Source organism: Streptococcus mitis, from assembly GCF_013305725.1.
Taxonomy (GTDB): Bacteria; Bacillota; Bacilli; order Lactobacillales; family Streptococcaceae; genus Streptococcus; species Streptococcus mitis_BO.
Genome location: NZ_CP047883.1, coordinates 1,144,103 through 2,066,848 on the forward strand (window position 1 = coordinate 1,144,103; position 922,746 = coordinate 2,066,848).

The following is a 922,746-nucleotide window of genomic DNA, read 5'->3' on the forward strand; positions in this document are numbered from 1 at the left end:
AAATCAGACGCAACCTCTTCCTTTTTGCCTCGACCAAGATGGTGACCAATGATAGGCACCAAGGCTGATACAATCCCTGTTAGGAATGTGAAGAAAGGATTCCAGATACTGGTTGCCATAGACACACCAGCCAAGTCCATGGTATTGTATTGACCAGTCATAGTCGTATCAACAAAGGAGGCAGAATAATTGGCAAATTGATAAATCAGGATAGGGAAAAATATCTTTAAAAATAAGATAAACTTATCTTTAAAATGATGGGTTTGGTACATATAGTCTCTCTATTCTTTTTGTTTACAGAGCAGACTCCCACCTAGTTTTGATAGACGATTTGTCCCTTACAGATGGTGTATTTAACCTGCCCTTTTAAGGTTTCACCGATAAATGGTGAATTAGTTGCTTTCGAAGCAAAATGGGAGTCCACAAGGCGGTCAGACTTAGCATCAAAAATAGTGATATCTGCTGGACCATTCTCAGCCAAGTAACCTGCTTCAAAGTTATAAAGTTTTGCTGGATTGTATGTCATCTTTTCGAGTAATTCCATCAAGCTCAACTCCCCAGCTTCCACCAAATAGGTCAAGCCAAGAGATAGGGATGTTTCTAAACCTGTCATACCAGATGGCGCTTTGGTAATATCTGCAACATTTTTTTCATCTGCATGGTGAGGCGCGTGATCTGTCGCAATCACAGTGATGACGCCTGATTTGAGCCCTTCGATAACCGCGCGACGGTCTGATTCCAAACGAAGTGGCGGATTCATCTTAGCATTGCTACCTTGTGTCAAAAGGAGAGCTTCGGTCTTAGAAAAATGCTGTGGCGCTACTTCTGCTGTAACTTGAGCACCCAGACCTTGAGCAAACTCCACTACTTTAACACTTTCTTCTTTAGACAAATGCTGAATATGGACATGAGCCTTAGTTGCATAGGCAATCATGACATCACGCGCCATCATAGCATACTCAGCCACTCCAGTCGCACCGCAGATATGGAAATGTTCTTTAGCAATATTTTCGTTAAAGCCAAGAATCCCATTCAATCCCGGATCTTCCTCATGGAGACTGATAAAGGTATTAAGCTTTTTGGCTTCCTCCATGGCTTCCTTGACAACTTTACTGCTTTCAAGTGGAATACCGTCATCTGAGAAACCAACCGCACCTGCTTCTAAGAGTGTCTCAAAGTCAGTCAAATCTTTGCCATTAAAATTCTTAGTGATGGTCGCAACCGTCTTGACATGAATCTTCTCTTTGGCAGCTGACTGGAGAACTTCTTGCAAAGTATCAACGTCTGAAATGGTTGGACTGGTATTAGCCATCATGACAACCGTTGTAAAACCACCTGCAGCGGCTGCTAGGGCCCCAGTATGAATATCCTCTTTATGAGTTTGACCAGGCTCACGGAAATGAACATGGATATCAACCAGTCCAGGCGCAACCACAAGACCAGTAGCATCAATGATTTCTGCTCCTTCTTCTTTAATCTCAGGCGCAATTTTGACAATTTTCCCATCTTGGACTAAAATATCACACACTTGATCCAAACCAGACTTGGGATCCATTACACGACCATTTTTGATTAGTAGCATCTGCTTTCTCCTTTATTCATAGAAATCAACTTGGGTATCCAACAATTTATCCCCATCATAAACAAACTTGGCTGAAAAGAAGGGTTTATCCTCTAAAAGCCACTCAACAAAGGTATGGTCACCTTCCCAAGTCGGCTTGCTCAAAACCTCGTCATAGGGAACCCATTCTAACGTCCCCTCATTACAGTCAATCAAATCCCCCTCAAACTCTGTCACCTTAAAAACATAGGTGTACCAGTCTAAATCTGGTGTGAATTCAGGAAAAGTGATGACACCTTTTAGAACTGGCTTGGCTTTGAGCCCTGTTTCTTCAAGGATTTCACGCGCCGCGCATTCCTGAGGGGTCTCACCTCTTTCTAGCTTACCACCCACACCAATCCATTTACCCGCATGGACATCATTTGGCTTTTTATTGCGATGAAGCATGAGCAGTTCTTTCCCGTTATCAATGTAGCAAATCGTCGCTAACTGAGGCATATTCTCTCCTTATCTAAGCCAATCGATTGGCTCTTGTCCTGTCTCTTTTAAGAATGCATTGGCCTTGGAAAAAGGCTTGGAACCCCAAAATCCTCTATAAACTGATAAAGGACTGGGATGGGCTGATTCGATAATCAAGTGATGAGGATTGGTAACTAAGGCCTTCTTCTTACGTGCATAAGCTCCCCAGAGTACAAAAACAACTGGTCTATCTAGATGATTGACCACCTGAATCACAGCATCAGTAAAAGGCTCCCATATCTGACCGGCATGACCATTGGCCTGTCCAGCAGGAACCGTCAAACAAGCATTGAGAAGCAAGACTCCTTGCTCAGCCCAAGCTGTCAAATCATGGGATTTCTTAACGCCAAGATCATCTGACAATTCTTTCAAGATATTTTGCAAGGATGGCGGAGCTGGGATAGAGTCGGGTACAGAAAAACTCAAGCCCTGCGCTTGACCTGGCCCGTGATAGGGATCTTGCCCTAGAATCACCACCTTAACTTCTTCAAGCGGTGTTGTCAAGAGAGCCTGAAAAACCTTTTCTTTGGGCGGATAAATAGTCCCTTGAGAATAGACCTGCTCCATAAACTGATTGATTTTCCCGAAATAACCCTCAGGTAATTGCTCCTTAATCAAAGCATGCCAAGACGAGTGTTCCATAGTCAACTCCTTCATTTTACTGCCTCTATTATAGCAAAAAGTGGCTATCTAAACCACTTTTTACAGTTTATCTAAACAATCCAGCAAGTCTTGGTAAGAATGGACTTCGTAGGTTGGCTGGGCTTGTGTGTGATTTTCGAGATGATGAGGGTTGTACCAGATAGTGTCAATCCCAGCATTATTACCACCTTGAATATCAGCAGTTAGAGAATCTCCAATCATCAGCGTCTTTTCTTTACTAAATCCAGCAATCTCTTGACCGATTTTTTCATAAAAGAGAGCATCAGGCTTTTGTGTTTGCAACTGTTCTGAGATAAAAACTTGATTGAAATAAGGCGCCAGACCCGATTGAGCCAAACGCCCTGTCTGGATAGCAGTAATGCCATTTGTCGCAGCATACAAGTCATAATCACGCTCGATAAGGCTGTCTAAGAGTTGATGAGTGCCTGAAAAAGTTTGCCCCTGCTGGGCGAGGTAAAATTGGTAACGCTGGGCTAGAAAACTACCGTCCTTTTCCTGTCCAAAATGAGCAAATAAACGAGAAAAGCGCGTGTTAACCAGCTCTTGTTTGCTGATTTTCTTTTGCTCCAAATCCTTCCAGAGAGCCTTGTTCATAGGAACGTAATAGTCTTTGTAGGCTTGGATATCCGCAACTCCTTCTTCTTTTAGAAGTTGCGTCAGAGCCACATCCTCAGCAGCATCAAAATCAAGCAAGGTGTGGTCGAGGTCGAAAAGTAGAAATTTGTAGGACAATTTGAGATTTTCCTTTCTAAAAAAGCATTTTGACTATTATAGCATAAAGTAAGAAAGCAAAGCCAATTTATTCCATCTATTTGATATACAATAATCACAACAAAATGATACAAGTATACTTACAAATCACTCTTCTAGCCTTTTGACAACCCAAATCTTTCAGAATAGAACAATCCTAACTATCGAATGCTCTCTTTTCATAAATATCCATGCAACTCTAGACCTAAAATTCCTATAAACTAAATGTTTTCGCACTATTCTAAGCCATTGATTGCCTTAAATTTTAATTTTTGAAAAATTCTAAAGCTAGAATAGTCCTATCACAATCAGTTTTGAATGATTAATAATTTAGAAACACTATAGCCTTACTCCTTTCTATTCTTTAGTTTGACACCTCATATTTTCTACAGCTTCAATAATTGCAGCATTGTCTGCCTTGCTATTTTCCCACTCTATCCAGAAATTTTTAGTTGCACTAATAGGTTTTAATTGTGGTGTTTTTAATCTAATTCGACTTGGCAATAATATTGCATCACCAACTGCTATTGCTTCTCCTACATCTAATAGAGGTAGTTGATCTAAAATACCTTTTAAAGCATCTGGAAGTAAATTTCTTATTACAGATTTATCTCTGTCATTCGATAGTCGTAGTACCAAAAAATTATTACATTGGCTTAAAATTGTTTTACTTACATCGGAAGGTCTCTGACTAATAACAACTAAAGATATTCCATATTTTCTACCTTCTTTTGCAATTCTCTCAAAATTTCCTAGTGCTTGTTTTTGAACACTATCAGCATCCTCTTGTATTGGAAGATATAAATGAGCTTCATCGCACAAAATAGCGAACGGAGTTCTTTTTTCTTCATTCATCCAAATTTGCACATCAAACAGTAATCTTGAAATGATTCCAGTAACTATAGGCAAAACATCGGAAGGCACTTCTGAAAAGTCAATAATTTTTATACCTTTTCTTTCGTCATCTGCACCAATCATCTTACACAATAACTTGGATAGCCAATCATAATTTAATGTATTATTATTTGGCTGAAACAAAAATCCATATCGTTTATCCGTAATCTTTGTCTCTAGTCTAGAAATAAAACGTGTTAACTTACCTTCCCAATCGCCTTTTACTGGTTGCCCTTTTGCACCAATCCCTTTTTGAGTATCATCTTTCTTCAATTCTACAATCAAGTCTTTAATATCAAAAGGGATCGGAGAATCGACTGTAAATGTACTTAAAACTTTAGTTTTATTTAATTTTCTCAAAGAATCTTCTTTCAAACTTCTTACATGAAATGTAAATCTAGAAGCTTGATTAGGAGCATTACTATCAGATCTGTCTAACACCATAGATAGCATTTCATCTCTATTTAATAACCAGTATGGCAAGAAAATATATTTTTCATCGTCATTTTCTAGATCTCCTGGTCCAGCAATTTTATAATAGTCAGCATATTTTCTCTCTGTATCACATAATGACTTATATTCACCATGCATATCAAGAACAATAATATTAGGATTATTAAGTTTGCTGGCTTCCTCTATCAAATTTGCAACACACCAACTTTTACCTGAACCTGTACTTCCCAAAATAGAGGCATGTCTTTGAAAAAATTTATCGCCGTCTAAAATTGCAGTAGCATTGTCATCAATTGCAAATTTTCCTATAAGCAATTGTTTATCCAAAGAAACATCATCACTAATAATATTCATAAATAATTTTAAGTTATTACCATTAATCGAATAACAATGATGTGTAATTTGTGGGAAAGTATCAATTCCTCTTTTGAAACAATTTTTAGTATCGCCGTCAACCGTTTTGTATGTCCCAATTAACGAAACTTGGATTACATCTGATGAAATGTAGGCTTCTTCTTCAAAGTTTTCATTATATTCATCAGTTAAATCTTCTAATTCCATCAATTCATTTGCTTTTCGTCTTACTTTATCTATAATACCAATCGTAAACTCAAAGGATCTTGTGGTTTGAATAGCAACAATACTACCAACATTTAATAATGATATTTTCTCATTATCTTCCACTTCAATTAAAACCTGATTAGTATCCACATATATAACAGAACCTATTGTATCATTTTCTTGAAATACTAACTTATCCATCAAAACACCTCCTTAATCAATTCAGCTATATCCCATATTTTTTTATCTTTAATTTCATATATTTGTTTTTCAAAGTAAATTTTTGTTCCACAACTCTTATCATTTTTTTTCATCTCTTCTATAGCTATAGTATTTGGCGAATTATCAACAATTTTTTTCGCATTACCATATAAGGTTCTAGTTACAATTAGTTTAGGTTTAGAAATATTTTCTGGTTTATTTAAATGAGTTTCCAAATGGTTATCATTAAAACCATATCCAATAAAAATTAACCTTTTTGCATTATCCATCTCCTGCCCCATTTTTCTAATATGATAATCAAAAGGCTCTTCATATCCTTTTTCATATTTATTAGAACCTGGGGTAATTATGCAAGGAGTACCACAATTTACATGATTTATCTTATTAAGTTTTCCATCGATGAGTTTCCAATTAATTGATCCATGTGGTTTATATATTTTTATATGTGTCTTGTAATGATTCATAGGTTTCTTACCTATTTTTATCCCTTTAAGCATTTCTTTTTCAGCGTTTTCAGGTGAATATTTAGAGATGATTTTCCCATAGTATGAATCTGAATATACCAATCCTTTGATTTCACAAGCATACTCTATTAACAAATCATAATTAGTTGTTATTACAACCAAATTATACAAATCAACATTAAAGCATGATAAATACTCAGAAAATTTTAATGTTCTACTTTTTTCTATAATTTCTTTAAAAATAAATATATCTTCACTGGAAATAAGTTCATATGCACTTTCAATAATTGCTTTTTCAATGTTATTTGTCGCTTTATTTTGTTGTAGTGTCGATTCTAAATCTATTCCATTATTTAAGGTTTCCTCTATGTTTCTCCAACACTCCATATCTTCGTTACTTAGCTTATTAGGAACATCTTCCATCAGCTTTTCAGATAGTGCTTTCATTCCTGAAATACCTTCAGCACAAGATAGTCCAGAACCTACTATTGTTACAGTTCCTTGGTCAAAGAAACTTTGGATGTTTTTCTTTAGATTATCCATATCTATATCCATCTTCTTACTCCTTTAAGTAAAATATATCACTCCACTCTATTCCTCCTTAGACTATTCCATACATCATATATTTCATTAATTTCAGATTTATCGAACCCTGATAATGGTTGAATTAAATTATCCACCCATTTTACAATTTCTGTGAACTCATGATTTTCTCTAAGTTTTTCATCTATTTTTTTTGAGATTTCAATATAATCTAAACCATTATTAATTTTAGGTAATCTAATATTTTTTAAATCACCTGGCAGTATTTCTAAAGCTCCCCCACCAAAAACTCTTCCTTCTAGTTCAAAAGATAGAAGTGATACTGATGAATAAAATAATACCAATGCTTTTGCAACATCAATTCCTTCATTAAATCTGATTCTGTGAAAAGTATCTGTACTCGTAGCTTTAATTTCATTTTTGACTATCTTCGGAAAATTCCCCATCCTTCTAAGTAAAAATGCATCTGGAGTCCATATAGATGGAACTTCGTACCATTTATCCCTTAAACCTAATTTATATCCTTTATGTTCGTCTCTACTTTCTACTTCCTTTATATATTTTTGGGCACCTCTATTTAATTTCTTATTATTGAAATCTAATAGCCAAACTTTTCTACCATTTAAACTATTATTCGAAATATCATTTTCTGTATAAAACAATCCAACGACATCTAAACTTCTCCCTACCAAAGGAACTTTATAATCATCTAGGCTATACTTATTAACCGTCTCATTATTCACAACAAAGACTTTATTATTTCCAGTAGTAATACCTACTTCAATGGTACTAATATCTTTGATTGAGGTAGTCTCATTAATAAATTTATCTTCATAGAATTTCATAAAGTTTTTTCTTAACAAAAATTTTCTCCATTTGTCACTATTGTCAAAATCATAATATTCAAATGGAATAGAATAGATTTTATTAGATAATTGAGACATATCTTTTACACTAATATTCCTTATTAATGTTTTTTTACTTTCCATATCTCTTTTTATTCCAAAAATAAGTACAACATCCTGTTGTATTCCAGAAAACACAATGTTATCAAAACAAATAATAGTTACTTCTTTTAGTTCCTTGAAAATAAACTTTCTAAGCTCCTTAGCATAAGACACTTGCAAAAGATCCGTTGGCAGAACAAATGCAAATTTCCCACCCAAACTTAATAATTCAATGCTTGCTACTGTAAAAGCAACCCATGAATTTATCAATTTATTAGGTTTCATGCCATTGCGTTTTAATATATCACTTTGATAATTTCTCTGTTCTTCTGATAAAAATTGATATCTAATATACGGAGGATTTCCTATTACAGCATCATATTTGATTCCTATATCTTTTATCTCTTCGTAAAAATTATAAAAATCATCATTTATAACCTTTGTATTATCAATAGCTTTAATTTTTTCACATTCCAAAGGATCGATTTCAACCGCTATAACATTTGCTTTATCAGCAAGTTCAACTATCTGTTTTACAAATCTACCATCTCCCGCGGATGGTTCTAATACATTAAAAATTTGTTGTTTATCCGTAATCCAGCTTGTAAGGAAATTAACAATTTCAAAAGGTGTATAGAAAACGCCGTTTAATTTTTCTTCTGTTTGCTTACTTTTAACATTCATTATTTTCTTGCACCTTTAATTCTATTAATTCGTCTATTTGAGTATTTATTTTTGATATTATATTTTCTTTAATTCTTAAATTAAGTTCTTTTTTCCTTGAATCAGTCTCATTTTCTATATCTTCGTTTGTAGTATTAATACTCTTTACCAATTCAGTAATTCTATCAAAAGCTTTATATTCATATTCATTTTCAAAATCAATTGGTAGAAGCGGTATATCCTTGTACATATTTGTTCCGTGAGTGTAAAAACCTCCTTCAAAATCACTGCCAATAGTTTTAAAAATTTCATCTGTAAACCAGTGACTAAGCCAAGCTTGAATATATTCCAAGTTGTATTTCGAATTCTCTTTCAAATACAATCCTATATAACCTGCTGTACCTCCTGATGAATATGCAATATTATTCCTATCTATATTAAAGTTTGGCTCTTTAGAAAGCACTCCAACAATTATTTTTTCTTTATCAACTTCTCGTAAGGCTTGAGAGCGACCATACTGATACCATTCAAAATCACCTTCATTTCCTCTTACATCTCGCTTACCTCCTAAACTTTTAGGAAATAATTTATCTTTAAAATAGTGCAGATATCTCCATGTATTTGGATAATTTTCTTTCATCTCTTTTTCATGTATGATTTTTCCATTAATATATGGGAAAATCACATAGTTTGTTGATTTTAGATTTTGGTATGACTTATTTTCCCCATCACTTTTACTTGGCAAATAATATTCTCTCAATAGTTCTATCTCTGCTTTAAATTCCTGTCCATCTTTTATAAATGTGACTACACCATTTTCATTTGAAACTATCGTATTTTTGGGTATTTTATAAACATCATTTTTGCTAGTTTGTATACCGTTAGTAGGTATTATTTCTTCCTCAATACAAGGAAATTTTTCTTTTGCATATTCATACTTATTAAGAATTGTACTATCATCTGTTAAAAACCAATGTGAAATATCTAATTTTGAAACATCAAAAATTAATCCTTTTTTGTTGTTATAAATATCTTCTGGCGATGAAACTTTCGTATATTCAAAAGAATTTCCATAATTTTTTTCTAATTTTAAAACACACACATAGTTAATAACACCTTTAAACAATTGTTTACTTCCAAAATCAAAAATTTTAGATATACACTTCTCCTTTAAAAGAAAATCTCTTAATTTCAATGCAGATGCAACATTAAAAAATTTGTTTGGAACTATAAGTACACCTTGTCCATCTTCATTCAATAGGTTTACTATTCTCTCGATGAACAAAAAATATTTATCATACTGTTTATATGCACTTTCATATTTCACTTCATATGCTGATATCTCTTCTTTTGGAGTTGAATTAATAATATCTTCTTTCTTCAAATATGGAGGATTACCAATAATAATATCAAACTGCATCTGCCTTTCATCTTCACTTCTCATGGGCATAATCTCATACAAATCATCTTTATTTACAGATACTATATCTATATCAGCATCACTGACTAGCGAATTCGCACATACAATTGTTTTAGTAAGTGAGGGCAATATTGGTGAAATATCCTCTATTCGTTCCCTATCTTCATTGGATAATAATCTTAATAATAGAGAGAAACGTGTAAGTTGAACTGCTTGATTATTTATATCAAATCCTAATAACACCTTTTCTATCAACGATCGTTTAACAGCAAACGGCACCACTTTTTCATCAATAAATTCGCTATTTTTATCCGCATATAAATCTACTAAATGTCTTTCCAGAAAATTATAAATCTCAATCAAAAAAATCCCAGATCCAACAGCGATATCAATTATTCTTAATTCCAGTATTTCTTCAACCGATTTTCCAATAATTTTATCAGATAAAGCCTGTTTCACCATTGATACCGCTATTTCATCAGGTGTAGATATTACAGATTTAATTTTTGCACTTTTTGTTTTCTCTAATGTCGCTATTCCATCATTAATTACAATTTCCTGTTGCAAAAAATTTTCATATATTTTGCTTAAAATCGATAAATCAATTACAGAAAAATCATAAGACACATTAGGAAAATATAAATTCTCTACTATACTACTCAAAACATTTTCGCTCAGATCTGTGATTATACTAGAGTTTCTAAATAATTCCGAATTATATTTTTTATCTAATGTTTTGAAATAATCTTTATAGCTTCTATGACTTAATATTTCATTTTTTAAGCTATAATGATTTTCAAATCTATTATCTTCTGCAAATCTCAAAAACACTAATTGATTCAAAAATGTCTGTATACATTCATTAACATTCCCATATGAATTTATATTGCATCCAGAACTTAATAAATCATTTGCAATCAAAACTCGCCAACCATTCAACTGATCTAGAAAAACTTTATCTAAAGACATTTTAGTTGCATCTTCTGGTCGTACAGACTCTATCCATTTATTAAATGTCCCGTTAAAAAGACTCTCTCTTGAGAGTAAGCTATATATTTCTTCAAATTTTTCTTCATACTCAGAATAATGATAAAGTTTATATCTATACTTACTAGCAGCATCAGATTCTCTGGGCATTTCATAAGTTAAATATATTGCTAAATATTCAAAATTTGTAAGTAACGAAATATCATGTCCAGCATTCCATCCGTATCTTCTAGCTTGTAAAGCTGGAGCTTCTTCTAAAATGATATCAACACTAACTTTTTTTGCTTCGACATAGAATTTGCTCATTCCATTCATTCTAATTGTATAGTCTGGTCTATCTTTACTGTTGACTGTAGAATATTCTTCTGCTACAACTTCTCGTTCCTTAAATGATAATCCATCGGGATTAGAAATATCCCAACCCAATAACCTTAAAAAAACATCTATATATTGTTGCCTAGTCATCTGCTCATTAAAATTATTTTTTTGATTTTTATAGTATGGCAAATTTTCAGAAAAAACATTCACAAGTCTATTTAACTTCTGCTTTTTCATTTCTAAATTCATATTATTCCTCCACGCATTCGACAATTTCCGAAATATCACACTCTAAGACATTGCATATCCTTAGCAATACATCAGTAGTGACATTTTCGCCATTTTTTATTTTGTAGAATGTACTTTTACTTACTTTGGCTTTTTCCATAAGCTCAATATTTTTCATTTCTATATCTATTAATTTCTTAAATAATTTTTTATAGCTTAATTTTGACATGAATATCCTCCAGTCTTATCCATCTTAACATCATATCGTTTCTATTATAGCACAATAATAGAACTTTTAGTAGTATTATATTCTTTTTTCTCGAACTAATTTTACAAAAAAATAATCGGTACAGTCCGAAGATCACACCGACATATTCTATCTCTCAGTTTTCTTTAAAGATTCTTTCTTCTCAATAAGTTTTGCTTTTTCTTTAGCCTTATATTTCTTAATCGCTCCAAGTACAGATTCTTTCTTCTTGTTCTTTCATTTGTTCCTTTGACTTTAACAGTTTTGAAGAAAGTATCCTGACGTTGCTATGCTCCTTACCGTTATCATCAATGGAAGTTATGATTTGTCCAAAGAGCTTAACAAAATCCCCCTGCTTAAAGTCCTTCGGAATATCACTCTTTTCTCCATAAGCGGAGCAATTATGATATACCTTATTTCCCTCATCATCTTTGGATACAACGGAGAAATTTGCTACCTTAAAGGCTTCACCGTTCTTATTTTCTCTTTCAACTACATCGACTTCTCCAACGATATTTCCTACAATATTTATAAGGTTATTCTTTTCTTCCTGAACATAAGGCATGTCTTTTATCTGTCCCTGTTCCCTTAAATCCTCAATCATATAATCAAATTCCTCATGTAGTGAATTAACGGTGTCATTGTCCATAAAAGCATCATAGAGCTTATCCAAAGCACTTTCATCGTTGATACCTTTTTCCATGCTTATAATCGCCTTTACAAAATCCTTATGATTATCATTTACCATATCTTCAATCTGATTTCTCATTGTTTTGTAATCCATATTTTTATCTCCTTATATTATATTTAGTGCAGTTAGTTACTGCCAAAGCCTAAGTGGACTTGAAATACTATATCTGGAGGTACTCCTATTTGAAACAAGAAGTATTTTAGATAAAACTATTGACTTTTCTTATAGTTTGTCTTTCATATTGCTAGTCATTATGAGAATTTTTTATCTTGTAATCCATGTACAAGATTTAAAGTCACAAATTTCTATAACTTATCCTTTAATTTCTCAACAAAGAGATAGGCTGCTGGGCAGGTCAAGGTATTCTTAATTGTCAAATGGTTGATTTGATGGATTTTTTTACGGTCTGTATGGGGAAATTCACGACAGGCCTTTGGACGAACGTCATAAATAGAACAGAGGTTATCTCCTCCTAAAAATGGGCAGGGCATGGATTTGAAAACCTTATCCCCATCTTCATCTACCTGCAGAAACTCCGCTTCAAAAGCTGGTAATTTCATCTTAAAATACTTGGCGATTCGTGTAATATCCGCTTCTTTAAAGTCAGGCCCCAATGTCTTACAACAGTTAGCACAAGCAGTACAATCAATCTCAGCAAAAACTTCTTGGTGAATCTGCTGGGCTATTTTATCCAAATTCTTAGGTGTTTTTTTCTTTAAATTGGCTAAAACTTTACGGTGCTCCTTCTGCTTTTGCAAGGCTAGCTGATGGTAATACTCAATATCAATTTCTTTAGACATAATTTCTTTCTAACTCACGTATTTTTGTCTATTATACCATAAACACTGCCCCTTTTTTGCCCCCTGAACAGAAAAAAAGCCCTTCGGATAAAATCCGAGGGGCTTCAAACGTTGTTAAACAACGGCCGAACTTTTAAATTTCAAGGTTCGGAATAAAATCGTTCACTGAACTATTTTATTTTTTCAAGTTGTAGAATGATTTCAATCCACGGTATTCAGCTACTTCACCAAGTTGGTCTTCGATACGAAGTAATTGGTTGTATTTAGCGATACGGTCTGTACGTGAAAGTGAACCAGTCTTGATTTGTCCTGCGTTAGTTGCAACTGCGATGTCAGCGATTGTTGAATCTTCAGTTTCACCTGAACGGTGTGATACAACGGCAGTGTAACCAGCTTCTTTAGCCATTTCGATAGCTTCAAAAGTTTCAGTAAGAGTACCGATTTGGTTAACTTTGATAAGGATTGAGTTAGCAGCACCTTCTTGGATACCACGTGCAAGGTAGTCAGTGTTTGTTACGAAGAAGTCGTCACCAACAAGTTGTACTTTCTTACCAAGACGTTCAGTAAGAGCTTTCCAACCATCCCAGTCGTTTTCATCCATACCATCTTCGATAGTGATGATTGGGTATTTGTTAACCAATTCTTCAAGGTAATCGATTTGTTCTGCAGATGTACGAACAGCAGCGCCTTCACCTTCAAATTTAGTATAGTCGTAAACTTTACGTTCTTTATCGTAGAATTCTGATGAAGCACAGTCAAATCCGATAAATACGTCTTTACCTGGAACGTATCCAGCAGCTTCGATCGCAGCAAGGATAGTTTCAACACCGTCTTCAGTTCCTTCGAAACGAGGAGCGAATCCACCTTCGTCACCTACAGCAGTTTCCAAACCACGTGATTTAAGGATTTTCTTAAGAGCGTGGAAGATTTCAGCACCGTAACGAAGAGCTTCTTTAAATGTTGGCGCACCAACTGGCAAGATCATGAACTCTTGGAAAGCGATTGGAGCGTCAGAGTGAGAACCACCGTTGATGATGTTCATCATTGGAGTTGGAAGCACTTTAGTGTTGAATCCACCAAGGTAGCTGTAAAGCGGGATTTCAAGGTAGTCAGCAGCAGCACGAGCTACAGCGATAGACACACCAAGGATTGCGTTCGCACCCAATTTACCTTTGTTAGGAGTACCGTCAAGAGCGATCATAGCACGGTCGATAGCTTGTTGATCACGTACATCGTAGCCGATAATAGCTTCAGCAATGATGTTGTTTACGTTGTCAACAGCTTTTTGTGTACCAAGACCACCGTAACGAGATTTGTCACCGTCGCGAAGTTCAACTGCTTCGTGTTCACCAGTAGAAGCTCCTGATGGAACCATACCACGTCCGAAAGCACCTGATTCAGTGTAAACTTCTACTTCAAGTGTTGGGTTACCGCGTGAGTCTAGGACTTCGCGAGCGTAAACATCAGTAATAATTGACATTTTTTACTCTCCTTATGAGTTAAATTTTTTACACCTCTATAATACCTTAAATACCCTCCTTTTTCAAGAAAAAACGTTATCTTTGTGCAAATTTTCCTTAACTTTATAAAGTAATCGCTTTCTTTTGTCTGTTTTATTCTAACTTTTATGATATACTATTTTCATGACAAATTTATCAAAACAATTACTTGAAAAAGCTCATGGTGGGCCAAAAATAAATCCGGATGAGCAAAGACGCTATCTTGGTACTTTTGAGGAAAGAGTTCTTGGATATGCAGATATTGACACGGCAAATAGCCCTCAGCTAGAAAAAGGCTTTTTATCTATTTTAGAAAACCTTCAGGAAAAAGCAGAGCCACTATTTGTGAAGATTTCGCCAAATATCGAATTTGATAAGCAAGTTTTCTACTTAAAAGAAGCAAAACAAACGAATAGTCAAGCAACTATAGTATCTGAAGAGCATACTTCTTCTCCTTTTGGCCTGATTATCCATAGCAATGCACCAGTTCAAGTAGAAGAAAAGAACCTTCGACTTGCTTTTGCAAAACTTTGGGAAGTTAAAAAGGAAGAACCAGCCAAAACATCCATCTGGAAGAAATGGTTTGGCTAAATATTGTGCATACTTAATAAACGCCCAATATTGGCAGCCGTGTGCTCCAAATACAAACTGGCATTTTTCAGACTATCTTCTAAAGGTTCACTTTTCTCCAAAATAGAAAAAGCCGCTTGGATATTCTCAAATGGTAAAGGAGGTAAATCGTCAGCAAGACTACCACAAATAGCAATGACAGGAACTCCGACAGGGGTTCTTTTTGCAACACCAATAGGCGCTTTACCTGATAAGCTTTGACTATCTAGCCTTCCTTCTCCTACAACAACCAAGTCAGCATGTGAAACTTTCTTATCAAAGTTAATTAAGTTCAAGCAGGTATCAATTCCAGATACGATACTTGCCTGAGCAAAGGAACACAAACCTCCAGCAAGGCCTCCACCAGCTCCTGCTCCTTTAATTTCTAATGTTGCAGGGGAGACTTTTTCATAAAAATCTTGGATCGCTTGATCTACGGCCTCAAACATAGTAGGAAGTACGCCTTTTTGTTTGCCAAAAATGTAGGTCGCACCTTGATGACCACATAAGGGACTCACGACATCTGCTAAAATACGAATTTGAACATCTTCAGGAATTTCATAGCGATTTTCTGTTGATATAGAAGCTAATTTTAATAAGGACTGACCGCAAGAGGGCAAGATATTTCTATCCCTATCATAAAATCGATAACCCAAACCAGCAGCAATCCCCAGTCCTCCGTCATTACTGGCCGTTCCACCAACGCCAATATAGATATCTTTAATCCCTTGAGCAATGAGATGACGAATCAACTCTCCAATACCACAAGTTTGGATTTTAAGTGGATTTCGTTTCTCTAGCGGAATCTTTCCAAGGCCAACCAAGTCGGCAACTTCAAAGAGTGCCAGTTCCCTTTTTTGAAAATAGCGCATGGCTTCTTTTTGGCCAAAAGGGCCTGTCACTTGGATCCATTTTTCTTCTAGGTCAAGAGAATGTCGAATGGAATCTACTGTACCTTCGCCACCATCACCAACAGGGCAGAGGACACATTCTACATCTGCTATCGATTGTTGGAATCCTCTTTTTATTGCTTCAGCTACCTGTTGAGCGGACAAGCTTTCCTTAAATGAATCTGGTGCAATTACAATCTTCATATTTTCCCTCTTTCTAAAAAGTCAATCAAAGGTAGAACTTCTAAAAAATCCCTCTTGTCAACATGATGTGGTATTTCTTTTTTGAGCACTTCTTTAGCACAAAAAGCAATTCCCAGTCCTGCTGACTTCAACATTAATATGTCATTGGCCCCATCACCGATTGCAATCGTTCTTTCTTTAGGAAGTTTTAGTTTCTCTCTCCATTGTTCCAGAGTCTCTTTTTTAACCTCGGGACTGATAATTTGTCCAACTAATTTTCCTGTTAGAAGACCGTCTTTGACTTCAAGTTGGTTGGCAGAAAAATAGGCAATTCCTAGAGATTTTGCTAGTCTCTCAACTATTGGTGTAAAGCCACCAGACACCAGACCAACTAGGATGCCATTCTTTTGGAGAATAGAGATGAATTCCTGGGCATTTGGAGATAGATGAATAGAGTTGAAGACTGTATCAAAGACCGAAACAGGAAGACCTTCCAACAAGGACACTCTTTTTCTTAAACTGCTTTCAAAGTCTAACTCTCCTCTCATTGCCCGACTTGTAATCTGCGAAATTTCTTCCTCACGACCTGCCTCTCTACCCAAAAGGTCAATCACTTCTTCTAGGATTAAGGTGCCGTCAACATCCATGACACACAAGCCTTTTACTTGAGACATCAGTTCTCCTCTCTAAACAGCCCAAAAATCGTATGAAGTCATCATACGATTTTATCTATTAATTAACTAAACTATGGTACAAGTCAAGGTATGACCTGCAGGCTGTATCCCATGAGAAATCACACTCCATAGCTTGTTTTTGTAGATTTCTCCAAATGTCTGGATGATTTCTATACAAGTCCAAAGCTGTTTGGAAAGTCCAATTTAACCAATAAGGAGATAGATTGTCAAAGCTAAAGCCAGTACCGCTTCCTTCGATTGGATTGAAAGCGCGAACTGTATCTCGCAAGCCTCCAACTTCATGGACCAATGGCAAGGTTCCGTAACGCATAGCCATCATTTGAGACAAGCCACACGGTTCGAAACGACTCGGCATGAGGAAGAGGTCACAAGCAGCATAGATTTCTTGAGCAAGTTTGACATCAAAAGTAATATTTGCTGATAACTTGTCTGGGTAAATCTGAGCAAACCATGAGAAAGCTCCTTCAAAGGCTGGATCACCAGTTCCTAAAAGAACAATCTGAACATCATTTTGCAAGATATGGTGCAGACTCTCCACCACCACATCAAAACCTTTTTGACGTGTCAAACGAGAAACAATTCCCACCAGAGGAACGTCAGATCTAACTGTCAAGCCAACTCTCTCTTGTAATTTCGCCTTATTTTGTGCTTTTCCAGACAAATCTTCCTGATTAAAATGATAATCTAATAGGGCATCCGTCTGAGGATTATAGAGGTCAGCATCAATTCCATTCACGATACCAGAAACTTTACCGGACTCCATTCGAAGAATCTGTTCCAAGTTACATCCGAACTGACTGGTCATAATTTCATGAGCATAACTAGGTGAAACGGTTGAAACACGGTCAGCATAAAGAATACCAGCCTTCATCCAGTTCAGACAGTTGTTCCAGCGAAGGGTGCCATCAGCGTAACGTTCAAAGCCGACTCCAAACAAATCCCATAACATTCCTTCTGAAAATTGTCCTTGGAATTCTAAATTATGAATGGTTAAAACTGTTTTAATGTCCTCATAGGCTTGAATCCAACGGTATTTTTCCTTCAACAAGAAAGGAATCATAGCTGTATGGTAGTCATGAACATGGAGAAGATCAGGAATAAAGTCAATCCTTTCCATAGCCTCAATGGCAGCTAGTTGGAAGAAAGCAAAGCGTTCTCCGTCATCAAAATCGCCGTAAACATGACCACGGAAGAAATAATATTGATTGTCAATAAAGTAGAAGGTTACACCATTTAATACTGTTTTCTTAATTCCACAATACTGTCTGCGCCAACCAACACTCACCTCAAATTGAAGAACATCTTCAATCTGATTTCCAAATTTAGCCTCTACCATATCATAGTAGGGGAGAATTACTGCAACTTCATGTCCCGCTTTTACCAGTGATTTGGGAAGAGCACCAATGACGTCTCCCAAACCACCTGTTTTTGAAAAGGGTGCACCCTCAGCTGCTACAAATAAAATTTTCATGAATGAATATCCTCTGTTACTTTAGCACCTTTCTTAACGACGACTGGATGTTCTGCAGTTCCACGGATCACAACTCCATCCGAAACTTCAACACCCTTGTCCAAGATAGCATATTCTACCTGAGCACCTTCTCCAATAACAACACGAGGGAATAAGATGCTATCTTTAACCAAGCTATCCTTATGGACATGAATATTACGTGATAAAACAGAATTAGCCACTTGACCTTCAATAATACTACCAGAAGCAAACTGAGAAGTGCTTACCTTAGATGTATTAGCATAATAAGTTGGCTCTTCGTTTTTGACCTTTGTATAAATCTTTTGGTTTGGAGTAAAGAGTGAGTAGAATTTGTGTGACTCAAGCATATCTTTGTTAGCTTGGTAATAAGACTCTACAGAATGAATATTTGCCAGATAACCTGTGTACTCGTAGGCAAAAGCCCCTTCTTTTGCAGCCAAATCACGTAAAACATAGCGTAATTTCTCTGGATGTTCTTTCTTAGCTTCTTCTTCCAAGCGTTCAATCAACCAAGGGGTATCAACGACAAAGATATCTGTGGACATATTGTAAACTTCATCTGTTGACTTGTTATCAAAGAGTTTATGAGAACGAACATGGTCTGTTTCATCCACTTCCAAGATTGCATTTACTTCTGAAATATCTTTTTTAGGTAGTTTTTTATAAACTACAGTGATTGGCCCTTTTGTTGTACTATGTAGATGGAAAACTTGGTTCAAATCAATATTAATTAAAACATCACAGTTAAGTGACACTGTTTGGTTTGAGCCAGAACGTTTCAAATAAGTAAGAAGCTGTTGGTAGTATTCTTTTCCAACTGTACTACTTTCCACACGGGTATTGTAAATACCTAGATAGTAGTGGCTAAGAAGAGTTGACAATCCCCACTCACGCCCTGAACGGATATGGTCAAAGACTGAACTGATATTGTCTTGTTGGAAAATACCAAAAATACTACGGACACCAGCATTAGCAAGACTTGAAAGCGGGAAGTCAATCAAGCGATATTTACCACCAAATGGCAAACTAGCTACTGGACGGTGGTCTGTCAGTGTTGACATATCATGAAAACCAACTGTGTTTCCTAAAATGGCAGAATATTTATCAATCTTCATCTGTTGCTACCCCCACTACTTCATCATATCCTACAACTTGTACTTCTTCTGTTCCATCAATTTCGACACCATCAGAAATAACTGCACCTTCACCAATAATGGCACGTTTGATTTTAGCTCCCTGACCAACAATTGCACCACTCATGATAACTGAATCTACTACTTCTGCCCCTTCGCGAACTTGCGCTCCTGTTGAGAGGATAGAATGTTTAACAGTTCCATCGACAAAACAGCCATCGACAACCAAAGAATCTTCAACATGTGCATTTGCACCAAGGAAGTTTGGCGGTGAAATCAAGTTTCGAGAGTAAATCTTCCATTGACGGTTACGGCTATCCAAGGCATTTTCTGGAGAAATGTACTCCATGTTGGCTTCCCAAAGTGACTCAATCGTACCAACATCTTTCCAGTAACCGTTAGATTCATAGGCATAGACACTTTCACCTGACTCAAGGTAATTTGGAATGACATTCTTACCGAAGTCTGACATATCGACATTGCTCTTTTCAGCAGCAACAAGCATATTGCGGAGACGTTGCCAATCAAAGATGTAAATACCCATAGAAGCCTTGGTAGATTTAGGTTGAGCTGGTTTTTCTTCAAATTCAACGATACGATTGTTAGCATCTGTATTCATGATACCAAAACGACTAGCTTCTTTAAGAGGGACGTCTAAAACCGCTACTGTCAAGCTGGCATTATTATCCTTGTGTGACTGGAGCATATCATCATAGTCCATTTTGTAGATGTGGTCCCCAGACAGAATCAAGACATACTCAGGGTTGACACTGTCAATATAATCAATATTTTGGTAAATAGCGTGGCTAGTCCCCTCAAACCAACGATTTCCTTCACTTGCAGAATAAGGTTGAAGAATCGAGACACCAGAATTGATACCGTCTAGTCCCCAGCTTGAACCGTTTCCAATATGGTTGTTGAGAGCAAGTGGTTGGTACTGTGTAATGACTCCAACATTGTTGATGCCTGAGTTGGCACAGTTTGAAAGAGCAAAGTCAATGATACGGTAGCGCCCACCAAATTGCACAGCTGGTTTTGCAATGCTTTGAGTGAGTTTACCGAGACGAGTTCCTTGCCCACCAGCAAGAATCAAAGCTAACATTTCATTCTTCATTTTCTACTCCTTTTTGGTTTTTACTTGTGACGGTTTTAGTAGGTTTCAATCGACGTTTGATTTTCCAAACACTTGCTCCCATAGCCGGTAGGGTAAAGGTCAAGGTCTGCTCATAATCTTTCCATAGTCCTTCTTGCGTTTGAACAGTTTGATTATGTTCTTTCCAAACGCCTCCCCACTCTTCTAACTCAGTATTCCAGACTTCTTCGTAAATCCCTGCAACAGGAAGTCCGATTGTAAAATCTTTTCGTTCCACAGGTGCCATGTTAAAGACGCAGACTAGCATATCGTCCTTCTTCCCCTTACGGATGAAGGAAAGAACACTCTGGTCTCGATTATCCGCATCGATGATTTCAATACCATCATAGCTGGTATCAATTTCCCACAGACAGCGGTGGTCTTTGTAAAACTGATTTAGCTGAGAAGTGAAATACTTCATCTTAGCATTCATTGGATCTTCTAAGTTTGACCATTCCAACTGTTCTTCAGATTTCCATTCTAGGAATTGCCCATATTCACTACCCATGAAGAGCAATTTTTTACCTGGGTGACAAATTTGGTAAGTGTAGAGATTGCGCAAGCCTGCGAATTGATTATAGCGATCTCCCCACATCTTGTGCATCATACTCTTCTTGCCATGAACCACTTCATCGTGCGAGAATGGTAGGAGATAATTCTCCTTGAAAACATACATAAAGCTGAAAGTCACTAAATTAAAGTCATACTTACGGTAAATTGGGTCTTCTTCGTAGAATCGGAGGATATCATTCATCCAACCCATATTCCATTTGTAGTCAAAGCCTAGACCATCTGAATCCTTGGTGTCAGTAATCTGAGTAGCTGATGAACTTTCCTCAGCTATCATCATCACGTCTGGATGAGCTTGTTTAATGACATCATTCAAACGTTTTAAGAAATAATAGCCTTCGTAGTTGAGATTGCCTCCGTCTTTATTTGGTGTCCATGGAGCATTATCATAATCAAGATAGAGCATATTGCTCACTGCATCCACGCGAATACCATCTAAATGATAAAAATCAATCCAATGCTTAATGCTAGAAATCAAGAAGGACTGGACTTCATTCTTTCCAAGGTCAAAATTGAGTGCTCCCCAACCGTAGTTATGGGCCTTATTATGGTCTTGATATTCAAAAGTCGGTGTGCCATCATAATAGGCCAAGGCATCATCATTAATAGTAAAGTGACCAGGTACCCAGTCCACAATAACCCCAATATTGTTTAAATGACATTCCTCAACAAAATCTTGAAACTCTTCAGGGCGACCATAGGCATGCTCTAAAGCAAAGTAACCCATAAGCTGATAACCCCAACTCAAACCGAGAGGGTGAGACATCAAGGGCATAAACTCAATGTGAGTGTAGTTCATCTCAACCAAGTAAGGAATGAGTTCATCTTTCAATTGAGCAAAACTAAAAGGGCTACCATCAGGATTTCTCTTCCAAGAGCCAGCATGAGCCTCGTAAATATTGACAGGACGCTCTTCAAAGCTCAAGCGCTTTCTACGGGCTAGCCAAAGTCCATCTTTCCATTTTTTCTCTGGAACTTCTGTTAAAATAGCCCCAGTACCAGGTCGTGCCTCATACCGTACAGCCAAAGGGTCAATCTTCATAAGCTGATGGCCATTTACACGTGTGATATGATACTTATAAATTTGGCCTTCGTGAGCAAGACTGGTAAAGACTTCCCAGACTCCAAATTCATTTCGTTCCATTGGAATTTGATTTTCAACCCAATTGGTAAAATCTCCTACCAAATGTACAGCCTGAGCATTGGGTGCCCACACACGAAAAGTATAGCCATACTCTCCATTTTTTTCTTCCCTATGCGCTCCCAGATAATGCTGGAGGTGAAAATTTTCACCTGTCATAAAGGTTTCTAAAGCTTTTTTCTTATCCATACACCCTCCTATTTCTGTAAGCGTTTTCTATAGATTTATTATACTACCTTTTTAGGGAAGATTCAAGTAAATTACGGAATTTGCAAAAAATTCTTTTGAAAGTCTTCAACAAATTCACTGATGTGTTCACTTGTAAATCAAGAATTTTTCAGAAACACCTTGAAAACAGATTTTTTTTAATAATACTATCATAAAGTTCGTCATTTTGCTAACAAAAATATGATTTTAAGTAAAAAAATAAAGCAAGAAACGAATTTCCTGATTTTACATTTCATTTCACATCAAAAACAATGGATTTGACATTTGTCATCGCTTCAATACTATATTTAATTCCTTGCACTCCAGCGCCAGAACCTTTGACACCAAGGAATGGGAAATTATCTGGACCACGCTGGGTTTTATTATTTATATGAACTGTACCCACTTCAAGTTTTTCAGCAATTTCAAATGCTTTTTTGAAATCATTTGTAAAGACTGAGGATTGAAGGCCGAATTCAGATTCGTTGGCAAAGGCAATGGCTTCCTCTACACTAGCCACACGGATAATTGGTAAAACAGGACCAAATGGCTCTTCCCATGCCACTTTCATATCTTTTGTAACTTGGTCAAAAAGCACTGGCCATAGAAGATTGCCTTCGCGTTTGATTGGTGTAAGAGCCTGAGCACCTTTTTCTTGTGCATCATCAATCAAGCCCCAAATAAAGTCTGCTGAAGCATTGTCGATAACTGGTGTGATATCAGCATTGTCGAATGGATCGCCAACTGTTAATTTAGTAACCTCTGCTTGAAGCAAAGCAGCTAGTGTATCTGCTACACTTTCGATAACAATAACACGTTTAATGGCTGTGCAACGTTGACCTGAATAGCTAAAGGCACCCGCAACAATTTGCTTGGCAGCATGTTCCAAATCTGCATCTTCTAGTACTAAGGCTGCATCTTTCCCACCAAGCTCCAACATGATTGGACGCATACCAGCTAAACGACCAATACGTTCTCCGATAGGAGTTGAACCTGTAAAGTTGATGAAGTTGACTTCTTTGTGTTCAATGATATAATCCCCAATTTCTGAACCACGACCCGTAATGGTATTGAAAACACCAGCCGGAATCCCTGCTTCTTCAAACGCTTTAGCCAACAAGAGCCCAGAAATAGAACCTTGTGTTGGTGGCTTAAACATGACTACATTCCCTGCAATCAAGGCAGGTGCAATTTTAGAAGCAGATAAATTAACTGGATAATTAAAGGGAGCGATAGCCAGCACGACACCAACTGGCTCGCGACGAACAACGGCCAATTTATTTTTACTTGCTGCTTCAAAACCGCCACCTTCCATTGCTTGTCCAGTGATACGGAGACCTTCCTCAGCAGCATAGCGAATCAAGTCTGCGGTACGCACCACTTCTCCAATAGCTGCTTTAATTCCCTTTGCCACTTCTTTGGCAAGTATAGTACCAATTTCTTCCTTATCACGTTCTAAAATAGCTGCTGTTTTGTGCAAATAAGCCGCACGTTCAACTGCTGATAAAGCTCGCCAAGCTGGCAGGGCTGCACGCGCAGCTTTCATAGCCTCATCTACTTCTGCCTGAGTCATAGCTGGAACAGTCCCTAATTCTTCTTGGTTTATTGGTGAATAAATCGTAATTTCTTTTTCAGCTGATTTCCATTTTCCATTTACTAAATTCTGATATCTTGTCAAATTCTCGTCCTCCTGAAAATGATTAAGATATATTTTACCAAATTTTCAGAAAATTACAACCCTTTTTGCAATTTTTTTGAGATTATTTTCACAAGCTTGGTTTTTCAAACTATTTGAAACTTGATTCTAATCTTCATTGAAAACTTATAAATGATAAAAAGGATTAGACAATCTAACCCTTTTTAGTTTATGCATTTAAGAGAGTACTTTTAGCACTGCGACACTAGTATCATCAATGACATTTTCTTGTTTCGAACGACTATTGGTCACAAGCATTTCTAGATTTCCTGCATTTTCAAAGTATAAGGAAGTTCCCTTGGCATTGAATACTACCAATAGATGTTCTGGCCCCCCGTGAATCTCGTAAACAATCCATCCGCTATTTTCTGCAGCTGTGTGAACAAAGACATGACGGTAAACTTCTTCGTATGTAGGATAAGAAAAGGCGCTAGTCTGTGTTTTCAGTCGAATAATTTGACGGACAAAGTCAATGCTTTCTTGTCTTTCATTGATTAAATCCCAGTTTATTTGGTTAACACTGTCAGGAGCGTTGTAACTATTCATAGCACGTTCTCGGTCTGCCGAAGTGAGTTGTCCATGTTCACCCGTCGGAATTAATTTGGTTCGACCAAATTCTTGGCCAATTTCCATAAAGGACATTCCTTGCATGAGAAGGTTCATTGCTGTCGCTGTCTCAACCTTGCGCATAATCTGGTCTGAACTTTGATCAGGATGAAGAGTCGCCAACAAATCATGAAGATTGTAATTGTCATGGGCTTCAACATAGTTGAGAACCTGGTTTGGACTGAGATAAGAACCCAATTCTCGGCTACCAAGAATGGCCTTGGCAATGATTGGTTCAGTGGCTGCACCACTTACAAATCCTGACTTGATTGCACCATAAACTTCTCCTCCTTTGACCGCATCACGCTGATTATCATTGAAGAATCCGATATTTGGCATTTGGTAGGCATTATCCTTCTTGGCCTTATCATAAGTTGCAAGACCTGTTCCCATATCCCAGCCTTCTCCATAAGTGATAATACGGGGATCAACCTCATCTAGCGCCCAACGAATCGCTTGCATGGTTTTGACATCATGAATACCCATCAAGTCAAAACGGAAGCCGTCAATATTGTATTCCTGTACCCAGTATAGAAGAGAATCAATCATGTACTTGCGGAACATTTCGTGTTCACTGGCTGTTTCATTTCCAACACCTGTTCCATTCTGGAAGGTACCGTCTGGATTCATACGATAGTAGTAATCAGGGACAGTTGTTTGGAAAGGTGCATCAACCGTTGAAAAGGTGTGATTATAAACCACGTCCATAATGACACCAATCCCCGCATCGTGATAGGCTTGAACCATGGTCTTCAAATCACGAATGACCTGCCCTGGATCATCTGGATTACTAGAAAAACTTGGTTCTGGTGCATTGTAGTTTTGAGGGTCATAACCCCAGTTATAGGTTACATTTCCATCCTCATCGTATTCCTTATGGCGATCAAAGATAGGCTGGAGTTGAACATAGTTGCAGCCAAGTTCTTTGATATAGTCAAAGGCGGTTGCTTGTCCGAATTGGTTTACAGTTCCAGTCTGGGCAGCACCAAGGAAGGTTCCACGGAGATGCTCTGCAACTCCAGAGGTCGGAGATTTGGTTAAATCTCGGATATGCATTTCACAGATAACTGCTTTACATGGATTTTCCAAACGCCAAGGCGCTTCTGTTCCATGTTTGACCACAAATCCTTCTACTTGTCTGTCTTGATGAGAAAGAATTACGGAACGTTTGCCGTCAGGACTTGTGGCAATCGTGTAAGGATCTCTCGTCACAGTCTGGTGGTGAGGAAAGTCAATCTGATACTGATAAGCCTTGCCAGCAAGATTTTCATCTAAGTCTAGACTCCAAACACCAATGGTATTGTACTTATGACTGTATGAATAGCTATTACCACGCTCTAGATTAAAGGTTTTCCAAATCGGAGCGTCGTTGCTGGTATTTTCGTAGACAACCACCTGTACAGCAGTAGCCGTAGGAGCCCAAAGTTTAAAGCTAGTCTGATAATCTGAAAGACTGTAACCTAGTTCTCCTTGGTAGCCCCAGTGGTGATCAAAACTAGCGCTATGTATTGCTCTATCAAAAGCAAATGGATTTTGATCTTTGTAGTAAGGACTAGCAATGGCTGGGTTTTCAGAATAATAAACAGTCTCGTCGCCCTCTAAAATCCAAACTTCTGTCAGAAGCGGATAGTAGTTATAACGCACGGAATATTCCTTAACTGTCCCATCAATCTCGACAGAAAACTTCAGGTTTTCTAACTTTTCTTGACTTGTAACTGTGAAGGAGAACTTTGCTCCAAAAAAGTTATTTTCATAATACAATTTTTCAACATTGTCCGCCTGTTTTCTACTAAATGAACAGGCTGCATAATCCCCGTTTTTTCGATGAAAATGGATGACTACAGGGTAATTAAACATTTCTTTTCCTAATTTCTAATTTTAATTTAATTTTTTATGTGGTGCTGATAGATTCAGCGATTTAATTTCTTACTCAAGATAGACTCAATCCATGTCAAAACACTTTAGGAAAGACAGTTTCAGACTATCTAACACCTAGCCTTCTACTATTCTTTATAAACTTTCTAGCCAAGCTTCATCTCGAACCTCAATACCAAGTTCTTGTGCTTTTTGAAGTTTACTTCCAGCATCTGCTCCTGCAACAACGAGGTCTGTCTTTTTAGAAACACTGCCTGTCACTTTGGCACCCAGACTTTCGAGTTTACTTTTAGCTTCTGAGCGCTTGAGTCGCTCCAATTTTCCAGTCAATACAACGGTCAAGCCTGACAAGGCTGCATCTACCACTACAGTCTGACCTTTATAGTTCAAATTGACCCCAGCTTCTCTCAATTCTCTGAGGAGAATTTCAGAGCCTTCTGTAGCAAAGTAAGTCTGAAGACTCTTGGCAATCACACCACCCAGACTCTCAATACTAGCCACTTCCTCTGGATCTGCCTGAGCCAGATTTTCGATTGAATGAAAATGTTGAAGTAACAACTGACTGGCCTTGCTTCCGACATGACGAATTCCCAAACCAAACAAGAGTTTCTCAGCTGAGTTTTCCTTTGATGCTTGAATGGCCTGATACAGTTTAGCAGCGGACTTTTCCTTAATCCCCTCTAAAAGGAGGAAATCTTCTTCTTTCAAACGATAAATATCCGCCACATCCTTGACTAAATTAGCAGCAAAGAGTTTTTCAACTACTGATGGACCAAGGCCTGTAATATTCATAGCATCACGAGAAGCAAAGTGAATCAAGCCTTCCATGATTTGGGCAGGACAACGCGGATTGATACAACGAAGGGCCACTTCATCTTCAAAGTGCAACAAGTCAGAGTTACAACTTGGACAGTTTGTAGGGATATCTAGTTTTTCTTCAGAAACCCGTTTGGACTCTACTACACGTAAAACAGCAGGGATGATGTCCCCAGCCTTATAGACGATAACCGTGTCGTCTTTGCGGATATCTTTTTCAGCAATATAATCCACATTGTGCAGAGTTGCACGGCTAACAGTTGTACCAGCTAGTTGTACTGGTGTGAGATTTGCAGTTGGCGTGACAACTCCAGTACGACCTACTGTCCAGTCAACTGAGAGTAGTTGGGCTTCTTTTTCTTCTGCAGGAAACTTGTAGGCTACTGCCCACTTTGGAGCCTTAACGGTAAAACCGAGTTCTTCTTGACCTGCTAGGTCATTGACCTTGATTACCACTCCATCGATATCATAAGGCAGATTTTCCCGTTCTTGTCCTACTTCTTGAATAAAATCCCAGATTTCATCTATATTTTCAGCCAAGATTCGCTTAGGATTGACCACAAAACCTAGTTGTTCTAGGTGCTTCAAAACCTTTTCTTGGCTATCACGAGTTGAAGGACTAGCTTCTTGATAGAGGAAGGTAGCAAGATTACGCTTGGCTACTACTGCCGTATCCAACTGTCGTAAGGTTCCTGCTGCCGCATTACGAGGATTGGCAAATTCAGGCTCTCCATTTTCTTGGCGAGCTTGGTTAACCTGGTCAAAAGAAGCGCGTGGCATGTAACATTCCCCACGAACTGTGATATCTAGTTCTTCTGGCAAGGTCAAAGGAATGTCCTTAACACGCTTGAGGTTTTCCGTGATATTCTCCCCAACAGAACCGTCTCCGCGTGTTGCACCAACAACTAAAATCCCCTTTTCATAAGTAAGCGAGATAGACAAGCCATCGATTTTCAGCTCACAAATATAGGTCGGATGAGCCACTTCCTTACGAACACGCGCATCAAAAGCTTCAAGTTCCTCACGTGAAAAAGCATCCTGCAAACTATAAAGAGGATACTGATGACTGTATTTTTCAAAACCATCTAAAACCTTGCCACCAACACGATGGGTAGGACTGTCTGCTAGCACTTGATCTGGATAGGCAGTTTCTAACTCGACCAACTCTCGGTAAAGGCGATCATACTCATTGTCTGAAACCGAGGGATTATCGCTGGTATAGTACTCAGTCGCATAGCGATTGAGCAAGGCGACCAACTCATTCATTCTTTTATTCATAAAACTATTTTACCATAAATTAAGCCCTTCTCACAAACGAGAAGGGCGAAAAAACACTTAGATTGAAATTATTTTTGAAGTCCAAGCAAACTTATGTCTTTTTTTCAAAATGAGTTCGAACATATCCGAGAGCTAAGAAAGATAAGGCTACAACTCCAAGTCCAATAATCAAGAAAGAATAAAGATGGACACTTGGAAGCAAGGTCATCAAACCTTTCGCAAGCGGCATAAAGAGAATTGCCAGTGTAAAAATGGTACTCAATACCCTACCCAAATATTCTCCATCAATCTTGGTCTGTACCTGTGTAAAGAAGTGAATATTAAAAATCGTCATAAAGAGTTCACAAATCAGGTTTCCAGAAAAGGTTAAAATATTGGGCAGTGGCAAACCCATCATGAAAACTCCTACTCCTGTTAAAATCAATAAGAACAAAAGTGTATTCATACTTGATTTAAATTTATTTGCTATCAGTGCTCCTATAATTGAGCCAATCGCACCCATGGTTAAGATAGTCGCATAAGCTCCTTCTACTCCATATAGTTTATTTGAAAAAGGAAGCAAAAACTCAAAAGCCGCAAAAAAGAAATTAACGCTGGAAGCCACTAACAGGAGAAAGAAAATATCTTTTTGATGCCAGATATAGTGCAAGCCATCTTTGATATCCGCAAAAATATCTTTCCCAGTAAAAGGTTTCTTATCTTGAACCATTGGTTCTTCTTTTGGAAGTAAGGCCACTAGAACAAATGCTATAAAAAAAGTCAAAGCATCTAGTAAGAGCGTCAGATGGAGACTTGCAAATTGTAAGACCAGAAAAGAAAGTACAGGAGAACTCACACTGACAACCTGCAAGACCAACTCCAAACGAGAATTGTAGAGGACCAGCTCATCCTTCTCTACCAATTCTGTGATAATGGCCTTATTTGCAGGTCTAGAAAAGGCAAAAGCAATAGCCTGCACAATATTAGCAACAATCAAAGCCCCAATCATCCAGTTGTCATTCCTTATAAAAGAAATAGCTAGACAAAGAATACCACAAACAAGGTCCGTCGTCATTAAAATCTTACGACGAGAAAAACGGTCTGAAATGACTCCGCCAAAGGGGTTGACGAGAATAGATGTGACGAGTTCAGAAATCTGATACATTCCTAAAACTGTCTGTCCGATAGTCCCCATGGAAGCCAACCAGACACTATTTCCATAATCATAGAGCATATTCCCTATCTTGTTAACAGCTCCACGGCTAATCAACTGTACTGCATAGCGATTCATATAAAAACTCCTCTCAAATTTTGAAACTATTGTATCAAAACCGAAAGGAGCTTTTTCATTTTTCCCTTATTTGGGAAAATTAATCTTTGACAAATTTTTCGTAGTGTTCCTGATAGTAGGCTACTTGCTCTGGAAGACCTAGCACGTCAAAAATATGCATGGCCTCTTGCATCTGCTTACAGCCTTCTGTACACTGTCCTTTTTGGTATAAGGCAAAGCCTTTTAGGTAATGGAAAATATTACGCTCATAAAGCTTAATACCTTTACCAATAATCTTCTCTGTATAAGTCTCAAAATAGCTTGCATTGTCAAAAGAAAGATGCTCTAAACAATGCTGGTAACAATTGAGGGCCAAAATCAACACTAATCTCTTATGGCGACCAATCTCTTGGTAAAATTCCTCCCTCTCCATAACTTCTCTACCAATCCGAGTGACATAGTCCACATCGTAGAAACTATAGAGGTTACCGAAAAGAATCAACTCATACATGGTCCATTCTTCTGTTTTGAAGAGATAATCTGCTACCTTATCCAAATCATCTTGCTTCATATGATAACTCGAATCTCTTTGACAAATCAGACCTTGCAACAAAATCCAGTTCAGCTCAAAATAAAGGGGATTCGTCGAACTCTTAGCCTTTTCAAGTTGTTCTCTTTGAAGCTTTTGAAAACCTGCAATATCATTTGAGTAGTAAAGCGGAATAATTTGTCCCATCATGGCAACATGTTCATGATTGTGAAAATTTCTTGCCTTGTCCATGAAATTTTCGATTGTTACATGAATGTTATCCAAAATCTCAAAGAAACGCGAGACTGCTAGGTCAGACTCCCCAAGCTCAAAGCGAGATAACTGAGAGGTTGAACAGGACTCCCCTGCCGCCTCCTTTAAAGAATAATTTCCACTTGTACGAAATTCACGAAATACTTTTCCAAGATGTTCCATCTTTACACCTGCTCTGATAATTCTTCCCACTCAAGCATGGCTTCTTCCTGACGATGGCTGATTTTGTCCAACTCAGCCTGCAATTCCATGAGTTTGCTGGCATCGTTTGTTTCCAACATTTGTTCAGAAATGTCTTGGCTTTGACTTTCTAACTCTTCAATTTCAGCTTCTAGACTTTCGATTTGTCGCATAAGTTTACGAACTTCTTTTTGACTTTCTTTCTGAGCTTGATAGTCATTAACTGAGCTTGCTTCTTTTACTTGATTGCTGGTTAAAGCTTCCTCTGTAAGACTGACTTCCATTTCAGCCTTTTTATCAACATAATAGTCGTAATCTCCAAGGTAGAGAGTCGAACCATTCTCAGACAATTCTAGAACATGAGTTGCTACACGATTGATAAAGTAACGGTCGTGGCTGACAAAAAGCAAGGTTCCATCAAAGTCAATCAAGGCATTTTCTAGCACTTCCTTGCTATCAATATCCAAGTGGTTGGTTGGCTCATCCAGAATCAAAAAGTTGTTGTTTTCCATAGACAATTTAGCCAAAAGCAAACGAGCTTTCTCGCCACCAGACAGCATGCCGACCGATTTTTTAACATCATCTCCCGAGAAAAGGAAGGCACCTAGACGGTTACGAATTTCAACTTCTGGTGTCAGTTTAAAATCATTCCAAAGTTCATCCAGTACAGTATTACTTGGTGTCAGCTTGCTTTGAGTTTGGTCATAGTATCCAACCTCAACATTAGCGCCAAATCGCTTTTCCCCCTTGATAAAAGGAATCTGGTCCACTATAGACTTAATAAAGGTTGATTTGCCAATACCATTGGGACCAACTATAGCAACAGCATTCATCTTACGAAGGTCTAAGTTGATAGGCTCTGACAGGACTTCCCCATCATAGCCAACAGCTGCATTTTCAACAGTCAGGACAACATTACCCGACGTTTTTTCAGACTGGAAGGTCATGTTAGCAGATTTCTTACCAGTTTCAGGCTTGTCTAAACGCTCCATTTTTTCCAGCTGTTTGCGGCGAGATTGGGCACGCTTGGTCGTTGAAGCTCGGACTAAATTGCGATTGACAAAGTCTTCCAGAGCTGCGATTTCCTTCTGTTGCTTTTCATAGTTTTTTGCCTCAGTAGCTAGCTTTTGCTCCTTCAACTCTACAAAACGAGAGTAATTGCCCACATAGCGGTCCAAAGAATGCTTGGTCAAATCCAGCGTAATTGTCGCAACCTTGTCCAAGAAATAACGGTCATGGCTGACAATAATAAGGGCACCGCTATAATTTACCAAGTAATTCTCTAGCCAGGCAATAGTTTCAATATCCAAGTGGTTGGTTGGCTCGTCCAATACCAAGAGATTTGGCTTTTCAAGGAGCATTTTAGCCAGTGCCAGACGAGTATTTTGACCACCAGAAAGCTCAGCAATTTTCATCTGCCACATAGATTCGTCAAACTTGAATCCATTTAAAATCGCTCGTATATCAGCTTCATAGGTAAAGCCATCTGCCTGACGAAAATTTTCAGATAAGCGGTCGTAATCTGACATCAGCTTATTCAAGTCCTCACCAAACTTTTCACCCATCTCCAACTCCATCTGGCGAAGTTGCTTCTCAGTCCGACGTAAATCATCAAAGACATGAAGCATCTCATCGTAGATGGTATTTTCAGACTCAAAACGGCTATCTTGGGCTAGGTAAGACAGAGAAATATCTTTTTTCTTATTGATTTCTCCACTAGTTGGCTCCTCTTCTCCAACCAAAATCTTCAAAAGAGTAGACTTACCTGCACCATTTTTCCCAACAAGAGCAATTCGATCTCGTTCATCAACTTGCAGGGTGATATTATCAAAAAGAACCTCTCCTGCAAAAGAACGTTCAATTTTATTAGCTTGTAAAATAATCATACAAACAGTATAGCATGTTTCCCTAAGGCATTCAAGACTTGATAAACCAGCATATGACACCACTTTTCTGAAAATTATGCTACCGTTTTACTAAAACGCTAAAAAGTGCTATAATGTGAACGGTTAAAACAATTTACAAAAAGGAGAATTTCAATGTCTTACCAAGAAAATTACCAGAAATGGGTTGATTTTGCGGAGCTTCCTGACTACCTTCGTCAAGATTTGGAAAATATGGACGAAAAAACTAAGGAAGATGCCTTCTATACAAATCTTGAATTTGGTACTGCAGGTATGCGTGGCCTGATTGGTGCTGGTACAAACCGCATCAACATCTACGTTGTTCGCCAAGCTACTGAAGGATTGGCTCGTTTGATTGAGTCAAAAGGTGGAAACGAAAAAGAACGAGGTGTAGCAATTGCCTACGATAGTCGTCACTTCTCACCTGAGTTTGCCTTTGAATCTGCGGCAGTTCTTGCTAAACACGGCATCAAATCTTACGTATTTGAAAGCCTTCGTCCAACTCCAGAATTATCATTTGCAGTTCGTCACCTCAACTGTTTCGCAGGTATCATGGTCACAGCCAGCCACAACCCTGCACCATTTAACGGATACAAGGTTTACGGTGAAGACGGTGGACAAATGCCTCCACACGATGCAGACGCTTTGACTACTTATATCCGTGCAATCGAAAATCCATTTGCAGTTGAAGTTGCTGATGTGGAAGCTGAAAAAGCTTCTGGCTTAATTGAAGTTATCGGCGAAGCTGTTGATGTAGAATACCTTAAAGAGGTTAAGGACGTAAACATCAACCCAGCCTTGATTGAAGAATTCGGTAAAGACATGAAAATTGTCTACACACCACTTCATGGTACTGGTGAAATGTTGGCTCGTCGTGCTCTTGCCCAAGCAGGATTTGACTCTGTTCAAGTCGTTGAAGCGCAAGCAACTGCTGACCCTGACTTTTCAACTGTAAAATCTCCAAACCCAGAAAGCCAAGCAGCTTTTGCTCTTGCTGAAGAACTTGGTCGTCAAGTTGGTGCAGATGTTCTTGTGGCAACTGACCCTGATGCTGACCGTGTTGGTGTTGAAGTTCTTCAAAAAGATGGTAGCTACCTCAACCTTTCAGGTAACCAAATCGGTGCTATCATGGCTAAATACATCTTGGAAGCCCACAAAAATGCTGGAACTCTGCCTGAAAATGCAGCACTCTGCAAATCTATCGTATCAACTGACTTGGTAACGAAGATTGCTGAAAGCTACGGCGCAACTATGTTCAACGTCTTGACTGGTTTCAAATTCATCGCTGAAAAAATCCAAGAATTCGAAGAAAAACACAATCACACTTACATGATGGGATTTGAAGAAAGCTTCGGTTACTTGATTAAACCATTCGTACGTGATAAAGACGCTATCCAAGCTGTTCTAGTCGTTGCTGAACTTGCTGCCTACTATCGTTCACGTGGTTTGACACTTGCTGACGGTATCGAAGAAATCTACAAAGAGTACGGCTACTACGCAGAAAAAACTATCTCTGTTACCCTTTCTGGTGTCGATGGTGCTGAACAAATCAAAGCGATCATGGCTAAATTCCGCAACAATGCTCCAAAAGAATGGAACGCAACAGCTATCACTGTCGTAGAAGACTTCAAAGCTCAAACTGCTACTGCTGCTGACGGTACCGTTACAAACTTAACAACTCCTCCAAGTGATGTTTTGAAATACACACTTGCTGACGGTTCATGGATTGCTGTTCGCCCTTCAGGTACAGAACCAAAAATCAAGTTCTACATTGCAGTTGTAGGTGAAACCAACGAAGAATCACAAGCTAAAATCGCTAACATCGAAGCAGAAATCAATGCTTTTGTAAAATAAAGCCCTATAAAAGATGAGACCAACCAATCTCATCTTTTTTTCGTATCAAATCTAAGCAATTTTAGAAACTTTATGGCATACTAGACTTATCAATGAAAGCGAGGTAATCTCATGGAACAATTTTTAGATAATATCAAAGACCTTGAAGTCACTACAGTTGCGCGTGCGCAAGAAGCTCTTGATAAAAAAGAAACTGCAACCTTCTTTATCGGTCGCAAAACTTGCCCTTACTGCCGTAAATTTGCAGGTACATTGGCAGGTGTCGTAGCTGAAACCAAAGCTCACATCTACTTCATCAACAGTGAAGAACCAAGCCAACTCAATGAGTTGCAAGAATTCCGCTCACGCTACGGAATTCCAACTGTACCAGGCTTCGTTCACATTGCAGATGGACAAATCAATGTCCGTTGCGACTCTTCAATGTCAGCGCAAGAAATCAAAGAATTTGCAGGATTGTAAAAGATATAAAAAAGAAGGCACATTCGCCTTCTTTTTTATATCTCTGTCAATGGTGTTGCGGTATCCGGTGAGGTATCATAAACCTTAAAGTCTACTCCTACACCTAGATCAGCTTGTGCTAGCTGATTAACCATGGTCATGTGAGCCAGTTCCTTGATATTGTTTTCCTTAGATAAATGCCCAAGGTAGATCTTCTTAGTGCGGTTTCCCAAGGTACGAATCATAGCTTCAGCACCGTCCTCGTTAGAAAGGTGACCCAGATCCGATAGTATTCGTTGTTTGAGTCGCCAAGCGTAAGAACCTGCTCGCAAAATCTCTACATCATGGTTGGACTCGATAAGATAGCCATCTGCATTTTCGACAATTCCTGCCATTCGATCACTAACATAACCTGTATCAGTCAGCATGACAAAACTCTTATCATCCTTCATAAAGCGATAGAATTGTGGTGCAACCGCATCATGGCTAACACCAAAACTCTCAATGTCGATATCTCCAAAGGTTTTGGTTTTACCCATCTCAAAAATGTGCTTCTGAGATGAATCCACTTTGCCAAGATACTTGCTATTTTCCATAGCCTGCCAGGTCTTTTCATTGGCGTACAAATCCATACCATACTTGCGAGCCAAAACACCCACTCCATGAATATGGTCAGAATGCTCATGCGTAATCAAGATGGCATCCAAGTCCTCTGGTTTGCGATTTATTTCAGCAAGTAAGCTGGTAATTTTCTTGCCCGACAAGCCTGCATCCACTAAAAGCTTCTTTTTTGGAGTTTCCAGATAAAAGGAATTTCCACTGGAACCCGACGCTAAAATACTGTATTTAAAGCCTGTTTCACTCATTCTAGTCTTCTACTTCGTCCTCCCATACTTCTTCCTTCACTGCATCCTTATCATAAGGGAGCACAATGGTGAAGGTTGATCCCTTACCGTATTCACTCTTGGCCCAAATAAAGCCCTTATGTTGTTTGATAATCTCTTTAGCGATAGCTAGTCCTAAACCAGTACCACCTTGGGCACGACTTCTAGCACGATCCACACGATAAAAACGGTCAAAGATACGTGGTAAATCTTGCTTTGGTATCCCCAATCCTTGGTCTGAAATGGATAAAATCATCTGATCATCAGTTGTCTTCATGGTCACTGTGATTTTCCCACCATCTGGAGAATACTTGATGGCATTGTTAAGAATATTATCAATCACCTGTGTCATCTTATCTGTATCAATCTCTATCCAAACTGAGGTAATGGGATAATCTCTCACCAGTTCGTATTTCTTCTCTTCGTCCTGCCCTCTTATCTGATCAAAACGGTTGAGGATAAAGGTAATAAAAGCTGTGAAGTTAATCAGTTCGACATCTAGGTGACTGGTTGCATTATCAATACGTGAAAGATGGAGGAGATCCGTCACCATCCTCATCATACGGTTGGTTTCATCTAGAGACACCTTAATAAAGTCTGGCGCGACAGGTTCTGACAAGGCCCCCTCATCCAAAGCTTCAAGATAGGATTTTACGCTAGTCAAAGGAGTTCGTAACTCATGACTAACGTTGGAAACAAAGAGTCTCCGTTCGCGCTCCTCCTTCTCCTGCTCCGTCGTATCGTGTAAAACAGCAACCAAACCAGAAATAAAGCCAGACTCACGACGAACCAAGGCAAAACGTACACGAAGGCTCAGATATTCACCATTGTCATCCTGAGAATCAATCATTAGCTCAGGAACTTGGGTAATCAAATCACGAAGTTCATACTCATCTTCAATCTTAAGCAATTCTAGAATACTTTTATTGAGAACCTCTTCCTTCTGAACACCTAGCTGTTTCTTAGCCATATCATTAATCATAGTAATCTTACCACGACGATTGGTCGCAAGGACACCATCTGTCATGTAAGAGAGGATACTGTGCAATCGTTTACTCTCTTGTTCCAGATTTTCTTGGGTCAAGCGAATTACTTCTGATAAATCATTGAGATTATTGGTAATATTAGTAATTTCAGAGCTTCCTTGCATATCCAATACCTGAGAATAATCTCCTGCAATCAAGTCTTTGACTTTTTGATTAATTTGCTTCAACCGAATATTATCTCGCCGATTTTCTAGCAAAAGCAAGGTAACAATCAAGATAAAACCCAATAAAATTAAAATGAAGATAAAATCACTAGTAAGAATATTTTTTCTAATCAATTCAATCATTATTTCTCATATAATAACCAACACCACGACGTGTTAGGATATACTCTGGACGACTAGGTGTATCTTCAATCTTCTCACGCAAACGTCTGATAGTTACGTCAACAGTCCGAACATCTCCGAAATAATCATAACCCCAGACCGTTTCAAGCAAATGTTCACGTGTAATCACTTGACCAATATGAGACGCCAAGTGGTACAAAAGCTCAAATTCACGGTGGGTTAAGTCTAGTTCTTCACCGTATTTTTTAGCTACATAAGCATCTGGTACAATCTCCAAGTCCCCAATTTGCAAGGGTTGGGTTTTCTTTTCATCTGATTCTTGATTATCTACAGAAACCAAATCCGTACGACGAAGAAGAGCTTTAACACGCGCCTGCAACTCACGATTTGAGAAGGGTTTGGTTACATAGTCATCCGCTCCAAGCTCTAAACCGATAACCTTATCAAACTCACTGTCTTTAGCTGACAGCATGATAATAGGTACACTACTCGTCTTACGAATAGTCTTTGCAACTTCTAAACCATCAATTTCGGGAAGCATCAAATCCAGAATAATAATATCTGGTTGCTCTGCTTCAAATTGTTCTAGTGCTTCACGACCATTAAAAGCAGTTACAACCTCGTAACCTTCCTTGGTCATATTAAACTTGATAATATCCGAGATTGGTTTTTCATCATCTACAATTAATATTTTTTTCATTTGTTCACCTTTTTCTCTACTATTATATCAAAAAAATAACAAGAAGACACAATAGCTAGTCTTTGCTATTGTCTAAGTTGGCTTGTGCATAAGCCTGCCAGATTTTTTGTTGGGGTTTGGCAAGTGGGTAATTCTTAAACTCTTCTGGTGAAAGCCAGCGAACTTCCCTATCTGAAAAGTTATGAAAGTCAGTCACCTGGCCTGCTACAATTTGAACATGCCACTTGCGATGACTAAAGACATGCTTGACAGTGTCAAAATAAACATCAAGCCAATCAACTTCTAAGTCATAGTCCTGCTGGAAACTCTCTTCTGGACTAGGACCAAAGTTCACATTTTCTTCTGCAACCTGATGAAAGAGGTCAAACTGCTCTTCTTGCGAAAAGTTATCAACTTCTATCAAGGGGAAATGCCAAAAACCTGCCAATAGCTTTTCACTTTCATTTTTTTCAAGTAAAAATTGTCCTTGAGTATTTTTGACCACCAAGGCTTTAAGATAAATTGGGACAGGCTTTTTCTTAGGTGCCTTAATTGGATAACGGTCCATTGTGCCGTGCTGATATGCCGCACTAAAGTCCTTAACTGGGCTTTCTTCTGGTCTGGGATTTACAGGCGCCTCAATATCTGATCCCAAGTCCATCAAGGCTTGATTAAAGTCACCAGGCCTTTCTGGGTCAATTAAAATTTCCATCATTGCCTGAAAAATTTTGCGATTGCTTGGAATGCCAATATCGTGGTTGACTTCAAACAGACGTGCCAGCACTCGCATGACATTACCATCTACAGCCGACTCAGGCAAGTTAAAGGCAATACTGGAAATGGCTCCTGCTGTGTAGGGACCAATCCCTTTCAAGCTGGAAATTCCTTCATAGGTGTTTGGAAATTGACCACCAAAGTCAGCTATAATCTGCTGAGCCGCAGCCTGCATATTGCGTACTCGAGAATAATAACCCAAACCTTCCCAAGCCTTCAACAAACGCTCTTCAGGGGCAGTTGCCAAACTTTCCACTGTCGAAAACCAGTCCAAGAATCGTTCATAGTATGGAATAACTGTATCCACCCTGGTCTGCTGGAGCATAATTTCAGACACCCAGATATGATAAGGATTTTTACTTCTACGCCAGGGTAAATCTCTTTTGTTTTCATCATACCAGGCGAGAAGTTTCTCACGGAAAGAAATGATCTTCTCCTCCGGCCACATGACAATACCGTATTCTTTCAAATCTAACATATCTCTAGTATAACACAGAAGGTTCTAACTGTCCTTTTCCTAGTATTAATACTCTTCGAAAATCAAATTCAAACCACGTCAACGTCGCCTTGCCGTACTCAAGTACAGCCTGCGGCTAGTTTCCTAGTTTGCTCTTTGATTTTCATTGAGTATAAAAAGCCTCTTCCCAAAGGAAAGAGGACTAAATCTTATTGATGAACTGCTTGGGCTGCTGTGATAAGGGTCAACTTGTAAACATCATCTGCATTACATCCACGAGAAAGGTCGTTAACTGGCTTGTTCAAACCTTGCAAAACAGGTCCAACAGCCGCAAAACCACCAAGACGTTCAGCCATCTTGTAACCGATATTTCCTGCCTCGATACCTGGGAAGATGAAGACATTTGCTTGACCAGCTACCGTACTTCCAGGAGCTTTCAGAGCTGCAGTTTCTGGAACAAAGGCCGCATCAAATTGCAACTCACCATCGATTTCAAGGTCAGGGCGCAAGTCGTGAGCAATTTTAGTTGCTTCAACAACCTTATCAACGCTTTCTCCAAATCCTGAACCTTTAGTAGAATAGCTTAGCATAGCAATTTTAGGTTCGATGCCAAACATCTTAGCTGTAATTGCTGAGTTGATGGCAATTTCAGCCAAGGCTTCTGCATCTGGATTGATGTTGATGGCACAGTCACCAAATAGGTAACGTTCCGTACCACGAACCATGAGGAAGGCACCTGAAGTACGAGTAACATTTGGACGAGTTTTGATGATTTGAAGAGCTGGGCGAACTGTTGAAGCAGTTGAGTGAATCGCACCTGACACCATTCCATCAACCAAGCCCAGGTATACTAACATAACACCAAAATAGTTGACATCTTCTACCAAAACCTTGCGTGCATCTTCTTCAGACATTTTGCCCTTGCGACGCTCTACCAAGGCAGCTACCATTTCTTCAAATTTATCGTAGTGTTGAGGATCGATGACTTCATAACCATCCTCAATACCTTCGATTTCAAGATAAATTTTAATTTTTTCAGGATTTCCAAGCAAAACAGGAATTACTTCTGTTTCTTTTACCAGGCGTTTAGTCGCTTGAAGAATACGAGGTTCTTCCCCTTCAGGGAGAACGATACGAGCATTTTTACCAACTAAGTTGGCTTTGAGACTTTCAAAAACTTCCATGAGTTTTCTCCTTTAAGATAATAATTATACTCTGAAACAGTTTTTATAGAGTATTAGTTGATAACTGGGTAATAAGGTTGCTGAAATCATCCGGCAAGGGACTATCTAACTGCAAATCTTGCTCTAAAAATGGATGATAAAAGGATAGGTAATGGCAATGAAGGGCCTGACGTTGGATGCCGTCATCCAAGCTACCACCATACAAATCATCTCCCAACAGAGGAAAACCGATATGAGAAAAATGGACTCGGATTTGGTGGGTTCGCCCAGTGTGCAGACGAATATCGACCAAGTGAATATTTCCATAAGAAGCTACAATCTTGTAAGAAGTATGAGCATACTTTCCACCTTTAGCTACACGTCTGGTAATAATGGAATCTTCATCACGCGCAATCGGAGCAATAATTTCCCCCTCTGACTCCAAGCGTCCATCGCCTTTAACCAAAGCAAAGTAGCGTTTTTCAATGGCCTTCTTCTGCAACTGCTTGTCTAGTCGTGCATGGGCATAGCCGTGCTTGGCAAAGAGCATCAAACCAGAAGTGTCCCTATCAAGTCTGGTCACAATGTGAACCTGCTGATTTTCATAGTTTTGCTTGACGTAGTAACCCTTGATAAAATTGGCAACGGTATTAGAGTGATTGACACTAGGAATAGAAGCCACTCCATAGGGTTTATTCAAGACTAGAAAATGGTCATCCTCATAGAGAATATCCAGTGGTCGCTCGATAGCTTCGAGAGTTTCAAAACCTTCCTCAGCAGGAATGTCAATGATAACTCGGTCTCCAATATCCAATAGATACGTCGCATTTTGTGGTTGATCATTGACCAGTATAGCTCCACCTCGAAACTTAATCTTAGCCAGCAGCCCCTTAGAAACCTCGTGCTTTTTTAAGAAGGTCTTAACCTTGACATGCTCATCTGCGATAAATTCAAACCTCATTCGTCCACCTCGCCGATGAAAGCATCCTTAACACGGTTCCAGAAACTGGTATGGCTAGGTGATGCGACAAAGTGAATCTTATGATGGTCGATTTGATACTCAATTCGCTCAATATTGCGGAAGGAATAAACGCTATTGTCAACCGAAATGGTATGGTAATCGTTTCTCGTTGGGATGAGTTCAATCTTATCCTTCTTAGGAACAATAATAGATGAACCCAAGGTTCGATAGACACGATTATTAAGGCTGGCAATTTCCGTCAACTGAAGAGCTTCAATGGTTGGGTGTAAAACAGCTCCACCAAGCGACTTGTTATAGGCTGTGCTACCAGTCGGTGTCGAAACTGTTAGCCCATCTCCACGAAAACGTTCAAAGTGGACACCGTTAATCACAACATCCGCCACCATGGTTCGATCAGACCTGCGGATGCTGGCTTCATTTAATGCTCTGAAAATCTTCACTTCACCATTTTCGAGAAAAACCTTCACATTCAGAACAGGGTAAGAGACTCTTGCTCCGGTATCTAGCTGCAAATTAGTCACTAGCTTGTCCAACTCAAAATCACGGTAGTCCGTATAGAAGCCCAAATGTCCAGTGTGAACACCAATGAAGCGGACCTTGTCAAGCTGGTTTTCGTACTTATGAAAGGCCGACAAGAGCATACCATCACCACCGATGGAAATAACGATATCTGGATTGGTATCATTGAGTATAAACTGATTTCTCTTCAAACGATCTCGCAATTCATACAAAACCCTTTGACTCTGTGGTTTTCTATTAGCTATCAGGTCAATTCGTTTACCTGTATTCTTCATCTGTATCGTCACTGTTTCCTACACCATCATTTAATTTTCTACTCAAAGGATCAAAAAGTGCCTGGGCTTCCTGGATATCATCTCGAATTTTACCCATTTCTTCATCCAACTGATGGGCAATTTTGGCAGTAATTTCCAGTCTCTTTTTAATTTCCTCTGGGAAATCCCCTTGGTACTTGTAGTTGAGAGAATGTTCTATCGTTGCCCAGAAATTCATGGCCAAGGTACGAATTTGAATTTCCGCCAAAATGGTCTTGGCTCCATTGATGGTATCAACTGTATATTCTACTACCACGTGATAGGAACGGTAGCCTGATGCTTTTCGATGAGTAATGTAATCTCGCTCCTGTATGATCCGCATATCCTGACGTTTGCGCAAAATCTCCACTACTTCCTTAACGTCATCTACAAACTGAACCATCACACGCAAACCAGCAATATCTTGCAAATCGTGCTCTAAGGTCGCATAAGTAATGCCACGCCGAGCCATTTTTTCCTTGATACTTTCAATTGGCTTAACTCGACCAGTCACAAACTCAATTGGAGAATGCTTATTTTGTTTACGATATTGCTTACGAATACCACGAAGTTTAATCTTTAACTCACCAACAGCTTGAATGTAAGGATCTAGAAATTCTTCCCATTCTAAGGTCATATATTCTCCCTTGTTCTCATATTATCCTTCAAAAATATCTTTGATTTTTTCTCCGGATTCATATACAATAAATACAATGCTTATTATACCATAAATCCGCTTTCAACGATAAAGAAAAGGTAAGAAAAATGAAACATTTAGAAATTGAATTGAAAACACTATTGAAAAAAGATGAATATAATCGTCTAAAAGACCAGTTCACAGGTGTCACTCCTGTTCTTCAAAAAAATTACTACATCGACACGCCTGATTTTGAACTGCGAGAAAAGAAAGTTGCCATTCGCATTCGAACCTTTGAAGACTGGGCAGAATTGACACTCAAAGTCCCGCAAAGTGTTGGAAACATGGAATACAACCAAAAATTGCAACTAAAAGATGCTGAAAACTATCTGAGCAAGAAAGAACTACCTCAAGGGCTAGTATTAGATAAATTGGCGAAACATGGTATCCAAAGTAAAAAATGGCAGGTTCTTGGTTGTCTAACAACTCTTCGCTATGAAATGCAAACACCAATTGGCCTCATGGCACTGGATGAAAGTCAGTACTTTGATATTACAGATTACGAATTAGAGCTTGAGGTGGAAAATCACGAGCAAGGAAAGCAAGATTTCCAGCAATTTTTAGAGAAAAATCAGATTGCTTACCAAAAAGCTCCTTCAAAATTGGTTCGATTTGTCAAAAGCATGAAAAATAGCTGAAATAATCTCTATTTTTTGGTAAAATAGAAAAGATAAAAATACACAAAACCTAGTTCATATATGTAAAGCAGATATAACTCGGTTTTATAAAGTTTACAGAGGACGGTCTATAATGTCAGATAGAAAAAATATGAAACTTTTCGCGCTCAACTCTAACCAAGAGATTGCACAAAAAATTGCGGATGCTGTCGGTATTCCACTTGGAAAACTGTCATCACGTCAATTTTCTGATGGAGAAATCCAAGTAAATATCGAAGAAAGTGTCCGTGGTTATGATGTTTACATCATCCAGTCTACAAGTTTCCCTGTTAACAACCACCTAATGGAATTGTTGATCATGGTCGACGCTTGTGTACGTGCAAGTGCCCACAGTATCAACGTTGTCCTTCCATATTTTGGCTATGCACGTCAAGACCGTATCGCTTCACCTCGTGAGCCACTTACAGCGAAACTAGTTGCCAATATGCTAGTTAAGGCTGGTGTCGATCGTATCCTTACGCTTGATTTGCATGCCGTTCAGGTTCAAGGCTTCTTTGACATCCCTGTCGATAACCTTTTCACAGTTCCCCTATTTGCAAAACATTATTGCGATAAGGGCCTACTCGGTTCAGATGTTGTCGTGGTTAGCCCTAAAAATTCAGGTGTAAAGCGTGCTCGTAGCTTAGCTGAATATCTTGATGCTCCTATCGCCATTATCGATTACCCTCAGGACGATGCAACTCGTAACGAAGGTTATATTATTGGTGATGTTGAAGGTAAGAAAGCCATCTTGATTGATGATATTCTTAATACAGGACGCACCTTCTCTGAAGCTGCTAAAATCGTTGAACGTGAAGGAGCCACAGAAATTTATGCTGTTTCTAGTCACGGTCTCTTCGTTGAGGGAGCTGCTGAACTTCTTGACAATACTAATATTAAAGAAATTCTTGTGACTGATTCAGTAGCAACAAAAGAAAAAACTCCTAAAAACGTATGCTACATCACTGCTAGTGAGTTAATTGGTGATGCCATCGTCCGTATCCACGAAAGAAAACCAGTCAGCCCACTCTTTGCCTACAACAAAAAGAAATAAGGTGATTCTTTGATTTATTTGGACAATGCTGCAACGACTCCCATGTCAGCAGTTGCTATTTCAGCTATGACCAAGGTTATGCAAGAAACCCACGGAAACCCTTCTAGTATTCATGGTCATGGTCGTCAAGCTGGCAAACTCTTGCGAGAAGCTCGTCAGGAACTAGCCAAGTTACTGAAGACAAAACCTCAACATATCTTTTTCACTTCTGGTGGTACTGAAGGCAACAATACTGCTATCATTGGTTACTGCCTTCGTCACCAAGAGCAAGGAAAACATATCATCACAACTGCTATTGAGCACCATGCCGTCCTTGAAACTATTGATTACTTGGTTCAACACTTTGGGTTTGAAGCAACCATTATCCAACCAGAAAATCAAGAAATCACAGCCCAACAAATTCAAAATGCTTTACGTGATGATACAATTTTGGTTTCTACCATGTTTGCCAATAATGAGACAGGAAACCTACTTCCCATTGCTGAAATTGGCCAAATACTCAAGCAACACCCTGCTGCATATCATGTCGACGCAGTTCAAGCTATTGGTAAAATACCAATTCACCCCGAAGAATTGGGCATTGATTTTCTCACTGCTTCTGCCCATAAATTCCATGGTCCTAAGGGAATCGGCTTTCTCTACGCATCTAGCATGGATTTTGATTCCTATCTACATGGCGGAGACCAAGAACAGAAAAAACGTGCAGGGACTGAAAATCTGGCTGCCATCGTAGGTATGATAGCAGCCTTAAAAGAAGACCTAGAAAAGCAAGAAGAACATTTTCAACATGTACAAAATCTAGAAACTGCCTTTCTGGCAGAGCTAGAGGGAGTTCAGTATTACCTGAATAGAGGCGAACACCATCTCCCTTATGTTCTTAATATTGGATTTCCTGGCCAGAAAAATGACCTCTTACTCCTTCGTCTAGATTTGTCTGGAATTTCAATCTCTACTGGCTCAGCCTGTACAGCAGGCATAGTCCAATCCAGCCATGTTCTTGAAGCTATGTACGGAGCAAATTCAGAACGCTTGAAGGAATCCGTTCGTATCAGTTTGTCGCCACAAAATACTGTTGAAGACCTACATACCCTAGCAAAAACCTTAAAAGAAATTATCGGAGGTTAGCCATATGGCATTTGAAAAAACCATTCAGTTAAAAAATTGTCGTTACGACTACACTCTTAGCCCTTCTGTTAAAAAATTCACCCTTAAGGATAACACCTTTTTTGAGACTAAGATTGGTAACTATGAATTGACTCGCCTTTTGGAAAAAGTTCCGAACAGCGGTGAGGGATTCCAACTCAAAATCATCATTAACAAGGAACTTACAGGGGCTAAAATCAATATCACTGACAAGTTTGGGCTACGTCTGGTTGATATTTTCAAATCAGAAGACCACCACATTCATCAGGAAAAATTCTATTTTCTCATGGATAGTTTAGTAGAGCGTGGTGTCTTTACAAAATCGGAAAGATAGAGCCAAAATGTTTGAACTGACCTATAAGGACAGCTATCATGTAGAGCGCACTCTCAAGTATGAGGATTACGAGGCTCTCATGCTGGCTCTATCAGGATGTGTGACTCTGCCAGATACACTTTATGTAACTTCTTTGACCTTTAAAGGGCAGGAAGTTTACCAAGGTCTGGTCGGAGACCTCTACCGTTTTCTATCACATGCAGATTTTTTACATCAAAACTAAGATTTTTCTTAGTTTTTTCTTGTTTTTGTTGATTTTTTCACAATGTTTCTATAAAATAGAAGAATAGAAAGGTTGTGATTTTGTGAAAGATAAACAGTCTGCTATTCCAAAAGCTACAGCGAAAAGACTCTCTCTCTACTATCGAATTTTTAAGAGATTTCATGCAGAAAAGATTGAACGTGCCAACTCTAAGCAAATTGCAGAGGCCATTGGAATTGATTCAGCGACCGTACGTCGTGATTTTTCCTATTTTGGTGAACTGGGTCGTCGTGGCTTTGGCTACGATGTCAAAAAACTGATGACGTTTTTTGCCGATTTACTCAATGATAACTCCATCACCAATGTCATGCTGGTAGGTATTGGAAATATGGGCCATGCCCTTCTCCACTACCGCTTCCATGAGCGTAACAAGATGAAAATTATCATGGCCTTTGACCTAGATGACCATCCTGAAGTCGGTACCCAAACTCCTGATGGGATTCCTATTTACGGAATTTCTCAAATCAAGGATAAAATCAAGGATGCTGATGTGAAGACTGCTATCCTGACCGTTCCTAGCGTTAAGTCACAAGAGGTTGCTAATCTCTTGGTGGATGCTGGCGTAAAAGGAATTCTCAGTTTTTCACCAGTCCATCTGCATTTACCAAAAGACGTGGTCGTTCAGTATGTCGATTTGACAAGTGAACTCCAAACTCTCCTCTACTTCATGCGAAAAGAGGATTAGAAAGCGAAAATCATTTTATGAAAAAACCAGTTATTGGGATAACAGGAAACGAAAAAACTCATCCAGATGATGACATCATGATGAGTTACGCAGCAAAAGGCTTTGTTGAAGGCGTTAAAGACGCTGGAGGGATTCCCATCATCCTACCGATTGGTGATCAAGAAATGGCTAGCCACTATATTAGTTTGATTGACAAGCTCATCTTGACAGGTGGGCAAAATGTTGATCCAAAATTCTATGGTGAACCAAAAACCATCGATAGCGATGACTACCACCTTCAAAGGGATATCTTTGAACTGGCCCTCATCAAGGAAGCTATTAACCAGAAAAAGCCAATTTTTTCTGTCTGCCGTGGGACTCAACTCTTTAATGTTGCCATGGGTGGAACTTTGTATCAAGATATCGAAGACCACTGGCAAGATTGTTCTGCCGAGTACACAACTCAACGCTTGATGACAGAACCAAATACTGTTCTTCGAGAAATCTATGGAGAAATTTCCCATATCAACTCCTTCCACCACCAGAGCATCAAAGATTTAGCACCAAATTTAAAGATTGCGGCCCATGATCCTAAAGATGGTATCATTGAAGCTGTCATGAGTACGGATGATGTTGCCTTTCTCGGTGTCCAATGGCACCCAGAATTTCTTTTTGAAAATCGTCCCAAAGATAAAAACCTCTTTGACTATATCGTTAATGAACTTTAGATTAAATCTGTCTTTTCTCGATAACTAAAGTAACTGGAGTGAGAGACAATCAAATGGTCCAAGAGGACAATTCCCATCAGATCGCAGGCTTCTTTGACAAGTTTAGTGACATGATCATCATTTCGGCTAGGTGCCACCGCTCCTGAAGGATGATTATGAACCAAGATGAGAGAAGTCGCCATATGCTTGATAGCATAGTGAAGAATCTCTCGCGGTTCAGCAATACTACGAGTGGCAGAACCGATAAAAATGGTCTGTTGATGGATGATTTGATTTTGAGTATTGAGATAGAGCGCCACCAGGTGCTCTTGTTTTTTATCCCCCAATTCCTGTTGCATCTTCTTGGCCAACTTTTGACTGCTGAGAATACTTTCCATCTCAAGGGTTTCGTGTTTATGAATACGATGGCCCAGTTCAATCATGGCTTGTAACTCTATTGCCTTAACTCGTCCGATACCAGATAGACTCTGCAATTCCTGCAGTGTCATTTTTTTCAAATCTGTTAGGCTTGAAAGATTATTCAAGACTTTCTGGGCAATTTCAAAAACACTGGCCTGACGTGTTCCTGTTCTGAGTAAAATAGCTAGCAACTCTTGGTTACTGAGCGCTTCCACTCCTTCTTGGGCAAGTCTTTCTCTTGGCAATAGTGAATCTTCTTGGAATGAAATACTGTACATAAAAATCCTCCTCACTTTATTATTCGTGAGAAGGATGAAAAATTAGATTTTTTTCTCAATTGGGGCCACACTGGCCAAAAGTTTTTTCAAACCAACTTCTGGGAAATTGATTTTTAATTCCTGCGTAGCACCGCTACCTGAAACTTCCAGAACAGTTCCCTCTCCCCATTTCTTGTGGAGGGCAATGTCACCAATGGACCAATTTGTTTCGCTAGACGCTGATTTTGCACCAGCTGTAAATTGACCAAATGGGAGACCGCTTGACTGGATAGTTTTTGGGGCCGCACTGCGTTTACGGTCTTGAAGAGCTTGAGCCAAACTCATACCTTGACCGAAGGCAAGGCCACCACTACTATATGATGCTTTAAAGCTTGTATTTGCTGGACGAGCCAGACCTTGATACTCAAGCAAGTCTGAACTGATTTCGTTAATAAATCGAGTAGGACGGTTGTAGTTGGTACGACCAAAAAGCAGGCGTGAGTTGGCATTTGTCAGATAGAGGATTTTCTCTGCACGCGTAATTCCTACATAGGCCAGACGGCGCTCTTCTTCTAGTTCATCTTGATCTTCAGCAGCACGACTAAGTGGAAAGACATTTTCTTCCATCCCAATCAAAAAGACAACTGGAAACTCGAGACCTTTGGCAGCATGCAGGGTCATTAGAGTAACTTCTGATGTCTCCTGACTACCTGAATCGGTGTCCGCAATCAAGGCTAAATCATTTAAGAAACGACTCAGTTTGTCCAGACCAGTTTCTTCTTCTGGCTCATCAGAGGTGTCATCAAAGTTTTTCGTCACAGAAAGGAACTCTTCAATATTTTCAACCCGAGCCTTACTTTCCAGAGTTGCTTGGGCATTAAGAATATCAACGTAACCTGTTTTTTCTAGAACCGCCTCAACCAACTCTGTAATATTTAATTGATCTAGCTGCTCTCGCAAATCCAGAACCATATTGGCAAAATCCCAGATAGACTGGGCTGCTTTACCCTTGATACCAGACAACATGATATTGGCAGAAGCATCCAGCATGGACATGTTTTGCATATTCGCAAAGTCACGAATTTTCTCAACTGTACCTGGGCCAATTCCACGTTTAGGCTCGTTGATAATACGCTCAAAACTGATATTGTCACTCAAATTAGCAATGAGGTTGAGATAAGCGATAATATCTCGGATTTCCTTACGGCTGTAGAACTTGGTTCCGCCAACCATGGTATAAGGGATATTTGACTTGAGCAAGGCTTCCTCAATAGTACGGGACTGGGCATTAGTCCGATAGAGAACTGCAAAATCCTTGTGAAGGAAGTTTTGACTGCGACTAAGTTCATCGATGGTTCTGGCTACAAATACAGCCTCATCCAGCTCATCATCAGCACGATAGTAAACGATTTGCTCCCCATCAGCATTCTGGGTCCAGAGATTCTTAGGACGGCGGTTTTTATTGTTTTTAATGACCTCGTTGGCCGCTTGGAGAATAGTTTTAGTTGAACGGTAATTCTCCTCCAGCAAAACAACCTTGGCTTGGGGATAATCTTTCTCGAAATCCAAAATATTCTGCATATCAGCACCACGCCAACCGTAGATAGACTGGTCCGCATCCCCAACCACACAGATATTTTTAAAACGGGAAGCCAAGAGTTTGACCAATTGATACTGAGCGTGGTTGGTATCTTGGTACTCATCAACATGGATGTACTGAAACTTCTGCTGGTAGTAGGTCAAAACATCAGGATTTTGATCAAAGAGACGCAAGGTCAGCATAATCAAATCATCAAAATCAACGGATTCAGACTGACGAAGTTCTTTTTGATAAGCTGTGTAACACTGGGCTACGATTTGCGTGTACATATCGCCAGCTTGGGCAGCATAGGCAACATCATCAATCAGATCATTCTTAGCATTGGAAATTGTTCCTAAGATGCTCCGTTCATTCCATTTTTTCGGATCCAGGTTCAACTGCTTAAGAATGCGTTTCATAAGAGTTCGCTGTTCACCAGGATCGACAATTGTAAAATTACGGTTGTAGCCAATATGGTCCGCATCGCGACGCAAGATACGAACACACATGGAGTGAAAGGTCGCAATCAAACAGTCCTGAGTGGCTGGATTGAGGCCATAAGCACGTTCCTTCATCTCACGCGCAGCCTTATTAGTAAAGGTAATGGCCAAGATATTCCAAGGATTGACCAGCTTTTCATCAATCAGATAAGCAATGCGGTGGGTCAAAACTCGGGTCTTTCCAGAACCAGCCCCCGCCATGATCAACAAGGGACCTTCTGTCGTTTGCACCGCCTCAGCCTGACGGTCATTCATTCCATTTAATAATGCGTTCATCTTCTCTTCCTTACTCTTGAAGTCAATATTTCCATTATATCAGAATTCGAGGAAAATATCTTTAACTAGAATGGTTACGTATAGTAAACAACTCTCTCATCAACTGAAGACAACTACTTCTATCTAGATAAAAAATGAGCTTGGATTAAAATCTCCAAACTCATTTAAAGTCAATTACAATCTACTAGAACAAGCCTAGAACAGTTCCGTCGCTTTCAACATCCATGTTGAGAGCTGCTGGTCGTTTTGGAAGGCCTGGCATGGTCATGACATCACCAGTTAAAGCAACGATGAAGCCTGCACCTAATTTTGGTACCAATTCACGAATGGTAATTTCAAAGTTTTCAGGTGCTCCAAGTGCATTTGGATTGTCTGAGAAACTGTATTGAGTTTTAGCCATACAGATTGGCAATTTGTCCCAACCATTCTGAACGATTTGAGCAATTTGCGTTTGGGCTTTCTTCTCAAAGTTGACTTTGCTACCACGGTAGATTTCAGTAACAATTTTTTCAATCTTTTCTTGAACAGAAAGGTCATTGTCATATAAACGTTTGTAATTAGCTGGGGTTTCAGCAATTGTCTTAACAACTGTCTCAGCAAGTGCTACCCCACCTTCTGCGCCATCAGCCCAGACACTAGCCAACTCAACTGGTACGTCGATTGAAGCACAGAGTTCTTTCAAGGCTGCAATTTCAGCTTCAGTATCAGATACAAATTCGTTAATAGCTACGACTGCAGGTACTCCAAATTTACGGATATTTTCAACGTGGCGTTGCAAGTTAGCAAAACCTGCACGAACTGCTTCTACATTTTCTTCAGTAAGAGCGTCTTTAGCCACACCACCATTCATCTTAAGGGCACGAAGGGTTGCAACAATAACTACTGCATCTGGAGATGTTGGCAAGTTTGGTGTCTTAATATCAAGGAATTTCTCAGCACCAAGGTCTGCACCAAAACCAGCTTCAGTAACTGTATAATCAGCCAAGTGAAGAGCTGTTGTAGTTGCCAAGACTGAATTACATCCATGAGCAATATTGGCAAATGGACCACCGTGTACAAAGGCAGGTGTACCGTAAATTGTCTGAACCAGGTTCGGCTTAATCGCATCCTTCAAGATCAAAGCTAAAGCACCTTCAATCTGCAAATCACCTACAGAAACAGGTGTACGATCATAGCGATAACCAATAACGATATTCGCCAAACGGCGTTTCAAGTCCTCGATGTCTGTTGCCAAGCAAAGAATTGCCATGATCTCTGAAGCAACTGTAATGTCAAAGCCATCCTCACGTGGAATACCATTTAGAGGGCCACCAAGCCCAACTGTTACATGGCGAAGAGCACGGTCGTTCAAGTCCACAACACGTTTCCAAAGGATACGACGTTGGTCAATTCCCAACTCATTCCCTTGGTGCAAGTGGTTGTCAATCAAGGCAGAAAGCGCATTGTTGGCAGTCGTAATGGCATGCATGTCTCCAGTGAAGTGAAGGTTGATGTCTTCCATTGGCAGAACTTGAGCGTAACCACCACCAGCGGCACCACCCTTGATACCCATTACTGGACCAAGAGATGGTTCGCGAATAGCAATCATGGTTTTCTTGCCAATCTTGTTCAAGGCATCCGCAAGACCAATGGTAATAGTTGATTTTCCTTCACCTGCAGGTGTTGGATTGATGGCAGTAACCAGAATCAATTTTCCAACTGGATTGCTCTCAACTGCACGAATTTTATCAAAGCTGAGCTTAGCCTTGTACTTTCCATACAACTCCAAATCGTCGTAAGAAATACCAAGTTTCTCTACAACATCAACAATTGGCTTCAACTCAATACTCTGTGCGATTTCAATATCTGTTTTCATTCAAAACTCCTCTAACCTCTTATATGATAACTCATTATAACACAAAACAAGATTTTTAACATCCTAAAACTCTCTAAACGTTCGTAAATATCCCTGTTTTTAAGGTTTTTAGAGTCCTTTCTTAAATTTTATATGGCTTTATAGTTTGAAACTATATTCTTTCCTTTTACCAAATTTTTATCACTTTCATTTTACTTACCGTTTATTTTTGTGTACAATAGTGCTATGAAAATTTTAGTTACATCGGGCGGTACCAGTGAAGCTATCGATAGCGTCCGTTCTATCACTAACCATTCTACAGGACGCTTGGGGAAAATCATCACAGAAACCTTGCTTGCTGCAGGGCATGAAGTTTGTTTGATAACAACAAAACGAGCTCTGAAGCCAGAAGCCCATCCCAACCTAAGCATTCGAGAAATTAACAATACCAAGGACCTTCTCCTTGAAATGCAAGAACGTGTCAAGGACTATCAGGTCTTGATTCACTCAATGGCTGTGTCCGATTACACTCCTGTTTATATGACAGGTCTAGAGGAAGTTCAGTCTAGCTCCAATCTAGAAGAATTTTTAAGCAAGCAAAATCATCAAGCTAAGATTTCTTCAACTGATGAGATTCAGGTTTTATTCCTGAAAAAAACACCAAAAATCATCTCTCTAGTCAAGGAGTGGAATCCTGCTATTCATCTGATTGGTTTCAAACTGCTGGTTGATGTCTCTGAGGATTATCTCATCGAGATTGCCAGAAAAAGTCTTATCAAGAACCAAGCAGACTTAATCATTGCAAATGACCTCACTCAAATCTCAGCAAAGCAGCACAGAGCTATCTTTGTTGAGAAAGATCAGCTTCAAACAGTCCAGACTAAAGAAGAAATTGCAAAACTCCTCCTTGAAAAAATTCAAGCCTACCATTCATAGAAAGGAAAGCTATGGCACATATTCTCTTGGCTGTAACGGGCTCAATCGCCTCTTATAAGTCAGCAGATTTAGTCAGTTCGCTTAAAAAACAAGGTCATCAAGTCACTGTCTTAATGACCCAAGCTGCTACAGAGTTTATCCAACCTTTGACACTACAGGTACTCTCACAGAATTCCGTCCACCTGGATGTCATGAATGAACCCTATCCTGATCAGGTTAATCATATTGAACTTGGCAAAAAAGCAGATTTATTTATCGTGGCCCCTGCAACAGCTAACACTATTGCAAAACTAGCTCACGGCTTTGCCGACAACATGGTGACCAGTACGGCTCTAGCCTTGCCAAGTCATATCCCAAAACTCATCGCACCAGCTATGAATACGAAAATGTATGATCATCCGGCAACTCAGGCTAATCTGAAAACATTAGAAAGCTATGACTATCAGCTGATTGCTCCTAAGGAATCCCTACTAGCTTGTGGCGACCATGGACGAGGAGCTTTAGCTGACCTCACAATTATTTTAGAAAGAATAAAGGAAACTCTCGATGAAAAAACGCTCTAATATTGCACCCATTGCTATCTTTTTTGCAACCATGCTCGTGATACACTTTCTGAGCTCACTTATCTTTAACCTTTTTCCATTTCCAATCAAACCGACCATTGTTCATATTCCTGTCATTATTGCCAGCATTATCTACGGTCCACGCGTTGGGGTTACACTTGGATTTTTGATGGGGCTACTTAGCTTGACGGTTAACACAATTACAATTCTACCGACAAGCTACCTCTTCTCTCCCTTCGTACCAAATGGGAACATCTACTCAGCTATCATTGCCATCGTCCCACGTATTTTGATTGGTTTAACTCCGTATCTAGTCTATAAACTGATGAAAAATAAAACTGGTCTGATTTTAGCTGGTGCCCTTGGTTCACTTACCAACACAGTCTTTGTACTTGGCGGAATTTTCTACCTTTTTGGAAATGTTTTTGATGGTAATATCCAAAAACTCCTAGCAACTGTTATCTCAACAAATTCGATTGCTGAATTAGTCATTTCCGCAGTTCTAACCCTAGCCATTGTCCCACGACTACAAACCTTGAAGAAATAAAAATAATCTCCGCTTTCAAGCTTGAAGGTGGAGATTTTGTTTGATATAGTTACTATTATTAGTGAAATCTTTACCAATATCTAACTAAAAATGACCTATAAACCTAAGTAAATCCTTGCTTTATTGTCTTGTTTATTGTACTATACTAGTGTATATACAGTTAAAAAGGAGATTCTTATGAACACACGGAAAAAGACACAATTTATGACAATGACTGCCCTCTTAACGGCTATTGCAATTTTGATTCCAATTGTTATGCCTTTCAAGATTGTCATTCCACCTGCTTCCTATACTTTAGGAAGCCACATCGCTATTTTTATTGCCATGTTCTTGTCGCCCTTGATGGCTGTTTTTGTCATCCTAGCCTCTAGTTTTGGATTTTTGATGGCAGGCTATCCCATGGTTATCGTTTTTCGAGCTTTTTCCCATATCTTTTTTGGGACTTTGGGGGCTCTTTACCTACAAAAATTCCCCGATACCCTAGATAAACCAAAAACTTGCTGGATTTTCAACTTTGTGTTAGCGCTTGTCCATGCCCTTGCTGAAGTATTAGCTTGTGTCGTTTTTTATGCAACTTCCGGTACCAATGTAGAAAATATGTTTTATGTTCTATTTGTACTAGTTGGATTTGGCACAATTATTCATAGTATGGTAGACTATACATTAGCACTAGCTGTCTATAAAGTGCTTCGCAAACGCCGTTAAAAGGAAGAACTATGACAAAAGATCGCAAACAAGCCCTGCTCCAACTCTTGAAAGAAACTCCTAAAGCCCTCAATGGCCAAAGTTTAGCTGAACATTTTCATGTTACACGCCAGGTCATTGTACAGGACATTGCAATTTTAAGAGCCGATGGCGCTCCTATCCTATCCACCAATCGTGGCTACGTCTATAAGCAAATTGAAACCAATCCTTATGTTCACAAACTTTTCAAAGTGAAACATGAAGTTGAAGAAATCGGTCAAGAACTCCTTGCTATCGTAGATAATGGCGGACGTGTTCAAAACACATTGATTGACCATCCCGTCTATGGAGAAATTGAAACCTTGCTGAAACTGTCTTGTCGTAGAGATGTGCAACATTTTCTAGAACAAGTCGAGCATTCAGATTTTAGACCTCTGTCTGAATTAACAGATGGTATCCATTACCACCTAGTCGAAGCTGAAACACAGCAAGACCTCCGCTATATCGAGGAGGCCTTGGATCAGCTAGGTTATTTAGTAAAAGACTAGAAGATTTTCTTCTCCCAGCCATCTTCTATACGATGACGGTAGAAAAATTCAGATTTGTCCGGAGCTTCCATCATCTCCATCAAAGGTAGCATATCATAGGCCAGATCCAAGTTTGGAATCTGGTCTTTTTGAATCCAATAGCTCAAATAGTAACAATGATATTTAAAAACCACATTGAATGAAAATTAACAACTACTTGCTTACTAAAAATATATCACCAGTTATGTTGATCAACATTATCCTTAGTCACAAGATAAATTGGAGAAACTGTTTCTTTTTCCAGTTTTTTCCCTTGATAATGATCTATTGCTGATTGAATAGCAATTTCACCCATCTTAGCTGGTTGCTGAGCAATAGTGGCAGTAATATCACCTTTTGCAATAGCATCATGTGCATCTGGTTGACCATCAATACCAACAATTAATACATTGCTAAGACCAGCTGCTTTTACTGCTTGTGCAGCTCCTAACGCCATCTCATCATTCTGTGCAAAGATTGCTTGCACTTCTTTGTTTCCTTGAATCATATTTTGCGCTGTATTCAAAGCTTTTGCGCGGTCAAAATTAGCGGATTGACTAGAAAGAACATCTAAATTTGTCTTTGAAATTTGTTCAAATCCTTTACCTCTATCTACAGTTGCAGAAGCGCCAGGGACTCCTGATAATTCAAAAGTTTTTGCTTTTTCTCCCAATTGCTTGGTAATAAATTCTGCAGCCATTTTACCTGCTTCTACGTTATCAGAAGCAACAGTTGTCAAGACTTCACCTCCATTACTACCGCGGTCAATTAAGATTACCGGAATATTTGCATTATTAGCAGCTTTAATAGATGTAACAATTGCATCAGAATCAACTGGATTAATTAGTAAAGCATCAACATTTTGACTAATAAAATTTTGAATATCATCTGCTTGTCTAGCAGCATCATCTTGTGCATCTGCTATCTTCAAAGTTACTTCTTTTTCTCTTGCGGCTTTTTCAAGACCATCTTTCATAGCTACAAAATAGGGATTGTTAGTAGTCGAAATAGAAACTCCTAATTTTAATTCTTTTGCCGACTTTTGAATCGTAGATTTATTATCATTTGATGAATTTCCTAAACCAGTTTTTCCACAAGCTACTAAAGCAAAAATAAATGTTACAAACAAAGCAAAAATGCTAATTTTTTTAATATTTTTCATGTTATTACTCCTCGTAATATATATCTATAGGGATAGTTTCAATCCCGATTATTGTACGTCATCTAATAAATTGTTACTATTTCCAAAAAAATTGAAAATTATTCTACTGTTTTACAACTTTAAAACGATCAATCAGAACAGCAATTAAGATTACAACTCCTTTTACTACTTGTTGCCAAAATGCTGAAACACCGATAATATTAAGTCCATTATTCAAAACCCCAATAATTAAAGCACCTATTAAGGTCCCCAGTATGCGACCTTTACCTCCTGATAAAGAGGTTCCCCCAAGAACAACAGCTGCAATAGCATCCATTTCATAACTAGCACCTGCTGTTGGTTGAGCAGAACTTAAGCGTGATGTTATAATCAATCCAGAAATTGAAGCCATAATACCTGAAATTGAATAAATGATAATTTTCACTTTATTTAGTTTCACACCTGATATATATGCTGCTTTTTCATTCCCCCCTATAGCATACACAGATTTACCAAATGCTGTTTTATGAAGTAAAACATATAAAACAATAAATACAATAAACATAATAATTACAGGAAATGGAATTCCGACTATATAACCTTGCCCCAAAAATTGAAATAAGAATGTATCACTTAATCCTTTTGTGATAGGATTCCCATTTGTATAAACAAGTGTTGCGCCTCTAAAAATAGTCATAGTTGCTAAAGTAACGATAAATGGAGCTAATTTCCCGTAGGAAATCAATAAACCATTCATCATCCCCAGAATGCAACCCAAAATTAAAGAGATGAGAATTGCTAACGTAACAGGCATTCCAGATCCTAATAGGCCAGCGGTTAGCGCACTGGATAAGGCTAAAATTGATCCAACTGATAAATCAATTCCACCTGTTAGAATAACAAAGGTCATTCCAAAAGCGATCAGTGCATTTGATGTTACTTGCAATAGTAAATTTAACAGATTATTTGCTGTTAAAAAATTTGAATTGATAATAGTGATGACAGCCATTAAAATTATCAATGCTATTACTGTTGTCAATTCTGACATATACTTCATAGTATTTTTCACACTATTGTCCTCCTGTGGCTAGTTGCATAACTTTTTCTTGTGTAGCTTCTTGACGTGTTAATTCTCCACTAATTCTTCCTTCATGCATGACCATAATGCGATCACTGACTCCGATCACTTCTGGTAAATCTGAAGATACCATAATAATCGGCACACCTCGTTCAGCCAATTCATTCATTAATTGGTAAATTTCACGCTTAGCACCAACATCTACCCCACGAGTTGGCTCATCTAGAATCAGTACTTTTGGAGCAATACCTATCCATTTTGCTAAAACTACTTTCTGTTGATTACCACCAGAAAGTGTCCCAACTTCCTTATCTGGATAACCTGATTTAATTCGTAGCCTATCAATTAAACGTTGTACAAATATATCACTTGTTTTATTATCAAAAATGCCATTTTTAACAAAATCACGAGTACTAGGTAAAGTCATATTATCTTTAATAGAAAAATCTAAAATCAATCCCTCATCTTTACGATCTTCTGTTAAGAAACCAATTCCATGCTTAATTGCTTCAAAAGGATTTTTAATTATCAGTTCTTCTTCATTTATTATAATTTGACCAGATTTTAAAGAATCAATTCCAAAAATTGCTCGCATTATTTCAGTACGACCAGCACCCATCAAACCAGAGAAACCAAGAATTTCCCCTTGACGTACATAGAAAGAAATATCCGTAAAAGCATCACCAGAAAGATTCTTAGCTTGAAAAACAATATTCCCAATCTCAGCCTTTTTTTCTGGATAATAATCTTCTAATTCACGCCCCACCATCTTTTGAACTAATTCATCCGCATTAGTTAACTTCGTTCTCTTGGTATCAATTACAAACCCATCCCTCATAACAGTTATAAGATCTGTAATCTTAAAGATTTCTTCCATCCGATGTGAAATATACACAATACCTACACCATCAGATTTTAATCCTTCTATCACTTTAAAAAGTGTTTCAGTTTCACGATCAGTTAAAGCTGCTGTGGGTTCATCCATAATTAACAAGGAAACTTCTGATAATAAACATTTTGCTATTTCTATCATTTGTTGTTGTCCGACTGATAATTGACCAATGATTGCATCGAGAGGAATAGAGATATTAAGACGTTTAAATGCTTCTTTAGCTTTCCTTTCCATACTAGCTTTATCTAGAAACCCAATCGAATTTTTAATTTCTCTTCCTAAAAAAAGATTATCAAGTACAGTCATATCTGGCCAAGTATTCATTTCTTGATGAATAAAACTCAGTCCAAACCGTTCTGCCTCTTGAGGATTAGAAAATGTTTTTTCTTTTCCATCAATAAAAATAGTTCCTGAAGTAGCTGGAAAAAGTCCAGTTAAAATATTCATTAAGGTTGATTTGCCTGCACCATTCTCTCCCATTAAAGCATGAACTTCTCCTGAATTAAGAACCAAATCAATACTTTCTAAAACACGATTATTCCCAAAAGATTTTGAAATGTTCTTCATTTCAATTTTCATAGGCAACTCCCTTCTAAATAATAACTCCTGATTGCAAGATTATATTCGAATATGGTGTATCTTCCCCAGTGCGAATAACTGCCTTAACTGTAGTATTCATAGCTTTCAATTCTTCATGACTAATATATTCAATAATTATATTCGATCCTAAAAGATCTAGAACTGCTTGCCACTGTTCTTTGTTTTTTTCCTTAATTTCTTCTGCTAAGAAAATTTTTTCAATAAGTACATGATCTGAATATTCTTTTAAAACTTCTAAAAAACTTGGACTACCTTTTCTTAATGCTAAATCAATTTTATCAATACCTTTTGGAACTGGCAATCCTAAATCTCCAATACAAACCAAATCCATATGACCTAAATCATCAGCTAGTTTTGCTATATTACTATTTAAAATCCCATATTTCTTCATATCCTGGATGCTCCTTTATTTCTTTCAAACTCGGCATGCCACCTTGCGCTCCAAATCTTTGAACAGAAAGATGTGAAGCAATCGTTGCAAAGGACAATGCAACATTCATCTCTTTTCCTTTTGAGACAGCATAAGCAAAAGCACCATTAAACGTATCTCCTGCTCCTGTAGTATCAACTACTTCTGCTTTTATAGCAGGAATCTTCTGAACTGCTGCCCCATCATAATAAATAGAACCTTCAACTCCTAATGTCACAATCATTTTATTAGGATAAATTTTAATAATTTCTTCTAATTTCTTATCTGGAAAAAGCTCTGAACATTCATGCTCATTAGGAGTAATAAAATCACAAAAAGGAATCATCTCTATATCTGTTTCTCTAGCTGGTGCAGGATTGTAAAGTACCTTAACTTTATTTTCTTGACAAAATTTAGCTATAGATAGGTTGGCTTCATGTGGTATTTCATTCTGTAATACAACAATACTTGCATCACTAATCAATTCCCACTCATTTTTCCAATCATTTGTTTTAACTAAATTATTCGCTCCGGGATAATAAATAATTCTATTATCACCTCCATATAAAGTAATTTGTGCAACTCCTGTAGATTGTGGTACCGTTCCCACATGTTCTGTAGAAATATTATTATTTTGCAGATTACTTAGTAAATCTGCTGAAAAAATATCTTCTCCGACGTTTCCAAATATGTAAATATTATCTTCTACACTGGATAATCTACCAATAGCTACAGCTTGATTTGCACCTTTTCCACCCGGAACTATATTAAATGAATCCCCAAAAATCGTTTCACCTCCTTCTGGAATCCTTTTTGTTCTCATAACTAAGTCCATTGAAATACTTCCAACAACAACAATTTTACTCATTACTTTCTCCTTAATGTATTTCTTTCTACGTATCTAACAGGTAGTTTAATTTTAGCTTCATCTATAGAGAACTTATTTGCCATATTATAGATTAGCTTTGCAGCCTGTTCTCCCATTTTATATGATGATTGGTGAATAGTTGATAAAGAAGGATAAATAAATTGACTAAGTACAATATCATCATAACCAATGATTTGAATATCATCTGGGATTTTTTTACCAATTGCTAAAATTTCATGAATATAAGCTATCGCATGAATATCAGAAGGCGCTATAATACTATCAATATTTGGATTTCTTTTTAGATTCTCTTTAGCTTCTGTTTGAATTTTTTCAAACTCAAATGTTTCACTTTCTTCAATACGAATCTCTAAAGATTTATTCCTCAAATAGTTTAAACTTGCTTCAAATCGTTCCGCAATGTTCTCAGCTTTATCATCTAAAACTTTAATAATCATAACTTGCTTAGCGCCAGCATTCCAAATTGCTTTAGCAGCCAAACGTCCACCCAACTGATTATCAGAAAAGACACCGTAACCTGTATCTTTACTAATCCGGTCAACCACAACGACAGGTAACGTCAGATTTGGAAATTCCTTTGTAAAGTCAAGTGTCGTTATAATACCAGCTGCATTTGTTTTTAACAAAAGGTTTATATATTCTTCTAACGAATCATGATCTGAAATAGTACCAACCATAATCCTATAACCTTTATCTTTCAAATATGATTCAGCTCCTCGAACCAATCTTGGGAAGAAGGGATTAGAAATATCTGGCAATAAGAGTCCTACCATTTGATTTTTTTTAGTTTTCAAAGATTGTGCTAATACATTCGGCGTGTAATTTAATTTCTTGATAGCATTTTTTATCTTTTCTCTAGCATCATCTCCGACATAGCCTTTTTTCGAAATATATCTTGAAACTGTTGATTTTGATACTCCAGCTTCTTCAGCAACCTGTTTTATTGTAGTCATCACTCCTCCTTCTTACGTTGTGGAACCGTTCCCTTATTTATATAGTAAGCGTTTTCTTTTATTTTGTCAATACTTTTTTAGAAATATTTTAAATTTATTTCAGAGTACACATGTTTTTACTAATATCCTATTACTATTAGATACGAAACACAACAAGACCTCCACTATATTGAGGAGGCCTTGGATCAGCTAGGTTATTTAGTAAAAGACTAGAAGATTTTCTTCTCCCAATCATCTTCTGTACGGCGAGGGTAGAAAAACTCTGATTTGTCAGGAGCTTCCATCATCTCCATCAAGGGTAACATATCATAGGCCAGATCCAAGTTTGGAATCTGGTCTTTTTGCACCCAAGAAACTTCTCCTTCATCTGAAGAGCGAAGGCTACCAGAGAACTCAGTCGCCTTATAACAAATGACAATATAGCGCCCACCTGTATCTAGTGGCCAATTTTTAATGCCGACAAGTTGAGGATTTTGGATAGTCAATCCTGTTTCTTCGTAGATTTCACGAATGACAGACTCCGCAAAAGCCTCACCATTTTCAACATGACCTCCAGGAAAGGCATAACCAGACCAGCGATTTGTTTCAGGAGAGCGATACTGCATAACCACGCGCTGAGTTTCGGGGTCTTCAATCAGACAAATGTTTGTTAAAATTGTTAATTGGGAACGGGACATATTTTCTCCTTTAGATACTATTCTAATCCAACGCCTTGACTTCCAGCATCATATCACGAATCTGAGCTGCGAGTTCAAAGTCAAGCACTTCGACAGCTTCTTGCATTTGTTTTTCTAGTTTCTTGACGAGGTCTTTGCGTTCTTGTTTATTAAGGCTATTAATATCGACTTCCTTGTCCTCTTCCTTAGCAACTGCCTTGGTCACGGCAATAAGATCACGGATTTCTTTCTTGATGGTTTGAGGTACGATACCATGCTCTTCATTATAAGCCATCTGGATTTTCCGACGGCGGGCAGTTTCATCAATGGCACGTTGCATAGACTGAGTCATCGTGTCCGCATACATGATGACATGTCCTTCGCTGTTACGGGCAGCACGTCCAATAGTTTGGATTAAGCCACGTTCGTTACGGAGGAAGCCTTCCTTGTCAGCATCTAGAATGGCTACGAGACTCACTTCAGGTACGTCAATCCCTTCACGGAGCAGGTTAATTCCGACCAAGACATCAAAGACACCCAAGCGCAGATCACGGATAATCTCCGTCCGTTCCAAGGTCTTGATATCCGAGTGCATGTACTTGACCTTGATACCCATTTCCTTGAAGTAGTCGGTCAAGTCCTCTGCCATTTTCTTAGTCAAAGTGGTGATAAAGGTTCGTTCATTCTTTTCAACACGGGCATTGATTTCACCCAAAAGGTCATCAATCTGTCCCATAGTCGGACGGACTTCTACCTCTGGATCCAAGAGTCCTGTTGGACGAATGATTTGCTCAATCACTGTCTCGGTCTGTTCATTTTCATAGTCACCAGGTGTCGCTGAAACGTAAACAATCTGATGCACATGGCTTTCAAACTCTTCGCGACGTAAAGGTCGATTGTCCAAGGCAGACGGCAAACGGAAACCATAATTAACCAGCATTTCCTTACGCGAGCGGTCTCCATTGTACATGCCCTTGATTTGCCCCATGGTCATGTGACTTTCATCAATCATAATCAAGAAATCATCTGGGAAGAAGTCAAGAAGCGTATAAGGAGGCTCACCTTCGCTACGACCATCCATGTGGCGTGAGTAGTTTTCAACACCGTTGGTATAGCCCATCTCGCGCAGCATTTCGATATCATACTCTGTACGTTGCTTCAAGCGCTGGGCTTCTAGCAATTTACCTTCCTTTTCAAAGATAGCTAACTGCTCCTCCAACTCGGCCTGAATCTTGGCAATGGCAACTTCCATGTGGTCGTCATTGGTCACAAAGTGAGTAGCTGGGAAAATAGCCAAATGATCCACTTCTCCCAACACCTGACCAGTCAGAGCCTCAACCTCACGAATACGGTCAATTTCGTCTCCAAAAAACTCTACTCGAAAAGCGTGTTCATCACGAGATGCTGGGAAAATCTCCACTACATCCCCACGAACTCGAAATTTTCCACGTTGGAAATCAATATCATTTCGCTCAAACTGAATATCGACCAAGTCATTTAAGAGTTTATCACGAGAAATTTCAAGACCTGGACGGAGACTAACGACACTATCAGCGTATTCCTTGGGCGAACCCAAACCATAGATACAAGAGACTGAGGCCACGACAATAACATCATTACGCTCCAAAAGGGCTGAAGTAGCAGAGTGGCGGAGTTTGTCAATCTCGTCATTGACAGAGCTATCCTTTTCAATATAGGTATCGCTAGAAGGGACATAGGCCTCAGGTTGGTAATAATCATAGTAAGATACGAAGTACTCAACTGCATTTTCAGGGAAAAATTCCTTAAACTCCCCATAGAGCTGGCCTGCTAGAGTTTTATTGTGGGCGATGACCAGAGTAGGTTTATTGACTTTGGAAATGACCTGACTCATGGTATAGGTCTTCCCTGTTCCGGTCGCCCCCATCAGAATCTGAGCTTTTTCTCCACCCTCGATATTATCAACCAACTGCTCGATAGCTTGTGGTTGATCTCCTGATGGTTGATATTTTGATACTAGTTTAAATTGATTATCTGTAATACGATTGATCATAAGAATCCTCTCTCGATATGCTATTCCTATTTTAGCATACTTATAGCATTTTCACGAAGAAAAGGACGGACCGAAGTCACATCCTTTCATTTTCTTTCTTTAATTGATAGGCAAGATAGACAATCAGCAGTAGCAAGACTAGACTTATCATAATGGAACCTTCTATCCCAAAAGAACCACCTGATAGCCAGCTCTGATCGCCTTGTGGTAAAAAGGTCATCAGAGACGTTCCTGATGGTTGACCACTAACTAAAATCCCAAAGAGATTACCCTGAGCAAAATTCCAGGCGCCATGAATACCTGCAACACCCCAAACTGTATCAGTTTTGAGAAGGTAAAGAGACATGGCAACTCCGAATAAAAAGAGATTCGCTAGAGATAGAGGGGTTAGACCAGAATTGCCCATATGAAGTAGGGTGAAGAACAGGCTAGATATAAGAACAGCCAGTTTTAGATTGGTTCTTGAGGCCAATTGAGGAAGGAGCCAAGCACGGGCCACCACTTCTTCTGTTGTCCCCTGTAAAATCCAAAATGGGATAGTCAAGACAACAAAGGTAAGAGAATAAGGATTTAAGTGAATAGACTCAAAACGATATTGCCCTAATGCTACTAAACCTAACAAGGTCAGAAGAAAAAGTGCCAGACCTAGCCCAAATCCTTTCAGAAGATTGCTGAGGAAATTCTCTCTATAAAATCCCAAGGTTCGAATAGGTCTTTTCTCAACTTTTCTAGTCCATCTGAACACAGTATTGAGAACGAATCCAAAGGCCAGCAATTCTAAAATTAAACGAAAGTCACTTGTTTTATCCGTCAAGCTCTGTTGCAAGGTCTGCAAGTAGGTTGCAAGATTTTGGCCAGCCTCTCCAAAATTTCTAGCAAGTCCGATGAGAGCTAACAAGCTAATACCATACAAAGTATAAGCCACAAACTCTCCTATAAAGACAAAAACAAAGGCTAACAAGGGGCTTGTGTAAATGTTTAATCTCATTTGAGAAGCTTGAAAGTCTTTAAAAATTCTTTTGTTCTTCATATCTCCGTTCTCTTTTCTTCTATTATATACTATTATTATAGCACTTTGTGGTAGCAGTTCAAGAAAGAAATAAAGGGCTTTTATGTTATATCTTCTAACATAAAAGCCCCTAGATTTGCATTTTTTAGTTTTTTCTGATATAATGGAAAAATATTCGGAAAAGGAGACTAAAAATGAAGAAAAAATTTCTAGCATTTTTGCTAATTTTATTCCCAATTTTCTCATTAGGTATTGCTAAGGCAGAAACAATTAAGATTGTGTCTGATACCGCCTATGCACCTTTTGAGTTTAAAGATTCAGATCAAACTTATAAAGGAATTGATGTTGACATTATTAACAAAGTCGCTGAGATTAAAGGATGGAACATTCAGATGTCCTATCCTGGATTTGACGCAGCGGTGAATGCAGTTCAAGCTGGTCAAGCTGACGCTATTATGGCAGGAATGACAAAAACTGCAGAACGTGAAAAAGTTTTCACAATGTCTGATACTTACTATGATACAAAAGTTGTCATTGCAACTACAAAGTCACACAAGATTAGTCAGTATGACCAATTAAAAGGTAAAACTGTTGGTGTTAAAAATGGAACTGCCGCTCAACGTTTCCTTGAAAGTATTAAGGACAAATACGGCTTTGCTATTAAAACATTTGACACTGGTGATTTGATGAACAACAGCTTGAGTGCTGGTGCCATTGATGCCATGATGGATGACAAACCTGTTATCGAGTATGCTATTAACCAAGGTCAAGACCTCCATATTGAAATGGATGGTGAAGCTGTAGGAAGTTTTGCTTTCGGTGTTAAAAAAGGAAGCAAATACGAGCACCTAGTCACTGAATTTAACCAAGCCTTGGCTGAAATGAAAAAAGATGGTAGCCTTGATAAAATCATCAAGAAATGGACTGCTTCATCTTCTTCAGCAGTGCCAACTACATCTACTCTAGCAGGATTAAAAGCCATTCCTGTTAAAGCTAAATACATCATTGCCAGTGATTCTTCTTTTGCACCTTTTGTGTTCCAAAACTCAAGCAACCAATTTACTGGAATTGATATGGACTTGATTAAGGCAATCGCTAAAGACCAAGGTTTTGAAATTGAAATTACCAATCCTGGTTTCGATGCAGCTATCAGTGCTGTCCAAGCTGGTCAAGCTGATGGTATCATTGCCGGTATGTCTGTCACAGATGCTCGTAAGGCAACTTTTGACTTTTCAGAATCCTACTACACTGCCAATACTATCCTTGGTGTCAAAGAATCAAGTACCATTGCTTCTTATGAAGATTTAAAAGGAAAGACAGTCGGTGTTAAAAACGGAACTGCTTCTCAAACCTTCCTAACAGAAAATCAAGGCAAATACGGTTACAAAATCAAAACCTTCGCTGATGGTTCTTCAATGTATGACAGTTTAAACACTGGTGCCATTGATGCCGTTATGGATGATGAGCCTGTCCTCAAATATTCTATTAGCCAAGGGCAAAAATTGAAAACTCCAATCGCTGGAACTCCAATCGGTGAAACAGCCTTTGCTGTTAAAAAAGGAGCAAATCCAGAATTGATTGAAATGTTCAATAACGGACTTGCAAACCTTAAAGCAAACGGAGAATTCCAAAAGATTCTTGATAAATACCTAGCTAGCGAATCTTCATCTGCTTCAACAAACACTGTTGACGAAACAACTATCTGGGGCTTACTTCAAAATAACTACAAACAACTCCTTAGCGGGCTTGGTATCACTCTTGCTCTAGCTCTTATCTCATTTGCTATTGCCATTGTTATCGGAATTATCTTTGGTATGTTTAGCGTTAGCCCCTACAAATCTCTTCGCGTCATCTCTGAGATTTTCGTTGACGTTATCCGTGGTATTCCTTTGATGATTCTTGCAGCCTTCATCTTCTGGGGAATTCCAAACTTCATCGAGTCTATTACAGGCCAACAAAGCCCAATTAACGACTTTGTAGCTGGTACCATTGCCCTATCGCTCAATGCAGCCGCTTATATCGCTGAAATCGTTCGTGGTGGTATTCAGGCCGTTCCAGTTGGTCAAATGGAAGCCAGCCGAAGCTTGGGGATCTCTTATGGAAAAACCATGCGTAAGATTATCTTGCCACAAGCAACTAAATTGATGTTGCCAAACTTTGTTAACCAATTCGTTATTGCTCTTAAAGATACAACTATCGTATCTGCTATCGGTTTGGTGGAACTCTTCCAAACTGGTAAGATTATAATCGCCCGTAACTACCAAAGTTTCAAGATGTATGCAATCCTTGCTATCTTCTATCTTGTAATTATCACACTTTTGACTAGACTAGCGAAACGCTTAGAAAAGAGGATTCGTTAATGGCAAAATTAAAAATTGATGTAAATGATTTACATAAGTATTATGGAAAAAATGAAGTTCTAAAAGGAATTACAACTAAGTTCTATGAAGGAGATGTTGTTTGTATCATCGGTCCTTCAGGCTCTGGTAAGTCAACTTTCCTCCGTAGCCTTAATCTTTTAGAAGAAGTTACTAGCGGTCACATCACTGTGAACGGTTATGACTTAACTGAAAAAACAACCAACGTTGACCACGTCCGTGAAAATATCGGAATGGTGTTCCAACACTTCAACCTCTTCCCTCATATGTCTGTATTGGACAATATCACCTTTGCTCCAATTGAGCACAAGTTGATGACTAAGGAAGAAGCTGAGAAATTGGGAATGGAGTTGCTTGACAAGGTTGGGCTAGCAGATAAAGCTAATGCTAACCCAGATAGCCTATCAGGTGGTCAAAAACAGCGTGTGGCCATCGCTCGTGGACTAGCAATGAATCCAGACATCATGCTCTTTGATGAACCAACTTCTGCCCTTGACCCTGAGATGGTCGGAGACGTACTAAATGTTATGAAGGAATTGGCTGAACAAGGTATGACCATGATTATCGTAACCCATGAGATGGGATTTGCTCGTCAGGTTGCTAACCGCGTTATCTTTACTGCAGATGGCGAGTTCCTTGAAGACGGAACACCTGATCAAATCTTTGATAACCCACAACACCCACGTCTGAAAGATTTCTTGGACAAGGTCTTAAACGTCTAAACTCAAACTGTAAGGATTTCCTTGCAGTTTTTTTCTATCTCGTATTGGATTTTTTGATTTTTAGGAAAATTATGTTAGAATTAAGTTTATGAAATGAGGTTTCCTCATACCTAGCAAGACTAGGAATAAAAATAGAAATTAGGTAGCTAGATGTCATCTAAGGTTATTGTTACAATTTTCGGTGCGAGTGGAGACCTGGCTAAACGCAAGCTCTACCCTTCCCTTTTTAGACTATATAAATCCGGCAATCTTTCCGAGCACTTTGCCGTTATTGGAACTGCCCGTCGTCCTTGGAGCAAGGAATATTTTGAATCTGTTGTAGTCGAATCTATCCTTGATTTAGCAGATAGTACTGAACAGGCTCAGGAGTTTGCTAGTCACTTCTACTATCAAAGTCATGATGTCAATGATACAGAGCACTACATTGCTTTACGTCAATTGCAGGCTGAACTAAATGACAAGTACCAAGCTGAACACAACAAGCTCTTCTTCTTGTCTATGGCACCTCAGTTCTTTGGAACTATTGCTAAACACCTTAAGTCTGAAAACATTGTAGACGGTAAAGGTTTTGAACGTTTAATCGTTGAAAAACCATTTGGTACAGATTACGCAAGCGCAAGCAAGTTGAATGACGAACTCCTAGCAACATTTGACGAAGAACAAATTTTCCGTATCGACCATTATCTTGGTAAGGAAATGATCCAAAGCATCTTTGCAGTTCGCTTTGCAAACCTGATCTTTGAAAATGTTTGGAACAAGGACTTTATCGACAATGTTCAAATTACCTTTGCAGAGCGCTTGGGTGTAGAAGAACGTGGTGGCTACTATGATGAATCTGGTGCCCTCCGTGACATGGTACAAAACCACACACTACAACTTCTTTCTCTCCTTGCTATGGACAAGCCAGCAAGCTTCACAAAAGACGAGATTCGTGCTGAGAAGATTAGGGTCTTTAAAAACCTCTATCATCCAACTGATGAAGAACTTAAAGAACACTTTATCCGTGGTCAATACCGATCTGGTAAGATTGATGGCATGAAATACATCTCTTATCGTAGCGAGCCAAATGTAAATCCAGAATCAACAACTGAAACCTTTGCATCTGGTGCCTTCTTTGTAGACAGCGATCGATTCCGTGGTGTTCCTTTCTTCTTCCGTACTGGTAAACGTCTGACTGAGAAAGGAACTCATGTCAACATCGTCTTTAAACAAATGGATTCTATCTTTGGAGAACCACTTGCTCCAAACATTTTGACCATCTATATCCAACCAACAGAAGGCTTCTCTCTTAGCCTAAATGGGAAGCAAGTAGGAGAAGAATTCAACTTGGCTCCTAACTCACTTGATTACCGTACAGATGCGACCGCAACTGGTGCCTCTCCGGAACCATACGAGAAATTGATTTATGATGTCTTAAATAACAACTCAACTAACTTTAGCCACTGGGATGAAGTTGGTGCGTCATGGAAATTGATTGACCGTATCGAAGAACTCTGGGCTGAAAATGGTGCCCCACTTCATGACTATAAAGCTGGAAGCATGGGACCTCAAGCTAGCTTTGACTTACTTGAAAAATTCGGTGCCAAATGGACTTGGCAACCAGATATCGCCTACCGTCAAGATGGTCGCTTAGAATAAAAAAATCCTGCAAGTTTGTTCCTTGCAGGATTTTTGTTTCTGATTAGATTAAGCCTTCCAAGAGACCCTTCATAAAGTTTTCTGAGTTAAACTCTCCAATATCATCGATTTTTTCACCAAAACCAATCAATTTAACAGGAATATTGAGTTCTTCACGGATGGCTAAAACAACACCACCTCGAGCCGTTCCATCAATCTTGGTCAAGACTATTCCTGTCAAAGGGGTAATTTTCGAAAATTCTTTGGCCTGCACAAGAGCGTTTTGACCTGTTGATGCATCAAGTGCTAAGAAGGTTTCATGCGGTGCTTCTGGCACAACACGTTTGATGATACGACCAATCTTTTCCAACTCAGCCATAAGGTTGTCCTTGTTTTGTAGACGACCTGCAGTATCAATCATGAGAATATCGATATCTTCAGCCACAGCACGTTCCATGCCATCAAAGACCACACTGGCTGGGTCAGCTTTCTCAGGTCCAGTCACTACTGGAACATCTACTCGTCGACCCCATTCAGCTAGCTGGGCTACCGCCCCTGCACGGAAGGTATCTGCCGCAACAAGCATGACCTTCTTACCAGCTTGTTTGTAGCGGTTGGCTAGTTTCCCGATAGAAGTTGTTTTCCCGACACCATTAACTCCAACAAAGAGCATAACTGTCAAACCATCTTGGAAATGGATTTGTTCATCGTAGTTGCCATCCTTTTCATAGAGTTCAACCAATTTCTCGATAATGACACTGCGAAGTACATCAGGCTTCTTAGCGTTTTCGAGTTTAGCTTCATAGCGAAGCTCTTCTGTTAAGTTAGAAGCGACTTGAACACCAACGTCACTCATAATCAGCAGTTCTTCCAGTTCCTCGAAGAATTCTTCGTCAACAGAGCGGAAATTAGCAAAGAAAGCATTTAAACGAGCACCAAATCCTGTACGAGTTTTCTTAAGACTGCGGTCATATTTTTCCTGAACAGTTTCTTCTGATTGAAGCCTTTCTGGTTCAAACACTTTAGAACTATTTTCTTCTACAGTTCCTTCGTACTCAAGCTTCTCTTCATCTGGGACTTCTTCTGAGTTTGGTAATTCTTCTATTTCTTCTTGAGGAACTTTTACAACTGGCTCTAAATTGTTATTTTCTTCAACTGTCTCTTGATTTTCGTCTTCTTTAAACACAGCTTCTTCAGAACTTTCAACTTCTGCTTCTTCATGAGGAAGTTCCTCAGCTTCTGTTAAGGCTGGCTCAACATCTTCAGACAAATCAAGATTTTCCAGAGCTTCTTTTACAACTTCTTCGATTTTAGGTTCTTCTTTTTTTCCGAATAGACGGTCAAATAATCCCATATCTTAGTTCTCCTTTAGCACATATTCTTCGATAGCCCAGGCGACAGCCTCTTCATCATTGGTCATTGGAGTCACTACATTTGCGACTGCCTTGACTTCAGGAACAGCGTTTTGCATGGCAACACCGAGCCCTGCCCACTCAATCATAGATAGGTCATTGGCCTCGTCACCACAGGCCATAACTTGGCTTTGGTCAATTCCAAGATGGCTGATTAGTTTTGCTAAACCTGTTGCTTTATGAACATTCTTTGGTGACCACTCTAGCAACATTTCACGTGATTTAAAGATTTCATATTGGTCAAACAATTCTGGAGAAATCTTCTGAATGGCTGCATCCAAGGGTTCTTGAGCAAAGGCAGTCACACATTTATTATAAGTCATTTGACTAGATAAGTCTGCAAAGTCCACTGGAACAAAAGTCAAAGCTGGATTGAATTTGGCATAAAGACTTTCTTGGTCGGATTGAATCTGATAAACAGTTCCTTCTGAGATAGCATCAAGAGGAAGTGATAATTTCTCTGTTTCCTCATACAAGCGTGACACATCATCATATGAAAAAACTGTCTTATCAAGGATTTCACCTGTATTTTTCTGAACCAAACCACCATTAAAAGTAATGGTATACTCATCTTCCCGACCATTAGTCCCTAGCTCATGGAGAAAGAAATCCATAGCTTTTAAGGGACGACCAGTTGTCAATACGACCTTGATACCACGATCACGCGCAGCTTTCAAGGTTGCCTTGGTTCGATCCGTCAGCCTTTTATCAGTAGTCAGCAAGGTCCCGTCCAAGTCCAATGCAATCAATTTTATATCTGCCATTATAAGCCCTCCATATAAGCTATAACCGACTGGTCCTTATGGTGACCAATCACAGTCTCTGCTAATTCTAAAATTTCTGGTCGTGCATTTTCAGGAGCTACAGGATGTCCCACAACCTGCATCATATGCAAGTCATTTAGATTGTCTCCAAACGCCATGACCTGATCCATTGTGATACCAAGTTTTTTAGCTAATTCAACAATAGCCACTCCCTTATCGACATAGTCCAGAACAATATCAATAGATTCAAAGCCAGTTGTCATGGCCTTAACACCAGGAACATGTTCATTGACCCAAGCTTCACCAGCTTCCAGCGTTTCTTCTGTGAAGTTGGTTGTAAATTTGAAAATGTCATCTGTGATATCTTCCAAACTCGCTACTTTTTGGATATTTTCATTATAGTGCTGGCTCACTTTCAAATAGGTCTCATCAACCGTATCTAACACATAAGAACCCTTCTTACCCGTCAAGAGCAGTTTATTGATATCTACATAAGGTGACATTTTCAGCATTTCAAAAGTCGTCAGATAAAAGTCACGAGACATGGTCGCTTCATACAAGTCCTGACCTTGATATTCGACCAAACTGCCATTTTCCGCGATAAAAATAATGTCATCACGAACATCAGCAAATAATTTTTCTAAGGATAGAAATCCGCGCCCTGAAGCTACCGCAAAGTAAATCCCTTTTTCCTTGTAGGAAACCAAGAGAGACTTGAGGCGGTCCATATCAAAGCATCCATTCCCATCTAGGAAGGTTCCGTCCATATCCGTTGCTACTAGCTTAATCATAAAATCTTTCTTACTCCGATTAGTAAATCTACCTCCTATTATACCATATATAACTAGAAAAAGGACGAGTCTATCAGCTTTGCATCTCTTTTATCCTTCTCTACTAGCTAGTACTGTTTCTAACTTTTAAAAAAGCTCGTAAAATTAAAATCGTGCAACTTTTTTCAGATACTTTTAAAAGATTGATTTAATTACCTGTTTCCTTTATACTGGATAAAAAGGAGATTAGTATGTCAGAAACAAATCACGAAATCGATTCAAATTTTGCAGGTCGTTTAAATATCCTGCGTGCAGGTGTTCTTGGTGCCAATGATGGGATTATTTCCATTGCTGGTGTGGTTATCGGGGTTGCCAGTGCCACTAGCAATATCTGGATTATCTTTTTATCAGGTTTTGCGGCTATTTTAGCTGGTGCCTTTTCAATGGCTGGTGGAGAATATGTATCCGTTTCAACTCAAAAAGATACCGAGGAAGCAGCCGTTGCGCGTGAGAAACTCTTGCTAGACCAAGATATGGAACTAGCCAAAAAGTCCCTCTATGCTGCCTATATCCAAAATGGAGAATGCGAAACCTCTGCTCAACTTTTGACCAACAAGGCCTTTTTAAATAATCCTCTCAAGGCTTTGGTAGAGGAAAAATATGGGATTGAGTATGAAGAATTTACCAATCCTTGGCATGCTGCTATCTCTAGCTTTATTTCTTTTTTCCTTGGTAGCTTACCACCAATGCTTTCAATTACCGTTTTCCCAAGTGGTTACCGCATCCCTGTTACTGTCCTTATCGTCGGTGTGGCCCTTCTTCTCACTGGTTACACTAGTGCCAGACTTGGAAAAGCCCCAACCAAAACAGCTATGATTCGGAACCTTGCTATTGGTCTCTTAACTATGGGAGTTACCTTCTTGCTAGGACAACTTTTCAGCATTTAGTATACAAGAAATACCTCGATTTTGAAGTCGAGGTATTTTTTTTTACATTTGCACAATCTTGCGATAACTTCTTGAAGTAATCATGAAAATCAGCACATAGGCGATGAGGAAGACAGCGCAGATAGACAAAGTCACTGTCAACATCATAGTCGCATCCAGTACACCTATCACTTTAAGAATCAGGCTAAGCATATGATAGGCAAAGGCTAGGTGTAGGAAAGCAAAGAGCAAAGGGAGGAAGAAAACAGTTAAAACCTGTTTGTTGATGGTTTGCTTGATTTGCTTTTGATCTAAACCGACTTTCTGCAAGATAATAAAGCGTTCACGGTCTTCATAGCCTTCAGAAATTTGTTTGTAGTAGATGACCAGAACCGTTCCGACCATAAAGATAATGGATAGGAAAATACCGATAAAGAAGACACCACCAAAGAGGGCACTCATTTGAGCACTAGCATCTGCTAGATTGCTACCATACACATAGCTACCTTCCGTGTTTAATTGAGCATTAAACTGGTTGAGGTATTTATCATATTCTTCAGCGACCTTGAGTTGTTCTTCTTCGTTGGCATTTACATTCATACCACCGTAAAACTGATTATAGATAGCCGAATCTGGGAATTGATCCAAAAAGGCTTGTAAATTAGGTACAACAAGGTAATTGTAATCAGCAGTCAAAATATTAAACTGATTTGGAACATGGTTTACAATGAAATCTTTAGTAAATTCTTCTTTGACAGAAAATTGATGATCATTTAGAGTTAGAGCTTTCTGTTCTTTAACTCCCTCATTCTTTGCAAAGAGTCCGACCTCATTTCCTGATAGAGACAATTTTTGGCCAGTCATATTTTCATAATCTTTTTGGTCAAATACCATGAAAACTGTTGTGGGTTGGACACGATTTTGTCCTTTTTCAAAAAGGGTTAACTTGCTACCTTCTTGGTTTGCAACACCAAAGTAAGCGTAACGAAGCACTTCTTTCTCTTTAATCTTATAACCTTTATCACTTGCAAACTGGCTCAAGAGTTTGTCCAAGTCTTCTTTTTCAACATTTTGCCCTGAAACCCCAAAATCATGAGGATTTAGAACTTTTTTAAAGCTTTCTGAGGCATTGAAAATACTAGTCGCTGCTGACATGGTTACCAAAACCATTGTTGACAAAATTGCGATAGTTGCTAGTCCAACCGCATTTTTCTTCATACGGAAAATCAAGTTAGACACTGAGATAAGGTTATTGGGCTGGTAATAGTATTTCTTATTTTTCTTTAAGATTTGGAGGAAAACGGTAATACCTGCATTGAACAAGAGATAGGTTCCAAAAATAACCAGCAAAACAGCTAGGAAGAAAGTTGTTAAGGCTGTAAGAGGATCTTTTACAGTAAGGGAAAGATAATATCCAATCCCTAAACTTATGGAACCAAGAATAGTTTGGAGAGGTAGGAAACGACCTTTTTTCTCTCCGCTTGCTTTCTCACGAGAGAGCTGGAGGGCATTCATACGGGCAATTCGAAGGGCATTCAGGAACATGAGGCCTAGGAAAATCAAACCAAAGACAACAAGTACTGCAATGACAACATTCATTTGGAAGGTAGCGACCAGCTCAACCTTCAATTTCATCAGTTTGAGCAAGAAAGCGAAAATTAACTTGTCAAACAAGGCTCCAATACCGATACCCGCTCCAACAGTTAGAATCCCAAATACCACTAACTCCTTAAAGGTCATACTGATTAGATGACGCTTCTCCAAGCCCAACATGCCATAAATTCCTAGTTCCTTGGAACGGTTCTTCATGACAAAACTATTGGCATAGAGGACGATAATGGCTGACGCAAGGGTGACGACAAACATACCAAATCCTAGAGTAGCTTGAATGGTTGTCCCTCCACGGATTTCCGAAATCTTGGGATTGAAGGTTAAGGAGTAAAAGAGATAGGTGACGGTGACTGCCAAGAGAACAGCCAGCGCAAAAGGATAGTAGAGTTTGCGGTTTTTAATCAAGTTCGATACCGCTAACTTATTGGTTAATCGAAACATACTAATTCACCTCGCTTGCCATGACAGTCAAGGTATCAGAGATTTCTTGGAACATCTGACGTTCTGTCTTCTCTCCACGGTAGATTTGGTTGTAAAGAATGCCGTCTTTGATAAAGAGTACACGTTTAGCTCTGCTAGCTGCTGCTGTTGAGTGGGTTACCATAAGAATGGTTTGTCCACGCTCATTGATTTCATCAAAAACATCCAGTAGAGCTGCAGATGACTTGGAGTCAAGGGCGCCTGTTGGCTCATCCGCAAGGAGAATTTCAGGTTCTGTGATGATGGCACGAGCTACTGCTACACGCTGTTTCTGCCCTCCTGAAATCTCGTAAGGGTACTTCTCTTGTAATTGGTTGATTCCCAGATTCTCAGCTGTCACCACCAATTTCTTCATCATCTCCGTAATAGGTCTTCTTGACAAGACAAGTGGAAGCAAGATATTATCCTTAACAGATAGAGTATCTAGCAAGTTAAAGTCTTGGAAGACAAATCCTAGCTTTTCACGACGGAAGCTAGAGGCTTGTGAATTTTTAATGGTTGCGGTGTCCGTTCCATTTAAGTAAACCTGCCCACGACTTGGTTTATCCAGCATAGCTAGAATATTGAGAAGAGTTGATTTACCAGAACCAGACTCACCCATGATAGCGACGTAATCGCCTTTTTCGACGGTAAAGTGAATATCCTTGAGGGCTTCTACTTGGTTGCCCTGAAAACGAGTTTTATAAATTTTTTGAACGTGTTTTACATCTAAAAGTGTCATGAGAATCTCCTTTCTTAATATCCCATCAAATGAAATGTTGCTTGCATCATAGCGCACCCCAACTGAACGCGCTCGATATCTTTGTGGCTTAGTTTTCTTGTTTTCTTATGTAAGATTTTTTTCATGATGTTACTCCTTTGTTCTTTATGAGTCTAGTTTACATCAAAAAAAGACCGCTTGCCATAACCTAACCTTACAAAAAAGGCTTTAATCTTACATTTTTGTAAGATTGGGGGAAATATACCCATTTCATTAAAAATATTTTACCATAAAAAGAAAGTAATAATAAAACCCTTGCAGATACAAGGGTTCAAAAATTTTAAAATAGATTAGTCGAATTCATAGACTAACAGTAAAATAACTGTTTCTACCTCACCAAAACCATCCATCATTTTCTTCAATGGCTTGAGCTTCTTTGCGTTTCTATTTTAGCATTTAACAGTTATTGACTGCTCTAACTTAAAAAAATTTCGGATAGAAATAAATTGTCCTATATAATTATAAATATACTCGTACTTATAAAAGACATCCAATCCAAGTATTATAAATATCCTACACAATTTACACCTATAACTCCTCTTCTTAGGAATATCGTATGAAGTTTCTCATACTCAAATTGTTCATATTCAAATCGCTTGTATTCAAACTTCTCATATTCAAACGGTTCGTATTCAAACTTTTCATATTCAAAAACTTCAATTCCTATTTCTTTTAATACTTCTTCTGGCAACTCGTAATTTTGATCCACTAAACCAAATAGAATAAATCCTGAATCGACACAAAATGATAGTACTGGATTATATATTGAAGAGTAAATTACAGAACCAGCTATCGATCCTACAAAACTACCAATCATGTATCCTAGTACAGGAATTTCAATCAGAGATTGGCTCACAGAACCCATTGATAAAGCACAAGTTGTCACAAACATTTCTTTTATTAATTCATTAACCATCTCAGCTCTACTCATGTTACCAGTAGTGACTTGATACGAATTTTTCATTGAATTCATCACTAATACAGTCACTGCACCAACTACTGATGGATCGATAGATTTCATTGCACTACCACATAGCCCTGCCTTACAACTTGCTGTAATCGCTGCTGAAACTGTACCTCTTACAAATCCTTCACCTGCACCTGTAATAGCCGCAAATCCTATCTTTTTGAATTGACATTCTTCAATTTCTCCATTTTTAATTAGATAAGCTATGGCATTCAATACTTCAGGAGCAACTCTTAATGCCATTGATATGGTTGCTGCAGTTAAGCCAGCTTTATACGCATGTCTTAAGATATTGGTATACTTAATCAATTCTTCAGTTGTTAAGTGTAAATCCTTAGAATTTACTCCACCCTCTTTAGACAATTTTGCAAGTTCACGTGCTTCCTGTTCCGACAAAGTAATCGATTCATTCCCCTTATTATCTTTAACTTTATCACTCAGTAATTTTAGAGTTTCTTCATAGCGATGAACTTGCTCCGGTCGCTTTACAGCTTCTTCTCTTATTTTTTGCTCTAAAAACATAGTAGCTTCTTTTAGCTGATCTGATGGAATTACTCTATACTGACCTGCGTAAACTGGAGAATTTAAATCTGTTTCAGCTAATAATCCCCGTTCTTCTAAATATTTCTCGAGATTATCATTCCTACCTCGAGCTTTGTATTCATTGAAACGATTTAAAATACTTTTCGATTGCTGGATTGCACTTGCTGTCCCATCCTTATAATATTTTAAACCAAATTCAGCATCGAAGTTTATTCCTGTAATATCAGCAGAGCCAAAGTCATGACTACGATCAACTTGTACCCTGTTTTTTGAAGAATTAATAGCTGCATTAATATTAAAAGTCCCAGCATGCCAAAACTCAGCAACATCTCCCTTTAGTGTATCTATACGTGCACCATTATATTCAAATTCATTTAGATTATTCACCAACTTCTTTATCTCTGATTCTACAGAGTCTAAATAATGTACACCAGCAGTATGTCCTGCAAAATTACCTGCGTGCTTTTGAAAGAATTCGTATCCTTCTCTAAAGCCTTCCATTCATTATCCCTCCAAGAACTCAGATAATCCATCCAAATATAGTATTGCTGTCAGACCTCTGTATTGTTGATCCATGATTTTCTCTTTATCAGTTCCTGTAAGAAATTGAGTAACACCTAGCACTGCACCAGTAGCTAATGTAATCCCAGGGGCCAAAAAACCTAGTAGTGCACCTCCTGCTATCAAAGCTGCTTTATTTCCACCAACGACATCATTAACTGCATCTAAAGCTTGCTCTGGAAGTGATTTTGAAAATTCTATCTTTTCAAAGTCAGACTTATATCCACGACAAAAATCAACAAATTCATCATAAGTTTCTGGTTGACTAATAACTTCTGATACTAGCATCATCCCACGTTTTCCTAACCAACCATATTTCATTCCATATTTTTCAAATTTTATGTTCATGCTTGATATTTCATTCTTACTTGATTGATTCTCGCCAATAAAGAGTACGTGTTGTTCAGAGATTAAAGTTGCCATATTAGCTAGATAGTCCTTTTCGAGCCATACAGCTACTTCAATCGCACCATCTTTTGTGCCAACAATTAAATTATCTTCATCATCATTTGTACTTACAAGTTGACGTAAATAATTACCGTATCCATGAGTTTTATCATCGCAAACAATAATCAATTTTGTAACATTTTGTCCAAACATAAAGCTTCTCCATTTTTTTCTAAAATTTATAATTTTTTCTTCTTGATAAGTTTCATAATAGAATGTATAACATGTCCTACAATATCCATTAAAATAGTTTCATGCGCTTATTATACCATTTAGCAATGTATGTTGACAAGATGAAAAAAAGCCTTGTCTTCTATAATACAAAGCTTGTTTCCTTATTTACCTCACCAAAACCAGCCTTCATTATCGTCAATGGCTTGGGCTTCTTTGCGTTTACGTGGGCCTGTTCCGTACATTTCTGCTTCGATGTCTTCCTTGGTTGGCATGATAGAAGCTAGGATGATATAGATAATCACACCAAGTCCAAAATTTGCGACTGTAAAAATGGCAAACAGAAAACGAACAAGGGTAACATCAAAGTTCCACTTGTCTGACAGACCTGCCAGAACTCCTGAAATCATGCGATTTCGTCTCATTTTATAAAATTTACTGTTCATGATATTACCTCTTTCTACTAGGTTAGACATAGTATATCACGGGTAGGCTCGGCTTTCATCAGTCCTCAGGCTGATTTATCAGTAGCAATTTACCTCGACAAAGTCCACAGCGATAGCGTTTGGTATCAATCCTTCGCTTGCGATGATACCTTTGGTGGCAGGATTGGCAACGATAGAGCTTGAGTGGTTTGGAGTGGCTATTTGTCAAGGAGGGCACAAAACGTAATCCATCCACTGCTTTCAACAGTTCCTTAAAATCCCGATCCTTGTGTTGATAACCCTTCCCTTGAAAATAGAGGTGATAATGACAGAGTTCATGTCGGACAATTTTCCTAAAAACATCCAGACCCAGTTTCTGATAAACCTTGGGATTAAAATCCAAATGCCCATCTTTTGGGAAAAATCGCCCACCTGTCGAACGTAGACGAGAATTCCACTGAGCTTGATGGATAAAAGGTCTGCCGAAGTCTTCTAGCGAAACCTGTTTGACGTAATCAGTCAGTTTCATTTGGAGCGAGGAGCGACAGATTGACTTTTTCACGTTCAGTATCGATTTTCTTGACCCAGACTGTCACCAAATCACCAACGGATACCACTTGGCTGGGATGTTTGATAAATTTGCGACTCATGTGGGAAATATGAATCAAACCGTCCTCGTGAATCCCGATATCAACGAAGGCACCGAAGTCAACGACATTACGCACCACACCTTCCAGCTTCTGTCCGACAACAAGATCCTTGATATCCAGTACATCTTGACGGAGAACTGGAGCATCAAAAGAGTCACGGAAATCTCGACCTGGTTTGAGAAGGTCTGCAATGATATCTTTAAGGGTTTCTGGACCAAGGTCTAGTTCTTGCGCCATTTCCTTGACTGAAAGGGACTTGAGTTTACTTTGGTCTTCTTCATTCAAGTCTGTAATGTCCAAAAGTTTGAAAAGTTCCTTAACGGCAGCGTAATTTTCTGGGTGAACTCCTGTATTATCAAGGATATTGCTACTTTCAGGGATACGAAGGAAACCAGCTGCCTGTTCAAAGGCCTTGGCTCCCAGACGAGGAACTTTCTTGATTTGCGCGCGTGAAGTGATTTTCCCTTCTTCCTCACGGTATTTGACAATATTTTCAGAGATAGTTTTATTGAGTCCAGCGACATGGGAAAGAAGAGCTGGGCTGGCCGTATTAATATTAACACCGACTTGGTTAACTACAGTTTCTACGACAAAGTCCAGACTTTCAGACAGTTTCTTCTGACTGACATCGTGCTGGTATTGACCGACACCAATTGACTTAGGATCGATTTTGACCAATTCCGCAAGAGGATCTTGCAAACGACGGGCGATAGAAATAGCAGAGCGTTTTTCAACGGTCAAGTCTGGAAACTCCTGACGAGCAAGTTCACTGGCAGAATAGACCGAAGCACCACTTTCATTGACGATAACATAGCTGACTTCAGGAAAATCTTTCAGAACTTCCGCCACAAAGGCTTCGCTTTCACGACTAGCCGTTCCATTTCCAATGGCAATAATTTCCACGCCGTATTGACCAATCAAGTCTGCCAAATCTTTCTTGGCTTCTTCTATTTGACGAGCTGATGCTGGTTTGACAGGATAAATGACCTGAGTCGTCAGCATTTTCCCCGTCGCATCCACGACAGCCAGCTTGGCACCTGTACGAAAGGCAGGGTCAAATCCAAGAACCACGCGCCCTTTCAGCGGAGCAACCAAGAGAAGATTGCGCAGGTTGTCAGAAAAGAGTTGGATAGCTCCTTCTTCTGCCTTCTCGGTCAATTCTGTCCGAATACGACGCTCGATAGCAGGCAAAACTTTTTTCTTAACTGACTGTTGAATAACTTCATCAATATAGGTATTTTTTACCTTGAAACGAGCAGCAAAGAAGGCAAGAATACGGTCCGTTTCATGTTCAAAACCGACCTTCAAGACACCTAGCTTCTCCCCACGATTGAGGGCCAAGGTACGATAGCCTTGCATATTCCCAACCGTCTCTGAAAAATCATAATAAATCTGAAAAACCTGCTTTTCATCAAGACTTTCATCCTTGACTTGAGAAGTGAGTTTAGAGTGTCTCAGCACCTCCTGATAAGTCATGGAACGCAAGGCCACATCTTCCGATAAGGCTTCGACCAAGATATCAACTGCACCAGCCAAGGCTTCCTTACCAGTCGCAAATCCTTCACAGACGAACTTTTCTGCTTCCTTCTCTAAGTCAGTTACATTCTGCAAAATCAAGCGAGCAAGTGGGAAGAGTCCTGCTTCACGGGCAATAGTTGCCTTGGTCCGACGCTTTTCCTTGTATGGAAGATAGAGTTCTTCTACATCAGCTAATTTTTCGGCAGCTAAGATAGCTTCTTCCAACTCCTTGGTCAACTTGCCTTGTTCTTGAATCTTAGCCAAGACAGCTTCCTTGCGGTCGTTGAGATTGGTCAGGCTTTTATCCAAGTCGATAATGGCCTTAATTGCCACCTCATCCAAACTACCAGTCATGTCCTTGCGATAACGAGCGATAAAGGGAATAGTCGCCCCTTCTGCTGTCAAACTTAGAACAGTATCAATTTGCTTTAACGTCACTCCCAAATCCTGGGAGATTTTTTCATATTTTTTATCCATGAATCTATTATACCATAAGCCAATCTTATTCAAATTATCTCTTACAATTTTAAAACATAAGTTGGGAAATAAATTTACTTCATTTCAATATTCTATTCATTGAGAAGGTTTCAATTTAAAATTCTACTAGATTACAAAAGAATCTATGAGTAATTTCACTGTTTTTATTTTTGACAATAATTCGCCACTATTCTCCCTCTTTATTCTTGAAGAAAACGCTTTTTTGAACAATAGGATTTAGATTTCTGTTTCTAATCGTCCAAAACGCGTGTTTTTGAGAAATAAAAAAACCGCAAGCCTGAGCCTGCGGTGAGTGTAATCTATTTTGAAATTTTTAAACAAAAAAGGAGCATTTAAGCTCCCTCCTTTGAAATAACGGACACTTGGCTGGTCGGTGTACCCAGCATCTCAGATACCTTTTTCAAGGTGCGGCAGGAACCTTTCTGCCCTCAAATGTCTTTCGTTAATATTATTCTAGCACTATCTACTTTTTTTGTCAAGTTTTCTCAATCTACCAGACTTAATACGACTTTGTAACTTGTAATCTTGTAAACGATACATGGTCGGAACATAAAAGAAATCTCCACTTTTATGTAACTTAATGGCAACAAGAACATTATCATCAAATCTTTTAACATATTCAAAACTAGCATCTTTCTCTCGTGGATTGACCCCAACGAAATCTGGATTACTTAGTATAAGTTCCAGGTCTTCGATATGATGAATCACATCATTATGATGCCGTTTCAACATATGACTTCTTAAACCTTCTTTGTTAACTTTGATATCACTAGCTTCAAGAACAATATTAAAAATTTCTTTTACCTCGTCAGTAACCTGACCAATCTTTTTATGTTCCATCATTTCCTCCGCTATTCCACAATTATTATATCACAATCATAGTGTATATTAGGATATATCACGCTCTATTATTCGTTAGATACTCAATTTTAACTTTTCCCTTTTCCTCAAAATAATAGTATAATAGGGGTAGAGTTTAGAATCGAGGTACACCTATGGCTGTAAAATTTACAAAACGAGACGACTTGGACAAGATGTTTGAAGAGTTTGCTAAACTCCCAGATTTGAAGCAGGTCACTTTCCCTGATGACAAAGAGAAAAAAGCCAAAGCAGAAAAGAAAAACTAGATGACTGCTTTCCAACAACTCCCGTCTAGTGTACTTCAGACTGGGGCTATTTTTCTCTCTATAATCATTGAAGCCCTACCCTTCGTTCTGATAGGAAGTATTGTTTCAGGACTGATTGAGGTTTATATCACACCTGACAAGGTTTATCATTTTCTCCCTCGAAATCGTTGGGGGAGAATCTTTTTTGGGACCTTTGTCGGGATGCTTTTTCCCTCTTGTGAATGTGGGATTGTCCCCATTATCAATCGTTTTCTGGAAAAAAAGGTTCCCAGTTACACGGCAGTTCCCTTTCTCGTAACAGCACCTGTCATCAATCCCATTGTTCTCTTTGCGACTTATTCTGCCTTTGGCAACTCCTTCCATGTCGCTCTGTTACGAGCTCTTGGTTCCATTCTTGTAGCTGTAATACTTGGGATTTTTCTAGGATTTTTCTGGCAAGAACCGATTCAAAAAGAAAATCGTTTGGCCTGTCATGAGCATGATTTTTCTCACTTGAGTCCTGCAAAGAAAGTTTTTCAAGTCTTTGTGCAAGCTATTGATGAGTTTTTTGATACGGGGCGTTATTTGGTATTTGGCTGTCTCTTCGCCTCTGTTATACAGGTCTATGTTCCGACACGGATTCTGACCTCTATCAGTGCAACCCCTCTTTTTGCCATCCTACTCTTGATGCTTTTGGCCTTTCTTCTCTCTCTCTGCAGTGAGGCGGATGCCTTTATCGGTGCTTCTCTTCTCTCAAGTTTCGGCTTGGCACCAGTTCTGGCCTTTCTCGTCATTGGTCCAATGCTGGATATCAAAAATATTCTCATGATGAAAAATTACTTGAAAGCACGATTTATCAGTCACTTCATTACGATTGTGACACTCGTTGTCTTAGTATATTCTCTCTTGATTGGAGTCATTCTATGATTCGATTTTTAGTTTTAGCTGGCTATTTTGAATTGACCATTTATCTCCATTTGTCGGGCAAATTAAACCAGTACATCAACATGCACTATTCCTATCTAGCCTATATCTCCATGGTGCTTTCCTTTATCTTGGCTATTGTTCAACTGTATATCTGGATGAAGCAAGTCAAAACCCATAGTCATCTGAACAGCCGATTGGCGAAGGTGACGAGTATTGCTCTTCTGGCTATTCCTATTGTCGTCGGTTTAACTTTTCCAACTGTTAGCTTGGATTCTCAGACCGTTTCTGCCAAAGGCTATCATTTCCCCTTATCGGAAGGAACGGATCAAGCTATTCAGACAAGTGAAGGTACGACAAGCCAATATTTGAAACCAGATACCAGTTCTTATTTTTCAAAATCAGCCTATGAAAAGGAGATGCGAACGGCGGCAGATAAATACTTGTCCCAAGATAGTATTCAGATCACTAATGAAAACTATATGGAAGTCATGGAGGCTATATACGACTATCCAGATGAGTTTGAGGGTAAGACAGTCCAGTTCACAGGCTTTGTCTATAACGACCCCAGTCATGCCAATAGCCAATTTCTGTTCCGCTTCGGCATTATTCACTGTATCGCGGATTCTGGTGTCTATGGATTGCTGACCAAGGGAAATCCCCGTCAATATGAGAATAACACCTGGATAACAGCCAAAGGAAAACTCGTCAATCACTATCATAAAGAACTCAAACAAAACCTCCCAACCTTGGAAATTGACAGCTTTACCAAAGTCAATAAACCAGAAAATCCCTACGTGTATCGAGTGTTTTAAAAAGAGACAATATCAGAGTTTCTGCATTACAGAATTCTAATATTGTCTCTTCATTTTTTTCTTATGCTCATTTCAATCCATCATACTAGCTTATTTTTTAATTTTTTCTCTAATAAAATGTTGAGAAACCCATTTAGAATAGCTTATCATTTTTTCATCAGTTAAAGCTCCTACCACTATAGTCACACACATATCAGCAGCTTCTTCCGCAGAAAAAGAAAAGTGATAACCATTTAATTGTAAAAATTGAACCAAAACATAAAAGGCTGTTCGCTTATTGGCATTGGCAAAAACATACTTCTTTATCAATCGGACAAATAATATTGTTGCGTTATCAAAAATTGTTGGATAAAAAGGTTTACTAAAACCAAATTATTCTGGTAAGTTCACAATCATATTTAACGCTGAAGGACTAACTGTTTGAATTTGCTTATTTGGAGAATACCGTTGAATTACTAAAGCATTGATTTTTTCAATTTACTCTTCCGTTAAATATACTGTCATTTTTCCACCAAAGCTTTGAAAACTTCATCGTATTCATCAAAAATTGTATCCAGTTTTAAATCAAAGGCATCATCAGAAACATAAGAAATCTGATGTCCAGACTCTTCAGGAATAAATATAATTTCGTCACTTGGAGTATTGAATTCACTGGGAATCGTAATGGTAATTGAATTTCCTCGTTTTCTTGTTTTTACTGCCATGTGATTTCCTCCTTTGAAGTATTGTAACAAATAAGTACGGTAATTACAATGATAGTGTAAAACTGCTATCTCATCTCAAATCTTAACCAAAATACTTCTGCATAAGTGATTTTTTCAAGGTTTCCAATTCTTCCAGAGATTTTTGAATTGTCAATTATGATTTTGCTCTTTATGTCATATATTAAATATTTGTTAGAGGATTTGCGTTCCCTTCAGTCCAAAGTATTTCCCACAACTGATCAATTTTATTTTTTAATTCACCTGTAATCATATAATCTCTTTTCTTTATTTTTTAAAATTATTAATATCCCTATTTTAACAGATTTCGAACAAAGCTTCAATTAGGTTTATATCTATAAGAATTTCTTCCAAAAATAAAAAAGCAAACACAAAATATGGTTCACTTTTTAAACATCCTACTCAGCATCCTTCCAATTCCGAGCAATTTCTTCATCCTTCTGGAGTTGATCTACCAGTTCTTCAACAGAGTCAAATTTGACCATTTCACGGACACGGTCTAACCAGTAAACAATGACTGTTTCACCGTAAATGTCGTCTGAAAAATCAAAAATATTGACTTCAAAACGTGGCTCTTCTCCATCGAAAGTAACATTTTTCCCGACACTCGCCATTCCACGATATCTTTTACGCTGCACTTCAATATCGACTACGTAAACACCATCTGCTGGCATATAGGTTCGATCTCTTAAAACTAAGTTTGCTGTTGGGTAACCGATAGTCCGTCCACGAGCATTCCCATGAACAACCATTCCACGTGACGGTAGAGAAGTGCCAAGTAAATGACCAGCTTCTCTGACATCTCCATCAAGAATAGCTTGACGAATACGAGTAGAACTAATTTTCCCCTTTTCATCCTCAACAGGAGGAACAATGATGATTTCTCCATCAAAATAATCCTTCAAATCATCCGCAGTTTTCTTATCAGAACCAAAGGTGTAATCAAATCCCGCTACAATAATCGCTGGTTTTAATGCTCTAACATAGGTATCAAAGAACTCTTGACCCGTTAAACTAGCAAATTTACTACTAAAGTCAAGTAGGAAAAGAGCCTCTACTCCATGCCATTTCATCTTATGTTCCCGTTCTTCATGGCTAACAATATGAAGCATTAATTCTGGCTGGTACGGTTGCAAAGCAAGCTTAGGTGACTCTGTAAAGGTCATCACGACAACTGGTAGATATTCTTTCATAGAAGCCTTGCTAGCTACTTCAAAAAGCTTCTGATGTCCTTTATGAATACCGTCAAAATAGCCTAATACAAGAACTGTTTTATCAGGTACTGCGATATCTTTTTCATTTTTTATAGGTACTGTTGTAATCATGAAACTATTATATCATAGAGAAAGCCTTTTCGCTAAAAGGAAAGCCCAAATGTCGTTTTTTGCCCCTGAACTGACCTTAAAAAATTATTCAAGATGTTAGTTTTAAAAAATAGCATCCCCTAAGAGATGCTATCGTTTGGTAACTAGTCTACTGTTTCTTCCAAATCTTTTAACTTCACCGAAACAATTTTTGAAACACCTGATTCTTGCATAGTCACTCCATAGATGGAATCAGCCGCTGCCATAGTTCCCTTACGGTGGGTTACGACGATAAACTGGCTATCCTTGTCAAATCGATTGAGGTAATCCCCGAAACGTTTAACATTGGCTTCGTCAAGCGCAGCCTCTACCTCATCCAAGATAACAAATGGAATAGTCTTGACACGGATAATGGAGAATAGCAAGGCAAGAGCCGATAGGGCTTTTTCACCACCACTCATTAGGTTAAGCGACTGGATTTTTTTACCTGGTGGTTGAACAGAAATCTCAACCCCAGCTGTCAGCAAGTCTCCCTCAGTCAAGATTAAGTCTGCCTGACCTCCTCCAAACATCTGTTTGAAGGTCACTTTAAAGGACTCACGAATAGCTTCAAAGGTTGATTTAAAGCGTTCCTTGACCTCGTCATTCATCTCTGTAATGGTCTCAAGGAGCAGGTTTTTCGCTGACAAAATGTCATCTCGCTGGCTATTTAGGAAGTCCAGACGGTTGTGAACTTCATCATACTGGTCAATAGCATCCAAGTTGACAGGACCCAGTGAGCGAATAGCCTTTTCTAAATCCTTAACTTCCTCCTCTGCCAGATTGAGATTTTCCAACTCATGAGACTTTTCTAAAGCTTCTGTATAGCTAATCTGATACTGGTCTGTTAATTGACTTTGTAGATGGCGCAATCGCTCGCTGACCTTTTCTTTCTTGGCTTCAGCACGTGTTTGCTTGCGAATCCACTCTTCATTCTGCTGGCGAGCCTGATCCAAATGACTAGCAATATCATCCAGTTGCCCTTCAATATCATCCAACTCAAACTGCTTGCGAATCAAACCTTGTTGGAGATTTGTTTTCTGGTTTTTGGCTTCTTCAGCCTGTTGACTGAGCAATTCTGTATCAACCTTCTCCAGATTATCAACCTTTTCTTGAAGAAGGCGCTGGATTTCTTCTTGCTCAAGATCAAGATTACTTAGTTCCTTACCTAAGCGTTCAATATCTGCAACTTCATAACGTTTTTGCCCTTGCAGTTCTGTCTTAAGCAGGCGAGCTTGCGCTACCTCTTCCTGTAAGTTTTGATAGCGTTCTTGGATGGCGTTTTTGTTAGACTTAATCTCTTCAATCTCAGCTTCCAGATTTTGCTTGTCACTGGCGATAGTAGCAAGGCGTGCTTGGCATTTTTCCTTATCTGCTTGCCAATCTCCCTCAGTAAGACGATCTAATTCCTCTTCTTGAAGTTTCCAAAGAGTTTCTAGCTCTTTAACTTGCTGACTGGTTTGTTGATAGGCGAGGTACAAACCTTGCTCCTGAATACGAGCTTGCTCTCCTTGAGATTTAATAACTTCTAATCTTTCTGTCAATCTAGCCATCTGGTCTTGCAAGGTCTTCAAACTCGCCTCTTCTGAACGCAAGCTTGCTTCTTCTTCAGCAATTTCTTTTTGCAATTGTTCCAGTTCTGGCTTGATAAAAATGCTGTTATTCTGGCGATTGGCACCACCTGCATAAGAACCACCTGTGCGCAACTCTGTCCCATCCAATGTCACCATACGAACCTGATAACGAACCTGGCGAGCTGCTGCACGCACATGTTCTACGCTATCAAAAATAGCTGTCGTTGCTAGCAAGTTTTTGAAAATGGCTTCTAGTCTCTTATCAAACGACACCAACTCATCTGCCATACCAAGGAAACCTGGACTTGTAGCAATAGCATCTTGGTTCTGACTAGAAATCGTACGCGCCTTAATAGTGGTCAAAGGAAGGAAGGTCGCACGACCAGCTCTAGTTCGTTTGAGAAAATCAATTGCTTTTGTTGCCGCGTTTTCATCTTCTACGATGATATGCTGACTGCTAGCTCCCAGTGCGATTTCCAGAGCAGTTTGATAATGCACATCAAAGGTCAGGTGCTCACTGACTGCACCAATAATCCCACCAAGGCGAGCTTTTTCTTGGAGAACACTCTTAACACCTGCATAAAAGTTACTATGATTTCTCAGAATATTTTCCAAACTCTGAGCTCTGGCCTGCTTGTTTTTGAGATTATCCAGACGGTCAAATAGTTGACTTTGTTGAGCTTGATAGGAAGATTTCTGCTCCTCTTGCTCCTTGGCAATAGCTTGATAGTCAGCCAATAATTTTTGAACTTGCTCCTTGGCAGTTTCAAGATCCGCCTTTTGCTGACTAGCCTTCTCTTTAGCTGTGGCCAACTGTTCTTTCAACTTTTCTAATTGATCTGCTTGTTTTTGAGAAAGCTGACGACTATTTTCCAACTCATTCTCGATGCGGGTGAGTTGGTTTGAGACATCCGCTTCTTCTTGTAAAAGAGCTACAAAGCGTTCACGTAGAAGCTCAATCATCTGATCAGGATCATCTGAAAAAGCCAACAATTCAGCTTCTAAACGATTGAGTTTTTGATTATTTTGGACTAGATTTTCCTCTAAGAGAGCTAAAGAACTTTCTTTATCAGACTTTTCTTTGCTGAGTGAATTTCTTTTATCCTCTAAAGCAGCCAAACGGGCTTGTGCTTCCTGTTGATTCAGGGCTACTTGCTCAAATTCTAATTTCGATAGGGCTAATTTTCTCTCTAAATCACTAATCAGACTAGCCAAGTCCATCAAACTGCCCTGATCTTTGGTCATTTCAGCATGTAAATCTTGGCGTTGCTTTTTAAGAGTTTGGTTTTCTTCTTCTAATTTTTCACGCTTTTGGTAATAACTAGTCAAGAGTTCCTGAACCTGAGCCAACTCTTCTTCTGTCGATTCTAGTTCAGTCTTATTTTCCTTAATTTGAGCAACCAGAACGTCTAAATAAATAGCCTTACGTTGACCTTCCAAGTCTAAAAACTTACGGGCATTTTCAGCTTGCTTCTCAAGAGGCTTGATTTGATTGTCCAACTCGTAGATAATGTCTTCAAGACGATCCAGATTATCCTGAGTTTGTTGCAATTTGCTCTCAGTCTCTTTTCTACGAGTCTTGTATTTCAAAACTCCAGCAGCTTCTTCAAAAATAGCTCTGCGTTCTTCAGGCTTGGAGTTGAAAATCTCCTCAACCTTCCCTTGGGAAATGATAGAGAAGGAATCTCGTCCCAAACCTGTATCCATGAAAAGATCATGAATATCACGAAGACGAACTTTCTTGCCGTCAATCTTGTATTCGCTATCACCACTACGATAGATATGGCGTTCTACCCTGATTTCTTGACCTGCATCCTTGATAAATCCGTCATGATTATCGAGAGTCACAACTACAGAAGCATAATTGAGCGGTTTGCGACTCTCTGTTCCGGCAAAGATGACATCCGGCATCTTGCCTCCACGGAGACTCTTAACACTTGACTCCCCCAAAGCCCAACGCAGACTTTCTGTAATATTGGACTTTCCAGATCCATTGGGACCAACAACTGCAGTCACTCCTTGGTCAAAAACGACCTTAGTCTTGTCAGCAAAAGACTTGAATCCCTGAATTTCGATTTCCTTTAAATACATGAATCCAGCCCTTTCTCAACGGCATTTTTGGCAGCTTCCTGCTCTGCTAGTTTCTTAGAACGACCTTGACCTTGACCAATGCTCTTACCTTCGACAAGAACTTCTACATCAAAGACCTTATCGTGGGCAGGACCCGTTTCAGAAATCACCTGATAACGAATAGCTACATCGCCATTGACCTGAAGTAACTCTTGGAGATGGGTTTTGTAGTCTGTAATCATCTCAAACTCTCCTGCTTCAACCTTAGGAATCATGACTTGATAGATAAATTCCTTGACCTTGGCCACATCCTTGTCCAAAAGGAGGGCACCAAGAAAAGCTTCAAAGGCATCACCAAGAATGGTGTCACGATTGCGTCCACCAGACTTTTCTTCCCCCTTACCCAGCTTGATAAACTGATCAAACTGGCAATCACGCGCAAAACCAGCCAAACTCTCCTCGCGGACAATCATGGCACGGAGTTTGGACAAATCACCCTCAGGTTTTTTAGGGTATTTTTTATACAGATATTCTGAAATCAATAACTGTAGAACAGCGTCTCCTAAAAATTCCAAGCGTTCATTGTGTGAAATTTTTAAGAGGCGGTGCTCATTGGCATAACTCGTATGAGTAAAGGCAGTCTCCAGTAAATTTTTGTCTGCAAATTCGATTGCAAAATGGTTCTTTAGTACAGTTTGTAATTCTTTCATACCAACCTCTTTCTAACTGATAACAGTCCTCTTTATTATATCAAAAAAAGCCCCCTGAGTCACTTTAAAACGGGACTGGAGAACATTTGGGAATTCTTTAAAAAGAGATTTTCAGTTTTAAGGGCCAATTTAGGGCTGTGTAAAGAAAAAAGCCCTATTAAAGGCTTTTTAGGATGTTTACATCCACCCTGAGGGAATCGAACCCCCATCTCAAGAACCGGAATCTTACGTGATATCCATTACACTAAGGGTGGAAACTTGTTTTATTATAACAGAAATTTGCTCTAATAACAAGTTTTTTTCTAGACGGATAGCCCGTCTTAATGGGAAGCATCCCCATTCCAGATGGAGTTTTTCACGATAACATAATCAACATGTTTAAGGTCAGCAACCTGACGTCCACCTGCATAAGAAATAGCACTTTGAAGGTCTTGTTCCATCTCAGTTAAAGTGTCTTGCAGATGTCCTTTAGCAGGAAGTAAGATGCGTTTTCCTTCAACGTTTTTATAAGCACCTTTTTGATATTGTGAAGCTGAACCGTAGTATTCTTTGAATTGTTCACCATCAACTTCGATTGTTTTCCCTGGACTTTCGATGTGCCCTGCGAAGAGAGAACCAATCATGACCATGCTGGCACCGAAACGGATAGACTTGGCAATATCGCCATGAGTACGAATTCCACCATCAGCGATAATCGGTTTACGTGCAGCCTTAGCACACCAGCGTAGAGCAGCCAACTGCCAACCACCTGTACCAAAACCAGTCTTAACCTTGGTGATACAAACTTTACCAGGTCCAATTCCAACCTTAGTAGCATCTGCACCAGCATTTTCCAATTCACGCACAGCTTCTGGTGTTCCCACATTTCCAGCAATGACAAATGTATCTGGCAGTTCTTTCTTGATGTGTTGAATCATAGAAATCACGCTATCCGCATGACCATGGGCAATGTCAATTGTGATGTATTCCGGAGCATCAGATTTGAGCTGGCTAACGAAATCATACTCATAATCCTTAACACCGACAGAGATAGAAACAATAAGCCCTTGCTCATGCATGCGCTTAATAAAAGGAATACGTCCTGCCTCATCAAAACGGTGCATAATGTAGAAGTAACCACCTTTAGCCAGTTGCTCTGCTACATTTTCATCCAAAATCGTCTGCATATTAGCTGGCACAACAGGTAGTTTAAAGGTGTGATTTCCTAGAGTGACACTTGTATCCGCTTCTGCACGGCTTTTAATCACACATTTATTTGGAATCAATTGAATATCTTCGTAATCAAAAATTGGAAATTCATTTAACATATCGATGTCTCGTTTCTTTTGTAATGACCTACCTATGCTCTCGCATCACTACGCCTTTTCCGACGTTTCCTTAATTAATTATAAACCAAAGTACAGTTTTTGTCAAATTATTTTATAAACTGAAATATAATGTTCGGATTTTATTGTATAAATAACAAAATAAAGTTCCTAAGGAATCGTTAGGTCTCATTGAATAAAATCTAAAGCAGATTCAAGATTTTTTTCAAACCTCCCTTAAAACAATGCTCAAGAATAAAGAAAAAATCTTTTAACGATCTTCATTTAGCGTAGTCTAATACAAATTAAAAAAATTTAACAATATCATTAAGTATCTCAAAAGCTTTAAATTTAGTTTGAAAAACTTTGATAACTATGAGAAAAGTATTTTCAATGCTCTCAACACAAAAAAGAAAGGACTAAATTTGGTCCTTTCTAGATGTTAGTTTTTCTTCAATCCACTGTAATCGACAACGGGACTGGTTATCTTCAGTCTGAAGAAAACAACTATTCTATCCTTTTTACTTGCGTTTCTTCTTCGCTTTTTTCATTTTATTCGCCATGCGTTTCATTGACTGTTTCATAGCAAATTCACCGATTTTACCTTTTAGTCCGCCACCAAACATTTGGCTCATATCTGGCATTCCTGCTCCTCCGAGAGCTGATAGGTCAGGCATGCCGCCTTGTCCCATCATTCCTTCAAGGGCAGACATATCCATTCCTCCCATATTTGGCATATTTTTAGGAAGGTTGTTTGGATTGATTCCCATCTGCTTCATCATCTTGTTCATATCTCCAGACATAACACCCTGCATGAGCTGTTTAGCCTGGTTAAAGTCCTTGATGAATTTATTGACTTCGACAAAGGTATTTCCAGAACCAGCAGCAATACGACGGCGACGGCCTGGATTTAACAAATCTGGATTTTCACGTTCTTCAGGTGTCATGGAAGACACGATGGCACGTTTGCGAGCAATCTGGCGCTCATCCACCTTCATATTTTGAAGGGCTGGATTGTTGGCCATACCTGGAATCATCTTGAGCAAGTCTTCCATCGGCCCCATATTTTGCACCTGATCCAACTGATCAATGAAATCATTGAAATCAAAGGTGTTTTCGCGCATCTTCTCAGCCATTTCAAGGGCTTTTTGCTCATCGTATTCCTGAGAAGCTTTCTCAATCAAAGTGAGCATATCCCCCATACCAAGGATACGGCTAGACATGCGATCTGGGTGGAAGGTTTCAATGTCCGTAATCTTTTCACCTGTACCAGTGAACTTGATTGGTTTTCCAGTAATGTGTCGAACAGATAGGGCAGCACCACCACGAGTATCGCCATCAATCTTAGTAAGGATAACCCCAGTCACTTCTAACTGAGCATTGAACTCACGCGCAACATTGGCCGCTTCTTGACCAATCATGGCATCAACGACGAGCAGAATTTCATTTGGTTGAGCCAATGCTTTCACGTCACGAAGCTCGTTCATAAGGAGCTCGTCAATCTGCAAACGACCTGCCGTATCAATCAAGACATAGTCATTATGATTGGCTTGGGCTTGTTCCAAACCTTGACGTACAATCTCAACAGCTGGAACCTCTGTCCCAAGAGCGAATACAGGAACATCAATCTGTTGCCCCAAGGTCTTAAGCTGGTCAATAGCCGCAGGACGGTAAATATCCGCCGCAATCATCAAAGGACGGGCATTTTCTTCCTTTTTGAGTTTGTTGGCCAATTTACCTGCAAAGGTTGTTTTACCAGCCCCCTGCAAACCAACCATCATGATAATCGTCGGAATTTTAGGAGACTTGATAATCTCAGCTGTATCAGAACCTAAAACGGCTGTCAGTTCCTCATCAACGATTTTAATAATCTGTTGCGCAGGATTAAGTGTATCAATGACCTCGTGGCCGACTGCACGCTCACGAACTTTCTTGATAAAGTCCTTTACAACAGGCAAGGCAACATCGGCCTCAAGCAAAGCCAAGCGAATTTCTTTGGTTGCCTCTTGGACATCAGCCTCTGAAATTTTTCCTTTTTTACGTAGATTTTTAAAGACGTTCTGCAAACGTTCTGTTAAACTTTCAAATGCCATTTTTCTTCCTCTTATTCTCTATTATCAATGCTTGTTAAAATTTCTATCTGCTCCTGCAGAAAGTCATCCTTGGGATAGCGCTCCAAAATCTGATCAAAAATCTGACTGCGGACAATGTAGTCCGAGTACATGTGCAATTTCATCTCATAATCTTCTAGAATCTTTTCTGTCCGCTTGATATTATCATAGACAGCTTGACGACTGACACCGAACTCTTCGGCAATCTCAGCAAGACTATAATCATCAGCATAGTAGAGCTCTATGTAGTTCATTTGCTTGTCTGTCAAAAGCGCCGCATAAAATTCAAAGAGCGCATTCATACGATTGGTTTTTTCAATTTCCATAACTTTTATTATACCAAAAAATCTATTATATCGCTATAGCAGAAAGGCTCCTAACACAGTTCGAGTACAAAAAAAGAACCTTGCAAAGCAAGATTCTTTTAGTGTCTGACTTAAATAATTGTTCTTCTGGGAACTAAATCGAATTAAGCTTCGATTTCTGTAACCATACCTGAACCAACAGTACGTCCACCTTCACGGATAGAGAATGTAGTACCTTGTTCTACGGCGATTGGGTGGATCAACTCAACGTCGATTGTCACGTTATCACCAGGCATTACCATTTCAGTACCTGCTGGAAGTTCGATTGAACCTGTAACGTCAGTAGTACGGAAGTAGAATTGTGGACGGTAGTTGTTGAAGAATGGAGTGTGACGTCCACCTTCTTCTTTAGTAAGGATGTAGACTTCACCTTTGAATTTAGTGTGTGGGTTGATTGAACCTGGTTTAGCGATAACTTGTCCACGTTCGATTTCATCACGTTGAACACCACGAAGAAGGACACCTACGTTATCTCCGGCAAGACCTTCGTCAAGTTGTTTACGGAACATTTCAACACCAGTAACAACTGCTTTTTGAGTTTCTTCTTTGATACCAACGATTTCGATTTCGTCGTTGACTTTAACGATACCACGGTCGATACGTCCTGAAGCAACTGTACCACGTCCAGTGATTGAGAATACGTCTTCGACTGGAAGAAGCAATGGTTTGTCAGTGTCACGTTCTGGTTCTGGGATGTACTCATCAACTGTGTTCATCAATTCCATAACGATGTCTTCGTATTTAGTGTCACCTTCAAGGGCTTTAAGAGCTGAACCTTGGATAACTGGAAGATCGTCACCTGGGAAGTCGTATTCTGACAATAGGTCACGGATTTCCATTTCAACCAATTCAAGCAATTCTTCGTCGTCAACCAAGTCAACTTTGTTCATGAAGACGATAAGGTGTTTAACACCAACCTGACGTGAAAGAAGGATGTGCTCACGAGTTTGTGGCATTGGTCCGTCAGTTGAAGCTACTACAAGGATAGCACCGTCCATTTGAGCGGCACCAGTGATCATGTTTTTAACGTAGTCCGCGTGTCCTGGAGCGTCGATGTGAGCGTAGTGACGTTTTTCAGTTTCGTACTCAACGTGCGCAGTGTTGATTGTGATACCGCGTTCGCGTTCTTCTGGAGCAGCATCGATAGACGCATAGTCTTTAGGTTGGTTAACAGCTGAAGGCAAGCGACGTGCCAAAACAGTTGTGATAGCTGCAGTTAGGGTAGTTTTACCGTGGTCAACGTGTCCGATAGTACCAATGTTAACGTGTGGTTTACTACGATCGTATTTTTCTTTTGCCATTTGAGTAAAAGCCTCCAATAAAATATATTTTATAGATAGACAGTAGGCAATACAGTCTAACTTTCCTTACTATTTTATCAAATTTCAGCTAAATTGCAAGTGTTTTACAAAGTTTTTGTGAATTATTCTTAATCAACTAATTCTAAACGACACTTCTACTCCTATCACCTAGCTAAACAAAAAGAAAAATCAGGAATTCCTGACTTTTACTTAGCTAATTCTCTTTCTCGTTCTTTCATTATTTTATGATTTTCATACAAACGTGATAAAAACTTAGAAATTTCTTTTAAGATAGAATAGGTTGGTACTGCGACAATCATGCCAATAACACCATAGATATTACTTGATAACAAAAGTAATACTAAAATCGTAATTGGATGAACCTTCATCACTCCACCTACGATTCGAGGGTAAAGGATGTTCCCGTCTACTTGTTGAATAATCAGCATATAAATAACTGCAATCAGCATTCTATGGGGATCAGTAAAGACATTTGCGATAATCATCGGAATCAGACCAATACTTGGTCCCACATAAGGAATGAGATTGGCTAATCCTGAAAAGATGGCAAAGACCAAAGCATATTTTAAACCAATAATACTATATCCGATAAAGGCCAAACAACCAATAATAATCGCATCAATGGCGACTCCACTAATATAGCGTGCAATTGTCGCATTCAAATTTTTTAAAAGACCTGTAATATGCAACTTATCTCGCTTTAAAACAGTACGTTCAAGCATCGGCAAGAATTTGTGACCATCTAACAAAAAATAAACCAAAAACACAGGGGTCATGATAATAATCAAAACAGTACTAAAGAGCGCAGATAGGACACTTCCGACACTATTCGTCACACTATTTAGTATATTTTGTAAAATATCTACATAAGAAAGATTTAATTGTTGAATATTCGCTTGAATATCCAAATTTTGAAAGGCTGGATAAGTAGATAAATCCACAATCAAATCTTGTAAACGACTGTAGATAGTCTGGCTAGTCGCAATCAAGCTGGTCAACTGATTGACCAAAATCGGTAAGAGATAGACTACTCCAATAACTAGCCCCCAAACCAAGGCACACAAAGTTAGTAGAATACCAATAATACGATTAATTTTGAAATACTTTTGTAAAAAACTAACAAAGGGATTTGTTAAATAATATAAAAAACTACCTAGAAGAAAGGGAATCATTATGGTGTTTGCGACACTTACAAAAGGCGTTATAATCCCACCCATCTGTCTCCATAAATAAAAGATGATGGTTAATAGTAAAATCTCACTGGTCCAAAAAAATAATTTATTCTTACGAAACATGGGGTACCTCCATTCATCTATTTTACCACACTTTCAAAAAAGCTTCTTTCTTATATCATGAAACTGGGAATATTTTTTTCTTTATGATAGAATAAACTTACTATGAAAAAAATAATTTTAACTCTCCTAAGCTTATCCGTGATTGGGTCAGCATCTACTGTTGCTGCTCAAGATTTTAATATTGCTGCTAAACATGCAATTGCTGTTGAGGCAAATACCGGTAAAATTCTCTATGAGAAAGATGCAACCCAACCAGTTGAAATCGCTTCAATCACAAAATTGATTACGGTCTATCTTGTCTATGAAGCCTTGGAAAACGGCAGTATTACACTATCAACTCCGGTAGATATTTCTGATTATCCTTACAAATTAACGACAAATTCTGAAGCAAGTAATGTTCCTATGGAAGCTCGTAATTATACCGTTGAACAGCTACTTGAAGCAACACTGGTATCTAGTGCCAACAGTGCAGCTATCGCCCTAGCTGAGAAAATTGCTGGCTCAGAAAAAGATTTCGTCGATATGATGCGGGCAAAGCTCTTGGAATGGGGCATTCAGGATGCCACTGTTGTCAATACGACGGGTCTTAACAATGAGACTTTAGGGGATAACATTTACCCAGGATCTAGAAAAGATGATGAAAACAAGCTCAGTGCTTATGATGTCGCTATCGTTGCTCGCAATCTCATCAAAAAATACCCACAAGTCTTGGAAATCACGAAAAAACCTTCTTCTACTTTTGCTGGAATGACAATCACTTCTACCAACTACATGTTAGAAGGTATGCCTGCTTATCGCGGTGGTTTTGATGGCCTTAAGACAGGAACAACAGACAAAGCTGGAGAATCTTTTGTTGGTACTACTGTCGAAAAAGGGATGAGGGTTATCACAGTTGTTTTGAATGCAGACCATCAAGACAATAATCCTTACGCTCGCTTCACAGCTACATCGTCACTAATGGATTATATCTCTTCTACATTCACGCTTCGTAAAATCGTTCAAAAAGGCGATGCCTACCAAGATAGTAAAGCTCCTGTACAAGATGGAAAAGAAGATGCGGTCACTGCCGTTGCCAAAGATGATATCACTCTTATTGAACGTGTTGGGGGACAATCGTCCCAAACTATTCAATTCACACCTGATTCTAAGGCAATACCAGCACCACTTGAAGCCGGAACTGTGGTTGGACATTTGACTTATGAAGACAAGGACTTGATTGGTCAAGGTTACATTACCACAGAACGTCCTAGTTTCGAAATGGTAGCGGAAAAGAAAGTTGAAAAAGCTTTCTTCTTAAAAGTTTGGTGGAATCAGTTTATCCGCTTCATCAACGAGAAGCTATGATACAATAAACTTCTTAAAGCTAAAAAATAAATATTATGTTTAAAGAAAAAGAAGGGGAATCTGTATAATACAGAACTCCCTTCTTTTTTTAAACTCAATTTATTGACAGCAAAAATCCCCTAAATCTTAGATTAACACTATCTAAAATCTAGGGGCTTAATTATATAAATACTATTTTAAAATCTTGATTCTAGTTCATTTCTTTAAAGGCTGCTTCTGCATCCGCATTACTGATAGCACCAAATTGAATCTTCCCAATTTTTCCTTGACTATCAATCAGGTATTCTGTAGGAATGCTTCGAATTTGATAAGCTTGGAAAGTTGTTGCTTTAGTATCATAAAGTACTGGGATATCCTTATAACCTTGATCTTGGAACCATTGTGGGAATTGCTCAACAGTTTTTTCACCTTGAATACCCGGTGCAATAACACTAAGAATTTCAAAGTCACGATCTGGTTTCGCCGCTAATTCCATCAACTCAGGCATACTTTTTTTACATGGGCCACACCATGAAGCCCAAAACTTCAAGTAGACTTTCTTGCCCTTATAATCAGATAACTTAACTTCTTTGCCATCCATTGATTGCAAGGTGAAGTCTGGAGCCTCTTTTCCAACAGCAATTTGTTGTACAGTCGTTTGTTGCTGTTGTTTTGGGGATTGTTCTGGTGCTTGAGTCTTTTTAGTCTCTTCCTCACCACAGGCCATCAATACAACTACTGACAAGAGGCTTAAGCCAGCAAACATTATTTTTTTCATTTGTTCTCCTTTATTCAAAAATTCCAGCTAGAACATTTACTTGTCCTAATAGTAACAAAATTCCCATTAAAATAATAAGGAAACCACCAATTTTCTTCAGTAACATCATATGACGTTTGATTTTACTAAAATAAGGCATCACTACACCAGAAGCTAGAGCCAAAACCAAGAAAGGAATAGCCATCCCTAGAGTATAAATCAAGGTATAGATAGCTCCTTGCCAGGCGCCATTGCCTCCAGAAGCAGCAAGTGCTAAAACAGAACTTAAAACTGGACCAATACAAGGCGTCCAACCAAAGCTAAAGGTAATACCAAGTAAAAATGCTGACCAATTACGATTAGAATCTGATTTCTTAAAAGTAAAGCTTTTTTGAACTTCTAATTTCTTAAAATGAAAAATTTCCATCTGGTGAAGGCCTAAAATGATGATAATCGTTCCCATGGTATAGCGAAACCAATTGGCGTAGAGAATATTACCAAGGTAACCAGCACCAAATCCTAAGATAAAGAAAATGAGAGAGATACCTGCAATAAAGCAAAGCGTTCGAATCAAACCTGACCAAGCGACTTTTCTTCCAAACAGAGAGAAGCTTTTTGCACTTTCCTGATCATCCAATAAAATTCCAGCATAAACTGGTAACAGAGGAAAAATACAAGGGGAAAAGAAGGACAAAATCCCTGCTAAAAAAACGGAGATTGAAAATAATATCGTTTCCAATAAAAAACCTACTTTCTTAAGAATTTAAACCTATTGTACTATAAATGTTAAAATTTGTATCAAGTTTGCTACGGTTAGCTGTATTTACTATGATGTTAGAAAAAAGAAAAAGATTGAAGAAAGTTGTCCAAGTCAACTTTTTCTTCAATCTGCCTTTAGTTATTTTAATAAGTCCCTTCTTCACCTTGGCTAGTCAAAATAACAGGACCATCTTTCGTAATCACGAATTGGTGTTCATATTGGCAAGATAGGCCACCATCAATGGTCTTATGGGCCCAACCGGTCTTCATATCTGTATCAATTTCCCAATCGCCTGTATTGATCATTGGTTCAATAGTCAAGACCATTCCTTCACGAAGACGGAGTCCACGACCTGCAATACCATAGTTGGGAACCATTGGCTCTTCGTGCATGGTTGGGCCAACACCATGACCAACCAAATCACGCACTACACCGTAACCACGACTTTCAGCGTATTCTTGAATAGCCGCACCGATATCACCGATACGATTTCCAACAACAGCCTGCTCAATCCCCTTATACATGGCTTCTTTAGTTACATCCATCAAGTTTTTCACTTCTTCGGACGGTGTACCAACAGCATAAGCCCAACATGAGTCTGCTAAACCACCAGAATAGCTCTGAGTGTATTTTTTCATTTGTTCCACATTGTTGAAGTTTAATTTTGAGACATTCAGATCAGATTTGGCAATTGGACCTCCCAAAACCATATCAACCTTGAGCAAATCACCATCTTTTAAGATATAGTGACGAGGGAAAGCGTGAGCCACTTCATCATTAAGAGAGCAACATGTAGCATAAGGATAGTCCATCATGGCACCGTCAACCCCAATCTGAAGCGGAAGGAAATTTTCTTCCTTACAACGACGACGAACATACTCTTCTACTTCCCACATATCTACGCCAGGCTTAATCAAATCACGTAAGCCGATATGAATACTTGCTAGAAAATCACCAGCCTTATCCATAGCTTCAATTTCACGAGCTGATTTTAATGTTATCATTTTTTCTCCTAGTTTCTAATTAATTTTAACAGTCACATTTGCTTTTGAAACAATCTGATGACCATGATAAATATCGTAGTCAATAATAGCTGACCGTCTCGTATGATGAATAATGCGTGCTTGAATTCGCAATATATCATCTATCTGAACAGCCTGCAAAAAGTAGATTAGCATCTGCTCGATAATGAGATTGCGGCCACTATTAACAACCAAATCTTGAGTCATATGGGTCAAAATTTCTGCCAATACACCATTAGCCAAAACACCGTTCTTCTCAAGCATAAAGGGTTCCACTGTGATGACTACTTCATCATGGTGATAAGAGAGTTTTTGTCCAATCTGCTCAGAAAAAGTTGGTAGAGCAGAAACTTGGGAACGACTCATCTTCTCCATGACATCTCGTCGTGTCACAACTCCAAGCAAGGTTTGATTATTTCGAACAACCGGTACCATTTCAAAGTCTTCAGCAATCATACGTTGACTCACATTAGCAATATTTGTCGATAATCCAACTAAAAATAGACTACGAGACATGACCTTATCAATTGTAGTACTTGGTGACTTATCACCCGCATCTCTCATAGTAACAACCCCAACAACGACCTGATGTTGATTGATAACAGGAAAACGGCTGCTACGATTCTTACGTACCAAGTCCAAATAATCTTTAACTGTATCTGTCTCTCTCAGAAAACCATATTCATGACTCGGACGATAAAGTTTCTCAACTGTCAAAATATCAGTCTTAATTTGGACATTTGACAAGGCTTTATTGATCATAGTCGCAACGGTGAAAGTGTCATGCTTGCTTCTTAAAACAGGAATTCCTTTTTGATTAGCCAGTTTAAGCACATCATCATGAACCTGAAATCCACCTGTAACCAGAACTGCATTTTCATTTTCCAATGCTAACAACTGAATACGGGTTCGATCTCCGACAATCAAGAGTCCCCCATCATGAAGGTAAGATAAGATATTTTGCTCAGTCATGGCACCGATTGAGAACTTACTAAATTCTCTCTCTAAACCTTCTTGACCAGCTAGAACCTCAGAAGAAGTCACTTCTGCAATTTCAGCAAAAGTTAATCTCTCTATAGCAACTTTCTGAGATTTAACACGGATAGTACCACTTCTTGGGCGAGTCTCTACAATTCCACGGTTTTCAGCTTCCTTGATAGCCCGATAGGCCGTTCCATCACTGACTCCTAGATGGTTGGAAATACTTCGAACACTGACTCTTTTACCAACGGGTAATTCTTCCAAATAGCTTAGAATTTCTTGGTGTTTACTCATTAATTTCTCCCTTTACAAAGCGAAACTCAAGATAATCTCGCATTTTCCTTGTATAGCGATCACTTCCTTTAAACTGACGAATCAATCGAAATCCAGACTTAATAGCAACCCGTTGACTAGCTTCATTTTCAAGGTGGGTAATGATGAATAATTGTTTTAAACCAAGTTCCTCAAAAGAAAGTTGGCAAAGTTTTTTAACAACTTCTGTCATAAAACCTTTAGACCATGAATCTTTTCTCAAAAAATAACCGAGTTCTGCTTCTTTTTTTATTTCATCTAGCTTTTCAAACTTAATTGAACCAATCATTTTTTCAGTTTTCTTATCACAAATAGCCCATACCCCTAAAGGAGCCTTCATAAAATAATTGGCCAGTGCATATTGACTTTCTTCTGGACTAGCTTGACTTGGAAAAATGAATTGTAAATTTTCTGGATTTGAAGCTATCTCATGGAAGTCCTTACTATCACTAAAAAAGAAAGGACGCAAATACAAGCGATCCGTTTCAAAAAAAGAAAACATTGCTAATTTGGTCCAAATATTCATAAACACCCCTACGGTTTATTCTTCAACAAGTGTAATATCCGCTCCTAGATTACGTAATTTTTCAATAATATCAGAATAACCACGTAAAATGAACTCAATATTTGTAATTTCAGTTTTACCTTCAGCCATCAGTCCAGCGATGACAAGTGCGGCCCCAGCTCTAAGATCAGTAGCTTTTACATTTGCACCACGTAAACTACGGCCACCAGTATATAAAATATGGTCGTTTGTAGTCGTAATATCCGCATCCATCTTTGCTAGTTCAAAAACATGGTTTACACGTTTTTCATAAATGGTATCAATAATGGTACCACGCCCCTCTGCTGTTAACAAGAGAGGAGTAATTGGTTGTTGCAAGTCAGTAGCAAAGCCTGGGTAAGGAGCTGTCTTAATATTGATTGCTTTCAAATTAGACTGTTCTTCGACAAAAATACTGTCTTCAGATACAGTCATTCTCACACCCATCTCTTCCAACTTAGCGATGAATCCTTCTAAGTGTTCGTATAATACATTGTTGATACGAATTCCCTTACCGACTGCAGCAGCTAAGGAAATGTATGTTCCCGCTTCAATACGGTCTGGAATCACCTGATGACGAGTTCCATGTAGTCTTTCAACACCATCAATAATGATGATATTGGTCCCAGCACCACGGATATGGGCTCCCATATTATTCAAAAGTGTCGCAACGTCAATAATCTCAGGTTCACGGGCTGCATTTTCAATAATCGTACGACCATTTGCTTTAACAGCAGCAATCATCGTATTTATCGTCGCACCCACGCTAACCGTATCCATGTAAATACTTGCTCCATGAAGTCCTGTATCTTTAGCAGATAACTTCATATTATCTCCCTCGTAGCTAACAGTTGCTCCCATAGCTTCAAAAGCCTTAAGGTGTAAGTCAATAGGGCGAGGTCCCAAATCACATCCACCAGGTAAACCAACAGTAGCTTCACCAAAGCGACCTAAAAGACTTCCATAAAAATAATAAGATGCACGAAGACTATTGATTTTTCCATAAGGCATTGGAATATTTTGAACACCTCTTGGATCAATCTCTAACACATCGTCATAACGCTTAACGGTAGCGCCCATCAATTCCATAATTTCGACAAGACTTGCCACATCCGAAATATCTGGAACACAATCCAAAGTCACAACATCATCTGCCAAGATAATAGCTGGAATCAAAGCTACAACACTATTTTTTGCACCACTAATGGTAATCTCACCTTGCAGGGGCAAGCCACCATTGATAACAATTTTTCTCATTTTAAATTTTTAATACTCTTTCAAAATTTCTAAAAAGGTCTTTCCAGTCTATTATACCATAAATTTTAATATTTTCCCATTGCTCTTATTAAAATCATCCCCTTTTTGCCCCCTAATACAAAAAAGCCCATCATACATGCTAGAAAGCTTGATATGATAGGCTATTTTTCTATTAATTAACGTACTGTACGGATACGCATTGTGTTTGTACGAACAGCTTCTCCAAGTGGTACACCAGCTACGATAACGATATCGTCACCTGATTGTACAAGACCTGCTTCAACTGCTTTACGTTCAGCAATTTCGAACATATCATCAGTTGAAGATGGAGCATCTGTCAACATTGGGATAACACCCCAGTTCAACATCAATCCACGTTCTGTCAATTCGTCGAAGGTCAATGCCAAGATGTCAGCATTTGGACGGTATTTAGAGATCAAACGTGCAGTGTGACCTGTCTTAGTAAGAGTTACAACCAATTTGATATCCATTGAGTTAGTAGCATCTTTAACAGCTGAAGCCATTACTTCTGTCTTAGAGTTACGTTCAAATGAATCTGAGTTCAAACGTCCGTATTCGTTAAGAAGAGTTTGAGCGTTCTTGTCAATTGTAGCCATTGTAGTTACTGACTCAAGTGGGTATTTACCATTTGCAGACTCACCTGAAAGCATTGTTGCGTCAGTTCCATCGATAACAGCGTTAAATACGTCTGATACTTCTGAACGAGTTGCACGTGGTTTTTCAGTCATTGTTTCAAGCATGTTTGTTGCAGTGATAACAACTTTACCTGCAGCATTGACTTTAGTGATAATCATTTTTTGGTAAACTGGAACCATTTCGAATGGTACTTCGATACCCATGTCACCACGAGCGATCATGATACCATCAGCAGCTTCGATGATTTCATCCAAGTTATCGATACCTTGTTGGTTTTCGATTTTAGCGAACAATTGAACATGTCCATTTCCAGTTTCTTCACAGATTGCACGAACTTCGTTCACGTCTTTAGCAGTACGTACGAATGAAATCGCGATGAAGTTGATACCTTGTTCAAGACCGAAGCGGATATCATCGTTATCACGATCAGCAAGAGCTGGGAAAGGAATTTTAGTGTTAGGAATGTTAACACCTTTTTGTTTAGCAATTACGCCATCGTTTTCAACTTCAACTTCAAATTCACGAGTTGCATCATCTTTAGCAACCACACGAAGACCAAGTTTACCATCGTCAACCAAAACTTGACGACCAACTTCAACATCATCATAGATATCAAGAGCACCAGCAACGTTCAATGCGATTACATCACGAGTTGATTTGATTCCTTGCTTAGTCGCAACACGAATTTTTTCACCAGTTGTGTAAGAGTACTCTTTTGCATCTCCTTCAAACAATTCAGTACGGATTTCTGGTCCTTTTGTATCAAGAAGGAAACCAACTTTTTTACCTGCAAGTTTTTCAGCAAGTTTAACAGTTGCCATACGGTCACCTTGTTCTTGGTGGTCACCGTGTGAGAAGTTGAAACGGAATGTATTAGCACCAGCTTCAATCAATTTAGCAATGTTTTTAGCTGAAGCTTCAACATCAAGTTTTTCACCCCAGTATCCGTCATCACCGAATTTTTTACCACCACGGATTTCTACCGCAGGTCCCAAAGTTGCAACGATTTTTACACGTTTGTTCATGATTTTTGTGACTCCTTTATATATATGACCTTTTTGGTCTTATTAACTAAATTATAAATTATGACAAGCTCTTATTCAAGCTAGATAGCTCAAGGTCAGCCTTGTGTGGATTGTTAACCACAATCTTACCATCTGCAGTAAGGCTAAACAATGCTCCTTCTTCTGCAGTTCCAAGAATTGGGTTTTCAACCATTTTCTCGTTACGGATACCAACCGCAACACCACCGATACCTTCTTTAAGAAGTTTAACAGCATGCGCACCCATACGTGACGCCAAAACACGGTCGCGAGCAGTTGGAGAACCACCACGTTGAATATGTCCAAGTTCTGTTACACGAAGGTCGCTCGTATCTCCAGCTTCTTTTAGTTTTTGACCAAATTCAGCCGCTGACATCACACCTTCAGCCAAGACGATAATGTTGTGTTTTTTACCACACTCATAACCACATTTAATGCTTTCTACGATATCTTCAATCTTGAAGTCTTCTTCAGGAATGATGATTTCATCAGCACCAGTTGCAATACCAGCCCAAAGAGCGATATCACCTGCATTACGTCCCATAACTTCGATAACAAAAGTACGACGGTGACTTGATGATGTATCACGAATCTTATCGATAGCATCCATAGCAGTTGTAACCGCTGTGTCAAAACCGATTGTAAAGTCAGTACCAACGATATCGTTATCGATTGTACCTGGAAGACCGATAGCTGGGAAGCCATGTTCAGTCAAACGCATAGCACCGTGGTAAGATCCGTCACCACCGATAACAACTACACCTTCAATCCCGTGTTTTTTCAATTGCTCAATTCCTTTAAGTTGCCCTTCAAGTTGAGCGAACTCTGGGTAACGAGCAGAGTGAAGGAAAGTACCACCACGAGAAATGATGTCTCCTACTGAAGCAGCATCTAGGGGATGAATTTCACCAGCAACCATTCCAGCATATCCATCATAGATACCAAAAACTTCCATTCCTTCTGAAATTGCTTGACGAACAACTGCGCGGATAGCAGCGTTCATACCAGGGGCGTCTCCACCACTAGTCAAAACAGCAATACGTTTCATTTAGTTTATGCTCCTTTTTCTTTTAACATTCCTACTGATTATATCACATTTAAATGGAAAATTCTTCTATTTTCCGTAATTTTAGTGATAAATCGTTTTCATAGCAATTTTATCCAATTTCGCTTCTAATTCATTGGATTTAGTCACAAAATATTGGGAAGAAACAATTGTTTTCTGTTCCTCTTCATACCTGATGATGACTGGGATTGAGCCTTTATACTGGTCTAAGATATTTGAAATTTCTTTATCATATTCATGATTTTTAACCTGAATCCAGAATCGTTCAGCCACTGCTTCTTTCAAATCTTGTGCAATCATTTGCAGACGGTCATCTCTTGATTGAATCTTACCGTTGATGTAGTAGAACTTTCCTTCAGATAGGAGAGAGGAAAATTTTCGATACTGATCTGAAAATACTGTAACATCCATCCGAGACTTACTGTCGTGAACCTGTAGAAAGGCCATATTCTCGCCTTTTTTAGTTCGAATTACTTTTATTTTTTGCACTTCAACTAGAAGAGTTGCATTTGCTCCCTCAATAAGATTAGCAATTGGGGTTGTCGGATATAGGGATTGTTTAGCGAGAGTTTGTAGAGGATGGGCACTGATACCTACCCCAATCAGTTCTTGTTCCTTGTAAAACTTCTCTGCCTCTGTTAAATCATCAGCCTCAGTCCAACTATAATTTGTATCTGCAAAGAGCCCACCCAACTCCTCAACGAAAACAAATAAGTTAGGTAGGTTCACTAAAATCTTCTGGCGATTTTTGTCAAATTCATCAAAGAGCCCCAGTTCAACTAAAGGCGTCAAAAGTGAGAGTTTCTTGTAATTCTTAGGAAGACGTGTGACGAAATCTTCAATACTTGAGAAAGGACGGTTTTCAATAATCCAATAAGAAAAATCTCTTGGCATCCCCTTAATCGCTTTCAAACCTAGGTAAATTTTCTTTTGAACAATCTTATCATGATAGGGAATACTATTAATCGCTAAAGGTGCCACTTCAAATCCCATCTGCAATGCATCTACAATATAATCACTACTTGAATAATTCAACATGACTTGAAAGAAAATAGCAGGATAGTGCGTCTTGAAATAAGCAAGTTGGAATGCCAGTGCTGAGTAAGCATAGGCGTGGGATCTATTAAATCCATAACCTGCAAACTTTTCCATCACTGTAAAAACTTGTTTAGCTTTCTCTTTTGAATGACCGAGTTTAACTGCACCAGTGATAAAATCTTCCTTCATCAAATGCATCTCTTTAGCATTTTTCTTACCCATGGCACGTCTGAGAATGTCGGCTTTACCAAGACTGAATCCTCCAAAGCGCTGAGCTACCTGCATAACTTGCTCTTGATAGAGCATGATACCGTAAGTTGATGACAGGATGTCCTCCAAGGAAGGATCTAGCACCGTCACTTTTTCTTTGCCATTCTTGCGAGCCACAAAATTGTCGATATAATCACTAGCACCTGGTCTGTTAAGGGATGTTGTTGCCACCACTTCTTCGAAGACTTGTGGTTTGACCCGTTTCAAGAGCCGAATGGCTCCAGATTGTTCAAATTGGAAAATCCCTTTCGTATTTCCAGCTGCAAAGAGAGCCAAGGTTTCTTTATCTTCCAAATCAATCTCTTCGATTTTGAGATGAACACCCTCTGACTCCGCAAGTAATTCTTGCATTTTTTGTACGAAAGTCAGGTTACGTAAACCAAGAAAATCCATTTTTAGAAGTCCATTAGCTTCAACACCATGAGCATCATACTGGGTGATGAGCATATCCTCACCATATTTTAGAGGAATATAGTCTGTCAAGTCTTGGTCACTCATAACGACTCCTGCCGCATGGATAGAGGTCTGACGAGGATAACCTTCAATCTTTCGAGCAATATCAAAAGCTTTTTGGTACTCAATCTTACTATTTATGACCTGTCTAAATTGCAAATTCTTTTCATAGGCCGTCGTTAGCGTATCTCGAAAACTGATTTTTTTCGTAATATTTGTTAATTCGTACTCTGGAACACCATAGCGTTTGAAAACATCACGAATTGCCTGTTTTGCTCCAAAGGTCGAATAAGTGACAATCTGCGCCACGTGTTGACTGCCATACCGATCACGAACATAACGAATGAACTCTGGTCTATAAAGGTCTGGAATGTCAATATCAATATCAGGCATGGTATATCGTTCACGATTAAGGAAACGTTCAAAAATCAGATTTTTCTCTACAGGGTCAATCCCTGTGATATCAAGTGAGTAGGCGACCAAACTACCCACAGCAGAACCACGCCCCATTCCCATATAGTAGCCTTGGGAACGTCCAAAACGTAGCAAATCCCAAACTACAAGAAAATAGTCGTCAAATCCCATATCATGAATCACAGCTAATTCCTCATTCAGTCGCTCATGATAGATAGCTGAGGTTAGTCCCTTGGCTATCAGTCCCTGCTCAGCCCTCTCTCTAAGTTCTTCTACTGCAGGTCTTTCAGGGTTAAAACGAGGGAGTTTTAAACTTGGATCAAGTTGGTAGCTAACATTTCCTATCAAACCTTGGAGATTGGCAAGCGCCTGAGGAAAGCGATTTTTAAATATTCCTTCTAATTCTGAGGCTGGTAGAAAGAACCCTGGTTGTGAATGCACATCCACTTCTCTCAGACTGATATTATCTTTGACTGCCGACAAGATTTGCAAAACCTGTATATCTTCTTTCTCAAAAGAGTTGACCTGATACAGTGGAAGAATAGGTTTGGTAAAGACTTCTTGGTGAGTATCGGGACTAACCCCAATAAAATAATCATGACCTAAATCCAGCTGATCGATTCCATCAAAATAAGAAACAATAACAGCAACATCCTCAAGGTGACTGGTAAAGTCAGACCAATTTTTTCGTCCCGTCATTTTTAAAGTGGATAACTTCATCAACTCTTGGTAACCTTTAGTAGATAGAGCTAGAAAACGGAAAGAGATCGCTTTCTCGTCTATAATCAAGGTCATTTCAAGACCAATTAGAGGTTGGATTCCATATTTTCGAGTCACTTCTAAAAAATGATAGGCTCCATAGAGATTATCCACATCCATAATAGCAAGGTGAGAATAACCATAGTTTTTAGCTATTTGTACATATTTTTCAATCGAAACTACACTTTCCATAAAACTATAAACTGTTTTGGTGTCAAGTTGTGCAATCATGAACTCACCTCTCCTATTTTGATATACTTCTATTATACCATTTTACACCCCATATTTCTTAATCAGTCCATTAAGTACGAACTGATCATCCTTATCCAATTCTAAACAGTAGTATAAAACAGATTCTACAAAAATTAACTTATTTTTATATTATTATGTTTTAAATAACAATTCAAAACATTTTTATACTATATAAAGAATAATAAAACAAACATATATATTTTTTTGTGATTTAGAAATCTTTAAACATGAGTATATTTTGTATTTTATTTACTGTAAATTATCATAAGTAACAGTGAATCTATACTCTATTTTTAAATTTATTTCATTAGGGTTTATTTATTCCATTTTTCCCATTTTTTTGATATAATAAATTTAGTGTTTTTTCAAAGGAGAATACTATGCATTTTAATCAATTCAGCTATCTAGCATTTTCTAGTTCGCAATTGTTAAATGAATTGGAAAAGCTAGGGCTAAATCTATCACCACATCTGCCTTCAAAAAAGCAGTTTGAACACTTCATTCGTTGGAGTTTTTTTACTTACTCCAATACTGACTATGCTCTATCTACAATCTCGATAGATAAGGACACTGACTTTCTGACTTTTTGTCAGTCAGACAAAGAACTGACTGCAGATATTTTCTATACTGTAGTCTTTCAGCTCTTAGGTTTTTCTTATTTGATTGACTTTGAAGACAGTGATGTTTTTCGTAAAGAGACTGGTTTTCCTATAGTATATGGTGACTTGATTAAAAATCTCTATCAGTTACTCAATACTCGCACTAAAAAGGGGAACACTCTTATCGACCAACTTATCAGTGACGGTCTTATTCCGGAGGATAATGACTACCACTACTTTAACGGTAAGAGTTTGTCTACTTTTTCTAGTCATGATGTCATTCGTGAAGTTGTTTACGTTGAGACTCGTGTCGATACTGACCGAAAAGGGCTACCAGACTTAGTCAAGGTCAGCATTATTCGTCCTCGTTATGACGGGCAAATCCCTGCTATCATGACAGCCAGTCCCTATCATCAAGGAACAAATGATAAAGCTAGCGATAAAGCTCTTTACAAGATGGAGGGCAATCTCGAGGTTAAACCTGCTCATAAGATTGAGCTAGAGGAGCCTCAACTAAATCTTGTCCAACCTCATGGCCAAGCTGAACTTGTGTCAGAAGCTGAGGAAAAGCTAACGCACATCAACGCTAGCTATACTCTCAACGACTACTTCCTTCCACGAGGTTTTGCTAATCTATATGTTTCAGGTGTTGGTACCAAAGACTCTACAGGTTTCATGACTAATGGAGACTACCAGCAAATCGAAGCTTATAAAAATGTCATCGATTGGCTTAATGGTCGTTGCCGTGCCTTCACTGACCACACGCGCCAGCGTCAAGTCAAGGCTGACTGGTCAAACGGAAAAGTTGCCACAACGGGACTTTCCTATCTAGGTACTATGTCCAATGGTTTAGCAACTACAGGTGTCGATGGTTTAGAAGTTATCATTGCCGAGGCTGGCATTTCTTCATGGTACAACTACTACCGTGAAAACGGTCTGGTAACTAGCCCAGGTGGTTATCCAGGTGAGGACTTTGACTCTCTTGCTGAACTAACCTACTCTCGTAATCTCTTGGCTGGCGACTATATTCGTAGTAACGAAGCTCACCAAGCTGATTTGGAAAAGGTAAAAGAGCAACTGGATCGCAAATCTGGCGACTACAATCAGTTTTGGCATGACCGCAATTATCTGCTCAATGCCCATCAAGTAAAGGCTGAGGTTGTCTTTACCCACGGGTCTCAGGATTGGAATGTCAAACCACTTCATGTTTACCAGATGTTCCATGCTCTACCTGCTCATATCAATAAGCATCTCTTTTTCCATAATGGTGCCCATGTTTACATGAACAACTGGCAATCCATTGACTTCCGTGAATCCATGAATGCCTTATTGACTAAGAAATTATTGGGACAGGAAACGGAATACCAACTTCCTACTGTTATCTGGCAGGACAATACAGCTCCTCAGGCTTGGTTATCACTTGATAATTTCGGTAATCAAGAAAACTTTGAAACCTTCTCGCTTGGTCAAGAAGAACAGGTCATTCAAAACCAGTATTCAGATAAGGATTTTGATCGTTATGGTAAGACCTACCAAACCTTCAATACAGAACTCTATCAAGGGAAAGCCAATCAAATCACCATTGACCTTCCTGTAACCAAAGCTCTTCACTTGAACGGTCGAGCTCAACTCAAGCTTCGTATCAAATCCAGCACAAACAAGGGTCTTTTATCTGCTCAACTACTGGAACATGGTCAAAAGAAATACCTACAACCTTATCCAGCTGTTTTAAGTGCTAGAACCATTGACAACGGTCGCTACCACATGTTGGAAAATCTCTGTGAATTACCATTTAGACCAAATGCACAACGAGTCGTGACAAAAGGCTATCTCAATTTACAAAATAGAAATGATTTACTGTTAGTAGAGGATATTACTGCAGATGAATGGATGGATATCCAGTTTGAACTGCAACCGACTATTTACAAGTTAAAAGAAGGAGACACTCTCCGTTTAGTCCTCTATACTACTGACTTTGAAATCACCATACGTGACAACACCGCTTACCACCTAACTGTTGATCTTGAACAGTCTACTCTTATCCTACCTTGTCAAAAGGTAGAATACTAGACTTTCAATATGGAAGATTTCCACTTGAACAGTTGAAACAAACATAAAATTGGTATCAAATTCAATCCCTATATAAGCTTATGATAAGTCTACACGGGAGCTAGGACAAAAGATACTAAGACCCTAACCAACATGTGTACTCATTAATAATACTCGCTACCACACTACTGTTGGAAAATCTCTGTGAATTAACATTAATCGTAAATTCACAACAAATCGTGACAAAAGGCTACCCTAATTGAATGATTTACTGTTAGTAGAGGACACCAATCTAGATAAACAGATAGATACCCAATTCATCTACACTCAACTAGTGACAAGTTAAAAGAAGGAGATTTTCTCCATATAGTTCTTTATACTACTGACTTTGAAATCATCATACGTGACAATACCGCTTACCACCCGACTGACGATCTCAATCAGTCCACGCTTTCTGTACCTTGTACAAGGAGTAATATTTTATGAACAAATCCGAACACCGACACCAACTCATACGAGCTCTTGTAACGAAAAACAAAATCCATACTCAAGCTGAGCTACAAGCTCTTCTTGCCGATAATGATATTCAAGTTACACAAGCTACACTTTCGAGAGATATTAAAAGTATGAACCTCTCAAAAGTACGAGAAGAAGACAACTCTTACTACGTGCTCAATACAGGTTCTATCTCAAAATGGGAAAAACGCCTCGAAATTTACATGGAAGATGCTCTTGTCTTGATGCGCCCCGTTCAACATCAAGTCCTACTAAAAACCCTTCCTGGACTTGCTCAATCCTTTGGTTCTATCATTGATGCTTTGAGCTTCCCCGACGCTATCGCTACCCTCTGTGGTGATGATGTCTGCCTTGTCATCTGTGAGGATGCGGATGCTGCCCAAAATTGTTTTGAAGAACTGAAAAAATTCGCCCCTCCATTTTTCTTTGAAGAATAACAAAATTCCGTGTCTGATGAGGCACGGAATTTTGTTATATTCTTTACTGAGATGGATTTTCTTTTTTGGTTCGTGCCAATCTCAGAGCACGATTTGGATTGAGACGATTAAATAGTTCTTCCAATTTCTTTTCATTCCAAACATCTGCGGCGGAAACGAAATTCCCATCCGCATCTCGGAAAGATATCGGTTTATCTCCCATACCAGTCTCCTAATCTACAAATTCAAACTCAAATTTACCAATTCGGACCAAATCACCATCTTTAGCTCCACGCGCACGAAGGGCTTCATCAACCCCCATACCACGAAGCTGACGAGCAAATTTCATGACCGATTCGTCACGATCAAAGTTGGTCATATTAAAGAGTTTCATGAGTTTTTCACCAGAAAGCACCCATGTCGCATCGTCATCACGACTAATTTCAAAGGCTTTTTCTTCCTCATCAAATCCATAGTAAGCTTCTTCTTCCATATCTGACTCGTCGTAGAGCAAGAATTCTGGTGTCTTGTCTAACAATTCAGCTGTAGCATCCAAGAGCGTTGCCAGACCTTGCTTGGTCAATCCAGAAATTGGGAAAATAGCTGGTAACTCTTCAAATTCATCATAGTTTTCAGCCAATTTTTTCTTGAATTCTTCAAGATTTTCCTGACTTTCAGGCATATCCATCTTATTGGCTACAATAATCTGTGGACGCTCCATGAGTCGAAGATTGTATGACTCTAGCTCTTTATTAATGGCAAGATAATCCTCATAAGGATCACGGCCTTCGCTAGCTGACATATCAATGATGTGAAGGATGACACGTGTACGCTCGATATGGCGGAGGAACTGGGTTCCCAAACCAACACCTTGACTAGCACCTTCAATCAAACCTGGTAAATCAGCTACTGCAAATGATTCTCCTGATTGGGTACGAACCATTCCTAGATTTGGCACAATAGTTGTAAAATGGTAGGCACCGATTTTTGGTTTAGCAGATGTGATAACACTTAAAAGTGTTGATTTCCCTACAGATGGGAAACCTACTAAACCGACATCCGCAAGGATTTTAAGTTCCAATTGTAACTCACGTTCCTGACCTGGTTCTCCATTTTCAGAGATTTCAGGTGCAGGATTTTTCGGTGTCGCAAAGCGGATATTTCCACGTCCACCGCGACCTCCGTGGGCAACGATAAATTCTTGACCATGTTCAATCAAATCTGTCAAGACCTTGCCAGTCTCCGCATCACGAACTGTCGTACCTTGTGGCACTCGAACTCTGAGATCCTCAGCACCACGTCCATGCATCCCTTTGGTCATTCCTTTTTCACCAGAATCAGCCTTAAAATGGCGATTGTAGCGGAAATCCATCAAAGTACGTAACCCTTCATCTACAACAAAGACTACATTACCTCCACGACCACCATCACCACCCCAAGGACCACCATTAGGGACATATTTTTCACGGCGAAAGGCAACCATACCATCGCCGCCATTACCAGCCTTGACCTTAATCTTGGCTGTATCTAAAAACATACTCATTTTCTCTTCTCACTTTAAAAAAGGGCTGGGAAATACCCCAGTCAATAAATGTGCTCTAGTAGAAATTAGATTAAAACTTAAAACCTACTAAAAGCACCAAGCGCTGTGGCAAAAATCCCTGCCAAAGTTACAAACAACATTATTAGCACAACAATCAGTGTTAATTTTTCAAACATTGTTTTTTTACGTTTTCCATTATCTCCAAATGCCATTATTTTCTCCTTTTACTTTAATTTTTCTAATATTCTGTTGAAACTGGTGCAATTATCCATAAAATAATATAAGCTACAATTCCTGCCCCATAAAAAAATGCAAGAACACCCCATATTACACGAACAATAGTCGGATCAATATCAAAATAATTTGCGACCCCAGCACATACTCCAGCAATTTTTTGATCACTACCACTTCTCATCAATTGTTTTTTCATAGCTATTCCTCTTTCTATTCTTCATGGTCTTTCCAATAATCTCTTATGCTGATTAACTGTGTTTTTGAAGCTTTCAGCATGCGTCTAGAGCCTTTTACGGGCACAGCAACCACCTGTTGTGGTAAATACAAAACTGTCTTAAAGATACGCTGACTGACCGTATCATCTTTGGCTAAATCTTTCTGGAAATTATTTGAAATAATAGCATCCAGATAGAATTCATGCACCCGTTTTCCAAAATTCTCAGCTGAAATCTCATATAATTTCTCTGATAAGGTATGCTCATCCATATCTGGCGTTGCAATCAGAGCTTCTAAAATAGCTCCAGCCAAATCATGTTCACCGTAATACAAGGTTCCAAACATTTTATCACTGATCAGATTGTCCAGATAGGGATTTCCATGTGCAATGACAGGCGTCCCACTAGCCAAACTTTCCAAGTATGTCAAACCTTGCGTTTCACTTGTCGATGCCGAGATGAAGAAATCAGCCGCCTTATAGTAAAGAGCGGTCTCACTAGGAGCAATCATCCCTGTAAAGACAACAGAGTCTTGAATCTCTAGTTTCTGGGCTTGCTCTTTGAGGTCATTCAGATAAGGGCCATCCCCGGCAACTACCAGTTTAACCTTGTCTTCTTCTTTCAGAACATCCGCAAAGGCTGCAAGTACTGCTTGAATATTTTTTTCATAGGAAATTCTGGAAAGACTAAGCAACATCTTTTCATCATCTTGAATCCCTAGTTTACTACGCAGTTCTGTCAAATTTTCCTGCTCTATTTCCGGACGCTCAAACTTAGCTAATTCAATCCCAGTAGGAATGACCCGCTTTTCAACCTTGACCTTATAGTCAGATAGCAAGTCACGAACAATCTCACTCGGACAAATAACCCCATCCACGTCATGAAGAAAACCTCTGACCAGATACTTGACCATACTAGGACGAATCAACATCCCCTTGGCAATATAATGCACATAGTCTTCGTACTGGGTGTGATAGGTATGAATAACGGGAATTTTCAGTTCACGCGCAATCCAAATCCCCAACAAGCCTAGAGAAAATTCTGTCTGAGTATGGATAATATCTAGCTGATACTGTTTGGCAATTTCAAGCGCCTTGCTAAAACCTCGATAGGCAAAGCGGCGATCCTTAAAAGCAAAGAAAGGAACACTTGGAATGCGGATAATTTGCCAATCTTCATAACGATTGACATCCTTATCAGTCGTCGTAAATATAAAAACAGTATGCCCCTGCTTTTCAAGTTCTGTTTTCAAGGTTCGAATACTGGTTGCAACACCAGAAACCTGAGGAAAATAGGTATCTGTAAATAAACCAATTCGCATAGATTACCTCACTTTTTACTTTCTCCCTAAAGCGGCTTGTTTCTCATAAAAGTCTAACCAGATTTGTAACAGATGCTCTTCTGAATACTCTCTGGAAATATTCTTAGCTTTTTCTTTCAAATCTTTTAAAGCAGCAGGATTCGCTTGATATTCCAGAATAGCTTCTTTCATCTCTTCTCTGTCTGCTGTAGCCCGATAATCTCCCTCCAAAATTACCTTATAAAGATCTAAATCACGCAACATAATCGGAGCTTCACAACTGGCAGCCTCTAAAATCGTCATCGGAAAGAGCTCATTATAACTAGGAAGCAAGAAAAGATTCGCTAGGGCATACAATTCTCGCATCCGCTCTGGCGATACAATACCTGGAAAAATCAAATTTTTAGGTGGATTCTCCATGATTTTCTTGTAACGTTCATAACCATCTGTCATACCACCAAAAGAGAAACCACCTGCCCAGATAAAGGTAATTTGCGGCAATTCCTCAGCCAGACGGATAAAATCGTCAATCCCTTTGCGTTTCTGAACTTGACCAGCACCTACTACGATAAACTGATTGTCACTAAGACCTAGCTCTGTACGCAGTCTCGCTACCTCTTCTTGCGGAAGAGGATGCCATTTTTCCTTGTTTACAAAGTTAGGAATATAGGTCACTTTTTCACGTGGAATACCAGCTGCCACCAAATCCTCGATAAACATAGGATTGACCACCACCAAATGCTCCATCCGGTTGTAAAAAGAAAATACATAGCGTTTCACAATTCCCTTTAAGAAAAATGGAATTTTTAAACTCCCCTCAAGTGTATCAGGCAAGAAGTGCACATAGCCAATTTTCCTTCCTGAGCGTTTCTTTTGGAAGGTTGATAAATAATAGGGTAAATCAATTGTATGAAAGTGAGTCACATCTGCCTCGATTGGAAGATTTTCTGTAACAATCAATTGGTCCTTGGCATCACGGTGAAGAAGACGAACTAATTCACGGTAGGCACCTGAAACTCCTTGTCCTGCTACTTTCTCACTTGAACTCAACATATTGATTCGTAATTTCTTTTTTTCCATAACTACTATTATATCATTTTCTTGGAATAAAATCAGCAAAAGAAAGGAGAGACTAGAGGAAAAGAGGGGGAAATTTCCTCGCTTTTCCAATAATCTCTCACATGTTTTTATAGGTTTACTTAATGCCTAGGGCAATGCGTGCATAGCGACTCATTTTTTCAACAGTCCAGGCTGGATACCAGACTAATTTAACCTCAGTATCCGTTACTTCTGGCACCTCTGTCATGGCATCATAAATCTGATCCGTCAAAAGATCTGCCAAGGGACAACCCATAGTTGTCAAAGTCATATCAATCTCTGTTTGTCCTGTGTCGCCGTCAAAACGAATCTCATAGATCAAACCAAGATTGACAATATCGATTCCCAACTCAGGGTCGATGACTTCTTCTAAGGCTGTTAAAATCCGTGTTTTGATATTTTCAATTTGCTCTTCTGTATAAGCCATATTTTCCTCACTCTTAGTCTTCAATAAAATCACGAAGCGGTTTGCTACGACTTGGTTGGCGTAGTTTTCTCAAAGCCTTTGCTTCAATCTGACGGATACGCTCGCGAGTCACGTTAAAGACTTTACCCACATCTTCAAGGGTACGCATTTTACCATCATCTAGTCCGAAGCGCAAGCGCAAGACGTTTTCTTCACGGTCTGTAAGAGTATCCAAGACCTCATCCAACTGCTCACGCAAGACGATACGAGTTGTATAGTCCACTGGATTTTCAATCACTTCATCTTCGATAAAGTCTCCAAGGTGGCTATCATCCTCTTCACCGATTGGAGTTTCAAGGGATACCGGTTCTTGAGCAATCTTCAAGATTTCACGAACCTTGTCAGGGGTCATATCCATTCGTTCAGCGATTTGTTCTGGTGTTGGATCTTGTCCCAATTCTTGAAGGAGATTACGCTGTTCACGAACCAATTTATTGATAGTTTCAACCATATGAACTGGGATACGGATGGTACGAGCTTGATCCGCAATAGCACGAGTGATAGCCTGACGAATCCACCAAGTTGCGTAAGTTGAAAACTTGAACCCTTTAGAATAATCAAACTTGTCAACCGCCTTCATCAAGCCCATATTTCCTTCTTGAATCAAGTCAAGGAACTGCATACCACGGCCGACATAACGTTTAGCAATAGAAACAACCAAACGAAGGTTGGCTTCCGCAAGACGTTGTTTAGCTTCGATGTCACCCGCTTCAACAGCCAGCGCCAATTCTTTTTCCTCTTCATTGGTCAAGAGAGGAACGACTCCGATTTCTTTCAAGTACATACGGACAGGGTCATTAACCTTAGCCGAAGTTGAACCAATCAAATCCTCATCACTGAGTTCTGGCTCTTCTTCAGTGCTAAGAACACGCGCACTCGGATTTCCTTCGTTATCTGTGATAGAAATCCCTGCATCCTGAATTCGTTGCAAGAGATCTTCAATCCCATCAGCATCCAAGGTAAAAGGAATCACTAGACTTGCATTAATTTCATCATCAGTTGCTGTACCTTTTTGTTTATGATTACGGATAAATTCTGCTACTTGTACGTCAAATGTTGTTACTTCTTTTTGTTTTGTTGCCATTATTACTCCATTCTTCTCTTTTGGGAAATTAAACGTTCCAATTCTTCTAAGGCTCTGTCGGTATCTCCTACATGGCTCGCTTCCTGCACTTTCTTTTTAATCCTTAAATTGTCCTTACTGAGGAGGGCACGGTTTCGAGATTCTTCCACTTCCACTAGTTCCTGAGGTAAGATTTCAGATGGTAAATCAAGAGCAAGCACTTGATACCAGGCAGTTTCAACTTCAGGTGACTGATGGGAGAGGTCCTCTGATCCGATTTTTCCCTGCTCACTTAATAATTCGTAAAGAATCTGAAATTCTGGGGTATCAAAGAAAAAATCATCTCGCAAACGATAATCATTCAAAACAACTGGATTCTCAGCCATCCTATAAAGGAGATGAGCTTCTGCTCTCATAACTGCTGTCAGTTGCCGCGTAACAGGTAAACTGATCGCTACTGGTGCAGGACGCTCCTTGACCCTCTCCTGCCTTTGGAAAATCCGACTTTCATTTACAATCTGTTCCACCTGCTGATAATCAAAGGAAGGCAGGTTGTCCGCCAGAATGTGGATGTAAGAATTTTGGGCAGTGATAGACTTTTCTTTGGCGATTAAGGGTGCAATCTTTTCAATGAACTCAATTTGCGCCTGCAAGTTATCGCTATTTTCCGGCTTAAGTTGGTGAATATAAAATTCTATGGGACTAATCCGAGTCTTGGTTAAGAGATAAGCCAGGTCTTCAGCAGAATTCTTTTGTAAATACTCATCTGGGTCCATGGAATCAGGTACTCGAACAACTTCCACTGAGAAATCTTTTAATTCCTCCAACGCTTTTGCTGTTGCTGCATGCCCTGCCTTATCACCATCGTAGCTGAGGACAATCTTTTTAGTAAAGTGTTTGAGATGGTCAACATGTTCCTTGCTCAGAGCCGTTCCCATGGAAGCTACAGCATTCTCTATACCAGCACGGTAGGCGGCGATAACATCCATAAAACCTTCCATCAAGTAGAGTTCTGGGATTTTCCCAGTTCCTTTTTTAGCCTTGTCCAAATGATACAATTCATAACTCTTGTTAAAAATTGAAGTTGAGCGACTATTTTTATACTTGGCAGTCTGATTATCTGTTTCTTTCCAGATACGACCTGAAAAGGCAATGACCTGCCCCTTATCATTGGTCAAAGGAAAGATGATACGTCCGAAAAAAGTATCATGAAACTGATTACCGTCTGACAAGTAAAACAAGCCCGAATCCAGTAAATCCTTTTCCTCAAACTTATCAGCCAAACGTTGATAGAGATAGGTTCTCTCAGCTGGAGCCAACCCAATCTGGAAGTGCCTTAGAACTTCGTCTGTCAACCCTCGCTTATATAGATAAGCCCTTGCTTCTTCTCCCATCTTGGTCGTCATGAGAATTGCATGGTAAAATCGTGCAGCTTCTTCATGCATATCATATAGAGCCTGATGAGGGGAAACCTGTTGAGGACGAGACGGGACAGGCATCGTTAATTGAATACCGACACGCTCTCCTAAGAGCTGAACGGCTTCCATGAAGGATACACCTTGGTATTCTTCGATGAACTTAAAAACATCTCCTGAGCGCCCACAACCAAAACAGTGATAAAACTGCTTGTCTTCCACAACGTTGAAAGAAGGAGTCTTTTCACCATGAAAAGGACAGAGCCCTAAATAGTTCCGTCCAGCCTTCTGCAAAGAAATCACATCACCTATGACTTCCACAATGTTGGCATTGTTTTTGATTTCTTCAATGACTTGTTTGTCAACCATACACAATACCTCCATCTTATCATGGTTTCACGTAAACTAGTATAGCTTATTTCTGAAAAAAAGTAAACCATTTCATACGCTTTCCGTAATTCTCTTTGTCTTATTTTTCTAGATAGAAAAGAAGGTTAAAAAACTCAGAAACACTTTAATGCTTCTAAGTTTTTCTTCTCTATTTTTTAATGAAAATAAAGTTCATCTATTCAAATAATTGATAGTAGTCTGAGATTTTCATCTTAGATTTTTCTTCATTATTGAGGTCTTGAATTATACGACCTTCCTTCATGACAATCAGACGATTACCATATTTGAGAGCATCTTCCATATGATGAGTAATCATAAGAGCTGTCAACTGATCTTTCTTGACAAATTCATCTGTCAATTCCATGAGGGCAACACTGGTCTTTGGATCAAGGGCTGCAGTATGCTCGTCTAACAAGAGTAATTCAGGTCGCTTCAAGGTTGCCATCAAGAGACTCAAGGCCTGTCTTTGCCCACCTGATAAGAACTCAATTGGCGTATTCAAGTGTTTCTCAAGACCATTTCCTACTTTTTCAATGGTTGCCTGAAATTCATCCTTATAGCTAGTCAAGCGTCGTGGTAGCAATCCACGCTTTTCGCCACGAAACTTGGCAATCAGGAGATTCTCTGCAACCGTCATACGAGGAGCTGTCCCCATCTTGGGATCTTGGAAGACTCGAGACAGATACTTGGCTCTCTTCTCTGGTGAAAACTTGGTAACATCTTCACCTAAAATACGGATAGTTCCACTGGTTAGTGATAAGGTTCCTGCAATAGTGTTAAAGAGGGTTGATTTACCAGCACCATTTCCACCTAAAATCGTGATAAAGTCCTGTTCAAAGATTTCTAAGGAAACATCATTTAAAATAATCTTTTCTTCATCAAAGCCATTTTTAACAATTTTGGTTGCATTTTTTAATTCTACAATTGCTGTCATTTGCTTAACTTGGCTCCTTTCAAGATTGTTTGCTTAAATGTTGGAATCATGAGGCAGACTGCCAAAATCACGGCACTGTATAAACGAAGGTAACTTGTATTAAAGCCAAGAGCGATAACCGCCCACACTAAGAATTGATAAGCGATAGACCCGACAACGATGGTAACCAGACGTTCTGCCAAGCTCAAACTCTTGAAAATAACTTCCCCAATAATCAAACTTGCAAGACCTACAACGATAACCCCAATTCCTCGCGATACATCGGCATAACCTTCTTGCTGGGCAATGAGAGCTCCTGCAAGGGCAATCACACCATTTGATAAGACCAATCCCATGAGCTCCATGCGTCCAGTATGAATCCCGAAACTTCTAGCCATATCAGGATTGTCACCTGTAGCAATATAGGCTTGTCCGAGTTTAGTGTCCAAGAAAAAGAGCATGAGAGCAATAACAAGACTGACAAAGATAAGACCTGTCAAGAGTTGGTTCAAGTCTGAATCAAAAGGGAAAACATCCTGAATTTGCTTAGTTCCAAGCAGGCCTAAATTCGCACGTCCCATAATCAAGAGCATGATAGAGTGACAGGAAGTCATCACCAAAATCCCTGAGAGCAAGGTTGGGATCTTCCCTTTTGTATAAAGAAGTCCTGCTGCCATTCCAGCCAAACAACCTGCTCCTACAGCAACAAGAGTCGCTAAAAATGGGTTCACGCCTTTGGTTATCAAAGTGACAGCAACAGCTCCCCCAAGAGGGAAGGAACCTTCTGTCGTCATATCTGGAAAGTTCAAAATCCTAAATGTCATAAAGATTCCCAGACCTAAAATAGCCCAGACAAATCCTTGAGAAATAATAGATAGTATCATCTGTTTCTTAACCTTTTCTATACGATTTCTATTGTAAAAAATCGGAGGAGATGTCCCCAACTCCTCCATTGTAGATTATTCAATCACTTGTCCTGCTTCTTTTAGAACAGATTCAGGAATCGTAATACCTAGCTCTTGTGCCAATTTTTTATTGATAACTGATTTACCAGTTGAAAAGACATTGACTGGAGTATCAGCTGGTTTTGCACCTTTCAAGACTTGCGCAATCATTTTACCTGTTGCCACACCAAGGTCGTGTTGGTCAACTACAACTGATGCCAAGCCACCTGCTTCTACCATGGCAGTTGCGCTTGGGTAGATTGGTTTTTTAGCTGATTGGTTGCTTGATACAACTGTTGAAAAGGCAGATGCAATTGTGTTATCGATTGGAACCCAGATAGCATCAACCTTGCTAGTCATAACGTTAACTGTTGAAGCAATTTCATTTGTTGAAGGAACAGCAAATGTTTCTACAGTCAAACCTGCTTTTTCAGCATAAGCCTTAAATTCTTCTACCTGTGTTTTTGAATTGTCTTCGCTGCTTGAGTAAAGGGCTCCGATTGTTTTCACATTTGGTGTCAAAGCTTTGATGAGTTCAACTTGTTGTTGAGCTGGGTTGTGGTCAGATACCCCTGTAATGTTGCCACCTGGTTTTTTCAAATCTTTGACCAAGTTCGCTCCGATTGGGTCTGTAATAGCAGCCATGATAACCGGTAGTTCTTTTGTGGCACTAGCCAAACCTTGAGCAGCTGGTGTTGCGATACCAACAACCAAGTCATTCCCATCTGCAACCAATTGTTTACTCATTGTTGCAACCTTACTTTGGTCGCCTTCTGAGTTCATAAAGTCAATCTTCAACTGATCATCTTTATAATCTTCTTCTGCAAGTCCATCTTGAATTCCTTTATAAATCAAGTCAAGAGAGGGATGACTCACAAACTGAAGGACACCAACTTTGGCAACTTTCTTTTCATTTTTAGCTTCTGGTTTATTCATTGAAGAGTAAATCAAGCTTCCTGCTACTAAGACTGCTAATGCAGCAATAATTCCAATTAAACGTTTATTTTTCATTCTATTTCTCCTTTTTATTTCCTTTAAAATACTTCACTTATCTCAACAAGCGACGCCAGCGTCTTCTTTCCATACTAACCTCCATCAAAAAAGTCCTCACACAAAAAACTTGTGTGAGGACGTCGATGCGCGGTACCACCTCAATTATAGGGAATTTCCCTATCGCTCTGTCTCGCAATAACGAGATGCACTGTAAGGTGTGCTCACCGAATTTTTATGATTTCAAATTCTAAATAACATTCAGCCCAATTTTCATCATCATCACTTATCTGTTTTCAGCTACCACAGACTCTCTAAAAAGTTTATATGATTACTTTTCTGAATGGTTAAATTATATCATTTTTCAACTACTTGTCAAGACTCTTTTACCATTTTTTTGAAATAACCAAAAACTTCCCCTATAGAAAAGAGGAAGTTTGAAAGACATCAGCCCGAATTACGCAATCCTGTCGCAATTCCGTTGATGGTTGTATGGATTAATTTTTCTTGATCGCTTGATAATTCTCCTCGGCGTTGACGTTTAATCAACTCCAACTGGATATAGTTGAGAATATTAAAGTAAGGCATACGATAATCCAAACTTGCTTTTAGATATGGATTTTCAGCCAAGAGTTCATCGTAACCTTCGATAGCCAAGATGACTTCCTTGGTGACTTGCCATTCATTTAGAATAGTCTCATAGATTGCTTTGACTTCTTCATCCTCACACAGTTTGGCATATTCAAAAGCAATATTCATATTTGATTTTGACAAGACCATGTCGACATTTGAAAGAAGCGATTGGAAGAAAGGCCAATTTTGGTACATATCTCGTAAGATAGCAATATTCTCTGGATTTTTATCGATAAATTCCTTGAAGCTTGAACCAACTCCATACCATCCAGGGAACATGACGCGACTTTGCGACCATGAGAATACCCAAGGGATAGCTCGCAAACCACCGATTTCAGTAATAGTCTTACGAGCGGCTGGACGAGAACCAATATTAAAGCTTGAAATAGCCTTGATTGGACTTGACTCGAAGAAATAATCATAGAAATGATCATTACCAAAGACCAAATCACGGTAGATATCGTAACTACGGTCCACCACTTGGTCCATAATAGCTTCGTAACGATTTGAGGTGTTGGTATCGCTCTTCTTCTGAGTAATCATACGGTTAATGGCCGCCGAAACCAACATTTCAAGGTTATAGTAAGCTGCGTCTTTGTTACCATATTTATTGCCAATTACTTCACCCTGCTCCGTCAAGCGGATACGATCCTTAATGGACTTGAGAGGTTGAGAGGTGATGGCTTCATAGGTTGGTCCACCACCACGACCGACAGTCCCACCACGGCCGTGGAAGAAGGTAACCTTAACGCCAAATTCATCTCCAATAGCAGTCAATTGTTGTTGAGCCTTGTAGAGGGTCCAACATGATGAAAGGTAACCACCATCTTTATTACTATCAGAGTAACCAAGCATGATTTCTTGGTAGTTATTACGTGAAGCAATCCATTTCTTAGCAAGAGGAAGAGAAAGGTATTCTCTCATAGTTTCTTCTGAGTGGTCCAAGTCCTCAATTGTTTCAAAGAGAGGAACAATTTGGACACGGGCTCTTTCTTTATCAACTAACCCTACTTCTTTTAGCAAGATAGCCAATTCCAGCATGTCTGATACGCTGGTTGCATGTGAAATGATGGTCTGACGAATGACATCATCTCCCAACTTATCTTTCAACTTACGAGCTGCCTTAAAGATTGCTAATTCTTTTTCAAGTAATTCTGATTTTTCAACATGAGTGGCAGAAAGAATACGTGGATCTTCTTCCAATTCTTTCAAGAGAAGCTGGCATTTTTCTTCTTCACTTAGTTCACTATAATGAGAATGAATACCTGCTGATTTCAAGAGTTCAGCTACACAGGCTTCGTGAACACTAGAATCTTGACGCATGTCAATAGATGCCAAATAGAAACCAAAAATTTCAACTGCCTGGATCAACTCAACAAAATCACCAGAAATCAGTGCTTCACCCTTATTTTCCAAGAGGGAATCACGAATAGTAATTAAATCCTTATAAAAATCATTAGCTGTTTCATAGCGAGCTCCAACTTCCTTATCTTCAATCAGATAGGTTTTTGTTGCTTGGATTTTTGATTGAATATCAAACAAGGCACGACGATACAGCTCTTTTTCACGATAAATAGAGTTGTCCTTGGATTGACGAGCCATTTCTCTAACTTGCTTGCTTACATTGACAATACTGGTTGAGAGAGAGAATTCACGATAAAGTTGGTAAATCTTTTCATCATAGTAGTTCATGATGACTTCACACTGAGTCATAGCAGATTGTTTCAAGGTATCTGCTGTAACAAATGGATTACCATCACGGTCTCCACCAATCCACATACCCATGGTAATTGGTTTAGGATGTTTCAACTCCAAGCCATGTTTTTTAGCCAGACGCTTGTACTCAGCAGTCAAATGAGGAACTGCCTTCAGGAATGAACTATTGTAGTATTCCATAACATTCGTGATTTCATTGGTTACTTTCAATTTCTTTTCACGAATCATATCTGTCTGCATGATAATCTCAATGTAACGACGGAGATCATTATGCCATTTTTCCTTATTAATCAAGCCTAATTTCACATCACGATACTTACGCAAGAGGGTGTGGATATGGTTGGTCAAATCCAACATACTCTTACGTTGCACTTGTGTTGGATGGGCTGTCAAAACAGGGACAACATTCAAGTGTTCAAGAATTTCAACCGCATTTTCTTTTTCAGCAACCATTTTGATTGTTGCTGATAATTTCCCAAGATAATCTTGATCGATATTATTTTGGTGGTTGATTTCATAAGCCAAATCCACGTCTTCTGAAATATTAATCAAGAGGGGCAAGATAGAGAAATAGCGTGAAATATAAGCCATTTCATCATTTGACAGACTAGTAACCAATTGGTTCAAGCCTTGATAATCTTCTTGAGTTGACAATTCTTTCAACTGCATGATTTTTTCAAAAGTCTCTGGTGCAAGCATATTTTTAGTGATATCTTCTAACAATTCTGTTAAAATCAATACTTCTTCTTGCACGACAGCTTTATTACTATAGTTTTCTAATTTTTGAAGAGACATAGGTCATCCTTTCCACTATCAACTCTACATATAGTTTGATGAGTGAGCTTCTAACTCCTCATATAATTGGGCACGTTTTTCACTTGCATCAATATTTAAGACAAAGGCGATGGCTACAGACAAGACTAGGAGACTGTTCCCCCCTTGTGATAGGAAGGGGAAGGTTACTCCTGTCGAAGGAATAATGCCCGAAATTCCGCCAATATTAACAAATACCTGTACCAGCATCATCCCCCCAACCCCAATCGCCATCATGGAATTAAAGGGATTCTTAGCACGAATACCGACTAGGATAATCCGCAAAATCAGGAAAAAGACAAGGGCTAAAATCAAGCTGGCTCCCACAAATCCAAACTCTTCAATGACAATTGAAAATACAAAGTCTGTATGAGCCTCTGGTAAATAACCACGTTTTTCGATTGAATTTCCTAATCCTAGACCAAACCAACCACCATTTACCATGGCAAAGTAGGAATTTGCAAGTTGGTGGCCTGCTCCTGCCAAATCAGCAAAGGGATTAAAGTAGGCACTGAAACGCTTAGCAACGTAACCAAATACTGGAACTTTTGAAAACTTATCAACCCCAATCATAGAAATAGCTGATAAGGATAGGGCTGAAACTCCAAACAATACACCGATAAAGACTATAAACCAACGATGAGCAATCCCACTAACTGTATACATAATCAAGGCGACCAGCGCTAGGATAGTCGCATTCCCCAAATCTGGGAAAATAGCCAAACTTCCTATCATTACCAAGAGGACAAAACGCCAATCATTAAAAGCTCGAGGAATCCATTGATTTTGAGTTAAAACTTGAAAATCGTAAATACCAATTTCATCCTGTTGTTTTGAAAAACGTTGGGCCAAGTACCAGATGATGATAATCTTCAAATACTCCGCTGGCTGAATGGTCAAAGGTCCTACTGAAATCCAACCATAGGCTCCATTGACTGGCGTACCAATTAAGCGAGCCAGAGCTAAGAGAATCAGCTCAACAAACATAACAATAAATAAAAGTCGTTCTTTTCTTAAAAAATTCAGTTTCAGCTTATATATCAAGACAATCAATATTAAACTAAATATCCAAAACATTCCCTGACTTCGAACCAATTGGAGGGCACTTTTACCTTCTTCAATAAGAATGGCACTGGTTGTAGAATAGACTACAATCAAACCCAAAATAGATAAAAGTAAGTAAGGAACTAGAATAGAATAGTTTAACAGGTGCCTCTTACTAATCTTCATAGTATCACCAATCTAATGAGAACAAAAGAAATTATTCCCAAATTCCGTTTATTTTCTAGTTTTGATTGCTATTATACCATTTTTTCCGAAAGAAAAAAACTCTTACCCTTAAGATAGAAGATTTTCTCATAAGAAAAAGAGCACTTGGCTCTTTTCTGTTTTATTCTTTTGAAGAACTGCTTGAGCTTGAATCTCCACCACCGATGTATTGAGTGAAGATATTTTGGAAGGCTTGATCTTTAACCTTGATATTGGCTGCTTGCAATTCTTTTCCGATAATACTTTGAACAAATGATGCGTCGTTTTGTTTTTGAGTTAAGATAACAGTTTTTAATTTTTCTTTGTAATCGTCAATATTAGATGATTTTTCTGTTTTCTTAATCAGTTTAACAATGTAATATTGACTGCTGTAGGCTTGTGTTCCAGTAACGCTAATCACATCAGAAACACCGTTTACATCTAAAGCAAAAGCAGCTTTTTTAACTTGTTCTGGTACTTCTGTTGAAGCAGAATCAAAAGTGATTTCTCCACCATTCGCTTTAGTTTTCTCATCTGTTGAATTATCTTTGGCTAATTGAGCAAAGTCTGCATCACTAGCTTTAGCTTTTTCAAGAATTTCTTTAGCTTTGTCTTCATTGTCCAAACGGATAATTTGAGCAGTCACATCAGGAGTGTATTCGTCAAAGGCCTTCTTGTAAGCATCATCTGTCAATTCAGCTTCTGCTGCTTTCTTAACTGCCAACTCAACCAATTTACTTGTACGAATTTGAGCTTTACGTGTTTCAAGAGTCATTCCTGCTTGCGATAAGACACGTTGGTAGTTCTCACCATATTGTTTCTCTTCTTCGGCAATAGTATCGTTGACTTCTTTGTCATCTACTTCTGAGCCATATTGCTTCTCAAATACTTTTTGGATGGTCATGTTCAACAATACTTGTTGAGCTGAAGGATTGCTTTTCACTTGCTCATAAAATTGATGTTCTGTGATGACATCCCCTTTCATGCTGATAAGATCTGCCCCTTCTGAACCTTTCGAACAAGCTGCTAAAGTTGCTACTGATAATAGTGTAATGGCACCTGCCAATAGTTTTTTCTTCATGTCTACTCCTTTGAGATAAGTGTTACCCTATCTATTTTACTATATTTTCTTAAATTTTTCTGAAAATCATTCGCTGTCAGGCAATTGAACATCTGCTACATTTTTACGAAGCATGAGAATGCCATCTCCCAGAGGTACTAGTGTTGCGGTGAGTCCTGGATTGTCTAAGGTTGCATCAAATAGTCTTTGAAGTCCTCTGTAAATAGTTCGCTGACCACGACGGACTTCCATAATATCCTTAGCAACATCACCACCTTGGAAAATATCATCCAAGACAACCACACCTCCAACGTCCAAATGTTTGAGGATTTCTGGCAGAAAGACGATATATTTAGACTTGGCTGAATCCATAAAGACAAAATCATAGGACTCTGTCAAGGTAGATAAGACATCTACCGCATCTCCTTCTAAGAGCGTAATTTGCTTGCGACTGTCAAACTGGGCGAAATTATCCTTGGCAAAACCAATCATTTCTGGATTGCGGTCAATGGTTGTAATCTTGGCCTTTGGAGCATGTTTCGCCATTAAAAGAGCTGAAAAACCGATAGCCGTCCCAATTTCCAGAATGTTTTTAGGTTGCATGGTTTCCATGAGAAAACGGAAATAAGCAACCGTTTCATGGGGAATAATGGGAATATTTTCCTTGCGGGCAAAGTCTTCCAATTCTTTCAAGGAACCTGTGACTTGCTTTTGACGCTGACGCATCAAGTCCACAATTTCTTCCTTGACAACAGGACGACGCATGTTATGGTTGGCATTCTTACTATATGATTCAACCATCTTATGCCATTCCCAATTTTTCAACAAGTGCTTCAAACTCATTTAAACGACGTTCAAAGACTGCAAAGGCATCGTTGAGGTAGTCTTCCTTCTCCATATCAACTCCAGCTTTTCTCATGACATTAAGTGGATAGTCAGACTTACCTGCCTTGAGATAGTCGATATAGCGGTCACGGTCTTCTTGATTACCATGGACAATCTTTTCAGCCAAGGCTGAGGCTGCTGCAAAGCCAGTTGAATATTGGTATACATAGTAGTTATAGTAGAAGTGTGGAATGCGAGCCCACTCGTATTGGATTTCAGGATTGTCTTCCTTACTCAAACCATAATACTCTTGGTTCAAGTCTGCGTAGAGTTTATTTAGGAAATCACTTGTCAAGACTTCTCCATTTTGGTCCGCTTGGTGGATAGCGTGTTCAAACTCAGCAAATTGAGTTTGACGGAAAACTGTCCCACGGAAACCATCTAGGAAGTTATTGAGAATAGCAAAGCGCGTTGCATCATCTTCCACTTCTTCCAATAATTTCTCCGTCAAGATATTTTCATTGGTAGTTGATGCAATCTCAGCCAAGAAGATAGAATAATCTCCGTAAACATAAGGCTGCGTTTCACGAGTATAGCTTGAATGCATACTGTGACCTGTTTCATGAACAAGGGTAAAGAGATTGTCTAAATTGTCCTGCCAATTAAGTAGCATAAAGGCATTGGTATCGTAAGAACCACCAGAGTAAGCACCTGAACGCTTGCCTTGGTTTTCGTAAACATCAATCCAACGCTCGCTGAAGGCACGTTTGACACGGCTCAAGTAATCCTCACCCAAGACTGCCAAGGCATCTTCTGCCTTTTTCAAGGCTTCTCGGTAGGTAAAACTGTATTCAACAGAAGAAAGTGGTGTGTAGACATCGTACATCTTGAGGTCTGAAATTCCCAGGATTTTTGAACGAAGGTTAAGATAGCGATGCAAGAGTGGCAAATGCTTGCGAACTGCTGCTACCAAATTGTCATAAACACTCTCTGGAACAAAATTGGCTGCTAGGGCTGCATGACGAGCGCTCTTGTAGTTGCGAACTTTGGCACGGTAGTTTTGCACCTTAACATTGGTTTGCAAGGTTTTGGCATAGGTGTGTTGGAATTGTTGATAAGTCGCATAAAGGGCTTGATAGGCACCACGACGAACCTCACGATTTTTAGACTCCATCAAACGTGTGTAAGTCCCATGAGATAGCTGAACTTCCTTACCATCATCGTCAAGAACATAAGGGAACACAATATCCGCATTGTCCAAGATAGCGAAGGTTTCACTTGCCGAACCAAAGATTTCCCCAGCTCCAGCCAATAATTCTTCTTCGCGTTGTGAAAGAACGTGATCCTTGCCTTGCAAAAGCTTGTCAAAATAGTGTTGATAAACCTGCAATTTTGGCTGAGCTTCTAAAAAGTCAGCATACTGCTCTTCACTAATCTCCATAAATTCAGGTTCATAGAATGAAAAGGCTTGGTCTAGCTGGCTATAGAGAGTCATGGCCTTGGCATAGTACTCTTGGTACTTGGCTTCACGTGTGTCTTGGTCATTCTTCATATGAGCATAAACGTAAAGCTTCTCCATTTGGCGTTCCATTTCAAGAGAAAATTCAGTAATTTCGAGTAGACTATCCGCACTATCCAGGAGATGGCCTTCATACTGGGCTACTGTCTCCAATTGTTCTGTTATATCTTTTAAGGCTTCTTCCCAAGCCTGGTCAGTTGGGTAGATCGTTGATAGATCCCATGTATCTTTTTCATTTATTTCATGTCTTTGTAATACCATTAGATTCCTCCATCCTTTCTATTCTACCATATTTTTTAAGAAATATTGCTGATAAAAGGCTGGTGGATAGAGCATTTGCCAATCATTTTGAGGATTTTCTTGATAATAGGTTTGAAAATACAGATAATAGCGAATCAAATCTTGCTCAATTTGGCAAAAATTACCTACTAGTGGTCGAATTTGTGGATACCATTCTTTTAGCCCATAAGTCAGGAGATTTTCTCCCTTTTTATAGGCTTCTGCTTGTTCTTTCATCCAAATGGGATTTTGATAGTACAGTTGTTGCCGGATATAACGACAGATGTCCTTGTCCTGAGAAACTGTAAAATGAGATATTTTTTGTTTCTTATAGGGAAAACGTAATATCTCCAGTAAACTACCGTGACCATAGGGAAATTCCTTAATCTGATAATGGAGTTTACCTCGGAGATCTTGGTGAATCAGGTATTTGAGTCTTAAAACTTGTTTTTCACTGTCTAATTCCCAAACATAAAAGCCCATGTTTTGACTGAAATAGAGAAAACCTTGTTGTAGACGAGTCAAACGCTCCTTGAGCCACAGTTTTTTTCCCAGCAACCACAGTACTTGGTAACCCTGACTACGATAGCCCTCGCTACGCTCTTTAAGAACTTTTTGAGGCAAGGGACTACATTGAACCTCTAAAGCTAGATTGCCATTTACAAATACATCCGCAATCTGTTTAAGCTCTGGAAGCAGGTATTCTAATTGCACCTCGGCCTCTTTTTTCAACCAGTGATAAAGGACTTCCTTATTTTCCAGATGTTCTGGACTTTCATTTTCAGAGGAAAAATCACAGTCTTTTAAGGTTTTGTGGGCAAAATGGATCCGGACACTTGGTCCTTGACGCAAACGGAGCTGACCTCCACAAGCTGGGCAGGTGTATGCTTGCTTCTCAAGCTTATCCTCTAACACATTTACCAATTCTCCCCTAGAATCTCTCGCAACAAACATGATTTCCCTCCTTTTCTATATTATTCGTAAAAAAGAAAAAAGATCAGGAAAATTCCTAATCTTCATTCATGTTTATTTGATTTTCTTAGCTAGCATGGTCGCAAAGCGTAGTTGAATACGATTGCCATTCTCATCGCGACGGTGAAGATGGCCAGGATTTTCATTGTACTTAACCAATTCCCAGTCCTTGTAATAGTCTGCCAATTCTCCTTCTTTAAATGTGAATGGGAAGTTCACAGAGCAAGGATAATCCTCCGTGTCCATAGCACAAACGATAAGATTGTAACCACCAACACTGGTTTTCTCCTGCATATTTTGAATAATAGCTGGAATACGGTCTGCTTGCAAAAACATGAGAACAACTGTTGAAATGATAAAATCATACGCTTGCCCAATACTAGCTGAATTGATATCGTATAGACCAACAGGCATGTCCAAATCTTCCTGCTCCACAATGCTTTGTAAGATTTCAAGGGCCAATTCATTTTGATCTACAGCTGTCACATCAAAACCATTCTGTGCAAGAAAGAGAGAGTTACGGCCCTGACCACAGCCCAAATCCAAGGCTTTACCTGGTTTTACTGTCTGCATTGCCTCTAGGACCTCTGAATGAACAGGATTGGTATTGTATTTCTTAGGAAAATAATCCTCAGGTTTACAATAAAATTCCAAGTACCATTCTACATCGTCTGTTACAGCCTCCACTCGGTGCCAGGCTTGTGGTTGCGCCATTGGATTGTCAGCCCCTGCTTCAAATAGGTGTTCAGCTAGAACCTCACCATCCTCTGTCAATTCAATAAACTTGAGAGTTCCTTTTAAAACAGTAATCTTGCCCCAAGTCCCAACCTTGGTATTGTGCTTTTGCTGAACAGCCTCTGGCATGGTTTCTTTAGTCCACAAAGGCATGCGTTTATAGGCAACTAGTTTTTCCATCTTCATTCCTCTTTTTATCGCTGATTAACAGCTTTCATAACACGCGCGATGTCGCGGTTTTGCTCACGTCGTTTGATAGACTCCCGTTTATCGTAGTCATGCTTCCCTTTAGCTAGGCCTAAAAGGAGCTTGGCATAGCCATCTTTGATATAGACTTTAAGGGGAACCAGGGTCATTCCTGTTCCTTTAGTCTCTTGTTCCAATTTTTGAATTTGCTTTTTATGGAGTAAGAGTTTTCGACGACGTTCTGGTTCTTGGTTCCAGATATTGCCCTCTTCGTAAGGAGCGATATGAACATTGCTCAGCCATACCTCCCCATTTTTTACTTGGGCAAAGCCATCCTTGAGATTGATTCGAGCTGCTCGTACACTCTTGATTTCAGTTCCAGTCAGGACCATCCCTGCCTCTAGCGTATCTACGATTGTATAGTCGTGGCGCGCCTTTTTATTTTGTGCGACGACCTTTCCCTCGCCCTTTGCCATGCTTAGCTCCTTTCTTAGCTACTTCCTTATAAAAAGGATTCTTTCCTTTTTTCTTCTTGTCTTTTTGTGAATGCTTGCGCTTATCATTTGAGCGTCCTGATTTTCTCTTATCTTCCTTCTTATCTGAACGACGACTTGAACCACGCCCCCTGTCACTGCGATTAGACTGTTTTAAGCCTTTTTCAATCACATCAAACTCACTTGGGATATATGAGAAGTCAATTTCACCCGTCATCTTGTCGGCTCTTTCAACTCGGATACGAATCTGTTGCCCTACACGGAAGGTTGTTCCTGATTTTTCTCCACGAAGAGTCAAATCACGTTCGTTGAAATGATAAAATTCAGGTAAATTAGTGATGTGAATCAAGCCTTCAACTGTGTTTGGCAATTCGACAAAGAGACCAAACTTGACAATGCTGGACACAACCGCATCGTACTCTTCACCCACGTATTCTTCCATGTACTCAGCCTTTTTCATGGCTTCGACTTCACGCTCGGCCTCGATAGCTCGACGCTCACGGTTGGAAGACTGGGTCGCAATCTCTGGAATCACTTGTTCAAAATGCTCTGCTATTTCCTTAGAACGGCCGTAATCACGAATCATACGATGAACAAGAAGGTCTGGATAACGACGAATCGGACTGGTAAAGTGAGTGTAATAGTCAGCTGCTAATCCATAGTGGCCGTGATTGTGCTCCGAATAGCGAGCCTGCTGCATAGAGCGTAGAAGCATCATGGATAATACATCTGCATAAGGTTCTCCCTCAACAGCACTCATGATGTCTTGGAGAGCCTCCTGGCTAATCTCACTAGCAGTCCCATAAATGCGCAAGCCAAAGCTTGAAGCATAATCAATAAACTTCTGAACTTTTTCAGCCTTAGGCTCCTCGTGAATTCGATAGATAAAAGGCAAATCCAACTTGCTGAAATGTTCGGCAACTGTTTCATTGGCCATCAACATGAAGGACTCAATCATGCGCTCGGCAACACCACGCTGACGAAGAACGATATCAACAGGCTTACCTTGTTTATCCACTAAAATCTTAGCTTCATTGGTATCAAAATTGAGGGCTCCACGTTTCACACGCATATTTTCTAAAGTTTCATGAAGCTTGGCCATGAGTTCGATACTAGGGACAATTTTCTGATATTCTTGTCTCTTTTCCTTGTCTCCAGCTAGGATATCATTGACATCACTGTAGGTCATCCTGAAGCTAGTCTTGATAACCGTTTGTGTGATGGTGTAGTTGACTACACGACCATGTTTATCAATCTCCATAATGGCAGACTGGGTCAGGCGATCAACTTGAGGATTGAGGGAGCAAATGCCATTTGACAGTCGTTCTGGAAGCATTGGGACCACACGGTCTGTCACATAGACAGAAGTTGCGCGGTTAAGAGCTTCCTTATCAAGGGCAGAACCCTCAGTAACATAATAGGAAACATCTGCTATGTGAACTCCGAGTTCGATATTGCCATTTTTCAGAGCCTTGATATGCACAGCATCGTCCAAGTCTTTAGCGTCAGCACCATCAATGGTAAAGGTAATCTCATCTCTCAGATCCAGACGACCCTCCATATCCTTTTGAGACGGAACATCAGGCACACTTTCTGCTTCCTTGACAACAGCTTCTGGAAACTCGGATACAATGTCCATTGATTCCAAGACCTCAAGAACATCAATTCCGACATCCGTTGAATGCCCCACCACATCGAGGACACTCGCGACAAAGAAATCATGTTTCTTGCTTGGGTATTTATCGATAAAGACCTTGAGAACTTCGGTTCCCTCGAGTTTAAGGGCTGGTTTCTTAACATAGATCAGTTGGCTGATTTTCTGATTTTTTGAACGAATATAGCCAGCATACTTAGGCTTTTCCTGATCTAGAACGATTTGACCGACAGCGGTTGTCAAACTGTGTTCTAGGATATCGATAATTTTGGCTTCAGCAGCAGTTCCCTTGTTACGGTCAGCGACTTTCTTGATGACGACCTCAACGGTATCACCATCAATAGCATAGTTGACATCGTTTTTTCCTACAAAAAGGTCGTCCTCTTCGCCTTCTAAGCTGACAAAACCAAAGCCATTTTTATGGGCATGAAAAATCCCCTTGAGAGTAATCTCATGTTTTTTCTTGACTTCCAAAGTCAAAGTTCCATCTTCTTCAAAGCGTATCTGGTGCTTTCTTTCCATTAGGGACAAGGTTTTAATCAACTCACGAAAATCCTTGGAACCGTCTTTTTCCAAAGCCTGAGCCAAGTCATTGACAGTTACCTTTCCCTTATCTTGTAAATATTCTTTTATTCTGTCTTTCATATTTTCTTTCTAGATTTTTTATTTTCTTTTACTGTAAAACCTTCTTACACATCCTTTAAAAACAAAAAGAGGCAAAGACCTAGTCCTGCCCATTATTTTCTTATCTACTTGATAATACCGTCAATGCTAAGGCAATGGCTAGCCAGAAAAAGACTAAAATCCCTGTCAATCGCTGCATTACAGCTTCAAAACCGCGTGCTTTACTGCGTTCAAACAAATCACCTGAGCTGGCATCAAATACATTGCTGGATTGGTTTTTGGTTGGTTGCATGAAAATCGCAATCACAATCACAACAGATAATACTAATAAAATGGTTAATAATAGGTTATACATATCAAACTCCTTAAAATCCCTATTATTTTACCATAAAATCTACTTAGATTCAAGATGTAGGGTTACTTTTCTTTCCTTGGGACAATACTTTAAAACCTCAATCTTGTCTGGATGGGTTTTTGAATTTTTACTGGTTAGGTAATTGATACTGCCACAAGAGGAGCATTTGAGATTAATTTTTACTCGCACTAGATTTCCTTTACTTTTAATAATGTTCGAAATTGAAGAAGGTTAAAGAGACAACTAAAGGCAACACAAAGGCTTGTCGCATAAAAGACTGCATGGTAGCCAAATTTTCCTGCTACTGCAGAACCTGATATAGGCCCAACGACACCTCCCAGATAAAAGAATACCTGATTGAAGGCAAAGACCCTCGAAATACCAGCTTTGGGCGTCATCTTGCTGAGAAGGGCATTAACTCCGGGAATCAAGGCACCGGTTCCCAATCCAAAGAGGAAACGATAAAGTCCTAGTTGAAGCGGACTAGAAGCATTGGCACAGAGGAGATAGATGATAACTGAATAAAACTGGGCTACAATCAAGAGACGATGATTGCCCACCTTGTCACCTAGCTTTCCCATGACTCCTGCACTCATCATACTGGAAAAGCCCATACTGGATACAATCAAACCAGATACAAAAAGAAGATTCTCTGTCTGGCCTAAGTCGCGTACATACAGAGCTAAGATAGGGCCGATTGATTGGGCTGAAAATTGGATGACAAAACTGGTCAGAAAGAGGTTGACCAAGAGATAGGGATATTTAACTGATGTAAATAATTCCTTTGTTGGGATGGCCTTTTCCTTGGCTACTGGTTGAAACTCTTCCTTAATAAAGCAAATAGTTAAAACAGCAGCTAAGAATAGAAAACTACCAACCAGTAAGAAAACAGTACGAATGCCAAATAATTCTGCAATAAATCCCCCGATAAAGGGACCAGTTAGAGTACCTGCAACTACGCCTGTAGACAAAGTACCTAAGGCAGAGCCTGATTTCTCCTTGGGAACCTGACTGGCTATCAAGGCCGTTGCATTGGGAACAAATCCCGCAAATACACCGTTTAATAAACGAAGAAAGATTAACCAATAGATATTTGGGACAAAGGCCAAACCTCCCATAGTGATAGTCATGGCCAGACCAGCACGAATCATCATGGGTTTTCGACCGTATTTATCAGCAAAAATACCCCAGATAGGAGAAAAGAGCGCCGCAGAAATAGCAGAGACAGAAATAGCTAAACCTGCATAAAAAGCGACTTGCTCACTCCCTACACCCAGATTTTCCACAAAAATGGGCATAAAGGGCACAACCAAAGAAATACTGGCTCCTGTCAGAAAATTACCAAACCAGGCAATACGCAAATTATCCTTCCAGTTAATCTCTGTCATATTGCTTACCTCCCTCGAGAAGGATACGCACTTGAGTAAGAAGCTGGTCCAGATTGCCATTATTGTCTAGAACATGGCTAGCTAAACCTTTCTTTTGCTCTAAAGGCCACTGGGCTGCCAGACGAGATTCAGCTTCATTTTTGGACAACTGGTCTCTTTTCATTAAACGTTCTACTTGGGTATCTCGGTCCACATAGACCAACCACGTCTCATCAAACCAAGCGCTGTAGTCCTGCTCAAAAAGCAGGGGAATATCCATGAAAAAAATCTCTTCTGTCTGAACCAACTGGTCTCTCAAAGTAGCCAGTTCTTCACGAATAATCTCCCCTTGGATTCGCTTAGACCATTCTCGTTCCTCAGGATTTGAAAAGATGAGACTAGCTAGGAGAGGGCGATTGAGTTCTCCATTTTCTAGAATGATTTCTTGACCAAAATGCTGAACTAGAGCCTCAAACAGACGACCACCAGGTTTCTGTAGTTGGTGGACGACTGCATCGGCATCCACCACTTGAAAACCTTGCTGTCTAAGAAAATTTGTCACAGTTGACTTACCCGAGGCAATTCCTCCTGTGATTCCGATGATTTTTCCCATCAGTCCCTCCTTTGACAGTTTGGACAAAAGTGGGTGCCTCGTCTGCCTAGTTGGATTTTTTCAATCACAGTGCCACAGCGTACACATTCTTGACCAGCCTTGTCATAGACCTGATGAAAATCCTGCATGGTTCCATCTTCCCCAAAGGCATTGGTATAAGTCCGAATGGTGGAACCACCTTTTTCAACAGCCTGACCCAAAACAGCGATGGTCTGGTCATGAATGGCTGTCGCTTCTGCTACTGTCAAAGTTTGCGAAGGTCTTGCTGGATGAACCTGAGCTCGCCAGAGGACTTCATCCACATAAATATTGCCAAGACCAGCAACCAAGGTCTGGTCTAAAAGGTGGGATTTGATAGGCTTTTTGGACTTGGCTAGGGCAGCTTGAAAGACCTGCAAATCAAATTCTTGTTCGCTTGGTTCAGGCCCTAATTTTTTAGAAATAAAGTAGGCTTCCAAAAGGTCTGGTGCAAACAGTTCCATAGTCCCAAACTTGCGTACATCCTCATAAACAAGCGTGCCACCGTCTTCAAACTGGAAGAAAACATGGGCATGCTTACGTTCAGGAACCTGGTCTGGATAGTAAAAATACTTGCCTTCCATGCGCAAATGGGAAATCAAGACCTTGTCTGTCAGGCAGAAAAGCAAATATTTTCCACGACGTCCCATGGACTCAACAATCTGACCAGGCACTTCCTTTTGAAACTCGTCCAAATTCGTCTTAATCATCTTGGGATAGCGAATTTCTATACTCGAAATCTTCTTTCCCAGAATCAATTTTTCTAAACCACGACGAACGGTTTCAACCTCAGGTAATTCAGGCATAAGTCCTCCTTCTGTAAAAACAAGAAGCAGGCATGAGCCCACCTCTACTTAGTATTCTTTTTCATTATAGCCAAAGTCAGCCAAATCTAGTTTTTTATCGCGCCAGTTTTTCTTGACCTTGACCCATGTTTCTAGGAAGACCTTGTCTCCTAGCATGAGTTCGATATCACGACGAGCCATGCTACCGATTTTCTTAAGCATAGCGCCACCTTTACCGATGATAATCCCTTTCTGACTATCGCGCTCCACCATGATAGTTGCACGGATGTGAACCTTATCTGTCTCTTCGTCTCGTTTCATAGAATCAACTACTACAGCAACTGAGTGAGGAATCTCTTCACGAGTTAGGTGCAAGACTTTCTCACGAACCATCTCTGAAACCAAGAAACGTTCTGGATGGTCTGTGATTTGATCAGACGGGAAATACTGGAAACCTTCGTCCAGATTTTCACTCAAAATATCCACTAGACGAGACACGTTATTTCCCTGAAGGGCTGAGATTGGAACGATTTCTTTGAAGTCCATCTGATTTCGGAAATCATCAATCTGAGACAAAAGCTGGTCTGGATGGACCTTATCAATCTTGTTTACCACTAGAATCACAGGAATCTTGGCAGCCTTGAGACGCTCGATAATCATGTCGTCTCCCTTACCACGCGCTTCATCAGCGGGCACCATGAAAAGAACGGTGTCCACTTCACGAAGGGTGCTGTAGGCAGACTCAACCATGAAATCTCCAAGGGCCGTTTTAGGCTTGTGAATCCCTGGCGTGTCGATAAAGACGATTTGCTCCTTATCGGTCGTGTAAATTCCCATGATTTTGTTGCGCGTTGTCTGCGCCTTGTCACTCATGATGGCAATCTTTTGCCCCATGACGTGATTTAAAAAGGTTGACTTCCCAACATTGGGACGTCCTAAAATGGCTACAAAGCCTGATTTAAAAGTCATAATTTCCTCTTACTGTTTAAAATATTAAGTCCCAGATTCGTGGGAGAAAAATCAATGCGCCTGTTAAGGCTGCGAAAAGAGAGACCACTAATACCGCGCCAGCCGCCATATCCTTGGCATTTTTAGCCAGCATGGAAAAGTGATAGTGACTGGCCAAATCCACCACATTTTCAATGGCAGAGTTGATAATTTCAAAGGCTACTACCAAGAAAATGCTCAATAGGAGAAAGAGCCATTCGATTCGTGACACCTGAAAAACAAAACCTGCCAGGATGACCACTAGAGCCGTCACTGCATGTTTTCGCATATTGCGTTCTTCCTTTATAGCAGTAAAAATCCCTGTGAGGGCAAATTCTAAACTGGATATCAGGTCACGATTTTTCCATTTTCGTTTATTGTCTTGTGAGTCCATAGGCTGTCAAAATCTCTTCTTGTAAACCGAACATCTCCTCTTCTTCTTCCGGAGTGTAGTGATCATAGCCGTTGATATGTAAAAAGCCGTGTACTGCCAAGAAGCCCATCTCACGCTCAAAGCTGTGACCATATTCCTCAGCCTGCTCATGAGCCTTATCGATAGAGATGAACAGTTCCCCAATATAGGCATCAAACTCAGACATCATCTCTGCTAATTCCGGATTTTCAAGCAAATCCTCTTCGTCAAAGGCAATTTCCAACTCTGGCTTATACTCAAGGCTGATGACATCTGTCGGACGGTCGGTGTCACGGTACTCCAGATTGAGTTCATGACTACGCTCATTGGTCACAAAGGTAACTGCCATCTCCTTGTCTTCTTTTCCTAATTTTTGGGCTGCAAATTCCAAAATCTCTTGGGTTTGTTGCAACATTTCTTTTGAAACTTGACCAGTTTCATCTACCATTTCAATATACATGTGCTTCTCGTTTCTCTTTACTTGGCTTTATTATACCACATTTCCATGATTTTATTCTACCTTTTTGATATAATACTATGGAATACAATCACAAGGAGAGAACGATGTCATTTGACGGATTTTTTTTACACCACATGGTTGAGGAATTGCGAAGAGAATTAGTGAATGGTCGCATTCAGAAAATCAATCAACCTTTTGAACAAGAGTTGGTCTTGCAAATCCGTAGCAATCGCCAAAGTCATCGCCTGCTCCTTTCTGCCCATCCAGTTTTTGGACGCATTCAGCTGACCCAAACAACTTTTGAAAACCCAGCCCAGCCTTCTACCTTTATCATGGTTTTAAGAAAATATTTGCAGGGTGCCCTGATTGAGTCGATTGAGCAAGTGGAAAATGACCGTATTGTGGAAATTACGGTTTCTAATAAAAACGAGATTGGGGACCATATTCAGGCTACCTTGATTATCGAAATTATGGGGAAACACAGTAATATTCTACTGGTCGATAAAAGCAGTCATAAAATCCTCGAAGTTATCAAACATGTTGGCTTTTCACAAAATAGCTACCGCACCTTGCTTCCTGGATCGACCTATATCGCTCCGCCAAGTACGGAAGCTCTCAATCCTTTTACAATCAAGGACGAGAAACTTTTTGAAATCCTGCAAACACAGGAAACGACAGCTAAAAATCTTCAAAGCCTCTTTCAAGGTCTGGGACGCGATACGGCAAATGAATTGGAAAGGATACTGGTTAGTGAAAAACTTTCCACTTTCCGAAACTTTTTCAATCAAGAAACCAAGCCATGCTTGACTGAGACTTCCTTCAGCCCAGTTCCTTTTGCAAATCAGGTGGGAGAGCCTTTTGCCAGTCTTTCTGATTTGTTGGACACCTACTATAAGGATAAGGCTGAGCGCGACCGCGTAAAACAGCAAGCCAGTGAACTCATTCGTCGTGTTGAAAATGAACTTCAAAAAAATCGTCATAAGCTTAAAAAACAAGAAAAAGAGTTACTGGCGACAGACAACGCTGAAGAATTTCGTCAAAAGGGGGAATTACTGACAACCTTCCTCCATCAAGTTCCTAATGACCAAGATCAGGTTATCCTAGACAACTACTATACTAATCAACCTATCACAATTGCGCTTGATAAGGCCTTGACTCCCAACCAGAATGCCCAACGCTATTTTAAACGGTATCAGAAACTCAAAGAAGCTGTCAAATACTTGACTGAGCTGATTGAGGAAACCAAGGCAACCATTCTCTATCTGGAAAGTGTAGAAACCGTCCTCAACCAAGCTGGACTAGAAGAAATCGCTGAAATCCGTGAAGAATTGATCCAAACAGGTTTTATCCGCAGAAGACAACGGGAGAAAATCCAGAAACGCAAAAAACCAGAACAATATCTAGCAAGCGATGGCAAAACCATCATCTATGTCGGTCGCAATAACCTGCAAAATGAGGAGCTAACCTTTAAAATGGCCCGCAAGGAGGAACTTTGGTTCCATGCCAAGGACATTCCTGGAAGCCATGTTGTCATCTCAGGCAATCTTGACCCATCTGATGAAGTCAAGACAGACGCAGCAGAGCTGGCCGCCTACTTCTCTCAAGGACGCCTGTCAAATCTGGTGCAGGTAGATATGATTGAAGTCAAGAAACTCAATAAACCAACTGGTGGAAAACCAGGCTTTGTCACTTACACAGGACAAAAGACCCTCCGTGTCACACCAGACCCAGAAAAAATCGCATCCATAAAAAAATCCTGATGTTACTTGAAATCAGGATTTTCTTTTACATTTTACTCTGCAATTAAGGTTTCTAATCCAACCTTCATCATATCTGTAAAGGTATTTTGACGCTCTTCTGCAGTCGTGTCTTCATCTGGATTGACCAAACTATCAGAAATAGTCATGATAGCAAGGGCATCAACATGGTATTGAGCAGCCAGATAGTAAAGAGCTGCTGCTTCCATTTCCACAGCCTTGACTCCCCATTTACCAAGTTCGATGTTCTTTTCAAAGTAGTTTGAATAAAAGACATCAGAAGACAAAACGTTCCCAACGTGGGTGGTCATACCGAGTTCTTTGGCGATATGGTAGGCCTTGTCCAGCAAATCAAAGCTAGCGATTTGTGGGAAATCGTACTGTGGCCAGTCATTGCGGATGATGTTAGAGTTGGTTGCAGCTGCCTGCGCCAAAACCAATTCACGGACGTGAACGTCTTCATTCAAAGAACCTGCAGTTCCCACACGGATCAATTTTTTTACTCCGTAGTCAACAATTAACTCACGCGCATAAATCGAAATAGAGGGCATCCCCATCCCAGTTCCCATGACAGATACACGGTGGCCCTTGTAAGTACCAGTGTAACCAAACATATTACGCACTTCGTTAAAACAAACAGCATCTTCAAGAAAATTCTCCGCAATAAATTTCGCACGAAGAGGATCCCCAGGAAGAAGAATTTTATCAGCAATTTCACCCTGCTGAGCAGCAATATGGATAGACATAATTTATGATACAAAGAGCGACAAGAAAACGAGTGAAAATTAGGAATCTGACGAGAAATCCTGATTTCTCAGTCAGATTATCTATTTTCCAAGTTTTCCGCTCGTGTTCAAATTAGAACACCTCACTCTACCTTTCTTTTTTTATATTCAGGATAGCGACAGAGAATAAAGTAAAAATAGGAAACTGATGACGCATCGCAGATGCTAAACAGTTTATCTTTTTTACACAGTTCTCCGCCCGTATTCAGTTCAGCAAATACGGTTTACCCATCCTTTCTTTATTCTAAAATTTATAATCAGAAAGATACCAAACCCGTCAAAAAGCAAAGGGAAAATAGGAGTTGGGTGCAGTGAGCGATGCTCGCTAGACCAACTATCTTTTTCCCACTGCTTTTAGGGTGGGTTCAATTCCTTCCTTTCTTAATTTTGATGATATTGAGAAGATTAGAGCGGCTTCAATTCAATCCCGAACTCCCCTTCTCTTCTGAGTTTTTAGAAAAGTTTTCCGCTCGTGTTTAAATCAGAACACACGCTCTACCTTTCTTTTTATTATTTTTATATTTCATAGCTAGGAAAAATCGTATTCAATCATGACTCCGATAAACCTACTACATTTTTATTTAAAACAGTTATTGATAAACTGACAATAGTTTTTAATCTTTTAAGATAAATCCTTGATTAGAAGAAACGGCATTTCCTACCTAATTACTTTATTCTTTAACTTCTGACACAGTATGCTAGCCCAAGGAAAGCGATCTAACACTTTTGCAAAACCATAAGCTAGGAAAGCAGTTACTAAGAGATACGGAAGAGAATCTAAACCTATTCCAGTGAAGCCTATTACTAATCCAGTTGCAGAAATGGGCGCCCTCAAGGTCACAGACAAAAAGCAAACAGATCCCAAAAGCAACATGGTTAAATGGCTATCTCCACCTAGAATTATGCCAAGGAGTGTAGCTCCAGCCATCCCCAAAGCAAAAGATGGTGTGAGTGTACCACCATAGGCTCCTGCCCAAAGAGTAATAAGAACGACCACTGCTTTTAGGAAAAACATGAGAAGCACTGTTTGGCCACTGCTACCATTTAAAATCTCCTGAGCCATCATCCGTCCATTTCCAAGTAGGTGTGGAAAATAACTTGCCAATCCAACAAGAAAAAGAAAAGCTGTAGGCAATGTGAGAAGTACTCGTTTATCTTTTATCCTGTTTGAAGACATTTCTTTACTTAAGCGACCAAAAAACCAAGCTAGTGGAGTTAAGAAAAGAAGTAATAAGGGAATAATCCATATTTCCTTTAATGACCATGAGAGGGATGGAATCTGGTAGAGAGCCTGATCTGAAATAACCAAGCCTGCTATATAGGTTGAAACATAGGTAGTCAAACCGATTAAGACAAATCGTTTAATAGATAGAGCAATTCCTAGGGTTTCAAAAACAAAGAAGACACTTGTTAATGGAACCTGATAGACAGCCGCTAAACCAGCACCAGCACCACAAGCAAGGAGAAAGATTTGATCCTTCTTAGAGAGAAAACATATTTTTCCAATTGGCCCTGCAAATAGAGTTCCAATCTCTCGTGGCGCAGCTTCTTTACCAATAGGCGCTCCCCCTCCAACTGCAATAATCTGCCAAATTGAATGAAATAGCTGTTTTAGAAAATGAAGCTTGTATTGTGAAGTCTCATCCTTCATCTGAGCTTTGATGGAATAAATCTTCGACCCTTTTTGCAAGAAATACCAGACCAAGGATGAGCCAAGACCCACAATTATTAAACATAGTCCTATCCTTGAGGAGGAAACTCCATCTGTCAAAAATCCACTATGATGTTCTGACTGACCAAAAGCTAGACTCTCTACTATCTCTAAAAGATAATGGAGAAAAATACCAGATAAACCCGAAACTATTCCTTGTAGAATTACTGCTATGAATAATCTAAAATTATAAGGGATTTTTCGAAAAATACTCCTCAATTCTATTAACATGATTACAATTCAGCAAGAATCGCTTTAAGCAAGCCTTTGAAATCACCTTTAACACGTTCAGTCACTTCTACAACTTCTTCGTGGTTGAGTTCTTCTTGGAAGCCTGCAGCATGGTTAGTAATACATGAAATACCGAGAACTTTCAAGCCTGAGTGAGCTGCCACAATAACTTCAGGAACAGTCGACATACCAACTGCATCTGCTCCCAGTGTCTTATAGGCGCGAATTTCTGCTGGTGTTTCATAAGTCGGACCAGTTACACCGATATAGACACCTTCATCAAGCTTGATACCAAGTTTCTTAGCCACTTCATGGGCAGTAGCACGGTATTCTGGTGTATAGGCTTTAGACATATCAGGGAAACGTGGACCAAAATCATCCAAGTTTTCACCCATCAATGGGTTCTGCCCCGTCATATTGATATGGTCTGAGATAGCCATCAAGGTACCAGGACCAAATCCAATACCTCCAGCTGCATTGGTTACAATGACACCTTCACATCCAAGAACTTTCATGACACGCACTGGGAAAGTCACCACTTCCAGAGGATTTCCCTCGTAGAAATGGAAGCGACCTTGAAGAGCCAAAACTTTTCGACCTGCAAGGTCACCATATACCAATTTCCCTGCGTGACCAACTACTGTAGAGCGGCCCCAGTTTGGAATCTCAGCATAGTCTACTATAACTGGATTTTCGATTTCTTCTGCAAGTTCTCCCAGACCTGATCCAAGTATTAAACCAAACTCAGGTGCTTGGATTCCCTTGTCTTTCAGGAAGGCAGCTGTTTCCTTGATCTTATTTAAAAACGTCATTGTGTCTCCTTTATTATTTTTTTAGCATTTGACCGATTTTGTCAAAAGTTTTAGCATTACGAATGGTGATTTGGCGGTAGAAAGGCATCTTGAGTAAGTATTTGTGATAGGCAGTTGCATAGTAGGATTCTTCAGAAAATTTCCCCCAGAAAATACCAAGTTTTCCGAAATGAAGAACTTCATCTTCCAGTTCTAAACTTTCAACTTTCTCAATGACTTGAGCCACATCCAAGCCCTCCGTGTAAAAGAGGACATCCTTTCGTGCCAAATCTTTGGTCCACCAAGCTGGTAGATTCTCCACTTCTGCTTCATAGTCTTCCTGACTCAGCAAGGAAAAGTTCTGAATAAATGGATAATGGACTTCAAAGAAAGCCTCTAACTTTTCAACCAATCGTACTTTGGGAACTATCGATGTAAAGAAAATATTGCCACTGTTGATGTAGGTCTCAACCTTTTCCAGTCCCAAGTCTGTCAATTCTTGCCGAAGCTCCGCCATGACGACCTTATTTTTCCCACCGACATTAATGCCCCTTACCAGTAAAGCATAGCGCGTCATCTTATACCAATTTATCTAAGAAACTTTCCCCAATCATGGCAGTTTCAACACCAAAGTTATCCGCAACTGTCGCTGAGATATCTGCAAAATATCCAACTGGAATGACACCATTTCCTTTAAAGGAAGGACTGTAAGCCAAAAGTGGAATATATTCGCGAGTGTGGTCTGTTCCTGCATAGGTTGGGTCATTTCCATGGTCCGCTGTAATCAAGAGAAGATCATTCTCTCTCATGGCTGCAATAATTTCAGGTAATCGTTCATCAAACTCATGCAAGCAATCACGATAACCGTGAGCATTACGACGGTGGCCGTAAAGGGCATCAAAGTCAACCAAGTTTGTGAATGAGAATCCTTTTTCAAACTCAGCAAGGCCTATGGTCTTCAATAGTGTATCAATTCCATGGCTGTTTGACTTGTTGTGGCCCATGTCATGGTTGATACCAGCACCGTTAAAGATATCGTTGATTTTACCAACAGCATAAGTATCGATACCTGCTTCGTTCAATTTATCCAAAACAGTTGGTGCAAATGGAGATACAGCCAAGTCACGACGATTTGCTGTACGAGTGAAGTTACCTGGTTCACCTACATAAGGACGGGCAATGATACGACCTAGAAGGGCAGGACGCTCAAGGGTAATCGAACGCGCGTATTCACAGATACGGTACAATTCATCCAAAGGAATAATATCTTCATGAGCAGCAATTTGCAAAACAGGGTCAGCTGAAGTATAGATAATCAACTCTCCAGTTTCCATCTGACGTGGTCCAAAATCATCGATAACAGCCGTTCCTGAGTAAGGTTTGTTAGCTTCACGAATAACCTTGCGTCCTGAAAATTCTTCGATTTTTGTCAGGATTTCTTCTGGGAATCCGTTCCAAAAAGTATCGAAAGGCTCCGTAATGTTGAGTCCCATGATTTCCCAGTGTCCAGTCATGGTATCCTTACCAAGAGACACTTCTTCCAATTTTGTTGCATAACCTGTTGGATTGCTTTCAGCTGGTACAGTCTTAAGAGGGGTTTCACGAGGAATATTTCCTAGACCAATTTTAGCCATGTTTGGGACATTCAAACCAACTGCTTTTGAAATGTGTCCTAATGTGTCAGAAGCTCCATCTGGAACTCCTGCATTGACAAAGTTATTAGCATCTGGTGCAGCACCGATTCCCACAGAATCCAGTACCACCAAGTGAATACGATTAAATTTTGACATAATGTGTCTCCTTATTATGTTGATTAGTTTGCTTTTGTTGAAGTTAAAATCTGAACCCCATCTCGTCCAGCAACGATGACCTTATCAACCATTTGGTTGAATAATCCGTGCTCTACAACACCAACGACATGGTCCAATTCTTGTCCGAAAGCAATTGGATCCTCGATGACATCCAAGGCAAGGTCAATGATAAAGTTCTGCATATCGGTCACAAAACGTTGGCCATCTTTTTCACGGAAGCTTGGTTTGTAGCCAGCTTGCTCAAAACGACGAAAGACCTGTTCTGCACCATACTGAACCACTTCTACTGGCAATTTAAAAGCACCTAGTTTCTCAAACAGCTTGCTTTCATCCACCACCCAAATATATTCTTTTGAGGGCGTTGCGACAACCTTCTCCATCAGAAGAGCACCACCACCACCTTTTATTCCATTAAACTGACTATCCACTTCATCCGCCCCGTCAACTGTCACATCGACGAAGTCTACTTGGTCAATAGACTTGAGTGGGATATTAAGCCCTTCAGCCTGTTTACTAGTCACACTAGAAGTCGTTACAGCTGTAATCTGCAATCCTTCTTCCTTGATACGACGACCGATTTCTTCTACAAAATAATAGGCAGTAGAACCCGTTCCCAGTCCGACAATCATGCCATCATTGACAAATTCAGCAGCCTTGATACCTGCTATTTTCTTCAGATTTTCCACTCAAACACCTCCATTAAAGAGCTACTTTTATTATAACATCTATTCGTTTTTATTTCATGGATACACTGGAAAAACCCGAACATTTTATTTCGGGTTTTGATGTCCTATTTAACCATATCAGGATCGTAGTCATAGAATCCTGTATCAAGGAATCGGTTTTTAGGGTGAAGTTTACGAACTTCTTCATCTAGCAAGAAGGCTTGATCATGGCTAAAGTTGCCCTCTTGAATCAAACTACGTGCTTGGATAAAGAGTTTTGCAATCTCAACAAAGTTCTGACCAGGAGTGTAGAGCCCTTCTAGTTTCCAGTGAGTAAATCCATGCTCTACCAATTCTGTCAATTTGGTCATCAAATCAAGGTCGTTATTGGCAAAGATGTGGGTACCATGATTGTCTTCAAAAATGGAATAATGGCTCTCAGGGTCACTTGGCTCAGCCAAGAAGAGGTCACGCTTGCGAGTCTTTTCGTCATCGATATGTGTAAAGTTATAGTAGTTTTGCAAGAGAGGACGCTTAGAATGGTGAATCACACTAGCTCCATAAACCAACACTTCAGCAGGAATTTCCAAAATCTCTGGCATTTTGAAGAGTTCAGCAGATGGAATTTCACGCGCCAAAACAGCCTCAGATGCGCCAGCCTTTTGTCCCCAGAAGTTGATCTGACGACTGCTAGTGACCATAGTCGAAGCATCATAGATAGTCTTAAAGGAATAACCATCGCGGTTGACCACGTAAAAGACACCCGCATCCCCAATCGTAATGTAGTCTGTCTTGATTTCTTCCAAGAAGTCTAAGAAAGGCTTGATACGGTCCATCATATCTTGGTGCATGAGGGCGTTAACCGCAACGATCAATTCCTTACCAGTATCATGAACCAGATTAGCGATTTCACGCAATTGGTCATGACTAAAGGTTGTCGGCAGACGAAGGCCAAAATCTTTCTCACCGACATATATACGGTCTACGCCAGCTTCGAGCAGTTGTTTAACTTGTTCAATACTTTCAGCAGTTGCTGTAATGATAATCTTTTCCATAAGGAAAATTATACCATATTTCTCAAAAATCAGCTATGAATACTGGGAGTTTTACAAAAAGTTAGGCTTATTTTTAACTTTTGAAATTAAAAAGTGAACAGTACCAGCACCGCTCACTCTATTTTATGCATGTGTTTCTTTAACTAGGTAGCCGTCGTTCATAACATAAATACGGTCCACCTTATCAAGAAGGCGTGTATCATGAGTAATCATGACAACTCCTCTACCTTGTTCATGGGCAATGGCGGCCAACATTTCCGTTACTTGATAGGCCCTCTCTGTGTCAAGGCTGGCTGTCGGTTCATCTGCAAGAACGATACTCGGATTGTTATAAAGCGCTCTAGCAATTGCGGCCCGTTGACGTTCACCACCTGATAAAGCCTTTGGATACTGATTTTGTACTTTTTCCAAATCCAACAAGTCAAGTAACTCTTTTCGATCACTTTTACTATTTTTTCCCTTATCCAGTCTGTCAATCAAATCCAGCTGTTCTTTGACCGTTAGAAAAGGAATTAAGTTTGAAGCCTGAAGAATAAAGCCAAACTCTCTAAAACGGAGGTCTGTTTTCTCCTTCTCCGTCAAACTGCCTGTTTCCTTCCCCTTTACCAAAATCTTTCCACTCGATGCTTCCTGAAGTTGTCCTAGAGTTGTTAGAAAGGTCGTCTTTCCAGAGCCTGAAGGCCCAACGATTGCTACGAACTCTCCCGCATTCAGCTGGAAATTCGTCTCATGCAGGGCCACGACTTTCATCTTTCCTTCCCCATACGTTTTTGTCACTTGAGTCATTTCAATTAATGCTGTCATACTATTCTCCTCATCATTCTGCAATCGCAGTAATCGGGTTCACCTTTAGCAAGCGTGGAAATGAAATGACGCCACCTAGCATGGCCATCAAGCAAATCACAAAGCTTAGGACAGAATAGGCTAACCAACTTGGGTAGAAAAAGAAGGTAGCTGGCAAGACTAAAATCACTCCTCCAATAGCCAGCAAGGCTAAAGCAATCCCCATACCAGCTAGGAAGAAGATTTGACAGAAAAGAGACCATACAATGGTTTTGATCTGTATTCCCTGAGCCCGCATTATTCCATAAAGCCCTAGTTTTTGTATGGTAATGATATAAACAAATATACCCACAATCAAGCCTGTGATGACAATCATAGCAAGAATCATCCCTGAAAATACATTAACCTGAGGTGTGTAACCAGGAATTTTCGATATCATTTTTGGAATAGAAATCTGTTTCAGTCCATCGCCAGCCAATTCTATATCATTTTTCAATACCAAGGCAGAGATCGATTTATTAGATTTTAAAGTTCCTTGTAAGTTCCAATAAGTTGTCAAACTCGTAAAGACAACTGGCTCAGTAAAAAACTTATTTCCTTTAGTCAGCCCTACAATCTTGTAACTTACTTCGCTTCCATTGAGCTGAATGGCATCACCCAACTTCATTCCATAGTTTTCAAACGACTGATCCACGACCACCTCATCATCCCCTTCAGGATAACGGCCCTCCTGCAAACTAGGTGAAATAAAAGAGTCCCATTCTTGAGCAAAGATGGAAACATTGACCTTTTCACTATCATCGACTAGATTGGTCACAGCGAACATATAACCCAGTGGAACTGCCTCTTTAGAACTCTTATCCTTATAGTCCTTTTCAGGAATAAAAGATGCCGTCAAATTATCATTTGCATAGTCAGATAAAACCACACCCGTCGCTTGCCAATTATCAATAGCGGCTCGGTTGTTTCGCACAAGACCAAGAGCTAAACTGGTCATAAAAAAGACCATGAAAGCGATAAGAAAAATGGTAGTTAAAATCAAACTATATCGAAGTTTGTTTTGTAATATTTCTTTGATAGCAAGATACATGCTTATCTCCTTTAACTTTTCAAGAGGTATCGATTAGACACCCCACTACTATAAAAATAGGAGACAGAAAATCTGTCTCTGTATTCAAAACAAATCTCACTAATCAAATTAAATAAAATCAAGAAAATAAGGAGACAAATTTTCGTAAAAAAGAATCATTTGGTAGCTCTATTTCCTTGCTAATATAAGCAATTATGAATATTAATAAGTATTTGGTGTCCATCCATCCTATCATTTTCACATTATGGTGTCAAGAAAAGTGATTTTGAAAAGGGACTTTATTCTTTTTGTAACCTTTCTGTAATAATTATCTGCTGAAAAAATGATAAAATAGTTATGTACCTGTAAGGAGAGAATCATGTCTGCAAGAAAACTAAAAACTCATGAGTTTGAACATATTGAAGAAACGGTGCAAACTCCACTTTATCAAGATTATACACCTGAAACATCAATGGGAGCAAATGTAAAAGAAATCCTATTTTTTGTTAATATTGCCTGTTTTGGTATCTTTATGGCACTTTTCAGCTTTATCTTTTTAGCCTTAAAATTGAATACGACTCTATCGTTTATAGCTGCTATGGGTGTAAGTTTTGCCCTTTTAAAATTACAACGAATGATTATTAAACAAAAAATGACAAAATAAAGGTTGGTCTTTGTACCAGCCTTTTTCTTATATCTGATAGAAAAAGACAGAGTAAAACTGTCTTTTTTTATCTATTCTTACGTTTCGAGGGAGATTGAATTGCAATCTTGACTTCAAAAATCGTTCCTCTCGGTTTATTATCCTTAACTGTAATCGTTCCTCTTAAGGAATCAACAATCTGCTTGGCCAAAGATAATCCCAAACCAAAACCACCTTTCTGACGAGTTCTTGCCTTATCAACACGATAGAAGCGATCAAAGATTTTCTTTTTATCTGTAGCCGAAATACCAATACCATTATCAGATACAGTAAGATAAAGATGCCGATCTGTACAATGAACAAGAAACTCAATCTTTCCATCTTCTTCTGTATATTTTATTGCATTATCAAATAAGATTGTCATTAACTGCTTGAGAAGCAACTGATCCGTCATAATAGGACGGTAAATTCTATTCTCAGATTCAAAGACTCGGTCATTTTCCGAAGCAATCAAGCCATAGTTCGTAAAGGTCGTTTTAAAGAACTGTGGTGATACTTCCGCTATTTCTGGTTTTATTCCATCATCACGGCGGGCTAAGTTAAGAAGATTTGTTGTTAAAAAACGCATATTTCGAACTTCTTCAAGACTGGAAGCGATACTCTCACTAGACTCCATAATGGTCGCTTCGGGTTTTCTAAACAAATTCTCCAAACGATTTTGCAAGACTGCTAAAGGAGTTCTCAATTCATGACTAGCATTTTCCACAAAGGACTGTTGCTTCTGCATGCTCTCAAGCAGAGGACGAACACTGACCCTAGCTAGATAGAGACTGGCGAGCAAAGACAGAATCCAGAAACTAGCCATCACGATCACAATCAATTGCTCATGCTTTTGACTGGCTTGCTCCAACTGACTGGTATTAATCAAAACAGCTGCATACTTGATATTGGTTGAAACCGAACTGATATTCGTTTCCATCAAAATCATGCGATAAATTTCTTCTTGTCCATAGCTATTAAAAACTTGAATCTGGTAGATATGGCCTAGTTCTTTTTTCTCTAACTTAATCTTATCCAATCCCAAAAATCGGTTTCCAGAAAGGAGCTGGGTAAAATTCTTATCAAAAAGAATGACTTCTGTGTTGGAACTGACATTGGGTTTTACTTCAGTCTTGCTAGAATCTGTAGCGGCATTCTCTAAGTCTTTAATCTCTTCTGTTGCCCTATTTACAGCCAGCTGAATAACTGCCTGAGGATTTTCACTCAGTCCATGAAGCTTATCATCCACCGAAGTATAGAGACTCGAATGCATGACCTGCAATATAATCAAGGTCATAGTGGAGAAAATCAGAGTGAAGACACCAAAGTTGCGGATAAAATAACTAAAGTCATCCGCATACCATGTTTTTTTTAGTTTACTGAACATCTTTTAAAATATACCCAACACTGCGCAAGGTTTGCAAATTCTCTGCAAAAGTGGTTCCTTTTAATTTCTTACGGACTTTTGAAACATAGACTTCGACAACTGAAATCGTTGTGTCACTATCAAATCCCCATAGACGATCAAAAATCTGAGTCTTGGGCAAAATAACATTTTGATTTTGAAGGAAATAAACTAATAAATCGAACTCTTTCCCCAACAATTCGACAGGAGTATCTTCGACTTTAACGGTATTGGTTGACAAATTAACCACAATATTTCCATAAGTCAAGCTGTTTTCATTAAATTTACCTGAACGTTTGAGAAGGGCTTGAATCCGCATTTTGAGTTCTTCTAGGTAGAAAGGTTTAGTCAGATAATCATCCGCTCCCAGTTCAAATCCATGTCCCTTATCATCCAAACTTTCCTTGGCAGTCATGATCAGAACTGGAGTCGTAATCCCCTTTTCACGCAATTCTTTCAAGACTTGGAAGCCATTTTTTTCAGGTAACATCAAATCGAGCAAAATCAAATCATAGACTCCACTCTCAGCTTCGTAGAGACCTTCTTCCCCATCAAATACCTGCATAACATCCGCAAAATCGTCTAAAAAGTCAAATACTGAATTTGACAGGCCTAGGTCATCCTCAACTAATAAGATTTTTATCATGAGAAACTCCTCCTTATTAAAACTATTATACCAAATTTGCCTTAAAGAAAACTCAACTCTCTGCATTTTACATGAGATAGCTGAGTTTTCTTTTTATTTTAGGCTTATTTATGCATTTCCGTATTGAAGAACGACTGCTTCCACTGCAGCTTTTTCACGGTTAATCAAGTCAACACGCGCTGCAATTTCCTTGATTCCCATACCGATGTTACGGCTAAGAGCAAGGTCAGAAAGTTGTGGCTCAAAGAATTCCTTGTATTCCGCCAAGCGTTGCTGAGTCTTAAATACGTGAGCAGGAAGGATGACAAAGCTATCAAAGCTCATATCTCCTCCAAGGGCTGCCTTAATCCAAGCCCAGTTTTCACGAGCCCAAGACCATGCTGTTTCCTGAGTTGCTTGATGGCTTAAGAACTGGAAGTACCAAGCAGACAAGTCTTGTGGTTTGACCACAAATTTGTCCTTCCAAGAAGCAATCAAGTTTTGGATATTGTCCGCATCTGTACTGTAGGCAAGAGCTGCTGCCAACTGACGTTTAAAGACCGCATCTGTTGCGTGCGTATAAGTATCAAGATAAAGTGCTAACAAGTCTTTAGTCTCATGATGTTTCATCTCATTGATCAGAACTTGTGAGCGAATAGCTGCTGGAAGTCCTGCAAGCTGATTCTTGTGAGCTTCGAAGATTTGGCTAGCGACTTGGCTAGCTTCTGCATCATTTGAGCGAATCATCATAGAAATGGCTAACTGACGAACCAATTCATCCTCATCTGATTCGCCATCTTTAGCTTCAAAACCAAGACGGTCATAATTATGACGAGCCAATTTAGCAACCAAGTCTTTGAAGGCTCTTTCAGCTTCTGTTCCTTCATCGATAAAGCGCTCAAGAGCAGAAATTACTTCAGAAACAGCTGAAACGACAAGGTAAGATTCTTCCTTAGCAAGTTTATCAAGAACTGGAAGCAAGTCAGCATAAGAAATGTGCCCTGCCTCAGCAAGCAAACGACGTTCTTGAACGATCTGCAGTTTACTTGTCTTATCAAGCTCAACTAGGTCAGCAAGAACAGCATCTAACAAGTCTCCTTGATAGTCTGTAATGTAGTGGGCTGTATTTTCTGTGTTGAGACGAAGTGCTGTTTTGTTTTCTGCAAGAAGAGCTGCGTAGCCAGGTATTTCGATACTTTCAGTTTCAAGTGTATCAGGCAAACCTTTCCAGTTGCTATTGAGTGGCACTACCCAGAGACGGTTCTTATCTTCGTGTTCACCGATAAAGAATTGTTTTTGTGAAATCTTCAAAACATCATTTTCAACTTTGACAGTAAGAGCTGGGTAACCAGGCTGTTCCAACCAAGAATCCATGAAGGCTGCGACATCACGTCCTGACGCTTGACCAAGGGCATCCCAAAGGTCACTACCAATGGTGTTGCTGTATTGGTGTTTTTCAAAGTAGGCATGCAAACCTTTAGTGAAATCGGCATCTCCTAGCCAACGGCGAAGCATGTGCATGAGACGGCTTCCTTTGGCATAGACGATAGCGCCATCAAAGAGCGTATTGATTTCATCTGGGTGTTTGACTTCGACGTGAACAGACTGAACACCATCAGTCGCGTCACGTTCAAGAGCAAGAGGTACTCCACCTGTTTGGAAGTCTTCAAAAATATTCCAGCTTGGTTCAATAGCATCCACACAGACGTACTCCATCATGTTAGCGAAGCTTTCATTAAGCCAAAGGTCATCCCACCATTTCATAGTTACGAGGTTACCAAACCATTGGTGAGCCAATTCATGGGCAACAACAAGGGCAACTTGTTGACGGCTAGCAAATGTAGAGTTCTCATCGACAACCAAGTAAACTTCACGGTAGGTTACCAGACCCCAGTTTTCCATAGCACCTGCTGAGAAGTCAGGAAGGGCGATGTGGAGAGATTGAGGAATTGGGTACTTAACTCCATAGTAATCTTCGTAAAACTCGATAGAGCGAACAGCAATATCCAGTGAGAAATCAAGGTTAGATAGTGGATGGGCTTTGGTTGAGTAGACACCTACGAGGGTACCGTTTTTAGTTTTAGCCGTTACCCCTTGCAAATCACCCGCAACAAAGGCTAACAAGTAAGAAGACATGCGAGGTGTTGTTTCAAACTTCCAGATACCTGTTTCCTTACGGTTTTCAACATCGATTTCTGGCATATTAGACAAGGCCAATTCACCTTCTGCTTGGTCGAAACGTAGAGAGAGGTCAAAAGTTGCTTTGGCTTCTGGTTCATCCACACATGGGAAGGCTTCGCGCGCAAAATGACTCTCGAACTGAGTAGACAAGACTTCCTTCTTGACTCCATCAACTGTGTAATAAGAAGGGTAAATCCCTGTCATGTTGTCTGTAATTTTTCCTGAGAAAGCGATAACCACTTCAACTTGACCAGCCTCAGCCAATTCGATATGAAGGGCTTCATTTTCATGGTCAACTGTGAATGGGCGAGCTACCCCTGCAACTTCTACAGAAGCGATTTCCAAGTCTTTTTGGTGGAGGGAAATGCGGTCACTCTGTGCTTGACCAGTGATGGTTACCTTCCCTGAAAAAGTCTTGGTCTCACGACTCAAGTCTAAAAATAAATCATAATGTTCAGGAACAAATTGCTTAATAAAATGTTCAACTGCTTGCATAGTTTTCTCCTATTCTAAGTTTAAGAGCTAGAGCTCTTCTTCAAACAAACTTATTATATCATGTTTTACTTGAGAAAAAAGGATTGGACGGTGATTTCCAAAACTTTCTTCCTCCTAATAGTCTACAGTGGGTAGACCTTGCGAAATTCTTCTAAAACAACCTTGCTTTCAGGTGTAAAAGTCAGTCCTGCTTCTTTCAGCCACTCGGCGAAACAATCCTCATGAACCTGACGCCAATAGGCTAAGGATTTGTCACCTTCCCCTTCCTTAAAGGCATGTTGAGCAGAAACTTGATTGAAGGGCTGAACGGAAACCCTTGTAATTTCGACAATGCAGACAGACTGATTTTGACTATCTAAAATGACATCAAAAGTTCCTTCTTGAGGAAGAGACTCGGCTTCTAGTGCGTAGAAATCGTAGGCTGAAGCTGTTGCTGTTTTTTCGCCTTTTAAAACCAAATCCGCTAAAAGGTCTGGTTCCACTCCAAAAGCCCAAGCATCTATCTCGTCTCCGATAGAAGGATTGATTTGCTTATAGGCATTCCACATTTCTTGCGATGTCATAGGTGCTCCTTTTTATTAACTTTGTTCTCCCTATTTCAAAGACCAGCCACCATCTATTGTCAGAATTTGTCCCTGCATGGCAGATACCTTTCCACTGGCCAAAAAGAGGCTGACTTCTCCCACTTCCTCTGGTTCAATCCAGCGCTTGATTGGTGTTTCGCTCGCCACCCAGTCTGCTAATCCACCTGGTTCAAAGTCGGCAGCGGTCATAGCTGTCTTGACTGCTCCTGGAGCGATACCAAAGACCTGAATCCCAGCTTCAGCATAATCTAGAGCCAACTGTTTGGTAAATCCAGCCAAGGCGTGCTTCGAAGAAGTATAGGCATGTCCACCTCCACCTGCTAGGCTAGAAGCAATGGAGCACATATTGATAATAATCCCTTTTTTATTCTCCAACATTTGAGTCAAATAATACCGAGTCAACTCAACAGGAGTCACGTAGTTGATTTCAAAAATCTCATGAATTTCCTGCGCTGTCTGTTCCAAAAGTGGTTTGTAATCATCCAAAACTCCAGCAGTATTGCACAAAACATCAACCTGAGGACACCAATCAAAAATAGGCTCCAAGTTCAAGGTCAAATCTCTCTGTAGAAAGTGGAAATCACCCTGTAAGAGTGGATTTTCACCTTGGTCAACTCCATAAACTTGAAAGCCATTCTCTAAAAAGAGTCGAGCTTGAGCCAGACCGATCCCTGAACTCACTCCCGTAATCAATACACATCTAGTCATGCACTTCTACCCAATCCGTCGCCAAAACATCACAAGGTGTCGGACTCCACATGGAAAAACCTTCCCCTTCTCCAGACACGTTGATTAGGAAGTAAGGCGTCACCTCAAGTGCAACCCCGTTTTGTTCAATGGTGTCAAAAAGCTGCACATAGTTTTCAGCACCTCCCCAACCAGTACGTACATATTTTTTCTTATCCTTTAACCCCGGTAGAATTTCTTCAAATGTCATGTTTTTCTCCTTTAATTCTAAATTCTTAGTTTAATTATAACAAAAAACCGTTTTCCAACGGCTTTTTGACTGTGATTTATTTACATCTGCTTCTACTTACGGCAAATTATTCCCTGCAGCAAGATAAATTTCATACCATTCTTTTCTTGTTAAGCTAAAGTTTGTCGCTTCGCTAACTTCTCTCAAGTGCTTAGGATTTGTTGTACCTACGACTGCCTGCATTTTTGCTGGATAACGCAATATCCAAGAAATGGCAATAGTTGAAGGGGTTACTCCATATTTAATAGCTAAACGATCAAGTACTTGATTTAAAACTTGAAATTTCTCATTTCCAACAAAATTCCCTTTAAAATACCCGAATTGTAAGACAGACCATGCTTGAATGACCACATCGTGTAATTTGCAATATTCAAAAATGCTGCCATCTCGCATAGCTGCTTGACTATCTTCCATATTAACATGAAAACCTGATTCGAATCCTGGAGTAAAAGCCGCACTCAATTGTAGCTGATTAACAGCTAACGGCTGCTTGACATCTTTTTTAAGCAACTCCATCATCATAGGATTTTGATTAGAAACTCCAAAATCTCGAACCTTACCTTGTTTATAAAGAAGATCAAAGGCTTCTGCTACTTGGTCAGATTCCATCAAAGCATCTGGTCGATGAAGAAGCAAGCTATCTAGATGATCAATCTTCAATCTTTGCAAAATTCCGTCAACTGATTTTATAATATAGTCCTTAGAAAAATCAAAATAGGTAAATTCTTCAATGCGAATGCCACATTTGGACTGAATCCACATCTTTTCTCTTAAATCTGGACGATTTTTTAGGACAAGACCTAACAGTTCTTCACAACGACCACGACCATAAATATCAGCCAAGTCAAAAGCATTGATTCCAACAGAAAGTGCTGTTTCTACAAGCTCTTCAACTTCTTTTACAGACTTATCTTTTATTCTCATCATTCCGAGAACAATTTCTGATAATTCTTTGTCATCTTGACCAAGAGTTATGTATCTCATCAAATTTTTCTCCTTTAATTTCTACCATTCTTCCCTTCATTATATCAAAAAATCGCTTTGCAACGGCTTTTTGACTATGATTCTCCTATTATTTTACGGGATATCACTTGACTTTACTTTATAGTAATAAAAATCTTCATCATAATTTTCAGCTGATTGAGTAATAATTAAGCGTGGCCGTGAGCTATCTGATTGATCACCCATTGGATTGTTTAAAACCTTTTTTAAACAATCCAATAGCAGCACTTGTATGACCACTTTGTAAACTAACATACGGAACACTGCTCTTCTTAGATGAATCTTTGATTACTTTAATCCTATTTCCATCCCCAGTTGTTCCATCAGAATTAATTATCAATTCATTTCCGCGACCATTCCTCCATGTTCCAACAAGTGTTGAAATATCGCCATTTTCTATAGCTTCAATATCTAAATCTATCTCTGTAGAACTAATACTGTTATACTTTTCCCACCACTCTTCTTTGTAAGGTTTTAAATAAGTCTTCCCATAAAATACTCTGTTCTCTGTTACTCTATCATTATCTGGCCCAACTTCATTAGCAGGAATAAATGTTAAAGTTAATTCTTGACCAATAGTTGCGTTTTTATTATCCTCTACAAAATACACTTCATAGTAATCATTAATTTTTTTCGGTGTTTTACTTTTATCCAACTTAAATTGTGCATGAGTAGAGCCACTCCAGAAAATCCAATTCCCATCTTGATAAGACACTCTTGGAAAAACAGAAGTTATCCCTTTATAGTAATCTTCTCTTTTATACCCATACAAAGTAAAATTAGAGTCTACTATTGCTTTTTCTAAATAGTCATTAGAATATGTCCCTTTAAAATCGCTTAAATCACCTTGAAGAATGCCATCCTTATTATTTTTAAAATAATCACTATTATTAGCAAATACCATCTCATGATTTTTATTTCCATCAGATAAGGTGATTACCTTTAAAATTTTAGACGAATCGTCTACATTATTAACTGAAATAGATATTTTAAAATCCTTATTTCCGTCTGACTTATTAAATTCTGTAACAGAAGACCTATTGTTGCCATCTTCTTTCCAATCCGTAGAAAAATCTCCAAATACATTACCTTCGTCTGTATTATATGAAATTCTCCAATTCTGATTATTCTTAGTAACAGTAGCTTTCTCACCTGTAGAAGACACATAATCTCCCGATAAATCTAAAAAGTCTGACTTTATAATTTCCTCCGTATTTAGTTGTTTTTTCTGAGCATCACTCTCTTTATGATTCCCATACAAGAAAAACCAAACTAAACCTGTTAAAAGAGAAATAATCCCAAAAGATATAAATATTTTCTTCATTCTAAACTCCAATATATATAAAATATTTCCTTCATTTTACTATATTGCTAAAAAACTATCAAGGTAAATTATAAATAACAAAAAACCGCTTTGCAACGGCTTTTTGACTATATTTCACTCCATTTTATCTTCTTAAACCCACGGAACAAGACAAAGATTCCAATAAAGAGGATAGCTAAAGGAATAACTTTTGTAAGAAAAACATTTGAAATTCCCATCCACTCATAGTAACGGAGCAGAGAGCCTACAATAAGGTGGGCAACAATCATACTGACAAAGGGACGAAAAATCGGTTCTTTCCAATTCCAAATACTGATGACCAGCGAAATCGTAAAGACAGATAAACTATCCCAGGGAGCAGGAAGATAAAAGGCTCCTTCTTGTATGAAGCTTGCCATTCCTACATATCCCAGAACAACTAGCAGAACAAGAATCCCAACGACAACATAGGTGCCAATTTTCATTTTAGGAGAATCTTGGACTAAACTTCTTCGTAAAATTGTAGCCACAAGCCCAAATCCGACCAGAAAAAGAAGAAGTTGGCCTAAAAACGTAAGCAAATTGACTGTTAAGAGAGGACCTTTAGAAAAATCACCTAATAGTTGATAGTAGCGTAATACTGCTAAAACAAGAATTGGCGTCAAAAGGGACTCTTTGATAGAACTGCGAGGTGCTTCCTTGAGCATCTCTTTCATTATTTTTTTAGGATTCTTACCTAGATAATCTTCTGCACTCATGCCATCTCGTTCTGCTTCTGAGAAATCAAGCATCATCAAATAAATCTGCTCTCTGAGATAGTCCTCATCATAGAGAAATCCAGCAAGATTAAAACTATCCCACAGTTCCTCAAAATACTGCTGATTCTCCTCAGAAAACTGATGTAACAAAGCGCTTGTTTCTTCATAATACTTTATTTTCTTCATGGTTTTCCCCCCTTCTTAATCCCTTCTACTTTTTGACTCAAATCGTCCCATTGTTGCCAAAAGACCGAGACACGCTCTTCTCCTTCTTTGGTTAACGAAAAATACTTCCGATCTGGACCATCTGGAGACGGACGCATGTCGCCTCTTATCCATTGATTTTTTTCTAACTTTTGCAACAAAGGATAAATAGTTCCTGGAACGATAGTATCAAATCCAGCCTCTCGCAAAGTCTGAACCAACTCATAACCATACCGCTCTTTTTGACCAATCATATCCAAGACACAACCTTCAAGAACACCTTTTAATAGTTGAGTTTCCTTCATTCCTTCTCCCTTCTAATCTATTCTGTAATACCTACTAGTAGCTTCATCTATAATATACCACTTTCACACTAGTTTGTAAAGCATAATAGTTAAATAAAAAAACGACAACCACTTTTCAGCAGTTATCGTTGCTTATCTTTTAATCTTTTCCACCAAGTCGGCTATTGATATTCATCATGATACTAGCTATTTTTTCACCCCAGTACGGATCTGATGCATAGCGAACATTCATTCCTGTCGCTTTATTTCCAAGGTGATCTCTTCCACGGTCAATATAGTTCTCACGAATCCACTTGGCCGCACCAAGAATTCCTTTATCTACATCATCAAATTTCTTAGCTGAATCATAGGGACTAGTATCGTAAGCAGCTATTCCGAAGAAGTTATTTTTATCATTAGCAATTTGGCTTCGTCCCCAAGCACTTTCTAGCGCACTATGAGCCATTAAATAGAGGGCATTGACACCATAACGTTTTTCAGCTTCTTTAAAAATTGCTCCTTTACCAGCAAGACGGCTGTCTCGGATATTCATCATCGAATAAACTCTATTTAATTCATCCGCACTATAGTTGGTTGGTTCAGTTAAATTCTTGAAAAGGAAACGATTTTTGATAGTAAACCCATCGAAATGTTCTCCATCCTTTGAATAATACTTCTTACCAATTTTCATAGCTGAAGTATGTGGAGCTACCCGAATACTAGTGTATGGAGACAGTTCATGATATAGGAATCTTCCGTCAGTAGTATAGTGAGGAATAAACTCACTTCCTTCCTCAACTAAAGCCAAATCACTTTGATTCATATAACCAGACAAGCCTGATATTGAAATAGCTAGACGACTACCCTTGCTTTTAGAGCCATCATGGGTCACAATACTTCCCTGATTGACATAGCTCAAAATATCTCCTGATTCGCTATAAATATAGGCTGTGATTGGTTTAACCTTAAAATATTTGGGGCTTTGAATCCACTTTCCATCACTCTGGAAGAAATACTCTTTATTTTTGATGTTAAAACCACCAGTAACATAACTTCCATCTTCTTTTAGGTAGTACCATGCATTGTAGTTAGGATCAAAAATCCATTCATTCTTGGCCATATAACCACCAGATTTGAGGTAATAATCACCAATCCATTCATGTGAAGCATAAGCACCACCTGATTTTAGGTAAAACCAGCTATTATAAGATTTATCAAAAATCCATTCTTTTTCAGCCATTGCTCCACTATTTTTTAGATAGTAAGCATTTTTCCACTGATTACTGGCCATCACACCATCATTATTAAAATAATACCATGTGCCCTTAATTTTTTCCCATTTATTACGAAGGATCTTTCCTGAATCTGTAGCATAATACCATTTATCAGTAATCTTTACCCAAGCATTTTGAACCATCGCCCCACTACTATTAAGAAGATAATCGTTCACTAGAGCATTGCTAGCCATGACTCCATCTTGGTTGAAGTAATACCAAACATTGCCAATTTTTTCCCATCTATTACGAACAATCTTTCCTGAATCTGTAGCATAATACCATTTATCAGCAATTTTCACCCAGGAATTTTCTACCATTGCTCCACTAGTATGAAAAGCATAGTCATTAACAATTCTATTGCTGGCCATGATTCCGTGTTGATCAAAGAAATACCAGACACTCGCAATCTTTTTCCAGTTTTTGATTGGTTGATTATTCTCATAAAAAAGCCATTTCCCATGCTCTTTCTGCCAACCATTCTTATGAGATTCTTCAACTTTTTCTTTATTTGAAATAGCCTCTTTTTTAGAATTATTTTCTTTTACAACAACTGGTTCTTTCTTTTTTTCCGTCTTTTCAGTTTCATTCTTTGTATTTTCAACAACTTTTTTCTCTTCTGATGCTGGTGTCTGATTTTTATCTTTAGAAGACTGATTTTTGTCCACAGAGTGACTCTTATTCGTCGTTTGACTTTGGTCCGTTGTTTTACTATCTTCAGCAGAGACTGATGTTGTGGGCACAATTGCCAATGCAAGAACTGCTGTACTTACAAGTAGTATTCTCTTCATTTTGCTCCCCTAAGTAGATATTCATCTACATCATTCGTAATTAACTTTATTTTAACATAGTTAAAATATGAAAATATTACAAAATGATGAAAATTATGTGTCTTATTGACGATAATGATACCCTAGCTTATCTAAGGCTGGCTTTTACTTCCTTGCGGAGATTTTCCAGACTACTAATGCCGTATTTGTCCATAACCTTTGGTAGATTTTCGATGATATCAGGACAGGCATAAGGATTGGTAAAGTTGGCTGTTCCAACTCCGATAGCAGAGGCTCCAGCCAGGTACATTTCTAGGGCAGTTTCTGCCGAATCCACTCCTCCCATTCCAATAATAGGCAGGTCTGTTGTTTGGGCTACTTGGCGGATGAGTTTGAGGGCTACTGGAAAGACTGCTGGACCAGACATTCCACCTGTTCCATTGGCCAAGATTGGTTTTCTGGTTTTTAGGTCAAAGCGCATACCAACTAGAGTATTGATCATGGTCAAGCCACTTGCCCCCGCATCTTCTGCAGCTTTTGCGACTGTGACAATATCCGTCACACTAGGAGTCAGTTTGACATAAACTGGCACATCAGAGGCTTCCACAGCCGCTTTCACCACATCATAAGCTAAATCTGGATCTTGACCAATCAAAAGACCGTGATTACAGTGGTCAACATTGGGGCAAGAAATATTGAGCTCAATAGCCTTTACATTAGCTGCCTTGGAAATTCCTCGAGAAACAGCAGCATACTCTTGTTTTGAAAAACCAGCTACATTGGCAATAATAGGAAGATTTGGATATTCTCTTTCCAGCCAAGTTAGCTTTTCGGCCAAAACAACTTCCAAACCCGGATTTTGCAAACCGATTGCATTGAGCATACCAGCGGGAGTTTCTGCCACCCTTGGAGTTGGATTGCCAAAACGTGGTTCAAGTGTTGTCGCCTTGATCATAATAGAACCTAAAAGGTCTAAATCATAGTACTTGGCATACTCTTGTCCAAAACCAAAACAGCCTGATGCTGGAATGATCGGATTTTTCAAATCCAAACCAGGTAGAGAAACTTGTAAACGATTTGTAGTCATGATTTTCTCCTTATAATACAACAGTTCCTGTTCGGAAAACAGGACCATCTTCACAGACGCGTTGGCTGACCGTCTCGCTTTCTGGCACTTTTAGGACACAGGCATAGCAAGCCCCCATCCCACAAGCCATACGAGATTCCAGAGATAGATAGGCTCTTGGGTGGTCATAAAAGTTTTGATTGATATACTTCATCATGCCAGGCGCCCCACATGAATAAACAGCATCAAACTGACTGTCTAAGTCATTGATGACAACAGACACATTTCCTTTAATGCCATATGAACCATCATCTGTCGTTACAAAAACCTGACCATATTGGGCCAATTCCTTTTCAAGGATAACAGCATCCTTGTTAGCAAATCCGAGAACTGTCACTACTTTCACACCACGCGCATGCAATTCCTTGGCCACCTCAAGCAAGGGTGGGACACCAATCCCCCCTCCAACTAAGAGAATCTGGCTCTGCTCATCTAGGTCAGACAAGTCAAATCCATTTCCCTGAGGTCCCATCACATCAAGAGTATCTCCCTGACTTAAGGTTGAAAAAATAGCTGTACCAGCACCTTCAATCCGATAAATGAGGTGACACTGCTTCTTTACCTTATCAATAGACGAAATTGAAATAGGACGACGCAAAAGATGGGCATCATCAGGCACGCGCAGATGTAGAAATTGACCTGCTCGCATGGCTTCAACCATTTCCCCTTCTAGGACTAATTCAAAGATTGCTGGCGCGATTTCCTCCTGTGCAACCACCTTCATGGTTTCCAAACGAATGGCACCCAAACGTTTCTTACATGTGGGATTCATGACTTTTCCTCCTTAAATTTTAAGGGGATCAGATAAAGAAAAGACCTTGCTAGTGCAAGGCCTCAGTTAAAATCGTACAAGACAAGAGAGCACACTCAAAAAGTCTCCTCTAGAAAATTGTACTATTCTTTTATCTGACACCTTGTGAGTCTCTCTGGACTCCCCTTAAAGGTTAAATTTTTATTAGTATACTCTTTCAGCTAAAAAAAGTCAAGTAGAAAACGAACATTCTACTTGACCTCACGAGATTATTTTTCACGAATGACTTCGACCTTGTAGCCATCAGGGTCTTTTACAAAGTAATAGTTAGGTGCAGTTCCTGGTAGACCATTTGGCTCAGTCACTTCATATCCTTTTGCACTATGCTCTTGATGAAGCGCCTCAAGATCAGGTGTACTGAGGGCGATATGGGCAAATCCATCTCCAACCACATAAGGACCATGATCGTAGTTATAAGTCAACTCCAACTCATAGTCATCACCCTCAAGACCTAGATAGACAATCGTGAAGGCATGGTCTGGAAAATCTCTGCGACGCAATTCTTTAAAACCAAAAGCATCTTGATAAAATGCGATTGATTTTTCAAGATTTTCTACTCGCAAGCAAGTGTGTAGCATTTTTGAAGCCATATTTTTCTCCTTTATTTTCAAAAAGACTGGGACAATCCTGTTCCAGTCTTATCTGTTATTATTTACCAAGTTTTGCTTTCGCTGCATCTGCAAGAGCTGTGAAAGCTGCTGCATCGTTAACAGCCAAGTCAGCAAGCATTTTACGGTTAACTTCGATCTCAGCCAATTTCAAACCATGCATCAATTGTGAGTATGAAAGTCCGTTCATACGAGCTGCCGCATTGATACGAGTGATCCACAATTTGCGGAAGTCACGTTTTTTCTGACGACGGTCACGGTATGCATAGTAGTAAGAGTTCATTACTTGTTCTTTTGCAGTACGGAACAAGATGTGTTTAGCTCCATAGTAACCTTTTGCTAATTTAAGAATACGTTTACGACGTTTGCGTGATACAACGCCACCTTTAACACGTGCCATGTTTTATTTCCTCCAAATATTTCCTAGAATTGTTTACTTACTGTTAGGCTATTATTTCAAGCGAGTAAGCATTGCTTTGATACGTTTGTAATCTCCTGAATGCACCATAGATGCTTTACGAAGATGACGACGTTGTTTCTTAGTTTTTCCGTGGAAACGGTGAGAAGTGTAAGCACGGAAACGTTTAAGTCCACCAGAACCTGTACGTTTGAAACGTTTAGCTGATGCGCGGTGTGTTTTTTGTTTTGGCATGATTTTTTCTCCTTTATTTAACTTTCTGACAATTATTTTTTGTCAGTCGCTGGCGCCAATTGCATGAACATTTGACGTCCATCCATTTTAGCACGTTGTTCGATGATGGCAATATCTTGAGTTGCTTCAGCAAACTCGGCTAAAACTTTTGCACCAATCTCTTTATGGGTAATCATACGACCCTTAAAGCGAATAGATACCTTAACTTTATTTCCTTTTTCAAGGAATTTGCGTGCATTGCGAAGTTTTGTATCAAAGTCACCTTTGTCAATAGTTGGACTTAGACGAACTTCTTTCACAGTAACAACACTTTGTTTTTTACGTTGTTCTTTTTGCTTCTTCTGGTACTCAAACTTGAACTTACCGTAGTCCATAATTTTTGCAACAGGCGGTTTGGCTTGGGGTTGAATCAATACTAGGTCAACATTAGCGTTATCAGCTAAAGCTTGCGCTTCACTGAGTGGCTTGATGCCTAGCTGTTCTCCTTCAAGACCAATCAAGCGAACTTCACGTACACGAATCTCATCATTGATGAATAAGTCTTGCTTTGCTATGGTTTTCACCTCTTTTGTTTTATTAGAGAAAAACAATAGCGGACTCGTAAATATACAAGCCCGCACGTTATGATAGCGTTTCTTAGAAACTTTTCATCCGTAGGGCCAGGCAACTTAATGTCACAAGGCGAGAAGCTCTCACTTCTGCTTTTCTCAACTTTTATATGATACCAAGTTTTCTAGCCCTTGTCAAGATAAAAAGTTATTTTTTTGAAAAGTTTGTGTTTGTATTTTGCCTTGATTTCCTAATAAACAAGAGAGAAGCAAGTTGATTCTCTCCCTATGTTAGTTTTTCCTTAGCTTCCCTATAGGAATGCTAAGACCTATTAAAAACTTCCTTTTTACGTGAACTTCCCCATCTTTCGATAAATAGAATCCCCACTAACAAAAGGATAATCAGGCAAGGAAGTAAAACTAGCCCCATGTCCCAATTTAGATTGACATTATCAATTTGCTTAGGTAATCTTCCAGACAAAATCTCTACTGAACGCAAGTAAGTAAAGGGAATCAGATGTGCAATCTTTTGAAGAGGCTGAATTGTTTGAATACCAAACAATAAGCCAACAATCCCAATAAGTGAAAGAAAGAGGACAGGCATTTTTTGCTTGAAAAAGTAAGCAATCAAGTACACTACTTCCACAATGACGATAAAGGCTAAGAAAGCTAATAACAAGCCAGGAAATAACATATCTTGTATCTTTCCAATAGTTACCTCTTGATTCACTAAGCTATAAATCGGGTAGGGATAATCTAACTGTCCAAAACCACTTATCAGACTTCCTACTAGAAAAGAAAATCCGCTGATTCCGATAAACAGCACAGTTACATAGCCCACTCCAACTCCAAGGGAGGACATGGCAAATGCCACTTTTGAAAAAGGATATAACTGAGCTGTGTCCAGATGATTTTGATATCTTTCTGCAAATAGTTGCGTTAGCATAAAAATAATAGCAATCACAAACAAGGTTGGGATGATAGCCTCTAAAATCCAGATAATCTGATCAATCCCGTGGGTCGGAAACTCCAAAGTATGTGCTTTTATGTTCAAGGGATACAGGGCTTGGTAAATCTTTCGTTGGCGGTCAACCGCCATTTTAAAGTCAGAGCTAATAGTCGGGTTATTTGATATCATTTCATAATTCTTCTCTTCATCTTGCCACTGCAAATAGTAGGCTTCTTTCCATCGCCCTTCTTTTAATAAAGTCAGAATTTCTGTCTTTTGAGTCGAAAGATTTTTTTGCCCGTCTAAAGTATTTTTAGCAATCTGGTATTCCTCCGAGCTGGTATCAGATATTTGGGAGAGTTTCTCTTCATATTCATTGATGATTCTCTCATCTTTTACAAGACTGGTTTCCAACTCGCTCTCCAAGCTGTGTGAGTTTGCAGTCCGACTATTTAAATAAAAGGTAACACCGAGTCCAGATACAAATAAAGCTAAGATAATCCAGTTTAAGCGACTTTTGAAAACTTTTTTCAATAAAAATAGACTAACATCTTTCATAAACTAAACCTCTTCTATTTGCCCCTGATGAATGGTTACTACTCTATCGCAGACATCAAGCAACTCTTCCTTATAGTGGGAACTTAAAAGAACCAGCTGCTCTTGTCTATCGATTTGTGCTAGCCTATCAAAAAACTTCTGTCGATAATACTCATCTAAGCCATTTGTAATCTCATCCATAAGCCAGCATTTCGCCTGACTGAGGAAATACATGGCAATCACTAAGCGTTGCTTCATGCCTAAGGAATACTTGCGAATGGGAAGGCTGATATAGTCAGACATTTCCCAATAGGTAATTTCATCCCCCAAGTTCAGCCCTGACTTCCAGATGTTCTTGATAAGGCGAAGATAGTCCATCCCACTTAAGTTTCCATCCAGCCATTCAACGCTCTCATAATAAAATAAAGAAGGATGGGCTACAATATTTCCGCTACTTATAGGAATTAAATTGCTAATGGCGCGGAACAGTGTCGTCTTTCCAGAGCCATTTATAGCAAGAATACCATAAATCCTACCCTTTTCAAATGTAAAATCAACATCTTGTAAGATGACTTGTCGCGTTTTTAAGGTCACATGAGTAAGATGCAACATAACTAGCCCTCCTTTTTATCACTCTTTAAGGATTAATAGCCTCCGCTGTAGTAGTTTAGTACCTCATAACAATCGTAATTCCAACCAGAACCAATTTTATATTCAGAATAGCTGTCATAACGATACCATAACAGGGGATTAATATAGTTATATCTCTGGGAATTCATACTAGACTTATAGTAGATATTCCAATCATACCTATAAGTTTTAAGAACGCTCTCAGCAGATATACTGGACTGAAATAGACCAATAATCATAAACTAACTAATTAAACGATTTTTACTAATTTTTAATGGTTTTATATCATTAATATTGAATACGCTTTCATTATATCGTTTTTATCATTATTATGCAACAGATTTTTAGTTTATTTTACTAATATATAATATTTGTCCTTCCTATCGAACACTTTCGATTTTCCAATTTTTCCACCCTTTAAAGCGTATAGCTCCTTGCTGATCAGTTCGGTAAACTTTGCTATTGATATCTTCTAGTCGTATCAAGGTTTCCTGATGGGGGAGTTTCGTTCGATTGTTCTTTCCAACTGAGATGAGGGTCATCTCTGGTTTGAGCTGTTCTAAAAAGGCTGAACTTGATGAGTTTTTAGAGCCATGTTGACCAGCTTTCAAAACATCCACTTCTAGGTCAGGATATTGCCTCAGCAATTCCTTCTCTCCTTTTTCCTCCAAATTTCCTGTGAAAAGAAAGTTTTTATCCAAGAGTTTTCCATACAAAACCAGGGAATCTTCATGATCTCCATCTCCAATTTTCCTTGGAAATTGGACTTCTAACTGACTTCCAAAAATTGGCAAGTTCTCTCCTGCTGTTATACTTCTAACTTTTGTTTGGGTCGCTTGTAGTTCTGCCACAAATTCCTTCTGTTTCAAACTTCCTTTTGATACTAAGATCTCCCCTACATGGAAAGCCTTGGTCACCTCTAACAAATCTCCGACATGTTCCTTGTCCGTATTTGTCAAAATCAGCTGGTCAATCTTGGCTACTCCTCTATTTTTGAGATAGGGTATCAAGGTTCGCTGGGCATTGCTGGTTGTCGCCTTTTCTTGCCATTTTTCAATTTTCTTATCAGACTCTGCCTTACCTCCCACATCTATGAGAATGGTTTTCCCAGTTACATCCCGTAGGAAAATACTTTCGCCTTGCCCAACATCTAGCATGGTAATTTCATTTTCCAGTGGATGCTTGGTAAGGAAAAAGAGACCTGTAACCAATAAGCTCAATACTGCTAGCCTTTTAATGTTTTTCCTCAAATCATAGACTAAAGCCAAGGAAATTAACAATAAAATTAAAAGCCACGCATTAGGTTGTCCAAAGACAAGCGGTCTACTTGCCACCTGTGATACCAAGCGAATTATTCCCTCCAACCATTCAAAAATAAAATTCAGCTGAATGACTGGATAGAGAAAAGAAAGGACAAATAAGATAGACAAGAGCGGTAAGAAGACCAAGTCAAAAAGAAAGGAAAAGACAAAGGTCAAGAGGATGGACCAAGGTTGAAATTCCGCAAAATAGAAGGACAGAATGGGCAATATTCCCAAGGAAATGACTAGACTTTCTCTAGCAACAGCCTTGAGCCCATCCCCTTCTTTGCTGGTCATGGTCAAGATAAAAGCATAAGCGCAGGATAAGACTCCTCCTGCTGTCAAGAAAAAGTTTGGCATGATGATAAAGAGGACAAGAACCGTCAAGGCAAAATTATCCAAACCCTTAACACCATGTTGAGCCAGTAACTTTTGCAAGAGACTGCGAATGACCGATGCTGAAAATCCTGTCAGCCCTGCATAGATAAGGGAAAAGGGATAAGTCAGCCATTTCAACTTTTCTTGGGTCAAGCCTAATCGCAAGAGTAGTTTCTTAAATCCATCCATGAAAAATCCTACCTGCATGCCTGACAAGGCAAATAGGTGGATAATTCCTAGACTAGAATAAAGCTCATTCATCTCCTCAAAGTCTGTATCCAGATGTCCTAATAGAAGCCCCGTCATGTAATTGCGCATAGGATCTGGAAAATGCGTCTTAATCCAAACTACAGCCTTACGGCGTAAACTGGACAGGTTTTCACCTAGATCCCAACTGCCAACCTTTTGAAGTGACTGGATTTTTTTGATATTCAGAGTCTGGTAAATTCCCTGAGTTTTCAGATAGGCTTGATAGTCAAAACCACCAAAATTTCTCTTCCCTTCTGGCTCCGAAAGTTTCCCTTCTAGTTCCAAATCATGAAGGGCTGTTAAAATTTGAAAGGTTTCTTTCTCCTCCTCGGATTGGAGTTTATAATAGACTTGAAAAATGCGTCCATCAGACTTGCCACGAAAGGATAGACTATCACCATTAACCTTAATAGTGTCGGGCAAAATCCGTACCCTTTCAACAGAATCCGCCAAATTTTGACTCGCTTGACTCTGTTGCCAATTTTGAAACAGAAACCAGAAGCCAAAGATTCCACAAATCACTAGAACTTTGCTAGCAGATTTCCAAGGAAATTGGAAAAAGAGACAGACTAGTAGAAAAACAAAGCCTAGCAGTGCGAGATAAGATGATGAGAAAATGGCGTAGTAAATCCAGAGCAATAGAAAACTCAGATAAATTAGGGGAAGGGGGAAATTCTTAATCCACTGTAACATAGTCTTTTAGCTTTTCTATCGTTTTAGCACCAATGCCAGAGACCTTCTTAAGTTCATCAACCGACTTGAATTTCCCATTTGCCTCACGATGGTCGATAATATCCTGAGCTCGTTTGCCACCCAGTCCTTTGACCTGCTTGAGTTCTTCCATACTGGCTTTGTTGAGATTGACCTTCTTGTCCTTGCTTGTTGAAGAAGACACCCCCGAATTAGTCTGTTGATTAGCTTCTTCTCCCTTAGTTGGAACGTAAACCAGAGCCTCATCACTGACTTTCTGAGCTAGATTGATCGACTTGCTGTCTGCTTGCTCTGTCAAGCCACCAGCCTTCTGAACAGCATCATTGACCCGACTACCTACTGGCAAGTCATAAATTCCTGGCGATTTGACAGCACCCTTCACATCTACTGTGATTAGATCTTGTTCAACCAGTTCTTCCTTTTCTTCCTTGGTCACTTCCTTTTCGGACACCGAATCCTTGGAAACTGCTACAACTTCTGCCTGCAAATTCGTTTCCTTGACAGGTGTTTGTGGAGCTGGTTTTAGCAGGAAAAATCCTCCTACAAGAAAGCCCAGACAAGTACAAATGACAATGATTTTGTACTCTTTGATTTTCTCGATAATTGCTTCCATATTTTCTCCTCTCTTAGATTATTCGTAAGAGGAAGAAAAAACAGTCGAAAATTTCTTTTCAACTGCTTATTTATTTGCAAAATAGTCTTCCTTGGTCAAGACATAATGAACTCTTGTAACAATTCGACCTTCTTCGTGCTGGTCCATACAAGCATAAGCTTCTGCATGTGAAAAATGCATGCCTGATTTCTCCATGACCTTTCCAGATGCGGGATTATCTTTATCGTGAAGTGCGGTCAACTTGTTCATTCCAATCTTCTCAAAAGCCAGCTTAATCACGACACGATTGGCTTCTGTCGTCAATCCTTGATTCCAATACTTTTGGTTGATAATGTAGCCAATAGCTGCCTTCTTAAGAACAGGATCAATCTTGTGCAAATCAATGGTTCCGATAAATTTGCCATTGCTTTTTAGTTCTATTCCCCAGCGTCCCAAGGGATTGGCCAAGTAGAACTGAGCAATGTTATTCTTGGTTTCTTCCAAGCTTTGATTGGTTAGAAAAGTGTAACGTGTATTATCCTTATCCGAGGCATACTCAAACATAGCTTCCGCATCATCTAAGGTTACAGGTCGAAGCAATAAACGATCTGTCTCCACTATTGGATACTGAGCTAGTTTTAAAAAGATTGATTCCATAAGTTTCTACCATTCAAAAGTATTTTCTATCAGTCTAGCATAAAAAAGAAGTTACAACAAGTTTTTCTTGATTTTTAAAGCGGTTTCATATAGAATGAAATCATCACCTTATTTTATAGATAATTGTGATAAATCATTTACAACTCGTCAATAGAAAGTGAGTTTTTCTCTATGTTAATCGGAATTCCAAAAGAAATTAAGAATAATGAAAACCGTGTTGCCCTCACACCTGCTGGTGTCCATAGCTTGGTCGGCCGTGGTCATCGCGTCCTTATCGAAACAAATGCTGGTCTCGGTTCTGGCTTTACTGATGCTGACTATCAAAAGCAAGGAGCTGAGATTGTCGCTACTGCTGGTGAAACTTGGGCTGCAGAGTTAGTCGTAAAAGTAAAAGAACCATTACCTTCTGAATATGAGTACTTGCGTGACGACCTGCTTCTCTTCACCTACTTACACATGGCCGCTGCGCCTAAATTAGCAGATGCTATGCTAGCGGCAAAAACAACAGGGATTGCCTATGAAACTGTCCATGATTCCCAAGGTCAGTTACCGCTCCTCATACCTATGAGTGAGGTTGCAGGCCGTATGGCAGTCCAAATCGGTGCTCATTTCCTAACCAAACAAGCAGGAGGTTCTGGCGTCCTACTGGGTGGTGTACCGGGTGTACCTAAAGGGAAAGTAACCATCATCGGTGGTGGTGTCGTAGGGACCCATGCTGCTCGAATTGCGCTTGGTCTTGGTGCTCAAGTAACCATCCTTGATATCAGTGCTAAACGTCTTTCAGTCCTCGAAGAAGTCTTTGGTCATCAAATCCAAACCCTTATGTCTAATTCATTCAACATCGAAGCCAGTGTGAGAGAAGCGGATGTTGTGATTGGGGCGGTTCTCATTCCTGGTGCCAAAGCACCGAAATTGGTGACAGATGAGATGGTCAAGCAAATGCGTCCAGGCTCTGTCATTGTGGATGTTGCCGTTGACCAAGGTGGTGTTATCGAAACAGCTGACCGTGTGACAACGCACGATGAACCCGTCTATGAAAAGCATGGTGTACTTCACTACGCCGTTGCTAACATCCCTGGTGCTGTTGCCCGTACTTCTACCATTGCCCTAACCAATGTCACTCTTCCTTATATCGAATCCTTAGCAGGAAAAGGATTTGTGCAAGCAATTGCTGAAGATGAGGGCTTGCGTCAAGGTGTTACTACTTATCAAGGTTACTTAACCAGTCTTCCAGTAGCCCAAGGACTCGATAAAAGACATACTCCAATTGATGAACTAGTCTAAAAAATCTAATTATCAGATAAAAGAAAGAGCAATTCCACCTGAACTGCTCTTTTTTGCTATTCTGTTTCTTCTTGGACTTCTTCACGCTCTTCATTTTTAATTGGAGCTGGTTCATAAGCTCGGATAATCTGAGCGACAACTGGATGGCGAACTACATCCTTGGCTGAAAAATGAACAAAGTCAATTTGGTGGATGTTCTTGAGTTTTTCTTGAGCATCAATCAGACCAGACTTGACGTTACGCGGAAGGTCAATCTGACTGATATCTCCATTGACAATCATCTTAGAATTAAAACCTAAACGAGTCAAAAACATCTTCATCTGCATGATGGTCGTATTTTGCGCCTCATCGAGAATGACAAAGGCATCATCCAAGGTCCGTCCACGCATGTAGGCGAGGGGCGCGATTTCTATAATTTCACGCTCCATGAGTCGAGTCGTTTGGTCTTTTCCCAGAATCTGGTACAAGGCATCGTAAACAGGTCGAAGGTAAGGATCCACCTTCTCCTTGAGATCACCCGGAAGAAAACCAAGACTCTCGCCAGCTTCCACTGCCGGGCGTGTTAGGATAATCCGCTTAACCTGACCACGTTTAAGAGCTGTCACTGCCAAGGTCACTGCAAGGAAGGTCTTCCCTGTCCCTGCAGGTCCAATTCCAAAGGTCACATCGTGCTGTTTGACACTATCCACATAAAGCTTTTGACCTAGAGTTTTGACACGAATAGGCTTCCCAGTATTATCCTTGATGATTTCTTCTTCATAAAGGGCGACAAACTTATCAATTTCATCGTTTTTGACCATACTAATAGCAGTCACCACATCTGGCGTACCAACGGTCATCCCACGGTTCACCAAGACCATGAGAGCTTGAATAACCTGACGGGCTTCCTCACAGGCAGTCTCTTCTCCCAAAACCTGGACAATCTCCGTACGAGCATGAATCACCACATCAAGCTCTTCTTCCATCAAACGAAGATGGCGTTCATTGGAACCAAAAAGATGAAACAGGTCATCTGGATGACTCAGTTGAATGTCTATTGAATGTTCCTTCAAATAAAGAACCTCTCTAATCCTTTTATTTCTTTTTATTATAGCAAAGGGGTGGAGAAATTACTAGCCCAAACCCAGTGAATTATGCTAGTGTTCTAAGTATTCTTGCCAGATAACGTCAAAGTCTCCTAGGTTAAAAGAGAAACTGGCATGTTCTTCCAGAAAGCGACTCACCTCATCAAAATCATCTGTGTGTTTTGGAAAGGCTGATTCTTCAAAAGCGAGGTCTGCCAAGATAGCCTTGGGACTGTTACTTTTAGGATTGCGCTCGGTCATGAGCCAAGTGTAAAATGATTTTCTCAATTCTTTCTCCTATCAAGACTTTTTTTGATGAAACTTTTCTGATTTTTAAAAATTACTGGACTTAGCCTCTGAAACGTAGTGGTTTATAAAATCCGTTTTCGCATCAGTATAGGCGTCTCGATTGTGTTCAAATTTTTTCCACAAACTGAGTTTTAATTCCTGATACGCTTGGGCAATATCTGAATGCTGGCAGAGATAATCTCTAAAATAAATCTCGTCATGATCTCCCGTCATTCGCAAATGTAAATGAAAAACTTTCTCAGCAAATCCCTGCTCTGTATATCCTTTATTTAGCGAAATCCTGTTAGGACTCTCCGACATCACTAACCAACCATTCTTCACCAATAAATCCCTAACTCTTGCTAAATCCTCTATTCTACCTACTTCTAGCAGAATATCAATGATATTTTTGGCCCAAATATTAGGGATAGCAGTGCTACCGATATGTTCTATTCTTTTAATAACATTTGCACCCAATATTTTTTTAAGACTTGTTTTCTCCAATTCATACCAGTCTTTCCACTCTGACTTGTGCTCTACTAGAAAAATAGGAAAAAGTTGCCAGAGTTCCTCTAAACTCATTTCTTCAAGTTTCTTTTTCATGTCTATAAGGCCTAAATCAACTCTGTACCAAACTGGTCTTGCTTGATTTTGCCAGCCTTCATAAGACCACCTAAAGCTTTCTTGAACTGACCTTTAGAAATGCCAAATGTTGCCTTGATGTCGTCTGGAGATGACTTATCATTTAAGGTCATGAAACCGCCATTGCTTTCCAAATAGGTCAAAATCATCTGGGCATCATTTTCCAACATTTCAAAAGAACGTGGTTTGAGGGAGAGGTTCAAGGTACGGTCCACTTCACGAAAACCAATAACACGCGCTTCTAAAACTTGACCCAAACGTGGCTCTGCGTAGCGCTCGCTGGGATGGATAAAACCAAGCATGTTATTTTCTGGCAGATAGACAAAGGTCCCTGATAGCTTGAGGCGGTAAACAATAGCTGGCCAGTTTTGGTTCTGCATGTTGTTGTAGGCAGGACGAGCCAGACGTTGGAAATCTTCTTGATAAGCCAAGAGTCCCCAGATTCGGTCTTTCTTGTCCACTTCAAGACGGATATAGAGTTGATCCCCCTTCTTAGGCCAGAGTTCCTTAAGTTCAGGGAGAATATCTAGCGATACTACGACTTCCTTATCGGGCAGACCTGTATCCACAAAGACACCCAAGTCTTTACGAACTTCTGTTACGGTTCCCCACCCAAATTGGTCCTGAGTGGCAGTCACTTCTAAGGTTGTCAGGCGGAGCTTTTGCTTCATGTCTGTATAGGCGAAACCTTTAACCGTATCCCCTACTGTATGCTGACCTTCTTCCTTGGCAAGAGCATAGTTTTGACCATCTTTTTGCACAAAGTAAAAACGGTCGTTTTTATCGATGATGAGTCCAACGATAAAGCTTGCAAGATTTGTATTCATATTTCCTTCTTTCGAATAAAACTCAGCCAGCAATGCCAACTGAGTTTTCTGTTTATTTTTAGACTTCCAAAAGTTCTTTCTCTTTGTTGGCAGTCATGTCATCGATGTGTTTAACAGCATCGTCTGTTACTTTTTGAATGTCTTTTTCAAGAGTCTTCAATTCGTCTTCAGTGATTTCTTTTGCTTTTTCTTGTTTCTTAGCTTCATCCATAGCATCACGACGAATATTGCGGACAGCCACTTTAGCATTTTCTCCGACCTTCTTCACTTCTTTAGCAAGGTCACGACGAGTTTCTTCTGTGAGAGCAGGGATAACCAAACGAATAACAGAACCATCGTTAGCTGGTGTGATACCAAGATCAGAGGCATTCAAGGCACGTTCGATGTCTTTCAATGAAGACTTGTCAAATGGTGTCACCAACAAAACACGCGCTTCTGGAATGGTAATTGAAGCGATTTGGTTAAGAGGAGTTTCTACTCCATAGTATTCTACATGTACACGGTCAAGCAAGCTTGCATTGGCACGGCCAGCACGGATACCACCAAATTCACGAGCAAGTGATTGGTGAGACTGGGTCATTCTCTCTTTAGCTTTTTCAATAATTGCGTTAGCCATAATCTTTCTTATTCCTTTTCTTAGATATTATTTGAAACTGTTGTTCCGATATTTTCACCAAATACGACACGTTTGATGTTGCCTGGTTGGTTCATGTTGAAGACAACCAAGTCAATGTCGTTATCCATTGAGAGGGTTGAAGCTGTTGAGTCCATGATACGAAGACCTTTATTGATAACGTCACGGTGGGTCAATTCTTCAAACTTAACGGCTGTCTTGTCTTTCTTAGGATCGGCATTGTAAACACCATCGACACCGTTTTTAGCCATAAGAATAGCATCTGCTTCGATTTCAGCTGCACGAAGGGCCGCTGTTGTATCTGTTGAGAAGTAAGGTGAACCAATTCCGGCACCAAAGATAACGATACGGCCTTTTTCAAGATGACGAAGGGCACGTCCACGTACGTAAGGCTCTGCCACTTGTTGCATAGCAATAGCTGTTTGCACACGTGTATCAACCCCAACTTGTTGCAATGAATCTGCCATCACAAGAGCATTCATAACAGTCCCAAGCATTCCTGTGTAATCAGCCTGAACGCGGTCCATACCTGCTTCTGCTGCAGGTTCTCCACGCCAGAGATTTCCTCCACCGATAACAAGGGCAATTTCGATACCTAAGCTATGAACTTCTTGAATCTCTTTTGCGATTGTTTGAACTGTTTGGATATCAATCCCTACGCCACGTTCACCGGCAAGGGCTTCACCTGATAACTTGATTAAAATACGTTTATACTTGGGATTCGCCATTTTCACTCTCCTTTTTTTATCCTACCTATTTTATCACAATTTCTAAGATTTTTATAGTATCGTGAGCAATTCTTTCAAAAAAATTAGACTGTTAAAAATTCCTCTAAATCACTAAGGGCACGCTCAGCAATTTTTTCATAACGAGCCTTCTTATCACGAATACGCTCGCCTTCCAACTCCTTGATAATCCCAAAGTTGACATTCATCGGTTGGAAATGTTTGCTGTCCGCATGAGTGATGTAATGAGCTAAACTTCCAATCGCTGTTGTTTCTGGGAAAATCGCCTCACTTTCTCCCTTGAAAAGACGAGCAGCGTTAATTCCCGCAACCAAGCCTGAAGCAGCTGACTCAACATAGCCTTCCACACCCGTCATCTGACCAGCAAAGAAGAGATTTGGTTGTTTCTTAGAACGGTAAGTCTGCTCAAGAAGATTTGGTGAATCCATATAAGAATTGCGGTGCATGACCCCATAACGGACAAACTCAGCATTTTCAAGACCAGGAATCATTTGGAAGACTCGTTTTTGTTCTCCCCATTTGAGGTGGGTCTGGAAACCGACGATATTGTAGAGGCTACCAGCCGCATTGTCCTGGCGAAGCTGCACAACCGCGTACGGTGTTTTAAATTCGCCATCACGAGGTCCAGTATAGTCGTCTGGATACTCCAGACCGACTGGTTTCATAGGACCATAAAGCATAGTTTTAATGCCACGTTTGGCCATAACTTCGATAGGCATACAACCTTCAAAGTACTTTTCTTTTTCGAAAGAATTGAGCGGTGCTTCTTCCGCATTAACCAAGGCTTCATGGAAATCCATAAACTCTTGCTTGGTCATGGGAGCGTTGAGATAAGCGGCTTCTCCCTTATCATAACGAGACTTGAGATAGACCTTGCTCATATCGATGGTGTTGACGTCGATAATAGGGGCTGCCGCATCGTAGAAATAGAAACCATCGCCGTCATTAAGGGCATGAATCTTTTCAGCTAGAGCATCGCTGGTCAAAGGACCAGTAGCGACAACCGTAATAACATCTGTCGGCAATTCTGTAATTTCATCACGAACCACTTCAATCAAAGGGTGGTTGGCAACTTTTTCAGTCACCATCTGTGAGAAACCATCTCGGTCCACGGCAAGAGCACCACCTGCAGGAACACGTGTAGCCTCAGCAGATTCCAAAATAACAGAACCCAAGCGACGCATTTCTTCCTTGAGAAGACCAACTGCATTTGTCAAAGCATCCCCACGAAGGGAATTAGAACAAACTAACTCAGCAAAATTGTCTGTTTTGTGCTGGGGTGTTGACTTGACACCACGCATTTCATAAAGTTTAACTGGAATACCACGCTCTGCGATTTGGTAGGCTGCTTCAGAACCTGCCAAACCAGCACCGATAACATTGATATAAGATTGAGACACGACACTAATACCTCTTTGGGAGTGTGAAGACAAGGTTCACATTGAAAAAGACAATCAAACTTAAGAGTTTTCGAATTTCTTGGCTCAGGCTGAAAAAGTCCACAGGACTTTCCTCGCTCTCGAATTTCTTGGCTCAGGCTGAAAAAGTCCCCCGGACTTTTTCACTCCCACAAATCTTTCTAATTTTTTCTTCTACTAGTATAACAAAAAAAGGGAAGAAGGCAAACTTCCCTGTTTAGTCATTTTCTTGATTTTCTTCCCAGTCGTGATAGGCAGCGTAGAGTTGACTCTTATTCCACTGGTAAATCTTAGCGACTTTCTTGATAGCTTGATTTTTCTTCATGCCTTGCTGGATACGGGCTTGGATTTCTAAGAACAAGTCCTCCTCATCTTTTTCCTCCACATCTTGGCTGGCACCTTCAACAATGAGAAGGCATTCGCCCTTGAGTGGCGTTGCAGCGATACTTTCCAGCAATTCAGAAATGGTACCTCTTTGGTATTCTTCATAGATTTTAGTCAATTCCCTGACTAAAACGACCGAGCGGTCACCATAGACTTCTAGCATATTTTCTAACGTATCTGCCACACGATGAGGCGATTCATAGAAAATTTGAGTTTCAGGATAGTCTTTTTTCGAGTCAAAAAATTGCTTTTGCTGGCCTGATTTTCTCGGTAAAAAGCCGTAAAAGATATGTGGCTGTGGCGCTAAACCACTGGCAATCAAGGCAGAAATTCCTGCAGAGGCACCTGGAACAGTCACAACCGCAATTTCTTCCTCAATTGCTGCCTTAACCAAATCATGACCAGGGTCTGAGATGCTAGGCAGACCCGCGTCGGATACCTGAGCAATACTTTGCCCTGCTTTCAGGAAACCAATCAAATCAGGAATCTTTTCCTTGGCATTGTGCTCATGAAAACTGATTTGCTTGGTAGAAATGTCAAAATGCTTGAGCAATAGACCTGTATTGCGCGTGTCCTCAGCCGCAATATAATCAACTTCTTTCAGGGTCTCGATGGCTCGAAAGGTCATATCATCTAGATTGCCAATCGGCGTTGCCACTAGATACAGCTTGCCATAGGGAGACTGCCCCTTAAAACTTTTTTGAATCTGCATGCCTACTCCCTGTATAACAACTCGTCACAGAACATACATTCCTCGTCCTGCTCCCGACGTTGTCCATAAAAATCATTACATACGTGAAATCCATCCCGGTAAATGCGACGGACACTTTCACGAACATGCTTGGCCTTGACGGGAGCGTCTGCTTCCACCTCACCCAAGCGTTCGCGCAACTTACTATTTTCCAAGCGAAGAGCTGTATTTTCCTCTACCAGGCTCTTGAGATTTTTCTTGATGGCTTCCACATCGGCCAAGGTTACCAATAACTGTTGGGAAAAATCATCCAGCGCGTCAAATAATTCTTTTTTGTCCATAAAACAGCCCTTTCCTTTCATTATCGTTCATTTTTGAGTTTATATTTCTTTCAAGACCAGATATTCCATGGCATTTTGAAAGCTGACATTAGCCTGCCACATTTTTCTAGCTTCTAGCAAATCTTGTAAAATCACTCTTACTCTTGCTTGTAGAATATCTTGTCCACAGAGAACTTCAAGAATCCGTAAAACCTGATCTTGTTTTTCCTTGTCATCTGCCAAGTTGGCTAATTTAGCAACCTGCAGATAACTTTCTTTTTTCTTAACCACTAACCAAGTCAGCAGGCGTTCACTTTCATCAACCAAGGTCCAAAAGCCTGCCTGATTAGCTAACTTTTCTGCTTCAGCTCGCGATTGACTAAACTGGGCTAAAAGAGTCGCTTTTTTCTTAACCAGTCCCATTTGTTCTAAGAGCAAGATGAGCTTCTCTTCTTGTTTTTTAAAGTGAAAAATTTGCGTCCGACTTCGGATTGTAGGTAAAATCTTCTCCTCATCACTGGTCAAGAAGAAAATGTAAACTTCACTCTGGGGTTCTTCGATGACCTTGAGCAGAGAATTAGCTGCGTTAGGATGCATTTTTTCCGCCTGCTCGATAATAAAGACCTGTTGCTGACTTTCAATCCCTGCTTGGGAAAACTGACCCACCAATTCTCGAATGCGTTCTGTCTTAATAACCTGATTGACTGGCTTAATCAAAGTGACATCGGGAAATTCTCCCTGTTCAATCAGCTTACAATTTCGGCATTTCTCACATGGTAAAACGCCTACCTTATCTGTACAAAAGAGGCTCTTAGCTAAAAATTGCGCCATTTCCAAGCTTCCAAAGAAACCTGAAAAGAGATAGGCATGATTGAGCTGGTCTTGTTCTAGGATACGGACAAAGCGGTCAAACTGATCTGGCTGCCAGGCCTTTAGTTGATCTTGTTTCATCTTGTCAAACCCATTCTGTCAAACAAGACAGCCTTGGTAGTTTCCACAACCTGCTCCAAAGGGAGGCTAGCATCAATCTTGACAATGCGATTTCCTTCTTTATCCAGAAGAGAAAGGTAGCCTTGACGAACTTTTTTATGCAAGTCCAACCCTTCCAAGTCCAAACGATTGACCTCACGATTGCTATTAGCAGCAATGCGAGCCAGTCCTTCTTCCACCTCGATGTCAAAATAGAGTGTCAAGTCGGGTTTAAGGCCATCTGTCGCAAACTGATTGAGCCAATCAATGGCGTCAATATCCAAGCCACGACCAAATCCCTGATATGCAACGGAACTATCGATGAAGCGGTCCATAATGACCAACTTGCCAGCTTCAAGGGCTGGAAGAACTTTTTCCACCAAATGCTGTCTGCGACTAGCAATATAGAGAAGGAGCTCTGTCTTAGCATCCATCTGAGTATGACTTGGATCCAAAATTACTTCCCGAATCTTCTCCCCAATCAAGACTCCGCCAGGTTCACGGGTCGTCAGCATCTCTACCCCTTTTTCCTCTAAAATTGGGAGCAGAGCCTCTAAAACACTGGTCTTTCCTGCTCCCTCTGGTCCCTCAAGAGAGACTAAAAATCCTTTTGACATGTATAACTCATTTCTTTTTTACTACTTCTATTCTATCAAAAAAATAGGGGTTTGTGACAATCTTTTTGTCTTCTCATTTCATACTCAATGAAAATCAAAGAGCAAACTAGGAATCTAGCCGCAGGTTGCTCAAAACACTGTTTTGAGGTTGCAGATGGAAGCTGACGCAGTTTGAAGAGATTTTCGAAGAGTATCAACCACCATAAAAGAGGCAGACACATCCACCTCTTATTTACCTAATTCTTGTGTTCGTTTGTAGGCTTGACCAACTGCATCCATGACCGTTCCTCGAAAAGCATGCGCTTCTAAGCTTGCTACACCAGCTATAGTCGAACCGCCTGGGCTACAAACTTGGTCTTTCAATACTCCAGGATGTTGCTGACTTTCAAGGACCAATTGCCCAGCTCCTACCATAGTTTGAGCCGCCATTTTCAGTGCTATTTCTCGTGGTAATCCTGTCTGAACACCTGCATCTGCCAAGGCCTCAATAAAGAGATAGACAAAGGCCGGTCCACAACCTGCAAGACCTGTCGCCGCGTCGATTAAGCCTTCCCCAAGTTCAACCAAGAGTCCAGCCTTGGTTAAAAGCTGACAAAAGAGATCACTGTCCTCAGCCCTGCAATTAGGAGACAAGGCATAACTAATCACTCCTTGACCAATAGAAGCAGGGGTATTTGGCATCATACGAATAATTCTGTGCTGACTTGGAAGAAGACTAGCGAGTTTTTCCAAGGTCAATCCAGCTGCCATAGAAATCAAAAGAAGACTTTCTCGTTTTTCAAGGATAGTCTGGTATTGAGAAAGCAAGTCTGAGAACTGTGCAGGCTTTACTCCTAGAAAAATCACATCTGCTTCTGCGAATATTTCTTCATTGCTAGAAGCCTGACCACCAAAGTCTGCAATGAAAGCATCTACCTTAGCTTGACTACGATTGGCAAGGAGAATCTCATCTGACGGTCTAGCCTGCAAGACAGACTTAGCCAAGCTAGCACCCATATTCCCCAAACCGATAAATCCAATCTTCATCTCTTACTCCCTTATCTGTCCGTCACCAGTGACCACATACTTGTAGCTGGTCAACTCTTTCAAGCCCATTGGACCACGCGCGTGCAGTTTCTGAGTTGAAATCCCCATTTCGCAACCCAGACCAAATTGGCCACCATCTGTGAAACGAGTTGAGGCATTGACATAGACAGCTGCAGAGTCCACTTGATCTGTAAAGTAAGCTGCAGCTTCAGCATTTTCCGTCATAATGGCATCCGAATGATGGGTACTGTGGGTTTCAATATGGGCAACCGCTTCTTCTAAACTGCTCACAACCTTAACAGCTAATACATAGTCTAAAAACTCGGTGTCAAAGTCTTGGGCCTCAGCTGCTTGACCTGAAACAAACTGACTTGCTTTTTCATCCAAACGGAATTGAATTGGTTCCAGACCAGCTTCTTTTCGATCTGCAACCAGCACTTGCTCCAAGCGAGGAAGGAAACTTGCTACCTTGTCTTCATGAACCAGCAGAACCTCCATGGCATTACAAACAGAAGGACGACTGGTTTTAGCATTGTTGATAATAGATAAAGCCTTATCTTCATCTGCGTCCTTATCGACATAAACATGGACAATCCCAGTCCCTGTCTCGATAACAGGTACGATAGCATTCTCAACCACCGCATTGATCAACCCAGCTCCTCCACGAGGAATAAGAAGGTCTAGATAGCCCTTGGCCTTCATCATAGCATAGCTACTTTCACGGCTGGTATCTTCCACCAGTTGAATCACATCTGGGTGAATGGTAGTCGTCTCCAAGCCCTTTTTCAAGGCTGTGACAATAGCATGAGCTGTTTGATAGGCATCCTTACCACTACGAAGAACAACCGCATTTCCACTCTTAAGAGCTAGAGCAGCTGCGTCAGACGTCACATTTGGACGACTTTCATAGATAATACCAATAACACCCATAGCCACACGTTTTTTGGTGATAAGCAAACCATTTTCAAGCTGATTGGTTTCTAAAATTTCACCGATTGGATCTGGTAAAGCAACCACTTCACGAATCCCAGTTGCCATTGCTTCTATACGACCTGCATCCAAATAAAGACGATCCAGCATCACATCTGAGATTTTACCCTTAGCAGCGTCCAGATCAAGGGCATTGGCTGCTAAAATTTCCTCAGTAGCTGCTGATAAGTGATCAGCCATGGCTAGCAAGGCTTGGTTTTTCACCTCTTCACTAGCTGTATTGATCGATTTTTTAACAGCCTGTACCTGTTCAAATTGTTCTTGTGTACTTACCATAATTTACCTCTAAAATTCTGTAAAGAGTAGTTGGATTTCAGGAGTAATGGAAATCCAGTCATCGCGGTGAATCAGGACACCCTTGGCTTTTTGGGAACGCAACATATCCTCCAAAGCAGATGCACCAAATTGCACGCGTCCTTTTCCAAGTGATTTTCCACTTTCCTTGTCAAATACTGTCACGATATCACCGTAAGAAAAGGCTCCTTCTGCGTCAACAATACCAGATAAAAGAAGACTCTTTCCATGTTGAGAGAGAGCTTCTGCAGCTCCTTTATCAACCCAAATAGAACCTTGACTCTGAGCATAAAAGGCCAGCCATTGTTTCTGGGTACGAAGTCCCTTCTCTTGCGCAACAAAGTAGGAACCATCCTTGGTCTCCTCAGCTGCCTCAATCATGGCATCTGATTTCAAGGATGAACAGATATAAACAGGAACTCCTGATTCTGTCGCAATAGTTGCAGCTTTGATTTTGGTTAACATGCCACCAGTTCCGTTTGACGAACCAGCTCCACCGGCCATATCGATAATCTCACGATTGATGGTCTCGATTCGCTCCAAGCGTTTGGCTCTTGAATCTGAATTAGGATTTCCAGTATAGAGACCGTCCACATCTGTCAAGAGAACCAAAAGGTCTGCTTGGACCATGGCTGCTACCTGAGCACTTAGAGTATCATTGTCCCCAACCTTGAGCTCATCAATAACGACACTGTCATTCTCATTGATGATAGGAATCGCTCCACGGCTAAGTAGAACTGACAAAGCCTGATGGGCATTTTTATAACGACGCTTATCAACAAAGTCATCCTGGGTCAGCAAGATTTGTGCAGAAACGATTTGGCGCAAGAGAAGATTGGTCGTGTATTCTTCCAACAAAAGCCCTTGCCCTACCGCTGCTGAAGCCTGTTTATCAGCAATCTTAGTCGGACGCTTTTTAAATCCTAAGGCCCCAAAACCAGCTGCAATGGCACCTGACGACACCAAAATCAATTCATGACCAGCCTCGTGCAGCATAGCCAACTGCTGGGTAATAGCCTTTACCTTACTACGTGATAAACTTCCATCCTCATTCGTCAGAGAAGAAGTCCCCACCTTAAAGACAATCCGTTTGAATTTCATAGTCTCACTCCGATTCTTCATATTTATCCATTATAACATGAATGGCAGGAAATAGAAAAGAGTTGATAGGAAAAAGGTCGAGACAAGTCATCTCAACCTTTTATCACGTCTAATTCTTTCTCAAACTCTCCAATGTTTCCTTAAAAATCTCTGGGATATCTGCAGTAAATTCCAAGGTCTCACCTGTTCTCGGATGGGTAAAGCCTAGGGTTTTAGCATGAAGAAATTGTCCATGCCCTTTCAGGGTCTTACGTGGACCATAGACTTCATCACCAGCGACTGGATGGCCGATATAAGCCATGTGAACACGGATTTGATGGGTACGCCCTGTCTCCAGTTGCAACTCTACTAAGCTATAATCACCAAAGCGCTCCAAGACGTGAAAACGCGTCACTGCAGGTTTCCCTTTAGCAGTCACAGCCTGTTTCTTACGGTCTTTTTCACTACGACCAATCGGAGCTTCAATCACACCACGATCATTAGGCAGATTTCCATGAACAATCGCCCAATATTTGCGGAGAGACTTTTTATCCTTGAGTTCTTGGGCAAGTGCTAGGTGCGCCTCATCGTTTTTAGCAATCATGAGAAGGCCTGACGTATCTTTATCAATACGGTGAACAATTCCTGGACGCAGAACCCCATTGATACCCGACAAGTCCTTAATATGATACATGAGGGCATTTACTAGGGTCCCACTGGTATGACCAGCACTCGGATGCACAACCATCCCCTGAGGCTTGTTAACGACAGCCACATCCTCATCTTGGTAGATGATGTCTAGTGGAAGATTCTCAGCCACATACTCTAAAACCTCTGGTTCTGGCACATGGTAAGTGACGACATCGCCCTCTTGGACCGTGTACTTAGCTTTCTTGACTTGGCCATTGACCAAGACCTGGCCTGATTTGATTTGTTCATTCGCGAGACTGCGTGATAATTCTGTCAAATCCGACAGAGCCTTGTCTAAACGCAGTCCACCTATTTCAATTTTAATTTCCATTCATTTCCTCTTTTAGCATTGCAATCAATAAAATAATCACACCAACAGTCAGATAACTATCTGCTACATTAAAAATCGCAAAGTTGATAAAGTCAAGGTGAAACATATCCACAACAAAACCCTGACTCAGCCTATCAATAAAGTTCCCAAGACCTCCAGCGATGATTAAGGTTAGGCCAATCACCATCCAAATTGAGTCTTCCATGTGTTTATGTAGATACCAAATAGCACCCACCATGACGACCAATGTAATAATAGCAAAGAACCACTGCTGGTCTTGTAACATGGAGAAGGCCGCACCACGATTTTGAAGGTAAGTTAAACTAACAAGTTTCGGAATCCAAGTCCGAACCTCACCTAATGGAATCTGCTGGACGATATAGGATTTAACCAACTGATCTAGGGCAATTAAGAGTAAAATCAAAACTGCTACTATTCCTCTTTTTTTCATGATTTCCTCTTTTGATTAAAATATTCTTGCATGACCTCAACAAAAAGTGTACCTGCTTGACTGAGCTCGACTTCTTCACGTTTGACAAAGACCATGTGGTTATCGAGATTATCTTTAAGTCGAATAACGGTAATTCCATTCACACTATCACTATCTAAAAATCCTGAACCAGTCGCATAAGCGTCTGTCCGCTCCAAAATACCGTTTAAGGTAGCGCGATCCGTCACATTAAACATTTGAGAACTAGAACTAGTGTCTACAAAATTCTCAGAATAATAGAGATACTCATCCTTTTCTTGAGTGAAGCGAACTGTTGGTAAATCAACCAAATCCTCCATAACCAGTTCATCTTTCTTTGCCAAAGGATGACCTTCACGCAAATAAATATGAGTATGGAAAGGAAGCAATTCAATGACCTCAAGGCCTAACTTTTCAACCCGTTGCATAATTCCTTTTTTATTTTGGTTGTTTAGATAGATAATCCCAATCTCACTGTGACCTTGTGCCACTTCATCCAGAATTTGAACGGTAGTAGACTCAAAAATACGAAAGTTCTTATAATCCGGATAACGTTTTGAAAAAGCTGTAATGGTTGGTGGTAAAAAGTCATAGTGTTGGCTGGCAATTGAAAATTCATCCTTTTCTTCCTCAGGATTGGCATACTGATTTTGAAAAATATCAAAGCCCTTGACCAACTCTTGAGCCTTCTCATAAAACTCCATTCCACGACGAGTCAAGAACGTTCCTGAACTTGTACGACGAAAAATCTTAAAGCCCAACTCTTTTTCCAAATCACGAACAGAAATAGACAGACTTGGCTGACTCACATACATCTTTTCAGCTGCTTCACGAAAAGTACCACTATTTGCAATGGCCACAACATAGCGTAATTGTTGAATGTTCATCTTCTACTCCCAATTTCTTTATCTTTTCATTATACCATATTTTAGAAGTTTTCCATCGAAGAAAAATAATGTCACTCATAAAATTCATCTACACTAAGAACGAAAAAATCATGGGTACCAATCATGACCACCCGTCAAACGGGTGGTTTGTCCCAGGGCTATAAGCCCAAATTACCAGCCAGCGCCTAAAGACGCTGGCTTTCACTTTGTTCAAGCCTTATTGCTCTTGACTCGTCACTTGCCTCTCAAAGAGGCTTTAGTATTACTTACCACTATCCCTAAAGGGATCCTCATATTCTTTTACACTTAATTTATCTAGTGCTATATCATGCTTTTCCTGTTCTTGAATATATTTCTTAATTGTAGCTTCATTAAGCCCTACTGTACTCACATAATAACCTTCCGCCCAGAAATGCCGATTCCCAAACTTGTACTTGAGATTGGCGTGTTTGTCAAACATCATGAGTGCACTTTTTCCTTTTAAATAACCCATGAAACTCAAAACACTTGTCCTTGGTGGAATACTGACTAACATGTGTACATGGTCTGGCATTAAGTGACCCTCGATAATTTCAACTCCTTTATAACTACACAAGCGATGAAATATTTCGCCTAAACTACTTCGATATTGATTATAGATGACTTTTCTTCTATACTTAGGGGTGAACACAATGTGATACTTACAGTGCCACTTTGTGTGCGATAAACTATGAGCCTTTTGTGCCATATTTTTCTCCTTTCGCTTTACAATTGGCTTGAACACCTTTATTGTATCGCGTTCGGAGTTTTTTTGGTATAACCTTCGACGCGCACCCGCATAGCGGGTGGTTGTTTTGTCTCGCACCTAACGGAGCGAGACGGACTAATAGTCACATAAAACAAAAAAACAGGCTCTCCGAAAAATCGGAAAGCCTTATTTAATGCTACTTCTAGCTTCCTTACCTTTACATTTCAAGGCTCGGGATAAAAAGGCTCACTGGACCTTTTTATTTAGCGATTGGGTAAACAGAAACTTGTTTTTTATCGCGTCCTTTACGTTCAAAGCGTACTACGCCTTCAACTTTAGCGAACAAAGTATCGTCTCCACCACGTCCAACGTTTACACCTGGATAGATGTGTGTACCACGTTGACGGTAAAGGATTGATCCACCTGTTACAGTTTGTCCGTCAGCTGCTTTAGCTCCAAGACGTTTCGCTTGTGAATCACGTCCGTTTGATGTAGAACCTCCACCTTTTTTGTGGGCGAAAAGTTGCAAGTTGTTAAGAGTCATTTTTAACATAATGTTTTCCTCCGTGTTAGTTTTCTGTGATAACTCTGGTTTGGACGAACTCAGAAGAGTTCTCCGATAAGTTTGCCATACCTAAGAAAAATGATTCAAAGAATAACTGGGTCATTTCTCTCTGGTGTGAAGGAAGATCTTTTGGTATTTCAACCATCAGATAGCCACCTTCATCTTCGTTTAATTCTAGGATTGGTTCATAGCCTGCAAATTTCTCAATAGAATTGATAAAGTTAATGGCAAGCGTAGAAACCGATGCACACACGACATCTAAGCCGTATTCGCCACTCTCGGCGTGTCCAGTAATTTCCGCACTCCTCAGCTCGCCATCTTCGGCTCTCTCAAAGACTGCTTGTATCATGTGTTCTCCTTAAAATTAAGCGTTGATTGCGTTGATGACAACTTTTGTATATGGTTGACGGTGACCTTGTTTACGGTGGCTACCTTTTTTAGGTTTGTACTTGTAAGTAACAACTTTCTTTTGTTTTCCTTGTTTTTCAACAGTTCCAACTACAGTAGCTCCAGCAACAAGTGGAGTTCCGACAACAGTGTTTTCACCACCAACAAGAACAACTTCGTTAAAAGTAACTTCTTGACCAGCTTCAACGTTCAATTTTTCAACGTAAACTGCTTGACCAACTTCAACTTTAACTTGTTTTCCGCCAGTTTTGATAATTGCGTATGTGCTCATTATGCACCTCCTATGATTTTTATGGGTTTCCCCGAATTTTTTGTGAAGACTCGCCTAGCATCGTGGGACAAACCACTTAAACTTGAATAGTCAAGCAACGATGTTCGTGCGGTTGCACAGGATCGTGCATAGTCAACTCTTCAAGTATAGCATATCTCCTATTTTCTTACAAGTAATAACACCTAAAATGAAGCTTTTTCTTTTACTTTTTTCTGCCAAGAGGCAAAAAGCATGCTGAGGTAAAAAATACTCATCATAATAGGAACACCAAGAATGGTCTTTTCATGATAGAAAATCGTCAAATAAGCTGAAAAGACAACGCCAAGGACAAAACTACTAAGCAGGCTAACAAAGATAATCCCTTCACGTAAAAAAGGAGTGTGCTTGGTCCGAAAATAATCTCCAAAAGCCAGCATGGTCCGTTTGATATTCCCTGTCATAAAAGCGTTATTATAGGCAATACCCGACACTTCTCCAAAAGTGGTTGTCACCAATCCCATACAAAAGGCTAAGGGCGGTACTAGATAGATATTATCTACAGTTTGCGGTACAAAACCAATAATGATTGATAAGATTGCCAAAGGAATCAGTGACAGAATTGGCTTTTTCACAATTCTCAATTTTTCCTTATAAACAGTTAATAAAAAGACCCCCATCATAAAAGCTAGCAATGTGAGAACCTTGTCCCTAACATCTGAAACATTATTTTGAATTAATTCTACTGAAAGAAAGACAACATTCCCAGTTTGTCCAGCTACAAGAGTGTTCCCTCGCACAATAAAAGTATAGGCGTCTACATAACCAGCACAAAAAGTCAAAAAAAGCGCTAGCCTCTTAGACTGACGTGATATTTTTCTTATAGGTAATAACCTCATTTTCCCTCCTATTTCATTTACTCATCTCATTATTGTACCACTTTCTTTGGAAAAGACCTAGTAGCTTATTTGAAATTTTTCCCCTCTGTTGGATAGTCCCGTCTATCTATGTTATAATGAAAGAAGGATTTGAAATCTGAAAAGGAGTAACTATGCTTAAATTAGGTGTCATCGGAACAGGGGCTATCAGCCACCACTTCATAGAAGCAGCCCATACCAGTGGAAAATACCAGCTGGTCGCAGTCTACTCTAGAAAACTAGAAACTGCAGCAACCTTTGCTTCTCGCTATCAGGATATCCAACTCTTTGATCAAGTAGAAGACTTCTTCAAGAACTCCTTTGATGTGGTCTATATTGCCAGTCCAAACTCCTTGCATTTTGCTCAGGCAAAAGCTGCCTTGTCTGCTGGTAAACACGTCATTCTTGAAAAGCCAGCTGTCACTCAGCCACAAGAATGGCTGGATTTGATTCAAACAGCTGAGAAAAATCACTGTTTTATCTTCGAAGCAGCTCGTAATTACCACGAAGAAGCTTTTACTACTATCAAAAATTTTTTAGCAGACAAGCAAATTTTAGGGGCAGATTTCAACTATGCCAAGTATTCTTCCAAAATGCCTAACTTGTTGGCTGGGGAGACACCAAATGTCTTTTCAGATCGTTTTGCTGGTGGAGCGCTTATGGATTTGGGGATTTATCCTCTCTACGCTGCCGTTCGTCTCTTTGGAAAAGCTAAGGATGCAACCTATCAGGGGCAACAGCTTGACAATAGCATTGACCTAAATGGTGACGGAATCCTCCTCTACCCAGACTTTCAAGTTCACATCAAGGTTGGGAAAAACATCACTTCCAATCTTCCTTGTGAAATTCACACAACAGATGGAACCTTGACTCTCAACACGATCGAACATGTCAGCTCGGCTATTTTTACCGACCACCAAGGCAATCAAATCCAACTCCCTATCCAACAGGCTCCTCATACGATGACTGAGGAAGTCGCTGCATTTGCACACATGATCCAGCAACCAGATCTGAATCTCTACCAAACTTGGCTGGAAGATGCAAGTTCAGTTCATGAGCTACTATATACTATGCGCCAGACTGCTGGCATTAGATTTGAGGCAGAAAAATGAAAACCAAACTACCGACTGAATGGCAAGAACTGAGTGACCAACTCGGTTTCCAAGAATTCACTCCCATTCAAACCCAACTATTTGAGCCCCTTCTTGCTGGAGAAAACCTCCTAGGAGTGAGCCCAACAGGAACTGGTAAGACCCTAGCTTACCTCCTACCAAGCCTTCTCAGACTACAAAAGAAAAAAGCGCAGCAACTCTTGATTCTAGCACCAAATACAGAACTAGCTGGACAGATTTTTGACGTATGTAAAACGTGGGCTGAAGCTATCGGCTTGACTGCTCAGCTCTTCCTATCAGGCTCAAGTCAGAAACGCCAGATTGAACGCCTAAAAAAAGGACCAGAAATTCTGATTGGAACTCCTGGCCGTATCTTTGAACTAATTAAATTGAAGAAAATCAAGATGATGAATGTGGAAACCATCATCCTGGATGAATTCGACCAATTGCTAGATGATTCTCAGATTCACTTTGTCGAGAAAATCACTCACTACGCACCTCGTGACCACCAACTCGTCTACATGAGTGCGACGACCAAGTTTGACCAAGAAAAGATTGTGCCTAACACACGTACCATTGATCTTTCTGACCAAAAATTGGACAACATCCAGCACTTCTACATGCAGGTAGATCAACGTCACCGAGTGGATATGCTACGAAAACTGGCTCATGTAGAGGATTTCCGTGGTCTGGTCTTCTTTAACAGCCTATCAGACCTTGGAAGCGCAGAGGAAAAATTACAGTATCGGGATATCTTGGCTGTTTCTCTAGCTAGTGATGTCAATGTCAAATTTAGAAAAGTCATCTTAGAAAAGTTTAAAGACAAGCAACTAACCCTGCTTCTTGCAACAGACCTTCTGGCTCGTGGGATTGATATCGATAGTCTAGAGTGTGTCGTAAACTTTGATGTTCCTAGAGATAGCGAGACCTACACTCACCGCGCTGGCCGTACTGGTCGTATGGGCAAGGAAGGTTATGTTATTACTCTCGTCACTCATCCAGAAGAACTCAAAAAACTCAAGAAGTTTGCAAGTGTCCGTGAAATTGTCCTAAAAAATCAAGAACTCTATATTAAATAAGGTTGGCTCTCGCCAACCTTTTTCTTATCCCCAAGTAATTTCTAATTGATAGCTGGCAAAAGGTTGTCCCTCTTGATTTTGTAGTTGATAATCTAGTTCAATCTTTTGCCCATCAACTTGATAATGGCTCGTTTGGATGATAAACTCCTGCATGCCCATAGGTGTAGGGATATAGGCAAAACTATCACTATCCTTTAAAAAGCGCATAATGGTCTTGGGATTGGAAAAACGGCTCATCACCAGTTCTTGACCATGAAATTTAATAACCACTTTTTCCTTTTCCTCATTATAGAAAAGCAGGTAGCTATAATCTCCTTTTTCATGCACTTCCACGTCATAAAGCTGGTCAATCACTTCCAACTGCTCATCAAACTGAATCGTATTTCGCATCCGAATCTTCACATCAGGTCCTCTTTCTTGTCTATTGTCCTACTATTTTACCAAAAACTCTAGCTTTTTGCTATAATGGTCATATGAACGAAAAAGTATTCCGTGACCCAGTTCACAACTACATCCATGTCAATAATCAAATCATCTATAACTTGATTAATACAAAAGAATTTCAGCGTTTGCGTCGTATCAAACAACTGGGAACGTCCAGTTATACCTTCCACGGTGGAGAACACAGTCGCTTCTCCCACTGTCTAGGAGTCTATGAAATTGCACGACGCATCACAGAGATTTTTGAAGAAAAATATACTGAGGAATGGAATCCTGCCGAATCCCTCCTCACCATGACCGCTGCGCTCCTTCATGACCTTGGTCATGGTGCCTATTCCCATACTTTTGAACATCTCTTTGATACAGATCATGAGGCCATTACTCAGGAGATTATCCAAAGTCCTGAAACGGAGATTCACCAAGTCCTACTACAAGTTGCGCCAGATTTTCCAGAAAAGGTAGCCAGTGTTATTGATCATACCTATCCTAACAAGCAGGTCGTTCAACTCATTTCTAGTCAGATTGATGCAGACCGCATGGACTATCTCTTGCGCGACTCCTATTTTACAGGAGCTTCTTATGGGGAATTTGACCTGACTCGGATTCTTCGAGTCATTCGTCCTGTCGAAAATGGTATCGCCTTTCAGCGCAATGGCATGCACGCCATCGAAGACTATGTCCTCAGTCGCTACCAGATGTATATGCAGGTCTATTTCCACCCAGCAACTCGGGCTATGGAAGTTCTCCTACAGAATCTTCTCAAGCGGGCTAAGGAACTTTATCCAGAAGACAAGGACTTCTTTGCCCGAACTTCTCCACATCTCCTGCCATTCTTTGAAAAAAATGTGACCTTGTCTGATTATCTGGCTCTGGATGATGGTGTGATGAATACCTACTTCCAACTCTGGATGACCAGTCCTGACAAGATTTTAGCAGACTTATCACAGCGCTTTGTCAACCGCAAGGTCTTTAAATCCATTACCTTTTCACAAGAGGATCAAGACCAACTCGCCAGCATGAGAAAATTAGTTGAGGATATCGGCTTTGATCCGGACTACTACACTGCTATTCATAAGAACTTCGACCTCCCTTATGATATCTATCGTCCCGAATCTGAAAATCCACGAACACAGATTGAGATTTTACAAAAAAATGGAGAACTAGCCGAACTCTCTAGCCTGTCTCCTATCGTCCAATCTCTTGCTGGCAGTCGACACGGAGATAATCGCTTTTATTTTCCAAAAGAAATGTTGGACCAAAACAGCATCTTCGCAAGCATTACCCAGCAATTTTTACACTTGATTGAGAACGATCATTTTACCCCAAATAAAAACTAGAAGAGGAATTTTATGAGTATTAAACTAATTGCCGTCGATATTGACGGAACCCTAGTCAACAGCCAAAAGGAAATCACTCCTGAAGTCTTTTCTGCCATCCAAGATGCCAAAGAAGCTGGTGTCAAAGTCGTGATTGCAACTGGCCGCCCTATCGCAGGTGTTGCCAAACTTCTCGACGACTTGCAGTTGAGAGACGAGGGTGACTATGTTGTGACTTTCAATGGTGCCCTTGTCCAAGAAACCGCTACAGGACATGAGATTATCAGCGAATCCTTGACTTATGAGGACTATCTGGATATGGAATTTCTCAGTCGTAAGCTTGGTGTTCACATGCACGCCATTACCAAGGACGGTATCTACACTGCCAATCGCAATATCGGAAAATACACAGTGCACGAATCAACCCTCGTCAGCATGCCTATCTTCTACCGCACCCCTGAAGAAATGGCCGATAAAGAAATCGTCAAGTGTATGTTCATCGATGAACCAGAAATCCTCGATACTGCTATCGAAAAGATACCAGCCGAATTTTACGAGCGCTACTCTATCAACAAATCTGCTCCTTTCTACCTCGAACTCCTTAAAAAGAATGTGGACAAAGGTTCAGCCATCACTCACCTAGCTGAAAAACTCGGATTGACCAAAGATGAAACCATGGCTATCGGTGACGAAGAAAACGACCGTGCCATGCTGGAAGTCGTTGGCAACCCTGTAGTCATGGAAAACGGAAATCCAGAAATCAAAAAAATCGCCAAATACATCACCAAAACAAATGACGAATCTGGCGTTGCCCATGCCATCCGTACATGGGTACTGTAAAAGAGAAATAGATAGAAACCGCTCGGCTGAGCGGTTTTTTATATAAGTTAGACAATTGCTAATATTATCTAAATATACAGTTACTTAAATCTTGAGAGTACAAAAACCGTCACGGGATTTCTATATCTGGATTTTAAGTTGTACAGTTACTTAAATCTTGAGAGTACAAAAACAGTAGTTGCTTACAACGTTTACCGTTATTAGTTGTACAGTTACTTAAATCTTGAGAGTACAAAAACTGTCACTTATCTCCTCGCAAACCCTTGATAGTTGTACAGTTACTTAAATCTTGAGAGTACAAAAACTATGTTCTTGAACTTGTTTTGCAAGCTCTGGTTGTACAGTTACTTAAATCTTGAGAGTACAAAAACAAGTGGGCCTGGCAGGTAGGCTTGTGACCGGTTGTACAGTTACTTAAATCTTGAGAGTACAAAAACAGTCTACCCAAGTAGATAGGCTCTTGAGATGTTGTACAGTTACTTAAATCTTGAGAGTACAAAAACACTTGGGTTGACTTGAAAGGGTCAGAGTATGTTGTACAGTTACTTAAATCTTGAGAGTACAAAAACCTACTTAATAAAGATGTAAAAACTGTTCGAGTTGTACAGTTACTTAAATCTTGAGAGTACAAAAACCAACCAGATTTGCTTCCCACGCTTTGCGGGGTTGTACAGTTACTTAAATCTTGAGAGTACAAAAACAGTCAGTGTAAGAGACTTCAGCAAGTGATTGTTGTACAGTTACTTAAATCTTGAGAGTACAAAAACTCTTTGACGTGCTTTACATCAATGAAGACGGTTGTACAGTTACTTAAATCTTGAGAGTACAAAAACCATCTTCAAAGCCACCCATCAAAGCGGTATGTTGTACAGTTACTTAAATCTTGAGAGTACAAAAACCAAATGCTGTTGCCAAAGGAGAAGCATCAAGTTGTACAGTTACTTAAATCTTGAGAGTACAAAAACCTCGAATTTTAGCCGTAATAGAGTTGTCTGGTTGTACAGTTACTTAAATCTTGAGAGTACAAAAACACAAATCAAAGTTACCTTTCATTTGCAATTGTTGTACAGTTACTTAAATCTTGAGAGTACAAAAACCCGCTCTAATATCAACTAAGGGAGTATAGGTTGTACAGTTACTTAAATCTTGAGAGTACAAAAACCGCTGCGACAAAGTACGGGACAGTTTATGTGTTGTACAGTTACTTAAATCTTGAGAGTACAAAAACCTTTTTTTTGCTATACTAGTATCGCTCTCGGTTGTACAGTTACTTAAATCTTGAGAGTACAAAAACAAACAGCGCTTTTAAACGTATTATCAATTTGTTGTACAGTTACTTAAATCTTGAGAGTACAAAAACTATATCCGCTTTAAAATCGTGGGCGTTTATGTTGTACAGTTACTTAAATCTTGAGAGTACAAAAACCAGCAATGCTATCATCACTTGTTGCTTTAAGTTGTACAGTTACTTAAATCTTGAGAGTACAAAAACAAACAGCGCTTTTAAACGTATTATCAATTTGTTGTACAGTTACTTAAATCTTGAGAGTACAAAAACTATATCCGCTTTAAAATCGTGGGCGTTTATGTTGTACAGTTACTTAAATCTTGAGAGTACAAAAACCAGCAATGCTATCATCACTTGTTGCTTTAAGTTGTACAGTTACTTAAATCTTGAGAGTACAAAAACACATTACAACACGATTATAGACCAGACCTAGTTGTACAGTTACTTAAATCTTGAGAGTACAAAAACCCCTTCAACATTCCAGTTTGGGGTAAGTATGTTGTACAGTTACTTAAATCTTGAGAGTACAAAAACAGGTTTGTAACCCTTGATTTTGTCTTTCATGTTGTACAGTTACTTAAATCTTGAGAGTACAAAAACCAATAGTCATAATGATCTCCATGTCGTTCTGTTGTACAGTTACTTAAATCTTGAGAGTACAAAAACCTTTGGGCTATGACTTCGTTCAATGGTCAAGTTGTACAGTTACTTAAATCTTGAGAGTACAAAAACCAACTATTAAAGATAAAAAGCTTGTTGGAAGTTGTACAGTTACTTAAATCTTGAGAGTACAAAAACAAGATGATGAAGAATTTAACGGTTACTTGGTTGTACAGTTACTTAAATCTTGAGAGTACAAAAACATGGCACATCGAATTTGGATAGTGAGAAATGTTGTACAGTTACTTAAATCTTGAGAGTACAAAAACAGAGGGAATACGTTATACATTCTTGGCTTGGTTGTACAGTTACTTAAATCTTGAGAGTACAAAAACTTAAATCAGATAATTCACAAAAAGCATCCAGTTGTACAGTTACTTAAATCTTGAGAGTACAAAAACCGTATATGTAATTTCTTTAATCTGGTCGTAGTTGTACAGTTACTTAAATCTTGAGAGTACAAAAACTTCTGAACAATGATATAGAATGTACTTATTGTTGTACAGTTACTTAAATCTTGAGAGTACAAAAACAGCGCATATAAACTGATTCAAAAGCACTCAGTTGTACAGTTACTTAAATCTTGAGAGTACAAAAACAAGAGAATCGGGACATGCTGAAACAGAGCGGTTGTACAGTTACTTAAATCTTGAGAGTACAAAAACAGATAATCTTCGTATGGATTTTGCTGGCATGTTGTACAGTTACTTAAATCTTGAGAGTACAAAAACTTTTTATGCTACTGTCACTAAGCCGTCTGGGTTGTACAGTTACTTAAATCTTGAGAGTACAAAAACCAAAAGGGAAGGCGCTTTTTATTTTCCAAAGTTGTACAGTTACTTAAATCTTGAGAGTACAAAAACTGCAGATAACGCTGAAATGTATGGTGACCAGTTGTACAGTTACTTAAATCTTGAGAGTACAAAAACAGCGAGTGAAATTTTCCAATAAACGTCAGTGTTGTACAGTTACTTAAATCTTGAGAGTACAAAAACTAACAGGGAAATCGGTTTGGAGACTTTCGCGTTGTACAGTTACTTAAATCTTGAGAGTACAAAAACAGGCGTTGTTTTCTGTTGTGATGCGGTTGTGTTGTACAGTTACTTAAATCTTGAGAGTACAAAAACAAGGCTTGTCTAGTGCTGGCAAGATGGTTAGTTGTACAGTTACTTAAATCTTGAGAGTACAAAAACTATAAATAACTCGTCAATATCATTAGGCAAGTTGTACAGTTACTTAAATCTTGAGAGTACAAAAACAACTTTGCACGCAGTCAAGGGAAATCACTTGTTGTACAGTTACTTAAATCTTGAGAGTACAAAAACCTCAAATTCGTCAATTTTGATTTTTGTTCCCTCAAAACCATTATAAAATCTTAAATCCAACTCGTCAATACCATTCTTTCAAATATTTCAATAACATTGGATTGATTGATTCAATATGAAATTTTGTTTTCATTTCATACTGATATAATTTGTTTAAAATCTTTAATGCTACTTGATCCTCTATAGATAAACTCATATGGAGAATTTCTGAACTAAATAAATACGGTCCAATCTTTCTCAAAGAGATTAAAAATTCTTTCTCATTAGGTATTTGATTTATTGGATATTGATTACTAAATCGTTCATACATAAATTCTAAAGAATAAAAATGATCGGCATGATCAGAAACGATATTAATCTCCTCGATTACTTCTTTAGTTACGTGAAGATAACCTTCATTTGAAGGAAACAACACAATATATAATGAGTTACTATGATTAGTAAGAAACTCCATTTTCTCGCAACATTCAACAAAATCATTATAGGATAAAAAATCATCCAAATTTCGTAAGACAAGTAAAAACTTTTCAGAACTGTTCGTCGCCATGACTTCTAACATGGAAAGAAATAATAAAAACTTTGTCTTATTGTCTACAAATTCAAAGGATATATTTTTATCATTTTTTCCAAAGTATGGTAAAAAATTTTTTTGAATTAATTGATTCGTATTAAAATATTTTGCTTCAGTATGATAGATAATATCATCTATTTGAAGATTCAACTTCTGATTCAATAAAAGTGAAATCCTATCTAGATTGTCATTGATATTTTCAATTTGCTCCATTATCTCTATAGAATTAATCTTTTTCTTTATATAATCATAGGCTACTGTTCCTTTTTTATATTCCATTTGTTCAATCAAATCATTGATATTGGATATTTGAATGACACTAAATTCTGACCGGGAAACCATTGTATCATCTATTAGTATTTTAGGCTCATTTTGTTCAAATAAAACTAAATCTTCCTCACTATATTTTTTTCCTCCAAAATACCACAATAGTATCTGCCAAATATAGTATTTTAATTGCTGATCTTGACCTACAATTTGAGTAAATTGACCAAAACTTAATGAAATATTATCCTTATACGGATGACTAATGTTCATTTTCATATAACTACCAACTTATTATCGCTGACTACTTCTTCTTGCTTTGTTTTTCCACCAATTATTAAAACCATTTCAGAAAATTGTTTCTCAGTCACTGCTAGCAAACGGACATTCCCACTTGGCAGATTACTCTGACTTAATTTTTTATAGAATTTACTAGCAAAACTTCGGTTCGGACAGGTTCTATAATAAACAGAAAACTGTAACATTTCAAAACCATTTGCAATTAAATCTTTCCGAAAATTACGATAGACTCTTTTTTCTTGATTTGTTTCCATTGGTAGATCAAAAAAACACAATAATCTCAATGCTTCATACCTCATTTCTTTAGCTCCATTCTACACTCGACACCATTGGACAGTAAAATTTACTAGTATCCTTATCAGAGATACATTTTAGAAAACCTTTGACATATTTATCCATTGCTACCGTTACAGAACACGTTTCTTTACCGTAACGAATCTTCGCATTTAGTGTATCCGTCAATGCAAGACGAAATTCATATTTTAAATACTCTTCATCTCGTAAATTTTGATAGACCCAGACATCGATAATCTGCCGAAAAGGTTCCATTAGGTCATCAACCAAGTTAAATTGATTATATTCATTCTTATGAAAAATTCCTATTAAGGGATTTAACCCATACCCAGAAATAATACGTGCCATCTGAGCTCTCATGATTGCATAACCATAATTTAGACCAGCATTGATAACATCCGTTTCCTGTTGTGTAAGACGTACGAATTTCTTTCCAAATAATTCATTGAAATAAACTTTTGCAGCATGGCCTTCACGATTGGTTTTATCTCCAAACTCAATATGCTCTTTATACTCCGCTAATAATTGTATACAATCAATATTCTTCTCAAACATTGCAAGAACATCTTGCTGATTGTTTATTTTAAAATAAGTAACTATCTGCCATAATTTATCTTTTTGCTCCTGCGTCCACAATAATTGCTCCTGTAATTTTTTATAGGCTCTAAAATGGCCATTTTGAGAATGGTAAATTCCTGTAGGCAAGTGCTCATTATCGCAGACAATTAAGGCAATATTATACTTACTTAAAGCACTTAATAACCTTAAAGTTACAACAGTATCCCCTCCTTCTGCTACAATTATCGAAATATCACTCAGTGGGATAACATAGTCTTGACCCATTTTCTTAATCAGAAGATTATCTAACTTCAATTGCATTTTTTCACTCTGACAGACATGCACAATTCTCCAAGTCATCGTATTTTCCTCTTTCCCAAAACGAAAACACCCAGCCATAAATGACAGGGTGTTGAATTCGGCATGAAGCCTTATCTTTGTAGCTTCTGCAAGATTTAAGTAACTGTGCAAGGCGTCCCTTACAATTACTATTATAATACATTGTAAAAGCCTTTGCAACTCTTTTTTTAAATATTTTTTAAAATTTGAGTTTTGGTTCGTCACCCTCTTTTTTAATGAAATGTTTATTACCTAAAATATCTGTTTTGACTTTATAAATAGAAAGATTTTCTATCTGCATATTTTTTTGTAATTGATTAGAGGAAGGTGGCACCTTTCCTAATACCTCCAGTTCTTCACCTTTCTCAAATCTTGCTTTTTCATAAGGTTTCAATTCTATTTTATGTTTTTCAAAACTTTTTGGATTATCTTTCCCAGTACGAGACCAAAATCTAAAAATTTGTTGACAATTCGTTTCAGTATCTTTGATTAAAATTAAATCATTTTTATATAGAGTAAACTTAAATTCAGAATTTTTACCAATTCCCTCTTTCTCTCTTAATTTATTATACGTCTCTGTAGAAATACCATAAGCACCACCTTCTTCAAAAGACAAATCTGCATACTTTAATCCTAAAAATTCATATTTTTTAGTTTCCATATTGTAATACACATCTGTTCTCCAAGGATTTAAAGATAACAAAGCTACAGTATTTCGACTCCCTTCAGGAGTTATATTTTTGTGTTTACCTAATAAAATATCGTAATATTTCAGACTTTTAATTTCTGGACCATTACCTTTTTTACTGTACTTACGGATTGGTCCATTTTCTTGTCTATATTTCTCAAATGGATTAAAATCAACTAATTTTCCAGTTTTATCGTATTCTTTAAATGGTCGATATTGTTCCATTATCTTCTCGATTACTTCATCCCAAGTCTTTCTATCTTTCTGAAACATTAAGAATTGGGATTTATCCTTATTGTATAAATCTAAAAACTTATAGAACCCAGTTTTAGAAGGGGTTTTAGTCCCTAAAGAATAGATATCTTTAATTTTTCCCAAAGTATAAGTGTATTCTTTTTTCTCTTTATCCAACTTTGCTTTTCTTGTTGCGTAAATAGTAGCGTCTGAAATTTTTCGATTGAATTTTGAATCTACTTGATAAGAAAATAGTATACTATCCTCAAACTTCTTGCTACGCAATGTATCAACAAAATGGTCATAAGGAGCTTTAAACACTAACTCTTTGTATTCATAATCAGTTAATGAAATAATTTCTCCAGTCTCTGAATCAACAAACTGTCCTTCTTTATAAGAAATCAGAGGATTATTCTGTTTTTTCCATAATCTTAATTGACTCGAAGCGGCAATAATTAAGGCATCAACAGCATGATGATGGTAAGTCTCACGAGACTTTTCAAGCCTCCACTTTCTTCTTAGCTGAGAGGTAAATTGTCCACGTACCACCGAAATAGTTGTATCAAATTTATGAGCTTTATAAAAATCTTGTAGAGCATTTAAAACAACACGCGATGAGTATCGAGTATCAACTAAATTCCGTTCGATAAACTTCTGCTTCACTTCAATTTTACTAATGTCTTCTTCCGTTAAAAGGTAATCTTTCTTTTTATTACCTAATAATTTAGAATCTTTTACATATGATTTAAACTCACGATATGACCAAGCATCATCCATACTGTCTAATGCCTGAAACGGTGTTCGCTGCCCCTTCTCCTGGTTTGCTGTAGCTAGAACCAATACTTTATTAGATAGACTATCATCAAACGATAAAGATAGAGGTAAAATATGATCAATTTCGTACTTGTACTGATTGTGAATTAAATCTGAAATTGGAATATTCTTCCCAGTATAGAGACACTTCTCTCCCTGCTGGTGCCATAAACGAATCTTAGTAGCCAATTCCTTATGCCCATGAAAAATACTATCTGGTAACTCTTTTTTCCCATTGTATTGGAATGCAGCCTTTTCCATAGCAGCCTTTTTCTCATCATGGTTTGCCTTTTGACGTTTTATATAATCTTTCTTAGCATCTTCTTCGTTATTCTCTCGTGCCATTTCTATAACAATATCATCAAAGATACCATATTTTTTAGTTGCTTCGTTGATTATCTTTATGGCCTGTCTGACAGATTTTGCTACCACAGGATTATAGATTTCTTCTGTTACTTCTTTTTCATCAATATACTTAGTTCTTTTTGATGTTCCTTTAAATTTTTGTTTACCCAATCGTGTTAGAATTGCCATCTGCTCTTCTGAAGTTTCATAGAGTTCTGGTATCAATTCCATCATGAGTTTAAGAGAAAAATTATGCCATCCCTTACTAAATAGACTACTATTATTTTTTCTAAATTGAACCAATTCAAGTATTTGGTCTTGACTAAATACATCCATTAACTTTGTATTAATCGCTTCTTCTATACCTTCTCGTTCAGTATTTAGAGTTAAAATATGAGCAAGCTCATCTAGAACTTCTCTAGAAAATTCTCCAACTGGAATTGTTTCTAGCGACTGCATTTTTCGATAGACTTCAAAAGTGTGCATTTCAGGTTTATTGTTTACATCAACTCGATAACCACGTATCTGATCTACTGAAGCATCAATCATTTTAGCAATGTATTTCAATAAGGTTGAAGCCCCTAATGTTTTCGCCGACTTCGCATATTCAACGATTGTTTTCTTTTGTTCCTCACTCAGTTTCTTGGTCTCTGTAGGAACTGTTAAATTATTTAAATCATTTAGCAAATTAAACTCTTGAGCAGTATAGGAAGCTTTTGAAGCCCTGTATTCATTCGGATAAAATGTACATTTACCAATTAAAATACCAAAAATATTATCTAACGTCGTACCGTCTGTTCTGAAACGTCCATAATCCGTCCGAGATTTTTCATTACCTGGCCCATGATAGTATTTTCTTTTCTCTGTAAGGATTTTTAAGTAATCTTCTATAAACTTATCCGTGATCTGATTATTAAATTCTTGCTGTTTTCTAAGAATTCGTTCAGCTTCTTTTCTATAAGCAGATGTTGAAAAAACGTTAATTAATCGGTGCTTATCGCCTTTTTCTTCAACAGTAAAATCTCCCCTTACTTGACCATATTTTTCAAAACGCTCTAGTTGGATTTGACCAGGTGTTTGTTCAGCAAGTAATTTTCTATTTTCCTCAACTGCCTTACCATAATCAGACGATACTGCACCACCATCCTCAGAAGCATCATCTAAATAGCTAATCCCACGTCTCTTAACAATGTTCTTTAAAGCTATGAACAGCTCCTCATTTGTTAGTTGCTGATTCAATCCATGTACTCGAAGCCGATATGGATTAAGATTAATGGATACCTTAGAAAAATCAGTTAACAAACCATAGTCATCAAATAGATCCTGAAAGCGAACAACACGGTGTTTTTTCCGTCGATTTAATCGTCTAGCCTGTCTACTGTTTCTTCTTTCAACATTATTATCAGCAGTTGCAGCTGGGAAAATACGAGAATTCGTATGGATAATCTCACCAGTATCTTTGTTTAGAATACCTACACCTACTGAGGCAATACCAATATCCAATCCTAAAACTAAACCATTCATAGTCAAACCCCTAACTAATTATCATATTAATTAAATTTTACCCTTTACTTCCTAAAAAATCAAATCATTATAAGCAATTACTAAAAATCTTTTACTATTATATAATTATATAAAAATTCTCCCATCTCCTTCATTCACGAAAAACAAAAAAGCGTAATCTAACGCTTTTGGAGTTCTATTTTAACTTGAATGATTTCTATGCCCCCTGCAGGAATCGAACCTGCAACTACTCCTTAGGAGGGAGTTGTTATATCCATTGAACTAAGGGAGCTAGATAAAAACTCTGCTGAAAAGCAGAGTTTTTTAGTCGAATTAACGACGGATTTCTTTGATACGAGCTGCTTTACCTTGAAGAGCACGCAAGTAGTACAATTTCGCACGACGTACTTTACCGTAACGTACAACTTCGATTTTTTCAACACGTGGAGTGTGGATTGGGAAGATACGCTCAACACCTACACCGTTAGAGATTTTACGAACTGTGTAGTTTTCTGAGATGCCAGCACCTTTACGTGCGATAACAACACCTTCAAAAATCTGGATACGTTCACGGTTACCTTCGACAACTTTCGCGTGTACACGAACAGTGTCACCAGGACGGAATGATGGGATATCTGTACGAAGTTGACCTTCAGTCAAGCTTTGGATTAATGGATTCATTTTATTCTCCTATCTTTGTCAATCTTGAGGAATCTTCCTCAGCGGATAAACTGTATTTTTGTGCGTCCATTACACACAAGATACAGTTTACCAAATTTCCACAAAAAAGTAAAGAAATTTATAGCAGAATTCCTAAAAAAATCGCAACCAAACCACCTAGGTAGGTCAAAGTCAGGTAAGAATAAAAGACCTTCTTATCACTTAACAGTCTTTGAAGTTCGTCATTCAAGGTCGAAAAAGTTGTTAAACCTCCACAAAAACCCGTCGCTAAAATAGCATAGACTTCCTTAGACTCTACATGATTGTAGAATAAGCCAATCAAAAAACAACCTAGAAGATTGGCTATGAGAGTTCCTAGGGGTAATTTAGAAGCTTGATTATAGCGAGAAAATAAATAGCGCACTAAAGCTCCGAAACCACAAGCAATTGCAAGATAGACCATTACCATTTTTTCCTCCCCAAATAGTAAGCCAAGAGCAGGCCTCCACCCACGCTTAAAATGAGATACAAGACTAGGCTAAGATAACGCCCTGTATCAAGCAGTTTCACAGCATCAAGCATGAGACTAGAAAAGGTTGTTAAACCTCCGCAAAAACCTGTACCCAGTGCTAAAACCAATCCCTTACTAGTCCCTTTATAGACCAAATAGCCCTTGACAAGATAAACCAAGCAGAAAATACCCAGATAGTTAACAAGAAGGGTGCCCCAAGGAAAGTCTGGACTGACTGGTAACCAGTTGGAAACTAGATAGCGAACCAATCCGCCCACCATGGCAGCTAGAAAAATTCCTAGCGGATAAAATTGTTCTTTTTTCATTTGATGTTTTGATCCTGATAATCACGCGAACGTTTGAGTATGTCAGAAAAAATCGCGACAATAGTCTCCTGATAGCGCTTGTCCTCAACATGATTTCTGACCTTTTCAAAGATAATTGCTTCTCTCTTGGTATCTAAAATCGGTTTCCCTGAAGCCTTCTTATAAGCGACAACCCCTTCAACTAAATTCATTCGTTCTTCTAACAGTTTGACAATTTGATCGTCGATTTGATCAATCTCTTGCCGAATACTATCTAAATCCATAGTGTCTCCTCCTTTATTTGAATTATTGTATCAAAAAGCCACCAAATAGGCTAGTAAAATCCCAAGTCACGGTAAGAAAAATGCACTGATTGATTGCATCAGCGCACGTTTATGCTTATCCTACTTTAGCAGCCAATTCTTCTGCGAATTGTTCCAAGCGTTCAATGTCTTCTTCCTCAGCAGAAAGATCAACTTTGACACATTCTGAACCTTTTTCTGCCCCTGTCGCTACAAAAACGCGATCAAAGTCATCAACAGCCTTACAGAATTCATCGTAGAAGGTATCTCCTGAGCCGACCACTCCGTAGATTTTACCATTCAAGTTGAGATCTGCTAGGTCTTCGTAGAAGTCCATCATCTCATCTGGTAATTCTCCGTCGCCATAAGTATAAGTCGCAACGATAGCGATGTCTGCTTCCAAGAAGTCTGAAGCGTCAACAGTTGTACATTCATCAACATCGACATCCAAGCCCAAGTCACGTAATTTGTCTGCTACAATATCTGCAATTTCTTCGGTATTACCGGTCATACTGGCAAATACAATTTTTGCTAATGCCATATCGTCCTCCTCAATTTATCTTTCTCCATTATATCACATCTTTTTCATTTTAAAAATAAAAATTCTTGTGCTACAATGAAATGAGAAAGAATTGAGGTTATTTATGGACATTTGCCATCAAATTTTAGAAAAAATCAAAGAATACGACACGATTATCATTCATCGTCATATGAAACCAGACCCTGATGCCTTGGGAAGTCAAGTGGGCTTGAAAGCTCTTCTCAAACATCATTTCCCAGAAAAAACTATCAAATCCGTAGGTTATGATGAACCAACTCTAACTTGGATGGCTGAGATGGATCTTGTTGAAGATAGTGCCTACCAGAGAGCACTTGTCATCGTCTGTGATACGGCGAATACTGCTCGTATCGATGATAAACGCTATCGTCAAGGTGATTTTCTCATTAAGATTGACCACCATCCAAATGATGATGTATACGGTGACCTATCTTGGGTAGATACTAGTTCAAGTAGCGCTAGCGAGATGATTACCCTATTTGCCCAAACAAGCCAACTAGCCTTGTCAGATCGCGCTGCTGAGTTGCTCTTTGCAGGAATTATTGGTGATACAGGCCGCTTCCTTTATCCTTCTACGACTGCACGGACTCTTCGCCTGGCTGCTTATTTGAGAGAACATAACTTTGACTTTGCGGCTCTCACTCGCAAAATGGACACTATGAGCTACAAAATTGCTAAACTGCAAGGCTACATCTACGACCATCTGGAAGTGGATGAAAATGGTGCAGCGCGCGTTATCCTGAGTCAAGAAGTCTTGAAACAATTCAATGTAACCGATGCTGAAACTGCCGCTATTGTAGGAGCTCCTGGTCGGATTGACAGCGTCAGTCTCTGGGGAATTTTTGTGGAGCAGGCTGATGGCCACTACCGAGTTCGCTTACGTAGTAAAATCCATCCTATCAATGAAATTGCCAAAGAACATGATGGTGGAGGCCACCCTCTAGCAAGCGGTGCTAATTCCTATAGTTTAGAAGAAAACGAAATCATCTACCAAAAGTTAAAAAACTTGCTTAAAAACTGATAAAATACTTGCCAAACTTTTTAGAATCTGATAGACTAGTATGGTAACAATCTATGGCTCGCAAAGAGACCATGGCAGAAAGGAAATATTGCAAAATGAAAAAAGATATCCATCCAGAATATCGCCCAGTTGTCTTCATGGACACAACTACTGGTTACCAATTCCTTAGCGGTTCAACAAAACGCTCTAACGAAACAGTTGAGTTCGAAGGCGAAACTTACCCATTGATCCGTGTGGAAATTTCATCAGACTCACACCCATTCTACACTGGACGTCAAAAGTTCACTCAAGCAGATGGACGCGTGGATCGTTTCAACAAAAAATACGGTCTCAAATAATGATAAAAAGAATAGTTTCAGCTGTTCTTTTTTGTTTCTTATTTTCATTAACCAACCACTGCTATTATCTCTTTATCAATCCTCAAGCTGATGCCAAGACCTGACTTAGACAGGTTTAAAAAATATCGAAAAGAAACTTGACATTGAGAATGGTCAAGATGAATGAAACTACGTAGCCTAGGATTGTATTCCACTTGGCATCGTTAAATTCTCCCATCACTGACTTCTTAGAGGTCAGATAAATTAAGGGAAAAATCTCGAATGGAAGAGTGACCTTTTTGTAAGAAGACATCGGAATATTCACTTACTAATCTTGTCTTTACCTAGTTTAGTAATGGAATTTTGAAAATACAATGAAAATAATTTCCTATTTCCAATTTATTCTTATTACATCATATTTTGAAACGATTCTTAAGGAAAGCATGATAGTTAAAACAAGCAAGAACAGTATTGAAAAAAACCAGCGTTTTCTGACGCTGGTTTTAAAAATATGAAAAATTTTTCTCAACTAAATTGCTTCTGTGACAAAACTACGGCTTTCCAATACTTTGAGCATGGCGTTAGCTGTATCTAGGGCTGTGAAGAGGGGCACTCCGTGTTCAATAGCTGAACGACGGATTTGCTCACCATCTTCGTCTGCAGTTCGTTTGGTTCCTACTGTGTTAATGATAGCTTGGATTCTTCCTTTACGAACAAAGCTTGGAATATCCTTATCGTCATCACCAATCTTTCCAACAGGTTGGGCTTGCAATCCATGACTGGCAAAGAAGGCTGCTGTCCCTTCTGTCGCAAGGATTCCATAGCCAATATTTTGGAAACGACGAGCCAAGTCCAAGGCTTCTTCTTTGGCATCATCAGCGATGGTAAATACAACGTTACCAAAAGTTGGCAAGTGGAGGTAAGAAGCTTCAAAGGCTTTATAGAGAGCTTTTTCCAAAGTAGTATCAGAACCCATAACTTCACCTGTTGACTTCATTTCAGGACCGAGCAAGCTGTCTACCTTAGCTAGTTTGGTAAAGGAGAAGACAGGTGCCTTGATATGAACGCGAGTACTTTCAGGGTAAAGACCATCTTGGTAGCCCAGTTCTTCAAGGTTTTCACCAAGAATGAGCTTAGTCGCTACCTGAGTCATAGGAATATTAGTCACCTTAGAAAGGAATGGAACAGTACGGCTGGCACGTGGATTGACCTCAATAACATAGACTTTTTCATCCTTGATGACAAACTGGATGTTCATCATACCAAGGCAGTTAAGACCGATTGCTAGGCGTTTAGTATAGTCTGCGATTGTTTCTTGCACCTTTTGCGACAAGGTTTGTGGAGGATAAACGGCCATTGAGTCACCTGAATGGACACCGGCACGTTCGATATGCTCCATGATACCAGGGATAAGGACATTTTCTCCGTCTGAAATGGCATCAACTTCGCACTCTTGACCAACGATGTATGAGTCAACAAGCACTGGGTGGTCTGGACTAGCTTTAACTGCTGTACGCATGTAAGAACGGAGATCTTCCTCATTTTCCACGATTTCCATGGCACGTCCCCCCAAGACATAAGATGGGCGAACAAGGACTGGGAAACCAATTTTGCGAGCTGCAAGCACTGCTTCTTCTTCATTGGTAGCCGTTTGTCCTGGTGGCTGAGGAATATCTAAGTCTTTAAGAGCTTGCTCAAAGAGGTCACGGTCTTCGGCACGGTCTAGATCAGCAACCTGTGTACCAAGGATGGTCACACCTGCTTTTGCCAAAGGTTCCGCAAGGTTGATGGCTGTTTGACCACCAAACTGAACAATAACACCTTTTGGTTGTTCCAAGTCAATGACGTTCATAACATCTTCGAATGTCAATGGCTCAAAGTAGAGCTTGTCAGATACCGAGAAGTCTGTAGAAACTGTCTCTGGGTTTGAGTTCATGATGATAGCTTCGTATCCAGCAGCCTGGATAGCCTTAACCGAGTGAACAGTTGCGTAGTCAAACTCGACCCCTTGACCGATCCGGATTGGACCTGAACCTAGGACAAGTACAGATTCCTTATCAGACTTGATAGACTCATTTTCCCAACCGTAGGTTGAATAGAAATATGGTGTTTCAGAGTCAAATTCTGCCGCACAAGTATCTACCATCTTATAAACTGGAACAATCTTGTTTTCCAAACGAAGCTGGCGAACTTGGTCAGCTGTAGTATTCCAGAGTTCTGCAATCTTACGGTCTGAAAATCCATTAAGTTTGGCAGTTTTCAAAACGTCTAGTTCTTGTGGATGAGCACCCAACTCCTGTTCAATTTCAAAGATATGCAAGAGTTTATCCAGATAGAAGATATCAATCTTAGTTAATTCAGCAATTTCTTCTGGTGTGTAACCACGGCGAATAGCTTCTGACACATAGAAGAGACGGTCATCCTGGGCTTTGACAACTTTTTCAATCAAGGCATCATCAGAAACTGATGCAAGTTCAGGCATTTCATTGTGATGTACCCCAATTTCAAGGGAGCGGCAAGCCTTAAGAAGAGATTCCTCGATGTTACGACCGATTGCCATGACTTCTCCAGTCGCCTTCATCTGGGTACCAAGACGGCGTTCACCTTTTTCAAACTTGTCAAATGGGAAACGAGGAATCTTGGCAACCACGTAGTCAAGGGCAGGCTCAAACATGGCATAGGTTGAACCTGTAACTGGGTTAATAACCTCATCCAAGGTCAAACCTACTGCAATCTTAGCAGCCAATTTTGCAATCGGATACCCTGTCGCCTTAGATGCCAGGGCTGACGAACGCGATACACGAGGGTTTACTTCGATAACATAGTACTTAAAACTGTGTGGGTCAAGGGCCAGCTGAACATTACATCCCCCTTCAATCTTAAGGGCACGAATGATGCTCAAGCTTGCGTCACGAAGCATTTGGTTTTCATAATCTGACATGGTTTGGGCAGGGGCAAATACAATGGAATCCCCTGTGTGAATCCCAACTGGGTCAAAGTTTTCCATGTTACAAACAACCAGGGCATTGTCAGCTGAGTCACGCATGACTTCGTACTCGATTTCCTTGAAACCAGCAATGGAACGTTCAATCAAACACTGGGTCACAGGTGACAATTTCAATCCATTTTCAGCGATTTCACGCAATTCTTCCTCATTAGCACACATACCACCACCAGTACCACCAAGTGTAAAGGCTGGACGAACGATGACTGGGTAGCCAATTGTTGCTGCAAAGGCAACAGCTTCTTCAACAGTGTTTACAATTTCAGATTCTGGAATGGGTTGTTCCAATTCTTCCATCAATTGTTTAAAGAGGTCACGGTCCTCCGCTTGGTCAATAGCAGATAATTTAGTTCCCAGAAGTTCAACACCAAGCTCATCTAGAATACCATTTTTAGACAATTCCATGGCCATATTAAGACCAGTTTGCCCACCAAGGGTTGGTAGCAAGGCATCTGGACGCTCCTTACGAAGAATACGTGTCACAAACTCAAGTGTAATTGGTTCAATATAAACCTTATCAGCAATTTCCTTATCCGTCATGATAGTTGCAGGATTTGAGTTAACCAAGACAACCTCATAACCTTCCTCTTTCAACGACAAGCAAGCCTGGGTCCCAGCGTAGTCAAACTCAGCAGCCTGACCAATAATAATCGGACCAGAACCAATCACCATAATTTTTTGAATATCAGTACGTTTAGGCATAGTTTATGATACAAAGCCCGTAAAGAACACAGCGAAAATAGGAAACTCGGTGCAGATGCCTTCAGCGTCAAGACGATGTTTATCTTTTTCACACAGTTCTTAGGGCGTGTTCACTTCCGCGAACAATGTATCTTCTCCTTTCTATTCGTCGCCTCTCAGGGCGACATTAAATAAATTCTCCGACGAGCTTTTACTCGTTCTTAGTTTGATTGTTTAAATGCTTCCATCATCTCGATAAACTCGTCAAATAGGTAGCTTGCGTCGTGTGGACCAGGGGCTGCGTCTGGGTGGTATTGAACAGAGAAAGCAGGTTGGTATCTGTGACGCACACCTTCAACTGACTTGTCATTGATTTCTTCATGGGTAATAATCAAGTGCTCTGGCAAATCCTCACGGCTAACTGCATAACCATGGTTTTGACTTGTAAAATCCACACGGCCTGTAGCAATTTCGCGTACCGCATGGTTGAATCCACGGTGTCCAAATTTCATCTTGTAGGTCTTAGCACCATTTGCCATTGCAAAGAGTTGATGCCCCATACAAATACCAAAGATTGGAATTTTTCCTTGCACACCACGAATCATATCCAGTGCTTGTGGAACGTCTTCTGGGTTACCTGGACCATTTGACAACATAACTCCGTCAGGATTGAGATGGAGAATTTCTTCTGCCGTTGTCGAATAAGGAACAACCGTCACGTTACAATTACGCTTAGAGAGTTCACGTAAGATTGAGTGCTTGAGACCAAAGTCAACTAAGACAACACTCAAACCAACTCCTGGAGCTGGATATGAAGTTTTAGTAGAAACCTGCTTGATATTGTCTGTCGGCAAGACTGTCGCTTGGAGCTGATCCGTCACATGGTCCATGCTGTCCCCAACGTGAGTCAAGGTTGCACGCATGGTACCATGCTTACGGATAATCTTAGTAAGGGCACGCGTATCAATCCCTGAAATACCAGGAATTTTCTTGGCTTTCAAAAATTCATCTAGCGTCATTTGGTTACGCCAGTTGCTAGCTCTACGTGCCTCTTCGAAAACAACGACTCCCTTACAAGTTGGAATAATGGATTCGTAATCATCACGGTTGATTCCATAATTTCCCACCAAAGGATAAGTAAAGGTCAAGATTTGTCCATTATAAGACTGGTCTGTAATGGATTCTTGGTAGCCGGTCATCCCTGTGTTAAAGACGATTTCGCCTGTTACATCAATATCTGCTCCGAAGGCCTTACCTTCAAAAACTGTGCCATCTTCTAATACTAGAAGTCTTTTTGTCATATTTTCACCTCTCGTGGACGCTCACTGGCGTCTTTTAACGTCTTGTGTTTTAGTTGGCGTTTCTACTCGCCAATACGGATTCTAAAATTGCCATTCGAACAAAGACACCGTTGGTCATTTGTTGGACAATGCGTGATTTTGGTGCTTCAACCAAGTGATCTGCGATTTCTACATCACGGTTGACTGGAGCTGGGTGCATAAGGATTGCTGTTTCTTTCAAACGGTCATAACGTTCTTGAGTCAAGCCATGTTGGGCATGGTAGTCTTCTTTTGAAAAGACAGCTCCACTATCATGGCGTTCATGTTGCACACGGAGAAACATCATGACATCCACCTGATCAATGATTTCATCAATAGTTACAAACTGTCCATAGTCTGCAAACTCTTGACTTCTCCATTCCTCAGGTCCAGCAAAGTAAAGTTCAGCTCCCAAGCGTTTCAAAATCTGCATATTGGATTTAGCAACGCGTGAGTGGTCCAAGTCACCTGCAATAGCAACCTTAAGACCCTCAAAGTGACCAAATTCCTCATAAATAGTCATCAAATCAAGCAAGCTCTGGCTAGGGTGTTGGCCCGAACCATCTCCACCATTGATGATGGAAGTCGTAATCGTGGGACTAGCAATCAACTCTCTGTAGTAGTCAACCTCTGGGTGGCGAATCACACAGACATCCACTCCTAGTGCAGATAGGGTCAGGATAGTATCATAAAGTGTTTCACCCTTATTGACCGAACTAGTCTTCACATCAAAGTCAAGTCGTTCCAATCCCAGTTTAATTTCTGCCACTTCAAAGGACTTATGCGTCCGTGTAGAATCCTCAAAGAAAAGATTGGAAACAATCGGATGGTCCTCGTAGGGAAGCTGAGCTCCATTTTTAAACTCAATTCCTCGCTTGATCAATTTCATCACTTGATCGACAGTGAGATCTTCCATGGACACCACATGGTTCAATGCTTGTTGATTTTCTGACATGGCTACTCCTTTAGCTTTCTAAGCTTCTTCAGTAATCAGAACTCTATCTTGGCCATCAAGTTCTGCCATCTCTACGATGATTTCTTCAGAACGACTGGTTGGGATATTTTTCCCAACGTAATCTGGACGGATTGGCAATTCTCTATGTCCACGATCGACTAAGACTGCTAAACTCACGCGCGCAGGACGTCCATGTCCTACAATATTATCAATAGCGGCGCGGATGGTACGGCCTGTATAAAGCACATCATCCACCAAGATAACTTCACGGTCTGTCACATCGACAGAAACCAAAGAAGTATCTTCTCCACTTTTAACATCATCACGGAAAGGTTTCGTATCCAATTCCACAACAGGAACTGAAAGATTTTCTAGCTGCTCCAAACGTTCTTGGATACGGTGGGCGATAAAGACACCGCGAGTTTTAATACCAGCCAAGACGATTTTATTCAAATCTTTGTTGCGTTCGATAATCTCATAAGTAATACGCGTAATCGCTCGTTTGACGGTCAATTCGTCTACAACTTCTTTTGTCTTCATGACAAACCTCCAAAAAGAAAAGTCTCCTTAAACAAGGAGACTTGAAATGTATAGCTAAGCAAGCCCTACTGCAAACAGTATAGACTTCACCCTTCTACTTTATCGCGCTCCTTGCCTGCCTCACGGGACAGGTTTAAAGGAATATTTAGTTATCAATTACTATAGCACAAAGCATGCTTAAAATCAAGCAAAAACTTTCGATGTTTCATCTTACAAATTGCTAAAATCATATAATTGTGGGTACTGGTCACACTCTGGATTTTTAGGGTGACAGATGGCTCTTCCAAAATAAATCATGGCCTGATGGGCTGCTAACCACTTCTCAGGTGGCAAGATATCCATGACCCGCTTTTCCACCTCAAGTGGTGTCGCTGATTTTTTGACAATATCGTGGTGCTTACAAATACGCTCCACATGGGTATCGACCGCAAAGGCTGGAATCCCAAATCCCACACTCATGACAACATTGGCTGTCTTGCGACCAACACCTGCCAGACTTTCCAATTCCTCACGTGTCTGAGGAACTTGACCATCAAAATCATCTAATAGTTGTTGGGCACATTTTTTAAGGAATTTAGCTTTATTCCGATACAATCCCAAACGAGAAATGTGTGAAGCAATCTCATTCTCTGTCGCCACAGACATGGCTTGGGGCGTTGGAAAGGCAGCAAAGAGACCTGGTGTGGCCTTATTTACCGCTGCATCCGTCGTCTGGGCTGACAACATGACCGCAACCAAGAGTTCAAAATGATTGGTAAAATCAAGACTGGGCTTGGCATCTGGAAAAAGAGCAATGATTTCTTCTAGCACCTTCCGTGCTCGTTTTTTTGACAAGACCATTATTCGTCTCCGTCAAATAGTCCTTGCAAGCCAGCAAAAGGACTGTTTTCTTCTTTCTTGACTGCTTGTTGAGCTTGGTATTCTTCCTCAGTCATGATTTGCCAGTCATTTCCTGACACAAATCCTTGACCAGCCTCTTCTTCAGCCGTCAAGACCTTAATAGGAATATTTAGTAGGATATTGTCTGATACGCTCTCAGCAAGGTCAAGTTCTCCATTTTCGATAGGCAAGACCAAATCATCGTCTAAAACTTCCTGATCTAGTTGGTTAGTTGCGCCTTCCATGAAAACTTCCGTTACTGGATAAGATTCAACTAACTCAACTGGCTCCATACTGCGACTTGAAGCAAGAACAATGGTATAAGATAGTTGATAGTCTAAGAAATACATACGGTCTTCGTACTGTACTTTTCCAACTGCAAGGATATCTTTTACATCTAAAATTTCTTGATTACGTGCACGCAGGTCTGCGGCTAGGTCTAACGTTTGTTCAAAATGCAAGCCTTCAGGTTGCTTACGAATTTCTTGAATATTTAATTTCATACTTCCTCCATAAAGATTTACTCTCTTGATTATACCACGAAAAGGCTACAAATCAGCCCACCAAACTTTATAATTAAAATTCATTTTTTAACATATTTACTATGACATTTTTGTTTTTTAGTGCTATACTATAGGCAATAATACATCAGAGCAAGGAGGATGCTCACATGGAAAACAAAGAACTCATTGCTAATGCAACCCAACTCCTATCCGAGTTAAATAAAAGTTTCCAAAGCTGCAAACAGGGTACGGCAGATGATATTCGACTGCAAGAGCTGCTAAATACTACTCTGCAAGAGCTCAAAAAAGCGGAAAAGTTGAACAACAGTATCTTAATCGATCTTGAGAAATTTTACCAACGTACCAGTCTTCTGATAGGCCTCGGTAGCCTAAAACTCAACGATCAAGCACGCACTGCTTGGCGAAACTATGACAAGTTCCATTACGAGCATGTCAAACACGTACTAACTCTTTATGGACCTGTTTTCGGATTTTAGAGATTAGAATTGTCGGTTTTCTGTTGACAAAATATCCTGAAAGGTATAGTATAGAGATACTAATACTCGGAGGTAAGGGAGACATGAACAACTAAGTCTATCAAATAAAGAACCTTTATTTAGTAGATCTTGTTTTTGTCTCTTTTTGTGTGCTCTTTTTGTACTAGATTTTCTAGTACTTTATCATCTATGAAAATCAAAAAACTAGAAAGCTATGCTCCTCTTGGGTTGGGTTAGGCAACTCCAAGCTAGTTTGACGAGTTTTTCAACGAGGATAATAGAGTTTTGACAGTGACTTTGGGCTCTACTAGATAAAGTAGAGCTTTTTGTTATGCACTATCGACATTCTAGAAAGGGCAACAATATGATAAAAATCAATCATCTAACCATCACTCAAAACAAAGATCTACGAGATCTTGTATCTGACCTAACCATGACTATCCAAGACGGGGAAAAAGTTGCTATTATTGGTGAAGAAGGAAATGGCAAATCAACCTTGCTTAAAACTTTAATGGGGGAAGCTTTGCCTGATTTCACTATCAGGGGAGACATTCAGTATGATTATCAGTCACTGGCCTATATTCCTCAAAAACTTCCCGAGGAGCTGAAAAAGAAAACTCTACACGACTACTTCTTTTTAGATTCTCTTGATTTAGACTACAGTATCCTCTATCGTTTGGCTGAGGAATTGCATTTTGATGGCGATCGCTTCGCTAGCAACCAAGAGATTGGCAGTCTATCAGGGGGCGAAGCTTTGAAAATTCAGCTCATCCATGAGTTAGCCAAACCCTTTGAGATTCTATTTTTAGATGAACCTTCAAATGACCTAGACCTTGAGACGGTTGATTGGCTAAAAAGACAGATACAAAAGATGAGGCAAACCGTTATTTTCATTTCCCATGATGAAGACTTTCTTTCTGAAACGGCTGATACTATTGTCCACTTGCGACTGTTCAAGCACCGTAAAGAAGCGGAAACACTAGTAGAGCATTTAGACTATGATTGCTATAGTGAGCAGAGAAAGGCTAATTTTGCCAAACAAAGCAAGCAAGCTGCTAACGACCAAAGAGCCTACGATAAAACCATGGAAAAACATCGACGAGTCAAGCAAAATGTAGAAACTGCGCTTCGAGCTACTAAAGACAGTACTGCCGGTCGCCTATTGGCTAAAAAGATGAAAACTGTCCTCTCACAAGAAAAACGCTACGAAAAAGCAGCTCAGTCCATGACACAAAAGCCACTTGAAGAAGAACAAATCCAACTTTTCTTCTCGGACATCCAACCATTACCGACTTCTAAAGTCTTAATCCAGCTGGAAAAGGAAAGTTTGTCCATTAGAGAGCGTGTTTTAGCGCAAGAACTACAACTAACTGTCCGTGGCCAAGAAAAAATCGGTATCATTGGGCCAAATGGTATTGGAAAATCGACTCTGCTAGCCAAATTACAGCAACTTCTGAATGATAAAAGAGAGATTTCCCTTGGTTTTATGCCACAAGATTACCACAAAAAACTGCAATTGGATTTATCACCAATAGCCTACCTCAGCAAAACTGGAGAAAAAGAGGAACTACAGAAAATCCAATCTCACTTAGCCAGTCTCAATTTCAGTTATCCAGAAATGCAGCATCAAATTCGCTCCTTATCTGGCGGACAACAGGGAAAACTCCTGCTTTTGGATTTAGTCTTGCGCAAACCAAACTTTCTCCTGCTGGATGAACCAACACGAAACTTTTCACCCACTTCTCAACCCGAAATTAGAAAACTCTTTGCCACTTATCCAGGCGGTCTCATCACTGTTTCGCATGACAGGCGTTTCTTAAAAGATGTCTGTTCAATCATCTATCGCTTAACAGAACACGGTCTGGAGGTAGTTAATTTAGACGATTTATAAATTTGCAACATAGCAGATAGATGGTGCAAAAACACAATTTTAGGAGAAAAAGAAGTAAATCTTCCCATAATAAAACGCATAATATCAAGTTTTTTGCACACCTGATATTATGCGTTTTTCAGATTTTAAAGACTTTTTCCCAGCCTTCATTTTACATATGTTTTAAACGTTCAATCCGTTCTGAGATAGGTGGGTGGGTATAAAAGAGTTTTTGGAACCCTCCACCTTTCTTAGGATCATTGATATAAAGTGCACTGCTGGCATCATCGACAGGACGACTCATCGGTTTACTATTATCCAACTTACGTAGAGCATTAATCATCCCTTGAGGATTGCGGGTCAACTCGACACTGGAAGCATCAGCTAGAAATTCCCTCTGACGAGAAATAGCTAGTTGCACCAATGTTGCAGCGAGAGGTGCCAGCACAATTGCAAGTAGGGAAACCACTAGCATAATGATTTCTAAGCCATTTCCATCTCGGTCATCATCACTTCGTCTGCGACCTGCTCCACCCCACCACATCATACGACCTGCCATACTAGAAAGCATGGTGATAGCACTAGCAAGGGCGACAGCAATAGTTGAAATGCGGATATCGTAGTTACGAATATGACTGACTTCATGTCCCATAACAGCTTCTAGTTCTTCACGATTCATGATAGCTAGGAGACCTGACGTCGCAGCAACCGCCGCATTTTGGGGGTTAGAACCTGTCGCAAAGGCATTTAAGGCTGGATCATCAATGATGAAAACACGTGGCATAGGAATCTGAGCCACCATAGCCATATCTTCTACTACATGGTAGAGGTCTGGTGCCGTTTGTTCATCCACCTCACGCGCTCCATTCATGGACATGACAATCTCTGTCGATTGAAAAATCATGGACAAGGCATAGATAAAGCCGATAATCAGTGCGATAACCAAACCACCAATCCCAGACCGCATAAAGAGGTAACCAACCGCATAGCCAACAAGAGCTAAGAGTAGGAAAAATACCAGCAACAAAATCCAGGTTTTTCGTTTATTGCTTGCAATTTGATCAAACAACATCTTAGTCACCTAAACCGCTAAAATCAACTTTAGGAACTGCCTTTTCCTCTTCTGGTGTTTGAAGGAAATCTGCTGCTTTAAATCCAAACATCCCAGCGATAATATTGCTTGGGAAAGTTTCTAATTTTACATTGTAGTTGCTGACAACACTGTTGTAAAGTTGACGAGAGTAAGAAATTTTATTTTCTGTGTTTGTCAACTCCTCTTGCAATTTAACAAAGTTTGCACTAGCTTTCAAATCTGGATAGCTTTCTGCAACTGCAAAAATACCTGAAACCTGACGAGTGAGGGCATCACTAGCTTTCATAGCTTCTGCTGGTGAAGTCGCTGCTGCCACTTGATTACGCAGTTCTGCCACCTTTTCAAGGGTAGAACCTTCATATTTGGCATAACCTTTTACAGTTTCAATCAAGTTTGGCAAGAGGTCATTTCGACGTTTCAACTGAACATCAATCTGACTCCAAGCCTCCTTTGTTTGCATACGATTCTTAACCAAACCGTTATAGCTAACAATCACAAAAATAACAACAAGAGCCAAAACTCCAAGAATAATCCAAGTCATGATATAAGTCCTTTCTGCTTTTAGATTAGTACCAGTATATCAAATTTTTAATGATTGTGGTAAAATAAGATGATACTAAAGAAGGAAAAAACTATGAAACCAGAAACATTTTACAACTTGCTTGCCGAGCAAAATCTTTCACTTTCGGACCAGCAAAAAAAACAATTTGAACGTTATTTTGAACTCTTGGTCGAGTGGAATGAGAAAATTAATTTGACGGCTATTACAGATAAGGAAGAAGTTTATCTCAAACATTTTTATGATTCAATTGCACCCATTCTGCAAGACTTGATTCCCAATGAAACTATCAAACTGCTTGATATCGGGGCCGGGGCAGGATTTCCTAGTCTACCAATGAAAATCCTCTATCCTCAGTTAGATGTGACCATCATTGATTCTCTCAACAAGCGCATCAACTTCCTCCAACTTTTGGCTCAAGAACTGGATTTGGACGGTGTTCATTTCTACCATGGACGTGCCGAAGACTTGGCACAAGACAAAAACTTCCGTGCTCAATATGATTTTGTAACAGCTCGTGCGGTTGCCCGTATGCAAGTCCTATCTGAATTAACTATTCCCTACCTTAAAGTTGGCGGAAAACTATTGGCACTCAAGGCCAGCAATGCGCCTGAGGAGTTATTAGAAGCTAAGAATGCCCTCAACCTCCTTTTTAGTAAAGTAGAAGACAATCTCAGCTACGACCTACCAAATGGAGATCCGCGTTACATCACAGTGGTGGAAAAGAAAAAAGAAACGCCAAATAAATATCCAAGAAAGGCTGGCATGCCCAACAAACGCCCGCTTTAAATTTTTTAGTAAAAAAATATTTACAAAGTTCGTAATTTCTGCTATACTATCACAAGCAAAGGTTTTTAATGTCATCCCGTGAGGTGACGAAGACGCAGAAATATTTAAAACTCTTTAAAGTCTAGATTTTAGAGAAGTCTTACTCTGAGGGCCTATTGCTGTAAAATAATGGGCTCTTTTTTGATGCCCAAAAGTGAGGTTTATATGAAACAAGAATCAACTGTTGATTTGTTACTAGACGTTGACCAACGTCCTTCGGCTGGAAAAGGTATCTTACTCAGCTTCCAACACGTTTTCGCCATGTTTGGTGCGACAATCCTGGTTCCACTTATTTTGGGAATGCCTGTATCTGTTGCCCTTTTTGCTTCAGGTGTTGGTACACTGATTTACATGATTTCAACTGGCTTTAAAGTTCCAGTTTATCTAGGTTCTTCATTTGCATTTATCACAGCAATGTCACTTGCTATGAAAGAAATGGGTGGTGATGTATCTGCTGCTCAAACAGGGGTTATCTTGACTGGTTTAGTCTATGTCCTTGTGGCTGCAAGTGTTCGTTTTGCAGGTACAAAATGGATTGATGAACTCTTGCCACCAATCATTATCGGTCCTATGATCATTGTTATCGGTCTTGGGCTTGCAGGTTCAGCTGTTACCAATGCTGGTCTTGTAGCTGATGGAAATTGGAAAAATGCTCTTGTAGCAGTTGTTACTTTCTTGATTGCTGCCTTTATCAATACAAAAGGAAAAGGCTTCCTACGAATCATTCCATTCCTCTTTGCCATTATCGGTGGTTACCTCTTCGCACTAACTCTTGGTTTGGTTGACTTTACACCAGTTCTTAAAGCTAACTGGTTTGAAATCCCTGGTTTCTACTTGCCATTTAGCACAGGTGGTGCCTTTAAAGAATACAATCTTTACTTTGGTCCAGAAACCATCGCTATCTTGCCAATCGCTATCGTAACAATTTCTGAACATATCGGAGACCATACTGTTTTGGGTCAAATCTGTGGACGTCAGTTCTTGAAAGAACCAGGTCTTCACCGTACTCTTCTTGGTGACGGTATCGCAACTTCAGTTTCTGCCTTCCTTGGTGGACCAGCCAATACAACTTACGGAGAAAATACAGGGGTTATCGGTATGACTCGTATCGCTTCTGTCTCAGTTATCCGTAACGCTGCCTTCATCGCGATTGCCCTTAGCTTCCTTGGTAAATTCACTGCCTTGATTTCAACCATTCCAAATGCTGTACTTGGTGGTATGTCAATCCTTCTCTATGGAGTTATCGCCAGCAACGGTTTGAAAGTCTTGATCAAAGAACGTGTGGATTTCAGTCAAATGCGTAACCTAATCATCGCAAGTGCTATGTTGGTCCTTGGACTTGGAGGAGCTATCCTTAAACTCGGTCCAGTTACACTTTCAGGTACTGCCCTATCAGCCATGACAGGAATCATCTTGAACTTGATCTTGCCATACGAAAATAAAGACTAATAGTCTTCGAAAATCTCTTCAAACCACGTCAACGTCGCCTAGCCGTACTCAAGTACAGCCTGCGGCTAGTTTCCTAGTTTGCTCTTTGATTTTCATTGAGTATAAGAGTCTAAATACACTTAATGAGGCTGGGACAAAAAGATTTTGATTTTCGGAATTCTTTATTATAAATTTTAAAATCGATTGATTAGACAAAAAAGCGAACAAGACAGAATTCTGAGTGTCAGATAACTCGTTTTGTTCGCTTTTTATATCTAAGGTTAGACTTTTGTCCCAGACTCATTTTTCTGATTCTTAAGTCCCCCAATCAACCAATAGATAGATCAAGCTAGAACCAAACATATCTGCTAAAGCATGCATGATAAAGAATGGAAAGAGATTTTTAATTTTATATTTGTATAAGAAATAATAGAATAAGCCATAAACTACACCGATTACCAAAGCCCATACTAATCCTTGATAGGTGTGGAAAGAAACGCGAATAATAGTAGAATAAAGCAAAACCAACCACTTGTGTTTTTCCCTCACTGAAGTCAACAAACCTAGAAAGAAAAACTCTTCATAAAATCCATTAAGCAAGGCATAGGCAATCGCTATCGGGCTGAGAGCTAAGAACTTCCTTATTATTTGCGTGAAATCTATATAGGCAAAAAGGTCTGGATTAAAGTAATTATATTTACCAGTGAGAGTTGTAACCAAGTCTCCAAACAGTCCTACTAAAGCAAATATAAATGGAACCCAAAAGAAAATGGACCAAGTCCAGCGAATAGGAAGTTGTTTAAAATCATAATTTCGAATCAAAAGATAGAGTAAGGTCACAGTCAGTAATATAGTTTGCAGGGTAAAATTACTAGAATAAGCCGCACCCTCGCTTGCCGCCTGTCTAACTGTCCCTACTGTACTTGATGTACCCGTTGGAAACGTATTTGCTAAAAATAGCTCGGTTGAACGAATTATAAACTGACCAAACATTATGATCGTAATAATCACAATGTCAAACCATCTCAAGTATTTTAGAGGCTTAGATGGATGTATTTTTTTAAAAATATTCATATTTTCTCCAGGTATTCTATACTCATATAAATATTTTAAGAAAGGAAACTTAAATTTTTATAAAATTTCATTAAATCATTTAGATTTTACACTTATACAAGTAAAAATAACCACTCTTTAAGAGTGGTTATCATCTACTATCATTTTTGTGTATTCTCTAACAATAAATCTTTCAAAGAAATCAGGGTTACGGCAACTAATATCATTGCCATACCAAGAAAATCAATAGGATAAAATTGTTCATTCATGATTAGGAAGGCAAAGAAAACCGCTGAAATTGGTTCAATAGAAGCTAATAAACTTGACTTGACCGGTCCAATCAGACTGGCTCCTTTTAGGAAAGCTGTATAGGCAAAGACAGTCCCAATAAGGATAATGCCTGCAAAAGCAAGAAGAAAATCAAGACTAGTTGGGATAGTAGTCTGTAGAACCCCTGTAAAAGGAAGGGCGATCAAACCTGCTATGACCATTCCCACACCAATGACCAAGCTACTCCCCCACTTCTTAATCAAGGCTATTGGCAAAATGATATACAGAGCATAAGTCCAGGCAGAAAAGAGACCCCAGAATAGGCCAGAAGGTGTAATGGATAACTGGTCCAACTGCCCATGAGTGGCGATCAGGAAGGTTCCTCCAATAGCTAATATGATAGAAACAATTTCTCCCAGTGTCGGCGCCACCTTATCCTTGATACAGCTATAAATCAAAATCCCGACAGGACAAACATACTGAAGCACTGTCGCGGTACCTGCATTGGTCTCCTGAATAGCAGTTAGATAGGCAAATTGATTGAGGAAAAGGCCAATCAGAGCAAAAATGAGAAGAGACAGCAAACTTTTTCTATCCTTTAAAAAGGCCAGCATTCTATCCTTTGCAGTAGCATAAGCTAAGACAATGAGAATCCCACCGGCGATTAAAAGTCGTAAGTTAGTTAAAACCAGAGACGAAATTCCATGTGCCATCAGGTATTGGCCACTCGTTCCTGACAAGCCCCAAGCAATCCCAGCCACAACTGTTAATAGAGTCCCTTTTAAACTGTTTGACATGTCTCTCCTTACTCTTCTTTACGAATCAAGTCCATTACTTGATTGCGGTCTACAATCCATTGAGCCCTCTCATCCTTTTCATAGGTACGATTCGATAGGAAAATAGCCGCTTCTTGCTTCTGGCGATTCCACATGATAAAGGTACCTGTATAGCCCGTATGGTCTAGCCAATCTCCTTCCAAATTCCATGCCAAAGAACGTTCCTTGTCATCCAAAGGTGAAAAATTTTGACTCAAGTCTCTTGCAAAATCATCTGCTAAATAGTGTTGCAAAAAGATTTGTAAATCCTTTACAGTCGAAAATAAACCAGCACTACCTGCATGTCTGCCTAGGAGACGAGCCTTGGGATCATGTACCAAACCTGCCTCTACACCTCTGACTGTTGGAACAGCAAGCCCAACAGATCCAAATTGGGTTTCCGTCATTCCCCAAGGATTCCAAACTTGCTCCTGTAAAATCACATCCAAGTCTTGATTAAAGATTCTTTCCAAGATAAAACCTAACAGCAAAAAATGGACATCCGAATAAAGAAAGGCTGGCTGATTTCGTCTATTGAGACGAAACATCGCTTTCTTTAATTCTGAGGCTGTTAAAATATCACGATTGGGAATAAACGGATCAAGATTTGTAGCATGGGTTAAGAGCTGTCTAATAGTGATGTCTGGATAATCACTCTCAGGTAAAAAATCGGTTACAGGACTGTCAATATCTAATTTGCCTTTTTCCCACAAAAAAGCAAAAACTGTGCCAACCCCAACAACCTTGCTGACACTAGCTAGGTCATAAACTAGTCCTGCCTCAGTCTGCAAACCATGCTCTGGGTCACTCTGGCCTAAATAGACCTCCGTCCATTGATGGTCCTTAAAATACGCAAAAGAGGCTCCGGGATAAATCCCTGCCTCGATTTGTTCTTCTATTTTTTTAATAATCTTGGTCCACTTCATACTTCTTCAAACCACAATTCAACATTATTTCTATCTTTACCAAGGAAGAATTTTTCAGACTTAGGAATAAAATATTCGGTAGACTCAAATTTCTTGCGAAGACTTGCTATATCTAGTTCATTGACCAAGAACTTGAGCATAGATAAGTCCCAAGTAGCCGTATTGTCTACAGTCAAATCTTGACCCTGAGCTGGGATAAAATCAAGTGACACCCCAATTTCAGATACTTCCAAGAAACTTTCGACATCAGTTGGGAGATGTAATTCCATAGAAATCTCAAATTTACTTAAAGAAATTGATTCCAAATCTGTTTGAAATTCAAGATTTTTTTCTACTTCTACTAGACTTTCTCTATCATCTTCCGCATGAATCAAAACCAAATCATCTTCTGGAGAGTAAATTTCAAAAGCGTAGCCATTCTGCCCCTTATATAATTTATGAATCGAATCTGTTTTAGATAAGAGTCCTTCAATTTCTAAGGGATTTTCCACCTTGACAATCAATCTAGCTAATTTTTTTCTTCCCTCTACCTTACGAGTTCGCATACTTGGAGCTTCTTCTAAAACCAGCTTTTCTAGACCTGTTTGATCACCTAGTGACAGAAAGGCCGATTCTTCTAATAAGGCCTTCATACCAAGGGTTTCAATATAAAATGTTTCATTTAATTTTCTATTATTAACTTTTAAAGTAGGAATAATCCGTACAATCTGATTTACATTCATAAACTCCTCCAACTCTTTTATTTTAAAGGATTTTAGAATTTTTTACAAGAAATTATGCTCATATTTACCTTTTTTTCGTAAAATTTCATCTAAAAAACCGAGGATTTCCTCGGTTTCAATTTCTTATAGGTAAAGGAATTTGAAGATAGCTACTGCCGCAATTGCTGCTGCGATCGGTGCTACTACTGGTACCCAAGAATACCACCATTTTGAATCACCTTTGTGCTCACCAAGAACTGATTTTGGAAGGAAAGCATGAAGGAGACGTGGCCCCAAGTCACGGGCTGGGTTTAAGGCAGGTCCTGTAGGTCCACCAAGTGATGTTACCAAGGCCATAACAAGGAATCCAAGTGCCAAGTGAGCAATTCCAAGACCAGAAGCTGTATGAGGTGCTGTTTGAGCTTTAATTGCTAAATCAGAGAAGTCAACTGTTTGGCCTGCTTGACTAGCCATTTGTTTCATGTATTGAAGAACCTCAGCACCAAAGAAGTTTTTAGTCAATCCAAGAGCTGCAAAGAAAAGAACAAATGAACCAATAAACTCATTTACAAAACCGTTAACAGTTGCTGCAAAGCGTGATTCTTTTGTACCTTGATCCAAACTTGAGATTGTTGAGAAAGTACCCAAGATGTTGTTTGGATTTTCAGTTTTCAAGTAGTATGGGCGGTGTGTTGCCACAACCAAGGCTTGACCAAAGATAGCACCCAAAACTTGTGCAAGGATATAAGGCGCTACCTGTGCCCAAGGGAAGAGACCGCTGATTGCAAGTCCAAGAGTGAAGGCTGGGTTGATGTGGTTACCTGATACATTACCAAACATCAAAGCTGGAATCATAACCCCCATACCGTAACCAACAGCAATAACGAGCCAGCCACTTTGGTGACCTTTCGTACCTTTAAGTTCAACGTTAGCAACTGCACCATTACCAAGAATGATCAAAATAGCAGTTCCCAAGAATTCAGTGGCATATTTAATAGCCCATGTAAAATCCATTTGATAGATTCTCCTTAAAATTTTTTAGACAATCCTTATTCTATCAATTTTTATATCTTTTAGCAACAGGTTTTCTAAAAGAATATATGAGAAAGCGGTTTTATTATGTGACTATTAGCTTTTCTTCAACCTACTACAGTAGATAAACATACTGAATGGCTACTGTCTTGACTCATTTAATTCTTAAAAATTGATAGAGTTGACAAATGGTAGAAAAAATCCCTTTTTACTAAGTTAAGTATCAACTACAGTTACGATTAGCATTCGTTACTTAACCCACTCACCATTATAGTTTACGTAGTAACCATCTACTGTGGTATTAACAGCTAGAGCACCTGAACCATACCCATAGTACCATTTGCCATTGACCTGGAACCAACCTGTCTTCATATCTCCATTATTTGCATTTAGGTAGTACCAAGTTGAACCATCTTTCACCCAACCAGTTGCCATAGCTCCTGATGAACGGAGATAGTACCACTTGTTACCAAGATATTGCCAACCTGTCTTCATATCTCCATTATTTGCATTTAGGTAGTACCAAGTTGAACCATCTTTCACCCAACCAGTTGCCATAGCTCCTGATGAACGGAGATAGTACCACTTGTTACCAAGATATTGCCAGCCTGTTTTCATATCGCCATTTTCAGCATCTAAATAGTACCAAGTTGAGCCTTCCTGATACCAGCCAGTTGTCATAGCTCCTGATGAACGGAGGTAGTACCACTTATTGCCAATTTGCTTCCAACCAGTTTGCATGATACCAGTTTCTGAATCTAGATAGTACCAAGTGGAAGCATCTTGAATCCAACCAGAACGTTTCTCACCACCAATATAGTTTTCTCCATTAATTTCCGTTTTAGCTAGATAATACCAATTAGACTGGTCATAAAGCCAACCTGTCTCTAAAGAATGATTTTGATTAAAGTAATAGTTCGTGTAAAAACTCTTCTCTTCTTTATCTTCCGGATTTGTACGTTTTTCCCCATGCTTTCTTCCAACGCTGTCTTTAGTTTTAACCTCTAATGCTTCCCAACCAACAAACTCTTGTAGCACTCCATTTTTATCGAAATAGTACCACTCTGACTTTGGAAAACCTTCTAATCTGATACCATTTGGGTAAGGACCAATTGTATATCCTTTAACTGGCATTGGAATGTATTGCCAACCAACAACCATTTCACCATTATAATCAAAATAATAGGTTTTGCCATCAATCACTCGCCAGTAGGTTTCTTTGATGTCACCCTTCTTGTAATAGGTTCTACCATTTTCTTGGACAAATTTCCAACCTTCTGAATCAGCATCATCCGCCAATACTGCACTTGTCGCTAGCAAACCAAAGAAAAATACTGTTAGTCCAACTTGCATAGTTTTTTTCAAAAGTTTCATTTATATATACCTCCAATATTAAATTAACACACCAGATGAGGAGAAGTTATAGACCTTACCACTTGTCTATTCTTCTGAACAAACTGTTGATAGGGAATTGTATTACCAAATGCAAGAACACTTAGTAATACAAATATAACTATTTTTTAATTCCACGATTTCTCCTCATCTTATATTGTGAAACCCTTTTCTTTTTCATTATCCTTATTTTAACAGATATATTTTATTTAGCCAAGCATTTTTATGTAATTTTTGACTTTTTTTCCAGTTTATTACCATAAGGAATTATTTATTCCTTTAACTTGCTATTTTGAACTAAAAATTTTATAATGAAATTAAGCAAATAGGAAGGTTTATTATCTTTAATGAATACACTCGCTGAGAAATTCAGAGTAAAGAGAAAAGAGTTAGGTCTCTCCCAACAAACTCTTGCAGAAGGAATTTGTGAACAAAGCCAGATTAGTAAAATTGAGAGAGGGCATTTCATTCCCTCCGCAGACCTTTTGTTCAAACTCTCTCAACGACTTGAAGTACCATTAGATTATTTTTTTAATGAACAAATTGAAATTAAATCTAACCTCTCTAATTTCAAGCAATTATCTGCTCGCCTATTAGATGATAGAAATTATGACAATTTGGAATATATTTATGGAATAGAGATTGAACGAAGTACTTTTCTAACACTAGAAGACCGAACTTACCTTGAATGGATTAAAGCTATTATTGACTTCTATCAATATGACAGTAAGTGTGAGGCTATTTCTTCATTGGAAAATATATTATTAAAAGTCTCTTCAAATACTCTGATTTATTTAAAGGCGTTGAATACTCTATCTAATTTCTATTCCTTAGTGGGTCGTGAACAAGAATATGAGGCAAACTACTCTCATTTGATGGAGTTATATCAGACAAAAAATTTTGAGCATCAAGAGTTTTTATTTGGTTACATCAGAGTTCGTTACAACTACGCTCACTACCTAGTATCAAAGGAAAAATATAACGAAGCCATCCAAGAAGCTCTTGAGACGATTGAACTCTGTAAACAAAGACAGACAAGCTACCAACTGGCTCCTCTACTTATTCTTGTAGGAAATGCTGGAGCCAAATTTCTAGACAAAGAACAAGTCAAAAATTATTATATAGAAGCAAAAGAGTTATGTAAGATTTATAACAATCCTTTAATGTTGATGAAGATAGAAAATTATTTGAAAGAATTAGATACTGTTTAGTTAATCTTGACATTATAGTTTTTCTGAAACGTTAAATAACCTGTAAGGCTGATAGTGAAATTAATACTATCAGCCTTATAATTATGCGACTAATAGTCACATAATAAAAAAACTAAACAAATTGATTAGGAAACTCAAACCAAGTTCCAACAATGCTTTAGGAACTACAGTCTACTACTTCAGATTCAGTTCACTATAATTTCCAAACGAATCTTATGATAGCTACCTTATTAGGATGCTCTTATTTTTTATCAGACAAAACAAAAGGATTAAGGAGGTGCATTTCCTTAATCCGAGAGTTCTTATTCTTGACGTTGTCCGAAATCAGCAATCATCTGCTCCATTTCTTGTCGACTCGGAGTTGTCAGCATATAAAGGTAATCTCCTTGAAGTTCCGCAAAGGCCGCTGGCATGATTTTTTTAACCTTGAACTGCTGGCTATATTTGGCAAGCAAATCCTCCTCAGAATAGACATAGTGAGCATTTGCACGACGGGATGTAGCTAAACAATATTGAGCTTCAAAGTCTGACTCTGGGAACTCTTCTCCTGCTACAATAGCAGCATAGCCACGATAGAGGTCCAAGGAATGAGCAAAGTTATAAACATCAATGGTAAAACCACCTGCAGGGCGGTTATTGTACTCAATGGCGATGTAATCATCCCCTTCACGGAAGAACTCGATATGGAAGAAACGTTCTTTCATACCAAATTCTTTGACAATTGCCTCACCATATTTACGTAATTTGGGATCCATATCCTTAAGAACATAGTAGGAATTGTCCATCTTGTAAATCATGAGATCAAGCGGTGTATAGGCGTAGTCAAAGGTTGTTGAAAAGACAATTTTTCCGTCCTTATCCACAAGACCATCAAAGGTACAAATTTCGCTAGAAGTGACAAATTTTTCAAAGAAATAAACGGTTGAATGGTCCCACTCTGCCTTGAAGTGATTGATATCGTCTTCTGTTTCAAGCTTAAAGGTCGCGGCTGCTCCCACTCCATTGTCAGGTTTGGCAATCATTGGAAGGCCAATTTCATTCACAGCTTGATCAACATCTGCTTCCGTCTTGATAACAGCTCCAGGTACCACGGGGACACCTGCTTTTTTGAAAAGCTTCTTCATTTCAGACTTAAATTTCGTCTTTTTGAGATCCTCTGTTTTGGCACCAAAGACATTGAATTGTTCTCTGAGTGTTGCATCCAGCTCAAGCCAGTATTCATTGTGGGATTCAATACGGTCAATCGGGCCATGTTTATAAAAGAGAAAAGCAACTGCACGTTTGACTTCATCTACATTTTCAAGATTGTCAACACGGAAGTACTCGGTCAGGCTATTGCGCAAAGGTTCATCCAATTGCTCATAAGGCTCTTGACCAATTCCCAAGACGGTGATGCCTTTATTAGCTAGTTCAATCGTAAACTGTTGAAAGTTTTGTGGATAGTAGGGAGAAATAACAAGGTAATTCATAGGTAACTCCTTTTATAGATACAGGTGTCCAAGAAAATAGGGCATTTGTTTACGCCACCATTCCCAGTCATGAGCGACATCATGTCCCCATTCAGCAAACCAGGCTGGAATTTGTTTCTGGTCAAAGGCTTCTTTGAGCTTGTAGAAAGACGGTAGTCCGTCATGTTCCCAGGCACCAAGCCCCGTACAAAGCACAATCTCTGCCTGACGGTAACGGTCAATAAACCAGCCGTCGTTCTGATTCCAGATATAATCTACTGGCGAGTTTTGGTAAATAGCATCGTCATTGTAGTAATCTCCGACAAAGAAACGTGCGTCGTAGACACCACTAAGAGCAATTACTTTGGTAAAGACATCTGGATGCTGGAGGAAGAAATTGACAGCATGGTATGCGCCCATGGAGCACCCTGTCGTCATCATGCCATCAAACCAACCTGTCTTGTGCTTGATAAAAGGAATGGCCTCCCCAATCACATAGCGTTCGTAGGCACGGTGCATCTCTGCTTGGTCGTGACCATTTTTCCAAGTGGCCAACCAGCTCTCACTATCCACACTAGATAGGGTAAAGAACTGAACACGGCCTTCCTCGATAAAGGAAGCACAGGCATCAATCATGCCAAAATCATAGTATTCGTTGTGACTACCACCTGATGAAGCAAAGACCACAACTGGAATCCCAGCATGCCCATAACGGTTGAGGTACATTTCACGGTTGAGGTGACCACTCCAGTGGCTAAGGTTTTCAATATACATTGGCTTTCTCCTTTCTTAACTTACCATTTTTCTGCAAAAAATCTCAGACAGTCTGGTAAGTTCTCCGACCATGGAATCTCACTATGGATGGCACCAGACTGAACTTTCAAGAAAAGATTATCTAAGTGTACCCCACCTGCTATCAAATCATGGTAATAGCGAAGAGACGAATCGATATAGGCTTGTTTGATATTACCAGCCATCAGGGTCTTGTCCGTATCATCTGCTTCTTCTGTTCCAACATAGATAAAGATACGCTGATCAGGCGATAGTTTCTGACGCTCGATATAGCGGTTAAAAGCTTCTTGGTGGAGCCAGTTTGCAGATGAAAAAACCCCTAGACAACCAATTTGGTCTTGGTATTCCAAACCGATAAATTGGGTAATATTGCCTCCTAGTGAAGAACCAATCATAGCCGTATGCTGGCGGTCAGCTTTGGTACGGTAGGTCTCATCGATAAAAGGTTTGACCACATCCATGACAAACTCGGCATACTCCACACCTTTACCGCCAAACTGCTGCCCCGGAATAGGAGATTCTTGGAACTTCCAAGCCGCATACTCATTCATCCGCCCCATACCATCATTGTCAATAGCAACGACAATCATGCGACTGATATCAGGATTTCGTTTAATAGCTGGAATAATCTTCCATGAGTGACCAATGAAAGACTCTTTGCTATAAAAAACATTTTGCCCGTCATGAAAGTAAACAACAGGATAGGAACGATCCGTGTCTTTCTCATAATCTTTAGGTAGAAGAACACGTACACGGCGTTCCTTACCTGTATAAGGAACCTTGAGTTTGTGTTCTTTCATTTTTAAATAAAAGTAGGATTGATTCATTGTCAGAAAACTCTCTATATTCAAAATTTTATTTTATTATATCACAGTTTAAGAAAAAAAGTCAGTTTTTCTTCCATTTTTGGATTAAAAACTAACTTTTTCATTTATTTTTCTAAATTCTTTTGGATTTTCTGATTTAGAGGAGATTGTCAATCAAGTCATCCACTTCATCTTTTTCAGGTTGAGGTGTAATCTCGGTAATCATGATTCCAGCTACAGCTCGCTCAACTAAACCTTCAACATCCATGCGCGCTTCGTATTGCTCTGCATTCTTAATCTTAGGATTAGTCTTAGGACGATCTGGTGCAAAAATGGTACAACAGTCTTCAAATGGCTGGATTGAAATGTCAAAGGTATCGATTTCTTGTGCAATATCAATGATTTCTAACTTATCCATGGTTACAACTGGGCGGATGATGGGAGTGTTAGTAACGGCATTGATAGCCTGCATGCTTTCAAGGGTTTGGCTGGCTACTTGACCTAGACTCTCCCCATTGATGATAACCAAACCATTTCGTACCTCACGAATACGGTCGGTAATCCGCATCATAAAGCGACGAGTTAGAGTCATCAAATAAGCCTCTGGCGCTTTAGCCTTGATTTCCTCTTGAATCTCAGTGAAAGGCACCTCGATAAACTGGATATTGCCTCCAAACTTGGTCAATTTACGAGTCAAATCTTGGGCTTTTTTAAGGGCACCAGGACTCGTGTAAGGTGGGCTAGCAAAGTGAACAGCTTCGATATCCACTCCACGTTTCAAAGCAAGATAACCTGCTACAGGAGAGTCAATTCCTCCTGACAACATAAGCATCCCTTTACCTGAAGTTCCAACTGGCAAACCACCAGCTCCTCGAATGGTTTCATAAGAAAGATAGGCTGCTTCTTCACGGATTTCCACCTGAAGATTGATGTCAGGACTTTTCATTTGAGCTTGCACATTTGGAATAGCTTCAAAAACAGCTCCTCCAAGTGTTTGATTGAGTTCACGACTATCCAACTCAAAGTTGTGGTCGCTACGCTTGCTAGAAATTTTAAAGGTCATGCCATCCTTGTATATGTCCTGCATAATCTCTTGGACAGCAGACTTCAAAACTTCTACAGATTTTTCGACCTTGTATACAGGAGAAAAGTTTTGAATTCCAAAAACTTGTTTGAGCGATTCTGCTACTGCTGTGTAATCAGCTCCATTGAGGTAAGCGTGGGCACGGTCGCGATCTGCCGTTACCTTAACTTGGGGATAGATAGACAAAACGTCTGAAATATTATTGCGAAGTTTATTGATGAAACGCATACGGTTTTTGCCTTTGGTTGACAGCTCACCGTAGCGAATCATAATTTCTGAATACTGCATGAATGCTCCTATCTTACTTTTCTAGTTTGATTGTAAATCAATTTTAACTTGGTCAAAAACTGCTCGACCTGACTCATATCATTTTCAAGGTCTAGGCTAAGACGCACAGCTGACTGGGCCTTATCTTTATCCACTCCCATGGCAATCAAGGTACCTGCAGGTTTCCCAGCCTTGGACGAACAAGCAGAGGTCGTTGAGATGAAAATACCATAGTCTTCAAAGGCGTGAACGATGACTTCACCACGAACACCCTTGATTCCAAAAGTCAGGATATGGGGGGCAAAGTCTTCCTCATCTGAGAAGATAAAAATATCTGGATAGTCCAGAAGGGCTTGGCGAATCACTGCCTTCATCTGTCCTGTCTTACTAGTAAAGAAATCTAGCTTTTCCATAGACAAACGGAGAGCCTTGGCTGTCGCTGCAATCCCTGCCACATTTTCAGTTGTCGAACGATAATCACGCTCCTGACCACCACCTGTTAAAAGAGGCGTAATCTTCTTGCCAGACTTGATATAGACAAAACCAACACCACGAACTCCGTGAAACTTATGACTAGAGAAAGTCGCAAAATCCACTCGTTCTGTCAGATACTTTTCAGTCGGAATCTTAGCAAGTGCCTGAACCGCATCAACGTGGAAGGAAATAGTCGGCTTGTCTGCTAACAGTTCTGAAATAGCCTCAATGGGCTGAACAGAGCCAATTTCATTGTTAACTGCCATGATGGAAACGAGGGTCGTATCTGGTCGTATCAAATCTGCTAACGCCTTCACATCCACAAATCCTTTCTCATCAACTGGAGCAAAATCCACTTCAAATCCTTGACTTTTCAGCCAGAGGGCTGATTCCTTAACTGCTGGATGTTCAACGGCTGATACAATGATGTGCTTGCCAAACCGAGCCTTTTCAAAGGCCACACCCTTGATGACCCAGTTATCTCCTTCTGTCCCACCAGAAGTAAAGAAGATTTCATCGCTTTTCTTACCGATTAAATCTGCAATCTGTTGCCGAGAAGCATCTAAGATTCGTGTTGCCTGGTCTCCCAAACGATGGAGACTAGATGGATTTCCTAAAATTTTTGAAGCGACCTGCATATAGGTTTCAAGGGCTTCAGGATAGGGCTTGGTCGTCGCCGAATTATCAAAGTAAATCATGTTTTCTCACGCTTTCTAAAATCACTCCTTCTATTGTATCATGAAACGGAGCTTGCGACAAGAAAGGGCAATTCCTCTTTTTTTAAGATTTTTTTAAAGAAATGAGGTATAATAAATTTTAATTAAAGGAGAGAATGTATGTCTAATTATCGTAGAACTTCAAAACCAAAAACAGAACACATCAAAAAAGGCTTTACGGTCTTTCAAAAAACCGTCGCTACTATCGGTAGTATCCTTGGCTTAATTACCGCAAGTATCACTATCATGAACGCCTTGGATAATAACAAAAATACCAAAAAAGAACCTACGACAAGCCAGACGACAACAATTGTCAAAGAAATTCAAAAGGAATCCCCTCAGGAAAACACTAGTCCCAATAAAGAAACTAACACCACTCAAGAAAAAACACAGCAAGAGGAAACACCAAAAGCCAGCGTCAAGGAAGAGAAAAAAGAAGAGCAGAAAACATCAACTCAGGATTCTCCTGCTCCTGCTCCAAGTAAACCTGCTACTGAAAATGAAAAACAGTCCAATAATACACCAACTTCGGAAAATAAAACTAATCAATAATCACTAAAATAGCTTCTCTCCAAACTTGGAAAGAAGCCATTTTTATTGTTGCAATACTTTTCTTGGTTTGGTACCTTCAGCTGGACCGATAACACCTGCCATCTCCAGTTCTTCCATGAGACGAGTCGCACGGTTAAATCCAACTGACAAACGACGCTGAATCATAGAAGCACTGGCTTTCTGGGTCTCAATGACTAGAGCTTTGGCTTCTTCAAAAAGCGGATCTCCACCAGATTCACCATCTGAAAATTCTCCTTCATTTTCAGAAACCTCACCTGGATCAAAACTCTCATCGTAGTCCGCATCAGCCTGAGCCTTAATGAAGTTTACGATGCGTTCAACATCATCATCCGAGATAAAGGAGCCTTGGAGACGAACTGGATGATTTTCATCGATTGGTTTAAAGAGCATATCTCCACGTCCAAGCAGTTTCTCAGCTCCATTTTCATCTAAAATAGTACGGGAGTCTGTTCCTGATGAAACTGCGAAAGCGACACGAGATGGGACATTGGCCTTGATCAGACCAGAAATGACGTCAACGGATGGACGCTGGGTTGCAAGAATCATGTGGATACCTGCAGCACGCGCCTTCTGTCCGAGACGAATGATAGCATCTTCCACTTCCTTGCTGGCTACCATCATAAGGTCAGCCAACTCATCCACAATCACGACAATAAGCGGTAATGGAACCTGCTTGTATTCAGATTGGGCATTAAACTCTTCTACCTTGGCATTAAAACCTGCAATATTCCGAACTCCCACCTTGGCAAAGAGTTCATAACGATTTTCCATTTCATCAACGACCTTTTGCAAAGCCTTGCTGGCCTTACGTGGATTGGTCACAACTGGAATCAAGAGATGAGGAATGTCATTGTAAACAGACAACTCAACCATCTTGGGATCGACCATCATAAATTTAACTTGGTCTGGTCTCGCCTTCATGAGAATGCTAGCAATAATGCCGTTAACAGCTACTGACTTCCCTGAACCGGTTGAACCTGCAACTAGCAAGTGGGGCATTTTGGAAAGGTCAAAAGCTCTTGCGGTGCCATTAACCGCCTTTCCTAGAGGAATTTCCAAGAGATTTTCTGCTTTTGTTTGAGATTGTTCCCATAGTTCGCGGAAAGAAACTGTCGCAATCTCAGAGTTAGGTACTTCGATTCCCACTAAAGATTTCCCTGGGATAGGTGCTTCAATTCGAACATCCTTGGCTGCCAAGGCTAGAGCGAGGTCATCTGCTAGATTGGAAATGCGGTTGACCCTTACACCTACTGCTGGCTTGACTTCATACTTGGTCACGGATGGGCCAATTTCAGCCCGTTCAACCGTCACCTTGATACCAAAGCTAGCAAAGGTTTCTTCTAGGATTTTGATGTTTTCCCGAACGATTTTCTTCTCTTTAGACTGGTCTTTGGGTTTATCAGGGGCAAAGAGTTGTAAGCTTGGAAGTTTGTATTCAAGGGCTTCCTTAGCTGAAAAATCAACCCGTACGTCTTCATCATCTGAGCCATCTTCCTGTTCAGCGAATTCAAGTTCAGCTTGAGGCAGGATGATTTCTGGTTCCACCCACTCTTCTTCTGGAACAGGTGGAGCGTCAAGCACAACATCTTCTGTCAGTATTTCACCCGTTTCCACATCGACAGGAGGCAAATCGAGTAAGGCTTTTTCGACCTCTTCTCGTTCTAATCTAGCCTCTTCCTCAGCCTTTTGACGAGCTTTTTCTTCCTGTTTGACAAAACGTTCCTCTTTTCGACGCTCATGCCCTTCTCGCCATTTGGCAAATCCTCTACTGAAAAATTCAGCAATATCGTAAACAGACCAAGGACTGATTAGGAGAGCGCCTGCTAAAATCAAGATAGAACCAATAAAGTAAGTGCCGATATTTGAAAAGAGAAAGGCAGTTGGAATATAAAGAGCAACCCCAATCAAGCCACCTCCAGCAAAACTGGTCGTTCGAAAACCAGTCAAATCAGTCACAACCTGAGCCATGGTTCCCTTTAGAACGGACTTGCCCAAACCATATTTCCAAACTAAGTAGGCCTCAAAAATCAAGAGCAAACCTGCAAATATGGTGAAAAAGCCAGATAGGAGCCCTTCCTGTTTTCGTATCCACTTGAAAAAGAAGAGATAGAGCAGGATACCAAATATTGCCAGATAAGCTAGGCTACCCACCAGCAAGCGAATTAAATTGTAAAGGGTGATACCTGCAGCCCCTAATTTGAAGGCTGCGAAAATCAATAAAAGCGCGATTCCCAACGAAATCAACATTCGTTGAATCGCTTCTTTTCTTTCGAGTTCTGCTTTAGACGGTCTCCGTCTTGTTTTACTTGTATTCTTATTTGCCATTCTTCTATTATACCATATTTCACAGGCACTTCATAAAGAGAAAAAGACTGCACCAAACGGTCCAATCTTTTCATTTTTCTATTTTTTATGCTTGTGGTTTGCGTAGGTAACCATAGACCACACCACTTACGATTGCTCCTACCAAGACAGAAACGAGGTAAAGAAGAGCATTTGAAGTAAGGGCAATCACGAAGATTCCTCCGTGTGGTGCCATGAGTTTGATACCAGTAAGACCAACGAGTCCGCCTGCTACTGCTGAACCAAGGATGAAGCTTGGGATAGCACGAGCTGGGTCAGCGGCACCAAATGGAATCGCTCCCTCAGTGATGAATGACAAGCCCATGATGATATTTGTCAAACCAGAGTTACGTTCTTCTTTGGTAAATTTATCTTTGAAAAGAAGTGTTGCGACAAAGATAGCAAGTGGTGGCACCATTCCTCCAGCCATAACTGCTGCCATGGCTACAGAACCTCCTGAAGAAACAGTAGCTGCAAGCGTACCTGTACCAAAGACATAAGCCGCTTTGTTAACTGGTCCACCCATGTCAACAGCCATCATTCCACCAAGGACGATACCAAGAAGGACAGCTGAACCGCCTCCAAGACCGCCTAGGAAGTCATTCATAGCAGTGTTGATTGCTGCCATTAGGATGTTAACAGCTAGCATAACAAATCCAGTCAAGATTGTCCCAAGAAGTGGCAAGAGAAGGATTGATTTTGCACCTTCAAGTGAACGAGGAACTTTAACGTATTTCTTGATAGCAAGAACCAAAGCACCTGCAATAAATCCACCAACAAGGGCACCTAGGAAACCAGATGAGACACCTGCAAGAGTTGAAGTTGCTTCACCACCTGCAGCATAAGGAATTTTACCAAATGCAAAACCTTCTTTGGCAATAGCACCAGCCACGAAACCTGCTACCAAACCTGGTTTTTCAGCGATAGAGTAGGCAACATAACCTGCAAAGACTGGGAGCATCAATCCAAAGGCTGCACCACCAATTTTCATGAACATAGAAGCTAACTCATGGTAAGAACCAAGATTACCAAGGTTTTCATTCGGAACACCCAAAGCACCGTCAATCAAGAAGGCAAGGGCAATCATAATACCACCGCCAATAACAAATGGCAACATTTGCGATACACCACTCATCAAGTGTTTGTAGAAGGCACCACCAAGGCTTTGTTTTTTGTTAGAGGCTGTTGCAGCTTTGGCTCCATTAGCAGCACGATAGACTTCAGCATCTCCTGAAAGAGCCAAGTTAATCAACTCTTCTGTCTTACGGATACCGTCAGCAACTGGACGATTGATCAATGGTTTACCATCGAAACGATCCATTTCTACAGCCTTGTCTGCTGCGATGATAACAGCTTTAGCCTTGCGGATGTCCTCAGCAGTTAGTTGGTTTCCAACACCGCTAGCACCGTTGGTTTCAACCTTGATTCCAACACCCATTTCAGCAGCCACTTTTTGAAGAGCTTCTTGGGCCATATAAGTGTGGGCGATACCTGTTGTACAAGCTGTAACAGCAACGATAAAGTCACCAGAGTCATTGGTAGGTGCTTGAACTGGCTCCTCAGCTTTTTCTGAAGCTTGGTTAAAAAGTTCGATAACTTGGTCAGCTGATGTTGCTTGACGAAGTTTGTCAGCAAAACCGTCTTTCATCAAGTATTGAGACAATTCTGCCAAGGCTGCTAAGTGAGTATCATTGGCACCTTCTGGAGCTGCAATCATAAAGAAAAGGTCAGTTGGTTGCCCATCCAAGCTCTCGTAGTCAACACCCTTGTTTGACTTGGCAAAGAGAACTGTCGCTTCTTTGACAGCAGCATTTTTGCTATGAGGCATTGCGATACCATCACCCAAACCAGTAGAAGTCAAAGCTTCACGCGCCAAAATTCCTTCTTTAAAGGTTTCAAAATCTGTCACATAACCGTGGTCTGTCAAGCTTTTAATCATCTCTTCGATGACAGCTGTTTTTTCAGTTGCTTGCAAATCCAGCAACATGACATCTTTTCTCAATAGGTCTTGAATTTTCATCTTTTTTCTACCTCAACTTTTTCATATGTTTCTTTAATAAATTCTGCCGTTGCCAAGTCATCTGAGAATGTCGTTGCTGTTCCACAAGCAACTCCCCATTTGAAGGCTTCTACTGCATCTTTAGATTTGACAAATTCACCTGTAAATCCAGCAACCATAGAGTCACCAGCTCCAACTGAATTTTTGACTGTCCCCTTGATTGGTTTAGCAAAGTAAGCTCCCTCAGATGTGACAAGAAGGGCACCATCACCAGCCATAGAGATAATCACATTTTGAGCACCTTTAGCCAGTAACTCTCGCGCGTATTTCTCAATTTCATCTAAACTTTCGAGTTTAATCCCAAAAATCGCTCCAAGTTCATGATTGTTTGGTTTGACCAAAAGTGGCTGGTAGTCCAAACTATCAATCAAGGTCTGTCCTTCAAAGTCACAAACCACTTGCGCACCTGTCTGACGTGTCAAGGCAATCAAATCCTTGTAGATTACATTGCCTAGATTTCTAGCACTTGAACCTGCAAAGACAACCGTATCTTCTGCTGTCAGACTTGAAAGAATGGCTTTTAACTCTTCAAGTTGTTCGGGCTCAACAGTTGGACCCGTTCCGTTGATTTCTGTTTCTTGATCCGCTTTGATTTTAACATTGATACGAGTATCTTCTGCCACTTGGACAAAACGTGTCTCGATTTCTTCCTCTGCCAGAGTATCTGTGATAAATTCACCAGTAAAACCTCCGATAAATCCAGTCGCTGTATTTGGAATACCCAAGCGTTTCAAGACACGACTGACATTGATTCCTTTCCCACCAGCAAACTTATCATCACTGTCCATTCGATTGACACTACCGACTTGAACTTGATCCAAACGAACGATATAGTCAATGGATGGATTGAGTGTGACTGTATAAATCATACTTCTATTACCTCCGTTTTCTCCTTAATAGCCTGCAAGAGCTCATGCCCTTGACTTGTGATAACAATAGCTCGTTTGAGTGGTGCTACCTTGGCAAAGCAAGTTTGTCCAATTTTAGACGAATCCACCAAGACATAGGTCTGTTTGGCATTTTCTAAAATAGCACGCTTCACAGCTCCCTCTTCCATATCAGGAGTCGTATAATAACCATCGTCCACACCATTCATCCCGATAAAGGCACGGTCAAAGTGCAATTGGTTAATCTGGTTAAGAGCAACGCCCCCGATACTAGCATCTGTCGCCATCTTGACACTTCCTCCAACCATGACAGTTGGAATCTGCTTTTCAACCAACTGAGCGGCATGGTGAATCGAATTTGTCACAACAGTAATATTCTTATTAACCAATTCATGAATCAAAAAAGCAGTTGTTGTTCCAGCATCGATAAAGATGACATCTTGTTCCTTGATGAGAGAGGCTGCCTTCTGAGCCAGCAACTTCTTTTCTTGAAGGTTTTTGACAGATTTTTCTTGAATGGTTTCTTCTTCCTGCAAGGAATGGGGCAATTCTGCTCCACCATGCACGCGACGAAGCTTGTTTTCCGCTTCCAACTCATCCAAATCTCTTCGAACCGTTGATTCTGACGTTTCTAACAAACTAACTAATTTTTCTAGAGAAACTACATGATGTTGATTTAACTCCTCTAAAATCAGTTGCTTCCGCTCTGTTTTTAACACTGAATCACCTCCTGTTATCGTTTACACTATTCATTCTATCACACTTTCTTTCAAAGTCAAGCGCTTTTTGTCATTTTCTTTCAAAATCTATCATTTTTCTTATTTCCAAAATTTTTATTGCAAGATAAGAGCCTTTATGGTAGACTATTTGGGTAAGTATTGGAAGATTACTCAAGAGGCTTAAGAGGCCGTGTTGGAAACGCGGTAGGCGTGTAACAGCGTGCGTGGGTTCGAATCCCATGTCTTCCGTTTATTTTAAAAAAGATACCCAAGAAATCTTGGGTATCTTTTTTCTTATATGCTTGTTTTATAACTCGGGTGAATTTCTTAGAAAATATCAAATAACAATTTCACATTGAGAATTGTTAAGATAATGGAAACGATATAGCCAAGGATGGTATTCCATTTGGCATTGGTAAATTCTCCCATCAGTGATTTCTTAGAAGTTAGATAAATCAGTGGGAAGATTGAAAATGGAAGAGCAATCGAAAGAAAGACTTGTGAATAAACCAATAACTGATCTAATGTTTTTTCCTGATGACCAAACAGAACCGCTACAATCATGACAGGCAACAAGGCAAAGAGACGAGTTGCCAAACGAATGAACCATTGAGGTAATCTCATATGCAAGAAACCTTCCATAACGATTTGTCCAGTCAAGGTACCCGTAATTGTCGAATTTTGACCACTGGCTAATAAAGCCAAGGCAAACAAGGTTGATAAGGTCGAGCTAGCTATAGCTCCTGCAATAGTAGAATCCTGCAAGGCATTATACATTTGAGAGAAGGCAGAAATCTCAGATGCATGGCCGAAAAAGAGAGCCGCCCCGAGAATTAATAGAAGGGAGTTAACCACAAAGGCCAAGGATAATTGGAGATTTGAATCCCAGGTCATAAAGCGCACGGCTTTTCGAACATCATTCTTGTCCTTGTGATTGATTTTCCGAGTTTGTGACAAGGAAGAATGCAAATAGAGGTTATGGGGCATAACCGTTGCTCCCACGATCCCTAGTGCCAAGGTTAATTGACTTTCATGCCCTGGCAAGGGACTTTCAAATAAGGTTGCATTCGGTAGATAACCCTCAACGATTCCTTGGAAGCTTGGATGTGACAAAGCTACCAGATAGGTAAAAATTGCTAGAATGGTTAAAATCAGTGTTGTCACAATAGCTTCAATCTTCTTAAAGCCAAATTTCATCAGAAGCAATAAGAGAAAAACATCCAACACGGTCAAGAGAATTGCTATCATAATCGGAATCTTAAAGAGAAGATTGAGAGCAATCGCTGAACCTAGAACTTCTGCCAGATCTGTCGCCATCAAGGCTAATTCTAAAATCACCCATAGACTATAACGAAGCCATTTAGGTGAATGATGAGCCGTTGCTTGAGCCAGGTCCATCTGGGTTACAATACCAAGCTTTCCTGCCATCTGCTGAAGTTGCATGGCAATGAGAGATGAAATCAAGATAACAAACAAGAGACTATACTTATAGGAAGCACCACCGACTACACTGGTAATCCAGTTTCCTGGATCCATATAACCAACTGCGACAAGAGCACCCGGACCTAAAAAGGCATTTAAATTTTGCCAGAAATGATTGTTATTTGGAGTATCGATAGATTGATTAATCTCAGAGAGTGACACTTTTTTATGAGAAGACATAGATACTTACCTCTTTCTAAACCTACTTTTTCATTATTTTCTATTAGAGAAAAATAAGATTGACTTTAAACTATTAAAACAATGAAAACTATATGAAAAACATTTAGTTTTTTCATTATTTTTCTTAAGGCACCTTAATTATAACAGAAAATATGATAAAAACTTAAGAAAATTCAGGACTTGATTTAATATTTAGGATACAACAAAATGTTGTATTCTTTTTTTGCAAAAGAATACCAAAGAATAAAATAAAAAACGTTGTAAAAACAACGTTTTAGAAAGATTTACAAAACAATGTAAATTATCAATGGAGCCGGTGGGAGTCGAACCCACGTCCAAACATCTGCTAACATATTTGTCTACAACCATAGGTTATGTATTCGTTTAACAGTCCCTCGACACATAACTCAAGCCTAGGAACTGCGAGCCTATAAATCTCTTACCAAACTGCTAGACAAAGTTTGATCGTATCTCGCTAATAATAAGACCCATCATCAGACACGAGCAATCCGAATCGGGTCACGCCTGCTGGTTTTTAGGCAGCTAGAGCGTAAGAAGTGTTATTTTTTGCAGTTATATTTAACTGAGCGTTTACATCGCCACACGAGTCGCAAAATATGCCTCATAATGCCTGTCGAATCCGTAACGACCCCAAAAGACAATAAAACCATTATACCTTATCTAAATCAAAAATGCAAAAAGGAAATCAACTAACTACAAAAGATAGTCTTTCAAAGCTTTGGTCAAAACATGATAACCGGGAACACTAAGGTGCAACCCATCAGTTGTATAATCTTTTTTGAGTTGACCTTCTTGGTCTATCAAACTATCAAAAACTGGCACAAATTCTACCTGCATATAGGCAGAAGCAAGCTCTTGATAGGCTTGATTCCATTTCTGAATTTTTTCATTCGTGCGGATATAGACTGTCTGCTTGTACTCCTCTCCCTCATTGACTGGCAAAATGGAAAGCAATTTAATCTCAGTCAATGGATAATCGCGAGCAATGGATTGTATGATAGCTTCGAGATTATTGAGAGCCTCATTCACTGGAACATCTTTTCCGATATCATTTGTCCCAATCAAAAGGACAATTTTATCTACTGCTCCACCGTACAGATGCGCATCTAGATTCTCTAGTAACAGCCCTGTCTGATAACCTCGAATACCTCGATTGACAATCGTCTTTGAAGTCCCAAATAGTTCCTGCAGAGGATAATATTCGACAATGGAATCCCCAATAAAAAGAATATCTGGCTCTACAACAGAAACCTGATTTAAGTGACGATACTTGGTTTGGATTTTTTCTTGTTCCTTTAGTAACCAATTTTCTAATAACTGTACTGCCACTTCATTCTCCTTTTTCTAACCAGTTTTCCAAGACTTGATAAACTCCGCCTTGGCTGTTGGCTGGCGCTAGAGCCGTCGCCACAGCTTTGGCCTTATCATCAGCATTTTCCATCGCATAGGCAATTCCAGCCATTTCAAGCATTTCAACATCATTTTCACTGTCACCAAAAGCCATGATTTGTTGGGAGGTCAAGTCCCAGCGCTTGAGTAATTCTTCCAAGCCCCATGCTTTATGAATTCCAGCTTGAAGGATATCAATGCAACCATAGCCACTCGATACAGCACGAACACGGCCATCAAAGAGGTCATTGATTTCTTCCAAGACCGAACTCAAACGTTCCTCACCAACAACCATACTCATCTTGAGCACACCACCAAAGAGGTCAGAGGTTAATTCGTCCACAAATTGCATCCGTTGGTAGAATTTTTCAATCATTTCTGGAGTCATAAAACTTTCAAGGTCTGTAAAAATCGTACCTTCTTTGACGAAACCACCCTTCATAGACGTTACAACAAACTGATCCTGACACGCTCGACCCTTAAAATGAGCCAAAGCCTTATCGACAATGGCATCATCCCAAGTCTGAGCCTGAATCAGTTCATTGTTTTCAAAAATACGAGCACCGTTTGCAACAACCAGAACCACCCGATCGACCAAGTGCTCCAGTAGTTGCCTCATGCGGTGAATTTCATTCCCAGTCGCAATGACAAAACGAATACCCCTTTGATCCAACTGATCTAAAATCTTTTCCAAACGTGGGAGATCAAGCTGGCCTCTAGCATCCAGCAAGGTCCCATCCATATCTGTTGCAATTACCTTAATCGTCATTTACTTTCCCCTGGATTTAAGCTAGTCCCACTTCAATCCCACATGTTCGTTCATTTCTTTGTAGGCTGTATCAATTCGTTCCTTAGTCGCTTCATCTAACTGGTCACGATGACTACCACCCTCGATAAAATCTTCTAAGATATAAGTTTGGTATAGGAATAGTGGATAACCTTCTGGAGAATAGGTTCCTTTCGGTGTACGATTTACCCAAGAAGGATGTGCTTTAGCAGTTTCGATTGTCGTCTTGCCATCCTTTTTCTTAATGGTCACATCCATAAGCACGCCACGCTCTGTCCACTTAGCATTCTCTTCATCTTGCATGGTTTCAATTCTTTGATTGGAAATGAAGTTCCCCATTGAATAGATAATGAGTTTCTTGTCCCCATCTTTTTCAACCGTTTCAGATGGTTCAACTACGTGAGGGTGCCCTCCAAAGATAATATCAGCTCCCCAATCGATCATCTTGTGATAAAGAGCCTTTTGTTCTTCAGTTGGTTCCAAGCGATACTCCACACCCATCTGAGGCATGATAATGGTGATATCTGCTTCCTTCTCTGCTCGTTCAATTTCATCCCTCATCTTGTCTTCATTTAGGTCTGAAAGATAGCGGTTATAGTCTTCTTGAGAAATACTTTGCTCAATTCCATTGAAACCATAAGAATAGGCTAAAAGCGCAACCTTGATGCCGTTGACTTCCTTGATAACGAGTGGAGCTTGATCACGGGACTCATGCGTATACACGCCAATCGGTGTCATTCCTGCCTTTTCAATAGCATCTGCTGTTGAGACCACACCTTCTATTTGTGAATCTAGGATATGATTATGCGCCAAGTCTAGCACTTGATAACCGGCATCCTTGATGGCATCCATGACTTCTCCAGGTGCATTAAATAGCGGATAACCAGCCAAATAGTGGTCCTTATTCACAGTACCTTCAAAATCACCTAAAATCAAGTCTGCTTGTTTGAGCCATGGTTTTACATATTCAAAATTTTCATGGAAATCATAGGTCCCATCTTCTTTTAAAGCAGAACGATAGATAGGAATGTGATAGAGGAGGTCCCCGTTGGCCATAATTCTAGCAATCTTTTCCTCTTCCTGATCTTTGGAATTTTGATTATACTTATTTGTTTCTTGAGAAATGGCATCCTTTTTTTGACTGGTTAAAGGGATTCCTTGGAAACTTTCAAACAACAAGACTAAGCCCATTGATAAAGCAACTGCTAGCAAAAGGACAGCAACAAATCCTTTATTGCTCCACTTGCGATAACTCCTAAAAAAGTTTACCAAGCCCCTCATAAAACGAAAAACTGGTCCACGTTTATGTCTTTCCTGTCTTCTTTGCATCTTTATTCTCCCAACTTTCTAATGCAAGCCTTTTCTTTTTATTATATCACAGATAAGTAATTCTTTCACAATTGAATCGAACCTACTAGACATTTTCTATAAAAGCTCGATGCCGTAATACTTTCAATCCTTGTCATTTTGTGTTATCATGTAGAGGTAATGAAAGGAGAGAAAATGTCTGCAATAGAACGTATTACAAAAGCTGCTCATTTAATTGATATGAACGATATTATCCGCGAGGGGAATCCCACTCTACGCGCGGTTGCTGAGGAAGTCACTTTCCCCCTATCTGACCAGGAAATCATCCTTGGCGAAAAGATGATGCAATTCCTGAAACATTCCCAAGATCCCGTCATGGCCGAAAAAATGGGACTCCGAGGTGGGGTTGGACTTGCTGCTCCTCAATTAGATATCTCAAAACGTATTATCGCTGTTTTGGTACCTAATATTGTCGAAGAAGGCGAAACTCCACAGGAAGCCTACGACTTGCAAGCCATTATGTACAATCCAAAAATCGTCTCTCACTCTGTTCAAGACGCTGCTCTTGGTGAAGGAGAAGGTTGCCTATCTGTTGACCGCAACGTGCCTGGTTATGTTGTTCGCCATGCCCGCGTTACTGTTGACTACTTTGACAAGGATGGAGAAAAACACCGTATCAAGCTCAAAGGCTACAACTCCATCGTTGTTCAGCATGAAATTGACCACATTAACGGAATCATGTTTTACGATCGTATCAATGAAAAAGACCCATTTGCAGTTAAAGATGGTTTACTAATTCTAGAATAAAGAAAATCCCGTTGCAAGACGGGGTTTTGTGTTATAATAGAGGCATGAAAACAAATGATATTGTCTATGGCGTCCACGCCGTTACCGAAGCCCTCCTTGCAAATACTGGCAACAAACTCTACCTCCAAGAAGATCTCCGAGGTAAGAACGTTGAGAAAGTCAAGGAACTGGCTACAGAAAAGAAGGTGTCCATTTCTTGGACCTCAAAAAAAGCCCTCTCTGAGATGACTGAAGGTGCTGTCCACCAAGGTTTTGTTCTACGAGTTTCTGAATTTGCCTATAGTGAGCTGGATTACATCCTTGCCAAAACGCGCCAAGAAGAAAATCCTTTGCTATTGATTCTGGACGGGTTAACCGATCCTCACAACTTAGGCTCCATCTTAAGAACCGCTGATGCGACCAATGTTGCAGGTGTCATCATTCCCAAGCACCGTGCTGTCGGAGTTACTCCTGTCGTTGCCAAAACGGCCACAGGTGCTATTGAGCACGTTCCCATCGCTCGAGTAACCAATCTGAGCCAAACTCTAGACAAACTCAAGGATGAAGGATTCTGGACCTTTGGAACGGATATGAACGGTACCCCTTGCCATAAGTGGAATACAAAAGGGAAAATCGCCCTCATTATCGGAAATGAAGGAAAAGGCATCTCTAGCAACATCAAAAAACAGGTCGATGAAATGATTACCATTCCTATGAATGGACATGTTCAAAGCCTTAATGCCAGTGTTGCTGCAGCCATTCTCATGTACGAAGTTTTCCGAAATAGACTATAAAAAAGTTTCCAGTCATCTGATTGGAAACTTTTTTATGATTATACTCAATGAAAATCAAAGAGCAAACTAGGAAACCAGCCACAGGTTGCTCAAAGCATTGCTTTGAGATTGTAGATAAGACTGACGAAGTCAGCTCAAAACACTGTTTTGAGGTTGCAGATAGAACTGACGAAGTCAGTCACATATATAATCCAAGGCGACGTTGACGTGATTTGAAGAGATTTTCGGAGAGTATTAACTATGTTCGGTGATAAACTTGTAAGCTTCTTGACCAGCGATAGCTCCATCTCCAACTGCTGTTGTTACTTGGCGAAGGTCTTTCAAGCGAACATCTCCAACTGCAAAAATACCGTCAACTGCAGTTTTCATGTGGTTATCTGTCACAATCCAGCCAGCCTGATCTTGGATATTCAATTCTTTAACAAAATCGCTAAGAGGGTCCAATCCAACATAGATAAAAACGCCACCGAAGGCTTGTTCTGTCACTTGACCTGTTTTCACATTTTCAAATACGACAGATTCTACTCGGTTTTCACCCTTGATTTCCTTGACTACAGAATCCCAGATAAAGCTGATTTTCTCATTCGCAAAGGCGCGGTCTTGTAAAACTTTTTGGGCACGAAGTTGGTCACGACGGTGAACAATGGTAACAGTCTTAGCAAAACGAGTCAAGAAGATGGCTTCTTCAACAGCTGAATCTCCACCACCAACTACCAACAAATCTTGGTCACGGAAGAAAGCACCATCACACACGGCACAGTAAGAAACACCACGACTGTTCAGTTCTTCTTCTCCAGGTACTCCCAAAGGACGGTGTTTAGAACCAGTTGCTACGATAACTGTACGTGTTTCATATGTTTGGACATCAGTAATCACTTTCTTAAAATCACCATGGTCTTCTACATTTTCAACATAACCATAAATATGCTCAACACCAAGATTTTCAAGCGGTTCAAACATTTTTTCTGCCAATTCTGGCCCACTAATATTAGCGTATCCTGGGTAATTTTCAATATCAGATGTATTATTCATCTGACCACCTGGCAGACCACCTTCAATCAAGGCTACTTTCAAATTGCTTCGAGCAGCATACAAGGCTGCAGTCATACCTGCAGGTCCAGCACCGATAATAATAGTATCGTACATATAGATTCCTTCTTTCTTGTTGTAACTATCTTTATTCTAACTCTTTCTTGTCAATCAAGCAAGGATTATGCTTTGAAAACAAGAATTATACTCATAACCGCAAAGGATAATACTGGAACAACCAAGACCCCAATCATAATCATATCATAGAGATGGGCTTGGCGAGCCTTGGCTGTCTTATCAACTCCCGACATGGCTCTCAGTCCAATCCAAATCCCTAAAAAAATCAGGACGAGGATGGTGGTCAAGATCAAACTCTCGAAATATAAAGAAAATAGTTGCAGTAGCATGATTTCTCTCATTTCTATCTTTTTTAAAGAGTAAACTCAGCTAGTCCAACTAACTGAGTTTTCCTTTATCTATTATATCAAATATAAGTCCGTTTGTAACTAGCGAAGAATTCTTTTGTCCGCTCTTCTTTAGGATGGTGGATAATCTCATCCGGTGTTCCAGACTCGATGATTTTCCCCTTATCTAAGAAGAGAATCTTATCAGCCACTTGGGCTACAAAGGACATGTCATGACTAACCAAAATCATAGTTTGACCTGACTTAGCAGCATCTGCAATAGACTTTTCTACTTCACCAACCAATTCTGGGTCAAGTGCTGAAGTTGGTTCGTCTAAGAGTAAGACATCTGGTTTCATAGCGAGAGCACGCGCCAAGGCAACCCGTTGCTTCTGTCCACCTGATAAATGGCGAGGGTAATGGTTTTCACGGTCAGAAAGCCCAACCTTAGCCAACTCTTCCTTGGCAATCTTAGTCGCTTCTTGATCAGACAATTTCTTGACAACAACCAAGCCTTCTTTCACATTATCAAGTGCTGTGCGGCGTTCAAACAAATTAAACTGTTGGAAAACCATAGACAACTTACGGCGTAGGGCAAGGATTTCTTCTTGAGTGATTTTAGAAAAATCAACTGAAAAATCATCAATCTGAATAGAGCCACTATCAGGTGTTTCAAGATAATTGAGACTGCGAAGGAAAGTTGATTTTCCAGCTCCTGAAGAACCAATCAAGGCTACGACTTCCCCTTTTTGAATATCCAAGTTCAGATGATCCAAGACAGTCTGTCCTGAAAAGGATTTGCTTAAATTCGAAATCTTAATCATTAACGAAGGTCTCCTTTCACATCTGTTTGCACTGTATCGGGTGCAGAAATAGCCATTTTTCTCTCGATGAAACGACCGAGGCTTTCAATTACGATATTGACTACCCAATAAACAAGGGCAACGGAGATAAAGCGTTCAAAATAGCGATAATCGGCTCCACCCAAAATCTGAGCTTGGGCAAAGACTTCCACAACACCCGCACTGAAGGCTAGAGAAGTTCCCTTGGTCAAGCCGATGAGGGAGTTAATTAAGGTTGGAGTAGCTACCACCGCTGCATTTGGAATAATCACTCGACGATAAACTTGTGCTCGGGTCATACCCAGACTGCGTGCCGCCTCAATCTCACCAGGGTTGACTGAGAGAATGGCTGCACGAATGGTTTCACTAGCATAAGCTGCCTCATTAAAAGCAAAAGCAACAATCGCAAAAGCAGCAGCTGGAATCGCATTGATATTGAGACCAGTACCCCATTGCTGATTGAGAGCTTTCAAAGCCAAAGGAATTCCGTAGTAGGTCAACATGAGTTGCACTAAAATCGGTGTCCCTTTTAAGAAACTAACAAAGAAGGCCTGCAAGGGATATAAAATTTTGACACGATTGATTTTCACAATGGCAAAAAGAAGTGCCAAAACCAAGCCAAAAAGGGCACCACCAATTGTCAACATAATCGTTGTTGGAAGTTGTTGGACAATTCTTGGAATTCCATCAAAGACCGAACGCAAGCTAAAAAGCTTGCCATCCGGAATCAATTGCATCAAGTTTTGGTACCAATCTGATGCTAAAATCGTTGTAACATTCATAAAAACATCCTCTCCTGATAATGATTCATTCTACCATACTTCTGCCGTCAATGAAATTATTTGCTACGGTCAGATACAGACTTTGTCTACCTACTAGTTTATCATACTTTGAAACAGGGAGGTTATATATTTTATCTATCAAAGAGATAGATAAAAACTATTTCAATCCCAATTCTTCGTAAGCTTTTCGATAACCGATTTGCTTAACAGTTTCATTTTCTACTAAAATCGGTCGTTTTAACAACATACCGTCACTTGCTAGCAACTCAGCTGCTTCTTGGTTTGACAGGCTTCCTACCTTATCTTTCAGCCCTAATTCACGGTATTTGATCCCACTGGTGTTGAAAAATTGCTTCAACTCGAACCCTGAGGTTTCTAGCCAGTTTAAAATGACTTCTTGGCTAGGTGTTTCTTCGACGATATGGACGGCTTTATAGTCCACACCGAGTTGGTTTAATTCTTGTTTTGCTTTTTTACAAGTTGAACATTTTGGGTATTCGATAAATTCTAACATGTGTTTCACTTTCTATTTTATATCTCTAAAATCTACGCCTTCATGACCCAAGAGCCAAGCTTTCTTTTCCACTCCTGCAGCATAACCTGTCAGACGCTTGCCTGCGCCCAGCACCCGATGACAAGGTACTAGGATAGACCAAGGATTGCGTCCTACCGCTCCGCCAATTGCTTGAGCAGAAGCCACTTGCAAGTCTTGGGCTATTTGCCCATAGGTCACCGTCTGACCATAAGGAATTCCCTGTAAATAGGACCAAACTCGCTTTTCAAAATCCGTTCCGATTGGAGCCAAGGGCAAGTTGGATAAATCCTGAGACTTGCCTTTAAAGTAAGCATCTAAGCAAGCAATAACTGGGTCTAAAATGGGATGACTAACAACTGCTTCTATTGTCTCATCTCCTAGTCCCCTCTCAAAACACTTCTGCTCCTGCACCCAAATGCCATACAGATATTGCTCGTCGGCAACCAAAGACAAGGTTCCTATTGGCGAAAAGTAGAGCATTTTTACGTACTTCTTTTGCATTATTTCTTCAATTTTTGATAGGCCAAGCGTTCGCCATCAACTGGAACCTTACCAACCTGTTTAAAACCGAGTTTTTCAAAAATATGTTGCATAGCTTTGTTTTCAGCATGCGTATCTGAGCGAAAATCTAGATAGTCAAAACCTTCAATCAAGCCCTCTAGGAAAGTCTGAGCAACCCCCTGCCCCTGGACATCTGCTGCCACAGCAATACGGTGAAAGACTAGGTACTCTGACTCTCCAGCTTGCCATTTTCCTTCATAAATGGCTTCATAGGCTGCCTCTGGACTCTTGGTTACAGCAGCATAGGCTAGTAATTCTCCATCTTCCAAGGCTACATAGGCTTGACCTGAGATAATATCTTCAATAATAATATCAGCATTTGGATAACCATTTTGCCACTGGTCACTACCAGCATCTGCTAAACATTTTTTAGCATCCTCAATCACCTGCATGATGGCATTTACTTCATTTGGAAAAGCTAAACGAATCTCCATCTTTTCTCCTCATTTCTGACTAGTTTCTCCCATCATAGCATAATTTAAGTCTTTCTACAAGCAGTTAAAACTTGACTTTCTGTTTTTGTTATTTTATAATCTAGTTATTAAAACTAGATAAAAAGGAGTTGGAAATGAAAACTACCTTTTCCTACCCAAAATGGGCAGAAATCCCAAATATTGACCTCTATCTGGACCAGGTTTTACTCTATGTCAATCAGGTCTGCGCCCCTATCTCTCCTGATAAAGACAAGGGCCTGACAGCATCTATGGTCAACAATTATGTCAAACATGGTTACCTGACAAAGCCTGACAAGAAAAAATACCAACGCCAACAGATTGCCCGTCTGATTGCTATCACAACCCTCAAGTCTGTATTTTCTATTCAAGAAATCGCTCAGACACTTAATACTCTCCAAAGTCAAGCAAGTTCAGACCAACTCTACGATGCTTTTGTAAACTACATGAACCAAGGAATTGACCCAGCTAACCCCATTATCCAAACCAGCTGCCAAACCGTTAAACTCTATCATCAAACTCTAGCCTTAATCCATCATACTCAAGAGGAGGTAATCCGATGAACACTAGTCTTAAACTCAGCAAACAACTCAGTTTTGGAGAGGAGATTGCTAATAGCGTGACCCATGCCGTAGGTGCAGTCATCATGCTCATCTTACTACCTATTTCATCCACCTATAGTTATGAGACACACGGATTTTTATCATCTATCGGTGTCTCCATTTTCGTTATTAGTCTCTTTCTCATGTTCCTCTCATCCACCATTTACCACTCTATGGCCTATGGTTCGACCCACAAATATGTCTTGCGAATCATCGACCATTCTATGATTTATGTTGCCATTGCTGGCTCTTATACACCTGTCGTACTGACTTTGATGAATAACTGGTTTGGCTATCTAATTATTGCCATCCAGTGGGGAACGACCATCTTTGGTATTCTCTATAAAATCTTTGCTAAAAAAGTCAATGAGAAATTTAGCCTTGCTCTTTACCTGATTATGGGCTGGTTGGTTCTGACTATCATTCCTGCCATTATCAGTCAAACGACACCCATTTTCTGGAGTCTCATGGTCACTGGCGGACTCTGTTATACAGTTGGAGCTGGATTTTACGCCAAGAAAAAACCTTATTTCCACATGATTTGGCATCTCTTCATCCTAGCTGCGTCCGCACTCCAATACATCGCCATTGTTTATTACATGTAAAAAAGTTGAGAAATTCAATCTCAACTTTTTTCTTTACACATATTGATAAAGTACTGGTGCAAGCGCACATCATCAGTCAATTCAGGATGAAAAGAAGTTACCAACATATTTTTTTCTTGGGCTGCAACGATTTGATTATCAACTGTTGCTAGAATTTCTACATCTTCTCCAACACTGCTGATAATCGGACCACGGATAAAGGTCATTGGAATACTACCAACTCCCTTACATTCTGCTTCAGTATAGAAACTTCCTAGTTGGCGCCCAAAAGCATTGCGCTCGACCACCATATCCATAGTTCCTAGATGACTCTCTTCCTGAGAAGCAATTTCCTTAGCCAGCAAAATTAAACCCGCACAGGTCCCAAACACTGGAAGTCCAGAGAGAATGGCTTCTCGAATGGGAATCAGCATGTCCTGGTCTCGTAAGAGCTTGCCCATGGTTGTAGACTCACCTCCAGGTAATATCAAACCCGACAAATCACTCTGATGTTGCTGAAAATCATCTAGATTTCTGATTTCGACATTGTCTACGCCCAATTTATCTAGTACTTTTGCATGTTCTGCAAAAGCACCTTGCAAGGCCAATATTCCGATTTTCATCTATTTTCCTCGCTCAGCCATGAGGATTTGGATTTCATTTTCATTGATACCAACCATGGCTTCTCCTAAATCTTCAGAGATTTGAGCTAGAATTTGAGGATTACGGAAGTTAGTCACCGCTTTGACAATAGCACTCGCTCGTTTAACAGGATCTCCTGACTTAAAAATACCTGAACCGACAAAGACACCCTCTGCCCCTAATTGCATCATCAGCGCAGCATCTGCTGGCGTTGCAACACCTCCAGCAGCAAAATTTACAACTGGCAATTTTCCATGTTCATGGACGTATTGAACCAATTCTACAGGGACTTGCAAATCCTTCGCAGCAACATAAAGTTCGTCCACACGTAGATTTTGAATGCGGCGAATTTCCTGATTCATCATACGCATATGACGAACAGCTTGGACGATATCCCCCGTACCCGGTTCTCCTTTGGTACGAATCATAGAAGCACCTTCAGCGATACGACGCAAGGCTTCCCCCAAATCCTTAGCCCCACAGACAAAAGGAACTTGGAATTCTTTTTTGTCCACATGGAAACGGTCGTCTGCTGGAGATAAAACTTCACTCTCATCGATATAGTCAATCTCAATAGCCTCTAAAATCTGAGCTTCAACAAAATGCCCGATTCTGACCTTGGCCATTACTGGAATACTAACCGCTTCTTGGATTTCCTTAATCATCTTTGGATCACTCATACGGGAAACACCACCAGCCGCACGGATATCAGCCGGAATTCGTTCCAAGGCCATAACAGCAGCCGCACCAGCAGCTTCTGCAATACGGGCCTGTTCAGGGTTCTGAACGTCCATGATAACTCCACCCTTGAGCATCTGTGCCAAGTTTTTATTTAGTTCATAACGATTTTCAATCATTTATTTTATCCTCATTATTTATATTGGTAGCTACCATTTCATTTTAAGTTAGATTAGAATGAATCACAAGATAAAAAAAATATAATTGTATGGGTACACATTGACTAAAAAACTATCTGACCTTAGCTTAAGGCCAGATAGTTCATCAAATTTTATTTTTCAGCTGTAAGTGCAGCCATTGTGATGTAGTTATATGGTTTGTTGAAGTGTGGCAAGAAGAATAAGTCTGTCAATGCCAATTTATCAATTGTCACATGCTCTTGGATAGCAAGTGAGAACATGTGGATTCCCATGCTGATTGCAGAATCGTGTGAAACCATTTGTGCACCAAGAATTTCACGGCTATCTTTGTCAAAGACAATCTTGATGGCAACTTCATGGTTGTCATGCTTCATAAATTCTGGTTTTTGAAGATCGTTAAAGCCTGTTTCAGTTGCGTTGTAACCAGCAGCTTTAGCTTTTTCAAGAGTCAAACCAGTTGAAACCATGTGAAGACCGTAGATTGAGATACCATTTGAACCTTGAACACCGATTCCTTCCAATTCATGGCCACAAGCGTTATATGCACCAACGATACCAGTACGAACAGCATTTGAAGCAAGAGCGATGTAGCTAGTGTCTTTACGAGCGTTGTCATAAACAGTCGCACAGTCACCTACAGCATAAACGCCTGGGATAGATGTTTCTTGTTTCTTGTCTACAAGGAAAGCACCGTTGCGGAAGAGTTCAATTTTACCATCAGCAAGTGCTGTATTTGGACGGAAACCAACTGCAAGGATAACCATATCCACATCGAAAGTTTCTTTATCAGTAATCAAGCGTTCAACTTTACCGTCACCCTCAATTGCTTTAACAGTTTGACCAAGCGCCAAGCGGATGTTGTGGTCTTCCAAGTTCTTCGCCATCATTTGTGTAAAGTCCTTGTCATAGTAACCGTTCAAGACAGTATCAACGATATCAACAAGGACAACTTCTTTTCCAAGACGCTCAAAGGCTTCAGCAAGTTCAACACCGATGTAACCACCACCAACAACGGCGATACGGTCAAGGTGCTGGCTCTTGTCAGCAAGTTTATTGATAACTTCTTCAGCGTTTTGGTACAATTTAACGAATTGTACATTTTCAAGAGTTGCTTTAAATTCGCGGTTTCCTTTAACAATTTCAACACCTTCGATTGGTGGCAAGATTGGTGTAGAACCTGTAGCGAAAATCAATTTCTCGTATGATTCTTTGTGCTCTTTCCCTTCAACTTCTGCTGTAACTACTTTGTTATCATAGTCGATTGAAAGAACTGGTGAATTCATGTATACCTTAGCACCTTTAGCTTCCAATTTTTCTTTATCAGAATAGAACAAGCCTTCAGCACCATCAATTTGTTCACCAATCCAAAGAGCCATTCCACATCCTAGGAAAGAGATGTTAGAGTTTTGGTCGAATACAACAATTTCGTTCTCATTGCCAAAATTATCCAACATAGTATTAATACATGCTGTACCAGCGTGGTTAGCACCAACTACAACGATTTTACTCATAGAAAAATTCCTACCTTCAATTTTAAATTTACCCTTCTAGTATAACATTTACTGTTAGCGTTTACAAGAGTTTAGCTAATTTTCCCGATTTTTTTGTAAAAAAATGTAAATAATCTGTATTTTATCAGCCTTCCTTACAATTACTCTTTATTTTCTGAGCATATTTCTTGACAAGTTTACAAATTTTATTTGTGAAAACGCTGACTTTATGGTATGCTAGTATCATGGAAAGAAAATGTAAGGGGTTAAATTCAATATAAATTTACAATATTTCAACCTTCTTTTCATAAGAGAAAGGAGTTGGTAGCTTGCCTCTTAGTTCACATTCTGAACGGCTAATGGGGACTACTATCACTATTTCATTAGTAGATGAGCGATCTGATATCTTGCTCCAAAAATCTTTTGATTTGCTCAGAGAACTTGAATACCGCTTCAATGCCAATAGCCAAGAATCTGAGTTGATGGAGATTAATTATCAAGCTGGAATAGCTCCTGTCAAAGTCCATCCAGACCTGTTTGAACTGATTTCACTTGGATTAGAACATAGCCTAGCGCCCTCTAGTCATCTCAACATCAGCATTGGTCCCTTGATTCAAACCTGGCGTATCGGTTTTTCAGATGCCAAAGTAGCGCAACCCCAAGAAATTGAATCGGTGCTACCTTTAATCAATCCTCATTCTATAGAGTTAGATTCTTCCACTTCCACTGTATTCTTGAAACAGAAAGGAATGAAGATCGATCTTGGTTGTTTAGCCAAGGGTTATAGTGCGGATAAAGTTGCCCAATTTCTTAGAGAAGAGGGAGTGACATCTGCCTTGATCAATCTGGGAGGGAATATCCTGACTATTGGAAAAAATCAGGCAAGAGGAAATCAGCCTTGGCAAATTGGGATTCAAGACCCAGCTAATCCTAGGGGAAATCACTTAATGACCATCCCTGTTGTCAATAAATCTGTCGTGACTTCAGGCATTTATGAACGTCACCTAACAATCGATGGAAAAGATTACCATCACATTTTTGACAGTCAAACAGGATATCCTGTTGAAACAGAACTTGCTAGTCTGACAATCATCTCTGAAAAATCAGTCGATGGTGAAATCTGGACAACTCGATTCTTTGGAGAAAGACCTGCCTCTATCCTCTGGCAAGTCGAAAGTTTGGAGGGAATAGAAGCTATCCTCATCGATAAAGAAGGTCACTTAAGCTGTTCTTCAGGAATTCCTACTCTATAGAAATAGATATTTCAATAGAGTTTTAAAATCGTATTATGTAAAAAGAGAAAGGAAATCTCATGTTAAAACTTATTGCTATTGTTGGAACAAATTCAAAACGTTCTACAAACCGCCAATTGCTTCAATACATGCAAAAACACTTTGCTGAAAAAGCTGAAATTGAGCTTGTTGAAATTAAAGACATCCCTGTCTTCAACAAACCAGCTGACAAGCAAGTACCTGTTGAAATTCTAGAAATTGCTGCTAAAATTGAAGAGGCAGATGGCGTTATTATCGGTACTCCTGAGTATGACCACTCTATCCCAGCTGTTTTGATGAGCGCTCTTGCTTGGTTGTCATACGGTATTTACCCTCTTTTGAATAAACCAATCATGATTACTGGTGCTTCTTACGGTACGCTTGGTTCATCACGTGCCCAATTACAACTTCGCCAAATCTTGAATGCTCCAGAAATTAAAGCAAGTGTCCTTCCAGATGAATTCTTGCTTTCACATTCTCTTCAAGCTTTCAACCCAAGTGGAGACCTAGTAGATCTTGATGTTATCAAAAAATTGGATGCTACTTTTGACGACTTCCGTATCTTTGTAAAAATCACAGAAAAATTGCGCAATGCACAAGCACTACTTCGTAAAGATGCAGAAGACTTTGACTGGGAAAATTTGTAAGATAGGAGACCAAAAAGAATGAAATTTGTTGGACTTGTAGGATCAAACTACGATCAATCATATAACCGTAAACTCTTGGAATTCATCCGTCGTCACTTCAAACTCAAATTTGAATTAGAAGTTCTTGAAATTGACGAAGTTCCAATGTTTAACCAAGACGAAAAATGGGACGAAAGTTTCCAATTACGTCTTTTGTATAACAGAATTACACGTGCTGATGGTGTCATTATCGCTACTCCTGAGCACAACCACACAATCTCAGCTTCTCTTAAATCTGTTCTTGAATGGCTTTCATATGAAGTTCATCCATTTGAAAACAAACCAGTCATGATTGTGGGTGCTTCTTACTATGACCAAGGTACTTCTCGTGCTCAAGTTCACCTTCGTAAGATTCTTGACGCTCCAGGTGTCAATGCCTACACACTTCCTGGAAATGAATTCCTTCTTGGTAAAGCCAAAGAAGCTTTTGATGTTAATGGGAATATCATAAATGAAGGAACTGTTAATTTCCTTGAAACATGCTTGGACAACTTTGTAAAATATGTGGGAGTCGTTTCAAAATTGAAAAAACCAAAACCAATTGAACCAGAAGATTTATATTGTACAAATTCAATTGCAACTACCATCCAAGGTGTTGATCCAGATGATCCTGAATGGGTAGAAAAAGCAGCTGAGCTTGTTGGAGCTGTCTCTGGAGATACTTACGTTAAATTAGACCATGGTATCTTGACAGTTAACCAAATTGATATGTTCTTGAAAGCAATGCCATTTGAATTGACATTTGCAGATGATAACAATCAATTCTTGTACTTTAATAACGCACACCAAGACCCAGATACAATGTTTGGTAAACGTGTACGTGCTCAATCAGGAAATAGATTAGGAACAGTACACGGTACATTACCAGATTCTAGAATGAAAAACGTTGAATGGGTTGTCGGTGTATTGCGTAACGGAGATCAAGAATATGTCCGTACAATTGTGCCAGGAACACCTGAAGGTGTTATTAATACCCATAATTACCAAGCAATGTACTATCCAGATGGTTCATATGCTGGAATTAATGAAATTATCTTTAATTTCCAACCATGGCTTGACTGGTACCTCAATACAACTGGTCAACGTTTAGTCGGTGGAAATGCTGCAGCTCCTGCTGGAGGACATGGCGGAGCAGATGCCACATCTGGAGCTTCTGATGCAGGTGATGCCGGTGGTCACGGTGGTGGCGCAGACGCTACATCTGGCGCAAGTAACTAATACTTTTAGGAACCATTTTGGTTCCTTTTTTAGTGACAAAAGACTAGCAGTTTGTGTCTGCTAGTCTTTTGATTATTATTTCATCTATCTTTGTTAAAAGAAAGAATACTTATTATGAATTTGGATCATCGAGACTACGGCCATGTAAACCTTTTTCACGTTGGACTTGACGTAATTTTTCTGGTGTAACATCGTTTCCTTCTTCGTCCACAATTTTGATTCCCTCAATGTGGTGACGAACAGAGCGACGATAACCTTCGATGTACTCCTCACGTAGTTTGGCTTGTTCTACTTTTTCTTCTGGGGTCAAGCCTTCTGTTTTTTTCTTTTTAGCAAGCTCGTTGATACGATCAATTTTTTTCTGATCCATTTCTTCTCCTTTGTGATAAGATAAAGTCCGTTTATCAAATTTTATTTAGTGTTAATTTGGTTAAATCGTGCAAGTTTAGCTGCTTTTTGAGTTAAATGAGACAAGATAGCCAAACGATTTTGACGGACAGCCTGATCTTCGGCCATAACCATAGTATTTTCAAAGAAGGCATCAATAACTGGACTAAGCGCAAAGAGCTGTTTCAATTGCTGACTTGCAGATCCTGATAAAACGAGTGTTTCTACCGCTTCTGCCAAGGCTTTCTCTTCTTCTTTTTCAAAGAGAGCTGGATCAACCGTGTCGGATCCTTCTGCCTTCTCAGCCAAGTTAAAGGCACGTGAAAGTGATTCAACAGATGGTTTGAAGTCTTCTTCCTTGCTTGCTTCTACGAGAGCACTTGCCGCTTCCAACATATCCGCCACAACAAAGTTTGATCCTGCAAGAACGGCATCCTTGATATCTTTTGGAGTAGAGCCCATCATCTTATCAACACGAGCCTTGATAAAGTCCATAACCTCTGTCTTATTCTCATAAGTCAAGCTGTCAAATTTCAAAGCATAAAGGCTATCAATCAACTCATCCATAGCAATGTGCCAACCAAAGGCATCCAAGATACGAACCACACCTTGGGTCGCACGACGAAGGGCATAAGGGTCATTAGAACCTGATGGAATCAAGCCTACTGAGAAGAAACTCAAAATCGTATCCAATTTGTCTGCAATAGATAGAATGGCTCCAACCTTGCTCTCTGGAAGTTCTCCTTCGGCTGATGTAGGCATGTAGTGTTCACGAATAGCAACTGCCACCGCTGGAGTTTCCCCAGCAAGAAGGGCATATTTCTCACCCATAATTCCTTGGAGCTCGTCAAATTCGCCAACCATACCTGTCAACAAGTCAAACTTGTAAATAGCTGCTGCACGGGCTAGGTCAATCGTTTCATCCGCTGACAAACCAGCTTTTTCTGCCAAGAGAATAGCAATCTGACCTGTACGAATCATGTGTTCGCGAAGGGAACCAATCTTCTCATGGAAGGTGACATTGTTTAATTTTTCAACAAGATCTGAAATCACCAATTTTTGATCTTCACGCCAGAAGAATTCACCGTCTTCCAAGCGGGCTACTAAGACTTTTTCATTTCCTTTAATGACATTTTCCAAATACTCTGCGTTTCCATTACGAACAGAAATGAAGTTGGGCAAGAGTTTACCGTCTTGATCACGAACAACAAAGTAACGTTGGTGTTCTTTCATTGAGGTCACCAAAACTTCTTCTGGAACTTCAAGGTATTTGGCATCAAAACTTCCCATAAAGGCAGTTGGGTATTCAACCAAGTTCAAGACTTCATTAAGCAAGTCCGCATCAATTTCGATATGTACACCATGCTCAACTTCGATTGCTTTGATTTGATCAACAATCATTTGCTCTCGTTCACGAGGATCCGTGATTACAAACTGCTTACGAAGGTCTTCTTCGTAGCTCAATGCTGACTGAATTTTGGTTTCTTTCCCCAAGAAACGATGACCACGGCTCACACGACCTCCCTTGATATCAAGGAAATCCAAATCAAACTCTTCTTCATCTAAAAGAACAGTTAAAGTGTGAACAGGACGAATGTATTCAAAGCTATTTCCAGCCCAGTGCATGCTGACAGGGAAAGTCAGTGACTTCAAGACATCCACAACACCTGGAACAATGGCTTCAACTGCTTGACCAATTTCTTCCTTAGTGACATAGACATATTCTTCACCCTTGATTTCACGGAATTCGATATCTTCAACAGTCAAGCCTTTTCCACGGACAAATCCTTGAGCTGCTTTGGTGAAATTTCCATCGCTATCCAAGGCAATTTTCTTTGCTGGACCCTTGAAATCTTCTGTCAAATCAGACTGTTTGTCTGCAAGACCAGTCACACGAACAGCCAAACGACGTGGTGTTGAGAAGGTTTGAATAGCTTCAAAAGACAGACGGTTCTCCTTGAGGAAGGCTGCCATTTTTTCGCCTAGTTGTTTTTCACTTGGTGTGACAACATAGGCTGGTAATTCTTCAAGACCGAGTTCTACTAATAAGTTTTTTGTCATGTTTTTTCCTTTACATTTTCTTCAATCTTTTTTGATATGCACCTTAGGTACTGGGGACGTCGCTAACTAACTTTGTGAGTCTGTATGGAAATCTAATACTAAATTGATCAAGATTTCCAACAGTCTCATCAAAGTGGATTTAGCTGACTAATTTTTGAACCTAAGGTTTCAAAAATCCCCACATAACAGTACGGCGGTGCATATCCCTCTAGCAAGTCTTCGACTTGCCTCTAACGATTTTAGAGCACAATATTACTCACTATTCTGCGTCTTCTGCTAAGAGTTTAGCTCGTGTTGCTTCATCTAAAAGTGGGTAGCCTAGGCGTTTGCGTTCTGCGACAAAGGTTTTGGCTACGACACGGGCCAAGTTGCGGATACGAGCGATATAGCCTGCACGCTCGGTTACGGATACGGCACCACGCGCATCAAGCAGATTAAAGGTATGTGAACATTTGAGAACATAGTCATAGGCAGGGTGCACCAATCCTTCTTCCAAGGCACGACCAGCTTCTTTTTCAAACTTATCAAAGTTTTCCAGCAACATTTCTTGATCCGAAATTTCAAATGAATATTTTGAGTGCTCATACTCAGGCTGGATAAAGATTTCTCCGTATTTTACACCATCAGCCCACTCGATATCATAGACAGAATCTACTTCTTGGATGTAAGAAGCCAAGCGTTCCAAACCATAGGTAACTTCCGCAGTCACAGGGCCAGTGGCCAATCCACCGACTTGTTGGAAATAAGTGAACTGAGTGATTTCCATCCCATCAAGCCAAACTTCCCAACCAAGACCAGCTGAACCAGTAGATGGATTTTCCCAGTTGTCCTCAACAAAACGGATATCGTGCTCCAAAGGATTGATTCCCAATTTTTCCAAAGACTCAAGGTAAAGTTCCTGGATATTTGATGGAGATGGCTTCATGACCACTTGGAATTGGTGGTGTTGGTATAGACGGTTAGGGTTTTCCCCGTAACGACCGTCAGCAGGACGACGTGATGGCTCTACATACGCTGCATTCCATGGCTCAGGTCCGATAGCACGAAGGAAAGTGTAAGGACTCATTGTCCCCGCACCTTTTTCATTATCATAAGCCTGCATAAGCATACAACCTTGGTCATTCCAAAATTGTTGCAAAGTCAAAATAATTTCTTGAAATGTTAATTTCTTAGACATTGAATACTCCTTAATAAAAATGATTTCTTGCGACACGAGTCTGCCTCGTCGATTATACGAGGCAAGACGAGTTAGTACTGCGTCTAGCTCAGCACCCTAGTGCTGAGCGTGGGGCAGTCCGACTGTAAGGAGGTTTCTGCCACTGATGCAGTGGAAAGTCAATTTTTTAGACATTGTTTACTCCTTTTTCTATAAATTACTTGCGACACGAGTCTGCCTAGTCAATCTTACTAGACAAGACCAGTTAGTACTGCTTCTAGCTTAAACAGACCTAAAGCAGTAGGACTATATAGAAAATCAAAGACTGATTTTCTTAAAAGAAGACTCAGGTTCAAAATCAAAAAGAACCGAATTTCAACACCCAAGCCTTGCGACTAGGGGCGTCAGAAACGCGGTTCCACCCTAATTTATTACTTCATTGTTTTTAAAAATACTACAGAAAGCGCCAGTTCTTTATTTTGCCCTACTTGGCTCCCACTATCCCAAGCTCGCTTGAAGAACGCCATAAGACTTTCTTTCCTCCTGACTATTATATCAGAATTGTAACATACTGTAAATCAAAAACTATAGAAAGATGTATTGTATTCTCTACTCACTTTTTAAAAAAGTTGCAAGTCCAATAACTGACAATAAGAGAGAAATTCCTGAAATACTTAGAATAATAGAAATCATGTTATTCTCACCAGTGACTGGTAATTGTTTTCCTTCTTTGTTGACTGTAGCTAAAAGCACTTGTTGACCACTTCCAGCTAGTGTTTTATTCTCATGCTTAACTTCTATATTGGAATGATGTATTGCAATTGATGTAGCTTTCTCAATTTTATCATTGCTAATTGAAGACTTAATAGTTGAGACTTGTCTATTGTGACTTACTAATTTAACAGGTTGCACTTGAGAAACTGGCTTAATCGTTACAACTGGTTTAGTTGGAATAACTGGCTTAATCGTTACAACTGGTTTAGTTGAAATAACTGGCTTAATCGTTACAACTGGTTTAGTTGAAATAACTGGCTTAATCGTTACAACTGGTTTAGTTGAAATAACTGGCTTAATCGTTACAACTGGTTTAGTTGGAATAACTGGTTTAATCGTTACAACTGGTTTAGTTGGAATAACTGGCTTAATCGTTACAACTGGTTTAGTTGGAGTAGCTGGTTTAATCGTTACAACTGGTTTAGTTGGAATAACTGGTTTAATCGTTACAACTGGTTTAGTTGGAATAACTGGCTTAATTGTTACAACTGGTTTAGTTGGAATAACTGGCTTAATCGTTACAACTGGTTTAGTTGGAATAACTGGCTTGATCGTTACAACTGGTTTAGTTGGAATAACTGGTTTAGCTGGAATAACTGGATTAACTGGTGCAACTGGTTTGGTTGGAATCTCTACTTTATTAGCCTTAAGTTTTACAGCTGTCTCTTTTAGAGCATTGATTACTGCATTAATTTGTTCTTGACTAGCTTCTGCATTTTCCAAAAGTAGCTTAGCTTTGTTGAAAATAAGATTATATGCATCTTTCTCCTCTTTGCTAGCTGTCAAAAATCTTGGATCTTTGTCTTGGAACTTCACTTCATCCACGATAACATTTTTTAGGCTCATGAAATCTGTTTCTTTCCCATTCAGCTGGTCTTGTGCTTTCAAGAAAGCGGTCAATAGACGGTCGATTTCATCTTGAGTTATCAAATCTTTTGTAATTAATAATGCCAAGAGTTTAAATTCACGATCATATTGACCTTTGAGTTCTTGATTAGAATTTATATATTTACCTTTTTTAACTGTCTCAGCATATGCTTTAATAGCATTCTTCAATGATGTGATATCAGATTCCTTACCATCCAATGTTTGCATAGCAGACTCTAAAGCCTTAACAATTTGGTCAATTTTATCTTGGTTAAGTTTACTTCCCAATGCTAGTTGCGCATCTTTGACACTTTGATCAAAAATCTCTTTTAACTTCTGTTTTGTATTATAATATCTCGGAGTTTTAACTACTTCCATTTGTTTATTTAAAGCTGCAATCAGAGCTAACTTAGAAACAACTGAAAGTGACAAAACATTATTTTTACCAAACAAAACTTTAAATGGTTGAAGATTATCGAGTAATTCATAACCGTTGGATAGATTTACAAGAACTTTATATTCACCAGTAACCACTTTCTTACCATAAGAATGTTTACCATATGTTTCAGCTGGCAAGACTTGACTCTGACCGTCTTCACCTACTAAAGTAATCGTTGTAGTTCCAGGAACAGCTTGATTAAAGCCAACCGTTACTGGGGCATATTTCATTTTGTTAGCCAAGAAGGTAATAGTTTGAAAACTATTTTCTTTCGTTAAATCAAATTCCTTAGATAGAGCACTCACAAATTTCAACTCTGTACGGTCATAGCTAAAAATTTCTGCAACATAATGCCCAAATTTCAAGAAATTAATATCTTTTGACTTATCAACAGTTACATATTGTCCTTCGCTATTTTTAATGCGATAAACATAAGTTGTATCAATCTCATCGTTGGTTTTATTGTTTAGTATAGCAATTTTTACACGACCACTATTTTCTTCACCTACAAGATCTTTGAGAGATATAAAATCTACATTTCCCGCAAAGTCTTCTACATAATAGAAGATTTTCGATTTATCAATGTTCTTAGGAAGTGTATAACTACCATCTTCATTTTGTTTGATAATTTGATACTGTTCGATTTCTGAATCTGTCGCCTCTCTATTTTCAGAAGGACGAATATAAAAGACTTTTTCTAGAAGAATTCCGCCATTTCCTACATCCTGAGGTTTACGAGCTATAAATTGTTCTTGATCTTTTTGAGAACGAATATATCCCGAAGTAATCAGAGGTTTTTGTGTATCGATTTGAATTTTAAATGTTGTATATTGTTCCTCAGCTCCAGGGACATCTGGCTTATAACTAATAACATAGTCATAAATTCCATCAGAAACTCGATTTCCATTAGAATCCTGTCCTCCCCAAGCTGTTTTATCTACAATATAACTTCTTGGATTTCTAGTATCGCCATCAAAATAATTTTTTACAAGGTCTGTTGGACGACTTTGCCAAATAGGCTGACTGTGTGTTGTATCCGATGAATCATAAACAGTCGCACGAAGATTTACCAAGTTTCTATAGACAAGAGTTTTAAACCGAACAGAATCTTTATTGCCATCCTCATTTGGCGAGATAGCAAGCCGGATGTTCCCCTTTTCATCTAATTGAAGATGGTATTTTCCTTCAGCATCTTGTTTCACTCCGAGTACAGTCACTCGATTGCCTTGACGCTCTGCTTTTAAAACATTTACATCATTTTCAGAACTTGTTAAATAAGTTGCATCGTCTGAAGGTGAAATTCCTGGATTATCTTTATCAATTTCAGAGTAAAATCCACTGTTTCCTTCCTTAATCAATTGATAAATTGGTTTTTCAATTGCAGGTAGATTTTGGAATTCTCCCTTAAATCCCATAAATGGTAAACCAATAACAGAACCATCATCTGCAGGATTGACAAATCTAACAAATCCTTCTAGAAAATATCCATTTGGCATTATTTTGCTAAGTTCTTCAGTAAACTTACTTGTATCTACACTAACTGTTACCGTCCTCGTACTATGAGCTTTCACAGTTACTTCAGGCCAAACTGTTTCAGTTAGTTTTCGTGGACGGAGAGTGAATTTCCCTTCTTCAACTTCGTCCGTATTTGTATTTACAATCATCTTCAATGTTTGGTCTTTATCCGAAATATTATGAATTGTAACTTCAAAGGTAAATTTATCACCAACATTGCCAAGAGTAACACTTGGATAGTTATTTGCACCTGTTACAAATAAATCTGTGCTTGTTGCCGCCATCGTGTCAACTACGCCAGCACCTTGCTGACGTGGAGAAGTATAGGCTCCAGTTTGTTTATTAAAATGTGGTTTTGCAGTAGACATAATTAAAGCTTTTACAATCTCTGAAATTTGACTAGCTGATAATTCAGGATGTTTTTTCGCTAAATATTCTTTGACTAATGCTGCGACACCAGCTACATGAGGAGCCGCCATACTTGTTCCACTGATACTTCCATAGCTATTGTCGTTAAATGATGAATAGATATTTCCGCCAGGTGCAGTAACATCTGGTTTCAATTGTCCATCAGTTGTAACTCCCCAACTTGAAAAATCTGATAATTGGTCTGCAACGTCTGATTTACGATTATCCATCTTGTGATTAAAGACAATTTTATACTGACCAGACTTAAGAATTTCACCATAATGTTTTGAAATAAAGACAGATGGGATTTTCTTAGCATCACCTGTAACAGACATACTAACATTTGCACCTTCAACGTTGTTATAAATTAAAACTCCAGCTGCACCATGTTGAAGAGCATTTTTAATCTTATCAGAAAAATTAATTTTACCACGTTGAATCAGTGCTAACTTGCCTCTTACATCAATATTAGCAAAATCTTCTTCACGACCAATACCTGCTGCTACATATTCGTATTCTTTCCCTTTTTCAAAATCTTTTTCTGTTTCAGGTCTATTAAAATCAAACTTACCATAATCAAGGGTAGCGTCATTTTCTAAACCTTTTACTTCAAAGACTTCAGTAGTTAGAATTTTATTATTAATCGAAGCAACAGAAATTGAATCTTCTACTGTAGAAGGATTTCCTACGAGACCATAATCAGGATTTGCTGCCAATGGTTGTGAAAAACCTCTACCGAAAGTATTACTATTACCAGCGGCAATAACAACAGATACTCCTTTAGCGCGTGCTCTTTTTACTGCATCAATGATATCTGAACCTGCATCTACCGTTGAACCCGCACCTGCACCCAAACTCATATTGATCACATCTGCACCTAGTGCAACTGCATCATCAATAGCTTTTACATAGAGGGCAGATGCTGTAGTTTTATCTCTGTCTGAAAAAACTCTCATAAACATAATTTGAGCTTCTGGCGCCACCCCATAAACCTTCTCAGAATTCGGGGCTTTATTAACAGGATTTCCAGCTACAATCCCAGTAACATGCATTCCATGAGACTCTTTTTCAGCTTCTTTTATATTATCAGTTCCATCAAAGTAATCATAAGCATATACTACTTTATCACTGTACCATTTCCCATAGTCAATACCAGCAGCCTTTTTAGCTTTTTCGATATCATCCTGATTTTTAAATTTCGCCTTTGACGGATCAGAAATACGCAAAACCTCATGATTCAAATCAAGACCTGAATCTATAACAGCGACTACAGTTCCTTGTCCTTTATGTCCTGCTTCCCAGGTTTTAGGGACAGTAATAATTTCATTACTGGAGATACTGTTTGGCTTTTCTTTATGTTCACCTTGAGATAACGACTGTGATTGTAAATTTTCCGAAGAAGAATTACTTTTCACTGTTGATTCTTCCTTCTTCTCTTCACTTTTTATAGCAGTCGTTTCTTTCTGTGTGGTTACATTCTTGTCTGACTTATTATCTCTATATTCTATAGAATCATCTTGTTTCAATGATTCTGTCACTTCCGTTTTTTCCTTCGAAGAAGAATTTAGAGCATTCTTGTCAGCCGTGACTGGCGGTGCGAGCTTATTTGAATCATCTAATTTATTAGTCGTTACAGCATGTGTAACTTGATTGGATGTTTCAAATTTTCCCTCATCGGCACTAACCTGTGCGAAAGTAAATCCGAATGCAAAGACCGTTAGCAGAAAAATCGTTGCTACTTGGTACTTTTTATGACAAAAATCTTTGCAATCTCCCATAAAATCACTCCTTTTTATTTAAATTAAAAGTATTATATACCAAATTATCAGAAAATTCTATCAAAAACTTATTTTGTAACAAAATTGTAATATTAACCAATCCTATCATGATATTTAAACATAAAAAAATTTAGCCTCGATTAATACAAGACTAAATTTATTTATTGAAAAATTACTTACGATTTAATTAGTTATTCAGCAAAAATCTTACTGATCACGGTCATAGAATAGTTCATGTGCTTTTAATCGTGAATTAAGCATTTCAGGAACTGTAACAAAGTGATATCCTTGCTCTTTTAGATAATCTATAATCTTTGGTAAAGCATTCACTGTTTCAGCATGGATATCATGCATTAAGATAATCGAACCATTACGAACTTGACGTTGAATCTCTGTCAAAATAGATGCTTCATTTTTACTCTTCCAGTCCAGACTATCGACATCCCACATAATAAAGCTCAAATCGAGGCTATTGCGAATGTCGTCTGTAATGGCTCCATAAGGGGGGCGCATAAGTTTGGAGCTAGACCCCAACACTTTAGTTAGCGCATCTTCAGTATCAGTAATCTGTTTTTTAGCTTCATCAAGCGAAAGTTTTGAAAGCACTGGATGGCTCCAACTATGGTTCCCAATGACATGACCATCTGCTTTCATGCGTTTCAATATCTCTTCATTGCCAGAAACATTCTTACCTAAAACAAAGAAAGTTGCCTTGATACCATACTTAGAAAGTGTATCTAATGCTTGATTTGTCGTCGCAGGATTTGGTCCATCATCAAAAGTTAAAGCTACTACTTTTTGATTTTTCTTTTCATAATAAGCCTTATAAAGTTCGGCATCCTTATCTAATAAATAAGAGGATTGTACTACATCAAAGAAACTGGATACTGGCAAGGCAATCTCATCTATATTTTCCACTTCCTGACTTGGATAAAGGATAATTTGACTATCCTTGTAATCAAAATTCCATGCAGACAAATCTTGATCAGAAAAGCTTTTAACAAGCTGATCAATCTTTTCTTGCTCTAATTTTTTATCTTTTAAGAAAGAGGTAAGTTCTTTTAGCAATATCTCCTTTGCCTTACTAGAATCTGAAAATAATTGATCCAGGGTAAATAATTTACCATCCTCAGTCAAATATACTTTTCCAAAGGAAGTTTTCTCTGTCTCCTCTACCTTAGAATTAGACAAATCATAGATTTGCTTGCTTATACTGTGTGTGATAATTCCCTTTAAAACTGAATCTAGTTTCTCTGTATAATAAAAAACAAGGTTATCTTTATCTTCTAATTTATCTTTAATATCCTGATTAATCTTATCTTTTATTGAAGGAATAAGCTCATTTCCTTTGAGGGGATAATAAACAATAATCTCAGCCTGGCCTTTTTTAAAGCTTTCCTTCTGACTTCCTTCATTGAAAAGTTGATCTTTTTCATTTTTAATGGTTTGGATAGTTTCTTCAAAGGTATATTTTTGGAAAATCTTATAGCCGATTGCACCGCCTAGGAGAATCATCGCCAATCCCAAAATTCCTACAAAAACGAGTAAAATACTTCTCTTTTTAGCGTGACTACTACGGTTTGTTCTATTTTTCTTCATATTTACATGATATCAAAACCAAGCATTAATTTCAATGATAAACAAGCAATCTCATGACTTTTGAGCAAAGAAAAAAGCTTAGAATAAACTAAGCTTTTTAGAAACGAATCGTCTCACGTGTTTTCTCATAAGAAGATACAAAACGATTTGTAACACCAGGCTCTGCAACTTCCAAAGCTTGCGAAATCTTATCAAATGAAGCATGATAATCAAATTCTTTTTCAAAAATTTCTAATGATTCATTAAAGGCTTCTTGAATTCGTTCATCAAATGAGCGGTAACGGTTCGAATACTGTAGCAATTGTTCTGTCAATGTTGCATATTGAACAATATTATATGTTTCTTCTTCAAGTGCTTCCATGTCATTCGTTGTAATTTCAAGAATTCGATTCACTGATTCAACATCAACTAGTTCTTGCTCTAACTCTGACATTAATTCTTCTGTGTTATGACTCGCAGTGAAGAAGATTTTCAAGAAACTTTGTGGAATCCCTGGTAAATTTCTCTTTTCCATATAACGTTTGATCGTATGCAAGCGATTCACATAAACATTTGCTTTTTGACGAGCATTAATGTCATCTTTCTCAACCTGCGCAAGACGTTGGCTAACAGAAATCTGCTCATCTTCAATCTCTTTAAGTTGGCTTTGGAGAGCTTCTAATTGCTCCTCCAAAACAGAATATGCTTGAGTTGGTTCTGACTGATCTTCAATAACATCCATAACCGCAGTCTCAAGAGCAGATAAATCAGCTTGAATACGACGAACATGACTCGCATCTGTTTCCGGCAGAAGATAAGTTTGACTCAAACGTTCAAGATCCTGAACAAGGACTTTATTATTTTCCTTTACATGATTGAGATAGGTTGGAAGTGTTGAAAGAAGACTTTCAACAACTTTCTGAGCCGCAATTTCACGAGTAAAAATATCATAAAGTGAATTAATTTCTTCTTGAATTTGAGTATTTTCATACTCTGCATTATCCAATTCCAATTGACGAATATTTTCTTGATTCTTTTTCAAGGATTCATACAAGAGTTGGAAACGTGACTCGATATCTGTTTCTGTGAAATGGTAATTAGCATCTAATAATTTACGGTAACCTTCTTCCAAATCCACTAACTGATCAGGTAAAGTACTTGTTAGAGTTGTTACAAGACCTGGAACACGGTCAACAATATGTGTTAAAGCAAGAATATGATTTTCAGTAGCATCCAGAATAGCTGCTGCTTCAACTGGGTCTCCCGAAGAATTCAAGGTAACAAATTGAGAGAATTCAGATTGAATGTTTTCCAATTGCTTCTCAATTTCTGGAAGAGCTTGTCCATATTTCTCTGAATCTTCTTCGACAGTATTTTGAAGCGATTCAAACAAATCTAAAGCATGTAAAACACGTCCACTGTTTTTAGACTCTTGTTTTTCAAGTTCAGATAAGGCATTACGAATTGATGTAATATCTTCTTCAATCAAATCAATTTGACTTTCAATTTGATCAATCTTATGTGTTGCTTTAAAGAAACGGAAAGAATTATTATAACTTTCTGCCTCGAAGATGTTATTTTCAATATCAGCGAACGAATTCAAAGATAAGTCTACCCATTTTTGATTCCATTCACGAAAGGCCACTTGGCTTTGACCAATCAAATGCATATTTTTTACTGCTTCGACCTCATCATTAACAGGAAGATTATAGAGCTGTTCTTTTCTTTCTTCAAGACCTGTTAATCTAGTCACGTTTCGCTTGCGTAGAAAAATAGCTGCTACATAAGCCAGAATCAAAATGACTGCAATCGCAACCATTAGATAAATTAGTTGTCCATTAGACATATTAAACTCCTTTTATACTAGAAACAATCGTAATGATTATATCATATTTTTTAAACCATGGGAACCATTTCCCATTTCCCATTTTTTAGACGTCAAGTGTACTATAGACAGCATTTTCTTCAATAAATTCACGACGAGGCTCTACTCGATCCCCCATCAACATATCAAAGATTTTATCTGCTTCTGCAGCATCATCCACAGAAACTCTAGCCATTAAGCGATGTTCGGGATCCATGGTTGTTTCCCACAACTGGTGATCATCCATCTCACCCAAACCTTTATAACGCTGAATGGTTGGTTTGGCACGTCCTTCACTATGGCGAGCCAAGGCTTCTTGGAGTTTAATTTCTTGATCTGCCCCTGGCTGGATATATTCTTTAATCTCACTTCCAACCTTGACACCATAGATTGGTGGTTGAGCGATATAAACATAGCCAGCTTCTAGGATTGGTTTCATATAACGATAAATCAAGGTCAAAAGAAGGGTACGAATGTGGGCTCCATCGACATCGGCATCAGTCATCAAAACAAGTTTTTGGTAACGAGCTTTTGAAACATCAAATTCTGCACCAAATCCTGTTCCCATCGCTGTGAAAAGACTACGAATTTCTTCGTTAGCTAGAATCTTATCCATACTTGCCTTTTCAACGTTCAAAATCTTACCGCGAATTGGAAGGATAGCTTGAAATTCACGGTTACGACCAGATTTAGCTGATCCACCTGCTGAGTCTCCTTCGACGATGAAAAGTTCTGTTTCAGCAGGATTATTTGAAGAACAATCTGCTAGTTTACCTGGAAGGTTGGAAATTTCCAAACCAGATTTTTTACGAGTTACCTCACGCGCACGCTTGGCAGCCACACGAGCCTTAGCAGCCAAAATCCCTTTTTCCACGATACGTTTGGCAATCTGCGGATTTTCCATGAGGAAATCAGAGAAGGCATCGCTGAAGAGGCGATTGGTAATCTTGACCACTTCACTATTCCCAAGTTTGGTCTTGGTTTGTCCTTCAAACTGCGGATTTGGGTGTTTAACTGAGATAACTGCAGTTAATCCTTCGCGAACATCTTCCCCTGTTAAGTTGTCTTCATTGTCTTTCAGTAACTTATTCTTACGAGCATAATCGTTGATAACACGTGTCAAGGCTGTACGGAAACCTTGCTCATGCGTTCCACCTTCATGTGTATGAATATTATTAGCGAAACTCATGACATTTTCATGGTAACCCGTTGTGTACTGCATGGCTACTTCAACTGTGATATCATCCATCTCACCATCTGTGTAGATTGGTGTATCAAAGATTACATCCTTGTTCTCATTGATATATTCAACGTAGCTAGCAATCCCACCTTCATAGTGGTAATGCTTAGTTTGTTCTAACCCCTCACGCTTATCTGTGATGGAGATTTGAAGACCACGATTTAGAAAGGCCAACTCTTGAATCCGTTTATTTAATTTATCAAAATCAAAGGTTGTTGTTTCAGTGAAGATTTCTGGGTCTGGTGTGAAGTGAACTGTTGTTCCCGTTTTATCCGTATCTCCAACCACCTCAAGGTCTGCGACAACATGACCACGACGGTATTCTTGGTAATGAATCTTACCGTTTTTGTGGACATGAACATCTAACTGAGTGGAAAGAGCATTAACTACTGAAGACCCCACTCCGTGAAGACCACCTGAGACCTTGTAGCCACCACCGCCAAACTTTCCTCCAGCGTGAAGAACAGTAAAGACAGTCTCAACGGCAGGTCGACCGGTTTTTTCCTGAATATCGACTGGGATACCACGCCCATCATCGACAACAGTGATCGAATCATCTGGCTCAATAAAGACTTGAATATGGCTGGCAAATCCTGCCAAGGCCTCGTCAATTGAGTTATCAACAATTTCCCAAACTAGATGGTGAAGACCTTCTTTTGAGGTTGACCCGATATACATCCCTGGACGCATACGAACAGCCTCTAAGCCCTCTAAAACTTGAATTTGACTGGCATCATAATCCTGTGCCTGCAGATTTTTGATTTCTTCTGTCATCTTTTTCCTTTTTCTTACATGTCTAATACTTGTCTTAAATTCACGATACTGGTAAACAAGTGGGTAGCTAGTCCTGCAGCTTGACCTGCTTCGATATCAATAGGACGATCACCAATTACAATACCAGAGCTAATCTGATAATTTTCTCTTAAATAAAGCATGGACTCAGGATTTGGTTTTCTCTGAAAGCCTGAGTTAGAAGTCACCACTTCTGTAAAATAAGCTGCTATAGAGGTTTTTTCTAAAATTTCCAAGACCTGATCATTACGATGAGATACCAAAAAATGACGGCCACCTTGATTTGAAATGTCTTCCAATAAGTCAGAAACTCCATCAAACAAAATCGGGTGTTCAAGCTCTCTGGCTTCATTTTCCTTATACTTTTCTAAAAAATTCTCTAAGTTGGGAGCGAATGTCTCAATCGCAAAATCAGTAGAAACCTTTAAAGCCTGATAGACGCTGTCATGGTCCTGTGTGATACCATACAGTGCTAATGTTTCAACAAATGCAGCTGTTGAAGTTTCATAATTATCCAGTAAAGTTCCACCTAAATCCCAGATGTAATCGTGATATTTCATACCCTTCATTATAGCATTTTTTTATGAAAAAAGCGATGATTTCCTAGATTTTTCCAAGTAAAAAAACGAGAGAATAGCTCCCGTTTTACTGATTTTTACCAAAGACATCTCGATAGAGCATTCCTGTTCGTAAACTCTCTGCGTCTCCTCCTAATTGCTCCACCAACTCGTAGGCAAAGGCAAGGGCTGTTGAAGGACCTCGACTGGTTGTCAAATGACCATCTACCACTACTGTTTCCTTGACGTAGTGACCATCAAGGATTTGCTCTTGAACGCCGTCATAGCAAGTGTACTGCTTATTTTTCAATAGCCCTGCTTGATTGAGGGCAATTGGCGCAGCACAAATGGCTGCCAGTTTTTTTCCTTCTCGTTCGAAGCTTTGCAACTCTTTCATCAAGGCCTGATTATCACGTAAATGTGCAGAACCAGGCATCCCTCCAGGAAGAACAATCATATCATAGGCTGATAAATCTCCATCAAAGACACGATCTGCTCTTACTTGGATTGCATGCGAACCCGTCACTTGCTCTTCAAAACCAACCATATCACAAGTAATATTTGCACGACGCAAGACATCTACAACTGTCAAAGCTTCAATTTCTTCAAAGCCTTGAGCTAACATAACTGCTACTTTTACCATGATTTTCTCCTTATTTGATTTGTTTTAATACAACCTTTTTCCGCTTGAATGGGACTTTCTCGCTCTTTTCTTCAGCTAGATTTGTCTGGTAACTCATAGATAAAAGCAAGCCAACGCCAATTAAGTTACTAATAATAGCCGACCCCCCTTGAGAAATGAAAGGCAATGGAATCCCAGTCAAGGGAAGTAAGCCTGTCACAGCACCGATATTTTCAAATATATGAAAGAGTAGCATCATGATAAATCCAGTCGAAATATAGGTATAGAACTGGTTATTCGATTTTAGTGTTATCTTTAGCATACGATAGATGAGAAGCAGATATAAAGCGATAACAAAAACAGAACCGATAAAACCAAAGTCTTCAGCAATAACAGTGAAAATCATATCTGACTCTCGAACCGGAATCAGAAGATTCGATACATTGAATCCTTGACCAAACAAACCACCACTACCAATCGCAATCTGCCCTTGAGCCTGCTGATAAGTGGTTGTTTGGGCAAAGTCAAAAGGATTAAGCCAAGCTAGAATTCGATTAATTTGATAGGTTGGCATCCCAATCTGATGTAAGAAGGCACGTCCATCCTTACTCAAAAAAATTGCAAGAAAACCGACTACACTAGTAACTCCTGTTGCAAAAACTGGGATAATAATTTTCCAAGAAACTCCTGATAATAAAACGATTCCTGAAAAGATAGCCACAAAAACCAAGGCTGTACCTAAGTCACTCTGAAGAGCTAAGAGAACTAGAATCGGAATAGTAAAAACAATCATCCAGCCTATCAATAGAAAATCCAAAGGAATTGTGCGTCGCCATTCCTTATGTTTTTGAGTAAATTGGACAATAATTCTTGCCAAAATCAAGATATAAGAAATTTTCATAAACTCTGAAGGTTGGAAGAGTGTTGCGCCCCCAATGGATACCCAGTTCTTAGCCCCAGTTGAAGCTACAAGACTTGGATTATAAAAAACCAGTGGTAAGACCATCAAAGCTAAACCAAGAGCATATAGATAAGGGGTAATTTTCCAAAGAAATTCTGTATTAAAGAGCATGACCACAAAACCAATCACAAGTCCCAAGGCAATCCAGGCGACCTGCTGCCCTAAAATGGGTAAAATATTGTTCGGATAATCATGACTAACGGCAATATAAATAGCCACCACGCCGATAACCAGTAGCAAAAATACTGGCAGGAGCAAACTATAATCGACTCTAGAGTCGAGAGAACGTTTCATATATTCACCTTTTCTCTTTCTTAGATTTTTCATTTTTGTTGTTTTGGAGGAAATCAATAACAGTAGAGGTAATCTGTTTTCTATTCACCTCTCTGATAGTTCTTTCCTTCGCTAAAGCTTGTCTAATCTGTTTACCATATCGTTTATGAACAATTCGACTATCCAATATCACAGCAATGGAAGCTTGTTCCTCTTTTCTAATTGTTCTACCCAAAGCCTGTTTGAGACGAATAATGGCCATTGGCAACTGATAATCATAGAAAGGATTCTTCCCTTCCTGACGCAATTCATGATTTAATTTTCGTGTTAAAGGTTCTTGGGGATTTTGGAAAGGCAATCGAGGAATTACTTGAATAACGCAAGGATGGGTAGAAAAATCAACCCCCTCCCAGAAACTTCCTGTTCCAAGTAAGATTTGTCGCTCTCCTTTTTCAAAACGTTTCTTCAGCTGACTGGGTTCCCCATTTTTATATTGGGCTAAATGAGGATGGTCTAGTAAATCTGACACTGCTAACAGTAATTCTTTCGACGTAAATAGAACAAGCAAAGGCTCTTGAAACGCCTGTAAGGAATGGATAACTGATGTAACCTCTTCTGCATAATCTAAAGGAGAATGTTCAGTTACTAACGGAAAATCATTTACTAATAGAACTTCTTGCTGCTTCTGTTGTAAAGATTTAACTGTAATAAGTGGAGCTTCAGTAAATCCTAATAAGTCCGCTAAAGAAACTCTATTACTGATTTCAAGAGTGGCAGATACGCCAAGTACTCTGCAATCTTCTGGCAATAAATCTGCTAGTAGAAAGCGGCCTTTTTTACTTGAGCAGATTAAGACATCCTTACTTGACTTCTCAGCTGTTGCCAGCCAAAATTCACGGTCCGATGTAAAAAAGTGCGTCATATCTCTATACTCGGGAAGATTTAACTCAGAAAAATGCTGGCGTAAGGTTTCAAGAGAATCTAACCACTTGTCATTCTTAAGTCCTGAGTAAAACTGATCTATCAAATAGCGACATTCAAACCCGATACTCTCAAGCAACCGTCTCTGAATAAGATCTTTTTCTGTTTCCAAGGACTTTTCAACTTGTGTTACTAAATCATCGAGAAGATAAGACTCTTGGGCGAGATTTTCAAGGGCAATCAGCATTTTTTGAGCTTCATCTATGATTACCAAGCGATTGTTGACAAACTCTGGATCGTCCTCTAAACGTGTTACCAGATAAGCGTGATTGGTTAACAAAAGGCGACTCGATTTAGCCCTATCTTGACTGCGTTGCCAGAAGTCCTCAGAACTAAATAAACTTGTTTTTGAAAGTTTTCCATCATGGACAAGTTCAGGTATGAAATGTTGATAACGATACAGCTGCCCGATTTCATCTAAGTCACCTGTTTCTGTCTCTGTTAACCAAATCAAGATTTGCATTTTAAAGCGTGTGAATAGGCGGTTAGACTCTGGCCTATGAAGTACTTTATAAAAATTATCGAGTTTCAAATAATTTTGAGGTCCCTTAAGACTATGAATATCAATATGAAAAGTATCTTTTAATTGACTTCCTTCTTCTTGCATAATTTGATTTTGAAGGATTTTGGTAGGAACACTAACAAGGATACCCCCTTCACTTTCCATGCTCAAAGCTGGCAGTAGGTAACCATAAGTCTTTCCAAGTCCCGTTTGGGCTTGAATAAACGCAGTTTTCTGTTCCTTTAATAACTGCTCAACTTTTTCTGCAAATTCAACTTGCTGAGGGCGTTCATCCAAGTCTAATAAGGAAATATTTTTAGTAAAATCCTTAGATAGCTTACGTGGTTTTAAAGACTTACTTTTCTTTCTTAGAAAGAGTCCATGGAACTCCATCAAATCGTGAGAAGAAAGGAGGGACTGGCGCTGATATACTTCTTCAATCACTAAATAAGTTTCATAAAGGAGATTATCCGCAAAATTTAACAACGTTTCTAAAAGTCCTTTTGGTAACTGAAAAAGTTTTTGACGCATAAAAAGCAAAAGCTCTGCTGTTGCTTGTGCATCAGAGAGAGCGGTGTGGGCGTGGTCTAACTTAATCCCTAATTCTTGACAGAGAATGCCGAGATTGTACTTTTCAAACTGAGGGTACAAAACCTGTGCTAACTCAACGGTATCTACTCGTGGAGTTCTCAATTCATAACCTTCAAAAAATAAGTACTCTGCCAGAAGATTTGCATCAAACTGTACATTGTGCGCGACAAAAACACCATCCTTGACCAGTTCAAAAATCCTTCCAGCTACCTGTGAAAACTCTGGAGCAACTGCCAACCGTTGATCAGTCAAACCTGTTAATTCTTTTATATGAGAATCCAAGGGTTCATGAGGATTGATGTCAGTCCCATACTGATCGACGATTTCACCATTTTCAATCACCACAATACCCACTTGAATAATTTTTGCCTTGCTTCCGGTGCTAGTGGCCTCTAAATCAACAACCACATACCGCTCAGTTCTCGAATTCATCATTAAAAATTATATCAAAAAAAGCCCTGTTTGACACTCCTTAACTTCGATAGAAAAATCTCTTTGCTTGAAAAAATTTTTATAAAATGTTTGAATAGTATTATACAGAAAAGGAGAAATAGGATGAACCCATTAGATTTGTTTAATCAAGTAAAAGAGTTAATCGAAACAAAAGATTTCGAAGCTGCTAAAACATTTATTGCAGAAAATCAAGAACAGCTTGGAGAATACTTCTCCCAAGCTCAGCAGTTGATTTCTGGTTCTGAAGGTCTAGATGGCCTCGTTGGAAAGATTAAAGGATTTTTCTAAAAGATATAAAGGCGCCTGAAACTATCAGGTGCCTTTTTGAGATATTTTTTTCATTATTTTGGGCAGATAAGAGCTGATTTCCGTCGGCAAGACCACATAATGTTCTTGAGATAGTTCTTGGGCTATTGCTGAATGAAGATGAGTCGCTACTGCCACACGTTCGTAGAGACTGGCCTGTCGAAATTGGCCTGCAAATCCTGCAATCATTCCAGCTAGTGTATCTCCCATACCACCAGTCGCCTGATAGGGACCGCCAACCTGTAACTGGTAACAATCAGACTGGCCAGCTTGCCAAATACGAGTAGCTGGACCTTTCTCCACCAAAATTGTTCCTTGAGGAAAGGAAGTCAGGGCACTAGCTGTTGCATCTTCGTTTTGCTTTTCAATAGCAATACCAGACAGCTTTTCCCATTCTTTTTGGTGGGGAGTTAGGATAAGCTGGTTAGATGGAAACGACAAACTTGTCCTAGCAAGAATGGTTAAGGCCCCTCCGTCTACAATCAAAGTCTGATTCTTTTTTAAGCTAGCAAAGACCTGTTTTACTAGACTTTCTCCAAAAGCATCGTCTCGTAAACCAGGCCCCACTAAGACCACTTCTGCCTTCTCCAACTGCTCTTTTAACAATTGCTGGTCTTGCAGAGAAAAGGCCATAGCCTCAGGTAAATGATTGTGCAAAGCTGGGATATTTTCCCTATCTGTTCCAACAGTCACCAAACCAGCTCCACTTTTAACAGCTGCCAAAGCAGCCATGATGATGGCACCACCATAAGGATACGTCCCACCAAGCAACAGCAAACGGCCATAGTCTCCTTTATGACTAGAACGAGGACGTTCAATAATGACTTTTTCTAATAATGCTTGCTCAATCACTCTCATCGTTTTTTCCTCTCTATTCATTATACTATAAAGTCTATCCACCTTGCATCTTAAATATAAATCTCTTCGTTCATATAGAAGAAGAGGGGACAAAGCCCCTCTACTCACCTTTCGTCCAAACGCGAAAGTAAACGATTCCATTTTTACTAGTAAAGACGGAGAGGCCTAATTGGTCCTCTCCATCTATTCGACTCATTTATCGATTCATTTTTTATCTTCTACTAATCTATACAAATAGAATGGTATTAGACGCACAGACTAATCCTCTTTGCGTTTTGCAGTTAATAAAGCTGCTGATAAGGCCAAGGTAACACCTGCCAAGAAAATAGCTGTTTCTGACTGTTTTTCACCAGTTTCTGGCAATCTCTTGTCTTCTTTAACAACTTGAACTGGTACTTCTGGAGCCTGAGCTTTTTCTAACGAACTTAGTTTAAACTCTGGTTTTTCTACTGTCGGTGCTGGTTGGTCACCTACGGTTGACAATGGACCTGTATACTCTGGTAGTTCATGTTTCAAGGCCATAACGGAGTTGACTCCACCTTGGAACTCTGGTTTCTCTACTGTTGGAGTGGCTTGATCGCCTACGGTAGCTAGAACTCCTGTGTATTCTGGAACTTCATTGACCGCTGCTTCTACAAAGTTAGAACCACCTTTAAATTCTGGAACTTCGTTTACTGCTGCTTCTACAAAGTTAGCACTGCCTTTGAATTCTGGAACTTCATTGACCGCTGCTTCTACAAAGCTAGCACCGCCTTTGAATTCTGGAACTTCGTTTACCGCTGCTTCTACAAAGTTAGCACCGTCTTTGAATTCTGGAACTTCATTGACTGCTGCTTCTACAAAGTTAGCACTGCCTTTGAATTCTGGAACTTCGTTTACTGGCGCAGGTTCCTCACCCTTACTATTTGAAATAGATGGTTTTACTCCTATCTCAATAATACGATCTTGAGCTTTTCTTTGTTCAGAATGAACAAGAGTTCTAGTAGTTCCTGATACTTGAATATAGTCAACTTTTTCTCCAGCTTGTCCTTCAGAAACTACACGACGTTTACCTTGAGCAAGTTCAGGAGTTTCACGAATAACTTCTTTAAACGGAAGCGGAGTCTTTTCAATTTCCAAACTTGGAGTTTCTGCTACTAAATTCTTAACGCCTTCTGTCGGTGTTGTTTGGAAGGTAGACTTAAAGTGTAAACGATATTCTTTCACCAAATTTCCTTCTTTGGAAACAAGACGAACGAGTGTTGGAAGATTTGTATTTCCATGATCCACTACTGTGACTACTCCATGTCCACTAGTTGTCGCAGTGACTTTTGGTTTAGTTCCCATTGTTGTTAGGGTGTACTCTGTCACATTTGGATCAAAGTTTTCCAATGATTTTCCATCGATCGAAATAGTCGCTGATGGTGTTTCGACTTCTGCTTCCTTGCCTGCAGAGTAGGCTGTAAATTCGACTACTGCTAGCCCGTTAGTAGTAGACTTACGAGTCATTTGAGCACGAATAGCTGTCGCTTGAACCGGTTCAAAGTTAAACTCGATTGGTTTCCCAGCTACTAATTCTCCAGAAGCTTTGTAAGGAATTGGTGCCCAATTTTCTGCCTTGTTAAATGGATGATCAGCATTTTCTTCATAACGAGAGATAGTAGTTGGTTCTGTAAAGGCAGGGCCAATATATCTTTCTAGAACCATTTTCTCTGGGGCATCTGTTCCACTGTCTTTAAAGAACTGAATGGCTACTTTTCCAATAGACTGAGAGGCAATTTTACCATCCTTCTTAAAGAGTAGTCCGACAGAAGTTTCTTCATTTTTCGGAGTACGAGACCAGTTTGTCCAACGTCCCTCCTCATTAAATTTTCCATCATTGATATAGAAAATTCTATCATGTGAAGCTGCTTGTGTATCGTTCGTTGTCGAAGCAAAGGCTTTAGAATCCGTTTCATTGTTGCTTGGATTTTCTGAAATGACTTGATTTACTTTAGAAACAACTGTCACCTGCATTTTAGTGGTTAGATTTGTACCAATGACATGACCGGTAATTTCAAATGTTCCCTCATGCTCTGTCGCATGTTCAGGAATAGCATCCCACTTCACTGCCAGTTTATCTGTAGTCCAAGTATTTGAAGTTGGATAATAAACAGTGACTTCTGATGGAAGTTGAAGGGTATCTCCGAGCTTCAAAGTAGTTGCACCATTTTCAGCTGCTAAAGGTAGACTTGTATCTTTTTCATCATTACGGTAGATCCGATATTCTTTTAAAATAGTGCCATCTTCAGCCTTCAAAATAAGACGTGTTGCACCTTTTGGACTGGTTGCAGGAACAACTGTTACCAAACCATTATTGCTAGCTGTTGCAGTGATTTCTTTGCTAGATTGAGGAATATAGTAATCGGTCTTAGATGGATTAAAGTGTTCAAGATCCTTGCCATCTACCTTGATAGAAATCTCTGAACTTGTAGAGCTTACTACCTTGTTTCCAAGGACAGTTAGCTCTGTCAGACCAACACCTGAAGTTCCATCAGCCTTCTTCATACGAATACGAACAGCATAGGTTTCTACCTTGTCAAATGTGAAGTGATTTGTTTGAGTTGCAGATAGCTGACTTGGAGCATGTAAGTTTTCAACTACTTTCCAATTGTCTGGATTATTAAATGGATGATTGCTATCTCGTTGCGCATGACTGACATCACTTGGTAAATCAGGAATTTCTTTACCTACATAATATTCAACTACATATTCTTTTGGAAGACCAATTGCTCCATCAGTATAGAAATCAACTGATAAATTATTGACAAAACGTTTCGTCAAGTCTCCTGAATTACCAAACAAGATAGAAGCCCAATCATTATCAGTATTTGTTCTCCAAGTAGTCCATCTATTTTTAGCATCTGTTGACGTTCTTGACACAGTCAGGTCGTTCAAGGCATTAGCTGAGTCATCTCCTCCTGTATTGGATACAATGGCAGCTGGCAATTGCGAACCTGTCCATTGTTTAGAGATATTATTCCCAGCAACAACTTGACTAGATACTCGAACATGAGCTTTAGTGGTCAGACTGCTACCCACTAAACGACCATTGATTTCATAGACTCCTTCTGTTTGACTAAAGTTGGCTGGAACCTGATCCCAAACTACATCTTTATAGATAGTTGTTCCATTAGAATGGTAAGCACGAACATTAGCTGGCAATTGAACTGTCTCACCCTTAGGAAGAGTAAGGCTGATTTCCTCTGCAACTTGCAAGCCTTCAACTGTCACCGTTGCTTGAGCTTCAATATCTGTGCCTTCTACATGTCCTTTAAGCGTAAAGCTATGATAATGTCCCAATTCTTTTTCATCTACCTTGTCCCAAGTTACAGATACTTTGCGTGGTAAGCCCTTATCAAATTCTGCTCCAACTTCTTTAGGTAGATTCGGTTGCTGATTAATGTCTGTAGAAATAGATACAGGATGAAGTTTCAAAATCTTCTTGCTGACTTTATTTTCTTTAATCACCACTTCAGTAGTTACAGATTCTGTTTTCTCTGTTTGATTATCGATCCGAGGTGTCAAAGTCACTCTTCCCTTAGTATAGAGCAACAAGTTCTGTCCATTCACCTCAAGATGCCCACCATCAGATGATTTAGCTTCTAAGTGAATATCTGAAGCTGAAAATTCTGTTTGAGAACCATCCTCATAACTACCAATGACACGATAAGTTAAGACCTGATCTTCAGTAGCAGTTTCTTTTCCTTCCACAACTACTTCCAAACGTTTCAAGGCAGGAGCTTCCTTCACAAACTGAATTAGGTAAGTTTGAACCAAGTCACCCTTTTGGTCACTCAAGAAGACAGAGGCCTGATAACCATTATCAGCAGAAGCTTGCTGAACAGTTACTTGATAACCAGTAGTCTGAGCTCCAACACTTGGAATTGTTCCAGTGTAAGGAAGAGATACACGATAATAAGTCTTGCCAGACTCGAAGTTCTCAAGAGCTTTATCCCCAACAGTAAGTCCTGTAATGCTACTTGTTGTTTCCTTACTGCTTGCGATAAAGGTGGCAGTCACTTCACGGTCGTCATCTACCAATTTACCAATAGCCTCCGTACGTCCCCCTTCCTTGGTCAAAGCAGCAGGATCTTTCAAGGTCCAAGAAACAACATCAGTATCAATCAAACTACCATCTGTCAGAACAGCTGTGACTGTTTTATCCAAATCAGCTGCAGTTGTACCAACTGGTACTGTAGCAACTTTTGGTAACCATCTATCTAAGGCAATCACTTTTACAAGTGCCTCAGCTTTGGTTTCCAAACCTTCTACACGTCCAGATACTTTCTTCTCACCTGCGCTTGTAAGTAAGTCAGCTGGCACGTCCCAAGTTACAGACTTCTCTTCAACACTACCATCACTATAAATAGCTGTTACTGTCTGAGGTAATACAGGATTTGTGCTAACATCAGTTGTTGCTTTTACAGGAGCATAGGATACAAAGTGACGGTTTTCTTTCTTACCAGACACAGTTGCGACCGTTGCGCTATCAGAAGTTAAGCCAGCAGAATCTGCATAAAGAGTAAATTTACCTTCTTTTTCTGTTGATTTTACAATGACAACCCCTTTACCATTGAAAGCACGTCTTTGCCATGTCCCATCTGCTTGAGCTTTGTAGCGCTCACGGCTAGCTTGTTCTCCATTATCCACACCAACAATCTGTCCCTGACCATGAAGATTGAAATGAACAAGATTGTTAGCTGTCGGAACCACATTCCCATCGCCATCAACAATTTCGTAATGGATGTAGGATAGGTCTTTTCCATCTGCAGTGATAACATGCTCTTCTTTAGTCAGACGAACCCTTGCTGGCTCCCCAGCAGTTGTCACACTATCACGCGCAATTTCGTTGCCTTTTTCATCTCGAGCAATCGCAGTCAGTGTGCCTGGTTGGTATTTCACAAGCCACTCAAGATACAATTCACTTGGTTTAGCCCCCTCATGATATGGACGTCCATCTTCTGTCGTTTTCTTAGTAAATTCCTTTTTACCAAGCGACTCACCATTTAAGAACAATTCGACACTTGCAGCATTTGAGAAGGTACGAACCGGAACCTTTCCATCGACCAGCATCTTGCGATCCTTAAGTGTCTCTTCAGTCCAGTTCCAATGTGGTAAAATGCGAACAGTTGGCTTTTCTTTAGCACTATACCATTCACTACGGTAAAGGTAAAAATCATTCTTCGGTAAACCAGCCGTATCGATGATGCCGAAGTAAGAGCTCTTCACAGGTGTATTATCTTGGTTATGCCATGGAGTTGGTTCACCGATATAGTCAATTCCTGTCCAGATAAATTGTCCAGCATAGCCAGCGCGATCACGGTCAAAAGTCCATGACTCAGTAGCTGTTCTTCCCCATCCAACACGGTCATTACCATAGTCAGATTGTTCATAGTGACGATTTGGACGGTTATCGTGTCCAAGGATTTGAGCAGGATTGTAATAAGAATCACGCGTTCTAGTAGCTGAAGAGGTTTCAGAACCATAAATGAGCCAGTCTGGATGCGCTCTACGAACCGCATCATAAAAACGTTCACCATAGTTCATACCGACAGCATCCATGATTTCTGCAACTTTTAAGAAATCACCTGTTGCTGCACGACTAAATTTATTCTCACCCATGGTAACATAACGTTCGGTATCAATCGCTTTAATGACAGCCTTCAAACGTTTAGCAGTTTCGATAGAACGAGGACTACCATTTGCCTCTTCTACTTCATTTCCAAGAGACCACATGACGATAGACGGATTGTTCTTATCACGTTCTACCATTGTTCTAAGATCAAAATCAGACCACTTCTCCCCCTTCTTAGCTTCAGGATGAGTTGCATCTTGATCAAAGAACCGTCCATAGTCGTAAGTCTTCTTGCCACCATACCAAGTATCAAAAGCTTCCTCTTGCACCAAAAGACCTAAACTAGCTGCAGCATCAAGCAACTGAGGACTAGCTGGATTGTGGGTTGTTCGAATAGAGTTAACCCCCATATCTTTCAGGAGTTTTAATTTCCGATAGGTAGCCTTATAATTCTCTTCTGCACCCAAAGCTCCATTGTCATGGTGAATACTTACTCCGTGGAATTTCATGCGTTCACCATTCAGAGAGAAACCATCCTTAGCAGTCCAATTGAAATAACGGTAACCAAATGTATCTTCTGTTACATCAACTAGTTGACCTTCTTTATAAACCTTTGTTTTCAGCACATACAGTTGAGGATGATAACTTTTTGTCGTCCAAAGAGTTGGTTTATTAACTAGGATTGTTTGTCTGAAATCTGCAACTTCATTTTCTGCTAAATTCTTCGTTTCAGAGCGCACTAATTCTGAAACAACCTTGCCTTCCTTAGTAAAGATTTGTTGTTCCACAAAGACTTTAGCAGCCTTCTTATCCGTATTTTTAATCTTACTTTGAACCTGTGTTTCAACATTCCCTTCTTTTTGCTCAGCAAGTTTTGGAGTAGTGATATGATTACCATTTTCGGCAACATGGACTTTATCACGATAACTAAGAGTTACATCACGATAAATCCCACTTCCTGAATACCAACGACTACTTGGTTGCTTATTGGTCACTTGAACAGTAATTGAATTTTCACTACCATCCTTGTTTAAAAATTCTGTGATATCATATGAAAAATGATTATAGCCACTTGGATAATGTCCTATAAATTTACCATTTACATAGACCTTTGAATCCATGTAAACCCCATCAAAATTGATACGAACATCCTTATTCTTGTCTGCTTCATTTAATGTGAAAGTCTTACGATACCAAGCTGTTCCACCATTTAACTGTCCACCTTCATTACGCGCGGGAGATTTGTGATCAAAGTCAAAATAAATACTCCAATCATGAGGAAGATTCAATTTAGACCAGTCATGAACATCCACATCTTTTTTTGAAAAATCTCCTTGGGCATTTAGTTTAAAATACCAATCTTTATTAAAATCTTGTTTTCGATCCGATAATAGCTGTTTTTCCTTTTCAACTTCAGCTTTGTTTGACTCTCCAGATAGTGCTTGCGATTTTTCAGAAGAAGGTTTGATCTCAGTGTCTGCTTTCACTTGGTCCTTTTCAGAAGTTTTTTTAGAATCCTCTTTTACTTCTGTTCCAGCTGTTACTGCAGATTCAACAGGCTTTGGATTTGTCTCTTCAGATTTCTGTTTGTCCTCAGTTTTGGTTCTTTCTTCTACTTTATTTGGAGTTTCCACTTTAGGACTAGCCAATTCATGACTACCATCGTTAGCAGGTCTAGTAGTTTCTGTATCCTTAGTCACTTTATCTTCTGTCGACTCAGCTTTGGGTTTTACAAACTCACGCCCGCCATTCTCATCAGCCTTTGCGATAGCAGCTGCCACATCATCAGGAAGCTTATCTAAAGGCTGAGGTTGATGAACAGTTGTTTCTTCTGTTTGAGTATTGGATGAAGCCACTTCCTCAGCTTGTACAGCTGAAATACCAAATATACTAGCCCCAATCATTACAGATGCCGCACCTATTGCAAATTTACGAATGCTATAATGACAACGTTTATCAAAAAGTCTTTTGTTCATTAAAATCCTCATTTCTTTTTCTTGATACAAAGTAAGCGTTTACTTTATTTTAAAAAATAACCTCCTTCTGAATACACAAACAAGTACCAAGTTCGATAATATATTTTATATATTGAATATATCAAAACACACCTAAAATTGCAATCATTTTCCATCAATTTAACCTAATAAAATGGTATGCAAGATAAGTTCATTCAAAAGAAATAGGTGCAATGAAAGTAGCTTTCTATTCTAGACTCTTTCCAATACAAATTTCATTCCATTAATAGCATTTTCATACTTCAAATTTATAGTTTATGGATTCATATCATCATAGACTGCATTCATTTACATACACTACATAAAAAGAAGGTAAAACATTATTCTACCTTCTTTTTTCCTATTTTCTATCCAATGTCCGAAGTGCTGCCTGATAGGTTTGCTCCATCAGCATGGTAATGGTCATAGGACCGACACCTCCAGGAACTGGCGTAATATGGCTAGCAAGTGGGGCAACTGCCTCATAATCAACATCCCCACAGAGCTTACCATCTTCATCGCGGTTCATCCCGACATCGATGACAACTGCACCTGGTTTTACAAAGTCAGCAGTCACAAACTTGGCACGACCGATTGCAACAACCAGAATATCTGCTTTAGCAGCCACCTTGGCAAGATTATGAGTACGTGAATGGGTCAAAGTCACTGTAGCATTCTTTGCCAAAAGAAGCTGGGCCATAGGTTTTCCAACAATATTGGAACGACCGATGACGACCGCATTTTTACCTTCCAAGTCAATCCCGTATTCATGGAACATTTCCATAATTCCTGCAGGTGTAGAAGGAATCATGACTGGATGACCAGACCAAAGACGCCCCATGTTTAGGGGATGGAAACCATCTACGTCCTTTTCAGGATCAATAGCTAATAAAACTGCCTCTTCGTCAATATGTTTTGGTAATGGTAACTGGACCAAAATTCCATGCCAAGCTGGATCTTGATTGTATTTGGCAATCAAGTCTAACAATTCCTCTTGAGTAATGGTATCTGGAACTCGCACAACTTCACTACGGAATCCAGCCGCAAGGGCTGACCTCTCCTTGTTACGAACGTAGACTTGGCTGGCAGGATTGTCCCCAACCAAAATCACTACCAAACCAGGTACTAGCCCCGTTTCTGCCTTTAATCTTGCAGTCTTTTCAGCCAGCTGTCCTTGTAACTTCGCTGCTAGAGCCTTCCCATCAATAATCTGTGTCATATCACTTCTCTTTTCTTTCAAATATCTTCCATTATACCAAAAACTACTGGTCCCCTCTAACACTTCTTTCCTAGGCTATCCTATAGTTTCAAACTATAAGAAAAAGCTCTGGTCGAGCTTTTCACTAATCTTGTCTTGAAATTTTAAAATAGATTATAAAACCTTACTCAAGAAGTCTTTAGTCCGTTGTTCTTGGGTTTGTTCAAAAATCTGTTCTGGTGTTCCGTCTTCAACAACCACACCGTCTGCCATAAAGATAACACGGTCTGCCACCTCACGAGCAAATCCCATTTCATGTGTTACGATAACCATAGTCATCCCTGACTTAGCAAGGTCTTGCATAACAGCCAATACCTCACCTACCATTTCAGGGTCCAAGGCTGAAGTTGGCTCGTCAAAAAGCAAAACATCAGGTTCCATAGCTAAACCACGCGCAATAGCAATCCGCTGTTGCTGACCACCTGACAAACTCTGTGGATAAGCAGTTGCCTTATCTGGTAAACCAACTTTTTCCAAAAGCTCTTGGGCTCTCTCCTCAGCAACTGCCTTGCTCTCACCTTTGGTCTTGATAGGTGACAAGGTGATATTTTCCATCACAGTCATATTAGGAAAAAGATTAAATTGTTGGAAAACCATGCCCATCTTCTCACGCATGGCAAACAGGTCATTCTTCTTGTCCGTAATATCAACTCCCTCAAAGATAACCTTACCCTTGGTCGCTTCTTCCAACAAATTCATAGAGCGAAGCAAGGTAGATTTCCCACTCCCTGAAGGACCGATAATAACGACAACCTCTCCACGTTTAATCTCGAGATTGATGCCCTTCAATACTTCATTCTTTCCAAAGGATTTATGTAAATTTTCAATTTTTATCAAGGTTTCTGTCATTATTTCTTATCTCCTTGTCCCATACGTTTTTCAAAAGCTTTCAAGGCTACTGTCAAAATAGAGGTCATAATCAAGTAATAAAAGGCTGCAAATAAAAGTGGTGTTAAAGGTAGATAGGTTGTTGTAGAAACTGTTGTAGCCCCATTCCATAACTCCATAACACCGATAGCTGATAAGAGGGAACTATCCTTGATAATAGTGATAAATTCGTTCCCCAATGCTGGCAAGATATTTTTGATTGCTTGTGGCAAAATCACATAGCGCATCGCATTTTTAGGACGAATCCCTAAAGAATAGGCCGCCTCTAACTGACCTTTTGGAACCGCATTAATCCCAGCACGAACAGTCTCAGAAACATAGGCACCACTGTTCATAGAGATAATCAAAATCCCTGGAATCAGACGAGAAAGATCAACACCCAAAATTCCAACCTGAATAGTCGGAGCATTGATGTGCATAAGGGCAAAGGCAATCATAATCTGAACCATCATCGGTGTCCCGCGGAAAATCCAAACGTACAAGTTGGCGAGCCAAACAAGCGGTTTAAACTTTGAACGTTGCCCAAAAGCCAAGACAACACCCAAAATAGTCCCAAAAAAGACAACACAGATAGAAATGAGAACCGTCACGACAGCCCCATAGTTAAAATAAGGTAAATACTTAGGTAAAAAAGAAAAATTCATAGTCACACTGCTTTCTAAAATAGAATACTGTATGATTATAACATGTATTGAATTAAAATTCAAATCTTTTGTCTAATTTATTCAAAAAACCTTTAAGCTAGTAGAATTAGCGAGAAATCTTAGTTTTTTCTAGGCAAGTTGACCTCCTTTATGGTAAAATAGTAACGATAAGAAATGAAGGAGAATCAAAATGGAATCACATTTGGTTAGAATCATCAACCGCCTTGAAGCAATGACAAAAGACGGTGGAAATTTAAAACGTAATTTTGAACGCGAAGGAGTTGTTGTTGCAGAAGTTGCATACAGCCACGACGAAGAAAACGGCTCAATCTTTACCCTTCGTGATGTCGAAGCTCGCGAAACTTATACGTTTGACAGCATTGACTTGATTGCAATGGAGATTTACGAACTCCTTTACTAATACAAAACAAGCTGGGATTACACCCTGCATGTCTAACCAAAATCCTTTTTGTCTCACAAATAGGATTTTTTTATAGTCCAAATCCACAAATATTTTCATTATAATAACTTCTCAAAGCCTCAATCTTTTTACTTGATTTACACCCCAATCCTGTTATAATGAGAGTATAGAAATTTGACTATTATTGACCTTTGGACAGGTCAAGCTAAAGAAAGAAATGAGGTAGATGTATGCTTTGTCAAAACTGTAAAATCAATGACTCAACAATTCATCTTTATACCAATCTCAATGGAAAGCAAAAACAAATTGACCTCTGTCAAAACTGCTATAAGATTATCAAGACAGATCCTAACAATAGCCTCTTTAAAGGTATAACTGATCTGAACAATCGTGACTTTGATCCTTTCGGTGATTTCTTCAATGACCTAAATAATTTTAGACCTTCTAGCAATACTCCTCCGACTCCCCCAACCCAATCAGGTAGAGGTTACGGTGGAAATGGCGGTTATGGTTCCCAAAATCGTGGACCTGCTCAAACTCCTCCACCAAGCCAAGAAAAAGGCCTGCTGGAAGAATTTGGTATCAACGTAACTGAAATTGCCCGTCGTGGAGATATTGACCCCGTTATTGGGCGCGACGATGAGATTATCCGTGTCATAGAAATTCTCAATCGCAGAACCAAGAATAATCCTGTTCTTATCGGTGAACCAGGTGTCGGAAAAACTGCCGTTGTCGAAGGTCTAGCTCAGAAAGTAGTTGATGGAGATGTTCCCCATAAACTACAAGGCAAACAAGTCATCCGTCTGGATGTGGTTAGCCTAGTTCAAGGAACGGGTATCCGTGGACAATTTGAAGAACGCATGCAAAAACTCATGGAAGAAATTCGCAAACGTGAGGATATCATCCTCTTTATCGATGAAATCCATGAAATTGTCGGTGCTGGTTCTGCAGGCGATGGCAATATGGATGCAGGAAATATCCTCAAGCCCGCCCTTGCTCGTGGAGAACTGCAATTGGTCGGTGCTACTACCCTCAATGAATACCGTATCATTGAAAAGGATGCAGCCCTAGAGCGTCGTATGCAACCTGTTAAGGTCGATGAACCAACAGTGGAAGAAACAATCACTATCCTCAAAGGAATTCAAAAGAAATACGAAGACTACCACCACGTTCAGTATACCGATGCTGCAATTGAAGCAGCTGCAACTCTTTCCAATCGCTACATCCAAGATCGCTTCTTGCCTGACAAGGCCATCGACCTCCTGGATGAAGCTGGTTCTAAGATGAACTTGACCTTGAATTTTGTCGATCCTAAAGTAATTGATCAGCGCTTGATTGAGGCTGAAAATCTCAAATCTCAAGCTACACGAGAGGAAGATTTTGAGAAGGCGGCTTATTTCCGCGACCAGATTGCCAAGTATAAGGAAATGCAAAAGAAAAAGGTCACAGACCAAGATACTCCTATCATCAGTGAGAAAACCATTGAGCACATTATCGAGCAGAAAACCAACATTCCTGTTGGCGATTTGAAAGAGAAAGAACAATCTCAACTCATCCATCTAGCTGAAGACCTCAAGTCTCATGTTATTGGACAGGACGATGCAGTTGATAAGATAGCCAAGGCTATTCGCCGTAATCGTGTCGGTCTCGGTACGCCTAACCGCCCAATCGGAAGCTTCCTCTTCGTCGGACCAACTGGTGTCGGTAAGACAGAACTTTCCAAACAACTAGCCATTGAACTTTTTGGTTCTGCTGACAGCATGATTCGCTTTGATATGAGTGAATATATGGAAAAACACAGTGTGGCGAAATTAGTCGGTGCCCCTCCAGGTTATGTCGGCTATGACGAGGCTGGGCAATTAACTGAAAAAGTCCGCCGCAATCCCTACTCTCTTATTCTCTTGGATGAAGTAGAGAAAGCCCATCCAGATGTCATGCATATGTTCCTTCAAGTCTTGGACGATGGTCGTTTAACAGATGGACAAGGACGTACCGTTAGCTTCAAGGACGCCATCATCATCATGACTTCAAATGCAGGTACAGGTAAGGCAGAAGCCAGCGTTGGATTTGGGGCTGCTAGAGAAGGACGTACCAACTCTGTTCTCGGTGAACTCGGTAACTTCTTTAGCCCAGAGTTTATGAACCGTTTTGATGGTATTATCGAATTTAAGGCTCTCAGCAAGGACAACCTCCTTCAGATTGTCGAGCTTATGCTTGCAGACGTTAACAAGCGCCTTTCTAGCAACAACATTCATTTAGATGTAACTGAAAAGGTCAAGGAAAAATTAGTTGACCTCGGTTATGATCCAAAAATGGGGGCGCGGCCACTCCGTCGTACCATTCAAGACCATATTGAAGATGCTATCACAGACTACTACCTTGAAAACCCAAGTGAAAAAGACCTCAAGGCAGTTATGACCAGCAAGGGCAACATTCAGATTAAATCTGCCAAAAAAGCTGAAGTAAAAACTTCTGAAAAAGAAGTATAAATCCTATAGAAAAGGAGTAGAAAATGAAAATTTTCTGCTCCTTTTTATTAAAATAACTATAAATTCTTGACAGCTCGGTCTTTGTCCATTAAGATAATAATAAAGATAATAAATAATGAGGAAAATCCAATGGCAAACCCAACTTTCGGAGAAAAGAAAGCAAATACAGACTATGTTTCACGCTATGGCGTATATGCAGTTATCCCTGATGCTGAACAAAAACAAATTGTTCTTGTTCAAGCACCTAATGGTGCTTGGTTCCTACCAGGTGGCGAAATTGAAGCAGGTGAAAACCATCAGGAAGCCCTAAAACGTGAATTGATTGAAGAGCTTGGCTTCACAGCTGAAATTGGTACCTATTACGGACAAGCTGACGAATATTTCTACTCTCGTCACCGTGACACCTACTACTACAATCCTGCCTACCTCTATGAAGCGACTTCTTTCAAAGAAGTGCAAAAGCCACTAGAAGACTTTAATCATATTGCCTGGTTCCCTATTGACAAGGCTATTGAAAATCTCAAACGTGGTAGCCATAAATGGGCCATCGAATCTTGGAAAAAACAGCATAAGATTGGCTAAATCAAGCCACTTTATTCAAAAAGTGCTATAATAGAATTAGAAATCGGAGGAAATGTTATGAAGCTTATCAATACGACAAACTCACACTCGCAACTTGTAAAAAGCCAGCTAGAAAGTACAGATGCAACCCTTGTTGAGGTCTATTCTGCAGGTAATACAGATGTTATTTTTACCCAAGCTCCGCTTCACTATGAAATCCTCATCTCAAACAAACACCGCGCTATTCGCGAACCTGAAATCGAAGCTATTCAAGAATTTTTCTTGAAACGTAAAATTGATAAGGACTCTATTGATGAAGCCAATATCAAAACCCTCTATTCAGAAAAATTAATTGGAATTTCGATTCCAACCAAATAAAATCTTGGAGAGATTAAAAAGTCTTTTAAACCTTATGGAACAAAATTGGGTTTATTTAGCTTTTTAAATCATCTCCAATTTTTTATCTTGAAATCACATTATATAAGATTTTATAGCTAACAAAGGAGACAAGTATGGGAGACATGATATATCGAGAGGCAAGACTTGAAGAATACGAAAAAATTGGAAAATTATTAGCCAATTCCTTTCTTGACTATCCCTTTTTAACGATTATAACTGATGATTTAAAGAAACCTGATTATTATCCTAATTTTGTAGAAACATTACAAACATTGCTCACTAGAGTCTATATTAAAAAAGGAAACTGTTTAGTTGCAGAACAAGATGGAGAATTACTAGCAGTCGCCCTTTTGCAACAAAAAGATTTCTGTATACTATCCTATCTACAAAATGGTGGGACAAACATTTTTCGATACATTCGACCACGAAATCTTTTTAAATACTTTGACTTTGTAAAACGTTCTAAGAAGCATTTAGAAGAATCTGGAGAGTTTGATTGGTATTTGATGACTTTAGCTGTCAATACAGCAAGTAAGGGGCAGGGAATAGGCAGTACTTTTCTGACACAAGGGATTGAACCCTATGTCAAATCAAAAGGCTGTAAGCACTTGGGTCTCATTACCAGCACAGCAAGAAATGCCTCATTCTACGAAAAAAACGATTATGGACTACTAGACTTTATGGAGCTAGAATACGGATCAAAATCAATTGGTAACTGGGTATTTTTAAAAACAATAAATAAATTATAACAGACTAGCAATTTACAAATCCTATTTAAATAAGGATAACTTATATTTATAAAAACCAACGTTCAAAACGTTGGTTTTCTTATCTATTTTACAGCTTCTTTCAAAGCATCTACCTTATCCAAACGTTCCCATGGAAGGTCAATATCTGTACGTCCCATGTGTCCATAAGCCGCTGTTTGACGGTAAATTGGACGTTTAAGATCCAGCATTTGGATAATTCCTGCCGGGCGAAGATCAAAGATTTGACGCGCTGCTTTTTCAAGCTTGCTTTCAGCTACCGTTCCAGTACCAAAAGTATCGATACGAACGGAAACTGGTTGGGCCACACCGATGGCATAGGCCAATTGCACTTCTGCCTTCTTAGCAAGACCTGCTGCAACGATGTTCTTGGCAATGTAGCGAGCCGCATAAGAAGCTGAACGGTCCACTTTAGTCGCATCCTTACCAGAGAAGGCACCTCCACCATGACGAGAGTAGCCACCATAGGTATCCACGATGATCTTACGACCAGTCAAACCTGAATCCCCTTGAGGTCCACCGATTACAAAGCGACCAGTTGGATTGATGAAGAATTTGGTTTGCTCATCCAAGTAAGAAGCTGGAATAACTTCCTTGATAACCTTGCTAATCACATCATTGTGAATTTGTTCATTGCTAATTTCTGGATCGTGCTGAGTGGAAATAACGACTGTATCCACACGTACTGGACGGTCATTTTCATCATACTCAACTGTAACTTGTGATTTAGCATCAGGACGAAGATAACTGATTTCACCAGACTTACGAAGTTCTGCCAAACGACGAACCAACTTGTGGCTGAGTGAGATTGGCAATGGCATGAGTTCTTCTGTCTCATCCACTGCAAACCCAAACATGAGCCCTTGGTCTCCAGCACCAATCAAGTCAAGCGGATCTTGGTCTGCATTCCCACGTACCTCCAAGGCTTCGTTAACACCTTGGGCAATATCAGGAGATTGTTCTACCAAAGATGGATGTACTCCTACAGTCTCAGCAGAAAAACCATATTCTGTATTAGTGTAGCCAATCTCTGCAATGGTATCACGAACCACACGGTTAATATCCACATAGGCATTTGTAGATATTTCACCAAAAACATGGACTGAACCAGTATATACAGCTGTCTCCGCAGCAACGTGCGCCTCTGGATCTTTAGCTAAAATAGCATCCAAAATCGCATCTGAAATTTGGTCTGCAATCTTATCTGGATGCCCCTCAGATACAGATTCAGACGTGAATAATTTACGTTCTGACATAAAAATGTCCCCCCTTAAAAATAGTGTTATAGAGTTACAAAGTACTGATAGGTATTTTCATTTTCTAAGAGTTACAACGCGTAAGAAATAAAAACGATACTTTTTTATTTCTGAAGCTAGTAAGGCGCATAGGGTGACCGCCTTATAGCGGCAACCGTAAAATGACGAGCGACTACTTTAGAGCCGTCATTCTTTGCGAGTTACGACTCGAAACAAAAAAATAGAAATTTCTACCATCTTATCGGGACTATATAACTTTATCATTATACCATTTTTTAACGCAATTTACAGTCTTTAATGTAGTGTTTCTGTTTAGATAGTTCGTTCTCATAAATAAAAAAAGTTGGAGCTCAGTACTCCAACAATTACTATTAAAATGTTTGGCGTTTTGCTTTACGCGCTGCACGACCGCGAGCACGATTTTCAGCGCGCTTGGTTTTGCGGCGCTTTTCATCAACCGCCCATTGAATTTTCTTCTTATAACCTGGTTTGACTTTTTTCTTTTTCTTTTTAACCAAACCGATCATTTCGATATCAAGTTTATCTTGTTTTTTCTCACGGTTGGCACGACGATCACGGTCATAAGTATCTTGAAATTCCCCGTCTTTGACCATCTTAGGAGTAAACTTGATTCCCAACTTCTCCAACTCACGGATATCCGAGTCATCACTTGGCTGATAAAGGGTAATAGCTGTACCTGGTAGGCCATTTCTTCCAGTACGACCAACACGGTGCACAAAGAAAGATAAATCTTGCGGAATGGCATCATTGATGACATGACTAACACCTTCAATGTCAATTCCACGCGCTGCCAAATCTGTTGCGACAATATACTCAAAATCTAGATTTTTTACCTGATTCATGATTCTCTTGCGTTCACGAGGGGCAATATCCCCATGGATTTTTGCCACCTTCAAGCCTTGAGCAGTCAGATATGAATGCAATTCATCAGCACGCGTTTTAGTGTTAACAAAAATCATTGCCAAATACGGTTGCATCAACTGAGTCAACTGGTAAATTTGAGCATTCTTATCTCGGCCCTTGGTCGAAATCAACCAATTATCAATAGTATCAGAAATAACCGTTTTGGTCCTGATTTTCTCCATAACAGGATTTGATAAGTATTTTTTCAAGAATGGTTGCAGTTTTTGTGGAATAGTAGCTGAGAAGACCATGAACTGTAGGTCTTTTGGAAGGCTACCAGCAATCTTATCAACAGTTTCCAAGAATCCCATATCCAAGGTCATATCAGCCTCATCGACCACAAAGGTCTTAGCCTTATGAATAACTAAACCACCAGATTTAACCAAGTCATAGATACGGCCTGGCGTACCGATAACAATATGAGGTTGGTTGCTTGCCAATTTGTCAATCTGGCGAGCCTTATCTGTACCACCCACGTAATTAACCACACGAACTTCCACCTCTGAGTGGGCTGCAATCTGACGAGCTGCTTGGTAAATCTGAGTAGCCAACTCACGGCTCGGTGCCGTAATCACTGCCTGTACACTATCACCAGCTTCATCTAGTTGCTGGAAAATCGGTAACAAGAATGTATGAGTCTTACCTGAACCTGTTTTTGATTCACCGACTAGGTCACGACCGGCCAAAACAATAGGAATCAACTTATCTTGCACCTCTGTTGGAGTTGTAAATTTCAACTCCTCCAAGGCTTCTCTAATATAGTTTTTAAATTGAAATTTCGTAAATGACATAATATCCTCGATTCTATCTATCTTATCAATTATACCATATTTTATTCCATTACAGTAGTCTCACTTATTTAGGCTATTTCCAGTAGCTTTTCTAGTCAGAAAAAGGCTGGAATGTTATAATTCCAACCTCTTTTCAGTCCTTATTTCCAGTTTAAAATAGCATTCAAGCCATAGTGATCACTAACTTGTGGACTCTTGTTACCATCAAATACGACATGTAAATTTCCCACCGCTAACTCTTTGGTAGTAAAAACATAGTCGATTCGAAGGGGTTCTGTGTTCCCCTTCCAGCCATCAATTTCTGGTGGAACAGTATAGCTACCACTTTTCTCTTGAGCAACTTCAAATGCGTCTTGTAAGCCTAATGGACTAGCTAAAATAGCTTGGTAACCTTCCTGACCAGCTGGGTTGTTGAAATCTCCAGCAAGCAAAAGTGGCCTGTTCAATTCTTTCAAGGCAGTTTCAAATCGTGCCCATTCTTCTTGGAACCCTTTATCCCACCAAGAAAGGTGGACACTTGCAACTGCAAGCTCGTTACCATCAACTACAGTTTCAGCCAAGGCAACACGACGAGTATGATAATCTGTTGGATCATCCACATCTGAAACCAAAATTTCTCTTGCTTCAATAGGTGTTTTAGACAAGATAGCCACACCTTCATGGTAGCGGTCATAACCGATATGGTTATAGGCCCAAGTCCAGTAGTAATCTTTTCCTTGCTCTGATAACTTTTCAACCAAAAGTCTAACATAATGGTCTTGGTGAATAGGCTCAGCTGCTGGCAAAGCTTGATAAAGGTCATTAACCTCGACCTCTGGTGAAGTGATCTCCTGATTGATTTCTTGGAAACAAATCAAATCATAATCTTTATCAAGAATATCTTCAAGCAAGAGCTGGAATTTTTCCTCAGCTTCTTTTTCCATCCAGCTATGAGTATTGAGTGTTAAAAATTTCATGCTTTTCTCCTAAAACAAGAGGTTGGAAAACAGCTTCCAACCTCAAGTGTATTACAATTCTACTTTAGCAACTGCTGTTTTAGCTGCAAGAGAACCTGTTTTTTCTAATTTAACTGATTTAATAGCTTCAGCATTTGTGAAGACAACCACTGTTGAAGTTTCACGATCTGCTGCACGGATAGCATCCAAGTCAGCTGTGACAAGAAGATCACCTGCTACAACTTTTTGTCCTTCAGCTACATGAACAGTAAATGGTTTTCCTTCAAGACTTACTGTGTCCAAACCAATGTGAACCAATACTTCAAGACCTGATTCAGTCACAAGACCAAGAGCATGTTTTGTAGGGAAGATGCTTGATACAGTACCTGAAACTGGAGATACAATGTTTCCATTTGCAGGTTCTACAGCAAATCCGTCACCCATCATTTTTTGAGCAAATACTGGATCTTTCACTTGTTCCAAGGCAACAACTTGACCGTCTGCTACTGAGTAAACTTCCTCAGTAAGACCTTTGAAGTGAACAGTGTTTTGTTGCGCTTCTGTCATTTGACTTGGAAGAGTTTCAGGAATAATTTCACCTGAATCAAGGATATCTTGGATATCAGATTTCAATACGTCTGCTTTTGGACCGTAGATAGCTTGAACCCCTTGTCCTTTCATGACAAGACCCATAGCTCCTTCTGCTTTCCATTGCTCTGCATTTCCTACTTTATCAGCATCTTTAACAGTTACACGAAGACGAGTCATACATGCGTCAACATCAACGATGTTTGCACGTCCACCAAGAAGGTTAATAATGTTTACAGCTTGAGAACCTGCTGCAACTTTCACTTCGCTGCTAGCTTCTTCTGAACCTTCAGCAGTTTCGTAGTTTCCGTTACGCCCTGGAGTTGCGTAGTTGAATTTTTGAATCATGAAGTTTGCGATAAAGTACATGATTACGGCAAAGAGAACAGTTACCCAGATAAAGTTAACAATATCCATACCGATACCAGCGCTAATCGCAATAGGTGTACGAGTCAAGAACTCGATTGAACCGAATGAGTGCATACGTAGGTTCACGACGTCAGCCATAGCGAAGGCCGCACCTTGAACAAGTGAGTAAACAAGATACATAGGTGTTGCGACGAACATAAACATGTATTCGATTGGTTCAGTAACCCCTGTCAAGAATGTTGCAAGAGCAGTTGCAATCATCATACCTTTGTATTTGTGTTTCTTATCAGCATCAACATTACGGTAGATAGCCACAATCACACCCATCAAGATACCGAATGAACCGATCATTTGTCCAACTTTGAAACGAGCTGGGTGAACAGTATCTAACAATTGTTGGTAGTGACTTGCATCTGTACCTTTAAGGTTAACAAGGTCTGTTACCCATGCAAGCCATAGTGGGTCTTGACCAAATACTTGAGTACCTTTAGCTGCACCCGTCAAAATCTCATAAGTACCACCAAGAGCTGTGTAGTTCATTGGGATTGTCAACATGTGGTGGAGACCAAATGGCAAGAGCAAACGTTCCAAAGTACCATACAAGAATGGTGCAAGGATTGGAGCAGTTTCTTGTGAGTTGGCAATCCAGATACCAAAGCTATTGATACCTGTTTGAACTACTGGCCAAAAGGCAGCAAGTAGAATTGCAGCGATTGCTGAACGAAGAATAACTACAAATGGTACGAAACGTTTCCCGTTGAAGAATGAAAGTGCATCAGGAAGTTTACGGAAGTTGTAGTATTTGTTGTAAGCAGTTGCCCCTACAAAACCTGAGATGATCCCTACGAACACACCCATGTTCAAGGCAGGTGCTTCCATAACGCTAATGAAGTAATCAGCAACTTTGATTGATCCACCAAAGAGAGTTGTTACCATAGCTTCTGGATTTTTCAACATATCTCCTGATACGCCAAAGATTGTACCAGTGATACGGTTAATCAAGATGAAGGCAAGACCAGCGGCGAAAGCACCACCAGCACGTTCTTTAGCCCAGCTTCCTCCAATTGCTAGGGCAAACAAAATGTGAAGGTTACCGATAACCCCCCAACCAATTTGCTCAAGAATCCCACCTGTGATGACAAGTGGTGCAAAAGTTGGGTTAATCATCACAAGTGACTTACCGATTGAAATCATCAAACCAGCAGCCGGCATAACCGCGATAACCACCATCAAAGCCTTACCGAATTTTTGCCAAAACTCGAAAGACAAGACATTTTTGAATGTATCTTTCATCATTCAAATCTCCTTTATTTTTATTTAGGCAAACGTTTTACGAAAACGTTTGCACTTAGCTATGTATTAATTATACCACTTTATTTTTTTTTGTAAAGGCTTTTATAAAAAAAAGAAAGAAAAAAGAGAAAGTTTTTACACTTCCTCTTTTATATTTACATTATTATTCTGGCATTTCAAGAAATATAGTATTAAATCTTTAGGAAACGTCTCATTGATATACCAGATCCAATTGAACCAATAAAGATACCGATAACAAAAAGAAGTGCAATCATGAGAGGTATAAATATATCTGGTGTAATCATTGACAAGTTTTGCCCAATCAATGATTTATTTACAGATTGATAAACCATATTGTAAACAAAGAAAACTAAAACTGATGGGATTGCAGCACCAAACAAACCGATAAAGGCACCTTCTAATAAGAATGGACCTCTGATATAACCATTTTTAGCCCCCACCAAACGCATGATTTGAATTTCACGACTACGTGAAATGATTGTAATACGAATAGTGTTGGAAATTAAGAACACTGCTATAAAGATCAACAGACCAGCTATAACTAATCCCCAAACACGAATGAAGGAAGCAAGTTGGAAAAGACGCTGGGTATTTGCACCGCCATCTTGAACTTCTGACACACCTTCAATTTTTTTAGCCTCTTCAGCTACTTTTTGGACATCACTTGGGGTATTTGTATCTACTACGTAAGCATCGTAGAGTGGATTGGCATCCCCTTCAAAAACTTTCCAATCATCGCCCATCGTTTCAGTTAATTTCTGGTACTGCTCTTCTTTACTTGAGAAGGTAACACTTTTAACAGTGGGCATAGCTTTCAAAGCATCATATACCTTATGGTAATCATTATTGGTTACTGTTTGACCTTCTTTTACAATAGTCTCACTATTGTCGGCTACATCCTTACGAATGTAAACCATCACTCGGACATTGTTTTCAATATCGGTAGCCAATTTTGCCGTGTTAAAAATAACAGATGCAAACAAGGCAACAAGTGTCAAAGTAATCATAACCGAACTAACAGCAGCAACTGTCATCCAGCCATTTCGTTTCAAACTTTTTAATGATTCAAATAAATGACGAAAAAATCTACTAATCATCGTATCCATATTCTCCTTTAGCTTCGTCACGAACGACACGGCCATTTTCAATGGCAATGACACGGTGGCGCAAGGTATTTACAATCTGACTGTTGTGGGTAGCCATCAAGACAGTTGTACCTTGGAGATTGATGCGTTCCAACAAATTCATGATCTCCCATGAATTATCCGGGTCCAAGTTTCCTGTTGGTTCGTCCGCAATCAATACTTTGGGATTGTTTACAATAGCACGTGCAATCGCAATCCGTTGTTGTTCTCCCCCCGAAAGTTCATTTGGAAAAGAACGAACCTTATGCTTCAATCCAACCAAGTCTAAAACTTCCATAACACGTTTTTTGATATTACGGCGACTCTCACCAATAACTTCCATTGCATAGGCAATATTTTCATAGACGGTTTTCTTTGGCAAGAGTTTATAGTCTTGGAAGACCACCCCAACACTACGACGTAGAAGCGGAATATCTTTCTTCTTGATTTTAACTAGATTAAAATCTGCTACTGTTAAGCTTCCTTTTTCGATTTTGACTTCTCGGTACAAAGCTCTAATAAATGTTGACTTTCCTGCTCCTGAAGGTCCTACGATGTAAACAAATTCCCCTGGTTGAACGCTTACCGAAACACCACGTAGGGCAGTCGTTCCGTTGTCGTATTTTTTGACGACATCTCTCATTTCAATAATTGACATGTGAGTTCCTTTCTATCTTAGCTAATTCGCCACTTGAGATAGGCATCAATAAAACCATCTAGGTCTCCATCCATAACCTTATCTACTTGTGCAACTTCAAAGCTAGTTCGGTGATCTTTTACCATAGTATATGGCGTGAAAACATATGAACGGATTTGGCTTCCCCATGTGATTTCCTTTTTCTCACCCTTGAGGGAATCAACTTCCGCAGCTTTCTTTTCTTGCTCCATTTGATAGAGCTTAGCCTGCAACATCTTCATGGCACGATCTCTATTTCCATATTGGGTACGATCCACTGTTGATTGGACCACAGTTCCCGTAGGAATGTGTGTCAAACGCACACCTGTTGAAACCTTATTGACGTTTTGTCCACCAGCACCACCTGAACGGAAAGTATCCATCTTGATATCATCTTCACGGATTTCCACTTCAATGGTATCATCCAATTCTGGCATTACTTCCACCGATGTGAAAGAGGTATGGCGACGTTTAGCAGAGTCAAATGGTGAAATTCGCACCAAACGGTGAACACCCATTTCTGACTTGAGAAGGCCATAGGCATTAGGCCCTTCAAATGATAGGGTTACTGACTTAATACCAGCTTCATCTCCTGCTTGGTAATCCAAAACTTCTACTTTAAATCCTTTGGCATTTCCATAGCGAGTGTACATACGAAGTAACATATCACCCCAGTCCTGAGCTTCAGTACCACCTGATCCTGGATGGATTTCCAAAATCGCATTATTATGGTCATAAGGTTCTGACAAGAGAAGGGTCATCTCATAGCTAGTCATCATTTTATCGAGTTCTGATAACTGTGCAACCAATTCTTCATGCACTGACTCATCTTCAGCTAAAAAGTCTAATAAAATTTCAACTTCATCCTGCAACTCTTCCATTTTGTGGAATGTGTTGTAGGTGTTTTTTAATTCATTTAATTCTTGCGACGTTTTTTGGGCCGCGATATTATCGTTCCAAAAATCAGGTTCTGTCATCTTGTTTTCCAAGATGGCAATCTCTTCCTCTAGACCCTCGAGGTCAAAGAGACCCCCTGAAAGAAGCTAATTTTTCACGATTTGCGTCAATTTTCTGACGAATTTCTGAAATGTCCATAAATACTCCTTTTTTATATCGTTTTATTATACCATAATCTATCATTTCTTTCCATTTTTTGCTCTAATCCCTTATTGCACGCAAAAAGAAGCCTTTCGGCTTCCCTTCTTACAAGACTTTTGCTGAAGTTCGAGTAATTTCTTCTACTTGAATATTCTCTGATTCAAATTTTTCTTTCAAGGCTGGTAAATCAATTGAGCCATCGATTTGTACTTCGATAATCACCTTGCCATCTTTTCGTGGAATATTGACTGTATGGGAGATATTCAAATTTTCTTCTACAATCAAAGAAACAATCTTTCCGAGAACACCGACTTCATCTTCAGTAACAAAGCGCACACGAATTCCTTCTTCACCATAGCCAGCAATTTCAAGAAAGGCTTGGAAAACGTCACGGTCAGTAATAACACCATAGACTTGATGGTTATCAACAACAGGAAGAATACCAATCTTGTTTTTCAGCATCAGATAAGTTGCATCTTCTAGACTAGCATAACCTGAAACAGTAACAACATCTCGAATCATGACATCTTTTACTTTGGTCTTATTTAGAAGATAATTCATCTCATAGATAGAAAGACTGGTTGCTTTTGATGGACTAGCTTGCGCAATGGTTCCTTCAGTTACCAAACCAACCAATTGATCATTTTCGATAACAGGCAAGCGATGCAATCCTTGCTCTCTCATTAAATCTGCTGCATGAGATACAGTTGTATCTGGACTAATATAAACTACCTTACGGGTCATAAAATCTTTAACTGCCATGAGACTTCTCCTTTTCTATTCTTATCCCTATTATACAATCTTTTTGTAAATCTATCAAACGCTTACATTTCTTTTTCAAAATTTTGAATAATCAGAGAAGTTTTCATAAAATGCCAGTATAAATTAAGAGGGAACCTTAGTCCCCTCTCTTCTTAAATCGTAACAGTGTCTCGATCTTTTATCATATAACGTCTCAATGGGGTAAGACTAGCTAGCCAGTATAATAGGCCTCCGAATATCGCCGTAAAACCACTACCCGTTGTGACTAAGAAAATTGGACTTTGAATTTGTGCTGTTACAGGGTTGTAAACAAATAGTACTGCTACCAATAAAGAGATAAATACACAAGACAAGCCAACCAAGTTAAATCCCTTAGTAAACTCGTAAGCGTCATGACCTTCAAGGAAATAGGCTGAACGCAAGTCGAGTTTTCGTTTTCTTAAGATAAAGTAATCGACAACAATCATACCAATAATTGGCCCCTGAATATAAGCAGCTAGGGAGATGAAGGATCCGAAATACTCTTCCACTCCTCCCCAGATGGTGAGTAGACTCACGTAAATCATGGCAATCCAAACCATTAGCTTATAACTTACTTTAGGCATCCCACTTTTTACAATCATACAGTTCACGTATGATCCTGTCCCTTGGGTTCCAATATTGGCAAAGGCTACTAGTAGTAGACTTAGGAGTGCAAAGGCTGGAGTGCTTAGAGTTGATAGCATTGTTGTTGGATCACTTTCATAAACACCTGTTTTGACAAACATGGCTAGAGCCATAACTCCACCAGTCGCAACGAAGAATGGAGCCACAACTCCGTATGATAAGGCTGTAGCCCAATAACCACTGCGTTCTGATTTTGCTAAACGTGGTAAAACCAATGCCTGTGTAGACCAAGAGAAAGCAAAGGCAACATTTCCTTCCCCGGAGAGCATGAAGCGTTCTAATGGTGTCAAATCTCCTTGGGTGGCTGGTTGAATATTCATAATATCAGTTATGGGAACGGCGACAAAGCAGATTCCAACGATAATCAGACCGACAATCAACAAGGCGATAACCAAGAAACGATTGGTCCATTTAATCACTTCTGGACCTCCAAGAGCTATGAGAGTACCGAGAAGAACACAGAGGGTACCGAGAATAGGCGCCCATACTCCCTTTTCTAAACCAAGACCAAAATTGTTTGCCAAATGGATCATAGAACTGGCAAAAAGATTGGCCGCAACAGCATACCAGCCAAAGTTAGCCAAGCTAATAATGGTTGATAACAGGGCTACACCTCTTTTTCCTAGAACAGCTCTCAACCAAATCCATAAATCAATTCCATATTTAACGGCAAACAAAATAGGAAGACATTCAATAAAGACCCAGATAATGTTAAAGCTGAAAATATTAATCAACATTTGATTAAAGGTCAAATATTGAGCTACATAAGCCCCTTGGGTATAACACCAAGTTGCGATGGCAAAACCACTTGTCGATAGAAAGAGATCCCAAAAAGAATACTGACGATCCTTATTGGTCATGGGGACAATTCCTGTTATGGTTTCTTGTTGGATATAGTCATTCATTTGAGACATGTTATTGAATTCCTCCCGTCATTGCTAAGATAATCAAAACAAGGTTGATTAGGACAAAGAAGATGATTAAAATGAAATCACTTTTTAGAAATGGTTGAACAAACTCGTAGTTTGGTGACTCCATTTCTTCCAATCTTCTCTTTGTTTCAGTTGCTACTAATTCTTCAATTTCGGATGTAGTTTTCATCTTAGTTTTCCTCCCTATACAAATCAAGGGCCAGTTGTCCATATTGTTTAGTATAACGATACCAGATGTAGAGAAACTCACCAACTGGTTTTCCGACACTCTCCTGGAACAAAGCCCATAAGAACCAATAATATGAGGTCACTGCTACATAAGCTAAGTAGTGACGTTTGGTTTTCTTATCTGGTACTTCTTGTAGATAAATTTCAAGTACTTTTTCTGCGTCCTCTACAGTGTAGTTGGAACAAGCGATAAAAGTTCCCAAATCTCCTGCCGGCTCTCCCATTCCAGAATATTCCCAATCAATCAAGCTCATTTCACCTGCTTCATTCAACAAAAAATTGGGACTATAGGAATCACCATGACAAAGAACAACCTGTTTCGGATCATTCTGTAAATAGTTTTTGAGAATTGAAACAGTTTCATCCAATTCCTCGAGACCATCAAACTCAAATCGATTTCTAGCTTTCAATTTTTCTCTAAAATCATTAATTCCCTCAAATTGATCAAAGGAATGTCCCGTTTTTTCTCCAGATTGGTGCAAGCATCTCAAGAGGTCCATTGCTTTTGTCACATCATCCCAATTTTCATAATCAAGTTGCTTAGCATTGGGAATAAATTCTGAAATTTTCCAGCCCTCATACTTGTTCATAGCTACAAAGGTACGGTCAATCTCTAATTTTGCGGCAATTTCCATAGAAACTGCTTCACTAGCTCGATCAATATAATTTTCAGTTCCCCTGCCCGGATGACGGTAAACATATTTTTTCCCTATACAGTCAAATGAAAATGAAGTGTTGGTTAACCCATCTTTTAAAGGCTTGATATTGACAATATCTGATGCCACACACTTTAGTGTCTTACAGATATTATCAATAATAGCTGAGTCTGCATTTATCAAATAACGTTCATCAAATTGACGTAGTTCATCTAGTGAATCAAACTCTTTAACAATATCCGATGAATAGTGACGAGCTTCTAAAAGGAGTTCCTTGACATGGCGACTATAGTAATCCTCCCAAAGCTGTTCCCGATAAGGTTCGTGCTGAAACTCGGTTTCTAATATTTCTTTGAATTTCTCGCTAAATGCACGGTCAAAATACACGTGCCCCACCATGGCCCAAGAATTTTCCCCACCAATCTTGATATCAGTGATTGTGTGATTAGAGTCCTCTATAGCACAATATTCGTCCGTTTGACCTTCTGCAAATATAGTCGAGTAGTAACCTCTATAAATATATTGCTCAAAGGGATTTTCCACAAAATAATTATCCGATGAACAAATATAAGTGTTGGAAAGTTGATCTTTAACCAACATAAGAGACGAACAGTTATTATATTTGTAGTAATCATTGTTCACTACAATTTTTACACCAAATTTCTCAGCAAGATAGAACATTTTTTCTTGTAGATAGCCTACAATAACGGTGATATCCTCTATTCCTGCTTCTTGCAGTTGTCTAATTTCCCTCTCAATCAAGCGTTCACCCTTAACTTGAAGCAATCCTTTTGGAATTTCATAAGATAAGGGAGCAAAACGACTACTCATGCCAGCAGCCATTATAATAGCATTTTCTACTCGATAGGGGTCTAAAACTTTCTGGCCTAGTTCAGTTAAGTGATGCTCCTCATCAATCCACTTCTCTTCTTTCAATTTTTTCACCAATGCATTAACTGTACCTAAAGATAGATCTAGCTTTTCAGCTAACTGCCTCTGAGTGAAGGTCTTTTCTTTATGTATCAACATAAAACGCAAAAGTTTAAATTGTTTTTCTGTTACCATTTCTTAGTCCTCCTGTTCAATTTTTAATTATCCATATTATAATATGAACAAAAACAAATGTCAATTCAAACACGAAATCATCTAAGTAAAATTGAGACACCATTTCATTTATTTCCAAAATTCAAATATAAACGAAAAAGCTCCTAAGTTGGAGCTCCAGAACATTTTATCATCTGATGATTAGAAAAGTAATTCCTTGTTATATGATGATTGTTTGACCATCTTCATATAACGATTGAAACGTCCCCTGGATTTGATGACTGCTTCGCAATCTTTATTTGCAACCTAAACTAGTCTCCCAGACTATGCAAAGATTGCTTACGCAATCTCCATCTGCCGACTAAAAAGGTCCCCCGGACCTTTTTAACCACCCAGATATGCTTTTCTGACTTCTTCTGATGAAGCGAGTTCTTTTCCTGTTCCTGATAGAACGATTTTCCCTGTTTCCAATACATAGCCTCGGTCAGAGATTGCGAGTGCTTTATTGGCATTTTGTTCAATCAAGAGGACGGTTGTTCCTTGTTTCTGGATGTCTTGAATGATATCAAAAATCTCTTGGATAAAGATTGGGGCAAGTCCCATTGATGGTTCATCTAAAAGAAGAAGTTTTGGTGTTGACATGAGGGCGCGTCCCATGGCAAGCATTTGCTGTTCTCCCCCTGAAAGAGTAGCTGCATCTTGGTTCTTCCGTTCTTCAAGACGTGGGAAGCGTGAGAAAACTTTCTTCAAATTAGCTTGATTTTCTTCACGATTTTTCTTTAAGAAAGCTCCCATTTCTAGATTTTCCATAACAGTCAAGCCAGGAAAGACGTGGCGTCCTTCTGGTACTTGTGAAAGACCACCTGCTACGATTTTCTGAGCTGGCATTTTTTGGATTTCTTGACCTAAAAATTCAATCTTTCCTGAACTCGGTCTAACCAAACCAGACAAGGTACGGAGAATGGTTGTTTTACCAGCACCATTGGCACCGATAAGGGAAACAACTTCTCCTTCATTCACTTCAAAGCTTACATCACGGACTGCTTGGATCATGCCGTAATGCACAGAAAGATTATCAACTTTTAACATAGACATTAGGCTTCACCTCCTAGATAAGCTTCGATAACGCGTTTATTGGTCTTAATTTCGTCAGGAGTTCCTTGTGCAATCAAACGGCCATACTCAAGTACGTAGATACGTTCTGTTACTTCCATGACCAGATTCATATCGTGTTCAATCAGCATGATTGTAATCTTAAATTCATCTTTGATGCGACGAATTAACTCAGTCAATTCGGCTGTTTCCTGCGGGTTCATACCTGCGGCTGGTTCATCCAAAAAGAGAATTTTAGGTTCCGTAGCGAGAGCACGAACAATTTCCAAACGACGTTGTTGGCCGTAGGCAAGATTTTTAGCAAGAGTCTCTGCATCACCATCTAAATCAAAAATTTTCAGCAATTCCAAGGCTTTAGCCTTTAATTCTTTTTCACTCTTGTAAAAAGCTGGTAGGCGTAAGAAACTAGCAAAAACATGTTGTTTGTGATGGTTGCCAAAGGCAATCAAAACATTATCCAAAACCGTTAAATCTTTAAAGAGACGGATATTTTGGAATGTACGTCCAAGTCCCAAAGAAGCAATCTTATAAGGTGACTTTCCATTCAAAAGGTGACCATCTAGGGTTACTGTTCCCTCACTTGGTTCATAAACACCCGTCAAGAGGTTGAAAAGGGTGGTTTTCCCAGCTCCGTTTGGACCGATTAGTCCAACCAATTCCCCTTCGTTCAATTCAAGAGTCACATCTCCAACAGCTGTTAGACCGCCAAAATGTTTGGTTAACTGTTTTACTTCAAGTAATGCCATTAGTTTTGTTCCTCCTTCTTAGATTTTTTAAAGAAACGTGATAGGCTCAATTCCCATGTTCCAAGAAGTCCGCCTGGTCTGAAAATCATTACCAATACCAAAGCCAAAGCGTAGATAATCATACGCACGCTAGCAACATCTTGGAGAAGCATATTCAAAATTCCCAGAACAATAGCTGAAACGATTGCACCTGTAATGGAACCAAGTCCACCAAATACAACAATAATCAAAACATTGATTGAGTTGATGAAAGTGTAATCTTTCGGTACAACTGAACCGATAAATCCTGCCTGAAGTGACCCTGCAATACTTGCAGTAATGGCACCAAAGACAAAGGCGATGATTTTAATTTTAGTCGTATTAACCCCAACTGACTCAGCAGCGATTTCATCCTCACGAACAGAAAGGGTTGAACGACCAATTGGACTACGCAAGAAGTTCAAGGTTGCAATAGTTGTAATCACGACAAAGAAGTAAACCATTTGCCAAGTTGTAAAGTTAGGAATTCCCAAGATACCTGCCGCACCATTTGTAAGGCTTCCGCCATTGATGATAAAGATACGGATAATTTCAGAAACACCTAGAGTCGCCACCGCAAGGTAATCCCCCTTCAAGCGCAAGGTTGGAATTCCGACAAGCAAGGCAACTGCTCCTGAAAGCAAAGCCCCTATCAGCATAGCTCCAAAGAAGGCACCGTAGGTTGGTGATTTAGATCCAATAATAGCAGCGGCATAGGCACCAATCGCCATGAAACCAGCATGCCCAAGTGAAAATTGTCCTGAAAAACCAACGATTAAGTTGAGACCAACAGCCAAAATAATATTAATTCCAATTTGTTGTAAAATCTGTACATAGAATAGGTTGAGTACTCCGACTGAAACCAGTACACTAATCAAGCCATAGCCAGCTAATAAAAGGAGTAACCATAGAATATTAACTTTTAAATTTTCCTTCATCGTTTACACCTTCTCTTTCACATTTTTACCAAGAATACCTGCTGGGCGGACAATCAAGATCAACAACAGGATTCCATAAACAATGGCATCACGGAAGTCTGACATTCCAAAGGCTGTCGCAAAAGTTTCCAATAAACCAATCACAAAACCACCAAGAGCCGCACCAGGAATAATCCCGATACCACCAAGTACTGCGGCAACGAAAGACTTAAGACCTGGAGTAACCCCCATCAAAGGCTCAAGAGAGTTATAATAGAGGGCAATCAGAACACCAGCTGCACCAGCAAGAGCTGAACCCAAAGCAAAGGTAAAGCTGATAGTACGGTTTACATTGATCCCCATCAATTGTGCCGCATCGCTATCTACAGATACAGCACGCATGGCTTTCCCCATCTTTGTTTTTTGGACAATGACTTGTAACAAAATCATCAAAATCAAGGAAATGGCCAAGATCATTAACTGCACATTTGTTAAGCTGATTGGTCCCAAATCATAGCGAACTGTTTGAATCGCTTGAGGGAAGGCACGGGTATTGGCACCAACCAGATAGACCATCCCATACTCCAATAGGAAAGAAACCCCAATAGCCGTAATCAAAACAGCAATACGAGTAGAGTGACGCAAAGGTCGGTAAGCAAGGAACTCAATCACGACACCAAGAATGGCTGTCGCTAACATAGCTACAATAAGAGCTACAAAGAAATTCATTTGGAAAGAATTAATCAAGAAATAACCGATAAAGGCTCCCATCATATAAATATCACCGTGGGCGAAGTTGATGAGCTTGATAATTCCGTAAACCATGGTATATCCTAGGGCTAACAGCGCATAAACACTACCTAGAATCAAACCATTTACTAGTTGTTGGAGCATAAGATTCACTCTTTCTATTTATAATTTCGAGGGTTTTCCCTCACTTTTTATAAGTTCTTATACTCAATAAAAATCAAAGAGCAAACTAGGAAACTAGCCACAGGCTGTACTTGAGTACGGCAAGGCGACGTTGACGCAGTTTGAATTTGATTTTTGAAGAGTATTAAACATCGAAACAGGGAGTGAGTCAGAGGCTCATTCCCTATTTCAACATTTTTCTATTATGGTTTTACAACTTCTGCTGCTTCAACCTTACCATTGTTCATGGTCATCATGTAAGCAGTTTTGACTGTGTTGTGGTCTGCATCAAAGCTTGTTTGACCAGTTACACCTTCAAAATCTTTTGTTTTAGCAAGGTTATCCTTGATTTCACCAGAGTTTTTAGCACCTTTTGCTGCGTTTGCTACAAGGTGAACTGAATCATAAGCCAAGGCTGCAAATGTTGAAGGCTCTTCGTTGTACTTAGCACGATAAGCATCAAGGAAGGCTTTTGCTTTAGCTGAAACTTCTACAGTAGTTGAGAAACCTGAGATAAAGTAGATGTTTGATGCTTTTTCAGCAGTTGCTTGTTGTACAAACTCTTCACCGTTAAATCCATCACCACCAACGATTGGTTTGTCAATTCCCATACCACGCGCTTGGTTTACAATTTTACCAGCTTCAGTGTAGTAACCAGGAACGATGATAGCATCAAAGTCTTTCCCTTTCATTTTTGTAAGGGCTGCTTGGAAGTCTGTGTCACCTGCTACGAAAGTTTCATCTGCAACGATTTCACCTTTGTAAGCTTCACGGAAGGCTTTGGCAATATCTTTAGCATAGTCGCTGGCATTGTCAGTGTAAAGAACAACTTTCTTAGCTTGCAATTTTTCAGAAACATAGTTTGAGATAATTTTTCCTTGGAAGCTATCTTGGAAAGTTCCGATAAAGAGGTAATCTTGACCTTTAGTCAATCCATCTTGAGTCGCACTTGGCGAAATCAATGGAACACCTGCTTTTGTAGCGTTCGCTACCGCAGCTGCAGTCGCACCAGATGTCGCAGGTCCTACGATTGCTGATACTTTAGATTGAGTTACAAGGTTAGTTGTTACTGAAGCCGCCTCAGCTGTTTCAGACTTATTATCTTTATCGACTACTTCGATTTGTTTTCCGTCGATACCACCTGCTGCATTGATTTCATCAACGGCCAATTGGGCACCTTTTTGTTCAGATGTACCGTAAGCTGCTACGGCACCAGTTTCCTCGAAGTTAAATCCGATTTTGATTGTCTTTTCATCTACTGAGTTACCAGCAGCGTTTGACGCTCCAGACTTCACTTCTCCACAGGCTGCAAGAAGTGCTACACTTGCAAGCGCCACAAACGATAGGGCAAATTTTTTCTTCATCTTTTTTGTCTCCTTATTCTTAAATAGCATGTTAAGAATATACCGAATTATCAGAAAATTGTCAACACTTTTCTTGAACTTTTTCGATGATAACGTTTTCCCTTCGATAAAGATTGCCCACAAAGGGTGTTTCCAACTCTTGGATATGACAAACTCTGACTTTTTTTATAAACTTTTCCTTGCCCAAGCGCCCGACCAATTGCTCCATTTCTTGAGTTGGAACATAGAGTTGTAAGTAACGATGTTTCTTGGAATGATAGGTAATATCTCCATAATCCTGCAGTTTTTTTGCATCACGATTATAGTAAAGATAGATAATCAAGCCAGATCGATTGACTTTTTCAAACATGATAAATCCTCTTTCTAAGAAATCTCCCCCTATTATACCAAAAAAAGCAAACTCAGTCGAGTTTGCCTTCTTTAATCATTAGTTCAATGAATTGTTGGCCATGATTTCATCAATAAAGCCATATTCAAGTGTTTCTTGGGCGCTCATCCAATTATCGCGTTCTGCATCTGCATGGACTTTTTCGATTGACTGACCTGAATTTTCAGCCAAGATTTTTTCCAAGATGTTACGAGTTTTGAGCAAGTGTTCTGCAGCAATCGCCATATCGGTTTGTTGAGTACCACCACCTGTACCACCCATTGGTTGGTGGATCATATACTCTGCATTTGGAAGCATGAAACGTTTGCCTTTTGCTCCACTTGATGCAATGACCGTCCCCATAGATGCAGCCATCCCCATAACGATAGTTTGGACATCTGCCTTGATAAAGTTCATGGTATCAACGATTGCCAAACCAGCTGAAACTGAACCACCAGGTGTATTGACATAAAGGTAAATATCTTTTGTACTGTCTTGGGCATCCAAGAAAAGCAATTGGGCAATAACAGAGTTAGCCATATTGTCTTCAACTGGACCTGTCAGCATGATGATGCGGTCTTTGAGAAGACGTGAGTAAATATCGTAGGAACGTTCTCCACGACTTGTTTGTTCAATAACTACAGGAATCATTCATTTCTCCTTTTGAGTTTTAATTTTGTTGGTCAAATGACTGAAGATAAGACTATTATAATATCTTGGTCAAAAAAGGTCAAATTTTTGCTCTGTTTTCATCAGACAGAAACAAAAATTCAACCTCCTTTCACGACTGGAAATTCTTTTCCAATTCATTCTTCTTTTCGATTTTATTTCGTACCGAACAAGCGGTCCCCAGCATCCCCAAGACCTGGAACGATATAACCGTGTTCGTTCAAGCGTTCATCCAAGGCTGCTGTAAAGATTTCTACATCTGGATGAGCTTCTTGAAGGGCTTTTACACCTTCTGGAGCAGATACAAGGCAGACAAATTTGATATTTGACGCGCCACGTTTTTTAAGAGAATCAACAGCTAAGATTGCTGAGCCACCTGTTGCCAACATTGGGTCTACGACAAAAATTTGACGTTGGTCAATATCTTCAGGCAATTTCACCAAGTACTCAACTGGTTGAAGCGTTTCTTCATCACGGTACATACCGATGTGGCCAACTTTAGCAGCTGGAACCAAGCTCAAAAGTCCATCCACCATCCCGATACCTGCACGCAAGATTGGAACGATAGCCAATTTCTTACCTGCCAATTGTTTTTGAACTGTTTTTGTGATTGGTGTTTCGATTTCTACATCTTCTAGTGGAAGATCACGAAGTACTTCATACCCCATCAACATTGCAATCTCATCTACTAGCTCACGAAAAGCTTTTGTAGAAGTATCTGTACGACGCAAGATTGACAATTTGTGTTGAATCAGTGGATGATTAATAACTTCAATTTTTCCCATTTTTGGAATTCCTTCTTTCAATTTATTCTTCTTATTATACCAAAAAACGGTTTAAAAATCTTTCTAAACCATTTATTTTTGATAATTTTTCACATTAAATCAGCCTCTTTAAGAGCTGTCTGTACTGTCTCAAGTGGTAAATGGGTCAATTCTGTTCCTTTTTCTTGATAGAGGTATTGGGCGTAGTCGTCCATTCGGTACTGGTTGATATAAACCACGCGCTTGCAGCCGACCTGCAGCAATTGTTTTGTACAGTTGAGACAAGGAAAATGGGTCACATAGGCTGTAAAGCCTTTAGGAACACCACGTTCTGCACCTTGAAGGATAGCATTAACCTCAGCGTGAAGGGTGCGAACACAGTGGCCTTCGATGACCAGACATTCGTGATCAATACAATGCTCGGTTCCTGACACCGAACCATTGTAACCAGTGGAAATAACCTTATTATCTTTTACCAGAATCGCGCCCACTTTGGCACGTTTACAAGTGGAACGATTGGCAATTAGTAGAGCTTGGGCTGCAAAATACTCATCCCATGCTAGTCTTTCTTCAGTCATATCTCTTCTCCTTTTTCTCTATTTTTTAAAAAATGGTAACCGTAAATCTGCAATCTTTTCAGCAGGTACCTTCATGCCATCCTTGATCCATTTTAAAAGGACTGAGACGATGGCTGAACTCCAGAAGGAATGAAGATAAGAGCTGACACCTTTTGATTTTCCATGGTATTTTTCCAGAAACTCCTGCATGGCTTGGACAAAGATTTTTTCCAGATGGTAATCCAAGGCCAGTTGAATCACTCTGGCTTCCTTTCTTGCTTCTCGAAAAAGGTGAACCCAGACCAGATAAAGGTCTGTCTTTAAATCATAATGATGCAACTGTTCCATAATATTGTGGACAGTTCGTTTAAAGACGCTTTCTAAAATCTCCTCTTTAGAATCATAATTGCGATAAAAAGCCGCACGCGAAACGCCTGCACGTTTGACCAATTCAGAAATACTAATCTTGGTCAAGTCCTTTTTTTCCAAGAGCTGCAAGAGGGCTGTTTCGATGGCTTCTCTAGTTAATAAATTGGATTCTTGGTTTGATTTTCTGAGATTTTCAAGAGATTTTTCAGAGATTCTACGTTCAGACATAACATTTTCTTTCTACTTGTCACAACAGACAGATGAGGCTTTTGTTTCAAGGGTTTTCATGATATAATTGTAAAAAAAGACAGAACCTTTGTCAATGTATAACTGACAAAGATGGAGAATTTCTATGACTTGGAAGATTATTGCTGACTCTGGTTGTGATTATCGTCAACTGGCAAAACCAGCTATTGACACGACCTTTGTAAGTGTCCCCTTAACCATTCAAGTAGCTGATCAGATTTTTGTTGATGATGCCAGTCTTGATATTGACCAAATGATGGAAACCATGTATGCAACTGCAGAAGCTTCAAAATCAGCTTGTCCAAGCCCAGATGATTATTTGCGAGCATTTGAAGGTGCCAAAAACATTTTCCTAGTAACCATCACCGGTACTCTTTCTGGCAGTCACAATAGTGCTCAACTGGCCAAGAATATTTATCTGGAAGACCATCCTGACACTAAGATTCATGTAATTGATAGTTTGTCTGCTGGTGGGGAAGTTGACTTGCTCGTAGAAAAATTGAATGACTTGATTGACCAGGGCTTATCTTTTGAAGAAGTGGTTGAAGCTATCAATGCCTATCAAGAAAAAACCAAGTTGCTCTTTGTTCTAGCAAAGGTCGATAACTTGGTGAAGAACGGCCGTTTGAGCAAGCTTATCGGTACGGTCGTTGGCCTTCTAAATATCCGTATGGTCGGAGAAGCTAATGAAACTGGAACCCTTGAATTGCTACAAAAAGCAAGAGGAGCAAAGAAATCGATTCAGGCAGCCTATGAAGAGTTAGTGAAAGCAGGATATGCTGGTGGTCGTATTGTCATGGCTCAACGCAATAACGAGAAATGTTGCCAACAGCTCTCAGACCGAATCCGTGAAAATTTCCCACAGGCGGATATTAAAATTCTCCCAACATCTGGTCTCTGCAGTTTTTATGCAGAAGATGGTGGTTTGCTGATGGGGTATGAAATTGATTAATTGCATTCTTGACAAGAGGTGGCCGTCATCTCTTGTTTTTTTGTGGTACAATAGAGCTATGAAACATTTTGATACTATTGTCATCGGTGGAGGTCCTGCTGGCATGATGGCTACGATTTCCAGTAGCTTTTACGGGCAGAAAACACTTCTCATCGAAAAAAATCGGAAACTTGGAAAAAAATTAGCTGGAACTGGCGGTGGTCGTTGCAATGTCACCAATAACGGAACTCTAGACGATCTACTCGCTGGCATCCCTAGAAATGGGCGCTTTCTCTACAGTGTCTTCTCCCAGTTTGATAACCATGATATCATTAACTTTTTTACAGAAAATGGTGTTAAACTTAAGGTCGAAGACCACGGCCGCGTCTTTCCTGCTAGTGACAAATCGCGAACCATAATCGAGGCTTTGGAAAAGAAAATCACTGAGCTAGGTGGTCAAGTTGCTACTCAAACAGAAATTGTTTCGGTTAAAAAAATCGGTGAACAGTTTGTCCTTAAGTCCGCAGACCAAAGCTTCACTTGTGAGAAACTCATTGTCACAACTGGTGGTAAATCTTATCCTTCTACTGGTTCGACTGGTTTTGGTCATGAGATTGCCCGTCATTTTAAACACACCATTACTGAGCTTGAGGCAGCTGAAAGTCCTTTGTTGACAGATTTTCCACACAAGGCCTTGCAGGGGATTTCGCTGGACGATGTGACCCTAAGCTATGGTAAGCATGTCATCACTCACGATTTGCTCTTTACCCACTTTGGTTTGTCAGGCCCTGCTGCCCTACGTATGTCTAGCTTTGTCAAAGGTGGTGAGCTTCTCTCTCTCGATGTCTTACCTCATCTTTCTGAGGAGGACTTGGTTGTATTTTTAGAAGAAAATCGGGGAAAATCCTTGAAAAACGCTTTAAAATCTTTATTACCTGAGCGTTTGGCAGAATTTTTTGTGCAAGGCTATCCTGACAAAGTCAAACAACTGACTGAAAAGGAACGAGAACAACTTCTCCAGTCCATCAAGGGACTAAAAATCCCTGTGACTGGTAAAATGTCCTTAGCTAAATCCTTTGTTACCAAGGGTGGTGTCAGTCTTAAGGAAATCAATCCTAAAACTCTAGAAAGTAAGCTGGTCCCTGGCCTCCACTTTGCTGGTGAGGTACTGGATATCAACGCCCACACAGGTGGCTTTAACATCACTTCTGCCCTCTGTACTGGCTGGGTGGCGGGATCAAACCCAATCTAAATCTAAATTATTCAATGGCTAAATCAGCCCCAAAAGAAAGGAACTACTTTGGAACATATTATCTTGTTAAGGGGAGTTACTCCTAATGGAAAAAATGCTATCCCTAAAATGTCTTATCTAGTAGATATCTTGACAGAAGCTGGTTTTCAACAAGTTCGAACCTATATTCAAAGTGGGAATATCATTCTTGAAAGTGACTTAGATTTAGAAAAAATACGAGAACGTGTCCATACTCTAATAAATGAAAATATTGGTGCTGACTTAAAAATGGTAATCAAGAACAAAAGTGATTTTAAAAAAATTGTCCAAGAAAACCCGTTTGAAGAACACTATCTTTATGACCGTATACACGTGATTTTTTATCAAGAATCTATTCAAAGTCTCCCTTTAGAAAAATTGAAAATTGATTATGGTGAAGAAGAAATTTGTATCGGTAACCATTGTCTTTACCTCTATCTCCCTAGAACTGCAAAACAAAAGAAACTCCATACCAACTATCTTGAAAAGCTTTTTAATGTAGATTTGACAATGCGAAAACTAAATGTAGTAGAAAAATTATTAAGCAAGTAGTGCTTGAATTTAGTAAAAATCGGAAGAATACTCCTCCGATTTTATTTTGTCTGAGTTTGGACATAGTGGGCAATCACATCTGATGTGTACTGGGCTGTTCCAATTCCAAATTTGTCAATGTTTTCCTTAAACTCTGGGTTATAGACGTAGCCTTTACCGATATGACCGAATACTTCAATAGAGCAGTCGAATCCATAAGTACGGATGGCTTGCAAGAGTTTAGTGGCTTCTTCTTGATTTTCGGTTGCTGTTACAGGCAGTCCAGCTTGAAGATTTTGTGACAAGGATCGAAATACTTGATTGAAGGCAGCCGTAGCTTCGTCTTCGTGACCTTTTTGGCGCTCGAGCGCTTGGTCCATCACTTCTTGTCCATATTTCTCTACCGCCTCTTGGTGGTATTTTTGATGGTCTTGGTAGTTAAATCCAGCAAATTTCTCTTGAATGCTCATTTCTCTTTCTCCTTTTTGTTCTTGAATGGTTTTTTGCAAGGTTGAAATCAAGGTATCCAGATGTTCCCTTTCTCGAGTCAAATAGTCCAACTGCCTGGTCAAATGAGGCAATAAATCTTCCCTTTCTTCCTTTAATAGCTCTGCTATTTTTTCTAAAGAAAAACCTAGATATTTGTAATAAAGAATAACCTGAAGGCGTTCCAAATCCTCCTGACTGTAGGTTCGATAGCCGTTTTCCGACTTTAAAGGAACCAAAAGTCCTATCTTATCGTAGTGGTGTAGGGTCTTGACAGAGACGCCCGAAAGCTGCGCAGCTTCTTTTATATGGTACATTATTTCCTCCTTATACTCAATGAAAATCAAAGAGAAAACTAGGAAGCTAGCCGCAGGCTGTACTTGAGTACGGTAAGGCGACGCTGACGTGGTTTGAATTTGATTTTCGAAGAGTATTACATTGATAGTATAACCCCTCCCCTCAGGTCAGAGTCAAGCGTTTTTGCGAAATTTTTTACTTTATCATAACATGAAAATGGTTTTCTTGACAGACCTTAGAAAACATGATAGGATAGTCAAGTCTATCAATCAAAAGAAACGCTCATTTTGAGTACTTATGAGGCTATTTGCCAAGGGCAGTAGCTTTTTCTTTTGTAATACTAATTTTAGGAGTTTAACTATGTCTGAAAAATCTCAATGGGGTTCTAAACTGGGCTTTATCCTAGCATCTGCTGGTTCAGCCATCGGACTTGGTGCCGTTTGGAAATTCCCCTACATGACTGCTGCTAACGGTGGAGGAGGCTTTTTACTGGTCTTTCTCGTTTCCACTATTTTAATCGGTTTCCCTCTCTTGCTTGCTGAATTCGCCCTCGGCCGAAGTGCTGGTGTCTCAGCAATCAAAACCTTTGGAAAACTAGGCAAGAATAGTAAGTACAACTTTATCGGTTGGATTGGTGCCTTTGCCCTTTTTATCCTTTTATCGTTTTACAGTGTTATTGGCGGCTGGATTTTAGTCTATCTAGGCATTGAGTTTGGAAAATTGTTCCAAATTGGTGGAACGGGGGATTATGCTCAGTTATTTACTTCAATCATTTCAAATCCAGCCATTGCCCTAGGAGCTCAAGCAGCCTTTATCCTATTGAATATCTTCATTGTATCACGTGGGGTTCAAAAAGGGATTGAAAGAGCTTCGAAAGTCATGATGCCCCTGCTCTTTATCATCTTTGTCGTCATCATCGGTCGTTCTCTCAGTTTGCCAAATGCCATGGAAGGGGTTCTTTACTTCCTAAAACCAGACTTCTCTAAGCTGACAAGTGCTGGTCTCCTCTATGCTCTGGGACAATCTTTCTTTGCCCTCTCACTAGGGGTTACAGCCATGCTGACCTATGCTTCTTACTTGGATAAGAAAACCAATCTGGTCCAGTCAGGAATTTCTATTGTAGCCATGAACATCTCGGTATCCATCATGGCGGGTCTAGCCATTTTCCCAGCCATGTCAGCCTTCAATATCCAATCTGAAGGAGGACCGAGCCTGCTCTTTATCGTCTTGCCTCAACTCTTTGACAAGATGCCTTTTGGAACCATTTTCTACATCCTCTTCCTCTTGCTCTTCCTCTTTGCGACAGTCACTTCTTCCGTCGTTATGCTGGAAATCAATGTAGGCAATATCACCAATCAGGACAACAGCAAGCGTGCCATGTGGAGTGCCATTTTAGGAATTTTGACCTTTGTCTTTGGAATTCCTTCAGCCCTATCTTACGGTGTCATGGCGGATGTTCACATCTTTGGGAAGACCTTCTTTGACGCTATGGACTTCTTGGTTTCCAATCTCCTCATGCCATTTGGAGCTCTCTGCCTTTCACTTTTTACAGGCTATATCTTTAAAAAAGCTCTTGCCATGGAGGAACTCCATCTCGATGAAAGAGCATGGAAACAGGGACTGTTCCAAGTCTGGCTCTTCCTTCTTCGTTTCATCATTCCAATCATCATCATCGTGGTCTTCATCGCCCAATTTATGTAATCAAAAAGGACTTGAGTAGTAAACTCAGGCCCTTTCTTTTTTATGGATGGCTAACAATCAATTCCAGACCTTGCCCTTCCAATGTCCAAGCTTCAACATCACTTGGTAGGATAAAGTGGCTACCTTTTTGGATTGGATAATTTTTCCCGTCAACAGTTAGTTGACCTTGACCAGCCAAGACACTGAATAAGCTGTAGTCAGCTGTCTTTTCGAAGTCAACTTTTCCAGTAATTTCCCACTTGTAAACTGCAAAGAAATCATTGGATACAAGGAGAGTGGAACGTAAATCATCTGCTTTGATAGTTACAGGACGGCTATTGGCAGGCTCGCCAATATTCAAGACATCGATAGATTTTTCAAGGTGAAGTTCACGCAAGTTGCCATTATCATCCTTACGGTCAAAGTCATAGACACGGTAAGTGGTATCGCTAGATTGCTGAGTTTCAAGAATCAAAATTCCTGCTCCGATAGCGTGCATGGTGCCACTTGGTACATAGAAGAAATCTCCAGCCTTTACAGGAACTTTTGTCAACAAGGCATCCCAGTTCTTGTCCTCGATTTGCTGGCGGAGTTCTTCTTTTGACTTGGCATTGTGACCATAGATAATTTCTGAACCTTCATCCGCTGCGATAATGTACCAGCATTCTGTTTTTCCAAGTTCACCTTCATGCTCTAGTCCATAGGCATCGTCTGGGTGAACTTGGACACTGAGCCAGTCGTTGGCATCCAGAATCTTAGTCAAAAGTGGAAATACAGGCTCAGGACGATTGCCAAACAATTCACGATGTTCCGCATACAAAGTAGCGAGGTCTGTTCCCTGGTAGCGTCCATTGGCAACTTTAGAGACTCCATTTGGATGGGCTGAGATGGCCCAATATTCTCCGATTTTTTCACTTGGGATGTCGTAACCAAACTCATCACGTAGCTTGGTTCCACCCCAGATTTTTTCTTGCATAACTGATTGTAAAAATAATGGTTCTGACATGTCGATCTCCTGTCTGATTTTTCTCCCCTCATTATAGCAAAAAGCTCCATCTAATTGAACTCTTTTTCACATATTATAAAGTAGGGAGAAGATTTTATAAAAATAGTGAACAAATGTGCTCTACTCAATGCTTGCACCATTGCTGGCAATGACATCCTTGTACCAGTAGAAGGATTTCTTCTTGCTACGTTTGAGGCTTCCATGACCAGCATTATCTCGATCTACATAGATAAAGCCATAGCGCTTGTTCATTTCGCCTGTTCCAGCTGAAACCAGATCGATACAGCCCCAAGTCGTATAACCAAGCAAGTCAACGCCATCTTGGTAAATGGCATCTCGCATGGCCTTGATATGAGCCTCTAAGTAAGCAATCCGATAGTCATCTGCTACATGACCATTCTCATCCGGTGTATCCATAGCACCTAGACCGTTTTCCACGATGAACATTGGCTTTTGGTAACGATCCCAGATAGCATTGAGGGTGATACGAAGACCAAGTGGGTCAATCTGCCATCCCCATTCTGAGGATTCAAGATAAGGATTTTTGAGAGAGGCAAAGATATTTCCAGCAGTTAATTCTTTAACTTCTGGATCACCTGAGGCTACTAGACTTGCATAGTAAGAGAAGGAAACAAAGTCAACAGTATTGTCCTTCAACAACTCTAAATCTTCTGCAGTCATTTGAATCTCGATTCGCTCACGCTCCCACTGCTTCTTGGCGTAGTTTGGGTATTCCCCACGCGCTTGAACATCAATGAAGAAGTAACTCTTGCGGTCTTCCTCCATGGCTGCCCAGTAGTCTCTTGGATGGGCTGTGTTAGGATAGTATTGCCCTGCAGCCAACATACATCCCACCTTATTTTCTGGGTCAATTTCGTGGGCAATCTTTGTCGCAAGAGCTGAAGCTACCAACTCATAGTGTGCAGCCTGATATTTAACCTGTTCTTGATTTTCACCTTCTTCAAAACAGAGCCCAGCTCCCATAAAAGGGGCATGGAGAATCATGTTGATTTCGTTAAAGGTAAGCCAATATTTGACCAAACCCTTATAGCGGGTAAAGAGTGTGCGACAAAGTTTTTCATAGAAGTCTAACATCCGACGATTACGCCATCCACCGTACTCTGTAATCAAGTGCATAGGACAGTCGAAATGAGTGATAGTCACCAGAGGTTGGATACCATACTTGTGGCACTCCTTAAATAAATCCTCATAAAAGGCTAGACCAGCTTCATTTGGCACTGTTTCGTCGCCCTTAGGAAAAATCCGAGTCCAAGCAATGGATAGACGATAAGTCTTAAAGCCCATTTCCGCAAAAAGGGCAATATCTTCCTTGTAATGATGGTACATATCAATAGCTTGCTTGGCTGGGTAAAAATAGCCCTCCTCAAACGAAAACATCTTTTTCTGACCTGTGATAATGGCTTCACGATCTGGACCGATGGGGACGACATCCACATTCGCCAATCCACGACCTTCTAAATTATAAGCACCCTCACACTGGTTGGCAGCTGTCGCTCCGCCCCACAAGAAACCATCCGGAAAAGTCAGTTTTTCGGTCATAACTCTACTCACTTTCTTATTTGCTTGTTCATTTACTTATATTATAACTTATTCTGTAAACCTTTTCTTATAAAATACTGTGACATACTGATACTATTCTACTATTTAAGTTTATCAGATTGTTTTTTAAAAAATTATCCTCTAGAAAAAGTAAATAGCCTCCCCTGAAACAAAAAAGAAGACTGAAAACTAGTCTCCTCTGTTCCTTTTAAATCAAAGCTGTAATAACCGTCACTAGGCCAAAAATAATACCTGGTGCATTAGCTGCTGCAAGGGGGATATCTCTTTCTTTTTTGAAAAGACCGTAGTAAACCCAGAGACTACAGTTGATGGCAGCAACCAAGGGCTGGATGAAATTTCCTTTTTGACCAGCCAGATTGTTCATGATTTGTGGGAAGTAAGACACATACATCATAACAGACATAAAGGTCGCTACCCAACCTAAAATTTTCATTTGTTTTTCAGACATTTTCAAAACCTCTTTCATTTTTACTGAATCTTATTTTAAAATATTCTTTCAAAACAATCAAGTCTTTAAAACTTTTGTTATAAAGATATAAACTATCACAATCTTGTTATAAGAAAGAGGGAACAGAAAAAAGACCGAATTGCTCCGTTCTGTTTACTCAATCAAATATTAGAAAATGAATACTCCTTTTCAATGAATCGATTGATTGATGGTAAATAAGCCGTTAGAAATTATTGACAGTATCGAAATTTTCTAGTAAAATGAATTTTGTTAATACCTAAATGGTGTGTAGTTTTCTATCAACATAGTCAGGAGAAAAGGAACTTATGCTAAAAAAATTTAATGAATTGTCACTGAAAGATAAGGCTTATCTAATTGGCGGTTTGAGCTTATTAGTCATTGTGATCTCATTTGGTCTACTCAATCGTCAAACAGTAACTGTCAGTCTTGTCTTTACACAACTATCTGCTCCCTTGATTTTGGTGATTTTTACTTGTCTAGTAATCGGGATCATTGCTGGTAGTGCTATTGGTATTAGCTATCACCATAACAAGACTCAAGATCTGAGAAGCCGCATTGCTGAAGCAGAAGCGACTATCAATATAAAAGACAGGGAGCTTGTCCAGTACGAGGAACAGGTGCAACAATTAAAACAGGAAGCCAAACAATAAGTGTAGAAATCATAACCACCCGTGAAAACGGGTGGTTTTTTGTCTCGCACCTAACGGAGCGAGACGGACTGAAAGTCGCATAAATACAAAAAAGATCGAATTGCTCCGATCTTTTTAAGTTTCACTCCAAGAATGTTTAGATAAAAAATTTGATAATAGAATTACCTACTTCATACGATAAAAATCAATCACTAGACCAGCAGGCCCTTTAACTAATAAGGACTCTGTTCCCCAATCGGTTACAGTTGGTCCGTTTAAAACCTGGATACCAAGTTCTTTCAACCGTTGGTAATTCTGGTCTACATCCTCAACCTCGATATGAAGAATGATTCCTGACTGAAAATCTTCCAAAGGAATCAAATGATTTTGGGACAACATCAGACAGTGACTGCCAATCGTAAACTGAGCAAAACTGTCATCAACATAATCGGGCTTTTTATCCAAAATACGCTCCAAGTCAGCACAGACTTGGGGAACATCTGAAACGATAATATCTAATTGATTTAAATTCATTTACTATCCTCCATAAAAAGACCGGATTGCTCCGATCTTTTTAAGTTCCACGAAGGAATTATTTAATTGCGCGTGATTGCAATCCTTCTTCTTCCAAGAAGAGGCGGAATGGTACGAGTTCTTCTGCTTCGTATTTTTCCTTGAAGTCTTTGATTGCTTCTTCTGAGTGAAGTTTTGGATCCAATTCAAGTACTTCTACTGGAAGTGGACGGTGTGGAGTGATGCGAGCATCGATCACAACAGTTTTACCTTCTTTGTTGAGTTTAACAGCTTCTGCAACAACTGCATCGATGTCTTCGATACGGTCAACTGTAAATCCTACAGCACCTTGAGCTTCAGCGATTTTCGCATAGTCAGCATTAGGGAAGTCACAACCAAACAAGTGTTTGTTTGTGTCTTCGTATTTGTCCTTGATGAAGGCATATTTACCATTTGAGAAGACAACGTTGATAACTGGAAGGTCGTATTGAACGTTTGTGATAACGTCTGGGTAGCACATGTTGAATGCACCGTCACCCATGATGTTCCATACTTGGCGATCTGGATTGTCTTTCTTAGCAGCGATACCACCAGGAAGGGCAATACCCATTGTCGCAAAGAGTGGAGATGTACGCCACATGTTCTTAGGTGTCATGTGAAGGTGACGAGTAGATGTTTGAGTAGTGTCACCTACGTCGATTGAGTAGATAGCGTCTTGATCAGCATGTTTGTTGATTGCATTGTAAACTTGATACAATTGCAATTCACCCTCAGTTTTACCTTCGATTTTGTTCATGTAATCACGCCAGTTTTGGTTGTTCTTAACGTTTGCACGCCACCATGGAGTAGATTCAACTGGGTTCACTTTGTCAAGGATAGCTTTAGCTGCTTGACCTGCATCACCAAGGATTGAAGCGTCTAGGGCATGACGTTTACCAAGTTTGTAAGGGTCGATATCCACTTGGATGAATTTTTCAGTATTCTTGAATGCTTGGTAAACTTCAGCAAATGGGAAGTTTGAACCAAGGAAAAGAACTGTGTCTGCTTCAAAGACCACTTCGTTGGCTGGCTTCCAACCAACACGGTAAGCAGAACCTGTCAAACCTTCATAGTTCCATTCAAAGGCTTCAAAGTTTTTACCAGTTGTGATGATTGGTGCTTTGATTTTACGTGACAATTCAGTAATCACTTCACCAGCTTTAACACCACCGTAACCAGCATAGATAACTGGACGTTCAGCATTGTTCAAGATTTCAACAGCTTTGTCGATTTCAACTTCGTTCAAAGCAGGAGCGATGAATGAACGTTCGTATGAACCTGAACCGTAGTATGAATTTTCGTCGATTTCTTGGAAACCGAAGTTTACTGGGATTTCAACAACAGCTGGACCTTTTTTAGAAACTGCAGCACGGCAAGCTTCGTCGATTACTTTTGGCAATTGCTCAGCGTAAGCTACACGTTTGTTGTATACAGCGATACCGTTGTACATTGGGTTTTGGTTCAATTCTTGGAAAGCATCCATGTTGAGTTCGTTAACTGGACGTGATCCAAGGATTGCTAGGAATGGAGTGTTATCCATAGCTGCATCGTAAACACCGTTAATCAAGTGAGTCGCACCTGGACCACCTGAACCAACTGCAACCCCGATTGAGCCGCCGAATTTAGCTTGCATAACCGCTGCAAGAGCACCTGTTTCTTCGTGACGAACTTGCAAGAAGCGGATATCTTTGTCTTCAGCCAAAGCATCCATCAATGAGCTGAGTGTTCCTGATGGGATACCATAGATTGTGTCTACGCCCCATGTTTTCAATACATTAAGCATTGCTGCAGATGCAGTAATTTTCCCTTGAGTCATAATGATAACTCTCCTTCAAATATTTTTAAATCTACTAAAAAAGGTTTCATATAGTTTTTGAAAACGTTTCAGTAAATTTTTACAATACTAATTTATCACATTTATTTTGACTTTACTAAGAATCTGCTCAGAAGTTTTTATTCTCTATTACAGTACAGTTTGAAAACGTTTTTAGCTTCTGTTTTATAATACTCAATGAAAATCACAGAGCAAACTAGGAAGCTCGCCACAGGTTGCTCAAAGCACAGCTTTGAGGTTGCAGACAAAGCTGACGTGGTTGGAAGAGATTTTTGAAGAGTATAAAAAGCGAGCAAGCCCGCTTTTAGTCTATTTTACTAAAGTTTAGTAAGAGTGAACTGGTCAGAACGGATACAGAACTAAAGGCCATGGCTAGACCTGCAAGTTCTGGGTTGAGAGCCAGTCCAACACCTGAAAAGACTCCTGCTGCAATCGGAATTCCGGCGACATTGTAGATAAAGGCCCAGAAAAGATTGAGCAGAATACGATTAAAGGTTTTCTTACTCATGTCAAAGGCACGCACCACGCCTAAGAGATTATTGGTTGTCAACACCAAATCTGCTGATTCGATGGCAATATCTGTTCCAGCTCCCATAGCAATTCCCACATCCGCTACACTGAGGGCAGGAGCATCATTGATACCATCACCAACAAAGGCTACTTTGCCAGCCACTTGTAGTTTATGGATTTCATGGGCTTTTTCTTCTGGCAAGACACCTGCAATGACCTCTTCGATTCCGATTTGATCTGCAATAGCACGCGCCACACCTGCATTGTCTCCTGTCAGCATGACTGTTTTAAGACCTCGTTTTTTCAACTGACTGATGGCAAGCTTAGCATTTTCCTTAGGAATATCTTGCAGAGCAAGCAAGCCTTTGATTTCATTGTCCACAGCTAAGAAAACAACTGTCTTAGCTTCTTTTTCCAGTTCTTCTAGTTTTTCTTGATAAGTGCTAGAAATGTTCATGCCATCCAGCATTTTAGCATTTCCAAGCAGAACTTGTTTTCCATTGATTTGCCCTGAAACACCTTTTCCGTGCAAGGCTTGGAAATTTTCAACAGTTTGAAGCTCAAGTCCAGCTTCACTCGCTCGTTTCACAACGGCTTCAGCCAGTGGGTGTTGAGAAGCTTCTTCCAAGGAAGCTGCCAATCCAAGCACTTCTACTTCGTCTCCGATGATATCTGTGACCACAGGTTTCCCTTCAGTCAAAGTCCCTGTTTTATCAAAGACAATGGTTTGGACTTTCTGGATTTCCTGTAGAACCGTTCCATTTTTGAGGAGAACTCCCATCTTGGCACTGCGACCTGTCCCCACCATAAGGGCTGTCGGTGTTGCAAGTCCCAATGCACAAGGGCAGGCAATAATCAGAACTGCTACTCCATAGAGAAGCGAAGACACAAAGCTCGCTCCAAGCACAACTACACTATCCCTGAGCAAGACGAACCAAACCCAAAAGGTCACAATCCCTAAAATGACAACTGCTGGGACAAAAATCCCTGAAATTTTATCCGTCAAGTCCTGAATCGGTGCACGACTGGTTTGAGCTTTCTTCACAAAATCCACAATCTGAGCCAAAACAGTCTCTGAACCAACTTTTTCTGCTCTAAAAACAAGTGTTCCACTATTATTGATGGTTGAACCAATGACGGTATCTCCAACTGTCTTGTCCACAGGCAGACTCTCACCAGTCACCATAGACTCATCAATACTAGAGATACCTTCTACTACGACACCATCAACCGCAATCTTTTCACCGGGACGCACTCGAATCAGGTCACCTACCTTGACTTGCTCCAAAGGGACTTGAACATAGTTATCCTCACGCAAGACTTCTGCAGTTTTAGCCTGCAAGTCAAGTAATTTCTCCACAGCTTGGGAAGTATTTTTCCGCATTTTCTCCTCAAAAACGGCTCCCATAAGAACGAAGAAGAAGATAAAGGCAGCACTTTCAAAGTAAACGGGGAGGCCAGCGAAGAGGGCAACTAAGCTATAGAAATAGGCCACTAGGGTTCCCAGAGCAACCAAGGTATCCATGTTGGCATTGTGCTTTTTAAAACTAGCCCAAGCACTTTGGATATAAGGACCACCTGCTACTAGCATAATCGGTGTTGTGGCTAAAAAGGTGCCCCAACGCATGACTTGGTGACTAATTCCTCCTGTCGACATCCCAATCATGAGGATCACAAGAGGCACAGTAAAGATACTAGTAATCCAAAAACGCTGTAAAAGTGATAGAGATTTTCGAGTCTTCTCAACGACTGTATAACTTCCCTTTTGCATCTTCATGCCACAAGAAAATTCATGTTGACCTAATTCTTGAGGTGTAAAACGAATGACTTTCTCCTCATCTACGCCGATTGGTTCCAAGATGCCTTCTTCTTCAAACAGAATTTCCTTGTAACAGTTTGAAGGAGTTACTCGATGAAAGGTAATCTCAGCTGGAATCCCTTTTTGAAGCTGTATATGAGCTGGATGGTAGCCTTTGTCTGCCGTGATACTAATTTTTTGAACACCATTTTCAAGACTTGCTTTTACAATTTCAGTCATATCATTCTCCTATTCTACAATCATCTTACCGTGCATCATATTCATGCCACAAGAGAAACCATACTCTCCAGCCTGCTCAGGCGTGATTTCCACTACATACTCTTCACCCATTGGCAGGTCCGCATGTACACCAAAGTCTGGAAAAACAATTTGGTCCAGACAGGGTGAAGGGTCCTTACGGTCAAAGACAATGCGGGCTGGCACTGATTTCTTGAGGATAATCAACTCAGGCGTATAGCCACCCATGACATCCACTCGAATCTCTTGGTAGCCGTTTTTTTGCTGGGCCTTTTGTCCAGATTTTTCAGGCTTTTTGAAAAACCAAAACAAGATAAACGCGATAAGGGCAATACAAATAATAGTTACAATGCTATTTAACATGACGTCTCCTTTACATACAATTACATTTTACTTCTGTTACAGCGCTTGATTTCTTCTCAGAAATCACAGCTTCCAAGTCTTCTAAGTCAGCCTGAGTAAAATCACATTCAGCAATCAAATCAGCCAACAAGTTCTTAATCCTACGAGAACAAACCTTGTCCTTGATATCTTTAACAAGCAAGTCTCGACTTTGATCCAAAGTTAAAAGGGCTGAATAGACAAAGGACTTGCCTTCTTTTTTCCGAGTCAAACACTCTTTCTCAACCAAACGAGCCAAAAGAGTTTGAATGGTCGACTTGGACCAGTCGAACCGCTCCGCCAGAACCCTGATCAAATCCATACTGGTCTGCTCCCCTTGCATCCAAATAATCTTCATGACCTGCCATTCTGCATCTGAAATCTGCATAATCACACCTCCAAAATCTACATTTGTCAATTACAATTATCAGTATACCCTTAAAATCTACATTTGTCAACTATGAAATTAATCTTTTCTGCGAAAAATAGAATCTTAACAATATGATAAAGGATTTGCAGTCAAATTTTACTATATAAACTATAAAAATATGCTATACTAAAGAAAAAAGAAAACAACCACTAGGGGTGCGTAAAGCTGAGATTAACGACTGTTAGACCCTTTGACTCAATCTAGGTAATGCTAGCTGATGGAAGTGGAATTGATAATGGGGACTAGCAGTCTTCTATTACTTTTCTAAAACTGACCAGCTTGTTCTTAAGAATACAAACTTCAGTTGGTTGGGAGGTTTTAGATGACTTATTTACCCGTTGCTTTGACCATTGCAGGGACTGACCCTAGTGGTGGTGCTGGCATTATGGCTGATTTAAAGTCATTCCAAGCTAGAGATGTCTATGGAATGGCCGTTGTAACCAGTCTTGTCGCTCAAAATACCAGAGGCGTTCAATTAATCGAGCACGTTTCTCCTCAAATGTTGAAAGCCCAATTGGAGAGTGTCTTTTCGGATATCAAGCCTCAGGCTGTAAAAACTGGGATGTTGGCAACTACCGAAATCATGGAAATCATCCAGCCCTATCTTAAAAAGCTGGACTGTCCCTACGTCCTTGACCCTGTTATGGTCGCTACGAGCGGAGACACCCTGATTGATACCAGTGCCAGAAGCTACCTAAAAACAAACCTGCTTCCACTTGCTACCATCATCACACCCAATCTTCCTGAGGCAGAAGAGATTGTTGGTTTTTCAATCCATGATCCCGAAGACATGGAGCGTGCTGGTCGCCTGATTTTAAAAGAATTTGGTCCTCAGTCTGTGGTCATCAAAGGTGGCCATCTCGAAGGCGGTGCCAAAGACTTCCTCTTTACCAAGGATGACCAATTTGTCTGGGAAAGCCCAAGAATTCAAACCTGTCACACCCATGGTACTGGATGTACCTTTGCTGCAGTGATTACTGCTGAACTAGCCAAGGGGAAAACCCTCTATCAAGCAGTCGATAAAGCCAAGGCCTTTATCACGAAAGCTATCCAAGACGCCCCTCAACTCGGTCATGGTTCTGGCCCAGTCAACCATACAAGCTTTAAAGATTAAAAAAACTCTCTAGTTCCCACTTTAAGGGAATTAGAGAGTTTTTATAGTCCTCGAAAATCTCTTCAAACTACGTCAGCTTTATCTACAACCTCAAAGCTGTGCTTTGAGCAACCTGTGACTAGCTTCCTAGTTTGCTCTGTGATTTTCATTTAGTATTAATTAGAAAATAATATCATCCAACTTTGTCAAAAAAGCTTGTGTTTTTGCCTCTATATCTTCTGCCTGCATCAAATCACGCACGACAGCTACACCAGCTATACCCGTGCCGATAAGTTGGTCAATATTCTCTGATGTCAAGCCGCCAATAGCAACTACTGGAATGGCAACCCTTTGGCAAATTGTCTTCAAGGTTGAAATCAGGGTGATAGGCGCATTTTCCTTGGTGGTTGTTGGGAAAATGGCTCCTGTCCCCAAGTAATTCGCCCCTCCTTCTTCTGCCTCGAGGGCTCTTTTTACTGTTTTAGCTGTGACCCCAAGGATTTTTTCAGGGCCCAAGACTTGTCTGGCAACCGAAACTGGTAGCTCATCGTCTCCGATATGCAGACCTGCAGCATCGACTGCAAGACAAACATCCAAACGATCATCGATTATCAAGGGTACCTGATAGGCTTCTGTTATTTCCTTGACTTGTTTTGCCAGTTGATAATATTGATTGGTAGTGAGATTTTTTTCTCGTAGTTGGATGATGGTAACCCCTGAACGGCAAGCCGTCTCAATCTTTTCAAGAAAACTTTCCAAGGAATCTTGGTAGCGATTGGTTACCAGATACAGTCTAAGTGCTTCTCTATTCATAAATATCTCCTTTGATGCCATCTAGCCAATTTTCATCTCTTTTTAGAAGAGAGAGCTGATTGAGAACTTGATAACGAAATTCTTCCAATCCCATTCCTTGTACAAATATTCTCTCGGCAGAGATATTGAGGTAAGAAACTGCTAGGCAAGAAGCTTCAAAGGCCGTTTTTCCTTGGCTGAGAAAAACGGCTGTCAAGGCTCCAACCAAATCTCCCGTCCCTGTTATCCAGTCTAATTCTGCACAGCCATTTCCCAATACAGCAACTTGATTTTCTGAAACGATGAGGTCCTTGAGGCCAGTGACTAAGAATGACATGCCAGGATAAAGCTGACACCAGTCTTTCAAGACTTGAAGTAAATCCTCAGTTTCTTGATCTTTAGCACTCGCATCGACCCCAACGCCGTGGTGTTTTAAGCCAACAAGACTTCGAATTTCCGACATGTTTCCTTTAAGGACCGTAGGTATATAGTCTAAAAGGTCTTTAACTAATCTCTTACGAATGGATGAAGCTGTTACGCCAACCGCATCTACTACCATTGGGAGACCAGCTTGAGCTGCATAAGAAGCTGCCATACGGATTGCTTTTTCCTTCTCAGCTGACAAATGCCCCAAATTGATGAAGAGTGCCTGGCTTTGCTTAGTAAAATCAAGAACCTCACGAGGGTCATCTGCCATGACAGGTTTGCATCCCAGAGCCAAAATCCCATTTGCTAGCATCTCACAAGAAATCTCATTGGTAATACAGTGAATGAGGGAACTAGAGCCTATAGGAAAAGGATTTGATAATTCCAGCATCAGTCTATCCTTTCAGCAAAGAAATATCCCTGCACTTTTTTAAAGAATTCCTGCTTGATTAAAAATCGAAAGGCAATAAAGGAAATCGCTGTACCAATCAAGGTTGCTCCGAAAAATCGAGGAGTGTAGATAAACCAGCTAAGCTTAGCGGCTGATCCTGTAAAGAGTACCATAACAGGATAGGAAACAATTGAACCAATAATACCTGTTCCCAAAATTTCTCCCAAGGCAGAAAAGTAAAATTTTCGACCATACTTATAAAAGAGACCTGCTAGAAGGGCTCCAAAAGTCGCTCCTGTGAGAGCTAAAGGCGGAATCCCTTGTGTCGTCATACGGATAAAGGCTGTGACTGTAGCCATAGCCAAAGCATAAACAGGTCCCATCATGATTCCTGCTAGAATATTGACTACACTGGACATCGGTGCCATTCCCTCAATCCGAAAGATAGGTGTAAGGACTACATCAAGGGCAATCATCATGGATAAAATAGTTAATTTGTGAACTTGTAATTGGTGCTTTCTCATGTTTCTATTCTTCTCCTGTTTCTAAAGACTGTAAATCACTCTTCCATGTCTGGTGTTGGTAGGCCATTTCCCAAAACTTAGCTTCCATATGAACACTGATGTGGAAGGCTTCTAGCATTTTTTTCTTGTCTGTCTCGTCACTTTCTCGATAGAGTTGATTGGCCAGAGCCTCTTCCTCTCTGATCTGCTGCTCCAACTCATCCGTAATATAAGTTTCAATCCATTGTTGGTAGAGAGGATTTGGTGATGGTTTAAGATTAAGGGATTTGCCTATATCATGGTATAACCAAGGACAAGGCAGCAAACTTGCAAAAGCGATGGCTTGATTTGCTTCTTCAAATTGCCGATAAATATGAGAGATATAATGATAGCAGGTTGGAGCGATTGGATGTTGCTCCATTTCCTGATCGCTGATTTCCAATTCCTTGAAAAATTGTTGGCGGATAAATAACTCACCCTCCACTAGACTCTGAGCATTTTGTTTCAAGAGTCTCTTCATCTCTTGGTTTGAAGTCTTTTCAGCCAAGAGATGATAGGCTTCTGAGAAGGCCTTAAGATAGTAAGCATCCTGAATCAAGTAGTAGCGGAAAATTGCAGGTTCTAAATTTCCCTCTTGCAACTGTAAAACAAAGGGGTGATGAAAGGACGCCTGCCAAGCTTCCTTGGATAATTCCATCGCAATATCTGTAAATTCCATAATAACTCCTTTATAAAAATAGACTGGTTTGAAGCAATAAAAAGAAAAGTAGGTAGATTAATTTTGTTTTTTTAGGAATATAAAAAGTCCGATAGCTATTCTCCACCTGTGCATGTTCGTCATATCCATGCGCCGACAGGGCTCTCAGGTAAAGATGGCGCCACCTAAAGACTGTCATCAGAACCTTGCTGTAAATCAAGGGAGACCAAAAATGCAGTTCTTGACCGCGTAATAAGCAAGCTTCCTTGAGGGACTTGATTTCTTGCTGAATAAGGGGGAAGGAATTGAATACCACAATCAAGGCATAGGCCCAAGAGCGTGATAACCCCTTTTGAGCCAAGTACAAGAGAAGCTCTTTTAGGGAAATAGAGGAAACAAAGACAAGGCCAATACAAACGGTCACAAAGGCCCTCGTTCCAAGCATGACTGCCTGCGAAGCATCTCCGTGTAACTGAACTGCCCAGTAGTTGGCCAAAGATGGCAAAATGGCAAGTAGAATCATCCAAGCCAACATCTTAAATCGACGGTAATAGAGCATAAAGAGAATACAAAATGCAACTACTGAGAGATTAAGAGCAATCGAAGGAATAAAAGATGTTTCCAAGGATAAAATCAGCAAGAAGAGACTGATAATCGGTGTCTGGGTTGCTACTTTGACCATACTATCTCACCTCCCTTTGAGCATTGCTACTCTGAGATGTGAGTGGTTTGGTAATTGTCACTTCTTTCACATGACTGAGTCCCTGACTAGTCATCTCAATCCAATAATCAACCACAGAGATCAAGGGATCTAAACGATGGCTAATGACCAGAAAACTTCTTCCTTGATTTCTCTCCTCCACAATCCACTGACAAAAATAATGGCAAGCTCTATCATCCAAACCTGCAAAAGGTTCATCTAGCAAGATCACAGAAGCCTTGCTAGTCAAGATGGTCAAGAGCTGAAGAATCTTTTGCTGGCCACCACTTAATTGATAGGGGCTCTTATCGAGTGCCTGCTCCAAATCAAAATATCGTAAAGCTTGGAAAATTCGCTGATTTCTTTCAGAATCAGGTCCATCTAATTGAAGTTCCTCTCGCAGACTGACTCGGATAAACTGCTTCTCAGCCTCCTGAACAACACCCGTCAAGTCACGATACAGGCTCTTTTTCTTTTTGAGAACCGAACCCTTCCAAGTAATGCACCCCTTATACTTTTGAAATTGAAGAATAGACCGAAAGAGGGTTGATTTCCCGACACCATTGTCACCCAGGATACAGGAAATCCCTTGGTAAAATGTAAAATCAGCAATCGAAAAGAGGGAGCGCTTATCCAGCTCACAAGTCGTTCGGTCCATATGGAATAGTTCTGGGCTAGAAGCAACTTCCTTTGAAACAGCCTGTGTCATCTCAGAGGTAGGGATTTGAAACACTTCCCTTAGTTGTCCATCTCTTAGCTCCACCATATAGTCGATATAGGCTTCATAATCAGATAAATCATGGTCGCACAGGATGACTGCCTTCCCATTAGAGGCTAACTCTTTTAGAATCTCCAATATCTCTATCCTACTCTTGCGGTCAATGGAAGCAAAAGGCTCATCCAAGAGATAGACCCTAGGATTCATAGCAAAGAGAACAGCCAAAGCAGCCTTTTGCTTTTCCCCACCTGATAAGTGATGAATTGGACGGTGCAAGATTTTCTCACAGCGACATTGTCGAACCACCTCTGCTATTTTAGAATCAATTTCCTGAACGGGATGCCCAATATTCTCCAAGGTAAAAATCAGCTCCTCAAACAAGTTCTCCATGGTAAATTGATGATTGGGATTTTGAAAGAGAATCCCAACTGTCTGGACACGTTCGACGATAGAAAGCTGACTGACCTCACTCCCATCTATCAAAACTTGACCGCTATAGGGAAGAGAACTGACTTGGGCGATCATTTGAAAGAGGCTAGATTTTCCTGAACCACTGCTTCCAACTAACAAGGTAAAGGCTTGCGCATGAAAAGTAAAATCAATCGGCTCAGAGAAGATTGGGGACTGAATCACTCGTAGTTCCAGCCCCATCTATGCCTTGCCCCCAGTTGCAAACTGATGATAAAGTTTGACAATGGCACGAACCAAGATAGTACAGAAGAAAAAGACAGAAATAAAGCGCACCACAAACAAGGAAAGCACAAAAGGAAGGGAGAAGGCGTAGTAACCTAACTTAATGTATTCATAGACAAAGCTAACAAGCGTAATCCCAATACTATTAGCAGTTAGAGAGAGCCAACTTTCATAGCGATTCTTGGTTACGATAAAACCAAGTTCACTTCCCAAACCTTGAACCAAGCCAGACAAAAGGGCACCTAGACCGAATTGGCTACCATAAAGAACTTCAGCAAGCGCAGCTAGCACTTCTCCAATCGTTGCACTTCCCACTCTTGGAACAAAGATTGCAGCAATGGGCGCAGCCATACACCAGAGACCAAAGAGGATTTCATTGGCAAAGGCCTGTAAACCAAGAGGTGCTAAAATCAGGGTGAGGATATCAAACAGATAGCCTGAACCCACAAAAACGCCACCAAAAAAGATAGACAAGAAAGCAAGTAAGATAACATCTTTTAATTGCCATTTTTTCAACATAAAAAACTCCTTTTTTTAAAGAAAAGTGGGGCATTCAAGGTGAGCTACCGAAAGGCTTAACGTCCAGCCTATCCTCTTTTGATAAACAAAAAAACTCCAATTACAATCAAGAATTAGAGTTTAGCTTACAAGATTAGACAGTTCTTTTCGACATACGAAAAAAACCTTTTCACATTTCCCTTCGCCAGTATTAACTGTATCAGGTTCAATGGGTATCATCTCAGCCTAAAGCACCCCAAATGTCTTTATTATTTAATTATATAAATATTATAACAAACGATTTTTTCTAGTTCAAGAAATTGAACTGGAAATACAGACTTGCACTCACAAAGACAGCAGATCTTTCTTTTGCAAAAGCCAAATGTCTTGTTTGATAGATTAGCCATTTGAGCTGAATCTGGACATAGCTTTTTAGAAAAAAGAAAATCCTACTCCCTCAGAATCCAAGGAAAAATTGATAGCTATTGTTCACTCATTTCCCGAACAGTTTTTTCTATATTTTTTGCATACGATATTGCTGAAATGATTGAAACACCGTCAACATTGGTCTTCATAATGTCTTTAATATGTTTCGTCTGTATCCCCCCAATTGCAACTAAGGGCATTTGTGGCAATAGTTTTCTCATCAATTTAAGACCTTCATAACCTATAGCACCACCAGCATCATCCTTTGACTGGGTATCAAATACAGGACCAACACCAACATAATCTACATATTCAACTTTTGATTGTTGAAATTCTTCCTCGTTTTTTATAGAAAGACCAATTATTTTATCTGGCATCAATTTTCTAATTTCATCAACACCAAGGTCATCCTGCCCTACATGTACGCCATCAGCGTCAATTTCCATCGCCAAATCAATATCATCATTAACAATAAACGGGACATTGTATTTTTTACAAAGATCCTGTAGTTCAATTGCTAATTCGACTTTTTCTATACCTTTCAGGGCTCCCTCACCTTTTTCACGGAATTGAAATAAGGTTATACCACCTTTTAAGGCTTCCTCAACGACCGTATATAGATCTTTTCCTTGGCAAGTAGTCGTTCCACAAATAAAATATAGTTTTAATAATTCCTTATGAAACATTTTACTTCACTCTTTGGAATTTCTTTACATCTTCATCTGTAATCTCGTATAAGGCATTTATAAATTCAACTTTAAATGTTCCAGGAAGATGCCCATTTGGACGTTTTTCTGCCATTTCTCCAGCTATATTGTAAACCAACATTGCTGTTTCTAATGATTTCAATTCTTGACCTTTTTCAAGTCCGATAAAGCTTGCTACTACAGCACCTAATAAGCATCCTGTCCCAATAACTTTTGGCATCATGGCACTACCATTATGAATCGTTACCACTTCTCCATTTACCGCAATAGCATCCACTTCACCTGTTACTACTATTGGAATATTGAACTTCTTATTTGCTGCTAGAGCAATTTCATCAATATTATCTACTCCCGCACTATCTACTCCTTTAGATGCCACATTTATCCCTACTAAAGAGGCAATCTCGCCAGCATTTCCCCTAATCGCTGCTAGTTTATAATTGTTGATTAGATCATCTGCTACTTTTTTTCTATATTCTCCTGCTCCACAGGCTACAGGATCTAAAACTGCTGGAACATTATATTTCTCTGCAATTTTCAGAGCAGCTTGGTATAATTTCCAATTTTCATCTGTCAATGTTCCTATGTTTATTAATAAACCTCCAGCATACTTTAACAAATCCTCTAAATCTGCTGGAAACTCACTCATAGCTGGTGATGCACCCAGTGCAACTAATCCATTTGCTGTGAAATTTTTTACAACATCATTGGTGATACAGATAACTAATGGTGCTTTTTCTTTTAATAATTTTAAACTTGTCATATTAAAATACTTCCTTTTTAATTTTAAACAATGTACTGATTTCAATTTATCTCTATCTTTAGTTAAGATTTTTTCATTTACATTGAATGATTTACCTCATTAAATTTGTAAATATCCTAAACCTTCTCTAAGCGTCATAACCAATATCAAAAAAGGCTAATTCTAAAGCAACTGCTTGATTCCAGCGTTCCTGAAGTTCTGTCAAATCTTCTCGATTTTTCCCAACACGATTGAGTTCGTCAACCAGAAATTGAACCCACTCTGCAAAGAAAGGACCTCTGTGGAGATTGATCCATTCCGAATGAATATAGGCTTCAGGTAGAGCCAAATCTTTAGAACCCCAGTCTAAATAGAGACCTTCTGCAATGACCAACATGACCAAAAGATGGACATAATCTGATGAAGCCACTGCCGAATACATTAAATCCTGAAAGGCTTTTGTTACAGGATGCAAGGTCACTTCCAGATAGTCATTCTCAGATACTTTTAACTCTTTGAAAGTCTTTTGGAAATAACCGTCTTCATCTGCTTCAAGAAAGCCTAGTTGCTTGGCAAAACGAAGCTTAGATTCAAGTTGGTCTGCGTGAGCTACGCAGGCACCCAGCATGGATAAGAAGGCATCAAAGAAGTGATAATCTTGAATTAGGTATTCTTTTAAAACCTTATTCTCAATTGTCCCCGCAAAAAGTTCCTGAACAAAACGATGATTGATTGCATCCTGCCAATCCTTCTGACTGCTTTTTAATAATTCTCCAACAATCAAACCTGGCTCAAATGCATAGTCTTGTGTTTTCATATTTACTTTTCCTCTCTTTATTCGTTCGTAATCGACAAAACATCAAGAAAATCCTAGTTTTACTTGACCTTTTTAAAGAAAATCAAGGGCGTTCAAGAAGAGCTATCTAAATGCTTTGTATCACATTCATCCAGCTTATATAAACAAAAAAACTCCAATTACAATCAAGAATTAGAGTTGACTTACAAGATTCGATCGTTCATTTCGCCATACGAAAAAAACTGTTCACATTTCCCTTCGCCAGTCTTAACTGTATCAGGTTCAATGGGTATCATCTCAGCTTAAAGCACCCCAAATGTCTTTGTTATTTAATTACTGCACCAGTATAGCAAAAAATGAAAGCCCTAGCAAGATATTTGATTAGAAAATATATTTATATAGTTTTTAATGGTGATTTATTCTTCCTATAGACGAAGAAAAACCTCCACATCAAGTGGAGGCAATCTCTTTTATCAATACAATTTTAAGTCGCGTGGGTCAACTGGGAAGGTTGGGTTGTATGGGTTGTGACGGAGTTTGAAGTGTTTGACATCTTCAATAGTCTGAGTTCCAGATAATTGCATAACTGTCTTCAATTCTGCATTCAAGTGTTCAAAGACTTGACGTACACCAACACTACCACCGAGAGCCAAACCATAGATGACAGGGCGACCAATAGCTACCAAGTCTGCTCCTGAAGCCAAGGCTTTAAAGACGTGTTGACCACGACGAATACCTGAGTCAAAGACGATTGGCACACGTTTGTCAACTGCTTCTGCTACTTCTTGAAGTGAGTCAAAGGCAGCTGGTCCACCGTCGATTTGGCGGCCACCGTGGTTGGTTACCCAGATACCAGAAGCTCCCGCAGCAAGCGAACGTTCAACGTCCTCACGGCATTGTGGTCCCTTGACATAAACAGGAAGTCCTGAGTATTCAGCGATAAATTCTACATCACGTGGAGACAAGCGTTGTTTAGCTGATTTGTAAACAAAGTCCATTGATTTACCAGCACCTTCTGGTAGATATTCCTCAACAATCGGCATGCCAACTGGGAAGACAAAACCATTACGCTTGTCCACCTCACGATTGCCTCCTACAGTCGCATCTGCTGTCAAGACAATCGCTTTATAACCTTCAGCCTTCACACGGTCCATGATATGGCGGTTGATACCGTCATCCTTACTAAAGTAAAATTGGAACCAGTGAGGTGTCCCTTGAAGGGCTTCTGTAATTTCTGGAAGATCGACAGTAGAGTAAGAGCTAGTTGTATAAAGAGACCCAAACTCATGCACACCACGCGCAGTCGCCACTTCACCCTGTTCGTTTGCTAATTTATGAGCTGCAACAGGCGCCATAATGATTGGTGAAGACAATTTTTCACCTGCAAATTCAATCTCTGTACTTGGATTTTCAACATCACAAAGCGTATGCGGAACGATGAGTTTGTGGTTAAAGGCACGAATATTCTCACGTAAAGTGAAAGTATCTTCCGCTCCACTAGCGATATAGCCAAATGCTGCTTTAGGAATAACTTGTTGTGCCATTGGCTCCAAATCATAGGTATTGATGAAATCTACATGACCTTCTGCATTGCTTGTTTTGTATGACATAAAATGCCCTCCTTAATAAGTAAGCGTTTACTTTGTATATTACAAAAATATCTTAACTCTTTTTTCAAAACTTTTCAAATATTTTGTTTGGAAATTTCATACTTTCAATCATTTTACAGAGATAATTAAAAATGATAAACTTTCTTAAGTTATGGAAATTCAAATAATCTTTTCATTTTCTAGTCTAAAAAACAAAATCAGGTAATCCTAGTGACTACCTGATTTTCTATGTTTTAGGCATTTTGCCAATTTTCTTGGTCTTCTTTAAATCTTTTTAGAAGGTCGAGGCCTTCTGGTGTGATGTAACCTTCTTCTTGGGCTAGATGAATCAATTCACTGTAGTTAGAAAGCGTCACAAGTTTGACACCTGCATCTGAGAAGTTCTTATCTGCTTTTGGCAATTGGTAGCTGAAAATCGCTACAACACCGAGGACCTCTGCTCCTTCTCGTTTAGCAGCTGCTACAGCTTCAAGAACAGAACCACCTGTTGAAATAAGGTCTTCAACCACTACCATTTTTTGACCCTGAGCTACGCGGCCTTCGATTTGATTACCAGCTCCGTGGTCTTTTGGTTTGCTACGAATGTAAGCAAAAGGCAAGTTCATCTTATCAGCAATGATAGCTCCGTGTGGAATCCCAGCTGTCGCAGTTCCTGCAATGACTTCTACCTCTGGAAAGGCTTCTTTAATAGCTTCCACAAAGCCATTTTCAATTAGGGTACGAGTTTCTGGATAGGCTAGTGTCACACGATTATCCGTGTAAATCGGTGACTTGATACCAGATGCCCAAGTGAAAGGCTCCTCTGGTTTGAGGTAAACGGCTTGGATTTTCAAGAGGTGGCTAGCGATATCTTTAGCAAGTGTCATGGTCTTCTCCTTTTGTTTTTCTAATCTATTTCTTTGATTCTAGTCTTGGTTCCATTCATCCTTGATGGCATGATAAGCTGCAACAGGATCCTCAGCTTGGGTAATGGGACGTCCCACTACGATATAGTCACTGCCGATTTGATAGGCATCTGCTGGCGTCATCACACGTTTTTGGTCTCCAATCGCTACTCCCTGAGGACGAATGCCCGGTGTCAGACAGATAAAATCTGGATTGGTGGCCTGCTTGATGACTTGCACTTCCTGAGCCGAGCAAACGACACCATCCAAGCCAGCTTCAGCTGTCTTCTTGGCATAATGTATTACAGACTCTTGCAGACTGGTTTGGATATTTTGAAAGTCCTGCATCTGAGCTTCTGACGTTGATGTGAGCTGAGTTACAGCGATCAATTTTGCTTGACTTCCAATACCTTCACGCGCAGCCTTCATCATCTCTACACCACCAGCCGCATGAACATTGGTCATATCCACACCAAGCTGAGACAGGACCTTCATGGCTGATTTGACTGTATTGGGAATGTCATGAAGTTTAAGATCCAAAAAGACACTGTGACCCAGACCTTTCAAGTAGGACACAATCTCAGGACCCGTTGCGTAATAAAGCTCCATCCCTACCTTGAGATAAAGGCTTTCTTCTGCTGGGAAAAGAGCTAAAAATTCCTTGACCTCATCAAAACTAGGAAAATCAAGAGCAATGACTGGACGATGTTCTCGCATAGGTTTCTCCTTTTACCTTTGCTAGTGAGAGAGTCTGGGCAACAGAAGCCACGAAAAAAGGAACCTGCCAACAGCAAGGTTCCACGAAAAATGGGTAGTCTCCACCCTTTCAGCGTCTAACCTTAGCTGCCTCTCTGGACTGCTTTAAAGGTTTTTTACTATTCTATTATTTCTACTAGCACTTGTCAAGTAAAAACATGGTCTCTGAAGAACTATGAAAGAAAAGATAAACCTAGCGACGCGATGAACGCTGGGTCGTTTGGTTTTGATTGCTCTCTTCCTCCAGCTTTTTCTTCTCTTCTTCCAATTTATTCTTTTGTTCTTCTAGCTTTTTCTTCTCAGCTTCCTTAGCCTCTTGTTTGGCTTTTTCCTCAGCCTCCATAATTAATTTATCCGCCACAGTGTAACTGTAAATTCCAGCTTCCATGTCAATCACACTTGGTTCTGACAATTGAGGTTTAATCTTACTGTAATAAGGCAGTTTCTTACTCATTTCAGAAAGAGGAACCAAAACTTCGTCCGAATCATTCATAGTCAATCGAATTAAATCTGATGTGACCTTGCTTGGGGCTAATTCCACCTTCTGGATAGCCGCCTTGAGTTCTGGACTAATTTGAGCAAGTTCTGACGTAAAGGTCTTGATTTGTTCGCTGTCATTAAAGAGAACTGATATATAAGTTTCTGGCAGACTGACCAAACTGACCGAACTGGTCTCGAGCTGACCGCTTGAAAGGATTGGATAATGACTTTCTCCAGAAACATAGTAGGCCACAATATCATATTCCTTAACCTTGATAGTAAACTTGGTTGGAAATTGATAGACAAGCTGAGCTGATTCAACCCAATAGTTAGACTTGATCTGCTCTTCATATTTTGCCTTGTCTAGCAGAAGGTTAATCGTATAATCCGAATCCTGAATGCCTGAAGCCTGTCGAATATCATCATCTGTAGTTTGCACTGTTCCCTCAACACGAATATCCTTCATGGTCGCATAAGGACTGAGCAAGTAGGCAGAGACAACCAATAAAAGCAGACTGAGAAACAAAATCGAGATAGCCCGCCAGATATGAACTCCTGGGATTTTTGGTTTGACCTGTTTTTCCTTTACAGGCTTTTTCTCTATTTTTTTATCCTGTTTATTCTGTTTCTTCGGCTCTTTGGATTTTGGTTCTTCTTTGGGTACTTCTTTTTTGACGTCTTCTGACTCTTCTACTTTTTCTTCATTATCATCCTTAGCTGATTTTGGGTCATTTGGATCAGATTCACTCTCTTGGTCCTCAGTTGCATCTGACTTTTCAGATTTTGAAGCCATTCGAGCTTGTCTTTCCTTTTCCTTCTCCTCAGCTAGGGCCGCCTCTTCCTCAGCCTTCTTTTTTAGATATTCCTGGTTTCGTTTCTGCCATTCTGATAACTCTTTAAATTCTTCGAGGATTTCTTTGCCCTCATTTTTCTTATCTTTTGACATTTACTTTCCTTATGATAAATCTTTTTTCAACAATTGATAAAAATCTGCTAGAGATTTCAATTCCTTTGAAGCCTTCATCTTAGCTTGGTAATCTTCCTTGTGACTTAGTAAATGAGAAAGCTTCTCTTCTAAACTGTCCAAGGTCAAATCGCTTTCTTGAAGTTCTTCTGCATAGCCTTTTTTTACAAAGTAAGCTGCATTTTCAATCTGGTCACCACGACTAGCTTCACGACCAAGCGGCACAATAACATGCAATTTTGCCATGGCCAAAAGCTCAAAAATCGTATTGGCACCACCACGTGTCACAACAATATCAGCCAATTCCATCAAGGGTTGATAGAGATTGGTCACATAGTCAACACGAAAAAGATTTTGGCTCAACTCGTTCAGGCTAGAATCTCCAGTTAGATTGATAATATTGTAGCGTTCTGTCAGTTCTTTCTTATGGTCTGTCACCAATTGGTTAAAGACACGAGCGCCTGCAGAACCACCAACAAACAATACTGTTGGCAATTTGGGATTAAAGTGAGTTTGAATATCCACCAATTCATCTGGTTCTGGACTTTTTTGGTCTGAAACCTTGGTCACTGCCCCCACATGCTCGACCTTAGACAAACTTGAAGCTTGCTCAAAGGTTGAATACATCTTCGTCGCAAATTTATAAGCGATTTTATTGGCCAAGCCCATAGACAGGTCAGATTCGTGAATAAAGACAGGCACTCCTGACACACGCGCTGCGATAACAGGCGGTACAGAGACAAAGCCCCCCTTTGAAAAAAGAGCCTGCGGACGAATTCGTAACATGATAAAGAGCGATTGTACAATTCCCCAAGCAACTTTGAAGACATCCAGCATATTTTGCCAAGAGAAATAACGACGCAATTTTCCAGTCGCAATGGAATGGAAGGTGACATCTAGACCCGACTTGAGGATTTCTTGGTGTTCAATACCACGCTTGTCTCCGATATAGTGGACTTCCCATCCATCTTCGATGAACTTGGGCATCAATAAAAGATTGAGGGTCACGTGTCCAACCGTCCCCCCACCTGTAAAGACAATTTTTTTCATATTATTCCTTTAACTCCGCTACTGTGTCGATAAAGAGGTCGCCACGTACTTCAAAGTTAGCATACATATCCCAGCTGGCATTGGCTGGACTGAGAAGAACCACGTCTCCTTGAGTCGCAAGCTCGTAGGCCTTGCGGGTCGCATCTGCAATGTCAGTCGCATCCACATATGCCACACCAGCCTTGTCTGCTGCCCGTTTGACACGTTCTGCAGACTGACCCAGGATGACCATCTTCTTGAGTCCAGTAATGTCTGGAACCAATTCGTCAAACTCATTGCCACGGTCCAAACCACCTGCAATCAAAATGACCTTGCTATTGTCAAATCCTGACAAGGCTTTTTGAGTAGCCAAGATATTGGTTGATTTGCTATCATTATAGAACTTGACACCCTTGATTTCATCCACAAATTGGAGACGGTGTTTGACACCTCCAAAGGCTGAAAGAGTTTCCTTGATGATCTGGTTATCCACACCACGAAGCTTGGCTACAGCAATCGTCGCAAGGGCATTTTCCACATTGTGGCTACCTGGAACTCCGATTTCATTCGCTTCCATGACAACTTCCCCACGGAAGTAGAGATGACCATCTTCCAGATAAGCTCCATCAACCTTTTCAAGTGTTGAGAATGGTACAACTGTAGCTTGTGTTTTAGTGGCCAATTCTTTTGCCAAGTCTTGGTTAAAGTTCAAGACAAGGAAATCAGCCGCTGTCATCTTGTTCTGGATATTCCACTTGGCTGCTACATATTCCTCAAAAGAACCATGATAATCGATATGAGTTGGCATGAGGTTGGTAATAACCGCAATCTCAGGATGGAATTCTTGAACGCCCATCAATTGGAAAGAAGAAAGTTCCATAACAAGAGTGTCCCTGTCTGACGCAGTTTGGGCCACTTGACTAGCTGGATAGCCGATATTCCCTGATAAAAGACCATGTTGGCCAGCAGCAGTCAAAACTTCCCCGATCATGGTCGTTGTGGTTGTTTTTCCATTTGAACCAGTAATACCAACAATCGGTGCTTCTGAAATTAAGTAAGCCAATTCCACCTCAGTCAAGACTGGAATACCCTTGGCCAAAGCCTTTTCTATCATGGGATTGCTGTAAGGGATACCTGGATTTTTCACCATAAGGGCAAACTCTTCATCCAAGAGTTCCAAAGGATGGCCACCTGTGATAACCTTGATCCCTTCTTCCAACAAACTTTGGGCAGCTGGATTGTCCTCGAAAGGTTTCCCATCATTTACTGTCACAATGGCACCTAGCTTGTCCAACAAACGAGCTGCAGATTCACCAGACTTTGCCAAACCTAAAACAAGGACTTTCTTATTTTTAAATTGATCTATTACTTTCATGTCTCAAACTCCATTTCTACTCTTACTATTTTACCATTTTTATGGAAATAAAAAAGCCACAAAGTGTGTTTGTGACTCTTTCTTCTAACTGAATTTTACCTTATCATCTATGTGATAAATCGGTAACTCGAATAACTTGGTCCACTTGCTCCCAAATCAGAGGATTGTGGGTCGCAATAATAATGGTTCGATTCGGATTTTTTAAAGATTCTAGGATGGAAAGTAATTCCTCAGAGTTTTTGGGGTCTAGTGAAGCGGTTGGTTCATCTGCGAGAATCAAAGGTGGATCCTTTAAAATTATCTTCGCTAGTGCAACACGTTGTGCTTCTCCTCCTGATAATTCAAAGATAGGTTGCTTCAAATCTAAATAAGAGAGGTTAACACGGTTTAGAGCTTGTTTCATCAAAGAGATTTTCTCTTTTTCTTTCAACTTTTTACCAACTAAACCCAGATTGAGATTTTCTTTGACGGTTTGGCTTTCAATTAAGCCAAAATCTTGAAATAGATATCCCAAATAATCTCTAAAGAAAACAGAAGGCTTGATGTCCTTAAGAGAGGTGCCATCATAGATGATTTGCCCTTTGTCATATGGCTCTAATCGTCCAATCATATTCAAGAGTGTTGTCTTACCACAGCCACTTGTACCGATTAAGGCATAAATTTTCCCACCTTCAAAATGAAGATTGGTATCTGAAAATAGCTGACGGCTTCCAAATTTTTTAGATATATTCTTTAGTTCAATCATCCTATTTTCCTTTCATAATTGTCATAGAAACACGAGATTCTTTCTGCGCTTGACGGTAAAGCGTCAGAACTGCACTAGCTAGAAAGACTAATAAAGTGAGCAAGCCAATCACCAAGTCTCGACTGCTTAAAATAAAGAGACTAGCACCAAATACAAAACTGGCAAATTGACTAACCATATACTGAGCATGTGTTTCAAAAAATCGTAAACCTGAAATTCGTTTAATCAAGATATCTCGACGGAATTGCTCGAAATATAGAAGATTGACAGAATAAAAGAGTAACAAGGAACTAGCTATTCCAACAATAGCTCCTAGGATTAAAGTTGCTGTTTCAGTTTGAACTTCATTATAACGAGTTAGATAAACACTTCTTCCTTCTTTAAGATAGGATACTTGCTCATAAATTCCTGCATTTTTCAAGAGTTTAATCCCATCTTCATATCCTTTGACAAAGATATTCTTACCAGCATTGATAGACCAACTAGATTTGGAAATGATACTATCACCTATAGATGTTGGAGTAAATACAACTAAAATCGGATCAGTCAAATACTGAGTGGATACGGGATTCTCACCGTTATTATAAACAAACCGCTTTTCTCCAGTTGGAAGATAACTAACAATCGCTCTCATTTCATACTCTAAAGGAGCACTTGCCTCCTCACCAGATTTTCCATAATCACTCAATCTTTCTTCAAAAGCTTTCTTAAGTTCTGCTTCCTGTGAACGAAGAGATTCTGGTAATAAGAGTCCAAATTCCCCTTTTTGAAGATGGGCTAGTTTCTGTCTAGTCTCACCATTTACAGATACATTTTCCTTGTCCAAATAACTTGGACTGACATAGAGAACATTAGCATTTGGACTATAGGTATCCAGTGTCTCTCCCTGTTCATTTTTTCCTTGAGGATTTGCAAAATGAATGAGATTATCTTTTACAAATAGAGCCTGTTCTTCTTCGATTGCTTCCTTGGCAAAGGCATACCACTTATTCTGATTTTCTGTATCTTTTACTCTATCACCTAAGCCAAAGAAAATCTGGTAATAGTCTGCTCTATCCTGCCATGCTTGTTTTGAAATTTCAAGTTCTTTCAATCGTTGGTAAGACGTCAAACCTGTCTTAACAGCGTAGCCTACTGTAAAGACAGCAACTAACTGACACAATAGGGTTAAAGCCATCAAGCGTTTAAGGGGTAATCTCCCCTTAATAACGGGAACTAATGCTTTGTAACTCAAACTCATTAGATAAAGGAGCATTAGTAAAATTGAAATACCCAATAAAAACAACAGATAGAAACTAATCCCAAAACCATAGGTGGCTAACAAGACAGGATAAAACAAACCTTGACTAAAAAGAACGACTCCCCCACCTAGGAAGGAAAGGAGGGCTGATAGAAGGAGCCATTTGATATCAGTAGATAAAGAATGCCCCATGATGGATAAGAGAGTCTGACCAGAAAAGAGTTTTATACCTGCAGCTCTCATTTCCTTAATCCGAGTGATAATCACTAGAGCAAAGAAAGATAAGCCAAATATTGCTAAACTAATTAAAATAAGGGGAATTAGTAACATTCTAAAAGCAAGAGAATAGGGCGCTGTCTTTCGGTCAGGAATTGCTTTATAACCCAAATCTCCTAATTTATCGGCAAGCTTTTCTTTCGTCAAGGAGCCTGACAAAAGGAGATAACTATTTAGCGGATCACTACGTTCACGACTTTCTTGGCTAGCTTCTTGGAATTCTTTTGGTAAAGTTCCCTGACCATAAGTTGCATAAGTAAAGTGAGTCGTCCCATCCTTACTCGGCTCTACAATTCTTCTAGCTATTAAACTCTGTTCTGAGTTTGCAAAATTCTCTAATTCCTTTTCAAATACCTCACGCGTCGGTTCCTGAGTATCTTTTTTAACACGAAGTAAGGAAACGGAATCATAGCTTGCATATAAATATTGTGGCGCACGTAAGACAATAATCCAAGCAAAGAAAAAGCTGAGAAAAAAAGTTGATAATAATATGAATAGTTTCTTCATAGTAGACTCCTTGTATAAGAGAATAACCCTATAGAACAAAGATTTTATGTTTTATAAATTCTTAGAATTATTTTCCTAGTTTAATCCATTACACCCTGAGCACCAAGACAACAAATTTAATCCTTCCTCGTTTTGAAAACGATTTCTTATAATTTAAGTATATCACTTTCTATATAATCTATCAACATATTTTACCAAAATATTATTAGTAATAGAATTTTACAGTTCCCTTAAAAATAGATGTCATTAACGAATTTTATACAAGTTTTTCCCATTCATATTATCCAAGCAAAAGAGATGATATTAACTAAAAAGCAATTCAAACTATTGTAAAATTGATACAAAAAAAGAGAGCCAAAACTCTCTTTTTATCTTCTTTTACTTTTATGGACCGACATGAGGGTAATATCTCGCAAGCTAAAATATGCTAGGAAGAGCATAGCGACTGCGATGAAGAATTCTGTCGGTAGCTGAAAGATTTGCAGGACAGACAGCATCAGCAAAATCAAAAGTGCTACGAAAGCAAAGACGACAAGGACGATGTTGACTGTCCCTTTAATACTTTCTGGTGTCACAAATACATAGAGTAGTAATAAGAGGAGTCCTATGATTAAATAAACCATCTTTATCTCTTTCTAGCTCTTATTCAGCTGATTTTTTCTTCTTGTTAGCTTTCTCACGCTCTGCTTTGTTAAGGATTTGTTTACGCAAACGGATAGACTCAGGCGTTACTTCCATGTACTCATCGTCGTTCAAGAACTCAAGAGACTCTTCAAGTGTCAAGATACGAGGTGTCTTGATAACAGCTGTTTGGTCCTTAGTAGCTGAACGGACGTTGGTCATTTGTTTTGCCTTAGTGATGTTAACTGTCAAGTCATTTTCACGAGAGTTTTCACCGATGATCATTCCTTCATAAACCTCAGTACCTGGGTTGACAAAGATTGTTCCACGTTCTTCGATAGACATGATTGAGTAAGTTGTAGCCTTACCAGCATCAATAGAAACAAGGGCACCACGGTGACGTCCACCAATTTCCCCTGGAATCAATGGCAAGTATTGGTCGAAGGTATGGTTCATGATACCGTAACCACGAGTCATTGACAAGAACTCAGTTGAGTATCCAATCAACCCACGCGCAGGAACAAGGAAGACCAAACGAGTTTGACCATTACCAGTTGAAATCATATCCAACATTTCACCTTTACGTTCAGAAAGGCTTTGGATAACAGATCCTTGGTATTCTTCTGGAGTGTCGATTTGAACACGTTCAAATGGTTCACATTTAACACCATCAATTTCTTTTACGATAACCTCTGGACGAGATACTTGAAGTTCATATCCTTCACGACGCATTGTTTCGATAAGGATTGACAAGTGCAATTCTCCACGTCCTGAAACAGTCCATTTGTCTGGTGAATCAGTTGGGTCAACACGGAGGGAAACGTCTGTTTGCAATTCGGCCTGCAAGCGTTCTTCTACCTTACGAGAAGTCACCCATTTACCTTCTTTACCAGCAAATGGTGAGTTGTTGACCAAGAATGTCATTTGAAGAGTTGGCTCATCGATGTGTAGGATTGGAAGAGCTTCAACTGCGTCTGTCGGAGTAATGGTTTCACCGACAAAGATATCTTCCATACCTGAAACGGCAATCAAGTCACCTGCTTTAGCTTCTTGGATTTCACGACGTTCCAAACCAAAGAAACCGAAGAGTTTTGTAACACGGAAGTTTTTAGTTGTACCGTCAAGTTTAGAAAGGGTAACTTGGTCCCCAACCTTAACAGTACCACGGAAGACACGACCGATACCGATACGTCCAACAAAGTCGTTGTAGTCCAAAAGTGACACTTGGAACTGCAAAGGCTCATCTGAGTTATCTACTGGAGCTGGGATATGGTCAATAATCGTGTCAAAGATTGGTGCCATAGTCGCTTCTTGGTCAGCTGGATCATCCGACAATGAAGAAGTTCCGTTGATCGCTGAAGCATACACAACTGGGAAGTCAAGCTGGTCGTCATCTGCACCAAGCTCGATGAAAAGCTCCAAGACTTCGTCCACTACTTCTGCTGGACGAGCTGATGGTTTATCGATTTTGTTAACAACCACGATTGGGACAAGATCTTGTTCCAAGGCTTTTTTCAATACGAAACGAGTTTGTGGCATGGTTCCTTCGTAGGCATCTACGACCAAGACAACACCGTCAACCATTTTCATGATACGCTCAACTTCTCCACCGAAGTCCGCGTGTCCTGGTGTGTCCATGATGTTGATACGAGTTCCGTTGTAGGCAACGGCTGTATTTTTAGCAAGGATAGTAATTCCACGCTCTTTTTCGATATCGTTTGAGTCCATAGCACGCTCAGCCAATTCAGTACGTGCATCAAGCGTTTCTGATTGTTTCAATAATTCGTCAACGAGGGTTGTTTTCCCGTGGTCAACGTGGGCGATAATCGCAATGTTACGGATATCTTCTCTTAATTTTGTCATGATTTCCTCTATAATATTCAAAATTTATTTTCTAACTGAACGATTATACCATATTTTCAAGTAAATAACATAACTCAAGCAAGTGTAAATGTTTTCACTCTGCTTTTCTTTTCATGTCAAGCCTTTTCAAAGCAAGCGACTTATGATAAGATAGGCACAGTATGCGTTTAGATAATTTATTAGCCCAAGAAACAGTTAGCCGAAAGGCCATGAAACAAGCCTTACTCAAAGGGGACATTCTCGTCGATGGTTGCCCAGCCCGCTCCCTAGCCCAAAATATCGATACAGGACTTCAGGAACTCCTTTTTCAGGACCGTATCATTCAAGGCTATGAACACACCTATCTTATGCTTCATAAGCCTGCTGCTGTCGTGACAGCCAATAAAGACAAGGAACTCCAAACCGTCATGGATCTCCTTTCACCTGACATCCAGTCTGACAAGCTCTATGCCGTCGGCCGACTGGACCGAGATACGACAGGGCTCCTCCTCTTGACCGATAACGGTCCCTTGGGCTTTCAGCTCCTCCATCCCCAATATCATGTCGATAAGACTTATCAGGTTGAGGTTAATGGACTTCTAACACCTGACCATATTCAAGCCTTTCAAAAAGGAATTGTCTTTTTAGATGGCACTGTCTGTAAACCTGCAAGACTAGAGATTCTATCTGCAAGTCCTTCCTACAGTCAAGCCTCTATCACCATTTCAGAAGGAAAATTTCATCAAATCAAGAAAATGTTCCTCTCGGTTGGTGTTAAGGTGACCTCCCTCAAACGAGTTCAGTTCGATGAGTTTACATTAGACCCAGAACTAGCAGAAGGTCAATACCGTCCCTTAAACCAAGAGGAATTGAAAATCATTAAAAATCACTTAGAGAAAAGTGGATAAAAGAAAAAAGCTTTATGTTTAAAGCTTTTTGTTTATTGCTTATCTAAAAAATACTGCGACGGCTACAATCCAGTTAAGTACAGAAACCACAAGTCCTACGATGTTGAGAATTTTTTCTGTTTTATAGTCTAGTCCAGATTCTTTTTGGTATGAAAAAGCCAAGACCAATCCTATGATCCCCAAAATCAGGCCTACAATTGGAAATAACAAACCAAGAATAATCGACAAAATACCCACAAAAAGTGGATTTTTCTTCTTTTCTTTCATGTTCTAAGAACTCCTTAAATTTTATACAAATTAATTATACTATAAAACAATAGCTTCATCCTATCATTCGACTAATTTGGAAATAAGGTTAGCTAGTCTTCACTTTCCCTTTCCAAGAATCCAAGCCATAAGAAAGGATATAAATCTCAGAAAAACCTTGTTTTTTCAAGTAAAGAGCTGCATTTGTCACACGTTGCGCACGTTGGTTTTCGTAAAGAAGGACAGGTTTATCTTTACGAAGGGCTGCAAGACTAGTCTTCAACTGACTTGAAGGAATATTGCGGGCACCAAGGATATGTTTTCTGTGGAATTCAGCTGGGTCGCGCAAATCAATCAATTGACCCGTACGAATCAAGGCTTCAAATTCCTCATTATCTACGATTTTAGCCGCACGACGAATACGAAGATAGTTAAAGCCCATCCATGTCAACATTGCCAGTATAAGTGCCCACAAAATCCAAGTAACCATTAGTTCTTTTCTCCATTTTTCTCAATATAATCCAATTCTACCTTGTGCTCTCTGCGAAGAACTGCTTCTGCCTCTAGATAGTCCAATTTATCCATCAACCCTGCATCGTAAATCCGAGAGAGTTCCAACTTCATCAGTTCAATATCATATAAGCGTTTTCCCATGTAAACAATAATACCAAATCGTTTGAGGAATTGCTGCACATCATAGAATGTTTTCATAAGACTCATTCTAGCAAATTTTTGTGTTTTTTTCAAGAAGAGACTCATACAAGAAGTAGCACAGAAATTAAAAAAGCTGCATCTTCTGCAACTTTTTAATCTGGCGGGAAATATCCCAACTGCTCAGCGATGTGAATTGCCTCCTGCCTGTTAGTCACTCCCAATTTTGAAAAGATATTGGCCAAGTGATTGGAAACTGTACGTTTACTCACATAGACCTTGTCACAGACATCATCAATGGTCAAGCCATTTCTAACCAGTTCTAGTATCTCGATTTCTCGTGGTGTTAGCACCTCTACCATCACTTCATCTGAAAAGATCTTACCTCCTAGATAAATCTTTTCCAGTTTTTTCACCAACTCATCTGGATCTATACTTTTATCTAGAAAGCCATAAGCCCCCATAACTTTAGCTCGATGTTCATACATTTTTTTACTGTAACCTGTCAAAATCACAACCTTACTAGAACAACCATTGTCGATAATCTCTTGTGCCAAGGTCAGCCCATCATCTTGATACAGACTCGTCAGGTTAATATCAATCAAAATAATGTCGTAGTCATTAAAAGCAATCTCCGAAATAGTCGAAAAATTATCTACTAACTGGACCTTTTTAATGTTTTCCGATAACTCTAAAATCATCTTGATACTTTGGCTAAATAATTTATGATCATCAATTAACAAAATTTTCATAACACAACTCCTTATCAATCGGGAGAGTAATTTCTACACGAAATCTCTTATTATTTTCAAAAATCTGCATTTGACCACCTAAAACACTAATTTTATTAGACATATTTTTCAAGCCATAACCTAAGGATTTTTCTGTTTGAAGGCAGTCATTTTCAGAAATGATAAAAATAGTGTCATCATGCACATCAATCTTCAAAGAAATCCTTCCACCACTAGCGTACTTAACGGCATTGGTCGCCAATTCCTCAACCAGACGATAGGCAATTTTATCGTAAGGAGATAAAAGCCTAAAGTGGACAGGAAACTGTGTGACGACTTCATTTTCTGCGTGATAGCGCTTGACAATCCGATTAATCAGCCCTTGATACTGGATGTCTAACTGCTCGTCTGTTTCTACCATTGGCTGATAATAATCCATCCGCTCGCAAATCCGCTGAACCAACTCCTCTGTCACCAGATTGATCTGTTCACCAAAAGCTTGATTGCTACTATATTTATTGAAATTTTTTATTGCCATCACATTTTGCAGGATTTCATTGTGAAGAAATTCGGAGAACTGTTGTTCTGTATCTTCATTTGCCAGCAGATTTTTCACCATACGGTTACGCTTTAAAAAGAGAACTTTTACATAATCCCTAGAATCTAGCATTTCAGCAGAACGAAAAAGGCGAATCAATTCTTCCGAACAAATCCCGAACAATAGTAACATGATATTCAAGACCAAAAAACTCGTGTTTAAATCTAGACGAAAGATGATGAAAATGCCTACTAACAAAAACATAACCAGTAAAAACAAGCGTGAAAATGCTTTTATATAGGACAATTTCAACTCTGATACCCTTTTTTGAAGAGAGCTGACAATCGTTTTGAAGTGTAAAAAAGCTAAGATACCAAGAATTTCTAGATACCAGACTAGGTTCATCACTCCTGATCCCCTCGTATTGATATACAAAAAGAAATAAGAAAGAGGCAATATCAAAGCTAATATCCACAAATTTCGTCTCTGATACTTGAGTTTACTTTTCAACTCTTGATGATATAAAATCAGTAAAATCAAGGGAACAAGGTTTAAAAAGAAAGACGCAAACAAGGACAGAAATAGAAAAATTGAAGGACTTAACAGATACGAACTAATGGTGATTAGTGTCAACACAAAGGACACACTCAACAGTTCTTCTCCTATTTTCTCTCCCAGAAAGATAATAGACAGAGAACTATACACCAATAAAAAAGAGTTTAGCGGATGAAGAATATCAAAAAAGTGCAACAGGGTGTTCGCAACTCCTTGATTAAATATGGATTGCCAGCTAATGAGAAACATCATCAGGAGCAACCAAAGTTTTAACTCACTATACCGAAAGGTCACAATATTACAAATATAGCTAAATACAATTAAGGCAATAATTAGCAATAAAACCATCTGCAAGGAAAAATCTGTCGAAAAGTCCAGAGGAATTCTATAATAAATATAAATCATTAAAGCTAGATGATTAAAAATCGTCAACCACCACAATAAAAGTGAGTTTTTCGAGAGCGATTTGACAAACTGTTTCATATGTATCCACTTCCTGAACTACTTTAATATCATTATAACACAATACCAGAATTGTCGGATAGGCAACTCTGGTATTTGACTTAATTTTCAATAATTTGCCAACTTACTCTGTAAGTCACTAGCAGGTAAAGAACAAATAGTAAGACCGCTATTCCCAGATAGGTGATATCAATAGAAATGCTGGTATTAGCGAAATTCTCAAAATAGCCCAAAAGAGCGGTACTCAATGAAAATGCTAGCGGACCTGCGATAAGCAGCGGAACCAAGAAATAACTTAGAATCTGTTGCAAAAGAATAGAGCGATTTTGCTTTCTCTTGTTCCCAAGAAGATATATGATTTGATAATCATTAACACTATCCAAAGCACTTGTAGAAGTTTGAAGGGACAAGATACTGAGGGAAATAATGATGAAAATGACACTGACAAAAATCATGACAAAGACAATGACACCCATAAAGCCAAGGTAAGTCTCAAAAATACTTTCTTTGGTTTGATAGGTGAACGTATTCAACTCTATACCATCACGAGTGAAGTAGTATTTTTCAATCCACTGACTCAAGAATGTATCTACTTTCCGTTTGTCGATATTTTCCTTGAAATTGGCAACATAGGTCGTGTGGTCTTCCGTCAATCCAACTACTTCCTTATCTGGTACAATCAAGGTTCCTGCGTCATTTAGACCTACTGAAGATAAATAGTAAACTGTTTCAAGCGGCTTTGAAGAGGCAAGGTTGAGAGAATGACCATTAATCATGAGGGTTTTGGTCGTTGATAGAAAGTCCTGAATCTGCTTGGCAGTTCCTTTATAGTTGGCATTGACTAGAAATTGGTCTTCTGCCAAGTCAACCGCTTTTTTCCCTTGCAGTTTGCGGAGATGATTGTAGGCAGAAATTCCTAAAATCGGTACTTTTGATTCAGGAAGTTTCTTATCATGCTCCCAGAGATTGCTAGTATCAATCAAATCTTTATAAGTTACATCACTAGAATAGATAGGACAGCTGTACTCCTCTTTGATGAGGTTAAAGTCAAATCCATCGACTTTCAATCTGTCTTTGACAGAATCCTGAGCAAATTGGAACTCTTGACCACGATAAAGATTGACAGTTACGTCATAAGGTGAGTATTTGTTCAGCTCTCGATTCATAGTCGTATAAGCACTACCACTAAAAACGAGCAAGCTGAGTGCCAAGGTCAGAGTCAAGGATAAGACAGCCAACGTGACCGAATTACTATCAGCTTGTTTTGAAAATTGACGGATTTTAAAAGTGTTTAGTTTGTTATAGTAGGTTTGAGGCAGTTTTCTAAGGGAAATCAAGACAAAATGGCTTAAAGTATTGTAAAACAAAATCACAAAAATCACGAAGACAGATACCAGCAAGATACCCCAGCTTTTCAAGAATGATAGATGGTGATAGTCTGAAAAATAGAGAGCACCAAAACCGATAACAGCTGTCGAAAGAATAAAGAGAAGTGCTTGAAGAACTGGCTTGCCTTTTGCCAAGACAGATTTCTTGACCCCATTTTCTTGAATAAGTGCAATGATATTTTGCTTTCTAAAGGTAAGAATGTCCATGACACCAACAATAAAACTGGTTACCAAATAGGAATAAACTAGTAAGATGACAGACTTGCTATCAAAGAAAAGCAGACTACCAAAGTAATTAGCCATAAAAAACTCAGATGCAATCTTAGCTAGAATGACCAGTAAGATCAATCCAAGCAAGAAACCTAGAATCAAGGAAAAGATATTGACCAGCATGGTTTCAAAGAACAGGGTACGGATAATCTGCTTCTTCTTCATTCCCAGCGTTGCATAAAGTCCCAGCTCTTTCTTGCGCCGTCCCAGCACAAAATTTGTAGCGTAAACGATGAGAAAGGCAATCGCCAATAGAATCAGATAGGAAAGCAAGCCCATGTACTGGCTCATCACCGTCGTCAACATTTCCTTTGCCCCTGATAAACTTTGCATCACTGGATGGCTTGGTAAAGCATTAAAAGCGTAGAGCAAGCTATAAATCAATGTCAGACTGAAAAAATAGATGGTATAAGTCTGTAAATTTCGAAATACATTTCGTAAAATCAATTTTGGATACATACTCTCACCCTCCTATCTGGTACGACTGTAAATCTCTTGCAAATACTGTTCATTTGATAAGCTGTTACGTTCCAAATCATCCATAATCTTTCCATCTCTAAGTAGCACCATCCGTGAAGAGTACTTTGCTGCGGCAGGGTCATGCGTAACCAGTAAAATGGTAATACCAAAACTTTTATTGATTTCCTGCAAAAGTACCATCAGTTTTTCAGAATTAGCAGAGTCCAAGGCTCCTGTCGGCTCATCTGCGATAATCAGTTTAGAATCATCAATCAAGGCTCTAGCAGTTGCCACGCGTTGTCGCTGACCACCTGATAACTGATTAGGAAACTTGTCTTTTAAGTTTTGGATGGCCAACTTATCCAAAATTTCCTCAATCTTATCCTGATGTTTTTTGATATTTTTCCCCTGAATTTGAAGAGGTAGGACGATATTTTCATAGACCGTCAAGGTTTCCACCAAGTTGTAGGCTTGGAAAATATAGGAAATGTTTTTAGCACGATAGTCAGCTAGGTCATTTTCCTTGGCATGGATGATGTCAAAATCTTCAAATTGAATTTCACCTGATGTTGGTTTATCAATCGTTGAAATACAGTTGAGGAGTGTTGTTTTTCCACTACCACTGGCCCCCATAATTGCCAGAAATTCTCCTTTTTCAACGGACAAGTTCACATCTAATAAAGCATGAACGATATTATCCCCTTGACCAAATGTTTTCGTTAATCCTGTTACAATAAGCTGTTTCATCATTTCATTCCTCCATTTCTTTATTACACTCTCATTATACGGTTTATTTCAAGGTTTTCCATGAGTATTTTGTGCAATATATTTATGCTATAAAAAAAGCCGATACTTTTTTAGGTATCGGTCGATGTTGATTATTTGCGATCGTTTCTTTTTTTCATAAAGTAAACAATCCCTATGACAACAACTCCTAAGACCAGTACAGGTGCATAGAAGTCTAGTGTTCCAATAATTCCTTCCATTTTATCCTCCTGTCAAAAAATAGAGAGTTTTATCCACAGCGCACGTTTGGCGAAATACATTCATAAGAATATGTAAACCACCAAGCACAGCGCCCCTGTGCTGTTAAACTAACAGCCGTACGCCACCCAGCAGCAGATTTACCATCCAATTCTTGGCTATTAATTTCCATAATCCAAAGAATCAATCTCAAAGTTGTCTTGTTTTATTTGTATTTCTCCCCGTAAATATAACACCAAATCAAAATGTTGTCAATGTTTTGTAATAAAACACTAACATTTTCCTTTTGTTTTATCTAACAGCGAACATTATTTCTCGTACACTCATAGGAATAGGTGAGACACAATCCACAGAGACCTGCTAGTATCATTTTAAAAGCTGTGTACCACAAGCTTCTGATTTCCCGAAAAGTTCTTGGTTTTCAATCTCAAGATTTAGAGAATCAATCTCTGAACGATTTGTATTTTTAGCCATAAGGTTTTCTCCTTCCTTCTTTTAAATGATCATCTTTACAATAACTAGTATAAACTCTAGTATTGGATAAGTAATGAGTAAATCGTGCAAATTTCTTATTTTCGAGTAAAATTTTTATAGTTCTCAGTAAAGAAACAACTGAACAATCTCTTGCTTAACTACTTTACAGAGACTCACACAATGCTCCTGATTTTCCTATCATCTTTGGCGATTCTGACGCAAGTGTGGTACAATAAAAACATGAGAATTCAACAATTACATTATATTATCAAAATCGTCGAAACTGGCTCCATGAATGAGGCAGCCAAGCAACTCTTTATCACTCAGCCAAGTCTTTCCAATGCAGTAAGAGATTTGGAAAATGAAATGGGCATTGAAATCTTTATCCGCAATCCCAAGGGTATCACCTTGACCCGTGATGGGATGGAGTTCCTCTCTTATGCCCGTCAGGTTGTCGAGCAGACCCAGCTTTTGGAAGAACGCTATAAAAATCCTGTCGCCCACCGCGAACTCTTTAGCGTTTCCTCCCAGCATTATGCCTTTGTGGTCAATGCCTTTGTCTCTCTGCTCAAGAAAAGTGATATGGAGAAATACGAGCTCTTCCTTCGTGAAACTCGTACTTGGGAGATTATCGACGACGTCAAGAACTTCCGTAGTGAGGTCGGTGTCCTATTTTTTAACAGCTACAACCGTGATGTTTTAACCAAAATGCTGGATGACAATCACCTGCTGGCTCATCATCTCTTTACCGCCCAACCGCATATCTTTGTCAGCAAGACCAATCCTCTGGCAAAGAAAGACAAGGTCAAACTAGAAGACTTGGAGAACTTCCCTTACCTCAGCTATGATCAAGGAACTCACAACTCCTTCTACTTCTCTGAAGAGATTCTCTCGCAGGAATACCACAAAAAATCTATCGTAGTCAGCGACCGTGCCACCCTCTTTAACCTCTTGATTGGTCTGGATGGATACACGATCGCAACAGGGATTTTGAACAGCAACCTCAACGGAGACAATATCGTTTCTATCCCACTGGATATTGATGATCCTATCGAGCTGGTCTATATCCAGCATGAAAAAACCAGCCTATCCAAGATGGGCGAACGCTTTATCGACTATCTACTAGAAGAAGTCCAGTTTGATAGTTGAGAATAGTATTAAAATGCTAAAAATATATATGGAGACAAAAAATGAAAAAGATTATACTCGCTAGTACAGTTGCCCTATCTATTTTAGGGTACTCTCAAGTAACGGTCCAGGCTCAAGAAAATAAAGCAGAGTCAGTACGAGAAAATGTAACAATTCCTCATTCAAGTACTTCAAAAATCGAAAACCAAGAAAAACCGAAAGAGAATGTTGAAAAAACAGACAATTCTTCTAAAATTGACGATAAAGAAGAAAAAACTCCTGCTACAGAAGAGAAGAAATCTGAAGTAAAAAAAGAAGTAAAAAAAGAAGAAAAAGTCAAAGAAGGTTGGCAGGGAGAAAATAATAACTGGCGCTTTTACGAACACAATAAACCTGTTACCAACTGGAAAAAAATCCAAGGAAAGTGGTACTACTTCAACAAAGATGGAAATCGACTAAGCAATACAACCTTTGATGGTTATGTATTCAATAAAGATGGAGTGATGGCTGAGAACGGTTGGAACTTCATCAATGGAAAGTGGTACTTTGCTAGTTCTTCAGGAAAAATTTCTCAAAATAAATGGGAAAAAATTGCTGATTCTTGGTATTACTTCGCCAAAGATGGAATCATGCTTAGTAATACTACTTTTGACAGCTACTTACTGACTAAAAGTGGTGCTATGGCCACAAACGGCTGGGCAAAAATCGACCAAAATTGGTACTATGCAACATCCTCTGGAAAAATTTCTCAGGACAAGTGGGAGAAAATCAATGGTTCTTGGTACTACTTTGATAAAAAGGGAATCATGTTAAGTTCAACTACATTTAAGGGCTACCTATTTAATAACAGTGGTGCTATGGCTGAAAATAGCTGGGTAAAAATTAAAGATACCTGGTTCTATGCGAACGCATCTGGAAAATTTGTCCAAAACAAATGGGAAAAAATCAGCGGTTCTTGGTATTCTTTTGCTCAAGATGGAGCTATGTTAGCCGATAAATGGTCAGGAAGCTATTATCTAAAAACCAATGGGGCTATGGCTGATAATGAATGGATATTTGATAAAAATTATAACAGCTGGTTCTTTTTGAAGCGTGGTGGAATGTATGCATCAAAAGAATGGATTGGAGCTTATTACCTCAAAGCTGGTGGTTATATGGCTAAAAAAGAGTGGATTTACGACGACACTTATAAGGCCCGCTACTACTTAGATGATAATGGGCATTATGTTTCTGGAACTTACAAAATTGACGGTAAAGACCATCTGTTCCACAAAAATGGTCAATGGATTTCTGAGGTCTCAAAAGAAGTTGGGTTTGTAAAAGGCCAATACAGTAAAACCATCTTTTTAGATCCTGGACATGGGGGAAGAGACTCAGGTGCATACTATTACAATGTCGCTGAAAAAGACCTCAACATGCAGGTGTATCGTAAATTACGCAAAAAATTAGAAGAACTTGGCTACAAAGTTCTCACTTCACGTGATAGTGATATTGATGTAGATTTTGTTACAGAACGTTCTCGTATGGTTAACAAGACTAACTCTGATATCTTTATTAGTATTCACTTCAATGCGACTGGTAATGCATACTCAAAATCTAGTGGAATTCAAACCTATTCCTACAGTGATGAACCTGATTATCCAAGTAAAATCAACCCATACTGGCATAGCCATCCTGACCGTATGAGTGAAAGCAAGCGTCTTGCAGCCGCTATCCACTCTTCATTGTTAGCTGAAACTGGTGCTAAAGATGCTGGCTTATTGGAAAGTAGCTTTGCCGTTCTTCGAGAAACTGCTAAACCAGCCGTCCTCCTAGAGCTAGGTTATATGGATAATTTCGCTGAAAATCAACAGATTCGAGATAGTCACTATCAAGATAAGATTGTAGCAGGTATCGTGAAAGGAATTCAAAAATATTACGCTGGTAAGTAAAAAAGGGTCTCGAGAAACCTCGAGGCCTTTTCTATTTGTCTTCTTTTTTATCTTTATCAGGAAAGAGATACCCAATACCAATGCAAGCTAGTACGCCCGCTCCAATTACCAAGCCACTTGAAATTGGTAAAAGGTCCAAAATTGCATTGGCGATGATAAAAGCAATAATCAAACACATCAAACTAGCCTTGTAATCTTTTTTCAAAAGATTCTCTAGGGTAAAATAGAGGAACAGTCCTACCGGAATCAGGGACCAGAGGTTGACATTCAAATTTGGCCATCCAACAGAACCAAAATACAAAACCAAAGCTGAAACTAGCAAGAATCCAATACCTAATAATTTTTTCATTTTTATCTCCAATTTCTTTTTTAGGAACTTGAGTTATCTGATAGTGACGCCTTCCGTCCCTTACAAAAATCATTATAGCAGAGGTCAGTTTCAAGAACAAGTTCTTTTGCCTATCTGGTCTCTATCTCGGTCTAAGTGGTTCAATAATTAAAATGAAAGAAAAAGAAGCCCTAATGAGCTTCTTCATTCTAGTGATTGCAACAGTATTTCTGAACTAAAACAATCGAAAGTTAGATTCTAAACTAGTTTTTTCTAGTTCGTATTTTTCTTTTCCTTAGATTCTAGAGAAGTTTTGATTGCTTCGCGTTCAGCCTGTAGTTGAGCTAAATGCTTCTCCTCTTCTTCAAGTTTACTAGTATCTGGTTTTACACGATAATAAACATCTTCTGGTCTCGACAACATCGCTTCATACTGCTGTCCTGCAAACAGTCTCTCCTCGTCATGATTGCTTTTATCTGTCAGTTTTCCATCATCACCAGGTTTCATGACAACTCCACTTGGTACAGCAACTACCACAAATCCTCCAGCAACAGAATCTTTTACCCAAGCACTTAGAGAAGCGGTCTCAGAATTACGACGATCTTGACCTTTTGACCCTTTTAGTTCAGTAATATATTCAAATTTTTGACCATCTCTATAACTAGTTGCATACATTTCACCAGACTCATTAATGACATATTCATTGCCCGACGGTGTACGCCATGTGCCTTTCAAACTAGATAAATCATTATTTCTTAATGCTTCAATATCCAGTTTCGGAACTGCAGTTTCTTCTTTTAGCTTGCTAACAAGTGCTTCTGCTTCAGTAATCTTGGTGTCTAAATCAGTTAGTTGATCCTTGAGTTTCTGGATTTTCTCTTGCTTATCTTTATCAATCTCATCTGTTTTTCCTTGGCTTGTAGATGTTTGACTTGTTGACTCTTTAGTTGAAGTTACAGACGATGCTGGACTTGACTCTTTATTTGCCTTATTAGATGAGAATAAGAAGATACTTGCTAAAATTGCAACAACCAAAAGACTAATAGCAATGCCAATATAGACTTTTATTTTAAATACCTTGCTCCTAATTGTAGCTGGAGAAGAGCCTTTCACTCCCTTCGAGACACTTGTTTTAGGATCATTTGTCTCTTCAAAATTTTTCTTAGTCATAGTATTCCTCCCTTTTTTCACTATATTTCACCTATATCTTAGACAAATTCGCAAGATTTTGTCAGTATCCATGAATAGATAGATTTTCAAAAGAAAACCAATCAACTAATCCTAAAATATTGGCATCAATAGAATCATCCATTAAACTCTATATCGAGTTTATTAACATAAATTATACCATAATTTTTAAGAATTTTATATATTTTTATAGTCTAACCGTGATAACTAAAGGGAGCTATTTTTTCGTATTATTCACTTATCTTTATAAAAATTATAATAGACGTATTTACTTATCATATTGCATATAGACTGTACTTCATCAAATAAATCTTGAGTTTTTACTACAATTGAAAAAGCACAATTTTTAATATATAGTTCGATACCATATTTTATGAAATTGGTAGAATCCAAAAAATCTTCCTATCTGTAATAAGAAGATTTTTTGTTATCTAAATGAAGTCCATTAATACATTCTAAAAGAGTATAATTATCAATGTAAACTTAAGAATTAAGTATTAAATAGTAATTGTCAGCAAACTGTTTAACCATCACACTATCTAATCTCAACACATAAACATTTTTCTATAGATTTTGTCTTAATCTTGATTTTTTTTCTTCAATCCAAGAAGTGCTCCTACTATAAACAATATTCCAGCAATGAATGGTGTAAGAACTGCTCTAACTATTCCGGTTTTTGGCAACCTATCAGAATGGCTAGTATCCGACTTACTATCAATGTTAGTATGTTTATTAGCTATGTTCTCTTGTTCATTAAGATGGACTTCCTTCTTATTTTCAAAGTTTTTATCAAGAACTGTAGCTGTAACATCCTTAGTTGAATCAGATTTTTGTGAATGATTTGCTCTTTGTAAGTCCTCTTTTCTATGGCTTTGATTTAATTGGCTAGGATTTACCTGTGGGTTATCTTTCTTTTTGGATACATCAAAAGTAGGTTTATTTTCCTCCTCCTTTTTCTCCTCTATTTTCTTGAATACAGGTTTTATAAGGGTATCTTTTGATAGATTAAGAACATAGCCAACGTCTTTTTTCCCTTCGAAACCAGAAATTTCCCAACCATCAAATTGATAGCCTTCCTCTAATTCACCCTTATAGACAGGTAAAATGAAATCTTCTTCCGCCACTATCGTTGAACTCATTTCTTTTCCATTTTGAATGGTCACAGTTACTGTATGAGGTTTTAGTTCGCTTACCTCTCCCGTATCTTTGTTTAAAATGAATTCTTTTACGGTTGTATTTCTTGCAAAATCTTTTACAACTATCTTAATGTTTAGTGTCTTATCTGCTATTTGTTTAATATCAGCAAATGATTTGTATTCTTTTCCATTTACATAAATATGTTGTTCTTGAATCTCACCATCGAATCCATTATTTCTTTTATCATTGATATTAAAGACTACAGATTTTCCGTTAGCATATTCGATACTAGTATTTCCTTTTGGATCAATGTTTACTTCTGGTTTAACATTATCATATAAAAATTGATAGTGTACTCCAACCGCTTTCGCATTCAAATCGCTATATCCAGTTTGAAGGTAAACATTTCCATCCATGTCTGTTACCTTATCTGGAAATCCATTTGCTTTATAGTCTTTCATTCCCCAGTCCATGATGTCACCGTCTTTAACATTAAGCTTAATGTTAAAATCTCTAGTGTTATCAATGTGTAAATCTCCATAGATTAAATAATTATCTACAACCGATTCATTAACTCTCAACTCCCAGTTAAAACCACCCTTATCAGAAATCTTACCTCTTAAATGGAATTCTGGATTTCGTACATAGATTTTATTAGATTTAGATGGATTAAAGTAGTTCTTGTCCATTGAAAGATTTACTGGTTTTGCATCAATAAATAACGTAGAGCCATCTTCTTTTATAGCTTCTACATTGGACTTATCCTCTCCTGTGTACTCTTTACCATCCTTACCAAATAATACCAATTTAGAAGAATCTGTCACAAGATTTCCATCTTTATCGATTGCTTCCCCTTTATCATTCATTTTAAATGTAAACACTTGATACCTTACAATGTTAAAGCCGTCCAAAGCCGACATTAATACTGATTGAGTACTTCTTCCATCTTCAACATTTCTACTATCAGCATAAATTATTTTTTCTGATAAAACTCTTAGATTAGGATTGGCCTTTTGGATTTTTGCTATATCTTCCTGGCTATAGACTCCATTTCCTTCTAACATGTCCGTTTTTCCAGGATTATAGGTAGTCACTTTTAGTGCATAGCCTTTTCTTAGAATGATGTTATCCTTTAACAGATATTGTTGTTTTTCTGAATCAGAATAGATTTTACCAGTTTCCATCTCCGTTAAATTGGTTGGTTTATTTTTTGAAAGATCTCCTTCTCCTAATTCTATTACATTCCCATAACTTGATGCATAGGGATATTCTGCTTTAGTTTCCTTATTTTTTTCAGGCATTCTAATTTTAGTTTCAGCTTTTATCTGATCATCATCTTTAACAAAGAATCTCATATCTCCTGCAAAAGCTAATCCATCCACAATATCATTAACATTAGCGTATAAATCAAAGGTCATCGTTTTTGAGTGGGAATCATACTTAGTCGTTTTGATTTCTATAGATTTATAGTTATTTCCATAATATACCTTGGCATTTTTAGAAACATTACTTATCTTTCCAAGAATTTCAAAGTGTCCATTTTTAGACGGGCTTAGAACACCATAAATTTTTGATTTTATTTCGTCAAGTTTTTCAGTTTCATATTCTAAGGCACTACCATCGTCATAAGCAATGATATTTCCCTTATCATCGTATTTATAATCGTATTCTTCTGTCCTCTTACCAGTTTCACTTGTAAAGTCATCAACTTCTCTAAATTTCTTTTTAATGAGTTTTTTTAAGTCTTTGCTTTCAAAATCTCTAATTGTTGAAATGGCTTTATTGATAGTAAAGCTAGATTTTTCTTCGGTAGCCTCTTCATTTTCTTGATGATGTTCTACTTCAGTTGTATCTTTTTTAAGACTGTCCTCTTTTCTATTTTCTAAATTTTTAAATTTAGATTCGGCAATCTCTCCAAGCTTTTGGTATTTAGATGAATCCTGATCAGGATCTACTAGATAATAGGAAATCATCCCCTTTTCATCAGCATGATCAGCAAATTTAATTCTATAAATCTTTGTGAAATTGCTAGAGCCATCTAATGCAATGACTTCAATGATTTTTCCTCTTAAATCTCCTGCACCATTAATTTCATAAATGGTATTTCCGTCTTTGTCAAGTTTTCTATTTCTTCCTTGACCCTCACCTGCATAAGTTACTTCAAGATTTTTCTCAACTTCTCCGTCTTCATTAACAAGAGCGGCTCCTGCATACCAAACTTCGTTTGCAATCTCGTCAAATTTTTCAGGATGTTCTTTCTGATCTCTCGCAAATAAAGTTTCATTCTTGTATTGCTCTTTTACCTTGTGATAAGTATCCTTTGTGATCAGCTTAATTTTTTCAGGATTCGAAAAATCAATCGAAACAATCTTAGGGGCTGTGTTATCAATTTTTACAGGAATATAGGAAACCTGCCATGGATAATCTTTAGTTAATCTATATTTAAATTTATAGAAATATTGACCTTCCGCAATCGGTTCAAATTGACCTCTTATCTTAGTAGCAGGATCTTTAGTATCCTTGCTTTCTGGTGCATTTTCTTCTCTACCTCTAGGGTTATAAATGAGTCCATCCCATTTCAAGTCACCCCAAACTTTTAGTTTAGAAGATTTGATTCCCTTTGCATCATTTCTCTTAGAGTTCAAAATTCCTTTAATAAAGTGTTCTCTCGAAATGACTTTTAAGTCAATTTGATTTTCTCCCTCTTTATTTGTATTTACTATTGAAATCATTCCTTCTTCTGCACTTCTTAATACAAGTGGAGAAGGTGTTAATCCTCTCTCAAGTTGAGCATCTTGAGGATTTCCATTTGAATCTAAAGGATAAATTTTAGCAATCTTAGAACCACTTGATGATGGTGCGTTGATCCCTTCGTTATTGAAAGCAAATAATTCTGGATTTTGATCTAGGGATGTTGTATTTTTATCTTTTCTATTTTGTATAACTCCTGCTGGATTAAATTTATCTATACCATGTTCTCCACCAATTCCCTTATTTAAGGTTCCTGGAATTTTTGGTTTGCCATCATCATCATAACCTTCCATTGTTTTTGATTTTGAACCTTCTTCCCAGGCCCATTTATCAAGGATTGGTTCGTGGTTCCAATTCCCAGCAAATCCCATTAGAGGCATCGATAAAGAAGGTTGGAAATTTGTTTTCTTCCCATTGGAGTTTAAAGCTTCCATTTCTTCCACTGACTCAAAATGAATAAATGATTCTACAAATTTATTTTTATTTTTAGCTTCTCCAACGTTTATAACCGCATTTAAATCAAAGCTAGAATTTGGGCTTATAGTGAAAGTATCATGCTCAAATGTAATATTTGCTCCTTTGACTTTTTCTGGGTGAATTTCTGGAACAATTTGCTTCCCATCTGAAGATTTTTCATCTTTATATGTTTCATCCAGTTTGAGTCTGTCAGTTAGAGCATCTGTAGTTATAGCAGATGCTGAAACTTTAAAGGTCAAAGGTCTGTTTGATGTATTGTGAAGCTTAATTGTAAAATATTTTTTATCTCCTTTTATTTCTTTAAGAGAAATAGAACCATAAGAGTTTACCAAGCCTTTAGAATCCGTGTTTTTAAAAGTCGCTACGACTTCATTTCTCAAAGCATTGGCAACATTAATTAGCCCTGCTCCCTGTTGTCTAGGTGATGCAAAGTATTGACTTTTTTCTTTCCAAGAAGTCGCATCCATCATAGGGCGTGCAGTATTTTGTAGGGCTATTTTTGTAAGACTTGTAAGATCTATTTTGTCATCTCCCTTAAGATTTTTCAATACAGGTCTTTCAAGCATTTCCTTTAACTTTGGTCTAATCAAAACAGTAGAAGCTGCCACGATTGGAGTTGCCATACTAGTACCTGACATATAACCATAAGTTGATTTCCCATTAATGACATTGAGAGTGGATTTAATGTTTTTACCAGGTGCTGAAACATCAGGTTTTAAAAGTAAATCTGTTCTCGGTCCCCAAGATGTGGATCCTGCTGGGACTATAATATCTTCTTTATACAGTTCTTTGTCGGTGTCAGATGCAAACTTAAAGTCAATCTCTTTTTCATCACCTACATTCGGTTTATTAGAATTATAGCTTGCCATATCAATTGGATAGTATTGCTCCAATTTATCTTTAAAATCTTCTTTATTATTTCTTTTGACTTTAGTTTTTTTATCAGGGTTAATCATGTTCCATAACTTTACACCATCATCTCCTGAAATTGAGAAAACTTGACTAGTAGTTCCTTCATCCTCCTCATATCCCATAGCTGGGAGCTCTGTCCAATTATCTCTATTGTAGTAATTGACAGTATTTACAACCATAATGGCGCGTGCACCCTTATCCGTTGCTCGTTTAAAAGCATTTTTTAAGTCCTTTGTATAAATTCTATCCATTACTGCAATTTTGCCCTTAAGATCCAAACCTATCAAATCTTGGTCTTGACCTTTGCCTATATATACAAATTTCAATTTACTAGGAGCTTTTGAACCATCTTCGTTTGTTATGATTTTATTCTTATCGAAAAAGGCCCCTATATTTCTGTATTTAAAACTTTCTCCTCCAATCTTAACTTTGTCAAACTCAACTGTTTGATTTTTAGCAGAAGCAACTGCTATCGCATCTTCATGTGCTGCAGTTCGTGTTACATTTCCAGTGTCGGTCATTTTCAGATTATTATTTGCCACTAAATCCCATGAAGAACTTGAAGCAGAAGTTGCATAGTTACCCGTAGCTACAACCATTGGAATGCCTGCTTTTCTTAATGCTCTAATAGCTTGCCAATATTTCTCACCTACAAGGCCCGTTCCTGTAAAGCCAGATGATACCGAAACAACATCAACATTGTGTTTGATTGAATCTTCAATAGCATGAAACATTGTTTCATCCCCTGCGAACCCAGATCCTGCGTCAGAGTACATTTTATAAGAGAAGATCTGTGCATTAGGAGCGATTCCATCTATTCCGTTAAAGTTTTTGATATCTTTTTCAGTATCATTTCCCGCTAGAATCCCAGCAATATGCATCCCATGTGGATCAAAATAATCGCTTCCATCATCAGCTTTTTCTACAGTAATTTTACCACCATTATAATAATTGAAAGCATGAGGAATTTTATCACTCAACCAGAAATTTTTATCAGTACCTTTTAAGTCTTCTTTTTTAAATCTCATTGAGGCTTTGGCATCATCATCGATTCTCATAGCCTTATGCCTATAATCTGTCCCCGTATCGATATTTGAAATGACCATACCTCTGCCATCAAAGTTTTTCCCAAATGGTGCATTGATAGATTTTAGGTAATCGATTGCCTCTTCAACTCCAATTTCTTTTCTAGCATGATTCATCATAGGTTGGACTTTTTGTGACCTTTCAACCGATGAAATACCTTCTATTAGTTTAATTTTGTCCAGAGTATCTTTGGTTGTTTCAATAGCGCTACCGTTAAAAATTCTATCATAAGTATATAAAACTTTTGTATTCCTAAGATTTGATAGTTCCTTGATTGCTTTTTCTCCAGATTCTTTATCTTTAAATTCAGCAATATAGACAAGTCTATCTTCTTTTTTGGGACTTTCCGTGTCTTTACTTGCAGATGGGGCTGCATTATCTCCTTTGTATTGATTGGAATCTTCTTTTTTGATTGTTGCTTTTTCATTGTTAGTTTTATTGTCTATCACAGATTCTTTACCAACAACTTCTTTTTCCTCAATAACTGTTGTTTTCTTCTCTTCAGTATCCTTTGAAGTTTCTATAGCATTATGAATATCTTCATGTTTTTCTTTGTTTTCTTTTTGTTTATCTACTACTTTTTCTTTATCAGAGATACTTAAAGCATCTTCAGAGCTAGATGTATCTGCTAAGACTACCTCATTAGGGACATATGCTGCTAAAATAACTGCAGCTGTGGTTAATGACAATACTGTACTTTTTTTCATTTTAATTCCTTACATATTTATTTAACTTCCAATAGATAGAAAACTTTAACTTTGCTAGCCTTTGTTATAAAAAGTTTTACTAAGTGCTATCTAGGAAATAGAGTAGTACATTTATATATAATTGTTAGCTCTCTGAAAAATAGTATATCAATTTAAAAAATTTAAGTCAAGAAAAATTAAGTGGTATTAATTTTATTTTTAATACGTGTTAAAAAAGATATAAAAATTTCGTACTTAACTGAGATACATTATCAGCACAATCACACCATCAAAAATAGTAGCAATCAAGTTGAACCACTACTAGAATCACAAAGACAGACATAATTGATGCAATAACAATACTATTAAACAAAGTAAATAACCGATAAGAACTAGGCTTAACGGTTATTATATACTTATCTAATTTTTTTCAAATCTTCAGTCATATGTTCACCTGTGACCTAGGCTTTACGAGTGCCTTGCTCTAGCAACTGAGCTAAATCAGCGATTGCACTTACAGTATAGCACTCTAAGAATAGGTGTCAAGAAATTTTCATCTCTATTAGAAAAAGCCTGTCCTGAGACAAAGCTTTGATATTCTATTATTTACGAACCTGCACTTTCGTATGCATCCAAGCCCCTATCCCAAAGTTTCAAGGAAATACCAAAAAAGACAAGGGAAATCAACATCAAACCTCCGATATTAAAGATTACATCCTTGTCCTGCAAGAAATAGCTGGCAGGATAGTAGGCTGTAAAGGCAAAGGGCACGATAAAGCTAATCAACCAACGAAGAAGTGAATTGTAAATGGAAATAGGATACTTAGCAAAGTCATTAAACATATAAAAAATGTAGATCATGGCGCCTGACTGCTTGGTCCAAAAAGCGATACTGGCAGTCGCGATTTTCAGGGAAGTATAGATCAAGGTCGCAAAAGGAATACAAACTAGGAAAAGTAGGAATTTGGGAAGAGTCCAAGCAATGCTTGATACTGTTGTCGCTAATAAAATTCCACCGACCAAAAGTTCACCCAAGGCATCAATCTGAAAGGTCTCAACTAGGATGTGAAAGAGAGGATTGATAGGACGTGTCAGATACTTATCAAATTCTCCTTTTCGCACCAAGCGTTGCCCTAGCGCCCAGAGATTATCAAAAAAGAGATGGTCCAAGCCCTTGGGAATCAAAGAAAAACCATAGATAAAGGCAATTTCTTGAAAAGTCCAGCCTTCTAGGGATGGGATGTGTTGAAAGATGACATTGAGAAACAAGAGATTCAAGCCTTGAGTCAGAAATACTCCCAGTACTCCAACCACAAAATCCACCTTGTATTCCATGATTTGTTTGATGTATTGTCTGATAAAAATCAGATGCATGCGTTGATATTTTTTCATACTAACCTCCTTGAATGGTGATAAATGACTGGACTCGTTTCCAAATCAACTGAGACAAGCCCACCATCACTAAGAGCCAGAAAAACTGCAAAGCGAGCGCCTGAAGAATCTGATTGGCATCGTATTTCCCAACGATAATCATGACCGGAGTATAAATCAAGGATGAAAAAGGCAGGAAGGACAGAATATCTGAAACAACCTTTGGAAAGAAAGCCAAGGGAATCAAACTTCCAGACATAAAAGCCACTATGGAAGTCTTGAGTAGATTGGAACCCCAAAGATTTTTAAACACAAAGGCTGAAAAACCAAAACAGATATTAAAGAAAAAGTTAATCAGATAGGCCAGCGTTAAACTAAAAAGATAAAGGACAGTTAATCCCAGCACTTCTACAATCCCTTGCCCAGATAAGATTTTCATCAAAACAATGACACTTAAAAATGGCAGTCCAACGCTGATAAAAATCAACCACTTGGACCCAAGCTCAGTAAAGAGATAAGAGGCTGCAAAATGCACTGGTCGCAACAAACGCATGGTAATGGAACCATCCTTGACCTCCTCCCCAATCATAAAGGAGCTATCAGACCTGGTCAACAGATTGGTCACAAAACTCATAATGATGTAGAGGGTGATATCTGCCATACTGAAGCCCTGAATCAAGGACTCCTGCGATGAATCAAAGACAGCCTTCCAAAGATAAAAAGCCACAAAAGCACCCATGACATCGCCGATTCGATAGAGAATAAAGTTGACTCGATAGGTAATCAACTCCTGAACGCCTGCATTGATAAAGGGTTTATAACGTCTCCACAATTTGAACATCTTAGAGCTCCTTTCGATAGAAGCGACGGATAATATCCTCGATATCCGTATCCACCATCTTCAAATCTCGGATTTCAAAATCAGACAGGGTTTGCTTGATAATGTCAGCCGACTGGTAGCGAGAACTATCGAATTCAATGTTGAGGCTATTCCTCTGTCTATCAATAATCATATCAGGCAGGCCTTCATAGTGAGAGACGAGATGACTTTGACCTGGTAGCAGTTCAAAAGAAAGAGTCTTCATCTTTCCAAAGGTCTCCTTGAGTTGGCTAACCGTTCCATCAAAAATCTCCTGCCCCTTGTCTATCATAAAAATCCGATCACAGAGTTGCTCAATGTCGCTCAGGTCATGAGTAGTCAAAAGAATAGTTGTCTCTTCCTCTTGATTGATTTGGGTAATAGCCCGACGAATGTTGTCCTTGACGGAAACGTCCAAACCAATGGTCGGCTCATCTAAAAAGAGAACCTTGGGATTGTGAAGCAAGGAAGCCGCAATATCCGCCCGCATCCGTTGCCCAAGTGAAAGAGTCCGCACAGGATCCTTGATAAATTCCTTCAAATCCAAGACTTCATTCAAAAAGTCCATTCGCTTATAAAAGAGCGAGTCTGGCACATCGTAAATCTCCTTCAAGACCGTGTAGGTCTCTTGTAAAGCCAAATCCCACCACAACTGGGTGCGTTGTCCAAAGACCACACCAATATCCTTGACATAGTCTTGGCGATTGTCCTGCGGAATCTTGCCGTTAATCCGACAAAAACCAGATGTCGGTTTCAAAATCCCGGTCAGCATTTTGATGGTTGTCGACTTCCCAGCACCATTGGCCCCGATAAATCCTAAAATTTGCCCTTTGGGCACCTCAAAGGTCAAATCTTTGACCGCTTCAAAGGTCTGCTTTTCAGGATGAATAAAGGAACGCAAAGCCCCCTTCAACCCCGGTTCCTTAACAGTCTTCACAAAATTTTTCTGAAGATGTTGCACTTCTATCATTGCCATATCTATCTCCCTATGGTAAGGAATAGCAACATTGTGCTTTTGACTACAAATATTCTAAATCCTTACTTTCTACACCTTCTCAATATTATTACAGAAGGCTTTATACCAACCTATTATAATCCAATAAGAAATGGAATGCAAGCGTTTGCTTAAAGTTTATGAAATTAGAGATTCCTCTCTTAAAATCATACTTTTAATCCAAAATTCTGGCTTGATCGTTTCCTTAAAACACCAAAAAAATGAAGCGTTTTTTTGTTATCACATTAATAGAGGGGGGTAAAAAAAGCAATCTAATAGCTTTATTCTAATAATTCTAAAACTTTATCATAAAAAGCATTAGCCAAATACCTTCCTCTATTTTCAATTGCAGCAATAGTAAAATCTTTAATATCCCATTCCATTGCATACTTAGTTCTATAGGACTGAGTATGTTTCCTTTTATTTTTAAAAATTAGTTCTTTCATTTGAGGGTAACTTGACTTACGATATGCTGAAATCTTTTCACCAACATCAACATCTCCTAAATCATTATTTGGTTGCTTTTCGAAAACTACAAGATTCCCAATCAAATATTCTGGAGACAGTTCTCCGTTTGTAGCATTTTTTTTCGCTCTGATATGCTCAATAGAGTATTCATCATCATCTCTGGTTCGATATTCAGCTCCTGCACCATGATTTATGACATCTAGCCAATTGTTTAGTGTATAGATGGCATATGTAGATAACATTTTTTCATGTCCAGAACCTTCCCAGCGATCACTATCATCCCATCTTAATTTGGTAAAATTATTCAAGAAATCTTCAAGGTCAGGCAATAATTCGCGCATCTTTACTTTTAACTTTTTAATTTCAACCATAATTTCTCGCTCAGACAGCGGCTTTCCTGTGACTTCACTTAACAGTGTTTTGCTAAACCTCAGGTATTCTTCCTCTAGATTACTAAAATCAGTTTGAGGAGAAATAGCTCGAATAAATTCAAATACAGTTAGCAACTCAAAAAGCGACACTTTAGCATGTCTCCCAAAAGATGTTTCTTGTATCGAGATAATTATAGGTAATAACTGTCTAGAAGGAGAAATCTTAAGCAACCACTTCAAATTTCTTCCAATTTTATTATCTGTTCCTGAATTAATTTTTAATTCTTTAATTTCTGTTGCGACTGATAATAAAGAATCTAAAAAATTGAGATATTCAGAGGTATCTAATTCATCAAGAAAGGAAGTATATAGGCTATGTTCTGAAAGTTCATAGTGTATCTCCCACCACTTCGAAATAAATTCATCGATAGAGATATTCATTTGACTGGTTGTTTGAACCAAATTATTCCATTTTTGCAAGACAACATCATCCCCAGTTGGAGGCAATCTTCTTTCTGTAGCATAAAATAGACTGTGCTTAATTAAATCAACATCATTCAACGAAATACCACGAGTATTTAATCTGCCGAAAAGTAAGTTACTCTCTAGTTCGTCATTGACAATTATTACAGATATCTTCGTTCTTAACAAATGATCTAATAATGCCTGTTTGTCAACTTCTTTTTCAGAAACTAAAGTAGTAAAATAATTTTTAGCTCTATTGAATGGATGACGCTTTTCATCTTGCGTAAGCCTTGAATTTTCAGCAATTTTAACCCAAACACTATTTTGTTCATCGTTAAATTTCAAAGGAAGATATCCATCGTTTTTTTCAATACTCCCGAGAGAAGCAATTAATAACAGCAAGGTAATAATTCTTTGCTGACCGTCAACCAATTCATAGTTGTTTTCTGAATCCTTCTTATAAACAATAATGTTTCCCCAATAGTCAGTATTCATATCTGCTTTAGCAAATGAATGACAGAGATCAGAAAACAACTCTTCCCATTGCTTTTCACTCCATGAATACTTTCGCTGATAAAGAGGAATCGAGAAGTAGCAAATCTGCTCGTCCTTAGTTAAAAATGTCGAAAATAAATTTTTGATTGTACTTTCTTGTGCAACATTGATATCCATGTGTTATTGTTCCATCTTTTGTATTATGCGATTTTCCATTCGCTTCATGTATTGTTCCATGAATTGAAAATCAGGTAATTTATTCTTTGTAGGTAACATTATTTTTGTTCTCAGAAATCTTCTTTTTGATAATGTATGCCCATGATTAAATACTCCAAAATATTGAGAAAGCATTCTCACAATAAATAAATTACAATATTCGTCAAGTTCATCTTTCGATTTTATAGAAATACAGTTAATATCATCCATGGAATAGTCATATGGATGAAAGTAAGCTAATCCTGCCCCCCCATCACCTATCTTATTCCATGAAATGGTGTTTCTCGGGTAAAAATTTTTAGGCGAAAGTTCCCAACTCTTGAAACCATTAAATTCTTTTTTTGCCGATATATAAGGCAATGGAGTTTCATGATCTATTTTTGATTTAATAATATCAAAATAGTCTGAAACTAAATACTCTCCCCACTCAACTTCATCTAATTCTCTAAAATCAGTAATTATATGCTGTTTAGGAAGCTGATAATTATTATTGATCTTATTTAATTTGTTTTGAACATATTCTCCCATAAAATTCCAATCAGGAAAGCCAAGATCTGTAATTGGTAGAGACACTCTTTTTTTCTTAAGCCTACCTAAAGTTGCTCCATTCCCTCCCCAGTTCAAAACCTCTAATTGTTTCTTAATAATAGGAATCAAAAACATTGCAACATTTTTATTTAAATATTCATTATAGAGAAGTTGGACGTTTTGACCAGTATAAAAATCCGCTTCTTGGTAAAAAACTGTTTGAGTATCCAAACCAATTATGATAACATTTCCCTTATTTATTGGATATGATTGTTTGGATACAAACATATCTAATCCATTGTTACTTTTGGAGCGAGTAATATATGGAAAAATTTTTTCACCATCATCAATTAGTTTATTTTTATCTATTCCATTCAATGTCGAATGAAGTGTAAAAACTTTTTCATCACCTAGTAAAAAGGTCCCCCATTTTTTATTTCTTATCATCATTCACCTCAAATAAATATCCTCTGCCATGAGCATACATATCAAATTGAAAACTCAGATAATCTGCAATAGTCTTTTCAAAATCAGCAGCACTTGGTATCTCATCATTGAAATAGTAAAAACTGTGTAACCATTCATCTTCTGCTTGGATTGTCGATTTCACCATAAACTTAGTCGTGTAATTTTCTTCATCTCCATTAATAACATCAAACAAGTAACGTCTCCTTTCTTTTGCGTTACCATCATCAACCAAACCGATGTGTTTTCTTACAACAAAACCATCCTCCTCAAAATTAATAAATTTAACTTTTTTTCTATCAATATCATGTGGTTTTCCTGCCTCAAAAACTGCAATAACAGGATTAGTCCCCACTCCATGGAAAGTATCTTTATTTACAGTAATTACTATATCTAAAGTATGTTTTTCAAGAATTTTTTTCTTATATTCCTTTTCTTCCTTAGATTTACCAACCATAGTTGATTGAGGGACAATAACCGCTAGTTTCCCCCCAGTCACCAGCATATCTAACGCATGGCGAATAAAATTAATTTCTGTTAGGGTTTTATCTGTTTTCCCTTGGGAATACGGGGGATTAAACAAGATTTTATTTACTCTCTGCTTTTGGATCTCTTCACCGGTAACAGAAAACATATCATTTAACTGTAGATTACTTTTGCCATCCCCTCGTAGAATCATGTTCGTTGTCGCTACGGTGAACATCTTTTCCTGCAACTCTATCCCCAGTAGTTGATGCTGTTTAATATGTTTGATTTCGTCCTCATCTTTTGCTAGCTTAGTCATTCTATTCATTGCAGAAATCAAAAAAGCACCACTACCGCAAGCAGGATCTAACACGTAATCGGTTGGCAACACATTAATCAATTCCGTCATAAGCGTTGTAATATGATGAGGTGTCAAAACGATTCCAAGACCATTTCCATCACTACCACCATATTTTACAAACTCACCATAGAAATTGCCTAAAATATCGTAATCTGTATTTTGTTTAAAGTGATGGATAACTTTATCTTGTAGTTTTTTAGTAAAATAATGAAGCGGTGTAACTCCTAATGTTTCGTTTTTTTCATTTAGTCGAACATTCGTTGCTAAAAATGAGAACTTATTGAGAAGAATATTGACCTTGTCTTCTGGCATAACACCTTCAGATGCAATGTAATCTTTAACTGCTTTTAGAATTCTCATTCCATCATTATCAATTGCTGGTCTTGTTTTATCCTCTGTACCATCAGTTTTTTTAGGATACTTATTACCTGTCAATTTTTTAATATCAAAATCTTCCTCATTAAGGGCTAAAAGAATTGCAGAAATTACTGTTGCTTTATTCTCACCTTCGAGCGAAGCGTAGTTTCGTAAATCTTCATGTAGTTCTTTTGAAACATTTTGTAATTCAAAAATACGTTTTTGCTCAATAGAGTATTCATTAAGTACATTTACTGAATACCATTCATTTATATTGTTTGGATGAAGTTCCTGAAGATCAGTTAACTTTGGAAGTTCTTTTTCAGTAATTCCTTCTTCAGTGATAGAAACCAATATAGGTTGAATGCTATGAAATTCCTCATCTCCAGTAATACCTATTGCGATTACTTCATCAAAAGAGCTTGTTTTCGTTACGATATGGTTTGCGTAGTGTACAGCACCATTTACAGCAAAACCTGACAATGATGGAATGTCTTTAGCAATAGAACCATCCTCGGTAAGTTTAATAAGTTTATCACTGTCCCTTTTATCTTCAATCACAATAAGATAATCTAAAATCTGCATAACAAATTCAGGCTTTCCAACTCCAGATTTACCTTGTTTGCTAGCTCCTTTTAGTGCTTTAGCAATTTCTGGATGAGAAGAACCTTGCTCATCATATCGGACACCAAATTTTTCTATCTCTCTTCTAACATATTGATCAGTTGCTGTTGCTTCATTGGCCATAGTTTTTCACTTCCTTAAGTTTATCATCTCCCATTATATCAAAGAAAGTAGCAAATTACTTAAAAAATTGCTACTTTCTTTGCATATTTATATACTTAATTTTCTTATTAATTGACTTTCACTCACTTCAAAATGAAAATAATGATCTCGCCCATCCTTAGAATTCTCTTTATTAAGTTTGAAGTAGTTTTTCTGATTCATTGCCATTGTTCTAAGGATGTCATCAACTAGAAAAGTTAATGGAACATCCATTGAAGAATACTTCTGGAAGTCTTCTTCAAATCGAATATAGTTGTCTGAGAAATAGTCCATCTGTAATCTATTCTCATAGAGTTCTTTTCTACTCATAGGTAACCTCTTCTAATAACTGTATGCTCAAGAAGTCTTCCACTTGAATCAATCGGTATCCTTCATAGGTCTTGATGGATACTTCTTTTGCTGAAATTTCTCTCACTTCACCAATCAAAGTTACTTTTTGAGTTTTTTGTTTGACTATAAAGCGACCCTTTAAATTCCCAACATAAACCTGAGAAAGTAACAATAATTTTTCTGTTCTGTTCAAGTCACTAGTTAGATCGACACGATATTTCTCTTCCCCTAGTGATGTGGTATGTTCAGATAAAAAGAAGCCCATCCACTTTTGCATACCTGAGTCTTGATATTCTCGGGCAGACTGATAGGGCAAATATGAACGTTCAATCATTTTAAACCATCTAGTTCACCAGCAGAATGACCTCCGATTAGTTTACTTCTAACAATGCTTCTTGATGCTGACTCAAGGGCATTGGCTTTTAAAAGTGAAGAGAACCCAAACTGATCTCGGATGATGTCAATCGCTGATTGGAGCCTTTCTTCTTTTTCTATTTTTTCAACATCATCAAATAAAGAAACTAGTTCAAACGATTCATTCACTAGACCTGAATAGTTGACGGCAACGTTCCTTACGGCACCTGAACTGTATTTCTGATGAAATAACTGTAAAACCACATTAGTTAGCATACCCGTCTAATTAGTTGGTTCAATCTTTTTTGTAAGTTGATTGATTTTTTATTTTCCTATTTGGAATAGCCTACATGAATAGAGACAACAGTTAGTTTCTTACCTGCTCGTCTACGACGAATAGCGACCTGTTCTGCCATTTTTCAAAGCAATTCAAGATTTTATAGCATACACAAGAGGAAATCGTATTACAGATATCTATTTGCACGTTACATAAAAAACAAAAAATCTAATCATTCCTGTTTTAGATTCGTTAACAAAATAAGTGTGGCAAATTTGTGGCAAAATAAAGAAAAAGGTTTATCCAAATCGGATAAACCCTGTTATATCAAGCTTTTACAAACTTCTTAAGCTTTACCTTCTGAACCGAATACGTCGATACGTTCTTCAACTGATGCTTGGATAGCTTTTACACCGTCAGCCAAGAATTTACGTGGGTCGAAGAGTTTCTTCTTGTCGTATTCTGCTTCGTTTGCTTCGTAGTCACGAGCAAATTTACGAGTTGCGTTAGCGAATGCGATTTGGCATTCAGTGTTAACGTTAACTTTAGCAACACCAAGTTTGATAGCTGCTTGGATTTGCTCATCAGGAATACCTGATCCACCGTGCAATACGATTGGGAAGCCTGGAAGAGCTTCTGTCAATTTTTGCAAGTGGTCAAGGTCAAGACCTTCCCAGTTTGCTGGGTAAGGACCGTGGATGTTTCCGATACCAGCTGCCAAGAAGTCGATACCAGTCTCAACCATTGCTTTAGCGTCTTCGATTGGAGCCAATTCACCCTTACCGATGATTCCGTCTTCTTCACCACCGATAGTACCAACTTCAGCTTCTACTGAGATACCTTTAGCGTGTGCTTTTTCAACAACTTCTTTAGCCAATTTAAGGTTTTCTTCAACTGGAAGGTGTGAACCGTCAAACATGATTGAAGTGTAACCAACTTCGATACACTCAAGTGCATCTTCGTAGTGACCGTGGTCAAGGTGGATAGCTACTGGTACAGTGATACCCATTGATTCAACAAGGTTAGCGATCAAGTTGCGAGCAACTTTGTAACCACCCATGTATTTAGCAGCACCCATTGAAGTTTGGATCAAAACTGGAGCTTTTTTAGCTTCTGCTGCGCGCAAGATAGCTTGAGTCCACTCAAGGTTGTTTGTGTTAAATCCACCAACTGCATAACCGTTGTCACGAGCTGCTTGGACAAATTTTTCTGCTGAAACGATTGCCATTTTATCAGGCCTCCTGTATATTTTTATGGGTCATCCCATTTACATTGTTCATTTTATCACTTTTTGACAAAAAAATCTAGTTTTTCCCGCAGTTTCAATTGAATTTCTTCTAGCTTCATCTATGTAAACCCTTTCTCTGCCTAGTCTTGAGCAACTTTTGGAAAAGCTATAAAGAAAGTTAAACGATTCTCCTGCATTTCAAAACGATAAGCTAATTTTTCATGTTCTAATAAACTTTTAACAACAAAGAGCCCCATCCCAGACCCCTTGGCCTTACGACTAGCATTATCAGAAAAAGACTGAGCCAGTTTTTCTTGTTCTTCAGGACTACAGCTATTCTCGATAAAGAGTTCCCCTTCTCTTTCGCCAATTTGAACCAAGCCACCTGGAACAGAGTGCTTAATAGCATTACTGATAAGGTTAGACATAATCAACTTCATGACAGATGGATTTAGATAAGCCTGCTGATGAGTCAAACTATTGTCTATCTGGAGCTCTCTATCCTTGGCTAGTAAAGCATAATCCTTAAGCAGACTTTGCGTCATCTGGTGTAAGTCAATTTGTTCCCTATCGTCTCGCAATTCCTGCACAGAAGAGAGAGAAAGTATCTGTAGAACATGGTGATTGAGCTCATCCACAATCCCCAAGGCAACTCCCAGATAGTGGTCTCTATCCTTATAGCGACCGATATTTTCTTTCATATTTTCGAGCAGGATTTTCAAACTAGCCAGCGGTGTTTTCAATTCATGAGAAGCCCCTCGCAAAAATTCGACCTTCATCTTTTCCAGCTGGAGAATGGCTTCATTCTTGTCATGCAAGTCCGCAATGACAGTCAAAAGATGCTGGTAGAGGCTATTGATTTGTTCCTTGAGATCGCCGATCTCATCCTTGGAATCCACGCACAATCTCACTTGGGAATCCAGCTCCATCATTCTACGAGTCACCCGCTTGATTTCCAAAATCGGAGCAACAATGGTCCGAGCATAGATATAGGCCACCAAGAGGGAAATCAGAAAGGATGCCAGCAAGGTATAGGGAAGAAACTGGAGACTGATTTGCTCTGCTTCCTTTTGCAAATCCATGGACGCTAAAAACTGGAGAGTCATGGTACCACCGTCCTGCGTTGTCACCTCGCGCTCCTCGATAAAAAGAGAGGTTGTCTGGCGGTCTGTGTCCAGAGGAAGACTGTTCTTGATTTCTAACTTGTCCTCGGTCATCTCGCCCTTAACGACCCCCTTGATATCACTAGTCTTAGAATACAAGTCTAACACTTTCTCGATGCTCTGCCTATCCTTACCTTCTAGGGACTGGGCAATGGCTGTCACTTTCTGGCCAATGGTTTCCTGACGATGACTCAGATAAGTCGAAGGAAAAAGAAAATAAATAGCCAAATGAAGGCAGATAACCAGAACACTAAAAATCGAGAAGGTATAGATAAATATCTTTGTAAATAAACCTGTTCGTTTCATTTTCGCTCCAATTTATAACCAACATTGCGCACAGTGAGGATGCAGTCCAAGTCTAGCTTTTTCCGCAGTTCCTTGATATAAACATCAATGACACGGTCAAAGGGAACCTCATCTGTCGCCTTCCAGACGGCATCGATTATCTGAGACCGAGTCAAGGCCCGTCCTTCATTTTTCACCAGATAGTCCAGAATTTCCAACTCTTTGGCATTGATAGCCACTTCTTGACCTGCTAGGCTGGCACTGTAGCTCTCAAAATCCACCCTGGCATCTTTATAGGAGAAGATTCGTCCTGTATCATAATAGCGCTTGAAAATCGCGTCTACTCTTACTTTTAAGAGGGACAGAGAAAAAGGCTTTTCCAGATATCCATCTGCCAGAGAAGCAAAAGCACTCATCTTGTATTCCTCATCCTGAAAGGCGGTCAACATCAGGACAGGGACCTGACTAGTCTTACGAATCTCAGCTAGAACTTCTAAGCCATTGAGTTTGGGCATCTGGATATCCAGTAAAATCAGGGCCACCTCATAGCTAGAAAATTGCTCCAAGGCTTCTTGTCCGTCCGCTGCCTCAATGGTTTCATAACCACAATCCGTCAAATAGTCACTGACCCCCTCACGGATCATCTCTTCATCTTCTACAATTAAAATTTTCATAGAAAAAACGTTTCACATTCCTTTAAATTTCTTGTAAATCATCTCAATTTCATCCTGAAAGGAAGAGGCCTTATCAAGATAAAATAGATAAAAATGCTACCTATATTATACCCCATTTAGGAGAGAATAGGTAGCAAGTTTGTTATTCGCTATCCAGCAAGAGTTCTTTTGGTTGTTTTCTAAGGAGATTGCTTGAAGCAAGCGCCATAACGAGAACCACTAGAACCAAGGCAAGGACAAAGACGATGATAAAGTCTGATGTCTGAATAGAAATATCTAGGCTCGACAAGGTCTTACTAAAACCATCTACTTCTGCACCACCACCAAGGTTAGAGGCTTGAGCCGCCTTGCTAGCCTGTTTGGCAACACCTGAAGTAACATTGGCTAGGACAGTGTTTCCGATTGCACGCGCTGTGTAAGTAGCTAAGAAGTAAGCAGAAACAAGAGCAGGGACTGCAATCAAAATCGATTCAGTAATGAATTGACCCAAGATACTTGCCTGCTTGAGACCGATAGAGAGGAGAATTCCCACTTCCTTGCGACGAGCATTGATCCAAAGGCTGAGCAAGAGGGCAAGGAGAAGGACTGAGAAGCTCAAGCTACCCCAGAAGAGGAGGTTGGCCATCTTGTACATACCAGAGATAGATTGCTCAAGAGCTGGGTAGTTAGAGGAGCTCTTAACGAGTGTATAACTCTTCCAGTTGATACCACTGATGCCATTCAACTCTTTCATAACATCATCCAAGTTCTTGTCCGCTGTTACAAAGAAGGTTGCGTCCCCATAAATAGCTGTGTCTTCTGTGTAGCCATAAAGTTTAGCAGCCGTATGGATGTCTGTGATAGCTGTGTTCTCGTATAGTTCTTGTGAGTAGGTTACTGCCGACTTATTGTGACCATCAAAGAGTCCCTTGATTGTCACTTCGACTGTTTCCTTGGCTCCTTTTTCATTGTCTGCATCGTAGATATTGGAGTCCAGTTTAACCTTATCCCCGACTTTCCAGCCGTGTTTGGCTGCCAAGTCCTTGTGCAGGAGGATTTTGTCCTTGTCGTCGTTTGTTAAGTGCTCTCCTTCAACCAGTTTATAAGAACCAGAGACAAACTTGTCTTCTTTAGAGGAGTCATTGACACCTGTAATCATTAAGCTACTTCCAAAATGTTTGGCACGGTCAGGAGTCAGATTTTTCTTGGTTTCTGGCGTTTCGATAAGGTCATATCCAGTCAAATCTCCGATAGCGTTGATGCGTTTCACATAAGACTCAATGGCCTTGTTTTCGGTGATTTTTTTGATGTCCTCACCCTTAATATTCCCAGCACCACGTGGCGTTCCTTGATTGACGCGACGATTGATTTGCATGGAGAAGCTGTTGGTGATATTTTTAAAGGTCTCCTGAGAAGCTTTGGCAGTAGCTCCCTTGATCGATAAGCCGACCAAACTCAAGCTCGCCATGAGGAGAATAATCAGGAAGATGACAATCGATTTGAAAAACTTCCTTGTAACATAGGCAAATGCGTTGTGTAACATATGTTCCCTTTCTAGATTTGATTTAATAATTCTATCAAAACAAGCTCATCTTATTTTGTAGTGTTACGAGTTTCAGTCAGTTTCTTATCCTTCAACTCAAGTGTAATATCTGACGCTTGAGCCACTTCTTTACTGTGGGTTACGACGATGACACATTTACCTGTTTTCTGGGCAAGTGATTTGAGCAGTTCGACAATATCTCCAGCAGTTTTAGGGTCCAGATTTCCTGTTGGCTCATCCGCTAGAATAACTGGAGCTTCTGATACCAAACTACGAGCAATGGCAACACGTTGCTGTTGACCCCCTGATAACTGGAGAACATTCCGCTTGATCTGACTTTCATCCAAACCAAGTTCAAGCAGTGTATCCTTGCTTGCCTTTTTATTGACCAAGCGGATATTTTCCAGTGGAGAAAGATAATCTATCAAGTTATAATTTTGAAAGACCAGGGAAATATGGTGCATGCGATGGTAAGAATAACCCTTCTTACGAATATCCTCTCCTTGAAAAAGGATAGAACCTTCAACAGGACTATCTAGACCAGCAAGTAGGGACAAGAGTGTGGATTTTCCTGCTCCTGACTCACCAATAATACTGTAAAATTTCCCGGGTTCAAAATTATAATTGATCTGATATAGGACTGCTTCAGCAGTGTTCTTATAACGGTAGGTAAGGTCTTGCAATTGTAATAAAGTCATGATTTCTCCTTCTTATACTCAATGAAAATCAAAGATTAAACTAGGAAGCTAGCCGCAGGTTGCTCAAAACACTGTTTTGAGGTTGCAGCTAAAGCTGACGCGGTTTGAAGAGTTTTTCGAAGAGTATTAACTAATAGATGATAAAATTTTCTTAGGCGATTTTCTAAATAAGAATAGGAAACAAAGGGCTACAGATAAGCAACTAAGCAGAACTAGAAAAACATAGGATTCTGCAAAAGATAGGATGCTGGTTGATAGACTGCTTGCTTTGGCTAGTGTATCTTGTAAGCTTGCCTGATCTCCACTGGCTAAGACAGTTTGGAGTAGATAAGAGGTGATGGCGTTTCCTGCAACAAATGCTGGAAGCAAAGCACCGAGAGATACCAAAACTACCTCTAAACAGAACTGTAGGAAGATTGAACTCTTGCCTTTTCCAAGTGCCAGAAGAATCCCCACTTCGTAGACCCTTTCTCTCAACCAGAGAGACAAGACTAAAATTAAGGCCCCAGCTCCTGCTATCAACATCCCATAAAGGAAGATGGTGAGGAAGGTTTGGAAGGTTGCTACTGAGTCCTTGATTTGTTCAAAGGCCTTATTTTCCTTCTCGACTTGGTAGCCTTGACTTTCTAAAGCCAAGTTTTCCACTTGCTTCATGAGCCCGTCCATTTCCTTAGGATTTTCTACATAGAAGCGAGCAGCACTGACTTGAGGTTCACTATTTCCTAAAAGGGTTTGGCTACTTTCATAGTCTGTAAAGACCTGGTTTTCACTGAAGTCGGAAGATAAGCCTGTGAATTTCTCTTGTTTTTTACCAGAGAAGATTCCGACGATTTCAAACTCGACAGTTTGTCCTTTACCAGCTTCAGACTGTCCAGCGTCAAAGCCAAGCTTGTCATGAAGCGAAATACCATTCTTCTTAGCCAACTCTTCGTGAATAAGAATTTTCTTGGAATCCCCTTTTTGAAGGTGTCGCCCTTCTTTTAGATTGAAAGCCGAGCTGGTAAATGTGACATCCTTGGATGAATCCTCAAGAGCCGTTAAGCTGACCAAGTTCTTATCCGCAGCTGACAAATCATCACGCTCCACACTCTGCTCGCCACTCACTGCTTCCTTGTCTTTTAGTTTTGCGACCGTCTCGAGTTCAGGAGAAATATTTTCCAGTCCCTTAATCTTGCTTACAGATGCTATATCTGACAACTTGAAAGTCTGACCGTTCTCTATCTTCTTAATAGAAAAAGATGTATTGAGTGATTTGTAAAGATTGGTTTCAACTGTTTTGTTGGACTTCATCAGCGTCAAACAGGCTGAAATTCCGGCCAATAGGACCAATAAAATCAGAAATAAAATAAAACTTCTCAGTCGTTTTCTGCTGACATAAGCCCAAGCTCTTTGGATCGGATTCATTTGTCACCTCCATATTTGTAAGACTATTATAAAATCCAAATATGAAATGTTTATGAAATCCAAAAAAAGAGCAAAAATTTTTTGCTCTACGTAAATTAGATAAAAAAAGAGCTAGCCTCAGCTAACTCTTATCCTATGCGGAGAGAGGGACTTGAACCCTCACGACCTAAAGCGGTCACAGGATCCTTAGTCCTGCGCGTCTGCCAATTCCGCCATCCCCGCGTCGATTACTTTACTAGTATATCAACTTTTGGGATGCTTGTCAACACTTTTTTTCAATTTTTTTCATTTCATCAACCAAATTACTCAGAAAGTTCATTTAGATTTTCATCTACTAACTTAGCTCCAAGTGTATTTTTGAAATGCCCTAGGGCAAATTGGTGATTTTCAGGCCAGATGGAAGCAACAGATGGTTTAACAATCTCAATCTCATATCCAAGATTATAGGCATCTATAGCTGTATGTAGGACACAGATATCTGTCAAGACTCCTGTTAAAATGACTGTCTGAACCCGACGCTCTCTCAAACGGATATCCAGGTCAGTCCCTGAAAAAGCTGAGTAATGGCGTTTATCCATCCAAAAGACACGACTGTCTGAACCATGCTCTTGATAAAAGGTCCCCAAATCTCCGTATAAATTGCGTCCACTAGTCCCAATCAAATTGTGAGGAGGAAATAGCTTGCTTTCTGGATGGAAACAATCGTTTTCTTCGTGAGCATCTATTGTAAAGAAGATGTAATCTCCTCGTTCAAAAGCTAATCTAGTTACCTTGCTGATGGCATCCGAAATCGCCTGAGCTGGAGCGCCTGCTGTCAATTTTCCACTATCAGCAACAAAATCTTCTGTATAATCAATCGAAATTAAAGCCTTAGTCATTAGTAATCTCTTTTCTTCACTTCTTCAAAAATATCTGAAATCAAGACCTTAAGATAGGTTCCCTTCATTCCAAGTGAGCGACTTTCAATAATTCCTGCAGACTCAAGTTTACGAAGAGCATTGACAATCACAGAACGGGTTATTCCAATACGGTCTGCAATCACAGACGCAGTCAACTGCCCTTCATTTCCATTTAATTCCCCTAAAATGGCTGAAACAGCACGAAGTTCGGAGTAAGACAGAGTATTAACCGCCATGGTAACAGCAGTACGGCGACGGATATTTTTCTCATCTTCTTCACGCTGGAAGTTGAGGAGTTGAATCCCAACAACGGTACTCGCAATCTCAACAAGAATCAAGTCCTCGTCTTCGAATTTTTTATCATTACGCCAAATAATCAAAGAACCAAGGCGAATCCCTGATACATGAATCGGTGCAATAGTCGTCAAACCGTCTGGAAAGTCGGCACGACTTTCCACAGGAAAAATACTTAAATCATGATCAACTGTCAGATTGGCTTCTGTATCGTAGATCATGTTCGCACCTTGAATGTAGTCATCCGGGAAAATTTTAGTTTGGAAGAATTGCTCTACACGATCTGTATTGGTTTTGTAACGCATAAAATAGCCAAGGAGACGTCCCTTGCTATTGACGATACAGGCGTTACAGTCAATAATATCTGCCAATTGACGGGTAATCGCATTGTAGGGAAGTTCTTCCTGCAACTGCTCGTCTGAGCGCTTCAGGATAGAAGTAATTTTTCTAGTTTTTTCTAATAAATGTGCCATTTTTCACCTCGAATTTAATCGCTATCATTATAACATAAACAGCTTGAATTTTCAATTATTATCTGAAAATTGCTTATTTAATTGCAATTTGAAAAAACAAGAATATTTTTAATTAAATTGCTTCTTTTCTATTGACAAGCTCCCTATTTTTGTGTATCATAATATTACAAGAAGATAATATATCTATTTTATTTATCTTTCTTTTCCATTCGGTCTCCTTATATAAAAAAGCGATTCATTTTGAACCGCTTTTTCTTATTTATCGCCTTTGTTACGAATCACAAATCCTGTTTGCTTTTCGCTTGAAGTATTGCGTGGTTTTTTATTATCCTTACGGTAACGTTTTTCCTTATCAAAACGATCATTGCCACGACTTCCTTTTTTGAAATCATCACGACGACCATTGCCACGGCGATCACGGTCTCGACGGTCATCCCCACGACGGCCTCCACGACCTCCCTTAGCTTTAACACCGAATCCATTACCTGATGGTTTAAATGGCAGTGGTTTTTCACGCGCAATCTCCACTTCAGGAAGACTATCTGGATCTTGAACAGTCAGACTCAAGATATACATTGCCAATTCTTCTGGAGTAAATTCGGCAGCTAGCTTACGAGCATCCTTACCAAATTTCTCAAAGTTGGCACGGATAGTCTCATCTGCAAAATCACGTTCAATTTTCTTGAGAGCTACGTGTTTTTTAGCTTGAAATGCTTCTTCTGCACTTGCAGGTTTGAGACCTTTCATGCGTTTCTTAGTCAAATTCTCAATGATTTGGAGGTAGCCCATTTCATTTGGTGATACGAAAGTAATAGACTGACCTGACTTACCGGCACGACCTGTGCGACCGATACGGTGAACATAACTTTCAGGATCTTGTGGAATATCGTAGTTATAGACATGGGTCACACCTGAAATATCCAACCCACGTGCTGCAACGTCTGTCGCAACCAAAACATCAAGATTGCCATTTTTAAAGTCACGAAGGACACGAAGACGTTTGTTTTGGTCTAGGTCTCCATGAATTCCTTCTGCACGGAAGCCACGGATTTTAAGACCACGAGTCAATTCATCTACACGACGTTTTGTACGACCAAATACGATAGCAAGTTCTGGTTGTTCCACATCCATGAGACGAGTCATGGTATCAAATTTTTCTTGCTCTTTAACTCGGATATAGTATTGGTCAACCAATTCTGTTGTCAATTCCTTAGCCGCAATCTTCACATGCTCAGGTTCTTTCATAAACTGAACACCGATACGTTTGATGGCATCTGGCATAGTTGCTGAGAAAAGTAAGGTTTGACGGTTTTCAGGGACACGAGAAATGATAGCTTCGATATCTTCAAGGAAGCCCATGTTGAGCATTTCATCCGCTTCGTCAAGGATAAGAGTTTCAATATCTTGTAATTTCAAGGCCTTGCGTTTAATCAAGTCCAAGAGACGACCTGGAGTTCCCACCACGATATGGGCACCAGATTTAAGAGCCTTAATTTGTTTTTCAATGCTTGATCCGCCATATACTGAGCGGACTTTGACTCCCTTACTACGACCAAATCGGAAGAGTTCTTCTTGACTTTGGACAGCAAGTTCACGTGTTGGAGCGATAACCAAAGCTTGGATGGTCGCTTCTTCTGTACGGATTTTTTCAAGGGTAGGCAAACCAAAGGCTGCAGTTTTTCCTGTACCAGTCTGAGCTTGACCGATAACGTCCTTGCCTTCAAGAGCCAAGGGAATAGTTTGTTCTTGGATCGGACTGGCTTCTACAAAACCAGCTTTTTCAATCTCTGCTAGCAAATCAGCAGACAAGTTTAATTCATTAAATTTCACGATATTCTTCTTTCTAAAGGTGGTGCGAAGCCACCCTATAGGGCTTAGTTTATACTTTTCTTTTTATGACGTATTTTCATATACTGGATATAAAATCGTGTTGCTTCTTTTCCACAAAAGAAAAGTACTGTTTTCTTTGCAACCTATCTAGTATAACACAAGAGAGAAGCAAAAGATAGCCTAATCCATCGATAAACTCATGTAAACGATTTTTCAGAGAAAATAAGGATGAAATTTCCACTATTTCATAAACTTTTTTAAAGCGTAGCAGAATTGTGCAAAAGTTTTTTTCTTGTGCTAGAATGAAATTCGAATAGGAGGAACTCTAAATGTTAACTTATGATTTAATCGTTATCGGATTTGGTAAAGCTGGTAAAACACTAGCTGGTAAATTGGCTTCAGCTGGCAAAAAAGTTGCCCTCGTTGAACGTAGCAAAGCTATGTACGGTGGAACTTGTATCAACATCGGATGTATCCCAACTAAAACTTTGCTAGTTGCTGCTGAGAAAGACTTGCCTTTTGAAGAAGTCATTGCTACCAAAAACACTATCACTGGTCGCCTCAACGGTAAAAACTATGCGACTGTTGCTGGTACAGGCGTCGATATTTTTGATGCGGAAGCTCACTTCCTTTCAAATAAAGTCATCGAAATCCAAGCTGGTGATGAAAAGAAAGAACTGACTGCTGAAACAATCGTCATCAACACTGGTGCTGTTTCAAACGTCTTGCCAATCCCTGGACTTGCTACAAGCAAAAACGTCTTTGACTCAACAGGTATCCAAAACTTGGACAAATTACCTGAAAACCTTGGAGTCCTTGGTGGTGGAAATATCGGTCTTGAATTTGCCGGCCTATACAACAAACTTGGAAGCAAGGTTACAGTCCTAGATGCCTTGGATACTTTCCTTCCTCGTGCAGAACCTTCCATCGCAGCTCTTGCTAAACAATACATGGAAGAAGACGGTATTGAATTGCTTCAAAATATCCGTACTACTGAAATCAAAAACGACGGTGACCAAGTGCTCGTTGTGACTGAAAACGAAACTTACCGTTTCGATGCCCTTCTCTACGCAACAGGACGTAAACCAAACGTAGAACCACTTCAACTTGAAAATACAGATATTGAACTAACTGAACGTGGTGCTATTAAAGTAGACAAACATTGTCAAACAAACGTTCCTGGTGTCTTTGCAGTTGGAGATGTCAACGGTGGCCTTCAATTTACTTACATTTCACTTGATGACTTCCGTGTTGTTTACAGCTACCTTGCTGGAGATGGCAGCTACACACTTGAAGACCGTCTCAATGTACCAAATACTATGTTCATCACACCTGCACTTTCACAAGTTGGTTTGACTGAAAGCCAAGCAGCTGATTTGAAACTTCCATACGCAGTGAAAGAAATCCCTGTTGCAGCAATGCCTCGTGGTCACGTAAACGGAGACCTTCGAGGAGCTTTCAAAGCTGTTGTTAATACTGAAACAAAAGAAATTCTTGGAGCAAGCATCTTCTCAGAAGGTTCTCAAGAAATCATCAACATCATCACTGTTGCTATGGACAACAAAATTCCTTACACTTACTTCACAAAACAAATCTTCACTCACCCAACCTTGGCTGAGAACTTGAATGACTTGTTTGCGATTTAAGTTGAGATTTAATCGTATCGAACAGCCCTCCTTGGGCTGTTTTTACTTCTGCGGAATCTCAAATCTGTCTTTTCCTTCTTTTATGATATAATAGAAACATGAAATTAAAAACTACTTTGGGCCTTCTTGCTGGGCGTTCTTCCCACTTCATTTTAAGCCGTCTTGGCCGTGGAAGTACGCTTCCAGGAAAACTTGCCCTTCAATTCGATAAAGATATTTTACAAAACCTAGCTAAGAACTACGAGATTGTCGTAGTGACTGGAACCAACGGAAAAACCTTGACAACTGCTCTCACTGTCGGCATTTTAAAAGAGGTTTATGGTCAAGTTCTGACCAACCCAAGCGGTGCCAACATGATTACAGGAATTGCGACAACCTTCTTAACAGCCAAATCTTCTAAAACTGGGAAAAATATTGCCGTCCTAGAAATCGACGAAGCCAGTCTATCTCGTATCTGTGACTACATCAAGCCAAGCTTATTTGTTATTACTAATATTTTCCGTGACCAGATGGACCGCTATGGTGAGATTTACACAACTTACAAGATGATTTTGGATGCCATTCGTAAGGTGCCTACTGCCACTGTTCTTCTTAATGGAGACAGTCCACTTTTCTACAAGCCAGCTATTCCAAATCCTGTACAGTATTTTGGTTTTGACTTGGAGAAAGGTCCAGCTCAGCTGGCTCACTATAATACCGAAGGAATCCTCTGCCCTGACTGCCAAGGCATCCTCAAATATGAGCACAATACTTATGCAAACTTGGGTGCCTATATCTGTGAAGGTTGTGGATGTAAACGTCCTGATCTCGACTATCGCTTGACAGAACTAGTTGAGTTAACCAACAATCGCTCTCGCTTTGTCATTGACGGCCAAGAATACGGCATCCAAATCGGTGGACTTTACAACATCTACAACGCCCTAGCTGCTGTGGCTATCGCCCGTTTCCTCGGCGCAGATTCCCAACTAATCAAGCAGGGATTTGATAAGAGTCGTGCTGTCTTTGGACGCCAGGAAACCTTCCATATCGGTGACAAAGAATGTACCCTCGTTTTGATTAAAAATCCAGTTGGTGCAACCCAGGCTATCGAGATGATTAAACTAGCTCCTTATCCATTTAGCCTCTCTGTCCTCCTCAATGCCAACTATGCAGATGGAATTGATACCAGCTGGATCTGGGATGCGGATTTTGAACAAATCACTGACATGGATATTCCTGAAATCAACGCTGGCGGTGTTCGTCATTCTGAAATCGCACGTCGTCTCCGAGTGACAGGCTATCCAGCTGATAAAATCACTGAAACAAGCAATCTGGAACAAGTTCTTAAGACAATTGAGAACCAAGACTGCAAGCATGCTTATATTCTGGCTACCTATACTGCTATGCTTGAATTCCGCGAACTGCTGGCTAGTCGTCAGATTGTTAGAAAGGAGATGAACTAATGGTTTATACTTCACTTTCCTCAAAAGATGGCAATTACCCTTATCAGCTCAACATCGCTCACCTCTACGGAAACCTCATGAATACATACGGGGACAATGGAAACATCCTCATGCTCAAGTATGTGGCTGAAAAGCTGGGAGCCCATGTGACCGTTGACATCGTTTCTCTCCATGATGACTTTGACGAAAATCACTACGACATCGCCTTTTTCGGTGGCGGTCAAGACTTTGAACAAAGTATTATTGCAGACGACCTACCTGCTAAAAAAGAGAGCATTGACAACTACATCCAAAACGATGGTGTGGTTCTGGCTATCTGCGGTGGTTTCCAACTATTGGGCCAATATTATGTTGAAGCTTCAGGGAGACGCATCGAAGGACTAGGGGTCATGGGCCACTACACGCTCAACCAGACCAATAACCGTTTTATCGGGGACATCAAGATTCACAATGAAGATTTCGATGAAACCTACTATGGTTTTGAAAATCATCAGGGCCGTACCTTCCTCTCAGATGATCAAAAACCGCTGGGACAGGTTGTCTATGGAAATGGAAATAACGAAGAAAAAGTCGGCGAAGGTGTTCATTATAAGAATGTCTTTGGTTCCTACTTCCACGGGCCTATCCTCTCTCGTAATGCCAATCTGGCTTATCGCCTAGTCACTACTGCCCTCAAGAAGAAATATGGTCAGGACATCCAACTCCCTGCTTATAAGGACATTCTCAGCCAAGAAATCGCTGAAGAATACAGTGATGTCAAAAGCAAGGCTGACTTTTCTTAAACAAAGGAAAATGATATCAAAGAACTCCGTTATCTTGTCGGAGTTCTTTTTGTCTGTTCTTTTACCCTTCTCCCTTGCATTTTCTCTCATTTTTTGCCAAAATAGAGGGGTAGAAAGAAGGTAGCATATGTCTAAATTACAACAAATCGTAACATATCTTGAATCAGAAAAACTAGACGTCGCTGTCGTATCTGACCCCGTCACAATCAATTACCTCACTGGCTTTTACAGTGATCCCCATGAACGCCAAATGTTCCTTTTTGTCCTAGCGGATCAGGAACCCCTCCTTTTTGTCCCAGCCCTTGAAGTGGAGCGTGCGAGCAGCACTGTTTCCTTCCCAGTTGTGGGCTATGTGGACTCTGAAAATCCATGGCAAAAAATGAAACATGCTCTTCCACAACTTGACTTCAAACGTGTCGCTGTTGAGTTTGACAATCTCATCTTGACCAAATATCATGGCTTGAAAACAGTTTTTGAAACTGCTGAGTTTAACAACCTCACTCCTCGTATCCAACGCATGCGCCTCATCAAATCAGCTGACGAAGTGCAAAAAATGATGGTTGCAGGTCTCTATGCTGACAAGGCAGTTAAGGTTGGTTTTGACAATATTTCTCTTGATAAGACTGAGACAGATATCATCGCTCAAATTGACTTTGCTATGAAACGTGAAGGCTATGAAATGAGCTTTGACACCATGGTCTTGACAGGTGATAATGCTGCAAATCCACACGGTATTCCAGCAGCAAACAAGGTTGAAAATGATGCTCTTCTCCTCTTTGACCTCGGTGTTCTGGTCAACGGCTATGCTTCAGATATGACTCGTACAGTCGCTGTTGGTAAACCAGACCAATTCAAGAAAGATATTTATAACTTGACTCTTGAAGCCCAACAAGCTGCTCTTGACTTTATCAAACCAGGTGTGACTGCCCATGAAGTGGACCGCGCTGCCCGTGAGGTCATCGAAAAAGCTGGTTACGGTGAGTACTTCAACCACCGTCTCGGTCACGGTATCGGTATGGATGTCCACGAATTCCCATCTATCATGGAAGGGAACGACATGGTCATCGAAGAAGGCATGTGCTTCTCTGTTGAACCAGGTATCTATATCCCTGGTAAAGTCGGTGTTCGTATTGAAGACTGTGGTGTTGTTACCAAGGATGGCTTTGACCTCTTTACAAGCACCAGCAAAGACTTGCTTTATTTTGATTAATATTCTTCGAAAATCTTCCCACAATAAAACGCATAGTATCAAGGTTTTTCAACACCTGATACTATGCGTTTTTCTTATTTGAAAGACTTTTGACTCAGCCTCATTACTTAATCTTCTTGATACTTTGACTAAGGATAAATCCTACAATCATCCCTACCATATTTTGCATGAAATTTGGTAAAATTTCTGGTAGAGCTGCAGCCCAGCCATTCATCAATGTAGAGCCCAAGGCGTAACCCCCTACCATGGCAATCGTTGCTAAGATAAGGCCTAACCACTGAGTTTTTCCTTTAAATCCTGCGAAAAATCCCTGCAAGCCATGGTTGACCAAGCTAAAGAACATCCACTGAGGATAGCCTGATAAGAGGTCAATCAAGAAACCTGCTAGTCCTCCTACTACAGCCCCTTCACGACTACCAAAGTAGAAGGCCGTAAAGAAGACACCCGCATCTAAAAGAGTTAAAATGCCTGTCGGTGTTGGAATTTTTAAGAAATAACCTAGAACCACAGAGAGGGCGGTTAAGAGGGATACAAGGGCGATTTTAGTTGTTTTGGTTTGCTTCATATTGTCTTACTCCATACTGATCTGCTTGTGCAATAGAACGATAAACGAAATCCTTAGAGCTTTCTACTGCTGGTAAAAGTTCATCACCTTTAAGCAAGTGACTGGCAATGCTAGAGGCAAAGGTACAACCTGCACCAGCATTTTGCCCTTGAATGACAGGATTTTCTAGGACTGTAAAGTTTTGTCCATCATAAAAGACATCTACAGCCTTGTCCTGACTAAGGCGATTGCCTCCCTTGATAATGACTGCTGGCGCTCCTAAGTCATGCAATTTCTGCGCTGCAGCTTTCATGTCTTCCAAGGTTTTGATTTCCTGACCAGTCAATAATTCTGCTTCAGGAAGATTAGGCGTAATCACACTGACATAAGGGAAAAAGCGAATCAACTCTTGACAGAGTTCACTTACAGCTACGTCGTGTGTTTCCTTGCAGACCAAGACAGGATCCAGAACCACAGGCACTCCTGGGCGTTGCTTGATAAAGTCCAATGCCTTCTCAGCCACACTGACAGTAGGGAGAAGACCAATCTTAATTCCCCCAAACTCCACATCACGCAAGCTATCTAATTCATGTTGAAAAATGGTATCGTCAGTTGGAAAGACTTCAAAGCCCTTTTCTGTTAAAGCTGTCAAACAAGTCACTGCTACAAAGCCATGCAAGCCGTTCAAGGTATAGGTAGCCAAATCAGCTGACAGGCCACCACCACTAAAAATATCATTTCCAGAAAGTGCTAAAATACGATTATTCTTCATAACGAATCTCCTTTAAATATAAACCATTTGGTGCTGCAGTGGGACCTGCAAGCTGCCTGTCCTTTTTCTTCAAGATGAGGTCAATCTGCTCTACTGGCATGCGGTTATTGCCGATTTTGAGCAGTGTCCCCACCATATTGCGAATCTGCTTATACAAGAAACCATTTCCTGAAAAGGTAAAGGTCAAAAACTGGCCTGTCTCATCAACCCTAAGACTAGCTTCTGTGATGGTGCGAACCTTATCCTCTACACTAGTCCCAGAGGCTGTAAAGCCGGTGAAATCATGAGTGCCTTCTAATTTTTTGATAGCCTCCCGCATCCGTTCCACATCAAGCGGATAAGGAAAGTGGGTGGCATAGTGACGGCGCATCGGATTTTTGGGACGGCCCCTATCCACGATAAACTCATAGGTCTTACTGTGCTTAGCATAACGGCAATGAAAATCATCCGCCACAAGCTCAATCGAAATCACATCAATATCTTCAGGGGACTGAGTGTCTAGAGCAAAACGGAGCTTCTCCTCATCCATTTGATAAGGCAGGTTAAAATGAATAACCTGTCCCAGGGCATGAACCCCACTATCTGTCCTACCAGCACCGTGAACAGTAATGGCTTGCCCTTTATTTAACTTGGTCAAGGTTTTTTCAATTTCTTCCTGAACACTACGCGCATGAGGCTGGCGCTGAAAACCAGCAAAGGCGTAACCATCATAGGAAATAGTTGCTTTATATCTTGTCATAACTTCTATTTTATCAAGAAATTAGTCTGTAAACAAGGCCCTAAATCAAATAGTGTCTGGGTACAAAAATCCAAAAAAGAAAAACTTAGGAAACCAATCCTAAGCTCTCTTTTGAAGTAGGTACATGACAAAGATAGAGGTTACAATTAACCAAGATCCTAAGATAGCAAAGACCAACATCCCATTGTGAGTTAATAAGCCAATTGCACCTAGAACGAATGGAGTCGTAAAGGCTCCGAAACTACAGCCTAAAACTGCAAATGAGGTTGCTTGATTGAGGAGTTTAGCTGGAATTCTTTCAGAGACAAGTTGAAAGACCGTCGTCAAGGCTACACTATAGGCAAAACCAGCCAGAATACTCCCTGCCACTACCACCCACAAGGATGGAGACAAGGCAATCACAATTTGCCCTAAGCCAAAGGTAATACCAGACCAGAGGAGCAGTTTCTCTTTAAAGATAGAAATCAAGAAAGAGAAACTCACACCAGCCACAATCCCAATTAACTGCATGACACTAAGAACAAAACTAGATAACTGGGCATCTCCCAGTCCTCTTTCCACCATCAAACTTGGAATACGAATAGTAATAGCCGTATTGGTACAAACTACAACTGCCGCTTCGATAGCTAGGATAAAAATCAAGCCCTTCATTTCCCGAGTTAAGCGACTTGCTTCCTTCGATTTTTTCTTAACTTCTTTCTTCTCTTTTCCATAAGGAACAAAGAGCAAATAAAGGATCAGCACCAAAAATCCAGCACTATAGGCTAGGAAGGTAGCTGTCCAACCAAAGGACAACAACTGACCGACTGCCAAGGTAATGAGAGAAGCTCCTACTACCTCTGCAGAGCCACGTAGCCCCAACATCTGAATCCGCGTTTTGCCTTGATAACGTTCACTGATAATCGAAATAGCCTTGGCATTGATCATCCCAACACCCAAACCAAAAAGAATCCGTGTTCCAAAGACAAAAGGATAGGCTTGGTACCAAAAAGGAGCCGTTCCACTCAGTGATAAAATTAACAAGCCCAAACTAATCTGTAAGCGCTCAGGAAATATTTTTTCTAGGAAACCATTTAATAGCAACATAATCATGATTCCAAAGGAAGGCAAGCTAGCCAAGAGCTCAATTTGTTCCTTAGGATAACCTTGATAATAGTCAAACATGGCTGGCAGGGCACTCGAGATGGAAAAGGAGGTAATCAAAACGAGGGAGAGAGCCAAAATACTGGCCCGTTCTAAAAATTGTTTCATGAAATCTCTTTCTATATTTTCTCTTAATCTTCTACTCTTTTGATACTTATCAAACAAGCAAGAAAAGAAGAAGCCTCTTTGGTGTATAGACTCCTTCTTAAACTCGAAAATGAATCCCTTGTGTCTTATACTCAATGAAAATCAAAGAGCAAACTAGGAAGCTAGCCGCAGGTTGCTCAAAGCACTGCTTTGAGGTTGTAGATAGAACTGACGAAGTCAGCTCAAAACATGGTTTTGAGGTTGTAGATGAAACTGACGAAGTCAGTAACTATATATACGGCAAGGCGAAACTGACGTGATTTGAAGAGATTCTCGAAGAGTATTAGGATGATTTTCTCTTGATTTGCTTAATAAAGTAGAAGATAAATCCTGCCACCATATAAGCAACAAAGATAATCAGACACCACTTGAACACGACATCCCAACCCTTGTTCACATTCAAAAAGAAGTACGGGAAGGGACTGACCTTAGAATTAGGAACATCAAGTTTCAATACCAAGCCATTAAAAAGAGCAAAAATCATATACAGCAAGGGTAAAATCGTCCACACAATTGGGTCCCAAATCTTGTATTGACCCTGTTTGTCAAAAAAGAGGGTATCTGCTAAAAACCAGAGGGGAACGATATAGTGGCAAAGGAAATTTTCTAGAGTATAGAAATTAGTCGCAATAGGCGCTAAAAGGAAATGGTAAATCACACAGGTAATCATGATACTCATGGTGACCCCACCTTTTAAGCGCAAGAGACTTGGTCTTTGCCAGTTTTCACCTAAACGGCTCATAACCTTTAGGAGATAGAGCGTAAAAATCGCGACTAAAAGGTTGGACAGAACCGTATAATAGAGTAACATCCCAAATCCACCATGCTTGGCGATTTCAAGATAAACTCCCGTAAAAGCCGCTAGAAACAAGAAGATACGGCTATAAAATACAAGTTTATAGTGTTTTGACATGCTTAAATTTTCTTCACAAACTCTGATTTGAGTTTCATGGCACCGAAGCCATCGATTTTACAGTCGATATTGTGGTCGCCTTCTACGATGCGGATATTCTTCACGCGCGTCCCTTGTTTCAAATCTTTTGGCGCACCTTTTACTTTTAAGTCCTTGATGAGAGTTACTGTATCACCGTCAGCCAATTTATTCCCGTTGGCATCGATAGCAACAAGACCCTCTTCTACATCTGCAACTTCAGCAGGATTCCACTCATAAGCACACTCTGGGCAAACCAGTAGGGCACCGTCTTCGTAGACATACTCTGAGTTACATTTTGGGCAATTTGGTAGGTTGTTCATGGTTTCTCCTTATCATCATTCACTATTCTTTGAAAATCAAAATTTCTCGAACAGCAACTATTATACCTTAAAATCAGCATTTTGACAAATGAGTCGCCGGAAAAGCAAAGAAAAAATCATGTAACTTTGTCTGCTACATGATTTTTAAAAGATAGTTTATCATGAGTAGTGATACAGAAACTCATGATAGAAAGGGATGCATTTATCTTACAAACCAGGTGCTTGTCCAAGTTCTGCGGCAAGCATCCAGACTGTTTTTTCAAGATCAGCCTTAGCTCCAACAAAGATATCATTGGTTACATCATCACCTTCTTTATCTGTCACATCCAAAGCTTCTTGGAAAAGAGTGATGAGGTAACGATAAATTTCAAGGACACGTTCCAAACTTTCTTCTACATTGCGGAACTCTCCAACTTCTTCTTCGATTTCGCTGTGTTGAAGGAATTCTGTCAAAGTAGAGTATGGTTTACCACCGAGTGTGATCAAACGCTCACTGATTTCATCCAATTGACCATCAAGAGCTTCCATATACTCATCCATTTTTGGATGCCATACAAGGAAACCACGACCACGCATGTACCAATGCACTTGGTGCAAAGCAACGTGAGCTACATACAAATCAGCAACAGCTTGGTTCAAGACTTCCTTTGTTTTTGCCAATGCTACTGGCGCTGCTTTTGTTAATGATGTTACGTCTTTTACTGCTTCTTTTTTCAATTCTACCATTTTATTTTACCTCATTCATTATTATTTGTAACCACTTCTTAGTGTTTACTCTCTTAGTATACTACTAAGGAAAACCAATAGCAAGCCAAATGACTCACATGAGAAAAGTTGCAATAGACTGATAATTTAAGAAAAGTTTGACATTATTTTATTAGCTGATTTAATCAGATTGGCTTGAAAATTGGCTTTGGTAAAGTTCATAATAAAAGCCTTTTGCTTGGAGTGAGCTTTCGTAATTTCCCTGCTCAATAATCTGTCCATCCTTAAGAACGAGAATCTTATTTGCTTCTTGAATGGTCGAAAGGCGATGTGCAATGACAAAGCTGGTCCTTCCTTTCATCAACCGTTTCGTGATTTTTTGAATCAAGAGTTCCAAACGGGTATCAACAGAGGAAGTCGCTTCATCAAAATAAGAATTTTAAAATTGGTTAGAGAGCACGCGCGATGGTCAAGAGTTGTTTTTGCCCGAGGGAAATATCGCTGGAGTCTTGGTTCATCTCCATGTTATAACCACCAGGAAGAGTTCGAATAAAATGGTCTACATTTGCTGCTTTAGTAGCAAAAAAGAAAGGACGATATTTGTCCTTTCTCGATTTTAGCTTTTCTTCAACCCAATAATGTTGATAAAGAGTCGATTATTTTACAAAGTCAAGCAATGCCAAGAAGCTTTCAGCTTCAAGTGATGCACCACCAACAAGAGCACCGTCAACGTCTGGGCAAGCCATGTATGAAGCAACGTTTTCAGGTTTAACAGAGCCACCGTATTGAACACGAACTTTGTCCGCCACTTCTTGACCAAAGTCAGCAGCTACAACATCACGAACAACTTTACACATTTTTTGTGCGTCGTCTTGTGAAGCTGATTTACCAGTACCGATAGCCCAGATTGGCTCATAAGCAATAACTGATGCAGCAACTTGTTCAGCAGTCAATCCAGCCAATGCAGCAGATACTTGAGCACCTACGAATTCAGCAGCTTTACCAGCTTCGTAAGTTTCAAGTGACTCACCACAACAGATGATTGGAAGCATACCGTTTGCAAAGATTGCTTTTGCTTTTTTGTTGATATCTTCGTCAGTTTCATGGAAGTAGTCACGGCGTTCTGAGTGACCGATAACAACATAGTCAGTACCGATTTCTTTCAAAACTTGTGGGCTTGTTTCACCAGTGAAAGCACCTGCATTTTCAAAGTAGCAGTTTTGAGCCGCAACTTTAAGGTTTGAACCTTTTGCAGCAGCAAGAACAGTTGTCAAATCAAGAGCTGGAGCTGCGATACCTGCTTCAACAAGATCTGATGAAGGAAGTTTTGATGCAACTGCTTCAACAAATGCTTTAGCTTCTTCTGGATTTTTGTTCATTTTCCAGTTACCAGCGATAAATGGTTTACGTGACATTTCACATACCTCTTTTTTCAATTTATTTTCTACTTATTTTATCACAATTAGACACAGCTTGCAAATCTTACTCGGATTTCAAGCCTGCTTACAAGGATTAATCCTTCCAGAGATCCATAGCATTTCTAAAATCTGCAGATACCTGTGTCAACTGTGGATTGCTTGCTTCTCTCTCTGCCCGTTTAGCCTCGATTTGAGCCACACTTTTGATACCTTCATGGCGCCAATTTCTCAAAATCGCCTGAATGTACTTCCAGTTTGGTTTGCCATTCAAAACCGCTTCACGAAGAGCTTCCTTAATCAAGTCAGCACTGGTTCCATCTTCCTTTAGCGTCTTGGTCAAATCCTCAATCTCAAAAGGAGTCAACAAGCGTCCCAACTCCTGCTGGAAGGTCTCTACCAAAACTTTGAGCTGGTTTTGAGGTGTTAACTGGTCTGAACTTGAATGAGCTACTCCAAGCAAATTATCCAAACGTTCCAAAGCCAAACTAGCATCAAAAAGCAATTCGATTTCACCATTCAATTCGATCGTTCGATACTGAAGTAGTCCCCTCTCCGTCAGATTGGAAATAGCCTGATTGACATCCGAAATTTCCTTGCCAATCCTTTCAGCAATCTGGCTTGGCGACATTTCTTCTAAACCTGTCGTATTTTGCAAATAGAAAAATTGCCAGACCAGAAAATCGTCGCTAGAAGGAAAGAGTTCCTTAAAATGCAAGAGCAGGGCACTAGGTAAAACCAAGTTCCCTGATTTAAAAGCGTCTAAATATGTCATAATTCCTCTTATAAATACCCAAAAGCAGATGCATCATCTTCTATTTTTCTCCAGTCAAAAGGCGTCTCCTGATAGACCGCATAGTTCACCCAGTTACTGAAAAAGAGGGCTGCTGATGAAGACCAACAAAGACAAGGTGTCTGGTTGACATCATCATCCTTAAAATAATTTTCTGGAATATGAGGATCCAAACCTGCATCACGATCTCGGAAATATTCATTTGCCAAAGTATCACGGTCATATTCCAAATGCCCAAAACTATAAATTTCTCGTAAATCACGACTGGCCAAAATCGAAACCCCAACCTGAGGTCCTTCTGATAAAATCTCGAGATTGGTTTTGTTTAAGACCTCTTCCTTAGAAATCTCCGTATGCCGTGAATGAGGAGATACATAGCTATCGTCAAAACCTCTAAATAGAAGATGACCTTCCTTTAAGGTGTCCTGAGGATAGATACCCGATAACTTACTGTCCATCTGGTATTTTTCTACCCCATAACGCAGATAGAGTCCCGCCTGAGCACCCCAACAGATATGAAGGGTCGAGTAGACATGGGTCTTAGACCACTCAAGCACCTGGGTAAATTCCTCCCAATAGTCCACTTCCTCAAATGGTAAATGCTCAACGGGAGCACCCGTGATAATCATGCCATCAAAATACTCATCTTTGACTTCAGGAAAAGTTTTATAAAATGTCTCCATGTGCTCTGAACGAGTTGTCTTAGAACGGTGGCTTTCCATATAGAGAAAATCAATATCCAGTTGTAGAGGTGTATTGGCCAAGTGGCGCAACAACTGGGTCTCTGTGACCATTTTCTGTGGCATGAGATTTAAAATTAAAATCTTCAAGGGACGAATATCTTGGTGTGCAGCACGTTGATCATCCATGACAAAGATATTCTCTGTCCGTAAAATCTCAACAGCTGGCAATTTTTTATCAATTCGAATAGGCATAACCCTCTCCTAACTGTACTCTTTCAGGAATAATTGCTTGTGTTTAGAGTTAAAATGTAAACACTTGTTTCCTTTATTATACTGTAAGAAGATATAGTTTTCAATTATAGTTTTTCTCTAACTAGCTATAGTCTATTTTTATATCCTAATGTAGAGAAAACAGCCCTAGGGACTGTTTTTCATTAATAATGCATAAGAACTTTGTAATCGTAGTCACCGATTTTTTCACGACCGTTCAATTCATCCAATTCAACAAGGAAGGCACAACCTGCTACAACACCACCAAGTTTTTCAATCATCTCGATAGTTGCCTTAACAGTTCCACCTGTTGCTAAGAGGTCATCTACGATAAGAACACGTTGACCTGGCTTGATGGCATCCGCGTGCATAGTCAAGGTATCAACACCATACTCTTTTTCATAGTCAGCAGAAATAACTTCGCGTGGCAATTTACCTGGCTTACGAACAGGCGCAAAACCAATTCCTAACTCAAAGGCAACTGGACAGCCCACGATAAAACCACGAGCTTCAGGCCCTACAATCATGTCGATTTTCTTGTCAGTAGCATATTGAACGATTTCACGAACAGCATAGCTATAAGCATTTCCATCAGCCATCAAAGGACTGATATCACGGAAGGTAATTCCTTCCTTCGGATAATTTTCAATTGTTGCAATGTAATCTTTTAAATTCATCTTTTTCTTTCTTTCAAAGTTTTTTACTCTCTATTATAGCATATTTTTTAAGAAAGAAAAAAGGAAAAGTTAACTTCAATAATTATCTAACGATTTGACGATTTATAACTAGCCATCGCAATAAAGCCCAGTTTCTGTTTATTCTTAGCAAACATTTTATACATCGTTAAAAATTGCTTTCTATTCTCATTTTTACAAGCATTTACACAAATTTTCAAAGTTCCTAGCCAACCTTCGTCATAAATCATACCTGATAATTTCATTAATGTCATTTCACCAGTCAATACTTTCACATCACGATAACCTGATTCTATCATCACCTGTTCCCAACCATCTTGAGTTAAAGGACCTACATTTACATGAATTGCTTGTGACAATTCCTGTCTGATAGACTCTTTAGCTTCCTTAAGAAGCACATCATGTGTCAAAAGAAGACCTTCAGGTTTTAAAACCCTTAGATACTCCATTACACATTTTTTCTTAGCTTGATCGGCTTGCATAGTCAGCATAGCTTCATTTATAACAATATCAAAACTAGCATCTTCATAAGGAAGTTTCATTGCATTTGCTCTTTCAAATCTGATCAAATGACCAACACCTGCCGTTTCAGCAGATTTTTTAGCCACTTCTAAGGCTTGTCCATCCATATCAACCGCAGTTATCTTACAACCAAAACGCTGTGCCAACTCAATTGCTGTAGTTCCCCTATTGCACGCAACTTCTAGTATTCTCTTTTCTTTTGAAAATCCTCCTTCTGCAATTAACCAATCTGTGGCACGTTTTCCACCTGGACGTAAGCGTTTTTTCCCCAGTTTTGCTAAAAACTTATGACCTGCTTCTGACATTTGAACACCTCTATTTTTTCTTCATTATAACATAAAATGATATTGTCTGACAATTCTAATCTATTATTTGATAAACTAGAATCAAAAGCATACAAGCTACCATAACTATAGCATAAATCTATTAATCACCTCTCTAGTTCGAATTCAATGGCTCACGTAGTTTACGTATATAGGTTACGACTACATATTTGTACTTTAGAGTTGCTGGCCTCCTTATCCGTTATATACGCTTTACTATCACGTGCCTATTCGTATAGCCAAGATTTCTCTATCTCTTTCTCTGCCGATTCTTATTTCCAGCGTCAGACTTAAACAGTCTATCCTAATGCCGTTCGATCAGCTACTCACAATAGTCAGGCTTGGGAATCACTTTTGGATTTACTAGTATATGGTACCCGCAGAGGACTTACACCTCAGATGAACGGAATGCCCGTCGTACCTAAAAAAACGAGCACTTTCGTACTCGTCTTTGTTTATAAACTACTGATTAAAGTGAGTTTACGTCAACTTTGATACCAACACCTTGAGTAGTTGTGATAGTCAAGTTTGTTACGTAAGTTCCTTTAGCTGTAGCTGGTTTTGCTTTTTGGATTGTTTCGTTGAAAGCTTTGAAGTTTTCAACCAATTTTTCAGCTTCAAATGATACTTTACCGATGATTGCTTGAACGTTACCTGCACGGTCAGCACGATAAGTGATTTTACCACCTTTAGACTCTTCAACTGCTTTAGCAACATCCATTGTTACAGTACCAGTTTTAGGGTTTGGCATCAAGTTACGTGGTCCAAGGACACGTCCAAGACGTCCAACAAGAGCCATCATGTCAGGTGTAGCGATAACTACATCAAAGTCCAACCAACCGTCGTTGATTTTAGCAACAAGGTCATCTTCACCTACAAAGTCTGCACCAGCAGCTTTTGCTTCTTCAGCTTTTGCACCACGTGCGAAAACAAGAACGCGTGAAGTTTTACCAGTACCGTTTGGCAATACCATTGCTCCACGGATTTGTTGGTCAGCTTTTTTAACGTCGATGTTCAAGTTGTAAGCAACTTCTACAGTTGCATCAAATTTTGCAAAGTTAGTTTCTTTTGCAAGTGCTACAGCTTCTTCTACGCTGTATGCTTTTGTGCTGTCGATTTTCTCAAGAGCAGCACGAAGTTGTTTGCTTTTTTTAGCCATTTTCTATTCTCCTTGTAAGTGGTTCAATCGATTTTCATCTCCCACGTCACTTCTCGAAATGATGAAGTCTTGCGGGTTATATTGGGGGTGTTATTGATTAGTCAACAACAGTGAATCCCATAGAACGAGCAGTACCTTCGATCATACGCATTGCAGACTCTACGTTTGCTGCGTTCAAATCTGGCATCTTAGTTTCTGCAATTTCTTGTACTTGCGCACGAGTAACTGTAGCAACTTTAGTTTTGTTAGGTGTACCTGATCCTTTTTCAACACCTGCAGCTTTTTTCAAAAGAACAGCAGCTGGTGGTGTTTTAGTGATGAAAGTAAATGATTTATCTTCGTAAACTGAGATAACAACTGGAATAATCATACCAGCTTGGTCAGCTGTACGAGCGTTGAACTCTTTTGTGAATCCCATGATGTTGATACCAGCTTGACCAAGAGCAGGTCCAACCGGTGGAGCTGGTGTAGCTTTACCAGCAGGGATTTGCAATTTTACAAGTTTTTCGACTTTTTTAGCCATTTTTAAATCCTCCTTTGTGGTTTTGGCGGTAATTAGAGATTTTTACCTCCCACAAGTATGCTTTACACATACTCATCTATTATACACTATTTATCTATAATTGCAAGAGAAAAGTTTATTTTTTAATCGACGTAATCTCCGCCTTCAAAGCCGTAATATTCTTCCAGACTGAGTCCAGTCTCAGCAATTTCTTTGGCTTCTTTTCCGACATAACGAAGGTGCCATTCTTCAGCCATATAGCCTGTTTCCTTTTCCTTGCCTTTGAGATAACGGACAACAAAACCATAATCAGCCGCATGATCCAAGAGCCATTGGGCCGCTTTTTCTTCTGTCACCAAATCACCATTTGTCCCAATCACATCAAAGGCCAAGCCTGTCTGATGTTCACTATAGCCAGGTCGAGCAGAATAACGGTCAGCTGCTGCCTTCCCATCTTGGTTGACATAATCTTGATAGAGCTTGGTCTGAGTTTCATAACTTCTAAAACCACTGTAATGATCACTAATCGGGAATCCTGCCTCTTGCATAGCTTTGATGAGTTTGACCAACTCAGCCTTGGCTGTTGGATTTTCCCCTGGATTGTAGTCTTTTGACAATGGATAGTGTTTATTGGCTACGATGATTTCATCGTATTTCCCTTGAATGCTGTAATAGTCTCCTTTGTTAACCACTTCTGCTTTTTTCTGGGCAGCTCCTTTAGACTTACTGCCGACTGTTCCATCAGCTTTAGCAGTTTGCTCTGTCTTAGCTGAGCCATCTTCATTTTTTGCTTTTTCTTGTGAACAAGCTGCTAGACTCAAGGCTAGCAAAGCTGTCAAGATAAGGTATCTTTTTTTCATTTCTACTCCTTTATTTCTAATAATTTATCTACTTCTAACGATAATCGTTTGACTAATCTTTTAATCTCATCAGGTTTTGCTTGGCAGGTTTCTGCTGTCATTTCTTCAAAAGGAACCCACCAGACTGGACCACGTTCCTTGAGACCGTGACCATTCATGTCACCTCTTCGTCTAGGAAACAGATGCCAATGAAGATGGGCATCGCCATTTCCTAGCAGTTCGATATTCATTTTCTCAGCAGCAAAGGCCTTGGCAACTGCCTCTTGGACCACACTCATTTCTTCTAGAAAACGGAGTCTTGTCTCCTTTTTCAAATGGTGCAATTCGGTGACATGTTCCTTGGCTAGAAAGAGACTATAGCCTGCAAAATACTGGTGGTCTCCAATCACAAGATAGCCTGTTTCCAACTCTTTGACAAAATAGGGATTTTCTCCCTTCTTGATGAGCTCAATTCTCTGGCAAATCAAACACATATTAGTCTACCAATGCGCTCTTAAGATAAGCATCAACCATACGTTCCGTTGCGACCACCGAGTCAATATGAGTACGCTCATAAGAATGACTAGACTCGATACCAGCACCGAGAAGGGCGTGTTTGACTTCTGCCCCTGCAGACATAGCTGCTGAAGCGTCCGAACCATAAAATGGATAGATATCCAGCTTAAATGGAATATCTTGCTCTTTAGCCAAAGCAACTAAATGTTGACGGAAGTCATAGTGATAAGGCCCTGAAGCATCCTTGACACAGATAGACACTGTGTACTCATCTGTTTGCTGGTCATCTCCCATAGCTCCCATATCCACAGCCAGATATTCAACTACCTGAGCAGGGATATTAGAATTAGCACCGTGGCCCACTTCTTCAAAGACTGAAAAAGCAAAATGGGTTGTTACAGGCAACTCAATCTTCTCTTCCCTATAAATACGAAGCAGGTTAAGCAAAATCGCTGCGCTGACCTTATCGTCCAAATGACGAGACTTGATAAAACCTGTCTCTGTCACGACGGTTCGTGGGTCAAAGCTGATAAAATCACCGACTTCAATTCCCAAGGCACGAGTTTCTTTTTCACTGGTTACTTTTGCATCCAAACGCACTTCCATATTGTCTTGCGTGCGTTCTGCAGTCCCTGCATCCTTATAAACATGGCAAGAAGTTTGGTGGATAAGGACCGTCCCTGATACTTTTTCACCTGTACTAGCCACATGAACGGTACAGTTTTCACCTTCAATCATGTTCCAAGGAAAACCACCGATACGGTCCAACTTGAGACGGCCGTCTGGTTTGACCGCACGGACAATAGCACCCAGCGTATCTACATGGGCAGTCACATAGCGTTGTTGCTCATCATTTTGACCTTTGATAGTCACATTGACACCGCCCTTGGCTGTGCGAACCGGCTGGTAACCAAAACCTTCTAGAGTCTTGACTAAATAGTCCGAAATCTCACGAGTGAAGCCCGTTGGCGATGCAATAGCTGTCAGTTCTTTGATATATTCTACTGTTTGATTCATTTCTTCACCTCTTTTGCTACCTATTATAACACATTTATCATCGGATAAAAAAAGAAAATCACTCCTGTAGCCTTGACTACAAAAGTGATTTTAATGATTATTCCATTTCAAAAACATCGCTTTCTTGCTTGTTTGGTAGAACCAATGAGAGCAAGATTCCGACAACGGCTGGTACTAACCATGGGAGTGATGCCTTGGCAAAAGGAAGAGCGTTGACAAGATTTGCAAGAAACTCAACTTTAAATGAGCTTCCTAGTACGCTTGCAATGGCAATGGCTGTAACCACAGCAATTGTCAACTGCATACCTGGTTTTGAAAGAGCTACAAATTTGTTGACAATGACAATCATAACGATAGCAATCGTGATTGGGTACAAGATAACCAGTACAGGGATTGAGTACTTGATAATCGCATCAAGACCCAAATTGGCAATGGCAAATCCAATCAAGGTAAAGGCTGTAGCATAAACCTTGTAGCTGATTTGTGGGAAGCGCTCATTAAAGAATTCAGCTGTTGACACAATCAAACCAACCGTTGTTGTGAAGCAGGTTACGGTAACCATAGCTGCAAGGAAGAGTTGAGCTGTTGAGCCAAAGATTTCTTGAGTGGCTTGTGACAAAATATAAACACCTGGTGTTCCACCTTTCATCGCTTCAGCTGGTACTGGGAAATGATTTCCAAGGAAACCTAAACCGATGTAAAGAGCGCTGAAGGCAAGGGCAACAACGATACCAACAACCCAAATGGTTGAAATGTATTCTTTCTTACTTGAAAATCCAAGTTGTTTCAAGGTTTGAACTGCGATTACGCTAAAGGCAACTGAAGCAAGAGCGTCCAAGGTATTATAACCTTCTAGGAAACCTGTACCAAAGGCAGAAGCTTGATAAGCAGCTGAAGCAGCTTGAGGACTTGTTCCACCGTATTTGAAAGCTCCTAGGACAACCAAGATAACAATCAAAATCGCAAAGACTGGCGTTAAAATACGGCCGATACGGTCCAAGATTTTTGATGGATTAAGCGAGATTAGATAGGCTGCTGCAAAATACAGAACAGTAAAGACAATCAAGCCAAGTCCTTTATTTGCATCCGATAAAAGGGGGCTAATCCCTACTTCGTAAGCTGTTGTAGCAGTACGTGGAATAGCAAAGAATGGACCGATTGACAAGTAAAGAACTGAGAGGTAAAGAGTCGCAAACCAAGGCGCTATCTTCGTTGAAATCTCGTAGATATATCCTTTAGGATTTAGCGTTCCAATAATAAGAGTCAAGACGGCGATACCAACGCCTGAAAAGACAAAACCTGCAATGGCAGGAAGAAAATGTTCTCCAGATAGAGCACCTAGAGAAGGCGGAAAAATCAAGTTCCCCGCACCAAAAAATATTCCAAACAGGAGTAAACCTGTTAGGGCACCTTTTTTAGCCATGTAAATCTCCTTCATATTTATAAAATACTGACCTAGTATATCATGAATAAGAGTATGAAAAAAGCTTCACGAAGTAAATATTGAATGTTTTCAAGATTCTTAAAAATGAGAATTATCTAAAAATAAAATTCTCCTACCCAGTCCACACCAAGTAGGAGAAAATTCTACTGTTTAAAGTTCTTCAAAGGCCATCATGCCACCTTGTACATTGATAACCTCATAACCTTGTTCTGATAAGAATTGGCAAGCACGCGCTGATCTAATTCCAGATTTACAAATAACATAATGTAACTGATCCTTGTCCAATTGATCATAGATATCGGCTAATTGACTCAGAGGAAGATTCTGGGCACCGTCTAAATGAAGAGCTTCAAACTCATCCACTTCTCTCACGTCCACTAAAGAAAGTTGGTCGTTTTGGTAAAGCTGGTAAAATGCGTCAAAGGTTATTTCTTTCATTCTTTTTCTCCTAATACTCTTCGAAAATCAAATTCAAACCACGTCAGCGTCGCCTTACCGTACTCAAGTACAGCCTGCAGCTAGCTTCCTAGTTTGTTCTTTGATTTTCATTGACTATAAAATGGTTTTAATTCTTTTTTTCAACTCTGGCACCACTTCTGACTCAAACCAAGGATTTTTGGCCATCCAGATTTGATTTCGCGGTGAGGGGTGTACCAGTGGAAAATAGGTTGGCAAGTAGTTCTGGTAATGTTTTACCCGTTCTGTCACCTTGCCACTGATTTTCTCATGTAAATAGTAGGCTTGGGCGTACTGGCCAATCAAGAGTGTTAATTGGATATCTGGTAATTCTTGCAAGAGCTGCGGATGCCATTTTTCGGCAAAGCCAGCTCGAGGTGGCAGGTCACCTGACTTGCCATGCCCTGGAAAGTAGAAATCCATAGGCAGAACAGCAAAATAACCTGAATTGTAAAAAGTATCTTCATCCACACCTAGCCACTCACGCAAGCGGTCACCACTTTTGTCCTTCCAGTAAAGGCCTGCTTCTTGAGTTTTAAGACCAGGCGCTTGACCGATGATATTGATGCGAGCAGTCTTTGGCGCTGCAAAGAGAGGCTCAATACCACGCTCTGTATAGGTAGCATTCTGTGGATCTAACATAATAGCCTGCTTGATTCTTTCGATTTGAGACATCTACTTTCCCTCCAAAAAGAAGTCTAAGCATACAATCTCAGACTTCTATCGTTTTATTTGATCAATTCGTAAATAGCTTCGGCATAGATTGCTGCAGCTCGGAAGAGATCATCCAAGGCGATAAATTCATTGGCTTGGTGCATGGTGTCAATTGAGTCTGGGAACATGGCACCATAGGCAACTCCGCGTTCTAGCAAGCGACCAAAGGTTCCACCACCGATGACTTGCTCGTGACCTTTAAGACCAGTTTGTTTTTCATAAACATTCAACAAGGTTTGCACAAGTGGATCTTCCATTGGAACATAGTGAGGCGTGTGACCGTGTTCAGAAAGGCTAACAGAAGCAACTGGCAAGTTTTCAAGGATTGACTTGATTTGCTCTGGACTTGTTCCTTTTGGATAGCGGATATTAAGGGCAATGGTATTGTCAGCACTTGTTTCATCGAAGCGGAAGACGCCGGCATTCATAGAAAGAGCACCCATCTTTTCATCCACATGAGCAATCTTGAGATTTTCACCCTCATGGTCGTTCAAGAGAATTTTACCAGCGATGTCAAGGTAGTCTTTGGCTGGACCAGCAAAGTCAAACTGGCTAAGGAAGAGGGCTAGGTAAGTCGCACCATTGATGCCTGAAGCAGGCATAGCACCGTGGGCTGATTTACCAATAATCGTCACCTTGTATTGGCCAGCTTCTTCTTGGAGTTCTCCTCTAAGTTTGTGTTCTGCAACAAAGGCATCTAGTTTAGCTTGCAAGTCAGCCAAATCACCTGAAACGACTGCTGTTGCTGATTCTGGTACCATATTTTCACGTAAACCACCTTTAAAGCTGTGAAGACGGGCTGCACCTGTATTTTCACCTGCAAAATGTAGATATTCTGTAATGTTTCCTTTTTCACCGTTGATGATTGGGAATTCAGCGTCTGGAGAGAAACCAAAATCTGGTTTCGCAAGTCCTACGTGCTCGAAGTAGTAGTCCATATCTGCCCAGCCTGATTCTTCGTCTGTTCCGACGATGAAACGAACCTTCTTAGAAGTTGGAAGGCCCAATTCTTTGATGATTTTCAAACCATAGTAGCAAGCTGTTGTAGGTCCCTTGTCGTCCGAAGCTCCACGCGCATAAAGGCGACCGTCTTTGATAGTTGGCGTGTAAGGATCTGTGTCCCAACCGCTACCAGCTGGCACCACATCCATGTGGGCAAAGATTCCGAGAACTTCTTCTCCATCACCAAACTCAAAATGTCCTGCATAGTTATCGACATTCTTAGTTGGATAGCCATCACGGTCTGCGATTTCAAGGAATTTCTCCAAGGCTTTTACTGGACCAGGTCCAAATGGATGCTGGGCATCAATCTTGCTATCATCACGTTCTGAGTTGATTTCCAAAAGGCTAAACAAGTCAGCCAAAAGGTCTTCTTTGCGTTTTTCTACTTCTGCTGTAAAATCAATTGCTGTCATATTATCTTCCTTCTATCTTTTCTCGATGATTTCATCTACTGGCAAGCGGTAGCTTGGTTCTAATTTCTCGTCCGTATAACCTACTGTAATCAAGAGTTCTGGGCGGAAACGTTCTTCGATATCCAAAACTTCGTTGACTTTTGATTTGTCAAAACCAAGTATAAGATTTGAGCCAATTCCTTGGTCTGTAAGAGCCAGAACCAAGTTCATAGCAACCAAACCTGCATTGAGGGCTAGGTAGTCGCTGACCTGTTGTTCATTGTAACGTGCAAATTCAGCAGGCAAATTTTTCATGAAGTATTGTAGTTGTTCTTCTGAGAAATTGTTAGCACCACCAACTCGGGCAATCTTACGAGCACGTTTAGCCAAATCTGTGTCTGTAAACAAGGCAATAGTTACAGGCGCTGATGATACCTGTTCAAAGTTTGAACCGTAAGCCAATTTTGCCAGTTCAGCATTTTTCTCACGTACCACCACAAATTTCCAAGGCTGGCTGTTGTGGGCACTTGGTGCCAAGGTTGCAATTTCGATAGCCGTACGCACATCTTTTGGATCAACTGGCTTATCAGTGAAATGCTTAGTTGCATGACGTTTTTTATTTAATTCAAGAAATTTCATAATCGATTTCCTTTTCTAATTCTACTGCTTCCATTCTACCATAATTTGAAAGAGGTTGCAGGGATTTTTCGTAGAGACAAACTGGAACAAGGATGAGCAACCGAATGAAGAAAATCATTTAAATAAGGAAGCCCCTCATCCAGTTCCAATTAATTTTCAGTTACTTAAAGAAACTAGTCTATCTTATATTCTGACTTTATAGCCTCCAAGAAATCCTTCACATCCTCTACATACCCATGCTTTTCTATTAAGCTTGCTAATAGTTCTAGATTGTGCCCCTGATAGTTGTCTTCTCTTCGTAGCTCTTCATACATTTCGATAAAGGGAAGTCCCTTGGACTTGGCCAATTCTAACTCAGCCTCGTAATCATAAGCGACTTTACGAAATAGAATATTTACCAAGTCCCCATCTTCAACTTCTATCACGGCATACTGGGCACGGTGATTTTTTAACGCCTCCCAATTAAAATAGGGCATGCCAATCGACCCTGGATTGATGATTTGTTGCCCTTGACTGCCATAACGAAGCAACTGCTTGTGGACATGACCATAGACTGCTACGTCCGTTTCAGCATCTAGCAGTTGGTCAAATTTTTCTGTATCATTCCCAACCAGTAGGTCCCCACCATAGTTTTTGTCAGGTAAATTATGAGAGATAGAAAAGCGTAGTCCCTCAACTTCTTTCTTTTCCAGCAAAGGCAAGCTTCGTAGCCAGACAATCGTTGCAGGATCCATTCGCTCCATCAAAAACTGGGTCATGCGCATTGACTGGATTTCTTTCGGATGTTCCAAACCATATTCGCCATCCAAGGCCTCAAGGACACGATCATCCCAATTGCCTCGAACACTGGCTGTGATAGGAAGGTCCTTTAGCAGGGCGACCAAGTCATTCGCACCTGGACCAGGAAGAAAAATATCTCCCAGAAGCCAGTATTCACTGACTCCTTGATTTTTAGCATCTGCGATCACTGCTTCTAAGGCCGTCGCATTGCCATGAATATCTGATAAAATTGCGATTTTATGGTTCATGATGATCTCCTTCTGTTTGATAATCTACTCTTTCTTCCGCCACTTGAGCTAATTCCACTTCTTCCTGCGGGTTCAACTTTCTTTGCACAGCCTCTGCTACTGCTCTCGGTACTCCAACTTCGACAATCTCATCCACACTGGCTTCCTTGATTTTAGTCAGAGACTTGAAATGTTTCATGAGATTCTGCTTGCGTTTAGGTCCCAGACCGTCAATTCCATCCAGTTGTGAAGAAAAGGAATTTTTGGAGCGCAGTTGGCGGTGGAAAGTAATGGCAAAGCGGTGCACCTCATCTTGAATGCGTTGCAAAAGGAAAAATTCCTGAGAATTACGAGATAACTCCACCACCTCAAGCGGATCTCCGAAGAGCAGCTCATGGGTTTGATGCTTGTCGTTCTTTTGAAGCCCAGCAATTGGAATATCCAAGCCCAGCTCCTCTTGGATGACTTGCTTGGCGATATTAACTTGACCCTGTCCCCCATCAATGACAATCAAGTCCGGTGGCGTTAATCCCTCACGCTGTACTCGACCATAGCGCCTGCGAATGACTTCTCTCATACTGGCATAGTCGTCTGGCCCGACTACGGTCTTGATTTTATACTTACGGTAATCCTTCTTACTAGGTTTTCCGTTGACAAAGACCACCATGGCAGAAACAGGGCTAGTTCCCATGATGTTGGAGTTATCGAAGGATTCGATGCGGACTGGGGTCGGAATTTGGAGCAAGCGTCCTAGATTTTCAATAGCTCCTTGTGTCTTTTCGACAGATTTTTCTAACAAATTGAACTTCTGCTCTAGACTGACTCGAGCATTCTTTATAGCCAAATTGACCAGTTGCTTTTTCTCTCCACGCTGAGGCTTAAGAATCTTGGTGTCTACCAAAGCCTTGACAGCTTCTTCGTCAATATCCCGCGGAATTAGTACCTCATTGGGAACCAGGTGGGATTTTTCTTGATAGAATTGTCCCACGTAGGTCAAGAAGTCCTCATCCGGATCATTATAATAAGGGAAAAGATTGACATCGCGCTCAATAAGCTTTCCCTGACGGACAAAGAAAACCTGAACACACATCCATCCCTTGTCCGCATAGTAACCAAAGACATCCCGATTTTGGAGATCCTTGGCCATGACCCGTTGCTTGGTTCGAAGCGTTCCAATGGCTTGAATTAGGTCACGGTATTCCGCCGCACGTTCAAATTCCATAGTCTGGGCTGCCGTTTCCATCTTGCCCTTTAGGTCATCAATGATTTTGTCATCTTGCCCTTTTAGGAAATCAGAAACCTCCTGAGCCATAGACTTGAAGTAGGACTCATCCTTCTTACAGATAGTGTGGGCCATACATTGACCGATATGGTAATAAAAACAAACCTTAGAAGGAGGATTGGTACACTTACGAAAAGGGAAAATCCGATCCAGTAGTCGCTTGATTTCATTGGCTGCTCCCACATCTGGATAGGGACCAAAATAGAGACCTCCATCCTTCTTGACCTGACGGGTGATAATCAAACGAGGATAGCGCTCATTGGTAATTTTGATGAAAGGATAAGACTTATCATCCTTGAGCATGATATTGTACTTAGGCTTATTTTCCTTGATCAGATTGATTTCTAGGAGAAGTGCCTCAATATTAGACTCCGTAACGATAAATTCAAAATCCACAATTTCAGACACCAAGGCCTCTGTTTTGGTATCATGACTTCCACGGAAATAAGACCTCACGCGGTTACGCAGATTTTTAGCCTTTCCTACATAGATAATGGTACCGTTTTTATCCTTGTGAATGTAGCAACCAGGGCTGGTCGGCAAGAGCTCTAGTTTTGATTTAATCAAGTTATTCATAGTTCCATTATAACAAAAAAGTAGGGAAAGATAGTTCCCTACTCATTGGTCTCATATAATTTTCGAAGTCTTTCAACATCCTCTTTCTGGATACCATAAAAGGAACCTGCTGGTTGCATGACAGACTTCTCATCTGTATGGTCCAAGCCAATCGCATGACCCAACTCATGTTCTGCCGTATGGACAATACGCTCATAGGAATAGCCATAGTTAGGATTGGACAGATAATAGTGATTCAGACGCACCGTTACGGATAAAAATTGCCCTGTTAAGAGATTGGTCTGACTTTCTGCCTCTCCTGCCACAGGAGTACCTCCGTCATTCATCTCCGTAGCCAAGATATCTACCTTGCTGGACTCGGTGACAATTTCAAAGCTAAAAGCACCAGTTTGATTCCAATTCTGAATCGCTTCTACATAAGCTTCTTGAAAGCGTGAATCCATCTGGGGATCCAAGTAAATACGAGCAGAAGCCTGTGGCCACCTTCCTTCAGAATGTTGGTGGCTATCTGTCTGGTTCAACTTAGGCAGTTGCCCTGTTTTTTCCCATTGGTCGATACTTTGTTGACCAATTTTTACTGACCGTTCTGCTTGCTTTAGCGCTCCTTGAAAATCCCCGTTCAGATACCAGAGAAGTCCAAAAGCAAAAGCACACAAAAGAAAAGCTATCCAAACTAGACGCCAAAACAAACGCCACACAAAAGAAAAGAAAGCCCCAATCAAACGAAAAATCCAGCGCATATCCCTCCACCTTTCTAGCAAATAAAAGCTATTTTACTAAAACAAGCTGAAAGAAAGCTAAATTATGACAATCTCTCTTCTAATTTGAAATCAATCGGTAGGGTTGCTAAGAACCGTTCCAATTGTTTTTCCCAGTAGTACCACTCGTGAGTTCCAGCACTATGCCTATAGGTCACATTAAAGCCCAGTTTTTTGAGATTTTTCACTGCGAGATTATTGGCTTCGTACAAGAAATCCTGCTCGCCACACCAAGCCCACAGCTTGGTCTTTTTATCCGATTTTTTAGCCAGACTTTCAAGCGAATAGGGACTAGTTGTCCAATCTTTAATCTCTCCAAAAACACCTCTCCAGTAAGCTGGTGTCCCCAGATTTTGGCTTTCAGGAGAAAAATCTTGAAAACTAAGGGCGCCTGAAAAGCTAGCTGCACGAGAGAAACGATTTGTAGCAAGAGCCAGTTTAAAACAGCCGTAACCTCCCATAGATAGACCAGCGATAAAGGTCTTTTCACGCTTGCTGGTCATATTAGGGAAGAAGCGTTTCAAAACCTGTGGCAATTCTTCTGCTAGAGCTGTGTAATAGTCAAAACCATACTGGGTATCGGTGTACCAACCATTGCTGGTATTAGGCATGACAACGATGAGATTGGTTCCTCGAAGCAAGCGTTCTACATTGGTCCGCTTGAGCCAGCTATTATGGTTGCCAGACATCCCGTGCAAGAGGTACAAGACGGGAATATCTTTACAATCTGGTTCTTCCACTCGATTGGCATCGGGGTAAAGAACATTCACTCCCCACTCCATATCCAAAACTTGTGAGTAATACTCAATTTTCATTACTGCCATGATTTTCTCCTTCTATTTTCCGATAAGAAAAAGCCGAAATTCGACTTTCTCTCTATTTATTTCAAAGATTATTTTGCTTCCATGACTACTGGTAAAATAGCTGGACGACGCTTGGTTTGATCAAATAGGTACTTGGTCAGATTATCACGAACCTTCCCTTTAAGATCTGCCCAGTCAAAGTCATCTCCTTGCAGATAGTCTTCTACCGTTTGGTTAATCAATTCTGAACTTTCACGGAGAATATCGCGACTCTTCTTGAGATAAACAAATCCGCGCGTATGAACACGAGCCTTGGCTACAATTTTCTTCTCACGACGGTTAACGGTAATTGCGACGATGAAAATACCATCCTCTGACAAAACCTTACGGTCACGAAGAACCACATTTCCAACATCACCAATGGCATTTCCATCAATCAAGACATCTCCTGCTGAAACTGCTCCAGCTGGGACAAAGTCACCATTCTCATAAGCCATACTAGTTCCCTTTTTAGGGATAAAAATGCGTTCCGGTAGCATCCCAACTGCCATAGCAGCCTTAGCATGGGCATCTAACTCACGGTATTCCCCTTGAATTGGGAAGAGATACTTGGGTTGCAAGAGGTTAATCATCAACTGCAAATCACGCGCATTTCCATGCCCTGACACACGCAAGCTTTGGGTGATCAGTTTGACAACACCTCCAGCTTGGTAAATCATGTTTTCCACACGCGCCATGACTGCCTCTTTGGCGATAGATGGAGTGGTTACAATATAAACTAGGTCACCGTCCTTGATTTCCACATAACGGTGGCGACCAATCGACATCTTGCGAAGACCGTTGATAGGCTCACCCATACGGCCTGTCTCAAGAATAATCAACTCATGGTCCTCAAAACGAGACATATCTTTTGGTTTAATCAAAAGACTTTCGTTAGCTAGAGACAATTTCTTAAGACGAATAGCAGTGCGGACGATATTTTCAATATCGAATCCTGTCAAGACCACACGACGGCCTGTTGCATCCGCAGCGTCAAACACCTGCTGGATACGAGAGAGGTTGCTGGCTACTGCTGCAACAATGATACGACCATCCCAGTCCGAAATGGTTTGAGTGATCTCGTCCCCAACTTCACTTTCGCTAGCCACTTGGATATTACTGTCCGCATTGGCTGAATCGCTAAGAAGAGCTAGAACTCCATCACGACCGATTTCTGCCAAACGAGCAAAGTCTGTGGCATAAGATTCACTAGCTGTCTGGTCAAATTTGAAGTCACCTGTATAAACGATGCTACCTTCAGCTGTCTTCAAGACCACACCCAGACTTTCTGGGATAGAGTGGGTCGTACGGAAGAAGGACACCACAGTCCCGCCAAAATCAATCTCCGTATCCTCATCGATAACATGAAAATCATTAAATTTCTTAACTGTGTCATTTCCTTTGACAAAGAGTTTTGCCAACTCAATGGTCAACTCAGAGCCAAATACAGGTACCTTGGCTTCAGCCAAGAGATAAGGCAGAGCACCAATGGCATCCGCATGCCCGTGAGTCAAGAAAACCCCAGCAATACGATCGCTATTTTCAAAAAGGTAGTCCATATTTGGAATAACGACGTCCACCCCTAGTTGTTCATTTTCAGGGTATTTCAGACCTGCATCCAAAACGAAAATAGACCCGTCGATTTCAGCGATATACATATTTTTCCCATTTTCACGTACACCACCAAGTGTTGTTAAACTGATATTACTCATTTTTCCTCCGAAAGCTTAGTTTATCTTGATTATAGGGTTGCTTGCCCTCTTATTCTAAAAGCACTATTACTTTTAGCCGAATCTTTTCCTACCATTATACCATTTTTTTGATGATTTTCAAAATGAAGATTTGTTTTCAAAAAAGAGCTGGTTGCCCAATGAACTGCACCCCAAAAGTTAGACAGAAAAATCTAACTTTTGGAGTGTTTTTATTATGAAATTAACTTATGATGATAAAGTTCGGATCTATGAACTTAGAAAACAAGGATATAGCATAGAGAAGCTTTCAAATAAATTTGGGATAAACAATTCTAATATTAGGTATATGATTAAATTGATTGATCGTTACGGAATAGAGTTCGTCAAAAAAGGAAAAAATCGTTACTATTCTCCTGATTTAAAACAAGAAATGATTCATAAAGTCTTACATGAAGGCTGGACTAAAGATAGAGTTTCTCTTGAATACGGCCTCCCAAGTCGTACGATACTTCTTAACTGGCTAGCACAATACAGGAAAAACGGGTATACTATTGTTGAGAAAACAAGAGGGAGAGTACCTAAAATGGGACGTAAACCAAAGAAGAAACCCGAAGAGATGACAGAGTTAGAACGCCTTCAAGCAGAAAACGAGTATCTGCGAGCGGAGAATGCTGTCCTAAAAAAGTTGAGAGAACTCCGCTTGAAGGAGGAAAAAGAGAAAGAAGAAAGACAGAAATTGTTCAAGAATTAATGACTGAGTTTTCGTTAAATATTCTTCTAAAAGCCATTAAACTAGCTCGTTCGACCTACTACTATCACTTGAAACAGCTAGACAAACCAGATAAGGACCAAGAGCTTAAAGCTAAAATTCAATCCATTTTTATCGAACACAAGGGAAATTATGGCTATCGTCGGATTCATTTAGAATTAAGAAATCGTGGTTATGTGGTCAATCATAAAAGAGTTCAACGCTTGATGAAAGTGCTCAATTTACAAGCTAAAATGCGACAGAAACGAAAATATTCTTCTCATAAAGGAGATGTTGGCAAGAAAGCAGACAACCTTATTCAACGCCGGTTTGAAGCATCGAAACCAATGGAAAAGTGCTATACGGATGTGACAGAGTTTGCCATTCCAAATAGCACACAGAAACTCTATTTATCGCCTGTTTTAGATGGATTTAACAGTGAAATTATTGCTTATCATCTTTCTACTTCGCCCAACTTAGAGCAAGTAAAAACGATGTTGGAGCAGGCATTCACAGAGAAACACTACGAGAATACGATTCTCCATAGTGACCAGGGCTGGCAATACCAACACGATTCTTATCATCAGTTTCTAGAGGGTAAGGGAATTCAAGCATCCATGTCACGTAAGGGTAACAGCTCAGACAATGGTATGATGGAGTCCTTCTTTGGGATTCTGAAATCGGAAATGTTTTACGGTTATGAGAAGTCGTTTCAGTCGCTTAAGCAATTGGAACAAGCCATTGTAGACTATATTGATTACTACAACAATAAACGAATTAAGGTAAAACTAAAAGGACTCAGTCCTGTGCAATACAGAACTAAATCCTTTGGATAAATTAATTGTCTAACTTTTTGGGGTCAGTACACAACTCTTTCCTACGTCTATTCTTTTTCCATCAAAAAGTCATAAATTTCTTGCACGGTACCCAGCGCCATCATTTCTTGGTCTTTAACGATTTGCTTGAGATTTTGGTAAATCTGACTTTCTCCGATTTCACGTTTCGGTGCCTCTTTATTCACCTTCATAACACCATCTTTGATCGTCACAAAGCTTAGTTCTTCAAACACTTGAATCATCTTGACCAGCAAGATTTGTTGAATATTGAGATAAGCAGCCAAGTCTTTCAGCTTGTAGCGAATATCAAACTCTGGAAACTGGTAGATGGTCTTGTACAATTTGGCAAACTGCTCTCTAGTCCCATAACCTGTTAGATAGTAGGCCTTGTCAATATCATTTTTGAAATAGACCGCAGAGAAATTCTGTTCCTGAAAAATGGTCTTCAGCTGAGTAATATCCTCAGGAACGGTTTTTACGATAACAGCTTCACTATCCGCCAGATTTGGCAGTTCTCCAGCAAAATCCAAGACTGGAACTCCCTCTGGCAAGACTGCATTTTTCCCACGAATGTTAAAGAGTTGAACACCTTCCACACGCGCATCCACCATCATCAACTGGAGGGCAGTTTGGCCATTCCATTGGTTGACAGACAATTTAACTGCCAGCTCTAGATTCTTGGTTTGAGCAAATTCTGTTGCCCATCTACCTTGTCCAAATGCTACCACTTCAAAACTCGCCTCACCCTTGGAAATTTTCAGCTTGAGATGGGCGTTGCCTGCTCCCATAGTCCGGGCACTTTCGACCTGAAAATCCTTAATATAAAAGACAGGTTTCTGATTGTCCATTCCAAAGGGTGCCAAACGTTCAAAACTTTTGACCGTTTCCAAGCTAAGTGTCTCCAAATCCAGTTCTTCATCTAGATTTAACTTGTTCTTGCCAGCAGCATCTGCGCCTTTTCCACGAACATAATCTTCCAAGACTTGAGATAAATCTGAAAGTTTTTCAACTTCCAGCGTCATTCCTGCTGCGCCAGCATGGCCACCAAAGGCTATAAAGAGGTCACGATGAGGATCTAAGGCTTCAAAAATATCGACCGCTTCCACACTACGAGCACTACCCTTGGCACGACCGTCTTCTATATTAAGAACGATGACTGTCTGTCCTAGTTCTTCCAACAAACGACCAGCAACGATACCCAGAACTCCAGGATTCCAGCCTTCCTTAGCCAAGACTTGGACCTTCTTCTCAGGGTCCACCATGGTCTTAGCTTCTTCATAGATAGACTGGACGATTTCCTTGCGCTCTTCGTTTTTCTGATGAATCATGAGAGCAATCTCATGTGCTTCCTCATCATCAAAGCCAGTCAGCAAATCAATGGCAGGATTGGGATCATCCAAACGGCCCAAGGCATTCAAACGAGGGGCAATCTGGAAACCAACCGTTTCTTCTGTTACTTCGTTGGCAGCAATCCCAGCCATGTCCAGCATTTCTTGCAGACCAATGCGCTGGGTATGTCCCAACATCTCCAGACCATACTGAACCAAGATACGGTTTTCATCCGTCAAACTCACCATATCAGCAATGGTACCAATAGCGACCAAATCAAGCAATTCCACTTGTACTTCTTCTAAAAGGGCACAAGCCAGCTTGAAAGCAACTCCACAACCAGCCAAATATTTGAAAGGATAGTTCGCATCCGGATGTTCAGGATGGACAATAGCATAGGCATCTGGTAAGGTTTCAGGCATAGAATGGTGGTCAGTCACAATGACATCTACTCCCATAGACTGGGCCAATTCAATAGCCTCGTGACCCGCAACCCCGTTATCCACCGTCACAATCAAGGAAATTCCTTCTTGCTCGATAAAATATTTGTAAACACTGGCATTAGGTCCATAACCGTCGGTAAAACGATTGGGCAAGTAAACACGGCACTCAGCACCAAGCTGTTCCAAACTTTCCTTAACAATAGAAGCCGAAGTCATACCATCCGCATCATAATCACCGTAAACGAGGATATTTTCCCCTTCTTCAATGGCCTGACGAATCCGTTCCACTGCCTTATCCATATCATGGAGCAGATAAGGGTCATGCAAGTCCTCTAAGGAAGGCTCTAAAAACTTCTTCAGACTTTCTTGGTCCTGAATTCCTCTTTCAAATAATAACCGAGCCACCTCAGGACCCAATCCAGCCTTCTTGGCTATCTTTGTAAAATCCGCATCTTCTACTTGCGGGGCAAACTGCCATTCATAAGTAGGTGTTATCAAAAAGACATCCACTCTTTCTAAGAATTCTATCGCTTCATTATAACACGATTTAGACGTTTTCTCTATCCAGATTGCTTTTTTATAAAATTTTAGTGAATTTTTTCAGATATGATTTGACAAGACAAATCTTTTGGTGTAGAATCATGTTATAAAATCTAACACAAAGGAGATTCCTTATGGCTTTAGTAGAATTTGAACACGTCGAAAAATATTACGGAGATTACCATGCACTCCGCGACATCAATCTCCGTTTTGAAAAAGGGCAAGTTGTTGTACTCCTAGGTCCTTCTGGTTCTGGTAAGTCCACTCTTATCCGCACCATCAATGGTTTGGAGGCTGTAGACAAAGGAAGTCTTCTAGTAAATGGTCACCAAGTTGCTGGTGCCAGCCAGAAAGATTTGGTGCCCCTTCGCAAGGAAGTCGGCATGGTTTTCCAACATTTCAACCTCTATCCGCATAAAACGGTGTTAGAAAACGTAACACTAGCACCCATAAAAGTTCTAGGAATTGATAAAAAAGAAGCTGAAAAAACAGCCCAAAAATATCTGGAATTTGTAAATATGTGGGACAAGAAAGATTCTTATCCAGCCATGCTTTCTGGTGGACAGAAACAACGGATTGCCATCGCACGTGGACTCGCTATGCATCCTGAACTCCTCCTCTTTGATGAGCCAACATCTGCTCTTGACCCTGAAACCATCGGCGATGTTCTAGCGGTTATGCAAAAATTGGCCCACGATGGTATGAATATGATTATCGTGACTCATGAAATGGGCTTTGCCCGTGAAGTTGCTGACCGCATCATCTTTATGGCTGACGGAGAGGTTTTAGTAGATACGACAGATGTTGATGACTTTTTCGATAATCCAAGCGAACCTCGTGCCCAACAATTCCTCAGCAAAATCATCAACCACGAAAGTGACAAAGTCAAATAAGGAGGCCCTATGAAAAAGAAATTCTTTTTATCCGCATTATTGATTAGCCTTTTTGGCCTTGCTGCTGCAAAACCAGTCCAGGCTGATACCAGTGTCGCAGACATTCAAAAGAGAGGCGAGCTGGTTGTTGGTGTGAAACAAGACGTTCCCAATTTCGGTTACAAGGATCCCAAGACAGGGACCTATTCTGGTATCGAAACTGACTTGGCCAAGATGGTAGCTGATGAGCTCAAGGTCAAGGTTCGTTATGTACCAGTTACAGCACAAACTCGCGGACCCCTTCTAGACAATGAACAGGTCGATATGGATATCGCGACCTTTACCATCACAGACGAACGCAAAAAACTCTACAACTTTACCAGTCCTTACTACACGGACGCTTCTGGCTTTTTGGTCAATAAGTCTGCCAAAATCAAAAGCATTGAGGACCTAAACGGAAAAACCATCGGGGTTGCCCAAGGTTCCATTACTCAACGCCTGATTACCGAACTGGGTAAAAAGAAAGGTTTGACCTTTAAATTCGTCGAACTTGGTTCCTACCCAGAATTGATTACTTCCCTACACGCTCACCGTATCGATACCTTTTCCGTTGACCGTTCTATCCTATCTGGCTACATCAGTAAGCGGACAGAACTACTAGATGATAGTTTCAAGCCATCTGACTACGGTATCGTTACTAAGAAATCAAATACAGAGCTCAACGACTATCTTGATAACTTGGTCACTAAATGGAGCAAGGATGGTAGTTTGCAAAAACTTTATGACCGTTACAAGCTCAAACCATCTAGCCATACTGCAGATTAAGGAGGATACCCCATGACAGATTTATCATCTTGGACAGCCTATTTTCAGGATTTTGGACAATTTTTCAATGGTTTCCTCTTCACCCTTTCCCTAGCAATCGGATCCTTTATCCTAGCCATGGTTTTGGGCATCTTCTTTGGAGCCATGTCAACCAGCAAGCGTCCAATATTGAGAATTTTGGCTCGCATCTTTGTTGAATTTTACCAAAACACTCCCCTTTTGGTGCAATTTGTCATCGTCTTTTATGGTCTACCTCTTATCAGTGACCATATCATCATGATTCCGATTTATTGGACAGCCGTTCTCTGCGTGGGACTCTATCACGGTGCCTATATTGCTGAGGTGATTCGCTCAGGAATTCAGTCTATTCCTAGCGGTCAGATGGAGGCCGCCTTGTCGCAAGGGTTTACCTATATCAGTGCCATGCGCTTGATTATCTTGCCTCAGGCCTTCCGTATCATACTCCCTCCTTTGACCAACCAAATCGTCAACCTCATCAAGAACACCTCAACAGTCGCTATCATCTCTGGTGTAGACTTGATGTTTGTGACCAAGTCTTGGTCAGCTCTCAACGGAAACTACATTCCAGCATTTCTAGGCGCTGCCCTGCTCTACTTTTCTCTTTGCTTCCCTGTCGCCCAGTTTGGTCGCAAGATGGAGCAAGCCAACAAAAAAGCCTATTCACTTTAGGAGGTTACTATGGAATCCATTTTAGAAGTTTTGACCCCAGATAACCTAGTCTTTATCTTTAAAGGATTTGGCTTGACCCTCTACATTTCTCTGATTGCTATCGTCCTCTCTACCCTTATCGGTACGGTGCTAGCCGTCATGAGAAATGGCAAAAATCCTGTCTTACGTATCATCTCCAGCATTTACATCGAATTTGTGCGCAACGTTCCCAACCTTCTCTGGATTTTCACTATCTTTTTGGTTTTCAAGATGAAATCCACTCCAGCAGGAATCACTGCCTTTACTCTCTTTACCTCAGCTGCCCTAGCTGAGATTATTCGAGGCGGTCTCAATGCCGTAGACAAGGGACAATACGAAGCAGGAATGTCACAAGGATTCACCTCAACCCAAATCCTCTACCACATCATTCTTCCACAAGCTATTCGTAAAATGTTGCCAGCCATCATTTCTCAGTTTGTAACCGTGATTAAGGATACCAGTCTTCTCTACTCTGTTATCGCCCTACAAGAACTCTTTGGAGCCAGTCAAATTCTCATGGGCCGTTATTTCGAACCAGAGCAGGTCTTCAGTCTTTATATCCTGATTGCCCTCATCTACTTCAGCTTTAACCTAGCAATTTCTAGCCTATCTCATATGCTAGCCAAATGTTGGCAACAAGCCGCAGAATAAACAGCAACTCTCCAGTTAAATTGGAGAGTTTTTTTGATGAGAGTAGATATTTATAGACCTCAATTTGACACCATACTTTTTCTATGATAAAATGTAACAAATTTATTTACAACAAATCAAATCCCAATGAAATGGAATTTTCTATGAAATCACTCAAAGGACTACTCTTTATCATAGCTAGTTTTATCTTGACTATTTTGACTTGGATGAACACTTCTCCCCAATTCATGATTCCAGGACTAGCTTTAACAAGCCTATCTCTGACTTTTATCCTCGCCACTCGTCTCCCCCTACTAGAAAACTGGTTTCACGGTTTGGAGAAGGTCTACACTGTCCACAAATTCACAGCCTTTCTCTCAATCATTCTATTAATCTTTCATAACTTTAGTATGGGCGGTTTGTGGGGCTCTCGTTTAGCTGCTCAGTTTGGCAATCTTGCCATCTATATCTTTGTCAGTATCATCCTTGTCGCCTATTTAGGCAAATACATCCAATACGAAGCTTGGAGATGGATTCACCGTTTGGTTTACCTAGCCTATATTTTCGGACTCTTTCATGTCTACATGATGATGGGTAATCGTCTCCTTACATTTAATCTTCTAAGTTTTGTTGTTGATAGCTATGCCCTTTTAGGCTTACTAGCTGGTTTTTATATCATTTTTCTATATCAAAAGATTGGCTTCCCCTATCTAGGGAAAATTACCAATCTCAAACGCTTAAATCACGATACTATAGAAATTCAAATCCATCTTAGCAGACCTTTCAACTATCAGTCAGGACAATTTGCCTTTCTAAAGATTTTCCAAGAAGGCTTCGAGAGCGCCCCGCATCCCTTTTCTATCTCAGGAGGTCATGATCAAACTCTTTACTTTACTGTTAAAAATTCAGGTGACCATACCAAGAATATCTATGACAATCTTCAAGTCGGTAGCAAAGTAAGCGTAGACAGAGCTTACGGACACATGATCATAGAAGAAGGACGAGAAAATCAGGTTTGGATTGCTGGAGGCATTGGGATCACCCCCTTCATCTCTTACATCCGTGAACATCCTATTTTAGATAAACAGGTTCACTTCTACTATAGCTTCCGTGGAGAGGAAAATACAGTTTACCTAGATTTGCTCCGTGACTATGCTCAGAAAAATCCTAATTTTGAACTCCATCTAGTAGACAGTAGGAAAGACGGCTATCTTAATTTTGAACAAAAAGAAGTGCCCGAACATGCAAGCGTCTATATGTGTGGTCCTCTTTCTATGATGAAGTCACTTGCCAAACAGATTAAGAAACAAAATCCAAAAACAGAGCTTATATACGAAGGATTCAAGTTTAAATAACCACTCATACTCTCCTGGAATTTCCCAGGAGTTTTTTCTACGCAATCTCAAAAAACACTGCCAGATTTCTCTAGCAGTGTTTTGACATTTCATTTGCAGGCATCTATCCCTCTTAATCCTTCATTTGACTCTCTGCATCGGCCACGACTTGTTCTAGACTGGTCTGACCAAGTTCAGCCTCCATAGCCAGCTGAATTCTCTCCAATTTTTGATCCAAAACATCATGAATATGAGCTCCAACTGGACAATTTGGATTTGGATTGTCATGAAAACTGAAGAGTTGACCAGTCTTACCAAGACATTCGAGCGCTTGATAAACATCTAATAGACTAATGTCTTTGAGATCCTTAACAATCTCTGTTCCCCCTGTCCCGCGCGTGACTGAAATCAGCTCTGCCTTCTTCAACTGGGACAAGGTTTTTCTGATAATGACAGGATTGACCCCAACACTAGCAGCCAGAAAATCACTGGTCACCTTGCTTTCCTTCCCCTTGAGAGCAATAATTATCAGCATATGAGTCGCAATGGTAAATCTACTTGGAATTTGCATCCTCTTCTCCTTTTTACGAGGCTACCCTGCCTCTACTCTTCTTTTTCTATTATTATACCCTTTTTAGTTGTAATGTCAATCGTTACCACCTTTTAACCAGGCATCTAATTCCCTATCATAGCCCTCTTTCTGAGCCAGTTCTCTCAAAAATTCCTGATGATGAGTATGGTGGATACCATTGACCAGACTTTCATAATAAACCTCAAAATAGGGAAGTTTAAGATCTTTAGCCAACTGCAATTCAGCTGCCACATCGTAGTCTACCCGTCGGAAGTCCATATCTACCAATCCCTTGCCATCAAACTCTAAAATCATATACTGGGCCCGCAAGTCCTTCCGCAACTGGGCATCTAGAAAAAAAGGTTGCCCAATCGAACCTGGATTGACAATCAATTGCCCACCAGTCCCGTAACGAAGCAACTGCTGGTGAATATGACCATAAACAGCAATATCACAAGGTGGATTGGTCACCAAGCAGTCAAAATCCTCCTGTGCTCCAGTATGAATCAACTCTCGACCCCAGTTCTTATCAGGCAGATGATGGCTAATTCCTACCGTCAAATCCCCAAACTGTCGATGGAGCTGGAGAGGTTGATTATGGAGCGTTTCGATTTCTTCTAGGGAAATTTCCTCTAAAACATACTGGCACTGGCGCAAGAGATAGCGTTGACTGGGGCGGGTACTATCCAATTCCTTACGGACACCATGCCACAGACTGTCTTCCCAGTTTCCCAAAACTCTAGCCGTAATCGGTAGTTGATCCAACAAGTCCAAAATCCTTCTACGCCCTGTTCCTGGCATGAGAATGTCTCCCAAAAGCCAGTATTCATCCACTCCTAGCCGCCGAGCATCTGCCAAAACAGCCTCCAAGGCGGTGGTATTTCCATGAATATCTGAAAGAAGAGCTATTTTTGTCATTCTTTCTCCTCATTTCCTCTTATATATCTTTTTAATATTATAACAAAAAATACTGTATAATAGTTACCTTTAACCCACTCTTACTAAATCCAGAACACTACTTTTATTAAGGTAAAGACTTATCCAAAAGATTATTTCACATTACTCCTAACAAAGCATAGCAAGCACTTTTTCAATAAAGGAAATTCAAAAAAATCTACAAAAATCTTGAAAATTTTCACAATCATGCTATAATAATCCATAGAGACAAGTCACTTAGTCCCTTTCTACTAGAGAGTGCGTGGTTGCTGGAAACGCATAGGAGGCCTAAACTGATACTACTCTTGAGTTTTTTATGAAAACATAAAACGGTGGCCACGATAGAGCCAATCAGAGGTGTCCCTCTCTTTTGAGGTACATAAATGAAGGTGGAACCACGTTGCGACGTCCTTTCGAGGAGGTCGCTTTTTGTTTTTCTGGCTTTCACAATTAATTCTCTGTCCCTGTTTTCAGAATAGGGTTAACACATTCGTCAATAATATAAGTAAGGAGAACATCATGATTAACATTACTTTCCCAGATGGCGCTGTTCGTGAATTCGAATCTGGCGTTACAACTTTTGAAATTGCCCAATCTATCAGCAATTCCCTAGCTAAAAAGGCCTTGGCTGGTAAATTCAACGGCAAACTCATCGACACTACTCGTGCTATCACTGAAGATGGAAGCATCGAAATCGTGACACCTGATCACGAAGATGCCCTTCCAATCTTGCGTCACTCAGCTGCTCACTTGTTCGCCCAAGCAGCTCGTCGTCTTTTCCCAGACATTCACTTGGGGGTTGGTCCAGCTATCGAAGATGGTTTCTACTACGATACTGACAACACAGCTGGTCAAATCTCTAACGAAGACCTTCCTCGTATCGAAGAAGAAATGCAAAAAATTGTCAAAGAAAACTTCCCATCAATCCGTGAAGAAGTTACTAAAGACGAGGCACGTGAAATCTTCAAAAATGACCCTTACAAGTTGGAATTGATTGAAGAACACTCAGAAGACGAAGGTGGTTTGACCATCTACCGTCAGGGTGAATATGTAGACCTTTGCCGTGGCCCACACGTCCCTTCAACAGGTCGTATCCAAATCTTCCACCTTCTCCATGTAGCAGGTGCTTACTGGCGTGGAAATAGCGACAACGCTATGATGCAACGTATCTATGGTACAGCTTGGTTTGACAAAAAAGACTTGAAGAACTACCTTCAAATGCGTGAAGAAGCCAAGGAACGTGACCACCGTAAACTTGGTAAAGAGCTTGACCTCTTCATGATTTCTCAAGAGGTTGGTCAAGGTTTGCCATTCTGGTTGCCAAATGGTGCGACTATTCGTCGTGAGTTGGAACGCTACATCGTTGACAAAGAGCTAGCTTCAGGCTACCAACACGTCTACACTCCACCACTTGCTTCTGTTGAGCTTTACAAGACTTCTGGTCACTGGGATCATTACCAAGAAGACATGTTCCCAACTATGGACATGGGTGACGGGGAAGAATTTGTCCTTCGTCCAATGAACTGTCCGCACCACATCCAAGTCTTCAAACATCATGTTCACTCTTACCGTGAGTTGCCAATCCGTATCGCTGAAATCGGTATGATGCACCGCTACGAAAAATCTGGCTCCCTTACTGGTCTTCAACGTGTGCGTGAAATGTCTCTCAACGACGGTCACCTCTTTGTGACTCCAGAACAAATCCAAGAAGAATTCCAACGTGCTCTTCAGTTGATTATCGATGTTTATGAAGACTTCAACTTGACTGAATACCGCTTCCGTCTCTCTCTTCGTGACCCTCAAGATACTCATAAGTACTTTGACAACGATGAGATGTGGGAAAATGCTCAAACCATGCTTCGTGCAGCCCTTGATGAAATGGGCGTGGACTACTTTGAAGCCGAAGGTGAAGCAGCCTTCTACGGACCAAAATTGGATATTCAAGTTAAGACAGCCCTTGGAAAAGAAGAAACCCTTTCTACTATCCAACTTGACTTCTTGCTTCCAGAACGCTTCGACCTTAAATACATCGGAGCTGATGGTGAGGAACACCGTCCAGTTATGATCCACCGTGGTGTAATCTCTACTATGGAGCGCTTTACAGCTATCTTGATTGAGAACTACAAGGGTGCCTTCCCAACATGGCTTGCACCACACCAAGTAACCCTCATCCCAGTATCTAACGAAAAACACGTGGACTACGCTTGGGAAGTGGCTAAGAAACTCCGTGACCGTGGTGTTCGTGCAGATGTAGATGAGCGCAATGAAAAAATGCAGTTCAAGATCCGTGCGTCACAAACAAGCAAGATTCCTTACCAATTGATCGTTGGGGACAAGGAAATGGAAGACGGAACAGTCAACGTTCGTCGCTACGGACAAAAAGAAACACAAACTGTCTCAGTTGATGACTTTGTTCAAGCTATCCTAGCTGATATCGCCAACAAATCACGCGTTGAGAAATAAGAGATAAAATCCTAGCTACCTAAAAAGCAACAACTATTTCAGCTGTTGCTTTTTATATTTTTACTCAATGAAAATCAAAAAGCAAACTAGGAAGCTAGCCGCAAGCTGTACTTGAGTACGGTAAGGCGACGCTGACGTGGTTTGAATTTGATTTTCGAAGAGTATTATTTAATCCGAGCTAGTAGTGATTGACCAAACCACCACACAAGATTTGCTTTCATGAGTTAGATAAGGTCAATATCCTCAATCCTTGTCTGCTTCATTTTCTTTTACGAGATCTTTTTGTGAATCTTTTTCAGAGAGTTTTTGATCAATATACTTGTCAATGTTTTCATAAAATTCCTTGGTCGCTTCACTATCTAATGTTGGCGAGTTCTGAACTTGATTCACTTTCAATTGAACAGATTGAATACCGTAAGAGGCTTGTTTTTGGTGGAGTGTTTCTAATTCTTCTTCTGAAATCGGATCTCCAACAACCGTCAAGACCAATTCATTGTTACTTGACTTGTAGACTTGATTAATAACCGTATAATTGGCGAACTCTTTTCCTACAAACTGTTTGATCCCTTCTTTGCGCGCTTGTTCTATTGTCAGAGTAACTGCCGAATAGCTAGCTGGAAGAATCAACAATACAATCAAAGATATCAAGCCAATTCTCATTTTAATGCTCAGCTCTTTAAATGAAGTTAAAGGAGATTTTCTCATCAAAATTCTTGTTCCAACAATGTTGGCTAGCATGATAAAGACACAGTTGATCAAGAAAAGATAGAGAGCCCCCAATAAAAATCGTACATTCCCATTAGCTAAACCATAGCCAGCAGTACAGATAGGCGGCATCAGAGCTGTAGCAATGGCTACTCCTGGCACGATATTGTTTGCTTCTTTTTTCCTTGAACCGATCACACCAGCAATCCCACCAGCAATAGCAATGAGGACATCCCAAATGGTTGGAGAGGTTCGTGCAATCAACTCGCTACTTGCATAAGACAAGGGAGAAATCCAGAAATACAGAGTCGAGACAAGCAAACTGACCAACACTTGAGTCAATAAAACCTCTAGAGATTGCTTGATTAAACGCGTATCAAAAATAGCTAAACCGAATCCCAGTCCAACAATCGGTGTCATGAGAGGTGAAATCAACATGGCTCCTATAATGACAGCTGTTGAATTCATATTTAGTCCGATAGAGGCAATAAAAATTGCACACATCAAAATCGCTGTATCTCTCAATCGAACATGAAGGTCATCGTATAATTTCTCACGGTATTCCCGTGTTGAATAATTGGCAGTCATTTGTCCTCTCCTCTTTCCTTATTTAAATTGGTATAATAATTAAAAATAACAGCTGATAAACAGCCAAAAAATATGAGCCCATAAATCGTCAAGAAGACACTGGTAATCCTTCCAATCAAGGTCACAGCTAGGAGATCCCCGTAGCCGACAGTCGTCGAAGTCACAAAAGCATACCAAAGACCGTCTCCGTAATTTGTGATAGCAGGTTCAACTAGGAAAAGCACGCCTCCTGACCCAAAAACAAAGGTCACAAAACTCAGAGCAAACCGAGTAAAACCCGTAACCTGCATAATATGCCATAACATTTTTAAACGTTTCATTTGTTCTCCTTATTCATACTAGCTCCTGACCGAGCCGTTTTTTTCCAATAATCAAAGTGAAGATAGGACATGATCTCCATCAGAGAAAGATAGACAAACTGATAGATCTGATTTAAGCTGATTATCAACTGATATTGTTTGAAAAATGACTGGAAGAAAGACCAGATATGACTGTCTTGAATCAGTCCCTTCTTAACATCAGACAGGATATTAGCTAAAGCTCCCAAGGACTGAAACGGTAAATCCTTGACATTTATATAGATCCGGTCCACCACATCATTCAGACTGGTATCTTGGATGGCATGAAATTCTCCAAAGAGAACTCCTGCCGCTCCAAGAGTAGAAACAAATTCCACCAAATAATTTCTGAGGAAATTTTCTCAACCTTTTCCCATAATGTGTTTAGTGCCATCCATAACGATCCCAACCAGAAAAAGGAAAGAAAACAAGCAAAGAAATTTTGCCGTAAATCCCAAAAAGCTTCAAGACTTGGTGTTGTTGGTTTTTCTAACTCTTTTCCTTGAACCGATCACACCAGCAATCCCACCAGCAATAGCAATGAGAACATCCCAAATGGTTGGAGAGGTTCGTGCAATCAACTCGCTACTTGCATAAGACAAGGGAGAAATCCAGAAATACAGAGTCGAGACAAGCAAACTGACCAACACTTGAGTCAATAAAACCTCTAGAGATTGCTTGATTAAACGCGTATCAAAAATAGCTAAACCGAATCCCAGTCCAACAATCGGTGTCATGAGAGGTGAAATTAACATGGCTCCAATAATAACAGCTGTTGAATTCATATTTAGACCGATAGAGGCAATAAAAATTGCACACATCAAAATCGCTGTATCTCTCAATCGAACATGAAGGTCATCGTATAATTTCTCACGGTATTCCCGTGTTGAATAATTTCCGTTCATTGGTTACTCCTTTTATTTTATATAATCTTGTTTCTGCATGGATGATGGTAGAGAGACTTCTGTCCAATCTTACATATTTTTCTTCTCACCTGTTATTCTTTTGAAAATTATCTTTTAAGTATCCGTCAGTCCATCCTTTATATTATATCAAAAATTTTACAGTTTTTCTCTGACGAAATCTATCAATTGAATAGATAGATGAAGCAAGAAATTTTTGTTTCCTTATCCGAAGAAGGAAAAACGGTATCTCCTGAACCTTGATACTATGCGTTTTATTCTTTATAATTTAGCTATTTCAAAATTACAAGTTCTCCATTCTTAATTTCCCAAACTTGGTCAAACTTACTTAATAATTCGTTTTGGCGATGTAAAGTAACAATGACGGCACTTGGTAGTTCCAGAACTCTTTCCAATTCCATTTTAAACTGATTAGTATCCAAGGCAGAGAAAGGTTCGTCTAGGATAAGCAATGGATTTTTACGATTTTTCTCACGATTTAAATACATTCGTTGTTGCTGACCACCTGACAGGGATTGTGGTGGAATTTTTTCAAAATCTTCTTCTCTGAATTTTTCATTGAAACTATTGAATAGTGTTACATTATTTTCATAACTCGAAATAAATGTATGTTCTTGTTGCAGAATCATACCGAATCTTCCCCAAAGATGGTCCAAAACAAGCCCATCTAGCACAATTTGTCCTTCAAAATCTTCATCTGTTCCATTTAAAATGTTGAGAAGACTACTTTTTCCAGAACCATTCTTACCAATAAGCGCAATTTTATCCCCTTTTTGAATCGTAGCGGAAGTAATTATCAATTTTGATTCTCCCAGTTGTTTGGAAATGTTTTTCAAAGTAATCGTATCAAAAGAATGTTGAGGTGCTTGAACTGAAACGGGTCTCCCAACAATGTTTTGAAAACTCTTGATTACAGGCTTTACGGACTCTAACATTTGTAAATCATAAAGGATTTCCTGTATTGGTTCAGAAAAAGCATTAATATATCCGAAACTCGCCACCACCTCAGGAATACCGAGTTGCTGGTGAGATAGAGAGTAGGCTAAATAAATAAACAGAACAAGACTAATGAATTCAAAAGAAACACCTGTCAATAAGATGCCTGTAATTTTTGTCAAACCATACTTAAAATACTTATCCTGCAAATTCTTTAGAGAACTCTTTTGTTGATTCAAAAAATGCGACATAGTTAGTTTATTTACCAAATGATGTCCCATGAGCAAATCCTCCAAAGTTCGATAGTAATCTCCTTGTTTTTTCAAGTAAACCTGTCTACGATTAGCGGTCAACTTCCCAACGATTTTAGGAATTTGAATACTAATTCCAGTAGAAAAGATTAAAATCAGTGATACAATAGGATTAATTGTTCTGCTAATAATGAAAGCGTAAATGATGATACGTAAAATTTGTTTGATAAAACTCATCAATGGAGGAAGGTAATCCTTTTCCAACGAATCTAGGTCATTAGATTGATAGGAAATATACTCTGCTACTGTTTTCTGCTTGAAATCGTGGTGACTGAGTCCCAGAAGTGAACGAAACCACTCATTTTTCAAAGTAGTCGAAAAGATAATCCCCTGCTTCCAATCAAGTATCATTTGGATATAGTTACAACTCAAATAGCCTGCCACTGACATAGAGTAACCATATAGAGCTACTTGATAATCCCCTTTGATTAATGCCTGCGTGAAATACGGTAACAAAGCTGTGCAGATATTCGATACTACACCAAAAAGAAAATTAAAGAAGAGATACCATCTAATAGTTTTAAGATATGGTAGCATATACGATACTCCTTGCTAATGCGTTTTTTTACATATCGCAGAACAATCTCTACTATTCCCTATTTCAGATAGTGCGATACTCGGACATTGAGTGCAATAATTGTAAATCACACAAGTACTGCAGTTTTTACTATCAAAATAAAAAGAAAGCTGCAGTTCTTTCAATCCTGTATCAGCGATTCATTCTGAAATCGAACAGGAGATATTTCCCAAGTCTACAATTCACTTCATCTCAAATTAATTTTTGTAATTCACCCTTAGTTTATAGATTTTATACTCAACAAAAGTATAAAGCATACAAAACTTCACTTTGAACCAGTATTTATACTATATTCCGTATTAAAAATTCTATTATTGATTTTGTAAAAAACAGTCTTCAAATATCCTGAAATATAGCAAAAAGAGATTGGGTAAAAACTCATTGTCTCTTCTCACTCAAGGACTAAGTTCACTTGAGCAAACTGAATCCGCACTGTCGTTCCTGTACCGACCTCAGACTCGATACGAATCTGGTGCCCCAGTTCTTCAGAAATTTTCTTAGATAGGTAAAGTCCAAGTCCAGATGACTGCTGGGTTAGGCGACCATTGTAGCCTGAAAAGCCACGTTCAAAGACTCGGAGGACATCACTGTTTTTTATCCCGATTCCTGTATCCTTGATACAAAGCTCTTGCCCGTCCATATAAATCTCCAGGCCACCTTCCTTAGTGTACTTGAGACTGTTTGAGATGATTTGCTCAATAACCACTAGCAGCCACTTTTTATCCGTCACGATTTCTTTATCAAGGTCATGTAGATTGACATTTAAGCCTTTTTGAATAAAGAAAAGAGCATATTTACGAATTATTTCCTTGACCAAGTCCTCAATTTGCACCTGCTTTAAGACCAAATCATCATGAAAACTTTCTAAACGCAGGTATTGTAAAACTAGATTGGTATAGGAGTCAATCTTGAAAATTTCCTGTTCTAATTGCTGCTTCAGTTGGCGGTCGGCTACTTCTGCAACTAAGAGTTGACTGGCTGCAATGGGGGTCTTAATCTGATGGACCCACAAGGTATAGTAATCCAGCAAATCCGTCAGTTTTCTTTCTGAATCTGACCTCTGCTGATAGAGTTCCATCTCACGCGCTTCTAATTTCTCAGCCAAAACTCTTTCCAAAGGAGACTTGGCTTCCCTATCACCATAGAGAAGTTCCTGACGATAGACCTGCATCTCCGCCAATATATCCCAAGTGAAAAATAAGATGGTTACAAAGCAACATAGCAGGAAAAAGTAGAGAAAGTAAATTCCCAAACTGGCAAATAAAAACTGAAAGAGTAAGAGCAGAGACGTCAAAGAAATCAGATAGACAAACAGACGACTACGGGAACGCAGATAGGCTAGAAAAAATTGTTTCCAATCAAGCATGCTTCAGTCCGTACCCTATCCCTTTCTTGGTCTCGATAAATCCTACCAAGCCCTGCTCTTCCAACTTTTTACGCAAACGAGCCACATTAACTGAGAGGGTATTATCATCAATGAAAAAGTCACTGTTCCAAAGTTCTCGCATCAGGTCATCACGCGCTACGATGTTGCCCGCATGCTCAAACAGCACTCGTAAAATCTGGAATTCATTCTTGGTCAAATTTAAGACTTGCCCTTGATAATGTACATCCATGGATTTGGTATTGAGGATAACACCAGCGTATTCCAGTAAACTCTCGTCACGCCCAAACTCATAGGAACGGCGCAACAAGCCCTGAACCTTGGCTAAAAGAACCTGCTGGTCAAAAGGTTTGGTCACAAAGTCATCCGCCCCCATATTGATTGCCATGACAATATCCATAGCCTGGTCTCTCGAAGACAGAAACATGATGGGAACCTTAGAAATCTTGCGGATTTCCTGACACCAATGATAGCCATTAAACAAGGGCAAACCAATATCCATGAGGACCAGATGAGGCTCCGACTGAACAAATAGACTCAAAACTTCCATAAAATCTTCTACCAGGACCACTTCAAATCCCCATTCAGAGAGCATTTTTCCGACTTGTTGACGAATAACCTGATCATCTTCTACTAATAAAATCTTGTGCATCTGATTCTCCTTTGCTATTATTATAACAGATTTTTCCATGCTAGAAGGTCTGAAACTGAATTTGAAGCAGCTTGTTTTTAGCCAACAAAATGAGGCAATCCTACTAGCTAATTTAAGGGAAATTTGATAAGATAAATAAAAAGAAAGGAGCTCTTATGTCCAATATTTTTGATTATCTGAAAGATGTCGCACGCGATTCCTTTTACGACCTTCCTTTGAATGAGTTAGACATTCTAGCCTTAACAGAAATCACCTACCTCTCCTTTGATAATCTGGTCTCCACAAGTCCTCAGCGACTTTTAGACCTAGCTCCTCAGGTTCCAAGGGAGCCAAACATGTTGACCAGCAAAAATCGCCTCCAGCTATTAGATGAACTAACTCAACACAAGCGCTTCAAAAATTGCAAACTCTCCCATTTTATCAACGACATCGACCCTGAACTACAAAAACAATTTGCGGCTATGACCTACCGCCTCACTCTCGATACCTATCTGATTGTCTTTCGTGGGACTGATGACAGTATCATTGGCTGGAAGGAAGATTTCCACCTTACCTATATGAAGGAAATTCCTGCTCAAAAGCATGCCCTCCGCTATTTAAAGAACTTTTTTGCCCAACATCCTAAGCAAAAAGTCATTCTGGCTGGGCATTCCAAGGGAGGAAATTTAGCCATCTATGCGGCTAGTCAAATTGAGCAAAACTTGCAAGATCAAATCACAGCAGTTTATACCTTTGATGCGCCTGGTCTCCACAAAGAACTGACACAAACCGAGGGCTATCAAAGGATAATGAATAAAACCAAGGTCTTCATCCCACAAGGGTCCATTATCGGTATGATGATGGAAATCCCTAACCACCAAATCATCGTGCACAGTACTGCCTTAGGTGGCATCGCCCAGCACGATACCTTTAGTTGGCAGATTGAGGACAAGCACTTCGTCCAACTGAATAAGACCAACAGTGATAGCCAACAAGTTGACACAACCTTCAAGGAGTGGGTGGCCACAGTCCCTGACGAGGAACTCCAGCTCTACTTCGATCTCTTCTTTGGCACCATTCTAGATGCTGGGATTAGCTCCATCAATGACCTGTCTTCCTTAAAGGCTATCGAACACATTCGTCATCTCTTCGTCCAAGCTCAATCCCTCACTCCAGAAGAAAGGGAAACTATGGGACGTCTTACCCAATTATTAATTGATACCCGTTACCAAGCTTGGAAAAATAGATAATCCACATAAAAAACCCAACTAATCGTTTGATTAGTTGGGTTTTCATTTATGAAATTGAATTCCTTTGTTTAATCTTTAATGATTAAAACATTAGTCTTCTTTTTTCTTGCGTGCCACAAGACCAAATCCGCTCAATACTCCAAGAAGTCCAAGAGCTGCTAGGCTTGAGTGATCTTCTGTACCAGTATTAGGCAATTCCTTAGCTGATTTAGCTGGAGCTGGTTTTGATGGTTTCGCAGGTTCTGGTTTCACAGAAGGAATGATTTTTTCATAAACATGAACTGTGTCACCATTTGGAAGTTTCTTAGTCTCTACGAAGCGGTAGCCTGGGATATCTTTCTTAGGTTGTTCACCGTCTTCTGTTGGATAGTTTGGAATTTCATTTCCATCTTTATCCTTGAATGATGTCTTAACTTTCTCATAAACGTGTTCTACATCGCCATTTGGAAGTTTCTTAGTCTCTACGAAGCGGTAGCCTGGAATATCTTTCTTAGGTTGTTCACCGTCTTCTGTTGGATAGTTTGGAATTTCTTTACCATCTTTATCCTTGTGACTTGTCTTAACTTTCTCATAAACGTGTTCTACATCGCCATTTGGAAGTTTCTTAGTCTCTACGAAGCGGTAACCTGGGATATCTTTCTTAGGTTGTTCGCCATCTTCACTTGGATTTCCTGGAATCTCATTTCCTTCTTTATCCTTGAATGATGTCTTAACTTTTTCGTAGACGTGCTCTGTATCTCCATTTGGAAGTTTCTTAGTTTCTACGAAGCGGTAACCTGGAATATCTTTCTTAGGTTGTTCGCCATCTTCACTTGGATTTCCTGGAATCTCATTTCCTTCTTTATCCTTGAATGATGTCTTAACTTTTTCGTAGACGTGCTCTGTATCTCCATTTGGAAGTTTCTTAGTTTCTACGAAGCGGTAGCCTGGGATATCTTTCTTAGGTTGTTCGCCATCTTCACTTGGATTTCCTGGAATCTCGTTTCCTTCTTTATCCTTGAATGATGTCTTAACTTTTTCGTAGACGTGCTCTGTATCTCCATTTGGAAGTTTCTTAGTTTCTACGAAGCGGTAGCCTGGGATATCTTTCTTAGGTTGTTCGCCATCTTCACTTGGATTTCCTGGAATCTCATTTCCTTCTTTATCCTTGAATGATGTCTTAACTTTTTCGTAGACGTGCTCTGTATCTCCATTTGGAAGTTTCTTAGTTTCTACGAAGCGGTAACCTGGAATATCTTTCTTAGGTTGTTCGCCATCTTCACTTGGATTTCCTGGAATCTCATTTCCTTCTTTATCCTTGAATGATGTCTTAACTTTTTCGTAGACGTGCTCTGTATCTCCATTTGGAAGTTTCTTAGTTTCTACGAAGCGGTAACCTGGAATATCTTTCTTAGGTTGTTCGCCATCTTCACTTGGATTTCCTGGAATCTCGTTTCCTTCTTTATCCTTGAATGATGTCTTAACTTTTTCGTAGACGTGCTCTGTATCTCCATTTGGAAGTTTCTTAGTCTCTACGAAGCGGTAACCTGGGATATCTTTCTTAGGTTGTTCGCCATCTTCACTTGGATTTCCTGGAATCTCATTTCCTTCTTTATCCTTGAATGATGTCTTAACTTTTTCGTAGACGTGCTCTGTATCTCCATTTGGAAGTTTCTTAGTTTCTACGAAGCGGTAACCTGGAATATCTTTCTTAGGTTGTTCGCCATCTTCACTTGGATTTCCTGGAATTTCGTTTCCTTCTTTATCCTTGAATGATGTCGTAACTTTTTCATAGATATGTTTTGTATTTCCTTTTTCGTCGATCTCAGTTTTAACAATCTTGTATCCTGGGATGTCTTTAGTTGGTTTAGTTCCATCTTCTGTTGGTGAAAGCGGGTTACCATCTTTATCAACGAATGAAGTATCAGGACGAACTGTTGGTGTGTACTTAGCTGTTACTGGTGTACCGTTCTTATCTACACGTTTAACTGTTACACCTGATGCTTTTCCTACGAAGTCTTTTTCTGGAGTAAATGTTACTTTACCATTTTCATCAATTGTGTAAGTTCCTTCGCCCGGTACATTCTTCTCAGTTGTGCCATCTTCGAATGTTGGTTTTACAGTTTCATCGATTTCAACTGGAACTTCCTTACCGTTGATTGTAACTTTTCCACCTTCAAATGTTGGTGTTCCTGATTGAGTTTGTCCTTTAGGACCTTCTGATTCAGAATCTTTTGAGGTTGGAGTTACTGGAACGACTACTGGAGTGTACTTAGCTGTGATTGGTGTTCCATTTTTGTCAACACGTTTCACTGTTACACCTGTTGCTTGACCTGTGAAGTTCTTCTCTGGTGTAAAGGTTACTGTACCGTTCTCATCGATTGTGTATGTTCCTTCACCTGGTACTTTCTTCTCAGTTGTGCCATCATCAAATGTTGGTTTAACAGTTTCATCGATTTCTACAGTTTTTTCTTCACCGTTGACTGTTACTTTTCCACCTTCAAATGTTGGTGTTCCTGATTGAGTAGCACCTTGAACATTTGTAGTGATAACATCTGAACTTGTTGGTGTTGCTGGTTTTACAACTGGTGTGTAAGTAACCTTAACTGGTGTGCCGTTCTTATCTTCACGTTGAACAGTTACGCCTGTTCCTTTACCTGTGAAGTTCTTCTCTGGGGTGAAGGTTACTGTTCCGTCAGGAGCTACTGTGTATGTTCCTTCACCTTCGATAGTTACTGAGTCAACTGGATCTCCTGTTTTAGGATCTACCAATTTAGCTGGTTTATCTTCATCGATTTCAACAGTTTTTTCTTCACCATTTACAGTGACTTTGCCACCTTCAAATGTTGGTTTACCTGTTTGAGTTGAACCTTGAACATCTTCTGTTACAGCGTCTGTTCCTGTTGGGGTTGCTTTCTTAACAACTGGAGTGTATTTAGCTGTTACTGGTGTGCCGTTCTTATCTTCGCGTTGAACTGTAACACCTGTAGCTTTACCTGTGAAGTTCTTTTCTGGGGTGAAGGTTACTGTTCCATCTGGAGCTACTGTGTATGTTCCTTCACCTTCGATAGTGACTGAATCAACTGGATCTCCTGTTTTCGGATCTACCAATTTAGCTGGTTTATCTTCATCAATTTCAACAGTTTTTTCTTCACCATTTACAGTAACTTTTCCACCTTCAAATGTTGGTTTACCTGTTTGAGTTGAACCTTGGATATCTTCAGTTACAGCATCTGTTCCTGTTGGTGTTGCTTTCTTAACAACTGGTGTGTATTTAGCTGTTACTGGGGTACCGTTCTTATCTTCGCGTTGAACTGTAACACCTGTAGCTTTACCTGTGAAGTTCTTTTCTGGGGTGAAGGTTACTGTTCCATCTGGAGCTACTGTGTATGTTCCTTCACCTTCGATAGTGACTGAATCAACTGGATCTCCTGTTTTCGGATCTACCAATTTAGCTGGTTTATCTTCATCAATTTCAACAGTTTTTTCTTCACCATTTACAGTAACTTTTCCACCTTCAAATGTTGGTTTACCTGTTTGAGTTGAACCTTGGATATCTTCAGTTACAGCATCTGTTCCTGTTGGTGTTGCTTTCTTAACAACTGGTGTGTATTTAGCTGTTACTGGGGTACCGTTCTTATCTTCGCGTTGAACTGTAACACCTGTAGCTTTACCTGTGAAGTTCTTTTCTGGTGTGAAGGTTACTGTTCCATCTGGAGCTACTGTGTATGTTCCTTCACCTTCGATAGTGACTGAATCAACTGGATCTCCTGTTTTTGGATCTACCAATTTAGCTGGTTTATCTTCATTGATTTCAACAGTTTTCTCTTTACCGTCGATTGTTACTGTTCCACCCTTGAATTCAGGTTTACCTGTTTGAGTTGAACCTTGAATATTTTCAGTTACAGCATCTGTTCCTGTTGGTGTTACTGGTTTAACTTCCGGTGTGTATGTAGCTTTAGCTGGTGTGCCGTTCTTATCTTGACGAACTACTTCAACACCTTTGGCTACTCCTGTAAATTGTGGTTCTGGCTTGAATGTTACTGTTCCATCTGGAGCCACTGTGTATGTTCCTTCACCTTCTACAGTGACTGAATCAACTTGTTCTCCAGTTTTTGGATCTACCAATTTAGCTGGCACTGTATCGTCGATTTCAACAGTTTTCTCTTCACCGTTAACCATAGCTGTTCCACCTTGGAATACTGGTTTGCCTGTTTGAGTTGCACCTTGAACATCTACAGTTTTAGCTGGTTCTGCTGTTGGTGTTACAGGTACGATAGATGGAGTATAAGTTGTAGAAACTTTTGTTCCATTTGCGTCCTCTGCTTGAACATCAGCAGGTGTAACATTACCTGTGTAAGATTTATCTGTTGGTGTGAAGGTTACTTCACCTGTTGCTGGATCAATTGAGTAAGTACCTACTGGAGTTACTCCGTCCTCAGCATATGCTGGAGTTGTTTGACCAGCTGGAACTTCATTTCCTTCTTTATCAAGAAGCTTGTAAGAGTTCTCTTTGATTGGAGCAATAGTGTTTCCAGGAGCGAATGTTGGAGTTCCTTTTTGAGTTTCACCTTGGATAGCTTCTGATGTAGCTGGTTCTGCTGTTGGAACTACCGGAGTAATCTTCGGTGTGTAAGTTGTTTCTACAGCTGTACCATTCTTATCTTTAGCTTGAACGCGTACTGGTTGTACTTCACCTGAATATGTCTTATCTGTTGGTTCGAATACTGCAACAGCTTTTCCATCTACAGTTTTAAGAGTGTACTTACCAATTACGTTTCCTTCTGGATCTTTAGCTGGTACTTCAGTAGCTGGTTGTCCATCTTCACCTAGAAGTGTGTAAGTAGATGGATCGATTTCTACAGTTTTTTCTTCTCCAGCAATTGTAGTTTTTCCTGCTTCAAATGAAACTGGACTTTCTTGAGTCTTACCTTGAACATCTTCAGTTGTATCTGGTGTTGCTGTTGGTGTTACTCCTACGATGTTTGGAGTGTAAGTTGTAGAAACTTTTGTTCCATTCTTATCTTCAGCTTGAACTTTAGCTGGTTGTACTGGTCCTGTGTAAGATTTGTCTATTGGTGTGAAGGTTACTACACCTGTTGTTGGATCTACAGTGTATTCCCCAACTTTTTTACCACTTGGGTCTAGAGCATCTACTGGTCCATTTGCTTCTGTTCCATCTGGATTTAATAATTTTACAGAACCCTCTTTAATAGGTACTTCTGTATTTCCTTCTGTAAATGTTGGTTTACCTGTTTGAGTTTCACCTTGTACTCCTGTTGAAGTTGCTGGAGCTGCTGTTGGTTTAACAGGTGTTACAGTTGGAGTGTATTTTGCAGTAGCTGTTGCTGTTACAGGTTGACCATTTTTGTCTTGACCTACTGGTGCTGTTAATGATACATCAATACCTTTAGCAGTTCCTGTAAATTGTGGTTCTGGAGTAAATGTTACCGCTCCAGTTGTTGGATCGATTGTATAAGTTCCTTCACCTTTTACAGTTACAGTTGTTTCATCAGTTGGTTTTCCAGTTGCTGGATCTACTAACTTAGCTGGATATTGTGCACTTGGTGTTACTGCATCTGGCGCAGTTCCATCACCATCTTTATCTACGTCAATTGAGAATTTAGGTGTTTTCGTTTGTGGTTTACCTTGGATATCTGTTGATTCTTCAGGTGTTCCAACGATTTGTTTTGGAGTTACAGTTGGAATGTAACGACCATCCATAGATCCTTTAGTTGCTAAGCCAGTTAATTGAACTTGTTCACTTACTAATTCTAGTTGGTCTTTAGCTTCACCTGTACCACCGACGATTTGGCGACCTTCATTACCCCAACCAGTAGTGTTACCATTGATATCTGTACGACGAATCGTAATACCATCTGCTGTACCTACAAAGTTTGCTTCTGGGATAAATTCTACATCTACATTTGCACCGTTATCAGTAATCTTGTATTTACCTTGCCCTGGTACAACGTAGTATCCATCAACTAGGTCAGCATCTGTTACTAATGTACCATCTGGTTTAACGATTTGTGACTTGACAGTTGTATCAATAGCATTGTCTTTATCAAAATCATAGTTCTTTTGACCGTATGCGCTGAATGCTACAGTAGATGTTTGAGTAGCACCTTGTACATCTGTTGTTTCTCTCTTAGTTCCACGTGGTGGAATTGTTTGTTGGATTTGGAAATCTTCTACTTCACCTGAGTAGGCAATACCAGTAGGGGCCTTGACATCTGCTTTATCTAAAGCAATACGAAGACGTGTAGCTAATTTTGACACACTAGTATCCACGTTTTGAACTGTGGTTGTCCAAGTAAGGGTAACCTTACCATCAGCAGTCACTTCTGTCACACCAGCGGCTTCATCTTCATCGAATTTACCATTGTTGTTAAAGTCAATCCAACCGTTAACGTAAGCTTTAGCTTCTCCGTCTAGGTGGGCATCGAAAGTCATTGAGTAAGTTCCATCGTTAACTTTTTTCAACTTATAGTTGTCATTTGGAGCAACATCATCACCCATCAATTGACGAGCGCCTTCATCCGCAGCACCGATACCATTAACGTCATCGTAGATAAAAGCACTTGCACCTTTAATTGGAGTTGTACGAACGTCAACGTCAGCTGGAACAGATCCTAGGTATGGTTGTTTTTGTCCATCAGATTTAGAAATAGAGTGGGCTACACGTCCGTATGATGCAGGAGCATCCCCTTCGTCTAGAACCATAAATCCAAGCATAGAACCTTGTTGACCCGCAGCTAAGATGTACATACCAACATTTTTGGCATTACGCGTCATTACTAATGGAGTAGAGAATCCTGATTGGCGGTGAGTTGAAACTGGTCCAAAAACTTGTGTCCCTAATCCATCTGTATGGTATTTGCCATCTTCTGCTTTCATCGCAATAACAGTATCTGATGTGATTGTTGTGTTAAAGAATCCTGCAGCTTTGTCCGCTTTGAATTTTTCAAAGGCTTGTTTCCCTGAACCTTCAATTGAATGTGACAAACCAAGTTGTCCACCAGCGTAGTCTTGACCATGTCCTGCTGAAGCTAATGTTCTTTTCTCATAAGTTACCGCAGTATATGAACGAGCTGTTTCTTGATTTTTTACAGTTGAGTTTGACAACTCAGAAACCAATTCAAATCCATCACCATCTGTTGTATAAATTTCAGCTTCAGATGAACCAGCTTCTTCCCCTGTTAAAAATACAACGTTGGCTGGAACTTCTGTACCATTCAAAGTAGCTCTAACTGAGAATTCAACCCCTACGTTGGCTCCATCTTTAACAGATTGAATAACTGTTTTACCTTTAGTATCCATCCCGTTTGTTTTCGCAACAGAGTAACTTCCTTGGTTTACTACTTTTAATTCTGCTGGATCCCCATTTTTATACTCATTGACAGCATTTGCATCATAACCTGCTCCACCACGTTTTTTGTACTCATCAGTTGAGTTGAATGGCGCTAATTTAGTAACTGTTAAGGTTACAACATAGCCTGGAGAAATTTCTTGTGTAAACTTAGTACCTACTTGAAGTTTACCATCTGGGCCAAGATTTTCAATTTTCGCTTTCGGATTTGCAATGTCAAACCACTTGATTTGTTTTGTCAGACGTTCTGTGTTCTTATCTGCATACTTCTTCCAGTGGTTGATTTGCTCTTCTTCTGAAAGCGGTGGAGTCGTAACTGTATCGGCAACATCTGCTAAGTTGACAGAAAACTTGCCATCGCGACCAATACCTGCATTTTTCAACTCGTTGTAAACTGCAAGGATTGACTCATTCAAGCGTGCAAGTTGTGCTTCTACTTGCTCTTTGGTTACGCTCTTTTCAGCTAAAAGAGATTTTGTTTCAGCAAGAACTGCTTGGTTTTTAGCTACTGCCGCTTCAACAGCCGCTTTGTTTTCTTCCTTCACTTCCTTTTTAGAAAGTTCAGCAGTTGCTAATTTATTAGTCACTTCTGCTTCAGATGAAGCTTTGTCAAGTGCTGCTTTAGCTTCTGAAAGAGATTTTTCTGCTGGAGTAGCTTTCTTTTCAGCTTCAGCTTTAGCAGCTGCTTTTTCAGCTTCTAATTTTTTCTGTTGACCCATAGCATCTGATTCAGCTACAGCTTGACCCAATGCTGAAAGTTTGTCAGCTAAAGTATTCACATCCAATTGACTTGCTTCTGGATTTGAAAGTGTTGCTTTAGCTGTAGCTAAAACTTCCTTAGCTGAGTTTACTACAGACGCATCTGCATTTTTAGCAGATGCTAATTTCATCTCTAAAGTAGCAACATTCGCTTCAAGAGCTGCTTTATTTGCTTTCTTAGCTTCCTGTACTTTAACTTCAGGTTTAGCTTCCGCTACTTTAGTTTCTGACTTAACGGCTTCCTTGTCTTTATTAGAATCCGCTTGATTTGCTGGGGCAGTAGTTGCAGCTACTGATGCTTCTGCACCTTGAACTTCCGTTGCTGATACCGCACCATTTCCAAGGAACATCAAACCAGCTGCAATTGCTACTGATGCTGCTCCAAAGCTATATTTCCGGATACCATAACGGATGTACTTTTCTACTCTAAAATCTTGTTGTTGCTTGCCTTTCATTTAGACCCACAACCTCCTTTTTTTATTTTGATGTCGATTTACAAATTTTTGATATCGAAAACTCACAGCTAACCTCAGATGAAACAAAAGATGTTAGAAGTGAAGCTTGATATCATAAAACTGTCTATAACATACAACTTTATGATATCATATTTCCTAGTCTATGACAAATAAAATGACTTATTTTTTATTCTAAATCTAAAATAAATATTTTCCAAAAATACAACAATTTTCAGACTCTTTAAGTTGTAAAATAAGATGTATCAAGCTATCATAGGTCACACACTATATTTCTTGTTCGATTGGTATATTAATTTAAATTAACTTTGCATGTATATTTTATTTTCTTTTATTACAAACTTCCTTCTAATACAGAATACAATTTACTTGCTTCATTAAGTCACTCTCAAGCTCATTAGCTTTATTTTAAATCCCAGTCAATTAAAAGCTCTAGCTAGTTCATAACTCTAAAAATAACTATCTCTATTTTGGACAGAATAAAATAGATAGCAAGTAACATTCCTTAAAAGAGAGGGACTTTCTATCCACTTCATTCTCCCTAACTGTGCTATACTTAATTTATACTCAATGAAAATCAAAGAGCAAACTAGGAAACTAGCCGCAGGCTGTACTTGAGTACGGCAAGGCGACGTTGACGCGGTTTGAAGAGATTTTCGAAGAGTATTAGTACATTCTTTGAGATTGGAGCTAGTATGAAAATCCATAAAACTGTGAATCCTGTTGCCTATGAAAACACCTATTACCTAGAAGGTGAAAAACACCTCATCGTCGTCGATCCTGGTAGCCATTGGGAAACCATTCGTCAGACAATAGAGAACATCAACAAACCTATCTGTGCTATTCTCTTGACCCACGCTCATTATGACCATATCATGAGTCTGGACCTAGTTCGCGAGACTTTTGGCAATCCTCCTGTCTATATCGCAGAGAGTGAAGCCAGCTGGCTCTATACTCCCGTCGATAATCTCTCTGGGCTACCTCGGCACGATGATATGGCAGATGTGATCGCAAAGCCAGCTGAGCACACTTTTATCTTTCATGAGGAATATCAATTGGAGGAATTTCATTTCACCGTCTTACCAACACCAGGGCACTCTATCGGTGGTGTTTCTATCGTCTTTCCGCAAGCTCATTTGGTCTTGACAGGTGATGCTCTGTTCCGTGAAACAATCGGACGGACGGATCTTCCAACTGGTAGCATGGAACAACTCCTCCATAGTATCCAGACTCAACTCTTCACCCTACCAAACTACGATGTTTATCCAGGACATGGTCCAGCTACTACTATTGCTCACGAAAAGACCTTCAATCCTTTTTTCTAGGTAGCAAAAAACCAAGGAATTTTTATCCTTGGTTTTTGTGTACTGCTATTCAATTCTCCATTCTTTGATTTTAGAATCTAGTCTAGTATTGAATTTCATCGAACATTAGTTAGCTGGCTCAAATTCTTTCCATTCAAATTTAGCTAAATCAAGTTCATTAGAAGAAATCTCTAAGATTTTCTCTGGCTTTTGATCACCACCAATTTGAAAGATTCCTTCTTTAATCTTCTGTACTCCGTCTTTATCAAAAGCATACAGACTTAAGTTCATTTCTGGTCGTGTTGACTGCCAGTCTGCATATCTGACTTGACCGTTTTCATAAATAACTAAACTGGAACGAAAACCACCTGCAGAAGCTACATAAGCTGTATGAAGCAACTTGGGTTGTTTATTCTCTAAATAGTAAATGGCCCCTATATATTTTTTATCTCCAATAATCAATTCATCCTGACCATCATTATTTAAATCAGCAAACACATAATGAAGACTAGCTGGTTTATCGTAGGTGCTTAGTGTAAAGATATAGCCATACTCTTCAGAAAAAATTTTGTTCTGTTTCAACTTTTCATACAAGGATTCTCGGTCACCGGTACTTAAAAGAGCCTGATAGTGATTGTACCGCTCTATTACTTCCTCGTACAAATTTTTTCCTGTTTCACTTTTCTTTTCCATTGTTGTTGACGGTGTTGCCATTGAAGAACTCGTACTAGTTTGACTCTCTGACTTCGTAGAGGTTTCCTTCTGTTCCTCTTTGGTAGAAGATGATTGTCTTGCCGAAGGTTCTATTTTTTCATCTTTTTTGTTTGCGCCACAAGATGCTAAAACAAAAACAGTAAGAATGGCTGAAAGCATCATTAAAAATTTCTTCATGTTAACCTCTTTAACCCATTCTATGCAGATTTACGGATTTTAGTATTAGATTGGATTCCTTACCAAATAATGACGCGATTTTCTGGTGAACGCCACATACCGTCTCCTTCTTTGACATCATAGGTTGTAAAGAAATCATCGAAGTTTGGTACTTGTACATTGACACGGAGTTTGGCTGGTGCGTGTACATCGACACTAGCCAAAAGTTTCATAAATTCTGGACGACCTTTCATGCGCCAGATGCGACCGAAGTTGTAGAAGAATTCTTCTGCTGAGAAGTCTGCTTCTCTCTTAGCTGCTTCAAGCGCTGCAGCGATTCCTCCCAAGTCAGCCACGTTTTCTGACACAGTCAATTTACCGTTAATGGTTGCTCCATAAGAATCTTGTCCATCAAATTGGTCAATAACTTTTTGTGTTTTCTCCTTGAAGGCAGCATAGTCGCTCTCAGTCCACCAATCCTTGAGGCTACCATTTTCATCAAAGGACGCTCCGTTGGTATCAAAGGCGTGGGAAATTTCATGGGCAATAACCGCTCCGATACCCCCGTAGTTAGCAGAAGATGACTGATGCAAGTCATAGAAAGGTGCTTGTAAAATGGCCGCTGGGAAGACAATTAGGTTCTTCTGTGGATTGTAGTAGGCATTGACCATATGAGCAGGCATGCCCCATTCCTTGTAATCTACAGGCTGATTCCACTTGCTCCAACTGTGTTTGATTTCCACACGCGCAAAGGCTAGAGCATTGTCAAAAAGACTAGCAGTCTCATCCACTACCTTGTCCTTGTAGCGTTCTGGTAATTCTTCTGGGTAACCGATATAAGGCTTGATAACATTGAGTTTGACGATGGCCTTGTCACGAGTTTCTGGAGTCAGCCAGTCATTTTTAGCCAAACGTTCCTTATAGACATCAATCATAGTTGCCACTTTTTTCTCCACGTCTGCCTTAGCTTCTGGAGAGAATTTTTCATGGGCATACCAGAGACCCAAGGCTTGTTTGAAAGGACCTTGTGCTAGTTGATAAGCTGCCTTGACCTTGTCTTTAGCTTCTGGAACTCCTGAAAGCGCACGACTATAGGCACCTGACAAGACACGGATTTCTTCTGTTAAATAGCTGGTTGAGAGATTCACAACACTTAAAATTAAGGTTGCCTTGAGGAGAGGCCATGCCTCTTCACTATAGAATTGATCTGCTGCTTGCCAGAAACGTTCCTCGTCTACGATAACCTTGTCTGGTACTTGTCCAAGAACGGCTTGGAAGAAGTCATCCAAAGGTAGGGCAGGTGCGAATTTCTTGAAATCTTCGTAAGCATATGGATGGTAGAGTTTAGCATACTCTGAACTTTCTTCATTAGAGAGCACCACTGCTGCAATTCGGCGGTCCAATTCTAATCTATTCTCAAGCAAGTCTTCAATTTCTGCATCAGAGAAATCATAAGCCTTGAGGAGATTTGCGCTGCTTTCTTTCCAAAGAGTCAAGAGCTCTTCGCGCTGAGGATGGTCTTCTGCATAGTAGGTCGTATCTGGCAGGATTGTGCTTGGAGCACTTGCCCATAAAACGTTGATTCTGGCATCCATAAAGTCTGGCGATACACCAAAAGGAAGGAAGTTAGGTTTTCCTGCAAGTTCAAACTCTGCTAGTCTAGCTGTAAAATCCGCAAAAGTCTCCAATTCTTGGAATTCTTTAAGGAGTGGTAAGACAGGTGTGATACCGTCAGCTTCTCTCTTGTCAAAATCACGAACTAGGCGGTGGTATTTGACAAAGTTTGCCAAGATAGCATCCTCAGGCACCTCTTCACCTGCCAACCACTTGTCTGTTGTCGCCAACATCAAGTCTTCAATTTCTTGGTCTAAATCAACAAAACCTCCCGTTTGAGACTTATCTGCTGGGATTTCAGCTGTCTGTTGCCATTCTCCATTGATTGCATCATAAAAATCATCTTGATAACGTGTCATCTTGTTCTCGCTTTCATTTGTACTTGTTTTTAGCTTAACAAAAATTAACTGGGAATGCAATTAAAAATGAACTTTCTCTTGCCATCATTTCTCAGTTATTATTTTAATTTTTTCAAAAATTAACTTGACTTAATTTTTTTTTTAATGTATATTAAGAGACAGGAGGAATACAAGTTTATGATACGTATCGAAAACCTCAGTGTCTCCTACAAAGAAACGTTGGCACTTAAGGATATTTCACTAGTGCTCCATGGACCAACAATTACCGGTATTATTGGTCCAAACGGTGCTGGAAAATCAACATTATTAAAAGGGATGCTGGGAATTATCCCACATCAAGGTCAGGCATTTCTCGATGACAAGGAAGTTAAAAAATCCTTACATCGAATCGCCTATGTCGAACAAAAAATCAATATCGACTACAACTTTCCCATCAAGGTCAAGGAATGTGTCTCGTTAGGACTCTTTCCCTCTATCCCTCTCTTTCGAAGTTTAAAGGCTAAACATTGGAAGAAAGTGCAAGAAGCCCTTGAAATCGTCGGTCTAGCTGACTATGCTGAACGGCAAATCAGTCAACTGTCTGGAGGTCAATTCCAGCGGGTCTTGATTGCCAGATGTTTGGTGCAGGAAGCCGACTATATCCTCTTGGATGAACCCTTTGTTGGGATTGACTCTGTCAGTGAGGAAATCATCATGAATACGCTGAGAGATTTGAAAAAAGCTGGTAAGACGGTTCTCATCGTCCACCACGACCTCAGCAAGGTTCCCCACTACTTCGATCAAGTCTTGCTTGTCAATCGAGAAGTGATTGCCTTTGGTCCAACCAAAGAAACCTTTACCGAAGCCAATCTCAAAGAAGCTTACGGTAATCGACTCTTTTTCAATGGAGGTGACCTATGATTGCAGAATTTATCGATGGATTGCAAAAATTCCATTTCTTACAAAATGCCTTGATAACAGCTATTGTCGTCGGGGTCGTAGCTGGAGCTGTAGGATGTTTCATCATCCTACGCGGGATGTCACTCATGGGAGATGCCATTTCACATGCTGTCTTACCAGGTGTAGCCCTCTCCTTCATCTTGGGCGTTGACTTCTTTATCGGAGCCATTGTCTTTGGATTGCTAGCTGCCATCATCATTACCTACATCAAGGGAAACTCGATTATCAAAAGCGATACCGCCATCGGCATTACCTTTTCTTCTTTCTTAGCCCTCGGTATCATCTTGATTAGTGTCGCTAAAAGTTCAACTGACCTTTTCCATATCCTTTTTGGTAATATCCTAGCCGTCCAAGATACGGATATGTTTATTACTATGGGTGTTGGGGCAGTCATTCTCTTGTTAATCTGGATTTTCTTCAAGCAACTCTTGATAACTTCCTTTGATGAACTCTTGGCTAAAGCCATGGGAATGCCTGTCAATTTCTATCACTACCTTCTCATGGTACTCTTGACTCTCGTGTCTGTGACAGCCATGCAAAGTGTCGGAACTATCCTGATTGTAGCCATGCTGATTACCCCAGCTGCAACTGCTTATCTGTATGCTAATAGCCTGAAAAGCATGATTTTCCTTTCCTCAACCTTTGGAGCTACTGCTTCGGTTTTGGGACTCTTTATCGGCTATAGCTTTAACGTTGCGGCAGGTTCTAGTATCGTGCTTACAGCTGCTAGTTTCTTTCTCATTAGCTTCTTTATCGCTCCAAAACAACGATATTTGAAACTGAAAAATAAACATTTGTTAAAATAAGGGGCAAAACCCCAATAAATTGGAGGATCTAATGAAAAAATTAGGTACATTACTCGTTCTCTTTCTTTCCGTCATTGCTCTTGTAGCATGTACTAGTGGAAAAAAAGATGCAGCTTCTGGTCAAAAACTAAAAGTTGTTGCTACAAACTCAATCATCGCTGATATTACTAAAAATATTGCTGGTGACAAGATTGATCTTCACAGTATCGTTCCTGTTGGTCAAGACCCACATGAATACGAACCACTCCCTGAAGACGTTAAGAAAACTTCTCAAGCTGATTTGATTTTCTATAACGGGATCAACCTTGAAACAGGTGGTAATGCTTGGTTTACAAAATTGGTAGAAAATGCCAAGAAAACTGAAAACAAAGACTACTTTGCAGTCAGCGAAGGCGTTGATGTTATCTACCTTGAAGGTCAAAATGAAAAAGGTAAAGAAGACCCACACGCTTGGCTTAACCTTGAAAACGGGATGATCTTTGCTAAAAATATCGCAAAACAATTGAGCGCTAAAGACCCTAGCAACAAGGAATTCTACGAAAAAAATCTTAAAGAATATACTGATAAGCTAGACAAACTTGACAAGGAAGCTAAAGAGAAATTTAACAACATCCCTGCTGAGAAGAAATTGATCGTAACCAGCGAAGGATGCTTCAAATACTTCTCTAAAGCCTACGGCGTTCCAAGTGCCTATATCTGGGAAATCAACACAGAAGAAGAAGGAACTCCTGAACAAATCAAAACCTTGGTTGAAAAACTTCGCCAAACAAAAGTTCCTTCACTCTTTGTAGAATCAAGTGTGGATGACCGTCCAATGAAGACTGTTTCACAAGACACAAACATCCCAATCTACGCTCAAATCTTTACTGACTCTATCGCAGAACAAGGTAAAGAAGGCGACAGCTACTACAACATGATGAAATACAACCTTGATAAGATTGCTGAAGGATTGGCAAAATAATACTCTTCGAAAATCTCTTCAAACCACGTCAGCGTCGCCTTGCCGTACTCAAGTACAGCCTGTGGCTAGCTTCCTAGTTTGCTCTTTGATTTTCATTGAGTATAAGCCTCTGAAAAACGTCATTCTCACATGAGCTGGCGTTTTTTCTATGCACACATTTCCGGTCAAATCATTGGAAAATTCCGGCTGTTTCAGCTAAAATGGAAGAAAAAAGATTGGAATATCCTATGGTAACTTTTCTCGGAAATCCTGTGAGCTTTACAGGTAAACAACTACAAGTCGGCGACAAGGCACTTGATTTTTTACTCATTACAACAGACCTTTCTAAAAAATCTCTGGCTGATTTTGATGGGAAGAAAAAAGTCTTGAGTGTCGTGCCTTCTATCGATACAGGTATCTGCTCAACTCAAACGCGTCGTTTTAATGAAGAACTGGCTGGACTGGATAATACGGTTGTCTTGACTGTTTCCATGGACCTCCCTTTTGCCCAAAAACGTTGGTGCGGTGCTGAAGGTATTGAAAATGCCATCATGCTCTCAGACTATTTCGACCATTCCTTTGGACGTGATTATGCCCTCTTAATCAATGAGTGGCACTTATTGGCACGCGCAGTCTTTGTCCTCGATACTGACAATACTATTCGCTACGTTGAATACGTGGACAATATCAACTCTGAACCAAACTTCGAAGCCGCAATTGCAGCTGCTAAAGAACTAAATTAGAAGCCATTGTGGCAGATAGCTAGAGAAATCTAGCTTTTTTTGATATACTAGATAAAGATATTAGACAAGAGGAAACGAATGACCCCGAATAAAGAAGATTATCTAAAGTGTATTTATGAAATTGGCATAGATTTGCATAAGATTACCAACAAGGAAATTGCTGCCCGCATGCAAGTCTCTCCCCCTGCCGTAACTGAAATGATTAAACGGATGAAGAGTGAAAATCTCATCCTCAAGGACAAGGAATGTGGATATCTACTGACGGACCTTGGACTCAAACTGGTCTCAGAGCTCTACCGTAAGCATCGCTTGATTGAAGTTTTTCTAGTCCATCATTTAGACTATACAAGTGACCAGATTCACGAGGAAGCTGAGGTCTTGGAGCATACTGTCTCTGAGCTATTCGTGGAGAGACTAGAAAAATTACTTGGATTCCCCAAGACCTGCCCTCACGGAGGAACTATTCCTGCCAAGGGAGAACTCTTAGTTGAAATCAATAACCTCCCACTAGCTGATATCAAGGAAGCTGGCGCCTACCGCCTGACTCGGGTGCATGATAGTTTTGACATTCTCAATTATTTGGATAAGCACTCACTTCACATCGGTGACCATATCCAAGTCCAGCAGTTTGATGGCTTCAGCAATACCTTCACTATCCTTAGTAAAGACGAGGATTTACAAGTAAGTATGGACATTGCCAAACAACTCTATGTCGAAAAAATCGACTAATTTCTCAAGTACCCCAACCACCCCTGAAAATTTTATTTTCAGGGTTTTATTTCTATCATTTGATTTTACTTTCATTTAGTTGTATAATATTTGTTAAAAAAAGAAAGATATCTTAATATATGAAAAAATCACTAAAAATTTTTGCTACATCTAAATGGTTTGACCTCTTCGGGGTTGCTTTGGTCGTTGGGATTGCGATTGCATCTGGTTACCTCAACTCCCGTCTCGACAAATTCGTAGACTGGGGACCATGGACTGCCCTTGTACCCTTTGGATTGATTTCCGTAACTAACGTTGGGATTTCCATGTTATCCACTCGTTTCACAGGAAAATTAAGCAAATGGGGAAATTACTTTGGTATTGTCAATACGATCTTATCTGGTACCATTGATTATATCCTTGGAAATAAGGCGGCCATCATTACCTATCCCGTCACCTTCCTCATTTATACCTTTGCTATTAAGAAATGGGAAGCTTCGCAAGAAGGCAGACCCAACCAAATGAGCCAAAAACAGGTAAAATTGGCAGCCATCATCATTTCCATCATCGCCTTCCTCTTTGCCTTTGTGACCAACTATATCGGCTATGGAGGAAAGATGAATCTCCTTGCCTACGTAACAACTATTGCCTTTGCACTGTCTCTCATTGCCAACGCTTTTAACGCATTGAAACTAACAACCCAGTGGGGCTTTTGGTTGATTTACAATTTCGTTCAGCTGACAAAAGCTGGTATTCAAGGGAATTTTGCCAATATCGGAAAATACATCTTTTATATCCTCAATGCAATCGGAGCTTTATTTGTCTGGAATGATGAAGAGGTGGAACAATAAGAGGGAAATCAAATAAAGAAATCTAACAGAATCTCCTTACTAAAATTTTTATCATTTTAGTTGTAACTCCCATTCTTTTGGAGTAGAATGAAAATAGATAAAAGAGGGAGGTCTTGTCATGAAAAAACTCTTTAGAATCCATTTTACAGCAATTGCAGTCATCGATTTGCTACTATTCGCATTTTTTAGCAAAAAACCCGAGACATCTTTGGAGTGGCTCTTGCTCTCTGGTTTTATTTTCCTCCTTGCTCAGGGACTACTGCTGTTTCGCTTGGCTGTCCAACTCAAACATCAATTCGCTGAGATTTATCCTCAAATCAATAAAAAGATTCGCTTCTACTATTTAGGGGTTCTCACCATTGATTTTCTATTTTTTGTCCTTTTAACCTTCGTTAGTTCTCAGCGTTTTCCCTCTCTTATGCCAATCATCACTGCTTGCCATTCTACTTTTTATTATATGACAACTGGCCACCTAAGAGAAAACTATCCAGACTTTTACGACAAACATATCTCTTTATGGGAGTGTCTCTAAGGAAAAGGAGCTTTTGGCATGAAAAAAATCATCTACACCAAGACCATTGAGCTCCTTGTCATTGATGGAATTATGCTTGTATTTTTGACATTTAAAGGGGGGCTTACTTGGGACTGGATTTTGATTTATAGCGGTTGGCTCATTTTCTTTCATCCTGTGCTATTGACCTATCTTTCCAACCAACTTTGTGACCACTTTAGTCAACTCTATTCACAGATTAGACCAAGATTCCGGCGTTTTTCCTTACAAATCCTTCTATGGGATAGCCTGATAATTCTCTCCTTGATATGTTTAAGTGGTATGCCACTTCTCCTTCTGGGAACTCTCCTAATCCTAGGACACCTCATCCCTTCCTATCGCATAAGCCAAATCCTGAAACAAGATTTCCCCAAGGCCTATCAAGAACCGATTTCTTTTTGGAGTATTTTATGATAGATGAGAAAAACCAAGCCGGCTGGGCTTGGTCTTTCTTATCTATTTTTAGTATCAAGGATAATGGTGACTGGTCCGTCATTGACCAGCTCAACTTGCATATCCGCTCCAAAAATGCCTGTCTGAACGGGCACTTCTTGCGCTAATTTTTGATTGAAAGCATCATAGAAGTCTGATGCCATATCAGGCTTAGCTGCCCCTGTAAAGGCTGGACGATTGCCTTTCTTAGTATCCGCAAAGAGGGTAAACTGAGAAATGGAGAGGATTTCTCCTTCAATATCCTTAACAGACAGGTTCATCTTGCCTTCTGCGTCTGAAAAAATCCGCATGTTGACCAATTTTCTCACAGCATAGTCCAAATCTTCCTCTTGATCCTCTGGTCCAACACCAACCAGCAATAGGAGCCCCTGATTGATTTTTCCCTGAATCTGACCTTGAATACTCACTTGGGCTTTTGTAACCCGTTGGATAATGATTTTCATAATAGCCTTTCTAGTAAGAGCTAGGGCAATTAACCGTTAGTCCGTTTGACAGAGTAAACTTCTGGCACACTCTTAATCTTGTCCACGACCGTGGTCAGCGTCGAGAGGTTGGCAATGCCAAAGGACACATGGATATTAGCAAACTTCATATCCTTGGTTGGTTGGGCATTGACCGTTGAAATATTCTTGGTTGTGTTTGATAGAACTTGCAACACATCGTTCAACAGTCCTGTACGGTTGAGACCATAGATATCGACATGGGCCATATACTCCTTATTTGAGTTTGAATACTGGTCTTCCCACTCCACATCAAGGAGACGTTGCTCGTAGTTTTCTTGGGCGCGCAGGTTCATACAGTCCACACGGTGAATAGCCACACCACGACCCTTGGTAATGTAGCCGACAATATCGTCACCAGGAACAGGATTACAACACTTGGCAATCCGCACTAGGAGACCTGAGGCACCTTCAATGACCACTCCACCCTCATGCTTAACCTTGAGGGTTTCTTTGTTTTCAACCTTGACTTCGCCACCTTTGACAAGTTCTTCTGCCTCCGCCTTGGCCTTGGCACGTTCTTCTTCACGGCGTTCCTTTTCAGTCAGACGGTTAAAGACAGTAATAGCACCGATTTCGCCAAAACCAATGGCGGCAAAGAGAGATTCTTCTGTCTTGTAGCTGGTCTTTTGCAGAACTTGGTCCATATGACGCTTGTCCATGAATTTATTGGCCACATAGCCATTTTCTTGGAACTGAGCCATCAGCATTTCACGACCCTTGTTGACAGACAATTCCTTATCTTGATTTTTAAAGAACTGACGGATCTTGTTGCGGGCCTTGCTGGTCTTGACCATATTGAGCCAGTCACGGCTAGGTCCAAAGGAGTTCGGGTTGGTGACAATTTCAACCTGATCCCCTGTCTTGAGCTTAGTTGTCAGAGGAACCATACGGCCATTGACCTTGGCACCCGTCGCTTTTTCACCGACTTTTGTATGGATTTCGTAGGCAAAGTCAATCGGTCCTGAATCTTTTGGAAGGGAACGGACAGCTCCATCTGGGGTAAAGACGTAAATCTCCTCAGCCAGATAGTTTTCCTTAACTGAATCCACAAATTCCTTAGCATCATCAGCCTGGTCTTGGAGCTCCATCATCTCCTTGATCCAGTTCATCCCAATAGCAGATTCCTTGCTGTTAACCTGCCCCTTGATGCCCTTCTTATAAGCCCAGTGAGCTGCAACCCCGTACTCAGCCACCTCATGCATTTCCTTGGTCCGAATCTGGAACTCAATCGGCCCTTTTGGCCCATAAACAGTCGTATGGATAGACTGGTAGCCATTGGCCTTGCGGTTAGCGATATAGTCTTTGAAACGACCTGGCATTGGTTTCCAAAGTTCATGCACATAACCAAGCATGGCATAAACATCACTTTGGGTATCCAAAATACAACGAATGGCAATCAGGTCATAGATTTCCTCAAAACGTTTTCTCTTATCCTGCATTTTGCGGAAAATCGAGTAAATATGCTTGGGACGACCGTAAATCTTCCCATTTAGATGACGATCTGTCGTATATTCCTCTAATTTTGTGACCACCTCATCCACCAAGGCTTCACGCTCTCTGCGTTTTTCCTTCATCATATGGGTAATCTTGTAAAACTCCGTTGGGTTGAGATAACGGAAAGATAAGTCTTCCAATTCCCATTTGACGCTAGAAATCCCCAGACGGTGAGCAAGAGGTGCATAGATTTCCATAGTTTCTTTGGAAATACGCTCCTGCTTGTCTTTTCGAAGGTGTTTCAGGGTCCGCATATTGTGCAAGCGGTCAGACAGTTTGACCAAAATAACGCGGATGTCCTCAGACATAGCCATAAGCATCTTGCGATGATTTTCCGCTAATTGTTCCTCGATTGATTTGTACTCGACCTTACCAAGCTTGGTAACCCCATCAACGATTACCCGCACATCAGGGCCAAACTCTCTCTCCAAATCATCCAAGGTCGCATCTGTATCTTCTACCACATCATGCAAGAAACCACAGGCAACCGTTACGGCATCTAGCTTAAGTTTGGCTAAAATCCCTGCCACTTGGATAGGGTGAATAATATAAGGTTCACCTGATTTACGATATTGACCACTATGGCATTCAACGGCGTAAATCAAGGCTTTATGTACAAAAGCAACATCTTCTTTTGATAAATATTTTTGCGTTAAAGCGACAACCTCATCGCCCGTCAAATTCACTTCTTTCGGCATCTCTACTCTCCAATTCTTCCTACCATTTTATCACTTTTTTAAGAATATGAAAACTAGAAAATTCCTACTCAATCAATATCTGTATCAAAAACACTGCCAGATTTCTAGCAGTGTTTTGAGTTTTATTTATCTTAGTAAACTGTTCTTTCAGTTTCTACATCGAAGAAGTGGGCTTTGTTCAAGTCAAATCCAAGTTCAACTGTTGCACCTGTTTGCAAGTAGTCACGAGCATCAACTTTAGCAACGAATTCATCTTTACCAACTTGGCAGTAAAGGTGGGATTCTGAACCAAGCAATTCTGATACAGAGATAGTAGCTTTTACAACTGAATCTGGGAATGTTTCAAGGAAAGCAGGTTCTGCATTCACATCTTCTGGACGGATACCGAAGATTAATTCTTTACCTTCGTAGCCTTTTTCACGAAGAACTTTCAATGCTCCTTCTGGAACTTTCAAACGGAAACCATCAGAAACAATTTCGCTTCCAACCAATTTCACATTAATGAAGTTCATAGCTGGGCTTCCAATGAATCCTGCAACGAATTTGTTAACTGGGTTTTTGTAAACTTCTTGAGGAGAACCGATTTGTTCTACACGTCCGATAGTACCTGTACCAGCAGGGTTCTTAGTTGCTGACATGATAACGATACGGTCTGCAAGTGTCATCGCTTCTGTTTGGTCGTGAGTTACGTAGATAGTTGTAGCCCCGATACGACGGTGGATTTTAGCGATTTCAGCACGCATTGATACACGAAGTTTGGCATCCAAGTTTGACAAAGGCTCGTCCATCAAGAATACTTTTGCGTCACGGACGATCGCACGACCCATGGCAACACGTTGACGTTGACCACCTGAAAGGTCAGCTGGCTTACGTTCCAAGAATTCTTTCAAGCCAAGGATTTCAGCTGCTTCTTGCACACGTTTGTCGATGTCTTCTTTGCTGTATTTACGCAATTTCAAACCGAAAGCCATGTTGTCATAAACAGTCATGTGTGGGTAAAGAGCGTAGTTTTGGAATACCATGGCGATGTCACGGTCTTTTGGAGCTACGTCGTTGACAACCACGCCATCGATAGATGCAGTTCCTTCTGTAATATCTTCAAGACCTGCGATCATACGAAGAGTTGTTGATTTACCACATCCTGAAGGACCTACGAAAACGATAAATTCTTTGTCTTTAATGTCCAAGTTGAAGTCTTCAACTGAGTAGTGTTCGCTGTTTGGATATTTTTTGTAAATATTTTTAAGATTCAATTCTACCATGAGGTGAACTCCTTTTGTCTTTTGATAGTTTTATTATAGATGAAAACGCTTTATTTTTCTATGGCAAGGTGAACAAAAAAATAAAAAAGTTCTGTGCAACTTGCACAAAACTTTATAAAATATCTGGTAAAATCAATTGATAACACAGGGTCAGGTCAGTCAATTCCTTCAACTGAAGCCCTGTCAATTCTTCCCATTTATCAATCTTGTATTGAAGAGAGTTACGGTGCAGATAGAGTTGCTGGGCTGTTTTAGTAAGAACAGCACTGTTTTCCCAAAGGGAGAGAATGATTTCCTGAATCTGATCCTGGTCCAAAATCATCTGGTGCAGACATTCCTTGATTGCCTTCAAGTCCACGAGTCTTTCTCCTATACTCCAAAGATAGAGCTGAGAAAAAGTATGAACACCTTGGTGCCCCTGACGCCACCAAGTCTTAAACAAATCCCGTTCCGCTTTGATTAAGTCTGATAGGGCTTGATTTCCTGTCTGAGACCAAACCTGTCCTAACATGATAGATAGACGCAGCCCAAAGTCATACTCAACCGCTTCAATCGTATCACTTAAAATAGCTCGTACAGAGGTGTATTTGTCTTGCTGAAGCACGAAAACATAATCCTGAGCTCCGACCTGAAGCACTGTCTGACAGTTAGGAAAAAGAGTTCGCATCATGTCTAACCAAGAGGCTAGATTTTCCTGCTGAAAATAGGAAAGATGACAATAAACCAACTGAATCTTTTTAAAAGCTTGTGGTGCCTGTCCCTTCCCCTCAACCAGATAAGAATACCAAGGATTGAGCGAACGAGCCTGCTCCTGCTGGGTTAAAAGGGCAACCAACTGCTTTTCACGCTCGCTGAGCCTAGCTTCCTCCAGCAAAATCCACTGCTGAGAAGCTAAAGGGAGAGTGAGATAGCCCTCTTTCTCTACTGGTTGGTCTGAAATCTGAGCCTCAGGAAACCAGTCTTGTAATTCTTTTGCCATCATGTCCTAGCCTTCCACTTTTTGGATGCACCACGAAATCAAGCTCTCAAGACGTTCCAGATTTTCAGTCATATGGAGATAGCCCATGACTGCTTCAAAACCTGTGGACATACGGTAAGTCACCACATCAGCATTTTTGGCCTTGGTGTGACTATTGGTATTGCGACCACGTTTGTAGATTTCTTCTTCTTTTTCCGTTAGGACCTGCTCCTCCAACATGAGGGAAATCAAACGAGCCTGAGCTTTGGCCGACACATACTTGGTCGCTTCTTGGTGGAGTTTATTGGGCTTGGTCATGCCTTTAAGAATGAGGTGACGGCGAATATACATAGAATACACCGCATCTCCTTCAAAAGCTAACGCAATTCCGTTAATGAGATTGACATCAATCACGTGTCCACCTCACTCCATCCTTGGTGTCAAGGAGTTTAATCCCTTGAGCAGCCAATTGGTCACGGATCTGGTCCGCTGTCGCAAAGTCACGATTGGCACGCGCTTCTTGGCGTTTTTGAATCAAGGATTCGATCTCAGCGTCCAAAACTTCCTCAATAAAGACAATTCCAAAGACTTCCAACATATCTGCAAGAGCTTGCTTGACACTTGTATCATAGTTGCCTGAATTGATCCATTTGGCCATTTCAAAGACTACTGTAATACCGTTGGCAGAGTTGAAATCCTCATCCATAGCAGCTACAAACTTATCTTTAAAGGCCTGTAACTCTTGAGCATCTACAGTTCCAGTAAATGGTTGCTCATAGGTGTTTTTCAGATACTTGAGATTGGTCTCTGCATCACGCACTGCCTTTTCCGTAAAGTTGATAGGCTTACGGTAATGTTGTGTCGCAAAGAAGAATCGAAGCACTTGCCCATCAAGAGTTTTAAGGGCATCATGTACGGTGATAAAGTTACCCAAGGACTTGGACATCTTGACATTATCGATATTGACAAAGCCATTGTGCATCCAGTAGTTGGCAAATGTCTTACCTGTTTTGGCTTCTGACTGGGCAATTTCATTGGTATGGTGAGGAAACTCTAGGTCAGCTCCACCACCGTGAATATCAATGGTGTCGCCCAAAATCTCTGTCGACATGACTGAACACTCGATGTGCCAGCCTGGACGACCAGGTCCCCAAGGACTGTCCCAAGAAATCTCGCCTGATTTGGCAGATTTCCAGAGGGCAAAGTCTACAGGATTTTCCTTACGAGCTGTTTCTTCATCGGTACGACCTGAAGCACCCAGCTCCAAGTCTTCCAAGGTTTTATTTGCTAATTTAGCATAGTTGTGGGATTTTTCCACACGGAAGTAAACATCCCCTTGGCTCTCATAGGCAAAACCTTTTTCAATCAAGTCTTCCACAAAACGGATGATGTCAATCATAAACTCCACTACACGCGGATGGCGAGTCGCAGGTTTGACGCCCAAGGCCGTCACATCCTCACGAAAGGCAGCGATGTACTTGTCCGCAACCTCCTGAGGCGTAATACCTTCTTCCTTGGCACGGTTGATAATCTTATCATCCACATCCGTAAAATTGGAAATATAGGCAACCTCATACCCACGGTACTCAAAATAACGACGAATGGTATCAAAAGCCACCGTCGAACGGGCATTCCCCACGTGGATATAGTTATACACGGTTGGCCCACAAACATACATCTTGACTTTGCCGTCCTCAATCGGGACAAACTCTCGCAAATCACGAGACATGGTATCGTAAATTTTAATCATGTGGTCCACTCCCTTCTCTATTTCTGACTTTTTCGGCTGAAAACCAGCTCTGCAAAAGGACCAAATTGTCTGAGGCTATCCAGTTGGTAAAAGCGCTGCCCTTCCTCTTGGGTAAATAGGGGAACCCCCTTTCCTAGGATAATGGGCGCTATCTGAATAATGAGGTGGTCAAAAAGATCCGCATCCAAGAGCGGTCCTACTAAGGAATTACCACCAATCACAAAGACATTTTTGCCTTTGTCAATCTGGCGAACAAAGTCCACCACATCCCCAGCTACTGGCTGGTAATTGCTGACAGGCAGGTTTCTATCATGCGTAAAGACATAGTTTTCCGTAGCTTGATAAAAACTTTCTACATCTTGCAAATCTTGGATTTCCTCAAAGGTCCGCTTGCCCATGATGGTGATATCCATTTGCCTGTAAAAGTCATCATAGCCTGTATCCTCTACAGAACCAAGCTGATGCAACCAGTCTATCCTGTGCTGGCTGTCTGCCAAGTAGCCATCCATGGTGATACAGCCGTAAAAATATACTGCCATTCTTGTAGTTTCCTTTCTAGTTCTGCTTCGCCTTCACTTAGCGGGATAGCCCCAGATGATTAGACCTAAGCTAATCAAAGTATTCAGCAAAATCCTTACTGGACAAGAAAAATAAGCCAGACAACAGCAATACCAATCTGCAGCAGAAAGGTTCATTCTTAAACATTCAAGCGCCTCTCCCGTCTACTTCCGGTTCAAGCTGTCATAGATTTTAATCATAAAAGAATAGTCAGGAAAACTAAAATCCGAGAACAGTTAGTTTCATCACTAAGAGTTTAATTGAATTTCAGTCCGAATGTCTCCACACTTCGGAATCCCTTGCTCCTTTCTCATTCAGATAAACCACCTGAGTCTGTTTGACAAAGCCAATTTTTTCATACAAACGTTTGGCACCTACATTGCTATCTTCCACGGCAATCTGAAATTCCTTATCATTTTGCTCAATTAGTTGGTTGACAAGGGATTTTGCTAAATAGCTTCCATAGCCTTTCCCACGTTCAAGTTCTGATATTGCTAAACCGTAGAAGTAATTCGTATTAGTCGATAAATCTACCGTGCAAGTTCCAATAACCTGACCGTCTTTTAACAAAATATATAAGCGACTTTCTGGATCCTTCAGAGCTTCAGCGACATATCTATCCACAATCTCTCTAGATTCATGTTCCTCTGAAAATGCCTGAAATTTTAACTGACTAATTTGATTTTGATACGAACTATCTGCTAACAAAACTTCAAGATTAGAAACCTTTGATAACGGATAAGGTCTTCTATCCTTACCTAACCAGGTTTCTGTCTCTTCATCCTCGACCAATCCCCAGTTGCTGACAAAATCAGGATAACGGTCTAGAAAAATACGCTCTGTCTGAAAAGTCACAGACTCAATTGGATAAGATGCCGCTTCTTTCTCAAAACTTCTATACAAAGCCCGCGCAATTCCCTGACGGCGATGATCTGGATGAACCAGTATCGTCACTTCCACATCTTGGTCATCTGCATAGACAGTTAATAAACCAACAAGTTCGCCTTTTTCATAATAAAGGAAAAAGGCGGGCATGTTTGGGTCAAAATTAAGCATGTTAGAGAGATAGGGATCACGATAGGTACCATCATAGTTTTGGCAACAGTTAATTAGTTTTTTCGCCTCAGATAGCTCCTCTTGGCTTAACTTGTTTCTTGCTTGAATCATATAGGTACCCTCTACAAACCAGACGATCTGTGACTGGCTTCTTTAGCCTGCTCGAGTTTATTGACGTAGTACTCTCGTTTTTCTTCGACTTCGTGGATCGTCGGTTCGTCCTTCTGTCCATGAACTCGGACAATCTTGGCCGGAATACCGACAACCGTCACATCACTAGGTACATCTGCAACAACTACTGCTGCAGCACCGACCTTGGCATTTGCACCAATTTCTACAGGACCAATAACTTGGGCATGGGCAGATATAAGCGCTCCTTTGCGAACGGTAGGATGGCGTTTGCCACAGTCTTTCCCTGTTCCCCCAAGAGTCACCCCATGATAGAGGAGAACTCCCGTCTCAACGATAGCTGTCTCTCCAATCACCAGACCAGAACCGTGGTCGATAAAGACACCTGAATCAATCTGGGCACCTGGATGAATCTCAATCTGAGTCCAAAAGCGCCAGAACTGACTGTGCATACGAGCCAGGAGTTTGAAGCCATGCTTCCAGAGAAAATGCGAGAGACGGTGGGCCGCCAAGGCCTTGACACCTGGATAAGTCAGCAAAACCTCCAAAGTGGTGCGGGCCGCTGGATCATTTTCTTTTACGATATCAATGGTTTCGCGCCACCATCCCATACATTTCTCCTTTTCTTATTCTGAATCTTTTGGTGTTTCTGTAAATTCTTTCTTAGGTTTGTGGTCCTTGTGATGACGTGGGCGGTGAGGTCGCTCAGACTTTTCGCCTTTTTCATCACGTTCAGGTTTTGGTGGACGAGGAAGAAGGGCTTTCATAGAAGCATCCACACGTCCTTTTTCATCAATCTTGATAACCTTAACATCAACTTCATCCCCGATTGCTACCAAGTCTTCGACATTATTGGTACGCGTCCAAGCCATCTCCGAGATATGAACAAGGGCATCTGTCTTATCAAAGAGGTTAACAAAGGCACCAAATTTCTCGATACGAACGACTTTAGCACGGTAAACTTCGTCCACTTTGGCTTCACGGACCAAACCAGCAATAATTTCTTTAGCACGGTTAATAGCATCTTGATCGCTAGAGTAGATAGATACATTTCCTTCTTCGTCGATATCAATCTTAACGCCTGTTTCAGCGATAATCTTGTCGATGGTTTCTCCACCCTTACCGATGACAATCTTGATCTTGTCCACATCAATCTTGATGGTATCAATTTTCGGAGCAGTTGGAGCCAATTCTGGACGAACTTCTGGAATGGTTGCTTCAATCACATCAAGGATTTCAAAACGAGCTTTCTTGGCTTGAGCAAGAGCTTCAGTCAAGATTTCTGCAGTGATCCCTTGAATCTTGATATCCATTTGTAGGGCTGTAATCCCATCACGAGTACCTGCAACCTTAAAGTCCATATCTCCAAAGTGATCTTCCAAACCTTGGATATCTGTCAAGACTGTATAGTTGTTTCCATCTGAAATCAGACCCATGGCAATACCAGCTACTGGCGCCTTGATTGGCACACCACCAGCCATAAGGGCAAGAGTTCCAGCACAGATAGAAGCCTGAGATGAAGAACCATTTGATTCCAAGACCTCAGCCACCAAGCGGATAGCATATGGGAATTCTTCCAAGCTTGGCAAGACTTGAGCCAGGGCACGCTCACCGAGAGCACCGTGACCGATTTCACGACGACCTGGCGCACCGTAGCGTCCAGTTTCCCCTACAGAGTATTGAGGGAAGTTATAGTGGTGCATAAAGCGTTTCTTATACTCTGGATCCAAACCATCAATAATTTGAGTTTCTCCCATCGGAGCCAAAGTCAAGACAGAAAGGGCCTGAGTTTGTCCACGAGTGAAGAGACCAGAGCCGTGCACACGAGGAAGGAAGTCAACAACCGCATCCAAAGGACGGATTTCATCGACCTTACGACCATCAGGACGCACCTTGTCTTCTGTAATCAAACGGCGCACTTCAGCGTGTTCCATTTGTTCCAAGATTTCAGCCACATCACGCATGATACGGTCAAATTCTTCGTGGTCCGCATATTTTTCTTCGTAAACTGCAGTCACTTGGTCCTTAACTGCTTGAGTTGCAGCTTCACGAGCCAATTTTTCTTCTACTTGAACTGCCTTTTGGAGGTCGCTGTTGTAGGCTGCGATAATTTCAGCTTGCAAGTCAGCGTCCACATGAAGCAATTCTACTTCTGCTTTTTCTTCACCAACAGCTGCAACGACTTCTTCTTGGAAGGCAATCAATTCTTTAACTGCTTCGTGCCCTTTAAGGAGAGCTTCCAACATGATTTCTTCTGACAATTCTTTAGCACCAGACTCTACCATGTTGATGGCGTGTTTGGTACCAGCTACTGTCAATTCAAGAAGAGAACGCTCTGCTTGTTCTTGACTTGGGTTGATGATGATTTGGCCATCTACATAACCCACTTGGACACCAGCGATTGGACCGTCAAATGGAATGTCTGAGATAGAAAGCGCTAAAGAAGAACCAAACATAGCTGCCATAGGTGCAGAGGCATTTTCATCATAAGAAAGCACGGTGTTGATAACTTGTACTTCATTACGGAAACCTTCCGCAAACATTGGTCGGATTGGACGGTCAATCAAACGCGCTGTCAAAGTCGCATCCGTTGAAGGACGTCCTTCACGTTTCATAAAGCCACCAGGAAACTTCCCAGCTGCATACATTTTTTCTTCGTAGTTGACTTGAAGTGGGAAGAAATCCCCAGTTGCCATTTTCTTAGACATAACGGCAGCAGTCAAGACAGTTGACTCACCGTAACGTACAACAACAGAGCCATTTGCCTGCTTAGCAACCTGACCAGTCTCTACAATTAACTCACGACCCGCAAAAGTCGTTTGAAACACTTGTTTTGTCATTTTAATCCCCTTTGGATTGATAATATTATACGTCTTGCCTACAAAGATCAAGATACCAAGGACGTCAAAAGCAAAGTAAAAATAGGAAACTGACGAAGTCTTCGATGAAGACAAGACAGTTTATCTTTTTTACACAGCTTTTCGGCCGGGTTCAATTACACAAGATAGCATTCGATTGACGCAGTGTGCGATGCACATCAGAAAATCTATCTTTTTCACTAGGGATTTAGCCCTTGTTCAACTATCTAGATACTTTGAAAAGTTTAAAAATATTATTCTTTAGTATTTTTCCTTTTTATATCAGATTTGAATAGTTAAAAATCTGTTTATACCCTCATCTTTGTATCAAGTACGTACAGAGTCTATTTTATCATATTTTTCTTAAAAAGTGCGGTCTTTACCATTAAAAAGGAACCATTCCCCTCACCTGAGAAGAATGGTTTGCTTTTTATTATCCTAGAGACTGATGATTAAACAAGGCATGAGTTGCTTGGTGGATGTATTTTGCTGTTTCAGCATTGTTCATAGTGTAGAGATGCACACCGGCAACATCCTGAGTTACCAAGTCCACGATTTGGTCCACTGCATAGGCAAGTCCTGCTGCTCTGAGCGACTCAGGGTCATGCTCATACTTGTCTAAGATGGCTTTAAATTTGCGTGGAAGATGGATATTCTCACAAGTCTTCAAGAGGCGGAGAGCCTGATTTCGATTCAGAATTGGCATAATCCCTGCATGAATAGGAACATCAATCCCAGCCAAAATGCATTTATCTTGGAAATCATAGAAGCGCTCATTGTCAAAGAAAAGCTGAGTTACGAGGCTCGAACAGCCTGCATCCACTTTCTTCTTAAGATTTTGAATATCTGAAATCTGATTTGGTGAATCTGGATGTCCTTCTGGATAGCAAGCACCAACAATATCAAAGTGAGGAGCTTGCTCCTTGATGAACTCAATCAAGTCAGTTGCGTAGCGGAAATCCTTTTGTGGTTCCACATCAGGGATGATATCCCCACGAAGAGCCAAGATTTTCTGTACCCCAACCTTGTCCAAGTCAGCAAGAGTCTCAGCAACCTTTTCCTTGGTCAAATAGATAGCTGGCAAGTGAGCAATAGTCGGAATCGCCAAGTCATTTTGGATAAAGTCAGCCAAACGAACCGTCGTTTCCTTGATATTAAATTTATTATTGCTGGCAGTTACACTGATAAAGTGAGGGGCCAACTCCTGCATGTCCTGCAAGGCTGAAATAATTTTATCATTACCCACTTCTGGGTTTGGAGGGAACACTTCAAATGAGAGTGACGGTGTTTGGCGTGACATAGTCATTATCCTTTTCTAGTTGATTTTTTCGTTAGCTGGATTCCTAGAATCCAAGTGAAACAGGCAGATTGACCAAACAGCGCTTCTAGAGAAATCCTTATCTTACAATTTCTCACGCGCAGCTTTAGCTGCTTCAACAAGGCGGATCAAGCTTTCTTTTGTTTCTGGAATACCACGTGTTTTCAAACCACAGTCAGGGTTGATCCAAACTTTCTTGCTTGGCACTTTAGCAAGGATGGCTTCGATTGTGTGGTCGATTTCGCCTTCATTTGGCACACGAGGAGAGTGGATATCGTAAACCCCAGGTCCCACTTCTGTTTGGAAGTTTTTCGCTTTGAGTTCGTCCAAGATTTCAAGATTTGAACGGCTAGCCTCAAACGAGATAACGTCCGCATCCAAGTTATCGATAGCTGGGATGATATCTGTAAATTCTGAGTAACACATGTGAGTGTGGATTTGTGTGTCTGGTGCTACTGTTGAGTGTACCAAGCGGAAGGCAGGAATTGCCCAGTCAAGGTAGTCTTCGTACCAGTCGCTACGACGGAGTGGCAATTTTTCACGAAGAGCAGCTTCGTCGATTTGGATGATTTTCACACCAGCAGCTTCAAGGTCAAGCACTTCATCCTTGATAGCAAGAGCGATTTGAAGAGTAGAATCCTTGATAGAGATGTCTTCACGTGGGAATGACCAGTTGAGGATGGTAACAGGTCCAGTCAACATACCTTTAACAGGTTTGTTTGTACGGCTTTGTGCATAGCTAGACCATTTAACAGTGATAGGGTTAAGACGAGTGACATCACCCCAGATGATTGGTGGTTTAACCCCACGCATACCGTATGATTGTACCCAACCATTTTTAGAGAAGAGGTAACCTGACAAGTTTTGTCCGAAGTACTCAACCATGTCATTACGCTCAAATTCACCGTGAACAAGGACATCAAAATCGATATCTTCTTGCCATTTGATCCATTCATCGATCGTTTCAGCAAGGAAAGCGTCATACTCTTCTTGAGACAATTCACCTTTACGGTAAGCCAAACGTTTAGCACGAACTTCTTTTGTTTGAGGGAATGAACCGATAGTTGTTGTTGGAAGAGCTGGAAGTTTGAAAGCTTCTTCTTGGATGGCTTCACGTTCTGCAAAGGCTGGCAAACGAGTGTAGTCAGCGTCTGTCAAACCAGCGATGCGCGCACGAAGTTCTGCATTTTCACCAACACGCTCAGTCGCAAAGAGTTCTTTGTTAGCTGCAAGAGCTTCTGCTCCTTGACCGTTGCGGATAGCATCCAAATCACGGATTTCGTCTAATTTTTCAACTGCGAAGGCAAAGTGGTTCAAGATAGCTGGTTCAAATTCTTCATTAGCTGTTGTAAATGGCACATGAAGAAGTGAGCATGAGCTTGTCAATACGATGTTTTCAGCTGGGATTTGCTCAAGAATAGCCAAACTCTTTTCGTAGTTGTTACGCCAGATGTTTTTACCATTGACAATACCTGCATAGAGAGTCTTGTCAGCTGGGAAACCACCTTTAACGAGTTCAAGAGTTTTCTTACCTTCAACGAAGTCAAGACCGATAGCATCAACTGGCAAGTTTACAAGGTCAGCGTAGACATCACGAACGTCACCAAAGTAAGTTTGAAGCAAGACTTCAAGACCTTTTTTATCAGCCAAAAGTTTGTTGTAGAGATTCAAGAAGAGAGTTTTTTCTTCGGCTGTCAAGTCTTTTACAAGAGCAGCTTCATCCAATTGGATGCGAGTTGCACCAAGTTCAGCCAATTTAGCAAAAACTTCTTGGTAAGCAGCAACTAAGCTGTCTACGAAGTCTTCTGCTTTCACACCTTCTTCAAAGTCTGACAATTGAAGGAAAGTGAATGGTCCTACAAGGACTGGACGAGTGTTCAATCCAAGCTCTTTTGCTTCTTGGAACTCATCGAAAATCTTGTGACCAGCCAATTTTACTTGAGTGTCTTTTTCAAATTTAGGAACGATGTAGTGGTAGTTGGTGTTGAACCATTTCTTCATTGGAAGGGCGCGAACGTCTCCTTTTTCTCCTTGGTAACCACGACCCAAAGCGAAGTAGCGCTCAAGGTCAGACAAGTCCAAGTTTTGAACTGAAGCAGGTACCACGTTGAAAAGGAAAGCTGCATCTAGGAAGTTGTCATAGTGAGAAAAATCATTTGATGGAATTTCAGTGATTCCTTTTTCTTTGATGATGTTCCAGTGTTTAGCACGCAAGTCTTTTGCGGCTGCCAAGAGTTCTTCTTCTGAGATTTCTTTTCTAAAGTATTTTTCAGTTGTAAATTTTAATTCGCGGAATTCGCCCAAACGAGGGAAACCGATGATTGTAGTTGACATGATGTGTCCTCCAAAATTTGTTGTTGAAACTATCTTAACAGAAAAGGAATCATCTGTATAATTGTAAAAAATTAGGCTTTGATATAGTTTGAAACTATATCTCTGTTTTAAACAAAAGAAAAAGACTTGAGACACATGCCTCAAATCCTTTGTATATCTTGTTTTATAGCTCTATTGCAGTTAGGCTCTTCAAACGTGTTATTAGTAATTCTTATAAGTGACTATGACTTGTTATTAGAAAAGACTATAGGTCTATCCCCTTCTCTCGGAGATTGTCCAGACACTCCTCATAGTAGGCATCGTCATGTTCGCTGTAGATTGGACTGGTCAGCTTCTCCTCAGCTAAATCTTGATAAGGAGGGCAGGTCTTGCCACGGTAGTTTTTATCCAACCACTCTGGACTGACCTTAAAGCCTCGTTTAACCATCTCCTCCATGATCAAGCGATGATAGGCATAGAGACGATAGGGCGAGTGGGTAAAGACATAGTCCACCGTCGCATGCTTTCTACCCCAGCCATTGCCACGTAGAGCGCAACACTCTCGATGCTGCCCCAAGAGTTGAGGACGGGGAAGTTGTGAAATTAAGTCCTCATGCCAAAGTCTCATGGGAGTCTCCTTTCAGTAACGTTGAATGTTGCAAATAGGTATTCGGATAGCGATCAAGCAAGTCTCGAGTCTTAGCAATCAAGTCTTCCTGAGAAGCCTGACCGAAGCGGTAGCGATCCAGCAGGAGCATATAGTCCTTGCGCTCAGCATCTGTCGCTTGCTTTTTAAAATAGCCCCAAATATGCTGAAAGGCATTGCAAACCTGACCCCTGTGTTCTGGAATCTGACAGGCACGATCGATCAGTTCTTGAACCTGACTCACCTCCACCTCTTCATTCTTCAAGTATTGGCGAATCTCATTGTAAATATTGCTGGAATGGCTCAAAACAAGGTATTTATTTTCCGCCCAGAGTCGCTGACAAAGGGCACGTTGGTTGTTATTTTCCATATTTCTCCTTACTTTCTACTAGTTCCCCGGAAATATGGAAACAAAGTTATATCTTAAAAATGAGCGAATTATGAGCGGAATATGAGCGAATAAATAGTGTTTTTTGTACTTCCTGATTTTTCTAATAAACCTTTGTTTACAGATAGTTGGAGATAACGACAAATGGTTGTTGCACTCAATCCTGTCAATTCTTGTACCACTGCATTTGTTATCTGATAATGCTCTTCAAGATAAGACTCTAACCCACTCACCCCATACGACCATTCCCATCTTCAAAAGGTGGAATAATTTCTAACTCAAAATGTACAATAAACCATTCATCTCTTTAGTCTATTTCTAAATCATGTTGCCCAGCTAATAAGAGATTTTCAAAAAATCGTTCCAGATATTCTGTTTTTTTCTGGAATAGCTTTGCATTATCAAGAACAAGAGCATCTCGAAAATACTTTGCATTTTCTTGGAAGGGTTTGTTGTCTACCTGAAATCCCATAGTTCTAAGATACTTAATCAAAAATACTGTTATGGTTCGAGTATTTCCTTCTCCAAAAGGATGAATTTGCCAAATACCTGAAATAAAAGTCTTAATATGTTGCACTACTTCAATATCAGATTTTCCTCGATAGTCAAATTGACTTTCCTGCTGAAAATCATAGGTCAAACTATCTGCTACCGTGCGAAAATCATCATATATGACACTGTCTCCGTTTAAAACAGCCTCACTTTTTGTAATGTTATAAGAGCGGTATTCTCCCAAGGGAATGCCTTGTGGCAGGAGACCAAAGAAAAGCTCTCTATGAATCACTTTCAATGTTGTTGGAGCAAATTTAAAGGCATTAGAGGACAAGAGTTCCACAATTCTCATAGCAACAAGGTCTGCTTCTCTTGTGCTATCATCCGTCTCTTGGTGATAAGCCGTTACTTGATCATAAACTTCTTGATAAGTCAACTTTCCTTGAGAATTTTGCTCTGCTAGCTCTCTCATATACGACGACGGCTCTAAATCATCTACCTTTTGTAAACCAAATCCCGTTTCCCATAGGTCTAATTTGGTCTCATAAGAGAGGCTGGGATTATCAATTTCATAGGTCGGTGTCATGGTTTTCCTTTCTAAACAAAGCTTCAAGTAAAATCTATACACTCTATTCTACCATATTAAATCTTTAAGCTCCTTATACAAGTTCACAGTTCTCCGTTCTATCGAGCTTGAAGAAAGCCCCTCCTCGCTAATGTTAGAAAATACAACTATATCAGCCTAGATAAAGTTTTATCTTAAATATGAGCGAATTAATTACGCTCATCACCCTTCAAACTCTTTCAAAAACTTTTTGAGTTCGGCATCGGCTTCTGGTGTGGTTCCGTGGAGTTGGTTCAGCATTTCAAGTAGAGAAGCTGTTTGGTTTTGGATTGCTTGATTTGTCGTGTTAATCTTGCTAACGATGTCTGTCAGTGGTTCGACTTCTTCTTCCTCAAAGGTATCTACATAGCGAGGGATATTGAGGTTATAGTCATTTTCGACAATTTCTTCATAACTTGCCAGATGGGCAAACTTATCAATCTCCTCACGGGACTTGTAGGCTTCCAAAATCTTCTCGATGTGAGCATCCGTCATGATATTCTGATTTTTCCCCTTATCAAACTCCTTAGAAGCATCGATAAAGTAAACATCACGATTGGTACGGTTCTTTTTGAGAATGATAACCGTGGTCGGAATGCTGGTGTTAAAGAAGATATTAGCTGGTAGACCGATAACCGTGTCAATGGCACCTTCTTCTAACAAGGCCTTACGAATGGTCCCTTCCGCATTGCCACGGAAAAGGACCCCGTGGGGAAGGACAATAGCCATAACTCCATTATCCTGCTTGAGATGGTAATAACCATGCAAAAGAAAGGCAAAGTCAGCCTTGGACTGAGGCGCCAGTTTCCCAAAAGGAGAGAAACGAGGGTCCGCCATAAAGCCAGAGTTTGCTGACCACTTAGCAGAGTAGGGAGGGTTCATGAGAACACCATCAAAGTTGGTTGGTTCTTGAGTCGGCCAATCTTCGTCTAGTGTATCGGCATTGTGGAGAAATTGATTTTCAACAGGAACACCGTGTAGAATCATGTTCATCCGAGCCAAGTTATAGGTTGAGGTATTGAGCTCCTGACCAAAGTAAACCACTGTCTGCGGTTTGTGAGAATATTTCTTGGCATTGAGCAAGAGAGAGCCAGACCCCATAGTCGCATCATAGATAGTAAAGCCTAGCTGATCCTCACGACCCAAAAAGGCAATCTGAGTCATAAGTTTGGCAACAGGTTGAGGTGTATAGAACTCACCAGCCTTCTTACCTGAGTCAGTCGCAAACTGACCAATCAGATACTCATAAGCATCCCCCAGCATATCGCCTGCATGACCAGCCACATCTAGCACAGCCAACTCCTTCATGACCGCCGCCACCGTTTGGTTTTGCTTTTGCGGAGTCGCCCCTAGCTTTTTGGAATAGAGATCAATATCTTCAAAGAGGTTTTCATAGAGTTCATCACTCTGCTCGATATCTCGAAAACCCTGAGCCAAATCTTCCAACTGGAAAGTTCCCTCATTGACACGTGCTACTAGAGCCGTAAAGGTCAACTCAGGCTTGATACTATAGTTGAGTTCATCCTTCATGACTGCAAGAAGATCCTCATGGGTATCCGCATCCTCATAGTAGTTACGATAAACCTCAAGGGCAGACTCTAGGCTCTCACTCCCCTCCTCCATAGTCTCCGCCACGAAAAAGAGCATCTTATCTGACAGGTACTTATAAAAGACCATACCCAAAAGATAGGACTTGTAGTCATTGGCATCCATCTTAGAGCGGAGAACATCCGCTGAGTTCCACAGGGCTTGGTAGAGCGACTGGGACGTTTGTGTTGTTTCCATAATGTTTCTTTCTAAATCATTTTCTTACTTTAATTTAATTTTTTTTGCATGGTTAGCTTCCATTTTATGGTGAGTTATTGGATTTGTATATAACCGTCCAAGTGCTAACTTTAATAAACATGTTAATTTTCTATTACTATCAATTATAAAATTTTGATTATCGTCTAACTCAAACTCTTGATTAGGATACTGACTGTACGTTCTCAACAAAGTACTTTTAACGGCTATATCATTCAAATCTATTCCATAATCTTTTAAAACAGCTAACATCTTTAAATTATTGGTTTTTATCTTAAATTCCTTAACAAAACGTACTAGATTAAATTCTTTAAACTCATCAACTTCTGCCTGACTTGCTATACGATAGTAATCATCAAGCCCCTTAAATAAGCTACTAATCGTTCTAAAATTTTTGAAATACAATTTATCATTTCCATCAAAATAGGCATCGTTCTCAGATTTTAGTTCTATACCATTTTCAATAATTGTTCTTTCAGCTCTTCTATGTCTCAATTTCAATATTGACTTATCAACCAGTCTCTTTGATTGTGTAATTTTTTGAAAAACTAACCCATCATTTTCAACTTTACGAAAAATCAAGTCAATTTTTGAGAACTCTGCTTCATTCACATCATTTAAACCCACAGTATTTAAAAATTTATCTTCATATTCTTTGACCATAGACATATGCGAATCATCAATTTCCACATAGAACCATTCATCATGTTCTAATTTTATTTCTGGATCAAATTCTCTACTATTTTCAGGATCAATCTCCGGAGCAACTAATTCTGAAATATCTTCCGAGTTCTCCAATTTTCTATATATTTGACCTACTTTTACTAAAAACATACTATTCCTTCTCCAAAAAAGTAAAATTATTTATTCTAACAAGTCCTTTTATAGTCCCAGTTTCTTTAACATCTTTTTTCTTGCTATAAATAATAAAAACATTGCCGTTTTTATCAGTGACTCTGTAATAACGATATGAGAATAACCATATCAAATTAAAATAATACGATCTCTCCATAAGAATCCACCATATTAGAAAAATGAAAGCTATTACTATAATCCGATATAAGAATGTTAATTCACCTAAACCCAGCATAATTACAAAAAGACCTAAGTAAGTTGGAATGATTTCATTTTCTACTGGTTGTATACTTTCAACTTGAGCAGTATCATTTGCTTCTTTAAATCTTATCAAATACTGTAAGACTCCAAAAGAAAAAGAAAACATTAGAAAAATTAACACTATGATTTTTAGTATACTACATACATAGGAATCATGTGAGGGAAAAATGTCTATAGTAAACAGATACAAGACTAAACCTGGCGAAAAAGAACAAATTGATAAGCAAAACGACAAACATAATCTTTTAAAGTCTTTCATAATAAAATTCTATATAAACATATCCTGCAAGAGTTTCTTTTTCAGAGTCTCAAGCTGAGAAATTTTTTCTTGGTGAGAATTAATGAGGTTATCGAGTGTGAAGAAATAGGCACCGATGGCTTGTTGTTCGGTTACACTCGGAGGTAAAAAGATATTCGTTTCTAATATATTCTTATTGTATAGTCGTTTTATTGTTGTTCCCTCAATTCCAGACCATTTTATTATTCCATAATATTGTTTCAAATATAAATTATCTAATTGCTGATCATGCTTTAACCATACTATATTTGAATCTTGATAATAAGCATCTTCACCGTTGTATACAACAGTTCTTCCAATACTACCAGATGCAGATATAAGGATATCGCCTATTTCAGGATAAGGATATTTTTCTTTATACTCTTCGAATTTTTCTTTGGATATAAAAGCATCAGCAGTCCCTCCAAATGTTCCAACCTTATAGAAAGGAATATCGCCATTTTCACTAGTTTCATCTTTAAAAATACGTTTATTCATAGCAACCGAACCCAAACTACCTAATGTCTTTTCTTTCCAATCGCCTTCAAATCCATCGAATCGAATCTCAGGAACAGTCTGACCAACTTTCGGAAACATCTTGGAGAGCATAGTCGCCTTGAGACATTGGTAGTTGGTCAGATTCTCTTTGTGGCTTGCTATAAGTTCGTCGAGAGTGCGTAAAAGAGAGCCGATGGCGGTTTGTTCTTGGAGTGAAGGAAAGCTCATTTTCATACTTTTCAATACTGTGCTAGATAAATTTCCAATCGCACCATTTCCACCTTGCACAAATTGTAACACTCGTTTATACTCATTTGAACTCATCCAGGCATTTACAAAGTAATTCTGCTCAGTTTTAAAAAGTAGCATGAACCCGCCATGAACAACTATCTCGTTATCTACTAAATTTTCTACTATTGCATGTTTTCCTACTAGTTTTGTGGAGCCATTAGCTGCAGTTACTAAAATATCACCATTACTTATTCTAGGAATGTTTACTACAGCCTTATCAACAAAAACATCGTTATCAGATAATATAAAAGTATCATCTACAATATTTGAACTCCTCAAAACTCGAACACCACTACTCCTCACATCATTGGGTTTATATGTCAATCCCCTTCTGATTTCTACTTGGTCCATTAACAAAGATTGATTCCAAGGATTTTCAAAATTATTAAACCTTAGCTTAGGTTTGAGTTTTTCTCTCATCTATTCTCCATTCATAAACTATATTTTTCATGTAGTGTAGTTGCAAATTCTCTAATTGCAATATTAAGACTTTGTCTATATTGTAATTTATTTTTATTCGACTTATGAGAGTATTCCTCATAATTTGCTGTTTTTCTTAAAGCTGTTTCTCCGCGCTGTTTCCCTTCTTTTCTTCTAATATCAAAATTTAAAATATAAAAAGTCAAAGCTTGTTTATCAATTGCCCACTCTTTAGCAAAATCACTAATTTCATTTTCAATATCTTTCGCAACTTTTTTCTTTCGTTTTTCTCCATCATCAGAATGTAGTAAAATATTTTCGGTCAAGTGAGCTAAAAGTACTTTATAAACCTTATCTTCTGTATCATCCATAACTTCACCTTCTACCGATTTAGGAGAAGAAACATCGTAATCTGTTATATCAACAGTCTTCTTCTGGTCAGTTATAGTCTCTAAATCTACTTCAATAAACGACTCCTTGTCTATCAATAATTCCTCTTCGGATTGTTCCTTAAAAATTTCTTGTTGTGCTTTTTGAACACTTTGTTCTTTAACCAATAATTTTATAAGTTCAATTTGCTCACCATTATAAGTAATTTGTTGCGTATTCGGAATAACATCAAATAATAATTCTCGTCCATTATCTAAAACTGATAATTCTATTTCTTCTAGATTTGATAAAAATCTCGTATTCTTATTTTTATTATCAAACTTAAACAACGAGGATAATTTATAAAAACTTGTTTCTTCTTTTAAATCTATTTTTTTATCAGACAAAGATATTTCTAATAATTTTAAAGTTCTAACATTAGGTGTAAGAGTAATTCCTGATATGACTGGATTTATATCTACTTCCTGAGCATCAAGAATAAAGGTTAAAACATTCGAAAAGTGTATCTCGTAGCCAAACTCTCCATTATTCGGATAATCCATCTCAAAATAACGGCTATGCTGAGAAAAATTCATCAAAGAATGATCTGTTTTAAGAAATAAATTTTCACGGACAACTATTTTTTTGAGAGAATTACTAATTATTTCATTAGAAGCAATTATATTGACCATTCGTCCCTCGTTGATATTATTTTTGCTTATTTCCAAATATTCAATGTTCTGAAGGCGGCTAACATCAATATTAATGTTTTCCTCATTGCCATAATAAAAAGTGCAGTTGCTTATTTTTAATTTTTCACATTTTTCAGCATTTAAAAATATACCTAATAACTTCTCAACACTTAACCACGAATTTGTTATTTCAATAGATTTGCTATTTTTTATACATTTTGTAAACTCATCCATATCAAATAATTCATCCAAAGGTAAAGCATCTTTAACCATTGCTTCAACTCCATCAATTATTACATGGAGTCCTTCAATATCTGTCTCACTTATTTCTAAAAATTTTAGAATCTTTTTTAATGAATTACACTCTAGAACATTCGATATTTTTAAATATCGAAACTGTTTAAATATAAAAAGTTTATTCGTTAAAATAAAATTATCAAAAGGTTCGGCAATAGGTAAAGATATATTAAATATTCTTTTCAATAATTCAATATCAATATCATCCAGCTGAATTGAGTCAGGATTATTACCTCCAAACTCTAGTCTCTTATCATCGATATTAACAAGAATATCGTAAAAAGGTACTAAAACTATTTTTTCTAAAACATCTGAACTCAATACCTTACTAACCATCTGTAATTTAATTAAATAGTCATTGCCATAATAAAACAAATAAATTCTTTTCGATTTTTCAAATATTTTAGATAAAAACGGTAAATCGCTCCCATAAATAGAATGTCCAATAATGTACGTATCAACCGAATTTTCCTGATAATTCTTTATTTTCTCTAATAATTGAATACGTTTTTCAAATAAATTAGTATCTTTTTTTATTCGGATAAGTTTATCATTGTCCATAGACCCTGGTATATTAAAGACGCTAAATTCTTCATTGCCAGTGAATCCTCCTCCAAAAATAATATTCTGTTCAACTAAGGATCCGTGTACTTGAAAATATCTTGAGATTTGACCACTTCCTGTTTGAATTAAGTCTAAATCAAATAAAGTACTTGTATAATTAAAATTTATTATATCTGCATCTTTAAATATATTTTTATAAACTTCATTAACTATCACTCTTTTATTATTATTTTTTCGAATTCTATATAAATTACGCCACTCCTCATAAACCTCAGATAAATATGAAGAAAACAATTCTTCCAATTCTTTAAGATAAGTATTTATTTCAGTAACACTGTATCTACTTCTGATTTCAGCATCACTGTTGTAAGTTATTTCATTAATCTCTTTGATATGATTTTCAAAAATAGATTCTAAATCATTCCAATTCAATGATTTACCATCAAATTTTTGCAAAAATAATTTATTAAAGTTATAAATCTCTTCATTAGTTTCAAGCTTTTCCTCTATCCTTATATATTCTATAAAATTATTGTATGAACTTTTTAAGTCAGCACTAATATCAAAACCATTACCTACTATTACTACCTTAGTTTCTGGTCTATTCAGAGTTCCTTTATCATTTTTAGAAGCTTCTTCAGACATATATACAAATACCTCCGCAACTTTTATACGTATTTTTTAATCTTGTATATCCCATTATATCAATTCTGACTCAGTATATAAAGTTTTTACACAAAATCCCCCTTAGAAATCCGCTTCTAAGGGGTTGTCTTTATCCTGCTGCTTGGGCTGGTTCTGCTGGTTTGGTCTTTTTATCTTTCTTGCTACCAGTGATGAGACGGCGTTTGCTATCTCGGATGCTATTGAGTTCCTTGAGGAGTTGGGTCAGGTGTTCCTTTTCAGGATAGGCTTCTGCACTGGCTGCGGTATAGCGCATAAAGAGGTCGTAACTAGTTGAAAGTTCGGTACGGAGTTGTCTGGTCTTGCCAACTTCTTTGGCAGACTTAGAAGCACGCGCCTTACTCTCCACTTGATCATATTCTTCTTGAGCATTGATCACCGCCGTCAGCATAGGAGTTAGCCCTAGGCTGGTCACTGCCTCATGATAGGGTGTTTCACTAAGTGTTTTGAGCAGACTCTTGATTTCTGCCGTTTCCACATCGTTGCTGTGCTTAGTGATGTCCTTATACTTGGTAAAGACTGGTTTCAGAGTCTCATGAGCTTCTTTGAGCTTGGCATCCTTAATCTTAGCAAATCCTCTATGAAGAGTAAAGAGACCGACCAAGGCACTATCACGATTGCGATCAACTTCTGTCAGATTAGTAGATTCTTTCGTCTCCACTGCCGCAAGTTGAGCTTGAAAATCATCCAGCTTGGTTTTGAAGGGTTCCAAATGTTTGGCATACATAGCCTCATCCTTGTTTGCCTTAGAAAAAGTAGCTAGACTCTGATGAGTATCCATCATTAGGCTTTCAAACTCACGGTTGGTAAAGTTGCTGTAACTAAGTGGGCGAATAGCGTATGTTTTTGTCATGATGATATCCTTTCTATTTAACAAATCATTTAGTTTTTTCTTTATCAAACCAAGACTGGATTAGTTCTGGAAGATAGACCTGTTTTTGATCTGTTTTTACAATGCTTCCTTGTCTATCATGTTGAATCAAAGGTCTATCCTTAAATACAAAGACTTGAAACAATGCACAGACCAAAAATAGAAGCCCCCATAAAGGAAGTGTAGATAGCATACTCTCCTCATCATCTCTAACTTTCTTCATCAATTTTCTCCTTTAAGTTAATACACTCATTCTAACAGTTTCCCAAACCATTTTAACCCCCATCCGCTCAACTGTCATTATTTCCATCTAAAATATACTTTTCAAGACAAATCAGACAGTTCAAAATAATACTCAATGAAAATCAAAGAGCAAACTAGGAAGCTAGCCGCAGGTTGTACTTGAGTACAGCAAGGCGACGCTGACGTAGTTTGAATTGGATTTTCGAAGAGTATTAAAAAATCCCTATATGACTGGACACACACTCCGTCCATCAGATAGAGACTCTTACTATTTTTAGATTTTAACTTTCCTAGCTTTAGAATACATATAAACTTTAGCAAATACGACTATTCGAAAGCTAGAAGATCTCAAAACTTTCGTAGATAAGCTATTCGAAACTTAGAATACTTTTAAATTTATGGAATGACGATTGTTCTAAACCTAGAATACATGTAAACTTTAGGGAAGAGACCTGTTCTAAGTCTCGAAGGCCTGTATTCCCATCTATTTCTTATCAAAAAGACTCATTCCCCCTTTCTCCTCCAAAATATGGTATAGTAGAAATATACTATCTATGAGGAGTTTACATGTCACAGGATAAACAAATGAAAGCTGTTTCTCCCCTTCTACAGCAAGTTATCAACATCTCATCGATTGTCGGTGGGGTTGGGAGTTTGATTTTCTGTATTTGGGCTTATCAGGCTGGGATTTTACAGTCTAAAGAAACCCTCTCTGCCTTTATCCAGCAGGCAGGCATCTGGGGGCCACCTCTCTTTATCTTTTTACAGATTTTACAAACGGTCGTCCCTATCATCCCAGGGGCCTTAACCTCGGTGGCAGGGGTCTTTATCTACGGTCACATCATCGGGACAATCTACAACTATATCGGCATCGTGATTGGCTGTGCCATTATCTTTTATCTGGTACGCCTCTACGGTGCTGCCTTTGTCCAGTCTGTCGTCAGCAAGCGTACCTATGACAAGTACATCGGCTGGTTGGATAAGGGCAATCGTTTTGACCGTTTCTTTATCTTTATGATGATTTGGCCCATTAGCCCAGCTGACTTTCTCTGTATGCTGGCTGCCCTGACCAAGATGAGTTTCAAGCGCTATATGACCATCATCATTCTGACCAAGCCCTTTACCCTCGTGGTTTATACCTACGGTCTGACCTATATTATTGACTTTTTCTGGCAAATGCTTTGACACATAAAAAATCCGTTTGGTTTCCCAAGCGGATTTTGTGTTTTATTTTGAAACTTCTTTTGCAAGGACAAAGTTCCCAAGTGTGGCTGAACCATTTCCTGCGACTGCTGGAGTGACGATGTAATCACGCACATCTGGTACTGGTAGGTAACCATTGAGAAGAGATGTAAATTTCTCACGGACACGATCCAGCATGTGTTGTTGAGCCATGACCCCTCCACCAAAGACAATCACGTCTGGGCGGAAAGTCACTGTCGCATTGACCGCAGCTTGAGCGATATAGTAGGCTTGGACATCCCAAACAGGGTTGTTGAGTTCAATGTTTTCCCCACGAACACCTGTACGAGCTTCCAAACTTGGACCAGCTGCATAGCCTTCCAGACATCCCTTATGGAAAGGACAAACACCCTTAAACTCTTTTTCAATATCCATTGGGTGTCTAGCAACATAGTAGTGACCCATTTCAGGGTGACCCACACCGCCGATAAACTCACCACGTTGGATGACACCTGCACCGATACCTGTACCGATTGTGTAGTAAACCAAGTTTTCGATACGACCACCAGCATTATTACGGGCAACCACTTCACCATAAGCAGAGCTGTTTACGTCTGTTGTAAAGTACATTGGCACGTTGAGGGCACGACGAAGGGCACCAAGCAAGTCCACATTTGCCCAGTTTGGTTTTGGAGTCGTTGTGATAAAGCCATAAGTTTTTGAGTTTTTATCAATATCAATGGGACCAAATGAACCAACTGCAAGACCAGCAAGGTTATCGAATTTTGAGAAGAACTCAATGGTTTTATCGATTGTTTCGATTGGAGTTGTTGTTGGAAATTGTGTTTTTTCTACAACGTTAAAGTTTTCATCACCGACAGCACAGACAAACTTTGTACCGCCCGCTTCCAAGCTTCCATATAATTTTGTCATGATAAACCTCTTGTTTTTATTTTCTTTATTATAGCATATTTCGAAAGTCTAAATTTCTCTATTTTTTAGATTTTCCTCTGTAAATCTTACCATTCAAGCAAAAACGAACAAACATGTCATTTGTTCGTTTTCACATTAGAGAGGATTGATTAGATTTTCACTTCGATCACAGCATCACCCTTCGCAACTGAACCTGTTGCGACTGGAGCTACTGAAGCGTAGTCAGCTGTATTTGTAACGATAACCATTGTTGTATCATCAAGTCCAGCTGCAGCGATTTTGTTTGAGTCAAATGTTCCAAGAACATCGCCAGCTTTCACCTTGTCACCTTGAGCAACTTTTTGTTCGAAACCTTCACCGTTCATTGTTACAGTGTCGATACCAACGTGGATCAAGACTTCAGTACCATTAGTTGTTTTCAAACCGAATGCATGTCCTGTTGCAAAGGCGATTGAAACTTCAGCATCAGCTGGTGCATATACCACACCTTGACTTGGTTTCACAGCGATACCTTGGCCCATAGCTCCACTTGAGAAGACTGGGTCATTCACATTTGAAAGAGCAACAACATCACCAATGATTGGAGTTTGGATTGTTTCGTCTTGAAGAGTTGCTGGTACTTCTTCATTTACCACTGTAGTTTCTTCAGAAACTGTTTCTTCAACAACTTCTGTTTCTTCTTTGTAACCAAAAGCATATGTCAAACCGAAACCAAGGGCAGTTGTAACTAAGACCATAAAGACATACTTGAGGAGTTGACCATTAATGTATAGAAGAGTACCAGGAATGATTGTGATACCAAAGCTAGTTCCTGCTAAACCAAGAATATTTGCTAACCAACCACCTGCAGCACCTGCAATAAGACCCATGATAAACGGTTTACCGTAACGAAGGTTAATACCAAAAATTGCTGGCTCAGTAATACCTAATCCTGCAGAAAGAGCTGCTGGGAAAGCAAGTGCTTTAATTTTGGGATTCTTTGTTTTTACACCAACAGCAAGAGTTGCTCCAAGTTGAGCAGTCATAGCTGCTGTAATAATAGCATTAAGAGGATCTGAACCTGTAGAAGTAACAAGGTTAGCCTCCAAGAGATTGAAGATATGGTGAACACCTGTAACAACGATGACCTGATGAACACCACCAAGGATTAATCCACCTAGACCCACTGGAAGACTGAGCAACCAAACAGTAGCGACTTTGACATAGCTTTCAACTTCGTGGAATACAGGTCCAATGACAAACAAGGCCAAAATAGACATTACTAAGAAAGTCAAGAATGGTACAAGGAGTAAATCTAATACATCTGGAATACGCTTACGGAGCCACTTTTCTAGTTTAGCACCAGTCAAACCAACGAAGAAGGCTGGTAAAACTGAGTTTTGATAGCCGACAACTTTGATAAAACCAAAGAAGAGGATTGGTTGAGCATCACCAGAGGCCACAGCCCAGGCATTTGGTAAGGATGAGTTTACCATCATCAATCCTAGAACCAAACCAAGCAATGGATTTCCACCGAAGACTCGAAAGGCTGACCAACAGATTAAGGCTGGGAAGAAGGCAAAAGCTGTATCTGTCAAAACAACTGAATAAGTATAGAAGTTTGTTGCTTTAAAAGCTTCTGCAGTAGTTCCAAACAAAGCTAAGACTTGATCCTGAACGATAGCCCCACGAATCCCCATAAAGAGACCAGTAGCAACAATTGCTGGCAAAAGAGGTACAAAGACGTCACCGAAAGTACGGATGGCACGTTGGAACCAATTTCCTTGTTTACCTGCTTCTTCTTTCATCTCATCCTTAGATGCTGTTGGCAAACCAAGAGCTACGACTTCATCGTACATCTTGTTTACTGTACCCGTACCAAAGATGATTTGGTATTGACCTGAGTTAAAGAAAGCACCTTGAACTTTTTCCAAGCTCTCGATAGCATCTTTATTGATCTTTGCTTCATCTTTAACCATAACGCGAAGACGAGTCGCACAGTGGGCTACACTGTTAACGTTCTCGCGTCCGCCCAAGGCTTCGATGACTTTTTTTGCAATTTCTGTATTGGTCATTTGCAAAAATCTCCTTATAAAAAATTTGTAAAATGTTTGAAAGCGATTTTATCCGCCCTACGCATATAATTCTATCATGTTTTTAAAATATGTCAAGCGTTTTGCAGAAAAAGTTTTAGCATTTTGAATTTTTTGATTGTTTTTGATGTCTTTGAAATAAAACAAGCAATATTTCACCTATTATTGTGAGGTTTTTAAAGATTTTTTTGCAAATTCTTTCATTTTTTCATTTATTTTCATAAAATCCTTCAATCCGTTTCTGTCAATCGTTTGATATTTTTTTCTTAATTTTATGATAAAAGACTTGCTTTTTTAAAAGGAAACGTTTACTATAAAGATAGTAGAATTTATGGAGGGAATATAAATGGAATGGACTACCGAACGTCGTTACAGACGTTATGAAGATTGGACACAAGAAGAAAGAAAAGAAATCCAAGAAAAGATGGCACAATCCCCATGGCATGTCAGCTATCACATTGAACCAAAGGAAGGACTCCTTAACGACCCGAACGGTTTTTCTTACTTTGATGGCAAGTGGGTTGTCTTTTACCAAAACTTCCCCTTTGGTGCAGCTCATGGATTGAAGTCTTGGGTTCAGCTTGAAAGCGACGACTTGGTTCACTTTACTGAAACAGGTGTAAAAATCTTACCTGATACTCCACTTGATAGCCACGGCGCTTACTCTGGATCTGCTATGCAGTTTGGTGATCAATTGTTCCTATTCTATACAGGAAATGTCCGTGATGAAAATTGGGTGCGTCACCCTTATCAGATTGGTGCCTTAATGGATAAGGACGGCAAGATTGAAAAGATTGATAAGGTCTTGATTGATCAACCAGCTGATGCTACCGACCACTTCCGCGATCCACAGATTTTTAACTTTAAAGGACAATACTACGCAATCGTTGGTGGACAAGACTTGGAGAAAAAAGGATTCGTCCGTCTCTACAAAGCAGTCGATAATGATTATACAAACTGGCAAGAAGTTGGTGATTTGGACTTCAACAATGACCGCACTGCCTATATGATGGAGTGCCCAAATCTTGTCTTTGTCGGAGAACAACCTGTCCTTCTCTACTGCCCACAAGGTTTGGATAAAAAAGTTCTTGAATATGACAATATTTATCCAAATATGTATAAAATTGGTGCTTCCTTCGACCCTGAAAATGCTCGTTTGGTAGATGTGTCTGAACTACACAATCTAGACTATGGTTTCGAAGCCTATGCTACTCAAGCTTTTAACGCTCCGGATGGACGTGCTCTCGCTGTTAGTTGGCTTGGTTTGCCAGATGTGTCTTATCCATCTGACCGTTTTGACCATCAAGGAACTTTTTCATTGGTAAAAGAACTTACCATTAAAGATGGCAAACTCTATCAGTACCCTGTAGAAGCCATCAAGTACCTTCGAGCTTCAAAAGAGGAATTTTCAAATCGTTCTGAAACTAAGAATAGCTACGAACTTGAGCTGAACTTAGAGGCTAATAGCCAAAGTGAAATCATCCTTCTTGCTGATAAAGACGGAAAGGGGCTATCTATCAATTTCGACCTTGTCAATGGCCAAGTAACCGTTGATCGTAGTCAAGCAGGTGAGCAATATGCTCAAGAATTTGGAACTACTCGCTCTGGCTCAGTTACTAATCAAGCAACTACTGTCAATATCTTCATCGACAACTCAGTCTTTGAAATTTTCATCAATAAAGGAGAAAAAGTATTTTCTGGTCGTGTCTTCCCACATGAGAACCAAAATGGAATTCTCATTAAATCTGGAAACCCAACTGGAACTTACTACGAATTAGAATATGGTCGCAAAACTGACTGATGTCGCAAAATTGGCTGGTGTCAGCCCTACTACTGTTTCACGTGTCATCAATAAAAAAGGCTATCTATCTGAAAAAACCATCCAAAAGGTCAATGAGGCCATGCGAGAGTTGGGCTATAAACCTAACAACCTTGCTCGTAGCCTCCAAGGGAAATCAGCCAAGTTAATCGGTTTGATTTTCCCAAAAATTAGCCATGTTTTCTATGCTGAATTGATTGACAAATTGGAACACGAACTCTTCAAAAAAGGCTACAAGACCATCATCTGCAATAGTGAGCACGATTCGGAAAAAGAACGTGAGTATCTTGAAATGCTAGAAGCCAACCAAGTGGATGGAATCATCTCTGGTAGTCATAACTTGGGAATTGAAGACTACAATCGCGTAACGGCTCCAATCATCTCTTTTGACCGTAACCTGTCTCCAGATATCCCTGTCGTTTCTTCTGACAACTATGCTGGTGGTGTCCTAGCCGCTCAGACCTTGGCTAAAACTGGAGCCAAATCTATTATCATGATTACAGGAAATGACAACTCTAATTCCCCAACTGGACTTCGTCATGCTGGTTTTGCTTCAATCTTGCCAAAGGCTCCTATTATCAATGTTTCCAGTGATTTTTCACCCCTTCGTAAGGAAATGGAAATAAAAAATATCCTGACCAAACAAAAACCAGATGCGATTTTCGCCTCTGATGATTTGACTGCTATTTTGGTTATTAAGATTGCCCAGGAGCTTGGAATCTCTGTGCCTGAACAACTCAAAGTGATCGGCTATGACGGGACTTATTTCATTGAGAATTTCTACCCTCACCTCACTACCATTAAACAACCCTTGGAAGAGATTGCTCACCTAACAGTTGATTTGCTCTTACAAAAAATTGAAGGTAAAGAGGTTGCTACCACTGGTTATTTCTTGCCAGTTAGTCTCTTACCAGGTAAAAGTATTTAAACAAAAAACTCGGACTGAATCAGTCTGAGTTTTTTCTTATAATCTAAATTTTTTCAAAAGTGTTTGGGCTTTTTCTAAATTAAAAGTTTTTTCAGCAATCAAGCATTCTACCAACTTAGGCACTTCAGCCTCTGTGGCTCCTGCAAGGAGGGCTAGTGACTTCGCTTGAAGTTTCATGTGTCCATGCTGAATTCCTGTGCTGACAAGAGCTTTAAGAGCTGCAAAGTTTTGTGCAAGACCAATTGACACGATAATTTGAGCCAATTCCTTAGCTGATGGATTACCTAGCAACTCATGGCTGAGAACTACACGAGGATTAAGACCAATTGATCCACCCTTGGTAGCAACTGGCATCGGCATAGTCAGCTCTCCTATTAACTCTTCTGTTTCCAAATCCATCATCCAATGACTGAGACCTCGATAAGCACCATCATGACTGGCATAGGCATGCGCTCCTGCTTCGATGGCACGCCAATCATTTCCTGTCGCAATCAAGAGAGCATCGATTCCATTAAAAATTCCCTTATTGTGAGTAGCTGCTCGATAAGGATCTGCTTGAGCAAACTGGCTGGCTAAAACCATTTTTTCTGCTAGTTCACGCGCTTCATCCTTCTGGCGACTCAAATAACGAAAGGCGATCCGACAGCTTGCTGTCACCAGAGAATCGGTCGCGTAGTTTGACAGAATCCCCATGAGACTCTGTCCCTGACAGAGTTCTTCTAAGACTGGTTTCAAGGCTTCCAGCATGGTGTTGAGCATATTAGCACCCATGGCTTCCTGGGTATCGACATGGAGATAAACAACGAGAAAGTCAGTTTCGCCTTTTATCTGCTCTACATGCAAATCACGCGCCCCACCTCCACGTTTGACGATAGAAGGATAGGCCTGATTGGCAAGTTCCAAGAGCTCAGTCTTTTTGTTTGTAATCTTCTCTTGAGCTTGTTCAGGTTCAGCAACTTGATAAAGAGCTACCTGCCCAATCATCTGGCGCTGATGAACCTGAGCAGTAAAGCCACCTGCTCGCTTGATGATTTTACTTGCATAGCTGGCCGCAGCAACCACGGACGGTTCTTCTGTCACATAGGGAACTGTGTATTCCTGACCATTGACAAGGACCTCTGGAACCAGCGAATAAGGCAGAGAAAAAGTTCCCACCACATTCTCACTCAGCTGGTCTGCCACAGTCACACTTATCTGTTCATCCTGCTCCAAACTCACTTGCTTCTCAGGACTAAGGAGCGCCTGAGCTTGTAACAACTCGAGGCGCTCTTGGTATGATTTTTTAGAAAATCCATTCCAACTTATCTTCATTATTTTTCAACCTTGCTATAACGGCGTTGGTGGTCAACAATTTCAACCAAGGCAAAATCTTGATTTTCATAGCCAGAAAACTGGGTAGAATTTGTTTCATCTAAGTCTACTTCCTCAAAGAAGACTTTTTCATAGTCTGCAACAGACAGGGCAGTTCGTTGGTTGAGCTTGTTCAAACGGTCTTTATCCAGATAAGCTTCATATCCTTCAACCAATGCACCACTGAAGAACTCAGCTACAGCCCCACTTCCGTAACTATAAAGGGCAATTTTATCCCCAGCCTTCAAGCTATCTGTATTTTCCAAGAGAGACAAAAGTCCGAGGAAGAGGGAACCTGTATAGATATTCCCCACCTTTTGACTGTAGAGAATAGACTGGTCAAAATGCTTTTGCAAGAGGTCTTTTTTCTCTTGAGGCAGGCTCTTATCCATGATTTTTTTCAAGCCTTTTAGCGCTAATTTAGGATAAGGCAAGTGGAAGCAAACAGCTGCAAAATCATCCAAAGTAAGCTGGTAGCGTTTTTGATATTCAAGCCAAGTCGTTTTCAAACTATCCAAGTATTGCTGGGTAGAATAGACACCATTTACATAAGGAGTTGTTGAGTAATTTGGACGCCAGAAATCCATGATGTCACGAGTCTGAGCCACATTGTCGTTATTAAAGGCCATAATGCGTGGATTTTGTGTAATCAACATAGCCACACTTCCAGCACCCTGAGTTGGTTCTCCTGGAGTTTCAATACCGTACTTGGCAATATCACTAGCAATGACCAATACCTTGGACTCTGGAGAATTTTCCACATGCAATTTGGCATAATGAAGGGCAGCTGTCGCTCCATAGCAGGCTTCTTTAATCTCGAAACTACGAGCAAAGGGCTGGATGCCCAGCAAACCATGCACAAAGACGGCTGCAGCTTTACTTTGGTCAATTCCTGACTCAGTAGCTACAATGACCATATCAATTTCTGCTCTTTCTTGCTCAGTTAAAATAGAATCACTTGCACTGGCCGCCAAGGTCACGATATCCTCAGTTAGGGGCGCAATACTCAATTCCTTGAGTAAGAGTCCTTTGCTTAATTTTTCAGGGTCAATTCCCCTCGCTTCTGCTAAGTCTTGTAATTTCAAGACATATTGACTGGTCGCAAAACCAATCTTATCAATACCGATTGTCATATTTACCTCTGTTTTATCATTCATTGTAAAAAATCGTTCTATACTATTTTATCACAAATAGCAGTAAAAGAGAGAAAAAAGACTTGATTCACCAAATCAAGTCGCTTATTATTCTAACCATTATACTGTTTTCGTAAGTGAGAATAGAGTCTGAGAATCACTGTACCGCTAGCCATTCCAATGGAAATCACCAAAGCCAGCATAACAACCAAGGTTGCACTAGCAATGGCATGACTGTAATCTCCTGTCACAAAAAAGGCAGTTGTCCGATAGGAAAGATAACCCGGAACCAGAGGTGCCAAGATGGCCAAGATAAAGACCACAGCAGGTGTCTTATAAAGAATACTTAAAATCTGGCTGACACAAGAACCGATAATGGCTGCAATAAAAGTAGCCACAATAACATTGGTCGGTTCCTTGAGCAAGAGATAGATTAGCCAGACAGCCATGCCCAAAATCCCTCCAGGTAAGAGCATAGAGCGTTGCACATTGAGTACGATTAAAAAAGTGATAATAGCAAGAAGACTTGCTACTGCTTGTAATAAAAAGGTTGTTAGTGTCATATTAATTCATCAATACCAAGGCGACAGAAGTTCCCGCCCCTAAAGCAAGGGTAATGAGCAGGGATTCAAACATCTTACTCATACCAGAGTTTATGTGGTTGGTCATAATATCACGAACCGCATTGGTCAAGGCAATCCCTGGTACAAACGGCATGACTGCACCAGCTATAATCAAATCTGCCGTTGAAGGAAAACCTGTGTAGCGAGCCCAAAACTGGGCAATCATCCCAAAGACAAAGGCTCCAGCAAAGGCCGTCACAAAGGGAATTCGGATAAACTTCTCCACATAGAGGGAAAAGGCAAAACCAAATAAGGTAGCCACTCCTGCCCCAAGTGCGTCGTAGATATTTCCACTAAACATAATTGAAAAGAAAGGAGCACTAAAGGTCGCAGCCAAAGTTACCTGCAACTTAGTATAAGGAAGGGGCTGGGCTTGCAAGGCCTTTAATTGCTTGAAGGCTGTCTCTAAATCAATCTGCCCCCCAACCAGTTGACGAGAAATCTGGTTCACATCGCAGACTTTTTCAATGTTATAAGAAGAGGAAGTCACGCGCTTCATACGCGAAATATTGGTATTTTCAATGGAGAAAAAGATTGCAGCAGGCATAGCCAAAACATTGCAATCCACAATCCCCTGTGAATGCGCAATACGGATCATGGTATCTTCTACACGATGAATCTCTGAGCCACTTTTGAGAAGAATGGTTCCAGCTAACATAATCACATCGATAACGGCATTTAATTCTCTTGATTCTTCCATGCGTTCCTCCTTTTATCAACTCCTTCTATTCTATCACAAATCCGGACTCAAAAAAAATCTTTGCCATGAAATCATGACAAAGATTCGTTTAATCACGAGAATTTTCGTGGTTTCCTTCACTATTTGGTTGACTCGGAGTAGGAACCGTTCCTTGTTGATTTCCTTGCTGGCCACCTTGTTGATTCCCTTGATTTGGAGTAGTAGGTGAACCTTGGTTACCACGTTGAACTGACGTTGAAGAGGAACTTGATGGTGGTGTTTTGGGTTTATAAATCGAAATTTTAATACGTGTGCTGGCTAAATCAATTTTTCCACCCGCTTTTGGAGTCTGATCCACAACATTTCCTTCTGCTGTTCCTTCAGGAGCGGTTGACACTTCAACAACTTCAATATTAGCCTCTTTCACCCCAACAATTTGAATCAAATTATTTTTAGTGAATTCAAGACTTGAACCGATATAACCCGGCATAGTTACACTAGTTACCTTTTTAGCAACTGTTAAAACAATCGTACTAGCCTTTGATAAGTCATACGTAGTTCCTGCTGCTGGTGTTTGTCTTAGAACCGTTCCTGGTTCACTTTCGCTAGATTCTTCCTCTTCCATCTTAATGAGATTTTCAGGAACCTTCTTATCCTTAAGTTCAGCTACGACATCCGTATACTTGCGTCCGACGTAATTGCTCAATTGGAAAGATTGCTTACCAGAAGAAACAATCAAATTGACCTTGGTTCCTTCTTTTCGGCCGCTACCAGCTTCTGGATCCGTTCGAATAACACGTCCTTCTGCTACTGTATCACTAGCTTCTGATTTTTCTTCGCCTGCTTCGAAATTAGCTTTTTTAAGAGCTTCTTTAGCTTCAGCCACAGTTTGTCCGGCCACATTCGGAATGGAAATTGTTGCCGGTGTTCTAGAGAAAATCCAAATCAAAGAAGCAGCTACTAATAGAACACTTGCCAAAAGAATCAAATATCGAGCTTTAAACTTCCGCTTTTTCTTTAATTTTGGCGTAGGCGCATGCTCTTCGATCTGCGGAGTCACTTTCTTCACTTGAGGAGGTTCTTCTTGTACCGGAGCTTTAGGAATAGAAGTCAGCGTACTTTGTGGAACTTTAGGAAGAGTCTTGGTGTCCGCCTTCGTCGCATCGTCAAAGACTAACTTTGGTTCATTGCGACGATTGTAAGATAAGCTGCTAGACAAATCCACATACATCTCAGCAACTGATTTGTAGCGATCTGTTAATTTCTTGGCAGTTGCCTTAATAACAACATTCTCTAAAGCCTGAGGCACAGATGGATTTTCAGCTATAACCGACGGCAGAGGTTTCTGGAAATGCTGGAGGGCGATGGTTACTGCACTATCCCCATCGTAAGGGATATGGCCAGTCAACATCTCATAGAAAATAATCCCCATGGCATAGATATCGCTCTGTACAGTCGCTTTAGAACCACGCGCCTGCTCTGGTGATAAATAATGCACAGAACCTAGCATTGAGTTGGTCTGAGTTAGACTCGTCTCTGCAAAGGCTACTGCAATCCCAAAGTCTGTAACCTTGGCAGTCCCATCTGGTGTCAAAAGGATATTTTGCGGTTTTAAATCTCTGTGAACAATTCCTCGAGTATGGGCTAAGCGCATAGCCAAGAGGATTTGTCCCATGATTCGAATCGCTTCTTCATTTGAAAGAGGGTGATGTTCCTTGATATAGCGTTTGAGGTCTAATCCAGCAACATATTCCATTGCGAGATACTGTTGTCCCTCTTCTTCACCGATATCTGTAATCCGAACGATATGAGGATGGTCCAAATCCGCCATGGCTCTCGCTTCCCGCTGGAAACGCGCCACAGCAATCGGATCTGTCTGGTAGTTGGTCCTCAGGACCTTCACTGCCACTTCTTCCCCGTCTAGAATCAAATCCTTGGCCAAGTAAACATCTGCCATGCCCCCTCGACCAATCTGTTTGATAATTCGATACCGCCCGGCAAAAATCTTGCCGATTTGGATCATTCTGTCGCCTCCTCATTAACAGCAATAAGGGCAACTGTGATGTTGTCTAACCCACCTGCATTGTTTGCAAAACGGATCAAGGTTGCTGCCTTATCTGCCAAAGAAATATCGCTGGTTACGATATCATAGATTTCACTTCCTGAAATCATATTTGTCAATCCATCACTATTAAGTAAGAGATAGTCTCCTGACTCGAGGGTGATCATTCCGAAATCAGGCTGAATTTCGTCTTTTTGACCAATAGATTGAGTAATAATATTTTTCTGTGGGTGGCTAGCTGCTTCTTCAGGTGTCAATTGACCTGCCTTGAGCAATTCATTGACCAAGGAATGGTCGCTCGTTAACTGGTGGTATTGTTCTCCACGAATTAAACCGATACGAGAATCTCCAATGTGGGCATAAATAGCCTGATTATCAATAATAGCAACAGCCTCAAGGGTTGTTCCCATTCCTTTATAAGCTTCATCTTGTCCCAATTGGTTAATCTTTTGATTTTCAATCTCAAGGTTGTTAGCAAACCATTCACGCACTTCATTAACAGTATCAATTTGAGTATCTACCCAAGCTACACCCAGGTCTGTTACCGCCATTTCACTAGCGATATTTCCCGCGCGATGACCTCCCATCCCATCAGCTAGGATAATCATTGGACGCCCTGCACGATTAATAAAATGGTTGACATAGTCTTGGTTATTTGTTCGTTTCTGACCAACATCTGTTAATAATGAAATTTCCATGTGTTAGTTCCTTCCTAATCCGATATCTTGCGAAATTGACTGATGAAGAATCCATCACTTCCATACAATTCAGGTGTGATGAGGATACAGCCATCTTTCATGATATCCTTACATTCATGTTCTAGTGTTACCTGCTCAAATTCAGGATGACTTTCTAAAAATGCCTGTACGACTTGAAAGTTCTCCTCTGAGACAATAGTACAGGTACTATAAGTTATTATACCACCTTTGCGTAGTGTTTGACAAACACTACCTAATATTTCTAGCTGAATTTCCTGCAAAGACGCGAAATCTGCCGTTTCTTTATTGTATTTGATGTCTGGCTTGCGGCGCAGAAGACCGATTCCTGAACAGGGAGCATCTACCAAAATCTTATCAAATGAATCCTGACCAAAAAACTCATGTACCTTTCTGGCATCCAATTTTTGCGTTTGAATCCGATCTGCAACCCCTAGACGTTGGGCGTTTTCTTGAATTAAGTCCAACTTATGGTCGTACAAGTCCAGAGCAGTAACCTGACCTGTCGTGAGATAAGAGGCTATATGAGCTGTTTTTCCACCCGGAGCCGCACAGGCATCTAGAACCTGCTCATCACCTTGTAAATCAAGCGTCGGAGCAACCAGCTGACTGGACTCGTCTTGAATGGTAATAGCTCCCTCTGAAAATAGGTCATGTCCCGCAAAGTGGCCTTGCTCCTTAACCAGACCAGAAGGAGACAAGGACGAATCACTGGCCTCCAACAAGGCTTTGATTTCCTCTTTTCGTCCTAGATCTGTTACACGAATGCTGGCCTTGTTGCGCACCAAAAGACTTTCAAAGATAGCTTGCGCTCGCTCTTCTCCGTATTCTTCCTTGAGCTTGGCAACTAGCCAAACAGGTAGAGAATAGGCAATGGAATCACGTTTGCTTTTTCGTTTGATACTGGCAATATCTGGCCAGCCTTCACGCAGGATACGACGAAGGACGGCATTGACCAATTTTTCACTGCCCTTTTTACGGACTTTGGCCAGTTCCACTGCTTCATTAACCACAGCATGGTCTGGAATCTTATCCAGATAGCGAAGCTGGTAGGCACTCATAAGAAGAAGGACATAAAGCCAACTGTCTAACTGGTCTCTGTCTTCGATAAAGTGGGATAGGTACCATTCCAGAGTCAGTTTACGGGCTACTGTTCCATAGACCAGCTCGGTTACCAAACCCTTGTCTGCTACAGAAAGTTGACTTCCCTTGAGATGCTTATTTAAGGCGATATTTGAGTATGCTTGATTAATAAAAACATCCTCTAATACTGCTAGGGCTAAACTTCTAGCTGTTTCTACTTTAATCACCAAATCGTTCTCCTACAGTCAATGTACGTCCAACACCGTTGAGGAAGGAAGCAATGTCCATCTTAGGCTTACCAGCTGGCTGCACTTGTTTGAGAGACAAAGCTCCTTCAGCCGTTGCGACAATCAATTCTTTCTTGCCGATAGAGAGGATTTCACCTGGATTTCCCTTACCTTCCACTAGTAGTGCTTCATAAATCTTAAAGCGGTCGCCCTTAAGGAAAGTATGGGCAACAGGCCAGGGGTTCATCCCACGGATCTGGTTAAAGAGTTGACGATTGCTTTTAGTCCAATCTAGTTTTTCTTCTTCTGGCTTGATATTTGGCGAGAAAGTAACCTGACTTGGATCCTGTGGTTCAGGTTTGATGTCACCAGCAATGTAGGCAGGCAAAGTATCCAAAAGCAAATCACGACCAACTAGCGCCAATTTCTCAAACAAGGTGCCGACATTATCCTCATCCGTGATAGGAATACTGCGACGAGAAATCATATCCCCTGCATCCATTTCCTTAACCATTTCCATGATGGTCACACCAGCTTCCTCATCCCCTTGAATCAAGGCATAATGGATAGGCGCACCACCTCGGTGTTTTGGAAGAAGGGAGGCGTGAACATTGACCGCAAAGTCCATGCTATCAAGGAGTTTACTTGGTAGAAACTGCCCAAAAGCAGCAGTCACAATTCCATCCGCTCCTAGCTTCATAAGAGCTTCCATCTCTGGACTTCCAGATAGTTTTTCAGGTTGGTAGATAGGAAGTCCTGCTTCCTTGGCAGCCTGCTTGACTGGAGTTTCTTGGATAACTTTTTTACGTCCGACAGCACGGTCTGGCTGGGTCACAACGGCTAGAATTTCGTAACGGTCATCTGTCAAAAGTCCTTTTAAGACTGTTGCTGAAAAGTCGGGGGTCCCCATAAAGATTAATTTTGTCATATCTTCTCCTTCTTATAAAAATTGCTGCGGCTCATGGTCAATGCTAAGACGGAGCTCACTATTTTCCCGTTCTTGAGTCAAGGCCAAGACCTGGTTGAGGGTCGGCCCCAGCTCATCTTCTAAACGGTATTTAATTAAAATTTGGTAATGATAGAGGTTGTGGGTACGAGCAATGGGTTTTGGCGTCGGCCCAAGGATGTTACTGGTTTCAGACAGGCCTGAGCGCAAAATGTTCATAACTTCATAGGCACGTTTGACCACCTCTTCTTCTTTCTTGTGAGAAAGGGTAATGCCAATGGTGAAATAGTAAGGTGGATAACCTAGTTGGCGTCTGATTCCCATTTCATAGGCATAAAATCCTTCGTAATCCTGTTCCTTGGCAAATCGAATAGCATAGTGCTCAGAATTGTAAGACTGGATCAATACCTGCCCAGCTTTTTCCGCACGACCTGCACGGCCTGCCACCTGAGTCAAGAGCTGGAAGGTTCTCTCAGAAGAACGGAAATCTGGTAGATTCAATGCCGTATCCGCATTGAGCACTCCGACTAGGGTTACATTGGGAAAATCCAAACCCTTTGCAATCATCTGAGTACCTAGTAAAATATCCGCTTCCCCTCGTCCAAACTGGTCAAGCAGAGCTTGATGGCTACCTTTCTTACGAGTCGTGTCCACATCCATCCGCAAAATGCGGGCCTGCGGAAAGAGTTCTGTCAGCTCGTCATAAGCCTTCTGTGTCCCCGTCCCGTAGTAACGAATACTGCGACTCTTACAGTTAGGGCAAACATGAGGAATGTCCTTAGAAAAACCACAATAATGGCAGTTCATGGTCTTAGTATCCATGTGCAGAGTGAGAGAAATGTCACAGTTGGGACAAGTATCAACGGTCCCACACTCCCGACACATGACAAAGCTAGAATAGCCACGACGATTGAGCATGAGAACTACCTGCTCTTTTTTAGACAGACGGTCTTGAATAGCTTCTAGCAAGGGAGGCGTAAAGTTTGACGTCTCATTTTGTCCGATATAGTCTCGAAAGTCAATCACTTGAACCTCTGGGATTGTAGCCAAAGGATTGGCACGTTGTGTTAGACGTAAGTGTTGATAGACGCCTTTGCCAGCTCGCGCCCGGCTCTCTAAGCTCGGCGTTGCAGACCCAAGCACCAGAGCCGCTTGATTGTATTGGGCCCGTAAAATAGCTACCTCTCTGGCATGATAACGGGGATTGCTGTCCTGCTTATAAGTCGCTTCATGCTCTTCATCGATAATCATGACACCTAGATTTTTCAGCGGAGCAAAGATGGCAGATCTGGCACCCACAACAACTTGAGCATCGCCACGTTCCACCTTGCGCCATTCATCATACTTTTCACCATTGGATAGGCCTGAGTGAAGAATGGCCACCTTGTCCCCAAAACGTGCTATAAAACGCTCCGTCATTTGCGGAGTCAAGGAAATCTCAGGCACCAGCAAAATGGCTGTCTTGCCCTTGTCTAAGGCCCCTTGGATAATCTGCAAGTAAACCTCGGTCTTCCCACTCCCTGTAATCCCTTGAAGGAGGAAGGGAGGCTGATGACTGCCAATCGCACTCACAACCGCATCACGCGCCTGCCTTTGCTCTGGATTCAACTCCAAAGGCCGACTTACCTCAATGCCTTCAAAATAAGCAGCCGAGCGTTGAACTTCCTTTTGGACTATGGTCACAGCACCTTGTTCCACAAAGAAGTTGACTTGCTCCCGCGAATAGGACTCTAACAAACTAGCCAAGGAAGCACTCTCAGGATGAGACAACAAATAGTCTCTCAATTCCAACTTTTTCTTGGCGCGTGCAGAAATCTCAACACCTTCTAATCGAGCAAGATTCACCTCATACCAAGACTGGGTCTTGACCTTCTTTTGATCAATCGCCTGATATTCTAGACCAAGCAGGCCTTTTCTAGTCAAACGCATCATTTCAGCTTGCTTACCTAAATCTAGAGAAGAAAAGGCAAGCGAATCTTCTGAACCAAACAAGCGCTCTCGGTCTTCCTGACTCAGACCTGCCAGAGGATAGAGAATCTTGTCATAGCTGGAGTTCAGAAATCCTGGTAACATAGCCTTGAGGATGGAGATTTTATAGGAGAAGACGGACTTGCGGAGCTCTTCAGCTAGCCAGAGTTGTTCTTGCGTGAGAACAGGAGAAAAATCCAGCACCTCTGCAATATCTTTTAAATCCTGCTCCATCTCTCCTTCGTCTGATTGAGACTCCAAACCAAGAACAATCCCTTGAATCAGGCGATTGCCCTTACCAAAAGGCACATGAACCCGCATCCCAACTTCCAGCATTCCCAGAAACTCCTCAGGAATCCTGTAACTATAGGGCTGGTCCGTCTGCATCAAGGGCACATCTACAATAATCTTGGCTATAGCCATCTTCTCACCGCCTCCTTGTCAGTACATTCTTGCAATAGAAAAAATAAGATTGAGTCCCCCCAACCTTAAATTTTTTCACCATCTTCTTTTTCTTTAGCGATTTGCTCTTTGATTTTCTTTTCTTCTTCTTCTTTGCGACGTTTTTCTTCTTCGATACGGCGACGCACTGCTTCACGTTTTCCTTCTGGATCTGGGTGAATTGTTACGTTTCCTGATTCGATTTCTTCTAAAGCGCGAAGAGTTGATTTTTCAGACTTGAAACCTTGAGTTGCTGGCGCACCTGCTTCCAATTCGTGGGCACGTTTTGCTTCCAAGATTACGAGTGAATATTTTGATGGAACCTTGTCGAGCAAGGTATCAATAGAGGGTTTTAACATCATTTTCTTGTACCTATTTTCTAAATTTTATCGGGTAGTTGGAGATTTTGGTAACATCTCCTGATAGTGACCAATGACACGATCCACACGGAAGTGTTCTGCTTCGATCACGCGTTTGACACGCTCAGCAGCTAGGGGCACCTGATCGTTGACAATCGCATAATCATACTCACGCATAAGGGCAATTTCTTCCTTGGCCTTTTCGATTCGTTGGGCAATCACTTCTGCACTATCTGTTCCACGTCCTACCAAGCGATCTTGCAATTCATCCAAATCTGGTGGTGTCAGGAAGATAAAGACAGCATCTGGAACCTTTTTCTTAACCTGAAGAGCACCCTGAACTTCAATTTCAAGGAAAACATCGATTCCCTTGTCCAAGGTTTCATTGACGTAGGTCAGAGGAGTTCCATAGTAGTTGCCGACATATTCTGCGTATTCCAACATCTGTCCTTGACGAATCAGCTCTTCAAACTCTTCGCGAGTACGGAAGAAATAGTCAACACCGTCCACTTCTCCAGGACGTTGTGCGCGTGTCGTCATCGATACAGAGTATTGAAATTGGTTCTCAGAACTCTCAAAAATCTCTCTTCTAACCGTTCCTTTTCCAACCCCTGAAGGACCAGAAAAAACGATTAGTAAGCCTCGGTCTGCCATTATGTCTCCTTTTAGTCAGTCTGTGAAATAACATTTCTCTAGAATAATGGCAAAAAGCCAGATTATCCTTTACAGTCTTTCTATCTAGTGTAACAAAAAAGCAGTAATTTTTCAACTGCTCTTTCTTATTTATTTAGCATAATCTACTGCACGCAGCTCGCGAATCACGGTTACCTTGATATTTCCTGGGTAATCGAGATTGTTTTCAATTTTCTCACGAACTTTGTGAGCCAAGATTGTGACTTTGTCGTCCTTGATTTGTCCTGGATTGACCATGATGCGGATTTCACGTCCTGCTTGAAGGGCAAAGCTATTTTGTACCCCTTCAAAGCCGTTAGCAATTTCTTCCAAATCATGAAGACGCTTGATGTAGCTTTCAAGAGACTCACTACGAGCACCTGGACGGGCTGCGCTCAAGGCATCTGCTGCAGCGACGATAACTGCAATGACGCTCTCAGCTTCAACATCTCCGTGGTGACTAGCAATCGTATTGACCACAACTGGATGCTCCTTGTACTTACGTGCCAGTTCCATACCGATTTCAACGTGGCTACCCTCAACCTCACGGTCAATGGCTTTTCCGATATCGTGAAGGAATCCAGCACGACGGGCAAGAGCCGCATTTTCACCAAGTTCGCTCGCCATGATGCCAGCCAACTTAGCAACTTCAATCGAATGGCGCAAGACATTTTGTCCATATGAAGTACGGAACTGCAAGCGACCCATGATTTTCATCAAGTCTGGATGAAGGTTTGGCGCACCAATCTCATAGGCAGCAGCCTCACCATATTCACGGATTTTATTGTCAATCTCTTGACGGTTTTTCTCAACCAACTCTTCGATACGAGCTGGATGGATACGACCATCCTTGAGCAACATTTCCATGGTCATACGGGCAATCTCACGACGAATCGGGTCAAAACCTGACAAGGTCACCACTTCTGGCGTATCGTCTATAATCACATCGACCCCTGTCAAACTTTCAAAGGTACGAATGTTACGACCTTCACGACCAATAATACGTCCCTTCATAGTATCGTCTGGAAGATGAACTGTTGAGTTTGTTGACTCCGCTACATATTCACCAGCGATACGTTGCATAGCTTGAACCAAGATGTCCTTGGCCATTTTGTCAGAACGTTCCTTGACCTCTTGTTCAGCCTCGCGAATACGGCTGGCAATCTCCTTGGTCAAGTTTTCCTCTGTCTGTGACAAGATAATATCTCGTGCTTCTGCCTGAGACAGAGCACCAATACGCTCTAGCTCTGCTTCTTTTTGTCTTTCGACTTCCTCTAATTGCTCTTCACGCGCATCAAGGTTTTTCGCTCTATCAGAAATACTTTGTTCTTTTTGTTCAAGTGTTTGTTCTTTACTCGTCAAATTGTCGTCCTTACGGTCAAGGCTAGTAGCTCTCTCTGTCAAACGACTTTCGATTTGTTTGAGTTCTTGACGTTCTGATTTGAATTCAGCGTCCACTTCTTCACGGTATTTTCTGGCTTCTTCTTTGGCCTCCAATAGTGCTTCTTTTTTAAGAGACTTGCTTTCACGTTTAGCTTCATTAACCAGTAAATCCGCTTCACGTTCAGCTTGTCCACGTAAATTAGTTGCTTCTTGTTCAGCATTTAAAAGCATCAACTCTGCAGCTTCCTGAGATGATTTCATCTTAGCTGAGATGCTGACATATCCAATGACTAAACCAATGATGACGGCAAAAACAGCAATCGCAAGCGACATAATCTCCATGTTTTTACCTCATTTTATTGTTATTCCGAATGACATACATTCTTTTACATTCTACCATAAAAAAGTGATTTTCACAAACCTAAATTGAAGAGTTTTGTGTGAATGTTAGAAGAAAGTACGCCTGATTCAATTCTCATTTTAACTAAATGCTACAATAAAATATATTTGATAGTTATTTGTAATTTAGATTTTGAAACTAAGGTAATTCTGTACAAAATCTCGATATTTTTCATTCTTCAATAGTTCATTGAGTTTATCTTTTTGGTTTTTTATATTTATATAACCATTTTGTAATCCATAGTAAATTTCAACTAAATATTTTTTTTCCTCAATATCAGGAATTCCAGGATTATCCACTGTTATCTCATCTCCTGTTTTTGATATAAATAAATTTTTTAAACCTTTTTTCCATAAAATTGATAACAATTCAAAAAAATATTTCTGCTTAACATCAAACATACTATACATTGTTTTCTGATTGATAGACACCAAAGGATAATCCGACATCATACCAGGAATATCATAGTTTAAAATTATCGATAACATATCAAAATACAGGTACGAATTTCTCTCATAAAGATGGTCAAAATATTTATCTATTTCATCTTTGTCTAAGTATTCAAATAGTGAGACTAGAATATTTTCAGTTCCCCCCCAACCATTCATCCACTTAATAATATAGTTTGCTTTCTCGCTTTCATCAGTTTTATTTGAAAGTTTTTCTAATGACTTTTGAAATTCTCTCAAACTCAATTTTTCTTCTTTCATTTGTTGGTTTTTTTCCTGTACCTCTCTATAATTTTTATCTACATAATAAATTTTAAAAATCAATGATAACATTTTTCCAAAGTCATCATCTCTCAATTTACTCTTTTTCAAAATGTTATCTATGACTTCTCCTGTAGATACCATTCGATTATGATTCAGCTTAAATTTTTTATCAATGAGATTTTCCTTTGTTGATTCCATTTCCTTACTATTTAAAATTACAATAATTTTAAATTTTTTATTCTCAGAAAGATGGTCAATATAACCCAATAAATCATTGTAATCTGAAGGGTTATCTGATTTTGCTGTATCTGAAGGCTTATCCGTTTTTGCTACATATGAAACCCGTTCAAGATCATCAAAAATAACGATAGAATCTCGCTTCATCAAATCCGTTCCAACTATTTTAAAGAACCATTTAAAAACTCCTCCAACAAGTGGAATAAAGTCCAAATTTCCGAGTATGGATTGTTTTTCTATCTCATTAATCAATATTTTCTCGGCTTGATCTCTTGTTTTGATCCCAAAACAGGAAATATAATAGATTTCTTTCTTTTTGTAAATTTGATTTTCAAAAAACGTCTTTATAAAAAATGTTTTCCCACTCCCCCAAGAACCATCCAGCCAGAACACATTATGAATAGAGTCAGGACTATTTAAGAACTCCACCAGACGTGTTTGATAAGGATGGTCATCCAAGTCATATTCCGGAAATAGCTCTGGGTCCAGTTTCTTATAATTAACTTTTTTAAAAATTATATCTAAAAACCAGAATAGTATTGTTGGTATAGTCAGTACTAACAATATTATTACACGATTCACATACAAAATTGAAATAATATCTTTTAAAAAATTATAATTAGATACAAATTTATAGATAGGTAAAGCAAATCGTTTAAATTGGTCAATCTCAAGTGCAAGATACAGTACCCATATACTGGCTATAAATATTTTGTACCATTCAACAATTCTAACATTACTACTCCATGACGGTCTTTTCAATAGATATTTCAATAGTTTGAAATTCAGAAGAAAATTAAGAATCCTCGTCATTATATTTTTCATATATCCCCCTTTTAATCTATATTATCATGATTATACCACAAAATAAGAGCTATAAAGCGGATTCAAAGGACAAGAACCTAGTTATTATACTAAAATTTTTCACTGGCTTTTTAACTTATGAAATCTGTCATTTTCCAAACAACTTTATCTTTAATTTATTAGCTAAAATTTCTAAAATAAAAAGCCTACCTTTCAGTAGACTTAGTTTGTTTCTATTCTAATGGGTACTCGGCCGAAATTCTGCTCTGCTATACTTGGTTGTCCCAGTTGGTAAATCTGGTCTGCTTTTTGAGTCATAGCATCCCAAGGTTCTTTGCCAATTCGGCTGACTAGATAGACCTGCCCTTTCAGAGACTTGAGATGTTGTCTGCCTTTTTCGGTAAAACCAAGAACATGAATGGCTTCTGGCAAATCACTTTCTCTAGCTTGCACCAAAATATAGGCCAAGAGGCGTCTGACACGCGCCTTGGTGTAACGTTTGGTAGTCACTAACTCGACCAATTCTTCCACAGACTGGGCTGTTTTAATAGCTTCATTAATGCGCACAGCCATTTCTTGATTAACCTGATAGATTGTTGTTAAGGCTGGATTTGACAAGATTTGATAGCGGAGCAAAGGAAAATAGTCGTCCCAACTCACCTTATTAGCATTTTCAAAGATGTCAACCGAAGGCATAAAGCGTTCTAAGAAATCTTTGTCCCTCTGGTGCTGACGGAGGGCTGTCGCCGAGGCAAAGTCCACATCCTTATCCACAGAATGGTAACCAGCGCCCTGACGTTGAATCGGATGCAGCTTGATGTTTCGTCCAGCAACCGCCTTGACATAGGCCAGAGCAAGAACATGATTGGGCGTATTGCCTGAAAAATCAAGACCTGCAAATTCCTTCCACATGGCTTGGGTTTTCTGTGGGTAGGAAAGAGAATCAGGCAGATTTTCCACAAATTTCTCCATCTCAGCACCCTGCTCTGTGTATAAGTCAGTAATTTTCTGGTAATCCAGAACTTCTTCTGTCCCAAAAACTAGGCTATCAATACCCAACCTAGCCAAGATATCCACAGCTCCTTGGCCGAAAAAATCTGCTGCCTGAACACTGACTAAAAAGGGCAATTCTACTACCAAATCTGCGCCATTTTCCAGAGCCATCTGGGCTCGTGTCCACTTATCCACGATAGCAGGTTCTCCACGCTGCATGAAATTCCCTGACATAGCCACAATTTTCAGCCCCTCTGCCTGATCCAGCAGGTATTTGTGCCCATTATGAAAAGGATTGAACTCGGCTATAATGCCTGTGATGGTCATAGTGATCTCCTACTTCTGCGCAACAAAAAACCAACGGGTGCTGGTTTCTGTCGGTTCCTTGTCCTCAAAGTCCGCATAGAGTTTGAAGGACTTGAATCCGGCCTGTTCTAGCAAAATATCATAGGTCAAGACCTCATAGGTCCGCTCCTCATGCACTTCATCGTGACGACTAAAGGAGCCGTCAGACTCCTTGACAAAGAAAGTCAACTCATGCACGATGGAGTGAGGAGCTTCGTCCTCGTAGGTATCCCAGAGCATTGCAAAATCTTCTGCATTTTCATGGTAAGAATAGCCTGGAAAAACTTCATCTATCTGGTAGGTGGAATGCACATCAAAGATAAAGACCCCGTCCTCATTGAGGGCATTATAAACTTCCTTAAAGACGTCTCCGACTTCCACCTCATCCTGCATGTAGCAGATAGAGTCCGAATAACAGGTGACAAAATCATATTTACCTGCCTTGGACAAATCCAGCATATTACCTTCAATAAATTCAATCTTTTGCCTGGCGGAAGTTGCTCTCTTCTCAGCAATCTTCAACATATCCCCACTCAAGTCAAGTCCAGTCACATCAAAACCAGCCTGAGAGAAGCGCACAGATTGAATTCCTGTCCCACAAGCCAGTTCCAAGAGTTTCTTTCTCTCCTTGGTCTTAGGCAAATGACGCAGCGAAAAATCCGTCCATTTATCGTATAAACTATCGTCCATGACTGCATCATAGACCGCCGCAAAGGTTTCATAAGTTGCCATAATCATGATACAAAGAGCTCCATGATAAACACCACTAGCCCTTTACCTTTCCATCAATTTCTTTTAAAATAAGCAAAGAAACCCAGTTGACTGCAACTGAGTTCATCTCCTATGCTAAGGCTTCTGAAATATCTACTGAATCTGCCTCATGCCAGAGTTTTTCTAGGTTATAGTGGGCACGCATTTCTTCTGAGAAGATATGCACAACAACCCCACCGAGATCTAGCAAGACCCAGCCTCCAGCTGCATCGCCTTCGACATGGCTTCCTTTAAAACCCGCTTCCGCTACTTTTTCACGGATATTGTCAGCGATAGCGTCCAACTGACGGCTATTCATTGAGCTAGTGATAACAAAGTAGTCAGTCACGCTAGTCAAATCTTGTACATCAAGTGCGAGGATATCCTCCGCACGTTTCTCATCAGCCGCTTTCACGACTAGTTCTAGTAATTCTTTTTCGTTCATTTAGTCCTCTTTCAAATAGTGCACAAAAGCGTTATAGGTTTCAAGGGTTTGGGGATATATGGGGAATCCCTGATGGGCTAGATGCTCCACGGTACGAGCTGTTTCGTAGGCCACCGCCTTATTGAGCGATAGACTCGCAATCTCACGTGCCTGGTCCACTCCAGGAAAGGCTCGATTATGCTCGATATAGTCTGCGACATAGATGACCTTATCTAGATCTGTCATCTGGTCAGCCCCGACTGTATGGATTTCAATGGCTCGCAGGATTTCAGAATCATCCAAATCCAAGTCTTCCTGAATCTTGTATATACCAACCATGCCATGCCAGACATTATTGCCCCAGTTTTTGAGGTCGGGGTCTAGCTGGTAACGGTCAATCAAATCCAGAAATTCCTGATCTGACAGCTTTTTAGCATAGTCATGAAGAAGGCCTGCAAGACCTGCCTTCTCAACATCTACTCCAAATTGCTGGGCTAGTTCTATAGCTGCACGCTCCACACCCAAGCAATGGGTTAAGCGTTTTTCAGGCAGAAGCTCTGCCATTTTTTCCAACAAAGCCTCACGAGAGCAGTTGATATAGTCTTGATAGGCCATCAGTATAGACCCTCCTTCTCGATGTAGTCTAGCACAGGCTGAGGTAGGAGAAAATTGGGTTTCCGTTCCTGGGCAAGGAAGTCACGCACCATGCTGGACGAGATATCCATGAGAGGCACATCCACCCAGATAACTGGATAGGAAGTGCCAGCCTTGTAGCGTGGGCGCTGAACTCCCACAAACTGAACCATATCTACCAGTTCATCAATTCGGTACCACTTAGGCAGATAGTCCACCATGTCAGCACCGATGATAAAGTAATAATCCGTATCAGGATGTTGCTCTGTCAAAATCTTCATAGTGTCATAGGTGTAAGAAATGCCCTTACGTTCCAACTCAATAGTTTCAATGTCCAGACCTTCAATCCCCTCAATCGCCAACTCAATCATCTTGAGGCGATGGTGCTCAGGGATGGTTTCCTTTTTATCTACATGAGGAGGTTGGTATTCAGGCATGAGTAGAACTTGGTCCAGTCCCAACTGTTGCCGTACTTGGTCCGCAACAATCAGATGGGCATTGTGAACAGGGTTAAAATTCCCTCCTAAAATACCGACTTGTTTGCGTTTTTTCTCCTTGATTTCTGGCTCCAACTCTACCTTGGTAAAGGGAGTCAATAGTTCGATTGCCATAGGCTAGTCTCCTTTATTTCTCTGTAAAAACAGTTATTTGGAGTAGGTTTTTAGATTTCTTTGACTTTTTTAGAAATCTTGCGATTTTCTTTCTTGATAGATTGTTTAAACAAAATCAAGATGCGTCCGATTTTTTGGACTGTATCCACACCGATTTCTTCTTCCAAAATTTCAGCTACTTCGTGGATATTTTCATCGGTATTTTGCAAGAGCGTTACTTTAATCAATTCGCGGGCGTCAAGAGCTTGACGAACGCTGGTTTTGATTTGGTCGTTCAGTCCATTTTTCCCAATTTGGATGATGGGTTTGAGGGTGTGTGCCTGACTGTTGAGGAAGGCACGTTGTTTTGATGTTAATGACATAATTTCTTTAAAAGAGTTTCTTTTTATACTTTTCTAAAGTGGTGGCGGACGTCAGCAAAGTCCTTCGGACTTTCATGACTAAAATTTGAGTCTATAGTCTCAAATTTTCCGCAGTTGGTACAATCACTTGTACCAACTGACACCACGGCGAAAAGTATTCTCTACGGGCTCGCAACGCTCGCCTTAATAAAGACAACCCTTTCCTTTCTGTGTTTAAATAATGGCTTTTCGTGTGACGACGGCAACGCCTTCTGGTGCCCAGACTGCGACTTTGGCTGTGCCTGTTACACGGATCCAGCCGAGTCCAGAGATGACTAGGTCTGTCTTTTCCTTAATGTTAAATACATGCTGGACTAGTTTTGGAAAATCTTCTTTTTCCTTGCTATTTGGTGGTGTCAGAAGGGTTCCGACGTGCTTATCGTAAAAGGCAGTCGCTCCTTCTAGCTTGGTACGATGGAGTTTGAGTTCATTATCAAAGAAGGCTGTGAAACCTTGCTTCTCACCTGCAATGAAGTCAAAGCGTCCGAGACCTCCTAAAAACAGGGTTTGTTCAGGATTGAGCTGATAGGTCTTAGGTTTGATTTCCTTTTTGGGGCTGACATACTTGAGGTTTTTAGCCGTCAAGTAGTGAGCCATCTGGTGACGGTGGATAATCCCCGGTGTATCGTAGATATAAGATCCGTCATCAAGCGGAATCTCGATTTTGTCCAAGGTTGTCCCTGGGAAGCGCGAAGTCGTGATGACATTCTGATCACCCGTGATTTCTTGGATAATAGCATTGATTAGAGTTGATTTTCCAACGTTGGTTACACCGACCACATAGACATCACGGCCCTTACGGTAGTGTTCAATCTTGTCAATGACTTCCTTAATAGCATGTTTGTTTTGGGCCGAAGTTAGGACGACATCAACTGGACGAAGTCCTTCTTCGTGTGCACGTTCCATGAGCCACTGGCTAATCTTACCAGGCTTAACTGACTTAGGGAGGATATCTTTTTTATTTCCTACCAAAAGGACATCATTACCTGAGACAAAACGTGGCAAGCCTGGGATGACAGAGCCGTTAAAATCAAAGATATCAATGACATTGACCACTAAGGCATCACTGTCTCCCACCTCGTGCAAGAGCTTGAGGAAATCATCGTCTGTCAACTGGACATCCGTGATTTCATTGTAGTGGCGGAGACGGAAACAGCGTTGGCAATAGACTTCGCCAGTTTCCAAACCTTTTTCAAGTGCCGACTGGGGGGTAAATCCAAGACCAGACTTGTCTGTCGTCTGAATGGTTGCTCCACAACCAATACAGAGAATTTCTTCCATAGTTAAATTCCTTTTTTATATGTAATCGGTCCGTACTTTTCAGTGATTTTTCGCATCACACGGCGCTCACGAGCTCGGTTAATCTGCGTTTTGATCGAGTCATGTTGGACCAAGGGCTTGACTAAAATCGAGCGAATGCCTGCACGGTGGGCTGCTCGAATATCTGTCATGAGCTGGTCGCCAACCATGACCACTTCACTTTTCTCATAGTGGAATTCCTTCATGGCACGGTTAATCCCAAATGTGAAGGGCTTCAGAGCCCAATAAACGTAGTCAATCCCAAACTTCTCAACTGCGCGTTGAACTCGTTTTTTGGTATTATTTGAGACTACGATAATAGCAATGCCCGCATCCTGAAGATCATGTAGCCATTGCTTCATCTCTGGCGTCCCGTCAGGGTTGTTCCAAGCAATGAGGGTATTGTCCAAATCGACCAAAACAGCCTTGATTCCCTGCGCCTGCAGGCTTTGGACTGTCAAATCATAAACTGCTTCTACAGCAAAGTCTGGCATGTAGTTTTCAATCACCATTTTGGCTCCTTTTCTTAACTTTTTTTCGCAATTTTCCTTAATAACAATGACAAAACAATCCACAACCCAGCACTAGCCAAACTGATGTAGAGCCAAGCATGGGGCTCATCTGTTAAAGGGAGCGGAACATTCATTCCGAAAAAGCCTGTCACTACTGCCAAAACCGCTAGCAAGACTGAAATGATGGTCAAGGTTGTCAAATTATCATTCAGATTGTTGTTTAGGATGTTGTTGTAAGATGCTGATAGTTGTTGGAGGACTTGAGAAATCAAGTCTGTCATGGATACCAGCTGATGAGCCTCAATCATGGCATCATCAAACTGCTCTCGCTCAACCTCGTTAAAACTGCGATAGAGGGCATGCCCTTGAATATGCTCCAGCAACATGCGATTTTGCTTAGCAGCCGCAGTGAGGTAAACCATACCAGTCTCCAAGTCGGAAAGGGCAAAAAGGTTTTTCTTAGTAGTCCGCTGGCGCAAGAGACCATTGACCTCGTCCTTACTCTTATCCATCTGCTCGATGACAGGATAGTAGGCATTGCTGATGATTTCCAGACTGGCAAAGAGAAACTTGTAAATCGAAAGCATGTCATGACTCTCCAGATAACGAGTCATCTGTTCAATGACATAGGCGTTCTTGGTATTACTAATGGTAATCAGGCGACGATGTTCCACGATAAAGGTCATGGGAAAAGCTTCATAGTATGCCTTATCCTTTTTCAAGTTCAAGACATTGTAGATAAAGGTCACAGTCCCATTTTCACGGTGATAATCCATGTGGGCACGCTCATTTCTATCCAATGCGTATTCAATGGTTTCCTTGTCCAAACCGTAGATTTCAGAAAGGTCCTCTAGTTTTTTCAACTTGTCCAAATCTAAGTTAATCCAGGTACAACCATTGCCCAACTGTTTTTCTAAAAACATCTTCTCTCCTTTACCAAACTCTTTCTATTGTACCATAAATCTGCTAAAATTTCAGGCCTGGTCATTACGAGAGAAATTGCTGACGACGGTGATATTCCGATTGGGAACGAAGTGCAGAACCTGGTCTTCTCCTCTGAGTTGCGTTGTTCGAATGCCAACACTAACCACCTTGCCCGATACAGTAATAGGACCATTTGTCAGAACGACCTCATCTCCCACATCCAGTTGACGTTCAAAGAGGATGAAAAAGCCATTGATGACATCAGACAGAAAACCTTGAGCTCCCATCCCAATAGCCACCCCAGCAATCCCAGCCCCTGCCAGCAAACTAGAGACTGGCAAGCCCAAAATAGACAAGATACAGTAAAGTAAAAAGAAATAGAGGGTATAATTAAACACATTCTCTAATAAACGTGAGATGGTTTTCTGACGCCCGACATCATGACGAGACATTTTTAGAGAAGGTTTAACAATTCTCTGCACCATGGTATGGAGCAATTTCTTAGCTATATAAAAGAGTAAAAATAGGAATAACAGAGAAATTATCTTGGTTAAGATATTCTCAATAATCGTTGTTATATCAAGCTTATTGAGGTAGGTTTGAAAAAATTCTTGCATAGAAAACTCCTTTCATTTATTATACCATACTTTCACAAGTGATGAGTCTCCATAAATATTCAAAAATAATAGCCAAAATAGACAGAAAATTCTTGATTTTAGTTCATATTTATACTATAATCATAAACATTACACAACAAAGGAGATTGTTATGAAAAAATGCATTCATGCTTGGAATAAGGCAAGCCTAATCAAACGGATTTTGATTGGTATGCTTATTGGAGGAACCCTAGGTCTGACACTTCCTAACATTTCAGGAATTGGTTTACTTGGAGATCTCTTTGTTGGCGGTCTAAAAGCCATCGCACCTATTCTAGTCTTTGCCCTCGTTGCTAACGCCCTTTCCCAACATCAAAAGGGACAAGATAGCAACATGAAAACGGTTATCTTCCTTTACTTGGTAGGAACCTTTGCAGCGGCACTTGTTGCTGTCCTAGCAAGTTTCATCGTCCCTGTTGAGATTACCTTAAATAGTGCCAATACAGAAATCGCACCACCAGATGGGATTGGACAAGTCCTCAGTAACCTCTTGCTCAAACTGGTTGACAATCCAGTCAATTCCCTCGTTACTGCTAACTACATCGGTATCCTATCCTGGGCAGTTGTTTTCGGGATTGCTATGAGAGAAGCCAGCAAAAATAGTAAAGAATTGCTGAAAACCATAGCTGATGTGACTTCTAAGATTGTCGAATGGATTATCAACCTAGCTCCATTTGGTATCCTTGGTCTTGTCTTCAAAACCATCTCTGATAAGGGAATCGGAAGCCTCGCTAACTACGGAATCTTGCTTGCCCTCTTGGTGACAACTATGTTCTTTGTCGCTCTGGTTGTCAATCCATTGATTGCCTTTCTCTTTATGAAGAGAAATCCTTATCCCCTCGTTTGGAAATGTTTGCGTGTCAGCGGTGTTACAGCCTTCTTTACTCGTAGTTCTGCGGCGAACATCCCTGTCAACATGAAACTTTGTCACGACCTTGGACTAGATCCAGATACCTATTCGGTTTCTATCCCACTCGGTTCTACTATCAACATGGCCGGAGCAGCGATTACTATTAACGTTTTAACCCTTGCTGCAGTAAATACTTTGGGAATCCCTGTTGACTTTGCGACAGCCTTTGTACTCAGTGTAGTGGCAGCAATCTCAGCCTGTGGTGCTTCTGGTATTGCTGGAGGATCCCTCCTTCTTATCCCAGTTGCTTGTAGCCTTTTCGGTATTTCTAACGATATTGCCATGCAAGTTGTTGGGGTTGGATTTGTGATTGGTGTCATTCAAGACTCATGTGAAACAGCCCTCAACTCTTCTACAGATGTCCTCTTCACAGCTGTTGCCGAATACGCAGCAGCCCGTAAGAAATAACTCATAAAGACAAGCCTGCTCAGGTCTTGTCTTTTCCGCTTTTATCTAACTTACTAGGAAATCCTTATGTCTATTAGCCAACGTACGACCAAGCTCATCTTAGCTACCTGTCTTGCCTGCCTTCTTGCTTATTTTTTCAATCTCTCCTCAGCAATTTCAGCTGGAATCATCGCCCTCTTGAGCCTATCCGACACCCGTAGAAGTACCTTAAAACTGGCCCGCAATCGGCTCTTTTCTATGCTTCTAGCTCTTGCTATTGGCGTTTTGGCTTTTCACTTGAGCGGATTTCATATCTGGAGCCTCGGACTCTATCTGGCACTTTATGTACCTCTAGCCTACAAGATGGGATGGGAAATTGGCATCACACCAAGTAGCGTTTTGGTTAGCCATCTCTTGGTGCAAGAGTCAACCTCTCTAGACCTTCTAGTCAATGAATTCCTTCTCTTTGCTATCGGTACAGGATTTGCCTTACTTGTCAATCTCTACATGCCTTCACGAGAAGAGGAAATTCATCACTACCACACATTGGTGGAAGAAAAGTTAAAAGATATTCTCCAGCGCTTCAAATATTATTTATCCAGAGGTGACGGACGCAACCGAGCACAGTTGGTTGAAGAATTGGACACCCTTTTGGAAGAAGCCCTCAGACTGGTCTATTTGGATCACTCAGACCACCTCTTTCACCAGACCGATTATAATATCCACTACTTTGAGATGAGACAGCGGCAAAGTCGTATCCTGCGAAACATGGCCCAGCAAATCAACACCTGTCACCTAGCTGCCAGTGAGAGCCTGATTTTGGCCCAACTCTTTTCAAAAATTGCAGGGCAACTGAGCCAGACCAATCCTGCTTCTGATTTGCTAGATGAAATTGAACGTTATCTGGAAGTCTTCCGTAATCGCAGTCTTCCCAAAACAAGAGACGAATTTGAAACCCGTGCCACACTTCTTCAACTCCTACGTGAAGCCAAAACCTTCATCCAAGTAAAAGTCGACTTTTACCAAAAATATGGACAGTAAAAAAGAAAACTTCAGACCAATCACAAAAGGTGAATATCTGAAGTTTTCTTTTATTTGTAAGTTATCACCATAAAGGTTAATAGTAGGATGAATAAGGCCAAACTCACCAATAAAGTCAGCACCTTGACCAAGGTGTTGCTTTGCCAGTAGCTTGGTTTACCAATATTACTAGTCACATCCATAGAGAATAATTGATTTTGACGGGGTTGTATGGTCACCAATACAATCAAAGTGAGAGATAGGACAATAGCTAAAACAATCAGTATGTCAATCATAGGCCTACCTCAAAATTCCTAGCAAAGTAAAGAGTAAACCAATCAGAATCATTAAACCCAAGATGAGTGAAAAAGTTTTACTAATCTTTTCCCCTCGGCTTTCTTTTTCCTTCTTGATAGGTTTTTGTTTCAACTCTTCCATGCGACCTTCAACGTCTTTGTAAAATAAATCTTCATCTGACATGTTAGCCTCCTAAAACAGTTTGCATGGTTTCCTGATATCGCACCAAGTCAACATAATTTGCATGTTGGCCTTGTTTGCCAAGTGCCTGACGCATTTGATCAACATCTGAAAGAGCCAGTTTAATTGTCTCAACCAAAGCAGAAACTTCACTACTTTCAAATAAATGGTCTGGAGCAATATAAAGTTTATTGTGGACCGTCTGATTGAAGCCCAGAATCAAGAGATTGTGCTCAAAGGCCTGACGCACCGCCTGCAACAACTCATTGCTGTGATTGATATCCAAGTAAATATCCGACAATTGATACAGCTCCTGAATCTTCTGTGGACTAGCGTTCTGATAAAGGACCACATTAGGATAGCGAAGCATGTCTAAGAGCTTAGAAGACATCTCTGTCACCGCCGCAATACGGAAAGTGACATCAGGCAGGGCTTCTACGATTGCTTCTACTTGCTCAATCTGATCTGAATTAGTCAAGATTAAGGCATCTCGTCTTAGGAAATTATCCCGTTTAAACTGATAATGGTAACCCAAGTGCACAAACTGATCATGGTATTTCTCGTCAGTCAACTCTAAAGCACGTTCATAAGTCGCCTTGTTTGGAATGATGATTTTCTTAGTACGCACATCATCGCTTTCCAAAATCAACTGCATATTACCTGGAATGGCATCATAGAGAGGTTCCTGCCAAACCAAAACATCTGAGCCAGATTTATCTGGGTGATGGAAGGAAACCAAGAAAGGAGTCGCTAGAGTATTAAAGACAATCTGATGCTTATCTAACTCCAAATCTTGCAAAAAGAAGGTAATAAATTCAACCTTATTAGCAAAGTAACGCATAGGTTGACCAGGTAAGGTCAATAAGATATCACCCGTCACATGGTTTTCAAGTAACACCTCCTGACCATTGACATCTTGGTAAACCGTCATCACCGGCTCACTATCTGCACTGTAGGTCGTTGTAGCAAAACAAGCTCCGAAACGATTGTAATGATCAACTTGACGGACTCGACCTTCCAGGTCTTTCCAATCTACTTGCTTAACCAAGCGAGCCTGCATTCCATCAGCATAATGAATAACAGCTCTCTCCTGTGTCATATCCTCAATACGAGCAGACTGATTATTGCCTGAAATTTCCCAAAAAGCTGGAACAGGGACTTGGTTAAAATAGAGAGGTTTTCCATCCTCGTAACCTAGATAATAGGTAAAAGGAGATACCAGACCATCAGGCAGAAAACCATCTGCATCGATGACCACTCCAAGTTGAGAAAGACCAGTAGCTACTAGACTTTCATGTAAATCTTGACTTTCCTGACTATAACGATCATAAAGTTCAATCATGGAGCACCTCCTCTACTGTTTTCTTCCACTTTTCTAAAATTTCTTCGGTTAAGAAACCTTCTGCAATTTGATAAGAATGGGCACGCATAGCTTCCAAACGATTTTCTTGATACAATTGACAAATCTTAGCTTCATAAGCTTGCTTGATTTGGTCTTCTACATGATCAGATGAACTTGGTATCAAATAACCATTTTGCCCATCTTCTATAAAGGTCTGATTACCATAAGGAACATCAAAACCAATTAGAGGAAGTCCTGAACCAATAGCTTCCATCAAGGTCAGACCAAATCCTTCGCTGGTTGAAGCCGTCAAGTAGACCTCATACTGGCTATAAATCTGCGAAAGTTCCGCATGCCCCTTGAGTTGGATATAATCCTCTGCCTTATGAGTAGCAATAATGTCTCGAAGAAGAGCGTCTTCTCCGCCACTACCATAAATATCAAAGGTCAATTCAGGGATTTCCTTACGCGCCTCGATAACCGCCTTGACCAACCAGTCAATGTGTTTTTCTTTGGCAAGACGTGAAGCAGTAATCAATGAAAATGGCTTACGTCCTTGACTTGACTCAGTCAAGGAATCAATACTACCTACAGGAATGGTAACAATCTTTGGTCGGTGATGTGTATATTTGGCAAATTGCTCTTGCAACACTTCATTTTGTCTGTCAGTTGATACGATAAAGAAATCAACCTTATCTGCATTGGTAAACTGATAGTCATAATAGTTGTTCCAAAGGATATAGTCCTCGTTTGTAGCATTTTCACTATAATGCTCCGCATGAACAACTACCGCTAGATGTGCTGCCTGTGCTTCCTCAAACACAACCTGTCCAATACCTGTCTCCCTATCCAGAATAACCAAATCAGACTTGTTCAAATTCAAGGATTTCATAAAAGCACGCATGAAAGCTGGCTTCCCATAGAAAACCTTATCCTTAAAACGGTAAACTTCTTCCTTCCCTTGATTCATCAAGATATCATAGGCTGGAGTTCCGTTTTCATTGTAAAAAGTTCGTTGGTATAACACTGCAACATTGTCCTTGGGAGCAAAGTATTCGCTACAATAACGAGTATAAGAGAAGTAATCTTTCCGAATCAGGTTCCCCTTAAATACATACTCCACATGTTGGACCAAGTCCTTATTCTCATCCACCAAATAACAGGTGACAAACTTATCTTGGTCAGAAAAGAAGATACGCAAAACCTTGCCATTCTTTTCTCTACAACTTTCAACACCGTCAACAGTAGCTAAGACATCAGCAACTGTTACACTAGTCGGTGCAATCTTGATATCTGTAAAGTGATTATAAAGCCAGATAACTTGCTCATCATCAAAAGCAATATTGGATGTTAAATGCTCAATGTTATCAGCTAAAATCATATCTGTAAAGATAAATTTAGAGGGTAAATTCAAACTTCGAAAAATACCGGCACGATAGGCTTGAGCATATTCTACACCGCTACTGGCCCAACCAATTCCTAAATTTATATTGTAAATTGTCATATTTTCTCCTCTTATGGAAAATGAGTCACGATTTCACCTTTTGGAGAAATATCTACTCTGCTCAGTAGAAGGTTTCGAACCATATCCTTCTTCACTTGCCTTTTCATCTCTTCAAATCCATGATAAGCTTCTTGATAATACTCGACAATAGGATTCTTTTGAGCAGCTGATTGCCCGCCAATCGCAAAAGTTAATTGTTGAAGATAGTCTACTTGTTCAACCCAATTATCATCAATGGCCTTTAGCAAGGCCAAACGCTGAAAATCTGAAAAGAAGTCATGAATTTCCAGAAGTGTTCGTTTCTCTTCTAGACTTTTTTGGACTGTTGTCTCCAAAACTCGTTTGATAGCATCCTTATCCGTAATATCCAACTCTTGAGGAACTGCATGATAAAGAAAACTGATATTTTTTACGATAAAGTGATACAATTCCTCTTTGCTTTCAAATTGTTCGTTTGACAAACTCTTTTTTATGAACTCATCTAGTACATCTACAACAAAACCATCTAGATCCTCAGTCCCATCAATCAAGCGGTTTCTTTGACTATAGACCATCTCTCTCTGGATATTCATACTCTCAGCATATTCTAATGTTTGACTTCTCGCTGATCTAGCAGCGCTATCGCTTGCTTTCTGTGCTTTTTCTACTAATTTCCGATAACGCCTTCCTTCTAGGGGGTCAGGGCTTATCTGCTGGTTTACTGTATAATCCTTATACATCTTATGAACCCAAGGAGGACCAAACTTCTTGATAACATCGTCTTCTAGTGAGACAAAAAATTTCGATAGTCCTGGATCTCCTTGGCGACCAGAACGCCCTCTAATCTGTAAGTCAATTCGCTTACTTTCCATTCGCTCCGTACCAATAACCACCAAGCCTCCAAGCTCCGCAACTCCTGGTCCAAGTTTAATATCTGTACCTCGACCAGCCATTGAAGTCGCAACTGTTACAGCCCCCATACGTCCCGATTCAGCAATCATCTGAGCTTCACGCGCCGCATTATGAGCATTTAAAACGTTATGAGCAATTCCTTCCCGTAACAATAGGGAGGAGTAGAGTTCAGACATTTCTACGGATCCAACAAAAATCAATAAAGGATTACCCTTTTCATGATAATATTTAATCTCAGCAAGTGAAGCATACACTTTTTCAGGTAGGGTAACATAGAGATTATCTGAATAATCAATTCGTTGATTCTTACGATTAGTAGGAATTCGAATGACTGACATCCCATAAGTTTCTAAAAACTCTTTCTCTGCAACCTTTCCTGTTCCAGTCATCCCAGAAATTTTTTTAAACTTCTTAAATAAGCTTTGGTAGGTAATCGAAGCCATTGCCCGAGTTTCTTCAGACAAAGAAACATGCTCTTTTGCCTCAATGGCTTGGTGTAACCCACCCTGTAATTTGGTCATTTCTAATAAACGTCCCGTACCTTGATCTAGCAATACAAGTTCTTCGTCTTTCTCGCCCTTACGAATAATATAGTCTTTATCCCTTTTAAATAAGGTATGAGCTCGTAGAGCAAAGATTAAGTGTCTTGCTAGTACGCTATTCTCTTCGGAATAGAGATTATCAATACCTAAAAAGCTCTCCGCAGTTTTAGCGCCCTTAGTAGTGAGCCATACTTCTTTTTTCTCTTCTTTAAAGATATAGTCTTGGCCCTCAACTAGAGTTGTCATCAAGGTATCAATAATTTCATAGAAATTAGACTGTACTCTAGGTGAGCCTGAAATAACAAGTGGTATTTGAGCGCTATCTAGCAGGACTGCATCAACTTCATCTATGATGACAAAGTTAAATTCTGGCATATATTTTTTATCCTCACTAGAAGCTAGATTATCAAGCAAATAGTCAAAACCAAGACCACTGTTAGTAGTATACACCACATCTGCACTATAAACTTCCCGCTTATCCTCTGGTGTTAACTCTTCATCATCATCTTCTTCAGGAAAAGGAATCCGAATCGTCAATCCTAGGAATTCGTAGACTTGTCCCATTTCTTCTGCATCACGCTTAGCAAGATAGTCATTAGTAGTCACTAGCATGACACCTTGCCCTGACAAAGCATTGAGGTAAACCGGCATCGTAGCAGTCAGAGTTTTACCCTCACCTGTATTCATCTCAGCAACATTCCCTTGGTGGATGACAATCCCACCCATGACTTGTACATCATAGGGAAACATCCCCAAGATTCGCTTATCAGCCTCTCTGACAACCGCAAAAGCCTCTACTAGAATATCATCTAAGCTTTCTCCAGCAGTTAATCTCTCTTTAAATTCTTGTGTTTTACCTGCTAATTCATCATCTGTTAGCGAGGCCATCTCTTCTTTTTTTAGATTGATTTGATGCAAGATTTTTTTCACCTTGCTCAATTGTCTATTGTTATTCCACATCTTGTTTAGAATAATCCTCTTCTATTGAAAATGAATGAAAGTCAACTGATTGAAGACCTGCGCTCAACAGCTGTACTTTGTAATGATAGGCCTCTTCTGGATAGGTAAAGGTGAAATCAAAATCTTTTTCAATCACTTGATCAACCTGCTTATCGTAACGATCCATAAAAATGAGTCTAAAATATAAACCATTTTGAGGTTGAACAGTCATCTGACTAACCAAACGGTAACGATGGCCCTTTTTTAAAAGAGGTAAGGTTGGGGTTAAGCGATTTCCCTGAAAATTAAAACTTGAGGTCCACTCATGAATCATAGTACCAGAATTCACCATACTATTTTCAAAATAAACATGATCACGTGAATGGTAGATAACGACTGACCCATATAAAAAGCTATTCTCTGCTAAAACTCCTAAGCTGGCCCCTCGAAATTCTCCCCAATAAATTTCTTTATTCCGTTTGATAATCATTAAAACTTTCTCCCAAAATTTTGCTCTAATACTATCTTATAAAAATTCATAAACCATGTTGTACTTGTAGCACTATCATCGTTATGGCGACCCGAAGTACCTTTTACCATGATGTGAGCCCCCGAATGATAAAGGGCCTCTACTAATCCCTCAAAAGCGCGTGGATCATAATCTTCCTCTTTCATATATGAGAGTCCAAAAATTGTTTGGCTAAAATCTGCTTTTTTAAAGGCAGTCCAAAAGCGGTCATCCAGTGCTCTCATGGCATCTATGCTAGCATCTCCCTTAGAATGATGACGTAAAATATCAAAAGCAGTCGGGAAAATTCCAGGTGCTTCGAGTCTACCTCTTTCAGCTATCAAGCCAAGATTGGTTAAGGGTTTAGCAACTATAACTGCTCGGGGTTCAAAAAAAGAGCTATAATACATAGAACCATAGGTTCCCATAGACATCCCTGAAAGGATTAATTCCTTATTTGAAAATCCTAACAAATCTAAATACTCTTGAATAACATTTCGAATCCCATTTTCAAGATATTCATCACCTAAATAGAAGGCTCCACCATCTATCCGAGGATCAGAAAATAAGATAAAAGGAGCTCCCAAATATTTCATAATACCAAAACCTTCAAACCCTTCTGCTCGTCGATAACCAGAAAAGTAGATATTCAGAGGTGGCTTAAAGTCTCCTGGATAGAAGAAGTAATTGATTTCCTCACGCTTGTCATTATGAATAATGCCACCACCAAGAACATACTTACCAAATTGGTAGCGTGTTAAACGCTGGTGAAGAGCTCCGATTCTCAGACGTCCTGCTCCTCGCGCTTCTAGAGAAATACTGATAAATGAGGAAAAATCATCGTCCAATACAAGGGCGGTCTCCATATCCTCAACTGTAAAAACTCGTTCTTTAACAAAACCAGCAGTGGACCCATCTTGGATATTCCGAACAACAAGGCGAATATCACAAGTCCAATCTTTCTCATATTCTAGCCAGAGTTCTACTGGGTTAAACTCGCTTGCTCGGATATTATACTTCCAGCTAATTAAGGGGCGGAAGTCGTCACCGTACTTCCCTAATAGTTCTAAATTTTCATAACCATTATAACGAACCTGCCCCGTAAAAGCAGGATTGACAATCATATCAATCGCAACTAACTTATCCCCATACTGACCTCTAAACAAGGCCTTAGATAGGAGTCGTAACAGTTCTGCTGGATTTGAAAAGTCTGCTGTTTGAGCACAAGTTTTTTTCAAAAAATCTTGAACATCTTCTGTTTGAGGTTCAGCTGTATCGGGATAGAAAATAGTATAAGGAGTCACCATTCTCATCAAAGGAAGCAAATCAGATAGATGCTCAGGATTTTCAACTAAAACAGCTGAAAAAGTCTTTAATCCTTCCATTTTCATGACCTTCCTTATGGCAGTCGTTGATCCTGGCCAAAAGAAATGCCAATCCATATTTTCAGGAAGTTCACAGTCATGGCTCCAATTTTTAGTTCCTATCTGCAAAATCTGTAATTTATTACTCACTATTTGCCTCCTCTAACCATTTTTCCCACTTGTCTACAAATTGATCACCTGTATTTTGTCGAATCTTATCAATTGAGTAAATTAAGGCTTGATTCCAATGTTTCAGGGTATCTAAAAAGTAGTGTCCTGCCTTACTAAACTCTGATAAATCTGATAGAATATAACCATTTTGTAAGTGAGTCACATATTCTGACTCTTTTAAGTTGATTTGAGGAATTCCTGCACTAATCCCTGCAATCTGTGTGTAAATATTAGCGACTGGATTCAAATCAACAATTAAACGAGTATATTCTAACTCACGAATTAAGCCCATCTCATCATTTAGATTGATAATCTTAAAGCGATAATCATCTCTAGTATTTTCCTCTAATGTATTTTCTGCATCAGATAACACAGAATCCTTTAATAGATCCCTCGGGTTAAGACGCTCCATAATCAGCATATCGAGTTGATTTTGCAAATCTTCAATTTGATAACCTTCTGCATTGAATAACGAAAAAACAACCTCCGTCAAAGGATTTTTCGAGACAAAATGTAAGATTTCATACAAAACTTTTGGATCTTGTTGCATCTGTACATCTAGTTGGACATAAATTTTTGATTCCTTTAATCGTTGACTAACTCCTAATTTCAAACGCGTATCAAAAGAAGGTAAATGATGCATTTTTGAAGCAAATTGGGGATAGGTCTCTTGTAATCGCTCAAGAAAATCTTTCCGATCACTAATCAAAAATCTGGACTTCTCCACTACCTGACGATGATCTTGTAAATTATCTGCTTGATTTCTTTCAATAAAGAAACTTATAATTTTAGGAGCCTTTTCTGGCAATCTTTCTAACAATTGATTTTGAAACTTGGTGTTAGCTGCCAAGACAAATGAATCTCCAACCTCATAATCTCGATTTAAAAATTTTATTAAGAATTCCCAGATAACCTCATCTATACTATCATAAGTTAATTTTCCAAAACGATAGCCTACTGCTGGATTTACCTTTACAACCGGCTGTTCTCCTTGCAAATTTTCCCTTAATTGCCACTGACCAATAGCGTTGTAATAATAACGAGTAGCTGGTCTTTGATCCCTATACTCTACAAGACTAGACAAAAAACCACGATCATCAAAATAGCAAATAAAATCAACTTGGTTATCTTTAAAATACGTGATGTAGCTGATAAAGCCTTCTGAACCATATTCAATTTCAGCATAAAGTGCCCCTTGCTGTTTAACTGCAATCACAAAGGGAGTATAGATAAAGTCACAATCTTCATCCCACGCTAAATCCTTTAATTGCAAAGGATGCATCTCCTCATTTTCAATATTTTGTATAGCATCAAAAACAGAAAAGACTTCCGACTCTAATAGATCTTGTCTATGTAGCAAGTAACGCAGATGAGGATGATAAGTCAACCATAGTATCTTAGATTCTAGTTCTTGGCGTTTAAAAATTCGAATTTGGTGCAACACATCATCAAATTCTAAGCGATAAGGAGTCCTATACCAAGGTACAATACTTGCCTGCCAAGATTGATTGTTATTTTCTAAAAAAGGGATGAAATAATACATATATTCTCCTCACAATTATGAATCGATTTCTAAGAGTTGTCTATAGTTCTCATTTAATGTCAAGGCATCAATTTCTTCCTTGATATTAAACACCATTCCATTAAAAATAAAGAATAAACCTGGAAGCATCGTTAGTTGCATATAGCGCGGATCATATAATACAATCAACATTGGTAATCCTGCCATCAGAACAGTATAGGTAGAACCAATAACTGCAAAACGCAAGATCAACCAATTGATATACCGGCTTGTTTCTTCTCCTGGATATATATTATAGATATACTCCCCAGATTTTTTCATCTTCTCAGCAATTTCTTCTCCATTCATATTAATAAAAGAGAAAGCAAGTCCCAATATAAACAGTACCACAATATATGTATACAGCCAGACCGGGCGTCCAATTGCAAATTGGCCTATCCAATCCTGTATCCAGGAAGCATTTGGAAAAATAACTTGGAGTAACATTAGAAAATACTGCGGAATAGATACGAAGGACATGGCGTACATAAAAGGCATTCCTCCTGCAGGATTTAGCTGTATATCCAAATAAGAATAACGTTTAAAGCGATTGTGTATCATAATCTTATTTACCAGAATTCGATAACGAGCTCTCTGAACTCTAACTGCAATCGCTAAAAATACAACTGAAAGCATCAAAAGAGCCACAATCAATAAGGGACCAACTTGTAATTCTTTGATACTTTTTAAGATGTTTTCTGGCATACTAGACACCATACTTGACATCAAGATAACTAGAGACCCTCCGACACCAAACAAAGAATTCAAATCTGATAACCAGACTAAGAAAAAGGTGCCCGCAATCAAGAGTAGAACATTCATGGTCAAGACTAGCCCATAACTCACCCCTGACTGAATAGGGAGATTTAGAGTAATGGCTAATGATTGGATTAAAGCAATGACAAACGTTAATATCATTTTTCGTCGATCTTGAACTTCTAGTGGTAAACTCCCCAATCCAAGTTTTTTAGACATACTAAACATTTGCCATAAAATCATAGCCGACATCCATGGAGACAGTCCAACTGAAAATAGGGAAAGACTCCGAAGATTACCACCTGTTATAGCAGTTGAAAAGGCTAAGAAAGCTGTAGTTCCACCCAAAAAATTCGTGTCATTTACGTTTACAAAGGGAAGGGTCAATCTACTTCCTAAAACGTAAATAAATAAGAAGGAAATCGTCCACATGACTCTTTTAACGATGACCGATGTCAATTTTTTCTTCAAATTTTTCTCCTACTTTATTTAATCAATGAAATATTCTAATAAAAATGGCTAAATCTATAAATAAATCTTTTGCCAATAATGGTATTCCCTCATCCTAATGGATGAGGGCATTCCATAACTATCATGCTCTAGATATCCAAAACTTGCATCACTGCATCAATCAATAGTTTTTTTGTAAAGTAGCCTTGTTTCAAGGCATAACTAACTTTATATACATTTTCAACCATGTATTGATAAGCTTCTGCTGTTGTTTCCTCTACTAGACGATTGGCCTCTTCCAAACTATCCACTACATAACCTAAGCCTTTTTCCCTTATGAAACTGGCATTTGAGAGATAGGATGGCACTACTACTGGAATTCCAGCAGCAAGATAGGTGCTAACTTTATGAGAGATATTCAAGCGATAATAGTCTGCCTCATCCGCTGGATTTTCGCTAGTTCCCCATACTAAACCAAATCCTCCCTCTGACAAAGCAAGAAGCAACTCTGGATCAGTTTTCCAACCTTTAAAGGAAACTCTTGGGTTACGATTCTCTTGATTAGATTCGGAGAAAATATCGAGAGGGGGTGAGTAAGCCCAGTTGGATAAGTGCTCAAAACGCTTCACACTACCCGCAAAAGATAGTTTTTTCTGAAAAGCAGGTTGTCTCAAAGGATAGTTATGAACATGGTCCCACATGCCTTGGATAATAATTTTTTGAACTGTCAATCCTTCCTGAATGAGCCGTTCCTTCATTTTCTCTGACGGAACAACTACTAGATCCGATTGGTTGTACATCTCAATGTACTCAGGCATCAAGTAATAATTTGATGGAAACATGAGAGGTGGTACATCATGGATAAAAGTAATGATTTTCGTATTTAAAATCTTACATTTCCTGATAAAGGCCTGGTCATACTCTCTCCCATTCCATGTAGGAGATTGATAAACAACAATATCTCCGTAACCTACTTTAGCCATGACACCATCTAAACGACTATTCAGCTCACCTTGACTATCACTATAAATATCGTAAAAGTAAAAACCAAGTTCGTGAAAGTCTAACTTTCTTGCAATTTTAACGGTTTCATTCTGGGCAATTAAAGCTGTACTCTGTCCAGACATACCGTAAATATTTGTAATATTTATCTTCATAATTCTATTTAAATCCTTACAACAACTTGCTTATTATAGATTTCATCCTCAACTAGCTGAATTTCTTGATCAAAATTATGCTCTGCGGTATGCTTGTGTGAGAATTTTACTTTTGAAGTTGCTCCCATCTTAAACCACTCATATTCGGAATCAATATGACCTAAATCAATCGCTTGTATATCTTTTTTGCTTAAATGATAAGCTAAAACCTTGGCTGTAGGGCCAAGCATCAAGAATACTAATTTACCATCGGCATGCTTCTCTATCGCTTCTTGAATAGCCTGAACTTTACTGTAGGCATTTCTAGAAGGGCAGATAATACGCTCAACCGACTGAACATTGTCAAAAAGATCGTTCCCAACTCCTGAACGTGAGTTTTCACCTTCGACGATCAAGATATCTCGTTTATCCCAAAGTTTCTTTAATTTTTCAAAGTGAGTAACCGAAGCAGACTTATCTTTAAGATCCATATAAGGACGGGATATAAAAGTCGAACCATAAAAGCTTGCTGTACAAAATCTATGATAAGCTTCTTTATATTGCTCCAAATGTTTTTGCCAAAAGTTGACAGCTTCGGGGTTATAGCGTTCCAATCCTTCAAAAACATCTGAAAGACAAATCAGCAATTCTGGGGAACTCTCTAGTTGGATTATACTTCTAAGTTGCTCTGCCAGTTTCTCATCATAGTCTTGATATGGGATCCCATGTCCCATCATAATATCCATTTCTCCATCCCCATAGCGAATAACAGAAGAATCGTACTCTAGTATATAATCAAGACTCTGTTGGATATCCAGCACCTTTGGATAAGTTTGATGCTTTTTTACAGGCAACTTCCCATTTTGACAATATTCTTCAATAACGAGAATCATCTCTTCAGGATGCCCTTGATCATAGAGGAACTGCCCTTGCTTACCGTGAGCAACACTTTCAAAAGCAAACACTGGTTTTCCCACTTGTTGAAAACGTCCAATAATGCCATCAACTTCAACATCAGCATTAATATCTAGTAAGAAGTCACAGCCCTCAACCAAACTATCAATCAAATCTGGTTGCCCGGCGATATCCGATAAGACCGAAACATTTGGGTAAGCTAGTAAAGCTGTAATACTATCAGCTACCATAACTGGGGCAGCTACATAAAACTTGACATTTGGTAGATTTTCAATCAAGTATCCCATATTTCTCAAGTCACTTGAGTATGTATATACTAGAGCTGAGTGTTGAATCCCTGTGTACTGACTTACCTGATCTTTTGTCAAACAAGGCGTTACCTGACTCATATCCGACCAATCTTGGGTATTATAATACCACCAAACATCTCGATAGATGGAACGCTCATACAGTCCCCATGGCTTTCTCTCTGTCAAATAATGAATAATCGGTGGATAAGTCCCTAGCTCTGGTCGATAATCTGAGAAATGAGTGTGCAAGGTAATGCAGTTATATTTAAAATCTAAAGCCAACCAGCGGTCTTTAAATAAGAGATTCAAAATGCTTTGATCATCCTGAGCAACCTTATCATGCAACTCATTAGTCATCTCAATCAATTGTTTGCGAACTTCTTCTTGTTTCCATAGTCGATTATTGACTAACATCACACCTGAATTAAAAATATGTTCACCAAAATAAATTTCTCCTCCCAGATCTTTAGCAGCAGCCAACGGATAGTCGCCCAAATCTACGGCAAATAGAGGACTTAGATCTCCTGTGACAACCAAGTCACAATCCAGATATAAAACCTTATCTTCTTCAACAAAATCTGAGATAAAATAACGTAAAAATACTGCATAGTGAATATTGGTCTTATATTGACTGATATGGGAACTATTGACACGAGCATTGACGATTTCACAGTCTAGTTTCTTTAACTTACGATTGAGATTGTAAAACCATTCCGTGGGAAAGTCGCTATTAATTAAATAAAAACGAATTTGTCTATTATGAGAGCAGATTGACTTAATTGTCGTCACAACCTGATCAGCATATTGATAATTGGCACCTAGTACGATTGCTTTCATGTTCATTTTGTCTTTCTTTAATTCTTTGATTGCTTCTATCATTGACTGTGGAGATTGCGAAGAGACTACTATTTTTTCCAATTGGTTTTTATTGGTTATATCAAAAGTCATTACTGGCTTATCTGCATTGATATAGCGATCGACAATAAATTCCATAGAACTTCCCTTATGGATATCCAGATAAGCATCTGACTTTTCAATCATTTCATCAATCACTACTCCAACCATACTAGGATATAGGTGAACATTGGGATAGTTATCTAAAGCCAGAAGGATATCTCCCATATCCGTATAAGCGCCGATATGAAAACCGACTTCAGGAAGAGCCTTGGCTAGTTCATCAATATAAAGAACATCCTGCGAATCTGTAAATGTAAATAGATTGACATCATGAAGGTCATAAACTCTTTTAATAATAAAATGTCCAGCATAATGGTCAGCAATTTGACAGAAACTAATATCTCGGAAAGCCCACCATAAATCCCGATAGCGATATCCCATCAGTGTGGACCATGGTTTCCTATAGGTCGTATAGTGGATAATCAATGGTTCTTGATCCAATTCAAAATGTGAATCCCAATGACTATAAAATGCGATAACATCATGACCAACTTGAAGATTGAAATGCTTATTTAAATCTAACCAGTGATTCTGGAATACTAAATTGAAAATGGTTTGATCTCCATTAAACCCTTCTGTATTAGTATGATCAAGATATGACATATACTCCACTGTCTTATCAAACAACATGGAAGTAACATCCTTTTCTCGCCACTTTTGACTATCAATAACCAACATCCCTGAGTTAAAACCATTACCATCAGCATCCCTTACTGCTGCTATAGAGTAATCTCCAAGATCAAGTTCAAATAATGAGCTCAAATCTCCGTTAATAATAATATCACTATCTAAGTAAACCACTCTTTCTTCCTTGACAAGTCTTGGAATTAAGAATCGAGCGTAAGCTATAGGGGAAATGTGCTCTTGTGTTCTCCACTCAGAATCAATCGCGTTACCAATATAAATATCCTCTACAATGCTTCCTAATCTTTCCACTTGAATCTTAAGTTCAAGGATCCAATCGCTAGGGATATTCTGATGCAGAATATAAAGCTTAACATTTTGGTTATAGTATAAAATAGATTTTATCGTTGTGAGTATTGGGGTAAGATAATGTTTATCCCCAGCAAGTACAATTGCCTTCATATAAATCCTTTTAGTTGCTTAATCGTGCGCAATAGGCTTTTATAGCTTCCACCATTTTCTCCGGTTCGGATGATGAAAAAACGTAACTTCTTCCACTTGAATCATGACTAGTATTGTCGAAAGCGAAGATTGGTTTGTTTTTATGATGAATTTCTTCGATAATAGCCCCTACAACTCCACCATGATTGATATCCAGATAAAAATCCATCTTATCCATGGTTTCCTTCTTGTTAAAAGGACTAAAGTTGGGATAAATTGAAAGATTCAAAAATCGTTGCATATCAACTACGCTCTCAGCAAAATCTGTTGGAGCCAATACTGTAACATGAAGTTCCGGCAATTCAGATAATAGGTATTCTATTGATTCTAGACCAGCACTATTTGTAAAAATACAAGTATGATATAAGGGAGCCTTCACCAGTTCTGAAAATGAACGTCTGATGATATCTGTTTCTAGCAATACATCATTCCAGTTCAAACCATAATAAAACCACCATAACTTACGAAAACGTGTCAGCGTCAAATGGGTCCATGGTTTAAATTCCGTGGTATAGTGAATAATCTTTGGTTCATACTTTCCGTAATAGTTAGACTGATACCATTCCATATTCCCACTTAAATGGAGAAATTGATCCAAACCAACCATAAAATTATACTCTTTATCCAAATGTAGCCACTGGTCACCAAAATACATATTGAGAACGCCTTGGTCTCCATAAACATGTTCATGATGTTTGGCAGTCAACTCCAGTAGACTTTGTGTCAAACAATTTTCTCTCCATTTCTTTGCATCAATTACCATCACACCTGAATTAAAGGTTGTTAACCAACCACTCTGATCAACATCCTGAACAGCTGCGATAGCATATCCCTGTAAATCCAAGAAAAATAAGTCATCTAATTTTGCATTGACAATCGTATCCGAGTCTAAATAAAGAACCCTATCTTCTATAACTTCATCTGCAATAAAATATCTAAAGAAAGCAGCATAGGATAAGATTGCATTCGGTAAGTGAAAATCACGAAGATTATGAGCTGTTTTTTTGACATTTATAATCTCAGATCCAATAATCTTCAAACGATGTCTCATCAATAAAAACCATTCACTAGGTAGGTCGTCATTAAACACATAAAACTTTACTTTATGATTATGAACTGAAACTGACTTTATAACGGTTTCTACCTTATCAATATAATTAATATCAGCTCCAAGAGCAATCACTTTTTTATGCATTCCTATCTCCACCTTCTCTTATTTTTCTAATCAATTCATCTATTTCACCAACTGTAAAGACCGTGCTTTCTCCATTGGAAAAATGATTGGTACAATCAAGTGAGTAAATTGTCTTTCCTTGTAGCACCATTTCCTGCAACACTTGCTCCATAGCGGGTCCATAGTTAATATCTAGATAAACATCTGTTTTATCTATTATATCCTGCTTCATTTTAGGATCAGCACATGGATAAATATAACAATTTGAATAACGTTGCAATTCTATAATATTAGGGGAAAAGTATGTTGGAGCTACAATATGAAATTGAATATCTGGCAATCTTGCAAGTAAATATCCTATACTTTCGATATCTCCTGTATTAGTAAAAACACTTACATGATGGGATATAGGTAAAATCAATTCTTCAAATCGTTCTGTTAATACATAAGAATCCAAGAGGATATCATTCCAATTCAAACCATAATAAAACCACCAAATTTCCCGAAAGCGATTAAAGCGAAAATGTTTCCACGGTTTATTCTCCGTCGTGTAGTGGATAATATTAGGAACACCATCAAATAATTCGTACCAGCCATAATCTCCCAAATAGTGTCTATGGGCATCTTGACCCACTTGTAAATTATAGGTTAAATCCAAGCGTTTCCATCTATCTTTAAACAATATATTAAAAATCCCCTGATCTCCGTATACATGTTCATGATGAGCTATAGTTAACTCAAATAACTGTCTGGAAATATCTTCTTCACGCCACCTATCCGTATCAATTAGTAATACGCCTGAATTAAACTCCTCATCAGTAGTAGGAATATCTGGAACAGCTCCAAGTGGGTAACCATCCAAATCAATATCAAACAACGCTGCCAAACTAGAGGTTACGACAATATCACTATCAAGATAGAGAACCTTCTTCTCAAAAACATAATTAGGAATAAAATATCGAAGGTAGGCTGCAGAACTAAGGTGAGGTGTAGGAAGATGGAAGTGACTGATTGTATCATTTGTTATTTTTATATTTATAATTTCAGAATTTAATACAGACAATCTTTTGTTCATCAATTGAAACCACTCTGTAGGAAAATCACTGTTGAAAATATAAAAACTTATATCTGAATTGTGACTACAGACTGACTTTATCGTTGTTTCCACCTTATCCATATAATTGCTATCTGCCCCAAGTACTATAGCTTTTTTTGATTGTATATTATTCCCCTTCATCCCTAGTCTCCATTGTCATCTTTCTCTAATTGCTGACGAATCGCCTCAACCATTTTATTTTTTTCTTCTATCTTAAAAACTTGTATATCATCATTAATTCTGTGAACTACGTTTGAAAAAGCAAATATCTTCTTTCCTTTTTCTATAGATCTACCCACGATACCATCTACTTCTTCCCAATGATTAATATCAAGATATATATCTGAACGAATCAATAAATCTTCAATGATGTCATTATGGTGAATATTTGTATATAGATTGACATTATCAAACTGATCAAATTTTTCTAAATAAGGAGAAATATTTGTTTTGGCTACTATATGAAATGCAACGTCTGATAATTCGGTAACTAAAAATTCTAGCTCCTCTAGAGTATCAGATGCAGTCAAGGTAAAAGCATGATAATAATAATTTTTCCTAGGAGTAATTTTTAAGTTTTGTTCAGAAGTAACAATTGAATCAGCTGGAATGTCTTTATAAATTAATGCATTAGCTCCAATAATTACATTATCCCCAATCGAAACTCCTTTTAGTATTACTACATTACTTCCTATCCAACAATTATTACCAATTGTTATTTTTTCACAATTAAATCTAAGTTTTTCAACATGATAATTAGAGTATCTATGATTGCTATCAAAAATCCTTACACCATCTCCAAACATGGTATCCTTGCCAATTTCAATTTCCTTTCCACAACGGATAGAACAATGGTCATTGAAAAAGACTCTATTACCAATACTAAGCTTTGCTCCTTCACTAACTTCCAAACTTGTAAAAGAACGCATTGTTACTCCCTGGCCGATCTGAAGGAAAGCCCCCTCTGATATTTCAACATGGTGATACTCTCCCTGAAAGTTAATTGGAATATTCAAATTCATCTCTATCTCCTTGAAATATTAAAAATATAATATACTTTTAATATTTAGCTAAAACCCAAGGTAACTTCAATTACTACCTTTTATTTCTTATACAAATCTAGTCTAAACAAAATTTCTCTATACTCGTCAGTATCTGTGAGATTATAAGTTTCACATAAGTATTTATATTCATTTAGAATATTCACAAAACGAGTTCTCATAACACTAGTATCAATACCAGCAAGAATAAGATCCGCAAGTTTTAAACTAAATACTTGCAAAATATCCTGTACCCAAGATATATCAAATTGCGAAGTCATAATACTGCCTTGTCTAACACGATAGATATAAAGATTATCGTTTACAAAAATTGTTTTCTGACTTTTTATAAACAACCTATGAATAGTTGCCTCATCGTCAAAACGCCGACCATTAGTGAATGGAACTTGCAAGAGCAAGTTTTTTTTAAACAGCTTAAAAACAGGCATAATAAAGGCCGAAGCGTTTAGATGCCAATGACCTGCTTGACGATTTATTAATTCTTGAGCTGATAATTCTTCAATACAAAAATCTCTTTCTAGTACATAGAATTTACACTGCCCATCATTCTCATCATAAATAAAATAATTGCCGATTACAATATCCGCCCCAGTCTCTTCCACTTGTTTATGCAAAGTTTCGACCATTCTATTTTCAGCAATATCGTCTGAATCTACAAAAAGAACATACTCCCCGAGCGCTTGAGCAACACCGAAGTTTTTAGCTAAGGCTGCACCTTTATTTTCAGTATGAAACACACGAATCCGGCTATCCAATTCAGAAAATCTATCACATATTTCCCTCGAAGTATCTGTAGAACCATCATTTACCAGAACTATATCTAGATTCGTATAAGTCTGATTCAAAACACTTTGAATGCATTCTTCCAGATAATTTTCTACATTATACACAGGTATAACTACACTAATTAAATCTTCCAATTATACTCCCTTATTATGAATCCCTAACTTATTTATGATTAACTACTCTAAAAACGAGACTCTTTAGAAATTCCCTCTATATATTATACCATTTTTACACTATTTCATAAACAATTACATGGATAACTACTAACTTTTAAAGCGAATAAAAATTTCCAACCACTGATTCTATTATCGCTTTTTCTTAACTTTTTAAGATATGTAAGACTACTATTTTTTAGGCTCATTGTAATAACTTTGTAACCTTAACTTTCAACAATTTTAATATAAAGGAAGAATTATCTTACTCCCCTCCACGTTGTAACTTTTTGATCAACCCAATACAGTTGACAGAGAAAAAAACTCCAAAAGTTTTTTCAACTCTTGGAGTTTTTTCTGACTGATTAGCCAATTCTCAACTATCTACCAATCCCCTTTATTCTTCGTTATCATTTTTACGGCGTTTCGCTACTAAACCTAATCCTGTCAGACCAGCTACTGCTCCAAGAAGAGCTGAAGAAACCGAAGCTGATTCACCAGTATTCGGTAACTGCTTACCTGCCTTAGCTGGAATAGTTTGAGGCTCTGAGTTAATCGAGGTTGAGTGTACCATTGATTCACTCATACTTACCGATAATGACAATGATTGAGATACAGATGTACTTACTGAATCTGAAGCAATAATACTATTGATATCTAAGCTATCAAGCGATCTGATCTCTGCAAGCCCCTTACTTGTTACAACAGATGTACTTGCTGATGTGCTAGCCGATGTGCTGGCACTTGTTGAAGCCGACGTACTTGCTGACGTGCTTGCCGATGTACTTGCACTTGTCGAAGCTGACGTACTTGCTGATGTACTTGCTGATGTGCTTGCACTTGTTGAAGCTGATGTACTTGCTGATGTGCTTGCGCTCGTTGAAGCTGACGTACTTGCCGATGTACTTGCACTTGTTGAAGCCGACGTACTTGCGCTTGTTGAAGCTGATGTGCTTGCTGACGTGCTTGCGCTCGTTGAAGCTGATGTACTTGCTGATGTGCTGGCACTTGTTGAAGCTGACGTACTTGCTGATGTGCTTGCACTTGTCGAAGCGGACGTACTTGCCGACGTGCTTGCCGATGTACTTGCACTTGTTGAAGCTGATGTACTTGCTGATGTGCTAGCCGATGTACTTGCGCTGGTTGAAGCTGACGTACTTGCTGACGTGCTTGCGCTCGTTGAAGCTGATGTACTTGCTGATGTGCTTGCGCTCGTTGAAGCTGACGTACTTGCTGACGTGCTTGCACTTGTTGAAGCCGACGTACTTGCTGACGTGCTTGCGCTCGTTGAAGCTGACGTGCTTGCCGATGTACTTGCACTTGTCGAAGCTGACGTACTTGCTGATGTACTTGCACTCGTTGAAGCTGATGTACTTGCTGACGTACTTGCGCTTGTTGAAGCCGACGTACTTGCTGATGTGCTTGCACTTGTTGAAGCGGATGTACTTGCTGATGTGCTAGCCGATGTACTTGCGCTGGTTGAAGCCGACGTACTTGCTGACGTGCTTGCGCTCGTTGAAGCCGACGTACTTGCTGACGTGCTTGCGCTCGTTGAAGCGGATGTACTTGCTGATGTGCTTGCACTCGTTGAAGCTGATGTACTTGCACTTGTCGAAGCTGACGTACTTGCACTTGTTGAAGCCGACGTACTTGCTGATGTGCTAGCCGATGTACTTGCGCTCGTTGAAGCTGATGTACTTGCGCTGGTTGAAGCGGATGTACTTGCTGACGTGCTTGCACTTGTTGAAGCCGACGTACTTGCTGACGTGCTTGCGCTCGTTGAAGCTGACGTGCTTGCCGATGTACTTGCACTTGTCGAAGCTGACGTACTTGCTGATGTACTTGCACTCGTTGAAGCTGATGTACTTGCTGATGTGCTTGCGCTCGTTGAAGCTGACGTGCTTGCCGATGTACTTGCACTTGTCGAAGCTGACGTACTTGCTGATGTGCTTGCGCTTGTTGAAGCTGACGTGCTTGCACTTGTTGAAGCTGACGTGCTAGCCGATGTACTTGCGCTCGTTGAAGCGGATGTACTTGCTGATGTGCTTGCGCTCGTTGAAGCTGACGTACTTGCTGACGTGCTTGCACTTGTTGAAGCCGACGTACTTGCTGACGTGCTTGCGCTCGTTGAAGCTGACGTGCTTGCCGATGTACTTGCACTTGTCGAAGCTGACGTACTTGCTGATGTACTTGCACTCGTTGAAGCTGATGTACTTGCTGATGTGCTTGCGCTCGTTGAAGCTGACGTACTTGCTGACGTGCTTGCACTTGTCGAAGCTGACGTACTTGCTGATGTGCTTGCGCTTGTTGAAGCTGACGTGCTTGCACTTGTTGAAGCTGACGTGCTAGCCGATGTACTTGCGCTCGTTGAAGCGGATGTACTTGCTGATGTGCTTGCGCTCGTTGAAGCTGACGTACTTGCTGACGTGCTTGCACTTGTTGAAGCCGACGTACTTGCTGACGTGCTTGCGCTCGTTGAAGCTGACGTGCTTGCCGATGTACTTGCACTTGTCGAAGCTGACGTACTTGCTGATGTACTTGCACTCGTTGAAGCTGATGTACTTGCTGACGTACTTGCGCTTGTTGAAGCCGACGTACTTGCTGATGTGCTTGCACTTGTTGAAGCGGATGTACTTGCTGATGTGCTAGCCGATGTACTTGCGCTGGTTGAAGCCGACGTACTTGCTGACGTGCTTGCGCTCGTTGAAGCAGATGTACTTGCACTTGTCGAAGCTGACGTACTTGCTGATGTGCTTGCACTTGTTGAAGCTGACGTACTTGCTGACGTGCTTGCACTTGTTGAAGCCGATGTACTTGCTGATGTGCTTGCACTTGTTGAAGCCGACGTACTTGCTGATGTGCTAGCCGATGTACTTGCGCTGGTTGAAGCCGACGTACTTGCTGACGTGCTTGCGCTCGTTGAAGCCGACGTACTTGCTGACGTGCTTGCGCTCGTTGAAGCGGATGTACTTGCTGATGTGCTTGCGCTCGTTGAAGCGGATGTACTTGCTGACGTGCTTGCACTTGTTGAAGCTGACGTACTTGCTGACGTGCTTGCACTTGTTGAAGCGGACGTACTTGCTGACGTGCTTGCGCTTGTTGAAGCTGACGTGCTTGCCGATGTGCTTGCGCTTGTTGAAGCGGACGTACTTGCTGATGTACTTGCACTTGTTGAAGCGGACGTACTTGCTGATGTGCTTGCACTTGTTGAAGCGGACGTACTTGCACTTGTTGAAGCTGATGTACTTGCCGATGTGCTTGCACTTGTTGAAGCGGACGTACTTGCCGATGTACTTGCGCTCGTTGAAGCCGACGTACTTGCTGACGTGCTTGCACTTGTTGAAGCTGATGTACTTGCCGATGTACTTGCGCTTGTTGAAGCCGACGTACTTGCTGACGTGCTTGCGCTCGTTGAAGCCGACGTACTTGCTGACGTGCTTGCGCTCGTTGAAGCGGATGTACTTGCTGATGTGCTTGCGCTCGTTGAAGCGGATGTACTTGCTGACGTGCTTGCACTTGTTGAAGCTGACGTACTTGCTGATGTGCTTGCACTTGTTGAAACTGACGTACTTGCCGATGTGCTTGCACTTGTTGAAGCCGACGTGCTTGCTGACGTGCTTGCGCTTGTTGAAGCTGACGTGCTAGCTGATGTGCTTGCACTTGTTGAAGCCGACGTACTTGCACTTGTTGAAGCTGACGTGCTTGCCGATGTGCTTGCGCTTGTTGAAGCGGACGTACTTGCTGATGTACTTGCACTTGTTGAAGCGGACGTACTTGCTGATGTGCTTGCACTTGTTGAAGCGGACGTACTTGCACTTGTTGAAGCTGATGTACTTGCCGATGTGCTTGCACTTGTTGAAGCGGACGTACTTGCCGATGTACTTGCGCTCGTTGAAGCCGACGTACTTGCTGACGTGCTTGCACTTGTTGAAGCTGATGTACTTGCCGATGTACTTGCGCTTGTTGAAGCCGACGTACTTGCTGACGTGCTTGCGCTCGTTGAAGCCGACGTACTTGCTGACGTGCTTGCGCTCGTTGAAGCGGATGTACTTGCTGATGTGCTTGCGCTCGTTGAAGCGGATGTACTTGCTGACGTGCTTGCACTTGTTGAAGCTGACGTACTTGCTGACGTGCTTGCACTTGTTGAAGCGGACGTACTTGCTGACGTGCTTGCGCTTGTTGAAGCTGACGTGCTTGCCGATGTGCTTGCGCTTGTTGAAGCGGACGTACTTGCTGATGTACTTGCACTTGTTGAAGCGGACGTACTTGCTGATGTGCTTGCACTTGTTGAAGCGGACGTACTTGCACTTGTTGAAGCTGATGTACTTGCCGATGTGCTTGCACTTGTTGAAGCGGACGTACTTGCCGATGTACTTGCGCTCGTTGAAGCCGACGTACTTGCTGACGTGCTTGCACTTGTTGAAGCTGATGTACTTGCCGATGTACTTGCGCTTGTTGAAGCCGACGTACTTGCTGACGTGCTTGCACTTGTTGAAGCTGATGTACTTGCCGATGTACTTGCGCTTGTTGAAGCCGACGTACTTGCTGACGTGCTTGCGCTCGTTGAAGCCGACGTACTTGCTGACGTGCTTGCACTTGTTGAAGCGGACGTACTTGCTGATGTGCTTGCACTTGTTGAAGCGGATGTACTTGCTGATGTGCTAGCCGATGTACTTGCGCTGGTTGAAGCCGACGTACTTGCTGACGTGCTTGCGCTCGTTGAAGCAGATGTACTTGCACTTGTCGAAGCTGACGTACTTGCTGATGTGCTTGCACTTGTTGAAGCTGACGTACTTGCTGACGTGCTTGCACTTGTTGAAGCGGATGTACTTGCTGATGTGCTTGCGCTCGTTGAAGCGGATGTACTTGCTGACGTGCTTGCACTTGTTGAAGCTGACGTACTTGCTGATGTGCTTGCACTTGTTGAAACTGACGTACTTGCCGATGTGCTTGCACTTGTTGAAGCCGACGTGCTTGCTGACGTGCTTGCGCTTGTTGAAGCTGACGTGCTAGCTGATGTGCTTGCACTTGTTGAAGCCGACGTACTTGCACTTGTTGAAGCTGACGTGCTTGCCGATGTGCTTGCGCTTGTTGAAGCGGACGTACTTGCTGATGTGCTTGCACTCGTTGAAGCTGATGTACTTGCACTTGTCGAAGCTGACGTACTTGCACTTGTTGAAGCCGACGTACTTGCTGATGTGCTAGCCGATGTACTTGCGCTCGTTGAAGCTGATGTACTTGCGCTGGTTGAAGCGGATGTACTTGCTGACGTGCTTGCACTTGTTGAAGCCGACGTACTTGCTGACGTGCTTGCGCTCGTTGAAGCTGACGTGCTTGCCGATGTACTTGCACTTGTCGAAGCTGACGTACTTGCTGATGTACTTGCACTCGTTGAAGCTGATGTACTTGCTGATGTGCTTGCGCTCGTTGAAGCTGACGTGCTTGCCGATGTACTTGCACTTGTCGAAGCTGACGTACTTGCTGATGTGCTTGCGCTTGTTGAAGCTGACGTGCTTGCACTTGTTGAAGCTGACGTGCTAGCCGATGTACTTGCGCTCGTTGAAGCGGATGTACTTGCTGATGTGCTTGCGCTCGTTGAAGCTGACGTACTTGCTGACGTGCTTGCACTTGTTGAAGCCGACGTACTTGCTGACGTGCTTGCGCTCGTTGAAGCTGACGTGCTTGCCGATGTACTTGCACTTGTCGAAGCTGACGTACTTGCTGATGTACTTGCACTCGTTGAAGCTGATGTACTTGCTGACGTACTTGCGCTTGTTGAAGCCGACGTACTTGCTGATGTGCTTGCACTTGTTGAAGCGGATGTACTTGCTGATGTGCTAGCCGATGTACTTGCGCTGGTTGAAGCCGACGTACTTGCTGACGTGCTTGCGCTCGTTGAAGCAGATGTACTTGCACTTGTCGAAGCTGACGTACTTGCTGATGTGCTTGCACTTGTTGAAGCTGACGTACTTGCTGACGTGCTTGCACTTGTTGAAGCCGATGTACTTGCTGATGTGCTTGCACTTGTTGAAGCCGACGTACTTGCTGATGTGCTAGCCGATGTACTTGCGCTGGTTGAAGCCGACGTACTTGCTGACGTGCTTGCGCTCGTTGAAGCCGACGTACTTGCTGACGTGCTTGCGCTCGTTGAAGCGGATGTACTTGCTGATGTGCTTGCGCTCGTTGAAGCGGATGTACTTGCTGACGTGCTTGCACTTGTTGAAGCTGACGTACTTGCTGACGTGCTTGCACTTGTTGAAGCTGACGTACTTGCTGACGTGCTTGCGCTCGTTGAAGCGGATGTACTTGCTGATGTGCTTGCACTCGTTGAAGCTGATGTACTTGCACTTGTCGAAGCTGACGTACTTGCTGACGTGCTTGCACTTGTTGAAGCTGATGTACTTGCTGATGTGCTAGCCGATGTACTTGCGCTGGTTGAAGCCGACGTACTTGCGCTGGTTGAAGCCGACGTACTTGCTGATGTGCTTGCCGATGTGCTTGCACTTGTTGAAGCCGACGTGCTTGCTGACGTGCTTGCACTTGTTGAAGCTGACGTACTTGCTGATGTGCTTGCACTTGTTGAAGCCGACGTACTTGCTGACGTGCTTGCGCTCGTTGAAGCGGATGTACTTGCTGATGTGCTTGCACTCGTTGAAGCTGATGTACTTGCACTTGTCGAAGCTGACGTACTTGCTGACGTGCTTGCACTTGTTGAAGCTGATGTACTTGCTGATGTGCTAGCCGATGTACTTGCGCTGGTTGAAGCCGACGTACTTGCGCTGGTTGAAGCCGACGTACTTGCTGATGTGCTTGCCGATGTGCTTGCACTTGTTGAAGCCGACGTGCTTGCTGACGTGCTTGCACTTGTTGAAGCTGATGTACTTGCTGACGTGCTTGCGCTCGTTGAAGCGGATGTACTTGCACTTGTTGAAGCTGACGTACTTGCTGATGTGCTTGCACTTGTTGAAGCTGACGTACTTGCTGATGTGCTTGCACTTGTTGAAGCTGACGTACTTGCCGATGTGCTTGCGCTCGTTGAAGCGGACGTACTTGCTGATGTGCTTGCACTTGTTGAAGCGGACGTACTTGCTGATGTACTTGCACTTGTTGAAGCTGATGTGCTAGCCGATGTACTTGCGCTTGTTGAAGCTGATGTACTTGCTGACGTGCTTGCACTTGTTGAAGCTGACGTACTTGCCGATGTACTTGCCGACGTGCTTGCACTCACCGATGCACTTGTTGAAGCTGACTCTGATGCACTTGTTGAAGCTGACTCTGAACGATATTTCTTATCTGAAACAGTTTCATCTTGACTATAGACCGTTGGTGCATACGGTTGACTACCAGATGTTACTTTAGCATTATCTTTATAATAAACTGTTGCAACACCATTCTCACTTACGTCAATACTAGAAATACGATCCCGACCGTTTGGAGTCACTTTATCATGAGCTTTTCTTATTTCTTCACGAACGTTTTCCTTATCAGTTTCTGTTAAGTGATTTTTATCCTTAACTTCTGTCAGATTAATAGCAGGCTTCTTAAACAAGTTTTGCAACTGATCTTGCTGAATTCGAATTTCTCCTACATCAACAGTGTTGCCACTAGGATCTGTAGCAGTGAGCCAACGTCCCCAGGTGTTCCCTGATTTCCACGCAAGATCTTTATTAGCAACCGCATTAATAGTAAATGTGGTCTGGTCATCATTGGTTAAAGTATTGATAATATTTGTGATAGGACCAGTTCCCCACTCAGGTGTGTTTTCGAAGAAATCTGTCAAATCTTTTCTATTACCAGAAACCTTTAAGGTGACTAACTTACCACTGTTATCTTTACCTGTATAAGTAATCTGGATTTTATCTCCAGCATAGAACAAATAGCGACCATTGCCATCTCTCTTAGGCTCTTGACCATTTACTGTTACAGTATAAGTAATTGTTGGTTTCACACGTTCAGGAGTAATCCTACTTGTCGTTACTTCTGAATTCAGACCAGCAACTGTAGATTTAGCTGTTACATCACCTGTCGGAAGAAGACCGTTATTGCCGTCGTAAGCTTTTTTCAGGTCAGTAGGTTCAAATGTCACACTTGTTTCATTGGCCTTAGCTCTCTTCTCGAACGTATGGCCTGCTAAAGTCAAGGTTACAAGAGCTCCAGGCGTTACATTCGTAACAACGATCGAACGATTTGGCAAACCACCCGTTTCATTAGTAGAATCTACTGAGATAGCTGGTGCTTGTGGATTTACTTTCACAGTAACAGGGACGTTTTGTTTAACTTTGACACCCGTTGAGTCTGCAGGTAACTCTACCTCCACTTGCTTGGTAAATGTTCCAACTGTCGTAAGTGACGGCGCACCACCAACCCACGTGTATTTAGTGTTTGTTGCGTTAAAATCTGGAGTTCCTGTTACTCTTGTAACCGCTTCTTTAGGATTGGCTACAGCTTGTTTATAACCAGCTTCATCCGTCTTGTTTTGCGTGAAAACATAAGAACGGTCTGATTCAAACTTATAGACATCATGAACAACATCAACGGTCTTATTTAATTTAACAGCGTCTCCCGCACCCATACGACCAACAGGATAAGTAAAGGTCACTTGGTAGTTGTGTCGACCTGTTTCTGCTGTGCTAATCGGTGAACTTGAAACAGCCTGACCATTTTTTCTCCAAGTTTTACTAACTCCATCTGGGTAGGCATCGTCTCCTTGCTTAGTCACATAATTATGCAAATCTGTTCCATTATGAGGAGCTGTACCTTGGATATCATTCACCGGTCCTTTAGGAGCAATCGTAGCTAAAACCTTATAGTTGACCGTTACATCATCGGTTGAACCATCCGAATAGGTAACACGCGCAACGGCACTCTTTGTTCCAGTAGTCGAATTGTTAATCGGATTCAACCATCTAACTGTCGCACCCGCAGGTAAAGCTTTTCCACCTTCAAGCTGAACAAAATTAGCTGCTTTTCCCAAATCCGCTGGATTTCCCAAATCCGCTACTGTTTCACCCGCATAGGTATAAATGGTATCTACTTTAGCTACGGCATTATACTTATCCGTTTGATCCTTGACAACAAACTTGATATAACCTTCGTTATTATCAGTACTATTTGATGTATTCTGGTTATCCGTAGTTACGAGTTTACGTTCAGTAAATGCCCCTTTTTGCAGGCTTTTATTTAGGGTGCCTGTCAAAGTAATAGTAGCATTGTCTTGGTTTGTCGTAGAAGTGATTGGATTTGAACGAGTGACACCAGTAAAGCCACCATAGTTAGAAGCACTACCATCCGCAGCTCCAGATGTCGTCGTCAATTTCAATGAATTGATTTTTCCAGAGTCATCCGTCGCTTTTAGGGTAATATTGACCGGTTCGTTGCGGTATAGATAGATTTCTTTCGTTGCCGGATTGTCATAAGGAATAACTAACTTAGGACGTTCGTTGACTGTTACTGACTGTGGAATTGGATCGCTACGCGTACCATCTTTGTAAATAATCGTCGCTGTACCATCGGCCTGAACTTCGATATCCTGGATACGGTAAGTTGTCTTATCATTTTTGGCATAGATAGCAGCCTTAACATCATTCTTCTCAGGCTCCGTGAGATTATTCTTATCTACAACAGGCGTGAACTCAGGATTTTTTATTGTAAATTCTGATTCATGCTTATAACGCTCATTCAAAGCACGTTGCTTAATAAAGAAGTTTCCTGTATTTGCATCCCCAGCTTGAGTATAGTTACCAGCCTTATCTGTTGCGACAGCATTTCTGCGCCAATGATTCCCATTAGCAAATGCCAAATCATCCTTCATGTGTCCTGTAACAGTAATTCGAGCTGGACTAGATTCAGTCGCAACGATTTCACCATTAGGATCTGACAGGGAAGCAACTGTCCCCGTACCATATTTTGAATCTTTAAAGATATTGTCAGCCAAGTCAGAAGCAGGTCTGAAATTGTCTGATTCTGGAACAAGTTTAAATTCTCTCAACTTGCCCTTGTTATCAGTCGCAGTCATATCAACTGTGAAATCATCACCCGCATAGATATAGTAATATTTACCTCCTGCTATTGGTCCTGTTTCTGCAGCTAGAGGTTTACCATTACGGGTCACAGTAACGGTTGTTACTGGAGGTATTTTTTCCTTCTCTAAAGAAGCATTGATGACACTAGTAGAACCGTCACGATAAGTAACCGTGATAGTACCATCTGTTGCAACGTCAATTTTAGATTTGGTACCAGGGTAAGATAGCGTAAAGCTACCATCTGGATTGGTCGTTTGACTTGCTTGAGCAATATTTGGAGCAAGATCTCCATTTTTAGATAAATCAACTAAGTTTGATTGTTTTCCAACAAAATTATTATAAACTTCCTTAACTTCATCAGGTGTCAAATGGTTCAAATCAGAAACCTGAACAGTATCGCCACTTTGGATATCATGACGTTCGTTGAAACCTTTAATATAGTAGCCTACATTAGCAGCAGCTTGGGCACCAGAATTATCAGTTCCGACGAAGCGGTAAATATATGTTTTTCCTACTTCTGCTGACGCATCGTTTCCACCAATTGTTCCCTGAATTCGAGCTGTTACGTTAGCATTCCCTAAGTATTGATTATTATTAGGGCCTGCATAACCCACCCCAGGAATTACATTACGATTCTCAATATTAAAATATTTAATACGAACACCAGTACCCTGTAGTCCCACAGGATCATCAATAACATCTCCATTAAAGACTTCCTTATAAGGAGTTACATTAAAACGTAATTTTGAGTTGGTATTCGTTTCCGTTGGAGTTTGTTGTCTATACCCTGTTGGAACACTTGCTGATTGAACTGCCGAACCATTCCCTGGAGTATTTTCATAAATAGGAGCAGAACTTACTTGAACCTGCATATTCGCAGTCGCAGTCGGAACATTATTATCGTATTTAACCCTTACTACAACTTGTCCCTCTAAGTTCCTGTTTTGGCCATGACGATAACTATAACCCGCCTCTAAACCATGTGTATATGTTTTTTCCATTGCACTACCGTTAAAGGTCGCACTTTGGACATGTCCACCTTTGCCTACTTCGATTTTTACACCGACATGACTCAAGGCACTATCAGCATGGACATTCATGGTGTATGTCGCGATACCAGTAGCCTTATCAAAAGTAGCAGTTGGACTACTTACATTCATACGTCCGTCATTCTGAATAGGAGCCCAACTCGCACGAAGAGAAGCACCGCGCAACATTGCTTTACCATTACGGGCATCACGCGCGCCTGATTGCGCTCTTAAAACAGCATTGACAATAGAATTACGAGCCAAGGTAGCTTTTTGCACCACCTCTGTCCAGTCACTCGTTGGATCTGTCAAAGCTTTTTCAATAGCTGTCACTGCTGCATTTACCTTAGTAATTGCAGAATCAGTGTTTGGCAAACCAGCAGCTTTCGCTAAGTATTCACCTATTTCAGCTGAAAGCTTGGTTAACTTCTTACGATTTTCTTCATTTTGTTTAGCAGAAACTTCGGAAGTTGCGATGGCTCCAGCAGTAACTCCTACGATACTAGTCATGGTAGAAGTTGATTGAGCAGCACTTGCACTAACCTTCCCATCAATTTCAGTTGCCTTCAGTAGAGCAGAATCGATTTTAAGGCTAGTTGATTCTGTTGATACAGAAGCATCTCGCTCAGTTGCTGTAGCAGATGTGCTCTGTTCACCTGATAAAGTTGACGCTAAAGAAAAACTACTCGGCTTACTTGTTGATTGACTGATACTAGTAGAGGTGCTGACAGATGCACTTGTCGAAGCACTATTAGAAGTACTGGCTGAGGTACTTGCAGAGGTACTTGCAGAAGTACTCGTCGAAGCACTGGCTGACGAACTCTTAGATACAGATTCTGACATCGAAGCGCTTGCGCTTACAGAAGTAGACAAGCTAGCAGAATTTTCCGAGTTACTTAGAGATGTCGTACCCAAAACTACTGTATCATTTGTAACCAAAAGATCTGGATTTTCCAGTGTTTTTTCCACAGCTACTGTTTCATTTGCAAACACTTTTGTTTGAGTAGCAACAGTACCCCCTAAAACAGCCCCTGTGGCAGCAAGTCCCTTGATAATATCCAGACCTGTAATAGACGGATTTACTTTATCCTCTACTACTTCTGTCATGACTTGAGTCGTGTCTACACCACCCCGCAAGACCTTGAACAAACCAAAAAGAGAGGTTGAAGCTCGCAACCAATGTTTTCCTGATTTGATCAACTTATACCGCGTCACACGGTCCGTTTCTCTATACTTACCTTTCTGACGTCTAAAAAACATGTTTTACCCTTTCGTTACATACCATAAGTGGACAATCCACCCGATTTTAATCATACTTTTATAGTATACCCCAAGTGCAAACGATAGTCAAGCATCTTAATATATTTTTATATAATACGATGCTTCAAACTAACTTGTATAGATTGTCCCAAATCATCCTTACATATTACACTCATAAAATTACCTAAAACAAAATTCAATCCACTTTTTATGCTTTCTTTCTATAAATTCATATTATAAAAATAAAACTATAACAATGCTCATACCATCAACAAACTCACCTTTTCATAATTGTTATGTTGTAATATTTTCGAATCAAAAAAGCTGTGAATCATGACATTCACAGCAGTCACCGATTTTTAAGCCACTACACGGAGTTTGGCAAATCGATTCTATTTACAAACGAAGTTAGCTAGACCACTCACTAGCAGTTACGACGGAAAAATCCACGAATCAATATCATTCGCGGACTTTTACTAGTGAAGCGTTTAGGTAGACCGCCATAGCGGTTACCTATTATTAGATTACGACACTGAGTTTTACAAATCAATTCCATTTGTAAAACTCAGTTAGTGAGGCAGGCAGGTAGGCAACTTTCTACCAATCACGACGTAAAGTTTTACGAATCGATAATATTCGTAAAACTTTACTAGTGGAGCGCCTAGCCAAGTTCCATAGAAACTTGGCGTTAGTTACTTGATTGTGTAACAATCTAAGTAACTTTGGCGATCTACATCTTCTCTTCCAACTCTACGTCTGGATACTTGTCCGCAAACCAGCGGAGGGCAAAGTCATTTTCAAAGAGAAAGACTGGTTGGTCGAAACGGTCTTTAGCCAAGATATTTCGGCTTGACGACATCCGTTCATCCAAGTCCTCAGGCTTGATCCAACGAACGGTCTTTTTACCCATTGGGCTCATAACTACTTCAGCGTTGTACTCGCCTTCCATGCGGTGTTTAAAGACTTCAAACTGGAGTTGACCGACAGCTCCCAGCATGTACTCGCCTGTTTGGTAATTCTTATAAAGCTGGATGGCTCCTTCTTGTACCAGTTGCTCAATCCCCTTATGGAAGGATTTTTGCTTCATGACATTCTTAGCAGAAACTTTCATGAAAATTTCAGGTGTAAAGGTTGGTAGGGGTTCAAATTCAAACTTGTTTTTTCCAACTGTTAAAGTGTCCCCAACCTGATAAGTACCGGTATCGTAAACACCGATGATATCACCTGCCACGGCATTGGTCACATTCTCACGACTTTCCGCCATAAACTGAGTGACATTTGAAAGTTTAGCACCCTTACCAGTACGAGGCAGGTTGACACTCATGCCACGCTCAAATTCCCCTGATACGATACGGACAAAGGCGATACGGTCACGGTGACGAGGATCCATGTTGGCTTGGATTTTAAAGACAAATCCTGAGAAATCCTCGTCATAAGGATCCACAATTTCTCCATCTGTTTTCTTGTGCCCATGTGGTTCTGGAGCAAACTTGAGGAAGGTTTCAAGGAAGGTCTGCACACCAAAGTTTGTCAAAGCTGAACCGAAAAAGACAGGTGTTAATTCTCCAGCAAGGATAGCTTCCTCTGAGAATTCATTTCCAGCTTCATTTAAAAGTTCAATATCATCTTTGACTTGCTCGTAGAAAGGATTGCTACCAAAAAGCTTGTCCCCATCTTCTAGGCTAGCAAAACGCTCATCCCCCTTGTAAAGTTCCAAGCGTTGGTTATAGAGGTCATAGAGCCCTTCAAAAGCTTTCCCCATCCCGATTGGCCAGTTCATCGGATAACTCGCAATACCTAGGACTTCTTCTAGTTCTTGCAATAGGTCCAGTGGCTCACGGCCATCACGGTCCAGCTTGTTCATAAAGGTAAAGACTGGAATCCCACGGTGCTTGACAACCTCAAACAATTTCTTGGTTTGGGCCTCGATACCCTTGGCAGAATCGACGACCATGACCGCAGCATCCACCGCCATCAAGGTACGATAAGTATCTTCTGAGAAGTCCTCGTGCCCTGGGGTGTCTAGGATATTCACGCGCTTACCATCGTAGTCAAACTGCATCACAGATGAAGTCACCGAAATCCCACGTTGTTTCTCGATATCCATCCAGTCAGACTTGGCAAAAGTCCCTGTTTTCTTTCCTTTTACGGTACCAGCTTCACGAATCTCGCCCCCAAAGTAGAGCAACTGCTCAGTGATGGTTGTTTTCCCGGCGTCAGGGTGGGAGATGATAGCAAAGGTACGACGTTTCTTAATTTCTTCTTGAATATTCATAAGTTCTCTTTCTTTGATTCTCTATTTTTCTTTTTTCAATAGCTAAGAATGATTTTTACATTGGATTGTACCATTCCTTTCAACATTCCATTATATCGGATTTTAGCATTTTTTTCAATTTCTATTTCTTTTCACTTCCCCCTCCCTTATTTATAGGAAAATATGGTAAAATAGAACAGACTAAAAATCATCATTTCACGAAAGGATGCAAGATGAAAATTACGCAAGAAGAGGTAACACACGTTGCCAATCTTTCAAAATTAAGATTCTCTGAAGAAGAAACTGCTGCCTTTGCGACGACCTTATCTAAGATTGTTGACATGGTTGAATTGCTGGGCGAAGTTGACACAGCTGGTGTCGCACCAACTACAACTATGGCTGACCGCAAGACCGTACTCCGCCCTGATGTGGCCGAAGAAGGAACAGATCGCGATCGCTTGTTTAAAAATGTACCTGAAAAAGACAACTACTATATCAAGGTACCAGCTATCCTAGACGATGGAGGAGATGCCTAATGACTTTTAACAATAAAACCATTGAAGACTTGCACAATCTCCTTGTTTCTAAGGAAATTTCTGCAACCGAATTAACACAAGCAACGCTTGAAGATATCAAGTCTCGCGAGACAGCTATCAACGCTTTTGTTACCATCGCTGAAGAGCAGGCTCTTGCTCAAGCCAAAGCCATTGATGAAGCTGGAATTGACGCTGATAATGTCCTTTCAGGAATTCCACTTGCCGTTAAGGATAACATCTCTACTGACGGTATCCTCACAACTGCTGCCTCAAAAATGCTCTACAACTACGAACCTATCTTTGATGCGACAGCTGTATCAAATGCTAAATCAAAAGGCATGATTGTCGTCGGAAAAACCAACATGGACGAATTTGCCATGGGTGGTTCTGGTGAAACTTCTTACTATGGTGCTACTAAAAATGCATGGGACCATACCAAGGTTCCTGGTGGTTCATCAAGTGGTTCTGCCGCAGCTGTAGCCTCAGGGCAAGTTCGCTTGTCACTTGGTTCTGATACTGGTGGCTCCATCCGCCAACCAGCTGCCTTCAATGGGATCGTTGGTCTCAAACCAACCTACGGAACGGTTTCTCGTTTCGGTCTCATTGCCTTTGGTAGCTCATTGGACCAAATTGGACCTTTTGCTCCTACTGTTAAGGAGAATGCCCTCTTGCTCAACGCTATTGCAAGCGAAGATGCTAAAGACTCGACTTCTGCTCCTGTCCGCATTGCCGACTTTACCTCAAAAATCGGGCATGACATCAAGGGCATGAAAATCGCTTTGCCTAAAGAATATCTTGGTGAAGGAATTGACCCAGAGGTTAAGGAAGCCATTCTTAATGCGGCTAAACACTTTGAAAAACTTGGTGCCATCGTTGAAGAAGTCAGCCTTCCTCACTCTAAATACGGTGTTGCCGTTTACTACATCATCGCTTCATCAGAAGCTTCATCAAACTTGCAACGTTTTGACGGTATCCGTTACGGCTACCGCGCAGAAGATGCAACCAACCTTGATGAAATCTATGTAAACAGTCGTAGCCAAGGTTTTGGTGAAGAAGTGAAACGTCGTATCATGCTAGGCACTTTCAGTCTTTCATCAGGTTACTACGATGCCTACTACAAGAAGGCTGGTCAGGTTCGTACACTCATCATTCAAGATTTCGAAAAAGTCTTCGCGGATTACGACTTGATTTTGGGTCCAACTGCTCCAAGTGTTGCCTATGACTTGGACTCACTCAACCATGACCCAGTTGCCATGTACTTGGCTGACCTCTTGACCATTCCAGTCAACTTGGCAGGACTTCCAGGGATTTCGATTCCTGCTGGATTCTCTCAAGGTCTACCTGTCGGTCTCCAATTGATCGGTCCTAAGTATTCTGAGGAAACTATTTACCAAGCTGCTGCTGCTTTTGAGGCGACAACAGACTACCACAAACAACAACCCGTGATTTTTGGAGGTGATAACTAATGAACTTTGAAACAGTCATTGGACTTGAAGTCCACGTAGAGCTCAACACCAATTCAAAAATCTTCTCACCCACTTCTGCCCACTTTGGAAATGACCAAAATGCCAACACTAACGTGATTGACTGGTCTTTCCCAGGAGTTCTGCCAGTTCTTAATAAAGGTGTTGTTGATGCCGGTATCAAAGCTGCTCTTGCCCTCAACATGGACATCCACAAAAAGATGCACTTTGACCGCAAGAACTACTTCTATCCTGATAATCCCAAAGCCTACCAAATTTCTCAGTTTGATGAGCCAATCGGTTATAACGGCTGGATTGAAGTCGAGCTAGAAGACGGTACGACTAAGAAAATCGGTATCGAACGTGCCCACCTAGAGGAAGACGCTGGTAAAAACACCCACGGTACAGATGGCTACTCTTATGTAGACCTCAACCGCCAAGGGGTGCCATTGATTGAGATTGTCTCTGAAGCCGACATGCGCTCACCAGAAGAAGCCTACGCTTATCTAACAGCCCTCAAGGAAGTTATCCAGTACGCTGGCATTTCTGACGTTAAGATGGAAGAAGGGTCTATGCGTGTGGATGCCAATATCTCTCTTCGTCCGTATGGTCAAGAGAAATTCGGTACCAAAACTGAGTTGAAGAACCTCAACTCCTTCTCAAACGTTCGTAAGGGTCTTGAATACGAAGTGCAACGTCAGGCTGAAATCCTTCGCTCAGGTGGTCAAATTCGCCAAGAAACACGCCGTTACGATGAAGCTAACAAAGCAACTATCCTCATGCGTGTCAAGGAAGGGGCTGCAGACTACCGCTACTTCCCAGAACCAGACCTACCTCTCTTTGAAATCTCAGACGAGTGGATTGAGGAAATGCGTACAGAGTTACCAGAGTTTCCAAAAGAACGCCGTGTTCGCTATGTAGCTGACCTTGGCTTGTCAGACTATGATGCCAGCCAGTTGACTGCAAATAAAGTTACTTCTGACTTCTTTGAGAAAGCTGTTGCCCTCGGTGGCGATGCTAAGCAAGTCTCAAACTGGCTCCAAGGTGAGGTTGCTCAGTTCTTGAACGCTGAAGGCAAGACACTGGAACAAATCGAATTGACACCAGAAAACTTGGTTGAAATGATTGCCATCATCGAAGACGGCACTATTTCTTCTAAGATTGCCAAGAAAGTCTTTGTCCACCTTGCTAAAAATGGCGGTGGAGCGCGTGAATACGTGGAAAAAGCAGGCATGGTTCAAATCTCAGATCCAGATATTCTGATTCCAATCATCCACCAAGTCTTCGCCGATAACGAGGCTGCTGTTGCCGACTTCAAGTCAGGCAAACGCAACGCAGACAAGGCCTTCACAGGCTTCCTCATGAAAGCAACCAAAGGCCAAGCCAACCCACAAGTCGCCCTTAAACTCCTTGCCCAAGAATTAGCGAAGTTGAAAAATGAGTAACTCATTTAAAGTATAACTGACACAAGACTGCTAAAAAATTAGCAGTTCTGATGGCTTGCAGTATGCATTCATATAGTTAGGAGACATATGAAAAAGTTATATACTCTTCTCACCACCTGTTTACTACTCCTTTTCGTTACACCGATGCAATCCATCGATGCAGGGGTAGGACATTCTCGAAGTGGTAGCTCTAGCCGTAGTAGCTCCAGTTCAAATGGTAGCCGAAGCCGTTCCAGTAGCAGTAATAGCGGTAGTTCTTCCTACAGAAGTAGCTACAGTTCTGGAGACGGTTCCTATAGTTCGAGTTACTCTGAGCAAGAGTTGTACGGAATTGTAGTCTTTTTAATAGGTATTTACGTAGTTGTCTTAGTTCTAAAGAATAAAAGTAATCAAAGCTCATCAGAAAAATCCTATAGTAGCGCTACTGTATATAATCCCCAAAACCATCGTCGAGTTGAACACAATACATTAGCTACTAGTCGTGTTAAATATGGCGATCCAAACTTTGATGCCGATGCTTTCGCTTCATGGGTTAAAGAAGTCTATATTCAGTTACAGGCAGCCTGGACTAAAAAGGATTGGAATTTGGCTCGCTCTCTTGAAAGTACCAGCCTTTATTCCCAACATAGTATACAACTCGAAGATCATATCCGGGCGAAAACAACTAATGTTTTAGAAAAAGTCTATGTTGAAAATGTTCGCATTAAAGATTTCTACGAAAATCCTGATGGTAACGATACCCTTGTTGTGATCTTGTCATCTACACTCAGGGACTATGTCATTGAAGACCAAAGCAAACGTGTCATCGAAGGTGATCCTCAAGAGGACTTGTTTACAGTCTATCAAATGAACTTTATCCGTAAACACGGAAGTCAAACTGAACTAAATGTCAGTGATGAAGCCATCAGTGACCACTGTCCCAACTGTGGTGCCCCATTGAAAATCTCTGCTATCAGTAAATGTGACTATTGCGATGCTGATCTAACACGCAGTCCAAACCAATGGGTACTCGATACCTACGATGTTGTGGATGAAGACGAACTTTATAATTAGGAGGAAATTATGGGATTTATTCGTGCCGCCCTATCTTCAGGGCTTAATAGTTTCAATGATAGCAAATTTAAAGAAGCTATTGTTCTTCCAAATAACCTAACAGCTGATGCCTTGGCCATTAAAGGACAACTTCTTACAAAAGATCCTGACGGCACTTCTAGACAAAGCAACCAAAATACTGGACTTTTAACAGATGGTTCTGTAGTCATTGTTCCACAAGGTTATGTAGCTATTCTTGTCAACAACGGAACCTTCCTTGGCGATGTCTTAGAAGCTGGTAGCCACGAATGGCGTTCTGAAGATAATGCCTGGCTTCTTGAAAAGGGTGGTATAAAGGGTACTTGGGAAAATTTCAAAAACCGCTTCTCTTTTGGTGGTCAAGTCATTACCCAACAGGAAATCATCTTTATCCGTATGCAACCCATCGCAGGTAATAAATTTGGTACTCAAAACGCCGTAGAGTATTTCAGTGAACGCTATCAACAATTGCTCAATATTCGTTTCTACGGCTTGTTTGATATCAAAGTTGCTGATCCAGTCCTATTTTATGTCAGCTCCATCAGTCAACAAATTGAAGATCATAGAGCATTTACCCTGAAAGATATCGCTCAGGGAACTCTCAGACAAAATATCTCTCCTAAAATTGCTATTGCAATCGCCAAATTTACAAACGAAAACCGAGTTGATATCTATAGTCTTAATGCCAATCAAGATACTTTCAACGATCTAGCAAAACAAGAAGTTAACAAGGTATGGACTGGACTTTACGGAATTGAAACAACCAATATCCTGCTTGAAGATTTGAGCTATGACCAAGAAAGCTTGAATATTATTCGTAAACTTGATAGCGAACTAGTCGCTATGAAATACAATACGATTGAGATTGAAGAACGTCGTGCCCGTAACGAAGCTCTCATCGTTGCTGCAAACAATGAAGGCAATGGCAATGGTATGAACATAATTATGGGAATGAATCTGGGACAAACGCTTGGCGGGCAACTCAACCAACAAACTCAAGCTCCTATTCAAAATAATGGGCAAACTGCAAGTAAGAACTTTTACATCGAGGTAGACGGCAAGTATGTTCTCGTAACCAAAGATGAAGAAGGAAATATCGTACCTGTAAACTAACTCAAGTTAATCTGATATTTGAGAATTATTGCGTTTTATGGTACAATAAAGAGTAACAATATTTATTAAAGAGGTAAAAACATGATTGAAGCAAGCAAATTGAAAGCTGGTATGACATTTGAAACTGCAGACGGAAAATTAATCCGCGTTTTGGAAGCTAGCCACCACAAACCAGGTAAAGGGAACACAATCATGCGTATGAAATTGCGTGATGTCCGTACTGGTTCTACATTTGACACAAGCTACCGTCCAGAAGAAAAATTCGAACAAGCTATTATCGAAACTGTTCCAGCTCAATACTTGTACAAAATGGATGAAACTGCCTACTTCATGAACACTGAAACTTACGACCAATACGAAATCCCAGTCGTAAATGTTGAAAATGAATTGCTTTACATCCTTGAAAACTCTGATGTGAAAATTCAATTCTACGGAACTGAAGTAATCGGTGTAACTGTACCAACTACTGTTGAATTGACAGTCGCTGAAACACAACCATCTATCAAAGGTGCTACTGTTACAGGTTCTGGTAAACCAGCAACTATGGAAACTGGACTTGTTGTCAACGTTCCCGACTTCATCGAAGCTGGACAAAAATTGATCATCAACACTGCAGAAGGAACTTACGTTTCTCGTGCCTAATCTCTAGAAAGAGGTCATTCTATGGGAATTGAAGAACAATTTGGCGAAATCGTTATCGCTCCACGTGTACTTGAAAAAATCATTGCCATCGCAACTGCTAAAGTTGAGGGTGTCCACTCATTTTCAAATAAATCCGTATCTGATACCCTATCAAAATTTTCTCTAGGTCGTGGCGTTTATCTTAAAAATATCGAAGAAGAGCTGACAGCTGATATCTATCTCTATCTTGAGTACGGTGTGAAGGTACCAAAAGTTGCTCTTACTATTCAAAAAGCAGTCAAAGATGCTGTTCGTGATATGGCTGATGTGGAACTTTCTGCTGTTAACATCCATGTTGCAGGAATCGTTCCAGATAAAACACCAAAACCTGAGTTGAAAGATCTATTTAACGAGGACTTCCTCAATGACTAGTCCATTATTAGAATCTAGACGTGAACTTCGTAAATGCGCTTTTCAAGCCCTCATGAGCCTTGAATTCGGGACAGATGTGGAAACAGCTTGTCACTTTGCCTACACGCATGACCGTGAAGATGCAGATGTGCAAATTCCTGCCTTTCTTCTGAACTTGGTTTCTGGCGTTCAAGCTCAAAAAAACGAGTTGGATAAACAAATCAACCAGCACCTCAAGTCAGGCTGGACAGTTGAACGCTTGACCTTGGTCGAAAAAAACTTACTACGCTTGGGAATCTTTGAAATCACATCATTTGATACACCTCAGCTGGTAGCAGTCAATGAAGCCATTGAACTTGCTAAGAATTTTTCAGATCAAAAATCAGCCCGTTTTATCAATGGACTGCTTAGTCAATTTGTAACTGAAGAAAATGAATAATCGAAAAGGTGTTTGGTTTTCCAAGCACCTTTTACTTCTTCCTTGATACAGAGTAAGAATCACATAAAAACTAGAACTGACTGCCAGTTCTAGTTTTTATGTATTCTGAGGTATTAGTATTTTCTAAATCGTTGATAACGCTCTTCCAACAACGCTTCTAACGGTTTTTGTGAAAGCATGGCTAGCTCAGTTTGGAGTTCTTTTTTTACACTCTTAATCAGTTCTTTACTAGAAAGTCCTGCTTCAGAAATCACCTTATCCACCACGTCCATTTCTAACAATTCATGTGAAGTGATTTTCATCAGTTCTGCCGCTTCCATGGCACGAGTGCCATCCTTCCATAAAACGGAAGCAAAGCCTTCTGGGCTGAGAATGGCATAGATAGAATTTTCCAGCATCCAGACACGGTCTGCGACTGCTAGAGCCAAAGCCCCACCTGAACCACCTTCACCGATAATGATGGCGATAATAGGAACTTTCAAGTCACTCATTTCCATGAGATTGCGAGCGATAGCTTCACCTTGACCACGTTCTTCCGCGCCGACACCAGGATAGGCACCTGCTGTATTGATAAAGGTCACAACTGGACGGCCAAATTTTTCAGCCTGTTTCATCAAACGTAGGGCCTTACGGTAGCCTTCTGGATGAGGTTGGCCAAAATTCCGTTTAAGGTTATCTTGCAAGCTCTTGCCTTTTTGGATACCAACCACTGTTACAGCTTGGTCTCCAAGCCAGCCGATACCACCAACAACTGCACCATCGTCACGAAAAGAACGGTCACCGTGTAATTGGATAAATTCATCAAAAATGCCTGCCGCAAAGTCCAAAGTTGTCAAGCGGCTCTGCTCACGCGCTTCTCTGACTATTTTTGCAATATTCATCTAGGACTCCCTCCATGCAATCTGACTAGGCTGGCAATGGTATCTGGCAAGTCTCTTCTTTTGACAATAGCATCCACAAAGCCATGCTCCAGTAGGAATTCTGCCTTTTGGAAATCCTCAGGCAAGTTTTCACGAACCGTATTTTCAATCACACGACGCCCAGCAAAACCAACCAAACTCTGTGGTTCAGCTAGAATAATATCTCCTTCCATAGCGAAAGAAGCTGTTACTCCACCTGTCGTTGGATCTGTCAAAATGGTCAGATAAAAGAGACCAGCATTTGAATGTCGTTTAACTGCTGCAGAGATCTTGGCCATCTGCATGAGACTCATGATTCCTTCCTGCATACGAGCTCCACCAGATGCTGTGAAGAGAACAACTGGCAACTGTTCAGCAGTCGCATACTCAAACAAGCGAGTGATTTTCTCCCCTACAACCGTACCCATAGATGCCATGATAAAGTTGGAGTCCATAATCCCAAGAGCCACAGTCTGACCTTTAATAAGAGCAGTTCCTGTCACAACAGCTTCATCTAGACCTGTTTTTTCACGCATAGCTGCTAGTTTCTTTTGATAACCAGGGAAATGCAAGGGATCCTTGCTTTCAATCCCTGAAAACAATTCCTTGAAGGTTCCCATATCAATCGTCAAAGCCAAGCGTTCTTGGGCAGAAATACGAAAGGTGTAACTACAGTGTGGACAGATACGCTCACTTCCCAGATCCTTCTGATAAATAGTATGCTTACAGCCTGGACACTGGGAGAATAATTCATCTGGAACCTCTGGCTTAGCTTGAGGTTTTTCCCTAACCGAACGATTGGGATTGATTCGAATATACTTATCTTTTTTACTAAATAGAGCCATTGATTCCCCTTTTCGGTTTAAACTCTTGAAGTCATTTTATTCTTTTTCTTGATATTTAGGTAAGAAGGTTTCCATCAAGAAGGAAGTATCATAATCTCCAGCAATGACATTGCTATCTGAAATGAGGTCAAGCTGGAAATCTGCATTGGTCTGCACCCCCTCTATCTCTAGTTCATAGAGGGCACGTTGCATTTTCATCAAGGCGTCAAAACGATTTTCGCCGTGTACGATGATTTTGGCAATCATACTATCATAATAAGGCGGAATGGTATAGCCTGGATAAACTGCTGAATCCACGCGTAAGCCAACTCCTCCACTTGGCAGATAGAGATTGGTAATCTTACCTGGACTTGGAGCAAAATTGAAGGATGGATTTTCTGCATTAATACGACACTCGATAGCATGACCGCGTAGGACAATATCTTCTTGCCTAACAGACAGAGGCTGACCTGCCGCAATGCGAATCTGTTCCTTAACGATATCAACGCCTGAAACAAATTCTGTTACTGGATGTTCTACTTGTACACGAGTATTCATCTCCATGAAGTAGAAATTGCCACTTGCTTCATCAAGGAGAAACTCAATGGTCCCTGCATTCTCATAGCCAACAGACTCTGCTGCTCGAACAGCAGCAGCACCGATTTCATTACGCAACGTTTTTCCGATTGCAATCGAAGGACTTTCTTCCAAAACCTTTTGGTTATTCCGTTGAAGAGAACAATCCCGTTCCCCCAAGTGAATCACATGTCCATGCTCATCTCCTAGGATTTGAACCTCGATGTGACGAGCTGGATAGATAACCCGTTCTATGTACATGGCACCATTGCCATAATTGGCCTTGGCTTCACTAGAGGCAGTTTCAAAGGCTGAAACGAGGTCTTCTGGTTTTTCAACCTTACGAATCCCTTTACCGCCTCCACCTGCTGAAGCCTTGAGCATAACAGGATAGCCAATTTTTTCAGCAACAATCAAAGCTTCTTCAGAGTTATGCACTTCTCCATCTGAACCTGGTATGACAGGCACACCAGCTTTGATCATCTGGGCACGCGCATTGATTTTGTCACCCATCATATCCATGACATGACCAGATGGACCGATAAACTTGATACCAACTTCTTCACACATGGTAGCAAATTTGGAATTTTCACTGAGAAATCCAAAACCTGGGTGAATAGCTTCTGCCTCAGTCAAAACTGCGGCTGATAGAACCGCGTTAATATTAAGATAAGACTCTGTTGCCTTACCAGGACCGATACAAACTGCTTCATCTGCCAAAAGCGTATGAAGGGCTTCCTTATCGGCAGTCGAATAAACCGCCACCGTCGCAATCCCCAATTCACGCGCCGCACGGATAATACGAACCGCAATTTCACCACGATTGGCAATTAAAATTTTTCGAAACATGGAGAACCTCCTTAGTTCCCTATTGCAAAGGTAAGAGTACCACTAGCTGCAAGCTTGCCATCCACTTCAGCCTTTGCTTCAACCACAGCGATTGTGCCACGACGTTTTACAAAAGTAGCTGTCATAACCAATTGGTCGCCTGGTACAACTTGCTTCTTGAATTTAACCTTATCCATACCAGCGTAAAAGACCAGTTTCCCCTTATTTTCAGGCTTAGACAACTCCAAAACACCAGCAGTTTGCGCCAAGGCTTCCATGATTAGAACACCTGGCATAACTGGATATTGAGGAAAATGGCCGTTAAAGAAGGGCTCGTTGATAGTCACATTTTTGATGGCAACAATGGTATCCTCGCTCACTTCCAAAACACGATCCACTAGGAGCATGGGATAGCGGTGAGGCAGAGCTTCTTTGATTCCTTGAATATCGATCATTTGATACGTACCAATCCTTTACCAAACTCAACCATTTCTTCATTGGAAACGAGAATTTCCGTTACCACACCATCCTTAGGTGCTGGAATTTCATTCATGACTTTCATGGCTTCGATAATAACTAATGTTTGGCCTTTTTTAACACTATCACCAACTGAAACGAAGGCAGGTTTATCTGGACCAGCAGCCAAGTAAGCCACTCCAACAAGTGGGCTCTCTACAACATCTCCCTCAGCAGCCACACTTGTTTCAGATGGGGCTGGAACTTCTTCCACTACAGTTTCTGCTGAAGCAGATGTAGGAGCTACTGGACTTGGTGTTGCTAGAACGGGCGCTGGAGCGACTTGAGGTACAACTTGAGGTACAACTTGAGGTACAACTTCAGACACAAGTCTAGCTTCATTCTTGCTAAACTCCAACTCATCCGTCCCATTTTTATAAGAAAATTCTCTCAAACTTGACTGGTCAAATTGAGCCATCAAGTCTTTAATATCGTTTAAATTCATATTTATTTATTCTCCCAACGTTTGAAAGCAAGAACTGCATTGTGGCCACCAAAACCAAAAGTATTTGAAATAGCGTATGGAATTTCTTGCTCCAAGCCTTGTCCATAAACGACATTGGCTTCGATATAATCTGATACTTCGCTTGTCCCAGCTGTCATTGGTACAAAGTTATGACGCATAGCCTCGATTGTTACGATAGCTTCTACTGCACCTGCAGCACCCAGCAAATGGCCCGTGAATGATTTGGTTGATGACACAGGTACTTCCTTACCAAGAACAGCTACAATAGCTCCACTTTCTCCTTTTTCATTAGCAGGAGTTGACGTTCCGTGAGCATTGACATAGGCTACTTGCTCTGGAGAAATCTCAGCTTCTTCCAAGGCTAGTTTAATGGCTTTGATAGCTCCCTGACCTTCTGGATGAGGAGAAGTCATATGGTAGGCATCACAAGTATTTCCGTAACCAACTACTTCAGCAAGGATGGTTGCCCCACGTTTTTCAGCATGTTCAAGACTTTCAAGAACCAACATCCCTGAACCTTCACCCATAACAAACCCATTGCGGTCCTTATCAAATGGAATAGAAGCACGAGTTGGATCCTCTGTAGTAGAGAGAGCTGTTAGGGCTTGGAAACCTGCGATCGCAAAAGGTGTGATAGAGGCTTCTGAACCACCTACCAACATAACATCTTGGAAACCAAACTTAATTGAGCGGAAGGCATCCCCAATCGCGTCATTTGATGAAGCGCAGGCAGTATTGATGGATTTACAAACACCGTTTGCTCCAAAACGCATAGCGACATTTCCTGAAGCCATATTTGGCAAGGCTTTTGGAAGGGTCAATGGTTTCACACGTTTTGGTCCTTTGTCATTTAAGCGAAGCACTTGATCTTCAATTTCCTTGATTCCACCAATACCTGAGGCAACAATAACACCAAAACGATCTTTATCAAGAGCCTCTACATCGAGATTAGCGTGATTGACAGCCTCTTGGGCTGCGTACAAAGCATACAAAGAGTAGTTATCAAAACGATTGGTATCTTTCTTTACAAAGTATTTATCAAAAGGAAAATCTTGGATTTCTGCTGCATTATGCACATCAAAGTCACTATGATCAAATTTTGTAATTGGACCAATTCCGATTTTTCCAGTTGTCAAACTATTCCAAAATTCTTCTGGTGTATTTCCGATTGGAGATGTTACTCCATAACCTGTTACTACTACGCGATTTAGTTTCATCTTTTTTACCTCTAGCTTCTGCTACATACTTAAGCCACCATCAATGGCAACCACTTGACCAGTTAGATAATCTTGGCCTGCTAAAAATACTGTCAAATCTGCAACCTGCTCTGCCTGCCCAAATTCTTTCATAGGAATTTGTGCCAGCATAGCATCTTTTACCTTGTCTGATAGAACAGCTGTCATATCGGACTCAATCATTCCAGGTGCAATAGCATTAACCCTGATATTGCGATTGGCCACTTCACGCGCCACAGACTTGGTAAAACCAATCAAACCAGCCTTAGAAGCTGCATAGTTAGCTTGACCGATATTTCCCATCAAACCAACAACACTAGACATATTAATGATAGCACCTTCTCTAGCTTTTATCATCGGTTTCAAGACTGATTGTGTCATGTTAAAGGCACCAGTCAGGTTAACCTTGAGCACTTTTTCAAAATCTGCTTCTGTCATCTTGAGCATTAGGGTATCTTGGGTAATCCCTGCATTGTTGACCAAAACATCTACTGAACCCAGCTCTACAATAGCTTGATCAACCATACGCTTAGCATCTGCAAAATTTGATACATCTCCTGAAATGGGAACCACCTTGACACCATAGTTTGAAAACTCAGCGAGCAATTCTTCTGAGATTGCCCCACGACTGTTTAAAACAATATTGGCTCCTGCCTGAGCAAACTTGTGGGCGATGGCAAGACCAATCCCACGACTCGAACCTGTAATAAAGATATTTTTATTTTTTAGTTGCATTCTTTTCTCCTGTTTCCTCTTGTATTTGTGGAAGAAGGGATTACTCGTTTTCTAGCAAGGCTTCCAAACTCGCCTGATCTTCAACATTGGCTAGTTTAGCTGTTTTATCAATTTTTTTGACAAAGCCTGACAAGACTTTCCCTGGGCCAATCTCGATAAAGTTGGTTACTCCTGCTTCTTGCATAACTGCAATACTTTCATAGAAACGAACTGGTTCCTTGACCTGACGCGTCAAGAGTTGAACTATATCTTCTTTTTGCATGACAGCAGCTTCTGTATTACCAACTAGGGGACAAGTAAAATCTGCAAAACTTACTTGAGCAAGAGTTTCAGCTAGTTTCTGGCTAGCAGGCTCAAGGAGAGCGGTATGAAAGGGACCTGACACCTTGAGTGGAATCAAGCGTTTGGCACCTGCTTCTTGCACGAGTTCAACAGCTCGGTCAACTGCAGCCACTTCTCCACCAATCACGATTTGTGCAGGTGTATTATAGTTGGCTGGAGTAACCACTCCAAGCTCAGAAGCTTTTTGACAGGCTTCTTCAATAACCTCTACTGGCGTATTGAGAACTGCGACCATCTTGCCAGAGCCAGCAGGAGCCGCTTCTTCCATAAAAACTCCACGCTTAGCTACCAAGGAAACCGCATCTTCAAAATCCAAGGCACCGCTGGCTACTAAGGCAGAGTATTCTCCAAGTGACAAACCAGCAACCATATCAGGCTGATAGCCCTTTTCTTTCAATAAACGATAGATAGCAACTGAAGTCGCTAAAATAGCTGGTTGCGTATAGCGAGTCTGATTGAGTTTTTCTTCTTCTGTATCAATAAGATGACGCAAATCATAACCAAGCACCTGACTTGCTTGATCAATCGTTTTTTTGACAATCGGATACTGATCATAGAAATCCCGTCCCATACCTAGATACTGGGCACCTTGGCCAGCAAATAAAAAGGCTGTTTTAGTCATTTCTTACAACTCCTGCCCAACGAGAGGCTTCTTCTTGAATTTTCTTAGCTGCTCCGTAATACAAATCTTTTAGGATTTCTTCAACAGTTTCTTCTTTGGAAACAAGCCCTGCAATTTGACCTGCCATAACAGATCCACCATCCACATCTCCCTGAACAACTGCTTTGGCTAGAGCACCTGCTCCCATTTGTTCAAAAATTTCCAAATCTGGATTTTCTTGTTTAAAGGCATCTTTTTCAGCCTGTTCAAAATCACGAGTCAACTGATTTTTAATCGCACGAACAGCATGTCCAAAGTGTTGAGCTGAAATCGTAGTATCAATATCTCTAGCTTTTAAAATTTTCGCCTTATAATTTGGATGGGCATTAGACTCTTTTGCAACGACAAAGCGAGTTCCAACCTGAACAGCTTCTGCACCTAGCATAAAACCAGCAGCAGCACCTTCACCATCCGCAATCCCTCCTGCAGCAATAACAGGAACAGATACAGCAGCAGCAACCTGACGCACCAAGGTCATAGTTGTTAATTTACCGATATGCCCCCCGGCCTCCATTCCTTCTGCAATAACAGCGTCCGCACCGATTTTTTCCATGCGTTTAGCTAAAGCAACACTAGGTACAACAGGAATAACCGTAATACCAGCTTCATGGAAACGTTCCATGTATTTGCTTGGATTTCCTGCGCCTGTTGTAACTACCTTAACCCCTTCCTCAATAACGAGGTCTACAATATCTTCCACAAAGGGAGACAAGAGCATGATGTTGACACCAAAGGGTTTATCAGTCAATGATTTGATTTTATCAATATTTGCCTTGACAACTTCTTTAGGGGCATTCCCCCCACCGATAATCCCTAGTCCTCCAGCCTTGGAAACAGCTCCTGCCAAATCACCATCAGCAACCCAGGCCATTCCTCCTTGGAAAATAGGATAATCAATGTTCAATAATTCTGTAATACGTGTTTTCATAGTGCCTCCATCGTTTCTTGCTTACGTAATAGTTCGATACCGCCATAATTTGAAAATCAAACTATTGCCTAAACAAGAGGGAGCGGGTTTCCCTACTCCTTCTATCTTATATTCTGCTTATTTTGTTTGCTCTTCAACGTAGGCAACCAAGTCACCAACTGTTTTCAAGTCATCTTCTGCTTCGATTTGGATATCAAAAGCATCTTCGATTTCTGAGATTACTTGGAACAAGTCCAATGAATCTGCGTCCAAATCATCAAAAGTTGATTCAAGTGTTACTTCTGATGCGTCTTTTCCAAGTTCTTCAACAATAATTTCTTGTACTTTTTCAAATACTGCCATGATAGGACTCCTTTAAAATAAATAGTTTTTTTATAACAATGTGTTCACCACATGATTACCTAAATTGTAAGAATGAGCGTGCCCCATGTCAAGCCTCCACCGAAGCCTGATAGTAGAACAGTCTGGCTACCATCTAAACGGATGAGACCTTGTTCTACACACTCTGAAAGTAAAATCGGGATACTTGCTGCACTGGTATTGCCATATTCCATCATATTGGCTGGAATTTTATCTCGGTTAACACCGATTTTTCTAGCCATCTTATCCAAAATACGGTCATTAGCCTGATGAAGTAGCAGATAATCCAAGTCTGTCACCTCTATAGGAGATTCATCAATAGTCTGCTTGATAGACTTGGCTACGTCCCGAATAGCAAAATCAAAGACTGCGCGTCCATCCATCTTCAAAAACGAATCTGCATTTTCTTGATCTGAAAATGGAGAATGTAAGCCTGAATGTCCGTACGTTAGACATTCGCTGCGACTTCCATCACTATTGAGACTCTCTGCTAAAAAATGCTCTTGCTCGCTAGCTTCTAACAAGACACCACCAGCACCATCTCCAAACAAAACAGCTGTTGACCGGTCTGACCAATCAACTGCCTTAGAGAGGGTCTCACTACCAATCACCAAGCCTTTTTGAAAGCGACCAGAAGCGATAAACTTTTCAGCAGTTGAAAGAGCAAATACAAATCCACTACAAGCAGCTGTTAGGTCAAAAGCAAAGGCCTTATTAGCACCAATATTAGCTTGTATACGAGCAGCTGTAGAGGGCATCATCGAATCAGGAGTAATGGTAGCTAGAATGATAAAATCCAACTCCTCTCCTGTGACTCCAGCTTTTGCCATCAGTTTCTTAGCAACCTCTGTAGCCAAATCACTAGTAGATTCTGTTCTTGAGATATGCCTTTGTCGTATTCCCGTCCGACTTGAAATCCACTCATCATTGGTATCCATAATCTGAGCCAAATCATGATTTGTAACCACTTGCTCAGGCACATAATGAGCAACCTGGCTTATTTTTGCAAAAGCCATTATCTCAAATCCTCCAAAAATTGATAAAGATTGGTCAAACCTTTGCTCATAACCTCAATTTCTTGCTTACTCATACCATCAATGATTTTTTCAACCATAGCCTTATGGAAGCGTTTATGTAGCCTATGAACCAAGCGACCTTTCTTTGTCAAATGCAGATGCACCACACGTCGATCATGTTCTGAACGAATGCGTTCAATGTACCCCTTGCGTTCGAGATTATTCAAACTAGTCGTAACTGTCCCAAGAGTCACCATCAACTCTTTCGACACTTGACTTGGTGTCACATCTGGGAATTTCCCAATCACATCAATCGTATGCATTTCTTTGATGGAGATATCCTTGAAACGACTACCTCTCAAGCTAACTTCCTCAATAACGAGGACATTGTTAAATATAGACGTTAAATATTCATTAATTCGTTGGTAGTCCAATCTTTCCTTCCCTCCTTTTCAAAAAAACTTTTAGAATCAAAACATTTGACAAGAGAATTATATCAAACTTCAAAGAATGGTGCAAGTATTTTTTTATTTTCCTGTAAATTTAGGTCGTCTTCTTTCCGAATGAGCCCGAACTCCCTCTTTGAAATCCTCTGTTTGGGCCAAAGATTCCTGTAGCTTCAATTCTAAAGCAGCATAATCTTGCCAATCTTTAAATTGGCTCTCCCAAACCAACTTCTTGATGGCTGCATAGGAATTAGCTGATCCGCGTCTCAATTTTTTAAGAAGCTGTTCTCTAGTCTGTTCAAGTTTATCAGCTTCACAGACACGGTAAACCAGGCCCCACTCTAGAGCTTTTTCTGCATTCAAAGCCTCACCTGTCATAGCTAATTGAGCAGCACGCGTCACACCAATACTTCGGCTCAAGAGATGAATTCCTCCTGCATCCGGAGCCAAGCCAACTCCAACAAAGGCTTGGATAAATTTAGCCTTATCCGTTGCCAGACAGAAATCTGCAGCAACAGCCATATTTGCTGCGGCACCTGCAACTGCCCCATCAACCTCCATCAAAACAGGCTTTGCAATTTGCTTGATTTTATAAGAAATAGTATTGACCAATTCTGCGATTTTCGTCAATGATGGAATATCATCCTCATCCACTGCTCGCTTCATCTCAACCAAATCTCCCCCAACTGAAAAGACTTTGCCATTCGCGTTGATTAAGACAAAATGCACAGCTGGATCCTCTTCTGCCAAAGTCAGGGCTTCTAAAATCTCCTCACACATGAGAATATGAAAACCATTCGCGACCTCAGGACGATTTAACGTAAGGATTGCCAAATCCTCTTTAAGCTGATAAATAATGTGTTCCATCTGGACTCCTTTTTTATTTTATAAGCAGTTTAAATTATTTCATTTTCAAAGTATATCTTTTTTAGGAGCAGAAAGCAAGAAAAAATCAACTGAAAGTGTCTCAGCCGATTAGAAAGGCTCGCTTTATACTAGAACGCATCTTATTTTCTTCATTGAAAAAAGACTTTCTTTCTGCTATAATCGTATAAAATACTTACTTTAGGAGTTCTTATGAAGGTTGTTAAATTTGGAGGTAGCTCTCTTGCCTCTGCTAGTCAATTAGAAAAAGTTTTAAACATCGTAAAAAGCGATTCAGAGCGTCGTTTTGTAGTCGTTTCTGCGCCTGGTAAACGCAATGCTGAAGATACTAAGGTTACGGATGCCTTGATTAAATACTACCGCGACTATGTTGCTGGTAACGATATTAGCAAGAGCCAAAACTGGATTATTGACCGCTATGCTGCGATGGTTAGTGAACTAGGTCTTAAACCAGCTGTGCTAGAAAAAATTTCCAAAAGCATTCGCGCCTTAGCCACTCTTCCTATTGATGAAAATGAATTTCTCTACGACACTTTTCTAGCAGCCGGTGAAAATAACAATGCTAAATTGATTGCTGCCTATTTTAACCAAAATGGGATTGATGCACGCTATGTGCACCCTCGAGAAGCTGGTATTGTGGTCACAAGTGAACCTGGTCATGCTCGAATCATTCCATCAAGTTATGACAAGATTGAGGAATTGACGAATGCAAATGAAGTCCTAGTCATTCCTGGTTTCTTTGGGGTTACCAAGGAAAATCAAATCTGTACCTTCTCACGTGGAGGCTCTGATATTACAGGTTCTATCATTGCTGCCGGTGTTAAGGCAGACCTCTATGAAAACTTTACAGACGTTGATGGTATCTTTGCAGCCCACCCTGGTATTATCCACCAACCACACTCGATTCCTGAGTTGACCTACCGTGAAATGCGTGAGTTGGCCTATGCAGGATTCTCAGTCCTTCATGATGAAGCTCTTCTACCTGCCTACCGTGGAAAAATTCCTCTAGTTATCAAGAATACCAACAATCCTGACCATCCAGGTACTCGTATTGTTTTAAAACACAGTAGTGATGAATTCCCAGTTGTGGGAATTGCTGGTGATTCTGGCTTTGTCAGCATCAACATGTCTAAATACCTCATGAACCGTGAGGTGGGATTTGGACGCAAGGTTCTGCAAATCCTTGAAGATCTTAACATCGGTTGGGAACATATGCCAACAGGTATCGACGATCTTTCAATCATCCTCCGTTCTCGCGAACTAACTCCTATCAAGGAAGAAGAAATCCTTCGTCAGTTGGTTCAAAAGGCTGAAGTAGACCATGCAGAAATCGAACACGACCTTTCTATCATTATGATTGTTGGTGAAAAGATGAAGAGCCATATCGGAGTAACTGCTACTGCGACACGCGCTCTATCTGAAAACAAGATCAACATCCAGATGATGTCGCAAGGTTCTAGTGAAGTTTCTATTATGTTCGTTGTCAATAAAGACCAAGAGAAAGCAGCAATCAAAGCCCTCTACAATGCCTTTTTCGGTGAAAGTAAGGAAGACTAACCATGGCCCAATCTCTTAACAAAACAGTGCTTCTCAATACAACAGGTACCTCCTACCTCTCTATAGCTGGGAAAGTTGGGAAATTTCTTGTCGGAGATCAGGCTCTGGAATTTTACCCAGATGTCAATGTCGAACAATTTATCCAGATTCCTTGGAGCCATATCAACCAGATTGGGGCCAATGTCACTGGGCGAAAAATCAGTCGCCACTTCGAAGTCTTTACAGACAGAGGAAAATTCCTCTTTGCTTCAAAAGACTCAGGTGCCATTCTTAAAATTGCTCGCGAAAAACTGGGCAATGACAAGGTCGTCAAACTTCCGACCCTGATTCAGACAATTAGCCAAAAATTTAAAAATCTATTTGCAAAAAAGTAGAAACTTTAGTATAATCATAGCAACGGATAAGTAGGTTATCTTCTTCTTTCAGAAAGTCTGCGGGTGCTGCGAGCAGATAGGAGGGATAGGTGAAATTCTACCGTTAGTAACAATTACATACACAATCAAGTGCACACCTGTGAAGTTGGATGGAACCGTGGCCCTGCCACTCCAACGCTTTGTCAGGTGTGCTTTTTTCATAAAGGAGTTCTTATGTTAGATATCAAACGTATTCGTACAGACTTTGATTCTGTCGCAGGAAAATTGGCTACACGTGGTGTAGATGCTGCTGTCTTAAACGAGATGAAAGAAATCGATGCTAAACGTCGTGATATTTTAGTCAAGGTTGAAACTCTCAAGGCTGAACGTAACACAGTTTCAGCTGAGATTGCCCAAGCTAAGCGCAACAAGGAAAATGCAGATGACAAGATTGCTGCCATGCAGAATCTATCTGCTGAGGTTAAAGCCTTGGATGCTGAATTGGCAGAAATCGATGCTAAATTGACAGAATTTACTACTACTCTTCCAAACATCCCAGCTGACAGCGTTCCTGTTGGAGCTGATGAAGATGACAACGTGGAAGTTCGCCGTTGGGGTACTCCACGCGAGTTCGATTTCGAGCCAAAAGCTCACTGGGATCTGGGTGAAGACCTTGGCATCCTTGACTGGGAACGTGGGGGTAAGGTAACAGGAGCTCGCTTCCTCTTCTATAAAGGTCTCGGCGCTCGTTTGGAACGTGCCATCTACAACTTTATGTTGGATGAACATGGAAAAGAAGGCTATACAGAAGTCATCACACCTTACATGGTTAACCATGATTCTATGTTTGGGACTGGTCAATATCCAAAATTCAAGGAAGATACTTTTGAACTCAGCGATAGCAATTATGTCCTTATCCCTACAGCTGAAGTTCCTCTGACAAACTACTACCGTGATGAAATCCTTGATGGTAAAGACCTGCCAATCTACTTTACTGCTATGAGCCCATCATTCCGTTCCGAGGCTGGTTCTGCTGGTCGTGATACTCGTGGCTTGATTCGTTTGCACCAATTCCACAAGGTTGAAATGGTTAAATTTGCCAAGCCAGAAGAATCTTACGAAGAATTGGAAAAAATGACAGCCAACGCTGAAAATATCCTTCAAAAACTCAACCTTCCATATCGTGTCGTTGCTCTCTCTACAGGAGATATGGGCTTCTCAGCTGCTAAAACTTACGACTTGGAAGTTTGGATTCCAGCACAAAATACCTACCGTGAAATTTCAAGCTGTTCAAACACAGAAGATTTCCAAGCCCGTCGTGCCCAAATCCGTTACCGTGATGAAGCAGATGGCAAGGTGAAATTGCTCCATACCTTGAACGGTTCTGGACTTGCAGTTGGACGTACAGTGGCTGCTATTCTTGAAAACTACCAAAATGCAGATGGTTCTGTGACCATCCCAGAAGTTCTTCGTCCATACATGGGTGACGCTGAAGTTATCAAACCATAAAAATAAGGCCTAGCTATTTCTAGCTAGACCTTTTTTCGTAACCAAATCAAATAAGCACCTAATACAAAGAGCAAAATGATTAGGCAAATAACAGTTTCAGCCACTACCAAATAATCCAAAAATGGAAGTTTCAAGATTCCCTGAGCCATCTTAAGCGAAGTAGCTGTGATAATGGTCGGGAAGGTGAGGGCTGAAAAGGCTGGTTGAAAGCCTTGTTTTAAAATATTGGGCAGGCGAGTCAAAACAAAGAAAAAGAAGGATTGAGAAGCCAAAATCATGACGATTAAGACCCAGGTTTGTAGGCTGGCTCCTCCAACCCGAACCAGAGAAGCCAAGAGTAGAGAGAAAGGAGCACAGTAGATTCCTTCTTGCCCAAGCAAGGCTAGTGGGAGCGGATGTTTCTTTAAATCGCTATAAATAAGGGGATAGAGATAGAAGGTTAGGAGAAAACCAAAACTCAAGGTCGCATAGGCAATTTCGATGATACCTACAAGAGGATAGGTCAAGGCTGCTACTGCTATCCCCACATAGAGAACCGTCCAGCTAGGAGTCGCATGAACCCTCCGCCCCGGATAGGCAAATTTAATGGTGAAACCAGCAATCAAGAACAAATCCAAGAGAAATGAAAACCACCAAAGTCCTTGCGCTACCAAAGGGAAATGAGGGAAGACTCGAAAGACATAAGTCGATAAAATCATCCCAGCCATGGGAAAGGTCGCCATTCCTGACAAAAGAGGAGGCTTGGTCAATTCTTGCTTGGTTTCCTTCCAATTAAAGAGATGCAGCATTAGAAAGTAAGTCCACAAAACCAAACCTGTCAGACTCAACAGATGGGACAGAACCGGCAACGTATCTAAAACGAGATTTCCAGCTCCTGCCAAACCTAGCAAACAACCAGAAAATACCAAGGGGAGTTTTTTCATCCTAACCTCCAATAATCATGTTAGTTTCAGTATAACATAAAAGCGCTTAAATGAGGACTTAATACTCATCGAAAATCTCTTCAAACCACGTCAGCTTTATCTGCAACCTCAAAGCTGTGCTTTGAGCAACCTGCGGCTAGCTTCCTAGTTTGCTCTTTGATTTTCATTGAGTATAAAAAAAACGAAGTCCAATTATTTCAGACTTCATTTTTTACTCAGATAATGATTAAGCATAAGGTTGCAATTCTGGGTTAATTGGTGTATTGGCTAGATTGTTGGCATAGTTACATAGGCTTGCTAGGCTGACACCAAGAACCACATCCAAGGCATTTTGTTGGGTGTAGCCTGCTTCTAAAAACTCAGCCAAGGCTTCATCACCTACACGACCCTTGGTATTGATTACCGCCAAGGTAAACTTAGCTAAGGTGTCCAATTTAGGATCTGTTTCAATTGGAGTACGATTGCGAAGGGCTTGCAGAAGGTCATCATTCATCTGGATTTGTTTGATTGAAAAGGCGGTGTGACCTGCGACACAGAAGGCACAACCATTGGTCACAGCTGCCGTGATTTGCACCACTTCGCGCTCAACAGGTGTCAGGCTATTGCGACGGTTAATAGCTCCGACAGTACGGTAAGCCTCTAAAGCAGTAGGTGCATTAGCCAAGAGACCGATTAGGTTAGGAATATAGCCATTGTTATCTTTTTCTACTGTTTCAAGAACCTCTTTCACTTCTGCTGGCGCTGATTCTACTGTATGAATTGTAAATGTTGTCATCATAAAACCTCTTTTCATGTTGTTGAAATCTAGTCTATCACAGATTCTATACCGTGTATAATATATATTTTAAATTACACTGATAGAAATTTTTTATGAAAGCAAAAAAATCACACGCGATGTGTGATTTCATTATTTATTAAAATACTTTTTAGTCTCAGCAATAACGACTGGCGATAAAACTAAGAGGGCAATCAAGTTCGGCAGAGCCATCAAGGCATTGACAATATCTGCGATAATCCAAACCATATCCAACTCGATAAATCCTCCCAACAAGACCATGAGTACAAAGACCACACGGTAGAGCCAGATAAAGCGAACCCCAAAGAGAAACTCGAAACAGCGTTCTCCGTAATAGTTCCAACCTAGAATCGTTGTAAAGGCAAAGAGCACAAGGAAGATGGTCAAAAGGGCAGGTCCAAAGTGTGAAAAGACTGTTGAGAAGGCTGACTGAGTCAAGGCAACCCCATTCAAATCACCACTCCAAACACCAGTTACCAAGATGGTTAAACCAGTCAAGGTACAGATAATGAGGGTATCAATAAAGGTTCCTGTCATGGAAATCAAGCCTTGCTCTACTGGTTCATTTGTCTTAGCCGCAGCTGCTGCAATCGGAGCCGAACCCAGACCAGATTCGTTTGAGAACACACCACGCGCAACACCATTTTGAATAGCCATCCGAATGCTAGCACCGGCAAATCCACCTACCGCAGCAACTGGACTAAAAGCGGATGTCAAGATTAAAGCGATTGTAGCAGGTATTTTCCCGATATTAAAGAAAATAACTGTAAGAGTTCCCAAAATATAAATAATAGCCATAAAAGGAACAACAGTAGTTGAAACCTTAGAAATGGACTTGAGTCCTCCAAAGACTGCAATTGCTACAAATACTGACAAGACAAGAGCGGTGATGGCTGGCGAAATAGTTGTTGTATTTTGGATAGATTCTGTAATCGAGTTGACCTGGGTGAAGGTTCCGATTCCCAACAAAGCTACTAGCACACCTGCCAGGGCAAAGAAGATAGCAAGGGGACGCCACTTTTCTCCCATCCCTAGAAGGATATAGTGCATGGGACCTCCCGCTACTGCACCATGGTCGTCCTTGGTACGGTATTTAATGGCTAATAATCCTTCCGCATACTTGGTTGCCATTCCAAAGAAAGCAGCCATCCACATCCAAAAGAGGGCTCCTGGGCCACCGACCTTGATAGCCGTCGCCACCCCGATAATATTTCCCGTACCAACTGTCGCTGCGAGTGCTGTACACAAGGCCGCAAAACTGGATACATCGCCATGCCCTTTGTCCTTAGTAAAAATAAGCTGGAAGGCCTTTGGCAGACGCAAAATCTGCAAAAGTCCTAGACGGGCAGTTAGGTAAATCCCTGTCCCAACCAATAAAATCAAGAGGGGTGGACCCCAAGCAAAAGCATCAATTGATTTAAGCAATTCTAACATTTCCTTCTCCTATCTTTTCAACCCCAAAAGAAAGAGCACATGCAAGATACATGTACTCTGGAATGCTTAGATAAATGCTAAAAAGCGGTCTATCCTAGCTCTGTCCTTTTACCTGAGAGTTTGAGCAGTTGCCTGCCTTGCCCCTTCGGTGCCTTTACGGTCTCTCCAGAGTTCCGTCCATTTACAGTCATGGAAAATCAAACGATTTACCACTTCTATTAAACTTCATTCGGTGTTGGTATTTAATTGATTCTTATTTTACAAAAAATGTTGGCTTTTGTCAATGTGTTTATTAGTAAAACTTAATTCAACAGTTTTTACTGTATAAAGCCCAGAATACTGCTATCCTTTAAAAGTGACAATAGTCGCACCACTGCCTCCCGCATTTTGTGGGGCATAGCCGAAACTCTTGACATGTTTGTTTCTTTGTAGGTATTTGGTGACACCTTCACGGATAACACCTGTTCCGATACCATGGATGATATCAACTTGAGCCATATTGTTAAGCAAGGCTTGGTCGATAAAGGCATCTAGCTCATTCATAGCTTCTTCATAGCGTTTTCCTCGAAGATCCAGTCTGGCTTGTGGACCACGACCAGAAGTTCGTTTCACAACATTGACTTGTTTCTTCTTGACCTGCTTTTCTTGCTGAGCTTGAACAAGGTCAAATTCTTTCTCTTCCAAGGTCATCTTAATCAATCCGACTTGGGCTTCCCAGCGGCCGTCCTTGAGTTGACTGGTCAAGGTACCTCGCTGACCATAGCTGAGCACCACGATATCATCTCCCACCTTTGGAGCTCGTTTTTTCTTGGCCTTTTGAAGGACCTTGTTTTTAGACAAATCTACTTTTTCAGGAGCCAATTTTTTCAACTTGGCCTTGGCTTCAATAATTTCGTGGGGCTTGAGTTGAGATTTACTATGGAGATTTTTAAGAATCTGGTCACTCTCACTTAGGGCCATGTCCACAATCTCAGCAGCCTGTTCACGCGCCTTATTAAGCTCGGTTTCCTTTTCACGATTGAGCTCGTTGTAAAGTTTTTTGAGAGCACGGTTCATCTTGAGATTTTCTTGCTCCACCTCACGGATATTGTCCAAGCGTTTACGACTTTCAAGCGTCTGCTCTTCCAGTTGCTCAATAATCCGGTTGACATCATTGTCCTGATCGACCTGCTGGCTAGCATCTCCTACGATAACTTCAGATAGTCCTAGACGTTTGGCAATTTCAAAGGCATTGCTTCGACCAGGAACACCCTGCATAAAGCGATAGGTCGGGCGAAGAGTTGCAGTATCAAACTCCATGCTGGCATTTTGCACAAAGGCTGTCTCGATACCGTAGGCCTTGAGCTCTGGATAGTGAGTAGTAGCCATAGTCTTGACTTGACGCAGGCGAAGGTCCTCTAAAATAGCCATAGCAAGGGCTGCTCCTTCTTGAGGATCTGTACCAGCCCCCAACTCATCCAAGAGTAAGAGTGAATGTTGGTTGACCTTGCCAAGAATATCCACAATATTGGTCATGTGGCTAGAGAAGGTAGACAAGCTCTGTTCAATAGACTGTTCATCGCCAATATCAGCAAAAATTTCTTCAAAAATACCAACACGACTTCCCTTGTCTGCTAAAATCGGCAAACCGGACTGGGCCATAACCTGTGTCAAGCCCAGAGTTTTAAGCATGATGGTCTTCCCACCTGTATTGGGACCTGTAATGACAATCGCTGTTAAATCTTGACCAAAATGGACATCATTTGCAACGGCATTTTTGACCAAAGGATGGCAGACATGGAGCAGTTGAATCTCTTGATTTTCTGATAGCTGAGGAACTACTGCTTGCCTTTCTTGGATAAAACGAAGCTTGGCACGAATCAAATCCAAACGGCCGATAATCCAAGCATCATTGGCAATCTCAGCCGCATGAGGGCGAACACGCTCAGAAATTTCTTGGAGAATGCGAAGCATTTCATAGCGCTCATCTGCTCGTAAACTGGCAATTTCTTCGCTCAGTTTGACCACCTCACGGGGTTCAATATAGACGGTATTTCCACTAGCAGAAATATCATGAACGACACCTGCAATCTTATTGCGGTAGGTGTTTTTGACAGGTAGAACCTGACGGCCATTTCTACTGGCAACAATCCCTTCTGTCAACATCTGCGCTTTTTGTTTGAGCAAATCTTGCAAGACATCGCGTACCTGACTCTCGCTATCATGGATTTTTCGACGGATGCGCGCCAATTCTTCACTGGCAAAATTTTCAATGAAACCTGCATCATTAAAGGCCTGAAGATTTCCTTGTAATTGCGGAAAATCATGTAATTTCTCAAACCAAAGAGCTAATTCTTCCAAGCTGACATTTTCCAGATTGGCGTAAAAACTTTGCAGTTCTCGGCTGGCAAGAAGCACGCGCTTCAAGAGGAGGAACTCCTCGATATTGAGGTCCGCTCCCATCTCCAACCGCTTGCAGACTCCTGCGATTTCCTTGGTTGCAAGAATGGTAAAATGCGGTTGCTCAACAAAGAGTGCCTGCATTTCCTTCATCTCAGCAAAAGCCTGTTTGATTTTATCTGCCTTAGCAGTCGGAGCCAGCTGTCTCAATTGCTCCAAGCCCTGCTCGGTCAACAAATGGGGTTCAAACAAGGCCTTGACCTTATTGAACTCTAATGTTTCTAATATTTTCTTGTTCATCTTTATTTCCTTGTTTTTGAATGTCTAGGTGTGGTATACTCAATGAAAATCAAAGAGCAAACTAGGAAGCTAGCCACAGGCTGCTCAAAAGAGTGTTTTGAGATTGCAGATGGAAGCTGACGTAGTTTGAAGAGATTTTCAAAGAGTATTAGCTTTTTACATTCTGATAGATTCTTGTCAATCTGTAAACAAAGGGCTAGGAAAACTCCTGCCCTTTTTATCCGATTAAATTTGTCACCCAGATTTGTTTGAGCCAACTGGTTGTTACCGGTATGCTCTGGATGATGTGTTTTGCGACAATACTCTTTTCAAGAGGATTTTGTATAGCTGCCATGGGAATGGTCGCCAAGATGGTCAAGACCATTTGCAAGACAAATAAGGTTACCAACATGGACAATATCCCTGCTGTAACTTGGAACAACTTACCACCCAGTTTTTTACTAGGAATCAAGTGTAAGAGGAGACCAAGCAAACGACCGATGCTATAGACTATCCCAAATACAAGCAAGTAGCCGATACCCGCGTAAAAGACCTTATCCAACTGAAAGAGTTGATCCGATGGGAAAAAGAAAGTTCCCTGACCTTCCTGCGGATTTGCATAAGGGACCAACAAATGAAATTGCTCTCCAAGTCCCTTATAAAACTGGCCAGCCACAAAAGCCGATGCCATAGCTGAAATAAGGTAATAAACCTGTAAGAGCAGGCCTCTCCGATAGCCGATATAAAATCCCCAAGCCAAGACCAATAGAAGAAGGAGTGAAATCATAAGGAATCCTCAATCTTGCTCTGTTCTTGCTTGCAAGTCACAAGCTTGTGACGGAGTTCTTCTAATTCTTGCTCCTTATCATCAAATTCAATCTCACGGCTGAGCTGAGTTGATAAACAGTTGACCGCCAACAAAAGAGCGATTGTTTCATCATCTGCACTAGGCATTTGTTCTTTAATTGCTTGGTATTTTTCTGTCGCAACCTTGGCGATTTCCTCCATAAAAAGGTTATCATGCTCGCTTGTCAAGGTTAATGATTTTTTCCCGAATGTAAATTTGAATCGATTTAGATTTGCCATAAAATTCACCTCACGATATTATACCAAAATTCGCTAATTTTGTCAGTTTTTACAAATTTGCCTGCTTTTGTGGTACAATAGAAACTATGGCAAGTATAACACTCACACCAAGCGAAAAGGAGATTCAGGCTTTTCTTGAACACTATCAAACCAGTCTGGCTCCCAGCAAGAATCCCTATATTCGCTACTTTTTGCGACTACCTCAAGCAACGGTTTCTATCTATACTTCTGGAAAGGTCTTGCTTCAGGGTGAAGGAGCTGAAAAATATGCTAGTTTCTTTGGCTATGAGGTTGTAGAGGAAAACAGGGGTCAAAATTTCCCTTTGATTGGGACAGATGAGGTAGGGAATGGTTCCTACTTTGGTGGGCTTGCAGTTGTGGCTTCCTTTGTCACACCTGACCAGCATGCCTTCTTGCGAAAACTAGGTGTGGGGGATTCTAAGACTCTGACAGACCAAAAGATCCGTCAGATTGCCCCTATCCTCAAAGAAAAAATCCAGCACCAGGCACTGCTTCTCTCACCAAGCAAGTACAACGAGGTCATCGGAGACCGCTACAACGCTGTTTCGGTTAAGGTGGCCCTCCATAATCAGGCTATCTATCTCCTTCTTCAAAAAGGTGTTCAGCCTGAGAAAATTGTGATTGATGCCTTTACCAGTGCTAAAAATTATGACAAGTACTTGGCACAAGAGGCCAATCGTTTCAGCAATCCTATCAGCTTAGAAGAAAAGGCTGAGGGCAAATACTTGGCTGTCGCAGTTTCTTCTATCATTGCGCGTGATCTCTTTCTGGAAAATCTTGAAAATCTAGGACGAGAGCTGGGCTATCAACTTCCAAGTGGAGCTGGAACGACTTCTGATAAGGTAGCTAGCCAGATTTTGCAAGCCTATGGTATGCAAGGACTCAATTTCTGCGCCAAACTGCACTTTAAAAATACTGAAAAAGCGAAAAAACGCTTAGAAAGGTAAGTTATGAATTCATTTAAAAATTTCTTAAAAGAGTGGGGATTGTTCCTCCTAATTCTGTCATTACTAGCTTTAAGTCGTATCTTTTTTTGGAGCAATGTTCGCGTAGAAGGGCATTCCATGGATCCTACCCTAGCGGATGGCGAAATACTCTTTGTCGTTAAGCACCTCTCTATTGACCGTTTTGATATCGTGGTGGCCCATGAGGAAGATGGCAATAAGGACATTGTCAAACGTGTCATCGGAATGCCTGGCGACACCATCCGTTACGAAAACGATAAACTTTACATCAATGATAAAGAGACGGACGAACCTTACCTAGCTGACTACATCAAACGCTTCAAGGAGGACAAACTCCAAAGCACATACTCAGGCAAGGGATTTGAAGGAAATAAAGGAACTTTCTTTAGAAGTATTGCTGAAAAAGCCCAAGCTTTCACAGTTGATGTCAACTACAATACCAACTTTAGCTTTACTGTTCCAGAAGGAGAATACCTTCTCCTCGGAGACGACCGCTTGGTTTCGAGCGACAGCCGCCACGTAGGTACCTTTAAAGCAAAAGATATCACAGGGGAAGCTAAATTCCGCTTCTGGCCAATCACCCGTATCGGAACATTTTAAGAGACCTAAGAGGCCGAGAATCACCAATCTCAGCCTCTTCTTCTATCGTGAGAATATGATTATTCACTATCCAGTTTGATTAAGATAGAAACAAAGTTATACTCAATGAAAATCAAAGAGCAAACTAGGAAGCTAGCCGCAGGCTGTACTTGAGTACGGCAAGGCGAAGCTGACGTGGTTTGAAGAGATTTTCGAAGAGTATTAACTCTCACCTATTTATGCAAAGGAATCTTATGGAAGTTTATTTTTCAGGAACCATTGAACGGATTATTTTTGAAAATCCCAGCAATTTTTATCGCATCCTCCTCCTAGAAATCGACGATACGGACGCAGAGGATTTTGATGATTTTGAAATTATTGTCACCGGTACCATGGCTGACGTGATTGAGGGAGAAGACTATACTTTTTGGGGACAAATTGTCCAGCACTCCAAGTATGGGGAACAACTGCAAATCAGTCGTTATGAAAGAGCAAAACCAACTAGCAAGGGCTTGGTCAAGTACTTTTCAAGTAGCCATTTCAAGGGAATTGGTCTCAAGACAGCTCAGAAAATCGTGGATACCTATGGCGACAATACCATTGACGAAATTCTGCAACACCCAGAAAAGTTAGAAGGCATTGCAGGACTATCTGCAAAAAATCGCGAGGCTTTCGTCTCCACTCTCCGTCTCAACTACGGAACCGAGATGGTTTTGGCCAAACTAGCCAACTACGGCATTCCCAATAAACTAGCCTTCCAGATTCAAGATTTTTACAAGGAAGAAACCCTTGATGTGGTTGAAAATTATCCCTATCAGCTAGTTGAGGATATCAAGGGTTTGGGATTTACCATTGCTGACCAACTAGCGGAGGAACTGGGCATCGAAAGTCAGGCTCCTGAGCGCTTTCGTGCCGGTCTAGTTCACAGTCTTTTTCAGGCCTGTATTGAAACAGGGGACACCTATGTTGAAGCACGGGATTTGCTGGAACAAACCCTTAATCTCCTTGAATCTTCTCGCCCCGTGGAACTGGATCCCAGCCAAGTGGCCCAAGAACTCTCCTACCTGATTGAAGAAGACAAGGTTCAGCAGGTTGATACCAAGATTTTTGACAACAGCCTCTTTTTCGCTGAGGAAGGCATCCGCAGTCACTTGGTTCGTATCCTTGAAAAAGGAAAACAGAAGAGTCATGATTTAGAAACCATTCAAAAACATATCGCTACTGTCGAAGAAGATCTGGAGATTGAATATGATAACATTCAAAAACAGGCTATCTGTGATGCTATCCAGAATAAGGTCTTTATCCTGACAGGTGGACCTGGTACTGGTAAGACAACTGTTATCAATGGGATCATCGCTGTCTATGCTCTTTTAGAAGGACTTGACCTCAGGAAAAAAAGCAACCTGCCGATTCTTCTTGCTGCTCCAACTGGACGAGCCGCTCGGCGCATGAATGAATTGACAGGTTTGCCTAGCGCGACCATACACCGCCATTTGGGAATGACAGGGGACGATGATACCAGTCATCTGGAAGATTATCTGGATGCTGACTTTATCATCGTAGATGAATTTTCCATGGTGGATACTTGGCTGGCCAACCAACTCTTCTCCAACATCTCTTCTAACAGTAAAATTCTCATCGTAGGTGACAGCGACCAACTACCGTCTGTCAGCCCTGGACAGGTTCTAGCGGATCTGCTTCATATTCCCTTGATTCCTCAGACTCGTTTGGAAAAAATTTACCGACAAAGCGAAGAATCAACCATCGTCACCCTAGCTAGTCAGATTCGACAGGGTATCTTGCCAGCTGATTTCACCCAGAAAAAAGCAGACCGTTCCTACTTTGAAATTGCTAGTGGCCATATTCCTGCTACGATTGAGAAAATCTTAGGCGCTGCCCTAAGAAGTGGTATCCCTGCCCGTGATATCCAAGTTCTGGCGCCCATGTACCGAGGAACAGCAGGGATTGATGCCATCAATCAGCTCATGCAAGACCTCCTGAACCCACCACAAAAAGATCAACTCAGTTTTGAAGCTCCCCAGTGCCACTATCGCAAGGGAGACAAGGTCATTCATTTGGTCAACGATGCTGAAATCAATGTCTTTAATGGAGATTTAGGAGCCATCACAGACCTGATTCCGAGTAAATACACTGAGTCGAAACAAGACGAGATTGTCATTGATTTTGATGGCAACGAGGTTTCTTACCCACGTAACGAATGGTACAAAATTCGCTTGGCCTATGCCATGAGTATCCATAAGTCCCAGGGAAGTGAGTTCCCTGTTGTCATCCTACCTATCACCAGTGCTAGTAGGCGTATGCTGGAGCGCAATCTCATCTATACAGCCATTACACGCGCCAAAAGCAAGCTTATCTTACTAGGCGAATTACAGGCCTTCGACTATGCTACCCAACATATCGGAACTGCCCGAAAAACCTATCTGATTGAACGTTTCAGTGATTTATTGGAGAATGTTGAAGAAAAGCAACCAGCTGTCTCTGAAACTGCCACATCAAGTGCCTCTGAACAATCCTACATCCTAACCGAAGAAAACTGGGATAGCATCCCCGCCATGATTGGGATTACAGATGCAGACCTCAAAGAGATTTTTGGAAAATAGTGCATAAGAAAACCCACCAATTCAGGTGGGATTTTTGTTTATTAAGATTATTTAACTGTTGCTGTGCTTGTGATCAATTCAACAGCTTTTTTAATTGTGATATCATGTTTCAACATATCAGCTGAAAGCAAGCTTTGTACTTGTGCCACTTCCATGTTGTAGTCTGCCGCCAATTGCTCGATTTCTTTTTGGATTTCTTCTTCTGAAGCGTCAAATCCTTCAGCTTTCGCAACTGCTTCGATAACAAGGTTAGTCTTCGTACGTGACTCAGCTTCTCCCTCGTATTGTTTGTGAAGATCTTCTTGAGTAGTTCCAGTGATTTGGAAGTACATGTCAGGGTTGATACCTTGACGTTGCAAGTTTCCAAGGAATTCATTTACTGAACGGTGAACTTCTTCGTGGATCATTTCTTCTGGAAGTTCTACGATTTCAGCGTTCTCTACAGCTTTATCAATTGCTGCACCTTCAACTGCATCTTTGTAAGCTTCTTCTTTAGCTTCAGACAATTCTTTGCGGTATTTTTCTTTCAATTCAGCAAGTGTTTCAACTTCTTCATCGATGTCTTTTGCAAGCTCATCGTCAAGAGCTGGAACTTCTTTAGCTTTTACTTCGTGGATAGTTGTTACGAATTTAGCTTCTTTACCTGCAAGGTCTTCTGCTTGGTAGTCTTCTGGGAATGTTACAACGACATCAACAGTTTCGCCAGCTGAGTGACCTACCAATTGGTCTTCGAAACCAGGGATGAATTGACCTGAACCAAGTCCAAGTGAGAAGTTTTCACCTTTTCCGCTATCAAATTCAACACCATCGATAGAACCAACGAAATCGATGACAACAGTGTCGCCGTTTTCAGCAGCAGCTTCTTTGATAACCAATTCAGCCAAGTTGTTGCGTTCACGTTCGATACGCTCTTCAACGTCAGCGTCTGTTACTTCTTTTTCTACATCTACTGATACTTCAAGGTTTTTGTAGTCACCCAATTTTACTTCAGGTTTTGTAACAACTTCAGCTGTGATAACCCAGTCTTGACCTTTTTCCATTGAAGTCACGTCAATTTTTGGTTGTGCAACTACTTCAAGACCAGCTTCTTTTACTGCAGCTTCATAAGCGTTTGGCAAAAGAGCGTTCATAACATCTTGGTAAAGTGACTCTTCACCAAATTTTTTGTCGAAGATAGGGCGTGGAAGGTGACCTTTACGGAAACCTGGAACATTAAGAGATTTCTTCACTGAGTTGAAGACACGGTCCAATTCTGGTTTGATTTGGTCTTGAGAGATAGTAAAAGTCAAGACACCACGGTTTGTTTCTTTGTTTTCAAATGATACAGACATTCTGTCATTTCTCCTTAAAATTTTTTAAATACAGTCTATTATAACATAAATGGGCGACTTTTTTCAAGTAATGAATGCGCTTTTCAATGACGCTAGAGGTACTGGCTTGCTTCTTTGATACTAAGGTCAGCCATTCTTTCCTGGTTTTTCTCAATGAAGCCTGCTACCCAAGTTGGATTGGTTTTGGAGTAGTCTCTTAGAGCCCAGCCAATGGCTTTATTGATAAAGAATTCTGTTTGGTTCAAATTATGAAGCAGAATCTTTTCCATTAATTGAACATTGGTCTTCTCTTTTCTTAACAACTGGTGGTCAATAGCGACACGTCTCAACCAGATATTATCTGATAGGCTCCATTTAAAGATTATTTCTTCTAGTTCAGGGTGGTCATACACCAAACTCCCTACTACTCGATCTAGGATATCTACGGTATCCCACTAGGATTTTGTGACGACTAACCGCTCAAGCTTAGGTAAATCGTTCTCCGTTAGATAAGACTGCATGGCTTTCAAATAATTTGCAGCCACATACTGGTATTCTCTAGATTCTTTTTCCCAGCAAGTATCTACAAAATTCCAGTCGATAATCTTTGTTTTTTTCGCTTTTGGAAAGTATTTTTTATAGAGTGCATTTCTTTCAGGAGCCGCAATACCTAGGAAGAAAAATTGATGGCGCATATAGACTTCCATGGGCCCTGCATTTTTTGAATCTTTTGCCGCTTCTAGCTCAACAAGTAAATCTGTTAGACTCATCTAAAACTCCTCATGCCCCACCAAGTGGTGCTGAAAGGCATAGACTGCAGCCTGGGTACGATCGCTGACTTCAAGTTTGGCTAGGATATTAGACACATGGGTCTTGACCGTCTTGAGAGAGATAAAAAGTTCGTCTGCGATGCGCTGATTTTCATAGCCCTTAGCGATGAGTTGGAGAACATCTCGCTCACGCGCAGTCAAGTCCTCATGTAGTTCTATGTGATTGCGGTGGTATTCGACCTTCTTGCTGACCTCTTGTTCAATAGCCAGCTCGCCAGCAGCCACCTTACGGACGGCATGGAGTAGTTCGTCTGCACTAGAAGTCTTGAGCATATATCCCCTAGCACCAGCATTTAAGACAGGCATGATTTTTTCATTGTCCAAGTAAGAACTCACAATCAAAATCTTAGCTTCAGGCCATTCTTTGAGGATGGCCAAGGTCGCATCAATCCCATTCATCTCAGGCATGACGATATCCATGACAATAACATCCGGACGCAATTCCAAAGCTAAGTCAATACCCTGAAACCCGTTGGACGCTTCCCCTACAACTTCTACATCATCTTGGAGGTCAAAGTAGCTTTTCAATCCCAATCGAACCATTTCGTGGTCATCTACTAGTAAAATTTTCATCTTTACTCCTTTATCATTCCTTATCGAGCAGGGGAATACGGATATCAACTGCCAGCCCTTGCTTGGGAGCTGTTAATAACTGAACCGTCCCTGCCATATCTTCAACCCGCTCCTTGATATTACGTAGTCCATAACTCAAGTCATCTAAACTCCCTAACTGAAAACCAATTCCATTGTCTACCACCTTCAGTTGCAATTCAACATCCGTCTGATAGAGATAGACATCCAAACAAGAGGCCTGGGCATGGCGGAGGGTATTGCTGATCAATTCTTGCAGGATACGGAAGATATGTTCCTCGATTTTCTTGGGCAATTTCGTCACATTTTGCTTAAGACTAACTCTGAGATCACTCTTGTCCTCAAGCTCTTTTAAGAGGATTTGAATTCCCTCAACCAGACTCTTCTGCTCTAGTTCAACCGGTCGCAAATGCAAGAGCAAGACCCGCAAATCCTTCTGGGCGGTTTCTAAAATAGCTGTGACACTCTGCAACTGGGTCTGCATCTTTTCTCTATCCAATTTCAAAGCCTGTTGACTAATACCCGATAAAATCATGTGGGCCGCAAACAACTCCTGACTGACCGTATCATGCAAATCCCGAGCAATCCGCTTCCGTTCCTTCTCGATGATTTCCTCTTCCTGAGCAAGACTGTGATTTTCTGCTTTTTGAAGAGCTTCTGTCAAGAGGTTAAGTTTGCCTGACAAGGACTTGAAGCTGGCATCCAAATCTGGATCTGCAAGCTGAACCACTTCTTGCCCTGCCAACAAACGCTTGAGATTAGCCTGCATTTTTCTTAGAGAAAGCTCTTCAACACCTCTCCAAAACAAGGCTAAGAGAAAGGTCATGGACATACTGAAGACCAATAATAAAAAAACAAATTTTTCTGTTTTTTCTATATCATGCAAGAAAATAGACCAGTCAAAGTCAAGCATTTCCAGCAAGCTGTGGGAGAAAAATAAGACAAACAAAATGGAGGTGAGAGCAATCATTACATAGGCTTGTTTTTTCATCCTCTGACCACCTCCACATCGCCAATCATAGTGGTCAAGAAAATCTTGACACTCTTGTTACTCTTGAGATAGTCTCTTGTTTCTTGATGATAGTGTTCATTGCGGAGGGCTCGCTTGGGCTGGTTGAAAAAAGTCAAATCACCATAGAGGCAGTTAACGCTAAGACTGACTTCCACATCTACAGGTACAATGATTTTGGTCGTTCCTACCATCTTTCTGAGAATAATGACATTGTCATGATTGGTTAGAATGACCCTCTCTAGATGAATTGTATCCTTGCCCATGAGGCGAAAGAGATTGATATCATCAAACTGGCAAGTCTGGTAGCTTGAAAAATGATGAAGATTTCCAAACCAACGATTTTTCTCCTTCTTAACCGTAACCACCTCTTCAAAAACCAAATTGGTCTGCTCTTTTTCTTGGTTCATCATCGGATAAAGTAGAAAGAGGCTATAGATAACCGCAACAAAAATAGCTAGAATCACAAAAGGATTGAGCATGACGATAAAAAAGAAGAGAATGGTTGCCACTACTAAAAGAAGATTATTGCCCTCTTTACCAGTGTAATAGCGAATCAAAAGTAAAAAGAGGAATAAAATCAGCAGAAAACGCGAAAAATGCTCTGATACCATCAAAATCAGAGCTCCTGTCAAAAGACAAGCTTCAATAAATAAAAAGATTTTAAATTTTCTCATAGTGCATCCTCTCCCTTCTATTTTATCACAATTCAAAAAAGTCACCTCAGTCTGAGGATGGAAAAAAGGCGGTGGTTACGCCTTTTTCATCTGATCATTTGCTTCTTTTAATTTTCCATAAAGAAGATAGTCTACTTTTTGCAAATCTGCTATGGTGGCACAATTAAGGGCACACATGATGAGTCGTAGATCTTCTTTCCAGCCTTGGATAATGCCAATCACTTCTTCAACTGAATAGGTTTCAACCAATTCCAGAACTGTTCGAGACAGTCCTACAGCCTTAGCACCAAAGACCAAGCACTTAATCATATCCAGTGGATTGCGAACGCCTCCACTAACCAAGAGTTCGACCTTGTCTTTCCAGTCTTGGGTATTGAGAAGGGCTTGCATGGTAGACTGGCCCCATTGATTGAGGTAGTCACGTTGACCACTGCGACGGTTTTCGATATAGGCAAAGCTGGTACCGCCACGACCTGATAGGTCAACAGTTCGAACACCCAATCCATAGGCTCTCTCGATGGTCTTCACATCCATTCCAAAGCCCACTTCCTTGAGGACAATCGGAACGGGGATTTGCTTGCTATAGTCTGCCAGATGCGATTGCCAGCTTCTGAACTTCCTTTCTCCCTCAGGCATGAGCAATTCCTGCATAACATTGACATGCACTTGCAAGAGAACAGGATTCATCTCTTCTACAGTCTGAAGGCCTAACTCGACAGGCTTGTCCAATCCAATATTGGTTCCAAGAAGGAGATTTGGATGATCAGACTTGACAGAAAAAGAGTCATCTGCTGGATCTTTGAGGGCTGCGCTATAAGAACCCGTTACAAATAAAATACCACAGGCTTCCGCCACCTGAGCCAGCTTTTGATTGATTTCTCTTCCCTTATCGCTTCCACCCGTCATGGCATTGATATAAAAAGGAAAATCCCACTTTCGACCAGCAAACTCTGTCGACAGATCGACTTCATCCAGGTCGTAAAGAGGCAAGGAAGAATGAATCAACTCCACATCATCAAAGCTATTATAGGAACTTTTCTGCTCAAGGGCATAGCGGATGTGCTCATCCTTACGATTTGTCGTCATGTCCTATCCTTTCTTGGTATAAGAGCTCAATCCCCAGATCGGCCCAACGGTTTTTTAGGTTTTTAGTTGATTGCTCATCAAAACTCAAGGCAATACCACAATCACCACCACCAGCACCGCTACTCTTGGCAACAGCTTGCAAATCTTGACTAGCTTCTTTCAACTGTCTGAGCGAAGGCGTGTAAATATCTGTGCTCAAGCCTTCTAAGAGCTTGCTGGCCACTTCTACTTGCTCGATAATTTTTTCTGATTTCCCCTGCTCCAAGGCTTCTACTAAAGCAGCCACCGTTTCTTTTGAGGAGCTTAAAAAATTCTGATTGATATTTTGCTTGATTTGCTGGACCATGTGACTCGATACAGCCACTTCCTTGGTCCATCCCACTAGGAAATCACATTCTAAAGTTGGTTCCACTTGCGAAATTGAAAAGCCCCAATCACGCTCTAAAACAGTCGCCAAATTTTCTTCTTTCAACCAAGTTGCTACCTGCTGGCGATCAAATGACTGGTAGAGAACCAAATCTTCTGCCACAATACAGGCAAGGTCCCCCATAGAACCATTGTCTCCTCGCTTGAGCAAGACAGCGCTAGCCAGCTTGAACAAGAGCTCCTGATCAACCGAAATATCATATAAAGCCAGTAAGGTCTTGATGACCAAAACAACGACGCTACCGCTAGAACCTAGACCAAACTTTTTCCCTTCCCGTTCCATTTTTCCTCGGATTTCCAAAGAAAAAGGTCGCAAGGTCTGCCCACGATAAACGAGGAAATTTTCCACTAAAGCAATCGTTTCTTGAATCAAACTGTAGTCAGGATTTGGTGTCAAATCCACTGCGAAATCAAACATATCTGAGTAGATACGGTAACTATCAGAAAAAGCAATCTCCCCCTTCATATAGATGGGGATGGCCTTTATCAAGGCCAACTGCCCTGGCTCTAAAATAGCATATTCGCCTGCCCAATAGAGCTTTCCGCAAGTTTTAACAGCAATCATCTTGGCTTAAATCCTTTGTTTTTGACACAATCAAGCGGTAACGCTGACTGAAGATTTCAGATAAATGCTCCAAGTCTTTCTCCTGACAAAGAACTTTGACATTGGGACCAGCATCCATAGTAAAGTAGCAGGCTTCTCCTTTCTCACGAAGCTGGCGGACAAAGTCCATGGCTTCATAGCTTGCATCCGTCAGATAAGAAAAGGCTGGTGATGCTGTTTTGGTCGTAGCGTGCATAGCAAGGGCATTTTTCTCAGTCAATTCCCCAACCTTGACAAAATCATTTTCTTTGAGGTAAACCAGCATATCCTGATAATCCTTCTCAGACTGACGCACCCATTCATCAAAGGTCGTCGAGGTTTCCACACAAAGTTTCATCCCGTCACGGCTAGAGATTGGTTTTTTCTTGTCCTCTAGCACCAACATAATCATAGCTAGTTTCAAGTCTGTCTCTACAGGGTAAATCTCTCCGCTATCCTTGTCCCAGGCTCCTAGCGGTCCATAAAAACTCCGAGAGGAAGATCCTGAGGCAAACTTCGCTTCCTGCGCTAACTGACTTCTATCCAATCCAAGCTTGAAATAAGCATTGCAAGCCTTGACCAAGGCAGACAAACCACTAGAACTTGATGACAAGCCCGCTGCGGTAGGCATATTATTTTGAGTATCAATTCGAACAAAGCCTTCTCCAACTGGACGGTAGCGGTCAATAATCTTGCTCATCTTAGCATGCTCTGCCTCATTTTGTAGCTGACCATTGATATAAAAGACATCAGCTGTCGCATCCGTCGGTAGAGATGACAGAGTCGTCTCTGTGTACATATTTTCCAAAGTCAGAGAGATACTGCTAGTAGCAGGCACCATCTCTTTTTCTTTTTTCTTTCCCCAATATTTGATAATAGCAATATTTGCGTAGGAACGTACTGTTACAGGCTCTCGATCCATGTCTGAACAGCTCCTTTCTCTTCTAATCTTTCTGCTAGTTCTTGTGCGTGTGTTAAATTATCTGCCAAGGCTATGATACAGCCTCCTAGTCCACCACCGCTCATCTTGGCACCCAGAGCACCATGGCTAAGAGCCGTTTCAACTAGAGAATCCGCCTCAGGGCTACTAACACCAATTTCTTTTAGATGTAAATGCGCTTGACTGAGGATTTGTCCCAGTCCTTCAGCATCTTTTTGTGAAATCGCTTCTTCTGCTTGCTGGGTCAATTCTCCCAGGGCATGCAAAAACGGCAGGGCATCCTTCCCCTTGCTTTGAACCACTTGGATGGCTTCACGAGTCTGGCCATAAACGCCTGTATCAGCAATCACCAAATAGGCGGATAAATCCATCTCAAGCTCTGTAAATCCTACATTCTTAATAAAGCGAATAGGCTGGTCACTGAGACAGGTCTTGGCATCCAAACCACTCGGATTCATATGAGCAATCATCTCAGCCCGATTGACCAAGATTTCTAATACATCATGAGGCAGTTCTGCCTCATAGTAGTCAAAAACCGCACGAATAGCCGCTATGCTGATAGCAGCTGACGAACCCATTCCCCGTTTTTCAGGGATAGCCGAGTCAATCTCACAGCGAATGCAGGCTTCTTTGATATCCAAATACTCCAGCGAAGCATAAACTGCCATGGACAAGGTATCCTCCTCATAGAGGCGCCAAGGACTTTCTGCAGGAACTACCTTACAAGTCACCTCCACCTCCAAAAGAGGCAAGGAAATAGCAGGATAGCCGTAAACGACCGCATGCTCCCCTATTAAAATAATCTTACTATGTGCCTGACCGACACCAACCTTTTTTGTCATTTTTTCCTTTTGCTAGACGAAAAAGCCGTCTCATACTCAATGAAAATCAAAAAGCAAACTAGGAAACTAGCCGCAGGTTGCTCAAAACACTGTTTTGAGGTTGTAGATAAGACTGACGAAGTCAGTCACATATATACGGTAAGGCGACGCTGACGTGGTTTGAATTTGATTTTCGAAGAGTATTATTTTTTCCTACAAGTATTTATTCTCTCCTATCTATTTTATTATATTTTCACAAAAAAAGCGATTGTTTCCTTCACAATCGCCTCTTTCATTATTGAACCCATTCGCCATTATAATTGATAGAATAGCCATCTACGGTCGTATTCACTGCTAAAGCACCTGAGCTATAAGCATAGTACCATTTGCCATTGACCTGGAACCAGCCTGTCTTCATATCTCCATTACCTGCATTTAGGTAGTACCAAGTTGAACCATCTTGATACCAACCAGTTACCATAGCTCCTGATGAACGGAGATAGTACCACTTGTTACCAAGGTATTGCCAGCCCGTTTTCATATCACCATTTTCAGCATCTAAATAGTACCAAGTTGAGCCTTCTTGATACCAGCCAGTCGCCATAGCTCCTGATGAACGGAGGTAGTACCACTTATTGCCAATTTGCTTCCAACCAGTTTGCATGATACCAGTTTCTGGGTCTAGGTAATACCACGGAGCAGGTTTGCTTCTATCAATGCCAAAAGTAACATGGAAATCTTGAGTCCAACCCTTAGCAACTTCACCAATTGGTAGTGGATTGTAAGAATCATCGCCAGAAATTCCTAGCTTATTTAAATAATACCAATTGCCGTCTTCATAAGTCCAACCTGTCTTTACAGCATAATTATTATCAAAATAATAAGTTCTCTTTTCAGCAGATGGAGCATATTGTTCACCGTATACTTTTCCTGTATTTTCAGACGTTTTTGCCTCTAGTACCTGTTTATCTGTTTGTTCTAGCAAAGCACCATCTTGTCCAAAATAGTACCACTTCTCCTGAAGACCAATTTCTACGACTGGACGATTATTAAATAAATTATCACGATAACCTGTTCCATGAATTTCTACGTATTGCCAACCGACAACCATCTCTCCTCTATCACCAAAATAGTAGGTTTTACCGTCTATTTTATGCCAATAGATTGCTTTATGATCATCTTTTACATAATATTTTCTATTATCCTTATCAACAAATTGGCCACCTGTGGTATCCGCAAATACAGTATTTGTAGCTAACAAACCAAAGAAAAATGTTGCTAGTGCGACTTGCATCATTTTTTTCAAAAGCTTCATTTGTATCTCCTCCAAGATTAAATCCACTCACCAGATGAAGCAAAGTTATAGACTTTACCATCGATAGTTTGGCTACCTGTAACCATTGCTCCATTTGAATTGAGATAATACCAGTTTCCATTTACTTTTGTCCAACCTGTCTTCATATCTCCATTACTTGCATTTAGATAGTACCAAGTTGAACCATCTTTCACCCAACCAGTTGCCATAGCTCCTGATGAACGGAGATAGTACCACTTGTTGCCAAGGTATTGCCAGCCAGTTTTCATATCACCATTTACTTGGTCTAGGTAATACCAAGTTGAGCTTTCCTGATACCAGCCAGTTGTCATAGCTCCTGATGAACGGAGGTAGTACCACTTATTGCCAATTTGCTTCCAACCAGTTTGCATGATACCAGTTTCTGAATCTAGATAGTACCAAGTGGAAGCATCTTGAATCCAACCAGAACGTTTCTCACCACCAATATAGTTTTCTCCATTAATTTCCGTTTTAGCTAGATAATACCAATTAGACTGGTCATAAAGCCAACCTGTCTCTAAAGAATGATTTTGATTAAAGTAATAGTTCGTGTAAAAACTCTTCTCTTCTTTATCTTCCGGATTTGTACGTTTTTCCCCATACTTTCTTCCAACACTGTCTTTAGTTTTAACCTCTAATGCTTTCCAACCAACAAACTCTTGTAGCACTCCATTTTTATCGAAATAGTACCACTCTGACTTTGGAAAACCTTCTAATCTGATACCATTTGGGTAAGGAGCAATTGTACTACCTTTAGATGGAAACGGAATATATTGCCAGCCGACAACCATCTCTCCAGATAGAGGATCAAAATAATAGTACTTACCATCAATCACTCGCCAGTAGGTTTCTTTGAGTTCCCCCTTCTTGTAGTAGGTTCTACCATTTTCTTGGACAAATTGCCAACCTTCTGAATCAGCATCATCCGCCAATACTGCACTTGTTGCTAGCAAACCGAAGAAAAAGACTGCTAATGCAATTTGCATCAATTTTTTTATTATTTTCATTAGACGTATCCTCCATGACTGATTATAGCAAAGACCAAACCGCATGTCAATATATAGAAAATCCCTCAAAAAAAGCAGTTACAAAACTGCAACTGCTTTTCTATTCTTGCATGGTGTAACCAACACCACGCACGGTTTTAATGTAGCTTTTTTGACCTTTTACATCAAGCTTGCTACGTAGATAACGGATATAGACATCCACGATATTGGTTTCGGTCGCACTTTCATACTTCCAGACACTTTCCAACAACTGCTCACGAGTCAGAACTTTCTTGCTTCCCATAAGAGTAGCCAAGAGGTCATACTCACGACGAGTCAAAGCAATCATCTCCTCGCCACGATAAACGGTATGATGCTCTACATCCATACGCAGATTACGGTAAGATGTTGGAACCTTCATCTGACTACAGTGTTGGTCGATAAAGTCCCGACCTCTGAAAATCGCTGAAATACGAGCTACCAAATTATCAATAATAACTGGCTTATAGATGTAAGAAACGGCAAAGCGTTGGATTGTTTCAATCTGATCTTGCAATTCTTCGCGATGGTCCAAGACCATGATGACTGAAGCTGGCTTAGTCCGACTCAGCTTATCTGCAAAATTCTGGGCTGTCATATCCCCCAGACGAGCATTCAATAAAATCAAGTCATAGTCTGTCTGAAGAGCCATGGAGAGGGCTTTTTGCCCCTCCTCAACCTGATCAACTCGGTATTGCTCTTTTTGGAGTTCCAAACTTAAAAAATGAGCTAGATTTCGTTCTTTCTCAAGTAATAAAATCCGTTTCCCCATGGCAGACCTACTTATTTTTCGTCATACCAAGAGTAGTGGAAGGTTCCTTCTTTGTCTTTACGTTGGTAAGTGTGGGCACCAAAGTAGTCACGTTGCGCTTGGATCAAGTTAGCTGGAAGGTCAGCTGAACGGTAGCTATCAAAGTAAGTAATAGCTGCTGAGAAAGTTGGCACTGGTACACCAGCTTGAACCGCAAGAGCTACGATATCACGCACTGCTTGTTGGTACTTAGCAGTGACATCCAAGAAGTATTCATCCAAAAGAAGGTTAGCAAGGTCTGCATCACGGTTGTAAGCATCTGTAATTTTTTGCAAGAAACGAGAACGGATGATACAGCCATCACGCCAGATAGATGCGATATCTGCAAATGGCAAGTTCCAGTTGTTTTCTTTAGAAGCTACACGCAATTGCGCAAAACCTTGTGCGTATGAAATGATTTTTGAGAAGTAAAGGGCTTGACGGATTTTTTCAATCAACTCAGCCTTGTCTCCTTCAAATTTGAAGGCAGCTGGTTTTGGAAGAACCTTGCTAGCATGCACACGTTCTTCTTTGTAAGTAGAGATGTAACGTGCAAATACTGACTCAGTGATGAGTGACAATGGCACACCTAGGTCAAGAGATGATTGGCTAGTCCATTTACCAGTTCCCTTGTTACCTGCGGCATCAAGGATGTAGTCTACGATTGGTCCATCTTGACCTTCATCGTCTTTACGGCTCAAGATATCAGCTGTGATTTCGATCAAGTAGCTGTCCAATTCACCCTTGTTCCACTCAGTAAAGATTTCAGCCATATCTTCTGCAGAAAGGCCTAGCAAGTGTTGCATCAAGTCATAGCTTTCTGCGATCAATTGCATATCACCGTACTCGATACCGTTGTGAACCATTTTCACATAGTGACCAGCTCCATCAGGACCGATGTAAGTCACACATGGTTTGCCATCTTCTGGTGCTTTAGCTGAGATTTCTTCAAGAACATCCGCAACCAATTCGTAGGCTTCTTTTTGTCCACCAGGCATGATAGAAGGACCTTCAAGGGCACCTTTTTCACCACCAGAAACTCCAGTACCGATAAAGTTGATGCCTGAGTTTGCCAATTCTTCATTACGACGGATTGTATCTTTGTAGAAAGTGTTTCCTCCGTCGATCAAGATATCACCCTTATCAAGGTGTGGAAGAAGGGCTTGAATTGTAGCATCTGTACCAGGTCCAGCTTGAACCATGAGCATGATGCGACGAGGTTTTTCGATTGAGTTTACAAAACTTTCAACGTCATAGCTTGGTACAAAGTTCTTTTCAGGATGGCAAGCAATTACATCTTCAGTTTTTTCTTTACTACGGTTGTAAATAGCAACTGTGTAACCACGAGATTCAATATTAAGGGCAAGGTTACGACCCATTACGGCCATACCAACAACACCAAAGTTAGCTTTTGTCATTTGACACTCCTCTTGTTTAATTTGTTTTATTTTATCATTTTTACTTTTGAAAAGAAAGAATTTTGTAACGACTGCTTAGTAGTCCAAAGCATCCGCATGTCCAGAACCATTTCCAACAAAGTATCCTGTCTTACAGTTAAGGGTAAAGAGATAGGTTCCATCTGGCTTGTAGAGATTGTAATAACCATTGCCATTAACGATATTGACACGTTCAAGGATATATTGGTTACCAGTGATATAACCACGTGAACGTGAAGTCGCTAGAATCTGTTCTAAGACACCATCCGCGAAATCCCAGGCAGAGTTATTACTATCATCAATAGCCGATTGATTGAACGGCACACGACTCGAAGCTCTCTGGAGGTCAACTCCAGAACTTGATAAACCGCCATGGCTATCATCACGTGCAGAAACTGAATTGTTTGATGAGGCGCTTGAAGATGGACTTGTGTTGTCTGCAGCCCTCTCTGTTGATGAACTTGAACTTTCTTGGCTGGAGCTTGAACTTGAAGGAGCTGTTTGTTGACTCTTACCTAGACTAATAGCCTTATCTAGTAATTTATCAAGCTCCGTATTTCCAGTTTTAATATCTGTAAATTTAGCATCCGATTTAGCTTTAGCGTTAGTGTCCAAAACACCATCAACAATAGCTGGCTTCTCAAATTGAGCATTGACATCTTGAATGGCCTTGATTTGAGTTGCTAGGCTATCATATTTAGATTTGGCAAGTGTATGTTCACGACTACCTTCCAGCTTATCAAGTAAGGTTTTAAGTTGGCTCAGCTTATCAAACTGACTATTTTTCAAAGCCGTTTTGTTGCTATCTATATAGAAGGCATCATAGAGAGTATTAAACTCTTGTAATGCTGTTTGCGTAGCTTGGTCGGTTGAAGCTGATTGTGAAGATTGTATCTCTTGGTTTGAGCGTGAAATTTGACGGTAGACAAAATAGCTCCCCAGCAGGATAACAATTACAATCAGTACTGAAGCGATGATCATCACTCGTTTCTTTATAGAATCTGCTTCTGTTTCTGGCTCTATGGCAGTAGCTCTCGACAGTAAAACTGTATCATCTTCTTGGACCTCGTCATCTTCATCAACACCTTCTTCAGTTACAACTAGAGGTTCTATCTTTTGACTATCTTCCTCGAGAGGAGGCAAAACAAAGTCTGAACTATTTGTGTCTGTAGCATCTATAGAAGATTCTTCTCCTAACTCCTCATCTGCAGTAGTATCACTCGTTTCTCGAACTGCTTGAATCAATTCCTCTAAACTTTGAGTGGCTGCTAGCTCTTCTTTTTTGAACTGTCGTGTTTCAAACTTATCTGCTTCAATCTCTTCACGATGTTGCTTTATATATTTGTCTAGAATACTATCTTCTGGAAGCACCCCAGCTTCAACTTCCTCATTCTTACGAATAACTTGACCTACTGTCAAATCTTTAGCTTCATCAAAATCAAATTGTGGCTCTTGGTCATGTTTCTCATGCCGATCACGTCTCTTCTGATCCATATCTTATCCTTTCTACTTCACTTCTTGGCGCTTAACACGCTGACCAAAATATTGATATAAATCAACTTTTAAGGTTCCATTGTACAACTTACGCTTCTTATCCGCTTGACTACCGTACTTGGTCTCAAAGGCTTCATCACTGGTTAAGATAAACTTGCTCCACGTTTTCAGAGGAGCAAATACTTGACCCATCTCAGCATAAAGCTTGGTAACCCCTGCATCATCTGACAAGCGTTCACCATAAGGCGGGTTAGAGATAATCACTCCATTGATTTTATCAGAACGCAAATCCTGCACGCGCATCTGCTTAAAGGTAATATCTCCTGCAACCCCTGCCGCCTGGGCATTAGCCTTAGCAATTTCCACCATACGTGCATCGATATCACAGCCCATGATGTCCAGTTCCAGTTCACGATCCACTTTCTTAGCTGCTTCTGTACGCACTTCTTGAATCAGTCGATCGCTAATCCAGTTCCATTCCTCAAAGGCAAAAGAGCGACGAAGACCAGGAGCCATCTTCCTAGCCATCATAACTGCCTCGATACAGAAAGTTCCTGAACCACAGGTCGGATCAATCAAGGGCTTATCTGGATACCAGTTAGAAAGTTGTAAAATGGCTGCCGCCATGTTTTCCTTGATAGGAGCGCCACCCTTTTCCGTACGATAACCACGTTTAAAGAGGCTAGTCCCTGTCGTATCAATCATGACAGTTGCTATGTCTTTAAGAATAGAGACCTCAATCTTAAACTCTGGACCATTCTCCATCAGAGGAACACCTTCTGGGCGAGCATAGTGTTTTTGTAATTTCTTGACAACAGCCTTCTTTGAAATAGCCTGTACACTTGGCTCATTGTGAAGTTTAGATTTAACACATTTAGCTTTTGAAATCGGAAAACGAGCCCCAAGCGGCAAATAATTTTCCCAATCTAGAGCGAAAACTCCCTGAAAGAGCTCCTCAAAAGTCTTAGCTGGGAACGTTCCTACGATAATTTTAATACGGTCTGCTGCCCGAAGCCAGAGGTTGGTTTCGATAATGCCTCTCACGTCTCCTTGAAAACGAACACGTCCATTTTCAACCTGACAATCGTAGCCCAACTCTCGCACTTCACGTCCCACAACAGCCTCAAGACCCGCTGCAGCAGTAGCGATTAAATTAAATTCTTTTTTCATTTTCAGTCTTATAAGACCTTTCTATATGTCCACTTTAAAAAATGAGGTTGAGAAAGTTTTCTCAGCCCCAACCTATATGCAATTTTCTATAAGCCATGTTTTGTTCCAGAAGTGACTAGGACCACTTCCTTCGATAATCATCTGTCTACCACTAACAGCTTACAGCTGATAGCAGTCAGAGTACTACGTTCGTTTCCGTGTACTCCATGCCCCGACCGAAATTTGGGTTGCTAGCTTGAGGGGTTTACCGCGTTCCACTCTCTCTGTTTCCAGAAAGACTCCGTCACTGTGGCACTTTCAAGCCTACTCCGACCTATCCAAGGACTTAGCCATTTCGACTGCCGTAACGATTTCTCGTCCCTAGGCTTATGGTTTCGCCTAGCACAAACACTACAGGCATCACAGCCTGTGCTAGCATGGACTTTCCTCATGAAAAGAAATTCTCCTCACGCGATTATCCAAAAATTGCACTTTTCAAATAAGCTCTTATAAATTAGAGTTATCCAAAATTTGTTTACCAAATACTTCTTTTTCAAGACGATTTAGACGTTTTAAAATATCAAAATTCGTCATAGAAGTTGTTGCTGTCATTTCAAGTGGTTCTGCTTGAACCGGTGTAGATTCAGGTTTGCGAGACAATTCTTCCTTCAACTCTGCAACTTCTTGACGGAGAGACTTGACTAAGGCAGCATAAGTTTCATAGTCCTTGATGACATCGTCCAAAAATTCATCAACTTCAACTTTACTATACCCACGGACTTCACGTCCAAACTCTTGCTCGAAAATATCTTTCGCTGAAAAAATAATACCTGCCATCTCTCTCTCCATTCTCGGTTTCTAATAGTATTATTATATAAAAAAAGGCAAACAAAAATCAAGGTCAAAGGCCTACTTTTCAGAAAAATTTTCTGCTAGCTCATTTAAGTCTTCAAACGTTAACCTTTTTATGCGATAACCTTCCTGATTTTTCATCAAATTGTCTATAAATTTTAATTTGGTCTCATTTTCTGAATCATAGAAAAAATAAGCTAAATCAGTGTTTTCCAGTAAAAATCGTTGGTAATCTCGTAATTGCCCCATATGTTCATATTTAGGATAGGCATATTTGACAAAATCGACCTGCTTAAATTGGCTAAGTTTAAGCTGATTCGCTTCATTCCAATTTTCCCCGTGTGTTTCAAAATCAAAAATGGTCGCTAGGCTGAAATCATATTCGTCTTTCATTTCATTTGCGACATCAAGCACCCAAGATTCAAATCCCAAGTTCCCTGTAAAGACCAGCCATTTAATCCCTTCTTCTACTAAACTTTCTAAATCACGGCGAATGGCTTTCTTTATAATTTTTAACCTGATATCTTTTTCATTAAACAAACCCAAATCAAAGTTAGAATATCCCATGATTAAAGCTGTAGTCATTTTTACACCTTTCTTTCTATTTTTATGGTATAATAGAGTGATGTTATTGTACCAATAAGGAGAAATATGGTCAACTATCCTCATAAAATTTCATCAAAAAAAAGCCAAACATCCATTTCTCAACCAAAAAATTTCGCAAATCGAGGAATGACTTTTGAAAAGATGATTAACGCTACAAACGACTACTATCTGACGCATGGCATGGCAGTTATCCATAAAAAGCCAACGCCTGTTCAGATTGTTCGAGTAGACTATCCTCAACGTAGTCGAGCCAAAATTGTAGAAGCCTACTTTAGACAAGCTTCCACAACAGATTACTCTGGCGTATATAGAGGACATTACATTGACTTTGAAGCCAAGGAAACACGACAAAAGAATGCTATTCCAATGAAGAATTTTCACCTTCATCAGATTCAGCATATGGAACAAGTCCTTGCCCAGCAAGGAATTTGCTTTGTGCTCCTGCACTTTTCTTCTCAACAAGAAACTTATTTATTGCCGGCTATTGACTTGATTCGTTTCTATCATCAAGACAAGGGACAAAAGTCAATGCCACTTGGATATATTCAAGAATATGGATATTTGGTTGAGCAAGGCGCCTTTCCTCAAATTCCCTATCTCGACATTATCAAAGAACATTTACTAGGTGGTAAAACAAGATGAACAAACAAACTATCCTGCGAATAGCTAAGTATGCAAGTATCGGCTTCTTAACTGTATTTATCGCAGCTGTTGTCCTAGGCGGAGGGCTTTTTCTCTACTATGTTAGCAAAGCTCCATCTCTGTCCGAAAGTAAACTAGTCGCTACAACTTCAAGTAAGATATACGATAACAAAGACGAACTGATTGCCGATCTTGGAGCAGAACGTCGTGTCAATGCACAATCAAATGAAATTCCAACGGAATTAGTTAATGCTATTATTTCCATTGAAGACCATCGTTTCTTTAATCACCGTGGAGTTGATACTATTCGTATTCTTGGGGCAGCATTGAGAAATCTCCGAGGTGGAGGGGGACTCCAAGGAGCTTCAACCTTAACTCAGCAATTGATTAAGTTGACTTATTTTTCTACTTCAACTGCTGATCAAACCTTATCACGTAAAGCACAGGAGGCTTGGCTAGCGGTTCAACTAGAGCAAAAAGCTACGAAACAAGAAATACTAACCTACTACATTAATAAGGTCTACATGTCAAACGGTAACTACGGAATGCAAACTGCTGCACAGAACTACTACGGAAAAGATCTTAAAGATTTGAATTTACCGCAGTTAGCACTCCTCGCAGGAATGCCTCAGGCTCCAAATCAGTATGACCCATACTCTCATCCTGAAGCAGCTCAGGAACGACGTAATCTTGTCCTATCTGAGATGAAGGGTCAAGGATTCATCACAGCAGAGCAATATGAAAAAGCAATCAACACACCAATTACTGAAGGTCTACAAAGCCTAAAATCCGGTAACAGTTATCCTGCTTACATGGACAATTACCTAAAGGAAGTAATTGATCAAGTAGAGCAAGAAACTGGCTACAACCTTCTAACTACCGGTATGGAAGTATACACCAATGTTGACACCGAGGTTCAACAACGTCTCTGGGATATTTACAATACTGATGAATACGTTAATTATCCTGATGATGAACTCCAAGTAGCTTCAACTATCGTAGATGTAACAAATGGTAAAGTCATTGCTCAGTTAGGTTCTCGTCACCAATCAAGTAATGTATCTTTCGGAATCAACCAAGCCGTTGAAACCAATCGTGACTGGGGTTCTACTATGAAACCAATCACCGACTATGCTCCTGCCTTAGAATACGGTATCTACGATTCAACTGCTTCAATTGTTCACGATGTTCCTTATAACTATCCTGGAACAGATACACCTGTTTACAACTGGGATAAAGGTTACTTCGGAAATATTACTATCCAGTATGCTCTTCAACAATCACGTAATGTCACAGCGGTTGAAACTCTTAATAAGGTTGGTTTAGATAAAGCAAAAACCTTCCTAAACGGACTCGGTATTGATTATCCAAGTCTGCACTATGCGAATGCTATCTCTAGTAATACAACTGAATCCAACAAACAGTACGGAGCAAGTAGTGAGAAAATGGCAGCTGCCTACGCAGCTTTTGCAAATGGTGGTATCTACCATAAACCAATGTATGTTAACAAGGTTGTCTTTAGTGACGGCAGCTCAAAAGAATTTTCTGACCCTGGCACTCGGGCTATGAAAGAGACGACTGCCTATATGATGACAGAAATGATGAAAACTGTTTTAGCATACGGAACAGGTCGTGGTGCCTATCTTCCATGGCTACCTCAAGCTGGTAAAACTGGTACATCAAATTATACAGATGAAGAAATTGAGAAATATATCAAAAACTCAGGCTATGTTGCACCAGATGAAATGTTTGTCGGCTATACTCGTAAATATTCGATGGCTATATGGACGGGTTACTCAAATCGTCTTACTCCTATTGTTGGTGATGGCTTCTATGTTGCAGCCAAGGTTTACCGCTCAATGATGACTTATCTTTCTGAAGATAATCATCCTGGAGATTGGACTATGCCTGAGGGCTTATATCGAAGTGGCGAATATGTCTTTAAGAACGGTGCTCGTCCTACATGGACTGCTCCTTCTACTCAACAAAGTTCTACACCCGCTCCTGCGAGTCAAGCTCCAGAAACCTCAACCTCTCAGTCAAGTGTAACGACACCAAACTCAAACGTAAATCCAAATGCAAATACAGCTACTCCCAATGCTGGAACCAATGAGAATACGGTAACACAACAACCAAGTACCAATCAAGGTCAGCCTAACCAAAATCCTCAGCCAGCTCAACAATAAATTACTAACCACCCAAAAATTGGGTGGTTTTTCAATCTTTTCTTTGTTAAATCAAATAATTAGATAAGAAAAACCTGAGAAGGCCAATTTTACTTCTCAGGTTTTTTGTTCTATACACTCCACTGATTTAGAATACTATTAAGAAAGAGTTTAATTGTCATACACAACTAATCTTTTTTACTTTTTGCTACAAAGATAGCAGATAAGGCTAGTCCAACACTTGCTAAGAAAATAGCTGTTTCTGACTGCTTTTCACCAGTTTCTGGCAATCTCTTGTCTTCCTTGGCAACTTGAACTGGTGCTTCTGGAGTCTGAGCTTTTTCTAACGAACTTAGTTTAAACTCTGGTTTTTCTACTGTCGGTGCTGGTTGGTCACCTACGGTTGACAATGGACCTGTATACTCTGGTAGTTCATGTTTCAAGGCCATAACGGAGTTGACTCCACCTTGGAACTCTGGTTTCTCTACTGTTGGAGTGGCTTGATCGCCTACGGTTGATACCGGACCTGTGTACTCTGGTAGCTCATGTTTCAAGGCCATAACGGAGTTCACTCCACCTTGGAACTCTGATTTCTCTACTGTTGGAGCGGCTTGGTCGCCTACGGTTGATACTGGGCCTGTATAAGCTGGTAGTTCATGCTTCAAGGCCATAACGGAGTTGACTCCACCCTTGAACTCTGGTTTCTCTACTGTTGGAGCGACTTGGTCGCCTACGGTTGATACTGGGCTTGTATAAGCTGGTAGCTCATGTTTCAAGGCCATAACGGAGTTGACTCCACCTTGGAACTCAGGCTTCTCAACTGTCGGTGTAGCTTGATCGCCTACGGTTGATACTGGGCCTGTATAAGCTGGTAGTTCATGTACCAAGGCTTCAACTGCATTCACACCACCTGTAAATTCAGGTACCTCAAGCACTGGTGCTGCTTCTTCACTCTTACTTGATTGAACAGGTTCTTCTGTCAATTCTTGATAGAAGCTCGCCAATTCATAAAACTCAGCCTTGCCACCTTCCCAGACCAGTTTAACATCTAGAAGAGAACCACCATTTCGGATAGCAAAGGTTTGGAGACTAGATGTAATGACACCAAGATCTGTCCAACTTTCTTGTCCATCCTTAAGTGTTCTCGCTTGAACTCGTGCTTTCGCTCCTTCAGGAAGGCTTGAAACGAGACGAAGATGGTTAGCATTGGTTGGTTCTGACAAGTGGTAAACCATTTCACCCTTATCATTTTCCGCCTTGTAACTAGTCAAGACTTTTCCATCTACAAGATTAGTATAGAAGTTGCCTCGGCTTTCGCCACCGTTTCCTTCTACAGTTGGATCATTGATTGGTTTGACAAATTCGCCATCATTGATCACCAATTCTGTAAATCCTACAAAACGAGCATCATAGTCAGCTGTATAGAGGACACGAAGATAGTTTGCTTTGACTGGTGTCGTCAATTCACCCTCGATGTAACGATTTCCTGGCATCTTAGAATCATGTGTCCAACCATCTGTCAATGAATCATCGTGTGGACTATTGGCTACACCATCTCCCACTGTCACAACATCCGTCCAAGTTTTACCGTCTTGGCTGACTTGGATTTTACCATCACGAAGATAGTTTTGAGTTCCGTCTTGGATGTAAGCTCTGATCTTCTTGATAGTGCGTTCACTACCAAGTTTCAAGGTTACATGGCCATCTTTATGAGCATAGTCTGAAAACTCAACAAAGTTGTTGTACACACCATCAAACAATTGATCTAGGTTATTAATCTTACGAACATCATTGCTTCCATATGTTGGATGAATGCCCATAGTTGTTGATTCTAGTGTTGTTGGTTGGACTTCTTTGGTAGTTACTAGGAGTGAAGTAGATGGAACAGCCTGCTCTTGGTCTGTTTTATTCACAAGACGAACATAACGTACCAAGTGGGTCGCTACAGATCTATCAGTCAATTGGCTAGCTGGTGTCCATTCTTGAGCATTTGCAGAGTACTCAAGGCTAAGAGCTGGATTTGTTTGACCTTGGAGTTGGATGCTCTTGACTTGATGGATTCGGTCAAATTTCATACCTAGATAGCTATGAGCAGGAAGTTTAGTTCCAGCTGGAATTTGAAGCTCGTAACTGCCCAAGCTATCCACTACTGGTGTTTCCTTCAAGGCATCCACGTTGGTGTCTGTTAAATCGCTATTTCCAGAACGTGTCTCAACAGAGAAGTCTTGGATACGCCACCAAAGGTCACTTGCCTTGGTATTACGTACTCGGATGTAACGAGCATTGATAGCTCTAGTCACTTCCTTAGTTTGTTCTCCTGATAGGCGATCTAACTCTTGCCATGCAGATCCATCTGTAGAGTACTCAAGTACACCTGCGGCAAGTTTATCGCCAGTTCCTTGGCGAAGACGAACTTTAGTGACTGACTTGACTTCACCTAGGTCAAGTTGTGCCCAGGCATCTACTGGAGTCGTATTGCTGCCATCAGCATTTGCCATCATAGCTTCTGTATTATCTTTACCATCAGTAATTTGACTTGCTGATGTTCTCAATTTATAAACTAGATTTGAGCTGAGGCTAATTGTAGCAGTTTGTTGTTTACGAGCGTTCTCTACTGGACGATTTACTGCAATCTCGCGAACTGCAAACCAGGTGTCATCACGATCTTCTGTAGCAATCATACGTACTGCTTTAGCTTTGATGTTAAGATTCTCAAACTGAACAAGTGACTCATTACCAACATAAGTTGGTTCTTTCAAACTTACCCAGTTATCATTTTCATCCAAATACTGAACTTCAGCCTTGCTAAATGTATCACTTGGATTTGCCTGAGTTCCCATAGCAAAGGTCAAGGTTTGGATATCTACCGGTTTGTTGAACTTCATACCAATATAATCACCTGTCTTGATACTATTTGGTGATTTAATCAAAGCATGAGTTGCCAAGTCACCATCCGTTACTTCTGCCAAACCACCTTCTACACCTGTTCGATTAGTAATAAAGGTGCTGATGATTTGGTCAGGGTGCAAGACTTTTTGAACTTCAGACGCTAGGACTTCCTTCAAAGATAGGATAAATGGACGGATATGTTGAACACCCAATTCAGCCTTTTCAAGATGGTCTACATAATGGAAGGTATGAGTTTGAGACTGTTCATACAATTTCAAACCTTTATAGTAGCTATCCCAAAGTTTGGCTGCATCATTTGTAGCCATAGCCTCTGTTCCTGTTAGGAAGGCATCAAGGGCATTCATTTGGTCGATTGCATTATCCAACCAATAGTGGATCTGTGCAACCATCTTTTGATCACCTGATGCTTTATAAAGTTCAGCTGCTTCTTTAATCTTGGCAAATTCTGCACGCAAGGTTGCACGTTCTGCAGTTACATCCTGACCCGCTTTGAGCTTAGTCATGAAGTCTGTCAATTTTGGAGCTAATTCAACTGATTCTTCTAGTTTAACAACACGACCGTCCATATTTTGGTTGATCATGTGCTTACCAAGTTCGCGGAAGGCTGCTGATACCTTGCTATCTTCAAAATGACCATTTTCAACAAAGTTGAAGGCAATGTCATTGAGTTTCTTAGCTTCTTCTTCTGATTTCCACTGTTTCCATGTATATTGAGCTCCAGCAAAGAGGGCAATCTTAGATGGTTCAGACTGTTGCATTGGATTCAACATGATACCAGACAGCAAGCTTGGATCTACATTCGGATGAAGGAATTTCTCACCACCACCTAGAATCAAGTGTTGTTTAGAGTTATCTGTAACTGGCCAGTTCACCCAAAGTGATACTGGACGATAAGTTTTACCACCTGCAGTTAGATTGTTCTTGAGAGTTGATAAGAAACCTTCAGAAACTTCACCCCAAATCTTACCACCCGTCAAGGTCATAGATGTTGAACTTGGGAGATTTTCATTTAGAGATTTCAACTCTGCTTCACGCCCATTACCCCAATACTGACCTGGAACAAAGATCATTTCTTTGCGAAGACCGCTATAAGTTCCTTGCATTTCTGTCAACCAGTTGGTCATATCCTGCATCAAGCGGTTGTAGCTATTATAGCCTCCAACTGGGCTTGGGGCATCATCGGCTAGAATACCAAATTCACGGACACCCACTTTCATCAACTGAGTAAATTTGGCCTTGATGGTTGCCAAATCTTCTTGGTAATGCGCTTCATTACCAAAGCGGATACGGTTGTTCATGAATGGATGAATGGTCCAGACATAGCGAGTTTTACTTTGATTTCCGACGCGAGCAAGTTCACGAATTTCAGCTAGTTTTTCTTCTGGGTAAAGTTCACGCCATTTCTTGTTGTGGTATGGATCATCTTTTGGTGCGAAGAAGTATTGGGTCAATTTCAAATCGCCACCAAAACGCATGAGTTCAGCACGATCTGCATTAGACCATGGATTTCCATAGTAACCTTCGATGAAACCACGGTTCTTGATTTCAGCGTAATCTTCCACTGTCACATTGCGAAGAACTGGAACTTGACTTTCCTTGAGCATGTGTTTCAAGGTTGTCAAACCATAGAAGACCGCATCTGTGTCTTTTCCGACGATGGAAATTGAGTTGTCCTTGACGGTTAAGGCATAGGCGTCAATCTTGTCAAAGAGACCTGCTGAAACGTTAGATAAGTTTTGTTCTGCTTGTGATCCGCGTCCATGTACTCCAAGATAGATATTAGTTGCGCCAGCAACTGCTGATTGACTAGTAGTGTAGGATACTTGATTGTCCTGCAAGACACTCTTCAAGCGATTACGAGTATAAATATCGAGTTGATCTCCCATTACTAAATTGACTTGCTTACGAAGAGCTGTCACTCCTTCTCCATAAGTCACTTTTTGTGGAGTTGGGAAAACCTTGTACTCTTTCTTGAGATAATCTGCGCTCTTGCTGGCAGCTGCAATACTATCTTCGCTAGCTGGTTTGCTTGCTGTGAATTGATCCGCAAGTTCAACTGTTCCATCACCTGTTTGCTCGACTTTTGGAGTTTCAGGTGTAGATGGTTGTTCTGGTTCTGGTGTCTCTTGTCCCTCTTTGATAGGTTTCAATAGATGAACTTCAGCTGCACTTGCAAAGCCCCCAACACCTGCTAGAACTTTCAACTCAACCTTGTTAGTCTGAACAGGAGCAAAGTTGACTGTTTTTTCTTGGGTATTGTTGTCCCAGTTTCCTTCTGAAACCTTGACCATTTGGCCATCTTTTTGTGCATAGATCTCGTAGCGAGTCACGACTCCATTTCCACCACCTGGACGTGGGAGATAAGTCAAACCATTGACTTTTTCTGCTTCTTTCAAAGTCATAGAAAGAGTGTACGGAGCAGTATCACCAGTCCATTTAGTATGCCAGAAGGTGTTTGGATCATTGTCAAAGGCTTTTTCAACAGTGCCTTCAGTCGCTGTTCCTGGTGTTTCTTGACTAGTTGCAGAAACTGTGAAATGATCTGTTGGAATCAAACGAGGATTTACAAATGGTTTATCTGACAACTCTGCACTATGTAAAATTCCTTTGAATCCACCGATGCTTTCAAGCGGTAGAACCAAGCTATTGTGAGCAAAGCGAGGGTGATCTGGATTTGCGATACGTTCAATCTTCTCACCATCCACATAGAATTCCGTTGATTGTGGTTTAGTCACAATAGAGATTTGATAACGTTTGTTCTTTTCAAGTTTTTTCTTGAACTGGATATGGAACTGTTCAAATTGATAAGCAAGATAGCCGTCTTTATCAGCTAGATAGATACGGTTGTCTCCACTTGTTGAGAAGGTTTGTTCACCGTCTCCAGTGACAGTTACATCAAACTTCAAGACATGACTTGGACCAACATCACCAGCTAAGCCTTCAATACTACTGTCTTTGTCAAATGCTAAACCTTGATCAGATGCTTTTACTTTCTTACTTGCATAGTTTTTCACAGTTTCAGAATTGATAGTAAACAAATCACTTTGATCAATCGCTCTGTCAGGATTTGACTGTGGCGCATAAGGGCTCGCTGGTAGGATACGTTCTGCAAATGTCGATGCCGCACGGTCAGATCCCCAAGTACGTTCTGCAGTTGTTTGCATGCTCTTGAAGAAGCGTTTAAAGATATCATAAGATGTCAAACCTGTCTCATGAAGGTCGATATTGTCATTCCAAACTGCGTGGCCACCACCAATTATATTTGGATTTGATGCTTCTAGAAGTAGGCCATGACCAGTTCTGAAATCGTTTGGTGTCCAACCATTATATTGAGTTTCATAGTTAGCATAATCACCATAAGCAGCTTGACGATTATCTCCATTCGGAACGCTATATGTTGGGATATCTGTGATATTAATAATCTTAGCTCCTTGAGCAATAGCTTCTTTTGGTTGCTGCCAGCCAATACTCCAGATATCAACTTCTACATCTTTCCAATCAACCGCTGTTTTACCTCGTTTCGCACTGAGCGATCCCCAAATACGAGGTGTATAGCCTTTCCCTTTAATGTATTTAATAAGGTCATTGACATAACGACGATAGCTTTCTCTACTTCCGTAGTATTCATCCGTTCCGATATGAACAGTAGATACCCCATGAAGTGGTGCATCTGGACCATCAAGAAGTTTGTCATAAACTGATTTGACAAAAGCCAGCGTTTCATCGTATTTATTATCTAGATCGAGCATAGCTACGCGCTCTACGTTATGTTTACCTCTGTAATCGCTCAGGCTACCTTGATACATGAGGTCAGGGCGAACTTTGACAAATGACAGAGCATGACCTGGTGTGTCAATTTCTGGAACTAGATTGATATGCAAGGCCTTAGCAAGTTTAATCAGATTTTGCATCTCTTCTTTAGTATAGTGCTCATCTGATGTTAATTTTTGACCATTCTTACCGACAATATCTGTCTCTACACGGAAACCTGTCTTAGCATGTTCTAGAACATACTTAAGCTCTTCTTCTTGTGTTAGGTTCTTACCTGCCAAGTGTTCCTTTAGGAAGATATAGTTATCGTTGAGGTGCAACTGCAAGTCGTTCATCTTGTAGTAAGCCATGTTGAGCATGATGTCTACAAGGGTGTCATAAGGGATAAATTTACGACCTGTATCTAGCATAAAGCCACGGTGGCTGAAGCTTGGGAAATCACGAATTTCTCCATTTTGGAGATTGCTTTCCCCCATTTGAAGAAGAGTACGAGTAGCATAGAAGGCTCCTGTGTTCGTTGCAGCTTCGATGGTAATGACACCATCTTGAATCATGATGCCATAACCTTCCTTACCATAACCCTTATTTTCAACCTTTTTAAACTCGATTCGTTTTTGAGCCTGCTTGTCACCTGTCGCAAGTTCCAATCCACGGCTTGCAAGGTCTGACTGGTAGAAGGTTGCTACCTGATTAAAGCCTGAATCTCCTGTCGCAAGAACTGTATCTGACGTGATAGAAGATTGACCTTCTTTTCCATACCATTGTTGAACAGCTGGTGCTACTTTTGGTTTGACACCCACACCTTCGTCCTGATGTAGCCCCTTGATGACTACTTCAAATTCTTTAGTAAAAGTATGTGAATCTTTAATTTGCTCTACCATAACCTTAACGCGTTGATCAGTTAGAGGCTTATAAATGTGATTTTGAAGGTCAATCACACCTTGTTTGTTGCTACCGATAAGACTGACTTTTCCTGGTAGAGTTGGCAAGACAAGAGACTGTCCATCTTTAGCTATAGTCAATTCTGTAACCTGACGGATATCCGTTATCTTACTTGTATCAGGAATATTCGAATAAGCTCGAATTTCTTGAATACCAACATTTCTCCAGCCCATTGTGCCCGCTTGGTAGTCATTGATTTCTAACTTGAGATATTTAGCTTGAATACTATTGGCTAAGTCAACTTTCTCATCTAAAACAGGTTCTCCAGTCTTGGTATGAGCTAGCTTCCATTGTTTTTCTCCACTAGCATTTACATCATCTTGACCTGCATAGTAGAGGCTCCATGATTTGATATTAGGGTCATTTTGCCCATTGCGAACACGACGATCCCAATCAATTTCCACATGTCTAATAAGTGTAGTCTTGGGAAGAGTTAATTCGAAAGTTGGTTTGTTAATATTTGGATTTGTTGCCCAACGAGTATCAGGATCCCCATCTACTGCCTTGTCAGCAGTAAAAGGAGTACCAGTTTCTGAGTCGTTTGCTTGGACAGTGACACCTTCTAAGTGGTTACGATCTTCTCTATCTTCCATTTGCTTTTCAACTGGTTTGATTGTAGGTGTAGCTGGTTCTACAGGTTTAGAATCTGCTTTTGGTGTTTCAACCGGCTTCAGAGTCTCAGCTGGTTTGGGAGCTGTTGGAGTTGTTGCTGGGCTTGTTTCTTCAGTTGCTGCAGGACTTGTTCCTGCAGTATTTTCATGATTTTCTTCATGACCTGTATCTGCCGTTGCCTCTGATTCAGCTTTCTTTAAAACAGCTGCTAAATCGTCCGGCAACTTATCTAGGGGCTGAGCTTGTGTGATAGTTCCTTCTTTCTCAGGTGTTCCACCTGTCTCAGCAGCCTGCACTACATTTGCACCAAAGATACTAGCACCGATCATTACAGAGGCTGCACCAATTGCAAATTTTCGAATACTATAGTGACAGCGTCTTTCAAAAAAATGTCTATCCATCTTTATCCTATTCCTTTCATCCACTTATTACAGTAAGCGGTCTCATTTCCCATTTAAAAATGGAGAGAACCTAGAGGTTCTCTCCAACTAAGTTATTTCTGTCTGAATTCTAGTTCCGGTAAACTCTAAAATCCAGTCTTCTTTAATTTTCTTTACGTTTTGTTGCAAGGACAGCAGCAGATAAGGCAAGACTGACGCCAGCTAGGAAGATAGCTGTATCAGATTGGCTTTCTCCTGTTTCTGGCAATCTCTTCTGCTCTTCTGTTGAAACTGAAGTTTTAGATTCTGCAAGTTTTCCTTGGCCCAATTGACTAACCTGATACTCAGGTTTTTCAATAGTTGGTGCTGCTTGATCGCCTGCTGTAGCCAATAGTCCTGTGTAGGCTGGCTTTTCGTTTACCAAAGCTTCTACCGCATTAGCACCGCCTTTATATTCTGGCAATTCATGAACTAAGGCTTCTACTGCATTAGCGCCGCCTTTATATTCTGGCAATTCATGAACTAAGGCTTCTACCGCATTGGCTCCACCTTTGTATTCCGGAACTTCATTGACAGCTGCTTCTACTGCATTCACACCGCCTTTATATTCTGGCAATTCATGAACTAAGGCTTCTACCGTATTGGCTCCACCTTTGTATTCTGAAACTTCATTGACAGCTGCTTCTGCCGCATTGACGCCGCCTTTGTATTCTGGAACTTCATTAACAACTGCTTCTTCACCTGCTGTTCCAACTGGGCCTTTATACTCAGGTACCTCAAGAATTGGTGGTACTTCTTCACCTGCTGTTCCAAGCGGGCCTTTATACTCAGGCACTTCAAGAATCGGTGCTCCCTCCTCACCTTTGCTACTTGTAGGAGCATCTGGTTTAGCAGTCTGATCTTGTAGTTGGTTGAGATATTCTGCAAAGTAGGCAACCATTCTTTCAGTCAAGAGATGGTTATCCGTAGCATATTTCATGCTAGCTACTACACTTGCTACCTCCTCTTGATTCTCTTTGCTGGTCAATTTTTGAGCTTTCGCTAAAGCTGTTTCATAACCTGACAAATCAAGAGCTGTTTCTGTAGCCTGTGGACGACTAAAGATTAACTCAGCAGCAGCTTGATATTTGTCACCACCGTCTCCATAAGACTTGGTACCTGTCAAAACAATTTTCTTAGCTTTGATTGTCTTACCGAAGTCAATATCTTTTGGTTTATTGTTATCTGGCCAATCAGTTGCAGTGAAAGTATGTTCTTTACCAGATTCATCTGTCACAACCAATTTCACATCACGCAAGTTACCATTTGATCCTGATCCACGTGGCACATAACGGAAGCCTGTGATTTCTGTTGCTTCTTTCAATACCATGGTTGCAGGTTTACCAACATCTCCACCATTCCAAGACGTATGCCATAGACTTGACAAGTTACCATCAAAGGCATTGGCCAAATCTTCTCCCGCTTGCGCTGGAGCATTTAGACTTTCAAAGTCTTCTGCTACCAAGGCTGTTTTCTTTTGTACCAATGCATTCTTCAGAGCGTCAATCTTAGCAATTTCAGTACGCGCTTCTTCTACACTAATGTCATCATCTGCTTGACTGAGGTTAAAGACAGCTTCCTTCAAGGCATCCATAGATTCCTTGGTATAGTTGGTCATGGCAACCGTTGGCAAGTAATTCTTCAGAGCATTTTCTGTCAACATCTTACCAGTTAGAGTGACTTCCTCGATTTGAAGTTTATCCATGATGAAGTCATTGTAACCACGGAAGTTCGCATTTCCACCAGAATCTCCACGAGTATTGCTTGCGTTACCAGTTGAGTAGATACCAACCCAAGTATCGCCTGTTTCTGCACCTGTTACAAGGAAGGTTACCTTCTTAGCTTTCTTAGAATCTGTCCAAGTATTTGGCAATTCATGCATTTCCAAATTGCTTGCTTGATTACCGCGACGACCTGACTGGAATTCTCCCTTACCGACTACAAAGGCGTAGGTATTGTCAGATCCTGCTTCGTATTCAAAGGTTACACGATAAGTCTTACCAGCTTCAAAACGGAAGTTTTGAGGAATTGTTTGGTAAACCAAGTTACGACGGCTAACTAGCCCATTTGTCTTCAATGACCAATTTCCTTCGATAACATCATCGACTTTCTTACCATTCCAATCACGTTGTGTATATGGATCATGTTTTTCAGATAAGTGAGTACGATTATCCTCAACTCCTTCGATACCACCAATTACAAATGGGAAAATACCTTGAGCGACATTTTCAAAGTCTTGTTTAAAGGTTCCTTTAGCTGTATCATGATTATCTCCGTACATACTTGAATTGTTTTCAAAAGTACGAATTTCATCAAAGTAAGTTGCTTCATCACCAGCTTCACGACTCAAAGTAAGAGTGACATTTGATACATCTGAACCTGTTGTAAAGAAGGCATACATGTTTTGGAAGTAACTTGTATCGTCAACTGTAGCATTGTCACGACGAGTATTATGGGCATAGGCCTTAACATAGTTAAGAGCTAGTGACTTATTGGTATAGCTAGTCACTTCTTTTTCACCAGTATTCACTGTGATACTTGCCTTAGCATTACTACGGTTGTCAACACCGACATAAACGGCATACTTAGTATTTGGTTTCAAGCCAGTCAGTTTCTGAGTAAGGCTGACTGTGCTCTTGTTGCCTTGGATACGAAGCATTTCATTTGCGCCTTGTGATTTGACAATTTCTGCCTTAGAAGCATCACCAGAAATAGTCCAGTGTTTTAAAGTTCCACTGTTAAATCCTTGGTCATAGATATGCATACCTTCACTCCATGACATTTCAGGATTGGTTTGTTTTGAACGGTAGAGAACATATGGTTGATTTGCAGTAAGATCTAGGGTAATCTTGCCATCTTTTACTGTTAATTCTTGCTCTTCTGTCTTACCTTGGTCAGTTAGCTTGTAAAGATAAACCTTACTCTTTGCCCAATCGCTAGGAAGCGTCCAAGTTGTTGCACCAGCTTGCGTATTGAAGTAGTACATCTTTTCCTTATCAGCAGGAAGTTTCTTACCATTTGCATCCCAGTTCCATGGAGTCAAGTAAGCTGAACCATCTTGGATGACACGTCCATTGAGAGTCACTGTACGTTCACGGTATTGCGGGCTATTGATATCATTTGACTTACGAGTCACAACTACCTTATTGTTGTCAGCATCTACCAATTCCACTCGCATTTCTGGAGTCCATTTATAGGTGCTACCGTTATCAGACATGGTAACAGGTGTACCATTTTCCCACTTGCTTACAGTGAAGTGTTGGAAGTACTTGGTCATGACATCATGAGCAAACAAATTGGTTACATAGCCATTGTAGTCACTTCGTCCTTGCCAGCCTTCAAAGTCTTTCATGCTGTAACCACCTAGAAGTGGATAGTTGGCTGCACCACCGTAACTTCTGTAATCCCCAACCCAAGAATCTTTTTGGTGGTTGCGGATAAAGCGCGTGATGGCACTGTTGATACCTTTATTAGTGTAGCCACCATAGGTCAAGTCAGCTGCCCAGTGTTGGAAGGTAGAGTCGTATTCACCACCATGGCCCCACTCAATCGCAAAGCGCCACCCTTGTTTGTTAATTTCTTTAGCAAGAACGTGGGTAGCCCAGGCACCATTATCACCTGATTGGCCATTGCCCCAAACGTCGACATAGATAAAGTCGAGACCTTCACCCAGTTTTTTCTTCAACTCTTCCCAGCGAGCTAAGCGTCCATGCGCCAAATCATAAGCAGCATCAATGTTGATACCTTGGTCTAGCCAGTTCCAACCATAGCTGTAGCTTCCATCTGGATTCTTACGAAGAATATTTTCGTTAAAGTATTTAGACTCAGGATAAGTTTCAGAAGCGTTAACGTGGATACCTAGATGAGCTCCATATTTCTTCGCTTTCTCAATCAAAGCCTTGAAGTCTTCGACACCACCAATACGTTTACCAATATCAGCATAGTTCAAGTGGCCTGAGTCATGGCCTTCACTACCATAACCTTTAAGAAGAACACCTTGTCCAAGACCATCTGTATGAAGATTGATCTTCTTGATACCATCCAAGGTCATAAGGAATGGGTTTTGTGCTTGAGAACCAAAGTTCATCGCAATACGATAAGCTGTGATATCCTTGACTTTTTCCCAACCTTGAGGGTTGTTCATGATGCTACGATAAGCAATGGCACCATCTTGCCAGTCCACTTTCTTATCCGCATTAGCATCTTCAGTGATTACAACCTTGGCACTTGGAAGTTCTTTAGTGTATTCTGGGAAGACAATGCCCTTATAAGCTTTTTCCCATTGCCATTCAGAGCTATGAATTCCGACATAGTTAGCATTTCCGACTGTTTCTTTATAGGCTGTCAAACGAGTCCAGTCATTAGAGCCACCACCGTAGCTGTTTTGAGAATTACTCCAAACACCTGCAGCGAGCTTATCTGTAGAAACAAATCCATACATGTAACCCTTAGCCAAGTCCTTCATTGGATTGGTTACTTCAATATGATCATCCCCGCTGACATGCGTATTGTTTGACATAGTTGCCCCATCAAACTTAGCACCAGCTTGGTCACTTGAAACAGATACGAGGGCGTTGCCAAGAAAACTAATTGTCGAAATTAATTTTCTCTCATCATCAATCTTTTGACCTGGAGTGACTTGATTGTGGTTGACAATCTTAGTTACATCAAAATGTAATTGATTGTCCACAACTTGCAAACGAACTGTCATATCTGCATTGATAAGATTAGCCTCATCACGGAGTTTCATTTCATATTCTGCAGTTGTTTCATTAATTTTCTTATAAGTAACCTCAGGAGTGATTTTATGGTTATTGATAAATACTTTATTGAACTGTTGAACCTGTCCTGGCAAAGTATGACCATTCAAGGTATATTCCTTGACACGTGGAAAGGCTTGGTCAATCACTGCTTTTAGGACTTTAGACTGGATGGTATCATAAGTAACTTTACTATCATCTACCACCGCACCAGTTTCTTTTTCAGCAGTGGCTTCAGTAGTTTGAACTCCATCCTGATTGTCAGTCTTAATATTCACAACTGTCTTTTCAGTACCATATGTACCAGCTTTAAGTAAGATTTTCTTTTCATTTTTAAGATTTTCATTAACAGCAGCTGGTAAAGTAACCGTATCAAAAAGTTTTACATCATTATTTGTTGCATTTAGCTGACCATCTGATTTTAGGCTAATAGTCAGATGATTCACTGAGCCATTTACTGGAGCTGCAACACGGCCTCCCTGATACCATGTGCTATTACCTGGTGTCTTGTATTCCCAGAACCAACCTTCTTTGTCGTATCCAACAAAGACATTATTATTTGTATCTTTAAATTTCAAGAAAACACCAAAACGTGATTTGCCTGTTTCAGATTCTTCTTTGAAAGTAAGATCTACATTCGCATTACCATTTGCATCCACAGTCAATCCTTGTTTTTCAAACAAGGCTGGTTTGCCGGCATTGTCATTTTGATCTGTTGAAGACAACTTATTGTAACGAACACCATTTTCTTCACGAATGGCTACAGTCCCTTGTTGTTCTTTTCTGGCTACAGTTTGCCATTCAGGAGTGACTTCCTTTGGTGTCTCTGGCTTAGCTGTCGCTGGTTTTTCTTCTTTCGGCTTATCTTCTTTTGGCTTTTCTTCAACTGGTTTTTCAGTTTCCTCTAAATTCGCTGGTTTTGAACTAGAGATTCCCTTAATATGATCTTGAATCCATTTTAATTGAGCTGGAGAGAAAAGGATGCCTCCACTACGAACTCCAACCACACCATTTTGATGAACCCCAATCAATTTACCATCCATGTCAAAGATACCGCCACCGCTAGCACCCGGTTGTCCACCTTGATAACCAACTCCTTGAACACCTTCACCATAAGATTCAGCAAAATCCACAGCACTGTTAATAACTGGCGCCAACTTGCCAGCAGGATAGCCAAACATATTGACTTTATCCCCAACTTTCTTAACAACTGGCTTTTCTGTGACTTCTACAGGAGCATTTTCAAGAACTGTACGCAATCTCACAAGAGCCAAATCGTTCTTATAGCCCTTTAGATAGCCATCTCGATCCCAGTGAATCACATCTTTCTTGCTAAATTTTACATCTTCTAAACCAGGGTAGGATATGCTGAAAATATCTCCATCCCCTTTATCATTATCCACAACCTTACGGATATTTCCATCTTGTTGATCCTTGATAAAGTTGTGAGAAACAGTCAAAACAAGATCCTTACCAATGACAATACCACTACCTTCTCCTGATGGAGTCTTAATCTTAACAGTAGCGCCATAGTTCAATTCTCCATTTTTTGTTTTGGCAACATCTTCAGGAACTAGACTACCAGTATCTTGTGCTAATTGGTCTTTATTTACCTCTTTACCATTATCAGTGGCTTTTTCAACTTTGCCTTCCAATTCTTTCGGCAACTTGTCAGTAGTTTCTTTGTTTTTCTTTTCAAGAGCTAATAACTCTTCTTCAGTTTTTGGTCCATCTGTTGTTTCAGCAGAACCTGGATTTGCTACTGCAGCTTCCTTATCGAACTCTCGTCCATTATCGCTCGCTTTTTTATCCAAATCAGCCAGCTCACTTGGCAAATTATCTGTTGAGCCAACTGTTGGTGTGTTAGCCATTACTGGAGCAGTAGCAAAAAAACTAGCCCCAATCATAACTGAAGCAGCACCTAGTGCAAATTTACGAATACTGTATGTACAGCGTTTTTCAAAAAATCGTTTATCCATTAACCCCTAATTCCTTTCATCAACTTTCGTAAGCGTTTACATTTCTTGTTCGAAAAATACTCCTTTCTATCTGAAAAGTGCAATGCTTAACGTTTATAAAAAAAATAATTGCACTTTTAATATAACAAATATTGGCAGATAAAGCAATAGAAAAGCTAGGAAAATTGCTAATTTTTTCTTTATTCTTGCAAAATAATACTCTGCCATTTAGAGGGAGTTATCATAAAATAAAAAGGATTTAGCATTCCTATCGAATGCCAAATCCTCTATCAATCTGTTTCAATAGATGATTAAAATCTACTTCACATGATTTGCTAAATCTTCTTGAGCTTTTTTATTAGACTCTTCTTTTTCTTTCATCCATTTTTCTTGAGCTTTTTGATACTCATCAACTGTCACAGCTTTATCCTGTACTTCTAGATATTTGTACAAGAGAGCTTCACTTGTTCCTTTGTTTCCAGAATAAGCAAATGGAAGTGTGAATGGTACCATCTTAGACAACATTGGACGACCTGTCTGTGATGTTGTTGGAATGATCAAGGCACTATCTGTCAACCAAGCTTGGGCAGCAGCATATTTTTCATAACGTTTTGAAACGTTACCAACTTCTTCACCAGCTTCTACAACCATCTTTTCATAATCTTCCAAACCAACTTTCTTAGCAGCAGCATTGTTAGTTCCAGAATCAAATCCTAGATAAGTCTTAGTATTTTCTCCAACAGATGGCTTGATGATATCAAGGTAAGTAGATGGGTCTGCAAAGTCTGGAGACCAACCAACGTTATCTGAGATATCCCAATCTTCGCCAGCAGCTGTTTCAGCAAAGTAAGTAATGTTCAAGACATCGTCTTTTTGAAGTTGTTGAATATCCACAACAACATTTTCTGTTCCCAAAGTTGCTTCAACTGATTGTTTGAAAGATTGAACACGTTGAACTTTTGTTGTGTTTGTTTGATCAACAGGCATGTCCAAATGAATTGGGAACTGTACTCCTTCTGCCTGAAGAGCAGTCTTAGCCTTAGCAAATTCTGCTTTAGCTTTTTCAGGATTGTACAGACCGTCTTGAGCATCTGCTAAGTTAACATTACTCCATTCATCTCCGTAAGTTGCCAATTTTTCTTTTACTAACTCACCAAAGTTTTTTCCATCTGCTTGTACAAATGTAGGTGGTACAAACACGTTACGAAGAAGTTTAGTTGCCCCACTAGCACCATTTACCTGTGAAGCATAGGCTGTTCTGTCAAAACCAAATGCAAGTGCTTGACGGAAGTCTTTGTTAAGAAGTGCTTTCTTAGTTGATGTCTTCTGTTCATCTGTAGTCTTAGATGTAAATTTATATGACTGACGATCAATGTTAGTACCTACCAAGTAAGTAGTTGAATCCTGTTGGGTATAAACAATGTTATCTTTAAATGATTTCTCAGTCTCTGGATAGCTTGCGCTAGTTGGGAAGAGACGGGCCATAGTGAAGCTACCATCCTTGAAGGCTTCAGTCGGTTTGTTGGTATCTTGTCCATCCCAGAATGATAATTTGACCTTATCAATATGGACATTGTCCTTATCCCAGTAGTTTGGATTTTTAGCAAATTCAACAGAAGATTTAGCTACAATAGATTTGAGCAAGAATGGACCATTGTAGAGAATACTACTTGGATCTGTTCCTTTGGCAAAATCGTCTCCCTTAGAGTTTAAGAACTCTTCATTAACTGGAGCCATCACTCCCATTGTTGTCTTAGAATTCCAAAAACTTTCTGGTTTATTCAAGGTGTATTGAACTGTTTGATCATCAAGAGCCTTGATTCCGACTTGTGAGAAATCTTTGATTTCACCTTTCACATAAGCATCCAAGCCTTTAATTGACTCTTGCACAAGGTAAAGACCATCTGATTTTTTATCAGCTGCATATTTCAGACCTGTAACAAAATCTTGCGCTTTAACTGCAGCGTATTCTTCACCTTCAGATGTATACCATTTTGCATCCTTACGAATCGTGTAGGTGTAAGTCAAACCATCTTTAGATACTGACCAGTCTTCGGCCATTGATGGTACAAAATTACCGTAACGATCATTTTCCAACAAACCATCCACTACGTTGCTAGTGATATTTGCTGTCGCAGCCTTACCAGTTGTCAAGTAGTTCAGGTTGTCCGGATCTGTTTCATAAATGTATGAGAATGTCTTCTCACCTTTAGCACCTGAACCTGAGCCAGAGCAAGCAGCTAAAACACCAGTTGCCAATAACGTAACACCCGCAAGGGCAAGAAATTTTGAACTTTTCATCATTTTTCTCCTTTGAAAACTTTCTATCCATTATAGCCTCTTTTCACAAACATGTCAACAGAATTTTCAGAATTTTTGAATTAATTTGATATATTCTGAAAAATCATCTTAAAATGAATTACTAGAATGATAAATTTCATAAAATAGTTCTTTAATTCTTCACTTAAAACTCCCTTAAGATAAGAAAAGAGGGAATCCAGTAACTCCCTCATCTATCTATTTGTGTAATTTTTAGATTCATTAATTTAAAGCTTGCAATGCGGAAAGAAGATAAGAACCCTCACGAATTTTTTGACCTACGGCCTTAGCATTTTTTACCAAATCCTGATACTCTTCTTGAGACAAATTGTCTAATACTTCTTCCAAGTCAAGTAAACTCTCAACACTAATTCCACACTCTTTTTCTAAGACGAAATTAGCCAAAGCAGATTGCCCCCAGACAATAATAGGAAAACCAGAAGCCAAATAAAGGGAAGCCTTGTGGGAATTATTGTATCTCAAATACTCACCAAACACGCCGCTACAAGTTTTAGAACTATCACCATCCCAAACTAAACCAAAGCTTCCTTCTAACGCTGACGGTAGTTCATCTGGAAGAAATGAACCAAAATAAGTTTCATTGGATAGCTTTCTAGCCTCATCAAAACCAACACCATAGAGGTTATATGCCGGTCTTGCAGGCAACTCATATAAGTAACCTGCTTTTTCTTGGGCTAAATTTCCAGCTACAATAATAGCCCCTTCCTTCGATAAATCTTCTTTGTCCTGATAACTCGGGATCAGATAGTCAAAAATGCCTAAACTAATTATTTTCTTCTCAGAAATCCCCTTATCAACAAGCACTGATTTCATAACTGGATTATGAGCAATAAGACCATCAGCTTGTTTCAAAAGACTTGACTCTTGAAGATGAACACGAATTTTATGCTTCAAGGGTACTGTATCCAAATTGGCATAGCGCAAAACTTCTAAATCATGGATAATAAAGTGAACCTTCACTCCTTTACGTTGCATTCTTTTGACTAAATGAGTCGTAAAGAAACTATGATGAAGCATAGGAAATTGAATAAGTAGCTGATCCCCTTCCTTCAACTTAGATATAGCTTTGGATAGGGCTTTGGCCTTATGTCGTTGGGCTCTAATAGTCCCCATTTGATACCAATCATCTACCATCAATAACAAAGGACTATAGCCCTCACGAACTACTATTTCTTCAACATCGTTTCGAGCCTTATTCCCCGCATTTCGTGCACCAGAATCCTTCAGAAATTCTTCTTTTAGATAATATTTCATCGATTAATTTTATCCTTCATTATCTCATTTAAACTCTTCCTCTACAACATTTAAAGCACGTTCAATGACCACATGCATGTCGTAGTATTTATAATCAGCCAAACGTCCACAGAAAATTACCTTATCATTCTGTGCTGCTTCTTCTTGATATTTATCAAACATAGCATTGTTTCTCTCATCATTGATTGGATAATAAGGTTCATCTCCACGTTTCCAATCAGCTGGGTATTCACGAGTAATAACCGTTTTATCTTGTGTTCCGTACTCAAAATGTTTATGCTCAATAATGCGAGTATAAGGAATTTCTCGTTCTGTATAATTAACAACGGCATTTCCTTGATAATTTTCCTCATCTAGAACTTCATGCTCAAAACGAAGACTACGGTATTCTAACTCACCATGTTTATAATCGAAATATTGGTCAATCATCCCTGTAAAGACAACTTTTTCAGCAGAAGCTTCTAATTCCTGACGATTGGCAAAAAAGTCAACTCCAAGTTCTACTTCTACATCCTTCAGCATATTTTCGATAATGACATTATAGCCACCGATTGGAATCCCTTGGTAACGGTCATTGAAGTAGTTATTATCAAAAGTCAAACGAACTGGTAGACGTTTGATGATAAACGGTGGAAGGTCAGTCGCAGAACGTCCCCATTGCTTTTCAGTATATCCTTTAATCAACTTTTCATAAATATCTGGACCGATCAACTTAATAGCTTGCTCTTCCAAGTTTTTAGGTTCAACGTCCTTCATATGAGCCGTTTGCTCAGCAATCTTATTTTTAACTTCTTGAGGAGTTTTTGTCCCCCACATAGCATAGAAAGTATTCATATTGAAAGGTAGATTATAAAGGCTCCCCTTGTAATTAGCTACAGGCGAGTTGATATAGTTGTTAAATTCAGCAAATTGATTAACATAATCCCAGACTTTCTTGTTAGAAGTATGGAAGATATGAGCACCATATTTATGAACATTGACTCCTTCAACATTCTCACAGTAGATATTTCCACCAATGTGGTCACGTTTATCAATAACTTTTACTTTTTTCCCACGCTTGGTTGCTTCATAAGCAAAAATTGCTCCAGACAAACCAGCGCCAACGATTAGATAATCATACATATTAAATCTCCATTATTAAACAATACAGTTCCTTTTTTTATCACTAAATTTTGATTCTAGAACGCCAAAATTGATAAATCAAAACTATTGTAGCATTTAAAATAATCTATCCACTGTATAGGAAGAATTCTTAAGCAATAATCTGTGAAAAATTATCATTTAATTTAATCCTATCAAAAGTATTTGTTGAAAACAACATAAATATAAAAATATTGAATGAAGGGACAAACCAAAATGCTTCAATCATACAGTTCAAAGCAATTATAGAAAGAATTGCCACATATAAATATTGACCTTTTCTATACTGCTCTTTCGCTGAAATGATATAAATTATAATTAGTAACACTACGGGAACAATACCATATGTAAACAGCATCTGGACGTAAGAGGAATCTACATAGTTATATCCAATTACCGCTTCCGTCTTTCCACCTGAACCAATAAACAAAACATCTCTAGTACCAAATAAATTTAAAGTAAAGGAACTAAATGCATTTCTTCCTAACGCTAACCTACCCGTAATTAATTTATTAATTGAAACCAGAAAAGGTGAACTCCAAGAAAACATATAAGATAAATACATCATTAACGATGAAAAAATCAGTACTGAATATGGGAGTATTGCATAGATGCGAAGTTTCTTTTCTCCAACAACATAAAAATATATATAAATAATCGTTGCTAATAAAATAGACAATGCATTTAAGCGTGCGTCACAATATTTAATAACAAATGCAGCTAGTAAAAGTCCCACAATTGATCTCATCCAAATCAATCTATCTTTTAATAAATAAGAATAAGCTATAAATAAATAGAAACAATGGGAAGCGAAATCGGTAGGATAAATAAATCCAAATGAATTTCGAATCACTCCCCCTCGATTATATTGTAAATTTGGGACTATTCCTAAAAGTGATAATATAAATACAACTATCAATACTATACTAGAGACAAAAATATAATTTTTCAAAATTACTTTCATATCAACATTGACTAAAAAAACTAGTAATGTCGAATAAACAAGAAAATTAAGCCTACCAGTTTGTAAATATACTACAATTCCTGTTAAGAGAAGTAAGATAGATAATACCAGATATTTGTAAGAAATTCTCATTTTATACAAAAATCGAAGTCCTAAAAGCAATACAACTACAAACAGATAATTTGCTTTGACTTGAAAAAAAGTCCTATCCAACATTGTTGTAGATATAGCACTAAAAAATACCACTATCGCTACAACAATGTTAACCAGTAGGTTTTCAATATTTATTTTTTTCATTTTTTGATAAAGAATAATATAGAATAAACTAAAATGATTATTTTAAATCATAGGAATTTTAGCTCATCTACAATCTCCCTTCCTCACTTTCCTAAACTTTTAACACTTTACAATATTACCTAAAAAACTCTCATCTATAAAATTATTTAATTAATTTATAGTGATATTCTTACCATTTTACTTATTAAATAATTGCTCTTTTAACTCTTTTAGACTAACTACTCTAAATAATAAGATTTGCAGAATATAAAGTATTCCCCCTATGACTGCACATATAACAACATTAACCAATGGTGCAAAATGCATACCTGTCTTTAACAATGAAAGAGCAAAATACATAAGGATAGACGCTGAAAGTATTTTAAACATTGAAGCAAAAATTGGCACTTCTCTCAGATATTCTCTTGTAAAATATAATTGAATGAACCATACTAAGGCTTCCGTCAATACCGATACAACTGATGCACCAATATAGCCAAATTTAGGTAGTAAGATCAGATTTAATCCCACACTAATAATTGCTGGAACCGTAGTTGAAGTCATAAATTCTTTATTTTTATTATGAGGTATCAAAATTTGGATTCCCATAATATTCGTCCACCCAATAAAAAACATTCTAAAAATCATAATTGCTATTGCATACCTAGCATCTTGGAAGTCATTGCCCAAGAAAAATTTTACAAAATCATTATTAACAATTAGCATGCCCGCAATAATTGGAAAAATTACCAAATTGTAAATTAAAAAAGATACCTGATGCATTCGATTCACGGCTTCATTATTTCCTTTTGATAAAAGATTTGAAACACGTGGAAGCATGACACTTCCCAGAGAAGTTACCAAAGTAAGTAAAATATTCACCAATTTTAAAGCTTGATCATAAATACCAACATCAGTAGTTGATGCTAAAGCACCGAGCATTGTTCTATCTAAAGTAACATACAAAGATATTGCTATTTGAGGTAAAAACAGTAATATCACCGGTTTAAGATGTTTCTTGGCATAATTGAAATCAAATTGTGGCTTACCTATAAATTCTAGAGCTGGCAGCCACATACTTAATTGTCCCAAAAATTCAAATATAGTTAATAAAAAGACATATAGATATAAATCATTCTGAGACTTTATGAACAAAAATATTGAAATAACACCTATGAGTTTGACAGTGATATTTCTAACAGTTATCTTCCTAAAATCTTCTAGTCCTTGAAAAAGCCAAGTAATATCTAATCCCCTAGATAATAGAGATAATACCAATATATAAGCTACTGGATTTTGCATAAATGAAAATGAAAAGCACAGACCAATATATAGAAATATCGATATACAAGTCGCAGTAAACTGCAAGGTATAAATACCCCAAAAATTACTAGGGATATTATTTCTATGAGCTGAAATCTCTTTTGTCCCATAATTAGCTACTCCTAATGTTGCCAAAAAAATAAAGTAAGCAACAATCGAATTAAAATAGCCAAAAGTTCCTAAATCATTTGAACTGAAAACCCTTGTAACATACGGTGTTGTTATGAAAGGTAGTACAATGGTTAGTAATTGATAAGAGAGATTGTAAGCATAGTTTTTTAAAACCTTCATGACTATCTAACCCATTTTCCCTCTGACTTTTTTATACAATTTTGCAGATACGAGAAACAATATATATTTCAATTTATTTTTCCTTGTAACATTTGAATTCGGAATAACATCTTTGAAATATTGAATGTATTCTTTTCTAATTTTATTAACTTCAGCATACATATCTGAACTAAGCATAGCATGTACAATATGCAGACCATTAAAAACATAGCGAACATTCAAGGCTCTTCTCATATCCCTATCACCTGAATAGTCTCGTTCAACATAACTTCTATTCCATTCCATTGCCTTGTAAAAATCTAAGAGACGATCACTATACTTAGAATTTACAATACTTCCTGGTCTTCGATAGTATTTATAAAGATTTAGATCACTAACAGCAATATTTTCACAGAAAGCAATATGCTCATAAGCAAGAGCTAAATCTTCATACAACATCCCATTAGGATATGGAAACCTTAATAAGATTTCTTTCTTATATAGTTTACCACCTGAATGTGTCCCAACATAATTTCCATAAAACATTTGTTCTAAAGCTGTTCTACGATCTAATTTTCCAGAATATTTCTCTCTGAAATCTCCTAGGAAATCACTATTTTCATAGTTTCTAACTTCAATCACTGGAGTTGCTACAAGATCAACTCTATACTTATCTCTAAGTTCTACTAAATATTCAATGGCTCTATGGTCATAATAATCGTCTGAATCAATGAAAACAATCCAATCTGTTGAAGATTCTTTTACCCCAGTATTGCGGGCATTGGACAATCCCCCATTTTCAATATGCAGAACTTTTATTCTGTCATCTTCTCGAGCATATTGGTCACAAATTTCTCCAGAACTATCCGTCGAACCATCATCTACTAGGATTATTTCAATATTTTTATATGTTTGTTGTCTTAGACTTTCTACACAATAACTCAAACAGTTCTCAACATTGTACACTGGTACAACAATAGAAATCTGATCCATTATGATAATCCTTCCAAAATGATATCAACAATACGCTCACAAGCTTTTCCATCTCCATATGGATTACTTGCTTTACTCATCTTGCTGTACTCTGTTTCATCTTCTAGAAGCAGTTTGAAATTAGTATAAATATTTTCTTCTTCTGTTCCTACTAATTTCAAAGTGCCTGCAGCAATCCCCTCTGGACGTTCTGTTGTATCACGCATTACCAATACTGGTTTACCTAAAGAAGGTGCTTCTTCTTGTACACCACCCGAATCTGTTAAAATCATGTAGCTTTGATTCATAAAATTATGAAAATCAATGACTTCTAGAGGTTCAATGATTTTCATACGTTCATTGTCACCAAACACCTTACTTGCTAACTCACGAACCTTAGGATTCTTATGAATAGGATATACGACTTTAACATCTTCAAATTCATTCAGGATACGATTAACTGCGTTAAACATATTTTCCATGGGTTGGCCAAGATTTTCACGTCTATGGGCTGTTAGCATGATTAGTTTACTGTCCTTAGCCCACTCCAAAATAGGATGGTCATAATGATCTTGAACGGTTATCTTTAAGGCATCGATGACAGTATTTCCAGTAACATAGATATTCTCTCTTCCCTCTTTTAGAAGATTTTCTTTAGCCACTTCTGTCGGAGCAAAATTGAAATCCGAAATAATTGAAGTAGTCTGACGATTGAATTCTTCAGGAAATGGGCTTTGAAGATTATAAGTTCTCAATCCTGCCTCTACATGTCCAACTTTAATTCCCATGTAAAATGCAGCTAAAGCTGTCGCAAAAGTGGTTGTAGTATCCCCATGAACAAGAACAATATCTGGTTTTTCCTGCTCTAAAACTGCTTGAATTTTATCTAAAATACTTGTCGTGATTGTAAATAGTGTTTGATTTGCCTTCATAATTCCCAAATCATAATCAGGAACAACTTTAAAGACATCTAAAACTTGCTCTAACATTTCTTTATGTTGACCAGTTACACACACAAGTGTCTTGATTGAATCATTTTTCTTCAGTTCATTCACTAAGGGACACATTTTTATTGCTTCTGGACGCGTCCCAAAAACTAACATTACTTTTTTCATTTTGAATCTCCCATTAGTTTTTGATAAAATTTACGATAATTCTCTAAAAATAAAGGATAACTAAACTTCTCTTCATAATCTTTTTTAGCTTGATAAGCTAACCTTGTTCTAAGAGTTGAGTCAGTCGCCAGACTCTCAATAGCAGAAGCTAAGGACCTAGCATCTTTAGCAGGAACCAAGATCCCATTTTCTTTTGTAACAACTTCATTAATGCCAGGAATATCTGTCGCAACCATGGTTTTTCCATTCATAAATGCTTCGATAACATTTAGAGCCAAGCCTTCAAATAATGACGAAGACACTAGGAAATCAAAACTATTAATGCATTCCACTATATCCTGTCTATACCCTAAAAAAGATACTTTATCTTCCAGATTTAGTTCTTTAACCTTGTTTTCTAATTCGTCTCTTAGCTCTCCATCCCCAACGATAAATAAACGCAGTTTTTCATCTGAAATCAAAGATATCGCATCAAGCAGATAAGTCAAACCTTTTTGTTCAGATAATCTTGCAATACAGCCTAGCTTGATTCCATCAAACTTCATAATCTCATCAACTTGTCTATTTGACTGTTTCAAGATTACTCCGTTATAAATAACAGTGCTATTTGCAACTCCCACATCATCTTTCAAATTTTGATTAACTGCTTGACCAACTGCAATACTATAGGCATTTTTCAGTGAAAATCTATATAAAGACAACTTATCTTTAAAGACATTATGAGCAGTGTAAACATGGACTAGCTTCGGATTAATCAGTTTTAACAAACGAATATAAAAAGCTGCCATTCGATGATGCGTATGAACCAGAGTAATATCATTTGTCTTAATAATTTGATAAATTTCAAGAAGCAATTTCAACACAGTAAGAGGATTTTTGCTGTCTATATCTTGAATTTTATGATGGATAATTCCTTGGGTCTCTAATTCTGGTTCCCAAAGGCCTCCTGTAGAAGCAACATGGACACTATCAAACTCATCTTTCAAATCAGAACTCAACTGGTACACGATTCTCTCAGCACCACCAATATCCATCGTTCGTGAAATATGTAAAATATTATTTTTTCGTTTTTCGTTTCTCATCTAAAACTCGCTTAATAAAGGTAACATTCCCTACAAAGTATCGTTTAAAGAGACGCTTTGGTTCATTAGCAACTCGGAACAACCACTCCAAGTTTGATTTCTGCATCCAAAGTGGGGCACGCTGAATGTGACCAGACAATACATCAAAACTACCACCTACACCCATAAAAATAGAATTCACTCCATTATCCATAAATTTTTGGATGATGTATTCTTTTTTAGGTGAAGTAATTCCAACAAATACAAAGTCGGGATTCTTTTCACGAATATCTTCCTGAATATCTTGTTCATCTTCCTCAGAAAAATAACCATTGCGATGTCCAACAACTCGTAGATTGGGATACTCTTCTTTAAAATTTTGTAGCATATCTTGCAAAACTTCTTCTTTAGCACCAAAGAAATACACTGAATAAGATTTTTCATCGGCTAATTTTAATAATCTTTGCATTAAATCAATTCCAGCAACTCGTTCTGGAACTTGGTAGCCCAAAAATCGAGAAGCTAGAACTACTGATGCACCATCTGCATTGATGATCTCAGACTCGTTAACTATCTTCTTAATGGCTTCATCTGATTGACATTGGTTAATCTTATCAGCATTTACGCCCATTAAATGAAGAGGACGTTGTTCAATGATAAATTTTTCAACCGCTTGTACTGTTTCATCCATTGTTAAAGGGTCAATCCTGACCCCCATTAAATCAAAACTATTCAAATTAATCTCCCCATGTAGACTCGAAATGACCCTTACGTTCTGCTTCTTCGGGTAACTTCATGTAATCACCATATATTTTTGTTAAATATTCATCTGGATTTGCATGGCAACTTATTTCTAAGTTCTCAAACTCTAGTAATTGTGGTTCACCGAATACTTCTTTTCTAGCAAGTTCACGTTCTCTGTATGAACCTAGTACATTCCCTACTATTGAACTAGTTTCAAAATCATATTGTTTAATTAGATTTTGTAATTTGTTGTTAATAGTGGCTGTTTTTAGAAGTTTATTTAATTTCAAAACTTTTGATATACTCACAATTGCATTTTCAAAACTTCCCCGATCTCTGTCATGTAAACGATCGATTACCGAAATTTTAGAAAGTGCACGATAGAATTTAATTTTGTTTGTTTGAATAAAATAATGAAAACGATCATCTGGATAACCATCCAAAGGGAAAATATCTATGAATGGACTACATAGTTCATCTCCAAATGGAATTTGTAAGGATGTATCCATAATAGAGGTATTACCTAAATTATCATCATGAAGTCTCAAAACAACATGTTCTGGAAGTTCCTTGTTACAAATAGACAAGAATTTTTCATAATCTTTTCGAGGCATTCCTAAATCCATATCATCATCCCAAGGAATAAATCCTTTATGACGAATTGCTCCTAGCAATGTTCCTCCCAAAGCATAATATCTTAAGTTATATTTACTACAAATAGCAATAAAACTTTTCAATAAAGATAATTCTCCTAGTTGAATTTCCCTCACTTTATTCATAAAATCACTTCGCTCCATCTCTCATAAATACAACTTTAACTGTTTTTAGTAGAATTTCAATATCTTTCCAAATTGTCCAATCGTCTATATAAGCGACATCTAATTTAACGACTTCATCAAAATTCTTAATCTCACTTCTACCACTAACTTGCCAAAGTCCAGTGATACCCGGTTTAAAACTCAATCGACGTTTTTGTTCAGGTGTGTATGTCTCATATTCATCAACTGTTGGCGGTCTTGTTCCAACTAGACTCATATCCCCTTTCAAAACATTCCAAAACTGAGGAAGTTCATCCAAGCTAGTTTTACGGATAAAGCGACCAATTTTTGTAATGCGAGGATCATTGTCCATCTTAAACATACCACCCTGCATAGTATTTTGCTCCAGCAATTCTCTCTTTTTATCCTCAGCATCAATACACATTGATCTAAATTTATAAAAAGTAAAATGTCGGCCGTTTTTTCCTATACGAGTCTGGGCAAAAATAGCAGGTCCACCATCTTTTCGAATAGCTGGCACTAGAACTATGCTGACTAAGCCACAAATCATTAAACCAAAAATAGAACCAATAATATCTATGACACGCTTAGCAATGACATGACTATTTTTATAAAATTTCGTCGAAAAAGTAATGACATTTAGACCAGCCATCCCACGGATTTTCTTGTCACGCCCTAGATTATGGTCAAAAGCATTTAGATTAACCGTTACATCAATTCCCATCGTTTCAAAACGAGAAATAAATTCACCAATATCATATTCTTCACTAGGAAGATTGATAAACACTTCGTCCACAACTTCGTGAGTTGCAAAATTCAAAATATCTTCGACTGGTACGACTGTAATAATATCATGTTGGAAATTAGGTTTATCTAATACACTAACAGCCACCAGTTCTCCAAAGAAATCACCAGCATCAAGTAATTTATCCATCACTTTCTCAACTCTAGATGTTGCTGTAATCAAGAATAGTTTTTTACTCCATTTCAAATTAGGAAATATCCGTTTCGAATAATACTTGATACAAATATTGACTAGATACATAAGAATAGAGTGTAAGGTTAAAAAATACACCATGCCTCGTCTAGATATGCTAAAGCGTTCTTCTAAAAAGAAATTAGAAAGACTAATTGCCAACGCAAAGAAAATGATATATTTTGCCAAGCAAACAAATTCAATCAAATTCCCTCGTCTAAAAAAATCTTGACCGTAATCGCTAAAATAAAATACTATGTAGTGGAGAATATATAGGACAATCATTGTTGTTGAAAGAATATCTGTCTCTTTAACAAAACTAAGAGAATACCCCAGTAACACTACTATAAAACTCTGGATTACTGCCAGAGATATTTTTATCCCTTTCTCTTCCATAACTACTTCCTTAGTCTATCCCTTATTTTTTACCGTAAGAACCATACTCACCGTAAGAACCATATTTCTCAGCTGAAGTATTGAATTTATTTAATACAACTCCTAAGAATGGTTTATTCGTTTGTTCCAATTGACCTTTAGCCTTCTGAACATCCTTTCTGTTAGCCTCCCCTGCCGCAGTAACTAAAACAGATGCATCACATTTTTGTGTGATAATAGCTGCGTCGATAACGATACCAATAGGCGCTGTATCTACAATAATATAATCAAAATATTTGCGAAGTGTATCAATCATAGTACTAAAGTTCTCACTTTGCAATAAAGCAGTTGGGTTTGGTGAGATAGACCCAGCTTGAACCACAAATAGATTTTCAACATTGGTATCACATAGACCATTAGATAGATCTGTTGTCCCAGATAAAAATTCTGTCAACCCCGTGATTTTTTCACGCGATTTGAAGACACCTGACATGACAGAATTCCGAATATCAGCATCTACTAACAAGGTCTTATAACCTGCACGCGCGAATGCCCAAGCAATATTTGTAGAAGTCGTTGACTTTCCTTCACCCGGTTTTACAGAGGTGATAGAAATTACTTGTAAATTATTTCCACTCAATTGTATATTCGTACGCAAGGCATTATAGTATTCTTCCGCTTTTTTGGCCAGATCTAATTTTTTCTGTGCTATTTCTAATGTCGGCATATCTCTCTCCTATTTCAATTTATCCAAATTAGGAACAACTCCCAATAATGCGATTTGCATAACATCTTCAATATCCTCTGGACGTTTCACTCGTGTATCAACCAGTTCAACAATAAGAACAGCGATAACCATAAATACTGTTCCTCCAAGTAGTCCAATAATTGTATTTCTACGAATATTTGGAGAAGATGGTGCTATAGCGGGACGAGCTTCTTCAAGTGTTGTGACATCAGAAACGCGTGTGATACTGATAATCTTTTCAGCTGCTACTTCTCTCAATGAGTTAGCAATACGACTAGCTTCCTCAGGGACCCTATCATTAACTGAAATAGAAACGATACGGGTATCGACTGGTACAGTTACCTTGACTTTACTAGCCAAAGCTTTTGGTGACAGATCTAATTTCAAATCAGATGTAACTTTTTCTAAAACATCTTGAGACAAAATAATTTCACGATAGTCTTTAACCAAGTATGATCCAGCTTGCAAGTCTTGGTTTGTCAAACCAGGCTTATCTCCCTGATTACGGTTGACTACATAAATCCGTGTAGTACTAGTGAACTCCGGTTTGACGATAAAAGCACTATAAGCAAAAGCTAAAGCTCCAGCTACAATTGCTACCAATGCAACTAGAATTTTTCTTTTCCAAAGAATTTTAAATAGGTGAAATACATCGATTTCCATAGTATTTTGTTCTTTCATATTTTCTCCTAAATTATTTGATCCATTATAATTTTCCTAGGGTTCTCTACAAATAGCTCTTCCGCCTTGGCTCTACCATACTTTTTAGAAATAATATGATAAGCCTCCTCCATATAGGGGGGTCTACTATCTAAGTTATGCATATCACTTGCAATGACATGAACCAAGTCTCTCTCCAAAAAATATTGGGCTCTCTTTTTCATAAATTTATAGGTTTCACCAAAGAGCTTAGGTTTTAGAACATGAGAACTATTTACTTGCGTATAGCAGCCCATATCAATCAGTTCCCTAACACGTTTTTCATTGTTTTCCAACGCATCATAACGTTCAATATGAGCAATCACCGGGGTAATCCCTAACATCAAAACATTGCTTAACCCTCTATGAATATCGCGATAGGGTGTATTCATACTAAATTCAATCAAAGCATAACGACTATCATTAAGAGTAGGAATACGCTTGTTTTCAAGTTTTTCTAGAACATCTGGAGTATAGTATATCTCTGCTCCGTAAGCAATGACCAAATCATCTGCCACTTCTTTAGCAATCTCACGAACCTTTAAAAAATTCGTCGCTATTTTTTCTTCTGGAGTCTCAAACATCCCTTTTCGACGATGGGAAGTCGAAACAATCATCCTAACCCCTTGATTATATGCTTCTCTTAAAAGGGCTTTACTATCTTCTATAGACTTTGGCCCATCATCTACATCAAAGACAATGTGAGAGTGGATATCAATCATATCATCTTCCCTCCATCACATCTTGTATCGCACTTTTAGCAGCTGCTAGACTACTATCATCGATTTCCATCATATAGAGATTACTATCTGGCATAGCATAAGAAGGAAGTCCCATTTGACCTGTACCTTTGAGGTCTTGAGAGTTGACTTTATAACTACCCCCACTCTCCAATTGAGCATTAACCAAATCCATCATCGTTTCGATCGGCATATTTGTTTGGAGGGAATCTTGCAGGCCTTGAATAATGTCACTATAATTTTTTAAGGCTTCGGTAGAAGTTAATTTCTGAATGATTGCGACAATGACCTTTTGTTGATTACGACCACGGTCACGATCCCCATCAGCTAAAGAGTAACGTTCACGAACAAACCCAAGAGCTTGCTCAGAATCTAAATGAACATTTCCTACTGGGAAATGGAACTTTCCATGACGAGATGTAAACTCCTGATCATTGTGCACATCTACACCGCCTAAAAGGTCAATCAACTTCAGGAACGAAGTAAAGTTCAAGCGAACATAGTAGTTAATATCAACTCCATAAAGATTTTCCAAAGTATGAATAGAGGAGTCTACTCCATAAATACCTGCATGAGTCAATTTATCTTTTTGATTATTCCCTCCGTCTGCAATCGGAACATAGGAATCTCGAGGGGTTGTTGTCAATAGAATTTTTTTAGAATCTAGATTAACAGTCATCAAAATATTGACATCAGATCGAGAAACTGAACTAATTGGACCATAAGTATCAATTCCACTTACATAGACATTGAAGGATTGGTTCTTAGAAACTTTAGGAGCAGCTACTTCTTTTGTGATATTTTTAGTGTAGATTTTCCTAATTTTTGATGCATAATCAGGGTATTCAGATTCTATAATATTTTCAAAAACGCTATTTAATACAATCGCTTTTGCTTCACCTGATACCAAACTCTTATAAGCCGCAAGATATGAAGTGCTTTGTTCAACAGTCAATTCTTTGCTCTGACTAGTTTTGATATCAGCTATCAATTTTTGAATATTCTCATTATCTGTATCCGTAGGCCCTGTAACACTATCTAGTTGTGTGACATTATGAACCTCACTGTCTTTCAGAACAACAACACTCATTGAATATTCTGAGTAATTCGACGTAGAATTGATATGACTAGTAAAGCCGACAAATTGTTGCAGTGCAAAGAAAGAAACTGAACTCACTAAAATAGCTAGTATTAAAAAGAAAATTGTAAATTTTTCTGCTTTTCTATAAATGATCAAAAGCAGACTCGCTAAAGCGACCAAAATCACTACGGCTGCCGTTATAACATTCAGGTATCTAAACGCCAATATATTATGTCTAAAAATCAAAAACAGCAAAAAACCACCCAATAATACATAAATGGTTAATAAAGCTATATTAACACTCCGCTTAACTTTCCCCGAACGGGCTCTTTTTGAACGTTTATTCATAGTTTTCCCCTATATGTTGATTATCAGAATTATTATATCACAATCATGAAATAATTTCCATTTATTCCTTTTTTTATCAGCGTTTTCATCGCTTTTTCTTTACTAAAATTACCTGAAAATTATACCTATTTTGTAAATTGGCTTCTTATACAAAAAACAAGGATACTGATGGTAAAGTATCCTTGTTCTTATTTTTTATTTGATATGACTTTCAAATTCTTTTTGGCTTTTTTCAATAGCCTTCTTACTTTCTTCTTCCCACTTAGCCTTAGCTTCATCAAATTGTTTCTTGGTAACAGGGTCTTTTTGAAGTTTCATGTACTTGTAGTTATTTCCATCACCTTTGATACCCACTAGAGAGTAAGCACGTGTAAATGGAGTTACTTTGGTGACAGAGGCTGTACCACCATTTGACATCGTAGACATGATTAGAGAATTATCAATCATCCAAGCTTGTGCTTCAGCATATTTTTCATAACGCTTAGCAACATCTTTGTTTTCCGCATCTGCCTCTTTTAAAAGTTTCGTATAAGTATCGAGACCTAAACTCTTAATCAGTTCTTGATCTTCCTTAGCATCCAAACCAAAAATCTTGAGATAGAAACCATCTTCTGCATTAAATGGATCAAGATAAGTTGACGGATCTTGGTAATCACCCACCCAACCATCAAAGTTCAAGTCGTAATCACGAGACGCCGGATTCGGAGCAAGAAATGCAACATTGCTGAAATCATCCGTAGATAATTGTTGCACATCAACCACAATATTGTCATCCCCAAATACGGTCTCTAAGGTCTGTTTAACCGAATTCATACCAGAAACCGCGTTTTTATTGGTTTGATCAACAGGAACATCAATATGAATAGGGAAGGTCACCCCTTTTGATTCCAATTCCTTTTTAGATTCCGCAAATTTTGCTTGGGCCTTTTCCTTATTGAAGTATCCGTCTTGGGCATCCGCCAAGTTAATGCCTGACCATTCTGTTCCGTACTGAACAAGTTTAGAAGACACCACATCTCCGAAACTCTTATCTCCCACTTGTACAAAAGTAGGAGGAACAAGGGTGTTACGAAGGGTCTTGCTTGCTGCTTCTTGACCATTAGATTGGGCAGAATAAGCCGTACGATCGATGGCAAAGTTCAACGCTTGACGGAAGTTCTTATTTAAAATTGCTATTTGAGTTGATTTCTTTTGTTCATCTGTTGTTTTAGCTGTATGGTTATAAGCTTTACGGTTAACATTAAAGTTAAAGTACCAAGATGTCTTGTCTTGTAAGCTATAAACAATATTGTCTTGATATTTTTCTTTTGTCTTGGCATAGTTAGAGCTGTTTGGATAAACTCCTGCCAGAGAATAGGCCCCACTTTCAAAATTTCGAATAGTCATCTCTTGATCAGAACCATCAAAATAAGCCAGTTTAACTTTTTCAATGGTTACTTTATCATGATCATAATAGTGTGGATTCTTCACATACTCGATCGAAGATTTTGATGTAAAACCTTTTAACAAGTAAGGTCCGTTGTAAAGGATACTACTTGGCGTCAAGGTACCAAATTCTTTTTCCTTTGACTTCAAAAACTCTTCATTGACTGGGAAGAGAATACTGTTAGTCGTCTTAGAATTCCAATAAGGCTCTGGTCTTGTCAAAGTGTACTCAACCGTATAGTCATCCAAGGCTTTGACACCAACAGTAGAGAAATCATTTGTCACACCAGTCACATAGTCATTCAATCCCTTGATTGAATTTTGAATGAGATCCATCGCTTGCCCCTTGTTATCCGAAGCATATTTGATCCCAGTAACAAAGTCCTGTGCTTTTACTGGAGCATATTCTTCTCCATCAGCTGTATACCACTTGGCATCTTTTCTGAGTTTATAGGTATAGGTTAAACCATCCGCTGAAACTGACCAATCTTCAGCCAGAGCTGGCGTTAGATTCCCATAGCTATCATTTTCTAGCAAACCATCCACAAGATTAGTAATTATAGATGTATTATCTGCATAATAATCCAAAAGATAATTAAAAGTTGTTGGATTTCCACTAAAAGTTGACGAATACGTCTTTGTATCTGTGTTAGATTGCCCACAAGCTGAGAGTAAAATCCCTGTAGCTAGGACAAGACCAGTTCCGATGAGTCTTTTTTTCATTGTCATCACCCACTCCTTTATGTCACTTTTTATAACATAACCATATTTTATCAAATTTATCCAAAAATGTAAAGTTACTAGTTTCTAAGCGAATAGCATTCCGTAAGCAAAAAAGGAAGCACAGATTCTCCGCAACTTCCTTGTCTTGTTATAAACTATTTGACGTGTTTTTCAAGTTCTTTTTGGTATTTGGCATTTGTTTCGATTTTTTCTTTCTGCCATTTCTTGAGAGCTTCTTCATATTCTTTTGTAGTCACAACATCCTTTTGCAACTCCAAGCCTTTGAATACAAATGGATCTCCCTTGATTCCGACTTGAGAGTATGCTTTTGTGAATGGTACAGTACGGCTAACAGTTGGAGAACCACCTGAAGAAGCAACTGGGATTAAAAGTGAGCTATCCGATACCCAAGCTTGAGCTTTAGCGTATTTTTCATAACGCTTATTGAGGTCACTTGTTTCAGCTGCAGCATCGTCCAAGAGTTTCTTATATTCGTCCAGTCCAACTTGAGCCATCACTTCTGGATCTTTTCCACGAGTAATCCCCAAGTGTTTAAGAGCAGAACCCTTCTTAGCATCGAGAATGTTGAGGTAGGTAGCTGGGTCTTGATAGTCTGGTCCCCAACCAGTTCCGTTCAAATCATAGTCTTTTTGTGCTGGAACCTTAGCTTGAGACGTGATGCTCATTTTTTCATTATCAGTCATTTGAAGGACATCGATAATGACATTATCAGTACCAAGTGTTGATTCGATAGATTGCTTAAGTGAGTTAGTTTGCTGGACAGCAATCACATCTGTTTGTTCAACCGGAATATCCAAACGAATTGGGAAGGCCACACCCTTTGCTTGCAATTCTGTCTTTGCTTTTGCAAAGGCAGCCTTGGCTTTTTCTGGATTATAAATCGTATCCTTACCATCTGTCAAAGCTACATCTTTCCACTGGTCTCCATAAGAAACCAACTGCTCTTGAGCCAGTTCACCAAAGGTCTTTTCACCAACTTGGACATAGTCATGAGGCACTAGGCTATTACGAATAATCTTGTCCGCACCTTCTTCCCCGTTCAACTGAGCCGTATAAGAGTGACGATCAAGGGCAAAGTTCAAGGCTTGACGGAAGTTTTTATTGAGAAGAGCTTCTTTTGTTGATGTTTTTTGAGCCTCTTCGGTTTTGGCTGTTTTATTGTAAGACTGGCGATTTACGTTAACAGTGAGATAGTAGCTTGTCGCTTCTTGTGGACTGTAGACAATCTTATCTCCGTATTCTTTCTTAGTGGACTCAAAGTTTGAGCTTGTTGGGAAGAGACGAGCTGTTGTATAGGCACCTTGTGTAAAGCTACGAATCAAGGATTCTTGGTCTGATCCATCATAGAAGGTTAGTTTAATGCTGTCAATCTTAACATTGTCCTTATCCCAGTAGTTTGGATTTTTTTCATATTCGATAGCAGATTTTGACGTCAATGATTTCAATAGATAAGGACCATTATAAAGAATACTTGACGGAGTAGGAGTTCCGTAGTCTTTTCCTTTAGAATTCAGAAATTCTTCATTAACTGGAAGCATGGTTGCAGTTGTGACTTTAGAATTCCAGAAACTTTCTGGTTTGTTGAGCGTATATTCAACCGTGTAATCATCAACAGCTTTTACACCTACAGTAGAAAAGTCGTTACTTTCACCACTGATATAGGCGGCCAATCCTTTAATAGAATCTTGAAGGAGAGAGAGACCGTCTGATTTACCATCAGCTGCATGTTTCAAACCTGTAACAAAGTCTTGAGCCTTGACTTCGGCATACTCTTCACCCTCAGAAGTATACCATTTTACACCCTTACGAAGTTTGTAGGTATAAGTCAAACCATCTTTAGAAACGGACCAGTCTTCTGCAAGCGATGGAATTAAGTTTCCATACTTATCATTTTCCAAAAGGCCATCGACAACGTTTGCTATAACGTCAGAAGTTGAGCTCTTGCTCGTCACACTGTAGTCCAAAGATGATGGATCCATAGCGTAGACATAAGAAAATGTTTTAGGAGCGTCCGCATTCTTTTCGCTTTTGCCACAAGCTGCAAAAAGAAAGGCCGCACTCAAGGTCACTCCCGCTCCTAAGAGCCACTTTTTCGATTTCATATGCAATCTCCTTTAAGATAGTTTTTTCACCATTATAACCTATTTTTCTATAAATGCAAGAGCTTTTGAGAGATTTTTTAGAAAATTCTAACAAATATTTTTAAAAGAGTTCTCTGAAAAACTTTTAGCAAAAAATTCAAACTCTATAAACTCGAGGCCCTCACTTTTTAGTCAGTCATTTCCACACAGAAAGCATCCCATGGAGCTAAGATTTGTTTTTCAAAGACTTCCTGAGCCACGGTGTTTTCAATCAAGACCGATTTGACGTTTCCTTCTACGGTCAAGTCTTGCTCTTCATTGGACAAGTTGGCCACAACTAGAAAACGACGGTCGCCATCTTTACGAATATAGGCAAAGACCTTGTCAGCTGTTTCCAAGAGTTCAAAGTTAGCTCGAATCAGCCAGCTATTCTCCTTACGTATTTGGACCAGTTTCTGATAGGTATAGAAAATAGAATCTGGATTTGCCAGCGCTTCTTGAACGTTGATTGCTTGATAGTTTGGATTCACTGCCAACCAAGGTTGACCTGTTGAGAAACCAGCATTTTTGCTCTCGTCCCATTGCATAGGGGTACGGGCATTGTCACGACCAATGACACGGATACTGTCCATGATTTCTTCCATCGGAACACCTTTTTCAAGAGCTTCACGCGCATAGTTGAGGGATTCAATATCTTCTACTTGATCCAGCGTTTCAAACGGATAATTTGTCATCCCAATTTCCTCACCTTGGTAGATATAAGGAGTCCCTCTCATGAGATGAAGCAAGATAGCAAAGGCTTTGGCAGATTTTTCGCGGTATTCATGGTCATTTCCCCAGATTGATACGATACGAGGAAGGTCATGATTGTTCCAGAAGAGCGAATTCCAACCGTCCTCAACTCCTAACTCTGTCTGCCATTTGTTGAAAATCTCTTTTAACTTAGCAATATTCAGTTCTTTTTGATAGTGCCATTTAGGCTGACCTTCCTGATACTGAAGACCGATATGTTCAAAATGGAAGACCATAGACAATTCTTGCCCCTTTGGATCTGAGTAGAACTTGGCAATCTCGGGCGTTGCTCCCCAAGTCTCCCCTACTGTCAAGAGATCCTTATCTCCAAAGGTCGCCTGATTCATTTCCTTGAGATAGGGGTGGAGCATAGGACCATTATTGACTACCTTCTCGTCAGGAATTTTCCCAATCATGTCAATGACATCCATGCGGAAACCACCAATGCCTTTATCAATCCAGAAGTTCATCATCTCATAGATTTTCTGACGAAGTTTTTCATTTTCCCAGTTGAGATCAGGCTGTTTCTTACTGAAAAAGTGGAGATAATATTGACCTGACTTTTCATCATATTCCCAAGCAGAACCACTAAAGATAGAATCTAAATCGTTAGGTTCATCTCGCCAGATATAGTAGTCTCGCTCAGGGCTATCAGGATTTTCACAGGCCTCGACAAACCAAGCATGTTCATCTGAGGTATGATTGACCACCAAGTCCATGATGATACGAATATCACGCTTCTTAGCTTCCGCAATCAATTGGTCCATACCCTCCATGGTTCCGAAAATAGCTGCAATCGCTTGATAATCAGCAATATCATAGCCATTATCATCCATGGGACTGTCATAAACAGGAGAAAGCCAAATCGCTGTGATTCCTAACTTAGCTAGATAGTCTAACTTACTGGTAATACCTGGCAAATCGCCAATTCCATCTCCGTTGCTATCCATAAAGCTCTTAGGATAAACTTGATAGACTACGGCATTGTGCCACCATTTTTCTTGCATCTTCTTACCTCATTATTTTAATAATCTACAGTCTATGATAGCGCTTTTCAGATTTTTATGCAAGCGTTTGCCTAATCTTTTTGATTCCTTTTTTAACTCCATAGTTTCCTAACTTCCATTTTTTTATTATAATAGAGGTCAGAGGTAAAAAAATGAAAAAACAAGCTTTTAGTTCTGAACAATATTTGAATCTACAGCGCGACCACATTTTGGAGTGCATTAACCAATTTGACGGCAAGCTCTACTTGGAGTTTGGTGGCAAAATGTTAGAAGATTTTCACGCTGCTCGTGTTCTTCCTGGTTATGAGCCTGACAACAAAATCAAGCTCTTGCAAGAATTGAAAGAGCAAGTCGAGGTTGTAATTGCCATTAATGCTAACAACATCGAACATTCCAAAGCACGTGGTGACTTGGGCATTTCTTATGACCAAGAAGTTCTTCGTTTGATTGATAAATTCAATGAATTGGGAATTTTTGTTGGCTCCGTTGTCATCACACAGTACGCTGGGCAACCAGCTGCAGATGCCTTCCGCAACCAACTCGATAAAAACGGAATTGATTCTTATCTTCACTATCCAATCAAAGGATATCCGACGGATATGGATCACATCATTTCACCAGAAGGTATGGGGAAAAACGACTACATCAAAACCAGTCGAAACTTGATTGTCGTAACCGCTCCTGGACCTGGTTCTGGAAAATTGGCAACCTGTATGTCCAATATGTACCACGACCAAATCAATGGCATCAAATCTGGCTACGCTAAATTTGAAACCTTCCCAGTTTGGAATCTCCCCCTTCATCACCCAGTCAACTTGGCCTACGAGGCTGCTACAGCAGACCTTGATGATGTCAACATGATTGACCCCTTCCATCTCCAAACTTACGGAGAAACCACTGTCAACTACAACCGTGATATCGAAATCTTCCCAGTGCTCAAGCGCATGTTGGAACGTATCCTAGGAGAGTCTCCATACGCTTCACCGACAGATATGGGGGTCAACATGGTTGGTTTCGCTATTACAGATGATGAGGCTGCTGTCGAAGCCTCTAAACAAGAAATCATACGCCGTTACTATCAAACTGTTCTTGATTTTAAAGCCGAAAAAGTTGGCGAAGCTGCTGTCAAGAAAATCGAGTTGCTTATGAATGACCTCGGTATCACACCTGCAGACCGTAAGGTTGCTGTCGTTGCGCGTCAAAAAGCAGAAGAAACTAGCGGACCAGCCCTAGCCCTTGAATTGCCAAGCGGAGAAATCGTCACAGGTAAGAACTCAGAACTCTTTGGCCCTACAGCGGCTGCCTTGATCAACGCCATCAAGAAATCAGCTGACATCGCTAAAGAAGTAAAACTAATCGAACCTGAAGTTGTTAAGCCAATCCAAGGTCTTAAAATCGATCATCTCGGTAGCCGCAATCCACGCCTTCATTCAAATGAAATCCTGATTGCACTTGCTATCACAGCTACAGAAAATCCTGATGCTGCTCGTGCTATGGAAGAACTTGGCAACCTCAAAGGAAGCGAAGCCCACTCAACCATCATCTTAACCGATGAAGACAAGAATGTCCTTCGTAAACTGGGTATCAACGTAACCTTTGACCCTTACTACCAATACGACCGCTTGTATCGTAAATAAAGATTTCAACCTCTCCACTCTCGGAGAGGTTTTCTCTCTGCCTCAAGAGCCGGCTTTATGTTATAATGAAAGAAGAAAACTGAAAGGATTTACCATGTCAAAAGAAGTTATTGTTGAAAGTTTTGAACTTGACCACACCATTGTTAAAGCACCCTATGTTCGCTTGATTGGGGAAGAAACAGGGCCAAAGGGAGACATCATCTCCAATTATGATATTCGTTTAGTGCAACCCAATGAAGACTCTATCCCTACTGCTGGCCTTCACACTATCGAGCACCTCTTGGCCAAACTCATCCGTACCCGCATCGACGGCATGATTGACTGTTCACCTTTTGGTTGCCGCACAGGCTTCCACATGATTATGTGGGGGCGTCATACCAGCGCTGAAATTGCGGCTGTTATCAAGGATTCGCTCAAGGAAATCGCTGAGACTACTACTTGGGAAGACGTCCCTGGAACAACCATCGAATCTTGCGGCAACTACAAGGATCACAGCCTCTTTTCTGCTAAAGAATGGGCAAAACTCATCCTTGAACAAGGAATTTCAGACGATGCCTTTGAACGTCATGTCATCTAAACACAAAAAAGGAACCGGCTTTTTAGCTGGTTCCTTTTTTTTATTCTCAAAATCTCTAGTTAAGCTTTCTCACGAATAACCAAACCACCATCTTCCATATCTGCTTCTAGGTGTCTGGCATCTAGGTGATCCAAATGGAAGTCTGTCACCTTATCACGAATTTCTTGTTCAACCACGCGACGGAGAGGACGAACACCCATGACTTCGTCATAACCTTCTTCTGTGATATAGTCCTTAGCTGCTTGACTGACTACCAAATCAATCTCTTTCTTAGCCAAGGTTTGGTTAACTTCAGCCAACATTAAGTCCACAATCTTAGAAAGGTCTTCCTTAGTCAAGTGTGAGAACTCAATAACTGCGTTAAAGCGGTTGAGGAATTCTGGACGGAAGAAAGGTTTCAAACGGTCCATCAATTCTGGTTTATCCGCATCTTCTGTCAAGTTGGCTTCATAGCCAAATCCAGCATTTGAGGTCGCAATAATGACAGTGTTCTTGAAGTTTACTGTGTTTCCTTGACCATCTGTCAAACGACCATCATCTAGAACTTGGAGGAGAAGGGTAATGACTTGAGGATCAGCCTTTTCAATTTCATCCAAGAGAATGATAGAGTATGGATTGCGACGAACACGTTCTGTTAAGGTATTGCTATTGTCATCATAACCTACATAGCCTGCTGTTGTACCAATTAGCTTAGAAACAGCTGTGCGGTCACTGTATTCAGACATATCCAAACGGATGATCGCATCCTTGGTTCCAAACATATCTAGCGCCAATTGCTTAGCAAGTTCTGTCTTACCAACCCCAGTTGGTCCTACAAAGAGGAAGCTACCGATTGGGCGATTACCTTCATCAAAACCAGCACGATTACGACGGATGGCACGGGCTACAGCTTCAACTGCCTTATCTTGACCGATTACCTTATCTTGCAGACGATGAGCCATATCTTTCAAACGTTCGATATCAGATGCTCCCATTTGTGACACTGGAATACCCGTCATCCGTTCTACAGATTCAGCCACATCGTTGACACTTGCAGTCACCTTCATATCTTCTGTGTGGTTTTCGATTTTCTTTTCCAATTCTGCAATGCGTGTTTTATAGTTTAGAGCTGCTTCAAAATCTTCTGCCTCAACTGCTTTTTCTTGCTTGTCTTTTTCTGCCTCAATTTCTCGTTCAACTGCATGCACATCTGTTACTGGATGTTGAGCTGCCAAGTGAGCTGCCGTTACGTCTACAAGGTCAATAGCCTTATCAGGCAAGCTACGTTGTGGAATATATTGGACAGAATAATCCACCGCTGCTTTCAAAACTTCGTCTGGCAAAATGACATTGTGGTGTTGCTGATAGAGGTCACGAATTCCTTGAAGAATTTTATATGTATCCTCTGCTGAAGGAGCATTGACTTTGACTTCGTTGAAACGACGAGCAAGAGCTGCATTCTTCAAGATGGTGTTACGGTATTCATCCTGAGTTGTCGCTCCAATAACGGTCAATTCTCCACGAGATAGAGCTGGCTTGAGAATGTCCGCAAGTCCCTTAGATCCACTATCTCCACCAGTGCTACCAGCACCGAGAATTTGGTGAATTTCATCAAAGAAGAGGATAATATTCCCTGCTTCTTTTACTTCATTGACTAAGTTTTGAACGTTTTCTTCAAAGCTACCACGATATTGAGTACCAGCCTCAAGACCTGAGATATCAATGGAAATAATTTCCTTATTCTTAATAGCAGCTGGAACATCACCGTTCACAATAGCTTGCGCTAGACCTTCGACAACGGCTGTCTTACCAACACCTGCGTCTCCGACTAAAACAGGATTGTTCTTGGTACGGCGTGAGAGGATTTCAGATGTCTCTTGAATTTCCTTGTTTCGTCCGATGACTGGATCCAGCTTGCCCTCACGCGCTTCTGCTGTCAAGTTTCGACCCAGTTTAGCAAGGACACCGTCTTGTTTCATACCTGATGTCTGTTGTGGCATTTGTCCATCAGTTTCTGCATTTCCTGGCAATTGACCAGTTGCACGATAGTGAGCAAATTCCTCAGATGTCACTTCACGTCCATTAATCAAGTAACGACGATTTTCAGAACTATATCCTCGCATACCACCCATCAATTGGTTAAATAAATCATCCATGTTGTTAAAATTATTAAAGTTGTTATTCATATTCTTTACCTCTTTTTATTATTTATTATTACTGATATTGACTATCTTTGACCTTTGTTTTAAAAAATTTAGACTAGCTAAATCGCTACTCTACGTACTATTTCTGGTTTTTCTTTTTCAAGCAGGAGTAGACTATCTTTACTTCTGAAGATTTCTAGATTAAACATAGACCCCACCTCTTTCTATTTTACTTTAAATAAGTGTTCTAGTAAGGTTTTCATTTACCTTACGTTTATAATATACTACATTAGTCAGAAAAGGTCAAGATATTTGACTTTAATTGACCAATAAATTTTACAAAAAGAAGAACTAGCTTTTAACTAGTCCTTCTTTGTATTATTTTATATAATCTTAGCTCAATGCATCCAAGGCATCATCCATTGAAAGAACTTCGTGGAATACACGTTGTGTCAATTCAGTTTTTTGTTCTGGAGTGAGGTATTTAGTGTTTACACAGTATCCAGAGATACGTACGATAACGTCTTCTCCTGACATGATTTTTTCGTAAACATCGTTCAAGTCCATAACGTTCAAGTTAACGTGTTGTCCACCGTTTTCGAAGTAACCATCAAGGATTGTTACCAAGTTATCAACTTGTTCGTCACGAGTCTTACCAAGAGCGCGAGGTGATACTTGTGTAGTCAATGAGATACCATCAGCTGCATAACTAAAGTCAAGGCTAGAAAGTGAGTTCAAGTTTTGCAACCATCCACCTTTAGCTTTGTTAGATGGGTTAGCACCTGGTGAGAAGAACTCAAGTTTAGACAAGTTCACAGAACCATCTTCGTTGAGGTATACACCTTTGTGGACTGGTGAGTTACCAGTTTGTTTAGAGTAAGCAACGTTAGATGTGATAGTCAAAAGTGAAACTGTAGCTTCTGCGTCTTTGTAAAGTTTGTGGCTACGTAGACGAGTTGTGTAAGCTTCAATCAACCATTCTGCCAATTCGTTTGAACGTGGGTCATCTTCACCCCAACGTGGGTATTCACCGATTGTTTCGTAATCGTAGATGTAGCCATTTTCATCACGGATTGGTTTAACTGTAGCGTATTTGATAGCTGACAATGTATCAACAGTGTTAGCAAATCCACAGATACCGAATCCCATGTTCGCACGTTGTTTAGTTGGCAAGAAGGCCATTTGAACAGCTTCGTAGTTGTACTTATCAGTCATGTAGTGGATGATGTTCAAAGCATCTACATAAGTGTCAGTCAACCAGTCAAGAGATTTTTCAAAGTTAGCTTTAACTGATTCAAATTCAAGAACTTCGTCACGGATTGGTTCGATATCAAATACTTTGTAGTCTTTATGAACATCGTCGTAACCACCGTTCAAACCAGTAAGAAGGGCTTTCAATACGTTTACACGAGCACCGAAGTACTGGATGTTGTGGCGTTGTTCTTCATTTTCTGGATCAAGTGGAGACACACAGCATGAAATACAGCTCATTTCACCATATCCGTCTTTAGCCATTGTTGTAACACCTTCGTATTGGATAGAAGAGTGTTTGTGGCTCATGTGCATACAGTAGCGACGGAAGTTGTATGGCAATTTATCAGTCCAAAGAACTGTCAAGTTTGGTTCTGGAGAGTTACCGATGTTGTCAAGGGTGTTCAAGAAACGGTAGTCCATCTTAGTAACACGGTGACGACCGTCGTTACCCATACCAGCCATAGAAGTTGTGATGAAAGTTGGGTCACCTGAGTACAATTGGTCGTAAGCTTTTGTACGAGCAAATTTAACTGTACGAAGTTTCATAACGAAATCATCAACGAATTCTTGGATTTCTGATTCAGTAAATGTACCACGAGCAAGGTCACGTTCTGCAAAGATATCCAATACGATTGGCACACGTCCTAGAGATGTAGCAGCACCGTTGATAACACGGCAGACAGCCATGAAGGCGATGTTAACCCATTGGATAGCTTCTTTAACGTTCATAGCTGGTTTGCGAACATCAACTCCGTAAAGGTCACCCAAGCGAACAACTTGTTGCAATGCTTGGTATTGAAGATTGATTTCTTCACGAAGACGGATTGTTTCTTCATCGATTTCTTCGATTGCATTCCAGTCGTTTACTTTTTCTTGCATCAAGTAGTCTGCACCGTAAAGAGCAAGACGTGCGTAAACACCGATGATACGTCCGCGTGAGTATGCATCTGGAAGACCAGTTACAGTGTGAGCGTGACGAGCGCGACGAATGTTTGAAGTGTAAGCACGGAAGATACCGTCGTTAACTGTTGTTACATATTTAGTAAAGATTTCGTGAACAGCTGGATCTGGTTCGTATCCATTTTCTTTCAAAGTAGTTTCAGCCATACGGATACCACCTTTTGGCATGAAGTTCAATTTGAAGAGTTCATCGTTTTGGATACCGAAGATAACTTCGTTTTCTTTATCGATAAATCCTGCTGGGATATCAGCGATAGATGTTGGACGAGTGTCCATTGGGAAACGAGTTTCTTCGTAGTGTGCTTTAGTTTCTTCTACAATTTTTTTGATGTGAAGTGAACGTTCTGTTGGTCCTGCAAGGAAGCTTTCGTCTCCATCATAAGGTGTGTAGTTAGCTTGTACGAAGCGTGATACACTTGCTTTTTCTTTCCAATCTACGCCTTTGAAGCCTTCCCAAGCTTTGTCAAAAATATCTTGTGCTTCAACAACTGTCTTAACAACCATGTTAATGTCCTCTTTTTTCTTTCTAGCAACAGTCATCTGTTACATTCATGAGACAAGTATACCACACAGTAACCGATTTCAACAAGTGGAAAATCCCTATTTTTGCACTTTCTTTTCTAAAACAGTCTATATTTTACCCTAAACTGTATTATATTTTTGAAAAAATAAAGTCCTTTTTCCTTTTTTTCAGAAAAAAGGGTATAATGAAAGAAAATAAGCAGTAAAAAGGGGGCTAGGCATGTTGATTTTTCCTTTGTTAAATGATTTGTCAAGAAAAATCATTCATATTGACATGGATGCCTTTTTTGCTGCAGTAGAAATCAGGGATAATCCTAAACTCAGAGGAAAACCTATCATTATCGGAAGCGACCCTCGGCAAACAGGTGGACGGGGAGTCGTTTCTACCTGTAGCTATGAGGCACGAGCTTTTGGTGTCCATTCAGCCATGAGCTCTAAGGAAGCCTATGAGCGTTGTCCCCAGGCCGTCTTCATCTCAGGGAATTATGAGAAGTACAAAGCTGTGGGATTTCAGATTCGAGCTATTTTCAAGCGCTATACAGATTTGATTGAACCTATGAGTATTGACGAAGCCTATTTGGATGTAACAGAAAATAAACTCGGTATCAAGTCAGCTGTCAAAATCGCTCGCCTCATTCAAGAGGATATCTGGCAAGAACTCCATCTAACTGCTTCTGCCGGTGTTTCCTACAACAAGTTCTTAGCTAAAATGGCGAGTGATTATCAAAAGCCACATGGTTTGACAGTGATTTTACCTGAACAAGCTGAAGATTTTCTCAAACAAATGGATATTTCCAAGTTTCATGGAGTAGGAAAAAAGACGGTAGAACGTCTTCATCAAATGGGTGTTTTTACTGGCGCTGACCTACTTGAAGTTCCTGAAGTGACTCTGATAGACCGTTTTGGTAGACTGGGTTATGACCTTTATCGAAAGGCTCGAGGTATCCACAATTCTCCCGTTAAATCCAATCGCATCCGTAAATCAATCGGGAAAGAGAAAACCTATGGTAAGATTCTCCAGGATGACGAAGATATCAAAAAAGAGCTGACTCTTCTCTCTGAAAAAGTAGCTCACAATCTCAGCAAGCAGGACAAAGCTGGAAAAATCATTATCCTAAAGATTCGTTATACTGACTTCTCTACTCTCACTAGACGAAAAAGCCTCCCACAAGCTACACAGGATGCTAGCCAAATTGCGCAAACGGCCCTACAACTATACGAGGAACTAGCTGAAAAAGAAAAAGGTATCCGTCTACTAGGAATCACAGTGACTGGATTTTAAAACCTTGAAGAGTCTGAACCCTTCAAGGTTTTTCTTATACAAATAAACGCACAAAACTATAGAGCAACAAGACACTACCGAGTACGATACGGTATTTACCAAAAAGGGTAAAGTCGTGTTTTTTTACATAGCTTGTCAAGAAGCGAATAGCCACCATGCTAACTGCAAAAGCTACTCCCATAGCGACCAAGAGCAAAAACAATTGCCCAAAACTCAAGAGCTGTCCTGCTTTTATAAATTTAAAAATCTTTAAGGCACTGGCTCCAAACATAACAGGAATTCCAAGATAGAAGGTAAATTCTGTCACAACAGAACGACTAGTTCCATTCAACAAACCACCGACAATCGTTGCTCCAGAACGGCTTGTCCCTGGTAAAAGGGCAAGAACTTGGAAGAGTCCGATATAGAAAGCTGTCGTATAAGGAAGCTTGTCCAACTCTGTCACACTTGGCTCTATAGCACGCGCTTTATTGCGCTTTTCCAAATAGATAAAGGCAATCCCATAGATAATCAACATGAGAGCAACTGAAACCATATTATGGAAGTGAGTATCAAACCAATCATCAAATTTAAAGACGGCAAGTAAAGGCAAAGTGGCAACCAAGACCTTCAACCACAGTCTCCAAGTCTTACGAACTTCCTGCTTGTCTTTACCCGGTTTAAAGGGATTGAGCTTATTAAAGTAAATCACCATAACCGCCAAAATCGCACCAAGCTGAATCACGACATTAAACATGGACATAAAGACTTCATTTTGATTTTGGTATTGGATAAATTCCTCTGCTAAAATCAAGTGACCTGTACTTGAAATCGGCAGCCATTCCGTAATTCCTTCAACAATCCCAAAGAAGATAGATTTTAAAATTTCAATAAGATACATAGATTACTCCTTTTTCTATCTTCCATTATAGCATATTTTTTCAGCCAGTGATAGCTCTCTTTAAAAGGCGCCGATACTGCCACCGCCTCCGCCTCCAGAGAAGCCTCCGCCAGAACTTCCACTTCCAGAAGATACGGAGTAGGTACTTGCTGTATTTGCGACACTGGCATAATGGCTCATTTGCGCGCTTGAATGATAAAACATACTATGCCAACCATAAGCTACATATAGATTGATATCTGGATTTTCCACTTGGATATGATGAACCTTCATCAAATGGCTGACCTTGTCCGCATAGCCAAATAAGGTTGCATAGACCAAGAGGCGATTCCAGACCACAATACTTTCCAATTCAGCCTGATCCAATCGTGCAATCTCACGCAACATATTTTCAAAACTGGTCCAGAGATAGTATACTTCTGCTCCTGCTTCATTTAGGACACCATCACGATTATCTAATCGAAGCTTCCAATAATAGAAAACAGCCAAAACCAAACCTAGAAAACCAAGTATTGGCAAGGGGATGTAAAGATATCCATAAACATCCAAACTGTACAAGAACAAACCAAATCCGATAAATAGGGACAAGATAGTCAAGACACCCATACCTACTTGCAAGGCCTTTTCCCCACCAGTTAAAAGACGATAATAATCTGGAAGTCCCCAGAAGATAACCCGATTTCTCACTCCTTCTTGCATCTCTTTCAATACTTCTTCAAAAGAAGATTTGAGCTGACGCCCCTTTGCTTGAATCCGTTTTTCATCAGAAACTTTTGCTCTACGATAAAGACTATCAGATACCTTGTAATCCGCAAACAAATTGGAAAGAGTTTCTTCTTTTTTGCCTGAAAAAGCTAGATTTAGACAGTCTTTCTCAAAACTGGACAAACCGTCTTCTTTTACCAGTCTCAAGCCAACTGCATCTCCCTCTGAAATAATAGAGACATTTCCACGGTCAATCACATCTAACAAGGTAGCTTGAATAAGTTGGTCAAAGGTGAATTTGCCAGCTCCTTTGGTTAGAGGACTCACTTCATCCAAGGAAGTCGAGTAGACAGCCTCTGATAAAACCATAGGTTCTAATTCCATTGGTGGTTCATAGAGACGATGATTTTTGGCATATTTAACCGAAGGAGTGGTCTTTCTTCTATAGATGAAATAGAAGCAGACGCTCAATAACAGAGAGATGGAAAGTATGGAAGGAAACACCCAAGTAACGAGTTGTTTACTCTGATCTTTTTCTTTAAAAATCGAGTCTTCTATCTTATTAAACTCTTCTAAACGATTCCCTTTCAATCCCTGATCCCTAGCGCTAGCAAAATCGGTCCGAGGCCAATAGGCATGTAACTCAACTCCACGTTTAGCCGGAAGATTGTCTAAACGGATAGTATAATCAAGGTTACTCTTTTCAACCGTTCCCTCTCTAAAAAGTTTCCCTGTATGGAAAAAGAGTTTTTCAGCTCCCTTATCTCCCCTTACATGAAATTCAAACTTTCCAATAGTCCCTGAACTATCTGTTAAAGGTTGCCAATTTAATTCAGCGATATCATCATAAAGGAAAAGCAAATTCTTTAAGTTCCAGACAAGGTCAACTTCAACTGTGTCGCCATCTTGACCTGGATTATAAACTTTAACAGTATAACCATCTGCCCCTTCTATCACTTCGCTAGTAACATCTGTCAGTTCAGCACCGTTTTTCGCGACCTGAACCTTTGGATGAGGGTCAATGTCAAATCCGCTAGGCATCTTGCCAGCCCGTCCAAGTCCCACAATTTGACCTTTAAAGTCCTCCTCAAACTGGTAAACTATCTTCTGTCTAAATTCTGCCGTATTGTCTGCATGAATATACAAATCTCCTTGATAAGAGTTTATCTTGAAATCAATGGCAAAAACAGAAAGTGGAAGAAGGCAAAACAAGCCTAACACCAGTAAGAAAAAAGTTTTTTTCATCAACTAAGCCCCCTTTTTATCTTTGCTATCATTATATCATTTTTTCTCAAGTAAGGGCTTACCTGTATTGAAAAATAGAGTTTTTTTCGATAAAATAGGAGACAGTTATTTTTTAATAGATTAGAAATAGGAGAAATCATGAGAAAAATATACTTATCTATTTTCACAAGTCTCTTGCTGATGCTGGGACTTGTCAATGTTGCTCAAGCCGATGAATATTTACGCATCGGGATGGAAGCAGCATATGCTCCCTTTAACTGGACTCAGGACGATGATAGCAATGGAGCTGTCAAAATCGATGGGACTAACCAGTATGCTAACGGATACGATGTTCAAATCGCCAAGAAAATCGCTAAGGACTTAGGTAAAGAACCTTTAGTTGTTAAAACCAAGTGGGAAGGTCTAGTCCCTGCCCTTACTTCTGGTAAGATTGACATGATTATCGCAGGTATGAGTCCAACTGCCGAACGCAAACAAGAAATTGCCTTTTCGAGCAGTTACTACACTAGCGAACCAGTTTTGCTTGTCAAAAAAGATTCTACTTATGCAAACGCAAAATCTTTGGATGACTTTAACGGTGCAAAAATCACTTCTCAACAAGGTGTCTACCTTTATGACTTGATTGGTCAAATCCCAGGCGCTAAAAAAGAAACTGCCATGGGAGACTTCGCTCAAATGCGCCAAGCACTTGAAGCTGGTGTTATCGATGCTTATGTTTCTGAACGACCAGAAGCTCTGACTGCTGAAGCTGCTAACTCTAAGTTCAAGATGGTTCAAGTAGAACCAGGTTTCAAAACTGGGGAAGAAGATACGGCTATTGCCATTGGACTTCGTAAAGATGACAATCGTATTAGTCAAATCAATACCAGCATTGAAACCATTTCAAAAGACGACCAAGTTGCCTTGATGGATCGTATGATCAAAGAGCAACCTGCCGAAGCTACAACAACTGAAGAGACTAGCAGTAGTTTCTTTAGCCAAGTCGCTAAAATTCTTTCTGAAAACTGGCAACAACTCTTGCGTGGTGCTGGTATCACTCTTTTAATCTCTATCGTCGGAACCATCACAGGTCTCATTATTGGACTTGCCATTGGTGTTTTCCGTACTGCTCCTCTGTCTGAGAATAAAGCCATTTATGGCCTACAAAAACTAGTTAGCTGGATCCTCAATGTCTACATTGAAATTTTCCGTGGTACCCCAATGATCGTTCAATCGATGGTTATCTACTATGGAACTGCCCAAGCTTTCGGTATCAACCTTGACCGTACACTAGCTGCTATCTTAATCGTTTCAATCAATACCGGTGCCTACATGACTGAAATCGTCCGTGGTGGTATCCTAGCAGTTGACAAGGGACAATTTGAAGCCGCAACTGCTCTTGGTATGACTCATAACCAAACCATGCGTAAGATTGTTCTACCTCAGGTAGTCCGTAACATCCTACCAGCAACTGGTAATGAATTTGTCATCAATATCAAAGATACATCTGTATTGAACGTTATCTCTGTTGTCGAACTTTATTTCTCAGGAAATACCGTGGCAACACAAACCTATCAATACTTCCAGACATTTACAATCATCGCCGTGATTTACTTTGTCCTCACCTTCACCGTAACACGTATCCTACGCTTTATTGAGCGCCGCATGGACATGGATACCTATACTACAGGTGCTAACCAAATGCAAACGGAGGATTTGAAATAATGACACAAGCAATCCTTGAAATTAAACACCTCAAAAAATCCTATGGACAAAACGAAGTGTTAAAAGACATTTCTCTCACTGTCCACAAGGGAGAAGTTATCTCTATCATCGGAAGCTCTGGAAGCGGAAAATCAACCTTCCTACGCTCCATCAACCTCCTTGAAACGCCAACTGATGGACAAATCCTTTATCATGGACAAAACGTCCTCGAAAAAGGCTATGACCTCACGCAATACCGTGAAAAGTTGGGGATGGTTTTCCAATCCTTTAACCTCTTTGAAAATCTCAACGTTCTTGAAAACACAATCGTCGCTCAGACAACTGTCCTTAAACGCGAACGTACAGAAGCTGAAAAGATTGCCAAAGAAAACCTTGAAAAGGTCGGCATGGGAGAACGCTACTGGCAAGCGAAACCAAAACAACTCTCAGGAGGTCAAAAACAACGTGTGGCCATCGCTCGTGCCCTCTCCATGAATCCGGACGCTATTCTCTTTGATGAACCAACATCAGCTCTCGATCCAGAAATGGTTGGAGAAGTCCTCAAAATCATGCAAGATCTGGCTCAGGAAGGCTTGACTATGATTGTCGTAACTCACGAAATGGAATTCGCCCGTGATGTCTCTCACCGTGTTATCTTTATGGATAAGGGTGTGATTGCTGAAGAAGGCAAGCCAGAAGACCTCTTCACCAATCCTAAAGAAGACCGTACAAAAGAGTTCCTTCAACGTTATCTCAAATAAAAAGAAAAGGCTGCATCAACCGTGCAGTCTTTTTACTAGCCAAAAAATGAAAAGGCAGACCCTATTCAAGAATCCACCATTATCCAAAGATTAATCTTCAAATTTTTCATGATTTTTATCATAGAAATCAATTAAACCTAGAGCCGTTTCAAACGAAATATTTTTTACTTTTGCACGCCCCTGAGCTAGAGCAATGATAGACATTTCACGCGCATTCGTTTCTTTAGAGATACGGTAGCCTGTGATTTTCTTATCACGAACCCAGCCAACAACTGATTCTACTTTTTCAAAGTTTGACTTAGCCATGTCCTTCTCCTATTTTCTTATTTACGATATTTAATTGTATACGTTTTTATGCTTTTTGTCAATAAAAAAACATATATTCAATAAAATAAACGCCCTTATTTTTACTTGCTATCTTATTAAAGCTGATAATATGTAGGTTTTTCATTGCCGAAAACAATTTTTATAGCTCTTTAAAATAACTGTATTATTAAACCTTATTTATGTAATAATATTTATATTTGACAGATGCTGATTCTCGATAATCTAGACATATTCTAGTCTTATTTCATATTATTTATTCCACTGCAAAACAAAAAAATTTGACAAAATAATCTTCTGCTCTAAACCATTTCTAACGAGTATTTTTCTCCTTTTAGACTTTTCCTGTCTACACCAGCATTCAATCATTTGGTCAACTGGACCAGTTATTTACTTTATCAAGTTTACTTTTTATTTCTCCTACCCATTAAAAGGCGAGTAGCTAGGAAACCGTAGTATTCTATGTTTCATTTTTTCTACGGTCTTCATCTTACGAGTATCCCGTCACTCTTCTCAGTAACCTCAGTTTAAGACATCTCATTAGTATTGATTATTTCTTCTAATTCCTATTATATTTAGAAAAATTTCATATTAGCTATATATAAAATAGTAGATTCCAAAAAACTCCTTACATATAACAAGTAATTTTACTCCCTTACTATAAACTGAATCAAAAAAACATAGGTACTATAATGAGTTATGATAGAAATAGCGTAATCGATTTCCTAAGTCCATAGGAATCGCCCCCTTTCTTCACCCTCATTATAGCACCTATACATCAGTTGTGCAAATAATATGATATTTTTTTATTAGTCCTCAGACAAGCATATTATAGAGCGTTTCATTACCATTTAAGTTAATATAAGATGGATCAAAACCTTCCATTCGACGAATCAAGCCTGCATAATCATGCTTATCTGCCAAGGCAATCCCAATCAATACTGGGCCTGTCCCCTTGCTAGCTCGTTTGATATACTCAAAACGTGTGATATCATCATTTGGCCCCAAGATATCATTTACAAACTCACGCAAAGCCCCCGGACGCTGTGGAAAATTAACCACAAAGTAATGCTTGATCCCATCATAAATCAAGGCACGCTCTTCCATTTCCGGCATACGGTTGATATCATTATTTCCTCCAGAAATGATACAACAAATGGTTTTCCCCTTGATATATTCAGCCAAAACCTCTAAAGAAGCGATACTAGCAGCTCCAGCAGGTTCTGCGACAATCCCTTGCTTAGAGTAGAGGTCAATCAAGGTTTCAGAAATCAATCCCTCATCGACACCTACCAAAGTTTGAACATGTTGACGAGTTGCCTCATAGGTCAACTGTCCTACCTTTTGCACAGCAATCCCATCTGCAAATTTGTCAATTTCTTTTAGTTTGACAGGCCCACCAGCTTCAAAGGCAGCCTTCATAGAACGCGCTCCATTAGCCTCTACCCCAATGACTTCAATTTCTGGACTTGTTTCCTTGATATAGGTAGAAACCCCAGCAATGAGACCACCGCCGCCAACAGGAACCAAAATAGCATCAAAATCAATCGATTCTTTTCGAGCTTCTTCTAAAATCTCATAAGCAACGGTCCCTTGACCTGCTTGAACATGGGCATCATCAAAGGGATCAATAAAGGTACGATTTTCAGAGACTGTAAATTCTTGAGCTGCCTTAGCAGAAGCATCAAAGGTATCTCCAACTAGTTTAATGGTTACAAAGTCCCCACCAAAAAAGCGAACTTGACCAATCTTTTGTTGCGGAGTAGTAATGGGCATAAAGATAGTAGCAGGAATTTTCATCTCATTACAAGTATAGGCAACTCCCTGCGCATGATTTCCCGCAGAAGCACAGACTACCCCACGCTCACGCTCTTCCTTGCTGAGCTGCGAAATGGCATAATAGGCACCACGAATCTTAAAAGAACGAACACGTTGAGCATTTTCCTTTTTCAAATAAATCTTAGCACCATACTTCTCCGATAAATAATGGTCATAATCCAGTGGGGTATTAACGACCACACCATTCAAGACCTTGTGAGCCTTGATTATATCTTTTGAACTTAACATCATTTTCTCCTAGACTATCTCATACTATCACAATCCATCCTCTTAAAAGAGAGATAAATTGACTATAAAAGCGAGTTAGTCCCCCAACTCGCCTTCACCTTAATTTCTATCAATTAGTTATAGATTTTGAATGCATCATCGTCATTTTTACCAACAAATGGCATTGCTTTACGCAATTCTGCACCAACTTTTTCAATTTCAAGGTTAGCTGCTTGTTCACGGTAAGCAGTCAATTTTGGACGTCCAGCTTTATAGTCATTTACAAAGTCATTTGCAAATTTACCATTTTGGATGTCTGCCAAGACAGCTTTCATGTTTTCTTTAACTTGTTCAGTAATTACACGTGGACCTGATACATAATCACCGTACTCAGCAGTATTTGAAATAGATTGACGCATTTTCTTGAATCCACCTTCGTAGATCAAGTCAACAATCAATTTCATTTCGTGAAGAACTTCAAAGTAAGCCAATTCTGGAGCGTAACCTGCTTCTGTCAAGACTTCGAAACCTGCTTCGATAAGGGCAGTCAAACCACCACAAAGTACAGCTTGTTCACCAAACAAATCTTCTTCAGTTTCTTCTTTGTAAGTTGTTTCAAGAAGACCTACACGAGCTGCTCCAACACCTTTACACCAGTCCATAGCAATGTTTTTCGCATTTCCTGTTGCATCTTGATATACTGCATAAAGAGCTGGAACACCAAATCCTTCTTCATAAGTACGACGTACCAAGTGTCCTGGTCCTTTAGGAGCACACATGAAGACATCTACATCCGCAGGAACTTTGATAAACTCAAAGTGGATATTGAAACCATGAGCAAATCCAACTGCGTTTCCAGCTTCCAAGTTTGGAGCGATTTCTGCTTCGTACAATTCTTGTTGGATTTCATCTGGTGCCAAAATCATGATAACATCAGCCAATTTAGTTGCTTCTGCTACTGTGTAAGTGTCAAATCCATCTTCTTTTGCTTTGTCAAAAGATTTACCTGGACGTACACCGATGATGACATCGCGACCTGAATCACGCAAGTTTTGAGCATGCGCATGTCCTTGCGAACCATAACCAATAACGGCGATTTTTTTACCGTCAAGTGCTGCTACTTTAACATCTTTTTCGTATTCCATTTGAACTGCCATAGTTTTTCTCTCTTTTCTATTATTTATTGCCTTTTAGGCTGGTTTAACAAATTTAAAATATTTTTATACTCAATGAAAATCAAAGAGCAAATTAGGAAGCTAGCCACAGACTGCTCAAAGCACTGCTTTGAGGTTGTAAATAAGACTGACGGAGTCAGTAACATATACCTACGGCAAGGCAAAGCTGACGTGATTTGAAGAGATTTTCGAAGAGTATTAATCGCGGGTAAATCCAGTTGCACCAGTTCGAGCAATATTGCGAATACCGTATGGTCGAATGACTCGCAATAGGGCTTCACTCTTTTCAGCATTTCCTGTCATTTGAATGGTAATCGAGCTTGGCGCTACGTCTACCACTGTTGCACGGAAAGGTTGAATAATGGCTAGAATCTCAGCACGCTTCTCTGCTGGCGCTGACATCTTAACCAAAATCACCTCACGCTCCAAATGAGGCTTGTCTGTAATATCTCGAATGCGAATCACGTCAATCTGACGATTGAGTTGCTTGATGATTTGCTCCACTTCATCATGTGAAGCTACATCAATAATAATGGTGATGCGCGATACATTTGGATCTTCTGTTGCTCCAACAGAGATGCTTTCGATATTAACCTGACGACGAGACAGGACACCGGTAAAACGATTGAGGACTCCTGAACGATTTTGTAGTTTTGCTGTTAACATTCTACGCATGGAACTTCACCCCCAACATCTCATGATTACTCTTACCAGCTGGTACCATTGGTAACACCTGTTCCTTACGAGAAATATCTACCTCGATTAGCATAGGAACATCCTCAGTGATGACTTCAAGGTCTTGAGTCAAGGTCTCGGGATTGTCAAACTTATAGTTTTTAATACCGTAAGCTTGTGCCATCAGTTGGAAATCAGGAAGGGTATCAAAGACTGACTCTGATGTTCTACCTTCATAGAAGGATTCCTGCCACTGGCGAACCATTCCAAGTGAGTGGTTGTTCAGCATAACCACCTTGATTGGTACCTTGTAAATATTCAAAATAGCCAATTCCTGGTTAGTCATTTGGAAACCGCCATCCCCAACAAACAAGACTACTTCCTTATCTGGGTTAGCAATTTTAGCACCGATTGCTGCTGGAATTCCGAATCCCATGGTTCCTAAACCACCTGAAGTCACTAACTGACGTTCATTTTGGTAGGGATAATACTGAGCTGTCCACATTTGATGTTGTCCTACGTCAGTGACAACAATGGCATCTCCATTCGTCAATTCACCGATGCGTTCAATAACAGCTTGCGGCTGAACCACACGCTCTTTCTTATCATAAGAACGAACGCGGTTCTTGTCTTTAGTGACTTTTTCAATCCATTTTTCAGTATTGTTATGAACTGTCGGCTCAGCCAGCAACATTTGCAAGGCTTTCTTAGCATCTCCAACTACAGGAATATCTGCACTGATAATCTTACCAATCTCGGCTGGGTCAATATCAATGTGAGCAACCTTAGCATTCTTAGCAAAGGTCTTAGGATTCCCCGTCAAGCGGTCATCGAAACGACAACCAATACTAATCATAAAATCAGCTTCTGTCATGGCAATATTAGCTGCGAATGACCCATGCATGCCTCCCATTCCAAGGAAGAGTGGATGACTCGTTGCAATCGTTCCTTGTCCCAAAAGACTGGTTACTACTGGAATTTGATAGCGTTCTGCAAATTCATTTAATTCTGCCGCAGCCTCAGCATAACTAATCCCACCTCCAGCTAGCAAGACTGGCTTTTTAGCCTTGGATAATTGCTTCAAGATTTTCTTGATCTGCATATCATTTGGCTCAAGAGTCGGTTGATAACTTGGTAGGTTCACTTCTGGTGAATAGATGAAGTCGGTTTCTAAAGCAGATACGTCTTTAGGTAGGTCAATTACAACTGGCCCTGTTCGACCTGTAGTTGCGATATGGACAGCTTCCGTAATGATTCGAGGGATATCAGCTGTCTCACGAACTTGGTAATTGTACTTAGTGATTGGCATGGTAATTCCCACAATGTCTGCCTCCTGAAAGGCATCCTTCCCAATCCCTGCTCTCGCCACCTGACCTGTAAAGACCAAAAGGGGAACACTGTCGCTCATGGCATCCGCAATCCCTGTAATGGCATTTGTTGCTCCCGGTCCGCTAGTGACGACGGCAACACCCAACTTTCCAGTTGATTTGGCATAACCTTCAGCTTCATGCAAACAACCTTGCTCATGGCGTCCTAGAATATGGCGAATGCCTTTAAAATTATATATCGCATCATAAAAAGGCAAGACCGCACCACCAGGATAACCAAAGATGGTATCAATTCCTAAATCACGAAGTGTTTCCAAAACTAGGTCCGACCCCGTCTTAGGAGATTCTAAACTGATTTTCTCCATTGTTCCCCTTTCTCTTCTCTTAAAAATAACTTGTTACTATCATACCATTTTTTCAAAATTTTTCAAGAGAAAAGAAGAAATTTTCTGAATTTTCTATTTTAACGTTTATTTATGAATGTTCTCCTTTTTTTATAAGTTTTTAAAAGGTAGTTTATATTTTTTTCAACTTATTTCTATTGATAATTATATATTTCTTCCGCAAATAACTTTAACTCATTTTTATATGAAATTTTTATGAGTGCATGTTTTCAGAATCTACAAAATTTATCGGAACTATACAAAAAAGGAAGCCACTAAGTGGCTTCCTTTAGAGTGAGGACTGATTAGTCTTCACCTTTGTTTTTCTTAATGATTTCTTCTTGTACTGACTTAGGTACATCTTCATAGTGGTCAAATACCATCATGAATGTACCACGTCCTTGAGATGCAGAACGAAGAACTGTTGCGTAACCGAACATTTCAGCGAGTGGAACGTAAGCACGAACGATTTGGCTGTTACCATGTGCTTCCATACCATCTACACGTCCACGACGAGCAGTTACGTGACCCATAACATCACCAAGGTTTTCTTCTGGAACAGTGATTGTTACAAGCATCATTGGCTCAAGGATAGCTGGTTGTGCTGATTTAGCAGCTTCTTTAAGGGCAAGTGAAGCCGCAATCTTGAAGGCAGTTTCAGATGAGTCGACATCGTGGTATGAACCATCGTAAAGTTTAGCTTTAACGTCAACCATTGGGTAACCTGCAAGAACACCGTTAGCCATAGATTCTACCAAACCTTTTTCAACCGCTGGGATAAATTCACGAGGAACCACACCACCGACGATTGCGTTTTCAAATTCGAATCCTTTACCTTCTTCGTTTGGAGTAAATTCAATCCATACATCACCGAATTGACCTTTACCACCAGACTGACGTTTGAAGAATCCACGTGCTTGAGTAGAAGCGCGGAATGTTTCACGGTAAGATACTTGAGGAGCACCTACGTTTGCTTCCACTTTGAACTCACGACGCATACGGTCAACAAGGACGTCAAGGTGAAGCTCACCCATACCTGAGATAACTGTTTCTCCAGTTTCAACGTTTGTTTCAACGCGGAATGTTGGATCTTCTTCAGCCAATTTTTGAAGGGCGATACCCATCTTGTCTTGGTCAGCTTTAGATTTTGGCTCAACCATCAATTGGATAACTGGTTCTGGAACGTTGATTGACTCAAGAATGATTTTAGCTTTTTCATCTGTCAATGAGTCACCAGTTGTAGTATCTTTCAAACCAACGGCAGCAGCGATATCACCTGAGTAAACAGTGTCAATTTCTTGACGGCTGTTGGCGTGCATTTGAAGGATACGTCCGATACGTTCACGTTTACCTTTAGAAGTGTTCAATACGTAAGAACCTGATTGAAGCACACCTGAGTAAACACGGAAGAATGTCAAACGACCTACGAATGGGTCAGTCATGATCTTGAAGGCAAGAGCTGCAAATGGCTCTTCGTCAGATGCTGGACGAGTTTCTTCTTCGTCTGTATCTGGGTTAACACCTTTGATTGCTGGGATGTCAAGTGGGCTTGGAAGGTAGTCAATAACCGCATCAAGCATCAATTGAACACCTTTGTTCTTGAAGGCTGAACCACACAATACTGGGAAGAATTCAACGTTGATAGTCGCTTTACGGATACCAGCTTTCAATTCTTCGTTAGTGATTTCTTCACCTTCGAGGTATTTCATCATCAATTCTTCGTCAGTTTCAGCAACTGCTTCGATCAATTTTTCACGGTATTCTTGAGCTTGGTCAAGGTATTCAGCTGGGATGTCTTCTTCAAGGATATCTGTACCAAGGTCGTTAGTATAGATTTCAGCTTTCATCTTGATCAAGTCGATGATACCACGGAAGTCATCTTCAGAACCGATTGGCAATTGGATTGGGTGTGCGTTTGCTTGAAGACGATCGTGAAGTGTGCTTACAGAGTAAAGGAAGTCAGCACCGATTTTGTCCATTTTGTTGGCAAATACGATACGTGGAACTCCATACTCAGTTGCTTGACGCCAAACTGTTTCAGTTTGAGGCTCAACACCTGATTGTGAGTCAAGAACGGTAACCGCACCATCCAATACACGAAGAGAACGTTGTACTTCGATTGTGAAGTCCACGTGTCCTGGTGTGTCGATGATGTTTACGCGGTGGTTGTTCCATTGAGCTGTTGTCGCAGCAGATGTGATAGTGATACCACGCTCTTGCTCTTGCTCCATCCAGTCCATTTGTGACGCACCTTCGTGAGTTTCACCGATTTTGTGGATTTTACCAGTGTAGTAAAGAATACGCTCAGTAGTTGTTGTTTTACCAGCATCGACGTGAGCCATGATACCGATATTACGAGTTTTTTCAAGTGAAAATTCGCGTGCCATGAGGTTTGTTTCTCCTATTTATTTTTGATTTCTATTCTATTATAACACGATTTTAATAAAAACGGATAGGCAGGACCTACCCGTTCTCAATGTTTTCATGCTATTGTTGGTTTCAACTTACGAGCTGGTAAGTTGAGTTGTAGCTAAGAGCTGATCGAGCTCAATTGAACTCGGGCTAAAAACCCAAGTTAGTTGAGTTGAGCTCAAGCTAAAAGTCTGGAGAAAAAGATGAATCTCATTGGTTGCAATCGCAACCTGCTTCGATTCCCTATTTTCTCTGGGACTTTCTTAACGCTTTCGCATCCTATCTTACCAACGGAAGTGTGCGAATGCACGGTTAGCTTCAGCCATACGGTGAGTGTCTTCACGTTTCTTAACAGCTGCACCAGTGTTGTTAGCAGCATCCAAGATTTCTTTTGCAAGACGGTCTTGCATTGTGTGTTCACCACGAAGACGAGCGATTGTTACCAACCAACGAAGTCCAAGTGTTGTACGACGTTCTGGACGAACTTCAACTGGGACTTGGTAGTTAGAACCACCAACACGACGTGCACGTACTTCAAGTACAGGCATGATGTTTTCCATAGCTGTTTCAAATACTTCAAGTGCATCGTTTCCAGTAGCTTCTTTGATTTGCTCAAAGGCACCGTAAACGATTGAAGCAGCTGTACCACGTTTACCATCAAGCATAACGCGGTTGATAAGACGAGTAACTAGTTGTGAATTGTAAAGCGGATCTGGCAATACGTCACGTTTTGGAGCTCTATTTTTACGACTCATTTCTCTTTATCCCCTTTCCTTATGCTTTTGGACGTTTAGTACCGTATTTAGAACGGCCTTGTTTACGATCGTTAACACCTGCAGTATCAAGTGCACCACGGACGATATGGTAACGTACCCCTGGAAGGTCTTTTACACGTCCACCACGAAGAAGCACCACGCTGTGCTCTTGCAAGTTGTGTCCGATACCTGGGATGTAGGCAGTAACTTCGATAAGGTTGCTCAAACGTACACGAGCGAATTTACGAAGGGCTGAGTTAGGTTTTTTAGGTGTCATTGTTCCAACACGAGTTGCAACACCACGTTTTTGTGGTGAGGAAACGTTTGTTTGAACTTTTTTATGGCTGTTGTAACCAACGTTCAAAGCTGGTGATTTAGATTTTTCTACTTTTGATTTACGCGGTTTGCGAACCAATTGGTTAATTGTAGGCATCTACATTCTCCTGTGTTTTTTTATTTTTGGTGATGATACACTTGGTGACAGCTATCATCTGTGTGTACTTTTGCAACATTTGTCAGCACGTCCCTGTACACTCTTGAGAGACCAAAAGTAAAAAGTACCGTCTATTATTGTAACAAAATTTTCCCTTGGTTGTCAAGATATTTTTCTTTTTTATTGTTAATTTTAGCTTTTTTGTAGTGCTCCCTAAAAAAAGAAAAAGGAGGAATCCCACCCTCCTAAAGTTAGTATTGTTCCATTCAATCCCATCAATTTTAGCACATAATGTTCAAAAAATATTATATCATCACAACCAACCAGATTCTTTCGCGATATTAGCTGCCTCTGTTCGATTACCAGCATCTAGTTTCGAAAGAATATTGGTGACATAGTTTCGGACTGTTCCGTTTGATAAATAAAGTTTGTCTGCAATTTCTTGGTTAGAGAAGCCCTGAGCAATTCCATTTAAAACTGCTATTTCTTGTTCTGTTAATGGATTGGGATGCGTCATCACCACTTCCATTAATTCAGGCGAATACTCCTTGCGTCCCTCTAGGACGGTGTGCAAGGTTTGCATGAGGTCTGCAATGTTTCTTTCTTTTAATACATAAGCATCTACTCCAGCCTTGACCGCACGTTCAAAATACCCTGAGCGCTTGAAGGTCGTCACTACAACCACCTTTGTTTCAAGCTTTTCTGCTCGTATCCACTCCAAGACTTCAAGACCTGTCTTAACGGGCATTTCTACGTCAAGGATGGCGATATCTACAGACTCCTTTTCTAATAGTTGGATTGCTTCTTGCCCATTCTTGGCTTGAAAGACAGACTCTACATCCGGTTGAAGCGTGAGCAACTGGCACATGGCATCTCGCAACATACTTTGATCTTCTGCAACAAGTAGTTTCATCTTAGTTTCTCTCCTTATAAGGTAGTCGAACCTGAACTTCTGTCGGTTGTTTCCAACTAATTACCTTTACTTCTCCCGAAAATGGAAGAACACGATCTCGAACTGTATGGAGGTCATCCCCCTTTATAGAAGTAAAGCCACAGCCATCATCTCTCACTGTTAGAATGAGTTCTTTCTCTGTCCGTTCTAATTTTAAGCAGACTTTAGAAGCTTTGGCATGTTTGATGATATTAGTCACCAATTCAAGCAAAATCATGGAAGCCGTTGACTCCAATTCCTGAGTTAGGCTAGCTGTATCTAGTTGATTAGCTATTTCAACCTCAATTCCAGCAATTTCTAACATCTTTTTCACCGTCTCTAATTCGGATGTCAAAGTTCTAGACTTAAGATTTTCCACAATGGTTCGCACTTCACGCATTGATTCTTTGCTAATTTGCTGTATTTCTCTTAATTCCTTTTCTACTTGTGGATAAGCCTGTATTTGAAATAACTGCAAGGCTAAATCTGTCTTGACACTGAGCATAGCAAAAGTGTGTCCCAGACTATCATGCAAGTCCTGACCGATACGACTGCGTTCATTTTCAGCAAGCAATAGATTTATCTTTGCATTTTGCTTGGCCTGAGCTTCTTTCAAATCCTCGACAATGCGAATCCGAACCAAGCCAAAAGTCATCAAATCGACAAACGTAAGAATCCCAAGCAGATAGAATAGAAACTCAACTTCGATTCTCTGAATAATCAACAGTTGCCCCACAACAAAGACTTGAGTAAGGAGAAAAGTCCAGACATGTAAAGACTTTAAACTACGTACACCAAAATGATAAATTAAGAGATTGGAAAGGAAAAAGAAGAACCAAATATAATTCGCAGCAACAAAGGCAGTATAGCTAGCTACATAGACTAGCATGATGCCCCAGAAAAGCCAAGAAAGGCGCTGGTTCTTAGTTATTAAAACACCCAAATACGCCACTACAAATAGAATATCAATCAATAAATGCCAGACAGGAAGCTCCCCAGTCACTACAGGAATGATGGAAAAAACCATAAAAATCAAACTGGCCCAATACATATAGTCTATACTTTTCATTCTTTCAAGCATTAAGCATTCTCCTTATGACCTTGAAGGTAAATGGTCAAACCAAACAAAATAGCTGAAAAAACAAGTAGATAAACTGTGGCTGATAGATTGATGCCATCCTCGTTTAAGAAGGTCTTGAGCAACTCCATCAGCTGATAAGTTGGTAGACACTTCCCGATTGCTTGCATCCAGTCTGGAAATAAAGAGATGGGCATCCAGAGCCCGCCTAAAACAGCCAAGCCTAGATAGAGAAGATTGCCCACGACAGACATCAGCTGACTAGAAGGCAAGAGTGTCAAGGTCAAGCCAAGCGCTACAAAAGCTACACTTCCAACTATCAGCAAGAACGCAGCCCCAATCCAGCTTCCTAAAGGCATATCCACACCTCTGACCAAGTGCCCAACTGAGAAAACAACCAGGATTGAGACCATATAATCAACCATCATACTTGTTATCTTTGATAGATAATATTCTACCATATTTACCGGAGTATGGCGCAATGTTTTCTGCCAGTTGTTGATTTTATCTGTATGTAAAACAGCTGGAAATGAGAAGATAGCTGTCGACATCATGGAAAAAGCCGTCATGGAGATGAGGTAGTCGCGCATAAAATTATCCGATCCACCTGGTGTGTCCTGGTACATACCTGAAAAGAATAAATAGAAGGCTGTCGGCATCCCTACGGATAATAGATAGTAGACTAATTGTCGTTTGGTCAATAGAAATTCTATCTTATTTAATGCTATCCATTGTTTCATCTTAGTCATCTCCCTTTTGTGTTTCTTCAAAGATTGTATCCAGTAAGCTACGATTATTGACTTCAATTTCTTGAATCCTACATCCTGCTCGGACTAATAGTTCCCAGAAAGCATCTGCTTCGCGTGTGACTACTTGTAGAGCATCCTGTTTTTGTGACCAGTTTTCAACCAAGTTTGACTGTTCGACAACTTCCTTATATGCTAGAGGAAGGATAAAGTGCTTTTCAATCTCCTCACTGCGCATGGCTAGAGGTGTTGTATCGCGAATCAACTCTCCCTTATTCAAGACCAAGATTCGGTCCGCTGTATGCTCTACCTCTTCGATATAATGGGAGGAATAGAGAATGGTAACTCCCTTAGCTTTTAGTTCCTGAACAATTTCCCAAAAGCCTTGACGAGTTGAAGTATCCATGGCAGCAGTTGGTTCATCTAAAAAGACAAGCTTTGGTCGCCCAATCAAGGTCAAGACAAAAGAGAAAAGACGCTTTTGCCCACCTGACAATTTTTCTGCAAATTGCTCTTTTTGTTGCTTGTCAAACTGCAATAGTTGATCGATCTCCTGGTTGCTCAAGGGATTTGGATAGATACGTTGAAAGAAAACAATCAACTCTTTTACCTTTAATTTCTGAACGATGACATTTTCTTGAGGGAGGTAGGATCTTGTGTAGTCTAACTTAGAGCTCGTCACTGGCAAGCCTTGGATGGATACTTGACCGCTGGAGACCAATTTATCTCCGAGCAAACAGTCCAAGAGTGTTGTCTTTCCAGCTCCGTTTGGCCCAATCATGGCAACACATTCACCTTCAGCTACCTCAAAGGAAATATCCTTCAAAATAGCTTTACCCTTGATGCTTTTATGCAAGCCTTGTACCTTAATCATATTCATGATATTCTCCTTTCAGCCATTCCATCCCTATAGGAAAGGCGATAAAAATCATAAATCCTAATCCCCAGGCGCCGCGAATAACTTGGTGAAGAAAGACTTGATCAAACCAACCTGTAAACATTTCTACCAACCATGCCACTAGTGATAGCCCAATAAAAAGATAGAGAATCGCTTTTTTCATTTTTCAAACTCCTTTTTCACATCTGAGACCAATTTCAAACCTTCTCGTATTATCCAAGACATCATTCCAAAGCTTGCAAACAACTCCCAAGGAAAATGATAAAATCCTTCATCCAATCCTGAAAACATGAGATAAGTCATGACTCCTGCTGCTATTAAGCTCATTGCGACAATCATTTTATTTTTCATCTCTTCTTCCTCCATTTCATACTTCAATTATAGTCCTTTGAAGTTAGCGGAGCTAGAAGCTTCTGTCACTAAGAAATATGACAAATGTCATAAAAAAAGAAAGTTGCAAAATCAACTTTCTTTTTAATCTATTAAATTTTTATTCCACACTAAATAGGTATGGGTAAACTGGTTGTTGGCCTTGGTGGATTTCGACTTCAACGTCTTCGAATTCTTCTGCGATTTCTTGGGCAATTTCATTGGCAAGTTCTTCGCTTCCGTCTTCACCGACATAGAAGGTTACGATTTCACTGTCTTCATCCAACATATGTTTCAATGTTTCTGTCAAGGTTTGGTGCATGTCAGGGTTTGACACAAGAATTTTCCCATCAACCATACCAAGATTATCGTTTTCATGGATTTCTAAACCATCGATTGTTGTATCACGTACAGCTGTTGTGACGCTTCCGCTAACGACATCTCTAAGGGTTGCAGTCATACGCTCTTGATTTTCTTCAATTGACTTGCTTGGATCAAAGGCAAGAAGACTTGTCAAACCTTGAGGAAGAGTACGAGTCTCTACCACTACTGCTGGTTGCTCCAAAACTTCTGCTGCAGATTGAGCTGCCATGAAGATGTTCTTGTTGTTTGGTAGGAAGATAATGTTACGAGCATTGACCTGCTCAACAGCCTTGATAAAGTCTTCTGTTGAAGGGTTCATAGTTTGACCGCCTTCGATAACATAATCCACACCTTGAGAACGGAAGATATCTGCTAGACCTTTACCAGCAACGACAGCAATCAAAGCATATTCTTTTTCTTCAGCTGGTTTGCTAACTTGAGCAGCTTCTTTCTCAACCTGTGCTTCGTGTTGGTTACGCATATTGTCAACTTTTACCTTAACCAAGCTACCATATTTGAGACCTTCTTGCATAACAAGTCCTGGATCTTCCGTATGGACATGGACTTTGACGATTTCATCATCATTGACAACGAGGAGAGAATCCCCAAGTTCATTCAAGTAGTTACGAAATTCGTCGTAGTCAAAATCTTTGGCATAGGTTGGACCTTGCTTAAGAGCTACCATAATTTCAGTACAGTAACCAAATGTAATGTCCTCAGTCGCCACATGACCAGCCACAGACTTATGGTGCTCTGCATTGATCATTTCACTCATGTTGGCAGGAGTGGCTACAAAGTCCTCAGATGCGATATATTCGCCAGTAAGGGCTGAAAGGAAACCTTCATAGATGAAGACCAGTCCTTGACCACCTGAGTCCACAACGCCAACTTCCTTCAAGACTGGAAGCATATCTGGCGTTTTAGCTAGAGCGGTTTTAGCACCTTCTAAGGCTGCACGCATGACTTCAACAGCGTCATCTGTCTGCTCAGCTTTTTTCTTAGCACCGATAGCAGCCCCACGAGAAACTGTCAAAATCGTTCCTTCAACTGGTTTCATCACTGCCTTATAGGCAACTTCTACACCTGATTGGAAGGCAAGGGCCAAGTCTTGACCTGTTAACTCGTCTTTATCCTTGATGGCTTGTGAAAATCCACGGAAAAGCTGAGACGTAATAACGCCTGAGTTTCCACGCGCACCCATCAAAAGACCTTTGGCAAGAATGCTCGCTACCTCGCCAACTGTAGAAGCTGGCTTGTCTGCAACTTCTTTAGCTCCATTTTCAATGGTCATTCCCATGTTTGTTCCAGTATCTCCATCTGGAACTGGAAAGACGTTTAATGAATTGACATATTCAGCTTGCTTATTCAAGCGAGTTGATGCAGCCTGCACCATTTCTTGAAATAAGCTAGTAGTAATTTTTGACACGGTTATTCTCCTACAACTTTGATATTTTGAATGTAGACATTTACAGTCTGAGCAGTAATTCCAAGTTGGTTTTCCAAACTAAAACGAACACGCTCTTGAATGTTTTTTGACACTTCGCTAATCTTTGTTCCGTAGCTCAACACGGTATATACATCAACTGCAATACTGCCATCTTCGGCCGCCTTTACGACGACACCTTTGGAATAATTTTCCTTACCTAGAAGGGCTTGGAAATTATCTTTGAGGGCATTTTTACTAGCCATACCGACCACACCAAAAATCTCAGTTGCTGCTCCACCTACGACGGTTGCAATCACTTCATCTGTTAGTTCGATTTGACCATCTTTTGTATTAATTTTTACAGTCATCCTTTTTACCTCAACTAGTTGATACTCTATTTTATCATATTTCAGCCCAAGTGTAAAAGCAGAATACTGTATCAGCGGATATTTACTCTATTTTTCAAATGATTTTATATCTACAGTAAAAGAAAAAAGACCCTAAGGTCTCCTTACTTTTATTATTAAACGCGTTCAACTTTACCTGATTTCAAAGCACGAGCTGAAGCCCAAACTTTTTTAGGTTTACCATCGATAAGAACAGTAACTTTTTGAAGGTTTGGTTTTACGGCACGTTTTGTTTGGTTCATCGCGTGTGAACGGTTGTTTCCTGATACAGTCTTACGACCTGTAAAGTAACATACTTTAGCCATTTGTGTTTTCCTCCTATTAGATCTAATATAGCGGATGTGCTAGCACCACATACCGTACTATGTTATCACACTTTCTCTGTTTTGGCAAGGGGATTGAAAGATTTGTTTGTGTCTAAATTTTTGGGAATAATCAAATATCCTTATAACTCAATAAGAAAGCGAGATTTTTCAGACAAAAAAACTGGAAAAAGTTCCTCACTTTACCCCAGCCCTTGACTATATTGCACTATTTATGCTACAATATTGTTTGACTGATTAAGCAAAGTGTGTTTTTGTCTTAATCGGTGGTGTAGAAGTTGCTGCTTCTACACCTTTTTCGTTTTTATTTACTCTATTATTGTAACACACATTAGGCAAAAAAGCAACTATTTTGTATAAAAACATGACAAAAACACCTCTAAAAAATCTTTTTTTAGAGGCTTTTGTCTGCCTTTTTGTATTATTTATGCCCTCTTTTTCTGATAACAGCTTTGTGCGGCCTATGGTTAATACGAAATCCTGCACCTAGTCCCGTATCCCTAAATTCTTCATACTCTTGTCTCCAAGATCCAAAAAATAGATTGTATAGCTGATCAATTCGTTCAAGGAGTATCATTCTGGACATAGTACAAGCCCCTTCGATGGACCAATACATCCCTCGATGTTTCATACGGTAAGTAACCTTTCGGTGCTGACTCTCCATTACCCCGATACCACGTGAGGATAACCCTCTAAGTTTAGGTGGTCTAGTGTCACAGAAATTTCTTAATAATTTCTTACGAAAATTGTAAAAATTATCAAGAGCTTCTTGACTTTCTGTGAGAGATTCAACTGTATCTAGTACGGTCTGAAGCAGGCTCTTCTGATGATTTTTGATGGCCTTAAAAGCAAGATCAAGTAGTGTAGATGGGTACGGCTTCAGGAATCTTTTAAGTTCTTCATTGACATGATAAGCATCCCAGAAATGCTCATGACGTTTAATCCGTAGGACCTTCTTAATTTCTTGAAATATTCTGCGAGAATATCCTTTACCATTGTCCGAGTTAGTGATAAGAAGAGTTCGATCAGTGATTTCAAAATGATTGCAGAGATAGTCTATCAATTCTTCCTTTGCTTGTTCATGGCTTGTATGGATAATCTCATGCTTATTCTCTAGTACATACCGATTATTACCAACCTTCTTCGCTCCAGTATGAATCAGAAAATGGGCCAAGTCTGTATTGTGTCGTTCATCATTGCTTGATGTTGTCTTGACGAGCACACCATCTCCCTCCAGGTAGATTTTATCTGCCTGTATTTTTTTCGGTTGCTCATCACCTTTAAAAAGCCGATAACGTTCCCTCTCTGAAAAGAGTTTACCTGCCATTTTTACGGACTTCAAAACAGCGTCCTTTGTTATCTCCAAACGATAAGCCATCTTAACTGTTCGACAAACTTCACGGTAGGATAAAACGGAAGCGTGTTTTGCCATGTGAAAAATCAACTCGGGAGAATAACGCATATACTTTTCTAGACCTAGCCACTCATCTACGGGATAACAGCTTTTCTTTCCCTTTCGCCAGCGATTCCTAGAAAAGGTCACCTCTCCAAATGTAAAAACAACTGTCCTCTCTGTACTATCTATCCGCTTATATCCCCTCAGTCTCATGGAGGGAGCTACTTGCTCGTCATAATCTCTTACTCGCTTCAGGAATTGCTGCTCACGTTTACGATCTAGTTCTGCGACAAATTCTTTTTCATCAAATCTAAACATACTCTCTATTGTACTGAAATCATGACTAGATTGAAAACATCACAAACTTTCTACAAGACTCTTTCAAAAATAAAAGCCTTCCCTTATTGGGAAGGTTGTTTGATTATAAGTATAAGTATAATTATATTTATAACGATAAACTTTCGATTAGCTTATCAAGGTAATCTGATGCAGACTTTGCCCCAGCTGCTTTAGCAATTTTATCCAATTTTTTCCTATTGCTTGGTTTTAAAGTAAACTGAAATTGCTTTTTGCGTTCAAAACTTTCAAAATTGGCTACATCTGAAATCTGCTCAGGTTGATGGGTTGCTTCGATAATCTGTGAAATCTCTTTTTCTTTTGGTGTGAATGCCATGACAATCTCCTTCTAATTATATTTATAATTGTATTTGTGTTTATAAATATAATTATATTGTATCATAAATTTTTGAAAAAGTCTGCTCCAGCTCAGTGAAAAACTTTTTGTGTTTTTGATAAAGCTCAGGATTCTCCTTCATATCTGCAATAGAGATCTTATCAATCGTGGAATGATTGAATAACTCTTTTGCTGGTACAATTCCTAGAAGGTTATCTGTTCCCTTTTCTTTAGCTTCAAGTCCCAGGGCTTCCAGTAACTCTCTTGATGACCCATAGTTTGGTCGGATCATATTTGCTAAGAAATATAACTCAGCAGTAATGTATGATTCCCTTGTGCGATAGTCAATTACATCCTTTCTGAATGCTTCTAACCGAGTTGATAGATTGAATTTGGCATTATAACCAAACTCTGAAGGAGTTAAGGGACTAATAATAGCGTGACTGACCGCCACAGCATTTTTAGTAGCTGTCGCAAAGTCTGGTCTACAATCAATCAAGATATAGTCAAACTGATCCAACTTTTTCTTTTCGTAGTTATCCTCTAGCCAAAGATAAAGTAACATATTTTTCTTATCGCTGTTCTCCAAATCTCGTTCCACCGTGTCAAGTTGAACTGAACCTGGAATTAGACTGATATTTTCCTTGACTTGCTTAATATCCACATCGCCTCCCTTAAAAGCATTGGCAATTGTATTCTTGCTCTCATAGATATTGTAACACTGAGTCAAATTACACTGATGGTCTAAGTCTATAAAGAGAACCTTCTGACCTTTCTTAGCCAACCATTCCCCATAATTAAAAGTTAAAGTAGTTTTTCCAACACCGCCTTTAATGGCAGCAAATGTAATAATCTTCATTTGACATCCTCCTGTTTTTCTATATCTCTATTATACCATTATAATTATATTTGTCAATATGTTTATAATTATATTTATAATTATTTTTGCAATGAAGTTTCTCCTTCCTTTTCACCAGCAATTCCTAGAAAAGGTTCTCTCTGTACTGAAATCATAACTAGATTGAAAACATCAGAAACTTCTACAAGACTTTTTCATCCTCAAATCGTCGGTCAACTTTCTCTTCACGACTACGCACGTGCTCCTTAATATCTCTATAATCTGTGTAATGTTTTAGAGTGTCGTCAAAGAACTCTTGTAAGGCTCCTTTTTCAATTTGGAATTGTTTAATCAGTTGACTGACATCTTCCAGTCCCATATCTTTTGGAACTCCTAAATCATCCAATAGTTGTACCGCTGCAAGACTATTTTCTGGAGATTGCTGGATGGCTAAAAGTGCTCCTTCAATTTTATGATAACGTCCAAGTCGCTCATCTAGCTGTCTTAATTCCTCCTGGGTAGCCTCTATCTTTTCATTAAAGCGCTCCTCCAAATGTTGAAATTGTGCTCCATCTGTCACGCCGTGCTCAACTAAGAAATTATATTCCTTAATCAGTTCACGCATAGAGGAAATTTGAGCGTTTTTAGTAACGAGTGTTTCGCCGTTTTGTTTGGCCAATTGCCTTGCGACAGTCAAGCCCATCATGTACCTATTTTTTTGAGATTGATCAGGATTGAGAAAATAAAAATAGTCTTTCTCTTTGATATAGATGGTATAATTTCCATCCTCATTTTTATCAACTTTATGAGAAGGTATTAAAATTGTACCACTATTTAAAGCTCCCATATCCATCTGCACGTAAATGCCTTGCTTGCTTTCTTGCTCGACCTGCCAGGATTCCACTTCCAATTTCAATTCAAAATCATTTGCCGTTTTTTCTTTTGATTCTTGATATTGTTCTTTCAATTCCTCCACATCAAAAACTAACTGATTCTTAGAAATTCTCTCTTTTATTTTTTCAAGAGAATAGAGTCCTTTCTTCGATAATGTATCATCTCGGACATTTCTTTGTTGGGGCTGATCGAGCAATTTATACTTCACAAATTTTCCAGAGAAATCAATCTGAAGATTAAGCGCAGCTGCCTTTTGTTTGAAATCTTCTAACGACAAAGAGTGCTTCAGAAGAAAATCAAGACGTTCCTTGATTTCAAACCGATAATTATTTTGTCTCCGCCAAGCAGAATACTTTGTATAAGAATTTTTCATAGTAGGTTCAATAATTTTAGCGCCATATCGTGCCGCATGTTTGTCCGAAATGGCTCTCAAATTTTTCAAGGTTTTCTTTTCCCAACGAAATTTCTTGAGCGTTGAGGTATTGGTGGTATTAAGTATGATATGGTTATGAAGATGATCTTTATCCGTGTGGGTTGCGATCACAAACTCATAATTTCCACCTGTCAATTCTAACATCGTTTGACGGCCAATTTCATGAACCTGCTCAGGAGTCAAGTTATCATCTGGAGAAAAAGACTGGATAATGTGATGAGCTAATACTTGTTTTCCTGAAGATAATTCTTTCAAGTCATCATCTCCTTTTTTAAAGGCCGCAGCTAATTTTGTCATGACCATTTCTTCATCTGCTACACTAAAATCAGAGATCCCATTTCCAGATACTAGCTTCATTTGAAGCTCACCATTATGATAGACAAGAGGAAAATCAAGATCACTTTCTGCAGTTTCTGATACAAGAGTTTTCGCTTCATTCAGAATATAGCGTACAGCTATTTTTAAATTGGAAGGAGTTTTAATTTGTTTGGGTGTTTTGATTACTACCATTCGTCATACGTCCTTATTGTTTTCACTTTTCGTTCCTGTAAACTTTTCTTCTCCGCACTAGAAAGTTTGACAGCCACCATCTCTTTCAACTCAGATAGATAGTCAATGACTTGTGCCACTTCCTCTGGCGTAACTCCTTGATTTTCATTGGCATGTTTGGCAATTTGGTTGATGTTCGTACCCACTCGATTGATAGCAACTCGAAGGTCTTTCAATTCAGAAAAATCAATTTGAACCACCTTCCCTTGTACCAGTTGATTCTTCGCATAGTATTGAAAAGATGGAACTCCCATTTGGGCCATCGCCGTTTTAATTTGACGATCTTCCTCTGGTGTTAGTCGTATCAATTTTTGTATATAGCGTTTTCTATTTTCTCGTTTCTGCATTATTTTTTTATCCTCTTTCTCTCAAAGTCTCTAGCATATTCTGACCAGGCATCAGCACCTGACTTCCTTGTGGCAAGCGTAGCAAATGGATATCCATTTGCGAAATTTAAAAAAATCAGAGAAGGAGAACCTTGTAGTTTTCCTTCTTGATTTTCTCAGTTTTGGGGAAATCCCCAAGCCCCTTTCCTATATCTTTTGGAGTACAACCTCTAACAATTTATCGCAACCAACTGAAGATGTTTTTGAAAATAGATGATTGCTTATCACTATTTTCTACACTTTTTTCTTTCTGACCTTGTAACTTTTCAGCTAAGACAGAAAGTTGTTGAGCAGTTAGAGGCTGGAAAATCGACTGCCCAATTTGTATTTCTGTCAGTAAGATTTTTTCTGTGAGTACAGCTTGAAATTCTTCATCTGTAATCATCTTGAGTAGCTCAATATTTTCTTCTTCCCACTCCAAAAGAGCAGGATCTCCTTCAGGTAGTTGAGACTGTTCTTCCTCTAGTTGCTCCAGAACTTTTTGGCGAGTCAAGTCTTTAGCGTTTGGCGATACTCCTTGAACTCTGTCTCCATCCATGATTGGAATAAAGTCTGAAAGGATGATGATCAGTTGTTCTTCTTGTTCATTAGTCATGAGTGTTGTCCTCCTTGATGATGATTTGTTTTTAATTTGACCTTGGGTTTATTTGGGGTGTCCCGTTCGGTCATTTCGAGAAACCCTTCTCTTTTTTTGATTGTGCATCTGCTTTCAACTCCTGCTTGTGATCTTCGACAGCCTGCTTGCTCTGATCTTTAAACTTCTCCAGTTTTTGTTCAAAACTACGCTTCGTTTGTTTCTCCTGACTCAATCTTAATTGTTCCAATGCTTGATCCATCCGAACCATTAAACTTTTAGCTTCTTGTTGGACAATATCCAACTGTGCTTCTAAATCAGCAAGTGTCTCCTTATCAGCAGACCACCCAGATAGATAGTTAAAGGAATACTCTGACGTATCAATACCATAGTATGAAGAAACGACATAAGCGACACTTTCAGCCTGGAGTTCAGCGGTGCTTCTAGTTAGATTTTCCTTTTGAGGATTATCTGCATGATGCAACTCTGCATGAGCCATTTCATGTAAGAAAGTTTTAATAATTTGAGCCTTGTTCATCTCATTACTACGTAAAACAATTTGATTTTCTGAGACAGAATAATATCCATGTTTATTATTTTCCATCTCTTCAAATCGAACCGATACATCATTTTCTTTTGCAATAGCCATTAGGGCACGGTAAAGATTTGCATAGTCCAAATCAGTCAGCTGTTCTTTCACTTCTGCAGCTTTTGGCATCTCCTTTCCTTCTGTCTGACTAACATCAAAAACTGGTACCAAACCAAAGAATGTAACTGTTTCTGGTTTCCCATTTTTATCCAATATTGGTTGGTTATTCTCATCCTTTTTGATCTTCGTCATAGGTTTAAAAATACGTAAAGCCTTCTCACCTTTTTTCACATAGCGACCAAAGTTTTCTTTCCACTGTTTGAAAGAAGCTACTTGCCTTGCTTCAGGATTTTGTGCAAGAATTAAGCGCAAGTTGCGATTAGAATAATTATTTAGTTGGCTCATTCTCGTTAGATAGTCTTTGTACTTATCTGAATCCAGAAACTCCTTAATCCCTTCTTTAAGATGACGACTTAATCCTGCCATATCTTTATTTTGAATAAAATCTGCGACTGCAAGACTGCCAGTTGCTAAAACAATTTCATCCGCTTGTAGACTCTCCTCGCCCTCTGGTTTAGAACCTGGTTTCGATCTAAAATCATACGGATTCGTTCCCTGAAGCAACTCCTCCTCATCAGAAACTCCGTCAGCATCCGCATCACTTTTCAAACCCTGTTTGTTGTGGTCTTGTTCTTCTAGTTTGATTTCTTCCTCTTGTTTTTTTTCAAATTCATCTCGAACTGTGGCGATCGTTTGTTCAACTTTTTCTGATAAACTTTTGATTTCTTTTTGCCATTTTTCTACAAGAGCTACTTGTTCCAACGGAGAATCCTTGACTCCCAACTTCTCAAACCAAGCAGATAGATTTTCGGCCTCAACACTATCCATTCCATCAAAAGAAATAAATCCAAGACGACCATCATGACTACTATCTGTAAATCCAATTGGACTATTTTCCAAATTTCCAAATGGGAGTTGGGATAGAAGTTGATCTGCGTAAGGAGTATCTTCCAAAGCGTAACTGAACTGCGAAATATCTAACTCACTCGCCAATCTCCCCAGATGATACTGAGTGAATATAGCCCCATCTATCTTCATCAATTCTGGGTACTCTCTCATTTCTCGTGTACCAAGTCTTTCTTTATGAGCGATGGGGTTAATCTCATCCCCAATATCGTAACGGATGCTATCCTGAATCAGTTCACCATCAGGAGCGTAGATACTAAACTGAATCTTAGTTGGAGAGATGTAGCCTTCTGGGTGACCGCCAGTCACTTGTTTTAGCCCTTCCTGATGTAACTGATAGAAACTCTGGTTGGCCTTGTAAAGCTCTCTAGCGAAATCTTGATAAGATATCAGCTCAGTTTCTTTAAAGGGCAATTTAGGCCCATCTGGGCGCTCCTCAGCCCATTGAAGGCGTACATGGTAGTTCTCCTTATAAATACGATCTTGTTCCCATTCTTTATAAAAATCTGAATTTGTATCTAGGAGGCGGTCTTCTCCAGCTGCAGCAACAATCTGATCAAATTTATCATTGTACTGCTTCGCATAGTCAAGATACTGATTCCAGGCTTGATGAAATTCTTCTGGAGTTTTTGAAATGTCACCTGGCACACCTAAATTATAGACAGTATCTAAGACTTGAGTAAACGTAGCCGAATCAAGTAGGGGTTTATTCAGTGTGCTCTCTGAAGTAGTTTGTTCAGTTTCTTTAGAAACTTCTTCATACTGCTTATTCTTCAAAACTGACAGCATTTCTGCACCTTTGTCTTTAACATATTCCTCATTGATTGAAAGTTGCTCAATCTGTCCATCTCTTTCTCTATAAACACCGAGAATAATCTTTTCATCCAACAATTTAACGTTAGTTTCAAGCTCTCCCTTGAGTTTCATAAGAGAGGCTGGAATTTTTTCATCTCCAATATCTTTAAACAGTAGTAAGAAATCTTCATCTTTTGCTTTAATAGCTTCACTCATATTGAGATTGTGAAGCTTTTCAACACTGCTCAAATCATCTAAAACAAAAGAATGTGGATCTAAAATATCACGCAACATAGGAAGAACTTGCAATTTATCCTTAATTGCATTACTAATCAACATACCGTCATAATGCCCCCGACCATTTGCAATATCATCTAGGAAATTTGCTGCTCCCTTTCCCTCTTCAAAAGGTCTGATCCCTGAAAGATGGATAAAGTTATCCTTTTGAAAAGTCACCTGAAGCACATTCTTCTCTCCATGATCCGCATAAACAAAGTTGATCTTACTGTCAGCCAGTTCATTTAAATACCAGGACGCTGTACTTTGGATAGACGGCGCATATTGATTTAATCGTCTTAAATCCGCTGGTGTAATCGGATGATAATTCGCTATTCTCCGTTGCACTTTATCATAATTTGTGCTAAACTGTAAGTAAGGATAGGATGATGTCGGGTGACTGGTAACAGTTTGCTCAAAGGTACTTGTTTCAAGTACAGGTGAGGTACTGCCTTCAGCTTTAGGCTGTAAAGAACCCGTGCCACCACTGGTCCTATCATTCATTTGCTCCTGGGAATTCTCAGGAGCTTTTTCTGTGCTCTGAATTTGTTTTTTTGGCTCCCTACCATCTCCAAGAGGATTGGAAGGTTTTTCATAGATCACTGTTTTGTCCGAATCAATGACCATTTGTTTTCTAGGCTCTACTGAAAAACCTATATTATCCCAGTTTTCCTTCAACCACGTTGCATCTTCAGGAGAAAGATGGCTGGTATCAGGAAAGTGGCTTGATGCTTGAATTTCCTCCGTCTGCTCCAGTTGTTTTTCTTGCTTCAGAATCTCGTTCCAGTCTGTCTTCTCCTGGCCTTCACGTTTTGGTGGTCTTGCATCGATAACTGGGATTTTCTTCTCCCGTAGTTTGGTAATAAAGTCTGTACCTGCTTTATCGTGATCAACTGCCAGCGTGATGAGATCATCATATTTGTGATCTTGGAAAAGTGTGGATGTTTCCGCTGCAACAGATAAAAATTTAGAGGTACGTGTTAACTCACTAGCCTTGGTATAATCCCTTTCATCCATCGCAATCTCCCCTCGCTCCTGCAGAATTTCAAGAACATAGTGAGACAAAACTCCCTCTTTTAATCCTTCCATCGCAACCAGTCGAACATCGTTTAATTCGCCCTTATGAAGCTCATAATAGCTCATAAGGTCAATTGGTGCCTCTGTCACAATTAAACGCTTAGGAGAGCCTATAGAAACGTTTAAGCCACTAATAGATTCTGATTGATACATTATTTGTTTCAAGTATCCTTTGCCAGGATGACGTTCTTGATCAGGAACAAGTCCCTGGAGGCTCGCACCTACCAGTTGCTGATTTCTGTCCAAGTATTTAAAAACCAAGACATCTTCTATAACACCATCTTTATCCTTACGTTTAGCTTGGGCTAATACTCCCTTTTCCAGGAAGAAGTCGATTGTATCATCAGAGAGACCTCTAATCTCCTTGAGATAGGATCTCGCCTCCACAAATCGTTGTTCGTAAGGGGCTAGTGTATAATTGAAAGGTTGACGTTCTTCCTCTACTGGTTTTGCTTCAGGAAAGGAACCTGTCTCTAAGAATACCATGGCCTCCTTATAGCTGACATTTCGCATTTCTTGGACAAGGTTGATGGTGTCCCCATACTTATCTGCTTGTGAATACCAATGCCAGGTATTCTTCACAGTATCAATCTTAAACGAGTCATGCTCAGCCCAATAATACTCTCGATGTGACTTTCGCTTCATCTCCATTCCAAGGCTACGAGCTACTTCTAAAATATCCAGCGATTTTGCCTGTGCTTTTGTTAAAGGCATACTCTTTCCTCCTCTACTAATTCCTTAAATAAAAGATATCCTTCAGGAGTTGCATCTAGTTCACTAACAACTAATGGATCTTCCTGATTCGTTGTCACAAAAAGATGAGGAGCTAATTGATAAAAAGTCTCCTCATCTGCCTGTTTAAGTAGCTGCCAAATAGCATAACGTTCTGTGGCTAAATTTTCTAGCTTTAATGCTAGAACCTGCGAGATACTCTCCAGGTATCCTAATTGTGTTTTAGGTGTTTCCATCCTTCTATCCTTTCTGTATGTTAGGCCACGAATAACTCTTTTAGCTGCGGAGTCAAATCGTTGGCATATAAAAGCAAGCCATCGATGTCTGTTCCTTTTCGAGTATATTCGTACCAGTTTTCTTTGTCTTCAGGAGAACTTGCAATCTCATCTTTTCTAGGATGATCATAGACACTTGCTTTTTTATCTCTGAAGACATTTTGTTTAGAAATAAAAACCAATCCTTCTTCTACCCCAATTCTTGCGACTTCATCTGGAGTTAGAAGGGGACGGCCTTGAATTTGTTTATTTTCACTTGAGGATCCGTTCCGATAACTATGCGATTTTGAAGTGGATCGAGTGCGTATCGTCTGCTTACCTGACCTTGTAGAATAGTATTCCATTGTATCCTTGTCATTGGTTCCTAAAAATAGGTGAGTAGCACAGTTATTAAAGATGGTCTTCCAATCGCTTTTATATAGTGATTCTAGCTGATTGACAGCTTGAATGATAATCTTAATAGACATCTCACGACTACGAATCGAAGAGAGAACCTGGGCGAAGTTTGGAATACGGCCAATTTGCGCAAACTCGTCGAAGATAAACTGAATGTGGCGAAGATTTTTTCTACTGTAGCCAGGTACTTTACCTTGCAAGATATCATCAGCCTTATGTGTGAGAACCTCAAATCCAATCGCAAACAAGATTGAGGAAAGAAAATTAAAGGCGTTATTGGTTTCAGGAATAGCAATAAAAACGGCTGTCTTTTTCGTATTCCAGGTATCCATTTCCATGGTATCCTCACTAATCAAGTTTCGGACATCTTCGTGGTCGAAGATAGAATAGCGAGAAGACAAAATCGCTACCACACTGTTTCTTGTCTCGCCTCTGAAGTTTTGGAATAATTTCCACTGTTTATAAGCATAGTTGTTAGGTTGATGTTCGTTCAGTTCTTCAAACATCTGCTCGACAGGACTTGGTACATCTGGATCCTCTCGATACATATTTCTTAATAGATCCGCAACGTGACCCAAGTTTGGCATGTATAACTGGACTCCAGTTTCAGGATCCTTAGAGTCAAAATAGAGATAACCAATCAATGCCCGTTGAAGCATCAACTCTGCTTTAACCCAGAAGTCTTCTCCAGTATGCTCGCTATTCTTCGTTCCCTCAGTAATTGCTTCAGAGATACGATCAATATCTAGCTCAGACTTCATGTAATGAAAAGGATTAAACCGATCTGAATTCTTGAGCCGAATCAAATCAAAGATTTTAACAGCATAGCCAGCTTTCTCAAGCATCTTCCCAACTTCGTGTACTAGGTTTCCTTTAGGATCTGTCACAACAAAGTTTGAGTTCATCTGCATTAAGTTTGGCAATACAAAAGTAAAGGTTTTACCATCTCCAGGAAGACCAATGACAATCACATTTTTATTGAGCTGAACATTGTAAGCTAAGCGAAAGTTAAATAGGCCCATTTTGACCTGTTTTGAAAAAATCATATTCTTCTCAAAATCAACGTCTTCAAATCGTCTCATTTCCTTCAAAGTCGCAAAACGAGCACTACCTTGTTCTTCTCCCTGGCGATATAAATTCTTATCCATAGAAGCATAGACAAGCATTGGGAGGCCGAATCCGATTAACCCTGCATACAAGGCTCCTGAATCAAAGAAAACACCAAAAGAGAAGCGTTCCCAGTGTTCTAGCAACCAACGAAGCTGCAACATTCCCATGAAAGGTACTGCTGCAGTCGAAAGTTGGTAGTAATGGTAAAAGGACTGGAAAATAACAAATGAAAATAGCCCCGCCACCAGGTAGGGCCATATGGGCTTTCTAATCATCGTGCTTTCTCCTTCCCAATATCCTTCGTCACTACAGGGGTGGTTCCCTTATACACCGTATGACTCTTGTAGTAGGCTATTTTGTCTTCAGGAGTCATTTCATGTGGTTTCTTCAGCACTTTTTTCGCAAACTCTTCCAATTTTTCTGGGCTTTTCGTGATATCTGCCAACATCTCTTTGAGAGCCTTTTCTACCAAGATGCGATTTTTTGTTTCAAAGAAGAGATAAGTTGCACCATCTTTTTGATGATAAGTAAAACCTATCTTATACTCCTCCAGGTAATGCTTCAACTTGGCCAAGTGGACTTCACTATTTAACAATTTCTCGACATCTTTTTTTGATTTGGTGGCCATAAAATCATTAAAACGTGTCTCCCCTTCAAAGGTTCGATTCGCTGCCTTATGTTGTTTCTTTTCATAATGGGCTTTTGCGAGGGCATACAGAGCTTGTATCGTCATCTCCAGGGTAACTTTTCCTTTCAAAGCCAGAGAATGACTGACTTTTTCTTGATCCATGTAAGACCTCCTTTATTTTGGGTAATTGGATAGTTCTGGCTTAGCAATAACCTGGAATCCGTAAGGTGCTGAAGGCTCTTCCTTTACAGTAACTACCAAGCGTTTCTGACTTCTGTTCTCACCGTCTTTCACGGCTACTACATAGGTTAGCTGATAAGTTGCTTCATCAACAATCAAGCTAGATTCCAAAATCACAGACTGCAGTTGACCTGCTTGTCTATCTATCGTTAATTGAGGAGCTACGAAATCAGCCATTTTCCCTTTATCAGAGTAAAGGACTGGTAAAAAGTAACGTGAAAAGGCATCTAGTTCCCCTGTTTTTGACTGAATGGTTTTTAGATTTGAAAGATCCTTGGATACGGCCGAGAGTTGCTTTTCTTGATGGTAAACTAGCGTAAAGGATAAGCCAGCAAGTGTCAGACTTCCTACTAGACTCAATAACACCAAAACTCTTCCTAAATACACCCAAAAAGAGCGTTTAGAAGAGGGTCGAGGTTTGGGAGTTTCATGTTTCAAGGAAGAGGCTTCAGTTTTCTCTTCAGGAGCCTTCTCTAGATCTTTTGTTTTCGTCTGGCGCTTAAAGAAAGAGGGTTTTACTTCTTTTGCTGCAGCCTCCTGGTTATTCAACGTACCAGGCTTCAGGAAGAGGCTGTCTGCGATTCCCTCAAACGGCAAATAGATATCTTCTTGGTAGATCACTACATTCTTTTTATCTAGTTCCTCTACCAATAAAACGGCCTCTGCCTCCTCATGCTTAACCTTGGCATTTTCTCGCTCCAGCGCTTGATACACAAGGTCTCGATTCTTATACGTTGTGGTCTTGTTTTGTGTCAGATTGGTTAAACGGTACATGTTTTTCAGCTCCTTTCAATTTTCCTTCAGCAAGAGCTGTTTCAATATCAGCCCAGGTTAAATTATGTTTGGCCAAGTAGTTTGATCGTTCCTCATGTTTGGCCAGAATGATTTGAGTTTCTAGCTGCTGCAGTTTCTCTTCTTCCTTCTTGGCCTTGGTCATATAGTCAGCTAAGCGGTCTTCCGCTTTCTGTTTTTGTTTTTCCAAAGTTTCTAATTTTGTCATTGTTCCTTTTTCCCTTCTGTACTTTGTGTTTGGTTAGTGATTGGTTTGTTTAACGATGGAATACTCGCCTTTTCGCTGGCGTTCAAGCTGTCCACAATCAAAATAGGGTCAATATGATTTACCAGGTATTTCCCATCTTGCTTGCTGAAGCGAATCCGTATGGTTCTTGAAGATCCTACGTTTGTTTGGGCGTTAGTATAATCATACTTCTTCTGTAACTGTGTCTGAGTGTATCTCACTTGAGCTAGGACAACATTATTTTCTTGATCGATGTAGATGGTAGAAGACTTCATCTGTGTATCCACTACATAGCCCTTATAGGTTTGTACCGTTGGTTCTTCTTCAGAGTTCACTTCCTGATTGTAAGCAGCTTCTGTCATATAGGGCAAATAGCGATTTCTATTTTCTCCAAGATCCTGCTTATTGAAGTAAGCCGTCAAGAATTCCTTTACATATTCTTGCGTTAGTTCGCTTCCCTCTGCTTTGGTTTCTTGTTGCGTTGTTTCAGCTTCCTGTTTAGCTTTCTTTTGCGCTGAGGTTGCTGCACCAATCCAGAATACGAATCCTAGAACTAACACAACTCCTATAAGGATTCCTCCTATTTTAAGGAGTTTCAATTTCTCCATATCTATCATTTTCATGATTTACCTTCTTTCTTTTTTAATTCGGTGTCGCAAATGTATAGTAGTAAGCTGGATATAGGACAGAAAAATGTACCTTATCCTGTACTCCTTGGATATTACATTCTGAAACGAGGAATGAACCGTCTGGATTCACAGCTTCCACAATCGCAACATGGCCGTATACATCTGGTGTCCCACCAAATCCACCTACTACTGATACAACAGCTCCTTTTGTTGGAGTTGTACTATACCGCCATCCTTTTGCGACTAGGCTTGCCACCCAATCCTGACCATTACCAAGGTAACCATAAGCTCCTGATAAGTCTGTAATCGTTCCTAGTTCAACTAAACGATTATAGGCATACCAAGTACATTGTCCCACTTCATAACCGCTTCCTTGTTGTGTAGTCATAGAAGCCTGTGTTGGAGGGTGTTCCACTTTTGACTTATACTCTTCAGGGAAATTCCAGGAAGACGCTAACGCTCCACCTCCTCGAACTTGTTGAGTAAGAAAAGCGTGGATCTGCTTAGCGTTATTTTGGCGCTCTAGGACCTTGTCTCCAGAGTTCCCTTCCCAGTTAACCAGGAACCGCTCTGTAAGTGTCTCCACGTCTTCTGTGCTAGTTAGAATCGATGTCAATTCAGTGATATAGTAAGGAGTATCCCCCTCCAACATAAAATCTAACTGCAGTTCTAAATCGTACCACTTTTTATCTTTTGATTTTGCATAATTCAATAATAGAGTATGCCTAGTAGAACCATCTGCTGTATCTGTCCACTGACCTAATCCTAAACCTCGATGAAGAATATTTGGATACCCACCATCATAGATAGCAGGTCCCCCTATAGATAACCAGGACTCATCATCCCAGGAAGAAGAATCAGCCCCTACTGGTGGGCTAAGATAATCTCCTTCAGCACGTTTAGGATTGATATTGCTTTCAGTCGCAAAGTTCCCAAGCATGGCTGCCAAACCATTATCTGTTAGCCCTGGTACCTTTTGCTTCAAGTAGTCTTTTATTGCTCGTGATTTTTGCCCCAAATCACCGTCAAGTGTAGTAATGACTGAGGTTGTCTGATTGTAGATGACAGATTGAAAGTAAAAGCCCGGATTGACTGATGTCCACTTTTCTTTCTTATCCTTTGTCTCTTTTTCCTCCAATTTTTGATACTGGATGACCTGGTAACCATTTGACGTTACCTTCCCAACCTCGTCTCCAACTTTGACCTGATCACCATCAGAAACACGGATATTTCCTACCTCTTCATAAGTAAAGATGGCTTTATCTGTTTTGATGGATACAGTCGTATCATCTGTCACACTGACTTTACCCTCAAGAGGAGCTCTTATAGCTTGCCCTGTTGAAGCTTTTAGTTGTGTTTTCTCATAGATTTCACTCTTAGAGGTATAACCAAACCGCTTCAGGATAACTAGAGGAGCTTGATAAGAAGGGTCGTCCTCCTGGTAAAAGGGGTTAGCTAGTTCTTGATAAGAGGGGTACCGACCAACCTCTTTAGTCAACTCCTCTAGCTCTTTATACTCTTCTAACTCGCTATCACTCAACTTAGCCCACTTGAGATCTGACGAGGAACCATATAAATCAGCCATCTTTTTCAAATTATGAGGATTATCATTCAAATGATTCCAAAGGTCATTCAAGGCATCCGAATAGTGATTGAAACCTAACGTCCCAGCCCATTCTCCACCAGTTCCCTCATTCCAGTTACTTTCTGGTTTCCACTCACTACCGTAGCGAAAATTCATGAAAAAGAGCATATCATCGATGTTCGTCCAATAGTCAACCTTATCATTTGACTTCTCTCGATCTCGTTTACTGATCTGAAGCCAGGACTTATTCAGGTCAAATTCATTTTGTTGGACAGGACCACCGCCTCCAAATATGGCCATAAATATCCCTAAAACAGCAAAGATGAAGAACATCAAGAAATAGGACTTAACTGCTAATGGATTGGATAGGATGGAACGTAGAGGCTTTGTCGCAACCTTCAAAACCTTCCCTGTACCTCTTGATACCTTCCCAAATTTTGAACGAGCTATCCGATTCCTAGTCTGTTTCATCTTTTTGCTGAGTTTTCCTTCCCAGGAGAACTCTCTAGGTGTTCGAGTATACCCTCGCCCTCTGATGAAATTATAGCTTCTATTGAGCTGTCCATAGCTGTGCTTGATAGAGTACTTAGACAGATTTCCTGCAGCCTTCGTTGCTCTTTTAGATGCGTTTAACTGATACTTGAACTGACGTATATTCTGCCTCGCCTGAACCCAGTCTCCAAGAATCTCATTATCTCTGACTGTCTTCTCAACGTCGTGTCTCGCTTTCATTCGAGTGCTTTGTTTTGTTCGTCTCTTTATACGATTGGGAATATAGCTGTCATCAGCTTTTTTAGCTCGTTTATAGAGCGTTGTTGCAATTTGTTTTTCCAACTTTGCTCGATCACGTTGTTGCTTAAAGAAAAGACCTCTAGCTGTTGCTTGAGGTCCTTTGTGTAGTTTATAATCTTTGTTCGCTAAGCGATAATTCTTCTTAGCTTCTTTAAATGCAACTTTTGAGTTTAAACGTGCTTCTTTAGGATTTTTTTCTGCATTCTGGGAGGATCCTTCTTTGATTCTCCGCTTACGCTCCTGTTTTAATTGATTGGGATCACTTTCAAACAAAAGAAATCACCTCTCTTTCTATTTTTTTAACCATCTGTCGCAACCAATTGATACAGTTTGGTATCTTTAGGGATAGGATTTTCAAATGGGACAATGGTATCTCCAGCGACAATCAAACCAGTACCCTTTGCTTTTGGCCGCAAGACAAATCGCTCTAGTGAAGGCGTAAGAGGGATAACCTGCTCCAGGGCTTCCAGGTCTGTTCGTTTCAGCTTCAGGAGGGCTAGAAACTCACAGTTTGCGACTAGCTTTCTACCTTCTTCTGTAGATAAAACAGTCTCTGGGTTCTGGGTAATCCCTGTTGGGATGGCTCCATATTTACGAATACGTGAGTACAGTTCTGTAAAGAAGGTTGCCTGAAGTTTATTCTTGAAGTAGAGCTGCAACTCATCAAAATACAACCATGTAATGGTTTTACCTTGGTTATTGACTACCTGGTTCCAGATAAAGTCCTGAATCACCAGGAGGGCAAATGGCTTCAATTTACCACTCAACTGCTTGAGATTGAAGATAATAAAGCGACTATTCATATTGACGTTTGTAGGGTGTGCAAAGATATCATTTGATCCAACAGTATAAGGTTCTGCCTTCAGCGCCAGATCCTTAGCAACGGCTTCAGGTTGACGTTCCAAAACCGCTTGCCAATCCTTAAAGGTTGGTTTTTCAAATTCCTCATAGGTCTGTCTCGTTACACGGTCAATCATCGCAAATTCATCGTCTGATACTTCAGAGAATATATTCTCAAACAGGGTTGATAAGAGGTTTGATTTTTGGCCAATCGGATCACTATCTTCTGCTTGCAGTTTATCCTTATCAGGTAGATCCAGCAAGTTAAAGTGATGTTGTGATCCAGGAGCGATTGTGATAATTTCTGCACCTAATTCTCGGCCAATAACAGTGTATTCATCTTCAGGATCGACGATAATGGTATTATCTTCAGGGTAACGTAGTTTGGTAGGAATAATCTCTCCTCCTTTAGCAAGAACAGACTTCCCTGATCCTGAATTCCCAAATATACAACCTGAACCTGTATTCAAGTCTTTCTTACGGTCAACTGTGATAGCGTTCTTAGATAGCTGATTCTGGCCATAATAAATTGCACGTGGACTGTTAGATCGAAGATCTACGTTGGTAAATGGGACTTGTGTGGCCAAGTTACTGGTAGTCATATCTCTCATAAAACGGCGTTTTACGTTGATAAATGGAATCCCAATCGGTAGAATCGTATTCAAGGATTCTTCCTGGTACAAGTAACACTTATCCAGTTCTACCGTATTCTTACGGACAGATCGTTGAACCTGCTCAGTGTAGATATTCAACTCCTCCAGACTGTCAGCCATGAAGAAAATCGTCATCACACCTGAAAACATTTTTTGGTCATTGTCCTGGAGTTCTTCAGTCCATTTCTCTGTTTCTCGAGATGTCTCCACTGCCTTCCCACCAACAGCCAGGTCACTTCCATAACCTTCTTTTGCTGCAGCCTTCTGACTTTTGATCATTTCCCTACGTACACTTGACTTAACTGTCTTGATTTTCTTCAGCGCATCTGCAGTATCATAGGGCTTCGCATGCAGACTGATAGCCAGTTCAATTCCTGTATCCAGGATATTCTTAATCAGTTTGTCATTCAAGAAGGTAGGATATTGTCTAACATACATCACCCTTGCGAAACAATCATCAATTTTCATATGATCTTTTTCAAACTTCAGATAGTTTGGAGCTACAAAGTCCCTGGTTGATAATCCAGAAATAGCGATGTCTTCATAGTTGAAATCAATAAAACCTTCTCGCCTCAAGAGTTTTCGGAAGATAAGAAGACGATCTAATCCCTCTAACTCCTTAAAGGAGATTCCTAAGCCACTGTATTGACTTTCAATAACGCTGGCTGTATCATCAAGGATTCTTCTAGCTTGATGATCCTGGTCTGTTTGGGTAGTAATCGTCAGATATTTTTCTACCTTGAAGGTATTTTGTTCCTGAGAAAAACGATCATTGATCATCGCATTGTATTCTTTACGATAATCGTCATATCCATCTCCAACTAAATCATAGCGGATAGAAGATAAGCTATTGCTTTCTACCCTACGATTCAGGATCAATAGCTGCATATCATTGTCAATATCCAGCGAATTAAAAATATCAGCGTTTGTTTCAATGATATCAATTCGCTCATCATCTGTTGCAGTAATATAGCTTGTATCACCTAGGCGATAGGTCTTTGAGAATTGATCATTTGTAATTTTCATGAGCCCATCAGGCATCAACCATTGATAATTAAGACTATTCTGTGTAGATGCCGTCATGGTACGTCTTAGACGTTTGGCCCGTTCCCGTTCTTCCTTAGAGAGTTTCAGGGTTTTCTTTCGGCCGAATAAATTCATTTCTTGTATATTCCTTTCTGTCATAATCTGTCTGATAAGAGCGTTCCTGCTTAGTCAAAAGGAAACGGACCTCATCTTTAATTTTTTCATCAATATAACACCCGAAAATAACAAAAGGCGCTAATAATAAAATATCAACGCCATAAAGGATTATATCAGGTGCCTTCAGCCAATAGAGGATGGTGGTGACAACTACTGTCAATGCGATACCAAATAGTAGCACTAACTGTCTCAGTGTCATATACCCTATAACTGGCCTTTCGTAGCTATCTAAAGCCTTTAAAAATTCACTACCTAAACGTGTCATTCTGTTCCTTTCATTAAAAAAACAGCCATTATGGCTGCCATATACTTTTAAGTGTTAAAAATTGCAAAAGCTCCAAATGTTGCTCCTACTGCGCACATTATTAAAGTTGCTATGATTATCGGACTGAACAGAGCTTGCGATATTGAAATAATTAAAAAGAGATTAACCACTGAAACTATGAAGATAATACACCAAATGACATTTTTGATTGTTTCCTCCTTATAGCTAGACTTATTTATTATTGAAGATAATATAGGAATCATAAAACCAATCAAAATCAACACACCCCCAAAGATTAAGTAATTCCATGAGGAGTTATCTTTATATGACATAACATGGGTGGCAATTGTCACATCTTTCCGAGTTATCATTTTATCGATATCAAAATGATGTGTTAGTTGCTTATTCAAATTACCAAGACTGATATTAAACCAAATGGTAACTATTGCGTAGATCAATTCCACTGCAATATAAGGTGTATAAGGGCTTTCTAATACTTCAAAAAATCGATTTCTATACAAGTTCGTCTCCTATATTCAAGTATGATATTCTTCTATGTAGCGTTTTAAAATGAGATACCGCCTTAATAACAACGAGTAACTAAAATTATAAACTAAAATAGTCAAAAATAGCAAAACTATAAACAGTGTTATAATGATACTCAGTAATACACTTTCGTTCAATTCCTTGGTAGGTACGCCTGTTAGAGGTGAAAATAAAATCGCAAGAAGGCGTTTCAAATCATCCGAAAAAATAATCGTTAATACGAGACCTACCAACAATTTCCAGCTACGAGAAGCTCTCTCTTTTTTTATTTCCAGCTCTGTCAATTCTGCTAACAATGCCTCTTTCGACTGCTTTTTATAGTAATCCAAGGCTTCCTTGTATCGGCGTTCATGCCGTTTCGTCCACCTTTCATAATAATTTTTTATAGTAGATCTCATAGGATTATTATACTCCTTTCAATCATCACTCATTCTCCTTTTATTATACCATAATCTAGTTCACCTGCATGATATTCTTAGTCATGCGTTGGCTGCCAAATAGCATAATAATGTAAATGATTCCTTTTGCAATGGCAACTAAAGCACTTGTCCAGGCTCCAGTCTTATCAACTGTCAAAAGATCATTCGTGACAATGGCTGGGTAAAGCATGATAATAACAACTAGAATCAATCCCTGAAGGACAGCCGCAATATAGAGCTTAAAGAAACCGAGGCAAATTGGACGTAGGCTATCCACCATGTAACAAGCGACAATAATTTTAGCGATTCCCTTATACGTGTAAAGCGTAAAGGAGCGCAACAAGATCAACAACTTAGTTGATATCTGACCAACAAAATCAACGACCCAATAAATAAACTGGAGCATAGCTTTAGCTATAGCATTGACTCCTTTTAAATCCGGTAACTCAGTTTCATACGGACTAATACTTGCGCTAGCCACCGCCTTAATTACAACGTTAAACAACCAAGACAAGGCATCGAAAATCGCATCCACATAGAGGATAAAAAAGAGAGCGATGGCATACTTGAGGATTTCTTCAATCCAAAGCTGAAAAGACAACTCCCCACCATTGCTTTTAAGTTGTTGGTGCCAATTCATGAGGTTGATCCCCATAAAAAGGAGAAGAAGCAAAATTGCTACCTTCTCCATCGAACCCGAAACTGTCTCCATCAGCTGATAGGCTGTCGCATTATAGTCTTTCAGACTCATGGTTAGTTGATCAAGTGTGGATTGGTTCATAAAACCACCTCCTTTTTTTTTCTCATCCTAACCAAGAGATTGAAGACCTGTTGCCAAAGCTGTAAAGAGGGCTTTTAGAACGGCACCTAGAAGTGCACCTAGTATCAAACTTTGGATTCCTTTATCCTTCTTATCATCCAATTCACGTTTGATTCCTACCGCTAAGTCCCAGGCACCCCAAGCGGCCCAACCAATACCGATAATCCCACCGATATTCCCAATTTTGTTAATAAAATCTACAACTGCATCCATTATTTTTTTCTCACTTTCTTTTTATAAAAAGGTGCTAAGAAAATTCCTTAGCACCTACATTGTTTATTCAATATTATTTTTCATCCTCTGGACGAAAGGTTAGAGAGAGGGCTGTAATTACAGCTAAGACAACGATAATGGTCGTTTCCCACCAGTGATAAATTGGGACACCTTCAGGCATTATCCAATCTTTGAACCAATGTTCAACACTTGTTGGAGCACTACCTTCTTTTGTCAAAAATGCCCAGTAGCATATAACCAGAAAAGCCACAACAACCTTAAATACAACCCAACCAATTGCTGTTGCAATCAAACTCTTAATCAGATTAAAGATAAAGAGGAGAAACATGAGTGGAGTCGCAACCATCAAAACGGCAGCTCTCGCAATTACACTCGGTAGATTCTTTATTCCTGACCAGATGGCTTTTCCTAGCCAACTGAGGCCTTTTTTCCACTTCTTCTCTTCTTCAGGCTTAGTGACTTCTGATTTTTTTTGAGTTGGAGTGTAGTATCTATATCCACTTCTAGTCACATGTGCATCCATTTTCGTGTCCTTTCTCATCTCTCTTCCCCCTCTTTTTTATGGCTTCATTATACCATAGATGAGGGGGAATTTCTAGATGTTCTATTTTTTATGCTTACGAAGCCCAGCTCCTGCAAGACTCAACAATCCCAAAATCATTCCCCAAGTTGGAAGCATGCTTGCTGCTGTTCCAGTGTTTGGAAGTGATGGCTGCGGTTGTGGCTTGCCTGGTTCTTTAGGCTCCGGTTTTGGAGGTTCTGGCGTTGTTGTTGTAACTTTAGCCGTCATCTCTTGTAAATTGACTGTATTGATAAAGGTATTTTCAACCTTACCAGCCTTGATGCGTTCTACCTCTAGGTAGAAATCCGCATCGAAAGTTCCTTGCACTCCTAGAGAGTTTAGGAAATCTTGATTGATAACGTAAGACCATTTGCCTAACTTTTCGTCCCATTTAACGGTCACAACTTTCTTAAGGAAGTTAGGATCCGTATCTTGGTTCACTTCAAATAAGAAGGCATAAGCTGTACCTTTGGCGATCTTCTCGCCAGCTTTGACTACTTTTCCATCCTTCATGATGACATCATAAGGAAGAACCAAGTCTTTTTCAGCAAGGTATTCTGTCCCACGAATAATACCAGACCAATTACCTGTGAATCGATCATGAACCACATCCAACTGGTCACTGCCATCATATTGGAAGAGGCTGTCGTGTTTAGTAGGCACGGTTACGCCATCAAGTAGATAGCGGATGTATTGGCCAATCTGTACTTCTTGGCCGTCCAAGACTTTTTTATTATCCTTTTGATCCAAGGCGTGTTTTTCAGGCTTCACATCAGGAACTGAGACAGTCACAAGGTTTGATTGATAGCCATTGCCAAAGTCGATCTGTTTAAAGTCATTCTCGACTTTCTCCCCTGCTTTAACCAGGAGCTTAGCTGGAAGATCAATCGTCACGTTTTTATTTTGCTTCACGTAATTGTGATAAAAACTCTTAGAATCCTTCGCTACCCAAAGATAAAACTCACCTTTAGGATTCAAGTTCAATTCTTTCAGAATCTTATTGATTGCATCTGTACGCCCTTTGTCTGAAAGGACGTGATACATGTCAAACAAGTCTTTTACATCTTTACCTGCAGCAGTCATCTTGATCTTGCTGTGGTCAACTGTGAAGGCTTTGTCTTGAACATCATCAAAGATTCCAAACTTCTTACCAATCGCTTGTGTTGAAGCAAGTGTTTTGGTGTAAGGGCTGTAATCTGTCATCAAGCGGAAGGTCACGTTGCGGTCAAAAGTTGTCGCACCATTGATGTCCTTACCAGAGCGATCCAAGACAGCTTTGACTGGTTTTGGTGGCTTCGGTGTGTAGTTCGTAACAGGGTTTGAGAAAACTTCATAGTCGTTTACTAAAACCTTGTAGGTATTATCGTAAAATCCTTTATCATAGATTGGCTTCCAGGTAATCACTGGAGCTTCTAGGCGTTTTCCTTGATAGGTAGCAGTAAAGGTATATGTGTTCTTTCCTGCATTATATGAAACAGTCCATCCTGCTTTCTCTGCCGCTGCTTTTGTGACAGCTACATCAGGAACTGCTCCAGCTTCGAGTGGATCAATGATGGTAATCTTGTCCCCTTTTTTCAGGTTCGCATAGATATTGTCATGGGTCAATGTATAAAGCTGAGTAGCGTTTTTAGCTACCGTTTTACCATCTGTGTTGGTCTTATCTGTATCTGCTACAGATTTTCTGACAACTGGCTTATACTGCAACTTGTAGCCGTGATAGCTTGCTGATAACTTCTGATTTTTCGTCTCAGAAAGTGTTTTAAGAGCCAAGGTTGGCTTAACTGGATTTTTCGCTTTAACCAATTCAGCTGATACAGGTTCAGTCTTAACTGGCTTCACGGTTGTTTTTGTGATAGTTGCAGTAGCTGGAACTTCAACGACTGGCGTTACAACCTTTGTATTCAAAGCGAACCAATAGGTTTGGCCACTTGGATTATCTGGTCCATCCCATTGGATAAATTCGGTTGTGAAGGCTGTTCCTTCCTTGAAGACTCCAAGTGCAGCTCCCTTGTATTGGTAAGGTGAGTCAGATGTATCCCAAAGATGACCCACATCTTCTTGGCGGTTGTACTCTTCAGCGTAAACATAACCATAATCCTTGTTATAGGTTACAGTTGAGCCGTTAATTTCAACATGAGTTCCGTTAATGGCTTTCGCACCTTCCCAACCAATAAGGTTGTGATTGAGTGAAGAATAGGTTAGGGTAGCAGGAGTTTTTTCACTTGCTGTGAACGCTACTTCTTTCCCATCCACGTTGTAGTAGTAGGTATCCGTAACCAAGAAATTCATGTAGTCTGCAGCTCCACCAGCTCCATCATTACGAGCGACTACAAAGCCCTCAGTCGGATCATTCAATACATATACATCGTTTAACCCTGTCTTCCCTTGATTAAGAATCTCGAATTTTCGATGGATACGAGAAATATCATGCTTTTTACCATCTGCAGTTGAAACAGTCAAACCTTTCAGATTTGTGTAGTCAACTTCTGTTTTCCATCCAGTGCCAACATCCTTGTATTTCAAGACTTTAGTCGAGTCAAGAACACGAGTATAGCCTGAGGTTCCATTTGATGAGGCAATGTAATCTTTAGTAGTTACCTGCGCTCCTGGAGCAGAGGACTCCACTGTTGCTTCAGGATTTGCGGTCGCAACGCTAAGGGCTTGCAAGACTACTTCTTTTGTGTAGCCTTCCGTGCTTGTCTTAGCTCGAAGCTCATCGTACTTCTTCTGCCATTCCGCTTGGGTCTGCTTAGCTTTGTCATAAGTTGCTTGGTTTTGTTTCCCAATTTGCTTCGCTTCATCAGCTGAAGAAACTTCCTGTGTTTTAGTGGTTAAAAGTACACCAGAGTTTTTCAAATCTGTGGATTTACGATCAGCATCTTGATTGACTTCTTGACTAGCAGTTTGGCTTTCTGAGTAGGCATCAAGAAGAGCCTTGTTGAGCACAACTTTTCTTTTTGCGGTTGCAATAGCCTGGTCATTTGCTTTCTTCAATGCTTCTACTTCTGCGACTGAAGAAACTGTACGTGTCACTGCATCAACCGTTACGCCCTGTTTCTTCAAGTCTGTAGTAGCGGCTTCTACAGCCTGATTCAAAATCGTAGCTTGTTTGACAGTAGCTTCGTACTTCCCTTTTTCTTCCAGGTAGGTTGAGACAGCTTGCTGATTCTCTGACAAGGTATTTTTAGCTGTTTGAGTAGCTTTCTTGTTTTGAGTTGCTGTCCCATCTGTGGCAGTCGAACCGTCATTCGTCACTGTGACAGTTGTTTCCCCTTCATGTTTGGCTTTTTCAGCAGCTACAAATTGATTGTTAGCGTGAATAGCTTCCTGAGCCCCCTTGAAGGCTTCATTGTTTTGAACTTGTTTTGTAGTTGTGGCTTCAAGTTCCTGAACTTGTTTATCCTGATCATGTTTGATTTCAGACTTAGATTGTTCAAGACTAGATGAAGTAGTGTCTGTACCTTTGTCAACATTTCGTGTTTCAGATACAACTACTCCAGCTTTTTTAGCCTTGTCAGCAGCCTTTGTGACTACTCCATTATCAATCGCTACAGGCTGGCTTCCTGTTGCTTTACCAGCCTGTGTAGCATACATGTTATTGTCATTTTTGCTTTCAGGTTGTACTGCTTCATCCGCAAATGCTGAACCTGCAGAGAAGGCTACAAAACATGCGATTGCAATACCTGATGCTAAACCTTTAGCCCATTTTTTCTTACGGAAATATCCGTGTCCTTTTGTTTTTTCTGTCATATTTCTTTCTCCTTCACTTAATTAAAATAATTTCTTCTTGTAGAAGTAGCCAACTGCAGTAAACAACATGCCACCGATTACAGCTAGGAAACTTTGTTTTGTTCCTGTGTTTGGCAAAGTTACCATTTTACCATCTGCAGTTGAAACACTGATGGTCTTGTCTTCATTTGTAACAGCTCCAAGTGCTTCAGGAGCAACTACAGAACCATCTTCAAGGACAAGATTTCCATCTTTAGTGCTGACAATGGAATTACCTGTGCTGGTTTGAACAGGTGCTTTCGTAATATCATGCACCGCCTGACCTGTTGATGTAGAGGTTGTTCCAATTTGCGACTTCCCTTGCTGGTTCGCTTGATCAGTCGTTTTTGGCTGTTCATCTGGAACACCATCTAGGCTACCTGCGTTATCCTTGTCTTGCGCCTTATCTGAAGGTGCTGGTTTATCAGCTGGCACTCCATCAAGACTTCCTGCGTTGTCTTTGTCTTGTGGTTTATCTGATGGTGTTGGAACACCATCGAGACTACCTGCATTATCCTTGTCTTGCACCTTATCTGAAGGTGCTGGTTTATCAGCTGGCACTCCGTCAAGGCTTCCTGCGTTATCCTTGTCTGAGGGAGCTGTTGGATCAACTGGAGTAACTGAAGGCTCTGTTGACTGATTTGATGGAGCCTCTGTTCCTGTTGAAGCGCTAGGTGCTGTTGGCGTAACTACTTCCGTTGTTGGAGCAGAAGAATCAATTGGTGCAAGTTCGTCTGCCGATGCAAAGCCGCCAGCTTGTGTAAGGGCGAGTGTTGAAAGGGCGAGTGTTGCTAATACTTGTTTCTTGTTCATTGTAATTTTTCCTTTTCTAATTTTTAGTGTTCTTAGGCTGGTAGCCTTTTCCTGTCAAGCGAAGTTCCACTCCCGATGGACTTCTGACTTTCCTAGCCACTATGTGGCTGCCTTTTTTGATAGTGCGAATTTGATCATAGACCTTTTTATAAGGCAAATGAAATTCAACATCCCTTAGAACACCGTCTACGTATCCTCTAGCCTGTTTGACTGCATAGTCTGGCTTCAGGATAAGGTCTGTTCCGTCCTCTAAGCGAGCTGTCGCACCTCCTTGTTTTCCTAAGTTTTTTAAGTCCCTTAAGCGGACCGTTGTTTCATCTATCATAGATTTCTCCTTGATGTTGAAAGGCGAAATAACGCCGTGCTGTGTAAAAACGTATTTTTACATCGGTATTTCATGCGCTGGGTTTATAGTCTAGAAACCCTTACTCCTTCAGCTTATGATCATTATCATGCTTTTTCGTTCAGTGGCTGGACTAGATATCATTTTCTAGTTTGCTGCTCGCCCCCGTTTCTTTTTTATCCATAGCCACGCTGTATCAGGGCAAGCCTTGTATTCAGTTTTCAAAGTTCTGTAGTTTAATGACTTCTCGGTCAATATAGATTTATCTGTACTAGGTTTGGTCCGATTCTGATCCTAACAGGTAGTCAATAGTTACCCCAAAGTATTCTGCTACTTTCTTAGCATTTTCAAGACTTATCTGACTATATCCTGTTTCCCAGTTCGATATGGTGTTACGAAACACACCTATCTGATCAGCCAAGGCTTGCTGGGACAGCCTGGATTTTTTTCGTAATTCTCTGATACGATTTTGTGTTTGTTTCCTCACATCTACTTGTCTCCTTCATTATTTGGACTTGATAGTATTTCATCATCCATCAGAGGAGCATTCTTCAGCTCCAGCATGACAAGTCCTATTCCATAAGCTAAGACCAATAATAAAGCAATTGCAACTAGTTTAAACATTACTATCCTCCTGATATCGTTCCTTATTTTGTCCGATAAGTTATCTTCTTCACCCATCTAGGATTGATAGAAAACGGCGGAGTCGCTGATGTAAAATTCATACTTGCTCCTGTTCCAAATGAACTTGATACCAATTTTTCTAGTTCCTCTAAGTTGGAAGTGACGGAAATACTGTCTACCGTTTTATCAAAATACTCTACAATCATTTCAATCTCTTGAACTGGTTGGGAAGGTGTAGCTTTCATAGCTTGCCCTCTGTTAATTCTCTCTTGGTTATTAAACAATCCCATAAAATCAATCCTCTTTCTGTTGCCATGATAAGAAAATTTGGTTGAGTTTCTCAGCTCTTTCTTTTTTCGGTAAATCAAAAACAGCTTTAGGAACCATGTAGATTTTCTGCAGCGGGCTACGACCTATCGTTAGCACTTTACCATCAATTGGTCTAAATTCATCTTTTAACATGTTTCAACTCCCTTAGACAGTTCTGATAAATAGCTATTGAGTTTCGTCTCCGACAATTTATCTGGATAATAGTATGCAATCAGACCAGGGCACTCATCAGGGAATTTTCTAGCTTGCTCACTTTGTCCTGATAGCTCCATAAATCCCTGTTCTTTTTCGATAAGTAGAGCCATTTTCCAGAAGCGAATCATCATTTTGTAGAAGTAGGCTGGGACATTCTGGATTGATTTTCCTTCAGCCTCTCCTGTTTTAATTTTGAAAATCAATTTATCAAGCTCACGTTCAAGATCTTGCAGCCAAACCTCTCCATAAATTTCCTGATCAGCTAAGAGGTTGTTGTAATTCTTCTCAACTTGACGTTTCGATTGATAGATTTTATTTTCAAGAATTTTTGCATCTTTTCCAAATAAACTGAGTTTCTGAACTAGTTGAGGAGAAAGAAAACCATGTTGCCCCATTTTGAATGCTTCAGAAATTGATAAATCAGATAAAGATGACTCCCCCTCGTATCGATTAGTATCGTAATCTCTTTTATCATTCTTAATTAGATTATTATTACTTGGTTCGGCAGTTCCGAGTTCTTGATTTCGGCTTTGGCGAGTTCTTGATTTCGGTATTTCCGAGTTCTTGATTTCGGTATTTCCGAGTTCATAGATTTCCCAAGGACTTGGAGCTATTTCAAAAGACATCTTCAATAATTCTGGATCTGAAACTACATTTTTCGGATACAATCTATTAGGCTGTTTCATGCCTTGACGTTCCTCATCAAGCAAGTGATATTTAATCAATTCTTTCTTCAACTTGATAATTTTATCCTTCCCATAACCAGTATCTTGACATAGTTCATTATTCGGATAGATGACATATACATCACCATTTTTATCCACAAAATTTCCAGTATCTTTAGCGGTTTGAAGTGATAATTTCAAGCGATCATTGATTAACATGTAGACAAATTTTGCTTCAGCACATAATTTTTGATAATAAGTTGTTCCAACTAAGACTTTAGGAAGCTGATAATGAATCTCTGTAGCTTGAATTTGAATTAAACTTTTTCTTCCATATGCCATAAATCAATACCTCACCTGGAATGAGTTCAGATTACACGCAAGCTGATTTTGTGGCGTAAAAGTAATCATCTTTTGTCTTTCTAACAGTGAAATAACTACATCTGCTTCATGGCTTGTCAACTGTCTCAAAGACATTATTTCTTGAATTAACTCCTGTCTTGTCATTTAGTTTATCCTTTCTTTAATTTTTGCAACGAAAAAAGAGAGCGATTTTCTCACTCTCTCAAGTTATATGATATTTAATTTTTCACTTTCCCAAAACTCTAGACACTTACGAAAGATTTTTTTATTTAACGTAAACAACTCCCAATTTCCCAAAGGCCACATCTCCACGGATAATCAAGGTTTTGCTGGTTGGGGCTAGAGGAGTATCTGCCTTGGCTGCACCAAAGGATGTTTCTACTTTCAAATCGACACGCCAGTGTTGTGGAACATAGACGGTTGCATTTCCGAAAGCAACTTCGATATTTAAAGTTGCAAAATCACCTAACATCTCTGCATTGTCATAGTAGATTTTTGCATTTCCAAAAGCAACTTCTACTTGGTCGTCTACAAGATCTTGATCTTGTTTATAGAAAGTCCCACTTCCAAAAGCGACTTCCTTGTCTGTCAGAATGGTCTTTTCACCGTCATACCACCATTTCTTACCATTCCATGTTCTGTTAGAGTGAGTCAAATAACTAACTCCAAGAACAATTAGAATACTGGCCCAGAACAGTGATTGATTGGGAATCGGTAAAATATCATAAAAGTGGTTAGCAATCATTACTGCTACTAGAGCTGTAAAAACTGCTGAAGTCAGATGACGACGAAGCAAAGCCTCAACTGATTGGTAGGTAAAAAATCCAATACCAATCAAAGGCCAAATGTGCCCTCCTAGAGAAGGGATTCCAAAATTTCCTTGCAATAATACTAAAGCTGCCAATACTAGCAACACAATACCAAATGCTTTCTTTTTCATGTTCTTACCTCATGTTTCTTAGATTTTCTTTTAGGAGGGATTGGTAATGCCGTGACACATGAACCTCCTTGTGAGTCTGATAAAAGGAAATGGTGCCTGTTCCTGAAAAGGACTTGTCCACCGAGTAAACCTGACGGATATTTGCAATGGTCGACTTGGATACCCGACTAAAATAACGAGGAAGGATAGCCTCTAACTCATAGAGTTTAAGCCGAACCTCGTAGGCATCTTTCTGGGTATGGGCGTAAATCTTGCTACCTTCCGTCTCAAAGAAGAGAATTTCCGATAAGTCCAGATAATATTCACCCGTCCCCTTGTAAAAAATCAACCTAGGAGACTTGGACTCTTGCAAGAGACGCTGTAAATCCGCAATCTCATCTGTCAAAGCCGCTGCCTTGATGACAATTTCAGTTTCCTCTAAATTGCTGTCAATTTCGATTCGTAACTTCATTCCATCTCCTTTCTGACTCTACTATATCAAAGCCAAAATAAGAAAACAAGAGCAAAAAAGCAAGTGGTTACTTTAACCCCGTAAGTGGTTGTAGGACCACCTTAACTTGCAGGTCAAAATAGAAAGAAAATCACACCCCACACAAGACCACAAATATAACCAACTACTACATCCTTGGGATAATGCACGCCACCTAAGACTCTCACTAGACCTAGGAAGGCTGATAATGTCAAACAAATCATCCCCATAGTTAGACTAGCATGTAAGCAAGCCATGGAGATAATGGTTGCTGAAAAGACATGACGACTAGGCATAGATTTACCAGGACTATCTCTGTCTAGTAGCGGGACAATTTCCCAAACTTCATAAGGCCTAGGGGCATTGATTTTCTTACGGAGAAAGGACAAAATCACAAAACCTGATACAGGGATAAACACATACATCAAGACCTGTTTCCCAAGTCCTTCTTGGAGATAGGCAGTGGCTAACAAGGTCAGATAAACTATAGGCATAACTACCGTCATAAAGCGATTGAAAGTTCTTAACAAGCTCAGAAGAAAGGGCCTATTTTCAATGTTAGCAGCAATGTAGTCATACCATTCTTGATAATTTTTCATATATTTTCTCATCACTTACTCAAATTTTGCTTACAGGGAAGCACTTGTCTTCTAGTATAGTGCAGAAAAAGAAGGCCGTCAAGCCTTCTTTCGATTTATTCTTCTGCTTCGTCTTCTGTAAATTGACTGTTGTAGAGGTCAGCGTAGAAACCAGCTTGCGCCATCAGCTCATCATGATTTCCTTGCTCGATGATATTCCCATCTTTCATAACCAGAATCAGATCCGCATTACGGATGGTTGACAAGCGGTGGGCGATGACAAAGGAAGTTCTTCCCTCCATCAAACGGTCCATGGCTTTCTGGATTAATTCTTCCGTCCGTGTATCAACCGAAGAGGTCGCTTCATCTAGGATTAGGAGTGGTGCATCTTTCAGCAAAGCGCGAGCAATGGTCAAGAGTTGCTTTTGTCCGACAGACAAGGTCACTGTATCGTCCAAGACGGTATCGTAACCATCTGGGAGGGTCATAATAAAGTGATGAATCCCTACAGCCTTGCTGGCTTCAATCACGCGCTCATCGCTAATATCCTTTTGGTTATAGATAAGATTGTTTCGGATAGTGCCTTCAAAGAGCCAAGTGTCCTGCAAGACCATTGAAAAGGCATCATGCACTTCCGAACGCTTCATCTCCTTGGTATCCACACCATCGATACGGATGCTTCCCTTATCAATCTCATAGAACTTCATCAAAAGATTGACAATAGTTGTCTTCCCAGCTCCGGTCGGTCCGACAATGGCAACCTTTTGACCTGCATGAGCAGTCGCAGAAAAGTCATTAATGATGGTTCGCTCTGGTGTATAACCAAAGGAAACTCGATCAAAGACCACTTGCCCTTTCATATAGCTCAGCTGTCTTTCTTTATGAGATTCATCTTCCATTTCCTCTTCACCTAAGAATTCGAAGACACGTCCCATGGCTGCGCTAGCTTGCTGAAGACTGGTAATCCCTTGAGCAATTTGGGAAAGGGGCTGAGAAAAGATACGAACGTAGGCCATAAAGGCAACGATAATCCCGATACTAATCTGCCCATTCAGAGCCAAAGCTGCACCAACAATAATCACCAAGGCATAGCTAAAGTTCCCAATAAACATCATAATCGGCATCATAATCCCTGAAATAAACTGAGATTTCCAGATACTATCATACAGACGATGGTTTAATTTCGCAAACTCTTCTTTCGTGCTCTCGATAGCATTGTAGCTGGTCACCACATTATGACCAGAGTACATTTCTTCCACATAACCATTGACAGCTGCCAAATCCTGTTGCTGACTTTTAAAGAATCCCTGTGATTTGCCCATAAAGACAGACACGAAAGCAAAACCAATAAGAGTTGAAACAACCGTCACCAAAGCTAAAATCCAGTTCATACCAAACATGGTTACTAAGACAGCCACGACCAGTAAGCTAGATGAAAGAACTGTTCCTAGACTTTGATTGAGGGATTGGGCTGCAGTGTCAACGTCATTAGTCACACGAGACAAGGTATCTCCTTGAGAATGCCCATCAAAATATCCTAATGGAAGGCGATTGATTTTCTCTGCAATAGCTCTTCTCAAACGCTCTGAAAAACGTTGAATAGCTGTTGTAAACAGAAAGGCCTGCAAATAATTTGATAAAAGTCCAATCACATAGATGACGGCCAAAAAACCACCAATAGCTGCAACCGCCGCGACATCCACACTTGTTTCCAAACCACTGGCAATAATATTAGTCATTTCCTTGATGCGGGTTGGACCATATACAGTAATGATATTGGATAAGATTGTTGCTAGAAAGGCGATTAGAAGGGCAAACTGGAGACCTGCAAGATAGGGTTTACTCTGTTCCCAAAGAGACATTTTCTTATTTTCCATGTTCCAATTCCTCCTTCGATAGTTGTGAATAGGCAATTTCTTGGTAAACTTCGTTATTAGCTAGAAGTTCCTTGTGGGTGCCTTGCCCCACGACTTTTCCTTGATCCAAGACCAAAATCAAATCTGCATCCATAATTGTTGAAATACGCTGTGCAACGATAAGCTTGGTCATAGACTTGGTTTTCTCTGCTAGCTCTTGGCGTAGGACACGGTCTGTCTTGTAATCCAAGGCTGAGAAGGAGTCATCAAAGATGAGGATTTCTGGCTTCCGAGCCAAGGCACGCGCAATGGCCAGACGCTGTCTTTGGCCACCTGAGAAGTTGGTTCCTCCTTGGGCCACTTCTGACTCTAAGCCCGCTTCCTTGTCTTCGATAAAGTTCTTAGACTGGGCCAATTCCAGAGCTTGCCACATAGCCTGCTCACTAAGCGGTGTTTCTTGACTGTGTCCAAAGTCTAGATTACCCTTGACATCACCTGAAAAGAGAACCGCTTTCTGAGGAATATAACCAACCTTGTTGCGCAAATCTTTCAAGTCATAGTCTTGAACATTGACACCATCCACCAGAATTTCTCCTTCTGACACATCGTAGAAACGTGGAATCAGATTGACTAGAGTTGATTTACCAGAACCTGTTGACCCAATAAAGGCCACTGTTTGACCAGCTTCTGCTCTAAAGCTAACATGCTCAATAACCGCCTCCGAATTCGCCGCATAGCGGAAGGTCACATCCTTAAACTCGACCTGACCTTTGAGGTTTTCATCAGCCAGCTGCACTTGAGCAGGGTTTTGGATAGAAGAATGCAAATCTAAAACTTGATTAATCCGCTTAGCAGAGACCATAGTTCGGGGAAGAACGATGAAGAGTGCTCCCATGAGAAGGAAGCCCATGACAACCTGCATGGCATAAGACATGAAAACAATCATGTCACTAAAGAGAGGCAGACGTGCTGTCGCAGCAGCGTCGTTAATCACATAGGCCCCAATCCAGTAAATCGCCACACTCAAACCACTTGAAATCCCCATCATGATAGGGTTCAAAATAGCCATAAGACGGTTGACAAACAAATTCAAGCGTGTCAATTCATCATTTGCTGATGCAAATTTTTCATTTTGGTATTCTTCAGCATTGTAGGCGCGAACGACACGAATACCTGTTAAACTCTCACGAGTGATACTGTTCAGTTTATCTGTCAACCCCTGAATCAAGGACTGTTTTGGAAAGGCTAGCGTCATCAAAACAGTCGTCATTAAAACGTTGACAATCACTGCCACAAGTACGGCCCAGAGCCAGTATTCTGAATGACCTAAAATCTTCCCGATAGCCCAGATAGCCATAATTGGACCACGCGTAACTACTTGCAAGCCCATGGTAATCAACATCTGAACTTGAGTAATATCATTAGTGGTACGCGTTAAGAGACTAGGAATAGAGAATTTCTTAATCTCTGTCTGTGAGTAGTCTAAAACTCGATTAAAAATATCACTTCTCAGCCTACTAGTATAAGAAGCAGCCACTCGGGAAGCAAAAAATCCAACTGCAACTGCGGATAAGAAGGCTAGAAAGGACATTCCCACCATCATGCTTGCCGGCTGCCATAACTCATCCAAGTTGGTTCCCTGAGTTCCTAGTAAATCAGTGATTTTAGAGATATAGGTCGGCACTTCCAACTCTAGATAAACCGAAAAGCAGGTAAAGAGAATGGCTAGTAAAATCATCCCCCATTCTTTTCCACTAATTCGTTTGGCTAATTTCTTCATTCTCTCCTCCTATTCCCTTGATATTTTCCTGTAGTTGACCGAGAACTTTCTCAAAAATCAGTAATTCATCTTCATCAATGCCTTCCATCAACTGCTTGTCTATTCGTTCAAAAAAAGCCTTAACCTCTTGCATCTGAGAACGTGCTTTGTCCGTCAAACGAACAAATTTTGCCCGCTTATCGCTAGGATTCGCCTCCAATTCCACCAAACCATTTTGCACCATACGCTTGACCAAATTACTAGCAACAGACTTGGTAATATTGAGTTCCTGCTCGATATCTTTAATCAAGACCAAGTCTTGGTTTTTCTCACGATTATCCAAAAAACGCACAACCTGACCTTGAGGCCCACCCATAAATTCAATACCACAACGTTTGGCTTCCTTTTGCACCATCAGGTGAATCTGATGACCAAAACGCTTAAAGACTAACATCGGTTTATCCATACTAACTCCTTTCTAACCATCGCATTTAGTTCTCCTAGGAACTAAATAAGTTTCCATGAGAACTATTTTATCATTTTCAAAAAAGATGTCAAGAAAAAAGTTTCCTAGAGAACTATTTTCTTGATTAAAAAAATCCCAAGTGATTTTTTCACTTAGGATTATGTTCTCTAGGTTAAATTAGAACCCGTCTACGTTCGTATAAATCTTTTGTACGTCTTCGTCGTCTTCAAGAACGCTGTAAAGTTTTTCAAAGGTTTCAAGGTCATCGCCTGACAATTCCACTTCTGACTGAGGAATCATTTCCAATTCAGTAACTTGGAATTCTTCGATACCTGACTCACGGAGGGCAACGATAGCCTTATGAAGGTCAGTTGGAGCTGTGTAAACTGTGATTGTACCTTCTTCTGCTTCTACATCATCCACATCCACATCTGCTTCAAGCAATTGCTCAAAGACTGCATCGGCATCTTCACCTGCAAATACAATAACACCCTTGTTATCGAAGAGGTATGAAACCGAACCTGAAGCACCCATGTTTCCGCCATTTTTACCAAAAGCTGCACGGACATTGGCCGCTGTACGGTTAACATTTGAAGTCAAAGTATCAACAATCAGCATAGAACCATTTGGTCCAAAACCTTCGTAACGTCCTTCTGTAAAGGTTTCGTCTGTGTTCCCTTTTGCTTTATCAATCGCTTTATCAATAACGTGTTTTGGCACTTGCGCTTGTTTAGCACGGTCGATAACGAATTTCAAGGCTGAGTTTGATTCTGGATCTGGATCACCTTTTTTAGCTGCCACATAGATTTCTACACCAAATTTTGCATATACTTTAGAGTTAGCTCCATCTTTAGCCGTTTTCTTGGCTACGATATTGGCCCATTTACGTCCCATTAGGAATCTCCTTTTTTCACATTTTAATCTTTCTTATTATAACACAAGTTTTTTCGATTTTCACTAGAGGAAATGGATTTTATTCAGTAAATCCAACTAGGATTGCACTTTGGTTACCAATATTGCCTTGCCTTCTTTTATCAAGGGGTGACGGAACAGTGAGAAGTACAGCTGAATGGTCATGGCAACCCAGATAAGGGGTTCACAAAGGATAACTCCCCTATAGCCTGCCCAAGGGATAATCAAGACTACAAAAGCGATTTTTCCGACTAGTTCAATAAAGCTAGAAACTAGAGGAAGGATCTTTTGCCCCAAGCCCTGCAAGCAATTGCGATAAATCAACAAGAGACTCAAAATAGGATAAAAGGCTGAACTGATTTGCAGATAGAGACTTCCATTTTCTATCAAGTAACCATCCGTCGAACTAGCCAAGAAGGAAACCAAGGCTGGACTGGCAAAAAAAAGGAAGACACAAACAAAAATTGCCCAGGACATACTTAAACGACTGCCGATTCGAAGTCCTTGGACAATGCGGTCTGGACGCTTAGCACCAAGATTTTGCGAAGCATAGGTCGTCATAGAAGCAGAGATAGCGGTCATAGGAAGAAGGACAAAGGCCATAATACGTCGAGCCGCCGTCTGGGCACTAATAATCACGGCTCCAAAGGTATTAACAGAAGACTGTAAAATCACACTGCCGATGGACACAATTGAACTCATCAAGCCCATAGCCAAACCTTGCTCCAAGAGATCGGTGTACAAGACCTTGTCCCATTTGAAATGCTTAAACTGAGGCAAAAGTTCTGGCACACTCTTACGAATATAGTAAAAACAGAGAACCGCTGATAAACCTTGCGAAATAATGGTAGCTAGTCCTGCGGATTGAACTCCAAGATGCAATTGCGTAATAAAATAGAGATCCAGAACCACATTAACCAAGGCAGAGAAAATCAGAAATCCAAGCGCTGCTAGACTGTCCCCAATGGACCGCAACAAACCTGCAAAGAGATTATAAGCAAAACTGACACCGACACAGGTTACAATCATAGAAATATATTGATAAGATTGAGGAAGGATTTCTGCGGGGGTGTCTAGGTACTGTAAAAGAGGATACAAACCAAGAAAGCCCAGCAGCATAACTACAATACTCAAAAGTGCACCTAAAATCCAGGCGGCTGCTACTGCTTCCTTTATTTTAGTGAAATTTCGAGCCCCATAATAACGGGCAATGACAATCCCCATGCCATTGCCAACACCAAGAGTAAAACCTACAATCAGGTCAAAAATCGCTGTCGTCGCCCCTACTGCAGCCAAGGATTCTTGACCAAGAAAACGCCCAACAATCAAGACATCAGCAGTATTATAGAGCTGTTGAAAAATATTTGATAGCAAGATTGGGAATGCGAAGCTTAAGAGCGAGGGAAGAATAGGACCATGTATCAGGTCCACTGTTCGTTTTTTATTCATAAGGCTATTATATCAGCTTTCTAGAGGAGCAACAAGAAACAGCAAACTATAGGCAATCTGAAATTTTGAACAAAGAATCGAAAAAGCAGTGGATTGCTCCACTACTTTCACAACTTATTCTTCAATTTCGATTTCAAGCTCATCGCCTAGGTCAAGAGTTACTTCTTCATTCACAGAGTCTGCTTGGACCGCCTCATCTTTTTTAGTTTCAGCAACTTCTTCTCCATCAATCAAACCAAATTGAACACGGACTTGATGGTCAATCTCATCAAAGACTTCTGGGTTTTCTGCCAAGTATTTCTTAGCATTTTCAGAACCTTGCCCGATTTTCTCATCCTTGTAAGAGTACCAAGCACCTGCTTTTTTGATGATATCCAAATCGCTTGCGATTTTCAAGAGTTCACCCGTCTTAGAAATCCCTTCTCCGTACATGATTTCAACGAAGGCTTCCTTAAATGGTGGAGCCACCTTGTTTTTCACGACCTTGATCTTGGTTTCTTTACCGACATTGGTATCTTTTTGGTCACCAGTTCCCTTGATCTGTGTGCTTCCACGAACATCCAAACGGACTGATGCGTAGAATTTCAGAGCACGTCCACCAGGAGTTGTTTCTGGATTTCCAAACATGACCCCAACTTTTTCACGTAATTGGTTGATAAAAATGGCAATTGTTTTGGTTTTATTGATAGAAGCACCGAGCTTACGCATAGCCTGGCTCATCATACGAGCCTGCAAACCAACGTGGCTATCTCCGATATCTCCATCAATTTCTGCACGAGGGACAAGGGCCGCAACTGAGTCGACCACGACAAGATCTACAGCACCTGAGTCAATCAATTTTCCTGCAATCTCAAGACCTTGCTCTCCTGAGTCTGGTTGAGACAAGAGCAATTCGTCAATGTTGACCCCAAGGGCCGCAGCATAAGCTGGATCGAGGGCATGTTCCGCATCGATAAAGGCTGCAATACCACCTTCTTTTTGCGCTTGTGCAACTGCATGAAGGGCAACCGTCGTCTTACCAGATGACTCTGGTCCGTAGATTTCGATGATACGTCCCTTAGGATAACCACCTGAACCAAGGGCAATATCAAGAGCCAAAGAACCTGAGCTCATCACTTGAACCTTTTGCTCGGCACGTTCACCCAAACGCATGATTGAACCCTTACCAAAGTCTTTCTCAATCAATTTAAGAGCGTCATTCAAGGCTTTTTCTCGTTCTGCCCCGAATTTTTTTGAAATTTCATCTAATTTTTTTGGTTTTTTCGCCATTCTATTCTCCTACATTCTAATGGTCCTCAGACCTATCTACTATTATATCAAAAGTTAGTCACTTAATAAAGCCTTGCGAACTAGGTTAAAGGCATGCATAACCGCAATATGACGTACATCTGCTCGACTTCTGCCTCCAATATTGACCTTTATGACCTCAGTTCCATGCTCTTGAGCCAAGCCTATGAAAACTGTCCCAGCTGGATGTCCTTCTAGGCTATCTGGTCCTGCCACTCCAGTCAAACTAAGGCCAAAATCAGACTGGGTCTTGATTCGTGCCTGCTCAGCCATCTTTTGAGCTGTAAATTCAGACACCACACCATGTTCTTCCAAATCCTTGGCAGGAATATCCAACATCCTTGATTTTTCCTCCAAGCTATAGGTCACAAAACCACCCTTGAATATACTTGAAGCACCCGAAAAATCCGCTACCCTAGCTTGGAAAAGACCAGCCGTCAAACTCTCTGCAGCCGTGATAGTTTTCCCTTGCCTTTTCAGTTCTTCTACCACAATGCTAGCTAAACTAGTTTCTTCCCCATAACCATAACAAAGGTCTCGTAAAGAAATTCCTTCGAAAGTCTGGCGGTCCAAGATTTGATTTTCCAAGATATCTAGCGCTTGATTCGCCTCTTCTTGGCTGCTAGCTTTTGTTGACAGACGCAGAGTAACTTCTCCTGTCTTGGCATAAGGGGCCAAAGTCGGATCTGTTTGATTATCAATCAAATCAGACAAAATCGTAACCAACTGACTTTCGCCAATCCCAAAGAAACGAAGAACTCGGGAATACAGCTTTCTCCCTGTCATCAACTTGGGTAGAAGTTGGTTTAAGACCATGGGTTTCAATTCACTTGGTGGACCTGGAAGGACAACGTAGGTCACTCCATCGACTTCCAATATTCCTCCTACAGCCAGTCCGGTTTCGTTTGGCAGTGGAGTCGCTCCATCTACAATTTGGGCTTGTCTTTCGTTATTCGGTGTTCGGGCATAGTCTGGTCGCTGGGTAAAAAAGACATCCAACTTCTCCTGAGCCTGAGAATCGAAGACTAATTCTTTCCCTAAAAATTTAGCTAGAGTTTGTTTAGTTAGGTCGTCCTCAGTTGGCCCCAAACCACCTGTTAAAATCACCAGACTGCTACGTTGACTGGCAATCTCAAGCAAAGACAAGAGACGAGCTTCATTGTCTCCTACAGCCGTCTGAAAATAAACATCTACCCCAATCTCTGCTAGTTTTTCTGATAAAAACTGGGCATTGGTATTGACAATCTGTCCTGTCAAAATCTCTGTTCCAACAGCAATGATTTCTGCTTTCATGTTTCCTCCTACCTATCTATTCGTATTTTTTTGAAAAAATCGCAGGAAATTTCCCACGATTTTATTATTAATTTTGTTCTATTTCTACACTTGAAGCATTCGTTGATGTAGCGGTTCTTCCAAGGGCTACTTCATATAAAACAGCATTGGTTTCTACTTCAGTTACTTCCTCTTTACCTAGTGAACGGCGTAAGAGATTTTGCATTTCTAACATATGCTCAGTTGTAACAATCTGGTAAGAAATGCCCTGCAGTTCCGCATCTTCTCCTCGCAATTGATGTGTTTCAATATTCTTGAAAGATTCTTGATAACCAAGTAATTGTGGAATACTTTTCGCTGACAAATCAACGTTTGTTTGCATATTGTCAGTCAAAGCTTTTAAAATCCCTTGATAATGACTCACACTGTTCAGACTCAAGACCTTCTCAACAATTTTTTGAATCACTTCACGCTGACGTTTTTGACGACCATAGTCTCCTTCAGGGTCTTGATAACGCATACGAGAATAAACAAGCGCTTCCTCACCATTTAAAGTCTGCTGTCCAACGCCAATGGAAATTTTATTAAATTCTTCCTGGTCAGTAATCGAAATTGGGAAACCGAGTGTATTATTTACAGTCACCCCGCCAACCGCATCAACCAATTGTTGCAGCCCCTGCATATTCACCATAACGTAACGATCGATATGAATATTCATCATTTTCTGGATAGTTGAGATTGCCAATTCCGCACCACCACCAGCATAGGCGGCATTTAATTTAGCTTCCTCAACACTACCATCTTTTTGCTGAATTTTTGTTAAAATATCCCGTTCCAAACTCATCATGGTTGTTTTCTTTGTTTTAGGATTGACTGTCATGAGAATCATAGAATCACTATTTCCTTCCCAACGATCTGTACGTTCGATATTTCCAGTGTCCACTCCCATCAAAAGAATAGTCAGAGGCTCCGTCGCCTCAATTACATTTGTTTCTTCACCAATTTTTTTATAAGTTTTTTGACTCAACGTTGCTGTTCCCTGTTGATAAATTGTATAGGCATAAACTCCAACACCTAACACTGTTACTACTAGAAAAGCAAGCACTGTTCCGATTAATTTTTTAACCATATCATTATTCATCTATCAGTTTGCCCATGAGACAAACATCCAAAAATGTCCCTTCTTCTAGATAGGCTCCTCTTTCCTGCAATCCCTCCATGGTAAATCCCATTTTAGAGTATAGGTGAATAGCAGCCTCATTTCTTTTTTGTACACTTAGTTGCAAACGACGTAAAATACCACTTAATTTAGCCCACTCGATACCTTCCTCTAAAAGAATACCGGCCAAGCCTTGATTCCAAAATTTCTTTTGAACAACTAAAAAAATATCTCCGATATGCCGAACCCTTAAACGAGGATCTGCAGTAATATTCAGGACTCCTGCAATTGTATCATTTAATAAAGCTAAGAGAGTAATTTGATTTTCTGAACTAGCTTGTTTTTCGATAAAAAGTACCATTTCTGATTCGCTCATCATGATTCCCTCTTTATCTAAACTAGTAAAATCTGTTTCCTTGCTTACAAGATTTAAAAAAGCAATCAAATCAGTTGCATCTTGAACTTCAGCCTCACGAATACACAACTCATACTCCATCTGAAAGCTCCTTAAGAAGTTGTTCCGGTCTATGACCTTGAGCATTAAAGCGCAATTGACGACCCTCATCCTCTTTTTGAATTTCCAATTCTAAATATGAATCCGGTAAATCCTCACCTAAAAGATGCCCCCACTCGATGACGGTCACCCCACCACCAAAGAGAAACTCATCCAAGTCAATAGAATCAGCGTCGCCCTCAATACGATAAACATCTAAATGATAAAGCGGAAGACGACCTTCATACTCTCTCACAATGGTGTAGGTTGGACTCTTAATCATCTGATGGATATCCAATCCCTTTGCTAAACCTTTTGTAAAAGTTGTTTTTCCTGCCCCCAACTCTCCAGTCAAAATTAAGACATCATTTTTTTTAAGCAGGTTTCCTAATCTTTCTCCCAGAGCTAAAAGCTCTTCTTCATTTTTTGTGTACATGTTACTATTATACCAGAAAGTTTCTTTTTGTGTAAATTTTCTTTAAAATTTACTATTATAAATTTGGAAATCACTAGCACTTTAGCTGATTAACTTAAAAGAAAACAAACATACTAATCACAAATAAAATATCTCGAATAATATGGCCATAAAATGAAATTTCTCTCTGAATAGATTTTGGGAAAATAAATCGTGCACATAGAAATCCCAAAACTATATAGACAAGAATTGAAGAAATCGTCAAGGGATTTCTCAAAAAAATAACAGTTGCCAAGATGGATAACAATCCTGTTTTCTTCCTGTTCAGTAAATTTTCTAAATCACGATGGTATTTATCAAAAGGCAGAAAAATCCACAGATCAATACCTAGTAAAAAAAAGAATGACGGTAGAAAAAGATCAACCAAATCCTGCTGTAATTTGTTATGAATTTGGATACTTTCTGATAAAACCAGACAAGATGCTAACAAGTTGACCACCAAAAGAATCGTATAAACCATCCAGACTTTCTTCTGAGAATGCAAAATGCTATGACGTTTCTGACCCGAGGTATGAAAGTAATTAATCCCAGCACAAAAGCTAGAAACTCCGACTATGAGAATTAAAAAATATACATTAACTTGTCTTAAAGATAAAAATGTTTCCTTCCACAATAAACAACTTCCAAATAAAATTTGAACGACAGCTAATAATAATAAAACACGAATTGATTTCATTATTTCCTTTTCCTCCCTACATGAAATTATACTCTGATAGGATTAGAAAATACTAATAGCCCCTAAAATGTCACATTCCGACGCTGAACGGTACAAAAAACAGTTCCATTACAATAGAACTGTTCTTGCACTTATTTAATTCTCAAACCAAAGAGCAATTTCTCGCTTAGCTGACTCTTCTGAATCTGAACCATGTACAACATTTTGGATAACCTCATTTTCTCCAGCAGCTTTTGCAAAATCACCTCGAATAGTCCCTGGTAAAGCTTCTTCTGGACGAGTTGCGCCCATCATGGTCCGCCAAGTTTCAATTACTTTAGGACCAGAAATGATACCTACAAGAACCGGGCCTGAAGTCATAAATTCACGAATCGGTGGGTAAAAACTCTGACCAACCAAGTCCTGATAGTGCTGGTCAATCAACTCTTCTGAAACCTGTGAACGCAACTCTAATTTTTCGATTGTCAATCCACGTTGTTCGATGCGTTTCAACACTTCACCTACTAGTCCTCTTTTTACACCATCTGGTTTAATGATAAAGAATGTTTGTTCCATACCCGTCTCCTTTGTCAGCTTCTTTCTTTTATTTTACCACATTTCATGGAAAAATGGAGAAAGTTTTCAGAAAAGAGAAAGAGAACCCGAAGGCTCTCTCATTCTCTCTTATTCTACTGTTTCTTCCACAGTTTCAACGGCAGTATCCACAACTACTTCTGTTGTTTCTTCATTTCCTTCTTCCTCTACTGGAGGGTTAAGGTATTCTTCTTCGTTGATAGCATGTGGTTCAAGGTTACGGTAACGGGCCATACCAGTACCTGCTGGGATGATTTTACCGATGATAACATTTTCTTTAAGTCCAAGGAGATGGTCTTTCTTACCACGGATAGCCGCATCAGTAAGGACACGAGTTGTTTCCTGGAAGGAAGCCGCTGACAAGAAACTGTTTGTTTCAAGTGAGGCTTTGGTAATTCCCATAAGGACTGGGCGACCTGTCGCTGGAACTCCACCTGCGATAAGGACATCTTTGTTAGCATCTGTAAAGTCATTGATATCCATGAGGGTACCCATGAGAAGATCTGTGTCACCTGGATCCATGACACGTACTTTACGAATCATTTGACGAACCATTACCTCGATGTGTTTGTCACCGATTTCTACCCCTTGGCTACGGTAAACTTTTTGTACTTCACCAAGAAGGTAAGTTTCAACTGACAAGACATCACGGACTGCAAGGAGACGTTTTGGTTGGATTGAACCTTCTGTAAGAGCAGCACCACGAGCTACTTGGTCTCCAACTTCAACACGCATACGAGCGGTAAATGGAACGACATATTCACCTTCGCCAGTTTCACCCTTAACAAAGACTTTCTTAGTACGAGTTGATGCATCTTCTTCGATAGCCGTAACTTGTCCTTTAACCTCTGTGATAACCGCTTCCCCTTTAGGATTGCGGGCTTCAAAGATTTCTTGGACACGAGGAAGACCCTGAGTGATATCGGTATTTGAAGCAACCCCACCCGTGTGGAAGGTACGCATTGTAAGCTGTGTACCAGGTTCCCCGATAGATTGGGCAGCGATTGTACCAACTGCTTCACCAACTTCAACCGCATCACCAGTCGCCAAGTTGATACCGTAACAGTGACGGCAGACACCATGACGAGTGTTACATGTAAATACAGAGCGGATAGTCACTTCTTCCACACCAGCATTGACAATTTCACGCGCCTTGTCTTCTGTAATCAACTCATTTGGACCAATGATCACTGCACCAGTTTCTGGATGTTTAACAGTTTTCTTAGTGTAACGACCATTGAGACGCTCTTCAAGAGACTCGATCATCTCTTTTCCTTCTGCGATAGAGCGGATCAAGAGACCACGGTCTGTTCCACAGTCGTCCTCACGGATGATAACGTCTTGGGCAACGTCAACCAAACGACGAGTCAAGTAACCTGAGTCGGCTGTCTTAAGGGCCGTATCGGTCATACCTTTACGGGCACCGTGAGTTGAGAAGAACATTTCGAGTACTGACAAACCTTCACGGAAGTTTGAAAGGATTGGCAATTCCATGATACGTCCGTTCGGAGCAGCCATCAGACCACGCATACCGGCAAGCTGTGAGAAGTTTGAGATATTACCACGGGCTCCTGAGTCCATCATCATAACGATTGGGTTCTTAGGATCTTGATTGGCAATCAAGCGTTTCTCAAGTTTTTCACGGGCAGCACGCCATTCAGCTGTAACGGCATTGTAACGCTCGTCGTCTGTGATCATACCACGACGGAATTGTTTTGTGATTTGTTCTACACGTTTGTGTGATTCTTCAATGATTTCAGCCTTGTCATCAACGACTGGGATATCGGCAATCCCCACTGTCAATCCTGCAAGAGTTGAGTGGTGGTAACCGAGGTTCTTCATACGGTCAAGTAGGGCAGAAGTTTCTGTCGTACGGAAACGTTTGAAGATTTCAGCGATGATATTTCCAAGGTTTTTCTTCTTGAATGGAGGGTTGAGTTCAAGTTTGCTGATTGCTTCCTTGATATCTCCACCAAGTGGCAAGAAGTACTTAGCTGGAACGCCTTCTGTCAAGTTGGCATTGTTTGGTTCTTGCAAGTATGGTAGACCCTCTGGCATGATGTCGTTGAAGAGGATTTTACCAACTGTTGTAAGCAAGACCTTGTGTTTTTGCTCTTCTGTCCATGGTTTGTTGAGGCTGTCTGTCGCGATACCAACACGTGAGTGGAGGTGAACATAACCATTACGGTAAGCCATAACAGCTTCGTCACGGTCTTTGAAGACCATTCCTTCACCTTCACGACCAGCTTCTTCCATGGTCAAGTAGTAGTTACCCAAAACCATATCCTGTGATGGAGTAACAACTGGTTTACCATCTTTCGGGTTCAAGATATGCTCAGCAGCTAGCATCAAGATACGAGCTTCTGCCTGAGCTTCTTCTGAAAGCGGTACGTGGATGGCCATTTGGTCCCCATCAAAGTCAGCATTGTAGGCTTCACAGACAAGCGGGTGCAAGCGAAGGGCCTTACCATCAATCAAGACTGGCTCGAAGGCTTGGATACCCAAACGGTGAAGGGTCGGTGCACGGTTCAAAAGCACTGGGTGTTCTTTGATCACTTCTTCAAGGATATCCCATATACGCTCATCTCCGCGTTCCACCAAGCGTTTAGCTGCTTTGACGTTTTGCACGATATCACGAGCGACAATTTCACGCATCACGAATGGTTTAAAGAGCTCGATTGCCATTTCACGTGGCACACCACATTGGTACATCTTAAGAGTTGGACCAACGGCGATAACGGAACGTCCTGAGAAGTCAACACGTTTACCGAGCAAGTTTTGACGGAAGCGTCCTTGTTTACCTTTAAGCATGTGGCTCAATGATTTAAGAGGACGGCTACCTGGTCCTGTGATTGGACGGCCACGACGACCATTGTCAATCAAAGCGTCAACCGCTTCTTGAAGCATACGCTTCTCATTTTGAACGATAATACCAGGCGCATTCAACTCAAGCAAACGAGCCAAACGGTTGTTACGGTTGATAACACGGCGGTAAAGGTCATTCAAGTCAGATGAGGCAAAACGGCCACCATCCAACTGCAACATTGGACGAAGATCTGGTGGAATAACTGGAAGGATGTTGAGAATCATCCATTCAGGTTTGTTTCCAGACTTATAAAAGGCATCCAAAACATCCAAACGACGGATGGCTTTGACACGTTTTTGTCCAGTAGCTGTTTTCAACTCTTCTTTAAGTTCAGCAATTTCTTTTTCAAGATCTACTTGTTCCAAAAGGTCTTGGATAGCTTCGGCACCCATCTTGGCAACGAATGATCCATAACCATATTCACGCAAGCGCTCACGGTATTCGCGCTCTGTCATGATAGACTTGTGCTCAAGTGGTGTATCCTTAGGATCAATCACCACATAAGCCGCAAAGTAGATAACTTCCTCGAGGGCACGAGGGCTCATATCAAGGGTCAAGCCCATACGGCTCGGAATCCCCTTGAAGTACCAGATGTGAGATACAGGAGCTTTCAACTCGATATGCCCCATACGCTCACGACGAACTTTCGTACGCGTTACTTCAACCCCACAGCGGTCACAAACAATTCCTCTGTAACGAATGCGTTTGTACTTACCACAAGCACATTCCCAGTCTTTTGTAGGACCAAAGATAACTTCATCAAAGAGTCCTTCACGTTCTGGTTTCAAAGTACGGTAATTGATTGTTTCAGGTTTTTTGACTTCTCCATAAGACCATGAACGGACTTTGCTTGGAGAAGCTAGGGTGATTTGCATACTTTTAAAACGATTTACATCAACCACTATTTCTTCCCTTTCTATTCTAAGTGAACTGCTTTTTCTTATTCAGCAGCTTCTTCTGTTGCTTCCGCTTTTGTTGCTTTCTCAGCTTCTTCAGCTTCAAAAGCTGCTTTAGCCTCTTGGGCTGCTTTTTCGCGGGCTTTTTCAAGGTCATCTACGTGGATGACATCTTCGTCCATTCCTTCATCCAAGTCACGAAGTTCCACTTCTTGGTCATCTTCGTCTAGGACACGCATGTCAAGACCAAGAGATTGCAATTCTTTGACAAGAACTCGGAAGGATTCTGGAACACCTGGTTTTGGAATTGGTTTTCCTTTTGTAATGGCTTCATAGGCTTTCAAACGTCCGTTGATATCGTCAGACTTGTAAGTCAAGATTTCTTGAAGGACATTTGACGCACCGTAGGCTTCAAGAGCCCAAACCTCCATCTCACCGAAACGTTGTCCACCAAACTGAGCTTTACCTCCAAGTGGTTGTTGAGTAACGGTTGAGTAAGGTCCGACTGAACGCGCGTGCAATTTATCGTCAACCATGTGGTGGAGTTTGATCATGTACATGACTCCGACAGAAACACGGTTATCAAACGGTTCCCCTGTACGTCCATCGTAAAGGATTGTTTTGGCATCGCTATCCATACCAGCTTCTTTAACAGTTGACCAAAGGTCTTCAGAACTTGCTCCGTCAAAGACTGGTGTTGCGATGTGAATACCAAGAGTACGAGCAGCCATACCAAGGTGAAGCTCCATAACCTGACCGATATTCATACGTGATGGCACCCCAAGTGGATTCAACATGATATCGACTGGAGTTCCATCTGGAAGGTAAGGCATGTCTTCTACAGGAACGATACGAGAGACAACCCCTTTATTTCCGTGGCGTCCGGCCATCTTATCTCCGACCTTGATCTTACGTTTTTGAGCGATGTAGACGCGAACCAGCATATTAACACCTGATTGCAATTCATCTCCATTTGCACGTGTAAAGATCTTAACATCACGAACGACACCATCGGCACCGTGTGGTACACGAAGAGAAGTATCACGCACTTCACGAGATTTATCTCCGAAGATAGCGTGTAAGAGACGTTCTTCAGCTGAAAGGTCTTTCTCACCCTTAGGTGTTACTTTACCTACAAGGATATCACCTTCTTTAACCTCAGCACCGATACGGATAATACCCATTTCGTCAAGATCTTTAAGAGCGTCTTCCCCAACATTTGGAATTTCTCGAGTGATTTCTTCAGGCCCAAGCTTTGTATCGCGTGTTTCTGATTCGTATTCTTCAAGGTGGACAGATGTATAGACATCGTCTTTAACCAAGCGTTCGCTCATGATAACAGCATCCTCGAAGTTGTAACCTTCCCAAGTCATGTAGGCAACGATTGGGTTTTGTCCAAGCGCCATTTCTCCATTTTCCATAGAAGGTCCGTCAGCAATGAAATCACCTTTTTCAACGACATCGCCAACTTTTACGAGAGTGCGTTGGTTGTAAGCAGTACCTGAGTTTGAACGACGGAATTTTTGGATGTGGTAAACGTCCAATGAACCATCTTCACGACGAACTTCTACCTTGTCAGCATCTGCATAGGTAACTTTACCGTCATACTGAGCAATCACAGCAGCTCCTGAATCGTGGGCTGCTTGGTATTCCATACCAGTACCAACGTAAGGTGCTTTAGGATTAATCAATGGTACAGCCTGACGTTGCATATTAGCTCCCATGAGGGCACGGTTGGAGTCATCGTTTTCCAAGAAAGGAATACATGCTGTCGCAACGGCAACTACCTGTTTTGGTGATACGTCCATATAGTCAACAACGTTAGCTGGATACTCTTGGTTGACCCCTTGGTGACGTCCCATGACAACTTTCTCAGCAAATGTTCCATCTTCATTCAGACGAGAATTAGCCTGTGCTACAGTAAATTCATCTTCTTCATCAGCTGTCAACCAAACGATTTCGTTCGTAACAACACCTGTTTCACGGTCAACTTTACGGTATGGTGTTTGAACAAAACCATACTTGTTCAAGTGTCCGTAAGATGACAAGTTATTGATCAAACCGATGTTAGGTCCTTCAGGTGTCTCGATTGGACACATACGGCCATAGTGAGTGTAGTGCACGTCACGTACTTCATATCCAGCACGGTCACGTGTCAAACCACCAGGTCCTAAGGCTGACAAACGGCGTTTGTGAGACAACTCAGAAAGCGGATTGTGTTGGTCCATGAACTGTGACAACTGTGAAGAACCGAAGAATTCTTTAACCGCAGCTGTTACCGGACGGATGTTGATAATTTGTTGTGGTGTCAAAACTTCGTTGTCTTGAACAGACATACGTTCACGGACATTACGTTCCATACGAGAAAGTCCAAGACGTACTTGGTTAGCAAGCAATTCACCTACCGCACGGATACGACGGTTTCCAAGGTGGTCGATATCATCTACACGACCAAGTCCTTCAGCCAAGTTGAGGAAGTAGCTCATCTCAGCAAGGATATCTGCAGGAGTAACGATACGAACCTTGTCATCTGGGTTAGCATTACCGATGATGGTTACGACACGGTCTGGATCAGTTGGTGCAACAACCTTGAATTTTTGAAGAACAACTGGCTCAGTCACAACGGCTGCATCATTTGGAATGTAGACAATCTTGTTCAAGTCACCATCCAAATGGCTTTCAATGCTTTCAATCACGCTACGAGTCATGATTGTTCCAGCTTCCACCAAGATTTCGCCTGTTTCAGGGTCTACCAATGGTTCCGCAATGGTTTGGTTGAGCAAACGTGTTTTTACATTGAGTTTTTTATTGATCTTGTAACGACCAACTGCTGCCAAGTCATAGCGGCGTGGATCAAAGAAACGAGCTACAAGCAAGCTACGTGAGCTTTCAGCAGTCTTAGGTTCACCTGGACGAAGGCGTTCGTAAATTTCTTTCAAAGCTTCGTCTGTACGAGAGTCCATTGGGTTCTTGTGGATATCTTTTTCAACAGTGTTGCGAACCAATTCGCTGTCGCCAAAGATATCAAAGATTTCATCATCACCTGAGAAACCAAGGGCACGAACCAAGGTTGTAAACGGAATCTTACGAGTACGGTCGATACGAGTGTAGGCGATATCTTTTGAGTCGCTTTCAAGTTCCAACCAAGCTCCACGGTTAGGGATAACAGTTGAACCGTAGCCCACTTTACCGTTTTTGTCTACTTTGTCATTAAAGTAAACACCTGGTGAGCGGACCAACTGCGAAACGATAATACGTTCACCACCATTGATGATGAAAGTACCCATTTCTGTCATGATTGGGAAATCACCAAAGAAAACTTCTTGGGTCTTGATTTCGCCTGTTTCTTTATTGATCAAGCGGAAGGTTACAAAAATTGGTGCTGAGTAGCTAGCATCGTGGATACGGGCTTCTTCTAGCGTGTATTTTGGTTCCTTGATTTCATATCCAACAAATTCCAACTCCATTGTGTCTGTGAAGTTTGAAATTGGCAATACATCTTCAAATACTTCCTTAAGACCATGGTCTAGGAAATCTTTGAATGAGTCAGTTTGAATTTCAATCAAATTTGGTAAGTCAAGAACTTCTTTGATTCTTGAAAAACTACGACGGGTACGATGTTTCCCGTATTGAACGTCATGTCCTGCCAAGATGATTCTCCTTTGTAAATAAGTTCCAAGCCTTGTCAATCAGGCTTTTCTAATCGTCATATGGTTTTAAAAACCCCTATCACCGTGTCCTCTTGATAAATTTTCAGAATCTTTAAGTCTTTGTTACAAGCACTCAAAATCCTGAAAAAAAGCACAAAAAGAGCAGCTAAATCTGACTTCTTCAGAAGATTTAACTGCTGTGAGCCTTGTCTGGACAATATTTCAGACAAAACCTACGACAAATGATTATTCATATTATACCCTATTTAGCTAGATTTTTCAAGGGGATTAACGATTTTTTGACAAAATCTTTTCCTATAAGAAATACTGGCTTAATCGTAACAAAATTTGTTGCGATTTTTTCTTTTATTTTAATTTTAGGAAAACGCTTGCATCTTATTTTACTAAGTGCTATACTGATGATAGAAATTTATTGATTGGAGAATCATTATGAGAAAAATACCATCTCAAACTGAGAAAAAAATGGTCTACAGCATCCGTTCCCTCAAAAATGGAACTGGTTCTGTCCTTATTGGAGCAAGCCTTATTCTGCTTGCCATGGCTACACCAACTATCTCAGCAAACGAAAATACACCAACCACTAACGAACCCAGCAACAGAAATACGACCTCCCTTACTCAACCTCTTACTGATGCAACAAACATCGCTGGCAAGAACGAAAGCGATTTTTCTTCACCCGATAGTGCAAACGCTTCCCTAAAGAAAACAGAAGAAAAACCTGCAACAGAGCCAACTACTCCTGCTGCAACTCCCGCCGATTCAGCCCCACAAACCGGACAAGATCGTTCAAGTGAACCAACTACTTCTACGAGTCCAGTAACGACTGAAACTAAGGCAGAAGAACCAATAGAAGACAACTACTTCCGTATCCATGTCAAAAAGCTTCCTGAAGAAAACAAGGATGCTCAAGGACTATGGACTTGGGACGATGTTGAAAAACCATCTGAAAACTGGCCTAACGGAGCCTTGTCCTTTAAGGATGCCAAAAAAGATGACTATGGCTACTACCTAGATGTCAAATTAAAGGGAGAACAAGCCAAGAAAATTAGCTTCCTCATCAATAATACAGCTGGGAAAAATCTAACCGGCGATAAATCGGTAGAAAAACTGTCACCAAAGATGAATGAGGCTTGGTTGGACCAAGATCACAAGGTTTTCTCTTACGAGCCACAACCTGCAGGAACTATTCGCGTCAACTACTACCGTACAGATGGCAACTATGACAAGAAATCTCTCTGGTACTGGGGAGATGTGAAAAATCCAAGTAGTGGTGAATGGCCTAACGGAACAGACTTTACGGCTACAGGCAAATATGGTCGCTATATTGATATCCCACTCAAAGATGCAGCTAAAGATCTTGGATTTTTATTATTAGACAGAAACAAACAAGGAGACGATGTGAAAATCCGTAAAGAAGATTATAAGTTCACAGATTTGAAAAATCATAGCCAAATTTTCCTAAAAGATGATGACGAAACCATCTACACCAACCCCTACTATGTGCACGATATCCGCATGACAGGAGCTCAACATGTAGGAACTTCTAGCATTGAAAGTAGTTTTTCAACACTTGTCGGTGCTAAAAAAGAAGATATCCTCAAACACTCCAGCATCACTAATCATTTAGGAAACAAAGTAACTATCACTGATGTTACAATCGATGAGGCTGGTAAGAAAGTGACCTACAGCGGAGATTTCTCTGACACAAAACATCCTTATACCGTTAGCTACAACTCTGACAAATTCACTACCAAAACAAGCTGGCGTCTTAAAGATGAGACTTACAGCTATGATGGTAAACTTGGAGCTGACCTCAAAAAAGAAGGAAAACAGGTTGATTTAACTCTATGGTCACCAAGTGCTGATAAGGTTTCTGTTGTTGTCTACGACAAGAATAACCCTGAAAAAGTGGTTGGAACTGTCGCTCTTGAAAAAGGTGAAAAAGGAACCTGGAAACAAACTCTGAATGAAAACTCTGGTCTCGGCATCAGCAATTACACTGGCTACTACTACCACTACCAAATCGAGCGCCAAGGTAAAACTGTTCTTGCACTCGATCCTTACGCTAAATCCCTCGCTGCTTGGAATAGTGACGATGCCAAGATTGACGATGCCCATAAAGTGGCTAAAGCTGCCTTTGTAGATCCAGCTAAACTAGGACCTCAAGACTTGACTTATGGTAAGATTCGCAACTTCAAATCGCGCGAAGATGCTGTCATCTATGAAGCTCATGTGCGTGACTTCACTTCAGATCCTGCCATCGCAAAAGATTTGACTAAGCCATTTGGTACCTTTGAAGCCTTTATCGAAAAACTAGACTACCTCAAAAACTTGGGTGTAACCCACATCCAGCTCCTTCCAGTCTTGTCTTACTACTTTGTCAATGAGTTGAAGAACCACGAACGCTTATCTGACTATGCTTCAAGCAACAGCAACTACAACTGGGGATATGACCCTCAAAACTACTTCTCCTTGACTGGTATGTATTCAAGCGATCCTAAGAATCCAGAAAAACGAATCGCAGAATTTAAAAACCTCATCAACGAGATCCACAAACGTGGCATGGGAGCTATCCTGGATGTAGTGTATAACCATACAGCTAAAGTCGATATCTTTGAAGATTTAGAGCCAAACTACTACCACTTTATGGATGCTGATGGTACACCTCGCACTAGCTTTGGTGGTGGACGCTTGGGGACAACCCACCATATGACCAAACGACTCCTAGTTGACTCTATCAAATATCTAGTTGATACCTACAAAGTAGATGGATTCCGCTTCGATATGATGGGAGACCATGATGCAGCTTCTATCGAAGAAGCATACAAGGCTGCACGCGCCCTCAATCCAAATCTAATCATGCTGGGTGAAGGTTGGAGAACCTATGCTGGTGATGAAAATATGCCTACTAAAGCTGCTGACCAAGATTGGATGAAACATACCGATACTGTTGCTGTCTTCTCAGACGACATCCGTAACAACCTCAAGTCTGGTTATCCAAACGAAGGTCAACCTGCCTTTATCACAGGCGGCAAGCGTGATATCAACACTATCTTCAAAAATCTCATTGCTCAACCAACCAACTTTGAAGCAGATAGTCCTGGAGATGTCATCCAATACATCGCAGCCCATGATAACTTGACCCTCTTTGACATCATCGCCCAATCTATCAAAAAAGATCCAAGCAAGGCTGAGAACTATGCTGAAATCCACCGTCGTTTGCGACTTGGAAACCTCATGGTCTTGACAGCTCAAGGAACTCCATTTATCCACTCTGGTCAGGAATATGGTCGCACCAAACAATTTCGTGACCCAGCCTACAAGACTCCAGTAGCAGAGGACAAACAACCAAACAAATCTCACTTGTTACGTGATAAGGATGGCAATCCATTTGACTATCCTTACTTCATCCATGACTCTTACGATTCGAGTGATGCTATTAACAAGTTTGACTGGACTAAGGCTACAGATGGAAAAGCATATCCTGAAAATGTCAAGAGCCGTGACTACATGAAAGGTCTGATCGCCCTACGTCAATCTACAGATGCCTTCCGACTTAAGAGTCTCCAGGATATCAAAGACCGTGTCCAACTCATCACTGTCCCAGGTCAAAATGGTGTAGAAAAAGAGGATGTAGTAATTGGCTACCAAATTACTGCTCCAAACGGTGATATCTACGCAGTATTTGTTAATGCGGATGAAAAGGCTCGCGAATTTAACTTGGGAACTGCCTTTGCCCACCTCAGAAATGCTGAAGTTTTGGCAGATGAAAACCAAGCAGGACCAGTCGGAATTGCCAACCCGAAAGGACTCGAATGGACTGAAAAAGGCTTGAAATTAAACGCCCTTACAGCTACTGTTCTTAGAATCTCTCAAGGCGGTGCCATCGTTGCCCCAGCTGTGGAAGAAAAACCAGAATTTGACCTTTCTAGCTTAAAACAAGAACAAGGGCAAAATAACAGCCAAGACAATATGTCAAACCGAGTAGTCAAACCGGAACGGCAAACTCCAGCTCCACAAACTAAACCTGATTCTGCAAAACCAGATACAAAAGTAGCTGATGCAGAAAATAAACCTAACCAAGCTACAGCTGATTCACAAGCTAAACTACCAAATACAGGAAGCAAAAATGATCACAAACTCCTGCTTGCAGGAATTAGTCTCCTTGCTCTTCTAGGTCTCGGGTTCTTGCTAAAAAACAAAAAAGAGAACTAAACTAGCCCTCCTATAGAACTATCCCCCAAGCCTTAACGCTCGGGGGATTGATTTTTGTACAAGATTTATTGTCCTAATAAACTCGATTAGGATTTTTTATTTAGTCTCTTTCATGGCAAAATAAGCCCGTACTTTTGGAGCCACTTGCGTTCCAAAAAGTTCAATAGCTCTCAGGACTTGTTCATGAGGCATAGAACCAAGAGGTAGGTGCAACATAAAGCGGTCCAAACCTAAATCCTCAATCATGCGAATCAATTTTTCTGCCACCTGATCTGGATTTCCCACAAACATAGCACCATTTGGCCCAACTTGCTCCAAATATTGCTCATAACGCAATTCCTGCCAGTGCGGACGGTCTTTGGAAATAGCATCCACCACTTGCTTAGTCGGATGGAAATAATCTTTTACAGCCTGCTCACCATCTTCAGCAATCCAACCCCAAGAATGAGCTCCAACCTTTAGTTCCTGACTGGCATAACCCGCTTCGCTTCCAATCTCACGATAAGCCTGAATCAACTTTTTAAAATAACGCGGATTGCCACCAATAATAGCATAAACAATCGGTAGACCAGCCTGAGCAATCTTCACAGTTGATTCGACATGACCACCTGTCGCTATCCACAAGGGCAATTTGTCCTGAACTGGACGAGGATAAACTTCTTTGCCAGAGATTGTTTGGGTCAATCGACCTTGCCAATCTAGTTTTATCTTTTCATTGACTAATTGAAGCAAGTCTAATTTCTCATCAAAAAGAGCTTCGTAGTCTTTCAAATCATAGCCAAACAAGGGAAAAGATTCCGTGAAAGAACCCCTTCCGGCCATAATCTCCGCACGTCCATTTGACAAAGCATCGATAGTGGCATATTGTTGGAACAATCGAATCGGATCCATACTTGAGAGAATGCTGACTGCACTGGTCAAACGAATCTTCTTGGTATTGACTGCCCCAGCTGCCAGAACAATCTCTGGCGCAGATATCGCAAAATCCGCTCGATGGTGCTCACCAATCCCATACACATCCAAACCAACCTTGTCAGCCAGTTCAATCTCTGCCAGCAACTGGCGAATGCGTTCAGCATGACTGTAAGTTTGCCCAGTCCCTTCAAGCTCCGTTGTTTCTCCAAATGTTGAAATTCCCAATTCTACCACAGTGATTCTCCTTGTCTATTCCGGTCCTTCATTTTGAAAAATTATTCTAACACGAATCTTGAGTACAAGCAACCCATTTGCTCACAAGAAAAAGCCTAGATAACTAGACTTTTTTAGCTTATTCTACCGTTACTGATTTAGCAAGATTACGTGGTTTGTCCACATCAAGGCCACGGTGGAGTGTTGCAAAATAAGCGACTAATTGCGTTGGCACGACCATTGAAATTGGTGAGAGGTAAGGGTGGACGGTCGTAAGAACGATGTCGTCTGTATCTTTGGCAACATTTTCTTCTGCAATAGTGAGAACCTTGGCACCACGGGCTGCCACTTCTTGGATATTTCCACGAGTGTGGTTGGCAAGGACTGGATCTGACAAGAGGGCCAAAACAGGCGTTCCTTCTTCAATCAAGGCAATGGTTCCATGCTTGAGTTCTCCTGCCGCAAAGCCTTCACACTGGATGTAAGAAATCTCTTTAAGCTTAAGACTTGCTTCCATAGCTACGTAGTAATCTTGACCACGCCCAATATAAAAGGCGTTACGAGTTGTTTCAAGAAGCTCACGAACCTTGGCTTCAATGTTTTCTTTCTCTGAAAGAGTTGACTCGATAGACTGAGCTACGATTGACAATTCATGAACCAGGTCAAAGGCTTGCGCTTTGGCATTGCCATTTGCTTCTCCTACTGCTTTTGCAAGAAAGGCAAGGGCTGCAATTTGTGCTGTATAGGCCTTGGTTGATGCCACGGCAATTTCAGGACCTGCATGAAGAAGCATAGTATGGTTAGCTTCACGAGAAAGAGTTGAGCCTGGTACGTTTGTCACTGTCAAGCTTGGGATTCCCATTTCATTAGCCTTAACCAAAACCTGACGGCTATCCGCTGTTTCACCAGATTGGCTGATAAAGATGAAGAGTGGTTTCTTGCTGAGAAGTGGCATACCGTAGCCCCACTCAGATGAGATTCCAAGTTCAACTGGTGTATCTGTCAATTCTTCCAACATTTTCTTAGAAGCAAATCCTGCGTGGTAAGATGTCCCAGCTGCAAGGATGTAGATACGGTCTGCGTCTTGAACAGCCTGGATGATAGCTGGGTCTACTACTACTTGACCAGCCTCATCTGTGTAGGCTTGGATTAGTTTACGCATAACCGTTGGTTGCTCATCGATTTCCTTAAGCATGTAGTAAGGATAAGTTCCCTTACCGATATCAGACAAGTCAAGTTCCGCAGTATAGCTAGCACGTTCACGACTGTTGCCATCATAGTCTTGCACTTCGACGCTATCAGCCTTGACGATTACTAACTCTTGGTCATGAATTTCCATGTATTGGTTGGTCTCACGAATCATAGCCATAGCATCTGAGCAGACCATGTTATAGCTTTCCCCAAGACCAATCAAAAGTGGTGATTTATTCTTAGCCACGTAGATGACTTCAGGATCTTGTGAGTCAACCAAGGCAAAGGCATAAGAACCACGGATGATATGAAGAGCTTTTTTGAAGGCTTCAAGAACTGACAAGCCATCTTCTTCCGCAAATTTTCCAATCAAGTGAACAGCGATTTCCGTATCTGTTTGCCCCTTGAAGTGGTGACCTGCAAGGTATTCTTCCTTTATTTCAAGATAGTTCTCAATGACCCCATTGTGAACCAAGACAAAACGTTCTGTCTCAGAGCGGTGTGGGTGAGCATTGTCCTCAGTTGGTTTCCCGTGAGTTGCCCAACGAGTATGTCCGATACCAGTTGTTCCCTCAACACCAGCTGTCTTGGCAGACAATTCTGCAATACGACCAACCGCCTTGACTAGATGGTTTTCAGCACCACCTAGGACAAAAATTCCCGCAGAATCATAGCCACGGTATTCGAGCTTTTCAAGCCCTTGAATCAAAATATCAGTTGCATTTGTGTTCCCAACAACACCAACAATTCCACACATAGTATATACGACACAGACCAGCTGTGCTTTCTCCTTAAAATTGGTATAGTCTAATTCCTCTTTTATAGAATCAGCAAAAACAGTATATACTTGTTTCTTTCACTTGTCAAGAGTAAAAATTGGTATAGTTCAAATTACGCTCCTGTAAGCAAAAGACTCTGACCAATTAGGATAATCGGTCAGAGTCTTTTTTAAAATCCATTATTATCTCTTAATTCCTTGAACCAGTGCCCTGATTTCTTCAGACGACGTTCTTGCGTTTCCAAGTTTAATTCGACTAAACCATAGCGATTTTTATAGCTGTTAAGCCATGACCAGCAATCGATAAAGGTCCAGATTAAGTATCCTTTACAGTTAGCTCCATCTTCAATAGCACGGTGCAGTTCACGAAGATGACCTTTTACAAAATCAATACGATAATCATCTTGAATCATTCCATTCTCACGGAATTTTTCTTCCCCTTCAACACCCATACCATTCTCTGTCAACATCCACTCAATATTGCCATAATTTTCCTTGATATTTTGGGAAATGTCATAAATCCCTTGCTCATAAATCTCCCAGCCACGATGAGGATTGATTTTACGTCCAGGCATCACATAAGGCTCGTAAAAATGTTCTGGCAAAAGAGGACTCTCTGGATTCTTAGCAAATCGAGGAGCCATAACACGTAAAGGTTGATAGTAGTTGACACCAAGGAAGTCCACCGTATTATCACGAATGAGCTCCAACTCCTCCTCTGTAGCATCAGGCAAGAGACCGTATTCATGCAAGATTTCTACCAACTCCTGTGGATAAGTCCCCAAAACAGACGGATCTAAGAAAGATTGGGCCTGAAAAAGGTCCGCAATACGAGCAGCCTTAACATCAGCAGGATGCTGGCTACGTGGATAAGCCGGTGTCAAGTTTAAGACAATCCCAATCTTGGAATCTGGCAAAAGTTCATGACAGGCCTTAACCGCCCGACTGCTAGCCAATTGTGTGTGATAGGCTACTTTAACGGCTGCCTCTGCATCCACCTTATGTGGATAATGAGCATCGTAAAAATAGCCAAATTCTACAGGAACGATGGGCTCGTTAAAGGTAATCCATTGATCCACTAAATCTCCATAAGTCTCAAAACAAAAACGAGAATAGTCTTCATAGGCTGAGACAGTCGCCTTATTTTCCCAACCATCACCATCCTCTTGAAGGGCAAAAGGCAAATCAAAATGATAAAGATTGACTAAAAGACGAATCCCTTTGGCCTTAATAGCCTCAAAAACCTTACGGTAAAAGTCTACACCTTGAGGATTGACTTCCCCACGCCCTTGTGGAAAAATCCGTGACCACTGAATAGAAGTACGAAAAGCCGTGTGACCAGTTTCTAACAAGAGGTCGATATCCTTTTCCCAGTTTTCATAAAAGGTTGATGTCTTATCTGGACCAATCCCATTATAGTAGCGATTTGGCTCCACTTGGTACCAATAATCCCAGAGATTATCTCCCTTACCGTCACCAGCTATACGTCCTTCTGTCTGCGGCCCAGAAGTAGAGGATCCCCAGACAAAATCCTTTGGAAATCTTAGCATACATTTACCTCTTTATCTAGTCATTTTTCCCATTATACAGAAAAAACAAGGTAAAAACTAGTTACATTTTTTCCTTGTTTTTCTTCTGATTATAGTTTTTATTTCTTGCTGAGAATTTCAAGCGTTTCAAGCACGTTATCTGCATGAACCTCGATAGTATCACCAGTCGCTTTAATCTTAACTTCTACGATGCCATCGGCCGCTTTCTTCCCAACAGTGATACGGATTGGTAATCCAATCAAGTCGCTGTCGCTAAATTTAACACCAACACGTTCGTTACGGTCATCTGTCAAGACTTCGTAACCAGCTCCCATTAAGCTTGCTTCAAGCTTTTCTGTTAAAGCCTGTGCTTCTTCATCCTTGACATTGACAGTAATCAAGTGCACATCAAATGGTGCCAATTCTTTAGGGAAATTGATTCCCCAAGCATAACGGTATTCACCTTTTGGTGTTTTGTTAACAAAGAGGCGAGCGTGTTGCTCCATCACTGCTGAAAGGAGACGGCTAACACCGATACCGTAACATCCCATGATAATTGGTACAGCACGGCCATTTTCATCCAAAACATCTGCTCCCATGCTTGCTGAATAGCGAGTGCCGAGTTTAAAGATATGACCAATTTCGATACCACGCGCAAAGTTAAGGACTCCTTGCCCGTCTGGGGAAATTTCACCCTCACGAACTTCACGGATATCCACATATTCTGCAGTAAAATCACGACCTGGATTCACACCAGTCAAGTGGTAGCCATCTTCGTTAGCACCGACAACTGCATTGCGAACATCTTGCACCTTACGATCTGCAATAATTTTAACATTCTCTGGCAAACCAACTGGTCCAAGTGAACCAAATCCTGCTTGAACAAGATTCGCCACTTCTTCTTCACTAGCAACGTCAAAGAAATCTGCTCCCAAGTGGTTTTTCAACTTGACTTCGTTAAGTTGATCATTTCCAACTAGAAGGGCCGCAACAAGCTCACCATCTGCCATGTAGAAGAGAGTTTTAATTGTTTGTTCTTCTGGAACATTGAGGAAGGCTGCAACTTCATCAATTGATTTAACATCTGGAGTTGCAACACGAGTCACTTCTTCTTCAGCGACAACACGGTTGCTTGGTTTGTACTCGTTTGTTGCCATTTCTAAGTTAGCCGCATAGCTAGACTCACTTGAGTAAGCAATGGTATCTTCACCAGAAACCATCCATTTGAGCAATTCTGCCTTGATTTCTTCTTGCACTTCTGCAGGAATTTCGTCAAATGAAGCAACTGACTTATCCAAGACAACCCAGCGGTCAAGGTCTGTACGGGCAGGTGTAATGGCCATAAATTCTTGGCTGTCCTTACCACCCATGGCTCCACCGTCACCAATGATAGCCTTGAAGTCTAAACCACTACGAGTAAAAATACGCTCATAAGCAGCCTTATACTCATCATAAACACTGTCCAAGCTATCATAGTTAGCGTGGAAACTGTAAGCATCCTTCATGATGAACTCACGTGTACGAAGAAGTCCATTACGTGGGCGTTTTTCATCACGATACTTAGGCTGGATTTGGTAAAGGTTGAGTGGCAATTGCTTGTAAGACTTAACAGAATCACGAACAATAGCTGTAAAGGTTTCTTCGTGAGTTGGACCTAGGATAAAGTCTGATTTTTCACGGTTTTTTAGCTTGTAAAGGTCTTCACCATAAGTTTCATAACGACCTGATTCGCGCCACAATTCTGCACTAAGAAGGGCAGGAGCCAACATCTCAACTGCACCAATCTTATCAAATTCTTGGCGCATGATGTTTTTGGCTTTTTCAATCACACGGTTGGCAAGTGGTAAGTAAGAATAAACACCTGCTGAGACTTGGCGAACATAACCAGCTCGCAACATAAGAGCATGGCTAATAACTTGAGCATCGCTTGGCATTTCGCGAAGCGTTGGGATAGGCATTTTACTTTGTTTCATAATATTCCTCGATTATCTAAAAAAGAGTCGCATGATGTCATTCCAGGTCACAGCAATCATCAAGACAACCATGATGACCACTCCGGCCAAGGTGACATAGGTTTCAATTTCTTGTTTTAATGGTTTACGGCGAATGGCTTCCAGGATATTGAGCACAATCTTACCACCATCCAATGCTGGAATCGGAATAAGATTAAAAATCCCAATATTGATGGAAATCACTGCCAAGAAGTACAAGACATTCTCAATTCCATTTTTAGCAGCATCACTACTTGCCTTAAAGATGGCAACAGGTCCACCTAGCTTGTTCAAATCCGGTTGGAAAATCAGATTTTTCAGATCTGATAGAATTCGTAGGGCCGAGTCAGCAGCAGTTGTAAAACCACCTACAAACATAGATACAAAATCTGATTTAATCCCCGGTTGAACACCTAGAAGGTAACGACCTTGACTTTCTTCCGGAGTAACAGTGACTTGTTTGTCACTACCATTTTCAAAAATAGTTACATCCAAGGTCGGGGCCGTCTTATCTTTGGTTTCTGATTCCACAGCCTGAATCAAACTTTCCCAGTTGCTAACCTCATGTGAACCAATCTTGGTAATCTGTGCCGTTTCTGGTACTCCTACCTTAGCCAAGGCCCCTTGGGGCAAGATATGGAACTGGTTGGTATCGACATCTCTGACTCCACCCTGCATGAAGATTAAAATCCAGAAAACAACGATACCTAAGATAAAGTTATTCATAGGACCTGCAAAATTAGTAATGAGTTTCCCCCAGATAGTCGCATTTTGATATTGAACATCTAAAGGTGCAATCCGAACTTCAGTACCATCTGCTTCCACAACCGTTGCATCGTGATCCACTGCAAATGTTTTTTCTTCTTCCAGAACCAATCCTTTGATAAAGAGCTTGTCTTCAAAATCAAACTGGGTCACCTGCATAGGAAGAGCTGTTTGGTCCAATTTTTTACCTGAGAGATTGATGCGTTTAACCTTACCATCATCAGTAAGCGTCAAACTGACAGGAGTTCCTGTCTTAATTTCAGTGGTATCATCACCCCAACCGGCCATACGAACGTAGCCACCCAGAGGCAAAATTCGGATGGTATAGGCCGTTCCATCCCTGCCAATGTGAGCAAAGATTTTTGGTCCCATACCAATGGCAAATTCACGCACTAGAATCCCTGATTTCTTGGCAAAGTAGAAGTGCCCAAACTCGTGCACCACCACAATAATCCCGAAAACCAGAATAAAGGTTAAAATTCCGAGCATAGTATTTCCTCCGTCTTTTGATTAAAAGAGTCCAAATAAGTGCATGATTGGAAATACAAGCAACATACTATCGAAACGATCCAAAACACCACCATGTCCAGGGATAAATTTCCCAGAATCCTTGACACCAAAGTGACGCTTGATCGAACTTTCTAGTAAATCACCAAATTGTCCAGCAATGCTAAAGAAAATAGCAAAGACTGACATCTTGTAAATTCCATACGGAAGAGCAACTGTACTGTCAAACATCATAAAGATGATAGTTACTAAAATAGCACCTAAAATACCACCCAAGGCACCTTCAAAGGTTTTATTTGGAGAAACTGTCGGAGCTAATTTTCGTTTACCATAGTTCATCCCAACAAGATAGGCACCACTGTCTGTCGCCCAGACAATACACAAGGCCAAGAGAGCCTTATCTAAACCTGCAACGCGAGCATCTAGTAAAGCATTAAATCCAAAGCCTACATAGAAACTCATAGCAAGAGGAAAAACAGCGTCCTCAATCGTATAAGACTTGCTAAAAACAGTCGTTCCTAACATGATTGAAATCAATACACTATAAGCAACCACATTCCCATCAACTGGCAAAAAAGTCAGGTAATTCTCCAAAGGAATGGTCAAGGCAAAGGTTGCAAAGAGGGTCAAGAGGCCCTCCATTGTCATGGTCTCTAGACCTCTCATCTTCAAAAGTTCATGCATGGCTAGCATGGCTATGATTCCAATTGCTATCTGAAGCAAGAGTCCCCCAATCATTAAAATTGGTAGGAAAATAGCCAGGGCAATCCCTGCAAACAAGGTTCTTTTCTGTAAATCCTGTGTCATATTTCCTCCTAAACTCCTCCAAATCGACGATGACGACGATTGTAGGCAAGAATGGCTTCCTGCAAGGCCGCCTCGTCAAAATCAGGCCACAAGGTATCCGTAAAATAGAGCTCACTGTAGGCTCCCTGCCATGGAAGGAAATTGCTCAAACGCAATTCTCCACTAGTACGGATAATCAAGTCTGGATCTCGTAAGTCCTTAGGTAAATGCTGGGTAAAAAGATAATTACCAATCAATTCCTCTGTGATGTCACCTGGGTTGATTTTGGCATCTAAAACATCCTGAGAAATCAACTTAAGAGCCTGTGTAATCTCAGCACGTCCACCATAGTTGAGGGCAAAATTAAGAATTAATCCTGTGTTGTTCTTAGTTAATTCCTCAGCCTTGGTCAGAGCTTCAAAGGTTTGCTTAGGCAGGCGGTCTGTCTCCCCAATCATTTGAATCTTAACATTATTCGCATGCAGTTCCGGGACATAATTATCATAAAACTCTACTGGCAAGTTCATGATAAACTTGACTTCCTGATCTGGACGGGTCCAGTTTTCTGTAGAAAAAGCATAGACCGTAATAACCTTAACGCCTAGTTTGTTGGCTGCCTTGGTCACAGTTTGCAATGCTTCCATGCCCGCCTTGTGTCCAAAAACTCGCGGTTGCATACGTTTTTTAGCCCAACGGCCATTGCCATCCATGATGATGCCGATATGAGCAGGAACCTGTGTCGGAACCTCTACTTCCACAGCCCTATCTTTCTTAAAAAATCCAAACATGATCTTATTCCTATTCAAAAATCTATCGTTTCATTATACCATATTTCCCTATTTTCTTCTATCACTAAGCTATTTATACTCTTCGAAAATCTCTTCAAACCACGTCAGCTCTATCTGCAACCTCAAAACAGTGTTTTGAGCAACCTGCGGTTATCTTCCTAGTTTGCTCTTTGATTTTCATTGAGTATTATTCTCAGGCACAAAGCCCATTTTTCAAAAAAATAAGTCGCCTGATTGGGCGACTCTATTTTATAGGGAGATTATTATGAAAAAGTTTTAGGAGTTTAAGTTAAGGTCTTCTTAACTTATGGACTTAGTATACACTCCCTAGCTTAAAGTTTCCTTAAGTATTTTTAAAAATCAAATTTTTCCATTTCTCCTGCCAATTTTTCTTGGATAGACGTGTTCGATAGAGAACCATTCGGTCTTGATTCTCTAAAAAATGAGGAGTTGGACGAACTTGAAAATTCAAAATATCCTCCAAACCGTATGGAGTAAAGAGTTCCAAAACGGATTTTTCATTCAAGCGCAGTCCAACAGCCGTACATCGTTCTGGATACTTACTCATAGCATCACAAGAGCTGCTATAGGGAGCAGTATGAGGGCTGTGCTGGTGCATATAGACCTGATTTTTCAATTCCCACTGATACTGAGGAAAATCCGCTCTCAACTTTTTCTCTAGGAACAAGGTTTCCTCATAAGAAATATCCGGATCAAAGAAAATCACATCTACATCTGTTTCAAGATCAAATGCTGGTCTCTCTGACAAGAGATTCCAGATAAAATTTCTGACAGAACCTGCTGCCAACCAAGAATCTTTCAGACCAAGGTTTCGGATGATAGTCAAAATAGCCATCATATCCGGATTTTCTCTGAAAGAGTCTAAAATTTCAGCCTTATTTTTCAATATATTCATACCCTAAATGCTCATATGCCTTAGCAGTCGCCACCCGTCCAGAACGTGTCCGCATGATAAAACCTTTTTGAATCAAGTAGGGCTCATACATGTCTTCAACTGTCTCACGCTCTTCTGCTATGTTAACAGAAAGAGTTCCTAGACCAACAGGACCACCACCGTACATCTCAATCATGGTGCGAAGGATTTTCTGGTCCACATAGTCCAGACCTTCATGGTCAACATCCAGCATAGTCAAAGCCTTATCAGTAATAAGATCATCGATAACCCCATTCCCTATAATCTGGGCAAAATCGCGCACGCGTTTGAGGAGACGATTGGCAATACGAGGGGTTCCACGACTACGTAGGGCTAATTCAGATGCTGCCTCATGAGTGATTTCCATCTCAAAAATATCTGCCGTCCGCTCAACAATTTCCGTCAAGTCAGCATGGGCATAATACTCCATGTGACCTGTAATTCCAAAACGTGCCCGTAGCGGATTTGAGAGCATACCAGCCCGAGTCGTCGCACCAATCAAAGTGAAAGGTGGCAACTCCAAATGAACACTGCGACTGCCTTCACCAGCCCCAATCATGATATCAATGTAGAAGTCCTCCATGGCACTATAAAGCACCTCTTCCACTGACATTGGCAAACGATGAATCTCATCAATAAAGAGAACATCCCCAGGCTCTAAGTCATTCAAAATCGCTACCAAATCACCGGCTTTTTCAATGACTGGACCCGAAGTCTGCTTGAGATTGACACCTAGTTCATTGGCAATAACAAAAGCCATGGTCGTTTTTCCCAAGCCTGGAGGGCCAAATAAAAGCACATGATCCAGCGCTTCATCCCGCATTTTGGCAGCTTCTATAAAGATTTGAAGCTGGTCCTTGACCTTATCCTGCCCAATATATTCACGTAAATACTGAGGACGGAGCGTGCGTTCTACTAACTCCTCGTCCCCCATTATCTCATTATCTAAAATTCTACTCATGGCTCTATTATATCAAAAAACCAAGCCACAAACAAAAAAGCCACCTGATTGGGTGACTCCAGAGTTTAGCACCTATGTGGTATAACATTCTACGGCACTGCTACACCGCCTACGAAAGGAGGTGAGATAGCCCATGATGGAACTAATCCTTAAAACTATCATCGAACCGATTGTGGTCGGTGTCGTTCTTCGGCTAGTCGATAAATGGCTAAACAAGGACAAATAGTGTCAAAAAAGACCCCAAGCTTATTTGGACGTGAGCTTGGGGTCTTTTCTAGCCTATGATATAGACACAATACTTAATTCTCTTTCATTATCCCACAGTTCACACATTTTGTCAAAGGTTTACATTCTCGGCTTGTCATTTATAAGCAAAAATAATGTTCATCATGCGTTTATCTGCCAACAAATAAAGGAGACATGCCACCAAGGTAATCAACCAAATGGCATATATAGAAACTGTTAAAACCGTGAATTCCTCCATGATGATTAGTAGTAAATTTGCCAGATAATACCGCCCAACAACCGTTGTTAAAGCAAACAAACCTGCAAATGACAATAAAAAGGCAAGTGGTAGGGCAAGGATAAGTTCCTTCCGATATTTTCCTAAGAAGAGGACAATAATACCAGCAGACAGTGTATAAGCAAAAGCAATTGCTCCATAAACAAGTCCCCAAGATAACATTGCAAGACTAGAGAAAGCAAAAACACCATCCATTAGCTCTAGGACAAGCATAGTCAAAAAAGTGAATTCACTGACTAGTAGATTAATCAACAAAGCAAGCATAAACTTCGCTTGTAGTAATCGTTTCAAATCGACAGGAATCAGTCTGAGATTTGAAATCATTTTAGACACTTGTTCTATTCTTATCAAATCCACTAAAATCATGCTCGCAAAAGGGAGGAGGAAATAGTAGTTCAAAAAGAAGAAACCATTTTCTACATACCAGCCATTCACACTACCGTACGAATGCCCTTGATAAATCTGATGACCAATCATAAACTCTAACAAAAAGAGCAGGATGGCTACAAAGGGAATCATATACAGTATCTTTCGCCTTCTTAGTTTAGTCAATTCTAGCATCAACATTTATTCATCCACCTTTCTTAACCAAGATTTAATGGACAAGAAAGACAAAACAAGTAGAGATAAACCTAGTACAACAATCGATAAGATAGCTGGCTGTTGAAGCACCACTCCTTCTCTGTTTCCTTCCCAGATTAAACTGTTAGCGCTTGTTACTGGACTGATATTTGGACTCGTCCTTGCTAAAAAAAATGACACTAAAACATACATGACACCGACCAAATTTCCAACTATCTCCTTGCCTCTGACTTTTATCATGACCAAAGCAACTAAAGGAAATACTCCCATGGGAATTAAGATACCACTACTCATACAAAGATAGAAGAATCTTAATAATAAAGACAAACTGACTGTCGAAGAAAAGCGAGATAGTAGTGCAAATAAGGAAACCGAAATATAGGTGAATAACATGATACACAGAGCGTTGATTTCTATATACAAAATCTTAGCCCAGAATGTCTTCATTAGATTTGCTGAAGCGAGTTTCAAGTTGTTCATGATGCGATAGCGATATTCTACACCAAATGCCTGTATTGTATAGGAAACACAATACAAAGGGAGAATCAAAAAGTTTAAATAAGACAAAGAAAATTTATAGACAAAGGGAAAGGAGTCAAACAAGCCTATCGCATCATTTACATAATAACAGATGAGAGCTAGGTAGAGGGAAACAACACCATATACGATAAAATTCAGTTTTTGATGCCTTTGTTTGAGAAATTCAATCTTCACTAAATCAAGCAATTCCTTCACCTCCTGTTATCCGCTTAAAGTAATCCTCTAAACTTTCATTGTTTTTATAAGAATACTCTTTTAGAACTATTCCGTTATCTTTTAAGGAGTTAGATATGACTGCAATGTCAAAAGTAGGTGATTCTCCCTGAAGTTCAAGTTCTATATCCGAAAGAATACTAATCTGTTCTTGCAGATTTATCCTGCAAAGCACTTCCTTAGCTTGAGGAGCATCCGAAACAATTAGGTGGATTTTCCTTTTATCTGCACCATCTATTAATTCCTGCATAGTCTTTTCAGCCATAAGGTGGGCATCATGCAGTATCCCAACTCTATCTACAAGCTTTTCAAGTTCTGAAATAATGTGACTGGATATTAAAATCGAAATGCCATGATTGGTACTGAGTTCCTTTAGATAACAGCGCATTTCAAGGATACCAATAGGATCCAAACCATTTGTTGGTTCATCTAATATCAGAATTTTCGGCTGGTGCATAATAGCGTTAGCAATTGCTAACCTTTGCTTCATTCCCAGAGAATACTGCTTGAATAGTTTTTTATTTTCCCCATCTAATCCTACTACTTGTAAAGCTTGCTCCACCTGTTTTAGCGAAATCCCTCTCAATCTTGCAAAAATAGAGAGATTTTCAGGTCCCGTTAAATTAGGATAAAAAGAAGCACTGTCCAATACCACACCGATTTGAGATAGCAAATCCTTAGAAAATTCACCTAACAGTTTTTCAGATAGAATATTCACTTCACCACTATCCATAGCTGTCAAGCCTAAAATAGCCTTGATAAAGGTTGTCTTTCCAGTACCATTTCTTCCTAGTAAGCCATAGATTTCTCCCTGTCTTAATGTAAAATCTATCCTATCTAAGACAATTTTTCCATCATAGGATTTTGATAAATTAAATGTCTGTATTACTGGATTTCTCATTTTCTTCTACTCCTACTCACTATGGTTTAAACCTAGTTCTATACTCTCCAAAGAAAATGAAAATTTAAGTAAAAGAATCATTAAAAACAGTTTAATTTCTACAAATTTATATTAACTTAAAATTTCATTTTCAAATTGATGAGTATCGAAATCTAGGCTATCCGCATTTCACATTGTTCGTTGTGCATTCGAAAGAGCCTGTGAACCAACGTCCACAACGTCCCGCCAATGTAAGTTGAACAGCTGTAAACCAACCAGAACCTGATTTACCGGAAAGTTCTTGGTTTTCAACCTCGAAACTTAGAGAATCAATCTCTGGACGACTTGTATTTTTAGCCATAAGGTTGCCTACTTCCTTCTTTTAGATGATCATCTTTACAGTAACTAGTATAAACTCTAGTATTGGCTAAGTAATGAGTAAATCGTGCAAGTTTTTTATTTTCGAGAAAAATTTTTATAGTACCCAATTAAAAAGTAGCTGAACAATCTCTTGCTCAGCTACTTTTCAATCTTCTTGTCCAACTAATGATTTTCAAAACACCACATACAAGCAAGGTTAGATTAAAGACCACATAAAATCCTGTAAAACTGATCAGACCATTCTGGGATAAATCTTCCATATAAAGGGGCGGTTCAGTAAAGAACAAATAAATTCCATAGACCTCCACGAAAATAAGGAAACTGACAAAACCAATCAAGAAAAGTCCACTGGCAATAAGAAAGAGTCTCCATAAAAGAATGAGAATTCCTCCTACTGCTAAAAAAATTACTGGGATAAGGAGTAAATCATTCATGACTTGTTCCTTCCTAAGCAATCAACTGACGATAATGGGTGGCAAGAGAGGAATCAAATTCCTCTAGCTTTTGAACTAAGTCCAAATACTCCTCTTTTTCATGTTCTTCAAAGTCCTCGTCTCTATGATTTTGAAGAGTGATTTCCAATTGGCTAGTGAGTTCTCGTTTGGAAAAGCTGTAACCGCCTGTCACTTCCTCATAATGTTCCTTTAGTTCCTTGTAGGCTTGGTATTCTTCAGGTGTTTGAAATCCCTGTACCAAAGCCTCTTCTAATTGATAATTTGAACTTCTTTCTATAAAAACTAGGTCAAGCATACCGGATAAAGCTTGGAGCTTTTATCACAAGAAAAAGACTCCGAAGAGTCTTCGCATTACTTATGCAATTCTTTATTACTCAATATATGAAAAATCCCCCACAGAAGAATATTTACAATGATAAACAGCAATATTTCCACTAAATTAAAGTCTATCAAATTCCGTGACCGCATTGCCACCATAGCTTGGGAGTAGGGATAGATTAAAGATAATTTATCTGATACAAAAATCATCATAAATCCTACGAAAGTACCAATAGCACCAATTCCCACAGATTTACTGAAAACACGAGTTTTAGCTGTCACAAAAAACTGTACTGCCATCATACTAATTGTTCCAAAAATCCCCAATAAATCCCACTTGAGGTAGGTGAACAAATTAGAAATTTCTAAATGAGCTAGGTGGGTACTGACATAAAAAATACCAAACAAGAACAACTGTAAAACAGCAATAAACAAGATAATTACTATTTCTTTTGCCAACAATAATTTCCCAAGACTGACATTATTAGCTCTGAGAAATTCAATATTTTTTCTATCAAACTCTTTTCCTAACATCATGGCTACATAAAGGCTGACCAAAATCGGAAAGAAAAGCTGGCTATAATAGAAGGTCAATTGTCCCCATAAAACAGGCACTTTTTCACTTTCTTCAACCATAGAATAAGCTGCACCAAAGTAAATCCCAAGACCAATCAGGCTACAAAAAGCTAAGAAGCAAATACCAATCATCAACATGGAAAATTTTTTAGTTTTCCGCCATTCTACTGATAGATAAGACATCATAGCTTACCTCCTTTCTTTTCAACCAGATAGAGAGATAAGAAGAGATAGATTAGGGCTATTGGCAAATATGTAAATAGTTTAAATCCTAGGTTTGTCGCAAAAACATAACTCACTTGACTGGCGACTTGCTGGTAATCCACCAGAGACAGATATCCTATACCACCAAAAGGGAAAATCAGCTGTAGAAAAGCTGGTGCATGACCAAATCCAACTCCAAGAAATCCTCCGAAAATCCCTAATGCCAGTATCAATGCCTGCTTCTTCAGTAAAAACTGCAAAGTCAAAAACAGACAGGTTAAGACAAAAGAGGCTAGCAAGAAAATGACGATTTGCCAGAGGATTAGGCTAACAGGCATTTCTAGACCTGATAAGATTGCAATCAACTGGGCTACTACTCCCTCCAAAAAAGCGAGAAAGGTCAAAATGAACATGGTCAGTCCAAGCTTACTCAGAAAGATATGCCGTACATTTTCACCATTTGCCAAAAGCAGTTTGAAAGTGTTGCCCTCCTTCTCGTTCTTGACAATCCGCGATACAAAGAGAGCAATCACAATAGGGAGAATCAAGCCATTTACTTCTTTTATCATATAGAAAATTAGGCTAATCTGGTGCATGTCTGGATTACTTAGGTAGCGTGTAGCGGCTGCAATTGCCCAAGCAAATCCGACTCCCATAACTAGTATGCTAATGAGGAAGGATTTGGTTCGTTTTGCCTTGAGCAATTCAATAGACAAATTATTCAACATAAGACTCACTCCTTGGTTAAGTTGAGGAAGATAGATTCCAAGGTTTCTTGTTCTTGCTTCACTTCATAAATTGGAACTTTCTCGACTATTAAATCTCGTAACAAACTAGAAATCTGCTGATCGGCAAGGTTAGTCAGCTTGAGTTTATCCTCTTGTATCTCCAACATCTTGCACGGATAACCAAATAACACTTGGCTAATGGCTTCACGTCGACCTCTAAAATCCCCACGCACTTCCAGCCATTTATTGGACTGAATTTTACGAATTTCTCCCTCGTAAACCAGTTGACCATGATTGATAATCCCCACACGGTCAGCTATATGCTCTACTTCAGAAAGGATATGGGTAGAGATGAAGACAGTAATGCCCTGTTCCTTTGCCAACTTGATAATCAGTTCCCGAATTTCATGAATCCCTGCTGGGTCTAGCCCATTTGTTGGCTCATCCAGTATCAACAAACGCGGTTTCTTGACTAAGGCAAAGGCTAAAGCCAAGCGCTGTTTCATACCCAAAGAATAATCTTTAACCAATTTTTTCTTGTTTTTAGGTTGATCTAACCCCACAATTTTCAAGGTTTCCTGAATATTTTTCTGATCAAATCCAAGGATTTTTTGGAAGACCAAGAGATTTTCATAGCCTGTCAAATTAGGATAATAAGACGGTTCTTCAATCATAGAGCCAATTTGATTAAGATACTGCTTGTCCGTACCTATAGATTGACCGAACACTTCAATCTCCCCAGCTGTACGAGAAATCAAAGACAAAATCATCTTCATTGTGGTTGTTTTACCAGCTCCATTTGGACCTAGAAAACCATAAATCTCCCCTTGTTGAACTGATAAGGAACTAAGGTTAACTACCTGAGTGTCCTTAAATGCCTTTTGTAAGTTTTTTATCTGTAAAACATTACTAATCATTATGAACTTCCTCCTTTAAACCAAATAATTTTCTATAATTTTGATTTCTATAAATCAAATTATCATGAGTATCTTTGATAACATCTCTACTACTCTTATCAACAAAAATGATAGAATCAACATAATTCACAATATCTAATTGGTGACTCACTATTACCATTGTTTTGTCTGAATAAAATGAATTATTCCACTACCAGCACCAAGAACGTTATCAAGTTCTTCAAGAGTTCATTCTTGAAGAGAATTCATTACTTCAATCTCATCGAGATTCATTTGTTGTTTAGCCATTTGGAAATACCTCACTGATTAAAATTTATTTGAAAAGTATCTCTATCTAGGTTATGTCTTTATTATAGACATGCTAGATTAATTTTAAACTAAGCTAACCTTAATTTTACATTAAGATTAAAGTATCTTGCTTTTTTCATTCTTTTAAATGGTATAATATAGATAAGCGAGGTAAGATTATGAATTTCGAACAACAACTCCTGAATAAGCACATCCTTATCATTGATGACGATAAAATTTTAAACTCTTCCATAAGAGATATTCTCATTGCCTACGGATTTTCCAATCTAACATCAGCCTATGATATAGAATCTAGTTTGAACATGATTGAAACAGAACAGTTCGACCTTTTCCTTTTGGACATTATGCTCCCCGATGGTGATGGCTACACATTAGCAAAACATATCCGACAAAAAGGCGATACTCCTATCCTCTTTCTGACTGCCAAAAATAATCCTGAAGATGAGGTAGCTGGTTTCAATGCTGGTGGTGATGATTATGTCGTAAAACCCTTCATTCCAAAAAATCTTATCTATCGTATTATGGCTCTGCTCAGGAGAAGCTATAAATCAGAACAGGAAGCAATACAGATTGGACAGACTTTGGTAAGTTTTCGGAATGCAACAGTACAAAAGAATGGAGCAGAAATTTCTATTACACCAATTGAAATTAAGATTTTGAAAAAACTTTACGATAATAAAAATTACATCGTTTCAACTGAATCTCTCTGTGATACGATTTGGGGAGTGGATAGCTTTGGTTATGAAAACTCTTTGACTGTACATATTCGGAAAATTCGAGAAAAAATAGAAGAAAATCCTTCAAAACCTCAATATTTAAAGACAGCTAAAGGGCTGGGATATAAATTGTTATCATGATTATGAACCAAACCAAAATTTTAAGGTATTCACTAAAGAAATTTATCTTTTTTTCCATCATTATCTTTATTACCAATATTATTCTAATTGCCAGTTTTGTTTTCTACATTAGGGAAAAGCAAACTGCTACTGAGACTGTAAAAATAATTTCTGAACACATTACCATCACAAAAAATAACGTCCACATACCTAAAAAAGATATCTCTAGTCTAAAAGAACAAGAGTTATGGCTCATGGTATTGGATAAGCAGACTGGAAAACAAGTGTACGAACAGTATAAACCTACAGAAGTTCCTTCGCAATTTGACTATGGGGACATTTTACAGTTTTCTCGCTATTATCTTTCAGATTATCCTGTTTTTAGTCAGATAAAAGGTGACTACATCATTGTTGTTGGTTTTCCAAAAGATAAAATTGCTCGTTATAGTTATAATTACTTAGATATAGATAGTATTCGCCTAATTCCACTAGTAGCATTTGGAGTATTGCTTTTCAACTGCCTTTATTTCGCTTTTCTTTACTACTATGGTGTGACGCATATCAATCGTAAAATTGCGCCTCTTGTAACTGCTATTCAGAACCTCCCAGATGGTTTGAAAAATCCAATTAATTCTATATCCGAACTAGAATATCTTACAACTGCAATTAATCAAACCGATACTCTACTCAAAGAGAATGAAGTCTTTAAAGAGCAATGGATTTCAGGAATTGCACACGATATCAAAACACCTCTTTCTGTCATCATTTCTAACGCGTCCTTGTTAAATGATTCTGAACTAGATACACAGTCTAAAAAACATATTCGCCCAATATTGACGGAATCCTATTACATCCAAAATATTTTAAATGACTTAAATATAGTAGCTCGCCTTTCATCCGGTCATCTTCAATTAAATCAGACTGAAACAAAAATTATCCCCTTCTTCAAAGACATTCTCATCCATATTTTAAATCAAGAAATCTGGAATGATTTTGAATTTGAATTTGATTACGATTATTCACTTGTTAATCAATCTATCATGATTGAGCAGTTTTTAATCACAAGAGTTATCCATAATATCATCTACAACTCTGTTTTACATAACGAAAAGGGTTGCACAATAAGAATCAACTTATTCAAAAAAGATACAAATGTAATTGTCGAAATCAAAGATAATGGACAGGGAGCTTCACCAGAAAAAATTGCTGAACTTAATGAATTATCTTTTAAAAACATTGATATTTCTAAAATTAGAACGACTGGAATTGGGCTAAAAATTTCAAAACAAATTGTTGATTTGCATCAGGGCTCTATTTCGTTTGCTAGTGTCCAAAATGAATTCTTTGAAAGTATCATTTCACTTCCGATTTTCAACATTACCAATTAGATAAAAAAATGGAGAAGAACCATTAGAGTTTTCTCCATTTTTTTAATCTTATCTTCCACTTATACCCTGCCCAGCCTGCCAAGACAAGCAAAGCAAGATTAAAGATGATAAAGAAAGTCGTAAAACCAAATAATCCATTCTGTGCTAAATCTTCCGTATAAAGTTCGGTCTCTGTAAAGAACAAATATATTCCATAGCCCTCCACGAAAATAAGAAAACTGACAAAACCAATCAGGAAAAGTCCACTGGCAATAAGAAAGAGTCTCCATAAAAGAATGAGAATTCCTCCTACTGCTAAAAAAATTACTGGGATAAGGAGTAAATAAGCTATAACTTCCTCCTTTCCAAATGCAAAAGCACTCTATCCTACTGAGAGAGTATAGTATTTTATGATATAATATTATACGGCACTTCTACACCGCCTGCGAAAGGAGGTGAGATAGCCCATGATGGAACTAATCCTTAAAACTATCATCGAACCAATTGTGGTCGGTGTCGTTCTTCGCTTAGTCGATAAATGGCTAAACAAAGATAGATAGTGTCAAAAAGACCCCAAGCTTAATGTGGAAGTTAGCTTGGGGTCTTTTCTAGTCCATGATATAGAACTAATCCTTAATTCCTCTCCATTATCCCACAGTTCACAAAATTTGTCAAAACTTTACATCCTCAGCTTCTCAAGCTTTAACCGCTTTACAACAAAACGGTCAAGATTAAGAGAAAGTTAGGGATTCTATCAATTTCATAGAAATTTTGATTTAGTAAACGAAGAGACAATCTTACATGTCACTCCTCATTTAATACGCCACTACTGGACAAGCAAAATCATTATTACAGCAGTTCCAGTCCTTCAATTAACAATCACTTACAATCAAATTGAGTTTGAAGTAGCTGAAGTAACAGCAAGCCTATTTCTTAGTCATATTTGCTAAAAAAGTCCCCGCCAATTCCCCGACCAAAATCCGAAAAATACCTGAAAATATCGGAAAATGATGTTTATAAAACTCCCCAAAATCCTGAAATAGAGCCAAAAAACTCCACCTGATTGGGTGGAGTTAAGGGAGATTATTATGAAAAAGAAAAGTTTAGGATTTTATTAAATAAAGTTAGGAGGTCTTTATTTAATAACTATATGATACAAGACGAAGCTTAAAACTAGCTTAACTTTTCTCAAATTTTACTATTTTGCAAAAAATTTCTATCACCATCACCTCACCACGAAAAAAAGTCACCTGATTGGGTGACTTCATTAGGAGATTATGATGAAAAAAAGTTTTAGGATTTCATTAAATAAAGTTAGGAGGTCTTTATTTAATGACTATATGATACTAGACCAGCCTTAAACTTTGCTTAAGAAAAACAAGTTTTGTTATTTTTCTCTGTTTACCCAAATCATTCCTGTACAATCATAGGTGGATAAAGTTTCAAACCCCATAGAACGATAAAATCCCACGTTTTTTTCTGTCTGTTCTGTCGCTAACTGGACTTGATAAGCCTCTTTAAAATCCTCTAAAGCCTCTTTCATCAAGACACTACCAATCCCTTGACGCTGATAGATTGGTAAAACGATTAAATCCTGAACCAGTACTGATGAGAATCCATCTCCAACCAAACGAATCAAGCCCACCACAGCATCGCAATCAAGTGCCACATAAATCGCTAATGAATGAGATAAGGCCTGCTCCAGCATCTGAGGTTGATTTGTATAATTTGTCCAACCGACAGCCTGATAGAGATGCAAAACATCCTCTAGCTTGACAATTTCTTGCTTTTTAATTGTAATCATCTCAATACCTCTTAGAGTTCTCTCAAACTCTTGTACTGTCGTCCATTTTGGTCAAAATTTTCAGGATCCAACCATGCTTCCAAACGAGATTTGACTTTAGGCCAGTCCTTATCAATCATAGACAACCAATCCGTATCCCTCGTACGCCCCTTATAAATGACTGCCTGACGGAAGGTTCCTTCGTATACAAATCCCAAACGCTCCGCAGCTCGTCTTGATGGCAGGTTAAGAGCATCGCATTTCCACTCATAGCGACGATAGTTAAGCTCTTCAAAGACATAGCGAGCCAGTAGATACTGGGCTTCTGTCCCTATACGTGTCCCCCTGAGTTCTGGAGAAAAAGTGACAGCTCCCACTTCTATTGCTCGGTTATTCTGGTCAATGCGCATGAGAGAAAAAGTTCCCAAAACCTTACCAGTTGACCTGTCTATGATTGCATAGTAAAAACGGTCCTTACGAGCCAACATCTGATTTAAAAGGCTGACTAGTTCCTCCATGTCTGATACTGGCTCCTGAAAGAGGTAGGTCCACATCTCCCGAGGAGTATCCGGACCATAAACAGCTAGCAAATCTTTCGCATGCTTTTCTACCGATAGAGCCTCTATCCTAGCATAACGCCCTTCTAAGAAATCAATAGAAGGCAGTGCACCGGGTGTATAACCTTCCATTGACTCCCCAATTATCTGACCATATTCGTTTACTGGCATAACATTCTCCTTGTTCACTTATTGAATATAGTATAACATATCTCAATGAAAATTTTAGGAAACACTTGGTTTTCTATTCAATAATGCAAACTCCTCTTATAAAAATCATCCATCCACTTTATGGAGGAATAATCAAATATGGAAACGAGTGAGTTAATGCCCTTGTGCTTCTCTCTATTTTTTGCTGTCTGTGTTCAAATTTCTCTTGTTTTAGTGTTTGCTTTTGTAGACTGGACTACCAACCAGAACTATATTTTTATCTTAGTGGGGACCATTATAGTACGGTTCAGCACTATCTACAAATTCTTCAGATGTGTATCAAAAAAATTTATCGTAACAAGCCAAGAGTCTACACTTTCTTTCATTAATAAGCGCCAATCTTTTCGATAACGATGATTCGGTTGATAAGCAACCGTCAACATATGCCCTGTTTCATGGTATTTTTTAAACAAAATGGATTCCCCTTTATAATGTGAAATGATATCATCTATCGCGGATGATGCATTCCATATTTCATCAACATCGCTTCCTAGTAATAATAAAGGAGAGGAAACTTTACTCACATCAATCTGAGCCCTACTATCTTCAGGAATATGTTTTCCAAAAAACTTGTTTAACAAATAATCTCCTAACTGAAATTTTTGATAAGGAAGTTCCTTTTCTAAATATGTCCAAGAAGATGAATTAGAATTGAGTTTTCCCTTTATTCCCTCAAATATTACATTTGAGGGAGAATTGAGTACTAAACATTGCACATCATCCAAAATACTTTGTCCAGCCAGAACAAGCTCTGCTCCCTTAGAGCGACCATATATTCCTATTTTTGTATTATCAACTTGAGGATGATGATATAGAAAATTTTTCGCCTCTTCCAGACATTCTATCGGAATTCGTTCTAAATTTTGGGGTAATCCCTCTAAACCAAAATAAGCTATTGCAAGGCAAATATAGCCTCTAGAAGATAAAAGTTGGGCAATATTCTGAGCTTTTTCAATTCTTCCCTCACTACCGCTAACAATAATCACGGCTGGCGCCCTTCTTAACTTTTCATCATAAAATAATCGACCTTGAAAATGCTTGTCATAGATATCTTGATATCTTACTCCCAGATTCATATAACGCCTTACAAAACTTTGCTCCGCGACCACATCTTTCCCCAGCCTGATTTTAATTTCAACACCAAAACAATCTCGCAATGGAATTCTATCAAGAGAACTCGGTAATCTCCTTTTCCTATTCTTCAACGGTTTCGCATTAAAGAATAATCCCATTTCTGAAACCCCTTTATAAGATCCCGAAATAGATGCTGTCTGAGAGGTATCAATCATACCGTCCTGATTGGATAAAAAAATTGCGGTTGATTTCCATATAACATCATGATCTAAAAGCAAGGGAGCATTTATACAGTAATAATCAGACAGGTACATTTCTACACAATACATTGCCCTTGGTTCTAAACCATTAATAGCAATATAAAAAGATTCATCCGCTAAATCTGTTTGTGAAATCAGTTCTATGTTTACAGTCATATCTTCTCCTTTTTGTTAATTTGCTTAACAATTATATTTGAAATTTACCGTGACTTTTACCACGGTAATTCTCCCCACACCTTTTCAATATCATCCATCAATTTCACAACTGTTTTAAGTTCCACCTCGCTATAGTTGTTTAAAACTGAAAAGATTGATTTTTCAATATATTCTTGTTGCTCCTTATGGATTTTAAAAATTTCGATGCCTTTTTCAGATAATCTCAAATATTTATTTTTCCCATTATTCGGATCAAAATCAAAAACAACTAAATTTTTTTGAATCAATCTCCTAACACTTTGAGTTATTGCACTTCTTGAAACTTCTAATAATTCAGATAATTTTACTAGATTTAAGGGCTGATTTTTCCCAATCACAACAATCAAATGTACCTCATTCAACGTAATGGATTTGTCAACACCACTTTTATGTTGATTTTTTTTTAACTGGTCAAACGCTAAAATAAATCTATTGAAACGATTATTAAATGCAATAAATTCTTTTTTATCCATAATCTCTCTTTTCTTTGTTAATTATATTAACAAAACAGAAACTTCCTGTCAAATAAAAAATCCTCCAGATTCTACTCTGAAGGATTCATTTCTTATTTCACAACGATATTAACGAGTTTATTAGGTACCGCAATCACTTTCACGATTTCCTTACCGTCAATTTCCGCTTTGACTTTTTCATCAGCGAGAGCAATTTCTTGTAATTCTTCGCGTGATAGGTCTTTAGCAACCATGAGTTTAGCGCGAACTTTTCCTTTGATTTGGACAACGATTTCGATTTCGTCTTCAACTAATTTGCTTTCATCCCAAGTTGGCCAAGCTACATAAGAGATAGATTCTCCTGTTGCTGCAACTGTTTGCCAGAGTTCTTCTGCCAAGTGAGGTGCAAATGGTGCAATCAACTGAACGAAGCCTTTGGCGTAGTCTACATAAAGTTTGTCTTCCTTGTTGGCAGCGTTGACAAAGACCATAAGTTGGGCAATAGCTGTGTTGAATTTCAATGATTCAATTTGCTCAGTGACAGCTTTGACTGTTTCATTGTAGACCTTGTCAAGAGCACCATTGTTTCCCGCAACAATTTCCTTGCTTGTAATCAAACGGTAAACACGGTCAAGGAATTTTCGGCTTCCTTCCAGACCTTCTTCTGACCAAGCGATTGAAGCATCAAGTGGCCCCATGAACATTTCATAGACACGAAGGGTATCAGCACCGTATTGTTCCACCACATCATCTGGGTTGACAACGTTCTTAAGCGACTTAGACATCTTGGCAGGCGCTTGCTCCAACTCTTCACCTGTTTCCACATGGAAGAAAGAACCGTCACGTTTTTCAACCTTATCGGTTGCCACAAGAGCGCCACGGTGGTCACGGTAGCTTGTTCCCAAAATCATTCCTTGGTTAAAGAGTTTTTGGAATGGTTCCTTAGTCGGAACAACACCCAGGTCATAGAGGAATTTATGCCAGAAACGTGCGTAAAGCAAGTGAAGAACAGCATGCTCTGCACCACCCACGTAGATATCTACTGGCAACCATTGTTTGAGAAGGTCCTCATCAGCCAATTTCTCAGTATTGTGTGGATCAATATAGCGGAGGTAATACCAACTTGAACCAGCCCATTGTGGCATGGTGTTGGTTTCACGACGACCTTTGACACCATCTGCACGAGTCACTTCAAGCCAATCTGTCAAGTTAGCTAGTGGACTTTCACCAGTACCTGAAGGACGGATATCCTTGGTTACAGGCAAGACAAGTGGCAATTCACTTTCAGGAACAGCTGTTGAAGTCCCATCTTCCCAATGAATGATAGGAATTGGCTCACCCCAGTAACGTTGACGGCTAAAGAGCCAGTCGCGGAGACGGTAGGTAACCTTCTCTTGTCCACAGCCTTTTTCTTCCAACCAAGCCACAATCTTGGCAATAGCGTCTTCTTTGTTGAGACCATCTAGGAAGTCTGAATTAACGTGGAGGCCATCTTCTGTATAGGCAGCTTCTGCTACATTTCCACCTTCAAGCACTTCTACAATTGGAAGATCAAATTGTTTAGCAAATTCCCAGTCACGTTGGTCATGGGCTGGCACAGCCATAACGGCACCTGTACCGTAACTAGCAAGAACATAATCCGCAATCCAGATTGGAATCTCTTTACCATTGACAGGGTTGATGGCATAAGCACCAGTCCAAACACCAGTTTTTTCTTTGGCAAGGTCTGTACGAGCCAAGTCTGACTTGAGGCTGGCTTGATGTTTATAGTCTGCTACAGCTTCTGCTTGCTCTGAATTTGTGATAGCGTCAACCAAGTCATGCTCAGGAGCCAAGACAGTGAAAGTCGCACCGAAAAGGGTGTCCGGACGAGTGGTAAAGACTGTGAATTCCTTGTCTGTTCCCTCAACTTTAAAAGTTACATTAGCACCAGTTGACTTCCCAATCCAGTTGCGTTGCATGTCCTTGATAGACTCTGGCCAATCTAGTTCATCTAAGTCATTGAGCAAGCGCTCTGCGTAAGCCGTGATTTCGAGCATCCATTGGCGCATTGGTTTGCGGACAACTGGATAGCCTCCACGCTCAGATGTTCCGTCAGGAAGAACCTCTTCGTTAGCGATGGCTGTTCCGAGTTCCTCAACCCAGTTTACTGGCACTTCCGCTTCATAGGCCAAGCCTTTTTCGTAAAGCTTAGTGAAAATCCATTGCGTCCACTTGTAGTAGTTTGGATCTGTTGTATTGACTTCACGATCCCAGTCATAAGAAAATCCAAGCGCATTAATTTGGCGTTTGAAGTTAGCAATGTTTTCAGCCGTAAATTCCGCTGGGTCATTACCAGTATCCATAGCGTATTGCTCTGCAGGCAAACCAAAAGCATCCCAGCCCATTGGGTGAAGGACATTGTATCCTTGCGCACGTTTGTAACGGCTGAGGATATCGGTTGCTGTATAACCTTCTGGGTGACCTACGTGTAGACCCGCTCCAGACGGATAAGGGAACATGTCAAGAGCATAAAACTTAGGTTTTGATGCATCAGTTCCTGTCTTAAATGTATGATGTTCTGCCCAGTATCCCTGCCACTTAGGCTCAATTTCTTTATGATTGTAAAAACTCATGGTCTCTCTCCAATTTTGTGATGTTACTATTATACCATTTTTGAGGGAATTTGAAAGATGAGAAATGTTCTTTTGGGCTTGTATAAAAAGAAAGACTGAATCGCGAATCCAGCTTATGTAACAGTATAAAAAATTAGCCCCTATTTGGAGCTAACTTCTATCAATTATTTTTCTCTAGCATCTTCTCACGTCCTAGTTCTCGGTAACTACGGTCGCCGACAACTTCTACGCTAAACTGGCCGTCCTCATATTCAAGGATCGTCACGCTCCCATTATCTAGACCATGCGGATGCATGCCATTAATCAGATAAACAATGGTTCCAATGGTCATTCCGTGGCTGACGACAAGGGCATTCCCCCCACCTTGCTCTTCGATTTCTTTAGCAATTGCTTCAAAACCTTCCTTGATTCGACCACTGAGTTTTTCCCAGCCCTCAGCCCAACCAGCTGTATCGACCTCTACCAAGCCCTCAGCCAGTTCAGCATATGATAATTGGTGAACGTGGTCCACATTAAAGATACGAGGAATAATGCCCATGAAAAGATCACCATCGTAGGCTCCATCAAAACTACCAAAACACCATTCTCTGATACGCTTGTCCATGCGATAAGGGATTTTCCCCTGCAAGCCAAGTTCATCAAGGATGATTCCCATTGTCTGAATGGTGCGACCAGAATCACTCGAATAAGCGCGCTCAAACTGTAGACCAGATTCTCTCAAGCCGATTCCTAATTCTTGAATCCCTCTCTCACCTTCAGCTGTTAAGGGAGTATCGCTCCAACCTTGCGCGCGACCAATCGTGTTAAACATAGTCTTGCCATGACGTACCAAATACAATCGTACTTTTACCATTTTCCGTCCTCCGTTTGCTTCTATTATATCATGGATGATAAAACAAAAGCCACCCATACAGGCGACTTTTGCAGGAGATTATTATGAAAAAGTTTAGGAGTTCTATTAAATAAAGATATTAGATGAAAATCAAATTCAAACTAAATCAGAGTTATCTGTTTCAAATAATATTAGGAGGTCTTTATTTAATGATTATAGTATACACACCTAACCTTAAATAGAACTTAAAATTTCTCCTATTTTCTTAATTTTTAAAACTATGAATTGGTGCTGGGATTTGTCCTCCACGAGAGATGAAATCGACAGACGAAGCCCCATTGACTTTCATTACTGGAGCCGTACCTAATAGGCCACCAAATTCAATCATATCGCCTTCTTTTCCTTTTGGAATGATACGAACAGCCGTTGTCTTCATGTTAATAACACCAATTGCAGCTTCATCTGCAATCATAGCCGCAATGGTTTCAGTAGGTGTATCCTCCGGAATGGCAATCATATCCAAACCAACGGAACAGATAGCCGTCATAGCTTCTAGTTTTTCCAAATTAAGAGAGCCATTTTGCACTGCAGCAATCATCCCCTCATCCTCAGAAACAGGGATAAAGGCACCAGACAAACCACCGACTTGGTTGCAGGCCATCACTCCACCCTTCTTAACTTGGTCGTTCAAGAGTGCCAAGGCAGCCGTCGTCCCATGCGTACCAACTGTTTCTAGCCCCATTTCTTCAAGGACACGTGCAACAGAATCTCCAACCGCAGGAGTTGGCGCCAAACTCAAGTCCACAATACCAAACTCCACACCCAGTCTCTCACTTGCCATTTGACCAACCAATTGACCGATACGAGTGATTTTAAAGGCAGTTTTCTTAACTGTTTCTGCTACTACGTCAAAGCTCTCTCCACGAACTTTTTCCAAGGCACGTTTCACCACACCAGGACCAGAAACTCCGACATTGATGATAACATCTGCCTCCCCAACACCATGGAAGGCACCCGCCATAAATGGATTGTCCTCAACAGCATTAGCGAATACAACCAACTTGGCCGCTCCCATATCTGATAGATTAGCCGTTTCCTTGATAACACGTCCCATATCTGCCACAGCCGTCATATTAATACCAGACTTGGTTGAGCCGATATTGACTGAAGAACAGACCTTGTCCGTTTCAGCCAAAGCACGAGGAATAGAATTGATGAGAATCTCATCTCCCTTTTGGTACCCCTTTTGTACCAAGGCAGAGAAACCACCAATAAAGTCCACTCCAATCTCTTTCGCAGCCTTATCAAGCGCTTTTGCCAGAACCACGTAGTCCGTCGCATCTGTCGCTGCTCCAATCAGAGAAATAGGAGTCACCGATACACGCTTATTAACGATAGGGATTCCCAACTCAGCCGCAATTTCATCACCAACAGCCACTAAATTAGCTGCCTTGCTCGTAATCTTTTGATAAATTTTTTCCGCAGCACGATTGATATCTGGATCGATACAGTCCAATAGGGAAATCCCCATGGTAATAGTTCTGATATCGAAGTTTTGCTCCTCAATCATGGCGATAGTTTCCGTAACTTGTCTAATATCCATGTGCACCTCCTAGATATTATACATAGCTTCGAAAATCGCTGCACTCTGAATATTGATTTTTACATTCAAAGTTTGTCCAAAGGCTTCAAATTCATTACGAAGATAGGTAAAATCTTGCTTTTCATCACTAGAGACGACAGCCATCATCGTGAAATATTCATCCAAGACGGTTTGAGAGATATCATCAATATTCAAACCCAATTCTGCAATTTTACCAGAAACACCTGCAACAATTCCAGATTTATCTTTACCAACAACAGTTATAATCGCTTTCATAAGTAAACTCCAATTCTTCTTTTAATAGGAAACCTGAACATTAAACAGGATTCTTTTCAAATAGTATAGCATAATTCTAATGAAAATACTCAAAAACGCCTGCTTACGAAGTTGTTCTTAAGAAAAAAACAATTTCGTAAACAAGCGTCTACTATCCCAACTTATGATGAGTGTTCCCGCTAGGACCGAAATCCTAGCGGTAGACCAGAGCTAGACTAAGAGCACAAGACTCCATCATCATAACACTCAACAAAATTGATGATTTTATACTAATTCGATGATCGCCATTGGCGCTGCATCACCACGACGTGGTTCAGTTTTAAGGATACGAGTGTATCCACCGTTACGTTCAGCATAACGAGGTGCAATTTCTGAGAACAATTTTTGAAGTGCTGTAGTAGAAGTGTACTTATCAGTTGCTTCATCATAGTTTTCAGATGCGATTTCATTACGTACGAAAGCAGCTGCTTGACGACGTGCATGCAAATCACCACGTTTACCTAGAGTAATCATTTTTTCAACAGTTTTACGGATTTCTTTAGCACGAGCTTCAGTTGTCACGATTGATTCGTTGATCAAAAGGTCAGTTGTCAAATCGCGAAGCATTGCTTTACGTTGTGAGCTAGTGCGTCCTAGTTTACGGTAAGCCATGTATTCCTCCTTTATTTATCTTTTAATCCAAGACCCAAATCAATGAGTTTGAGTTTCACTTCTTCCAAACTCTTGCGTCCAAGATTTCGTACTTTCATCATCTCTGCTTCAGATTTTTCTGTCAAATCATGCACAGTATTGATACCGGCACGTTTCAAACAGTTGTATGAACGCACAGACAAGTCCAGTTCCTCAATCGTACGATCCAAAATACGGTCGTCAGATTCAGTATCAGCTTCTTTCATCACTTCAGTTGACTTAGCAATCTCAGTAAGATTTGTAAACAAATCAAGATGTTCTGTCAAAATACGTGCTGAAAGCCCTAAAGCATCTTCTGGAATAATTGTTCCATTTGTCAAGATTTCAAGGGTTAATTTATCAAATCCATCATTGCTACCTACACGAGCAGGTTCCACTTGATAGTTGACTTTTGTAACTGGTGTATAAATAGAATCTACAGCAAGTGTTCCAACTGGTGCATTATCCTTTTTATTTTCATCAGCAGGTACATATCCACGACCACTGTTAACAGTCATAGTCGCTTTTAGAGAAGAACCTTCACCGATTGTAAAGAGATAATGATCTGGATTTACAATTTCAATATCGCTATCTGTCAAAATGTCACCAGCTGTTACTTCAGCAGGACCTTCAACATCTAGTTCGATGATTTTTTCGTCTTCAACGTACGATTTCACTGCAATTCCTTTAATGTTCAGAATGATTTGCATCACGTCTTCACGAACACCTGGAACTGTGTCAAACTCATGTAACACACCATCAATATTGATAGATGTCACAGCTGCTCCTGGTAGAGAAGCTAGAAGTACACGACGAAGAGAGTTACCAAGAGTTGTACCGTAGCCACGTTCAAGTGGTTCGATTACAAACTTGCCATAATCTTTATTTTCATCAATTTTTGTTATATTTGGTTTTTCAAACTCGATCATTTAGTTACTCCCTCTTAAACGAAAAGCAGTGTAATGCGATGATTATACACGGCGACGTTTTGGAGGACGAGCACCATTGTGTGGCACTGGAGTCACATCACGAATTGCTGTTACTTCAAGACCAGCGGCAGCAAGCGCACGAATAGCTGACTCACGACCAGAACCTGGACCTTTTACAGTAACTTCAACTGATTTAAGACCGTGTTCTTGTGCAGATTTAGCAGCAGCTTCAGAAGCCATTTGAGCAGCGAATGGTGTAGATTTACGAGAACCTTTGAAACCAAGAGCACCAGCTGATGACCAAGCAATTGCATTACCATGCACATCAGTAATCATAACAATAGTGTTATTAAATGTAGCGTGAATATGAGCAATACCAGATTCGATATTCTTTTTCACACGACGTTTACGTGTTGGTTTAGCCAAGACTTTTACCTCCTATATTATTTTTTCTTACCAGCAATCGCAACAGCTTTACCTTTACGAGTGCGAGCGTTGTTTTTAGTGTTTTGTCCACGGACAGGAAGTCCACGACGGTGACGGATACCACGGTATGAACCGATTTCCATCAAACGTTTGATGTTCAAGTTTACTTCACGACGAAGGTCACCTTCAACTTTGATTGCATCCACTTCACGACGGATAGCATCTTCTTGATCTGATGTAAGATCACGTACACGAACATCTTCTGAGATTCCAGCAGCAGCCAAAATTTTCTTAGATGTTGCAAGTCCGATACCATAAACATAAGTCAATGAGATTACTACGCGTTTGTCATTTGGAATGTCAACTCCAGCAATACGAGCCATGTTTTCTCCTTTCTATCTTATCCTTGACGTTGTTTGTGTTTTGGATTTGCTGGGCAAATTACCATAACACGACCATTACGACGAATAACTTTACAGTATTCGCAAATTGGTTTGACCGATGGTCTTACTTTCATTTCTTATCCCTCCAAGTTTTTCGATTATTTAAAGCGGTAAGTGATACGTCCACGTGTCAAGTCATATGGACTCATTTCGACAGTAACACGATCTCCCGCTAAAATACGAATATAGTTTTTACGAATTTTACCAGAAACTGTTGCTAAAATCTGATGTCCATTTTCAAGTTCAACCGTAAACATTGCATTCGGCATTGTATCAACTACTTTGCCTTCAACTTCAATCACATCGTCTTTTGCCACGCAAAAGCACCTCCATAAATTTCGATTCGATGCCTCTAGACACAGAGACAACAATTATAAGTCAGACTATCTCAGTATAACATTTGTAGCGGATTTTTGCAAGTGTGAAAAACGCTTTATTTCAAATTTGTCAATACTTTTTCGATATCTGAGAAGACATCATTGATATCTTGATTACCTTCGATGTCATGAACCAAACCTTTGGCACGGTAGTGAGCAATGATTGGTTCTCCTTGAGCAATATTCACATCCAAACGACGTTTTACTGTCTCAGGCTTATCATCTTCACGTTGGTAGTAATCTTCTTCTTTATAGTCAACTGGTGGGTTAAAGACCTTATGGAAAGTTTCTCCAGTTACGCGGTGGATGATACGACCACTCAAACGTTCCAAGAGGCTGTCTGGATTCACTTCGATGTTGATAACCCCTTCTAGTTCGATGCCAAGTTCAGCCAATGTTTTGTCCAAGGCATGAGCTTGTTCGATTGTACGTGGGTAACCATCCAACAAGAATCCTGTTTCTTTAATATCATCTTGTGAAAGACGTTCTTTTACGATTCCATTTGTAACTTCGTCAGGAACCAATTCACCCTTGTCAATGTATGACTTAGCAAGAACACCCATTTCAGTTTGATTTGCCATTGCAGCGCGGAACATATCACCAGTTGAGATATGTGCAACATGGAATTGTTCTACGATTTTTGCTGCTTGAGTTCCCTTACCTGCACCAGGTAAGCCCATAATCAAAAGATTCATGATTTGATCTCCTTATTTTATTTTTAAATAGAAGTAAAAAGTATTTTTACCCCTATTTAAAAATAAAATAGAAGAGGGGAGACCAAACTCTCACAAATGTTAGAGTTAAACCTCCACTCCCTCAGCATTTACTGATTCCGTAAATGCTTTTATTCTGTTCTGTCCATGAAACCAACATACTTACGTTTCAATAGGTAACCTTCCAATTGTTTGATCCCTTCAATACCTGTAGAGATAATGATCAAAAGACTTGTTCCTCCAAAAGCAACTGCTTCTGAAAGTCCGAAAACATCTTTTGCTACAATCGGTAAAATGGAAATCACACCAAGGAAGAGGGAACCAACTGTTGCAAGACGACGAAGAAGTTTAGACATATATTCTTCTGTACCTTTACCAGGACGAACTCCATGGATATAGGCACCGCTCTTTTGTAGGTTTTCTGCCGCTTTTTCAGGATTAATCTGCACAAACGTATAGAAGAATGTAAAGAGAATAATCAACAAAGCATACATGCCGATACCAGTTGGTGAAGTTGTTGCCAACATTTCTTGTGCTGTTCTTACCCAAGCCCAATCATGACCTGTAGCGCTTAAAAACTGTAGAATAGCTGCTGGCGCCGCAGTAATCGAACTTGCAAAGATAACAGGGATAACTCCAGCAGGGTTTACTTTCAAAGGAAGGTAAGAGCTAGATGGAGCGCCTTGTGCAACCTTAGTATATTGGATTGGAATTTTGTATTCTGCTTGTTGAACATAAGTTGTAAAGTAAATAATCAACAATACAGTAATAATCAAAATGATTACGAAAATGATAGATGAGCTGATACGGCTACTTGGGACGTTCACAAAGTAGTCCACATAGATGCCCTGAATCATCTCTGGAATTGAGGCAACAATCCCGGCAAAGATAATCATAGAAACACCATTTCCGTATCCCTTATCTGTAATTTGCTCTCCCAACCAAGTCACAATCATGCTACCAGCTGTTAAGATGATACCAATCATGATAAATACTTGTGGAGTAAGAGCTGTTTTCAACAATTGAGCTCCAGCCAAAGTATTAAAACCAGCTGTAATCCCGATAGATTGCACAAAAGCAAGAACTAGAGCAATATAACGAGTAGCTTGATTCAATTTTCTTCGACCTACTTCCCCTTGTTTACCCCACTCTACAAATTTGGGTAAAATATCCATTTGCAAGAGTTGGACAACGATAGAGGCCGTAATGTAGGGACTAACACCAAGAGCAAAAACTGAGAAGTTTTTCATGGCATTTCCTGACACCAAGCTCAACATGTTTAAGAAGGATAATCCACTTAAAGCATTCAAGCTATTGGCATTCACACCAGGAACTGTAATGCTAGTTCCGATACGAAAGACCAAAACGATAAAAATTGTAAATAAAATTTTTGATCGAACCTGCTTGACTTTAAGAGCTTCTCTTAATAATTTAAAAAACATAGGTCACCTCTCTTAGATGACTTCTACTGAACCACCTTTAGCAGTGATAGCTTCTTCAGCTGATTTAGAGAATTTAGCTGCTTTCACAGTCAATTTCTTAGTCAACTCACCGTTACCAAGAATTTTAATACCTGATTTTTCAGCTTTAACAATTCCTGCTTCGATAAGAACAACTGGAGTTACTTCAGCTCCATCTTCAAAGACGTTCAATTGGTCAAGGTTCACAATTGCGTATTCTTTAGCGTTGATGTTAGTGAATCCACGTTTTGGAAGACGACGGAACAATGGAGTTTGTCCACCTTCAAAACCAAGGCGAACTCCGCCACCGCTACGAGCTTTTTGACCTTTTTGACCACGACCAGATGTTTTACCGTTACCTGATGAAGTACCACGACCAACGCGGTTACGTACTTTACGAGAACCTTCTGCAGGTTTCAATTCATGAAGTTTCATTTTTATTTTCTCCTCTTTTGTAAAATGCTAGCGCCGATAAGGGAGAAAAGGTTGTCTCCCCCATCAACTCGCCTATACGACGTCATCATAGATGACTATATCTAGTTTTAGGGGATGGTATAGTGCACATCCCCTAAAAATTCATTAGTTTACTTCTTCAACTGTTACCAAGTGAGATACTGCTGTGATCATACCACGGATAGCAGCGTTATCTTCTTTAATAACAGAGCTGTTCAATTTGCCAAGTCCAAGTGCTACAACAGTTTTACGTTGTGATGGAATGCGTCCGATTGGAGACTTAGTCAAAGTAATTTTAATTTGAGCCATTTTATCCCCTTTCTTATGCCAAATCAGAAACTGAAATACCACGAAGGGCAGCAACTTCTTCAGCGCGTTTCAATTGTTTCAAACCTTCAACAGTTGCACGAACAATGTTGATTGGAGTGTTAGAGCCAAGTGATTTAGATGTAATATCTGCCACACCTGCCAATTCCACAACGGCACGAACTGCACCACCAGCGGCAACTCCAGAACCTTCTACAGCAGGTTTCAACAATACTTTAGCTCCACCGAATTCTGAAAGAACTTCGTGTGGGATTGTTGTTCCAACCATAGGAACTTCGATCAAGTTTTTCTTAGCATCATCTACTGCTTTACGGATTGCTTCTGGAACTTCTTGAGCTTTACCAGTACCAAATCCTACGCGACCGTTGTGGTCACCAACAACAACAAGAGCTGCGAAACGAAGACGACGTCCACCTTTAACAACTTTTGTAACACGGTTGACAGCAACTACGCGTTCTTCTAATTCAACTGCATTGTCTTTAAATGCCATTTTCTAGTGTCCTCCTATTAGAATTTCAATCCGTTTTCACGAGCTGCATCAGCCAAAGCTTTCACACGTCCGTGATATAGATATCCACCGCGGTCGAACACCACTTCTGAAATACCTTTAGCGTTTGCACGTTCTGCAACGAGTTTACCGACAGCAACGGCTTGTTCAGTTTTAGTTCCTTTTGAAACTTCTTTGTCAAGAGTTGAAGCACTTGCGAGCGTTACACCCGCTACGTCATCAATCACTTGAGCGTAGATGCCTGTATTAGAACGGAATACGTTCAAACGTGGGCGATCAGCAGTTCCAGAGAGTTTTCCGCGAACGCGACGGTGGCGTTTTTGGCGGAGTTTGTTTTTATCTGGTTTTGAAATCACAGTTTTCACCTCTTTAGTTTTAAATCGTGTGCTATGCACAAAGTTGGAAAATAGGTTGGTGGTTGAGACTCAACCACTCAACATTATTTACCTGTTTTACCTTCTTTACGGCGAACGAATTCACCAACGTAACGGATACCTTTACCTTTATATGGTTCTGGTGAACGAAGGCTACGTACGTAAGCAGCTGTTTGACCAACTACTTCTTTTGAAATTCCGCTAACAACGATTGTTGTTGGATTTGGAAGTTCAAAAGTAATTCCTTCTGGAGCTTCAACTTCGTCTGGATGAGATTTACCAACAGCCAAAACAAGTTTAGTTCCTTGAAGTTGTGCACGGTAACCAACCCCGCGCATTTCAAGTTCTTTCTTGAATCCTTCTGATACACCAACAACCATGTTGTTCAAAAGGGCACGAGTAGTTCCATGGATAGTTTTCATTTCTTTTGAATCGTTTGGACGGTGAAGAGTTACTTCAGTACCTTCCACACGGATTTCAATATCTTTTGAGAACTCACGAGTAAGTTCTCCTTTAGGTCCTTTTACAGTTACAACGTTGTCATTGTTAGTGAGTTCAACACCAGCAGGCAACACGATAACTTTATTACCAATACGTGACATGTTTATTTTCTCCTGTTAAATTGTCAGGCCATAACGGCCAGTTTTCACGGGGTTAAATCGATTTCTCGATTTAAAGGAACATTTAGATTTCAATTTCAAAGTGAATCTAGGCATCGTCTAGCAGGCATAACTTTGGGTTAGGCAAGAGACGACAACGACGAGTCACAAAGAAATTGAGAGCTAAATATTACCAAACGTAAGCGATAACTTCTCCACCAACATTCTTTTGGCGTGCTTCTTTATCAGTAAGCAAACCTTCAGAAGTTGAAAGGATAGCAATTCCAAGTCCGTTAAGAACTTTTGGAAGGTCTTCACGTTTTTTGTAGACACGAAGTCCTGGTTTAGAAACACGTTTCAAGTTAGTGATAACTTTTTCACCGTTTGGTCCGTATTTAAGGAATACACGGATGATGCCTTGTTTGTCATCTTCGATGATTTCAACGTTTTTTACAAAACCTTCGCGTTTAAGGATTTCAGCAATCCCTTTTTTGATGTTTGATGCAGGTACTTCAAGTACTTCGTGTTTAGCTTGGTTAGCGTTACGAATACGAGTTAGGAAGTCTGCGATTGGGTCAGTCATAACCATTTTGTTTTTCTCCTCTTACTAGTAGTTTGCAAGTTGCACTTGCTAGTTAATGATTGAGCTAGGCTCAGAATATGTTTCTAGGTTTCAATTCCTAAGTGAGTCTAGGCATCTGCTTGCAGGCATAACTTGAGTTAGGCAAAAGCAGATAACGACGAATCACGACGGGATTGAAAGCTAGAATTACCAAGATGCTTTTGTTACACCAGGAATTTGTCCTTTGTAAGCTAATTCACGGAAGCAAACACGGCAAAGTTTAAATTTGCGGTAAACTGAATGTGGACGACCACATTTTTCACAACGAGTATAAGCTTGAGTAGAGAACTTCGCTGGACGTTTGTTCTTAGCAATCATTGATTTTTTAGCCATTAGATTTACCTCCTATATTATTTTGCAAAAGGCATTCCAAGGCCTGTAAGCAATGCACGTGACTCTTCGTCAGTGTTAGCAGTTGTTACGATAACGATGTCAAGACCACGAGTTTTGTCAACGTCATCGAAGTTGATTTCTGGGAAGATCAATTGTTCCTTCACACCAAGTGTGTAGTTTCCGCGTCCATCAAATGATTTTGTTGGAACACCGTGGAAGTCACGTACACGTGGAAGTGAAACTGAAACCAATTTATCCAAGAATTCGTACATACGTTCACCACGAAGGGTAACTTTTGCACCGATCGCAACACCTTCACGAAGACGGAAGCCGGCGATTGATTTTTTAGCTTTAGTGATAAGTGGTTTTTGACCTGAGATAAGTGCCAATTCTTCAGCAGCTTTTTCAAGGCTTTTAGCGTTTGATACAGCTTCACCAACACCCATGTTCAAAACGATCTTATCTACTTTAGGCACAGCCATCACTGATGAGTAGTTGAATTGTTCTGTCAAAGCAGGAACTACTTCATTAAGATATTTTTCTTTTAAACGATTTGCCATTATACTTCTCCTTTCCTTCGTGATTAATCAAGCACTTCGCCTGATTTTTTGTTGTAGCGAACTTTTTTACCGTCTACAAATTTGTAACCAACACGACCAGCTACACCATTTTTGTCCAAAACTTGAACGTTTGATACGTGGATAGCTGCTTCTTTCTCGATGATACCACCTTGAGGAAGCTCGTTAGTTGGACGTTGGTGTTTCTTAACGATGTTAACACCTTCAACGATAACTTTGTTTACTTTTGGAAGGGCAGTAAGGACAACAGCTTCTGTTCCCTTATCTTTACCAGCGATTACGCGAACTTTGTCGCCTTTTTTTACAAACATTAGGTTTCTCCTTGATTTTTCTTACGCCCACAAGGGCACCCTGGAGGTAAATCCAGGGGACTAGTTTGTTTCTAAAAATTAAAGTACTTCTGGAGCAAGTGACACGATCTTCATGAAGCCACCTTCACGCAATTCACGTGCAACTGGACCAAAGATACGTGTTCCGCGAGGAGTTTTGTCTTCACGGATGATAACTGCTGCGTTTTCGTCAAATTTGATGTATGAACCATCAGCACGACGAGCACCTGATTTAGTACGAACGATAACTGCTTTAACAACGTCACCTTTTTTAACCGCACCACCAGGAGTAGCTTGTTTTACAGATGCCACGATAACATCACCGATGTTTGCAAATTTACGTCCTGAACCACCAAGAACTTTGATAGTCAAGATTTCGCGAGCACCGCTGTTGTCTGCGACTTTCAAACGAGTTTCTGTTTGAATCATTTCAGTTTTCTCCTTTCAGGTTTGATTAGATGATGACCGCTTCTTCAACAACTTCTACAAGACGGAAACGTTTTGTAGCTGAAAGCGGACGAGTTTCCATGATACGTACGATATCGCCTTCTTTGGCAACATTGTTTTCATCATGAGCTTTGTATTTTTTAGAGTAGTTAATACGTTTACCATAGACTGGGTGGTTACGTTTTGTTTCAACTACAACTGTGATTGTCTTGTCCATTTTGTCAGATACAACACGTCCAACAAGAACTTTACGATTATTGCGTTCCATTGAAATTTCTCCTTCCCTAGTCTATTATTTCGCTTCAGATTGAACTGTTTTGATACGAGCGATTTGTTTTTTAACTTCTTTCAAGCGAGCTGTTTGTTCTAATTGACCAGTAGCAGCTTGGAAACGAAGTTCAAACAATTCTTTTTTCAATTCGTTTTCGCGCTTCGCGAGTTCTTCTTGAGAAAGACCACGAAGTTCTTTAACAAATTCTTTTACTTCATTAAGTTTCATGCCTTCTCCTTATTCTGCTTCACGTTTTACGAATTTACATTTAACTGGCAATTTGTGGCTAGCAAGACGAAGCGCTTCGCGAGCAATCTCTTCAGATACACCAGCGATTTCGAACATCACTTTACCACGTTTAACTGGTGCTACCCAACCTTCAGGTGCCCCTTTACCAGATCCCATACGCACACCGATAGCTTTAGCAGTGTATGATTTGTGTGGGAAGATTTTAATCCAAACTTTACCACCACGTTTCATGTAACGAGTCATGGCGATACGAGCAGCTTCGATTTGGCGGTTAGTGATCCAGTGGCTAGTTGTAGCTTGAAGACCGTATTCACCGAATGCTACTTCTTTTCCACCTTTTGCTTCACCGCGCATTTTTCCACGGAATTCACGACGGTGTTTAACACGTTTAGGTACTAACATTGGTTATTTACCTCCTTTAGTGTTTTTGCGAGCTGGAAGAACTTCACCACGGTAGATCCATACTTTAACACCAAGTTTACCGTATGTAGTATCTGCTTCTTCCCAAGCGTAATCGATATCTGCACGAAGTGTGTGAAGTGGAACAGTTCCTTCAGAGTATCCTTCAGCACGGGCGATATCTGCACCGTTCAAACGACCTGATACTTGAGTTTTGATTCCTTTAGCTCCAGCACGCATTGCACGTTGGATTGCTTGTTTTTGTGCACGACGGAAAGCAACACGTTGCTCCAACTGACGAGCAATTCCTTCACCTACAAGGTGAGCATCCAAATCAGGTTGTTTGATTTCGATGATGTTGATGTGTACTTGTTTTCCAGTCAATTTGTTAAGTTTTGCACGGAGTGCATCAACGTTAGCACCACCTTTACCGATAACCATACCTGGTTTAGCAGTGTGAAGTGAAACGTTAACTTTGTTTACTGCGCGTTCAATTTCGATAGTTGAAACTGCTGCGTCAGCAAGTTCTTTTTGAACGAATTTACGGATTGCAAGATCTTCATGAAGGTAATCCGCGTATTCTTTTTCAGCATACCATTTGGCATCCCAATCACGGATGATGCCGACACGCATACCAATTGGATGTACTTTTTGACCCACGATTTTACCTCCTTATTTTTCTGCAACAGCCACAGTGATGTGAGCTGTACGTTTGTTGATTGGTGAAGCTGAACCTTTCGCACGTGGACGGAAACGTTTCATAGTTGGTCCTTCGTTTGCGAATGCTTCAGATACTACCAAGTTAGCTTTATCCAAACCAAAGTTGTTTTCAGCGTTAGCTACAGCTGAGTTCAAAACTTTCAAGATGATTTCAGCAGCTTTGTTTGGAGTGAATGTCAAGATTGCGATTGCATCGGCTACGCTTTTACCACGGATGTTATCAAGAACAAGACGTGATTTACGAGGTGAAACACGTACTGTACGAGCCATTGCTTTAGCTGAAGTAATTTCTGCCATTTATGTTCTCCTTATTTTCTACGTGTTTTCTTGTCGTCTGCAGCGTGACCTTTGTAAGTACGAGTTGGTGCAAATTCACCAAGTTTGTGACCTACCATGTCTTCTTGGATATAAACAGGTACGTGTTTACGTCCGTCATAAACTGCAATAGTGTAACCAATGAAACTTGGGAAGATCGTTGAACGACGTGACCAAGTTTTAATAACTTTTTTCTTTTCGTCGTTAGCTTGAGCTTCAACTTTTTTCATCAAATGCTCATCGACGAAAGGTCCTTTTTTAAGACTGCGTCCCATTTTTATATTTTCTCCTTTAAATGTTGTACCACAGCGGCTTGCGCTCCTATGGAGCGCTACCGAGCTGGCGGATTTACTAATTGCTTAAGCGACTAGTTTAATATTATTTCTCGTTGCGACGACGAACGATAAGTTTGTCAGATTTCGCTTTCTTGTTACGAGTTTTAAGACCAAGAGCAGGTTTGCCCCATGGAGTAGATGGTGCTTTACGACCAACTGGTGCTTTACCTTCACCACCACCGTGTGGGTGATCGTTAGGGTTCATTACAGAACCACGAACTGTTGGGCGGATACCTTTCCAACGGCTACGTCCTGCTTTACCAAGGTTTACAAGTCCATGTTGTTCGTTTCCGACAACACCAACTGTAGCACGGCAAGTTCCAAGAATCATACGAACTTCACCTGATTGAAGACGAACAAGAACGTATTTGCCTTCAGAACCCAATACTTGAGCAGATGCACCAGCAGCACGTACCAATTCACCACCACGACCTGGTTTCAACTCGATGTTGTGGATCAAAGTACCAACTGGGATGTTAGCAAGTGGAAGAGCGTTTCCGACTTTGATATCTGCTTCTGGACCTGAAACGATACGTTGACCAACTTCAAGACCTTTTGGAGCGATGATGTACGCTTTCACACCGTCAGTGTAGTGTACAAGAGCGATGTTTGCAGAACGGTTTGGATCGTACTCGATTGTTTTAACAACTGCTTCAACGTTGTCTTTGTTACGCTTGAAGTCAACCAAACGGTAAAAACGTTTGTGTCCACCACCTTGGTGACGAACTGTGATACGACCGTTGTTGTTACGACCAGCCTTGCTCTTCAATGCAACAAGCAATGATTTTTCAGGAGTGCTTGTTGTGATTTCAACGAAATCCAAAGAAGTCATATTACGGCGACCGTTTGTTGTTGGTTTATAAACACGAATTCCCACGATATTTCCTCCTTAGATTATTCAGCTTCAGCAGCAAACAACTCGATTGCTTTAGAATCAGCTGTAAGTGTGATGATAGCTTTTTTAGTTTTGTTAGTAAAACCAGTGTAACGTCCAACACGTTTAGCTTTTGGTTTTACGTTGATTGTGTTAACATTAGCAACTTTAACACCTTCGAAAGCAGCTTCAACAGCTTGCTTGATCAAAAGTTTGTGTGCACGAGTGTCAACTTCAAATACATATTTTCCTGCTTCAAGTTGAGCCATTGAGCTTTCAGTGATTACAGGTTTTTTGATAACATCATACAAATTCATTATGCAAGAACCTCCTCGATTTTAGAGATAGCTGCTTGAGTAACAAGAAGTTTGTCACTATTTGCGATGTCAAGAACACTTGCAGTTGTAGCAGTCGCAACTTTCACGTTTGGAAGGTTACGAGCTGAGAGAGCTGCGAATTCGTTTCCTTCTTCAAGAATAACAAGGACTTTAGAATCGATGCTCAAAGCTGCAAGAACTTTTGCAAATTCAGCAGTTTTTGGAGCTGTAAATTCAAGAGAATCAACGGCTACAAATTTATTTTCAGCAACTTTTTCTGAGTAAACAGATTTAAGCGCAAGGCGACGAACTTTTTGAGGAAGTTTGTACGCATAGCTACGTGGAGTTGGTCCGAAGACGATTCCACCACCACGCCATTGTGGAGAGCGGATAGAACCTTGACGAGCACGTCCAGTTCCTTTTTGACGCCATGGTTTGCGTCCGCCACCTGAAACAGCTGAGCGGTTTTTAACTGCGTGAGTTCCTTGACGAAGGCTAGCACGTTGGCTGATGATCACATCAAACACAACAGATTCATTTGGTTCGATACCAAAGATTGCATCATTAAGAACAACTTCGCCCGCTTGTTTACCAGTTTGGTCGAATAATGTTACATTTGCCATTTTGACTGTATTCCCCTTTCCTTATTATTTACCAGCTTTAACTGCTGACTTGATAGTGATAAGAGATTTCTTAGCACCTGGTACGTTACCTTTGATAAGGATAACGTTCTTTTCTGGAACAACTTGTACAACTTCAAGGTTTTGAATTGTTACGCGGTCGCCACCCATACGTCCTGCAAGGTTTTTACCTTTGAATACGCGGTTAGGTGCAACAGGTCCCATAGAACCTGGACGACGGTGGTAACGAGAACCGTGAGCCATTGGTCCACGTGATTGTCCGTGGCGTTTGATAACACCTTGGAAACCTTTACCTTTAGAAGTACCAGTTACGTCAACAACGTCTCCAGCTGCGAATGTTTCAACTGTGATTTCAGCACCAACTTCCAAGCCTTCAACGTTTTTGAATTCACGAATGAAGCGCTTAGGAGCCGTGTTAGCTTTCGCTACATGTCCTTTAGCAGGTTTGTTGCTCAATACTTCGCGTTTGTCATCGAAACCAACTTGGATAGCGTTGTATCCGTCTGTTTCAACAGTTTTAACTTGAAGAACAACGTTTGGAGTTGCTTCAATAACTGTTACAGGGATCAATTCGCCAGCTTCAGTGAAGATTTGAGTCATTCCCACTTTTTTCCCTAAGATTCCTTTTGTCATGAGAAAATAGTTCCTTTTCTATATTTTTTATTCAAAAAGTTTTTAACGAGCGTTTTTTATGCTCAAGGTATCAAGCTTTAGATTAAAGTTTGATTTCTACGTTTACACCACTTGGAAGATCCAATTTCATCAAAGCATCAACTGTTTTTTGAGTTGGGTTAACGATATCGATCAAACGTTTGTGTGTACGCATTTCAAATTGTTCGCGAGAGTCTTTATATTTGTGAGTCGCACGAATGATTGTGTAGAGGCTACGTTCAGTTGGAAGTGGGATTGGACCCGCAACTTGTGCACCTGTACGAGTAGCTGATTCTACGATTTTTGCAGCCGCTGTGTCAAGCGTACGGTGTTCGTAAGCTTTCAAACGGATACGGATTTTTTTGTTTGCCATCTTTTTCTCCTTTTCGTCTATTTAAGATAATAGGCTAGCTCCACAAGAAAACCGACGCGGTGTTGCGTGGCAATGCAACCGAGCGTGTCGCAACCTCTTGCATCAAAGCTAAGGCTGTAATTTACAGCACCATAATAGAATAACACAAAGCCCCTGCGATTGCAAGGGATTTGTTGCTGTTTTTTCGTTTTTTTACAATGAAACTGTTTTCTTTTTTATAGGTCATTTATTTAACTATTCTTTATAGAAGAAAGTTACTCTCTCTTCACCTGTTCATAGCTTTCTTTTCCGTCATTAAGCTTATCCCAAATCACTACCTGCCCACTTTTGAGAGATTTTTGCACATCGATAATTCGTTGGTTGGACGAACCTCGAAACTGGAGCATGAGATTTCTCTTAGTTCGGTCATACCGTCCATCGACAAGGATGTCAATTAGCGACAATAGTTCCAGTTTATCTGGAGTTTCCAACATCATTTCTTCCCATGTATAGCCCGTCCAGGACCAGATATCCTTATCTGGCAATTCCTTCCGAATCCGCTTAACGAGTGGCAAAAGAATCCCAGTATTGAGAAAAGGCTCCCCTCCCAGCAAAGTCAAGCCTTGAACATAGGGTTGAGCAAGATCAGCCATGATCTGTTCTTCTAATTCTGCTGTATAGGGAATTCCTGCCTTGAAAGACCAAGTCGCTACATTATAACATCCCTCGCAGTGAAACATGCAGCCTGATACATAGAGAGAGTTACGCACACCCTCTCCATCTACAAAGTTAAAGGCCTTGTAATCAATAATCCGCCCTTGACTGAGTTCTTCGCTTTTCCATTCTTGTGGTTTAGGATTATTCATTCACTACCTCTATCCAATAACGCTCCACACCATTACGAACATCCTCAAGGAGCCCACCATTTGCTAAAATGACTGCTCTGCTAGCAGGATTATTTACGCTACAGGTCACAAGAGTTCTCTTGATATTCTTTTCCTTAGCAACTTGCAAGCCCTGACGGAGAGTTTCCTTAGCATAACCCTTGCCTCTTTCTGATGGACGAATGGAGTAGCCAATGTGGCCACCTTCTTCTAGTAGAAAGTTACTGAGGCGCAACCGGAGATTAAGAAATCCAATTGCTCTATCTTTCACAGAAAAAGCTACTAACTGAATTGCGGGAACCCACCCTTCAGGCAGCTTAATTCCCATTTCCTGATTCTGATTGCTTTCCAACCACTCTTCATACACAAAGTTCTCTGTATCCCAAAATCCTCCGTCATGGGCTGATTGGCTCTTTTCAAACTCTGCCATCATCTCTAAAACTGTTTCTTTATCTGCTAATCTTGGTCTGCGTAGTTCCATCCTTACCTCCCACTAAGAGAAAAGCGAGAGTTGACTCTCACTTTTATTTTTTCTTGTTCTTGTTTAAAAATTGTTCTCTGAGGTTGAGCAAACGTTCTTTCTTACCAGCTCCACCTTTAGAGTGTTTCTCGTGATAACGGGTCACTTGTGCGCGCCCCTTATCGTCTAATTGATATTTTCCCATCTCATTTCTTTCTAATTGGTTACTTGATGACCAGCTATTTTAATCGTTGAGCCATTCATGTGTTTGACACGCGCTGCGATTTCCTTGTGACGGCCGTTGACCATAGGTCTTGCTTGAGGATTACCTAGATAGCCACAAGTTCGTTTGACCACATCTACTGTTTTAGGGTCGCTATTGCCACAGTTTGGACAAGCAAATCCTCTTTCAGTTGGTTCAAAATCCCCTTCAAAGTCACACTTGTAGCAACGGTCAATCGGAGTATTAGTGCCTAGATAACCTACACGGTCGTAGGCATAGTCCCAAACAGCTTCCAGAGCCTTAGGATTTTGCTGAAGGACTGGATACTCACAATAATGGATAAAACCACCTGACGCACCTGCTTCTGGATAGACTTTCTCAAAGTCTAATTTTTCAAACGGTGTTGGATTTTTACGAACATCATAATGGAAAGAATTGGTGTAGTATTCCTTGTCTGTGATGTCAGGAATAGAGCCAAACTTCTCTGTATCTAGTCGGCAGAAACGGTCTGTCAAACTTTCAGATGGTGTTGAATAAATTGAGAAATGATAACCATATTGGTCTGACCACTCTTCTACACGGCGTTTCATATCACGAATGATATCCAGCGTGAATTCCTTGGCGGCTGGATTGTGTTCCCAGCTATTACCAAAGAAAACTGTCGCTACTTCATACAAACCGATATAGCCTAGCGAAACTGTGGCACGACGATTCTTAAAGAGCTGGTCAACACTTTCTTCTTTACCTAGACGATGACCAAAAGCACCGTATTGATACAGGATAGGAGCATTTGCTGGTGTTGCTTCCTTGGTTCGTTCGACACGATAAACCAGAGCATCTTCCGCAATGTTCATTCGCTCGTTGAAGATTTCCCAGAACTTATTCATGTCGCCCTCAGACTCAAGAGCAATACGAGGCAGGTTAACTGTCACAACACCCAGATTCATACGGCCTGAATTGACTTCTACACCATTCTCATCCTTCCACCCTTGGAGAAAGGAACGGCAACCCATAGGCACCTTAAAAGAACCTGTCAAGTCAACAATCTTATCGTAAGACAAGACGTCTGGGTACATCCGCTTGGTTGCACACTCAAGAGCCAACTGCTTAATGTCGTAGTTGGGAGTCCCTTCTTCCAAGTTAAGACCTCTTTTCAGAGTAAAAATCAGTTTAGGGAAGATAGCCGTACGATGTTCTGAACCAAGACCCTTGATACGAATAGTCAAAATAGCTTTTTGAATTTCTCGTTCAAAACGACTAGTTCCTAAACCAAAACCGAGCGAAGTAAAAGGTGTTTGTCCATTTGAAGTGAAGAGAGTATTAATTTCATACTCGAGAGATTGCATGGCATCATAGATGTCTTTTTGTGTTTTCTTCCAAGCGTAATCTTCCCGTTTGTCAGGTAAGACCCACTCTTCCGCATCCTTAAGGTGTTTTTGATAATTCTTCTCTGCGTAAGGCGCCAAAACTTCATCGATACGGTCAGCTGAACAGCCACCGTACTGGCTAGAAGCAACGTTGGCGATAATTTGAGAAATCTGAGCTGTCGCAGTCTGGATAGACTTGGGACTTTCTACCTCTGCATTTCCAATCTTAAAACCATTTTCCAACATACCTTTAAAATCAATCAAACAGCAGTTGGTCATAGGGGTGTAGGGACTGTAGTCCAAATCGTGATAGTGGATATCCCCCTTTTGGTGGGCATTGGCTACGTGCTTAGGAAGCATTTGCAGTCCGATTGATTTCCCAACAATCCCTGCTGTCAAATCACGCTGAGTGTTAAAGACATCACTGTCTTTATTAGCATTTTCATTGACAACTGCCTGGTCTTTGTTAAGAAGCTTATGGATACTAAAGTTAATATCTGTCGCTTTTGAGCGCTCAAAATCCCTTTGTGTCCGATAAGTAATATACTCCTCAGCCAGCGCATATTCTTTGGCTTCAAGCAGTTCATGTTCTACGATATTTTGAATTTCGTAAATCTTAACCCCCTGTGGAAAGCGACTATGAATTTCTGTGACAATTCGCTCGGTCAGAGCATTTAGGCGCTTTTCGACTAAGGGTGTCACATCCATAACCTTGTCTGCCGCCTTGTGGAGAGCCTTGTCAATCTTGTCCACATCAAATACAACACGTCTCCCATCTCGTTTCTCAACGAAGAGAGTTGGCAAAATTGTAATTTTTTCTTCTAGTGCAATCATATGCATGCTCTTTTCTAAAATGTTCTTTCTAAAAAGTATTATACCACTCTAAAAAGAAAAATCAATATCTTGTGTTAAAAATCCTAAAATTTTTAAAAATACACAAGATATTGATTTGGTTATTTTAATTTATATAGTTTGAATTCGTTCGTATCCGTCTTAACAAGTTCATATTTTTCACTAAGCAAAGTCTCTACATCTGACCACAAAGCCACCTGTTGATTAACCATAATCATCTTCGGTTGATTCTCCTTCAGGTCATTCATAAGCTTGGTTTTATTCTCATCGCTTGCAGTATAGAGAGTTGGGATCAATAAAGAACTTGGTGCTAGACGTTCACTTTCTAGATAAAACTCGGGACGGTTATCCCACGCATATACACGATCTTCAACACTCGTTTCCTTTTTGACGACACTCGCAAGACGGGCTCTTTCTTGATATGCTGATGGATGAAAAACATAACGACTCAAAACTGGTAGAAGCAATAAATAAGCTATTGCAACAAGCGGTAAATATAAATTGCTTTTTAGGAAAGAACCATCGCCATCATTTCTCCGGCGACGATTCACTCTATCCTTACCCTTAATTTCTGTTATAAGGAGTAATGTCAGGAATGGAATCAGCAGGACTAAACGTGAACCATACGCTGACTCTTTAGATAAAATCAACATAGACAACACAAACAGCAATCCTAAACTAGCAAAAAGTGATAATGAATATTGCTTGGCTGGTTTTAATTGGAATAAGCCCTTAAAGAGAAGAGTGAGAGAACCAACCCCAATAGCAAGCAATCCGTAGAAAATTGCATTTTCAACCAAAAGATTATTTGCAAACAGACTCACTGCATTTAAGGGGTAAAAAGTTTGACTAATCGCATCACCAAAACTTCCTTGCAAGACCGTAAAATAACCTAAAGGATAAAAGACAATAGAAAATCCAAGAGCAGCTGCAAAAAATTGATACAATCCATGAACAAATCGATGCTCCGCGACATTAAAACCGAGCAATGCCAAGGCAATCGTAGCTACAAATAAAGCTGTAGGCAATGGAGCAAGGAAGAATGCTAGAGCAAAACTCATTCCAAGTCGCAAAAATCCTTTATCACTATCCGGATAAGACAAATACTGCGTCACAATGTGCAAAGAGTAAAATAAAAATGGTAATACTAGGAAAAGGGCATAACCTCCGCCAAAACCAAGTCCTGCAACGAGGAGATAAAATACAAACACAACTTGCCTAGCCTGCTCACTCTGGTCGGTAAGAGTATCTGCTGCTTTAAAAAGGAAAATACCTGCCCCAAACAGAGCCAACCATTCCACAAGAGAAATTAAAACACTCCCCTTCAAAAGATAAGCTACTAAATAATAAAGCAAGCCACTAGTCCCAAAGTAGTCTGTATAAATCTGACCAGTTTGATGCAAGGCCCATCCAATATAAAGGTCCTGAGTCTGTTGAGGGCTCATTAAATCAAAAATAAAAGGTAGGACAACAGAAATCACTGTTGCAATCAAGCTTCCAATCAAAATACTAAAAAGCGGAAGCAGAGTTTCCTTTTTTTCTGGTAATGTCCAATCTGGGTAACGAGATTCTTCATAGCTCTCATCTTTTTTTCCATATACATTCATTCGTTTTTCCTCCAAGTTTATCTGTTTTAGTATATCAAAATCTTACCGGAATGTCAGCCCGGGATTGGGTATTTACCTTATATCCTATCTAGAATAGCGATTCGTTTGATGCTACAAAAACAATCTAGCCTCCCGAATTGAAAGTCTCCCTTAACCATATAAAAAGATTTAACTCAAGGTCAAATCTTTTTGTTTTTAAAGCATGGGTGCAAATAACTGGACAATTTCTTTGATAAGAGTTTGATACCACTTTGGTTTAATGGTGTAGGAATTGATTTCTCGTGAAACTTGGAGAATTCCTCTAAAATCCTCCGCAATATCTAGAATTGATTGGGTTCGATATAACAACACTGCATTTTCATAGTGATGAACCAGACTACGATAATCAAAATTGATAGTCCCAACGGTTGCTACCTCGCCATCAACGATCATTTGTTTACTGTGAAGGAAACCTGGACTGTATTCGTAAATGCGGACTCCTGCCGAAAGCAGATCTAAGTACGCTCCTCTAGTGACTAATTGGATTACTTTCTTATCTGGAATATAAGGTGTAACAATTCGCACATCTACTCCTCTCAGGGAAGCATTTTTAATACTTTCAGTCAAATCATAGTCAATGATAAGATAAGGGGTCGTAATATAGATATAATCTGTCGCCTGATTGATGAGATTCTGATAAACAGTTTTTCCCACCTGAGCTCGGTAAATGGGTTTAGGTCCGCTACTATATGGTATACAAAACCCTTGACCATCTCTCGGTTGATTCTCAAGGTGATATTGATCGAAATCACTAATTTCCCCACGATTTATATACCAAGTTGCTAAAAAGAGTCTTGTTAAAGCCTTGACCGCTAAACCATCTAAACGGATACCACTATCCTTCCAATATCCAAATCTCTCTACATGATTGATATACTCATCTGCAAGGTTAATACCACCAGTATAAGCAATCTGACCATCAATAATTAAGATTTTACGGTGATCACGATTGTTATAAGCAACTGTCAAACGAGGAATTACCTTGTTAAACTTATGGGCCTCAATCCCTCTTCCCCGAAGCTGAATAGTATAATCACCAGGTAATGTTGCCATACAACCAATGTCATCATAAAGCATTTTCACTTCTACACCTTGGGCGACTTTTTCTTCCAAAATCTCTAAAATACTATTCCACATCAAACCTTCTTCGACAATATAGTACTCTAGAAAGATAAACTTTTCAGCTTTCTTAAGATCCTCCAGCATCTGTTGCCACATACTTTCTCCAGAAGCAAAAAACTTCGTATCTGTTTGATCATATACATCTGCATTTGTATCCATACTGAGGAGTGATTTGATGACTCCGTAAGCAGATTTGTCTTGTTCCTTTAATTCCAAACGCAAAGCTCTACTGTTATCCTCACGATGAACCATGGATTGCAATTGTTCCAGTTGCTTCATTTCTTTCTTGGACAAACGACGTTCTCCAAACATGATATATAGCAATGGTCCAAACACTGGAACAAAGGCTACTAAAAGCCATGTTACCTTACTCTCGGGATTCATAGAACGATTGACAATCGATACAATAGTCGCTAAACTCACTAAAACAACAAGAATAATCCAGATAATAGGCGCCATTCGTCCCAGATAGAGAAATACACCAAAAACAAGACAAAGTTCAAGTAGCATAATCGAAAGACTAAAGCCATACTTGGACATCAATAATTGAAATTTTCTATATTTCATATCCCCTCCTTGATATTTTGATACTCAATGAAAAGCAAAGAGCAAACTAGGAAGCTAGTCGCAGGTTGCTCAAAACACTGTTTTGAGGTTGCAGATGGAAGCTGACGTGGTTTGAAGAGATTTTCGAAGAGTATGAATGCTAAAAACAGGTAATTAATACTAGTATAACGCAGGTATTCGGTAGAAGGCAAGTATTTATAATCATTTTTCTGAGTAAAAGCAAAAGAGACTGACAAAACCAGTCTCCTTCCAGTCTATTTTGATAAAACAATGCGATCAGACGCTTCTCTATCCCTATCGTCAATAATCATCTGATTGCCATTAATTGCATAAATCTTGGCATCATCCCCAATAATCATGCGTTGATTAGCGGCATCGAAGCTAACCTGCTTGATTTCTTGATCTCCGTCAGTTTCTACCTGTGTCCATGTACCAGTTGTTCCAGTTACCACTAAAGTGATACGGTCTCCTTCGTCCTGACCAGTATAAGTTCCATCAATATTGGTTGGTTGAGCCTCAGGCGTATTTTGTGAAGAACTTGTCGCTGCCTGGTTTGAATTTTCTGCCGAAGATGAAGCAGCAGGTTGTGATTGCTGAGTTTGTTGTGTTTGCGATTGAGCTACTGGTTGTTGAACTTGTTGAGCTCTTTGTGAACAAGCTACTAAGAGACTAAGACTTGCTAGAGAAGCAAGAGAAAGTGTGAATCTTTTTAATTTCATGATGAATTTCCTTTCTGCTACCAATTTACAGAAGTTTTTCCTTCTAACTAGTAGTTTTCCTAGTATAACAAGTTCAAAAAAGGAGGTCAATTTATCTGCTCATGGGCCAGCAAGTAGGCCCGTACTTCTGAGATAAAATAGAGAGACCCTGTAATGAATAACAAGTCTTGAGTGTCTGCTCTTTCTTCGAAACTGCTGATAAATTCGCGATAAGAAGGAATTACATCGTAACCTGTTACATCTGTTTCATCCAAAGAACCTTGATAGTCAAATCCGGTCACCTTGAGTTCCACCTGAGGCAATTTTTCAGTCAGATAAGCCAACATCCCTTGATAATCCTTCCTTTTCAAGGCTCCAAATAGGATTTGAGGACGATATCCTTCCTGCTCTTTTTCTTTAGTAAATTCAACCAAGCGAGTCAAGGCAGGGAGGTTATGAGCACCGTCCAAGTAAATTTGAGGACGAATACGCTCCAAACGCCCAGCCCAATGGGTCTTCTCCAAAGCCTGTCTTACAACCTGTTCATCAACAGCTTCCTTTCCTTCTCTCATAAAGAGAAGAAACGTTTGTAGCGCCAAGGCCGCATTTTCCTGCTGATAAGCTCCTTCCAAGCCTATTTTCAACTGTGAAAGGTTAGCCAAAGAGCTTGAAAAATCCCCATTCAGCATTGAAAAATCCTGACCTGCCTGATAAAGGTCAACAGCTAAAGAGTCTGCTTTTTTCTGACAAACAAGCATAGCTTCTGAAGGCAACTTAGCAATCACTGCCTTTTTACCAGCCTTAAAAATACCAGCTTTCTGCTCTGCAATTGCTGCTATACTGTCACCCAGAGTCTCCTGATGGTCAAGTCCGATGGAGGTGACGACAGCAATCTCTCCAGTTACCACATTGGTCGTGTCTAGTAAACCACCAATTCCCACTTCTAGTAAAAGCAAATCCACCGCTTGCTCTCTAAAATAGAGAAAAGCAATCAAGGTCAGTAATTCAAAAAAGGACAACTGGTCATGGGTTTGCAGAAGCGTTTTCTCCATCTCCTTGACCTGATTAGCCAAACGGATGAAGTCTGCATCAGCTATTGGTTGCCCATTAATGCAGATTCGGTCATTGATAGAGAGGATATGAGGGGAGGTAAAGGTCGCAACTTTTTTGCCATGCCCCATAAATAACTCCCTCATAAAAGCAATGGTAGAACCTTTCCCATTAGTCCCAGTGACGTGGATAATAGGGTAAGACTTTTCGGGATTTCCTAACAAATCAACCGCTTGTTGCATTCGGCCCAAACCTGATCGAAAATTCAAACCAATCCGACTGTGAAGCCATTCTTCTACTTCAAACATATACATCTCCTTGACAAGTGCCCAACCAACTACCGCGACAAAGCACGATGACTAATAAAAACAAGGCCAGGATTTTCGTCCCGACCTCTAACCTGGTTAGCTAATAACTAGCTACTATGAATATTAACTTGGGCTAAAAACGCCCCCGGACTTACCAGCTCTTTTTTATTTCAAAGATCTGGGGTAAAAACATCCACTGGATGTTTTTACTCCTCCATAAAGCTGTTAAAGACTTCTTCAATCATATTCCATTCGTCTTCTGAGTCTTCTGGGATTGGTTGCAATTCGCCTTCTGTTCCATCTTCGTTTTCAATGAATGAGTAAGCTTGAATTTCAACTTGTCCGTCTTCGTCTTCTTCTGCGTTAACTGGTACTAGAAGAACATAGTTTTTACCAAATTCTTCTTTTCCGTCAATGGTCAAAAGGATTTCAAACAAGGTTTCATTTCCTTGATCATCTACTAGTGTGATTAGTTCACGTTCTTCGTGGTCGTGGTTATGATCGTGTGACATAGCCTCTCCTTTATATTAAAATTTTCTATCTAAATAGCTTTGTAAAATCAGCTGAGCTGCTAACTTATCAATGACTTTCTTGCGCTTGTTACGGCTAATATCTGCTTGCTCGATCAACATGCGCTCTGCGGCAACTGTTGTCAAGCGTTCATCTTGATAGTCTACTGGTAAACCAAAAAGCTCTTCTAACTTTGCTCCGTAGGCTTGACTAGCTTCCACGCGCGGTCCGCTTGTATTATTCATATTTTTAGGCAAGCCCACTACAAATCGTTCCACCTTGTAAGTATCAACCAACTCTTTAACGCGGTCAAAACCAAATTGGCCTTGTTCCTCATTGATTTGGATGATTTCAAGTCCTTGAGCTGTAAAACCGAGCGGATCGCTAATGGCCACCCCTACCGTTTTTGAACCGACGTCCAATCCCATAATTCTCATAGGTTATAGATCGACTCCTTGTCCTTTTAGGTAGTAGCGGACCAATTCCTCAACGATTTCATCACGCTCATACTTACGGATTTGATTTCGTGCATTATTATAACGAGGAACGTAGGCAGGGTCTCCACTCAATACGTAACCTACGATTTGGTTAATTGGGTTGTAGCCCTTATCGTTCAACGAAGCATAAACATCAGTCAGAGTTTCGCTAATTTCTTTTTTATTGGAATCGTCCAATTTAAAACGTACTGTTTCTTCAGTAAATCCCATTCTAACACCCTCTTTCCTTAGAATAGTACCATTATAGCATAATTCCTTACGTTCTACAATTCAGGCAGTCTATTTATTTGGATTTTCTACTGTTCTGTCGCGCCATTTGCCAATCTGTCTGCTACATATTGACTCGGTTCATTTTTCAAAAGATTTTCCAAGCCAATATTCTTTAGATATTCAACCTGTGAAGCTTTTTTGATATCTAAAACCTGAAAATCATAAGTAGTTGTTGTTTGAATTTCTGTTTCACTTAGTAGCTTAGTCTCAAGTGTAAAACCTAGCAACTTGCGTGCTTCCTGAATCGAGGTATCTTTACCTTCAGCTTCAATGAGTGCTTTTTGAGTAGCCTCTACACCATGCTCAGTTACAAAAGTCTTCAATTCATCGGTAACTGGTCTTTTTTGAATAATAGTCAAACTTAAAAATTGTTTTCCTTTATATGTAACCGTTTGAATCTGCTGACTGCCATCATCTGACTTTGGCAAGATCAAAGTTTTGGTCACAACTGTATTCTTCTCGGCATTCTCTAGGACAGGTAACGTTGACTGTAATGTTTCAGATTCACTACTAGAGGATGCAGTTGTCGCTTTTTTTTGCCCACATCCAGCAAGCAGGAAAAGTAGTGCAAAACTTGTAATTAGTATTTTTTTCATAATTCCTCACATCATTTTTGAATTAAAAGAGCAAACAAGGCTAGGAAGCACTCCCAGCCTTGATGTTTATAGAGCTGCACGCAAACGTGCTTCTGCATTTTCTACATTACGGACAGAGCGTGGTAGGAAGGCACGAATATCGTCTTCCTTATAGCCAACTTGTAGGCGTTTTTCATCTACAAGGATTGGGCTCTTTAAAATTCTCGGCGTTTCCATAATCAGATTGAGGACTTCATTGACGCTCAAATCTTCAATATCCACTCCAAGGGCTTTGGCATAGCGATTTTTAGATGAAACAATGCTGGCTATTCCATTGTCTGTTTTGGTTAGAATATCCAGTAACTCTTCTCTCGTAATTCCTTCTTTACCAAGGTTTTGTTCTTTATAACTTAACTGGTGGGCATTGAGCCAGGTTTTTGCTTTTTTACAGCTAGTACAACTTGAGACTGTATAAATTTTAATCATGTACCTACCCCTTTCGCTACATGTTACTATCAGTTTAGTCTATTATACCATAAAAAACATCCGACTTGCGACCTATTTTTAAATTTTTTTGACTTTTTTCGTCATTTTCGTACTTTTTTCTTGACAAATAACTAAATGACTATCAACTCTTTTGGAGCTAGGGTCAATAATTCACAACCTGTCTCTGTAATCAAGATATCATCCTCGATACGAACGCCATATTTGCCTTCGATATAGATACCTGGTTCATCGGTCAAGGCCATACCCGCCTTAATAGTTTCTGTAGATGTTTGGCTAAAGTATGGTTCCTCATGAATATCCAGCCCAATACCGTGTCCGATACCGTGGGTAAAGTAGTCGCCATAACCTGCCTCAATGATAATATCACGAGGGATTTTGTCAAAGTCACGGAAGCCTAAGCCTGCCTTGGCTTGATCAATCAAGGCTTGGTTCGCTTTGAGAACCGTATTGTAAATCTCTGCCTGCTCGTCGCTGACATGCCCCAGATAGATAGTCCGTGTCATATCACTGACATAGTGGTCATAAAGGCAACCGAAGTCCATAGTAATGGCTTCTCCTAGTTCAACTGGTTTGTGCATAGGATGGGCATGGGGTTTAGAAGAGTTGATACCGCTAGCTAGAATGGTGTCAAAAGATAAGCCAGATGCTCCCAACTCACGCATGCGGAAGTCAAGGAAGTTGGCAATCTCAATCTCAGTCTTTCCTGGCTTAATAAAGTCAAGCGCGTCGCGGAAAGCTTGGTCTGAGATAGAACAAGCCTTGCGAATAGCTGCAATCTCCACTTCATCCTTAATCATTCGAAGACTTTCAACAAACTGAGTCTGTGGAAGCAAGTCAATTCCTTCAAAGATTGCCTGCATACGGTAATAATAAGAAACCGAAATCTCATCCTCAAAACCGATTCGAGACAAGCCCATGTCCTTAACAATTCCTGCAATGACAGCCAATTCATCACGGTCAGCCACAATCTCAAAGCCACTGGTTTCTTGCTTAGCTGCGATAATATAGCGAGAATCCGTCACCAAGACCTGACGATCACGGCTGATAAAGACTGTTCCGTTTGAGCCCCAAAAACCAGTCAGGTAATAGACGTTTTTAAGGTTATTGATGATGATACCATCTAGTTCTTTTTCTTGCATTTTAGCTAGAAATGCTTGTACACGTTTATTCATGATGTAACTTTCCTTTCAAATAATGTCCTGTGTAGCTGGCTTCATTGGCCGCTACTTCTTCTGGAGTTCCTGTTGCGATGATGGTTCCACCACCGACACCACCTTCAGGTCCCAAGTCAATAATATGGTCTGCTGTCTTGATAACGTCTAGATTGTGCTCAATGACAAGGACTGTATTGCCATCGTCAACAAAGCGAGCTAAAACCTTAAGCAAGCGAGCGATATCCTCGGTATGAAGCCCTGTCGTCGGCTCATCCAAAATGTAGAAAGATTTTCCTGTCGAGCGTTTGTGAAGTTCGCTAGCCAACTTCATACGCTGAGCTTCTCCCCCAGAAAGGGTGGTAGCTGGTTGCCCTAGCGTTACATAGCCCAGTCCCACATCCTTGATAGTCTGAAGTTTACGTTGAATCTTTGGAATATGTTGGAAGAAGTCCACTGCATCGTTGACGGTCATATCCAAGACCTGCGAGATATTCTTTTCCTTATAGTGAACTTCTAGGGTTTCACTGTTGTAGCGGGTTCCGTGGCAGACTTCACAAGCCACATAAACATCTGGCAAGAAGTGCATCTCAATCTTGATGATCCCGTCACCTGAGCAGGCTTCACAGCGACCACCCTTGACGTTGAAACTGAAACGCCCTTTCTTGTAGCCTCGAATCTTGGCTTCATTTGTCTGAGCAAAGAGGTCACGTATATCGTCAAAAACTCCTGTATAGGTAGCTGGGTTGGACCTCGGTGTTCGTCCGATAGGGCTCTGGTCAATGTCAATCAAGCGGTCTACATGCTCAATCCCTGTTATGGTCTTGAATTTACCAGGTTTGTCTGAATTACGGTTGAGCTTCTGGGCAATAGCTTTTTTGAGAATGCTATTGATTAGGGTCGATTTCCCTGAACCTGATACCCCTGTCACTGCGATGAATTTTCCTAGTGGAAAGCAAGCTGTGACATTTTGCAGGTTGTTCTCACGCGCTCCTGTCACTTCGATAAAACGACCATTTCCTACACGGCGCTCGTCTGGTACTGGAATGGCACGTTTGCCTGACAAGTACTGGCCTGTGATAGACTTGCTGTTGCGAGCCACCTGCTTGGGCGTACCTGCGGCGACAATCTCCCCACCAAAAACACCGGCACCGGGACCAACATCAATCAGATAATCCGCCTCACGCATGGTATCTTCGTCATGTTCCACTACTATGAGAGTATTGCCCAAGTCACGCATCTTTTTGAGACTGGCAATCAGACGGTCATTATCCCTCTGGTGAAGACCGATTGACGGCTCGTCTAGGATATAGAGGACACCTGATAGGTTAGAACCAATCTGGGTTGCCAAACGAATACGCTGACTTTCCCCACCTGAAAGGGTTCCTGCCGAACGAGACAGAGTCAGATAGTTAAGACCCACGTTATTAAGGAAGGTCAAACGGTCCTTGATTTCCTTGAGAATAGGACGAGCAATGATGGCTTCATTTTCAGACAAGGTTAACTGGCTCACCAAGTCCAAGTGGTCAGCGATAGATAGGTCTGAAATTTCTCCGATATGTGGTCCTTGCTCGCCACCCACACGAACAGACAAAGCCTGGTCATTAAGACGATAGCCGTGACAGGTTCCGCAGGTCAGCTCATTCATGTAAAGGCGCATCTGGGTGCGGGTGTAGTCACTATTAGTTTCATGGTAGCGACGTTTGATATTATTAACAACTCCCTCAAAAGGAATGCCAATATCGCGCACGCCACCAAATTCATTCTCATAGTGGAAATGGAATTCCTTACCATCAGATCCATAGAGAATCAAGTTCTTATCTTCTTCTGACAAGTCTTCAAAAGGCTTATCCAGATCCACTCCAAAGGCTGTCATGGCCTGCTCTAACATGTTTGGATAGTAGTTGGATGAGATAGGATTCCAAGGTGCTAGCGCCCCCTCACGTAGCGTTTTGCTGGCATCTGGCACTACCAAATCAGTATCCACCTCCAGCTTGATACCCAAGCCATCACACTCACTACAAGAACCAAAAGGAGCATTGAATGAGAAGAGACGTGGCTCTAACTCTGAAACAGTAAAGCCACAAACTGGACAGGCATAATGCTCAGAGAACAACAACTCAGAGTCGTCCATAGTGTCGATAATGACATAACCTTCTGCAATACGAAGGGCAGCCTCAATGGAATCAAAGAGACGGCTACGAATGCCCTCCTTGATAACGATACGGTCAACCACGACATCAATATTGTGTTGCTTGCTCTTAGACAACTCTGGCACTTCTGTCACATCATAGACTTCCCCATCCACACGGACACGGACATAACCGTCTTTCTGAACCTTCTCAATGACACTCTTATGTTGACCTTTTTTCTTGCGGATGACAGGGGCCAAAATCTGCAAGCGCTGGCGTTCTGGCAGTTCCAAAACCTTATCAACAATCTGCTCCACAGAAGAGGCCTTGATAGCTCCATGCCCGTTGATACAGTAAGGCGTCCCCACACGTGCGTAGAGGAGACGCAGATAGTCATTGATTTCAGTCGTGGTTCCAACCGTCGAGCGAGGGTTTTTACTAGTCGTTTTCTGGTCGATAGAAATAGCTGGGCTGAGACCATCAATAGCATCTACATCAGGCTTCTCCATATTCCCCAAGAATTGACGAGCGTAGGCTGACAAACTCTCCACATAGCGACGTTGACCCTCCGCATAGAGGGTATCAAAGGCCAGACTGGATTTTCCTGAGCCTGACAAGCCAGTCACGACAACCAGCTTGTCTCGCGGAATCTCCACATCAATATTTTTTAAATTATGGGCACGCGCCCCATGAATGACAATTTTATCTTGCATCTTTGTTCTTTCTAGTTCATTATTGCTTACCATTATACCAAAAAAAGTGAGATTCTATTACCCAAAAGGCCGATTTTGTAGTATAATAGTACGGTGTGAAAAAATCTGAAAAATGAGAAAGGATAAGGGATATGAAACAAGTTTTTCTCTCTACAACAACTGAATTTAAAGAGATCGATACACTTGAACCGGGTACTTGGATCAATCTCGTCAATCCGACTCAAAATGAATCACTCGAAATCGCTAACGCCTTCGATATCGATATTGCCGACCTTCGAGCACCGCTCGATGCGGAAGAAATGTCTCGTATTACCATTGAAGACGAGTACACCCTGATTATCGTTGACGTGCCGGTCACAGAAGAAAGAAATAACCGCACCTACTACGTAACCATCCCGCTTGGTATCATCATCACTGAGGAAACCATTATCACTACGTGTTTGGAACCATTACCAGTCCTCGATGTCTTTATCAACCGTCGATTGCGTAATTTCTATACCTTCATGCGCTCACGTTTTATCTTCCAGATTCTTTATCGCAATGCAGAGCTTTACCTAACAGCCCTTCGTTCGATTGACCGTAAGAGTGAACAAATCGAAAGTCAACTGCATCAATCAACTCGTAATGAAGAATTGATTGAGCTCATGGAATTGGAAAAAACTATCGTCTATTTCAAGGCTTCCCTCAAAACAAATGAGCGTGTGATTAAGAAATTGACCAGCTCAACCAGCAATATCAAGAAATACCTTGAGGACGAAGACCTGCTTGAAGATACCCTGATTGAAACCCAACAGGCCATCGAGATGGCAGACATTTATGGAAACGTCTTGCATTCTATGACAGAGACCTTCGCCTCTATCATTTCCAACAACCAGAACAACATCATGAAAACCTTGGCCCTTGTGACCATCGTCATGTCCATCCCAACCATGGTCTTTTCTGCCTACGGGATGAACTTTAAGGATAATGAAATCCCCCTAAACGGAGAGCCAAATGCTTTTTGGTTAATCGTCTTTATCGCCTTTGCTATGAGTGTCTCGCTCACTCTCTATCTCATCCATAAAAAATGGTTCTAAGAGGAGTTCCTATGTCTCAGATTGATCTACAAAAATTAACCAAGAAAAACCAAGAGTTTGTCCACATCGCTACCCAACAATTCATCAAAGATGGAAAAACAGACGCTGAAATCAAGGCTATTTTTGAGGAAGTTATTCCCCAAATCCTTGAAGAGCAAGCCAAGGGTACGACTGCTCGTTCCCTCTATGGCGCACCGACCCATTGGGCTCATAGTTTCACTGTCAAGGAACAATATGAAAAAGAGCATCCAAAAGAAAATGATGATCCAAAACTCATGATTATGGACTCAGCTCTTTTCATCACTAGCCTCTTTGCCCTCGTCAGCGCCCTCACAACTTTCTTTGCGGCAGATCAAGCTTTCGGCTATGGATTTGTCACTCTCCTGCTAGTTGGACTGGTTGGTGGATTTGCCTTCTACTTGATGTACTACTTTGTTTACCAATATTATGGACCAGATATGGACCGCAGTCAACGCCCACCTTTCTGGAAATCTGTACTGGTTATCCTAGCTTCTATGTTCCTTTGGTTGCTTGTCTTCTTTGCAACAAGCTTCCTACCAGCTAGCCTTAACCCAGTACTTGCTCCATTGCCACTGGCTATTATTGGAGCAGCCCTCCTAGCCCTTCGCTTCTATCTCAAGAAACGCTTGAACATCCGCAGCGCAAGTGCAGGACCAACACGCTATTAAGAAGAATCATAAAAGCAACTGCAGATGCGGTTGCTTTTTCACTTACTTTTTTGATTTTAAAGTATTCTTCTGACATCCCACATAGCTCTATCTAATCTTTTGTGATAAAATAGGTTCAATCTATTTCTAGGAGGATAAAATATGATTTCTACTATTGGTATTGTTAGTTTATCTAGTGGCATTATCGGAGAGGACTTTGTCAAACACGAAGTGGACTTGGGTGTCCAACGTCTCAAGGACCTGGGACTCAATCCTATCGTTTTGCCCCATTCGCTAAAAGGATTAGACTTTATCAAGAACCATCCTGAAGCTCGTGCAGAGGATTTGATTCATGCCTTTTCTGATGATAGCATCGACATAATCCTATGCGCCATCGGTGGAGACGATACCTATCGCTTGCTACCTTATCTTTTTGAAAATGACCAACTACAAAAGGTTATCAAACAAAAAATTTTTCTTGGCTTCTCGGATACAACCATGAACCATCTCATGTTGCATAAACTAGGAATCAAAACTTTTTATGGTCAATCCTTCTTAGCAGACATTTGTGAATTAGACAAAGAAATGCTAGCCTATAGCCTTCACTACTTTAAAGAATTGATTGAGACGGGAAGAATCTCAGAAATCCGCCCTAGCAATGTTTGGTATGAGGAACGAACTGATTTTAGTCCCAAGGCTCTGGGAACACCTCGTATCAGTCATGCAAATACTGGTTTTGAGCTGTTGCAAGGAAATGCCCGGTTCGAGGGAAAAATCCTCGGTGGTTGCCTCGAATCCCTCTACGATATCTTTGACAACTCTCGATACGCAGATAGCACGGAGCTCTGCCAAAAATACAAACTTTTCCCTGACTTGTCAGACTGGGAAGGAAAGATCCTCTTGCTAGAGACAAGCGAAGAAAAGCCTGAACCAGAAGACTTCAAAAAGATGTTGCGGACTTTAAAGGACACTGGCATATTCGAGGTCATCAATGGACTCTTGGTCGGAAAACCTATGGATGAAACTTTCTATGACGACTATAAAGAGGCACTATTGAATATCATTGACAGCAATACCCCGATTATCTATAATCTGAATGTCGGCCACGCAACTCCAAGAGCAATTGTACCCTTTGGGGTCCATGCTCATGTAGATGCACAGGAACAAGTCATTCGCTTTGACTATAACAAATAAAGCTGGGAAGAATTTCTCAGCTTTTTCTCAGTATCATTACTGGCATTTTCATCACATACTACTGATAGCTAAAATGATCAAGGAAAGACTGTTGCCTAACATGTGAACAAGTAGGGGATAGTAGATATTCTCCTTTTCTTTCACATAAATAATAGAAAAGGCAAGGCCTCCACCTAAGTAACCAACTGCACCAATCCACTCTGATAGAGCCAAACTATGCATATGAGTTAGAGCAAAAACAAGTCCTACCAGAATAATGCTTAGTAAACCTGGCAACCGTTTCTGCAAGTAATGCAATAAGACCTGACGGAAAAAGAGTTCTTCCACCAAAGGTCCAATGACACAAGCAAAAACAGCAATCAGTAGTGGTTGTTCTTGAAAGGTACTTTGAATATTAGACTGATTTAGACCTTGTCCATCTAGTCCCACAAACTGCCTCAACATTCCTGATATAAATCCAAAGAAAACAGTCATCAGGATGAGAAAGAGCCATCCTGTTAAGACGCCAAAGAAGAATTTTCTTTTAGTCTTTCTAATCTCCTTCCATTGTTGGATCAATCTATCCTTGAACAAGAAGGAGCCATATAGAGCTAAAACTACATAAACTAGATAATTTGCAATGGAAGATGGCATTAAAGAAGTCAGCAATTTAACGCCATCAAACACAAAGAGGACTGTATAGAGAATCGCAAAAATCAGAATTCCCTTATATTTGTTAGACATCATTTAAGACCCTTCCATTCACAATCATTCTCATGGTCATCAACCAGACCTGCAGCTTGTAAAAATGACAATACGGCGACTGGGCCTGTGAACTTGAAACCACGTTTTTTGAGATCTTTGGCTAATTTCTCAGATAAGAGTGTTTTAGCTGGGGCTTGGCGGTAATCGGGAACATCGTTAACAATCGTTTTCCCCTCAACAAAAGACCAAAGATAGGCATCAAAAGAGCCATATTCTGCCTGTAGTCGTAGAAAGGCTTGGGCGTTAGCGCGTGTAGCAAAAATCTTGGCTCTATTTCGGATGATGGCTGGATTATCCAGCAAGTCTTCCAATTCAGTGTCGGTCATCTCTACGATCGCTTGAATTTGATAGCTATGAAAGGCTTCTCGGAAAGATTGGCGTTTGTTGAGCACCGTTTCCCAAGACAGACCTGCCTGATAGGTTTCCATGCACAACAACTCAAACAATACTTGATCATCATGGAGGGGATAACCCCACTCCTCATCATGATAGGCAATGTAGAGCGGATTGGTCATCTTGACCCACGAACAACGTTTTGTCATGCTCTGCTCCTATTTGACCAACATTTTAAGGGCCGACTTGATATAGTTCTCAGCTGTATCTGTCGTTCCTTCAAAGAATTTCTTGATTTTCTTGAGCTCGGTTGCCTTGTAGCCCAGAGCCAACATGGCTTCCATAGCTTCTTCCAATTCTTGATTTTCAGCGCTGGTTTGCACTGAGACCTTAGCAGGAAGGGCATCACTAGCCACGACGACTTTTCCTTCCAAGTCTAGCACCATCTGCTGGGCTGTTTTCTTGCCAATTTTAGGGAACTTGGTCAAGTAGGTGATATTCTTGGTTTCAATGGCTTGAACCAAGCCAGCATTGTCATCGGCAGCGATAATAGCAAGAGCTGATACAGGACCAATCCCAGAAACCGAAATCAGACTGAGAAAGAGCTTTTTCTCGTCTTCTGAGCGAAATCCATAAAGCAGATGAGCGTCCTCACGCACGACTTGATGCACATAAATTTGAGTTTCTTGGTTGACCTGACCTGAGTAGGCATAGGGATTAGCCACATGCAGGATATAACCGATACCGTTGGTTTCAAGAACAATGTATTTAGCAGTGATTTTGGTAATGATTCCTTTTAAATATTCGTACATAGTTTTCCTTTTAGTTTAATATTTCCCCAACTCACGGAGACTGGTGTGATTTTCCTGAATACGTCGAAACATCTTTTCCATATCCGACTTAGTGAAATGCACCAAAACAGGACGTCCGTGAGGACAGTTATAAGGATTGTCACATTGAGAAAGCTGATAGAGGAGTTGTCTAGCTGAATGGTCATCGATACGATGGTTGGCCTTGATAGACCGTTTGCAGGACATCATGATAGCTAGCTCTGCTCGATATTTCTTGATAGAAACTTCCTTGGTTAAAAGGAGCATGTCGCACATTTCATAGATGCCTGACTCAATCTCTTCTTCTGCCATCCAAATAGGATGTTCACGTAAGATAAATTGATTTTCTCCGTACTCTGCTAGAAAGACTCCAACTTCCTCTAAAAGTGCCATTCTTTCCTTAAGACGAAGGGCATCATCTGCGGGAAATTCAAAAATATAGGGCACTAGGAGTTGCTGCTGGCTCTGGTCAACATTGCCAATGCTTTCACGATACTCCTCGTACTTGACCCGTTCCTGTGCCGCATGCTGGTCTATGATGTAAAGTCCATCTCGCCCTTGGGCAAAGAGATAGGTTCCATGCATTTGCCCGAAAAATTCCAACTCTGGGAAGCTGGAAGATTCTTCTCGCTCCAGCTTGTCATAAGCCTTATCAAGACTCACAAGGTCTAACTCTGGATGATCTAGCTGGTCGTAGTTAGCAGGCTTTCTCTCTGCAAAATGCAGTTTTGCTGGCTTGGTCAATCGGTCCAAGGTTTCTTTGGCAAATAGGGTTAAATCCTGCCCTTCCTCAGTCAATTCTACCTGATAATCAGCCACCTCAGCTTGACTAGGTCTTGTCGGCTCAGTTTTCTCATAGTAGAGCGTATTTTCTTTGAGTGGGAGAATAGTTTGCTCCACCTTCTCACGATTACGCACGGTCGATTTGGCAAGATTTTCCAAGGCATCAGGTATCAAAGTTTGCTCCTTGAGACTATTTGCAATAGCTTCTGAAACCAAGGCCATCAATTCTTTTTCCTTGGAAATCCGCACCTCTTGCTTGGTTGGATGAACATTGACATCCGCTAGATAAGGGTCAATATGGATATGAATGACAGCCAACGGAAAGCGTCCCACCATGAGCTTACTGCCATAGCCGTCTAGAATTGCACGATTGAGCAGAAAGTTCTTGATATAACGGCCATTGATGAAGAGGCTGATATAGTTGCGATTAGCCCGAGTCAACTCAGGCAGAGACACAAAACCTGAAATTTCGAAATCAAGGTCAGAATTCTCAATTTCAATCATCTTCTTGGCGCTGGCTAAACCGTAAATCCCTGCAATAGCTTGGCGCAGTTGACCAGTCCCAGCTGTCTGCGTCATTTCCTTGCCATCACTAATCAAGCTAAAAGAAATTTCAGGATGGGCTAAGCCCAGACGGTTGACAATATCAATGATATGAGACAACTCTGCTTGCTGGCTCTTCATATACTTGAGGCGGGCAGGCGTGTTGAAAAAGAGGTCCTCCACACAAACTTTGGTCCCCACAGGACTAGTCGCCGGGATGACTTCCTCAACTTCACCCCCACGCGCGACTAGCTTGGTCCCATGACTTGCTTCCTCAACTGCTGTCAAAAGAGTTAAAATGCTGACAGACGCGATAGAGGGCAGGGCTTCACCACGAAAACCAAGCGTCCGAATCCGAAAGAGGTCTGCTTGATTTTTTATCTTACTGGTCGCATGACGACGCAGGGCCAATTCCACCTCATCGTGGGCAATTCCATGACCATTATCTGTGATTTGAATTTTCTTGAGACCAGCTTCCTCAATCTCAATGATAATCTGACTAGAATCCGCGTCAATGGCATTTTCTACCAGCTCCTTAACAACGCTAGCAGGACGTTCAATGACCTCCCCAGCTGCAATCTGGTTTGCCAGCACCTCTGGCAATTCAATAATATGAGACATCTTTCAGCCCCTTTCTGTATCTATTTTCCTAGAAATTGATTAGTGCTATTATACCATATTTCAGAAAGGACCGAAAAAGCAAGCACCACATAGAAGCCAAATCCCTCCATATAGACAAAGTCCCTTGCCATAGGCTGTAAAATAGTGTTTAATAAAAGTGTACAAGAAGTGATCACAATTTTGTATGAAAAACAAGGAGAGAAATTTATGAAAGTAGAACTACAGATTAGTGAGACTTACAAGGAGGAAAAACTGATTGTCCAAGCACCTCAAGAAACTGAAAAAGTCCAAAAAGTCATCGAATTTGCAGAAAATCTGGACCGAAAAGAAAAAATCAAAGGAAAAATTGATGATCAGGTCTATCTAGTTAAGATTGGCAAGATTCAACGCTTCTATATCGAGAATCGGAAGGTTCTAGCAGAAACGGCAAGTCAGACCTACACCATTGATTTGCGCCTCTATCAGGTTCTTGAACTCTTGTCAAGCAATTTTATCCAAATTTCCCAATCAGAAATCATCAATATCAACTCCATCTCTCATCTCAAGCTTACGCCCAACGGTCTGGTAGAAATCTTTCTAAAAAACGAAAGCTTCACCTACTCTTCCCGCCGTTACCTAAAAACCATCAAGGAGAAATTAGAACTATGAAAAAACAAGTATTTCACGATGCAGCTGCCGGTGTTCTTATCGGCCTCATCCTCTCTATCATCTTTTCACTCATTTATGCACCAAATACCTACGCCCCACTGAGTCCCGAGTCTCTCATCGGCCAAGTGATGGCTCAACATCAGGTTCACGGTGCCTTGGTCTTGCTCTACTGCACACTTATTTGGGCAGCTATCGGTATTCTCTTCAACTTTGGAAAGCGATTATTCAGCCGTGACTGGAGCTTGCTCCGTGCGACTCTGACCCATTTCTTCCTCATGCTGGCTGGCTTTGTCCCACTAGCAACCCTAGCAGGTTGGTTTCCCTTCCACTGGATTTTCTATCTCCAACTCATTATCGAGTTTGCGATTGTCTACCTCATCATTTGGACTATTTCCTATAAAAGAGCATCAAAAAAAGTAGACCATATCAATCAACTCTTGGAGCATAGAAAGTAAGAGCAATAATCCCACTCACAAATGCATGAGTGGGATTATTTTTATAGTTTTTGTTTCAACTCGACCAAGACATTCATAGCCTGCATGGGTGTCATGTTGTAAATGTCCAATTTAGCTAATTCTGCTAGGATAGGATGCTCTTCTGCCGTATCAAATAGTGAAATCTGTTCCGTGACGTCGCTTGTTTGCCTCATAAGAACTGGACTTTCTGTACCTTGATTCTCTAACTGAGTCAAAATCTTATCCGCCCTTGCTAGAAGGTCTGCTGGCAAACCAGCAATCTTGGCAACATGGATACCGTAGGATTTATCAGCTGGTCCTGGTTCAATCTTGTGAAGGAAGGTGACCTGCCCACCTTGCTCCAAAGTTGCCACGTGAACATTGACCAAGTGTTCCAAGCTAGACTCCAGACTGGTCAACTCATGGTAGTGGGTCGCAAAGAGGGTCTTGGCTCCGATATGCTCATGGATATATTCGATGATGGACTGGGCAAGAGCCATTCCGTCATAAGTTGCAGTTCCTCGTCCCAATTCATCAAAGAGAATGAGAGAGTCCTTGGTCGCATGCGAAATGGCATTATTGGCCTCCATCATCTCCACCATAAAGGTGGACTGACCTGAAACCAAGTCATCTGCTGCTCCGATACGGGTAAAGATAGCATCAAAAATCGGTAAATAAGCATTCTCTGCTGGTACGTAAGAACCCATCTGAGCCATCACCGCTGTCATGGCCAGCTGACGCATATAGGTCGACTTCCCACTCATGTTAGGCCCTGTAATCAACTGGATACTAGTATCCCCTCCCATTTGAATGGTATTTGGAATATAGGTCTGAGCTCCCATGACCTTTTCAACGACAGCATGGCGCCCTTTCTGGATATCGATTTGTGAGTCATCGCCAAACTCAGGTCGAATCAAATGCTGAGTTTCGGCCACAACCGCCAGACTCTGTAAGACATCAACCGTCGCAATTCCTTGGGCTAGAGCCTGCAAACGCTGGATGTACTTGCTGACCTCTTCACGAATACGCATAAAAATTTCGTACTCTAGGTTAGCTGACTTCTCACGCGCCTCCAGCATATCTCCCTCGATACGGGCTAATTCTTCGGTTCCAAAACGTTCCGAGTTTTTCAGCGTCGCCTTGCGGAAAAAGTGGGCTGGCACATTCCCCAGTTGCGAATTGGTCACATGGAAATAGTAGCCATCCTTCTTATTGTACTCAATCTTAAGCGTACTAATACCAGAGTTTTCTTTCTCCTTGGCCTCAATTTCAGCAATCCAGCTAGTCCCTTCTCTGAGAACGCGACGGTACTTGTCTAAGGTCTCATCAAATCCAGTCCGGATAATACCCCCATCTGTAATCACATGAGAAGCTTCAGGAGCAATCGCTGCACTAATCAAGCTCTCCAACTCTGGAATGGCATCTAGTTGTGCGATCAGATAGGCTAGAGCAGGTTGCTCCATCCCCTCTAAAATCGCACGAATCCGTGGCACACTAGACAAGGTAGTCGCCAACTGCAAGAGTTCCTTGGGATTGGTTTTACCAAAAGAAACACGACTAGCCAAGCGCTCAATGTCATAAACACCCTTGAGACTGTCTGTCAAATCACTACGCTCAAAGAAATGGTCGAGAAAGACCTGCACAACTTCTTGGCGTTGGACAATTCGTTCCTTATCAATCAAGGGGCGATGAATCCAAGACCGCAAGAGCCGCATACCCATAGCTGTTTTGGTTTCATCCAAAAGCCAGAAAAGACTGCCTTGCTTCTTGCCTGACCGAGCATTCTCAACCAAATCCAGACTAGCCTTGGTCGCATAATCCATCTGCAAGAAATCCTTGATTTCATAGCGGATAACAGGTTTGAGGTGGTTCAATTCCCTCATCTGGGTTCGATGGACATACTGGAGCAACTTACTAGATGCCGCTTGCTCCACAGCTGCTAATCGTGAATCCAGTAAATGAAGGTCTTCAAAGCCTTCTTTTTCATAGGAAAGTACCAGATTCATCTGACGACTAAGGATTTGTTCCTCTTCCTCAGACAAGTCATAGCCCAGCACCACTTCTCGCGCCTTGAGATTACGGATTTCCCCACAAACCAGCGTGAAATCCAAAAGACCTGTCACATAAAAGTCACCCGTCACCAGGTCCATATAAGCTAGGCCAAATTGATTGCCAGCACGGTCTATGGCAACCAAGAAGTTGTTCTGACTATCCGGCTTACTGCTATCGACCACTGTCCCTGGCGTAATGACCTGAACAACCTCTCGTTTCACAACCCCAACTGCTTGTTTAGGATCTTCCATCTGTTCAGCAATGGCTACCTTATAGCCCTGCTCAATCAAGACATCGATATACTGTTGGGCAGAATGATAGGGAACACCCGCCATAGGAATCGGATTGTCGGCATTCTTGTTGCGACTCGTTAAGGAAATTTCCAGAATCTGCGCAGCATTGACCGCATCCTCATAAAATAATTCATAAAAATCACCCATCCGAAAGAGCAAAAAAGCATCTGGATATTGCTTTTTAATATCCACATACTGTTGCATGCCGGGTGATAGCTTTTCTGTCGTCATTGTCCGTCTCTCCTTGTCAAAAATAAGTCTTGAGAGCAACTCCCAAGACCTTACTTATCTTTCATCAAATCTAGCAAACGATCTTCCATGAGTTTGGCAACGTGCTGGTCTCGACAAATGACCAATAAGGTATTGGCACCAGCAACTGTTCCTAAAATCCATTCATCCTTGTTTGCATCTACAATATTTGCCAAAACAGAGGCTTCTCCTAATTTAGTATGAAGTACCAAGGTAAACTCTGCTCTTGCAACACCTTCTAAATGATGAGACAAAAATTCCACCAAATCAATCTTTTCTGTCTCATTTGCTAGTACATAATACACCATATCATTTTTCTTGACCTTGGTCAAGCCGATTTCGCGCAAATCACGAGACAAGGTTGTCTGCGTCACAAAGACATTGTGTGCCTCCAACCGATCTTGAATTTCTTTTTGTGTACTTAATTTCTCCTCAGTAATCATTTTTTTTATTAACTGATGACGATCTCTTTTTCTCATAAAATCCTCTTATATGCATATTTATAACTAATTTTATAACTATATTATACCAAAAAAATAGGAGATTTCAAAAATTTTTTCTTCTTTCTTTAAAATTGTGATAAAATAGTAGAAAAGTCCAAAAAGGAGCTCTTAATGAATACAAAAGAATTGATTGCTAGCGAATTGGCTAGTGTCATTGATAGCCTGGACCAAGAGGCTATTTTAAATTTACTGGAAACCCCTAAAAACTCAGAAATGGGAGACATCGCTTTCCCTGCTTTTTCTCTTGCAAAAGTCGAACGTAAAGCACCTCAAATGATTGCTGCTGAACTGGCTGAAAAAATTAACAGCCAAGCCTTTGAAAAGGTTGTTGCAACAGGACCTTACGTTAACTTTTTCCTTGATAAATCTGCCATTTCTGCTCAAGTATTGCAAGCCGTTATCACTCAAAAAGAACACTATGCTGACCAACATATTGGTAAACAAGAAAATGTTGTTATCGATATGTCTAGTCCAAATATCGCTAAACCATTTTCTATCGGTCACCTGCGCTCAACTGTTATCGGAGATAGTTTATCACATATTTTCCAAAAAATCGGTTATCAAACGGTCAAGGTCAACCATTTGGGAGACTGGGGTAAACAGTTTGGGATGTTGATTGTTGCCTACAAAAAATGGGGTGACGAAGAAGCTGTAAAAGCTCATCCAATTGATGAACTTCTTAAACTCTACGTTCGTATCAATGCTGAAGCTGAAAATGACCCTAGCTTGGATGAAGAAGCACGCGAATGGTTCCGTAAACTTGAAAATGGAGACGAGGAAGCTCTCGCACTTTGGCAATGGTTCCGTGATGAAAGTTTGGTGGAATTTAACCGCCTTTACAATGAATTGAAGGTTGAATTTGACAGCTACAACGGAGAGGCTTTCTACAACGATAAGATGGAGGCAGTTGTAGACATTCTTTCTGAAAAAGGTCTTCTTGTTGAATCAGAAGGTGCCCAAGTTGTAAATCTTGAGAAATATGGAATCGAACATCCAGCCCTCATCAAGAAATCTGATGGTGCAACTCTCTACATCACACGTGACTTGGCTGCAGCCCTTTACCGTAAAAACGAATACCAATTTGCTAAATCTATCTACGTTGTTGGTCAAGAACAATCTGCCCACTTTAAACAGCTCAAAGCTGTCTTGAAAGAAATGGGCTACGACTGGAGTGAAGACATTACTCATGTTCCTTTTGGTCTGGTTACAAAAGAAGGGAAGAAACTCTCTACTCGTAAAGGGAATGTCATCTTGCTAGAGCCTACTGTTGCAGAGGCTGTTAGCCGTGCCAAGGCCCAAATCGAGGCTAAAAATCCTGGACTTGAAAACAAAGACCAGGTAGCGCATGCTGTTGGGGTTGGAGCCATTAAATTCTATGACCTCAAGACCGACCGTACAAATGGATACGACTTCGACCTAGAAGCTATGGTATCCTTCGAGGGTGAAACTGGTCCTTATGTACAATATGCCTACGCTCGTATCCAATCGATCTTACGTAAAGCAGACTTCAAACCAGAAACAGCTGGCAACTATAGCTTGAATGATGCTGAAAGCTGGGAAATCATCAAACTCATCCAAGACTTCCCACGTATTATCAACCGTGCGGCGGATAACTTTGAACCTTCTATCATTGCTAAATTTGCAATTAGCTTAGCTCAAGCCTTTAACAAGTACTATGCACACACGCGCATCTTGGATGAAAGCTCAGAACGCGACAGCCGTCTAGCCCTTAGCTATGCAACAGCAATCGTTCTCAAAGAAGCCCTTCGCTTGCTTGGAGTAGAAGCACCTGAGAAGATGTAAATCGCCAAAGTTACTTGATTGCAGAGCAATCTAAGTAACTAACGCCAAATCCTATTCGGACTTTGGCTAGGCGCTTCACTAATTCAATCTACTCACTACTACTTCTTTATCATACAGGGAGATATCCTATGAGCCAATATGCTTATATCCTCGTTGTGATTAGCTTGGTTTTCCTTTTTCTGCTTAATAAGTACGAGAAGGAAAGACTGCAAAAACTCTACCAAGAACAACTTTTAAAGGATGAAACATTTAGGACTGATATCAAAGAGAAAATTCAAACGACTGAAAATATCAATGATGTCATTGCATATATCAATAAAACTTACCATCTGGGAATGTTACTGTCAAAAGACATTACAGATCAATTGAAATAATCAAAAACCGAGAAGAAAGCTTCTCGGTTTTTTTAGGGCATAATTTTTATCTTCCAACTATAGCAAATAACATTTATATTAAAAAGTTTATAGGTAATTTTCATCTCTGCTATAGAGGGGGATATAATAAGTTCTTCCTTCTAATGATTGAAAGATCGTTATCAGCTCAACTTTCCAACTCATACAAATCTGCAATAATCGCTGCGACACGTTTGATATCTCCCAGCATGCCTCGCATTTCAAAATCGGCCAATACAGGGAAACCAAAACGTTGACTGTATTGCTTAGCTGTCAGGCAGTATTGGTTATTAAAGTTACGATTTCCTGAACCAACCACACCAAAACACTTACTAGCATTGTCACCATAGGCGATAAAATCTCCCACTGGTGTCGTCAAAATCTCAACATCTCCGTTATCCACGCCATTCCCACCTTCGAGGTAGGTCGGTAAAAAAGCGACATAGGGATGTTCCATCTCATAAAAATCTTGGCCTTCCTTGACTAAGTCCTTGATATGAATCTTTTGAACCTCAATTCCCTCGTACTGGGAAAAGAGATAGTCTTTCAAGCGCGTCACAAAACTTTCAGTATTGCCACTCAGACTAATATAAACTAAAGAAATTGTCTTCATATGTACCTCCATGATTTTATCTATAATCGAAAAATAACTACCAAGATTGTAACTTGATAGTTATTTTTTGTCAATACTTAGGCAAGTTCTTCTGTTTCCTCTTCTTCTGCCAAGGCTTTTTGTTGACGCCATATCTTGTAGAAGACAAGGGCTAGGAAGAGAACATTGATGACGATATAGAAAATGCTGACAGCTTTTGAACCAATACCCATTGTCAAACGAATAGTTTCATCTTGAACCAACTGCAAAGCGTCTTGTAAAGTCACATAGGTATAAATCGAACCAATAATGGCTAGCAAAACATAGCCGACATAAGTATAGTTTGCATACTGCAAATTCTTACGAACAAGGAACACAATCGCTACTACCACTAAAATAGCAGATAGTACAACCAAGGCCACATTAAAAATAGAATGAGATGCTTCTGCCACTCTATAGCTAAAATTAATGCTATCTTCTACCTGCTGAGCACTGACCCCTGCAACTTGTTTTTGAGCAGCACGAAGGACTTCTTTACTAGGCAAGGGCTTCAAAAGTTCAAACAGAGACGTAGCTGAAATAAGAGCAGACAAGATGAGCAAGACCCATAGATAAATCGGTTTCTTTTTCATGATAGAACCTCCTGATATTATTATTTATATTATAGCACCTTTTGTAAAGGAATACAAATATTATAGTGTCGTTTCTACCTGTTTTCGGTAGGCTTTTGGCGATTTTCCGCACAATTTTCGGAACACTTTATAGAAATATCCCACGTTACTGTAACCAACGGCATAACAAATATCTTCGATACTGTCACTAGTTGAAAGTAAGAGCTGCTGGGCAGCCTTAATGCGTTGTTTGTTTAGTAATTCTGCGAAGGTCGAATTGGTTTCACGCTTGATCAACTGCCCTAGATAGACAGGATTGATAAAGAGATCCTTACTGATATCCTTGAGGGAAAGTTCTTTTTGATAATCACGCCCAATGACTTCTAGCACACTGACCACATTCTCATTCATACGATATTGCCCAAAGAATCGGGTCAGAGTTTCCTTGATATAAGGAACCAGTTCATCGAATGATTGAATAGCATGAATCGTTTTGACAATATCCGTCAAATCATCAGCTTTGAGATGCTCAAATAAATGGAAGACATCCATGACAAACTGGATAAAAAGCTATTTGGTAATCGGAACACGCGGCGTATTTTCAAGAACCACCTTCTCCAAAAGGTTCAACTCTTCCACGATTTGATTGAGATTTCCCTGAATGATAACCCTATAAATCGGTTCGTAATAGGCAAAGAGACTCTCAGACTGTTTTAGATTTACAGAACCGTAAAAGAGGGCTTTCTCAGCATTCAGCTTCCAGCGTTCAAAGTGTTCTTGATAAGGAGCTTCAAAGGGAGTAACGACTAAACCATCTAGGACTTGATCAGAAATAAAAATCTGCCAGTCTTGACCCAAGACATAGTAGGGAATGGTGAAGGAGCCTTGTTTTTCCTTAGCTAGGCCTATCCACCAATTCTCCTCACCTCCTAGATAACTAACAAATCCAGCCTCGTCTAAATCTTGACTGAGGGTCTGACTTTTCTTCCCTCTCTCGCCGAGCTGACCTGCAATCTTCTCCAGCAGATTTCCCAACTCTACCTTATCAACAGGTTTGACCAGATAGTCCACCACACTAAGGTTCATTGCTCTTTTGACATAATCAAACTCCTGATAACCTGAGAGCAGGATATAGGCAGCATCTGGTAAAATCTCTTTCATTTCCCGAATCATATCAAGCCCTGTTTTGTCGGGCATATTAACATCTGAAATGATGACATCAACAAGATTTTCCTGAACATATTCTAGGGCTTCATCGGCATGACTGGCTGTTGCGACGACCTCCATATCCCACTTATCAAAGGGAATCAAACGTTTCAGACCTTCTGTCACCATGTACTCATCATCTACTAATAATACTTTATACATTTTCTCCCTTTCTACTCATCTTGAATTGTAATACGATACTGAACACCTGCTTGCTCTGCAGACTCTATAGTAATAGCATAGCGATCCCCAAAATAGAGCACAAAACGCTCATGGACATTGACAATCCCGATAGACTGCTTTTGTTCACTGTAACTGGCTTGGTGTTCAAAATGTCTCTGACTTAACTTTTCTCGAATACTTGTCAGTTTTTCAGCCGACATACCACGGCCATTATCTACCACTAAAATTTCCACAAAACCATCCTGTTTAAGCGCCTTGATGCTAATCACATTATCTGTCCGTCTGTGGTCAACACCATGCGCGAAATAATTTTCTACTAGCGGTTGCAAAGTAAACTTGGGAATCTTCATATTCTCTAACTCTGGATCTATCTTGAAACCATAGGCAATGGACTTGGGATAGCGAACCATGCAGAGATAGCTGTATTTACGACAAAATTCTAATTCCTGTTTGAGAAGAGTCTCTCTTTCGTCGGAAATATTGTTACGCAAGAGACTACTGAATTCATAAATGATATCTGCTAACTCATCTTGACTTTGCATGACTGCGTACATACGCAAGAACTCCAGAGTATTGTACATGAAGTGAGGGTTGATTTGCGCCTGCAAGGCCCGCATATTGGCATCTTTTTGACTAAGCTCTAACTGGTAAATATCATGGATATTCTTTTCCAAGCGATCCAACATATCATTAGTGGTCTCTGCGATTAAGAGCAATTCCTGATCCTTTTCAAGCGTATCGATGCGAAGACCTTCTTGCCCTTGGGCAATAGCTTGGATGGAATCCACCAGATCCACTACCTGCTTTTGATAATTAGCAAAGGTCTGCCTCAACGTCAGATAGAGAATGACAATAAAGAGAAGGCTCAAGCCTACAATCAAAGCAGAGCTGGTCACCGTTCCTTGTAAAACAAAATTTTTGGGAACTGCCACCTGAACCTGATAGCCATGAGAGGTCACACCAACAAACCAGTTCTCATGTTCCCTATTGACCCTCTCACCAATATGAAAAATTTCCGTATCAAATGGTGATGTCACAGTAACAGCCATCGGAATATGACCTCGGGTATTGTCAATGGCATGATATAAAACTTCTGGATCCAAGGAGATGTAAATCACTCCTATAGATTGATCCGTTGCTGGGTCCAGAACTGGAATGCCAAAACTATTGGCCTCCGGTTTAAAGGCTTCAGCTGGCAAGACATGACCACTTCTTTTATCCCTGGTTGAAACATAAACTTCTTTAAAATCCTGCAAGACGATTGCAACACCCGTTATAGAGTCATTTTGGACATAAAGATCATCAATATTTTCATACAGAGAAATAGAAGTTGACGAAGTTGCTTGATGCTCCAACAGCCAATAAAAATACTCAGAAGTTGACAGGCTAAAGTACTTATAAACCCCTTGTATCCGGTCTTGATTGGCTACTAAATCTTGCGCTAGTTGGGCTGACTCCCGATAATAATACTCCACCTCATCAACTGTTCGAGTGGTTACACGTTGGGCTACTCTTTGAGCTTCCTTTTCCCGTGAATCCCAGTCAGCGTAAGAGAGTAAGATTGCAAAACTCGCAATAATAATCATCATAACTGAACTGTAGGTTCTCAGAAGCGTATGTAGCCAAAACTGCTTCATTCTATTTTGTCGCCAATTTTTCATGGATACTTTCATAGACCGGTTCCAACATATCACTGATAAAGAAATGCCACATCCCAATTCCTACAAAGAAAAGTAGGGCAGGCATATAGTAACCAATTGCCACAAGTAGCACAGTTCCAAGGAGAACCTTGGCCACAGCTGCTAGACTCATAAAGATGCCAATCAAGGATAGTTTGAGACTATTTCGATAAGACAAGTCAAAATAAACTTGTAATTTCAAAGATACTGTATAAGCCAAAAACAGCAAGGCAACTACTAGGACATTCAAAAAGGTCGCAATCAAATGAACGATGGTCTGATGAGGCAATTGCACCAATAGATACAGGCCATAGACCAAAACTAGATCCACCCCTAAAAAGCTATAGAAAATCAGGTTGCTTGAGACGAAATTTTGCTTATAAAGAGACCACGCCTCCTTCAAACTGTATTCGCGAAAGCTATAGCCATGTTCTGCATACAGGCTCATCAAGGTTGCACTAGCCGGCGCTAGACCAAGGATAATCCCTCCCACCAAGGTTAATAGCCAAAAGAAGGCTGTCGCAATCATCCCTAAAAAGAAACGATTAAAGACAAAGTCTAAAAATCTCCCCATGATATCCCCCTAAAAATAACTATGAAACCATTATATCATATTTCAAGCGTTTTCAAAAACTTCTACTATCCATTTACAATCCCACCAAACCATGGTAAAATGAGAATTGTGAAAAAATTATCAGGAGACAATTCATGAAGAAATCTATCTTAACTACACTGCTTTTTGCAGTTCTTTACTTCCTCTGCATGGGGATTGGTGTCCTTTTGGGCAATCTCTTTGACCAAACTGGAAACATGTTTTATGCGCCTGCCTTTACTGCCCTTGTCGGCGGTAGCGCCTATATGATGCTAATCGCAAAAGTTCCGCGTTTTGGAGCCATTACCACTATCGGACTTGTCATTGCCCTCTTTTTCTTGGGAACTAAACACGGTGCCGGTGCCTTTCTTCCTGGAATTATCTGTGGCCTCCTAGCAGATGGAGTAGCTAGCCTAGGAAAATACAAGGACCAAACAAAGAATTTCCTTTCTTTCATTCTCTTTGCCTTTAGTTCAACAGGTCCAATCTTGATTATGTGGATTGCCCCCAAAGCCTATATGGCTACCCTTCTGGCAAGAGGAAAATCCCAAGAATATATCGACCGTATCATGGTTGCTCCAAATCCTGGAACCATCCTTCTATTTATCGCAAGTGTAGTCATCGGAGCCCTATTGGGTGCCTTGATTGGACAAGCCTTGAGTAAAAAATTTGCGCAGAAAATCTGATTACTAAAAAAGAGCCACACGGCTCTTTTTTATTTATGACTCAATTTCTTGGTCAAGAAATCTCCCAAGAATTGGATTGCAAAGATAATCAAAATGATAATGATGGTTGCCAAGATGGTCACATCATGATTGTAGCGGTTAAATCCATAAGCGATGGCTACGTTACCGATACCACCAGCTCCAACCGCACCGGCCATGGCTGTTTCACCAACAAGTGAAATCAAGGTCACAGTCGTCACACGAATCAAATCTGGAAGACCTTCTGATAGATAAACACCTACGATATCCCAGAATGTCGCCCCGCTCGCTTGAGCCGCCTCAATGACACCGCCATCCAGCTCAGCCAAGACAACCTGCACCTGACGGGCAAAGAAGGCAAAGACCGCAAAAGATAGGGGTACAATAGCCGCATTTGGCCCGATACTTGTCCCTACGATTAGGTGTGAGAAGGGTGACAAGACTGCCAAGAGAATGATAAATGGCACCGCACGGAAAATAGAGGTAATCTTGTCTAAAATCCAGAAGACGACCTTATTTTCCAAGACACCACCCGGCGCTGTCAAGACAAGGAAAAGACCCGCCACTAGACCCAAGAAACCTCCGATGATGAAGGAAAGAACTGTCATATAGAGGGTTAGGTAGATGGCTGTTCCCCAGCCTGCCTGACCAGCCCAGCCCATCTTATAGACATTTGGCAAATAGGTTTGAATCAATGATTCCATCTTACTGTCCTCCCTTCAATACTTTTAGCTGTACGCCTGCTTGACGAATGGCTTCTTGGGCACCTGCCAACGCTGCTTTTTCACCTGACAAGACCACCACCAATTCTCCAACAGGAGTACCATCGAGGATTTCGATATTTCCATAGAGGATATTAGCTGTTACTTGGTAATGCTTGTACAATTCATTCAAAAGTGGCTCGTCTGTTGAAGCACCCGCATACTTGAGCTGCACCAAGAGACTGTTTTCTGACAGATGTTCCACGATTTCTTGCTTCTCAATTTTGACCATAGCTTCATCAATGCCTGTGGCTGTTGAGATAAAGTCTTGAGTCAAAGGCTGTTTAGGATCTGAGAAGATTTCAAGGACGCTGCCCTCTTCAATCAAATGCCCATCCTGCATGACTGCCACACGATTGGCAATGTCTTTGACAATCTGCATTTCATGCGTAATCAAGACAACAGTCAAGCCTAATTTTTGGTTCAAATCTTGCAACAAGGCCAAAATCTGCTTGGTTGTCTTAGGATCAAGGGCAGAAGTTGACTCATCTGAAATCAAGATTTTTGGATCATTTGCCAAGGCACGCGCAATGGCTACACGCTGTTTTTGCCCTCCAGATAGTTGTGAAGGGTAGTTTTCAGCACGGTCTGCCAAGCCAACCAAGTCCAACAACTTGGCTACTTTAGCCTTCTTTTCTTCCTTGCTGAGTCCAGAATGTTTGAGGGCAAAGACTACATTCTCCTCTGCTGTCTTTTGGCTCATCAGGTTAAAATGCTGGAAAATCATCCCAATATCTTGACGTTTACGACGCAACTGTTCTGCCGTCAAAGTCACCTTGCCATCAAAAATCACATCATCGTCAATGGTGATTTTCCCTGCAGATGGTTTTTGCAAGAGATTAATCACCCGTACAAGGGTTGATTTCCCTGCTCCAGAATATCCAACGATTCCGTAGATATCCCCTTCTTGGATGTGAATAGTCACATCCTTGACCGCTGTGATGGTTCTCTTCTTCTGATGAAAAGTCACATCGATCTGATCTAACTTGATAATATCTCTACTCATAGCTTCTAATCAGCTCCTCTACTAATTCAATATGGGTGTAATAATCGGCGATTCGCACGTTCTCATCTCCACCGTGGTCTCGACTATTGGCATTTCCTAGACCGAAGGCCACCATTGGCACCTCTAGGGCATCAAAGACTGTATGCATAGGCCCTGTCCCAGCTGTAGTCGGCAAGACTGAAACGCCCTGTGGATAGAATTTCTTAGCCAACTCGATTACATTGAGAATGGCTGGCGCGCTCATATCGCTTCGATAGCTCATCTCTCCCAAGGTATAGTATAATTCTACCTTATCAAAGCCATTTTTGTCTAGCTGTTTCCGAATTTTTTCCAGAACATCATGCGGTTCTAGACCAGGAACCAAACGAACTTCTAGCTTAGCACTGGCTTCTGCTGGCAAAATCGTTTTAACTCCTTGCCCTTGATAACCTGACTGAATCCCTTCGATATTAAGAGCTGGCTCAAAAAAGAATCGTTTTAGAAAGGCTGCGCGGTCCTCTTGTAAGAGAGGCAATTCCAAACCATAAATCTGGCTGATTTCCCCTGGATTTCGTTGAGCGTAAGTGTCCACCAAGGCCAATTCTCGTTCATTTGGCTCTTGTACCTCTTCGTACAAACCTTCTACCAAAATACGGCCATCAGCAGCACGAAGAGACTGTAGGGCTTGAAGAAGATACCAGGGAGCTGACTCCACAACCCCACCATAACTAGAGTGGATATCCACATCAGCACTTTTAACCTTGGCATCAAAGGTCACAATCCCCTTATTTCCACCAGAAATTTCCAGCTGTTCCAAGGCATTCTTGGTTCCTTGTTCCCAGACCAACAAATCCGCGCCACGAAGTTTGTCCGCGTGTTTTTCCAGATACTTATCTAGGTCTGTTGAAGCCGATTCCTCCGCCCCCTCCATGATAAAACTGATATTGACAGGCAAGTCATCATGGTGTTGCATATATTTTCTCAAAGCACTCAAACGAGCTGTGATATGACCCTTATCGTCGTCAACCCCACGCCCATACATGAAGCCATTGCGGACCGAAAGCGTAAAGGGATCCTCTGTCCAGACCTGATCTCCGTCCGCTGGAACAGTGTCATAGTGGTTGTAGAAAATCAAGGTCTTGGCATCTGGACGCGAACTCTTGAAATGCGCCATGACAAAGGGCGCCGTATAAGTCTCATCAATCTCCACTTCAGCCCCAACACGCTTGAAAATCTCACCCAGATAGTTTGCGACCTCCTTAAGTCCAACCTGCTGGGCAAAGACTGACTTCTTAGAAATCAAAGTACGCAAAACCTCAAAATAATGCTGGGCTACATGATCCTTTTCAAATTTTTCAATCTGTTCTTGTTCGCTAGGAAAAACCATATTCTCTCTACCTTTCTATGAACTACTCTTCCTGACAATCCATGCTCTATACAAAAGCAAGAGGTGGAATTCTCTCTCCCACCTCCCTGTTTCTTATTACCAAACTGGTTGATCCAAACCGTCTGATGTTTCTTCGATAACTTTTTTCACGTCATCTGTGTGGTAAGCTGCAATCACTTTCTTGATAGCATCAGCCTTAGGTGATGTTTCCCAATCTTTTTTCGCAACGATGATGTTATACCATTGTTTTGAGTTTTCATCAGCTTGTTCTTTGAAAAGTGCTTTCTTGTAGTCCAATTTTGCTTCTGTAACGAAGGTATTGTTTACAACGGCAGCGTCAACTGATGATAATGAACGAGCTGTTTGGCTAGCGTCCAATTCAGTGATTTTCAAGTTCTTTGGATTTTCTTTGATATTAGCAACTGTTGCAAGGGCAGTTCCTGAAACATCCAATTTAATCAAACCAGCCGATTGAAGCAAGTAAAGCGCACGGCTTTCGTTTGTAGCATCGTTCGGTACAGCGATTTCTCCGTTTGCTGGGATGTCTTCTACTTTAGTGTACTTGTTGTCACTTCCATTCAAACCTGAGTAAAGGCGGATTGGAGAGATGTAAGTATCTGCAATCGCTACAAGGTCTTTCCCGTTTTCTTTATTCCAGTTGTTCAAGAAGTTATAGTGTTGGAAAGCGTTCAAATCTACTTCACCATCAGCAGTTGCCTTGTTTGGTTGTGAGTAGTCTGTGAACTCTGTAAATTCCAAGGTAATGCCGTCTTTTTTAACCAATTCTTGGATTTTGTCCCAACGTTTTTCTTCAGAACCGCTACGGTTAACCGTTGCGATTTTGATAGTTGTTGCATTGTCTGCTTTCTTTTCTGAGTTTCCGCAAGCTACAAGAGCCAAACCTGCGACTGTAGCAAGGGCTGCTACACCAAGCCATTTTTTAATTTTCATGATTCTTTCTCCTTAAAAATAATACCGTACTAGTATCTCACAATTTGTTTGATTTCACAAATTGTTATTAGATAGCCAGATATATAGTTTAAAACTATATCCCTAAAAACTGAGAAATCATCCATCTTATTCAGAATGGATGACTTCAAGAAATTATTTAATATCAGCTTCTGCTGGTAGATAAGTGTCTCCGAAGAATTGTTTAGACAATTTTTCAAGAGTTCCGTCTTTGTAGAGTTCTTGGATACGTTTGTCTACAAATGTTTTCAACTCATCTTGACCTTTAGCAAGAAGTGGGTAAACGTAAGGTTGTTGGTCGCTTGGAAGTTCAATAACTTTCAGATTGTCCAAGCCTTGGTTCTTGATAACTGTTTCAACACCGATTTTATCAAAAATCTTGTAGTCAAACTGGCCATCGCTCAAGCGTCCCATGATTTGTTGGAAGTCTGCTCTAGTGTAGTTAAGAACAGTTGGATTATCTGAGTGTTGTTTGTTGTAGTCTTCTAACTGTTTAGCAGATGTTGTCCCTTGAACAACTTCTGTTGATTTTCCACCGATATCATCAAGTGATTTGATGCTAGAGTCGTCCTTCTTCACTACAAGAACGTTAGGATTTTTAGCAGTTGGGGCTGCATAAAGGTATTTTTCAGCACGTTCTTTAGTGTAGCTGATGTTGTTAACTGCCATTTGGTAACGGTCAGCATCAAGACCCGCAAAGACACCTGACCACTCTGTCTTCTCAAACTTGACATCATACTTGTCAGAGTCTTTAAAGATAGCACGAACCACTTCAATTTCATAACCAGTCAATTCACCATTTTCTTCATAGTTGAATGGTTTTGGTGAAGCATTGGTTGCAACGATAATTTCTTTCTTGCTAGCTGCTTCTCCTTCTTTTTTCGCACCACCTGAGCAAGCCGCAAGCACACCTGCAGCAACAAGTCCTAGGGCAGCAAGAGATGAGTATTTAACGATTTTTTTCATGTCATTTCCTCCAAAATAGAATACCTTATAATCTTAACAGAAAAAGAGCATTTACGCCATTATATGATATCTATCTCTGTGATAGGTTTTCTTTATGGCTAATTTATACTCAATGAAAATCAAAGAGCAAACTAGAAAGCTAGCCGCAAGCTGTACTTGAGTACGGTAAGGCGACGCTGACGTGGTTTGAATTTGATTTTCGAAGAGTATTAAAAGACCAAACGCAAGACTGCAATTAAGACCACTCCAAAGAGAACTGTTCCGACTAGATTGCGGTAGCGGAAGGCTACCCAAGCTGTTGGAAAGACTGCTAAGAAGTCTAGCCATTTAATTTGAGGAAGGCTACCAACCTTGCCTGTCACTACACTTGAAAGAATCAAGGCAAAGATAATCGAAACGGGCAAGAACTTCAAAAAACGTTCAACAATCGCAGGCAAGCCCTTATACTTAACCAAGATGAAGGGAATCATACGGGGAATCCAAGTCACAAGACCAGAGAAAATAACTGCTAATAAAAGATACTTACTGACCATCTAAAACCACCCCCATTGTACAACCAAGTAGCGTCGCAAACAGAACAGCTAGTGACTGAGACACCACTGTCAAGAGTAAAAAGAAGGACACCGCAACAACTGCTAGGATAATGAGCAGATTGCGGACAGGAATCCGTCTTTGCATAATCTGGAATTGCGAAGCAAAAATTCCAATGAACATCCCAACCAGGGCAAAATCCAAGCCAAAGATTTCTGGATTTGGCAGCAGACCACCCAGAGCCGTTCCGACAACTGTTCCCACAAACCAAGCCACATAGCTGTTGAGATTGTTTCCGTGCATCCACATAGGATTGACCTTGTCTGTATGGGCTAACTCGCCCATCAAAACGCCATAAGTCTCATCCGTCAAGAGACTAGACATACCGATATTTTGCCAGAGACTGGTATGACGGAAATAGGTTGACGCATGCAAACTCAACAAAAAGAGACGCAAATTAATCAAAAAGACCGTCATAGCAATAGCTGCCACAGGTGCTTGAACCGCAATCAGTGCCAACATGGCAAACTGGGCGCTCCCAGCATAAACAAAGAGGCTCATCAAGCCCATCTCAACAGGTGTCACATAGGGCGCACCAATAATCCCACAGGCCAAGCCAATACTGACATAACCAAGGGCCGTTGGCATGGCCGCCTGCGCCCCCTCCCAAAATCCTTTTTCTTTCATCTTTCTCCTCATATTGTCTTAATAATACTCAATGAAAATCAAAGAGCAAACTAGAAAGCTGGCCACAGGTTGCTCAAAACATTGTTTTGAGGTTGCAGATAGAAGCTGACGCAGTTTGAAGAGATTTTCGAAGAGTATAAGTAGGCTGAAAAGGCTCCAGCCATAGCATGGACTATTATAACACATTCAGGAAAGAGAAAAAAGTCTGCTGATTGTAATCAGACAGACTCCATTTTATTCTTATTTAATCTTGAAGAATTGAACAATTGCCACAATACCTTGATAAATAAAGACAAAGGCAATGGTGTAACTAATATAGAGACCGGTCATCAATGGGTGTCCCATCATGATTAAACCTGCTACGATTCCTAAAATCCCCATCCAAACTAGAGGGGTACCTACCGATTTATCCGTCTTACGAACCTTGAAACCAACGATAGTTTTTGTAATACCATTTGTCAAGGCCCATAAAGAAATGATAAATGGTACAAATGTTACCATTTCAATAAAGCTACCTGAGAACAAGGTAAGAGCGAGGATGAGGGTAACAATTCCTCCAAATAAATTCCAGCCATGCTTTTCTTCTGATTTGAAGTATTGTACAATCTCAGAAATCCCTTGAACTGCAAATACAAGTGCAAACCAGAAAGTCATGGAAGCCAAGCTAATAAGAGGATGTGCAAACATATTAAAACCTACAAAAACTGCAAAAATACCCGCAATTAGTAACAACCATTTCCAAATTTTCGACATTATTTTTCTCCTTTTTTAGAGGAATCTTCCTCTAGTATTCCATAAATCATCATATCCAAAACCTGTGATAATTGATGTTCATATCCTGAAACCAAGTCAGGCAAACTGCTATCTGACGAAACAGTTAAATAATAGGAACGAAACATATCCTGAATCAATCGCAGATAGTCCATAGCTCGTTTCTCATCAATATGCTCTTTCAGTTTGGATTCTGATATAAGTTTTTGACAAACTTGTTCATTCAAGTCCAAAAAGATAGCTTTTGGATTCTGATATAAGTTTTTGACAAACTTGTTCATTCAAGTCCAAAAAGATAGCTTTCTGTGGTGCAATGTCTGCTTCCAATTCTTCTGGTGTCGCAATCATTGCCTCAAAGAAAATGTGGCTATGTTCTGGGTATTGCTGATAAAATTGGTGACGTCTTTCCATATAATCAGCTAAGGAGGGCACTTGACCTTCCACCCCCAGAAACACTGCCAAAGCTTTCTCAAAACTCTCCTGAAAACAAGTTAGATAGAGGTCTGATTTCCCTGAAAAATTATGATACAAAACTCCTTTGGAAATACCATCCACTTTACAAAGTTCATTGATGACAAAACCTTGATAGCCTTTTGTAGCAAATTCAAACAAAGCAGCGGTAATGATTTTCTCTCTTCGTAGTCTTGTTTTTTCTTCTTTTCTCATGTATTTATCTCTACATTTTTGAATTATAAACCGATTGGTCTGAAATGTCAAGCAACTTTCTCAAAAATTTAACAGTCTGCTGATTGTAGCCATCATAAACAGACTGGAATCCAGTCTCAAACATATAATATACACATTCTTCGCTAAATGTTTTCACGGATATTCAAGAGTATGATAAAGGCAGCTAGAAGAAATAGCAATAAAACAAAGCTAACTGCCAGAGTTCCAAAGCTAGTAGCAATGGTTACCAAAGCTATTGTAAATAAGCTAGGTAAAACAACTGTAATGGCACCGATAGAGGATTGAACTGCTCCCATTGACTCCTCAGGTATTTGTTTAAAAATGAGTTCCTGTAATCGAGGAGAGAGGATACCTGCGAAAAAGGCATCCAAGGCACTAAAGATAAGAATCCAGTCAAAACGAACTGCCACAAAGCCAACTAAAAGGAGTAATTGGATAATAAGCGAGGCATATAGGGCTAGTTTTATGGAGATTGTATTCTTCAGATAGCCACTCACAAGGCTTCCGACAATAAGGGCTGACAATTCAAGGGTGGATAACAAGGCAAGAGATTGACCTGTTTGTAAATTCAAAAAGGGCTGATTCCTCAAAAACAGAGTAGAAACAGGAACTGTAACATTTATCACTGCTTGACTAATAGAGATAATAAACAAAACCAAGAGCACCTTATTCATATTCCATATCAATTTTGATGATTGGAGCAGATGCTGGCAAAAGGATTTTACAGAGAGTCCTTCTTGATAGCTAATCGTTTTTTCTACTTTCAAGAGGTCTGTTTTTATGAAAAGAATACCTAAAAATGCGATTAAAAAGGTCAGAGCATTCAGTAAGGAAATAGACTGGATAGATAGAATACCTAGTAAGACTCCTCCTAGAATATTACTGATTGTTTTCACTAAACTAACAGTTGACTGTTTAAATCCAATAGCTTCTGCCAGATGGTCTTGCCCAATAATTCTAATGAAAATCGGAGTGAGCATGGCGCCTGAAAAATAACTCAATGTGTCAGATAAGAGGTTAATCAGACAAATAAATGCTACTAATAACAAGGAAAAGGACTGCCCTGAAAGTGATAAAGAAACGATAGAGTAAAGCAAAAATTTTGCAAAACTAATCATTGTATATTTTAGGACACGATGATGTTGAAAATCCGCCAAAACTCCCAGAAAGATTTGCAGAACTTGAGGAAGGGTTTCTGAAATCGTGATCAGTAAAATCGCCAAAGGGGCAAAAGATGCATCTGCCACATAATTCAAAAAGGCCAGATAAAAAATCGTATCCCCAACCGTTGAAATCCACTGGTTGATGGTTAATTGCCTAAAATCTCTATTTTGAAGAAATACTTTCATCACAACTCCTTTTTGAATTCAAATGGGAATCTTTCCCCAAGGATAGACCACGATACTACTAACAACCAAAATTACAGTAACATCAAAAGCTGACCAATGCCATTGTAGACTATATGCAATCCAATAGGCCAATAAATTGACTTTGTTACTCTAAATAAGACTGCAAATATAAGGCCGCCACCCATATAGTAGACAAAGTCTGTCAAGACCCAACCATGACTACTAATGTGCAAGATTCCAAATAATATAGCTGATCCGAGTACATCCAGTCCCCATTTCTTCCCTTTTTCCAGAGCAGTCATCACCAATCCACGATAAATCATGTCTTCAAAAATGGGACCTGCAATCACAGGATAAAAAAAATACATCAAAAATGCCGTAGCTCCTGTAAAAGTAGGAGCAGCATGTTGATAAGAAATTTCATTTCGAGTAGGTGGGAAAAGAAAAAAGGTAACGAAATTCCAAACAACAAAAGCAAGCAGAGCTAGGAAGGAATAGACAAGATAGGATCCTTTAAACTTTCTACTGTTGATTTGTTGCCATTTACCTGACCAAATCATAGCAATAAGGGCTAATAAAACTACAAGAAAATTCAACATCATATCCGACAGATAATAGGCAAAGTCAGATAAACCAGTAACAAGGTCGCTGCGTAAAACTAGACCACTGAACTTCTGGTCAGCAACAACTAGCAGAATAGCTATAATAAAGTAGTAGCGTGAGATTACCTTTTTCATTCTATTTTCTCCTATACTATGAAATAAAGACAGCCCCTACCCAAGAAAAGGCAAGGGCTTTGGATATTAATAACGTCGGCGGTCATAATCAGAGTCAGGTTTATCGTTAAAATATTTCTGCCAGAAATTAGTGATTGACCAAGGTGTCCCGAACCCTCCCCATGCACCGCTTGGGATATTGCCAAGATACACAAGATCTCCTCCATAAACCTTCTCCAACTCAGCTTCTGTCAATTCCATTGTTTCTGCAAATTGTAAATTTAACATCTTTTATACTCCTTCAATCGTTTTCTTCTTGTAAACCACTTCTGCGACCTAGGATTTGCTTCAAGTGCTTTACAAGGACAGTATAACACGAAAATTAGCTTATTTTAGAAAATCGCATATTTGACATTTTTTCTTGTAGCAATTTCTTATTTGCGATTTTGGTAGATTTGATTATTTCCCTGCTATAATAAAGTTATTACTAACAAGGAGGGATATAATGATGAAGAAAAGAAAAATCCAACTGATACTCCTGCTTATTTCGGAGTGGGTGATTGTCTTCCCGTTTCTAATTAATCGATAAGTTCTTTGTATTGCTGAAAACGCAATTCGAAGAGGGCTAGCAATTGTGGATTTTCTAATACTTGCAGAGATTGGATAAAGTGTTCAATCTCTTTTTGATTGCTTCCTTTGGTTTGAAGAAAGACACTCATTTTCTTTAAAAATTGCCACGATACTTTCTCAAAAACATCGTACGGACGCAACATGCTCTCCAACTCAGTTTCAAAGATTGGGATGTATGAGAAAAGTTTTCGCTCCATGAGTTCTGATAAGATATTTAAGAGTCCTTGCTTCATATACAACCGATTATGTACCAACTCCTTAAATTCTTTAGACTTCTCAATTAAAGCGGTCGATAAAAATATCAAATCTTGATTGCTCAAGAAGGGCATGGTATTGCAAAAGAGATAGAGTTCAAACCAGGTCCAAGACTCAATAGCATAGAGATAGATAGTCAAAAACTCGCTATCTTCTTTTACTAATGGATAGTTCTTATTTAAGGAATGGAGTGCGTTTTTAATTACAATGGCATTCAAACGACGATAGGTCTCTGCCATCTGTTCTTGCTCGACTTCCTCCAACAGTTGCTCTAAACCAGCTATATCTTGGTGGGCAAAGCGATCCACAACCTTTCTACCAATCTGCATATGTAGGGATTCTTGATAATTGTTTAGCTTATGACCAAACTCATCAAAATTCATATTGATCCCTTGGATGGCTAGGATCAACTTATCCGCAGATAGCATAGACTGCCCTAGTTCAAACTTGGACAACTGAGAGGCTGTTAGACCAGCACAAGCCACATCTGACTGCTTGAGCTTTCTCGCCAAACGTAATTCCTTGTAAAATTCTCCCAACTCCATTCTCTCAATCATCTCACCACCTCCTATTTTTTATATAGTATATCATTATTCACAATTATTTGTCAAAATATTCTGACATTTAAGAGAGCAAAAAAGCCAGCCCTAAGCTGACTCTTTATTCCATCGTATCAAAAGCAAGACTTGGTTTGGCATTGAGGTCCAAGTTTGCAAAGTTTTCTTTGTTCCACTCGCTGACGCTAGCATAGGCAATCATGCCTGCATTGTCTCCGCAGAGGCGCAGAGGTGGAATGATGACCTTGACGTCAGTGATTTCAGCCGCTAGGCGTTCTCTGAGACCTTTATTGGCTGCCACACCACCTGCCACGACAAGGGTTTTAACAGGATATTTCTCCAAAGCCTTCTTGGTTTTGGCCATAAGAATATCCAAGACAGCTGCTTGGAAGGAAGCACACAAATCTTCTGTGGATAGATTTTCTCCCTTTTGCTCGGCATTGTGGTGAAGATTGATAAAGGCCGATTTCAAACCTGAGAATGAAAACTCCAGATTATCTTCCTTAATCATGGCACGGGGGAAATCATAAATATCCTGCCCCTGATGAGCTAGCTCATCAATCTCACGACCTGCAGGATAGGTCAAGCCCATGACACGGCCGACCTTATCATAGGCCTCACCAACCGCGTCATCTCGCGTTTCCCCAACAATCTTGTAGTCACCAGCCTCAGAAACATAAACCAACTCTGTGTGCCCACCGCTAACCAAGAGGGCTAGCAAGGGAAACTCCAAAGGCTCCACACTCTGAGCGGCCATGAGGTGGCCAGCCATGTGGTTAACGGGAATCAGCGGAAGTCCATGTGCCCAAGCAAAGGCCTTAGCAGCTGACAAACCAACTAGTAAGGCTCCAACCAAGCCCGGTCCATAGGTAACCGCAACAGCTGTCACATCGTTTTCAATAATCTCTGCTTCTGCTAGCGCCTCCTCGATACAGGCTGTAATGACCTCGACATGGTGACGACTGGCTACTTCTGGCACTACGCCCCCAAAACGTTTGTGACTCTCAATTTGACTAGCAATGACATTGGACAAGAGCTCATCGTCGTTTTTCAAGACGGCAACACTAGTCTCATCACAGGATGTTTCAAATGCTAAAATATATCTATCCTTCATCTATTTCTCTCTTCATGATGATGGCGTCCTCGACTGGATCATGGTAGTAGGCCTTTCTCTCAGCGATGACCGCCATCTTTTCTTTCTTGTAAAATGCTTGCGCTCGTTGATTTGACTTTCTGACTTCGAGGAAAATCTCCTTATCTGTCGGCATTTGAGAAAACAAAGCTGACGCAATTCCCTGACCCTGATAGTCTCCTTTAACAGCGATTTGCAAGACTTCTGCCTCAAAGATATTTTCCTGCACAGCTAGAAATCCAATCACTTCTGCCCCATCATAAGCTAGAGCATACCAAGTCTGGTCTTGGGACAGGTCTGCTTGGATTTGTTCCAGCGTCCAAGGACTGACTGGGTAAACATCCGCCATAACAGCATAGATGGCTTGAGCCAGGTCAGACTGCTGTTGGATTCGTTTAATTTCTATCATAGGCGTCTAATGTAAGACTCGCCAGACTCGGTGTGGTTCTTGAGCCAGTTTTCCTCAGCCTCAACACGTTTGAGGTAGTTGGGCACAAAATCATGCAAGGAGTCTGCTTCCTTGTCCCAAGCCAAAAGAGCTAGATTAGCTGCATTAGGCAAGGTTTCTTTGTAATTAGTCCTTGGTAAATGTTCTTGAATCTGCTCCACAAAGGCTCCAACTTCTCCGACAAAGGTTACCTGACTAGCACCCTTAACTTTCTCTAACACTTCTTCAAAAGATTGGTGCGCTTCTGGCATGACAGGTTTAGCATTTTTATAAAATCCTGCATAAACATTGTTGCGACGCGCATCCATCAAAGGAACGAACAAGCCTTCTTGTTGGTAGGGCACCAGAGCCAAGAGGCTAGACATACCAACTAACTCGATGTTCAGGGTATGAGCAAGCGTCTTGGCAGTTGCTACCGCAATTCGCAAGCCCGTGTAGCTACCTGGTCCCTCTGCCACCACGATTCGGTCCAAGTCCTTGGGAGTCCAGTCCAAACTCGCCATCAAAAAATCGATGGCAGGCATAAGGGTAATACTGTGATTTTTCTTGATGTTAATAGTAGTCTCAGCAAGAACCTGCTTGTCCTCTAAAATAGCAAGAGAAAGAGCCTTGCTGGACGTATCAAAAGCTAATACTTTCATAACACATTCCTATCTTTTTGTCTGCTTACTATTATACTACAAAAGCTGTCACATGGGAATTTTCTTTATTCCCAAACAAAAATGCCCCAGCATAAGCAGGGCATCTAAGCATTTAAACCAAAGTAGAAAACGAGCCAGATAACATAGGTTACAAGGAGGATAAAAATTGAGTAGAGTGTCACAAAAGCAAGCTTCCAAAGGAATTTTTTTTGCGGTGTCCCAGATGTACAAACAGAGCATTCCCCCATAGACACAGGCTACAAAGACTATAAACACCAAGAGGCGAACCCCTATCGCAAATTCAAACAAACTAAACATTCTTAATCCTCTTTTTGGTATTTCTATTTTTATATAAACTGTTGACTATGTTGGTCTATCAATGTTAAAATGTAATTCAACACTGGTAGGAAAATCAGGTTGAGTCGTTGACTCTTCGGGTTGCGGTGCTATCCCTGAAACTTTGGTTTCTAAAGAACTGGAATTGCGATTGATTAGTTCGCCCCCAGTGTTAGATGGCTCTTGACTTCGGTCAGGAGCTTTTTGATGCTTTTAAAGTTGATTCCCTAAGTAAGTTATAGTAAAATATAAATATTGAGAGGATAACGTAGGGCGACTGGTAACAGAGCGTTCAAAGGTACCAACTTCTGGTACGAGTGTGGGACTGCCCTCAGCTTTGAGCTGTAAAAACCCCATGTGTAGATACATCCTCTCTTTTTTTGTTGCTCTAGATTTGGAATTGCCTCTTGACCTCAATCAAGAGTTTTTCTCTCTTTGCCCCCAAACAAAAATGCCCAGCATGAGCAGGGCATCTAAGCATTTAATCCAAAGTAAAATACAAACCAAACGACATAGGTTACAAGGAGGAGAAAAATCGAGTAGAGAGTCACAAAGGTAATCTTCCACAAGAACTTGGTTTGTCGTCGTTCCAGTTTGGCAAATAGAAGATTCCCCGCATAAACGCAAGCAACAAAAACAATAAAAACTACCAAACGAGCTCCGATAGCAAAAGCAAATAAGTTATACATAGGGCAACCTCCTTGACTTAAAATCTATCTGGAATTATGACAAACAATAAAACTCATTTCCATTATCAAAATAACATATTTTCTTTATTTTTGCAAACGATTACCAAAGAAATCGTCCTGTGACTTTCTCGTTTCCGTCTTTTACTAATTTTTCATTTTGTGGTATAATTGAAATAATTGTAACGAATCAAGGTCAATCTAGACACAAAATGGAATGAAATCAAACAAATCTATGCTAAAAGTTTGGAATAAGCTGACCTGTAAATAGAAAGGAACTATATGATTTACAAAGTTTTTTATCAAGAAACAAAAGAACGTAGCCCACGCCGTGAAACAACACGCGCACTATACCTAGACATCGATGCTAACTCAGAACTTGAGGGCCGTATCGCTGCTCGCCAACTTGTCGAAGAAAATCGCCCAGAGTACAATATCGAGTATATCGAACTCTTGTCTGACAAATTGCTAGATTACGAAAAAGAAACTGGCGCCTTCGAAATTACGGAGTTCTAATATGGCCTACACTCTTAAACCTGAAGAAGTCGGCGTTTTTGCCATCGGTGGTCTGGGAGAAATCGGGAAAAATACATACGGAATTGAATACCAAGATGAGATTATCATCGTCGATGCTGGGATTAAATTCCCAGAAGATGACTTGCTGGGTATCGACTACGTCATTCCTGATTACTCTTACATCGTAGACAATATCGACCGCGTCAAGGCTGTTCTGATTACTCACGGGCACGAGGACCACATCGGTGGGATTCCATTCCTTCTCAAGCAAGCAAATGTCCCTATCTATGCTGGACCACTTGCCTTGGCTTTGATCCGTGGGAAACTCGAAGAACACGGTCTCCTGCGCAACGCCAAACTTTACGAAATCAACCATAATACTGAGTTGACCTTTAAAAATCTCAAGGCAACTTTCTTTAGAACGACTCACTCTATTCCAGAGCCTTTGGGAATTGTCATTCATACTCCTCAAGGGAAAATTGTCTGTACGGGTGACTTCAAGTTTGACTTAACACCAGTTGGTGAACCTGCAGATTTGCACCGTATGGCAGCTCTTGGTGAAGAAGGTGTACTCTGTCTCCTGTCTGACTCGACAAATGCAGAAATTCCAACCTTTACCAACTCTGAAAAAGTCGTTGGCCAGTCCATCATGAAGATTATCCAAGGCATAGAGGGACGTATCATCTTTGCATCCTTTGCCTCAAATATCTTCCGTCTCCAGCAAGCAACAGAAGCTGCTGTTAAGACTGGACGCAAGATTGCGGTCTTTGGTCGCTCTATGGAAAAGGCCATTGTCAACGGAATTGACCTTGGTTACATCAAAGCTCCTAAGGGAACCTTTATCGAGCCAAATGAAATCAAAGACTACCCTGCAGGCGAGGTTCTGATCCTCTGTACAGGTAGTCAGGGTGAACCTATGGCGGCCCTCTCTCGTATCGCCAACGGAACCCACCGTCAGGTACAACTCCAGCCCGGTGATACGGTCATCTTCTCTTCAAGCCCAATCCCTGGAAATACTACTAGCGTTAACAAGCTGATTAACATCATTTCTGAAGCTGGTGTCGAAGTTATCCACGGTAAAGTGAACAATATCCATACATCTGGACACGGTGGTCAGCAAGAGCAAAAACTTATGCTCCGCTTGATTAAGCCAAAATACTTCATGCCTGTCCACGGTGAATACCGTATGCAAAAAGTCCACGCTGGACTAGCGGTGGATACTGGTGTCGAGAAGGACAATATCTTTATCATGAGCAATGGTGATGTGCTTGCTCTTACTGCTGACTCAGCTCGTATCGCAGGTCATTTCAATGCCCAAGACATCTATGTCGATGGAAATCGTATCGGTGAAATCGGCGCTGCTGTCCTCAAAGACCGTCGTGATTTATCTGAAGACGGTGTCGTTCTAGCAGTCGCAACTGTTGACTTCAAATCGCAGATGATTCTGTCTGGCCCAGACATCCTTAGCCGAGGCTTTGTCTACATGAGAGAATCTGGCGACTTGATTCGCCAAAGCCAGCGCATCCTCTTCAATGCAATTCGTATCGCACTGAAAAATAAGGACGCCAGCGTGCAATCTGTCAATGGTGCCATTGTCAACGCCATTCGTCCCTTCCTTTATGAAAATACAGAACGTGAACCGATTATCATCCCTATGATCCTCACACCAGATGAAGAATAATACTCTTCGAAAATCAAATTCAAACCACGTCAGCTTCGCCTTGCCGTACTCAAGTACAGTCTTCGGCTAGCTTCCTAGTTTACTCTTTGATTTTCATTGAGTACAAGTCAACAAAACAGCCCCGTTTTCGGAGCTGTTTTTTCTATGCTTTCTTTTCTTGATTTTTAGAAATACTACGATTTTTACCTTCAAGATACACCATCAAAATAGAAATATCTGCTGGGTTTACTCCCGAAATACGGCTGGCTTGACCGATGGTTTCTGGATTGATGAGTTTGAACTTCTGACGGGCTTCGGTTGCAATAGAATCAATGTCATCCCAGTCAATATTGGCTGGAATGCGTTTTTCTTCCATGCGTTTCATCTTGGCAACCTGATCCATGGCTTTGGAAATATAGCCTTCGTATTTGATTTCTGTTTCAATCAATTCGATAATCTTGTCATCCAAGTCTTCTGCAGCTGGTCCGATGAAGGCTACCACATCTTGGTAAGAAACTTCTGGACGGCGAAGGAATTCCTTGGCTGTCACTGCATCGGTCAACGGTTTAAAGCCCATCTCCTCAACCTTGGCATTTGTTTCCTTGACTGGCTTGAGTTTGATACTATCTAGGCGCTTCATCTCATTTTCAAATTGATTTTTCTTAATTTCAAAGCGAGCCCAGCGTTCATCATCCACAAGACCAATCTCACGGCCCATCTCAGTCAAACGCATATCGGCATTGTCATGACGGAGGATGAGACGGTACTCAGCACGACTGGTCAAGAGACGGTAGGGTTCAATAGTTCCCTTGGTCACCAAGTCATCAATCATGACCCCGATATAACCGTCACTACGCTTCAAAATCAATTCAGGCTTGCCTTGGATTTTCAGAGCCGCATTGATCCCAGCGATAATCCCTTGGCCAGCAGCTTCTTCATAACCTGATGTTCCATTTGTCTGACCAGCAGTGAATAGACCTGAGATTTTCTTGGTTTCCAGAGTCGCACGCAACTGGTGTGGCAAGACCATATCGTACTCAATGGCATAACCTGTTCGCATCATCTCTGCATTTTCCAAACCTTTGATAGAATGAACCAGTTCACGTTGCACATCTTCAGGCAAACTGGTTGAAAGACCTTGGACATAGACTTCCTCTGTATTGCGTCCTTCTGGCTCAAGGAATAGTTGGTGGCGTTCCTTGTCCGCAAAGCGCACAATCTTGTCCTCAATCGATGGGCAGTAACGAGGCCCCACTCCCTTGACCACACCTGTAAACATAGGCGCACGGTGGAGGTTGTTTTGGATAATCTCATGGCTGGTACCATTGGTATAGGTCAACCAGCACGGTACTTGGTCCTTGACATAATCCTCATCACGTGAGGTATATGAGAAGTGATTAGGTGCTTCGTCCCCTGGCTGAATCTCGGTCACATCGTAGTTGATAGAAGAAGCCTTGACACGTGGAGGGGTTCCTGTCTTGAAACGACCAATTTCGAGGCCCAATTCCTTGAGATTGTCAGCAAGGTTAATAGAAGCCAAGCTGTGGTTAGGACCTGATGAGTACTTGAGGTCTCCGATGATAATTTCCCCACGGAGGGCAGTCCCTGTGGTCACGATAACAGCCTTAGCAGCATACTCTTGATGGGTTGCTGTACGCACACCGACAACCTTGCCATCTTCCACCAAAATCTCATCAATCATGGTTTGACGAAGGGTCAGATTTTCTTGATTTTCAACTGTCTTGCGCATTTCCTTAGAGTAAAGCTCTTTGTCAGCTTGCGCACGAAGGGCACGGACAGCTGGCCCCTTACCTGTGTTGAGCATCTTCATCTGGATGTAAGTCTTGTCAATGGTTTTGGCCATCTCGCCACCTAGGGCATCAACTTCACGCACGACAATCCCCTTGGCAGAACCACCGATCGAAGGGTTACAAGGCATGAAAGCCAGCATTTCAATGTTGATAGTCGCAAGCAAGACCTTACAGCCCATACGGCTAGCAGCTAAGGAAGCCTCGACCCCAGCGTGTCCCGCACCGATTACAATAATATCGTATTCTTCAGTAAAATTATATGTCATTTCTTAACCTTTCAAAAATTTCTCGTAAATAAGGAACTAACTTCTCCTCCTCTAGAGCTTGAGCCATAGTAACCCATTTAAAGTGCGTATGCTCTTCAGGATCTAATCTGATAATTGGCTTCTCCCCAACCCACTCTGCTTTATAAACTAAGCGAGTAAAGACAGTATCCTTAGAGGTATCCAGTTGACTATCTTCGTGAAGAAGTTTGAGCGAACTGCTATCTAGCCTAACTCCCGCTTCTTCAATACATTCTCTAAGAGCTCCATCTTGCGGAAGTTCACCCTTTTCAACCCCGCCACCAGGAATATCCCAGTAAGTTGGGTAAACATTGGGTTGTCCTCTTTTAATTTCCGAACGCTGAATGAGCAAATAATCATCACCACTATGAACAAGTACATGGGCAATAAGCTTAACCATCATTTTCTCTCCTATTTCTCAAGATGAATGTGTCTTAGTTGGCCGTCCCAATCTGGTAGGGCTGTTTTTAAAAAGGCTGGAACTAGATTGATACCCTCAAGCTTGTCTATGTCAAGCCATTCACAGGGCTGCCTTTTCTCATCTTCCTGCATGGTCAATGGGGCATCCTCAAGCAAGTCCACCAGATAATGAAACTCGATGTTGTGCCAATAGACACCATCTTCTTCAAAACGATTTTCAACAACAAAAGCTAGTTGCCCAGCTTGAGCTTCGACACCCAGTTCTTCCCTCACTTCACGGACTACCGCGTCTTCCGTGCTTTCATTGACTTGAATCGCACCGCCGATAGTGTAATGCTTGCCCTTATCTTTGGTAACTAGGAGCTTGCCATTTTGGAGAATCAAGGCTGTCGCCCGAACGCCAAAAACAGTATTCCCCACTTTTGTCCGAAAGTCTTGTTGAGTCATTTTTGTCCTTTCCTCTAAACGACACAAAAACAGTCAAAACTCCAAAGAAGTGCAGGACAAAAAAGCCTGCAACATCCATGAGCTTTGACCATCATTTCTATTGCTTTTATTATTGTAGCAAATTGAGAAAATTTGTCAATCTAAATGTACTGACAAACTTGTCCATCGCGGTAAGCATTGTCAATCAAACCGCCACCTAGACACTCTTCGCCATCGTAAAAGACAACTGCCTGTCCTGGTGTGATGGCACGCTGAGGTTCCTCAAAGATGACCTCTGCCTTGTCTCCTTTGACATGGACGGTCACCTTAGAATCAGGCTGACGATAGCGGAATTTTGCTGTGCATTCTAGCGTAAATTCCTCTGGCATATCACGAGTAAAGTGGACTTGACTAGCCTCTAGGCTGGTTGACATGAGCGAATCATGGTAGAAACCTTGGCCGACATAGAGAATATTCTTGCTTAGGTCTTTTCCGACAACGAACCAAGGGGCATTGTCACCGCCGTGTTGCCCACCGATACCAAGTCCACCACGCTGACCAATCGTATAGTACATAAGACCTGCATGCTCGCCCATATCGCGACCATCCACAGTCATCATGCGACCAGGCTGAGCTGGCAGGTAGTTGCTGAGGAAATTTTTAAAGTTCTTTTCTCCGATAAAGCAAATCCCTGTCGAGTCTTTCTTCTTAGCAGTCGCAAGTCCTGCTTCTTCTGCGAGTCTGCGAACTTCAGGCTTTTCCAAATGTCCCAATGGGAACATGGTTTTTTGCAGTTGTTCTTGCGAAAGTTGGCTGAGGAAATAGGTCTGGTCCTTGCCATTGTCCACGCCACGAAGCATGTGAACGATCCCATCCTCATCACGCGCCACTCGGGCATAATGGCCAGTCGCTACATAGTCTGCCCCCAAGGTCATGGCATAGTCCAAAAAGGCCTTAAACTTGATTTCCTTGTTGCACATAACATCTGGATTTGGCGTGCGCCCTGCACGGTATTCCGCTAGGAAATACTCAAAAACACGGTCCCAATACTCTTTTTCAAAGTTGACAGAGTAGTAAGGAATGCCAATCTGGTCTGCCACCGCAGCCACATCCTTGTAATCTTCGGTCGCCGTACAAACGCCGTTTTCATCTGTGTCATCCCAGTTCTTCATGAAGATACCGATCACATCGTAGCCCTGCTCCTTGAGCAAAAGAGCCGTCACCGACGAATCGACACCACCACTCATCCCCACGACAACACGTGTTTTAGAGTTATCACTCATGGTAAGTCTCCCATCTATTCGTTTATTCACGATTGAAGGTCGTGTGTGCTTTAACGATTGAAGGTCGCTTGAGCAGTATTCATTATAACATGCTTGGTTAGAGAAGACAAGAAAGAGGCTGTCAATCGACCAACCTCTTTCATAAAATAATCAATCCTTCAACAAAATCCATTGTTGAAATGCTGTTCTAAACCATTGATAGCTCAGATTTCCCAGAATAGAGCTGTCCTAACTATCGAACAGATTAAATCCATACATATCCACGCAATTCTACGTTTAGAATTGCCATAAAATAAATGTTTTAGGGATATTCGAAGCTTCAGAGTCATACGATTTCTATAGGAAGTATCTTTTTAGTACGTGTGGTTAGTAGGTAATTTTAGGGAATCTCCCAAAAACAACTGATTTCCTATTTTTATCAATCAAAAAATGTTGATAAATGAGTGTTTTAAAATTAAATTTTAAAGGTATCCTTAAATTTAAAGATTTTTGATAAGATTTCTGTACTTTTCACAATTCAATGATACGATGACATTGTTGGGCTACATAAGCATCGTGGGTCACAATAATAACTGTTTTCCCCTCGCGATTCATCTCTAAGAGAAACTTCAAGACCAAATCTCTATTTTCAGGATCCAGAGAACCTGTTGGTTCATCGGCTAAAATCAGCTGGCTGGGTTTTAAGATGGCTCTAGCAACTGCAATTCGTTGTTGTTCGCCACCAGACAACTCGGAGACCTTTTGATGCAAAGTAGCTGACAAACCTACTCTCTCTAAAATCTCTTTCACCTTTTTGAGCTTGTCTTTCTTAGACAATTTCACATATTTCAGCGCCAGCATGAGATTGTACTCGACCGTTTCATCATCAATCAGAGCAAAATTTTGAAATAGATAAGAGATATGTTCACGGATTATTGTTTGCGACTTAGCAGAATTGACCGCTAGATTTGTCTGACCAAAAATCTCATACCGTCCGCTGTAATCACTATCTATCAAACCTAATAAATTTAACAAGGTCGACTTACCACTACCACTTTTTCCAACGATGGCTACCAAATCCCCCTGATCAATCCTGAGAGATAAGTTATCCAAAATCACTTTTCTCCCAATGGTTTTCGTAATATTTTTCAACTCAATCATAAGATGCCCCCTTTCAATAACTCTACTAGACTTTTTTTCTCCATCCTAGAAGCCAAGGCTAGCACAAACAGTATATCCAAACATGTAAAACCTGCAAACAGTAGAAGTGGCAGGAGCGCATGGGCAAAGAAAATCAAGACTAGAAGAGGCAAACTATAGCCCAGCAAGAGTAGGACTAGGAGAGGGCGATAGCGATCGACCAGTTTCCACCCCATAAACTTCTTGGTAATGATATCCCTGCGCTTCAACAAGAAAGTGGTAACGAGTAAAAAGTAGGAGACAATCATACTGAGAAGAGCAAATAAGGCAAAAAGAACGTTAAAATTACGAACAGAATCCCGATAGGTATCAACTAGCTCCTCTTGAATTGCTTGAATCGATGAAAATTTTAAATAGCTACCATCAGATAAGTTATCGATTAACTCTGTAATCACTTTTTGATTTTGTTCTGTATTTTCAACTTTCATCGGATTGTTTAAACCTGTCGTTGACAAGTGAGTCTTTTCTTCCCACATCATGTCTTGATCATTTACCAGACTAATGATTGGATTGTGGAGATTTTCCTTTCGCTCATTATTATAAGGGAAGAAAGACCAATCTCCTTCATAGTAGGCAATTTCTACATCCATATCTTCTATTGTTTGCTTTTGCTGATCTTCATACCTCATAGAAAGATAGGCGATAGATTTTCCCAAGAACTGATTCTTGCCTTCTTGTCCTTTATCACTGGCTGGCATCAAAATAACTTTTTTAGTGCCGATATCAGGTAGCTTAAAGCCCTTACTCTCTAAGAATTGACGGTTTGCATAGTAAACATCTACCTCATCAGGCAGTTGGTAGTGCTGCACTTGTTCTGCTTTGATGACTGGTTTGATAGGAAGACTCGCACCTCGCACATAGTTTACTTGTGTTTTTGCTAGCAAGTCTTGATAAAATTGGTAGAAATAATCTGTAGATTTCCCTGAACCTGCTAGCTCTTCTTGCCACAGGTTATCACTGAGTTGGAAGGTTTCTAAGGTCAGGTAATTGCCTTGGCTTACCCACTGTTGCTGATAAGCAAGTTCTTTGTTTTCTTGTTCTAGACTTCTGCCTACCCCAATCAGTAAGGCCGTCAGTAAAATAGTTGTCCCTATTTTCATCACATAATTGAAGATGAGACCAAGTTTGACAGATGAAAAACCCTTCAACATGGAGCTGACTGTCATTTTCTGAATCATCAGGTAGGTCAGCCAACTGATGAACAAATACAACTGTAAAAGCAGGAATTGGGATAAGAGTAAACTTGGGAACAGAAGCTTTGGTCTGTAGTCCAGCACTAAAAATAGTCCCAAGTCAATGATAAGACTTCCACCCAAGAGAAGATAAAAATTAGTCTTTACAAAACCAGCTAAAATCGCCCTGCTTTGAAAACCAAGTAACTTTTGAACCCCTACTCGTTTCATCTCCATCATCGGCTGATAAACTGTCATTAAAATCACAAGCAAGATTGCCAAGATAAAGATAATGATAGATAGTAACAACTCTTGATTTAGCACTCCAACCTGACTTCGGTAAGTGGGTTCTAATAAAATCGTCTTATCTATCTGGAAAAAATCACTCCACTTTTGTAGAATGGTATCGCGATTTATCTCTTTGCTGGAGGTAATCATGTAGCGCCCATTTACAGTATGGGATTTATCCTCAATATAGGATTGGAAGGTCTGGAGTCGAATGAGTTTCACCTTTAAAAAGGTGGGAATGGTTCCTAGATTATTGGGAAGATCCTGGTTGCTGTAGACTCCCTTTTCATTCTTTGAAAAATCAAGAGAAGTCAGACCGAACTCCTGATAGGGGAAGGTTTCCTTATCAAAAACACCAGCCTTGACCACCTCATCGCCATTATCTACTTTGATAATAGAGACCTTGTCTTGACTTGTAACCTCTTCAAAAAACTGGAGAATAGTTTCTGTCGGTTTAGTGACATCTTTCAAGTACAAGTCAAATGAATAAGCTGTCTTACCCATCTCCTGAATCCGCACTATTTCTCGTGTAACATTTACATTCAGGACAAAAAACGTAGTACACAGTAAGAGCAAGAGCATACAAAGATGACTGATTTTTTTCATAGAGATACCTCCCGTGAAGAGACGAAACTGGGAAAAAACTAACTTTCCAATAAAGCCACACAGTGATTCTCTCAGCTTAATTGTGTTCAAGGCTGCAAACACTGCGTGGCTTTTGAATATTTAGAGGTTAGTTTTTTGAGCAATTGTCAATCAGAATGTTCTTTTATCTGTTAATAATCCTAGAAAATCTTGTCGTTTCAAGTCGGAGAAATGTTTGGTAGAAAGACTTCCTTTTTGAAGTCCATCATCTCTAACCTGCAAATAATAGCTATGTTGGCTTGTTTTAATTGTCAAAAAATCGCCAAATATAAAAACTCTTTTCCAGTTGCGAATCTCAAATTCTTTCATCTCTGATTTTGGAATGCGGATAAGTCCTTGTCTCAAATCACGATGATTCTCACTTGTGAAAGTCATCCCATTCCCAAGATTTCTTATCAGTAGTTCATCTTGAGTTACCATCACCAGTGCTATTTTAGTTAAGAAAATTTCAACTGTTGGTGGTAAAATCGCCAAATCAAACCAAGGATGTAGGTAACGATAAGCTAAGAAATAGTGAGGTTCCTCACCCAATCCTAGTTGTTTATATAAGGCCTTGACCTCACTGTCTAATCTCGCTTCAAAAGACACATCCGAATGCTCTTCTTCCTTCTTCTGATTAAAATAACGCATCCAGACTAGAAAACCTATAAAGACTATAATAAATATTCCTGATAAGAGATATTTTAAATTGTAGTTCATCACTTAACCTCCTGATTCACTACTCTACCTAAAGCAGAGGCCTATCTATTTTGAAAATAGTTCCATAACAACTTTAAATAAGATGGGTGTCATTAAAACTAGGATAATTCCTATCACAAATATCATGACTACTCGAGAAAGTTCCTTATTTTTAAACATTTTTCCACCCCTTTTCTAGCTACATCATAGTACTGTTAAGCCCATTTTAAAATTACACTAAGCTTTTCCACAAGCTTATTTTAGTTTTATTTTCTACTTTTTATATTACTATGATACAATATTTTTAATAGGATTTTATTGTTTGTTAACTTTTTTCACGAAAAGGAGTCAATCATGCGTTATGATTTTGGAAAGGTCTATAAAGAAATAAGAGAGTCAAAAGGATTGACCCAAGAAGAGGTCTGCGGAGATGTCCTTTCAAGAACTAGCCTATCAAAGATTGAAAGTGGCAAGGTAACTCCCAAATATGAAAACATGGAATTTCTTCTCCGACAGATTAATATGAGTTTTGAAGAGTTTGACTACATCTGCCATCTCTATCAGCCGAGCCAACGGACAGAAATCATGCAAACTTATCTCAATATGAATTCCATCATTGGTGGCAGTGGTCTAGTTGATTTTTTTGAAACATGCCAAAACTATCTCAAGACCCATCACGACCTGCCTATAGAAGAAATCAGGGATATGCTGGAAGTTGTCATTCATATCCGTCAACATGGTACAGAGAAACTGTCAGACCAAGTGAAACAAACTGTCAAAAAACTTTGGGAAAAAATTGAAAAACAAGATACATGGTATGAAAGTGACCTAAAAATCCTCAATACCATCCTTTTCAGCTTTCCAATTGAACACCTCCATCTCATCACTGGAAAAATCTTGCAACGCTTAGAGGTCTATAAAAACTACCAACATTTATATGACTTGCGAATGACAATCCTACTCAACCTTTCCACCATTTACTTATACCATCAAGACAAAAACATGTGTCAACAAATCTGCTACACTTTACTGGAAGATGCCAAGAACAAGAAAAGCTACGATATGCTTGCTATCTGCTATGTCCGTATTGGAATTTGTAAGGATGATTCTAAAATTATCCAAAAAGGGTTCTCCCTTCTAGAGCTGACCGATGAAACTTCCATTCTAGCCTTTCTCAAAAAAGAAGTGGAGACCTATTATCAACCGAAAGAAATATAAAAAAGTCGAGGGATTTCCTCGACCTTTTCATATTATTCTGTTCGTTATTTCTTAATACCAACCGTTGTTAAGCCAGAAGTTTTTAGCGGCTGACCATGAACCGTAACGTCCTGCAACATAGGCATCCGCTACACGTTCTTGGTTTTCAGCTGAGTAGTCACCGTTCAAGTATGAATCTGTCAATTGGTAACGTCCAATGTATTGGCCGTTTGTAGCTGTGTAGCTACCGCCTGATTCTTTTTGAGCGATCCATTCTTTAGCTTCTGCTTCAGATCCGCTTACAGTTGCAGCAGGTGCTGAAGCTTCTGTTGAAACAACTGTTTCTTCTGCTGCAGGTGCGCTTGCCGCTGGAGCTGCTTCCTCTGCTACTTCTGTAGTTTCTGCTGCTGGAGCTGAAACAGTTTCATCTTGAGCAGCTGGTGCCGCATAAGTAGCTGGCGCTGGTGTTGCAACAGGTGCTACAGGACCATCGATAACCAACTCTTGACCAACATAAATCAAATGAATGTTGTCGATGTGGTTGTTTTCTGCCAATTTCTCAACAGTTGTGTTGTGAGTTTCAGCGATTTCTGAAAGTGTATCACCTTCTTTAACAGTGTAAGTTGATGATTCTTGAGCAGATACAAATGATGGAGCAAATACTGCAAACAAGGCAGCTACTCCTGCAAGAGTTGTTTTAATCTTTTTAGTTGTTGATTTCATATTTGAAAATTCTCCTTCTTTCTATAGTTCTATCATACCCTTTAAATATTACCGTTTCTTGACACTTTTATGTAGAAATATTACAAAATTATTTTTTATTTCCCTAAATAAGCTATTTTTTGTTACAAAAGATGCTTTTTTATGCTATTTGTAGTGTAAAAAGGTTTTCATCCACAATTAAAGCCAAGACCTTCATTCTTTGATATAATAGAGATAAGAATTTTTATAAGGGGAAACTGATGAAATCACTTCGTTTTCAATCTGTCTTTGATATCATCGGACCAGTTATGATTGGCCCATCTAGTAGCCATACAGCTGGTGCTGTTCGTATTGGGAAGATTGTCTCTTCCATTTTTGATGATACTCCGACAGAAGTCGAATTCCAACTATTTAACTCATTCGCCAAGACCTATCGTGGTCACGGGACAGACCTAGCCCTTGTTGCTGGTATTTTGGGCATGGATACAGATGATCCTGAAATTCCAAACAGTCTGGAGATTGCCCACAAGCGTGGCATCAAGATTGTCTGGACCATTCAGAAAGACAGCAATGCGCCTCACCCAAACACTACTAAAATTACCGTTAAAAATGCCCATAAAACTATCAGTGTGACTGGTATTTCTATCGGGGGAGGGAATATTCAGGTAACCGAACTCAATGGCTTTGCCGTCTCCCTCAATATGAATACACCGACTATCATCATCGTTCATCAAGATATTCCAGGTATGATTGCCCTCGTAACAGAGGCTCTTTCACGCTATGGTATCAATATCGCCCAGATGAATGTTACTCGTGAAAAAGCTGGTGAAAAAGCTATTATGATTATCGAAGTTGACAGTCGCAACTGTGATGAGACCATCGAAGAAATTCGAAAAATCCCTCATCTCCATAATGTCAATTTCTTTAAATAGGAGGAAGCATGTTTTATTCTATCAAAGAATTGGTCGAGCAAGCAGATCTGGACTTTCAAGGAAATGTCGCAGAACTCATGATTACAACAGAGTTTGAATTGACCGGTCGCGAACGTGAAGAAGTCCTCCTTCTCATGGAGCGCAACCTGGAAGTCATGAAAGCCTCTGTCCAACTTGGCCTCAATGAAAATAAATCTCGTAGTGGCCTGACAGGTGGAGATGCAGCCAAATTGGATCACTACATCAAAAATGGAAAAACTCTGTCAGATTACACAATTCTCTCTGCTGCCCGAAATGCTATCGCAGTCAATGAACACAATGCCAAAATGGGCTTGGTCTGCGCTACTCCGACCGCAGGAAGTGCTGGCTGTCTGCCTTCCGTTCTCACTGCTGCTATTGAAAAATTAGACCTCAACCACGAGCAACAGCTGAATTTCCTCTTTGCTGCTGGTGCCTTTGGACTAGTCATCGCAAATAATGCCTCTATCTCAGGAGCTGAAGGTGGCTGTCAGGCTGAGGTTGGTTCGGCCTCTGCTATGAGTGCTGCAGCCTTGACTCTAGCTGCCGGTGGAACACCTTATCAGGCCAGTCAGGCCATTGCCTTTGTCATTAAAAATATGCTGGGCCTTATCTGTGACCCTGTTGCCGGCTTGGTCGAAGTTCCCTGTGTCAAACGTAATGCCATGGGGGCCAGCTTTGCTTTCATCGCAGCAGACATGGCCTTGGCAGGTATCGAATCTAAAATTCCTGTGGATGAAGTTATCGATGTCATGTACCAAGTAGGAGCAAGCATGCCAACTGCCTTTCGTGAAACAGCTGAAGGTGGACTCGCTGCCACCCCTACTGGTCGTCGCCTTCAAAAAGAAATTTTCGGAGAATAAGCTTATCAAATAGGAGAAACCATGACCTCTATCACAGCGATTTTTTTCGATCTGGATGGAACCCTCGTTGACAGTTCTATCGGGATTCACAATACCTTTACTCATACTTTTAAGGAACTAGGGGTGCCTAGTCCTGATGACAAAACTATTCGTGGTTTTATGGGACCGCCTCTTGAAAGTAGTTTTGCGACCTGCCTGCCCAAAGACCAAATTTCTGAGGCTGTCCAGATATACCGTTCTTACTACAAAGTAAAAGGCATCCATGAAGCTCAACTCTTTCCTCAGATTGTAGACTTGCTTGAGAAGTTATCGAGCAATTACCCTCTTTATATCACCACTACAAAGAATACTCCAACCGCTCAAGACATGACTAAAAACTTGGGAATCTATCATTTCTTTGATGGCATTTATGGTTCCAGCCCTGAAGCACCCCATAAGGCAGATGTTATTCGCCAAGCCTTGCAGACACATCAACTAGCACCGGAACAAACCATCATCATCGGAGATACCAAGTTTGATATGCTTGGAGCTCAAGAAACAGGCATTCAGAAATTGGCCGTCACTTGGGGATTTGGGGAGCAAGCAGATCTACTAAACTATCATCCTGATTATATCGCTCACAAACCCATAGAAGTTTTGGAGTATTTTCAATAACATAGACTGGGCGACAACCCCATTTCAGAAGAAAATGGAGCAAGTCTCTACATAACAAAACGCATATTACCAAGGTTCTTCAGACCTGATAATATGCGTTTTTCTTTTTTATTCAACGTGAGTAGTTTGATTGGCAAAGGCGATAATAGCTTGCTTCAACTCATCTCCACTAAGAGTGCGGAACTCTTCAATCTTTTGATCGATGGCTTCTAGAGGCATAACATTAACCTTACCAACGAAAATCTTATCCATAACTTGGTTATCAACAAGTTCGGTTGACACCAAGAGTTCTTCGTAGAGTTTTTCACCTGGGCGGATTCCAACTTCAACAATTGGAATTTCGCTTTCAGTGTGGCCACTTAGAAGGACCATTTTTTTGGCCAAGTCATAAATCTTGACTGGTTTGCCCATATCAAGGATAAAGACTTCTCCATCCTTGGCATAAGCACCAGCATGGATAACCAAACGGCTAGCTTCTGGAATGGTCATAAAGTAACGGGTCATGCGGAAGTCTGTCACCGTTACAGGACCACCTTCAGCAATCTGGCGTTCAAAGACTGGAATCACACTACCACGGCTACCAAGAACATTCCCAAAACGAACCGCACAGTAGGTCGATTGGCTACGTTGGTTAAAGCCAGTGACAATCAATTCCGCCACGCGCTTGGTTGCTCCCATAACATTTGGTGGATTAACCGCCTTATCTGTCGAAATCATAACCATCTTAGGTACTTTGGCTTCATCAACAGCCTTAGCAACATTATAAGTTCCACGAATATTGTTTTTGAAGGCTTCTTTTGGATTGCGCTCCATCATAGGAACGTGCTTGTGGGCTGCCGCATGATAAACAATAGCTGGCTTGTACTGCTCAAAGACTTGCAACAAACGGTCATAGTCTTGAATATCGGCAATAACTGGTACATAATCAATCCCTTGGAACTTGCGAATCAATTCATGATAAACAAGGTAGATTGAATTTTCCCCATGACCGAGCAAAACGATGCGTTCAGGATTGAAACGACTAACTTGGCGACAGATTTCAGAACCGATTGAGCCACCAGCACCTGTAACCAAGATTGTCTTACCTGTCAGTTCTGCGCCCAGACGCGATTCATCAAGACGAATTTCCTGACGACCTAAAAGGTCCGTAATATCAATTTTTTGGAAGCCAGTACCTGCTTGGTGAAGTCCTTGAACAACGGTTTCAACCTTAGGCATCTTGTAACATTTGACACCCAGCTTATTACACATCTGCAAGATACGTTCATATTCTGACGGGTCAAGCGACGGAATCGCAACGATAACACGCTCGATTTGATGGCGTTTGGCTAATTCAGGCAGATCATCATATGAACCCAAAACAGGGATTCCACCAAGTTTTTGACCCTTTTTCTTAGAATCCTTGTCCAAAATACCGACAAGTTCTAATTCACTAGTTGGATGTTGGTAACTATCCATAAAGAGGGCTCCACCATCACCGGCACCAATCAAGAAGGTCCGACGGTGTTCCCCATCACCACTTCCCTTTTTGCGTTTAGAGTAGATTAGCTGCCAAGTAATCCGTGGCAATAAAATCAAGAAGGTACTCAACAAGATAAAGAGAATGATGAAACGGATTGAAAAAAGTGGCAAGAAAGCATAGCATATACTATATGACAAGATACTGCTAGCAGTCACACCAAAAAAGATTTTCATGAAATCCGTAATCTTGCTGTAACGACTAATACTAGCGTTCAACCCCCAAAATCCAATCATCAATTGATAAAACAGGAAGGCCAAGCTCGTATAGATGATGTAGTCAACAGGTGCTGGATTAATCAATCCGTAGAATAAGATATAAGATACAATGATGGAAACCACCATACTCAAAATATCAAATATTCCCCAGAAAACCTGTTTTTGTTGTTTATTTAAAATTTCCACCAGATCAATCACATAATCTGTGAGTTTTTTATTCATAGAAATTTACTCCTCCTTAAAAGAGCTGGATAATTATACTCAATGAAAATCAAAGAGCAAACTAGGAAACTAGCCGCAGGCTGCTCAAAACACTGTTTTGAGGCTGTAGATAAGACTGACGAAGTCAGTCACATACATACGGCAAGGCGAGGTTGACGCGGTTTGAAGAGATTTTCGAAGAGCATTATATTGTTATTATAACACTTTTTATCTAGTTTACGATTTGCTACAATCTTTTACTTGCTTTTTCGTAACAGTTTCATAAAAATAAACTGTCGGACAAATCCGGGACAAAGGGCAACCACCATCTGAATGGCAACACTCTTGGCATACTCCATGTAAGAAATTTGTCCTCGCTTCAGCATCCGTTGACGAGCTTGACGATAGAGTTTGAGGTAACGCAGTCCCCCACGACGCTCAAACATCCCTGCTCCGACACGAACCTTACACAAGATTTGATCCAGATTTCCAGTCTTGGCTCCTGCAGCAATCATATTGAGCCAGAGGAGGTCATCCTCCATATAGAGGCCATCCTCATAGTTACCTGCCTTGAGAACCATGTCCTTCTTGAACATGACAGTCATATGGTTAAAAGCACTTCTCATCCTTTGATAAGCCACAATCTCTGCATGCTGGGTTGGAACACGACGGTAAGAAACAATCTCATCAGGATTGTCAATAAACTCTGCAATATGTCCACCTAATAGGTCGAGGTTGTCCTTCTCCATTAGCTGAACCTGTTTCTCAAAACGGTCTGGAACAGCTATATCATCTGTATCCATACGAGCGATGATATCGTACTGACACTGCAAAACACCCTGTCGAAGAGCCAGACCCAAACCTTGATTCTGCTCAAGAGGATAGCGTTTCACTGGAATATCAGACTCAGCTTCAAGCTGGTCTAATACCTGATAGAGCTCAGGTGTCAAAGGCCCATCCTCAACCAGAACCAACTCGCTCGGTTTCAGGGTCTGATTTTGAACACTCTCAATAGCATCCTTTAAAAATATCGGATTTTCCTTAATATAGACCGACATCAATACGCTGATTTTTTGCTTTTCAGACACAGTTTTTCTCCAATGTATAGATTTCCTTCCACTATTTTATCATAATTTTCAAGACTTTCCCATTTTTATCTTGAAAGCCAGAAACCTTACTTGACATTATAGGGAAAAAGCCTTAAAATAAGCTGTTATTAAAATCAGCTAGGAGAGGTATTATATGAAAAAGCAATCACTCTTTTTTGTTCCAGGTATTATCCTGATTGGTGTTTCCTTGCGGACTCCTTTTACTGTTTTACCTATTATTTTGGGAGATATTTCGCAAGGGTTGGGAGTAGAAGTTAGTTCGCTTGGTGTCTTGACCAGCCTTCCTCTCCTCATGTTTACCCTCTTCTCACTCTTTTCTACCCGACTGGCTCAAAAAATTGGCTTGGAGCATCTCTTTACCTATAGCCTTTTCTTCTTGACCATCGGTTCTCTGATTCGACTAATCAATCTGCCCCTACTCTATCTAGGAACCTTGATGGTTGGGGCAAGTATCGCAGTCATCAATGTTCTGCTTCCTAGTCTCATCCAAGGCAATCAACCAAAGAAAATTGGTTTTCTGACCACCTTATATGTAACTTCTATGGGGATTGCGACGGCTCTGGCTTCCTATCTAGCCGTGCCCATTACACAAGCCAGTTCTTGGAAAGGACTTATCATCCTCCTCACCCTGCTCTGTCTAGCAACTTTTTTGGTCTGGCTGCCAAATCACCGCTATAATCACAGACTGGCTCCACAAACCAAACAAAAAAGCAAAACAAAGGTCATGCGTAACAAACAGGTCTGGGCAGTTATCGTCTTTGCAGGTTTTCAATCCTTGCTCTTTTACACTGCTATGACTTGGTTACCTACTATGGCCATCCATGCAGGCCTATCCAGTCACGAAGCTGGCTTACTGACCTCTATCTTCTCTCTGATTAGCATTCCTTTTTCAATGACTATCCCAAGCCTGACAACCAGCTTGTCTACTCGCAACCGTCAGCTCATGCTCACTCTGGTTTCACTAGCTGGTGTGGTCGGTATTTCCATGCTCTTTTTCCCAGTCGGTAATTTCTTTTACTGGCTCGCCATCCATCTCCTCATCGGAACCGCAACTAGCGCCCTCTTCCCTTATCTCATGGTCAATTTTTCACTCAAGACAAGTGCTCCTGAAAATACAGCCCAATTGTCAGGCCTATCTCAAACAGGAGGCTATATCCTAGCAGCTTTTGGTCCGACCCTCTTTGGTTACAGTTTTGACCTTTTCCACTCTTGGGTACCAGCGGTAGCTGCTCTCTTACTCGTCGATATCATCATGACTGTGGCCCTCTTTACAGTAGACAGAGCTGATAAAATCCTTTAATTTTTCTAAAATACTTCTCAGATATAAACAATAAGTGTTGAAACAATTATATCGGTGATAGTGATGAACTGGAGAATCTCTCTCTTTGTAAAATAACTACCCGAGAATAATCAGGAGGTTGCCATGGCAATAGACGGAGTAAAGATTATAGACAGCGATGATGCTTACGATATCTATAACACCATAGTGGGAAGATATAAAAACGGCGAAAATATTGCTAAGATAATCGAAGATATTTTAAATGATGAAAATAATTTTTGTATAGATGATTTTTATACTGAGATTTATTGGGCAGCCTTTGCCTACTCCTTGTGGAAGATTGGACATTTACCAGAAGACATAAAAAATAAAACTCTCAAAATCATCGAAAAAGGAGCGGATAAGTTCTGGCTTGAAATTGACAGCAAAGCATTGAAACAAAGACAGAAAGCACTTGATAAACTAGCTATTCAGCTACAAAGTGTCAATCCGAAACCTCTTAAAATTCCAAAGATAAAAACAAAGAGAGAGCCGTACTTTAAGGTAGGAGATGTGCTTGTGGTTCAATTTGAAAATGAATACGGAGTCGGTTTTGTTTCAGATCTGGACCAAAGTCCGAGAAAAATAGAATATCACCTAGCCTTTACAAGGTTACTACAAAAGAATAAGCCCACTATGACGGATTTTTTGAATAGCGAGATTGCTTGCAAGATGAATAATAGACAGTATGCTATTGATACTGACTGTTGGTTTAATCACAAGGATTTGGGGCTTTTACTAGATAAATTCGAGAAGATTGGTAAGGTCATATTAGAAGATTATGCTCTGTGGACTTTAGCACCTGCCTGCACCTTGGGTGATATCTATGAAGAAATCACAGCGACTAAGGGAGCCCGAGGTCTTCGTTTTATGGAGACGTATAAATTGATAAAAGATATGGAATAAATGAGTAAGATAAGGGTTTAGATGGGAAAGGAATCTGTTTCAAAGTATATCCTAGATTATACATCATGATTCTAGCTTATCTTTAAAATATAAATTTCTGTGAAATAGCTGATGTTAGTTCCTCTAAACTTCTAGTTTTTCCTAGAAGTTTTTTTATATATAAAAATTTTACACATTTCTCTTGACAGGGCTTTCATTTAGATGTACAATATATGTGTAGAAAAATTATATATAAAAATCTTACACATTAGAAAAGGAGGTTCCCCATGTACTTTCCAACATCCTCTGCCTTGATTGAATTTCTCATCTTGGCCGTACTGGAGCAGGATGATTCTTATGGTTATGAGATTAGCCAAACCATTAAGCTGATCGCTAATATCAAAGAATCTACACTCTATCCCATTCTCAAAAAATTGGAGGGCAATAGCTTTCTGACAACCTATTCTAGAGAGTTCCAAGGTCGCATGCGCAAATACTACTCCTTGACAAATGGTGGTATAGAACAGCTCGTGACCCTAAAAGATGAATGGGCACTTTATACAGACACCATCAATGGCATCATAGAAGGGAGTATCCGCCATGACAAGAACTGAATACCTGACTCAGCTAGAACTCTATCTCAAGAAACTACCTGAAGCTGATCGCATCGAAGCCATGGACTATTTCAGAGAACTCTTTGACGATGCTGGAGTCGAGGGAGAAGAAGAACTCATCGCTAGCTTGGGAACTCCTAAGGAAGCAGCCCACGAAGTTCTATCAAATCTTCTAGATAAAAAAATCAATGAAGCGCCTGCTCAAAAGAATAACCGACAAATTTTGCATATCGCCTTGTTAGCTTTGCTTGCAGCCCCTATTGGTATTCCTCTGGGAATCGCCATCCTCGTGTCCCTGTTCGCAATCCTTGTTGCTGCTTTGACTGTCATTCTGGCTTTCTTTGCAGTTTCCATACTTGGTATCATCGGCGGATTCCTATTTTTAGTTGAAAGTTTTACTGTCCTAGCCCAAGCTAAATCAGCCTTTATCTTGATTTTCGGTTCTGGTTTACTAGCTATCGGTGCTTCTTCGCTGGTTTTATTAGGTATTTCCTATGTAGCTCGCTTCTTCGGTCTACTCATTGTTCGCCTGGTGCAATTTGTTCTTAAAAAAGGAAAGAGAGGTGACCAGCATGCGTAAATGGACAAAAGGATTTCTCATTTTTGGTGTTGTGACTACCGTTATCGGCTTTGTCCTGCTCTTTGTAGGCATCCAATCTGACGGAATTAAGAGCCTACTTGCCATGTCCAAAGAACCTGTCTATGATAGCCGTACGGAAGAGCTAACCTTTGGCAAGGAAGTCGAAAACCTAGAAATTACTCTCCACCAACACGCGCTGACCATCACAGACTCTTTCGATGATCAAATCCACATTTCTTACCATCCATCTATTTCTGCTAACCATGATCTTATCACAAATCAGAACAATAAAACGCTGAGCCTAACGGATAAAAAACTGTCTGAAACTCAGTTTCTATCTTCTGGAATTGGTGGGATTCTCCATATCGCAAGTAGCTACTCTAGTCGTTTTGAAGAAGTTATTCTCCGACTACCAAAAGGGAGAAATCTAAAAGGAATCAACATCTCAGCCAATCGCAGACAAACCAGTATCACTAATGCTAGCCTTGAAAATGCGACCCTCAATACAAACAGCTATATCCTCCGAATTGAAGGAAGTCGTATCAAAAACAGTAAACTCACAACCCCTAATATCGTCAATATCTTTGATACAGATCTTACAGATAGTCAGCTAGAGTCAACAGAGAAGCACTTCCACGCTGAAAATATCCAAGTCCATGGTAAGGTTGAACTGACTGCCAAAAAGTATCTCAGAATCATCCTAGACCAGAAAGAGAACCAACGAATTAACTGGGACATCTCAAGCAACTATGGTTCTATCCACCAATTCACAAGAGAAAAGCCTGAATCAAGAGGCACGGAATTAAGCAACCCTTACAAAACTGAAAAAACCGATGTCAAGGATCAACTCATTGCTAGAGCTGATAATGATATTGAGCTAATATCCATACCAAACAGACGTTGACAAAAGCGCTTACATTTGCTACTATGGAAGCATATTTATCTAACTAAAAAGGAGGTTCTACCATGAAACAAGAATGGTTTGAAAGTAATGATTTTGTAAAAACAACAAGCAAGAACAAACCTGAAGAGCAAGCTCAAGAGGTTGCAGACAAGGCTGAAGAAACGATAGCCGATGTCGATACACCAATTGAAAAAAATACTCAAGTAGAGGAGGAAGTCTCTCAAGCTGAAGTCGAACTGGAGAGTCAGCAAGAAGAGAAAATTGAAACGCCTGAAGACGGTGAAACGAGAACAGAAATAGAAGAAAAGAAAGCATTAGATTCTACTGAAGAAGAGCAAGATCTTTCTAAAGAAACAGAAAAAGTCACTATAGCTGAAGAGAGCCAAGAAGCACTTCCTAAGCAAAAAACAATCTTGAAAGAGCCACTTCTTATCAGTCAATCCTTAGAAAGTCCCTATATCCCCGACCAAGCTCCAAAATCTACGGATAAATGGAAAGAGCAAGTGCTTGATTTTTGGTCTTGGCTAGTGGAGGCTCTCAAATCTCCTACAAGCAAGCTTGAAACAAGTGGCACACACAGCTACACGGCCTTTCTATTACTCATTCTGTTTTCTGCATCTTCCTTTTTCTTTAGTATCTACCACATCAAACATGCTTACTATGGACATATAGCAACTATGCATAATCACTTCCCTGAACAATTTGCTTCATTGAATCTCTTTTCGATTATCTCTATCCTAGTAGCAACAACACTCTTCTTCTTTTCATTCCTCTTGGGTAGTTTCGTCGTGAGACGATTTATCTACCAAGAAAAGGACTGGACGCTAGAAAAGGTTCTCCAACAATATAGTCAACTCTTAGCCATTCCAATCTTCCTCACTGCTATTGCTAGTTTCTTTGCCTTCTTTGATAGCCTACGATTTACAGCTCTCTTGTGTGTGATTAGCATTGGAATCATTCTGCTCGCTAGTCTCCATATCATTACAAGGCCAAGTCAAGCAAGTGAAACCGACTCCTTCTATCAGTTATTCTTATCTGTCCTTGTGAACGGAGTTATTATCCTCCTCTTCTTTGTAGCTGAAGTGGCGCTGATTGGAGATTACCTTCGTATCTTGGCCTTTCTTTAAACTTCATACTCTTCGAAAATCTCTTCAAACCACGTCAGCTTCGCCTTACCGTAGATATATGTTCCTGACTTTGTCAGTCTTATCTACAACCTCAAAACAGTGTTTTGAGCAGCCTGCGGCTAGCTTCCTAGTTTGCTCTTTGATTTTCATTGAGTAGCAATCCTGTCTTCCATGGCAGGATTTTTTATATATCAAAAAGCAAGTCGATTGACCTGCTTCTGCTTTACTTTTCTTGTGCTAATGTTTTAAAATCTTTGTCTAAGATGGGTTGCACTTCTAATTGATTGGCGTCTAGTTGGTGGTAAGATGCTGATGGTAATGACTCTAGGAATTTTGCATAGTCCAAGCGGGCAATGGCTTCATAGTCTTCTGGTTTAGAGCCGTCTCCTGTGATTTGAACCAAGTCAATCTCCCACTGGACTTCCTTATCCACCAATTGCTCAATATAGGCAGCAGGAACAAATGGTTCTCTCGGTAAAACAGTCTTGACTCCTTGAGCCAGATGATAAACACCGTGCACTTGGCCTTCTCCATCCTGATAGAAGGAAACTCTTGCAAAGTAGGCGTCTGTCTCTTGAACCGCACGCACACGCGCTTCAAACTGAGCCAAGCCATCTTCCCCTAAAAAGCTTTTCAAGTCCTCATGACTAAAGAAAACAGGATTAAAAATTCCTTGGCAAATCGTAAAGCGGGCTGCAGTGTCTGCTAGATGGGCTTGAATACCTGCTTGGAAATAAGCTTCAAAATCAAAACCATTTAGTCCTTCAATCTCAGTTCCTGTATAAGCAAGTAGGGCTTCTAAAAATGCTTTGATAATCTGCCAGTCTGTCTTCGTTAGTAGGTCAGGAAGATCGACACGGTAAGCCTTTTGACCATCATCATAACTGACTTTAAAAAGAAATTGTGATTGCCCCACTATCGCACACTCGATATACTCTAGACGATTAAGAGGCTGACGGAGATAGACGGCATCATAACTATGCGACTCCAAACCATCTACCAAAGCCAAGATAGACTTGGCAGTCAAAATCTCCTGTTCTCCTAAAATGCTCTGTTTATTTGGAATAAAAAATGTTTTCACCATAACTGAACTCCTTTGAAATCGTTTACATATAGTATACCTTATTTTTCTGAAAGATACAAAAACAAACTTTATACTCTTCGAAAATCAAATTCAAACCGCGTCAGCTTCGCCTTGCCGTACTCAAGTACAGCCTGCGGCTAGCTTCCTAGTTTGCTCTTTGATTTTCATTGAGTATTAGATTTTTGAGTAAAAAGCATAGAAAAACAGCCCCTGAGGACTGTTTGATTTTATACAGTAACTGCTTGATCCAAGCTTTCACCGATAGCGGTTAGGCGCTCGACAACTTCAGCTTGTGTCAATTCATTTTCTGAAACATAGCGGTTACGTGGGTGAACACGGCACTCGTGTGAGCAGCCACGAAGGTACTTATCTTCATTTTCTTCTGATGTCAAGATACGACGATTACAGAATGGATTTCCACAGTTGACATAACGTTCACATGGTGTTCCATCAAACCAATCTTTCCCTACGATGGTTGGGTTGACATGGTTTACATCTACGGCGATACGCTCGTCAAAGACGTACATTTTCCCATCCCAAAGCTCTCCTTGGACTTCTGGGTCTTTACCGTAAGTTGCGATTCCTCCGTGCAATTGGCCAACATCTTTGTAGCCTTCACGGACCATCCAGCCTGAGAATTTCTCACAGCGAACGCCACCTGTACAGTAAACCACGACACGCTTGTCCATGAATTTTTCCTTGTTATCACGAACCCATTGTGGCAACTCACGGAAGTTGCGGATATCTGGGCGGATAGCCCCACGGAAGTGTCCTAGGTCGTACTCATAATCGTTACGTGTGTCAAGGACAACTGTATCTTCGTCAAGAAGGGCTTCTTTGAACTCTTTTGGAGACAAGTAAGCACCTGTTGTTTCAAGTGGGTTGATGTCGTTGTCAAAGTCGTTGTCTTCCAAACCAAGGTGGACAATCTCTTTCTTGTAGCGAACAAACATCTTCTTGAAGGCTTGTTCACTTTCTTCGTCAATCTTGAACCAGAGGTCTTCCATACCTGGGAGGCTGTGAACGTAGTCCATGTATTTTTGAGTTGTTTCGTAATCACCTGAAACTGTTCCGTTAATTCCTTCGTCAGCGACTAGGATACGACCTTTAAGGCCGATTGATTTACAGAAAGCCAAGTGGTCTGCAGCAAATTGCTCTGCATTTTCAATTGGAGTGTAAAGGTAGTAAAGTAAGACACGAATATCTTTTGCCATAAGATTTGTTCTCTTTTCTATTCTTAAATTTTCAGAATTTTTCATCTAACTATACTAGTATACCTGCTTGAGAAAGCGAATGCAATTTATTTGACTGGAAATTGTAGAAAAGTGCTTATCCCTGCACTTCATCAGTAACCATAGCGAATAGCAGATAATTCTCTCAATTTTTTTATTTGCTCGGCTTGATTTTCTGACAAAATCAACTTATTATCAATCAACACACGTGAGATATCAACATTCATTTGACTCAATATAAAAGGAGTAGAAGTCCCATCGTCCTTCAATCTTCTTTGATAAATAACTAATTGATTTTTCAAGGGAGTCAGCTGAGGCGTATCCTTTATGTCTTCTAGTAGATGATATAGGATAGTCATCGCTTCACAACGTCTTTCGCTTCCTCCAGCGAACCATTTTAATGATGTCGTACTCATTTACCTCCTGAAACTCGCTTATAAATTGAAAAACTATAATTCCTAACTCTCATGCTATTATTTTACCCAAACACCCTGTGTAAAAAAGTCAGCAAAAATGGTAATGTTGCGAAAATATTATTGATCACATGCACCACATAGGAAGGATAAATGCTCTTTGTATAGCGGGTCAAACTAGCAAAGATGATGCCAGATGTTGCAAAGACGAAGATATCTAACAAACTAGGCAGGCTTGAAAAATGAGGAAGAGCAAATAAAATTGACGGAAGAAGCAAATCAAGGCCAAATCTCGAATGCTTAAAAAAGGCGTGTTGCAGTAATCCCCTATAAATCAACTCTTCCATCAGTGGAGTCAGAAAGAACAAAGTTATATAGATACCTAGCTCAGCAAAGTTGGTCCCACTATAACCGATCAATACAGCCCAACCTTCAGCAGTTGACTGAACATGTTTAACTGTCTGAACGTTAAAAGAGATCTGGAGCACTACCACTAATACTGTCAAAATCGAATACCAAAGCCATTTTTTTCTTGGAATACGAAAGAGATAGCCATGCCCTGTCTTAACCAGAATCCAAATCATGACTCCGATAAATAGCAAACTCAAGATATTTTGAATCCAGAAGAAATTGCCTATCTGGGAAGAAAATTGCCAATAATTTTGAACAATAAGCGTCAGCTGAGAAAGACCAAATACGAAAAATAAGTAAGAGAAAACTGCGCTTATTCTGAAGACAAGCTGATACTTCTTCATATGAACTCTCCTTTGTAAACTCGAGACATCTCTAATATAAGCTATATTTTCCTAAATCTTTACTCCAAATCCTAAATGGTACTTGAGATTTCCTGAATGGTTAAATAGTGATAAGAAAAACATATATATCTATGCTCACGTTTCAAAAAATCACTGCCTCCCCCAGATAAGCCTGAGGAAAACAGTGATTCAATTTTTAGGAATTAGGAATGAATACACGAAATCAATTGATCTTATGATTTTTTGTTTTTCAAGAATTCATCGTATTGTTTTTGCATTTCGTTCAATACTTTATCGTAAGCACCTTCAGATTTCAATTTTTCCATCAATTCTGGAATAGCTTTATCTGGGTCTACAGTACCAGTGTTAATAGCTGTATCGAATTGTTGCATTGTGTTAGAGATTGCTGAGATTTCAGATTTCACATTGTCAGTGTTAAAGATGAATCCAAGTGCTGGAGATTCTTTAGCTTCTGCCAATTGTTTCTTAGAATCTTCGATTTGTTGGTCTGTAACGTTTTCGTTGATGTAAAGGATCCAGTTGTTACCAGTGTTCCATCCACCCATGTGAGTGTTTCCTTTGTAGCCATCAAGGACTTTAACACGATTTTCTTTACCTTCAATTTTTTCCCAGTTCTTGCCTTCTGGACCGTAAACAAGACCGTTCAAGAGTTCTGGGTTAGTGTTCAAGAGGTTCAACACTTCCATTGATTTTTCTTTGTTCTTAGAGTTGTTTGAGATGACAAAGTTAGCAACTTGTGTTGTTTGGTTTTTCTTGATGAAGTTAGTGATTGGTTTGATTTGGATGTCTTTGTTTGCAACACGTGAAAGCAAGCTGTTACCATAGTCAGCTGGTCCTACTGTTTCTTCACGAACGAACCAAGTATCTTGTTGAAGGTCAAATGAAGTATCGCTTGTTGCTACGTCTTTTGGAATGTATCCAGCTTCATAGAATTTGTGAAGAGTCTTCAAGTGTTCTTTGAAGCGAGGTACTTCGTAACGGTTTACGATCTTAGTAGTGTCCCCTTCAAGGTCGATAACGAATGGAAGTCCATTTGGAACTGGGTAGTCAAAGTTATCAGATGGGATGAAGTTCTTAGTAACCGCAAATGGCACTACATCTGGAGCTTTTTCTTTGATTTGTTTCAAGACTGGTTCAAGTGTTTCATATGAAGTGACACCTGAAATATCGATACCGTATTTAGCAAGAAGAGTTCCGTTGAAAGCGAAGTTTTGAGATGATGCAACGTTGGCTGCAACTGGAACTGCGTAAATTTTACCGTTAATGCTGTTACCTTTGATGTAAGCTGGGTCAAGTGCTTTATAAAGCTCTGCTCCTTCTTTCTTATACAAGTCAGTCAAGTCAGCATAGGCACCTTTTTGAGCATTTACAACATAGTTAGATGCAAAGGCGATATCGTAGTTTTCACCAGATGATGTGATAACTGACATTTTCTTATCATAGTCACCCCATCCAAGATATTGGATATCCAATTTAGCACCAACTTTTTCACCGATGATTTTGTTAGCATTTTCTAGCAATTCATCTAAGTTATCTGGTTTGTCACCAATTTGGTACATTTTGATAACAGTTTTTTCACCTGAAGCTGAGTCAGCAGCTTTTTTGCTGTTACCTGAAAGGTTTCCACAAGCAGCGAGACCAGCAGCCAAAGCGACTACACTAGCAGATGCAAAAGCATATTTTTTCCAGTTTTTCATGATAAAAACTCCTTTTTTTATTTTTAAACTTATAAACAATGTAATGATCTTATACTCAATGAAAATCAAAGAGCAAACTAGGAAACTAGCCGCAGGCTGTACTTGAGTACGGCAAGGCGACGTTGACGCGGTTTGAATTTGATTTTCGAAGAGTATTAACTTCACACAAGGGAAGTTGGGAACTGAGAAATGTTCTTCTCAACAAGCACTATTCTTTCACGCCACCGATAGTCAAACCTTTTACAAAGTAGCGTTGGAAGAATGGATACAAAATCGCGATTGGAAGGGTTGCGACCACAACCATGGCCATACGACCTGTTTCTTTCGGTAGAGCAACTCCCAGTTGACCAGATAGGCCGACTGCTTTGGCGATGTAGTCCATATTTTGTTGGATTTGCATGAGCAAATATTGCAATGGATACAAGTTGTCACTCTTGATGTAAAGAAGGGCGTTGAACCAGTCGTTCCAGAAACCAAGAGCTGTCAAAAGCGTGATGGTTGCGATACCTGGAAGTGACAATGGCAAACAGATTTGGAAGAAGATTCGGGCTTCACTGGCACCATCGATACGAGCGGATTCAAGAATGGCTTCTGGGATAGTCTTCTTAAAGAAGGAACGCATCAAGATGATGTTAAATGGAGAGAGAAGCATGGGAACAATCAAAGCCCAAACTGTATCACCAAGTTGAAGCAAACGAGTGACCACGATATAGCCTGGTACCAAACCAGCGTTGAACAACATACTAAGAAGGGCAAAAATCGTAAAGAATCTGCGATACTTAAAGGTTGTCCGTGAAATAGCGTAGGCATAGGTTGTTGTGATAAAAACGTTTGTGATAGTCCCCACCACTGTTACAAAAACTGAGATGAAGAGGGCTTGGAGGATTTTATCCTTAAATTGTGCCAAGAACTCAAAACCGTCTAATCCAAATTGGGATGGGAAGAAGCTATATCCATTTTGGAGGATACTCTTTTCATCTGTCACAGAGATAACAATAACAAATATGAAGGGTAGGATACAAGAGAGGGCAATCAAACCAGAAATGGTACTAAAGAAGATATCTGCTTTCTTACTGAAGGAGTGAATGCCGACATTATCAATTTTTTCTTTTTTAATTTTCTTTTCTGCCATATTCTCCTCCTTTCTAGAACAAAGCTGAGTTTGGATCAACTCGTCTTGCCAGTAAGTTTGATAGGATAACCAGAATCAAGCCGACAACTGATTGGTAGAGACCTGCCGCTGAAGCCATCCCGATATCCGCTGTCTGAGTCAAACCGTTATAAACATATACGTCCAAGACGTTGGTTACGTTATAAAGCTGACCAGCATTGTGGGGGATCTGGTAGAAGAGACCAAAGTCTGCACGGAAGATATTTCCTACTGCAAGGATGGTCAATACGGTTACCAATGGTGTCAACTGCGGAATAGTTACATTGCGAATTCGTTGCCATTTGCTGGCCCCATCCACTGTCGCTGCTTCGTAGTAGGTTGGATCAATTCCCATGATTGTCGCATAGTACATGACACTGCTATATCCAAAGCCTTTCCAAATACCTAGGAAAAGTAGGAGATATGGCCAGATACCCAAATCAGCGTAGAAATTGATTTCCTTCATTCCGATAGATTCTAGGAAATGGTTGAACACCCCTTTATCAATGTTTAGGAAGGCATCTGTAAAGAAACTGATGATAACCCAAGACAGGAAGTAAGGGAACAACATGGAAGTTTGGAAGATCTTAACCATTCTCTTAGAACGGAGTTCACTGAGGATGATGGCAATTCCTACAGATACAATCAAACCGATAAAGATAAAGCCGAGATTGTAGAGGACAGTATTTCGTGTGATAATAAAGGCGTCTTTTGAACTAAATAAGAATCTGAAATTATCGAGTCCGACCCATTTACTATTCACGATACTATCTATAAATCCATTACTGGTCATGTGGTAGTCTTTAAAGGCAACCACGTTTCCAAATACTGGAATGTAGAAGAATAGAATCAACCAGAGTGCCCCTGGCAAAACCATTAAGAGAAAGATCCAGTTGTCTCTCAAGGTTTTTGAAAACTTATTCATAATTTCCTCCCTTTTTTATTTTGATATCCATCTAAAAATTCCTTTTTAGACTTTTGATAACGATTACATTATTAGTATACTCCTATTTGAAGGTTAGGTTAAACTACTAATTATAGAAAAAACTCCACAAATTATTTTATGTGGAGTACTTTTGAAGAAAGGGATGTTTCACGAGAAACACTCTGCCCAAGGAAAGGTGTTCTTGTTTTTAGGTCGTATAAATCGTTGAAGCTGTCGCAATAGTATGCCACTGGTTGGCTGTTGTGGCTGCGAAGTCATTGTCTGCGTAGAAGTCAGTAAATGGTAAGATTTCCTCTTCTAGCTCATCGATGCGGTCAATCTGACCTGCCAGATAAGCCTCGATACGACTTTCTGCTCGTTTGATGCGTTGCAAGAGTCCGCCCATACGGATATCGACCGTATCCAAGCCAAAAACCTTGTTTTCTTTCAGCCATTGGTGGCTAAAGAGGGCATGAAAGTCTTCAATTTGGCTTCTGAGTTCTGGTAATTCTTGTCTGGCGATTTCTTGCAGGCTTTCTTTATCATCCGCTTGATAGGCTTGACGAATGCGTCGTCCAACATCAACCTTACTACTTAAAATAGCATTCAACTGAGCTTGAGTTTCAAAGAGATAAGCGTAGATGCCTGCTTTGTCTTTAATTTCTGACAGAATCTCAGCAGCTTGGGCAAAGTGGGGTTTGTCCTGTTCAGGTGTCATGTGTCGATCAAGAATCGGACAGAGAATATCCTGATAAAAGACATAGCGGTTGGGATTGATACCACTGAGATTGCCTGGTAGATCTGGTAAAAGGTTGGCAAGGTCGATCTGCATAAAGTCCTCAACCAATAGACCTGTGTTGGTCTTGAAGTGTGCAGACAGTCGGTCTAGGTCATTGCGATAGCTGAGTTCTGCCCAGATTTGCAAGCTTGGTAGAATAGAAAACTGAGCGGTCTCACCACCATTGTCCCCCCAACCCGTCACAATGACTTCTTTAATCTCATTGGCACGACAGGCTTTATTGGCTTCAAGAGCGATGAGACGGCTGAAATGGTTATTGGGTGTGAAACCAATCCACTTCCAAGCACCACCTGCAAAGGCAAGGTCATGACTAATCTTATGATGGTTGCGGAAATTGCGGTTGTATTTTTCCTCGCTATCCTGATAATAGTCCCAGTAAACCAAGGTCACACGTTCTTTGAGACGGTCTAAGTAGACACGCGTTTCCTCTGGAATTTCCACGTCACGGTCGTACTGGCCATCTGCTGACATAAGTTTAAAGAACATATCGCTCCACATCTGGCAGTGGAAACCATATTTGTCAGCAATATCCAGCACGCGCTCCAAGTGTTGGCACATGAGGAGACTACGATCCACAACACCGTTCAATATCAAGTAACGTCCCAAACCAACCAAGTGGGCTTCGTCCATCCCGATATTGACCTTGCGAGTTTGTAGTTTAGATAGAGTAGCAAACATGCCATCAATCAAGTCATAAACCTTTTCTTCGCCGATAAGGAGGATATCCTCCACATCACGGAGCTCCTGAACTTCTTTGACACCCCATTTAACAAAGGCTGACAAGTGGGCCAAGGTCTGGATGCAAGGCACAAAGGTCATGTCAAACTGTTGGGCATAGGCTTCGATTTCCTGCAATTCCTCAGCTGAGTAGGCTCCACGGAAATAGCCAAAGTAAGGCTGCCCCTCAATCTGGTAGGTGTCTTCCATGTAAAGCTCAAAGGTTGAGTAGCCCATGAGAGCCAAAACCTCAATCATCTGCTTGGCAGAAGCGACATTCAGCACTGCATTTCGCGAACAGTCTGCCATATAAGCCAAATCTTCATAAGCCGCCTGCTCCTTAATCTCTACTTTATCACCTTCTACTAGAGCTGTTGCCAACAAGGACAAGGCACGATAGAGTTGGTGGGATTTGCGATAGGTTAGTTGATAGTGGCCACCCTCACCCTTGATAGAGATAGAGGCTTGGTCAGACTGAGCGACAGCTACTTCCACATCTGGTAGAGAAATGTGACCTTTTAAAACCTTAATAGCTTGTGCTTGTTTGTCACTAATTCCTGTAAAAATTACCATTGATTTTCCTCCTGTAGCCAGTTGACAAGGGCACCGTAGAGATTGGCATCTGCATGATAGGTGCAAGCTTGGATAACTGGTGCGACCGTGTATTCTTCGTAGGTCTCGACAAAGTCATCAACAGCCTTCTTGACACCTTGGATGAAATCTGGATTTTGACTGATAGAGCCTCCCAGACTGATGACATCTGGGTCGATGAGATATTGGATATTGAGCAAGCCTTGCGCCAGATTGCGGTTCATGCGCTCAATGGCTTCTTGACAAAGGGCATTTCCTGCTTCGGCCTCTTGGTAAATCTTGCGACCGTCCCAGTCAGTCTGATCAGATTTTTCAATCACGTAGCGCACCATATTTCCAGTTGACGCTAGTTGCGACCAGTTGTTGAGCTTTTCAGCAGGGGCAAGGGTTGTCATGTAGCCAAATTCTCCACCCAGACCGTGACGACCTCGATGAAGTCTACCATTGATAATCATGGCTCCGCCAATCCCTGTCCCAATCACGACACAGGCTGCATTTTCAAGTTCTGGATGGGCTAGTAGTTCACTGAGTCCAACGCAGTTGGCATCATTTTCTAGATGGACAGGAATCTGATAAGAGCTAAGCGCCTCATACCAAGAAAATCCGTGGATGTAGGGCACGGCACTGAAGCCATCAATCACACCTGTTTCTTGATTGACTGCACCTGGAACACTCATAGCAATCCCGCTATAATCCTGTTCTGACAAGCGTTTGTCTAACCAAGCTAGTAAATCCTCCAAACTTTCAGGCGTTGGAATGCTTGTCTTATTCAGTATTTTCCCATCAGGAGTCAGACTGGCAAACTTAATCCCAGTCCCTCCGATATCAATCGTTGCAATGGTCATTGTTTTTACCATAAAAGGGGCGAATCAGCAGTTAGTTCTTACTTTTTCGCCCCTCCTTTCTTTTTATGTTTACTTGTTGAAATTAAATTTCTTCTTTTTGGATGAATTCTGTACGAATCTCTTGTGGTGAAATGAGGCCTCTATGAACTGGGTATGGTCGTTCAAGTAGGTCAAGGAAGAGATGTTGACTTTCCGGTACACGCACATTTTCGCTACACATATTGTAGTAACGAAGCACATAGCCTTCTTCATTTTCAGCTACCTTAAAGGCTGTTGGACAGATTTGCGGTATGCTGAGAACAGAATGGCTCAAGAGGCTACCAGTCGCAGCCACGCTTCCTTCCTGTCTAGCAAGCTGAAGGCTGGTAAATGGTGTCTGCAAGGCCTTAGCACGACGGAAAGCTGAGAAGCGTTCTTGGGCTTGGTGGCATTCAAGCGCAAACTCAACTTCAAACTCACGCAAACACTGAGCTTCTGGTGTTGGGAAGTAACCCCAGTCACCTAGCTCACCTGATGCACGCAAAATAGTCACTGCAATGGTGTCGTCTCCTAGGATTTCGTATTCATTCAATCCCTTGTTGGATACAGTCACACCTTTTTCATCGTCATACAGACTAACAAAGGCTTGTTGGTGTTGAGGATTTTCAGGATTTTCCCATGAAGCAGCTGGGTTGTTTGGTCGTGTCACCACCTCATAGATGCTTTCAGAATCATTGCTTGGACGCGTGTTATGAGTCTTGACCAAGAGACGGATACGGTGGTCTTTGGCAGTGTTGGTAAAGCGAGTCTTGCAACGGATTTGTGGATTATCAACGAAGATAGTCATCTCAGTTTCAAGAGGAATGCTTGTCAATTCTTCTGAACGTCCAGCTTCACGCTTCATAAACTCGATGATGCCTTTTTGCTCTTCTTCTAGCTTTTCATCTGCACTGACAGGCACGGTCAATTCATGTTTGAGCAAAATTTTAGCGTAGCGAGCTGTGTTTTCCAAGACCTCGTAGCCCTTAAGCTCTGCATAGATTGGCTCTGTTCCTTTTGGTTGGAAATAGATATACTCGTTTCCGATGTCACCACGGTCTTCGAAGCGGATAAAATCTTCGTAGGCTTCGTGAGTTGTCTTGTCATAAACTGTGATATTGTCATCCACACTCACCGTTACAAATGGCGTATCAATCACTCCGTTTTGGTAAATGCCTTCACGGTGTTCTTGCTCTCCTTCCAACAATTGGAAGGTTGTCCAAGAAAGAGGCGCTAGGTGAACTGGAATGGTCACGCGCACTTGTCGAGCGATACGAGCTTGGCGGAACTTGTCTTTTGGTAAATCGTACTCAAAATTAGCCCCAAGGTCTTCGATTTTAGCCTCTACAGGACGACCATCCAAATCCTCCACACGGTAACTTGGCAAGGTAAGATCAGCCATCTTCTTATAACCTTCTGTTGGGTGCAATTCCTTAAAATCACAAGTCGCAACATCAATCACTGTGCTGACAGTATCAACCTTATCATGCAAGCCTGTGTTAATGACAGTAAAGAGATAGTCACTTTGAGCCTTAGCTGTAGCGATTTTGCCCTTCCACTCGTTAAGAAGATTGCTCTTAACAAAGTTTCCTACTTGGTTGACCTTGGCAAAACGAGTTTCCATCTCTCGGTGAACTTCGTCCACGCTACAGCCACAGATGCTATCATGTGGCGCATTCTGCAAAAGTGTTTTCCAAGCATAGGTCAACTGGTCCTTGTGGTTATGACCCCCAGTGATAATCATCAAGGGTTCTACAACTTGCTCTAGGAGGTTGCTATTTTCTTGGAAGGATTGTTTGAGATAAATACGAGATGAAGAAGTGTTGGCAAGTGTGTACCAGCCGTCTGTTTCCTGACTGGTCAACTCACCTGTAACCGTTGATAATTGCTCTGGTAGGGCACTTTCCACGGCTTGAACATATTCATCAAAAGAACTATGAACAAAGGTTACATCTGGGAAAAGTTCATTTGCCACACGAATGGCTTCGCTCAGATTTTTCTGTACAGGCTGGTGATCACATCCGTTCATCATCAACCATTGGTTGGTCGAAGCATAATCACGCACATCTGACAATTTTTGTTTCCAGAAGGTCAAGGCCTCGTCTTTATCAACTGGAATTTCATTCCCATTACTATACCAGTTAGCAAAGAGGATACTGAGGACACGACTTCCGTCCGCACCCTGCCAGTACATTTCTGAAAACTGGGATGTAAACTGCTCGTCTTCGAGGACTTGGTTGTCAAATCCAATCGGCTTCACACCACGACCAAAGGCTGCCACGTGAATGCCTGATTTTTGAAGGATTTGAGGAGCTTGCCCCATATTTCCAAAAGTATCTGGGAAGTAACCAATCTGAGTAGATTTGCCCCATTTTGCACATTCTGCTTGACCAATCAATGTATTGCGGACATTGGCTTCACTTGAAATCAAGTAATCATCCTGCAAGATGTAAAAAGGACCAATTTTAAGTTTGCCTTCGTCGATGTATCGTTGGACTTTGTCGCTATTTTCAGGGCGAATCTCCAAGTAGTCATCAAGGACAATGGTTTGACCATCCAAGTGGAAGCTCTTGAACTCAGGGTCATTTTCAAAGAGATCAAAGAGATTGTCAAATAATTCCACCAACTGCATACGGTGGCTTTCAAAAGGCAAGTACCACTCACGGTCCCAGTGACTATGTGAGATAATATGTACAACAACATTTTCCATGAAGTAAAACCTCATTCTAAATTTAAATTTTTATTGTTAACGTTTTAAATGTAAATTTGTGATTCTTTCCAAGAATCAGTTACGCTAAAGCGTGTTCCTTAGCGGATATCCAAGTAATCCAAGACCAATTCACAGAACATCATGTTGGCCCAAGAGAACCATTCACGAGAATAGAGAGTTGGGTCATCCACGTGGAAGCTTTCGTGCATAACACCTGTACCACCATCGCAAGCAACCAGCTGATCCAGCAAGAATTTCTTCTCTGCCTTATCTCTTGTTGTCAAGCCTTGGATAGAAAGGGCGATTGGCCAGATATAGCGATAGAAGGTATGAGAACTTCCGAGACCGCTAGCGTATTCTCCTTGGTAGAAGTATGGATTTTCAGGGCTCAGAATGGTACGACGAGTTGCTTGATAAACTTCATCATCGACCGAACAGTAACCCAGATAAGGTGCAGCCAGCAGACTTGGTACGTTTGGATCATCCATGATGCTAGCATTTCCCAAACCGTCTACTTCAAAGGCATAAATCTTTTCGCCCTTGCTGTTGCTTGTGTAGGCGTAGTTTTCAATTCCTTCTTGGATTTCATCCTGAAGACGCTTAGCGTCTGTGATAACACTCTCGCTATCAGCTAGGTCTAGTTCTGCAAAGATTTCTTGAACATAACCCAAGACTACTACAGCAAACATATTTGACGGTATCAAGTAGCTATACTGGCAACAGTCATCACTCGGACGAAAAGCTGACCAAGTCATACCAGTCACTGCAAAATCAGGTCCAAATCCATCATTTACCAAGGTGTCTTCCTTGCGGTCCGTATCTCGGACAAAACGATAAGGAGAGTTCTTGTGGTCTTGTTCCACTGTCCAGAGGTGAAGAATTTCCTTGGTCGCTGCGACAAAAGTCTCATCAAACTGACTAGTCTCGCCAGTCTCTTTCCAGAGGAGATAAGCCAACTGCAAAGGATAGCAAAGCGAGTCCACCTCGTACTTACGTTCCCAAATCCAGCCATTAAGGTCTGTGTGGTCAGTCTCATGGTGACCCTTCCAGTTCTCCTCAATATTGAAGGAATTGGCATAAGGATCCTTGAGTACCAAGGTCATCTGACGTTTGACCAAACCTGCAATGGTCTGACGCAGGAGGGCATCTCTTTTAGCCACATGCAGGTAGGGTCTGAGTTGAGCTGTCGAATCCCGAAGCCACATAGCAGGAATATCTCCAGTCAAGACAAAAGTTGAACCGTCTTCTAAGATTTCAACCGTATTGTCCAAGGTATCTGTGTAGCAACGTTCAAAGACATCCACCCACTCTGGATGGTCCTTAGCCCGCTCCGCTACTTCATCTAGCCATTCTCTAACAATTTCTTTTGAATAAATCATCGTGCAGTATCCTCTTTCAAACAAGTTTCATTTTCAGTATATAGCTTTTGAGACAGAAAATACATACACAAATGATAGTCATTTTTCTACAAAATAGTTATCTTTGAAACTCCTTTTCTAAAGGCTATCTTTTTCTGATATAATGTAGAAAAACAGCTAAAGGAAAGACTATGAAACCACTACTTGAAACCATCGATACCCGCTTTGGAACTGCCAGCAAGCATGCCTTTTCTCGGGGAAATACCCTGCCATACACAGGCGTTCCTTTTGGGATGAATTACTTTGTGCCCCAGACCAGTGACCAGGAGGGATCTTGGTTTTTTGATCCGCATCTGCCTATATTTCAAGGGATTCGATTAACCCACCAGCCCAGTCCTTGGATTGGAGACTACTCTTGGCTCCTTCTGACACCTGTCACAGGTCAGCTAGGTGGAGACAGCCTCTTTCATCGTCAGTCTTCCTATGATATGGATAATGCCTCTTTCCAACCCCATTATCTAAAAATTTTCTCCCTGCGCTATCAGATTAAAACCCAGCTCACACCGACTTGCTACGGTGCTTCTATTCGTTTGGAACAAAAGCAAGGCAAAGCCCTCTCCCTCTATCTTCACGCAGCAGATGAACTGACCGTGGAGCAAGTAGATAAGCGAACTCTTGCCCTGCGACAAGAAGGAAAAACTGAGACCAACAAAAATCCACTGATACTCTTCACTACCCTGCAAATGAATACGGATATCCTTGCTATCAACCAAGAAGGCGAAGACTGGCGAATCGACTTAGCAAGTAGTCAAACTGAAATTCAGTTAGCCACTTCTTTCATCTCTCCTTCTCAAGCACTGCTTAATCTACCTAAAGAAGATTTTGATAACTGTAAATCAAGTGCCCAAGCGGATTGGGAAAATCTCCTCCATCGTTTTGACGTTATAGAGACAGGAGAGGCTAACCGAACCTTCTTTGATCACTGCCTTTACAGACTCTTCCTATTTCCTCAAACTTTTTATGAGGTTGATGAATCAGGGCAAGCCATCCACATGGATCTGGCTACTGGCACTGTCAAGTCTGGTGTCCTCTTCAGCAACAATGGTTTCTGGGATACCTTCCGTACCACCTTCCCTCTCTTTGCCCTTATCATACCGGAACACTACCACCGCTTCTTAGAAGGATTTCTCAATAGCTATCGCGATACTGGATTCCTTCCAAAATGGCTGGCCCCAGATGAACGGGGTATGATGCCAGGTACACTTTTAGACGGTATTATCGCAGATAGCTCCTGCAAGGACATGGCCCCCGACCTAGAAGAAGAACTCCTCCAAGCTATGCTCGAAACAGCCAGCAAGGTCGACCCTCTAAGCATCAATGGTCGCCACGGACTAGCCCAATACCAAGAACTTGGCTATCTCTCTACCGACCACCACGAAAGTGTTAGCCATACTCTAGACTATGCCTATAGTGACTTTTGTATCGCTAGCTGTGCTGAAAAACTGGGGAAAATAGAAATCGCTGAAACCTACAAGGCCGCATCACAAAATTACCGACATCTATTTGATACTGAAACAGGCTATATGCGTGCGCGTGATGGTCAAGGAAACTTCCGCCCTGACTTCTCTCCTTATAGTTGGGGGCGAGACTATGCCGAATGCTCTGCCATTCAAGCGACTTTAGGCGTCCTCCACGACATCCCAGGCTTGATCCAACTTATGGGTGGAAAAGAAGCCTTCAGCAACTATCTTTTGAAAACCTGTCAAGATGCTCCCCTCTTTGAGACAACAGGCTATGGTTACGAAATTCACGAAATGAGCGAGATGGCTACAACTCCGTTTGGACAAGTCGCTATTTCCAACCAGCCGAGCTTCCACATTCCTTATCTCTTCCGCTACAGCGACTATCCTGACTACACTGCCCTTCTCATCAAGACGCTCCGTCAGAAAGCTTTTCAGCCAAGTTGGGAAGCCTATCCTGGCGATGAAGATAATGGTAGCCTCTCGGCATGGTACATCTGGTCAGCTCTTGGATTTTATCCGACCTGTCCAGGAAAACCTAGCTATGATCTCGGAATTCCTCTCTTTGACCACCTCCGAATCTATCTGGCTAAAGAAGATAAATGGCTAGATATCCATACTAAACAAAACCATAGCCATTTCAACTTTGTAGAAGAATGCCTACTAGACAAAACACTCGTATCAACTATTCAACACCAAGACCTCCTAAAAGCTGAACAGCTAACCTTTACCCTCAGCTGGTTGCCAAGTCATCGCTAAATAATAAAAAATCTGCAATCCCCAAGGTTATCCACAATCTGTGAATAACTATCCCAAACTGTGCTTAACTCTTGAGTTGCAGCAATTAAAACTACTTTATAATCCTCAAAAGTTACTAAATTGGTCATACAAATAAGAATTATCACTAAAATAATCAGAAGTTATCCACACTTATCCACAACCTGTTAGTAACTTTTGTGAATAGTCTTATTTAAGCTAAGGCTTATCTCTCACGAACACTAAAAAGAGCCTGACTCCAGGCTCTTTAGTCTATTATTTCTTCTCAGCACGTAGAGCTGACAAGATTTGTGTACGGATATCATCCACACCATTTGGCGTATTTGGTAAAAAGATAGTTTGATTTCCTTTAGAGGCAAAGGTATTCAAAGTATCCAAATACTGGTTGGTCAAGAGTATGGACATGATTTGTTCTTCTGTCATGCCAACATTGGCTTCCTTGAGTTCTGTGATAGACTCTGCCAATCCATCCACAATCGCCTTACGTTGTTGGGCAATCCCCACACCATGAAGGCGGTCTTTTTCTGCTTCGGCTTCAGCTGCAGTGACGATTTTAATCTTGTCAGCTTCCGCCAATTCTTGCGCTGCAACCCGCTTACGTTGCGCCGCATTGATTTCATTCATGGATTGCTTAACTTCTGCATCTGGTTCGACTTTGGTAATCAAGGTTTTCACGATAATATAACCGTAAGTTGTCATTTCTTCCGCTACTTGGTGTTGAACCTCAAGGGCAATCTCATCTTTTTTCTCAAATAATTCATCCAAGGTTAATTTTGGAACAGAAGAGCGAAGGGCGTCTTCGATATAAGATTTAATCTGAGATTCTGGACGCATGAGTTTATAGTAGGCATCTGTCACGCTCTGTTCATTGACACGGTACTGAGTCGCTACATTCATCATAACAAACACATTGTCCTTGGTCTTAGTCTCAACCACAATATCGCTTTGCAACAAGCGCAACTGAATCCGAGCTGCAATCGAGTCAATCCCAAAAGGCAAGCGAATATGAATACCGCTATTGGCAACCTTTTGGTATTTCCCAAAGCGTTCAATAATCGCCACCGACTGCTGACGAACCACATAAACTGTACTCAGTGTGACTATCAGTAATAGGAGCACACAAATCACCACAAAAATCATCAAAAATGTTGTTATCATCGCGACGACCTCCATCATTATTTTTTTCCTGTATTATAGCACATTTAAAGAAGGTTGTGCAGTTTTTACTGCGATTTTTCCTGAAATGTCAATAATTAGAGGTGAATTGTCACATTATCGTCTAATCTCTTGCTAAAACAACTCTTTATAAAAGGCAATCGTTTCTTCTAAGGTTGGCATAAATGGGTTTCCTGGTGCGCAGGCATCAATCAAGGCATTCTTAGAAAGGTATTCAAAGTCGAAATCTTTTTCTTCAATACCAAGTTCAGTCAATTTCTTAGGAATACCTACTGTCTCAGAAAGCTTCTCAATCTCAGCAATCGCATAATCGGCACACTCTTCATCTGATTTATCCTCTACATGGAGTCCCAAGGCTTTAGCAACATTGCGGAAAGCTTCTGGTACACGTTTAGCATTTTCACGTTCTATAACTGGTAGCAACATAGCACAGCAAACACCGTGTGGCAAGTTATATACTGCACCGAGTTGATGAGCCATTGAGTGAACATAACCAAGACCAGCATTGTTAAAGCTCATACCACCAAGGAAAATAGCATTGACCATACCTTCACGCGCTTCAATATCGTGTCCATTTGCTACAGCGCGAGGAAGATATTCCTTGATAAGCTCAATTGCTCCGATAGATAATTTCTTGGTCACATCATAAGCACCAGGTGTTACCAAAGCTTCAACAGCGTGAGTCAGAGCATCCATACCAGTAGCTGCAGTCAAGCCTTTAGGTTTGGAAAGCATGAGTTCCGGGTCATTAACAGAGATAAGAGCAAGGCTATTCTTGTCAACCATTACCATCTTAACCTTGCGTTCTTCATCAGTAATCACATAGTTAATGGTAATTTCTGCTGATGTACCTGCAGTAGTATTGATAGCTACAACAGGAAGACCTTTTTTAGCAGATTTATGAAGTCCTTCATAATCCTGTGGTTTTCCACCATTTGTAGCCATGATAGAGATACAACTAGCTGCATCCTGTGGAGAGCCCCCACCAAGACTGATGATAAAATCACATCCATGTTCTTGCAAAGCAGCTACCCCATCTGTGACATTCTTACAAGTAGGGTTTGGCTCTACATCGCTAAAGATGACATATTCGATTCCTTCTGCATCTAGTGGTTTTAAAACCTTAGGTAAAATGTCACTTCCTTCGATAAACTTATCTGTCACCAAAAGTGCCTTTTTATAGCCAAGTTCCTTGATATAAGGACCTACTTCATTTACAACACCTTTACCAATAAGGTTGACTGCCGGAACATAAAATGTAGCCATATAATTTTCCTCCTGCGCCTTTGCGCTATCTATTTAACATCATTATATTACTTTTTGTATTCGTTTTCAATTATTTGTGAATTGTTTAACAAATAATTTTAAAAGGAGTGAAATTTGATTATTATTTATAAGATCCTTTCCCAATATGATACTCTGCTCCTTGAAACAAAATTGCATCTACCAAAGATAACAGCTATAGGCTATCCGCCGACACATGAAATGGGCTACACATCAGCCCCTATTTCAAAAAACCGACTAGCTCTCATGAACTAGTCGATTTCTCATCAATGCGCTAACATTTCTTGGGCGATTTCTTGGCCAGATAGGTTATCTGGGTAGTAGGTTGGCCAGTTATCCATTTCTTCAAAGAGGGCTTCTTGGCTTGTGCCTCCAAAGAAGATATGGAAATGTTCTGCCTTAACTGGGGCGATATTGTGGTCACTAAACTGAACATACTTGAACTGTCCAGCGTCTGCATCTGTGGCTTCAAATAGGAAGCGCACGCCACGATTTCCTTTCTTATAAGTCAAGATTTTCTTACCAACATACTTGTAGGTGAATTTCTTACTTTGTCCACCTTGAACAAATTCCATAGTGTTATCAGTGATATTAATCTTAGTCACATCTGTCTGATAGCCTTTTGTATAGTAGGCCTTGTACTCAGCCTGAGTCATCTTACCTGTCAACTTAGCCTTGTAATCAAACACTTGATCAAAAGTACCATCTTCAAGGAAAGGATAAACTGATTGCCAGTTACCTGCATAGTCACTCAAGGTGCGGTCCTTGACAGCTGCATCCTCGAAGTAACCATTTTGGACTGTCTTGGTATCCTCTGCCTTTTCAGGCTCGATTGCTGGGCCTTCTTGGTCCGTTGTTTGTTTTAGAGCCTTGAGGTTTTTCTCCATCACGGAGATGTAATTTTCTCCAGCCTTGGTGTCCTCTTCTGTCAGACTTTCTAAAGGATTGAGGACATCTGTTTTAACACCTGCTTCTTTTGAAAGTGTATTAGCAAGGGCCTGTGAGGCATTTTCTTCAAAGTAGATATAGGCAATTTTATTTTTCTTGACATACTCTGTCAATTCTGCCAAGCGAGCTGCTGATGGCTCTGCATCTGGAGAAAGGCCTGAGATTGCGACTTGTTTGAGTCCATAGTCCAAGGCGAGATAGTTAAAGGCTGCGTGCTGCGTTACAAAGCTCTTTTGTTTGGCTTGAGACAAGCCTTCTGCATAAGCCTTATCCAAGGCTTGTAATTTTTCGATATAGGCAGCAGCATTCTTCTCAAAGGTCTCTTTTTTATCAGGATAATCTGCTGATAAACTGTCACGGATGTGCTCTACTAGTTTAATGGCACGAACTGGTGATAACCAAACATGGGGATCGAACTCATGGTGATGGCCTTCTTCTCCATGGTCATGGTCTCCCTCTTCTTCCTCACCACCTGGCAAGAGCAACATATCGCCTGTCGCCTTGATGGTTTTGACCTTTTTCTTATCCAAAGTATCTAGCAATTTAGGAACCCAAGTTTCCATGTTTTCATTTTCATAAACGAAGGTGTCTGCATCTTGAATCTTGGCAACTGCCTTGGCAGATGGTTCATATTCATGGGGTTCTGTACCAGCACCGATTAGGAGTTCTACATTAGCAGTATCTCCTGCAACTTGCTTGGTAAATTCATAGACAGGGTAAAAGGTTGTCACAATATTTAGTTTGCCATCTGCCTGCTTTTGATTGGAACAAGCCACTAAAAACAAGGCACATAGACTGGCGAGTAATAAGCTAATTTTTTTCATGTTCATCTCCTATTTGATAAAACGTCTTACTAAACTAATGAGTAAAAAGACAGTTACAAAAATAATTGTAATGCTTGCACTTGCAGGTGTTTCTGCATAGTAGGAAATGTAAAGTCCTGCTACCATTCCCAAAAATCCAATAGCACTGGCAAGCAGCATAACCGATTTAAAGTTTTTCCCCAGACGCAGGGCTATACTAGCTGGCAAGACCATAATGGTCGATACCAGAAGAGCTCCCGCAGCTGGAATCATAAGGGCAATGGCCACCCCCGTCACCATGTTAAAAAGAATGGACATGGTACGAACTGGCAAGCCATCCACAAAGGCCGTATCCTCATCAAAGGTCAGTATATACATAGGACGAAGGAAGAGGAAGGTCAAAATCAAGACAACCGCCGCAATGACAAAGAGGGAAATGACCTGCTCTTCGCTAATAGTCACGATTGAACCAAAAAGATACTGATCCAAACTCATAGAACTAGAGCTTTTACCCTTGCTCATGACAATCAGAGAAACAGCCAGACCTGTTGACATGAGGATAGCTGTCCCGATTTCCATAAAGCTCTTGTAAACCGTACGGAGATACTCCAGAAAGACCGCCGCAATCAAAACAATGGCAATAGTGGAAATAGTCGGAGAAATCCCCAGAACCAAACCAAAAGCTACACCCGAAAGCGAGACGTGGCTGAGGGTATCACTCATCAAACTCTGACGACGCAAGATAAGGAAGGTTCCCAATACCGGCGAGAAAAGACTCATGGCAATAACGGCCAGAAATGCACGTTGCATAAAGTCATAAGATAACAAACTAAGCATGGCCCACCTCCTGGTCATTCTCATGAACATTGAAACAACGCCATGGCGAATCTTGGTTACGGACTAGATGGATATTGCGATCCGCATAATCCTTAACTTCTTCAGGGTCATGGGTAATCATCAAAACAGCCTTGCCATGATGATGGGCGCTGTGGTGCATGAGTTCGTAAAATTCATTTTTACTTCCTGCATCCATCCCCGTTGTCGGCTCATCTAGAATAAACACATCTGGATCCGAAGCAAACATACGCGCAATCACCGCTCGCTGCTTTTGTCCTCCAGATAGAGACCCCAAGCGTTTGTCTCGATGTTCCCACATACCAACTGAGTCCAAACTAGCCTTGATATGCTCCTCATCATGAGCATTCAAACGACGGAACCAACCCTTTCGTGGATAGCGACCCGACTTGACAAATTCATAAACCGTACTTGGAAAACCAGCATTAAAACTGGCAATCTGCTGGGGAAGATAGGCTATTCTCAATTTCTTACCCTGCGTATTTGTCTTTGAAATGGTCACCTTTCCAATGCGTGGCTGAAGGATTCCAAGACTGGCCTTAATCAGTGTCGTCTTAGCTGCCCCATTCTCCCCTGTCAAGGTAACAAATTCCCCACTATCAACACTATAATTGATATGTTCAAGAACGGGCTCCTTATCATAATAGAAGGATAAATCCTCTACCGTAATGTATCTCATTATTTGATTTCTCCTACTAAAGCAGTCAAAAACCGCTGAATAACTTTTTGTTCATTTGGAGTAAACTGAGTTGCCACTTGTTCATAGGTTAAAAGTGTATGCTCATGGTGATGATGGTGCTCCTCAGCGATTGGACGAGCCAAATCAGTCAACTGATAAAAAATCACACGCGCATCCTTAGGATCTTTAGATGTTTCCAACATCCCTTCCTTGACCAAAGACTTAATGGCCTTGGTAACTGCCGCCTGACTGACATTGAGGCGACGGGCCAACTCTGAATTTGTTAAAGATTCCTCTGACAAGAGCATGAGAATGTGCTCCTGAGTATTGGTCAGGGCCACCTCGCTAGTACAATGACCTATTAGGATTTCATGCTGATTTTCCGCCTGCAAAATCACCTCATTTAAAAAGGCATCGATATCCTTCGCTAGCTGTCTCATATCTGACTCCTTTCCTTTTAGACTTCTCTTTTTTAAGAGAAAATACTATTCTTTAAAAAAAATTATTTACTGGTTAATTATATCACAACCAAAAAAAGAGTCAAGGGAAAGAGCTATAAAAACGTTTCCCTAGACTCCTTTAGATTTGAAATTTAACTTATTTTTGCTGTGATTTTCGACTTACAAAGATACCTGCTAACCCTGTGACCATTCCCATTAAAAGCAAGAAAATAGATTGTTCACTACCTGTATTTGGAAGAACTTTTTCTGAAACGACTTCCTTCTTGCTAAATTGACCTGCCACCTCATAAGAAAGTTTTACAGTAGTATTTGCATCAACTGTAGCTGCATCTGTTTGAGACGTTTCCCTGATGGTAGATTAGTGTCATAGTAGACCTTCACACCTGAAACTTGCAAGAAGCCACCACTTGGTTCTAGCAATGGTTGTCCGTTCTCATCCAAGACCTTCTTGCTATCCTTATCGACCTGCAAGATAGATCCGAGTGACTTTTCAAACATATCCAATACTTGTTGCCCAGTCACTTGGATTTGTGAAATGGTATTTCCAAATGGAAGAACAGCAATAACATTACCTTTTGTGATTGGTTTGCCTTTTACAATAGTTTCACGCAGTCCACCACCATTTGTCACAGCGATGTCAGCCGGATGGCTAAATCCTGTTTGACCATACTGATAGAGGGAATCTGCTACGACGTTTCCGAGGTTAGTTTCACGGACTCGAACATTTTCCCGGTCACCGTTGAGTTCTACAGGGCTGTTTGAAACGAGGATTTTTAGACAAGGCTTCTGCCAGAGTTGAACCACGCCATTCGACTGGGGTTGTCGTATCTACACCTAAGTGAGCGAGGACGACATAGTGTTTGTAGTCCTTACCTTCGGTACTTGCCTTAGCTTGCACTTCTTCAATAACCTTATTCACCTCTGTAATTGGATCTGTAAAGGTTACTCCTTTGACATTTTTAGGGTGAATTTTAGTAGCTGTTTCCGGTGTTGTCACACCAATCACAACAAACTCATCACCTTTTACAGTCTTATCTTTATCAACAATTGTAGAAGCTTCAAAGAGACGGGCACCATTGACGTAGGTATTTGAGCTAAGTAATGGGAATTTCAAAATTTCTTTGTATTTCTTAGCTTCGTCTAAACCAAAGTCAAACTCATGGTTTCCTACTGCCATGGCATCATACTGTATCTGATTGAGAATTTCGGCGCGTGCTTCACCCTTTGTAGAGTTAGAAATCGGTAAACCTTGGAAGGCATCTCCAGCATCTACGACGAGAGTAGTTTGATTTGATTTCGCGCGTTCCTGCTCGATGACTGTCGCTAGCTTAGCGTCTCCAATTACTCCCTTTTCCTCTACAATACGACCATGGACATCATTAGTGTGCAAGATAACGGTGTCTTTTTCTTCGCTTTTAGGAGATTCAACAGGAGCTTCCTTTGCTTCCGCTGATTCAACAGTTGTGAGAGTTGCCGCCTATGTTGTTGGAACTGCAGGAGTTGCTACAGCAGGTGACTTCTCTATAGAACTAGCCGTTTCATCAGCATAAGCATGCCCAGCCAATACGACTGAGGCCAATAGGCCTGTCGACAAGACAGGTAACAAGAAACGTTTATTCATTTTTAAATCTCTTTCTTTTTCTCATTCACACTATATTATACGCTATTTACAATATTTTTGAAACTTTCAACATATTTTTTACTAAAATATTCGCCATTTAACAAAAAGCCTGAACTAAAAAATTCAAGCTTTTAATCAATTTATTGAAATTCCTTAACATCCCCATCATAAGTCGCCCAGTCTTTGCTGAAAAAGCGTTCATTCAGATGGTAAGTCGGAGCTGGCGTGGGATTGGATAGGAAAGGATCAACTGCCTTATCAAAAGCAAGCCAACCCAACCAACCTAGGTGAATGGTATCCTTAACAAAATAAGGATCCCCTCCATTTTTTGAAAAGTCAGCAATATTAGTGAAACCTTGACTTTCTAATTGGTAACGAATTTTCTCCACTGCATGCTGGTACATATCTTCTCTGAGCCCTGTGTAGTCCATCCATTTCTTATTGACAGGTTGGATGACAAAGAGGACATTAACTTTCGATTTTGCAAATTGATTGAGAACCAACTGTAAATCATTATATTCAGATGATTTTAGGAAGCTGTAATTCTTTTGATATCCTTCCCATTTTTTCAAATCCTTCTTAACCTCTCTCGTATAGAAATGATTTTCCATTCCCATATCATTATTGGTCGTATTTGCTTCTGCATCCTTTCGAGCTATTTTTTCTAACTCTTGGTAAGAAAATTGATCTGGAAGATCTTTTAAATAATTTTCCACATGTTCCTTATATTTGAGTTTTCCTCTAATGGAGAACTGACCAAATAGAGAAGCCTGTCTCTCATTGAATCGGGCAAAAATATTAATAGCAACCTGATCAACCTCTGATAATTCTTCACCCTTTGACAGTTTTTGAACAATGCCTTTTAATGCAACATTAGGATTCTGCTTTAACAATCGAATAGCCGCATGCTTTGTAGCAGTGTCACCCGATTGATTTTCCAGAAAAGCTGTCAATTGGTCACTGTTAAAAAATCTCTGAAACGCTGCGGGTTCATAATCAGTCTCCGTAAACCACTGAGGCGAAATCACAAATACCGCCTGCTTATTCTCAATTTCTGGCAAAATTTGTTGCATACCAAAGTACTGATTGAGAGAAGCCGCCCCCGCCTGCCCCAAAAAATATGGACGATAAGAACGATTATACTTTTCAGCTAATACAGCAGGATGCATACTATCAAAACGAATCCACTCACTTGAACCAAAAAAGGGGATAAAACGCATATTAGGATCTGAAAGGGCCCTAATCTTTTGACTTCTTTCTTTAAAACTTTCCGTGCTAATTGCAGCCGCAGAATGTTTTTCTTCTAACAAATTATGACTTTGATTACCAGGATACAAATAAATCAATAATAAGACAAGAAAACTAGCAAGAAACAGAGGCCCGAAGATTAGCCACAAGCGTTTAAGCATTTTGTAGCTCCGTAATACCTTCTACGATTTTATTAGCCGTATTCCAGTCATCACGACCGAACTCCGTCACTGGAACACGAATGTCAAAACGATTTTCAATCTCAACAATCAATTCAACCGTTCCCATACTATCCAAGACACCTGCATCAAAAAGATCTTCATCCATCATGTCAGAAACATCTTCCATAAACAACTCATCAATAATTTCAATAACTTCTGATTTGATATCCATATTTTATTTCCTTTTATTTTTTAAACCATAAATCATTCAAAAATCCAGAAAAGATTAAGAATGACAGCATGACGACATGGAAGGTGACAACCATGCCAAGCAACTGAATCCAGCGATTCTCAGGTAGAGCAGGCTTCCCTGCTTTTTTCCGTTCCTTATTGAGTGCTTTTTTCTTACGAACCCAAGCGTCATTGATGACCAGTCCAATCCCATGAAAGAGTCCATAGACGATGTAGTACCAGGTCACACCGTGCCAAAATCCCATAATCAGCATATTTACAATATAGGCCACGCTTGAGGTTACATTACGATTTTTAAAAACCTTCTTTCTGGTCAATACCATCACCATTCGCATAAAGACAAAGTCACGGAACCAGAAAGAAAGACTCATGTGCCAACGATTCCAAAATTCCTTTAAATCCCTTGATAAAAAAGGCTTATTAAAGTTGATAGGGCTACGAATTCCCATTAAGTTTGAGATGGCCAAGGCAAACATAGAGTAACCTGCAAAGTCAAAAAAGAGCTCCAGACCAAAGGTATACATAACCGCTAAAGCATAGGGGTTAAAGAAGCCACCTGACTGCAAAGCTAGATTCTTCAGAGGAGGTAGTAAAGTTTCTCCTAAAATATGAGCCAGGATAAACTTATACAAAAATCCCCACATAATATAGCGAACAGATTCATCCAACATATCCATCAACTCATCCCGCTCAGGAATGGTCTGATAATTTTCATTAAAACGCTTAAAGCGATCGATTGGACCACTTGAAAAAGTCGGCATAAAGAGAAGAAAACGGAGGAATTCCCAGAGGGTAAAATCCTTAATCACTCCATCTCTCAGCTCGATGATAATCCCAACCGAACGAAAGGTCAGGTAAGAAATACCCAAAAACCCAAGCAAAGACTGCATTCCATTGATAGCCGGCTGCACCTTGACAAAGATAATTGGCAGTAGGGACAGAAAACTAACTAGGTAGAAGACCCACTTGCCATCCTTACTTTTTCGATAGTGCTTGTAGAAAAGCAAGAGCAATATTTCCCAGCAAAGGTAAATACCCAAGGCAACTAGTTGATTGGTCTTTCCACCCACCAACATGGTGACAATAAAGAAGAGACTTACCAGCACTTCATACCAGGCAAAGCGTTTCTTGAAAAAGAGGCCTATAAAGATGGGCAAGGTTGCAGCAATAACATAAACAAAATACTGAGGATTGCCGTATGGCTCTATATGAGGAAGCTGTTGAAAGAACTCCATCATCTTTGATTCACCTCGTTAATCAATCCTTTGATATCAATTTTTCCATTTGGAGTCAGCGGCAAACTGTCTCGATAAAGGAATTTGGACGGCATCATATAAGACATCATAATATCTGTCAAGTCTTCCTTGATAGCCTTGGTAATATCGATATCACGTTCAAACTGCTCACGGACACCATCTTTTAAGATGACATAAGCCAATAGATTTTGTACCTTGTGGTCCTTGTTATAGCGCGGTACTGCAACAGCAGACTCGATAAAGCGAGACTTATTGAGGTTTTGAGAGACATCTTCTAACTCAATGCGGTAACCGTTGAACTTAATCTGGAAGTCCATGCGTCCGCCGTAGAGAAGTAAGCCTTCATCTGTCATAGTTCCCACATCTCCTGTATGGTAGGCTGGTAGACCTTCAAACTCAAAGAAGGCTTCTGCCGTTTTTTCAGGATTATTCATATAACCTTTTGAAACGGCTGGTCCAGAAACAATGATTTCTCCCTGTTCTCCATTTGGCAATTTATTGCCTTCCTCGTCAATGATAAAGGTTGGAGAATCAGCCTTGGTATAGCCGATTGGTAGGCGTTTGAGAGTCGCTAGCATCTCGTCTGTCACAGCAACTGCTGACAGGGCTACTGTCGCTTCTGTTGGGCCGTAGGCATTGATAATACGGGCATGTGGGAAACGTTCGCGTAGTTTTTGAGCCGTTTTAACCGTCAATTCTTCGCCATCAAAGTAGAAATGCGTAATTCCAGGCATTTTTTCGCTATTGAAATCTTCTGACAACATGGCCATATCCGCAAAAGAAGGCGTTGAAGTCCAGATAGCGATCGACAATGAAAAGATGGTCGCAAAGAGTTGCTTAAAGTCCTGAGTGATGACAGATGGTAAAGCAAAAAGAGTTCCTCCCAGTGCCAAGGTCGGAGCCCAATACATGACAGACAAGTCAAAAGAATAAGGTGGCTGAGCCAACATTTGCGGACGACTTGGCGTCGCAAATTCCTTGTCCGTAATCATCCAGTTGGTAAAACTGAGGAGATTATCATGTGAAATCTGCACTCCCTTTGGCTTACCAGTCGTACCAGAAGTAAAGATAATGTAGTAGTTATCATCGCCCTTGACTGGATGCGTGATCTCATAGCTAGTCCCTTGAGCAAAGGCTTCATGAACCTGAGCTAGATTCAACATTGGTGTAGAAATCTGCTCCAATGGAAAGTCTGAGATGGCAATAATCAAACTTGGCTCCGCTACTTCTAAAATAGCTGAAACTCGCTCCAAGGCCGAATGACTATCAATTGGAATGTAGGCATGACCTGACTTAGTCAGCGCTACAAAAGTTGCCAACATTTCATACTCTTGGCCACCAAAAACAACCACAGGAGACTTCTCTGGTAAATCCAGTTGATCGATGGCTGCAGCCAAACTATCCGAATCAGACTTCAAATCTCCATAAGTGTGCTCCTGCCCCAAAACATTATAAACAGGATAGCTAGGCTGTGTCTGAGCAAAATGCTCAATGGTTTCAATCATATCTACTATTGGTTTATTTGACACAATAGGAATTCTCCTTCAAGTTAAAATTCATTATAGATAAAGCCTCCTTGACCCTGGCCAAGATAGCTAAAGAAGTAAAGCAGCCCTAGAAAGATAAGAAAATACAAGGCTGTCCGACCAAGAAAAAGGTATAATTCTTTTCTCTGTTTCATCAAGAAAAACCATTCATTTCCGTAATTTTTGTAAAATAAGATAAACTTTTACTATAGTATTTTTCTACCATTGTACCACTTTCTAGGGTAATTTTTCAATTGTTTGCCGTAGATTTTCATTATATTTAAGCTAATTTTAAAAATTATGCGGTTTTTCTATGTATATTTTTAAAAAAGAGCCTGAGATTCTCATCTCAAGCCCTATCAACATAATTGTTTTCTAAATTAGAAAAGTGAGAATACAAGAACAGCCAAGGCTGCACCGATAACAGGTCCCACAACAGGAATCCAGGCATAAGACCAGTCTCCGTCTCCCTTGTTTGAAATTGGAAGGATACTGTGCATGATACGAGGTCCAAGGTCACGGGCTGGGTTCAAGGCATAGCCTGTTGTCCCACCTAGTGATAGACCGATACCGACAATCAAAGTCCCCACTGCGAAGGTTCCGATTCCTGCTTGAAGGTCATAAAGTCCCAAAGCAAAGATTGTCAATACCAATACAAAGGTGCCAAGGATTTCGCTGATCAAGTTTGATACAGTATCTTTGATAGCTGGTCCTGTGCTGAAAGTAGCCAAAATATTTCCTGCATTTTCTTCTGCCTCATAATGCGGCTTGAATTGCAACCAAACCAAAATCTGACCGAGCATAGCCCCTGCGAACTGAGCTAAGATATAAGGCAAAACGGAAGCCCAAGGTAAGTCACCTTTTAAAGCCACACCAATTGTCACAGCTGGGTTTAAATGAGCTGGACTGAGTTTTCCAGATACAAAGACTGCAACCGCAACTGCAATTCCCCACCCCATAGTAATCACAATCCAACCTGAGCTGTTGCTCTTGGTTTTTGGAAGAACCACACCTGCAACAACACCATTTCCTAGAAGAATCAGGATTAAAGTCCCTAGAAATTCTCCAAATAATTCATTCATCATCTTTCTGTCTCCATTAAAAAGAAGGGGCGGGCGGCAAGGAATGCTGCCCTCCACCTCTTTTATTTTTTCTTAATTTTTTAATTCTGCTAAATCGTTGTTAGCGAGAGCCGCTTCGACATCCGCACGGTAGCCTGCTTTTTCTTCTTCTGACCAATCATAGAATCGTCCCATTTCATTCAAAACTGGCTCAACGATGCTATCCAAGCTATCACGCATAAAGAGCATGTGGTTGGTACGACGAAGAAGGAAGTCAACTGGGCTAAGAGCCAACTCATTGCGCATTGCATAGTGAAGGGACAAAGTGTCTGCCAAGCTGAGTCCTGGTGCTTGTTCCAAACTATGAGCAAGAGCAAAGACCTTCGGTGCATTTGAACCGTAAAGATTTGCTAGGTAATGAGCTTCCTTGCTATCCAAACCACGTGACACTCCAAGTTGCGCAAAGGCTTCGATTTCTGAGTCCACATTTGCTGGGTTCAATTCCCCACCTGAAACAGGGTAAGTCTTAGAATTGATGAGTTTAAAGCTACGGTCAAATTCTGCTTTGAGGATGTCAACCACGCGCTCCATAGCTCCTTCAGCCATCTTACGATAGTCTGTGATTTTACCACCAGCAAGGGTCAAGAGACCATTATCATCTCGGTCCAAGCTAGAACCACGAGAAACTGCAGATGGGTCCAAATGTTTCTCAGAGGTACTGCTTTCAAGCTTGCTAACAGCAGCCTCAACATCTTCACGCGTTTTTTCTTTAGAGATATAAGATTCAACAGTCGCAATCAAGTTGTTAAAGCTTTCATCACTGATGGTTCCGTTATTTCCTCCATTGTAGTCAGAAGCGCTATTGCCTGCGATCAATGGACGAAGACCTGCCCAGCTACTTTCGATATCATCAATGGTGATGTGAGCTTCTGGGAAGCGGTTGTTGACAATGCCAAGTAGGTAATCTACATCTTCCTGAGTCACTTTTGGATGTTCCAAATCACCTGTGTAGTCTGTATCCGTTGTACCAAAGTAAGTCTTGTTTTCACGTGGGAGAACAAAGACCATACGGCCGTCACCCAAACCTGTGTCAAAGTAAACTGGCTGTGAAACCTTGATCTTGCTTGAATCCACGACTAGGTGAACTCCCTTAGTTGGACGCATTTGTGAGAATTGGGTTCCCTTATTAGACAAATTGCGCACCTTGTCGCTCCAAGGACCTGTTGTGTTAATCACCAGACGGGCCTTGATTTCAAAGACTTGGTCTGTCAACAAATCACGAGCTACCACACCTGTAATCTTGCCACTTTCGTCAAAGAGGAAGCCTTCTGCCTTCACGTGGTTAGCAATGAGGGCACCGTCTTGGTTGGCACGTTTGATATTTTCAATCACGAGACGCGCATCGTTGTTACGGAAGTCAAGGTAAACCCCACCTCCTACCAAACCTTCTTTCTTCAAGTTTGGCTGGCGTTCCAAAACTTCTTCCTTGCTCAAAACCTTGTTAGCAGCTGGTGTGTTGTTAACTCCTGCCAAGAGGTCGTAAAGATCCATAGCTACTTTCAGACGGAAGAGGCTAAAGGTCGCTCCATCTTCATCGTAAACTGGCAAGAGCATTGGGTCTGGTTTCGGAATGTGTGGAGCGATTTGTTGAACTACAGCACGTTCTGAAACTGTATCTGATACCACTTCTACATCAAATTGCTTAAGGTAACGAAGACCGCCGTGAACCAATTTTGTTGAACGGCTGGATGTTCCTTCTGCAAAGTCTTGCATTTCAATCAAACCAGTATCTAGACCACTAGCTGCCGCCTGCAAGGCTACACCAGCACCAGTGATTCCTCCACCGATAATCAAGAGGTCCAAGGTACGTTCCTGCATTTTTTGAATTGATAATTCACGTGTTTTCTTTGAAAATTCCATATTTACACACTTTCTAACTGAGTCGCTTTATTCTTCCAGTATTAGTCGTCTACTTCCGCAAAGACTTGGGTTGCTTTCACAGCCTTCTTCCAGCCCTTGTAGAGTTGTTCCTTGCGCGATTCGTTCATAGATGGTTCAAAGAGTTCTCCTGTCTCGTTCAAGAGTTTCAACTCATCCAAGTCCTTCCAATAGCCCACTGACAAACCTGCTAGGAAGGCTGCCCCTAGAGCTGTTGTTTCCAAGTTTTTGGCGCGTGCGATATCGATTCCCAAAATATCAGCTTGGAACTGCATGAGGAAGTTATTCATGGCTGCACCACCATCTACCTTCAAGACTTGGATAGCTGTCTGCGCATCCACTTGCATGGTATCGATGATATCACGGACTTGATAAGCGATAGATTGCAAGGTTGCCTTGATAAAGTCTTCTTTACTTGTTCCACGAGTCAAACCAAAGACAGAACCACGAGCGTTTTGGTTCCAGTATGGAGCACCTAGACCTGTAAAGGCTGGAACGACATAAACTTCATCGTTGTTGTGAGAATCACGAGCGTATTTTTCAGATTCTGGTGAATTTTCAACCATGCGAAGACCGTCACGAAGCCACTGAATAGCACTTCCTGCGATGAAGATTGAACCTTCCAAGGCATAGTAAACCTTGCCGTTAATTCCGTAACCAATCGTTGTCAAGAGGTTGTTTTCAGACAACTGCATCTCTTCCCCAGTATTCATGATGATGAAAGAGCCTGTTCCGTAGGTGTTTTTAACCATCCCAGGTTCAAAGGCCAACTGTCCAAAGAGGGCTGCTTGTTGGTCCCCAGCCATACCCGAGATTGGTACTTGTCCACCGTAGAAATGGAATGGAGCTGTCTGACCGTAAATTTCAGAGTTAGAACGAACTTCTGGCAGCATAGCCTTAGGAATATTGAGGATTTCCAAAATCTCATCATCCCATTTGAGTTCTTTAATGTTATAAAGCATGGTACGAGCTGCGTTGGAATAGTCGGTCACGTGAGCTGCGCCGTCAGTCAATTTCCAAACCAGCCAAGTATCAATGGTACCAAAGAGCAATTCCCCTTTTTCTGCTCGCTCTTGAGCGCCCTCTACATGGTCCAAAATCCAACGAACCTTGGTAGCAGAGAAGTAAGCATCGATGATCAAACCAGTCTTTTCATGGAATTTTTCCACATAACCTTGGCTTTTTAGTTGCTCAGCCAAAGGTGCTGTCTGACGTGATTGCCAAACGATAGCGTTGTAGATAGGGAGCCCTGTTTTCTTATCCCAGACAACCGTTGTTTCACGTTGGTTGGTAATCCCGATTGCCTCAATCTGACTTGGTTTCACACCACTTTCGATGAAAGCACCCGCAATAACTGACTGAACAGAGTTCCAAATTTCATTGGCATTGTGCTCAACCCAACCTGCCTGAGGGAAAATCTGAGTGAACTCTTTTTGACTCGAGCTAACTTTTTCTCCTTTTTTGTTGAAAATAATGGCACGAGAGCTTGTAGTTCCCTGGTCAATGGCCATGATGTATTTTTCTTGTGACATGTGCTGTCCTCCTGATAATGATCTTGAGGATGTCTCCTCTTTACAGTAACTAGTATACAAAATAAAGCGCTTTCTTGTTTATCAACTTTTTTTAATTTTTAAAAAAATGTGAGGAGATTGTGTAAATTTCACAAAAAAGACCTGGAACAACCAAGCCTTTTAAGTGAATAATAACTGACGAATCCCTGCCAAATCTTCCAAATCCAAGTCGTTTTTTAAATAATAAACTGGGGTCTGTTCCTTTTTATGAATCGGGTTATTGGTAACCAGCAAATCATAATGCCGAGTTCGGTCATAGGCTTCAATGGTGATAAAACGATTGTATTCCAAATACCGTTTTAAAATGGCTGCCATCCTTGAAAAGACAAGAAAACCAGATGTCAAATCCAGACCAATCCGCATATGTTGACCACCATTTTCAGCCATATATTCGATTAACTGCAGCCATTCCCAGAGAATTTTCTTATCTAAATCTGTCCCCTGCTGAAAGGCCGGTAGAGCATGAAAAATCTCCTCTGCCGTTCCCCTAAAATCATGTTCCATCAGCAAATAAGGATGACGATTCTCTAACTGGTACTTGTAGCGATCCTGTAAAATATAGCCCTTATAGAGATAGACTTGAGCACAAAGCTGACTGAGTTCATAGGTAACGTGATCCTCTGTATAATCACCCAGCAACTCCTCCTTCTTCATTTCTTGAATCAATTGCGTCAGTAAATCTGCCAACTGCCCTCCAAAACCAAGGATATATTCCATAGTATGAAGAGGAAGGATACGATGAGACAAGAGGAAAGAGAAGAATATCATCATCTCACCATCCTCAGTTCCTAGTGGAATATGTTGCCCAGCAAAAAAAGACGAGGCCTTTCTCAACAAACGAAGGTAGAAAATATTGTCAAAATACCCTCGCATTTTCTCTTCTATGACTTGAAACTGACAGGCATTGACCCGAAGACGCTGTTGACTGATATGATCCCAGAGAACCAAATCCAATTTCTGCCCCGAAGACAAACTTGCACCGCAGATTTCTTCTAGTGTAGCAATCTCCTGTTTTCTCTCTGGTTTCTGCATATGGCCTTCCCATTCCTGACTCGACCAGACCTTGCGGAAAAGACAGAAATAGAAATAGCGAATCTGATGCTCTGGACCTCGCCAACGTCCATTTTGAATAGATAAATCAAATTCTGACAAAATCTGATTTAAGCTAGCTAAGTGACGACCCAGCGTAGCCTCGCTAATCATCAATTCTTGAGCCAGCTGATGGGCTAAAAACTGTTGGTGGTAGAGAAGATAGACCAAAATCTGATATTTAACAGCATTCTCCAAAAACAAGCTCCGAATATCTCTTCCCTTGGTAGTTGCACCGATCGATAGACGCAGATTTTCATCTTCTAAATGAATAGTCAGCTCTATGCCACTATCCAAAGCCTTGTCATTGAGCAGGGTGACATATTTGGTTAGGGTTGCTTTTGAAAATCCTGTTTCCTCCATTACAGCCTTGACAGTCGTCTGAGACTCTTGTGATAGAAAGGAAAGGATTGAAAATTGACCAGATTCGGCCTTTTCCATCAAATCTCCTAAATACATTTGTTACCCCTTTCATTTTCTACCTTAAGCATAGCATAAATCTTACAAATGCTGAAATAATCTGTTTCTCTTTTTATTTTCATGCTGATTTCCTAGTCCATTATCCTAAAAATCAACAAACACACGGCTCCCCCTTTGGGCATTTTTATGCTAAAATAGTAGCTATGGATAAAATTATTAAAACTATATCAGAAAGCGGAGCCTTTCGTGCTTTTGTCCTTGATAGCACAGAAACCGTCCGCACTGCTCAAGAAAAACACCAAACCCAAGCTAGCTCAACTGTAGCGCTTGGTCGAACCCTTATCGCTAGCCAGATTCTCGCAGCCAATGAAAAAGGAAATACTAAACTAACAGTTAAAGTTCTTGGAACGAGCTCTCTAGGGGCCATTATCACGGTCGCAGATACCAAGGGGAACGTCAAAGGCTATGTTCAAAATCCTGGTGTTGACATCAAAAAAACTGCAACTGGTGAAGTGCTAGTCGGACCTTTTGTTGGCAATGGCCAATTCCTCGTTATCACAGACTACGGTACTGGAAATCCTTACAACTCTATGACTCCCCTTATCTCTGGAGAAATTGGTGAAGACCTTGCCTTTTACCTGACTGAAAGCCAACAAACACCTTCAGCAGTCGGCCTCAATGTCCTTTTGGACGAGGAAGACAAGGTCAAGGTTGCAGGCGGTTTCCTAGTCCAAGTCTTGCCGGGAGCCAAGGAAGAAGAGATTGCCCGTTTTGAGAAACGCATCCAAGAAATGCCAGCTATCTCGACCCTTCTCGAAAGTGAAGACCATATCGAAGCCCTCCTCAAGGCTATCTACGGGGACGAGGCCTACAAGCGTCTTTCTGAAGAAGAAATCCGTTTCCAATGTGACTGTAGCCATGAACGCTTTATGAACGCTCTTGCCAGCCTTCCAAGCTCAGACCTACAGGAAATGAAAGAGGAAGACCACGGAGCAGAAATCACTTGTCAATTCTGCCAAACTACTTACAACTTTGATGAAAACGACCTGGAGGAACTCATTCGTGACAAATCTTAATACACCTTTTATGATTGGCAATGTTGAGATTCCCAATCGTACCGTTTTAGCACCCATGGCTGGTGTGACTAACTCAGCCTTTCGTACCATAGCAAAAGAGCTCGGAGCTGGACTCGTTGTCATGGAAATGGTTTCTGACAAGGGAATCCAATACAACAACGAAAAAACCCTGCACATGCTTCATATTGATGAAGGAGAAAACCCAGTTTCTATCCAACTTTTTGGAAGTGATGAAGACAGCCTAGCACGCGCAGCAGAATTCATCCAAGAAAACACTAAGACCGATATCGTGGATATCAACATGGGCTGTCCAGTTAACAAAATCGTGAAGAACGAAGCTGGTGCTATGTGGCTCAAGGATCCAGACAAGATTTACTCGATCATCAACAAGGTCCAATCTGTCCTTGATATCCCACTTACTGTCAAAATGCGTACCGGCTGGGCGGATCCATCTCTGGCAGTAGAAAATGCCCTCGCTGCTGAAGCTGCGGGTGTTTCTGCCCTTGCTATGCATGGCCGTACCCGCGAACAAATGTATACAGGTCATGCAGACCTTGAGACCCTTCACAAGGTCGCTCAAGCTTTGACCAAGATTCCATTCATCGCCAACGGTGATATCCGTACTGTCCAAGAAGCCAAACAGCGTATCGAAGAAGTTGGTGCTGACGCAGTCATGATTGGCCGCGCTGCCATGGGAAATCCTTACCTCTTCAACCAAATCAATCATTACTTTGAAACAGGAGAAATCCTACCTGATTTGACCTTTGAAGATAAGATGAAAATCGCCTATGAACACTTGAAACGTTTGATTAACCTCAAAGGGGAAAACGTAGCCGTTCGTGAATTCCGCGGCCTCGCTCCTCACTACCTCCGGGGGACATCTGGCGCAGCCAAACTCCGTGGAGCTATTTCACAAGCTAGCACTCTGGCAGAGATTGAAGCCCTCTTGCAGTTGGATAAGGCTTAAAAGTTTAAAACCCGTAACTCTCTTAAAGGTTACGGGTTTTTGATTGTAAAAATTCAAATACTGAGGATTATTATTGACTCAAAGCAACACTGGAAACCTTACCATCCGCTCCTGTTGTAATTTGGATGATTTTTCCTCCACCAATTTTGGCATTATACTTACCATCATCAAGAGTATAAGAATAGCCTTTGATAGAGTAATTTTCTTTCTTTCCATCAGAAGATTCTACTGTAAATTGACCACCTGATGAAACTGTGATGGTTTCGCCATTTGCTCCCTTCCAATTGCCCGCTGCAGCTGAGAAATCACCATCTACCATGGTTAAAACACCCTTGTAGCGTTTATTTTGCTCTGCTTGTTTGTCTTGAAGTTTGCGGTCAGTTGTAGGATCATAGCTTGATTGGTTAGATTGGGCTTGAGGAGCTTGTTGAGTTGAAGGAGTCTGAGCAGGAGTTTGTTGACTAGCCACTTCTTGACCTTGTCTTTGCTCTGGTGCAGGTGCCGCTTGTGATGGCGTTGCAGTTGCTGAAGATTGATCAGTAGACGCCTTAGCCTTTTCAGATGAAGCTGAACTTGAGGACTTCTGAGTCTTGCTTTCTTTGTTAGAAGAAGTTGCTTTAGAACTTGATGACTGGCTTGTCTTAGCAGAACTGCTTGCTTGAGTTGTTTCCTTTTTATTTCCACAAGCTCCTAATAGCAAGGTAGAAGCCAATACAGTTGCTGCCATCAATTTGATATAGGTTTTCTTTTTCATTTTTCTACTCCTTTGTAACGTTTTAGAAATATAAAGAAATCTTTTTGTAATATAATTGTAACATTCAAATTTGAATATGTCAACAATTTATCTAAACTATTTTAAAAATCTTAAATAATTTAGATACATTTACTCCTCCTACTCTTCTATTCGTAATAAAACAGAAAAACAGGAGATTTTCTTATTAAAAATTTGAATTCGTTTTTTGTGTAATCGCTTGCAACTTTAACTGCAAATAAATATAATAACATTGAAATAGAATATAGGAGGTGCACTCTTATGCTAAATAAGTATTATAAGTATCTTCCTTGGTTGATTTTGGGAGCAATTGGCTCTTATCAATCAGCCGCTTACTATGCGCGAACTGCATTTGATGTGTTTTATCTGACTACAATCTTTTTGATTGTTTATATCGCTTTGTTATTTTTACATGAGAACTATCTCAAGTATCGATACAAAGACTTCTTTACTCACCTGTTGAGTAATTCTAAGAAAGATAGCCATCCCTAAAAACAGTCGCAACAGCAAAACCATTTCATGATGGTACATAAAGAGGTCGGGAACTTTGTCCCGGCCTCGTTTTTTATTTCAGTCGATAGGTTTTTCTTGGTTTCTTTTTAGGTACTCGTTTGAGCCCGACCTCTTCTACGTACTCGCCATATTTTACGAGAAAGTTATTGCTGACGATTGGACGACCGGGGTTGATGAGATTGACCAGTTCAGTCCCTTCGTAGACAGTGAACTCCTCCTCTAGCAGATAGAGGAAGGTTGGGTTCCAGTCGAGACGGCCTTGGATTCGTTTGATGGATTCTTGGATAATGGCATAATGGTCAAAAGCGAAGGCTTGCTCCTCCAACTCTACTCCCTCTAAGAAGCACTTGCCCGTCTGAAAATCGACATCTACAAAAACCACATCCTTGGCATCGTCTCCTGCTTGAACAAGTTCTAATGCACGACTAGGCAAATAAACCAAGTGGGCAATGGTCACTGTCCAGCCCCGTGGGTCACGGCCGGGGGTCGATACGGTCATCAATTGCTCGATTTTTTCCAAAGGAAGATCGAGATTAACTTCTTCTCTCACCTCACGCTGACAGGCATGCGCAGCATCTTCGCCCTTGTCCATAAATCCTCCAACTAAGGCCAAACAATTTTGATATGGATGAGCCTTGCGACGAATTAATAAGAGCTTGATCTTTCCTTCGACAAAGCAGTAGGCTACCATATCCACCGTCACACTTGGTTTTTCGTATTGAGGAAGTTCCTGCTTGTAGTACCAATCCAAAAACTCCTCCTGACTGGCATGAATTTCAAAATATTCTTTTTCCGTCATCCCTGCTGGAATCATCGTGTCCGTCATTTTATGCCTCCTTACGAACTGCCTTGGTCCATTGGTACCAACCTACTAGACTATTGAGTGTGTAAACCCAGTACATCCCTTGAATATGGATATTTTCACCCCACCAGAGGTAGATACTAAAGAGATTGGTTGCAATCCAGAAAATCCATTGCTCACGATAGAGACGTGTCATCAAGAGCTGGCCGACACCATTGGTCGCATCGGTAACACTATCACGGAAAGGGCGAGCACTATGGATACTTTGGTAAGCTAAGCCCATACTAATCCAGATGATAGCAGTTAAGGCTAAGTACTTGAGCCAGTCAAAAACAGATAATTTCTTAGCTTCAAAGTGGGATTCTTCTGCTTTTTCTTGGTCATTGATACGATTTGATAACCAAGCATAGAGACCAATCGGCTGCATGACAAAGAAGTAAACGGTCGTCAAAACTTCGCCATAAAAAGTCGCATTCATAGCCAAAATCAAATAGATAGCAGAGTTAATGGCCCCAAAGAGATAATTGCTTGCACGCCCTTCTGCTACCAAGATAACACAGACAATCCCAGTCCAAGATGCAAACAAGCTCATCCAGTCATGACTTTCTGTATTTTGCGTGAATTCCAAGATCAAGGGAACACTTGACAGGACAATAAGATACAACCACTGGAAGAGGCTACGGCCGACAAAGAGATCTTTCCAGAGCAGGTTCATGATTCCTGCAAAACCGATCTTGCGGGCTTCCGCATGGACATTTTTAAAGTTTTCGATAAATTGTGTGATTTTTTTAGTTAGTTTTTTCATATTTTTCTCCTAATCTGCTTGGTAAATGGCATCAATAGCCACTTTTGCTGCCTCATAATTTCCTAGATAATCTTCTGCTAGATAAACTAGTGGAATGTTTGCTAAGTAGTCCTCCCTAATCTGGTCCAAATGCTGGGAAAAACTATGACGAATATGGTCTTCTGCCATGGTCATATCTCTAAACCCATCATTGACATAGGAGCCGACAGGTTGCACAAAGAGAATCAAGTCCCATTTTTCCTTAGCCAAGATAGAGACAAAGAGATTGTCAAAGGTTTCTCCTGATAAGTCCCCTTGGTCCTCGGTCTCCATGTAATAATCATAGTAGCCCTTGGTTACTAAGGAGTTGGTGTCTGCTATCACCAATCCCCTATTGGCATTACTGTCGATTAACTTAGAGGTTTGATCATACTGCCCCAAAAGGAGATAATAATAATCCTTTGGAGTCAATTCATCGTCGCGGACATTGTTTTTAATCTGGTACTCACGTGCGTATTCCAGGCTGACTGGCGCATCGTAATACCTTGCCAAATCCTTGGCCAGAGTGGTCTTCCCATTGCTGGCACTTCCCATAATCAGCACCTTCTTTGTAAACTGACGACGGAAGGGTTGAGCGATATATTTCCAATATTTGCTTGGATTTTCTCGAATCATAGTCGCTGAGATACCAAACTTTCTTTCTTTCAAGACAGTCTCAAAGCCATGATTTGATAATTCTTGCTGGTAGTCTGCTTCTCCCACAAAGAAAATTAGTTCTTGCTGGGTTTCATCATAGGAAATCTCCGCAAACATCTGATTCAACCACTCCTGCCAGCCCATAGGGTAACGGGGAAGATTAGTCTCATCCAACTTGCAAACGGAGGTCAACTCGTCATCACGAAAGGCCTCTCGGATATAGCGGAATCTTTTTTGAAGCGTTAAGCCTACCTGTTCCCCTCTGTCGCCCTCATAACCTGAAACGACAACCCAGACCTGGTCACACTGCCGTTTGGCTCGCTGGATTAGATCGATATGTCCTTGATGAAGCGGAGCAAAGGTTCCAAATACCACTGCTGTTTTCTTTTTCATAAACGCATTACCTTTTTATGATTTTTGATATTTTTATTATCTATGTTTTTATTATAAACTATATTTTTGTTTTGTCAATAGTTTTTTATTGTTTTTTATAAAAAAGTAGCGAAAAAGAGAACCAAGATTGCTCTTGATTCTCCATTTTTATGCAATATCAAATTTTAACTGGCCTGCTTTAACACCAATCTTAAGTGTGCTGCCTGCCTCTAATTCTCCCTTGAGAAGAAGTTCTGCCAACTTGTCTTCCACTTCTGTTTGCAGGGTTCTGCGAAGTGGACGAGCTCCCATCTCTGGGTCATATCCTTGATTGGCCAACAATTTCAGTGCGGAAGCTTGTAATTTCAAGTCAATACCTTTTTCAGCCAAACTTGCCACTAAAGGTTTAACCATAATTTTCACCACTTCCTGCATATGGTCGCTAGACAGGCTATGGAAGACCACCTTTTCATCAATACGGTTGATAAACTCCGGCCTATAAGCTTTTTTCAGCTCTTCAAACATGCGTTTTTCCATATTTTCCTGGTCAAAACGAATGTCCTTAGCTCCAAATCCGACAGTCTTGTCATCACGAAGGGCTGTCGCACCAAGGTTTGACGTCATGATAATAATGGTATTTGAAAAGTCAACCTTGCGCCCCTTGCTATCTGTTAAGACCCCATCATCCAAGACCTGCAAGAGAACATTAAAGATGTCTGGGTGGGCCTTCTCTACCTCGTCAAAGAGGAGAACAGAGTATGGTTTGTTGCGAACTTTCTCGGTCAACTCCCCACCTTCTTCATAACCCACATAACCCGGAGGAGCTCCGTTGAGACGGCTGGCTGCGAATTTCTCCATATACTCACTCATATCAAAGCGGATAAGAGCTGATTCGTCGTCAAAAAGAACTTCTGCCAGAGCCTTGGCCAATTCGGTCTTACCGACACCTGTAGGCCCTAGGAACATAAAGGAACCAATCGGACGCTTGTGACTGCGAATCCCTGACTGGTTGCGGCGAATGGCACGGCTAATGCTTGAAACTGCTTGATCTTGACCGATGACACGTTTGTGCAATTCAGCTTCCAGATTCAGATATTTTTTAGCATCAGTCTGGGTCAGTTTTTGGACTGGAATACCTGACAAGCGACTCAAGGTAGTCAAAATATCAGACTCTGTCACCAAGTCTTTATAGACAGGCACTTCCTCTTCTTTTGCGATTAGCTGGGCTGCCTGTTTCCACTTGCCATCCATCAAGGCCTTGTCAGCTGGACTTAAGCCAGAATCATCTGCTGTTACATGCTTAGCCTTATTTTGCACTGTTGCTGCTGCTTCATCTAAGAGGTCAATAGCAGAATCTGGCAAGTGACGGCTAGTCAAGTAACGATGGGCCATCTTGACAGCTGTTTCAACCGCTTCATCTGTGATTTGCACACGGTGATGTTTCTCATAAGTCACCTTCAAACCTTGCAAAATGACCATACTGTCGGCCACACTTGGCTCTTCGATCGTCACTTTGGCGAATCGACGAGAAAGGGCCGCATCTTTTTCGATGTGTTTTTGGTATTCTTCCTGAGTGGTCGCACCAACCGTTCTCAAAGTTCCACGCGCCAAGGCTGGTTTCAAGATATTGGCCGCATCCAGAGTCGAATCAATTCCACTCCCAGAACCCATGATGGTATGAAGTTCATCGATAAAGAGGATGACTTGCCCATCTTCCTCAATATCCTTGATGATATTGTTCATGCGTTCTTCAAAGTCACCACGGAAACGTGTCCCTGCAACGACATTCATCAAATCCAGCTCTAACACGCGCATCTTAGCCATTTCCACAGGTACATCCCCACTAGCAATTCGCTGGGCAAGACCAAGCGCCAGAGCAGTTTTCCCGACACCAGCATCTCCAACCAAGACAGGATTATTCTTTGTCTTCCGACTCAATATTTGAATCATACGCGAGATTTCCTTGTCCCGACCGATGACTGGTTCTAACTTGCCAGAACGCGCTTGCTCTGTCAAATCATGCGTATAGTCCTCGAGACCACCGCTCGGAGTCTGCGGCATGCCCATCATATTGGCCATAGAATTTTGCTTGTCAGCTACTGTACGATGACGTTGACGTAAAGCCTTGAGGTCTTCACGAGTCCAACCTGCACGTTCTTCTAAATTTCGACGAAGGGCAGCAATCTTGACCTGATCTTTCTTGTCTTCATAAGAAAAACCAGCCCTCTCCAAGATACGAGTCGCCAAGGCATTGCCATCATGCAAAATCGCATAAAGGAGGTGCTCTGTCCCTAGCACCTTAGCATGGACCACTGACGCTACATACTCTGCTTCGTCAAAAAGAACCTGCAAACGATGGGAAAACGGCAATTCCGTAAAAGTTTCATCCTGGCTATAGTCTGTTTCAGTCAGTTCCAAAGCCACCTCTTCTAAACGGTCCATCTCATATGGATAATCATTTAAAGTCGCCCCTGCCACACTATAACTGTGATTGGACATGGCAATCAACAAATGCCAAGACTCTAGATAACGAGCTCCAAAATGGCCAGCAACCATGTAGGCACTTTCGATACATTCATTCAACGCTTTTGAATAGTTCATCTTACTTCCCTTTTCTATCTACCTCTTGTATGACCTGTCGTAGCATGTTTGCTCGAAGGACTGGTGCTTCTTCTCCTAGAACGCGATCCAAAGCTACTGCTACCAGCAAATTCATCTCCTGCTTGCTCATCAATTCCTGCTCAACCAAAAGCTGTAGAATATCCTCATAAATTTCTTGACTGATCCGCTCACCAATTGAGTAAAGCAGCTCCTTGAGCATTTCATGATGACTAGAAAACTCAATCCGTCCTATACGAATATAGCCTCCGCCACCACGCTTACTTTCAACCAAGTAGCCCCTACTTTCCGTAAAGCGTGTCTTGATCACATAGTTAATCTGACTGGGAACAACCTGAAAAGTATCTGCCAACTGACTCCGTTGCAACTCCACAATTCCAGATTGATCTAAAATCGCCTTGATGTAGGCCTCAATATGATCCGATGTATTTTTAAATCTCATTACAAACCCACCTCTCTCTTTAAACCTTGACTATCTTTGACTATTATACCGAAATTTTCTCATTTTTAAAAGAAAAAGGGCGCTGGTAAAGGATAATCTTCACCAACTCCCTATTTTTCTACTTATCTAAGCCTAATTCTGCCAAGATTTGACGTTTGTAGGCAATTTTTTGAACTTCCTTGTCCTCATCTTCAGACCAATCTAGTTTAATTTCTGAAACAATCTGCCCAGGGCGATTTTTCAAGATATAGATACGGTCGCTGAGATTGAGGGCCTCCTCAATACTATGCGTAATAATCAGGGTCGTCAATTGCAACTGCTTGTGAATCTCCAGATACCAAGCATGGAGTTCCATCTTGGTTATCTCATCCAAGGCGCTAAAGGCCTCATCTAAGAGAAAGAGCTTGTGCCCGAAAAGGTAAGTCCGGAGTAAGGCTACACGCTGGCGCATCCCACCACTGAGTTCATGAGGGTATTTATCTCTTACAGCTGTCAACTGGAAGGTCGCAAGAATTTCATCTGCGCGAGCAATAGCTTCTGCCTTATCCACCTTTTGAATCAAGAGGGGCAGAATGATATTACCAAGCACCGTCTTGTGCTCCAAGAGCAGATCCTTTTGTAACATATAACTCACGCGCCCCTTGGGATTTTCTTCACCATCAAGGACAATTCTCCCTGACTGAACTTCTAAAATCCCCGCAATTAAGTTGAAAAGCGTAGTCTTACCAACACCACTTGGGCCTAGGATAGAAACCACTTCACCTGAAGTCACTTTCAGATTGATATCCTCTAAAATCCTATCTTGTCCGTAGGCATAACTGACGTGTTCTAGTCTTATTTCTGTCATTATTTCACAAATTCGTTGGTGAAGCCTTTGTCTGTCAAGTCTTCTTTAAGGATACCATTTTCTTTATCCCATTTGTAGAAGGCATTCCAGCGAGCTGCATCAAATTGCCCCCATTTTTCCTTGTCGCTTGCGTATTCTTTTGACAAGTATTTTTGAGATTCGATGACAAAGTCACGTTTTTCCTTGAGTTCAGGTGCATTTTTGATGAGGATATCAGCTGCTTCCTCTGGATGCTCCATAGCATATTGGTATCCTTTTTTGATAGCTTGGATGACTTTACGTGCTTCTTCTTTGTTGTCTTTGAGGTAGTCGTTGTTAGCAATGATGACTGGTGAGTAATAGTCAAATTCTTTAACGTAGTCTTTCAAGTACATAAAGTTAGCATCTACACCTTGAGATTTGGCAAGGATACCATCCCATCCGTAGTAGATCCATGCAGTATCAAATACTCCATTGGCAATCGGTGTAATTGAGTTTGAGTCGTTATTTGGTACTTTTTCAACCTTCTCAAAGTCCCCACCTTGTGATTCTACCAAGGTTTTCAACATAGCAAGTTCAGTTGGGTCATTCCAAGTTCCGTATTTCTTACCAACCAAGTCTTTTGGACTAGCTACATTGTCAGATTTACGAGAGATGATTCCTGATGTATTGTGTTCTACGATAGCTGCAACGGCAGTAATTCCTGCCCCTTTTTCCAATTTTTTAGCCATATAGTCTTGGAAATAGACTGCAAATGGTGCCTTACCGTTAATAACCAAGTCAGAAGAACTTTCTTCTGGTGGCAATTTCAAATCAACATCCACCCCAGCTTCCTTGAAGTAGCCTTTTTCCTTAGCCACATAAAGCCCTGTGTGGTTGGTATTTGGTGTCCAGTCTAGGATAAAGTCAATCTTCTTAAGTTCTGCTTCTTTGTTGTCCTTGGAAGCAGTTCCTTGACCACAGGCCACAAGCACAACAGCTACAAGAGCTGTTAAAACAGTTAAAAACACTTTCCATGTTTTTTTCATTTTGATTTCCTCTTTTCTTTTTCCGAAACATTCTAATTCTACGAACGTTTCCATTTAATAACATATTTCTCGCTGACATCGACCAATTTCATACCAAGAAGGCTGATAATCGATACCAGAATAATAATAGCGAACATGGTATCATACTGAAACAATTTCTTGGACTGAATCATGTAGACACCTAGTCCTTCAAAGCCTCCCAACCACTCAGATACTACTGTTGTGATAAAAGCGTAGGAGACACTGACCCTCAGACCTGCATAAAAGTAAGGCAAACTGACTGGGATTTTAAAATGCCAAAGAATTTGCCAAGGTTTGGCTCGCATCAGACTAAACAAGGTCAGCATATCCTTGTCACAGTGCCTAAAACCGTCCAAGATGCTGACGATGATAGGAAAGGTTGTCGTCAAGATAATCAAGACAATCTTGGGCAAAATCCCATAACCGAGCCACAAGACCAAGATAGGAGCTATGGCAATAGTCGGAATGGTCTGAACGACCACCATCATAGGGTAAATCAGGTCATTGAGCCAAGTCAAACTATCCATGAGCACAGCCATGAGACAGGCAATCAAGACTCCCAAAATTAGACCTAGCAAAGCCACTCTCAAGGTCGCCCAGCTATGGTGCCAGAGAAATTCTCTATCACGCACAAAAGACTGGAGGATTTCAAGAGGTGTCGGCAGGATAAACTTGGGGAGAAGTTTAAGAAAACCTGCTAACTGCCAGATTGACAAGACTCCTAGAAAGCCCAATAGACTAATGTGTCGTCTCAGTATACTTTTCAAGTTTCTCATCAATACTTAAAATCTCTCCTACATTTATTTTGACATTAGAAAAGACATTATCTGCCTCCTGCCCTGCCACTTCCAGCGCTTCTTTTAGAATGCGCATGAGTTCATCAAACTCCCCTTCCAAGACCGTTTCAAATGGTGTCACCACCATAGTCACCTCTTGAGCTTGCAGATAAGCAATGACTTGATCGATAACAGCAATCCGATCAATCCCCTGTGATAGGGGTAAAATTTGCAAGGCGATGCTTGCTTTCATAAGAACCTCCTCTTCTCGTTTTCCTTTGATAAAAAGAAAAACCTTTGCCATATATGGAAAAGGTCAAGATTAGACTAAGTATCGTTCCCTACGCTGGCATTACCCAGATCAGGTGCGGTCGAAGCTTAACGCTTCCTCTCAGACTGTACACAGACTCCCATATATTATATGGACATATGATAGCGCAAAACCAAAAAAATGTCAAGGAAACTGCTTACAGAAAAACATGAAAAAGAGTTTGAAAACAAGTGCTTCAAACTCTACATAACTTTTTATTTAGCCTCGTACCAGGTTGCACCTTCATTTTCATCTGCGATGAGGGGAACACTGAGTTGAATGGCTTCTTCCATGGTTTGTTTGACCAATTTTTTCATCTCTGCCAATTCAGATTTAGGAACTTCAAGGACGATTTCATCGTGCACTTGTAACAGCATCTTGGTCTGATAACCACCTGCAACCAAGGCTTTATCCAGCTGAATCATAGCAATCTTGAGAATATCTGCCGCCGATCCCTGAATAGGAGAGTTGATAGCAGTCCGCTCTGCAAAACCACGAATATTGAAGTTGCGCGAATTGATATCTGGCAACTCACGACGACGTTTAAAGAGGGTCTCCACATAGCCCTTATCACGCGCCTCACGCACCACTTCATCCATGTAGTTTTTAATACCTGGGAATCGTTCAAAGTAGGTATCAATATAGGCTTTGGCCTCCTTACGGCTAATGCCCAAATTATTAGACAAGCCAAAGTCTGAAATCCCGTAAACCACTCCAAAGTTGACAGCCTTGGCATTGCGACGGTCGTTTGCAGTCACATCCTCAGGACGCTCAATGCCAAAGACCCGCATGGCTGTCGAAGTATGGATGTCCGCTCCCTCTTGGAAGGCCTTAATCAAGTGCTCGTCTTTAGAGATATGTGCCAAAACACGCAATTCAATCTGTGAATAGTCCGAGCTGAGAAGGACACTATCCTCCCACTCAGGCACAAAAGCCTTACGAATGAGACGGCCCTGCTCCAAACGCACAGGAATATTTTGCAAGTTTGGATCCACACTAGACAGACGTCCAGTCTGGGTCAAATCCTGCACATAGCGAGTATGAATCTTGCCATCAGCCAAAATCCAGTCCTGCAATCCAATTACATAAGTCGATTGAATCTTAGCAATTTGACGGTAATCCAGGATTTTCTTAACAATCGGAGCAATAGGAGCCAGGCGCTCCAAGACATCCACCGCTGTCGAATAACCTGTCTTAGTTTTCTTAGTGTATTCTAGAGGAAGTCCCAATTTTTCAAAGAGAAGCACGCCCAACTGCTTAGGCGAGTTGATATTAAACTCCTCACCAGCCAGTTCGTAAATCTCCTGAGTCAGTTTTTCAATGACAAGCTCATTTTCAGCCTGCATCTCAAGTAAGGTCTCTTTCTTGACCGTAATCCCAGCAATTTCCATCTTGGCAAGGACAAAAGCTAGAGGTTGTTCCATATCATAAAGAAGCTCTAATTGCCCATTTTCACTGAGTTTTTCAAGCAAAATAGGCGCAGTCTCAAACAAAACAGCAAGCTTACGAGCCAAGTGCTCCAAGAATTTCTCACGTTCAGGAATGGCCTTCTTGACACCCTTACCGTAGAAAGTTTCATCATCAACCAAGTAAGTCTGACCGTAAAGACTCGCGATGGTCGCAATTTCATTGTCCTCCACAGTCGAAAGGAGGTATTTAGCCAAGCGACTGTCAAAAGCAGGCGCCTGCAAATCCACACCAAAACGATGCAAGAGAACTTTGGCTTTCTTGAAGTCATAAACTCTCAGAGGTGTTTTTTCTAAAAAATTCTTGAAAATCGGGTCTTGCAAAAGCTCAAGCTTGTCTGTAGCATAGAGCTTATCGCCACAAGACCAGGCAAATCCAACCAAATCATCCGTATGGTAATTCTCTCCAAAAAGCTCAAAATGGAAGATAGACTCTTCACTCAGCATATCTTGAGTGACTTGGTCAACAATAGTAAAATCCAAACTCTCAGCCACATCAGCTGACGACACATTTAAAGCCTGCTTGAACTGTTTGAATCCCATCTCATCGTAGAATTTCCCAAGATTTTCAACATCTGGACCACTATAGACCAAATCCTCTAAACCAATCTCAATCGGTGCCTTGGTATCAATGGTCGCCAGTGTTTTAGACAAAAAGGCCTGTTCCTTATCATTGATGAGATTTTCCTTCATCTTAGAAGCCTTCATCCCATCGATGTTTTCATAAATCCCCTCAAGCGAACCATGCTCCAGCAAGAGCTTGATACCTGTCTTTTCACCGATTTTGGTCACCCCAGGGATATTATCCGACTTATCACCCATGAGCGCCTTGAGATCGATAAACTGAGTCGGTGTAATGCCCATCTTTTCCATAAGATATTCTGGCGTAAAGGCCTCAAACTCAGCCACACCTTTCTTGGAAATCTCAACCACCGTATGCTCATCCGTCAGTTGAATCAAATCCTTGTCCCCACTGACAATGGTAATATCAAAACCATCCTGCTCTGCTAGCTTATCCAGCGTCCCAATAATGTCATCCGCCTCATACTGAGCCAACTCATAGTGACGAATCCCCATATGATCCAGCAACTCACGAATGAAGGGAAATTGCTCACGAAACTCATCAGGAGTCTTAGCACGACCACCCTTATAGTCCGCATACATCTCTGTACGGAAGGTCGTCTTTCCCGCATCAAAAGCCACCAAAATATGACTAGGTTCAACCCGCTCCAACAAATGGCTCAACATCAACTGAAAGCCATAAATCGCATTGGTATGCAAGCCAGCCGCATTCTTAAAACGGTCCAACTGCTGATAGAGCGCAAAAAACGCTCGAAAAGCAACAGAAGACCCATCAATCAATAATAATTTTTTCTTATCCATACACCCATTATAAAGGAAAGCACCAAAAAATACCATTGGGAAGAGTTCCCTGATAGAAACTAAGATAATATTAAAAAGAGAAGGAAGGTATTCCCTCTCTTTCAAGCTACGAAAATAAATTAGTTCTTACGTTTCACAAATGGAAGGGCACCGAGGAACAATCCAAGGAATCCTAATGATGCAACTGCAACATTATCTTTACCACCAGTATTTGGAAGTTCTTTTTTATCTTCTGCTTTTGCTGCTGGTGCTTGATAAGTATTATCCTTGTTAGTACCTGCTGTTGTAAGAGTATATTCTGGAACTTCAGTAATCGCTGGGGCGCCTACTTCTGCATACGCTGGAACTTCGTTAATTGCTGGGGCGCCTGTCTCTGCATACGCTGGGACTTCAGTAATTGCTGGGGCGCCTGTCTCTGCATACGCTGGGACTTCAGTAATTGCTGGGGCGCCTGTCTCTGCATACGCTGGGACTTCAGTAATTGCTGGTCCGCCTGTTTCTGCATACGCTGGAACTCCGCTAATCGCTGGGGCACCTGTCTCTGCATACGCTGGAACATTATTCACTGTAGCGTCTTCACCATTTGTAGATAAAGGCCCTGTATATTCTGGAACTTCGTTAACAGCTGCTAAGACAAAATTAGCACCACCTTTATATTCTGGAACTTCATTAACAGCTGCTTCTAAACTATTAACTCCACTGTTGAATTCTGAAGCTACCTCAGCTACAGGAGGCAATAATGCTTCTCCATTTTCATTCACAGGTGTATTGGTTGCAAGAGTTCCAGTGAATTCTTGAGCTACCGCAGCTACAGGAGGCAATAATGCTTCTCCATTTTCATTCACAGGTGTATTGGTTGCAAGAGTTCCAGTGAATTCAGGGGCTACCTCAGCTACAGGAGCATCAGCCGCATTAACTCCTCCACTATATTCAGGAGCATCAGCTACAGTAGGAGGTGTTGCATCATTTACCCCACCATTGAAATCAGAGCCATTATCCCCAGCAGGAGAGTCACTAGGATTCACACCACCGTTGAATTCAGGAGCGTTAGGAGCACTTGGAACTTGGTCAGGTTGTTTAGCATCATCAGAAGGTGCATCACTAGGACTTACACCACCACTAAAGTCTTTCGATTCTTCACCCTTAGGAACCTCTTTTAAGTTTTCGATGTAACCTAAAGTTGCGTTGTAATTCTCAGTTAGTTTGGCAATTGCATCGTCATCCTCTTGAACTGCTTCGTTCACTTCGTCGAAATTGGCCTTAGCTTCATCAGCTGCTGCTTTAGCAGAAGCAACTGAAACTTCTAGTTTAGTTACAGCATCTTGCAATCCATCTTGGATAGTTTGATCCGCATTGTATTTCTTAGCAGTTTCAAGAGCAGTTTTAGCTTTTTCTAAAGTTTCTTTTTGTTTCTCTAATGTAGCATTTTTCTCTTCTACTACCTTAGCTTTTTCAGCAGCGTCAGCCTTATCTTCCTCAGCTTCTTTAGTTAATTTTTCAATTTTTTCAGCTAAATCATCAGCAATGTCTGTAAGTTTTTTGACAATTGGTTTAGAAGCTTCTTTTTTAGCTGCTTCTTCAATTTTTTTAGTTTCGTCAGCAGTTAATTCTTTAGTTTTATAAGCTTCAGGAGCTTTATCTTTTGTGTTGGCATCGTTGAGGAATTCATCTATAGCTTGAGTAGCTGTAAGAACTCCATCTTCAATCGCTTTTAATAAAGCTTCTTTACCGATTTCAGCTTTTGCTTCTTCGATAGCTTTCGCTTTATCTTCTGGCTTGATGCTAGCATCCTTGTTGACTTTATCTTCAGCTTTTTTTTCAAGTTGCTCTAAAGCACCTTTCAAAGCTTCTAAGTTAGCTGCTTCTTCTTTTTTAGCGTCTTCTTCTTTTTTAACTTCTTCTTCAACTTTAGATTTTGCTTTAGCTGCTTCTTCTTTAGCCTTAGCTAATTCAGCTTCTGCATCAGCTTTAGCTTTGTCTGCTTCTGCTTTTGCAGTCTCAGCAGCAGTTACATCAACAGCTTCTTTTTTAGCTTTAGCTGTAGCTTCTTCTACTTTTTTAGCTTCTTCAGCAGCTTTCTTCTCTAATTCAGCAACTTTAGCATCAGCCTCTGCTTTAGCTTTAGCAGCTTTTTCAGCTTCGGTTGGTTCAGCTTCTTCCTCTGGAGTTTCTTCAGCTGGTTTAGCTGGTTCTGCAGCTTCTTTTGCTTCTGCTTTTTTTACTTCTTCAAGAAGATTATCACGTTTTTCAGTTAAATCTTGAATTTCAGCTGTAGCATCTTGAACTTTTTCATCAGCTTCGTCAAATTCAGATTTGGCAGTATCGCGTTCTTTTTCAATCGCATTTACAGCTTTTTCTAACGGTGCTGTGATATCTTCAGCAAAGCCATTATCTTTAGCAGATTTAAGAGCTTCTTTTGCTTCTTTTAAAGTATCTTCCTGTTTTTTGAGTGTTTCAGCTTTCTTTTCAGCATCGGCTTTTAATTTCTCAGCATCATCCGTTAAGTTTTCAATTGTTTCAGTTAAATCATCAGCTTTATCTTGCAATTTTTCTGATTCAGGACGAGCAGCATCCGCTGCTTCACCTTCTTCAATTCCCGCTTGCACCTCTTCAGGAAGCTTGTCCTTAGATACAGGAGTTTCTGTTTTAATTGTTGGATTAGTATCTTGTGCTTTTTCAGCATCATCTGCTAACTCAGCAAGAATATCAGAAGCATTTAATTCACCAGACTCAACAGCCTTTAATAATTCTTCTTTTGCTTTTTTGTCAAGCAATTCGTTATCAGGAATTTGTTTCAAAGCTTCAGTTAAAGCTTCTTTAGCTTCGGCTTCTTCTTTTGCCGCAGCTTCTTCTTTTGCGGCTTCTTCTTTTGCTTTAGAGTCAGCTTTAGCAGCTTCTTCTTTTGCTTTAGCTAATTCATCGTCAGCTGTTTTCTTAGCTTCTTCAGCTTTAGTTTTTGCAGCATCAGCCTCAGCAGATTCTTTTTTCTCTGTTTCAAGTTTAGTAGCTGCATCAGTTGCTGTAGTAGTTGTTCTATCTACTTTAGATTGAGCTTCATCAACTTTAGCGTTAGCTTCTTTTTCAGCTTCCTTGGCTTTTTCAACCTCAGTTTTTGGTGTTTCAGCCGCAGGTGTAGGCTTAGTTTCTCCAGTAGGTTGAGCAGCTGTAGGTTTGTCATCAGCTTTCACAACTGACGGTTGAGATGCAACAAATGTAGCACCTAAAACAGCCACACTAGCCAAACTGGTTAAAATCATTTTCTTTTTGTTCATCTTGTGTACCTCTTTTTGAGAATCATATTTATGTACATTATAAACCTTTTTTTGAGTGAAATCAAGAGATATGTTATATTGTATATACTTTATTATTAATATGTTGTATTTCAAGGCTATAAAAAACTTCAAGAAAGTAACGCATGTTTTACTAGCTTTCTTTTTTCTTTCTTTTCATCACTTTCATTTTCTATAGTAAATTATAGTTTCGAATCCAATTCAGATATCTTAACTCTTCATAAAAACTCTAGTTTAAACAAAAAAAACAGGAGATTTCTCTCCTGTTCAGATTCAATTACTTAAAATTAAACCCATTCACCGTTATGATTTACAGTATAACCGTCCACTATAGTATTAACAGCTAGCTCACCTGAAGAGTAAGAATAATACCACTTACCAGAGACTTGATACCAGCCCGTTTTCATTGCCCCTGAGTCATCTAGATAATACCAAAATCCTTTCTCCTGTAACCAGCCTGTCTGCATTTCGCCTGACGATTTCAAATAATACCAGTTAGAACCATCTTTTAGCCATCCCGTTGATTTAGAACCATTGGATTTAAAATGATACCAACTACCATTCACTTTCTTCCAATTTATAGCCAAACTACTATCCGTATTGTTGTTAGAGATATTTCCTGGTTGGTGAACATCCGAGTGCGAAACTTCTTCCAACTGAACATAGCGACGACTTCCGTTATAAGCAGTATAACTCAACCATTTGTATCCATCTTTTTCGAGAATCTGATCATAATGAACGTTCTCTCCAGAGTAATAATAATCAATTGTAGTTGAGCTAGCTAGGGGCTGAGTCTTGATAGCAGATTTAGCCTTAAAAAAATGTGTTCCTCCTGTGGAAGAGATACGAGAATCATTTAGAACGTGAGAATCAAGAGGATTTGTATTCACAGCCTCCAATTGTACATAACGACGGCTTCCATTATAAGCCGTATAACTCAACCACTTGTATCCGTCTTTTTCAAGAACTTGATCATAATGAACATTATCTCCAGCATAATAGTAATCAATCGTAGTAGCGCTAACTAGAGGCTGATTTTTGATAGCAGCCTTAGCCTTGAAAGAATGTGTTCCTCCTGTGGAAACTGAAGTTTGACTATTCCCTGCACTGCCTCCAGCTAAATCTTTAAAATGAATAAAGCCAGTCATGGTATTGGCTTTCACGACACGCTTATTGTAAGATTCCCTTATTCCATAGTTGTATTCTTCAATCTCAATCTCATCTCCTATTACATTTGACACCCAAGCAACATGACCATAAGTTCCTGCAGTAGACCAAGCAATAGAGCCAATAGCTGGTGTATTGTCTACACGATATCCTTCACGACGAGCACGATAGCCCCATTCATTCGCATTTCCATAAGCTGCCGGAATCTCAAAACCATTGACATTACTCAAACGAAAGGCTGCAAAGGAAGTACACTGACGAGAATACATCCGCCACTTATCAATCTCCTGGCTCCCATTTTTATAATAAGCAGGATAATCATCCCCACGTGCAATTGATCTATTTCCTCCGGAATAGGCATATACACTATCACCCGCTGCTAGCATCAATCCTACTACTAAAAAAGGAACAACCTTTTTAACTGATTTTCTAAAAGAAAACCTTGTCTCTGTTACTTTGAATGGTAAAACTTTCATTCTTCCTCCTTGAAAATAATATAAGTCGAAGATTGCCTTCACTTAAACTATTCGGAGAAAAAAGAAAAAGTGAGAAAATTTCTCACTTTAGTCAAGATAATGAATCAAATTCTTTTCTGTAAGGATATCTGAATAAGTAAAGGATTCAACGAAAACATTAGCTTGTTTATCTCCTTCAACATTTCCAAATTCAACGATAAATAGGGATGGATAAACCTCAATTAACTTACCCAATCTATTTTTTTGGCGTTTACGACCATTCTCCAAAGTCATTTCTACGACTTGTCCCTCATGTGCCTTGATTTCTTCTTTGATTTTTTTCATCTTGGCTACATCTGTAAATGCATCTGACATCTTATGCCTCCCTTTTTGAGATACTTGAAAATTTATTGTATTCTTTTTGGAAAATTAATTCCACCGTTCCACGAGCTCCACTACGGTTTTTCTCGATAATAACTTCTACCTTATTATTTGGTATACCTTCCTCTTCTTCACCACCACGCTCATAGTAATCTTCGCGATAAAGAAAGGCTACGATATCAGCGTCCTGCTCAATAGACCCAGATTCACGAATATCAGACAAGACTGGTCTCTTATCCTGACGCTGTTCCACTCCACGAGATAACTGACTCAGAGCAATGACTGGAACTTTTAATTCCTTGGCTAGGATTTTCAACTGACGAGAAATTTCAGAAACTTCTTGTTGGCGGTTCTCACGACCAGTCCCTGTGATAAGCTGTAGGTAGTCGATCAAAATCAAGCCTAGATTGCCTGTTTCTTGAGCCAGTTTACGTGAGCGAGAGCGAATTTCCGTGATCCGAATCCCTGGCGTATCATCGATATAGATACTGGCGTTAGCTAGATTACCCTGAGCAATGGTATACTTTTGCCACTCTTCATCAGTCAGTTGACCCGTACGGATAGAATGCGACTCCACCAACCCTTCTGCCGCAAGCATACGATCCACTAGACTTTCCGCACCCATTTCGAGCGAAAAGATAGCAACCGTTTTGTCCAACTTAGTCCCAATATTCTGAGCAATATTCAAGGCAAAAGCTGTCTTACCAACCGCCGGACGAGCTGCTAGAATAATCAACTCCTCCTCATGAAGTCCAGTCGTCATATGATCCAAATCACGATAGCCTGTCGCAATACCAGTAATATCGGTCGTTTGTTGCGAGCGAGCTTCCAAATTTCCAAAGTTGACGTTCAACACATCTCGAATATTCTTAAATCCACTTCGATTTGCATTTTCACTGACATCAATCAGCCCTTTTTCTGCCTGAGCAATGATTTCATCAGCTGGTTGCGAAGCCTCGTAAGCTTGATTGACAGACTCTGTCAACTTGGAGATTAATCGACGTAGCATGGCCTTCTCTGCAACAATCTTAGCATAATACTCCGCATTAGCAGAAGTTGGCACAGAATTGACAATCTCAACCAGGTAAGACAAGCCACCAATATTCTGTAAATCCCCTTGATTATCAAGAATAGTACGAACCGTTGTTGCATCTATAGCATCGCCACGATCTGATAAGTCAACCATGGCTTGGAAAATCAAACGATGGGCATACTTAAAAAAGTCCCGAGACTCAATGTATTCTCGCACAAAAACAAGCTTACTCTCGTCAATAAAGATAGCCCCTAAAACAGATTGCTCAGCCAAGATATCTTGAGGTTGTACTCGTAACTCTTCTACTTCTGCCATCAGACTTCCCTTCCTTTTACAATCTTGTCAAGAAAGTGTAAATTTACCCTTCTTTCACACGAAGATTGATCACACTTGTGATATCTTGATAGATTTTCACTGGTACATCAATCAAACCAACTGCTCGAATCGGAGCTTGTACTTGAATATGACGTTTATCAATCTTAATTCCAAATTGCTTTTGCAATTCTTCTGCAATTTTCTTATTGGTAATGGAACCAAAGGTACGACCATCTGGACCAACTTTTTCAACAAATTCTACAACAGTTTCTTCTGCTTCAAGTTGGGCTTTAATTGCTTTCGCTTCTGCAATCATCTCAGCATGAGCTTTTTCTTCAGATTTTTGTTTACCACGAAGCTCACCTACCGCTTGAGCAGTTGCTTCTTTGGCTAGATTCTTTTTGATAAGAAAGTTTTGCGCATACCCTGTTGGTACTTCCTTAATTTCGCCTTTTTTTCCTTTTCCTTTAACATCTGCTAAAAAGATTACTTTCATTCTTCTTTCTCCTTTTCCTTTATTTCATTTAATACAATTTCTGTCAGTTTTTCACCTGCTTCTGACAAGGTTAAATCTTTAATTTGAGCTGCTGCCAAATTGAAATGGCCTCCACCGCCTAACTCTTCCATAATCCGTTGTACATTCAGCTTACTACGACTCCGAGCTGAGATGGATATAAAGCCTTGTGTATTTTTCGCAAGAACAAAACTCGCTTCAATACCTGACATAGCTAATAGGGCATCTGCTGCCTTACTAATAACAACTGTATCATAGCATTTCGAGTCCGTAGCCTCTGCTATCAATACATCTGAACCTAATTTACGCCCCTGTAAAATCAGTTCATTGACCTCACGATATTCTTCAAAATCTGTCGCAGCGATTTCTTGGATAGCAATACTATCACTTCCTCTCGTTCTGAGATAGCTAGCAACATCAAATGTCCGACTAGTCACTCGTGAGGTGAAATTTTTAGTATCCAACATCATACCAGCCATCAAAACACTGGCCTGCATACGACTCAAACGATTTTTCTTAGAATTCTGGAACTGAATCAATTCCGTTACCAACTCACTGGCACTACTTGCACCACTTTCGATATAAGTAATAACCGCATTATCTGGAAAATCCTGATCCCTTCTGTGGTGGTCGATGACGATGGTTTGAGTAAACAAATCATAAAATTCTTTTGATAAAGTTAAAGCTGTCTTTGAATGGTCAACAAGAATCAACAAAGAACGATTGGTCACCATCCCCATTGCGTCCTTAACAGACAACAACTTTGTAACTCCTTCTTTTTCTAAGAATGAAACAGCTCGTTCAATATCCGGCGACATTTGTTCTTCGTCATAAATAGCATAGCTATTTTGAGTCACATTGCTGGCAAACAACTGCATACCTACAGCAGAACCCAAAGCATCCATATCTAGATTTTTGTGACCAACTACAAAAACCTGATCCACACTACGAATCTTATCTGAAATAGCCGTCATCATAGCACGCGTACGAGTCCGTGTACGTTTGATTGAGGCAGCAGATCCACCACCAAAATAAACTGGATTTTTCGTTTCATCGTTTTCCTTGACAACCACTTGGTCGCCACCACGTACTTCAGCCAAGTTCAAGTTGAGCAAAGCAACTTTCCCTATCTCATCATGATTTCCATCACCATAAGAAAATCCCATACTTAAGGTCAAAGGCAACTGTCTCTGTTTCGACTCTTCTCTGAAAGCATCGATAACAGAAAATTTATCATTCATCAATCCCTCAAGCACCGTGTAGTCCGTAAATAAATAAAAACGGTCCATACTCACTCGACGAGAGAACATGGCATGCTTCCCAGCAAATTCTGAAACAAAATTTGCTACAAAACTATTGATATGACTGATATCAGACTCCGATGTTTCATCTTCTAAGTCATCGTAGTTGTCAACAGAAACGACACCAATCACAGGCCGACTCGTTACTAACTCGACAGTCGCTTCGTATTCTCCAGACACATCAAAAAAGTAAAGAACTCCAGATGCCTTGTCCATATGAACCGAATAGCGGGTCTCACCCAAGGTGGCATAAGAACCTGGATTCCCCACAGAAGCCTTGATAATAGTCTGAATTAAGGCTATATCAACCTCTCCCTCTTCATTAGTCAAAATCAATTCAGCGTAAGGATTGAACCATTCAACTTCACCTGACGATAAGTCTAGTTTAATAACTCCGACAGGCATCTGTTCTAACAAGGTTGTCAAACTATCTTCAGCTTGGTGGTTTACATACTGGATTTGTTCTACTTCACTCTTTGAGTAGTAGTCTCTCTGATGGATGAATAGTAAAATATATGAACCCAAAATAAGTAGCAAAAGAAATAGCGTTACCAGTGTATTCGTTACAAAAACAAGTTGCACAGATAGCACTCCGAACGCCACTATTCCTAATATTAAGGGGAAAATAGGACTTACATAAAATTTTTTCATTCCAAACCTCTTGGCACCCATTATACCATAATAACCACCAAAAAGCGACTTTTTAAAAGTATAATCAGTAATTCTATCAATTATAAGAAAAAGGAGGTTTACAATTCAGTAAACCTTCCTTTACACATATTGAAATTAAGATTCTTTAACTTCTAACAAGCCAATCTCGCCATCCTCACGACGATAAATCACATTGGTTGTCTGATCTTCAACATCTACATAGATAAAGAAATCATGTCCCAACAAATCCATCTGTAGAATAGCTTCTTCCAAATCCATTGGTTTTAAATCAATTTGTTTTGAACGAACAACTCTAGATTGGACAACATTTGTATCTTCCACCAAAGCATCTGTAAATAATTGACTAGTTGCTACCTTGTTTTTATTTTTACGCTCGATTTTTGTTTTATTTTTACGAATCTGACGTTCAATTTTATCGGTTACAAGGTCAATTGAACCATACATATCTTGAGACACATCTTCTGCACGAAGAGTAATTGAGCCAAGCGGAATCGTTACCTCCACTTTAGCCGTTTTTTCACGATACACCTTCAAGTTAACTCGAGCATCCAACTCTTGTTCAGCTTGAAAATACTTTTCGATCTTTTCGAGTTTAGAAACTACATAATCACGAATTGCTTCTGTTACTTCTAGGTTTTCACCACGGATACTATATTTAATCATATGAGTACCTTCTTTCTAAACATTTTTGTTTTTCTGATTTCATTATAACGCTTTCATTTTAGTTTTGCAAATTTTTTCCTCATCTTACAAGGGAAAATGTTTTTACATCTTCAGTACCAGCCTCTTCCAACAGTTTCTTCACACGATTTATAGTTGTTCCAGTAGTGTAAATGTCATCTATAAGTAGGATTTTTTTAGGAATAGTGACTCCCCTTTTAATAAAGAAAGGAAGTTCTGTCCCCAAGCGTTCTGAACGATTTTTAGAAGAACTGGCCCGCTCTTCTCTCTTCTCTAGTAAGTCTTGAAAAGAGAACCCTGCTGCTTCAACTAAACCTTCAACCTGGTTAAATCCCCTCTCAAGTAATCTTTCAGGACTTAGGGGAATTACGACAAATTGATACTCTTTGTACTTTTTCAACTCCTCACTTAAAAATGAAGCAAAAACTTTTCTTAAAAGGAAGTCTCCATCAAACTTATACCGACTGAAAAAATCCTTCATAGCTTGATTGTAAGTAAAAATCCCTCTATGACTGACCTCAATTCCTTCTTGACACCAAAATTGACAATCTTGACACTTTGTTGACAACCCTGTTTTCATACAGTTTGGACAGTACTCTTCTCCAATTTTCTCAAAAGTAGAATCACAATCTAAACAAAGACAGGAGACACCATTCCTCAGAAGTAAGAGACTACTAAAAGTTAAAACAGCCTTCATAGTCTGCCCACATAACAAACACTTCATAAGCCAGCCTCCTTGTTCATCTGCTGAATTTCCATAATTGCCTTCTTGATTGAAGCATTTAACCCATCATGGAAGAAAAGCAAATCTCCTGTCGGTTTATCCATGCTTCGCCCAACTCGTCCACCAATCTGAATCAAGCTAGACTTGGTAAACAGGCGATGATTGGCCTCTACTACGAAAACATCCACACAAGGGAAGGTAACTCCACGCTCCAATATTGTCGTACTGATAAGTATTGTCAGTTCTCCATCTCGAAAAGCTTGTACCTGCTCTAATCTATCTTCTGTTACAGAAGATACAAAGCCAATTTTCTCATTTGGAAATTGCTCCTGTAAAATTTCTTTTATCTGCTCCCCTTTCTTAATTTCTGAAGCAAAAATAAGTAACGGATAAGCTGTCTTTCTCTGCTTCTCAATATAGGACTTTAACTTTGGTGACAACCGATTTTTCTCTAAAAAGTGATTAAAATCCGATAACCAGACAGGTTTAGGAATAATCAACGGATTTCCATGAAATCGTCTTGGCAAGCTCAATCGTTTTAGTTCTCCTATGCGAACCTTCCTATCTAACTCATCGGTCGAAGTCGCTGTTAAAAAAATTCTCAAGCCATTCTCCTTTACACTATTCTTGACAGCGTAGTAAAGCGTTGGATTGTCAACATAAGGAAAAGCATCTACTTCATCCACTATCAGCAAATCAAAAGCTTGATAAAACTTCAATAACTGATGGGTCGTCGCAACAACTAATGGTGTTCGAAAATACGGATCTGATTCTCCATGTAGGAGGGCTATCTCGCAAGAAAAATCCTGTTGCAGGCGCTTGTATAGCTCCAAACAAACATCTATGCGAGGACTGGCCAAACATACTGCACCACCTTCATCAATCACTTTGGCCACTACTTGATAAATCATTTCTGTCTTTCCAGCTCCTGTAACCGCATGAACTAACGTTGGTTCTTGCTTGTCTACCGCTTGAATCAGTCCCTCTGACACCTTCTCTTGAAAAGGGGTTAATTGACCACGCCATTTAAGAACATCTTGCTTCGGAAAATCCTCCTGTGGGAAATAGTATAAAGATTGATCACTCCTAACTCGCTTCATAATTAAGCACTCCCGACAATAGTAAGCACCTATGGGTAAATACCATTCTTCTAGAATAGCACTATTACAACGTTGGCAGAACAATTTCCCCTTCTCCTTTCTCATAGCTGGAAGTTTCTCCGCCAACTGACGTTCCTCTTCTGTTAATTCATTCTCAGTAAACAAACGACCGAGATAATTTGGATTTACTTTCATACTTCTTTATTCGTAAAAACCTAGCGCTTTAGATAATTTTTTAGTACAATTAAATCATGGAATTTAGAACAATTAAAGAGGACGGTCAAGTCCAAGAAGAAATTAAAAAATCACGCTTTATCTGTCATGCCAAGCGTGTTTATAGCGAAGAAGAGGCTCGGGACTTTATTACTGCCATCAAAAAAGAACACTACAAAGCTACGCATAACTGCTCAGCCTTTATCATTGGGGAACGTAGTGAAATTAAACGGACAAGTGATGATGGTGAACCCAGTGGTACTGCTGGCGTTCCCATGCTTGGGGTACTAGAAAATCACAATCTTACTAATGTCTGTGTAGTAGTGACACGCTACTTTGGAGGCATTAAGCTAGGCGCTGGAGGATTGATTCGTGCTTACGCCGGCAGTGTTGCCTTAGCTGTCAAGAAAATTGGCATCATTGAAATAAAGGAACAAGCTGGCATTGCTATTCAAATGTCTTATGCTCAGTACCAAGAGTACAGTAACTTCCTTAAGGAACATGATCTCATGGAACTTGAGACAAACTTTACAGATCAAGTCGATACGATGATTTATGTTGATAAAGAAGAAAAAGATAATATTAAAGCTTCACTTGTGGAATTTTTTAATGGAAAAGTTACTTTAACTGATCAAGGTTTACGTGAAGTTGAAGTTCCTGTAAACTTAGTGTAAATAAAGGAGAAAAAAATGGCATTTGGAAAATTCATTCAGGGACTGGCTGGTAACTTTAGCGAGCAAAACAAAGAAACTCTTATCAAAGAATATGGACAATATCTACTAGAAAATGAAGAAATTCAAAGTGGATATAAACTGATTCGTGACTCAATTATATTTACAAATATCCGTATTATCTTTACAGATAAACAAGGCGCTACTGGTCGTAAGATGTCCATTAAATCAATTTTTTTGATGAATATTGTTAACGTTGAAATGGAAACTGCAGGAGCAGGTATAGATGATAGTGAAATTACTATTACTTATTTAGAAAATATCTTTCTAAAAGCACATAATGAACATTTTAGTTCTCATAAATTTGAATTTCCTAAGAAAACGGATATCGTTCCACTTTATACATATTTACTAGAATTAGCCTACTACAATCGCTTAAAAATTAACGGCTTAGACCTATGATATAAAAAAATCCTATCGCTTCGATAGGATTTCTATATTTTACAAATGGTATAGATAGCGTTATACTAGAAATATCTTATACAAAGAGGTATCCATATGTCTATTTATAACAACATTACTGAATTAATCGGACAAACACCGATTGTTAAACTCAACAACATTGTTCCAGAAGGTGCTGCGGACGTTTACGTAAAGCTTGAAGCATTCAACCCTGGTTCGTCTGTAAAAGACCGTATTGCTCTTAGCATGATTGAAAAAGCTGAACAAGAGGGGATTCTGAAACCTGGTTCTACTATTGTTGAAGCAACAAGTGGAAACACTGGTATTGGACTTTCATGGGTAGGTGCTGCTAAAGGATATAAAGTTGTCATCGTTATGCCTGAAACTATGAGTGTAGAACGACGTAAGATTATCCAAGCTTATGGCGCTGAACTCGTCCTAACTCCTGGTAGCGAAGGAATGAAAGGTGCTATTGCTGAGGCTCAAGAAATCGCTGCTGAACGTGATGGTTTCCTACCACTACAATTTGACAATCCAGCTAATCCAGAAGTACATGAAAGAACAACAGGAGCTGAGATACTGGCTGCTTTCGGTAAAGATGGATTAGATGCCTTTGTTGCTGGAGTTGGTACTGGTGGAACAATTTCTGGTGTTTCTCATGCACTCAAAACAGCAAATTCAAGTATTCAAGTTTTTGCAGTAGAAGCAGACGAATCTGCTATTCTGTCTGGTGAAAAACCTGGCCCTCACAAAATTCAAGGTATCTCAGCTGGATTTATTCCTGATACACTGGATACAAAGGCTTATGATGGTATCGTTCGTGTAACGTCAGACGATGCACTAGCACTCGGCCGTGAAATTGGTGGAAAAGAAGGATTCCTTGTAGGGATTTCTTCAGCTGCAGCTATCTACGGAGCCATCGAGGTTGCCAAGAAATTAGGTACAGGTAAAAAAGTTCTTGCTCTAGCACCAGATAACGGTGAACGTTATCTCTCTACAGCACTCTATGAATTTGAAGTGTAGTCTCCTAAATACAATTGGCCCTTATTATAGGGCTTTTTATTTTTACCTTGAAAATAGGAAACTCTCCCTATAGGGATCGACTGCATAGAAAAAAGGAAGCAAATTTACTTCCTTTCTATAATTAGTTATTCAAGGCTGCTGCCATTGTAGCTGCAACTTCAGCTTCGAAGTCATTTGCAGCTTTTTCGATACCTTCACCAACTTCAAAGCGAGCGAACTCAACTACTGAAGCGTTAACTGATTCAAGATATACTTCAACTGTCTTGCTGTCATCCATGATGTATACTTGTGCAAGAAGTGTGTAAGCTTGGTCAACTTTAGTGTTGTCAAGCATGAAGCGATCCATTTTACCTGGGATGATTTTGTCCCAGATTTTTTCTGGTTTACCTTCTGCAGCCAACTCAGCTTTGATGTCAGCTTCAGCTTGAGCAATCACTTCATCAGTCAATTGAGATTTTGATCCATACTTCAAGTGTGGAAGAGCTGGTTTATTAACCATTGCACGGCTTTCGTTGTCTTGGTCGATAACGTGGTTCAATTGTGCCAACTCATCTTTAACGAATTGATCATCCAATTCTTTATAAGAAAGAACTGTTGGTTTCATCGCTGCGATGTGCATTGACAATTGTTTAGCAAGTGCTTCATCTCCACCTTCAATAACAGAGATAACACCGATACGTCCACCATTGTGTTGGTATGCTCCAAAGTGTTGTGCATCTGTTTTTTCAAGTAAAGCAAAGCGACGGAATGAGATTTTTTCTCCGATAGTTGCTGTTGCAGATACGTATGCAGCTTCAAGAGTTTCACCTGAAGGCATTGTCAAAGCAAGTGCTTCTTCATTATTAGAAGGTTTTCCTTCAGCAATAACTTTAGCTGTAGTATTTACCAATTCAACGAATTGAGCGTTTTTCGCAACGAAGTCAGTTTCAGCGTTTACTTCAATAACTGCTGCAACATTACCGTTAACGTAAACACCAGTCAAACCTTCTGCAGCAACACGGTCAGCCTTCTTAGCTGCCTTAGCCATACCTTTTTCACGAAGCAATTCAATCGCTTTTTCGATGTCACCGTCTGTTTCTACAAGCGCTTTTTTAGCGTCCATAACTCCGGCACCAGATTTTTCACGCAACTCTTTTACAAGTTTAGCTGTAATTTCTGCCATTTTGATTCTCCTATATTTTTTAAAAATAGGAGAGCCGGGCTAAGCCCCGCCCTCCTAGGTAATTACTATTTGTATAAATTAAGCGTTGTCGCCTTCTACAACTTCAACGATTTCTTCGATTGAATCTGCTTGAGCTTCTGAAGCTGCAAATTCTGCTTCAACTGCTACTGCATCTTCACCTTGACGTCCTTCGATGATAGCGTCAGCCAATTTAGCTGTGATCAATTTAACAGCGCGGATAGCGTCATCGTTAGCTGGGATGATTACATCGATATCATCTGGATCAGTATTTGTGTCAACCATCGCTACAACTGGGATTCCCAATTTCTTAGCTTCTTTAACAGCGATTTGCTCTTTATGTGGGTCAACTACGTACATAACATCTGGGATACGAGGCATATCTTCGATACCACCCAAGAATTTTTCAAGACGTGCACGTTGTTTATTAAGAAGTGCAACTTCTTTCTTAGGAAGAACTTCAAAAGTTCCATCTTCTTCCATACGTTTGATTTCTTTCAAACGAGCGATACGTTTTTGGATTGTTCCCCAGTTTGTAAGAGTTCCACCCAACCAACGGTGGTTGATGAAGTATTGACCTGAACGTACTGCTTCTTCAGCAACTGCATCAGCTGCTTGTTTCTTAGTACCAACGAACAATACAACTGCATCGTTAGCTGCTGCATCACGCATGAAATCGTAAGCTTGGTCAGCGTATTTTACAGTTTGTTGCAAGTCGATAACGTGGATTCCGTTACGCTCAGTGAAGATGTACTTAGCCATCTTAGGGTTCCAGCGACGAGTTTGGTGACCAAAGTGTACACCAGCCTCAAGAAGTTGTTTCATTGAAATTACTGCCATGAGTATTTCTCCTTTTTGTTTTTTTCCTCTTCTTGACTTCAACTCGCAAAACGACCCAAGGGCAACTGTTTCACAATTCATCAAGAATGAGTATTATCGTTCACACGACAAATTTCATTTTACCATACTTTTTCAATATTTTCAAGTGATTTTAGTAGATTTTTAAAGTAAGGTAACTATATAAATTATAAAAGAGACTCAAATCGAGCCTCTTCATTTTATTCATTAGTTTGGATAGATATATGTTACAAAACCTTCTGAAGTTGTAGTAGGATTGAACCATCCACGTTTATTTCCGATTGTACGGTTTCCACCATAGTTTGATTCAGATACTTGGATACTTGTTGATGATGAAACAGCTGTAACCACGGCTACGTGTCCATATCCACCATCATTCCAACATGCAATCGCACCAACTTGAGGTGTAGATCCTGTACGGAATCCTGCAGCTGCTGCACTTGTAGCCCACTGTGCTCCATTACCCCAGTAGTCTCCAGCCCAAGGTGCCAATGTCTTAGCACCCCATGTACACTCTCCTGTTGGATAACTTGAAGCATTTGTACTATATGTTGGACGATGTGTCACTGGCGCAGGAGTATAGCTTGTTGATTCTGTTGAAGCACTGCTTGAAGATGATTCAGACGAACTAAATACTGCTTGAACTTGTGCTGTGAAAGTTGTATTCCCAGAATCAACAACCGTTTGTTGTTGACTTGCTTGTTTAGCTTTATAAGCTGCTTCTGCTTCTGCTGCTGCTTTGGCTTCTGCTTCTGCCGCCGCTTTTTGATCAAGTAAACTTGCTTTTTCATCCTCAGCGGTAGCTTTCTCAGCAGCAAGGTTTAACTCAGCAACTTTCAACTCTGCTTGTTTAGTTGTCAACGCTTGTGCATCGTCAGCAAGTGTTTGTTGATTAGCGATTACTGTGTTGATAGCTTCATTATTAGCAACTTGCTTTTCAGCAATTGACTTTTTATCAGCCTTTTGTTGTTCTAACATTTTATTGTTAGCTGATACAATCTCACTCATAGCTGCAACACGTGAAATAGCTTCAGTAATTGATTTTGAGTTTACAATTGTGTTAATGTAGCTAGTCGCCGCCCCATTTGTTTGAGCACTACGAGCTTGCTTTTCCAACGAATCATTACGAGCAACAATATTCTTAGAAAGCTCAGTAATCTCTCCTTCAAGCTTTTTAGATTCTGCCTGTAATCTTTCATTTTCTGTTTGCAGATTAGACTGTTCTGTTTGAATTGTTGAAACTTGTGTTTGGATTTGATCTACTTGTTTTTGAGCTTCTTGTTGTTGTGCTGTTAAGTTACTAATTTTATTATCTTGAGCAGCAATTTTTTCATCAGTAGTCTCTGCATGCGCAGTTGTTAAAACAGCTGCTTGAGAAACCATCACTGTACTTAGTAAAAGTGACGCTAAGATTTTTTTCTTCATATTATGTAGATACTCCTTCTATTTAAGACAATACTAGTATACCAAAAAAAGACATAATAAATATTACGCCTTTATTACATTTGTATTTCTTTCTCATAGATAATATTTTTCAAAAATAAACTGGAAAATGACTATCCAGACAAAATTCAAAATCATTGATGGAACTAAACTATAGACTATAAACAAAGACATACTATCCACAGTTAAACCTACCATTAATGCAAGTATATATGCCCCCATCTCAAATAGAAAAGTTATGACAATAATTGCCAACATTCTCGTCCAACGATTCAATAAAATAACGCTATTAAATTTATGGAGAAATACTCCCAACAAGACGAACAACAGAGTCGCAATCCCTATCAAGTGGAAAAAGTAAATGTCATAAACTAAACCCACCACAAAACAATAGGCTAAATAGAGATACTCTGATACTTCAATCGTCTCAAATAAGAGAAACAAAAATAGAAAATGACTAGCTAACTGTACATGGGGAAATAATGAGCCCAAAAGCTGGCTAATATGGGCATCAATTAGAACAAAGAAAGGAAGCAATAAAAATACTCCAACCCGCTTCAACTGTCTCATTATGAATTCCCCACTAATTCTATCACACTCACATTATGAGTATCTGCACTCAATTTAACAGTTACTTCTCGTGTCAAGTAGTCCGTACTATGCGTTGTAGCAACCACTTCACCAACAGGAATATCAACAACGTTAAAATTTCCCAATCCACCAGTGGTCACCTTATCTCCTGCACTAATATCGCTACTACTATTTAATTGACTAATTTTGAGAACTTCATTTTCCTTGTCATAGCCAACAATAATTCCATAAATTGTAGTAGAACCATGTTGAATTTTAACAGAAATCTTATCAGCATTTTCCGTATTTGTCAGAAGGTTGACCATAGTAGAGTTCTCCTCTACTTTTGAAACACTCCCAATCAAACCACCATTTGCAATGGCTAACATGTTTTCAGAAGCCCCTTTTGATTTGCCTGCATCTAGGGTTAACTCCTGCTTCCAAGATACCGGAGAACGCATAATAACATCTGCTGCTAAAGTCTTTGTAGCTTGCAACTTGGACTTCATATCAAGCAATTGACGCAGTTGTTCATTCTCCGTCTTTAAACTTTCCACCTCATTCGATTTAACTTCTAATTGGTAAATCTGTTTCTTCAAACTTTCATTTTCATTATAAGTTCGTGTCAAATGAGCCAAATCTGATTTGACAGAATCAAACCACTGAAAAGGTTTTTGTACAACCCTATCAACCAATGAGATTCCATCTCCTAATTTTGTCACAATTGTACTTGAATAAGTCGTCGCTAAGAGAGCTGACACAAGCAGAACAGTGACAAAAACAATAATGACATATTTTGATTTTTTAAAACGATTCATATCCCTACCTTTATATCAAAAACTGTTACAGTAACTTTTTATCAATTCCTAAAAGCTACTAAGATTTTAAGAAAAATAAGCAACAACCAAGTACGATAATGACAAGAATAGTCAGCGTATCCTTTCGAGTCCATTCCAATTGTCGGTATTGACTTCTGCCTTTTCCACCCTGATAACCACGCGCTTCCATAGCGATAGCCAAGGAATCCGCACGTTTCAAACTTGTCGCAAAAAGAGGAATCAAAATAGGAATCATCGCCTTCACCTTTTGAACAATGCTTCCTTCACCAAAATCCACTCCACGCGCTTTCTGTGCATTCATAATCCGCGTCGTATCATCCATTAATGTCGGAACAAAACGCAAACTCATAGATAGCATTAAGCCAATTTCATGAACTGGAACTTTCACACGCTTTAAAGGTGCTAATAAAGCTTCGACAGCTGATGCCAAACTTAAGGGCATGGTCGTTAAGGTTAACAAAGTTGAAAAGAAAATAATCAATACGAAGCGACAAAAAATAATCCCAGCTTGTTGCAAAGCATAATCCGTGATTCTAACAAACGAAAACTCAAATAAAACATTCCCATTAGAAATGAAAAATAGTTGAAAAATAGTTGTAAAGGCAATCAAGAAAAACATAGACTTCAAGCCCTGAATAAAAAATGAAAGAGATACTCCTGACAAGGCAATAAAGATCCCTGTCGCTATAAAAAGAATTAGATTCGTCAAGGGATTATTAGCCCAAAAAACGATTAAAATCAGTAACATCATAGCAAGCAATTTGCTACGTGGATCCAATCGGTGAACAATCGAATTCCCTGGGATATAACGCCCCAAAATCATACTATCCATTTAGCGACTCCTTGAACTCCTCTATCTTAATCGGTAATCGTTTAAATGACACGCCTCTATCAACCAATCGTTTACAAAAGGCCGTAATTTTAGGTACTCCCAACTGTACTTTTTCCATGAAGACAACATCTTGAAAGACATCACTCGGTTTCCCCCTTTTAACTAAACGTCCCTTTTCCATCACATAGACTTGATTCGCATATTCGGCAACATCATCCATCAAATGTGTTACCAAGACGATGGTCATCCCTGATTGGTGAAGCTTTTTGAACAAATTCATCAGCTCTTTTCTTCCCAGGGGATCCAGGCCTGCTGTGGGTTCATCTAAGACTAATATAGCTGGCTCCATTGCAAGTATGCCTGCAATGGCGACACGTCTCATTTGTCCACCTGACAGCTCAAACGGGCTACGATTAAAAAGTGATTCATCAATTCCAACCAGAGCCAGTTTTTCACGCGCAATCTGCTCCGCATCTTCTTCAGAAACTCCAAAATTTTGCGGTCCAAAAGCAACGTCTTTCAAAACCGTTTCTTCAAAAATCTGATTTTCAGCAAACTGAAATACCAAGCCAACCTGTTTTCTAATTTGACGAATATCTTTATTTTTAGAAGTAGAGGTGATTAAGGTATCAAAAACTCGCACACTCCCTTGACTTGGCACCAATAAACCATTTAATAGTTGTAAAATAGTTGATTTACCACTACCTGTGTGGCCAATTAAAGCCGTATAAGAACCGTCTTCAATCGTCAAAGAAACATCCGACAAAGCTGTTGAAGCTAAGGGAGTCCCTTCTTGGTACGTAAAACTCACATTTTCTAGAGCAATTCCCATAGCTTATCCTCTAGCTCACTTTCTGTCAAATAATTTTCAGGTAAATCATAGCCATTCTGGCTCAAAGAATATTTTAATTGATTGGAAAAAGGATCGTCTAATCCAATTTGATCTAAATCATTTCGAGAGAAAAGTTCTCTTGGGCTACTGGTTGATTCAATTTCCCCTTTTTTCATGACCAATACACGATCACTCATGGCGACTTCTTCCAAATCATGTGTAATGGAAATGACCGTCATATCATAGTCTTTTCGAATTCCTTTTACTGTCTCAATCAGTTCTCTACGCCCCTCAGGATCCAACATACTCGTTGCCTCATCTAGAATTAGAATCGCTGGTCTTAGGGCTACAACACCTGCAATAGCAACACGTTGCTTTTGACCACCTGATAGACGCGCTGGCTCTCTCTTTTTAAAGTCCAACATGCCAACCAAATCCAGAGCTTCTTCCACTCTCTTTTTCATTTCTTGACGAGAAAGTCCCTGATTTTCCAAACCAAAGGCAACATCATCTTCAACAGTCGCTCCAACAAATTGATTGTCTGGATTTTGAAAAACCATACCGATTTGACGACGTATATTCCAAACATTTTCCTCAGTCAAACGTTGCCCATCAATTACAATCTCTCCAGATTCTGCTTCCAGTAAACCATCAATTAATCGAACCGTCGTTGATTTACCACTACCATTATGCCCTACAATCGAAAGCCATTCTCCACGTTTCACGTGAAACGTAATACCCTTCACATCGTAGTATTCCTGACTTTCCTTATAGCGAAAAGAAAGATTTTTTACATCAATTATTGATTTCATTTCGAACCAAATGTCCCTTTAAATACATAGGCACTACCCTTGAAATAATCATAGCCAGAGTAGATAGTGAAAAACAAGGCTACATAAAGTAGAACTTGGCCAATCAAAGTCCAGTGTAATAGCAAGAAAATAATGGCAAACATCTGACTGAAAGTTTTAATTTTTCCAGGCATTGCTGCTGCTAAAACTGTTCCACCAGTTTCAACCAATAAAAGTCTTAAACCTGTCACAGCCAACTCACGACAGATAATCACTGCAACAATCCAAGCCGGAGCCATTCCTAACTCAATCAACATAATAAAAGCCGACATAACTAGTAACTTATCCGCCATGGGATCTGCAAATTTACCAAAATTACTGACCACATTCCATTTACGAGCTAAATATCCATCTAAATAATCGGTAATACTGGCAATAGCAAAGATAATAGCTGCTACTATATGACTCTCTATCGAATTTCCTACCGTTAAAATAAAGATAAAAATAGGTATAAAGAGAATTCGACCTATTGTTAAGAGATTTGGAATTTGTTCTTTTTTCATTCGTTTTTCCTTAATTTTTAGTAAAGGTTACAGTGATTTTTCCAGTCTGAGCTGTTAATTTTGATAAGTCAACGGTCTGATTATCTACTGTTAAAGCTACACCTTTGACAACACCTAAAGTAATGGTCACAGAATTTTTAGTTGAAACTGTTGTTTCCGCACTTTTATTATCTGGTGATAAGGTCACTCCACCCTCAAGCTCACTTTCTGAAACACTAACCCAACTTCTAGCATCTGAGACTGATAATTGTAATTTTGCAGTTTCCTTACTCGTTTTATAAGCAACTTCTACTTGATTTCCTTCACCTGATACCGTTATAGCTGGTTCCATATTCGAAGAGCTACTTGATGAACTACTACTTGAGGATGAAGTTACAGAACTAGTTGAGCTTGTTGCTTGGACTACACTATAACTAGACGCAGATGAACGCTCAGGTTGAGTCTGGAGATAATTCCAAACATAATAGGTCACAAAAATGACAATCGATAATGCAAAGAGTATAAAATAAAATAAAGGTAAAAATGATGCCTTATTTTTCTTACTTGAACGTCTCCTACCTGTCAACTCCTCTTCATCAACATCTACTTCTTCATAAGTAATCATGCTCCCAGAATCATAAGCATCCAAGACAATTCGCTCATCTAGCTCAACTGCCCACGCATACTTTCTCAAAAAAGAACGAGTATAAAATGGACTAGGAAGTTGATCAAAATCATCAGCTTCCATCGCTTCCAACATATCCAACTGAATTTCTGTTTTTTTGTGTAATTCTTCTAAAGTTAACCCTTGGTTGGTTCTAGCTAAACGTAAAACCTCACCAATTGTTTTTTTCCTCATACTTGTCATTCCTTCTTTCTAGTGTCGATTATGATAGGTTACTATGATGGAAATATTGTAAAATCAACTATGTCACCATCATCTATTAAATGGTGTCCAGCATCAAGGACATCCTCTAAAGTAATTTCCTGTAAAATTTTCGGCAAATCAAAGATTGTCTCACCTTGTCCAAAAGCATCATATTG

833 protein-coding genes, 4 tRNA genes, 2 other RNA genes, 19 pseudogenes, 1 CRISPR repeat array, 5 riboswitches and 3 other annotated features (2 of these 867 only partly in view) are annotated in these 922,746 nt (G+C 40.2%); of the genes and pseudogenes, 148 read left to right on the forward strand and 710 right to left on the reverse strand.

Going from position 1 to position 922,746, the window contains the following annotated elements; translation table 11 throughout:
• The 13 genes and pseudogenes from M594_RS05685 to eno all read right to left on the reverse strand — a co-directional run.
• Positions 1 to 272, reverse strand: partial view of an MATE family efflux transporter gene (locus tag M594_RS05685; protein WP_173876203.1) — the 5' portion only. The gene continues 1,090 nt to the left of window position 1, outside the view; 272 of the gene's 1,362 nt are visible here — the first part of the coding sequence; its start codon is at positions 270 to 272; its stop codon lies beyond the left edge, outside the window.
• 41 nt (positions 273 to 313) lie between these two features.
• Positions 314 to 1,582: a dihydroorotase gene (locus tag M594_RS05690; RefSeq protein WP_173876204.1), complete on the reverse strand. Its 1,269-nt coding sequence runs from the start codon at positions 1,580 to 1,582 to the stop codon at positions 314 to 316.
• Positions 1,583 to 1,594: 12 nt separating this feature from the next.
• A complete protein-coding gene (locus tag M594_RS05695) occupies positions 1,595 to 2,059 on the reverse strand; it encodes an NUDIX hydrolase (RefSeq protein WP_001135756.1) in 465 nt (154 codons plus the stop codon).
• Positions 2,060 to 2,068: 9 nt separating this feature from the next.
• Positions 2,069 to 2,722: a uracil-DNA glycosylase gene (locus M594_RS05700; protein WP_033688777.1), complete on the reverse strand. Its 654-nt coding sequence runs from the start codon at positions 2,720 to 2,722 to the stop codon at positions 2,069 to 2,071.
• 60 nt (positions 2,723 to 2,782) lie between these two features.
• Positions 2,783 to 3,475: a YjjG family noncanonical pyrimidine nucleotidase gene (locus M594_RS05705; RefSeq protein WP_173876205.1), complete on the reverse strand. Its 693-nt coding sequence runs from the start codon at positions 3,473 to 3,475 to the stop codon at positions 2,783 to 2,785.
• Positions 3,476 to 3,850: 375 nt separating this feature from the next.
• Positions 3,851 to 5,602, reverse strand: coding sequence for an ATP-binding protein (locus M594_RS05710; protein WP_173876206.1), 1,752 nt, complete (start codon positions 5,600 to 5,602; stop codon positions 3,851 to 3,853).
• Positions 5,602 to 6,642: an SIR2 family protein gene (locus tag M594_RS05715; protein ID WP_173876207.1), complete on the reverse strand. Its 1,041-nt coding sequence runs from the start codon at positions 6,640 to 6,642 to the stop codon at positions 5,602 to 5,604. The genes M594_RS05710 and M594_RS05715 overlap by 1 nt, the downstream gene beginning before the upstream one ends.
• Before the next feature lie 26 nt (positions 6,643 to 6,668).
• Positions 6,669 to 8,261, reverse strand: coding sequence for an Eco57I restriction-modification methylase domain-containing protein (locus tag M594_RS05720; protein ID WP_173876208.1), 1,593 nt, complete (start codon positions 8,259 to 8,261; stop codon positions 6,669 to 6,671).
• Positions 8,251 to 11,214 (reverse strand): Eco57I restriction-modification methylase domain-containing protein, encoded by a 2,964-nt coding sequence (locus M594_RS05725; RefSeq protein ID WP_173876209.1) that lies wholly within the window; start codon positions 11,212 to 11,214, stop codon positions 8,251 to 8,253. The genes M594_RS05720 and M594_RS05725 overlap by 11 nt, the downstream gene beginning before the upstream one ends.
• Position 11,215: 1 nt before the next feature.
• On the reverse strand, positions 11,216 to 11,422 hold the full coding sequence (locus M594_RS05730; RefSeq protein WP_173876210.1) for a helix-turn-helix domain-containing protein: 207 nt from the start codon (positions 11,420 to 11,422) through the stop codon (positions 11,216 to 11,218).
• A 147-nt stretch (positions 11,423 to 11,569) separates the two neighbouring features.
• Positions 11,570 to 12,224 (reverse strand): annotated as a pseudogene (locus M594_RS05735) (DNA-binding protein).
• A 212-nt stretch (positions 12,225 to 12,436) separates the two neighbouring features.
• Positions 12,437 to 12,931, reverse strand: coding sequence for a YkgJ family cysteine cluster protein (locus M594_RS05740; RefSeq protein WP_173876211.1), 495 nt, complete (start codon positions 12,929 to 12,931; stop codon positions 12,437 to 12,439).
• A gap of 175 nt (positions 12,932 to 13,106) precedes the next feature.
• The gene (gene eno / locus M594_RS05745; protein ID WP_000022813.1) at positions 13,107 to 14,411 is read right to left on the reverse strand and encodes a surface-displayed alpha-enolase; all 1,305 of its coding nucleotides are present in this window, start codon (positions 14,409 to 14,411) and stop codon (positions 13,107 to 13,109) included.
• Between the two features lie 163 nt (positions 14,412 to 14,574).
• Between eno and M594_RS05750 the strand changes: the two genes are divergently transcribed.
• Positions 14,575 to 15,021 (forward strand): DUF1694 domain-containing protein, encoded by a 447-nt coding sequence (locus M594_RS05750; protein WP_173876212.1) that lies wholly within the window; start codon positions 14,575 to 14,577, stop codon positions 15,019 to 15,021.
• Here M594_RS05750 and M594_RS05755 read toward each other — a convergent pair.
• From M594_RS05755 to M594_RS05810, 12 genes are all read right to left on the reverse strand, one after another.
• Positions 15,018 to 16,133, reverse strand: a complete 1,116-nt coding sequence (locus M594_RS05755; protein ID WP_173876213.1) for a glycerate kinase — start codon at positions 16,131 to 16,133, stop codon at positions 15,018 to 15,020. The genes M594_RS05750 and M594_RS05755 overlap by 4 nt on opposite strands.
• Positions 16,130 to 16,786 (reverse strand): phosphoserine phosphatase SerB, encoded by a 657-nt coding sequence (serB, locus tag M594_RS05760; RefSeq protein ID WP_173876214.1) that lies wholly within the window; start codon positions 16,784 to 16,786, stop codon positions 16,130 to 16,132. The genes M594_RS05755 and serB overlap by 4 nt, the downstream gene beginning before the upstream one ends.
• A 58-nt stretch (positions 16,787 to 16,844) precedes the next feature.
• Positions 16,845 to 18,278 carry a glycogen synthase GlgA gene (glgA, locus tag M594_RS05765; protein WP_173876215.1) on the reverse strand — a complete coding sequence of 478 codons (1,434 nt, stop codon included), beginning with the start codon at positions 18,276 to 18,278 and terminating at the stop codon, positions 16,845 to 16,847.
• Positions 18,275 to 19,414 (reverse strand): glucose-1-phosphate adenylyltransferase subunit GlgD, encoded by a 1,140-nt coding sequence (glgD, locus tag M594_RS05770; protein ID WP_084926522.1) that lies wholly within the window; start codon positions 19,412 to 19,414, stop codon positions 18,275 to 18,277. The genes glgA and glgD overlap by 4 nt, the downstream gene beginning before the upstream one ends.
• On the reverse strand, positions 19,404 to 20,546 hold the full coding sequence (locus tag M594_RS05775) for a glucose-1-phosphate adenylyltransferase (protein ID WP_173876216.1): 1,143 nt from the start codon (positions 20,544 to 20,546) through the stop codon (positions 19,404 to 19,406). The genes glgD and M594_RS05775 overlap by 11 nt, the downstream gene beginning before the upstream one ends.
• Positions 20,536 to 22,464, reverse strand: a complete 1,929-nt coding sequence (gene glgB / locus M594_RS05780) for a 1,4-alpha-glucan branching protein GlgB (RefSeq protein ID WP_173876217.1) — start codon at positions 22,462 to 22,464, stop codon at positions 20,536 to 20,538. Before glgB ends, M594_RS05775 begins: the two co-directional genes overlap by 11 nt.
• A 271-nt stretch (positions 22,465 to 22,735) precedes the next feature.
• Positions 22,736 to 24,160, reverse strand: coding sequence for an NADP-dependent glyceraldehyde-3-phosphate dehydrogenase (locus M594_RS05785; RefSeq protein WP_000199367.1), 1,425 nt, complete (start codon positions 24,158 to 24,160; stop codon positions 22,736 to 22,738).
• A 195-nt stretch (positions 24,161 to 24,355) separates the two neighbouring features.
• Positions 24,356 to 26,641 carry a type I pullulanase gene (pulA, locus tag M594_RS05790; RefSeq protein ID WP_125393290.1) on the reverse strand — a complete coding sequence of 762 codons (2,286 nt, stop codon included), beginning with the start codon at positions 26,639 to 26,641 and terminating at the stop codon, positions 24,356 to 24,358.
• 153 nt (positions 26,642 to 26,794) lie between these two features.
• Positions 26,795 to 28,753 (reverse strand): NAD-dependent DNA ligase LigA, encoded by a 1,959-nt coding sequence (gene ligA / locus M594_RS05795; protein WP_173876218.1) that lies wholly within the window; start codon positions 28,751 to 28,753, stop codon positions 26,795 to 26,797.
• A gap of 91 nt (positions 28,754 to 28,844) precedes the next feature.
• Positions 28,845 to 30,023, reverse strand: a complete 1,179-nt coding sequence (locus M594_RS05800) for an MFS transporter (RefSeq protein WP_173876219.1) — start codon at positions 30,021 to 30,023, stop codon at positions 28,845 to 28,847.
• 79 nt (positions 30,024 to 30,102) lie between these two features.
• Positions 30,103 to 30,966: a MutR family transcriptional regulator gene (locus tag M594_RS05805; RefSeq protein WP_173876220.1), complete on the reverse strand. Its 864-nt coding sequence runs from the start codon at positions 30,964 to 30,966 to the stop codon at positions 30,103 to 30,105.
• Between the two features lie 2 nt (positions 30,967 to 30,968).
• Positions 30,969 to 32,870, reverse strand: coding sequence for an ABC-F family ATP-binding cassette domain-containing protein (locus M594_RS05810; RefSeq protein WP_173876221.1), 1,902 nt, complete (start codon positions 32,868 to 32,870; stop codon positions 30,969 to 30,971).
• Between the two features lie 153 nt (positions 32,871 to 33,023).
• Here M594_RS05810 and M594_RS05815 point away from each other — a divergent pair, with 153 nt between their 5' ends.
• Entirely contained in the window at positions 33,024 to 34,742 is a 1,719-nt protein-coding gene (locus M594_RS05815) for a phospho-sugar mutase (RefSeq protein ID WP_000121686.1), read from the forward strand.
• 111 nt (positions 34,743 to 34,853) lie between these two features.
• On the forward strand, positions 34,854 to 35,201 hold the full coding sequence (locus M594_RS05820; RefSeq protein WP_000434637.1) for a thioredoxin: 348 nt from the start codon (positions 34,854 to 34,856) through the stop codon (positions 35,199 to 35,201).
• Between the two features lie 35 nt (positions 35,202 to 35,236).
• Here M594_RS05820 and M594_RS05825 read toward each other — a convergent pair whose 3' ends face one another.
• From M594_RS05825 to M594_RS05860, 8 genes are all read right to left on the reverse strand, one after another.
• Entirely contained in the window at positions 35,237 to 36,046 is an 810-nt protein-coding gene (locus M594_RS05825; protein ID WP_000004965.1) for an MBL fold metallo-hydrolase, read from the reverse strand.
• Position 36,047: 1 nt separating this feature from the next.
• Positions 36,048 to 37,397, reverse strand: coding sequence for a cell wall metabolism sensor histidine kinase VicK (vicK, locus tag M594_RS05830; protein WP_173876222.1), 1,350 nt, complete (start codon positions 37,395 to 37,397; stop codon positions 36,048 to 36,050).
• Positions 37,390 to 38,097, reverse strand: a complete 708-nt coding sequence (yycF, locus tag M594_RS05835) for a response regulator YycF (RefSeq protein ID WP_000722072.1) — start codon at positions 38,095 to 38,097, stop codon at positions 37,390 to 37,392. The genes vicK and yycF overlap by 8 nt, the downstream gene beginning before the upstream one ends.
• 55 nt (positions 38,098 to 38,152) lie before the next feature.
• Positions 38,153 to 39,328 carry an A/G-specific adenine glycosylase gene (gene mutY, locus M594_RS05840; RefSeq protein WP_173876223.1) on the reverse strand — a complete coding sequence of 392 codons (1,176 nt, stop codon included), beginning with the start codon at positions 39,326 to 39,328 and terminating at the stop codon, positions 38,153 to 38,155.
• A 188-nt stretch (positions 39,329 to 39,516) separates the two neighbouring features.
• Complete coding sequence (gene pta, locus M594_RS05845; RefSeq protein ID WP_000451571.1) at positions 39,517 to 40,491, reverse strand: phosphate acetyltransferase; 975 nt, start codon at positions 40,489 to 40,491, stop codon at positions 39,517 to 39,519.
• Between the two features lie 43 nt (positions 40,492 to 40,534).
• The gene (locus M594_RS05850; protein ID WP_173876224.1) at positions 40,535 to 41,431 is read right to left on the reverse strand and encodes an RluA family pseudouridine synthase; all 897 of its coding nucleotides are present in this window, start codon (positions 41,429 to 41,431) and stop codon (positions 40,535 to 40,537) included.
• Positions 41,428 to 42,246, reverse strand: coding sequence for an NAD kinase (locus M594_RS05855; protein ID WP_000799056.1), 819 nt, complete (start codon positions 42,244 to 42,246; stop codon positions 41,428 to 41,430). The genes M594_RS05850 and M594_RS05855 overlap by 4 nt, the downstream gene beginning before the upstream one ends.
• The gene (locus M594_RS05860; RefSeq protein ID WP_000171682.1) at positions 42,230 to 42,901 is read right to left on the reverse strand and encodes a GTP pyrophosphokinase; all 672 of its coding nucleotides are present in this window, start codon (positions 42,899 to 42,901) and stop codon (positions 42,230 to 42,232) included. The genes M594_RS05855 and M594_RS05860 overlap by 17 nt, the downstream gene beginning before the upstream one ends.
• 128 nt (positions 42,902 to 43,029) lie before the next feature.
• Between M594_RS05860 and M594_RS05865 the strand changes: the two genes are divergently transcribed.
• The 7 genes from M594_RS05865 to M594_RS05895 all read left to right on the forward strand — a co-directional run bounded on the left by M594_RS05865 (position 43,030) and on the right by M594_RS05895 (position 47,802).
• Positions 43,030 to 43,599 (forward strand): CYTH domain-containing protein, encoded by a 570-nt coding sequence (locus M594_RS05865; RefSeq protein ID WP_173876225.1) that lies wholly within the window; start codon positions 43,030 to 43,032, stop codon positions 43,597 to 43,599.
• Between the two features lie 112 nt (positions 43,600 to 43,711).
• On the forward strand, positions 43,712 to 44,671 hold the full coding sequence (locus M594_RS05870; protein ID WP_173876226.1) for a ribose-phosphate diphosphokinase: 960 nt from the start codon (positions 43,712 to 43,714) through the stop codon (positions 44,669 to 44,671).
• A 9-nt stretch (positions 44,672 to 44,680) separates the two neighbouring features.
• Positions 44,681 to 45,796, forward strand: a complete 1,116-nt coding sequence (locus M594_RS05875; RefSeq protein WP_173876227.1) for a cysteine desulfurase family protein — start codon at positions 44,681 to 44,683, stop codon at positions 45,794 to 45,796.
• A 4-nt stretch (positions 45,797 to 45,800) separates the two neighbouring features.
• Entirely contained in the window at positions 45,801 to 46,148 is a 348-nt protein-coding gene (locus M594_RS05880) for a DUF1831 domain-containing protein (RefSeq protein WP_102211579.1), read from the forward strand.
• Between the two features lie 7 nt (positions 46,149 to 46,155).
• Positions 46,156 to 46,371, forward strand: coding sequence for a DUF4649 family protein (locus M594_RS05885; protein WP_000462491.1), 216 nt, complete (start codon positions 46,156 to 46,158; stop codon positions 46,369 to 46,371).
• An 82-nt stretch (positions 46,372 to 46,453) separates the two neighbouring features.
• Positions 46,454 to 47,095: a redox-sensing transcriptional repressor Rex gene (locus M594_RS05890; RefSeq protein ID WP_000653417.1), complete on the forward strand. Its 642-nt coding sequence runs from the start codon at positions 46,454 to 46,456 to the stop codon at positions 47,093 to 47,095.
• Between the two features lie 17 nt (positions 47,096 to 47,112).
• Positions 47,113 to 47,802 carry a gamma-glutamyl-gamma-aminobutyrate hydrolase family protein gene (locus M594_RS05895; protein ID WP_125454481.1) on the forward strand — a complete coding sequence of 230 codons (690 nt, stop codon included), beginning with the start codon at positions 47,113 to 47,115 and terminating at the stop codon, positions 47,800 to 47,802.
• Here the strand turns inward: M594_RS05895 and radC are convergent.
• The 3 genes from radC to M594_RS05910 all read right to left on the reverse strand — a co-directional run bounded on the left by radC (position 47,799) and on the right by M594_RS05910 (position 52,668).
• Entirely contained in the window at positions 47,799 to 48,479 is a 681-nt protein-coding gene (gene radC / locus M594_RS05900; protein WP_000286931.1) for a RadC family protein, read from the reverse strand. The two genes, M594_RS05895 and radC, sit on opposite strands and share 4 nt — an antisense overlap.
• A 42-nt stretch (positions 48,480 to 48,521) precedes the next feature.
• Positions 48,522 to 50,813 (reverse strand): DNA helicase PcrA, encoded by a 2,292-nt coding sequence (gene pcrA / locus M594_RS05905; RefSeq protein ID WP_000992841.1) that lies wholly within the window; start codon positions 50,811 to 50,813, stop codon positions 48,522 to 48,524.
• A gap of 184 nt (positions 50,814 to 50,997) precedes the next feature.
• Positions 50,998 to 52,668, reverse strand: a complete 1,671-nt coding sequence (locus M594_RS05910; protein WP_173876228.1) for a formate--tetrahydrofolate ligase — start codon at positions 52,666 to 52,668, stop codon at positions 50,998 to 51,000.
• Positions 52,669 to 52,893: 225 nt separating this feature from the next.
• Here M594_RS05910 and coaB point away from each other — a divergent pair, with 225 nt between their 5' ends.
• The 5 genes from coaB (at position 52,894) to M594_RS05935 (ending at position 55,925) form a co-directional block, all read left to right on the forward strand.
• Positions 52,894 to 53,583 (forward strand): phosphopantothenate--cysteine ligase, encoded by a 690-nt coding sequence (gene coaB / locus M594_RS05915; RefSeq protein WP_049551217.1) that lies wholly within the window; start codon positions 52,894 to 52,896, stop codon positions 53,581 to 53,583.
• Between the two features lie 11 nt (positions 53,584 to 53,594).
• Positions 53,595 to 54,146 carry a phosphopantothenoylcysteine decarboxylase gene (gene coaC, locus M594_RS05920; protein ID WP_000940142.1) on the forward strand — a complete coding sequence of 184 codons (552 nt, stop codon included), beginning with the start codon at positions 53,595 to 53,597 and terminating at the stop codon, positions 54,144 to 54,146.
• The gene (locus tag M594_RS05925; RefSeq protein ID WP_000747412.1) at positions 54,130 to 54,693 is read left to right on the forward strand and encodes an ECF transporter S component; all 564 of its coding nucleotides are present in this window, start codon (positions 54,130 to 54,132) and stop codon (positions 54,691 to 54,693) included. The genes coaC and M594_RS05925 overlap by 17 nt, the downstream gene beginning before the upstream one ends.
• Positions 54,694 to 54,870: 177 nt before the next feature.
• Positions 54,871 to 55,398, forward strand: coding sequence for a hypothetical protein (locus M594_RS05930; protein ID WP_001097401.1), 528 nt, complete (start codon positions 54,871 to 54,873; stop codon positions 55,396 to 55,398).
• A gap of 11 nt (positions 55,399 to 55,409) precedes the next feature.
• The gene (locus tag M594_RS05935; protein ID WP_020902811.1) at positions 55,410 to 55,925 is read left to right on the forward strand and encodes a transcription repressor NadR; all 516 of its coding nucleotides are present in this window, start codon (positions 55,410 to 55,412) and stop codon (positions 55,923 to 55,925) included.
• On the opposite strand, the pseudogene M594_RS05940 reads toward M594_RS05935, so the two are convergent.
• The 7 genes and pseudogenes from M594_RS05940 to M594_RS05970 all read right to left on the reverse strand — a co-directional run.
• Positions 55,922 to 56,062: pseudogene (locus M594_RS05940) on the reverse strand (NUDIX hydrolase); the annotation flags it as partial. The gene M594_RS05935 and the pseudogene M594_RS05940 overlap by 4 nt on opposite strands.
• A gap of 77 nt (positions 56,063 to 56,139) precedes the next feature.
• The gene (locus tag M594_RS05945) at positions 56,140 to 57,105 is read right to left on the reverse strand and encodes a substrate-binding domain-containing protein (protein ID WP_000789621.1); all 966 of its coding nucleotides are present in this window, start codon (positions 57,103 to 57,105) and stop codon (positions 56,140 to 56,142) included.
• 103 nt (positions 57,106 to 57,208) lie between these two features.
• Positions 57,209 to 58,153 carry an ABC transporter permease subunit gene (locus M594_RS05950; protein WP_004248623.1) on the reverse strand — a complete coding sequence of 315 codons (945 nt, stop codon included), beginning with the start codon at positions 58,151 to 58,153 and terminating at the stop codon, positions 57,209 to 57,211.
• Between the two features lies 1 nt (position 58,154).
• Positions 58,155 to 59,633 carry a sugar ABC transporter ATP-binding protein gene (locus M594_RS05955; RefSeq protein WP_000687783.1) on the reverse strand — a complete coding sequence of 493 codons (1,479 nt, stop codon included), beginning with the start codon at positions 59,631 to 59,633 and terminating at the stop codon, positions 58,155 to 58,157.
• Between the two features lie 13 nt (positions 59,634 to 59,646).
• Positions 59,647 to 60,045 carry a D-ribose pyranase gene (rbsD, locus tag M594_RS05960; protein ID WP_000759833.1) on the reverse strand — a complete coding sequence of 133 codons (399 nt, stop codon included), beginning with the start codon at positions 60,043 to 60,045 and terminating at the stop codon, positions 59,647 to 59,649.
• A complete protein-coding gene (rbsK, locus tag M594_RS05965; protein ID WP_000036807.1) occupies positions 60,020 to 60,931 on the reverse strand; it encodes a ribokinase in 912 nt (303 codons plus the stop codon). Before rbsK ends, rbsD begins: the two co-directional genes overlap by 26 nt.
• Entirely contained in the window at positions 60,931 to 61,905 is a 975-nt protein-coding gene (locus M594_RS05970) for a LacI family DNA-binding transcriptional regulator (RefSeq protein ID WP_000207599.1), read from the reverse strand. Before M594_RS05970 ends, rbsK begins: the two co-directional genes overlap by 1 nt.
• A 135-nt stretch (positions 61,906 to 62,040) precedes the next feature.
• Here M594_RS05970 and M594_RS05975 point away from each other — a divergent pair.
• Positions 62,041 to 62,118 (forward strand): annotated as a pseudogene (locus M594_RS05975) (DNA-binding transcriptional regulator); the annotation flags it as partial.
• Here the strand turns inward: M594_RS05975 and M594_RS05980 are convergent.
• From M594_RS05980 to M594_RS05990, 3 genes are all read right to left on the reverse strand, one after another.
• Positions 62,115 to 62,582, reverse strand: coding sequence for an 8-oxo-dGTP diphosphatase (locus M594_RS05980; protein ID WP_000091556.1), 468 nt, complete (start codon positions 62,580 to 62,582; stop codon positions 62,115 to 62,117). The pseudogene M594_RS05975 and the gene M594_RS05980 overlap by 4 nt on opposite strands.
• A gap of 22 nt (positions 62,583 to 62,604) precedes the next feature.
• Entirely contained in the window at positions 62,605 to 64,593 is a 1,989-nt protein-coding gene (uvrB, locus tag M594_RS05985) for an excinuclease ABC subunit UvrB (RefSeq protein ID WP_173876229.1), read from the reverse strand.
• Between the two features lie 76 nt (positions 64,594 to 64,669).
• Positions 64,670 to 65,623, reverse strand: coding sequence for a CPBP family intramembrane glutamic endopeptidase (locus tag M594_RS05990; protein WP_115904387.1), 954 nt, complete (start codon positions 65,621 to 65,623; stop codon positions 64,670 to 64,672).
• 173 nt (positions 65,624 to 65,796) lie between these two features.
• Between M594_RS05990 and M594_RS05995 the strand changes: the two genes are divergently transcribed.
• The 3 genes from M594_RS05995 to zwf all read left to right on the forward strand — a co-directional run bounded on the left by M594_RS05995 (position 65,797) and on the right by zwf (position 70,340).
• Positions 65,797 to 67,962 carry an ABC transporter substrate-binding protein/permease gene (locus M594_RS05995; RefSeq protein ID WP_150922401.1) on the forward strand — a complete coding sequence of 722 codons (2,166 nt, stop codon included), beginning with the start codon at positions 65,797 to 65,799 and terminating at the stop codon, positions 67,960 to 67,962.
• Complete coding sequence (locus M594_RS06000) at positions 67,962 to 68,702, forward strand: amino acid ABC transporter ATP-binding protein (RefSeq protein ID WP_125411699.1); 741 nt, start codon at positions 67,962 to 67,964, stop codon at positions 68,700 to 68,702. Before M594_RS05995 ends, M594_RS06000 begins: the two co-directional genes overlap by 1 nt.
• Positions 68,703 to 68,852: 150 nt before the next feature.
• On the forward strand, positions 68,853 to 70,340 hold the full coding sequence (gene zwf / locus M594_RS06005; protein ID WP_150922400.1) for a glucose-6-phosphate dehydrogenase: 1,488 nt from the start codon (positions 68,853 to 68,855) through the stop codon (positions 70,338 to 70,340).
• A 43-nt stretch (positions 70,341 to 70,383) separates the two neighbouring features.
• On the opposite strand, the gene ftsY is transcribed toward zwf, so the two are convergent.
• Genes ftsY through M594_RS06020 form a run of 3 tightly spaced genes read right to left on the reverse strand, consistent with a single transcriptional unit; the run spans position 70,384 to position 73,286 of the window.
• Positions 70,384 to 71,673, reverse strand: a complete 1,290-nt coding sequence (ftsY, locus tag M594_RS06010; protein WP_150922399.1) for a signal recognition particle-docking protein FtsY — start codon at positions 71,671 to 71,673, stop codon at positions 70,384 to 70,386.
• A gap of 3 nt (positions 71,674 to 71,676) precedes the next feature.
• Complete coding sequence (locus tag M594_RS06015; protein WP_173876230.1) at positions 71,677 to 72,495, reverse strand: Cof-type HAD-IIB family hydrolase; 819 nt, start codon at positions 72,493 to 72,495, stop codon at positions 71,677 to 71,679.
• Positions 72,495 to 73,286 carry a Cof-type HAD-IIB family hydrolase gene (locus M594_RS06020; RefSeq protein WP_173876231.1) on the reverse strand — a complete coding sequence of 264 codons (792 nt, stop codon included), beginning with the start codon at positions 73,284 to 73,286 and terminating at the stop codon, positions 72,495 to 72,497. Before M594_RS06020 ends, M594_RS06015 begins: the two co-directional genes overlap by 1 nt.
• 230 nt (positions 73,287 to 73,516) lie before the next feature.
• On the opposite strand from M594_RS06020, the gene M594_RS06025 reads away from it, so the two are divergent.
• Positions 73,517 to 74,212: a VIT1/CCC1 transporter family protein gene (locus M594_RS06025; protein ID WP_173876232.1), complete on the forward strand. Its 696-nt coding sequence runs from the start codon at positions 73,517 to 73,519 to the stop codon at positions 74,210 to 74,212.
• A gap of 42 nt (positions 74,213 to 74,254) precedes the next feature.
• On the opposite strand, the gene M594_RS06030 is transcribed toward M594_RS06025, so the two are convergent.
• From M594_RS06030 to M594_RS06065, 8 genes are all read right to left on the reverse strand, one after another.
• The gene (locus M594_RS06030; RefSeq protein ID WP_173876233.1) at positions 74,255 to 76,243 is read right to left on the reverse strand and encodes an ABC transporter permease; all 1,989 of its coding nucleotides are present in this window, start codon (positions 76,241 to 76,243) and stop codon (positions 74,255 to 74,257) included.
• 1 nt (position 76,244) lies between these two features.
• A complete protein-coding gene (locus M594_RS06035) occupies positions 76,245 to 77,003 on the reverse strand; it encodes an ABC transporter ATP-binding protein (protein ID WP_000173358.1) in 759 nt (252 codons plus the stop codon).
• Between the two features lie 541 nt (positions 77,004 to 77,544).
• Positions 77,545 to 79,053, reverse strand: a complete 1,509-nt coding sequence (locus M594_RS06040) for a hypothetical protein (protein ID WP_173876234.1) — start codon at positions 79,051 to 79,053, stop codon at positions 77,545 to 77,547.
• 3 nt (positions 79,054 to 79,056) lie between these two features.
• Positions 79,057 to 79,713, reverse strand: coding sequence for a hypothetical protein (locus M594_RS06045; RefSeq protein WP_173876235.1), 657 nt, complete (start codon positions 79,711 to 79,713; stop codon positions 79,057 to 79,059).
• A 191-nt stretch (positions 79,714 to 79,904) separates the two neighbouring features.
• Entirely contained in the window at positions 79,905 to 80,177 is a 273-nt protein-coding gene (locus M594_RS06050; protein ID WP_173876236.1) for a PspC domain-containing protein, read from the reverse strand.
• Between the two features lie 58 nt (positions 80,178 to 80,235).
• A complete protein-coding gene (locus M594_RS06055; RefSeq protein WP_173876237.1) occupies positions 80,236 to 80,685 on the reverse strand; it encodes a SprT family protein in 450 nt (149 codons plus the stop codon).
• Complete coding sequence (locus M594_RS06060; RefSeq protein WP_173876238.1) at positions 80,672 to 82,801, reverse strand: Tex family protein; 2,130 nt, start codon at positions 82,799 to 82,801, stop codon at positions 80,672 to 80,674. Before M594_RS06060 ends, M594_RS06055 begins: the two co-directional genes overlap by 14 nt.
• Positions 82,802 to 83,281: 480 nt before the next feature.
• Entirely contained in the window at positions 83,282 to 83,662 is a 381-nt protein-coding gene (locus M594_RS06065; RefSeq protein ID WP_173876747.1) for a PBECR2 nuclease fold domain-containing protein, read from the reverse strand.
• Between the two features lie 155 nt (positions 83,663 to 83,817).
• Here M594_RS06065 and M594_RS10125 point away from each other — a divergent pair, with 155 nt between their 5' ends.
• From M594_RS10125 to M594_RS06075, 3 genes are read left to right on the forward strand one after another with little or no spacing between them, the layout of a single operon-like run.
• Positions 83,818 to 83,949, forward strand: a complete 132-nt coding sequence (locus tag M594_RS10125) for an SPJ_0845 family protein (protein ID WP_000268685.1) — start codon at positions 83,818 to 83,820, stop codon at positions 83,947 to 83,949.
• Entirely contained in the window at positions 83,950 to 84,855 is a 906-nt protein-coding gene (locus M594_RS06070) for a permease (protein WP_173876239.1), read from the forward strand.
• Complete coding sequence (locus M594_RS06075; RefSeq protein ID WP_173876240.1) at positions 84,852 to 85,667, forward strand: TIGR03943 family putative permease subunit; 816 nt, start codon at positions 84,852 to 84,854, stop codon at positions 85,665 to 85,667. Before M594_RS06070 ends, M594_RS06075 begins: the two co-directional genes overlap by 4 nt.
• 90 nt (positions 85,668 to 85,757) lie before the next feature.
• Here the strand turns inward: M594_RS06075 and M594_RS06080 are convergent.
• From M594_RS06080 to M594_RS06130, 11 genes and pseudogenes are all read right to left on the reverse strand, one after another.
• Positions 85,758 to 86,144 (reverse strand): annotated as a pseudogene (locus M594_RS06080) (type II toxin-antitoxin system death-on-curing family toxin).
• Between the two features lie 23 nt (positions 86,145 to 86,167).
• The gene (locus M594_RS06085; protein ID WP_173876241.1) at positions 86,168 to 86,371 is read right to left on the reverse strand and encodes an AbrB family transcriptional regulator; all 204 of its coding nucleotides are present in this window, start codon (positions 86,369 to 86,371) and stop codon (positions 86,168 to 86,170) included.
• Positions 86,372 to 86,787: 416 nt separating this feature from the next.
• Positions 86,788 to 87,714, reverse strand: a complete 927-nt coding sequence (locus tag M594_RS06090; protein WP_173876242.1) for a bifunctional riboflavin kinase/FAD synthetase — start codon at positions 87,712 to 87,714, stop codon at positions 86,788 to 86,790.
• Positions 87,715 to 87,857: 143 nt separating this feature from the next.
• Positions 87,858 to 91,397, reverse strand: coding sequence for a chromosome segregation protein SMC (smc, locus tag M594_RS06095; protein ID WP_173876243.1), 3,540 nt, complete (start codon positions 91,395 to 91,397; stop codon positions 87,858 to 87,860).
• Positions 91,388 to 92,086, reverse strand: a complete 699-nt coding sequence (gene rnc, locus M594_RS06100; protein WP_000661487.1) for a ribonuclease III — start codon at positions 92,084 to 92,086, stop codon at positions 91,388 to 91,390. The genes smc and rnc overlap by 10 nt, the downstream gene beginning before the upstream one ends.
• A gap of 182 nt (positions 92,087 to 92,268) precedes the next feature.
• Positions 92,269 to 92,340: transfer RNA gene (locus M594_RS06105), tRNA-Arg, on the reverse strand.
• Between the two features lie 66 nt (positions 92,341 to 92,406).
• Positions 92,407 to 93,393 (reverse strand): GMP reductase, encoded by a 987-nt coding sequence (locus M594_RS06110; RefSeq protein ID WP_173876244.1) that lies wholly within the window; start codon positions 93,391 to 93,393, stop codon positions 92,407 to 92,409.
• 518 nt (positions 93,394 to 93,911) lie between these two features.
• Positions 93,912 to 95,483: a signal recognition particle protein gene (ffh, locus tag M594_RS06115; protein WP_173876245.1), complete on the reverse strand. Its 1,572-nt coding sequence runs from the start codon at positions 95,481 to 95,483 to the stop codon at positions 93,912 to 93,914.
• A gap of 11 nt (positions 95,484 to 95,494) precedes the next feature.
• Complete coding sequence (locus tag M594_RS06120; RefSeq protein ID WP_000402066.1) at positions 95,495 to 95,827, reverse strand: putative DNA-binding protein; 333 nt, start codon at positions 95,825 to 95,827, stop codon at positions 95,495 to 95,497.
• Positions 95,828 to 95,970: 143 nt separating this feature from the next.
• Positions 95,971 to 97,167 (reverse strand): elongation factor Tu, encoded by a 1,197-nt coding sequence (tuf, locus tag M594_RS06125; RefSeq protein WP_001040721.1) that lies wholly within the window; start codon positions 97,165 to 97,167, stop codon positions 95,971 to 95,973.
• 206 nt (positions 97,168 to 97,373) lie between these two features.
• The gene (locus M594_RS06130) at positions 97,374 to 98,483 is read right to left on the reverse strand and encodes an AI-2E family transporter (protein ID WP_173876246.1); all 1,110 of its coding nucleotides are present in this window, start codon (positions 98,481 to 98,483) and stop codon (positions 97,374 to 97,376) included.
• Between the two features lie 102 nt (positions 98,484 to 98,585).
• Between M594_RS06130 and pbp3 the strand changes: the two genes are divergently transcribed.
• Entirely contained in the window at positions 98,586 to 99,827 is a 1,242-nt protein-coding gene (gene pbp3 / locus M594_RS06135; protein ID WP_004234302.1) for a D-alanyl-D-alanine carboxypeptidase PBP3, read from the forward strand.
• Between the two features lie 190 nt (positions 99,828 to 100,017).
• Here the strand turns inward: pbp3 and sdbB are convergent, their stop codons facing one another.
• The 9 genes from sdbB to M594_RS06180 all read right to left on the reverse strand — a co-directional run bounded on the left by sdbB (position 100,018) and on the right by M594_RS06180 (position 111,370).
• Positions 100,018 to 100,584 (reverse strand): thiol-disulfide oxidoreductase-associated lipoprotein SdbB, encoded by a 567-nt coding sequence (gene sdbB / locus M594_RS06140; protein WP_173876247.1) that lies wholly within the window; start codon positions 100,582 to 100,584, stop codon positions 100,018 to 100,020.
• Positions 100,585 to 100,594: 10 nt separating this feature from the next.
• Positions 100,595 to 101,302: a thiol-disulfide oxidoreductase-associated membrane protein CcdA2 gene (ccdA2, locus tag M594_RS06145; protein ID WP_173876248.1), complete on the reverse strand. Its 708-nt coding sequence runs from the start codon at positions 101,300 to 101,302 to the stop codon at positions 100,595 to 100,597.
• 164 nt (positions 101,303 to 101,466) lie between these two features.
• Positions 101,467 to 102,327 carry a methionyl aminopeptidase gene (locus M594_RS06150; RefSeq protein WP_000631543.1) on the reverse strand — a complete coding sequence of 287 codons (861 nt, stop codon included), beginning with the start codon at positions 102,325 to 102,327 and terminating at the stop codon, positions 101,467 to 101,469.
• Positions 102,328 to 102,342: 15 nt separating this feature from the next.
• Positions 102,343 to 103,620, reverse strand: coding sequence for a CBS-HotDog domain-containing transcription factor SpxR (spxR, locus tag M594_RS06155; RefSeq protein ID WP_023942527.1), 1,278 nt, complete (start codon positions 103,618 to 103,620; stop codon positions 102,343 to 102,345).
• Entirely contained in the window at positions 103,613 to 104,164 is a 552-nt protein-coding gene (locus tag M594_RS06160; RefSeq protein ID WP_173876249.1) for a GNAT family N-acetyltransferase, read from the reverse strand. Before M594_RS06160 ends, spxR begins: the two co-directional genes overlap by 8 nt.
• Before the next feature lie 15 nt (positions 104,165 to 104,179).
• Positions 104,180 to 105,439 carry a UDP-N-acetylglucosamine 1-carboxyvinyltransferase gene (locus M594_RS06165; RefSeq protein WP_049510548.1) on the reverse strand — a complete coding sequence of 420 codons (1,260 nt, stop codon included), beginning with the start codon at positions 105,437 to 105,439 and terminating at the stop codon, positions 104,180 to 104,182.
• Positions 105,440 to 105,615: 176 nt separating this feature from the next.
• Positions 105,616 to 107,121 (reverse strand): pyruvate kinase, encoded by a 1,506-nt coding sequence (gene pyk / locus M594_RS06170; protein ID WP_173876250.1) that lies wholly within the window; start codon positions 107,119 to 107,121, stop codon positions 105,616 to 105,618.
• 58 nt (positions 107,122 to 107,179) lie between these two features.
• On the reverse strand, positions 107,180 to 108,187 hold the full coding sequence (gene pfkA, locus M594_RS06175; RefSeq protein WP_000820860.1) for a 6-phosphofructokinase: 1,008 nt from the start codon (positions 108,185 to 108,187) through the stop codon (positions 107,180 to 107,182).
• An 81-nt stretch (positions 108,188 to 108,268) separates the two neighbouring features.
• A complete protein-coding gene (locus tag M594_RS06180; RefSeq protein ID WP_173876251.1) occupies positions 108,269 to 111,370 on the reverse strand; it encodes a DNA polymerase III subunit alpha in 3,102 nt (1,033 codons plus the stop codon).
• 401 nt (positions 111,371 to 111,771) lie between these two features.
• On the opposite strand from M594_RS06180, the gene M594_RS06185 reads away from it, so the two are divergent.
• The 3 genes and pseudogenes from M594_RS06185 to M594_RS06190 all read left to right on the forward strand — a co-directional run bounded on the left by M594_RS06185 (position 111,772) and on the right by M594_RS06190 (position 114,992).
• Entirely contained in the window at positions 111,772 to 114,060 is a 2,289-nt protein-coding gene (locus M594_RS06185; RefSeq protein WP_173876252.1) for a Xaa-Pro dipeptidyl-peptidase, read from the forward strand.
• A gap of 137 nt (positions 114,061 to 114,197) precedes the next feature.
• A pseudogene (locus M594_RS10240) lies at positions 114,198 to 114,525 on the forward strand (Xaa-Pro dipeptidyl-peptidase); the annotation flags it as partial.
• Complete coding sequence (locus M594_RS06190; RefSeq protein ID WP_173876253.1) at positions 114,522 to 114,992, forward strand: arginine repressor; 471 nt, start codon at positions 114,522 to 114,524, stop codon at positions 114,990 to 114,992. The pseudogene M594_RS10240 and the gene M594_RS06190, both read left to right, overlap by 4 nt.
• A gap of 43 nt (positions 114,993 to 115,035) precedes the next feature.
• Here the strand turns inward: M594_RS06190 and M594_RS06195 are convergent, their stop codons facing one another.
• From M594_RS06195 to ybeY, 29 genes are all read right to left on the reverse strand, one after another.
• Positions 115,036 to 115,194 carry a hypothetical protein gene (locus tag M594_RS06195; RefSeq protein WP_001808548.1) on the reverse strand — a complete coding sequence of 53 codons (159 nt, stop codon included), beginning with the start codon at positions 115,192 to 115,194 and terminating at the stop codon, positions 115,036 to 115,038.
• Positions 115,195 to 115,203: 9 nt separating this feature from the next.
• Entirely contained in the window at positions 115,204 to 116,514 is a 1,311-nt protein-coding gene (gene obgE / locus M594_RS06200) for a GTPase ObgE (protein WP_000061642.1), read from the reverse strand.
• Positions 116,515 to 116,591: 77 nt separating this feature from the next.
• Complete coding sequence (locus M594_RS06205; RefSeq protein WP_084865070.1) at positions 116,592 to 116,726, reverse strand: DUF4044 domain-containing protein; 135 nt, start codon at positions 116,724 to 116,726, stop codon at positions 116,592 to 116,594.
• A 26-nt stretch (positions 116,727 to 116,752) separates the two neighbouring features.
• Positions 116,753 to 116,944: a PspC domain-containing protein gene (locus tag M594_RS06210; RefSeq protein WP_173876254.1), complete on the reverse strand. Its 192-nt coding sequence runs from the start codon at positions 116,942 to 116,944 to the stop codon at positions 116,753 to 116,755.
• A gap of 14 nt (positions 116,945 to 116,958) precedes the next feature.
• The gene (locus M594_RS06215) at positions 116,959 to 118,284 is read right to left on the reverse strand and encodes a glycosyltransferase family 4 protein (RefSeq protein ID WP_173876255.1); all 1,326 of its coding nucleotides are present in this window, start codon (positions 118,282 to 118,284) and stop codon (positions 116,959 to 116,961) included.
• Between the two features lie 15 nt (positions 118,285 to 118,299).
• Entirely contained in the window at positions 118,300 to 119,343 is a 1,044-nt protein-coding gene (gene cpoA, locus M594_RS06220) for an alpha-galactosylglucosyldiacylglycerol synthase (protein ID WP_225306618.1), read from the reverse strand.
• 115 nt (positions 119,344 to 119,458) lie between these two features.
• Positions 119,459 to 119,788: a metal-sulfur cluster assembly factor gene (locus tag M594_RS06225; RefSeq protein ID WP_000331929.1), complete on the reverse strand. Its 330-nt coding sequence runs from the start codon at positions 119,786 to 119,788 to the stop codon at positions 119,459 to 119,461.
• A 13-nt stretch (positions 119,789 to 119,801) separates the two neighbouring features.
• Positions 119,802 to 120,911, reverse strand: coding sequence for an RNA polymerase sigma factor RpoD (gene rpoD, locus M594_RS06230; protein WP_000201903.1), 1,110 nt, complete (start codon positions 120,909 to 120,911; stop codon positions 119,802 to 119,804).
• A 2-nt stretch (positions 120,912 to 120,913) separates the two neighbouring features.
• A complete protein-coding gene (dnaG, locus tag M594_RS06235; RefSeq protein ID WP_217423019.1) occupies positions 120,914 to 122,674 on the reverse strand; it encodes a DNA primase in 1,761 nt (586 codons plus the stop codon).
• Positions 122,675 to 122,870: 196 nt separating this feature from the next.
• Positions 122,871 to 123,629: an ABC transporter ATP-binding protein gene (locus M594_RS06240; RefSeq protein ID WP_173876258.1), complete on the reverse strand. Its 759-nt coding sequence runs from the start codon at positions 123,627 to 123,629 to the stop codon at positions 122,871 to 122,873.
• Positions 123,626 to 124,492, reverse strand: coding sequence for an ABC transporter permease (locus M594_RS06245; protein ID WP_173876259.1), 867 nt, complete (start codon positions 124,490 to 124,492; stop codon positions 123,626 to 123,628). The genes M594_RS06240 and M594_RS06245 overlap by 4 nt, the downstream gene beginning before the upstream one ends.
• Before the next feature lie 75 nt (positions 124,493 to 124,567).
• Positions 124,568 to 125,563 (reverse strand): tryptophan ABC transporter substrate-binding protein, encoded by a 996-nt coding sequence (trpX, locus tag M594_RS06250; protein ID WP_173876260.1) that lies wholly within the window; start codon positions 125,561 to 125,563, stop codon positions 124,568 to 124,570.
• Positions 125,564 to 125,675: 112 nt separating this feature from the next.
• Positions 125,676 to 125,893 (reverse strand) — a binding site (T-box leader).
• Positions 125,894 to 125,989: 96 nt separating this feature from the next.
• Positions 125,990 to 128,686: a phosphoenolpyruvate carboxylase gene (ppc, locus tag M594_RS06255; protein WP_078228389.1), complete on the reverse strand. Its 2,697-nt coding sequence runs from the start codon at positions 128,684 to 128,686 to the stop codon at positions 125,990 to 125,992.
• A gap of 24 nt (positions 128,687 to 128,710) precedes the next feature.
• The gene (ftsW, locus tag M594_RS06260; protein WP_173876261.1) at positions 128,711 to 129,934 is read right to left on the reverse strand and encodes a cell division peptidoglycan polymerase FtsW; all 1,224 of its coding nucleotides are present in this window, start codon (positions 129,932 to 129,934) and stop codon (positions 128,711 to 128,713) included.
• Between the two features lie 160 nt (positions 129,935 to 130,094).
• The gene (gene prsA / locus M594_RS06265; protein WP_004254642.1) at positions 130,095 to 131,033 is read right to left on the reverse strand and encodes a peptidylprolyl isomerase PrsA; all 939 of its coding nucleotides are present in this window, start codon (positions 131,031 to 131,033) and stop codon (positions 130,095 to 130,097) included.
• A 66-nt stretch (positions 131,034 to 131,099) separates the two neighbouring features.
• Positions 131,100 to 131,813 (reverse strand): O-methyltransferase, encoded by a 714-nt coding sequence (locus tag M594_RS06270; RefSeq protein WP_173876262.1) that lies wholly within the window; start codon positions 131,811 to 131,813, stop codon positions 131,100 to 131,102.
• A 1-nt stretch (position 131,814) separates the two neighbouring features.
• Complete coding sequence (gene pepF / locus M594_RS06275) at positions 131,815 to 133,617, reverse strand: oligoendopeptidase F (protein ID WP_000244089.1); 1,803 nt, start codon at positions 133,615 to 133,617, stop codon at positions 131,815 to 131,817.
• Between the two features lie 18 nt (positions 133,618 to 133,635).
• Positions 133,636 to 134,589: a competence protein CoiA gene (locus tag M594_RS06280; protein ID WP_000495920.1), complete on the reverse strand. Its 954-nt coding sequence runs from the start codon at positions 134,587 to 134,589 to the stop codon at positions 133,636 to 133,638.
• Positions 134,590 to 134,661: 72 nt separating this feature from the next.
• On the reverse strand, positions 134,662 to 135,522 hold the full coding sequence (tehB, locus tag M594_RS06285) for an SAM-dependent methyltransferase TehB (RefSeq protein WP_173876263.1): 861 nt from the start codon (positions 135,520 to 135,522) through the stop codon (positions 134,662 to 134,664).
• 14 nt (positions 135,523 to 135,536) lie between these two features.
• A complete protein-coding gene (gene smpB, locus M594_RS06290; RefSeq protein WP_001051750.1) occupies positions 135,537 to 136,004 on the reverse strand; it encodes an SsrA-binding protein SmpB in 468 nt (155 codons plus the stop codon).
• On the reverse strand, positions 135,967 to 138,321 hold the full coding sequence (rnr, locus tag M594_RS06295; RefSeq protein WP_173876264.1) for a ribonuclease R: 2,355 nt from the start codon (positions 138,319 to 138,321) through the stop codon (positions 135,967 to 135,969). Before rnr ends, smpB begins: the two co-directional genes overlap by 38 nt.
• A 100-nt stretch (positions 138,322 to 138,421) precedes the next feature.
• Positions 138,422 to 138,655: a preprotein translocase subunit SecG gene (gene secG, locus M594_RS06300; protein ID WP_000282517.1), complete on the reverse strand. Its 234-nt coding sequence runs from the start codon at positions 138,653 to 138,655 to the stop codon at positions 138,422 to 138,424.
• Between the two features lie 39 nt (positions 138,656 to 138,694).
• Complete coding sequence (gene rpmG / locus M594_RS06305; protein WP_001809104.1) at positions 138,695 to 138,844, reverse strand: 50S ribosomal protein L33; 150 nt, start codon at positions 138,842 to 138,844, stop codon at positions 138,695 to 138,697.
• Complete coding sequence (locus M594_RS06310) at positions 138,844 to 140,043, reverse strand: multidrug efflux MFS transporter (protein ID WP_173876265.1); 1,200 nt, start codon at positions 140,041 to 140,043, stop codon at positions 138,844 to 138,846. Before M594_RS06310 ends, rpmG begins: the two co-directional genes overlap by 1 nt.
• Entirely contained in the window at positions 140,030 to 140,635 is a 606-nt protein-coding gene (gene coaE, locus M594_RS06315; RefSeq protein ID WP_023947227.1) for a dephospho-CoA kinase, read from the reverse strand. Before coaE ends, M594_RS06310 begins: the two co-directional genes overlap by 14 nt.
• On the reverse strand, positions 140,635 to 141,459 hold the full coding sequence (gene mutM / locus M594_RS06320; protein ID WP_173876266.1) for a DNA-formamidopyrimidine glycosylase: 825 nt from the start codon (positions 141,457 to 141,459) through the stop codon (positions 140,635 to 140,637). Before mutM ends, coaE begins: the two co-directional genes overlap by 1 nt.
• 48 nt (positions 141,460 to 141,507) lie before the next feature.
• A complete protein-coding gene (era, locus tag M594_RS06325) occupies positions 141,508 to 142,407 on the reverse strand; it encodes a GTPase Era (RefSeq protein ID WP_000143254.1) in 900 nt (299 codons plus the stop codon).
• A gap of 16 nt (positions 142,408 to 142,423) precedes the next feature.
• The gene (locus tag M594_RS06330; RefSeq protein WP_000378165.1) at positions 142,424 to 142,819 is read right to left on the reverse strand and encodes a diacylglycerol kinase family protein; all 396 of its coding nucleotides are present in this window, start codon (positions 142,817 to 142,819) and stop codon (positions 142,424 to 142,426) included.
• Positions 142,800 to 143,297, reverse strand: a complete 498-nt coding sequence (ybeY, locus tag M594_RS06335; RefSeq protein WP_173876267.1) for an rRNA maturation RNase YbeY — start codon at positions 143,295 to 143,297, stop codon at positions 142,800 to 142,802. Before ybeY ends, M594_RS06330 begins: the two co-directional genes overlap by 20 nt.
• A 104-nt stretch (positions 143,298 to 143,401) precedes the next feature.
• Between ybeY and pavA the strand changes: the two genes are divergently transcribed.
• A complete protein-coding gene (gene pavA, locus M594_RS06340) occupies positions 143,402 to 145,057 on the forward strand; it encodes an Rqc2 family fibronectin-binding protein PavA (RefSeq protein WP_173876268.1) in 1,656 nt (551 codons plus the stop codon).
• Between the two features lie 32 nt (positions 145,058 to 145,089).
• On the opposite strand, the gene deoD is transcribed toward pavA, so the two are convergent.
• From deoD to M594_RS06385, 9 genes and pseudogenes are all read right to left on the reverse strand, one after another.
• Entirely contained in the window at positions 145,090 to 145,800 is a 711-nt protein-coding gene (gene deoD, locus M594_RS06345) for a purine-nucleoside phosphorylase (RefSeq protein WP_049522200.1), read from the reverse strand.
• Positions 145,801 to 146,497: 697 nt separating this feature from the next.
• Positions 146,498 to 147,781 (reverse strand): chloride channel protein, encoded by a 1,284-nt coding sequence (locus M594_RS06350; RefSeq protein ID WP_173876269.1) that lies wholly within the window; start codon positions 147,779 to 147,781, stop codon positions 146,498 to 146,500.
• 2 nt (positions 147,782 to 147,783) lie between these two features.
• Positions 147,784 to 148,593, reverse strand: a complete 810-nt coding sequence (locus M594_RS06355) for a purine-nucleoside phosphorylase (RefSeq protein ID WP_049510569.1) — start codon at positions 148,591 to 148,593, stop codon at positions 147,784 to 147,786.
• Positions 148,594 to 149,149: pseudogene (locus M594_RS06360) on the reverse strand (DUF1697 domain-containing protein); the annotation flags it as partial. It abuts the gene before it with no gap.
• A gap of 1 nt (position 149,150) precedes the next feature.
• Complete coding sequence (locus tag M594_RS06365; RefSeq protein ID WP_173876271.1) at positions 149,151 to 150,362, reverse strand: phosphopentomutase; 1,212 nt, start codon at positions 150,360 to 150,362, stop codon at positions 149,151 to 149,153.
• A gap of 23 nt (positions 150,363 to 150,385) precedes the next feature.
• Positions 150,386 to 151,069 (reverse strand): ribose-5-phosphate isomerase RpiA, encoded by a 684-nt coding sequence (gene rpiA / locus M594_RS06370; RefSeq protein ID WP_173876272.1) that lies wholly within the window; start codon positions 151,067 to 151,069, stop codon positions 150,386 to 150,388.
• A gap of 104 nt (positions 151,070 to 151,173) precedes the next feature.
• Positions 151,174 to 152,103: a peptidase U32 family protein gene (locus M594_RS06375; protein ID WP_173876273.1), complete on the reverse strand. Its 930-nt coding sequence runs from the start codon at positions 152,101 to 152,103 to the stop codon at positions 151,174 to 151,176.
• A 123-nt stretch (positions 152,104 to 152,226) separates the two neighbouring features.
• The gene (locus tag M594_RS06380; RefSeq protein ID WP_173876274.1) at positions 152,227 to 152,907 is read right to left on the reverse strand and encodes an ABC transporter ATP-binding protein; all 681 of its coding nucleotides are present in this window, start codon (positions 152,905 to 152,907) and stop codon (positions 152,227 to 152,229) included.
• 13 nt (positions 152,908 to 152,920) lie between these two features.
• Positions 152,921 to 153,976 (reverse strand): ABC transporter permease, encoded by a 1,056-nt coding sequence (locus M594_RS06385; RefSeq protein WP_173876275.1) that lies wholly within the window; start codon positions 153,974 to 153,976, stop codon positions 152,921 to 152,923.
• 358 nt (positions 153,977 to 154,334) lie between these two features.
• Here M594_RS06385 and M594_RS06390 point away from each other — a divergent pair, with 358 nt between their 5' ends.
• Positions 154,335 to 154,619: a DUF3270 domain-containing protein gene (locus M594_RS06390; RefSeq protein WP_136937644.1), complete on the forward strand. Its 285-nt coding sequence runs from the start codon at positions 154,335 to 154,337 to the stop codon at positions 154,617 to 154,619.
• A gap of 67 nt (positions 154,620 to 154,686) precedes the next feature.
• Here the strand turns inward: M594_RS06390 and M594_RS06395 are convergent, their stop codons facing one another.
• From M594_RS06395 to M594_RS06500, 23 genes are all read right to left on the reverse strand, one after another.
• Positions 154,687 to 156,024, reverse strand: a complete 1,338-nt coding sequence (locus M594_RS06395) for a sensor histidine kinase (protein ID WP_173876276.1) — start codon at positions 156,022 to 156,024, stop codon at positions 154,687 to 154,689.
• On the reverse strand, positions 156,014 to 156,688 hold the full coding sequence (gene ciaR, locus M594_RS06400) for a two-component system response regulator CiaR (RefSeq protein WP_049542984.1): 675 nt from the start codon (positions 156,686 to 156,688) through the stop codon (positions 156,014 to 156,016). Before ciaR ends, M594_RS06395 begins: the two co-directional genes overlap by 11 nt.
• 108 nt (positions 156,689 to 156,796) lie before the next feature.
• Entirely contained in the window at positions 156,797 to 159,343 is a 2,547-nt protein-coding gene (locus M594_RS06405; RefSeq protein ID WP_173876277.1) for a M1 family metallopeptidase, read from the reverse strand.
• A 122-nt stretch (positions 159,344 to 159,465) separates the two neighbouring features.
• Positions 159,466 to 159,906, reverse strand: coding sequence for an ASCH domain-containing protein (locus M594_RS06410; protein WP_173876278.1), 441 nt, complete (start codon positions 159,904 to 159,906; stop codon positions 159,466 to 159,468).
• Positions 159,907 to 159,936: 30 nt separating this feature from the next.
• Positions 159,937 to 160,635, reverse strand: a complete 699-nt coding sequence (locus tag M594_RS06415; RefSeq protein ID WP_173876279.1) for a 3-oxoacyl-ACP reductase — start codon at positions 160,633 to 160,635, stop codon at positions 159,937 to 159,939.
• Positions 160,628 to 160,864, reverse strand: a complete 237-nt coding sequence (locus tag M594_RS06420) for a DUF2829 domain-containing protein (RefSeq protein WP_000141924.1) — start codon at positions 160,862 to 160,864, stop codon at positions 160,628 to 160,630. The genes M594_RS06415 and M594_RS06420 overlap by 8 nt, the downstream gene beginning before the upstream one ends.
• A 96-nt stretch (positions 160,865 to 160,960) precedes the next feature.
• Positions 160,961 to 161,887: an aldo/keto reductase gene (locus M594_RS06425; RefSeq protein ID WP_173876280.1), complete on the reverse strand. Its 927-nt coding sequence runs from the start codon at positions 161,885 to 161,887 to the stop codon at positions 160,961 to 160,963.
• A gap of 196 nt (positions 161,888 to 162,083) precedes the next feature.
• Positions 162,084 to 163,229 (reverse strand): DUF6287 domain-containing protein, encoded by a 1,146-nt coding sequence (locus tag M594_RS06430; protein WP_254597124.1) that lies wholly within the window; start codon positions 163,227 to 163,229, stop codon positions 162,084 to 162,086.
• Between the two features lie 107 nt (positions 163,230 to 163,336).
• The gene (locus M594_RS06435; protein WP_173876281.1) at positions 163,337 to 164,152 is read right to left on the reverse strand and encodes a hypothetical protein; all 816 of its coding nucleotides are present in this window, start codon (positions 164,150 to 164,152) and stop codon (positions 163,337 to 163,339) included.
• Positions 164,149 to 164,475 (reverse strand): PadR family transcriptional regulator, encoded by a 327-nt coding sequence (locus M594_RS06440; protein ID WP_125454528.1) that lies wholly within the window; start codon positions 164,473 to 164,475, stop codon positions 164,149 to 164,151. The genes M594_RS06435 and M594_RS06440 overlap by 4 nt, the downstream gene beginning before the upstream one ends.
• Before the next feature lie 139 nt (positions 164,476 to 164,614).
• Positions 164,615 to 166,519: a glucosaminidase domain-containing protein gene (locus M594_RS06445; RefSeq protein WP_173876282.1), complete on the reverse strand. Its 1,905-nt coding sequence runs from the start codon at positions 166,517 to 166,519 to the stop codon at positions 164,615 to 164,617.
• Positions 166,520 to 166,646: 127 nt separating this feature from the next.
• Positions 166,647 to 167,633 (reverse strand): dihydroorotate dehydrogenase, encoded by a 987-nt coding sequence (locus M594_RS06450; RefSeq protein ID WP_173876283.1) that lies wholly within the window; start codon positions 167,631 to 167,633, stop codon positions 166,647 to 166,649.
• Positions 167,596 to 168,396, reverse strand: coding sequence for a dihydroorotate dehydrogenase electron transfer subunit (locus tag M594_RS06455; RefSeq protein ID WP_173876284.1), 801 nt, complete (start codon positions 168,394 to 168,396; stop codon positions 167,596 to 167,598). The genes M594_RS06450 and M594_RS06455 overlap by 38 nt, the downstream gene beginning before the upstream one ends.
• Positions 168,397 to 168,644: 248 nt before the next feature.
• On the reverse strand, positions 168,645 to 169,025 hold the full coding sequence (locus M594_RS06460; protein ID WP_000157153.1) for a VOC family protein: 381 nt from the start codon (positions 169,023 to 169,025) through the stop codon (positions 168,645 to 168,647).
• Between the two features lie 58 nt (positions 169,026 to 169,083).
• Positions 169,084 to 169,443, reverse strand: a complete 360-nt coding sequence (gene rplT / locus M594_RS06465; protein ID WP_000124834.1) for a 50S ribosomal protein L20 — start codon at positions 169,441 to 169,443, stop codon at positions 169,084 to 169,086.
• Between the two features lie 51 nt (positions 169,444 to 169,494).
• Positions 169,495 to 169,695 (reverse strand): 50S ribosomal protein L35, encoded by a 201-nt coding sequence (gene rpmI, locus M594_RS06470; RefSeq protein ID WP_001125943.1) that lies wholly within the window; start codon positions 169,693 to 169,695, stop codon positions 169,495 to 169,497.
• A gap of 32 nt (positions 169,696 to 169,727) precedes the next feature.
• Entirely contained in the window at positions 169,728 to 170,258 is a 531-nt protein-coding gene (gene infC / locus M594_RS06475; RefSeq protein WP_000848180.1) for a translation initiation factor IF-3, read from the reverse strand.
• 15 nt (positions 170,259 to 170,273) lie between these two features.
• Positions 170,274 to 170,405: a sequence feature (ribosomal protein L20 leader region), on the reverse strand.
• A gap of 160 nt (positions 170,406 to 170,565) precedes the next feature.
• Positions 170,566 to 171,750: a hypothetical protein gene (locus tag M594_RS06480; RefSeq protein WP_173876285.1), complete on the reverse strand. Its 1,185-nt coding sequence runs from the start codon at positions 171,748 to 171,750 to the stop codon at positions 170,566 to 170,568.
• Positions 171,751 to 171,753: 3 nt separating this feature from the next.
• A complete protein-coding gene (locus M594_RS06485; protein ID WP_173876286.1) occupies positions 171,754 to 172,341 on the reverse strand; it encodes an ATP-binding cassette domain-containing protein in 588 nt (195 codons plus the stop codon).
• A 32-nt stretch (positions 172,342 to 172,373) separates the two neighbouring features.
• On the reverse strand, positions 172,374 to 172,598 hold the full coding sequence (locus M594_RS10130) for a hypothetical protein (RefSeq protein WP_254597133.1): 225 nt from the start codon (positions 172,596 to 172,598) through the stop codon (positions 172,374 to 172,376).
• A gap of 141 nt (positions 172,599 to 172,739) precedes the next feature.
• Positions 172,740 to 174,980, reverse strand: coding sequence for a DNA internalization-related competence protein ComEC/Rec2 (locus M594_RS06490; RefSeq protein ID WP_173876287.1), 2,241 nt, complete (start codon positions 174,978 to 174,980; stop codon positions 172,740 to 172,742).
• A complete protein-coding gene (locus M594_RS06495; RefSeq protein ID WP_173876288.1) occupies positions 174,964 to 175,611 on the reverse strand; it encodes a helix-hairpin-helix domain-containing protein in 648 nt (215 codons plus the stop codon). The genes M594_RS06490 and M594_RS06495 overlap by 17 nt, the downstream gene beginning before the upstream one ends.
• A gap of 66 nt (positions 175,612 to 175,677) precedes the next feature.
• On the reverse strand, positions 175,678 to 176,247 hold the full coding sequence (locus tag M594_RS06500; protein WP_153209672.1) for a GNAT family N-acetyltransferase: 570 nt from the start codon (positions 176,245 to 176,247) through the stop codon (positions 175,678 to 175,680).
• 171 nt (positions 176,248 to 176,418) lie between these two features.
• On the opposite strand from M594_RS06500, the gene ald reads away from it, so the two are divergent.
• On the forward strand, positions 176,419 to 177,531 hold the full coding sequence (ald, locus tag M594_RS06505; protein ID WP_173876289.1) for an alanine dehydrogenase: 1,113 nt from the start codon (positions 176,419 to 176,421) through the stop codon (positions 177,529 to 177,531).
• 56 nt (positions 177,532 to 177,587) lie between these two features.
• Here the strand turns inward: ald and M594_RS06510 are convergent, their stop codons facing one another.
• From M594_RS06510 to M594_RS06590, 17 genes are all read right to left on the reverse strand, one after another.
• Positions 177,588 to 178,583 carry a PhoH family protein gene (locus M594_RS06510; RefSeq protein WP_125447093.1) on the reverse strand — a complete coding sequence of 332 codons (996 nt, stop codon included), beginning with the start codon at positions 178,581 to 178,583 and terminating at the stop codon, positions 177,588 to 177,590.
• 84 nt (positions 178,584 to 178,667) lie between these two features.
• Positions 178,668 to 178,883, reverse strand: coding sequence for a YozE family protein (locus tag M594_RS06515; protein WP_049488667.1), 216 nt, complete (start codon positions 178,881 to 178,883; stop codon positions 178,668 to 178,670).
• A gap of 45 nt (positions 178,884 to 178,928) precedes the next feature.
• Positions 178,929 to 179,486, reverse strand: a complete 558-nt coding sequence (locus M594_RS06520; protein ID WP_173876290.1) for a GrpB family protein — start codon at positions 179,484 to 179,486, stop codon at positions 178,929 to 178,931.
• An 11-nt stretch (positions 179,487 to 179,497) separates the two neighbouring features.
• Positions 179,498 to 180,352: an RNA-binding virulence regulatory protein CvfB gene (gene cvfB, locus M594_RS06525; protein WP_173876291.1), complete on the reverse strand. Its 855-nt coding sequence runs from the start codon at positions 180,350 to 180,352 to the stop codon at positions 179,498 to 179,500.
• A gap of 58 nt (positions 180,353 to 180,410) precedes the next feature.
• On the reverse strand, positions 180,411 to 180,968 hold the full coding sequence (gene frr, locus M594_RS06530; RefSeq protein WP_001262225.1) for a ribosome recycling factor: 558 nt from the start codon (positions 180,966 to 180,968) through the stop codon (positions 180,411 to 180,413).
• 20 nt (positions 180,969 to 180,988) lie between these two features.
• Entirely contained in the window at positions 180,989 to 181,714 is a 726-nt protein-coding gene (pyrH, locus tag M594_RS06535) for a UMP kinase (RefSeq protein ID WP_000002995.1), read from the reverse strand.
• An 83-nt stretch (positions 181,715 to 181,797) separates the two neighbouring features.
• Complete coding sequence (trmFO, locus tag M594_RS06540; RefSeq protein WP_000083709.1) at positions 181,798 to 183,132, reverse strand: methylenetetrahydrofolate--tRNA-(uracil(54)-C(5))-methyltransferase (FADH(2)-oxidizing) TrmFO; 1,335 nt, start codon at positions 183,130 to 183,132, stop codon at positions 181,798 to 181,800.
• A gap of 235 nt (positions 183,133 to 183,367) precedes the next feature.
• Positions 183,368 to 184,246 carry a 16S rRNA (cytidine(1402)-2'-O)-methyltransferase gene (gene rsmI / locus M594_RS06545; protein ID WP_173876292.1) on the reverse strand — a complete coding sequence of 293 codons (879 nt, stop codon included), beginning with the start codon at positions 184,244 to 184,246 and terminating at the stop codon, positions 183,368 to 183,370.
• Positions 184,247 to 184,248: 2 nt separating this feature from the next.
• Positions 184,249 to 184,566: a DNA replication initiation control protein YabA gene (gene yabA / locus M594_RS06550; RefSeq protein WP_000358228.1), complete on the reverse strand. Its 318-nt coding sequence runs from the start codon at positions 184,564 to 184,566 to the stop codon at positions 184,249 to 184,251.
• Positions 184,567 to 184,605: 39 nt separating this feature from the next.
• Positions 184,606 to 185,496 carry a DNA polymerase III subunit delta' gene (locus M594_RS06555; RefSeq protein WP_173876293.1) on the reverse strand — a complete coding sequence of 297 codons (891 nt, stop codon included), beginning with the start codon at positions 185,494 to 185,496 and terminating at the stop codon, positions 184,606 to 184,608.
• On the reverse strand, positions 185,493 to 186,131 hold the full coding sequence (gene tmk, locus M594_RS06560) for a dTMP kinase (protein ID WP_173876294.1): 639 nt from the start codon (positions 186,129 to 186,131) through the stop codon (positions 185,493 to 185,495). Before tmk ends, M594_RS06555 begins: the two co-directional genes overlap by 4 nt.
• Positions 186,132 to 186,359: 228 nt before the next feature.
• On the reverse strand, positions 186,360 to 187,157 hold the full coding sequence (gene proC / locus M594_RS06565; RefSeq protein WP_173876295.1) for a pyrroline-5-carboxylate reductase: 798 nt from the start codon (positions 187,155 to 187,157) through the stop codon (positions 186,360 to 186,362).
• 3 nt (positions 187,158 to 187,160) lie between these two features.
• Positions 187,161 to 188,423 (reverse strand): glutamate-5-semialdehyde dehydrogenase, encoded by a 1,263-nt coding sequence (locus tag M594_RS06570; protein WP_173876296.1) that lies wholly within the window; start codon positions 188,421 to 188,423, stop codon positions 187,161 to 187,163.
• A gap of 9 nt (positions 188,424 to 188,432) precedes the next feature.
• On the reverse strand, positions 188,433 to 189,542 hold the full coding sequence (gene proB, locus M594_RS06575) for a glutamate 5-kinase (protein WP_217423020.1): 1,110 nt from the start codon (positions 189,540 to 189,542) through the stop codon (positions 188,433 to 188,435).
• Between the two features lie 109 nt (positions 189,543 to 189,651).
• Positions 189,652 to 190,542, reverse strand: a complete 891-nt coding sequence (locus M594_RS06580; protein WP_173876297.1) for an RluA family pseudouridine synthase — start codon at positions 190,540 to 190,542, stop codon at positions 189,652 to 189,654.
• Positions 190,532 to 190,993: a signal peptidase II gene (lspA, locus tag M594_RS06585; RefSeq protein ID WP_000745695.1), complete on the reverse strand. Its 462-nt coding sequence runs from the start codon at positions 190,991 to 190,993 to the stop codon at positions 190,532 to 190,534. The genes M594_RS06580 and lspA overlap by 11 nt, the downstream gene beginning before the upstream one ends.
• Entirely contained in the window at positions 190,990 to 191,898 is a 909-nt protein-coding gene (locus M594_RS06590; protein ID WP_173876298.1) for a LysR family transcriptional regulator, read from the reverse strand. The genes lspA and M594_RS06590 overlap by 4 nt, the downstream gene beginning before the upstream one ends.
• Here M594_RS06590 and M594_RS10135 point away from each other — a divergent pair.
• Positions 191,891 to 191,962: pseudogene (locus tag M594_RS10135) on the forward strand (AraC family transcriptional regulator); the annotation flags it as partial. The gene M594_RS06590 and the pseudogene M594_RS10135 sit on opposite strands and share 8 nt — an antisense overlap.
• Before the next feature lie 198 nt (positions 191,963 to 192,160).
• Here the strand turns inward: M594_RS10135 and tnpA are convergent.
• The 5 genes from tnpA to M594_RS06615 form a co-directional block, all read right to left on the reverse strand.
• Entirely contained in the window at positions 192,161 to 192,625 is a 465-nt protein-coding gene (gene tnpA / locus M594_RS06595) for an IS200/IS605 family transposase (protein WP_173876299.1), read from the reverse strand.
• Between the two features lie 259 nt (positions 192,626 to 192,884).
• Positions 192,885 to 193,178 (reverse strand): 50S ribosomal protein L27, encoded by a 294-nt coding sequence (rpmA, locus tag M594_RS06600; protein ID WP_000916509.1) that lies wholly within the window; start codon positions 193,176 to 193,178, stop codon positions 192,885 to 192,887.
• 16 nt (positions 193,179 to 193,194) lie between these two features.
• Positions 193,195 to 193,539, reverse strand: a complete 345-nt coding sequence (locus M594_RS06605) for a ribosomal-processing cysteine protease Prp (protein ID WP_000613699.1) — start codon at positions 193,537 to 193,539, stop codon at positions 193,195 to 193,197.
• Positions 193,540 to 193,554: 15 nt separating this feature from the next.
• The gene (gene rplU / locus M594_RS06610) at positions 193,555 to 193,869 is read right to left on the reverse strand and encodes a 50S ribosomal protein L21 (protein WP_000109141.1); all 315 of its coding nucleotides are present in this window, start codon (positions 193,867 to 193,869) and stop codon (positions 193,555 to 193,557) included.
• A 36-nt stretch (positions 193,870 to 193,905) separates the two neighbouring features.
• Positions 193,906 to 193,993: a sequence feature (ribosomal protein L21 leader region), on the reverse strand.
• A gap of 58 nt (positions 193,994 to 194,051) precedes the next feature.
• Positions 194,052 to 194,744 (reverse strand): YoaK family protein, encoded by a 693-nt coding sequence (locus tag M594_RS06615; RefSeq protein ID WP_173876300.1) that lies wholly within the window; start codon positions 194,742 to 194,744, stop codon positions 194,052 to 194,054.
• 152 nt (positions 194,745 to 194,896) lie between these two features.
• On the opposite strand from M594_RS06615, the gene M594_RS06620 reads away from it, so the two are divergent.
• Together M594_RS06620 and M594_RS06625 are read left to right on the forward strand one after the other, a co-directional pair.
• Positions 194,897 to 195,874 carry a Gfo/Idh/MocA family protein gene (locus M594_RS06620; protein WP_173876301.1) on the forward strand — a complete coding sequence of 326 codons (978 nt, stop codon included), beginning with the start codon at positions 194,897 to 194,899 and terminating at the stop codon, positions 195,872 to 195,874.
• A complete protein-coding gene (locus tag M594_RS06625; protein ID WP_173876302.1) occupies positions 195,871 to 196,953 on the forward strand; it encodes a DEAD/DEAH box helicase in 1,083 nt (360 codons plus the stop codon). Before M594_RS06620 ends, M594_RS06625 begins: the two co-directional genes overlap by 4 nt.
• 24 nt (positions 196,954 to 196,977) lie before the next feature.
• Here the strand turns inward: M594_RS06625 and M594_RS06630 are convergent, their stop codons facing one another.
• Positions 196,978 to 197,355, reverse strand: coding sequence for a DUF1934 domain-containing protein (locus M594_RS06630; protein ID WP_173876303.1), 378 nt, complete (start codon positions 197,353 to 197,355; stop codon positions 196,978 to 196,980).
• A 71-nt stretch (positions 197,356 to 197,426) separates the two neighbouring features.
• On the opposite strand from M594_RS06630, the gene M594_RS06635 reads away from it, so the two are divergent.
• A complete protein-coding gene (locus tag M594_RS06635; RefSeq protein WP_173876304.1) occupies positions 197,427 to 198,731 on the forward strand; it encodes an HD domain-containing protein in 1,305 nt (434 codons plus the stop codon).
• A 12-nt stretch (positions 198,732 to 198,743) separates the two neighbouring features.
• Positions 198,744 to 199,550: a sugar-phosphatase gene (gene yidA, locus M594_RS06640; RefSeq protein ID WP_000023504.1), complete on the forward strand. Its 807-nt coding sequence runs from the start codon at positions 198,744 to 198,746 to the stop codon at positions 199,548 to 199,550.
• Positions 199,551 to 199,621: 71 nt separating this feature from the next.
• A CRISPR array of direct repeats spans positions 199,622 to 202,823; the repeat unit is 36 nt; unit sequence GTTGTACAGTTACTTAAATCTTGAGAGTACAAAAAC.
• 64 nt (positions 202,824 to 202,887) lie between these two features.
• Here the strand turns inward: yidA and csn2-St are convergent.
• From csn2-St to M594_RS06690, 10 genes are all read right to left on the reverse strand, one after another.
• The gene (csn2-St, locus tag M594_RS06645; protein WP_173876305.1) at positions 202,888 to 203,937 is read right to left on the reverse strand and encodes a CRISPR-associated protein Csn2-St; all 1,050 of its coding nucleotides are present in this window, start codon (positions 203,935 to 203,937) and stop codon (positions 202,888 to 202,890) included.
• Positions 203,934 to 204,257 carry a CRISPR-associated endonuclease Cas2 gene (gene cas2 / locus M594_RS06650; protein ID WP_001268300.1) on the reverse strand — a complete coding sequence of 108 codons (324 nt, stop codon included), beginning with the start codon at positions 204,255 to 204,257 and terminating at the stop codon, positions 203,934 to 203,936. The genes csn2-St and cas2 overlap by 4 nt, the downstream gene beginning before the upstream one ends.
• 4 nt (positions 204,258 to 204,261) lie before the next feature.
• A complete protein-coding gene (gene cas1, locus M594_RS06655) occupies positions 204,262 to 205,170 on the reverse strand; it encodes a type II CRISPR-associated endonuclease Cas1 (protein WP_153222972.1) in 909 nt (302 codons plus the stop codon).
• A 178-nt stretch (positions 205,171 to 205,348) separates the two neighbouring features.
• Positions 205,349 to 208,753, reverse strand: coding sequence for a type II CRISPR RNA-guided endonuclease Cas9 (gene cas9 / locus M594_RS06660; RefSeq protein WP_173876306.1), 3,405 nt, complete (start codon positions 208,751 to 208,753; stop codon positions 205,349 to 205,351).
• Between the two features lie 199 nt (positions 208,754 to 208,952).
• Positions 208,953 to 209,024: transfer RNA gene (locus M594_RS06665), tRNA-Arg, on the reverse strand.
• A 41-nt stretch (positions 209,025 to 209,065) separates the two neighbouring features.
• Positions 209,066 to 209,413 (reverse strand): 50S ribosomal protein L19, encoded by a 348-nt coding sequence (gene rplS / locus M594_RS06670; protein ID WP_001068669.1) that lies wholly within the window; start codon positions 209,411 to 209,413, stop codon positions 209,066 to 209,068.
• Positions 209,414 to 209,531: 118 nt separating this feature from the next.
• Positions 209,532 to 209,861: a fluoride efflux transporter CrcB gene (gene crcB / locus M594_RS06675; protein WP_173876307.1), complete on the reverse strand. Its 330-nt coding sequence runs from the start codon at positions 209,859 to 209,861 to the stop codon at positions 209,532 to 209,534.
• Positions 209,855 to 210,229 carry a fluoride efflux transporter CrcB gene (gene crcB / locus M594_RS06680; RefSeq protein ID WP_173876308.1) on the reverse strand — a complete coding sequence of 125 codons (375 nt, stop codon included), beginning with the start codon at positions 210,227 to 210,229 and terminating at the stop codon, positions 209,855 to 209,857. The genes crcB (M594_RS06675) and crcB (M594_RS06680) overlap by 7 nt, the downstream gene beginning before the upstream one ends.
• Entirely contained in the window at positions 210,226 to 210,492 is a 267-nt protein-coding gene (locus tag M594_RS06685) for a chorismate mutase (protein ID WP_173876309.1), read from the reverse strand. Before M594_RS06685 ends, crcB (M594_RS06680) begins: the two co-directional genes overlap by 4 nt.
• 115 nt (positions 210,493 to 210,607) lie before the next feature.
• Positions 210,608 to 211,051: a flavodoxin gene (locus tag M594_RS06690; protein ID WP_001162125.1), complete on the reverse strand. Its 444-nt coding sequence runs from the start codon at positions 211,049 to 211,051 to the stop codon at positions 210,608 to 210,610.
• A gap of 103 nt (positions 211,052 to 211,154) precedes the next feature.
• On the opposite strand from M594_RS06690, the gene M594_RS06695 reads away from it, so the two are divergent.
• Positions 211,155 to 212,090, forward strand: coding sequence for a DHH family phosphoesterase (locus tag M594_RS06695; RefSeq protein ID WP_173876310.1), 936 nt, complete (start codon positions 211,155 to 211,157; stop codon positions 212,088 to 212,090).
• Between the two features lie 95 nt (positions 212,091 to 212,185).
• Positions 212,186 to 212,428 (forward strand): type B 50S ribosomal protein L31, encoded by a 243-nt coding sequence (locus M594_RS06700; protein WP_000710764.1) that lies wholly within the window; start codon positions 212,186 to 212,188, stop codon positions 212,426 to 212,428.
• Between the two features lie 115 nt (positions 212,429 to 212,543).
• Here the strand turns inward: M594_RS06700 and M594_RS06705 are convergent.
• The 7 genes and pseudogenes from M594_RS06705 to M594_RS06735 all read right to left on the reverse strand — a co-directional run.
• Positions 212,544 to 212,699 (reverse strand): annotated as a pseudogene (locus tag M594_RS06705) (divalent metal cation transporter); the annotation flags it as partial.
• A 237-nt stretch (positions 212,700 to 212,936) separates the two neighbouring features.
• On the reverse strand, positions 212,937 to 216,113 hold the full coding sequence (gene carB / locus M594_RS06710; RefSeq protein ID WP_173876311.1) for a carbamoyl-phosphate synthase large subunit: 3,177 nt from the start codon (positions 216,111 to 216,113) through the stop codon (positions 212,937 to 212,939).
• A 200-nt stretch (positions 216,114 to 216,313) separates the two neighbouring features.
• Positions 216,314 to 217,393: a carbamoyl phosphate synthase small subunit gene (locus tag M594_RS06715; RefSeq protein ID WP_000166853.1), complete on the reverse strand. Its 1,080-nt coding sequence runs from the start codon at positions 217,391 to 217,393 to the stop codon at positions 216,314 to 216,316.
• A gap of 49 nt (positions 217,394 to 217,442) precedes the next feature.
• The gene (locus M594_RS06720; RefSeq protein ID WP_004260121.1) at positions 217,443 to 218,366 is read right to left on the reverse strand and encodes an aspartate carbamoyltransferase catalytic subunit; all 924 of its coding nucleotides are present in this window, start codon (positions 218,364 to 218,366) and stop codon (positions 217,443 to 217,445) included.
• 18 nt (positions 218,367 to 218,384) lie between these two features.
• Positions 218,385 to 218,906, reverse strand: coding sequence for a bifunctional pyr operon transcriptional regulator/uracil phosphoribosyltransferase PyrR (gene pyrR / locus M594_RS06725; protein ID WP_000850023.1), 522 nt, complete (start codon positions 218,904 to 218,906; stop codon positions 218,385 to 218,387).
• Positions 218,907 to 219,116: 210 nt separating this feature from the next.
• Positions 219,117 to 219,746: an endonuclease III gene (gene nth, locus M594_RS06730; protein ID WP_050389966.1), complete on the reverse strand. Its 630-nt coding sequence runs from the start codon at positions 219,744 to 219,746 to the stop codon at positions 219,117 to 219,119.
• Positions 219,746 to 220,288: a YceD family protein gene (locus M594_RS06735; RefSeq protein ID WP_173876312.1), complete on the reverse strand. Its 543-nt coding sequence runs from the start codon at positions 220,286 to 220,288 to the stop codon at positions 219,746 to 219,748. Before M594_RS06735 ends, nth begins: the two co-directional genes overlap by 1 nt.
• A 167-nt stretch (positions 220,289 to 220,455) precedes the next feature.
• On the opposite strand from M594_RS06735, the gene M594_RS06740 reads away from it, so the two are divergent.
• Positions 220,456 to 220,785: a helicase BlpT gene (locus tag M594_RS06740; protein WP_084863164.1), complete on the forward strand. Its 330-nt coding sequence runs from the start codon at positions 220,456 to 220,458 to the stop codon at positions 220,783 to 220,785.
• Positions 220,786 to 221,116: 331 nt separating this feature from the next.
• Positions 221,117 to 222,676, forward strand: a complete 1,560-nt coding sequence (locus tag M594_RS06745) for an ATP-binding cassette domain-containing protein (protein ID WP_173876313.1) — start codon at positions 221,117 to 221,119, stop codon at positions 222,674 to 222,676.
• 151 nt (positions 222,677 to 222,827) lie between these two features.
• Here M594_RS06745 and htpX read toward each other — a convergent pair whose 3' ends face one another.
• On the reverse strand, positions 222,828 to 223,727 hold the full coding sequence (gene htpX / locus M594_RS06750; RefSeq protein WP_004260114.1) for a zinc metalloprotease HtpX: 900 nt from the start codon (positions 223,725 to 223,727) through the stop codon (positions 222,828 to 222,830).
• 1 nt (position 223,728) lies between these two features.
• Entirely contained in the window at positions 223,729 to 224,289 is a 561-nt protein-coding gene (locus M594_RS06755) for a LemA family protein (protein ID WP_000219846.1), read from the reverse strand.
• Between the two features lie 93 nt (positions 224,290 to 224,382).
• On the opposite strand from M594_RS06755, the gene rsmG reads away from it, so the two are divergent.
• Together rsmG and M594_RS06765 are read left to right on the forward strand one after the other, a co-directional pair.
• Complete coding sequence (gene rsmG, locus M594_RS06760; RefSeq protein WP_173876314.1) at positions 224,383 to 225,096, forward strand: 16S rRNA (guanine(527)-N(7))-methyltransferase RsmG; 714 nt, start codon at positions 224,383 to 224,385, stop codon at positions 225,094 to 225,096.
• 204 nt (positions 225,097 to 225,300) lie between these two features.
• Positions 225,301 to 226,584: a uracil-xanthine permease family protein gene (locus M594_RS06765; RefSeq protein ID WP_173876315.1), complete on the forward strand. Its 1,284-nt coding sequence runs from the start codon at positions 225,301 to 225,303 to the stop codon at positions 226,582 to 226,584.
• Between the two features lie 294 nt (positions 226,585 to 226,878).
• On the opposite strand, the gene M594_RS06770 is transcribed toward M594_RS06765, so the two are convergent.
• The 7 genes and pseudogenes from M594_RS06770 to M594_RS10140 all read right to left on the reverse strand — a co-directional run.
• Positions 226,879 to 227,637 carry a CPBP family intramembrane glutamic endopeptidase gene (locus tag M594_RS06770; RefSeq protein ID WP_173876316.1) on the reverse strand — a complete coding sequence of 253 codons (759 nt, stop codon included), beginning with the start codon at positions 227,635 to 227,637 and terminating at the stop codon, positions 226,879 to 226,881.
• 140 nt (positions 227,638 to 227,777) lie between these two features.
• Positions 227,778 to 228,683, reverse strand: a complete 906-nt coding sequence (locus M594_RS06775; RefSeq protein WP_173876317.1) for a DMT family transporter — start codon at positions 228,681 to 228,683, stop codon at positions 227,778 to 227,780.
• Between the two features lie 8 nt (positions 228,684 to 228,691).
• Positions 228,692 to 229,627: a serine hydrolase domain-containing protein gene (locus M594_RS06780; protein ID WP_173876318.1), complete on the reverse strand. Its 936-nt coding sequence runs from the start codon at positions 229,625 to 229,627 to the stop codon at positions 228,692 to 228,694.
• Positions 229,624 to 230,349: a CppA N-terminal domain-containing protein gene (locus tag M594_RS06785; protein WP_173876319.1), complete on the reverse strand. Its 726-nt coding sequence runs from the start codon at positions 230,347 to 230,349 to the stop codon at positions 229,624 to 229,626. Before M594_RS06785 ends, M594_RS06780 begins: the two co-directional genes overlap by 4 nt.
• Before the next feature lie 123 nt (positions 230,350 to 230,472).
• On the reverse strand, positions 230,473 to 231,342 hold the full coding sequence (gene gla / locus M594_RS06790; protein WP_125452235.1) for an aquaglyceroporin Gla: 870 nt from the start codon (positions 231,340 to 231,342) through the stop codon (positions 230,473 to 230,475).
• Between the two features lie 267 nt (positions 231,343 to 231,609).
• On the reverse strand, positions 231,610 to 232,734 hold the full coding sequence (locus M594_RS06795; protein WP_173876320.1) for an N-acetylmuramoyl-L-alanine amidase family protein: 1,125 nt from the start codon (positions 232,732 to 232,734) through the stop codon (positions 231,610 to 231,612).
• Between the two features lie 59 nt (positions 232,735 to 232,793).
• Positions 232,794 to 232,903, reverse strand: a pseudogene (locus M594_RS10140) (PhrA family quorum-sensing system peptide); the annotation flags it as partial.
• A gap of 196 nt (positions 232,904 to 233,099) precedes the next feature.
• Between M594_RS10140 and M594_RS06800 the strand changes: the two are divergent.
• Positions 233,100 to 233,963 carry a helix-turn-helix domain-containing protein gene (locus M594_RS06800; protein WP_173876321.1) on the forward strand — a complete coding sequence of 288 codons (864 nt, stop codon included), beginning with the start codon at positions 233,100 to 233,102 and terminating at the stop codon, positions 233,961 to 233,963.
• Between the two features lie 302 nt (positions 233,964 to 234,265).
• On the opposite strand, the gene M594_RS06805 is transcribed toward M594_RS06800, so the two are convergent.
• The 5 genes from M594_RS06805 to M594_RS06825 all read right to left on the reverse strand — a co-directional run bounded on the left by M594_RS06805 (position 234,266) and on the right by M594_RS06825 (position 239,532).
• Entirely contained in the window at positions 234,266 to 235,432 is a 1,167-nt protein-coding gene (locus M594_RS06805) for an ATP-grasp domain-containing protein (RefSeq protein WP_173876322.1), read from the reverse strand.
• Between the two features lie 12 nt (positions 235,433 to 235,444).
• A complete protein-coding gene (locus M594_RS06810) occupies positions 235,445 to 236,185 on the reverse strand; it encodes an esterase family protein (protein WP_173876323.1) in 741 nt (246 codons plus the stop codon).
• A gap of 20 nt (positions 236,186 to 236,205) precedes the next feature.
• Positions 236,206 to 237,030, reverse strand: coding sequence for an alpha/beta hydrolase (locus M594_RS06815; protein WP_173876324.1), 825 nt, complete (start codon positions 237,028 to 237,030; stop codon positions 236,206 to 236,208).
• A gap of 136 nt (positions 237,031 to 237,166) precedes the next feature.
• Positions 237,167 to 238,381 carry a tRNA uracil 4-sulfurtransferase ThiI gene (gene thiI / locus M594_RS06820; protein WP_173876325.1) on the reverse strand — a complete coding sequence of 405 codons (1,215 nt, stop codon included), beginning with the start codon at positions 238,379 to 238,381 and terminating at the stop codon, positions 237,167 to 237,169.
• Between the two features lie 8 nt (positions 238,382 to 238,389).
• The gene (locus M594_RS06825) at positions 238,390 to 239,532 is read right to left on the reverse strand and encodes a cysteine desulfurase family protein (protein ID WP_173876326.1); all 1,143 of its coding nucleotides are present in this window, start codon (positions 239,530 to 239,532) and stop codon (positions 238,390 to 238,392) included.
• A 138-nt stretch (positions 239,533 to 239,670) separates the two neighbouring features.
• Between M594_RS06825 and M594_RS06830 the strand changes: the two genes are divergently transcribed.
• Entirely contained in the window at positions 239,671 to 240,102 is a 432-nt protein-coding gene (locus tag M594_RS06830) for a DUF6556 family protein (protein WP_084929965.1), read from the forward strand.
• A 42-nt stretch (positions 240,103 to 240,144) separates the two neighbouring features.
• Here M594_RS06830 and M594_RS06835 read toward each other — a convergent pair whose 3' ends face one another.
• The 4 genes from M594_RS06835 to M594_RS06850 form a co-directional block, all read right to left on the reverse strand.
• Entirely contained in the window at positions 240,145 to 242,448 is a 2,304-nt protein-coding gene (locus tag M594_RS06835; protein ID WP_368039303.1) for a DNA translocase FtsK, read from the reverse strand.
• An 85-nt stretch (positions 242,449 to 242,533) separates the two neighbouring features.
• Positions 242,534 to 244,486 (reverse strand): PTS fructose transporter subunit IIABC, encoded by a 1,953-nt coding sequence (locus tag M594_RS06840; protein WP_173876327.1) that lies wholly within the window; start codon positions 244,484 to 244,486, stop codon positions 242,534 to 242,536.
• Entirely contained in the window at positions 244,483 to 245,394 is a 912-nt protein-coding gene (gene pfkB, locus M594_RS06845) for a 1-phosphofructokinase (protein WP_173876328.1), read from the reverse strand. The genes M594_RS06840 and pfkB overlap by 4 nt, the downstream gene beginning before the upstream one ends.
• Positions 245,391 to 246,131 carry a DeoR/GlpR family DNA-binding transcription regulator gene (locus tag M594_RS06850; RefSeq protein WP_000920651.1) on the reverse strand — a complete coding sequence of 247 codons (741 nt, stop codon included), beginning with the start codon at positions 246,129 to 246,131 and terminating at the stop codon, positions 245,391 to 245,393. Before M594_RS06850 ends, pfkB begins: the two co-directional genes overlap by 4 nt.
• A 161-nt stretch (positions 246,132 to 246,292) precedes the next feature.
• Here M594_RS06850 and M594_RS06855 point away from each other — a divergent pair.
• A tRNA-Ser gene (locus tag M594_RS06855) sits at positions 246,293 to 246,380 on the forward strand.
• 78 nt (positions 246,381 to 246,458) lie between these two features.
• Here M594_RS06855 and M594_RS06860 read toward each other — a convergent pair.
• The 5 genes from M594_RS06860 to M594_RS06880 all read right to left on the reverse strand — a co-directional run bounded on the left by M594_RS06860 (position 246,459) and on the right by M594_RS06880 (position 251,319).
• A complete protein-coding gene (locus M594_RS06860) occupies positions 246,459 to 247,793 on the reverse strand; it encodes an Nramp family divalent metal transporter (protein WP_000094601.1) in 1,335 nt (444 codons plus the stop codon).
• A 305-nt stretch (positions 247,794 to 248,098) separates the two neighbouring features.
• Positions 248,099 to 248,446: a transfer-messenger RNA gene (gene ssrA / locus M594_RS06865) on the reverse strand.
• A gap of 61 nt (positions 248,447 to 248,507) precedes the next feature.
• Positions 248,508 to 249,143: an SGNH/GDSL hydrolase family protein gene (locus M594_RS06870; RefSeq protein WP_143951910.1), complete on the reverse strand. Its 636-nt coding sequence runs from the start codon at positions 249,141 to 249,143 to the stop codon at positions 248,508 to 248,510.
• Position 249,144: 1 nt separating this feature from the next.
• Positions 249,145 to 249,972 (reverse strand): HAD family hydrolase, encoded by an 828-nt coding sequence (locus tag M594_RS06875; RefSeq protein WP_049491466.1) that lies wholly within the window; start codon positions 249,970 to 249,972, stop codon positions 249,145 to 249,147.
• Positions 249,973 to 249,993: 21 nt separating this feature from the next.
• Complete coding sequence (locus M594_RS06880) at positions 249,994 to 251,319, reverse strand: CapA family protein (RefSeq protein ID WP_173876329.1); 1,326 nt, start codon at positions 251,317 to 251,319, stop codon at positions 249,994 to 249,996.
• Between the two features lie 174 nt (positions 251,320 to 251,493).
• On the opposite strand from M594_RS06880, the gene def reads away from it, so the two are divergent.
• Together def and rlmB are read left to right on the forward strand one after the other, a co-directional pair.
• Positions 251,494 to 252,105 (forward strand): peptide deformylase, encoded by a 612-nt coding sequence (gene def, locus M594_RS06885; RefSeq protein WP_001272956.1) that lies wholly within the window; start codon positions 251,494 to 251,496, stop codon positions 252,103 to 252,105.
• Between the two features lie 44 nt (positions 252,106 to 252,149).
• Complete coding sequence (gene rlmB / locus M594_RS06890; RefSeq protein ID WP_173876330.1) at positions 252,150 to 252,878, forward strand: 23S rRNA (guanosine(2251)-2'-O)-methyltransferase RlmB; 729 nt, start codon at positions 252,150 to 252,152, stop codon at positions 252,876 to 252,878.
• Between the two features lie 234 nt (positions 252,879 to 253,112).
• Here rlmB and trxB read toward each other — a convergent pair whose 3' ends face one another.
• The 7 genes from trxB to M594_RS06925 all read right to left on the reverse strand — a co-directional run bounded on the left by trxB (position 253,113) and on the right by M594_RS06925 (position 257,465).
• Positions 253,113 to 254,024 carry a thioredoxin-disulfide reductase gene (gene trxB, locus M594_RS06895; RefSeq protein WP_173876331.1) on the reverse strand — a complete coding sequence of 304 codons (912 nt, stop codon included), beginning with the start codon at positions 254,022 to 254,024 and terminating at the stop codon, positions 253,113 to 253,115.
• A 65-nt stretch (positions 254,025 to 254,089) separates the two neighbouring features.
• Positions 254,090 to 254,314, reverse strand: a complete 225-nt coding sequence (locus M594_RS06900; RefSeq protein WP_173876332.1) for a DUF4059 family protein — start codon at positions 254,312 to 254,314, stop codon at positions 254,090 to 254,092.
• Positions 254,315 to 254,391: 77 nt separating this feature from the next.
• Positions 254,392 to 255,135: an amino acid ABC transporter ATP-binding protein gene (locus M594_RS06905; protein WP_000590982.1), complete on the reverse strand. Its 744-nt coding sequence runs from the start codon at positions 255,133 to 255,135 to the stop codon at positions 254,392 to 254,394.
• Entirely contained in the window at positions 255,135 to 255,935 is an 801-nt protein-coding gene (locus tag M594_RS06910) for an amino acid ABC transporter permease (RefSeq protein WP_173876333.1), read from the reverse strand. The genes M594_RS06905 and M594_RS06910 overlap by 1 nt, the downstream gene beginning before the upstream one ends.
• A gap of 157 nt (positions 255,936 to 256,092) precedes the next feature.
• A complete protein-coding gene (locus M594_RS06915) occupies positions 256,093 to 256,449 on the reverse strand; it encodes an arsenate reductase family protein (protein WP_173876749.1) in 357 nt (118 codons plus the stop codon).
• Positions 256,450 to 256,461: 12 nt separating this feature from the next.
• Positions 256,462 to 256,971: a methylated-DNA--[protein]-cysteine S-methyltransferase gene (locus tag M594_RS06920; protein WP_173876334.1), complete on the reverse strand. Its 510-nt coding sequence runs from the start codon at positions 256,969 to 256,971 to the stop codon at positions 256,462 to 256,464.
• Positions 256,971 to 257,465 carry a GNAT family N-acetyltransferase gene (locus tag M594_RS06925; RefSeq protein ID WP_173876335.1) on the reverse strand — a complete coding sequence of 165 codons (495 nt, stop codon included), beginning with the start codon at positions 257,463 to 257,465 and terminating at the stop codon, positions 256,971 to 256,973. Before M594_RS06925 ends, M594_RS06920 begins: the two co-directional genes overlap by 1 nt.
• 134 nt (positions 257,466 to 257,599) lie before the next feature.
• Here M594_RS06925 and M594_RS06930 point away from each other — a divergent pair, with 134 nt between their 5' ends.
• On the forward strand, positions 257,600 to 258,046 hold the full coding sequence (locus M594_RS06930; protein WP_173876336.1) for a DUF1836 domain-containing protein: 447 nt from the start codon (positions 257,600 to 257,602) through the stop codon (positions 258,044 to 258,046).
• Positions 258,043 to 258,690 (forward strand): PAQR family membrane homeostasis protein TrhA, encoded by a 648-nt coding sequence (trhA, locus tag M594_RS06935; protein WP_173876337.1) that lies wholly within the window; start codon positions 258,043 to 258,045, stop codon positions 258,688 to 258,690. Before M594_RS06930 ends, trhA begins: the two co-directional genes overlap by 4 nt.
• Before the next feature lie 20 nt (positions 258,691 to 258,710).
• Here trhA and pdxT read toward each other — a convergent pair whose 3' ends face one another.
• From pdxT to nox, 3 genes are all read right to left on the reverse strand, one after another.
• Positions 258,711 to 259,292 (reverse strand): pyridoxal 5'-phosphate synthase glutaminase subunit PdxT, encoded by a 582-nt coding sequence (gene pdxT / locus M594_RS06940; protein ID WP_173876338.1) that lies wholly within the window; start codon positions 259,290 to 259,292, stop codon positions 258,711 to 258,713.
• Positions 259,293 to 260,168, reverse strand: a complete 876-nt coding sequence (gene pdxS / locus M594_RS06945; RefSeq protein ID WP_173876339.1) for a pyridoxal 5'-phosphate synthase lyase subunit PdxS — start codon at positions 260,166 to 260,168, stop codon at positions 259,293 to 259,295.
• Positions 260,169 to 260,320: 152 nt separating this feature from the next.
• Positions 260,321 to 261,700, reverse strand: a complete 1,380-nt coding sequence (gene nox / locus M594_RS06950) for a H2O-forming NADH oxidase (protein ID WP_173876340.1) — start codon at positions 261,698 to 261,700, stop codon at positions 260,321 to 260,323.
• Between the two features lie 308 nt (positions 261,701 to 262,008).
• On the opposite strand from nox, the gene M594_RS06955 reads away from it, so the two are divergent.
• Genes M594_RS06955 through M594_RS06965 form a run of 3 tightly spaced genes read left to right on the forward strand, consistent with a single transcriptional unit; the run spans position 262,009 to position 264,854 of the window.
• Positions 262,009 to 262,932 carry an FAD:protein FMN transferase gene (locus M594_RS06955; RefSeq protein WP_173876341.1) on the forward strand — a complete coding sequence of 308 codons (924 nt, stop codon included), beginning with the start codon at positions 262,009 to 262,011 and terminating at the stop codon, positions 262,930 to 262,932.
• Between the two features lie 59 nt (positions 262,933 to 262,991).
• Positions 262,992 to 263,597, forward strand: coding sequence for an NADPH-dependent FMN reductase (locus M594_RS06960; protein WP_042751459.1), 606 nt, complete (start codon positions 262,992 to 262,994; stop codon positions 263,595 to 263,597).
• A gap of 18 nt (positions 263,598 to 263,615) precedes the next feature.
• Positions 263,616 to 264,854: an NAD(P)H-dependent oxidoreductase gene (locus M594_RS06965; protein WP_173876342.1), complete on the forward strand. Its 1,239-nt coding sequence runs from the start codon at positions 263,616 to 263,618 to the stop codon at positions 264,852 to 264,854.
• Between the two features lie 112 nt (positions 264,855 to 264,966).
• Here M594_RS06965 and M594_RS06970 read toward each other — a convergent pair whose 3' ends face one another.
• From M594_RS06970 to M594_RS07020, 11 genes are all read right to left on the reverse strand, one after another.
• A complete protein-coding gene (locus M594_RS06970; RefSeq protein WP_020901900.1) occupies positions 264,967 to 265,224 on the reverse strand; it encodes a DUF896 family protein in 258 nt (85 codons plus the stop codon).
• Positions 265,225 to 265,265: 41 nt separating this feature from the next.
• Positions 265,266 to 267,302: a glycine--tRNA ligase subunit beta gene (glyS, locus tag M594_RS06975; RefSeq protein WP_173876343.1), complete on the reverse strand. Its 2,037-nt coding sequence runs from the start codon at positions 267,300 to 267,302 to the stop codon at positions 265,266 to 265,268.
• Positions 267,303 to 267,561: 259 nt separating this feature from the next.
• Positions 267,562 to 268,479, reverse strand: coding sequence for a glycine--tRNA ligase subunit alpha (gene glyQ, locus M594_RS06980; RefSeq protein ID WP_000038733.1), 918 nt, complete (start codon positions 268,477 to 268,479; stop codon positions 267,562 to 267,564).
• A gap of 588 nt (positions 268,480 to 269,067) precedes the next feature.
• Entirely contained in the window at positions 269,068 to 274,239 is a 5,172-nt protein-coding gene (locus tag M594_RS06985; protein WP_173876344.1) for a S8 family serine peptidase, read from the reverse strand.
• Between the two features lie 207 nt (positions 274,240 to 274,446).
• Positions 274,447 to 275,838 carry a peptidoglycan-N-acetylglucosamine deacetylase PgdA gene (gene pgdA / locus M594_RS06990; protein ID WP_173876345.1) on the reverse strand — a complete coding sequence of 464 codons (1,392 nt, stop codon included), beginning with the start codon at positions 275,836 to 275,838 and terminating at the stop codon, positions 274,447 to 274,449.
• Positions 275,839 to 275,935: 97 nt separating this feature from the next.
• Positions 275,936 to 277,663, reverse strand: coding sequence for a septation ring formation regulator EzrA (ezrA, locus tag M594_RS06995; protein ID WP_173876346.1), 1,728 nt, complete (start codon positions 277,661 to 277,663; stop codon positions 275,936 to 275,938).
• Positions 277,664 to 277,748: 85 nt separating this feature from the next.
• Entirely contained in the window at positions 277,749 to 279,695 is a 1,947-nt protein-coding gene (gyrB, locus tag M594_RS07000) for a DNA topoisomerase (ATP-hydrolyzing) subunit B (RefSeq protein ID WP_000134040.1), read from the reverse strand.
• 14 nt (positions 279,696 to 279,709) lie between these two features.
• A complete protein-coding gene (locus M594_RS07005; RefSeq protein ID WP_173876347.1) occupies positions 279,710 to 280,273 on the reverse strand; it encodes an HAD family hydrolase in 564 nt (187 codons plus the stop codon).
• A gap of 85 nt (positions 280,274 to 280,358) precedes the next feature.
• A complete protein-coding gene (locus M594_RS07010; protein ID WP_173876348.1) occupies positions 280,359 to 280,913 on the reverse strand; it encodes a DJ-1 family glyoxalase III in 555 nt (184 codons plus the stop codon).
• A gap of 10 nt (positions 280,914 to 280,923) precedes the next feature.
• Positions 280,924 to 282,147 (reverse strand): FtsW/RodA/SpoVE family cell cycle protein, encoded by a 1,224-nt coding sequence (locus M594_RS07015; protein WP_173876349.1) that lies wholly within the window; start codon positions 282,145 to 282,147, stop codon positions 280,924 to 280,926.
• Positions 282,148 to 282,151: 4 nt separating this feature from the next.
• Entirely contained in the window at positions 282,152 to 284,632 is a 2,481-nt protein-coding gene (locus M594_RS07020; RefSeq protein WP_419991827.1) for a bifunctional DnaQ family exonuclease/ATP-dependent helicase, read from the reverse strand.
• 123 nt (positions 284,633 to 284,755) lie between these two features.
• Between M594_RS07020 and M594_RS07025 the strand changes: the two genes are divergently transcribed.
• Entirely contained in the window at positions 284,756 to 284,941 is a 186-nt protein-coding gene (locus M594_RS07025; RefSeq protein WP_173876351.1) for a hypothetical protein, read from the forward strand.
• A 24-nt stretch (positions 284,942 to 284,965) separates the two neighbouring features.
• Here M594_RS07025 and M594_RS07030 read toward each other — a convergent pair whose 3' ends face one another.
• From M594_RS07030 to M594_RS07050, 5 genes are all read right to left on the reverse strand, one after another.
• On the reverse strand, positions 284,966 to 285,817 hold the full coding sequence (locus M594_RS07030; RefSeq protein ID WP_173876352.1) for an NAD(P)H-hydrate dehydratase: 852 nt from the start codon (positions 285,815 to 285,817) through the stop codon (positions 284,966 to 284,968).
• 258 nt (positions 285,818 to 286,075) lie between these two features.
• Positions 286,076 to 293,389 carry an SIALI-17 repeat-containing surface protein gene (locus M594_RS07035; protein ID WP_173876353.1) on the reverse strand — a complete coding sequence of 2,438 codons (7,314 nt, stop codon included), beginning with the start codon at positions 293,387 to 293,389 and terminating at the stop codon, positions 286,076 to 286,078.
• Between the two features lie 379 nt (positions 293,390 to 293,768).
• Positions 293,769 to 294,626 (reverse strand): bifunctional methylenetetrahydrofolate dehydrogenase/methenyltetrahydrofolate cyclohydrolase, encoded by an 858-nt coding sequence (locus tag M594_RS07040; protein WP_173876354.1) that lies wholly within the window; start codon positions 294,624 to 294,626, stop codon positions 293,769 to 293,771.
• A gap of 153 nt (positions 294,627 to 294,779) precedes the next feature.
• Entirely contained in the window at positions 294,780 to 295,514 is a 735-nt protein-coding gene (locus M594_RS07045) for an amino acid ABC transporter ATP-binding protein (protein WP_173876355.1), read from the reverse strand.
• The gene (locus tag M594_RS07050) at positions 295,514 to 296,197 is read right to left on the reverse strand and encodes an amino acid ABC transporter permease (RefSeq protein WP_001011639.1); all 684 of its coding nucleotides are present in this window, start codon (positions 296,195 to 296,197) and stop codon (positions 295,514 to 295,516) included. The genes M594_RS07045 and M594_RS07050 overlap by 1 nt, the downstream gene beginning before the upstream one ends.
• 190 nt (positions 296,198 to 296,387) lie before the next feature.
• On the opposite strand from M594_RS07050, the gene M594_RS07055 reads away from it, so the two are divergent.
• From M594_RS07055 to M594_RS07075, 5 genes are all read left to right on the forward strand, one after another.
• A complete protein-coding gene (locus M594_RS07055) occupies positions 296,388 to 296,618 on the forward strand; it encodes a DUF1797 family protein (RefSeq protein ID WP_049515694.1) in 231 nt (76 codons plus the stop codon).
• 230 nt (positions 296,619 to 296,848) lie between these two features.
• The gene (locus tag M594_RS07060) at positions 296,849 to 299,107 is read left to right on the forward strand and encodes an ATP-dependent Clp protease ATP-binding subunit (protein ID WP_173876356.1); all 2,259 of its coding nucleotides are present in this window, start codon (positions 296,849 to 296,851) and stop codon (positions 299,105 to 299,107) included.
• Positions 299,108 to 299,236: 129 nt separating this feature from the next.
• Positions 299,237 to 299,689: an NUDIX hydrolase gene (locus M594_RS07065; RefSeq protein WP_173876357.1), complete on the forward strand. Its 453-nt coding sequence runs from the start codon at positions 299,237 to 299,239 to the stop codon at positions 299,687 to 299,689.
• Between the two features lie 57 nt (positions 299,690 to 299,746).
• Positions 299,747 to 300,046: a DUF1827 family protein gene (locus M594_RS07070; RefSeq protein WP_000767189.1), complete on the forward strand. Its 300-nt coding sequence runs from the start codon at positions 299,747 to 299,749 to the stop codon at positions 300,044 to 300,046.
• A 134-nt stretch (positions 300,047 to 300,180) separates the two neighbouring features.
• Positions 300,181 to 300,816, forward strand: coding sequence for a GNAT family N-acetyltransferase (locus tag M594_RS07075; protein ID WP_173876358.1), 636 nt, complete (start codon positions 300,181 to 300,183; stop codon positions 300,814 to 300,816).
• Between the two features lie 83 nt (positions 300,817 to 300,899).
• Here M594_RS07075 and metK read toward each other — a convergent pair whose 3' ends face one another.
• From metK to M594_RS07180, 21 genes are all read right to left on the reverse strand, one after another.
• Positions 300,900 to 302,090 carry a methionine adenosyltransferase gene (gene metK / locus M594_RS07080; RefSeq protein ID WP_173876359.1) on the reverse strand — a complete coding sequence of 397 codons (1,191 nt, stop codon included), beginning with the start codon at positions 302,088 to 302,090 and terminating at the stop codon, positions 300,900 to 300,902.
• Between the two features lie 371 nt (positions 302,091 to 302,461).
• Positions 302,462 to 303,805, reverse strand: coding sequence for a DEAD/DEAH box helicase (locus tag M594_RS07085; RefSeq protein WP_173876360.1), 1,344 nt, complete (start codon positions 303,803 to 303,805; stop codon positions 302,462 to 302,464).
• 140 nt (positions 303,806 to 303,945) lie between these two features.
• Positions 303,946 to 304,761, reverse strand: coding sequence for an endonuclease/exonuclease/phosphatase family protein (locus M594_RS07090; RefSeq protein WP_173876361.1), 816 nt, complete (start codon positions 304,759 to 304,761; stop codon positions 303,946 to 303,948).
• A gap of 51 nt (positions 304,762 to 304,812) precedes the next feature.
• Complete coding sequence (locus M594_RS07095; RefSeq protein ID WP_173876362.1) at positions 304,813 to 306,993, reverse strand: PTS transporter subunit IIBC; 2,181 nt, start codon at positions 306,991 to 306,993, stop codon at positions 304,813 to 304,815.
• 188 nt (positions 306,994 to 307,181) lie between these two features.
• Positions 307,182 to 308,108, reverse strand: a complete 927-nt coding sequence (gene ftsX, locus M594_RS07100; protein WP_124787747.1) for a permease-like cell division protein FtsX — start codon at positions 308,106 to 308,108, stop codon at positions 307,182 to 307,184.
• Positions 308,101 to 308,793: a cell division ATP-binding protein FtsE gene (gene ftsE / locus M594_RS07105; RefSeq protein ID WP_125452598.1), complete on the reverse strand. Its 693-nt coding sequence runs from the start codon at positions 308,791 to 308,793 to the stop codon at positions 308,101 to 308,103. Before ftsE ends, ftsX begins: the two co-directional genes overlap by 8 nt.
• Before the next feature lie 17 nt (positions 308,794 to 308,810).
• Positions 308,811 to 309,906 (reverse strand): peptide chain release factor 2 gene (prfB, locus tag M594_RS07110; protein ID WP_125386088.1). Its coding sequence is split into 2 segments (ribosomal slippage): positions 308,811 to 309,833 and positions 309,835 to 309,906, totalling 1,095 coding nucleotides; the frame shifts between segments, so codons are not numbered across the junction.
• Between the two features lie 108 nt (positions 309,907 to 310,014).
• Entirely contained in the window at positions 310,015 to 310,671 is a 657-nt protein-coding gene (locus M594_RS07115) for a CBS domain-containing protein (protein WP_000268666.1), read from the reverse strand.
• A 152-nt stretch (positions 310,672 to 310,823) separates the two neighbouring features.
• Complete coding sequence (locus tag M594_RS07120) at positions 310,824 to 312,251, reverse strand: cytosine permease (RefSeq protein ID WP_125452596.1); 1,428 nt, start codon at positions 312,249 to 312,251, stop codon at positions 310,824 to 310,826.
• A gap of 1 nt (position 312,252) precedes the next feature.
• Positions 312,253 to 312,438 (reverse strand): hypothetical protein, encoded by a 186-nt coding sequence (locus tag M594_RS07125; RefSeq protein WP_125452595.1) that lies wholly within the window; start codon positions 312,436 to 312,438, stop codon positions 312,253 to 312,255.
• A gap of 1 nt (position 312,439) precedes the next feature.
• Entirely contained in the window at positions 312,440 to 314,218 is a 1,779-nt protein-coding gene (locus tag M594_RS07130; protein ID WP_173876363.1) for a phosphotransferase, read from the reverse strand.
• A gap of 363 nt (positions 314,219 to 314,581) precedes the next feature.
• Positions 314,582 to 315,292, reverse strand: a complete 711-nt coding sequence (locus tag M594_RS07135; RefSeq protein ID WP_000062200.1) for an ABC transporter ATP-binding protein — start codon at positions 315,290 to 315,292, stop codon at positions 314,582 to 314,584.
• A complete protein-coding gene (locus M594_RS07140; RefSeq protein WP_001185997.1) occupies positions 315,292 to 316,056 on the reverse strand; it encodes an ABC transporter ATP-binding protein in 765 nt (254 codons plus the stop codon). The genes M594_RS07135 and M594_RS07140 overlap by 1 nt, the downstream gene beginning before the upstream one ends.
• On the reverse strand, positions 316,056 to 317,012 hold the full coding sequence (locus M594_RS07145; RefSeq protein ID WP_000662286.1) for a branched-chain amino acid ABC transporter permease: 957 nt from the start codon (positions 317,010 to 317,012) through the stop codon (positions 316,056 to 316,058). Before M594_RS07145 ends, M594_RS07140 begins: the two co-directional genes overlap by 1 nt.
• Before the next feature lie 3 nt (positions 317,013 to 317,015).
• A complete protein-coding gene (locus M594_RS07150; protein WP_000941421.1) occupies positions 317,016 to 317,885 on the reverse strand; it encodes a branched-chain amino acid ABC transporter permease in 870 nt (289 codons plus the stop codon).
• Positions 317,886 to 318,106: 221 nt separating this feature from the next.
• On the reverse strand, positions 318,107 to 319,267 hold the full coding sequence (locus M594_RS07155; protein ID WP_173876364.1) for an ABC transporter substrate-binding protein: 1,161 nt from the start codon (positions 319,265 to 319,267) through the stop codon (positions 318,107 to 318,109).
• 61 nt (positions 319,268 to 319,328) lie between these two features.
• The gene (locus M594_RS07160) at positions 319,329 to 319,616 is read right to left on the reverse strand and encodes a YlbG family protein (RefSeq protein ID WP_173876365.1); all 288 of its coding nucleotides are present in this window, start codon (positions 319,614 to 319,616) and stop codon (positions 319,329 to 319,331) included.
• Between the two features lie 78 nt (positions 319,617 to 319,694).
• Positions 319,695 to 320,285, reverse strand: a complete 591-nt coding sequence (gene clpP, locus M594_RS07165) for an ATP-dependent Clp protease proteolytic subunit ClpP (protein WP_000613471.1) — start codon at positions 320,283 to 320,285, stop codon at positions 319,695 to 319,697.
• 173 nt (positions 320,286 to 320,458) lie between these two features.
• Positions 320,459 to 321,088: a uracil phosphoribosyltransferase gene (gene upp / locus M594_RS07170; protein WP_000515974.1), complete on the reverse strand. Its 630-nt coding sequence runs from the start codon at positions 321,086 to 321,088 to the stop codon at positions 320,459 to 320,461.
• A gap of 89 nt (positions 321,089 to 321,177) precedes the next feature.
• Entirely contained in the window at positions 321,178 to 321,645 is a 468-nt protein-coding gene (locus M594_RS07175; RefSeq protein WP_023947240.1) for a deoxycytidylate deaminase, read from the reverse strand.
• A gap of 18 nt (positions 321,646 to 321,663) precedes the next feature.
• Positions 321,664 to 322,221 carry a TetR/AcrR family transcriptional regulator gene (locus M594_RS07180; protein ID WP_000004136.1) on the reverse strand — a complete coding sequence of 186 codons (558 nt, stop codon included), beginning with the start codon at positions 322,219 to 322,221 and terminating at the stop codon, positions 321,664 to 321,666.
• Between the two features lie 124 nt (positions 322,222 to 322,345).
• Here M594_RS07180 and M594_RS07185 point away from each other — a divergent pair, with 124 nt between their 5' ends.
• The 3 genes from M594_RS07185 to M594_RS07195 are packed head-to-tail and all read left to right on the forward strand — an operon-like array spanning position 322,346 to position 324,992.
• Complete coding sequence (locus tag M594_RS07185) at positions 322,346 to 323,191, forward strand: DegV family protein (protein WP_173876366.1); 846 nt, start codon at positions 322,346 to 322,348, stop codon at positions 323,189 to 323,191.
• A 58-nt stretch (positions 323,192 to 323,249) separates the two neighbouring features.
• Positions 323,250 to 324,422, forward strand: coding sequence for an NAD(P)/FAD-dependent oxidoreductase (locus M594_RS07190; RefSeq protein ID WP_173876367.1), 1,173 nt, complete (start codon positions 323,250 to 323,252; stop codon positions 324,420 to 324,422).
• Between the two features lie 48 nt (positions 324,423 to 324,470).
• Complete coding sequence (locus tag M594_RS07195) at positions 324,471 to 324,992, forward strand: DUF1697 domain-containing protein (protein ID WP_173876368.1); 522 nt, start codon at positions 324,471 to 324,473, stop codon at positions 324,990 to 324,992.
• A 41-nt stretch (positions 324,993 to 325,033) separates the two neighbouring features.
• Here the strand turns inward: M594_RS07195 and M594_RS07200 are convergent, their stop codons facing one another.
• The gene (locus M594_RS07200; protein ID WP_173876369.1) at positions 325,034 to 325,774 is read right to left on the reverse strand and encodes a MerR family transcriptional regulator; all 741 of its coding nucleotides are present in this window, start codon (positions 325,772 to 325,774) and stop codon (positions 325,034 to 325,036) included.
• Between the two features lie 340 nt (positions 325,775 to 326,114).
• Between M594_RS07200 and M594_RS07205 the strand changes: the two genes are divergently transcribed.
• Positions 326,115 to 327,455: a sodium-dependent transporter gene (locus M594_RS07205; RefSeq protein WP_045611951.1), complete on the forward strand. Its 1,341-nt coding sequence runs from the start codon at positions 326,115 to 326,117 to the stop codon at positions 327,453 to 327,455.
• Between the two features lie 40 nt (positions 327,456 to 327,495).
• Here the strand turns inward: M594_RS07205 and manA are convergent, their stop codons facing one another.
• The 3 genes from manA to M594_RS07220 form a co-directional block, all read right to left on the reverse strand.
• Entirely contained in the window at positions 327,496 to 328,440 is a 945-nt protein-coding gene (manA, locus tag M594_RS07210; RefSeq protein ID WP_049516551.1) for a mannose-6-phosphate isomerase, class I, read from the reverse strand.
• 120 nt (positions 328,441 to 328,560) lie between these two features.
• Positions 328,561 to 330,000: a 6-phospho-beta-glucosidase gene (locus M594_RS07215; protein WP_173876370.1), complete on the reverse strand. Its 1,440-nt coding sequence runs from the start codon at positions 329,998 to 330,000 to the stop codon at positions 328,561 to 328,563.
• Positions 330,001 to 330,208: 208 nt separating this feature from the next.
• Positions 330,209 to 330,469, reverse strand: coding sequence for a SemiSWEET family transporter (locus tag M594_RS07220; protein WP_001291472.1), 261 nt, complete (start codon positions 330,467 to 330,469; stop codon positions 330,209 to 330,211).
• Positions 330,470 to 330,795: 326 nt separating this feature from the next.
• Between M594_RS07220 and M594_RS07225 the strand changes: the two genes are divergently transcribed.
• Positions 330,796 to 331,140 carry a lipopolysaccharide assembly protein LapA domain-containing protein gene (locus M594_RS07225; protein ID WP_000913393.1) on the forward strand — a complete coding sequence of 115 codons (345 nt, stop codon included), beginning with the start codon at positions 330,796 to 330,798 and terminating at the stop codon, positions 331,138 to 331,140.
• Between the two features lie 165 nt (positions 331,141 to 331,305).
• Here M594_RS07225 and M594_RS07230 read toward each other — a convergent pair whose 3' ends face one another.
• The 5 genes from M594_RS07230 to M594_RS07250 all read right to left on the reverse strand — a co-directional run bounded on the left by M594_RS07230 (position 331,306) and on the right by M594_RS07250 (position 336,840).
• A complete protein-coding gene (locus M594_RS07230; RefSeq protein WP_001052638.1) occupies positions 331,306 to 331,653 on the reverse strand; it encodes a VOC family protein in 348 nt (115 codons plus the stop codon).
• 58 nt (positions 331,654 to 331,711) lie between these two features.
• Positions 331,712 to 333,487: a pyruvate oxidase gene (spxB, locus tag M594_RS07235; protein WP_000191819.1), complete on the reverse strand. Its 1,776-nt coding sequence runs from the start codon at positions 333,485 to 333,487 to the stop codon at positions 331,712 to 331,714.
• A 322-nt stretch (positions 333,488 to 333,809) separates the two neighbouring features.
• On the reverse strand, positions 333,810 to 336,053 hold the full coding sequence (locus M594_RS07240; RefSeq protein WP_173876371.1) for a heavy metal translocating P-type ATPase: 2,244 nt from the start codon (positions 336,051 to 336,053) through the stop codon (positions 333,810 to 333,812).
• A 9-nt stretch (positions 336,054 to 336,062) separates the two neighbouring features.
• Complete coding sequence (locus M594_RS07245) at positions 336,063 to 336,434, reverse strand: cupredoxin domain-containing protein (RefSeq protein WP_049516547.1); 372 nt, start codon at positions 336,432 to 336,434, stop codon at positions 336,063 to 336,065.
• Positions 336,435 to 336,444: 10 nt separating this feature from the next.
• Positions 336,445 to 336,840: a CopY/TcrY family copper transport repressor gene (locus M594_RS07250; RefSeq protein WP_173876372.1), complete on the reverse strand. Its 396-nt coding sequence runs from the start codon at positions 336,838 to 336,840 to the stop codon at positions 336,445 to 336,447.
• Between the two features lie 183 nt (positions 336,841 to 337,023).
• A riboswitch (TPP riboswitch) is annotated at positions 337,024 to 337,121 on the forward strand.
• An 83-nt stretch (positions 337,122 to 337,204) separates the two neighbouring features.
• Here M594_RS07250 and thiD point away from each other — a divergent pair.
• On the forward strand, positions 337,205 to 337,996 hold the full coding sequence (gene thiD, locus M594_RS07255; RefSeq protein WP_173876373.1) for a bifunctional hydroxymethylpyrimidine kinase/phosphomethylpyrimidine kinase: 792 nt from the start codon (positions 337,205 to 337,207) through the stop codon (positions 337,994 to 337,996).
• A 159-nt stretch (positions 337,997 to 338,155) separates the two neighbouring features.
• Here thiD and thiE (M594_RS07260) read toward each other — a convergent pair whose 3' ends face one another.
• From thiE (M594_RS07260) to typA, 20 genes are all read right to left on the reverse strand, one after another.
• Positions 338,156 to 338,788, reverse strand: coding sequence for a thiamine phosphate synthase (gene thiE / locus M594_RS07260; RefSeq protein ID WP_173876374.1), 633 nt, complete (start codon positions 338,786 to 338,788; stop codon positions 338,156 to 338,158).
• Positions 338,781 to 339,584, reverse strand: coding sequence for a hydroxyethylthiazole kinase (locus M594_RS07265; RefSeq protein WP_173876375.1), 804 nt, complete (start codon positions 339,582 to 339,584; stop codon positions 338,781 to 338,783). Before M594_RS07265 ends, thiE (M594_RS07260) begins: the two co-directional genes overlap by 8 nt.
• Positions 339,584 to 340,108 carry an energy coupling factor transporter S component ThiW gene (gene thiW, locus M594_RS07270; RefSeq protein WP_050236841.1) on the reverse strand — a complete coding sequence of 175 codons (525 nt, stop codon included), beginning with the start codon at positions 340,106 to 340,108 and terminating at the stop codon, positions 339,584 to 339,586. Before thiW ends, M594_RS07265 begins: the two co-directional genes overlap by 1 nt.
• 4 nt (positions 340,109 to 340,112) lie before the next feature.
• Positions 340,113 to 340,805, reverse strand: a complete 693-nt coding sequence (gene tenA / locus M594_RS07275; RefSeq protein ID WP_173876376.1) for a thiaminase II — start codon at positions 340,803 to 340,805, stop codon at positions 340,113 to 340,115.
• Positions 340,806 to 340,815: 10 nt separating this feature from the next.
• Positions 340,816 to 341,466 (reverse strand): energy-coupling factor transporter transmembrane component T, encoded by a 651-nt coding sequence (locus tag M594_RS07280; RefSeq protein ID WP_173876377.1) that lies wholly within the window; start codon positions 341,464 to 341,466, stop codon positions 340,816 to 340,818.
• A 1-nt stretch (position 341,467) separates the two neighbouring features.
• On the reverse strand, positions 341,468 to 342,853 hold the full coding sequence (locus tag M594_RS07285) for an ATP-binding cassette domain-containing protein (protein ID WP_150922300.1): 1,386 nt from the start codon (positions 342,851 to 342,853) through the stop codon (positions 341,468 to 341,470).
• A complete protein-coding gene (locus M594_RS07290; protein WP_150922299.1) occupies positions 342,854 to 343,414 on the reverse strand; it encodes an ECF transporter S component in 561 nt (186 codons plus the stop codon).
• Positions 343,415 to 343,573: 159 nt separating this feature from the next.
• A riboswitch (TPP riboswitch) is annotated at positions 343,574 to 343,662 on the reverse strand.
• Between the two features lie 213 nt (positions 343,663 to 343,875).
• Positions 343,876 to 344,505, reverse strand: coding sequence for a thiamine phosphate synthase (gene thiE / locus M594_RS07295; protein WP_173876378.1), 630 nt, complete (start codon positions 344,503 to 344,505; stop codon positions 343,876 to 343,878).
• A gap of 1 nt (position 344,506) precedes the next feature.
• The gene (gene thiM, locus M594_RS07300) at positions 344,507 to 345,289 is read right to left on the reverse strand and encodes a hydroxyethylthiazole kinase (RefSeq protein WP_173876379.1); all 783 of its coding nucleotides are present in this window, start codon (positions 345,287 to 345,289) and stop codon (positions 344,507 to 344,509) included.
• A gap of 127 nt (positions 345,290 to 345,416) precedes the next feature.
• On the reverse strand, positions 345,417 to 346,085 hold the full coding sequence (locus M594_RS07305; protein WP_173876380.1) for a TenA family protein: 669 nt from the start codon (positions 346,083 to 346,085) through the stop codon (positions 345,417 to 345,419).
• 215 nt (positions 346,086 to 346,300) lie between these two features.
• Positions 346,301 to 346,389: riboswitch (TPP riboswitch) on the reverse strand.
• A 148-nt stretch (positions 346,390 to 346,537) separates the two neighbouring features.
• Positions 346,538 to 347,674: an L-lactate oxidase gene (gene lctO / locus M594_RS07310; protein ID WP_000120714.1), complete on the reverse strand. Its 1,137-nt coding sequence runs from the start codon at positions 347,672 to 347,674 to the stop codon at positions 346,538 to 346,540.
• Positions 347,675 to 347,907: 233 nt separating this feature from the next.
• The gene (gene pyrE, locus M594_RS07315; RefSeq protein WP_173876381.1) at positions 347,908 to 348,540 is read right to left on the reverse strand and encodes an orotate phosphoribosyltransferase; all 633 of its coding nucleotides are present in this window, start codon (positions 348,538 to 348,540) and stop codon (positions 347,908 to 347,910) included.
• Positions 348,541 to 348,579: 39 nt separating this feature from the next.
• Complete coding sequence (gene pyrF / locus M594_RS07320) at positions 348,580 to 349,275, reverse strand: orotidine-5'-phosphate decarboxylase (RefSeq protein ID WP_173876382.1); 696 nt, start codon at positions 349,273 to 349,275, stop codon at positions 348,580 to 348,582.
• A gap of 232 nt (positions 349,276 to 349,507) precedes the next feature.
• Complete coding sequence (locus tag M594_RS07325; protein ID WP_173876383.1) at positions 349,508 to 350,740, reverse strand: cell division protein FtsQ/DivIB; 1,233 nt, start codon at positions 350,738 to 350,740, stop codon at positions 349,508 to 349,510.
• 9 nt (positions 350,741 to 350,749) lie between these two features.
• Positions 350,750 to 351,808 (reverse strand): UDP-N-acetylglucosamine--N-acetylmuramyl-(pentapeptide) pyrophosphoryl-undecaprenol N-acetylglucosamine transferase, encoded by a 1,059-nt coding sequence (locus tag M594_RS07330; protein WP_173876384.1) that lies wholly within the window; start codon positions 351,806 to 351,808, stop codon positions 350,750 to 350,752.
• Position 351,809: 1 nt separating this feature from the next.
• A complete protein-coding gene (gene murD, locus M594_RS07335; RefSeq protein WP_173876385.1) occupies positions 351,810 to 353,162 on the reverse strand; it encodes a UDP-N-acetylmuramoyl-L-alanine--D-glutamate ligase in 1,353 nt (450 codons plus the stop codon).
• Positions 353,163 to 353,265: 103 nt separating this feature from the next.
• Positions 353,266 to 353,907: an ABC transporter ATP-binding protein gene (locus M594_RS07340; protein WP_000571283.1), complete on the reverse strand. Its 642-nt coding sequence runs from the start codon at positions 353,905 to 353,907 to the stop codon at positions 353,266 to 353,268.
• A 1-nt stretch (position 353,908) separates the two neighbouring features.
• The gene (locus tag M594_RS07345; protein ID WP_173876386.1) at positions 353,909 to 355,930 is read right to left on the reverse strand and encodes a bacteriocin-associated integral membrane family protein; all 2,022 of its coding nucleotides are present in this window, start codon (positions 355,928 to 355,930) and stop codon (positions 353,909 to 353,911) included.
• 368 nt (positions 355,931 to 356,298) lie between these two features.
• Positions 356,299 to 356,553 (reverse strand): DUF3165 family protein, encoded by a 255-nt coding sequence (locus M594_RS07350; protein ID WP_173876387.1) that lies wholly within the window; start codon positions 356,551 to 356,553, stop codon positions 356,299 to 356,301.
• 19 nt (positions 356,554 to 356,572) lie between these two features.
• Entirely contained in the window at positions 356,573 to 358,414 is a 1,842-nt protein-coding gene (typA, locus tag M594_RS07355; RefSeq protein ID WP_000164111.1) for a translational GTPase TypA, read from the reverse strand.
• Positions 358,415 to 358,575: 161 nt separating this feature from the next.
• Here typA and M594_RS07360 point away from each other — a divergent pair, with 161 nt between their 5' ends.
• Complete coding sequence (locus M594_RS07360) at positions 358,576 to 359,301, forward strand: 16S rRNA pseudouridine(516) synthase (RefSeq protein WP_173876388.1); 726 nt, start codon at positions 358,576 to 358,578, stop codon at positions 359,299 to 359,301.
• 39 nt (positions 359,302 to 359,340) lie between these two features.
• Here the strand turns inward: M594_RS07360 and M594_RS07365 are convergent, their stop codons facing one another.
• From M594_RS07365 to slmA (M594_RS07405), 9 genes are all read right to left on the reverse strand, one after another.
• Positions 359,341 to 359,568, reverse strand: a complete 228-nt coding sequence (locus tag M594_RS07365; RefSeq protein WP_173876389.1) for a hypothetical protein — start codon at positions 359,566 to 359,568, stop codon at positions 359,341 to 359,343.
• Between the two features lie 88 nt (positions 359,569 to 359,656).
• Positions 359,657 to 360,037, reverse strand: coding sequence for a rhodanese-like domain-containing protein (locus M594_RS07370; protein WP_173876390.1), 381 nt, complete (start codon positions 360,035 to 360,037; stop codon positions 359,657 to 359,659).
• Positions 360,037 to 360,306 (reverse strand): YqgQ family protein, encoded by a 270-nt coding sequence (locus tag M594_RS07375; RefSeq protein ID WP_033689072.1) that lies wholly within the window; start codon positions 360,304 to 360,306, stop codon positions 360,037 to 360,039. The genes M594_RS07370 and M594_RS07375 overlap by 1 nt, the downstream gene beginning before the upstream one ends.
• A 47-nt stretch (positions 360,307 to 360,353) precedes the next feature.
• Positions 360,354 to 360,950, reverse strand: a complete 597-nt coding sequence (locus M594_RS07380; protein WP_173876391.1) for a response regulator transcription factor — start codon at positions 360,948 to 360,950, stop codon at positions 360,354 to 360,356.
• Complete coding sequence (locus M594_RS10145) at positions 360,931 to 361,872, reverse strand: ATP-binding protein (protein ID WP_254597299.1); 942 nt, start codon at positions 361,870 to 361,872, stop codon at positions 360,931 to 360,933. The genes M594_RS07380 and M594_RS10145 overlap by 20 nt, the downstream gene beginning before the upstream one ends.
• A gap of 713 nt (positions 361,873 to 362,585) precedes the next feature.
• Positions 362,586 to 364,601, reverse strand: a complete 2,016-nt coding sequence (locus M594_RS07390; RefSeq protein WP_173876393.1) for an FtsX-like permease family protein — start codon at positions 364,599 to 364,601, stop codon at positions 362,586 to 362,588.
• Between the two features lie 12 nt (positions 364,602 to 364,613).
• Positions 364,614 to 365,348: an ABC transporter ATP-binding protein gene (locus M594_RS07395; RefSeq protein ID WP_173876750.1), complete on the reverse strand. Its 735-nt coding sequence runs from the start codon at positions 365,346 to 365,348 to the stop codon at positions 364,614 to 364,616.
• Positions 365,349 to 365,479: 131 nt separating this feature from the next.
• A complete protein-coding gene (locus tag M594_RS07400) occupies positions 365,480 to 365,587 on the reverse strand; it encodes a QVPTGV class sortase B protein-sorting domain-containing protein (protein WP_020901952.1) in 108 nt (35 codons plus the stop codon).
• 29 nt (positions 365,588 to 365,616) lie between these two features.
• The gene (gene slmA, locus M594_RS07405; RefSeq protein WP_368039304.1) at positions 365,617 to 365,778 is read right to left on the reverse strand and encodes a salivaricin M family lantibiotic; all 162 of its coding nucleotides are present in this window, start codon (positions 365,776 to 365,778) and stop codon (positions 365,617 to 365,619) included.
• A 521-nt stretch (positions 365,779 to 366,299) separates the two neighbouring features.
• Here slmA (M594_RS07405) and M594_RS07415 point away from each other — a divergent pair.
• Together M594_RS07415 and M594_RS07420 are read left to right on the forward strand one after the other, a co-directional pair.
• Positions 366,300 to 367,208, forward strand: coding sequence for a LysR family transcriptional regulator (locus M594_RS07415; RefSeq protein ID WP_042750500.1), 909 nt, complete (start codon positions 366,300 to 366,302; stop codon positions 367,206 to 367,208).
• 41 nt (positions 367,209 to 367,249) lie between these two features.
• Entirely contained in the window at positions 367,250 to 369,118 is a 1,869-nt protein-coding gene (locus M594_RS07420; RefSeq protein WP_173876394.1) for an N-acetylmuramoyl-L-alanine amidase, read from the forward strand.
• A 31-nt stretch (positions 369,119 to 369,149) separates the two neighbouring features.
• On the opposite strand, the gene M594_RS07425 is transcribed toward M594_RS07420, so the two are convergent.
• The 22 genes and pseudogenes from M594_RS07425 to M594_RS07530 form a co-directional block, all read right to left on the reverse strand.
• Complete coding sequence (locus tag M594_RS07425; RefSeq protein ID WP_115904830.1) at positions 369,150 to 369,467, reverse strand: hypothetical protein; 318 nt, start codon at positions 369,465 to 369,467, stop codon at positions 369,150 to 369,152.
• Positions 369,468 to 369,719: 252 nt separating this feature from the next.
• Positions 369,720 to 370,616 carry a DUF6287 domain-containing protein gene (locus M594_RS07430; protein WP_173876395.1) on the reverse strand — a complete coding sequence of 299 codons (897 nt, stop codon included), beginning with the start codon at positions 370,614 to 370,616 and terminating at the stop codon, positions 369,720 to 369,722.
• A 596-nt stretch (positions 370,617 to 371,212) separates the two neighbouring features.
• Positions 371,213 to 377,704 carry a S8 family serine peptidase gene (locus tag M594_RS07435; RefSeq protein WP_173876396.1) on the reverse strand — a complete coding sequence of 2,164 codons (6,492 nt, stop codon included), beginning with the start codon at positions 377,702 to 377,704 and terminating at the stop codon, positions 371,213 to 371,215.
• A gap of 585 nt (positions 377,705 to 378,289) precedes the next feature.
• Positions 378,290 to 379,075 carry an ABC transporter permease gene (locus M594_RS07440; RefSeq protein WP_173876397.1) on the reverse strand — a complete coding sequence of 262 codons (786 nt, stop codon included), beginning with the start codon at positions 379,073 to 379,075 and terminating at the stop codon, positions 378,290 to 378,292.
• Between the two features lies 1 nt (position 379,076).
• Entirely contained in the window at positions 379,077 to 379,895 is an 819-nt protein-coding gene (locus M594_RS07445) for an ABC transporter permease (RefSeq protein WP_173876398.1), read from the reverse strand.
• A 1-nt stretch (position 379,896) separates the two neighbouring features.
• Positions 379,897 to 380,889 (reverse strand): ABC transporter ATP-binding protein, encoded by a 993-nt coding sequence (locus tag M594_RS07450; protein WP_173876399.1) that lies wholly within the window; start codon positions 380,887 to 380,889, stop codon positions 379,897 to 379,899.
• A gap of 299 nt (positions 380,890 to 381,188) precedes the next feature.
• Entirely contained in the window at positions 381,189 to 382,883 is a 1,695-nt protein-coding gene (locus tag M594_RS07455) for a DUF262 domain-containing protein (protein WP_173876400.1), read from the reverse strand.
• Between the two features lie 3 nt (positions 382,884 to 382,886).
• A complete protein-coding gene (locus M594_RS07460; protein WP_173876401.1) occupies positions 382,887 to 383,897 on the reverse strand; it encodes a restriction endonuclease subunit S in 1,011 nt (336 codons plus the stop codon).
• Entirely contained in the window at positions 383,884 to 385,845 is a 1,962-nt protein-coding gene (locus tag M594_RS07465) for an HsdM family class I SAM-dependent methyltransferase (protein WP_061589869.1), read from the reverse strand. The genes M594_RS07460 and M594_RS07465 overlap by 14 nt, the downstream gene beginning before the upstream one ends.
• Positions 385,846 to 385,932: 87 nt before the next feature.
• Positions 385,933 to 386,193 (reverse strand): DUF5960 family protein, encoded by a 261-nt coding sequence (locus M594_RS07470; RefSeq protein WP_173876402.1) that lies wholly within the window; start codon positions 386,191 to 386,193, stop codon positions 385,933 to 385,935.
• Complete coding sequence (locus tag M594_RS07475) at positions 386,186 to 386,548, reverse strand: hypothetical protein (RefSeq protein ID WP_173876403.1); 363 nt, start codon at positions 386,546 to 386,548, stop codon at positions 386,186 to 386,188. The genes M594_RS07470 and M594_RS07475 overlap by 8 nt, the downstream gene beginning before the upstream one ends.
• Positions 386,545 to 386,987: pseudogene (locus M594_RS07480) on the reverse strand (DNA polymerase); the annotation flags it as partial. The pseudogene M594_RS07480 and the gene M594_RS07475, both read right to left, overlap by 4 nt.
• Before the next feature lie 204 nt (positions 386,988 to 387,191).
• Positions 387,192 to 388,073, reverse strand: a complete 882-nt coding sequence (locus tag M594_RS07485) for a class II fructose-bisphosphate aldolase (protein ID WP_001019001.1) — start codon at positions 388,071 to 388,073, stop codon at positions 387,192 to 387,194.
• Positions 388,074 to 388,213: 140 nt separating this feature from the next.
• Positions 388,214 to 389,542, reverse strand: coding sequence for a sensor histidine kinase VncS (vncS, locus tag M594_RS07490; RefSeq protein WP_173876404.1), 1,329 nt, complete (start codon positions 389,540 to 389,542; stop codon positions 388,214 to 388,216).
• Positions 389,539 to 390,195: a response regulator transcription factor VncR gene (gene vncR, locus M594_RS07495; RefSeq protein WP_173876405.1), complete on the reverse strand. Its 657-nt coding sequence runs from the start codon at positions 390,193 to 390,195 to the stop codon at positions 389,539 to 389,541. Before vncR ends, vncS begins: the two co-directional genes overlap by 4 nt.
• Positions 390,196 to 390,337: 142 nt before the next feature.
• Positions 390,338 to 391,717: an ABC transporter permease subunit Vex3 gene (vex3, locus tag M594_RS07500; RefSeq protein ID WP_173876406.1), complete on the reverse strand. Its 1,380-nt coding sequence runs from the start codon at positions 391,715 to 391,717 to the stop codon at positions 390,338 to 390,340.
• Between the two features lie 50 nt (positions 391,718 to 391,767).
• Positions 391,768 to 392,415, reverse strand: a complete 648-nt coding sequence (gene vex2 / locus M594_RS07505; RefSeq protein WP_000173725.1) for an ABC transporter ATP-binding subunit Vex2 — start codon at positions 392,413 to 392,415, stop codon at positions 391,768 to 391,770.
• A gap of 126 nt (positions 392,416 to 392,541) precedes the next feature.
• Positions 392,542 to 393,819: an ABC transporter permease gene (locus M594_RS07510; protein WP_173876407.1), complete on the reverse strand. Its 1,278-nt coding sequence runs from the start codon at positions 393,817 to 393,819 to the stop codon at positions 392,542 to 392,544.
• A 136-nt stretch (positions 393,820 to 393,955) separates the two neighbouring features.
• Positions 393,956 to 394,041: transfer RNA gene (locus M594_RS07515), tRNA-Leu, on the reverse strand.
• 80 nt (positions 394,042 to 394,121) lie between these two features.
• A complete protein-coding gene (locus M594_RS07520; RefSeq protein ID WP_173876408.1) occupies positions 394,122 to 394,697 on the reverse strand; it encodes a cysteine hydrolase family protein in 576 nt (191 codons plus the stop codon).
• Entirely contained in the window at positions 394,697 to 395,485 is a 789-nt protein-coding gene (codY, locus tag M594_RS07525) for a GTP-sensing pleiotropic transcriptional regulator CodY (protein WP_000940721.1), read from the reverse strand. The genes M594_RS07520 and codY overlap by 1 nt, the downstream gene beginning before the upstream one ends.
• A 255-nt stretch (positions 395,486 to 395,740) precedes the next feature.
• On the reverse strand, positions 395,741 to 397,315 hold the full coding sequence (locus M594_RS07530) for a DEAD/DEAH box helicase (RefSeq protein ID WP_173876409.1): 1,575 nt from the start codon (positions 397,313 to 397,315) through the stop codon (positions 395,741 to 395,743).
• 329 nt (positions 397,316 to 397,644) lie between these two features.
• Here M594_RS07530 and M594_RS07535 point away from each other — a divergent pair, with 329 nt between their 5' ends.
• From M594_RS07535 to M594_RS07550, 4 genes are all read left to right on the forward strand, one after another.
• Positions 397,645 to 398,961: an FAD-containing oxidoreductase gene (locus M594_RS07535; protein WP_173876410.1), complete on the forward strand. Its 1,317-nt coding sequence runs from the start codon at positions 397,645 to 397,647 to the stop codon at positions 398,959 to 398,961.
• 98 nt (positions 398,962 to 399,059) lie between these two features.
• Positions 399,060 to 400,403, forward strand: coding sequence for a lipid II isoglutaminyl synthase subunit MurT (gene murT, locus M594_RS07540; RefSeq protein WP_173876411.1), 1,344 nt, complete (start codon positions 399,060 to 399,062; stop codon positions 400,401 to 400,403).
• Positions 400,403 to 401,185: a lipid II isoglutaminyl synthase subunit GatD gene (gatD, locus tag M594_RS07545; protein WP_173876412.1), complete on the forward strand. Its 783-nt coding sequence runs from the start codon at positions 400,403 to 400,405 to the stop codon at positions 401,183 to 401,185. Before murT ends, gatD begins: the two co-directional genes overlap by 1 nt.
• A gap of 127 nt (positions 401,186 to 401,312) precedes the next feature.
• The gene (locus tag M594_RS07550; protein ID WP_070526954.1) at positions 401,313 to 402,395 is read left to right on the forward strand and encodes a M24 family metallopeptidase; all 1,083 of its coding nucleotides are present in this window, start codon (positions 401,313 to 401,315) and stop codon (positions 402,393 to 402,395) included.
• Positions 402,396 to 402,498: 103 nt separating this feature from the next.
• Here the strand turns inward: M594_RS07550 and M594_RS07555 are convergent, their stop codons facing one another.
• The 28 genes and pseudogenes from M594_RS07555 to M594_RS07690 form a co-directional block, all read right to left on the reverse strand.
• A complete protein-coding gene (locus M594_RS07555) occupies positions 402,499 to 402,960 on the reverse strand; it encodes an ECF transporter S component (RefSeq protein WP_000814989.1) in 462 nt (153 codons plus the stop codon).
• Entirely contained in the window at positions 402,938 to 403,711 is a 774-nt protein-coding gene (locus M594_RS07560; protein WP_173876413.1) for a bifunctional hydroxymethylpyrimidine kinase/phosphomethylpyrimidine kinase, read from the reverse strand. The genes M594_RS07555 and M594_RS07560 overlap by 23 nt, the downstream gene beginning before the upstream one ends.
• A complete protein-coding gene (truA, locus tag M594_RS07565) occupies positions 403,701 to 404,450 on the reverse strand; it encodes a tRNA pseudouridine(38-40) synthase TruA (RefSeq protein WP_049544761.1) in 750 nt (249 codons plus the stop codon). Before truA ends, M594_RS07560 begins: the two co-directional genes overlap by 11 nt.
• Before the next feature lie 99 nt (positions 404,451 to 404,549).
• Positions 404,550 to 405,701: an MFS transporter gene (locus tag M594_RS07570; RefSeq protein ID WP_153198730.1), complete on the reverse strand. Its 1,152-nt coding sequence runs from the start codon at positions 405,699 to 405,701 to the stop codon at positions 404,550 to 404,552.
• Positions 405,702 to 406,023: 322 nt separating this feature from the next.
• Entirely contained in the window at positions 406,024 to 406,653 is a 630-nt protein-coding gene (locus M594_RS07575) for a Pr6Pr family membrane protein (protein WP_000033942.1), read from the reverse strand.
• A 2-nt stretch (positions 406,654 to 406,655) separates the two neighbouring features.
• Positions 406,656 to 406,994, reverse strand: coding sequence for a zinc ribbon domain-containing protein YjdM (locus M594_RS07580; protein WP_001061596.1), 339 nt, complete (start codon positions 406,992 to 406,994; stop codon positions 406,656 to 406,658).
• Positions 406,995 to 407,201: 207 nt separating this feature from the next.
• Positions 407,202 to 407,720, reverse strand: a complete 519-nt coding sequence (locus M594_RS07585) for a Dps family protein (protein ID WP_049486840.1) — start codon at positions 407,718 to 407,720, stop codon at positions 407,202 to 407,204.
• 160 nt (positions 407,721 to 407,880) lie between these two features.
• Positions 407,881 to 408,280, reverse strand: a pseudogene (locus M594_RS07590) (ATP-binding cassette domain-containing protein); the annotation flags it as partial.
• Positions 408,281 to 408,355: 75 nt separating this feature from the next.
• A complete protein-coding gene (tpiA, locus tag M594_RS07595) occupies positions 408,356 to 409,114 on the reverse strand; it encodes a triose-phosphate isomerase (RefSeq protein ID WP_000087893.1) in 759 nt (252 codons plus the stop codon).
• Positions 409,115 to 409,211: 97 nt separating this feature from the next.
• A complete protein-coding gene (locus M594_RS07600; RefSeq protein ID WP_049486838.1) occupies positions 409,212 to 409,889 on the reverse strand; it encodes a DnaD domain-containing protein in 678 nt (225 codons plus the stop codon).
• 8 nt (positions 409,890 to 409,897) lie between these two features.
• Positions 409,898 to 410,842 (reverse strand): homoserine O-acetyltransferase MetA, encoded by a 945-nt coding sequence (gene metA, locus M594_RS07605; protein WP_049486837.1) that lies wholly within the window; start codon positions 410,840 to 410,842, stop codon positions 409,898 to 409,900.
• Positions 410,843 to 411,024: 182 nt separating this feature from the next.
• On the reverse strand, positions 411,025 to 411,537 hold the full coding sequence (locus tag M594_RS07610; RefSeq protein ID WP_001049318.1) for an adenine phosphoribosyltransferase: 513 nt from the start codon (positions 411,535 to 411,537) through the stop codon (positions 411,025 to 411,027).
• A gap of 86 nt (positions 411,538 to 411,623) precedes the next feature.
• Complete coding sequence (locus tag M594_RS07615) at positions 411,624 to 412,382, reverse strand: class I SAM-dependent methyltransferase (RefSeq protein ID WP_049486836.1); 759 nt, start codon at positions 412,380 to 412,382, stop codon at positions 411,624 to 411,626.
• A gap of 487 nt (positions 412,383 to 412,869) precedes the next feature.
• Positions 412,870 to 413,559: a 50S ribosomal protein L1 gene (rplA, locus tag M594_RS07620; RefSeq protein ID WP_001085675.1), complete on the reverse strand. Its 690-nt coding sequence runs from the start codon at positions 413,557 to 413,559 to the stop codon at positions 412,870 to 412,872.
• Positions 413,560 to 413,656: 97 nt separating this feature from the next.
• Entirely contained in the window at positions 413,657 to 414,082 is a 426-nt protein-coding gene (rplK, locus tag M594_RS07625) for a 50S ribosomal protein L11 (protein ID WP_001085807.1), read from the reverse strand.
• A gap of 122 nt (positions 414,083 to 414,204) precedes the next feature.
• Positions 414,205 to 414,921 carry an LD-carboxypeptidase LdcB/DacB gene (gene ldcB, locus M594_RS07630; protein ID WP_049486834.1) on the reverse strand — a complete coding sequence of 239 codons (717 nt, stop codon included), beginning with the start codon at positions 414,919 to 414,921 and terminating at the stop codon, positions 414,205 to 414,207.
• A 2-nt stretch (positions 414,922 to 414,923) separates the two neighbouring features.
• Positions 414,924 to 415,394: an HIT family protein gene (locus tag M594_RS07635; RefSeq protein WP_049486833.1), complete on the reverse strand. Its 471-nt coding sequence runs from the start codon at positions 415,392 to 415,394 to the stop codon at positions 414,924 to 414,926.
• Position 415,395: 1 nt separating this feature from the next.
• Positions 415,396 to 416,433, reverse strand: a complete 1,038-nt coding sequence (locus M594_RS07640; protein ID WP_173876414.1) for a M42 family metallopeptidase — start codon at positions 416,431 to 416,433, stop codon at positions 415,396 to 415,398.
• Between the two features lie 97 nt (positions 416,434 to 416,530).
• Positions 416,531 to 417,856, reverse strand: a complete 1,326-nt coding sequence (gene brnQ, locus M594_RS07645; protein ID WP_033685412.1) for a branched-chain amino acid transport system II carrier protein — start codon at positions 417,854 to 417,856, stop codon at positions 416,531 to 416,533.
• Positions 417,857 to 418,027: 171 nt separating this feature from the next.
• A complete protein-coding gene (locus tag M594_RS07650; protein WP_173876415.1) occupies positions 418,028 to 418,315 on the reverse strand; it encodes a rhodanese-like domain-containing protein in 288 nt (95 codons plus the stop codon).
• A 114-nt stretch (positions 418,316 to 418,429) separates the two neighbouring features.
• Positions 418,430 to 419,008, reverse strand: a complete 579-nt coding sequence (locus tag M594_RS07655) for a uracil-DNA glycosylase family protein (RefSeq protein WP_173876416.1) — start codon at positions 419,006 to 419,008, stop codon at positions 418,430 to 418,432.
• A 53-nt stretch (positions 419,009 to 419,061) separates the two neighbouring features.
• Positions 419,062 to 420,462 (reverse strand): dipeptidase PepV, encoded by a 1,401-nt coding sequence (gene pepV, locus M594_RS07660; protein WP_173876417.1) that lies wholly within the window; start codon positions 420,460 to 420,462, stop codon positions 419,062 to 419,064.
• 12 nt (positions 420,463 to 420,474) lie between these two features.
• On the reverse strand, positions 420,475 to 421,080 hold the full coding sequence (locus M594_RS07665) for a nitroreductase family protein (protein WP_173876418.1): 606 nt from the start codon (positions 421,078 to 421,080) through the stop codon (positions 420,475 to 420,477).
• A gap of 173 nt (positions 421,081 to 421,253) precedes the next feature.
• Positions 421,254 to 422,108, reverse strand: a complete 855-nt coding sequence (locus M594_RS07670; RefSeq protein ID WP_173876419.1) for a metallophosphoesterase family protein — start codon at positions 422,106 to 422,108, stop codon at positions 421,254 to 421,256.
• A complete protein-coding gene (gene uvrC / locus M594_RS07675; RefSeq protein ID WP_173876420.1) occupies positions 422,098 to 423,945 on the reverse strand; it encodes an excinuclease ABC subunit UvrC in 1,848 nt (615 codons plus the stop codon). The genes M594_RS07670 and uvrC overlap by 11 nt, the downstream gene beginning before the upstream one ends.
• A gap of 38 nt (positions 423,946 to 423,983) precedes the next feature.
• Positions 423,984 to 424,685, reverse strand: coding sequence for a M57 family metalloprotease (locus M594_RS07680; protein ID WP_173876421.1), 702 nt, complete (start codon positions 424,683 to 424,685; stop codon positions 423,984 to 423,986).
• Between the two features lie 62 nt (positions 424,686 to 424,747).
• Positions 424,748 to 425,527: an alpha/beta hydrolase gene (locus M594_RS07685; protein ID WP_173876422.1), complete on the reverse strand. Its 780-nt coding sequence runs from the start codon at positions 425,525 to 425,527 to the stop codon at positions 424,748 to 424,750.
• A 68-nt stretch (positions 425,528 to 425,595) separates the two neighbouring features.
• Positions 425,596 to 427,257 carry a ribonuclease J gene (locus M594_RS07690; RefSeq protein ID WP_000065614.1) on the reverse strand — a complete coding sequence of 554 codons (1,662 nt, stop codon included), beginning with the start codon at positions 427,255 to 427,257 and terminating at the stop codon, positions 425,596 to 425,598.
• Positions 427,258 to 427,471: 214 nt separating this feature from the next.
• Here M594_RS07690 and M594_RS07695 point away from each other — a divergent pair.
• Positions 427,472 to 428,820, forward strand: a protein-coding gene (locus tag M594_RS07695) for an IS3 family transposase (protein WP_173875850.1) whose coding sequence is annotated in 2 segments (ribosomal slippage) — positions 427,472 to 427,913 and positions 427,913 to 428,820 — 1,350 coding nt in all. Because the reading frame shifts where the segments join, the coding sequence is not laid out codon by codon here.
• A 47-nt stretch (positions 428,821 to 428,867) separates the two neighbouring features.
• Here M594_RS07695 and recJ read toward each other — a convergent pair.
• Positions 428,868 to 431,090 carry a single-stranded-DNA-specific exonuclease RecJ gene (gene recJ / locus M594_RS07700; protein ID WP_173876423.1) on the reverse strand — a complete coding sequence of 741 codons (2,223 nt, stop codon included), beginning with the start codon at positions 431,088 to 431,090 and terminating at the stop codon, positions 428,868 to 428,870.
• A 176-nt stretch (positions 431,091 to 431,266) separates the two neighbouring features.
• On the opposite strand from recJ, the gene M594_RS07705 reads away from it, so the two are divergent.
• From M594_RS07705 to M594_RS07725, 5 genes are all read left to right on the forward strand, one after another.
• Positions 431,267 to 432,025: an amino acid ABC transporter ATP-binding protein gene (locus M594_RS07705; protein WP_001229568.1), complete on the forward strand. Its 759-nt coding sequence runs from the start codon at positions 431,267 to 431,269 to the stop codon at positions 432,023 to 432,025.
• A 9-nt stretch (positions 432,026 to 432,034) separates the two neighbouring features.
• The gene (locus M594_RS07710) at positions 432,035 to 432,829 is read left to right on the forward strand and encodes a transporter substrate-binding domain-containing protein (RefSeq protein WP_084862996.1); all 795 of its coding nucleotides are present in this window, start codon (positions 432,035 to 432,037) and stop codon (positions 432,827 to 432,829) included.
• Positions 432,830 to 432,841: 12 nt separating this feature from the next.
• Positions 432,842 to 433,519, forward strand: coding sequence for an amino acid ABC transporter permease (locus tag M594_RS07715; RefSeq protein ID WP_084862994.1), 678 nt, complete (start codon positions 432,842 to 432,844; stop codon positions 433,517 to 433,519).
• A 9-nt stretch (positions 433,520 to 433,528) separates the two neighbouring features.
• Positions 433,529 to 434,188, forward strand: coding sequence for an amino acid ABC transporter permease (locus M594_RS07720; protein ID WP_173876424.1), 660 nt, complete (start codon positions 433,529 to 433,531; stop codon positions 434,186 to 434,188).
• A gap of 143 nt (positions 434,189 to 434,331) precedes the next feature.
• On the forward strand, positions 434,332 to 435,522 hold the full coding sequence (locus M594_RS07725) for a ferric reductase-like transmembrane domain-containing protein (RefSeq protein ID WP_173876425.1): 1,191 nt from the start codon (positions 434,332 to 434,334) through the stop codon (positions 435,520 to 435,522).
• 112 nt (positions 435,523 to 435,634) lie between these two features.
• Here the strand turns inward: M594_RS07725 and M594_RS07730 are convergent, their stop codons facing one another.
• Positions 435,635 to 436,072 (reverse strand): Rrf2 family transcriptional regulator, encoded by a 438-nt coding sequence (locus M594_RS07730; RefSeq protein ID WP_173876426.1) that lies wholly within the window; start codon positions 436,070 to 436,072, stop codon positions 435,635 to 435,637.
• Between the two features lie 75 nt (positions 436,073 to 436,147).
• On the reverse strand, positions 436,148 to 436,990 hold the full coding sequence (locus M594_RS07735; RefSeq protein WP_173876428.1) for a metallophosphoesterase family protein: 843 nt from the start codon (positions 436,988 to 436,990) through the stop codon (positions 436,148 to 436,150).
• A 537-nt stretch (positions 436,991 to 437,527) separates the two neighbouring features.
• Here M594_RS07735 and thrS point away from each other — a divergent pair.
• Positions 437,528 to 439,471, forward strand: a complete 1,944-nt coding sequence (gene thrS / locus M594_RS07740) for a threonine--tRNA ligase (protein ID WP_023945494.1) — start codon at positions 437,528 to 437,530, stop codon at positions 439,469 to 439,471.
• Between the two features lie 243 nt (positions 439,472 to 439,714).
• Here the strand turns inward: thrS and M594_RS07745 are convergent, their stop codons facing one another.
• The 8 genes and pseudogenes from M594_RS07745 to M594_RS07780 all read right to left on the reverse strand — a co-directional run bounded on the left by M594_RS07745 (position 439,715) and on the right by M594_RS07780 (position 445,885).
• Complete coding sequence (locus tag M594_RS07745; protein WP_049516469.1) at positions 439,715 to 440,764, reverse strand: DUF389 domain-containing protein; 1,050 nt, start codon at positions 440,762 to 440,764, stop codon at positions 439,715 to 439,717.
• Positions 440,761 to 441,084, reverse strand: a complete 324-nt coding sequence (locus M594_RS07750; protein ID WP_000825751.1) for a potassium channel family protein — start codon at positions 441,082 to 441,084, stop codon at positions 440,761 to 440,763. The genes M594_RS07745 and M594_RS07750 overlap by 4 nt, the downstream gene beginning before the upstream one ends.
• Positions 441,081 to 441,440, reverse strand: coding sequence for a hypothetical protein (locus M594_RS07755; protein WP_231088896.1), 360 nt, complete (start codon positions 441,438 to 441,440; stop codon positions 441,081 to 441,083). Before M594_RS07755 ends, M594_RS07750 begins: the two co-directional genes overlap by 4 nt.
• A pseudogene (locus M594_RS07760) lies at positions 441,365 to 441,598 on the reverse strand (TMEM175 family protein); the annotation flags it as partial. The gene M594_RS07755 and the pseudogene M594_RS07760, both read right to left, overlap by 76 nt.
• A pseudogene (locus tag M594_RS07765) lies at positions 441,597 to 442,007 on the reverse strand (DUF389 domain-containing protein); the annotation flags it as partial. The pseudogenes M594_RS07765 and M594_RS07760, both read right to left, overlap by 2 nt.
• Before the next feature lie 290 nt (positions 442,008 to 442,297).
• Positions 442,298 to 443,809 carry an ATP-binding cassette domain-containing protein gene (locus M594_RS07770; RefSeq protein WP_004242726.1) on the reverse strand — a complete coding sequence of 504 codons (1,512 nt, stop codon included), beginning with the start codon at positions 443,807 to 443,809 and terminating at the stop codon, positions 442,298 to 442,300.
• A gap of 431 nt (positions 443,810 to 444,240) precedes the next feature.
• Complete coding sequence (locus M594_RS07775; RefSeq protein WP_173876429.1) at positions 444,241 to 445,215, reverse strand: sensor histidine kinase; 975 nt, start codon at positions 445,213 to 445,215, stop codon at positions 444,241 to 444,243.
• Positions 445,208 to 445,885 (reverse strand): response regulator transcription factor, encoded by a 678-nt coding sequence (locus M594_RS07780; protein WP_000548993.1) that lies wholly within the window; start codon positions 445,883 to 445,885, stop codon positions 445,208 to 445,210. The genes M594_RS07775 and M594_RS07780 overlap by 8 nt, the downstream gene beginning before the upstream one ends.
• Positions 445,886 to 446,040: 155 nt before the next feature.
• Here M594_RS07780 and M594_RS07785 point away from each other — a divergent pair, with 155 nt between their 5' ends.
• Complete coding sequence (locus tag M594_RS07785) at positions 446,041 to 447,114, forward strand: DUF2974 domain-containing protein (protein ID WP_173876430.1); 1,074 nt, start codon at positions 446,041 to 446,043, stop codon at positions 447,112 to 447,114.
• Positions 447,115 to 447,204: 90 nt separating this feature from the next.
• Here M594_RS07785 and M594_RS07790 read toward each other — a convergent pair whose 3' ends face one another.
• Positions 447,205 to 455,679 (reverse strand): Ig-like domain-containing protein, encoded by an 8,475-nt coding sequence (locus tag M594_RS07790; RefSeq protein ID WP_173876431.1) that lies wholly within the window; start codon positions 455,677 to 455,679, stop codon positions 447,205 to 447,207.
• Between the two features lie 713 nt (positions 455,680 to 456,392).
• Here M594_RS07790 and M594_RS07795 point away from each other — a divergent pair.
• Positions 456,393 to 457,022 (forward strand): MBL fold metallo-hydrolase, encoded by a 630-nt coding sequence (locus tag M594_RS07795; RefSeq protein ID WP_173876432.1) that lies wholly within the window; start codon positions 456,393 to 456,395, stop codon positions 457,020 to 457,022.
• A 105-nt stretch (positions 457,023 to 457,127) separates the two neighbouring features.
• On the opposite strand, the gene M594_RS07800 is transcribed toward M594_RS07795, so the two are convergent.
• Together M594_RS07800 and pepO are read right to left on the reverse strand one after the other, a co-directional pair.
• The gene (locus M594_RS07800) at positions 457,128 to 457,892 is read right to left on the reverse strand and encodes a lipoprotein (RefSeq protein WP_173876434.1); all 765 of its coding nucleotides are present in this window, start codon (positions 457,890 to 457,892) and stop codon (positions 457,128 to 457,130) included.
• A gap of 59 nt (positions 457,893 to 457,951) precedes the next feature.
• Positions 457,952 to 459,844 (reverse strand): endopeptidase PepO, encoded by a 1,893-nt coding sequence (gene pepO / locus M594_RS07805; RefSeq protein ID WP_173876435.1) that lies wholly within the window; start codon positions 459,842 to 459,844, stop codon positions 457,952 to 457,954.
• 177 nt (positions 459,845 to 460,021) lie between these two features.
• Here pepO and M594_RS07810 point away from each other — a divergent pair, with 177 nt between their 5' ends.
• The 8 genes from M594_RS07810 to M594_RS07845 all read left to right on the forward strand — a co-directional run bounded on the left by M594_RS07810 (position 460,022) and on the right by M594_RS07845 (position 465,795).
• Complete coding sequence (locus M594_RS07810) at positions 460,022 to 460,744, forward strand: metal ABC transporter ATP-binding protein (RefSeq protein ID WP_000619146.1); 723 nt, start codon at positions 460,022 to 460,024, stop codon at positions 460,742 to 460,744.
• Positions 460,741 to 461,589: a metal ABC transporter permease gene (locus tag M594_RS07815; RefSeq protein WP_033682180.1), complete on the forward strand. Its 849-nt coding sequence runs from the start codon at positions 460,741 to 460,743 to the stop codon at positions 461,587 to 461,589. Before M594_RS07810 ends, M594_RS07815 begins: the two co-directional genes overlap by 4 nt.
• A gap of 31 nt (positions 461,590 to 461,620) precedes the next feature.
• Positions 461,621 to 462,550 carry a metal ABC transporter substrate-binding lipoprotein/adhesin PsaA gene (gene psaA / locus M594_RS07820; RefSeq protein WP_173876436.1) on the forward strand — a complete coding sequence of 310 codons (930 nt, stop codon included), beginning with the start codon at positions 461,621 to 461,623 and terminating at the stop codon, positions 462,548 to 462,550.
• A gap of 227 nt (positions 462,551 to 462,777) precedes the next feature.
• The gene (gene tpx, locus M594_RS07825; RefSeq protein ID WP_173876437.1) at positions 462,778 to 463,272 is read left to right on the forward strand and encodes a thiol peroxidase; all 495 of its coding nucleotides are present in this window, start codon (positions 462,778 to 462,780) and stop codon (positions 463,270 to 463,272) included.
• Between the two features lie 78 nt (positions 463,273 to 463,350).
• The gene (locus tag M594_RS07830; protein WP_173876438.1) at positions 463,351 to 464,001 is read left to right on the forward strand and encodes a metal-dependent transcriptional regulator; all 651 of its coding nucleotides are present in this window, start codon (positions 463,351 to 463,353) and stop codon (positions 463,999 to 464,001) included.
• Between the two features lie 119 nt (positions 464,002 to 464,120).
• On the forward strand, positions 464,121 to 464,831 hold the full coding sequence (locus M594_RS07835; protein WP_000749116.1) for a nicotinamide mononucleotide transporter: 711 nt from the start codon (positions 464,121 to 464,123) through the stop codon (positions 464,829 to 464,831).
• Between the two features lie 118 nt (positions 464,832 to 464,949).
• Positions 464,950 to 465,363 carry a hypothetical protein gene (locus M594_RS07840; RefSeq protein WP_173876439.1) on the forward strand — a complete coding sequence of 138 codons (414 nt, stop codon included), beginning with the start codon at positions 464,950 to 464,952 and terminating at the stop codon, positions 465,361 to 465,363.
• An 18-nt stretch (positions 465,364 to 465,381) separates the two neighbouring features.
• Positions 465,382 to 465,795, forward strand: coding sequence for a hypothetical protein (locus M594_RS07845; protein WP_173876440.1), 414 nt, complete (start codon positions 465,382 to 465,384; stop codon positions 465,793 to 465,795).
• Positions 465,796 to 465,833: 38 nt separating this feature from the next.
• Here M594_RS07845 and dtd read toward each other — a convergent pair whose 3' ends face one another.
• The 22 genes from dtd to M594_RS07965 form a co-directional block, all read right to left on the reverse strand.
• Positions 465,834 to 466,277 (reverse strand): D-aminoacyl-tRNA deacylase, encoded by a 444-nt coding sequence (dtd, locus tag M594_RS07850; RefSeq protein WP_173876441.1) that lies wholly within the window; start codon positions 466,275 to 466,277, stop codon positions 465,834 to 465,836.
• A gap of 29 nt (positions 466,278 to 466,306) precedes the next feature.
• Positions 466,307 to 468,529 (reverse strand): RelA/SpoT family protein, encoded by a 2,223-nt coding sequence (locus M594_RS07855; protein ID WP_173876442.1) that lies wholly within the window; start codon positions 468,527 to 468,529, stop codon positions 466,307 to 466,309.
• Between the two features lie 131 nt (positions 468,530 to 468,660).
• Positions 468,661 to 469,791: an ABC transporter ATP-binding protein gene (locus tag M594_RS07860; RefSeq protein ID WP_173876443.1), complete on the reverse strand. Its 1,131-nt coding sequence runs from the start codon at positions 469,789 to 469,791 to the stop codon at positions 468,661 to 468,663.
• Between the two features lie 112 nt (positions 469,792 to 469,903).
• Positions 469,904 to 470,773: a helix-turn-helix domain-containing protein gene (locus M594_RS07865; RefSeq protein ID WP_173876444.1), complete on the reverse strand. Its 870-nt coding sequence runs from the start codon at positions 470,771 to 470,773 to the stop codon at positions 469,904 to 469,906.
• A 3-nt stretch (positions 470,774 to 470,776) separates the two neighbouring features.
• Positions 470,777 to 471,163, reverse strand: coding sequence for a Mini-ribonuclease 3 (locus tag M594_RS07870; RefSeq protein WP_000567927.1), 387 nt, complete (start codon positions 471,161 to 471,163; stop codon positions 470,777 to 470,779).
• Positions 471,156 to 472,499 (reverse strand): cysteine--tRNA ligase, encoded by a 1,344-nt coding sequence (gene cysS, locus M594_RS07875; RefSeq protein ID WP_173876445.1) that lies wholly within the window; start codon positions 472,497 to 472,499, stop codon positions 471,156 to 471,158. Before cysS ends, M594_RS07870 begins: the two co-directional genes overlap by 8 nt.
• 17 nt (positions 472,500 to 472,516) lie before the next feature.
• A complete protein-coding gene (locus M594_RS07880; protein WP_173876446.1) occupies positions 472,517 to 473,038 on the reverse strand; it encodes a dihydrofolate reductase family protein in 522 nt (173 codons plus the stop codon).
• A gap of 286 nt (positions 473,039 to 473,324) precedes the next feature.
• The gene (locus tag M594_RS07885) at positions 473,325 to 474,224 is read right to left on the reverse strand and encodes a GNAT family N-acetyltransferase (RefSeq protein ID WP_173876447.1); all 900 of its coding nucleotides are present in this window, start codon (positions 474,222 to 474,224) and stop codon (positions 473,325 to 473,327) included.
• Positions 474,225 to 474,235: 11 nt separating this feature from the next.
• Positions 474,236 to 474,853 carry a serine O-acetyltransferase gene (gene cysE / locus M594_RS07890; RefSeq protein WP_136937444.1) on the reverse strand — a complete coding sequence of 206 codons (618 nt, stop codon included), beginning with the start codon at positions 474,851 to 474,853 and terminating at the stop codon, positions 474,236 to 474,238.
• A gap of 15 nt (positions 474,854 to 474,868) precedes the next feature.
• Positions 474,869 to 477,082 (reverse strand): polyribonucleotide nucleotidyltransferase, encoded by a 2,214-nt coding sequence (pnp, locus tag M594_RS07895; RefSeq protein WP_173876449.1) that lies wholly within the window; start codon positions 477,080 to 477,082, stop codon positions 474,869 to 474,871.
• A gap of 451 nt (positions 477,083 to 477,533) precedes the next feature.
• A complete protein-coding gene (gene metF, locus M594_RS07900) occupies positions 477,534 to 478,400 on the reverse strand; it encodes a methylenetetrahydrofolate reductase [NAD(P)H] (RefSeq protein WP_125455061.1) in 867 nt (288 codons plus the stop codon).
• 102 nt (positions 478,401 to 478,502) lie between these two features.
• Positions 478,503 to 480,752 (reverse strand): 5-methyltetrahydropteroyltriglutamate--homocysteine S-methyltransferase, encoded by a 2,250-nt coding sequence (metE, locus tag M594_RS07905; protein WP_125455060.1) that lies wholly within the window; start codon positions 480,750 to 480,752, stop codon positions 478,503 to 478,505.
• Between the two features lie 244 nt (positions 480,753 to 480,996).
• A complete protein-coding gene (locus M594_RS07910) occupies positions 480,997 to 481,359 on the reverse strand; it encodes a TIGR02328 family protein (protein WP_173876450.1) in 363 nt (120 codons plus the stop codon).
• Positions 481,343 to 481,747 (reverse strand): YbgA family protein, encoded by a 405-nt coding sequence (locus tag M594_RS07915; protein ID WP_173876452.1) that lies wholly within the window; start codon positions 481,745 to 481,747, stop codon positions 481,343 to 481,345. Before M594_RS07915 ends, M594_RS07910 begins: the two co-directional genes overlap by 17 nt.
• A 325-nt stretch (positions 481,748 to 482,072) precedes the next feature.
• Positions 482,073 to 482,843, reverse strand: a complete 771-nt coding sequence (locus M594_RS07930) for a Fic family protein (protein WP_173876454.1) — start codon at positions 482,841 to 482,843, stop codon at positions 482,073 to 482,075.
• A 201-nt stretch (positions 482,844 to 483,044) separates the two neighbouring features.
• Positions 483,045 to 484,646 (reverse strand): type I restriction-modification system subunit M, encoded by a 1,602-nt coding sequence (locus M594_RS07935; protein WP_173876455.1) that lies wholly within the window; start codon positions 484,644 to 484,646, stop codon positions 483,045 to 483,047.
• 24 nt (positions 484,647 to 484,670) lie between these two features.
• On the reverse strand, positions 484,671 to 485,498 hold the full coding sequence (locus M594_RS07940; RefSeq protein WP_173876457.1) for a hypothetical protein: 828 nt from the start codon (positions 485,496 to 485,498) through the stop codon (positions 484,671 to 484,673).
• 1 nt (position 485,499) lies between these two features.
• Positions 485,500 to 485,853, reverse strand: coding sequence for a hypothetical protein (locus M594_RS07945; RefSeq protein ID WP_254597138.1), 354 nt, complete (start codon positions 485,851 to 485,853; stop codon positions 485,500 to 485,502).
• 195 nt (positions 485,854 to 486,048) lie between these two features.
• Positions 486,049 to 487,266 carry a restriction endonuclease subunit S gene (locus tag M594_RS07950; RefSeq protein ID WP_173876460.1) on the reverse strand — a complete coding sequence of 406 codons (1,218 nt, stop codon included), beginning with the start codon at positions 487,264 to 487,266 and terminating at the stop codon, positions 486,049 to 486,051.
• An 11-nt stretch (positions 487,267 to 487,277) separates the two neighbouring features.
• Positions 487,278 to 489,833 carry an AbiH family protein gene (locus M594_RS07955; RefSeq protein WP_173876462.1) on the reverse strand — a complete coding sequence of 852 codons (2,556 nt, stop codon included), beginning with the start codon at positions 489,831 to 489,833 and terminating at the stop codon, positions 487,278 to 487,280.
• A 130-nt stretch (positions 489,834 to 489,963) separates the two neighbouring features.
• The gene (locus M594_RS07960; RefSeq protein WP_173876464.1) at positions 489,964 to 490,725 is read right to left on the reverse strand and encodes a DUF6261 family protein; all 762 of its coding nucleotides are present in this window, start codon (positions 490,723 to 490,725) and stop codon (positions 489,964 to 489,966) included.
• 25 nt (positions 490,726 to 490,750) lie between these two features.
• Complete coding sequence (locus M594_RS07965) at positions 490,751 to 490,966, reverse strand: hypothetical protein (protein ID WP_173876465.1); 216 nt, start codon at positions 490,964 to 490,966, stop codon at positions 490,751 to 490,753.
• A gap of 587 nt (positions 490,967 to 491,553) precedes the next feature.
• Between M594_RS07965 and M594_RS07970 the strand changes: the two genes are divergently transcribed.
• Positions 491,554 to 492,171 (forward strand): TVP38/TMEM64 family protein, encoded by a 618-nt coding sequence (locus M594_RS07970; protein WP_000076168.1) that lies wholly within the window; start codon positions 491,554 to 491,556, stop codon positions 492,169 to 492,171.
• A gap of 42 nt (positions 492,172 to 492,213) precedes the next feature.
• Here M594_RS07970 and scrK read toward each other — a convergent pair whose 3' ends face one another.
• Both scrK and M594_RS07980 read right to left on the reverse strand, forming a co-directional pair.
• Entirely contained in the window at positions 492,214 to 493,101 is an 888-nt protein-coding gene (gene scrK, locus M594_RS07975; protein ID WP_000164310.1) for a fructokinase ScrK, read from the reverse strand.
• A gap of 149 nt (positions 493,102 to 493,250) precedes the next feature.
• The gene (locus tag M594_RS07980; protein ID WP_173876467.1) at positions 493,251 to 495,155 is read right to left on the reverse strand and encodes a sucrose-specific PTS transporter subunit IIBC; all 1,905 of its coding nucleotides are present in this window, start codon (positions 495,153 to 495,155) and stop codon (positions 493,251 to 493,253) included.
• Between the two features lie 364 nt (positions 495,156 to 495,519).
• Between M594_RS07980 and M594_RS07985 the strand changes: the two genes are divergently transcribed.
• Entirely contained in the window at positions 495,520 to 496,974 is a 1,455-nt protein-coding gene (locus M594_RS07985) for a sucrose-6-phosphate hydrolase (protein WP_173876469.1), read from the forward strand.
• A complete protein-coding gene (locus M594_RS07990) occupies positions 496,955 to 497,920 on the forward strand; it encodes a LacI family DNA-binding transcriptional regulator (protein WP_173876470.1) in 966 nt (321 codons plus the stop codon). The genes M594_RS07985 and M594_RS07990 overlap by 20 nt, the downstream gene beginning before the upstream one ends.
• Positions 497,921 to 497,956: 36 nt before the next feature.
• On the opposite strand, the gene M594_RS07995 is transcribed toward M594_RS07990, so the two are convergent.
• The 23 genes from M594_RS07995 to M594_RS08105 all read right to left on the reverse strand — a co-directional run bounded on the left by M594_RS07995 (position 497,957) and on the right by M594_RS08105 (position 521,225).
• Positions 497,957 to 499,231, reverse strand: coding sequence for a hydroxymethylglutaryl-CoA reductase, degradative (locus tag M594_RS07995; protein WP_173876471.1), 1,275 nt, complete (start codon positions 499,229 to 499,231; stop codon positions 497,957 to 497,959).
• Complete coding sequence (locus M594_RS08000; RefSeq protein ID WP_173876751.1) at positions 499,231 to 500,403, reverse strand: hydroxymethylglutaryl-CoA synthase; 1,173 nt, start codon at positions 500,401 to 500,403, stop codon at positions 499,231 to 499,233. The genes M594_RS07995 and M594_RS08000 overlap by 1 nt, the downstream gene beginning before the upstream one ends.
• A gap of 113 nt (positions 500,404 to 500,516) precedes the next feature.
• Entirely contained in the window at positions 500,517 to 500,966 is a 450-nt protein-coding gene (locus M594_RS08005; protein ID WP_000176931.1) for a threonine/serine exporter family protein, read from the reverse strand.
• A 1-nt stretch (position 500,967) separates the two neighbouring features.
• The gene (locus tag M594_RS08010; RefSeq protein ID WP_020903004.1) at positions 500,968 to 501,726 is read right to left on the reverse strand and encodes a threonine/serine exporter family protein; all 759 of its coding nucleotides are present in this window, start codon (positions 501,724 to 501,726) and stop codon (positions 500,968 to 500,970) included.
• A gap of 88 nt (positions 501,727 to 501,814) precedes the next feature.
• Entirely contained in the window at positions 501,815 to 503,728 is a 1,914-nt protein-coding gene (gene pknB / locus M594_RS08015; RefSeq protein WP_153220248.1) for a Stk1 family PASTA domain-containing Ser/Thr kinase, read from the reverse strand.
• The gene (locus M594_RS08020) at positions 503,725 to 504,465 is read right to left on the reverse strand and encodes a Stp1/IreP family PP2C-type Ser/Thr phosphatase (protein ID WP_173876472.1); all 741 of its coding nucleotides are present in this window, start codon (positions 504,463 to 504,465) and stop codon (positions 503,725 to 503,727) included. Before M594_RS08020 ends, pknB begins: the two co-directional genes overlap by 4 nt.
• A 14-nt stretch (positions 504,466 to 504,479) precedes the next feature.
• Positions 504,480 to 505,793: a 16S rRNA (cytosine(967)-C(5))-methyltransferase RsmB gene (gene rsmB, locus M594_RS08025; RefSeq protein ID WP_173876473.1), complete on the reverse strand. Its 1,314-nt coding sequence runs from the start codon at positions 505,791 to 505,793 to the stop codon at positions 504,480 to 504,482.
• Complete coding sequence (gene fmt / locus M594_RS08030) at positions 505,786 to 506,721, reverse strand: methionyl-tRNA formyltransferase (RefSeq protein ID WP_173876474.1); 936 nt, start codon at positions 506,719 to 506,721, stop codon at positions 505,786 to 505,788. Before fmt ends, rsmB begins: the two co-directional genes overlap by 8 nt.
• A 12-nt stretch (positions 506,722 to 506,733) precedes the next feature.
• Positions 506,734 to 509,130 carry a primosomal protein N' gene (locus tag M594_RS08035; RefSeq protein ID WP_173876475.1) on the reverse strand — a complete coding sequence of 799 codons (2,397 nt, stop codon included), beginning with the start codon at positions 509,128 to 509,130 and terminating at the stop codon, positions 506,734 to 506,736.
• 65 nt (positions 509,131 to 509,195) lie between these two features.
• Positions 509,196 to 509,510, reverse strand: coding sequence for a DNA-directed RNA polymerase subunit omega (gene rpoZ, locus M594_RS08040; protein WP_000979235.1), 315 nt, complete (start codon positions 509,508 to 509,510; stop codon positions 509,196 to 509,198).
• 24 nt (positions 509,511 to 509,534) lie between these two features.
• Positions 509,535 to 510,161 (reverse strand): guanylate kinase, encoded by a 627-nt coding sequence (gene gmk, locus M594_RS08045; protein WP_000775041.1) that lies wholly within the window; start codon positions 510,159 to 510,161, stop codon positions 509,535 to 509,537.
• A gap of 129 nt (positions 510,162 to 510,290) precedes the next feature.
• Positions 510,291 to 511,904 carry a ribonuclease Y gene (locus M594_RS08050; RefSeq protein ID WP_004255432.1) on the reverse strand — a complete coding sequence of 538 codons (1,614 nt, stop codon included), beginning with the start codon at positions 511,902 to 511,904 and terminating at the stop codon, positions 510,291 to 510,293.
• Between the two features lie 183 nt (positions 511,905 to 512,087).
• The gene (locus M594_RS08055) at positions 512,088 to 513,737 is read right to left on the reverse strand and encodes a P-loop NTPase fold protein (RefSeq protein ID WP_173876476.1); all 1,650 of its coding nucleotides are present in this window, start codon (positions 513,735 to 513,737) and stop codon (positions 512,088 to 512,090) included.
• 201 nt (positions 513,738 to 513,938) lie between these two features.
• Entirely contained in the window at positions 513,939 to 515,036 is a 1,098-nt protein-coding gene (locus tag M594_RS08060) for a nucleotidyltransferase (RefSeq protein ID WP_173876477.1), read from the reverse strand.
• Positions 515,037 to 515,045: 9 nt separating this feature from the next.
• Positions 515,046 to 515,786 (reverse strand): class I SAM-dependent DNA methyltransferase, encoded by a 741-nt coding sequence (locus M594_RS08065; protein ID WP_173876752.1) that lies wholly within the window; start codon positions 515,784 to 515,786, stop codon positions 515,046 to 515,048.
• Between the two features lie 109 nt (positions 515,787 to 515,895).
• Positions 515,896 to 516,249: a ribosome silencing factor gene (rsfS, locus tag M594_RS08070; protein WP_084974231.1), complete on the reverse strand. Its 354-nt coding sequence runs from the start codon at positions 516,247 to 516,249 to the stop codon at positions 515,896 to 515,898.
• Positions 516,250 to 516,843 (reverse strand): bis(5'-nucleosyl)-tetraphosphatase (symmetrical) YqeK, encoded by a 594-nt coding sequence (gene yqeK / locus M594_RS08075; RefSeq protein ID WP_173876478.1) that lies wholly within the window; start codon positions 516,841 to 516,843, stop codon positions 516,250 to 516,252.
• Complete coding sequence (locus M594_RS08080; RefSeq protein WP_173876480.1) at positions 516,843 to 517,472, reverse strand: nicotinate-nucleotide adenylyltransferase; 630 nt, start codon at positions 517,470 to 517,472, stop codon at positions 516,843 to 516,845. Before M594_RS08080 ends, yqeK begins: the two co-directional genes overlap by 1 nt.
• A 50-nt stretch (positions 517,473 to 517,522) precedes the next feature.
• The gene (yhbY, locus tag M594_RS08085) at positions 517,523 to 517,834 is read right to left on the reverse strand and encodes a ribosome assembly RNA-binding protein YhbY (RefSeq protein WP_173876481.1); all 312 of its coding nucleotides are present in this window, start codon (positions 517,832 to 517,834) and stop codon (positions 517,523 to 517,525) included.
• Between the two features lie 213 nt (positions 517,835 to 518,047).
• Positions 518,048 to 519,154 carry a ribosome biogenesis GTPase YqeH gene (gene yqeH / locus M594_RS08090; protein WP_173876483.1) on the reverse strand — a complete coding sequence of 369 codons (1,107 nt, stop codon included), beginning with the start codon at positions 519,152 to 519,154 and terminating at the stop codon, positions 518,048 to 518,050.
• 2 nt (positions 519,155 to 519,156) lie between these two features.
• Positions 519,157 to 519,684 carry a YqeG family HAD IIIA-type phosphatase gene (locus M594_RS08095; RefSeq protein ID WP_173876484.1) on the reverse strand — a complete coding sequence of 176 codons (528 nt, stop codon included), beginning with the start codon at positions 519,682 to 519,684 and terminating at the stop codon, positions 519,157 to 519,159.
• Between the two features lie 14 nt (positions 519,685 to 519,698).
• A complete protein-coding gene (locus M594_RS08100) occupies positions 519,699 to 520,607 on the reverse strand; it encodes a magnesium transporter CorA family protein (RefSeq protein ID WP_173876485.1) in 909 nt (302 codons plus the stop codon).
• 51 nt (positions 520,608 to 520,658) lie between these two features.
• On the reverse strand, positions 520,659 to 521,225 hold the full coding sequence (locus M594_RS08105; protein WP_173876486.1) for a mechanosensitive ion channel family protein: 567 nt from the start codon (positions 521,223 to 521,225) through the stop codon (positions 520,659 to 520,661).
• 151 nt (positions 521,226 to 521,376) lie between these two features.
• Between M594_RS08105 and sstT the strand changes: the two genes are divergently transcribed.
• Entirely contained in the window at positions 521,377 to 522,582 is a 1,206-nt protein-coding gene (sstT, locus tag M594_RS08110; protein WP_173876487.1) for a serine/threonine transporter SstT, read from the forward strand.
• A 66-nt stretch (positions 522,583 to 522,648) separates the two neighbouring features.
• The gene (locus M594_RS08115) at positions 522,649 to 523,602 is read left to right on the forward strand and encodes an aromatic acid exporter family protein (protein WP_173876488.1); all 954 of its coding nucleotides are present in this window, start codon (positions 522,649 to 522,651) and stop codon (positions 523,600 to 523,602) included.
• A gap of 50 nt (positions 523,603 to 523,652) precedes the next feature.
• Here the strand turns inward: M594_RS08115 and asp5 are convergent, their stop codons facing one another.
• The 16 genes from asp5 to M594_RS10245 all read right to left on the reverse strand — a co-directional run bounded on the left by asp5 (position 523,653) and on the right by M594_RS10245 (position 543,352).
• Positions 523,653 to 523,877, reverse strand: a complete 225-nt coding sequence (asp5, locus tag M594_RS08120) for an accessory Sec system protein Asp5 (protein WP_173876489.1) — start codon at positions 523,875 to 523,877, stop codon at positions 523,653 to 523,655.
• 4 nt (positions 523,878 to 523,881) lie between these two features.
• Positions 523,882 to 524,061, reverse strand: a complete 180-nt coding sequence (gene asp4 / locus M594_RS08125; RefSeq protein ID WP_173876490.1) for an accessory Sec system protein Asp4 — start codon at positions 524,059 to 524,061, stop codon at positions 523,882 to 523,884.
• Position 524,062: 1 nt separating this feature from the next.
• On the reverse strand, positions 524,063 to 525,400 hold the full coding sequence (gene gtfB, locus M594_RS08130) for an accessory Sec system glycosylation chaperone GtfB (RefSeq protein ID WP_173876491.1): 1,338 nt from the start codon (positions 525,398 to 525,400) through the stop codon (positions 524,063 to 524,065).
• Entirely contained in the window at positions 525,393 to 526,904 is a 1,512-nt protein-coding gene (gene gtfA / locus M594_RS08135; RefSeq protein WP_173876492.1) for an accessory Sec system glycosyltransferase GtfA, read from the reverse strand. Before gtfA ends, gtfB begins: the two co-directional genes overlap by 8 nt.
• A gap of 11 nt (positions 526,905 to 526,915) precedes the next feature.
• Positions 526,916 to 529,297 carry an accessory Sec system translocase SecA2 gene (gene secA2, locus M594_RS08140; RefSeq protein WP_173876494.1) on the reverse strand — a complete coding sequence of 794 codons (2,382 nt, stop codon included), beginning with the start codon at positions 529,295 to 529,297 and terminating at the stop codon, positions 526,916 to 526,918.
• Complete coding sequence (asp3, locus tag M594_RS08145) at positions 529,287 to 529,766, reverse strand: accessory Sec system protein Asp3 (protein WP_045763916.1); 480 nt, start codon at positions 529,764 to 529,766, stop codon at positions 529,287 to 529,289. Before asp3 ends, secA2 begins: the two co-directional genes overlap by 11 nt.
• The gene (gene asp2 / locus M594_RS08150) at positions 529,766 to 531,298 is read right to left on the reverse strand and encodes an accessory Sec system protein Asp2 (protein WP_173876496.1); all 1,533 of its coding nucleotides are present in this window, start codon (positions 531,296 to 531,298) and stop codon (positions 529,766 to 529,768) included. Before asp2 ends, asp3 begins: the two co-directional genes overlap by 1 nt.
• On the reverse strand, positions 531,291 to 532,862 hold the full coding sequence (asp1, locus tag M594_RS08155) for an accessory Sec system protein Asp1 (protein WP_173876497.1): 1,572 nt from the start codon (positions 532,860 to 532,862) through the stop codon (positions 531,291 to 531,293). Before asp1 ends, asp2 begins: the two co-directional genes overlap by 8 nt.
• Before the next feature lie 15 nt (positions 532,863 to 532,877).
• A complete protein-coding gene (gene secY2 / locus M594_RS08160) occupies positions 532,878 to 534,107 on the reverse strand; it encodes an accessory Sec system protein translocase subunit SecY2 (protein ID WP_173876498.1) in 1,230 nt (409 codons plus the stop codon).
• A 128-nt stretch (positions 534,108 to 534,235) separates the two neighbouring features.
• Entirely contained in the window at positions 534,236 to 535,243 is a 1,008-nt protein-coding gene (locus M594_RS08165; protein ID WP_173876499.1) for a sugar transferase, read from the reverse strand.
• An 8-nt stretch (positions 535,244 to 535,251) separates the two neighbouring features.
• Entirely contained in the window at positions 535,252 to 538,470 is a 3,219-nt protein-coding gene (locus tag M594_RS08170; protein WP_173876500.1) for an SP_1767 family glycosyltransferase, read from the reverse strand.
• 10 nt (positions 538,471 to 538,480) lie between these two features.
• On the reverse strand, positions 538,481 to 539,704 hold the full coding sequence (locus tag M594_RS08175; RefSeq protein ID WP_173876753.1) for a glycosyltransferase: 1,224 nt from the start codon (positions 539,702 to 539,704) through the stop codon (positions 538,481 to 538,483).
• The gene (locus M594_RS08180) at positions 539,697 to 540,920 is read right to left on the reverse strand and encodes a glycosyltransferase family 8 protein (RefSeq protein WP_173876501.1); all 1,224 of its coding nucleotides are present in this window, start codon (positions 540,918 to 540,920) and stop codon (positions 539,697 to 539,699) included. The genes M594_RS08175 and M594_RS08180 overlap by 8 nt, the downstream gene beginning before the upstream one ends.
• Positions 540,921 to 540,922: 2 nt before the next feature.
• Positions 540,923 to 541,801, reverse strand: a complete 879-nt coding sequence (locus M594_RS08185; RefSeq protein WP_419991823.1) for a DapH/DapD/GlmU-related protein — start codon at positions 541,799 to 541,801, stop codon at positions 540,923 to 540,925.
• 80 nt (positions 541,802 to 541,881) lie between these two features.
• Positions 541,882 to 542,760, reverse strand: coding sequence for a glycosyltransferase family 2 protein (locus M594_RS08190; protein WP_173876502.1), 879 nt, complete (start codon positions 542,758 to 542,760; stop codon positions 541,882 to 541,884).
• 415 nt (positions 542,761 to 543,175) lie between these two features.
• Positions 543,176 to 543,352 (reverse strand): LPXTG cell wall anchor domain-containing protein, encoded by a 177-nt coding sequence (locus M594_RS10245; RefSeq protein WP_419991828.1) that lies wholly within the window; start codon positions 543,350 to 543,352, stop codon positions 543,176 to 543,178.
• Between the two features lie 76 nt (positions 543,353 to 543,428).
• Here M594_RS10245 and M594_RS10250 point away from each other — a divergent pair, with 76 nt between their 5' ends.
• On the forward strand, positions 543,429 to 550,091 hold the full coding sequence (locus tag M594_RS10250; protein WP_419991824.1) for a hypothetical protein: 6,663 nt from the start codon (positions 543,429 to 543,431) through the stop codon (positions 550,089 to 550,091).
• A 95-nt stretch (positions 550,092 to 550,186) separates the two neighbouring features.
• Here M594_RS10250 and M594_RS10255 read toward each other — a convergent pair.
• A pseudogene (locus M594_RS10255) lies at positions 550,187 to 554,017 on the reverse strand (Rib/alpha-like domain-containing protein); the annotation flags it as partial.
• 52 nt (positions 554,018 to 554,069) lie between these two features.
• Here M594_RS10255 and M594_RS10150 point away from each other — a divergent pair.
• Together M594_RS10150 and M594_RS10155 are read left to right on the forward strand one after the other, a co-directional pair.
• Positions 554,070 to 554,354, forward strand: coding sequence for a hypothetical protein (locus M594_RS10150; RefSeq protein ID WP_254597143.1), 285 nt, complete (start codon positions 554,070 to 554,072; stop codon positions 554,352 to 554,354).
• A gap of 195 nt (positions 554,355 to 554,549) precedes the next feature.
• Positions 554,550 to 554,831, forward strand: a complete 282-nt coding sequence (locus M594_RS10155; protein WP_254597144.1) for a hypothetical protein — start codon at positions 554,550 to 554,552, stop codon at positions 554,829 to 554,831.
• Between the two features lie 62 nt (positions 554,832 to 554,893).
• On the opposite strand, the pseudogene M594_RS10175 reads toward M594_RS10155, so the two are convergent.
• Both M594_RS10175 and M594_RS08215 read right to left on the reverse strand, forming a co-directional pair.
• Positions 554,894 to 555,088: pseudogene (locus M594_RS10175) on the reverse strand (accessory Sec-dependent serine-rich glycoprotein adhesin); the annotation flags it as partial.
• Positions 555,089 to 555,818: 730 nt separating this feature from the next.
• A complete protein-coding gene (locus M594_RS08215) occupies positions 555,819 to 557,363 on the reverse strand; it encodes a peptide chain release factor 3 (protein WP_173876504.1) in 1,545 nt (514 codons plus the stop codon).
• 212 nt (positions 557,364 to 557,575) lie between these two features.
• Between M594_RS08215 and gatC the strand changes: the two genes are divergently transcribed.
• The 8 genes from gatC to nusB all read left to right on the forward strand — a co-directional run bounded on the left by gatC (position 557,576) and on the right by nusB (position 564,441).
• Positions 557,576 to 557,878: an Asp-tRNA(Asn)/Glu-tRNA(Gln) amidotransferase subunit GatC gene (gene gatC, locus M594_RS08220; RefSeq protein WP_173876506.1), complete on the forward strand. Its 303-nt coding sequence runs from the start codon at positions 557,576 to 557,578 to the stop codon at positions 557,876 to 557,878.
• Positions 557,878 to 559,344, forward strand: coding sequence for an Asp-tRNA(Asn)/Glu-tRNA(Gln) amidotransferase subunit GatA (gene gatA, locus M594_RS08225; protein WP_173876508.1), 1,467 nt, complete (start codon positions 557,878 to 557,880; stop codon positions 559,342 to 559,344). Before gatC ends, gatA begins: the two co-directional genes overlap by 1 nt.
• Entirely contained in the window at positions 559,344 to 560,786 is a 1,443-nt protein-coding gene (gene gatB, locus M594_RS08230) for an Asp-tRNA(Asn)/Glu-tRNA(Gln) amidotransferase subunit GatB (RefSeq protein ID WP_173876509.1), read from the forward strand. The genes gatA and gatB overlap by 1 nt, the downstream gene beginning before the upstream one ends.
• 87 nt (positions 560,787 to 560,873) lie before the next feature.
• Positions 560,874 to 561,839 (forward strand): zinc-ribbon domain-containing transport protein, encoded by a 966-nt coding sequence (locus tag M594_RS08235; RefSeq protein ID WP_173876511.1) that lies wholly within the window; start codon positions 560,874 to 560,876, stop codon positions 561,837 to 561,839.
• A gap of 9 nt (positions 561,840 to 561,848) precedes the next feature.
• Positions 561,849 to 562,970 carry an SPFH domain-containing protein gene (locus M594_RS08240; RefSeq protein ID WP_033686480.1) on the forward strand — a complete coding sequence of 374 codons (1,122 nt, stop codon included), beginning with the start codon at positions 561,849 to 561,851 and terminating at the stop codon, positions 562,968 to 562,970.
• 81 nt (positions 562,971 to 563,051) lie between these two features.
• Positions 563,052 to 563,612 (forward strand): elongation factor P, encoded by a 561-nt coding sequence (gene efp, locus M594_RS08245; RefSeq protein ID WP_000568643.1) that lies wholly within the window; start codon positions 563,052 to 563,054, stop codon positions 563,610 to 563,612.
• Between the two features lie 21 nt (positions 563,613 to 563,633).
• Complete coding sequence (locus M594_RS08250) at positions 563,634 to 564,023, forward strand: Asp23/Gls24 family envelope stress response protein (protein WP_173876513.1); 390 nt, start codon at positions 563,634 to 563,636, stop codon at positions 564,021 to 564,023.
• On the forward strand, positions 564,016 to 564,441 hold the full coding sequence (nusB, locus tag M594_RS08255) for a transcription antitermination factor NusB (RefSeq protein WP_173876515.1): 426 nt from the start codon (positions 564,016 to 564,018) through the stop codon (positions 564,439 to 564,441). Before M594_RS08250 ends, nusB begins: the two co-directional genes overlap by 8 nt.
• Before the next feature lie 113 nt (positions 564,442 to 564,554).
• Here nusB and M594_RS08260 read toward each other — a convergent pair whose 3' ends face one another.
• The 13 genes from M594_RS08260 to M594_RS08320 all read right to left on the reverse strand — a co-directional run bounded on the left by M594_RS08260 (position 564,555) and on the right by M594_RS08320 (position 575,140).
• Positions 564,555 to 565,322 carry an acetyl-CoA carboxylase carboxyl transferase subunit alpha gene (locus tag M594_RS08260; RefSeq protein WP_173876516.1) on the reverse strand — a complete coding sequence of 256 codons (768 nt, stop codon included), beginning with the start codon at positions 565,320 to 565,322 and terminating at the stop codon, positions 564,555 to 564,557.
• A complete protein-coding gene (gene accD, locus M594_RS08265; RefSeq protein WP_173876518.1) occupies positions 565,319 to 566,185 on the reverse strand; it encodes an acetyl-CoA carboxylase, carboxyltransferase subunit beta in 867 nt (288 codons plus the stop codon). Before accD ends, M594_RS08260 begins: the two co-directional genes overlap by 4 nt.
• Before the next feature lie 36 nt (positions 566,186 to 566,221).
• Positions 566,222 to 567,589, reverse strand: a complete 1,368-nt coding sequence (accC, locus tag M594_RS08270; RefSeq protein ID WP_173876520.1) for an acetyl-CoA carboxylase biotin carboxylase subunit — start codon at positions 567,587 to 567,589, stop codon at positions 566,222 to 566,224.
• An 11-nt stretch (positions 567,590 to 567,600) separates the two neighbouring features.
• Entirely contained in the window at positions 567,601 to 568,023 is a 423-nt protein-coding gene (gene fabZ / locus M594_RS08275) for a 3-hydroxyacyl-ACP dehydratase FabZ (RefSeq protein WP_000565515.1), read from the reverse strand.
• Positions 568,020 to 568,529, reverse strand: a complete 510-nt coding sequence (gene accB / locus M594_RS08280) for an acetyl-CoA carboxylase biotin carboxyl carrier protein (protein ID WP_173876521.1) — start codon at positions 568,527 to 568,529, stop codon at positions 568,020 to 568,022. Before accB ends, fabZ begins: the two co-directional genes overlap by 4 nt.
• A 2-nt stretch (positions 568,530 to 568,531) precedes the next feature.
• On the reverse strand, positions 568,532 to 569,767 hold the full coding sequence (gene fabF, locus M594_RS08285; RefSeq protein ID WP_020901589.1) for a beta-ketoacyl-ACP synthase II: 1,236 nt from the start codon (positions 569,765 to 569,767) through the stop codon (positions 568,532 to 568,534).
• 21 nt (positions 569,768 to 569,788) lie between these two features.
• On the reverse strand, positions 569,789 to 570,520 hold the full coding sequence (gene fabG, locus M594_RS08290) for a 3-oxoacyl-[acyl-carrier-protein] reductase (RefSeq protein ID WP_125386954.1): 732 nt from the start codon (positions 570,518 to 570,520) through the stop codon (positions 569,789 to 569,791).
• A gap of 40 nt (positions 570,521 to 570,560) precedes the next feature.
• A complete protein-coding gene (gene fabD / locus M594_RS08295; RefSeq protein WP_173876523.1) occupies positions 570,561 to 571,484 on the reverse strand; it encodes an ACP S-malonyltransferase in 924 nt (307 codons plus the stop codon).
• Positions 571,477 to 572,451 (reverse strand): enoyl-[acyl-carrier-protein] reductase FabK, encoded by a 975-nt coding sequence (fabK, locus tag M594_RS08300; RefSeq protein WP_173876525.1) that lies wholly within the window; start codon positions 572,449 to 572,451, stop codon positions 571,477 to 571,479. The genes fabD and fabK overlap by 8 nt, the downstream gene beginning before the upstream one ends.
• Positions 572,452 to 572,568: 117 nt before the next feature.
• A complete protein-coding gene (locus M594_RS08305) occupies positions 572,569 to 572,793 on the reverse strand; it encodes an acyl carrier protein (protein ID WP_000257838.1) in 225 nt (74 codons plus the stop codon).
• Between the two features lie 59 nt (positions 572,794 to 572,852).
• The gene (locus tag M594_RS08310) at positions 572,853 to 573,827 is read right to left on the reverse strand and encodes a beta-ketoacyl-ACP synthase III (RefSeq protein WP_173876527.1); all 975 of its coding nucleotides are present in this window, start codon (positions 573,825 to 573,827) and stop codon (positions 572,853 to 572,855) included.
• Complete coding sequence (locus M594_RS08315) at positions 573,827 to 574,261, reverse strand: MarR family winged helix-turn-helix transcriptional regulator (RefSeq protein ID WP_000386351.1); 435 nt, start codon at positions 574,259 to 574,261, stop codon at positions 573,827 to 573,829. Before M594_RS08315 ends, M594_RS08310 begins: the two co-directional genes overlap by 1 nt.
• A 93-nt stretch (positions 574,262 to 574,354) precedes the next feature.
• Positions 574,355 to 575,140 carry an enoyl-CoA hydratase gene (locus tag M594_RS08320; protein WP_173876529.1) on the reverse strand — a complete coding sequence of 262 codons (786 nt, stop codon included), beginning with the start codon at positions 575,138 to 575,140 and terminating at the stop codon, positions 574,355 to 574,357.
• Between the two features lie 210 nt (positions 575,141 to 575,350).
• Here M594_RS08320 and M594_RS08325 point away from each other — a divergent pair, with 210 nt between their 5' ends.
• From M594_RS08325 to serS, 3 genes are all read left to right on the forward strand, one after another.
• A complete protein-coding gene (locus M594_RS08325; protein ID WP_045612220.1) occupies positions 575,351 to 576,715 on the forward strand; it encodes an aspartate kinase in 1,365 nt (454 codons plus the stop codon).
• A gap of 2 nt (positions 576,716 to 576,717) precedes the next feature.
• A complete protein-coding gene (locus M594_RS08330; RefSeq protein WP_000079350.1) occupies positions 576,718 to 577,089 on the forward strand; it encodes a DUF956 family protein in 372 nt (123 codons plus the stop codon).
• 213 nt (positions 577,090 to 577,302) lie between these two features.
• Positions 577,303 to 578,577 (forward strand): serine--tRNA ligase, encoded by a 1,275-nt coding sequence (gene serS / locus M594_RS08335; RefSeq protein ID WP_049544783.1) that lies wholly within the window; start codon positions 577,303 to 577,305, stop codon positions 578,575 to 578,577.
• 23 nt (positions 578,578 to 578,600) lie between these two features.
• Here serS and M594_RS08340 read toward each other — a convergent pair whose 3' ends face one another.
• The 6 genes from M594_RS08340 to zapA all read right to left on the reverse strand — a co-directional run bounded on the left by M594_RS08340 (position 578,601) and on the right by zapA (position 585,474).
• The gene (locus tag M594_RS08340; protein ID WP_173876530.1) at positions 578,601 to 579,500 is read right to left on the reverse strand and encodes a TDT family transporter; all 900 of its coding nucleotides are present in this window, start codon (positions 579,498 to 579,500) and stop codon (positions 578,601 to 578,603) included.
• 226 nt (positions 579,501 to 579,726) lie between these two features.
• Positions 579,727 to 580,275, reverse strand: coding sequence for a carboxymuconolactone decarboxylase family protein (locus M594_RS08345; protein WP_000206768.1), 549 nt, complete (start codon positions 580,273 to 580,275; stop codon positions 579,727 to 579,729).
• A 132-nt stretch (positions 580,276 to 580,407) separates the two neighbouring features.
• On the reverse strand, positions 580,408 to 581,730 hold the full coding sequence (locus M594_RS08350) for an alanine/glycine:cation symporter family protein (protein ID WP_173876532.1): 1,323 nt from the start codon (positions 581,728 to 581,730) through the stop codon (positions 580,408 to 580,410).
• A gap of 90 nt (positions 581,731 to 581,820) precedes the next feature.
• Positions 581,821 to 581,909: riboswitch (glycine riboswitch) on the reverse strand.
• A gap of 163 nt (positions 581,910 to 582,072) precedes the next feature.
• Positions 582,073 to 584,409 (reverse strand): endonuclease MutS2, encoded by a 2,337-nt coding sequence (locus M594_RS08355; protein ID WP_173876533.1) that lies wholly within the window; start codon positions 584,407 to 584,409, stop codon positions 582,073 to 582,075.
• A 217-nt stretch (positions 584,410 to 584,626) separates the two neighbouring features.
• On the reverse strand, positions 584,627 to 585,175 hold the full coding sequence (locus M594_RS08360; protein ID WP_173876535.1) for a CvpA family protein: 549 nt from the start codon (positions 585,173 to 585,175) through the stop codon (positions 584,627 to 584,629).
• Positions 585,172 to 585,474 carry a cell division protein ZapA gene (gene zapA / locus M594_RS08365; protein WP_000002019.1) on the reverse strand — a complete coding sequence of 101 codons (303 nt, stop codon included), beginning with the start codon at positions 585,472 to 585,474 and terminating at the stop codon, positions 585,172 to 585,174. The genes M594_RS08360 and zapA overlap by 4 nt, the downstream gene beginning before the upstream one ends.
• An 86-nt stretch (positions 585,475 to 585,560) precedes the next feature.
• On the opposite strand from zapA, the gene rnhC reads away from it, so the two are divergent.
• The 3 genes from rnhC (at position 585,561) to M594_RS08380 (ending at position 589,660) form a co-directional block, all read left to right on the forward strand.
• Positions 585,561 to 586,442 (forward strand): ribonuclease HIII, encoded by an 882-nt coding sequence (gene rnhC, locus M594_RS08370; RefSeq protein ID WP_173876536.1) that lies wholly within the window; start codon positions 585,561 to 585,563, stop codon positions 586,440 to 586,442.
• A 3-nt stretch (positions 586,443 to 586,445) separates the two neighbouring features.
• The gene (gene lepB / locus M594_RS08375; protein WP_173876538.1) at positions 586,446 to 587,060 is read left to right on the forward strand and encodes a signal peptidase I; all 615 of its coding nucleotides are present in this window, start codon (positions 586,446 to 586,448) and stop codon (positions 587,058 to 587,060) included.
• 233 nt (positions 587,061 to 587,293) lie between these two features.
• Entirely contained in the window at positions 587,294 to 589,660 is a 2,367-nt protein-coding gene (locus M594_RS08380; RefSeq protein WP_173876540.1) for an ATP-dependent RecD-like DNA helicase, read from the forward strand.
• A gap of 47 nt (positions 589,661 to 589,707) precedes the next feature.
• Here the strand turns inward: M594_RS08380 and tig are convergent, their stop codons facing one another.
• The 18 genes and pseudogenes from tig to M594_RS08470 form a co-directional block, all read right to left on the reverse strand.
• Positions 589,708 to 590,991: a trigger factor gene (gene tig, locus M594_RS08385; RefSeq protein WP_173876541.1), complete on the reverse strand. Its 1,284-nt coding sequence runs from the start codon at positions 590,989 to 590,991 to the stop codon at positions 589,708 to 589,710.
• A 92-nt stretch (positions 590,992 to 591,083) separates the two neighbouring features.
• Positions 591,084 to 591,740: pseudogene (locus M594_RS08390) on the reverse strand (DNA alkylation repair protein).
• Complete coding sequence (locus M594_RS08395; protein ID WP_173876543.1) at positions 591,741 to 592,373, reverse strand: response regulator transcription factor; 633 nt, start codon at positions 592,371 to 592,373, stop codon at positions 591,741 to 591,743.
• Between the two features lie 13 nt (positions 592,374 to 592,386).
• On the reverse strand, positions 592,387 to 593,382 hold the full coding sequence (locus M594_RS08400) for a sensor histidine kinase (protein ID WP_173876545.1): 996 nt from the start codon (positions 593,380 to 593,382) through the stop codon (positions 592,387 to 592,389).
• Entirely contained in the window at positions 593,379 to 594,077 is a 699-nt protein-coding gene (gene liaF, locus M594_RS08405) for a cell wall-active antibiotics response protein LiaF (protein WP_001224652.1), read from the reverse strand. Before liaF ends, M594_RS08400 begins: the two co-directional genes overlap by 4 nt.
• 75 nt (positions 594,078 to 594,152) lie before the next feature.
• Positions 594,153 to 595,163: a type 2 isopentenyl-diphosphate Delta-isomerase gene (gene fni / locus M594_RS08410; protein ID WP_173876546.1), complete on the reverse strand. Its 1,011-nt coding sequence runs from the start codon at positions 595,161 to 595,163 to the stop codon at positions 594,153 to 594,155.
• On the reverse strand, positions 595,147 to 596,154 hold the full coding sequence (locus M594_RS08415; protein WP_173876548.1) for a phosphomevalonate kinase: 1,008 nt from the start codon (positions 596,152 to 596,154) through the stop codon (positions 595,147 to 595,149). The genes fni and M594_RS08415 overlap by 17 nt, the downstream gene beginning before the upstream one ends.
• Positions 596,141 to 597,094, reverse strand: coding sequence for a diphosphomevalonate decarboxylase (mvaD, locus tag M594_RS08420; RefSeq protein ID WP_173876549.1), 954 nt, complete (start codon positions 597,092 to 597,094; stop codon positions 596,141 to 596,143). Before mvaD ends, M594_RS08415 begins: the two co-directional genes overlap by 14 nt.
• Positions 597,076 to 597,954 carry a mevalonate kinase gene (mvk, locus tag M594_RS08425; protein ID WP_173876551.1) on the reverse strand — a complete coding sequence of 293 codons (879 nt, stop codon included), beginning with the start codon at positions 597,952 to 597,954 and terminating at the stop codon, positions 597,076 to 597,078. Before mvk ends, mvaD begins: the two co-directional genes overlap by 19 nt.
• Positions 597,955 to 598,228: 274 nt before the next feature.
• A complete protein-coding gene (gene cbpC / locus M594_RS08430) occupies positions 598,229 to 599,248 on the reverse strand; it encodes a choline-binding protein CbpC (RefSeq protein ID WP_173876553.1) in 1,020 nt (339 codons plus the stop codon).
• A gap of 17 nt (positions 599,249 to 599,265) precedes the next feature.
• Positions 599,266 to 600,276: a choline-binding protein CbpJ gene (gene cbpJ / locus M594_RS08435; protein ID WP_173876554.1), complete on the reverse strand. Its 1,011-nt coding sequence runs from the start codon at positions 600,274 to 600,276 to the stop codon at positions 599,266 to 599,268.
• A 100-nt stretch (positions 600,277 to 600,376) separates the two neighbouring features.
• Positions 600,377 to 601,066, reverse strand: coding sequence for a response regulator transcription factor (locus M594_RS08440; protein ID WP_050105813.1), 690 nt, complete (start codon positions 601,064 to 601,066; stop codon positions 600,377 to 600,379).
• 11 nt (positions 601,067 to 601,077) lie between these two features.
• Complete coding sequence (gndA, locus tag M594_RS08445) at positions 601,078 to 602,502, reverse strand: NADP-dependent phosphogluconate dehydrogenase (protein WP_000158778.1); 1,425 nt, start codon at positions 602,500 to 602,502, stop codon at positions 601,078 to 601,080.
• Positions 602,503 to 602,577: 75 nt separating this feature from the next.
• Positions 602,578 to 604,014: a cell division site-positioning protein MapZ gene (gene mapZ, locus M594_RS08450; protein WP_173876555.1), complete on the reverse strand. Its 1,437-nt coding sequence runs from the start codon at positions 604,012 to 604,014 to the stop codon at positions 602,578 to 602,580.
• Positions 604,015 to 604,026: 12 nt separating this feature from the next.
• Positions 604,027 to 605,184 (reverse strand): THUMP domain-containing class I SAM-dependent RNA methyltransferase, encoded by a 1,158-nt coding sequence (locus M594_RS08455; RefSeq protein WP_173876556.1) that lies wholly within the window; start codon positions 605,182 to 605,184, stop codon positions 604,027 to 604,029.
• A gap of 84 nt (positions 605,185 to 605,268) precedes the next feature.
• Positions 605,269 to 605,650, reverse strand: an RNA gene (gene rnpB, locus M594_RS08460) — RNase P RNA component class B.
• Between the two features lie 20 nt (positions 605,651 to 605,670).
• The gene (gpsB, locus tag M594_RS08465; protein WP_173876557.1) at positions 605,671 to 606,000 is read right to left on the reverse strand and encodes a cell division regulator GpsB; all 330 of its coding nucleotides are present in this window, start codon (positions 605,998 to 606,000) and stop codon (positions 605,671 to 605,673) included.
• Between the two features lie 72 nt (positions 606,001 to 606,072).
• A complete protein-coding gene (locus tag M594_RS08470; RefSeq protein ID WP_173876558.1) occupies positions 606,073 to 606,600 on the reverse strand; it encodes a DUF1273 domain-containing protein in 528 nt (175 codons plus the stop codon).
• A 66-nt stretch (positions 606,601 to 606,666) separates the two neighbouring features.
• Here M594_RS08470 and recU point away from each other — a divergent pair, with 66 nt between their 5' ends.
• Both recU and pbp1a read left to right on the forward strand, forming a co-directional pair.
• Entirely contained in the window at positions 606,667 to 607,263 is a 597-nt protein-coding gene (gene recU, locus M594_RS08475; RefSeq protein WP_173876559.1) for a Holliday junction resolvase RecU, read from the forward strand.
• Positions 607,260 to 609,449, forward strand: a complete 2,190-nt coding sequence (gene pbp1a, locus M594_RS08480; RefSeq protein ID WP_173876560.1) for a penicillin-binding protein PBP1A — start codon at positions 607,260 to 607,262, stop codon at positions 609,447 to 609,449. The genes recU and pbp1a overlap by 4 nt, the downstream gene beginning before the upstream one ends.
• A gap of 167 nt (positions 609,450 to 609,616) precedes the next feature.
• Here pbp1a and M594_RS08485 read toward each other — a convergent pair whose 3' ends face one another.
• The 20 genes from M594_RS08485 to M594_RS08580 all read right to left on the reverse strand — a co-directional run bounded on the left by M594_RS08485 (position 609,617) and on the right by M594_RS08580 (position 648,054).
• Positions 609,617 to 618,064, reverse strand: a complete 8,448-nt coding sequence (locus M594_RS08485; RefSeq protein ID WP_173876561.1) for an SIALI-17 repeat-containing surface protein — start codon at positions 618,062 to 618,064, stop codon at positions 609,617 to 609,619.
• A gap of 142 nt (positions 618,065 to 618,206) precedes the next feature.
• Complete coding sequence (locus M594_RS08490) at positions 618,207 to 624,821, reverse strand: SpGH101 family endo-alpha-N-acetylgalactosaminidase (protein WP_173876562.1); 6,615 nt, start codon at positions 624,819 to 624,821, stop codon at positions 618,207 to 618,209.
• A gap of 297 nt (positions 624,822 to 625,118) precedes the next feature.
• On the reverse strand, positions 625,119 to 627,101 hold the full coding sequence (locus M594_RS08495) for a peptide ABC transporter substrate-binding protein (protein ID WP_173876563.1): 1,983 nt from the start codon (positions 627,099 to 627,101) through the stop codon (positions 625,119 to 625,121).
• Between the two features lie 240 nt (positions 627,102 to 627,341).
• On the reverse strand, positions 627,342 to 628,394 hold the full coding sequence (locus M594_RS08500) for a sugar transferase (RefSeq protein ID WP_173876564.1): 1,053 nt from the start codon (positions 628,392 to 628,394) through the stop codon (positions 627,342 to 627,344).
• Between the two features lie 24 nt (positions 628,395 to 628,418).
• The gene (gene glf / locus M594_RS08505) at positions 628,419 to 629,516 is read right to left on the reverse strand and encodes a UDP-galactopyranose mutase (protein WP_173876565.1); all 1,098 of its coding nucleotides are present in this window, start codon (positions 629,514 to 629,516) and stop codon (positions 628,419 to 628,421) included.
• A gap of 130 nt (positions 629,517 to 629,646) precedes the next feature.
• Positions 629,647 to 630,795: a polysaccharide polymerase gene (locus M594_RS08510; protein ID WP_173876566.1), complete on the reverse strand. Its 1,149-nt coding sequence runs from the start codon at positions 630,793 to 630,795 to the stop codon at positions 629,647 to 629,649.
• A 177-nt stretch (positions 630,796 to 630,972) separates the two neighbouring features.
• On the reverse strand, positions 630,973 to 632,388 hold the full coding sequence (locus M594_RS08515) for a flippase (protein ID WP_173876567.1): 1,416 nt from the start codon (positions 632,386 to 632,388) through the stop codon (positions 630,973 to 630,975).
• 6 nt (positions 632,389 to 632,394) lie between these two features.
• Positions 632,395 to 633,360 (reverse strand): glycosyltransferase family 2 protein, encoded by a 966-nt coding sequence (locus tag M594_RS08520; protein WP_173876568.1) that lies wholly within the window; start codon positions 633,358 to 633,360, stop codon positions 632,395 to 632,397.
• On the reverse strand, positions 633,360 to 634,454 hold the full coding sequence (gene wecB, locus M594_RS08525) for a non-hydrolyzing UDP-N-acetylglucosamine 2-epimerase (RefSeq protein ID WP_173876569.1): 1,095 nt from the start codon (positions 634,452 to 634,454) through the stop codon (positions 633,360 to 633,362). The genes M594_RS08520 and wecB overlap by 1 nt, the downstream gene beginning before the upstream one ends.
• Complete coding sequence (locus tag M594_RS08530) at positions 634,451 to 635,536, reverse strand: glycosyltransferase family 4 protein (RefSeq protein WP_173876570.1); 1,086 nt, start codon at positions 635,534 to 635,536, stop codon at positions 634,451 to 634,453. Before M594_RS08530 ends, wecB begins: the two co-directional genes overlap by 4 nt.
• Complete coding sequence (locus M594_RS08535) at positions 635,511 to 636,233, reverse strand: WecB/TagA/CpsF family glycosyltransferase (protein WP_173876755.1); 723 nt, start codon at positions 636,231 to 636,233, stop codon at positions 635,511 to 635,513. Before M594_RS08535 ends, M594_RS08530 begins: the two co-directional genes overlap by 26 nt.
• A gap of 19 nt (positions 636,234 to 636,252) precedes the next feature.
• Positions 636,253 to 637,038: a LicD family protein gene (locus M594_RS08540; protein ID WP_173876756.1), complete on the reverse strand. Its 786-nt coding sequence runs from the start codon at positions 637,036 to 637,038 to the stop codon at positions 636,253 to 636,255.
• Positions 637,039 to 637,042: 4 nt separating this feature from the next.
• Complete coding sequence (locus M594_RS08545; RefSeq protein WP_173876571.1) at positions 637,043 to 638,410, reverse strand: sugar transferase; 1,368 nt, start codon at positions 638,408 to 638,410, stop codon at positions 637,043 to 637,045.
• 22 nt (positions 638,411 to 638,432) lie between these two features.
• On the reverse strand, positions 638,433 to 639,116 hold the full coding sequence (locus tag M594_RS08550) for a tyrosine-protein kinase (RefSeq protein WP_125446895.1): 684 nt from the start codon (positions 639,114 to 639,116) through the stop codon (positions 638,433 to 638,435).
• Between the two features lie 9 nt (positions 639,117 to 639,125).
• Entirely contained in the window at positions 639,126 to 639,818 is a 693-nt protein-coding gene (gene cpsC / locus M594_RS08555) for a capsular polysaccharide biosynthesis protein CpsC (RefSeq protein ID WP_173876572.1), read from the reverse strand.
• 8 nt (positions 639,819 to 639,826) lie between these two features.
• Entirely contained in the window at positions 639,827 to 640,558 is a 732-nt protein-coding gene (cps4B, locus tag M594_RS08560) for a capsular polysaccharide biosynthesis protein Cps4B (protein WP_173876573.1), read from the reverse strand.
• A 1-nt stretch (position 640,559) separates the two neighbouring features.
• Positions 640,560 to 642,005 carry an LCP family protein gene (locus M594_RS08565; protein ID WP_173876574.1) on the reverse strand — a complete coding sequence of 482 codons (1,446 nt, stop codon included), beginning with the start codon at positions 642,003 to 642,005 and terminating at the stop codon, positions 640,560 to 640,562.
• A 195-nt stretch (positions 642,006 to 642,200) separates the two neighbouring features.
• Positions 642,201 to 644,162: a peptide ABC transporter substrate-binding protein gene (locus M594_RS08570; RefSeq protein WP_173876575.1), complete on the reverse strand. Its 1,962-nt coding sequence runs from the start codon at positions 644,160 to 644,162 to the stop codon at positions 642,201 to 642,203.
• Positions 644,163 to 644,308: 146 nt separating this feature from the next.
• The gene (locus M594_RS08575; protein WP_173876576.1) at positions 644,309 to 646,276 is read right to left on the reverse strand and encodes a peptide ABC transporter substrate-binding protein; all 1,968 of its coding nucleotides are present in this window, start codon (positions 646,274 to 646,276) and stop codon (positions 644,309 to 644,311) included.
• Between the two features lie 167 nt (positions 646,277 to 646,443).
• Positions 646,444 to 648,054 (reverse strand): glycoside hydrolase family 13 protein, encoded by a 1,611-nt coding sequence (locus M594_RS08580; RefSeq protein WP_173876577.1) that lies wholly within the window; start codon positions 648,052 to 648,054, stop codon positions 646,444 to 646,446.
• Positions 648,055 to 648,206: 152 nt separating this feature from the next.
• On the opposite strand from M594_RS08580, the gene M594_RS08585 reads away from it, so the two are divergent.
• Both M594_RS08585 and M594_RS08590 read left to right on the forward strand, forming a co-directional pair.
• Entirely contained in the window at positions 648,207 to 649,691 is a 1,485-nt protein-coding gene (locus M594_RS08585) for a DUF1846 domain-containing protein (RefSeq protein ID WP_173876578.1), read from the forward strand.
• A 94-nt stretch (positions 649,692 to 649,785) separates the two neighbouring features.
• Positions 649,786 to 650,268 carry an S-ribosylhomocysteine lyase gene (locus M594_RS08590; RefSeq protein WP_000032547.1) on the forward strand — a complete coding sequence of 161 codons (483 nt, stop codon included), beginning with the start codon at positions 649,786 to 649,788 and terminating at the stop codon, positions 650,266 to 650,268.
• A gap of 59 nt (positions 650,269 to 650,327) precedes the next feature.
• Here M594_RS08590 and M594_RS08595 read toward each other — a convergent pair whose 3' ends face one another.
• The gene (locus tag M594_RS08595; protein ID WP_173876579.1) at positions 650,328 to 652,433 is read right to left on the reverse strand and encodes an ATP-dependent Clp protease ATP-binding subunit; all 2,106 of its coding nucleotides are present in this window, start codon (positions 652,431 to 652,433) and stop codon (positions 650,328 to 650,330) included.
• Between the two features lie 351 nt (positions 652,434 to 652,784).
• Positions 652,785 to 655,109, reverse strand: coding sequence for a formate C-acetyltransferase (gene pflB, locus M594_RS08600; protein ID WP_000260628.1), 2,325 nt, complete (start codon positions 655,107 to 655,109; stop codon positions 652,785 to 652,787).
• A gap of 238 nt (positions 655,110 to 655,347) precedes the next feature.
• Here pflB and dinB point away from each other — a divergent pair, with 238 nt between their 5' ends.
• Positions 655,348 to 656,409: a DNA polymerase IV gene (dinB, locus tag M594_RS08605; RefSeq protein WP_173876580.1), complete on the forward strand. Its 1,062-nt coding sequence runs from the start codon at positions 655,348 to 655,350 to the stop codon at positions 656,407 to 656,409.
• Positions 656,410 to 656,443: 34 nt separating this feature from the next.
• Here the strand turns inward: dinB and M594_RS08610 are convergent, their stop codons facing one another.
• Entirely contained in the window at positions 656,444 to 657,289 is an 846-nt protein-coding gene (locus M594_RS08610) for an undecaprenyl-diphosphate phosphatase (RefSeq protein ID WP_000280785.1), read from the reverse strand.
• 60 nt (positions 657,290 to 657,349) lie between these two features.
• A complete protein-coding gene (locus tag M594_RS08615) occupies positions 657,350 to 659,239 on the reverse strand; it encodes a DUF2207 domain-containing protein (RefSeq protein WP_000750662.1) in 1,890 nt (629 codons plus the stop codon).
• Positions 659,240 to 659,377: 138 nt separating this feature from the next.
• Here M594_RS08615 and M594_RS08620 point away from each other — a divergent pair, with 138 nt between their 5' ends.
• A complete protein-coding gene (locus tag M594_RS08620) occupies positions 659,378 to 660,943 on the forward strand; it encodes an ABC transporter substrate-binding protein/permease (protein ID WP_173876581.1) in 1,566 nt (521 codons plus the stop codon).
• Positions 660,943 to 661,683, forward strand: a complete 741-nt coding sequence (locus M594_RS08625) for an amino acid ABC transporter ATP-binding protein (RefSeq protein WP_000189477.1) — start codon at positions 660,943 to 660,945, stop codon at positions 661,681 to 661,683. Before M594_RS08620 ends, M594_RS08625 begins: the two co-directional genes overlap by 1 nt.
• 90 nt (positions 661,684 to 661,773) lie before the next feature.
• On the opposite strand, the gene M594_RS08630 is transcribed toward M594_RS08625, so the two are convergent.
• The 64 genes from M594_RS08630 to rpoB form a co-directional block, all read right to left on the reverse strand.
• Positions 661,774 to 661,989, reverse strand: coding sequence for a hypothetical protein (locus M594_RS08630; protein ID WP_001130035.1), 216 nt, complete (start codon positions 661,987 to 661,989; stop codon positions 661,774 to 661,776).
• 834 nt (positions 661,990 to 662,823) lie between these two features.
• Positions 662,824 to 664,074 (reverse strand): threonine ammonia-lyase IlvA, encoded by a 1,251-nt coding sequence (gene ilvA, locus M594_RS08635; RefSeq protein WP_173876582.1) that lies wholly within the window; start codon positions 664,072 to 664,074, stop codon positions 662,824 to 662,826.
• 113 nt (positions 664,075 to 664,187) lie between these two features.
• On the reverse strand, positions 664,188 to 665,210 hold the full coding sequence (gene ilvC, locus M594_RS08640; protein WP_000290683.1) for a ketol-acid reductoisomerase: 1,023 nt from the start codon (positions 665,208 to 665,210) through the stop codon (positions 664,188 to 664,190).
• Positions 665,211 to 665,426: 216 nt separating this feature from the next.
• Positions 665,427 to 665,903, reverse strand: a complete 477-nt coding sequence (ilvN, locus tag M594_RS08645; RefSeq protein WP_001253803.1) for an acetolactate synthase small subunit — start codon at positions 665,901 to 665,903, stop codon at positions 665,427 to 665,429.
• Positions 665,896 to 667,596, reverse strand: coding sequence for an acetolactate synthase large subunit (locus M594_RS08650; protein WP_173876583.1), 1,701 nt, complete (start codon positions 667,594 to 667,596; stop codon positions 665,896 to 665,898). The genes ilvN and M594_RS08650 overlap by 8 nt, the downstream gene beginning before the upstream one ends.
• A 323-nt stretch (positions 667,597 to 667,919) precedes the next feature.
• Positions 667,920 to 670,001 carry an elongation factor G gene (fusA, locus tag M594_RS08655; protein WP_000090350.1) on the reverse strand — a complete coding sequence of 694 codons (2,082 nt, stop codon included), beginning with the start codon at positions 669,999 to 670,001 and terminating at the stop codon, positions 667,920 to 667,922.
• A 309-nt stretch (positions 670,002 to 670,310) separates the two neighbouring features.
• Complete coding sequence (rpsG, locus tag M594_RS08660; protein WP_000087873.1) at positions 670,311 to 670,781, reverse strand: 30S ribosomal protein S7; 471 nt, start codon at positions 670,779 to 670,781, stop codon at positions 670,311 to 670,313.
• Positions 670,782 to 670,800: 19 nt separating this feature from the next.
• The gene (rpsL, locus tag M594_RS08665) at positions 670,801 to 671,214 is read right to left on the reverse strand and encodes a 30S ribosomal protein S12 (protein ID WP_001142332.1); all 414 of its coding nucleotides are present in this window, start codon (positions 671,212 to 671,214) and stop codon (positions 670,801 to 670,803) included.
• A 313-nt stretch (positions 671,215 to 671,527) separates the two neighbouring features.
• A complete protein-coding gene (locus M594_RS08670) occupies positions 671,528 to 672,127 on the reverse strand; it encodes a response regulator transcription factor (RefSeq protein ID WP_173876584.1) in 600 nt (199 codons plus the stop codon).
• 1 nt (position 672,128) lies between these two features.
• Complete coding sequence (locus M594_RS08675) at positions 672,129 to 673,226, reverse strand: sensor histidine kinase (RefSeq protein WP_173876585.1); 1,098 nt, start codon at positions 673,224 to 673,226, stop codon at positions 672,129 to 672,131.
• A complete protein-coding gene (locus M594_RS08680; protein WP_173876586.1) occupies positions 673,226 to 673,963 on the reverse strand; it encodes an ABC transporter permease in 738 nt (245 codons plus the stop codon). Before M594_RS08680 ends, M594_RS08675 begins: the two co-directional genes overlap by 1 nt.
• Position 673,964: 1 nt before the next feature.
• Entirely contained in the window at positions 673,965 to 674,849 is an 885-nt protein-coding gene (locus M594_RS08685; RefSeq protein WP_173876587.1) for an ABC transporter ATP-binding protein, read from the reverse strand.
• On the reverse strand, positions 674,836 to 675,030 hold the full coding sequence (locus M594_RS08690) for a hypothetical protein (RefSeq protein WP_004262077.1): 195 nt from the start codon (positions 675,028 to 675,030) through the stop codon (positions 674,836 to 674,838). Before M594_RS08690 ends, M594_RS08685 begins: the two co-directional genes overlap by 14 nt.
• Positions 675,027 to 675,233 (reverse strand): hypothetical protein, encoded by a 207-nt coding sequence (locus M594_RS08695; protein ID WP_004262079.1) that lies wholly within the window; start codon positions 675,231 to 675,233, stop codon positions 675,027 to 675,029. Before M594_RS08695 ends, M594_RS08690 begins: the two co-directional genes overlap by 4 nt.
• Before the next feature lie 124 nt (positions 675,234 to 675,357).
• The gene (locus tag M594_RS08700; RefSeq protein ID WP_173876588.1) at positions 675,358 to 677,025 is read right to left on the reverse strand and encodes a DAK2 domain-containing protein; all 1,668 of its coding nucleotides are present in this window, start codon (positions 677,023 to 677,025) and stop codon (positions 675,358 to 675,360) included.
• A gap of 2 nt (positions 677,026 to 677,027) precedes the next feature.
• Positions 677,028 to 677,393 (reverse strand): Asp23/Gls24 family envelope stress response protein, encoded by a 366-nt coding sequence (locus tag M594_RS08705; RefSeq protein WP_000216437.1) that lies wholly within the window; start codon positions 677,391 to 677,393, stop codon positions 677,028 to 677,030.
• Between the two features lie 155 nt (positions 677,394 to 677,548).
• Positions 677,549 to 677,737, reverse strand: coding sequence for a 50S ribosomal protein L28 (gene rpmB / locus M594_RS08710; protein WP_001140948.1), 189 nt, complete (start codon positions 677,735 to 677,737; stop codon positions 677,549 to 677,551).
• A 255-nt stretch (positions 677,738 to 677,992) separates the two neighbouring features.
• Positions 677,993 to 678,121: a thiamine biosynthesis protein ThiS gene (locus M594_RS08715; RefSeq protein WP_173876589.1), complete on the reverse strand. Its 129-nt coding sequence runs from the start codon at positions 678,119 to 678,121 to the stop codon at positions 677,993 to 677,995.
• A gap of 55 nt (positions 678,122 to 678,176) precedes the next feature.
• Positions 678,177 to 679,469, reverse strand: coding sequence for an ISLre2 family transposase (locus tag M594_RS08720; RefSeq protein ID WP_173876590.1), 1,293 nt, complete (start codon positions 679,467 to 679,469; stop codon positions 678,177 to 678,179).
• A gap of 127 nt (positions 679,470 to 679,596) precedes the next feature.
• A complete protein-coding gene (locus M594_RS08725; RefSeq protein WP_173876591.1) occupies positions 679,597 to 679,824 on the reverse strand; it encodes a hypothetical protein in 228 nt (75 codons plus the stop codon).
• A 52-nt stretch (positions 679,825 to 679,876) separates the two neighbouring features.
• Positions 679,877 to 680,683, reverse strand: a complete 807-nt coding sequence (locus M594_RS08730; RefSeq protein WP_173876592.1) for a ParA family protein — start codon at positions 680,681 to 680,683, stop codon at positions 679,877 to 679,879.
• A gap of 181 nt (positions 680,684 to 680,864) precedes the next feature.
• Positions 680,865 to 682,499, reverse strand: a complete 1,635-nt coding sequence (locus M594_RS08735) for a relaxase/mobilization nuclease domain-containing protein (RefSeq protein WP_125452402.1) — start codon at positions 682,497 to 682,499, stop codon at positions 680,865 to 680,867.
• On the reverse strand, positions 682,493 to 682,885 hold the full coding sequence (gene mobC / locus M594_RS08740; RefSeq protein ID WP_001171916.1) for a plasmid mobilization relaxosome protein MobC: 393 nt from the start codon (positions 682,883 to 682,885) through the stop codon (positions 682,493 to 682,495). The genes M594_RS08735 and mobC overlap by 7 nt, the downstream gene beginning before the upstream one ends.
• A gap of 217 nt (positions 682,886 to 683,102) precedes the next feature.
• Entirely contained in the window at positions 683,103 to 683,519 is a 417-nt protein-coding gene (locus tag M594_RS08745; RefSeq protein ID WP_042768467.1) for a hypothetical protein, read from the reverse strand.
• Between the two features lie 70 nt (positions 683,520 to 683,589).
• Complete coding sequence (locus tag M594_RS08750; protein WP_173876593.1) at positions 683,590 to 687,915, reverse strand: PBECR4 domain-containing protein; 4,326 nt, start codon at positions 687,913 to 687,915, stop codon at positions 683,590 to 683,592.
• Positions 687,906 to 688,169: a hypothetical protein gene (locus tag M594_RS08755; RefSeq protein WP_173876594.1), complete on the reverse strand. Its 264-nt coding sequence runs from the start codon at positions 688,167 to 688,169 to the stop codon at positions 687,906 to 687,908. The genes M594_RS08750 and M594_RS08755 overlap by 10 nt, the downstream gene beginning before the upstream one ends.
• 20 nt (positions 688,170 to 688,189) lie before the next feature.
• Positions 688,190 to 689,989 (reverse strand): VirD4-like conjugal transfer protein, CD1115 family, encoded by a 1,800-nt coding sequence (locus M594_RS08760; RefSeq protein ID WP_173876595.1) that lies wholly within the window; start codon positions 689,987 to 689,989, stop codon positions 688,190 to 688,192.
• The gene (locus M594_RS08765; RefSeq protein ID WP_173876596.1) at positions 689,986 to 690,504 is read right to left on the reverse strand and encodes a hypothetical protein; all 519 of its coding nucleotides are present in this window, start codon (positions 690,502 to 690,504) and stop codon (positions 689,986 to 689,988) included. The genes M594_RS08760 and M594_RS08765 overlap by 4 nt, the downstream gene beginning before the upstream one ends.
• Before the next feature lie 12 nt (positions 690,505 to 690,516).
• The gene (locus M594_RS08770) at positions 690,517 to 691,356 is read right to left on the reverse strand and encodes a hypothetical protein (protein ID WP_049493164.1); all 840 of its coding nucleotides are present in this window, start codon (positions 691,354 to 691,356) and stop codon (positions 690,517 to 690,519) included.
• Positions 691,310 to 691,582 (reverse strand): hypothetical protein, encoded by a 273-nt coding sequence (locus M594_RS08775; protein WP_049493165.1) that lies wholly within the window; start codon positions 691,580 to 691,582, stop codon positions 691,310 to 691,312. Before M594_RS08775 ends, M594_RS08770 begins: the two co-directional genes overlap by 47 nt.
• Entirely contained in the window at positions 691,579 to 692,223 is a 645-nt protein-coding gene (locus M594_RS08780) for a hypothetical protein (protein ID WP_173876597.1), read from the reverse strand. The genes M594_RS08775 and M594_RS08780 overlap by 4 nt, the downstream gene beginning before the upstream one ends.
• A gap of 19 nt (positions 692,224 to 692,242) precedes the next feature.
• Positions 692,243 to 694,879 carry a phage tail tip lysozyme gene (locus M594_RS08785; RefSeq protein WP_173876598.1) on the reverse strand — a complete coding sequence of 879 codons (2,637 nt, stop codon included), beginning with the start codon at positions 694,877 to 694,879 and terminating at the stop codon, positions 692,243 to 692,245.
• A 26-nt stretch (positions 694,880 to 694,905) separates the two neighbouring features.
• Complete coding sequence (locus M594_RS08790; RefSeq protein ID WP_173876599.1) at positions 694,906 to 697,260, reverse strand: VirB4-like conjugal transfer ATPase, CD1110 family; 2,355 nt, start codon at positions 697,258 to 697,260, stop codon at positions 694,906 to 694,908.
• A complete protein-coding gene (locus M594_RS08795; RefSeq protein ID WP_000197454.1) occupies positions 697,220 to 697,567 on the reverse strand; it encodes a PrgI family mobile element protein in 348 nt (115 codons plus the stop codon). Before M594_RS08795 ends, M594_RS08790 begins: the two co-directional genes overlap by 41 nt.
• A gap of 47 nt (positions 697,568 to 697,614) precedes the next feature.
• On the reverse strand, positions 697,615 to 698,088 hold the full coding sequence (locus M594_RS08800) for a hypothetical protein (protein WP_049493172.1): 474 nt from the start codon (positions 698,086 to 698,088) through the stop codon (positions 697,615 to 697,617).
• A gap of 15 nt (positions 698,089 to 698,103) precedes the next feature.
• The gene (locus M594_RS08805; RefSeq protein WP_239665262.1) at positions 698,104 to 698,442 is read right to left on the reverse strand and encodes a hypothetical protein; all 339 of its coding nucleotides are present in this window, start codon (positions 698,440 to 698,442) and stop codon (positions 698,104 to 698,106) included.
• Positions 698,443 to 698,566: 124 nt separating this feature from the next.
• Entirely contained in the window at positions 698,567 to 699,313 is a 747-nt protein-coding gene (locus M594_RS08810) for a hypothetical protein (protein ID WP_049493176.1), read from the reverse strand.
• Between the two features lie 27 nt (positions 699,314 to 699,340).
• The gene (locus M594_RS08815) at positions 699,341 to 699,565 is read right to left on the reverse strand and encodes a hypothetical protein (RefSeq protein ID WP_000340303.1); all 225 of its coding nucleotides are present in this window, start codon (positions 699,563 to 699,565) and stop codon (positions 699,341 to 699,343) included.
• Positions 699,566 to 699,638: 73 nt separating this feature from the next.
• Positions 699,639 to 700,127, reverse strand: coding sequence for a hypothetical protein (locus tag M594_RS08820; RefSeq protein ID WP_173876600.1), 489 nt, complete (start codon positions 700,125 to 700,127; stop codon positions 699,639 to 699,641).
• 63 nt (positions 700,128 to 700,190) lie between these two features.
• A complete protein-coding gene (locus M594_RS08825; RefSeq protein WP_049547337.1) occupies positions 700,191 to 703,898 on the reverse strand; it encodes an SspB-related isopeptide-forming adhesin in 3,708 nt (1,235 codons plus the stop codon).
• Between the two features lie 21 nt (positions 703,899 to 703,919).
• Complete coding sequence (locus M594_RS08830; RefSeq protein WP_049491935.1) at positions 703,920 to 704,729, reverse strand: LPXTG cell wall anchor domain-containing protein; 810 nt, start codon at positions 704,727 to 704,729, stop codon at positions 703,920 to 703,922.
• A gap of 16 nt (positions 704,730 to 704,745) precedes the next feature.
• Positions 704,746 to 705,054, reverse strand: a complete 309-nt coding sequence (locus M594_RS08835) for a hypothetical protein (RefSeq protein ID WP_000564688.1) — start codon at positions 705,052 to 705,054, stop codon at positions 704,746 to 704,748.
• 289 nt (positions 705,055 to 705,343) lie between these two features.
• Entirely contained in the window at positions 705,344 to 705,559 is a 216-nt protein-coding gene (locus tag M594_RS08840) for a helix-turn-helix transcriptional regulator (protein WP_049491932.1), read from the reverse strand.
• Positions 705,560 to 705,561: 2 nt separating this feature from the next.
• Complete coding sequence (locus M594_RS10180) at positions 705,562 to 705,696, reverse strand: hypothetical protein (RefSeq protein WP_000475613.1); 135 nt, start codon at positions 705,694 to 705,696, stop codon at positions 705,562 to 705,564.
• A 23-nt stretch (positions 705,697 to 705,719) separates the two neighbouring features.
• Positions 705,720 to 705,986 (reverse strand): hypothetical protein, encoded by a 267-nt coding sequence (locus M594_RS08845; protein ID WP_000522441.1) that lies wholly within the window; start codon positions 705,984 to 705,986, stop codon positions 705,720 to 705,722.
• Positions 705,987 to 705,990: 4 nt separating this feature from the next.
• The gene (locus M594_RS08850; RefSeq protein ID WP_000910111.1) at positions 705,991 to 706,158 is read right to left on the reverse strand and encodes a hypothetical protein; all 168 of its coding nucleotides are present in this window, start codon (positions 706,156 to 706,158) and stop codon (positions 705,991 to 705,993) included.
• Positions 706,152 to 707,228, reverse strand: coding sequence for a replication initiator protein A (locus M594_RS08855; protein ID WP_049491929.1), 1,077 nt, complete (start codon positions 707,226 to 707,228; stop codon positions 706,152 to 706,154). Before M594_RS08855 ends, M594_RS08850 begins: the two co-directional genes overlap by 7 nt.
• A gap of 286 nt (positions 707,229 to 707,514) precedes the next feature.
• The gene (locus tag M594_RS08860) at positions 707,515 to 708,189 is read right to left on the reverse strand and encodes a LiaF transmembrane domain-containing protein (protein WP_173876601.1); all 675 of its coding nucleotides are present in this window, start codon (positions 708,187 to 708,189) and stop codon (positions 707,515 to 707,517) included.
• A gap of 4 nt (positions 708,190 to 708,193) precedes the next feature.
• On the reverse strand, positions 708,194 to 708,640 hold the full coding sequence (locus tag M594_RS08865) for a LytTR family DNA-binding domain-containing protein (RefSeq protein ID WP_000776606.1): 447 nt from the start codon (positions 708,638 to 708,640) through the stop codon (positions 708,194 to 708,196).
• Between the two features lie 113 nt (positions 708,641 to 708,753).
• Positions 708,754 to 709,257: a phosphatase PAP2 family protein gene (locus M594_RS08870; protein ID WP_173876602.1), complete on the reverse strand. Its 504-nt coding sequence runs from the start codon at positions 709,255 to 709,257 to the stop codon at positions 708,754 to 708,756.
• A gap of 95 nt (positions 709,258 to 709,352) precedes the next feature.
• The gene (locus M594_RS08875) at positions 709,353 to 711,113 is read right to left on the reverse strand and encodes an ABC transporter ATP-binding protein (RefSeq protein WP_173876603.1); all 1,761 of its coding nucleotides are present in this window, start codon (positions 711,111 to 711,113) and stop codon (positions 709,353 to 709,355) included.
• Positions 711,103 to 712,872 (reverse strand): ABC transporter ATP-binding protein, encoded by a 1,770-nt coding sequence (locus M594_RS08880; RefSeq protein WP_173876604.1) that lies wholly within the window; start codon positions 712,870 to 712,872, stop codon positions 711,103 to 711,105. The genes M594_RS08875 and M594_RS08880 overlap by 11 nt, the downstream gene beginning before the upstream one ends.
• Positions 712,847 to 713,317 (reverse strand): MarR family winged helix-turn-helix transcriptional regulator, encoded by a 471-nt coding sequence (locus tag M594_RS08885; protein WP_173876605.1) that lies wholly within the window; start codon positions 713,315 to 713,317, stop codon positions 712,847 to 712,849. The genes M594_RS08880 and M594_RS08885 overlap by 26 nt, the downstream gene beginning before the upstream one ends.
• A 177-nt stretch (positions 713,318 to 713,494) precedes the next feature.
• On the reverse strand, positions 713,495 to 714,211 hold the full coding sequence (locus M594_RS08890; RefSeq protein WP_000532877.1) for a YebC/PmpR family DNA-binding transcriptional regulator: 717 nt from the start codon (positions 714,209 to 714,211) through the stop codon (positions 713,495 to 713,497).
• A gap of 96 nt (positions 714,212 to 714,307) precedes the next feature.
• A complete protein-coding gene (locus tag M594_RS08895) occupies positions 714,308 to 715,678 on the reverse strand; it encodes an MATE family efflux transporter (RefSeq protein WP_173876606.1) in 1,371 nt (456 codons plus the stop codon).
• 114 nt (positions 715,679 to 715,792) lie between these two features.
• Positions 715,793 to 716,947 carry a recombinase RecA gene (gene recA / locus M594_RS08900; protein WP_173876607.1) on the reverse strand — a complete coding sequence of 385 codons (1,155 nt, stop codon included), beginning with the start codon at positions 716,945 to 716,947 and terminating at the stop codon, positions 715,793 to 715,795.
• 54 nt (positions 716,948 to 717,001) lie between these two features.
• Entirely contained in the window at positions 717,002 to 718,258 is a 1,257-nt protein-coding gene (locus M594_RS08905) for a competence/damage-inducible protein A (protein ID WP_173876608.1), read from the reverse strand.
• A 67-nt stretch (positions 718,259 to 718,325) separates the two neighbouring features.
• Positions 718,326 to 719,366, reverse strand: coding sequence for a biofilm formation/cell division transcriptional regulator BrpA (gene brpA / locus M594_RS08910; RefSeq protein WP_173876609.1), 1,041 nt, complete (start codon positions 719,364 to 719,366; stop codon positions 718,326 to 718,328).
• 4 nt (positions 719,367 to 719,370) lie between these two features.
• Positions 719,371 to 719,892 carry a GNAT family N-acetyltransferase gene (locus tag M594_RS08915; protein ID WP_173876610.1) on the reverse strand — a complete coding sequence of 174 codons (522 nt, stop codon included), beginning with the start codon at positions 719,890 to 719,892 and terminating at the stop codon, positions 719,371 to 719,373.
• Complete coding sequence (gene tsaE, locus M594_RS08920; RefSeq protein ID WP_173876611.1) at positions 719,882 to 720,325, reverse strand: tRNA (adenosine(37)-N6)-threonylcarbamoyltransferase complex ATPase subunit type 1 TsaE; 444 nt, start codon at positions 720,323 to 720,325, stop codon at positions 719,882 to 719,884. Before tsaE ends, M594_RS08915 begins: the two co-directional genes overlap by 11 nt.
• A gap of 94 nt (positions 720,326 to 720,419) precedes the next feature.
• On the reverse strand, positions 720,420 to 721,040 hold the full coding sequence (locus M594_RS08925; protein WP_173876612.1) for a hypothetical protein: 621 nt from the start codon (positions 721,038 to 721,040) through the stop codon (positions 720,420 to 720,422).
• 135 nt (positions 721,041 to 721,175) lie between these two features.
• Positions 721,176 to 721,595: a nucleoside-diphosphate kinase gene (gene ndk, locus M594_RS08930; RefSeq protein ID WP_173876613.1), complete on the reverse strand. Its 420-nt coding sequence runs from the start codon at positions 721,593 to 721,595 to the stop codon at positions 721,176 to 721,178.
• Positions 721,596 to 721,703: 108 nt separating this feature from the next.
• On the reverse strand, positions 721,704 to 725,381 hold the full coding sequence (gene rpoC, locus M594_RS08935; RefSeq protein ID WP_173876614.1) for a DNA-directed RNA polymerase subunit beta': 3,678 nt from the start codon (positions 725,379 to 725,381) through the stop codon (positions 721,704 to 721,706).
• Between the two features lie 38 nt (positions 725,382 to 725,419).
• Positions 725,420 to 729,025 (reverse strand): DNA-directed RNA polymerase subunit beta, encoded by a 3,606-nt coding sequence (gene rpoB, locus M594_RS08940; RefSeq protein WP_120769758.1) that lies wholly within the window; start codon positions 729,023 to 729,025, stop codon positions 725,420 to 725,422.
• A gap of 450 nt (positions 729,026 to 729,475) precedes the next feature.
• Here rpoB and M594_RS08945 point away from each other — a divergent pair, with 450 nt between their 5' ends.
• On the forward strand, positions 729,476 to 733,261 hold the full coding sequence (locus tag M594_RS08945; RefSeq protein ID WP_173876615.1) for a pullulanase: 3,786 nt from the start codon (positions 729,476 to 729,478) through the stop codon (positions 733,259 to 733,261).
• Positions 733,262 to 733,357: 96 nt separating this feature from the next.
• Here the strand turns inward: M594_RS08945 and M594_RS08950 are convergent, their stop codons facing one another.
• The 9 genes from M594_RS08950 to ruvB form a co-directional block, all read right to left on the reverse strand.
• Complete coding sequence (locus tag M594_RS08950) at positions 733,358 to 734,410, reverse strand: LLM class flavin-dependent oxidoreductase (RefSeq protein ID WP_173876616.1); 1,053 nt, start codon at positions 734,408 to 734,410, stop codon at positions 733,358 to 733,360.
• A 118-nt stretch (positions 734,411 to 734,528) separates the two neighbouring features.
• Positions 734,529 to 736,337 carry a glutamine--fructose-6-phosphate transaminase (isomerizing) gene (glmS, locus tag M594_RS08955; protein WP_173876617.1) on the reverse strand — a complete coding sequence of 603 codons (1,809 nt, stop codon included), beginning with the start codon at positions 736,335 to 736,337 and terminating at the stop codon, positions 734,529 to 734,531.
• Between the two features lie 191 nt (positions 736,338 to 736,528).
• Positions 736,529 to 737,908, reverse strand: a complete 1,380-nt coding sequence (bglA, locus tag M594_RS08960) for a 6-phospho-beta-glucosidase (protein ID WP_173876618.1) — start codon at positions 737,906 to 737,908, stop codon at positions 736,529 to 736,531.
• Between the two features lie 98 nt (positions 737,909 to 738,006).
• Complete coding sequence (locus tag M594_RS08965) at positions 738,007 to 739,860, reverse strand: proline--tRNA ligase (RefSeq protein WP_173225195.1); 1,854 nt, start codon at positions 739,858 to 739,860, stop codon at positions 738,007 to 738,009.
• 12 nt (positions 739,861 to 739,872) lie between these two features.
• Entirely contained in the window at positions 739,873 to 741,132 is a 1,260-nt protein-coding gene (rseP, locus tag M594_RS08970; RefSeq protein ID WP_173876619.1) for an RIP metalloprotease RseP, read from the reverse strand.
• A 21-nt stretch (positions 741,133 to 741,153) separates the two neighbouring features.
• Positions 741,154 to 741,957 (reverse strand): phosphatidate cytidylyltransferase, encoded by an 804-nt coding sequence (locus M594_RS08975; protein ID WP_049540615.1) that lies wholly within the window; start codon positions 741,955 to 741,957, stop codon positions 741,154 to 741,156.
• An 8-nt stretch (positions 741,958 to 741,965) separates the two neighbouring features.
• Entirely contained in the window at positions 741,966 to 742,724 is a 759-nt protein-coding gene (locus M594_RS08980; protein WP_004255202.1) for an isoprenyl transferase, read from the reverse strand.
• Between the two features lie 343 nt (positions 742,725 to 743,067).
• A complete protein-coding gene (locus M594_RS08985; RefSeq protein WP_173876620.1) occupies positions 743,068 to 743,640 on the reverse strand; it encodes a nucleotidyltransferase family protein in 573 nt (190 codons plus the stop codon).
• Positions 743,621 to 744,619, reverse strand: coding sequence for a Holliday junction branch migration DNA helicase RuvB (gene ruvB / locus M594_RS08990; RefSeq protein WP_023946759.1), 999 nt, complete (start codon positions 744,617 to 744,619; stop codon positions 743,621 to 743,623). The genes M594_RS08985 and ruvB overlap by 20 nt, the downstream gene beginning before the upstream one ends.
• A 133-nt stretch (positions 744,620 to 744,752) precedes the next feature.
• On the opposite strand from ruvB, the gene M594_RS08995 reads away from it, so the two are divergent.
• Positions 744,753 to 744,845, forward strand: coding sequence for a type I toxin-antitoxin system Fst family toxin (locus M594_RS08995; RefSeq protein WP_084862780.1), 93 nt, complete (start codon positions 744,753 to 744,755; stop codon positions 744,843 to 744,845).
• A gap of 135 nt (positions 744,846 to 744,980) precedes the next feature.
• On the opposite strand, the gene M594_RS09000 is transcribed toward M594_RS08995, so the two are convergent.
• The 9 genes from M594_RS09000 to M594_RS09040 all read right to left on the reverse strand — a co-directional run bounded on the left by M594_RS09000 (position 744,981) and on the right by M594_RS09040 (position 750,936).
• Entirely contained in the window at positions 744,981 to 745,661 is a 681-nt protein-coding gene (locus M594_RS09000; protein ID WP_254597147.1) for an ABC transporter permease, read from the reverse strand.
• Between the two features lie 48 nt (positions 745,662 to 745,709).
• Positions 745,710 to 746,450, reverse strand: coding sequence for an ABC transporter permease (locus M594_RS09005; protein WP_173876622.1), 741 nt, complete (start codon positions 746,448 to 746,450; stop codon positions 745,710 to 745,712).
• The gene (locus M594_RS09010) at positions 746,443 to 747,378 is read right to left on the reverse strand and encodes an ABC transporter ATP-binding protein (protein WP_173876623.1); all 936 of its coding nucleotides are present in this window, start codon (positions 747,376 to 747,378) and stop codon (positions 746,443 to 746,445) included. The genes M594_RS09005 and M594_RS09010 overlap by 8 nt, the downstream gene beginning before the upstream one ends.
• 157 nt (positions 747,379 to 747,535) lie before the next feature.
• On the reverse strand, positions 747,536 to 747,718 hold the full coding sequence (gene slmA / locus M594_RS09015; RefSeq protein WP_149561018.1) for a salivaricin M family lantibiotic: 183 nt from the start codon (positions 747,716 to 747,718) through the stop codon (positions 747,536 to 747,538).
• 154 nt (positions 747,719 to 747,872) lie between these two features.
• Complete coding sequence (locus M594_RS09020) at positions 747,873 to 748,172, reverse strand: DUF5966 family protein (protein ID WP_254597150.1); 300 nt, start codon at positions 748,170 to 748,172, stop codon at positions 747,873 to 747,875.
• A gap of 13 nt (positions 748,173 to 748,185) precedes the next feature.
• Positions 748,186 to 748,488 (reverse strand): DUF5962 family protein, encoded by a 303-nt coding sequence (locus M594_RS09025; RefSeq protein WP_173876625.1) that lies wholly within the window; start codon positions 748,486 to 748,488, stop codon positions 748,186 to 748,188.
• Between the two features lie 56 nt (positions 748,489 to 748,544).
• Positions 748,545 to 749,273, reverse strand: a complete 729-nt coding sequence (locus M594_RS09030; RefSeq protein ID WP_173876626.1) for an ABC transporter permease — start codon at positions 749,271 to 749,273, stop codon at positions 748,545 to 748,547.
• On the reverse strand, positions 749,270 to 750,019 hold the full coding sequence (locus M594_RS09035; RefSeq protein ID WP_173876627.1) for an ABC transporter permease: 750 nt from the start codon (positions 750,017 to 750,019) through the stop codon (positions 749,270 to 749,272). Before M594_RS09035 ends, M594_RS09030 begins: the two co-directional genes overlap by 4 nt.
• Positions 750,020 to 750,024: 5 nt before the next feature.
• Entirely contained in the window at positions 750,025 to 750,936 is a 912-nt protein-coding gene (locus tag M594_RS09040) for an ABC transporter ATP-binding protein (protein ID WP_080976359.1), read from the reverse strand.
• A 467-nt stretch (positions 750,937 to 751,403) separates the two neighbouring features.
• Between M594_RS09040 and M594_RS09045 the strand changes: the two genes are divergently transcribed.
• Both M594_RS09045 and M594_RS09050 read left to right on the forward strand, forming a co-directional pair.
• The gene (locus M594_RS09045; protein WP_049500915.1) at positions 751,404 to 752,102 is read left to right on the forward strand and encodes a response regulator transcription factor; all 699 of its coding nucleotides are present in this window, start codon (positions 751,404 to 751,406) and stop codon (positions 752,100 to 752,102) included.
• Positions 752,099 to 753,469, forward strand: coding sequence for a sensor histidine kinase (locus M594_RS09050; RefSeq protein ID WP_064276746.1), 1,371 nt, complete (start codon positions 752,099 to 752,101; stop codon positions 753,467 to 753,469). The genes M594_RS09045 and M594_RS09050 overlap by 4 nt, the downstream gene beginning before the upstream one ends.
• 22 nt (positions 753,470 to 753,491) lie before the next feature.
• Here M594_RS09050 and M594_RS10160 read toward each other — a convergent pair whose 3' ends face one another.
• Positions 753,492 to 753,800 carry a DUF5966 family protein gene (locus M594_RS10160; protein ID WP_064276747.1) on the reverse strand — a complete coding sequence of 103 codons (309 nt, stop codon included), beginning with the start codon at positions 753,798 to 753,800 and terminating at the stop codon, positions 753,492 to 753,494.
• 115 nt (positions 753,801 to 753,915) lie between these two features.
• Between M594_RS10160 and M594_RS09055 the strand changes: the two genes are divergently transcribed.
• On the forward strand, positions 753,916 to 754,008 hold the full coding sequence (locus M594_RS09055) for a type I toxin-antitoxin system Fst family toxin (RefSeq protein ID WP_049502635.1): 93 nt from the start codon (positions 753,916 to 753,918) through the stop codon (positions 754,006 to 754,008).
• An 827-nt stretch (positions 754,009 to 754,835) separates the two neighbouring features.
• On the opposite strand, the gene M594_RS09060 is transcribed toward M594_RS09055, so the two are convergent.
• From M594_RS09060 to uvrA, 52 genes are all read right to left on the reverse strand, one after another.
• A complete protein-coding gene (locus M594_RS09060) occupies positions 754,836 to 755,252 on the reverse strand; it encodes a GNAT family N-acetyltransferase (protein WP_173876628.1) in 417 nt (138 codons plus the stop codon).
• Between the two features lie 11 nt (positions 755,253 to 755,263).
• Entirely contained in the window at positions 755,264 to 755,959 is a 696-nt protein-coding gene (locus M594_RS09065) for a GNAT family N-acetyltransferase (RefSeq protein WP_173876629.1), read from the reverse strand.
• 296 nt (positions 755,960 to 756,255) lie between these two features.
• Positions 756,256 to 757,488, reverse strand: coding sequence for an acyl-CoA thioesterase/BAAT N-terminal domain-containing protein (locus tag M594_RS09070; RefSeq protein WP_173876630.1), 1,233 nt, complete (start codon positions 757,486 to 757,488; stop codon positions 756,256 to 756,258).
• 56 nt (positions 757,489 to 757,544) lie between these two features.
• Positions 757,545 to 758,000 carry a MarR family winged helix-turn-helix transcriptional regulator gene (locus M594_RS09075; RefSeq protein ID WP_125415555.1) on the reverse strand — a complete coding sequence of 152 codons (456 nt, stop codon included), beginning with the start codon at positions 757,998 to 758,000 and terminating at the stop codon, positions 757,545 to 757,547.
• A 92-nt stretch (positions 758,001 to 758,092) separates the two neighbouring features.
• Positions 758,093 to 760,594: a leucine--tRNA ligase gene (gene leuS / locus M594_RS09080; protein ID WP_173876631.1), complete on the reverse strand. Its 2,502-nt coding sequence runs from the start codon at positions 760,592 to 760,594 to the stop codon at positions 758,093 to 758,095.
• A 160-nt stretch (positions 760,595 to 760,754) separates the two neighbouring features.
• Positions 760,755 to 761,447, reverse strand: a complete 693-nt coding sequence (locus tag M594_RS09085) for a histidine phosphatase family protein (RefSeq protein WP_173876632.1) — start codon at positions 761,445 to 761,447, stop codon at positions 760,755 to 760,757.
• Positions 761,448 to 761,691: 244 nt separating this feature from the next.
• Entirely contained in the window at positions 761,692 to 763,029 is a 1,338-nt protein-coding gene (locus M594_RS09090) for a PFL family protein (RefSeq protein WP_173876633.1), read from the reverse strand.
• 9 nt (positions 763,030 to 763,038) lie between these two features.
• On the reverse strand, positions 763,039 to 763,305 hold the full coding sequence (locus tag M594_RS09095; RefSeq protein ID WP_000644124.1) for an ACT domain-containing protein: 267 nt from the start codon (positions 763,303 to 763,305) through the stop codon (positions 763,039 to 763,041).
• 264 nt (positions 763,306 to 763,569) lie between these two features.
• A complete protein-coding gene (rplQ, locus tag M594_RS09100) occupies positions 763,570 to 763,956 on the reverse strand; it encodes a 50S ribosomal protein L17 (protein WP_000331493.1) in 387 nt (128 codons plus the stop codon).
• 11 nt (positions 763,957 to 763,967) lie between these two features.
• Positions 763,968 to 764,903: a DNA-directed RNA polymerase subunit alpha gene (locus M594_RS09105; protein WP_000568988.1), complete on the reverse strand. Its 936-nt coding sequence runs from the start codon at positions 764,901 to 764,903 to the stop codon at positions 763,968 to 763,970.
• A gap of 42 nt (positions 764,904 to 764,945) precedes the next feature.
• Complete coding sequence (gene rpsK / locus M594_RS09110; RefSeq protein ID WP_001118385.1) at positions 764,946 to 765,329, reverse strand: 30S ribosomal protein S11; 384 nt, start codon at positions 765,327 to 765,329, stop codon at positions 764,946 to 764,948.
• A 17-nt stretch (positions 765,330 to 765,346) separates the two neighbouring features.
• A complete protein-coding gene (gene rpsM / locus M594_RS09115; protein ID WP_000090781.1) occupies positions 765,347 to 765,712 on the reverse strand; it encodes a 30S ribosomal protein S13 in 366 nt (121 codons plus the stop codon).
• A 17-nt stretch (positions 765,713 to 765,729) separates the two neighbouring features.
• Entirely contained in the window at positions 765,730 to 765,846 is a 117-nt protein-coding gene (rpmJ, locus tag M594_RS09120; protein ID WP_001808836.1) for a 50S ribosomal protein L36, read from the reverse strand.
• A 24-nt stretch (positions 765,847 to 765,870) separates the two neighbouring features.
• Complete coding sequence (gene infA / locus M594_RS09125) at positions 765,871 to 766,089, reverse strand: translation initiation factor IF-1 (RefSeq protein WP_001029883.1); 219 nt, start codon at positions 766,087 to 766,089, stop codon at positions 765,871 to 765,873.
• Between the two features lie 116 nt (positions 766,090 to 766,205).
• Entirely contained in the window at positions 766,206 to 766,844 is a 639-nt protein-coding gene (locus tag M594_RS09130) for an adenylate kinase (RefSeq protein WP_001050436.1), read from the reverse strand.
• Between the two features lie 149 nt (positions 766,845 to 766,993).
• Positions 766,994 to 768,304 (reverse strand): preprotein translocase subunit SecY, encoded by a 1,311-nt coding sequence (secY, locus tag M594_RS09135; protein ID WP_173876634.1) that lies wholly within the window; start codon positions 768,302 to 768,304, stop codon positions 766,994 to 766,996.
• 12 nt (positions 768,305 to 768,316) lie between these two features.
• On the reverse strand, positions 768,317 to 768,757 hold the full coding sequence (rplO, locus tag M594_RS09140; RefSeq protein WP_000766087.1) for a 50S ribosomal protein L15: 441 nt from the start codon (positions 768,755 to 768,757) through the stop codon (positions 768,317 to 768,319).
• A gap of 144 nt (positions 768,758 to 768,901) precedes the next feature.
• Complete coding sequence (rpmD, locus tag M594_RS09145; protein ID WP_000057241.1) at positions 768,902 to 769,084, reverse strand: 50S ribosomal protein L30; 183 nt, start codon at positions 769,082 to 769,084, stop codon at positions 768,902 to 768,904.
• A 13-nt stretch (positions 769,085 to 769,097) separates the two neighbouring features.
• Positions 769,098 to 769,592 (reverse strand): 30S ribosomal protein S5, encoded by a 495-nt coding sequence (gene rpsE, locus M594_RS09150; RefSeq protein ID WP_000874202.1) that lies wholly within the window; start codon positions 769,590 to 769,592, stop codon positions 769,098 to 769,100.
• 17 nt (positions 769,593 to 769,609) lie between these two features.
• Positions 769,610 to 769,966: a 50S ribosomal protein L18 gene (gene rplR / locus M594_RS09155; protein ID WP_000624044.1), complete on the reverse strand. Its 357-nt coding sequence runs from the start codon at positions 769,964 to 769,966 to the stop codon at positions 769,610 to 769,612.
• A gap of 83 nt (positions 769,967 to 770,049) precedes the next feature.
• Positions 770,050 to 770,586 (reverse strand): 50S ribosomal protein L6, encoded by a 537-nt coding sequence (gene rplF / locus M594_RS09160; RefSeq protein ID WP_033684406.1) that lies wholly within the window; start codon positions 770,584 to 770,586, stop codon positions 770,050 to 770,052.
• Positions 770,587 to 770,773: 187 nt separating this feature from the next.
• Positions 770,774 to 771,172 (reverse strand): 30S ribosomal protein S8, encoded by a 399-nt coding sequence (gene rpsH / locus M594_RS09165; protein ID WP_000245504.1) that lies wholly within the window; start codon positions 771,170 to 771,172, stop codon positions 770,774 to 770,776.
• A 180-nt stretch (positions 771,173 to 771,352) separates the two neighbouring features.
• Positions 771,353 to 771,538, reverse strand: a complete 186-nt coding sequence (locus M594_RS09170) for a type Z 30S ribosomal protein S14 (RefSeq protein WP_001085697.1) — start codon at positions 771,536 to 771,538, stop codon at positions 771,353 to 771,355.
• A 17-nt stretch (positions 771,539 to 771,555) separates the two neighbouring features.
• Positions 771,556 to 772,098 carry a 50S ribosomal protein L5 gene (gene rplE, locus M594_RS09175; protein WP_000013542.1) on the reverse strand — a complete coding sequence of 181 codons (543 nt, stop codon included), beginning with the start codon at positions 772,096 to 772,098 and terminating at the stop codon, positions 771,556 to 771,558.
• Between the two features lie 23 nt (positions 772,099 to 772,121).
• Positions 772,122 to 772,427, reverse strand: a complete 306-nt coding sequence (gene rplX / locus M594_RS09180) for a 50S ribosomal protein L24 (protein ID WP_000497691.1) — start codon at positions 772,425 to 772,427, stop codon at positions 772,122 to 772,124.
• Between the two features lie 78 nt (positions 772,428 to 772,505).
• Positions 772,506 to 772,874: a 50S ribosomal protein L14 gene (gene rplN / locus M594_RS09185; protein ID WP_000616545.1), complete on the reverse strand. Its 369-nt coding sequence runs from the start codon at positions 772,872 to 772,874 to the stop codon at positions 772,506 to 772,508.
• Positions 772,875 to 772,899: 25 nt separating this feature from the next.
• Positions 772,900 to 773,160 carry a 30S ribosomal protein S17 gene (gene rpsQ, locus M594_RS09190; protein WP_000440801.1) on the reverse strand — a complete coding sequence of 87 codons (261 nt, stop codon included), beginning with the start codon at positions 773,158 to 773,160 and terminating at the stop codon, positions 772,900 to 772,902.
• Positions 773,161 to 773,184: 24 nt separating this feature from the next.
• On the reverse strand, positions 773,185 to 773,391 hold the full coding sequence (rpmC, locus tag M594_RS09195) for a 50S ribosomal protein L29 (RefSeq protein ID WP_000772918.1): 207 nt from the start codon (positions 773,389 to 773,391) through the stop codon (positions 773,185 to 773,187).
• 9 nt (positions 773,392 to 773,400) lie between these two features.
• Positions 773,401 to 773,814, reverse strand: a complete 414-nt coding sequence (gene rplP, locus M594_RS09200) for a 50S ribosomal protein L16 (RefSeq protein WP_000960946.1) — start codon at positions 773,812 to 773,814, stop codon at positions 773,401 to 773,403.
• A gap of 3 nt (positions 773,815 to 773,817) precedes the next feature.
• A complete protein-coding gene (gene rpsC, locus M594_RS09205) occupies positions 773,818 to 774,471 on the reverse strand; it encodes a 30S ribosomal protein S3 (RefSeq protein ID WP_000529936.1) in 654 nt (217 codons plus the stop codon).
• A gap of 12 nt (positions 774,472 to 774,483) precedes the next feature.
• On the reverse strand, positions 774,484 to 774,828 hold the full coding sequence (rplV, locus tag M594_RS09210) for a 50S ribosomal protein L22 (protein WP_000818137.1): 345 nt from the start codon (positions 774,826 to 774,828) through the stop codon (positions 774,484 to 774,486).
• An 11-nt stretch (positions 774,829 to 774,839) separates the two neighbouring features.
• On the reverse strand, positions 774,840 to 775,121 hold the full coding sequence (gene rpsS / locus M594_RS09215) for a 30S ribosomal protein S19 (RefSeq protein ID WP_000533766.1): 282 nt from the start codon (positions 775,119 to 775,121) through the stop codon (positions 774,840 to 774,842).
• Positions 775,122 to 775,224: 103 nt separating this feature from the next.
• Positions 775,225 to 776,058 carry a 50S ribosomal protein L2 gene (rplB, locus tag M594_RS09220; protein WP_173876635.1) on the reverse strand — a complete coding sequence of 278 codons (834 nt, stop codon included), beginning with the start codon at positions 776,056 to 776,058 and terminating at the stop codon, positions 775,225 to 775,227.
• 17 nt (positions 776,059 to 776,075) lie between these two features.
• Positions 776,076 to 776,372: a 50S ribosomal protein L23 gene (locus M594_RS09225; RefSeq protein WP_001055347.1), complete on the reverse strand. Its 297-nt coding sequence runs from the start codon at positions 776,370 to 776,372 to the stop codon at positions 776,076 to 776,078.
• A complete protein-coding gene (rplD, locus tag M594_RS09230; protein ID WP_000024547.1) occupies positions 776,372 to 776,995 on the reverse strand; it encodes a 50S ribosomal protein L4 in 624 nt (207 codons plus the stop codon). Before rplD ends, M594_RS09225 begins: the two co-directional genes overlap by 1 nt.
• Before the next feature lie 24 nt (positions 776,996 to 777,019).
• Positions 777,020 to 777,646: a 50S ribosomal protein L3 gene (rplC, locus tag M594_RS09235; protein WP_000160197.1), complete on the reverse strand. Its 627-nt coding sequence runs from the start codon at positions 777,644 to 777,646 to the stop codon at positions 777,020 to 777,022.
• 82 nt (positions 777,647 to 777,728) lie between these two features.
• Positions 777,729 to 778,037, reverse strand: a complete 309-nt coding sequence (rpsJ, locus tag M594_RS09240; protein WP_001284513.1) for a 30S ribosomal protein S10 — start codon at positions 778,035 to 778,037, stop codon at positions 777,729 to 777,731.
• 254 nt (positions 778,038 to 778,291) lie between these two features.
• Positions 778,292 to 778,882 carry an anaerobic ribonucleoside-triphosphate reductase activating protein gene (nrdG, locus tag M594_RS09245; protein WP_084926325.1) on the reverse strand — a complete coding sequence of 197 codons (591 nt, stop codon included), beginning with the start codon at positions 778,880 to 778,882 and terminating at the stop codon, positions 778,292 to 778,294.
• Positions 778,875 to 779,381, reverse strand: a complete 507-nt coding sequence (locus M594_RS09250) for a GNAT family N-acetyltransferase (protein WP_173876636.1) — start codon at positions 779,379 to 779,381, stop codon at positions 778,875 to 778,877. The genes nrdG and M594_RS09250 overlap by 8 nt, the downstream gene beginning before the upstream one ends.
• Positions 779,382 to 779,424: 43 nt before the next feature.
• Positions 779,425 to 779,565, reverse strand: coding sequence for a hypothetical protein (locus M594_RS09255; protein ID WP_000521618.1), 141 nt, complete (start codon positions 779,563 to 779,565; stop codon positions 779,425 to 779,427).
• Between the two features lie 11 nt (positions 779,566 to 779,576).
• Entirely contained in the window at positions 779,577 to 781,784 is a 2,208-nt protein-coding gene (gene nrdD / locus M594_RS09260) for an anaerobic ribonucleoside-triphosphate reductase (protein ID WP_173876637.1), read from the reverse strand.
• 119 nt (positions 781,785 to 781,903) lie between these two features.
• Positions 781,904 to 783,409, reverse strand: a complete 1,506-nt coding sequence (locus M594_RS09265; protein ID WP_173876638.1) for a damage-inducible protein CinA — start codon at positions 783,407 to 783,409, stop codon at positions 781,904 to 781,906.
• Positions 783,410 to 783,604: 195 nt separating this feature from the next.
• Positions 783,605 to 785,137 (reverse strand): cardiolipin synthase, encoded by a 1,533-nt coding sequence (cls, locus tag M594_RS09270; protein WP_124787527.1) that lies wholly within the window; start codon positions 785,135 to 785,137, stop codon positions 783,605 to 783,607.
• 254 nt (positions 785,138 to 785,391) lie between these two features.
• Complete coding sequence (locus tag M594_RS09275; protein WP_023946810.1) at positions 785,392 to 785,856, reverse strand: SP_0198 family lipoprotein; 465 nt, start codon at positions 785,854 to 785,856, stop codon at positions 785,392 to 785,394.
• Positions 785,857 to 785,942: 86 nt separating this feature from the next.
• Entirely contained in the window at positions 785,943 to 787,193 is a 1,251-nt protein-coding gene (locus M594_RS09280; protein WP_173876639.1) for a folylpolyglutamate synthase/dihydrofolate synthase family protein, read from the reverse strand.
• 206 nt (positions 787,194 to 787,399) lie between these two features.
• A complete protein-coding gene (locus M594_RS09285) occupies positions 787,400 to 787,705 on the reverse strand; it encodes a DUF1292 domain-containing protein (RefSeq protein ID WP_054368305.1) in 306 nt (101 codons plus the stop codon).
• A 15-nt stretch (positions 787,706 to 787,720) separates the two neighbouring features.
• On the reverse strand, positions 787,721 to 788,140 hold the full coding sequence (gene ruvX / locus M594_RS09290; RefSeq protein WP_173876640.1) for a Holliday junction resolvase RuvX: 420 nt from the start codon (positions 788,138 to 788,140) through the stop codon (positions 787,721 to 787,723).
• A gap of 3 nt (positions 788,141 to 788,143) precedes the next feature.
• On the reverse strand, positions 788,144 to 788,410 hold the full coding sequence (locus M594_RS09295; RefSeq protein ID WP_000507059.1) for an IreB family regulatory phosphoprotein: 267 nt from the start codon (positions 788,408 to 788,410) through the stop codon (positions 788,144 to 788,146).
• An 86-nt stretch (positions 788,411 to 788,496) separates the two neighbouring features.
• The gene (locus tag M594_RS09300; RefSeq protein ID WP_173876641.1) at positions 788,497 to 789,066 is read right to left on the reverse strand and encodes an SP0191 family lipoprotein; all 570 of its coding nucleotides are present in this window, start codon (positions 789,064 to 789,066) and stop codon (positions 788,497 to 788,499) included.
• A 66-nt stretch (positions 789,067 to 789,132) separates the two neighbouring features.
• The gene (spx, locus tag M594_RS09305; RefSeq protein ID WP_000591165.1) at positions 789,133 to 789,531 is read right to left on the reverse strand and encodes a transcriptional regulator Spx; all 399 of its coding nucleotides are present in this window, start codon (positions 789,529 to 789,531) and stop codon (positions 789,133 to 789,135) included.
• A gap of 131 nt (positions 789,532 to 789,662) precedes the next feature.
• Positions 789,663 to 790,724 (reverse strand): M24 family metallopeptidase, encoded by a 1,062-nt coding sequence (locus M594_RS09310; protein ID WP_173876642.1) that lies wholly within the window; start codon positions 790,722 to 790,724, stop codon positions 789,663 to 789,665.
• On the reverse strand, positions 790,717 to 793,548 hold the full coding sequence (gene uvrA / locus M594_RS09315; protein WP_173876643.1) for an excinuclease ABC subunit UvrA: 2,832 nt from the start codon (positions 793,546 to 793,548) through the stop codon (positions 790,717 to 790,719). The genes M594_RS09310 and uvrA overlap by 8 nt, the downstream gene beginning before the upstream one ends.
• A gap of 131 nt (positions 793,549 to 793,679) precedes the next feature.
• Between uvrA and M594_RS09320 the strand changes: the two genes are divergently transcribed.
• From M594_RS09320 to M594_RS09330, 3 genes are all read left to right on the forward strand, one after another.
• Positions 793,680 to 794,624 carry a magnesium transporter CorA family protein gene (locus tag M594_RS09320; RefSeq protein ID WP_000815623.1) on the forward strand — a complete coding sequence of 315 codons (945 nt, stop codon included), beginning with the start codon at positions 793,680 to 793,682 and terminating at the stop codon, positions 794,622 to 794,624.
• Positions 794,625 to 794,635: 11 nt separating this feature from the next.
• On the forward strand, positions 794,636 to 795,313 hold the full coding sequence (locus M594_RS09325) for a DUF1129 domain-containing protein (protein WP_000078011.1): 678 nt from the start codon (positions 794,636 to 794,638) through the stop codon (positions 795,311 to 795,313).
• Between the two features lie 141 nt (positions 795,314 to 795,454).
• The gene (locus M594_RS09330; protein ID WP_173876644.1) at positions 795,455 to 796,486 is read left to right on the forward strand and encodes a S66 family peptidase; all 1,032 of its coding nucleotides are present in this window, start codon (positions 795,455 to 795,457) and stop codon (positions 796,484 to 796,486) included.
• A 51-nt stretch (positions 796,487 to 796,537) separates the two neighbouring features.
• Here the strand turns inward: M594_RS09330 and M594_RS09335 are convergent, their stop codons facing one another.
• From M594_RS09335 to mutL, 4 genes are read right to left on the reverse strand one after another with little or no spacing between them, the layout of a single operon-like run.
• A complete protein-coding gene (locus M594_RS09335) occupies positions 796,538 to 797,212 on the reverse strand; it encodes a CPBP family intramembrane glutamic endopeptidase (protein ID WP_153210263.1) in 675 nt (224 codons plus the stop codon).
• Entirely contained in the window at positions 797,209 to 797,772 is a 564-nt protein-coding gene (locus tag M594_RS09340; RefSeq protein ID WP_153210262.1) for a DNA-3-methyladenine glycosylase I, read from the reverse strand. The genes M594_RS09335 and M594_RS09340 overlap by 4 nt, the downstream gene beginning before the upstream one ends.
• Positions 797,773 to 797,781: 9 nt before the next feature.
• Entirely contained in the window at positions 797,782 to 798,375 is a 594-nt protein-coding gene (gene ruvA, locus M594_RS09345; protein ID WP_153210261.1) for a Holliday junction branch migration protein RuvA, read from the reverse strand.
• A gap of 15 nt (positions 798,376 to 798,390) precedes the next feature.
• The gene (mutL, locus tag M594_RS09350) at positions 798,391 to 800,340 is read right to left on the reverse strand and encodes a DNA mismatch repair endonuclease MutL (protein WP_173876645.1); all 1,950 of its coding nucleotides are present in this window, start codon (positions 800,338 to 800,340) and stop codon (positions 798,391 to 798,393) included.
• A gap of 207 nt (positions 800,341 to 800,547) precedes the next feature.
• Here mutL and M594_RS09355 point away from each other — a divergent pair, with 207 nt between their 5' ends.
• Positions 800,548 to 800,988, forward strand: coding sequence for a LytTR family DNA-binding domain-containing protein (locus tag M594_RS09355; RefSeq protein ID WP_173876646.1), 441 nt, complete (start codon positions 800,548 to 800,550; stop codon positions 800,986 to 800,988).
• Positions 800,985 to 801,443 (forward strand): DUF3021 domain-containing protein, encoded by a 459-nt coding sequence (locus tag M594_RS09360; RefSeq protein ID WP_173876647.1) that lies wholly within the window; start codon positions 800,985 to 800,987, stop codon positions 801,441 to 801,443. The genes M594_RS09355 and M594_RS09360 overlap by 4 nt, the downstream gene beginning before the upstream one ends.
• Before the next feature lie 41 nt (positions 801,444 to 801,484).
• On the opposite strand, the gene mutS is transcribed toward M594_RS09360, so the two are convergent.
• Complete coding sequence (gene mutS / locus M594_RS09365; protein ID WP_173876648.1) at positions 801,485 to 804,019, reverse strand: DNA mismatch repair protein MutS; 2,535 nt, start codon at positions 804,017 to 804,019, stop codon at positions 801,485 to 801,487.
• A 50-nt stretch (positions 804,020 to 804,069) separates the two neighbouring features.
• Positions 804,070 to 804,516: an arginine repressor gene (gene argR / locus M594_RS09370; RefSeq protein WP_001231476.1), complete on the reverse strand. Its 447-nt coding sequence runs from the start codon at positions 804,514 to 804,516 to the stop codon at positions 804,070 to 804,072.
• A 135-nt stretch (positions 804,517 to 804,651) separates the two neighbouring features.
• Here argR and argS point away from each other — a divergent pair, with 135 nt between their 5' ends.
• Positions 804,652 to 806,343, forward strand: a complete 1,692-nt coding sequence (argS, locus tag M594_RS09375; protein WP_173876649.1) for an arginine--tRNA ligase — start codon at positions 804,652 to 804,654, stop codon at positions 806,341 to 806,343.
• Between the two features lie 128 nt (positions 806,344 to 806,471).
• On the forward strand, positions 806,472 to 806,717 hold the full coding sequence (locus M594_RS09380; RefSeq protein WP_049544515.1) for a hypothetical protein: 246 nt from the start codon (positions 806,472 to 806,474) through the stop codon (positions 806,715 to 806,717).
• Between the two features lie 166 nt (positions 806,718 to 806,883).
• Here the strand turns inward: M594_RS09380 and nrdI are convergent, their stop codons facing one another.
• From nrdI to M594_RS09405, 5 genes and pseudogenes are all read right to left on the reverse strand, one after another.
• A complete protein-coding gene (gene nrdI / locus M594_RS09385; protein WP_173876650.1) occupies positions 806,884 to 807,348 on the reverse strand; it encodes a class Ib ribonucleoside-diphosphate reductase assembly flavoprotein NrdI in 465 nt (154 codons plus the stop codon).
• Between the two features lie 77 nt (positions 807,349 to 807,425).
• Positions 807,426 to 807,959, reverse strand: coding sequence for a hypothetical protein (locus M594_RS09390; protein ID WP_023946835.1), 534 nt, complete (start codon positions 807,957 to 807,959; stop codon positions 807,426 to 807,428).
• Positions 807,960 to 808,019: 60 nt separating this feature from the next.
• Positions 808,020 to 809,306 (reverse strand): annotated as a pseudogene (locus M594_RS09395) (response regulator transcription factor).
• Positions 809,307 to 809,317: 11 nt separating this feature from the next.
• On the reverse strand, positions 809,318 to 810,988 hold the full coding sequence (locus M594_RS09400) for a sensor histidine kinase (RefSeq protein WP_290108879.1): 1,671 nt from the start codon (positions 810,986 to 810,988) through the stop codon (positions 809,318 to 809,320).
• The gene (locus M594_RS09405) at positions 810,966 to 811,580 is read right to left on the reverse strand and encodes a YesL family protein (RefSeq protein ID WP_045612386.1); all 615 of its coding nucleotides are present in this window, start codon (positions 811,578 to 811,580) and stop codon (positions 810,966 to 810,968) included. Before M594_RS09405 ends, M594_RS09400 begins: the two co-directional genes overlap by 23 nt.
• 134 nt (positions 811,581 to 811,714) lie before the next feature.
• On the opposite strand from M594_RS09405, the gene M594_RS09410 reads away from it, so the two are divergent.
• The gene (locus M594_RS09410; RefSeq protein ID WP_115904539.1) at positions 811,715 to 812,284 is read left to right on the forward strand and encodes an MptD family putative ECF transporter S component; all 570 of its coding nucleotides are present in this window, start codon (positions 811,715 to 811,717) and stop codon (positions 812,282 to 812,284) included.
• A 29-nt stretch (positions 812,285 to 812,313) separates the two neighbouring features.
• Here M594_RS09410 and M594_RS09415 read toward each other — a convergent pair whose 3' ends face one another.
• The 19 genes and pseudogenes from M594_RS09415 to M594_RS09495 all read right to left on the reverse strand — a co-directional run bounded on the left by M594_RS09415 (position 812,314) and on the right by M594_RS09495 (position 826,799).
• A complete protein-coding gene (locus M594_RS09415; protein ID WP_000444647.1) occupies positions 812,314 to 813,006 on the reverse strand; it encodes a methionine ABC transporter permease in 693 nt (230 codons plus the stop codon).
• Between the two features lies 1 nt (position 813,007).
• Entirely contained in the window at positions 813,008 to 814,069 is a 1,062-nt protein-coding gene (locus tag M594_RS09420; RefSeq protein ID WP_070480074.1) for a methionine ABC transporter ATP-binding protein, read from the reverse strand.
• Entirely contained in the window at positions 814,062 to 815,435 is a 1,374-nt protein-coding gene (locus tag M594_RS09425) for a M20 family metallopeptidase (protein WP_000231807.1), read from the reverse strand. Before M594_RS09425 ends, M594_RS09420 begins: the two co-directional genes overlap by 8 nt.
• 96 nt (positions 815,436 to 815,531) lie before the next feature.
• On the reverse strand, positions 815,532 to 816,386 hold the full coding sequence (locus tag M594_RS09430; protein ID WP_049531962.1) for a MetQ/NlpA family ABC transporter substrate-binding protein: 855 nt from the start codon (positions 816,384 to 816,386) through the stop codon (positions 815,532 to 815,534).
• Between the two features lie 153 nt (positions 816,387 to 816,539).
• Positions 816,540 to 817,370: an amino acid ABC transporter substrate-binding protein gene (locus M594_RS09435; RefSeq protein WP_020901826.1), complete on the reverse strand. Its 831-nt coding sequence runs from the start codon at positions 817,368 to 817,370 to the stop codon at positions 816,540 to 816,542.
• A 209-nt stretch (positions 817,371 to 817,579) separates the two neighbouring features.
• The gene (locus M594_RS09440; RefSeq protein WP_000253936.1) at positions 817,580 to 817,903 is read right to left on the reverse strand and encodes an AzlD domain-containing protein; all 324 of its coding nucleotides are present in this window, start codon (positions 817,901 to 817,903) and stop codon (positions 817,580 to 817,582) included.
• Positions 817,893 to 818,588, reverse strand: coding sequence for an AzlC family ABC transporter permease (locus M594_RS09445; protein ID WP_000659743.1), 696 nt, complete (start codon positions 818,586 to 818,588; stop codon positions 817,893 to 817,895). Before M594_RS09445 ends, M594_RS09440 begins: the two co-directional genes overlap by 11 nt.
• Before the next feature lie 240 nt (positions 818,589 to 818,828).
• On the reverse strand, positions 818,829 to 819,341 hold the full coding sequence (locus tag M594_RS09450; RefSeq protein WP_000036821.1) for an HdeD family acid-resistance protein: 513 nt from the start codon (positions 819,339 to 819,341) through the stop codon (positions 818,829 to 818,831).
• A complete protein-coding gene (locus M594_RS10165) occupies positions 819,341 to 819,586 on the reverse strand; it encodes a hypothetical protein (RefSeq protein WP_228111187.1) in 246 nt (81 codons plus the stop codon). Before M594_RS10165 ends, M594_RS09450 begins: the two co-directional genes overlap by 1 nt.
• Positions 819,579 to 820,025, reverse strand: a complete 447-nt coding sequence (locus M594_RS09455; protein WP_004254991.1) for a TetR/AcrR family transcriptional regulator — start codon at positions 820,023 to 820,025, stop codon at positions 819,579 to 819,581. The genes M594_RS10165 and M594_RS09455 overlap by 8 nt, the downstream gene beginning before the upstream one ends.
• A gap of 143 nt (positions 820,026 to 820,168) precedes the next feature.
• Entirely contained in the window at positions 820,169 to 821,395 is a 1,227-nt protein-coding gene (locus tag M594_RS09460; RefSeq protein ID WP_000862437.1) for an MFS transporter, read from the reverse strand.
• Between the two features lie 71 nt (positions 821,396 to 821,466).
• The gene (locus tag M594_RS09465) at positions 821,467 to 822,132 is read right to left on the reverse strand and encodes a CPBP family intramembrane glutamic endopeptidase (RefSeq protein WP_173876652.1); all 666 of its coding nucleotides are present in this window, start codon (positions 822,130 to 822,132) and stop codon (positions 821,467 to 821,469) included.
• Positions 822,133 to 822,198: 66 nt separating this feature from the next.
• The gene (locus M594_RS09470; RefSeq protein WP_173876653.1) at positions 822,199 to 822,399 is read right to left on the reverse strand and encodes a peptide pheromone VP1; all 201 of its coding nucleotides are present in this window, start codon (positions 822,397 to 822,399) and stop codon (positions 822,199 to 822,201) included.
• 290 nt (positions 822,400 to 822,689) lie between these two features.
• Entirely contained in the window at positions 822,690 to 823,553 is an 864-nt protein-coding gene (locus M594_RS09475) for an Rgg/GadR/MutR family transcriptional regulator (RefSeq protein ID WP_049543148.1), read from the reverse strand.
• A gap of 103 nt (positions 823,554 to 823,656) precedes the next feature.
• Positions 823,657 to 824,667, reverse strand: a complete 1,011-nt coding sequence (gene tsaD / locus M594_RS09480; protein ID WP_173876654.1) for a tRNA (adenosine(37)-N6)-threonylcarbamoyltransferase complex transferase subunit TsaD — start codon at positions 824,665 to 824,667, stop codon at positions 823,657 to 823,659.
• Entirely contained in the window at positions 824,657 to 825,094 is a 438-nt protein-coding gene (rimI, locus tag M594_RS09485; RefSeq protein WP_173876655.1) for a ribosomal protein S18-alanine N-acetyltransferase, read from the reverse strand. The genes tsaD and rimI overlap by 11 nt, the downstream gene beginning before the upstream one ends.
• Positions 825,091 to 825,774, reverse strand: coding sequence for a tRNA (adenosine(37)-N6)-threonylcarbamoyltransferase complex dimerization subunit type 1 TsaB (tsaB, locus tag M594_RS09490; protein WP_173876656.1), 684 nt, complete (start codon positions 825,772 to 825,774; stop codon positions 825,091 to 825,093). Before tsaB ends, rimI begins: the two co-directional genes overlap by 4 nt.
• A 104-nt stretch (positions 825,775 to 825,878) precedes the next feature.
• Positions 825,879 to 826,092: pseudogene (locus M594_RS10220) on the reverse strand (hypothetical protein).
• A gap of 491 nt (positions 826,093 to 826,583) precedes the next feature.
• Positions 826,584 to 826,799: a hypothetical protein gene (locus tag M594_RS09495; RefSeq protein WP_173876657.1), complete on the reverse strand. Its 216-nt coding sequence runs from the start codon at positions 826,797 to 826,799 to the stop codon at positions 826,584 to 826,586.
• A gap of 279 nt (positions 826,800 to 827,078) precedes the next feature.
• On the opposite strand from M594_RS09495, the gene M594_RS09500 reads away from it, so the two are divergent.
• Together M594_RS09500 and rnjA are read left to right on the forward strand one after the other, a co-directional pair.
• Complete coding sequence (locus M594_RS09500; RefSeq protein ID WP_000639571.1) at positions 827,079 to 827,312, forward strand: DNA-dependent RNA polymerase subunit epsilon; 234 nt, start codon at positions 827,079 to 827,081, stop codon at positions 827,310 to 827,312.
• 1 nt (position 827,313) lies between these two features.
• Positions 827,314 to 828,993, forward strand: coding sequence for a ribonuclease J1 (rnjA, locus tag M594_RS09505; RefSeq protein ID WP_125443281.1), 1,680 nt, complete (start codon positions 827,314 to 827,316; stop codon positions 828,991 to 828,993).
• A 142-nt stretch (positions 828,994 to 829,135) separates the two neighbouring features.
• On the opposite strand, the gene mnmG is transcribed toward rnjA, so the two are convergent.
• The 7 genes from mnmG to M594_RS09540 all read right to left on the reverse strand — a co-directional run bounded on the left by mnmG (position 829,136) and on the right by M594_RS09540 (position 837,179).
• A complete protein-coding gene (gene mnmG / locus M594_RS09510) occupies positions 829,136 to 831,049 on the reverse strand; it encodes a tRNA uridine-5-carboxymethylaminomethyl(34) synthesis enzyme MnmG (RefSeq protein ID WP_050248647.1) in 1,914 nt (637 codons plus the stop codon).
• Positions 831,039 to 831,470, reverse strand: a complete 432-nt coding sequence (locus tag M594_RS09515) for an NUDIX hydrolase (protein WP_020901815.1) — start codon at positions 831,468 to 831,470, stop codon at positions 831,039 to 831,041. Before M594_RS09515 ends, mnmG begins: the two co-directional genes overlap by 11 nt.
• An 8-nt stretch (positions 831,471 to 831,478) precedes the next feature.
• Positions 831,479 to 831,934: an NUDIX hydrolase gene (locus tag M594_RS09520; RefSeq protein WP_173876658.1), complete on the reverse strand. Its 456-nt coding sequence runs from the start codon at positions 831,932 to 831,934 to the stop codon at positions 831,479 to 831,481.
• A 140-nt stretch (positions 831,935 to 832,074) separates the two neighbouring features.
• Complete coding sequence (mnmA, locus tag M594_RS09525) at positions 832,075 to 833,196, reverse strand: tRNA 2-thiouridine(34) synthase MnmA (protein WP_020901813.1); 1,122 nt, start codon at positions 833,194 to 833,196, stop codon at positions 832,075 to 832,077.
• A 510-nt stretch (positions 833,197 to 833,706) separates the two neighbouring features.
• The gene (locus M594_RS09530; protein ID WP_173876659.1) at positions 833,707 to 834,336 is read right to left on the reverse strand and encodes an ABC transporter ATP-binding protein; all 630 of its coding nucleotides are present in this window, start codon (positions 834,334 to 834,336) and stop codon (positions 833,707 to 833,709) included.
• A complete protein-coding gene (locus M594_RS09535; RefSeq protein WP_173876660.1) occupies positions 834,333 to 836,441 on the reverse strand; it encodes a bacteriocin-associated integral membrane family protein in 2,109 nt (702 codons plus the stop codon). Before M594_RS09535 ends, M594_RS09530 begins: the two co-directional genes overlap by 4 nt.
• Before the next feature lie 150 nt (positions 836,442 to 836,591).
• Positions 836,592 to 837,179: a hypothetical protein gene (locus tag M594_RS09540; protein ID WP_173876661.1), complete on the reverse strand. Its 588-nt coding sequence runs from the start codon at positions 837,177 to 837,179 to the stop codon at positions 836,592 to 836,594.
• A gap of 333 nt (positions 837,180 to 837,512) precedes the next feature.
• Between M594_RS09540 and M594_RS09545 the strand changes: the two genes are divergently transcribed.
• Positions 837,513 to 838,376, forward strand: a complete 864-nt coding sequence (locus M594_RS09545; protein ID WP_173876662.1) for a helix-turn-helix domain-containing protein — start codon at positions 837,513 to 837,515, stop codon at positions 838,374 to 838,376.
• A 51-nt stretch (positions 838,377 to 838,427) separates the two neighbouring features.
• Here the strand turns inward: M594_RS09545 and M594_RS09550 are convergent, their stop codons facing one another.
• Entirely contained in the window at positions 838,428 to 839,078 is a 651-nt protein-coding gene (locus M594_RS09550; protein ID WP_173876663.1) for a LysM peptidoglycan-binding domain-containing protein, read from the reverse strand.
• Between the two features lie 239 nt (positions 839,079 to 839,317).
• On the opposite strand from M594_RS09550, the gene sdaAB reads away from it, so the two are divergent.
• Genes sdaAB through M594_RS09565 form a run of 3 tightly spaced genes read left to right on the forward strand, consistent with a single transcriptional unit; the run spans position 839,318 to position 841,524 of the window.
• On the forward strand, positions 839,318 to 839,989 hold the full coding sequence (gene sdaAB, locus M594_RS09555; RefSeq protein WP_084667718.1) for an L-serine ammonia-lyase, iron-sulfur-dependent subunit beta: 672 nt from the start codon (positions 839,318 to 839,320) through the stop codon (positions 839,987 to 839,989).
• 8 nt (positions 839,990 to 839,997) lie between these two features.
• Positions 839,998 to 840,870: an L-serine ammonia-lyase, iron-sulfur-dependent, subunit alpha gene (sdaAA, locus tag M594_RS09560; RefSeq protein WP_173876664.1), complete on the forward strand. Its 873-nt coding sequence runs from the start codon at positions 839,998 to 840,000 to the stop codon at positions 840,868 to 840,870.
• A 21-nt stretch (positions 840,871 to 840,891) separates the two neighbouring features.
• Positions 840,892 to 841,524 (forward strand): HAD family hydrolase, encoded by a 633-nt coding sequence (locus M594_RS09565; protein ID WP_173876665.1) that lies wholly within the window; start codon positions 840,892 to 840,894, stop codon positions 841,522 to 841,524.
• 108 nt (positions 841,525 to 841,632) lie between these two features.
• On the opposite strand, the gene M594_RS09570 is transcribed toward M594_RS09565, so the two are convergent.
• Together M594_RS09570 and M594_RS09575 are read right to left on the reverse strand one after the other, a co-directional pair.
• Positions 841,633 to 843,483, reverse strand: a complete 1,851-nt coding sequence (locus tag M594_RS09570; protein WP_001035713.1) for a polysaccharide biosynthesis protein — start codon at positions 843,481 to 843,483, stop codon at positions 841,633 to 841,635.
• Between the two features lie 236 nt (positions 843,484 to 843,719).
• Positions 843,720 to 844,550 (reverse strand): glycosyltransferase, encoded by an 831-nt coding sequence (locus M594_RS09575; protein ID WP_173876666.1) that lies wholly within the window; start codon positions 844,548 to 844,550, stop codon positions 843,720 to 843,722.
• A 154-nt stretch (positions 844,551 to 844,704) separates the two neighbouring features.
• Between M594_RS09575 and M594_RS09580 the strand changes: the two genes are divergently transcribed.
• The 6 genes from M594_RS09580 (at position 844,705) to M594_RS09605 (ending at position 849,999) form a co-directional block, all read left to right on the forward strand.
• Positions 844,705 to 845,871 carry a CynX/NimT family MFS transporter gene (locus M594_RS09580; protein WP_173876667.1) on the forward strand — a complete coding sequence of 389 codons (1,167 nt, stop codon included), beginning with the start codon at positions 844,705 to 844,707 and terminating at the stop codon, positions 845,869 to 845,871.
• Between the two features lie 123 nt (positions 845,872 to 845,994).
• The gene (locus M594_RS09585; RefSeq protein WP_173876668.1) at positions 845,995 to 846,795 is read left to right on the forward strand and encodes a hypothetical protein; all 801 of its coding nucleotides are present in this window, start codon (positions 845,995 to 845,997) and stop codon (positions 846,793 to 846,795) included.
• Between the two features lie 266 nt (positions 846,796 to 847,061).
• Entirely contained in the window at positions 847,062 to 847,388 is a 327-nt protein-coding gene (locus tag M594_RS09590) for a PadR family transcriptional regulator (protein WP_000273858.1), read from the forward strand.
• Positions 847,375 to 847,968 carry a DUF1700 domain-containing protein gene (locus M594_RS09595; RefSeq protein WP_000198685.1) on the forward strand — a complete coding sequence of 198 codons (594 nt, stop codon included), beginning with the start codon at positions 847,375 to 847,377 and terminating at the stop codon, positions 847,966 to 847,968. The genes M594_RS09590 and M594_RS09595 overlap by 14 nt, the downstream gene beginning before the upstream one ends.
• Positions 847,961 to 848,872 (forward strand): DUF4097 domain-containing protein, encoded by a 912-nt coding sequence (locus M594_RS09600; RefSeq protein ID WP_173876669.1) that lies wholly within the window; start codon positions 847,961 to 847,963, stop codon positions 848,870 to 848,872. The genes M594_RS09595 and M594_RS09600 overlap by 8 nt, the downstream gene beginning before the upstream one ends.
• 62 nt (positions 848,873 to 848,934) lie before the next feature.
• A complete protein-coding gene (locus M594_RS09605) occupies positions 848,935 to 849,999 on the forward strand; it encodes a DUF6574 domain-containing protein (protein WP_173876670.1) in 1,065 nt (354 codons plus the stop codon).
• Positions 850,000 to 850,222: 223 nt separating this feature from the next.
• Here the strand turns inward: M594_RS09605 and M594_RS09610 are convergent, their stop codons facing one another.
• From M594_RS09610 to M594_RS09660, 11 genes are all read right to left on the reverse strand, one after another.
• Positions 850,223 to 851,083 (reverse strand): DUF4299 family protein, encoded by an 861-nt coding sequence (locus M594_RS09610; RefSeq protein ID WP_173876671.1) that lies wholly within the window; start codon positions 851,081 to 851,083, stop codon positions 850,223 to 850,225.
• Positions 851,084 to 851,310: 227 nt separating this feature from the next.
• Positions 851,311 to 852,297 (reverse strand): rhodanese-related sulfurtransferase, encoded by a 987-nt coding sequence (locus M594_RS09615; protein WP_173876672.1) that lies wholly within the window; start codon positions 852,295 to 852,297, stop codon positions 851,311 to 851,313.
• A 131-nt stretch (positions 852,298 to 852,428) separates the two neighbouring features.
• The gene (locus M594_RS09620; protein ID WP_173876673.1) at positions 852,429 to 852,731 is read right to left on the reverse strand and encodes a bacteriocin immunity protein; all 303 of its coding nucleotides are present in this window, start codon (positions 852,729 to 852,731) and stop codon (positions 852,429 to 852,431) included.
• A 62-nt stretch (positions 852,732 to 852,793) separates the two neighbouring features.
• Complete coding sequence (locus M594_RS09625; protein ID WP_173876674.1) at positions 852,794 to 853,483, reverse strand: CPBP family intramembrane glutamic endopeptidase; 690 nt, start codon at positions 853,481 to 853,483, stop codon at positions 852,794 to 852,796.
• A 233-nt stretch (positions 853,484 to 853,716) separates the two neighbouring features.
• Entirely contained in the window at positions 853,717 to 855,201 is a 1,485-nt protein-coding gene (locus M594_RS09630; RefSeq protein ID WP_173876675.1) for an ABC transporter substrate-binding protein, read from the reverse strand.
• Positions 855,202 to 855,409: 208 nt separating this feature from the next.
• Positions 855,410 to 856,333: a carbohydrate ABC transporter permease gene (locus M594_RS09635; RefSeq protein ID WP_000818349.1), complete on the reverse strand. Its 924-nt coding sequence runs from the start codon at positions 856,331 to 856,333 to the stop codon at positions 855,410 to 855,412.
• A 13-nt stretch (positions 856,334 to 856,346) separates the two neighbouring features.
• Positions 856,347 to 857,276 (reverse strand): ABC transporter permease, encoded by a 930-nt coding sequence (locus M594_RS09640; RefSeq protein ID WP_001032152.1) that lies wholly within the window; start codon positions 857,274 to 857,276, stop codon positions 856,347 to 856,349.
• Positions 857,277 to 857,484: 208 nt separating this feature from the next.
• The gene (locus M594_RS09645; RefSeq protein ID WP_173876676.1) at positions 857,485 to 859,365 is read right to left on the reverse strand and encodes a beta-N-acetylhexosaminidase; all 1,881 of its coding nucleotides are present in this window, start codon (positions 859,363 to 859,365) and stop codon (positions 857,485 to 857,487) included.
• Positions 859,359 to 860,228 carry an ROK family protein gene (locus M594_RS09650; protein ID WP_173876757.1) on the reverse strand — a complete coding sequence of 290 codons (870 nt, stop codon included), beginning with the start codon at positions 860,226 to 860,228 and terminating at the stop codon, positions 859,359 to 859,361. The genes M594_RS09645 and M594_RS09650 overlap by 7 nt, the downstream gene beginning before the upstream one ends.
• Before the next feature lie 82 nt (positions 860,229 to 860,310).
• Positions 860,311 to 862,956 (reverse strand): alpha-mannosidase, encoded by a 2,646-nt coding sequence (locus M594_RS09655; protein WP_173876677.1) that lies wholly within the window; start codon positions 862,954 to 862,956, stop codon positions 860,311 to 860,313.
• 98 nt (positions 862,957 to 863,054) lie between these two features.
• Complete coding sequence (locus M594_RS09660; RefSeq protein WP_173876678.1) at positions 863,055 to 864,335, reverse strand: glycoside hydrolase family 125 protein; 1,281 nt, start codon at positions 864,333 to 864,335, stop codon at positions 863,055 to 863,057.
• A 170-nt stretch (positions 864,336 to 864,505) separates the two neighbouring features.
• Here M594_RS09660 and M594_RS09665 point away from each other — a divergent pair, with 170 nt between their 5' ends.
• A complete protein-coding gene (locus tag M594_RS09665) occupies positions 864,506 to 866,593 on the forward strand; it encodes a GH92 family glycosyl hydrolase (RefSeq protein ID WP_173876679.1) in 2,088 nt (695 codons plus the stop codon).
• Positions 866,594 to 866,866: 273 nt separating this feature from the next.
• Here the strand turns inward: M594_RS09665 and M594_RS09670 are convergent, their stop codons facing one another.
• From M594_RS09670 to M594_RS09745, 16 genes and pseudogenes are all read right to left on the reverse strand, one after another.
• Positions 866,867 to 867,751, reverse strand: coding sequence for an SPFH domain-containing protein (locus M594_RS09670; protein ID WP_173876758.1), 885 nt, complete (start codon positions 867,749 to 867,751; stop codon positions 866,867 to 866,869).
• A 150-nt stretch (positions 867,752 to 867,901) separates the two neighbouring features.
• The gene (locus M594_RS09675; RefSeq protein ID WP_173876680.1) at positions 867,902 to 869,053 is read right to left on the reverse strand and encodes an iron-containing alcohol dehydrogenase; all 1,152 of its coding nucleotides are present in this window, start codon (positions 869,051 to 869,053) and stop codon (positions 867,902 to 867,904) included.
• Between the two features lie 284 nt (positions 869,054 to 869,337).
• A complete protein-coding gene (adcA, locus tag M594_RS09680) occupies positions 869,338 to 870,843 on the reverse strand; it encodes a zinc ABC transporter substrate-binding lipoprotein AdcA (RefSeq protein WP_173876681.1) in 1,506 nt (501 codons plus the stop codon).
• 9 nt (positions 870,844 to 870,852) lie between these two features.
• The gene (locus tag M594_RS09685; protein WP_000950030.1) at positions 870,853 to 871,659 is read right to left on the reverse strand and encodes a metal ABC transporter permease; all 807 of its coding nucleotides are present in this window, start codon (positions 871,657 to 871,659) and stop codon (positions 870,853 to 870,855) included.
• The gene (locus M594_RS09690; RefSeq protein WP_001269496.1) at positions 871,652 to 872,356 is read right to left on the reverse strand and encodes a metal ABC transporter ATP-binding protein; all 705 of its coding nucleotides are present in this window, start codon (positions 872,354 to 872,356) and stop codon (positions 871,652 to 871,654) included. Before M594_RS09690 ends, M594_RS09685 begins: the two co-directional genes overlap by 8 nt.
• Complete coding sequence (gene adcR / locus M594_RS09695) at positions 872,356 to 872,796, reverse strand: zinc-dependent transcriptional regulator AdcR (RefSeq protein ID WP_001249308.1); 441 nt, start codon at positions 872,794 to 872,796, stop codon at positions 872,356 to 872,358. Before adcR ends, M594_RS09690 begins: the two co-directional genes overlap by 1 nt.
• 157 nt (positions 872,797 to 872,953) lie before the next feature.
• Positions 872,954 to 874,438, reverse strand: a pseudogene (locus M594_RS09700) (5'-nucleotidase C-terminal domain-containing protein).
• Between the two features lie 140 nt (positions 874,439 to 874,578).
• Entirely contained in the window at positions 874,579 to 875,847 is a 1,269-nt protein-coding gene (gene dltD / locus M594_RS09705; protein WP_173876682.1) for a D-alanyl-lipoteichoic acid biosynthesis protein DltD, read from the reverse strand.
• The gene (gene dltC, locus M594_RS09710; protein ID WP_000351973.1) at positions 875,840 to 876,079 is read right to left on the reverse strand and encodes a D-alanine--poly(phosphoribitol) ligase subunit DltC; all 240 of its coding nucleotides are present in this window, start codon (positions 876,077 to 876,079) and stop codon (positions 875,840 to 875,842) included. The genes dltD and dltC overlap by 8 nt, the downstream gene beginning before the upstream one ends.
• A 13-nt stretch (positions 876,080 to 876,092) precedes the next feature.
• A complete protein-coding gene (gene dltB, locus M594_RS09715) occupies positions 876,093 to 877,337 on the reverse strand; it encodes a D-alanyl-lipoteichoic acid biosynthesis protein DltB (protein WP_173876683.1) in 1,245 nt (414 codons plus the stop codon).
• On the reverse strand, positions 877,334 to 878,884 hold the full coding sequence (gene dltA / locus M594_RS09720) for a D-alanine--poly(phosphoribitol) ligase subunit DltA (protein WP_173876684.1): 1,551 nt from the start codon (positions 878,882 to 878,884) through the stop codon (positions 877,334 to 877,336). The genes dltB and dltA overlap by 4 nt, the downstream gene beginning before the upstream one ends.
• A gap of 20 nt (positions 878,885 to 878,904) precedes the next feature.
• Positions 878,905 to 879,036 (reverse strand): teichoic acid D-Ala incorporation-associated protein DltX, encoded by a 132-nt coding sequence (locus M594_RS09725; RefSeq protein ID WP_000813666.1) that lies wholly within the window; start codon positions 879,034 to 879,036, stop codon positions 878,905 to 878,907.
• Between the two features lie 225 nt (positions 879,037 to 879,261).
• Positions 879,262 to 879,966, reverse strand: a complete 705-nt coding sequence (locus M594_RS09730; RefSeq protein ID WP_004255366.1) for an MIP/aquaporin family protein — start codon at positions 879,964 to 879,966, stop codon at positions 879,262 to 879,264.
• Positions 879,967 to 880,035: 69 nt separating this feature from the next.
• Positions 880,036 to 881,862: a type 1 glycerol-3-phosphate oxidase gene (glpO, locus tag M594_RS09735; protein ID WP_173876685.1), complete on the reverse strand. Its 1,827-nt coding sequence runs from the start codon at positions 881,860 to 881,862 to the stop codon at positions 880,036 to 880,038.
• A gap of 41 nt (positions 881,863 to 881,903) precedes the next feature.
• Entirely contained in the window at positions 881,904 to 883,412 is a 1,509-nt protein-coding gene (gene glpK / locus M594_RS09740) for a glycerol kinase GlpK (protein WP_173876686.1), read from the reverse strand.
• A 159-nt stretch (positions 883,413 to 883,571) separates the two neighbouring features.
• Entirely contained in the window at positions 883,572 to 884,999 is a 1,428-nt protein-coding gene (locus M594_RS09745) for a helix-turn-helix domain-containing protein (RefSeq protein ID WP_173876687.1), read from the reverse strand.
• Between the two features lie 164 nt (positions 885,000 to 885,163).
• Between M594_RS09745 and hslO the strand changes: the two genes are divergently transcribed.
• Both hslO and dusB read left to right on the forward strand, forming a co-directional pair.
• Positions 885,164 to 886,036 (forward strand): Hsp33 family molecular chaperone HslO, encoded by an 873-nt coding sequence (hslO, locus tag M594_RS09750; RefSeq protein WP_004235754.1) that lies wholly within the window; start codon positions 885,164 to 885,166, stop codon positions 886,034 to 886,036.
• Complete coding sequence (gene dusB / locus M594_RS09755; protein WP_000183308.1) at positions 886,023 to 887,003, forward strand: tRNA dihydrouridine synthase DusB; 981 nt, start codon at positions 886,023 to 886,025, stop codon at positions 887,001 to 887,003. The genes hslO and dusB overlap by 14 nt, the downstream gene beginning before the upstream one ends.
• A 70-nt stretch (positions 887,004 to 887,073) precedes the next feature.
• On the opposite strand, the gene M594_RS09760 is transcribed toward dusB, so the two are convergent.
• The gene (locus tag M594_RS09760; protein ID WP_173876688.1) at positions 887,074 to 887,757 is read right to left on the reverse strand and encodes a hypothetical protein; all 684 of its coding nucleotides are present in this window, start codon (positions 887,755 to 887,757) and stop codon (positions 887,074 to 887,076) included.
• Positions 887,758 to 888,036: 279 nt separating this feature from the next.
• On the opposite strand from M594_RS09760, the gene M594_RS09765 reads away from it, so the two are divergent.
• Positions 888,037 to 888,267, forward strand: coding sequence for a hypothetical protein (locus M594_RS09765; protein WP_023947307.1), 231 nt, complete (start codon positions 888,037 to 888,039; stop codon positions 888,265 to 888,267).
• 73 nt (positions 888,268 to 888,340) lie between these two features.
• Here the strand turns inward: M594_RS09765 and M594_RS09770 are convergent, their stop codons facing one another.
• The 19 genes from M594_RS09770 to M594_RS09860 form a co-directional block, all read right to left on the reverse strand.
• Positions 888,341 to 889,114, reverse strand: a complete 774-nt coding sequence (locus tag M594_RS09770) for an NUDIX domain-containing protein (protein ID WP_173876689.1) — start codon at positions 889,112 to 889,114, stop codon at positions 888,341 to 888,343.
• 1 nt (position 889,115) lies between these two features.
• Entirely contained in the window at positions 889,116 to 889,895 is a 780-nt protein-coding gene (pnuC, locus tag M594_RS09775) for a nicotinamide riboside transporter PnuC (protein WP_173876690.1), read from the reverse strand.
• A 9-nt stretch (positions 889,896 to 889,904) separates the two neighbouring features.
• On the reverse strand, positions 889,905 to 890,963 hold the full coding sequence (locus M594_RS09780) for an AAA family ATPase (protein WP_173876691.1): 1,059 nt from the start codon (positions 890,961 to 890,963) through the stop codon (positions 889,905 to 889,907).
• Positions 890,964 to 891,110: 147 nt separating this feature from the next.
• Positions 891,111 to 893,543, reverse strand: a complete 2,433-nt coding sequence (locus M594_RS09785; RefSeq protein ID WP_173876692.1) for an ATP-dependent Clp protease ATP-binding subunit — start codon at positions 893,541 to 893,543, stop codon at positions 891,111 to 891,113.
• Between the two features lies 1 nt (position 893,544).
• A complete protein-coding gene (locus tag M594_RS09790; RefSeq protein WP_173876693.1) occupies positions 893,545 to 894,003 on the reverse strand; it encodes a CtsR family transcriptional regulator in 459 nt (152 codons plus the stop codon).
• 118 nt (positions 894,004 to 894,121) lie between these two features.
• On the reverse strand, positions 894,122 to 894,850 hold the full coding sequence (locus M594_RS09795) for an ABC transporter ATP-binding protein (RefSeq protein WP_173876694.1): 729 nt from the start codon (positions 894,848 to 894,850) through the stop codon (positions 894,122 to 894,124).
• A complete protein-coding gene (locus M594_RS09800) occupies positions 894,850 to 895,857 on the reverse strand; it encodes an ABC transporter substrate-binding protein (RefSeq protein ID WP_004255331.1) in 1,008 nt (335 codons plus the stop codon). Before M594_RS09800 ends, M594_RS09795 begins: the two co-directional genes overlap by 1 nt.
• Positions 895,858 to 895,895: 38 nt before the next feature.
• Positions 895,896 to 896,654, reverse strand: coding sequence for an ABC transporter permease (locus M594_RS09805; RefSeq protein WP_162199275.1), 759 nt, complete (start codon positions 896,652 to 896,654; stop codon positions 895,896 to 895,898).
• Complete coding sequence (locus M594_RS09810; protein ID WP_173876695.1) at positions 896,617 to 896,907, reverse strand: thiamine-binding protein; 291 nt, start codon at positions 896,905 to 896,907, stop codon at positions 896,617 to 896,619. Before M594_RS09810 ends, M594_RS09805 begins: the two co-directional genes overlap by 38 nt.
• 68 nt (positions 896,908 to 896,975) lie before the next feature.
• Positions 896,976 to 897,078: riboswitch (TPP riboswitch) on the reverse strand.
• 101 nt (positions 897,079 to 897,179) lie between these two features.
• Complete coding sequence (polA, locus tag M594_RS09815) at positions 897,180 to 899,813, reverse strand: DNA polymerase I (protein WP_173876696.1); 2,634 nt, start codon at positions 899,811 to 899,813, stop codon at positions 897,180 to 897,182.
• A 119-nt stretch (positions 899,814 to 899,932) separates the two neighbouring features.
• Positions 899,933 to 903,085: an SIALI-17 repeat-containing surface protein gene (locus M594_RS09820; RefSeq protein ID WP_173876697.1), complete on the reverse strand. Its 3,153-nt coding sequence runs from the start codon at positions 903,083 to 903,085 to the stop codon at positions 899,933 to 899,935.
• A 305-nt stretch (positions 903,086 to 903,390) separates the two neighbouring features.
• Positions 903,391 to 904,746, reverse strand: a complete 1,356-nt coding sequence (cbpD, locus tag M594_RS09825) for a choline binding-anchored murein hydrolase CbpD (protein WP_173876698.1) — start codon at positions 904,744 to 904,746, stop codon at positions 903,391 to 903,393.
• An 87-nt stretch (positions 904,747 to 904,833) separates the two neighbouring features.
• Positions 904,834 to 905,100, reverse strand: coding sequence for a Veg family protein (locus M594_RS09830; RefSeq protein ID WP_001278168.1), 267 nt, complete (start codon positions 905,098 to 905,100; stop codon positions 904,834 to 904,836).
• 1 nt (position 905,101) lies between these two features.
• Positions 905,102 to 906,454 (reverse strand): replicative DNA helicase, encoded by a 1,353-nt coding sequence (gene dnaB / locus M594_RS09835; RefSeq protein ID WP_173876699.1) that lies wholly within the window; start codon positions 906,452 to 906,454, stop codon positions 905,102 to 905,104.
• Between the two features lie 43 nt (positions 906,455 to 906,497).
• Entirely contained in the window at positions 906,498 to 906,950 is a 453-nt protein-coding gene (gene rplI, locus M594_RS09840) for a 50S ribosomal protein L9 (RefSeq protein WP_000864214.1), read from the reverse strand.
• Positions 906,947 to 908,920: a DHH family phosphoesterase gene (locus M594_RS09845; protein ID WP_173876700.1), complete on the reverse strand. Its 1,974-nt coding sequence runs from the start codon at positions 908,918 to 908,920 to the stop codon at positions 906,947 to 906,949. Before M594_RS09845 ends, rplI begins: the two co-directional genes overlap by 4 nt.
• A 135-nt stretch (positions 908,921 to 909,055) precedes the next feature.
• Positions 909,056 to 909,604, reverse strand: a complete 549-nt coding sequence (gene hpf, locus M594_RS09850; RefSeq protein ID WP_004255322.1) for a ribosome hibernation-promoting factor, HPF/YfiA family — start codon at positions 909,602 to 909,604, stop codon at positions 909,056 to 909,058.
• Positions 909,605 to 909,683: 79 nt separating this feature from the next.
• Positions 909,684 to 910,346 (reverse strand): ComF family protein, encoded by a 663-nt coding sequence (locus tag M594_RS09855; RefSeq protein WP_173876701.1) that lies wholly within the window; start codon positions 910,344 to 910,346, stop codon positions 909,684 to 909,686.
• Entirely contained in the window at positions 910,343 to 911,641 is a 1,299-nt protein-coding gene (locus M594_RS09860) for a DEAD/DEAH box helicase (protein WP_173876702.1), read from the reverse strand. The genes M594_RS09855 and M594_RS09860 overlap by 4 nt, the downstream gene beginning before the upstream one ends.
• Positions 911,642 to 911,697: 56 nt before the next feature.
• On the opposite strand from M594_RS09860, the gene M594_RS09865 reads away from it, so the two are divergent.
• The 3 genes from M594_RS09865 to cysK all read left to right on the forward strand — a co-directional run bounded on the left by M594_RS09865 (position 911,698) and on the right by cysK (position 913,815).
• Positions 911,698 to 912,333, forward strand: coding sequence for a YigZ family protein (locus M594_RS09865; protein WP_173876703.1), 636 nt, complete (start codon positions 911,698 to 911,700; stop codon positions 912,331 to 912,333).
• A 15-nt stretch (positions 912,334 to 912,348) separates the two neighbouring features.
• On the forward strand, positions 912,349 to 912,792 hold the full coding sequence (locus tag M594_RS09870; protein ID WP_173876704.1) for a PH domain-containing protein: 444 nt from the start codon (positions 912,349 to 912,351) through the stop codon (positions 912,790 to 912,792).
• Positions 912,793 to 912,888: 96 nt separating this feature from the next.
• The gene (gene cysK, locus M594_RS09875) at positions 912,889 to 913,815 is read left to right on the forward strand and encodes a cysteine synthase A (RefSeq protein WP_173876705.1); all 927 of its coding nucleotides are present in this window, start codon (positions 912,889 to 912,891) and stop codon (positions 913,813 to 913,815) included.
• Positions 913,816 to 913,936: 121 nt separating this feature from the next.
• Here the strand turns inward: cysK and tsf are convergent, their stop codons facing one another.
• The 11 genes from tsf to yfmH all read right to left on the reverse strand — a co-directional run.
• Complete coding sequence (tsf, locus tag M594_RS09880; protein ID WP_173876706.1) at positions 913,937 to 914,977, reverse strand: translation elongation factor Ts; 1,041 nt, start codon at positions 914,975 to 914,977, stop codon at positions 913,937 to 913,939.
• A gap of 78 nt (positions 914,978 to 915,055) precedes the next feature.
• A complete protein-coding gene (gene rpsB, locus M594_RS09885; protein ID WP_007556349.1) occupies positions 915,056 to 915,835 on the reverse strand; it encodes a 30S ribosomal protein S2 in 780 nt (259 codons plus the stop codon).
• 225 nt (positions 915,836 to 916,060) lie between these two features.
• Complete coding sequence (gene pcsB, locus M594_RS09890) at positions 916,061 to 917,278, reverse strand: peptidoglycan hydrolase PcsB (RefSeq protein WP_173876707.1); 1,218 nt, start codon at positions 917,276 to 917,278, stop codon at positions 916,061 to 916,063.
• A gap of 93 nt (positions 917,279 to 917,371) precedes the next feature.
• Complete coding sequence (mreD, locus tag M594_RS09895) at positions 917,372 to 917,866, reverse strand: rod shape-determining protein MreD (protein WP_173876708.1); 495 nt, start codon at positions 917,864 to 917,866, stop codon at positions 917,372 to 917,374.
• Positions 917,866 to 918,684, reverse strand: a complete 819-nt coding sequence (gene mreC / locus M594_RS09900) for a rod shape-determining protein MreC (RefSeq protein WP_173876709.1) — start codon at positions 918,682 to 918,684, stop codon at positions 917,866 to 917,868. The genes mreD and mreC overlap by 1 nt, the downstream gene beginning before the upstream one ends.
• Positions 918,685 to 918,742: 58 nt before the next feature.
• On the reverse strand, positions 918,743 to 919,537 hold the full coding sequence (locus tag M594_RS09905) for an energy-coupling factor transporter transmembrane component T family protein (protein WP_173876710.1): 795 nt from the start codon (positions 919,535 to 919,537) through the stop codon (positions 918,743 to 918,745).
• The gene (locus M594_RS09910; RefSeq protein ID WP_173876711.1) at positions 919,530 to 920,369 is read right to left on the reverse strand and encodes an energy-coupling factor transporter ATPase; all 840 of its coding nucleotides are present in this window, start codon (positions 920,367 to 920,369) and stop codon (positions 919,530 to 919,532) included. Before M594_RS09910 ends, M594_RS09905 begins: the two co-directional genes overlap by 8 nt.
• Entirely contained in the window at positions 920,354 to 921,181 is an 828-nt protein-coding gene (locus M594_RS09915) for an energy-coupling factor ABC transporter ATP-binding protein (protein WP_153219726.1), read from the reverse strand. The genes M594_RS09910 and M594_RS09915 overlap by 16 nt, the downstream gene beginning before the upstream one ends.
• Positions 921,178 to 921,723, reverse strand: coding sequence for a CDP-diacylglycerol--glycerol-3-phosphate 3-phosphatidyltransferase (pgsA, locus tag M594_RS09920; protein WP_020900979.1), 546 nt, complete (start codon positions 921,721 to 921,723; stop codon positions 921,178 to 921,180). The genes M594_RS09915 and pgsA overlap by 4 nt, the downstream gene beginning before the upstream one ends.
• 10 nt (positions 921,724 to 921,733) lie before the next feature.
• Complete coding sequence (rodZ, locus tag M594_RS09925; RefSeq protein WP_173876712.1) at positions 921,734 to 922,561, reverse strand: cytoskeleton protein RodZ; 828 nt, start codon at positions 922,559 to 922,561, stop codon at positions 921,734 to 921,736.
• 41 nt (positions 922,562 to 922,602) lie between these two features.
• Positions 922,603 to 922,746 carry the final stretch of an EF-P 5-aminopentanol modification-associated protein YfmH gene (gene yfmH, locus M594_RS09930; RefSeq protein ID WP_173876713.1) on the reverse strand. Its footprint extends 1,140 nt past the window's final position, so 144 of the gene's 1,284 nt are visible here — the last part of the coding sequence; the start codon falls outside the window, past its right edge — the gene reads right to left on this strand; it ends in the stop codon at positions 922,603 to 922,605.

What these genes read in the sequence shown, in the direction of transcription:
- M594_RS06965 (WP_173876342.1), top strand. Translation starts at nt 263,616, where the DNA reads ATGAAATTTGTTGGACTTGTAGGATCAAACTACGATCAATCATATAAC.
- tnpA (WP_173876299.1), bottom strand. Translation starts at nt 192,625, where the DNA reads ATGGCACAAAAGGCTCATAGTTTATCGCACACAAAGTGGCACTGTAAG.
- M594_RS06280 (WP_000495920.1), bottom strand. Translation starts at nt 134,589, where the DNA reads ATGTTTGTTGCGAGAGATTCTAGGGGAGAATTGGTAAATGTGTTAGAG.
- M594_RS09435 (WP_020901826.1), bottom strand. Translation starts at nt 817,370, where the DNA reads ATGAAAAAAATCGTTAAATACTCATCTCTTGCTGCCCTAGGACTTGTT.
- M594_RS05810 (WP_173876221.1), bottom strand. Translation starts at nt 32,870, where the DNA reads ATGATTATTTTACAAGCTAATAAAATTGAACGTTCTTTTGCAGGAGAG.
- M594_RS05850 (WP_173876224.1), bottom strand. Translation starts at nt 41,431, where the DNA reads ATGAGGTTTGAATTTATCGCAGATGAGCATGTCAAGGTTAAGACCTTC.
- M594_RS08875 (WP_173876603.1), bottom strand. Translation starts at nt 711,113, where the DNA reads ATGGAAAATAAGAAAATGTCTCTTTGGGAACAGAGTAAACCCTATCTT.
- M594_RS08115 (WP_173876488.1), top strand. Translation starts at nt 522,649, where the DNA reads ATGTCTATTAGCCAACGTACGACCAAGCTCATCTTAGCTACCTGTCTT.
- pdxT (WP_173876338.1), bottom strand. Translation starts at nt 259,292, where the DNA reads ATGAAAATCGGAATATTGGCCTTGCAAGGTGCTTTTGCAGAACATGCA.
- M594_RS09520 (WP_173876658.1), bottom strand. Translation starts at nt 831,934, where the DNA reads ATGACTCAACAAGACTTTCGGACAAAAGTGGGGAATACTGTTTTTGGC.
- M594_RS06715 (WP_000166853.1), bottom strand. Translation starts at nt 217,393, where the DNA reads ATGACAAAAAGACTTCTAGTATTAGAAGATGGCACAGTTTTTGAAGGT.
- M594_RS06060 (WP_173876238.1), bottom strand. Translation starts at nt 82,801, where the DNA reads ATGGATAAAAAATATGAAAAAATCTCCCAGGATTTGGGAGTGACGTTA.
- M594_RS07045 (WP_173876355.1), bottom strand. Translation starts at nt 295,514, where the DNA reads ATGACAGAAACCTTGATAAAAATTGAAAATTTACATAAATCCTTTGGA.
- M594_RS09170 (WP_001085697.1), bottom strand. Translation starts at nt 771,538, where the DNA reads ATGGCTAAAAAATCAATGATTGCTAAGAACAAACGTCCAGCGAAGTTC.
- M594_RS07940 (WP_173876457.1), bottom strand. Translation starts at nt 485,498, where the DNA reads ATGTTTTTAGTAAAAGTAGGTCAAATATATAGAAAATTGGAGAACTCG.
- M594_RS06050 (WP_173876236.1), bottom strand. Translation starts at nt 80,177, where the DNA reads ATGAACAGTAAATTTTATAAAATGAGACGAAATCGCATGATTTCAGGA.
- M594_RS07735 (WP_173876428.1), bottom strand. Translation starts at nt 436,990, where the DNA reads ATGACAAAAATAGCTCTTCTTTCAGATATTCATGGAAATACCACCGCC.
- rpsJ (WP_001284513.1), bottom strand. Translation starts at nt 778,037, where the DNA reads ATGGCAAACAAAAAAATCCGTATCCGTTTGAAAGCTTACGAACACCGT.
- M594_RS09430 (WP_049531962.1), bottom strand. Translation starts at nt 816,386, where the DNA reads ATGAAAATTAAAAAATGGCTTGGTGTAGCAGCCCTTGCTACAGTCGCA.
- M594_RS06810 (WP_173876323.1), bottom strand. Translation starts at nt 236,185, where the DNA reads ATGTATATTGAAAACCTTAGCCACTGGAGTGGTCACCTCAACCGTGAA.
- thiE (WP_173876374.1), bottom strand. Translation starts at nt 338,788, where the DNA reads ATGAATAGAGAAGCACTTAGACTGTATCTGGTAACCAATCGCTACCAA.
- M594_RS09620 (WP_173876673.1), bottom strand. Translation starts at nt 852,731, where the DNA reads ATGAGTACGACATCATTAAAATGGTTCGCTGGAGGAAGCGAAAGACGT.
- rnjA (WP_125443281.1), top strand. Translation starts at nt 827,314, where the DNA reads ATGGCCTACACTCTTAAACCTGAAGAAGTCGGCGTTTTTGCCATCGGT.
- M594_RS06920 (WP_173876334.1), bottom strand. Translation starts at nt 256,971, where the DNA reads ATGCAAAAGAAGTACGTAAAAATGCTCTACTTTTCGCCAATAGGAACC.
- M594_RS07055 (WP_049515694.1), top strand. Translation starts at nt 296,388, where the DNA reads ATGGAATCACATTTGGTTAGAATCATCAACCGCCTTGAAGCAATGACA.
- zwf (WP_150922400.1), top strand. Translation starts at nt 68,853, where the DNA reads ATGTCATCTAAGGTTATTGTTACAATTTTCGGTGCGAGTGGAGACCTG.
- M594_RS06745 (WP_173876313.1), top strand. Translation starts at nt 221,117, where the DNA reads ATGCACTATCGACATTCTAGAAAGGGCAACAATATGATAAAAATCAAT.
- pta (WP_000451571.1), bottom strand. Translation starts at nt 40,491, where the DNA reads ATGGAAGTTTTTGAAAGTCTCAAAGCCAACTTAGTTGGTAAAAATGCT.
- M594_RS08575 (WP_173876576.1), bottom strand. Translation starts at nt 646,276, where the DNA reads ATGAAATCGAAAAAGTGGCTCTTAGGAGCGGGAGTGACCTTGAGTGCG.
- rsfS (WP_084974231.1), bottom strand. Translation starts at nt 516,249, where the DNA reads ATGAACGAAAAAGAATTACTAGAACTAGTCGTGAAAGCGGCTGATGAG.
- M594_RS07570 (WP_153198730.1), bottom strand. Translation starts at nt 405,701, where the DNA reads ATGAAACAATTTTTAGAACGGGCCAGTATTTTGGCTCTCTCCCTCGTT.
- M594_RS07400 (WP_020901952.1), bottom strand. Translation starts at nt 365,587, where the DNA reads ATGGAAGGAATTATTGGAACACTAGACTTCTATGCACCTGTACTGGTC.
- M594_RS09310 (WP_173876642.1), bottom strand. Translation starts at nt 790,724, where the DNA reads ATGAATAAACGTGTACAAGCATTTCTAGCTAAAATGCAAGAAAAAGAA.
- M594_RS06580 (WP_173876297.1), bottom strand. Translation starts at nt 190,542, where the DNA reads ATGGAAATTAAAATTGAAATAGGTGGACTGCGTTTAGACAAGGCTCTG.
- lspA (WP_000745695.1), bottom strand. Translation starts at nt 190,993, where the DNA reads ATGAAAAAAAGAGGAATAGTAGCAGTTTTGATTTTACTCTTAATTGCC.
- yqeK (WP_173876478.1), bottom strand. Translation starts at nt 516,843, where the DNA reads ATGGCCTATCAAGACTATATCAACTGCTCTCGTGAGGCTTTGTTGGAA.
- M594_RS06375 (WP_173876273.1), bottom strand. Translation starts at nt 152,103, where the DNA reads ATGGAAAAGATTATCATTACAGCAACTGCTGAAAGTATTGAACAAGTT.
- M594_RS09645 (WP_173876676.1), bottom strand. Translation starts at nt 859,365, where the DNA reads ATGGTAATTTTTACAGGAATTAGTGACAAACAAGCACAAGCTATTAAG.
- M594_RS09440 (WP_000253936.1), bottom strand. Translation starts at nt 817,903, where the DNA reads ATGGTCAGTAAGTATCTTTTATTAGCAGTTATTTTCTCTGGTCTTGTG.
- M594_RS06835 (WP_368039303.1), bottom strand. Translation starts at nt 242,448, where the DNA reads ATGGCAAATAAGAATACAAGTAAAACAAGACGGAGACCGTCTAAAGCA.
- wecB (WP_173876569.1), bottom strand. Translation starts at nt 634,454, where the DNA reads ATGAAAAAAGTAATGTTAGTTTTTGGGACGCGTCCAGAAGCAATAAAA.
- M594_RS08175 (WP_173876753.1), bottom strand. Translation starts at nt 539,704, where the DNA reads ATGCATAAAAAAGTGATTGCTCTTGGAGCTGATATTAATTATATTGAT.
- M594_RS06925 (WP_173876335.1), bottom strand. Translation starts at nt 257,465, where the DNA reads ATGGAGATTCGTTTAGCTTTTCCAAATGAAGTAAATGCCATCATGCAG.
- M594_RS08760 (WP_173876595.1), bottom strand. Translation starts at nt 689,989, where the DNA reads ATGATTAGAAAGCCCATATGGCCCTACCTGGTGGCGGGGCTATTTTCA.
- M594_RS06185 (WP_173876252.1), top strand. Translation starts at nt 111,772, where the DNA reads ATGCATTTTAATCAATTCAGCTATCTAGCATTTTCTAGTTCGCAATTG.
- M594_RS09475 (WP_049543148.1), bottom strand. Translation starts at nt 823,553, where the DNA reads ATGATTGAGAGAATGGAGTTGGGAGAATTTTACAAGGAATTACGTTTG.
- M594_RS08565 (WP_173876574.1), bottom strand. Translation starts at nt 642,005, where the DNA reads ATGAATAAACGTTCAAAAAGAGCCCGTTCGGGGAAAGTTAAGCGGAGT.
- M594_RS06905 (WP_000590982.1), bottom strand. Translation starts at nt 255,135, where the DNA reads ATGATTAAGATTTCGAATTTAAGCAAATCCTTTTCAGGACAGACTGTC.
- glyS (WP_173876343.1), bottom strand. Translation starts at nt 267,302, where the DNA reads ATGACAAAAAACTTATTAGTAGAACTCGGTCTTGAAGAATTACCAGCC.
- frr (WP_001262225.1), bottom strand. Translation starts at nt 180,968, where the DNA reads ATGGCTAACGCAATTATTGAAAAAGCTAAAGAGAGAATGACCCAGTCT.
- M594_RS06460 (WP_000157153.1), bottom strand. Translation starts at nt 169,025, where the DNA reads ATGGCTTCAAAAATGCTACACACTTGCTTGCGAGTAGAAAATCTTGAA.
- M594_RS08860 (WP_173876601.1), bottom strand. Translation starts at nt 708,189, where the DNA reads ATGAAAAAGAAAGCATTTGGTATTGTGTTGCTAGTATTGGCAGCTTTA.
- rodZ (WP_173876712.1), bottom strand. Translation starts at nt 922,561, where the DNA reads ATGAGGAAAAAAACAATTGGTGAGGTTTTACGTTTAGCTAGAACCAAC.
- M594_RS06425 (WP_173876280.1), bottom strand. Translation starts at nt 161,887, where the DNA reads ATGAGATACATAACTCTTGGTCAAGATGACAAAGAATTATCAGAAATT.
- M594_RS08585 (WP_173876578.1), top strand. Translation starts at nt 648,207, where the DNA reads ATGAAAAAACAAGCTTTTAGTTCTGAACAATATTTGAATCTACAGCGC.
- rplC (WP_000160197.1), bottom strand. Translation starts at nt 777,646, where the DNA reads ATGACAAAAGGAATCTTAGGGAAAAAAGTGGGAATGACTCAAATCTTC.
- glmS (WP_173876617.1), bottom strand. Translation starts at nt 736,337, where the DNA reads ATGTGTGGAATTGTTGGTGTTGTTGGGAACACAAATGCAACTGATATT.
- M594_RS08685 (WP_173876587.1), bottom strand. Translation starts at nt 674,849, where the DNA reads ATGAATATGATTAAGGTACAAGGCTTGCATAAAAGCATCAAGGGTAAA.
- M594_RS09535 (WP_173876660.1), bottom strand. Translation starts at nt 836,441, where the DNA reads ATGAAAAAAATCAGTCATCTTTGTATGCTCTTGCTCTTACTGTGTACT.
- M594_RS07950 (WP_173876460.1), bottom strand. Translation starts at nt 487,266, where the DNA reads ATGAGAGAAAAACTCAAACCTAAGCTAAGGTTTAATAATTTTGAAAAT.
- M594_RS07005 (WP_173876347.1), bottom strand. Translation starts at nt 280,273, where the DNA reads ATGAAATATCACGATTACATCTGGGATTTAGGTGGAACTTTACTGGAT.
- carB (WP_173876311.1), bottom strand. Translation starts at nt 216,113, where the DNA reads ATGCCTAAACGTACTGATATTCAAAAAATTATGGTGATTGGTTCTGGT.
- M594_RS06880 (WP_173876329.1), bottom strand. Translation starts at nt 251,319, where the DNA reads ATGCAAAGAAGACAGGAAAGACATAAACGTGGACCAGTTTTTCGTTTT.
- M594_RS06130 (WP_173876246.1), bottom strand. Translation starts at nt 98,483, where the DNA reads ATGTTTCGTAAGAATAAATTATTTTTTTGGACCAGTGAGATTTTACTA.
- M594_RS07350 (WP_173876387.1), bottom strand. Translation starts at nt 356,553, where the DNA reads ATGGTTTATTTAATCATAGGACTCCTCTTATTACTACTCTATGTATTT.
- M594_RS06350 (WP_173876269.1), bottom strand. Translation starts at nt 147,781, where the DNA reads ATGTTAATAGAATTGAGGAGTATTTTTCGAAAAATCCCTTATAATTTT.
- M594_RS09335 (WP_153210263.1), bottom strand. Translation starts at nt 797,212, where the DNA reads ATGATGTCTAACAAATATAAGGGAATTCTGATTTTTGCGATTCTCTAT.
- M594_RS07245 (WP_049516547.1), bottom strand. Translation starts at nt 336,434, where the DNA reads ATGTTAAATAGCATTGTAACTATTATTTGTATTGCCCTTATCGCGTTT.
- M594_RS10245 (WP_419991828.1), bottom strand. Translation starts at nt 543,352, where the DNA reads ATGGTACACTCAACCTCGATTAACTCAGAGCCTCAAACTATTCCAGCT.
- M594_RS08590 (WP_000032547.1), top strand. Translation starts at nt 649,786, where the DNA reads ATGTCAAAAGAAGTTATTGTTGAAAGTTTTGAACTTGACCACACCATT.
- M594_RS09265 (WP_173876638.1), bottom strand. Translation starts at nt 783,409, where the DNA reads ATGAATGTATATGGAAAAAAAGATGAGAGCTATGAAGAATCTCGTTAC.
- M594_RS09320 (WP_000815623.1), top strand. Translation starts at nt 793,680, where the DNA reads ATGAAACAAGTTTTTCTCTCTACAACAACTGAATTTAAAGAGATCGAT.
- M594_RS09660 (WP_173876678.1), bottom strand. Translation starts at nt 864,335, where the DNA reads ATGATTTATTCAAAAGAAATTGTTAGAGAATGGCTAGATGAAGTAGCG.
- M594_RS09845 (WP_173876700.1), bottom strand. Translation starts at nt 908,920, where the DNA reads ATGAAAAAATTTTATGTAAGTCCTATTTTCCCCTTAATATTAGGAATA.
- rsmI (WP_173876292.1), bottom strand. Translation starts at nt 184,246, where the DNA reads ATGCAGATTCAAAAAAGTTTTAAGGGGCAGTCTCCCTATGGCAAGCTG.
- M594_RS07795 (WP_173876432.1), top strand. Translation starts at nt 456,393, where the DNA reads ATGAAAATCCATAAAACTGTGAATCCTGTTGCCTATGAAAACACCTAT.
- M594_RS08705 (WP_000216437.1), bottom strand. Translation starts at nt 677,393, where the DNA reads ATGACTGTAAAAATTAATACAAAAGATGGTCAAATCGAACTAACAGAT.
- M594_RS09065 (WP_173876629.1), bottom strand. Translation starts at nt 755,959, where the DNA reads ATGCCAGTAAACGAATATGGTCAGATAATTGGGGAGTCAATGGAAGGT.
- gyrB (WP_000134040.1), bottom strand. Translation starts at nt 279,695, where the DNA reads ATGACAGAAGAAATCAAAAATCTGCAGGCACAGGATTATGATGCCAGT.
- M594_RS09650 (WP_173876757.1), bottom strand. Translation starts at nt 860,228, where the DNA reads ATGACCATTGCAACGATTGATATCGGAGGGACTGGGATTAAGTTTGCC.
- M594_RS06685 (WP_173876309.1), bottom strand. Translation starts at nt 210,492, where the DNA reads ATGGATTTAGATAGTATTCGGCAAGAGATTGATCAAATCGACGATCAA.
- mutM (WP_173876266.1), bottom strand. Translation starts at nt 141,459, where the DNA reads ATGCCTGAATTACCTGAGGTTGAAACCGTTCGTCGTGGTTTAGAAAAA.
- M594_RS06215 (WP_173876255.1), bottom strand. Translation starts at nt 118,284, where the DNA reads ATGCGAATTGGTTTATTTACAGATACCTATTTTCCTCAGGTTTCTGGT.
- M594_RS06070 (WP_173876239.1), top strand. Translation starts at nt 83,950, where the DNA reads ATGACTGCTTTCCAACAACTCCCGTCTAGTGTACTTCAGACTGGGGCT.
- M594_RS06415 (WP_173876279.1), bottom strand. Translation starts at nt 160,635, where the DNA reads ATGACTAGATGTGTATTGATTACGGGAGTGAGTTCAGGGATCGGTCTG.
- M594_RS08470 (WP_173876558.1), bottom strand. Translation starts at nt 606,600, where the DNA reads ATGACTACAGCTTTAATCATGGGATATTCTAACTTTGATTTGGGTTTG.
- M594_RS07835 (WP_000749116.1), top strand. Translation starts at nt 464,121, where the DNA reads ATGAAAAAATCACTAAAAATTTTTGCTACATCTAAATGGTTTGACCTC.
- pdxS (WP_173876339.1), bottom strand. Translation starts at nt 260,168, where the DNA reads ATGATTGAAAATCGTTATGAACTAAATAAAAACTTGGCACAGATGCTC.
- M594_RS08500 (WP_173876564.1), bottom strand. Translation starts at nt 628,394, where the DNA reads ATGAAATATTATCTAAAAGAAGAATTTCTGAAGGATTCTGGTGCACGA.
- pgdA (WP_173876345.1), bottom strand. Translation starts at nt 275,838, where the DNA reads ATGAAGAAAAATAGAACAAACCGTAGTAGTCACGCTAAAAAGAGAAGT.
- M594_RS09915 (WP_153219726.1), bottom strand. Translation starts at nt 921,181, where the DNA reads ATGAAATCAATAATTGATGTAAAAAATCTTTCTTTTCGCTATAAGGAA.
- M594_RS07715 (WP_084862994.1), top strand. Translation starts at nt 432,842, where the DNA reads ATGACAGATTTATCATCTTGGACAGCCTATTTTCAGGATTTTGGACAA.
- M594_RS08650 (WP_173876583.1), bottom strand. Translation starts at nt 667,596, where the DNA reads ATGGAGAAAATCAGTTTAGAATCTCCTAAGACGGGGTCGGACCTAGTT.
- M594_RS09690 (WP_001269496.1), bottom strand. Translation starts at nt 872,356, where the DNA reads ATGAGATACATTACGGTAGAGGATTTATCCTTCTATTATGATAAGGAG.
- M594_RS07690 (WP_000065614.1), bottom strand. Translation starts at nt 427,257, where the DNA reads ATGAGTAATATCAGTTTAACAACACTTGGTGGTGTACGTGAAAATGGG.
- uvrB (WP_173876229.1), bottom strand. Translation starts at nt 64,593, where the DNA reads ATGATCAATCGTATTACAGATAATCAATTTAAACTAGTATCAAAATAT.
- vex3 (WP_173876406.1), bottom strand. Translation starts at nt 391,717, where the DNA reads ATGTTACACAACGCATTTGCCTATGTTACAAGGAAGTTTTTCAAATCG.
- M594_RS08415 (WP_173876548.1), bottom strand. Translation starts at nt 596,154, where the DNA reads ATGATTGCTGTTAAAACTTGCGGAAAGCTCTATTGGGCAGGCGAATAT.
- rimI (WP_173876655.1), bottom strand. Translation starts at nt 825,094, where the DNA reads ATGATAGAAATTAAACGAATCCAACAGCAGTCTGACCTGGCTCAAGCC.
- M594_RS09590 (WP_000273858.1), top strand. Translation starts at nt 847,062, where the DNA reads ATGTACTTTCCAACATCCTCTGCCTTGATTGAATTTCTCATCTTGGCC.
- M594_RS07980 (WP_173876467.1), bottom strand. Translation starts at nt 495,155, where the DNA reads ATGACCAATACAGAAATTGCAAAAAAAGTCATCGAAGCCTTGGGCGGA.
- sdaAA (WP_173876664.1), top strand. Translation starts at nt 839,998, where the DNA reads ATGTTTTATTCTATCAAAGAATTGGTCGAGCAAGCAGATCTGGACTTT.
- M594_RS07600 (WP_049486838.1), bottom strand. Translation starts at nt 409,889, where the DNA reads ATGACATATTTAGACGCTTTTAAATCAGGGAACTTGGTTTTACCTAGT.
- rpmJ (WP_001808836.1), bottom strand. Translation starts at nt 765,846, where the DNA reads ATGAAAGTAAGACCATCGGTCAAACCAATTTGCGAATACTGTAAAGTT.
- pcsB (WP_173876707.1), bottom strand. Translation starts at nt 917,278, where the DNA reads ATGAAGAAAAAAATCTTAGCGTCACTTTTACTAAGTACAGTGATGGTT.
- M594_RS08765 (WP_173876596.1), bottom strand. Translation starts at nt 690,504, where the DNA reads ATGGATCAAGAAAAAGTCAGTCATTCTCTGGCTTTGAAAGGAAAAGTT.
- M594_RS09025 (WP_173876625.1), bottom strand. Translation starts at nt 748,488, where the DNA reads ATGCTTGACCTAGTTTTTATAGAAAGAAGTTCAAATTATCAATTAGAA.
- M594_RS09285 (WP_054368305.1), bottom strand. Translation starts at nt 787,705, where the DNA reads ATGTCACACGATCATAACCACGACCACGAAGAACGTGAACTAATCACA.
- M594_RS08330 (WP_000079350.1), top strand. Translation starts at nt 576,718, where the DNA reads ATGGCCCAATCTCTTAACAAAACAGTGCTTCTCAATACAACAGGTACC.
- M594_RS05885 (WP_000462491.1), top strand. Translation starts at nt 46,156, where the DNA reads ATGTTTGAACTGACCTATAAGGACAGCTATCATGTAGAGCGCACTCTC.
- M594_RS09870 (WP_173876704.1), top strand. Translation starts at nt 912,349, where the DNA reads ATGGCATTTGGAAAATTCATTCAGGGACTGGCTGGTAACTTTAGCGAG.
- M594_RS08845 (WP_000522441.1), bottom strand. Translation starts at nt 705,986, where the DNA reads ATGGGATTGTTTAATAACCAAGAGAGAATTAACAGAGGGCAAGCTATG.
- M594_RS09130 (WP_001050436.1), bottom strand. Translation starts at nt 766,844, where the DNA reads ATGAATCTTTTGATTATGGGCTTACCTGGTGCAGGTAAGGGAACTCAA.
- M594_RS07960 (WP_173876464.1), bottom strand. Translation starts at nt 490,725, where the DNA reads ATGACAAAAACATACGCTATTCGCCCACTTAGTTACAGCAACTTTACC.
- zapA (WP_000002019.1), bottom strand. Translation starts at nt 585,474, where the DNA reads ATGGCAAATCTAAATCGATTCAAATTTACATTCGGGAAAAAATCATTA.
- sdaAB (WP_084667718.1), top strand. Translation starts at nt 839,318, where the DNA reads ATGAAATCACTTCGTTTTCAATCTGTCTTTGATATCATCGGACCAGTT.
- mnmA (WP_020901813.1), bottom strand. Translation starts at nt 833,196, where the DNA reads ATGAGTGATAACTCTAAAACACGTGTTGTCGTGGGGATGAGTGGTGGT.
- cas2 (WP_001268300.1), bottom strand. Translation starts at nt 204,257, where the DNA reads ATGAGGTATGAAGCATTGAGATTATTGTGTTTTTTTGATCTACCAATG.
- M594_RS06075 (WP_173876240.1), top strand. Translation starts at nt 84,852, where the DNA reads ATGATTCGATTTTTAGTTTTAGCTGGCTATTTTGAATTGACCATTTAT.
- recA (WP_173876607.1), bottom strand. Translation starts at nt 716,947, where the DNA reads ATGGCGAAAAAACCAAAAAAATTAGATGAAATTTCAAAAAAATTCGGG.
- rpoD (WP_000201903.1), bottom strand. Translation starts at nt 120,911, where the DNA reads ATGGCAACAAAACAAAAAGAAGTAACAACATTTGACGTACAAGTAGCA.
- M594_RS07070 (WP_000767189.1), top strand. Translation starts at nt 299,747, where the DNA reads ATGAAGCTTATCAATACGACAAACTCACACTCGCAACTTGTAAAAAGC.
- ffh (WP_173876245.1), bottom strand. Translation starts at nt 95,483, where the DNA reads ATGGCATTTGAAAGTTTAACAGAACGTTTGCAGAACGTCTTTAAAAAT.
- M594_RS07140 (WP_001185997.1), bottom strand. Translation starts at nt 316,056, where the DNA reads ATGGCATTACTTGAAGTAAAACAGTTAACCAAACATTTTGGCGGTCTA.
- M594_RS07135 (WP_000062200.1), bottom strand. Translation starts at nt 315,292, where the DNA reads ATGTCTATGTTAAAAGTTGATAATCTTTCTGTGCATTACGGCATGATC.
- rpsM (WP_000090781.1), bottom strand. Translation starts at nt 765,712, where the DNA reads ATGGCTCGTATTGCTGGAGTTGACATTCCAAATGACAAACGCGTAGTA.
- mobC (WP_001171916.1), bottom strand. Translation starts at nt 682,885, where the DNA reads ATGCAGAAACGAGAAAATAGAAAACGCTATATACAAAAATTGATACGA.
- M594_RS06690 (WP_001162125.1), bottom strand. Translation starts at nt 211,051, where the DNA reads ATGGCATTAGCAAAAATTGTATTTGCCAGTATGACCGGTAATACCGAA.
- M594_RS07340 (WP_000571283.1), bottom strand. Translation starts at nt 353,907, where the DNA reads ATGATTGAACTAAAGAATATATCTAAAAAATTTGGAAGCCGTCAGCTA.
- M594_RS06030 (WP_173876233.1), bottom strand. Translation starts at nt 76,243, where the DNA reads ATGTTTCGATTAACCAATAAGTTAGCGGTATCGAACTTGATTAAAAAC.
- M594_RS06210 (WP_173876254.1), bottom strand. Translation starts at nt 116,944, where the DNA reads ATGAAAAAACAATTGATGAGAAGTGGTAGTGATCAAAAAATTGCTGGA.
- M594_RS09550 (WP_173876663.1), bottom strand. Translation starts at nt 839,078, where the DNA reads ATGAAATCAACAACTAAAAAGATTAAAACAACTCTTGCAGGAGTAGCT.
- M594_RS07650 (WP_173876415.1), bottom strand. Translation starts at nt 418,315, where the DNA reads ATGAAAGAAATAACCTTTGACGCATTTTACCAGCTTTACCAAAACGAC.
- mutL (WP_173876645.1), bottom strand. Translation starts at nt 800,340, where the DNA reads ATGTCTCATATTATTGAATTGCCAGAGGTGCTGGCAAACCAGATTGCA.
- asp4 (WP_173876490.1), bottom strand. Translation starts at nt 524,061, where the DNA reads ATGTCAGATGAAGATTTATTTTACAAAGACGTTGAAGGTCGCATGGAA.
- M594_RS07425 (WP_115904830.1), bottom strand. Translation starts at nt 369,467, where the DNA reads ATGAAAAAATTATTAGGTATTGGATTCTTGCTAGTTTCAGCTTTGGTT.
- M594_RS07935 (WP_173876455.1), bottom strand. Translation starts at nt 484,646, where the DNA reads ATGGAAACAACACAAACGTCCCAGTCGCTCTACCAAGCCCTGTGGAAC.
- pyrF (WP_173876382.1), bottom strand. Translation starts at nt 349,275, where the DNA reads ATGCGAGAACATCGTCCAGTCATTGCTCTTGATTTTCCTAGTTTTGAT.
- M594_RS06240 (WP_173876258.1), bottom strand. Translation starts at nt 123,629, where the DNA reads ATGACAGCAATTGTAGAATTAAAAAATGCAACCAAAATTGTTAAAAAT.
- M594_RS05895 (WP_125454481.1), top strand. Translation starts at nt 47,113, where the DNA reads ATGAAAAAACCAGTTATTGGGATAACAGGAAACGAAAAAACTCATCCA.
- M594_RS07585 (WP_049486840.1), bottom strand. Translation starts at nt 407,720, where the DNA reads ATGGTAGAATTGAAAAAAGAAGCAGTAAAAGACGTAACATCATTAACA.
- rnc (WP_000661487.1), bottom strand. Translation starts at nt 92,086, where the DNA reads ATGAAAGAATTACAAACTGTACTAAAGAACCATTTTGCAATCGAATTT.
- M594_RS05775 (WP_173876216.1), bottom strand. Translation starts at nt 20,546, where the DNA reads ATGAAGAATGAAATGTTAGCTTTGATTCTTGCTGGTGGGCAAGGAACT.
- M594_RS08615 (WP_000750662.1), bottom strand. Translation starts at nt 659,239, where the DNA reads ATGAAAAAAACTTTTTTCTTACTGGTGTTAGGCTTGTTTTGCCTTCTT.
- M594_RS07665 (WP_173876418.1), bottom strand. Translation starts at nt 421,080, where the DNA reads ATGAAATTTCTTGAATTAAATAAAAAACGTCATGCAACTAAGCATTTC.
- M594_RS06445 (WP_173876282.1), bottom strand. Translation starts at nt 166,519, where the DNA reads ATGAAGAGAATACTACTTGTAAGTACAGCAGTTCTTGCATTGGCAATT.
- M594_RS06440 (WP_125454528.1), bottom strand. Translation starts at nt 164,475, where the DNA reads ATGAAGGAAACTCAACTATTAAAAGGTGTTCTTGAAGGTTGTGTCTTG.
- dltB (WP_173876683.1), bottom strand. Translation starts at nt 877,337, where the DNA reads ATGATGGAGTTCTTTCAACAGCTTCCTCATATAGAGCCATACGGCAAT.
- tsf (WP_173876706.1), bottom strand. Translation starts at nt 914,977, where the DNA reads ATGGCAGAAATTACAGCTAAACTTGTAAAAGAGTTGCGTGAAAAATCT.
- gatA (WP_173876508.1), top strand. Translation starts at nt 557,878, where the DNA reads ATGACTTTTAACAATAAAACCATTGAAGACTTGCACAATCTCCTTGTT.
- glgB (WP_173876217.1), bottom strand. Translation starts at nt 22,464, where the DNA reads ATGGATAAGAAAAAAGCTTTAGAAACCTTTATGACAGGTGAAAATTTT.
- ilvC (WP_000290683.1), bottom strand. Translation starts at nt 665,210, where the DNA reads ATGGCAGTTCAAATGGAATACGAAAAAGATGTTAAAGTAGCAGCACTT.
- M594_RS08735 (WP_125452402.1), bottom strand. Translation starts at nt 682,499, where the DNA reads ATGGTAGTAATCAAAACACCCAAACAAATTAAAACTCCTTCCAATTTA.
- pcrA (WP_000992841.1), bottom strand. Translation starts at nt 50,813, where the DNA reads ATGAACGCATTATTAAATGGAATGAATGACCGTCAGGCTGAGGCGGTG.
- cvfB (WP_173876291.1), bottom strand. Translation starts at nt 180,352, where the DNA reads ATGAATACAAATCTTGCAAGCTTTATCGTTGGACTCATCATCGATAAA.
- gatC (WP_173876506.1), top strand. Translation starts at nt 557,576, where the DNA reads ATGAAAATTACGCAAGAAGAGGTAACACACGTTGCCAATCTTTCAAAA.
- thiW (WP_050236841.1), bottom strand. Translation starts at nt 340,108, where the DNA reads ATGAGAAAGCACCAATTACAAGTTCACAAATTAACTATTTTATCCATG.
- M594_RS09070 (WP_173876630.1), bottom strand. Translation starts at nt 757,488, where the DNA reads ATGACTGTAAACATAGAACTGATTTCACAAACAGATTTAGCGGATGAA.
- tehB (WP_173876263.1), bottom strand. Translation starts at nt 135,522, where the DNA reads ATGGAAAAACTAGTTGCCTATAAACGCATGCCTTTGTGGACTAAAGAA.
- ciaR (WP_049542984.1), bottom strand. Translation starts at nt 156,688, where the DNA reads ATGATAAAAATCTTATTAGTTGAGGATGACCTAGGCCTGTCAAATTCA.
- M594_RS07520 (WP_173876408.1), bottom strand. Translation starts at nt 394,697, where the DNA reads ATGACTAAGGCTTTAATTTCGATTGATTATACAGAAGATTTTGTTGCT.
- nrdD (WP_173876637.1), bottom strand. Translation starts at nt 781,784, where the DNA reads ATGATTGCACTAGAAGAAAAAATTACAATTTTGCCAACTCTCTTCGTT.
- M594_RS09805 (WP_162199275.1), bottom strand. Translation starts at nt 896,654, where the DNA reads ATGAGAAACTTGAAAAGTATACTGAGACGACACATTAGTCTATTGGGC.
- efp (WP_000568643.1), top strand. Translation starts at nt 563,052, where the DNA reads ATGATTGAAGCAAGCAAATTGAAAGCTGGTATGACATTTGAAACTGCA.
- M594_RS08355 (WP_173876533.1), bottom strand. Translation starts at nt 584,409, where the DNA reads ATGAACAAGAAAATATTAGAAACATTAGAGTTCAATAAGGTCAAGGCC.
- fabF (WP_020901589.1), bottom strand. Translation starts at nt 569,767, where the DNA reads ATGAAACTAAATCGCGTAGTAGTAACAGGTTATGGAGTAACATCTCCA.
- M594_RS09060 (WP_173876628.1), bottom strand. Translation starts at nt 755,252, where the DNA reads ATGATTACAATTAAAAAGCAAGAAATTGTCAAGCTAGAGGATGTTTTG.
- ruvA (WP_153210261.1), bottom strand. Translation starts at nt 798,375, where the DNA reads ATGTACGAATATTTAAAAGGAATCATTACCAAAATCACTGCTAAATAC.
- M594_RS09035 (WP_173876627.1), bottom strand. Translation starts at nt 750,019, where the DNA reads ATGTTGAATAATTTGTCTATTGAATTGCTCAAGGCAAAACGAACCAAA.
- M594_RS09865 (WP_173876703.1), top strand. Translation starts at nt 911,698, where the DNA reads ATGGAATTTAGAACAATTAAAGAGGACGGTCAAGTCCAAGAAGAAATT.
- M594_RS06025 (WP_173876232.1), top strand. Translation starts at nt 73,517, where the DNA reads ATGTCAGAAACAAATCACGAAATCGATTCAAATTTTGCAGGTCGTTTA.
- rplO (WP_000766087.1), bottom strand. Translation starts at nt 768,757, where the DNA reads ATGAAACTTCATGAATTGAAACCTGCAGAAGGTTCTCGTAAAGTACGT.
- M594_RS08455 (WP_173876556.1), bottom strand. Translation starts at nt 605,184, where the DNA reads ATGAAAAAAGAATTTAATTTAATCGCTACTGCTGCAGCGGGTCTTGAG.
- dnaB (WP_173876699.1), bottom strand. Translation starts at nt 906,454, where the DNA reads ATGGCAGAAGTAGAAGAGTTACGAGTACAACCTCAAGATATCTTGGCT.
- M594_RS06420 (WP_000141924.1), bottom strand. Translation starts at nt 160,864, where the DNA reads ATGACATTTGAAGAAATTCTACCGGGGTTAAAGGATAAGAAAAAATAT.
- M594_RS08520 (WP_173876568.1), bottom strand. Translation starts at nt 633,360, where the DNA reads ATGGATCAGATTTCTATTGTTGTACCAGTGTACAATGTTGAGAACTGT.
- M594_RS06040 (WP_173876234.1), bottom strand. Translation starts at nt 79,053, where the DNA reads ATGGAAGGCTTTAGAGAAGGATACGAATTCTTTCAAAAGCACGCAGGT.
- M594_RS09040 (WP_080976359.1), bottom strand. Translation starts at nt 750,936, where the DNA reads ATGATTAGTAATGTTTTACAGATAAAAAACTTACAAAAGGCATTTAAG.
- M594_RS09045 (WP_049500915.1), top strand. Translation starts at nt 751,404, where the DNA reads ATGAATTTCGAACAACAACTCCTGAATAAGCACATCCTTATCATTGAT.
- M594_RS09770 (WP_173876689.1), bottom strand. Translation starts at nt 889,114, where the DNA reads ATGACGGACACGATGATTCCAGCAGGGATGACGGAAAAAGAATATTTT.
- M594_RS09460 (WP_000862437.1), bottom strand. Translation starts at nt 821,395, where the DNA reads ATGAAAGTATTTCTTCAAAATAGAGATTTTAGGCAATTAACCATCAAC.
- M594_RS07095 (WP_173876362.1), bottom strand. Translation starts at nt 306,993, where the DNA reads ATGATGAAAGATACATTCAAAAATGTCTTGTCTTTCGAGTTTTGGCAA.
- cysS (WP_173876445.1), bottom strand. Translation starts at nt 472,499, where the DNA reads ATGATTAAAATTTACGATACCATGTCTCGTGATTTGCGAGAGTTTGTC.
- tuf (WP_001040721.1), bottom strand. Translation starts at nt 97,167, where the DNA reads ATGGCAAAAGAAAAATACGATCGTAGTAAACCACACGTTAACATTGGT.
- M594_RS07200 (WP_173876369.1), bottom strand. Translation starts at nt 325,774, where the DNA reads ATGTACCATATAAAAGAAGCTGCGCAGCTTTCGGGCGTCTCTGTCAAG.
- M594_RS09905 (WP_173876710.1), bottom strand. Translation starts at nt 919,537, where the DNA reads ATGGATAGTATGATTTTGGGGCGTTATATCCCAGGGAATTCGATTGTT.
- M594_RS07265 (WP_173876375.1), bottom strand. Translation starts at nt 339,584, where the DNA reads ATGCTGGAATTATCAAATCCTTTTCCTATAGGCTCTAGTTCCCTCATT.
- cbpJ (WP_173876554.1), bottom strand. Translation starts at nt 600,276, where the DNA reads ATGAAAATAATAAAAAAATTGATGCAAATTGCATTAGCAGTCTTTTTC.
- M594_RS05815 (WP_000121686.1), top strand. Translation starts at nt 33,024, where the DNA reads ATGTCTTACCAAGAAAATTACCAGAAATGGGTTGATTTTGCGGAGCTT.
- secG (WP_000282517.1), bottom strand. Translation starts at nt 138,655, where the DNA reads ATGTATAACCTATTATTAACCATTTTATTAGTATTATCTGTTGTGATT.
- M594_RS07325 (WP_173876383.1), bottom strand. Translation starts at nt 350,740, where the DNA reads ATGTCAAAAGATAAGAAAAATGAGGGCAAAGAAATCCTCGAAGAATTT.
- M594_RS07025 (WP_173876351.1), top strand. Translation starts at nt 284,756, where the DNA reads ATGAACCCATTAGATTTGTTTAATCAAGTAAAAGAGTTAATCGAAACA.
- M594_RS08965 (WP_173225195.1), bottom strand. Translation starts at nt 739,860, where the DNA reads ATGAAACAAAGTAAAATGCCTATCCCAACGCTTCGCGAAATGCCAAGC.
- M594_RS08380 (WP_173876540.1), top strand. Translation starts at nt 587,294, where the DNA reads ATGGAAGTTTATTTTTCAGGAACCATTGAACGGATTATTTTTGAAAAT.
- fabK (WP_173876525.1), bottom strand. Translation starts at nt 572,451, where the DNA reads ATGAAAACACGTATTACAGAATTATTGAACATTGATTATCCTATTTTC.
- M594_RS09745 (WP_173876687.1), bottom strand. Translation starts at nt 884,999, where the DNA reads ATGTATTTAGGAGATTTGATGGAAAAGGCCGAATCTGGTCAATTTTCA.
- M594_RS07655 (WP_173876416.1), bottom strand. Translation starts at nt 419,008, where the DNA reads ATGTCTCAAATCGAAAGAATCAAGCAGGCTATTATGTTAGATCCACAG.
- accC (WP_173876520.1), bottom strand. Translation starts at nt 567,589, where the DNA reads ATGTTTCGAAAAATTTTAATTGCCAATCGTGGTGAAATTGCGGTTCGT.
- M594_RS07020 (WP_419991827.1), bottom strand. Translation starts at nt 284,632, where the DNA reads ATGAATTCGAGAACTGAGCGGTATGTGGTTGTTGATTTAGAGGCCACT.
- M594_RS08995 (WP_084862780.1), top strand. Translation starts at nt 744,753, where the DNA reads ATGATGGAACTAATCCTTAAAACTATCATCGAACCGATTGTGGTCGGT.
- smpB (WP_001051750.1), bottom strand. Translation starts at nt 136,004, where the DNA reads ATGGCAAAGGGCGAGGGAAAGGTCGTCGCACAAAATAAAAAGGCGCGC.
- rbsK (WP_000036807.1), bottom strand. Translation starts at nt 60,931, where the DNA reads ATGAGTAAAATTGTTGTTGTTGGAAGTATTTCAATGGACTTAGTTATG.
- rplV (WP_000818137.1), bottom strand. Translation starts at nt 774,828, where the DNA reads ATGGCAGAAATTACTTCAGCTAAAGCAATGGCTCGTACAGTACGTGTT.
- M594_RS08830 (WP_049491935.1), bottom strand. Translation starts at nt 704,729, where the DNA reads ATGAACAAGAAACAAGTATTAGCAACACTCGCCCTTTCAACACTCGCC.
- M594_RS06930 (WP_173876336.1), top strand. Translation starts at nt 257,600, where the DNA reads ATGAAAACTACCTTTTCCTACCCAAAATGGGCAGAAATCCCAAATATT.
- rplP (WP_000960946.1), bottom strand. Translation starts at nt 773,814, where the DNA reads ATGTTAGTACCTAAACGTGTTAAACACCGTCGTGAATTCCGTGGAAAA.
- M594_RS08005 (WP_000176931.1), bottom strand. Translation starts at nt 500,966, where the DNA reads ATGACACTAACAACCTTTTTATTACAAGCAGTAGCAAGTCTTCTTGCT.
- bglA (WP_173876618.1), bottom strand. Translation starts at nt 737,908, where the DNA reads ATGCTAAGATTTCCAAAGGATTTTGTCTGGGGATCCTCTACTTCTGGG.
- M594_RS07230 (WP_001052638.1), bottom strand. Translation starts at nt 331,653, where the DNA reads ATGAATTTAAATCAATTAGATATTATCGTTTCAGATGTTCCCCAAGTC.
- rpmB (WP_001140948.1), bottom strand. Translation starts at nt 677,737, where the DNA reads ATGGCTAAAGTATGTTACTTTACAGGTCGTAAGACTGTATCAGGAAAC.
- M594_RS06960 (WP_042751459.1), top strand. Translation starts at nt 262,992, where the DNA reads ATGTTAAAACTTATTGCTATTGTTGGAACAAATTCAAAACGTTCTACA.
- M594_RS09340 (WP_153210262.1), bottom strand. Translation starts at nt 797,772, where the DNA reads ATGACAAAACGTTGTTCGTGGGTCAAGATGACCAATCCGCTCTACATT.
- M594_RS08850 (WP_000910111.1), bottom strand. Translation starts at nt 706,158, where the DNA reads ATGTTAAAAGATGAATTTAGACCAATTGATGGTAAAGTGCTAACGATA.
- M594_RS06520 (WP_173876290.1), bottom strand. Translation starts at nt 179,486, where the DNA reads ATGAAAAAGAAACTTGAAGAAATGAGTTTAGAGGAACTCTGGCAACTT.
- M594_RS06860 (WP_000094601.1), bottom strand. Translation starts at nt 247,793, where the DNA reads ATGTCTTCTCATAAAAAAGTGTCACTCTCTGAGATTAATCAATCTATC.
- M594_RS09675 (WP_173876680.1), bottom strand. Translation starts at nt 869,053, where the DNA reads ATGGCTACATTTTATGTTCCGGCAGTCAACCTTATTGGTAAAGGTGTT.
- vncR (WP_173876405.1), bottom strand. Translation starts at nt 390,195, where the DNA reads ATGAAAATTTTAATTGTAGAAGATGAAGAGATGATCCGTGAGGGGGTC.
- M594_RS08795 (WP_000197454.1), bottom strand. Translation starts at nt 697,567, where the DNA reads ATGACACGTTTAGGTAGTGAATTTTTAAAGGCTTTAGATAGCTACGAA.
- M594_RS09580 (WP_173876667.1), top strand. Translation starts at nt 844,705, where the DNA reads ATGAAAAAGCAATCACTCTTTTTTGTTCCAGGTATTATCCTGATTGGT.
- mreD (WP_173876708.1), bottom strand. Translation starts at nt 917,866, where the DNA reads ATGAGACAGTTGAAGCGGGTTGGAGTATTTTTATTGCTTCCTTTCTTT.
- vicK (WP_173876222.1), bottom strand. Translation starts at nt 37,397, where the DNA reads ATGATTGAATTGATTAGAAAAAATATTCTTACTAGTGATTTTATCTTC.
- ezrA (WP_173876346.1), bottom strand. Translation starts at nt 277,663, where the DNA reads ATGTCTAATGGACAACTAATTTATCTAATGGTTGCGATTGCAGTCATT.
- M594_RS07725 (WP_173876425.1), top strand. Translation starts at nt 434,332, where the DNA reads ATGAAATCACTCAAAGGACTACTCTTTATCATAGCTAGTTTTATCTTG.
- M594_RS07175 (WP_023947240.1), bottom strand. Translation starts at nt 321,645, where the DNA reads ATGACTGAAGAAAGACTAGCATGGGATGAGTATTTTGCAGCCCAAGCT.
- M594_RS06970 (WP_020901900.1), bottom strand. Translation starts at nt 265,224, where the DNA reads ATGGATCAGAAAAAAATTGATCGTATCAACGAGCTTGCTAAAAAGAAA.
- M594_RS06245 (WP_173876259.1), bottom strand. Translation starts at nt 124,492, where the DNA reads ATGATACTATCTATTATTTCTCAAGGATTTGTCTGGGCTATTTTAGGT.
- M594_RS06555 (WP_173876293.1), bottom strand. Translation starts at nt 185,496, where the DNA reads ATGAAACAAGATCAACTAAAGGCCTGGCAGCCAGATCAGTTTGACCGC.
- manA (WP_049516551.1), bottom strand. Translation starts at nt 328,440, where the DNA reads ATGTCAGAACCATTATTTTTACAATCAGTTATGCAAGAAAAAATCTGG.
- M594_RS08745 (WP_042768467.1), bottom strand. Translation starts at nt 683,519, where the DNA reads ATGACTAATGAACAAGAAGAACAACTGATCATCATCCTTTCAGACTTT.
- M594_RS05860 (WP_000171682.1), bottom strand. Translation starts at nt 42,901, where the DNA reads ATGACCTTAGAATGGGAAGAATTTCTAGATCCTTACATTCAAGCTGTT.
- M594_RS08010 (WP_020903004.1), bottom strand. Translation starts at nt 501,726, where the DNA reads ATGGAAGAATCAAGAGAATTAAATGCCGTTATCGATGTGATTATGTTA.
- pyrH (WP_000002995.1), bottom strand. Translation starts at nt 181,714, where the DNA reads ATGGCGAATCCCAAGTATAAACGTATTTTAATCAAGTTATCAGGTGAA.
- yidA (WP_000023504.1), top strand. Translation starts at nt 198,744, where the DNA reads ATGAGTATTAAACTAATTGCCGTCGATATTGACGGAACCCTAGTCAAC.
- M594_RS08215 (WP_173876504.1), bottom strand. Translation starts at nt 557,363, where the DNA reads ATGAATATTCAAGAAGAAATTAAGAAACGTCGTACCTTTGCTATCATC.
- M594_RS07390 (WP_173876393.1), bottom strand. Translation starts at nt 364,601, where the DNA reads ATGTATCCAAAATTGATTTTACGAAATGTATTTCGAAATTTACAGACT.
- M594_RS07860 (WP_173876443.1), bottom strand. Translation starts at nt 469,791, where the DNA reads ATGGTAGAATTGAATCTTAAAAATATTTACAAAAAATATCCAAACAGC.
- M594_RS08695 (WP_004262079.1), bottom strand. Translation starts at nt 675,233, where the DNA reads ATGGAGGAAGAAGAGATGAAAAATAAAATGATTGTCGCAATGAGCTTA.
- M594_RS07710 (WP_084862996.1), top strand. Translation starts at nt 432,035, where the DNA reads ATGAAAAAGAAATTCTTTTTATCCGCATTATTGATTAGCCTTTTTGGC.
- M594_RS07915 (WP_173876452.1), bottom strand. Translation starts at nt 481,747, where the DNA reads ATGGAAAATAACAACCAACGTGCCCTTTGTCAGCGACTCTGGGCGGAA.
- M594_RS08545 (WP_173876571.1), bottom strand. Translation starts at nt 638,410, where the DNA reads ATGGAAGAGAAAGGGATAAAAATATCTCTGGCAGTAATCCAGAGTTTT.
- M594_RS07750 (WP_000825751.1), bottom strand. Translation starts at nt 441,084, where the DNA reads ATGAAACGTTTAAAAATGTTATGGCATATTATGCAGGTTACGGGTTTT.
- M594_RS06045 (WP_173876235.1), bottom strand. Translation starts at nt 79,713, where the DNA reads ATGTTTGGACAAAATGTTACAAAATTGATTATTGTTTGCGATGATAAA.
- M594_RS06190 (WP_173876253.1), top strand. Translation starts at nt 114,522, where the DNA reads ATGAACAAATCCGAACACCGACACCAACTCATACGAGCTCTTGTAACG.
- M594_RS07290 (WP_150922299.1), bottom strand. Translation starts at nt 343,414, where the DNA reads ATGTTGAAAAAATGGCAATTAAAAGATGTTATCTTACTTGCTTTCTTG.
- M594_RS09800 (WP_004255331.1), bottom strand. Translation starts at nt 895,857, where the DNA reads ATGAAAAAAACATGGAAAGTGTTTTTAACTGTTTTAACAGCTCTTGTA.
- M594_RS07285 (WP_150922300.1), bottom strand. Translation starts at nt 342,853, where the DNA reads ATGGGGCTGGAACTACGAGTGATTCAGTCCCCAATCTTCTCTGAGCCG.
- M594_RS07375 (WP_033689072.1), bottom strand. Translation starts at nt 360,306, where the DNA reads ATGAGTCTCTTCTTGAAAAAAACACAAAAATTTGCTAGAATGAGTCTT.
- M594_RS09250 (WP_173876636.1), bottom strand. Translation starts at nt 779,381, where the DNA reads ATGGAACTACGCAGACCAAGATTAGCAGATAAAGAAACAGTTTTAGAG.
- cysK (WP_173876705.1), top strand. Translation starts at nt 912,889, where the DNA reads ATGTCTATTTATAACAACATTACTGAATTAATCGGACAAACACCGATT.
- M594_RS05980 (WP_000091556.1), bottom strand. Translation starts at nt 62,582, where the DNA reads ATGTCCCGTTCCCAATTAACAATTTTAACAAACATTTGTCTGATTGAA.
- M594_RS08915 (WP_173876610.1), bottom strand. Translation starts at nt 719,892, where the DNA reads ATGGAGTATGAGTTGTGTATTCGTGAGGCTGAAGTTCAAGATGCAACT.
- M594_RS05870 (WP_173876226.1), top strand. Translation starts at nt 43,712, where the DNA reads ATGTCAGATAGAAAAAATATGAAACTTTTCGCGCTCAACTCTAACCAA.
- M594_RS06180 (WP_173876251.1), bottom strand. Translation starts at nt 111,370, where the DNA reads ATGATTGCACAACTTGACACCAAAACAGTTTATAGTTTTATGGAAAGT.
- eno (WP_000022813.1), bottom strand. Translation starts at nt 14,411, where the DNA reads ATGTCAATTATTACTGATGTTTACGCTCGCGAAGTCCTAGACTCACGC.
- M594_RS08080 (WP_173876480.1), bottom strand. Translation starts at nt 517,472, where the DNA reads ATGGCAATCGAACTATTGACTCCCTTTACCAAGGTAGAGTTGGAGCCA.
- nox (WP_173876340.1), bottom strand. Translation starts at nt 261,700, where the DNA reads ATGAGTAAAATCGTTGTAGTTGGTGCTAACCACGCTGGTACAGCATGT.
- M594_RS07995 (WP_173876471.1), bottom strand. Translation starts at nt 499,231, where the DNA reads ATGAAGATAAGTTGGAATGGATTTTCTAAAAAATCATACCAAGAGCGC.
- rplI (WP_000864214.1), bottom strand. Translation starts at nt 906,950, where the DNA reads ATGAAAGTAATCTTTTTAGCAGATGTTAAAGGAAAAGGAAAAAAAGGC.
- M594_RS08985 (WP_173876620.1), bottom strand. Translation starts at nt 743,640, where the DNA reads ATGAATATATTGAAAAATAAGGCTGAAATTTTAGACTCTTTCAGAGAA.
- M594_RS08730 (WP_173876592.1), bottom strand. Translation starts at nt 680,683, where the DNA reads ATGAAGATTATTACATTTGCTGCCATTAAAGGCGGTGTTGGAAAAACT.
- M594_RS08750 (WP_173876593.1), bottom strand. Translation starts at nt 687,915, where the DNA reads ATGCCTTTAACAAAAGCACAGGCAAAATCGCTGGATATTTTAGAAGTA.
- M594_RS08180 (WP_173876501.1), bottom strand. Translation starts at nt 540,920, where the DNA reads ATGAAGGGGAATAATATACAATCAAAAAAAGCTATAGTACTTGGGGCA.
- M594_RS07395 (WP_173876750.1), bottom strand. Translation starts at nt 365,348, where the DNA reads ATGAAACAGCTTATTGTAACAGGATTAACGAAAACATTTGGTCAAGGG.
- asp1 (WP_173876497.1), bottom strand. Translation starts at nt 532,862, where the DNA reads ATGTATTATTTCATCCCTTTTTTAGAAAATAACAATCAATCTTGGCAG.
- M594_RS09725 (WP_000813666.1), bottom strand. Translation starts at nt 879,036, where the DNA reads ATGAAACAGAGAAAAGAATTATACCTTTTTCTTGGTCGGACAGCCTTG.
- M594_RS09355 (WP_173876646.1), top strand. Translation starts at nt 800,548, where the DNA reads ATGAAAGTAGAACTACAGATTAGTGAGACTTACAAGGAGGAAAAACTG.
- M594_RS08625 (WP_000189477.1), top strand. Translation starts at nt 660,943, where the DNA reads ATGACACAAGCAATCCTTGAAATTAAACACCTCAAAAAATCCTATGGA.
- M594_RS07510 (WP_173876407.1), bottom strand. Translation starts at nt 393,819, where the DNA reads ATGAATCCGATCCAAAGAGCTTGGGCTTATGTCAGCAGAAAACGACTG.
- M594_RS07990 (WP_173876470.1), top strand. Translation starts at nt 496,955, where the DNA reads ATGGTCGCAAAACTGACTGATGTCGCAAAATTGGCTGGTGTCAGCCCT.
- M594_RS09595 (WP_000198685.1), top strand. Translation starts at nt 847,375, where the DNA reads ATGACAAGAACTGAATACCTGACTCAGCTAGAACTCTATCTCAAGAAA.
- M594_RS06380 (WP_173876274.1), bottom strand. Translation starts at nt 152,907, where the DNA reads ATGACAGCATTAATTGAAATGACTCAAGTGACAAAAACGTATGGGGAA.
- secY (WP_173876634.1), bottom strand. Translation starts at nt 768,304, where the DNA reads ATGTTTTTTAAATTATTAAGAGAAGCTCTTAAAGTCAAGCAGGTTCGA.
- brpA (WP_173876609.1), bottom strand. Translation starts at nt 719,366, where the DNA reads ATGGTTAAAAAATTAATCGGAACAGTGCTTGCTTTTCTAGTAGTAACA.
- M594_RS05910 (WP_173876228.1), bottom strand. Translation starts at nt 52,668, where the DNA reads ATGAAAACAGATATTGAAATCGCACAGAGTATTGAGTTGAAGCCAATT.
- M594_RS08580 (WP_173876577.1), bottom strand. Translation starts at nt 648,054, where the DNA reads ATGCAAGAAAAATGGTGGCACAATGCCGTAGTCTATCAAGTTTATCCT.
- M594_RS06500 (WP_153209672.1), bottom strand. Translation starts at nt 176,247, where the DNA reads ATGGAATCAATCTTTTTAAAACTAGCTCAGTATCCAATAGTGGAGACA.
- brnQ (WP_033685412.1), bottom strand. Translation starts at nt 417,856, where the DNA reads ATGGCTAAAAAAGGTGCCCTAACAGGTTTACTCCTGTTTGGAATATTT.
- accB (WP_173876521.1), bottom strand. Translation starts at nt 568,529, where the DNA reads ATGAATTTAAACGATATTAAAGACTTGATGGCTCAATTTGACCAGTCA.
- M594_RS09780 (WP_173876691.1), bottom strand. Translation starts at nt 890,963, where the DNA reads ATGAAAAAGAAAACAGCAGTGGTATTTGGAACCTTTGCTCCGCTTCAT.
- M594_RS07965 (WP_173876465.1), bottom strand. Translation starts at nt 490,966, where the DNA reads ATGAAGAAAGTTAGAGATGATGAGGAGAGTATGCTATCTACACTTCCT.
- M594_RS06385 (WP_173876275.1), bottom strand. Translation starts at nt 153,976, where the DNA reads ATGTATCTTGCTATCAAAGAAATATTACAAAACAAACTTCGATATAGT.
- M594_RS06015 (WP_173876230.1), bottom strand. Translation starts at nt 72,495, where the DNA reads ATGGCAGATATAAAATTGATTGCATTGGACTTGGACGGGACCTTGCTG.
- M594_RS05700 (WP_033688777.1), bottom strand. Translation starts at nt 2,722, where the DNA reads ATGGAACACTCGTCTTGGCATGCTTTGATTAAGGAGCAATTACCTGAG.
- secA2 (WP_173876494.1), bottom strand. Translation starts at nt 529,297, where the DNA reads ATGTGGAATAACAATAGACAATTGAGCAAGGTGAAAAAAATCTTGCAT.
- M594_RS06700 (WP_000710764.1), top strand. Translation starts at nt 212,186, where the DNA reads ATGAAAAAAGATATCCATCCAGAATATCGCCCAGTTGTCTTCATGGAC.
- M594_RS08325 (WP_045612220.1), top strand. Translation starts at nt 575,351, where the DNA reads ATGAAGGTTGTTAAATTTGGAGGTAGCTCTCTTGCCTCTGCTAGTCAA.
- M594_RS05955 (WP_000687783.1), bottom strand. Translation starts at nt 59,633, where the DNA reads ATGAAAATTGAAATGAAGAACATTTCAAAATCTTTTGGGAATAATCGT.
- M594_RS09275 (WP_023946810.1), bottom strand. Translation starts at nt 785,856, where the DNA reads ATGAAATTAAAAAGATTCACACTTTCTCTTGCTTCTCTAGCAAGTCTT.
- M594_RS07050 (WP_001011639.1), bottom strand. Translation starts at nt 296,197, where the DNA reads ATGAATTTTTCTTTTTTACCTAAGTATTTACCTTATTTTAACTATGGG.
- pepO (WP_173876435.1), bottom strand. Translation starts at nt 459,844, where the DNA reads ATGACACGTTATCAAGATGATTTTTATGATGCAATCAATGGAGAATGG.
- dltD (WP_173876682.1), bottom strand. Translation starts at nt 875,847, where the DNA reads ATGCTTAAACGCTTGTGGCTAATCTTCGGGCCTCTGTTTCTTGCTAGT.
- M594_RS08260 (WP_173876516.1), bottom strand. Translation starts at nt 565,322, where the DNA reads ATGAATATTGCAAAAATAGTCAGAGAAGCGCGTGAGCAGAGCCGCTTG.
- gtfB (WP_173876491.1), bottom strand. Translation starts at nt 525,400, where the DNA reads ATGATTGAACTTTATGATCGTTATAGTCAGGAAAGTCAAGATTTACAT.
- M594_RS07580 (WP_001061596.1), bottom strand. Translation starts at nt 406,994, where the DNA reads ATGAACAACCTACCAAATTGCCCAAAATGTAACTCAGAGTATGTCTAC.
- mutY (WP_173876223.1), bottom strand. Translation starts at nt 39,328, where the DNA reads ATGTTAGATTTGAAAGAATACGGTATTGTCATGTGGCCGGAGGAGAAG.
- glgD (WP_084926522.1), bottom strand. Translation starts at nt 19,414, where the DNA reads ATGAAGATTGATAAATATTCTGCCATTTTAGGAAACACAGTTGGTTTT.
- M594_RS09390 (WP_023946835.1), bottom strand. Translation starts at nt 807,959, where the DNA reads ATGAAAAAGAAACCGATTTATCTATGGGTCTTGCTCATCTTGTCTGCT.
- rplA (WP_001085675.1), bottom strand. Translation starts at nt 413,559, where the DNA reads ATGGCTAAAAAAAGCAAACAACTTCGTGCTGCTCTTGAGAAAATCGAC.
- M594_RS07475 (WP_173876403.1), bottom strand. Translation starts at nt 386,548, where the DNA reads ATGATTGAACGTTCATATTTGCCCTATCAGTCTGCCCGAGAATATCAA.
- M594_RS06120 (WP_000402066.1), bottom strand. Translation starts at nt 95,827, where the DNA reads ATGGAAATTGAAAAAACCAATCGTATGAATGCGCTCTTTGAATTTTAT.
- M594_RS07885 (WP_173876447.1), bottom strand. Translation starts at nt 474,224, where the DNA reads ATGATTCAAGCAAGAAACAAGTTAAGCCAAGAGGAGCTATCTGAGGCG.
- rpsG (WP_000087873.1), bottom strand. Translation starts at nt 670,781, where the DNA reads ATGAGTCGTAAAAATAGAGCTCCAAAACGTGACGTATTGCCAGATCCG.
- hslO (WP_004235754.1), top strand. Translation starts at nt 885,164, where the DNA reads ATGGATAAAATTATTAAAACTATATCAGAAAGCGGAGCCTTTCGTGCT.
- M594_RS08690 (WP_004262077.1), bottom strand. Translation starts at nt 675,030, where the DNA reads ATGAAAAAAGCGATTCTCTATCTTTTTATTGGGCTATCACTAGTGGCA.
- M594_RS07345 (WP_173876386.1), bottom strand. Translation starts at nt 355,930, where the DNA reads ATGAAGAAACTATTCATATTATTATCAACTTTTTTTCTCAGCTTTTTC.
- M594_RS06840 (WP_173876327.1), bottom strand. Translation starts at nt 244,486, where the DNA reads ATGAAAATTCAAGACCTATTGAGAAAAGATGTCATGTTGCTGGATTTG.
- spxR (WP_023942527.1), bottom strand. Translation starts at nt 103,620, where the DNA reads ATGAGTAAACACCAAGAAATTCTAAGCTATTTGGAAGAATTACCCGTT.
- asp3 (WP_045763916.1), bottom strand. Translation starts at nt 529,766, where the DNA reads ATGATTATCAAACGGAATAAAGAAATTTATTGGGGAGAATTTCGAGGG.
- M594_RS08670 (WP_173876584.1), bottom strand. Translation starts at nt 672,127, where the DNA reads ATGAAACTACTTGTTGCAGAAGATCAAAGTATGTTGCGAGATGCCATG.
- M594_RS06020 (WP_173876231.1), bottom strand. Translation starts at nt 73,286, where the DNA reads ATGATTAAGCTAGTAGCAACGGATATGGACGGAACCTTCCTAGATGGG.
- M594_RS07670 (WP_173876419.1), bottom strand. Translation starts at nt 422,108, where the DNA reads ATGAACCATAAAATCGCAATTTTATCAGATATTCATGGCAATGCGACG.
- metA (WP_049486837.1), bottom strand. Translation starts at nt 410,842, where the DNA reads ATGCCTATTCGAATTGATAAAAAATTGCCAGCTGTTGAGATTTTACGG.
- M594_RS05930 (WP_001097401.1), top strand. Translation starts at nt 54,871, where the DNA reads ATGAACACACGGAAAAAGACACAATTTATGACAATGACTGCCCTCTTA.
- M594_RS07160 (WP_173876365.1), bottom strand. Translation starts at nt 319,616, where the DNA reads ATGTTTGAAAAAGTCAATCGATCTGGCTTGATTATCTATCTTTACTAT.
- M594_RS09810 (WP_173876695.1), bottom strand. Translation starts at nt 896,907, where the DNA reads ATGAAAGCAAGCATCGCCTTGCAAATTTTACCCCTATCACAGGGGATT.
- M594_RS08755 (WP_173876594.1), bottom strand. Translation starts at nt 688,169, where the DNA reads ATGGAAACACCTAAAACACAATTAGGATACCTGGAGAGTATCTCGCAG.
- M594_RS09655 (WP_173876677.1), bottom strand. Translation starts at nt 862,956, where the DNA reads ATGGAAAATGTTGTTGTACATATTATCTCACATAGTCACTGGGACCGT.
- M594_RS09410 (WP_115904539.1), top strand. Translation starts at nt 811,715, where the DNA reads ATGAAGAAATCTATCTTAACTACACTGCTTTTTGCAGTTCTTTACTTC.
- M594_RS06775 (WP_173876317.1), bottom strand. Translation starts at nt 228,683, where the DNA reads ATGTCAAACAGTTTAAAAGGGACTCTATTAACAGTTGTGGCTGGGATT.
- pfkB (WP_173876328.1), bottom strand. Translation starts at nt 245,394, where the DNA reads ATGATTTATACAGTCACACTCAATCCATCCATTGACTATATCGTTCGT.
- pflB (WP_000260628.1), bottom strand. Translation starts at nt 655,109, where the DNA reads ATGGTTGTTAAGACAGTTGTTGAAGCACAAGATATTTTTGACAAAGCT.
- M594_RS07380 (WP_173876391.1), bottom strand. Translation starts at nt 360,950, where the DNA reads ATGAAAATTTTGTTAATTGATGATCATAAATTATTTAGCCAAAGTATC.
- M594_RS07970 (WP_000076168.1), top strand. Translation starts at nt 491,554, where the DNA reads ATGTCACAGGATAAACAAATGAAAGCTGTTTCTCCCCTTCTACAGCAA.
- M594_RS07450 (WP_173876399.1), bottom strand. Translation starts at nt 380,889, where the DNA reads ATGGCAATGATAGAAGTGCAACATCTTCAGAAAAATTTTGTGAAGACT.
- M594_RS09445 (WP_000659743.1), bottom strand. Translation starts at nt 818,588, where the DNA reads ATGAAAGAAAAAGGATTTTGGGAGGGGGCGCAGGCGGCCATGCCAACG.
- M594_RS07220 (WP_001291472.1), bottom strand. Translation starts at nt 330,469, where the DNA reads ATGTCTGAAAAACAAATGAAAATTTTAGGTTGGGTAGCGACCTTTATG.
- M594_RS06720 (WP_004260121.1), bottom strand. Translation starts at nt 218,366, where the DNA reads ATGTCAGAAAATCAACAAGCATTGAACCATGTGGTGTCCATGGAAGAT.
- scrK (WP_000164310.1), bottom strand. Translation starts at nt 493,101, where the DNA reads ATGACAAAATTATATGGAAGCTTGGAAGCGGGCGGTACAAAGTTTGTC.
- M594_RS07955 (WP_173876462.1), bottom strand. Translation starts at nt 489,833, where the DNA reads ATGTCTGAAGAAGCTTCTAAAAATGATAAAGGAACTCTGAATAGACCA.
- rpsL (WP_001142332.1), bottom strand. Translation starts at nt 671,214, where the DNA reads ATGCCTACAATTAACCAATTGGTTCGCAAACCGCGTAAATCAAAAGTA.
- adcA (WP_173876681.1), bottom strand. Translation starts at nt 870,843, where the DNA reads ATGAAAAAAATTAGCTTATTACTCGCCAGTCTATGTGCCTTGTTTTTA.
- fni (WP_173876546.1), bottom strand. Translation starts at nt 595,163, where the DNA reads ATGACGACAAATCGTAAGGATGAGCACATCCGCTATGCCCTTGAGCAG.
- M594_RS07440 (WP_173876397.1), bottom strand. Translation starts at nt 379,075, where the DNA reads ATGAAAAAATATCAACGCATGCATCTGATTTTTATCAGACAATACATC.
- M594_RS09330 (WP_173876644.1), top strand. Translation starts at nt 795,455, where the DNA reads ATGATTTCTACTATTGGTATTGTTAGTTTATCTAGTGGCATTATCGGA.
- M594_RS07855 (WP_173876442.1), bottom strand. Translation starts at nt 468,529, where the DNA reads ATGCCGAAAGAAGTGAATTTGACGGGCGATGAGGTTGTCGCTTTAACG.
- obgE (WP_000061642.1), bottom strand. Translation starts at nt 116,514, where the DNA reads ATGAGTATGTTTTTAGATACAGCCAAGATTAAGGTCAAGGCTGGTAAT.
- M594_RS07745 (WP_049516469.1), bottom strand. Translation starts at nt 440,764, where the DNA reads ATGACTGCCAATTATTCAACACGGGAATACCGTGAGAAATTATACGAT.
- M594_RS05805 (WP_173876220.1), bottom strand. Translation starts at nt 30,966, where the DNA reads ATGGAACATCTTGGAAAAGTATTTCGTGAATTTCGTACAAGTGGAAAT.
- M594_RS05995 (WP_150922401.1), top strand. Translation starts at nt 65,797, where the DNA reads ATGAAGAAAAAATTTCTAGCATTTTTGCTAATTTTATTCCCAATTTTC.
- M594_RS08630 (WP_001130035.1), bottom strand. Translation starts at nt 661,989, where the DNA reads ATGGCTAAGTCAAACTTTGAAAAAGTAGAATCAGTTGTTGGCTGGGTT.
- M594_RS05855 (WP_000799056.1), bottom strand. Translation starts at nt 42,246, where the DNA reads ATGAAGAATACAGGTAAACGAATTGACCTGATAGCTAATAGAAAACCA.
- M594_RS08945 (WP_173876615.1), top strand. Translation starts at nt 729,476, where the DNA reads ATGAGAAAAATACCATCTCAAACTGAGAAAAAAATGGTCTACAGCATC.
- vex2 (WP_000173725.1), bottom strand. Translation starts at nt 392,415, where the DNA reads ATGACTTTATTACAATTGCAAGACCTTACCTACCGTTATAAGAACACT.
- M594_RS05935 (WP_020902811.1), top strand. Translation starts at nt 55,410, where the DNA reads ATGACAAAAGATCGCAAACAAGCCCTGCTCCAACTCTTGAAAGAAACT.
- tsaE (WP_173876611.1), bottom strand. Translation starts at nt 720,325, where the DNA reads ATGTACACAAAAAATGAAGAAGAGCTTTTAGCTCTGGGAGAAAGATTA.
- M594_RS09050 (WP_064276746.1), top strand. Translation starts at nt 752,099, where the DNA reads ATGATTATGAACCAAACCAAAATTTTAAGGTATTCACTAAAGAAATTT.
- M594_RS08775 (WP_049493165.1), bottom strand. Translation starts at nt 691,582, where the DNA reads ATGACAAAATTAGAAACTTTGGAAAAACAAAAACAGAAAGCGGAAGAC.
- mvk (WP_173876551.1), bottom strand. Translation starts at nt 597,954, where the DNA reads ATGACAAAAAAGGTTGGTGTCGGTCAGGCACATAGTAAGATTATTTTA.
- M594_RS10145 (WP_254597299.1), bottom strand. Translation starts at nt 361,872, where the DNA reads ATGAACCTAGTCTGGTATCTAGAAATTCTTGGTATCTTAGCTTTTTTA.
- M594_RS07800 (WP_173876434.1), bottom strand. Translation starts at nt 457,892, where the DNA reads ATGAAGAAATTTTTAATGATGCTTTCAGCCATTCTTACTGTTTTTGTT.
- yhbY (WP_173876481.1), bottom strand. Translation starts at nt 517,834, where the DNA reads ATGTCATTAACATCAAAACAACGTGCCTTCCTCAACAGTCAGGCACAC.
- sdbB (WP_173876247.1), bottom strand. Translation starts at nt 100,584, where the DNA reads ATGAAAAAAATAATGTTTGCTGGCTTAAGCCTCTTGTCAGTAGTTGTA.
- M594_RS06830 (WP_084929965.1), top strand. Translation starts at nt 239,671, where the DNA reads ATGTCTAATTATCGTAGAACTTCAAAACCAAAAACAGAACACATCAAA.
- rnhC (WP_173876536.1), top strand. Translation starts at nt 585,561, where the DNA reads ATGGCAAGTATAACACTCACACCAAGCGAAAAGGAGATTCAGGCTTTT.
- M594_RS08055 (WP_173876476.1), bottom strand. Translation starts at nt 513,737, where the DNA reads ATGAAAAATATAATGACGAGGATTCTTAATTTTCTTCTGAATTTCAAA.
- rpmD (WP_000057241.1), bottom strand. Translation starts at nt 769,084, where the DNA reads ATGGCTCAAATTAAAATTACTTTGACTAAGTCTCCAATCGGACGCATT.
- thiI (WP_173876325.1), bottom strand. Translation starts at nt 238,381, where the DNA reads ATGCAGTATTCAGAAATTATGATTCGCTACGGTGAGCTGTCAACCAAA.
- M594_RS09610 (WP_173876671.1), bottom strand. Translation starts at nt 851,083, where the DNA reads ATGGTGAAAACATTTTTTATTCCAAATAAACAGAGCATTTTAGGAGAA.
- mvaD (WP_173876549.1), bottom strand. Translation starts at nt 597,094, where the DNA reads ATGGATCGAGAGCCTGTAACAGTACGTTCCTACGCAAATATTGCTATT.
- M594_RS08610 (WP_000280785.1), bottom strand. Translation starts at nt 657,289, where the DNA reads ATGTATCTTATTGAAATTTTAAAATCTATCTTCTTTGGGATTGTTGAA.
- M594_RS06160 (WP_173876249.1), bottom strand. Translation starts at nt 104,164, where the DNA reads ATGAATATTTGGACCAAATTAGCAATGTTTTCTTTTTTTGAAACGGAT.
- M594_RS06410 (WP_173876278.1), bottom strand. Translation starts at nt 159,906, where the DNA reads ATGACATCGCAAGAAATGTGGAATGCCTATAAGCAAATCAATCCTTCT.
- M594_RS07615 (WP_049486836.1), bottom strand. Translation starts at nt 412,382, where the DNA reads ATGTCAGAAGCAGGTCATAAGTTTTTAGCAAAACTGGGGAAAAAACGC.
- def (WP_001272956.1), top strand. Translation starts at nt 251,494, where the DNA reads ATGTCTGCAATAGAACGTATTACAAAAGCTGCTCATTTAATTGATATG.
- argR (WP_001231476.1), bottom strand. Translation starts at nt 804,516, where the DNA reads ATGAGAAAAAGAGATCGTCATCAGTTAATAAAAAAAATGATTACTGAG.
- M594_RS09795 (WP_173876694.1), bottom strand. Translation starts at nt 894,850, where the DNA reads ATGACAGAAATAAGACTAGAACACGTCAGTTATGCCTACGGACAAGAT.
- M594_RS08490 (WP_173876562.1), bottom strand. Translation starts at nt 624,821, where the DNA reads ATGGATAAACGATTTTTTGAAAAACGCTGTACATACAGTATTCGTAAA.
- fusA (WP_000090350.1), bottom strand. Translation starts at nt 670,001, where the DNA reads ATGGCACGCGAATTTTCACTTGAAAAAACTCGTAATATCGGTATCATG.
- M594_RS06825 (WP_173876326.1), bottom strand. Translation starts at nt 239,532, where the DNA reads ATGATTTACTTTGATAATTCGGCGACGACCAAGCCCTATCCTGAAGCC.
- dinB (WP_173876580.1), top strand. Translation starts at nt 655,348, where the DNA reads ATGTTGATTTTTCCTTTGTTAAATGATTTGTCAAGAAAAATCATTCAT.
- rpsB (WP_007556349.1), bottom strand. Translation starts at nt 915,835, where the DNA reads ATGGCAGTAATTTCAATGAAACAACTTCTTGAGGCTGGTGTACACTTT.
- M594_RS05755 (WP_173876213.1), bottom strand. Translation starts at nt 16,133, where the DNA reads ATGAAGATTGTAATTGCACCAGATTCATTTAAGGAAAGCTTGTCCGCT.
- M594_RS07435 (WP_173876396.1), bottom strand. Translation starts at nt 377,704, where the DNA reads ATGAAAAAAAGTACAGTATTGTCATTAACCACAGCTGCAGTTATTTTA.
- M594_RS08530 (WP_173876570.1), bottom strand. Translation starts at nt 635,536, where the DNA reads ATGAGAAACGAAAAACGAAAAAATAATATTTTACATATTTCACGAACG.
- M594_RS08095 (WP_173876484.1), bottom strand. Translation starts at nt 519,684, where the DNA reads ATGGTGATTGAAAACTACATGCCAGACTTTGCTGTAGAAGCAGTTTAT.
- M594_RS08820 (WP_173876600.1), bottom strand. Translation starts at nt 700,127, where the DNA reads ATGAGAAAGGACACGAAAATGGATGCACATGTGACTAGAAGTGGATAT.
- M594_RS08240 (WP_033686480.1), top strand. Translation starts at nt 561,849, where the DNA reads ATGGGATTTATTCGTGCCGCCCTATCTTCAGGGCTTAATAGTTTCAAT.
- M594_RS07225 (WP_000913393.1), top strand. Translation starts at nt 330,796, where the DNA reads ATGCTAAAAAAATTTAATGAATTGTCACTGAAAGATAAGGCTTATCTA.
- M594_RS07035 (WP_173876353.1), bottom strand. Translation starts at nt 293,389, where the DNA reads ATGAACAAAAGACTTTTTGATAAACGTTGTCATTATAGCATTCGTAAA.
- M594_RS07360 (WP_173876388.1), top strand. Translation starts at nt 358,576, where the DNA reads ATGCGTTTAGATAATTTATTAGCCCAAGAAACAGTTAGCCGAAAGGCC.
- M594_RS08170 (WP_173876500.1), bottom strand. Translation starts at nt 538,470, where the DNA reads ATGAAGGCAATTGTACTTGCTGGGGATAAACATTATCTTACCCCAATA.
- M594_RS07830 (WP_173876438.1), top strand. Translation starts at nt 463,351, where the DNA reads ATGACCCCGAATAAAGAAGATTATCTAAAGTGTATTTATGAAATTGGC.
- M594_RS07150 (WP_000941421.1), bottom strand. Translation starts at nt 317,885, where the DNA reads ATGCTCCAACAACTAGTAAATGGTTTGATTCTAGGTAGTGTTTATGCG.
- M594_RS09765 (WP_023947307.1), top strand. Translation starts at nt 888,037, where the DNA reads ATGCTAAATAAGTATTATAAGTATCTTCCTTGGTTGATTTTGGGAGCA.
- M594_RS08550 (WP_125446895.1), bottom strand. Translation starts at nt 639,116, where the DNA reads ATGCCGACATTAGAAATAGCACAGAAAAAATTAGATCTGGCCAAAAAA.
- trxB (WP_173876331.1), bottom strand. Translation starts at nt 254,024, where the DNA reads ATGTACGATACTATTATTATCGGTGCTGGACCTGCAGGTATGACTGCA.
- rlmB (WP_173876330.1), top strand. Translation starts at nt 252,150, where the DNA reads ATGAAAACAAATGATATTGTCTATGGCGTCCACGCCGTTACCGAAGCC.
- M594_RS09785 (WP_173876692.1), bottom strand. Translation starts at nt 893,543, where the DNA reads ATGAACTATTCAAAAGCGTTGAATGAATGTATCGAAAGTGCCTACATG.
- M594_RS09670 (WP_173876758.1), bottom strand. Translation starts at nt 867,751, where the DNA reads ATGATTTTTGTGGTGATTTGTGTGCTCCTATTACTGATAGTCACACTG.
- M594_RS05740 (WP_173876211.1), bottom strand. Translation starts at nt 12,931, where the DNA reads ATGTCTAAAGAAATTGATATTGAGTATTACCATCAGCTAGCCTTGCAA.
- ruvB (WP_023946759.1), bottom strand. Translation starts at nt 744,619, where the DNA reads ATGAGTAGAATTTTAGATAATGAGATAATGGGGGACGAGGAGTTAGTA.
- M594_RS08515 (WP_173876567.1), bottom strand. Translation starts at nt 632,388, where the DNA reads ATGAAGGTTTTAAAAAACTATGCTTACAATCTCTCTTATCAATTACTA.
- M594_RS08510 (WP_173876566.1), bottom strand. Translation starts at nt 630,795, where the DNA reads ATGAAAAAAATAAATATTGAAAACCTACTGGTTAACATTGTTGTAGCG.
- M594_RS09090 (WP_173876633.1), bottom strand. Translation starts at nt 763,029, where the DNA reads ATGGATATTAGACAAGTTACGGAAACTATCGCCATGATTGAGGAGCAA.
- yqeH (WP_173876483.1), bottom strand. Translation starts at nt 519,154, where the DNA reads ATGGAAGAAATTCTCTGTATTGGTTGTGGAGCAACCATTCAGACGACA.
- M594_RS07115 (WP_000268666.1), bottom strand. Translation starts at nt 310,671, where the DNA reads ATGGCAGTTAAAGATTTTATGACCCGTAAGGTAGTTTATATTAGTCCA.
- M594_RS08440 (WP_050105813.1), bottom strand. Translation starts at nt 601,066, where the DNA reads ATGGGGAAACGGATTTTATTACTTGAGAAAGAACGAAATCTAGCTCAT.
- gatB (WP_173876509.1), top strand. Translation starts at nt 559,344, where the DNA reads ATGAACTTTGAAACAGTCATTGGACTTGAAGTCCACGTAGAGCTCAAC.
- M594_RS10125 (WP_000268685.1), top strand. Translation starts at nt 83,818, where the DNA reads ATGGCTGTAAAATTTACAAAACGAGACGACTTGGACAAGATGTTTGAA.
- M594_RS07560 (WP_173876413.1), bottom strand. Translation starts at nt 403,711, where the DNA reads ATGAAGAATAATCGTATTTTAGCACTTTCTGGAAATGATATTTTTAGT.
- fabZ (WP_000565515.1), bottom strand. Translation starts at nt 568,023, where the DNA reads ATGATCGATATTCAAGGAATCAAAGAAGCTCTGCCTCACCGCTATCCC.
- rplF (WP_033684406.1), bottom strand. Translation starts at nt 770,586, where the DNA reads ATGTCACGTATTGGTAATAAAGTTATCGTGTTGCCTGCTGGTGTTGAA.
- M594_RS08835 (WP_000564688.1), bottom strand. Translation starts at nt 705,054, where the DNA reads ATGATAGATGAAACAACGGTCCGCTTAAGGGACTTAAAAAACTTAGGA.
- M594_RS08620 (WP_173876581.1), top strand. Translation starts at nt 659,378, where the DNA reads ATGAGAAAAATATACTTATCTATTTTCACAAGTCTCTTGCTGATGCTG.
- pbp3 (WP_004234302.1), top strand. Translation starts at nt 98,586, where the DNA reads ATGAAAAAAATAATTTTAACTCTCCTAAGCTTATCCGTGATTGGGTCA.
- M594_RS07485 (WP_001019001.1), bottom strand. Translation starts at nt 388,073, where the DNA reads ATGGCAATCGTTTCAGCAGAAAAATTTGTCCAAGCAGCTCGTGACAAC.
- trhA (WP_173876337.1), top strand. Translation starts at nt 258,043, where the DNA reads ATGAACACTAGTCTTAAACTCAGCAAACAACTCAGTTTTGGAGAGGAG.
- nrdI (WP_173876650.1), bottom strand. Translation starts at nt 807,348, where the DNA reads ATGAAGACAATTTCTTTAGTTTATATTAGTCTGAGTGGCAATACTGAA.
- M594_RS09380 (WP_049544515.1), top strand. Translation starts at nt 806,472, where the DNA reads ATGAGCCAATATGCTTATATCCTCGTTGTGATTAGCTTGGTTTTCCTT.
- M594_RS05725 (WP_173876209.1), bottom strand. Translation starts at nt 11,214, where the DNA reads ATGAATTTAGAAATGAAAAAGCAGAAGTTAAATAGACTTGTGAATGTT.
- M594_RS08890 (WP_000532877.1), bottom strand. Translation starts at nt 714,211, where the DNA reads ATGGGACGTAAATGGGCCAATATCGTAGCCAAGAAAACGGCTAAAGAT.
- M594_RS08020 (WP_173876472.1), bottom strand. Translation starts at nt 504,465, where the DNA reads ATGGAAATTTCATTATTAACAGATGTTGGTCAGAAACGAACAAATAAC.
- sstT (WP_173876487.1), top strand. Translation starts at nt 521,377, where the DNA reads ATGAAAAAATGCATTCATGCTTGGAATAAGGCAAGCCTAATCAAACGG.
- M594_RS08060 (WP_173876477.1), bottom strand. Translation starts at nt 515,036, where the DNA reads ATGACCATCACAGGCATTATAGCCGAGTTCAATCCTTTTCATAATGGG.
- M594_RS09570 (WP_001035713.1), bottom strand. Translation starts at nt 843,483, where the DNA reads ATGAATAAAAAACTCACAGATTATGTGATTGATCTGGTGGAAATTTTA.
- clpP (WP_000613471.1), bottom strand. Translation starts at nt 320,285, where the DNA reads ATGATTCCTGTAGTTATTGAACAAACAAGTCGTGGAGAACGTTCCTAC.
- M594_RS07185 (WP_173876366.1), top strand. Translation starts at nt 322,346, where the DNA reads ATGACTTGGAAGATTATTGCTGACTCTGGTTGTGATTATCGTCAACTG.
- M594_RS08680 (WP_173876586.1), bottom strand. Translation starts at nt 673,963, where the DNA reads ATGAAACAATGGATAGCATTAAATAAGATAGAATTTCTATTGACCAAA.
- pulA (WP_125393290.1), bottom strand. Translation starts at nt 26,641, where the DNA reads ATGTTTAATTACCCTGTAGTCATCCATTTTCATCGAAAAAACGGGGAT.
- metF (WP_125455061.1), bottom strand. Translation starts at nt 478,400, where the DNA reads ATGTCACGCCAAACACCGTCACTCTCATTTGAAGTGTTCCCTCCAAAC.
- M594_RS07085 (WP_173876360.1), bottom strand. Translation starts at nt 303,805, where the DNA reads ATGTCATTTACGAAATTTCAATTTAAAAACTATATTAGAGAAGCCTTG.
- M594_RS07215 (WP_173876370.1), bottom strand. Translation starts at nt 330,000, where the DNA reads ATGACCGAAAAACTGACTTTTCCGGATGGTTTCTTGTGGGGCGGAGCG.
- M594_RS09640 (WP_001032152.1), bottom strand. Translation starts at nt 857,276, where the DNA reads ATGAATAAGTTTTCAAAAACCTTGAGAGACAACTGGATCTTTCTCTTA.
- M594_RS07060 (WP_173876356.1), top strand. Translation starts at nt 296,849, where the DNA reads ATGCTTTGTCAAAACTGTAAAATCAATGACTCAACAATTCATCTTTAT.
- M594_RS06605 (WP_000613699.1), bottom strand. Translation starts at nt 193,539, where the DNA reads ATGATACAAGCAGTCTTTGAGAGAGCCGAAGATGGCGAGCTGAGGAGT.
- M594_RS06455 (WP_173876284.1), bottom strand. Translation starts at nt 168,396, where the DNA reads ATGAATCCCACATGTAAGAAACGTTTGGGTGCCATTCGTTTGGAAACC.
- M594_RS09405 (WP_045612386.1), bottom strand. Translation starts at nt 811,580, where the DNA reads ATGGGGAGATTTTTAGACTTTGTCTTTAATCGTTTCTTTTTAGGGATG.
- M594_RS09635 (WP_000818349.1), bottom strand. Translation starts at nt 856,333, where the DNA reads ATGGCAGAAAAGAAAATTAAAAAAGAAAAAATTGATAATGTCGGCATT.
- psaA (WP_173876436.1), top strand. Translation starts at nt 461,621, where the DNA reads ATGAAAAAATTAGGTACATTACTCGTTCTCTTTCTTTCCGTCATTGCT.
- M594_RS07985 (WP_173876469.1), top strand. Translation starts at nt 495,520, where the DNA reads ATGGAATGGACTACCGAACGTCGTTACAGACGTTATGAAGATTGGACA.
- cpsC (WP_173876572.1), bottom strand. Translation starts at nt 639,818, where the DNA reads ATGAAAGAACAAAATACTATGGAAATCGATGTATTTCACCTATTTAAA.
- polA (WP_173876696.1), bottom strand. Translation starts at nt 899,813, where the DNA reads ATGGATAAGAAAAAATTATTATTGATTGATGGGTCTTCTGTTGCTTTT.
- M594_RS08360 (WP_173876535.1), bottom strand. Translation starts at nt 585,175, where the DNA reads ATGATTTCACTCCTTCTTCTATTGGTCTTGGCTTGGGGATTTTATATC.
- serB (WP_173876214.1), bottom strand. Translation starts at nt 16,786, where the DNA reads ATGTCTCAAGTAAAAGGCTTGTGTGTCATGGATGTTGACGGCACCTTA.
- nrdG (WP_084926325.1), bottom strand. Translation starts at nt 778,882, where the DNA reads ATGAATAATCCTAAACCACAAGAATGGAAAAGCGAAGAACTCAGTCAA.
- M594_RS05825 (WP_000004965.1), bottom strand. Translation starts at nt 36,046, where the DNA reads ATGAGTGAAACAGGCTTTAAATACAGTATTTTAGCGTCGGGTTCCAGT.
- M594_RS09500 (WP_000639571.1), top strand. Translation starts at nt 827,079, where the DNA reads ATGATTTACAAAGTTTTTTATCAAGAAACAAAAGAACGTAGCCCACGC.
- M594_RS06615 (WP_173876300.1), bottom strand. Translation starts at nt 194,744, where the DNA reads ATGAGGTTATTACCTATAAGAAAAATATCACGTCAGTCTAAGAGGCTA.
- M594_RS07240 (WP_173876371.1), bottom strand. Translation starts at nt 336,053, where the DNA reads ATGACTGAAATTGTAAAAGCAAGTCTTGAAAATGGTGTTCAAAAAATT.
- M594_RS05695 (WP_001135756.1), bottom strand. Translation starts at nt 2,059, where the DNA reads ATGCCTCAGTTAGCGACGATTTGCTACATTGATAACGGGAAAGAACTG.
- M594_RS08400 (WP_173876545.1), bottom strand. Translation starts at nt 593,382, where the DNA reads ATGAAAAAACAAGCCTATGTAATGATTGCTCTCACCTCCATTTTGTTT.
- M594_RS09625 (WP_173876674.1), bottom strand. Translation starts at nt 853,483, where the DNA reads ATGAAGAAGTATCAGCTTGTCTTCAGAATAAGCGCAGTTTTCTCTTAC.
- M594_RS07180 (WP_000004136.1), bottom strand. Translation starts at nt 322,221, where the DNA reads ATGTCTGAACGTAGAATCTCTGAAAAATCTCTTGAAAATCTCAGAAAA.
- rplS (WP_001068669.1), bottom strand. Translation starts at nt 209,413, where the DNA reads ATGAATCCATTAATCCAAAGCTTGACTGAAGGTCAACTTCGTACAGAT.
- M594_RS06900 (WP_173876332.1), bottom strand. Translation starts at nt 254,314, where the DNA reads ATGCTACTGCAACTATTTTCTTTATATTTCGAGAGTTTGATCTTGACC.
- dltC (WP_000351973.1), bottom strand. Translation starts at nt 876,079, where the DNA reads ATGGATATCAAATCAGAAGTTATTGAAATTATTGATGAGTTGTTTATG.
- ndk (WP_173876613.1), bottom strand. Translation starts at nt 721,595, where the DNA reads ATGGAACAAACATTCTTTATCATTAAACCAGATGGTGTAAAAAGAGGA.
- M594_RS09465 (WP_173876652.1), bottom strand. Translation starts at nt 822,132, where the DNA reads ATGAAAAAGGTAATCTCACGCTACTACTTTATTATAGCTATTCTGCTA.
- M594_RS05715 (WP_173876207.1), bottom strand. Translation starts at nt 6,642, where the DNA reads ATGGATATAGATATGGATAATCTAAAGAAAAACATCCAAAGTTTCTTT.
- serS (WP_049544783.1), top strand. Translation starts at nt 577,303, where the DNA reads ATGTTAGATATCAAACGTATTCGTACAGACTTTGATTCTGTCGCAGGA.
- M594_RS08495 (WP_173876563.1), bottom strand. Translation starts at nt 627,101, where the DNA reads ATGAAAAGTTCAAAATTTCTTGCCCTTGCGGGTGTTACGTTATTGGCA.
- M594_RS08035 (WP_173876475.1), bottom strand. Translation starts at nt 509,130, where the DNA reads ATGGCTATAGCCAAGATTATTGTAGATGTGCCCTTGATGCAGACGGAC.
- M594_RS07535 (WP_173876410.1), top strand. Translation starts at nt 397,645, where the DNA reads ATGTTAACTTATGATTTAATCGTTATCGGATTTGGTAAAGCTGGTAAA.
- ppc (WP_078228389.1), bottom strand. Translation starts at nt 128,686, where the DNA reads ATGTCTCTTCAAAAATTAGAAAACTATAGTAATAAAGCTGTCGTGCAA.
- M594_RS09585 (WP_173876668.1), top strand. Translation starts at nt 845,995, where the DNA reads ATGGCAATAGACGGAGTAAAGATTATAGACAGCGATGATGCTTACGAT.
- M594_RS07840 (WP_173876439.1), top strand. Translation starts at nt 464,950, where the DNA reads ATGAAAAAACTCTTTAGAATCCATTTTACAGCAATTGCAGTCATCGAT.
- yycF (WP_000722072.1), bottom strand. Translation starts at nt 38,097, where the DNA reads ATGAAAAAAATATTAATTGTAGATGATGAAAAACCAATCTCGGATATT.
- rplN (WP_000616545.1), bottom strand. Translation starts at nt 772,874, where the DNA reads ATGATTCAAACAGAAACTCGTTTGAAAGTCGCAGACAACAGCGGTGCT.
- pfkA (WP_000820860.1), bottom strand. Translation starts at nt 108,187, where the DNA reads ATGAAACGTATTGCTGTTTTGACTAGTGGTGGAGACGCCCCTGGTATG.
- M594_RS05970 (WP_000207599.1), bottom strand. Translation starts at nt 61,905, where the DNA reads ATGACTACAATAAAACAGGTTGCTGAAGAAGCTGGAGTATCAAAATCA.
- M594_RS05945 (WP_000789621.1), bottom strand. Translation starts at nt 57,105, where the DNA reads ATGAAAAATATTAAAAAAATTAGCATTTTTGCTTTGTTTGTAACATTT.
- ftsY (WP_150922399.1), bottom strand. Translation starts at nt 71,673, where the DNA reads ATGGGATTATTTGACCGTCTATTCGGAAAAAAAGAAGAACCTAAAATC.
- M594_RS09530 (WP_173876659.1), bottom strand. Translation starts at nt 834,336, where the DNA reads ATGATTGAGTTGAAAAATATTACGAAAACCATTGGGAGAAAAGTGATT.
- M594_RS05690 (WP_173876204.1), bottom strand. Translation starts at nt 1,582, where the DNA reads ATGCTACTAATCAAAAATGGTCGTGTAATGGATCCCAAGTCTGGTTTG.
- ligA (WP_173876218.1), bottom strand. Translation starts at nt 28,753, where the DNA reads ATGAATAAAAGAATGAATGAGTTGGTCGCCTTGCTCAATCGCTATGCG.
- M594_RS08350 (WP_173876532.1), bottom strand. Translation starts at nt 581,730, where the DNA reads ATGTTAGAATTGCTTAAATCAATTGATGCTTTTGCTTGGGGTCCACCC.
- M594_RS09280 (WP_173876639.1), bottom strand. Translation starts at nt 787,193, where the DNA reads ATGTTTGAAGTAGAAGAATGGCTTCACAGTCGGATTGGTTTGAATTTT.
- M594_RS07075 (WP_173876358.1), top strand. Translation starts at nt 300,181, where the DNA reads ATGGGAGACATGATATATCGAGAGGCAAGACTTGAAGAATACGAAAAA.
- M594_RS06390 (WP_136937644.1), top strand. Translation starts at nt 154,335, where the DNA reads ATGTCTGCAAGAAAACTAAAAACTCATGAGTTTGAACATATTGAAGAA.
- M594_RS09470 (WP_173876653.1), bottom strand. Translation starts at nt 822,399, where the DNA reads ATGTTAAATTTACAATTTGCAGAAACAATGGAATTGACAGAAGCTGAG.
- M594_RS05750 (WP_173876212.1), top strand. Translation starts at nt 14,575, where the DNA reads ATGACAAATTTATCAAAACAATTACTTGAAAAAGCTCATGGTGGGCCA.
- rbsD (WP_000759833.1), bottom strand. Translation starts at nt 60,045, where the DNA reads ATGAAGAAATATGGGATTTTAAATAGTAATATAGCAAAACTAGCTGAT.
- M594_RS06590 (WP_173876298.1), bottom strand. Translation starts at nt 191,898, where the DNA reads ATGAACATTCAACAATTACGCTATGTTGTGGCCATTGCAAATAGTGGT.
- rplT (WP_000124834.1), bottom strand. Translation starts at nt 169,443, where the DNA reads ATGGCACGTGTTAAAGGTGGCGTTGTATCACGCAAACGTCGTAAACGT.
- cpoA (WP_225306618.1), bottom strand. Translation starts at nt 119,343, where the DNA reads ATGGAAAAAAAGAAATTACGAATCAATATGTTGAGTTCAAGTGAGAAA.
- tsaD (WP_173876654.1), bottom strand. Translation starts at nt 824,667, where the DNA reads ATGAAGGATAGATATATTTTAGCATTTGAAACATCCTGTGATGAGACT.
- crcB (WP_173876307.1), bottom strand. Translation starts at nt 209,861, where the DNA reads ATGGTAATGGTCTATCTTGCAATTGCTTGTGGTTTCGGAGCTTTAGTG.
- M594_RS09855 (WP_173876701.1), bottom strand. Translation starts at nt 910,346, where the DNA reads ATGAAGTGTTTGTTATGTGGGCAGACTATGAAGGCTGTTTTAACTTTT.
- M594_RS07010 (WP_173876348.1), bottom strand. Translation starts at nt 280,913, where the DNA reads ATGGTAAAAGTAGCAGTTATGTTAGCTCAAGGCTTTGAAGAAATTGAA.
- M594_RS06055 (WP_173876237.1), bottom strand. Translation starts at nt 80,685, where the DNA reads ATGAAACTGACTGATTACGTCAAACAGGTTTCGCTAGAAGACTTCGGC.
- M594_RS07125 (WP_125452595.1), bottom strand. Translation starts at nt 312,438, where the DNA reads ATGAAAACTACATCCGAAATTGAAGAATTAGTAGCAACTGAAACAAAG.
- ftsW (WP_173876261.1), bottom strand. Translation starts at nt 129,934, where the DNA reads ATGAAGATTAGTAAGAGGCACCTGTTAAACTATTCTATTCTAGTTCCT.
- M594_RS06085 (WP_173876241.1), bottom strand. Translation starts at nt 86,371, where the DNA reads ATGGCAGTAAAAACAAGAAAACGAGGAAATTCAATTACCATTACGATT.
- M594_RS07465 (WP_061589869.1), bottom strand. Translation starts at nt 385,845, where the DNA reads ATGGCCAATGAAGCAACAGCAACTGATCAATATGTTAGAAGAGAGATA.
- mapZ (WP_173876555.1), bottom strand. Translation starts at nt 604,014, where the DNA reads ATGGATCAGAAGAGACGTGATCGGCATGAGAAACATGACCAAGAGCCA.
- lepB (WP_173876538.1), top strand. Translation starts at nt 586,446, where the DNA reads ATGAATTCATTTAAAAATTTCTTAAAAGAGTGGGGATTGTTCCTCCTA.
- vncS (WP_173876404.1), bottom strand. Translation starts at nt 389,542, where the DNA reads ATGAAACGAACAGGTTTATTTACAAAGATATTTATCTATACCTTCTCG.
- M594_RS07415 (WP_042750500.1), top strand. Translation starts at nt 366,300, where the DNA reads ATGAGAATTCAACAATTACATTATATTATCAAAATCGTCGAAACTGGC.
- M594_RS06150 (WP_000631543.1), bottom strand. Translation starts at nt 102,327, where the DNA reads ATGATAACATTAAAATCAGCTCGTGAAATTGAAGCTATGGATAAGGCT.
- rpmA (WP_000916509.1), bottom strand. Translation starts at nt 193,178, where the DNA reads ATGTTAAAAATGACTCTTAACAACTTGCAACTTTTCGCCCACAAAAAA.
- M594_RS09665 (WP_173876679.1), top strand. Translation starts at nt 864,506, where the DNA reads ATGAAACCACTACTTGAAACCATCGATACCCGCTTTGGAACTGCCAGC.
- M594_RS06485 (WP_173876286.1), bottom strand. Translation starts at nt 172,341, where the DNA reads ATGTTGCATCTTACTCATGTGACCTTAAAAACGCGACAAGTCATCTTA.
- M594_RS09420 (WP_070480074.1), bottom strand. Translation starts at nt 814,069, where the DNA reads ATGAGTAGAGATATTATCAAGTTAGATCAGATCGATGTGACTTTTCAT.
- yabA (WP_000358228.1), bottom strand. Translation starts at nt 184,566, where the DNA reads ATGGACAAAAAAGAATTATTTGACGCGCTGGATGATTTTTCCCAACAG.
- M594_RS07420 (WP_173876394.1), top strand. Translation starts at nt 367,250, where the DNA reads ATGAAAAAGATTATACTCGCTAGTACAGTTGCCCTATCTATTTTAGGG.
- M594_RS09910 (WP_173876711.1), bottom strand. Translation starts at nt 920,369, where the DNA reads ATGGGAATTGCTCTAGAAAATGTGAGTTTTACGTACCAAGAAGGGACT.
- M594_RS06270 (WP_173876262.1), bottom strand. Translation starts at nt 131,813, where the DNA reads ATGGTTGAATCATATAGTAAGAATGCCAACCATAACATGCGTCGTCCT.
- M594_RS08865 (WP_000776606.1), bottom strand. Translation starts at nt 708,640, where the DNA reads ATGAAGTTACGAATCGAAATTGACAGCAATTTAGAGGAAACTGAAATT.
- M594_RS08000 (WP_173876751.1), bottom strand. Translation starts at nt 500,403, where the DNA reads ATGACAATCGGTATTGATAAGATTGGTTTTGCGACCAGTCAATATGTC.
- cas9 (WP_173876306.1), bottom strand. Translation starts at nt 208,753, where the DNA reads ATGAATGGTTTAGTTTTAGGATTGGATATTGGTATTGCCTCAGTAGGT.
- M594_RS09830 (WP_001278168.1), bottom strand. Translation starts at nt 905,100, where the DNA reads ATGTCAGATGCATTTACAGATGTAGCCAAGATGAAAAAAATCAAAGAA.
- M594_RS06570 (WP_173876296.1), bottom strand. Translation starts at nt 188,423, where the DNA reads ATGGTAAGTACACAAGAACAATTTGAACAGGTACAGGCTGTTAAAAAA.
- M594_RS07130 (WP_173876363.1), bottom strand. Translation starts at nt 314,218, where the DNA reads ATGGTAACAGAAAAACAATTTAAACTTTTGCGTTTTATGTTGATACAT.
- M594_RS09075 (WP_125415555.1), bottom strand. Translation starts at nt 758,000, where the DNA reads ATGGATAAAAAAGAATTTATTGCATTTAATAATCGTTTCAATAGATTT.
- M594_RS06435 (WP_173876281.1), bottom strand. Translation starts at nt 164,152, where the DNA reads ATGAAGAAAATAAAGTATTATGAAGAAACAAGCGCTTTGTTACATCAG.
- csn2-St (WP_173876305.1), bottom strand. Translation starts at nt 203,937, where the DNA reads ATGAAAATGAACATTAGTCATCCGTATAAGGATAATATTTCATTAAGT.
- murT (WP_173876411.1), top strand. Translation starts at nt 399,060, where the DNA reads ATGAAATTAAAAACTACTTTGGGCCTTCTTGCTGGGCGTTCTTCCCAC.
- tig (WP_173876541.1), bottom strand. Translation starts at nt 590,991, where the DNA reads ATGTCTGTATCATTTGAAAACAAAGAAACAAACCGTGGTGTCTTGACT.
- M594_RS05710 (WP_173876206.1), bottom strand. Translation starts at nt 5,602, where the DNA reads ATGGATAAGTTAGTATTTCAAGAAAATGATACAATAGGTTCTGTTATA.
- M594_RS06090 (WP_173876242.1), bottom strand. Translation starts at nt 87,714, where the DNA reads ATGATTACAACAGTACCTATAAAAAATGAAAAAGATATCGCAGTACCT.
- M594_RS06405 (WP_173876277.1), bottom strand. Translation starts at nt 159,343, where the DNA reads ATGCAAGCAGTTGAACATTTTATTAAGCAATTTGTTCCTGAACATTAT.
- M594_RS08345 (WP_000206768.1), bottom strand. Translation starts at nt 580,275, where the DNA reads ATGACAACATTTACAATTCATACAGTAGAATCAGCGCCAGCAGAAGTG.
- spx (WP_000591165.1), bottom strand. Translation starts at nt 789,531, where the DNA reads ATGATTAAAATTTATACAGTCTCAAGTTGTACTAGCTGTAAAAAAGCA.
- M594_RS09255 (WP_000521618.1), bottom strand. Translation starts at nt 779,565, where the DNA reads ATGGGAAAATATCAATTAGACGATAAGGGGCGCGCACAAGTGACCCGT.
- M594_RS05865 (WP_173876225.1), top strand. Translation starts at nt 43,030, where the DNA reads ATGAAACATTTAGAAATTGAATTGAAAACACTATTGAAAAAAGATGAA.
- M594_RS09790 (WP_173876693.1), bottom strand. Translation starts at nt 894,003, where the DNA reads ATGAGATTTAAAAATACATCGGATCATATTGAGGCCTACATCAAGGCG.
- M594_RS06205 (WP_084865070.1), bottom strand. Translation starts at nt 116,726, where the DNA reads ATGGCATTTGGAGATAATGGAAAACGTAAAAAAACAATGTTTGAAAAA.
- pnuC (WP_173876690.1), bottom strand. Translation starts at nt 889,895, where the DNA reads ATGAAAAAACTAACTAAAAAAATCACACAATTTATCGAAAACTTTAAA.
- gmk (WP_000775041.1), bottom strand. Translation starts at nt 510,161, where the DNA reads ATGGCAGACCGAGGCTTACTAATCGTTTTTTCTGGTCCTTCAGGGGTT.
- thiE (WP_173876378.1), bottom strand. Translation starts at nt 344,505, where the DNA reads ATGTTTCATAAGGAATTATTAAAACTATATTTTATTTGTGGAACGACT.
- tenA (WP_173876376.1), bottom strand. Translation starts at nt 340,805, where the DNA reads ATGGAATTTACAGATATTGCGATGGAATTATCCAAGGAAGCTTGGCAG.
- M594_RS07550 (WP_070526954.1), top strand. Translation starts at nt 401,313, where the DNA reads ATGTCTAAATTACAACAAATCGTAACATATCTTGAATCAGAAAAACTA.
- ilvA (WP_173876582.1), bottom strand. Translation starts at nt 664,074, where the DNA reads ATGTTAAGTTCAAAAGATATAATCAAGGCTCACAAGGTCTTGAATGGT.
- M594_RS10130 (WP_254597133.1), bottom strand. Translation starts at nt 172,598, where the DNA reads ATGATTATTGGTCTATTTCAGTCCAGTATATCTGCTGAGAGCGTTCTT.
- M594_RS06740 (WP_084863164.1), top strand. Translation starts at nt 220,456, where the DNA reads ATGGAAAACAAAGAACTCATTGCTAATGCAACCCAACTCCTATCCGAG.
- fmt (WP_173876474.1), bottom strand. Translation starts at nt 506,721, where the DNA reads ATGACAAAATTAATCTTTATGGGGACCCCCGACTTTTCAGCAACAGTC.
- M594_RS07775 (WP_173876429.1), bottom strand. Translation starts at nt 445,215, where the DNA reads ATGCTTGATTGGAAACAATTTTTTCTAGCCTATCTGCGTTCCCGTAGT.
- M594_RS06910 (WP_173876333.1), bottom strand. Translation starts at nt 255,935, where the DNA reads ATGAATGTTACAACGATTTTAGCATCAGATTGGTACCAAAACTTGATG.
- M594_RS06000 (WP_125411699.1), top strand. Translation starts at nt 67,962, where the DNA reads ATGGCAAAATTAAAAATTGATGTAAATGATTTACATAAGTATTATGGA.
- deoD (WP_049522200.1), bottom strand. Translation starts at nt 145,800, where the DNA reads ATGTCTATCCATATTGCTGCTCAGCAGGGTGAAATTGCTGATAAAATT.
- M594_RS07445 (WP_173876398.1), bottom strand. Translation starts at nt 379,895, where the DNA reads ATGTTCAAATTGTGGAGACGTTATAAACCCTTTATCAATGCAGGCGTT.
- M594_RS05720 (WP_173876208.1), bottom strand. Translation starts at nt 8,261, where the DNA reads ATGAATGTTAAAAGTAAGCAAACAGAAGAAAAATTAAACGGCGTTTTC.
- M594_RS07040 (WP_173876354.1), bottom strand. Translation starts at nt 294,626, where the DNA reads ATGACACAGATTATTGATGGGAAGGCTCTAGCAGCGAAGTTACAAGGA.
- M594_RS06450 (WP_173876283.1), bottom strand. Translation starts at nt 167,633, where the DNA reads ATGGTCCTGTTTTCCGAACAGGAACTGTTGTATTATAAGGAGAAAATC.
- accD (WP_173876518.1), bottom strand. Translation starts at nt 566,185, where the DNA reads ATGGCTCTATTTAGTAAAAAAGATAAGTATATTCGAATCAATCCCAAT.
- M594_RS05820 (WP_000434637.1), top strand. Translation starts at nt 34,854, where the DNA reads ATGGAACAATTTTTAGATAATATCAAAGACCTTGAAGTCACTACAGTT.
- M594_RS08925 (WP_173876612.1), bottom strand. Translation starts at nt 721,040, where the DNA reads ATGAAATCAATTCGTGTTTTATTATTATTAGCTGTCGTTCAAATTTTA.
- M594_RS06815 (WP_173876324.1), bottom strand. Translation starts at nt 237,030, where the DNA reads ATGAATCAATCCTACTTTTATTTAAAAATGAAAGAACACAAACTCAAG.
- M594_RS06195 (WP_001808548.1), bottom strand. Translation starts at nt 115,194, where the DNA reads ATGGGAGATAAACCGATATCTTTCCGAGATGCGGATGGGAATTTCGTT.
- M594_RS08880 (WP_173876604.1), bottom strand. Translation starts at nt 712,872, where the DNA reads ATGAAGAAATTAGCCAAACGAATTAGTGGAAAAGAATGGGGGATGATT.
- M594_RS09760 (WP_173876688.1), bottom strand. Translation starts at nt 887,757, where the DNA reads ATGAAAAAGAAAACCTATATCAAATTGATGGCAGCAACTGTATTGGCT.
- M594_RS09600 (WP_173876669.1), top strand. Translation starts at nt 847,961, where the DNA reads ATGCGTAAATGGACAAAAGGATTTCTCATTTTTGGTGTTGTGACTACC.
- M594_RS09055 (WP_049502635.1), top strand. Translation starts at nt 753,916, where the DNA reads ATGATGGAACTAATCCTTAAAACTATCATCGAACCAATTGTGGTCGGT.
- M594_RS07455 (WP_173876400.1), bottom strand. Translation starts at nt 382,883, where the DNA reads ATGGATATCAATGTTGCACAAGAAAGTACAATCAAAAATTTATTTTCG.
- M594_RS07790 (WP_173876431.1), bottom strand. Translation starts at nt 455,679, where the DNA reads ATGAAAGGCAAGCAACAACAAGATTTTAGAGTAGAAAAGTACATCCGT.
- M594_RS08595 (WP_173876579.1), bottom strand. Translation starts at nt 652,433, where the DNA reads ATGAATAACAACTTTAATAATTTTAACAACATGGATGATTTATTTAAC.
- M594_RS05800 (WP_173876219.1), bottom strand. Translation starts at nt 30,023, where the DNA reads ATGAATCGCTATGCAGTACAGTTGATTAGCCGTGGAGCTGTTAACAAG.
- mnmG (WP_050248647.1), bottom strand. Translation starts at nt 831,049, where the DNA reads ATGACATATAATTTTACTGAAGAATACGATATTATTGTAATCGGTGCG.
- M594_RS09615 (WP_173876672.1), bottom strand. Translation starts at nt 852,297, where the DNA reads ATGGCAAAAGATATTCGTGTCTTACTTTACTACCTTTACACTCCAATT.
- M594_RS07930 (WP_173876454.1), bottom strand. Translation starts at nt 482,843, where the DNA reads ATGACACCGACCTATGAAATTGATAATCCCAGCCTCTCTTATGAGACC.
- ruvX (WP_173876640.1), bottom strand. Translation starts at nt 788,140, where the DNA reads ATGAGAATTATGGGATTGGACGTCGGTTCAAAAACGGTAGGGGTGGCC.
- cps4B (WP_173876573.1), bottom strand. Translation starts at nt 640,558, where the DNA reads ATGATTGATATCCACTCTCACATTGTCTTTGATGTAGATGATGGGCCA.
- codY (WP_000940721.1), bottom strand. Translation starts at nt 395,485, where the DNA reads ATGGCACATTTATTAGAAAAAACTAGAAAAATTACTTCTATCCTGAAG.
- rpmC (WP_000772918.1), bottom strand. Translation starts at nt 773,391, where the DNA reads ATGAAACTTAATGAAGTAAAAGAATTTGTTAAAGAACTTCGTGGTCTT.
- M594_RS08815 (WP_000340303.1), bottom strand. Translation starts at nt 699,565, where the DNA reads ATGGATGCAGTTGTAGATTTTATTAACAAAATTGGGAATATCGGTGGG.
- M594_RS05925 (WP_000747412.1), top strand. Translation starts at nt 54,130, where the DNA reads ATGAAAAAACGCTCTAATATTGCACCCATTGCTATCTTTTTTGCAACC.
- gndA (WP_000158778.1), bottom strand. Translation starts at nt 602,502, where the DNA reads ATGACAAAAGCTAACTTTGGTGTTGTTGGTATGGCCGTAATGGGTCGT.
- M594_RS08485 (WP_173876561.1), bottom strand. Translation starts at nt 618,064, where the DNA reads ATGGATAGACATTTTTTTGAAAGACGCTGTCACTATAGTATTCGAAAA.
- fabG (WP_125386954.1), bottom strand. Translation starts at nt 570,520, where the DNA reads ATGCAACTAAAAAATAAAAATATCTTTATTACAGGTTCGAGTCGTGGG.
- rpsS (WP_000533766.1), bottom strand. Translation starts at nt 775,121, where the DNA reads ATGGGACGCAGTCTTAAAAAAGGACCTTTCGTCGATGAGCATTTGATG.
- cls (WP_124787527.1), bottom strand. Translation starts at nt 785,137, where the DNA reads ATGAAATATAGAAAATTTCAATTATTGATGTCCAAGTATGGCTTTAGT.
- prsA (WP_004254642.1), bottom strand. Translation starts at nt 131,033, where the DNA reads ATGAAGAAAAAACTATTGGCAGGTGCCATTACACTATTATCAGTAGCA.
- M594_RS09030 (WP_173876626.1), bottom strand. Translation starts at nt 749,273, where the DNA reads ATGATGTCTTATCTATCAGTAGAATGGCGGAAAACTAAAAAATTTTCC.
- M594_RS07680 (WP_173876421.1), bottom strand. Translation starts at nt 424,685, where the DNA reads ATGCGCTGGATTTTTCGTTTGATTGGGGCTTTCTTTTCTTTTGTGTGG.
- M594_RS07575 (WP_000033942.1), bottom strand. Translation starts at nt 406,653, where the DNA reads ATGTCAAAACACTATAAACTTGTATTTTATAGCCGTATCTTCTTGTTT.
- tsaB (WP_173876656.1), bottom strand. Translation starts at nt 825,774, where the DNA reads ATGAAAGTATTAGCTTTTGATACGTCCAGCAAGGCTCTTTCTCTTGCT.
- M594_RS07635 (WP_049486833.1), bottom strand. Translation starts at nt 415,394, where the DNA reads ATGTGTTTGATTTGCCAGAGAATTGAGCTCATCAAGAAGGGAGAAAAT.
- M594_RS08310 (WP_173876527.1), bottom strand. Translation starts at nt 573,827, where the DNA reads ATGGCTTTTGCAAAAATAAGCCAGGTTGCTCATTATGTGCCTGAGCAA.
- M594_RS09545 (WP_173876662.1), top strand. Translation starts at nt 837,513, where the DNA reads ATGCGTTATGATTTTGGAAAGGTCTATAAAGAAATAAGAGAGTCAAAA.
- gtfA (WP_173876492.1), bottom strand. Translation starts at nt 526,904, where the DNA reads ATGACAATTTACAATATAAATTTAGGAATTGGTTGGGCCAGTAGCGGT.
- M594_RS07865 (WP_173876444.1), bottom strand. Translation starts at nt 470,773, where the DNA reads ATGATGGCAAAAGAATTACAAGACTGGTTTCCTGAGGCTCAGATTTCA.
- M594_RS08235 (WP_173876511.1), top strand. Translation starts at nt 560,874, where the DNA reads ATGAAAAAGTTATATACTCTTCTCACCACCTGTTTACTACTCCTTTTC.
- M594_RS06780 (WP_173876318.1), bottom strand. Translation starts at nt 229,627, where the DNA reads ATGAAGTGGACCAAGATTATTAAAAAAATAGAAGAACAAATCGAGGCA.
- era (WP_000143254.1), bottom strand. Translation starts at nt 142,407, where the DNA reads ATGACTTTTAAATCAGGCTTTGTAGCCATTTTAGGACGTCCCAATGTT.
- ftsX (WP_124787747.1), bottom strand. Translation starts at nt 308,108, where the DNA reads ATGATTAGTAGATTTTTTCGTCATTTATTTGAATCATTAAAAAGTTTG.
- asp5 (WP_173876489.1), bottom strand. Translation starts at nt 523,877, where the DNA reads ATGATTGACATACTGATTGTTTTAGCTATTGTCCTATCTCTCACTTTG.
- M594_RS06035 (WP_000173358.1), bottom strand. Translation starts at nt 77,003, where the DNA reads ATGACACTTTTAGATGTAAAACACGTTCAAAAAATTTATAAAACTCGT.
- rseP (WP_173876619.1), bottom strand. Translation starts at nt 741,132, where the DNA reads ATGCTCGGAATTTTAACCTTTATTCTGGTTTTCGGGATTATTGTGGTG.
- M594_RS08810 (WP_049493176.1), bottom strand. Translation starts at nt 699,313, where the DNA reads ATGAACCAATCCACACTTGATCAACTAACCATGAGTCTGAAAGACTAT.
- M594_RS08855 (WP_049491929.1), bottom strand. Translation starts at nt 707,228, where the DNA reads ATGGCATATGGAAGAAAAAGTTTAATTCAAATTCAAGCTACAGAGATT.
- crcB (WP_173876308.1), bottom strand. Translation starts at nt 210,229, where the DNA reads ATGAAAAAAGAACAATTTTATCCGCTAGGAATTTTTCTAGCTGCCATG.
- M594_RS08320 (WP_173876529.1), bottom strand. Translation starts at nt 575,140, where the DNA reads ATGGAACACATTATTTATCAGCTTAAAGAGGATTTGGCAATCCTTACG.
- glgA (WP_173876215.1), bottom strand. Translation starts at nt 18,278, where the DNA reads ATGAAAATTTTATTTGTAGCAGCTGAGGGTGCACCCTTTTCAAAAACA.
- M594_RS08870 (WP_173876602.1), bottom strand. Translation starts at nt 709,257, where the DNA reads ATGAAAAATTATCAAGAATGGTATGACTACATTGCTGCTAACATTGAA.
- M594_RS07770 (WP_004242726.1), bottom strand. Translation starts at nt 443,809, where the DNA reads ATGCTACCATATCTTAAAACTATTAGATGGTATCTCTTCTTTAATTTT.
- M594_RS07370 (WP_173876390.1), bottom strand. Translation starts at nt 360,037, where the DNA reads ATGGTTACTTGGATTTTGTGGGCACTTATACTGGCAATGTTGACATGG.
- cbpD (WP_173876698.1), bottom strand. Translation starts at nt 904,746, where the DNA reads ATGAAAGTTTTACCATTCAAAGTAACAGAGACAAGGTTTTCTTTTAGA.
- M594_RS07705 (WP_001229568.1), top strand. Translation starts at nt 431,267, where the DNA reads ATGGCTTTAGTAGAATTTGAACACGTCGAAAAATATTACGGAGATTAC.
- M594_RS07845 (WP_173876440.1), top strand. Translation starts at nt 465,382, where the DNA reads ATGAAAAAAATCATCTACACCAAGACCATTGAGCTCCTTGTCATTGAT.
- coaE (WP_023947227.1), bottom strand. Translation starts at nt 140,635, where the DNA reads ATGGGAAAAATCATCGGAATCACAGGAGGAATTGCCTCGGGTAAGTCA.
- M594_RS06785 (WP_173876319.1), bottom strand. Translation starts at nt 230,349, where the DNA reads ATGAATGTAAATCAGATTGTACGGATTATTCCTACTTTAAAAGTTAAT.
- M594_RS07015 (WP_173876349.1), bottom strand. Translation starts at nt 282,147, where the DNA reads ATGAAACGTTCTCTCGACTCTAGAGTCGATTATAGTTTGCTCCTGCCA.
- M594_RS09515 (WP_020901815.1), bottom strand. Translation starts at nt 831,470, where the DNA reads ATGATGGTTAAGCTTATTGCCCATGTACTTGTTCATAGTGGTGATGAT.
- glyQ (WP_000038733.1), bottom strand. Translation starts at nt 268,479, where the DNA reads ATGTCTAAGAAATTAACATTTCAAGAAATTATTTTGACTTTGCAACAA.
- M594_RS07205 (WP_045611951.1), top strand. Translation starts at nt 326,115, where the DNA reads ATGTCTGAAAAATCTCAATGGGGTTCTAAACTGGGCTTTATCCTAGCA.
- proC (WP_173876295.1), bottom strand. Translation starts at nt 187,157, where the DNA reads ATGAAGATTGGATTTATCGGTTTGGGGAATATGGGTGCTAGCTTGGCT.
- M594_RS09730 (WP_004255366.1), bottom strand. Translation starts at nt 879,966, where the DNA reads ATGATGAATGAATTATTTGGAGAATTTCTAGGGACTTTAATCCTGATT.
- rpsE (WP_000874202.1), bottom strand. Translation starts at nt 769,592, where the DNA reads ATGGCATTTAAAGACAATGCAGTTGAATTAGAAGAACGCGTAGTTGCT.
- M594_RS05730 (WP_173876210.1), bottom strand. Translation starts at nt 11,422, where the DNA reads ATGTCAAAATTAAGCTATAAAAAATTATTTAAGAAATTAATAGATATA.
- M594_RS07785 (WP_173876430.1), top strand. Translation starts at nt 446,041, where the DNA reads ATGTCCAATATTTTTGATTATCTGAAAGATGTCGCACGCGATTCCTTT.
- M594_RS06770 (WP_173876316.1), bottom strand. Translation starts at nt 227,637, where the DNA reads ATGAATATTTTTAAAAAAATACATCCATCTAAGCCTCTAAAATACTTG.
- rplK (WP_001085807.1), bottom strand. Translation starts at nt 414,082, where the DNA reads ATGGCTAAAAAAGTCGAAAAACTTGTAAAATTGCAAATCCCTGCTGGT.
- nusB (WP_173876515.1), top strand. Translation starts at nt 564,016, where the DNA reads ATGACTAGTCCATTATTAGAATCTAGACGTGAACTTCGTAAATGCGCT.
- proB (WP_217423020.1), bottom strand. Translation starts at nt 189,542, where the DNA reads ATGAAATTCAAACGGATTGTCTTTAAGGTGGGGACTTCTTCTCTGACG.
- cbpC (WP_173876553.1), bottom strand. Translation starts at nt 599,248, where the DNA reads ATGAAGCTTTTGAAAAAAATGATGCAAGTCGCACTAGCAACATTTTTC.
- ldcB (WP_049486834.1), bottom strand. Translation starts at nt 414,921, where the DNA reads ATGAAAAAAAGATACCTTATCTTGACAGCTTTGCTAGCCTTGAGTCTA.
- leuS (WP_173876631.1), bottom strand. Translation starts at nt 760,594, where the DNA reads ATGAGTTTTTACAATCATAAAGAAATTGAGCCTAAGTGGCAGGGATAC.
- rpoZ (WP_000979235.1), bottom strand. Translation starts at nt 509,510, where the DNA reads ATGATGTTAAAACCCTCTATTGATACCTTGCTCGACAAGGTTCCATCA.
- trpX (WP_173876260.1), bottom strand. Translation starts at nt 125,563, where the DNA reads ATGAAAAATAAACGTTTAATTGGAATTATTGCTGCATTAGCAGTCTTA.
- pknB (WP_153220248.1), bottom strand. Translation starts at nt 503,728, where the DNA reads ATGATCCAAATCGGCAAGATTTTTGCCGGGCGGTATCGAATTATCAAA.
- M594_RS06430 (WP_254597124.1), bottom strand. Translation starts at nt 163,229, where the DNA reads ATGAAGAAAATATTTATATCTTTTGGGATTATTTCTCTTTTAACAGGT.
- M594_RS07190 (WP_173876367.1), top strand. Translation starts at nt 323,250, where the DNA reads ATGAAACATTTTGATACTATTGTCATCGGTGGAGGTCCTGCTGGCATG.
- M594_RS09000 (WP_254597147.1), bottom strand. Translation starts at nt 745,661, where the DNA reads ATGATTCCCTTTGTAGCCATCCTGCTCTTTTTGTTAGAGTTTATGATT.
- ybeY (WP_173876267.1), bottom strand. Translation starts at nt 143,297, where the DNA reads ATGTATATTGAAATGGTAGATGAAACTGGTCAAGTTTCAAAAGAAATG.
- M594_RS08980 (WP_004255202.1), bottom strand. Translation starts at nt 742,724, where the DNA reads ATGTTTGGATTTTTTAAGAAAGATAGGGCTGTGGAAGTAGAGGTTCCG.
- M594_RS09225 (WP_001055347.1), bottom strand. Translation starts at nt 776,372, where the DNA reads ATGAATTTGTATGATGTTATCAAAAAACCTGTAATCACTGAAAGCTCA.
- M594_RS09105 (WP_000568988.1), bottom strand. Translation starts at nt 764,903, where the DNA reads ATGATCGAGTTTGAAAAACCAAATATAACAAAAATTGATGAAAATAAA.
- glpO (WP_173876685.1), bottom strand. Translation starts at nt 881,862, where the DNA reads ATGGAATTTTCAAAGAAAACACGTGAATTATCAATTCAAAAAATGCAG.
- dnaG (WP_217423019.1), bottom strand. Translation starts at nt 122,674, where the DNA reads ATGGTTGACAAACAAGTCATTGAAGAAATCAAAAACAATGCCAACATT.
- M594_RS08770 (WP_049493164.1), bottom strand. Translation starts at nt 691,356, where the DNA reads ATGTACCGTTTAACCAATCTGACACAAAACAAGACCACAACGTATAAG.
- M594_RS06310 (WP_173876265.1), bottom strand. Translation starts at nt 140,043, where the DNA reads ATGACAGAGATTAACTGGAAGGATAATTTGCGTATTGCCTGGTTTGGT.
- rplD (WP_000024547.1), bottom strand. Translation starts at nt 776,995, where the DNA reads ATGGCAAATGTAACATTATTCGACCAAACTGGTAAACAAGCGGGCGAA.
- M594_RS09010 (WP_173876623.1), bottom strand. Translation starts at nt 747,378, where the DNA reads ATGAGAAATCCAGTAATACAGACATTTAATTTATCAAAATCCTATGAT.
- gatD (WP_173876412.1), top strand. Translation starts at nt 400,403, where the DNA reads ATGGTTTATACTTCACTTTCCTCAAAAGATGGCAATTACCCTTATCAG.
- cas1 (WP_153222972.1), bottom strand. Translation starts at nt 205,170, where the DNA reads ATGACTTGGAGAATTGTGCATGTCTGTCAGAGTGAAAAAATGCAATTG.
- M594_RS07460 (WP_173876401.1), bottom strand. Translation starts at nt 383,897, where the DNA reads ATGATAAGAAATAAAAAATGGGGGACCTTTTTACTAGGTGATGAAAAA.
- pepV (WP_173876417.1), bottom strand. Translation starts at nt 420,462, where the DNA reads ATGACAGCAATTGATTTTACAGCAGAAGTAGAAAAACGCAAAGAAGAC.
- M594_RS06635 (WP_173876304.1), top strand. Translation starts at nt 197,427, where the DNA reads ATGAACGAAAAAGTATTCCGTGACCCAGTTCACAACTACATCCATGTC.
- M594_RS07640 (WP_173876414.1), bottom strand. Translation starts at nt 416,433, where the DNA reads ATGAATCAAACAGTAGAATATATCAAAGAACTGACAGCTATTGCATCG.
- rplQ (WP_000331493.1), bottom strand. Translation starts at nt 763,956, where the DNA reads ATGGCTTACCGTAAACTAGGACGCACTAGCTCACAACGTAAAGCAATG.
- M594_RS07155 (WP_173876364.1), bottom strand. Translation starts at nt 319,267, where the DNA reads ATGAAGAAAAAATTTGCCCTATCGTTTGTGGCGCTTGCAAGTGTAGCA.
- thiD (WP_173876373.1), top strand. Translation starts at nt 337,205, where the DNA reads ATGACTTATTTACCCGTTGCTTTGACCATTGCAGGGACTGACCCTAGT.
- M594_RS08535 (WP_173876755.1), bottom strand. Translation starts at nt 636,233, where the DNA reads ATGGGGGTCAGGATTGACCCTTTAACAATGGATGAAACAGTACAAGCG.
- M594_RS07065 (WP_173876357.1), top strand. Translation starts at nt 299,237, where the DNA reads ATGGCAAACCCAACTTTCGGAGAAAAGAAAGCAAATACAGACTATGTT.
- M594_RS09360 (WP_173876647.1), top strand. Translation starts at nt 800,985, where the DNA reads ATGAAAAAACAAGTATTTCACGATGCAGCTGCCGGTGTTCTTATCGGC.
- M594_RS08165 (WP_173876499.1), bottom strand. Translation starts at nt 535,243, where the DNA reads ATGAAGATAAATATTACAAATATTTACGGTATGTCTGGACAGAGTACA.
- M594_RS06165 (WP_049510548.1), bottom strand. Translation starts at nt 105,439, where the DNA reads ATGAGAAAAATTGTTATCAATGGTGGCTTGCCCCTGCAAGGTGAGATT.
- M594_RS06225 (WP_000331929.1), bottom strand. Translation starts at nt 119,788, where the DNA reads ATGGCTTATACAGAAGAGCAAATTGAAAATATCAAAACACGGATTTTA.
- rnr (WP_173876264.1), bottom strand. Translation starts at nt 138,321, where the DNA reads ATGAAAGACAGAATAAAAGAATATTTACAAGATAAGGGAAAGGTAACT.
- rplE (WP_000013542.1), bottom strand. Translation starts at nt 772,098, where the DNA reads ATGGCAAATCGTTTAAAAGAAAAATATCTTAATGAAGTAGTTCCTGCT.
- M594_RS08105 (WP_173876486.1), bottom strand. Translation starts at nt 521,225, where the DNA reads ATGCAAGAATTTTTTCAAACCTACCTCAATAAGCTTGATATAACAACG.
- M594_RS09415 (WP_000444647.1), bottom strand. Translation starts at nt 813,006, where the DNA reads ATGGAATCATTGATTCAAACCTATTTGCCAAATGTCTATAAGATGGGC.
- adcR (WP_001249308.1), bottom strand. Translation starts at nt 872,796, where the DNA reads ATGAGACAGCTAGCGAAGGATATCGATGCCTTTTTAAATGAGGTGATT.
- pyrE (WP_173876381.1), bottom strand. Translation starts at nt 348,540, where the DNA reads ATGACACTTGCTAAAGATATCGCTAGCCACCTCTTGAAAATCCAAGCC.
- thrS (WP_023945494.1), top strand. Translation starts at nt 437,528, where the DNA reads ATGATTAACATTACTTTCCCAGATGGCGCTGTTCGTGAATTCGAATCT.
- murD (WP_173876385.1), bottom strand. Translation starts at nt 353,162, where the DNA reads ATGAAAGTAATAGATCAATTTAAAAATAAGAAAGTCCTTGTTTTAGGT.
- M594_RS09495 (WP_173876657.1), bottom strand. Translation starts at nt 826,799, where the DNA reads ATGTATAACTTATTTGCTTTTGCTATCGGAGCTCGTTTGGTAGTTTTT.
- M594_RS07470 (WP_173876402.1), bottom strand. Translation starts at nt 386,193, where the DNA reads ATGAGTAGAAAAGAACTCTATGAGAATAGATTACAGATGGACTATTTC.
- M594_RS07610 (WP_001049318.1), bottom strand. Translation starts at nt 411,537, where the DNA reads ATGAATTTAAAAGATTACATTGCAACAATTGAAAATTATCCGAAGGAA.
- M594_RS08895 (WP_173876606.1), bottom strand. Translation starts at nt 715,678, where the DNA reads ATGAATAAAAAACGAACAGTGGACCTGATACATGGTCCTATTCTTCCC.
- M594_RS08720 (WP_173876590.1), bottom strand. Translation starts at nt 679,469, where the DNA reads ATGTTTAGATTTGATGAAAAAGAATTTGTCGCAGAACTAGATCGTAAA.
- upp (WP_000515974.1), bottom strand. Translation starts at nt 321,088, where the DNA reads ATGGGAAAAATTGAAGTTATTAATCATCCACTGATTCAACACAAATTG.
- thiM (WP_173876379.1), bottom strand. Translation starts at nt 345,289, where the DNA reads ATGACAAGTTTAAAATTATTAAAAGAAAAAGCACCATTAGTTATCTGT.
- M594_RS07810 (WP_000619146.1), top strand. Translation starts at nt 460,022, where the DNA reads ATGATACGTATCGAAAACCTCAGTGTCTCCTACAAAGAAACGTTGGCA.
- M594_RS06795 (WP_173876320.1), bottom strand. Translation starts at nt 232,734, where the DNA reads ATGAAACTTTTGAAAAAAACTATGCAAGTTGGACTAACAGTATTTTTC.
- radC (WP_000286931.1), bottom strand. Translation starts at nt 48,479, where the DNA reads ATGTACAGTATTTCATTCCAAGAAGATTCACTATTGCCAAGAGAAAGA.
- M594_RS08065 (WP_173876752.1), bottom strand. Translation starts at nt 515,786, where the DNA reads ATGGCAACTTATGAAACCTTTGCGGCGGTCTATGATGCAGTCATGGAC.
- M594_RS06330 (WP_000378165.1), bottom strand. Translation starts at nt 142,819, where the DNA reads ATGGACTCACAAGACAATAAACGAAAATGGAAAAATCGTGACCTGATA.
- glf (WP_173876565.1), bottom strand. Translation starts at nt 629,516, where the DNA reads ATGTATGATTATCTAATCGTTGGCGCTGGTTTGTCTGGAGCAATTTTT.
- M594_RS06110 (WP_173876244.1), bottom strand. Translation starts at nt 93,393, where the DNA reads ATGTTAAATGAATTTCCAATTTTTGATTACGAAGATATTCAATTGATT.
- M594_RS08715 (WP_173876589.1), bottom strand. Translation starts at nt 678,121, where the DNA reads ATGTTTTTATACAAAATAGTTGCTTTTTTGCCTAATGTGTGTTACAAT.
- liaF (WP_001224652.1), bottom strand. Translation starts at nt 594,077, where the DNA reads ATGAGAAAATTTAAAATCTTTTTATTTATTGAAGCTTGTCTTTTGACA.
- htpX (WP_004260114.1), bottom strand. Translation starts at nt 223,727, where the DNA reads ATGTTGTTTGATCAAATTGCAAGCAATAAACGAAAAACCTGGATTTTG.
- fabD (WP_173876523.1), bottom strand. Translation starts at nt 571,484, where the DNA reads ATGACTAAAACAGCCTTTTTATTTGCTGGCCAAGGTGCCCAGTATCTA.
- slmA (WP_149561018.1), bottom strand. Translation starts at nt 747,718, where the DNA reads ATGGCTAAAAATACAAGTCGTCCAGAGATTGATTCTCTAAGTTTCGAG.
- M594_RS06695 (WP_173876310.1), top strand. Translation starts at nt 211,155, where the DNA reads ATGGACATTTGCCATCAAATTTTAGAAAAAATCAAAGAATACGACACG.
- mreC (WP_173876709.1), bottom strand. Translation starts at nt 918,684, where the DNA reads ATGAATCGTTTTAAAAAATCAAAATATGTCATTATTGTTTTTGTCACT.
- M594_RS09540 (WP_173876661.1), bottom strand. Translation starts at nt 837,179, where the DNA reads ATGAACTACAATTTAAAATATCTCTTATCAGGAATATTTATTATAGTC.
- M594_RS07120 (WP_125452596.1), bottom strand. Translation starts at nt 312,251, where the DNA reads ATGTCTCAAATGAATGACTATATCCAACAAGAAACCATAACAGGAATT.
- M594_RS08340 (WP_173876530.1), bottom strand. Translation starts at nt 579,500, where the DNA reads ATGAAAAAACTCCCCTTGGTATTTTCTGGTTGTTTGCTAGGTTTGGCA.
- M594_RS06875 (WP_049491466.1), bottom strand. Translation starts at nt 249,972, where the DNA reads ATGACGATTAAGGTAATTGCAACAGATATGGATGGGACCTTGCTGGAT.
- M594_RS07910 (WP_173876450.1), bottom strand. Translation starts at nt 481,359, where the DNA reads ATGAGACTTTGGCATGAGGACTTAATTTCACAACTTCCCCGTCCTCAA.
- truA (WP_049544761.1), bottom strand. Translation starts at nt 404,450, where the DNA reads ATGACAAGATATAAAGCAACTATTTCCTATGATGGTTACGCCTTTGCT.
- M594_RS07685 (WP_173876422.1), bottom strand. Translation starts at nt 425,527, where the DNA reads ATGGCAGTAATGAAAATTGAGTATTACTCACAAGTTTTGGATATGGAG.
- tmk (WP_173876294.1), bottom strand. Translation starts at nt 186,131, where the DNA reads ATGTCAAAAGGATTTTTAGTCTCTCTTGAGGGACCAGAGGGAGCAGGA.
- M594_RS08185 (WP_419991823.1), bottom strand. Translation starts at nt 541,801, where the DNA reads ATGAATTTGAATATTCCAATTAACTTTCAGGGAGAGTATCACCATGTT.
- ald (WP_173876289.1), top strand. Translation starts at nt 176,419, where the DNA reads ATGTTAATCGGAATTCCAAAAGAAATTAAGAATAATGAAAACCGTGTT.
- M594_RS06800 (WP_173876321.1), top strand. Translation starts at nt 233,100, where the DNA reads ATGAATACACTCGCTGAGAAATTCAGAGTAAAGAGAAAAGAGTTAGGT.
- M594_RS08825 (WP_049547337.1), bottom strand. Translation starts at nt 703,898, where the DNA reads ATGACAGAAAAAACAAAAGGACACGGATATTTCCGTAAGAAAAAATGG.
- M594_RS09400 (WP_290108879.1), bottom strand. Translation starts at nt 810,988, where the DNA reads ATGAAAAATTGGCGACAAAATAGAATGAAGCAGTTTTGGCTACATACG.
- M594_RS06480 (WP_173876285.1), bottom strand. Translation starts at nt 171,750, where the DNA reads ATGAAAGATGTTAGTCTATTTTTATTGAAAAAAGTTTTCAAAAGTCGC.
- rpsH (WP_000245504.1), bottom strand. Translation starts at nt 771,172, where the DNA reads ATGGTTATGACTGACCCAATCGCAGACTTCCTAACTCGTATTCGTAAC.
- rpsQ (WP_000440801.1), bottom strand. Translation starts at nt 773,160, where the DNA reads ATGGAACGCAATAATCGTAAAGTTCTTGTTGGACGTGTTGTATCTGAC.
- M594_RS06625 (WP_173876302.1), top strand. Translation starts at nt 195,871, where the DNA reads ATGAAAACCAAACTACCGACTGAATGGCAAGAACTGAGTGACCAACTC.
- coaC (WP_000940142.1), top strand. Translation starts at nt 53,595, where the DNA reads ATGGCACATATTCTCTTGGCTGTAACGGGCTCAATCGCCTCTTATAAG.
- M594_RS08790 (WP_173876599.1), bottom strand. Translation starts at nt 697,260, where the DNA reads ATGAATTTATTCGGCCGAAAGAAAACCCTGAAACTCTCTAAGGAAGAA.
- M594_RS06395 (WP_173876276.1), bottom strand. Translation starts at nt 156,024, where the DNA reads ATGTTCAGTAAACTAAAAAAAACATGGTATGCGGATGACTTTAGTTAT.
- rplU (WP_000109141.1), bottom strand. Translation starts at nt 193,869, where the DNA reads ATGAGCACATACGCAATTATCAAAACTGGCGGAAAACAAGTTAAAGTT.
- M594_RS07090 (WP_173876361.1), bottom strand. Translation starts at nt 304,761, where the DNA reads ATGAAATTTTTAACACTCAATACTCATAGCTGGATGGAAAAAGAAGCT.
- M594_RS08540 (WP_173876756.1), bottom strand. Translation starts at nt 637,038, where the DNA reads ATGAATAAAGTGAGGGAAATTCAACTAGGAGAATTATCTTTATTGAAA.
- M594_RS08050 (WP_004255432.1), bottom strand. Translation starts at nt 511,904, where the DNA reads ATGGAGATTATGTCGCTTGCGATTGCTGTTTTTGCCGTCATCATTGGT.
- M594_RS08305 (WP_000257838.1), bottom strand. Translation starts at nt 572,793, where the DNA reads ATGGCAGTATTTGAAAAAGTACAAGAAATTATTGTTGAAGAACTTGGA.
- M594_RS07555 (WP_000814989.1), bottom strand. Translation starts at nt 402,960, where the DNA reads ATGAAGCAAACCAAAACAACTAAAATCGCCCTTGTATCCCTCTTAACC.
- M594_RS07730 (WP_173876426.1), bottom strand. Translation starts at nt 436,072, where the DNA reads ATGCAAATTCCAAGTAGATTTACCATTGCGACTCATATGCTGATAATT.
- M594_RS06755 (WP_000219846.1), bottom strand. Translation starts at nt 224,289, where the DNA reads ATGACTTGGATTATTCTTGGAGTTTTGGCTCTTGTTGTTATTTTTGTG.
- M594_RS07030 (WP_173876352.1), bottom strand. Translation starts at nt 285,817, where the DNA reads ATGAGAGTGATTGAGCAAGCATTATTAGAAAAAGTCATTATTGAACGT.
- M594_RS07430 (WP_173876395.1), bottom strand. Translation starts at nt 370,616, where the DNA reads ATGACTAAGAAAAATTTTGAAGAGACAAATGATCCTAAAACAAGTGTC.
- spxB (WP_000191819.1), bottom strand. Translation starts at nt 333,487, where the DNA reads ATGACTCAAGGGAAAATTACTGCATCTGCAGCAATGCTTAATGTATTG.
- uvrC (WP_173876420.1), bottom strand. Translation starts at nt 423,945, where the DNA reads ATGAATAACTTGATTAAATCAAAACTAGAGCTCTTGCCGACCAGCCCT.
- M594_RS07305 (WP_173876380.1), bottom strand. Translation starts at nt 346,085, where the DNA reads ATGAAAACACAAGACTATGCATTTGAGCCAGGTTTGATTGTTGGAGAA.
- pepF (WP_000244089.1), bottom strand. Translation starts at nt 133,617, where the DNA reads ATGGTATTACAAAGACATGAAATAAATGAAAAAGATACATGGGATCTA.
- M594_RS06735 (WP_173876312.1), bottom strand. Translation starts at nt 220,288, where the DNA reads ATGAAATTAAATATTCAAGAAATTCGTAAGCAACCTGAAGGCTTGCAT.
- M594_RS09820 (WP_173876697.1), bottom strand. Translation starts at nt 903,085, where the DNA reads ATGAACAAAAAGAAAATGATTTTAACCAGTTTGGCTAGTGTGGCTGTT.
- gpsB (WP_173876557.1), bottom strand. Translation starts at nt 606,000, where the DNA reads ATGGCAGGTATTATTTTTTCAGCGAAAGATATTTTCGAGCAAGAGTTT.
- argS (WP_173876649.1), top strand. Translation starts at nt 804,652, where the DNA reads ATGAATACAAAAGAATTGATTGCTAGCGAATTGGCTAGTGTCATTGAT.
- rsmG (WP_173876314.1), top strand. Translation starts at nt 224,383, where the DNA reads ATGAAACCAGAAACATTTTACAACTTGCTTGCCGAGCAAAATCTTTCA.
- gla (WP_125452235.1), bottom strand. Translation starts at nt 231,342, where the DNA reads ATGGATTTTACATGGGCTATTAAATATGCCACTGAATTCTTGGGAACT.
- M594_RS06620 (WP_173876301.1), top strand. Translation starts at nt 194,897, where the DNA reads ATGCTTAAATTAGGTGTCATCGGAACAGGGGCTATCAGCCACCACTTC.
- M594_RS05880 (WP_102211579.1), top strand. Translation starts at nt 45,801, where the DNA reads ATGGCATTTGAAAAAACCATTCAGTTAAAAAATTGTCGTTACGACTAC.
- smc (WP_173876243.1), bottom strand. Translation starts at nt 91,397, where the DNA reads ATGTATTTAAAGGAAATCGAAATTCAGGGATTCAAGTCTTTTGCTGAC.
- M594_RS05990 (WP_115904387.1), bottom strand. Translation starts at nt 65,623, where the DNA reads ATGAAGAACAAAAGAATTTTTAAAGACTTTCAAGCTTCTCAAATGAGA.
- ilvN (WP_001253803.1), bottom strand. Translation starts at nt 665,903, where the DNA reads ATGCGTAGAATGTTAACAGCAAAACTACAAAATCGTTCAGGAGTCCTC.
- pnp (WP_173876449.1), bottom strand. Translation starts at nt 477,082, where the DNA reads ATGACAAAACAAGTGTTTCAAACGACTTTTGCGGGTCGTGAGTTAATT.
- M594_RS07720 (WP_173876424.1), top strand. Translation starts at nt 433,529, where the DNA reads ATGGAATCCATTTTAGAAGTTTTGACCCCAGATAACCTAGTCTTTATC.
- pgsA (WP_020900979.1), bottom strand. Translation starts at nt 921,723, where the DNA reads ATGAAAAAAGAACAAATTCCAAATCTCTTAACAATAGGTCGAATTCTC.
- M594_RS09085 (WP_173876632.1), bottom strand. Translation starts at nt 761,447, where the DNA reads ATGGTAAAAGTACGATTGTATTTGGTACGTCATGGCAAGACTATGTTT.
- M594_RS09295 (WP_000507059.1), bottom strand. Translation starts at nt 788,410, where the DNA reads ATGGGATTTACTGAAGAAACAGTACGTTTTAAATTGGACGATTCCAAT.
- M594_RS07145 (WP_000662286.1), bottom strand. Translation starts at nt 317,012, where the DNA reads ATGAAGGAAAATTTAAAAGTTAATATTCTATGGTTACTCCTTTTATTA.
- rplX (WP_000497691.1), bottom strand. Translation starts at nt 772,427, where the DNA reads ATGTTTGTAAAAAAAGGCGACAAAGTTCGCGTAATCGCTGGTAAAGAT.
- M594_RS08100 (WP_173876485.1), bottom strand. Translation starts at nt 520,607, where the DNA reads ATGTTTTTAGAAAAACAGTTGGGCAATGGTTGTACCTGGATTAACTTA.
- M594_RS08725 (WP_173876591.1), bottom strand. Translation starts at nt 679,824, where the DNA reads ATGGCATTCACACCAAAAGAAAAAGAGATTTCACAGATTATCGAAGCA.
- metE (WP_125455060.1), bottom strand. Translation starts at nt 480,752, where the DNA reads ATGTCAACTACAATCATCGGTTTCCCTCGTTTGGGCGAATTCCGCGAA.
- lctO (WP_000120714.1), bottom strand. Translation starts at nt 347,674, where the DNA reads ATGTCATACAAAACAAGCAATGCAGAAGGTCATGTAGATTTCATCAAT.
- M594_RS09455 (WP_004254991.1), bottom strand. Translation starts at nt 820,025, where the DNA reads ATGAGAAAAGAAGAAAAAACAAGACTACGAAGAGAGAAAATCATTACC.
- metK (WP_173876359.1), bottom strand. Translation starts at nt 302,090, where the DNA reads ATGTCAGAACGTAAATTATTCACGTCTGAATCTGTATCTGAGGGGCAT.
- M594_RS09325 (WP_000078011.1), top strand. Translation starts at nt 794,636, where the DNA reads ATGTCTCAGATTGATCTACAAAAATTAACCAAGAAAAACCAAGAGTTT.
- uvrA (WP_173876643.1), bottom strand. Translation starts at nt 793,548, where the DNA reads ATGCAAGATAAAATTGTCATTCATGGGGCGCGTGCCCATAATTTAAAA.
- M594_RS07780 (WP_000548993.1), bottom strand. Translation starts at nt 445,885, where the DNA reads ATGCACAAGATTTTATTAGTAGAAGATGATCAGGTTATTCGTCAACAA.
- M594_RS06985 (WP_173876344.1), bottom strand. Translation starts at nt 274,239, where the DNA reads ATGGGAGATTGCAAAGATTTTTGTCATAAAAAGTACCAAGTAGCAACG.
- M594_RS07880 (WP_173876446.1), bottom strand. Translation starts at nt 473,038, where the DNA reads ATGGCAGTATATTTTTACGGCTGTATCACCATGGATGGCTACTTGGCA.
- M594_RS09605 (WP_173876670.1), top strand. Translation starts at nt 848,935, where the DNA reads ATGAAACAAGAATGGTTTGAAAGTAATGATTTTGTAAAAACAACAAGC.
- recU (WP_173876559.1), top strand. Translation starts at nt 606,667, where the DNA reads ATGGTCAACTATCCTCATAAAATTTCATCAAAAAAAAGCCAAACATCC.
- rpmI (WP_001125943.1), bottom strand. Translation starts at nt 169,695, where the DNA reads ATGCCAAAACAAAAAACACACCGCGCATCAGCTAAACGTTTCAAACGT.
- ftsE (WP_125452598.1), bottom strand. Translation starts at nt 308,793, where the DNA reads ATGTCAATTATTGAAATGAGAGATGTCGTCAAAAAATACGACAACGGA.
- M594_RS09300 (WP_173876641.1), bottom strand. Translation starts at nt 789,066, where the DNA reads ATGAAAAAAATACTAATTACAAGTTTTGCACTACTTTTCCTGCTTGCT.
- M594_RS06065 (WP_173876747.1), bottom strand. Translation starts at nt 83,662, where the DNA reads ATGGAACATAAAAAGATTGGTCAGGTTACTGACGAGGTAAAAGAAATT.
- M594_RS08675 (WP_173876585.1), bottom strand. Translation starts at nt 673,226, where the DNA reads ATGCTTGAAAGAATGAAAAGTATAGACTATATGTATTGGGCCAGTTTG.
- glpK (WP_173876686.1), bottom strand. Translation starts at nt 883,412, where the DNA reads ATGTCACAAGAAAAATACATCATGGCCATTGACCAGGGAACTACAAGC.
- M594_RS08250 (WP_173876513.1), top strand. Translation starts at nt 563,634, where the DNA reads ATGGGAATTGAAGAACAATTTGGCGAAATCGTTATCGCTCCACGTGTA.
- M594_RS10180 (WP_000475613.1), bottom strand. Translation starts at nt 705,696, where the DNA reads ATGTTTAAACTAGTTGCAATTGCTTTATTATTGGTCTTAGCTTATGGA.
- M594_RS09565 (WP_173876665.1), top strand. Translation starts at nt 840,892, where the DNA reads ATGACCTCTATCACAGCGATTTTTTTCGATCTGGATGGAACCCTCGTT.
- M594_RS06355 (WP_049510569.1), bottom strand. Translation starts at nt 148,593, where the DNA reads ATGACGTTTTTAAATAAGATCAAGGAAACAGCTGCCTTCCTGAAAGAC.
- tpiA (WP_000087893.1), bottom strand. Translation starts at nt 409,114, where the DNA reads ATGTCACGTAAACCATTTATCGCTGGTAACTGGAAAATGAACAAAAAT.
- M594_RS09630 (WP_173876675.1), bottom strand. Translation starts at nt 855,201, where the DNA reads ATGAAAAACTGGAAAAAATATGCTTTTGCATCTGCTAGTGTAGTCGCT.
- typA (WP_000164111.1), bottom strand. Translation starts at nt 358,414, where the DNA reads ATGACAAAATTAAGAGAAGATATCCGTAACATTGCGATTATCGCCCAC.
- M594_RS09020 (WP_254597150.1), bottom strand. Translation starts at nt 748,172, where the DNA reads ATGAATGATTTACTCCTTATCCCAGTAATTTTTTTAGCAGTAGGAGGA.
- M594_RS07330 (WP_173876384.1), bottom strand. Translation starts at nt 351,808, where the DNA reads ATGAAAAAAATTGTCTTTACAGGTGGGGGGACGGTTGGACACGTGACC.
- M594_RS09425 (WP_000231807.1), bottom strand. Translation starts at nt 815,435, where the DNA reads ATGGTTTTTCCTAGCGAACAAGAACAGATTGAAAAATTTGAAAAGGAT.
- pavA (WP_173876268.1), top strand. Translation starts at nt 143,402, where the DNA reads ATGTCATTTGACGGATTTTTTTTACACCACATGGTTGAGGAATTGCGA.
- pyrR (WP_000850023.1), bottom strand. Translation starts at nt 218,906, where the DNA reads ATGAAGACAAAAGAAGTTGTAGACGAATTGACCGTCAAACGAGCGATT.
- M594_RS06805 (WP_173876322.1), bottom strand. Translation starts at nt 235,432, where the DNA reads ATGAATTACCTTGTTATTTCTCCCTACTATCCACAAAACTTTCAACAG.
- M594_RS08885 (WP_173876605.1), bottom strand. Translation starts at nt 713,317, where the DNA reads ATGGATAAACCGATGTTAGTCTTTAAGCGTTTTGGTCATCAGATTCAC.
- nth (WP_050389966.1), bottom strand. Translation starts at nt 219,746, where the DNA reads ATGGTCTTGTCAAAAAAACGAGCACGGAAGGTGCTAGAAGAAATCATT.
- M594_RS06915 (WP_173876749.1), bottom strand. Translation starts at nt 256,449, where the DNA reads ATGTTAGAATTTATCGAATACCCAAAATGTTCAACTTGTAAAAAAGCA.
- M594_RS06490 (WP_173876287.1), bottom strand. Translation starts at nt 174,980, where the DNA reads ATGTTACAGTGGATTAAGAATTTCCCCCTTCCCCTAATTTATCTGAGT.
- M594_RS08395 (WP_173876543.1), bottom strand. Translation starts at nt 592,373, where the DNA reads ATGAAAATTTTACTAGTAGATGACCACGAAATGGTTCGATTGGGATTG.
- M594_RS09450 (WP_000036821.1), bottom strand. Translation starts at nt 819,341, where the DNA reads ATGTCGAAAATTTGGAAATGGTTGTTACTAATTGCGGGTATTTTTGCA.
- pbp1a (WP_173876560.1), top strand. Translation starts at nt 607,260, where the DNA reads ATGAACAAACAAACTATCCTGCGAATAGCTAAGTATGCAAGTATCGGC.
- dtd (WP_173876441.1), bottom strand. Translation starts at nt 466,277, where the DNA reads ATGAAAATCATTATCCAACGGGTTACAAAAGCCCAAGTGAGTATTCAA.
- M594_RS09095 (WP_000644124.1), bottom strand. Translation starts at nt 763,305, where the DNA reads ATGAAAGCGATTATAACTGTTGTTGGTAAAGATAAATCTGGAATTGTT.
- hpf (WP_004255322.1), bottom strand. Translation starts at nt 909,604, where the DNA reads ATGATTAAATATAGTATCCGTGGTGAAAACCTAGAAGTAACAGAAGCA.
- M594_RS09685 (WP_000950030.1), bottom strand. Translation starts at nt 871,659, where the DNA reads ATGCTTAGTTTGTTATCTTATGACTTTATGCAACGTGCATTTCTGGCC.
- cysE (WP_136937444.1), bottom strand. Translation starts at nt 474,853, where the DNA reads ATGGGATGGTGGCGCGAAACCATTGATATCGTAAAAGAAAATGATCCA.
- M594_RS06765 (WP_173876315.1), top strand. Translation starts at nt 225,301, where the DNA reads ATGAAACAAGAATCAACTGTTGATTTGTTACTAGACGTTGACCAACGT.
- M594_RS07280 (WP_173876377.1), bottom strand. Translation starts at nt 341,466, where the DNA reads ATGGTCAAAGTAGCAACCCAGACACCGATTATCAGTCTCTTCTTGCTG.
- M594_RS07815 (WP_033682180.1), top strand. Translation starts at nt 460,741, where the DNA reads ATGATTGCAGAATTTATCGATGGATTGCAAAAATTCCATTTCTTACAA.
- M594_RS08905 (WP_173876608.1), bottom strand. Translation starts at nt 718,258, where the DNA reads ATGAAAGCAGAAATCATTGCTGTTGGAACAGAGATTTTGACAGGACAG.
- mutS (WP_173876648.1), bottom strand. Translation starts at nt 804,019, where the DNA reads ATGACGACAGAAAAGCTATCACCCGGCATGCAACAGTATGTGGATATT.
- M594_RS08975 (WP_049540615.1), bottom strand. Translation starts at nt 741,957, where the DNA reads ATGACACAGGATTTACAGAAAAGAACCTTGTTTGCAGGGATTGCCCTG.
- tpx (WP_173876437.1), top strand. Translation starts at nt 462,778, where the DNA reads ATGGTAACTTTTCTCGGAAATCCTGTGAGCTTTACAGGTAAACAACTA.
- pyk (WP_173876250.1), bottom strand. Translation starts at nt 107,121, where the DNA reads ATGAACAAACGTGTAAAAATCGTTGCAACTTTGGGACCTGCGGTAGAA.
- M594_RS07250 (WP_173876372.1), bottom strand. Translation starts at nt 336,840, where the DNA reads ATGCAGATTTCAGATGCAGAATGGCAGGTCATGAAGATTATTTGGATG.
- coaB (WP_049551217.1), top strand. Translation starts at nt 52,894, where the DNA reads ATGAAAATTTTAGTTACATCGGGCGGTACCAGTGAAGCTATCGATAGC.
- M594_RS06495 (WP_173876288.1), bottom strand. Translation starts at nt 175,611, where the DNA reads ATGGAAGCAATTATCGAGAAAATCAAAGAGTACAAAATCATTGTCATT.
- M594_RS08780 (WP_173876597.1), bottom strand. Translation starts at nt 692,223, where the DNA reads ATGAAAATGATAGATATGGAGAAATTGAAACTCCTTAAAATAGGAGGA.
- M594_RS09860 (WP_173876702.1), bottom strand. Translation starts at nt 911,641, where the DNA reads ATGAAAGTAAATCCAAATTATCTCGGTCGTTTGTTTACTGAGAATGAA.
- M594_RS06365 (WP_173876271.1), bottom strand. Translation starts at nt 150,362, where the DNA reads ATGTCAAAATTTAATCGTATTCACTTGGTGGTACTGGATTCTGTGGGA.
- M594_RS07365 (WP_173876389.1), bottom strand. Translation starts at nt 359,568, where the DNA reads ATGAAAGAAAAGAAGAAAAATCCACTTTTTGTGGGTATTTTGTCGATT.